General features: G+C 61.8%; 747 protein-coding genes, 17 tRNA genes, 121 pseudogenes and 3 riboswitches (2 of these 888 only partly in view). Of the genes and pseudogenes, 486 read left to right on the top strand and 399 right to left on the bottom strand.

Going from position 1 to position 922746, the window contains the following annotated elements:
- Both ACQB61_RS11085 and ACQB61_RS11080 read right to left on the bottom strand, forming a co-directional pair.
- Nucleotides 1–501, bottom strand: partial view of an NAD kinase gene (locus ACQB61_RS11085; RefSeq protein ID WP_430512653.1) — the 5' portion only. 282 nt of this gene lie to the left of the window's left edge; 501 of the gene's 783 nt are visible here — the first part of the coding sequence; its start codon is at nucleotides 499–501; its stop codon lies off the left edge, out of view.
- A 125-nt stretch (nucleotides 502–626) separates the two neighbouring features.
- Nucleotides 627–1105: pseudogene (locus tag ACQB61_RS11080) on the bottom strand (Lrp/AsnC family transcriptional regulator).
- A gap of 139 nt (nucleotides 1106–1244) precedes the next feature.
- Here ACQB61_RS11080 and ACQB61_RS11075 point away from each other — a divergent pair.
- Nucleotides 1245–2264 (top strand): annotated as a pseudogene (locus tag ACQB61_RS11075) (1-aminocyclopropane-1-carboxylate deaminase).
- A 148-nt stretch (nucleotides 2265–2412) separates the two neighbouring features.
- Here ACQB61_RS11075 and ACQB61_RS11070 read toward each other — a convergent pair.
- Together ACQB61_RS11070 and ACQB61_RS11065 are read right to left on the bottom strand one after the other, a co-directional pair.
- Nucleotides 2413–2488: transfer RNA gene (locus ACQB61_RS11070), tRNA-Thr, on the bottom strand.
- 131 nt (nucleotides 2489–2619) lie between these two features.
- Nucleotides 2620–3825: a GTP-binding protein gene (locus ACQB61_RS11065; protein ID WP_430512652.1), complete on the bottom strand. Its 1206-nt coding sequence runs from the start codon at nucleotides 3823–3825 to the stop codon at nucleotides 2620–2622.
- Nucleotides 3826–4067: 242 nt separating this feature from the next.
- Here ACQB61_RS11065 and ACQB61_RS11060 point away from each other — a divergent pair, with 242 nt between their 5' ends.
- From ACQB61_RS11060 to ACQB61_RS11050, 3 genes are all read left to right on the top strand, one after another.
- The gene (locus tag ACQB61_RS11060) at nucleotides 4068–4382 is read left to right on the top strand and encodes an antibiotic biosynthesis monooxygenase family protein (protein ID WP_430512651.1); all 315 of its coding nucleotides are present in this window, start codon (nucleotides 4068–4070) and stop codon (nucleotides 4380–4382) included.
- Nucleotides 4383–4453: 71 nt separating this feature from the next.
- Nucleotides 4454–4678: a hypothetical protein gene (locus ACQB61_RS11055; RefSeq protein ID WP_430512650.1), complete on the top strand. Its 225-nt coding sequence runs from the start codon at nucleotides 4454–4456 to the stop codon at nucleotides 4676–4678.
- The gene (locus ACQB61_RS11050) at nucleotides 4669–4947 is read left to right on the top strand and encodes a hypothetical protein (protein ID WP_430512649.1); all 279 of its coding nucleotides are present in this window, start codon (nucleotides 4669–4671) and stop codon (nucleotides 4945–4947) included. The genes ACQB61_RS11055 and ACQB61_RS11050 overlap by 10 nt, the downstream gene beginning before the upstream one ends.
- Nucleotides 4948–4980: 33 nt before the next feature.
- Here the strand turns inward: ACQB61_RS11050 and ACQB61_RS11045 are convergent, their stop codons facing one another.
- Nucleotides 4981–5805, bottom strand: a complete 825-nt coding sequence (locus tag ACQB61_RS11045) for a TrmH family RNA methyltransferase (protein ID WP_058900188.1) — start codon at nucleotides 5803–5805, stop codon at nucleotides 4981–4983.
- Nucleotides 5806–6211: 406 nt separating this feature from the next.
- Here ACQB61_RS11045 and ACQB61_RS11040 point away from each other — a divergent pair.
- From ACQB61_RS11040 to ACQB61_RS10780, 53 genes and pseudogenes are all read left to right on the top strand, one after another.
- A tRNA-Tyr gene (locus ACQB61_RS11040) sits at nucleotides 6212–6296 on the top strand.
- A gap of 21 nt (nucleotides 6297–6317) precedes the next feature.
- Nucleotides 6318–6390: transfer RNA gene (locus tag ACQB61_RS11035), tRNA-Gly, on the top strand.
- A 173-nt stretch (nucleotides 6391–6563) separates the two neighbouring features.
- Nucleotides 6564–7754 carry an elongation factor Tu gene (tuf, locus tag ACQB61_RS11030; protein WP_430512648.1) on the top strand — a complete coding sequence of 397 codons (1191 nt, stop codon included), beginning with the start codon at nucleotides 6564–6566 and terminating at the stop codon, nucleotides 7752–7754.
- Between the two features lie 117 nt (nucleotides 7755–7871).
- Nucleotides 7872–7947, top strand: a tRNA-Trp gene (locus ACQB61_RS11025).
- Between the two features lie 104 nt (nucleotides 7948–8051).
- Nucleotides 8052–8249 (top strand): preprotein translocase subunit SecE, encoded by a 198-nt coding sequence (secE, locus tag ACQB61_RS11020; protein ID WP_430512647.1) that lies wholly within the window; start codon nucleotides 8052–8054, stop codon nucleotides 8247–8249.
- 41 nt (nucleotides 8250–8290) lie between these two features.
- Nucleotides 8291–8821, top strand: a complete 531-nt coding sequence (gene nusG / locus ACQB61_RS11015) for a transcription termination/antitermination protein NusG (RefSeq protein ID WP_430512646.1) — start codon at nucleotides 8291–8293, stop codon at nucleotides 8819–8821.
- Nucleotides 8822–8980: 159 nt separating this feature from the next.
- The gene (gene rplK, locus ACQB61_RS11010; RefSeq protein ID WP_430512645.1) at nucleotides 8981–9409 is read left to right on the top strand and encodes a 50S ribosomal protein L11; all 429 of its coding nucleotides are present in this window, start codon (nucleotides 8981–8983) and stop codon (nucleotides 9407–9409) included.
- Nucleotides 9410–9413: 4 nt separating this feature from the next.
- Entirely contained in the window at nucleotides 9414–10109 is a 696-nt protein-coding gene (gene rplA, locus ACQB61_RS11005; protein WP_430512644.1) for a 50S ribosomal protein L1, read from the top strand.
- 401 nt (nucleotides 10110–10510) lie between these two features.
- The gene (rplJ, locus tag ACQB61_RS11000; RefSeq protein WP_430512643.1) at nucleotides 10511–11029 is read left to right on the top strand and encodes a 50S ribosomal protein L10; all 519 of its coding nucleotides are present in this window, start codon (nucleotides 10511–10513) and stop codon (nucleotides 11027–11029) included.
- Between the two features lie 65 nt (nucleotides 11030–11094).
- Nucleotides 11095–11469 carry a 50S ribosomal protein L7/L12 gene (gene rplL / locus ACQB61_RS10995; protein WP_334253379.1) on the top strand — a complete coding sequence of 125 codons (375 nt, stop codon included), beginning with the start codon at nucleotides 11095–11097 and terminating at the stop codon, nucleotides 11467–11469.
- Between the two features lie 190 nt (nucleotides 11470–11659).
- Nucleotides 11660–15795 (top strand): annotated as a pseudogene (gene rpoB / locus ACQB61_RS10990) (DNA-directed RNA polymerase subunit beta).
- Between the two features lie 97 nt (nucleotides 15796–15892).
- Nucleotides 15893–20092, top strand: coding sequence for a DNA-directed RNA polymerase subunit beta' (gene rpoC / locus ACQB61_RS10985; protein WP_430512642.1), 4200 nt, complete (start codon nucleotides 15893–15895; stop codon nucleotides 20090–20092).
- Nucleotides 20093–20163: 71 nt separating this feature from the next.
- Nucleotides 20164–20462 (top strand): annotated as a pseudogene (locus tag ACQB61_RS10980) (regulator).
- Nucleotides 20463–21239: 777 nt separating this feature from the next.
- The gene (gene rpsL / locus ACQB61_RS10975; protein WP_019966691.1) at nucleotides 21240–21611 is read left to right on the top strand and encodes a 30S ribosomal protein S12; all 372 of its coding nucleotides are present in this window, start codon (nucleotides 21240–21242) and stop codon (nucleotides 21609–21611) included.
- Nucleotides 21612–21623: 12 nt separating this feature from the next.
- Nucleotides 21624–22094 carry a 30S ribosomal protein S7 gene (rpsG, locus tag ACQB61_RS10970; RefSeq protein ID WP_430512641.1) on the top strand — a complete coding sequence of 157 codons (471 nt, stop codon included), beginning with the start codon at nucleotides 21624–21626 and terminating at the stop codon, nucleotides 22092–22094.
- A 21-nt stretch (nucleotides 22095–22115) separates the two neighbouring features.
- Nucleotides 22116–24191, top strand: a complete 2076-nt coding sequence (gene fusA, locus ACQB61_RS10965) for an elongation factor G (RefSeq protein WP_430512640.1) — start codon at nucleotides 22116–22118, stop codon at nucleotides 24189–24191.
- Nucleotides 24192–24235: 44 nt separating this feature from the next.
- Nucleotides 24236–25426, top strand: coding sequence for an elongation factor Tu (gene tuf / locus ACQB61_RS10960; RefSeq protein WP_430512639.1), 1191 nt, complete (start codon nucleotides 24236–24238; stop codon nucleotides 25424–25426).
- A 65-nt stretch (nucleotides 25427–25491) separates the two neighbouring features.
- Complete coding sequence (gene rpsJ / locus ACQB61_RS10955) at nucleotides 25492–25800, top strand: 30S ribosomal protein S10 (protein WP_013652482.1); 309 nt, start codon at nucleotides 25492–25494, stop codon at nucleotides 25798–25800.
- Between the two features lie 23 nt (nucleotides 25801–25823).
- Nucleotides 25824–26531: a 50S ribosomal protein L3 gene (rplC, locus tag ACQB61_RS10950; protein ID WP_050474669.1), complete on the top strand. Its 708-nt coding sequence runs from the start codon at nucleotides 25824–25826 to the stop codon at nucleotides 26529–26531.
- The gene (rplD, locus tag ACQB61_RS10945; RefSeq protein ID WP_430512638.1) at nucleotides 26531–27151 is read left to right on the top strand and encodes a 50S ribosomal protein L4; all 621 of its coding nucleotides are present in this window, start codon (nucleotides 26531–26533) and stop codon (nucleotides 27149–27151) included. The genes rplC and rplD overlap by 1 nt, the downstream gene beginning before the upstream one ends.
- Nucleotides 27148–27441 (top strand): 50S ribosomal protein L23, encoded by a 294-nt coding sequence (locus ACQB61_RS10940; protein WP_019965869.1) that lies wholly within the window; start codon nucleotides 27148–27150, stop codon nucleotides 27439–27441. Before rplD ends, ACQB61_RS10940 begins: the two co-directional genes overlap by 4 nt.
- 16 nt (nucleotides 27442–27457) lie before the next feature.
- A pseudogene (gene rplB / locus ACQB61_RS10935) lies at nucleotides 27458–28289 on the top strand (50S ribosomal protein L2).
- A 12-nt stretch (nucleotides 28290–28301) separates the two neighbouring features.
- A pseudogene (rpsS, locus tag ACQB61_RS10930) lies at nucleotides 28302–28581 on the top strand (30S ribosomal protein S19).
- Between the two features lie 2 nt (nucleotides 28582–28583).
- Nucleotides 28584–28964 (top strand): 50S ribosomal protein L22, encoded by a 381-nt coding sequence (gene rplV, locus ACQB61_RS10925; protein WP_019965866.1) that lies wholly within the window; start codon nucleotides 28584–28586, stop codon nucleotides 28962–28964.
- Nucleotides 28964–29692, top strand: a complete 729-nt coding sequence (gene rpsC / locus ACQB61_RS10920) for a 30S ribosomal protein S3 (RefSeq protein WP_430512637.1) — start codon at nucleotides 28964–28966, stop codon at nucleotides 29690–29692. The genes rplV and rpsC overlap by 1 nt, the downstream gene beginning before the upstream one ends.
- Before the next feature lie 40 nt (nucleotides 29693–29732).
- A complete protein-coding gene (gene rplP / locus ACQB61_RS10915) occupies nucleotides 29733–30146 on the top strand; it encodes a 50S ribosomal protein L16 (RefSeq protein ID WP_019965864.1) in 414 nt (137 codons plus the stop codon).
- A 22-nt stretch (nucleotides 30147–30168) separates the two neighbouring features.
- The gene (gene rpmC / locus ACQB61_RS10910; protein WP_019965863.1) at nucleotides 30169–30369 is read left to right on the top strand and encodes a 50S ribosomal protein L29; all 201 of its coding nucleotides are present in this window, start codon (nucleotides 30169–30171) and stop codon (nucleotides 30367–30369) included.
- A gap of 10 nt (nucleotides 30370–30379) precedes the next feature.
- On the top strand, nucleotides 30380–30607 hold the full coding sequence (gene rpsQ / locus ACQB61_RS10905) for a 30S ribosomal protein S17 (protein ID WP_019965862.1): 228 nt from the start codon (nucleotides 30380–30382) through the stop codon (nucleotides 30605–30607).
- Between the two features lie 69 nt (nucleotides 30608–30676).
- Nucleotides 30677–31045, top strand: a complete 369-nt coding sequence (gene rplN / locus ACQB61_RS10900) for a 50S ribosomal protein L14 (protein ID WP_013652493.1) — start codon at nucleotides 30677–30679, stop codon at nucleotides 31043–31045.
- Nucleotides 31045–31362, top strand: coding sequence for a 50S ribosomal protein L24 (rplX, locus tag ACQB61_RS10895; RefSeq protein ID WP_334251735.1), 318 nt, complete (start codon nucleotides 31045–31047; stop codon nucleotides 31360–31362). Before rplN ends, rplX begins: the two co-directional genes overlap by 1 nt.
- Nucleotides 31355–31909, top strand: a complete 555-nt coding sequence (gene rplE, locus ACQB61_RS10890) for a 50S ribosomal protein L5 (protein ID WP_019965860.1) — start codon at nucleotides 31355–31357, stop codon at nucleotides 31907–31909. Before rplX ends, rplE begins: the two co-directional genes overlap by 8 nt.
- A 33-nt stretch (nucleotides 31910–31942) precedes the next feature.
- The gene (gene rpsN, locus ACQB61_RS10885) at nucleotides 31943–32248 is read left to right on the top strand and encodes a 30S ribosomal protein S14 (protein ID WP_055456856.1); all 306 of its coding nucleotides are present in this window, start codon (nucleotides 31943–31945) and stop codon (nucleotides 32246–32248) included.
- A 12-nt stretch (nucleotides 32249–32260) separates the two neighbouring features.
- Nucleotides 32261–32658: pseudogene (rpsH, locus tag ACQB61_RS10880) on the top strand (30S ribosomal protein S8).
- 41 nt (nucleotides 32659–32699) lie between these two features.
- Nucleotides 32700–33232: pseudogene (gene rplF / locus ACQB61_RS10875) on the top strand (50S ribosomal protein L6).
- Between the two features lie 12 nt (nucleotides 33233–33244).
- The gene (gene rplR / locus ACQB61_RS10870; protein ID WP_334251732.1) at nucleotides 33245–33607 is read left to right on the top strand and encodes a 50S ribosomal protein L18; all 363 of its coding nucleotides are present in this window, start codon (nucleotides 33245–33247) and stop codon (nucleotides 33605–33607) included.
- A 38-nt stretch (nucleotides 33608–33645) separates the two neighbouring features.
- Complete coding sequence (rpsE, locus tag ACQB61_RS10865) at nucleotides 33646–34215, top strand: 30S ribosomal protein S5 (RefSeq protein WP_019965855.1); 570 nt, start codon at nucleotides 33646–33648, stop codon at nucleotides 34213–34215.
- A 41-nt stretch (nucleotides 34216–34256) separates the two neighbouring features.
- Nucleotides 34257–34451 (top strand): 50S ribosomal protein L30, encoded by a 195-nt coding sequence (rpmD, locus tag ACQB61_RS10860; RefSeq protein WP_430512636.1) that lies wholly within the window; start codon nucleotides 34257–34259, stop codon nucleotides 34449–34451.
- A 17-nt stretch (nucleotides 34452–34468) separates the two neighbouring features.
- Nucleotides 34469–34939: a 50S ribosomal protein L15 gene (gene rplO, locus ACQB61_RS10855; protein WP_430512635.1), complete on the top strand. Its 471-nt coding sequence runs from the start codon at nucleotides 34469–34471 to the stop codon at nucleotides 34937–34939.
- Nucleotides 34940–34985: 46 nt separating this feature from the next.
- Nucleotides 34986–36305 (top strand): annotated as a pseudogene (gene secY / locus ACQB61_RS10850) (preprotein translocase subunit SecY); the annotation flags it as partial.
- Nucleotides 36306–36312: 7 nt separating this feature from the next.
- A pseudogene (locus ACQB61_RS10845) lies at nucleotides 36313–36919 on the top strand (adenylate kinase).
- A 165-nt stretch (nucleotides 36920–37084) separates the two neighbouring features.
- Entirely contained in the window at nucleotides 37085–37453 is a 369-nt protein-coding gene (rpsM, locus tag ACQB61_RS10840) for a 30S ribosomal protein S13 (RefSeq protein ID WP_026355986.1), read from the top strand.
- Nucleotides 37454–37520: 67 nt separating this feature from the next.
- Nucleotides 37521–37910 (top strand): 30S ribosomal protein S11, encoded by a 390-nt coding sequence (gene rpsK / locus ACQB61_RS10835; protein ID WP_019965849.1) that lies wholly within the window; start codon nucleotides 37521–37523, stop codon nucleotides 37908–37910.
- Between the two features lie 44 nt (nucleotides 37911–37954).
- A pseudogene (locus tag ACQB61_RS10830) lies at nucleotides 37955–39020 on the top strand (DNA-directed RNA polymerase subunit alpha).
- Between the two features lie 78 nt (nucleotides 39021–39098).
- Nucleotides 39099–39524 (top strand): 50S ribosomal protein L17, encoded by a 426-nt coding sequence (gene rplQ / locus ACQB61_RS10825; protein ID WP_026355984.1) that lies wholly within the window; start codon nucleotides 39099–39101, stop codon nucleotides 39522–39524.
- Between the two features lie 287 nt (nucleotides 39525–39811).
- Nucleotides 39812–40063, top strand: coding sequence for a hypothetical protein (locus ACQB61_RS10820; RefSeq protein WP_430512634.1), 252 nt, complete (start codon nucleotides 39812–39814; stop codon nucleotides 40061–40063).
- 34 nt (nucleotides 40064–40097) lie between these two features.
- Nucleotides 40098–41878 (top strand): annotated as a pseudogene (locus ACQB61_RS10815) (methyl-accepting chemotaxis protein).
- 197 nt (nucleotides 41879–42075) lie between these two features.
- A complete protein-coding gene (locus ACQB61_RS10810; protein ID WP_430514350.1) occupies nucleotides 42076–43482 on the top strand; it encodes a DegQ family serine endoprotease in 1407 nt (468 codons plus the stop codon).
- A gap of 18 nt (nucleotides 43483–43500) precedes the next feature.
- A pseudogene (locus ACQB61_RS10805) lies at nucleotides 43501–44822 on the top strand (replication-associated recombination protein A).
- 95 nt (nucleotides 44823–44917) lie between these two features.
- Nucleotides 44918–47311, top strand: coding sequence for a patatin-like protein (locus tag ACQB61_RS10800; RefSeq protein WP_430512633.1), 2394 nt, complete (start codon nucleotides 44918–44920; stop codon nucleotides 47309–47311).
- A 4-nt stretch (nucleotides 47312–47315) separates the two neighbouring features.
- Nucleotides 47316–47698 (top strand): annotated as a pseudogene (gene crcB / locus ACQB61_RS10795) (fluoride efflux transporter CrcB).
- Nucleotides 47699–47874: 176 nt separating this feature from the next.
- A complete protein-coding gene (locus ACQB61_RS10790) occupies nucleotides 47875–48876 on the top strand; it encodes an RluA family pseudouridine synthase (protein ID WP_094462999.1) in 1002 nt (333 codons plus the stop codon).
- 15 nt (nucleotides 48877–48891) lie between these two features.
- Nucleotides 48892–49572 carry an HAD-IA family hydrolase gene (locus tag ACQB61_RS10785; RefSeq protein WP_430512632.1) on the top strand — a complete coding sequence of 227 codons (681 nt, stop codon included), beginning with the start codon at nucleotides 48892–48894 and terminating at the stop codon, nucleotides 49570–49572.
- Nucleotides 49572–50348, top strand: coding sequence for an ATP12 family chaperone protein (locus ACQB61_RS10780; RefSeq protein ID WP_430512631.1), 777 nt, complete (start codon nucleotides 49572–49574; stop codon nucleotides 50346–50348). The genes ACQB61_RS10785 and ACQB61_RS10780 overlap by 1 nt, the downstream gene beginning before the upstream one ends.
- Nucleotides 50349–50682: 334 nt before the next feature.
- On the opposite strand, the gene ACQB61_RS10775 is transcribed toward ACQB61_RS10780, so the two are convergent.
- From ACQB61_RS10775 to ACQB61_RS10760, 4 genes and pseudogenes are all read right to left on the bottom strand, one after another.
- The gene (locus tag ACQB61_RS10775; RefSeq protein WP_430512630.1) at nucleotides 50683–51414 is read right to left on the bottom strand and encodes a peptidase; all 732 of its coding nucleotides are present in this window, start codon (nucleotides 51412–51414) and stop codon (nucleotides 50683–50685) included.
- Nucleotides 51415–51454: 40 nt separating this feature from the next.
- A complete protein-coding gene (locus tag ACQB61_RS10770; protein WP_430512629.1) occupies nucleotides 51455–52270 on the bottom strand; it encodes a transglutaminase family protein in 816 nt (271 codons plus the stop codon).
- A gap of 32 nt (nucleotides 52271–52302) precedes the next feature.
- The gene (locus ACQB61_RS10765) at nucleotides 52303–53214 is read right to left on the bottom strand and encodes an alpha-E domain-containing protein (protein ID WP_430512628.1); all 912 of its coding nucleotides are present in this window, start codon (nucleotides 53212–53214) and stop codon (nucleotides 52303–52305) included.
- Between the two features lie 37 nt (nucleotides 53215–53251).
- Nucleotides 53252–54645 (bottom strand): annotated as a pseudogene (locus ACQB61_RS10760) (circularly permuted type 2 ATP-grasp protein).
- Between the two features lie 238 nt (nucleotides 54646–54883).
- Between ACQB61_RS10760 and ACQB61_RS10755 the strand changes: the two are divergent.
- Nucleotides 54884–56414: pseudogene (locus ACQB61_RS10755) on the top strand (acyl-CoA carboxylase subunit beta).
- Between the two features lie 116 nt (nucleotides 56415–56530).
- Here the strand turns inward: ACQB61_RS10755 and ACQB61_RS10750 are convergent.
- From ACQB61_RS10750 to cobD, 3 genes and pseudogenes are all read right to left on the bottom strand, one after another.
- A complete protein-coding gene (locus tag ACQB61_RS10750; RefSeq protein WP_430512627.1) occupies nucleotides 56531–57139 on the bottom strand; it encodes a DUF938 domain-containing protein in 609 nt (202 codons plus the stop codon).
- Between the two features lie 36 nt (nucleotides 57140–57175).
- Nucleotides 57176–58151: pseudogene (gene cbiB / locus ACQB61_RS10745) on the bottom strand (adenosylcobinamide-phosphate synthase CbiB).
- Complete coding sequence (cobD, locus tag ACQB61_RS10740) at nucleotides 58145–59164, bottom strand: threonine-phosphate decarboxylase CobD (protein ID WP_430512626.1); 1020 nt, start codon at nucleotides 59162–59164, stop codon at nucleotides 58145–58147. The pseudogene cbiB and the gene cobD overlap by 7 nt, the downstream one beginning before the upstream one ends.
- Before the next feature lie 242 nt (nucleotides 59165–59406).
- Between cobD and ACQB61_RS10735 the strand changes: the two genes are divergently transcribed.
- The 3 genes and pseudogenes from ACQB61_RS10735 (at nucleotide 59407) to ACQB61_RS10725 (ending at nucleotide 61735) form a co-directional block, all read left to right on the top strand.
- Nucleotides 59407–60468 carry a GAF domain-containing protein gene (locus ACQB61_RS10735; RefSeq protein WP_430512625.1) on the top strand — a complete coding sequence of 354 codons (1062 nt, stop codon included), beginning with the start codon at nucleotides 59407–59409 and terminating at the stop codon, nucleotides 60466–60468.
- Nucleotides 60407–60955: pseudogene (locus tag ACQB61_RS10730) on the top strand (diguanylate cyclase domain-containing protein); the annotation flags it as partial. The gene ACQB61_RS10735 and the pseudogene ACQB61_RS10730, both read left to right, overlap by 62 nt.
- Before the next feature lie 105 nt (nucleotides 60956–61060).
- Nucleotides 61061–61735 (top strand): EAL domain-containing protein, encoded by a 675-nt coding sequence (locus tag ACQB61_RS10725; RefSeq protein WP_430514349.1) that lies wholly within the window; start codon nucleotides 61061–61063, stop codon nucleotides 61733–61735.
- Between the two features lie 123 nt (nucleotides 61736–61858).
- On the opposite strand, the gene ACQB61_RS10720 is transcribed toward ACQB61_RS10725, so the two are convergent.
- Nucleotides 61859–61932 (bottom strand) — tRNA-Cys (locus tag ACQB61_RS10720).
- A 285-nt stretch (nucleotides 61933–62217) separates the two neighbouring features.
- On the opposite strand from ACQB61_RS10720, the gene ACQB61_RS10715 reads away from it, so the two are divergent.
- From ACQB61_RS10715 to ACQB61_RS10695, 5 genes and pseudogenes are all read left to right on the top strand, one after another.
- Entirely contained in the window at nucleotides 62218–62880 is a 663-nt protein-coding gene (locus tag ACQB61_RS10715; protein ID WP_430512624.1) for a protein-L-isoaspartate O-methyltransferase family protein, read from the top strand.
- A 317-nt stretch (nucleotides 62881–63197) separates the two neighbouring features.
- Nucleotides 63198–64280, top strand: coding sequence for a TolC family outer membrane protein (locus tag ACQB61_RS10710; protein ID WP_430512623.1), 1083 nt, complete (start codon nucleotides 63198–63200; stop codon nucleotides 64278–64280).
- Between the two features lie 459 nt (nucleotides 64281–64739).
- The gene (locus ACQB61_RS10705; RefSeq protein WP_430512622.1) at nucleotides 64740–65453 is read left to right on the top strand and encodes a PopZ family protein; all 714 of its coding nucleotides are present in this window, start codon (nucleotides 64740–64742) and stop codon (nucleotides 65451–65453) included.
- A gap of 164 nt (nucleotides 65454–65617) precedes the next feature.
- Nucleotides 65618–68448: pseudogene (locus ACQB61_RS10700) on the top strand (valine--tRNA ligase).
- Between the two features lie 109 nt (nucleotides 68449–68557).
- Entirely contained in the window at nucleotides 68558–69118 is a 561-nt protein-coding gene (locus tag ACQB61_RS10695; RefSeq protein ID WP_430512621.1) for a DUF2155 domain-containing protein, read from the top strand.
- A gap of 156 nt (nucleotides 69119–69274) precedes the next feature.
- Here ACQB61_RS10695 and ACQB61_RS10690 read toward each other — a convergent pair whose 3' ends face one another.
- A complete protein-coding gene (locus ACQB61_RS10690; RefSeq protein WP_430512620.1) occupies nucleotides 69275–69868 on the bottom strand; it encodes a hypothetical protein in 594 nt (197 codons plus the stop codon).
- A 703-nt stretch (nucleotides 69869–70571) separates the two neighbouring features.
- Here ACQB61_RS10690 and hemA point away from each other — a divergent pair.
- Both hemA and ACQB61_RS10680 read left to right on the top strand, forming a co-directional pair.
- On the top strand, nucleotides 70572–71789 hold the full coding sequence (hemA, locus tag ACQB61_RS10685; RefSeq protein ID WP_430514348.1) for a 5-aminolevulinate synthase: 1218 nt from the start codon (nucleotides 70572–70574) through the stop codon (nucleotides 71787–71789).
- A 189-nt stretch (nucleotides 71790–71978) separates the two neighbouring features.
- Complete coding sequence (locus ACQB61_RS10680; protein WP_430512619.1) at nucleotides 71979–72992, top strand: SDR family NAD(P)-dependent oxidoreductase; 1014 nt, start codon at nucleotides 71979–71981, stop codon at nucleotides 72990–72992.
- A gap of 30 nt (nucleotides 72993–73022) precedes the next feature.
- On the opposite strand, the gene ACQB61_RS10675 is transcribed toward ACQB61_RS10680, so the two are convergent.
- Both ACQB61_RS10675 and ACQB61_RS10670 read right to left on the bottom strand, forming a co-directional pair.
- Nucleotides 73023–73649: a TetR/AcrR family transcriptional regulator gene (locus ACQB61_RS10675; RefSeq protein WP_430512618.1), complete on the bottom strand. Its 627-nt coding sequence runs from the start codon at nucleotides 73647–73649 to the stop codon at nucleotides 73023–73025.
- A gap of 167 nt (nucleotides 73650–73816) precedes the next feature.
- Nucleotides 73817–74311 carry a DMT family transporter gene (locus ACQB61_RS10670; RefSeq protein ID WP_430512617.1) on the bottom strand — a complete coding sequence of 165 codons (495 nt, stop codon included), beginning with the start codon at nucleotides 74309–74311 and terminating at the stop codon, nucleotides 73817–73819.
- A gap of 81 nt (nucleotides 74312–74392) precedes the next feature.
- On the opposite strand from ACQB61_RS10670, the pseudogene ACQB61_RS10665 reads away from it, so the two are divergent.
- The 18 genes and pseudogenes from ACQB61_RS10665 to ACQB61_RS10580 form a co-directional block, all read left to right on the top strand.
- Nucleotides 74393–74515, top strand: a pseudogene (locus ACQB61_RS10665) (LysR family transcriptional regulator); the annotation flags it as partial.
- A gap of 134 nt (nucleotides 74516–74649) precedes the next feature.
- Nucleotides 74650–75417, top strand: coding sequence for a LysR substrate-binding domain-containing protein (locus ACQB61_RS10660; protein ID WP_430512616.1), 768 nt, complete (start codon nucleotides 74650–74652; stop codon nucleotides 75415–75417).
- Nucleotides 75418–75585: 168 nt separating this feature from the next.
- Entirely contained in the window at nucleotides 75586–76059 is a 474-nt protein-coding gene (locus tag ACQB61_RS10655) for an RNA polymerase sigma factor (protein WP_430512615.1), read from the top strand.
- A gap of 117 nt (nucleotides 76060–76176) precedes the next feature.
- Nucleotides 76177–77151 (top strand): FecR family protein, encoded by a 975-nt coding sequence (locus tag ACQB61_RS10650; protein WP_430512614.1) that lies wholly within the window; start codon nucleotides 76177–76179, stop codon nucleotides 77149–77151.
- A 155-nt stretch (nucleotides 77152–77306) separates the two neighbouring features.
- A pseudogene (locus tag ACQB61_RS10645) lies at nucleotides 77307–78059 on the top strand (secretin and TonB N-terminal domain-containing protein); the annotation flags it as partial.
- A gap of 362 nt (nucleotides 78060–78421) precedes the next feature.
- Nucleotides 78422–79804 (top strand): TonB-dependent siderophore receptor, encoded by a 1383-nt coding sequence (locus ACQB61_RS10640; protein WP_430514347.1) that lies wholly within the window; start codon nucleotides 78422–78424, stop codon nucleotides 79802–79804.
- Nucleotides 79804–80700, top strand: coding sequence for an ABC transporter substrate-binding protein (locus tag ACQB61_RS10635; protein WP_430512613.1), 897 nt, complete (start codon nucleotides 79804–79806; stop codon nucleotides 80698–80700). The genes ACQB61_RS10640 and ACQB61_RS10635 overlap by 1 nt, the downstream gene beginning before the upstream one ends.
- Entirely contained in the window at nucleotides 80697–82655 is a 1959-nt protein-coding gene (gene fhuB, locus ACQB61_RS10630) for a Fe(3+)-hydroxamate ABC transporter permease FhuB (protein WP_430512612.1), read from the top strand. The genes ACQB61_RS10635 and fhuB overlap by 4 nt, the downstream gene beginning before the upstream one ends.
- Before the next feature lie 272 nt (nucleotides 82656–82927).
- Entirely contained in the window at nucleotides 82928–83431 is a 504-nt protein-coding gene (locus tag ACQB61_RS10625; RefSeq protein WP_430512611.1) for a sigma-70 family RNA polymerase sigma factor, read from the top strand.
- Nucleotides 83432–83517: 86 nt separating this feature from the next.
- Complete coding sequence (locus tag ACQB61_RS10620) at nucleotides 83518–83700, top strand: hypothetical protein (RefSeq protein ID WP_430512610.1); 183 nt, start codon at nucleotides 83518–83520, stop codon at nucleotides 83698–83700.
- Between the two features lie 125 nt (nucleotides 83701–83825).
- Nucleotides 83826–84488, top strand: a complete 663-nt coding sequence (locus tag ACQB61_RS10615; RefSeq protein WP_430512609.1) for a FecR family protein — start codon at nucleotides 83826–83828, stop codon at nucleotides 84486–84488.
- Between the two features lie 245 nt (nucleotides 84489–84733).
- Nucleotides 84734–87175 carry a TonB-dependent siderophore receptor gene (locus tag ACQB61_RS10610; protein ID WP_430512608.1) on the top strand — a complete coding sequence of 814 codons (2442 nt, stop codon included), beginning with the start codon at nucleotides 84734–84736 and terminating at the stop codon, nucleotides 87173–87175.
- Nucleotides 87176–87239: 64 nt separating this feature from the next.
- Nucleotides 87240–88178 (top strand): ABC transporter substrate-binding protein, encoded by a 939-nt coding sequence (locus ACQB61_RS10605; RefSeq protein WP_430512607.1) that lies wholly within the window; start codon nucleotides 87240–87242, stop codon nucleotides 88176–88178.
- On the top strand, nucleotides 88175–89077 hold the full coding sequence (locus ACQB61_RS10600; protein WP_430512606.1) for a siderophore-interacting protein: 903 nt from the start codon (nucleotides 88175–88177) through the stop codon (nucleotides 89075–89077). Before ACQB61_RS10605 ends, ACQB61_RS10600 begins: the two co-directional genes overlap by 4 nt.
- 2 nt (nucleotides 89078–89079) lie before the next feature.
- Complete coding sequence (locus tag ACQB61_RS10595) at nucleotides 89080–90147, top strand: FecCD family ABC transporter permease (protein WP_430512605.1); 1068 nt, start codon at nucleotides 89080–89082, stop codon at nucleotides 90145–90147.
- A 2-nt stretch (nucleotides 90148–90149) separates the two neighbouring features.
- Nucleotides 90150–91210: pseudogene (locus ACQB61_RS10590) on the top strand (FecCD family ABC transporter permease).
- Nucleotides 91207–91563 carry a hypothetical protein gene (locus ACQB61_RS10585; RefSeq protein ID WP_430512604.1) on the top strand — a complete coding sequence of 119 codons (357 nt, stop codon included), beginning with the start codon at nucleotides 91207–91209 and terminating at the stop codon, nucleotides 91561–91563. Before ACQB61_RS10590 ends, ACQB61_RS10585 begins: the two are co-directional and overlap by 4 nt.
- Before the next feature lie 19 nt (nucleotides 91564–91582).
- Nucleotides 91583–91714: an iron chelate uptake ABC transporter family permease subunit gene (locus ACQB61_RS10580; protein WP_430512603.1), complete on the top strand. Its 132-nt coding sequence runs from the start codon at nucleotides 91583–91585 to the stop codon at nucleotides 91712–91714.
- Nucleotides 91715–91790: 76 nt separating this feature from the next.
- Here the strand turns inward: ACQB61_RS10580 and ACQB61_RS10575 are convergent.
- Nucleotides 91791–91866, bottom strand: a tRNA-Asn gene (locus tag ACQB61_RS10575).
- A 271-nt stretch (nucleotides 91867–92137) separates the two neighbouring features.
- A riboswitch (cobalamin riboswitch) is annotated at nucleotides 92138–92361 on the top strand.
- A gap of 222 nt (nucleotides 92362–92583) precedes the next feature.
- Here ACQB61_RS10575 and ACQB61_RS10570 point away from each other — a divergent pair.
- The 5 genes and pseudogenes from ACQB61_RS10570 (at nucleotide 92584) to ACQB61_RS10550 (ending at nucleotide 100200) form a co-directional block, all read left to right on the top strand.
- Nucleotides 92584–93069 (top strand): bifunctional adenosylcobinamide kinase/adenosylcobinamide-phosphate guanylyltransferase, encoded by a 486-nt coding sequence (locus ACQB61_RS10570; RefSeq protein ID WP_430514346.1) that lies wholly within the window; start codon nucleotides 92584–92586, stop codon nucleotides 93067–93069.
- Complete coding sequence (gene cobW, locus ACQB61_RS10565) at nucleotides 93066–94205, top strand: cobalamin biosynthesis protein CobW (RefSeq protein WP_430512602.1); 1140 nt, start codon at nucleotides 93066–93068, stop codon at nucleotides 94203–94205. The genes ACQB61_RS10570 and cobW overlap by 4 nt, the downstream gene beginning before the upstream one ends.
- 104 nt (nucleotides 94206–94309) lie before the next feature.
- Nucleotides 94310–98066 (top strand): annotated as a pseudogene (cobN, locus tag ACQB61_RS10560) (cobaltochelatase subunit CobN).
- A 5-nt stretch (nucleotides 98067–98071) separates the two neighbouring features.
- Nucleotides 98072–98713, top strand: a complete 642-nt coding sequence (cobO, locus tag ACQB61_RS10555) for a cob(I)yrinic acid a,c-diamide adenosyltransferase (protein WP_430512601.1) — start codon at nucleotides 98072–98074, stop codon at nucleotides 98711–98713.
- Nucleotides 98713–100200: a cobyric acid synthase gene (locus ACQB61_RS10550; RefSeq protein ID WP_430512600.1), complete on the top strand. Its 1488-nt coding sequence runs from the start codon at nucleotides 98713–98715 to the stop codon at nucleotides 100198–100200. Before cobO ends, ACQB61_RS10550 begins: the two co-directional genes overlap by 1 nt.
- A 7-nt stretch (nucleotides 100201–100207) precedes the next feature.
- On the opposite strand, the gene ACQB61_RS10545 is transcribed toward ACQB61_RS10550, so the two are convergent.
- Both ACQB61_RS10545 and folB read right to left on the bottom strand, forming a co-directional pair.
- A complete protein-coding gene (locus ACQB61_RS10545) occupies nucleotides 100208–100516 on the bottom strand; it encodes a hypothetical protein (RefSeq protein ID WP_430512599.1) in 309 nt (102 codons plus the stop codon).
- A 101-nt stretch (nucleotides 100517–100617) separates the two neighbouring features.
- Entirely contained in the window at nucleotides 100618–101028 is a 411-nt protein-coding gene (folB, locus tag ACQB61_RS10540; RefSeq protein WP_430512598.1) for a dihydroneopterin aldolase, read from the bottom strand.
- 288 nt (nucleotides 101029–101316) lie between these two features.
- On the opposite strand from folB, the gene ACQB61_RS10535 reads away from it, so the two are divergent.
- The 3 genes from ACQB61_RS10535 to ACQB61_RS10525 all read left to right on the top strand — a co-directional run bounded on the left by ACQB61_RS10535 (nucleotide 101317) and on the right by ACQB61_RS10525 (nucleotide 105203).
- Nucleotides 101317–103329 (top strand): acetyl-CoA carboxylase biotin carboxylase subunit, encoded by a 2013-nt coding sequence (locus tag ACQB61_RS10535; RefSeq protein ID WP_430512597.1) that lies wholly within the window; start codon nucleotides 101317–101319, stop codon nucleotides 103327–103329.
- Nucleotides 103326–103991: an HAD hydrolase-like protein gene (locus ACQB61_RS10530; protein WP_430512596.1), complete on the top strand. Its 666-nt coding sequence runs from the start codon at nucleotides 103326–103328 to the stop codon at nucleotides 103989–103991. Before ACQB61_RS10535 ends, ACQB61_RS10530 begins: the two co-directional genes overlap by 4 nt.
- Nucleotides 103992–104051: 60 nt before the next feature.
- A riboswitch (FMN riboswitch) is annotated at nucleotides 104052–104209 on the top strand.
- Nucleotides 104210–104300: 91 nt separating this feature from the next.
- Nucleotides 104301–105203: a DMT family transporter gene (locus ACQB61_RS10525; RefSeq protein WP_430512595.1), complete on the top strand. Its 903-nt coding sequence runs from the start codon at nucleotides 104301–104303 to the stop codon at nucleotides 105201–105203.
- Nucleotides 105204–105215: 12 nt separating this feature from the next.
- Here the strand turns inward: ACQB61_RS10525 and ACQB61_RS10520 are convergent, their stop codons facing one another.
- Nucleotides 105216–105653 (bottom strand): rhodanese-like domain-containing protein, encoded by a 438-nt coding sequence (locus tag ACQB61_RS10520; RefSeq protein WP_430512594.1) that lies wholly within the window; start codon nucleotides 105651–105653, stop codon nucleotides 105216–105218.
- Nucleotides 105654–105780: 127 nt separating this feature from the next.
- On the opposite strand from ACQB61_RS10520, the gene ACQB61_RS10515 reads away from it, so the two are divergent.
- The gene (locus ACQB61_RS10515) at nucleotides 105781–106821 is read left to right on the top strand and encodes a helix-turn-helix domain-containing protein (RefSeq protein WP_430512593.1); all 1041 of its coding nucleotides are present in this window, start codon (nucleotides 105781–105783) and stop codon (nucleotides 106819–106821) included.
- An 11-nt stretch (nucleotides 106822–106832) separates the two neighbouring features.
- Here ACQB61_RS10515 and ACQB61_RS10510 read toward each other — a convergent pair whose 3' ends face one another.
- The 4 genes and pseudogenes from ACQB61_RS10510 to ACQB61_RS10495 form a co-directional block, all read right to left on the bottom strand.
- Nucleotides 106833–107561 carry an ABC transporter ATP-binding protein gene (locus ACQB61_RS10510; protein ID WP_430512592.1) on the bottom strand — a complete coding sequence of 243 codons (729 nt, stop codon included), beginning with the start codon at nucleotides 107559–107561 and terminating at the stop codon, nucleotides 106833–106835.
- On the bottom strand, nucleotides 107558–108394 hold the full coding sequence (locus tag ACQB61_RS10505; RefSeq protein WP_430512591.1) for an ABC transporter ATP-binding protein: 837 nt from the start codon (nucleotides 108392–108394) through the stop codon (nucleotides 107558–107560). Before ACQB61_RS10505 ends, ACQB61_RS10510 begins: the two co-directional genes overlap by 4 nt.
- 10 nt (nucleotides 108395–108404) lie before the next feature.
- Nucleotides 108405–109306: pseudogene (locus ACQB61_RS10500) on the bottom strand (ABC transporter permease).
- The gene (locus tag ACQB61_RS10495; RefSeq protein WP_430512590.1) at nucleotides 109303–110355 is read right to left on the bottom strand and encodes an ABC transporter permease; all 1053 of its coding nucleotides are present in this window, start codon (nucleotides 110353–110355) and stop codon (nucleotides 109303–109305) included. Before ACQB61_RS10495 ends, ACQB61_RS10500 begins: the two are co-directional and overlap by 4 nt.
- A 183-nt stretch (nucleotides 110356–110538) precedes the next feature.
- Between ACQB61_RS10495 and ACQB61_RS10490 the strand changes: the two genes are divergently transcribed.
- The 4 genes from ACQB61_RS10490 (at nucleotide 110539) to ACQB61_RS10475 (ending at nucleotide 113412) form a co-directional block, all read left to right on the top strand.
- Nucleotides 110539–110865, top strand: a complete 327-nt coding sequence (locus ACQB61_RS10490) for a helix-turn-helix domain-containing protein (RefSeq protein WP_430512589.1) — start codon at nucleotides 110539–110541, stop codon at nucleotides 110863–110865.
- Nucleotides 110751–111053, top strand: a complete 303-nt coding sequence (locus ACQB61_RS10485) for a cupin domain-containing protein (RefSeq protein ID WP_430512588.1) — start codon at nucleotides 110751–110753, stop codon at nucleotides 111051–111053. The genes ACQB61_RS10490 and ACQB61_RS10485 overlap by 115 nt, the downstream gene beginning before the upstream one ends.
- Before the next feature lie 49 nt (nucleotides 111054–111102).
- A complete protein-coding gene (locus ACQB61_RS10480; RefSeq protein ID WP_430512587.1) occupies nucleotides 111103–112707 on the top strand; it encodes an ABC transporter substrate-binding protein in 1605 nt (534 codons plus the stop codon).
- A 246-nt stretch (nucleotides 112708–112953) separates the two neighbouring features.
- Nucleotides 112954–113412: a GAF domain-containing protein gene (locus tag ACQB61_RS10475; RefSeq protein WP_430512586.1), complete on the top strand. Its 459-nt coding sequence runs from the start codon at nucleotides 112954–112956 to the stop codon at nucleotides 113410–113412.
- A gap of 82 nt (nucleotides 113413–113494) precedes the next feature.
- On the opposite strand, the gene ACQB61_RS10470 is transcribed toward ACQB61_RS10475, so the two are convergent.
- The 3 genes from ACQB61_RS10470 to lipB all read right to left on the bottom strand — a co-directional run bounded on the left by ACQB61_RS10470 (nucleotide 113495) and on the right by lipB (nucleotide 117401).
- Complete coding sequence (locus ACQB61_RS10470) at nucleotides 113495–115456, bottom strand: methyl-accepting chemotaxis protein (protein WP_430512585.1); 1962 nt, start codon at nucleotides 115454–115456, stop codon at nucleotides 113495–113497.
- A 418-nt stretch (nucleotides 115457–115874) separates the two neighbouring features.
- The gene (locus ACQB61_RS10465; protein ID WP_430512584.1) at nucleotides 115875–116156 is read right to left on the bottom strand and encodes a hypothetical protein; all 282 of its coding nucleotides are present in this window, start codon (nucleotides 116154–116156) and stop codon (nucleotides 115875–115877) included.
- Nucleotides 116157–116675: 519 nt separating this feature from the next.
- Entirely contained in the window at nucleotides 116676–117401 is a 726-nt protein-coding gene (lipB, locus tag ACQB61_RS10460; protein ID WP_430512583.1) for a lipoyl(octanoyl) transferase LipB, read from the bottom strand.
- Between the two features lie 142 nt (nucleotides 117402–117543).
- Between lipB and ACQB61_RS10455 the strand changes: the two genes are divergently transcribed.
- The 12 genes and pseudogenes from ACQB61_RS10455 to ACQB61_RS10400 all read left to right on the top strand — a co-directional run bounded on the left by ACQB61_RS10455 (nucleotide 117544) and on the right by ACQB61_RS10400 (nucleotide 126334).
- Entirely contained in the window at nucleotides 117544–117810 is a 267-nt protein-coding gene (locus tag ACQB61_RS10455) for a FliM/FliN family flagellar motor switch protein (protein ID WP_430512582.1), read from the top strand.
- A 225-nt stretch (nucleotides 117811–118035) separates the two neighbouring features.
- A tRNA-Leu gene (locus ACQB61_RS10450) sits at nucleotides 118036–118120 on the top strand.
- Between the two features lie 291 nt (nucleotides 118121–118411).
- Nucleotides 118412–119029, top strand: coding sequence for a DUF2254 family protein (locus ACQB61_RS10445; protein WP_430512581.1), 618 nt, complete (start codon nucleotides 118412–118414; stop codon nucleotides 119027–119029).
- A gap of 37 nt (nucleotides 119030–119066) precedes the next feature.
- Nucleotides 119067–119543, top strand: coding sequence for a DUF2254 family protein (locus tag ACQB61_RS10440; protein WP_430514345.1), 477 nt, complete (start codon nucleotides 119067–119069; stop codon nucleotides 119541–119543).
- Entirely contained in the window at nucleotides 119540–119947 is a 408-nt protein-coding gene (locus ACQB61_RS10435; protein WP_430512580.1) for a YARHG domain-containing protein, read from the top strand. The genes ACQB61_RS10440 and ACQB61_RS10435 overlap by 4 nt, the downstream gene beginning before the upstream one ends.
- An 80-nt stretch (nucleotides 119948–120027) precedes the next feature.
- Entirely contained in the window at nucleotides 120028–121506 is a 1479-nt protein-coding gene (gene mgtE / locus ACQB61_RS10430) for a magnesium transporter (protein ID WP_430512579.1), read from the top strand.
- A 91-nt stretch (nucleotides 121507–121597) separates the two neighbouring features.
- Nucleotides 121598–121995: pseudogene (locus tag ACQB61_RS10425) on the top strand (MerR family transcriptional regulator).
- A 26-nt stretch (nucleotides 121996–122021) separates the two neighbouring features.
- A complete protein-coding gene (locus ACQB61_RS10420) occupies nucleotides 122022–122468 on the top strand; it encodes a PaaI family thioesterase (protein WP_430512578.1) in 447 nt (148 codons plus the stop codon).
- A 25-nt stretch (nucleotides 122469–122493) separates the two neighbouring features.
- On the top strand, nucleotides 122494–122943 hold the full coding sequence (locus ACQB61_RS10415) for an N-acetyltransferase family protein (protein WP_430512577.1): 450 nt from the start codon (nucleotides 122494–122496) through the stop codon (nucleotides 122941–122943).
- Nucleotides 122944–122979: 36 nt separating this feature from the next.
- Nucleotides 122980–124152, top strand: a complete 1173-nt coding sequence (locus ACQB61_RS10410; RefSeq protein WP_430512576.1) for an isovaleryl-CoA dehydrogenase — start codon at nucleotides 122980–122982, stop codon at nucleotides 124150–124152.
- A gap of 549 nt (nucleotides 124153–124701) precedes the next feature.
- Nucleotides 124702–125670 carry a GGDEF domain-containing protein gene (locus ACQB61_RS10405; RefSeq protein WP_430512575.1) on the top strand — a complete coding sequence of 323 codons (969 nt, stop codon included), beginning with the start codon at nucleotides 124702–124704 and terminating at the stop codon, nucleotides 125668–125670.
- Between the two features lie 49 nt (nucleotides 125671–125719).
- Nucleotides 125720–126334, top strand: a complete 615-nt coding sequence (locus tag ACQB61_RS10400) for an ATP-dependent Clp protease proteolytic subunit (RefSeq protein ID WP_430512574.1) — start codon at nucleotides 125720–125722, stop codon at nucleotides 126332–126334.
- Nucleotides 126335–126404: 70 nt separating this feature from the next.
- Here the strand turns inward: ACQB61_RS10400 and ACQB61_RS10395 are convergent, their stop codons facing one another.
- The gene (locus tag ACQB61_RS10395) at nucleotides 126405–126812 is read right to left on the bottom strand and encodes a hypothetical protein (protein WP_430512573.1); all 408 of its coding nucleotides are present in this window, start codon (nucleotides 126810–126812) and stop codon (nucleotides 126405–126407) included.
- Between the two features lie 189 nt (nucleotides 126813–127001).
- Here ACQB61_RS10395 and ACQB61_RS10390 point away from each other — a divergent pair, with 189 nt between their 5' ends.
- From ACQB61_RS10390 to ACQB61_RS10380, 3 genes are all read left to right on the top strand, one after another.
- On the top strand, nucleotides 127002–127880 hold the full coding sequence (locus ACQB61_RS10390; protein ID WP_430512572.1) for a YdcF family protein: 879 nt from the start codon (nucleotides 127002–127004) through the stop codon (nucleotides 127878–127880).
- Between the two features lie 95 nt (nucleotides 127881–127975).
- A complete protein-coding gene (locus tag ACQB61_RS10385; protein WP_430512571.1) occupies nucleotides 127976–128671 on the top strand; it encodes a GAF domain-containing protein in 696 nt (231 codons plus the stop codon).
- On the top strand, nucleotides 128613–129218 hold the full coding sequence (locus ACQB61_RS10380; RefSeq protein WP_430512570.1) for an adenylate/guanylate cyclase domain-containing protein: 606 nt from the start codon (nucleotides 128613–128615) through the stop codon (nucleotides 129216–129218). The genes ACQB61_RS10385 and ACQB61_RS10380 overlap by 59 nt, the downstream gene beginning before the upstream one ends.
- Here the strand turns inward: ACQB61_RS10380 and ACQB61_RS10375 are convergent.
- Nucleotides 129101–129859, bottom strand: coding sequence for a DUF599 domain-containing protein (locus tag ACQB61_RS10375; RefSeq protein ID WP_430512569.1), 759 nt, complete (start codon nucleotides 129857–129859; stop codon nucleotides 129101–129103). The two genes, ACQB61_RS10380 and ACQB61_RS10375, sit on opposite strands and share 118 nt — an antisense overlap.
- 263 nt (nucleotides 129860–130122) lie before the next feature.
- Between ACQB61_RS10375 and ACQB61_RS10370 the strand changes: the two genes are divergently transcribed.
- The gene (locus ACQB61_RS10370; RefSeq protein ID WP_256387621.1) at nucleotides 130123–130257 is read left to right on the top strand and encodes a hypothetical protein; all 135 of its coding nucleotides are present in this window, start codon (nucleotides 130123–130125) and stop codon (nucleotides 130255–130257) included.
- Nucleotides 130258–130341: 84 nt separating this feature from the next.
- Here the strand turns inward: ACQB61_RS10370 and ACQB61_RS10365 are convergent, their stop codons facing one another.
- Nucleotides 130342–131295, bottom strand: a complete 954-nt coding sequence (locus ACQB61_RS10365; protein ID WP_430512568.1) for an NAD-dependent epimerase/dehydratase family protein — start codon at nucleotides 131293–131295, stop codon at nucleotides 130342–130344.
- 117 nt (nucleotides 131296–131412) lie between these two features.
- Between ACQB61_RS10365 and ACQB61_RS10360 the strand changes: the two genes are divergently transcribed.
- Both ACQB61_RS10360 and ACQB61_RS10355 read left to right on the top strand, forming a co-directional pair.
- A complete protein-coding gene (locus tag ACQB61_RS10360) occupies nucleotides 131413–131847 on the top strand; it encodes a DUF1489 family protein (RefSeq protein WP_430512567.1) in 435 nt (144 codons plus the stop codon).
- A 110-nt stretch (nucleotides 131848–131957) separates the two neighbouring features.
- Nucleotides 131958–132641 carry a DnaJ domain-containing protein gene (locus tag ACQB61_RS10355; protein ID WP_430512566.1) on the top strand — a complete coding sequence of 228 codons (684 nt, stop codon included), beginning with the start codon at nucleotides 131958–131960 and terminating at the stop codon, nucleotides 132639–132641.
- 15 nt (nucleotides 132642–132656) lie between these two features.
- Here the strand turns inward: ACQB61_RS10355 and ACQB61_RS10350 are convergent, their stop codons facing one another.
- Entirely contained in the window at nucleotides 132657–133196 is a 540-nt protein-coding gene (locus ACQB61_RS10350; protein ID WP_430514344.1) for an SPOR domain-containing protein, read from the bottom strand.
- 390 nt (nucleotides 133197–133586) lie between these two features.
- Nucleotides 133587–134269: pseudogene (locus tag ACQB61_RS10345) on the bottom strand (D-alanyl-D-alanine carboxypeptidase family protein); the annotation flags it as partial.
- 353 nt (nucleotides 134270–134622) lie between these two features.
- On the opposite strand from ACQB61_RS10345, the gene ACQB61_RS10340 reads away from it, so the two are divergent.
- From ACQB61_RS10340 to clpA, 3 genes are all read left to right on the top strand, one after another.
- The gene (locus ACQB61_RS10340) at nucleotides 134623–134955 is read left to right on the top strand and encodes a phasin family protein (protein WP_430512565.1); all 333 of its coding nucleotides are present in this window, start codon (nucleotides 134623–134625) and stop codon (nucleotides 134953–134955) included.
- A 603-nt stretch (nucleotides 134956–135558) separates the two neighbouring features.
- On the top strand, nucleotides 135559–135888 hold the full coding sequence (gene clpS / locus ACQB61_RS10335; RefSeq protein WP_026355966.1) for an ATP-dependent Clp protease adapter ClpS: 330 nt from the start codon (nucleotides 135559–135561) through the stop codon (nucleotides 135886–135888).
- Between the two features lie 13 nt (nucleotides 135889–135901).
- Nucleotides 135902–138334 (top strand): ATP-dependent Clp protease ATP-binding subunit ClpA, encoded by a 2433-nt coding sequence (gene clpA, locus ACQB61_RS10330; protein ID WP_430512564.1) that lies wholly within the window; start codon nucleotides 135902–135904, stop codon nucleotides 138332–138334.
- A gap of 91 nt (nucleotides 138335–138425) precedes the next feature.
- Here the strand turns inward: clpA and purU are convergent, their stop codons facing one another.
- On the bottom strand, nucleotides 138426–139310 hold the full coding sequence (purU, locus tag ACQB61_RS10325; protein ID WP_430512563.1) for a formyltetrahydrofolate deformylase: 885 nt from the start codon (nucleotides 139308–139310) through the stop codon (nucleotides 138426–138428).
- A gap of 328 nt (nucleotides 139311–139638) precedes the next feature.
- On the opposite strand from purU, the gene ACQB61_RS10320 reads away from it, so the two are divergent.
- A complete protein-coding gene (locus ACQB61_RS10320) occupies nucleotides 139639–141447 on the top strand; it encodes a BCCT family transporter (RefSeq protein ID WP_430512562.1) in 1809 nt (602 codons plus the stop codon).
- A 56-nt stretch (nucleotides 141448–141503) separates the two neighbouring features.
- Here ACQB61_RS10320 and ACQB61_RS10315 read toward each other — a convergent pair.
- A pseudogene (locus ACQB61_RS10315) lies at nucleotides 141504–142479 on the bottom strand (GlxA family transcriptional regulator).
- 274 nt (nucleotides 142480–142753) lie between these two features.
- On the opposite strand from ACQB61_RS10315, the gene ACQB61_RS10310 reads away from it, so the two are divergent.
- From ACQB61_RS10310 to ACQB61_RS10295, 4 genes and pseudogenes are all read left to right on the top strand, one after another.
- Entirely contained in the window at nucleotides 142754–143503 is a 750-nt protein-coding gene (locus tag ACQB61_RS10310; protein ID WP_430512561.1) for an electron transfer flavoprotein subunit beta/FixA family protein, read from the top strand.
- A gap of 17 nt (nucleotides 143504–143520) precedes the next feature.
- Complete coding sequence (locus tag ACQB61_RS10305; protein ID WP_430512560.1) at nucleotides 143521–144453, top strand: electron transfer flavoprotein subunit alpha/FixB family protein; 933 nt, start codon at nucleotides 143521–143523, stop codon at nucleotides 144451–144453.
- Nucleotides 144454–144458: 5 nt separating this feature from the next.
- A complete protein-coding gene (gene folD, locus ACQB61_RS10300; protein ID WP_430514343.1) occupies nucleotides 144459–145361 on the top strand; it encodes a bifunctional methylenetetrahydrofolate dehydrogenase/methenyltetrahydrofolate cyclohydrolase FolD in 903 nt (300 codons plus the stop codon).
- Between the two features lie 97 nt (nucleotides 145362–145458).
- Nucleotides 145459–148019, top strand: a pseudogene (locus tag ACQB61_RS10295) (GcvT family protein).
- Between the two features lie 223 nt (nucleotides 148020–148242).
- Here ACQB61_RS10295 and ACQB61_RS10290 read toward each other — a convergent pair.
- Both ACQB61_RS10290 and ACQB61_RS10285 read right to left on the bottom strand, forming a co-directional pair.
- The gene (locus tag ACQB61_RS10290) at nucleotides 148243–148683 is read right to left on the bottom strand and encodes a LysR substrate-binding domain-containing protein (protein WP_430512559.1); all 441 of its coding nucleotides are present in this window, start codon (nucleotides 148681–148683) and stop codon (nucleotides 148243–148245) included.
- A 349-nt stretch (nucleotides 148684–149032) separates the two neighbouring features.
- Nucleotides 149033–149176 (bottom strand): annotated as a pseudogene (locus tag ACQB61_RS10285) (LysR family transcriptional regulator); the annotation flags it as partial.
- 152 nt (nucleotides 149177–149328) lie between these two features.
- On the opposite strand from ACQB61_RS10285, the gene ACQB61_RS10280 reads away from it, so the two are divergent.
- Together ACQB61_RS10280 and ACQB61_RS10275 are read left to right on the top strand one after the other, a co-directional pair.
- Nucleotides 149329–150567 (top strand): aromatic ring-hydroxylating oxygenase subunit alpha, encoded by a 1239-nt coding sequence (locus ACQB61_RS10280; protein ID WP_430512558.1) that lies wholly within the window; start codon nucleotides 149329–149331, stop codon nucleotides 150565–150567.
- Nucleotides 150568–150574: 7 nt separating this feature from the next.
- A complete protein-coding gene (locus tag ACQB61_RS10275; RefSeq protein WP_430512557.1) occupies nucleotides 150575–151648 on the top strand; it encodes a 2Fe-2S iron-sulfur cluster-binding protein in 1074 nt (357 codons plus the stop codon).
- Here the strand turns inward: ACQB61_RS10275 and ACQB61_RS10270 are convergent.
- Entirely contained in the window at nucleotides 151632–152672 is a 1041-nt protein-coding gene (locus ACQB61_RS10270) for a GlxA family transcriptional regulator (protein ID WP_430514342.1), read from the bottom strand. The genes ACQB61_RS10275 and ACQB61_RS10270 overlap by 17 nt on opposite strands.
- Nucleotides 152673–152736: 64 nt before the next feature.
- Here ACQB61_RS10270 and ACQB61_RS10265 point away from each other — a divergent pair, with 64 nt between their 5' ends.
- The 8 genes and pseudogenes from ACQB61_RS10265 to ACQB61_RS10230 all read left to right on the top strand — a co-directional run bounded on the left by ACQB61_RS10265 (nucleotide 152737) and on the right by ACQB61_RS10230 (nucleotide 162010).
- Nucleotides 152737–153990 carry a sarcosine oxidase subunit beta family protein gene (locus ACQB61_RS10265; RefSeq protein ID WP_430512556.1) on the top strand — a complete coding sequence of 418 codons (1254 nt, stop codon included), beginning with the start codon at nucleotides 152737–152739 and terminating at the stop codon, nucleotides 153988–153990.
- 10 nt (nucleotides 153991–154000) lie between these two features.
- Complete coding sequence (locus ACQB61_RS10260; protein ID WP_430512555.1) at nucleotides 154001–154300, top strand: sarcosine oxidase subunit delta; 300 nt, start codon at nucleotides 154001–154003, stop codon at nucleotides 154298–154300.
- A pseudogene (locus ACQB61_RS10255) lies at nucleotides 154297–157285 on the top strand (sarcosine oxidase subunit alpha). Before ACQB61_RS10260 ends, ACQB61_RS10255 begins: the two are co-directional and overlap by 4 nt.
- A gap of 10 nt (nucleotides 157286–157295) precedes the next feature.
- Entirely contained in the window at nucleotides 157296–157832 is a 537-nt protein-coding gene (locus ACQB61_RS10250) for a sarcosine oxidase subunit gamma (RefSeq protein WP_430512554.1), read from the top strand.
- A gap of 72 nt (nucleotides 157833–157904) precedes the next feature.
- A complete protein-coding gene (glyA, locus tag ACQB61_RS10245) occupies nucleotides 157905–159170 on the top strand; it encodes a serine hydroxymethyltransferase (RefSeq protein WP_430512553.1) in 1266 nt (421 codons plus the stop codon).
- A pseudogene (locus ACQB61_RS10240) lies at nucleotides 159171–160582 on the top strand (L-serine ammonia-lyase). It begins immediately after the preceding gene.
- 248 nt (nucleotides 160583–160830) lie between these two features.
- Nucleotides 160831–161346, top strand: a pseudogene (locus ACQB61_RS10235) (AzlC family ABC transporter permease); the annotation flags it as partial.
- Nucleotides 161347–161647: 301 nt separating this feature from the next.
- Nucleotides 161648–162010 (top strand): AzlD domain-containing protein, encoded by a 363-nt coding sequence (locus ACQB61_RS10230; protein WP_430512552.1) that lies wholly within the window; start codon nucleotides 161648–161650, stop codon nucleotides 162008–162010.
- Between the two features lie 60 nt (nucleotides 162011–162070).
- Here the strand turns inward: ACQB61_RS10230 and ACQB61_RS10225 are convergent, their stop codons facing one another.
- From ACQB61_RS10225 to ACQB61_RS10210, 4 genes are all read right to left on the bottom strand, one after another.
- Nucleotides 162071–162499, bottom strand: a complete 429-nt coding sequence (locus ACQB61_RS10225) for an HIT family protein (protein WP_430512551.1) — start codon at nucleotides 162497–162499, stop codon at nucleotides 162071–162073.
- A gap of 133 nt (nucleotides 162500–162632) precedes the next feature.
- The gene (locus ACQB61_RS10220; protein WP_430512550.1) at nucleotides 162633–163922 is read right to left on the bottom strand and encodes a GNAT family N-acetyltransferase; all 1290 of its coding nucleotides are present in this window, start codon (nucleotides 163920–163922) and stop codon (nucleotides 162633–162635) included.
- 128 nt (nucleotides 163923–164050) lie between these two features.
- The gene (locus tag ACQB61_RS10215) at nucleotides 164051–164812 is read right to left on the bottom strand and encodes a glycerophosphodiester phosphodiesterase family protein (protein ID WP_430512549.1); all 762 of its coding nucleotides are present in this window, start codon (nucleotides 164810–164812) and stop codon (nucleotides 164051–164053) included.
- A gap of 87 nt (nucleotides 164813–164899) precedes the next feature.
- Nucleotides 164900–165364 carry a RidA family protein gene (locus ACQB61_RS10210; RefSeq protein ID WP_430512548.1) on the bottom strand — a complete coding sequence of 155 codons (465 nt, stop codon included), beginning with the start codon at nucleotides 165362–165364 and terminating at the stop codon, nucleotides 164900–164902.
- A 234-nt stretch (nucleotides 165365–165598) separates the two neighbouring features.
- Here ACQB61_RS10210 and ACQB61_RS10205 point away from each other — a divergent pair.
- Nucleotides 165599–166503 (top strand): annotated as a pseudogene (locus tag ACQB61_RS10205) (cell envelope integrity EipB family protein).
- Nucleotides 166504–166575: 72 nt separating this feature from the next.
- On the opposite strand, the gene ACQB61_RS10200 reads toward ACQB61_RS10205, so the two are convergent.
- From ACQB61_RS10200 to ACQB61_RS10185, 4 genes are all read right to left on the bottom strand, one after another.
- Nucleotides 166576–166968, bottom strand: a complete 393-nt coding sequence (locus tag ACQB61_RS10200) for a DUF995 domain-containing protein (protein ID WP_430512547.1) — start codon at nucleotides 166966–166968, stop codon at nucleotides 166576–166578.
- Nucleotides 166969–167272: 304 nt separating this feature from the next.
- Nucleotides 167273–168601 (bottom strand): DNA polymerase IV, encoded by a 1329-nt coding sequence (locus ACQB61_RS10195; protein ID WP_430512546.1) that lies wholly within the window; start codon nucleotides 168599–168601, stop codon nucleotides 167273–167275.
- Between the two features lie 16 nt (nucleotides 168602–168617).
- On the bottom strand, nucleotides 168618–169289 hold the full coding sequence (locus tag ACQB61_RS10190; RefSeq protein WP_430512545.1) for a hypothetical protein: 672 nt from the start codon (nucleotides 169287–169289) through the stop codon (nucleotides 168618–168620).
- 6 nt (nucleotides 169290–169295) lie between these two features.
- Nucleotides 169296–169565: a DUF3572 domain-containing protein gene (locus ACQB61_RS10185; protein ID WP_430512544.1), complete on the bottom strand. Its 270-nt coding sequence runs from the start codon at nucleotides 169563–169565 to the stop codon at nucleotides 169296–169298.
- 172 nt (nucleotides 169566–169737) lie between these two features.
- On the opposite strand from ACQB61_RS10185, the gene ACQB61_RS10180 reads away from it, so the two are divergent.
- Nucleotides 169738–170109 (top strand): response regulator, encoded by a 372-nt coding sequence (locus ACQB61_RS10180; RefSeq protein ID WP_050471810.1) that lies wholly within the window; start codon nucleotides 169738–169740, stop codon nucleotides 170107–170109.
- Nucleotides 170110–170503: 394 nt separating this feature from the next.
- On the opposite strand, the gene ACQB61_RS10175 is transcribed toward ACQB61_RS10180, so the two are convergent.
- The 9 genes from ACQB61_RS10175 to ACQB61_RS10135 form a co-directional block, all read right to left on the bottom strand.
- Nucleotides 170504–172417, bottom strand: coding sequence for a beta-galactosidase (locus ACQB61_RS10175; RefSeq protein ID WP_430512543.1), 1914 nt, complete (start codon nucleotides 172415–172417; stop codon nucleotides 170504–170506).
- Entirely contained in the window at nucleotides 172414–173283 is an 870-nt protein-coding gene (locus ACQB61_RS10170; protein WP_430512542.1) for an SMP-30/gluconolactonase/LRE family protein, read from the bottom strand. Before ACQB61_RS10170 ends, ACQB61_RS10175 begins: the two co-directional genes overlap by 4 nt.
- Nucleotides 173255–173890 (bottom strand): 2-dehydro-3-deoxy-6-phosphogalactonate aldolase, encoded by a 636-nt coding sequence (locus tag ACQB61_RS10165; protein WP_430512541.1) that lies wholly within the window; start codon nucleotides 173888–173890, stop codon nucleotides 173255–173257. Before ACQB61_RS10165 ends, ACQB61_RS10170 begins: the two co-directional genes overlap by 29 nt.
- A gap of 3 nt (nucleotides 173891–173893) precedes the next feature.
- Nucleotides 173894–174811, bottom strand: coding sequence for a 2-dehydro-3-deoxygalactonokinase (locus ACQB61_RS10160; RefSeq protein ID WP_430512540.1), 918 nt, complete (start codon nucleotides 174809–174811; stop codon nucleotides 173894–173896).
- Nucleotides 174808–175578: an SDR family NAD(P)-dependent oxidoreductase gene (locus ACQB61_RS10155; RefSeq protein ID WP_430512539.1), complete on the bottom strand. Its 771-nt coding sequence runs from the start codon at nucleotides 175576–175578 to the stop codon at nucleotides 174808–174810. Before ACQB61_RS10155 ends, ACQB61_RS10160 begins: the two co-directional genes overlap by 4 nt.
- A 114-nt stretch (nucleotides 175579–175692) precedes the next feature.
- Entirely contained in the window at nucleotides 175693–177777 is a 2085-nt protein-coding gene (locus ACQB61_RS10150; RefSeq protein WP_430512538.1) for an alpha-galactosidase, read from the bottom strand.
- On the bottom strand, nucleotides 177774–178619 hold the full coding sequence (locus tag ACQB61_RS10145; protein WP_430512537.1) for a carbohydrate ABC transporter permease: 846 nt from the start codon (nucleotides 178617–178619) through the stop codon (nucleotides 177774–177776). Before ACQB61_RS10145 ends, ACQB61_RS10150 begins: the two co-directional genes overlap by 4 nt.
- A 2-nt stretch (nucleotides 178620–178621) precedes the next feature.
- Nucleotides 178622–179509 carry a carbohydrate ABC transporter permease gene (locus tag ACQB61_RS10140; RefSeq protein WP_430512536.1) on the bottom strand — a complete coding sequence of 296 codons (888 nt, stop codon included), beginning with the start codon at nucleotides 179507–179509 and terminating at the stop codon, nucleotides 178622–178624.
- Nucleotides 179510–179601: 92 nt separating this feature from the next.
- Entirely contained in the window at nucleotides 179602–180840 is a 1239-nt protein-coding gene (locus ACQB61_RS10135) for an ABC transporter substrate-binding protein (RefSeq protein ID WP_430512535.1), read from the bottom strand.
- A 145-nt stretch (nucleotides 180841–180985) separates the two neighbouring features.
- On the opposite strand from ACQB61_RS10135, the gene ACQB61_RS10130 reads away from it, so the two are divergent.
- Nucleotides 180986–181822 carry an IclR family transcriptional regulator gene (locus ACQB61_RS10130; RefSeq protein ID WP_430512534.1) on the top strand — a complete coding sequence of 279 codons (837 nt, stop codon included), beginning with the start codon at nucleotides 180986–180988 and terminating at the stop codon, nucleotides 181820–181822.
- A 12-nt stretch (nucleotides 181823–181834) separates the two neighbouring features.
- Nucleotides 181835–182896 carry an ABC transporter ATP-binding protein gene (locus tag ACQB61_RS10125; protein WP_430512533.1) on the top strand — a complete coding sequence of 354 codons (1062 nt, stop codon included), beginning with the start codon at nucleotides 181835–181837 and terminating at the stop codon, nucleotides 182894–182896.
- A 136-nt stretch (nucleotides 182897–183032) separates the two neighbouring features.
- Here ACQB61_RS10125 and ACQB61_RS10120 read toward each other — a convergent pair whose 3' ends face one another.
- From ACQB61_RS10120 to ACQB61_RS10095, 6 genes and pseudogenes are all read right to left on the bottom strand, one after another.
- Nucleotides 183033–184145: a glycoside hydrolase family 88/105 protein gene (locus ACQB61_RS10120; RefSeq protein WP_430512532.1), complete on the bottom strand. Its 1113-nt coding sequence runs from the start codon at nucleotides 184143–184145 to the stop codon at nucleotides 183033–183035.
- Nucleotides 184146–184278: 133 nt separating this feature from the next.
- Nucleotides 184279–185682 (bottom strand): glycoside hydrolase family 28 protein, encoded by a 1404-nt coding sequence (locus ACQB61_RS10115; RefSeq protein WP_430512531.1) that lies wholly within the window; start codon nucleotides 185680–185682, stop codon nucleotides 184279–184281.
- Nucleotides 185683–186018: 336 nt separating this feature from the next.
- Nucleotides 186019–187286 (bottom strand): annotated as a pseudogene (locus ACQB61_RS10110) (ABC transporter substrate-binding protein).
- Nucleotides 187287–187362: 76 nt separating this feature from the next.
- Nucleotides 187363–188490, bottom strand: coding sequence for an ABC transporter ATP-binding protein (locus ACQB61_RS10105; protein WP_430512530.1), 1128 nt, complete (start codon nucleotides 188488–188490; stop codon nucleotides 187363–187365).
- Entirely contained in the window at nucleotides 188490–189386 is an 897-nt protein-coding gene (locus tag ACQB61_RS10100; RefSeq protein ID WP_430512529.1) for a carbohydrate ABC transporter permease, read from the bottom strand. Before ACQB61_RS10100 ends, ACQB61_RS10105 begins: the two co-directional genes overlap by 1 nt.
- A 1-nt stretch (nucleotide 189387) precedes the next feature.
- Entirely contained in the window at nucleotides 189388–190272 is an 885-nt protein-coding gene (locus ACQB61_RS10095; RefSeq protein ID WP_430512528.1) for a carbohydrate ABC transporter permease, read from the bottom strand.
- Between the two features lie 322 nt (nucleotides 190273–190594).
- Here ACQB61_RS10095 and ACQB61_RS10090 point away from each other — a divergent pair, with 322 nt between their 5' ends.
- The 6 genes and pseudogenes from ACQB61_RS10090 (at nucleotide 190595) to ACQB61_RS10065 (ending at nucleotide 196673) form a co-directional block, all read left to right on the top strand.
- Nucleotides 190595–191488: a helix-turn-helix transcriptional regulator gene (locus tag ACQB61_RS10090; RefSeq protein ID WP_430512527.1), complete on the top strand. Its 894-nt coding sequence runs from the start codon at nucleotides 190595–190597 to the stop codon at nucleotides 191486–191488.
- A gap of 430 nt (nucleotides 191489–191918) precedes the next feature.
- Nucleotides 191919–192755 (top strand): BadF/BadG/BcrA/BcrD ATPase family protein, encoded by an 837-nt coding sequence (locus ACQB61_RS10085; protein WP_430512526.1) that lies wholly within the window; start codon nucleotides 191919–191921, stop codon nucleotides 192753–192755.
- Nucleotides 192748–193487: pseudogene (locus ACQB61_RS10080) on the top strand (GntR family transcriptional regulator). The gene ACQB61_RS10085 and the pseudogene ACQB61_RS10080 overlap by 8 nt, the downstream one beginning before the upstream one ends.
- Nucleotides 193487–194515 carry an SIS domain-containing protein gene (locus ACQB61_RS10075; protein ID WP_430512525.1) on the top strand — a complete coding sequence of 343 codons (1029 nt, stop codon included), beginning with the start codon at nucleotides 193487–193489 and terminating at the stop codon, nucleotides 194513–194515. Before ACQB61_RS10080 ends, ACQB61_RS10075 begins: the two are co-directional and overlap by 1 nt.
- Nucleotides 194515–195678 carry an N-acetylglucosamine-6-phosphate deacetylase gene (nagA, locus tag ACQB61_RS10070; RefSeq protein ID WP_430512524.1) on the top strand — a complete coding sequence of 388 codons (1164 nt, stop codon included), beginning with the start codon at nucleotides 194515–194517 and terminating at the stop codon, nucleotides 195676–195678. The genes ACQB61_RS10075 and nagA overlap by 1 nt, the downstream gene beginning before the upstream one ends.
- A 68-nt stretch (nucleotides 195679–195746) precedes the next feature.
- Nucleotides 195747–196673, top strand: coding sequence for an NAD(P)H-dependent flavin oxidoreductase (locus ACQB61_RS10065; protein WP_430512523.1), 927 nt, complete (start codon nucleotides 195747–195749; stop codon nucleotides 196671–196673).
- Here ACQB61_RS10065 and ACQB61_RS10060 read toward each other — a convergent pair.
- Nucleotides 196592–197902: a pyridoxal phosphate-dependent aminotransferase gene (locus tag ACQB61_RS10060; protein ID WP_430512522.1), complete on the bottom strand. Its 1311-nt coding sequence runs from the start codon at nucleotides 197900–197902 to the stop codon at nucleotides 196592–196594. The two genes, ACQB61_RS10065 and ACQB61_RS10060, sit on opposite strands and share 82 nt — an antisense overlap.
- 116 nt (nucleotides 197903–198018) lie before the next feature.
- Here ACQB61_RS10060 and ACQB61_RS10055 point away from each other — a divergent pair, with 116 nt between their 5' ends.
- Nucleotides 198019–198699: a GntR family transcriptional regulator gene (locus ACQB61_RS10055; protein ID WP_430512521.1), complete on the top strand. Its 681-nt coding sequence runs from the start codon at nucleotides 198019–198021 to the stop codon at nucleotides 198697–198699.
- Between the two features lie 76 nt (nucleotides 198700–198775).
- Here ACQB61_RS10055 and ACQB61_RS10050 read toward each other — a convergent pair whose 3' ends face one another.
- The 5 genes and pseudogenes from ACQB61_RS10050 to ACQB61_RS10030 all read right to left on the bottom strand — a co-directional run bounded on the left by ACQB61_RS10050 (nucleotide 198776) and on the right by ACQB61_RS10030 (nucleotide 202851).
- Nucleotides 198776–199951: an MFS transporter gene (locus ACQB61_RS10050; protein ID WP_430512520.1), complete on the bottom strand. Its 1176-nt coding sequence runs from the start codon at nucleotides 199949–199951 to the stop codon at nucleotides 198776–198778.
- Between the two features lie 127 nt (nucleotides 199952–200078).
- On the bottom strand, nucleotides 200079–200474 hold the full coding sequence (locus ACQB61_RS10045; RefSeq protein WP_430512519.1) for a putative nucleotidyltransferase substrate binding domain-containing protein: 396 nt from the start codon (nucleotides 200472–200474) through the stop codon (nucleotides 200079–200081).
- The gene (locus ACQB61_RS10040) at nucleotides 200431–200715 is read right to left on the bottom strand and encodes a hypothetical protein (RefSeq protein WP_430512518.1); all 285 of its coding nucleotides are present in this window, start codon (nucleotides 200713–200715) and stop codon (nucleotides 200431–200433) included. Before ACQB61_RS10040 ends, ACQB61_RS10045 begins: the two co-directional genes overlap by 44 nt.
- A 163-nt stretch (nucleotides 200716–200878) precedes the next feature.
- Nucleotides 200879–202126: pseudogene (locus ACQB61_RS10035) on the bottom strand (CBS domain-containing protein); the annotation flags it as partial.
- A 95-nt stretch (nucleotides 202127–202221) separates the two neighbouring features.
- Nucleotides 202222–202851: an esterase gene (locus tag ACQB61_RS10030; protein WP_430512517.1), complete on the bottom strand. Its 630-nt coding sequence runs from the start codon at nucleotides 202849–202851 to the stop codon at nucleotides 202222–202224.
- A 246-nt stretch (nucleotides 202852–203097) separates the two neighbouring features.
- On the opposite strand from ACQB61_RS10030, the gene ACQB61_RS10025 reads away from it, so the two are divergent.
- The 3 genes from ACQB61_RS10025 to ACQB61_RS10015 all read left to right on the top strand — a co-directional run bounded on the left by ACQB61_RS10025 (nucleotide 203098) and on the right by ACQB61_RS10015 (nucleotide 205755).
- Complete coding sequence (locus ACQB61_RS10025; RefSeq protein ID WP_430512516.1) at nucleotides 203098–203370, top strand: DUF4212 domain-containing protein; 273 nt, start codon at nucleotides 203098–203100, stop codon at nucleotides 203368–203370.
- Between the two features lie 11 nt (nucleotides 203371–203381).
- A complete protein-coding gene (locus tag ACQB61_RS10020; RefSeq protein WP_430512515.1) occupies nucleotides 203382–205241 on the top strand; it encodes a sodium:solute symporter family protein in 1860 nt (619 codons plus the stop codon).
- 97 nt (nucleotides 205242–205338) lie between these two features.
- Entirely contained in the window at nucleotides 205339–205755 is a 417-nt protein-coding gene (locus tag ACQB61_RS10015; protein WP_430512514.1) for a hypothetical protein, read from the top strand.
- 7 nt (nucleotides 205756–205762) lie between these two features.
- Here the strand turns inward: ACQB61_RS10015 and ACQB61_RS10010 are convergent, their stop codons facing one another.
- The 5 genes from ACQB61_RS10010 to ACQB61_RS09990 form a co-directional block, all read right to left on the bottom strand.
- Entirely contained in the window at nucleotides 205763–206221 is a 459-nt protein-coding gene (locus tag ACQB61_RS10010) for an ABC transporter substrate-binding protein (RefSeq protein ID WP_430512513.1), read from the bottom strand.
- The gene (locus ACQB61_RS10005; RefSeq protein ID WP_430512512.1) at nucleotides 206218–206751 is read right to left on the bottom strand and encodes an ABC transporter substrate-binding protein; all 534 of its coding nucleotides are present in this window, start codon (nucleotides 206749–206751) and stop codon (nucleotides 206218–206220) included. Before ACQB61_RS10005 ends, ACQB61_RS10010 begins: the two co-directional genes overlap by 4 nt.
- A 101-nt stretch (nucleotides 206752–206852) precedes the next feature.
- Nucleotides 206853–207491, bottom strand: coding sequence for a sensor histidine kinase (locus ACQB61_RS10000; protein ID WP_430512511.1), 639 nt, complete (start codon nucleotides 207489–207491; stop codon nucleotides 206853–206855).
- Nucleotides 207488–208291 (bottom strand): sensor histidine kinase N-terminal domain-containing protein, encoded by an 804-nt coding sequence (locus ACQB61_RS09995; RefSeq protein WP_430512510.1) that lies wholly within the window; start codon nucleotides 208289–208291, stop codon nucleotides 207488–207490. The genes ACQB61_RS10000 and ACQB61_RS09995 overlap by 4 nt, the downstream gene beginning before the upstream one ends.
- Nucleotides 208288–208953, bottom strand: a complete 666-nt coding sequence (locus ACQB61_RS09990) for a response regulator transcription factor (RefSeq protein WP_430512509.1) — start codon at nucleotides 208951–208953, stop codon at nucleotides 208288–208290. The genes ACQB61_RS09995 and ACQB61_RS09990 overlap by 4 nt, the downstream gene beginning before the upstream one ends.
- 126 nt (nucleotides 208954–209079) lie before the next feature.
- Here ACQB61_RS09990 and ACQB61_RS09985 point away from each other — a divergent pair, with 126 nt between their 5' ends.
- From ACQB61_RS09985 to ACQB61_RS09965, 5 genes are read left to right on the top strand one after another with little or no spacing between them, the layout of a single operon-like run.
- Nucleotides 209080–210045, top strand: a complete 966-nt coding sequence (locus tag ACQB61_RS09985; protein ID WP_430512508.1) for a Bug family tripartite tricarboxylate transporter substrate binding protein — start codon at nucleotides 209080–209082, stop codon at nucleotides 210043–210045.
- Nucleotides 210045–210485: a tripartite tricarboxylate transporter TctB family protein gene (locus ACQB61_RS09980; RefSeq protein ID WP_430512507.1), complete on the top strand. Its 441-nt coding sequence runs from the start codon at nucleotides 210045–210047 to the stop codon at nucleotides 210483–210485. Before ACQB61_RS09985 ends, ACQB61_RS09980 begins: the two co-directional genes overlap by 1 nt.
- 9 nt (nucleotides 210486–210494) lie before the next feature.
- On the top strand, nucleotides 210495–212036 hold the full coding sequence (locus ACQB61_RS09975) for a tripartite tricarboxylate transporter permease (RefSeq protein ID WP_430512506.1): 1542 nt from the start codon (nucleotides 210495–210497) through the stop codon (nucleotides 212034–212036).
- 3 nt (nucleotides 212037–212039) lie between these two features.
- The gene (locus ACQB61_RS09970) at nucleotides 212040–213392 is read left to right on the top strand and encodes an acyclic terpene utilization AtuA family protein (RefSeq protein WP_430512505.1); all 1353 of its coding nucleotides are present in this window, start codon (nucleotides 212040–212042) and stop codon (nucleotides 213390–213392) included.
- A 1-nt stretch (nucleotide 213393) separates the two neighbouring features.
- Nucleotides 213394–213702, top strand: a complete 309-nt coding sequence (locus tag ACQB61_RS09965) for a DUF4387 family protein (RefSeq protein WP_430512504.1) — start codon at nucleotides 213394–213396, stop codon at nucleotides 213700–213702.
- Between the two features lie 86 nt (nucleotides 213703–213788).
- On the opposite strand, the gene metC is transcribed toward ACQB61_RS09965, so the two are convergent.
- Nucleotides 213789–214955 carry a cystathionine beta-lyase gene (gene metC, locus ACQB61_RS09960; protein ID WP_430512503.1) on the bottom strand — a complete coding sequence of 389 codons (1167 nt, stop codon included), beginning with the start codon at nucleotides 214953–214955 and terminating at the stop codon, nucleotides 213789–213791.
- Between the two features lie 309 nt (nucleotides 214956–215264).
- On the opposite strand from metC, the gene ACQB61_RS09955 reads away from it, so the two are divergent.
- The 5 genes from ACQB61_RS09955 (at nucleotide 215265) to ACQB61_RS09935 (ending at nucleotide 220518) form a co-directional block, all read left to right on the top strand.
- Nucleotides 215265–216266 (top strand): amino acid ABC transporter substrate-binding protein, encoded by a 1002-nt coding sequence (locus ACQB61_RS09955; RefSeq protein WP_430514341.1) that lies wholly within the window; start codon nucleotides 215265–215267, stop codon nucleotides 216264–216266.
- 223 nt (nucleotides 216267–216489) lie between these two features.
- The gene (locus ACQB61_RS09950; RefSeq protein ID WP_430512502.1) at nucleotides 216490–217701 is read left to right on the top strand and encodes an amino acid ABC transporter permease; all 1212 of its coding nucleotides are present in this window, start codon (nucleotides 216490–216492) and stop codon (nucleotides 217699–217701) included.
- Nucleotides 217702–217703: 2 nt separating this feature from the next.
- Complete coding sequence (locus ACQB61_RS09945) at nucleotides 217704–218873, top strand: amino acid ABC transporter permease (protein ID WP_430512501.1); 1170 nt, start codon at nucleotides 217704–217706, stop codon at nucleotides 218871–218873.
- 69 nt (nucleotides 218874–218942) lie between these two features.
- Entirely contained in the window at nucleotides 218943–219746 is an 804-nt protein-coding gene (locus ACQB61_RS09940) for an amino acid ABC transporter ATP-binding protein (protein ID WP_430512500.1), read from the top strand.
- A gap of 436 nt (nucleotides 219747–220182) precedes the next feature.
- On the top strand, nucleotides 220183–220518 hold the full coding sequence (locus ACQB61_RS09935; protein WP_430512499.1) for an META domain-containing protein: 336 nt from the start codon (nucleotides 220183–220185) through the stop codon (nucleotides 220516–220518).
- Nucleotides 220519–220602: 84 nt separating this feature from the next.
- On the opposite strand, the gene sseA is transcribed toward ACQB61_RS09935, so the two are convergent.
- From sseA to ACQB61_RS09915, 4 genes are all read right to left on the bottom strand, one after another.
- Nucleotides 220603–221445: a 3-mercaptopyruvate sulfurtransferase gene (gene sseA, locus ACQB61_RS09930; RefSeq protein WP_430512498.1), complete on the bottom strand. Its 843-nt coding sequence runs from the start codon at nucleotides 221443–221445 to the stop codon at nucleotides 220603–220605.
- A gap of 46 nt (nucleotides 221446–221491) precedes the next feature.
- Nucleotides 221492–222205 (bottom strand): alanyl-tRNA editing protein, encoded by a 714-nt coding sequence (locus tag ACQB61_RS09925; RefSeq protein WP_430512497.1) that lies wholly within the window; start codon nucleotides 222203–222205, stop codon nucleotides 221492–221494.
- Between the two features lie 95 nt (nucleotides 222206–222300).
- On the bottom strand, nucleotides 222301–223785 hold the full coding sequence (cls, locus tag ACQB61_RS09920) for a cardiolipin synthase (protein WP_430512496.1): 1485 nt from the start codon (nucleotides 223783–223785) through the stop codon (nucleotides 222301–222303).
- Nucleotides 223786–223801: 16 nt separating this feature from the next.
- Nucleotides 223802–224836, bottom strand: a complete 1035-nt coding sequence (locus tag ACQB61_RS09915; protein ID WP_430512495.1) for a cysteine synthase A — start codon at nucleotides 224834–224836, stop codon at nucleotides 223802–223804.
- A 295-nt stretch (nucleotides 224837–225131) separates the two neighbouring features.
- On the opposite strand from ACQB61_RS09915, the gene ACQB61_RS09910 reads away from it, so the two are divergent.
- The 3 genes from ACQB61_RS09910 to ACQB61_RS09900 all read left to right on the top strand — a co-directional run bounded on the left by ACQB61_RS09910 (nucleotide 225132) and on the right by ACQB61_RS09900 (nucleotide 226704).
- Entirely contained in the window at nucleotides 225132–225656 is a 525-nt protein-coding gene (locus tag ACQB61_RS09910) for a cupin domain-containing protein (protein ID WP_430512494.1), read from the top strand.
- Entirely contained in the window at nucleotides 225628–225780 is a 153-nt protein-coding gene (locus ACQB61_RS09905) for a hypothetical protein (RefSeq protein WP_430512493.1), read from the top strand. Before ACQB61_RS09910 ends, ACQB61_RS09905 begins: the two co-directional genes overlap by 29 nt.
- A gap of 126 nt (nucleotides 225781–225906) precedes the next feature.
- Complete coding sequence (locus ACQB61_RS09900; protein ID WP_430512492.1) at nucleotides 225907–226704, top strand: SDR family NAD(P)-dependent oxidoreductase; 798 nt, start codon at nucleotides 225907–225909, stop codon at nucleotides 226702–226704.
- A 22-nt stretch (nucleotides 226705–226726) separates the two neighbouring features.
- Here the strand turns inward: ACQB61_RS09900 and ACQB61_RS09895 are convergent, their stop codons facing one another.
- From ACQB61_RS09895 to ACQB61_RS09870, 6 genes and pseudogenes are all read right to left on the bottom strand, one after another.
- On the bottom strand, nucleotides 226727–227503 hold the full coding sequence (locus ACQB61_RS09895; protein ID WP_430514340.1) for an amino acid ABC transporter permease: 777 nt from the start codon (nucleotides 227501–227503) through the stop codon (nucleotides 226727–226729).
- Between the two features lie 115 nt (nucleotides 227504–227618).
- Nucleotides 227619–228426, bottom strand: a pseudogene (locus ACQB61_RS09890) (transporter substrate-binding domain-containing protein).
- 148 nt (nucleotides 228427–228574) lie between these two features.
- A complete protein-coding gene (locus tag ACQB61_RS09885; RefSeq protein ID WP_430512491.1) occupies nucleotides 228575–229846 on the bottom strand; it encodes a class I SAM-dependent methyltransferase in 1272 nt (423 codons plus the stop codon).
- Between the two features lie 139 nt (nucleotides 229847–229985).
- On the bottom strand, nucleotides 229986–230732 hold the full coding sequence (locus tag ACQB61_RS09880) for a DUF1365 domain-containing protein (protein ID WP_430512490.1): 747 nt from the start codon (nucleotides 230730–230732) through the stop codon (nucleotides 229986–229988).
- A 13-nt stretch (nucleotides 230733–230745) separates the two neighbouring features.
- Nucleotides 230746–232047: an NAD(P)/FAD-dependent oxidoreductase gene (locus tag ACQB61_RS09875; RefSeq protein ID WP_430512489.1), complete on the bottom strand. Its 1302-nt coding sequence runs from the start codon at nucleotides 232045–232047 to the stop codon at nucleotides 230746–230748.
- A 174-nt stretch (nucleotides 232048–232221) separates the two neighbouring features.
- A complete protein-coding gene (locus ACQB61_RS09870; protein WP_430512488.1) occupies nucleotides 232222–233223 on the bottom strand; it encodes a LacI family DNA-binding transcriptional regulator in 1002 nt (333 codons plus the stop codon).
- Between the two features lie 135 nt (nucleotides 233224–233358).
- On the opposite strand from ACQB61_RS09870, the gene ACQB61_RS09865 reads away from it, so the two are divergent.
- From ACQB61_RS09865 to lpxB, 24 genes and pseudogenes are all read left to right on the top strand, one after another.
- Nucleotides 233359–233982 carry an ABC transporter ATP-binding protein gene (locus tag ACQB61_RS09865; RefSeq protein ID WP_430512487.1) on the top strand — a complete coding sequence of 208 codons (624 nt, stop codon included), beginning with the start codon at nucleotides 233359–233361 and terminating at the stop codon, nucleotides 233980–233982.
- Nucleotides 233928–234416: a hypothetical protein gene (locus tag ACQB61_RS09860; RefSeq protein WP_430512486.1), complete on the top strand. Its 489-nt coding sequence runs from the start codon at nucleotides 233928–233930 to the stop codon at nucleotides 234414–234416. The genes ACQB61_RS09865 and ACQB61_RS09860 overlap by 55 nt, the downstream gene beginning before the upstream one ends.
- A 34-nt stretch (nucleotides 234417–234450) precedes the next feature.
- Nucleotides 234451–235596, top strand: coding sequence for an extracellular solute-binding protein (locus ACQB61_RS09855; protein ID WP_430512485.1), 1146 nt, complete (start codon nucleotides 234451–234453; stop codon nucleotides 235594–235596).
- Nucleotides 235597–235759: 163 nt separating this feature from the next.
- Nucleotides 235760–236671 (top strand): ABC transporter permease, encoded by a 912-nt coding sequence (locus ACQB61_RS09850; RefSeq protein ID WP_430512484.1) that lies wholly within the window; start codon nucleotides 235760–235762, stop codon nucleotides 236669–236671.
- Nucleotides 236668–237495: an ABC transporter permease gene (locus ACQB61_RS09845; RefSeq protein WP_430512483.1), complete on the top strand. Its 828-nt coding sequence runs from the start codon at nucleotides 236668–236670 to the stop codon at nucleotides 237493–237495. The genes ACQB61_RS09850 and ACQB61_RS09845 overlap by 4 nt, the downstream gene beginning before the upstream one ends.
- A gap of 18 nt (nucleotides 237496–237513) precedes the next feature.
- Entirely contained in the window at nucleotides 237514–238311 is a 798-nt protein-coding gene (locus ACQB61_RS09840) for a metallophosphoesterase family protein (RefSeq protein ID WP_430512482.1), read from the top strand.
- Between the two features lie 560 nt (nucleotides 238312–238871).
- Nucleotides 238872–240200: a proline--tRNA ligase gene (proS, locus tag ACQB61_RS09835; RefSeq protein ID WP_430512481.1), complete on the top strand. Its 1329-nt coding sequence runs from the start codon at nucleotides 238872–238874 to the stop codon at nucleotides 240198–240200.
- 237 nt (nucleotides 240201–240437) lie between these two features.
- Nucleotides 240438–241660 (top strand): annotated as a pseudogene (locus ACQB61_RS09830) (lipoprotein-releasing ABC transporter permease subunit).
- A gap of 56 nt (nucleotides 241661–241716) precedes the next feature.
- The gene (locus tag ACQB61_RS09825; protein ID WP_019964658.1) at nucleotides 241717–242397 is read left to right on the top strand and encodes an ABC transporter ATP-binding protein; all 681 of its coding nucleotides are present in this window, start codon (nucleotides 241717–241719) and stop codon (nucleotides 242395–242397) included.
- Between the two features lie 582 nt (nucleotides 242398–242979).
- The gene (dnaE, locus tag ACQB61_RS09820) at nucleotides 242980–246423 is read left to right on the top strand and encodes a DNA polymerase III subunit alpha (protein ID WP_430512480.1); all 3444 of its coding nucleotides are present in this window, start codon (nucleotides 242980–242982) and stop codon (nucleotides 246421–246423) included.
- 207 nt (nucleotides 246424–246630) lie between these two features.
- Nucleotides 246631–247405: pseudogene (gene rpsB / locus ACQB61_RS09815) on the top strand (30S ribosomal protein S2).
- Between the two features lie 189 nt (nucleotides 247406–247594).
- Entirely contained in the window at nucleotides 247595–248518 is a 924-nt protein-coding gene (tsf, locus tag ACQB61_RS09810; RefSeq protein WP_430512479.1) for a translation elongation factor Ts, read from the top strand.
- A 78-nt stretch (nucleotides 248519–248596) separates the two neighbouring features.
- Complete coding sequence (gene pyrH / locus ACQB61_RS09805; RefSeq protein ID WP_334249912.1) at nucleotides 248597–249313, top strand: UMP kinase; 717 nt, start codon at nucleotides 248597–248599, stop codon at nucleotides 249311–249313.
- A gap of 198 nt (nucleotides 249314–249511) precedes the next feature.
- Nucleotides 249512–250076, top strand: a pseudogene (gene frr / locus ACQB61_RS09800) (ribosome recycling factor).
- 65 nt (nucleotides 250077–250141) lie between these two features.
- On the top strand, nucleotides 250142–250909 hold the full coding sequence (locus ACQB61_RS09795; protein WP_430512478.1) for an isoprenyl transferase: 768 nt from the start codon (nucleotides 250142–250144) through the stop codon (nucleotides 250907–250909).
- Between the two features lie 52 nt (nucleotides 250910–250961).
- Entirely contained in the window at nucleotides 250962–251774 is an 813-nt protein-coding gene (locus ACQB61_RS09790; RefSeq protein ID WP_430512477.1) for a phosphatidate cytidylyltransferase, read from the top strand.
- 75 nt (nucleotides 251775–251849) lie between these two features.
- Nucleotides 251850–253043: a 1-deoxy-D-xylulose-5-phosphate reductoisomerase gene (gene dxr, locus ACQB61_RS09785; protein WP_430514339.1), complete on the top strand. Its 1194-nt coding sequence runs from the start codon at nucleotides 251850–251852 to the stop codon at nucleotides 253041–253043.
- A gap of 162 nt (nucleotides 253044–253205) precedes the next feature.
- A pseudogene (rseP, locus tag ACQB61_RS09780) lies at nucleotides 253206–254354 on the top strand (RIP metalloprotease RseP).
- A gap of 147 nt (nucleotides 254355–254501) precedes the next feature.
- Complete coding sequence (gene bamA / locus ACQB61_RS09775) at nucleotides 254502–256874, top strand: outer membrane protein assembly factor BamA (protein ID WP_430512476.1); 2373 nt, start codon at nucleotides 254502–254504, stop codon at nucleotides 256872–256874.
- A gap of 85 nt (nucleotides 256875–256959) precedes the next feature.
- Nucleotides 256960–258000, top strand: a complete 1041-nt coding sequence (lpxD, locus tag ACQB61_RS09770; RefSeq protein WP_430512475.1) for a UDP-3-O-(3-hydroxymyristoyl)glucosamine N-acyltransferase — start codon at nucleotides 256960–256962, stop codon at nucleotides 257998–258000.
- 57 nt (nucleotides 258001–258057) lie between these two features.
- Nucleotides 258058–258525: a 3-hydroxyacyl-ACP dehydratase FabZ gene (gene fabZ / locus ACQB61_RS09765; protein WP_430512474.1), complete on the top strand. Its 468-nt coding sequence runs from the start codon at nucleotides 258058–258060 to the stop codon at nucleotides 258523–258525.
- A 7-nt stretch (nucleotides 258526–258532) separates the two neighbouring features.
- Nucleotides 258533–259337: pseudogene (lpxA, locus tag ACQB61_RS09760) on the top strand (acyl-ACP--UDP-N-acetylglucosamine O-acyltransferase).
- Between the two features lie 120 nt (nucleotides 259338–259457).
- Complete coding sequence (locus tag ACQB61_RS09755) at nucleotides 259458–260201, top strand: LpxI family protein (protein ID WP_430512473.1); 744 nt, start codon at nucleotides 259458–259460, stop codon at nucleotides 260199–260201.
- A gap of 22 nt (nucleotides 260202–260223) precedes the next feature.
- A pseudogene (gene lpxB, locus ACQB61_RS09750) lies at nucleotides 260224–261425 on the top strand (lipid-A-disaccharide synthase).
- An 81-nt stretch (nucleotides 261426–261506) separates the two neighbouring features.
- On the opposite strand, the gene gltA reads toward lpxB, so the two are convergent.
- A complete protein-coding gene (gene gltA, locus ACQB61_RS09745; protein WP_430512472.1) occupies nucleotides 261507–262799 on the bottom strand; it encodes a citrate synthase in 1293 nt (430 codons plus the stop codon).
- Between the two features lie 240 nt (nucleotides 262800–263039).
- Nucleotides 263040–264463, bottom strand: a pseudogene (gene gltX, locus ACQB61_RS09740) (glutamate--tRNA ligase).
- Nucleotides 264464–264666: 203 nt separating this feature from the next.
- Here gltX and ACQB61_RS09735 point away from each other — a divergent pair.
- Nucleotides 264667–265356 (top strand): annotated as a pseudogene (locus tag ACQB61_RS09735) (DUF4131 domain-containing protein); the annotation flags it as partial.
- Nucleotides 265357–265508: 152 nt separating this feature from the next.
- The gene (locus ACQB61_RS09730; protein ID WP_430512471.1) at nucleotides 265509–267020 is read left to right on the top strand and encodes a ComEC/Rec2 family competence protein; all 1512 of its coding nucleotides are present in this window, start codon (nucleotides 265509–265511) and stop codon (nucleotides 267018–267020) included.
- Nucleotides 267021–267364: 344 nt separating this feature from the next.
- Here the strand turns inward: ACQB61_RS09730 and ACQB61_RS09725 are convergent, their stop codons facing one another.
- From ACQB61_RS09725 to ACQB61_RS09695, 7 genes and pseudogenes are all read right to left on the bottom strand, one after another.
- Nucleotides 267365–267976 (bottom strand): hypothetical protein, encoded by a 612-nt coding sequence (locus tag ACQB61_RS09725; RefSeq protein WP_430512470.1) that lies wholly within the window; start codon nucleotides 267974–267976, stop codon nucleotides 267365–267367.
- Nucleotide 267977: 1 nt separating this feature from the next.
- Nucleotides 267978–268682 (bottom strand): hypothetical protein, encoded by a 705-nt coding sequence (locus ACQB61_RS09720; protein WP_430512469.1) that lies wholly within the window; start codon nucleotides 268680–268682, stop codon nucleotides 267978–267980.
- Nucleotides 268654–269655 (bottom strand): carbohydrate kinase family protein, encoded by a 1002-nt coding sequence (locus ACQB61_RS09715; protein ID WP_430512468.1) that lies wholly within the window; start codon nucleotides 269653–269655, stop codon nucleotides 268654–268656. The genes ACQB61_RS09720 and ACQB61_RS09715 overlap by 29 nt, the downstream gene beginning before the upstream one ends.
- An 8-nt stretch (nucleotides 269656–269663) precedes the next feature.
- Nucleotides 269664–270712, bottom strand: a pseudogene (locus ACQB61_RS09710) (ABC transporter ATP-binding protein).
- A 5-nt stretch (nucleotides 270713–270717) separates the two neighbouring features.
- Nucleotides 270718–271560, bottom strand: a complete 843-nt coding sequence (locus ACQB61_RS09705) for a carbohydrate ABC transporter permease (protein ID WP_430512467.1) — start codon at nucleotides 271558–271560, stop codon at nucleotides 270718–270720.
- A gap of 3 nt (nucleotides 271561–271563) precedes the next feature.
- Nucleotides 271564–272505 carry a carbohydrate ABC transporter permease gene (locus ACQB61_RS09700; RefSeq protein WP_430512466.1) on the bottom strand — a complete coding sequence of 314 codons (942 nt, stop codon included), beginning with the start codon at nucleotides 272503–272505 and terminating at the stop codon, nucleotides 271564–271566.
- A gap of 9 nt (nucleotides 272506–272514) precedes the next feature.
- Entirely contained in the window at nucleotides 272515–274071 is a 1557-nt protein-coding gene (locus tag ACQB61_RS09695) for an extracellular solute-binding protein (protein WP_430512465.1), read from the bottom strand.
- A 312-nt stretch (nucleotides 274072–274383) separates the two neighbouring features.
- Here ACQB61_RS09695 and ACQB61_RS09690 point away from each other — a divergent pair.
- The 13 genes and pseudogenes from ACQB61_RS09690 to ACQB61_RS09630 all read left to right on the top strand — a co-directional run bounded on the left by ACQB61_RS09690 (nucleotide 274384) and on the right by ACQB61_RS09630 (nucleotide 285588).
- A pseudogene (locus tag ACQB61_RS09690) lies at nucleotides 274384–275719 on the top strand (NAD(P)H-dependent oxidoreductase).
- Nucleotides 275720–275729: 10 nt separating this feature from the next.
- Nucleotides 275730–276773 carry a thiamine pyrophosphate-dependent dehydrogenase E1 component subunit alpha gene (locus tag ACQB61_RS09685; RefSeq protein ID WP_430512464.1) on the top strand — a complete coding sequence of 348 codons (1044 nt, stop codon included), beginning with the start codon at nucleotides 275730–275732 and terminating at the stop codon, nucleotides 276771–276773.
- Nucleotides 276770–277780: an alpha-ketoacid dehydrogenase subunit beta gene (locus tag ACQB61_RS09680; RefSeq protein WP_019966160.1), complete on the top strand. Its 1011-nt coding sequence runs from the start codon at nucleotides 276770–276772 to the stop codon at nucleotides 277778–277780. Before ACQB61_RS09685 ends, ACQB61_RS09680 begins: the two co-directional genes overlap by 4 nt.
- Nucleotides 277780–278274 carry a lipoyl domain-containing protein gene (locus ACQB61_RS09675; RefSeq protein WP_430512463.1) on the top strand — a complete coding sequence of 165 codons (495 nt, stop codon included), beginning with the start codon at nucleotides 277780–277782 and terminating at the stop codon, nucleotides 278272–278274. The genes ACQB61_RS09680 and ACQB61_RS09675 overlap by 1 nt, the downstream gene beginning before the upstream one ends.
- The gene (locus tag ACQB61_RS09670) at nucleotides 278157–278405 is read left to right on the top strand and encodes an E3 binding domain-containing protein (protein ID WP_430514338.1); all 249 of its coding nucleotides are present in this window, start codon (nucleotides 278157–278159) and stop codon (nucleotides 278403–278405) included. Before ACQB61_RS09675 ends, ACQB61_RS09670 begins: the two co-directional genes overlap by 118 nt.
- Nucleotides 278291–279097: an alpha/beta fold hydrolase gene (locus tag ACQB61_RS09665; RefSeq protein ID WP_430514337.1), complete on the top strand. Its 807-nt coding sequence runs from the start codon at nucleotides 278291–278293 to the stop codon at nucleotides 279095–279097. Before ACQB61_RS09670 ends, ACQB61_RS09665 begins: the two co-directional genes overlap by 115 nt.
- A 39-nt stretch (nucleotides 279098–279136) precedes the next feature.
- Nucleotides 279137–280129: a sugar-binding transcriptional regulator gene (locus tag ACQB61_RS09660; RefSeq protein ID WP_208975621.1), complete on the top strand. Its 993-nt coding sequence runs from the start codon at nucleotides 279137–279139 to the stop codon at nucleotides 280127–280129.
- A 133-nt stretch (nucleotides 280130–280262) separates the two neighbouring features.
- Nucleotides 280263–280934 carry an ABC transporter substrate-binding protein gene (locus ACQB61_RS09655; RefSeq protein WP_430512462.1) on the top strand — a complete coding sequence of 224 codons (672 nt, stop codon included), beginning with the start codon at nucleotides 280263–280265 and terminating at the stop codon, nucleotides 280932–280934.
- Entirely contained in the window at nucleotides 280922–281893 is a 972-nt protein-coding gene (locus ACQB61_RS09650; protein ID WP_430512461.1) for an ABC transporter substrate-binding protein, read from the top strand. Before ACQB61_RS09655 ends, ACQB61_RS09650 begins: the two co-directional genes overlap by 13 nt.
- Before the next feature lie 66 nt (nucleotides 281894–281959).
- The gene (locus tag ACQB61_RS09645) at nucleotides 281960–282931 is read left to right on the top strand and encodes an ABC transporter permease (protein WP_430512460.1); all 972 of its coding nucleotides are present in this window, start codon (nucleotides 281960–281962) and stop codon (nucleotides 282929–282931) included.
- Nucleotides 282932–282975: 44 nt separating this feature from the next.
- Nucleotides 282976–283872 (top strand): ABC transporter permease, encoded by an 897-nt coding sequence (locus ACQB61_RS09640; RefSeq protein WP_430512459.1) that lies wholly within the window; start codon nucleotides 282976–282978, stop codon nucleotides 283870–283872.
- A 13-nt stretch (nucleotides 283873–283885) separates the two neighbouring features.
- Entirely contained in the window at nucleotides 283886–284281 is a 396-nt protein-coding gene (locus tag ACQB61_RS09635; RefSeq protein ID WP_430512458.1) for an ATP-binding cassette domain-containing protein, read from the top strand.
- A 14-nt stretch (nucleotides 284282–284295) separates the two neighbouring features.
- Entirely contained in the window at nucleotides 284296–285588 is a 1293-nt protein-coding gene (locus ACQB61_RS09630) for a dipeptide ABC transporter ATP-binding protein (protein WP_430512457.1), read from the top strand.
- Nucleotides 285589–285639: 51 nt separating this feature from the next.
- On the opposite strand, the gene ACQB61_RS09625 is transcribed toward ACQB61_RS09630, so the two are convergent.
- The gene (locus ACQB61_RS09625) at nucleotides 285640–286599 is read right to left on the bottom strand and encodes a sigma-54 interaction domain-containing protein (RefSeq protein ID WP_430512456.1); all 960 of its coding nucleotides are present in this window, start codon (nucleotides 286597–286599) and stop codon (nucleotides 285640–285642) included.
- Between the two features lie 203 nt (nucleotides 286600–286802).
- Nucleotides 286803–287315, bottom strand: a pseudogene (locus ACQB61_RS09620) (XylR N-terminal domain-containing protein); the annotation flags it as partial.
- A gap of 339 nt (nucleotides 287316–287654) precedes the next feature.
- Between ACQB61_RS09620 and ACQB61_RS09615 the strand changes: the two are divergent.
- The 5 genes and pseudogenes from ACQB61_RS09615 to ACQB61_RS09595 all read left to right on the top strand — a co-directional run bounded on the left by ACQB61_RS09615 (nucleotide 287655) and on the right by ACQB61_RS09595 (nucleotide 293577).
- Nucleotides 287655–289124: a benzaldehyde dehydrogenase gene (locus tag ACQB61_RS09615; RefSeq protein ID WP_430512455.1), complete on the top strand. Its 1470-nt coding sequence runs from the start codon at nucleotides 287655–287657 to the stop codon at nucleotides 289122–289124.
- 70 nt (nucleotides 289125–289194) lie between these two features.
- Nucleotides 289195–290294, top strand: a pseudogene (locus tag ACQB61_RS09610) (NAD(P)-dependent alcohol dehydrogenase).
- Nucleotides 290295–290615: 321 nt separating this feature from the next.
- Entirely contained in the window at nucleotides 290616–291656 is a 1041-nt protein-coding gene (locus ACQB61_RS09605) for a TRAP transporter substrate-binding protein (RefSeq protein WP_430512454.1), read from the top strand.
- A 75-nt stretch (nucleotides 291657–291731) separates the two neighbouring features.
- Nucleotides 291732–292247, top strand: coding sequence for a TRAP transporter small permease subunit (locus tag ACQB61_RS09600; protein ID WP_430512453.1), 516 nt, complete (start codon nucleotides 291732–291734; stop codon nucleotides 292245–292247).
- Nucleotides 292237–293577, top strand: a complete 1341-nt coding sequence (locus tag ACQB61_RS09595) for a TRAP transporter large permease (RefSeq protein WP_430512452.1) — start codon at nucleotides 292237–292239, stop codon at nucleotides 293575–293577. Before ACQB61_RS09600 ends, ACQB61_RS09595 begins: the two co-directional genes overlap by 11 nt.
- A 17-nt stretch (nucleotides 293578–293594) precedes the next feature.
- Here ACQB61_RS09595 and ACQB61_RS09590 read toward each other — a convergent pair whose 3' ends face one another.
- A complete protein-coding gene (locus ACQB61_RS09590; RefSeq protein WP_430512451.1) occupies nucleotides 293595–294671 on the bottom strand; it encodes an AraC family transcriptional regulator in 1077 nt (358 codons plus the stop codon).
- Between the two features lie 133 nt (nucleotides 294672–294804).
- On the opposite strand from ACQB61_RS09590, the gene ACQB61_RS09585 reads away from it, so the two are divergent.
- Both ACQB61_RS09585 and ACQB61_RS09580 read left to right on the top strand, forming a co-directional pair.
- Nucleotides 294805–296253 (top strand): APC family permease, encoded by a 1449-nt coding sequence (locus tag ACQB61_RS09585; protein ID WP_430512450.1) that lies wholly within the window; start codon nucleotides 294805–294807, stop codon nucleotides 296251–296253.
- A 97-nt stretch (nucleotides 296254–296350) separates the two neighbouring features.
- Nucleotides 296351–297721: an aminotransferase class III-fold pyridoxal phosphate-dependent enzyme gene (locus ACQB61_RS09580; protein ID WP_430512449.1), complete on the top strand. Its 1371-nt coding sequence runs from the start codon at nucleotides 296351–296353 to the stop codon at nucleotides 297719–297721.
- A 64-nt stretch (nucleotides 297722–297785) separates the two neighbouring features.
- On the opposite strand, the gene ACQB61_RS09575 is transcribed toward ACQB61_RS09580, so the two are convergent.
- Genes ACQB61_RS09575 through ACQB61_RS09565 form a run of 3 tightly spaced genes read right to left on the bottom strand, consistent with a single transcriptional unit; the run spans nucleotide 297786 to nucleotide 300381 of the window.
- A complete protein-coding gene (locus tag ACQB61_RS09575; RefSeq protein ID WP_430512448.1) occupies nucleotides 297786–299075 on the bottom strand; it encodes a TRAP transporter large permease in 1290 nt (429 codons plus the stop codon).
- Nucleotides 299072–299608, bottom strand: a complete 537-nt coding sequence (locus ACQB61_RS09570) for a TRAP transporter small permease (RefSeq protein ID WP_430512447.1) — start codon at nucleotides 299606–299608, stop codon at nucleotides 299072–299074. Before ACQB61_RS09570 ends, ACQB61_RS09575 begins: the two co-directional genes overlap by 4 nt.
- On the bottom strand, nucleotides 299605–300381 hold the full coding sequence (locus tag ACQB61_RS09565; protein WP_430512446.1) for a TRAP transporter substrate-binding protein: 777 nt from the start codon (nucleotides 300379–300381) through the stop codon (nucleotides 299605–299607). Before ACQB61_RS09565 ends, ACQB61_RS09570 begins: the two co-directional genes overlap by 4 nt.
- A gap of 63 nt (nucleotides 300382–300444) precedes the next feature.
- On the opposite strand from ACQB61_RS09565, the gene ACQB61_RS09560 reads away from it, so the two are divergent.
- Both ACQB61_RS09560 and ACQB61_RS09555 read left to right on the top strand, forming a co-directional pair.
- On the top strand, nucleotides 300445–300636 hold the full coding sequence (locus ACQB61_RS09560; RefSeq protein ID WP_430512445.1) for a hypothetical protein: 192 nt from the start codon (nucleotides 300445–300447) through the stop codon (nucleotides 300634–300636).
- A 102-nt stretch (nucleotides 300637–300738) separates the two neighbouring features.
- Nucleotides 300739–301239: a MarR family winged helix-turn-helix transcriptional regulator gene (locus ACQB61_RS09555; RefSeq protein WP_430512444.1), complete on the top strand. Its 501-nt coding sequence runs from the start codon at nucleotides 300739–300741 to the stop codon at nucleotides 301237–301239.
- Nucleotides 301240–301263: 24 nt separating this feature from the next.
- Here ACQB61_RS09555 and ACQB61_RS09550 read toward each other — a convergent pair whose 3' ends face one another.
- From ACQB61_RS09550 to ACQB61_RS09515, 8 genes and pseudogenes are all read right to left on the bottom strand, one after another.
- Nucleotides 301264–301692, bottom strand: a complete 429-nt coding sequence (locus ACQB61_RS09550; RefSeq protein WP_430512443.1) for a flavin reductase — start codon at nucleotides 301690–301692, stop codon at nucleotides 301264–301266.
- On the bottom strand, nucleotides 301577–302758 hold the full coding sequence (locus ACQB61_RS09545; RefSeq protein WP_430512442.1) for a PDR/VanB family oxidoreductase: 1182 nt from the start codon (nucleotides 302756–302758) through the stop codon (nucleotides 301577–301579). The genes ACQB61_RS09550 and ACQB61_RS09545 overlap by 116 nt, the downstream gene beginning before the upstream one ends.
- A pseudogene (locus ACQB61_RS09540) lies at nucleotides 302755–303515 on the bottom strand (SDR family NAD(P)-dependent oxidoreductase). Before ACQB61_RS09540 ends, ACQB61_RS09545 begins: the two are co-directional and overlap by 4 nt.
- Nucleotides 303515–304009 carry an aromatic-ring-hydroxylating dioxygenase subunit beta gene (locus tag ACQB61_RS09535; RefSeq protein ID WP_430512441.1) on the bottom strand — a complete coding sequence of 165 codons (495 nt, stop codon included), beginning with the start codon at nucleotides 304007–304009 and terminating at the stop codon, nucleotides 303515–303517. Before ACQB61_RS09535 ends, ACQB61_RS09540 begins: the two are co-directional and overlap by 1 nt.
- Nucleotides 304006–305268, bottom strand: coding sequence for an aromatic ring-hydroxylating oxygenase subunit alpha (locus ACQB61_RS09530; RefSeq protein WP_430512440.1), 1263 nt, complete (start codon nucleotides 305266–305268; stop codon nucleotides 304006–304008). The genes ACQB61_RS09535 and ACQB61_RS09530 overlap by 4 nt, the downstream gene beginning before the upstream one ends.
- Nucleotides 305269–305327: 59 nt before the next feature.
- Nucleotides 305328–305582, bottom strand: coding sequence for a hypothetical protein (locus ACQB61_RS09525; protein WP_430512439.1), 255 nt, complete (start codon nucleotides 305580–305582; stop codon nucleotides 305328–305330).
- Nucleotides 305552–306766 carry a flavin-dependent monooxygenase gene (locus ACQB61_RS09520; protein WP_430514336.1) on the bottom strand — a complete coding sequence of 405 codons (1215 nt, stop codon included), beginning with the start codon at nucleotides 306764–306766 and terminating at the stop codon, nucleotides 305552–305554. The genes ACQB61_RS09525 and ACQB61_RS09520 overlap by 31 nt, the downstream gene beginning before the upstream one ends.
- Nucleotides 306696–308033, bottom strand: coding sequence for an amidase (locus ACQB61_RS09515; protein WP_430512438.1), 1338 nt, complete (start codon nucleotides 308031–308033; stop codon nucleotides 306696–306698). The genes ACQB61_RS09520 and ACQB61_RS09515 overlap by 71 nt, the downstream gene beginning before the upstream one ends.
- Nucleotides 308034–308550: 517 nt before the next feature.
- Between ACQB61_RS09515 and ACQB61_RS09510 the strand changes: the two genes are divergently transcribed.
- The gene (locus tag ACQB61_RS09510) at nucleotides 308551–309117 is read left to right on the top strand and encodes a nuclear transport factor 2 family protein (protein ID WP_430512437.1); all 567 of its coding nucleotides are present in this window, start codon (nucleotides 308551–308553) and stop codon (nucleotides 309115–309117) included.
- 90 nt (nucleotides 309118–309207) lie between these two features.
- Here ACQB61_RS09510 and ACQB61_RS09505 read toward each other — a convergent pair.
- The 3 genes and pseudogenes from ACQB61_RS09505 to ACQB61_RS09495 form a co-directional block, all read right to left on the bottom strand.
- Nucleotides 309208–310046, bottom strand: a pseudogene (locus tag ACQB61_RS09505) (intradiol ring-cleavage dioxygenase).
- A gap of 17 nt (nucleotides 310047–310063) precedes the next feature.
- Nucleotides 310064–311131, bottom strand: a complete 1068-nt coding sequence (locus tag ACQB61_RS09500; protein WP_430512436.1) for a maleylacetate reductase — start codon at nucleotides 311129–311131, stop codon at nucleotides 310064–310066.
- The gene (locus ACQB61_RS09495; protein ID WP_430512435.1) at nucleotides 311128–311472 is read right to left on the bottom strand and encodes a Dabb family protein; all 345 of its coding nucleotides are present in this window, start codon (nucleotides 311470–311472) and stop codon (nucleotides 311128–311130) included. The genes ACQB61_RS09500 and ACQB61_RS09495 overlap by 4 nt, the downstream gene beginning before the upstream one ends.
- A gap of 226 nt (nucleotides 311473–311698) precedes the next feature.
- Here ACQB61_RS09495 and ACQB61_RS09490 point away from each other — a divergent pair, with 226 nt between their 5' ends.
- Entirely contained in the window at nucleotides 311699–312019 is a 321-nt protein-coding gene (locus ACQB61_RS09490) for a helix-turn-helix domain-containing protein (RefSeq protein WP_430512434.1), read from the top strand.
- Complete coding sequence (locus ACQB61_RS09485) at nucleotides 312019–312606, top strand: substrate binding domain-containing protein (RefSeq protein ID WP_430512433.1); 588 nt, start codon at nucleotides 312019–312021, stop codon at nucleotides 312604–312606. Before ACQB61_RS09490 ends, ACQB61_RS09485 begins: the two co-directional genes overlap by 1 nt.
- Nucleotides 312607–312623: 17 nt before the next feature.
- Here the strand turns inward: ACQB61_RS09485 and ACQB61_RS09480 are convergent, their stop codons facing one another.
- Nucleotides 312624–313298 carry a GntR family transcriptional regulator gene (locus ACQB61_RS09480; protein ID WP_430512432.1) on the bottom strand — a complete coding sequence of 225 codons (675 nt, stop codon included), beginning with the start codon at nucleotides 313296–313298 and terminating at the stop codon, nucleotides 312624–312626.
- A gap of 140 nt (nucleotides 313299–313438) precedes the next feature.
- Between ACQB61_RS09480 and dctP the strand changes: the two genes are divergently transcribed.
- The 6 genes and pseudogenes from dctP to ACQB61_RS09450 all read left to right on the top strand — a co-directional run bounded on the left by dctP (nucleotide 313439) and on the right by ACQB61_RS09450 (nucleotide 321302).
- Nucleotides 313439–314425, top strand: a complete 987-nt coding sequence (dctP, locus tag ACQB61_RS09475) for a TRAP transporter substrate-binding protein DctP (protein WP_430514335.1) — start codon at nucleotides 313439–313441, stop codon at nucleotides 314423–314425.
- A gap of 78 nt (nucleotides 314426–314503) precedes the next feature.
- A pseudogene (locus ACQB61_RS09470) lies at nucleotides 314504–315033 on the top strand (TRAP transporter small permease subunit).
- Nucleotides 315033–316345, top strand: a pseudogene (locus tag ACQB61_RS09465) (TRAP transporter large permease). Before ACQB61_RS09470 ends, ACQB61_RS09465 begins: the two co-directional pseudogenes overlap by 1 nt.
- The gene (locus ACQB61_RS09460; RefSeq protein ID WP_430512431.1) at nucleotides 316345–317766 is read left to right on the top strand and encodes a malonyl-CoA decarboxylase; all 1422 of its coding nucleotides are present in this window, start codon (nucleotides 316345–316347) and stop codon (nucleotides 317764–317766) included. Before ACQB61_RS09465 ends, ACQB61_RS09460 begins: the two are co-directional and overlap by 1 nt.
- A pseudogene (locus ACQB61_RS09455) lies at nucleotides 317763–319273 on the top strand (malonate--CoA ligase). The gene ACQB61_RS09460 and the pseudogene ACQB61_RS09455 overlap by 4 nt, the downstream one beginning before the upstream one ends.
- Before the next feature lie 94 nt (nucleotides 319274–319367).
- Entirely contained in the window at nucleotides 319368–321302 is a 1935-nt protein-coding gene (locus ACQB61_RS09450; RefSeq protein ID WP_430512430.1) for an alpha/beta hydrolase domain-containing protein, read from the top strand.
- Nucleotides 321303–321324: 22 nt separating this feature from the next.
- Here the strand turns inward: ACQB61_RS09450 and ACQB61_RS09445 are convergent, their stop codons facing one another.
- A complete protein-coding gene (locus ACQB61_RS09445; protein ID WP_430512429.1) occupies nucleotides 321325–321792 on the bottom strand; it encodes an Lrp/AsnC family transcriptional regulator in 468 nt (155 codons plus the stop codon).
- Nucleotides 321793–321880: 88 nt separating this feature from the next.
- On the opposite strand from ACQB61_RS09445, the gene ACQB61_RS09440 reads away from it, so the two are divergent.
- The gene (locus tag ACQB61_RS09440) at nucleotides 321881–322444 is read left to right on the top strand and encodes a cysteine hydrolase family protein (RefSeq protein ID WP_430512428.1); all 564 of its coding nucleotides are present in this window, start codon (nucleotides 321881–321883) and stop codon (nucleotides 322442–322444) included.
- Nucleotides 322445–322591: 147 nt separating this feature from the next.
- Here ACQB61_RS09440 and ACQB61_RS09435 read toward each other — a convergent pair whose 3' ends face one another.
- Nucleotides 322592–323224 carry an NAD(P)H-dependent oxidoreductase gene (locus tag ACQB61_RS09435; RefSeq protein ID WP_430512427.1) on the bottom strand — a complete coding sequence of 211 codons (633 nt, stop codon included), beginning with the start codon at nucleotides 323222–323224 and terminating at the stop codon, nucleotides 322592–322594.
- A 131-nt stretch (nucleotides 323225–323355) separates the two neighbouring features.
- Complete coding sequence (locus ACQB61_RS09430) at nucleotides 323356–323631, bottom strand: PilZ domain-containing protein (RefSeq protein ID WP_430512426.1); 276 nt, start codon at nucleotides 323629–323631, stop codon at nucleotides 323356–323358.
- 401 nt (nucleotides 323632–324032) lie between these two features.
- Here ACQB61_RS09430 and ACQB61_RS09425 point away from each other — a divergent pair, with 401 nt between their 5' ends.
- The 5 genes from ACQB61_RS09425 to ACQB61_RS09405 all read left to right on the top strand — a co-directional run bounded on the left by ACQB61_RS09425 (nucleotide 324033) and on the right by ACQB61_RS09405 (nucleotide 328451).
- Nucleotides 324033–324404 carry a tetratricopeptide repeat protein gene (locus tag ACQB61_RS09425; protein WP_430512425.1) on the top strand — a complete coding sequence of 124 codons (372 nt, stop codon included), beginning with the start codon at nucleotides 324033–324035 and terminating at the stop codon, nucleotides 324402–324404.
- A complete protein-coding gene (locus tag ACQB61_RS09420; protein ID WP_430512424.1) occupies nucleotides 324373–324711 on the top strand; it encodes a hypothetical protein in 339 nt (112 codons plus the stop codon). The genes ACQB61_RS09425 and ACQB61_RS09420 overlap by 32 nt, the downstream gene beginning before the upstream one ends.
- A complete protein-coding gene (locus ACQB61_RS09415) occupies nucleotides 324711–326060 on the top strand; it encodes a PQQ-binding-like beta-propeller repeat protein (RefSeq protein ID WP_430512423.1) in 1350 nt (449 codons plus the stop codon). Before ACQB61_RS09420 ends, ACQB61_RS09415 begins: the two co-directional genes overlap by 1 nt.
- 40 nt (nucleotides 326061–326100) lie before the next feature.
- Complete coding sequence (gene der, locus ACQB61_RS09410; RefSeq protein ID WP_430512422.1) at nucleotides 326101–327582, top strand: ribosome biogenesis GTPase Der; 1482 nt, start codon at nucleotides 326101–326103, stop codon at nucleotides 327580–327582.
- 68 nt (nucleotides 327583–327650) lie between these two features.
- Nucleotides 327651–328451 carry an inositol monophosphatase family protein gene (locus ACQB61_RS09405; RefSeq protein WP_430512421.1) on the top strand — a complete coding sequence of 267 codons (801 nt, stop codon included), beginning with the start codon at nucleotides 327651–327653 and terminating at the stop codon, nucleotides 328449–328451.
- A gap of 61 nt (nucleotides 328452–328512) precedes the next feature.
- On the opposite strand, the gene ACQB61_RS09400 is transcribed toward ACQB61_RS09405, so the two are convergent.
- The 9 genes and pseudogenes from ACQB61_RS09400 to rpsF form a co-directional block, all read right to left on the bottom strand.
- Nucleotides 328513–329259 carry an SDR family NAD(P)-dependent oxidoreductase gene (locus ACQB61_RS09400; RefSeq protein WP_122520188.1) on the bottom strand — a complete coding sequence of 249 codons (747 nt, stop codon included), beginning with the start codon at nucleotides 329257–329259 and terminating at the stop codon, nucleotides 328513–328515.
- Between the two features lie 6 nt (nucleotides 329260–329265).
- Nucleotides 329266–330768, bottom strand: a complete 1503-nt coding sequence (gene purF / locus ACQB61_RS09395; RefSeq protein WP_430512420.1) for an amidophosphoribosyltransferase — start codon at nucleotides 330766–330768, stop codon at nucleotides 329266–329268.
- 48 nt (nucleotides 330769–330816) lie between these two features.
- Entirely contained in the window at nucleotides 330817–331458 is a 642-nt protein-coding gene (locus ACQB61_RS09390) for a CvpA family protein (RefSeq protein ID WP_430512419.1), read from the bottom strand.
- 60 nt (nucleotides 331459–331518) lie between these two features.
- Nucleotides 331519–332936 (bottom strand): annotated as a pseudogene (radA, locus tag ACQB61_RS09385) (DNA repair protein RadA).
- 1 nt (nucleotide 332937) lies between these two features.
- Nucleotides 332938–334094, bottom strand: a pseudogene (gene alr, locus ACQB61_RS09380) (alanine racemase).
- 469 nt (nucleotides 334095–334563) lie between these two features.
- A pseudogene (locus ACQB61_RS09375) lies at nucleotides 334564–336049 on the bottom strand (replicative DNA helicase).
- Nucleotides 336050–336335: 286 nt separating this feature from the next.
- Nucleotides 336336–336896: a 50S ribosomal protein L9 gene (gene rplI, locus ACQB61_RS09370; RefSeq protein ID WP_430512418.1), complete on the bottom strand. Its 561-nt coding sequence runs from the start codon at nucleotides 336894–336896 to the stop codon at nucleotides 336336–336338.
- Between the two features lie 161 nt (nucleotides 336897–337057).
- A complete protein-coding gene (gene rpsR, locus ACQB61_RS09365) occupies nucleotides 337058–337306 on the bottom strand; it encodes a 30S ribosomal protein S18 (protein WP_019966101.1) in 249 nt (82 codons plus the stop codon).
- 5 nt (nucleotides 337307–337311) lie between these two features.
- The gene (rpsF, locus tag ACQB61_RS09360) at nucleotides 337312–337743 is read right to left on the bottom strand and encodes a 30S ribosomal protein S6 (protein WP_430512417.1); all 432 of its coding nucleotides are present in this window, start codon (nucleotides 337741–337743) and stop codon (nucleotides 337312–337314) included.
- 523 nt (nucleotides 337744–338266) lie between these two features.
- Here rpsF and fabD point away from each other — a divergent pair.
- From fabD to gmk, 7 genes are all read left to right on the top strand, one after another.
- Nucleotides 338267–339214 carry an ACP S-malonyltransferase gene (gene fabD, locus ACQB61_RS09355; protein WP_430512416.1) on the top strand — a complete coding sequence of 316 codons (948 nt, stop codon included), beginning with the start codon at nucleotides 338267–338269 and terminating at the stop codon, nucleotides 339212–339214.
- 75 nt (nucleotides 339215–339289) lie between these two features.
- Complete coding sequence (gene fabG / locus ACQB61_RS09350) at nucleotides 339290–340027, top strand: 3-oxoacyl-[acyl-carrier-protein] reductase (protein ID WP_430512415.1); 738 nt, start codon at nucleotides 339290–339292, stop codon at nucleotides 340025–340027.
- A 249-nt stretch (nucleotides 340028–340276) separates the two neighbouring features.
- The gene (locus ACQB61_RS09345; RefSeq protein WP_430512414.1) at nucleotides 340277–340513 is read left to right on the top strand and encodes an acyl carrier protein; all 237 of its coding nucleotides are present in this window, start codon (nucleotides 340277–340279) and stop codon (nucleotides 340511–340513) included.
- 64 nt (nucleotides 340514–340577) lie between these two features.
- On the top strand, nucleotides 340578–341840 hold the full coding sequence (fabF, locus tag ACQB61_RS09340; RefSeq protein ID WP_430512413.1) for a beta-ketoacyl-ACP synthase II: 1263 nt from the start codon (nucleotides 340578–340580) through the stop codon (nucleotides 341838–341840).
- Nucleotides 341841–342083: 243 nt separating this feature from the next.
- Nucleotides 342084–343253 carry an endolytic transglycosylase MltG gene (gene mltG, locus ACQB61_RS09335; RefSeq protein WP_430512412.1) on the top strand — a complete coding sequence of 390 codons (1170 nt, stop codon included), beginning with the start codon at nucleotides 342084–342086 and terminating at the stop codon, nucleotides 343251–343253.
- Between the two features lie 87 nt (nucleotides 343254–343340).
- Nucleotides 343341–344231: a YicC/YloC family endoribonuclease gene (locus ACQB61_RS09330; RefSeq protein WP_430512411.1), complete on the top strand. Its 891-nt coding sequence runs from the start codon at nucleotides 343341–343343 to the stop codon at nucleotides 344229–344231.
- 3 nt (nucleotides 344232–344234) lie between these two features.
- A complete protein-coding gene (gene gmk, locus ACQB61_RS09325) occupies nucleotides 344235–344960 on the top strand; it encodes a guanylate kinase (RefSeq protein WP_430512410.1) in 726 nt (241 codons plus the stop codon).
- A gap of 164 nt (nucleotides 344961–345124) precedes the next feature.
- Here gmk and trmFO read toward each other — a convergent pair.
- Nucleotides 345125–346584, bottom strand: a pseudogene (gene trmFO / locus ACQB61_RS09320) (methylenetetrahydrofolate--tRNA-(uracil(54)-C(5))-methyltransferase (FADH(2)-oxidizing) TrmFO).
- Nucleotides 346585–347136: 552 nt separating this feature from the next.
- Between trmFO and ACQB61_RS09315 the strand changes: the two are divergent.
- The gene (locus tag ACQB61_RS09315; protein WP_430512409.1) at nucleotides 347137–347469 is read left to right on the top strand and encodes a hypothetical protein; all 333 of its coding nucleotides are present in this window, start codon (nucleotides 347137–347139) and stop codon (nucleotides 347467–347469) included.
- Between the two features lie 280 nt (nucleotides 347470–347749).
- On the opposite strand, the gene ACQB61_RS09310 is transcribed toward ACQB61_RS09315, so the two are convergent.
- From ACQB61_RS09310 to uvrA, 3 genes and pseudogenes are all read right to left on the bottom strand, one after another.
- Nucleotides 347750–347899 carry a DUF1127 domain-containing protein gene (locus tag ACQB61_RS09310; RefSeq protein ID WP_019966090.1) on the bottom strand — a complete coding sequence of 50 codons (150 nt, stop codon included), beginning with the start codon at nucleotides 347897–347899 and terminating at the stop codon, nucleotides 347750–347752.
- A 513-nt stretch (nucleotides 347900–348412) separates the two neighbouring features.
- Nucleotides 348413–348562, bottom strand: coding sequence for a DUF1127 domain-containing protein (locus ACQB61_RS09305; RefSeq protein WP_019966089.1), 150 nt, complete (start codon nucleotides 348560–348562; stop codon nucleotides 348413–348415).
- A 1001-nt stretch (nucleotides 348563–349563) separates the two neighbouring features.
- Nucleotides 349564–352472: pseudogene (gene uvrA / locus ACQB61_RS09300) on the bottom strand (excinuclease ABC subunit UvrA).
- An 828-nt stretch (nucleotides 352473–353300) separates the two neighbouring features.
- On the opposite strand from uvrA, the gene ACQB61_RS09295 reads away from it, so the two are divergent.
- Nucleotides 353301–353876, top strand: coding sequence for a single-stranded DNA-binding protein (locus ACQB61_RS09295; RefSeq protein WP_430512408.1), 576 nt, complete (start codon nucleotides 353301–353303; stop codon nucleotides 353874–353876).
- Between the two features lie 351 nt (nucleotides 353877–354227).
- Nucleotides 354228–356237: a L,D-transpeptidase family protein gene (locus tag ACQB61_RS09290; protein WP_430512407.1), complete on the top strand. Its 2010-nt coding sequence runs from the start codon at nucleotides 354228–354230 to the stop codon at nucleotides 356235–356237.
- 362 nt (nucleotides 356238–356599) lie between these two features.
- Here ACQB61_RS09290 and ACQB61_RS09285 read toward each other — a convergent pair whose 3' ends face one another.
- Together ACQB61_RS09285 and ACQB61_RS09280 are read right to left on the bottom strand one after the other, a co-directional pair.
- On the bottom strand, nucleotides 356600–360616 hold the full coding sequence (locus ACQB61_RS09285) for a HigA family addiction module antitoxin (protein ID WP_430512406.1): 4017 nt from the start codon (nucleotides 360614–360616) through the stop codon (nucleotides 356600–356602).
- 553 nt (nucleotides 360617–361169) lie between these two features.
- Complete coding sequence (locus ACQB61_RS09280) at nucleotides 361170–364880, bottom strand: vitamin B12-dependent ribonucleotide reductase (RefSeq protein WP_430512405.1); 3711 nt, start codon at nucleotides 364878–364880, stop codon at nucleotides 361170–361172.
- A 680-nt stretch (nucleotides 364881–365560) separates the two neighbouring features.
- On the opposite strand from ACQB61_RS09280, the gene ACQB61_RS09275 reads away from it, so the two are divergent.
- The gene (locus tag ACQB61_RS09275) at nucleotides 365561–366304 is read left to right on the top strand and encodes a response regulator (RefSeq protein WP_430512404.1); all 744 of its coding nucleotides are present in this window, start codon (nucleotides 365561–365563) and stop codon (nucleotides 366302–366304) included.
- 179 nt (nucleotides 366305–366483) lie between these two features.
- The gene (locus ACQB61_RS09270) at nucleotides 366484–366870 is read left to right on the top strand and encodes an NADH:ubiquinone oxidoreductase subunit NDUFA12 (protein WP_430512403.1); all 387 of its coding nucleotides are present in this window, start codon (nucleotides 366484–366486) and stop codon (nucleotides 366868–366870) included.
- Nucleotides 366871–367260: 390 nt separating this feature from the next.
- Here the strand turns inward: ACQB61_RS09270 and ACQB61_RS09265 are convergent.
- A pseudogene (locus ACQB61_RS09265) lies at nucleotides 367261–367979 on the bottom strand (alpha/beta hydrolase).
- Nucleotides 367980–368296: 317 nt separating this feature from the next.
- Between ACQB61_RS09265 and ACQB61_RS09260 the strand changes: the two are divergent.
- The 9 genes and pseudogenes from ACQB61_RS09260 to tenA all read left to right on the top strand — a co-directional run bounded on the left by ACQB61_RS09260 (nucleotide 368297) and on the right by tenA (nucleotide 376584).
- Nucleotides 368297–369466, top strand: a complete 1170-nt coding sequence (locus tag ACQB61_RS09260; protein WP_430512402.1) for a cysteine desulfurase family protein — start codon at nucleotides 368297–368299, stop codon at nucleotides 369464–369466.
- 156 nt (nucleotides 369467–369622) lie between these two features.
- Nucleotides 369623–371095 carry a Fe-S cluster assembly protein SufB gene (sufB, locus tag ACQB61_RS09255; RefSeq protein ID WP_430512401.1) on the top strand — a complete coding sequence of 491 codons (1473 nt, stop codon included), beginning with the start codon at nucleotides 369623–369625 and terminating at the stop codon, nucleotides 371093–371095.
- An 84-nt stretch (nucleotides 371096–371179) separates the two neighbouring features.
- Nucleotides 371180–371611 (top strand): hypothetical protein, encoded by a 432-nt coding sequence (locus ACQB61_RS09250; RefSeq protein ID WP_430512400.1) that lies wholly within the window; start codon nucleotides 371180–371182, stop codon nucleotides 371609–371611.
- Between the two features lie 42 nt (nucleotides 371612–371653).
- On the top strand, nucleotides 371654–372409 hold the full coding sequence (sufC, locus tag ACQB61_RS09245) for a Fe-S cluster assembly ATPase SufC (RefSeq protein WP_019965739.1): 756 nt from the start codon (nucleotides 371654–371656) through the stop codon (nucleotides 372407–372409).
- Between the two features lie 16 nt (nucleotides 372410–372425).
- Nucleotides 372426–373733 carry a Fe-S cluster assembly protein SufD gene (gene sufD, locus ACQB61_RS09240; RefSeq protein WP_430512399.1) on the top strand — a complete coding sequence of 436 codons (1308 nt, stop codon included), beginning with the start codon at nucleotides 372426–372428 and terminating at the stop codon, nucleotides 373731–373733.
- Nucleotides 373734–373759: 26 nt separating this feature from the next.
- Nucleotides 373760–375019 carry a cysteine desulfurase gene (locus tag ACQB61_RS09235; protein WP_430512398.1) on the top strand — a complete coding sequence of 420 codons (1260 nt, stop codon included), beginning with the start codon at nucleotides 373760–373762 and terminating at the stop codon, nucleotides 375017–375019.
- Nucleotides 375020–375029: 10 nt separating this feature from the next.
- Nucleotides 375030–375416 (top strand): SUF system Fe-S cluster assembly protein, encoded by a 387-nt coding sequence (locus tag ACQB61_RS09230; RefSeq protein WP_430512397.1) that lies wholly within the window; start codon nucleotides 375030–375032, stop codon nucleotides 375414–375416.
- Nucleotides 375417–375516: 100 nt separating this feature from the next.
- Nucleotides 375517–375894: a HesB/IscA family protein gene (locus tag ACQB61_RS09225; RefSeq protein ID WP_430512396.1), complete on the top strand. Its 378-nt coding sequence runs from the start codon at nucleotides 375517–375519 to the stop codon at nucleotides 375892–375894.
- Nucleotides 375895–375922: 28 nt separating this feature from the next.
- Nucleotides 375923–376584 (top strand): annotated as a pseudogene (gene tenA, locus ACQB61_RS09220) (thiaminase II).
- A 25-nt stretch (nucleotides 376585–376609) separates the two neighbouring features.
- On the opposite strand, the gene ACQB61_RS09215 reads toward tenA, so the two are convergent.
- The 3 genes from ACQB61_RS09215 to parE form a co-directional block, all read right to left on the bottom strand.
- Complete coding sequence (locus tag ACQB61_RS09215) at nucleotides 376610–377677, bottom strand: GGDEF domain-containing protein (protein WP_430512395.1); 1068 nt, start codon at nucleotides 377675–377677, stop codon at nucleotides 376610–376612.
- A gap of 274 nt (nucleotides 377678–377951) precedes the next feature.
- Nucleotides 377952–379565 carry a DEAD/DEAH box helicase gene (locus ACQB61_RS09210; RefSeq protein ID WP_430512394.1) on the bottom strand — a complete coding sequence of 538 codons (1614 nt, stop codon included), beginning with the start codon at nucleotides 379563–379565 and terminating at the stop codon, nucleotides 377952–377954.
- Nucleotides 379566–379814: 249 nt separating this feature from the next.
- Entirely contained in the window at nucleotides 379815–381914 is a 2100-nt protein-coding gene (gene parE, locus ACQB61_RS09205; RefSeq protein WP_430512393.1) for a DNA topoisomerase IV subunit B, read from the bottom strand.
- A gap of 980 nt (nucleotides 381915–382894) precedes the next feature.
- Between parE and ACQB61_RS09200 the strand changes: the two genes are divergently transcribed.
- A complete protein-coding gene (locus ACQB61_RS09200; RefSeq protein ID WP_430512392.1) occupies nucleotides 382895–383749 on the top strand; it encodes a tetratricopeptide repeat protein in 855 nt (284 codons plus the stop codon).
- A gap of 208 nt (nucleotides 383750–383957) precedes the next feature.
- On the opposite strand, the gene ACQB61_RS09195 is transcribed toward ACQB61_RS09200, so the two are convergent.
- From ACQB61_RS09195 to erpA, 4 genes are all read right to left on the bottom strand, one after another.
- Nucleotides 383958–384263, bottom strand: a complete 306-nt coding sequence (locus ACQB61_RS09195) for a hypothetical protein (protein ID WP_430512391.1) — start codon at nucleotides 384261–384263, stop codon at nucleotides 383958–383960.
- 100 nt (nucleotides 384264–384363) lie between these two features.
- Complete coding sequence (locus ACQB61_RS09190; RefSeq protein WP_430512390.1) at nucleotides 384364–385350, bottom strand: alanine racemase; 987 nt, start codon at nucleotides 385348–385350, stop codon at nucleotides 384364–384366.
- A gap of 184 nt (nucleotides 385351–385534) precedes the next feature.
- Nucleotides 385535–386317, bottom strand: a complete 783-nt coding sequence (gene xth, locus ACQB61_RS09185) for an exodeoxyribonuclease III (RefSeq protein WP_430512389.1) — start codon at nucleotides 386315–386317, stop codon at nucleotides 385535–385537.
- A gap of 82 nt (nucleotides 386318–386399) precedes the next feature.
- On the bottom strand, nucleotides 386400–386750 hold the full coding sequence (erpA, locus tag ACQB61_RS09180) for an iron-sulfur cluster insertion protein ErpA (protein ID WP_430512388.1): 351 nt from the start codon (nucleotides 386748–386750) through the stop codon (nucleotides 386400–386402).
- A 195-nt stretch (nucleotides 386751–386945) separates the two neighbouring features.
- Between erpA and ACQB61_RS09175 the strand changes: the two are divergent.
- From ACQB61_RS09175 to ACQB61_RS09155, 5 genes and pseudogenes are all read left to right on the top strand, one after another.
- Nucleotides 386946–388165, top strand: a pseudogene (locus ACQB61_RS09175) (deoxyguanosinetriphosphate triphosphohydrolase).
- 80 nt (nucleotides 388166–388245) lie between these two features.
- Nucleotides 388246–390012 (top strand): arginine--tRNA ligase, encoded by a 1767-nt coding sequence (gene argS, locus ACQB61_RS09170; protein WP_430512387.1) that lies wholly within the window; start codon nucleotides 388246–388248, stop codon nucleotides 390010–390012.
- Between the two features lie 81 nt (nucleotides 390013–390093).
- Nucleotides 390094–390348, top strand: coding sequence for a hypothetical protein (locus tag ACQB61_RS09165; RefSeq protein ID WP_430512386.1), 255 nt, complete (start codon nucleotides 390094–390096; stop codon nucleotides 390346–390348).
- Nucleotides 390345–391922: a hypothetical protein gene (locus tag ACQB61_RS09160; RefSeq protein WP_430512385.1), complete on the top strand. Its 1578-nt coding sequence runs from the start codon at nucleotides 390345–390347 to the stop codon at nucleotides 391920–391922. Before ACQB61_RS09165 ends, ACQB61_RS09160 begins: the two co-directional genes overlap by 4 nt.
- Before the next feature lie 77 nt (nucleotides 391923–391999).
- Nucleotides 392000–392947 carry an SPOR domain-containing protein gene (locus ACQB61_RS09155; protein WP_430512384.1) on the top strand — a complete coding sequence of 316 codons (948 nt, stop codon included), beginning with the start codon at nucleotides 392000–392002 and terminating at the stop codon, nucleotides 392945–392947.
- 66 nt (nucleotides 392948–393013) lie between these two features.
- Here the strand turns inward: ACQB61_RS09155 and ACQB61_RS09150 are convergent, their stop codons facing one another.
- Nucleotides 393014–393706 carry an alpha/beta hydrolase-fold protein gene (locus tag ACQB61_RS09150; RefSeq protein ID WP_430512383.1) on the bottom strand — a complete coding sequence of 231 codons (693 nt, stop codon included), beginning with the start codon at nucleotides 393704–393706 and terminating at the stop codon, nucleotides 393014–393016.
- Nucleotides 393707–393830: 124 nt separating this feature from the next.
- Here ACQB61_RS09150 and ACQB61_RS09145 point away from each other — a divergent pair, with 124 nt between their 5' ends.
- From ACQB61_RS09145 to ACQB61_RS09090, 12 genes are all read left to right on the top strand, one after another.
- Nucleotides 393831–394037: a hypothetical protein gene (locus tag ACQB61_RS09145; protein WP_430512382.1), complete on the top strand. Its 207-nt coding sequence runs from the start codon at nucleotides 393831–393833 to the stop codon at nucleotides 394035–394037.
- 120 nt (nucleotides 394038–394157) lie between these two features.
- Entirely contained in the window at nucleotides 394158–395180 is a 1023-nt protein-coding gene (gene nagZ, locus ACQB61_RS09140; RefSeq protein WP_430512381.1) for a beta-N-acetylhexosaminidase, read from the top strand.
- A gap of 40 nt (nucleotides 395181–395220) precedes the next feature.
- Nucleotides 395221–396027: a segregation and condensation protein A gene (locus ACQB61_RS09135; RefSeq protein ID WP_430512380.1), complete on the top strand. Its 807-nt coding sequence runs from the start codon at nucleotides 395221–395223 to the stop codon at nucleotides 396025–396027.
- Entirely contained in the window at nucleotides 396017–396676 is a 660-nt protein-coding gene (scpB, locus tag ACQB61_RS09130) for an SMC-Scp complex subunit ScpB (RefSeq protein WP_430512379.1), read from the top strand. Before ACQB61_RS09135 ends, scpB begins: the two co-directional genes overlap by 11 nt.
- Nucleotides 396673–397818, top strand: a complete 1146-nt coding sequence (locus ACQB61_RS09125; RefSeq protein WP_430512378.1) for an ABC transporter ATP-binding protein — start codon at nucleotides 396673–396675, stop codon at nucleotides 397816–397818. The genes scpB and ACQB61_RS09125 overlap by 4 nt, the downstream gene beginning before the upstream one ends.
- A 136-nt stretch (nucleotides 397819–397954) precedes the next feature.
- Complete coding sequence (locus ACQB61_RS09120; protein WP_430512377.1) at nucleotides 397955–398191, top strand: twin-arginine translocase TatA/TatE family subunit; 237 nt, start codon at nucleotides 397955–397957, stop codon at nucleotides 398189–398191.
- Between the two features lie 38 nt (nucleotides 398192–398229).
- Complete coding sequence (gene tatB / locus ACQB61_RS09115; RefSeq protein ID WP_430512376.1) at nucleotides 398230–398751, top strand: Sec-independent protein translocase protein TatB; 522 nt, start codon at nucleotides 398230–398232, stop codon at nucleotides 398749–398751.
- The gene (gene tatC, locus ACQB61_RS09110; protein ID WP_430512375.1) at nucleotides 398748–399536 is read left to right on the top strand and encodes a twin-arginine translocase subunit TatC; all 789 of its coding nucleotides are present in this window, start codon (nucleotides 398748–398750) and stop codon (nucleotides 399534–399536) included. The genes tatB and tatC overlap by 4 nt, the downstream gene beginning before the upstream one ends.
- 82 nt (nucleotides 399537–399618) lie before the next feature.
- Nucleotides 399619–400905: a serine--tRNA ligase gene (serS, locus tag ACQB61_RS09105; RefSeq protein ID WP_430512374.1), complete on the top strand. Its 1287-nt coding sequence runs from the start codon at nucleotides 399619–399621 to the stop codon at nucleotides 400903–400905.
- A gap of 3 nt (nucleotides 400906–400908) precedes the next feature.
- Nucleotides 400909–401667, top strand: coding sequence for a 5'/3'-nucleotidase SurE (surE, locus tag ACQB61_RS09100; protein ID WP_430512373.1), 759 nt, complete (start codon nucleotides 400909–400911; stop codon nucleotides 401665–401667).
- 212 nt (nucleotides 401668–401879) lie between these two features.
- Entirely contained in the window at nucleotides 401880–402386 is a 507-nt protein-coding gene (locus ACQB61_RS09095; protein WP_430512372.1) for a protein-L-isoaspartate(D-aspartate) O-methyltransferase, read from the top strand.
- 566 nt (nucleotides 402387–402952) lie between these two features.
- Nucleotides 402953–403789, top strand: coding sequence for a peptidoglycan DD-metalloendopeptidase family protein (locus ACQB61_RS09090; protein WP_430512371.1), 837 nt, complete (start codon nucleotides 402953–402955; stop codon nucleotides 403787–403789).
- Nucleotides 403790–403912: 123 nt separating this feature from the next.
- Here ACQB61_RS09090 and ACQB61_RS09085 read toward each other — a convergent pair whose 3' ends face one another.
- On the bottom strand, nucleotides 403913–404809 hold the full coding sequence (locus ACQB61_RS09085) for an ATP-binding protein (RefSeq protein ID WP_430512370.1): 897 nt from the start codon (nucleotides 404807–404809) through the stop codon (nucleotides 403913–403915).
- 250 nt (nucleotides 404810–405059) lie between these two features.
- On the opposite strand from ACQB61_RS09085, the pseudogene yajC reads away from it, so the two are divergent.
- From yajC to ACQB61_RS09055, 6 genes and pseudogenes are all read left to right on the top strand, one after another.
- Nucleotides 405060–405393 (top strand): annotated as a pseudogene (yajC, locus tag ACQB61_RS09080) (preprotein translocase subunit YajC).
- A 64-nt stretch (nucleotides 405394–405457) separates the two neighbouring features.
- Nucleotides 405458–407067 (top strand): annotated as a pseudogene (gene secD / locus ACQB61_RS09075) (protein translocase subunit SecD).
- 17 nt (nucleotides 407068–407084) lie between these two features.
- Nucleotides 407085–407294, top strand: a complete 210-nt coding sequence (locus tag ACQB61_RS09070) for a hypothetical protein (protein WP_430512369.1) — start codon at nucleotides 407085–407087, stop codon at nucleotides 407292–407294.
- Entirely contained in the window at nucleotides 407275–408036 is a 762-nt protein-coding gene (gene secF, locus ACQB61_RS09065; protein WP_430512368.1) for a protein translocase subunit SecF, read from the top strand. The genes ACQB61_RS09070 and secF overlap by 20 nt, the downstream gene beginning before the upstream one ends.
- Before the next feature lie 10 nt (nucleotides 408037–408046).
- Complete coding sequence (locus ACQB61_RS09060; protein WP_430512367.1) at nucleotides 408047–408424, top strand: Mth938-like domain-containing protein; 378 nt, start codon at nucleotides 408047–408049, stop codon at nucleotides 408422–408424.
- A gap of 92 nt (nucleotides 408425–408516) precedes the next feature.
- Nucleotides 408517–409362 carry a phytoene/squalene synthase family protein gene (locus ACQB61_RS09055; RefSeq protein WP_430512366.1) on the top strand — a complete coding sequence of 282 codons (846 nt, stop codon included), beginning with the start codon at nucleotides 408517–408519 and terminating at the stop codon, nucleotides 409360–409362.
- Between the two features lie 39 nt (nucleotides 409363–409401).
- Here ACQB61_RS09055 and rsmA read toward each other — a convergent pair.
- From rsmA to lptF, 6 genes and pseudogenes are all read right to left on the bottom strand, one after another.
- A pseudogene (gene rsmA / locus ACQB61_RS09050) lies at nucleotides 409402–410242 on the bottom strand (16S rRNA (adenine(1518)-N(6)/adenine(1519)-N(6))-dimethyltransferase RsmA).
- A complete protein-coding gene (gene pdxA, locus ACQB61_RS09045) occupies nucleotides 410243–411271 on the bottom strand; it encodes a 4-hydroxythreonine-4-phosphate dehydrogenase PdxA (RefSeq protein ID WP_430512365.1) in 1029 nt (342 codons plus the stop codon). It abuts the pseudogene before it with no gap.
- A 19-nt stretch (nucleotides 411272–411290) separates the two neighbouring features.
- Nucleotides 411291–412217, bottom strand: coding sequence for a peptidylprolyl isomerase (locus ACQB61_RS09040; protein WP_430512364.1), 927 nt, complete (start codon nucleotides 412215–412217; stop codon nucleotides 411291–411293).
- Between the two features lie 239 nt (nucleotides 412218–412456).
- Nucleotides 412457–414652, bottom strand: a complete 2196-nt coding sequence (locus ACQB61_RS09035) for an LPS-assembly protein LptD (protein ID WP_430512363.1) — start codon at nucleotides 414650–414652, stop codon at nucleotides 412457–412459.
- Between the two features lie 196 nt (nucleotides 414653–414848).
- On the bottom strand, nucleotides 414849–415940 hold the full coding sequence (gene lptG, locus ACQB61_RS09030) for an LPS export ABC transporter permease LptG (RefSeq protein ID WP_430512362.1): 1092 nt from the start codon (nucleotides 415938–415940) through the stop codon (nucleotides 414849–414851).
- A 5-nt stretch (nucleotides 415941–415945) separates the two neighbouring features.
- The gene (gene lptF, locus ACQB61_RS09025; RefSeq protein WP_430512361.1) at nucleotides 415946–417133 is read right to left on the bottom strand and encodes an LPS export ABC transporter permease LptF; all 1188 of its coding nucleotides are present in this window, start codon (nucleotides 417131–417133) and stop codon (nucleotides 415946–415948) included.
- 210 nt (nucleotides 417134–417343) lie between these two features.
- Here lptF and ACQB61_RS09020 point away from each other — a divergent pair, with 210 nt between their 5' ends.
- The 5 genes from ACQB61_RS09020 (at nucleotide 417344) to ACQB61_RS09000 (ending at nucleotide 423384) form a co-directional block, all read left to right on the top strand.
- On the top strand, nucleotides 417344–418843 hold the full coding sequence (locus tag ACQB61_RS09020) for a leucyl aminopeptidase (protein WP_430512360.1): 1500 nt from the start codon (nucleotides 417344–417346) through the stop codon (nucleotides 418841–418843).
- A 62-nt stretch (nucleotides 418844–418905) separates the two neighbouring features.
- Entirely contained in the window at nucleotides 418906–419526 is a 621-nt protein-coding gene (locus ACQB61_RS09015; protein WP_430512359.1) for an FMN-binding negative transcriptional regulator, read from the top strand.
- A gap of 634 nt (nucleotides 419527–420160) precedes the next feature.
- Complete coding sequence (locus ACQB61_RS09010) at nucleotides 420161–420613, top strand: DNA polymerase III subunit chi (RefSeq protein WP_430512358.1); 453 nt, start codon at nucleotides 420161–420163, stop codon at nucleotides 420611–420613.
- 427 nt (nucleotides 420614–421040) lie between these two features.
- Complete coding sequence (locus ACQB61_RS09005; protein ID WP_430514334.1) at nucleotides 421041–422087, top strand: carboxynorspermidine decarboxylase; 1047 nt, start codon at nucleotides 421041–421043, stop codon at nucleotides 422085–422087.
- 58 nt (nucleotides 422088–422145) lie between these two features.
- On the top strand, nucleotides 422146–423384 hold the full coding sequence (locus ACQB61_RS09000; RefSeq protein ID WP_430512357.1) for a saccharopine dehydrogenase family protein: 1239 nt from the start codon (nucleotides 422146–422148) through the stop codon (nucleotides 423382–423384).
- A 266-nt stretch (nucleotides 423385–423650) separates the two neighbouring features.
- Here the strand turns inward: ACQB61_RS09000 and ACQB61_RS08995 are convergent, their stop codons facing one another.
- Complete coding sequence (locus tag ACQB61_RS08995) at nucleotides 423651–424889, bottom strand: UbiH/UbiF family hydroxylase (RefSeq protein ID WP_430512356.1); 1239 nt, start codon at nucleotides 424887–424889, stop codon at nucleotides 423651–423653.
- Between the two features lie 193 nt (nucleotides 424890–425082).
- Here ACQB61_RS08995 and ACQB61_RS08990 point away from each other — a divergent pair, with 193 nt between their 5' ends.
- From ACQB61_RS08990 to uraD, 14 genes are all read left to right on the top strand, one after another.
- Complete coding sequence (locus tag ACQB61_RS08990) at nucleotides 425083–426006, top strand: DUF2182 domain-containing protein (RefSeq protein WP_430512355.1); 924 nt, start codon at nucleotides 425083–425085, stop codon at nucleotides 426004–426006.
- 345 nt (nucleotides 426007–426351) lie between these two features.
- Nucleotides 426352–427068, top strand: a complete 717-nt coding sequence (locus ACQB61_RS08985; protein WP_430512354.1) for a CDP-alcohol phosphatidyltransferase family protein — start codon at nucleotides 426352–426354, stop codon at nucleotides 427066–427068.
- 164 nt (nucleotides 427069–427232) lie between these two features.
- Nucleotides 427233–428213 (top strand): quinone oxidoreductase family protein, encoded by a 981-nt coding sequence (locus ACQB61_RS08980; protein ID WP_430512353.1) that lies wholly within the window; start codon nucleotides 427233–427235, stop codon nucleotides 428211–428213.
- Nucleotides 428214–428248: 35 nt separating this feature from the next.
- Nucleotides 428249–429211: a LysR family transcriptional regulator gene (locus ACQB61_RS08975; protein ID WP_430512352.1), complete on the top strand. Its 963-nt coding sequence runs from the start codon at nucleotides 428249–428251 to the stop codon at nucleotides 429209–429211.
- Nucleotides 429212–429360: 149 nt separating this feature from the next.
- Nucleotides 429361–429711 carry a hydroxyisourate hydrolase gene (gene uraH / locus ACQB61_RS08970; protein WP_019965688.1) on the top strand — a complete coding sequence of 117 codons (351 nt, stop codon included), beginning with the start codon at nucleotides 429361–429363 and terminating at the stop codon, nucleotides 429709–429711.
- Nucleotides 429712–429714: 3 nt separating this feature from the next.
- The gene (xdhA, locus tag ACQB61_RS08965) at nucleotides 429715–431199 is read left to right on the top strand and encodes a xanthine dehydrogenase small subunit (protein ID WP_430512351.1); all 1485 of its coding nucleotides are present in this window, start codon (nucleotides 429715–429717) and stop codon (nucleotides 431197–431199) included.
- Nucleotides 431183–433528 (top strand): xanthine dehydrogenase molybdopterin binding subunit, encoded by a 2346-nt coding sequence (gene xdhB / locus ACQB61_RS08960; protein WP_430512350.1) that lies wholly within the window; start codon nucleotides 431183–431185, stop codon nucleotides 433526–433528. The genes xdhA and xdhB overlap by 17 nt, the downstream gene beginning before the upstream one ends.
- Entirely contained in the window at nucleotides 433525–434532 is a 1008-nt protein-coding gene (locus ACQB61_RS08955) for an XdhC family protein (RefSeq protein WP_430512349.1), read from the top strand. The genes xdhB and ACQB61_RS08955 overlap by 4 nt, the downstream gene beginning before the upstream one ends.
- 75 nt (nucleotides 434533–434607) lie before the next feature.
- Complete coding sequence (locus ACQB61_RS08950; RefSeq protein WP_430514333.1) at nucleotides 434608–436167, top strand: ABC transporter ATP-binding protein; 1560 nt, start codon at nucleotides 434608–434610, stop codon at nucleotides 436165–436167.
- A complete protein-coding gene (locus tag ACQB61_RS08945) occupies nucleotides 436167–437261 on the top strand; it encodes an ABC transporter permease (RefSeq protein WP_430512348.1) in 1095 nt (364 codons plus the stop codon). The genes ACQB61_RS08950 and ACQB61_RS08945 overlap by 1 nt, the downstream gene beginning before the upstream one ends.
- Nucleotides 437254–438168, top strand: a complete 915-nt coding sequence (locus ACQB61_RS08940) for an ABC transporter permease (protein ID WP_430512347.1) — start codon at nucleotides 437254–437256, stop codon at nucleotides 438166–438168. Before ACQB61_RS08945 ends, ACQB61_RS08940 begins: the two co-directional genes overlap by 8 nt.
- A gap of 102 nt (nucleotides 438169–438270) precedes the next feature.
- Nucleotides 438271–439335, top strand: coding sequence for a BMP family ABC transporter substrate-binding protein (locus ACQB61_RS08935; protein WP_430512346.1), 1065 nt, complete (start codon nucleotides 438271–438273; stop codon nucleotides 439333–439335).
- Between the two features lie 130 nt (nucleotides 439336–439465).
- Nucleotides 439466–440647 (top strand): urate hydroxylase PuuD, encoded by a 1182-nt coding sequence (locus tag ACQB61_RS08930; RefSeq protein WP_430512345.1) that lies wholly within the window; start codon nucleotides 439466–439468, stop codon nucleotides 440645–440647.
- 35 nt (nucleotides 440648–440682) lie between these two features.
- A complete protein-coding gene (gene uraD / locus ACQB61_RS08925; RefSeq protein WP_430512344.1) occupies nucleotides 440683–441219 on the top strand; it encodes a 2-oxo-4-hydroxy-4-carboxy-5-ureidoimidazoline decarboxylase in 537 nt (178 codons plus the stop codon).
- A 3-nt stretch (nucleotides 441220–441222) separates the two neighbouring features.
- Here the strand turns inward: uraD and ACQB61_RS08920 are convergent, their stop codons facing one another.
- The 7 genes from ACQB61_RS08920 to ACQB61_RS08890 form a co-directional block, all read right to left on the bottom strand.
- Nucleotides 441223–441459 carry a hypothetical protein gene (locus ACQB61_RS08920; protein ID WP_430512343.1) on the bottom strand — a complete coding sequence of 79 codons (237 nt, stop codon included), beginning with the start codon at nucleotides 441457–441459 and terminating at the stop codon, nucleotides 441223–441225.
- Between the two features lie 61 nt (nucleotides 441460–441520).
- Nucleotides 441521–442489 carry a TonB family protein gene (locus tag ACQB61_RS08915; RefSeq protein ID WP_430512342.1) on the bottom strand — a complete coding sequence of 323 codons (969 nt, stop codon included), beginning with the start codon at nucleotides 442487–442489 and terminating at the stop codon, nucleotides 441521–441523.
- Nucleotides 442486–442854, bottom strand: coding sequence for an ExbD/TolR family protein (locus ACQB61_RS08910; RefSeq protein ID WP_430512341.1), 369 nt, complete (start codon nucleotides 442852–442854; stop codon nucleotides 442486–442488). Before ACQB61_RS08910 ends, ACQB61_RS08915 begins: the two co-directional genes overlap by 4 nt.
- Nucleotides 442855–442919: 65 nt before the next feature.
- On the bottom strand, nucleotides 442920–443306 hold the full coding sequence (locus ACQB61_RS08905; RefSeq protein ID WP_430512340.1) for a biopolymer transporter ExbD: 387 nt from the start codon (nucleotides 443304–443306) through the stop codon (nucleotides 442920–442922).
- The gene (locus tag ACQB61_RS08900; protein WP_430512339.1) at nucleotides 443296–443796 is read right to left on the bottom strand and encodes a MotA/TolQ/ExbB proton channel family protein; all 501 of its coding nucleotides are present in this window, start codon (nucleotides 443794–443796) and stop codon (nucleotides 443296–443298) included. The genes ACQB61_RS08905 and ACQB61_RS08900 overlap by 11 nt, the downstream gene beginning before the upstream one ends.
- Nucleotides 443797–444011: 215 nt before the next feature.
- On the bottom strand, nucleotides 444012–444455 hold the full coding sequence (locus ACQB61_RS08895) for a hypothetical protein (protein WP_430512338.1): 444 nt from the start codon (nucleotides 444453–444455) through the stop codon (nucleotides 444012–444014).
- 1 nt (nucleotide 444456) lies between these two features.
- Nucleotides 444457–446577 (bottom strand): TonB-dependent hemoglobin/transferrin/lactoferrin family receptor, encoded by a 2121-nt coding sequence (locus ACQB61_RS08890; protein ID WP_430512337.1) that lies wholly within the window; start codon nucleotides 446575–446577, stop codon nucleotides 444457–444459.
- Nucleotides 446578–446936: 359 nt separating this feature from the next.
- Here ACQB61_RS08890 and ACQB61_RS08885 point away from each other — a divergent pair.
- The 5 genes and pseudogenes from ACQB61_RS08885 to ACQB61_RS08865 all read left to right on the top strand — a co-directional run bounded on the left by ACQB61_RS08885 (nucleotide 446937) and on the right by ACQB61_RS08865 (nucleotide 451182).
- Nucleotides 446937–448021 (top strand): annotated as a pseudogene (locus ACQB61_RS08885) (hemin-degrading factor).
- A gap of 75 nt (nucleotides 448022–448096) precedes the next feature.
- Nucleotides 448097–448965: pseudogene (locus ACQB61_RS08880) on the top strand (heme/hemin ABC transporter substrate-binding protein).
- An 11-nt stretch (nucleotides 448966–448976) separates the two neighbouring features.
- Nucleotides 448977–450074, top strand: a complete 1098-nt coding sequence (locus tag ACQB61_RS08875; RefSeq protein WP_430512336.1) for a FecCD family ABC transporter permease — start codon at nucleotides 448977–448979, stop codon at nucleotides 450072–450074.
- A complete protein-coding gene (locus tag ACQB61_RS08870) occupies nucleotides 450074–450877 on the top strand; it encodes a heme ABC transporter ATP-binding protein (RefSeq protein WP_430514332.1) in 804 nt (267 codons plus the stop codon). The genes ACQB61_RS08875 and ACQB61_RS08870 overlap by 1 nt, the downstream gene beginning before the upstream one ends.
- A gap of 179 nt (nucleotides 450878–451056) precedes the next feature.
- Entirely contained in the window at nucleotides 451057–451182 is a 126-nt protein-coding gene (locus ACQB61_RS08865) for a hypothetical protein (protein WP_430512335.1), read from the top strand.
- 2 nt (nucleotides 451183–451184) lie between these two features.
- On the opposite strand, the gene ACQB61_RS08860 is transcribed toward ACQB61_RS08865, so the two are convergent.
- The 6 genes from ACQB61_RS08860 to ACQB61_RS08835 all read right to left on the bottom strand — a co-directional run bounded on the left by ACQB61_RS08860 (nucleotide 451185) and on the right by ACQB61_RS08835 (nucleotide 459286).
- Complete coding sequence (locus ACQB61_RS08860; RefSeq protein ID WP_430512334.1) at nucleotides 451185–452345, bottom strand: PQQ-dependent sugar dehydrogenase; 1161 nt, start codon at nucleotides 452343–452345, stop codon at nucleotides 451185–451187.
- Between the two features lie 403 nt (nucleotides 452346–452748).
- The gene (locus ACQB61_RS08855) at nucleotides 452749–454134 is read right to left on the bottom strand and encodes a M20 family metallopeptidase (protein ID WP_430512333.1); all 1386 of its coding nucleotides are present in this window, start codon (nucleotides 454132–454134) and stop codon (nucleotides 452749–452751) included.
- An 11-nt stretch (nucleotides 454135–454145) separates the two neighbouring features.
- Nucleotides 454146–455816, bottom strand: a complete 1671-nt coding sequence (locus tag ACQB61_RS08850; protein ID WP_430512332.1) for a dipeptide ABC transporter ATP-binding protein — start codon at nucleotides 455814–455816, stop codon at nucleotides 454146–454148.
- Nucleotides 455816–456721: an ABC transporter permease gene (locus ACQB61_RS08845; protein WP_430512331.1), complete on the bottom strand. Its 906-nt coding sequence runs from the start codon at nucleotides 456719–456721 to the stop codon at nucleotides 455816–455818. The genes ACQB61_RS08850 and ACQB61_RS08845 overlap by 1 nt, the downstream gene beginning before the upstream one ends.
- Nucleotide 456722: 1 nt before the next feature.
- Nucleotides 456723–457640, bottom strand: coding sequence for an ABC transporter permease (locus tag ACQB61_RS08840; protein ID WP_430512330.1), 918 nt, complete (start codon nucleotides 457638–457640; stop codon nucleotides 456723–456725).
- 131 nt (nucleotides 457641–457771) lie between these two features.
- A complete protein-coding gene (locus tag ACQB61_RS08835; protein ID WP_430512329.1) occupies nucleotides 457772–459286 on the bottom strand; it encodes an ABC transporter substrate-binding protein in 1515 nt (504 codons plus the stop codon).
- Nucleotides 459287–459456: 170 nt separating this feature from the next.
- Here ACQB61_RS08835 and ACQB61_RS08830 point away from each other — a divergent pair, with 170 nt between their 5' ends.
- Nucleotides 459457–460137 (top strand): GntR family transcriptional regulator, encoded by a 681-nt coding sequence (locus ACQB61_RS08830; protein WP_430512328.1) that lies wholly within the window; start codon nucleotides 459457–459459, stop codon nucleotides 460135–460137.
- Nucleotides 460138–460157: 20 nt separating this feature from the next.
- On the opposite strand, the gene ACQB61_RS08825 is transcribed toward ACQB61_RS08830, so the two are convergent.
- The gene (locus ACQB61_RS08825) at nucleotides 460158–460838 is read right to left on the bottom strand and encodes a GntR family transcriptional regulator (RefSeq protein ID WP_430512327.1); all 681 of its coding nucleotides are present in this window, start codon (nucleotides 460836–460838) and stop codon (nucleotides 460158–460160) included.
- A gap of 211 nt (nucleotides 460839–461049) precedes the next feature.
- On the opposite strand from ACQB61_RS08825, the gene ACQB61_RS08820 reads away from it, so the two are divergent.
- The 8 genes and pseudogenes from ACQB61_RS08820 (at nucleotide 461050) to ACQB61_RS08785 (ending at nucleotide 472474) form a co-directional block, all read left to right on the top strand.
- Nucleotides 461050–462051, top strand: a complete 1002-nt coding sequence (locus ACQB61_RS08820) for a sialic acid TRAP transporter substrate-binding protein SiaP (RefSeq protein ID WP_430512326.1) — start codon at nucleotides 461050–461052, stop codon at nucleotides 462049–462051.
- Nucleotides 462052–462236: 185 nt separating this feature from the next.
- On the top strand, nucleotides 462237–462611 hold the full coding sequence (locus ACQB61_RS08815) for a TRAP transporter small permease (protein WP_430512325.1): 375 nt from the start codon (nucleotides 462237–462239) through the stop codon (nucleotides 462609–462611).
- Nucleotides 462608–463903 carry a TRAP transporter large permease gene (locus ACQB61_RS08810; RefSeq protein ID WP_430512324.1) on the top strand — a complete coding sequence of 432 codons (1296 nt, stop codon included), beginning with the start codon at nucleotides 462608–462610 and terminating at the stop codon, nucleotides 463901–463903. Before ACQB61_RS08815 ends, ACQB61_RS08810 begins: the two co-directional genes overlap by 4 nt.
- A 34-nt stretch (nucleotides 463904–463937) precedes the next feature.
- Nucleotides 463938–464870, top strand: a complete 933-nt coding sequence (locus ACQB61_RS08805) for a dihydrodipicolinate synthase family protein (protein ID WP_430512323.1) — start codon at nucleotides 463938–463940, stop codon at nucleotides 464868–464870.
- Between the two features lie 118 nt (nucleotides 464871–464988).
- On the top strand, nucleotides 464989–467457 hold the full coding sequence (locus tag ACQB61_RS08800) for a hypothetical protein (protein WP_430512322.1): 2469 nt from the start codon (nucleotides 464989–464991) through the stop codon (nucleotides 467455–467457).
- Nucleotides 467358–468083, top strand: a complete 726-nt coding sequence (locus tag ACQB61_RS08795; protein WP_430512321.1) for a CHAT domain-containing protein — start codon at nucleotides 467358–467360, stop codon at nucleotides 468081–468083. The genes ACQB61_RS08800 and ACQB61_RS08795 overlap by 100 nt, the downstream gene beginning before the upstream one ends.
- A gap of 122 nt (nucleotides 468084–468205) precedes the next feature.
- A complete protein-coding gene (locus tag ACQB61_RS08790) occupies nucleotides 468206–469243 on the top strand; it encodes an efflux RND transporter periplasmic adaptor subunit (protein WP_430512320.1) in 1038 nt (345 codons plus the stop codon).
- Nucleotides 469240–472474 (top strand): annotated as a pseudogene (locus ACQB61_RS08785) (efflux RND transporter permease subunit). Before ACQB61_RS08790 ends, ACQB61_RS08785 begins: the two are co-directional and overlap by 4 nt.
- A 48-nt stretch (nucleotides 472475–472522) precedes the next feature.
- Here the strand turns inward: ACQB61_RS08785 and ACQB61_RS08780 are convergent.
- A complete protein-coding gene (locus tag ACQB61_RS08780) occupies nucleotides 472523–473170 on the bottom strand; it encodes a MarC family protein (RefSeq protein WP_430512319.1) in 648 nt (215 codons plus the stop codon).
- Between the two features lie 219 nt (nucleotides 473171–473389).
- Here ACQB61_RS08780 and gyrA point away from each other — a divergent pair, with 219 nt between their 5' ends.
- The 3 genes from gyrA to ACQB61_RS08765 all read left to right on the top strand — a co-directional run bounded on the left by gyrA (nucleotide 473390) and on the right by ACQB61_RS08765 (nucleotide 478482).
- Nucleotides 473390–476200: a DNA gyrase subunit A gene (gene gyrA, locus ACQB61_RS08775; RefSeq protein ID WP_430512318.1), complete on the top strand. Its 2811-nt coding sequence runs from the start codon at nucleotides 473390–473392 to the stop codon at nucleotides 476198–476200.
- Nucleotides 476201–477310: 1110 nt separating this feature from the next.
- Entirely contained in the window at nucleotides 477311–477766 is a 456-nt protein-coding gene (locus ACQB61_RS08770) for a DUF4238 domain-containing protein (protein ID WP_430512317.1), read from the top strand.
- 17 nt (nucleotides 477767–477783) lie between these two features.
- Nucleotides 477784–478482: a DUF4238 domain-containing protein gene (locus ACQB61_RS08765; RefSeq protein ID WP_430514331.1), complete on the top strand. Its 699-nt coding sequence runs from the start codon at nucleotides 477784–477786 to the stop codon at nucleotides 478480–478482.
- A 218-nt stretch (nucleotides 478483–478700) separates the two neighbouring features.
- Here ACQB61_RS08765 and ACQB61_RS08760 read toward each other — a convergent pair whose 3' ends face one another.
- From ACQB61_RS08760 to ACQB61_RS08750, 3 genes are all read right to left on the bottom strand, one after another.
- Complete coding sequence (locus tag ACQB61_RS08760) at nucleotides 478701–478937, bottom strand: hypothetical protein (RefSeq protein ID WP_430512316.1); 237 nt, start codon at nucleotides 478935–478937, stop codon at nucleotides 478701–478703.
- A 307-nt stretch (nucleotides 478938–479244) separates the two neighbouring features.
- A complete protein-coding gene (locus ACQB61_RS08755) occupies nucleotides 479245–479532 on the bottom strand; it encodes a hypothetical protein (RefSeq protein ID WP_430512315.1) in 288 nt (95 codons plus the stop codon).
- A gap of 112 nt (nucleotides 479533–479644) precedes the next feature.
- The gene (locus ACQB61_RS08750; RefSeq protein WP_430514449.1) at nucleotides 479645–479845 is read right to left on the bottom strand and encodes a hypothetical protein; all 201 of its coding nucleotides are present in this window, start codon (nucleotides 479843–479845) and stop codon (nucleotides 479645–479647) included.
- Here ACQB61_RS08750 and coaD point away from each other — a divergent pair.
- From coaD to tgt, 6 genes and pseudogenes are all read left to right on the top strand, one after another.
- Nucleotides 479789–480234, top strand: a pseudogene (gene coaD / locus ACQB61_RS08745) (pantetheine-phosphate adenylyltransferase). The gene ACQB61_RS08750 and the pseudogene coaD sit on opposite strands and share 57 nt — an antisense overlap.
- Nucleotides 480235–480309: 75 nt before the next feature.
- Nucleotides 480310–480816 carry a peptidylprolyl isomerase gene (locus ACQB61_RS08740; RefSeq protein WP_430514330.1) on the top strand — a complete coding sequence of 169 codons (507 nt, stop codon included), beginning with the start codon at nucleotides 480310–480312 and terminating at the stop codon, nucleotides 480814–480816.
- Between the two features lie 95 nt (nucleotides 480817–480911).
- Nucleotides 480912–481346 (top strand): peptidylprolyl isomerase, encoded by a 435-nt coding sequence (locus ACQB61_RS08735; protein ID WP_425498656.1) that lies wholly within the window; start codon nucleotides 480912–480914, stop codon nucleotides 481344–481346.
- A 1-nt stretch (nucleotide 481347) separates the two neighbouring features.
- On the top strand, nucleotides 481348–481755 hold the full coding sequence (locus ACQB61_RS08730; protein ID WP_430512314.1) for a VOC family protein: 408 nt from the start codon (nucleotides 481348–481350) through the stop codon (nucleotides 481753–481755).
- 51 nt (nucleotides 481756–481806) lie between these two features.
- Nucleotides 481807–482925, top strand: a complete 1119-nt coding sequence (queA, locus tag ACQB61_RS08725) for a tRNA preQ1(34) S-adenosylmethionine ribosyltransferase-isomerase QueA (protein WP_430512313.1) — start codon at nucleotides 481807–481809, stop codon at nucleotides 482923–482925.
- Nucleotides 482922–484073: a tRNA guanosine(34) transglycosylase Tgt gene (tgt, locus tag ACQB61_RS08720; RefSeq protein WP_430512312.1), complete on the top strand. Its 1152-nt coding sequence runs from the start codon at nucleotides 482922–482924 to the stop codon at nucleotides 484071–484073. Before queA ends, tgt begins: the two co-directional genes overlap by 4 nt.
- A gap of 381 nt (nucleotides 484074–484454) precedes the next feature.
- Here the strand turns inward: tgt and ACQB61_RS08715 are convergent, their stop codons facing one another.
- Nucleotides 484455–484916, bottom strand: coding sequence for a DUF4864 domain-containing protein (locus tag ACQB61_RS08715; RefSeq protein WP_430512311.1), 462 nt, complete (start codon nucleotides 484914–484916; stop codon nucleotides 484455–484457).
- Nucleotides 484917–485072: 156 nt separating this feature from the next.
- Nucleotides 485073–485963, bottom strand: a complete 891-nt coding sequence (galU, locus tag ACQB61_RS08710; protein ID WP_430512310.1) for a UTP--glucose-1-phosphate uridylyltransferase GalU — start codon at nucleotides 485961–485963, stop codon at nucleotides 485073–485075.
- Nucleotides 485964–486183: 220 nt separating this feature from the next.
- On the opposite strand from galU, the gene kdsA reads away from it, so the two are divergent.
- Both kdsA and eno read left to right on the top strand, forming a co-directional pair.
- The gene (gene kdsA, locus ACQB61_RS08705; protein ID WP_430512309.1) at nucleotides 486184–487026 is read left to right on the top strand and encodes a 3-deoxy-8-phosphooctulonate synthase; all 843 of its coding nucleotides are present in this window, start codon (nucleotides 486184–486186) and stop codon (nucleotides 487024–487026) included.
- A 121-nt stretch (nucleotides 487027–487147) separates the two neighbouring features.
- Nucleotides 487148–488422: a phosphopyruvate hydratase gene (gene eno, locus ACQB61_RS08700; protein WP_430512308.1), complete on the top strand. Its 1275-nt coding sequence runs from the start codon at nucleotides 487148–487150 to the stop codon at nucleotides 488420–488422.
- A gap of 381 nt (nucleotides 488423–488803) precedes the next feature.
- On the opposite strand, the gene rnd is transcribed toward eno, so the two are convergent.
- Nucleotides 488804–489979, bottom strand: a complete 1176-nt coding sequence (gene rnd / locus ACQB61_RS08695; protein WP_430512307.1) for a ribonuclease D — start codon at nucleotides 489977–489979, stop codon at nucleotides 488804–488806.
- 127 nt (nucleotides 489980–490106) lie between these two features.
- Here rnd and ACQB61_RS08690 point away from each other — a divergent pair, with 127 nt between their 5' ends.
- The gene (locus ACQB61_RS08690; RefSeq protein ID WP_430512306.1) at nucleotides 490107–490724 is read left to right on the top strand and encodes an AAA family ATPase; all 618 of its coding nucleotides are present in this window, start codon (nucleotides 490107–490109) and stop codon (nucleotides 490722–490724) included.
- Nucleotides 490725–490745: 21 nt separating this feature from the next.
- On the opposite strand, the gene ACQB61_RS08685 is transcribed toward ACQB61_RS08690, so the two are convergent.
- Nucleotides 490746–491984: an MFS transporter gene (locus ACQB61_RS08685; protein WP_430512305.1), complete on the bottom strand. Its 1239-nt coding sequence runs from the start codon at nucleotides 491982–491984 to the stop codon at nucleotides 490746–490748.
- Nucleotides 491985–492345: 361 nt separating this feature from the next.
- Here ACQB61_RS08685 and aspS point away from each other — a divergent pair.
- Both aspS and ACQB61_RS08675 read left to right on the top strand, forming a co-directional pair.
- Nucleotides 492346–494128 (top strand): annotated as a pseudogene (aspS, locus tag ACQB61_RS08680) (aspartate--tRNA ligase).
- A 97-nt stretch (nucleotides 494129–494225) separates the two neighbouring features.
- On the top strand, nucleotides 494226–495998 hold the full coding sequence (locus ACQB61_RS08675) for an ABC transporter ATP-binding protein (protein WP_430512304.1): 1773 nt from the start codon (nucleotides 494226–494228) through the stop codon (nucleotides 495996–495998).
- A 147-nt stretch (nucleotides 495999–496145) separates the two neighbouring features.
- On the opposite strand, the gene ACQB61_RS08670 is transcribed toward ACQB61_RS08675, so the two are convergent.
- Both ACQB61_RS08670 and ACQB61_RS08665 read right to left on the bottom strand, forming a co-directional pair.
- Nucleotides 496146–498308: a hypothetical protein gene (locus ACQB61_RS08670; protein WP_430512303.1), complete on the bottom strand. Its 2163-nt coding sequence runs from the start codon at nucleotides 498306–498308 to the stop codon at nucleotides 496146–496148.
- A 128-nt stretch (nucleotides 498309–498436) separates the two neighbouring features.
- A complete protein-coding gene (locus ACQB61_RS08665; RefSeq protein ID WP_430512302.1) occupies nucleotides 498437–499597 on the bottom strand; it encodes a hypothetical protein in 1161 nt (386 codons plus the stop codon).
- A gap of 272 nt (nucleotides 499598–499869) precedes the next feature.
- A riboswitch (cobalamin riboswitch) is annotated at nucleotides 499870–500090 on the top strand.
- A gap of 48 nt (nucleotides 500091–500138) precedes the next feature.
- Here ACQB61_RS08665 and ACQB61_RS08660 point away from each other — a divergent pair.
- Complete coding sequence (locus ACQB61_RS08660; RefSeq protein WP_430514329.1) at nucleotides 500139–500819, top strand: energy-coupling factor ABC transporter permease; 681 nt, start codon at nucleotides 500139–500141, stop codon at nucleotides 500817–500819.
- Nucleotides 500820–500872: 53 nt separating this feature from the next.
- Here the strand turns inward: ACQB61_RS08660 and ACQB61_RS08655 are convergent, their stop codons facing one another.
- The 6 genes from ACQB61_RS08655 to ACQB61_RS08630 all read right to left on the bottom strand — a co-directional run bounded on the left by ACQB61_RS08655 (nucleotide 500873) and on the right by ACQB61_RS08630 (nucleotide 502747).
- A complete protein-coding gene (locus ACQB61_RS08655; RefSeq protein WP_430512301.1) occupies nucleotides 500873–501214 on the bottom strand; it encodes an NHLP leader peptide family natural product precursor in 342 nt (113 codons plus the stop codon).
- 11 nt (nucleotides 501215–501225) lie between these two features.
- Nucleotides 501226–501558: an NHLP leader peptide family natural product precursor gene (locus tag ACQB61_RS08650; RefSeq protein ID WP_430512300.1), complete on the bottom strand. Its 333-nt coding sequence runs from the start codon at nucleotides 501556–501558 to the stop codon at nucleotides 501226–501228.
- Nucleotides 501559–501590: 32 nt separating this feature from the next.
- On the bottom strand, nucleotides 501591–501926 hold the full coding sequence (locus ACQB61_RS08645) for an NHLP leader peptide family natural product precursor (protein WP_430512299.1): 336 nt from the start codon (nucleotides 501924–501926) through the stop codon (nucleotides 501591–501593).
- Nucleotides 501927–502055: 129 nt separating this feature from the next.
- Nucleotides 502056–502211 (bottom strand): hypothetical protein, encoded by a 156-nt coding sequence (locus tag ACQB61_RS08640; RefSeq protein WP_430512298.1) that lies wholly within the window; start codon nucleotides 502209–502211, stop codon nucleotides 502056–502058.
- 193 nt (nucleotides 502212–502404) lie between these two features.
- Nucleotides 502405–502545 (bottom strand): hypothetical protein, encoded by a 141-nt coding sequence (locus ACQB61_RS08635; RefSeq protein ID WP_430512297.1) that lies wholly within the window; start codon nucleotides 502543–502545, stop codon nucleotides 502405–502407.
- A 25-nt stretch (nucleotides 502546–502570) separates the two neighbouring features.
- Nucleotides 502571–502747 (bottom strand): hypothetical protein, encoded by a 177-nt coding sequence (locus ACQB61_RS08630; protein ID WP_430512296.1) that lies wholly within the window; start codon nucleotides 502745–502747, stop codon nucleotides 502571–502573.
- Nucleotides 502748–503114: 367 nt separating this feature from the next.
- On the opposite strand from ACQB61_RS08630, the gene ACQB61_RS08625 reads away from it, so the two are divergent.
- On the top strand, nucleotides 503115–504002 hold the full coding sequence (locus ACQB61_RS08625; protein ID WP_430512295.1) for an amidase family protein: 888 nt from the start codon (nucleotides 503115–503117) through the stop codon (nucleotides 504000–504002).
- Nucleotides 504003–504327: 325 nt separating this feature from the next.
- Nucleotides 504328–504537, top strand: coding sequence for an amidase family protein (locus tag ACQB61_RS08620; protein ID WP_430512294.1), 210 nt, complete (start codon nucleotides 504328–504330; stop codon nucleotides 504535–504537).
- A gap of 3 nt (nucleotides 504538–504540) precedes the next feature.
- Here ACQB61_RS08620 and purN read toward each other — a convergent pair whose 3' ends face one another.
- Nucleotides 504541–505203 carry a phosphoribosylglycinamide formyltransferase gene (gene purN, locus ACQB61_RS08615; RefSeq protein WP_430512293.1) on the bottom strand — a complete coding sequence of 221 codons (663 nt, stop codon included), beginning with the start codon at nucleotides 505201–505203 and terminating at the stop codon, nucleotides 504541–504543.
- Nucleotides 505200–506287: pseudogene (gene purM, locus ACQB61_RS08610) on the bottom strand (phosphoribosylformylglycinamidine cyclo-ligase). Before purM ends, purN begins: the two are co-directional and overlap by 4 nt.
- Before the next feature lie 234 nt (nucleotides 506288–506521).
- Between purM and ACQB61_RS08605 the strand changes: the two are divergent.
- The 4 genes and pseudogenes from ACQB61_RS08605 to ACQB61_RS08590 all read left to right on the top strand — a co-directional run bounded on the left by ACQB61_RS08605 (nucleotide 506522) and on the right by ACQB61_RS08590 (nucleotide 512098).
- Nucleotides 506522–507612, top strand: a pseudogene (locus tag ACQB61_RS08605) (AI-2E family transporter).
- A 20-nt stretch (nucleotides 507613–507632) separates the two neighbouring features.
- Nucleotides 507633–508312: pseudogene (locus tag ACQB61_RS08600) on the top strand (hypothetical protein).
- Nucleotides 508313–508445: 133 nt separating this feature from the next.
- Nucleotides 508446–510578, top strand: a complete 2133-nt coding sequence (locus ACQB61_RS08595; RefSeq protein ID WP_430512292.1) for an RNA degradosome polyphosphate kinase — start codon at nucleotides 508446–508448, stop codon at nucleotides 510576–510578.
- A gap of 51 nt (nucleotides 510579–510629) precedes the next feature.
- Nucleotides 510630–512098: pseudogene (locus ACQB61_RS08590) on the top strand (exopolyphosphatase).
- 47 nt (nucleotides 512099–512145) lie between these two features.
- Here ACQB61_RS08590 and ACQB61_RS08585 read toward each other — a convergent pair.
- From ACQB61_RS08585 to ACQB61_RS08560, 6 genes and pseudogenes are all read right to left on the bottom strand, one after another.
- Nucleotides 512146–512820: a DsbA family oxidoreductase gene (locus ACQB61_RS08585; protein ID WP_430512291.1), complete on the bottom strand. Its 675-nt coding sequence runs from the start codon at nucleotides 512818–512820 to the stop codon at nucleotides 512146–512148.
- A gap of 92 nt (nucleotides 512821–512912) precedes the next feature.
- Nucleotides 512913–514085: a hypothetical protein gene (locus ACQB61_RS08580; protein ID WP_430512290.1), complete on the bottom strand. Its 1173-nt coding sequence runs from the start codon at nucleotides 514083–514085 to the stop codon at nucleotides 512913–512915.
- A 3-nt stretch (nucleotides 514086–514088) separates the two neighbouring features.
- Nucleotides 514089–514319: a hypothetical protein gene (locus tag ACQB61_RS08575; protein WP_430512289.1), complete on the bottom strand. Its 231-nt coding sequence runs from the start codon at nucleotides 514317–514319 to the stop codon at nucleotides 514089–514091.
- Nucleotides 514274–515293, bottom strand: coding sequence for a hypothetical protein (locus ACQB61_RS08570; protein WP_430512288.1), 1020 nt, complete (start codon nucleotides 515291–515293; stop codon nucleotides 514274–514276). Before ACQB61_RS08570 ends, ACQB61_RS08575 begins: the two co-directional genes overlap by 46 nt.
- Nucleotides 515206–515718, bottom strand: coding sequence for an AMP-binding protein (locus ACQB61_RS08565; protein WP_430512287.1), 513 nt, complete (start codon nucleotides 515716–515718; stop codon nucleotides 515206–515208). The genes ACQB61_RS08570 and ACQB61_RS08565 overlap by 88 nt, the downstream gene beginning before the upstream one ends.
- A gap of 22 nt (nucleotides 515719–515740) precedes the next feature.
- Nucleotides 515741–517657 (bottom strand): annotated as a pseudogene (locus ACQB61_RS08560) (extracellular solute-binding protein).
- 426 nt (nucleotides 517658–518083) lie between these two features.
- Between ACQB61_RS08560 and ACQB61_RS08555 the strand changes: the two are divergent.
- On the top strand, nucleotides 518084–518548 hold the full coding sequence (locus tag ACQB61_RS08555; protein WP_430512286.1) for an invasion associated locus B family protein: 465 nt from the start codon (nucleotides 518084–518086) through the stop codon (nucleotides 518546–518548).
- 109 nt (nucleotides 518549–518657) lie between these two features.
- On the opposite strand, the pseudogene hspQ reads toward ACQB61_RS08555, so the two are convergent.
- The 3 genes and pseudogenes from hspQ to ACQB61_RS08540 all read right to left on the bottom strand — a co-directional run bounded on the left by hspQ (nucleotide 518658) and on the right by ACQB61_RS08540 (nucleotide 521106).
- Nucleotides 518658–518980, bottom strand: a pseudogene (gene hspQ, locus ACQB61_RS08550) (heat shock protein HspQ).
- Nucleotides 518981–519083: 103 nt separating this feature from the next.
- Nucleotides 519084–520131: pseudogene (locus tag ACQB61_RS08545) on the bottom strand (HpcH/HpaI aldolase/citrate lyase family protein).
- Nucleotides 520132–520221: 90 nt separating this feature from the next.
- Nucleotides 520222–521106 (bottom strand): lysophospholipid acyltransferase family protein, encoded by an 885-nt coding sequence (locus ACQB61_RS08540; protein ID WP_430512285.1) that lies wholly within the window; start codon nucleotides 521104–521106, stop codon nucleotides 520222–520224.
- 226 nt (nucleotides 521107–521332) lie between these two features.
- Here ACQB61_RS08540 and ACQB61_RS08535 point away from each other — a divergent pair, with 226 nt between their 5' ends.
- Complete coding sequence (locus tag ACQB61_RS08535; protein ID WP_430512284.1) at nucleotides 521333–522277, top strand: AEC family transporter; 945 nt, start codon at nucleotides 521333–521335, stop codon at nucleotides 522275–522277.
- Between the two features lie 12 nt (nucleotides 522278–522289).
- Here the strand turns inward: ACQB61_RS08535 and ACQB61_RS08530 are convergent.
- Nucleotides 522290–524160, bottom strand: a pseudogene (locus tag ACQB61_RS08530) (ABC-F family ATP-binding cassette domain-containing protein).
- Between the two features lie 247 nt (nucleotides 524161–524407).
- On the opposite strand from ACQB61_RS08530, the gene ndk reads away from it, so the two are divergent.
- Together ndk and ACQB61_RS08520 are read left to right on the top strand one after the other, a co-directional pair.
- The gene (ndk, locus tag ACQB61_RS08525; protein WP_094461759.1) at nucleotides 524408–524830 is read left to right on the top strand and encodes a nucleoside-diphosphate kinase; all 423 of its coding nucleotides are present in this window, start codon (nucleotides 524408–524410) and stop codon (nucleotides 524828–524830) included.
- Nucleotides 524831–525031: 201 nt separating this feature from the next.
- Complete coding sequence (locus ACQB61_RS08520) at nucleotides 525032–525580, top strand: GNAT family N-acetyltransferase (protein ID WP_430512283.1); 549 nt, start codon at nucleotides 525032–525034, stop codon at nucleotides 525578–525580.
- Here the strand turns inward: ACQB61_RS08520 and ACQB61_RS08515 are convergent.
- Nucleotides 525561–526438: pseudogene (locus ACQB61_RS08515) on the bottom strand (LysR family transcriptional regulator). The gene ACQB61_RS08520 and the pseudogene ACQB61_RS08515 sit on opposite strands and share 20 nt — an antisense overlap.
- A 172-nt stretch (nucleotides 526439–526610) precedes the next feature.
- Here ACQB61_RS08515 and ACQB61_RS08510 point away from each other — a divergent pair.
- Nucleotides 526611–528134: an MFS transporter gene (locus ACQB61_RS08510; RefSeq protein ID WP_430512282.1), complete on the top strand. Its 1524-nt coding sequence runs from the start codon at nucleotides 526611–526613 to the stop codon at nucleotides 528132–528134.
- 45 nt (nucleotides 528135–528179) lie between these two features.
- On the opposite strand, the gene ACQB61_RS08505 is transcribed toward ACQB61_RS08510, so the two are convergent.
- The 3 genes from ACQB61_RS08505 to ACQB61_RS08495 all read right to left on the bottom strand — a co-directional run bounded on the left by ACQB61_RS08505 (nucleotide 528180) and on the right by ACQB61_RS08495 (nucleotide 530002).
- Nucleotides 528180–528863 carry a hypothetical protein gene (locus tag ACQB61_RS08505; protein ID WP_430512281.1) on the bottom strand — a complete coding sequence of 228 codons (684 nt, stop codon included), beginning with the start codon at nucleotides 528861–528863 and terminating at the stop codon, nucleotides 528180–528182.
- 333 nt (nucleotides 528864–529196) lie between these two features.
- The gene (locus ACQB61_RS08500) at nucleotides 529197–529550 is read right to left on the bottom strand and encodes a hypothetical protein (RefSeq protein WP_430512280.1); all 354 of its coding nucleotides are present in this window, start codon (nucleotides 529548–529550) and stop codon (nucleotides 529197–529199) included.
- 362 nt (nucleotides 529551–529912) lie between these two features.
- A tRNA-Ser gene (locus ACQB61_RS08495) sits at nucleotides 529913–530002 on the bottom strand.
- Between the two features lie 1169 nt (nucleotides 530003–531171).
- Here ACQB61_RS08495 and ACQB61_RS08490 point away from each other — a divergent pair.
- The 7 genes from ACQB61_RS08490 (at nucleotide 531172) to ACQB61_RS08460 (ending at nucleotide 538910) form a co-directional block, all read left to right on the top strand.
- On the top strand, nucleotides 531172–532500 hold the full coding sequence (locus tag ACQB61_RS08490; protein ID WP_430512279.1) for a septal ring lytic transglycosylase RlpA family protein: 1329 nt from the start codon (nucleotides 531172–531174) through the stop codon (nucleotides 532498–532500).
- 26 nt (nucleotides 532501–532526) lie between these two features.
- The gene (locus ACQB61_RS08485; RefSeq protein ID WP_430512278.1) at nucleotides 532527–533762 is read left to right on the top strand and encodes a D-alanyl-D-alanine carboxypeptidase family protein; all 1236 of its coding nucleotides are present in this window, start codon (nucleotides 532527–532529) and stop codon (nucleotides 533760–533762) included.
- A gap of 38 nt (nucleotides 533763–533800) precedes the next feature.
- On the top strand, nucleotides 533801–534478 hold the full coding sequence (gene tmk / locus ACQB61_RS08480; protein WP_430512277.1) for a dTMP kinase: 678 nt from the start codon (nucleotides 533801–533803) through the stop codon (nucleotides 534476–534478).
- Between the two features lie 138 nt (nucleotides 534479–534616).
- The gene (locus ACQB61_RS08475) at nucleotides 534617–535537 is read left to right on the top strand and encodes a DNA polymerase III subunit delta' (RefSeq protein WP_430512276.1); all 921 of its coding nucleotides are present in this window, start codon (nucleotides 534617–534619) and stop codon (nucleotides 535535–535537) included.
- A gap of 97 nt (nucleotides 535538–535634) precedes the next feature.
- The gene (gene metG, locus ACQB61_RS08470) at nucleotides 535635–537191 is read left to right on the top strand and encodes a methionine--tRNA ligase (protein WP_430512275.1); all 1557 of its coding nucleotides are present in this window, start codon (nucleotides 535635–535637) and stop codon (nucleotides 537189–537191) included.
- A gap of 122 nt (nucleotides 537192–537313) precedes the next feature.
- Nucleotides 537314–538102: a TatD family hydrolase gene (locus ACQB61_RS08465; RefSeq protein WP_430512274.1), complete on the top strand. Its 789-nt coding sequence runs from the start codon at nucleotides 537314–537316 to the stop codon at nucleotides 538100–538102.
- Nucleotides 538103–538259: 157 nt separating this feature from the next.
- The gene (locus ACQB61_RS08460) at nucleotides 538260–538910 is read left to right on the top strand and encodes an MBL fold metallo-hydrolase (RefSeq protein ID WP_430512273.1); all 651 of its coding nucleotides are present in this window, start codon (nucleotides 538260–538262) and stop codon (nucleotides 538908–538910) included.
- A 30-nt stretch (nucleotides 538911–538940) separates the two neighbouring features.
- Here the strand turns inward: ACQB61_RS08460 and ACQB61_RS08455 are convergent, their stop codons facing one another.
- Nucleotides 538941–539588, bottom strand: coding sequence for a TetR/AcrR family transcriptional regulator (locus ACQB61_RS08455; RefSeq protein ID WP_430512272.1), 648 nt, complete (start codon nucleotides 539586–539588; stop codon nucleotides 538941–538943).
- Between the two features lie 581 nt (nucleotides 539589–540169).
- Here ACQB61_RS08455 and ACQB61_RS08450 point away from each other — a divergent pair.
- From ACQB61_RS08450 to ACQB61_RS08395, 12 genes and pseudogenes are all read left to right on the top strand, one after another.
- A complete protein-coding gene (locus ACQB61_RS08450) occupies nucleotides 540170–541093 on the top strand; it encodes an HlyD family secretion protein (protein ID WP_430512271.1) in 924 nt (307 codons plus the stop codon).
- A 33-nt stretch (nucleotides 541094–541126) separates the two neighbouring features.
- Nucleotides 541127–542694: pseudogene (locus ACQB61_RS08445) on the top strand (DHA2 family efflux MFS transporter permease subunit).
- A 91-nt stretch (nucleotides 542695–542785) separates the two neighbouring features.
- Complete coding sequence (locus ACQB61_RS08440) at nucleotides 542786–543424, top strand: regulatory protein RecX (RefSeq protein ID WP_430512270.1); 639 nt, start codon at nucleotides 542786–542788, stop codon at nucleotides 543422–543424.
- A gap of 272 nt (nucleotides 543425–543696) precedes the next feature.
- Nucleotides 543697–544275, top strand: a complete 579-nt coding sequence (locus tag ACQB61_RS08435) for a cysteine hydrolase family protein (protein WP_430512269.1) — start codon at nucleotides 543697–543699, stop codon at nucleotides 544273–544275.
- Complete coding sequence (locus ACQB61_RS08430; protein ID WP_430512268.1) at nucleotides 544276–544857, top strand: NUDIX hydrolase; 582 nt, start codon at nucleotides 544276–544278, stop codon at nucleotides 544855–544857.
- A gap of 191 nt (nucleotides 544858–545048) precedes the next feature.
- A complete protein-coding gene (locus ACQB61_RS08425; protein WP_430512267.1) occupies nucleotides 545049–546353 on the top strand; it encodes a flavin-dependent oxidoreductase in 1305 nt (434 codons plus the stop codon).
- A gap of 21 nt (nucleotides 546354–546374) precedes the next feature.
- Nucleotides 546375–546878, top strand: coding sequence for a DUF3237 domain-containing protein (locus ACQB61_RS08420; protein WP_430512266.1), 504 nt, complete (start codon nucleotides 546375–546377; stop codon nucleotides 546876–546878).
- Nucleotides 546879–547349: 471 nt separating this feature from the next.
- Nucleotides 547350–548797 (top strand): annotated as a pseudogene (locus tag ACQB61_RS08415) (amidase).
- A gap of 7 nt (nucleotides 548798–548804) precedes the next feature.
- Nucleotides 548805–549566, top strand: a complete 762-nt coding sequence (locus tag ACQB61_RS08410) for a TetR/AcrR family transcriptional regulator (protein ID WP_430512265.1) — start codon at nucleotides 548805–548807, stop codon at nucleotides 549564–549566.
- A 3-nt stretch (nucleotides 549567–549569) separates the two neighbouring features.
- Nucleotides 549570–549914: a RidA family protein gene (locus ACQB61_RS08405; protein WP_430512264.1), complete on the top strand. Its 345-nt coding sequence runs from the start codon at nucleotides 549570–549572 to the stop codon at nucleotides 549912–549914.
- Nucleotides 549915–550078: 164 nt separating this feature from the next.
- Nucleotides 550079–551329 (top strand): NAD(P)/FAD-dependent oxidoreductase, encoded by a 1251-nt coding sequence (locus ACQB61_RS08400; protein ID WP_430512263.1) that lies wholly within the window; start codon nucleotides 550079–550081, stop codon nucleotides 551327–551329.
- Between the two features lie 20 nt (nucleotides 551330–551349).
- Nucleotides 551350–551946, top strand: a complete 597-nt coding sequence (locus tag ACQB61_RS08395; protein WP_430512262.1) for a YitT family protein — start codon at nucleotides 551350–551352, stop codon at nucleotides 551944–551946.
- A gap of 81 nt (nucleotides 551947–552027) precedes the next feature.
- On the opposite strand, the gene arfB is transcribed toward ACQB61_RS08395, so the two are convergent.
- Complete coding sequence (gene arfB, locus ACQB61_RS08390) at nucleotides 552028–552480, bottom strand: alternative ribosome rescue aminoacyl-tRNA hydrolase ArfB (RefSeq protein WP_430512261.1); 453 nt, start codon at nucleotides 552478–552480, stop codon at nucleotides 552028–552030.
- A gap of 232 nt (nucleotides 552481–552712) precedes the next feature.
- On the opposite strand from arfB, the gene ACQB61_RS08385 reads away from it, so the two are divergent.
- A complete protein-coding gene (locus tag ACQB61_RS08385; RefSeq protein ID WP_050471517.1) occupies nucleotides 552713–552970 on the top strand; it encodes a hypothetical protein in 258 nt (85 codons plus the stop codon).
- Nucleotides 552971–553102: 132 nt separating this feature from the next.
- Here ACQB61_RS08385 and ACQB61_RS08380 read toward each other — a convergent pair whose 3' ends face one another.
- The 3 genes from ACQB61_RS08380 to ACQB61_RS08370 are packed head-to-tail and all read right to left on the bottom strand — an operon-like array spanning nucleotide 553103 to nucleotide 554489.
- Nucleotides 553103–553507: a TetR family transcriptional regulator C-terminal domain-containing protein gene (locus ACQB61_RS08380; RefSeq protein WP_430512260.1), complete on the bottom strand. Its 405-nt coding sequence runs from the start codon at nucleotides 553505–553507 to the stop codon at nucleotides 553103–553105.
- Nucleotides 553465–553824 (bottom strand): TetR family transcriptional regulator, encoded by a 360-nt coding sequence (locus tag ACQB61_RS08375; RefSeq protein WP_430512259.1) that lies wholly within the window; start codon nucleotides 553822–553824, stop codon nucleotides 553465–553467. Before ACQB61_RS08375 ends, ACQB61_RS08380 begins: the two co-directional genes overlap by 43 nt.
- Complete coding sequence (locus ACQB61_RS08370; RefSeq protein ID WP_430512258.1) at nucleotides 553821–554489, bottom strand: TetR family transcriptional regulator C-terminal domain-containing protein; 669 nt, start codon at nucleotides 554487–554489, stop codon at nucleotides 553821–553823. Before ACQB61_RS08370 ends, ACQB61_RS08375 begins: the two co-directional genes overlap by 4 nt.
- A gap of 421 nt (nucleotides 554490–554910) precedes the next feature.
- Here ACQB61_RS08370 and ACQB61_RS08365 point away from each other — a divergent pair, with 421 nt between their 5' ends.
- The 10 genes and pseudogenes from ACQB61_RS08365 to ACQB61_RS08320 all read left to right on the top strand — a co-directional run bounded on the left by ACQB61_RS08365 (nucleotide 554911) and on the right by ACQB61_RS08320 (nucleotide 565269).
- The gene (locus ACQB61_RS08365) at nucleotides 554911–556245 is read left to right on the top strand and encodes an aspartate aminotransferase family protein (RefSeq protein WP_430512257.1); all 1335 of its coding nucleotides are present in this window, start codon (nucleotides 554911–554913) and stop codon (nucleotides 556243–556245) included.
- Nucleotides 556246–556377: 132 nt separating this feature from the next.
- Entirely contained in the window at nucleotides 556378–557874 is a 1497-nt protein-coding gene (locus ACQB61_RS08360; RefSeq protein WP_430512256.1) for a CoA-acylating methylmalonate-semialdehyde dehydrogenase, read from the top strand.
- Between the two features lie 53 nt (nucleotides 557875–557927).
- On the top strand, nucleotides 557928–559178 hold the full coding sequence (locus ACQB61_RS08355; protein WP_430512255.1) for a Zn-dependent hydrolase: 1251 nt from the start codon (nucleotides 557928–557930) through the stop codon (nucleotides 559176–559178).
- A 111-nt stretch (nucleotides 559179–559289) separates the two neighbouring features.
- Entirely contained in the window at nucleotides 559290–559760 is a 471-nt protein-coding gene (locus ACQB61_RS08350; RefSeq protein WP_430512254.1) for a GNAT family N-acetyltransferase, read from the top strand.
- A gap of 68 nt (nucleotides 559761–559828) precedes the next feature.
- Entirely contained in the window at nucleotides 559829–561286 is a 1458-nt protein-coding gene (gene hydA, locus ACQB61_RS08345; RefSeq protein WP_430512253.1) for a dihydropyrimidinase, read from the top strand.
- A gap of 275 nt (nucleotides 561287–561561) precedes the next feature.
- Nucleotides 561562–561924 carry a hypothetical protein gene (locus ACQB61_RS08340; RefSeq protein WP_430512252.1) on the top strand — a complete coding sequence of 121 codons (363 nt, stop codon included), beginning with the start codon at nucleotides 561562–561564 and terminating at the stop codon, nucleotides 561922–561924.
- Nucleotides 561921–562739, top strand: a complete 819-nt coding sequence (locus ACQB61_RS08335; protein ID WP_430512251.1) for an ABC transporter ATP-binding protein — start codon at nucleotides 561921–561923, stop codon at nucleotides 562737–562739. The genes ACQB61_RS08340 and ACQB61_RS08335 overlap by 4 nt, the downstream gene beginning before the upstream one ends.
- Entirely contained in the window at nucleotides 562723–563211 is a 489-nt protein-coding gene (locus ACQB61_RS08330; RefSeq protein WP_430512250.1) for an N-acetyltransferase family protein, read from the top strand. Before ACQB61_RS08335 ends, ACQB61_RS08330 begins: the two co-directional genes overlap by 17 nt.
- The gene (locus ACQB61_RS08325) at nucleotides 563208–564131 is read left to right on the top strand and encodes an ABC transporter permease (protein WP_430512249.1); all 924 of its coding nucleotides are present in this window, start codon (nucleotides 563208–563210) and stop codon (nucleotides 564129–564131) included. The genes ACQB61_RS08330 and ACQB61_RS08325 overlap by 4 nt, the downstream gene beginning before the upstream one ends.
- Before the next feature lie 173 nt (nucleotides 564132–564304).
- Nucleotides 564305–565269: pseudogene (locus ACQB61_RS08320) on the top strand (ABC transporter permease).
- A gap of 19 nt (nucleotides 565270–565288) precedes the next feature.
- On the opposite strand, the gene ACQB61_RS08315 reads toward ACQB61_RS08320, so the two are convergent.
- The gene (locus ACQB61_RS08315) at nucleotides 565289–566620 is read right to left on the bottom strand and encodes a calcium-binding protein (RefSeq protein ID WP_430512248.1); all 1332 of its coding nucleotides are present in this window, start codon (nucleotides 566618–566620) and stop codon (nucleotides 565289–565291) included.
- A gap of 179 nt (nucleotides 566621–566799) precedes the next feature.
- Between ACQB61_RS08315 and mazG the strand changes: the two genes are divergently transcribed.
- Nucleotides 566800–567639 (top strand): nucleoside triphosphate pyrophosphohydrolase, encoded by an 840-nt coding sequence (gene mazG, locus ACQB61_RS08310; RefSeq protein ID WP_430512247.1) that lies wholly within the window; start codon nucleotides 566800–566802, stop codon nucleotides 567637–567639.
- Between the two features lie 218 nt (nucleotides 567640–567857).
- On the opposite strand, the gene hflX is transcribed toward mazG, so the two are convergent.
- From hflX to ACQB61_RS08275, 7 genes are all read right to left on the bottom strand, one after another.
- On the bottom strand, nucleotides 567858–569180 hold the full coding sequence (gene hflX, locus ACQB61_RS08305; protein WP_430514328.1) for a GTPase HflX: 1323 nt from the start codon (nucleotides 569178–569180) through the stop codon (nucleotides 567858–567860).
- Nucleotides 569181–569315: 135 nt separating this feature from the next.
- Nucleotides 569316–569573 carry an RNA chaperone Hfq gene (hfq, locus tag ACQB61_RS08300; protein ID WP_019966324.1) on the bottom strand — a complete coding sequence of 86 codons (258 nt, stop codon included), beginning with the start codon at nucleotides 569571–569573 and terminating at the stop codon, nucleotides 569316–569318.
- A gap of 175 nt (nucleotides 569574–569748) precedes the next feature.
- Nucleotides 569749–570615, bottom strand: coding sequence for a D-amino-acid transaminase (locus tag ACQB61_RS08295; protein WP_430512246.1), 867 nt, complete (start codon nucleotides 570613–570615; stop codon nucleotides 569749–569751).
- A gap of 92 nt (nucleotides 570616–570707) precedes the next feature.
- Entirely contained in the window at nucleotides 570708–572084 is a 1377-nt protein-coding gene (gene trkA, locus ACQB61_RS08290) for a Trk system potassium transporter TrkA (protein WP_430512245.1), read from the bottom strand.
- A gap of 42 nt (nucleotides 572085–572126) precedes the next feature.
- Nucleotides 572127–573494: a sigma-54-dependent transcriptional regulator gene (locus ACQB61_RS08285; RefSeq protein WP_430512244.1), complete on the bottom strand. Its 1368-nt coding sequence runs from the start codon at nucleotides 573492–573494 to the stop codon at nucleotides 572127–572129.
- Nucleotides 573484–573852 (bottom strand): ATP-binding protein, encoded by a 369-nt coding sequence (locus ACQB61_RS08280; RefSeq protein WP_430512243.1) that lies wholly within the window; start codon nucleotides 573850–573852, stop codon nucleotides 573484–573486. Before ACQB61_RS08280 ends, ACQB61_RS08285 begins: the two co-directional genes overlap by 11 nt.
- Nucleotides 573806–575686, bottom strand: coding sequence for a PAS domain-containing protein (locus ACQB61_RS08275; RefSeq protein WP_430512242.1), 1881 nt, complete (start codon nucleotides 575684–575686; stop codon nucleotides 573806–573808). The genes ACQB61_RS08280 and ACQB61_RS08275 overlap by 47 nt, the downstream gene beginning before the upstream one ends.
- A gap of 328 nt (nucleotides 575687–576014) precedes the next feature.
- Here ACQB61_RS08275 and ACQB61_RS08270 point away from each other — a divergent pair, with 328 nt between their 5' ends.
- The 3 genes and pseudogenes from ACQB61_RS08270 (at nucleotide 576015) to ACQB61_RS08260 (ending at nucleotide 580875) form a co-directional block, all read left to right on the top strand.
- On the top strand, nucleotides 576015–576998 hold the full coding sequence (locus ACQB61_RS08270; protein WP_430512241.1) for an HlyD family secretion protein: 984 nt from the start codon (nucleotides 576015–576017) through the stop codon (nucleotides 576996–576998).
- A gap of 21 nt (nucleotides 576999–577019) precedes the next feature.
- A pseudogene (rbbA, locus tag ACQB61_RS08265) lies at nucleotides 577020–579767 on the top strand (ribosome-associated ATPase/putative transporter RbbA).
- Between the two features lies 1 nt (nucleotide 579768).
- Complete coding sequence (locus ACQB61_RS08260) at nucleotides 579769–580875, top strand: ABC transporter permease (RefSeq protein WP_430512240.1); 1107 nt, start codon at nucleotides 579769–579771, stop codon at nucleotides 580873–580875.
- Nucleotides 580876–581123: 248 nt separating this feature from the next.
- Here ACQB61_RS08260 and ntrC read toward each other — a convergent pair.
- The 3 genes and pseudogenes from ntrC to dusB form a co-directional block, all read right to left on the bottom strand.
- Nucleotides 581124–582562 (bottom strand): annotated as a pseudogene (gene ntrC / locus ACQB61_RS08255) (nitrogen regulation protein NR(I)).
- Nucleotides 582563–582564: 2 nt separating this feature from the next.
- A complete protein-coding gene (locus ACQB61_RS08250) occupies nucleotides 582565–583710 on the bottom strand; it encodes a two-component system sensor histidine kinase NtrB (protein ID WP_430512239.1) in 1146 nt (381 codons plus the stop codon).
- Nucleotides 583707–584724: pseudogene (gene dusB / locus ACQB61_RS08245) on the bottom strand (tRNA dihydrouridine synthase DusB). Before dusB ends, ACQB61_RS08250 begins: the two are co-directional and overlap by 4 nt.
- A 218-nt stretch (nucleotides 584725–584942) precedes the next feature.
- Between dusB and ACQB61_RS08240 the strand changes: the two are divergent.
- The 4 genes and pseudogenes from ACQB61_RS08240 to ACQB61_RS08225 all read left to right on the top strand — a co-directional run bounded on the left by ACQB61_RS08240 (nucleotide 584943) and on the right by ACQB61_RS08225 (nucleotide 587918).
- Nucleotides 584943–586211: pseudogene (locus tag ACQB61_RS08240) on the top strand (bifunctional 2-C-methyl-D-erythritol 4-phosphate cytidylyltransferase/2-C-methyl-D-erythritol 2,4-cyclodiphosphate synthase).
- 24 nt (nucleotides 586212–586235) lie between these two features.
- On the top strand, nucleotides 586236–586730 hold the full coding sequence (locus tag ACQB61_RS08235; RefSeq protein WP_430512238.1) for a CinA family protein: 495 nt from the start codon (nucleotides 586236–586238) through the stop codon (nucleotides 586728–586730).
- A gap of 94 nt (nucleotides 586731–586824) precedes the next feature.
- Complete coding sequence (locus ACQB61_RS08230) at nucleotides 586825–587292, top strand: hypothetical protein (protein WP_430512237.1); 468 nt, start codon at nucleotides 586825–586827, stop codon at nucleotides 587290–587292.
- A gap of 170 nt (nucleotides 587293–587462) precedes the next feature.
- Nucleotides 587463–587918 (top strand): hypothetical protein, encoded by a 456-nt coding sequence (locus ACQB61_RS08225; protein ID WP_430512236.1) that lies wholly within the window; start codon nucleotides 587463–587465, stop codon nucleotides 587916–587918.
- Here ACQB61_RS08225 and ACQB61_RS08220 read toward each other — a convergent pair.
- The 12 genes and pseudogenes from ACQB61_RS08220 to ACQB61_RS08165 all read right to left on the bottom strand — a co-directional run bounded on the left by ACQB61_RS08220 (nucleotide 587905) and on the right by ACQB61_RS08165 (nucleotide 600624).
- Nucleotides 587905–588383 (bottom strand): annotated as a pseudogene (locus tag ACQB61_RS08220) (type II toxin-antitoxin system RatA family toxin). The gene ACQB61_RS08225 and the pseudogene ACQB61_RS08220 overlap by 14 nt on opposite strands.
- A 57-nt stretch (nucleotides 588384–588440) precedes the next feature.
- A pseudogene (gene lipA, locus ACQB61_RS08215) lies at nucleotides 588441–589423 on the bottom strand (lipoyl synthase).
- A gap of 63 nt (nucleotides 589424–589486) precedes the next feature.
- The gene (locus ACQB61_RS08210) at nucleotides 589487–589927 is read right to left on the bottom strand and encodes an acyl-CoA thioesterase (protein WP_430512235.1); all 441 of its coding nucleotides are present in this window, start codon (nucleotides 589925–589927) and stop codon (nucleotides 589487–589489) included.
- A gap of 33 nt (nucleotides 589928–589960) precedes the next feature.
- Nucleotides 589961–590197: a GlsB/YeaQ/YmgE family stress response membrane protein gene (locus ACQB61_RS08205; protein ID WP_430512234.1), complete on the bottom strand. Its 237-nt coding sequence runs from the start codon at nucleotides 590195–590197 to the stop codon at nucleotides 589961–589963.
- A gap of 67 nt (nucleotides 590198–590264) precedes the next feature.
- Nucleotides 590265–590513: a GlsB/YeaQ/YmgE family stress response membrane protein gene (locus tag ACQB61_RS08200; RefSeq protein WP_162544585.1), complete on the bottom strand. Its 249-nt coding sequence runs from the start codon at nucleotides 590511–590513 to the stop codon at nucleotides 590265–590267.
- A gap of 136 nt (nucleotides 590514–590649) precedes the next feature.
- Nucleotides 590650–592095, bottom strand: a complete 1446-nt coding sequence (gene lpdA, locus ACQB61_RS08195; protein WP_430512233.1) for a dihydrolipoyl dehydrogenase — start codon at nucleotides 592093–592095, stop codon at nucleotides 590650–590652.
- Between the two features lie 92 nt (nucleotides 592096–592187).
- Nucleotides 592188–593528 carry a pyruvate dehydrogenase complex dihydrolipoamide acetyltransferase gene (locus tag ACQB61_RS08190; protein ID WP_430512232.1) on the bottom strand — a complete coding sequence of 447 codons (1341 nt, stop codon included), beginning with the start codon at nucleotides 593526–593528 and terminating at the stop codon, nucleotides 592188–592190.
- Nucleotides 593529–593544: 16 nt separating this feature from the next.
- On the bottom strand, nucleotides 593545–594945 hold the full coding sequence (locus tag ACQB61_RS08185) for a pyruvate dehydrogenase complex E1 component subunit beta (RefSeq protein WP_430512231.1): 1401 nt from the start codon (nucleotides 594943–594945) through the stop codon (nucleotides 593545–593547).
- A 14-nt stretch (nucleotides 594946–594959) separates the two neighbouring features.
- Entirely contained in the window at nucleotides 594960–596009 is a 1050-nt protein-coding gene (pdhA, locus tag ACQB61_RS08180; RefSeq protein ID WP_430512230.1) for a pyruvate dehydrogenase (acetyl-transferring) E1 component subunit alpha, read from the bottom strand.
- Nucleotides 596010–596184: 175 nt separating this feature from the next.
- Nucleotides 596185–596520 (bottom strand): FtsB family cell division protein, encoded by a 336-nt coding sequence (locus tag ACQB61_RS08175; RefSeq protein WP_430512229.1) that lies wholly within the window; start codon nucleotides 596518–596520, stop codon nucleotides 596185–596187.
- 227 nt (nucleotides 596521–596747) lie between these two features.
- Nucleotides 596748–600246, bottom strand: a pseudogene (gene mfd, locus ACQB61_RS08170) (transcription-repair coupling factor).
- A 66-nt stretch (nucleotides 600247–600312) separates the two neighbouring features.
- Nucleotides 600313–600624, bottom strand: coding sequence for a succinate dehydrogenase assembly factor 2 (locus ACQB61_RS08165; protein ID WP_430512228.1), 312 nt, complete (start codon nucleotides 600622–600624; stop codon nucleotides 600313–600315).
- A 231-nt stretch (nucleotides 600625–600855) separates the two neighbouring features.
- On the opposite strand from ACQB61_RS08165, the gene recG reads away from it, so the two are divergent.
- Nucleotides 600856–602958, top strand: a complete 2103-nt coding sequence (recG, locus tag ACQB61_RS08160) for an ATP-dependent DNA helicase RecG (protein ID WP_430512227.1) — start codon at nucleotides 600856–600858, stop codon at nucleotides 602956–602958.
- 15 nt (nucleotides 602959–602973) lie between these two features.
- Here recG and ACQB61_RS08155 read toward each other — a convergent pair whose 3' ends face one another.
- On the bottom strand, nucleotides 602974–603663 hold the full coding sequence (locus tag ACQB61_RS08155; RefSeq protein ID WP_430514327.1) for a DUF502 domain-containing protein: 690 nt from the start codon (nucleotides 603661–603663) through the stop codon (nucleotides 602974–602976).
- Between the two features lie 186 nt (nucleotides 603664–603849).
- Between ACQB61_RS08155 and ACQB61_RS08150 the strand changes: the two genes are divergently transcribed.
- Nucleotides 603850–604218 carry a YbaN family protein gene (locus ACQB61_RS08150; protein ID WP_430512226.1) on the top strand — a complete coding sequence of 123 codons (369 nt, stop codon included), beginning with the start codon at nucleotides 603850–603852 and terminating at the stop codon, nucleotides 604216–604218.
- Between the two features lie 58 nt (nucleotides 604219–604276).
- On the opposite strand, the gene ACQB61_RS08145 is transcribed toward ACQB61_RS08150, so the two are convergent.
- From ACQB61_RS08145 to glmU, 3 genes and pseudogenes are all read right to left on the bottom strand, one after another.
- Nucleotides 604277–604714 carry a GNAT family acetyltransferase gene (locus tag ACQB61_RS08145; protein WP_430512225.1) on the bottom strand — a complete coding sequence of 146 codons (438 nt, stop codon included), beginning with the start codon at nucleotides 604712–604714 and terminating at the stop codon, nucleotides 604277–604279.
- A pseudogene (gene glmS / locus ACQB61_RS08140) lies at nucleotides 604711–606536 on the bottom strand (glutamine--fructose-6-phosphate transaminase (isomerizing)). The gene ACQB61_RS08145 and the pseudogene glmS overlap by 4 nt, the downstream one beginning before the upstream one ends.
- Before the next feature lie 103 nt (nucleotides 606537–606639).
- Nucleotides 606640–607995: a bifunctional UDP-N-acetylglucosamine diphosphorylase/glucosamine-1-phosphate N-acetyltransferase GlmU gene (gene glmU, locus ACQB61_RS08135; protein WP_430512224.1), complete on the bottom strand. Its 1356-nt coding sequence runs from the start codon at nucleotides 607993–607995 to the stop codon at nucleotides 606640–606642.
- Between the two features lie 249 nt (nucleotides 607996–608244).
- Between glmU and ACQB61_RS08130 the strand changes: the two genes are divergently transcribed.
- Nucleotides 608245–609519, top strand: coding sequence for a hypothetical protein (locus ACQB61_RS08130; protein ID WP_430512223.1), 1275 nt, complete (start codon nucleotides 608245–608247; stop codon nucleotides 609517–609519).
- A 34-nt stretch (nucleotides 609520–609553) separates the two neighbouring features.
- Here ACQB61_RS08130 and ACQB61_RS08125 read toward each other — a convergent pair whose 3' ends face one another.
- The 7 genes and pseudogenes from ACQB61_RS08125 to tpiA all read right to left on the bottom strand — a co-directional run bounded on the left by ACQB61_RS08125 (nucleotide 609554) and on the right by tpiA (nucleotide 615502).
- The gene (locus ACQB61_RS08125; protein ID WP_430512222.1) at nucleotides 609554–610291 is read right to left on the bottom strand and encodes a cytochrome c biogenesis CcdA family protein; all 738 of its coding nucleotides are present in this window, start codon (nucleotides 610289–610291) and stop codon (nucleotides 609554–609556) included.
- 267 nt (nucleotides 610292–610558) lie between these two features.
- On the bottom strand, nucleotides 610559–610855 hold the full coding sequence (locus tag ACQB61_RS08120; RefSeq protein WP_430512221.1) for a hypothetical protein: 297 nt from the start codon (nucleotides 610853–610855) through the stop codon (nucleotides 610559–610561).
- Between the two features lie 369 nt (nucleotides 610856–611224).
- A tRNA-Lys gene (locus ACQB61_RS08115) sits at nucleotides 611225–611300 on the bottom strand.
- A gap of 155 nt (nucleotides 611301–611455) precedes the next feature.
- Nucleotides 611456–612288, bottom strand: a pseudogene (locus ACQB61_RS08110) (VOC family protein).
- 47 nt (nucleotides 612289–612335) lie between these two features.
- On the bottom strand, nucleotides 612336–613964 hold the full coding sequence (locus tag ACQB61_RS08105) for a CTP synthase (RefSeq protein WP_430512220.1): 1629 nt from the start codon (nucleotides 613962–613964) through the stop codon (nucleotides 612336–612338).
- A gap of 144 nt (nucleotides 613965–614108) precedes the next feature.
- Nucleotides 614109–614513, bottom strand: coding sequence for a preprotein translocase subunit SecG (gene secG / locus ACQB61_RS08100; protein WP_430512219.1), 405 nt, complete (start codon nucleotides 614511–614513; stop codon nucleotides 614109–614111).
- Between the two features lie 224 nt (nucleotides 614514–614737).
- Nucleotides 614738–615502: a triose-phosphate isomerase gene (gene tpiA / locus ACQB61_RS08095; RefSeq protein ID WP_430512218.1), complete on the bottom strand. Its 765-nt coding sequence runs from the start codon at nucleotides 615500–615502 to the stop codon at nucleotides 614738–614740.
- A gap of 257 nt (nucleotides 615503–615759) precedes the next feature.
- Here tpiA and ACQB61_RS08090 point away from each other — a divergent pair, with 257 nt between their 5' ends.
- The 5 genes from ACQB61_RS08090 (at nucleotide 615760) to ACQB61_RS08070 (ending at nucleotide 621485) form a co-directional block, all read left to right on the top strand.
- Nucleotides 615760–617652 carry a SurA N-terminal domain-containing protein gene (locus ACQB61_RS08090; protein ID WP_430512217.1) on the top strand — a complete coding sequence of 631 codons (1893 nt, stop codon included), beginning with the start codon at nucleotides 615760–615762 and terminating at the stop codon, nucleotides 617650–617652.
- A gap of 103 nt (nucleotides 617653–617755) precedes the next feature.
- A complete protein-coding gene (gene trpD / locus ACQB61_RS08085) occupies nucleotides 617756–618769 on the top strand; it encodes an anthranilate phosphoribosyltransferase (RefSeq protein WP_430512216.1) in 1014 nt (337 codons plus the stop codon).
- Nucleotides 618770–618772: 3 nt separating this feature from the next.
- Nucleotides 618773–619573, top strand: coding sequence for an indole-3-glycerol phosphate synthase TrpC (trpC, locus tag ACQB61_RS08080; protein ID WP_430512215.1), 801 nt, complete (start codon nucleotides 618773–618775; stop codon nucleotides 619571–619573).
- A gap of 3 nt (nucleotides 619574–619576) precedes the next feature.
- Nucleotides 619577–620104, top strand: a complete 528-nt coding sequence (gene moaC / locus ACQB61_RS08075; protein WP_430512214.1) for a cyclic pyranopterin monophosphate synthase MoaC — start codon at nucleotides 619577–619579, stop codon at nucleotides 620102–620104.
- A 1-nt stretch (nucleotide 620105) separates the two neighbouring features.
- The gene (locus ACQB61_RS08070) at nucleotides 620106–621485 is read left to right on the top strand and encodes a molybdopterin molybdotransferase MoeA (protein WP_430512213.1); all 1380 of its coding nucleotides are present in this window, start codon (nucleotides 620106–620108) and stop codon (nucleotides 621483–621485) included.
- Between the two features lie 310 nt (nucleotides 621486–621795).
- Here ACQB61_RS08070 and adh read toward each other — a convergent pair whose 3' ends face one another.
- From adh to ACQB61_RS08050, 4 genes and pseudogenes are all read right to left on the bottom strand, one after another.
- Nucleotides 621796–623316 carry an aldehyde dehydrogenase gene (gene adh / locus ACQB61_RS08065; RefSeq protein ID WP_026356153.1) on the bottom strand — a complete coding sequence of 507 codons (1521 nt, stop codon included), beginning with the start codon at nucleotides 623314–623316 and terminating at the stop codon, nucleotides 621796–621798.
- A gap of 450 nt (nucleotides 623317–623766) precedes the next feature.
- A pseudogene (locus ACQB61_RS08060) lies at nucleotides 623767–624709 on the bottom strand (helix-turn-helix domain-containing protein).
- A gap of 215 nt (nucleotides 624710–624924) precedes the next feature.
- A complete protein-coding gene (locus tag ACQB61_RS08055) occupies nucleotides 624925–625929 on the bottom strand; it encodes a molybdopterin-containing oxidoreductase family protein (protein ID WP_430512212.1) in 1005 nt (334 codons plus the stop codon).
- Entirely contained in the window at nucleotides 625923–627026 is a 1104-nt protein-coding gene (locus tag ACQB61_RS08050) for a molybdopterin-dependent oxidoreductase (protein ID WP_430512211.1), read from the bottom strand. Before ACQB61_RS08050 ends, ACQB61_RS08055 begins: the two co-directional genes overlap by 7 nt.
- Nucleotides 627027–627406: 380 nt before the next feature.
- Here ACQB61_RS08050 and lexA point away from each other — a divergent pair, with 380 nt between their 5' ends.
- Together lexA and ACQB61_RS08040 are read left to right on the top strand one after the other, a co-directional pair.
- Nucleotides 627407–628123 (top strand): transcriptional repressor LexA, encoded by a 717-nt coding sequence (lexA, locus tag ACQB61_RS08045; RefSeq protein WP_430512210.1) that lies wholly within the window; start codon nucleotides 627407–627409, stop codon nucleotides 628121–628123.
- A 297-nt stretch (nucleotides 628124–628420) separates the two neighbouring features.
- The gene (locus ACQB61_RS08040) at nucleotides 628421–628831 is read left to right on the top strand and encodes a DUF983 domain-containing protein (protein WP_430512209.1); all 411 of its coding nucleotides are present in this window, start codon (nucleotides 628421–628423) and stop codon (nucleotides 628829–628831) included.
- 143 nt (nucleotides 628832–628974) lie between these two features.
- Here the strand turns inward: ACQB61_RS08040 and ACQB61_RS08035 are convergent, their stop codons facing one another.
- The gene (locus ACQB61_RS08035) at nucleotides 628975–630180 is read right to left on the bottom strand and encodes an O-antigen ligase family protein (RefSeq protein WP_430512208.1); all 1206 of its coding nucleotides are present in this window, start codon (nucleotides 630178–630180) and stop codon (nucleotides 628975–628977) included.
- A gap of 114 nt (nucleotides 630181–630294) precedes the next feature.
- On the bottom strand, nucleotides 630295–632136 hold the full coding sequence (locus tag ACQB61_RS08030) for a polysaccharide biosynthesis protein (protein ID WP_430512207.1): 1842 nt from the start codon (nucleotides 632134–632136) through the stop codon (nucleotides 630295–630297).
- Nucleotides 632137–632738: 602 nt separating this feature from the next.
- On the opposite strand from ACQB61_RS08030, the gene ACQB61_RS08025 reads away from it, so the two are divergent.
- The 3 genes and pseudogenes from ACQB61_RS08025 to ACQB61_RS08015 all read left to right on the top strand — a co-directional run.
- Nucleotides 632739–634040: a hypothetical protein gene (locus tag ACQB61_RS08025; RefSeq protein ID WP_430512206.1), complete on the top strand. Its 1302-nt coding sequence runs from the start codon at nucleotides 632739–632741 to the stop codon at nucleotides 634038–634040.
- Nucleotides 633953–635167, top strand: a complete 1215-nt coding sequence (locus ACQB61_RS08020; protein ID WP_430514326.1) for a hypothetical protein — start codon at nucleotides 633953–633955, stop codon at nucleotides 635165–635167. Before ACQB61_RS08025 ends, ACQB61_RS08020 begins: the two co-directional genes overlap by 88 nt.
- A pseudogene (locus ACQB61_RS08015) lies at nucleotides 635154–635348 on the top strand (hypothetical protein); the annotation flags it as partial. The gene ACQB61_RS08020 and the pseudogene ACQB61_RS08015, both read left to right, overlap by 14 nt.
- A 121-nt stretch (nucleotides 635349–635469) precedes the next feature.
- Here the strand turns inward: ACQB61_RS08015 and ACQB61_RS08010 are convergent.
- Complete coding sequence (locus tag ACQB61_RS08010) at nucleotides 635470–637131, bottom strand: EAL domain-containing protein (protein ID WP_430512205.1); 1662 nt, start codon at nucleotides 637129–637131, stop codon at nucleotides 635470–635472.
- 122 nt (nucleotides 637132–637253) lie between these two features.
- Here ACQB61_RS08010 and ACQB61_RS08005 point away from each other — a divergent pair, with 122 nt between their 5' ends.
- From ACQB61_RS08005 to ACQB61_RS07995, 3 genes are all read left to right on the top strand, one after another.
- A complete protein-coding gene (locus ACQB61_RS08005; protein ID WP_430512204.1) occupies nucleotides 637254–638150 on the top strand; it encodes a sugar kinase in 897 nt (298 codons plus the stop codon).
- A 786-nt stretch (nucleotides 638151–638936) separates the two neighbouring features.
- Nucleotides 638937–639242 (top strand): hypothetical protein, encoded by a 306-nt coding sequence (locus tag ACQB61_RS08000; protein ID WP_430512203.1) that lies wholly within the window; start codon nucleotides 638937–638939, stop codon nucleotides 639240–639242.
- Nucleotides 639235–639381 (top strand): hypothetical protein, encoded by a 147-nt coding sequence (locus ACQB61_RS07995; protein ID WP_430512202.1) that lies wholly within the window; start codon nucleotides 639235–639237, stop codon nucleotides 639379–639381. The genes ACQB61_RS08000 and ACQB61_RS07995 overlap by 8 nt, the downstream gene beginning before the upstream one ends.
- Before the next feature lie 587 nt (nucleotides 639382–639968).
- Here ACQB61_RS07995 and ACQB61_RS07990 read toward each other — a convergent pair.
- Nucleotides 639969–640232: a DUF1488 family protein gene (locus tag ACQB61_RS07990; protein ID WP_430512201.1), complete on the bottom strand. Its 264-nt coding sequence runs from the start codon at nucleotides 640230–640232 to the stop codon at nucleotides 639969–639971.
- Nucleotides 640233–640406: 174 nt separating this feature from the next.
- A complete protein-coding gene (locus ACQB61_RS07985) occupies nucleotides 640407–640670 on the bottom strand; it encodes a hypothetical protein (RefSeq protein ID WP_430512200.1) in 264 nt (87 codons plus the stop codon).
- A gap of 161 nt (nucleotides 640671–640831) precedes the next feature.
- Here ACQB61_RS07985 and ACQB61_RS07980 point away from each other — a divergent pair, with 161 nt between their 5' ends.
- Nucleotides 640832–641608: a Crp/Fnr family transcriptional regulator gene (locus tag ACQB61_RS07980; protein ID WP_430512199.1), complete on the top strand. Its 777-nt coding sequence runs from the start codon at nucleotides 640832–640834 to the stop codon at nucleotides 641606–641608.
- A 43-nt stretch (nucleotides 641609–641651) separates the two neighbouring features.
- Here ACQB61_RS07980 and ACQB61_RS07975 read toward each other — a convergent pair whose 3' ends face one another.
- Both ACQB61_RS07975 and ACQB61_RS07970 read right to left on the bottom strand, forming a co-directional pair.
- Nucleotides 641652–641849, bottom strand: a complete 198-nt coding sequence (locus ACQB61_RS07975; RefSeq protein WP_430512198.1) for a hypothetical protein — start codon at nucleotides 641847–641849, stop codon at nucleotides 641652–641654.
- 208 nt (nucleotides 641850–642057) lie between these two features.
- Nucleotides 642058–642234: a CsbD family protein gene (locus tag ACQB61_RS07970; RefSeq protein WP_430512197.1), complete on the bottom strand. Its 177-nt coding sequence runs from the start codon at nucleotides 642232–642234 to the stop codon at nucleotides 642058–642060.
- Nucleotides 642235–642582: 348 nt separating this feature from the next.
- On the opposite strand from ACQB61_RS07970, the gene ACQB61_RS07965 reads away from it, so the two are divergent.
- The 4 genes and pseudogenes from ACQB61_RS07965 to ACQB61_RS07950 all read left to right on the top strand — a co-directional run bounded on the left by ACQB61_RS07965 (nucleotide 642583) and on the right by ACQB61_RS07950 (nucleotide 651533).
- Nucleotides 642583–642768 carry a Thivi_2564 family membrane protein gene (locus ACQB61_RS07965; protein WP_430512196.1) on the top strand — a complete coding sequence of 62 codons (186 nt, stop codon included), beginning with the start codon at nucleotides 642583–642585 and terminating at the stop codon, nucleotides 642766–642768.
- A gap of 319 nt (nucleotides 642769–643087) precedes the next feature.
- Nucleotides 643088–643840, top strand: coding sequence for a hypothetical protein (locus ACQB61_RS07960; protein ID WP_430512195.1), 753 nt, complete (start codon nucleotides 643088–643090; stop codon nucleotides 643838–643840).
- A 149-nt stretch (nucleotides 643841–643989) separates the two neighbouring features.
- Nucleotides 643990–648174, top strand: a pseudogene (locus tag ACQB61_RS07955) (glucoamylase family protein); the annotation flags it as partial.
- A gap of 38 nt (nucleotides 648175–648212) precedes the next feature.
- Nucleotides 648213–651533: a GH36-type glycosyl hydrolase domain-containing protein gene (locus tag ACQB61_RS07950; RefSeq protein ID WP_430514325.1), complete on the top strand. Its 3321-nt coding sequence runs from the start codon at nucleotides 648213–648215 to the stop codon at nucleotides 651531–651533.
- Between the two features lie 661 nt (nucleotides 651534–652194).
- Here the strand turns inward: ACQB61_RS07950 and ACQB61_RS07945 are convergent.
- Nucleotides 652195–652599, bottom strand: coding sequence for a hypothetical protein (locus ACQB61_RS07945; RefSeq protein ID WP_430512194.1), 405 nt, complete (start codon nucleotides 652597–652599; stop codon nucleotides 652195–652197).
- 32 nt (nucleotides 652600–652631) lie between these two features.
- Nucleotides 652632–653030, bottom strand: coding sequence for a hypothetical protein (locus ACQB61_RS07940; protein WP_430512193.1), 399 nt, complete (start codon nucleotides 653028–653030; stop codon nucleotides 652632–652634).
- A 122-nt stretch (nucleotides 653031–653152) separates the two neighbouring features.
- Here ACQB61_RS07940 and ACQB61_RS07935 point away from each other — a divergent pair, with 122 nt between their 5' ends.
- Nucleotides 653153–654007: an AraC family transcriptional regulator gene (locus tag ACQB61_RS07935; RefSeq protein ID WP_430512192.1), complete on the top strand. Its 855-nt coding sequence runs from the start codon at nucleotides 653153–653155 to the stop codon at nucleotides 654005–654007.
- A gap of 42 nt (nucleotides 654008–654049) precedes the next feature.
- Here ACQB61_RS07935 and guaA read toward each other — a convergent pair.
- Both guaA and ACQB61_RS07925 read right to left on the bottom strand, forming a co-directional pair.
- A pseudogene (guaA, locus tag ACQB61_RS07930) lies at nucleotides 654050–655620 on the bottom strand (glutamine-hydrolyzing GMP synthase).
- 124 nt (nucleotides 655621–655744) lie between these two features.
- Nucleotides 655745–656272 (bottom strand): MarR family winged helix-turn-helix transcriptional regulator, encoded by a 528-nt coding sequence (locus ACQB61_RS07925; protein ID WP_430512191.1) that lies wholly within the window; start codon nucleotides 656270–656272, stop codon nucleotides 655745–655747.
- Between the two features lie 485 nt (nucleotides 656273–656757).
- Between ACQB61_RS07925 and ACQB61_RS07920 the strand changes: the two genes are divergently transcribed.
- A complete protein-coding gene (locus ACQB61_RS07920) occupies nucleotides 656758–658560 on the top strand; it encodes a tetratricopeptide repeat protein (RefSeq protein WP_430512190.1) in 1803 nt (600 codons plus the stop codon).
- A gap of 82 nt (nucleotides 658561–658642) precedes the next feature.
- Here ACQB61_RS07920 and ACQB61_RS07915 read toward each other — a convergent pair whose 3' ends face one another.
- From ACQB61_RS07915 to ACQB61_RS07895, 5 genes are all read right to left on the bottom strand, one after another.
- The gene (locus tag ACQB61_RS07915; protein WP_430512189.1) at nucleotides 658643–659914 is read right to left on the bottom strand and encodes a TRAP transporter large permease; all 1272 of its coding nucleotides are present in this window, start codon (nucleotides 659912–659914) and stop codon (nucleotides 658643–658645) included.
- Nucleotides 659915–659971: 57 nt separating this feature from the next.
- The gene (locus tag ACQB61_RS07910; RefSeq protein WP_430512188.1) at nucleotides 659972–660454 is read right to left on the bottom strand and encodes a TRAP transporter small permease; all 483 of its coding nucleotides are present in this window, start codon (nucleotides 660452–660454) and stop codon (nucleotides 659972–659974) included.
- A 57-nt stretch (nucleotides 660455–660511) separates the two neighbouring features.
- Nucleotides 660512–661486 (bottom strand): C4-dicarboxylate TRAP transporter substrate-binding protein, encoded by a 975-nt coding sequence (locus ACQB61_RS07905; protein WP_430512187.1) that lies wholly within the window; start codon nucleotides 661484–661486, stop codon nucleotides 660512–660514.
- Nucleotides 661487–661511: 25 nt separating this feature from the next.
- Entirely contained in the window at nucleotides 661512–662201 is a 690-nt protein-coding gene (locus tag ACQB61_RS07900; RefSeq protein WP_430512186.1) for a FadR/GntR family transcriptional regulator, read from the bottom strand.
- Nucleotides 662202–662323: 122 nt separating this feature from the next.
- On the bottom strand, nucleotides 662324–663238 hold the full coding sequence (locus tag ACQB61_RS07895; RefSeq protein ID WP_430512185.1) for an FCD domain-containing protein: 915 nt from the start codon (nucleotides 663236–663238) through the stop codon (nucleotides 662324–662326).
- 127 nt (nucleotides 663239–663365) lie between these two features.
- Here ACQB61_RS07895 and ACQB61_RS07890 point away from each other — a divergent pair, with 127 nt between their 5' ends.
- Complete coding sequence (locus ACQB61_RS07890; RefSeq protein WP_430514324.1) at nucleotides 663366–664349, top strand: zinc-binding alcohol dehydrogenase family protein; 984 nt, start codon at nucleotides 663366–663368, stop codon at nucleotides 664347–664349.
- A 1-nt stretch (nucleotide 664350) separates the two neighbouring features.
- Here ACQB61_RS07890 and ACQB61_RS07885 read toward each other — a convergent pair whose 3' ends face one another.
- The 4 genes from ACQB61_RS07885 to ACQB61_RS07870 are packed head-to-tail and all read right to left on the bottom strand — an operon-like array spanning nucleotide 664351 to nucleotide 666940.
- Nucleotides 664351–665010 carry an aspartate/glutamate racemase family protein gene (locus ACQB61_RS07885; protein ID WP_430512184.1) on the bottom strand — a complete coding sequence of 220 codons (660 nt, stop codon included), beginning with the start codon at nucleotides 665008–665010 and terminating at the stop codon, nucleotides 664351–664353.
- A 10-nt stretch (nucleotides 665011–665020) separates the two neighbouring features.
- On the bottom strand, nucleotides 665021–665959 hold the full coding sequence (locus tag ACQB61_RS07880; protein WP_430512183.1) for an amidase family protein: 939 nt from the start codon (nucleotides 665957–665959) through the stop codon (nucleotides 665021–665023).
- On the bottom strand, nucleotides 665935–666192 hold the full coding sequence (locus tag ACQB61_RS07875; protein ID WP_430512182.1) for a hypothetical protein: 258 nt from the start codon (nucleotides 666190–666192) through the stop codon (nucleotides 665935–665937). Before ACQB61_RS07875 ends, ACQB61_RS07880 begins: the two co-directional genes overlap by 25 nt.
- A gap of 13 nt (nucleotides 666193–666205) precedes the next feature.
- Nucleotides 666206–666940 carry a FadR/GntR family transcriptional regulator gene (locus tag ACQB61_RS07870; RefSeq protein ID WP_430512181.1) on the bottom strand — a complete coding sequence of 245 codons (735 nt, stop codon included), beginning with the start codon at nucleotides 666938–666940 and terminating at the stop codon, nucleotides 666206–666208.
- A gap of 199 nt (nucleotides 666941–667139) precedes the next feature.
- Here ACQB61_RS07870 and ACQB61_RS07865 point away from each other — a divergent pair, with 199 nt between their 5' ends.
- From ACQB61_RS07865 to ACQB61_RS07845, 5 genes and pseudogenes are all read left to right on the top strand, one after another.
- On the top strand, nucleotides 667140–668750 hold the full coding sequence (locus tag ACQB61_RS07865) for an ABC transporter substrate-binding protein (protein WP_430512180.1): 1611 nt from the start codon (nucleotides 667140–667142) through the stop codon (nucleotides 668748–668750).
- A gap of 121 nt (nucleotides 668751–668871) precedes the next feature.
- Nucleotides 668872–669825 carry an ABC transporter permease gene (locus ACQB61_RS07860; RefSeq protein ID WP_430512179.1) on the top strand — a complete coding sequence of 318 codons (954 nt, stop codon included), beginning with the start codon at nucleotides 668872–668874 and terminating at the stop codon, nucleotides 669823–669825.
- Between the two features lie 3 nt (nucleotides 669826–669828).
- Nucleotides 669829–670716: an ABC transporter permease gene (locus ACQB61_RS07855; RefSeq protein ID WP_430512178.1), complete on the top strand. Its 888-nt coding sequence runs from the start codon at nucleotides 669829–669831 to the stop codon at nucleotides 670714–670716.
- Between the two features lie 11 nt (nucleotides 670717–670727).
- Nucleotides 670728–671790: pseudogene (locus ACQB61_RS07850) on the top strand (ABC transporter ATP-binding protein).
- Nucleotides 671791–671842: 52 nt separating this feature from the next.
- A pseudogene (locus ACQB61_RS07845) lies at nucleotides 671843–672813 on the top strand (ABC transporter ATP-binding protein).
- Between the two features lie 55 nt (nucleotides 672814–672868).
- Here the strand turns inward: ACQB61_RS07845 and ACQB61_RS07840 are convergent.
- Nucleotides 672869–674674, bottom strand: a complete 1806-nt coding sequence (locus ACQB61_RS07840) for an adenine deaminase (protein WP_430512177.1) — start codon at nucleotides 674672–674674, stop codon at nucleotides 672869–672871.
- 208 nt (nucleotides 674675–674882) lie between these two features.
- Here ACQB61_RS07840 and ACQB61_RS07835 point away from each other — a divergent pair.
- From ACQB61_RS07835 to ACQB61_RS07820, 4 genes and pseudogenes are all read left to right on the top strand, one after another.
- Nucleotides 674883–675904 (top strand): annotated as a pseudogene (locus ACQB61_RS07835) (zinc-dependent alcohol dehydrogenase).
- Between the two features lie 180 nt (nucleotides 675905–676084).
- Nucleotides 676085–677212: an AbrB family transcriptional regulator gene (locus ACQB61_RS07830; protein ID WP_430512176.1), complete on the top strand. Its 1128-nt coding sequence runs from the start codon at nucleotides 676085–676087 to the stop codon at nucleotides 677210–677212.
- Nucleotides 677213–677306: 94 nt separating this feature from the next.
- The gene (locus tag ACQB61_RS07825; RefSeq protein ID WP_430512175.1) at nucleotides 677307–678323 is read left to right on the top strand and encodes a carbohydrate kinase family protein; all 1017 of its coding nucleotides are present in this window, start codon (nucleotides 677307–677309) and stop codon (nucleotides 678321–678323) included.
- Between the two features lie 176 nt (nucleotides 678324–678499).
- A complete protein-coding gene (locus tag ACQB61_RS07820; RefSeq protein ID WP_430512174.1) occupies nucleotides 678500–680182 on the top strand; it encodes a methyl-accepting chemotaxis protein in 1683 nt (560 codons plus the stop codon).
- 81 nt (nucleotides 680183–680263) lie between these two features.
- On the opposite strand, the gene ACQB61_RS07815 is transcribed toward ACQB61_RS07820, so the two are convergent.
- The 4 genes from ACQB61_RS07815 to ACQB61_RS07800 are packed head-to-tail and all read right to left on the bottom strand — an operon-like array spanning nucleotide 680264 to nucleotide 684046.
- On the bottom strand, nucleotides 680264–680578 hold the full coding sequence (locus tag ACQB61_RS07815) for a lipid-A-disaccharide synthase N-terminal domain-containing protein (RefSeq protein ID WP_430512173.1): 315 nt from the start codon (nucleotides 680576–680578) through the stop codon (nucleotides 680264–680266).
- A gap of 37 nt (nucleotides 680579–680615) precedes the next feature.
- Nucleotides 680616–681377: a glycosyltransferase family 2 protein gene (locus ACQB61_RS07810; RefSeq protein ID WP_430514323.1), complete on the bottom strand. Its 762-nt coding sequence runs from the start codon at nucleotides 681375–681377 to the stop codon at nucleotides 680616–680618.
- A 16-nt stretch (nucleotides 681378–681393) separates the two neighbouring features.
- Nucleotides 681394–682308, bottom strand: coding sequence for a phosphatase PAP2 family protein (locus tag ACQB61_RS07805; protein ID WP_430512172.1), 915 nt, complete (start codon nucleotides 682306–682308; stop codon nucleotides 681394–681396).
- Nucleotides 682289–684046 (bottom strand): ArnT family glycosyltransferase, encoded by a 1758-nt coding sequence (locus tag ACQB61_RS07800; protein ID WP_430512171.1) that lies wholly within the window; start codon nucleotides 684044–684046, stop codon nucleotides 682289–682291. Before ACQB61_RS07800 ends, ACQB61_RS07805 begins: the two co-directional genes overlap by 20 nt.
- Nucleotides 684047–684194: 148 nt before the next feature.
- Here ACQB61_RS07800 and ACQB61_RS07795 point away from each other — a divergent pair, with 148 nt between their 5' ends.
- Both ACQB61_RS07795 and ACQB61_RS07790 read left to right on the top strand, forming a co-directional pair.
- The gene (locus tag ACQB61_RS07795; RefSeq protein WP_430512170.1) at nucleotides 684195–685031 is read left to right on the top strand and encodes a phosphodiesterase; all 837 of its coding nucleotides are present in this window, start codon (nucleotides 684195–684197) and stop codon (nucleotides 685029–685031) included.
- 18 nt (nucleotides 685032–685049) lie between these two features.
- Nucleotides 685050–685598 carry a CAP domain-containing protein gene (locus ACQB61_RS07790; protein ID WP_430512169.1) on the top strand — a complete coding sequence of 183 codons (549 nt, stop codon included), beginning with the start codon at nucleotides 685050–685052 and terminating at the stop codon, nucleotides 685596–685598.
- A 246-nt stretch (nucleotides 685599–685844) separates the two neighbouring features.
- On the opposite strand, the gene ACQB61_RS07785 is transcribed toward ACQB61_RS07790, so the two are convergent.
- On the bottom strand, nucleotides 685845–687293 hold the full coding sequence (locus ACQB61_RS07785; protein WP_430512168.1) for a YcaO-like family protein: 1449 nt from the start codon (nucleotides 687291–687293) through the stop codon (nucleotides 685845–685847).
- Nucleotides 687294–687538: 245 nt separating this feature from the next.
- Between ACQB61_RS07785 and ACQB61_RS07780 the strand changes: the two genes are divergently transcribed.
- A complete protein-coding gene (locus tag ACQB61_RS07780) occupies nucleotides 687539–687811 on the top strand; it encodes a hypothetical protein (RefSeq protein ID WP_430512167.1) in 273 nt (90 codons plus the stop codon).
- An 85-nt stretch (nucleotides 687812–687896) separates the two neighbouring features.
- Nucleotides 687897–688205, top strand: coding sequence for a hypothetical protein (locus tag ACQB61_RS07775; RefSeq protein ID WP_430512166.1), 309 nt, complete (start codon nucleotides 687897–687899; stop codon nucleotides 688203–688205).
- 42 nt (nucleotides 688206–688247) lie between these two features.
- On the opposite strand, the gene ACQB61_RS07770 is transcribed toward ACQB61_RS07775, so the two are convergent.
- Together ACQB61_RS07770 and ACQB61_RS07765 are read right to left on the bottom strand one after the other, a co-directional pair.
- The gene (locus tag ACQB61_RS07770) at nucleotides 688248–689441 is read right to left on the bottom strand and encodes a tetratricopeptide repeat protein (protein WP_430512165.1); all 1194 of its coding nucleotides are present in this window, start codon (nucleotides 689439–689441) and stop codon (nucleotides 688248–688250) included.
- A complete protein-coding gene (locus tag ACQB61_RS07765) occupies nucleotides 689357–690190 on the bottom strand; it encodes an AfsR/SARP family transcriptional regulator (RefSeq protein ID WP_430514322.1) in 834 nt (277 codons plus the stop codon). The genes ACQB61_RS07770 and ACQB61_RS07765 overlap by 85 nt, the downstream gene beginning before the upstream one ends.
- A gap of 619 nt (nucleotides 690191–690809) precedes the next feature.
- On the opposite strand from ACQB61_RS07765, the gene ACQB61_RS07760 reads away from it, so the two are divergent.
- Nucleotides 690810–690977, top strand: coding sequence for a hypothetical protein (locus ACQB61_RS07760; protein ID WP_430512164.1), 168 nt, complete (start codon nucleotides 690810–690812; stop codon nucleotides 690975–690977).
- A gap of 246 nt (nucleotides 690978–691223) precedes the next feature.
- On the opposite strand, the gene ACQB61_RS07755 is transcribed toward ACQB61_RS07760, so the two are convergent.
- Both ACQB61_RS07755 and ACQB61_RS07750 read right to left on the bottom strand, forming a co-directional pair.
- A tRNA-Arg gene (locus ACQB61_RS07755) sits at nucleotides 691224–691300 on the bottom strand.
- 131 nt (nucleotides 691301–691431) lie between these two features.
- On the bottom strand, nucleotides 691432–691770 hold the full coding sequence (locus tag ACQB61_RS07750; RefSeq protein WP_430512163.1) for an ETC complex I subunit: 339 nt from the start codon (nucleotides 691768–691770) through the stop codon (nucleotides 691432–691434).
- A gap of 351 nt (nucleotides 691771–692121) precedes the next feature.
- Here ACQB61_RS07750 and ACQB61_RS07745 point away from each other — a divergent pair, with 351 nt between their 5' ends.
- Together ACQB61_RS07745 and ACQB61_RS07740 are read left to right on the top strand one after the other, a co-directional pair.
- Nucleotides 692122–692349: a hypothetical protein gene (locus ACQB61_RS07745; protein WP_430512162.1), complete on the top strand. Its 228-nt coding sequence runs from the start codon at nucleotides 692122–692124 to the stop codon at nucleotides 692347–692349.
- Between the two features lie 149 nt (nucleotides 692350–692498).
- Nucleotides 692499–693008, top strand: a complete 510-nt coding sequence (locus ACQB61_RS07740; protein ID WP_430512161.1) for a hypothetical protein — start codon at nucleotides 692499–692501, stop codon at nucleotides 693006–693008.
- On the opposite strand, the gene ACQB61_RS07735 is transcribed toward ACQB61_RS07740, so the two are convergent.
- From ACQB61_RS07735 to ACQB61_RS07715, 5 genes are all read right to left on the bottom strand, one after another.
- Nucleotides 692968–693669, bottom strand: a complete 702-nt coding sequence (locus ACQB61_RS07735) for a hypothetical protein (protein WP_430512160.1) — start codon at nucleotides 693667–693669, stop codon at nucleotides 692968–692970. The genes ACQB61_RS07740 and ACQB61_RS07735 overlap by 41 nt on opposite strands.
- Nucleotides 693670–693847: 178 nt before the next feature.
- A tRNA-Pro gene (locus tag ACQB61_RS07730) sits at nucleotides 693848–693925 on the bottom strand.
- 124 nt (nucleotides 693926–694049) lie between these two features.
- The gene (locus ACQB61_RS07725) at nucleotides 694050–694589 is read right to left on the bottom strand and encodes a DUF192 domain-containing protein (RefSeq protein ID WP_430512159.1); all 540 of its coding nucleotides are present in this window, start codon (nucleotides 694587–694589) and stop codon (nucleotides 694050–694052) included.
- A gap of 255 nt (nucleotides 694590–694844) precedes the next feature.
- Nucleotides 694845–695429, bottom strand: coding sequence for a cold-shock protein (locus ACQB61_RS07720; protein WP_162544514.1), 585 nt, complete (start codon nucleotides 695427–695429; stop codon nucleotides 694845–694847).
- Nucleotides 695430–695599: 170 nt separating this feature from the next.
- Nucleotides 695600–696370 carry an SIR2 family NAD-dependent protein deacylase gene (locus ACQB61_RS07715; protein ID WP_430512158.1) on the bottom strand — a complete coding sequence of 257 codons (771 nt, stop codon included), beginning with the start codon at nucleotides 696368–696370 and terminating at the stop codon, nucleotides 695600–695602.
- A 142-nt stretch (nucleotides 696371–696512) separates the two neighbouring features.
- Here ACQB61_RS07715 and ACQB61_RS07710 point away from each other — a divergent pair, with 142 nt between their 5' ends.
- From ACQB61_RS07710 to ACQB61_RS07700, 3 genes are all read left to right on the top strand, one after another.
- Complete coding sequence (locus ACQB61_RS07710) at nucleotides 696513–696953, top strand: VOC family protein (protein WP_430512157.1); 441 nt, start codon at nucleotides 696513–696515, stop codon at nucleotides 696951–696953.
- A gap of 239 nt (nucleotides 696954–697192) precedes the next feature.
- Nucleotides 697193–697267: transfer RNA gene (locus ACQB61_RS07705), tRNA-Glu, on the top strand.
- A gap of 274 nt (nucleotides 697268–697541) precedes the next feature.
- Nucleotides 697542–699113, top strand: coding sequence for a caspase family protein (locus ACQB61_RS07700; protein ID WP_430512156.1), 1572 nt, complete (start codon nucleotides 697542–697544; stop codon nucleotides 699111–699113).
- Nucleotides 699114–699128: 15 nt separating this feature from the next.
- Here the strand turns inward: ACQB61_RS07700 and ACQB61_RS07695 are convergent, their stop codons facing one another.
- The 4 genes and pseudogenes from ACQB61_RS07695 to ACQB61_RS07680 form a co-directional block, all read right to left on the bottom strand.
- Nucleotides 699129–700022, bottom strand: coding sequence for a DUF296 domain-containing protein (locus ACQB61_RS07695; RefSeq protein WP_430512155.1), 894 nt, complete (start codon nucleotides 700020–700022; stop codon nucleotides 699129–699131).
- A pseudogene (locus tag ACQB61_RS07690) lies at nucleotides 700019–700776 on the bottom strand (SDR family NAD(P)-dependent oxidoreductase). The gene ACQB61_RS07695 and the pseudogene ACQB61_RS07690 overlap by 4 nt, the downstream one beginning before the upstream one ends.
- Before the next feature lie 26 nt (nucleotides 700777–700802).
- A pseudogene (locus ACQB61_RS07685) lies at nucleotides 700803–702421 on the bottom strand (acyl-CoA synthetase).
- Nucleotides 702422–702501: 80 nt separating this feature from the next.
- Nucleotides 702502–703311, bottom strand: coding sequence for an IclR family transcriptional regulator (locus ACQB61_RS07680; protein WP_430512154.1), 810 nt, complete (start codon nucleotides 703309–703311; stop codon nucleotides 702502–702504).
- 271 nt (nucleotides 703312–703582) lie between these two features.
- Here ACQB61_RS07680 and ACQB61_RS07675 point away from each other — a divergent pair, with 271 nt between their 5' ends.
- The 5 genes from ACQB61_RS07675 to ACQB61_RS07655 all read left to right on the top strand — a co-directional run bounded on the left by ACQB61_RS07675 (nucleotide 703583) and on the right by ACQB61_RS07655 (nucleotide 708125).
- Complete coding sequence (locus tag ACQB61_RS07675) at nucleotides 703583–704587, top strand: DctP family TRAP transporter solute-binding subunit (protein WP_430512153.1); 1005 nt, start codon at nucleotides 703583–703585, stop codon at nucleotides 704585–704587.
- A gap of 122 nt (nucleotides 704588–704709) precedes the next feature.
- Nucleotides 704710–705195, top strand: coding sequence for a TRAP transporter small permease (locus ACQB61_RS07670; RefSeq protein WP_430512152.1), 486 nt, complete (start codon nucleotides 704710–704712; stop codon nucleotides 705193–705195).
- Nucleotides 705188–706528, top strand: a complete 1341-nt coding sequence (locus tag ACQB61_RS07665) for a TRAP transporter large permease (protein ID WP_430512151.1) — start codon at nucleotides 705188–705190, stop codon at nucleotides 706526–706528. Before ACQB61_RS07670 ends, ACQB61_RS07665 begins: the two co-directional genes overlap by 8 nt.
- A 75-nt stretch (nucleotides 706529–706603) precedes the next feature.
- Complete coding sequence (locus ACQB61_RS07660; RefSeq protein ID WP_430512150.1) at nucleotides 706604–707470, top strand: polyphosphate kinase 2 family protein; 867 nt, start codon at nucleotides 706604–706606, stop codon at nucleotides 707468–707470.
- Nucleotides 707471–707660: 190 nt separating this feature from the next.
- Nucleotides 707661–708125 (top strand): DUF2147 domain-containing protein, encoded by a 465-nt coding sequence (locus ACQB61_RS07655; RefSeq protein ID WP_430512149.1) that lies wholly within the window; start codon nucleotides 707661–707663, stop codon nucleotides 708123–708125.
- Nucleotides 708126–708262: 137 nt separating this feature from the next.
- On the opposite strand, the gene ACQB61_RS07650 is transcribed toward ACQB61_RS07655, so the two are convergent.
- The 7 genes and pseudogenes from ACQB61_RS07650 to ACQB61_RS07620 form a co-directional block, all read right to left on the bottom strand.
- A complete protein-coding gene (locus ACQB61_RS07650) occupies nucleotides 708263–709009 on the bottom strand; it encodes a GGDEF domain-containing protein (protein WP_430512148.1) in 747 nt (248 codons plus the stop codon).
- Nucleotides 709010–709270: 261 nt separating this feature from the next.
- Nucleotides 709271–709986 (bottom strand): annotated as a pseudogene (locus ACQB61_RS07645) (glutathione S-transferase N-terminal domain-containing protein).
- A 99-nt stretch (nucleotides 709987–710085) separates the two neighbouring features.
- Nucleotides 710086–710550, bottom strand: a complete 465-nt coding sequence (locus ACQB61_RS07640) for an N-acetyltransferase family protein (protein WP_430512147.1) — start codon at nucleotides 710548–710550, stop codon at nucleotides 710086–710088.
- 75 nt (nucleotides 710551–710625) lie between these two features.
- Nucleotides 710626–712107, bottom strand: coding sequence for an Asp-tRNA(Asn)/Glu-tRNA(Gln) amidotransferase subunit GatB (gene gatB / locus ACQB61_RS07635; RefSeq protein WP_430512146.1), 1482 nt, complete (start codon nucleotides 712105–712107; stop codon nucleotides 710626–710628).
- Between the two features lie 181 nt (nucleotides 712108–712288).
- Nucleotides 712289–712603 carry an EscU/YscU/HrcU family type III secretion system export apparatus switch protein gene (locus ACQB61_RS07630; protein WP_430512145.1) on the bottom strand — a complete coding sequence of 105 codons (315 nt, stop codon included), beginning with the start codon at nucleotides 712601–712603 and terminating at the stop codon, nucleotides 712289–712291.
- On the bottom strand, nucleotides 712600–714036 hold the full coding sequence (locus ACQB61_RS07625) for a flagellar hook-length control protein FliK (RefSeq protein ID WP_430512144.1): 1437 nt from the start codon (nucleotides 714034–714036) through the stop codon (nucleotides 712600–712602). The genes ACQB61_RS07630 and ACQB61_RS07625 overlap by 4 nt, the downstream gene beginning before the upstream one ends.
- Before the next feature lie 305 nt (nucleotides 714037–714341).
- Complete coding sequence (locus ACQB61_RS07620; protein WP_430512143.1) at nucleotides 714342–715166, bottom strand: hypothetical protein; 825 nt, start codon at nucleotides 715164–715166, stop codon at nucleotides 714342–714344.
- A gap of 135 nt (nucleotides 715167–715301) precedes the next feature.
- Between ACQB61_RS07620 and ACQB61_RS07615 the strand changes: the two genes are divergently transcribed.
- A complete protein-coding gene (locus ACQB61_RS07615; protein ID WP_430512142.1) occupies nucleotides 715302–715550 on the top strand; it encodes a DUF6455 family protein in 249 nt (82 codons plus the stop codon).
- A gap of 230 nt (nucleotides 715551–715780) precedes the next feature.
- Here ACQB61_RS07615 and ACQB61_RS07610 read toward each other — a convergent pair whose 3' ends face one another.
- On the bottom strand, nucleotides 715781–716137 hold the full coding sequence (locus ACQB61_RS07610) for an ArsR/SmtB family transcription factor (RefSeq protein ID WP_430512141.1): 357 nt from the start codon (nucleotides 716135–716137) through the stop codon (nucleotides 715781–715783).
- Nucleotides 716138–716182: 45 nt separating this feature from the next.
- Between ACQB61_RS07610 and ACQB61_RS07605 the strand changes: the two genes are divergently transcribed.
- Entirely contained in the window at nucleotides 716183–716485 is a 303-nt protein-coding gene (locus tag ACQB61_RS07605; RefSeq protein WP_430512140.1) for an alpha/beta fold hydrolase, read from the top strand.
- Between the two features lie 46 nt (nucleotides 716486–716531).
- Nucleotides 716532–716918, top strand: coding sequence for a cupin domain-containing protein (locus ACQB61_RS07600; protein ID WP_430512139.1), 387 nt, complete (start codon nucleotides 716532–716534; stop codon nucleotides 716916–716918).
- Here the strand turns inward: ACQB61_RS07600 and ACQB61_RS07595 are convergent.
- From ACQB61_RS07595 to gatC, 9 genes are all read right to left on the bottom strand, one after another.
- Nucleotides 716847–717494: a hypothetical protein gene (locus tag ACQB61_RS07595; RefSeq protein ID WP_430512138.1), complete on the bottom strand. Its 648-nt coding sequence runs from the start codon at nucleotides 717492–717494 to the stop codon at nucleotides 716847–716849. The genes ACQB61_RS07600 and ACQB61_RS07595 overlap by 72 nt on opposite strands.
- A 108-nt stretch (nucleotides 717495–717602) precedes the next feature.
- The gene (locus ACQB61_RS07590) at nucleotides 717603–717905 is read right to left on the bottom strand and encodes a phosphatidylglycerophosphatase (RefSeq protein WP_430512137.1); all 303 of its coding nucleotides are present in this window, start codon (nucleotides 717903–717905) and stop codon (nucleotides 717603–717605) included.
- A gap of 9 nt (nucleotides 717906–717914) precedes the next feature.
- Complete coding sequence (gene mdoH / locus ACQB61_RS07585) at nucleotides 717915–719852, bottom strand: glucans biosynthesis glucosyltransferase MdoH (RefSeq protein WP_430512136.1); 1938 nt, start codon at nucleotides 719850–719852, stop codon at nucleotides 717915–717917.
- Nucleotides 719853–719857: 5 nt separating this feature from the next.
- The gene (locus ACQB61_RS07580; protein ID WP_430512135.1) at nucleotides 719858–720217 is read right to left on the bottom strand and encodes a hypothetical protein; all 360 of its coding nucleotides are present in this window, start codon (nucleotides 720215–720217) and stop codon (nucleotides 719858–719860) included.
- A 32-nt stretch (nucleotides 720218–720249) separates the two neighbouring features.
- Nucleotides 720250–721863 (bottom strand): glucan biosynthesis protein, encoded by a 1614-nt coding sequence (locus ACQB61_RS07575; RefSeq protein WP_430512134.1) that lies wholly within the window; start codon nucleotides 721861–721863, stop codon nucleotides 720250–720252.
- A 252-nt stretch (nucleotides 721864–722115) separates the two neighbouring features.
- A complete protein-coding gene (locus tag ACQB61_RS07570; protein WP_430512133.1) occupies nucleotides 722116–723216 on the bottom strand; it encodes an NAD(P)/FAD-dependent oxidoreductase in 1101 nt (366 codons plus the stop codon).
- A gap of 70 nt (nucleotides 723217–723286) precedes the next feature.
- The gene (locus ACQB61_RS07565) at nucleotides 723287–724240 is read right to left on the bottom strand and encodes a hypothetical protein (protein WP_430512132.1); all 954 of its coding nucleotides are present in this window, start codon (nucleotides 724238–724240) and stop codon (nucleotides 723287–723289) included.
- Between the two features lie 271 nt (nucleotides 724241–724511).
- Entirely contained in the window at nucleotides 724512–725984 is a 1473-nt protein-coding gene (gene gatA, locus ACQB61_RS07560; RefSeq protein WP_430512131.1) for an Asp-tRNA(Asn)/Glu-tRNA(Gln) amidotransferase subunit GatA, read from the bottom strand.
- A 21-nt stretch (nucleotides 725985–726005) separates the two neighbouring features.
- Nucleotides 726006–726293, bottom strand: a complete 288-nt coding sequence (gene gatC / locus ACQB61_RS07555) for an Asp-tRNA(Asn)/Glu-tRNA(Gln) amidotransferase subunit GatC (RefSeq protein ID WP_019966277.1) — start codon at nucleotides 726291–726293, stop codon at nucleotides 726006–726008.
- A gap of 144 nt (nucleotides 726294–726437) precedes the next feature.
- On the opposite strand from gatC, the gene ACQB61_RS07550 reads away from it, so the two are divergent.
- Entirely contained in the window at nucleotides 726438–727094 is a 657-nt protein-coding gene (locus ACQB61_RS07550) for a TetR/AcrR family transcriptional regulator (RefSeq protein ID WP_430512130.1), read from the top strand.
- Between the two features lie 3 nt (nucleotides 727095–727097).
- Here the strand turns inward: ACQB61_RS07550 and ACQB61_RS07545 are convergent.
- The 3 genes and pseudogenes from ACQB61_RS07545 to ACQB61_RS07535 all read right to left on the bottom strand — a co-directional run bounded on the left by ACQB61_RS07545 (nucleotide 727098) and on the right by ACQB61_RS07535 (nucleotide 731815).
- Nucleotides 727098–728212 (bottom strand): annotated as a pseudogene (locus ACQB61_RS07545) (osmoprotectant NAGGN system M42 family peptidase).
- Nucleotides 728213–728237: 25 nt separating this feature from the next.
- Nucleotides 728238–730037 (bottom strand): N-acetylglutaminylglutamine synthetase, encoded by a 1800-nt coding sequence (gene ngg / locus ACQB61_RS07540; protein ID WP_430512129.1) that lies wholly within the window; start codon nucleotides 730035–730037, stop codon nucleotides 728238–728240.
- 3 nt (nucleotides 730038–730040) lie between these two features.
- A pseudogene (locus ACQB61_RS07535) lies at nucleotides 730041–731815 on the bottom strand (N-acetylglutaminylglutamine amidotransferase).
- Between the two features lie 83 nt (nucleotides 731816–731898).
- Here ACQB61_RS07535 and ACQB61_RS07530 point away from each other — a divergent pair.
- On the top strand, nucleotides 731899–732354 hold the full coding sequence (locus ACQB61_RS07530; RefSeq protein WP_430512128.1) for a MarR family winged helix-turn-helix transcriptional regulator: 456 nt from the start codon (nucleotides 731899–731901) through the stop codon (nucleotides 732352–732354).
- Nucleotides 732355–732505: 151 nt separating this feature from the next.
- Here the strand turns inward: ACQB61_RS07530 and ACQB61_RS07525 are convergent, their stop codons facing one another.
- The 5 genes and pseudogenes from ACQB61_RS07525 to ACQB61_RS07505 all read right to left on the bottom strand — a co-directional run bounded on the left by ACQB61_RS07525 (nucleotide 732506) and on the right by ACQB61_RS07505 (nucleotide 738736).
- Nucleotides 732506–733732: a M24 family metallopeptidase gene (locus tag ACQB61_RS07525; RefSeq protein WP_430512127.1), complete on the bottom strand. Its 1227-nt coding sequence runs from the start codon at nucleotides 733730–733732 to the stop codon at nucleotides 732506–732508.
- 334 nt (nucleotides 733733–734066) lie between these two features.
- A complete protein-coding gene (locus ACQB61_RS07520; RefSeq protein ID WP_430512126.1) occupies nucleotides 734067–734921 on the bottom strand; it encodes an ABC transporter permease in 855 nt (284 codons plus the stop codon).
- An 11-nt stretch (nucleotides 734922–734932) separates the two neighbouring features.
- Nucleotides 734933–736258: an ABC transporter permease gene (locus tag ACQB61_RS07515; RefSeq protein WP_430512125.1), complete on the bottom strand. Its 1326-nt coding sequence runs from the start codon at nucleotides 736256–736258 to the stop codon at nucleotides 734933–734935.
- A gap of 210 nt (nucleotides 736259–736468) precedes the next feature.
- Nucleotides 736469–737566: an extracellular solute-binding protein gene (locus tag ACQB61_RS07510; RefSeq protein WP_430512124.1), complete on the bottom strand. Its 1098-nt coding sequence runs from the start codon at nucleotides 737564–737566 to the stop codon at nucleotides 736469–736471.
- A 76-nt stretch (nucleotides 737567–737642) separates the two neighbouring features.
- Nucleotides 737643–738736: pseudogene (locus ACQB61_RS07505) on the bottom strand (ABC transporter ATP-binding protein).
- 552 nt (nucleotides 738737–739288) lie between these two features.
- Here ACQB61_RS07505 and ACQB61_RS07500 point away from each other — a divergent pair.
- Together ACQB61_RS07500 and ACQB61_RS07495 are read left to right on the top strand one after the other, a co-directional pair.
- Nucleotides 739289–739992 (top strand): annotated as a pseudogene (locus ACQB61_RS07500) (class II aldolase/adducin family protein).
- Nucleotides 739993–740032: 40 nt separating this feature from the next.
- A complete protein-coding gene (locus ACQB61_RS07495; RefSeq protein WP_430512123.1) occupies nucleotides 740033–740929 on the top strand; it encodes an ROK family protein in 897 nt (298 codons plus the stop codon).
- Nucleotides 740930–741016: 87 nt separating this feature from the next.
- Here ACQB61_RS07495 and ACQB61_RS07490 read toward each other — a convergent pair whose 3' ends face one another.
- From ACQB61_RS07490 to hutI, 8 genes and pseudogenes are all read right to left on the bottom strand, one after another.
- Nucleotides 741017–741631 carry a HutD/Ves family protein gene (locus ACQB61_RS07490; protein WP_430512122.1) on the bottom strand — a complete coding sequence of 205 codons (615 nt, stop codon included), beginning with the start codon at nucleotides 741629–741631 and terminating at the stop codon, nucleotides 741017–741019.
- A complete protein-coding gene (locus ACQB61_RS07485; protein WP_430512121.1) occupies nucleotides 741631–743175 on the bottom strand; it encodes a TRAP transporter large permease in 1545 nt (514 codons plus the stop codon). The genes ACQB61_RS07490 and ACQB61_RS07485 overlap by 1 nt, the downstream gene beginning before the upstream one ends.
- Nucleotides 743175–743675 (bottom strand): TRAP transporter small permease subunit, encoded by a 501-nt coding sequence (locus ACQB61_RS07480; protein WP_430512120.1) that lies wholly within the window; start codon nucleotides 743673–743675, stop codon nucleotides 743175–743177. Before ACQB61_RS07480 ends, ACQB61_RS07485 begins: the two co-directional genes overlap by 1 nt.
- 252 nt (nucleotides 743676–743927) lie before the next feature.
- Nucleotides 743928–745028 (bottom strand): TRAP transporter substrate-binding protein, encoded by a 1101-nt coding sequence (locus ACQB61_RS07475; protein ID WP_430512119.1) that lies wholly within the window; start codon nucleotides 745026–745028, stop codon nucleotides 743928–743930.
- 55 nt (nucleotides 745029–745083) lie between these two features.
- A complete protein-coding gene (gene hutU / locus ACQB61_RS07470) occupies nucleotides 745084–746769 on the bottom strand; it encodes a urocanate hydratase (RefSeq protein WP_186393513.1) in 1686 nt (561 codons plus the stop codon).
- Between the two features lie 60 nt (nucleotides 746770–746829).
- Nucleotides 746830–747645 (bottom strand): N-formylglutamate deformylase, encoded by an 816-nt coding sequence (gene hutG, locus ACQB61_RS07465; RefSeq protein WP_430512118.1) that lies wholly within the window; start codon nucleotides 747643–747645, stop codon nucleotides 746830–746832.
- A 95-nt stretch (nucleotides 747646–747740) separates the two neighbouring features.
- Nucleotides 747741–749267, bottom strand: coding sequence for a histidine ammonia-lyase (hutH, locus tag ACQB61_RS07460; protein ID WP_430512117.1), 1527 nt, complete (start codon nucleotides 749265–749267; stop codon nucleotides 747741–747743).
- Nucleotides 749264–750476 (bottom strand): annotated as a pseudogene (hutI, locus tag ACQB61_RS07455) (imidazolonepropionase). The gene hutH and the pseudogene hutI overlap by 4 nt, the downstream one beginning before the upstream one ends.
- 161 nt (nucleotides 750477–750637) lie before the next feature.
- Here hutI and ACQB61_RS07450 point away from each other — a divergent pair.
- Nucleotides 750638–751975, top strand: a pseudogene (locus ACQB61_RS07450) (formimidoylglutamate deiminase).
- A gap of 31 nt (nucleotides 751976–752006) precedes the next feature.
- Complete coding sequence (locus ACQB61_RS07445; protein WP_430512116.1) at nucleotides 752007–752732, top strand: GntR family transcriptional regulator; 726 nt, start codon at nucleotides 752007–752009, stop codon at nucleotides 752730–752732.
- 14 nt (nucleotides 752733–752746) lie between these two features.
- Here ACQB61_RS07445 and ACQB61_RS07440 read toward each other — a convergent pair whose 3' ends face one another.
- Entirely contained in the window at nucleotides 752747–753454 is a 708-nt protein-coding gene (locus ACQB61_RS07440; RefSeq protein ID WP_430512115.1) for a metal-dependent hydrolase, read from the bottom strand.
- A 291-nt stretch (nucleotides 753455–753745) separates the two neighbouring features.
- On the opposite strand from ACQB61_RS07440, the gene ACQB61_RS07435 reads away from it, so the two are divergent.
- From ACQB61_RS07435 to dprA, 7 genes are all read left to right on the top strand, one after another.
- Nucleotides 753746–754459 (top strand): GntR family transcriptional regulator, encoded by a 714-nt coding sequence (locus ACQB61_RS07435; RefSeq protein WP_430512114.1) that lies wholly within the window; start codon nucleotides 753746–753748, stop codon nucleotides 754457–754459.
- A 200-nt stretch (nucleotides 754460–754659) separates the two neighbouring features.
- Nucleotides 754660–755187 carry a Holliday junction resolvase RuvX gene (ruvX, locus tag ACQB61_RS07430; protein WP_430512113.1) on the top strand — a complete coding sequence of 176 codons (528 nt, stop codon included), beginning with the start codon at nucleotides 754660–754662 and terminating at the stop codon, nucleotides 755185–755187.
- Between the two features lie 12 nt (nucleotides 755188–755199).
- Complete coding sequence (locus ACQB61_RS07425; RefSeq protein ID WP_430512112.1) at nucleotides 755200–756126, top strand: AEC family transporter; 927 nt, start codon at nucleotides 755200–755202, stop codon at nucleotides 756124–756126.
- A gap of 103 nt (nucleotides 756127–756229) precedes the next feature.
- A complete protein-coding gene (locus ACQB61_RS07420) occupies nucleotides 756230–757186 on the top strand; it encodes an aspartate carbamoyltransferase catalytic subunit (RefSeq protein ID WP_430512111.1) in 957 nt (318 codons plus the stop codon).
- Nucleotides 757187–757197: 11 nt separating this feature from the next.
- Nucleotides 757198–758499, top strand: a complete 1302-nt coding sequence (locus ACQB61_RS07415) for a dihydroorotase (RefSeq protein ID WP_430512110.1) — start codon at nucleotides 757198–757200, stop codon at nucleotides 758497–758499.
- A 24-nt stretch (nucleotides 758500–758523) separates the two neighbouring features.
- Nucleotides 758524–759177 (top strand): glycerol-3-phosphate 1-O-acyltransferase PlsY, encoded by a 654-nt coding sequence (gene plsY / locus ACQB61_RS07410; protein WP_430512109.1) that lies wholly within the window; start codon nucleotides 758524–758526, stop codon nucleotides 759175–759177.
- A complete protein-coding gene (dprA, locus tag ACQB61_RS07405; protein ID WP_430512108.1) occupies nucleotides 759174–760313 on the top strand; it encodes a DNA-processing protein DprA in 1140 nt (379 codons plus the stop codon). The genes plsY and dprA overlap by 4 nt, the downstream gene beginning before the upstream one ends.
- Before the next feature lie 6 nt (nucleotides 760314–760319).
- Here dprA and ACQB61_RS07400 read toward each other — a convergent pair whose 3' ends face one another.
- Nucleotides 760320–760817 carry a DUF2267 domain-containing protein gene (locus ACQB61_RS07400; RefSeq protein ID WP_430512107.1) on the bottom strand — a complete coding sequence of 166 codons (498 nt, stop codon included), beginning with the start codon at nucleotides 760815–760817 and terminating at the stop codon, nucleotides 760320–760322.
- A 209-nt stretch (nucleotides 760818–761026) separates the two neighbouring features.
- On the opposite strand from ACQB61_RS07400, the gene topA reads away from it, so the two are divergent.
- The 10 genes from topA (at nucleotide 761027) to ACQB61_RS07350 (ending at nucleotide 770330) form a co-directional block, all read left to right on the top strand.
- Nucleotides 761027–763957 (top strand): type I DNA topoisomerase, encoded by a 2931-nt coding sequence (gene topA / locus ACQB61_RS07395; protein WP_430512106.1) that lies wholly within the window; start codon nucleotides 761027–761029, stop codon nucleotides 763955–763957.
- Nucleotides 763911–766145 (top strand): ribonuclease R, encoded by a 2235-nt coding sequence (gene rnr, locus ACQB61_RS07390; RefSeq protein ID WP_430514321.1) that lies wholly within the window; start codon nucleotides 763911–763913, stop codon nucleotides 766143–766145. Before topA ends, rnr begins: the two co-directional genes overlap by 47 nt.
- Nucleotides 766146–766212: 67 nt before the next feature.
- A complete protein-coding gene (locus ACQB61_RS07385) occupies nucleotides 766213–766614 on the top strand; it encodes a DUF983 domain-containing protein (RefSeq protein WP_430512105.1) in 402 nt (133 codons plus the stop codon).
- Nucleotides 766615–766629: 15 nt separating this feature from the next.
- Nucleotides 766630–767376 (top strand): NUDIX hydrolase, encoded by a 747-nt coding sequence (locus ACQB61_RS07380; protein ID WP_430512104.1) that lies wholly within the window; start codon nucleotides 766630–766632, stop codon nucleotides 767374–767376.
- Nucleotides 767377–767540: 164 nt separating this feature from the next.
- Nucleotides 767541–767708 (top strand): 50S ribosomal protein L33, encoded by a 168-nt coding sequence (gene rpmG, locus ACQB61_RS07375; protein ID WP_019966402.1) that lies wholly within the window; start codon nucleotides 767541–767543, stop codon nucleotides 767706–767708.
- 414 nt (nucleotides 767709–768122) lie between these two features.
- Nucleotides 768123–768506: an NHLP leader peptide family RiPP precursor gene (locus tag ACQB61_RS07370; RefSeq protein WP_430512103.1), complete on the top strand. Its 384-nt coding sequence runs from the start codon at nucleotides 768123–768125 to the stop codon at nucleotides 768504–768506.
- Nucleotides 768507–768542: 36 nt separating this feature from the next.
- Nucleotides 768543–768926 (top strand): NHLP leader peptide family RiPP precursor, encoded by a 384-nt coding sequence (locus ACQB61_RS07365; protein WP_430512102.1) that lies wholly within the window; start codon nucleotides 768543–768545, stop codon nucleotides 768924–768926.
- A 25-nt stretch (nucleotides 768927–768951) separates the two neighbouring features.
- A complete protein-coding gene (locus ACQB61_RS07360) occupies nucleotides 768952–769296 on the top strand; it encodes an NHLP leader peptide family RiPP precursor (RefSeq protein ID WP_430512101.1) in 345 nt (114 codons plus the stop codon).
- Between the two features lie 76 nt (nucleotides 769297–769372).
- Nucleotides 769373–769813: a hypothetical protein gene (locus ACQB61_RS07355; RefSeq protein ID WP_430512100.1), complete on the top strand. Its 441-nt coding sequence runs from the start codon at nucleotides 769373–769375 to the stop codon at nucleotides 769811–769813.
- Between the two features lie 97 nt (nucleotides 769814–769910).
- On the top strand, nucleotides 769911–770330 hold the full coding sequence (locus ACQB61_RS07350) for a hypothetical protein (RefSeq protein WP_430512099.1): 420 nt from the start codon (nucleotides 769911–769913) through the stop codon (nucleotides 770328–770330).
- A gap of 103 nt (nucleotides 770331–770433) precedes the next feature.
- On the opposite strand, the gene ACQB61_RS07345 is transcribed toward ACQB61_RS07350, so the two are convergent.
- From ACQB61_RS07345 to ACQB61_RS07325, 5 genes and pseudogenes are all read right to left on the bottom strand, one after another.
- Nucleotides 770434–770934 carry a DUF4405 domain-containing protein gene (locus tag ACQB61_RS07345; protein WP_430512098.1) on the bottom strand — a complete coding sequence of 167 codons (501 nt, stop codon included), beginning with the start codon at nucleotides 770932–770934 and terminating at the stop codon, nucleotides 770434–770436.
- Nucleotides 770935–771098: 164 nt separating this feature from the next.
- Nucleotides 771099–772391 (bottom strand): RsmB/NOP family class I SAM-dependent RNA methyltransferase, encoded by a 1293-nt coding sequence (locus ACQB61_RS07340; RefSeq protein WP_430514320.1) that lies wholly within the window; start codon nucleotides 772389–772391, stop codon nucleotides 771099–771101.
- Between the two features lie 71 nt (nucleotides 772392–772462).
- Nucleotides 772463–773965, bottom strand: coding sequence for an IMP dehydrogenase (gene guaB, locus ACQB61_RS07335; protein WP_430512097.1), 1503 nt, complete (start codon nucleotides 773963–773965; stop codon nucleotides 772463–772465).
- A 219-nt stretch (nucleotides 773966–774184) separates the two neighbouring features.
- Nucleotides 774185–774932 (bottom strand): annotated as a pseudogene (locus ACQB61_RS07330) (RlmE family RNA methyltransferase).
- Nucleotides 774929–776290 (bottom strand): Ppx/GppA phosphatase family protein, encoded by a 1362-nt coding sequence (locus tag ACQB61_RS07325; protein ID WP_430514319.1) that lies wholly within the window; start codon nucleotides 776288–776290, stop codon nucleotides 774929–774931. The pseudogene ACQB61_RS07330 and the gene ACQB61_RS07325 overlap by 4 nt, the downstream one beginning before the upstream one ends.
- A 1045-nt stretch (nucleotides 776291–777335) precedes the next feature.
- On the opposite strand from ACQB61_RS07325, the gene ACQB61_RS07320 reads away from it, so the two are divergent.
- Nucleotides 777336–777409 (top strand) — tRNA-Gln (locus ACQB61_RS07320).
- 746 nt (nucleotides 777410–778155) lie between these two features.
- Here the strand turns inward: ACQB61_RS07320 and ACQB61_RS07315 are convergent.
- Nucleotides 778156–778422 carry a hypothetical protein gene (locus tag ACQB61_RS07315; RefSeq protein ID WP_430512096.1) on the bottom strand — a complete coding sequence of 89 codons (267 nt, stop codon included), beginning with the start codon at nucleotides 778420–778422 and terminating at the stop codon, nucleotides 778156–778158.
- 302 nt (nucleotides 778423–778724) lie between these two features.
- Between ACQB61_RS07315 and ACQB61_RS07310 the strand changes: the two genes are divergently transcribed.
- From ACQB61_RS07310 to ACQB61_RS07290, 5 genes are all read left to right on the top strand, one after another.
- Nucleotides 778725–779708 carry a hypothetical protein gene (locus tag ACQB61_RS07310; protein WP_430512095.1) on the top strand — a complete coding sequence of 328 codons (984 nt, stop codon included), beginning with the start codon at nucleotides 778725–778727 and terminating at the stop codon, nucleotides 779706–779708.
- A gap of 50 nt (nucleotides 779709–779758) precedes the next feature.
- Nucleotides 779759–781120: a hypothetical protein gene (locus ACQB61_RS07305; RefSeq protein WP_430512094.1), complete on the top strand. Its 1362-nt coding sequence runs from the start codon at nucleotides 779759–779761 to the stop codon at nucleotides 781118–781120.
- On the top strand, nucleotides 781117–784374 hold the full coding sequence (locus ACQB61_RS07300) for a DEAD/DEAH box helicase (protein WP_430512093.1): 3258 nt from the start codon (nucleotides 781117–781119) through the stop codon (nucleotides 784372–784374). The genes ACQB61_RS07305 and ACQB61_RS07300 overlap by 4 nt, the downstream gene beginning before the upstream one ends.
- A gap of 44 nt (nucleotides 784375–784418) precedes the next feature.
- Nucleotides 784419–786335, top strand: coding sequence for a DUF1998 domain-containing protein (locus ACQB61_RS07295; protein ID WP_430512092.1), 1917 nt, complete (start codon nucleotides 784419–784421; stop codon nucleotides 786333–786335).
- Between the two features lie 239 nt (nucleotides 786336–786574).
- Entirely contained in the window at nucleotides 786575–787051 is a 477-nt protein-coding gene (locus ACQB61_RS07290) for a hypothetical protein (protein ID WP_430512091.1), read from the top strand.
- Nucleotides 787052–787365: 314 nt separating this feature from the next.
- On the opposite strand, the gene ACQB61_RS07285 is transcribed toward ACQB61_RS07290, so the two are convergent.
- Together ACQB61_RS07285 and ACQB61_RS07280 are read right to left on the bottom strand one after the other, a co-directional pair.
- Entirely contained in the window at nucleotides 787366–787707 is a 342-nt protein-coding gene (locus ACQB61_RS07285) for a class I SAM-dependent methyltransferase (RefSeq protein WP_430512090.1), read from the bottom strand.
- Nucleotides 787695–788048: a class I SAM-dependent methyltransferase gene (locus ACQB61_RS07280; RefSeq protein ID WP_430512089.1), complete on the bottom strand. Its 354-nt coding sequence runs from the start codon at nucleotides 788046–788048 to the stop codon at nucleotides 787695–787697. The genes ACQB61_RS07285 and ACQB61_RS07280 overlap by 13 nt, the downstream gene beginning before the upstream one ends.
- A gap of 109 nt (nucleotides 788049–788157) precedes the next feature.
- On the opposite strand from ACQB61_RS07280, the gene ACQB61_RS07275 reads away from it, so the two are divergent.
- The 4 genes from ACQB61_RS07275 (at nucleotide 788158) to ACQB61_RS07260 (ending at nucleotide 790792) form a co-directional block, all read left to right on the top strand.
- Nucleotides 788158–788643, top strand: coding sequence for an Rrf2 family transcriptional regulator (locus tag ACQB61_RS07275; protein ID WP_430512088.1), 486 nt, complete (start codon nucleotides 788158–788160; stop codon nucleotides 788641–788643).
- A gap of 49 nt (nucleotides 788644–788692) precedes the next feature.
- Complete coding sequence (locus ACQB61_RS07270) at nucleotides 788693–789607, top strand: LysR family transcriptional regulator (RefSeq protein ID WP_430512087.1); 915 nt, start codon at nucleotides 788693–788695, stop codon at nucleotides 789605–789607.
- A gap of 148 nt (nucleotides 789608–789755) precedes the next feature.
- Nucleotides 789756–789959 (top strand): twin-arginine translocation signal domain-containing protein, encoded by a 204-nt coding sequence (locus ACQB61_RS07265; RefSeq protein ID WP_430512086.1) that lies wholly within the window; start codon nucleotides 789756–789758, stop codon nucleotides 789957–789959.
- Entirely contained in the window at nucleotides 789935–790792 is an 858-nt protein-coding gene (locus tag ACQB61_RS07260) for an MBL fold metallo-hydrolase (protein ID WP_430512085.1), read from the top strand. The genes ACQB61_RS07265 and ACQB61_RS07260 overlap by 25 nt, the downstream gene beginning before the upstream one ends.
- Before the next feature lie 67 nt (nucleotides 790793–790859).
- On the opposite strand, the gene ACQB61_RS07255 is transcribed toward ACQB61_RS07260, so the two are convergent.
- The 3 genes and pseudogenes from ACQB61_RS07255 to ACQB61_RS07245 all read right to left on the bottom strand — a co-directional run bounded on the left by ACQB61_RS07255 (nucleotide 790860) and on the right by ACQB61_RS07245 (nucleotide 796371).
- The gene (locus ACQB61_RS07255) at nucleotides 790860–792662 is read right to left on the bottom strand and encodes an NAD(P)/FAD-dependent oxidoreductase (RefSeq protein ID WP_430512084.1); all 1803 of its coding nucleotides are present in this window, start codon (nucleotides 792660–792662) and stop codon (nucleotides 790860–790862) included.
- A 124-nt stretch (nucleotides 792663–792786) separates the two neighbouring features.
- On the bottom strand, nucleotides 792787–793860 hold the full coding sequence (locus ACQB61_RS07250; protein ID WP_430512083.1) for a 2,3-butanediol dehydrogenase: 1074 nt from the start codon (nucleotides 793858–793860) through the stop codon (nucleotides 792787–792789).
- Nucleotides 793861–794486: 626 nt separating this feature from the next.
- Nucleotides 794487–796371, bottom strand: a pseudogene (locus tag ACQB61_RS07245) (sigma-54-dependent Fis family transcriptional regulator).
- A 471-nt stretch (nucleotides 796372–796842) separates the two neighbouring features.
- Here ACQB61_RS07245 and ACQB61_RS07240 point away from each other — a divergent pair.
- The 4 genes from ACQB61_RS07240 to ACQB61_RS07225 all read left to right on the top strand — a co-directional run bounded on the left by ACQB61_RS07240 (nucleotide 796843) and on the right by ACQB61_RS07225 (nucleotide 799423).
- Nucleotides 796843–797052: a cold-shock protein gene (locus tag ACQB61_RS07240; RefSeq protein WP_334251520.1), complete on the top strand. Its 210-nt coding sequence runs from the start codon at nucleotides 796843–796845 to the stop codon at nucleotides 797050–797052.
- Between the two features lie 132 nt (nucleotides 797053–797184).
- Nucleotides 797185–797403, top strand: coding sequence for a hypothetical protein (locus tag ACQB61_RS07235; protein ID WP_430512082.1), 219 nt, complete (start codon nucleotides 797185–797187; stop codon nucleotides 797401–797403).
- Between the two features lie 100 nt (nucleotides 797404–797503).
- Entirely contained in the window at nucleotides 797504–797884 is a 381-nt protein-coding gene (locus ACQB61_RS07230; RefSeq protein WP_430512081.1) for a DUF6481 family protein, read from the top strand.
- A 396-nt stretch (nucleotides 797885–798280) separates the two neighbouring features.
- On the top strand, nucleotides 798281–799423 hold the full coding sequence (locus ACQB61_RS07225; RefSeq protein ID WP_430512080.1) for a diguanylate cyclase domain-containing protein: 1143 nt from the start codon (nucleotides 798281–798283) through the stop codon (nucleotides 799421–799423).
- Between the two features lie 173 nt (nucleotides 799424–799596).
- Here the strand turns inward: ACQB61_RS07225 and ACQB61_RS07220 are convergent, their stop codons facing one another.
- The 5 genes from ACQB61_RS07220 to ACQB61_RS07200 form a co-directional block, all read right to left on the bottom strand.
- Nucleotides 799597–800316: a hypothetical protein gene (locus ACQB61_RS07220; protein WP_430512079.1), complete on the bottom strand. Its 720-nt coding sequence runs from the start codon at nucleotides 800314–800316 to the stop codon at nucleotides 799597–799599.
- 3 nt (nucleotides 800317–800319) lie between these two features.
- A complete protein-coding gene (locus ACQB61_RS07215; protein ID WP_430512078.1) occupies nucleotides 800320–802044 on the bottom strand; it encodes a hypothetical protein in 1725 nt (574 codons plus the stop codon).
- A gap of 161 nt (nucleotides 802045–802205) precedes the next feature.
- On the bottom strand, nucleotides 802206–803297 hold the full coding sequence (locus tag ACQB61_RS07210; RefSeq protein ID WP_430512077.1) for a vWA domain-containing protein: 1092 nt from the start codon (nucleotides 803295–803297) through the stop codon (nucleotides 802206–802208).
- The gene (locus ACQB61_RS07205; RefSeq protein ID WP_430512076.1) at nucleotides 803294–804295 is read right to left on the bottom strand and encodes a hypothetical protein; all 1002 of its coding nucleotides are present in this window, start codon (nucleotides 804293–804295) and stop codon (nucleotides 803294–803296) included. The genes ACQB61_RS07210 and ACQB61_RS07205 overlap by 4 nt, the downstream gene beginning before the upstream one ends.
- Before the next feature lie 165 nt (nucleotides 804296–804460).
- Nucleotides 804461–805414, bottom strand: coding sequence for an AraC family transcriptional regulator (locus ACQB61_RS07200; RefSeq protein ID WP_430512075.1), 954 nt, complete (start codon nucleotides 805412–805414; stop codon nucleotides 804461–804463).
- 526 nt (nucleotides 805415–805940) lie between these two features.
- On the opposite strand from ACQB61_RS07200, the gene ACQB61_RS07195 reads away from it, so the two are divergent.
- Both ACQB61_RS07195 and ACQB61_RS07190 read left to right on the top strand, forming a co-directional pair.
- A complete protein-coding gene (locus ACQB61_RS07195; protein WP_430512074.1) occupies nucleotides 805941–808589 on the top strand; it encodes an autotransporter outer membrane beta-barrel domain-containing protein in 2649 nt (882 codons plus the stop codon).
- 30 nt (nucleotides 808590–808619) lie between these two features.
- Nucleotides 808620–808991, top strand: coding sequence for a hypothetical protein (locus ACQB61_RS07190; RefSeq protein ID WP_430512073.1), 372 nt, complete (start codon nucleotides 808620–808622; stop codon nucleotides 808989–808991).
- 75 nt (nucleotides 808992–809066) lie between these two features.
- On the opposite strand, the gene ACQB61_RS07185 is transcribed toward ACQB61_RS07190, so the two are convergent.
- The 7 genes and pseudogenes from ACQB61_RS07185 to ACQB61_RS07155 all read right to left on the bottom strand — a co-directional run bounded on the left by ACQB61_RS07185 (nucleotide 809067) and on the right by ACQB61_RS07155 (nucleotide 817217).
- Nucleotides 809067–810002, bottom strand: a complete 936-nt coding sequence (locus ACQB61_RS07185; protein WP_430512072.1) for a restriction endonuclease — start codon at nucleotides 810000–810002, stop codon at nucleotides 809067–809069.
- A gap of 54 nt (nucleotides 810003–810056) precedes the next feature.
- Nucleotides 810057–812099 (bottom strand): type I restriction-modification enzyme R subunit C-terminal domain-containing protein, encoded by a 2043-nt coding sequence (locus ACQB61_RS07180; RefSeq protein ID WP_430512071.1) that lies wholly within the window; start codon nucleotides 812097–812099, stop codon nucleotides 810057–810059.
- Nucleotides 811982–813535 (bottom strand): DEAD/DEAH box helicase family protein, encoded by a 1554-nt coding sequence (locus ACQB61_RS07175; protein ID WP_430512070.1) that lies wholly within the window; start codon nucleotides 813533–813535, stop codon nucleotides 811982–811984. Before ACQB61_RS07175 ends, ACQB61_RS07180 begins: the two co-directional genes overlap by 118 nt.
- 552 nt (nucleotides 813536–814087) lie before the next feature.
- A complete protein-coding gene (locus ACQB61_RS07170; protein WP_430512069.1) occupies nucleotides 814088–814375 on the bottom strand; it encodes a hypothetical protein in 288 nt (95 codons plus the stop codon).
- Entirely contained in the window at nucleotides 814372–815256 is an 885-nt protein-coding gene (locus ACQB61_RS07165) for a restriction endonuclease subunit S (RefSeq protein WP_430512068.1), read from the bottom strand. Before ACQB61_RS07165 ends, ACQB61_RS07170 begins: the two co-directional genes overlap by 4 nt.
- A pseudogene (locus ACQB61_RS07160) lies at nucleotides 815253–816820 on the bottom strand (type I restriction-modification system subunit M). Before ACQB61_RS07160 ends, ACQB61_RS07165 begins: the two are co-directional and overlap by 4 nt.
- Nucleotides 816821–816977: 157 nt before the next feature.
- Entirely contained in the window at nucleotides 816978–817217 is a 240-nt protein-coding gene (locus tag ACQB61_RS07155) for a hypothetical protein (protein WP_430512067.1), read from the bottom strand.
- Between the two features lie 7 nt (nucleotides 817218–817224).
- Here ACQB61_RS07155 and ACQB61_RS07150 point away from each other — a divergent pair, with 7 nt between their 5' ends.
- From ACQB61_RS07150 to ACQB61_RS07115, 8 genes are read left to right on the top strand one after another with little or no spacing between them, the layout of a single operon-like run.
- The gene (locus ACQB61_RS07150; protein WP_430512066.1) at nucleotides 817225–817395 is read left to right on the top strand and encodes a hypothetical protein; all 171 of its coding nucleotides are present in this window, start codon (nucleotides 817225–817227) and stop codon (nucleotides 817393–817395) included.
- Nucleotides 817396–817397: 2 nt separating this feature from the next.
- Nucleotides 817398–819083 (top strand): hypothetical protein, encoded by a 1686-nt coding sequence (locus ACQB61_RS07145; protein ID WP_430512065.1) that lies wholly within the window; start codon nucleotides 817398–817400, stop codon nucleotides 819081–819083.
- Entirely contained in the window at nucleotides 819083–819349 is a 267-nt protein-coding gene (locus ACQB61_RS07140; protein WP_430512064.1) for a hypothetical protein, read from the top strand. The genes ACQB61_RS07145 and ACQB61_RS07140 overlap by 1 nt, the downstream gene beginning before the upstream one ends.
- Before the next feature lie 26 nt (nucleotides 819350–819375).
- A complete protein-coding gene (locus ACQB61_RS07135; protein ID WP_430512063.1) occupies nucleotides 819376–820050 on the top strand; it encodes an OmpA/MotB family protein in 675 nt (224 codons plus the stop codon).
- A complete protein-coding gene (locus ACQB61_RS07130; protein ID WP_430512062.1) occupies nucleotides 820047–821132 on the top strand; it encodes an EH signature domain-containing protein in 1086 nt (361 codons plus the stop codon). Before ACQB61_RS07135 ends, ACQB61_RS07130 begins: the two co-directional genes overlap by 4 nt.
- A 26-nt stretch (nucleotides 821133–821158) precedes the next feature.
- Nucleotides 821159–821359 carry an EH signature domain-containing protein gene (locus tag ACQB61_RS07125; protein ID WP_430514318.1) on the top strand — a complete coding sequence of 67 codons (201 nt, stop codon included), beginning with the start codon at nucleotides 821159–821161 and terminating at the stop codon, nucleotides 821357–821359.
- 10 nt (nucleotides 821360–821369) lie between these two features.
- On the top strand, nucleotides 821370–822302 hold the full coding sequence (locus ACQB61_RS07120) for a hypothetical protein (RefSeq protein ID WP_430512061.1): 933 nt from the start codon (nucleotides 821370–821372) through the stop codon (nucleotides 822300–822302).
- A gap of 23 nt (nucleotides 822303–822325) precedes the next feature.
- Entirely contained in the window at nucleotides 822326–824467 is a 2142-nt protein-coding gene (locus ACQB61_RS07115) for a DEAD/DEAH box helicase (RefSeq protein ID WP_430512060.1), read from the top strand.
- Between the two features lie 5 nt (nucleotides 824468–824472).
- On the opposite strand, the gene ACQB61_RS07110 is transcribed toward ACQB61_RS07115, so the two are convergent.
- From ACQB61_RS07110 to ACQB61_RS07090, 5 genes and pseudogenes are all read right to left on the bottom strand, one after another.
- Entirely contained in the window at nucleotides 824473–825273 is an 801-nt protein-coding gene (locus ACQB61_RS07110) for a phosphodiesterase (protein ID WP_430512059.1), read from the bottom strand.
- Nucleotides 825274–825396: 123 nt separating this feature from the next.
- Nucleotides 825397–826689, bottom strand: a complete 1293-nt coding sequence (locus ACQB61_RS07105) for an ABC transporter substrate-binding protein (RefSeq protein ID WP_430512058.1) — start codon at nucleotides 826687–826689, stop codon at nucleotides 825397–825399.
- Between the two features lie 41 nt (nucleotides 826690–826730).
- The gene (locus tag ACQB61_RS07100; protein ID WP_430512057.1) at nucleotides 826731–827552 is read right to left on the bottom strand and encodes a carbohydrate ABC transporter permease; all 822 of its coding nucleotides are present in this window, start codon (nucleotides 827550–827552) and stop codon (nucleotides 826731–826733) included.
- Nucleotides 827552–828484, bottom strand: coding sequence for a carbohydrate ABC transporter permease (locus tag ACQB61_RS07095; protein WP_430512056.1), 933 nt, complete (start codon nucleotides 828482–828484; stop codon nucleotides 827552–827554). Before ACQB61_RS07095 ends, ACQB61_RS07100 begins: the two co-directional genes overlap by 1 nt.
- Nucleotides 828481–829637, bottom strand: a pseudogene (locus ACQB61_RS07090) (ABC transporter ATP-binding protein). Before ACQB61_RS07090 ends, ACQB61_RS07095 begins: the two are co-directional and overlap by 4 nt.
- A 374-nt stretch (nucleotides 829638–830011) precedes the next feature.
- On the opposite strand from ACQB61_RS07090, the pseudogene ACQB61_RS07085 reads away from it, so the two are divergent.
- The 4 genes and pseudogenes from ACQB61_RS07085 (at nucleotide 830012) to ACQB61_RS07070 (ending at nucleotide 834952) form a co-directional block, all read left to right on the top strand.
- Nucleotides 830012–831486, top strand: a pseudogene (locus ACQB61_RS07085) (caspase family protein).
- A 32-nt stretch (nucleotides 831487–831518) separates the two neighbouring features.
- A complete protein-coding gene (locus ACQB61_RS07080) occupies nucleotides 831519–832232 on the top strand; it encodes a hypothetical protein (RefSeq protein ID WP_430512055.1) in 714 nt (237 codons plus the stop codon).
- Nucleotides 832229–834190 carry a CHASE2 domain-containing protein gene (locus ACQB61_RS07075; RefSeq protein WP_430512054.1) on the top strand — a complete coding sequence of 654 codons (1962 nt, stop codon included), beginning with the start codon at nucleotides 832229–832231 and terminating at the stop codon, nucleotides 834188–834190. Before ACQB61_RS07080 ends, ACQB61_RS07075 begins: the two co-directional genes overlap by 4 nt.
- A gap of 39 nt (nucleotides 834191–834229) precedes the next feature.
- On the top strand, nucleotides 834230–834952 hold the full coding sequence (locus ACQB61_RS07070) for a hypothetical protein (protein WP_430512053.1): 723 nt from the start codon (nucleotides 834230–834232) through the stop codon (nucleotides 834950–834952).
- Nucleotides 834953–834985: 33 nt separating this feature from the next.
- Here ACQB61_RS07070 and ACQB61_RS07065 read toward each other — a convergent pair whose 3' ends face one another.
- The 7 genes and pseudogenes from ACQB61_RS07065 to ACQB61_RS07035 all read right to left on the bottom strand — a co-directional run bounded on the left by ACQB61_RS07065 (nucleotide 834986) and on the right by ACQB61_RS07035 (nucleotide 844359).
- Nucleotides 834986–836116, bottom strand: a complete 1131-nt coding sequence (locus ACQB61_RS07065; RefSeq protein ID WP_430512052.1) for a M20/M25/M40 family metallo-hydrolase — start codon at nucleotides 836114–836116, stop codon at nucleotides 834986–834988.
- 56 nt (nucleotides 836117–836172) lie between these two features.
- On the bottom strand, nucleotides 836173–837333 hold the full coding sequence (locus ACQB61_RS07060) for a M20 aminoacylase family protein (protein WP_430512051.1): 1161 nt from the start codon (nucleotides 837331–837333) through the stop codon (nucleotides 836173–836175).
- A 92-nt stretch (nucleotides 837334–837425) separates the two neighbouring features.
- Nucleotides 837426–839096 carry an ABC transporter ATP-binding protein gene (locus tag ACQB61_RS07055; RefSeq protein WP_430512050.1) on the bottom strand — a complete coding sequence of 557 codons (1671 nt, stop codon included), beginning with the start codon at nucleotides 839094–839096 and terminating at the stop codon, nucleotides 837426–837428.
- 4 nt (nucleotides 839097–839100) lie between these two features.
- Nucleotides 839101–839895 (bottom strand): ABC transporter permease, encoded by a 795-nt coding sequence (locus ACQB61_RS07050; RefSeq protein ID WP_430514317.1) that lies wholly within the window; start codon nucleotides 839893–839895, stop codon nucleotides 839101–839103.
- Between the two features lie 92 nt (nucleotides 839896–839987).
- Nucleotides 839988–840929, bottom strand: a complete 942-nt coding sequence (locus tag ACQB61_RS07045) for an ABC transporter permease (RefSeq protein WP_430512049.1) — start codon at nucleotides 840927–840929, stop codon at nucleotides 839988–839990.
- Between the two features lie 130 nt (nucleotides 840930–841059).
- Complete coding sequence (locus ACQB61_RS07040) at nucleotides 841060–842694, bottom strand: ABC transporter substrate-binding protein (RefSeq protein ID WP_430512048.1); 1635 nt, start codon at nucleotides 842692–842694, stop codon at nucleotides 841060–841062.
- Nucleotides 842695–842828: 134 nt separating this feature from the next.
- Nucleotides 842829–844359 (bottom strand): annotated as a pseudogene (locus ACQB61_RS07035) (M81 family metallopeptidase).
- A 154-nt stretch (nucleotides 844360–844513) separates the two neighbouring features.
- On the opposite strand from ACQB61_RS07035, the gene ACQB61_RS07030 reads away from it, so the two are divergent.
- Entirely contained in the window at nucleotides 844514–845311 is a 798-nt protein-coding gene (locus ACQB61_RS07030) for an IclR family transcriptional regulator (RefSeq protein WP_430512047.1), read from the top strand.
- Between the two features lie 20 nt (nucleotides 845312–845331).
- Here the strand turns inward: ACQB61_RS07030 and ACQB61_RS07025 are convergent.
- The 10 genes and pseudogenes from ACQB61_RS07025 to ACQB61_RS06980 all read right to left on the bottom strand — a co-directional run bounded on the left by ACQB61_RS07025 (nucleotide 845332) and on the right by ACQB61_RS06980 (nucleotide 856353).
- Nucleotides 845332–846752, bottom strand: a pseudogene (locus ACQB61_RS07025) (amidase).
- Between the two features lie 74 nt (nucleotides 846753–846826).
- Nucleotides 846827–847786: a LysR family transcriptional regulator gene (locus ACQB61_RS07020; protein ID WP_430512046.1), complete on the bottom strand. Its 960-nt coding sequence runs from the start codon at nucleotides 847784–847786 to the stop codon at nucleotides 846827–846829.
- Between the two features lie 69 nt (nucleotides 847787–847855).
- Nucleotides 847856–848644 (bottom strand): putative hydro-lyase, encoded by a 789-nt coding sequence (locus tag ACQB61_RS07015; protein WP_430512045.1) that lies wholly within the window; start codon nucleotides 848642–848644, stop codon nucleotides 847856–847858.
- A gap of 15 nt (nucleotides 848645–848659) precedes the next feature.
- Nucleotides 848660–850032, bottom strand: a pseudogene (locus ACQB61_RS07010) (amidase).
- On the bottom strand, nucleotides 850032–850718 hold the full coding sequence (locus ACQB61_RS07005; RefSeq protein WP_430512044.1) for a DUF2848 domain-containing protein: 687 nt from the start codon (nucleotides 850716–850718) through the stop codon (nucleotides 850032–850034). Before ACQB61_RS07005 ends, ACQB61_RS07010 begins: the two are co-directional and overlap by 1 nt.
- A 42-nt stretch (nucleotides 850719–850760) precedes the next feature.
- On the bottom strand, nucleotides 850761–852044 hold the full coding sequence (locus ACQB61_RS07000) for a TRAP transporter large permease (RefSeq protein ID WP_430512043.1): 1284 nt from the start codon (nucleotides 852042–852044) through the stop codon (nucleotides 850761–850763).
- Entirely contained in the window at nucleotides 852041–852661 is a 621-nt protein-coding gene (locus ACQB61_RS06995; RefSeq protein ID WP_430512042.1) for a TRAP transporter small permease subunit, read from the bottom strand. Before ACQB61_RS06995 ends, ACQB61_RS07000 begins: the two co-directional genes overlap by 4 nt.
- Before the next feature lie 75 nt (nucleotides 852662–852736).
- Nucleotides 852737–853783: a TRAP transporter substrate-binding protein gene (locus tag ACQB61_RS06990; RefSeq protein ID WP_430512041.1), complete on the bottom strand. Its 1047-nt coding sequence runs from the start codon at nucleotides 853781–853783 to the stop codon at nucleotides 852737–852739.
- A gap of 233 nt (nucleotides 853784–854016) precedes the next feature.
- A complete protein-coding gene (locus tag ACQB61_RS06985; protein ID WP_430512040.1) occupies nucleotides 854017–854943 on the bottom strand; it encodes a LysR family transcriptional regulator in 927 nt (308 codons plus the stop codon).
- A 219-nt stretch (nucleotides 854944–855162) separates the two neighbouring features.
- Nucleotides 855163–856353, bottom strand: coding sequence for a serine hydrolase domain-containing protein (locus ACQB61_RS06980; RefSeq protein WP_430512039.1), 1191 nt, complete (start codon nucleotides 856351–856353; stop codon nucleotides 855163–855165).
- Between the two features lie 199 nt (nucleotides 856354–856552).
- Between ACQB61_RS06980 and ACQB61_RS06975 the strand changes: the two genes are divergently transcribed.
- Entirely contained in the window at nucleotides 856553–857446 is an 894-nt protein-coding gene (locus ACQB61_RS06975) for a LysR family transcriptional regulator (RefSeq protein WP_430512038.1), read from the top strand.
- A gap of 206 nt (nucleotides 857447–857652) precedes the next feature.
- Nucleotides 857653–858567: a DMT family transporter gene (locus ACQB61_RS06970; protein WP_430512037.1), complete on the top strand. Its 915-nt coding sequence runs from the start codon at nucleotides 857653–857655 to the stop codon at nucleotides 858565–858567.
- 121 nt (nucleotides 858568–858688) lie between these two features.
- Here ACQB61_RS06970 and ACQB61_RS06965 read toward each other — a convergent pair whose 3' ends face one another.
- The 6 genes from ACQB61_RS06965 to ACQB61_RS06940 form a co-directional block, all read right to left on the bottom strand.
- A complete protein-coding gene (locus ACQB61_RS06965) occupies nucleotides 858689–859693 on the bottom strand; it encodes a DctP family TRAP transporter solute-binding subunit (protein ID WP_430512036.1) in 1005 nt (334 codons plus the stop codon).
- A gap of 76 nt (nucleotides 859694–859769) precedes the next feature.
- Nucleotides 859770–861047: a TRAP transporter large permease gene (locus ACQB61_RS06960; RefSeq protein ID WP_430512035.1), complete on the bottom strand. Its 1278-nt coding sequence runs from the start codon at nucleotides 861045–861047 to the stop codon at nucleotides 859770–859772.
- 1 nt (nucleotide 861048) lies between these two features.
- A complete protein-coding gene (locus tag ACQB61_RS06955) occupies nucleotides 861049–861582 on the bottom strand; it encodes a TRAP transporter small permease (protein WP_430512034.1) in 534 nt (177 codons plus the stop codon).
- A gap of 7 nt (nucleotides 861583–861589) precedes the next feature.
- On the bottom strand, nucleotides 861590–862756 hold the full coding sequence (locus ACQB61_RS06950) for a fumarylacetoacetate hydrolase family protein (RefSeq protein ID WP_430512033.1): 1167 nt from the start codon (nucleotides 862754–862756) through the stop codon (nucleotides 861590–861592).
- Between the two features lie 209 nt (nucleotides 862757–862965).
- Complete coding sequence (locus ACQB61_RS06945) at nucleotides 862966–863679, bottom strand: FadR/GntR family transcriptional regulator (protein WP_430512032.1); 714 nt, start codon at nucleotides 863677–863679, stop codon at nucleotides 862966–862968.
- Nucleotides 863680–863711: 32 nt separating this feature from the next.
- Nucleotides 863712–865184 (bottom strand): FAD-binding oxidoreductase, encoded by a 1473-nt coding sequence (locus ACQB61_RS06940; RefSeq protein WP_430512031.1) that lies wholly within the window; start codon nucleotides 865182–865184, stop codon nucleotides 863712–863714.
- A 221-nt stretch (nucleotides 865185–865405) separates the two neighbouring features.
- Between ACQB61_RS06940 and denD the strand changes: the two genes are divergently transcribed.
- Together denD and ACQB61_RS06930 are read left to right on the top strand one after the other, a co-directional pair.
- Entirely contained in the window at nucleotides 865406–866392 is a 987-nt protein-coding gene (denD, locus tag ACQB61_RS06935) for a D-erythronate dehydrogenase (protein ID WP_430512030.1), read from the top strand.
- Nucleotides 866389–868173: an IlvD/Edd family dehydratase gene (locus ACQB61_RS06930; protein WP_430512029.1), complete on the top strand. Its 1785-nt coding sequence runs from the start codon at nucleotides 866389–866391 to the stop codon at nucleotides 868171–868173. Before denD ends, ACQB61_RS06930 begins: the two co-directional genes overlap by 4 nt.
- A 282-nt stretch (nucleotides 868174–868455) precedes the next feature.
- Here ACQB61_RS06930 and ACQB61_RS06925 read toward each other — a convergent pair.
- From ACQB61_RS06925 to ACQB61_RS06815, 23 genes and pseudogenes are all read right to left on the bottom strand, one after another.
- Nucleotides 868456–868715: pseudogene (locus tag ACQB61_RS06925) on the bottom strand (DUF1467 family protein).
- 10 nt (nucleotides 868716–868725) lie between these two features.
- Complete coding sequence (gene mce / locus ACQB61_RS06920) at nucleotides 868726–869130, bottom strand: methylmalonyl-CoA epimerase (protein WP_430512028.1); 405 nt, start codon at nucleotides 869128–869130, stop codon at nucleotides 868726–868728.
- Nucleotides 869131–869223: 93 nt separating this feature from the next.
- A complete protein-coding gene (locus tag ACQB61_RS06915; protein ID WP_430512027.1) occupies nucleotides 869224–870891 on the bottom strand; it encodes a ribonuclease J in 1668 nt (555 codons plus the stop codon).
- Nucleotides 870892–870938: 47 nt separating this feature from the next.
- Nucleotides 870939–871715, bottom strand: coding sequence for a biotin--[acetyl-CoA-carboxylase] ligase (locus ACQB61_RS06910; RefSeq protein ID WP_430512026.1), 777 nt, complete (start codon nucleotides 871713–871715; stop codon nucleotides 870939–870941).
- Nucleotides 871716–871720: 5 nt separating this feature from the next.
- Nucleotides 871721–873162 (bottom strand): annotated as a pseudogene (gene nuoN, locus ACQB61_RS06905) (NADH-quinone oxidoreductase subunit NuoN).
- A 26-nt stretch (nucleotides 873163–873188) separates the two neighbouring features.
- Nucleotides 873189–874724, bottom strand: a complete 1536-nt coding sequence (locus ACQB61_RS06900; RefSeq protein ID WP_430512025.1) for an NADH-quinone oxidoreductase subunit M — start codon at nucleotides 874722–874724, stop codon at nucleotides 873189–873191.
- Nucleotides 874642–876750: an NADH-quinone oxidoreductase subunit L gene (nuoL, locus tag ACQB61_RS06895; RefSeq protein WP_430514316.1), complete on the bottom strand. Its 2109-nt coding sequence runs from the start codon at nucleotides 876748–876750 to the stop codon at nucleotides 874642–874644. Before nuoL ends, ACQB61_RS06900 begins: the two co-directional genes overlap by 83 nt.
- A 10-nt stretch (nucleotides 876751–876760) precedes the next feature.
- Nucleotides 876761–877069 carry an NADH-quinone oxidoreductase subunit NuoK gene (gene nuoK / locus ACQB61_RS06890; protein ID WP_019964668.1) on the bottom strand — a complete coding sequence of 103 codons (309 nt, stop codon included), beginning with the start codon at nucleotides 877067–877069 and terminating at the stop codon, nucleotides 876761–876763.
- Nucleotides 877070–877159: 90 nt separating this feature from the next.
- A complete protein-coding gene (locus ACQB61_RS06885; protein WP_334249922.1) occupies nucleotides 877160–877774 on the bottom strand; it encodes an NADH-quinone oxidoreductase subunit J in 615 nt (204 codons plus the stop codon).
- 124 nt (nucleotides 877775–877898) lie between these two features.
- Nucleotides 877899–878387 (bottom strand): NADH-quinone oxidoreductase subunit NuoI, encoded by a 489-nt coding sequence (gene nuoI / locus ACQB61_RS06880; RefSeq protein WP_019964670.1) that lies wholly within the window; start codon nucleotides 878385–878387, stop codon nucleotides 877899–877901.
- A 28-nt stretch (nucleotides 878388–878415) separates the two neighbouring features.
- Nucleotides 878416–878646 carry a hypothetical protein gene (locus tag ACQB61_RS06875; RefSeq protein ID WP_430512024.1) on the bottom strand — a complete coding sequence of 77 codons (231 nt, stop codon included), beginning with the start codon at nucleotides 878644–878646 and terminating at the stop codon, nucleotides 878416–878418.
- 4 nt (nucleotides 878647–878650) lie between these two features.
- Nucleotides 878651–879700 carry an NADH-quinone oxidoreductase subunit NuoH gene (gene nuoH / locus ACQB61_RS06870; RefSeq protein WP_430512023.1) on the bottom strand — a complete coding sequence of 350 codons (1050 nt, stop codon included), beginning with the start codon at nucleotides 879698–879700 and terminating at the stop codon, nucleotides 878651–878653.
- 16 nt (nucleotides 879701–879716) lie between these two features.
- Nucleotides 879717–881785, bottom strand: a pseudogene (gene nuoG, locus ACQB61_RS06865) (NADH-quinone oxidoreductase subunit NuoG).
- Nucleotides 881785–882120, bottom strand: a complete 336-nt coding sequence (locus tag ACQB61_RS06860; protein WP_430512022.1) for a pentapeptide repeat-containing protein — start codon at nucleotides 882118–882120, stop codon at nucleotides 881785–881787. The pseudogene nuoG and the gene ACQB61_RS06860 overlap by 1 nt, the downstream one beginning before the upstream one ends.
- A 4-nt stretch (nucleotides 882121–882124) precedes the next feature.
- Nucleotides 882125–883426: an NADH-quinone oxidoreductase subunit NuoF gene (gene nuoF, locus ACQB61_RS06855; RefSeq protein WP_430512021.1), complete on the bottom strand. Its 1302-nt coding sequence runs from the start codon at nucleotides 883424–883426 to the stop codon at nucleotides 882125–882127.
- A 10-nt stretch (nucleotides 883427–883436) separates the two neighbouring features.
- Nucleotides 883437–884243 (bottom strand): NADH-quinone oxidoreductase subunit NuoE, encoded by an 807-nt coding sequence (nuoE, locus tag ACQB61_RS06850; protein ID WP_430512020.1) that lies wholly within the window; start codon nucleotides 884241–884243, stop codon nucleotides 883437–883439.
- Complete coding sequence (locus tag ACQB61_RS06845; RefSeq protein ID WP_430512019.1) at nucleotides 884218–885255, bottom strand: FkbM family methyltransferase; 1038 nt, start codon at nucleotides 885253–885255, stop codon at nucleotides 884218–884220. The genes nuoE and ACQB61_RS06845 overlap by 26 nt, the downstream gene beginning before the upstream one ends.
- A 3-nt stretch (nucleotides 885256–885258) precedes the next feature.
- Nucleotides 885259–886443 carry an NADH-quinone oxidoreductase subunit D gene (locus ACQB61_RS06840; RefSeq protein WP_430512018.1) on the bottom strand — a complete coding sequence of 395 codons (1185 nt, stop codon included), beginning with the start codon at nucleotides 886441–886443 and terminating at the stop codon, nucleotides 885259–885261.
- Between the two features lie 11 nt (nucleotides 886444–886454).
- Nucleotides 886455–887060, bottom strand: coding sequence for an NADH-quinone oxidoreductase subunit C (locus tag ACQB61_RS06835; protein ID WP_050473200.1), 606 nt, complete (start codon nucleotides 887058–887060; stop codon nucleotides 886455–886457).
- Between the two features lie 99 nt (nucleotides 887061–887159).
- Complete coding sequence (locus ACQB61_RS06830; RefSeq protein ID WP_430512017.1) at nucleotides 887160–887741, bottom strand: NuoB/complex I 20 kDa subunit family protein; 582 nt, start codon at nucleotides 887739–887741, stop codon at nucleotides 887160–887162.
- Nucleotides 887732–888097 carry an NADH-quinone oxidoreductase subunit A gene (locus ACQB61_RS06825; protein ID WP_430512016.1) on the bottom strand — a complete coding sequence of 122 codons (366 nt, stop codon included), beginning with the start codon at nucleotides 888095–888097 and terminating at the stop codon, nucleotides 887732–887734. The genes ACQB61_RS06830 and ACQB61_RS06825 overlap by 10 nt, the downstream gene beginning before the upstream one ends.
- Before the next feature lie 436 nt (nucleotides 888098–888533).
- Nucleotides 888534–888610, bottom strand: a tRNA-Asp gene (locus tag ACQB61_RS06820).
- A gap of 39 nt (nucleotides 888611–888649) precedes the next feature.
- A tRNA-Asp gene (locus ACQB61_RS06815) sits at nucleotides 888650–888726 on the bottom strand.
- Between the two features lie 325 nt (nucleotides 888727–889051).
- On the opposite strand from ACQB61_RS06815, the gene ACQB61_RS06810 reads away from it, so the two are divergent.
- The 3 genes and pseudogenes from ACQB61_RS06810 (at nucleotide 889052) to ACQB61_RS06800 (ending at nucleotide 890736) form a co-directional block, all read left to right on the top strand.
- Nucleotides 889052–889981: a cache domain-containing protein gene (locus ACQB61_RS06810; RefSeq protein WP_430512015.1), complete on the top strand. Its 930-nt coding sequence runs from the start codon at nucleotides 889052–889054 to the stop codon at nucleotides 889979–889981.
- Between the two features lie 232 nt (nucleotides 889982–890213).
- Nucleotides 890214–890371 (top strand): annotated as a pseudogene (locus ACQB61_RS06805) (methyl-accepting chemotaxis protein); the annotation flags it as partial.
- Between the two features lie 74 nt (nucleotides 890372–890445).
- Nucleotides 890446–890736, top strand: a complete 291-nt coding sequence (locus ACQB61_RS06800; protein ID WP_430514448.1) for a hypothetical protein — start codon at nucleotides 890446–890448, stop codon at nucleotides 890734–890736.
- Nucleotides 890737–891044: 308 nt separating this feature from the next.
- Here the strand turns inward: ACQB61_RS06800 and ACQB61_RS06795 are convergent.
- From ACQB61_RS06795 to ACQB61_RS06760, 8 genes and pseudogenes are all read right to left on the bottom strand, one after another.
- A tRNA-Val gene (locus tag ACQB61_RS06795) sits at nucleotides 891045–891120 on the bottom strand.
- A gap of 338 nt (nucleotides 891121–891458) precedes the next feature.
- Nucleotides 891459–891734: an HU family DNA-binding protein gene (locus ACQB61_RS06790; RefSeq protein WP_430512014.1), complete on the bottom strand. Its 276-nt coding sequence runs from the start codon at nucleotides 891732–891734 to the stop codon at nucleotides 891459–891461.
- Between the two features lie 184 nt (nucleotides 891735–891918).
- A pseudogene (gene lon, locus ACQB61_RS06785) lies at nucleotides 891919–894356 on the bottom strand (endopeptidase La).
- A 344-nt stretch (nucleotides 894357–894700) separates the two neighbouring features.
- A complete protein-coding gene (clpX, locus tag ACQB61_RS06780) occupies nucleotides 894701–895966 on the bottom strand; it encodes an ATP-dependent Clp protease ATP-binding subunit ClpX (RefSeq protein ID WP_334249935.1) in 1266 nt (421 codons plus the stop codon).
- Between the two features lie 227 nt (nucleotides 895967–896193).
- Nucleotides 896194–896829 (bottom strand): ATP-dependent Clp endopeptidase proteolytic subunit ClpP, encoded by a 636-nt coding sequence (clpP, locus tag ACQB61_RS06775; RefSeq protein ID WP_430512013.1) that lies wholly within the window; start codon nucleotides 896827–896829, stop codon nucleotides 896194–896196.
- 224 nt (nucleotides 896830–897053) lie between these two features.
- Nucleotides 897054–898418 carry a trigger factor gene (gene tig, locus ACQB61_RS06770; RefSeq protein ID WP_430512012.1) on the bottom strand — a complete coding sequence of 455 codons (1365 nt, stop codon included), beginning with the start codon at nucleotides 898416–898418 and terminating at the stop codon, nucleotides 897054–897056.
- A gap of 167 nt (nucleotides 898419–898585) precedes the next feature.
- Nucleotides 898586–898670, bottom strand: a tRNA-Leu gene (locus ACQB61_RS06765).
- Nucleotides 898671–898870: 200 nt separating this feature from the next.
- Nucleotides 898871–900412, bottom strand: a complete 1542-nt coding sequence (locus ACQB61_RS06760; protein ID WP_430512011.1) for an NAD(P)H-hydrate dehydratase — start codon at nucleotides 900410–900412, stop codon at nucleotides 898871–898873.
- Between the two features lie 362 nt (nucleotides 900413–900774).
- Here ACQB61_RS06760 and ACQB61_RS06755 point away from each other — a divergent pair, with 362 nt between their 5' ends.
- The gene (locus tag ACQB61_RS06755) at nucleotides 900775–901113 is read left to right on the top strand and encodes a P-II family nitrogen regulator (RefSeq protein ID WP_019964692.1); all 339 of its coding nucleotides are present in this window, start codon (nucleotides 900775–900777) and stop codon (nucleotides 901111–901113) included.
- Between the two features lie 132 nt (nucleotides 901114–901245).
- Nucleotides 901246–902655, top strand: a complete 1410-nt coding sequence (gene glnA, locus ACQB61_RS06750) for a type I glutamate--ammonia ligase (protein WP_430512010.1) — start codon at nucleotides 901246–901248, stop codon at nucleotides 902653–902655.
- 71 nt (nucleotides 902656–902726) lie between these two features.
- On the opposite strand, the gene ACQB61_RS06745 is transcribed toward glnA, so the two are convergent.
- A complete protein-coding gene (locus ACQB61_RS06745; RefSeq protein WP_430512009.1) occupies nucleotides 902727–903263 on the bottom strand; it encodes a hypothetical protein in 537 nt (178 codons plus the stop codon).
- A 171-nt stretch (nucleotides 903264–903434) separates the two neighbouring features.
- On the opposite strand from ACQB61_RS06745, the gene tyrS reads away from it, so the two are divergent.
- A complete protein-coding gene (gene tyrS, locus ACQB61_RS06740) occupies nucleotides 903435–904688 on the top strand; it encodes a tyrosine--tRNA ligase (RefSeq protein ID WP_430512008.1) in 1254 nt (417 codons plus the stop codon).
- Nucleotides 904689–904887: 199 nt separating this feature from the next.
- On the opposite strand, the gene ACQB61_RS06735 is transcribed toward tyrS, so the two are convergent.
- The 5 genes from ACQB61_RS06735 to ACQB61_RS06715 all read right to left on the bottom strand — a co-directional run bounded on the left by ACQB61_RS06735 (nucleotide 904888) and on the right by ACQB61_RS06715 (nucleotide 907957).
- On the bottom strand, nucleotides 904888–905295 hold the full coding sequence (locus ACQB61_RS06735) for an AsmA-like C-terminal region-containing protein (protein WP_430512007.1): 408 nt from the start codon (nucleotides 905293–905295) through the stop codon (nucleotides 904888–904890).
- Complete coding sequence (locus ACQB61_RS06730; RefSeq protein ID WP_430512006.1) at nucleotides 905289–906152, bottom strand: hypothetical protein; 864 nt, start codon at nucleotides 906150–906152, stop codon at nucleotides 905289–905291. The genes ACQB61_RS06735 and ACQB61_RS06730 overlap by 7 nt, the downstream gene beginning before the upstream one ends.
- 129 nt (nucleotides 906153–906281) lie before the next feature.
- Nucleotides 906282–906467: a hypothetical protein gene (locus tag ACQB61_RS06725; protein ID WP_430512005.1), complete on the bottom strand. Its 186-nt coding sequence runs from the start codon at nucleotides 906465–906467 to the stop codon at nucleotides 906282–906284.
- Nucleotides 906468–906599: 132 nt separating this feature from the next.
- On the bottom strand, nucleotides 906600–907706 hold the full coding sequence (locus ACQB61_RS06720; protein WP_430512004.1) for a hypothetical protein: 1107 nt from the start codon (nucleotides 907704–907706) through the stop codon (nucleotides 906600–906602).
- Nucleotides 907707–907714: 8 nt separating this feature from the next.
- Nucleotides 907715–907957: a hypothetical protein gene (locus tag ACQB61_RS06715; RefSeq protein WP_430512003.1), complete on the bottom strand. Its 243-nt coding sequence runs from the start codon at nucleotides 907955–907957 to the stop codon at nucleotides 907715–907717.
- A gap of 278 nt (nucleotides 907958–908235) precedes the next feature.
- Here ACQB61_RS06715 and bcp point away from each other — a divergent pair, with 278 nt between their 5' ends.
- The 3 genes and pseudogenes from bcp (at nucleotide 908236) to ACQB61_RS06700 (ending at nucleotide 911082) form a co-directional block, all read left to right on the top strand.
- The gene (gene bcp / locus ACQB61_RS06710; protein ID WP_430512002.1) at nucleotides 908236–908703 is read left to right on the top strand and encodes a thioredoxin-dependent thiol peroxidase; all 468 of its coding nucleotides are present in this window, start codon (nucleotides 908236–908238) and stop codon (nucleotides 908701–908703) included.
- 69 nt (nucleotides 908704–908772) lie between these two features.
- A complete protein-coding gene (locus ACQB61_RS06705; protein ID WP_430512001.1) occupies nucleotides 908773–909609 on the top strand; it encodes a ferritin-like domain-containing protein in 837 nt (278 codons plus the stop codon).
- A gap of 106 nt (nucleotides 909610–909715) precedes the next feature.
- A pseudogene (locus ACQB61_RS06700) lies at nucleotides 909716–911082 on the top strand (M23 family metallopeptidase).
- Nucleotides 911083–911165: 83 nt separating this feature from the next.
- Here the strand turns inward: ACQB61_RS06700 and prfB are convergent.
- From prfB to ACQB61_RS06685, 3 genes are all read right to left on the bottom strand, one after another.
- A protein-coding gene (gene prfB / locus ACQB61_RS06695) for a peptide chain release factor 2 (RefSeq protein WP_430512000.1) occupies nucleotides 911166–912297 on the bottom strand; the annotation gives its coding sequence in 2 pieces (ribosomal slippage) (nucleotides 911166–912227 and nucleotides 912229–912297; 1131 coding nt in all).
- A 139-nt stretch (nucleotides 912298–912436) separates the two neighbouring features.
- On the bottom strand, nucleotides 912437–914887 hold the full coding sequence (locus ACQB61_RS06690; RefSeq protein WP_430511999.1) for a penicillin-binding protein 1A: 2451 nt from the start codon (nucleotides 914885–914887) through the stop codon (nucleotides 912437–912439).
- 171 nt (nucleotides 914888–915058) lie between these two features.
- Nucleotides 915059–916219, bottom strand: a complete 1161-nt coding sequence (locus ACQB61_RS06685) for an N-acetylmuramoyl-L-alanine amidase (RefSeq protein ID WP_430511998.1) — start codon at nucleotides 916217–916219, stop codon at nucleotides 915059–915061.
- Nucleotides 916220–917270: 1051 nt separating this feature from the next.
- Here ACQB61_RS06685 and ACQB61_RS06680 point away from each other — a divergent pair.
- Together ACQB61_RS06680 and ACQB61_RS06675 are read left to right on the top strand one after the other, a co-directional pair.
- Nucleotides 917271–919493 (top strand): Rne/Rng family ribonuclease, encoded by a 2223-nt coding sequence (locus ACQB61_RS06680; RefSeq protein ID WP_430511997.1) that lies wholly within the window; start codon nucleotides 917271–917273, stop codon nucleotides 919491–919493.
- Nucleotides 919494–919612: 119 nt separating this feature from the next.
- Complete coding sequence (locus ACQB61_RS06675; RefSeq protein WP_430511996.1) at nucleotides 919613–919921, top strand: hypothetical protein; 309 nt, start codon at nucleotides 919613–919615, stop codon at nucleotides 919919–919921.
- Between the two features lie 97 nt (nucleotides 919922–920018).
- Here ACQB61_RS06675 and ACQB61_RS06670 read toward each other — a convergent pair whose 3' ends face one another.
- Nucleotides 920019–921131 carry an aminotransferase class I/II-fold pyridoxal phosphate-dependent enzyme gene (locus ACQB61_RS06670; RefSeq protein ID WP_430514315.1) on the bottom strand — a complete coding sequence of 371 codons (1113 nt, stop codon included), beginning with the start codon at nucleotides 921129–921131 and terminating at the stop codon, nucleotides 920019–920021.
- A gap of 407 nt (nucleotides 921132–921538) precedes the next feature.
- Between ACQB61_RS06670 and ACQB61_RS06665 the strand changes: the two genes are divergently transcribed.
- A protein-coding gene (locus tag ACQB61_RS06665; protein WP_430511995.1) for a M48 family metalloprotease crosses the window boundary here: on the top strand, nucleotides 921539–922746 show its 5' portion. Its footprint extends 64 nt past the window's final position; the window shows 1208 of its 1272 coding nt (coding positions 1–1208); its start codon is at nucleotides 921539–921541; its stop codon lies off the right edge, out of view.

The following is a 922746-nucleotide window of genomic DNA, read 5'->3' as shown; positions in this document are numbered from 1 at the left end:
GTGGGCGGACAGATTGTAGGCTGTGCTGCCCGCAGGGGTCGACACGAGACAGCCGTCACAGATCAGTTCTTCCAGCCGTTCGCGGCCATCCACCGAAATGCGCAGTTTGGCCGCCTGATAGGTCTGGCGCAGCAGGGAAACCTCGTTGATGGCACGGGCACTGTGCTGCACGCCGGCCTGATCGATCGCTTGCATGTAGAGCGGGTGGATCGTCGTCACATCCGCAGCCGCCAGCCGCTCCAGCAGGCCGTCCTGCTGATACTCGTTCATCAGAAAGCCGACGGAACCCCGGTTCATGCCATAGATCGGAATGCCGGAATTCATGAAGCGGTGCAGGGTCTGAAGCATCAGGCCATCGCCGCCGAGAGCCACGATCACATCCGCTTCGCCAGGTGTGGCGTTGCCATACAGCGCCGTCAGCGCGGTGAGTGCCTGATGGGCCTCCTCCGTGTCACTGGCAACCAGCGCGATGCGGCCGGGGTGGATTTCTCTCTGGGTCATTGGCTCTGGAACTCGGGTGCTGCTTCTGCCGCGGCTCCGCGCCGCCCGCCATTCATCCGCCAGATTGCCCGCCACCGCAAGGCGCGATTGCTGGAATGCGGCAGTCTACCGGCGTTGATCCTGTTTCAGAAATCAAGGCGGGCATTGTCGACCACTTCCTTGATGACGAAGAAAGTGCGCGTCTGGCGGACGCCGGGCAGGGCGATCAGCTGTTCGGCATGCAGACGGTTGAAATCGGCCATGTCGCGGACACGGATCTTCAGAAAGAAGTCGAAGTCTCCCGCCACCAGATGGCAGTCGAGCACAACGGGCAGCTTGCGGATGGCCTCCTCGAAAGCGGCGAAACTCTCCGGTGTCGAGCGGTCCAGCTCCACCCCCACCATGACCAAGGCCCCCGGCTGACCTTCTGCGGATCGATCACTGCCCGGACATCCCGCACATAGCCATCGTCAAACAAGCGCCGGATACGCCGGTGGCAGGTGGCGGGGCTTACATTGACCGCAGCGGCGATATCCGCGTTCGACATGCGCCCATCCTGCTGCAGCAGATGCAGGATCTTGCGATCGATGCGGTCGAGGGATTCAGGGGTGAAAGAGTCTTTCATTATGAAACATAAATCCGGAATAATAATTATATTCAAGCTCGTTATCTGAAATCAGATGATCATTCATAAGTAAAGAATGCAAGCACCTTTCATATCCTTCCTGCTAGCGTTCCGCCACCTTTCAAGAATGGAGCGAACAATGCTGAAGCTGGACAAATTCGAACGTTACCCCTGACCTTTGGCCCGACCCCGATCGAGAAGCTTGACCGCCTGTCGGCCGAGCTGGGCGGCGCTGTGGAGATCTACGCCAAGCGTGACGACTGCAACTCCGGCCTTGCCTTCGGTGGCAACAAGCTGCGCAAGCTGGAGTATATCGTTCCGGACGTGCTGGCCTCGGGGGCTGATACGCTTGTCTCCATCGGCGGCGTGCAGTCGAGATCACACCCGCATGGTCGCCGCAACCGCAGCCAAGCTCGGCCTCAAGTGCGTGGTGGTGCAGGAAAGCTGGGTGCCGCATGAAGATGCCGTCTATGACCGCGTCGGCAACATTCTGCTCACCCGTCTGATGGGCGCAGACAGCCGCATCGTTGATGATGGCTTTGACATCGGCATCCGCAAGAGCTGGGAAGACGCGCTGCAGTCCGTCAAGGATGCCGGTGGCAAGCCCTATGGCATTCCGGCAGGCGCCTCCGTCCATCCCTTTGGCGGTCTCGGCTATGTGCGCTTTGCTGAGGAAGTGCGGGCGCAGGAAGCCGAAATGGGCATCCGCTTCGACTATATCATCGTTTGCGTCGTCACTGGCTCCACTCAGGCTGGCATGATTGTCGGCTTTGCTGCCGATGGCCGCGCCGACCGTGTGATCGGCATCGATGCCTCGGGCACGCCGGAGCAGACCCGCTCGCAGGTGCGCGAGATTGTCGACCGTACCGCTGATCTGGTGGAGCTGGGCCGTCCGGTGCGTGAGGACGAGATTGTCATCGTCGAGGACTATGCCTATCCGGCTTATGGCGTTCCGAGCGCAGAGACCAACGAAGCCATCCGTATGGCCGCCCGCACCGAGGCGATGATCACCGACCCGGTTTATGAGGGCAAGTCCATGCAGGGCATGATCGACCTCATCCGCAAGGGCAAGATCCCGGCCGGTTCCAAGGTGCTCTACGCCCACCTCGGCGGCGCCCCGGCCATCAACGGCTACAGCTACACCTACCGCAACGGCTGAGTTCCCCATCGACCAGTCTGCGTGCAAAGCGGCAGCTCCCACCCCCGGGGGTTGCCGTTCTCTTTTCCGGACGTGTTTTTTCGCGAATATGGCCAGCAGCACCCCTGCGCAGGCCGCATCAGGAACGATTGTCAGATCTGGGAGAGGGTGGTGCCGGCAACAGGGTTCGAACCCGTGACCCCCTGATTACAAATCAGGTGCTCTACCTGCTGAGCTATACCGGCATCTTTCGCGGCTTTTAGCATGGGTTTGGCGGATGTGCATCTGCCTTCATGCAATTTTTCCACTGATGAGGAGAGGCCGGAAAGAAGAGGAAGATACGGCGGGGTGAAATGTGGCCCCGCCGGTGATGATGTCAGGCTGCGGCACGGCCCCAGGCGGGGAAGGGGTCCTTGAGATTGCGCCAGCTGGCCGGGGCAAAGGACGAGGCAGGCACGAGGCAGGCGGATAGGTCGCGGCGCAGCGCTTCCTCATCCATCGGGTCCGTGCCGATGAACACCAGCTCCTGCCGCCGGTTGCCCCATTCCGCATCCATGTAAGGTGCCATGGCCCTTTGCCAGTCCGGGTGGTCCGGCCAGTGGGTCTTGGGCACGGCGGACCACCACAGACCGCGCTTTTCGGTGCGCACCTGTGCGCCTGCCATGCTGAGTTCGCCGACGAACTCCGGCCGGGTCGCCAGCCAGAAGAAGCCCTTGGCCCGCACGACACCGGGCCAGCTGCGGTTGATGAAGGCCTGCAGCTTTTCCGGATCAAACGGCTGGCGGGCGCGGTAGACGAAGGAGCGGATGCCATATTCCTCCGTCTCCGGCACGTGATCGGAAAATCCGTTCAGCTCCTTGTACCAGAGCGGGTGCGCGTGGGCCCGGTCGAAGTCGAAGCGTCCGGTGCCCAGCACGTCGGACAGCAGCACCTGGCCATGGTCCACCTCGATCACGCGAGCCTCGCTGTTAAGCGAACGGATGATCTTGCGGGCCGCTTGCAATGCCTCCGGTGCAGCACTTGATACCTTGTTGAGCACGATGACATCGGCAAATTCCATCTGGTCCACCAGCAGGTCGATCAGCGTGCGGGTGTCGTCTTCGCCAAGGGATTCGCCCAGATCATCCAGCAGGCTGACCGAGCCGAAATGGCCGAGCAGGCTCGCCGCATCCACCACCGTCACCATGGTGTCGAGCCGGGCGATGTCGGACAGGCTTTCGCCATTCTCATCGCGGAACTCAAAGGTGGAGGCAACAGGCAGAGGCTCCGCAATGCCGGTGGATTCAATCAGGAGATAATCGAAGCGGCCGGCCTCCGCCAGGCGGCGCACTTCCACCAGCAGGTCGTCGCGCAGGGTGCAGCAGATGCAGCCGTTGGTCATCTCCACAAGGGTCTCCTCTGTGCGCGACAGGTTGGCCCCGCCATCGCGCACAAGGGCGGCATCAATGTTCACCTCACTCATATCATTGACAATGACAGCAACGCGAAGCCCTTCGCGGTTGGAGAGAATGTGGTTGAGAAGCGTTGTCTTTCCGGCGCCCAGAAAGCCGGATAGCACGGTGACGGGAAGGCGTTTGGTCATGGTTCGCTCGTGTGGGTCTGGAGTTGCGTTCTTATAATGTAATAACATTACAACCGATCTAGCATGACCTGTGCGGCTTGCCAAGGGGCATGCAGGATCTTCTGCGGCGCGGCCGTCTTGCATGGCCATACGGCCCGGAGCCGGGGCTTGACCTGTGGCCTGCCTGTAAATATGAATTATCCACTCAGGTATTTAATGCCGTCCGCAGAAGGCTGTCCGGGCGGCTGTGCAGGGAGAGACGCATGTTCGTGGCAATGAACCGCTTCAAGGTGAAGTCTGGTCAGGAAGAGGCTTTCGAGGCCGTATGGAAAGGCCGGGATTCCCGTCTCGACGAAATGAAGGGCTTCAAGACCTTTCATCTGCTGAAAGGGGCAGCGGACGAGGCGGAAGGCATCACGCTCTATGCCTCACATACCGTGTGGGAGAGCCGTGAGGACTTTCTGGCCTGGACCAGGTCCGAGCAGTTCCGCGAGGCTCATCGCAACGCCGGGTCCAACAAGGACCTCTACGCGGGGCCGCCGCGCTTCGAGGGCTTCGAGGCCGTGACCGGCGGCTGATGCCGGGTCATTTCACGGGAAATAAACGCCAAAGGCCCTGAAGGCTGAAGTGTGACAAGGCAGAAGGCAACATGAGCACCGAGCCCCGCAAGACCGCAGACGAGCGCCCGCAGACCCCGTCCTGTCCGGGTGGCGCTGTGAGTATGCTCTCACCCGACGAGCAGACAGTGGTGCAGGTGCTGCGGCTGATCTGCCTGTCCTATGCCCGGCCGCAAAGTCAGGCCTGGGAACAGGCGCTGCTGACGGCGCAGGCGGGCTTTGGGGAGGGCTTGGCGGCGAGGTCGCGGTGGCGGTGATGCGTCTGATGCGGGCGATCCGAACCGTGCGCCAGACCACGTTCCGTTTCCGTGATCCGGGGTGCCGATGCTGCCGCGCCAGCCTGTCAGATCAGGAGGGCAGGGTGCTGGCCATGGTGCGCGCCGCACTCGCCGATCCGGTGCATCCTGCGCTGATCGATGCGATGATCCTGTGTGAGGGCGGCCCGGCAAACCGGGTGCTGCTGGAGGCCGACCGGCTGGCAGGCCTTCTGCACAGGCGCAAAGCGCCCCAGCAACGCGCTGCATAATGTCTGCGCGGGAGTGCGTCCCGCGCAGGACGATCAAAGGCCCATCTTGCTCCGGGCGAGATAGAGCGAAAGCACCGCAGCGTTGGAGACGTTGAGCGAGCGGATTTCGCCCGGCATGTCGAGACGTGCCGTGGTATCGCAGGCTGCCCGCACGCCGGGGCGCACGCCTTTGCCTTCAGACCCCAGAACAAGCACGGTTTTGCTGCCAAAAGTGGTCTCTTCCAGCGTTGCCGGGCCATCGCTGTCGAGGGCGACGCGGAAGAAGCCCTGCTCGCCCATCTCTTCCAGAAACTTGGCGAGATTCTTGACGCGCACGTGCCGGATCATGTCCAGCGCGCCGGATGCGGATTTGGCCAGCACGGAGCCTTCCTCAGGTGCGTGGCGCTCGGTCGTGACAACGGCATCGGCGGCGAGCGCAACGGCGGAGCGCAGGATCGCACCCACATTGTGCGGATCGGTCACCTGATCGAGGGCGAGCACCAGTCTTGCGCCCTTCAGTTCCTTCACCCCATAGGCGGGCAGTGGGTCGGCTTCCAGGATCATGCCCTGATGCACGGCATCGCGGGTCACCATCCGGTCAAGGGCGCGGGGCATCTGGATGTCGACGGGCACATCAATCTTGACGCCGCGCTCCTCGAGCCGGTTCACCGCATTCTCTGTTGCATAGAGACGAATGCGGCGGCGGTCCCGGTTGCGGAAGGCGGCTTCCACGGTGTGCAGGCCATAAAGCAGCACTGGTCCCTCCGGCGGCAGGCCGGGGCGGCGTGGGGCTGGCTTGACGAAGCCCTGTCCCTTGCCGGGACGGGCCTTGCTGGTGAAGGGGCGCCCGCGCTGCGGGCCAGAAGAATGTTCGCTCATGCCGCTCTCCTACTCTCTATATGTGAGACGGGAAAGAGGAAGAGGGCTTTGCGCTGCATGAATGAGCCAGAGATTCTCCTGTCCTGACAGATTCTTCTGAAGCCTGAGGGCTGGAAGTCCTCTTTCTGCTGCATCGCGGTACGAGAGGGGCCATTTCGGCCAAGCCTGTGCAAAACTTCACGAAACCGTCCGAAGTCAAGGGAAACCCAAAGGCGGCGCGGGCTTGGGTCGCTCGCTCGCGAAGCGGGAAAACGGATGGCCACGAATTTTCTTGAAAGAAATCCAAATCGGCGTTGACAGCGGGGAACCCTATCTGCATAACACGCGCCACAGGACACCCCGGACGGTTGGACGGGGCGGTCTGTGAAGCCATCCTGACTGCTTCGGATCAGAGGCCTGACGGAATGGAGGAGTGCCCGAGTGGCTAAAGGGGACGGACTGTAAATCCGTTGGCTAAGCCTACGTTGGTTCGAATCCAACCTCCTCCACCATCGTCTCCCGAGGTCCGGTGCGCGGGTGTAGCTCAATGGTAGAGCAGCAGCCTTCCAAGCTGATGACGAGGGTTCGATCCCTTCACCCGCTCCATCACTGGGTGCCGATCAGATTGACCGGTGCGGGCTTCGCTCGCTCAGGGTCCTGAACAGAACGGGAAGCAATTCGAACTGGCCGCGGCGCCTGAGATGGCTGCCGGTGCCGCCGGAAAGCGTCCCGCCTCGAACCTGACGACCGAACTGCGTAACAGATAGAGAGCGACGCCGATGGCGAAGGAAAAGTTTGAGCGCACGAAGCCGCACGTGAACATTGGCACGATCGGCCACGTTGACCACGGCAAGACGACGCTGACCGCGGCGATCACGATGACGCTGGCTGAGACCGGCGGCGCGGTTGCCAAGGCCTATGACCAGATCGACGCAGCGCCGGAAGAAAAGGCGCGCGGCATCACGATCTCGACGGCACACGTTGAGTATGAGACGGCAAACCGTCACTACGCTCACGTTGACTGCCCGGGTCACGCCGACTACGTGAAGAACATGATCACCGGTGCTGCGCAGATGGACGGCGCGATCCTGGTGTGCTCGGCCGCTGATGGCCCGATGCCGCAGACCCGTGAGCACATCCTGCTCGCCCGTCAGGTTGGCGTTCCGGCTCTGGTCGTGTTCATGAACAAGGTCGACCAGGTCGACGACGAAGAGCTTCTGGATCTCGTCGAGATGGAGCTGCGCGAGCTGCTCTCCTCTTACGACTTCCCGGGCGACGACATTCCGATCGTCAAGGGCTCGGCACTGGCAGCGGTTGAAAACCGCGACCCGGCCATCGGCCGTGACGCGATCCGCGCTCTGATGGAGGCTGTTGACGCCTACATCCCGACGCCGGACCGTCCGATCGATATGCCGTTCCTGATGCCGATCGAAGACGTGTTCTCGATCTCTGGCCGTGGCACCGTGGTGACCGGTCGTGTTGAGCGCGGCATCGTGAAGGTGGGTGAGGAAGTCGAGATCGTCGGCATCCGCGACACCAAGAAGACGACCGTGACCGGCGTTGAAATGTTCCGCAAGCTTCTGGACCAGGGCCAGGCAGGCGACAACATTGGCGCGCTGATCCGTGGCGTTGGCCGTGAGGACGTTGAGCGTGGCCAGGTTCTGTGCAAGCCGGGTTCGGTTAAGCCGCACAAGAAGTTCAAGGCCGAAGCCTACATCCTGACGAAGGAAGAAGGCGGCCGTCATACGCCGTTCTTCACGAACTACCGTCCGCAGTTCTACTTCCGTACGACGGACGTTACGGGCATCGTTGAACTGCCGGAAGGCACGGAAATGGTGATGCCGGGCGACAACATCTCGGTCGTCGTGACGCTGATCGTTCCGATCGCCATGGAAGACGGCCTGCGCTTCGCTATCCGCGAAGGTGGCCGTACCGTCGGCGCCGGCGTGGTTGCATCGATCATCGAGTGATGATGGCGGGCGCCGGCTCATCCGGCGCCTTCCCCTCTGGACTTGATAGGCCTCTTGCGGGCTTCTTGAACCGGAGATAAGAACAGGTTTGGACGGAACTTCAGGTCCCGTCCGTGCAGGGGTATAGCTCAGTTGGTAGAGCGGCGGTCTCCAAAACCGCAGGTCGCGGGTTCGAGCCCTGCTGCCCCTGCCATTTTGTTCTTGAATATTGGCCGCCGAGGCCTTATTGAGGACCACTCGGGCGGGGCGCGCGGATGATTCTGCGCGCCCGCTCGTCGTGACAAGACCGGAACCGGAATGGCCAAGAGCAATCCCTTTACGTTTATCCAGCAGGTTCGCTCTGAAGCTGCAAAGGTAACCTGGCCGACCCGCAAGGAAACGGCCGTGACGACCGTCATGGTGTTTGTGATGGTTGTGCTTGCTTCCGCCTTCTTCCTTCTGGCGGATCAGCTGATGAGCTGGGGCATTGGCTTGCTCCTCGGCGTGGGCGGTTGACGTCTGCAAGGTTTCACGAAACAGGAAACGGAACTGAGGTCATGGCCAAGCGCTGGTACATTGTGCATGCCTACTCCAATTTCGAGAAGAAGGTAGCCGAGTCCATCCGCGAGAAAGCTGCCCAGAAGGGGCTTTCTGACCTGTTCGAGGAAATCCTCGTTCCGATGGAAAAGGTTGTCGAAGTGCGCCGTGGGCGCAAGGTCGACGCCGAACGCAAATTCTTCCCGGGTTACGTTCTGGTGAAGATGGATATGACCGACGAGGCGTTCCATCTGATCAAGAACACCCCTAAGGTCAGTGGCTTCCTCGGTTCCGAGCAGAGGCCCGTTCCGATTTCGGAGGCCGAGGCGCGCCGTATCCTGAGCCAGGTTCAGGAAGGTGTCGACCGGCCGAAGCCGTCGGTCAGTTTCGAGGTTGGCGAGCAGGTCCGCGTGTCGGACGGCCCGTTTGCCTCCTTCTCCGGCCTCGTCGAGGAAGTGGACGAAGAGCGCGCGCGCCTCAAGGTTGCCGTGTCGATCTTTGGCCGCCCGACGCCGGTCGAACTGGAATTTGGTCAGGTCGACAAGGTCTGATCAAGCTGGCCGCCCACGGGCGGCCAAAGCTGCATGGATGCCATCATGGTGTCCAGGCAGAAGAGGGTGGCAGGTGAGGCGCGCCTACGCCGGGTCTGTCAAGCCAGACCACCCGCTCCTGAATGCCGGTTTGACCGGCTTACTCGCTAGGAGAGTATAATGGCGAAGAAAATCGAAGGTTACATCAAGCTGCAGGTGGCAGCCGGCTCCGCTACGCCGTCTCCCCCGATCGGTCCCGCACTCGGTCAGCGCGGTCTCAACATCATGGAATTCTGCAAGGCGTTCAACGCGCAGACCCAGGATATCGAGAAGGGCGCTCCGTGCCCGGTCGTGATCACCTATTTCTCCGACAAGTCTTTCACCTTCCAGATCAAGACCGCTCCGGTCAGCTTCTTCCTGAAGAAGGCTGCTGGTCTGAAGTCCGGTTCCAAGACCCCGGGCCGCGGCACGGTTGGCAAGGTGAACAAGGCGCAGGTGCGTGAAATCGCCGCCGCCAAGATGAAGGACCTCAACGCGAACGACGTGGAAGCGGCGATGCGCATGGTTGAGGGTTCTGCCCGTTCTATGGGCCTCGAGGTCACGGAGTAAGATCATGGCGAAGATTGGCAAGCGTATCCGTGCTGCTCGTGAAGGCATCGACAGCAACAAGTTTTACGGCCTCGGCGAAGCCCTGACCCTGCTCAAAGACCGCGCCAAGGTGAAGTTCGACGAAACCATCGAAGTGGCGATCAACCTCGGCGTTGACCCGCGTCACGCTGATCAGATGGTTCGCGGCGTCTGCGTGCTGCCGAACGGCACCGGCAAGACCGTTCGCGTCGCAGTGTTTGCCCGTGGTGACAAGGCTGAAGAAGCCAAGGCTGCCGGTGCAGACATCGTTGGCGCCGAAGAGCTGGTCAACGAAGTGCAGGGCGGCAAGATCGATTTCGATCGCTGCATTGCTACCCCGGACATGATGCCGCTGGTCGGCCGTCTTGGTAAGGTGCTTGGCCCGCGCGGCCTGATGCCGAACCCCAAGGTCGGCACCGTGACCCCGGACGTGGCTTCGGCCGTGCGTGACGCCAAGGGCGGCGCCGTGCAGTTCCGCGTCGAAAAGGCTGGTATCATCCACGCTGGCGTTGGCAAGGTCTCCTTCACCCAGGACGCTCTGGTCGAGAACATCCGCGCTCTCGTGGATGCCGTCCAGAAGGCCAAGCCGAGCGGTTCCAAGGGCCAGTACATGCGCCGCGTTGCCCTGTCGTCCACGATGGGCCCGGGCGTCAAGGTCGACCTGGCTTCGATCAACGGCTGATGCAGAAGGCCCGGCAGAAATGCTGCCGGGTTCTCGCTCGCCGAAACAGAGACTGTGCTGTGAGCTGATGCTCAGGCCTTTCTCTGTAACCAAGAGGTTCCTCCCGGTTCTGCCGGGAGGCACTGGTCCGGTCCAGTACCGGATCATCCCTGTCCGAGACTGCAGGTGCCGGGAAACCGGTCTAAGCCGAATGGGCCTGCATAGATGGGTGAGAACCAGTTTGTTTCCGGCTTGCCGGGTTCTGCAACGGTTCGAACCAGATGCCTTGCCGCGCTCCAAGCGAGGTGAGGGGACAGGAAACCCTGAGCGTCGCCTGTGACGTGGTACGGGGCTTCCCCGCACTGCCAAGCTGGCGGCAAAGGCAAACCGGTGGCGGAAACGCCATCAAATGGAGTAGGCAAGTGGAAAGAGCGGAAAAGCACGAGTTCGTGACCGCCCTCAACGAAGAGCTGGGTAGCACTTCGGTTGTGGTCGTTGCGCACTATGCGGGTCTCTCGGTTGCACAGATGACCGCACTGCGGTTGAAAGTGCGTGACGCCGGCGGCACCGTAAAGGTTGCGAAGAACCGCCTTGTAAAGCTTGCCCTTCAAGGCACTGACCTTGAGCACATCGGCGGCCTCTTCACGGGCCCGACCCTGATCGCCTATTCGGAAGATCCGGTCGCGGCCCCCAAGGCCCTGGTGGAATTCGCCAAGACGACGGACAAGTTCGTCATCCTCGGCGGTGCTCTCGGCACGACTAACCTGAATGCGGAAGGCGTCAAGTCTCTCGCCACGATGCCGTCGCTCGATGAGCTGCGCGCAAAGCTGGTGGGCATGATCCAGACCCCTGCATCCCGCATCGCCCAGGTTGTCAACGCACCGGCCGGGCAGCTCGCCCGCGTTTTCGGCGCGTATGCCAAGAAGGACGAGGCCGCATAAGGCGCCCCCTAAGCAATACACTGTCTGTAACCAAACATTTGGTTCGAACGTAAGGTACATAAGAAATGGCTAACCTCGAAAAGCTCGTTGAAGATCTGTCCGCCCTGACCGTCATGGAAGCTGCTGAGCTGTCCAAGATGCTCGAAGAGAAGTGGGGCGTGTCCGCCGCTGCTCCGGTGGCTGTTGCTGCCGTTGCTGGCGCTGCTCCGGCTGCTGCTGTTGAAGAGCAGACCGAATTCGACGTCGTTCTCGCTGACGCTGGCGACAAGAAGATCAACGTGATCAAGGAAGTCCGCGCCATCACCGGCCTCGGCCTGAAGGAAGCCAAGGAGCTCGTCGAAGGCGCTCCGAAGGTTGTCAAGGAGCAGGTCTCCAAGGCTGAAGCCGAAGACCTCAAGAAGAAGCTCGAAGAGGCTGGCGCCAAGGTCGAGCTCAAGTAATAGGATCGAAAGATCCAAGGCGGTCCCAGGTAACCGGGACCGTTTCCTAGCCCCGGCGGGTATAACCCGTTTCCGGGGCATTAGTCCCGAATAGGGGACGGTTATCCGAAGCGCCCGGGCGAAGCTGCCCGATTGGACAAGGGGCGTTGCGGACAGCCGTCACCCAAGGCGATACGAACGAGGAGCGACAATGACCCTAACGTTCAACGGTCGCAAGCGTGTCCGGAAATTCTTCGGATCGATCCGCGATGTAACGGAAATGCCCAACCTCATCGAGGTTCAGAAGGCTTCCTACGACCAGTTCCTGCAGGTTGAGGAGCCCAAGGGCGGCCGTCCCGATGAAGGCCTCCAGGCGGTCTTCAACTCTGTTTTCCCGATTTCCGATTTTGCCGGAACGGCCCTGCTTGAATTCGTCAAGTTCGAGTTCGAGCAGCCCAAGTACGACGTTGAGGAGTGCCGTCAGCGCAGCATGACTTTTGCTGCCCCGCTGAAGGTGACCCTGCGCCTGATCGTGTTCGATGTCGATGAAGACACCGGCGCCAAGTCCGTCAAGGACATCAAGGAGCAGGACGTCTACATGGGGGACATCCCCTTCATGACCGAGAACGGTACGTTCGTTGTGAACGGCACCGAGCGCGTCATCGTGTCCCAGATGCACCGTTCCCCGGGCGTGTTCTTCGATCATGACAAGGGCAAGACCCACTCCAGCGGCAAGCTGCTGTTTGCTGCCCGCGTGATCCCGTACCGCGGTTCCTGGCTCGACATCGAGTTCGACGCCAAGGACATCGTCTATGCGCGTATCGACCGCCGCCGCAAGATTCCGGTCACCTCCCTGCTGATGGCCCTCGGCCTCGACGGCGAAGAGATCCTGAACACCTTCTACCAGCGCATCGATTATACGCGCGCAGGCAAGGGTTCCTGGCGTATGCCGTTTGACGGCGACCGCCTGAAGGGCACCAAGGCTTCCTATGATCTGATCGACGCCGACACCGGCGAAGTCGTGATCGAAGCCGGCCGCAAGATCACCGCTCGCACGATCAAGCAGCTCACCGAAAAGGGCGTCAAGGCTCTGAAGGTGACTGACGAAGACCTGCACGGCCAGTATCTGGCCGAGGACGTCGTCGACTTCGTGACCGGCGAGATCTACGCTGAAGCTGGTGGCGAGATCAGCGCAAAGCTGCTCGACGAGCTGATCCAGCGCGGCTACGAGGAACTGACCGTTCTCGATATCGACCACATCAACACCGGCGCCTATGTCCGCAACACGCTTGCTGCTGACAAGAACGAGAGCCGTGAAGATGCGCTGTTCGACATCTATCGCGTGATGCGCCCGGGCGAGCCGCCCACCCTTGATTCCGCTGAAGCGATGTTCCAGTCGCTGTTCTTTGACGCAGAGCGTTACGACCTGTCTGCGGTCGGCCGCGTCAAGATGAACATGCGTCTTGATCTGACCTGCCCGGACACCGTGCGCACTCTGCGCAAGGAAGACATCCTGGCTGTCATCAGGCTGCTGCTGGACCTGCGCGATGGCAAGGGCGAGATCGACGACATCGACAACCTCGGCAACCGCCGTGTGCGTTCGGTCGGCGAACTCATGGAGAACCAGTACCGCGTCGGCCTGCTGCGCATGGAACGTGCGATCAAGGAGCGCATGAGCTCTGTCGACATCGACACGGTCATGCCGCAGGACCTGATCAACGCCAAGCCGGCCGCTGCAGCCGTGCGTGAGTTCTTCGGCTCCTCGCAGCTCAGCCAGTTCATGGACCAGACCAACCCGCTGTCCGAAGTGACGCACAAGCGCCGCCTGTCGGCCCTTGGACCGGGCGGTCTGACGCGTGAACGCGCAGGCTTCGAAGTCCGCGACGTGCATCCGACCCACTATGGCCGTATCTGCCCGATTGAGACGCCGGAAGGCCCGAACATCGGTCTGATCAACTCGCTGGCGACCTTCGCCCGCGTGAACAAGTACGGCTTTATCGAGAGCCCGTACCGCAAGGTGCGTGATGGCATCGTCTCTGACGAAGTCGTCTATCTCTCGGCCATGGAAGAAGCCAAGCACTACGTCGCTCAGTCCAACGCTGTCCTCGACGAGGGCAACCGTCTGGTGGAAGAGCTGGTCACCTGCCGTCATGCCGGTGAAAACATGCTCGTTCCGTCCGACCGCGTGGACCTGATGGACGTTTCGCCGAAGCAGCTGGTTTCGGTCGCCGCCGCGCTCATTCCGTTCCTGGAAAACGACGACGCCAACCGCGCTCTCATGGGCTCGAACATGCAGCGTCAGGCCGTGCCTCTGGTGCGTGCCGAAGCGCCGTTCGTCGGCACCGGCATGGAGCCGATCGTGGCCCGTGACTCGGGCGCTGCCATCGGTGCCCGCCGCGGCGGTGTGGTCGATCAGGTGGATGCGACCCGTATCGTTATCCGCGCCACGGAAGATCTCGATCCGTCCAAGTCGGGCGTCGATATCTACCGCCTGATGAAGTTCCAGCGTTCCAACCAGAACACCTGTATCAACCAGCGTCCGCTGGTCCGCGTCGGTGACGTCATCTCCAAGGGTGACATCATTGCTGACGGCCCGTCGACGGATCTGGGTGATCTGGCCCTCGGCCGCAACGTGCTCGTCGCGTTCATGCCGTGGAACGGCTACAACTTCGAGGACTCCATCCTCCTGTCCGAACGCATCGTGTCCGATGACGTCTTCACCTCGATCCATCTGGAAGAGTTTGAAGTCGCTGCCCGTGACACCAAGCTCGGACCGGAAGAAATCACGCGCGACATTCCGAACGTCTCGGAAGAAGCGCTGAAGAACCTCGACGAAGCCGGCATCGTCTACATCGGTGCCGAAGTGAAGCCGGGCGACATTCTCGTCGGCAAGATCACGCCGAAGGGCGAAAGCCCGATGACGCCGGAAGAAAAGCTTCTGCGCGCCATCTTCGGTGAAAAGGCTTCGGACGTCCGCGACACCTCCCTGCGTCTGCCGCCCGGCGTCGCCGGCACGGTCGTGGAAGTGCGCGTGTTCAACCGTCACGGCGTCGAGAAGGACGAGCGTGCGATGGCCATCGAGCGCGAGGAAATCGAGCGCCTGGCCAAGGACCGTGACGATGAGCAGGCAATCCTTGACCGTAACGTCTATGGCCGTCTGGCCGAGATGCTGCTGGGCAAGACCGCTATTGCCGGCCCGAAGGGCTTCAAGAAGGACACCAACCTGACCGGTGACGTCCTTGGCGAATACCCGCGTTCGCAGTGGTGGCAGTTTGCCATGGACGATGAAAAGTTCATGAGCGAAGTGGAAGCCCTGCGCGGCCAGTATGACGAGAGCCGCAAGCGCCTCGAGCAGCGTTTCATCGACAAGGTGGAGAAGCTGCAGCGTGGTGACGAGCTGCCCCTGGCGTCATGAAGATGGTGAAGGTCTTCGTCGCTGTGAAGCGCAAGATCCAGCCGGGCGACAAGATGGCCGGCCGTCACGGCAACAAGGGTGTGGTCTCCAAGATCAACCCGAACGAAGACATGCCGTTTCTGGCGGACGGCACGCATGTCGACATCGTGCTCAACCCGCTGGGTGTGCCTTCGCGCATGAACGTGGGCCAGATCCTCGAGACCCACCTTGGGTGGGCCTGCGCAGGCATGGGCAAGAAGATCGGCGAGCTCTATGATGAGTACCGCAAGACGGGTGAGATCCAGGCTCTTAAGGGCGAGATCCATGAACTCTACGGCGACAACATCAAGGGCGATGCGGTCAAGCGTTATGATGACGAGAGCGTTCTGCGTCTTGCCGAACAGCTGAAGAAGGGCGTTTCGATTGCAACGCCGGTCTTCGACGGCGCGCATGAACCGGACATCGTGGATATGCTCGATGCAGCTGGCCTTGACGCCAGCGGCCAGTCGACCCTCTACGACGGGCGTACGGGTGAAACCTTCGACCGCAAGGTCACCGTGGGTTACATCTATATGCTCAAGCTGCACCACCTCGTGGATGACAAGATCCACGCCCGTTCGATTGGACCTTACTCGCTCGTGACCCAGCAGCCGCTGGGTGGCAAGGCGCAGTTCGGTGGCCAGCGCTTCGGTGAAATGGAGGTGTGGGCCCTCGAAGCATACGGCGCTGCCTACACGCTGCAGGAAATGCTGACCGTGAAGTCGGATGACGTCGCGGGCCGTACGAAGGTCTACGAGGCTATCGTCCGTGGTGACGACACGTTCGAGGCCGGTATTCCGGAGAGCTTCAACGTTCTCGTGAAGGAAATGCGGTCGCTGGGTCTCAACGTGGAACTTCAGCAGTCCGATCTTCCCGCAATTACCGACGAGCCCGCGGCAGACGCGGCAGAGTGATCTGCGGGCATGAAAAAGACTGAAACAGGACGTATAGTGCAGGAAAAGGGGAGTGGGCACGGCCCGCTCCCCATCCGTGCATCGAAGGAGAGAGCCCATGAATCATGAGGTCATGAACCTGTTCAACCAGCAGGCTCCCGCGCAGACCTTCGACCAGATCCGGATTTCTCTCGCCAGCCCCGAGCGGATCATGTCTTGGTCCTATGGTGAGATCAAGAAGCCGGAGACGATCAACTACCGCACGTTCAAGCCAGAGCGTGATGGTCTGTTCTGCGCTCGTATCTTTGGTCCGATCAAGGACTACGAATGCTTGTGCGGCAAGTACAAGCGGATGAAGTACAAGGGCGTCATCTGTGAGAAGTGCGGCGTCGAAGTGACGCTGAGCCGCGTGCGCCGTGAGCGCATGGGCCACATCGAGCTGGCCGCGCCGGTTGCTCATATCTGGTTCCTGAAGTCGCTGCCCTCCCGTATCGGCCTTCTGCTGGACATGACGCTGAAGGATCTGGAGCGCGTGCTCTATTTCGAGAACTACGTTGTTCTCGAGCCGGGCCTGACCCCGCTGAAGCAGAACCAGCTGCTGAGTGAGGAAGAATATATCAGCGCCCAGGACGAGTACGGTGAAGATGCCTTCACGGCGATGATCGGCGCGGAAGCCATCCGTGAGATGCTGATGTCGCTGGATCTGGTGCGCGAGAGCGAGAAGCTGCGCGTTGAGATCGCCGAGGCAACCACCGAGCTGAAGCCGAAGAAGCTGGCCAAGCGCCTCAAGGTCATCGAAGCCTTCACCGAGTCGGGCAACCGTCCGGAATGGATGATCATGACCGTGATTCCGGTGATCCCGCCGGATCTGCGCCCGCTCGTCCCGCTGGACGGCGGCCGTTTCGCGACGTCGGATCTGAACGATCTGTACCGCCGCGTGATCAACCGTAACAACCGCCTGAAGCGCCTGATTGAGCTGCGTGCGCCGGATATCATCATCCGCAACGAAAAGCGCATGCTGCAGGAGTCTGTTGACGCCCTGTTCGACAACGGCCGCCGTGGCCGTGTCATCACCGGTGCCAACAAGCGTCCGCTCAAGTCGCTGTCCGATATGCTCAAGGGCAAGCAGGGCCGCTTCCGTCAGAACCTGCTCGGCAAGCGCGTCGACTATTCCGGCCGTTCGGTGATCACCGTGGGGCCGGAGCTGAAGCTGCACCAGTGCGGCCTGCCGAAGAAGATGGCTCTCGAGCTGTTCAAGCCCTTCATCTATTCGCGTCTTGACGCGAAGGGCTTCTCCTCGACCGTCAAGCAGGCCAAGAAGCTGGTGGAGAAGGAGCGTCCGGAAGTCTGGGATATCCTCGACGAGGTTATCCGCGAGCATCCGGTGCTTCTGAACCGCGCGCCGACCCTGCACCGCCTCGGCATCCAGGCTTTTGAGCCGACGTTGATCGAAGGCAAGGCAATCCAGCTGCATCCGCTCGTCTGCTCGGCCTTCAACGCCGACTTCGACGGTGACCAGATGGCCGTGCACGTGCCGCTTTCGCTGGAAGCCCAGCTGGAAGCCCGCACGCTGATGATGTCGACCAACAACATCCTGCATCCGGCCAACGGCGGCCCGATCATCGTTCCGTCGCAGGACATCGTTCTGGGTCTCTATTATCTGTCGATCATGGCAGAGAAGGAGCCGGGCGAAGGCATGGCCTTCGGCAACATGGGCGAGATCCAGCATGCGCTGGCCAACAAGGTCATCACGCTGCACACGAAGATCCGCGGACGCTTCCGCTCGATCGACGCGGACGGCAACCCGACCTCCGGCATCTTCGAGACGACGCCGGGCCGCATGATGATTGCCGAACTGCTGCCGAAGCATCACGAGGTTCCCTTCGACACCTGCAACAGGCTGATGACGAAGAAGGAAGTCTCGCGCATGATCGACACCGTCTACCGCGCCTGCGGTCAGAAGGAGACGGTCATTTTCTGCGACCGCATCATGCAGCTTGGTTTCAAGAATGCGTGCAGCGCGGGCATTTCGTTCGGCAAGGACGACATGGTGATCCCGGACACCAAGCAAAAGCTGGTGGGCGAGACGGCCGCAATGGTTGCCGAATACGAGCAGCAGTACAACGACGGCCTGATCACTCAGGGCGAGAAGTACAACAAGGTGGTTGACGCCTGGGCCAAGTGCACCGACCGCATCGCTGACGAGATGATGAAGCGCATTCAGGCGGTTCAGATCGATCAGGAGACGGGCCGTCAGAAGCCGATGAACTCGGTCTACATGATGTCCCACTCGGGTGCCCGTGGTTCTCCGGCCCAGATGAAGCAGCTTGCCGGCATGCGTGGCCTCATGGCCAAGCCGTCGGGCGAGATCATCGAAAACCCGATCATCTCGAACTTCAAGGAAGGCCTGTCGGTTCTGGAGTACTTCAACTCCACTCACGGCGCCCGTAAGGGTCTGGCTGACACCGCGCTCAAGACGGCAAACTCGGGTTACCTGACGCGCCGCCTCGTGGACGTGGCTCAGGACTCGATCATCCTTGAAGTCGACTGCGGTTCCGAGAACGGCATTACCGTTCAGGCGATCGTGGACGCCGGTCAGGTCATCGCAAGCCTTGGCCAGCGCGTTCTTGGCCGTACGGCAGCAGAAGACGTCTACAACCACGCAACCGGCGAGATCATCGTGCCGAAGGGCCGCATGATCGACGAGAAGGACGTGGAGCTGATCGAGGCTGCCAAGGTTCAGCAGATCAAGATCCGTTCGGTGCTGACCTGTCAGACCATCACGGGCGTCTGCGGCACCTGCTATGGCCGTGACCTTGCCCGCGGTACGCCGGTCAACATCGGTGAAGCTGTCGGCGTTATCGCCGCTCAGTCGATCGGTGAGCCGGGCACCCAGCTGACCATGCGTACGTTCCACATCGGTGGTACGGCACAGGTGGTGGACAGCTCGTTCATCGAATCCAACGTCGATGGCACGATCAAGATCCGCAACCGTGCAGCCACCCGTGACAGCGATGGCAACCTGATTGCCATGGTGCGCAACATGTCGCTTGTCGTCGTTGACAGCGACGGCAACGAACGCGCTGTTCATCGTGTGACCTACGGTGCCAAGCTGCTGGTTGACGATGGTGATGCGGTCAAGCGCGGCCAGCGTATTGCCGAGTGGGACCCCTACACCCGTCCGATGCTGTCGGAAGTGGATGGTGTGGTCGACTTCGAAGACCTGGTGGATGGCGCTTCGGTGCAGGAAACCACCGACGAGGCGACCGGTATCACCAAGCGCGTCGTCATCGACTGGCGTACGTCGCATCGCGGTCAGGACCTCAAGCCAGCGGTTGTCGTCAAGGACGCCAATGGCTCGATCTGCAAGCTGGCCCGTGGTGGTGACGCCCGTCTGCTGCTTTCGGTGGACGCCATTCTGTCGGTGCAGCCGGGTAACCGGGTGAAGGCTGGTGACGTGCTCGCACGTATCCCGCTGGAAAGCGCCAAGACGAAGGACATCACCGGTGGTCTGCCCCGCGTTGCGGAACTGTTCGAGGCGCGCCGTCCGAAGGACCACGCCATTATCGCGGAGATCAGCGGTACCATCCGCTTTGGCCGCGATTACAAGAACAAGCGCCGCATCATCGTGGAGCCGCATGACGAGGCAATGGAGCCGGTCGAGTACCTGATCCCGAAGGGCAAGCACTTCCATCTTCAGGAAGGCGATGTCATCGAGAAGGGTGAGTACATCCTCGACGGCAATCCGGCGCCGCATGACATTCTGGCGGTCAAGGGCGTGGAAGCGCTCGCGGCCTATCTCGTCAACGAGATCCAGGAAGTCTATCGTCTGCAGGGCGTGGTCATCAACGACAAGCACATCGAGGTGATCGTTCGCCAGATGCTGCAGAAGGTTGAAGTCACCGATCCGGGCGAGACCGAGTTCTTCTCGGGCGAGCAGGTCGACCAGCTCGACTTCGACGAGGCAAACGAGCGTGCCATCGACGACGCCAAGACCCCGGCCAAGGGCGTGCCGGTTCTCCTGGGTATCACCAAGGCGAGCCTGCAGACCCGGTCGTTCTTCTCGGCAGCCTCCTTCCAGGAGACGACGCGTGTCCTCACCGACGCCGCCGTCAACGGCAAGATCGACCCGCTGGTCGGCTTGAAGGAGAACGTCATCGTCGGCCGTCTGATCCCGGCCGGTACGGGCGGCGTGATGAAGCGCATCCGTCAGATCGCGACCCACCGCGACGACCTGATCCTCGACGAGCGCCGCAAGCGCTCGGGCGACAGTGCCGCAGAAGGCCTGCTGGAGGATCTGTCCGGCGCCGCCGAATAAGCGGCACCTGACCCATGAACCAGAAAGGCCGCCACCCGTGCGGCCTTTCGTTTATCAAGAAGGAGGCCGTGATGGCTGGCAATGACGATGATGCTCCGCTGGAGCCGACGGTCTTCCTGGTGATTGGCCGGGTCTGGGACAGCGAGGATGGCGGTCCGGAAGATGCGGTGCCGATCCACGTGATGCTGACCGCCCCCGATGACGACAGCGCCGTACGCAAGACCCTGGAGGCTCTGGCAGGGAGGGCTTCGCCGAGGCCGAGCTTGACCAGATTGGCGTGCTGGAAGGCGAGCCGGATGATCCGACCTATGAGGGCGCCTATCAGGACGCCCTGTCCGGCAATGTGGCTGTGATTACCTTCCGCGATTGAGGTCGCTGCAAGAACCGGAAGTCAGGGACGGCAGAGGGCAACAGGCCAGCTGCCGTCCCTTTCTATTTGAAGGAATGGGTTTGCACTGCGTTTACCGTCCCGGCAGGAAGGGCGCTTTGGGCAGGGATGCTGGCACATGCTTGATTGGTGGCTGCGCGCCTTGGAGGAGCAGGGAAGGGGGCTGATTCCCTTGATGTGATTCCTTAACGGGCAAATAACCGCTTCACCGGCGAGTGAGTCTCGGTTCTTGAGCAAACCGCCGAGGATTCGGGGAATCTGTGGCACTCCGGGATGCAGGGCCGCCCTGCAAGATCTCGCAAGGCACGGTTAACCGGCACAGGAGCCGGGCATGCAGAATGCCATGGACGCATAATTTAATTACAATATAGGCAGTGTTTTCATCACAAAAGGTGCTTGAATGCGCAGATTCCGGCCTCGTCATAGCAAAGGTGCTGCAGGACGGGCCAATCCCGCAGAAATCCGAGATTCCCTTGACGGCACGGGGCGCCGTGAGTAGTGTCCGCCCATCCCAAGGGCAGGCGGTAAGTCCTGATGTGTTCCAGCGGTCTACGCAAGGAACCTGAAAACTTAAACGCTGCCGGGTTCAAAAAGGCGAATAAGCGTCGATTGCACGACCGCGATTAACCTCGTGGTCCTCTGGTTTTCGCAGCGCCTCCCATGTGCGAACATGGCTGAGGCGCGATTACGTTTGTCACGTAGTCAGTGAAAAGCAGGGTAGCGTACGAATTTTTGGATGGCAGAGGTAAAGGGCACAGAATGCCGACCATCAACCAGCTGATCCGCAAGCCGCGGAAAGACCCGCCGAAGCGGAACAAGGTGCCGGCCATGGAGGCCTGCCCGCAGAAGCGTGGTGTTTGCACCCGCGTCTACACCACGACGCCGAAGAAGCCGAACTCGGCACTTCGTAAGGTTGCCAAGGTGCGCCTGACGAATGGCTTCGAAGTCATCGGCTACATCCCGGGTGAAGGTCACAACCTTCAGGAACACTCCGTGGTGATGATCCGCGGCGGCCGCGTCAAGGATTTGCCGGGCGTTCGCTACCACATCATCCGTGGCGTGCTCGACACCCAGGGCGTCAAGAACCGTAAGCAGCGCCGTTCGAAGTACGGCGCCAAGCGGCCGAAGTAAGGAGCGCGCGGCATGTCCCGTCGTCATAGCGCAGAAAAGCGCGAGATCATTCCGGATCCCAAGTTCGGTGATATCGTCGTTACGAAGTTCATGAACTCGATCATGTATCACGGCAAGAAGTCCGTGGCCGAGCGCATCGTTTACGGTGCATTCGACATCATCGAGAAGAAGACCCGCGAGAACCCCATCGAGGTGTTCCATGCGGCTCTTGAGAATGTCATGCCGCAGGTGGAAGTTCGCTCCCGCCGCGTCGGTGGTGCGACCTACCAGGTTCCGGTGGAAGTTCGCTCTGACCGTCGTCAGGCTCTGGCAATCCGCTGGCTGATCACTGCGGCCCGCAACCGTAACGAAACCACCATGGTGGACCGCCTGTCGGGCGAAATGCTCGACGCCGCGAACAACCGTGGTTCCGCAGTGAAGAAGCGCGAAGACACGCACCGCATGGCGGACGCGAACCGCGCCTTCTCGCACTATCGCTGGTAATCCTGGAAAAGGGCTGACGTCATGTCTCGCACGCACAAAATCGAGGACTACCGCAACTTCGGCATCATGGCTCACATCGATGCCGGCAAGACCACGACCACCGAGCGCATCCTGTATTACACGGGTAAGAGCCACAAGATCGGTGAAGTTCATGATGGCGCTGCCACCATGGACTGGATGGAGCAGGAACAGGAACGCGGCATCACGATCACGTCCGCCGCGACCACCGCTTTCTGGAACGAAAAGCGCCTGAACATCATCGACACCCCGGGTCACGTGGACTTCACCATTGAGGTGGAGCGTTCCCTGCGCGTGCTCGACGGTGCCGTTGCCCTTCTCGACGCCAATGCTGGCGTTGAGCCCCAGACTGAAACCGTGTGGCGCCAGGCGGACAAGTACCGCGTGCCGCGCATGATCTTCGTCAACAAGATGGACAAGCTCGGTGCGGACTTCTACCGCTGCGTCGAGATGGTCAAGACCCGTCTGGGTGCCAAGGCTCTGTGCGTACAGATCCCGGTTGGCGCCGAGAGCGAGTTCGCTGGCGTTGTCGATCTGATCAAGATGAAGGCTCTGATCTGGCGCGACGAAAGCCTGGGCGCTGCCTGGGACGAAGTCGAGATCCCGGCTGACCTGGCTGACAAGGCTCAGGAATTCCGTGATGCCATGATCGAGACGGCTGTCGAAGTCGATGAAGCTGCCATGGAAGCGTATCTGGAAGGCAATGAGCCGGACAACGACACGCTGAAGGCACTCATCCGCAAGGGCACCATCAGCGGCGAATTCATTCCGATCTTCGCTGGCTCGGCCTTCAAGAACAAGGGCGTTCAGCCGCTGCTGGACGGCGTGGTGGACTACCTGCCGTGCCCGCTGGACGTTCCGGCCATCAAGGGCATCGATCCGAAGACCGAGGAGGAAATCCTCCGCAAGTCGAGCGACGAAGAGCCCCTGTCCATGCTGGCGTTCAAGATCATGAACGACCCGTTCGTCGGTTCGCTCACCTTCTGCCGCATCTACTCGGGCGTTCTGAACAAGGGTACGTCCCTGCAGAACACCGTGAAGGACAAGAAGGAACGCGTCGGCCGCATGATGCAGATGCATGCCAACAGCCGTGAAGACATCGACGTTGCCTATGCAGGTGACATCGTTGCCATCGCCGGTCTGAAGGACACCACCACTGGTGACACGCTCTGCGATCCTGCCAAGCCGGTCATTCTTGAGCGCATGGAATTCCCCGAGCCGGTGATCGAGATCGCCGTCGAGCCGAAGACCAAGGGCGACCAGGAAAAGATGGGCCTCGCGCTCAACCGCCTGGCTGCTGAAGATCCGTCCTTCCGCGTCAAGACCGACGAGGAAAGCGGCCAGACGATCATCGCCGGCATGGGTGAACTTCACCTCGACATCATCGTCGACCGCATGCGTCGTGAGTTCAAGGTGGAAGCCAACATCGGTGCTCCGCAGGTGGCCTATCGTGAGACGATCACCCGCCGCGCCGAAGTCGACTACACCCACAAGAAGCAGACCGGTGGTACCGGCCAGTTCGCCCGCATCAAGCTCGTTATCGAGCCGAATGAAGTGGGTGCCGGCTATGCCTTCGAGAGCCAGATCGTCGGTGGTGCTGTTCCGAAGGAATACATCCCGGGCGTGACCAAGGGTATCGAGAGCGTGATGTCTTCGGGTCCGCTCGCCGGCTTCCCGATGGTCGACATCAAGGCGAGCCTGACCGACGGTGCCTACCACGACGTGGACTCCTCGGTTCTCGCCTTCGAAATCGCTGCCCGCGCCGGCTTCCGTGAAGCCATCGCAAAGGCCGGTCCGAAGCTGCTCGAACCCATCATGAAGGTCGAGGTCGTTACCCCGGCTGACTACATGGGCGACGTGATCGGTGACCTGAACTCCCGCCGCGGCCAGATCAACGGCACGGAAGACCGTGGTGTTGTGACCGCGATCACCGCGATGGTCCCGCTTGCCAACATGTTTGGCTACGTGAACAACCTGCGGTCCATGTCGCAGGGGCGTGCGCAGTACTCGATGGTGTTCGACCATTACGAGCAGGTGCCGCAGGCCGTTGCTGACCAGGTTCAGGCGAAGTACGCCTGAACCACCGACCGACATTAAAGAAATAGAGAAAGCGGAGTAATCCGATGGCGAAGGAAAAGTTTGAGCGCACGAAGCCGCACGTGAACATTGGCACGATCGGCCACGTTGACCACGGCAAGACGACGCTGACCGCGGCGATCACGATGACGCTGGCTGAGACCGGCGGCGCGGTTGCCAAGGCTTATGACCAGATCGACGCAGCGCCGGAAGAAAAGGCGCGCGGCATCACGATCTCGACGGCACACGTTGAGTACGAGACGGCAAACCGTCACTACGCTCACGTTGACTGCCCGGGTCACGCCGACTACGTGAAGAACATGATCACCGGTGCTGCCCAGATGGACGGCGCGATCCTGGTGTGCTCGGCCGCTGATGGCCCGATGCCGCAGACCCGTGAGCACATCCTGCTCGCCCGTCAGGTTGGCGTTCCGGCTCTGGTGGTGTTCATGAACAAGGTCGACCAGGTCGACGACGAAGAGCTTCTGGATCTCGTCGAGATGGAGCTGCGCGAGCTGCTCTCCTCTTACGACTTCCCGGGCGACGACATTCCGATCGTCAAGGGCTCGGCACTGGCAGCGGTTGAAAACCGCGATGCCAACATCGGCCGTGACGCGATCCGCGCTCTGATGGAGGCTGTTGATGCCTACATCCCGACGCCGGACCGTCCGATCGACATGCCGTTCCTGATGCCGATCGAAGACGTGTTCTCGATCTCTGGCCGTGGCACCGTGGTGACCGGCCGTGTTGAGCGCGGCATCGTGAAGGTGGGTGAGGAAGTCGAGATCGTCGGCATCCGCGACACCAAGAAGACGACCGTGACCGGCGTTGAAATGTTCCGCAAGCTTCTGGACCAGGGCCAGGCAGGCGACAACATTGGCGCGCTGATCCGTGGCGTTGGCCGTGAGGACGTTGAGCGTGGTCAGGTTCTGTGCAAGCCGGGTTCGGTTAAGCCGCACAAGAAGTTCAAGGCCGAAGCCTACATCCTGACGAAGGAAGAAGGCGGCCGTCATACGCCGTTCTTCACGAACTACCGTCCGCAGTTCTACTTCCGTACGACGGACGTTACGGGCATCGTTGAACTGCCGGAAGGCACGGAAATGGTGATGCCGGGCGACAACATCTCGGTCGTCGTGACGCTGATCGTTCCGATCGCCATGGAAGACGGCCTGCGCTTCGCTATCCGCGAAGGTGGCCGTACCGTCGGCGCCGGCGTTGTCGCTTCCATCATTGAGTAATCGGCGGGTGCCCCCGCCGCCGCTTCGGGCGGACGGCGGGGCCCAGTCTTATCGGGAAATCTGAAATGAACGGTCAGAATATCCGGATCCGCCTCAAGGCATTCGATCACCGTATTCTCGATGCTTCCACCCGGGAGATCGTGAACACGGCGAAGCGGACCGGTGCGCAGGTACGGGGTCCCGTGCCGCTGCCGACGCGGATTGAGAAGTACACCGTGCTTCGTGGTCCGCACATCGACAAGAAAAGCCGCGATCAGTTCGAGATGCGCACTCACAAGCGCCTCCTCGACATCGTCGATCCGACGCCGCAGACCGTCGACGCTCTTATGAAGCTCGACCTGGCAGCTGGCGTGGACGTCGAGATCAAGCTCTGAGTCGGATCGAAAGGTTTACGCCAATGCGTTCTGGAGTGATCGCTCAGAAGGTGGGCATGACCCGCATTTACAACCAGGCTGGCGAGCATGTGCCGGTTACTGTACTGCGGCTCGAAAACTGCCAGGTTGTTGCTCACCGCACTGAAGAAAAGAACGGCTACACCGCACTGCAGCTTGGCTCCGGTGTTGCCAAAGTCAAGAACACGCCCAAGGCGATGCGCGGACATTTCGCGGTTGCCAAGGTTGAACCGAAGCGCACGCTGGCTGAGTTCCGCGTGAGCCCGGACAACCTGATCGAAGTCGGGTCCGAGATCACTGCCGACCACTATGTGGAAGGTCAGTTTGTCGACGTCACCGGCACCTCGATCGGTAAGGGCTTTGCCGGTTCCATGAAGCGCCACAACTTCGGTGGTGGCCGCGCTTCTCACGGTAACTCGGTGTCCCACCGCGCGCACGGTTCGACCGGTCAGCGTCAGGACCCGGGCAAGGTGTTCAAGGGCAAGAAGATGGCCGGCCACATGGGTGATGCCCGTGTGACCACGCAGAACCTCAAGGTTGTCCGCACGGACGTCGAGCGCGGCCTGATCATGGTCGAAGGCTCTGTTCCCGGTGCCAAGGGCGGCTGGATCCTGGTTCGCGATGCCGTCAAGAAGGCGCTGCCGGAAGGCGTGCCGGTCCCGGGTGCTTTCCGGGCCGTTGCCGAGGCAGCCACGGGCAAGGAGAGTGAGTGATGGAACTTGAGGTCAAAACCCTCGAAGGTTCGGCCGCCGGTTCGATCACGGTGTCGGACGAGATCTTCGGTCTCGAGCCGCGCACGGATCTGATCCACCGCGTTGTGCGCTGGCAGCTTGCCAAGCGCCAGGCTGGTACCCACAAGGCCAAAGGCCGTGCCGAAGTCTCCGGCACGACCAAGAAGTTCGTCCGTCAGAAGGGCTCCGGTGGCGCCCGTCACGGCAACCGCAAGGCTCCGCAGTTCCGCGGCGGTGGCAAGGCTTTTGGTCCGGTTGTCCGTGACCATGGCCACGACCTGCCGAAGAAGGTTCGCGCCCTGGGCCTCGCCCATGCGCTGTCTTCCAAGGTGAAGGCCGGTTCGCTGATCGTTGTCGAGGACGCCAAGGCCGCTGAAGCCAAGACCAAGCTGCTGAAGGAAAAGTTCAGCAAGCTGGGCGTCGCCAACGTGCTGGTCATCGATGGTGCAGAGGTGGATGCGAACTTCGCACTCGCCGCCCGCAACATTCCGGCTGTTGACGTGCTCCCGGTTCAGGGCATCAACGTCTACGACATCCTGCGCCGCAACACCCTGGTTCTGACCAAGGCTGCTGTGTCGGCTATCGAGGAGCGGTTCAAATGAGCAAGATCGCTCACTACGACAAGATCGTCAGCCCGGTGATCACCGAGAAGGCGACCATGGCCTCGGAAGAGAACAAGGTGGTCTTCAAGGTTGCCAACTCGGCAACCAAGCCGGAAATCAAGGCAGCGATTGAGGCCCTGTTCGGCGTCAAGGTCACTGCGGTGAACACTCTGGTCCGCAAGGGCAAGGTGAAGCGTTTCCGCGGCCGCATCGGACAGCAGTCCGACTACAAGAAGGCCATTGTGACGCTCGCCGAGGGTCACTCGATCGACGTGACGACCGGACTCTAAGGCTGGGACGACAATTATGGCACTCAAGACCTTTAACCCCACGTCCCCGGCCGGCGCCAGCTGGTTCAGGTGGACCGTGCCGATCTCTGGAAGGGCAAGCCGGTCAAGACCCTGACCGAAGGCCTGAGCAAGACCGGCGGCCGCAACAACCGCGGCCGTCTGACGGCACCGAACCGCGGTGGTGGCCACAAGCGCTCCTACCGTCTGGTGGACTTCAAGCGTCGCAAGTTCGACGTTCCGGCGACTGTTGAGCGCCTGGAATACGATCCGAACCGCACCGCTTTCATCGCGCTGATCCGCTACGAGGATGGCGAACTGGCATACATCCTGGCTCCGCAGCGCCTTGCTGCTGGTGACATGGTTGTGGCTGGCGAGTCCGTCGACGTGAAGCCGGGCAACGCAATGCCGCTGGCTTCCATTCCGGTCGGCACCATTGTCCACAACGTTGAGCTGAAGCCGGGCAAGGGCGGTCAGATCGCCCGTTCCGCCGGTGCTTTCGTTCAGATCGTCGGCCGTGACCAGGGTTACACGATCCTGCGTCTCATGTCCGGTGAGCAGCGCCGCGTTCTGGGCACCTGCATGGCGTCCATCGGCGCCGTGTCCAACCCGGATCATGGCAACGTGAACCTCGGCAAGGCCGGACGTTCGCGCTGGCTCGGCATCCGCCCGCATCTCGCGGTGTGGCCATGAACCCGATCGACCATCCGCACGGCGGTGGTGAAGGCCGCACTTCGGGTGGCCGTCATCCGGTGACCCCCTGGGGCAAGCCGACGAAGGGCAAGCGCACGCGCAGCAACAAGGCAACGGACAAGTTCATTGTTCGCAGCCGTCATGCGCGCAAGAAGTAAGAGGTACGGATCGTGACACGTTCGATCTGGAAAGGTCCGTTTGTCGACGGGTATCTGCTGAAGAAGGCGGACAAGGTTCGCGAGATCCGGCCGGAACGAGGTCATCAAGACCTGGAGCCGCCGCTCGACGATCCTGCCGCAGTTCGTTGGCCTGACCTTCGGCGTCTACAACGGACAGAAGCACGTTCCGGTGCTGGTGTCTGAAGAAATGATTGGTCACAAGCTCGGTGAGTTCTCGCCGACCCGGACCTACTACGGACACGGCGCCGACAAGAAGGCGAAGAGGAAGTAACGATGGGCAAGCCGAAGCGTGAGCGGACGCTCGCCGACAACGAGGCCAAGGCGGTCACGCGCATGCTGCGCGTCTCCCCGCAGAAGCTGAACCTCGTGGCGGCTGCAATCCGCGGCAAGAAGGTAAGTTCCGCTCTGGCGGATCTGACGTTCTCCCGCAAGCGCATCGCTGGTGACGTCAAGAAGACCCTGATGTCCGCGATTGCGAATGCCGAGAACAACCACGACCTGGACGTGGACAGCCTGGTGGTTGCCGAAGCCCATGTGGGCAAGGCTTTTGTCATCAAGCGGTTCCATGCCCGTGCACGTGGCCGCGCTGGCCGGATCGAGAAGCCGTTCTCGAACCTGACCATCGTTGTTCGTCAAGTCGAGGAGACTGCCTGATGGGACATAAAGTCAACCCGATCGGCATGCGCCTCGGGATCAACCGCACCTGGGACTCCCGCTGGTTCGCCAACAAGGGCGAATACGGCAAGCTTCTTCATGAAGATTTCCGCATCCGCGAATATCTGATGAACGAGCTGAAGCAGGCTGCGGTTTCCAAGATCGTGATCGAACGCCCGCACAAGAAGTGCCGCGTGACCATCCACTCCGGCCGTCCGGGTGTGGTCATCGGCAAGAAGGGTGCGGACATCGACAAGCTGCGCAAGAAGCTTGCAGCGATCACCGACGCCGAAGTGCACATCAACATCGTTGAAGTGCGCAAGCCGGAAATCGACGCGACCCTGGTTGCCGCTTCGATCGCCCAGCAGCTGGAACGCCGTGTTGCCTTCCGCCGCGCCATGAAGCGTGCCGTTCAGTCGGCCATGCGTCTGGGTGCCCTTGGTATCCGCATCAACTGCGGCGGCCGTCTGGGTGGTGCAGAAATCGCACGCGTCGAGTGGTATCGTGAAGGCCGTGTGCCGCTGCACACCTTGCGCGCCGACATCGATTATGGCACAGCGACCGCTCACACCGCCTATGGCGCCTGCGGCGTCAAGGTCTGGATCTTCAAGGGCGAGATCCTCGAGCACGATCCGATGGCGTCTGAACGCCGCGCGACCGAAAGCTCGGATGCAGATCAGGGTGATCGCGGCCAGCGCCGGGATCGTGGTCGCGAGCGCGCTGCCTGAAAAGGCAGCGCCCGTGTAACGCAAGAACGAGAGAAGAACGATGCTGCAACCGAAGCGAACTAAGTTCCGCAAGCAGCACAAGGGCCGCATCCACGGCATGGCGAAGGGCGGTACTGACCTGAACTTCGGCGAATTCGGTCTGAAGGCCGTGGAGCCGGAGCGTGTCACCGCCCGCCAGATCGAGGCAGCCCGTCGTGCAATGACCCGTCACATGAAGCGTGCGGGCCGTGTTTGGATCCGGATTTTCCCGGATGTGCCGGTGTCTTCCAAGCCTGCGGAAGTCCGCATGGGTAAGGGTAAAGGTGCTCCGGACTACTGGGCCTGCCGTGTCAAGCCGGGCCGTATCATGTTCGAGATTGACGGCGTGCCGGAAGACGTTGCCCGCGAAGCAATGCGCCTGGCTGCTGCCAAGCTGCCGATCAAGTGCCGGTTCGTACAGCGGATCGCCGAGTAAGGCAGTCGAGGAGAGTTGAGCCATGAAGGCAAATGATGTAAGGGCAAAGACCCTCGACGAGCTCCGTACGGAACTCGAGGCACTTAAGAAGGAGCAGTTCAACCTGCGCTTTCAGAAGGCCACCGGTCAGCTCGAAAACACTGGTCGTTTCCGGCAGATCCGCCGGGATATCGCCCGGATCCAGACGATCATGCGCGATAAGCGCATGACCGCAACCGCGTAAGGAGGCCTCAATGCCGAAACGCATTTTGCAGGGCACCGTGGTCAGCAACGCGAATGACAAGACGGTGACGGTGAAGGTGGAGCGTCGCTTCACTCACCCGCTGCTCAAGAAGACGGTGCGCCGGTCCAAGAAGTACCGTGCGCATGACGAAGCGAACAAGTATCAGGTCGGCGACACGGTTCAGATCGAAGAGTGCGCGCCGATCTCCAAGACCAAACGTTGGACCGTGGTCTCCTGAGACCACGGCTCTGTTGAGCATCCGGCGCCCGTGGCAGGTGCGCCGTAGAGAGAACAAGGCGGCCAAGTCATGATTCAGATGCAAACAAACCTCGACGTGGCGGATAATTCCGGCGCCCGTCGTGTCATGTGCATCAAGGTGCTCGGCGGCTCGAAGCGGAAGTATGCCCGCGTTGGCGACATCATCGTCGTCAGCATCAAGGAAGCTATCCCGCGCGGCCGCGTCAAAAAGGGCGACGTGATGAAGGCGGTCGTCGTGCGTACGGCGAAGGACATTCGCCGTCCCGACGGCAGCGTGATCCGGTTCGACCGCAATGCGGCGGTCCTGGTCAACAACAACAAGGAGCCGATCGGCACCCGTATCTTTGGGCCGGTGCCGCGCGAGCTCCGTGCAAAGAACCACATGAAGATCATTTCGCTCGCGCCGGAGGTGCTCTGATGGCTGCGAAAATTAAAAAAGGCGACACGGTTGTCGTGCTCGCCGGTCGTGACAAGGGCAAGACCGGCGAAGTGCTTCAGATGCTGCCGACGGACAACAAGGCTCTCGTGCGCGGCATCAACATTGTTCGCCGCCACCAGCGCCAGACGCAGACCCAGGAAGCAGGCATCGTGGCAAAGGAAGCCCCGATTCACGTTTCCAACCTGGCTGTAGCCGATCCTAAGGACGGCAAGCCGACCCGCGTCGGGTTCAAGGTGCAGGAAGACGGCCGCAAGGTCCGTGTGGCCAAGCGTTCGGGAGACCTGATCGATGGCTGAGACCTACGTGCCGCGGCTCAAGACGCACTACGATGAAGTGGTGCGCAAGCAGCTGCAGGAAAAGTTCAACTACACCAACCCGATGCAGATCCCCAAGCTTGAGAAGGTTGTTCTCAACATGGGCGTCGGTGAGGCAGTTGCAGACAGCAAGAAGGTGCGCATTGCCGCCGACGACCTGGCGCTCATCGCCGGTCAGAAGCCGGTGATCACCAAGGCTGCGAACTCGATCGCCACCTTCAAGGTGCGTGAGGGCATGCCCCTCGGCGCCAAGGTGACGCTTCGCCGCGAACAGATGTTCGAGTTTCTCGACCGTCTGATCACCATCGCGCTTCCGCGCGTTCGTGACTTCCGCGGTCTGAACCCGAAGAGCTTCGATGGCCGTGGTAACTACGCCATGGGCATTAAGGAACACATCGTTTTCCCCGAAATCGAGTACGACAAGGTCGACCAGATTTGGGGTATGGACGTGGTCGTGTGCACCACGGCCAACACCGATGAAGAGGCGCGCGAACTGCTGCGCGCGTTCAACTTCCCGTTCCGCAAGTAACGCGGATATACGGGAAAGGAACGAGGAAACACGATGGCGAAGAAGAGCGCGATCGAGAAGAACAAGCGGCGCGAGCGCCTTGTGCAGAAGTACGCCGCAAAGCGTGCAGCTCTCAAGGCCGCAGCCAAGGATGAAACGCTGTCTCTGGAAGAGCGTTTCGCCGCCCGTCTGAAGCTCGCGGCACTGCCGCGTAATTCGGCACCGAACCGCGTGCGCAACCGGTGTGAAGTCACCGGCCGTCCGCGCGGCTTCTACCGCAAGCTGAAGATGTCGCGCGTTGCGCTGCGTGAGCTGGGCTCCCTGGGTAAGATCCCGGGCCTGGTCAAGTCGAGCTGGTAAGGAGAGGCTGCGATGGCAATTTCCGATCCGTTGGGTGATATGCTCACCCGCATCCGGAACGCGCAGCTGCGCCGCAAGAACAAGGTGTCCTCACCTCATTCGAAGCTGCGTGCGCATGTGCTTGATGTTTTGGCCAAGGAAGGTTACATCCGTGGCTACACGACGGTCGAATTCGAGGACGGCAAGTCCGAGCTTGAGATCGAACTGAAGTATTTCGACGGTGAGCCGGTGATTCGTGAGATCGAACGTATCTCCAAGCCGGGCCGCCGCGTGTACTCGTCGGTAAAGAACATTCCGCATGTCGCGAATGGCCTGGGTGTGTCGATCCTGTCGACCCCCGTGGTGTCATGAGCGACCATCAGGCGCGGGATGAGAATGTTGGTGGTGAAGTGCTCTGCCGCGTCTTCTGACGCGGCAGTGACCTTCCTATTTATGTGACAAGGTTGATCAGATGTCTCGTATTGGCAAAAAGCCAGTCCCCGTGCCGAGCGGGGTAACGGCAACGATCAACGGCCGCACCGTCGAGGTCAAGGGACCGAAGGGCCAGCTGTCCTTCGTTCTCAATGATCTGGTGCTCGCCGAAATGACCGATGCCGGGATCCAGGTTGATCCCCGTAATGACAGCAAGCCGGCACGCTCCATGTGGGGCATGACCCGGACCATGATCCAGAACCTGATCACCGGCGTGAGCCAGGGCTTCGAACGTAAGCTCGAGATCACCGGTGTGGGTTACCGTGCTCAGATGCAGGGTCGCAATGTCCAGCTCGCCCTTGGCTTCTCCCATGACGTCGTTTACGAGGTCCCGGAGGAGTTGAAGTCAAGTGCCCGAAGCCGACCGAGATTTTGATCTCCGGCATCGACAAGCAGGTCGTCGGTCAGGTCGCGGCTAACATCCGCGAATACCGTGGCCCCGAGCCGTACAAAGGCAAGGGCATTCGCTATGCGGGCGAGTTCATCGTTCGCAAAGAAGGCAAGAAGAAGTAACGGACCCGGATCATGGCGAACAGCAAAACTGCTTTCGAGCGTCGTCGCGACCGCGTGCGCCGTTCGATCAAGAAGGTGGCGAACGGTCGTCCGCGCCTTTCCGTATTCCGCTCGTCGAAGCAGATCTATGCCCAGATCATCGACGACGCCAAGGGGCACACCGTTGCCTCTGCCTCCACGCTCGAAAAGGACGTGCGGGGCTCATTGAAGACGGGCGCCGATGTGGCTGCGGCTGCAGCTGTCGGCAAGCTTGTCGCCGAGCGCGCTCTGGCCGCTGGCGTCAAGCAGGTCGTGTTCGACCGTGGCGGGTACATGTATCACGGGCGCATCAAGGCGCTTGCAGATGCAGCCCGCGAGGGCGGACTTGAATTCTGACCAGCGCTTGGCGCTCTGAAGAACGGAAGACGAATAATATGGCGAGACAGGACACACGGGAGCGCGATCGCGAAGAGCGCGACAGCGAGTTCGTCGACAAGCTCGTACACATCAACCGCGTCGCGAAGGTGGTCAAGGGTGGCCGTCGTTTCGGCTTTGCCGCGCTCGTCGTCGTGGGTGACCAGAAGGGCCGCGTCGGCTTCGGCCACGGCAAGGCTCGCGAAGTGCCGGAAGCGATCCGCAAGGCAACCGAGGCTGCCAAGCGTGCAATGGTCCGCGTGCCGCTGCGCGAAGGCCGTACGCTGCATCACGATGTCGAGGGCCGTCACGGCGCCGGCAAGGTGATCCTGCGTGCAGCTCCGGCTGGTACCGGTATCATCGCGGGTGGCCCGATGCGCGCCGTGTTCGAGACGCTCGGCGTCCAGGACGTGGTTGCCAAGTCGCTTGGCTCCTCGAACCCGTACAACATGGTGCGCGCAACCTTTGCCGCCCTGACCAAGGAAGACAGCCCGCGCGCTGTCGCGGCCCGTCGTGGCCTCAAGGTCTCGGTGCTTCAGGGCCGCCGCCGCGACAACGACGAAACGGTTCCGGCAGGTGCCGAGGCTTGAAGCCCGGCACTCCGGTAACCAGTTGAACGAGGGGTAGTTCCATGGCGAACACCGAAAAGACCATCACGGTCGAGCAGATCGGCAGCCCGCTGCGCCGTCCCAAGGAGCAGCAGGCAACCTTGATCGGCCTTGGCCTGAACAAGATGCACCGCCGCTCGACGCTCAAGGACACTCCGGAAGTGCGCGGCATGATCCGCAAGCTTCCGCACCTCGTCCGCATCGTTGACGAAGCGTGAGGGCAGGAGAGAAGACTATGAAGCTCAATGACCTGCGGGACAATCCTGGTTCCGTTAAGGACCGTACCCGCGTTGGCCGCGGTATCGGCTCTGGCAAGGGCAAGACCGGTGGCCGCGGCGTAAAGGGTCAGAAGTCCCGTTCCGGCGTGGCGATCAAGGGCTTTGAAGGTGGTCAGATGCCGCTGCATCGCCGCCTGCCGAAGCGCGGTTTCACCAACATCTTTGCCAAGGACTTCAACATCGTGTCGCTCGGCCGCGTGCAGGTTGCTCTCGATGAGGGCAAGCTGGATGCCAAGGCTTCGATCACGGTTGAGGCTCTCAAGGCTGCTGGCGTCATCAAGCGCGTCAAGGACGGCGTTCGCCTCCTGGCCGATGGTGAGCTCAAGGCCGCAGTGACCTTTGAAGTTGCTGGCGCTTCCAAGACGGCCGTCGAGGCTGTCGAGAAGGCCGGTGGCAAGGTCGTGATCCTCGGAGCTCAGGCCGAATAGGCCTGGGCTTCGCCCTTTTCTCGGACAGCAACCTCCGGAGAACGGCATGGCATCCGCTGCCGAACAGCTGGCATCAAATCTCAATTTTTCGGCTTTCGCGAAGGCTGAAGAACTCAAGAAGCGCATCTGGTTCACGCTGGGGGCGCTTTTGGTTTATCGGTTCGGCACTTACATCCCGTTGCCCGGGATCAATCCGGCCGCGTTCGCACAGGCCTTCAGCCAGGCTCAGTCTGGTGTGATCGGCATGTTCAACATGTTCGCCGGCGGTGCCGTCGAGCGTATGGCGATCTTTGCCCTGGGCATCATGCCCTATATCTCTGCTTCCATTATCATGCAGCTGATGACGACCGTCGTTCCGACGCTCGAGGCGCTGAAGAAGGAAGGGGAGCAGGGCCGCAAGATCATCAATCAGTACACCCGTTACGGCACGGTGCTTCTGGCGATTGCGCAGTCCTACGGCATCGCGGTCGGGCTTGAAGGTTCGGCCAATGTGGTGACCGATCCGGGCTGGTTCTTCCGCCTCTCCGCTATTCTCAGCCTGACGGGCGGTACCATGTTCCTGATGTGGCTGGGTGAGCAGATCACCTCGCGCGGCATTGGTAACGGTATTTCGCTGATCATCTTTGCAGGCATCGTGGCCGGTCTGCCGAAAGCGCTCGTGTCGCTGTTCGAGCTTGGCCGTCAGGAAGCCATTTCGAGCTGGCTCATTCCTGTGCTTCTCATTCTTGCGATTGGCGTGATCGCGCTGATCGTGTTCATGGAGCGGGCACAGCGCCGGCTTCTGATTCAGTATCCGAAGCGTCAGGTTGGCAACAAGATGTTTGAGGGGAACACTTCGTTCCTGCCCCTCAAGCTCAACACCGCAGGCGTCATTCCGCCGATCTTTGCCTCGTCGCTTCTGCTCATTCCGGCAACCATTGCCGGGTTCTCTGCGGGCAGCGGTCCGGCCTGGCTGACGACGGTGACGACGCTGCTTGGTCATGGACAGCCGCTGTACATGATCTTCTATGCGGCAATGATCGTGTTCTTCTGCTTCTTCTACACGGCTATCGTGTTCAGCCCGTCGGAAACGGCGGACAATCTGAAGCGGCACGGTGGTTTCATTCCGGGAATTCGTCCGGGTGAGCGTACGGCTCAATTCATTGACCATGTGCTGACCCGCATTACGGTACTGGGCGCCATCTACATCACGGCGGTGTGCCTGTTACCCGAATTTCTCATTTCCGCGACGGGCGTTCCGTTCTATTTCGGAGGGACCTCGCTGCTGATCGTTGTGAGCGTCACGATGGATACCGTTTCCCAGATTCAGGGCCATCTGCTTGCGCACCAGTATGAGGGTCTGGTGAAGAAAGCAAAGCTCAGGGGAAGCGTAGATGAGGTTGATTCTGGTCGGACCTCCCGGTGCAGGGAAGGGTACTCAGGCGGCCCGGCTTGTTGCCAAACATGGCATTCCGCAACTGTCGACTGGCGACATGCTTCGTGCCGCCGTTGCAGCGGGAACCGAGGTTGGCCTCAAGGCCAAGGCGGTGATGGACGCAGGCGGGCTCGTCTCTGACGAGATCGTTGTCGGCATTATCCGTGACCGGATCGGCGAAGCGGATGCGCAGAAGGGGTTCATCCTCGACGGCTTCCCGCGGACGCTGGCCCAGGCAGAGGCTCTGGACCAGATGCTTGCCGAGAACCGTATCGGACTTGATGCGGTGATCGAGTTGCGGGTGGACCAGTCGAAGCTTGTCTCCCGAGATCATCAACCGGGCGGAAGAGGCGAAGGCCGCTGGTCAGCCTGTCCGCAAGGATGATGATCCGGAGGTCTTCAAGCAGCGTCTGGAAGCCTATAACCGTGACACGGCTGTGGTGATTCCCTACTACGAGAAGAATGGTCTTCTGACCGTCATTGATGGCATGCAGCCGATTGATGACGTGACGGCTGCGGTCGCCTCCGTTCTTTCGAAGCTTGACGAACGGGTTGAGAGCCGGTAAACACCGCGCTCTAATCCTCAAGATTATGTGCCGATCCTGGAAACACCGGGTTCGGCACATTCTGTGCTGGTTAAATCCAGCCAATAAACTCCCGCAAGGGCCGGGCTCCACCGGACGCGGGGAAATGCAACCGCGGCGTTCAAGCCGCAAGATATGGAGACGCACGTGGCACGTATTGCTGGCGTTAACATCCCGACGAACAAGCGCGTTGTCATCGCGCTTCAGTACATTCACGGCATTGGTGCCAAGTTCGCGCAGGAAATCATCGAAAAGGTGAACATTGCGCCGGAGCGCCGCGTGAATCAGCTGTCTGACGCCGAAGTGCTGGCGATCCGCGAGACCATCGACCGCGATTACCTCGTAGAAGGTGACCTGCGCCGTGAGACCGCGATGAACATCAAGCGCCTTATGGATCTTGGCTGCTATCGCGGCCTGCGTCATCGCCGCGGCCTGCCGGTCCGTGGCCAGCGCACTCATACGAATGCACGGACCCGCAAGGGCCCGGCGAAGCCGATTGCTGGCAAGAAGAAGTAATCTGCCTCATCGGCTGGTGTAGCCGCCGGTATTACGGCGGTGCAGAGATCAAACCAAGGAATAAAGAATGGCTAAGGACACGACACGCGTGCGCCGCCGCGAACGCAAGAACATCTCTTCTGGCGTGGCACACGTGAACTCCACCTTCAACAACACCATGATCACCATCACCGACGCGCAGGGAAATGCGATTTCCTGGTCGTCCGCTGGTGCTCTCGGCTTCAAGGGTTCGCGTAAGTCGACCCCTTATGCAGCTCAGGTTGCAGCAGAAGACGCAGCCCGCAAGGCTTCTGAGCACGGCATGCGCACGCTCGAAGTCGAAGTTCGTGGTCCCGGTTCGGGCCGTGAATCGGCTCTTCGCGCCCTGCAGGCTGCCGGCTTCCTCATCACGTCTATCCGCGATGTGACGCCGATCCCGCACAACGGGTGCCGTCCGCGCAAGCGCCGCCGCGTCTGAGGTCTTTTGACTTTCAGATACCTGGTTTCCTCCAATGGCGAAGAATGGCCGGCGAGCTCCGGCGGGACAGCCGACGAGGTAAGAACGTGACGATTCAGAAGAACTGGCAAGAGCTGATCAAGCCGAACAAGCTGGAAGTGAAGCCGGGTGAAAACCCGCGCACGACCGGTACCGTGGTCGCCGAACCGCTCGAGCGCGGCTATGGCCTCACGCTCGGCAACGCCCTGCGCCGCATCCTGCTGTCCTCGCTGCAGGGTGCTGCCGTAACGGCTGTGCAGATCGACGGCGTTCTGCACGAATTCTCGTCCATTCCGGGCGTGCGCGAAGATGTGACGGATATCATCCTGAACATCAAGGAAATCGCGATCTCGCATGGAAGGCGAGGGGCCCAAGCGCATGGTTGTGCGCAAGCAGGGTCCTGGCGTCGTAACGGCTGGTGACATCCAGACGGTTGGCGACGTTGAAGTGCTGAACCCGGAACTCGTGCTCTGCACCCTTGATGAGGGCGCGGAAATCCGCATGGAGTTCACGGTCAACACCGGCAAAGGCTACGTGGCAGCCGAGCGGAACCGTCCTGAGGACGCTCCGATTGGTCTGATCCCGGTCGACAGCCTGTACTCCCCGGTCAAGAAAGTGTCCTACAAGGTGGAAAACACCCGTGAAGGCCAGGTTCTTGACTATGACAAGCTGACGCTGACGGTCGAAACCGATGGTTCGGTGAAGCCGGAAGATGCGGTGGCTTACGCGGCACGCATTCTGCAGGACCAGCTTTCGATCTTCGTCAACTTCGAAGAGCCGAAGCGCGAGATTGCAGAAGACAGCGTTCCGGAACTGGCATTCAACCCGGCCCTTCTCAAGAAGGTCGACGAGCTCGAGCTGTCCGTTCGTTCGGCAAACTGCCTGAAGAACGACAACATCGTGTACATCGGCGATCTCATCCAGAAGACCGAGGCGGAAATGCTCCGCACGCCGAACTTCGGCCGCAAGTCGCTTAACGAGATCAAGGAAGTTCTCGCACAGATGGGTCTTCATCTGGGCATGGACGTGGCCAACTGGCCGCCGGAGAACATCGAGGACCTCGCCAAGCGCTACGAGGACCATCAGTACTAAGGGGCGGTTTCGCCCTGGCAGAACAACAGGGCGGCAGTCCCGCAGAGGATGCCCGCTTAACGTCTAAAGGAGAAGGCCATGCGCCACGGTAAATCCGGCCGCAAGCTCGGCCGCACCACGAGCCACCGTACTGCGATGTTCGCCAACATGGCGGCGTCGCTGATTGAACACGAAGCCATCGTCACGACGCTGCCGAAGGCCAAGGAAATGAAGCCGATCATGGACAAGCTTGTCACCCTCGGCAAGCGCGGCGACCTGCATGCCCGCCGTCAGGCGATCTCGCAGGTTCGCGACGTTGCCATGGTCCGCAAGCTGTTTGACGTGCTGGCCAGCCGTTACAAGGAGCGCAACGGCGGCTATACCCGCGTTGTCAAGGCTGGCTTCCGCTACGGCGACAGCGCACCGATGGCTGTGATCGAGCTGGTTGACCGTGACATGTCTGCACGCGGCGCTGCCGACCGTGCCCGTCACGAAGCCGAGCAGGCTGCTGAAAACGCAGCGTAAGCTTTCGGAAGTATAGAAAGACGCGAAAGGCGGGCCCTGTGCCCGCCTTTTTCTTTTGTCGATATTTTTTGCTGAATTTGTGTGTCTGTTCAGATCACTTGTCAAAATTATCTTGTTCTTAAGATCATTAAGGAGATGCTGCGCCCAGTTTTCCTTTCCATGGAGCTGGGTGCGCTATGAGCGGAAGTCAGAATGCCGGTGTCAAGAGCCGGGGCTTTTTACGTCTTTCCACGATTATACCTGCTGTCACAGTTGGCCTTGCATTGGTTTCCTGTGCAGTGGTTGGAGTGATTGGTTATACAACCGGCCGCGACGGCCTTGAGAAGGCCGGGATCTCCGAGCTGGGCCTCATGGTTCAGTCGCGCCACGCCCTGCTGTCTGCCAAACTTGAAGGCATTCAATCAGATCTTTCGAACCTGGCGTCCGGTGCTGCTGCGACACTGGTCATGAAGGATCTGGCGAGCACCCGTGCGAACCTTGGTACGGATATGGATTCTGATCCGCAGCTACTATCAGGCTTCGGGCAGTGGTGCTGCTGACCGTGCAGAGCTGACCGGCAAGACCAACAAGACCATGTATTCCTGGCGCCACGGCGAACTGCATGGTTCGTTCCTGTCGGCCTGGAAGGCTGGTGGCTATGGCGATATCTACGGCATCACCAATGACGGTCTCGTTCTTTACTCCGTGACCAAGGGGGACGATTTCCTTCAGTCCGTAACTGATGGTTCACTGGCAGCGACCGGTCTGGGTGAGGTGTTCAAGCTGGCAGCCGGGCAGCCCGCAGGCACTCAGGTCGCGACAGGCTTCAGCGAATATGGCGCTGATGCAATTCCGTCGATGTTCCTCGCACAGCCGGTTTATGTGAACGAGTTCGGCGAGAGCAAGTATCTCGGTGTTATCGCCATGCGCGTAACGTCTCCGATGCTGGACAAGGTTCTTGCTGACCGTGAAGGACTGGGCGAAACCGGCCAGACCTATCTTGTTGCGCAGGGTGGCATGGTGCTGACGACCATGCCGGCGCTGGACTTCCCGACTGCGCTGAAGTTCCAGGCTGAGGGTGAGCCGATTGAGGACGCGCTTCGCGGCATCGAATCTTCCGGTCAGGTGACCGGCAAGGATGGCGTTGACCGCATGGTGCTTGCGGAACCGATCAGCTTCATGGGGCAGACCTATGCAGTGGTTGCTGACAAGACCACTGAGGAAACCCTGAGTGCCGTTACAGCCATGCGCGACCGGATGATCATGCTGACGCTGATCACGCTGGCAGTCGTTGCAGTGGTGGCCCTGCTGTTCTCCCGCACCATCACGAAGCCGCTGCAGGTTCTGGTGCAGGCGTTGACGTCGATTGCCAATGGTAACCTGTCGCAGGATATCGCTGCTGCGCGCCGTGGTGACGAGATTGGAGAGATCGGCCGTGCAGTTCTGCAGATCCGTGAGAATGCAGCCGCTGATCAGGAGCGCCGTGCGCAGGAAGAGGCGATTGCAGCCCGCTCGCAGGCCGAGCAGCGCAAGGAGATGCTCTCCGGTCTGGCTGCCGAGTTCGAGGCATCCGTTGGCCGCGTGGTCGAAACGGTTTCCCGCTCGGCACAGAGCCTGCAGTCCGCTGCCCGTGAAGTGCAGGAAATGACCCAGACCGCTGGTGACAGCGCTTCGCGCGCGGCCGACATGTCCAACCAGGCCATGGAAGAAGTGCAGTCGATCGCTTCGGCTTCGGACCAGCTTTCGAGCTCGATCCGTCAGATCTCCGAACTGATTGCCCGCTCGTCCAGCGTGGCCCAGACGGCAACGATCCGCGCTCAGGCCACCAACGCCACCGTGCGTTCGCTGGCGGAAGCTGCCAACCGCATCGGTGAGGTGGTGACGCTGATCTCCGATATCGCCGATCAGACCAACCTGCTTGCCCTCAACGCCACCATCGAGGCGGCGCGTGCAGGGAGGCTGGCCGGGGCTTTGCGGTCGTGGCATCGGAAGTCAAGGAACTGGCCTCGCAGACGGGCAAGGCAACCGGCGAAATCCAGCAGCAGATCGACGCGATCCGCAGCGCGACGGAAGATGCCGTTGCCGCAATCGCCGAGATCCAGGAGACCATCGGTGAGATCACCATGTCGGTGACAGAGGTGTCTTCTGCCGTGGAAGAACAGAGCGCTGCGACACAGGGCATTGCCGACAACACGCAGCGTGCCGCGCGCGGCACCGAAGAGGTGACGAGCAACATCCGCCGCGTGAACAACGTGACCGAACGCACCGGCACTGCCGCCGATGGCTTCGTGGCCTCGGCCAGTGAGCTCACCACGCAGGCCCGCCATCTCGACGAGGAGGTTCGCTCCTTCCTGTCGCAGGTCCGCTCGGCCTGAGCCAACCAGACTGCAATGCCGGGCCGTCAGGCTTGGCATTGCAGGACAGGCTTCCTATCTGGCATGTATCGAATCCGGCCTTCGGGCCGGATTCTGCGTTTAGAGGAGCTTTGAGGATGGCCTTTTCCCACCGCCTTGCACGTTCTGCCAGTCCTGGTCCGCGTGGCTGTTGCCGCGCGCTGTTGGCCATTTCGCTGATGACTGCGTCGATGCTTCTGGGGGCCATTGCCGTGACCGGCGCTGCCGGCACCGCCATTGCCCAGGAACGGCAGGTTCCAAAGAGCGAAGCGGAAGTCACGCTGTCCTTTGCCCCGGTCGTCAAGAAGGTGGCTCCTGCTGTCGTCAACGTCTATGCGACACGCATGGTGGAGCAGCGGCAGGTCTCGCCCTTTCTGGATGATCCTTTCTTCCGCCGCTTCTTTGGTGTGCCTGATAACGCTCCTGGCGGCCAGCGCAGGCGGGTGCAGTCCTCCCTCGGCTCAGGCGTGATCATTGCCTCAGAGGGCATCATCATCACCAACAATCACGTCATCGAGAATGCGGATGAGGTGCGGGTGGCGCTCAGTGACCGGCGCGAGTTTGATGCCGACATCATCCTGAAGGACGAGCGGACAGATCTGGCCGTGCTGAAGATCCGCGAGGGCGGCAATTTCCCAACGGTTGAGTTTGCCGATTCCGATGGGCTGGAAGTTGGTGACATGGTGTTGGCCATCGGCAATCCCTTCGGCGTTGGCCAGACGGTAACACAGGGCATTGTCTCGGCTCTGGCCCGCACGCAGGTGGGCGTGACCGACTATCAGTTCTTCATCCAGACCGATGCCGCCATCAATCCCGGCAACTCGGGCGGCGCGCTGGTGGACATGCATGGCCGTCTGGTCGGCATCAACACGGCAATCTTCTCCCGCTCCGGCGGTTCCATCGGTATCGGCTTTGCGATCCCCGCCAACATGGTGAGCTTCGTCGCCACATCGGCGCAAACTTCCGGCAAGGTGCAGCGTCCATGGCTGGGGGCAACGGTTCAGGTGGTTGGAGCGGAGATTGCCGAAGCCCTTGGCCTTGACCGGCCGCGCGGCGTACTGGTGACCAAGGTGTTCCCCGGCTCCCCGGCAGACAAGGCCGGGCTGAAGGTCGGTGATCTCGTGACGGCGGTGGATGGAGCAGAGGTGCTCGATCCCGATTCCTTCGGCTACCGTTTTTCCACCCGGCAGCTGGGCGGTGCGGCGAAATTCACCTTCCAGCGCAATGGATCGGAGCTGCAGGCGGACGTGCCGCTGCTGGCTGCGCCCGAAACACCGGCACGTGATACCCGGAAAATCGAGGCCTATTCGCCTTTTGCAGGTGCGACGGTCCTGAACCTTTCCCCGGCCGTTTCAGACGAGCTGCGCCTCGACACCATGGACGAGGGCGTGGTGATCAGCGAGGTGGCGCAGGGCTCTCCGGCAAACCGGGTGGGCTTGCGCCCTGGAGATATCATCGTAGGTGTGAACGAACAGAAGGTCACCACCACTGCAGAGCTTGACCGGATGCTGCGCCGCCCTGCAAGGTTCTGGCTTCTCGATATCAAGCGGGGCGGTGAGACGACACGTCTTGCCCTGCGCGGCTGATGATGCAGTTGATCCGACATGAGTGACCTCTTTTCCGCTTCGGGGCAGATGCTTGCCTCCCAACCCGCCGGGCCGCGCCCGCTGGCGGACAGGCTGCGCCCGAAGCGGCTGGAGGACGTGGCGGGGCAGGACCATCTTCTGGGTCCCGATGGCACGCTGTCGCGGATGCTGCGTAACCGCAGCCTTGGTTCACTGATCTTCTGGGGGCCTCCGGGCACCGGCAAGACGACCGTGGCCCGGCTGCTGGCGGCTGAGACGGATCTGGGCTTTGAACAGATCTCGGCGATCTTCTCCGGCGTTGCCGACCTCAAGAAGGTGTTTGAAGCTGCCCGTGCCCGGCGCATGGGCGGGCGTGGCACGCTGCTCTTCGTGGACGAGATCCATCGCTTCAACCGTGCCCAGCAGGACAGCTTCCTGCCTGTGATGGAGGACGGCACCATCACACTGGTGGGCGCGACGACCGAGAACCCGTCCTTTGAACTGAATGCCGCGCTTCTGTCGCGCTCTCACGTGATGACCTTCCGCTCGCTGGACCGGGAGGCGGTGGAGCGGCTGCTGTCACGTGCCGAGCAGGAGGAGGGTAAGCCTCTGCCGCTTGATGAAGAGGCGCGCGGCGTGCTGATGCGCATGGCGGATGGCGACGGCCGTTCCGCCCTGACGCTGGCGGAAGACGTCTGGCGCGCAGCAGGAGAGGGGAAGTCTTCACGGCAGCCCGGCTGCAGGAGATCGTTCAGCGGCGGGCGCCGATCTATGACAAGAGCCAGGATGGGCACTACAATCTGATTTCTGCCCTGCACAAGTCGGTACGTGGCTCTGATCCGGATGCGGCGCTCTACTGGTTTGCCCGCATGCTGGACGGCGGTGAGGACCCGCTGTATCTCGCCCGCCGCCTCATCCGCATGGCGGTGGAGGATATTGGCCTGGCTGATCCTCAGGCGCTGACACAGGCGAATGCTGCGCGTGATGCCTATCAGATGCTGGGCTCGCCGGAAGGGGAGCTGGCGCTGGCGCAATGCGTTGTCTATCTGGCGACCGCGCCGAAGTCGAATGCGGTCTACACGGCCTACAAGTCCGCTGTCCGGGCGGCCAAGAGCCACGGCTCCCTGCTGCCGCCCAAGCATATTCTCAACGCCCCGACCAAGTTGATGAAGTCCGAAGGCTACGGCGATGGGTATGCCTATGACCATGACCAGCCGGACGCATTCTCCGGGCAGGACTATTTCCCCGAAAGCATGGGCCGGCAGGTGTTCTATGAACCGGTTGAGCGTGGCTTTGAACGCGAGTTGCGCAAGCGCCTCGAATATTGGTCGAGACTGCGGCGCGAGCGCGGCGGCGGGTGATCCGCTGAAAGTCCGCTTGCCATCGCTTTAACTTCGCCTTGCCGTCTGAGGGCGGCTGCGCGATGCTGGCGGCCTGTCGTTGCGGGGATTCGCCCATGAAGCAGATCGAGATCCGCCTCGCGCTCGTGTTCTACGGCGGCGTTTCCCTTGCCATCTACATGCATGGCGTCAGCCGGGAAATCCTCAATCTCGTCAAGGCCTCCAGCCTCAATGCCTCGCGTGATCCGCTTGAGGCCGCAGAGGAGGCCGCCGCCGGAATGCTTTCGCCATCCACGCTGGCCTATCTTGAATTGCTGCGCGCCTATGAGCCTGACGTGAATGTCCGCGTGGTGGTGGATGCCATTGCCGGGGCATCTGCTGGCGGCGTCAACGGGGTGATGCTGGCCCGTGCCATTGCCCATGACCTGCCGCTTGATGCCCATCGTGACCTTTGGCTTGAAAACGCCGATGTCACCCGGCTCGCCCAGCCGCAGGATGGTATCACCCGCTACCTTAAAAGCGGCATGTCACCGGTGATCGACCGGCTGATCACTTCTGGCCTCAAGGCGCATATCGACAGCCCGGAAACGCGGGAAAAGCTGCGCCTGCTCACCCAGTCGCGCTGGTTCACGCCGCCGTTTTCGGGGGCACGTTACAGTGGCTGGATGCTGGATGCCTGTCATGCGATGGACGCCAGCTGGCGCGAGGGCGCAACGCTGGTGCCACGCGGCCAGAAGCTGGAGCTCTTCGTTACGGTGACCGATTATTACGGCCGCCGTCAGCGCATCCGCATAGACGAACCGGCCTTCATTGAAGAGCGGGAACACCGCCGTATCCTGCGGTTTTCCTGCGAGCACCGCATGCCTGGCGTTCTGGACAGCAGCTTCACCCCGCGCCATATCCCCGGCCTTGTGTTTGCGGCCCGTGCGACCTCATCGTTCCCCGGCGCATTTCCACCTGCAACAGTGGGGGAAATGGACACATTGCTGGCTGAGCGGGGCGAGGTTTGGGAGACACGCGAAAGCTTCCTGCGCGACACGCTTGGCGGGCCTGTGGACGACGTGGAGCGGCGTTGCTTTGTCGACGGAAGCGTTGTGATGAACAAGCCCTTCGGCCCGGTCATCGAGGCCATTGATGAGCGGCCCGCGACGCGTGAGGTGGCCCGCCGGCTGGTTTATGTCGATCCGGTGCCCTTCAACGGCAAGGGCGTGGGGCCGAATGGAAATGGTGACACGGTGCCGGGCTTCTTTCGTGTCATCCTGTCTTCGCTTGCCCACATTCCCCGTAATGAGCCCGTGGGGGATGACCTCAAGGCCATTGAGGCGCGCAACCGGCGGGCCCGGCGTCTGTCCGAGGTGATCGCTGCCACCGACCCGCTGGTCGAAGCGGAGGTCGGGCGCATCCTGCCGTCTGCTTCCAGCCAGCCGCTGACCATCGAAGAACTGACCCGCTGCCGGGTGAAGGCGAATGAGGCCGCCCACGTGCAGGCGGGTTATGCCTATCTCAGCTATCAGACGCTGAAGGTAGAGGCGCTGGCCGAGCGGTTGGCAGGGCTGATCTGCGACCTTGCCGCGAGGGCAGGGGCGGAGCTGGATCTGGATGACGTGCTCTCCCGCCTCAAGGCAGGTCTGCCGGACGCAATGGAGGCAGGCACCTTCAGCTCGTCGCAGGCTCTGATCAGCATGCTGAAGGGGCTGGACGTTGACTACCGCATCCGGCGTCTACGGTTCGTGGTACGCAAGCTCAACAGCTTCTATCAGTCCCGCAGCCATGACGTGGCCGTGCAGAAACCGGATGATCTCGATGCGCTGAAGCGTGAGCTTTACGAGCAGATCGACATGCTGCTGCGCTGCTGGAATGCGGCCGCCTATCCGCAGGATATTTGCGAGCTTGCCGCAGGACTTGCCGTTGATGCCCGCCCGGAAGCCGTGGAGGCCGTTTTGGCCGTTGTCCGCAGCCATATGCGCCTGGGCGAGCTTGACCGGCTGCAAGATGATATTTTCGCGGTGATGACCTTCACCTATCTGGTGCCGGGCCTGCGGCAGGATCTGACACGCGCCTACGTCGGCTTTGCCTTCTATGATCTGGTGACGCTGCCTGTCTTCCAGCGTACCGATTTTTCGGAAGTGAACGAGACGCTGATCGACCGGATCAGTCCGCGTGACGCCAGTTCCCTGCTGGATGAGGGATTCGTGCTGAAGGGATCGGCGCTGAACACTTTCGGTGCGTTCTTCAACCGCTCCTGGCGCGAGCATGACTATCTTTGGGGGCGGCTGACGGCAGCCGACCGGTTGATGCGCATCGTCCAGTCCTCCATCGGCAGCCGGGTGCTTGCTGCCGAAGAGGAGCAGAGGCTGAAGCGCAATCTCTTCCTGGCGATTGTTGATGAGGAAGCCCCGCATCTGAAGGCTGATCCTGAACTGATTTCAGCGGTGAGGCGTCTGATTGAGGACAGGATTGGCTCAGACAGCGTTACGGAGGCGGAGGAGCCGCTTCCGCAGGAAGGTTGATGGGATGGGCAATTTTCTGATCGTCGCTCTTGGCGGCGGCATTGGCGCAGCGCTGCGCCATGGCGTGAACCTTCTGACTCTGCGCTGGTTCGGGCCGAATTTTCCCTATGGCACGCTGACGGTGAATGTCGCTGGCTCGCTGATTATGGGCCTCTTCATCGGCTGGCTGCTGCGCTACAATCCGGGCACGTCGGCCGGTCTGCGGCTTTTCGTGGCGACCGGCATTCTCGGCGGTTTCACGACATTCTCCGCCTTCTCGCTGGATATGGCGCTGCTCTGGGAGAAGGGGCGGTGCATGTGGCCCTGTTCTATGTGGTGCTGTCGGTGCTCCTTTCCATTCTGGCAGTCTTCGCCGGTCTTGCCATAGCGCGCAGTGTTGGAGCTTAGAGCGGCGCCCATGCAGCTTTCAGAGGGGAGGGGCTGCGAAATCTCTTCCCTTGCGGGCCAAGGACGCTTAAGAGAGGCACAACAACAGCTGCGCCCTGCCGGGCCGGTTTGACGTGCTGCAATTGGCCGTCCCGGATGCCCGCTTCAAGCCGGGCGCGCACCAGAACGAGACCCAGATGTCCGCTATTGAACTCAAGACCGTGTCCGCCGATGAGGCTGGCATGCGCCTCGACCGTTGGTTCAAGGTCCATTTCCCGGGCCTTGGCTTCGGCCACCTGCAGAAGCTGCTGCGCACCGGCCAGGTGCGTGTGGACGGCAAGCGCGCCGAAAGCGCCACCCGCCTTGCCTCCGGCCAGAGCGTGCGCATTCCGCCGCTTGGCATCGAGATCGAGGCGGATGACCGGAAGAACGCCCGGCCGAAGTCCACCAAGCTCATTGACGACGATCGCAAGGCCATCGAGGACATGATGCTGTTCGAGGACAGCATGGTGATGGTGCTGAACAAGCCGGCCGGTCTGGCCGTCCAGGGCGGTTCGGGCCTGCGCCGCCATCTCGACGGCATGCTGGATGCCTTCACGGACAGCAAGGGCAACAAGCCCCGCCTCGTGCACCGGCTGGACCGCGAGACCTCGGGCATCATCCTCGTCGCCAAGACCCGCCTTGCCGCGCAGGAGCTGACCAAGTCCTTCCGCCACCGCAACACCCGCAAGATCTACTGGGCGATGCTCGCCGGGGTGCCGAAGCCCAAGCAGGGCCGCATCTCTACCTATCTCGCCCGTGACGAGAGCGAAGAGCGCATGCGCATTGCCCGCCATGGCGAGGATGAAGCCCAGCACGCGGTGTCGCTCTACAATGTGGTGGAACAGTCGGCGCAGAAACTGTCCTGGGTGACCATGAAGCCGGTGACAGGCCGTACGCATCAGCTTCGCGCCCACGCCGCCCACATTCATCACCCGATCATCGGGGATGACAAGTATTTCAACGTGGAGAACTGGGAGCTGCCCGGCGGCATCCAGAACCGCCTGCATCTGCTGGCGCGGCGCATCATCATTCCGCACCCCTCGGGTCACGGCAAGATCGACGTTTCGGCGCCGCTGCCCCCGCATATGCAGCAGACCTGGAACCTGCTCGGCTTCGATGTTGCCGACTATGTTCCGGAGCTGGACGAGGAAGACTGAGGACCAGACCTGCCCATGTATCTTGTGATCTTTGACTGCGACGGCACGCTGATCGACAGCCAGGAGACCATCCTGCACGGGCTTGAGGTTGGCTTTGCCGCCGCTGGCCTGCCGATGCCGGGCCGCAAGGAAGCGCTCTCCATCGTCGGCCTGTCTCTGGAACAGGCCTTTGCCCGTCTGGTGGGCCCAGATCACCGCAGCAAGGTGGGCATGATGTCCGAGGCCTACCGTGCTTCCAAGCGCAGCCGCCGTGAGGCGGGGCTTGACTATGATCCTCTCTATCCGGGCGCCCGCGAGGCCATTCTGCGTCTTGGAGCACGCGACGATGTGCTGCTGGGCATCGCCACCGGCAAGGCCCGGCGTGGCGTTGACCACATGCTGAAGCTGCATGATCTGGAAGGCCGCTTCATCACTATCCAGACAGCCGATACCAGCCCTTCCAAGCCGCATCCGGACATGGTTCTGCGCGCCATGGGCGAAACGGGTGCAGAGCCCCTGCGCACGGTGATGATTGGCGACACCAGCTTCGATATGGAGATGGCCCGTGCAGCCGGTGCGCTCGCCGTTGGCGTGTCCTGGGGCTATCACACGGCGGACCTGCTGCATGGGGCCGGGGCTCATGCCGTTATTGATCAATTTGACGAAATCGATGGCGCGATTGCACGCTGCCTTGGCTGGACACTGGAGACCCTTTGATGCGTGATATTTTTGAAGAGATCCACGAGGACCTCGCCAAATATGATCCGGTCGAACGGGCCAAGGAACTCTCGCGCCGTGAACTGCCCAAGCGCTTCTACGACGTTGCCTCTCATGCGCCCGCTGAGGGCGGGCATGCGGTGCTGCTGGATGGCCGCGCAGTGAAGACGCCGGGCCGCAAGCCGCTGCTTCTGCCCGATGCCCGCCTCGCTGCTGCCGTTGCTGCCGAATGGCATGCGCAGGAAAAGGTGATCAACCCTGGCATCATGCCGCTGACCCGCATTGCCAATGCGGCCATTGATGCGGTTGGGGATCGGTTCGCGGACGTTGCCGATGAGATTGCCCGCTATGCCGGCAATGACGCTCTTTGCTACCGCGCCAGCGAGCCGGAGCGGCTGACCGAACGCCAGCGCCAGACCTGGGACCCGCTGCTGGCTGCAGCTGAAGCCGAACTCGGCGGCCGTTTCCGCTTGTCCGGCGGCATCATGCATGTGCCGCAGGATGCGGAGCTCGTTACCGCGTTTCGCAGGGCGCTCGACAGCTTCACGGCCCTGGAAGCCGCCGCCCTGCATACAGTGACGACGGTCACCGGCTCTGCCGTCATCGCCCTGCTTCTCGCCCGCCGAAACCACGGCGTCGGTGACCTCTGGGCTGCAGCCCATGTGGATGAGGACTGGAATGCGGAACTCTGGGGCGAGGACACCGAGGCCCGCCGCATCCGCACCTACAAGAAGACCGAATTCGACGCTGCCGCGCTGATCCTTGGTCACGGATAAGGCGAAAGTTTTTTAAATTCAGATGGTTGAGGCGGCTCTCTGAATAAAAATCGCAGCCGGTTGAATCAATTTTCGAGCCTGTTGTTTCTGATTGCCGCGCAGTTGAATCAGTTTATCAACCGCTTGAATCTGTGTGTGAGCACAGCCTTTCCCCACACGCCGCGCCGCCCCGGCCTTGTGCCGGGGCCTGTGATGGGCGCAATTCCGGTCAAATTCTTCTAGTTTTCAATCTGATGCCACTCGTCCCTAACAGGTCCCGGCACAAGGCCGGGACGGCGCAGGGGGCTTGACGGAATACCTGACGGACCGCTGGAACGATCCCGCTTCCGAAGCCTCAGATCTCGAATTCCGGAATTTCCGTAAATGCCTTGCGAAGGGCGTTAGACCATTCTGCGGAGAGCGTCTGGAAATAGGGGTCTTCCCGGTCAATGCGCTTCTGACGGTGGGCGGTGAAGCTGTCCGTGTTGTAGAGCATCAGGTCGATGGGCATGCCGACCGACAGATTCGAGCGCAGAGTGGAGTCGAAGGACAGCAGCGCCATCTTGGCCGCAGCGCCAAGGCGCATGTCGCGGCGTGTCACCCGGTCGAGGATTGGCTTGCCGTATTTGTGCTCGCCGATCTGGAAGAACATGGTGTCGTCGGTGGCTTCGATGAAGTTGCCGGCCGAATAGATCTGGAACAGGCGCGGCGCCTCGCCCTTGATCTGACCGCCGAAGATGAAGGTAACGAAGAAGCTTTCCGCGCTCGCGGCCAGAGCATCGCCATCCAGCGCCCGCACGTCCCGCACGGCCTGCCCGACAAGGCGGGCTGCCTGGAACATGGTGTCCACGCTCATCAGATTGGTCTTGTTGAGGGTGGGGGAGGCGATCTGTTCGGACAGGATCGACACCACTGACTGGGTGATGGCCAGATTGCCGGCCGTCAACAAGGTGAAGACACGCTCGCCCGGCTCCTCCCAGACATGCAGCTTCTTGAAGGTGGCGATATTGTCTACGCCCGCATTGGTGCGGGTGTCGGCAGCAAAGACGAGACCACGATCAAGTTTCAGGCCAACGCAGTAAGTCACGGCAAGGGGGTCCGCTTCATCATCCGGCCGCTTCGGCCTGTTATTGTTGCTGCTGGCTTCCTGTGCGGGCTACATCAACCTCGACATTGAGGTTTTCTTCCATGCCACCAAACCGGATGCCACGTATCGGAGCAGCGGAACGCGAGTCCAGCCCGGCCGTCAAGCGGATATAACGGTCCGTCGGGCAAATCGCATTGGAAACGTCAAAGCCGACCCATCCCAGGCCCTCGATATAGGCCTCAGCCCAGGCATGGTGGGCCTCCGACTCCTGAGCCTCGTCCAGCAGAAGATAGCCCGAGACATAGCGGGCGGGCACTCCGGCCGCACGGGCGGCGGCGATGAAGATGTGAGCGTGATCCTGACACACGCCTTCGCCGGAGGCGAGAACCTGAATGGCTGTGGCGTGGGTCTCGGTAACGCCGACCTTGTAGTCCACCTTGTCGCGGATTGCATGCATCAGGGCATGGCAGCCACCGATCTGGTCTTCCGCTGTCACAAGGCCAGACAACTTGCGGATTGCCTGGTTGGCTTCGGTCAGCGGGGTGACGCGTGTATAGATCCGCACCGGCGCCTCGGCTATCTCTTCGCCCAGAACGCCATTAAGGTCTGTTGTCTCCACTGCACCGCTGGCGGTTATCGTCACGGCCTCCAGCTGTTCGCGGCTTGAGATCATGTGCACCAGATTGCCGAAAGCATCGTGGTAGGTGGTTGCGCGGTCCATGCCAGGCGCCTCTATGCGCCAGTCAAGGATGTTCTGCCCCGCGCAGGAAGGCGGTGTCAGCCGCAGCTGCTGCATGGCGTTGGCAACCGGGGTATCGTATCGGTATTTCGTCGTGTGGCGGATTGTCAGGCGCATAGGATGCTGGCTCCTGCCTTCGGCCTTTTCTATCAGGCAAAATTGTAATCGCGGGCGACCCGGTCGGCGAAAGCGTTGTTCCGGAGCGTGAAGTCCACCAGGAACTCATGCAAACCCTTGCTGTAGATATCCCGCATGTGCCCGGTCCTGAGCTGCTCCTGCATCGTACCAGCCAGGGGAGCACTTGGCATCTGCTCGCCATAGAAGGCTGTCAGATCGTTCATCGTGCTGTTGAGCCAGTCGTAGCTGTGAGCGAGCGAGCGCGGCATTTCGCGGCGCAGGATCAGGAACTCGGCGATGTTCGCCGCCTTCAGTTCCGCATTCGGGAACGCAAAGCGATAGCTTCTGAGGCCGGACATGACGCGCAGGATCGAGGACCACTGGTGATGATGCCCCTTGCCGGCCATGTCGGTTACGGGCAGCAGGATCCAGTATTTGGCATCCAGCACCCGGGCCGTATGGTCTGCCCGTTCGACGAAATGACCAAGCTGCGAGAACGAATAACCGTCATCGCGCAGAAGCGTGCCCAGAAGCGCACCGCGGAACAGCATAGCCCGCTGACCGATCCAGGTCAGGAACTCCGGCAGCTTGTCCTGCGCCAGCGTGTGGGGCTTCACGTCGCTGAATTCGATCCACGTGGTGTTGATCGCCTCCCAGAGTTCTGACGTGATGCCGGTGCGCACGGCGCGGGCGTTGTTGCGGGCCATCTCCAGGCTGTTGCGGACAGAGGAGGGATTATCCTTGTCGAACAGCATGAAGTTCGTCACCGCGCGTGAATTCACCTCGCCGGATTTCTCCATGAAGGCGGCCTCGCAGCCGGAGCCGGCCAGCGCGGAACGCCAGTCCTCGGCCACGTCCATGCCGGGCTGCGGGATCATGGCCGTGCGCCATGCCGCTTCCAGCAGGCGTGCGGTGTTGTGGGAGCGCTCCTTGTAGCGCGACATCCAGAAAGGGAGGCGGCTGTGCGGCCGAGCATGATGATCAGTCCTCCAGAACCCAGGTATCCTTGGTGCCGCCGCCCTGGCTCGAATTCACGACCAGAGAGCCCTTCTTCAGCGCCACGCGGGTCAGCCCGCCGGGGTGATCCGCACCTGATCACCGATCAGGACATAGGGGCGCAGGTCCACATGGCGCGGGGCAACCCCGGAAGCCACATGGGTTGGGCAGGCAGACAGCGACAGGGTCGGCTGGGCAATATAGTTCTTCGGATTGGCCTTCAGGACTTCCCGGAAGGCGGCAATTTCGCGCTTGGACGCGGTGGGGCCGATCAGCATGCCGTAGCCGCCCGAGCCATGCACTTCCTTGACGACGATGTCGGCCAGGTTGTCGAGCACATAGGCAAAGTCGTCCGGACGCGAGCAGTTCCAGGTCGGCACGTTGTTCAGAATCGGCTTCTGGCCGGTATAGAATTCGATGATGTCCGGCACATAGGCATAGATGGCCTTGTCATCGGCAATTCCGGTGCCCGGCGCATTGCAGATGGTAACCGTGCCGGCCCGGTAGGCATCGAACAGCCCCGGCACGCCAAGCATCGAGTCCGGGCGGAAGGTGAGGGGATCAAGGAAGGCATCGTCTATGCGCCGGTAAATCACGTCCACCTGCTTGGGCTGGCGCGTGGTACGCATCCAGACCTTGCCATTGTCGACGAAGAGATCGCGCCCCTCGACCAGCTCCACGCCCATCTGGTCTGCAAGGAACGCGTGCTCGAAATAGGCCGAGTTGTAGATGCCCGGCGTCAGGATGCAGATCGTCGGTTCCTTGCGCGTCGTATCGGGTGCAACGCTTTCCAGCGTCTGGCGCAGAAGATCCGGATACTGTTCGATCGCCGCCACCCGGTGCATCTGGAACAGATCCGGGAACATGCGCATCATGGTCTCCCGGTTCTCCAGCATGTAGGAGACGCCGGAAGGTGTGCGCGTGTTGTCTTCCAGCACGTAGAAGTCATTCTCGCCAACGCGCACCAGATCGGTGCCGATGATGTGCGAGTAGACGCGCCGGGCAGGGGTGAAACCCACCATCTCCGGCAGGAATGCTTCATTCTGAAGGATCAGTTCAGCTGGAATGCGCCCGGCCCGGATGATCTCCTGCCGGTGATAGATATCGTGCAGAAAGGCGTTGAGGGCACGTACACGCTGCTCGATGCCGGCCGACAGGCGGCGCCACTCGGCGGCGGAGATGATACGCGGGATGGGGTCGAAGGGGATGAGGCGTTCCGTCGCCTCCTGGGCACCATAGACGGCAAAGGTGATGCCAAGGCGCCTGAAGATCGTTTCTGCTTCCCGGCTCTTGCGCGTCAGGAAGTTTTTCGGCTGGTTGTCGAGCCACTCGGCCAGTCTTGCGTAGGCCGGCCTTGGCCGCCCGTCTGCTCCCAGCATCTCATTGAAGACCTCCCGCTCTGGCGCCATTCCGTACCCCGCCGTTATTGCTGTTCATTTAGGCAAGCATGACAAATCCACGCAGGCTGCAAAAGAACAATCTTCACGCTCATGTGCCTAGAAGTTGTGCAGATCCTCGTCGCCTCGACGGCCAAGGTCCTTCTTTGTGCTGACTTCTCGCTTGCGGTCCGGCCGTGCTAGATCCTTTGGCAGCAAGATTTTTCTGAAGAGGCGGATGATGAAGGATATCCTGGCCGAACTGGAGCACCGGCGCGAGACAGCGCGGCTGGGGGCGGGCAGCGCCGCATTGACGCCCAGCACGGGCGCGGCAAGCTGACGGCGCGTGAGCGGATCGACATCCTGCTGGACGAAGGGTCCTTCGAGGAATTCGACATGTTCAAGCAGCACCGCTGCACGGACTTCGGTATGGACGAGGCGCATATCCCGGGTGATGGCGTCGTCACCGGCTGGGGCACCGTAAATGGCCGCGTCGTCTATGTTTTCTCCAAGGACTTTACGGTTTTCGGCGGTTCTCTCTCCGAGACGCATGCCCAAAAATCATCAAGATTCAGGACATGGCCCTGAAGAACCGCGCGCCCATCATCGGCCTGTTCGATGCTGGTGGTGCCCGCATTCAGGAAGGTGTGGCTGCGCTTGCCGGTTACGGTGACGTGTTCCAGCGCAATGTCACGGCCTCCGGCGTCATTCCGCAGATCTCGCTGATCATGGGGCCTTGCGCGGGTGGTGACGTTTATTCCCCGGCCATGACCGATTTCATCTTCATGGTGCGCGATACGTCCTACATGTTCGTCACGGGGCCGGATGTGGTGAAGACCGTGACCAATGAAACGGTCACGGCAGAGGAACTGGGCGGTGCCAGCATCCACACCACCAAGTCCTCCATCGCGGATGGCGCCTTCGAGAATGATGTCGAGGCGCTTCTGGAAATGCGCCGCCTCATTGATTTCCTCCCGATGAACAATCTGGCCGATGTGCCGGAAGTGGATTGCCACGACGATCCCTCGCGCATCGACATGAGCCTCGACACTCTGGTGCCGGCCAATCCGAACAAGCCCTACGACATGAAGGAGCTTGTGGTGAAGACCGTCGACGAGGGTGACTTCTTTGAGATTCAGGCGGGGTTTGCGAAGAACATTATCACCGGATTCGGCCGCGTCGAAGGGCGCACGGTCGGTATCATCGCCAACCAGCCGATGGTGCTGGCGGGCGTGCTGGACAGTGACGCCAGCCGCAAGGCGGCCCGTTTCGTGCGCTTCTGTGACTGCTTCAACATTCCGGTCGTAACCTTCGTGGATGTGCCGGGCTTCCTGCCGGGTACGGCGCAGGAATATGGCGGGCTGATCAAGCACGGCGCCAAGCTGCTGTTCGCCTATGCGGAGGCGACGGTGCCGAAAGTGACGGTCATCACCCGCAAGGCTTATGGCGGCGCTTATGACGTGATGAGCTCCAAGCACATTGGCGGTGACATCAATTACGCCTGGCCGAGCGCAGAAATTGCGGTGATGGGCGCAAAGGGCGCGGTGGAAATCCTCTACCGCTCCGAGCTTTCCGATAAGGACAAGATCGCAAAGCGCACCAAGGACTACGAGGACCGCTTCGCCAATCCCTTCGTTGCAGCCGAGCGCGGTTATATCGATGAAGTGATCATGCCGCATTCCACCCGCAAGCGCGTCTCGCGGGCGCTCGCTCTCCTGCGCTCCAAGCAGGAAGAGCTGCCCTGGAAGAAGCACGACAACATTCCGCTTTGAGAAACAGTTACGGGCCCCAGCGGGGCCCGTCTTATAGCCGCAGGCACTGAGTCATCCCGGCTCACGCTTTGCTTCGTCCGGGACGACTCCGAGTGTGTGGAAAGGGCCTGTGCCCCTTAACCCCGCCGGTAGATTAGCAACTGATTGTTGGCGGGCATCGCATGGTCGGCGAGCAGCGTCAGGCCAATGCCGCGTGCGAGGGCGTCAACCTGTTCAAAGTCACGCAGCCCGCTTTTCGGGTCCTTCTTGCGCAGGCTCTGGTCGAAGGCTTCGTTGCTGGGCGTGGTGAAGGCCCCGCCATATTTGAAGGCACCATAGATGGCGAGCGTGCCGCCTTCTGCCAGCGTTTCGCCGACACCTTCAAAGAATGCTTCCACGCCCTCCCAGCTGACAATGTGCAGGCTGTTCGAGGTGTAGATGGCGTCGAAGGCATCGTCTGCTTCCCGGTCCGGCGTCGGCCAAGGCAGGTCAAGCACGTCGAGTTCCAGCGGTTCCTCAATGTTGTCGAGGTCGGTGTCGATGATCCGCTGTTCAAGGCCTGCCAGATGCTCGGGCAGATCGCTGGGCTGCCAGACGAGATGCGGCAGGTTCTTGGCAAAATGCACCGCATGCTGGCCCGTGCCGCTGGCAATCTCCAGCACGCGGCTTGACCCGGCAAAGGCGTCTTTCAGGATTTCGAGGATCGGGGTCTTGTTATTCTCGGCTGCTGCGGAAAACGGGATCATCTCACGGTCCGGCCAGTGTTCTCATGGATCATGGCATCAGGATAATGCCAGAGCCATGATGAGAACCAGCAAAGCCTCGATTGCGCAAGCCCCTGCAAGCACATGCAAGGCGCGGCGGATATCAGATTCACCGGCATCCTTGCGCCCTTCCGGGTTCATGAAAGGATCTTCCACCCGGTAAGTGGCATAGGCGCGCGGGCCCGCCAATGCAACGCCAAGCGCCCCGGCCATCGCCGCTTCCGGCCAGCCTGCATTGGGGGAACGGTGCTGACCCGCATCCCTGCGAACTGAGGACAGGGCATGGGCCGGTGAGCCGCTGGCCAGAGGCGCGGCAAGCGCAATGAACAGTGCTGACAGACGTGAGGCGGGCAGGTTGATCAGATCATCAAAGCGGGCAGAGGCCCAGCCGAAATCCAGATGCCGGGCCGTCTTGTGGCCGATCATGGAATCGGCAGTGTTGACGGCCTTGTAGGCGATGAGCCCCGGCAGGCCCAGTACAGCGAACCAGAAGACGGGGGCTACAACGCCGTCAGAGAAATTCTCGGCGCAGGATCTCGATGGCGGCGCGGGAGACGCCGCTCTCATCCAGCTGCTCCGGATCACGTCCGACGATCATCGATACGGCGCGGCGACCGCCCGTCAGCCCGCCGTTGCGCAGGCCATCAGCGACGGCCTTTACATGCACATAGAGGCTGTTCTGGGCGAGGAATACGGCCGCAATGGCAATGATCCCGGCTTCGCCAAAGGGCAGAGCGGAAAGGCCAGCCTGCAGCAGCCAGCCGGTGGCTGCACCACCGGCGACCAGCAGGATGAGTGCCAGGATTCCTGTGCTTCGGCGCAGGATGGGGGACCAGCTTTCGCGGTTGAGCGTGCGGTCCATGAGGCTGATCAGCTTGCCGATCCAGACCACCGGGTGCGGCAGCCGCCGCCACAGCCAGTCCGGATCGCCGATGATGGCATCCAGGATTATGGCTCCAAGCAACAGCCAGAGTGCCTGCGGATCACTCAGCACGGTTCCGCCTCTGCGTGTGATGCCTTGGCTTCTTTGAGCGCCTGCCGGAGGCGGGCCAGAGCCTCCGGTGAACCGGGCAGGCCGAAGCGCAACCACGTGGGCGCGTAGTCAAAGGCACGCACCCAGATATGACGCCGCGCCAGAGCCTGATGCAGGCGGGCGGCATCCGGATGCTCTGCCAGCGTGTAGAGGGACGTGCCGCCGCGCAGATCAAAGCCGGACGCCTTCAGAATGTCCTCAAGAGCGGTCATCTCCTGCGTCAACTTCTTGCGCATGGCCGCCTGCCAGTCCAGATCCCGAAGGGCGAGCGCACCAATCTCCAGCGCGGGGCCGCTGACGGACCAGCTTTCAAGGCGCTGGGCGAGTGCATCCGTCATGTGCCGGGGACCCGCCAGAAATCCGAGCCGTAGCCCTGCCAGACCAAAGAACTTTCCGAAGGACCGCAGCACCAGCACAGGTTCCTCTGTCAAATGGGGCAGCAGGCTGCGGGACGGCGTCACGTCGGCAAAGGCCTCGTCCACCACCAGAAAGCCACCGCGTTGCTGCATGTCTCTGGCGAGGTGCAGAAGCGCCTGCGGTTCATGCCAGCGGCCATCCGGATTGTTGGGGCTGACGATGAGCGCAATCCGGCTCTGAGGGCCCTCGCGAAAAATGTCTGAAATTTCGCTCACCTGCCGCCCCGCCACCCGCCAGGCATCGCCGTGGCTGGAATAGGTGGGGCCTGCGATGGTGACGCTGCCTGCCGGCAGAAGGGCCGGCAGATACGGCAGGATCACCTGCGTTCCCGGAGCTGCGGCAAGGCCAAGATGTTCTGGCACCTGATAGGCCGCACGGGCTGCATCCAGAAGGCACTTGTGCGCCGTTTGCGCGGGCAGGCGGGTCCATGAGGATGCGGGCAGGCTGGCTGGCACCGGATAGGCATGCGGATTGATGCCGGTAGACAGATCCAGCCAGTCGTCCTCAGCCCCGCCGTAGGTTGCCATGGCCTGAAACAGATCGCCGCCGTGTTTCATTGCACTCTCTATGCCTGCACTTACCACCGCCAGCCGCGACGGCACAGGGTGGAGGTAACCTGATATGGGCATACGGCAAAAGGTTTTTTGCCGCCGTCCGCCGCTGATGCTGCCAGCTTGCGGCGCAGCGCGGCGCTGGGCCGGAGTCTGGCATAATTTCATTTTTAGGAAAGTTGGTGCCGGCAAGTTGATCTTTTGCGGTTTATTCAAGCTTATGACTCTACATAGAAAGATGTTTGCGTATGAACAGCGGGTTGCCTCAGGGGAGAAGTATGAACTCCAAATGGAAGCCTGTAATTTTTACTCAAGGTAAAATTGACGGCTCAGCTTGCGTTGACCCAGACGGTGCCCCGGCTGGGGAGCTTTGCGACGGTCTTGGTAGTGAACCGGGCAGGGAACTGGGCATGCAGGCGGAAGACTTTCTTGAGTGCGGGCGTGTCCTGGGCGAAAGCGGGCTTTGCGTGCCGCAAAAGTTTCTGCAGGAACGTGTCTGGCTGCGCGCCATGTTTGATCAGGTGGCTGACTACCTGTTCGTCAAGGATAGCCGCTGCCGGTTTGTGTTTGCCAACCAAGCTGTTGCAGCCGACCTGGGCCTTGAGACCGCGGACGACCTTGTCGGCAAGACGGATCTTGAACTGCACCCCTTTCCGGTTGCCATGGGCTTTTTCACAGAGGAACGGAAGGTTCTGCGCACCGGAATTCCTCTGATCGACAAGGAGGAGGGCATCATTACGCCGAGTGGCGCCTGCCGCTGGTTTGCATCCTCGAAATATCCTCTTCGGGACGATGATGGGAACATCGTCGGACTGTTCGGTGTCTGCCGGGATATTACCGAGCGCCGGAAAGCCGATGGCCTGCGTGATGCGCAGGCACAGGTGCTGGAAATGATCGCCTCCAGTGCGCCGCTTACTGATGTGCTTGAATGTATGGTCCGGCTGATCGAAGGGCAGTTGGACGGTGCGATCTGCTCTGTTCTGCTTATGGATGAAGACGGGCGGCATTTGCACCACGGAGCTGCGCTCAGTCTTCCGAAAGCCTATTGCGATGCAATCGACGGCGTTGAAATCGGACCCCGCGTAGGATCCTGCGGCACGGCTGCCTTTACGCGAAAGCCTGTGATCGTTGGCGATATCCAGACCGATCCTCTCTGGGCCGATTATCATCCGCTTGCCACGCAGTTCGGGCTGCGCTGCTGCTGGTCCACTCCGATCATGTCGCTGGACGACCGGGTACTGGGTACCTTTGCGATCTACAAGAAGACGCCAGGGCTGCCAGGGCCCGTGGAAGACGAGACTGATCGCTGATACGGCGCGTATTGCTGCCATCGCGATTGAACGCAAACGCGCCGAGGAGCAGATCCGGTTTCTTGCCCATCATGATCCGCTCACCAGCTTGCCAAACCGCAGCCAGCTTGAAAGCTCCATTGACGCGGCTTTGGGCAGAGTGCGTCAGCCGGATGAGCGCGTCGCCGTGGTCTTTGTCGATCTCGATAACTTCAAGACCGTCAATGACAGTCTGGGGCATACCGCCGGTGACCGCCTTCTGCTCGCGATGGCTTCCAGATTGAGCGAGGAGGTTCGAGAGCGCGGCAAGGTTCTGCGGCTTGGGGGAGACGAGTTTGTCCTGATTCTGGAAGGAGCGGTTGCGTCCGCCGGTGAAATGCCTGCCTTCTTGCGTGAACTGAAGGAAAAGCTCTCTTTGCCGGTGCAACTGGCTGGGCAGTCCTTTCATGTGACCTGCAGCATGGGGGCAGCCTGCTATCCCGATGATGCAACGGATGCCGCCGCGCTTGTCCAGTGCGCCGATACTGCGATGTACACCGCCAAACGCGCTGGCCGGAATACGTTTCATCTCTATTCACCGGAGGAGGGCCAGTCTTCTTCCTGCAAGCTTCAAATGCTGGAAGGGATTCGCCGCGCTCTGCGCAATGGAGAATTCATCCTGCACTATCAGCCGCAGATTGATCTTGCCGAGAACCGGATTACTGGTTTCGAGGGGCTTGTGCGCTGGGAAAACCCCTTCGAGGGCCTGATCATGCCACGCCACTTCGTGCCGCTGATGGAGGAGACAGGGCTGATTTGTGAGCTTGGTCACGTTGTTCTTGGGCACGCGGTCGAACAGGCACGCCTCTGGCAGGACAAGGGGTTCTCCGGCTTCAAGGTCAGCATCAATATCGCGCCGCAACAGTTCAGTGATCCGGACTGGACCCGGACTGTCATGGATGCTCTCCGGCAAGCTGGCCTCGGGCCGGGGCTGCTTGAGCTCGAAATCACCGAAGGCGTTCTGATGCAGAATGTCGAGCGGGCAGTGGCTGTCATGGCCGAATTGCATGCGCTGGGCGTTGGCTTGGCCATCGACGATTTCGGCAAGGGGCATTCAAGCCTTGCCTCGCTCAGGAGGTTCCCCGTGTCCCGGCTGAAGATTGATGAAGGCCTTGTGCGGCACATTGACCGGGACGAGAGCGACAGGGGGATTGCCGAGGCCGTTGTGACGCTCGGGCAGAAGCTGAAGCTTCGGGTCATCGCCGAGGGGTCGAGCGCGCGGAGCAGGTCGATGCGCTGCGCGAGATAGGCTGCCCGGAGGCGCAAGGCTATTTTCTTGGGCTGCCTATGACAGCGGATGAAGCAACAGCTCTGCTCGAAGCGCAAGGCTGAGCACGGTTGCCAGTTTGTCATCATGAGCTGATAAGGGAGATGGAGGCCTCGCCCGGAATCGAACCGGGGTGGACGGATTTGCAATCCGCTGCGTAACCACTCCGCCACGAGGCCTTGGCGCGTCTTTTCGACTACCGTTCCTTGTCTGTCAAGCGGCCTCTTTGCGTTTTCCCTTTCTTCATCAGCAGTGTCGGATGCCGCCGGGGAGAGGGCGCAATCAGCGCAGAACGCGAGGTGATGCACTTCAACGCGCCGGAGACATTCAGAAGGACTGGCTCTGAAAGTCTGGAGAAGGCATAGGCTGTGCCGTTCTGCCCCTTGTCACGCCTGTCTGCGCCCGGTAAGGGATCAATCAAGAAAGTTGGAGAGGCTTTCGCCAGAAATCGAAAGAGGCACGCGATGGGTGACTACGCGCAATCCCGCACGCGAATGGTGGATAACCAGCTCAGAACCAATGATGTAACCGATCTGCGGATACTCGACGCGATGGAATCTGTTCCGCGCGAGCTGTTCGTGGCAGGTTCGAAGAAGCCGGTTGCCTACATTGACGAAGACGCGCTCGTGTCCGACACGGGTGAACCTCGCTATCTCCTGAAGCCGCATGTGCTCGGAAAGCTGATCCAGCTCGCTGAGGTCAAGGATGATGATGTCGTCCTGGTGACTGGCGGAGCGTCCGGCTACAGCACCGCCGTGCTCGCGGCGATCGCCGGAACGGTGGTGCAGGTGGAAGAGGATGCCGGGCTTGCTGCCCGCGCCAGCCAGACACTTGTCAGCCTCGGCATCGAGAATGCGGCTGTTGTCGAGGGCAAGCTCACCGAAGGCTGCGCTTCGGAAGGCCCCTATGACGTGATCCTTCTGGATGGTGCCGTTGACTTCATTCCGGAGCAGCTTGCCAGCCAGCTTAAGGAAGGCGGACGGCTCGTGGCCATCGAAGGGCGCGGCGGGGCAGGTGTTGCCCGTGTCTATCAGAACTCCGGTGCAGTGATTGGCGCCCGCTTTGGCTTCAACGCCAGCGCGCATACTCTGCCCGGCTTCGTGAAGGCGGCCGAATTCGTCTTCTGAAAACACACATATCTGAACATTGTTCAAGTCTCGCGCCCGGAAACTGCTGAAAAGCTGCAGTTTTCGGGCGCTTTACGTATTACGTTACCTGTTGCAACGCTGCCGCAGCCTGTTAGAAACGGATTCTTAATTTTCGGTGAGGGGTAGGCAGGGCGTTGCAGCTGGCTATACTGCCCGCCAAATGACGGCACGGGTGGGGGCCCGTACATCAAGGGGCGTTTTCAGTGCGTTTTCGAGTATCCCTTTCTGCTGCTTTGCTTGGCATCGGTACCTTCGCGCTTTCTTCTACGGCTCAGGCTGAGAGCATTTCCGAAGCATTGGCGCTTGCATATGCCAACAATCCGACACTGAATGCGGCGCGTGCCGCATTGCGTGCCACCGACGAACGCGTGCCGCAGGCGCTTTCCGGCTGGCGGCCGACCATCACGGCCAACGCTTCGGCTGGATCTATCCGGACCTCCGCCAGCGTCGGTCCAGATAACATCCGCAACAATGCGTCGATGTCCCTGTCCATTCAACAGGCACTGTTCCGTGGCTTCCGGACGGTCAACTCGACCAAGCAGGCCGAAGCGCTTGTGCGGGCTCAGCGCGAAAGCCTGAGCGCGACCGAGCAGGATGTTCTCCTCTCAGCCGCCCAGTCCTATGTGAACGTGATCCGCGACACTGCGCTCGTTGCCCTTCAGCGCAGCTCGATTGACTTCCTGCGTGAGCAGGTGCGTGCGTCCAAGGATCAGTTCGAAGTGGGTGAGGGTACTCGTACGGATGTATCCCAGGCGGAAGCGCGTTACGCCGAAGCCCAGGCCAACCTCAACTCGGCCGTCGCAAACCTGAATGCCAGCCGCGCCGTCTATGAGCAGATCGTTGGCATCCAGGCGCGCAATCTTTCGGCTTCGACGCCGATCGGCAAGATGATGCCCCGCTCGGTGGAGGAAGCCATCCGTCTGGGTGAAGAGTATCAGCCGCTCCTGCGCCAGGCCCAGCATCAGGTTGATGCTGCTGCGTTCAACGTGAAGACGATCGAAGGCGAGCAACTGCCGACTGTCACGCTGGAGGGCTCCATCGGCCGTGACTGGAAGCCGTCCCAGTCGGTCAATGCCGTCAATTCCGCCTCTGTCGTTGGACGTGTTTCGGTACCTCTCTATCAGGGCGGTGCCCTTTCTTCCCGCGTGCGTCAGGCCAAGGAAGAGCTCGGGCAGGCTGAAATCCAGCTCGATGTGCTGCGCAACCAGATCCGTGCCAACGTGATTTCTGCCTGGGGTGATTACCAGGCCGCCGAGGCCTCGATCACTGCAGCTCAGGCTGCTGTGGAAGCTCAGCAGCTGGCTCTTCAGGAGTCATTGAGGAACAGCGCGTTGGTCAGCGCACGACGCTCGACGTCCTGGATGCTCAGCGTGAACTGATCACGCAGCGCTCGAATCTCGTCACCGCACAGCGCAACCGCATCGTCAGTGCCTACCAGCTCCTGTCGGCTGTTGGCCGTCTGGATGCTGAGTATCTTGGCCTGCAGGTCGCACGCTACGAACCGACCGAGCACTACAGCAAGGTGCGCGACAAGTGGTTTGGCATGCGCACGCCTGATGGCCGCTGATGATTCGGCGCTGACCTGTAAGAAATGCCGTAAACTCAGAGAACGCGCCCTTCCTGGGCGCGTTTTTCGTTTGCGAGGCGGGCTGACCCGGCAAGTTTTTCCTATTAGAAGGGGATAAGGTGTCAGCGTTGGCCTGTCCGCCTATGATGTTGACAGGCGACTCAGCATAATTCCCTTAACCGAATCGTAACTTTCGAGTTCGGTGCCGGTGCGTATGTAATTAGTTCTGGGGGAACTCATGTCGAAGGCCAGTCAGGCGCAGGAACCCTCAATGGAGGAGATTCTCGCCTCCATTCGCCGGATTATTTCCGATGAGGAAACTCCTGCCGCCAGCAAGACGGCACAAGCAGCCCCGGAGCCAGTATCTGAAATGCCTCAACTCAACGATCTGCCCGAGGAAGAAGAAGCCGGCATGTCCCAGGATGACCTGGACAAGCTGTTCGATATGGCGGGCGACGATGACGATGATGACGCCGTTTCTGCCATTGATGACGACATTGCTGCCTTCGAGGCCGATGAAGACGCCGCCGGCGATGATGACGATGTTCTTGAACTGACAGAAGAGCTGGCCGTCGAGGAAGACGAGGACGAGGACCCGTTTGCCATGGTCGAGGGCATGCCCGAGACGATGGACGATGATGCGGGTGATATCGGCTTTATGGAAGAGGAGCCCGCTCCTGCACCTAAGGCTGCCGCACAGCCGGTCCGCTCGTCTGCCGCCGAAGGCCTTGCGTCTGTCTCCATGGACAATCTCGATCCGCTGGATGAGGAAACACCTCTCGTATCCGATATGGCGGGCGCTGCGGTCAGTGCTGCCTTCGAAAATCTGTCCAGCACGATCCTTTCTGCCAATGCCCGCACGCTTGAGGATCTGGTGAAGGAAATGCTGCGTCCAATGCTGAAGAGCTGGCTCGATCAGAACCTTCCGGTCATGGTGGAGCGGCTTGTCCGTCAGGAAATCGAGCGCGTGGTGCGCAAGCGCTGATCAGCAGCTGCTTGTTGCGCGCCATACGTCACTGTAGCGCCGCCTCCGGGCGGCGTTGCCATTTGTGCCCTTCTTCATGCCTCCCATGTGGCTCAGGATGTTGACTCGCTGCCCGCCATCCGATTTACACAGGCCCAGATAACGGAAAGTCCCGAGAAGCCCTCATGCTTGACAAGACCTATGACGCAGCGGCCGTCGAGCCGCGGATCACCGAAATGTGGGAAAAGGCCGGAGCCTCGCGCGCCGGTGCTGGTGCCGCCGATGGCGCGCCGTCCTATACGATCGTGATCCCGCCGCCGAATGTGACGGGCTCCCTGCACATGGGCCATGCGCTCAACAACACGCTGCAGGACATTCTGATCCGCTTCGAGCGCATGCGCGGCAAGGACGTGCTGTGGCAGCCGGGCATGGACCACGCAGGCATTGCCACCCAGATGGTGGTGGAGCGCCAGCTCGCCGAGCGCAAGGAACCCTCCCGCCGTGACATGGGCCGCGACGCCTTCATCGAGCGGGTCTGGAACTGGAAGGGCGAATCCGGCGGCATGATCTTCAACCAGTTGAAGCGCCTTGGCGCGTCCTGCGACTGGGACCGTGAGCGCTTCACCATGGATGAGGGCCTGTCGGCTGCCGTTCTTGAAGTCTTCGTGTCGCTGTTCCGCGATGGCCTGATCTACAAGGACAAGCGCCTCGTCAACTGGGACCCGAAGCTGCTGACCGCGATTTCGGACCTCGAAGTCGTGCAGCAGGAGATCAAGGGCAACCTCTGGCACTTCCGCTATCCGTTGGAAGGCGGGGTCACCTATCAGCATCCGGTTGCTTTCGATGACGAGGGCAATGCGACGGAGTTCGAGACCCGCGATTACATCGTCGTGGCGACGACCCGTCCGGAAACCATGCTGGGCGACACTGCCGTTGCCGTGAACCCGGAAGATCCGCGCTACAAGGATCTGATCGGCAAGCACATCATCCTGCCGCTGGTTGGCCGCCGTGTGCCGATCGTGGGGGATGACTATGCAGACCCCACCGCAGGTTCCGGTGCGGTGAAGATCACCCCGGCACATGACTTCAACGACTTTGAGGTCGGCAAGCGTCACGATCTGCCGATGATCTCGGTTCTCGACCGTGAGGCGCGGGTCATTCTGGCTGAGAACGCCGAATTTCTCGCCGGTGTTCCAGCCTCTGAGATGCTGGATGCCACTGTCGCCGCCTACCACGGCCAGGACCGCTTCGCCGTGCGCAAGGCACTGGTGGCGCAGCTGGAAGAGCAGGGGCTTCTGGACCGCATCGAGGATCACACGCACATGGTGCCGCATGGCGACCGTGGCGGCGTGCCGATCGAACCCATGCTGACCGACCAGTGGTATGTGGATGCCGCGACGCTTGCCAAGCCCGCGATTGCCTCCGTCCGCGAGGGCCGCACCAAATTCGTGCCGTCCAACTGGGACAAGACCTATTATGAGTGGATGGAGAACATCCAGCCCTGGTGCATTTCGCGCCAACTGTGGTGGGGGCATCAGATTCCGGCCTGGTACGGTCCCGACGGCAAGATCTTCGTCGAGAAGACGGAAGCCGAAGCTCTGAAGGCAGCGGCTGCCCACTATGGCAAGCCGGTTGAAATGGCGGCCATGGAACAGGCGTTGGCCGCCTGGGAATCCGGGGCAGGGGAGAGCGTTCTCCTCTACCGCGACGAAGACGTGCTCGACACCTGGTTCTCCTCCGCCCTTTGGCCGTTCTCGACGCTCGGCTGGCCGGACAAGACGCCGGAACTGGCGCGGTATTTCCCGACGTCGGTTCTGATCACCGGCTTTGACATCATCTTCTTCTGGGTTGCCCGCATGATGATGATGTCGCTGCACTTCATGAAGACTGAGCCTTTTGAGACCGTCTACATCCATGCCCTCGTCCGTGACGAGAAGGGGCAGAAGATGTCCAAGTCCAAGGGCAACGTCATTGATCCGTTGAAGCTGATCGACGAGTTCGGTGCCGATGCGCTGCGCTTCACACTGGCGGCCATGGCGGCACAGGGACGTGACATCAAGCTGGCCACCAGCCGTGTCGGCGGTTACCGCAACTTTGCCACCAAGCTGTGGAACGCGGCCCGTTTTGCCGAAATGAATGGCTGCAAGCGCGTTGCCGGTTTTGATCCTGCCCGAGCCACCCATACGCTGAACCGCTGGATCTCCACGGAAGTCGGCCGCTGCGCCGAGGAAGTGCGCGAGGCACTGGAAGCCTATCGCTTCAACGATGCGGCCAATGGCGTTTACCGGTTCGTCTGGAACACCTATTGCGACTGGTTCCTGGAACTGGCCAAGCCCGTGTTCAACGGCACCGATGAGGCCGCCAAGGCCGAAACCCGCGCAACCGCAGCCTGGACACTGGATGAGATCCTCAAGATCCTGCACCCCTTCATGCCCTTCCTGACGGAAGAGCTGTGGGCCCGCCTTGGCGAGGAGACCGGTGCGCCGGACCAGATCCTGATGCTGACCCGCTGGCCGGTGCCTGCGCTGGCAGATACAGCGGCAGCTGAAGAGATCAACTGGCTTGTGGGCCTCATTTCCGAGATCCGCTCTGTCCGTTCGGAGATGAACGTTCCGGCCGGTGCGCAGATCCCGGTGGTGATGGTCGGAGCAGGCGACGTCACGGTTACGAGAGTGAAGACCACGAGGCAGCTATCCTGCGCCTTGCCCGTGCCGAAAGCCTGACGCTAGCGGATGAGCTGCCGAAGGGCGCGGCTCAGATCATCGTGGGTGATGCCACCGTTTGCTTGCCGCTTGCTGGCGTCATCGATCTGGGCGCTGAAAAAGCTCGTCTTGCCAAGGAACTTGGCAAGCTGGACGACGAAATCGGCCGCATCGAGAAGAAGCTCTCCAACCCGGCCTTTGTCGAAAAGGCGAAGGAAGAGGTTGTCGAGGGAGAACGCGAGAAGCTTGCCGAGCTTTCCGCCCGCAAGACGCAGGTGCAGACGGCCGTCAGCCGGCTGGCTTCGCTGGGGTGATAAACAGTCTTGCGCGGCGGCTGAAACCGTTGCCGCGCAAGGGCTTGCCTTCCGGCAGCCGCAATCGGGTGTTACGCCCGCCAGAACAAGAGACTCGCCAGGGACAATCATGCGGCAGTTCAACAGGATGAAGAGCACGTCGATCTGCGGCACAGCCCTCGTTTGCGCCTTTGCCTGGGCCATTGCTGCTGCGCCCGCCAGCGCCGAGACCATCGAGAACCCGGTTGCCGTGTTCTCCGGTCTCGACAAGATCACCGGCCGCATCACGTCTTTTGATGTCTACATTGGAGAGACGGTTCAGTTCGGCGCCTTGCAGGTGACACCGCGTGTTTGCCACACCCGGCCCCAGACCGAGAACCCGCTGACCACAGCCTTCGTGCAGGTGGACGAGGTCACGCTGAACAATCAGATCCAGCGAATTTTCTCTGGCTGGATGTTCGCTGCAAGCCCCGGCCTTCATGGTGTCGAGCATGCCGTTTATGATGTGTGGCTGACCGACTGCAGGATGACTTCTACCGTGCAGCCACCTGCCGGCTATTCTGGCCCTCCGGTAACTGTCGTTGAGGAAGGCGCAGACACGCTCGGCGGTGGTGCGGCTGGCACAGGAGAGCAAGCTGACGGCGCGGCGGGCACAGTGCCCGCACCGAGGCCGAAGCCGCCACTGTTCTGAGCGAACTGCCTGCCGGAGACAATCTGGCAGGCTCTATCGCTGATCTATAGATTCGCGCCGAGTTTTGCCGTGCTTTTCCGTCCGCACTTTTAGTCCACCCTGCGACGAAGTGGCGTGCGCTGCTTCCAGTAAAACAGGGCTCATCGGACACCGGAATCAGACGGCGACCGTATCCACGATCCAATTCCAGGCGACGCGCACTGAATCGGCAGCACCCTGGAAGAGGGCGATGATACCGTGCCAGACGGTTTCACCCGCATTTGCCAGTTGCAGCAGGATCGAAGGTTCCTGCGGCGGTGCCTGGACCAGCTCGACGGCAGTCTTGCCGTCCTGATCGTCCACAACGCGGCGGGTGATCATCTGGCCGGCTTCTGGCGGCACACGCGACTCGTCCTTGGCCGCTACGAGCGTGCCTTCCGGCGCGGTGAGCGGGCTGACGACGATGGCGCGGCCATCAGGCAGCAGGTGGGTTTCATTCTGTGCCACCTCGGACGAATAGATGACCTCGCCCTCGGAATCGATCAGTTCAACCCAGATGACCTTGCGGCCCTGAATGTCGACCGGTCCGACCCAGATGGAGGTGTCCTCCCCGGCCGCAGGACCGGCCCCAAGGCTGGCGAGCGTAACGGAGAGATTGTCCTCGGGCAGCACATGCCGCTCCGACTTCGGGGCGGCGAGCGCGAACGGGGTGGCAGAAAGCAAGATGGCAACTGCCGGAATGATGGCTTTCTTAATGAGACGATGCGTCATTTTTGCCTCCCTCGGCATGACAGTCACGTCTGAGCAAAGTTCACGGCACCGGATTTTTTTGATCTGAAGTACACCTCGTCTTTTTGACGAGGTACCTTCTAAGCCGGTTGCTGTGATGCAGCCATTATTACGCCATTTCCCTTAAGATAGATGTTATCCGAATCACAAAATGACGTGGTTTCTGATCTTTCCTGATCGGCTGCGGCCGGGGTTTCATGCTTCCGGTCTGGCTCAGTTCGTTGATTTTGCTCCTGTTCTCAGCGGTACTATTACTTCTGGCCGGAAAAAGCCGTCAGCATCAACTTGCCGTGATGCCTGGCTTGTCCCAGATCAAAGTGTTAACGCAGGCGGGAGGCTAAGGTTCCGGAATGATCGCTGGAAGAGAGGGCGGCGGGGCGTGTGTCTCAGAGTTGACCGGCCGGGCTCTTCTCCTGAAAAGAATTCTGTAACCCGGAATTAGAATAATGACAGCCTGCGGCATTTTAAACTATGTGTTGGGGCGCGACCTTGCGCTACATGGTGCAGGGTTACGAGGCTGTCAGGCTTCGGATCACAGGACGCGTGAATGGGGCGGGGCAACTTCCCCTTATCAGATCCGTCTGGGAGGGCTGGCCAGATGATGACCAGCTCTGGATACAAGGGCTTGCAGGACGCCAACGGCGGGCGCGGGTTGCGCCTGCTTGAGAAGAAGAGGGAATACGCCATGGACTTCGAAAGCTTCTTTGCGCAGGCGCTGGACGGCTTGCGGGAGGACGGCAACTACCGCGTATTCGCTGATCTGAAGCGTCATTCAGGCGAGTTCCCCAAGGCGACCCGTTTCCGCGAAGATGGCTCTGCCCATGAGGTGACCGTCTGGTGCTCCAACGACTACCTCGGCATGGGGCAGCATCCGGATGTGGTCTCGGCCATGAAGGATGCGATCGACAGCTGTGGCGCGGGTGCAGGCGGCACCCGCAACATTTCGGGCACCAATCACTTCCATGTCCAGCTTGAAAATGAGCTCGCTGATCTGCATGGCAAGGAATCGGCGCTGATCTTCACCTCGGGTTATGTGTCCAACTGGGCAGCGCTCGGGACTCTGGCCTCGAAGATTCCCGGCTGCATCGTCTATTCTGACGCGCTGAACCATGCCTCGATGATCGAGGGCATCCGCCACAGCCGCGCCGAAAAGCGCGTGTGGAAGCACAACAGCCCGGAAGATCTTGAGCGCAAGCTCGCTGCCGATGACCCGGCGGCCCCCAAGCTGGTTGCCTTCGAGAGTGTCTATTCGATGGACGGCGACATCGCTCCCATCAAGGAAATCTGCGACGTGGCCGAGCGCTATGGCGCGATGACCTATCTTGATGAAGTGCATGCGGTTGGCCTCTACGGCCCGCGCGGCGGCGGTGTTGCCGAGCGCGAAGGACTGATGGACCGTCTGACGGTGATCGAGGGTACCCTCGGCAAGGCCTTTGGTGTCATGGGCGGCTATATCACCGGCTCGCGCCAGCTTTGCGACTTTGTTCGCTCCTTCGCATCCGGCTTCATCTTCACCACGGCGCTGCCGCCGTCACTGGCTGCTGGCGCCACGGCTTCGATCCGTCATCTGAAGCAGAGCACGGCCGAGCGTGAGGCCCACCAGGACCGCGTCGCCCGCCTGCGCAGCCTGCTGGACCGCCGCGGCATCCCGCACATGGAGAACCCCAGCCACATCGTTCCGGTGATGGTGGGCAATGCATCCAAGTGCAAGTGGATCTCGGATATCCTGCTCGACAACTACGGCATCTATGTCCAGCCGATCAACTATCCGACCGTGCCGAAGGGCACTGAGCGTCTGCGCATCACGCCAACGCCGTTCCATTCGGACGCCGATATCGACCATCTGGTTGGTGCACTGAACGACCTGTGGTCTCGCTGCGCGCTGGCCCGCGCCGTCGCCTGACCGGACACGGAAGTTTCAATCTGGAGAGCGCTGGCTGCAAGGCTGGCGCTTTCTGCTTTGAGGCGGCCTGCCGCGATGGCTCAGCGCCTGCGCTCCGACCCTTGGCCGAGGGCGGGCCGAATGTTATGACGGCCCCAGTGAGGCATATTGGGCGCCAGCTTTCATTCGTTTCTTCAAGGGGTTTCAGGCATGCGTACTGCACTTGTGACGGGTTCGGCCGGCTTTATCGGCTACTTTCTCTGCACGCGGTTGCTGGAAGAAGGTTTCCGCGTCATCGGCCTTGATGCGATGACGGACTATTACGACGTGCGCCTGAAGGAGCGCCGTCACCAGATGCTGTTGCAGAACGAGCATTTCACCGCCGTCACGGGCCGCGTCGAGGACGGGGAACTGGTGCGCTCGCTGTTTGAAAGCAACCGGCCGGACGTGGTGGTGCATCTGGCCGGACAGGCGGGCGTTCGCTATTCCATCGAGGCGCCGCGCTCCTATCTCGACAGCAACATTGCTGGCACCTTTGAGATCCTGGAGGCTGCAAGAGCCTTTCCACCGCAGCACCTGCTGATTGCCTCTACCTCTTCGGCCTATGGTGCCAATACGGAGATGCCCTATAAGGAGACTGTGAAGGCCGATCATCAGATGTCCTTCTACGCGGCGACCAAAAAGGCTTGTGAGGTGATGGCGCATTCCTATGCACATCTCTATGGCACGCCCATCACTATGTTCCGTTTCTTCACGGTCTATGGCCCCTGGGGCCGTCCGGACATGGCACCGTTCAAGTTCACCAAGTCGATCCTCGAAGGCCAGCCGATCGAAGTCTATAACTACGGCGATATGAGCCGGGACTTCACCTATGTAGAGGATCTGGTGGAAGGTATCCGCCTGCTGATCGACGCAGTTCCGGTGAGACCCGAAGAGGCGACAGACGTGCCGGATGGCGACAGTCTGTCGCCGGTTGCGCCTTGGCGTGTCGTCAACATCGGCAATTCGGAGAGCGTACAGTTGACCGAGTTTATCGCCGCCATCGAGGAGGCGACCGGCCGTATGGCGGAGCGCAAGCTGATGCCGATGCAGGCAGGCGACGTTCCGGCCACCTGGGCCGATGCCAGCCTGTTGCAGACGCTTACCGGCTACCGCCCTCGCACGGGCGTGCGCGAAGGCATGGCAAAGTTCGTGAAATGGTACCGCGAGTACTACAGTATCTGACCGGAGTGCCGCAGCCAGACCCGCCTGCCGTCATGCCGCCTGTGTCTGAAGGCTATCCGCCTGAACACTTTCCGGGGCAAGGCCGCGTAGGGCCATATCGATGGATTGCTGGATCAGCGTATGCGGATCACCCAGGTCTATTTCCGTGATGCTGAGCAGCAGGACGACTGCGCCGTGAATGGCGCCCCAGAGCAGATGGGTTGCCTGCGCAGGATCCATGCGGCGGATCGAGCCTTCTTCCATCGCTGATGCCATGCGGGCTTTGACCAGTTCATATCCCTTGAGATTCTCGGTCGTCCGGCACAGTTCCACCTGCCGGCTGATCTCGATATCGAGAAAAATCAACCGGAAGCGATCCTGATCCTCCAGCGCGAACTCACCATAGGAGAGGAGCAGCTCGCGCAGGATGTCGATCGACGGCAGGGGCTTTGCGTTGATGGTCTGGGAAACCGCGTTCAGCCTGTCGATGGCGCCGGAGCAATAGGCGATCATCAGATGCTGCTTCGTCGGGAAATAGCGGTAGAGGGCCCCTGCCGTCAGGTTGAGGCCTTCCGCCAGCTTGCGCATGGACAGTGCGGCATAGCCCTCTGCGGCAACGATGCGTGCCGTCTCGGCAAGAATGCGGGCCTGAACGGCTGCAAGTTCTTCATCGGTCATTGCGGGTCTTGGCATGATGTTACCTGATCGCGTTCAATAAATTGGTTCAATAAACGCGTTTATATCTGGTCCGAAATCTGGTCAATCGAAAAACGCCGTTGATCGATACTTTTTCTGAACGCGTTTACTCTAAGCTCGAAGGTTCCGTCCAGCAAGGCTGGGCCGTGTCAGTTCCCACTGCCTGATACTGCTGAAGCCCGCAGGAAGGGCCCTGCCTGGATCAAAAGGACCCCAGCTACCACGAGCAGGATGCCGATAAGACGTGAGGGCGAAATATCCCGGGGACTGAATCCCATGAGGCCGTAGGCATCGACCAGAAGCGAGGCGGCGAGCTGCCCGGCAATCACGGCGGTCATGAAACCGGCGGCACCAAGCTTCGGCGCAACCAGAATTGCGGCTGTGATGTAGATGACCCCGGCAAGGCCGCCGGTCCAGATCCATTTGGGCTGTCCGGCAAGGTTGCCAAGGCTTGGGAAAGGAACTTTCATGGCCAGCATCACCGGAATGACGCAGAGCATGCTTACCCCTAGAGAGACCACCGTGGCCCAGAGTGGATGGCCAAGTGCCCGGCCCATGGCCGCATTGGCTCCGGCCTGGAAAGGGACGACCGCGCCGGCCAGAAGGGCAACGCCAAGAAGGGTGAGTGGGGCCTGAAGCTGCATCGGATGATCCTTTCTGATGATCTTTGACCCCGACCTAGATATAAACATTAGGAATGTGAAATTCGTATCCGGCAGAGATATATGCATAGGGTGAATAACTTGAGGTCGGTTGACCTCAATCTTCTGGTGGTGCTCGACGCGCTGCTGACGGAGCGCCATGTCTCGCGTGCTGCCGCCCGGTTGAACATGAGCCAGCCTGCCGTCAGCCATGCCCTTGCGCGGCTGCGGGAGCTATTGGGAGACCCTCTGCTGGTGCGCCAGGGGGCAGCCTCGTCCCCACCATCCGGGCGCTGGAGATTTCCCAGCCGCTGGCTGATGCACTTGCAGGGGTGCGTAGCGTGCTGGGGCCGCAGGGATTCGATCCGCAAGGCACACGCCACCGGTTCCGCCTGTCCATGTCGGATTATGGCGGAGCCATGCTACTGCCGCATCTGGTCCGGGATCTGCGGCAGCATGCGCCCGGCATTGACCTAGCGATCAGTCAGTTCAGCCGTGAGACCATGGCTGCCGGTGTCTGCGATGGCGATCTGGATCTTGGGCTCGGTGTGTTCCCCGTTCTGCCGCCTCAGGTCAACTCAGAGCTGATCATCAATGATGACTATGCCTGCCTCCTCGACCGCCGCACGCTCGACGGCAGGCCATTGGATGCTGACATGTATTTCTCGCGGCCGCATGCCATGGTCGCCATGCGTGATGACACCATAAACGAGGTGGACGAAACTCTTGCCCGCGCCGGTCATACCCGCCGGCTCGCGCTGGTCTTGCCGCACTGGGGCGTCGCGCCGGACCTGATCGCGGGCACGGACCTCATTCTCACGGTTGCCAGAGGCAGTCTGCGGGACCTTGTTCCTGATGATCATTTGATCATCCTGCCAGCGCCAATCCCGCTGCCACCCGTTCCCTACGTTCAGATCTGGCACAAGAGCCGCGACAGGGACCCAGCGCTGCGCTGGCTGCGTGCCCGGATCATGCAGGCAGCAGGGCAGGGGAGGAAACGCCGCACAAGAACGGCTGAAGGGGCGAATTTACCGGCCAGCCTGGCTTTCCTCGCAGGTCTGTCCAACAGTCCCTGCGCGGTCATTTATAAAACTGGATTTTTAAAGTAGACTTTTGCTAAAGACGCAATACGGCAGCGGCGGGTGTCCCCCAGATGCAGCCGTGTGAGAGTTCAGTCTGTTCAGGCCTTTGCGTGAGCGGCGAAGCTCCTGAGTGGTTTCTGCCCGATTGGTTTCCGTATGGCCGAAGACAAGAAGAAGAGTATGCTTGACTGCTTCGTGTCCAGTTACACGGAGCTGTCGCGGCATCTCTCGCGCCGCTTTGGCCGTGATCTCGATCCGCACGACGTGATTCAGGATACTTATCTGAGGCTTGAGGCGATTCCTGCCGAGAGTGACATCCGCAATCCACGGTCCTATCTCTTCCGCATGGCGAACAATGTTGCAACGGACCGGTTGCGCGGCCGGCACTCTGTTGTGAGCTACGCCCCCAGCGATGAACTCGCCGCCGCCGCGGACGACAGTGCTTCGCCGGAGCAGATCACCGACTACCGTCAGCGCCTCTCGCGCCTGCAGGAGGCCATCGGCGAGCTGCCGCCGCGCCAGAAGCAGGTGCTCCTGATGCACAAGTTCGATGGTCTGACCCACACCGAGATTGCGGCTGAACTGGGCATAACCCGAAGTGCCGTGGAGAAGCTGATCATGAAGGCGCTTGCGCATCTGCGCGACCGGATGGGTACACTCATTGACTGAATCCGGCAAAAAGATGCGCGATATGGGTGAGGTGCGGTGCCGCCGAATCCGTCTATGGGAAGGATATGCGCGCAAGGGCGTGCCATGCGCCTGTGTGCGGGGAAGCAGCCGGTGGCCATGATGGGATCAACGAAGACAGACAGGCAGCAAAAAGCCCGCGATGAGGCTCTGACCTGGTTCGTCCGTCTCAACTCTGGTGAGGCGGGAGAGGAAGACCGCGCCGGACATGCACGCTGGATGGCCGCTGATCCACTGCACCGGGCCGAATATGCGCGGCTCGGCGGGGTCTGGGAAGATCTCGGACGGATTGCTGATCCGCGCGAGGCTTTGGATATGTCTGGAGCCATGCTTCCGCCTTCCGCCCGGAGTGGTTTTGCCTCACGCCGTGCGTTCCTGTCCGCAGGGGCCGCAGCGCTGGCTGCTGCTAGTGTGGCGGTTGTTGCCGGTCCGCCGGATTTCCTGACGAGTGATCATTTCACTGGTACGGGCGAGCAGCGCAGTCTGACGCTCGAGGATGGAAGCCGGGTGGACCTTGATGCAGACACGGCCATTGCCCTGGATTTCACCGACACCCTTCGCAGCATCCGCCTGCTGCGCGGCCGTGCCTTTTTCGATGTGGCCAAAGATCCGCGCCGTCCCTTCACTGTGCTGGCCGGTGCCGGTTCGACAACTGCACTGGGAACCCGTTTCGTTGTTCATGAATGGAATGACGCTGTCACCGTCTCGGTAGAGGAAAGCGCTGTTTCGGTGGTGGGACCGGACAAGTCGGACACTGTTGTGGAGGCAGGCGAGCTCGTTACCTATGACGATACGCACCTGGGCGAGATCCGGCCCGTCGACATGGACGCGGAAATCGCCTGGCGGCGCGGCAAGCTGATCTTTGAGGACAGGCCGCTGCGGCAGGTGCTGGCGGATGTGAATCGCTATCGCTCCGGCACGATCCGTGTGACGGACAGCCGCCTGCTGAACATGCGTGTCAGTGGCATCTTCGACATCCGCAATCCGGACGGCGTTCTGGAGGCGATCCGCCAGACGCTGCCGGTGAGAAGCTTCCAGATCTCGCCATGGCTGGTCGTTCTCCATCCGGCCTGAGCTGGTGCCCGCTGAAGAGAAACACCGGAAAAACAAACCTGAAAATTATTTTCTACTTTGGGGGTGAGGTGTCAGGCCTTTGAAACCGTCCTTGCATCAGACGGGTGTGTTCGCGCCCCGAAAAGAATGCAAATGGCAAGAGTTGGACAGGGGTCATGACAAAGCAGTTTGGGCACAGGGAATGCAGGGCGCGGGCAGCGCGGATGGGCGGTTTCGGACTGGCGCTTCTGGCGTCAACGGCAGTTTTCTCTGCGAGTGTGGTCCACACTGGCCCGGCAGTGGCGCAGCAGGCAGCCGCTGTCAGTTACTCCGTTCCCGCAGGTCCTCTGGGCGCGGCGATCTCCCGTTTTGGTGACCGGTCCAATCTGCAGGTGCTCTATCCGGCAGCTCTGGTACAGGGCAAGACGTCGCCCGGCGTTTCCGGGACGTTGACGCCTTCTGAAGCACTCAACCGGATTCTGGCTGGAACCGGCCTCTCGTACCGTTTCACCGCCGCCAATACGGTGACCATTGTCGATCCGGCCGCAGCCGCTGCCACGGGCGTCACAGTGGACGGTGCGACACAGCTGCAAACGGTGACCATCGAGGGCGAAAACGCCTGGGGGCCGGTGAATGGCATCGTGGCCACCCAGAGCGCGACGGGGACCAAGACCGGAACGTCGCTCCGGGATACGCCGCAAGCCGTCAACGTTGTCACCCGCGACGAGATGGCAGAGAAGGGTGCTGAGACCATAACGCAGGCAATGCGCTACACGCCGGGTGTTGTGGCCCAATATGCCGATACGGATGTGCGCCACGACTGGCTGACGGTGCGCGGCTTCACGCCGGGGCGCTACAAGGACGGCCTGCGCCTGCCTTTCGGTGCGCGCGGCTATTCACAGCCGAGGATCGAGCCGTTCGGGCTGGAGCGCGCAGAAGTCCTGAAAGGACCGGCATCAGTGCTCTATGGCCAGGGGCAGCCGGGCGGCATGCTGAACATGGTCAGCAAGCGGCCGCGCAATGAGGAAATCCGTGAAGTTGAGCTGCAATATGGCAGCCACAACCGGTTCCAGACCGCTTTTGATTTCGGCGGAAAGTTCGACCAGGACGGCGCCATGCTCTACCGCATCGTCGGCGTGGGGCGTCTGAGCGACACCCAGTATGATCATGTGGAAGAGAAGAAGGGTTATATCGCCCCGTCCTTCACCTTCAGGCTGTTCGACGCAACGACGCTGACGATCCTTGGCGAGTACCAGAAGATCGACTCCCTGGCGGTGGCGGCGCACCGGCGCTGCCTGCCAATGGCACGCTTTACACCGGCACCTACGGCGCACTGCCGCGCAGCGCCTTCGTCGGTGAACCGGGCTATGACAGGTTCGAGAACGAGCAGGCCTTCATCGGCTATGAATTCAGCCATGAATTCAACGACACATGGTCGTTCAGGCAGAACCTGCGCTACGGTTTTGTCGATACCGATACGCAGCGCGTTCAGGCCTTCTGTCTGTCTGCTGCCAGCTGCAACCCGTCCTCGCTGATGCGTTATGCATGGGCCTTCCCGGAGACCTCCAACCTCTTCACGGTCGACAACAACGCGATCGCCCGGTTCAACACCGGCGATGCGAAGCACACGCTGCTGCTCGGCTTCGACTACTCCTTCGAAGACAGCTCGTTCGAGGAATCGGCTCTGTCCGTTATCTCCCGGCCCTTCAACGCCTATAACCCGGTCTTTGGCGCAACAAATGTCACCCGTCCGGCGACGGCGCTCTGGATCGATCAACAGCGGTCGCAGGCAGGGCTCTATGCGCAGGACCAGATCGAGTGGAACAACTTCGTCCTGTCGCTGGGTGGGCGCTATGACTGGGCCGAAACGGACACGCGCAACCGGACTGCCTCCACCAACACCTCGGTGAACCAGCAGGATGGCAAGTTCACGTGGCGGGCGGGCCTCGTCTACAATTTCGACAATGGCCTGTCGCCTTACGCCAGCTATTCGACATCCTTCAATCCGGCAAGCGGTACGGATCGCGGCGGTTCGCCGTTCAATCCGACCACGGGCGAGCAGTTTGAGGCCGGTATCAAGTTCCAGCCCACCGGCATGAACAGCTTCGTTACCCTGTCTGCCTATCAGTTGACGCAGCAGAATGTGCTTACGCCTGATCCGGTGAACACGAGCTTCCGCGTGCAGACTGGCGAAGTGCGCATGCGCGGCATCGAGCTGGAAGGTAAGGCCGAACTGGCTGCGGGCCTCTCGCTCACGGGTGCTTATGCCTACACGGATAGTGAGATTACCCGTGACAATCCCGCCTCGAACGGCACCAATAACAAGGGCAAGCGTCTGGCCTTCGTGCCTGAGCATCAGGCATCGCTATGGCTGGATTATTCCGTTCAGTCCGATCAGGCCTGGGGTGGTTTGAGTTTCGGAGGCGGTGCCCGCTACATGGGGCAGACGTTCGGCGACAATGCCAACGCCTTCAATGTGCCGGACTACACTCTGTTTGACGCGGCACTGCGCTATGACTTCGGCAAGGTGGACCCGAAGCTTGCCGGGCTGAAGACTTCGCTCAATGTCAGCAATATCTTCGACAAGAAGTATGTCTCCTCGTGCATCGGGACAACGGGCTGCTATTGGGGCGAAGGCCGCACGGCCTATGCCACGCTGAAATACAGCTGGTAATGACGGAGCGGGTTAAACCCGGACCGAATGCCTGGACGCGGCGGCAGTTTGCCGCCGCGTTGCTTGGGGCTGCGTCTTTGCCACTTCTGGGCCGGACCGGCCGGGCAGGGGAGAGTCTGCCGCGTATTGCCGTGCTGGACTGGGCCTGGGCCGAAACGCTGCTGGCGCTGGGCTTGGCACCTGCCGCGGTGGCAGAGGCACCGCTTTACGGCGCGCGTGTTGTCAGCCCGGCGCTGGCTGAGGGCACCGTGGATCTGGGCTTGCGCTCCTGGCCCAACATGGAACTGCTGCACGCCTTCCGGCCTGACCTGATCGTCACGCAGACCGGCTATGGCGTTCCCGCTGCTCAGCTGGAACCGTTGGCTCCAGTGCTTTCCCTGCCGCTTTACTCTCTGGAACGCCAGCCGCTCAAGCTGGGGCAGGCCGGGCTTGAGGCGATTGCGGCCCGGTTGCAGCGTCAGAGCGCAGCCACCGCCTATCTGGAAGATGCGGACCAGCAGTTCGCAGCCTGCCGCGATCAGCTTCGGTCCTACGATGGGCGCCCTCTGCTGATTCTCAAATTTGCGAGCGACCGGCTGGCCGATATCTATGGCCCCGGCAGTCTCTTTCACGACGTGCTGAGCCGTCTCGGACTGTCATCCGCCTGGCAGCGCAGTGGCAGCCACTGGGGCTTTTCGACGGCAGGGCTCGACGCGATTGCTGCTCATCAGGAGGCGCGAATTGTCATCATTGAGCCCGGTCCGCCGGAAGCTCTCGCTGCAAGCGGGCTGTGGCGGGCCATCCCTGCGGTGCGGGCGGGGCGCGTCATCAGCATTCCGCCGGTCTGGGTCTTCGGAGCGTTGCCGTCTGCCCTGCGCTTTGCCGGCATTCTAACAAAGGCCCTGCAGACCTCATGACGCCCCGGCTCTTCCTGCTGATTCTGGCGTTGCTCTTGCCTGCCACGGCGCTGACGCTGGCCGCCTACAGCGCCCATGTGCCCCTGCCTGCGCTGGGCGGGGCGCTGCTTGAGCCGGACCCGGCTGTCTTCGGGGAGATCTATCTGCACTACGCGCTAGTGCCGCGCCTTGCCGTGGCGGCGCTGGCGGGGGCCGCGCTGGCGCTGGCGGGAGTGGTGTTTCAGCAGGTGCTGAGAAACCCGCTGGCGGAACCGGCGACCCTCGGCCTTCTCTCCGGTGCGCAATTGGGCATCATGGCGGCAACACTTCTCGTGCCAGCGCTCGCCATGTGGCAACGCGAGGCGGCGGGGCTGGCAGGCGGCTTTGCCGCGCTGGCGCTGGTTGGCGCGCTTGCCTCCCATCGCGGCTTTTCACCGGTCACACTGTTGCTGTGCGGCATGATTGTCAGTTTCTTTGCCGGATCGGCGTCGGTGCTGCTGGCGCTGTTCCAGCATGAATATCTGCGCTCTGTCTTCATCTGGGCCAGCGGATCGCTGGTGCAGAACGATTTTTCTGATGCTGCGGCCTTGGCTGCGCGGCTGGCAGTCTGCGTGCCGCTGCTGGCGCTCCTGCTGCGGCCACTGACGCTTGCTGGGCTGGACGATGCCTGCGCCCGCAGCCTGGGGCTCTCCATCCGCACGATTCGGCTGATTGCCTTGTCGCTCGCCTGTATTCTCTCTGCACTGGTGGTGGTGCGAGTTGGTGTGATTGCCTTCGTTGGTCTTGCTGCGCCGCATCTGGCAACGCTTGCCGGAGTGCGGAGCTTCGCCGGGCGCTTTGTCTGGGCGCCGGTCATAGGCGCGGCGCTGCTGCTCCTTGCCGACAGCATCGTGCTGTCGCTTTCGAATGTGATTGCGGAGGTGCCTACGGGAACAGCGACGGCCATGGCCGGAGCCGTGCTGCTGCTGGTGCTGCTGCGCCGCATGCCAGCAAGCGCCCGTGTCAGTGGCTCACAGACATTATCGTCAGCTGTTCCGGCTGCTGGCCGTCAACGCCTCGTTCTGCTGCTGGCTCTGGCCTGTCTTGCCGCCCTCACGCTCTTTTCCCTGACCAGTCAGTTGGGGCCGGATGGTCTGTCAGCCGGAGAGCTGGTGGCAGGGCGCTGGCCGCGTGTGCTGGCTTCTGCTTCCGCCGGGGCGATGCTGGCGCTGGCCGGAGGGCTCATTCAGGCCATGACGGGCAACCCGCTTGCCAGTCCCGAAGGACTCGGGGTCAGTTCCGGGGCGGGGATCGGCATCACGGGAATGCTGCTTCTGACGGGGTCTTTCTCGCCAGTTCTGCTGCTCGGGGGCGGGGCAGGCGGTGCTGTGCTCGCCTTCCTATTTGTGCTCGCCATCACCCGCAAGTCCGGCCATGCGCCGGGGCCTGTGCTGCTGGCTGGTGTTGCCATAGGCACGTTTGCGGCTGCGCTGATTTCCTTCATTCTGGCCAGCGGTGATCCACGTGCGGTCTTCGTGCTGGCCTGGTCCATGGGGCCGACCTATCGAGCTGCCGGGATGACCGCAATTGCGGCCTCGGTCATTCTGCTCGCTGTGTTGCTGGTCTTGCCGCTGATGGGCCGGTGGCTGGAGATCCTGCCGCTGGGCGATATCACCGCCCGGGCGCTGGGCCTGTCGCCGCGCCGATCCCGCACCGTGCTTCTGGCGTTCTCTGCCCTGCTGACGGCCGCCGCAACGCTGATTACCGGTCCCCTGAGCTTCATCGGCCTCATCGCGCCCCATATTGCGGCCTCCGTGGCGCCAGGCAGGGCGCTGCTGAGGATCATCTGTGCTGCGGCTATTGGCGCGGCGCTCATGGTCTGTGCCGACTGGCTGGGCCGGACGATTGATTTTCCCTATGAAATCCCCGCCGGCATTCTGGCGTCCTTCATCGGCGGGCCGTATTTCCTCTGGCTGCTCTATCGCAGACCCACGTGAGGCGGCTGTAACCTGCGGCGTTGCAGTCATGCCACACTTTCCGGGATAAGTTGGCATTGCCGGTCCCCGCTTCCGGATGGAGATGCTTTCACCTTCTGCCTATGTTGCGGAATAATATGAGTTTTTATGGAAAGTTTTCCAGAGACATGCCCGCCGGACTGGAAACGCTCCAAACTGTTGTCCTTGCAAGCAAAATTCTGTTGCGGCTAAACAGGTCCGGTGATTGGGCTGGCGCTGTTCCGGCAACGGCAGGCGTGAAAGGTGGACAGCTTGTGACCTGGGATATCCAGAACCTGTTCCGGAACCATGCAAAGGGCATTGTCAGGTCCCTGCGCCGGCGCGGGCTCAGCGAGGAGACCGCCGCTGATCTGACGCAGGACACCTTCGTGCGCGTCATCGCCGCCCAGCCTGGCAAGTCGGACGGCAATCACAATCCCAAGGCCTATCTCTATCAGGCAGCGCGGAATCTCGGCGTCAACCATCAGCGGCGCGAGGCGCTGGTCGAGATGGTGCATCTGGAAAGTGACGAGGCCGCCAATCTGGCAGATCCGGCGCCTTCGCCGGAGCGGATCGTCTATTCCCGCCAGTGCCTTGCCCAGACCTATGAGGCCCTTGGAGAATTGCCGGAGCGCACGCGGCTGGCCTTTGAAATGCACCGGCTTGGAGAGCGGACGATCGCAGAGGTGGCCGAAGAGCTGGGTGTCTCGACAACGCGCGCGTGGTCGCTGATCCGCGAGGCCTACCGTCATCTCATCGGGCGGGTCGATGCAACGTAAAAACCGGCTGCAGCCGTGAAAATCCGGTTCTTTCGATTGTATCATGAAGAGAGTGCCTGCACTGGCCGCGGCCGGAGGGATGACAGATGAGCGGGATCACGGCTGAGAGAGGGAGACTGCTGAACGAAGCAATCGATCTTGTCATCCGTCTGCAGAATGATCCGGCAAATCCGGTCGCCCTTGAGATGATCCGCGCCTGGCGGGCGAGGGGGCGGATCACGAGGAGGTTTGGTCTCAGGTTGCAAGGGTCCATGGCGCATCCGGCCTGATCCTGAGCGAGAAGCGCCGGATCGAGCGGCGCAAGAGCCTTGCGCCCTCGCGCCGGACTTTCCTGTTTGCCGGACTTGCCGGGCTGACCGCAGGGGCTGCTGCCTACACCTTCGTGCCGGAGATGTTGCGCCGGGCCCAGGCCGATTTCCTGACGGCCAAGGGAGAAATCCGCCGGATCGATCTGCCCGATGGCAGTACGGCAACCCTTGGTCCCGATAGTGCCATCGCCCTTGCTTTCACGGCGGAGCAGCGCAGCATCGAGCTGCTCGCGGGCATGGCCTTCTTCGAGGTCGCGCCTGATCCGTCCCGTCCCTTCTCCGTCGCGTCGGAAGGCCTCTCGGCCACCGCGCTCGGCACTGCCTTCGAGGTGTCCAATGATGCGGGGATGCTGACCGTATCCGTGGAACACGGACGCGTGGGGGTGGAAATGCCGCAGCCGCAAGGCAAGGACGGCCTGCAGCTGGAAGGCGGGCAGTGGGTCACGTTTGATCCGGGCTCTGGCAGCATGGAGCAGGGCCAGCGCGAGAACGATCAGGTCGCTTCCTGGCGCAGCAATCTGATCTTTGCCGAGCGGGAGAGCGTCGATGCGCTTGTTGCCCGCATTGGCCGCTGGATTCCGGGCCGCGTCGTCATCGCCGACCCGTTCATCGGAGACCTGCGTGTCAGCGGCGTGTTTGACCTGACCGATCCCCGCCTTGCGCTGGAGGCTGTGGTGCATCCTGCCGGTGCCCGTGTGCGGCAGGTTTCATCCTTCATGACGGTCATTTCCCTCTCTGAAAAAACTTGAACTTTAGAGTGAAAATATCGCCGTCCCGTTTGTAACAGCTTCAGGGACAGGTGATGCCGCCCTCTGGCGGCCCCGTTCCTCCGCAGGCCATGTTCCTGCGGCGGTTGAGCTTTTCAGGGGCTGGTGCAGCGGCATCCTTGCCCCGAAGACAGATGCGAAGATGGAGTGTTCAGGTGATGGGGCGTCGGGTTTGCGGAGCGGTTTTCAGCAGTAAGGCCAGCGGTAAGATCTGGAGCAGTGCAGGCGTGAACGTCTTGCTGGTCACGACGGCACTTTGCACCGGGCTGGCCCTGATGCAGGGCAAGGCTGCGGCCCAGACACAACCGCAAGCCCAAACCCAGACGCAGGCTTCTGTTTCCGTCAGTCAGGCCGCACAGGGTTCCTTCTCGGTTCCGGCCGGTCCGCTCGGGTCTGCGCTTGCCACCTTCGGACGGCAGGCGGGTGTGCAGGTCACTTATCTGGCCTCGATTGCTTCAGGCAAGACGTCTCCCGGTTTCACGGGCAAGGCAAGCCGCGAGCAGGCGCTGGCCGCAATTCTCTCCGGCTCTGGCCTCGTCTATTCCTTCCCCAACGCCTCCACTGCCGCCATCTCCGCCCCGGCAACGGGCGGGGCCTCCACTGACGGGGCAACGGTGCTGGACAAGGTGACGCTGCAGGGACAGGGGGCCGTTACGGAGGGGACCAATTCCTATACCGCCGACTGGATGAAAACCGCGAATGGCCTCGCTCTGACGCAGAAGGAAACGCCTCAGTCCACGAGCGTGGTCACGCGGCAGATGATCGAAGACCGCGGCATGGCCAATGTGAAGGACGTCATGCAGAACTCCACCGGCGTGACGGTGAACCAGTACGAGACCGACCGCTTCGAGTTCTATTCCCGCGGCTTCCAGATCGACAGCTACCAGTATGACGGCGTGCCCACGACGCTTGATTCAACCTACCAATATGGTGACGGCTCACTCGATACGGTGATCTATGACCATATCGAGATTGTCAGGGGCGCCACCGGCTTGATGCAGAACACGGGCGAGCCCGGCGCATCGGTCAACTTCATCCGCAAGCGCCCGGCAAGCGAGTTTCAGGGCTACATATCCGGCCTTGCCGGCACCCAGTCCAATTATCGCGGCGAGCTTGATGTGTCCGGTCCCCTGAACCAGTCCGGCACGGTGCGCGCCCGCGTCACCGGGGCCCTGCAGACCAAGGAAGACACCATCGACCTGTACAAGCAGGACAAGAATGTCATTTACGGCGTCATCGAAGCCGATGTCACCGACTCCACCACCGTAACGGTGGGGGCGAACCGGCAAGGGACAAACTCGGATGGCGTGACATGGGCGGGCATGCCGGCCTTCGATTCCAATGGCAATCTGATTGACTGGGCCAAGGGGTCCACGACGGGAGCCGACTGGACGAACTGGGACACCACGGTGGTGGAAACATTCGCTTCCGTCGAGCACACCTTCGACAACGACTGGAAGGCACGCTTTTCGGTCAATCACCTCGACAACGACTTCTCCTCGAAGCTCCTGTACGTATCCGGCAATCCTGATCCGGTTACGGGGCTTGGCACATCCGGTTATGCAACCCGCTACAAGGGCGACCGCGTGCAGGATTCCGTTGCCGGCAGCCTGAATGGCGACTTCGAACTGTTTGACCGCACCCACCAGTTCGTCACGGGCTTCTTCGCCTCGCAGACAGACGGGAACATCGTCGAACGCACGGCGGACAGCAGCACACTCGCGGCCGTGGGCAACATCTTTGCCTGGGACGGCAGCTATCCCGAACCGGTGTGGAACACCGATCCAAGCAACGTCACGGACACGAATGACACGCAGTTCGGAACTTACGGCGCAGTGCGCTTCTCCGTCACCGATCCTCTGGCCGTTACAGTGGGCTCGCGCGTCAGCTGGTGGAGCGGCGAAAAGAAAAGCTACTGGGAAAATTTCGATTACGGCCACTATGGCATCGTGACCCCGTATTTCGGCGTTACCTATGATCTCACCGATCAGTATACGCTCTATGCAAGCTACACCAACATCTTCAAGCCTCAGACATATCAGGACGAAGCAGGCAATTACCTGGATCCTGCGAAGGGGCATAACTATGAAGTGGGCATCAAGTCTTCCTGGATCGATGGCCGGGTGAATGCTTCCTTTGCTGTTTTCCAGACCAATCAGGATAACGTTGCTGAATACAGCGACTGGGATGCGGTCAACAACCGCTCGATCTACCGTTCGATCGACGGCACCACGACACGCGGCTTTGAAATCGAAGTTGCCGGAGAGGTCTACGAAGGCCTGAATGTGTTTGGCGGCTACACCTTCAGAAACTCGCAGGATGACGATGGCAACGCCGTCAACACGTTCCAGCCGCGCAACACCCTGAAGATTGGCGCCACCTATACGCTTCCCGGCCAGTGGCAAAAGCTCACGGTTGGAGCAACAGCACGCTGGCAAAGCGAAACGAAGAATGTCGCCTATTATCTTGCTTCGGGTCAAAGCATCAAACAGGGCAACTATGCCATCTTCGATGCCATGGCCCGCTACAAGCTCGATGACAAGACATCTCTTAACATGAACGTCTACAACATCGCGGACGAGCGTTATTTCAGGACGATGGGCTTCTACGATTCCGTATTCTACGGAGAAGGCCGGACCGCCACTCTGACGTTCAAACGTGAGTTCTAGGCCCTCCATGTCCGGAGCAGTATCCAGACCAGCACTTTCCAGGAGAAATGTGCTGGCTGGAGGCATGAGCGCAATCCTGATGGCCGCTACGCCGTGGCAGGCGGATGCAAGCACCTTTCCCTTGCACTTGCCGCATGCCTACGGCGTGACCTCCATCATGCGTCAGCCTGAAAGGGTGGTAACGCTTGGCTGGTGCGGTGAAGACCCCGCACTGGCTCTGGGCGTGGTTCCTGCCGGAATGATCCGGTATGCGAATTTCGAAGGAGGGGTGTTTCCCTGGAGCCGTCCCCTCCTTCAAGACCGGCAACCGGCATTTGTGGACCCGGCCCCGGACTTTGAAGAAATCGCTCTGCTGAAGCCGGATCTGATCCTGTGCATCTATTCAGGCGTGAGCGAGCAGGACTATCAGAGGCTTTCCACCATCGCACCAGTGGTGCCCTTCCGCTCCTCGCCCTGGGCGGCAAGGTGGGACGAGGTGACGGAGATGACCGGCCTGGCGCTGGGGCTCGGGCAGCAAGCCACCTGTCTCATCCGCCAGACCCGAAATCTTCTGGATACGCTTGCAGCCAGCGAACCGGTTCTGGCAGGAAAGACGTTCCTCTTCGGCTCGTATGGTGTGGGAAGCAGCGAGCTGGGCGTCTATCTGCCAAACGATCCGCGCATCGCCAATCTCATGTCACTGGGCCTTCGCCCTGCCCCCGTAATCGAAGAGCTGGCGCGCCGGCATCCGGGGCAGTGGTCTGCCGGACTGCCGCTGGAAATGGTGGCAGGCATCGACGCTGACCTGCTGATCATGTGGTATGCGAGCGCTGCAATCCGCGAAAGTGCCGAGACGGACAGGCTGTTCCGCAAGATCCCGGCGGTTGCCAGAAATGCCTACATTGCGCTCGATCAGCCCGAAGCCTTCTGGGCCATTTCCGCCCCGACCGTGTTGTCCATTCCCTATTTCTTTCCCCGCTTTACGCCGCATCTCGCAGACTGCGCGCGGCTGAGCGAAAGATGACCTCCCCGCCGGTCACCATGACACATGGTGATGGCATCCATTTTTCACCCAAGCACCAGGACCCAGACATGACTGCCAACGCCCATGCGCTTTCCGGTTTTGATGACCATGATCACGAAGCCTATGTTGAGGACAATTTCCTGGCCTCTGTCATGTCTGTGCAGCGGCTGACACCTTCGATGATGCGGGTTGTGCTGAAGCTTGAAGGCGGGGAGCGGCTTTTGCCGAGCGGGCATCCGGATGAGTGGGTGCGCCTTGCTGTGCCTGCAGATGCTGATACTCCCGTGACGCTGCCGGTGCAGCAGGCGGATGGCCGGTGGGAGATGCCGGACGGGGCGGACTATTCGCCGAACCGGCCCTATACGGTGCGCCGTTGGAACCCTGCCACCTGCGAAATGGTGCTGGACATGGTGGTGCATGAGGGTGGTGCGGCGGCAAACTGGGTGATGGGGGCAAGGCCCGGTGATGTGGTTGGCATCTGCAATCCGGAAGGGCGGTTTTGGCTGGCCAAAGGCAGCTGCTGGCTGCTGATGCTGACGGATATCACCGGACTGCCTGCCGTTGGCCGCGTTCTGGAAGAACTGCCAGAAGGGTTCCGGACAGTCGTGCATGTTGAGGTGCCTTCGGACGCGGACCGGCAGGGGCTGAAGACGGCGGCTGATGCCGAAATCACTTGGCACGCCTGCCATGGTCTGCGGCCGGAGCGGCCCGGCTATACGGAACTGCCGCGCATTGCCCGTCAGATCACGCAATTGCCGGAAGGGCCGGGCTACATTTATATCGCGGGCGAAGCAAAGGCCGCTGCCGAATGCCGCAGGCATTTCCGCGACACACTCGGCTTCGACAAGCGGCGGATCGATGCGGTGGGCTACTGGATCGAAGGGCAGGCGCGGGTGTGAGCATGATGGTTTCCCCGCCTGCCGCCGCTGATGCCACAGTTGCTGCTGCTGCTCCCGTCAGGCGCCCAGCGGTTCTTGCGCCTGCGCTGCTGCTTGGCCTTGTTCTGGTGGCCTTGCTGTCGCTGGTAAGTCTTCTGGTTGGCGCGCGGGCGGTTGCTCCTTCTACGGTGATGGCGGCCCTGTTTGCTTATGATGGCAGATCGGTGGATCACATCGTCATCGTGGATTACCGCCTGCCGCGCACTCTGCTGGCGCTTCTGTGCGGGGCGGCGTTTGGCGTTTCGGGGGCACTGATCCAGGCGGCAACGCGCAATCCGCTGGCCGATCCGGGTCTCTTGGGCGTCAATGCCGGGGCTGCCTTCTTCGTTACGCTGGCGGTGGGGGTGTTCGGCTTTCAGTCGATCCATGCCTATCTGTGGTTTGCCTTGCTGGGGGCCATCGCTGTCACGCTGGCGGTGCATGCGCTGGGGGCAGGCCATAGGGGAGGCCAGAACGGGGCAACGCCGGTGCGGCTGGTGCTGGCGGGTGTGGCGCTGTCGGCGGTGCTGGGCGGCATCGGCTCTTCGTTGACGCTTCTCAATCCGCAGGCCTTCGATGCCCTGCGCCAATGGGCCATCGGCTCGGTGGCCGGGCGCAACATGGAGGTAGTGGCAGCGGTGGCACCCTTCATCCTCGCGGGGCTGCTGATCGCGCTGATCAGCGCGCGCGCCCTCAACGCGCTGGCGCTGGGGGAGGATCTGGCAGAGGCGCTCGGCGCCCGCGTTCTGCGTGCCCAGGTCCTGGCGCTGATCGCGGTGACGCTTCTGGCGGGAGCTGCCACGGCGGCCTGCGGTCCCATCGGCTTCATCGGCCTGATGGTGCCGCATGTGATGCGCTGGATCACCGGGCCGGACCAGCGCCGGATCATTCTCATGACGATGATCTGCGCCCCGGCGCTGCTGCTGGCGGCGGATATCGCCGGGCGGCTTGTGCTCTATCCGGGGGAACTGGAAGCGGGCGTCGTCACTGCCTTTCTGGGGGCGCCGGTGCTGATCGCGCTGGCCCGGCGCAGAAAGGCGTCCGGCCTGTGAGTATGAGTTCCTCTTCCTCCTCCCGGTTCCTCGTACTGCGCTGTGGTGGCGGGCGGCTGTCGCTGCGGCTGCATGGACGGACGTTTGCGCTGGCGCTGCTGCTGCTGTTGCTTTGCGCCTGCCTTGCGGTTCTGTCGCTCTTGAGTGGCACGTATCCCATCAGCATGCCACAGGTGCTGACGGCTCTAGTTGGGTATGGGGACGCGGCCGGGCATGATGACGTAATGGTGCAGATGATTGTGACAGAGTGGCGCTTGCCGCGTGTGGCGCTGGCACTGCTGCTGGGGGGCGCACTCGGCATGAGCGGCGCGATTTTCCAGAGCCTGACGCGCAACCCCCTTGGCAGTCCCGATATCATCGGCTTCTCGGCCGGGTCCTATACTGGGGCACTGGCGGTCATGTTGCTGCTGGCCGGCGGTACATATGAGACCGCGCTTGGCGCGCTCGCCGGGGGAGTTGCCACGGCCTGTGCGGTCTATCTTCTGGCCTGGCGTCAGGGCGTGCAGGGGTTCCGGCTGATTATCGTTGGCATCGGCGTTGCGGCGATGCTTTCTGCTTTCAATGCCTGGATGATCCGCGAAGCGGATCTTCAGGTAGCGATGGCAGCCGCCATCTGGGGGCAGGCTCGCTCAACGGGCTGGGCATGGAGCATCTGGTGCCGGTGGCGCTGGCCCTGTGCGTGCTGTTCCCGGCCACCCTGCTGCTGGAGCGGCGCATGCGCCAGATGGAGCTGGGCGATGACATGGCGCAGGCCTGCGGCCTCCATCCGGGGCGTGCGCGGGCGCTGCTGATGCTGCTGGGCGTGGCGCTGACGGCGCTGGTGACGGCGGCAGCCGGACCCATCGCCTTCATTGCACTCTGTGCCCCGCAGATCGCCCGGCGTCTGAGCCGTTCTGCCGGCACGCCTCTGCTTCCCTCGGCGCTCACTGGTGCCCTGCTGCTGCTCGCCGCCGACTGGACCGCCCAGCATGCCTTCGGCGTTCAACTCCCCACAGGTGTCATGACCGTGAGCACCGGCGGGTTTTACTTCCTTTGGCTTCTGATACGGGAGGGACGCAGATGAGCGGATCGCATGTCCCGCAAGCCCGCCTGCAGGCGGAAAGCTTGACCCTTCGCTATGATGCGCGTCTGGTGCCGCAGGATCTGTCGTTGACGGTACCTGACGGCTCGTTCACGGTGATTGCCGGTCTCAACGCAAGCGGCCGCACCATTGTCGCCGTGCTGCACGACCTCAATCACGCCTGCCGCTATGCCTCGCACTTGATTACCATGAAAGATGGCGCGATCGTCAGGGCAGGAGCCCCAGCCGCGATCGTTACCGAGGAGCAGGTCGAAGAAGTGTTTGGTCTCCCATCCCTGATTATCTCCGACCCCGTTTCCGGAACGCCCCTCATCGTCCCGAAAGGGCACAGGTGATGTTACAGAAGCCATTGCGGTGGCGCTGATGGTCTGCGCTAACCGGCTGGATCGGACGGTCGATTTTCCCTATCAAATCCCCGCCGGAATCCTGGCGTCCTTCATCGGCGGGCCGTATTTTCTCTGGCTGCTCAATCGCAGACCCGCGTGAGGCGCATTCTGCCGGAGAAACACGAAAAGCCTGCGTTGAAGCGCAAGCTTGAAAACGATCAGTAAATAGGGAAGGTTGGCTCCGCGAGCAGGACTCGAACCTGCGACCATTCGATTAACAGTCGAACGCTCTACCAACTGAGCTATCGCGGATCACCAGAAGGGCAGTGCCCTTTGCGGTGGCGGCTGTGTGCGCCGCCGTCGGTGAGAGGCGTATAACAAAGGCCTTGAGCATTTGCCAAGCCCTTTCTTCAAGAAAGTTTTCCACAGGGCTGGCTTTGGCGGAAATCTGCGGTCTTTCAACGGTTTGGGTCAGTGGATAACCCATCTGTGCCGGTCTTTGCACCAACGGCACCGGAGATGGCGGCTGCTTTTGCGCCGGATGGCTGTTCAAAGCGCTGCCTTGCTGCGCTGCCGCCAAGCCGCTACAAGGGGAGGATCAGGTTCCCCGGCGGGCCAAGCCCAAGGGGATGAAACGGGAATGCGGTGCGGAGCGACTCAATCCGGGGCTCCAAAGCCGCAGCTGCCCCCGCAACTGTCAGCGGAGAATCTTGCCGCCTCATGCCACTGCAAGGCTTGTCCTTGCGGGAAGGCGCGGCAAGGTGAAGACCCGCGAGCCAGGAGACCGGCCTGATGCGTTGCAACCCCAAGGCCGCCGGGTGGGCGGACCGGAGGACCGGATATGATTTATACTCCCCCAGACAGGGCGGAATGCCGGGCGGTTTGCGTCCGCGCTTCTGCCAGATCATCTGACGCTGCCGCGCCGCAAGCTTGCGGCTGACCCATGGTGCAGGCTGAAGGGCAGGGAGCGGCAACTTCCGTTCTGGTGACGGGGGCGCACGCTCCGGCAAGAGCAGATATGCAGAGCAGCTGATCCTCAAAAGCAGGCTGGAGCCTGTCTATGTGGCGACCTCTGCCGCATGGGACGGGGAAATGGAAGCCCGCATCGGGCTGCACCGTGCCCGGCGCGGGGCCGAGTGGCGCACCATCGAGGGCAAGGGCGGCATCGGCGGAGATCTTGCCGGCATTCTGGCACGGGAAGCCGTGCCCGGACGGGCGGTGCTGGTTGATTGCCTGACGCTCTGGCTCACCAATCTGCTGATGGCGGAAGCAGACCTTGCCGCCGCCACGCAGGCGCTTTGCGCGCTTGTGCTCAATCTGCCTGCGCCTGTTGTTTTCGTTTCAAATGAAGTGGGTCTCGGCATCGTGCCGGACAACGCCATGGCGCGTCAGTTCCGCGATGCGCAGGGCAGTCTCAATCAGGAGCTTGCCGCCGTCTGCGGCCGGGTGGTCTTTGTCGCTGCCGGTCTGCCGCTTCTGCTCAAGCCTTCCTCCCAACCGGATATCTCCCTATGACCGATTTTCAGACCCCTGCCGCAGCCAAGATCCCGGCCACCATCGTCACCGGCTTTCTGGGTGCGGGCAAGACGACCCTCATCCGCAATCTCCTGACCAACGCAGGCGGACGGCGCGTTGCGCTGATCGTCAATGAGTTCGGCGATATGGGCTTTGACGGCTCGCTGCTGGATGGCTGCGCCGATCCGTCCTGCTCTGCCGATGATGTGGTGGAGCTGACCAACGGCTGCATCTGCTGCACCGTGGCCGACGATTTCCTGCCGGCGATGGAAATGCTGCTGGCCCGCGAAACGCCGCCGGAGCATATTGTCATCGAGACCTCAGGCCTTGCGCTGCCGCAGCCGCTGGTGCGGGCCTTTACCTGGCCCAGCGTCAAGACGCGGGTGACGGTGGATGGTGTTGTCACCGTGCTGGATGCGGCAGCTCTCGCCGAAGGGCGTATCGTGCTGGACGAGGAAGCCCTTGCCGCACAGCGCGCTGCCGATGAAACGCTGGATCATGACAATCCGGTGGAAGAGCTTTTCCACGATCAGCTCGCCTGCGCCGATCTGGTGGTGCTGAACAAGGCTGATCTGGTGGATGACCACGCACTGGAGCATATCCGCGAGCATATCGCCGAGGATGTGCGCGCCGGTGTCGAGATCATTGCAGCTGAAAAAGGTTCGCTGCCCATCGACGTGCTGCTGGGCCGGTCCTCCGCTGCCGAGGATGATCTGGCTGCCCGCCGCGCGCATCATCACCACCACCATCATGACGATGATGATCACGATCACGATGATGACCATGACCATGACCATGACCATGACCATGACCATGACCATGATGATCATGATCACCACCATGACGATTTCGAAAGCCACGTGGTCATGGCCCCGGAGTTTGCCTCGCTGAAAGACATCGAGGCTGTGGTGAAGCAGGCGATGGCGCTGAAGGGCGTGCTGCGCATCAAGGGTGCGGTGGCTGTTTCCGGCAAGGCCGCGCCTGCGCTGGTGCAGGCGGTCGGCCCGCGTGTCGAGGCCTGGTTTGCGGCAGGAGCCAAGGCGCCCGGCAAGCTGGTGGTGATTGGCCTCAAGGGTCTGGATCTTGCGGCTGTTTCCGCCGCGCTTGCCTCAGCTGCGGCTGGGCGCGCTGCCTGACCCTTCGCGGTGTGGACCCCGCCGCCCGCTCCTGACGCAAGCTGCGCAAGGGGCGGGACGCGGGGACAGGCACACCCAGTCTGAGCCTATTAAAGGCGTGCCAGATGCATATTCTCGCAAGTCAAACCCGGCGAATTGATGACGGCGGTGATGCCGTGGACCTCGCGCAGGACCCGGCGGATCTGGTGTTCCTGTCGGCTGCCGATACGGAACTCTCGGCTTTCGCTGCGGCTCATGCTTCCCTTGGCGGGGATGTGTCGTTGCGTCTCGCCAGCATTCTGGCGCTGACGCATCCCTATTCCGTCGATCTTTACGCCGAGAAGACGCTGGCTGGCTCAAAGCTTGTGGTGCTGCGGCTGCTCGGTGGGGCAGGTTACTGGTCCTACGGGCTTGACCGGCTGCGGGAGGAAGTCAATCGCAGCGGGTTGCAGCTGGCTGTCTTTGCAGGCTGCGACAAGTGGGATGAGGATCTGGCTGCTCTCTCCACCGTGCCGGTGGACGCCGTGCGGCGGCTATGGCGCTACTGTATTGAAGGCGGTGCAGAGAATTACCGCAATGCACTAAGGTTTTGTGCTCATCTCATTGGCAAGGATCAGGAGCCACCCCTGCCTGCGCCGCTGCCGCGTGCGGGCATTTTCCTGCCCGGCCACACTGCGCCGGGGCTTGATGATCTCACGGCGGGGTTTGTGAACCCGGCAAGGCCGGTGGCGGCGCTGGTCTTCTACCGGGCGCTGGTGCAGGCGGGCGAGACAGCGCCTGCCGAGGCGCTCTGCCGTCATCTGGAGGGGCAGGGGCTCAACGTGCTGCCCATCTTCGTTGCCTCGCTGAAGGATGCGGAATCGGCCGCCGTGCTGTCGGCCCTGTTTGAGGCGCTGCCTCCGGCGGTAGTGCTGAATGCGACGGCCTTTGCCGTTTCCAGTGGCGGGCGCGTGCATCAGCCGTCACCGCTGGATGCGCCGGGCCGCCCGGTGCTGCAGGTGGTCTTCTCCTCCTCCTCGCGGGCGGGCTGGGCCGAAAGCACGCAGGGGCTCTCGGTGCGTGATCTGGCCATGCATGTGGTGCTGCCGGAGCTGGACGGGCGGCTGATGACGCGGGCAGTCTCGTTCAAGGAAGAGGGCATCTACGATCCGGTCACCCAGTTCCGGCCTGTGCTTTTCAGGCCTGAAGAAACCCGCATGGCCTATGTGGCAGCGCTGGCGGCAAACTGGGCGAAGCTGGGCGGAAAGCCTGCCGCTGCGCGCAAGGTGGCGCTGGTGCTGGCGAACTATCCTGACAGCGACGGGCGCATTGCCAATGGTGTGGGGCTGGATACGCCTGCCTCCTGCGCGGCGCTGATCGCGGACCTTCGGGACGCAGGGTATGATGTTCCTTTGGATGCGCCGGTTACCTCCGAAGCGCTGATGGCGCATCTGCTGGCCGGGGTGACCAACAGTCCGCAAGGACGGGCAGGGCGCCGGGTGGATGTGCGCTTCGGACTTGAGGGCTACCGCAAGGCCTTTGCCTTGCTGCCGGAGGCGGTGCAGGCGCAGGTGAAGGCCCGGTGGGGCGTGCCGGAGGATGATCCGGCCTTGCGCGATGGCGCTTTTCAGCTGCCGGTGACCCGCTTTGGCAGCATCTATGCAGGCATTCAGCCTGCGCGCGGCTACAACATTGATCCGAAGGCGACCTATCACGATCCGGATCTGGTGCCGCCGCACAACTACTTTGCCTTCTACATCTGGCTGCGCGAGGTAGCGGGCGTCGATGCCATCGTGCATCTCGGCAAGCACGGCAATCTGGAATGGCTTCCGGGCAAGGCGCTGGCGCTGTCTGAAGAGTGCTATCCGGAAGCCGTGCTGGGGCCGGTGCCGAATATCTATCCTTTCATTGTCAATGATCCGGGTGAGGGCATGCAGGCCAAGCGGCGGGCTTCTGCCGTTATTGTCGATCACCTGACGCCGCCACTTACGCGGGCCGAAAATTATGGCGTTGCCAATGAAATGGAAAACCTGCTCGATGAGTACTATCTCGCCAGCGGTGTTGATCCGCGCCGGCAGAAGGTGCTGACGCGGGACATTCTGGAGCTTGCCTCCGTTCACGGGCTTGACGCGGATATCGGCCTGACACCGGACATGTGCGAGACGACCCGTCTGGCGCGGCTGGATGCGCATCTGTGTGACCTCAAGGAATTGCAGATCCGCGACGGGTTGCATGTGCTGGGCGAGAGCCCGCAGGGGCGGTTGCTGCATGATCTGCTGGTGGCGCTGGTGCGCGTGCCGCGTGGAAGCCGGGCGCAGGATGAAAGCCTGATCCGGGCATTGGCGCGTGATCTTCTTGGTGAGGCGGCGGAGTTCGATCCGCTGTCCTGCGATTTTTCCGCCCCCTGGACTGGGCCGAAGCCGGAGCTTCTGGCGGGCATGTCCGATGCCCTGTGGCGCTCTTGTGGTGACACGGTGGAGCGGCTTGAAAGGCTGGCCGTTCTGCTTGTCTCCGGGGAAATGAAATGTCCGGAACTGACTGCAACAGCTTCCGTTCTTCGGGAGATTGAGTCCACTTTGCTGCCTGCCGTCGCGGCCTCAGGAGCAGCTGAAACGGCGGCGGTTCTGGCGGCGCTCGATGGCCGTTTCGTGCCGCCGGGGCCGTCAGGCGCGCCGACGCGGGGGCGGCCGGACGTGTTGCCGACGGGACGGAATTTCTATTCGGTCGATGTGCGCGCCGTGCCAACCGAGGTTGCCTGGCGGCTGGGGCAGGCTTCGGCGGCGGAAGTGGCGCTGCGCTATTTTCAGGATGAGGGCGAGTGGCCGAAGGCACTGGTGCTGACCTGTTGGGGCACGGCCAACATGCGTACCGGCGGCGATGACATTGCGCAGGCGCTGGCGCTGATCGGCGCAAGGCCGGTGTGGGAACCGGGCTCGGGCCGTGTCGCCGGCTTCGAGATCATGCCCCTGTCGGAGCTGCGCCGTCCGCGCATCGACGTGACGCTGCGCATTTCCGGCTTCTTCCGCGATGCCTTCCCGCATCAGATGGACCTGTTCACCAGTGCGGTGCGGGCGGTGGCTGCACTTGATGAGCCGGAAAGCGCCAATCCGATGGCAGCGCGGGTGCGGGCCGAGCGTGCGGAGTTGCAGGCTAAGGGGCTGGCGAGGGACGATGCCTTTGCCGAGGCTTCCATCCGTGTGTTCGGCTCCATGCCGGGCGCCTATGGCGCTGGTCTTCAGGCGCTGATGGATGAAGGCATCTGGCAGGGCCGCGAGGATTTCGCCGATGCCTTTCTCGCCTGGGGCTCCTATGCCTATGGCGGCGGGGCGAAGGGCGAGATCGGTGCGCGAGCGCTTCGAGACGCGCCTGCGCGGCGTCGATCTGGTGCTGCACAATCAGGACAACCGCGAGCATGACCTGCTCGACAGCGATGATTACTACCAGTTCGAGGGCGGCCTTGCAGCAACGGTCGAAGCGCTGACGGGGGAGGCGCCCGTCAGCTATCACACGGATCATTCCCGGCCCGAACGGCCCGTGGTGCGGGCGCTGTCAGAGGAGATTTCCCGCGTGGTGCGCGGCCGGGCGGCGAACCCGAAGTGGATCGCCGGGGTCATGCGCCACGGCTACAAGGGCGCCTTCGAGATTGCCGCGACGCTGGACTATCTCTTTGCCTTTGCCGCGACGACAAGGGCGGTGCGCGAGCATCATTTCGATCAGCTTTACACCGCCTATATCGAGGATGCCGCCGTGCGGGAGTTCCTGGCCCATGCCAACCCTGCCGCCTATGAGGATATTCTTCAGCGCTTTGACGAAGCCATCCGGCGCGGGCTCTGGACGCCGCGCCGAAACTCCGTCCATGCTGGCCTTTCAAGCCAGCTCACATCCCAAGCCATGAGGGCCTGACCGCCGTGACCGAGACTGACACCGACACCGAGATTCAGACCGAAGAAGACATGAACGCCCGCCATGCGGAAAAGATGCGCAAGAAGAAGGCGGCGCGCGACAAGATCATGGCCACCAAGACCATCGAGAAGGGGCTGACCATCGTCCACACCGGCAAGGGCAAGGGCAAGTCCACCGCAGGCTTCGGCATGGTGTTCCGCTCCCTCGGCCACGGCCACCGGGTTGGTGTGGTGCAGTTCGTTAAGGGCCGCCTCGACACGGGCGAAACCCATGCGCTGGAACGCTTTTCCGATCTCGTCACCGTCAAGCGCATGGGCGAGGGCTTCACCTGGGAAACGCAGGACCGCCAGCGCGACATTGCTGCGGCACAGGAAGCCTGGGATGCGGCCAAGGAGATGATCACCAGCGGTGACTACCGGATGGTGCTCTGCGACGAGTTGAACATCGTGCTGCGCTACGATTATCTCGATATCGCCGAGGTGGTCGCTTTCCTGAAGGATGAGAAGCCGGAGGGCGTGCATGTCGTCATCACTGGCCGCAACGCCAAGGATGAGCTGATCGAGGTGGCCGATCTCGTCACCGAGATGGAACAAGTGAAGCACCCCTTCCGCTCCGGCGTGAAGCCGCAGGCCGGGGTGGAATACTGATGGCGCAGGCGGGCATCCGCAAGCCCGCCCTGATGGTGCAGGGCACGGGATCGAATGTGGGCAAGAGCCTGATCGTCGCGGGCCTGTGCCGCCATTTTGCCAATCAGGGCCTGAAGGTTGCTCCCTTCAAGCCGCAGAACATGTCGAACAATGCTGCGGTCACCACGGATGGCGGGGAGATTGGCCGTGCGCAGGCGCTGCAGGCCATGGCCTGCCGCATGCCGGCCACTGTGCACATGAACCCGGTGCTGCTGAAACCGGAGACGGATACGGGCGCGCAGGTGATTGTGCAGGGCCGCCGCTTCGGCACCATGCGGGCGCGCGAATATGGCTCGCGCAAGGCCGAACTGCTGCCGAAGGTGCTGGAGAGTTTCGCCCTGCTGTCGCAGGAGGCGGATCTGGTACTGGTGGAGGGGGCAGGCAGTCCTGCGGAAATCAACCTGCGCCAGGGCGACATTGCCAACATGGGCTTTGCGCAAGCCGCTGACCTGCCGGTGCTTCTGTGCGGGGATATTGACCGGGGCGGGGTGATTGCCTCGCTGGTCGGCACCCATGCGGTGCTGGAGCCGGAGGAGCAGACCCGCATCCGTGCCTTTTTCATCAATCGCTTCCGGGGCGATCCGTCGTTGTTCGATGATGGCCTTGCGGAGATCGTCCGCCGCACGGGCTGGGCCTCAGCCGGGGTGGTGCCGTGGTTTGCAAAGGCCGGGCTTCTGCCGGCCGAAGATGCGCTGGGTCTTGAGGATGGGCTCGGCAACGGGCCGGTGAAGATCGCCGTGCCGGTTCTCGCCCGCATTGCAAATTTCGATGATCTCGATCCTCTGCGGCAGGAGCCGGGGGTGACGCTGGTGCTGGTGCAGCCCGGCCAGCCGCTGCCGGGGGATGCGGATGTGGTGCTGCTGCCCGGCACCAAGTCCACCATGGGCGATCTTGCCTTCCTGCGGGCGCAGGGCTGGGATATCGACCTGGCCGCTCATCACCGGCGCGGCGGGCGGATCATCGGGCTTTGCGGCGGCTATCAGATGCTGGGGCGCACCATTGCCGATCCGGACGGGATAGAGGGCAAGGCGGGCACGGTTGAGGGGCTCGGTTTCCTCGATGTGCATACGGTGCTGACGGCGGACAAGAAGCTGCGTGAGGCGCAAGGCACTTTCCTGCCTGCGGGCGTGCCCATCTCCGGCTACGAAATCCACCTGGGCGAAACGTCAGGCCCGGATTGCGCAAGGCCGGTTCTGAGTCTTGAGAACCGCACCGGCGGTCTGCGGACGGACGGAGCGCAGAGTGCCGATGGCCGGGTGCTGGGCACCTATTTGCATGGGCTTTTCACGGGAGACGCCTTCCGTGCCGCCTGGCTTTCAGGCCTCGGGGCGGCAGCCGAAGTCTCCTATGTGGCATCAATTGACGCGGTGCTGGATGAACTCGCCGCCCATCTTGCCCGGCACATGAACATGGACCTGATCATGCGTCTTGCCCGGTCACGAGTGTGAATGCGGATCAGTCATCCCAGCCGAAACGGTCAAAGGCCGGTTCCTGGCACTTGTAGGCGACCGGGCATTGCGGCGTATCCTTCGTTGCAGCCGTAACCGGAACTGCCTGCTCCCAGCGGTCGCAGTAGCTGTGATCGGCGACAAAGCGGTCATAGGTGACAGGGCCAGTGGTGAAGACCACGGCACCATTGCGCTGCACGGTCTGTTGGGCCTCGGCGCAGGTCATCTGCCGCAGATCCGGCCTCGCTGCTGCCGCACTCGTGCCCGCCGCGATAACCGTCAACACCAGTGCAGCACGCCGCATGAATCCAGACATCGTCATCTCCATCAAGAAGTTCCCGGTTTTCGGCTCCATCACGCGAAGCCACAAGTCAGGGAGAACACCTGCCGGTTTGAGATATAACGGCCTCAGCTAAGCTAGGTTCCAGCAGACGCGCGGCAAGGGCAGGGCAGCTCAGCCGCGTTAACGATTTCGTGTGCGCTCCAGCTCGACGCTGGCCCTGCCTTGTGCGATGGGCAGGGCGCGCCCGGCTTGTGAACCCGCACGCGCACTTTCTCAATCCGGCTGTCGGCGGCCAGAACCGCCTCAATGATTGCACCGGCCAGCCGTTCGATCAGATTGAAGCGGTTGTTCAGCACAACGCCTTCGATGGTCTTCACCAACATGCCGTAGCAAACGGTCAGGTCATACTCGTCTTCCCGGCTGGCGGGGCCAAGATCAAGCCAGCAGCTCATGTCGACGATGAACCTCTGGCCCAGGCGCATCTCTTCCTCATAAAGCCCGTGATAGGCGTAGAAGGCGAGATCTTCGAGGTGAATGGCATCCATGGAGGGCTCACAGGCTGGTGCCGCAGCAGAAGTGGGCGGCAGGCCTGCGGGTGATAGGCGATTGACCGGGGAAAATCCAGCACCCGGCAGTTTACTGCGGCCATGATACGGCAAAAATGCCGGCATCCGGTTCCGAAATCTCCCGATGGCGCCGGTGCGGCTCATCCTTTGGTGATATTGCGCCGCTGTGACAGCCCGCCTAAAACCCAAGGAAGGCTTACAAATATCGCTGGCAAACCGTTCGTCATGCAACGGAGGGAGCCAGATGGACGCGGGAGCAGGCGAGGCATGTTTTCTAAGATCCTGATCGCAAACCGGGGCGAAATCGCCTGCCGGGTCATCAAGACCGCGAAGCGTATGGGCATCAGGACCGTAGCCGTCTATTCCGATGCGGACAGGGACGCGCTGCATGTGGAGATGGCGGACGAGGCAGTGCATATCGGCCCCGCGGCTGCCTCCGAGTCCTATCTGGTGATGGACAAGATCATCGCCGCCTGCAAGCAGACCGGCGCAGAGGCCGTGCATCCGGGATATGGCTTCCTGTCCGAGCGTGCGGCTTTCCCGGCCGCTCTGGCGGCGGAAGGCATTGTCTTCGTCGGCCCCAACCCCAAGGCCATTGAGGCCATGGGTGACAAGATCGAATCCAAGAAATTCGCCAATGCTGCGAAGGTCAGCACCGTGCCCGGCTATCTCGGCGTCATCGCAACGCCGGAAGAGGCGGTGAAGATCGCCGGTGAGATCGGCTATCCGGTGATGATCAAGGCTTCCGCCGGCGGCGGCGGCAAGGGCATGCGCATTGCCTGGAATGCGGGGGAAGTGCATGAGGGCTTTGCCCGCTCCAAGTCGGAAGCTGCATCCTCCTTCGGCGATGATCGCGTGTTCATCGAGAAGTTCATCCAGAACCCGCGCCATATCGAAATTCAGGTGCTTGGCGACAAGCATGGCAACGTGATCTATCTGGGCGAGCGTGAATGCTCGATCCAGCGCCGCAATCAGAAGGTCATCGAGGAGGCTCCATCTCCGCTGCTGGACGAAGCGACGCGCCGCGCCATGGGTGAACAGGCCGTGGCACTGGCCAAGGCCGTGAACTACGACAGCGCCGGCACGGTGGAATTCGTCGCGGGGCAGGACAAAAGCTTCTTCTTCCTGGAAATGAACACTCGTCTGCAAGTGGAGCATCCGGTGACCGAACTGATCACCGGCATTGATCTGGTCGAGCAGATGATCCGCGTTGCTGCCGGAGAAAAGCTCTCAATCGGCCAGTCCGATGTGAAGCTGAATGGCTGGGCCGTGGAAAGCCGCATCTATGCGGAAGATCCGTACCGCAATTTCCTGCCCTCCATCGGGCGGCTTGTGCGCTACAGCCCGCCGCAGGAAGAGGTGAGTGATGGCGTGACCGTGCGTAATGACACGGGCGTGGTCGAGGGCTCGGAGATCTCGATGTACTACGACCCGATGATCGCCAAGCTGATCACCCATGCGCCGGACCGGGCCGGAGCGATCGAGGCCATGTCGAATGCGCTCGACGCCTTCTATGTAGATGGCATCCAGCACAACGTGCCCTTCCTCACCTCGCTGATGAACCATCCGCGCTGGCGCTCCGGCACCCTCTCGACCGGCTTCATTGCCGAAGAATATCCGGACGGCTTTGCCCCGGCGGAGCCGGATACGGCGGCGCTGGAAACACTGGCGGCCGTGGCGCTGACCATGGAAACCCTGCGGCGCGAGCGGCTGGACCATCTGCCGGGCCGTCTGCGTCCGCATTCGGGTGCTGTGCGCGAAGCATGGACCGTGAAAATCGGCAAGGACTACATCCCTGTGCGCCTCACCGAAGGTTATCCCGGCACGCCCATCGAGATGGACTTTGCCGTAGGCGAGGGCGCGCCGGTCACGGTCACTTCCAGCTGGGTGCCGGGGGATGTGCTGTGGAACGGCACGGTGGGCGGCAAGCGCGTCACGGTACAGGTGCGCCCGGTGCGCAGCGGCTACCGGCTCGACTGGCAGGGCTTTTCCGTCATCGCCCGCGTCATGACCCCGCGCACGGCGGAGCTGGATGCGCTGATGCCGGAAAAGCTGCCGCCGGACACCTCCCGCCTGCTGCTGTGCCCGATGCCGGGCCTCGTCGTCTCCATCGCCGTCACCGAAGGGCAGGAGGTGAAGGCAGGCGAGCAGCTGGCCATCGTCGAAGCAATGAAGATGGAAAACGTGCTTCGCGCCGAGCGGGACTGTGTTATCTCCTCGATCAAGGCCAAGCCCGGCGACAGCCTGGCGGTGGATGCCGTGATCATGGAGTTTGAATGACGCAGTCCTCTGGCGGGATCGATACGGTCCTGTTCGATCTGGACGGGACCCTGACCGATCCTTTCGCCGGGATCACGCGGTCCATCCAGCATGCCCTTGCAGCCCTTGGCGCCGTTGTGCCGCCAGCCGAAGAGCTCGGCTGGTGCATCGGCCCGCCGCTGTGGGACAGTTTCGCCGTTCTGCTTAACAGCAGCGACAAGGAGCTGCTGGACCGGGCCGTGGCGCTCTACCGCGAGCGCTACACGGTCACCGGACTTTACGAGAACGAGCTGATTACGGGCATTGCGCCGCTGACCCGCAAGTTGTCTGCAGCTGGTTTCTCGCTTTATGTCGCTACCTCCAAACCTCACGCCTATGCCGGCAAGATCGTCGAGCATTTCGGCCTGATGCCGGATTTCATCCGCGTCTATGGTTCGGAGCTGGATGGCACGCGCTCGGCCAAGGCGGAGCTGATTGCCTATCTTCTCGCGGAGGAAGGGCGTTCGCCGGAGCAGTGCGTCATGATCGGTGACCGCAAGCATGACCTGATCGGCGCCAATGCCAACGGCTTGCGCGGCATCGGCGTGCTCTGGGGCTACGGTTCGCGCGAGGAGCTGGAGGCGGAGAAGCCTGTCCTGATCGCCGCTGAACCTGCCGGTATCGGGAGCTGGCTTTCAGTCTGACTGAAAAATACGGGCATGACCTCTTGCGCCATAGGGGCAAGCGGGTCTATGCCTTGGCACAGAAGTTCTCGGGGCGGGGTGCAATTCCCCACCGGCGGTATCAGGCAGGCTTGTTTCTGTCTGGAGCCCGCGAGCGCCTCTCCGGTTTGCCGGAGAGGGTCAGCAGATCCGGTGCGATGCCGGAGCCGACGGTATAGTCCGGATGAAAGAGAGCTTGTGCGCCAGCTGGCCCGCCCGCCGCAAACGGGTGCTGCTTGCCATGCGCATGATTGTCCCCGGGGACATGACGACAGCGTTGGAGCGCCGTGCATGTCCGCAAATACCTATTCACGCCAGCCGCTTGCGGCCGCCGCCTGCATGGTGGGGGCAGGGGCGTCCTTTGCCATCGTCAATCTGTGCCTGCAAGGCGCGACGATGCTGCACGGGCTGCCCGCCTCCAGCGCGGCATTCTGGCAGTATTTTGTCGCCTTCCTTTTTGCCCTGCCGCTGGTTCTACGCGGCGGGTTGAGGCGCTTCACAATGCGCCGTCCCGGCCTGCATGCCCTGCGGGTTGTGCTGGCCGTTGGCGGTGTGCAGGCTTGGGCCTTTGGTCTGGCTCATGTGCCGATCTGGCAGGCCATCGCGCTGGTGATGACCTCGCCCTTCTTCGTCATCGCCGGAGCGCGGCTGTTTCTGGGCGAAGCCGTCAGCCCGCTGCGCTGGCTGGCAACGCTCACCGGCTTTGCTGGCGGCATGATCCTGCTGGCGCCCTGGTCGGATGACTTCGTGCTGGCAAGCCTTCTGCCGGTTCTGGCTGCGGCTCTCTGGGGTGGAGCCTCGCTCGTCACCAAGCGCCTGACCGGTGAGGAGGAGCCGGAGACGGTGACCCTCTTCCTCCTGATGTTGCTGACGCCCGCCAACGCGCTGATGGCGCTGGCCGATGGTGGCACGGTGCTGCCGCAGGGCTGGGGCATTGGTCTGGCGCTGGGGGCCGGGCTCTTCACCGTCAGCGCCAACTATCTGCTGACGCTGGCTTATGCCCGCGCAGACGCCGCCTTCGTTCAGCCCTTCGACCACCTGAAACTGCCGCTGAACATCCTCGCTGGCTGGCTCGCATTCGGCTTTGCGCCGCAGGGCTACCTCTGGCCCGGTGCGGCCCTCATCCTCGCGGGTTCGTTCCTCGTTCTGGCCGACGAAAAACGCTCAGGCCGCCTGACTGCACAGGCGGCTTGAGAGGCGTATGCTTTAAGCCGCTGCCCCCTCCAGCTCCGCTACGCTGCCAGGTTCCGTGCCCATGGCAAGCGCAAAGCCTTCATCCAGCCAGCCGGTGACGCCGCCGATGAGTTCCTTCACCGGCAGGCCAAGCCGGGCGAGGCGGACGGCAGCCTTGTTGGCGCCGTTGCAATGCGGCCCGGCGCAATAGACAACGAAGAGCGAGCCTGCCGGAAACTCCGCCATCCGCCGTTCTGTCATCTTGCCATGGGGCAGGTTGAGCGCGCCGGGCAGATGGCCGCTTGCGTAAAGCGCTGGGCTGCGCACATCCAGAAGCACGAAGTCCTGCTGTCCCGTTGCGAGGGCATGATGCACGTCCCAGCAATCGGTCTCAAAGCCAAGCCGTGCCTCGAAATGGGCGAGAGCTTCAGTGGAAGCGGCGGCGGGGAACTGGGTCACGGAACTGGGCATCGTCTCATCCTCGTGTTTCTCCGGCACCTCTGTCTGCGGCGGGCCGGGCTGCGATGGGCTGAAAATCGCCGGAAATCCGTTTCGTCACCATTGGCCTGAATGCCATTGTCCGGTAGGATCATGCCAAGTGATCAAAGAGGGCGTCATGGGTGTTCAGGGGCAAGGGCCAGAGCAGGCGCAGGCCATCAGCCGTAAGGCAGTAGAGCAGGCGCCGCTGGCAGTGGCGCTGGTCTATGAGGGGCTGAGCCTCTTTGAATTTTCCATCTGCACGGAGGTTTTCGCCTCAAAAAAGCCGGAGGTGGAGGGGCCGTGGTACCGCTTTGCCGCTGTCGCGGTGGAGATGGAGACCGTTTCGGCCAGCGGCGGCGTTTCGGTGCGTGCCGCTGCGCCGGTGGGGCTGCTGGATGAGGCGGATATCATCCTCGTGCCCGGCTGGCCGGGGCGTGACCACGGGCTGCCGCACGGCCTGAAGCAACGGCTTCAGACAGCGCATGCACGCGGTGCGCGGCTGGTGACCTTCTGCAGCGGTGCCTTTCTGCTGGCGGCGGCGGGATTGCTGGACGGACGCAGAGCGACGACGCACTGGCGCTACATCCCGGACCTGCGCCGGGTGGCGCCTGCCTCTGACATCGTCGAGGACGTGCTGTTCGTGGAAGATGGTAACGTGCTGACGGCGGCGGGGTCTGCTGCCGGGATCGATCTGTCACTGTCGCTGGTCCGCCGGGATTTCGGCTGGCAGGCGGCCAATGCGCTGGCCCGCAGCCTTGTGGTTCCGGCGCAGCGGGAGGGCGGGCAGGCGCAGTTCGTGCCAAGGCCCGTTGCCCGTTTTCCTAAAGGCTCTCTCGCGCCGCTGCTGGAGCGGATCGAGCGGGAACTGGACCAGGAGTGGGACTTGCAGCGCATGGCGGATGCCGCCTGTTGCAGCCTGCGCACCCTCAGCCGCCGCTTCCGCGATGCCACGGGTCTGGCGCCGCTCGACTGGCTGATCCGCGCCCGCATCCGCCATGCCTGCAATCTGCTGGAGGCAAGCAGCGAGAGCATCGACGCCATCGCCGCCCGTTGCGGTTTCGGTGCGCCGGAAACCTTCCGCCTGCATTTCCGCCGGATCATGACCGTGCCGCCCTCCCGCTACCGTGCGGAGTTTCAGGGCTCCGCCAGTCCAACGTAAGCGGAAGCTTTTCAGAACGCCTCGCTGCGCTCCACCAGTTCGCGGCCATAGGCACTGGTCAGGGCGCCTGCCTTAAGCGCAGAGACTGGCGCGATTTCCTCCAGCTGGCCATGGCGCAGCACACCCAGCCGGTCGCAGAGGAAGGAAACCACCGGCAGATCGTGCGTGACGAGCAGATAGGTGAGGCCGCGCTCCTCGCGCAAGGATTTCAGCAGGTTGAGGATTTCCGCCTGCACCGATACGTCCAGCGCCGAGGTCGGCTCGTCAAGCAGCAGCAGTTCTGGCTCAAGCATCAGGGCACGGGCAATGGCCACACGCTGGCGCTGTCCTCCTGACAATTGATGCGGCAGGCGGAAGCGGAACTTGCGGGCAAGGCCGACGGCATCCAGCATGAACAGAACGCGCTGATCCCGCTCACCAAGCCCATGGATTGCCAGCGGTTCGCTCAAGGTATCATCCACCGTCTTGCGCGGATGCAGCGAGCCGTAGGGGTCCTGAAACACCATCTGCACGTGGCGCATCATCGCCTTGGTGCGCTTGTGGCCGAGCGGCAGGCCGCTGAGCGTCAGCGCGCCGGACCAGCTGTCCACCTGTCCGGCCAGAGCCTTCAGGATGGTGGACTTGCCGGAGCCCGATTCCCCTACGAGCGCAAAACTCTCGCCGGTGGCGACGGAGAAGCTGACATCCCGAACCACTGCCGTGTTGCCGTAGACAACCGTGAGGCCTTCAACGCCGATCATTTGAGTTTCTCCAGTGCGGCGCGGTCGAGCACGGGCAGGCGCTCGCGGGTCTCTTTGAGGCGGGGCAGGGAAGCGATGAGCCCTTGCGTGTAGGGGTGCTTCGCCTCATGCAGCTTGCCAGCAGCGCATTCCTCGACGATTTCGCCGTTGAACATGACAAGGATGCGGTCGCACCAGTGCGAGACCATGTTGAGGTCATGGCTGATCAGCATCAGTCCCATGCCGCGGCGGCGGACAAGATCATCCATGATTTCCAGCACCTGCGCCCGGACGGACACATCCAGCGCCGAGGTCGGCTCGTCGGCAATCATCAGGTCCGGTTCAAGGATCACCATCATGGCGATCATCACCCGCTGGCCCATGCCGCCGGAAACTTCATGCGGATAAAGCGCATAGACCCGCTCCGGATCGTTGATCCGCACCGCTTCCAGTGCTTCCAGAACCTTTGCCTTGCGGGCTTTCGCGCTCATCCGCGCATGGAAGGCGAGGGCTTCGCCGATCTGCTCGCCGATGCGCATTACCGGGTTCAGCGAGAATTTAGGGTCCTGCATCACCATGGACATGCGCGCCCCGCGCAGGCGCCGGTATCCGGCCTCACCGGTCTTCGTGAGGTCGATGCCGTCAAACACCATCCGGTCTGCGGTGACGCGGCCCGGATGACCGATCAGACCCATGATGGACCGGCCGGTCATGGACTTGCCGGAGCCGGATTCACCCACGATGCCAAGCCGCTCGCGGCCCAGAGAGAAGCTGATGCCCTTCACCACCTCCACCTCGCCGCGCTCGGTGGGGAAACGGACCTTGAGGTTCTGAACGTCGAGAAGCGTGCTCATCACGGGTCCTTCACTTCGTGCGCTGGCGCGGATCAAGCACGTCACGCAGGCCATCGCCGAAAAGGCAGAAGCCGAGGCTGACGATCACGATGGCAAAGCCGGGCATGGTGGCCACCCACCACTGATCCAGAATGAAAGCCCGTCCGCGGGAGATCATTGCCCCCCATTCGGGCAGCGGCGGCTGCGCGCCCAGGCCGAGGAAGCCGAGTCCGGCAGCCGTCAGGATGATGCCCGCCATGTCCAGCGTGACGCGGACGATGGTGGAGGACATGCACAGCGGCAGGATGTGGCGCAGGATGATGCGGCCATGGCTCGCCCCTGCATCCGCACCGCGGCGATGAACTCCGCCCTGCGGATAGTCAGCGTTTCGGCGCGGGCAAGTCGAGCATAGACTGGCCAGGCGGTGATGGCGATGGCGATCACCGCATTCTCGATGCCGGGTCCGAGGGCGGCGACAAAGGCAAGGGCAAGGATCAGCCGGGGCATGGACAGGAAGATATCCGTGAGCCCCATCATGATACGGTCCGCTACCCCGCCGAAATAGCCTGATATGGCCCCGATGACGAGGCCGAGCGGAGCGGAAATGATGGCCACCAGCAGCACGATGAACAGCGTGATGCGTGCGCCGTATACGACACGGCTGAAGATGTCACGGCCCAGCTCATCCGTGCCCATCCAGTGGGCGGCAGAGGGAGGCAGAAGGCGGGCTGTCAGCTCTCCCTGCAGAGGATCGTAAGGCGCAATCCACGGAGCGAATGCCGCTGTCAGCAGCAGTGCAAGGATGATCACCAGCCCCACCACCGTCAGCGGATTGCGCAGAAGCGCGCGCAAGGTGCGGTAGCCTTGGCCCAGCTGGGCCTGAAGACGGGTGGCGGGTGTTTCGTCCAGCAGCCAGTCGCGGGTCGAGCTCATGCGCGGGCCCTCGGGTCCAGAAGGAGATAGAGCGCATCAGACAGCTTGTTGATGCAGATGAAAACGGCGCCGATCACCAGCGTTGAACCCAGCACCGCATTCATGTCGGCATTGAGCAGGGCATTGGTGAGGTAGTTGCCGATACCCGGCCAGGAGAATACGGTTTCGATCATCACCGAACCTTCCAGCAATCCGGCGTAGGACAGGCCGATGACGGTGATCAGCTGTACGCGGATCGGACGGAAGGCGTGGCGCCAGATCACCACCCGCTCCGGCGCGCCCTTCACACGGGCCGTCGTGATGAACTCCTGCCCCAGCTGCTCCAGCATGAAGGAGCGGGTCATGCGGGCGATATAGGCGAGGGCGAAGAAGCCGAGGATCGTCGAGGGCAGAATGATATGGGCGAAGGCGCTTTTGAAGCTGTCCATGTCACCGTCGATCAGGCTGTCCACCAGCAGCAGCCCGGTGTGCGGCGTGACCAGCCCGTCAAGGAAGATGTCGATCCGGCCCGGCCCGCCAACCCACTGCAGCTTGGCGTAGAAAAGCACAAGACCGGCAAGCCCTAGCCAGAAGGCCGGGATGGCGTAGCCGGCAAGACCGATGACGCGGATGATCTGGTCGATGACGCTGCCCTGCCTTGCGGCAGCCCACACACCCAGCGGCACGCCAATAGCAACGCCGATGATGATGCCGAGCGTTGCCATCTCGAATGTGGCCGGAAACACCCGCGCCAGATCCTCGATCACGGGGTTGGAGGTCGTCACAGCCTTGCCGAGATCGCCTTGCAGCACATCGACCACGTAGCGGGCAAACTGGACAAGCAGCGGATCATCAACGCCCATCTGCTGGCGTACCGCGTCATAGACTTCCTTCGGCGCCCGGTCACCGACGACCGCCAGCACCGGATCAATGGGCACAACGCGCCCGATGACAAAGGTGATGGCGAGCAGGCCGAGGAAAGTCAGCGTGATCGTGGCAGCAAACCACAGCAGGGAAGTGAGCCGGGCAGGAAGGGCGCCCCGGCGGCCGGTCAGGGTGGCGTTGCTCACGGCGTTTTCCTTGCCAGTTAAACTTCTTTTGACGTAGCAAAATTTTTTACTAGCGTCAAAGAAATTTTGGAGATCCGGGATGAGCAACGCCCTCAAGGATGCTGGGGAGACGCAGGCCAGCGCAACAGCTGCGGCGACACCGCACTTCGGCGGCCGGATCCGCGAGCTGCGGCGCAAGGGGATTTGACCCTGCAGCAGCTGGCTGATCAGGCAGGCATCTCCGTCGGCTTCCTGTCACAGGTGGAGCGCGGCAAGGCCACGCCCTCGCTGGGCACGCTTGCTGCCATTGCCGATGCGCTGGGTGTCGAGATCGACTGGTTCGTGGCGACGCCAAAGCCCGCCAACAGCATCACCCGCTCGGGCGAGCGTGAGTTGTTCTCGCTGGGTGAGGGGCCTTGTCCTACGAGCGGCTCAACACGGCGTTACCGGGCGGCGCCCTGTCGTCAGTCATCGTCCACATCCCGGTTGGCTATGCCTCGGAGCAGACCTCCCACACGGGTGAGGAGCTGATCGTCGTTCTGGAAGGCACGCTGCGCCAGACGCTGGGCGAGGCTGTTTTCACGCTCAACGCCGGGGACAGCCTGCATTTCATGGGCGACACGCCCCATTCCTTCGCCAACGCCGGAGACCGGCCCGTCCGCATCCTTTGGACAGGCAATACGCCCCGGCTCATTGGCCGAAACCCCGACCAGCCGTAGCGGGGAATGCTGCGGCCAAGACAAACCTGCCTTCCTTCAGGAGAAGACAATGAAGCTTTTCAGAACCGCGTTTGCCGCCGGTCTGCTGTCGCTGACGGCCCTGACAACGCTGACCGCGCTGCCGGCTCATGCTGCAACGCCGGGCACGGCCCTCGTCATTGCGCAGAACATCGACGATATCGTCACCATCGACCCGGCGACCGCCTACGAGTTTTCCTCCGGCGAATATGTCGTCAACGTCTACAACCAGCTCGTCCAGTATGACGCGGTGGACACCACCACCCTTGCGCCGGGCCTTGCGAGCGAATGGGCCATCGACGCCGACAACAAGACCATTGTCTTCACCCTGCGTGATGGCGTGAAGTTCCATTCCGGCAATCCGCTGCGCGGTGAGGATGTGGCTGGCTCGTGGAAGCGCGTGCTGGTGCTCAACAAGGCGCCCGCCTTCATTCTCGCACAGCTTGGCTGGACCCCGGACAACATCGAAGAGATGGTGACCGTGGACGGCAACAAGGTCACTGTCCGTTATGCTGGCGATTTCTCGCCGCTGTTCGTGCTCAACGTTCTGGCCGCCCGTGTCGCTTCCGTCGTCGATATCGAAACGGTGATGGGTCATCAGGAGAATGGTGATCTGGGCAATGCCTGGCTGAACAAGAACTCCGCCGGCACCGGTCCGTTCAAGCTGCGCGCCTACAAGCCCTCCGAAATGCTGGCGCTGGAAGGCAACCCGGATTACTGGGGCGGGGCACCGGCCATGAAGCAGGTCGTCATCCGCCATGTGGCGGAAGCGGCCACCCAGCGCCTGCTGCTGGAATCTGGCGATGTGGACATGGCCAAGAACCTGACGCCCGATCAGGTGTCAGGCCTTGAAGGCAAGTCTGACATCAAGGTCGAGACCTATCCGCAGGCCGCCGTTCACTGGATTTCCTTCAACCAGAAGACCGAGGCGCTGACCAACAAGGCGCTGTGGGAGGCTTCCCGCTATCTCGTCGATTATGACGGCATGGCCAGCACCTTCCTGAAGGGCCAGATGATGGTGCATCAGGCCTTCTGGCCGGAGGGCTTCCCCGGCGCGGTCAATGACACGCCATTCAAGTATGACGTGGAAAAGGCGAAGAAGATCCTCGCCGATGGCGGGGTAAAGCTGCCGCTTACGATCCAGCTGGACGTGATCAATTCCAGCCCTTTCACCGACATGGCGCAGGCGCTGCAGTCGTCCTTTGCTCCGGCGGGCATCAACTTCGAGATCATCCCTGGCACCGGTGCACAGGTGATCACCAAGTACCGCGCCCGCACCCATCAGGGCATGCTGCTCTACTGGGGCCCGGACTTCATGGACCCGCATTCCAACGCCAAGGCTTTCGCCTATAACGCCGACAATTCGGACGACAAGTACGCCTCGACGACCACCTGGCGCAATGCCTGGATGCCGCCGAAGGAAATCAACGAAAAGACGATGGCCGCGCTGACCGAAAAGTCGCCGGAAAAGCGCCTCGAAATGTATGCCGAGCTGCAGAAATCCATGCAGGCGGAATCGCCCTTTGTCATCATGTTCCAGGCGGTCAAGCAGGTGGCGATGAACGGCAAGGTTCAGGGCTACGTCAACGGCGCCACGTCCGACTTTGTCTACTACCGCCTCGTGACCAAGAACTGAGGCAGTTTGCCTGAATGATATCCCGGAGGGCGGCTGGCTGCCCTTCGGGCCTAACACTCAACCGCTGTCATCCCCGCGAAGGCGGGGATCCCGTATCCTAGGCATTCGCATCACGTGCGCCGGGCTTACTGGATCCCGGTCTTGCCGCTGAGCGCCAAACCGGGATGACACCGTTGAGATCCCAGGAAAACACTCCATCGCCGCCCGTCATTTCCCTCTCTCATCCCAACGCCCCGGAAGTCCATCATGACCGCATCCCCCGATACCGTCTTTGCCGCCCTGCATGTGGCAGCCCGCACCGCCGTGGGCGCCCGTCTCTTCACGGTGACGGTTCTCGACCGTAAGGCGGGCCTCAGCCGCCGCGCCTATACCTCGCACCCCAATGACTATCCCACCTCCGGCACCAAGCCGATGCGCTCGGATGGCTGGACCGATCTCGTGATCGGGGAGCAGAAGAGTTTCATCGCCAACACGACGCCGGAGTTTGCGATCTATTTCTCCGATCATGCGCTCATCAACCAGCTCGGCTGCTATTCCGCGATGAACATTCCTGTTTCAGACGGGGAGAAGGTTGTCGGGACGGTCAACATTCTGGATGCCGAAGGGCATTTCACGCCTGAGTGTGTGACAAAGCTGGAAGCACTGGTGGAAGAGCACCGGCCTGCGTTGCTGGAAGCCATGGCCAGTGTGCCGATGGAGGCCTGATGCCGTTTCCCGGCAAGCCAGAAAACAAAAAGGGCGGCTGATGGGGCCGCCCTTTTACGTTCAGGTTCTGTGGCCTGTTGTCTCAGGCTGCACGGATCTCGGCAAAGAAGGCATCAATCCGCTGGCGCAGGTTGCCGGTCTGCTGGGTCAGCTGGGTGGCAACATCAAGCAGGACCTGTGCGCTTTCGCCGGTGTCGCTGGCGCCGCGTGATACGTGGCTCAGGGTTTCCGAGACATTCTGCGTGCCGGTTGCCACTTCGTGCACCGAGCGGGATATCTCGGTGGTGGCACCGCTCTGCTGGGTTACGGCAGCCGAAATGTCGGTAGAAATGTGTGTCATCTGATCGATGACATCGGCGATGCTGCCGATGGCCATTGCGGCCTGATTGGACACGGCCTGCATCGCCTGGATCTGCGTGGCGATCTCTTCCGTGGCCGAAGCCGTCTGGTTGGCCAGAGACTTCACTTCCGTCGCCACGACCGCAAAGCCCTTGCCGGCATCGCCTGCACGTGCCGCCTCGATGGTGGCATTGAGCGCCAGAAGGTTGGTCTGGGCGGCAATGTCATTGATGAGCTTAACGATCTGGCTGATCTTGTCCGTCGTCTGCACGAGGCTTTGAACCGTCTGGTTCGTCTCGGCGGCGGCATCCGAGGCACGGTTGGCGATCTCGTTGGAATGCTCCACCCGGCGGGCAATCTCGGCGATCGAGGAGTTCAGTTCCTCGGAAGCCGCGGCAACGGAGCGAACGTTTGCGGCAGCCTGCTCGGAAGCCGCCGCAGCCTGATTGGCGTTATCCGAACTGTTTTCGGAGGTCTGGGTCAGCTGGCGTGCGGTGGAAACCACATTCTGCGTTGCCGAAGTCACGGTCTGCAGGGCAGAGCCGACTTCAGAGGCGAAGGCGTTGATCATGCGGTCAACGGCTTCGGCGCGGCGCTGCTTGGCTTCCTGCTCGGCATGCTGTGCCGCCTCCAGACGCTCGCGCTCCAGCGAATGCTCCTTGAACACCTGCACGGCACCGGCGATAGCGCCGATCTCGTCATTGCGGCCAAGTCCGGGAATGGAGGCGGTCAGGTCACCGTCAGCAATCAGGCTCATGGCGGCGGTAATGCTGCCCAGCGGGCGGGCCAGCCAGTTGCGGAACAGGGTGCCGATGATGCCGAGCATGATGGCAACGGCAGCAAGCGTTGCAATCAGCGTAGACTGGCGGAAATCAGACAGTTCGGCAAAGGCAACGGCCTTGTCGATGGACATGGCGACATACCAGTCCACACCCGGCAGGCCTGCAATTGGCTGGAAGCCAAGCAGACGGGCGCCATCGGCGCTGTCGACGTCCTGCAGAGCTCCGGTCGAAACCTGCGCGCCGGGGTAGATGTCTGTGAGTGTCTTGCCGATCAGGTCCTGGTTGGCATGGATCAGAACCTTGCCGGACTTGTCGGTGATGAACAGGAAACCGAGATCGCCAAGGTTGGCGTCCTTCAGCATCTGGTCCAGCATCTGGATCGAGAAGTCGGAGCCGACGACGCCCACCAGCTGGCCATTCTGGTAGCGCGGAGCTGCGGCGGTAATATTCAGTTCGCCGGAGGAGGCTGCGATATAGGGCTCGGTGAGCGTCAGCTTGCCGAAAGAGGCGGCTGCCTTATACCAGGGGCGCTTGCGCGGGTCATAACCTTCGGGCAGCGGTGACGGCGGCCACTGGAAGAACTGGCCTTCTGAAGCGCCATAATAGGTCATCAGGAAGGTAGAGGTCAGCAGCGGGATGTCGAACTGTTCCGCGGTCATTTCGGAGGCTGGCTTTGCACCCAGCGACTGCATGGCGAATTCGGTCAGCATCGTCCGGCCCGTCAGCCAGTTCGAGACGCTTTTCGCAACGGAACTGCCTACCATCGACAGGTTGCTGTTCACACGTTCCTGCGTCTGCTCACGCATGACTACGTCGTTGTAGAGGGCGAAGATGGCGAAAATTCCGAGGATCGAGGCGGCTGTTGCCGCAAGGATCCTGGTCATGAGACTGCGGCGGCGGCCGGACGGGTTAATCTGCGTCATCGTCGAAAGGTCTCTCTAGCTGATGGAGCTGTGATTCCGGTACTTTCCTCCTCGGCACTATTTGATTGATGATGCTTAAAACTGCCTAAACGCTAGTGTCTTTTATCTGTCACTCCGATGTGTTTGGTGAATTAATAGTAGTATTAAATGGTTTGGAAGGGCGGAGGTCGCCAGCAAACTCAACGGAATCAGGAGATTCCCTAACCTGGCTAAGTTTGTGCGCGGTGCTGAATACAGCGTCTTAACGCATGATGTGCCGGGGCAAGGGCGCGCGTAAGCGCGGCAGGCGGCGCGCTGCCCGCTGGGGCGGCTGGAGCTTGTTACGAAGTCCGCCGTAAACGGCAAACGCCCTCGCTCCTGCAGGAAAACCTGCCGGTCTGGGGCTCAGATAAGAAGAAAGATGGTGGACAGCCGGACCCTACGAGTCCCCAAGGCTTTGCTCGCGGATGGCGCGGGCGCGTTTGGCGATGGCGGTAAGGTTGTCTTCGTCGTCGTCCGCGTTTGCTTCTCGGCTGGTGCGGGGCTGCTTGACCTCGATAGGGTCCGTGTATTCCTGATCCACGAGGGAACGGGAGGAGCGGGGCAGGCCGAAGCGGTCACGCAATTGCGTAATGATCTCTTCCGTGCCGCTGCCGGTTTCGAAGCTGCGGTAGGTCAGGGGACCCGCTGGCCCGCAATGATCATGACCGGACGCTGCCATACCTTGCGGGACATGAAATTGTGTAAGGGGCCGGCCCTTTCGACAACAACATTTTCAAGGCTGGACAGCTCATACCGGCCACTGCCGAGCAGCCGGCCCGAGGGCGTGCGGTGCTCCAGCAGGAGCTTGTTACCGTGCGTATCGAAAATCACACGTGTGCGGGCAGTCTGGAGGTGAAGCCGCAAAATGATGGATCCGGATATCAGACTGGCGAGAGCTGCCGGCCAGATGCTGTTTGCCGCCAGGCTTCCCACGACACAGGCGGCCGCTCCAAATCCGATGATGACCATGGCGACGCGTGTCTGGGTCCGGTCATCATGGATGTATTCGGTACGCGTGGGGCTTGGTGACACCAGGTCCATGAGCGGCAAAGATCTCCGTAAAGAGGTCGCAGGCAGCGTATGTTCAAGCCCGCACCAAAGGGTGCCGTGACCGGATCCTGCAGGCCCTTGCTATATATGCTGATGAACCTTGCGGCAGGCTTGCGTGAAATGCCTGTCCGCTGCGGTTCTGCCGGTTTCACTCTCCGGCAGAACTCGTGGAGGCACGTGCCTCGCCAAACAACTTTTCAAATTCTTGCCGAAGGACGATATCAACCTCAGGAAGTGTTACCGGCAGGCCCAGATCCACAAGGCTGGTCACGCCGTGTTGCGCCACGCCGCAAGGGACGATGCCGGAGAAGTGCTCCAGATCCGGATCTACGTTCAGGCTGATGCCGTGGAAGGTGACCCACTTGCGCACGCGGATGCCGATGGCCGCGATCTTGTCTTCCACTTCCGGGCCCTTGTCGGGACGGCGCACCCACACACCCACCCGGTCCTCCCGCCGTTCGCCGCGCACATGGTGCTGCCAGAGCGATCCGATCACCCAGGCTTCCAACGCCGCCACGAAGGCGCGGATGTCCTGCCGCCGGCGCTTCAGGTCCAGCATCACATAGGCGATGCGCTGACCTGGACCATGGTATGTGTATTGCCCGCCGCGCCCGGCGTCATATACGGGGAACCTGTCCGGCATCAGCAGGTCCTCGCGCCTCGCGCTTGTGCCGGCCGTATAAAGGGGAGGGTGCTCCAGCAGCCAGACGCATTCATCTGCGAGGCCCGCGGCAATCGCTTCGACGCGCTGCTCCATGAAGGCCATGGCCTCATCATAAGGAACGGGCTCGTCAGATATCCGCCATTCCACCGCCGGACTTCCGGGCAAGGGGCGAAAATCGGGGACGAGTTCGGAACGGCCGGTGATCTGCATTGGGTCAGGCTGCATTGGCGGTGGCTTTGCGCCCGGTGGTCAGGCTAAACTGCTGTAACGGCGAGATGCCAGAGGCCCTGAACAGGTCCACGGCGTCAGGATTGCAGACTTGTACAGGCGGAAGGCCGGACGGAAAAGCAAAATGCCCACATTTGATGACATTACCGTCGATATTTCCGTGGTGCTGGGCACCACGCGCATGCCGGTGCACCAGTTGCTCCGCATGGGGCGTGGCGCCGTGATCGATCTGGATGTCGCCGAAGAGGATGACGTGAAGATCTATGCAAACAACACGCTTGTGGCCAAGGGGCAGGTGGTGCTTCTGGGCGAGCGGATCGGCATTTCCATTACCGAGGTCCTGATGCGTGCGCCTGAGGTGCGGCCCATGCGAACTGACGGGCCGTTGTGAGATTGGCGGAAGACCGGCCATAGACTGGGGCCGTTTCGGTTTGCCATGCCACAGGCTTGCTCGCGAAATCCCTTGAGTTTCCGATGGTTGGATAAAAAGTTACCCACAGGCTCACGGCAATTTCGCACAGTTTCAAAATAAAGCAGAGAAGCCCCTTGCGCCCCAGAATCCGATTTGCTACATGGGGCGCCTCGACGCTGATTGCGGCGGGGAAATGAAGAAATCGCGGTCGTGGCGGAATTGGTAGACGCGCAGCGTTGAGGTCGCTGTGGGGCAACCCGTGGAAGTTCGAGTCTTCTCGACCGCACCATTTCTTCAAAAAGGCTAACAGCCGCCGGTGGGAAACCTCGGCGGCTTTATGCTTTTCTGGCGCCGGTTGGTGTTCCCGCTTCCTTGCCTTAAGGTCGCAGTTCCGAAGCCGCATCAAGGCGCGGCATCAACCTGCGGAAAGGCGGCTTCATGAGCAAATGGCGCTGGATATTGCAGCAATATGGCCAGCGGCTGTGGGTGCGCGTCTGGTTCTTCTGTCTGGCCTCCGTAGGCGTGGCACTGGGCGGCGCGCTGGTGGACAAGGCAGGCAGTCTGCCGCGATCTCGTACACGTGGAAGCTCGGGCCGTTTCGGGCATTCTGGACATTCTTGCCAGCAGCATGCTCGCCGTGACGACCTTCTCTCTTTCCATCATGGTTTCTGCCTATTCGGCTGCGGCCAGCTCCACCACGCCACGCGCCAACAAGCTGATGTTGAGGGACAACACGTCTCAGAACGCGCTGTCGGTCTTCATCGGAGCGTTCCTGTTCAGTCTTGCGGGAATCATCGGGCTTTCCAGCGGACTCTATGGAGACGGCGGCCGTCTCGTGCTGTTTCTGGCAACGCTCGGGGTCGTGGTTCTCATTGTTGTGGTGCTGATCGGCTGGATCAATTACCTGTCGCGGCTGGGCCGTGTGGGCGAGACGATCGATCTTGTCGAGCGCGCAACAGCTGGCGCCATGCGCAGCCGTTGTCTGGCGCCTTGTCTGGGGGGATGCAAGGTTTCTGCGGGAGCTGCCCTGTCATCGGGGAAACCGCTGCTCTCACCCGTCATCGGTTACATTCAGTATATCGACATGGCCGGCCTGTCGCGGATCGCCGACGCGGGGAAGCTGGAAGTTCATCTTTGCGCCTTGCCCGGCCATTTTAACGACAGCGTTCAGCCCTTGATGTATGTGACAGGGGGCTGACGAGGAGACCTGCGCTGCGCTTGTTGCCGCCGTCACCATTGGCGATGAACGCTCTTACGATCAGGACCCGCGCTTCGGGCTCGTGGTGCTGAGCGAGATTGCCTGCCGGGCGCTGTCCCCGGCGGTGAATGATCCAGGCACAGCAATTGACGTGATTGGCACAGGCCTGCGGCTATTGGGGCAATGGCTGCGGGAAGAGGGTGAGCCTGACGATCAGGTCCCATTTCCGCGCGTGCATGTTCCTGCCCTGAAGCTCGGTGACATGTTCGAGGATCTGTTCTGGGGCATCGCCCGGGATGGCGCGTCGAATATGGCGGTTGGAGTTCGCCTGCAGAAGGCCTTTCTGGCGCTGGCGCAGATGGAAGGCGGACGGGCTGCGCAGGAAGCTGTACTCGTATCCAGAATCGCCAGCCAGTTCTCCTCTGAAGCTCTCGTGATTGAGGCTGACCGCAAGCGCATCGAGAGCATTGCAGCGGAAGTGCAGGCGGTTGCGGAGAAAAGGGCGGGCGTATGACAGGCATCAGGAAAGCAGTCTTGTTGCTGATGCTCGCCGGCACGCTCTGCGGCTTTGTTTCGGCCGAGCAGCGGGCCAACATGCAGAAATCGCCGGAGGAGCTTTACGGGCTCGGCTGTGATCAGCTCTGGTATCTGCGGGAGAAAATCCGCGCAGAAGGCGGTATCTGTCCGAGAGGTGACCGGGAGCTCAGGGCTTTTTTCGCAACAGGAGATGCCTGTCCCCCAATGAGGGAATCCTCGTCTCTGAGGTGCGCAATTATCTGGCTGAACTCCGCAAGGTTGAGGCCGCAAAGGGCTGTCCGCCGGAGTGACTGGCTGGCGCGGTCTTCTGGCATGGTGCAGTGCCGCAACCGCCATGTGAAAACTACTGGCGGAGCCGTGAAACCGTCCGGTTTTCAATAGCCAAAGCAGCATAAGACAGTTAGGTGTGAGGCGCGGGCCGCTGCCTCCGGCCCGATGTGTGCGCATGACAGGAGGGAGCCATGACTGACGCCGGCAAAAACGACGCAGGACCTGAGTTTACCCCTGACTCCACGCCAAATCCTGCGAAACTGCCTGAGGGGAACAGCGCCGGGCCGTTCCATGAGGCAGAGATCCCTGTTCATGGTGAAGATGGCTGGCTGAACGAAGCCTTTATTACGGCTGTCGCGGAGGCTGTTGCAGCGCAGGATAGCGAGGCCGTGCGCGCGCTGGCAGGTGATTTGCACGAAGCGGATGTCGGCGAGCTGATTGATGCTCTGCCCGAAGCCGAGCGCCCGGTTTTCGTGCGCCTCATGGGCGACCTGTTCGACTATGCTGCGCTTACGGAAATGGACGAGGCGGTGCGCGTCCGCCTGCTGGAGGAACTGCCGGCTGCCGATATCGCCGAGGGCCTTGGCGAGCTCGACTCGGACGATGCGGTCTACATTCTTGAAGACCTCGACGCGGAAGATCAGGCTGCGATCCTCGATGAGCTGCCGCTGAACGAGCGTGTGCAGCTGGAACGGGCCCTTGATTACCCCGAAGACAGCGCCGGCCGGCGAATGCAGTCCGACTTCATCGCCGTGCCGCCCTTCTGGACGGTGGGGCAGACCATCGACTACATGCGCGAAGACAAGGATCTGCCCGACACCTTCTACGAAATCTATGTTGTCGATCCGGGTTTCCGGCTTGCCGGTGCCGTTGCGCTGGACAAGATCCTGCGCACGCAGCGGGCGGCCAAGGTGTCCGATATCATGCAGGACGAGCTCAAGAGGGTTCGTGCGACTGACGATCAGGAAGAGGTTGCGCGTCTCTTCGAGCGCTACAACCTTGTTTCTGCGGCTGTTGTTGATGACAGCGACCGGCTTGTTGGCGTGCTGACGGTCGACGACATCGTGGACGTGATCCAGGAAGAAGCGGAAGAAGACATGCGCGCCCTCGGCGGCGTGGGCGATGAAGAGATTTCGGATACGGTGATCACCATCGCCCGCTCGCGCATCGTGTGGCTGATTGTCAATCTGGGCACAGCGCTTCTGGCGGCAAGCGTGATTTCCCTGTTTGAAGATACGATCCAGGCCATGGTGGCGCTGGCCGTGCTGATGCCCATCGTTGCTTCCATGGGCGGCAATGCAGCAACACAGACGATGACGGTTTCCGTGCGTGCGCTGGCGACGCAGGAACTGGATACCCGCAACATCTGGCGGGTTCTGCGCCGCGAGGTGATGGTCAGCTTCATCAATGGCACGGCACTGGCTGTGCTTGTGGGGGTGACGGCGGCAGTCTGGTTTGAAATGCCGGGTCTCGGCATTGTCATTGCCTCGGCGATTATGGTCAATCTGGTCTGTGCCAGTCTCGGCGGTCTGCTGATCCCCGTAACGCTGGACCGGCTGAAAGCGGATCCTGCCATTGCGTCGAGTGTGTTTGTCACCATGGTGACGGATGTGATCGGCTTCTTCGCTTTCCTCGGCATTGCTGCACTTTGGTTCCAGTTGCCGTTCTAAATTTTCATAAGATATTGAAAATAAACATATTAAACAAACTTATTGACTTTGACGTAAACGTCCATGAATCTCTGTCCATGATGGAGGCTTCATGGAACCGCGGCTCTATACGATCACCCAGCTGACACAGGAGTTCGGGATCACCACCCGCACCTTGCGCTTCTATGAGACGCAAGGGTTGATCACGCCGCAGCGGCGCGGCCGTCAGCGGCTCTACAAGCCTGCGGACCGGACGCGGCTGAAGCTGATCCTGCGCGGCAAGCGACTTGGCTTCTCGCTGACCGAGATCAGCGAAATCATCGGCATGTATGGCAAGGCACCGGGGAGGCCGGGCAGCTGCAGCTGCTCATGCGCAAGATTGCCGAACGGCGTGCCGAGCTTGAGGAAAAGCGCAATGACATCGAACTGACGCTGGCCGAACTTGCCGAGGTTGAGCGCGGTTGTCTGGCGCGGTTGGATGAATTGGGCATTCCGCAGAAGACGGACTGAGGATCGTCAACGGGGAGGAGGAAACCATGACAGCATTCGAGCCGCGCGATCCACTTTGGGAGGAGAGGGTCCGCAGGAGTTTTGCCCGCCAGCCTTTCATGGGCCATCTGGGCGCAAGTCTCAGCCATCTTGCCCCCGGCGAGGTGGATATCGAGATGCCGCACCGGGCGGAACTGACACAGCAGCACGGCTTTTTTCACGCAGGGTCCACCACCTCTATTGCAGACAGCGCCGCCGGCTATGCCGCCCTGTCGCTTTATCCGGCTGGCACAGGCGTGCTGAGCACCGAATTCAAGATCAACCTGCTCAACCCCGGCAAGGGTGAAAAGCTTGTGGCGCGGGGGCGCGTCATCAAGCCAGGCCGCACGCTGACCATCTGCCGCTCCGATGTCTATGGCGTGACCGGAGATGGGGAAATTCACGTGGCAACCGGGTTGTTCTCAATGATCTGCCTTGAGGGCGTCGAGGACTAGGCATCAGCCAGGCAAGTGAGGAACAATGACGCAATCTGCAATCACTATCCGCCCGCTTCAACCTGAGGACCGTGCCGAATGGGCGGAGCTCTGGAAGGCTTATCTCGCCTTCTACGAAACCGAAAAGCCGCAGCAGCAATATGACCTCACCTGGTCGCGGCTGATGACACCGGACGAGGACCCGCATGGCCTTTGCGCCGTGGATGCAACCGGACGGCTCGTTGGTATCGTGCACTACATCTACCACCGCTCCTGCTGGACCGACGGACCCTACTGCTATCTGCAGGATCTTTATGCCGACCCGTCCGTGCGCGGTCAGGGCGTGGGCCGGGCGCTGATCGAGGCGGTGTATGCCGCAGCCGACGCGTATGGGGCGCCCTACGTCTATTGGCTGACGCAGGAATTCAACGCAACTGCGCGCCAGCTCTATGACCGCATTGGCAAGGCCACACCTTTCATCAAATACACCCGCTGAACGGCCGGGAGGGCCGGGCGACTGGAGGAAAAGCCCATGATCCGCAACGACTTTCCGTCATTCAATTTCAACCTCGGCGAAACCGCCGACATGCTGCGCGACAGCGTGCGCTCCTATGCGCAGGACCGCATCGCGCCGCTCGCGGCCCGGATTGACCGGGACGACTGGTTCCCGCGTGAACTATGGCCCGAGATGGGGGATCTCGGCCTGCATGGCATCACGGTGGAAGAGGAGTGGGGCGGGGCAGGGCTCGGCTATCTGGAGCACTGCATCGCCATGGAAGAGGTGAGCCGTGCCTCCGGCTCCATCGGCCTTTCCTACGGCGCCCATTCCAATCTCTGCGTGAACCAGCTTCGCCGCTGGGGCAACGAAGACCAGAAGAAACGCTACCTCGGCAAGCTGATCAGTGGTGAGCATGTGGGTGCGCTGGCTATGTCCGAGCCGGGTGCTGGTTCGGATGTGGTGTCGATGAAACTGCGTGCGGACAAGAAGGGTGACCGCTATGTGCTGAACGGCACCAAGATGTGGATCACCAACGGCCCCTGCGCGGACACGCTGATCGTCTATGCGAAGACAGATCCGGCCGCTGGTTCGCGCGGCATCACGGCGTTCCTCATCGAGAAGGGCTTCAAGGGCTTCTCGGTGGCGCAGAAGCTGGACAAGCTGGGCATGCGCGGCTCGGAGACCGGGGAACTCGTTTTCGAGAATTGTGAAGTGCCGGAGGAAAATGTGCTGGCCGAAGTGGGCAAGGGCGTCAACGTGCTCATGTCTGGCCTCGATTATGAGCGCGCTGTCCTGGCCGCAGGCTGCATCGGCCTGATGCAGGCGGCGATGGATGTGGCCATCCCTTACGTCCACGAGCGCCAGCAGTTCGGCGCACCCATCGGCACATTCCAGCTCGTGCAGGGCAAGGTGGCGGACATGTATGTGACCATGAATGCCACCAAGGCCTATGTCTATGCCGTGGCACAGGCCTGTGACCGGGGCGAGACCACGCGGGAAGACGCAGCCGGAGCGATTCTCTATGCCGCCGAAAACGCAACCAAGGTGGCTTTGGATGCAATTCAGCTTCTGGGTGGCAATGGCTATATCAATGATTATCCCACAGGCCGGTTGCTGCGCGACGCCAAGCTCTACGAGATCGGGGCAGGAACCAGCGAAATCCGCCGCATGCTGATTGGCCGCGAGATTTTCAACAAGACGGCCTGAGCCTGCTGCTCAACAGATGGAGTGATGCCGCCTCAGGTTGCTGTGAGGCGGCGCACTGCATTTTCTGGTTTCTGGTGAGATGAATAAAGCCGAAGCGCCTGAGAATATTTAACTTTGCGATAAATCCTGAGGGCCTAACGTACTTGCGCAAAGCGCAGCAAGGTGCCCGGATTGACTATTGATACCCCTTCAATGCTGGCGGTGTTGGCCAGCCTGTTTCTGGTTGGGGGCATTCAGCTGTTCCGGCTCTGGCTTATGGAGCGGGAACGATCCGGTATTCTACTCTGGTCGGTAAGCCTGCTTGTCCGTGTCCCGGCATATGGACTTCTGGCAATCCGGGAAGTGGTTCAGCAGCCTTGGGTGCTTCACTTCGGACACTCCTTCCTTTATCTGGCGGCAGGCATCGGCTACGCCGCCACGCGCCGCTTCTCGGGACGAGGCACCTCTCTGCTGGCTGTTCTTGTCCCTGTTGCGATCTGGAACTGCCTCACCATTATCCCGGGTTTTCTGGAGAGCAGCAGCCTGCGTCTGATCAGTCTGTCCACGATCATGCTTCTCTATTCCGCAGCAACAGCATTAGAATTTTACCGCGCGCACCTGTTGGCCCGGCCGGTTCAACTGCTTTTTACGGCCTTGTTTCTGGGTGGTACCCTGATGCATGGCTGGCGGATGGTGTTGATTATCAGCTCTCCGGAAACAGCTGACTATTTCACCAGTATCAGTGAAAATGGCAGTGTCTCTCAGTTCATCGCAGCCATCGTTCTGACGTCCGTCGCCATTTTGAGCGGTTGTGTGCTGTTCCGGGAGAACAGGCTCACGACCTTGCGGCGTGAGGCGGAAGAAGATTCTCTGACGGGCCTGATGAACAAGGGCACCTTTCGCCAGAGCTCAGTGCGCGCCATTGAAGAGGCACAGCTTGCCGGAAAGCCGGTGTGTATGATCCTGTTCGATCTTGATCATTTCAAAACGATCAATGACCGCTTCGGACATGCTGCCGGGGATACCGTGCTGCAGGCCTTCAGTCAGCTGATGCGCGACAGGCTTGGCCCCCATGGCTTGACGGGGCGCATCGGCGGCGAGGAATTCGCATGTCTTCTGACCGGGGATGCAGTGACAAAAGCGGCAGATCTGGCCGAGGGATTGCGGCTTCAGACACGCGTCATGGCCATGCTGGGCGGGGCACAGGATCTCAGGGTGACCGTCTCTGCTGGTGTTTGCGCCATGCAGACGAATACAGGCTTTGATGAATTGTTCCTGCGGGCGGATTGGGCTCTCTATGCGGCCAAGCGAAGGGGGCGCGATTGCGTCGAAGTGGATGCGCCGCAGAGCCCTGATGCAGCGCCGAACCTGGGGGTGACCAGTCAGCCCCTGCTGCTGCTCCCAATGTGGGGAACGGTCTGCTGGCGGCTCTTTCCTGAAACTGTCAGCTGTTGTTGCCCAGTTGATAACCCTTGTGTGTCTAAATGCGTGTCTTCATTGCGGGGCGGCAACGCTTCGCTTAAGTATGGGCCTATGTGAACCCGTGCCGGCCCTGCCGGCGCACCGTGACAATGGAGCTATCCTGCGCATGAGCAATTATATGAATCCGGTGCCGGCCCGCCTCGACGATGACGAGGACGAGAAGACCAAGACGCCGCAGTCGGTTCAGGTCGACAAGCATCTGTTCGATGCGCGCACCGTCCTCATCACTGGCCCGATCACTCAGGAACTGGCCCGTGACGTCTGCGCCCGCCTGCTGGCTCTGGCTCAGGTTTCTGGTGATCCGATCACCGTGATCGTGTCTTCTCCGGGCGGCCACGTCGAGTCCGGCGATATGATCCATGACACCATCCGCTTCATCCGTCCGGAAGTGCGTATCCTCGGCATGGGCTGGGTGGCGAGCGCTGGCGCGCTGATCTACGTATCGGTGCCGAAAGAGCGCCGCTACTGCACGAAGAACACCCGCTTCTTGCTGCATCAACCGTCCGGTGGTGCAGGCGGTATGGCGACCGATATCGAAATCCAGGCCCGCGAAATCATCAAGATGCGCGACCGCCTGAACCAGATCTTTGCCGATGCCACCGGCCAGCCGATCGAGCGCATCGAGAAGGACACCGACCGTGACTACTGGATGAGCCCGGAAGAGGGCATCGCCTATGGCCTCGTCGGCAAAGTCGTCAGCAGCGCTGAGGAAGTGAAGTAATCAGGTGGGCCTCCACCGATAAGCGAAAGCCGCCGGTTCTGCCGGCGGCTTTTTGCATTTGGAAGGTTGATCAGAAAGATCGCGCCTGTAACTGAGGCCGTTCCTGCATCTGCGCGGGATGCGGCTGGCGAACCGCATGATGACGGATCTGCTCCAGCGCAGCATAGATCTGCGGCCGTAATCCGGCCGTTTGCGGGCGCAGCGTCAGCTCCTCTATGAACATGTCCCGCACTTCGTCAAAGGCCGAATGCGAGTTGCAGATATGCGAGAAGGCATGGTGAATGGCTGGCCCTTCATAAAACGGCGCCCCGCCAAACAGGAAGATCAGGAACTCCGTCAGATCCTCGCGAAGCAACTCGGCCTCATGTGGCAACAGGACGTCTGATGGCCGTGAGGTGTTTTGCAGACGCACACGTAGGACCTGCCGCACTGCACGTTCGATGACGGAACGTCCGCCCAGTTCAATGTAAAGTGTCATATCTCTGCCCCTTGCTGAAATGCCCAGTGTCCAGCCGGGTTTGAAGGTGCGTCAGGTGGCTTTACAGGCGTGTGATCTGGGTCACGGCTTGCAGCAATCCTTCAAAATTGTCAGAAATGACAGGCTGAAGTGCACCGGGCAGGGGATCACCCCTTTGCCTTAGGTTTTTGCCATGCAGCGGCCGGTGCGATGCGCTACAAGCGGCGCGGGGCGGTCAACAGGAGCGAGGCGGACGCGGACATGGAACTGGCTGAGAACGTATTTTTCTATCTTTCCAAGATTGCCTTCTTCTTCATGCGTCCGTCGAATTTCATCCTGCTCGTACTCGGCGCCGGTTTTTTCTGTCTGCTTGCCTCCCGTCTGCGCAAGACCGGGCTTTTTCTCACCGGGGCCGGCGTTTTCCTCTATGCCCTGGTTGGTCTCTCGCCCTTCGGCAACATGATCACCATTCCGCTTGAAGACAGGTTTCCCGCCCCTGTTACACTTCCTGACGAGGTAAGTGCCATCATCGTTTTGGGCGGTGCGCTTGACACGACGATTGCAAGCTCGCGGCCCTATCCGGGGATCACCATGGCAGCCGAGCGCCTCACGGTGGTGCCGGAGCTGGCGCGGCGCTATCCGCAGGCGAAGGTCGTGCATTCAGGCGGGGAGGGGCTGCTCTTTGCCAGTGCCACCACTGAGGCGGTCGCGGCGGAGCGCGTGTTTGAAGGCTTCGGCATCGATCCGGAGCGGATCGTGATGGAAGACCGCTCGCGCAACACCTGGCAGAACGCGGTGGAGACACGTGCCCTGCTGTCCCCGCAGCCGGGTGAAAAATTCCTTCTGGTGACGTCTGCCTATCACATGCCGCGTGCCATGGGTGTGTTCCGGCAGGCGGGCTGGGAAGGTGTTATCGCCTACCCTGTGGACTGGCGCACCCGAGGTCCGCAGGATATGTGGCGCCCGTTCGGTTCCTCTTCCGAGGGATTTCTGCGGGTGGATATTGCAGTCAAGGAATGGGTTGGCCTCGCCGTTTACTGGATGAGCGGGCGCAGTTCGTCGCTGTTCCCGTCGCCTGACGATCAGTAGCCCCTGTGTGAACGCACTGGTGAAGCGCAAGCCATCTTCCCAAGGAGCCTCCGGCCCCTATCTTGAAGACTTGATAGCCGGATACGGAGACTCCGATGTCTTTCGAGGCGCCGCTTGCTGCGGCCGACATCATTCAGTGGCTTTATGGCGAAGCGGTCGAGGTGCAGGACAGCCAGGAGCTGGTCCGCCACCTTGGAGAGCGCCTGCGCGATGCGCGCATTCCGGTCGACAGGATCAGCACCGGCATTGCAGTGCTTCATCCAAATGTGCGTGCGGAAAGCGCCCTGTGGACCAGTGACGGGCACACGGAACTGCGCCGCTACGTGGAAGCGCCCGATCTGCAGGCGTCCTATGACCGCAGCCCGCTCAAGGTTGTCTACATGGAGGGCCGCCCCGTCCGTATTCATGTGACGCCAGAAGCGGAAGAGGGCGAGTATGGAATTCTGCCCGAGCTGAGGGATGGGGGCTTCAAGGACTACATCGCCATGCCGATGCCCTTCTCCGATGGCACCACAAAAGCGCTGACGCTGGCAACCCGTTCGGAAGCTGGCTTTACGCCTGCCCATCTTGCCGTGTTTGAATCCATCGCCCGGCCACTGGGGCTGATCTGTGAACTGAACACCTTGCGGCGCACTGGCGGCAACGCTGCTCGATACCTATGTCGGGCCGCGCGCCGGTTCACGGGTGCTGCAGGGAAGTATCAAGCGCGGTGGCGGCGAATTGATCTCAGCCGTGATCAGCTTTGCAGATCTGCGCGGCTTCACAACCCTTTCCAACCGGCTGCCGGGTGAAAAGCTGATCGAGCTGCTCAACACCTATTTTGGCGCGATGGCTTCGGCTGTTGAGGCGCAGGGGGAGGTGCTGAAGTTCATCGGCGACGAGGTGATGGCAATCTTCCCCTATGAGTCAGCGGATGAGGCGCGGCAGGCTTCGCTGCGTGCTGTGTTCGCGGCACAGGAAGCTGTTATGCGCATTGCCGAAGTGAACCTCAACTGCTGTGCGGAAAGTCCGGAAATCAAGGTGGGCATCGCGCTGCATGCCGGTGATGTGTTCTTCGGCAATGTGGGCAGCGAGACGCGGCTGGATTTCACGGTCGTAGGTCCTGCCGTCAATCTCGCCTCGCGCATTGCTGGCCTTGCAAAGGCCCTGGATCGCGAGATCCTTGCCTCAGAGGCAGTTGCCGGGATGCTGGGTTGCCAGGGCGGCAAAGTCGGAACCTATTATGTGAAGGGGTTCGATGAGCCTGTTTCGGTTTTTGCGCCGCCGCTGGGCGGGGCGCCCTGCGCCAGCCCCTGCAGTGATGCCATGACAGCCGTGCGGGCATTCGACGCGAACTGACGGCGCAGCAGCACAGCGACAACCGACAAGGTGGTAATGATCAGGCCCCACGGGCCTGCCAGCCACCCCAGAAAGCCAATCGAGAAGAACAGGGCCCGCTGGCCCCGGTTGAAGTGCCGTCCCGCCAGAGCATTCAGCCTTGCGGCCTTGTAGGCGATGGTCTCGATCACGTCCTTGTCGCCTGTCGCCGCATCAGGCACAGATCCCATGACGATGCTCGAGTAGTTGAAAAGCCGGTAGGCCCAGCCAAACTTGAAGAAGGCATAGGCAAAGATCAGCATCAGGCCGATCACCTTGATCTCCCAGACCACCCGGTTGCTTTCAACGGGAACAGAGAGGTCACCAGCAATCTGGACGATGCGCTCCGTGCCGTCGAGCAGGGTGAAGGAGCCGCCGATGGCCAGAAGGGCGGTCGAGGCGAAGAAACTGGTACCTTGTTGCAGACCGGTAAGGATTGCCGTGTCCATGATCCGCACGGGCCGCTGCGCCATCGTGCGCATCCACGCAAAGCGGTACTGCTCCATCATTTTGGACAAGGTGCGTTCCCGCAAGGGGGACAGTTCCACAAGGATGTTGAAGCTGAGCCAGGTGGCCAGAAAAATGCCAAGGGCGATAAGATCCAGTGTGGACAGCGCTGCCATGAAATTTTCCCAAAAGTTTCCAGAAACTTGCCGAAACCTTACCAGAATCAGGCAGCGATCTGAATTATCCAGAACTATCAGATGCATGAGCGTGCGGCGCAAGTCCATGGCGCACCATGCAATTTTCCAGGAACGCATAGCCGTCGCAGCAGCTATCACGATTTTGCGCTTGCGAAGGCGTTAGGCCTTCATTAAATATCATGCCGCAAAGACGCCATATTTGAGGCAAGTGCCTTATGGTGTTCCCACATACAAGGGTTTTCATGGACGAAAACGTACAGAAGTCCTGCTGGGGCGTCACCGCGTGGACGGTGATCGTTCTCGGGGGCATGCTGGCTTTGGTCATGCTGTTCGCTGATGCAGAAACTGCCAAGACGGCGGTCGCTATCGCGGGATAACAGCCCCAGATGTCCAGGAAAAAGGCGCGGCTCAACACCGCGCCTTTTTTCATGTGCACCAGGGTTCTTCAATGTGCTCTGTCGTCATGCCGTCGTCTGGCCGGGCGTCTCCCGTTTCGCCAGCGGGGAGGGCAGAGGACCGGCGGCAATGCCGACAAGGCTCTCAAGGCTGGTGCGCTTTGGGGCCCAGCCCAGCATCTTGACAGCCCTTGCAGGTGAAACGGTCTGGGAACGGCCATAGCCTGCCTGCCAGTCGAGCCGCGGGTCATCCGCAGTCCCGTTCAGCGGCTCAAGCGTCACCGGTGCTCCGCAAGCTTCACCTACCAGTGAGGCAATCTCGCCAACCCGGGCCGAGCCGATGCCCGCGCCGAACAGGCTGAGGCGGAACTGGGTTGAATCGAGTGCCAGCAGATAGAGCTCCGCCAGATCATCCGCATCCACAAGCGGCCAGAGCGTGTCTTCCGTTGCTTTCGTGCGGAATGGTTCTCCGCTGCAGGCTGCCGCTGCCATCTCCGCCAAAGGCCCCGCATCGGGGCCGCAGACGAGCGCTGGATGAATGACGGCAACACCCATGCGCTGCACATTCTGCAAGGACCGGATGATCTCGGCCAAATGGCTGAAAGCGGGCAGAGGTTCAAAGGCGGTGCTTTCGCTCAGCACCACGTCACCTGATGGCGGAAAGAGCCAGATCCCACCGGTATAGACCAGCCGCGGCGGTGCCTCGGCCTGCAGGCATGTCTGCCGCATGACCGCAGCAAAGTGCCGTTCCGCAGGCGCAGGGCCACCAGCCGCGTGAATGATGCCCTTGCAGGACAAGGCGCTGTGAATCCACGTTTCCGGTTCTTCCAGGTCGCCCGGCACGGGAATCGCGCCGAGGCTGTCGATTTCTTCAGCGCTGGCGCTGGAACGCGCAAGCGCCGCAACACGTCTCCCGTCCTGGCGGAGACGCCGCAGGATCGCGCTGCCGATGAGGCCGGTGGCACCGGTAAGGAACACATCCATGTGGACCAGTGAAGCTGCTTCGCCGGGGTAAGGCAAGCCTGTTCATCCTGCCTGTGCAAAAGCTCCTTTTTGACAGCCTCTTGCGGCCCTGCTGCCGGGTGCTGGTTTCTTTGCCTCTTTACCGGGGACGGGGGGCTCTGATAGGCACGAGGCATGGCACTTCATCTGGTAAAGCTCTGTGTCGGCGCGGACAGCGTCGAGGACCTTCAGGCGTGGATCGATTTCCGCATGGATCAGCTGCGTGCAGCAGGGCTGCCTGCTGAGCAGACCCATACGACGCGGATGATTCCGACCCGGAAGGATGAGCTGCTGGACGGCGGTTCTCTCTACTGGGTGATCAAGGGCTTCATCCAGGTGCGTCAGATTCTGACCGGCATCCGCTCCTTCACGGACGATGCTGGCGTCAAACGGTGCGATCTGGTGCTGGAGCCGCGGCTGATTCTGACACAGATGCAGCCCCGCCGCCCGTTCCAGGGCTGGCGTTATCTCAAGGACAACGAGGCTCCCGCCGACATCAAGGGCACCCGCACGGGTGGAGACATGCCCGAGGAAATGCGCCGGGAACTGGCCGAACTCGGCCTTCTCTAGGTCATTGCGGCGGGCGGGTCTATCGGCCCTGCACTTGCGCAGGCTGCTGCGGGTCTTGCAGGATGGGGCAGGGCCGGATAGTCCGGCAGTGATGCACCCGGGATCCCTTTATGCCGTATCTGCTGCTTGGCCTTTTGCTTCTTGCTGTTTTCCTGCTGGCCGGAAAATCCTTCACATCAGCCTCGCCGAAGCTTCTGGCGCGCAGAACCCGCGCTCTGGGCGGCATAGCCCTGCTTGCTATTGCAGTTGTTCTTGCGGTGACGGGGAGGATTGGTCTGGCTGCCCTTGCCGCCAGCCTGGGCGCGCCTCTGCTCGGCTGGGCCTTGCCCTGGCAGAAGGGGCGCCTGCGCATAGGGCGGCAAGAAACGCCATGGCTTTTCATGGAGCGGGACGGGCAGAGCGGGGAGGTGCGGGGAGCGGTGAAGGCCGGGCGTTTCGCGGGCCGCCCCCTGAACTCGCTTCAGTCTGGCGAGCTCAGGGACCTGTGGGCAGAGCTGGCGGCAGATCCCGCCAGCCGAAGATTATTTGAAGCTTACCTCGACGGCCGGGTGCCCGGCTGGCGTGTACACTTCGAGGCGGACGCCGCAAACCGGCATCGCGGCACGGCGGGCACGGGCGCCATGACAGATGAGGAGGCCTACCAGATCCTGGGGCTTGCGCCCGGCGCCGGCGAAGCGGAAATCCGAGCTGCGCACCGCCGGCTTATGAAGCGGCTCCATCCCGACCACGGCGGGACGAGCTTCCTGGCTGCGAAACTCAACGAGGCTAAAGACAAGCTTCTCAGAGGACATTGATCCCACCCCACGCAGTTACTGATAGATGGTGTAGCAATTGAACTTCGCACGCTTGAGCGACTGGCAGGCAGCCTGTGCCTGGTTCTTGTCGTTGAAGCCGACAAAGCGTGCGCGGTACATGGTCTGGCCTTTGGCTGTCACTTCCTCGGTGTAAGGATCACGGTTGCGCAGGGCCGAACCCGTTGCTGCCTTGGCCTTCTTCAGCAGGCCGATGGCCGCTGTTTCCGATACGGCAGCGCCGATCTGAACCTGCCAGCCGGGAGCTGCATCCGCGGTGTTGTTGGTGGCAACCGTTACCGTGGTGCTTTCGCTGGCAGCGGCGGGCGCAGGCTTGTGCGAGACGGTTTCCGGTGCCGGAACTGTCTCCACCGGAGCGGATTCAATCACGGCAAAGGCAGCAGCTACGCGCGGCGCCGGGCGCAGGTTTGCGCCAGGACGGATCGTGGACGTTTCGACCACGATGGCCGGAGCAGGAGAGGGCAGCGCGACATTTCCGTCAGCTGAAGCAACCTGAACTTCCTGCTGTGCCTGAACAACGGCGCGGGCAGTGGCCATCGCCGGCGCAGGAGAGGGAACCGGGACCGGAGCCTGAACCTGAGCGGCCTGAACCGGAGCCTGCGGCGCGGGCGCCGGAACCGGCGCGGGAACGTCTGCTGCAGAAGCTACTGCGAACGGAAGCTCAGCCGGTTCGGTCTCGGGCTTGCTGTTGGGCACCGGTGCGCGCAGCGGAGCCTTGACCCGGATCGGTGCGGTCGGCTTGGCGTCGGCAACGACTGCCGAAGATGTATTGTGAACCAGCAGCGGCGCGCTGCGCGGGCCACGGCTTGCCTTGGGCATATATTCGTTGATCAGCTTCACCATCTGCGCATCGCGCGAACGGCCGGTGGTCCCGCCCATGACGACAGCGACGATCTGACGGCCATCGCGTTCGACAGACGTGACCAGATTGAAGCCGGAGGCGTTGATATAGCCGGTCTTGATGCCGTTCACGCCGGGAACGGCGCCCAGAAGACGGTTGTGATTGCCGTGCGTACGGCCCTTGTAGGTGAACGAACGGGTCTTGAAGAGTTCGAAATGCTTAGGGAAACGGTCCTGAATGGCGCGGCCGAGCGTCGCCATGTCACGTGCCGTTGTGCGCTGACCGGCATTCGGCAGGCCATGCGGATTCTTGAAGGTGGTCTTGCTCATGCCAATCTGGCGGGCAGTCCGGGTCATGCGATCCGCAAAGCGCGCCTCGGAGCCGCCGATGTTCTCAGCGATAACGGCCGCGACGTCATTGGCCGACTTGGTCACCAGCGCCAGGATGGCATCCTTGACCTCAATCGTGGAGCCGGGCCGCAGACCAAGCTTTGAGGGCGGACGTGCTGCCGCATAAGATGAAACCTTGAGGGGGTGTCCATCCGCAGACGGCCGGCCTCAAGTTCCTCGAACACAATATAAAGCGTCATGATCTTCGTCAGCGACGCAGGAAAGCGCAGCTCGTCCGCAGAGGCGGAGTAGAGCGTCTTTCCGGTTTTTACGTCGACCACGATCCCAGCATATTTTGAACTCTGCTGGGCGGCGGCCGGACTGACCGAAAGGCTCAGTGCAATGGCAACTGCACCAATGGCGCGTCGTGCAAATCTCATGAAAGAGGATGCTGCGTGCAAATCAGGCATACTAACCGAACTCTCAACTTCCCGTTCTGGGTTTAACCAAGCCGGAAGGGATCGGTCTCCGTCACGCAACATCTGCGCATGACGCGAGCAATCGTCCCAACGCTCCCCGTGAAGCCACCTTGCCCGAAACGCGGTTACAAATGAGTAAAGCCGTGTCAATTTTAATCGCTCGTGAACCCTAACGGTATGCGTACGTAGTGGTCATTATATTGCGGTGCAAAAAGAACGTTGACATCGTTGTGCATTGCGTCATTATTAGGCAACCCGACGCGAGACGCGCCGATCAAGATTTCCCATTGCGGATCCACGAGCGAGGGCAGGACATGATGAACAACTTTGAAGACATCCAGAAGCTGGGCAAGGAAAACATGGACCAGGCCATGCAGACTGCTGGCAATGTGACCAAGTCCCTGCAGGCGATTGCTGCCGAGATCGCTGACTTCCAGAAGAAGTCCTTCGAGGACAGCTCTGCCGCGATGGAAAAGATCGTGTCCGCCAAGTCCCTCGACAAGGCTTTTGAAGCTCAGAGCGAGTTTTTCAAGACGAGCTACGAAGGCGTTGTCAGCGAAATGACCAAGATCGGTGAAATGTACACCGACATGGCCAAGGATCTGTACAAGCCTTACGAAGGCATGCTCTCGAAGTTCGGAAAGTGATCTTTCCGGCGCCTTGAGGTGTCGTGCTTCTGAAAATGAAAAGGCCTGACTGCCCCGCAGTTGGGCCTTTTGCATTGCAAAAAATACCATGATGGGTGGTGGCCGCAGCCACCTTTTGCCCGTCCCTTGCGCAGGTGCCCTGCATGTTCCGCCGGTCGCATGCCGGTTTGTGCAGTGGTTTCCGCGCATGCCACGCTTCAGCCTGGCGCAGGCTGCCTCTTCCATAATGCGATGCCGTCCCTACATTGGTTAAGACTGAAACAGGCCGCAGGGCTTGACAGGGCAGCGCCGGACGCCATCTGCAAAACAGGCCATTGCGCGGGCGTTGTAACAGCGTCAGGATCAAGGTCAGTTATTGGGCTTTTGCGTGAGTCCTTTTAGTATGGGGCATAGGGCTTCCTGCCCGTTGTGGCGGTGAGACTGTGGTAACATACGCCGGTGTAGGCTGATGGACATCATGGTCCGGCAGGCCTTGGAACAGGGTTTGCAGAGAGCTGCATTGGGATTGAATGACAGCTGCTCACAATGCCGTGAACCGGCCTGTTGGGCAGCCCGCTCCTCCGCAAGGAGTTGAGCGGCAGAAAAGACAAGATGGGCACGGGAATGGCAAGCGGATCGCGCCGGAATGAGGATGGAGATGCCGGGACTGTCGTCGTCACAAAGACGAAGACGGTCACAAAACGGCCCAATCTGTACAGGGTGCTGTTGCTGAATGACGACTACACCCCGATGGAGTTCGTCATTCATGTGGTCGAGCGCTTCTTCCAGAAGAACAGGGAGGAAGCGACACGGATCATGCTCCACGTACACCACCATGGTGTCGGGGAGTGCGGAATATACACCTATGAGGTGGCCGAGACGAAGGTGACCCAGGTCATGGACTTCGCCCGCAAGCATCAACATCCGCTGCAATGCGTGATGGAGAAAAAGTAAGGGAACCAGACACGTGCCGTCATTCTCCCGAAGCCTCGAAAAAGCCCTGCACCAGGCTCTCGCCTTTGCCAACGAGCGTCAGCAGGAATACGCGACGCTTGAGCATCTGCTGCTGGCACTAGTTGATGATCAGGACGCGGCAGCCGTGATGCGTGCCTGCAGCGTTGACCTTGATCTTCTGCGCCGCAATCTTGTCGATTATATCGAGACCGAGCTGGAGAACCTCGTCACTGGTGGCGAGGAAGATGCCAAACCGACTGCCGGCTTCCAGCGGGTCATTCAGCGTGCCGTCATTCATGTCCAGTCCTCGGGACGGGAAGAGGTGACCGGTGCCAACGTGCTTGTTGCGATTTTCGCCGAGCGCGAGAGCCATGCCGCCTATTTCCTGCAGGAGCAGGACATGACGCGCTATGATGCGGTCAATTACATCTCTCACGGAATTGCCAAGCGGCCGGGGCTGTCTGAGCCGCGTCCGGTCCAGGGCGTGGAGGATGAAGCTGCCATGCCGGAAGAAGCTGAATCCAAGCCGAAGAAGAAGAACGACGCGCTCGAGGCCTATTGCGTCAATCTCAATGAAAAGTCCAAGGCCGGAAAGGTCGATCCGCTGATCGGCCGTAACGCCGAAGTGACCCGCACGATCCAGATCCTCTGCCGCCGCTCGAAGAACAATCCGCTCTTCGTCGGTGACCCGGGTGTGGGCAAGACCGCCATTGCCGAAGGGCTGGCGCGGCGCATCGTCAACAAGGACGTGCCCGAAGTGCTGCAGGATGCCACCATCTTCTCGCTCGACATGGGCGCGCTGCTGGCCGGTACCCGCTATCGCGGCGACTTCGAGGAGCGCCTGAAGCAGGTGGTGAAGGAGATTGAGGAATATCCCGGCGCGGTGCTCTTCATCGACGAGATCCATACGGTGATCGGTGCAGGCGCCACCTCCGGCGGCGCCATGGATGCGTCCAACCTGCTGAAGCCTGCGCTGGCCTCTGGCGCGATCCGCTGCATGGGCTCGACCACGTACAAGGAGTACCGCCAGTTCTTCGAGAAGGACCGGGCCCTCGTTCGCCGCTTCCAGAAGATCGACGTGAACGAGCCGTCGGTGCCTGATGCCATCGAGATCCTGAAGGGCCTGAAGCCCTATTTCGAGGACTTCCACAAGGTCAAATACACCAACGAGGCGATCAAGACCGCGGTGGAGCTGTCGGCCAAGTACATCAACGACCGCAAGCTGCCGGACAAGGCAATCGACGTGCTGGATGAAACCGGCGCCTCGCAGATGTTGCTGCCGGAAAGCCGCCGCCGCAAGACCATCGGCGTCAAGGAAATCGAGACGACGATTGCCACCATGGCCCGCATCCCGCCCAAGTCTGTCTCGAAGAGCGACGCAGCGGTGCTGTCGAGCCTGACGGAGGATCTGAAGCGTGTGGTCTATGGTCAGGACAAGGCCATTGAAACGCTCTCCAGCGCTATCAAGCTGGCTCGGGCGGGCCTGCGCGAACCCAACAAGCCGATCGGCAGCTATCTGTTCTCCGGCCCCACGGGCGTCGGCAAGACGGAAGTCGCCCGCCAGCTTGCGGCCTCGCTTGGCGTGGAGCTGCTGCGTTTCGACATGTCCGAATACATGGAGCGCCACACGGTCAGCCGTCTCATCGGCGCGCCTCCAGGCTACGTTGGCTTTGATCAGGGTGGCTTGCTGACCGACGGCATCGATCAGCATCCCCATTGCGTGCTGCTGCTGGATGAGATCGAGAAGGCCCATCCGGACCTCTTCAACATCCTGCTGCAGGTGATGGACCACGGCAAGCTGACCGATCACAACGGCAAGCAGGTCGATTTCCGCAATGTCATCCTGATCATGACCACCAATGCCGGCGCATCCGACATGGCGAAGGCCCCGATCGGCTTCAACAAGCTGAAGCGGGAAGGGGATGATCAGGAGGCGATCAACAAGCTGTTCACGCCGGAATTCCGCAACCGTCTCGATGCGGTCATCCCCTTCGGCAATCTGCCGGTTCAGGTGATCTATCAGGTGGTGGAGAAGTTCGTCATGCAGCTGGAGGCACAGCTTGCTGACCGCGGTGTGACCTTCGAACTGACGCCGGAAGCCATCGCCTGGCTGGCGGACAAGGGGTACGACAGCCAGATGGGCGCCCGCCCGCTGGGCCGTGTCATCCAGGAGCACATCAAGCGGCCACTGGCCGACGAGGTGCTGTTCGGTAAGCTGCAGAAGGGCGGCACGGTCAAGGTCACCGTCAGCGAGGACGGGGCAGGGCTGCTGCTCGAAACCGTTGAAGAAAAGCGCAAGGCTGCCCCCGCCCCAGAGCCCGAGACGCTGCCGGCCAAGAAGAAGCGCAAGGCTCCCGCCGCCAAGGCCGCCGAGCCTGCGGCAAAGCCCGCGCCCAAGGCCAGCCCGAAGAAGTCCAGCGTCCCGAAAGTGCCGCTGGCCGACTGACAGGCTCTTAAAACAATGCGCCCTGCAGCTCCTCATAAGGAACTGCAGGGCGTTTTTCATTTTGGCAGTGACAAGATAGATGGCTGGGTGATTAGCCCATGCGCTCCGATACATATTCGTTCGGGCTTGCAGGGAACACCACGGTCTTGTCTCCGCTGATGAAGACGCGATGGTGGATATGCGCGTGGATCGCGCGGGCGAGAACCTGGCTCTCGACGTCACGCCCGAGGCTCACATAGTCGTTGGCGCTTTGCGCATGGGTCACGCGCACCGTGTCCTGCTCGATGATCGGGCCTTCATCCAGATCGGCAGTCACGTAGTGGCTGGTCGCGCCGATCAGTTTCACGCCACGGTCGAAGGCCTGCTTGTAGGGATTTGCGCCCTTGAAGCTGGGCAGGAAGCTGTGATGGATGTTGATGATCCGGCCGGACATCTTGGTGCACATTTCGTCTGACAACACCTGCATGTAACGGGCGAGAACCACCAGCTCGGCACCGGTATCACGGACGATCTTCATCTGCTCGGCTTCGGCCTGAGCCTTGTTTTCCTTGGTCACCTTGATGCAGTGAAACGGAATATCGTGGTTCACCACCACTTTCTGATAATCCATATGGTTCGAGATGACGGCCACGATGTCGATCGGCAATGCCCCGATCCGCCAGCGGTAGAGCAGGTCGTTCAGGCAGTGCCCGAAACGGCTGACCATGATGACGACTTTCATCTTCTCACTGAGATCGTGGAAGGAATGAACGATGTCCGATCCAGCTATCTCCGCTCGGAATGCCGTGTCCAGCTCCTCGCGCGTGCGGCCCTTCTCGGAGATGAAGCTGAGGCGCATGAAGAAGCGATTGTTCTGCACGTCGGTAAACTGCGAACTGTCATAGATGTTGCAACCCGCGTTCGCCAGGAAGGACGAGATCGTCGCGACAACCCCGATCCGTACGGGGCAGGATAATGTCAGGATAAGCTGGGACATCGGCAATTTCCTTTTCGCGGTCGCTGAAGAGGGGCATTGGCCGGGGAGGTCACAAAGCGGGCGCCGGCCTATTTGTTAGCCGTAGCGGCTGCGGTTGTTCCGGGCGTGAAGATTTGCGACGCAGGACCAGCAGCTTTGCGCCAGGCCGCAGCGGCCTGCGTTTCTTGAAAGGCTGGCAGGGCTGGACACGTTCCGGTGCGTGTTCGGGCGGACGCATTGCTACTGGTGGAATGTCGTTCCCATTCTGCGGCGGCGCGGCGCTTCGACACATAACGATGGCGGTACCAGTTGCTTGTCTCGTGCTTCGTTCGAGCCAGCCGCAAATTGCATGGAAATGAAAGCCGAAGGACTCTCTCCTTCCTGCACGGACGGGCGCTTTGCGACCCGGCTGAAGGGTACGCTTTACTTCATGCTCGAAAACAAGACGGCGTTCGTCGGCGAGGTTCCCCTTCAGGCAGGCTCTGGCCCACTTCAGGAGGACGAAAGCTTGACCAATGTGACAGAAAACGGCGCTAAAGCCGGGGAACAGCGCGGTTTGAAGCCGCCCACAAACGAAATAAAGACCAGCTATGAGGCGGGGCAGGACAATATAAACGGGCGTTTGGGACCCTTGGGTTATAGCGTTCACAACCCCGTCTTTCTCATTTCCGCTCTTTGCGTCATCGCCTTTGTCGTTTTCACCCTCGCGCTGCCAACGCTTGCAGGAGAGCTTTTCTCCGCCCTGTTTTCCGGTGCGACAAAGGGATTTGACTGGTTTTTCATCGGCGCGGCCGATGTGTTTGTCATCCTTTGCCTCATTCTTGTGGTCAGCCCATACGGTAAGGTCCGGCTTGGCGGCGCTGGTGCCGTGCCGGATTTTGGCTACGTGAGCTGGTTCTCGATGCTTTTTGCTGCCGGCATGGGCATCGGTCTGATGTTCTATGGTGTCAGCGAACCGCTGAGCCACTTCGGTTCGTCTGCAGGCGGCATACAGGCGGGTGCCGATGGGGTCCGCACCGACTGGTCTCCTCTTGGGGCTGCGGCGAACGAGCAGGAAGCAATCCGGCTGGGCATGGCCGCCACGATCTTCCACTGGGCACTTCATCCCTGGGCGATCTATGCAGTCGTCGGGCTTAGCCTGGCGCTGTTCAGCTATAACAAGGGCTTGCCGCTGACGATCCGTTCTGCCTTCTATCCGATTTTCGGCGAGCGGGTCTGGGGGTGGCCGGGGCACATCATTGATATTCTTGCCGTCTTCGCGACCCTGTTCGGGCTGGCGACTTCGCTTGGTCTCGGAGCTGTTCAGGCCAATGCCGGGTTCAACAAGCTGTTTGGCATGCCTGTCAACGAGACCTCGCAAGTCATCCTGATCATCGGAATTACGGCAATCGCGCTCTACTCGGTCATCCGTGGGCTTGAGGCTGGTGTGAAGCGCCTGTCCGAGCTGAACATGGTTCTTGCATTCGTGCTTTTGATGTTCGTTCTGTTTGCCGGGCCGACGCTGCTGCTGATGACAGACATGGGCAAATTTCTTCTGGCCTATCTTCAGTACCTGCCTGCCTTGTCAAACCCGGTGGGGCGTAGTGACGTCAACTTCATGCAGGGCTGGACCTCGTTCTATTGGGCCTGGTGGATCAGCTGGTCACCCTTTGTCGGCATGTTCATTGCCCGTGTCTCGCGTGGCCATACCGTGCGTGAATTCATCATCAGCGTTCTTCTGATCCCGTCGCTGGTTTGCGTGATCTGGATGTCGATCTTCGGCGGCACAGCAATCAGCCAGCTGGTCCGTGACGGTTACAGTGCCGCCCGTGACGCCGATCTGCCGCTGCAGCTGTTTGTGATGCTCGATGCACTACCGCTCGCTCAGATTACCTCCTTCGTCGGCATCGTGCTGGTGATTGTCTTCTTCGTGACGTCATCGGACTCGGGCTCACTGGTCATCGACACGATCACCTCAGGCGGCAAGGTGGATGCTCCGGTTCCGCAGCGCGTATTCTGGTGTGTGTTCGAGGCGATCGTTGCGATCGTTCTCCTGCTCTCTGCCAGCGGCCTGTCTGCTTTGCAGTCCATGGTGATTTCGACGGGCTTGCCCTTCACCGTGCTGCTGTTGCTGATGTGCGTTGCAATCTGGAAAGGCCTGGCGAGCGAGCCGCGCTGATCGACTGAAAGACAAAGGCTGGGAGGCGCCCGCACATGTTGCGGGCGCCTTTTTTGTCAGCTCCTGGCCTGCCGCAATGCCTGCGGGGTCTGACCATAACGGCGGCGGAACATCCGGCTCAGGTGCGAACTGTCGCAGAACCCGCATTCCAGCGCGATCTGCGAAATGGGCCGCTCGCCCGTGACGATCAGGTGATGGGCGAGAGACAGGCGCATGTCGAGAAACGCAGACTGCGGTGAAGTGCCGAGGGCTGCTTGAAAATGCCGTTCCAGCTGGCGTTTGCTGTGACCGATCCGGCTGGCGATTTCGGCCACGGTGAAGGGCTGCTCGATGTTCTGCTGCATCATGAGAAGCGCGCGCAGCACCATTGGATCGCGGGTCTTGAAGTCCATCGTGATGCCAGGCTGCGGCTTGTCCGCCTGAAGCGCCTCGTCGATGATCATGATGTGCAGGCTCTTGCTGGCCTGTGCCCTGCCGACGTGCTTGTCGACCAGATAGGCCGCCAGGTGAGCCGAGCTGACGCCGCCGGAGCAGGTCAGGCGGTCGCGATCCACCACGAAAATCTGGTCCGTGACCGGGTTCAGCCCCTCGAACTGCTCAAGGAAATCGGCATGGTGGAACCAGCTGACGCAGCAGCGGTACCCTTTCAGAAGACCGGCTTGGTGCAGAAGAAAGGCCCCGGTGCACACACCCGCCAGCGGGACGCCTGCCGCAGCCGCCTCGTGCAGGAAGCGGTGATAGCCGGGGAAGCACGGCTTCGTCTTCCATCAGTCCGCCAATGACGACGATGTAATCGAAGCGGGCAGGATCGCCCAGGCGCTCCTTCGGTTGAACACTGATGCCGCAGCTTGAGGTGACCGGCTCCATCGTGTCCGACAGCACCGTCCAGTTGCACAGGATCGGCCGGCTGCGATCACCCTCGTCAGCTGCAAGACGCAGAACGTCGACGAAGTTGGCAAAGGCGCAAAGCGTGAAACGCCGCGCAAGGATGAAGCCGACAGAAAGGCGCGTGTTGCTCTGCTGGCGGCGCAGCGGATGGGGGCTGGCTGTGCTGGTGAAGCGCGAGGTACGGCAGGGGCAAGGCTCATGATGGGGCCCATGGTTCAAAGTGGCGCTCTCATGTCGTAGCTCTAATCCTTCGATGACGCAAACGTCCTGTTGCACAGCGCTTCCATCCGGCAATGTCAGGCATAAGCAGAAGCGTCCGCTGTCATCTCCAGCCCCGCCGCAGGCGGGCTGTAGGAGTGGTGACAGGGGCGGCGGCCGGACATGCCGCTCCTTGGGTGGTCGACAGAAGGGAAACGCCATGAAGATCCTTGTCGCTGTGAAGCGGGTGGTTGATTACAACGTCAAGATCCGCGTCAAACCCGACGGAACCGGCGTTGAACTGGCCAACGTGAAGATGTCGATGAACCCGTTTGACGAGATCGCTGTCGAACAGGCCATCCGCATCAAGGAAGCAGGGCAGGCGTCCGAGATTATCGCTGTCTCTGTCGGTCCGGTGCAGGCGCAGGATGTTCTGCGCACAGCTCTTGCGATGGGTGCCGATCGGGCAATCCTGATCTTTGCCGAGGACCGGGTCGAGCCTTTGGGTGTCGCAAAGATCTTGCAGAAGGTGGCCCAGACAGAGGCGGCGGAGTTAGTAATTCTGGGCAAGCAGGCTATTGACGATGACTGCAACCAGACTGGCCAGATGCTGTCGGCGCTGCTTGGCTGGAGCCAGGCCACCTTTGCCTCGAAGGTTGAATTGTCTCAGGACAAGGCGCTCGTCACGCGTGAGATCGATAGCGGCCTTCAGCAGATCGAAGTGACGCTGCCCGCTGTCGTGACCGCGGATCTGCGTCTCAATGAGCCGCGCTATGCGAGCCTGCCCAACATCATGAAGGCCAAGAAGAAGCCGCTTGTTCAGCAGACGGCGGAGGAACTGGGCGTGGACATCGCCCCGCGTCTTCGTGTCCTGCGCGTCGAAGAGCCGGGCACCCGCCCTGCCGGTGTGAAGGTCGCCAATGTTGCCGAGCTTCTGGACAAGCTGAAAACCGAAGCCGCCGTCATCTGATGCAGGGAGCTAACGACATGGCCATTCTTCTCTTTGCCGACCACGACAATGCCTCCTTGTCCGGCCACAGCGCCCGCGCATTGAGCGCCGCGCTGCAGATCGGCGGTGACGTTGATATTCTGATTGCGGGTCAGAATGCGGCACCGGCTGCACAGGCTGCTGCGGGTCTTGCGGGCGTCCGCCGTGTCCTTCTGGCAGAAAGCGACGCGCTGTCAGAACGGCTGGCGGAACCAACGGCTGCGCTGATCCTCTCGCTTGCAGGCAGCTATGACACCATCCTTGCGCCCGCAACGAGCAGCGGCAAGAATGTGATGCCGCGTGTCGCTGCGCTTCTGGACGTGATGCAGGTCTCCGAAGTGACCGCAATCCTCGCGCCGGATACTTTCAAGCGCCCGGTCTATGCCGGCAACGCCATTGAAACCGTTCAGGCGCCGGGGCCGGTCCGTGTGCTGACCATTCGCTCGGCCAGCTTCACACCTGCGGCCTCTGGCAGCGCGCCTGTCGACGTCGTCACCGTTGAGGCCCCTGCGGCGCCGGGTCTGTCTGTCTTCCGCGAGAATCTTCTGTCGGTCAGTGACCGCCCTGATCTCTCGTCGGCGAGGATTGTCGTCTCGGGCGGCCGTGCGCTCGGCTCCAAAGAGCGGTTCGAGCAGGTGATCAATCCGCTGGCCGACAAGCTGGGTGCCGCCGTCGGGGCCAGCCGCGCTGCGGTGGACGCCGGCTATGCCGCAAACGACTATCAGGTCGGGCAGACGGGCAAGGTCGTCGCTCCGGATCTCTACATTGCCTGCGGCATTTCCGGCGCCATCCAGCATTTGGCGGGCATGAAGGACAGCCGTATCATCGTCGCTATCAATACCGATGCCGAAGCGCCGATCTTCCAGGTCGCAGACTACGGCATCGTCGGCGACATCTTCGACGTCCTGCCCGAGCTGGAGCGCGCCCTGTGAGCACCATGACTGCTGCCGGAAGCCCGCCGGGGAGAGCTGCGATCATCGACGGCCGGGCTCACGCCGATGCGCTCGGTGCCCGCATCGCGCAGCAGGTGCAGGATTTTGCCCGGCATACTGGCCGAAGGCCCGGCCTTGCCGTTGTGCTTGTCGGCAACGATCCTGCCAGCGAAGTCTATGTCCGCAGCAAAGGGCGCATGGCGCGCAAGCTGGGAATGGAGAGCTTTGAGCATGTGCTGCCTGAAACCGTCCCGCAGGCGGATCTTCTGGCACTCGTCGCCCAGCTGAATGCGGATGATGCCGTTGACGGCATTCTCGTGCAGCTGCCCCTGCCGCAGGGGCTCGACAGCCTTGCGGTTATCGAGGCGATTGATCCGGCGAAGGACGTGGACGGCCTGCACCCCGTGAATGCAGGCTATCTTGCTTCGGGTTTGCCGGGTTTGGTGTCCTGTACGCCACTTGGCTGCCTGATGCTCTTGAAGGAGAGCCTCGGGGAGCTTGCCGGGCTGGACGCAATTGTCGTTGGCCGGTCCATTCTGGTCGGCAAGCCGATGGCCCAGCTGCTGCTTGCCGCCAACTGCACTGTCACGCTGGCCCATTCGCGGACGGTTGACCTCGCTGGCAAGGTTGGCCGGGCAGATATCGTGGTGGCGGCTGTCGGGTCAGCCGGGATGATCCGCGGCGAATGGATCAAGCCAGGTGCGACCGTGATCGATGTGGGCACCAGCCGTGTGCCGCGCAATGGCAAGAACCACCTGGTGGGTGACGTCGATTTCGCTGGCGCCAGTCTGCGCGCACGAGCCATCACGCCTGTACCGGGCGGGGTGGGGCCGATGACCATCATGACGCTGATGCACAACACGCTGATTGCCGCCTGCCGCCGGGCAGGGCTCCCGCCGCTGAGCTGAATTGACGAGTTTCCCGCTGCCTTGCGTGGCGGGCACATGATCTGTACCCATGATCCGCGGCCCCGCCGTTTTGCCGCAGTCTTGAAGGATGAAGAATATGTCCACGTTTCCATCCCGCGCCCGCGTTGTCATTGTCGGTCTCGGCGGCATTGTCGGTGCCTCTGTTGCTCATCACCTGATCGAAAACGGATGGGATGATATTGTGGGCATCGACAAGTCGGGCATCCCGACGGACATTGGCTCTACGGCTCATGCCTCCGATTTCTGCTATGCGACCAGCCACGACTTCCTGTCCTGCTGGACGACCATGTACTCCATGGACTTCTACGAGAAGCTCGGCAACTACCAGCGCATCGGCGGGCTTGAAGTCGCACGTGTGGGTGACGATGCCCGTATGGCCGAACTGAAGCGCAAGGTGGACTCCGGACGCGCCTTCGGCACCAACGTGACCATGATCTCGGCTGCAGAGGCCAAGGAGAAGTTCCCGCTTCTGGAAGAGGATCAGATTCAGGGCGCGCTGTGGGACCCGGATGCCGGCCTTGTTGTGCCGCGCTCGCAGACGGTTGCCGCCAAGCTCGTGGACATGGCCGAGGCGGCTGGCAAGTTGAAGATCTTTGCCAACACCCCGGCGCTTGAGCTTCTGCACGAGAATGGCCGCGTCACCGGCGTGCGCACGACGCGTGGAACGATCATGGCCGATTACGTGGTGGTCTGCGCAGGTCTCTGGGGCCGCCTGATTGCCGGACTGGCGGGCGAGGACCTGCCGGTGATGCCGGTCGATCACCCGCTGACCTTCTTCGGCCCCTACAATGAATTTGCCGGCACCGGCCTCGAAATCGGCCGTCCGCTGCTGCGCGATCAGGGCAATTCGGCCTATCTGCGCGACACCGGTGATCCCAACACCACCGAAGGCGGTCAGATCGAGTGGGGCTACTACTACGAAAAGGACGTGCGGATGGTCCATCCGCGCGATCTCCTTGAAAAGCACGAGGCGCGGCTGTCCCCTCGCAGCGCGATCTGGTGCTGGAAGATGTGATCGAGCCGCTTGAGCGGGCGATGGAACTGACGCCGATTCTGGCCGAACTGGGCTTCAACGAAAGCCATTCCTTCAACGGGCTTCTTCAGACGACGACCGACGGCGGGCCTTCCATGGGCGAAAGCCGCAAGCTGCGGGGCCTGTGGTATGCCGTGGCGATCTGGGTCAAGGATGGCCCGGGCATGGGCAAGCTGATTGCGGACTGGATGACCAAGGGCCGCACGGATATCGATCACAACCGCATCGACTATGCGCGCTTCAGCGATTTCCAGCTGACGGAGGATTTCATCTGGGGCCGCTGCGAGGAAACCGCCGCCAAAATCTACAACCCGCCGGTCCATCCGCGTGAGCCCTTCGCCAATGGCCGTGGTATCCGCCGTTCGCCCTTCTACGAGCGTGAGAAGGAGCTGGGCGGCTATTTCATGGAGCTGGGCGGCTGGGAGCGTGCGCATGGCTATGCAGCCAATGAGCACCTTCTCGAGAAATATGCCGGTCAGGTGCCAGTTCGGGAGAACGAGTGGGACAGCCGCCACTTCTGGCGCGTTTCCAACGCCGAGCAGCTGGAGATGAGCGCCGATTGCGGCATCATCAACCTGTCGCATTTCCACATGACCGACATCTCGGGGCCGGATCATGTCGCATTGATGGAATGGCTCTGCGCGGCCAAGATCGGCGGCGACGCGAACATCGGGAAGGGCATCTACACCCATATGCTGGACGAGGAAGGCATGGTTCGCGCTGACTTCACGGTCTTCCGCATGGAGGACCGTTGCCGTCTGGTGAATGGTGCTGATGCAGGGCCGCGTGATCAGATGTATATGCGCCGCGTGGCGCAGGACAAGGGCTTCGACGTCACCATCACCGATGTGACCGAGGACTACACCACCATCGGCATCTGGGGCCCGAACGCTCGCGAGAATCTCAAGAAGGTCGTCGCCGATCCCGATGCGCTGGACGTGGCAAACTTCCCCTTCGCCGCCATCCGGCAGATCGAGATCGCGGGCTGCAAGGTCATGGCCTTCCGCATTTCCTATGTCGGTGAGCAGGGCTGGGAGCTGCACATGCGCTATTCCGACGGTCTGGCCGTCTGGGATGCGCTGCGCGGGGCAGGGGTGATGGCGGTTGGTGTCGAGACCTATGCCAACTCGCGCCGTCTGGAAAAGTCGCTGCGTCTGCAGAACGCCGACCTTCTGACGCAATACAACCTCTTCGAGGCAGACCTTGCCCGTCCGAAGGTCAAGGAGCCGGATTTCGTCGGCAAGGCAAAGCACGTCGAATACCGTGCCCGCGAACATCAGCCGGCAATGCTCTGCACGCTGGTGATGACCGATAACACCGACAGCACGGGCACCGCCCGCTACCCCGTCGGGACCCTGCCGGTGATGGATCCGGACACGGGCAAGGTACTGGTCGACACTCTCGGCCGCCGCTCCTACACCACGTCGATTGCCTATGGTCCGACCATCGGCAAGAACATCGCACTGGCCTATCTGCCTTGGGAATACTGTCAGATCGGCCGCAAGCTGCAGGTCAGCTACTTCGACGAACTCTATCCCGTTGAAGTTGCTGGTATCGGTTACGCACCTCTCTATGACCCGCAGAACCTCAAGCCCAGAAGCTGAGCGAAGCCTGGTTTAGCTGAGCTAACGTCATTGGCCTTCGCCTTGAGCGAAGGCCAATGATCGTGGAGCGGCCAATAGAAAACGGATTGCCGGGGTATGACCTATGGCCTTCTGCCTTTTGCCGGGCAGGGCTTTGGTCATGCCCTTTTCGTGTTTGGACAATCGACTGGACAGTCTGAGCGCGTGCGTGCCCTTGCCGTTGTTGTGACAAGAACCAGCCCTCTTAAGGCAGAGTGGGCCGCTGGTCTGCCCGTGTTGGCGCCTGCGTATTGCCGGGCCCGGCACACTGATCGATCAACCAGTTTGCGAGAAGCCGGGCGTCCTCGGAGGCATGGCCGTGGATGCGCAGATAAAAGGGCCATGGCGAGGGAAGCGCCTCCGGCACAAGGGGCACTAGCCTGCCTGTCTGAAGATGGTCTTCCAGCAGCGCGTCCCAGCCGAGAACCGCGCCGATACTGTCTTCCGCGGCCTGAAGTGAGACGAGGTAGTTGTTGAGTGAAAAGCCGGGGCCTTGAGGCTCGGTTCCGGCCAGCGCCCCAAACCAGTCGCGCCAGGTCGTCCATCCTGGCTGGTCCGAACGGGTGTGGATCAGCGGCGCCCGCGCCAGATCCTTCAGCGTGCGAGATCTGATGGCGCTCGTCGAACTGCCGTGTGCCGAGCGCAAGAATCCGCCCCTGCATCAGCACCACCGTTTCATCCGCCACCTCTGACGGATCGCCGTAATGGATGCTTAGATCAACCCCTTCAGGCGCAACGCCATCCTGAACGACCTGCGACAGGGTGATGTCCGGGCGAAGTGCGAAAAAACCGGCAAGCCGCGGCGTCAGCCAGAGGGTGCTGACGGCTGTCGTCGCAGCAATCGAGACGCCGGAGCGCACGGGGCCGTTACGGATGCGGCTCACTCCTTCCGAAATCCGCTCTAACCCGCGCTGAAGCGCAACGAACAGCAAGGCTCCGGCCTCTGTCAGTTCCACGCCCCGGTAGTGGCGGACAAACAAATTCTGGCCCAGCTCCTGTTCCAGCGTCTTGATCCGGTGGCTAACGGCTGCTGGCGTCACGTTCAGTTCGGCAGAGGCACGCTTGAAGCTCAAATGCCTTGCCGCCACCTCGAAACAGGCAAGATCGCCAAGCGGAGGAAGGTTGTATGGCTTGGGCATGATGTCGTTTCCGGTACAGGAAGGGTCGCTGCCGTGACGAAATGGCATGCGTTTAGCTGGGCTAATCTCACATGAGAATTTACCCTCTTGTCAAGGAACAGCCGGACTGGCTTCGTTGCAAGTAGATCAACCCGGCTTTTCAGGAGCCTACCATGCCAGGATACACCCAGCCTCTCTCCGAACTGCTTGCCCAGCACAAGCCCGGTTATGGTCTGCCGCAGGCCTTTTACACTTCGGCTGAAGTGTTTGCCGAAGACATGGAGACGATCTTCTACCGCGACTGGCTGTTTGCATTTCCGGCCTGTTCGCTGGAAAAGCCTGGCAGCTACCAGCGTCTTCGGATCGGCGCCTATGACGTGGTCGTGGTGCGCGACAATCAGGGGAACATCCAGGCATTTCACAATTCCTGCCGGCATCGTGGCTCGGTCATCTGCACCTCGCCTAAGGGACGTCTGGCCAAGCTGACCTGCCCCTATCACCAGTGGACCTATGGCCTCGATGGCAAGCTGGTCTGGGCGCGTGACATGGGCGCGGATTTTGACCCGTCCCAGCACAGCCTGAAGCCCGTCCATTGCCGCGTCGTTGCTGGGCTGGTCTATATCTGCCTTGCGGCGGATGCGCCTGATTTCGAAGAATTTGCAAGCACCGTGACGCCTTATCTTGGCGTTCACGATCTGAGCGATGCCAAGATCGCTTTCCAGTCCACCATCATCGAGAATGGCAACTGGAAGCTTGTCTGGGAGAACAACCGCGAGTGCTATCACTGCGCGGGCAACCACCCCGACCTCTGCCGCACCTATCCGGAAGATCCTTCGATCACTGGTGTCAGTCCGGATGGAACCTTCCCTGAAAAGGTTGAGAACCACTTCAACCGCCTGGAAGGCGCCGGTGCCCCTTCGCGCTTCAAGATGGCGCAGGACGGCCAGTTCCGCGTGGCGCGGATGCCGCTGCTGGATGGGGCGGAGAGCTACACGCTCGACGGCAAGATTGCGGTCCAGAATCCGCTTGGCCGGGTTCCGTTCCTGGATGCTGGCACGCTGCTTCTGTTCCACTATCCGACGACCTGGAACCACTTCCTGGCCGATCATTCGATCACCTTCCGCGTGACCCCGATCAGCCCCATGGAAACCGAGGTGCAGACGACCTGGCTGGTCAACAAGGATGCGGTTGAGGGCGTCGATTATGATCTGAAGAACCTGACGACGGTCTGGGAGCATACCAACGACGAAGACCGCCGCGTGGTTGAACATAATCAGCAGGGCATTTGTTCGCCCGCTTATGAGCCGGGGCCCTATTCGACCCTGCATGAGGACGGCGTAATCCAGTTTGTGAACTGGTATCTTGACCGCATGCGCACCCGCCAGCCGGGCCTCGCAATCGCGGCGGAGTGAAGTTGATATGGTTGATGCCCTGCAGGCCGTGACGGCAAAATGGACCGATGACGAACTTTTGGAATGCGTCTCGATCCTGCCGGAAGCCCCTGATGTCGTGACGGTCTGTTTTCAGGCGCCGTCCGGCCGCCCATTTGTCTTTCTGGCCGGTCAGTTCCTCACGCTGGAACTGCCGGTGCCAGGCGGCCCGATCTACCGGACTTATACGATCTCATCGTCACCGAGCCGGCCGAAGTCGCTGACGATTACCATCAAGGCGCAGCCGGACAGTATCGGCACGCGCTGGATCATGAACAACGTGCGGCCGGGAACAAGGCTGAAGGTCAAGGGGCCTGGTGGGCGTTTCACGTCCACCCATTTCCCGGCGAAAAAGTACCTCTTCATCTCTGCCGGTTCGGGCATCACGCCCATGATGTCGATGACCACCGAGTTTTACGACCTTGGCCGTAACTGTGACATCGTCTTCGTGAACTGCGCAAAACGCCCTTCCGAAATCATCTTCAAGCGCAGGCTTGAGCATATGGCTTCCCGGATCGAAGGGCTGGACCTGAAATGGGTCGTGCAGGAAAGCGATATCTATCAGCCGTGGACCGGGTACATGGGGCGCTTCAACCAGCTGATGCTGGGTCTGATGGCGCCGGATTACCTTGAGCGCGAGGTGTTCTGCTGCGGGCCGGAAGGCTTCATGCAGTCGGTCAGCGAAGCGCTGGCTGGCCTCGGCTTCGACATGGCCCACTATCATCAGGAAAGCTTCGGCACACCTGAGGCTGGTGAGGTGCCCGTGGTCGAGACGGGCACGAGCTCCGATGCAGTGGAAGAGACGGCGAAGCTGGTGTTCGAGGACTCCGGCGTTACTCACGATTGCAGCACCATGGACACCGTTCTGCATGCGGCCCGTGCAGCCGGTGTGGCTATTCCCTTCGGCTGCAGTATGGGCGTGTGTGGCAGCTGCCGCATCCGCAAGCTGTCGGGTGAGGTGCACATGGTCCACAATGGCGGGATCAGCGATGACGAGATCGAGGAAGGCTACATCCTTGCCTGCTGCTCGAACCCTCGCGGCACCGTCACTCTTGAGGCGTAGGACCAGCGCCGGCTAACCTGCCGCTGCGGATTTCACCTGGTGTCAGCCCGCGCTCGGCCTTCAACGCACGCGCCAGATGCGGCGCGTCGCAAAAGCCGCAGGCGAGTGCAATTTCCGTCACTGACTGTTCGGTCCGGCGCAGCCGGGCCGAAGCGCGGTCCAGCCGGATTTCCAGATAGATACGGCGGGGCGACTGCCCAAGATCTGCTTGGAACCGGCGTTCCAGCGTTCGGCGGGCAGCTCCGAGCGCGGCCGCGATCTGGTCGACGCTCAGTGTCTGTTCGATGTTCTGCTGCATCTTCAAGACGGCCCGCTTGACCAGCTCATCCCTTGCCTGCCTTGCGAGCATCTGGCCGGGTTGGGCGCGCTGGCCGCTGAGCGCATCCTCAATCATCATGATGTTAAGGCTCTTCGTTGCGGCAGACTGCCCGACGTGGCGCTGCACCAGAAATGCGGCCAGATGTGCCGCGCCATATCCGCCGGAGCAGGTAAGCCGGTCGCGGTCCACCACGAAGATCTGGTCCGAAATCGGTGTCTCGTTGTCGAACCGGTCGATGAAATCCTGATGGTGGAACCAGCTGACGCAGCAGCGGTAGCCTTGCAACAGGCCAGCAGCCTGCAGCGTGAACACCCCGGTGCACAGTCCAACCAGTGGCACGCCCTGCGCCGCTGTTTCCGTAATGAAGTCGAGCGACTGCGGGCCAAAGGCGGCCCGGTCGCTGATCAGCCCGCCAACGACCACGAGATAATCAAAGGCTCCCGCCCGGCGGAGCTGGGTATCGGGCTGCACCCGCACGCCGCAGCTTGAGCGGATGGGTTCCATGCGTTCTGCCAGTACGGTCCAGTCGCACAGAATCCGCCTCGACTTGTCGGCATCATCTGATGCCAGCCGCAAGACATCCACGAAATTGGCAAAAGCCGACAGCGTGAACTGGTCGGCCAGAAGGAAGGCGACGCGCAGGCGGGCAGGGGGATGGCACGGGCAGGTGTCATGACGCGATCCTACATGACACCTGGCGCAAATCTACAGTCAAGGAGCGGGACGAGACCCTAATGTGACACTCAGCTGCGATTAAGAGGATCCCGCTATGCAACGTTTCTCTGCCATGTCCCTGCTCAAGAACGCGTTGACAGGCCACAAGAACTGGCGCGAGCAGTGGCCGGACAGCCAGCCCAAGGCCGAATATGATGTGATCATTGTCGGGGCGGGCGGACATGGTCTGGGCGCGGCCTATTACCTAGCCAAGGAACATGGCATCGCCAATGTCGCGGTGATCGACAAGGGCTGGCTGGGCGGCGGCAACACGGGGCGGAACACGACGATCATCCGCTCCAACTATCTCTATGACGAAAGCGCCCGGCTCTACGATCATGCTCTGGACCTTTGGGAGAACCTCAGTCAGGAGCTGAACTACAACGTCATGTATTCCAAGCGCGGCGTGATGATGCTGGCGCATAATGTCCATGACGTGCAGTCCTTCCAGCGCCACATTCACGCCAACCGGCTCAATGGGGTTGATAACCGCTGGCTGACGGCAGCCGAAGCCAAGGCCTTCTGTCCGCCACTGAACATCAGCCCGGATGCGCGCTATCCGGTCATGGGGGCGGCGCTGCAGATGCGTGCGGGAACAGCGCGCCACGACGCGGTGGCATGGGGCTATGCACGGGCGGCGGCGGCCCGGGGCGTCGACATCATCCAGAACTGCCCGGTGACGGCGATCCGGCGCGGGCCCGATGGCAGCGTCATCGGCGTCGAAACCGCCAGAGGGTTCATCAAGGCGAAGAAGGTTGCCGTTTCCGCCGCCGGTCACACCAGCGTTGTCATGGACAGCGCCGGTGTGCGTATGCCGCTGGAAAGCTATCCGTTGCAGGCGCTGGTCAGCGAGCCGGTGAAGCCCATTTTCCCGTGCGTCGTCATGTCGAACACGGTTCACGCCTATATCAGCCAGTCCGACAAGGGCGAGCTCGTGATCGGTTCGGGCACTGACCAGTACACCAGCTACAGCCAGCGCGGCGGCCTGCCGCTGATCGAGCACACGGTGGCGGCAATCTGCGAAGTGTTCCCGATTTTCAACCGGATGCGGATGCTCCGCAAGTGGGGCGGCATCGTGGACGTAACGCCTGACCGCAGCGCCATCCTCGGCAAGACGTCGGTCAAGGGGCTTTACGTCAACTGCGGATGGGGCACCGGTGGCTTCAAGGCGACGCCGGGCGCCGCCCACACGCTGGCCTGGACCGTCGCCAAGGACGAGCCGCATCCGGCTAACGCCCCCTTCACCCTGGAACGCTTCACCACCGGCCGTCTGATCGACGAGGCCGCTGCCGCCGCCGTCGCGCACTGAGAGGTTTCCGATGCTCCTGATCCATTGTCCTTATTGCGACGAAACCCTGCCTGAGCTCGAGTTTGCCTATGCGGGCGAGGCCCATATCGCGCGCCCGGCAGACCCTTCCGCTCTCTCGGACGAGGAATGGCGTGATTTCCTCTTCATCCGCACCAACGCACGCGGGAAGCATTTTGAACGCTGGCGGCACATTCACGGCTGCGGCCGCTTTTTCAACGCCTGCCGCGACACGGTCAGCGACAGGTTCCTGAAAACATACAAGGCCGGCGAAGTACGTCCGGCACAGACCGAACTGGAGGGCGTGGAATGAGCCGCTATCGCGTCCCCGGCCTGGGCCGGATTGATCCCGCCAAGCCTGTCAGCTTCACCTTTGATGGCCGCCATTATTCAGGTCTTCGCGGTGACACGGTCGCATCGGCGCTGCTGGCCAATGGCGTGCATCTGATGGGCCGTTCCTTCAAGTATCACCGCCCCCGCGGGCCGGTGAGCGCCGGTACGGAAGAGCCGAACGCCCTGATCGGCACCTCACGTGGACCGGGCCGGTTCGAGCCGAACACCCGTGCCACCGTGCAGGAACTGCGCGAAGGGCTGATGGCGGAAAGCCAGAACAAGTGGCCATCGCTGAAGTTCGATATCGGGGCGGTGAACGACCGCGCCTACATGCTGTTTTCCGCTGGCTTCTACTACAAGACCTTCATGTGGCCGCGCAGCTTCTGGGACAAGGTCTATGAGCCTTTCATTCGCGCTGCCGCTGGCCTTGGCAAATCGCCCACAGAGCCGGACCCGGACAATTATGCCTCGCGCTATCTGCATACGGATGTGCTGGTCGTGGGCGGCGGTGCAGCTGGCATCGCGGCAGCCCTGACTGCAGCGCAATCCGGCGCCAAGGTTGTTCTGGTTGATGAGAACCCGGAAATGGGGGCTCGCTTCTGTCTGATCCGTCTGTGCAGATCGAGGGGATGAGCGCCTGGTCCTGGCTTGACGAGCAGCTTTCCCAGCTGCGTGCGACCGGTGTCACGCTGATGACGCGGACAACGGCCATCGGCTACTATCATCAGAACATGGTTGGTCTGACCGAGCGGCTGACCGACCATCTGGACCAGCCTCCGCAGGGGGCTCCGCGTGAACGGATGTGGCGGGTTCGTGCGCAACAGGTCGTGCTGGCGCAGGGCGCGCTGGAAAAGCCGCTTGTCTTTGACGGAAACGACCGTCCGGGCGTGATGCTGGCTGGCGCGGCACAGACCTACCTCAACCGCTATGGCGTCAAGGTTGGCGACTGCGCGGCCGTGGTCACGAGCCACGACAGCGCCTGGTATGCCGCCTTCGATCTTTCGGACGCAGGCTGCCGGATTGCAGCCATTGCCGACACGCGTGGTCAGGTTCGCCCTGACCTTGTCGAGGCGGCGCGCCGCCGTGGAATTGAGGTGCTGACCAGCCACACTGCGACTGCCACCTATGGCCGTCTGCGCGTCAGCGGCGTGCGCGTCAACCCGGTCCACAATGGCAAGGCCGGTGCGGGCCGCAAGATTGCCTGTGATGCACTTCTGATTTCGGGGGCTGGACGCCCTCGCTGCATCTCTTCTCCCACACCAAAGGCTCACTGAGCTGGGACCAGGAGAGCCGTACCTTCCTGCCGGGTCACAAGACGGAAGACTGCCAGATCGCCGGCGCGGGACGCGGGCTCTGGGGCTATGGTCCTGTGCTGGAGGACGGCGCGCGCGCCGGGCTTGCTGTGGCAGAGGCGCTGGGCCGGACTGCAAAGATGCTGGCGGCCCGGGTCGAGGGCGACCGCCCTGGAACGGGGACCAGCCAGACCGAACTTCCGACCGACCGCAGCGCAGGCAAGGCCAAGGCCTTCATCGACTTCCAGAATGATGTGACCGCCAAAGACATTCGTCTGGCCGTCCGGGAGGGCATGCGCTCGATCGAGCATGTGAAGCGTTACACCACGAACGGCATGGCGACCGATCAGGGCAAGATGTCGAACATCAATGGTCTGATGATCGCAGCCGACGCACTGGGCAAGGCCCCGCCTGAGGTGGGCCTCACCACCTTCCGGCCGCCTTATACGCCGACGAGCTTCGGTGCCTTTGCGGGCTATCACAAGGGCGACACCTTCGAACTGACCCGCAAGACGCCCATCGACCCCTGGGCTGAAGCGAACGGCGCGGTATTCGAGCCCGTCTCGCTGTGGCGCAGGGCCTGGTATTTCCCGAAAGCGGGCGAAGACATGCACGCCGCCGTCGCACGCGAATGCCGGGAGACACGCGCCTCCGCAGGTATGTTCGATGCGTCCACCCTCGGCAAGATCGAGGTCGCGGGCCCCGATGCGGTCGAGTTCATGAACCGCATGTACACCAACCCCTGGGCCAAGCTGCAGCCGGGCCGCTGCCGGTATGGCTTGCTGCTTGGTGAAGATGGCTTCATCCGGGACGATGGCGTGATCGGGCGGCTTTCGAACGATCTGTTCCATGTCACCACCACCACGGGCGGAGCCGCCCGGGTGTTGAACATGATGGAAGACTATCTTCAGACCGAGTGGCCGGACCTGAATGTCTGGCTGACCTCCACGACCGAGCAATGGGCAACCGTTGCGGTCAACGGACCGAATGCCCGCAAGGTGCTTGAGCCGCTGGTTGAGGGACAGGACATGTCAGATGCGGCCTTCCCGCACATGTCGGTGGCGGAATGCACCGTCGCGGGTTTCCCGGCGCGTCTCTTCCGCGTCAGCTTTACCGGTGAACTTGGTTTTGAAATCAACGTTCCCGCCCGTCACGGCCTTGCGCTCTGGAAGGCGATCTTTGAGGCCGGAAAGCCCTACGGCATCTGCCCCTATGGCACGGAAACGATGCACGTCCTGCGCGCCGAGAAGGGCTACATCATCGTGGGGCAGGACACGGATGGAACGATCACGCCGCAGGATGCGGGGCTCGACTGGGCTGTGGGCAAGGCCAAGAAAGACTTTGTCGGCAAGCGCTCACTCGCCCGTCCCGACATCGTGGCACCGAACCGCAAGCAGCTCGTTGGCCTTCTGACCGAGGACCGTTCCAGACTGGAGGAGGGGGCACAGATCGTGCTGGACCCGAACCAGAAGCTGCCGATGACGATGGTGGGACATGTCACTTCGTCCTATGACTCGGTTGCACTCGGGCGGCCCATCGCAATGGCGGTGATCGCAGGCGGGCACAGCCGCATGGGCGAGACAGTGTATATTCCGATGCCGCATGGCACGGTGCGCGCCACGATCACCTCGACGAACTTCTACGACCCTGAAGGCGAACGGCTGAAGGCCTGAGGAGCGCGACATGACCATACAACGCCATGACTTCACCGATGGGCCTTTCGTTCTGGAAGAGCTGGGCTCGTCTCCCCGGTTTTCCCTGCGGGTCAAGCAGGAGAACCGCGCCACGCTGGCGCAGGCTCTCGGTCTGGAGCTGCCGGATCGTGTCAGCCACAAATCCAATGCAGGCGCGACCGAAGTTCTGTGCATTGGGCCTGACGAGTGGGTGATCCTTGTGCCCGAAGCCGGGCGTCAGGCCCTGATTGCTGCAGGAGCTGAAGCCTATGCCCGGATCCCGCACAGCCTCGTTGAGATCAGCGACCGCGAGATCACGCTGCGCCTGTCCGGGCCTCAGGCCCTGACCGCGCTGACGGCTGCCTGTCCGCGTGACCTGGATGCGCTGCCTGTTGGCCGCGCCGTCCGGACGCTGTTTGACAGCGCGACCGTGATCCTGTGGCGCGACGGGCCGGACAGCTTCCGCATGGATGTGTGGCGCAGTTTCCTGCCCCATGTCCGGGCGATCCTGACCAAGGTCTCGGCTGAGCTCAAAGCCGGCCTCTGAACTGGCTTCATCGACATGTTTTTCTGCGGCCCGCTGGCCTTAGACCGTCACGCTCTCTAGAAAGGATTTCGCATGTTCGACACCAATATTCAGGCGATTTCGGACAAGGCCATCGCCGGTGCCATTTCCCGCGAGCTGGTGCGTCAGCAGGATCAGATCGAGCTGATCGCGTCGGAGAACATTGTTTCGCCTGACGTTCTGGCGGCTCAGGGATCTGTTCTGACGAACAAGTACGCCGAGGGATATCCCGGCAAGCGCTACTACGGCGGCTGCGAGTTCGTGGACGAGGTTGAGGACATCGCCCGTGACCGCCTGAAGCAGCTGTTCGGGGCCGCACATGCCAACGTGCAGCCGCATTCCGGTGCTCAGGCCAACCAGGCCGTCTTCCTCGCGCTGCTGCAGCCGGGTGACAAGATCATGGGCCTGTCACTGGCTCATGGCGGGCATCTGACCCACGGTTCGCCGGTCACCATGTCGGGCAAGTGGTTCAACGTCGGTTCCTACGAGGTTGAAGAGAACACGCATTTGATCGACATGGTGAAAGTCCGCGAGAAAGCGCTCGCCGAGCGGCCGAAGCTGATCGTGGCAGGTGCTTCCGCCTATCCGCGTCACATGGATTTCGCCGCCTTCCGCGCCATTGCGGATGAGGTTGGTGCCTATCTGATGGTTGATATGGCCCATTATGCGGGTCTGATTGCTGCGGGCGAGTACCCGAACCCGGTGCCGCACGCTCATGTGACCACCTCGACGACACACAAGACCCTGCGCGGCCCGCGTGGCGGCGTCATTCTGACCAATGACGGCGATCTGGCGAAGAAGCTCAACTCTGCCGTATTCCCCGGCAACCAGGGCGGCCCGCTGATGCATGTTATCGCTGCCAAGGCGGTTGCCTTCGGCGAAGCGCTTCAGCCCTCGTTCAAGGACTATGCAAAAGCGGTCATCGCCAATGCGCGTGCGCTCGCAGATACGCTTATTGAGGGCGGCGTCGGCATCGTTTCGGGCGGGACGGACTGCCACATGGTCCTGTGCGATCTGCGCCCGCTTGGTGTCACCGGCAAGGCTGCGGAGATCGCTCTCGAACGGGCGGGCCTGACCTGCAACAAGAACGCCATTCCGTTTGATCCGGAAAAGCCCTTCGTCACGTCCGGCATCCGTCTGGGCAGTTCGGCTGGCACCACACGTGGCTTTGGCGAGGCTGAGTTCCGGCAGATCGGACAGATGATCCTGCGTGTTCTGCGCGCTCTGGGAGCGAACCCGGATGGGGATGCGGCGCTTGAAGCTTCCATCCGCGCCGAAGTCAAGGCAATGTGCGACCGCTATCCAATCTACGGGGCTTGAATGTTCCTCTCGGTCTTCGACATTTTCAAGATCGGCATCGGCCCATCGTCCTCACACACGATGGGCCCGATGGTCGCTGCTGCGCGTTTCCTTGACGACCTGCGTGGCGGGAGCGGCCAGGTGACTGGCATGGCCCGTCCGCACCGGCTTCACGCAAGCCTGCATGGCAGTCTCGCCTTCACAGGCAAGGGGCATGCGACCGACCGCGCCGTGATCCTCGGTCTGTGTGGTTTGCGGCCGGACACGATGGACCCAAACCGCGCCGAGGAAATTGAGGCCGAAGTACGCAGCACCGGCCGCGTGAACCCGGACGGCCTGGGCAGCCTGATCTTTGAGCCGGACCGTGATCTCGTCTTTGACTACGGCCCGGCGCTGCCGGGCCATCCGAACGGCATGATCCTGAAGGCCTTCGATGCTGAGGGTCAGATTTGCCACGAGCAGACCTATTACTCTGTTGGCGGCGGTTTTGTCGTGACCAGTGCGGAGCTGGAGGGGCTTCAGGCGGGGGAGGCCCCCATTCAGGACATTGCCATCGTGCCATATCCGTTTGAAACGGCGGCGCAGATGCTTGAGATGGGCGCAGCTTCTGGCAAGACGATTGCCCAGATGAAGCGCGCCAACGAGGAGGCGCGGCTGGGTGATAAGCTGGGCGGACAGCTCTACGAGAGACTCGATGTAATCTGGGCCGCCATGAACGGCTGCATTACACGGGGGTTGACGCAGGAGGGCATTCTGCCGGGCGGCCTCAAGGTGCGCCGCCGGGCACGCTCGATCCACCGGCAGCTGGAAGGAGAGCGCGGGCAGAACCTCAGCCAGCCGCATCAGGCAAATGACTGGCTCAGCGTCTATGCCATGGCTGTGAACGAGGAGAACGCCGCCGGTGGCCGGGTTGTGACCTCACCGACCAATGGTGCCGCCGGTGTCGTGCCGGCCGTGGGGCGCTACTATCTCGACCACTGCGTCGGGGCGGATCAGGAGAAGATCCGCGACTACCTGCTGGTGGCAGCTGCCATCGGCGGCTTGATCAAGCACAATGCCTCAATCTCGGGTGCCGAGGTTGGCTGCCAGGGGAGGTCGGATCGGCTTCGGCCATGGCGGCGGCGGGGCTCTGCGCGGTGCTGGGCGGCACAAATGCACAGGTCGAGAACGCAGCCGAAATCGCGCTGGAGCATCACCTTGGCATGACCTGCGATCCGGCTGCAGGGCTCGTCCAGGTTCCTTGTATCGAGCGTAATGCCCTCGGCGCGATCAAGGCCGTCTCTGCCGCAAGCCTTGCCTTGCGCGGCGACGGCACGCATTTCCTGCCACTGGACAATTGCATCCGGGTGATGCGGGACACCGGCCGGGACATGAACGACCGGTATAAGGAAACATCCCAGGGCGGCATCGCCGTCAACTTGCCGGAATGCTGACCGGCAGATGATTCCGAATTTGCCGGTTCCCGGCCGCGCTCGTGTCCCGGGAGCCGGAATCCGAGCATTTTGCTTCGGATATTGATAGGGGGCGGCGGATGCCCGGAGCGAACCCTTTTTCACGCTCCCGGCCTTGGCCGGTGCGTCTTGGCAGTGCTACCAATAGGCCTCCTGCCGCACACTGCTTCCGTGTGTGCCAATGTTCTGCAAGCGGGTGGGCCGCTGCTGGTTGAGGTTCGCCTCCGGCCATGGTCCATCCGGACGGATCACGGATCATGACGCAATCAGATATGCAGCCTCCAGAGATGGAAACAGGGGCAGCTTCAGCACCGCAGACCGGGGAGGACCTTCCGGCGCGGGTCTGGGCTTTCCGGGGCGTCCGCGCTGCCATTTCCATTCCGGGCTTTATTCTGGCCGCAGCTTTTGTCGGCTATGCAGGTCTGGCACGGGAAAGCGGGCTGACACTGCCGCAGACGCTGCTGATGGCGGGCCTTGTCTGGGCGCTGCCCAGCATCGTGGTGTTGACGGGGGCGATTGCCTCTGGCGTGGGCTTCATACCGGCGGCCATTGCGGTGGCGCTGGCGTCCGTGCGCTTGATGCCGATGACCGTTGCGCTGATGCCGGTGCTGCGGGCGGAGAGGAAAGCGCCCACCTGGCTGCTGCTGTTCGCTTCGCATTTCGTCGCCATCACGGCCTGGGTCTTTGCCATGCGAAACCTGCCGGATCTGCCAAGGTCCGGGCGGCTGCCGTTTTTCCTCGGCTTTGCCTGTTTTCTCACTGGCACGGTGACGATTGTGACCGGCGTTTCCTATGTGCTGATTGAAGCCATGCCGCCGATGGTGGCCGGTGCTCTGTTCCTGCTGACGCCGGTCTATTTCCTTTGTTCGCTCTGGACCGCAGGCCGTCTTCCCACCGACAAGCTGGCGATGATCCTTGGTCTTGTCCTGGGGCCATTGTTCTATTGGCTTATGCCGGGGCCAGATCTGCTGATCACCGGCGCTGTCGGCGGTACGGCGGCTTATCTTGCCGTGCGTATTGCCCGCCGGGCCGGGTGGGGGCTGAGTGATGGCCACAGAAGCCACGTTGATGCAGGGCGCGGCCAGCTGGTGGCCCTATGTGATGATCATTTTTGCCGGTTGGCTGGCGACGGATATCTGGCGCTGGCTTGGCGTTCTGGCAGCTGGAAACCTGCGCGAGGACAGCGAAATCCTCATCTTCGTGCGTTCCATCGCCACGGCTCTGGTCGCGGGCGTGATCTCGAAGCTGATCCTTTTTCCGAGCGGGGCGCTGGCGGAAACCTCCGTCTGGCTGCGCGTCACGGCCGCGCTTTGCGGCTTTGCCGCTTTCCATGCCGCCCGGCAGACCGTGTTCGCCGGGGTACTTGCCGCCGAAGCCGTTCTCATCGGTGGCTGGCTGCTGTTGGGGTGATACCAACTCCCGGCAAGAGAGGCGCAGCGGGAGCTGGTATCAACCAACAGCGTTTTTGAATTATGCCAGCGCAGCGCGGATCTTGTCTGCCTGTTCGGCCAGAACGGCCTGATCGGCCATGGCGCTGGTGTGGGGGCGCAAGGCGACGCCTTCAAAGCGCGGGATCACGTGGAAATGGGTGTGGAACACTACCTGGCCACCAGCGCTTTCCGAAAACTGCTGGATTGTCGTGCCATCGGCGCTGAAGGCCTTCATCAGGGCCTGCGCCATCTTCTTCACGGTCGCCATGACGGCGAAGAGGTCTTCCTCTGCGATATCGAGAATGTTGCGGGAAGGCGCCTTGGGGACCACCAGCACATGGCCGTCGCCGCGGGGCATGATGTCCATGATCACCAGCGTCTTTTCGTCTTCATAGAGCTTGTGGCAGGGCAGTTCGCCGCGCAGGATCTTGGCAAAGACATTGCTGTCGTCATAGGCAGGGCTGGTCATCAGTCTCTCCGTTCAAGGGTGTTTGCGGGCACCCTAGCTGCCCCCTCGACGCCGGGCAACGGGCATTTGCGCTGCAGGGTGCTGCATTGACTCTGTTTCTGAAGGCGCTGATTCAGCTTGTGAAACGCGCCTCTCAACCCTCTGAGGACTCTGCGTCACATGCAGCTCCGGTGGCCTGGTCCTGTCCGCCTTTGCGGAAGGGGGCATGCTCTGCGAGCATGGCTGCATCCATCTCGACCGCACGCCGCTCCCGCTCCAGATAATCGGCAACGGCAGCCCTGAGGCCCGGATGGGCGATCCAGTGGGCGGAGCGGGTGAGGCGGGGCAGGTAGCCGCGCGCCAGCTTGTGCTCGCCTTGTGCACCTGCTTCCACCACCTTCAGACCATGGGCGATGGCAAAGTCGATGGCCTGATAGTAGCAAAGCTCGAAATGCAGGAAGGGGTGATGCTCCGTGCAGCCCCAGTTCCGGCCAAAGAGGGTGTCCGAACCGATGAAGTTCAGCGCTCCGGCAATATAGCGCCCCTCGCGTTTGGCCATCACCAGCAGAATGCGCTCCGCCATACGCTCGCCCACAAGCGAGAAGAAGCGCCGGTTGAGATAGGGCCGGCCCCATTTGCGTGCGCCGGTGTCCATGTAAAAGGCGAAGAATGCATCCCAATGGGCCTCGGTCAGATCACGGCCCGTCACCCACTCCACCTCGATACCGGCAGACAGGGCTTCCTTGCGCTCCTTGCGGATCGACTTGCGCTTGCGTGAGGCAAGGTCCTCCAGAAAACCGTCAAAGCTTGAATAATCCCTGTTCTCCCAGTGGAACTGCTGGTCGGTGCGCAGCAGATAGCCAGCATGGCCCAGCTGGTTCCATTCCGGTTCCGTCAGGAACGTGGCGTGGACGGACGAGGCACCTGACTGGCGGCAGACCTCCACGAGCCCCTGCGACAGGGCAGCGATGCCGGTTTCCCGGTCAAGATCAGGATGGGTGAGGAAGCGGCGGCCTGTTGCAGGCGTGAAGGGGACGCTGACCTGAAGCTTGGGATAATATTCCCCGCCCGCCCGGTGAAACGCTTCGGCCCAGCCATGGTCGAACACATATTCGCCCTGCGAATGGCTCTTCAGCCAGGCCGGAACCGCGCCCAGCAATTGTCCGTCTTCCGCTTCCAGCAGCAGATGGCGCGGCGCCCAGCCGCTGCGGGCAGAGGCGCAGCCAGATTCCTCTAACGTTTGCAAAAAGGCGTGACAGATAAAGGGGTTGAAGTCCGGTCCGGATTCAGTTTCTGAAGCCTGAAGACGTCCGCCTGGGCCCAGAGTCCAACCCGGATTGGCGAGCCTGTCCCAGTCTTCCGCAGCAACGCTGCCAAGGCTATTGGCTATGCGCAGCGTCACCGCAAGGCCGCCGTCCTGATCTGCCGGTGTGTTGCCGCTCATGCGACCGCTATCCTCAAGGCTGACTGGCGCGGGAGGTTTGCGCCTCGCTTAAAGGGTAGAGCCTGCGCCGTTCAGTGCAAGAGGCCTTAAGCAGATTTTGCAGTATGCGGTTTCGATCGCAGACGGCCTCACACCTTGTCGGTGTCAAAGCCCTCGAAAATGATCTGGTCGGCAAAGGCGAGGGCGCGCTGACGGTCGGCCGGGTCGCGCACGGTCCAGGTCATGATCGGCAGACCGAAGAACTTGCGCAGGATGCTCGGCCCCATCATCGGCAAGTCCTTGTAATGATAGGAGATGAAATGCGGCTTGGTGCGCGGGGCGTGCAGCAGGTGGCGGTGGATGAAGCGCTGCATGCGCGTCAGCTGGCGGTATTCACCCTTGTTGGGCGTGCTGTCGGCAACGATGCCGCGCGGGATTTCCGGAGCGTATTCGCGCAGAACGGACAGCATGTCCGGGTCGAAGGATTTCAGCACCAGCGGGCCCTTGTAGCCGCGCACCGTATCGGCAACGCCGCGCACAAAATCCGCCTGCGCATCCGGCTTCATCAGGGATTTGACCTCGACGACCAGCGTCACCTTGCCGTTCACCTGCTCCAGCAGCTCTTCCAGCAGCCAGAGCCGGTCTGTGCCCTTTTTCATGCGGATGGCAGTCAGTTCGGCAGCGGTATGTGACAGAACAGGGCCCGTGCCTTCGGCCAGCCTGTCCAGATCATCATCATGGAACACGAGCGCCCGGCCATCAGCGGTTTCCTGCACGTCCACCTCAATGGCGTAATTGCGCGTCATCGCCTCGGCAACGGCGGTGGGGCTGTTCTCCATGATGCCGGCGGAAGCCGTATGGAAGCCGCGGTGGGCAATCGGGCGGGAGACGATCCAGGAATGGTCGGTCATGAGAAATGATCCGGAATGGCGGCAATGGCCGCGTCATGAGATAAGAATGCTCCGGGCAGGCAGCCCGCCCGGAGCATTAGCCGAAGATTATTCGACTTCGATGACAGCCTCGACCTCGACGGCAACGCCGAAGGGCAGGGAGGCGACGGAGACGGAGGTGCGGGCGTGGCGGCCCTTGTCACCAAACACCTCGACGATGAAGTCAGAGCAGCCGTTGACGACCTGCGACTGCTGGGTGAATTCCGGCGTGGAATTGATCATGCCGGTCAGCTTGACGACGCGCACCACCTTGTCGAGGTCGCCGACGGCGGCCTTGGTCTGGGCGAGGATGTTGATAGCGCACAGGCGGGCACAGGCGGCGCCTTCCTCAACGCTGAACTCCGCACCGACCTTGCCGACATACTCGATGCCGTTCGGGCCAATCGGAATCTGGCCAGCGATGAACAGCAGATTGCCGGTGCGTACCACCGGAACATAATTGGCCTGCGGAGCAACGGGAACCGGCAGGGTGACGCCGAGTTCGGCAAGGCGGGCTTCGATGGTACCAGACATGGAATCTTCCTCTGAAAAGGGGCGGGAACCGGCGCCAGTGATTGCGCAAATTTGCACGTCCGGCAAGGGCTTCCGGGCTTTCAGCCGCTTGAAACTGACGGCAGGAAGCTGACTTGCGGCATCTTTGGGGGCAAACTTGCTTCGCGCTGCTTCAAACTTGCCCGAATTGGTAGCGAGTGTGCTAGGGAAAGGGCTGCTGTCTGACAGTTCGTGGGTTCGAGCGAGGAGTGATTGATGTCGGGAAAACGAGCAGCCGTTCCTATCTTCAAGGGGTACTGGCGCGCCTGGCCAATCTTTCTATCCGGCATGATCGGGTTTGCGGGAGCGGGCAGCGCCGCCGCCTTCGCCAAGGCCGGGCCTCTGCCGCTGATGCCGCACCGTGCGGTCTATGACATGAAGCTCTCGGATGCAGGGGATGGTGTCAGCATCTCCGATGTCACCGGGCGCATGGTCTATGAAATGACGGGTTCGGCCTGCGAGGGATATGCGGTCAATTTGCGGATTGTCACCCGCTTTGTGGATGACAGCGGCATCTCAAGCCTCACGGACCTTCGCAACTCCACTTTCGAGGAACCAGAGGCCAACACCCTGGAATTCCTCAGCCAGACCTATTCCGGCCAGGCCCTGACCGTGGAAACCCGCGGTACGGCCGAGGAAAAGGACAACGGCCTGATCATCAGTCTCACCGAGCCCGAGGAAAAAAGGTCGAGACAGGCAAGGATGTCTACTACCCGATCTCTCACATTCAGGCGCTGATCAACGCGGCGAAAGAGGGCGGCTCTTTCTTCGAGGCGGATGTATTTGACGGAGCGGAGACTGGCGAAAAAGTCTATGGCACCGCAGCCGTCATCGGTGCGGCCCAGTCGGGCGAAGACGTGCCGGGTGAGGAAGAGGCCAAGGCCGTGTCCGGCATCGGAGCAGGCCTGCGCTGGCCGGTTACGATCGCCTATTTCGATCCGGAACTCGACCATGGCGGCGAGGCAACACCCGTCTATCAGATCAGCTTCCTGCTTTATGAAAATGGCGTCAGCCGCAAGCTGAAGCTCGACTACGGCGACTTCAAGCTCGAAGGCAAGCTGACCAATTTCGAGGCCCTTCCGGCGGCAGCCCTTGCGACGAATAAGAAAAGCCGCCCGTAAGTCAGGTCCGGGCGGCTTTTCTTGTTGCGATGGCATGTGGAGGCGTACTGCCGCCCCCATTCTGCTCAAGCTTCAGAGCATGTAATAGCCGCCTGCGCCAGAGACTGCATTGCGGTGATAGAAGCGGTTGCCTTCCCGGAAAATCTGCAGACGCAGGTTCATTCCACCTGTCATCACAAGAGTGCCGTCAGACGTGACAGTCCACTTTCCTGTTGCGCCGGAGTTGTTCACCCAGGTACCGTCCGCCTTGTAGGTCGTCGAGTGGCCCGAGCCGCGTGCAGTTTTACCCGTGTACAGCGCCACGACCTCTGCCTGCGTCAACTGCTCGCGCTTCGCCGTCATCTGCGGAGCTGCCGGTGTCGCTGCACTTGCCTGCGGGCTGGACGAACCAGATGTCGAGTTGCACCCTGCAAGACCGGTTGCAAGCATTCCTGCCAAAGCGATAGCAGTCAGAGTGTTCTTCATTATTTCAATCTCCCGTAGCGCACATGTCTCTAGGGCTGTTTCCCCAAAGTAGATTGTTCTGCGGCTTTATATTTCGCAGGGATTCAGTCATGAAATGGTATTCATGAACAATAGAACAGCCGCTAGTATTAAAATAAAGGCAAAATATTGTCTTTTTTGTGCCTGAATTTGATCGATTGCTCGTCTTTCAAGGTGTGCTGCCGATTTGAGAATTTCCGCTAATATTCTGAGAAGAAGAAACTTTTCCGGATGGTATTATGCGCTGAAGCTGGCCGGTCCTGAGCCGCGGGAGGTCAGGACCCTTTTATTCTACCTCAGGGCGCCGTTTCAGTTTGGCCGCATGGGTCAGGCCTGTTTCGACGGCAGTAAGGCCGAATTTCTCGCGCAAGGCGTCGATGGCCCGCTCGGCCTTTGCCTGACGGCCCGCCTCCTGATCGACAAGATCAGCCGGATCGGCAAGGTCTGCATCACAAAGGTCCGAAAGGCCGATGCCGATGAGGCGGAAATGCTGGCCCTTCGCTGCATCTGCAAGAAGCTCGTCTCCAAGGGTGAAGATGCGTCCGGCCAGCTGCGTCGGGCTGGACAGCTGGCGTGAGCGGGTGATGGAGCGGAAGTCTGCGGTCTTCAGTTTCAGCGTGACGGTGCGCCCGGCGAAGCCAGCTTTCTTCATGCGCCGCGACACTTTTTCGGACAGGTCCCGCAGGATGGGCCGCAGCACCGGCACCTGGGCGATATCCTTGTCGAATGTGGTTTCGGCACTGATGCTCTTGGTCTCCCGCTCCGGCGAGACAGTGCGGTCATCCACGCCCTGGCAGAGTTTTGCCAGCCTCAGGCCCATGGTGCCATAGCGGCGGATGAGATCGGACGGGTCCATGGCCTGAAGCTGGCCGATGGTGGTGATACCGTCGCTGGCAAGCTTGCCCTGGAACACCTTGCCGACACCCCAGATGAGACCCACGTGCCGTTCCGCCAGAAAGCTCTTCGCCTCAGCGGCGCCGATCACCGAAAAGCCGCGCGGCTTGTCGAGATCCGAGGCGATCTTGGCGAGGAACTTGTTGGGCGCAAGGCCAACGGAAGCGGTGATGCCCACCTCGCTTTCCAGATCGCGGATGAAGCGGGCCAGCACTTCGGCAGGTGTGGCGTGGTGCAGCCGCTCGGTGCCAGTGAGATCAAGAAATGCCTCATCGATGGACAGAGGCTCCACCAGCGGCGTCAGCGCCAGCATCCGCTCGCGCACCAGCCGCCCGGTCTCGGCGTATTTTGCCATATTGGGCTTGATCACCACCGCATCCGGGCAGGCTTCAAGCGCCTTGTACATGGGCATGGCCGATCGCACCCCATGAATGCGGGCGATGTAGCAGCAGGTCGAGACAACCCCGCGCTGGCCGCCGCCAACGATAACGGGAAGGTCACGCAGTTCCGGATTATCGCGTTTTTCGACGGAGGCAAAGAATGCGTCGCAGTCGATATGGGCGATGGTGAGGTCATCCAGCTCGGGATGGCTTAGAAGGCGCGGGCTGCCGCAGGCCCTGCAGCGCTGGCGTCCCGGCTCCGGCCTTGCGCCGCAGTCACGGCAAAGCGGGCGGGGGCGTGGCCCCGCTGATGCCACATCTATGCTGCCCGCTTCGCCCATGCCTTTTACCCTGATCCTACCGGGAGGCAATCATAGTCCTGATATGGGCTTCTGTCTCAAGCCAGTCACCCGATACGAGATCAAGGCCTGGCAGAGGATCAAGTGCCTCGCGGAAGCGTGCATCGGCCACGAACTGGATCAGCCGTGCTGAGGGCAGGGTCTGTGCGACCGATTGAAGGTTCTGCGGGCTGTCGTCGATGAAGACAACGGGCTGACCGCGCCCAGCCGACAGGGCAGCCACAGCCCCGCCCTTGGGGCCGGAGTTGGTGACGACCGGAAAGGTGAGGCCATGGCTGGCCAGCAGCTTTTCGCGCAGGGGCTTGTTGGCAACGCCCGGCAGGTTGGTGAGAAAGACGATCTCGAAGGCTTCAGACAGGCGGGTGAGGGCTGGTGCTGCGCCGTCCACAATGGTCTGCTGGTCCGAGATATCCTCGAAAAAGCCTTGCACCAGCCGGCGCACTTCGTCTGCTCCAAGCACCCGGCCGGATGCCTCTTCGGCAATGTTGCCGGTCAGCCTGTAGCTGTAGGCGAGGAACACGAGCCCGCGCGCGGCAAGGAATTCCTCCAGATGCAGGATCATATGCAGCACCACTTCGTCCACGTCGCAGATGATCAGCGGACGGGGAGAACGGGGCAGCATGGCAATCTGTTCGAGGACGCTGCGGTCCGGGCTTGCGAGGGCGGACATTGGCGCTCAGGCGTCCGGGTCGCCAGCCAGCACATAGCGGGCGGCGGCAAGCATGGTGGGGCGAACGCCGGAATTCTCGCAATAGGCCAGCAGCAGCGGCTCATCGGTCATGAAAAACTCAAGAACGCCTGCCAGAAATCCCGGCTCCGCAGCCGCAGAGCGAATCGATTCCGGTCCGATACCGGAGAGCGCAAGGAACCGGCCTGTCAATTCTGGGTCGCGCGTCAGGTGCAAAAGCGCGTCCAGGGCCATTTCTTCTGCTTTTTCAAAGCTCATGCTCCGAGACTCAGGAATTGCCATTGCATTTTTGCCTTTCCGAAACGAATCCGCGCTACGATTTGTTCTTAAGTAATGCGGGCAGGGGAGAGACGCCAGCCAATCGGTGCTGTGCCGTCATCTCTCCTGTTGCCGCTTCCCTCCGTGCCGTGACCGGCGAAGGCTGTTTTGCATGTCCAAGACCGTGCTGATCGTTGAAGACAACGAACTCAACATGAAGCTGTTTCACGACCTTCTGGAAGCACATGGCTACGGCACGCTGCAGACCCGCACCGGCATTGAAGCGCTGGAGCTGGCCCGCAAGTACCGGCCGGACCTTATCCTCATGGATATCCAGCTGCCGGAAGTGTCGGGGCTGGAAGTGACCAAATGGATCAAGGAAGACGACGACCTGTGCACCATCCCGGTCATCGCAGTGACGGCCTTCGCCATGAAGGGTGACGAGGAGCGCATCCGGCAGGGTGGCTGCGAGGCCTATATCTCCAAGCCGATCTCCGTGACCAAGTTCCTTGAGACGGTGCGGTCCTATCTCGGAGAGGCGTGATCCTCACGCCTTTCTGCACCTTACTCAGAAGCTCACAGGATTCTGCAGGGGCAGGTGCGTGAATTAAGGTTACAAGTTTACTAACTTTTTACGATTTGGCGGAGGTAGAAGCTGCGCTGATTGATTTCCCATGCCGATTCGCTACTGTAATTCCTGTATTTAAAGGGCACCTGTGGGAAAGCAGGGCATGTATTTCAGCAGATTGAACTGAATACCCTACGGGGCGCCTGGGTCCGCCGCATCTCCTGGGTCCGTGGGGCAAGGCCGGCGCAGTGTCTGCCCGATGAGTGGCCTCCTCGGATTGGCAGCCCTGCGCCGGCCGCCACAAAGACGGAAAACAAGGTCTCAAACAGAATGATCGCCCCGCCGCAGGATTGCGCCGGGGCTTTTTGTTTTAGCCGAGCGGTACCCAGACGGCGCCGGCTGCCGGAATGTGGTGCCCGGCGAAGTGGACCGGCTCCGGGCCGTAGTTGAAGAGGAAGCGGTGCGTAGCCGTGTCGCGCTGGCGGATGCCTTCTGGCATGTCCGTGAACTCCAGCCCGGCATCAATCACGGCGCTGCGCAGGATACGGTCGAGGGCTTCCTCGTCCGGCCAGCCGCCGAGATAGATGAAGTTGCCTGCGTGCATGGCAGCAGGCGTGCCATCCACGGCCTCTTCCACCACTTCGGCAGTTCCTTCCAGAACCTCGCGCCAGCCAGTGAAGGCACCGCCCGCCACAAGCGGCACGGGGGCCGTAGGCGGCAGGCTTTCGACGCGCGCCACGAGGCAGTCCAGCCCCGGCAGGGCGGGCGGAAGCGGCACAGGTATGGTGAAGTCCGGCGTCTTGGAATTGAAGCGCGGCCCGGCAATGACAGCGGCACCTGAAGCAGCAAGCGCGCCCTTCAGTGCCCCGGTCAGGGTAAAGAGCCCAGGCACCAGCACAAGGCTGTAGCTGCTGAAATCCTGTGCCGTTGGCGGCAGTATATCGACGGAAAGGCCAAGGCGGCGCAGGCCCTTGTACATATGGAACAGCAGGGCGAAGTAGTCGAAATCCTTGCCTTGCGGCTGGATGGTCCAGGCCCAGGCGCTTTCGTAGTCGAAGACGAGAGCCACTTTCGCCTTTGCCACAGCGGTGACGGGCAGGGCCTTCAGCTCTTCGGCCACCTTTGCAGCCTCGTGATAGGCGGGGGCGGCGGCGCTGTCGGGGCGCAGCAGGCCGGCATGCATCTGCTCCTGCGCGAAAGGAGCCTGCCGCCAGCGGAAGTAACACACAGCTTCCGCCCCATGGGCAAAGGCTTCCCAGGCCCAGAGCCGTGCCATGCCCGGCAGCGGGTCGGGGTTATAGGGCGCCCAGTTCACCGGGCCAGGCTGCTGCTCCATGATCCACCAGCGGCCCTTGCCGACGGCGCGGTAGAGATCGTGGTGGAAGGCCTGAAAGTCCGGGTCGCCCTGACGCAGATAGCGGCGCTTGTGCTCGGGGCTTGCTTCCAGCCGGTCGGAGAGAAAGCCGATCGGGTAGGCATCCCAGCTTGCGATATCGAGATCGGCGCCTACGGCGTAATGATCGAATTCGACGATACGGCCCATGTAGTTGTGGGTAATGGGTGCATCGGAATGGCGGCGGATGATGTCCGTCTGCAGCCGGTTGAAGCTGACCACCTGATCAGAAGAGAAGCGGCGGAAGTCCATGACATGGGCCGGATTCGGCTCGGTCACGGTCAGGTTCGGCAGCTCGATTTCCTCAAAGCCGGCATAGTCCATGGACCAGAAGATGTTGCCCCAGGCCCGGTTCAGCGCCTGCGGCGACTGATATTTGCGCGCCAGCCAGTTGCGGAAGGCATCGCGGGCCGCGGTGGAATAGCTGAGGATCGTGTCATGGCAGCCGTATTCGTTGTCGGTCTGCCAGGCGGCTACATGCGGATTGCGGCCATAGCGTTCGGCCATCAGCGTGACGATGCGGGCGCATTCCCGCCGGTAGCCTTCATGGGAGAAGCAGTAGTGGCGGCGCGAGCCGAAGCCGCGCGGACGCCCTTGCGCATCCAGCGCGATCATGTCCGGATGGCGGTTCAGCACCCAGCGCGGCGGCGTTGCTGTTGGCGTACCCAGCACCGCCTTGAGGCCTGCCTTGCCCAGGACCTCGATGGCTTCATCCAGCCACGCCCAGTCCAGCGAGCCGGGCTCGGCTTCAATGCGCGCCCAGGCGAATTCGCCGATGCGCACATAGGTGAGGCCGATTTCCTTCATGCGGGCCGCGTCTTCGGCCCACTGGCCGGCGGGCCAGTGTTCGGGATAATAGCAGACGCCAAGGGCGCGGGTGCGGTCAGTCACAGGTTTACTCGGTGCTCTTTCTGGCCGCGCGCCCCGCTGGCGGCGGCAAAGGTCATGCCGGAAAGCGGCTTTGCTGCCCGGGCACTGGCGCCAAGGCCCTGACGGGCGCTGGTGCAGAAGAGGGTGCCAAGGTCATCGCCGCCAAAGGCCGGGCAGCTGGTGTGCGGTGCATCGAGCGCAATGTCCCGAACAAAGCTGCCATCCGGCGCATAGGCGGCAACGCGGGACGAGCCCCATTCGGCCAGCCACAGAAGACCGCTTTCATCCACCACTGCCCCGTCGGGATTCCGGCCTTCGGAAGTCAGATCGAGGAAGACTTCCGGCTCACCCTTTGGCCAGCCGGAGTCGTCAAGGGTTACGCGCATGACGCGGCCCGTCACTGTGTCCGAGAAGAAGGCCGTCTCGCCATCAGGCGCGAAGGCGATGGAATTGGAGATGGTGATGGGGGCAAACAGCTTGCGCAGCTCGCCCCGGTACCAGCGGTAAATGGCGCCTGCGTCCTTCTCGGCGTTCTTGCCCATGGTGCCGATCCAGAAGCCGCCATAGGGGTCGGCGCGGCCATCGTTGGAACGGGTGGCCGGATTGTCCGCCTCCAGCGCGCAGAGTGTGCGGGCCGCGCCCGTTTCAACGTCGAAGGAGAACAGCTCCCGGTCGCTGGCGATCAGCAGCTTGCGCTCGTCCACCCAGCCGGCGGCCGACACCATTGTCTCGAAGCGGTAGATGCGGGTGTGGTCGTTTTCCTGTGTCAGCAGGCTCTTGTTCAGGATGTCGAACCAGAAAAGCTGGCGGCGCACCGGGTGCCAGAGCGGGCCTTCACCCAGCTCACAGACGGTTGCGTCAAAGACGGAGGAAACAGTTGCACTCATCTTGCGCCCCCTTGGCGATGTCGAAGGCCTGCACCATGGCGCGGGCGCGGGTTTCAACGTCCCCAACCGTCAGCCCCGGCACGTAGAGCGCGGTGCCAATGCCGAAGCCATCGATGCCCACCTTCAGCCAGTCGGCAAAGTTGTCCGGCCCGGCGCCGCCCACGGCATAAAGCCGGGTTTCTTTTGGCAGCACGGCGCGGATGGCTTTGACGCCCTCGGCGCCCAGAAGGCCTGCCGGGAAGAGCTTCAGCCCGTCAGCGCCGGCCTGCAGGGCGGTGAAACACTCGGTCGGGGTCATGACGCCGGGGAAGGACTGCATGCGGGCAATCTTTGTGGCGCGGATGACGGACGGATCGCAGTTCGGCGACACGGCCATGCGGGCGCCGGTGTCGGAGAGCTTCATTACGTCCTCCACCGTCAGCACTGTGCCCGCGCCGATGATGGCGCTGTCGCCAAACTCACGCACCATGGCGGAGATACTGGTGAAGGGATCGGGCGAGTTGAGCGGCACTTCGATGCGGGTGAAACCGGCGGCGATCAGGCGCTCGCACACCGGCAGGGCTTCGGCAGGGGTGATACCGCGCAGAATGGCAATCAAGGGACGCATCAGTCAGCCTTTCTGGTTTTCCGTGAGGACCCGGCGCGCAAGCCCAAGTCCAGCCAGTGTCAGGCTTTCGCCCGCCGTTGCGCGCGCGTCAAGGCCCGCCAGTTTCAGCGCCGCCAGATAGTGCGCTGAAAGCGCAGGGGCACCAATTAGTGCCACTTCACCTGACACGTCCTGCCGCACTACTGCAATCTCTGCTCCGATGAGGAGACCGGACAGATGCGCGCGCGCGGATGCTGCACCAAGACCATGCAGCAGTCCCTCCGCCCGGAGCGGGAAGAGGGCGGCTGCCAGCATGTCCGGCCGGGCAAGTCCAGCCGTCACGCCGCCTGCAAAGGCCTTCGCATCCCAGCCGTCATCCGCCATGCCATGGCGCAGAACAGAGGACTTGGACAGAAGGGCAAAGAGTTCGCCCGTCATGAAGGTGCTGAAAGAAGTGACCGTGCCGCGTTCAATGCGCACCCATTTGCTGTGCGTACCAGGCAGGCAGAGCGTGCCGGAGAAGCTGGAGTTGTCTGCAAGGAAACCGGCGATCTGGGTCTCCTCGCCGCGCATCACATCGGCGGGCGTGTTCTGGCTGAGGCCCGGAATGATCCAGACTGACAGGCGCGGGTCAGCAACAGGCGCCTCGACCATGGCGCTGGCCTGCAGCGGCGGGCATGGCACAGCGGCATAGGGCGCTTCCACCCAGCCCTGACGGCTGCCCACCATGCCGCAGGCAATCACCTGCGTCTTGCGGCCTTCCGGCAGCCAATCGGCGATCAGTTCCAGCAGCGCACCCTCGAATTCATGTCTCGCAAGGCTCGCCATGCCCTTGGGCGAGGAGGCTTGCGCCAGAACGGAGGTACCTTCCATGGCAAAGACACGCAGATGCGTGGTGCCCCAGTCGGCGGCGATCCATTCTGGAGAGAGTGTCGCGTTCATCCCGTCACCACCACGCCGCCGTCGATGACGAGCGCCTGTCCGGTCATCATCTTCGAAGCAGAGGAGGCGAGGAACAAGCAGCCGCCGGTAATGTCGTCCGGCTCCAGTGTGTCCTTCAGGCACTGGCGCTCCACGTGGCCTGCGAGGGCCTCGGGCGTGACCCAAAGGTCCTTTTGCTTCTGCGTCAGCACCCAGCCGGGAGCAAGCGCGTTGACGCGGATGCGGTCGGGGCCGAAGTCGCGGGCAAGGCTGCGGGTCAGGCCGTTGATGGCGGAGTTTGCTGAGGTGTAGGCCGGGAATCCGCCGTTGCCCATCATGTAGCTGATAGAGCTGAAGTTGATGATCGAACCGCCGCCAGCCTTCTGCATGCCGGGGATGACCGCCTGCGCCGCAAAGAAATAGGCCTTCAGGTTGATGGCCATGGCCCAGTCCCAGTACTCCGGCGTCACGTCCAGCGTGTTGTGGCGCTGGTCGTTGGCGGCGTTGTTGACGAGAACCGTGATCGTGCCATGCGCTTCCGCAGCCTTGGCAATCGCGCTCTTCAAGGCGTCGATATCGGTGATGTCACAGGGCAGGAACAAGGGGCGGCTGCCGGTTTTCGTTTCCATCTCATCGCAAAAGCCCGAGGCATCGGAGCGCTGCACGAAGGCCACCTTGCAGCCCTGCCGCAGGAAGGCTTCCGTCAGGCTGGCGCCAATACCGGAGCCGCCGCCGGTGATGAAGACGGATGCACCCTTGAGATCGGGAAAGACCGGCTGTGCGTTCATGATGTAGCCCCTTCAGGTTCCGGCGGCGGGTTGAGCTGCTGCTTCGGCTGCCGCGGATATTTCAGTGTGTGTCTTTATGCGGATGGAAAGATAGGCCGGGCAAGCCGTCCGGCCTCAGAGGCGGGCTCCTTCCACCGTGAAAAGCGTGCCCGGCCATGCCACGGGCAGCATGATGCCCTGCTGCATCAGCGCTGCTCCGGAGAGCGTCACCGGTCCGCTCTTCAGGGCGCAGGCCCCGCGCGACTGGGGCGGCGCATCTTCCGGGTTGAGCAGTGTCAGCCGGTAGCGCGCCGCCGGATCCAGCCCGGTCAGCTTAAGCGGGCGGGGCAGGGCCTGTGCAGGCGCTGCCGCCTGACCGGAGGACAGCACGAAGCGGCTGCCATCCCGTGCCAGCTGCATTTCGGCGGTGACGGACGGGTCCGCCGCATCAAGGCGCAGGATGTCTGCGTGCATCAGCCAGTCCCGGTTGGCTTTCCACCAGGCGGTAACGGCGGTCAGAATGGCCATCTCTTCTGGATCAAGCTCGCGCAGGTCCATCTCGAAGCCCATATGGCGCTGGGCCGCCACGCGGGCGCGCAGGCTCATGGACAGAACTCGGCCCGAGGTGTGGCAATGGCGCGGGCCCACATGACTGCCGGTGACTGAGGCTGGCAGGAACAGCGCCGCATCATGCTGGATGCGCAGGCGCTCAAGTGCGTCGTTGCTGTCCGACAGCCAGACCCGCTGGGTGTGGGCGAGGATGCCGGCATCAATCCGCCCGCCGCCGGAGGCGCAGCTTTCGATCTCGACCGCTGGATGAGCCGCACGCAGCCGTGCCAGCAGCGCCAGCGTGCCGCGCGCCTGCGCTGCGTCCACCACGGGAAGCAGGCGGTTGTGATCCCACTTGATGTAGTCGATGGCATAGGTGGAAAGCAGGGCGGAGATCGCCGCAAACAGATGATCGCGCACCGGCTCCAGCGCCATGTTCAGCACCAGTTGATTGCGTCCGCGGGTCTGGTTTGCCGGGCCCAGAATCCAGTCCGGATGGGCGCGGTAAAGGTCACTGTCCTCACTCACCATCTCCGGCTCGAACCACAGGCCGAAGGTCATTCCCAGCTTGTGAACCGCCTCAATGAGTGGTGTCAGCCCGTCCGGCCATTTGCGGCGGTCCACGGTCCAGTCGCCAAGGCTCGTGGTGTCATCATCGCGCCGGCCGAACCAGCCGTCATCCAGCACGAAACGCTCCGCCCCGATGGCGGCCGCCTTGGCGGCGATTTCGGTGAGGGCGGAAAGTTCGTGGTTAAAGTAGATGGCTTCCCAGCAGTTGTAATGCACGGGCCGGGGGCGGGCCGGATCTGGCCATGTGACCACCCGGTCGTGGATGTCGCGCTGGAAGGCCGTAGCAATGCCATTGAGGCCCGAGGTGGAGACTGCGGCGATGAGGTCAGCCGTTTCAAAGCAGGTTCCAGCCGCATGTTCGCTGTTGCCGGCATGGCCGAACTGCACCTGCCTGCGTCCGTCATAAAGCTCTTCCGCCACAAACCGGTGGCCGCCGGTCCATGCGTAATGGAGGGCGCGCACCTCGCCGGAGGTGTTGTGGCAGCCCGGTTCCGTGAACAGCGCATAGGGCGGGTGTTCCTGACCCGAACGGCCAGTGCGGGCCTCGCGCTGGCGGATGCCGGTCGTCCAGGGGGTGGACTGCATGCGGAATTCGCCGATCCACTTGCCTGCCGGATCAAGGATCTGTTCTGCGCTCTGCGGCACTGGCAGCACGGGCGCGGCGAGCCAGTCCACGCGGACAGGCGCATCGCACTCCAGACGGGTGCGCAGCACGAAAACGCCGGTCTCAGCCGCTTCAATCACATGGGTGAGGGTGAGGCCTGCTGAGGTGGAAACAAGCTCCAGCCGTCCCGCGCTCTGGCGGGCTTCATGGAAGGCAAAGCGGGGTTGCAGCAGCTCGCCCTCAGCCGAGCGCAGCACGAGGCCCGGCTGACCCTGCCAGTCATTGCCCTGCACCGGACAGAGGTTGAGCGGGGGCAGGGCATCCAGCATGCCGCCGGTCAGATCTGAGCGGCTTGCAGCCACGAGACCTGCAAGATCCTCACCGTCAGGAAGGCGAGGCCCCCAGTAGATGGCTTCGGGCACACCGCCGGAAGACGTGAGAACAAGGCTCTGGCTGTCGCAGTCCAGCCGCCAGTGCTGGGCGGTGCTCATGGTCATTTCACGGCTCCCAGCGTCAGCCCGGCGATGAAGTGCTTCTGCATCAGGAAGAACATCAGAACGGGGGGCAGGGCGGCGATGATCGATCCGGCAGAGACAAGGTGCCAGGCGGCAATCCACTGGCCGTTGAGCGAGTTGAGCCCGGCAGTGACCGGCTGGGTGTCTGCGCCTGTTGTCAGCACCATGGCCCAGAAATAGTCATTCCAGATGAAGGTGAAGATCAGCACTGACAGGGCGGCAATGGCCGGGCGCATCAGGGGCATGACCACATACCAGAAAATCTTCAGCTCGCTCACGCCTTCCACCCGTGCGGCCTCGATCAACTCATAGGGTAGCGCCTTGATGAAGTTGCGCATGAACAGGGTGCAGAAGCCGGTCTGGAAGGCGATGTGGAACAGGGCAAGGCCGGTGATCGTATCGTAGAGCCCCATTTGCAGCGTCAGGTCGCGCACCGGCACCATCAGGATCTGGAAGGGCACGAAGTTGCCCGCCACGAACAGGAAGAATACCAGCAGGTTGGAGCGGAACTTGTAGATGGCGAGCGCAAAGCCCGTCATGCAGGACAGCGCAACAGCACCGATGACGGTCGGGATCGTCACCTTGAAGCTGTTGAGGATGTAGGCCGCTATCGGCGAGTTCTGGAAGATGGTGACATAGTTGTCGAAAGCGATAGCCGAGGGCATGCCGAAATAATTGCCGGACGCCAGATCGGAGGAGGGGCGCAGCGAGGTGAGCGCTACGCCGAGAAGCGGCAGCAGCCAGAGAACCAGTGCCACGGGCAGGGCGGCCTTGTAGAGGGCGCGGGCCGGGGCCGGGAGTTGATGGATAGGACGGGGAAACATGCTCAGTGTTCCTTCTCGTCGCGCCACATCTTCCAGATGAAGCCGGAAATGAAGATCATCATGATGGCGAAAAGCACCACGGCAATCGCCGCGCCATAGCCCATGCGGAAGCCGTATTCGGACAGGGCCTGCTCGTACATGTAGAAGGAGAGCACGCGTGAGGAGCCGAATGGCCCGCCGGATGTCATGATCGACACAAGGTCAAAGGAGCGCAGTGCACCGATCACGGTGACGATCACCGCAATGAAGGTGGCCGGGCGCAACTGCGGCAGGATCACGTACCACAGCATTTTCCAGCCCTTGGCTCCGTCCAGGCGCGCAGCCTCGATCTGGTCGGGAGCCACGTTATTGAGGCCGGTGAGATAGAGGATCATCACATAGGCGATCTGCGGCCACAGGCCCGCAGCGATGATGCCATAGGTGACGAGGTTCTCTTCCGCCAGAATAGCAACGCCTTGACCGGTCAAGGCCTCGATCAGCTTGTAGAACAGGCCAAAATTCGGGGCATAGAACCAGGAGAACATCAGGCCGACGACGACCTGGCTGATGACGAAGGGAAAGAAGAACAGGGACTTGTAGACCCGGATGCCCCAGACCGTCTGGTTCAGGAAAATGGCGATCATCAGGCCTGCCGGAATGGCCAGCATGTAGAGCGCGAGCCAAATGACGTTGTTCTTCAGCGAGACGTAGAAGGCCTCGTCATCCAGCAGCTCAGCGTAGTTGTCAGCGCCAATCCACTGTGCCGTGCCGATGCCGTCCCAGTCATAGAAGGAGATGCTGACCGACTGGAAGACCGGCGCAATCACGTAGAAAACGAACATCAGGGCGCCGGGCGCAAGGAACAGCCACGGGGCAAGGATGCGCTGGCGCGCTTTCCAGAAGGCGGTCATCTGGGCCTCGGATCTTTCGGGAACAAGTCCCCCGGATCAGCTCCGGAGGACGTTTCTGGGAAGGCCGCCCGCAAGGGCCGGCCAAGCGTGGCTCAGTAGACGCGCTGGCGCACTTTCTCGAGGCGTTCGAGGATCTTGTCGAGCCGGTCTGGCTTGACCATGTATTCCTGGAAGCCCTCCATGGCAGCCTTCGCCATTTCGGCCGGGGCGTCGCGGTCGAAGAACTGAGCCACGGCCGAAGCTGTCGACACCGTTTCAAAGCCCTGACTCAGGAACGGGTCGGCGGCATCCACCGTTGCCTCGTTGTTGACCGGCAGCTGGCCAAGGCGCTTGTTCAGAGCTGTCTGAATGTCTGCACGGGTGACAAAGGCGAGAAACGTCTTGGCGTCCTCTGCATTCTTGGCGCCAGCGGGAATGTGGATCGTGTCCGTCGGTGCCTCTTCAGCACGCGGCAGGCCAGTGGTGATCTCCGGGAAGACCATGAAGCCGAGGTTGTCATTTGTCATGCCGCCGTCCTTGAAGGCGGCAACGGCAAAGTTACCCATGACGTAGTTTGCGGCCTTGCCCTGAACCAGAAGGGCAACCGCGTCCTGCCAGTCGATGGCCGTGTGATTGGCGGTGACATAGCCCGGCTCCACCAGCTTGGCCCATTCGGCGAAGACGGCCTTCACCCTGTCATCCGTCCAGGCAATCTTGCCGGACGTCAGATCCATATGGAATTCGTAGCCGTTGGTGCGCAGGCTCAGATAATCGAAGATGCCTGCAATCGGCCACAGGGCCTTGGAACCGGTGGTTACGCAGTCAATGCCCGCAGCCTTGAACTTGGCGCAGTTGGCGATGAACTCGTCCCAGGTCTTCGGCTCGCTCACGCCCACCTGCTTGTAGACATCCTTGTTGTAGTAGATGCCCCACTGATAATAGGTGTAGGGCACGCCCCACTGTTTGCCGTCGATGGTCATCGACGGCTTTGAGGCCGAGAGCTTCTGTCCGAGGCCGTTCTTCTCCCAGACATCGCTGACATCCATGAACTGCCCGGCCTTGACGAAGGGCGCCATGCGGTTGCCGGCATACCAGCTGGCCAGGTCAGGCGCATCTGCGGTCATGAAATTGCGGATGGCGGTCTTGTAGCCCTCATGGTCGAAGATGTTGACCTTCACCTTCACGTCCGGGTTTTCCGCCTCGAACATGGTGATCAGTTCTTCCAGCGCAGCCTTGGGCGCCGGGTCTGACATGTCGGTGTTGAAAACAAGTGTCCGCTGCTCAGCCAACGCCGAACCGGACACCATCAAGGCTGCGGCAAAGGCCGCCAGCCTGAGCTTGGCAACTGTCATTTCGTCTCCTCCCAGACTGCATTCTTTGGCAAGGAGGTTCCAAATAATGAAACCTAGTCTTGCATATTGAAAACTATGATGCGAAGCTTTAGGACTGTCAAGCAGCAGGCGCACCCCGGTGGGCCGGGCGAGAGGTCTGAAGACTATGAGCACGAAGCAGCCAAAGGCGGATGAAGCCAGTGTCAGCGGAGCGGATGCGGAGCAGGGCGGTGATGGCACCGTCGGCAAGGCGCTGGCTGTGCTCGATCTGGTGGCGCAGGCGGGCCGCCCGGTGCGCTTCACCGACATTTTGGCCCAAAGCCCTTATCCGAAGGCAACGCTCTACCGCCTGCTGCAGACGCTGACCCATCAGGGCATGCTTGCCTATGATGCTGACAGCCAGAACTATGCCCTCGGCGTGCGGCTGGTGCGGCTTGCCCATGCGGCCTGGTCGCAGAGCTCTTTGGCGCCTCTGGCGCGGCCCTGGCTTGACAAGCTTTCAGCGGAGCTGGGCGAAACCCTGCATCTGGCGCAGCTGGATCAAGGGCAGGTGCTCTATGTGGACAAGCGCAACGCCGCCCGGCCTGTGGAGATGTTCAGCCAGGCCGGCAAGGTGGGGCCTGCCTATTGCACGGGCGTTGGCAAGGCCATGCTCGCTTTCCTGCCGGAGGCGGCAAAGCAGCAGGCCGTTGCGCGCCAGTCCTTCTACCGTTTCACGCCGAAGACCCTCGGCTCGCGCGAGGAGCTTCTCGCCGAGCTGGAGGAGATCCGGTCCAGTGGCCATGCCTTTGACAGGGAAGAGCATGAGCCGGGCATCATCTGCCTTGCCGTGCCGGTTCTGTCTTCAGGCGGCAGCGTGCTGGGCGCGTTGTCGGTCACATCCACAACAACCCGGAACAGCCTTGACGGGCTGGAGCAACTGGCCCCGCAGCTCAAGGCCTGCGCGCGCGCCATTGCTGCAGACGTGGAAGCCTGGCGGTTCCCGGAACGCAAGCAGATCTGAGGGAGGAAATCCATGTCTGGCGTCTCGTTCGAGAACGTGGTCAAGAAGTTCGGTGAGGTCGGGGTCATCCACGGCGTGGACCTGACGATCGAGCATGGGGAATTCTGTGTCTTCGTCGGCCCCTCCGGCTGCGGCAAGTCCACGCTGCTGCGCATGGTGGCGGGGCTCGAAAGCACCACATCCGGCGCGATCCGGATCGGCTCGCGTGATGTGACCGCGCTGGATCCGGCCGAACGCGGTGTGGCCATGGTGTTCCAGACCTATGCGCTCTATCCGCACATGACTGTGGCGGAAAACATGGGCTTCGGCCTGAAGATGACCGGCCATCCCAAGGCAGAAATCGAGTCCAAGGTGGCCGCCGCCGCGAAGATCCTGAAGCTGGAGCCGCTGCTTGCGCGCAAGCCCAAGGCACTCTCGGGCGGGCAGCGTCAGCGCGTTGCCATCGGCCGTGCCATCGTGCGCGGGCCGGAAGTCTTCCTCTTCGATGAGCCGCTGTCGAACCTTGATGCCGAACTGCGCGTCGAGATGCGTGTGGAGATTGCCCGTCTGCACCGGGAAATCGGCGCGACCATGATCTACGTCACCCATGATCAGGTCGAGGCGATGACGCTGGCCGACAAGATTGTGGTGCTGCGCGCCGGGAAAATCGAGCAGGTCGGCAAGCCGCTGGATCTCTACAACGATCCGGACAATCGCTTCGTTGCAGGCTTCATCGGCTCACCGGCCATGAACTTCCTTGATGCCAGCGTCAGCGGCGAGGGGCTCAAGGTTCCGGGGCTTGGCGATGCCGTCTTTGCGCGCCCGGCGACGCCTGTTTCCGATGGTCCTGTCACCTTCGGTCTGCGCCCGCAGCATCTGCGTATTGAGCGCTCCGGCACCACACACAAGGTGGATATGGTTGAGGCGCTGGGCGGCGTTTCCTACGTTCATCTGATGGCCGCCAACGGCAGCAAGCTGGTCGTGGAGCAGCGCGAGGACATGGGGCTTCGTGCAGGCGATCAGGCCGGTGTCAGCTTCGATCCGGCACAGGCGATGTATTTCACCGCAGACGAGGCAGGCCGCCGGATCAGGTGAGGGAAGCGTGCTCCTTTAGTCCTTTCCGGCTCACCGGCCCCGGATCTCCGATGCGATCCGTCGGGGGGCGACGGAGGGGATTTGCCAAAAACCTCAAGGGCCGCAATCGCTTGCGGCCCTTTTGTGATTCTGTCTGTCAGCTTGCAGCCCGCCGGGCCTCTGCGCTGGCCGAGGCCAGCCGTTCGGCATAGGCCATCATCAGTGCGCCGGTGCCTTTCTGATCATCGGGGCGCAGGGGTTCGCTGAGGTAATAGGCAGGCGAGCCGTCGCGCACGCGGCCGCCGAAGCCGCCGAGCCCGGCCATCTCGCAGACATTCTGCAAGCGGACGATGCCGTCATCCCCGGCGTAAAGCTGGGTGGTTTCGAGGCTTGCGAGCGCTTTCAGGCCGGGCACCGCAAATTGGCCTCCTAGGCTTAGTCTGGCGCCCTTCATAAGGGCATAGGCAAACATGGCGCTGGCGGAGGATTCTTCATAGTTGCCGGGAAGCTCCGGCTGGTCGATCACCTGCAGCCACAATCCGCTCTTTGGCTGAGCAAGGGCGGTGATGCGGGTCAGCAGGGCGGACGCCCGATCCAGAAGGCCGGATGAGGCGGCTTTTTCCGGCCCGATGAGGTCAATCACGTCCACCAGTGCCATCGCCAGCCAGCCAAGGGCGCGGGCCCAGTGGGCGCGGGAGAGGCCGGTTTCCGGGTTGGCCCAGTCCTGCACCTTTGCCTCGTCAATGGCGTGGGCATAGAGGCCGGTGGCAGGCACGTATGTAAGGTCCAGCGCCCGGTTCAGCTGGGCGAGGGCGTCCTCCACCATCTCCGGCTTGTTGCGGGAAATGCCGTATTCGATCTGGAACGGCAAGCCCATGTAGAGCCCGTCGAGCCAGACCTGCTCCGGGTAGCGCTTCTTGTGCCAGTAATTGCCGCCAGCCGTGCGCGGATGGCTGGCAAGCTGCCCGGCCAGATGTTCGATGGCGATACCCCAATGCGCGCCGGGTGCCGCCTTTTCAAGGAAGAAAAGGGCACGGCCTGCCAGAATGTGGTCTATGTTGAACTCATCCTGCGTGTAGCCCGCCAGCGCCCCATCCTCGCCAACCTGCGGTCCGATCAGCCGCAGCAGCTCATCCCGCCAGATTTCCTGCGGCTGCTGGACTGCAAGCAGCCCAAGGCCGCGGTAGACGCATCCGTCCTCGTAGCACCAGTTGCCGTCCTTGGCGTAGGTGTAGCGGGAGAGATATTCCTTGAAATAGCGCGGGGTCATCGGGCCGTCCTGAATGCAAGGGAAGGGGCTCGGCCACAGCTGGTGTGCCCGTCCTTCCGGTTGGAATTTTGATGCAGGCCTTGTGGCGCTGCGCAATGTTGGGCCGTCCCGCCGGGGCGGCGATTGTTTGGTCTCAGGCCGCTGGGCTCGCGCGGGCAGGCCGCTGGCGCAGGTCCTCAACCTGCGCGCCTTCAAACACCAGATCCTCATGGCGCATGGGCGGCACATGATCGGCCATGACCGGGACCTCCGCCTTTGCCGCGGGGTCGTAGGAGGCTTTGACATCCGAGATCCGGACCGGTCCTATCGGGGCTTCCGGCAGGCCGAGGAAGACGCCAAGCGCCAGCCGCAGGTTCGTGACCTTGATGTTCTCGATGGTGATTGCACCGACTGACGGCGTTTCACCCGTGACGGGGTAGGACGCGCGGGACTGCACGAAGTCCGAATGCCCGTCTGCATCGCAGAAATAGAAGGCATTGGCGACGAAGGCCGTATCGACGCCGTCCATGTCGCAATCGGAGAAACGCACATTGCCGACAGAACCACCGCGCCCGCGCCGGGTCTTGATCCTGAGGCCCCGGTCGGTCTGGCTGAAACTGCAATGCTCCACGGCTACGTCATGCACACCGCCGCCCATTTCAGAGCCAATGACAAGACCGCCATGACCGCGCTCCATAAGGCAGTTGCGGACTAAAACATTGCGTGTGGGGGCGAGGTGATCGCGCGCGCCTGTTTCTGGCACCGGCTTGCCGGCCTTGATGGCGATACAGTCGTCGCCAACCGAAAAATGCACACCCTCAATCCGCACGTCTTCGCTGCTTTCCGGGTTGAGGCCGTCGGTGTTGGGGGAGTCGGACGGGTTCCAGATCCTGAGATCTGCCGCCGTCAGATCCTTGCAGAACAGCGGGTGCACGGTCCACGAAGGAGAATTGCGCACCGTGATGCCTGCCAGCGTCACATGCGTGCAGCGGCTGAGGAAAAGTGTGCGCGGGCGCCGGGCACCGTTGCGCGTTTCCTTCGGCCAGCTCCACCAGTCGCCCTCTGCGCCGCCGCCATCAAGCATGCCTTCGCCGCAGATGGTGAGATTGTCGCATCCAAGGGCAGTTATGAGGCTGGCATAGGCTGCTTCCGGCACGCCTTCCCAGCTGGACAGCGGGGCGCCGCTTGCATCATGTGCAGGCAGAATTGGCCAGTTGCTGCGGTCATGGATTGCAGCAAGGCCGGAGTCTTTGGCGATCTCAAGGGTCATGCCGGACTTCAGCATCAGCGGCGAAGTGCGGTAAATGCCCCCAGAGATGCGCAGCGTGCCGCCGTATGGCGTTGCTTCAATCGCCCGGGCGAGAGCGGCCCCGTTGTCCTCAAGCGCCGTGTCGGCGCCATGATCGCGTGCATCGACAAGGCCGGAGCATTTCGGCGTGGAAATGCTGACGGGCTCAGCCCCCTCAATACCAAGTGTGTAATCTGCTCCGGGTGCAAGGCCGAAAATCGAAAAGACTGCCCGGTCGTTAGCCCCTTGCCGTGTTTCTCCGCTGTGCATGTCCGTCAGCACCCAAGCCGTGGGCCTGGGCAGGGAATAGCGCGCGCCCGGCACGTGATAGCGCAGCGTGATGTGCCTCGGGGAAATCGCGCTGAGGCAAAGGGAGCTGGTTGTGGGGGGTGGACATGGCGGGCGTATTCCTGGGTTTTGGCGGAACCGGGAGACTTGATGCCTCCCGGCAGTTTTCGTGATGGAGCACGGCTTTACCGGCGGCCGGTTCCTGCCGGATGTTGAGGAGCCTGCCGTTTCGCCGCAGGGCCCCTCTCCCCCTTGAGGGGGAGAGGGGTGGGGGCAAACGAACTCTCAGAAAAGAGGCAATGCTCAACCGGCTCCCTCTCAGGAGCGGTACTTCTTCAGCACGTCGTTGACGCCTTCGATGATCTGCTCGGCGGCGCCTTCCGCATCGATCATGCCGTAGGAGTATTCCTCCAGCGTATCGATGAAGAGGCTGCGCACTTCCGGATGTTCGTTGAGCGGGGATACGTTCGGTCCAGCTCCTGCGGTAATGATACCGTTGGCGATCAGAAGCTCCTGCTTGACCGAGCCGGCATCAGACAGAGCCTTGGCGGCTGTCTTGCTCGCAGGCAGGCCGCGGGATGTGCCAAGCGCCTTGATGCCTTCCGGCTCATTCAGGAGGCAGTTGATGATCTGTGCGGCGGCTTCCGGGTTCTTCGAGTTCTTCGAGATCGAGAACACCATGGAGGGTTTGCGGTAGACGCCTTCCGTCTTGGCGTCAGGCCCCGTCAGAAGCTTCACTGCCTGGAGCTTCTGGCCTTCCTGCAACGGATCGGAATATTTGAAGTAGGTGGAATCCCATTCATAGGAACCTGCAATGCGGCCATCGGCCCATTTCGGGCTCTCGAAGAGGTTCACGTTGCCTTCCGCTGCCGCATCTTTCTGCGACATGACCACGCCGCCTTCGACCATCTTGCCGTAGAACTCGATCGCTGCAGCCAGTTCCTCTGGTGTCCAGGCCACCTGCATGGCATCCGGATCGATCATGTCCTTGCCGGTTGCCTGTGTGGCGCGCAAAGACACGAGGAGAACGGCGGTCTCCTTGATCGCGTTCATCGGATAGGCATCCGGTCCGATCTTCTCCTTCAGCACCTTGGCCGCCGCAAAAGCTCGTCCCAGCTCGCGGGCAGGGAGAGGCCCGCCTTCTGGAATGTGGTGGTGTTGAACAGGAACACGCGGCCCGTGGTGGAAACCGGCAGGCCGTTCAGCTTGCCCTTCATGCTGCCGGAGGCGAGCTGGTCTTCCGTCCAGTTGCTGAGGTCGATGTATTCCTTGAAGTCGTTGAGGTCAGCGAAACCATCACCGTTCAGCGAGAACAGCGGCAGCCAGGGCCAGTTCACCTGCATGATGTCGGCTTCCGTACGCCCGGCGATCTGCGTCGTCAGCTTTTCAAGGTGGCCGTCAAAGCCCGTGAACTCCGGAGAAATGGTGTGGCCATGCTTCTCGCCACAGACCTTCAGGGCTTCCTGCGTGGCCTTGTGGCGGCTGTCACCACCCCACCAGGACATGCGCAGGTCCGCCGCCAGCAGGGGCGTGGCAAAGGTTGAAGCGAGCGCTAGGCTCAAAAGGGCTGTTGCTGTCTTTCTCATGGTTTTCTCCTCCCGGTTTGTGCCGGAGCAGGGCATCTGATCCCCGCTCCGGAAAGGCTTGACCTGCTGTAGCGTTTCAGGCGAGCGGTGCGAGCGAGACGTTCTCGCCGCTCTGCGCATCAAAGATGTGCAGATTGTTTTCGATGGGGCGCACCGCCACCGCATCGCCGCGCTTCAGGCCCTGCGGTACCTCCGCCGCAGGAAGCACGGCAACCAGCGCTGTGCCGCCAAGATCGATGTGCAGGTTCATTTCATGACCAAGGAATTCAATGGTCTGAATCGTGCCGGTGATGGCATTTGCTGTGCCTGCGGGCAGAAGGGCGAGGTGCTGCGGGCGCATGCCGAGGGTCACGGGGCCAGCCTTTGCCTTCACACGTGCTGCCAGTTCCGGCCCGAAGCCGAGGGTCTGGCCTGCCAGCGTCAGCGTCACCCCATCGCCGCTGCTGCCGAGCGCGGCGGGAACAAGGTTCATCTCAGGCATGCCGATGAACCCGGCGACGAAGGCATTGGCCGGGCGGTTGTACAGCGTATGAGGATCGGCCACCTGCATGATGCGGCCATCCTTCATGACGCAGATCCGGTCGCCCATGGTCATGGCTTCGGTCTGGTCGTGGGTGACGTAGACCACCGTCGATGACAGACCGTTCGCCTTCAGCTGCTTGTGCAGGTCGGTGATGCGCACCCGCATGGAGGCGCGCAGCTTGGCGTCGAGGTTCGACAGCGGTTCGTCGAAGAGGAAAACGTCAGGCTTCTTGATCAGCGCACGCCCCAGAGCCACACGCTGTGCCTGACCGCCGGAAAGCTGCTTCGGCAGCCGGTCCAGAAGCTGGCCGATCTCGAGAATGCCGGACACCTCGTCCGTGGCTGCATCGATTTCCGCCGTTTTCTTCTTCTGCAGCCGGAGGCCGAAGGAGAGGTTCTTCTTCACCTTCATATGCGGATAGAGCGCATAGTTCTGGAACACCATGGCGATGCCGCGCTTGCCCGGGGGCAGGTCGTTGACGGTCTGGTCTCCGATGCGGATGGCTCCGCCCGTCACGGTCTCAAGGCCCGCAATCATGCGCAAGGTGGTGGACTTGGCGCAGCCCGATGGGCCGACCAGCACCATGAACTCGCCGTCCTCCACGTCCAGGTTGATGCCATGGACTGCCTTGAAGCCGCTGCCGTAGACCTTTTTCAGGTTCTGGATCTGCAAACGTGCCATTAGCCTTTCACCCCACCGCTGGAGATGCCTTCAATGAAATGTTTCTGTGCGAGGAAGAACACGGCGAGTGCCGGGGTGATCGCCAGGACCGACATTGCCAGAATGCGGTTCCAGTCGAATGCTTCCGAGGTGTCGATGGACAGTTTCAGCGCAAGGCTGATCGGGTACTTGTCGATGGAAGACAGGTAGATCAGCGGGCCGAGGAAGTCGTTCATCGTCCACATGAACTGGAACAGGCACACCGAGATGAGGGCCGGAGCCAGCATCGGCACGACGATAAACACCAGCACCTGGAAGGAGTTGGCGCCGTCCACGCGGGCCGCCTCTTCCATGTCGCGCGGGATCGCCCGCAGGAACTGGACCAGCATGAAGACGAAGAAGGCGTCTCCTGCAAAGGCCGAGGGCACCCACAGCGGCAGATAGCTGTCGAGCCAGCCGAAGTCGCGGAACAGCAGATACTGCGGGATGCGGGTTACCACATTGGGCAGCAGAAGCGTGGCGATCAGCGTGACGAACAGGATCTTCTTGCCCGGAAAGTCGAAGCGGGCAAAGCCATAGGCAACCGCCGTGCAGGACACAGCCGTGCCGATGACCTTCGGAATGATGATCCAGGCCGTGTTCAGGAAGAAATGGCCGAAGGTGTAGGGTGTCGAGGTCTTCCAGCCCTTGATGTAGCCGTCAAGGGTGGGCTCCTGCGGCCAGAAACCTGCACTGGAGAAGATCTCGGAATTGGGCTTGAACGAGGCCCCGATGAGCCAGATCAGCGGATAGAGCATCAGCACGCCGACAAGTGTCAGCAGTGTGTAGCGAATGATGGCCGAGATCCGCTGGCGGCGTTGCTGGCGGGCGGCAAAGGCGGCCGCGCCTGCATCGGGGGCGACGAAGGACGGGGACATCTCAGCTCCTCTTGTCGCCGGCGTAGTAGACCCACTTCTTCGAGGACCAGAAGGCCACGAGGGTCAGCGCCATGATGATGATGAACAGAACCCATGCGACAGCGGAGGCATAGCCCATGTCGAACTTCTTGAAGGCCAGCTCGTAGATGTAGAGCGGCAGGAAGTAGGTGGCCTTGAGGGGGCCGCCCTGGGTGATGATGTAGGGGCCGTTGAACTCCTGAAAGGCCTGGACCATCTGCATGACCAGATTGAAGAAGATCACCGGCGTGATGAGCGGCAGGGTGATGTGCCGGAAGGTGGACCACGGGCCGGAGCCGTCGATGGAAGCTGCCTCGTAGAGCGACTTGTCGATGGACTGAAGCGCTGCGAGGAAGATCACCATGGCCGAACCGAACTGCCACATGCGCAGCAGCGTGATGGTGAAGAGCGCGTTGGTCGGGTCGCCGAACCAGTTGACCGGACCAAGCCCCACAACGGCCAGCGCCATGTTGACGAGGCCCTCAGTGGAGAAGAGATAGCGCCACAGCACCGCAATGGCGATCGAGCCACCCAGGATCGACGGCACATAGTAGGCCGTGCGGAACAGATTGATCGCCTTGAGCTTGTAATTGAGGATGACCGCGATGAAGAGCGCAAAGGCCAGTTTCAGCGGGACGGTCATGCCTACATAGAGCAGCGTGACATTCAGCGAGCGGAGGAAGGTCCGGTCACGGGTAAACAGCTTTTCGAAATTGTCCATCCCGATCCAGCTGGGACTGCTGACGAGATTGTAATCCGTGAAAGCGAGATAGAGTGACGCGCCAAAAGGCACTGCCGTAAACAGCAGCAGCCCGAAGACGTAGGGCGTCACATAGGCCAGACCGAGAAAGCGGCTTTCTCCACCCATGTCAGTTGGCCTCCGCTCTGGCCGTGGCCAAGGCCGCTGGACCGTGCGTTGCACTGGCGGCAGCTCCGGATGCGCAAAAATCCGCAGTTTCTGCCGGAAGGGCAGGCCAAATCTGGCTGGCGCATGCGGGTATGTAGAGGTTTGCTGGTGTTTTCAAATTACAGTCCGGCGAAGGAACGGGGCTGCACCAGGGTGCAACGCTCCCGCCCGCAAAGCCGCCTCCTCCCATGGTGCGTCTCGCAAGGGTTGCGATAGTCAATTTGTGACAGAGACGATATTCTAACCGGCAAGCTGCCCGAAATTGACGGACTGAAAGAAAAGGATGGACAAAAACGTAAGTGATGTGCTCGCCGGTTTGTCACCTGCTGCGTTGACGTTGTCGCTGGCCCGCTCCGCCATCAAGATGCAGCATTCGCGCGCCTGGCGCGTCGACAAGTCCAACGCAGTGCATGATCTGGTGATCTGCCTGACCGGCTCGGCCCGCTATGCGCTGGACGGGGTGGAGCAGTCTCTGTCACCGGGCATGGGCATGCTTATCCCTGCCGGCAGCCATTTCGTTGGAGAGTCCCTGTCCGATGAACTCTACACCGGTGTTGCCCAGCACTTCACGCTGACGCTTTTCGGCTCAGTCGATCTCTTGGGGCAGATGAATCTCCGGCCTGTTGCCGCTTTCCGCCAGTGGGACGTGATCAGTGCCATTGTGGCGCATTACCGCGAGATGGCACCGCTTTCAATGACGACGCTGGCGCAGCATCATCTCTTCATGGTGATCCTGCTTGCCTATATCGAGAGCGCGTTCCTTGGCTGGAAGGAAGGGGCGGGAGGGGCGCTGGACAGTCCCGATCAGCTGTCGGTGCAGATCATGCTGGTTGCGGCCCGCATTGCCGCCGATCCGCTGAACGGGGCGGCGCTGGAAAAGGCTCTCGGCTCCGTGCCCTTCAATGGCGATTATTTCCGCCGTGCCTTCCGCGCCCGCATCGGCCAGACGCCGCAGAAGTTCCAGGAGCGCAAGCGCATGGAAATGGCGATGAACCTCTTGTCCTCGGGCCGCAAGGTGAAGGAGGTGGCCGCCATGGTCGGCATTTCCGATCCCTACTACTTCTCCCGGCTATTCAAGAAGCACCTCGGTGCCAGCCCCTCCTGCTACCGCCTCGATAGCCGCAGCGGCCCGGATGAGGTCTATGTGGATGATCCGGAGATTCTGGTGATTGACTGAATTGGTAGGGACCGGGTTGAGCGGCGTGTGAGAATCTACGTGGATCGCCGGGTTGTCTGGAGCTCTGCTTCGCGGCATTTCATCTGCCCTGTTTCCTCTCCATCGTCATCCCGGACGGAGCGAAGCGGAGATCCGGGACCGGTGAGTCAAGGCCTCTGGGTTGGTTTAATCCTTTGAAAAATTTATGCTGTGGCTCACCGATTCCGGCTCGCGCTACGCTTGGCCGGGATGACGATGGAAAGGGGATGCCGAATGGAGAGGCCTCTGGCTGTACTCCGGCTGGCACTGATGATCGATCTATTGCCGGGCTTGCTGATCGGCCGGAAGTGCCTCCCCACCTTGCCTTTGGTCTTTTTTGGTATTATCTCCAGTTCATCGAATTTGGAGATGGCAGCATGTATCTTCTGGGTGTGGATGGCGGGGGAACCGGGTGCCGGGTGCGGCTGGCGGCGGCAGATGGCACGGTGCTGGGGAGACCTCCGGCGGGCCGGCCAATATCGTCAGCAATCCGGAACAGGCCCGCGCCAACATTCTTGCGGCTGCTGACACGTTGCTGGCACCTGTGCTTGGCAGGAGTGTGATGGATGCAGAGGCGCCGCTGCCGGTCTGTGCCGTGCTGGGTGTTGCCGGGGGCGGGGTGCCTGCGGCAGCGGATGCCCTGCGCGAGCTGCTGCCTTTCACAACTGTCCGCGTCATCAATGACGGCATTGCCGCGATCCGGGGAGCGCTCAGGGGCGGGGATGGCATTCTGGCTGCGATCGGCACCGGCTCCATCTTCGCCGTGCAGCGGCAGGGCGTGGTGCGGCAGGTTGGGGGCTGGGGCTTTTACGTGATGGGCGACGAGGGCGGCGGTTCCTGGCTGGGCCGCCATGCGGTGCTGCGGGCGCTGAAAGCCATCGACGGCTTCCACCTCATCACGCCGTTCCTGCGGGACATTCTGGAACATGGCGGCGGGGCGCAGGCGATTGTCCGCAACGCGCCGTCAACAAGGCCCGACGAATTTGCCGCGCTGGTGCCTCTCATTCTCACCGCAGCACGGGCGGGGGACCCGGCGGCTGAGGCCGTGCTGGCGGCCGGTGTGGCGGAGGTTCGCGCCGCGATTGCCCTGTTGCAGCAGGGCGGCGAGGTGCCTGTGGTGTTCCTTGGCGGACTGGGGCCCACCTATGCAACGGCGCTGGCGGGTGAATGGCCGCAGGCCGAGCCGCTGGGTTCAGCGCTGGATGGGGCCATGTGGATGGCGTCAGAGGATTTGGCGGCACATGGATGACGTCTTCTCACCCGTTGCCGGAGCGGGGCCGCTCTACGCGGTGCTGCAGGGGCGGATTGAGGCGGCAATCCGGGAGGGCAGGCTTGTGCCCGGTGACAGCTTGCCGGCAGAGCGGGAAATTGCGGCGCGCACCGGCCTTAGCCGCGTCACCGTGAGGCGCGCCATTGCTGATCTGGTGCGTCAGGGGCTCCTGGTGCAGCGGCGCGGCTCGGGCACTTATGTGGCCCGTCCGGTGGAGCGGTTCGAGTTGGGCCTGTCGCAGCTCACGTCCTTTTCTGCCGATATGGCCCGGCGCGGGCGTGATGCCAGCTCTCAGATCCTTTCGACAGGAACCGGCCTGGCTGCGCCCGAAGAAATGATGGCGCTGGGGCTTGGCGCGGCGGAGCAGGTGGCGCGCATCGAGCGCGTGCGCTGGTCCGGCGGTATGCCGATGGCGCTGGAGCGATCGGTTCTCTCCGCCGAAGTCCTGCCAGACCCGTCAGCCATAGGCGGTTCGCTCTATGCTTACTTGCGCGCCCGTGACCTTCTGCCCGTGCGTGCCGTGCAGCGCATGTCGGCGGTGAACCTGACAGCGGCCGAGGCAGACCTGCTTCAGATGGCCCCTGGGGCAGCCGGACTGAAGATCGAGCGCGTGGCCTATCTGCCCGGCGGGAAGCCGGTGGAATTCACCCGCTCGCTGTTCCGGGGGATGCCTATGATTTTGCTGTTGAGCTGAAAGCGGGAGACGCATAATGACCAGCATGACCCACATGGCGCGCGAGGTTGCCGAAATCCCCGCTGCCGCAGAGCGTTTCCTCATGGAAACCCGGGACAGCATTGCTTCTGCGGCGGCAGCGCTGCGGGAGCGTGATCCGGCCTTTCTCGTCACCGTGGCGCGGGGCTCGTCCGATCACGCGGCTTCTTACTTGAAATATGCGGTGGAGCTGCAGGCCGGGCTGGCGGTCGCCTCTGTAGGGCCATCCATTGCCTCCATTTACGGGCGCACCTTGCGTCTGAAAGGCGCAGCAGCGATCGGTATTTCCCAGTCGGGCCGCAGCCCGGATATCGTGGAAATGCTGCGCCGGGCAGGTGAGGGCGGCGCGCTGACGCTGGCCATCACCAATGATGCAGCCTCGCCCATGGCGGAGACGGCGGATCATTCCTTGCCAATCTGCGCGGGGGCGGAGAAGAGCGTGGCCGCCACCAAGACCTATGTCACATCCGTTCTGGCAGGCCTCTCTCTTCTCGCCGAATGGCAGGAAGATGCAGCCCTGCAAGAGGCGGTTTCCCGCTTGCCGGAGCAGCTTGCGGCTGCGCTGCTACTGGACTGGACGCCCTTGTCAGATCGGCTGGTGCGAGCACAATCGCTTTATGTGCTGGGGCGTGGACCGGCCTTTGCCATTGCCAATGAAATGGCTCTCAAGTTCAAGGAAACCTCTGGCCTTCACGCCGAAGCCTACAGCTCTGCCGAGGTTTTGCACGGCCCGGCGGCGATTGCCAGCGGCCGTTTCCCGGTTCTGGCGCTTGGGGTTGATGATGCGGCGCTGCCCCATGCGCGAGCCACGGCAGAGCGGCTGGCAGGTCAGGGTGCGGATGTGTTCGCAACCGGATTTGATGCGCCCGGCTGCGTCCGCCTGCCGGTTTTGGATGGCGTGCATCCGCTGACTGCGCCGCTGCTGCAAATCGCTGCCTTCTACCGGTTTGTGGAAGGCTTTGCCCTTCGGCGCGGCTTCAATCCGGATGTGCCGCCCCATCTCAACAAGGTCACGGAAACGGTCTGATGCGGACAGTTCTTCACGGCGCAAGGATTTTCGATGGCGCCCGCCTGCTGACAGGCATGAGCCTTGCCCTCTCCGGCGAAACGGTCGAGGCGCTTGCACCTGAGGCGGAGGCGCGTGCGCTGGATGGCTCCCATGTGGAATTGTCCGGCGGCATTCTGTCCCCAGGCTTCCTCGATCTGCAGGTCAATGGCGGCGGTGGGTTGATGCTGGATGGTTCGGTTGATGAAGGCAAGCTTACCCGCATTCTGGATGCTCACCGGCATCTGGGCACCGCGGGCCTGCTGCCGACGCTGATCACGGACACGCGGGAGGCCACACGGGCGGTAATCGAAACCGGCATCCGTGCGGCGCAGAAACAGCTTCCCGGCTTTCTCGGTCTGCATCTGGAAGGGCCGCATCTTGATGTGCGGCGCAAGGGTGCTCATGACGCGGCGCTGATCCGCCCCATGGAGGAAGTGGATCTTGAGCTTCTGTGCTATGCCGCCCGTCATCTCCCGGTGCTGATGGTCACCATTGCGCCGGAGGCGGTGCGTATGGACCAGATCGTGCGCTTGAAGGACGCCGGTGTGATCGTCAGCATCGGCCATAGCGATTGTGCCTATGAAACGGCGCTCTCAGCCTTTGACCATGGCGTCACCTGCGCCACGCATCTCTTCAATGCCATGAGTCAGCTTGGCAACCGGGCGCCGGGGCTTGTTGGCGCGGTGCTGGACCGGCCCGTCGCTGCGGGGATTATTGCCGATGGCATCCACGTCAGCGGGCCTGCTCTGCGCATCGCCCTTGCGGCGAAGCGCGATGAGGGGCTGTTTCTGGTGACAGATGCCATGGCCGTGGCTGGGACGGACCTTGATGGATTCACCCTTGGCGGGCGGAAAATCCTGCGCCGCGACGGGCGGCTGACGCTGGAAGATGGCACGTTGGCCGGAGCTGATGTCAGCCTGCCGCAGGCGCTGCGCTATCTCAAGGCACACACCGACTTGCCGCTTGAAACGCTGCTTGCCATGGTCACGAGCCGTCCGGCAAAAGTGACTGGCTTAGCCAGCAGCCATGGCGCGCTGGCTGCTGGCCGCCAGGCCGATGTCTTGCATCTGACGGATGGCCTCACTCTCGTGTCGGTGTGGCATGGCGGTGAACTCCTCCAAAAGGAGGAGGGAGAGGTCTAGTCATTCCCTTGACGTAAACGGAAATCCGCAGCACTCTCGCTCTCCCATCCGATGCGAAAGGTGCTGCCATGCCGTTGCCCGCAAGTCTCCAGGGCCGTCTCAAGATCCCGGCGATTGCCTCTCCCATGTTCCTGGCTTCCGGCCCAGATCTTGTGGTGGAAACCTGCAAGGGCGGCATGATTGGCACGTTTCCGGCGCTGAACCAGCGCACGACGGAAGGTTATGGAGCATGGCTGGAGGAGATTGCCTCCCGGCTTGATGGTGTGGAGGGCGCGGCGCCGTTCGGCATCAACCTCATCGTCCACCGCTCCAACTCCCGTGTTGAGGCTGATCTGGCGAAGACGGTGGAGCACAAGGTCCCGCTGGTCATCACTTCGCTGGGGGCGGTGAAGGACGTGGTGGATGCGGTGCATTCCTACGGCGGGCTCGTCTTCCACGACGTGATCAACGCCCGGCACGCGGAAAAGGCGGCAGCTGCCGGGGTGGATGGCATTATCGCGGTGGCCTGCGGCGCGGGCGGTCATGCGGGTACGCTCAACCCCTTTGCACTGATCTCCGAAATCCGCTCGGTGTGGTCCGGCACGCTGGTGCTGGCCGGTGCCATCAACACCGGTGCGCAGGTGCTTGCGGCCCGTGCCATGGGCGCGGACATGGCCTATCTCGGCACGCGCTTTCTGGCGACGCAGGAGGCGATGATCGAGCCGGACTTCAAGAACATGATCGTGGAAAGCGACGCCAGCGACATTCTCTATACGCCCGCCATCAGCGGTGTGAACGCCAACTTCCTCAAGCCCAGCATCATCCGCGCCGGGCTCGATCCGGACAACCTGCCGCAGGCGGGCAAGATGAACCTCGACCATGAAGCAAGGGCCTGGAAAAATGTCTGGTCCGCAGGGCAGGGCACCGGCGGTATTCATGACATTCTTCCGGCCGGAGAGCTCGTGGTACGGCTGATCCGTGAGTATGAAGAGGCGAAGCGGCTGATCGCTGGCTGACCGGTCCGGCAGTGGGCGCACCGTTCCTGCGGGAACCCGTGGGTGCGAACCGGGCTTCGCCGTTGCTTATACTCCCCAAGCGGTGCGGAAACGTTCGCGGATCCCTGCAAGGCGGGCGCGCGGCTCGTTGGAGAAGACGAGACGGAGATAGCGGCCGGCTGCGTCCGGCGCCCCCAGCCTGTCATCGCCGTAGCCGCTATCCGGCCTTTCTCCAGCAACAGGGCCGATGCCCGTTCTGGCGGCAGACCCAGAGCTGCCGTGTCGATAAGCAGAGACCAGCCGCCATCGGGCCGTACGCAGGGAAGACCGGCCAGTTCCTGGAGGATCAGGTCGCGTCTTGCGCGCCAGCGGGAGGTGGCCTGCGCTACGCCATCGTGATCTGCCGTCAACGCGGCGGCTGCGCCCGGCATGCCGATGCCGGCCTGGCAAACCACATTCGATAAACTGACAAGGCCAATATCGTTCATCAGCTCGCGGGGGCCGACGATCCAGCCGACGCGCCAGCCGATCATCCGGTATTCCTTGGACACGCTGCCGACAGTGACGGTGCGTGCCCGCATGTCCGGAAACTGCAACGGATGAAGCACTGGTGCGTCTGTGTAAAGGATACGCTCCATCGCCGCATCGTGCAGCAGCCAGGCGCCGGTCTGCCGCACAAGGTTGCAGATCGCCTGCCACTCCTCAAGGTCGTGGACGATGCCTGATGGCATCGACGGGCTCATGGTCAATACTGCGCGCGTTCTATCAGAGCGGGCGGCGGCCAGCGCCTCTAGGTCCATCCGCCAGCCACCGTCCCTCACCGTCATCGGCACAAGGCGCGGCACGCCGCCCGCGAGACGGATGCGGTTGAGCAGGCCCGCATAGGCCGGATCTGTGATGATCACCTCATCGCCAGGTTCCAGGATCGCCAGCAATACGTTGAGAATGCCGGACAGGCCTCCTGCCGAGATGATGCACTCCGCTTCTGGGTCGAAAATCGCGCCGGTGTCGGCGGCGATACGAGCAACAACTGCCTCGCGCAGAGTATGGATGCCCAAGAAGGGAAGGTAGCTGTTGGCTGCGTCTTCGCTGACGGCTGCACGGGTTGCCTCCAGTGCGGCGGAAGGTGGCGGAATATCTGTGTCGAGGTTTTCCATCCGCAGCATGTCTGGATCGCCGAGCGCGTCGGCAGCATTGCCCATCTTGTCGACATTGATGCCGGGGATGTGGCGCAAGCGGGATACCGTCATACGATTCTCCATATTGGATCCAATATTTGGTATTGAATGCTCAATCTGGTGGGTTATGTCAATTGCCACAGGCAAGATGACTTGCGGCGAGGCCGCCCAAGGACTGGCGGTCAGGCATGAGCGGAAGCAGATCGGACGAGGGCGGGCAGGGGATGCAGACATCAGGTGGTAAGGACCGAGACCAGACGCAGACGGTCGCCGACCGGCTGCGCGCCCGGATTATTTCCGGGGAGCTGGCTGCCGGCCAGCCGCTGCGGCAGGAGGCAATTGCCGATGCCTATGGTGTCAGCCGCATGCCGGTTCGAGAGGCATTGCGTCTGCTGCAGGCAGAAGGCTTGGTGGAGATCGTCCTCAATCGCGGCGCCAGCGTCGCGGCGATCGACGCACGCGATCTAGCTGAAATCCATGACATGCGGGTACTCGCTGAGTGTCTAGCCTTGCGCCACGCAATCCCCGAACTCACGGAGAGCCGGATCGACCTGGCCGAGAGGATTCAGGGCGAGCTGGAGACGGCGCCTATCGAGGCGTTCGGCACCTTCAACAAGCGTTTCCACATGACGCTTTACGAGGCCTGCGGCCGGCCGCGACTGCTCGCCCATATCTCTTTGCTGCATGATGCTGCGGACCGCTATCTGCGCATCGCCATTCGCCAGCTCGACTATGCGGAGCGTTCTGGCCTTGAGCACCGGGCACTCATAGCAGCTTGCCGCAGCCGCGACGCCCATGCTGCGGAAGAAATCCTGCATAACCATATCAGGGAAGCAGGCGATGCCCTGCTGTCAGCGCTGCCAAGGTAGGTTTGTTGCAAAGCCTGAAGCCTATCGTCTTTCGTCAACAGATCCTCGGTCCGTTCGCTCGTTCTGGTGCCGCAATTCAGACTGCTTCGGCTTTCGCCATGAGGCGGACCAGCGCCAGCACCGATATCGTGGAGACGAGCGCTGCCAGCACGAGGGCGGCAAGGGCCGCCGACGTGCCCAGCTGCTCTTTCAGAAAGATAACGGTGAAGGGGGCAGCTGCGGACAGGACCATACGGATCCCCGAGAGAGTTCCAGTACGCCGGCCATAGCCTTCTGGCCCGAAATAATGCAGCGGCAGCATGCCCCGGACGATGGATGTGAGGCCCTGACCGGCGCCATAGGTGATGGCAAAGGCAAAGAGCAGGACAGATACTGGCGCGAAGACGGCCCCGGCTAAAAGCACAAGTCCCAAGGTCATGGCAAAGGCCGCGATGATGGCGGTCGCTGGCGGCGAAAACAGATTGCGCCGGAGATATTCAACCAAACGGGCAGCCACTTGCGAAGGGCCGATGCAGCTGGCCGCCGCAATGGCTGTCGCTGTTGCAAAGCCAAGGTCGCCCAGCAGCACCAGCAGCGTAGCCCCGACGGCGGACATGACGAAGCCACCACTGGCAAAGCTTATGGCCAGAAGGGCCATCGGGCGGGCTCCAGGTGGCGGCGTTTTCGAAATGTCTGACGGCACAGCTTGTGACAGCTGGGGCCGAGGCGAAAAGGGGGACGGTTCTTGCGGGATCTGACGGCCTTTCGGCATGGTCAGGTGAATAGGCAGTGCGACGATGAGGTTCATGGCTGCCAGCACCAGATAGACCTCCCGCCAGCTCATCATCGTCAGCAGCCATTGCAGAAGCGGCCAGAACAGCGTGGAGGCAAAGCCTGCGATCAGGGTGACGAGGGTGATTTCGGTCCGTGCATTGCGGCCATAGCGCTGGGCCAGAGCTGCAAAGCCCGCATCATATTGCACGGCAATGGCGACAAACTCGGCCATCAGGGCAATCAGGATGAATTGCCAGGCATTCTGCATCAGGGAGAGAAGGCCCAGGGTCAGGGCAGCAAGCACGGAACCAAGGCTCATGACCAGACGCGCCCCGTTCCGGTCGATCATGCCTCCGAGGATTGGTGCAGACACGGCCCCGGCCAACAGTCCAGCCGAGAAGATGGCGAAGACAAAACTCTCCGTCCAGCGGAACGAGCGGGCTATCTCGGGCGCCAGAACGGAGAAGGAATAGTAGAGCGTCCCGTAGCCAACGGTCATGGAGACACCCAGACCGAGGGTCGAGGGGAGAGTTTCATGAGAGCCGCGATTAGCCGAGTCCTATTTCGCGAAGATGACACTGCAACTCGCACAAGTCATCCCGCCACGTCTGCCCTGGTAGAGCGCCTCAGATCCCCTGAAGGAGGTCCCGCAGCATGTGGGTGATGAGGTCGATGCGGCCGAGGGCTTCGCGCAGCTCGTCCTGATCCCGGTGGTTGAGCCTTGCAATTTCCACCCGGTTTCCCGGCGCGACCCCGGCTTCCAGATCGTTGATCTGCTGGGTCAGGATCAGGCGGATCAGGAAGCCGTGAATGTTGGCGAGAATTTCGGCGTCCGCCTGCGAACGTCCTGCATGCTGGGCTGCCTGCAGGATACGCTCTGGTGTGGAGAGGGCCGTCACCCCGTGGCGCAGAGCGATGGCCCGGGCTCCGGCGACGATGGGAAGCAAGCCACCGGACTTGAGATCGACACGGCCCTTATCATCCTTGCGGATCTCGCCCGAAGAGCCCCAGCGGCGGGGCATGGGAGGCGGCCATCTCCCCAAGGGCCCGCACCATGGCAAGGGACTCCCTTGCGGTTTCTGCCGCAAATTGGCGCAGTGTTTCCGCCAGCCTCGCCCCGGCACCGCCGGAAACATGCACCGGGGTAAAGTCATAGAAAATATCCACGTTCAGCAGCGCTTGCGGGGAAGGGGAGTGGGCCCATTCCTCCACCTGTCGCTGCCATTCGCCCAGACGGCGGCGCCACTGGATGTTGCGCGCCATGACGCCCCCTTGCAGTAGGGAATGCCCGCACGGTCGAGGATTTCGTTCAGCCGCGTGGCAAAGCGGGTGAACCAGTCATCGGGGAGGTCAGGTCGCCGGCGTAGTCATCGGCAATCAGCAGTGCGTTGTCCTGATCGGGCGCCAGCATGCTCTCCCCGCGCCCGCCAGAACCCAGCATCAGCACCGCGTATGCGGCTGGCGCAGGACCCGCGCCCGCTGCCTCCAGCTCGGCCTCGGCTATTTCCGCTGCGCGGGCGGTCATGGCCTTGTTTTCGGCGGAAATGATGGCACAAACCTGCCGCGCATCCTGGCCGTCAGCGAGAAGTCCCGTGGCAAGCTCGGGCAAAGCGGATTGCACCTTGGCAAGATCACGCGGGCGCCCGGCCATGGCAATTTCGTCGCCCACGGTCAGCGTTGCCAATGCCCGCTCGCGAAGAAGAGTGCGGAGGGTGAAAATGCCCGCGAGACGTCCGCCGTTGTCGGTCACACCGAGATAGCGCAGGTTCTTGCGCGCCATCAGTCCGAGTGCACGGTAAAGGAATGTTTCAGCCGGAGCACTGATCACCGGAAAGCTCATCAAGGCGCCGACCTTCAGCGTCCCTGCCTCCGAACCGCGCGCCGCCAGCGCGTGCAGCACGTCACGCTCGCTCAGAATGCCGGGTTCTCCGTTCTCGCGCGTCACGATCAGGCAGCCAATGTGACAAGCCGCCATCAGCTGGGCGGCGCTGTGCAGATCGGCAGTCTCGCTGATCGAGATCGGCGGGCTGCTCATCACGTCACCCAGCCGGTTGCGGTAGAGATAGCTGTCGATGGCCCGTTGCGTGCCTTGCTTAAGGGCGAGGCGGGAGAAATCATGCTGCTCGCGCGGCCGGTTGAACCAGCCTGCTTCCTCCTGGCGGGCGATCAGGTTTTGCGGCTTGCGGCAGAGGTTTTCCGCTTCCGCCAGCGTGCGGATGCCGCTGGCCAGCAGCCGGTTCTGCAGACCCACATAGACGCGGGCCGTCGCCATGGCGTCGCCCAGCGCCGTGTGGCGGCCCTCAATGGCAATGCCAAGACTGAGGGCAAGGCTGTCCAGTGACGTGTCAATCAGGGCGCGGTCAAGACCTGCCACCATCAGCGCCACATCCAGCACCTTGGGCTCTGTCCATTTTATTCTATGCCGTTCCGCCTCGTGGCGCAGGATGGCAAGGTCGAAATGGATGGAGTGGCCCACAACGACGGCATCGCCTATGAAGGCCGCAAGCTGTGGCAGCACTTCGGCTATGCCCGGCTTGCCGGACACATCCGCATCGGAAAGGCCATGAATGCGCCTCGCGACCTCGGGGATCGGCATTTGCGGGTCAACGATGATATTGAAGACCGCTTCGTCCTGAATTTCCCGGCCATAAAGCCGTACGGCCCCGATCTGCACCACCCGGTCGGAGCGCACGTCCAGTCCCGTGGTCTCGGTGTCGAGGACCACGGTGTTGAGGGCAATGAGCGGGGTCAGAGGGCTGACGGGCTGCTTCAAGCGGCCTTCTCCCCGCCAAGGGCGCAGAGCTGACGGGCAAAGGCGGCAAGGTCGATCCGTTTGCGCAGGGTGGCCTGATAATCGATGAAGCGGAAGGCCACATTGTTGACCACCATCATCTTGTCCGCTTCGCGCACGTCATCAGTGATGGGCGCATGCTGCAGGAGCCGCAGTGCCGTGGCCGTCGTGATGGCATCGGGCGACAGCGGAGGCTTGTCCATCAAATGTGAAAGGCGGGCATCAAATTCGGCCTCCACATCTGCCCAGCCCCGGTCCTTGCGGTGTTCGGGCAGGCTCTCGCTGGCGAGCACCTCCCTGTAGAGCCGCGAAAGAACGGATGCACGTTCCTGCGGTGATTCCGGCAGCAGAGGGCGCACCTCGGCCTCGATGATCAGAATGATGTCCTGCGCTGCAACAGCAAAGCCCTCCCATTTGCAGATCTGCAACGCGAATCCGAAATCCGCATCCTGGAAAAGTTTCGGCCCTGCCAGCAGCGAACGGGCCCGCAAGTAGGAGTAGCTGGCGCCTTGCGCGAGAAACGCGGCCCCGGCGCGGATGGCTTCCACTGCGGAAGCTCTGTCTGAACGCTGCCGTTTTGGCAGGATCGATCCAATGAAATCAAGCACTTGAACTCAATCCTCCCGTGCTTCAGCTGTTCTTTTCACGCTGAATTAGTCTTTAGGATAACTTCACATGATCAGTGTGAAGGGAATAGTCTCAAGGTGCAAGTATCTCCGCGCCGCAATATAGAAAAATGCTGCTCTTGCGAAGAGAATAAAGCATTAGACTTTGGTCTAGGGGAATATTGCGAAGGGGGTACGGGTCACTGCGGCATGTTTGCCGTTGCGGCCCTTGATGCGTTTACGGGAGGAATGACCTTGACCGACAAGCTGCCGCCGGAAGTTGCAGCAGCCCACTGGAGCAAGACCCGCGGTCTCATGTGGACCACGCTTGCGATTTGGGCTGTCTTCAGCTTCCTGATCCACTTCTTCGTAACGTCGCTGAACAGCGTCGTGATCCTTGGGTTCCCGCTCGGCTTCTACATGGCTGCGCAGGGCTCGCTCATCGTCTTCGTCGTGCTGATTTTCTGGTTCTCAAGCCGCCAGAACGCCATCGACGAGGAATTCGGCGTCGCCGAAGACTGAGGGGCTGCACCATGGCAATGAGCATGAAAGGTGATTTCACCGACAACCTCGGCAAGATCTACACGATCTACGTCGGCGGCTTCGCGTTCTTCGTCGTCCTGATGGCCATCTTTGAAGCGATCGGCATTCCCGACCGTTTCATCATGTGGAGCTACATGGCGGCGACTATCGGCATCTATGCCTTCATCGGCATCATGTCCCGAACAGCGCAGGTCTCGGAATATTACGTTGCAGGGCGGTCCGTTCCAGCCATCTACAACGGCATGGCAACCGGTGCAGACTGGATGTCCGGTGCCAGCTTCGTCGGCATGGCCGGCACGCTCTTCGTGCTGGGCTACGACGGCCTTGCCTATGTTCTGGGCTGGACTGGCGGCTATGTGCTGGTGGCCGTGCTTCTGGCACCCTACCTGCGCAAGTTCGGTGCCTACACGGTACCTGACTTCCTCGGCACCCGCTACGGCGGCAACGCGGCTCGCCTTGTCGGCATTGTCGTGCTGTTCTGCTGCTCCTTCACCTACATCACTGCACAGGTTTATGCCTCCGGCATTATCGCCTCTCAGTTCCTTGGTATCGATTTCGGTATCGCGGTCTTTGCAGGCCTTGCCGGCATTCTTGTCTGCTCCATGCTGGGCGGCATGAAGGCTGTGACCTGGACGCAGGTGGCGCAGTATATCGTGCTGATCGTCGCCTACCTGCTTCCGGCAGTCTGGATGTCAACCGTACAGTTCGGCATCCCGGTGCCGCAGCTCACCTACGGCGGCGCCCTGACGCAGATCGCGGAGTACGAGCAGCTGCTTGGCGTGGCCAAGTCGCATGTCGCACCCTTTGTGAACCTGTCACCGCTGGACTACTTCAGCCTGATCTTCTGTCTGATGGTCGGCACCGCTTCGCTGCCGCACATCCTGATGCGCTTCTTCACGACACCGACGGTACGTGAAGCACGCAAGTCGGTGGGCTGGTCGCTGTTCTTCATCTTCCTGCTGTACTTCACGGCACCGGCCTACGCTGCCTTCTCGAAGTTCAACCTGATGGGTCTCTTCGTCGGGGCAGGGGCTGATTCCCAGTATCAGCTGGCATTCACCGCCATCCCGGAATGGATGCTGCAGTGGGGCTCAATCGCTGGTCACCAGCTGGTGACGATCTGCGGTGTGAAGGCTGAGACGCTTGCGGCCATCCAGGCGGCCTGCGAGGCCAAGGGCTTTGCCAACGGCTTCCCCTATGCCGAGCTGAAGCTCAACAACGACATGATCGTGCTCTCGACCCCCTCGATTGCCGGCATGCCGGTGTGGGTGGTTGGTCTCGTCGGTGCCGGCGGTTTCGCTGCAGCTCTGTCCACTGCGGACGGCCTGCTGCTCGCCATCGCCAATGCGCTGTCGCACGACGTCTACTATCAGATGATCGATCCCAAGGCCGACGCCAAGCGCCGCCTGATGATCTCCAAGATCCTTCTGATCGTGGTCGCTCTGGCTGCAGCCTTCCTGGCACGCACCAAGCCGTCGGACATCCTGTCCATGGTGGCGTGGGCTTTCTCCATCGCTGCTGCGGGGCTCTTTGCACCGCTGGTACTTGGCGTCTGGTGGAAGCGCGCAACCAATCTGGGCGGTATCATGGGCATGGTCGCCGGTTTCGGGATCACCATGTACTACCTGATCGGCAACGTGTACGGCTTCGACTTCGTCAAGGGCACGGGCGACGAGATCAGCTGGTTTGGCGTGAAGGCCATCTCTGCCGGTATCTTCGGTGTGCCGGTTGGCTTCCTCGTTACCTATCTGGTGTCGCTGGTCACGCCTGCCCCCAGCCAGGAAATGCAGGACTTCGTTGACCGCTTGCGTCTGCCGAAGGGCGGTACCATGATGGTTGCCGGGCACTGATCTACCATAAGAAAAATGGCGCAGGGTCTTTGGACCCTGCGCTTTTTTGTCTCTGCCGCCGGCACGTGCGGCAGGCCTCAAAAAACAGGAAGCGTTCATGCAGCACCAGCAGGCATCCGCCGCCAGCGGCGTCCTCTATCTGGCGGGCACCTATCTTCTGGCCGTCGTTACATTTCTCGTGGGCGGGGCCCCGGGCGTCGTGGCGGTTTTTCTCGGCGGCACCTATGCCCTGTCGGCCATTGCGGCTTTTCTCTTTGCGCGCGGATTGCTCGAATTCGTCTTCGGCAGCGACCGTCAGATCACCTTCTTCGTGGTTCTGCGGCAGATTACAAATCCGTTCCTCGCGCTCATAGCGCCGCTGACTCCCGGATTTCTGATGCCCTTCGCCGCGTCTCTCTACGCGGCCTTCCTGTTCTTTTTCCTGAAGCTGTTCCTGTTCGGGGATGCGTTTCTGGGGCTACCGCCGCTGCTGTTCCCGGCCTATCTCACACTCGCCTCGCTGTTCGGCGGATGAGGATGCTTCAAGGCTGCTCCATGGCCGCCTGCCACTCGTCGAGAAACCTTGCTCGTGTCAGTTTGTCCAGTTGAGCCAGCAGGCCGGGATCAAGGCGGATTGGCCGCAGATGCGGGCGCTCGGTGTAAATGCCCGGATCAATCGGCGGCAGTCCGGCCCGTTCTGTCAGCAGGCTCTGGCCTGAGGGAGAAACAAGAAACGCCAGGAAATCCTGGGCAAGGCCGGGGTGGGGGGCGTTTGAGGGGACCAGAGCCGTTCGCAGGAGCGTGATCGTGTAGTCCTCGAGCTCGATGACCTCGAAGCCCTCACGCGCCACCTTGTCACGCGGGAGATAGCTGCCCAGAACATTATAGGCCATGAAGATCTTCTTCGTCTGCACGTCCGCGATCATTTCGCCCGAGCAGCAATAGAGTCGTGCATCAAGGCGGCCCATCACTTCTGCAAGGCGCCAGAAGGTGTCGCTCATGCGTGCGTCCTGCGCCGCAAAAGGTAGCCGGCGCCTGCAACGGCCGGGTCATAGGTGCCGATGCGCCCCCGGAACCGGTCCGGATGGTCGCGCATCAGATTGATCAGGTCCCGGCGTGTGCGAGGAACCGGCAGCCCGCCTTCCAGCGCTTCATCGGCCAGGAGCACGACGGCGGGCTCCTGCGCCACCCCGACCAGCCGGTCCCGCCAGCGGGCCCAGGGCGGCCGGGTGGAGATGATGTCCTGCCGCAGTGGCTGGGTCAGGCCGTCATTTGCGAGCTTCATCTGAAGGTCCATGGCCGAGGAAATGACCAGGTCGAAGATTTCCCCTTCCTTCGCCACCGCGTCATAAAGTCCCTGACTGGGTGAAACGATGTAATGCACGGCAATGGACGGGTGCTCCCGGATGTAGCCCTCGATCACCGGCTGAAAGACATCAATGTCCGTGCTCGATACGATACGGATTTCATTGGGGGCCGATGCGGAGCCGAACTGTTTCTCCGCTTCTATGACAAAACCATGCGCCTGCACCTGAAGTGCGAGGAATAGAGAAGCAGAAGCAATGAGATGCGCCGCTTTTCTGAAACGGTTCTTTAGAAGTTGAATTCTTGCGGGAACTGGTCGAGCAGGTTTCATGCGCTTTCCTCCTGCAAGCTTGCGAGTGGCAGCACCAGCGTTGCAAGTGCGCCGCCTCCTTCAGCCGGAACCAGGCTGAATTGCCCGTTCATCACGGCAGCCGCCTCCGTCACGATCGTCAAGCCGAGGCCGGAGCCGATCACGTCTTCAACATTCGTTCCCCGCTGGAAACGGCCCGAGAGCATGCCTCCACTCTGACCATCCAGTCCCCGGCCATGATCGCGGCAGGTCAGAATGGCGATCTGCTCCTGTCTTTGCAGTGTCAGATGAATGTCAGTGTCCGGCGGTGAGTACTTGATGGCATTGTCGATGAGGTTGCGGATGGCAGCCTCCAGCAGCACTGCGTCGCCAAAGGTGAGCAGGGGCTCTTCCGGGCACGAAAGCAGGATGTGAATGTCCTTGAGGTCTGCCGTTGTCCGGTAGCGTTCTGCAAGGGCTGCCGTCACACGGCCCAGATCGATCTGGCTGAAACTCTGCTGGCCTGCACGATAGGCGACGGTGGCGTGGTCAAGAAGCTGGCTGGTGGAGCGGGCACCTTCGTCAACGGCCCGGATCAGACCGCGCATGCGCTGGCGCATGGCCTCATCGGAAGCAAGGCGCAGGGCAAGTTCTGCTTCGCTGCGAATGGTGGTCAAGGGGTCCGGATGTGGTGGGCCGCCTCTGCGATGAAAGTCTCCGTCTGCGCCAGGGTACCTCGCAGGCGGGTGATGAAACTGTTGAGAGCAGAGATGAGCGGCACAAGCTCTGCCGGGGCAGGGTGGCGCACCGGACGCAGGTCCCGCGGGCCGCGCCGCTCCATCGCAGCGGCAAGCTTTTCGATGGGCCGCAGCAGGCGGGAGGCCGCCAGCAGCGACAGGGGAATGGCGGCGAGGAACACGGCAAGGCCAAGTGCGGCAGCCCGGTTTGCAAGCCGTGCCGCAATGGTATTCTGCGCTTCCCGTGTCTGCCCAACCATGACCAGAAGCCGCACAGGCCCTTCATCGATCACCAGATTTCGGGCGACCGCGGCGATGCGCAGCTCGGCATCCCGGTAGGATGCGGTGTAAAAGACCGGCTCGAGCGAAGAGGGGGCCTTTTCAGGTTCGGGCAGATCCTCGTAGCCGGTCAGATCACGCCCACCGATCATGATGCGGTAGAAAATCCGCTCCTCGCCCATCGCGGACAGGATGGAGAAAGTGCCGGATGGCAGTTCCACCAGCGGGCCGCCATCGACGCTTCGCAATTCCTCGGCAATCGCTGTTGTCGCAGCCCCCAGGATGCCATCCAGGGTCGCTTCCGAAGCCTGTTCCGAACTGATGCGGACGGCAAAGAACAGGGCAATGGCGAGAATGGCGGAAAGACCCAGAAGCTGGGTGATCAAACGGCGGCGCAGGGACGGAGAATAGGGCGGGGCGCTGCCTTCGCCAGCCTTCTGCCCGTCTGCCCCCGGCCTCATGTGCCCGTCAGCCTGTAGCCAAGGCCGCGCAGGGTTTCGATGCGCACTGCACTGCCTTGCAGTTTCTTGCGCAGCCGGCCCACGTAAACCTCAATGGCATTGTCGGTGACCGGTTCGGAGTAGGAAAACAGACGGTCGCACAGATGGTCTTTTGACAGGATACGCCCGGGCGCGGCCAGAAACACCTCGAAAAGCCGGAGTTCGCGGCTGCGCAGCTCCCGGCTTTCGCCTGCAACGATCACCTGACCGGCAAGTGGATCGAACACCACATCGGCGAAGCGCTGCTGCGAATTGGGACTGCCGCCACGCCGGCGCAGGACTGCCCTGCAACGGGCTTCCAGTTCCGCAAAGTCGAAGGGCTTGGTGATGTAGTCATCAGCGCCCATGTCGAGCGTGCCGACCCTGTCGGACACCGCAGAGCGTGCCGTCATCACGATCACCGGTGTCGCATCACCCTTCTGCCGCTGCGCTGAAAGAAATGCACGCCCGTCTCCGTCAGGAAGCATGATGTCGAGCAGGATCAGATCATAGGCCGCAGACGTAAGGCACGAGCGCGCGCTTTCAAGGTCAGGCGCATGGTCGACGGCATGCCCCTCCAGCGTCAGCCGTTCGTGCACGGAACGCGCAAGGTCCCCATTGTCCTCGATGAGCAGGAACCGCAAGGCCAGATCCTCAAATTTATACCTGTGACAGGTTTGTGTCAGGTTTGGACCAAACTATGGCGGGACGCAAGAGGTCCGGATAGGCCTTGCGGACTGATGACATTTCCCCAGGGAGGAGAACCAGGGATGAAAAATACGCTTAAGGCGCTTGCTCTTAGCGCCATGATCGGTGCTGGCATGACCACTGTTGCTGCGGCAACCGAGTGCATCGCACCGGCAAACCCCGGCGGCGGCTGGGACTTCACCTGCCGTCAGATCTCCCAGATCATGTATGAAATCGGTGCTGTGCCGAATCCGGTGCAGGTCACCAACATGGCTGGTGCCGGGGGCGGCGTGGCCTACACCCACGTTGTGGCCGAGCGAGGAGATGATGCCGATCTGTTCGTTGCTGCGTCCTCTGCAACGACTACCCGTCTTGCCCAGAACGCCTTCTCGGGCATGACGGCAGACCAGGTGCGGTGGCTCGGCACCATCGGTGGTGACCCTGGCGTCATCGTCGTGGCCAAGGACAGCCCTTACAAGACCATCAATGACCTGATTGAGGCCGTGAAGGCTGATCCGTCCAAGAACGCCTTCGCCGGCGGCTCGGCCGTGGGTGGCTTTGACCACCTCAAGGTTCTGATGATGATGAACCGGGCTGGTTTCAAGGATGCCCGCGCCATCAAGTACATTGGCGTGGACGGTGGCGCTGACGCCATCACCCAGACCGTTGGCGGCTTCACCGCTGCCATGACCGGCGACATTTCGGAAATCTCCGGCTTCCTCAAGTCCGGCGACGTGCGTGCGCTGGCTGTCTTTGCCGAAGAACGCGTGGAAGCCTTCCCGGACATCCCCACAGCGAAGGAGCAGGGTGTGGACCTCGTCGCCATGAACTGGCGCGGCGTGTATGTCCCGAAGGACATCTCTGACGAAGAGTTCAAGGTATGGTCCGACCGCCTGCAGAAGGTTGCCGCCTCCGATCAGTGGAAGAAGGTCATGGCTGACAACGGTCTTGCTCCCTACACCCTGGTCGGCCCGGACTTTGAAGCCTGGGTTTCGAACAACATCGCGGAGATCCAGCAGATTTCCCGGGATATCGGGATCATCAAATAATGAAGGGTGACCGGATCTTTGGTCTGGTCATGATTCTGCTGGCGCTGGGGTATCTCTCCAGCGCCACTCAGATCGAGACCAGTTTCCTGTCGGACCCGATCGGTCCGCGGGTGTTTCCCTATATCATCGGCGGCGTGACCATTCTCGCCTCCCTCACCATGATCCTGCGTCCTGATCCGGACGTGGAATGGCCCTATGGGCTGATGCTTGCGAAGCTCGGCTTCACGCTCGTGCTGCTGCTGGCCTATGCGATGATGATCCGCCCACTGGGCTTCATCATTCCGACTTTCATCGTCGCAGGCATCATCAGCTACCAGATCGAGGCGCGGCCGGTTCCGGCATTCCTGACCGGCGCAGGCCTCTCCATCGGGCTGTTCGTGCTTTTCAAGTTCGTCCTCGGTCTCGGCCTGCAGGCTTTGCCGCGCGCCCTGATGGGGTGAGGAGACATCATGGATATCCTGTCTAATCTCGCGCTCGGATTCTCCGTGGCGCTGACGCCGACTACCCTGTTCCTGGCGATTGTCGGCTGTTTCCTCGGGACCATCATCGGTGCGCTGCCGGGCCTTGGCCCCTCAAACGGTGTTGCACTGCTGATCCCGATTTCCTTCACGCTTGGCCTTGATGCCATGTCGGCACTGGTGCTGCTGACGTCGGTCTATTACGGCTGCATGTATGGCGGGCGTATCTCGTCGATCCTGCTCAACATTCCTGGCGACGAGCCGGCAATGATGACGACGCTGGACGGCTATCCCATGGCCCGCAAGGGACGGGCAGGGGACGCATTGGTCATTTCGGCTGTTGCTTCCTTCGTTGGCGCGTTTCTGGCAACCGTTGGCCTGATGGTCATGTCGCCGCTGCTGGCCCGCGTCGCCTTCAAGTTCGGACCGGCTGAATATTTCGCCCTCTATCTGCTGGCCTTCTGCACGCTGGGCGGTCTTGGCTCGAACAATCAGGCAAAGGCGGCTCTCGCTGCAGCTCTGGGCCTTGGCCTTGCCATGGTCGGTCTCGACAAGACCACCGGCATGCCGCGCTTCACATATGGTGAGCTGCATCTAATGGATGGCATCGACTTCCTCGTCGCCATCGTTGGTCTCTTTGCCGTCTCGGAGATTTTCTTCTTCATCGAGAGCCACGGCAAGAACAGCGCCATCGGAGTGAAGATCGAGTCCAGCCGGATTCCTTGGGCAGACATCTGGCTGACCCGCTGGACCATGCTGCGTGCAACCGTCATCGGCTTCATCGCAGGTGTTCTGCCGGGCGCGGGCGCGTCTCTTGGCTCCTTCCTCGCCTATGCCGGCGAAAAGGCGATTGCCAAGGACAAGCACACATTCGGAACCGGCAACCCGAAGGGCATTGCAGCCCCTGAGGCTGGTAACAATGCGGCCGCTGGTGGCGCGCTGATTCCCATGCTGACCCTTGGCGTTCCGGGTTCGGGCACCACGGCGGTACTGCTCGCCTTGCTGCTGACGCTCAACATCACGCCTGGTCCGCTGCTCTTCACAGAGCGGCCGGAAATTGTCTGGGGACTGATCGCCTCGCTTTTCATCGGCAACTTCGTGCTTCTGTTCCTCAACATCCCGATGGTGAAGATCTTCGTGCACATCCTGTCGGTGCCGAGCTACATCCTGCTGCCAGGCGTGACGATGATTGCCTTCGTCGGCATCTTCTCGCTGACCGGCTCGTCCTTCGACATGCTGATGATGGTGGGCTTTGGTGCCCTGGGCTACATCCTGCGCAAGCTGGATATCCCGACCGTGCCGGTGATCTTGGGCATTCTTCTGGGCAACCAGATGGAAGACAACCTGCGCCGCGCCATGGTTCTGTCGGATGGGGACTGGACTTACCTGTTCTCTTCGGGCATTGCCATTGGTCTCTGGACTGCGGCCGTGCTGGGCTTCCTTGCCCCCATCTTCCTGCGCCGTTTCCTCAAGAAGCCGCTGCCGGACAGTGAGACGGCTGTCGCAGATGTAGCGGCTGCAGACAAGGACTAAGACATGACCACTCGCGTGCTGGTGCCTTCAGGTGTCCTCGGGCTGGGGTTTGACCGGGAGGCGCTGGCCCGCGGCGTGCGTCTCCGCCCCGACATCATCTGCATTGACGGCGGATCCACGGACAGTGGTCCCTTTTCACTCGGGGCGGGGGTATCCAAGTACTCCCGCGCCGCGACCAAGGCCGAATGGCGCGACCTGATGAAGGCCCGCGCCGAGGCCGGCGTTCCTCTCGTCATCGGCACGGCCGGCACCTGCGGTGCTGATGCGACCGTGGACTGGATGTACGAGATCACCCGCGAACTGGCGGCCGAACTCGGCCAGAACCTGAAAGTTGCGCGGGTCTATTCCTCTCAGCCGGCGGAGCGTATCATCAAGGCGCTGGAAGATGGCCGCATCAGGCCGCTGACACCTGCGCCGGAAATTTCCGCCGAATTGATCAGCTCACTTTCCAACATTGTGGCTCTGGCCGGTGCGGAACAGATCCAGGCCGCGCTTGAGACCGGTGCTGACATTGTCATCGCCGGGCGCACAACCGACACGGCCACAATCTGTGCCTTGCCGCTTGCCCGTGGTGAACATTCAGGCGGTGCCTGGCATGGGGCCAAGATCGCTGAATGCGGTGCGCTTTGCTCCACCAACCCCACCTCCGGTGTGATCATGGTGGACTTCGACAAGGACGGGTTCACGGTGGAGCCGCTGGCTGAAAATGCCGCCTGCACACCCCATTCCGTTTCTGCCCACATGCTCTACGAGAACTCCGATCCTTATCAGCTCTATGAGCCGGGCGGCTATCTTGATGTGCGCGGTTCGCGCTACACGGCGCTGGATGAGCGCCGTGTGCGGGTGGAAGGCTCACGCTGGGTCGAGGGGCCGTACACGGTGAAGCTGGAGGGCGCGCGTGTCGCCGGATACCAGACCACCATCATGGCGATCTTGCGCAACGACCGTTATGTGCGCGAAGCCCGTGCCTGGGTGGACCGGCTGACCGGTTTCCTCACGCGCGAGATCAGCTCCCGCATGGGGCTGGAGCCGGGCGCCTATGATCTGCAGTTCCGCCTGATTGGCGTGGACGGGGCTCTGGGCGCCATGGAGAACCGCAAGGGGGATCCGGTGGAGATCGGCGTGCTGGGCATCGTCACTGCTGAAACGCAGGCGATTGCTGCCGAGATTGGCAAGCTGATCAATCCTTTCGTGCTGCATTATCCGCTGACGGACAACGAGGAACTGCCGACTTTCGCGTTCCCTTATTCTCCGGCCCAATCGGATCGTGGCGCGCTCTATGAGTTTGCCCTCAACCATGTGCTGGAACTGGACGACCCCATGTCCGCCTTCCGCATTGACGTGACGGAGATCTGAGATGGCACGGCTGGGTGATATCGTCCTGAAGGTCCGCTCCAAGAATGCCGGTCCCTTCTGGGTAACCGTGGATGTTTTTTGCGGCTCTGACGAGGTGTTCAAGCGGGTTGTGCCGTCGTTGAAGACGGCGGATGTGGCAGCACTGTTCCACACTGAACCGCAGTTGTTGAAGCGCTTCGATATCGAGGACCTCTCGGTCATCAAGTTCAGCTTCCCGCGCCCGGTGGTGCAGGGCAGCGCGAATGACCGGGACATGCACGGCGCACAATGGGCCGTTCTTCTGGAAGAGGCGGATGTGAGGATCGGCTGAGCCGGACTTCCTGCCCGCTGGTTCAACGCTAACTGCTGCAAGAGTGACCGGCTGCCGCCAGATTGCGGCAGCCGGTCTTTTCTGTTTCAGCCCTTCATCGCCGCCATGGCCTGTGCCAGGTCCGCGATCACGTCACGCGTGTCTTCAAGCCCGATATGCAGGCGCACGCTCTGGCTGAGCGGCACCGGCGTTCCGGCGGTGCGCAGGCCCTTCAGCTTCACCGGAATGGCCAGGCTTTCAAAGCCGCCCCAGGAATAGCCAAGACCGAACAGCTTCAGCGCATTCAGGAAGGTGATGGCCTGCTGCTCCGTGACCTCCGGTGTGAAATCAAAGGCAAAAAGCCCGCAGGCGCCTTTGAAATCGCGCTTCCACAGGGCATGGCCAGGGTCTTGCGGCAGGGCAGGATAGCGAATCGCCGCCACGCAGCTCTGCTCCGCCAGCCAGTTTGCCACTTCCAGCGCGTTGCGCATGTGCCGTTCAAGACGAACCGACATGGTCCTGAGGCCGCGCAGGGCGAGATAGACATCGTCCGGCCCCACATGCAGGCCAAGGTTGCCGTGCATTTCCAGCAGTCCTGGCCAGGCGCGGGCACTGGCCGCTACCGTGCCGATCATCACGTCCGAGTGGCCGACGATGTATTTGGTGCCAGCCTGGATCGACAGATCAACCCCATGGGCCAGCGGCTGGAAGAACACAGGCGTTGCCCAGGTGTTGTCCATCAGCACGAAGGCGCCCATTTCACGAGCCGCAGCGGCGATGGCCGGAACATCCTGCATTTCGAAGGTGAGTGAACCTGGCGCTTCAAGGAACACCGCCTTCGTATTGACCTTGAACCGCTTTCGGATGCCATCAGTTGTCCAGGGCTCGAAATACTCCACCTCGATGCCGTAGCGCGGCAGAACCGTGTCACAGAAATGCCGCGTGGGCCCGTAGACGGTATCTGCCACCAGAAAATGATCACCGGCCTTGAGACATGAGAGGCAGGCGAGGGAAATCGCATTGAGGCCGGATGTGGCGAGTTTGGCGCCGGCTGCCCCCTCGATCGCAGCGATGGCTTCCTCCAGTGCCTCAGTCGTGGGTGTGCTCCGGCGGCCATAGGAATACTTCTGCGCTCCCGGCGCCATGGCTTCGACGCTGGGGAAAAGGACGGTGGAAGCATGGACGACTGGCGGGTTCACGAAGCCGTGAAAATCATCCGAATGACGGCCTGCGTGAACGAGCGCTGTGTCCAGTTTCTGATCAATTTCTGCCATTTTGTTACTCGTGTTGACTTTCTATGCAGCGGGAGGTGGAGAGGGGGCGTGTCTTGCGATGAAATAATCGTTTTACCACTCTGCGGCCTCTTGACCCGTCGCGTCAAATGCCATCGAATGGCCACATTAGGGCTCGGGTGGCGGTGCTGTTCCGACTTCGCGTTTAGCGCGAGGGAGGACTGGAGCCCGGCATAGCCGGGCAGGGGGTCCAGCAGCTGGAAAAGGCGTCGCGGATTGCCCGGGTCCTGATGAAAAACACAGATGGGTAACAAAAAAGGCTGCAAATCCATGAAAGCGAAATTCATTCCGATGATGCTCGGTGCGACCGTCGTTGCTGCTGCTGCTGCGACCTCCGCGTCCGCCGGCACGCTCGATGATGTCAAGGCCAAGGGCTTCATTCAGTGCGGCGTGAGCCAGGGTCTGCCCGGCTTCTCCAATCCGGACGCTCAGGGCAACTGGAGCGGTCTTGACGTGGACGTCTGCCGTGCTGTTGCAGCAGCCATCTTCGGTGATGCCAGCAAGGTCAAGTACTCTCCGTTGAGCGCCAAGGAGCGGTTTACCGCCCTGCAGTCGGGTGAAATCGACATGCTGTCGCGCAACACCACCTGGACGTCCTCACGTGATACCTCGCTCGGCCTGAACTTCACCGGTGTGACCTACTATGACGGCCAGGGCTTCCTGGTGCGCAAGTCGCTGGGCGTGACTTCGGCTCTGGAACTGTCCGGCGCTTCCGTCTGCACGCAGACCGGCACCACGACCGAGCTGAACATTGCGGACTACTTCCGCTCCAACAACATGCCTTATGAAGTCGTCGCCTTCGAGAAGGCCGACGAAGTGATCAAGGCCTATGACGCCGGCCGCTGCGACGTGTTCAGCACGGATGCTTCGGGTCTCTATGCCGAGCGTCTGAAGCTCGCAAACCCGGCAGATCATGTTGTTCTTCCGGAAATCATCTCCAAGGAGCCGCTTGGCCCGGTGGTCCGTCACGGCGACGACCAGTGGTTCGATCTGGTGAAGTGGAGCCTCTTCGCCATGATCAACGCCGAAGAGCTTGGCATCACCTCTGCCAACGTGGAAGAGATGAAGTCTTCCGAGAACCCGGAGATCAAGCGTCTTCTCGGCGCCGAGGGTGACTTCGGCCAGCAGCTTGGCGTGGGCAATGACTGGGTCGTCAACATCGTCAAGGGTGTCGGCAACTACGGCGAGTCCTTCGACCGCAACGTCGGTCCGGACACCCCGCTGGGCATCGCACGTGGCCTGAACGCCCTGTGGACCAAGGGTGGCCTGCAGTACGCTCCGCCGGTCCGCTAACCGCCAGACTTGACGGGGTCCTCACGGATCCCTGGATCTGCGTCCCGGCCGGTGAAAGCTGGCCGGGACTTGCGTAATCAGGATGCCGGCAAAGACTGGGAATCCAGCGGCCGGTATCAGGGGACAAAACTGCCGTTACTCTGTCGACGGGGTCTGGAGAACGGCGAACGCATGACAGGTGCCGCAACAAGAGCACCGGTGCGTCTTTGTTTGGCGAGGGAATATGGCAACTCGGGAAAACGGCGCAGCATCCTCCAGCCGGGGATCGCTGGTCAACGACCCGCATGTTCGAGGCATTTTCTTTCAGCTGCTGCTGATCACGGTTCTGGTGGTGGTTGGCTATGTGATCGTGTCCAATACGATTGCCAATCTGCAGCGTCAGAACATTGCCTCAGGTTTCGGGTTTCTTGACCGGGTCTCAGGATCTGGCACTTCTCAAAGCCTGATCGAATATTCGGAGTCTTCCACGTTCGGTGATGCCCTCCTGGTGGGCTTCCTCAACACGCTGCTTGTTGCCGTCATCGGCATCATATTTGCGACGGCTTTCGGCTTTGTCGTCGGCGTGGCGCGCCTGTCGAAGAACTGGGTTATCTCACGGCTGGCGTATTGTTACGTCGAGCTGCTGCGCAACATTCCGCTGCTGCTGCAGATCTTCTTCTGGTATTTTGCTGTCTTGCGTGCCGTGCCGGGCAAGCGGGAAAAGTGGTCTCTCTTCGACACTTTCCATCTGAACATCGCCGGTATCTGGCTGCCCAAACCGGTGTTCGCGCCTGGCTCTTCCGCGATCGGAATTGCTCTCCTCATCGCAATCGTGGCGTCCATCGTGATCAAGTCCTGGGCCCGCAAGCGCCAGGAGGCAACGGGCAAGCAGTTCCCGATCTTCCTGACGGCTTTCGGTCTCATCATCGGCATGCCGCTCATTGCCTATCTGGCATCAGGCATGCCCGTGTCGTTCCAGCACCCGGTGTTCAACGACAGTGGCCCGATCCTGCAGCGTGGCTTCACGCTTGGAACGGGCATGACGCTGATACCCGAGTTCATGGCGCTGACACTGGCGCTGGCCATCTATACCTCGGCCTTCATTGCCGAGATCGTGCGCGCGGGCATTCAGGCCGTCAGCCACGGCCAGACAGAAGCGGCCCATGCTCTGGGCCTGCGCAATGCACCAACCCTGCGGCTTGTCATCATCCCGCAGGCGATGCGCGTGATCATCCCGCCGCTGACCAGCCAGTATCTGAACCTGACGAAGAACTCGTCGCTCGCTGTTGCTATTGGCTTCCCCGACCTCGTGTCGCTTGGCGGTACGGTTCTCAACCAGACCGGTCAGGCAATCGAAGTCATTGCGATATGGATGATGATCTACCTGTCGCTCAGCTTGATCACGTCTGCCTTCATGAACTGGTATAACCAGAAGATGGCTTTGGTGGAGCGGTAAGGATGAACACCATGGCTGAAACCAAATCTGCATTTCATATCCGCACGGAGGAGGCCCCGCGCCTTCCCGCGCCGGTATCGACCGCCGGTGTCATCGGCTGGATGAGAACAAACCTGTTTTCCTCCATCGGCAACACCATCCTGACCTTGATCGGCATCCTCATTGCTTATCTGCTGATCGAGCCGCTCATCCAGTTTGCGTTCATCTCGGCAGTCTGGACCGGTGAAAATCGCAATGCCTGTCTCGTGCCTGAAGGCTCAGGCCAGACAATCGGCGCCTGCTGGGCTTATGTGAAGGCTTACTTCCCGCAGTTTATCTATGGCCGCTATCCGGCGGATCAGACGTGGCGGGTGGATATTGTCTTTGCACTCTTTGCAGCCACGCTCATTCCCCTGGCGATCCCGTCAGTGCCGTTCAAGCGGCTGAACGCGGTGCTGTTCATCGTCGGTCTGCCGGTGGTTTCCTACTACCTGCTGACGGGTCTCGTGATCGGAGACAAGGTTATCCTGCCGATTGTCGAGACCTCCCTGTGGGGCGGTCTTCTGGTGACGCTGGTGATCGCGGTGACGGGCATTGCCGCCTCTCTGCCGCTTGGCATTCTGCTGGCCCTTGGGCGGCGCTCCAACATGCCGGTGATCAAGCTGTTCTCGGTGATTTTCATCGAGTTCTGGCGTGGTGTGCCTTTGATCACCGTGCTGTTCATGTCCTCGGTGATGCTGCCGTTGTTCCTGCCGGAAGGCATGAGCTTCGACAAGCTGCTGCGCGTGCTGATCGGTGTGACGCTCTTCTCCGCGGCCTATATGGCGGAGGTTGTCCGTGGTGGCCTGCAGGCCATTCCGAAAGGGCAGTACGAGGGGGCAATGGCGCTGGGGCTGCGGTTTTGGCAGATGATGCGGCTCATCATCCTGCCGCAGGCGCTCAAGCTCGTCATTCCAGGCATCGTGAATACGTTCATTGGCCTGTTCAAGGATACGACACTGGTTCTGATCGTCGGCATGTTCGACCTTCTGGGTCAGATCCAATCCTCGTTTACCGATCCGACCTGGGCAACGCCGGTCACCAGCCACACAGGTTATCTGTTTGCTGCGGTGATCTTCTTTGCCTTCTGTTTCGGCATGTCCCGCTACTCCATCTACATGGAGCGGCGGCTGAACACGGGCCACAAACGCTAGAGCGACCGTTGACAGGCTGGCGCGGATTGCCGCGCCGCCTCCGATCCCTGGATATTCTGGAGTAAACCCATGAGTGAAAACGCAGTCTCAGACACTGAAATCGCGGTTGACCGCAGCAAGATGACCGTCTCCGACACGGATGTGGCGATCGAGATCAAAGACATGAACAAGTGGTACGGGGATTTCCACGTGCTGCGCGATATCAATCTTAAGGTCATGCGCGGTGAGCGCATCGTTATCTGCGGGCCGTCCGGTTCGGGCAAGTCGACGATGATCCGCTGTATCAACCGTCTCGAAGAGCATCAGAAGGGACAGATCATCGTCGATGGCATCGAACTGACCGATGACCTGAAGAAGATCGACGAGATCCGCCGTGAGGTTGGCATGTGCTTCCAGCACTTCAACCTGTTCCCGCACCTGACCATTCTGGAAAACTGCACGCTTGCCCCGATCTGGGTGCGCAAGATGCCGAAGAAGCAGGCCGAGGAAATCGCGATGCACTACCTGACCCGGGTGAAGATCCCCGACCAGGCGCACAAGTATCCCGGGCAGCTCTCCGGCGGCCAGCAGCAGCGTGTGGCCATCGCCCGCTCGCTCTGCATGAACCCCAAGATCATGCTGTTCGATGAGCCGACCTCGGCGCTCGATCCGGAAATGATCAAGGAAGTGCTGGACGTGATGGTCAACCTTGCCGAAGAAGGCATGACCATGCTCTGCGTCACTCACGAAATGGGCTTCGCCCGCAAGGTCGCCAACCGCGTGATCTTCATGGATGCCGGCCAGATTGTGGAAGAGAATGAACCGGAGCAGTTCTTCCTCAATCCGCAGCACGAGCGTACGAAGCTGTTCCTGAGCCAGATCCTGCATCACTGATCTGGAAAAGCCCGGGCCGGTCTTCCGGCTGGCGCGCAAAGGTGAAAGTCAGGCCCCGTACCTCACGGTTCGGGGCCTGACTCATTTACGGGTGGGGAGATACTGAAGAAAAAGACACTGCATTTTTTAACAGTATCCGCCTGATTGCTGCCGTTATTTTTTGTTCTGTCTTGCAAATTCCACCTTCAAGGAATTGCCGTAAACAACCTGTAAGTCATGTCTGACGGAAATGCCTTCAGATTTACTTGGCGTTATCAGGGATAAGGCATTCTGGACATGGATATCACCGGCCGTTCGTTATTGTCTGCCGCAGAGGGTTGTTCGACGCATGACTGTTCCCAGAGCTTTTCGCCATCTTCCTGCAAGAGGTCTCGCCTGTTCTGCAGCCGCATTGGTTCTGACGGCTTGTCTGCCGGCCGCTGCGCAGGATGGCAGTTTGCCGTTCGATCTGATTGGCAAGTGGAAGGCTGAGGAGATACAGGGCGCGGCGCCGCAGAGCGGCGCAGACAGCATTCTGGAGATTGAAGAGGCCGGCACAGTGGCGGGCTCCGGCGGCTGCAACACAATCTTCGGGCAGGTTCGTCAGGGCGGCGGCGTTCTGAAGATTGGCCCGCTGGCGGTCACCCGAAAGGCCTGCGCTCCTGCCATCATGGATCAGGAGCGCAAATTCGTTGAGGCGATCAACGCGGCCACAGATTACCGGGGTGAGCGCGGCTCTCTCACGCTGCTCAACGCCAAATCCGAACCGGTGCTGCGTCTGTCGCTGATGTGACGCTGGCAACCTTTCCTGAAAACAAAGGCCCGCGTCAGTTTCTGACGCGGGCCTTCTGTCTTTCGCGGCCAAATGCGAGGCGCGTCAGTCCGTGACGACGGGAGTGTCCGGCAGGCTGCCCCATTCGCTCCATGAGCCATCATAGAGGCTCAAATCCTTGTGGCCGAGAAGGGTGAGGGCGAGGGTGATGACCGCCGCAGTGACGCCCGAGCCGCAGGAGGTGGTCACCGGGCGCGACAGATCCACACCAGCGTCCAGGAACACCTGCCGCAGACCATCGTTTGACTTCATCGTGCCATCTGCATTCAGAAGCTCGGTAAATGGCGTGCTAAAGGCGCCGGGCATATGGCCGGAGCGAAGGCCCTCGCGTGGCTCTTTCACTTCCGCCCGGAAGCGGGCACCGGCGCGGGCGTCGAGCACCTGACGGCTGCCGCTGTCGACAATCGCCCGCATGGCGTCGATATCGGTCACGGAGCCATTGTGCAGGCGGGCGGTGAAGTGGCGTTCTGGCCGTGTCACCTTGCCATCTTCCACCGGACGCCCCTCGGACTTCCACTTCGGCAGGCCGCCGTCGAGAATGAAGACGCGTTCTGCACCCATGGTCTTCAGCATCCACCAGCCGCGCGGGGCTGAGTAGAGACCGACCGTGTCGTAGAAAACCAGCGTCATGCCGTCGCCCACGCCGAGCTTGCGCATCATGGATGAGAAAGCTGTCGGTTGCGGCAGCATATGGGGCAGGGGGCTTGCCTTGTCGGCAATGGCGTCAATGTCGAAGCGGATGGCACCCGGAATGTGCTCTGCCAGATATTCCGCATTGGCATCACGGCCCGTGTTGGGCAGGTGCATGGAGGCATCCAGCACGAGGACATCGGGAGCATCAATGCGGCTGGCGAGCCATTCGGTGCTGACGAGGGGCGGGCGGTTCATGCTGGATCTCCGGTGCTGCTGGGCAGGTCTGGTTCTGGAAAAGGGATCAATCAGCCAGGCGGATGCGTATCCGCCGGTTCAGCTTGCCCTTCTTGTCGAGCTTGGTGACCTCTACGAGGCCGATCTCGGATGTGCGCGACACATGCGTGCCGCCACAGGGCTGGAGGTCGAAATCCTCGCCGATGCGTACAAGGCGCACCTTGCCGTTGCCACGCGGGGGACTGACACTCATGGACTTGATGAGGCCGGGATTGGCGTCCAGCTCTGCATCCGTGATCCATTCGGTGCTGATTGCCATGTCGCGGCTGATTGCCTCACGGATGGCTGCCTCAATGGCGCTGCGTTCCGGCGGCTCGGGAATATCAAGGTCGATGCGGCTCTCCTCGGCGCCGATCTGGCAGCCGGTGATCTTGGTCCGCAGCACGGCGCAAATGATGTGGAGAGCAGTGTGCATGCGCATGAAACGGTAGCGCTGCGCCCAGTCCACATGCACGGTCACGGCCTCGCCTGCATCCGGCAGGGCCTCGCCTTCTACGGGAATATGGCGGTGGCCAGTCTTGCCATCGGCATAGAGGGCCGTGGCGATGGCAATCCGGCTGCCGTCGGCCCGCTCCAGATAGCCGCTGTCTCCGGGCTGGCCGCCGCTGGTGGCGTAGAACACCGTCCGGTCCAGTACGATAGCGCCATCTCCGGTAATCTCGACCACCCGCGCTTCGCAGCTGCGCAGGTAGGAATCATCGCGGAAAAGGGGCTCGGTCATTTGAAAGGCTCCGGTATCGGATAGGGCGGGGCCGCACGGTAGCACGCTCTGCCGCCGCCGCAAGCCTTGAAAGGACGTCCCGTGAGCCAGTTGTCTTAAAGGATCGGCGAAAAGAGCCGGGCGCTCTGGGCAAGTACCCTGAAGGCATAGGAGCGCTTGTCGAGATCGTCCGGTCCGGTCTGCCTTGCGCGGGCAAAGTCCTGTTCCAGCATGGCCGCGATCTGGCTGATGAAGCCGGGGCTGGTGAACCAGAGGGTGATTTCGAAATTGATCCGGAAGGAGCGATTATCGAAGTTCACGGTTCCGACAGACGCCAGCTCGTCATCCACGAGCACCACTTTCTGATGCAGGAAGCCCTCGAAATAGCGGTAGACCTTGATACCGTGGTTCACCATGTCATCCGCATAGGCGTGGCTGGCCAGCCAGACAAGCCTATGGTCGGCCTTCTGCGGCAGCAACACCCGCACATCGACGCCTCGCATGGCGGCTGCGTAGAGCGCCGTCTGCATGTCCGGGCCGGGCACGAAATAGGGGCTGACGATCCATAGCCGGTGACGGGCGCGGGAGATGGCCTCCGTGAAGGCGATGGAGCAGTCTTCCAGCGGATCGGCCGGGCCCGTCGGCATCACCAGCACCGCTTCGTCGCCGGGGGATTCGTAAGGGCCAGGAGAGAAGAAATCCAGCGGCTCGCCGCAGGCCCAGTGCCAGTCCTCGGCAAAGGAGAGTGTGCAGCCGAGCGCTGCCGGGCCGCTGATCTTCACATGGGTGTCGCGCCAGTGTCCGAAATCCGGGTCCTTGCCCAGATATTCGTCGCCCACATTGTGCCCGCCGACCCAGGCATGCCGGTTGTCCACGACGACGACCTTGCGGTGGTTGCGGTAGTTGATCCGCATTGGCCCCAGAATGCGCAGATAGTGATGGGTTTCGTTGAAGCCAGAGACATGGATGCCGTTGCGGCGCAGGCGGCGGATGTAGGCCTTGGGCAGGCCCTTGGAGCCGATCTCGTCATAAAGGAAATAGACCCGGACGCCTTGCCGGGCCTTTTCGATCAGAAGGTCCGCCAGCGTGCGGCCCAGCACATCGCTGCGCACGATGAAGAACTGTACCAGAACCACTGTTTTTGCCTCGGAAATCCCCTGCAGGATCGAGGAAAACGTGGCATCGCCATCGATCAGCAACTCGCAGCGGTTGCCGGACATGAAGGGCAGGTTGGCGACGCGCGACAGCACCTGCCAGTCCGTTGTCGCCTCTTTGTCGGCAATTCCGATCTGCCGCGCACGGCGGCTGCGCTCGTCGCGTCCCATTTTGCGCTGCACATCGGCATAGTCGTCGAACTGCTTCCAGCCAAAGACGAGATAGAGAAAGATCGTGGGGAAGGGCAGGAAGAACAGCGACAGAAGCCAGGCGATGGTGCCTTGCGACGTGCGGCTGTTCATTACTTCCCGCACGGCGCAGATGGCTGCAAGGGTGTAAAGCGCTGCCGTAACCGCGGCGATGATGCCGAGATTGTTCAGAATTGTATCGGCGAGAGAGACATCCGTGAGGACATCCCGGCCGATGGACGTGGCAGCGCCCTCCATGGGCGTGGTCCTTAAGTCAGAGGAAAGGCGCCTTCAGCCCGGACCGGCTCTCCAGCCACGCCGGAACCGGCAGGGACTTGGAGCGCAGGAAATCCGGATTGTAGAGCTTGGACTGATAGCGCGAGCCGTGGTCGCACAGGATGGTCACGACCGTGTGGCCGCGTCCCAGATCCCGCGCAAGACGGGCCGCACCGGCGATGTTGATGGCGCTGGAGCCGCCGAGCAGCAAGCCTTCATGCTCGGCCAGATCAAACAGCAAAGGCATGGCTTCCTCGTCGGTCACCAGATAGGCCTTGTCCACCTTGATGTCCTCGATAATCGGGGTGACGCGGCCGAGGCCAATGCCTTCCGAAACGGAGCCGCCGGGAGAGGATTCCGCCTTGCCGGTGGTGAAGAGAGAGTACATCGCTGCTCCGCGCGGGTCGGCACAGCCAATCACGATGTCCTGCTTTTGCTCGCGCAGATAGGTCGAGGTGCCCGCCAGCGTGCCGCCGGTCCCTACCGCGCAGATGAAACCATCCACCTTTCCGTCCGTATCGCGCCAGATTTCCGGACCGGTGCTGACGAAATGGGCCTTGCGGTTGTCCAGGTTGTTCCACTGGTCGGCAAACAGGACGCCATTGGGCTCGCTCTTCGCCAGTTCTTCGGCGAGGCGGCGGGCGACATGCTGGTAATTGTTCGGGTCGGAGAAGGGCTTCACCGGCACTTCAACCAGCTCAGCGCCTGCAAGGCGCAGCATGTCCTTCTTTTCCTGACTCTGGCTGTCCGGCATGACAATGACGGTCCGGTAGCCACGTGCACGGGCGACAAGCGCAAGGCCAATGCCAGTGTTGCCGGCTGTACCTTCGACGATCAGGCCGCCGGGCTTCAGATCGCCGCGCGCTTCTGCTTCCAGGATCATCTGCTTTCCGGCGCGGTCCTTCACCGACTGGCCGGGGTTCATGAACTCCGCCTTGCCCAGGATCTCGCAACCCGTCTCGTCGGAAAGCCGGTTGAGACGGATGAGCGGGGTGTTGCCGATGGCGTCGACGGCGGAGGAGTAAAGGGTCATGGTGATCCGGTGGTACTGTTTTCTGGTTGAAACGGCTTGTGCGCAAGCTAATGGTCCAAAGGCGCCGGATCAAGTAACGCGGCTGCAATCTGACGTGTCATGCGTGGAAGGTTTTTCTGCATCTTCGCTTAAATGGAAACGGAAAACCCCCGTCTTGGCCCCGGCGGCATCTTGCCGGAAAGGGGCAGTTTATCTAGGTTTCCTTACTAACACGCAGAAAGACGTGATCCGGGCACCAAAGATCGCCGTAGAGCATAAAAAGCTGCTCACCAAAAGATGGCACCTAGGCACTTAAATGGAAACTACCACTGGACTGGACGAATTGCTGGCAGGATATGTCGCCGGAAGGCTGGCAGAACCCGCACGCGTCCTCGTATCATCTCATCTGGAATTGTCGCCCCGTCATCGCGGATATGTCCGTTCGCTCGAGGCCCTGGCCGGTGCGGAGCTGGACACCACCGCTCCGGTGGAGCTGACCAGCCGGGATGCCCGTCTTGAGGCGATCCTCGGCCTTCCGGCCATGCCGGAGCGGGCCATTCAGCCCTGCGAGTCCTTCGACCCGCGCCTTCCTTCCAGCCTGCGTGGCCTGCTGGGCCGCAACACGCTGGAAGGCCTGAAGTGGCGCAGCCTCATGCCGGGCGTGAAGGAGTTCAAGTTCGGTGAGATGGATGGCTGCACGGCAAGCCTTCTTTGGATCAAGGCCGGCCGCGCCGTGCCGTCCCACACCCATGACGGCCAGGAACTGACGCTGGTGCTGCAGGGCGGTTTCTCGGATCTCGGATGGCCATTATGTGCGCGGCGATCTGGCCTTTGCCGATGATCACGTCGATCACAAGCCCATCGCCGATGACGATGAAGACTGCATCTGTTTTGCCGTGACCGAAGGTCACCTGCGCCTCACCGGTCCGCTGGGCCGCCTCATCGCGCCTTTCATGCGGATGTGAGGGAAGGGCCCAGGCTGGGGCTGGACGGGCCCACCATGTTGCTGCCGCGCGTATCGGCAGATGCGGGAACCCTCAAGATCCAAAGCCTGATTTTCTCCGTAGAAACTCCAGATACAGGAGTTTCATGTGACAGATTATACGGCAATCCCTTCAGACGGTTCGGCATGGATCACAGGCGCCAGTTCCGGCATCGGGCGGGCGGTGGCTCTGGAGCTGGCGCAGGCTGGCTTCAAGGTTGCGGTGACGGCCCGTTCTGCCGAAGCGCTTGAGAGCCTATGCCGTGAGGCAGAAGGTCTGTCCGGCTCCATTCATGCCTATCCCGGCGATGTGACGGACGCAGCTGCCATGGCTGCCATTGCATCGCGGATTGAGACGGAACTTGCACCGCTTGCTCTCGTCATCGCCAATGCAGGGGTCTATATCCCGGTCGATGGGCTGGACGGTTCACCCGAAGCATACGCCAAAACCTTCGATGTCAATCTGAAGGGAACGGTGCATGTGGTGCTGCCCGCGATTGCCGCCATGAAGGGCCGGGGACGCGGCCAGATCGCTATTGTCGCCTCTGTCGCAGGTTACAGCGGGCTTCCCACTTCGGCAGCTTATGGAGCGACCAAAGCCGGTCTGATCAATCTGGCAGAGAGCCTGAAGTTCGATCTCGACCGGGCCGGCATCCGCATTCAGGTGGTTTCGCCCGGCTTTGTCGATACGCCTGCTACAAAGGAAAACCCTTTCCCCATGCCGCATCTGATGCCCGTGGATGAGGCCGCCAAGGCGCTCGTGGCGGGGTTGAAGGCGCGTAAAGGCTTCGAGATTTCCTTCCCCAAAGCCTTCGTGCGGCAGCTCAAGTTTCTCCGGATTCTGCCCTACAGCCTCTACTTTCCGCTGGTTGCCAGAGCCACCGGCTGGAGCCGCAAGGGGCAGTGAGCAAAGAGGGACAGTGCCAAACTCAGATCTGCCCGCCCTGAGCCTCGCCGCTGACCGGCCTGTCCTTCCAGCGCAGACGGTGTTCCAGCTGACGCATGGCGACAGATAGGGTGACGGTCATCGACAGATAGATCAGCGCGACGAGATTATAGGTCTCGAAATAGCGGAAGTTTCCGGCGGCTGCGATTTTGCCGAGCTGGGTTATGTCGGTGACGCCGAGAACCGAAACGAGGGAACTGTCCTTCAACATGGCAATGAAATCATTGCCGAACGGGGGCAGCACCACGCGCAGGGCCTGCGGGGCAATGACCAGTTGGAAGCGCTGCCAGCCATTGAGCCCAAGAGCCTTCGCAGCCTCTACCTGACCGGGCGCAATCGAGACGATACCGGCCCGGAACACCTCCGCCAGAAAGGCGGAATAGGCAAGGATCAGGGCGGCAACGGCACGCCAGAGCAGGGAGACATCCCGCGTCTTCACGTCACCAAGACCAAGGTTCCCCGCGATCCAGTTCCAGCCTTCCACCAGCAGGGGAACGCCAGCAAAGGCAATGTAGAGCAGCAGCACGATGATCGGGATGCCGCGGATCAGTTCCACATAGAAGCGGACAAACTGACGGACGACGGCAAACCGTGACAGGGTGCCGAGCGCCAGCAGCAACCCGAGCAGTGAAGCGCCGGTGAAAGCCGTGGCGGTGACCATCAACGTTATGCCGATGCCCCGCGACAGAGTGGACAGAACCTGTGCCTGTTCCGCGTCTCCCAATGCCTGCGCAAAGGCATAGGCGACCAGAAGCCCCATGGCAGCCAGCCACCAGGGAAACTCTGAGCCGGACGGTTGGCCGCCGCCATGGCGTGGCCGTGCCCCCGGCTTGGTGCGGACGGGTCCCATCACATGTCTCCTGCGGCGGCGCGCTTCACTGGCCCATCTTGTAGTCGAGCAGCCATTTCTTATCGAGTGCGGCCAGGGTGCCATCAGCTTTCATCGACGCAATGGCGGCATTGACCGGGGAGACCAGATCCGAGCCCTTGGGGAAAATGAAACCGAAGTCTTCCGTGCCGAGCTTTTCACCGACAATCTTCAGCGCGCCATTGGAGGTTGAGACATAACCTTCCGCCGCCGTGCTGTCGGTCAGTACAAGGTCCACATCCCCGGCTCTGAGCGCGGCAACGCCAGCGCCGAAGGTCTCGAATTTCTTGATGCGCGGGTTGGCCTCATCGCCGTCGAGCACTTCGTAGACGCCGACATAAAGGGTGTGGTGCCCGGCTGGGCGGCCATAAGCAGGTCCGGGTCAGCGGCAAAGCCCTTGGCATCGGCAAACCGGGCTTCATCGGCGCGCACCAGCATGACCATTTCCGAACGCATATAGGGATCGGAGAAATCCACCTTGTCCTTGCGGTCGTCGCGGATGGTGATGCCATTCATGGCGAAATCATATTCCCCTGCGGCAATGGCAGGGATCATCGCGTCCCAGCTGGAGTTCTGGAAGGTGATCTTGGCATTGAGCCGCTTTGCGATCTCCGCAACCGCATCATACTCCCAGCCCACGGCCTTGCCGTTGCTGTCCATGAACTGCAGCGGCGGATAGGCATTTTCCGTCAGTACCGCGATTTCCCGGCCCCCAGATCCGGCAGCTCTGCCGCCTGGACAAGGTTGCCGGTGAAGGGCAGCACCGAAACGGCGAGGGCGGCAAGGCGGATAAATCGCGGCAGAAAGGCGGTCATGGGTCAGGCTCCCGTTGACGTGAAATGTGTTCCCGACTGTTAGCCGTGAAGGCTGGCTGCGGCAAGCGTGACGGCGAGCAAGGGATCAGTTCAAAAGAAAAAGCCGCCCCGGCGTTATTGCGGGGCGGCCCGGAATGGCAAAGCTGTTTTACCCCGCCTTCGCATAAACGATCTGGCGCACGTCGATGTTGCCAGAGCGGAAGCCGGCTTCGCAGTAGTGAAAATAGAACTCCCAGAGCCGCTTGAACCGGTCGTCGAAGCCGAGCGGAGAAATGCGCGGCCAGGCCTCGCGGAAGCGCTCGCGCCATTCGGCAAGGGTGCGAGCATAATCCTGCCCGAAGATGCGTTCCGCCGACAGTTTCAGCCCCTGCCGTCCGCCGATTTCCTGCAATTTTCCCGGGGGCGGCAGCATGCCGCCGGGGAAGATGTAGCGCTGAATGAAGTCCGGGCGGCGGGCGTAGTCCTTGAACATGGTATCCTGAATCGTGATGATCTGAAGCCCGGCCAGCCCGCCAGGCTTCAGGCAGGACGACACCTTGTTGAAATAGACCGGCCAGTATTCCTTGCCGACCGCCTCGAACATTTCGATGGAAGCGATGCGGTCATAGATGCCTGTTTCATCGCGGTAATCCTGAAACGCGACTTCAACCTTGTCGTTGAGGCCAGCCTTGAAGATGCGCTCGCGGGCATAGTCATACTGCTCTCGGGAAATGGTGAGGGCCCGCACATTGGCGCCGATCTCGCTGGCGGCAAACTCGGCAAAGCCGCCCCAGCCGCAGCCGATCTCCAGCACCTTGTGGCCCGGCTTGATGCCGGTGGCCTCGGCCAGAGCCATATATTTCTTGCGCTGTGCCTCTTCCAGCGTGTCGGTGTTCTCATCGAACAGGGCGGAGGAATAGGTCATCGAGGGATCGAGCCATTCCCGGTAGAAGGCATTGCCAAGGTCGTAATGCGCCGAAATGTTCCGCTGCGATCCCTTGCGGGTGTTGCGGTTGAACCAGTGGCGCAGCGTGACAGCCAGGCGGAACAGCGGGCTGCCCTGCAGCTTCTCCACTGTTGCATCGCGGTTGACGCAGAAAAGCTCAAGGAAGGTGGTCACGTCCGAGCTGGACCAGTATCCGGCCATGAAGGCTTCGCCCACACCCACGTCACCGCCTTCGGCTGCCATGCGCACGAAGCGCCAGTCGTGGACGGTGAGATCAGCCGTGGGGCCGGGCTCCTTGCCTTCGATGCGGAAGGTTTGGCCATCCGGCGTCGTGATCGTCAACACGCCATAGCGCAGGGCAAGCACGATGCGCATGCCCATGCGCACAAAGCGGGGCAGGCCGGAGAGCACTTCGCGGGCGTTGGCCTGGGTCAGATGAACGACCCGCTGCGATCCGGCTGTGGCCGGGGAGGGCAGAGAGGAGGCAAAAGACATGTCGGTCTCCATCAGGCTTTCCCGTAGAACTGTTTATGTACGGACGCGTCCGGCTTTCGTGCCTGTTTCGCGCCGCTGCCTGCCGCAGGTGCGGTGGCAGATGTCTTTGAATGAAAACGTATACCCTTGAGCCAAAGCTTCAAGGCCTCCCAGTGAATACCCCCATGACCTTGAGTGTCATGAAAGGCATCCTCAGGCATTCGCGCAAGATTGTACGGCCGGTCAAACTGTTGTGAGTGCCATTGAAGGTGGCGGCCAGGGACGGTCCGTCAGGGTCTGTCTCAAGGATGCGGACACGCACGGTTTCTCCCGGCGGCATCATGCGGAAGTGATACGTCTGCACCATGTCGAGGAAGGGCGAGACGTAGAACTGCTTGTCCTGCGTTTGCCGGATACCCGCTTCGCTCACCTGATCCACCGTCACGGGGGCAACATAGGTGTGCAGGTCGCCAAAGGTGTTGCGCACCTCGTAGACAATGCCGGTCAGGCTGCCTTCGCTGTCGTAGGCATAATAGACGCTGAGCGGGTTGAACACGTAACCCAGCATGCGCGGATAGCACAAAAGCAAGACGCGCGCGGGACGTGCCACGCCTTTTTCCGCCAGAAGCCTGTCCACATGAGCCCGGAGATCCGAGCCGTCACAGGGGCCGTGGTCTTTCTCATGGAAGGACAGCAGATTGAAATGGCGGTGGGAGAAGAACCAGCTTTGCCGGCTCGCTTCCTTCAGTCTGTCCAGGTCGATCAGCAGGCTGAAGACGGAATAGCTGAACCGGTGCGGGACTGGCTTCATGCGGGCATGCATGACCTGCCCGGCATAGAGGCTTGCTGCCTCCGCCGGGGCAGGGCCATTCCCGCTCATGCTTGTGTTGCCGTGCCGTTCGGTCATGTGTCGGGTGCCTTTACTCGGCTGCTTCCGCAAGGCCGGACGTGCCAGCCGCCGCAGAGCGCCAGGGAAGTTCCGCACCAAGGGCCGTTGCCACCTTCAGGCCGGAAACCAGACCGTCTTCGTGGAAGCCATGCCCTTGCCAGGCTCCACAATACCACGTGTTGGCCACGCCCTGTATGCGCGAGAGTTGTTGCTGGGCCGCCAGCGCACCTGCATCAAACTGCGGGTGGTCATAGGTGAAGCGGGCAAAGGTCAGATCCTCGCGCGGTTCGTGCGGCGGATTGAGCGTGACGAACAGCGGGCGGCTGTAGTCAATGTTCTGCAGCCGGTTCATCCAGTAGGACACGGCTACATCAGTGCCGTCCGCAGCGCCAGTGCGGGCGAGATAGTTCCAGGAAGCCCAGACGCTCTTGCGCTTCGGCATCAGGCTTTCGTCCCGGTGCAGATAGACCGCATTGGGCCGGTAGCGGATGGTCGAGAGAATGCGGCGCTCGTCCTCGCTTGCGTCATCCAGCATGGCCAGCGTCTGGTCCGTGTGGCTGGCTAGAATGACGTGATCGAAGATGTCTTCTTGACCGGAGGCATCGCGCACATGCACCTTGCCGTCCGCCCGGCGCACACTGGTGACGGGCGAGCCAAGCCGCACATGGCCGCGCAGCGGCTCAAGCAGGCGCTGCACATAGTTGCGGCTGCCGCCGGAAACCGTGCGCCACTGCGGCCGGTCGAAATTGATCAGGCGGTGGTTCTCGAAGAAAGCGACGAAGGATGCGGCAGGGAAGGCCAGCATCTCGGAGGCCGGTGTAGACCAGATAGCCGCGCCCATCGGCACCAGATAATCCTCAATGAAGGCGGAGGAGAACTTGCGCGCCCGCATGTAATCGCCAAGGCTCATGCCTGTCAGATAACCCGAGGCAAGATCGGCGGCACATTGGCGGTTGAAGCGCAGGATCTCGCGCAGCATCCAGAGGAAACGCGGTGAGACCATGTTGCGCCGCTGGGCGAAGATGGTGCCCAGATTGGTGCCCGCCCATTCCCGCCGACCTTCATCCACCGATAGGGCAAAGCTCATGTCACTGGCTTCGGTCGTTACGCCCAGGTGTGCAAAGAGTGCGGTCAGGTTGGGGTAATTCAGCTCGTTGTAGACGATGAAGCCTGTGTCTACCGAAATGGCGGCGCCGTCATAATCGATATCGACCGTGGCACTGTGCCCGCCGGGTCGCAGGCGCTTTTCGTAAACGGTGATTTCGTGTTGGCCGCTGAGGGCCCAGGAGGCGCTGTTGCCCGAGATACCGGAACCGATGACTGCAATCCGCATTCTGTATCCTTGTCATGCGGGACGGGGTGTCCCAAAGGTGGGGCAGCGGGGAAATGCCTTGTGTTGCCAGATCTTACGCTGCGCCAAAGCGGGCGGATCACGGACCGGAAATTTTGTTGTGCGGGAAGGGGAGCGAACAGGCCGTGCCGGAGGAGCGAAAAGGCTAGTTCCGCCTCAGGCGCTTTGGCGGATGATCAGTTCCGGGGCGAGGCGGACGATTTCGGCGGCGGCTTCTGCGCCTTCTGTTCCACTGTGACCTTCAATGCGCTGGCGCAGGAGGCGAAGTGCCTCTCGCGTGGTTTCCAGCACCGGATTGCGCACGGTCGTCAGCTGATAGGGCTCCCACGCAGCGGCGGGGATGTCATCAAAGCCGGTGATGGCGATATCGCCCGGAACGCTGAGGCCGAGGCGGCGGGCGGCGGCGATGGCGCCAAGTGCCATGGCATCATTGCCGCAGAGAATGGCGTCAGGCTTTTCCGGTGCGGTGAGCAGGGTGAGTGCCTGTGCAAGGCCGCTGTCGACGGAATAATCGCCCTGACGTGCAGCCAGCAGCTTCATGCCGCGCCGGGCCAGCGCCTGCGTCAGCCCGTCGTGGCGCTCGATGTTGGAGAATGTCTCCGGTGTGCCGCCGATCCAGGCCAGTTTCCGGCGGCCGGTTGAGGCAAGGTGCTCCACCAGCAGTTCCAGTCCCAGCCGGTTGTCGCAGCACACGGCATCCGTATCGCCGCCCGGCATGATGCGGCCGACCATGACAATGGGAGCGCCAGAGTTGCGGCAGCGTTCAGCCAGGGCCGGGCTGACGGAACCGGCGGCAACAATCGCCCCGTCCACCTGATAGGCGAGGGCATCTTCCAGCGCATTGTCCAGCTCGTCACCCGGCTGCACCTGAAGCAGAAGTGGCCAGTTGCGGGCAGCGCGGATTTCCCGGCTCATCGTTTCCAGCAGCCAGGCTTCATAGGGGCGTGAGACGGCGCCGACCACAAGGGCAATGAGGCCGGTGTGGCTGCCGGTGAGGCCGCGGGCGATGCGGTTGGGGCGATAGCCGAGGGATTCGGCCACGGCCAGCACGTGGGCACGCTTGCGGGCTGCGATCGGTGCCCCTTCCGTGAAGGCGCGGGAAACCATGGCGCGGGAAACGCCTGCGGCTTCGGCAACATCATCGGCGGTGACGCGCATTCCTTCTCCGGCTCACTTTGCAAACGCGTGCATATCCTGCATTGCACAAAAAACGGCGGTTTGCAAATCATGTTGACATAAAACCGTCATGCGCTGAACATAGATTGAACGCGCTTTCAATCGGAGGAGGTCCCCATGGGAACTGAAGCGCTGTCACTGGAGGAGGTGTCCATTCGCCTTGGGCAGTCTCTCATTCTCGACGGCATCTCGCTGGAGGTGCCAGCGGGCACCTTTACCTGCCTGCTGGGCCCTTCGGGCTGCGGCAAGACAACATTGCTGCGCTCCATCGCGGGCTTTGCCCCGCTGAGCGCAGGAGACATCACTGTGGGCGGACGCTCCATCGCCGGTCTTGCGCCCGAGGCGCGCCAGACGGCCATGGTGTTCCAGTCCTATGCCCTTTGGCCGCATATGTCTGTGGCTGGAAACCTGACCTATCCGTTGAAGCTGCGTGGCCTGCCCAAGGCCGAGCGGGAGCGGCGGGCAGAGGAGGTTCTGGCGCTTCTGGGCCTTGAGGGCTATGGCGGACGCTCCGTCACCAGCCTGTCCGGCGGCCAGCGTCAGCGTGTGGCGCTTGGCCGGGCGCTGATCATAGATCCGCCGCTGCTGCTGCTGGACGAGCCGCTTTCGAACCTCGATGCCTCCATCCGCCGCAGCCTGCGCGGCGAATTGCGCCGTCTGCAGCAAAAGTCGGCATCACCACCATCATGGTCACCCACGACCAGGACGAGGCGCTGGCCATGGCCGACCGTATCGTGCTGATGCGCAAGGGGCAGATCGTGCAAGTGGCGAGCCCCGAGGAGCTGTACAGCGCCCCGGCGGATCTTGAGGCGGCGCAGTTTCTTGGCGTCAGTAATGTCACGGCCTTCCGCCATGGCGATCCGGTTGCAGCCTTCACGAAGCTGGCCGGGTTCCGCACTGAGGCTGCACGCGCTTTCACTTCTGCAGAGGTTCTGCCGGAAGGTCCGGCGCTGTTACGGAAAGGGCAGGTCAGTGCCTGCGCCTATGCGGGCGGCACCTACCAGATCACCATTGATTCTGCCGGGGAGAGCCTGTCGGGCTGCTCACCTGTTCCCATCGCAGCGGGCGCTGATGCGTCCCTCACTGTTCCGGCCTCGATGCTGATGAGCTTCGATGCCGAAAACCGCCTGCTTCAGGGCACGCTCCACGGGGCGGTTCTGGAGACACGGCACTAATTTTCCCACTCACGAACTTCAGGGAAGACCAGACATGAAACTCAGGATTGCCCTTGCCAGCATGCTGGCGGCCACGACCCTTGCGACAACTCTTGTGACCAGCGTGTCGGCCCAGACCCTGACGGTGGTCACGGCCGGTGACACCAACATGGTGGACTACATCAACGACTACCTCGGGCCGAAGTTCGAGGAGGCCCATCCGGGCGTGACCGTGCGCGCGGTCGGCACCGGCCCCGGCGATGGCGGCAGCCAGGCGATCTATGAAAAGATCGACGCCCAGAAGGGCAAGGACGTGTGGGACGTTGACGTTGCCGTCGTGCATCAGCGCATGGCTGGCAAGATGGTCGAGGAGAAGCTGCTGTCGAGCTACCGCGATGGGCTCGCCACGGCCAAGCTTGTCACCCGCGAAACGGCGGAAAACTCGCTCGGCGTGAATGTCTCCGGCTATGTCATGCCGATGTTCCACAGCCAGATCGCCATTGCCTACAATCCGGACGTCATCGCCAACCCGCCGCAGTCCTATGAGGAACTGGCCAAGTGGGTGAAGGAAAACCCCGGCAAGTTCGGTTACAACGGCATCACCGGCGGCATGGCTGGCGTCGGCTTTGTCTTCGGCTGGATGTATGCCTTCTCCGGCGCGGCTGACGAAATCCGCAACGGGCCGTGGGTGGATGGGGCTGCTGACAAGTGGACGCCTGCGCTCACCTCGCTGCGCGACTTCAACCAGAGCGTCGTCATGACCCCCGGCAACGCCGGCACGCTGGATGCCATGAACCGCGGCGAAATTGCCATGGGTCCGGTGTGGATGGACATGTTCTACACCTGGGTTGCCGATGGCCGCCTCAACCCGAACCTCAAGCTGATGATCCTGTCGCCGGGCATGCCGGGCCAGCCGATGTATTACACGGTGCCGGCCAAGGCTGCTGAGCCGGAACTCGCCAAGGAGTTCATCGCCTTCGCCACCAGCCCGGCTGTCCAGGCTGACGGCATCGTGCGCCGCTTCAACTGGTTCCCTGGCATCGATCCGCAGAACGTCAAGAGCGAGCTGACGGACGCCGAATGGAACCGCCTGTTTGCCGACGTGACCCCGGAAACGCTGGCCGAACGTGGCTGGTCCATGCCGCAGGCCAAGTACTTCGCGGCAATTCTGGAAGCCTACGAGAAGAACGTCGCCAAGTAAGATGTGACTTGGGGAGAGGGCTTGCTGACAGTCTGCCCCGAGCCCTCGCATCTATTCTTCCGATCCCGTCTGGCCCGGCTTTTCCGCCGGGCCAGACATCTCGCCTTTCAGGGAAAAGGCCGGAGGCCGCCGTGCGGACAAACCGGCTAAGAGGAAATGCCTCATGACTGCACATTCTGCCGCTGACACGCTGCAGCCCCGGCAAGAGGCCGGTCCTGCTGCCGCAGGTGGGCTTTTCAGCCGTTTGGCGGGCATGGGCGCCGGGCTGCTGCTCGTTGCCCCTGCGCTGACGGCCATTGGCCTGCTTTATGCTGCACCGCTGCTGCGCTCGCTCATCACCGCCTTTCAGGACGGAGAGGGCGGCTTTTCGACGGCCAATATCGCCAAGGCGCTGGAGTTCTACAGTGGCGACATCATCTTCTCCATTCTTGTTGCCCTCGGCTCGCTGGCGTTGATTGCTGCCTCTTCCATCGCCATTGCCGGTTATCTCACGCTGGGCGAAAGCCGCTGGGCCGTGCCCCTGCTGCGCTGGCTCTACCGCTGGCCGCTGTTCATTCCCTTCATCGTGGCCGGGCAGACGGCACGCTCCTTCCTTGCCCGCAACGGAATGCTGAACACGCTGCTGGTGGAGGGCGGGGTGCTGGATGCCGCGTCTGCCCAGAGCCTGCTCGACTGGCGGGGCCTGATGCTGACCTTCGCCTGGAAACAGATCCCCTTCGTCACGCTGCTGCTCGCCGGGGCCATGGCCTCGCTTGACCGGTCCACCATCGAGGCGGCGCGCAATCTGGGGGCAGGGCGGCTGCGCTGCCTGTTCGATATCGTGCTGCCGCAAGTGCGCCCGCAGCTGCTGGTGGCGCTGGTGCTGTCGCTGGTCACCATCATGTCGGTGCTCTCCGTGCCCGCCATGCTGATTTCCGGCAATCCCACCATGATGACGGCGATGATGGCCCACCGGGTCACCTATTACGGCGACTACGCCGTCGCCAATGCGCTCGGCCTGTTCTCCTATCTGCTGACGGCAGTGGCGGCCTGGGCTTACCTGCGCATGACGCTCAAGGCAAAGGCAGGCCAATGACCACTCTCACAAGCCTTGCCCGCAAGGCGGGCGCCACCCTCGGCCTTGCCCTCGCCATGGGGCTGGTGGCCTTCATCGTCTTCGGACCGCTGACCAATCTGGCCATCTGGGCCTTTGCCGAACAGTGGTTCTATCCCAATCAGTGGCCGACCCGCTGGGGCTTCGAGTTCTGGGGGCGGGTGTTCCGGCCGCGTGCGGGGGCGTGGGAGTCGCTGTGGAACTCCGTTTCCATCGCGGCGGCGACCGTCGGCCTCTCCATGGCCCTGTCCATTCCGGCCGGTTATGCGCTGGCGCGGCTGGCGCTGCCCGCCCGCAGCTTCATCATGCTGATCTTCCTGCTGCCGCAGGCCTTCCCGTCGCTGCCGATCTTCGTCAACATTGCCGCGATCTTCTACGGCCTCGGGCTCAATGGCACGCTCTTCGGCGTGGTACTGGTGCATTCGCTGCCCGGTCTTGTATATGCGGTGTGGATTGCCACGGCTTCCTTCAGCGCCGTGGACCGCAGCATGGAGGAGGCGGCGCGCAACCTCGGGGCAGGGCCCTTGCGCACATTCCGTGACATCACTCTGCCGCAGGCCTTTCCGGGGCTGATGGCCGCGTCGATCTTCGTCTTCCTCGACAGCATCGACGAGTTCACCGGCACCTATTTCGTCGGTGCGCCGGACATCTCGACCCTGCCGATCCTCATGTTCAACGCCAGTATGGGCGGCAATTACCAGATCGCCGCCATCACCGCCTTGATCCTCCTGATCCCCTCCGTCGGCTTCATGCTGGTCATCGAACGCTTCCTGAAGGCGGATGTGCTCTCGCGCATCGGCCGCTGACTGAAAGACCTTTCAGGAATGTACATCCTTCATTTCTCTGACTTCCATCTCTTCGCCGCAGACAAGGAAAGCGCTCACCCGCGCCCCGATACGGTGGCGGCGGTGGAGAAGGTGCTGGCCGATGCCGCCAGCCTGACGCCGCAGCCGGATCTGGTGCTGATCTCCGGCGATCTGGCCGACTGCGGCAGCGCGGAAGATTATGCGCTGGCCCGGCAGATGCTGGCCCGGTTTGATGCTCCCGTGCTTGTGGTGCCGGGTAACCACGACCGGCGCGCTGCCATGCGTGCGGCCTTCGCGGACAGCATCCGCTTCACGCCGGAGCCATTCCTCAACTTCGACATGATACACAAGGGTGTCCGTGTCATTGGCCTTGATACGATCATCCCGGGCAAGGTCGAGGGGGAACTTTGCGCAGAGCGTCTTGGCTGGCTGGCGGAGCGTCTGGCGGACGAAAAGGCGCGGGAAGAGACCACCTCCGGCGTCACCTTCTTCATGCTGCATCATCCGCCGTTCGGCCTTGCCTCACCCGCCTGGGACTGGATGACGCTGACGGCGGGAAGAGACGAGTTGCGCACGCTTCTGGCCGGTTTCCCCGGCCACCTGCGCCTGCTGACGGGCCATGTGCACCGGCCGCTGATCACCAGCTTTGCCGGGCACTTCGCCGCCATCGCCGGCAGCCCAGCCTTCCAATATGCCCCCGGCCTCGGCTGGACCAGCGAGCCGCCGCTGTCCGCAGAGCCCTATGTCTACTGGCTCCACCACATCACCGGCTTCGGCGAAGTGATCACCAGCCCCCGGATGATTGATCTGGAGTGAGGAGGCTTGCAGAGTGCCGGAGCCTGCTGAGGAGGCTCCGGGATCTGCAATAGGGCAGCGCACAAGTCGGTCTCACGGTGGCGCCGGCAGACCCAACGCCAAAATCTGGACGAAAAAAGCAGGACTTGCGTCCTGCCTTTTTAGTTCCGCGTCTAAACTCCCCGTTTTACACCAGTGCTCTTTTAAGCTTCTGGTGCCGGCTGCGAACCCGAAGGTGCGCCTGGGGGATCTTCCTCCCAAGACTCAGACCGCGATGCCTCTTTTCAGTGGCTCCGAACGTTGAAAATCAACGTCCTGTTCTTATGAAGCTGGAAACTAGCGCATCGACACAAACTTGTCACTATTTTGAGCGCATAAGCACAAACTTTTTGCATGCCGCTTTCTGATGCGGTTTGCCAGCTTCGGAAAAATGGCCGCCTCGGGGCGCCTTATATCTGGAAACGGCGGATAACCGGGCATTTGGCGGCAAGGGGCTTGAGTTTTTGCCGCGCCTGCGGTTTCTCTCAGGCCGTCCCGCATATGGGCCCGGCTTGCGGGCCAAGCAAGACCAGAGAGAGACCATGCGCCTGTCCCGCTTTTTTCTGCCGATCCTGAAGGAAACCCCCAAGGAAGCGGAAATCGTTTCGCACCGCCTGATGCTGCGCGCCGGCATGATCCGTCAGCAGTCCGCAGGCATCTATTCCTGGCTGCCGCTTGGTTTTCGAGTGTTGCGCAAGATCGAGAAGATCGTTGAGGAAGAGCAGAATCGCGCTGGCGCCATCCAGCTCCTGATGCCGACGATCCAGTCTGCTGACCTGTGGCGCGAAAGCGGGCGGTATGATGCCTATGGCAAGGAGATGCTGCGCATCGAGGACCGCCACGAACGCGAAATGCTGTTCGGCCCGACCAATGAGGAGATGATCACCGACATCTTCCGTGGCTATGTGCGCTCCTACAAGGATCTGCCGCTGAACCTCTACCACATCCAGTGGAAGTTCCGTGACGAGGTGCGCCCGCGCTTTGGCATCATGCGTGGCCGTGAGTTCCTGATGAAGGATGCCTATTCCTTCGACATTGACAAGGAATCGGCCCGCCATGCCTATAACCGCATGTTCGTTGCCTATCTGCGCACCTTCGCCCGCATGGGCCTGAAAGCCATTCCGATGCGCGCCGATACCGGCCCCATTGGCGGCGACATGAGCCACGAGTTCATCATTCTGGCCTCGACCGGTGAAAGCGCCGTGTTCTGCGACAAGAGCCTCTTGGACATGCCCGCTCCCGCCGCTGACACCGACTTTGCCTCTGATCTCACGCCGCTGGTCGACCAGTGGACAACGCCTTATGCGGCAACGGAAGAGATGCATGACGAAGCAGCCTTTGGCGCGCTGCCTGCCGACGCGCAGGTGTCCGCCCGCGGCATCGAAGTGGGTCACATCTTCTATTTCGGCACCAAGTATTCCGAAGCCATGGGCGCAAAGGTCATGACCAAGGAAGGCACGGAAGTGCCGGTGCACATGGGCTCCTATGGCGTTGGCGTGTCGCGTCTGATGGGCGCGCTGATCGAGGCGAGCCATGACGAGGAAGGTATCATCTGGCCGGCGTCCGTTGCGCCGTTCCATGTGGGCCTCGTCAACCTGAAGCCGGGCGGCGCAGACACCGATGCGGCCTGTGAGGCACTGTATCAGCGTCTTGAAAATGCCGGGATCGAAGTCCTGTATGATGACGTCGACACCCGCGCCGGTGCGAAGTTCGCCACCATGGACCTGATCGGCCTGCCGTTCCAGCTCATCGCTGGTCCGCGCGGCCTCAAGGATGGCGTGATTGAAGTGAAGGAACGGGCCACCGGGACCCGCGAAACACTCACCATCGACGCGGCCTTCAATAAGGTCCGGGAAGCACTGGCTGTCTGAAGCCATCTTTCCGGCTCCCGCATCTGGGGGTAAGGGACCGGGCGAACAGGATTTCTGCCGCCCGGTCTTGTACTATCCGCGGTGACCACCGATTTGCCGCTTGTGGCCTTCTGGCCAGCGGCTCCGGACGCAAGGCAGAGCATGAGCGGACCCAAGGACGTTTCCGGCAAAGGCAAGCAAACCCAGGCAGCGCAGGATACCCGTGCGCCAGGCAAGGCCTTTGCCCCTTTCGAGTGGATGCTGGCCGGGCGCTATTTGCGTTCGCGGCGGCGTGATTCCTTCATTTCCGTCATCGCCGGCTTCTCCTTTGCCGGAATCACTCTGGGCGTTGCCACGCTGGTGATCGTCATGGCGGTGATGAACGGCTTCCGCTCCGAGCTTCTGTCCAAGATTCTTGGCATCAACGGCCATATGCTGGTCCAGCCCATCGATCAGCCGCTGACAGATTTCGACGCTGTTGCATCCCGGCTTCAGGGCGTTGAGGGCGTGGTCGCAGCTGTGCCTTTTGTGGAGGGGCAGGCGCTGGTCACCGGACCTGCAAACAGTCTCGGCGCATTGGTGCGTGGCCTTTATGAGCAGGATCTGAGGCGCCTGCCGCTGGTTGCCAGCAACATCCGCATGGGAACACTGGATGGCTTTGATACGGGCGGCGGCGTTGCCATTGGCACGCGGCTCGCCGCCCAGCTGGGCCTGACCATCGGCGATACGCTGTCCATCATTTCCCCCGCGGAACGGTGACCCCGATGGGGGTGACGCCACGGCGCAAATCCTATCCGATCACGGCGATTTTCGAGATCGGCATGTCGGAATATGACAGCACCATCGTGTTCATGCCGCTGAAGGAGGCGCAGAGCTACTTCAACATGGATGACAAGGCCACCGGCGTTGAAGTCTATGTGACCGATCCCGACAGCGTCGGCTCCATGCGCAGCGCCATTGAAGACGGGGCAGGGCGTCCGGCCTTCGTGACTGACTGGCGCCAGCGTAACACCACCTTCTTCTCCGCTCTCGAAGTGGAGCGGAATGTGATGTTCCTCATTCTGACGCTGATTGTCGTCGTCGCTGCGCTCAACATCATTTCCGGCCTTACCATGCTGGTGAAGGACAAGGGCAAGGACATCGCCATCCTGCGTACCATGGGGGCGACACGTGGCTCTATCCTGCGCATCTTCGTCATCACGGGGGCGAGCATCGGGGTGGTTGGCACTGTTTCCGGCTTCCTGCTGGGCCTGCTGGTCTGCCTCAACATCGAGAGCATCCGTCAGGGCATTTCCTGGCTGACGCAGACGCAGCTCTTCGACCCGACGCTCTATTTCCTGTCCAAGATGCCGGCGGAAATGGATACGGGCGAGACCATCATGATCCTCATCATGGCGCTGGTGCTGTCGCTGCTGGCAACGCTCTATCCCGCCTGGCGGGCCGCGCGTCTCGACCCGGTGGAGGCGCTGCGTTACGAATGAGCAGCACGACCGGCACTGCCCCCGCAACCTCCGCAAGACCAGCCAAGAGCCCGCCCATGTCCGTTCCGGCGCTGCGCCTTTCCGGTGTCTCCCGTGTCTTCCACGAGGCTGACCGCAAGCTTGAAATCCTGAAGGGTGCAGACCTGACGCTGGATGGCGGCCAGATGGTGGCGCTTGTCGCGCCGTCCGGCACCGGTAAGTCCACGCTTCTGCATCTGGCCGGTCTGCTGGAACGCCCGGATGAGGGCGAGGTCTATGTGGGCGGCAAGGCCTGCAGTGCCATGAGTGATGACGAGCGCACGGCCATCCGGCGCAATGACATTGGCTTTGTCTACCAGTTCCACCACCTCCTGCCCGAGTTTACGGCGCTGGAGAACGTGATGATGCCGCAGATGATCCGGACGCTGCCGAAGAAGGTCGCGGCGGAGCGGGCAGCTCAACTGCTCGACTATATGCGGCTTGGCGAGCGCGGCAGCCATCATCCGTCCGAGCTTTCGGGCGGTGAACAGCAACGTGTCGCCATTGCCCGTGCTGTTGCCAATGCACCGCGCCTGCTGCTGCTGGACGAACCGACCGGAAACCTCGACCCGGAAACGGCGGCCTATGTGTTCGATGCGCTCTATGCGCTGGTGCGGGCCTCGGGCGTTGCCGCTCTCTTTGCTACTCACAACATGGAACTGGCCGGGCGCATGGACCGGGTGATCACCCTGCGTGACGGCAAGGTGGTGGATCTCTGACATCTTGCTCCGAAGCGGTTCATGCGGGGCTTCTGCGATGTGAGCACCTTCGGAGCCGGTTTCGCCGGAAGAGGCAAGAGAGACCGATGTTCACAATCTGTTCACTATGGCTGATGCTTTTCGCCCGCTCCCTCCGGAGCGGGCTTTTTTGGTCTTGAAAGGTGAACGGGAAGAGAACAAAATAGATACATATTGAGCTTCCCGCTCAGATGGCTTGATCCAAGAGGAGGTATCCATGACCTTTTTCGCAAGAGACGTCGCAGCCTTCGGTTCGCTGGTCATTTTCGTTGCCACCATCGCCGTCTGGGGCGAAGTTCTGTTTGCCGTACACTGATCCTGGCACCTGATGCTGGCAAGGTGTTGCTCTGGCATCGGGCAGGAGAGAACGGCATGGCCGCGGCCTTCTGCGGTCATCCAAAGAAAACAGGCGCTGCCATGGCGCATTTGCCCCTTCCTGCCACGTGCGGGGCTCGACAGGGCAAGGGCATAGCGTTCATGTTAGGGGACACAGTTTCAAAGGCTGGCGCTTGCGGGTGCCTGCCGCAGGCGGACCGGTTTCCGGCTGCCCGAGAGTGAAGTCCCATGTCTGCAAATCCCGGTTTCGTTCACCTGCGCGTTCACTCGGCCCTGTCGCTGCTGGAAGGCGCGCTGCCGATCAAGAAGCTGCTCGACCTTGCCAAGGCCGATGCGCAGCCGGCGCTGGCGATCACCGACACGGGCAACCTCTTCGGCGCGCAGGAGTTCGCGGGCAAGGCCTGGGGTTCCGGCATCCAGCCGATTATTGGCTGCCAGATCTCCGTCGCCTTTGACGAGGAGGGCGGCGATGACCGCCGTGGCGATCTCGCGCTTTTCGACGTCGTTCTGCTGGCGATGAGCGAGCGCGGCTACGGCAACCTGATGGAGCTGACGAGCCGCGCCTTTCTCGACACGCCCACCGGCCAGTTGCCGCATGTGTCGATCGCCTACCTCGAATCGCGGGCGGAAGGCGTCATTCTGCTGACCGGCGGTGCCAGAGGCCCAATCGGCAAGGCGCTGCTGACCGGCAATCGCACGTTGGCGCAGGCACGTCTTTCCCGGCTGGCAAAATCCTTCGACGGCCGCTGCTATGTGGAGCTCCAACGCCACGGCATGGCCGATGAACGGCGCACGGAAGCCGGTTTCATTGATCTTGCCTATGACATGGGACTGCCGCTGGTGGCCACGAATGAGGCGTTCTTCCCCAAGCGCGAGGATTATGAGGCCCATGACGCGCTGATCGCCATTTCCGAGGGGCGGGTGATCTCCGACGAGGAGCGCCGCCGCCTGACACCGGAGCATTATTTCAAGTCACGCGCGGAGATGATCGAGCTCTTTGCCGATCTGCCGGAGGCGGTGGAGAATACCGTCGAGATCGCGCTGCGCTGCCATTACCGGCCGCTGAAGCGCAACCCCATCCTGCCGCGCTTTGCGGGGGCCGATGCAGATCCGGAAGAGGCCGAGCTTGCCGAGTCTGCCGAGCTCAAGCGCCAGTCCCGCGAGGGCCTTGCGGAGCGCCTGCGGGTGCATGGCCTTGCCGATGGCCTGACGGAGAAGGACTACTGGGACCGGCTTGAATTCGAGCTGTCGATCATCGAGCGGATGAAGTTCCCCGGCTACTTCCTCATCGTTTCGGACTTCATCAAATGGGCCAAGGCGCATGACATTCCGGTGGGGCCGGGTCGTGGCTCGGGCGCAGGGTCACTGGTCGCCTGGGCGCTGACCATTACTGACCTCGACCCCATGCGCTTCTCGCTTCTGTTCGAGCGCTTCCTCAATCCGGAACGTGTGTCGATGCCGGACTTCGACATCGACTTCTGCCAGAACCGGCGCGAAGAGGTGATCCGCTACGTTCAGGAGAAATATGGCCGCAGCCAGGTGGCGCAGATCATCACCTTCGGTTCGCTGCAGGCCCGCGCCGTGTTGCGTGACGTAGGCCGCGTGCTGCAGATGCCCTATGGCCAGGTGGACCGGCTTTGCAAGCTGGTGCCCGCCAATCCGGCCAACCCGGTGACGCTGGCGCAGGCCATCGCCGACGAGCCCCGCCTGCGTGAGGCGGCTCGCGAGGAAGAGGTTGTCGAGCGCCTTCTGGAAATGGCGCAAAAGCTGGAAGGGCTGTACCGCCATGCGTCCACCCACGCCGCCGGTGTAGTGATCGGCGACAGGCCGCTCGAACAGCTGGTGCCGCTCTACCGCGATCCGCGCTCCGACATGCCGGTGGCGCAGTTCAATATGAAGATGGTGGAAGAGGCCGGACTGGTGAAGTTCGACTTCCTCGGCCTCAAGACCCTGACCGTCATCGACACGGCGCTTAAACTGATCGCGCGCAAGGGCGTCCATATCAGAATCGAGGAAGTGCCGCTGGATGACGAGAAGACCTACCGTCTTCTTGCCGCCGGTGAAACGGTGGGCGTGTTCCAGCTGGAAAGCCAGGGCATGCGCCGCGCCATTGCAGGCATGAAGCCTGACCGTTTCGAGGACATCATTGCGCTGGTGGCGCTCTACCGTCCGGGCCCGATGGAGAACATCCCGGTCTACAACGCGGTCAAGCACGGCGAGCTGGAGCCCGATTACCTGCATCCGCTGCTGGAACCGATCCTGAAAGAGACGAACGGCATTATCGTCTATCAGGAACAGGTGATGCAGATCGCGCAGGTGCTTTCCGGCTACTCGCTCGGCGAAGCTGACCTTCTGCGCCGCGCCATGGGTAAGAAAATTGCCGCCGAAATGGAGGTCCAGCGCGCCCGCTTCGTCGATGGTGCGGTGGAGCGTGGCGTCGACAAGGATCAGGCCGGCACGATCTTCGACCTTGTGGCCAAGTTCGCCAACTACGGCTTCAACAAGTCGCATGCCGCCGCCTATGCGCTCGTTTCCTATCATACGGCCTGGCTGAAGGCGAACCACCCGGTGGAATTCATGGCCGCGTCCATGACGCTCGATCTGGGCAACACGGACAAGCTGGGTGACTTCCGCCAGGAAGCCCGCCGCATGCGGATCGAGGTGATGCCGCCGTCGATCAACCGCTCCATGGTGCATTTCGACGTGGACGAAGGCCGTATCGTCTATGCCATGGGCGCCATCAAGGGCGTGGGCGAGCAGGCGGTGCAGCATATCGTCGATGTGCGCGGCGACCGGCCTTTCCGCAGCCTCAGCGACTTCGCAAGCCGCATCTCGCCGAAGTTCCTTAATAAGAGAACGCTGGAAAGCCTTGTTAATGCTGGGGCATTCGACTGTATCGAGCCGAACCGGGCACGGGTGTTCGAGGGCCTCGACCGCATCATGGGGCTGGCGCAGCGCACCGAATCCAACGCAACCCTTGGCCAGAACGACATGTTCGGCGGGGCAGGGGTGGAGGAAGAGCTTCAGCTGCCGGAGGTGAATGGCTGGCTGCCGGGAGAGCGGTTGCAGCGCGAGCATGCGGCCATTGGCTTTTATCTGTCATCCCACCCGCTTGATGAATATGCGCCGCTGCTGGAGCGCATGCGGGTGCAGATGTGGGCGCAGTTCTCCGAGGCCGTGAAGCGCGGTGCGTCGGCGGGGCGTCTGGCCGGAACCGTGATTTCCAAGCAGGAGCGCAAGACCAAGTCCGGCAACCGCATGGGCATCGTGCGCTTCTCAGATCCCACCGGCCAGTTCGAGGCACTGCTCTTCTCAGAAAAGCTCGCCCAGTTCCGAGATGTGCTGGAAGTCGGCAAGTCCATGGTGGTGCTGGTCAACGCCGACATGCGCGACGATGAGCCTTCCATCCGCATTGAGCAAGTGGACCCGGTGGAGGTGATGGCCGCACGCGTGCAGAAGAGCCTGCGCGTCTTCCTGCGCGACCCGCGCCCGCTGAAGAGCCTGTCGCGTCACCTTGGCGTTAAGGGCGAAGGGGAGGTGAACGTGGTCGTGCTGCTGGACGAGGGCAAGCGCGAGGTGGAAGTCCGTCTTCCCGGCCGCTACCGCCTGTCGCCAGAAATCGCCGGTGCGCTGAAGGCCGTGCCGGGCGTTACGGACGTGCAACTGGCCTGATCTGCCGCCGCCAAAGGGCGTGCGAGGGTGTGAAAACCTGTCATTTGCGCTTGTCATGGCGCGGATGCGCGCATATAAGGCGCCCATTCCACACACGGGGGAAGGCTTTGGCTTGTCCATTTGCCGTTCCGGTGTCTGCTTCGGCCTCAGGCTGATGCACCACGCTCCCCGTGGAGGTTCAACCGGAAAAATATGGAGTTCAGGGCCATGGCATTGCCCGATTTTACCATGCGTCAGCTGCTTGAAGCTGGTGTGCACTTTGGTCACCAGAAGCATCGCTGGAACCCGCGCATGGCGCCGTACATCTTCGGCGTTCGCAACGACATCCACATCATGGATCTCGGCCAGACCGTTCCGCTGCTGCACCAGGCTCTCAAGGCCGTCAGCGACACCGTTGCCAAGGGCGGCCGCGTGCTGATCGTCGGCACCAAGCGTCAGGCTCAGGAAGCTGTTGCCGAATCCGCACGCAACTGCGCGCAGTACTTCGTCAACGCACGCTGGCTCGGCGGTATGCTGACCAACTGGAAGACCATTTCCGGTTCGATCCAGCGCCTGCGCAAGCTCGAAGAGACCCTGTCCACGGACACTTCCGGCCTGACCAAGAAGGAAAAGCTGTTCATGGACCGCGAGCGTGAGAAGCTCGAGCGGAACCTGGGCGGCATCAAGGACATGGGTGGCCTGCCGGATCTGATCTTCGTGATCGACACCAACCGTGAAGCCATCGCCATCCAGGAAGCCCGCCGTCTGGGTATCCCGGTCGCTGCGATCCTCGATCTCGAACTGCTCGCCGGAAGGCATCACCTATCCGGTTCCGGGTAACGACGACGCCGGCCGCGCGATTGCGCTGTACTGCGACCTGATCGCCCGCGCTGCCCTCGACGGCATCTCCCGCGCTCAGGGTGGCATGGGTATCGACGTTGGTGCGTCCGAAGCTGCTCCGATCGAGCCGGCTCTGGATGCTGAAGAATCGGCTGAAGCCTGATTCTGTTGCAGGTGCGGCGCCCGGCGCCGCACCTGTTCTGACCCTGGCAGCGGCCTGAAGGCTGCGCCGTTTCAAGGTCAGGCGCGGCATTGCCGCTGACGAAGTCCCCTCTTGCGGGAACCGTCATAAAGGCGCGGTTGGCCATGGGCTAAACCGTGCGAAGCTTTAACTCCGATTCACGAGGCTACCATGAGCATTACCGCAGGAATGGTGAAGGATCTGCGCGAGAAGACTGGCGCAGGCATGATGGACTGCAAGGCTGCTCTGACCGAAACCAACGGTGACATGGAAGCAGCGATCGACTGGCTGCGTGCCAAGGGCCTCGCCAAGGCAGCCAAGAAGGCTGGCCGCGTGGCTGCTGAAGGCCTGGTTGGCGTTGCATCCAAGGGCACGACCGCTGCCGTCATCGAGCTGAACTCCGAAACCGACTTCGTGGCCCGCAACGACGGCTTCCAGGCTCTGGTGCGCGATGTTGCCGCCGTTGCCCTGACCGCTGGCGGTGATGTCGAGGCGATTTCCGCTGCCGGCTACCCGGGTTCCGACAAGTCCGTTGACGCGTCCATCAAGGATGCCATCGCCACCATCGGCGAGAACATGACCCTGCGCCGCGCAGCCGTCCTGTCCGTCAACGACGGCGTTGTCTCCACCTATGTCCACAGCGCTATCTCCGATGGCCTCGGCAAGATCGGCGTGCTCGTTGCGCTTGAGTCTGCTGGTGACAAGGACAAGCTGAACGCTCTGGGCCGCCAGATCGCCATGCACATTGCCGCCACCAGCCCGCTGTCGCTGAACGTCGACCAGCTCGACCCGGCAGTTGTGGAGCGTGAGCGCGCCGTGTTCATCGAACAGGCTCGCGAATCCGGCAAGCCGGACAACATCATCGAGAAGATGGTCGAAGGCCGTATCCGCAAGTTCTACGAGGAAGTCACCCTCGTGAAGCAGGCTTTCGTCATCGACCCGGACAAGACCGTCGAGCAGGCTGTTGAGGCCCTCGGCAAGGAACTCGGTACCGCAGTCAAGCTCTCCGGCTTCGTCCGCTTCGCTCTCGGCGAGGGGATCGAGAAGGAAGAGACGGACTTCGCGGCAGAGGTCGCTGCGGCGGCCGGCCACTAAGCCCAGAGGGCGCCGGATCAAACCGGCGCCTTTTTTTGACAGCCCTTTTTCCTGATCATTGAACCGGAAGGTGTGCCCATGACCAAACCCCTGCGCTGGCGCCGTGTGCTTCTGAAACTCTCGGGCGAGGCCCTGATGGGCAGCCAGTCCTTCGGCATCGATCCGGCAGTGGTCGAGCGGATTGCGCTTGAGATTGCCAGTGCCGTGAAGCTGGGCGCGCAGGTGGGTGTGGTGATTGGCGGCGGCAACATCTTCCGCGGCGTCGCCGTGGCCGCCAAGGGCGGCAACCGCGTCACCGGCGACCACATGGGCATGCTGGCGACGATCATGAACAGCCTGACCGTGGCCGACGCCCTGCGCCGCCACAACATCCCGGCCCGCGTGCTTTCGGCCGTGCCGGTGCCTTCCATTTGTGAGACCTTCACCCAGCGCGGTGCTGAGCGCTACATGGAAGACGGCGACGTGATCGTTTTTGCCGGCGGCACGGGCAACCCGTTCTTCACCACCGATTCCGGCGCAGCGCTGCGTGCTGCCGAAATGAAATGTGATGCCTTCCTGAAGGGCACCCAGGTGAACGGCATCTATTCGGAAGATCCGAAGATCAATCCGGATGCGGAGCGCTACACCGAACTGTCCTATGAGGACGTGATCACCCGCAACCTCAAGGTCATGGACACGACGGCCATCGCTCTGGCCCGTGACAACAAGATCCCTGTGATCGTCTTCTCGATCCACACTCCCGGCGCTCTGGTGAGCGTTCTGGAAGAGCGCGGCCTCTACACGGTCGTCAGCTGATTTTCCAAAGGGCGGGAGGGCTTTTCCGGTCTTCCCGGCATCAGGACATGCAGAGTGGTGGAATGCGGCTTGCGCATGCACCTCTCTCCTGCTTATTCAGGGGCTCTGCCTGAGTTGGTCTTGTCTTTCGGCGAGACTGTGCCATGTTTGCGCCGCGCCAGCAAAGCGTGAGCCAACGAAGAACAAAGCGAGGAAGTTATGCCGGTTGAAGGTGTCGATCTCAAAGATCTCGAGCGTCGTATGCAGGGCGCACTTGGTGTTCTGAAGACCGAACTTGCGGGCCTTCGCACCGGCCGGGCTTCCTCCAGCATGCTGGATGCCATCGTCGTCAACGCCTATGGCCAGTCGATGCCGATCAATCAGGTTGGTACCGTGTCCGTTCCGGAGCCGCGCATGGTCGCGATCCAGGTTTGGGACAAGGGCATGGTCAGCGCCGTCGAGAAGGCGATCTCGCGAGTCCAGCCTTGGCCTCAACCCGGTGATCGATGGCCAGCTGCTGCGCCTGCCTATCCCGGAACTGAACGCCGAGCGCCGGCAGGAGCTGATCAAGGTCGCTCACAAGTACGCCGAGGCTGCCAAGGTTGCCATCCGTCACGTGCGCCGCGACGGCATGGACATCATCAAGAAGCTGGAGAAGGACGGCGGCATCAGCCAGGATGACGCCCGCGTTGCTTCCGATGACGTGCAGAAGCTGACCGACGCCCAGATTGCGGAGGCCGACAGCATGCTGGAAAAGAAGCAGCAGGAAATCTCCCAGGTCTGAGGATCTGAAAGGGGGCCGGTTTTGTGCCTGCCCCCGCCAGCCTGGAAGTGTGCCCGGGGGACTTGATGACCAGCCGACCTGAAACTGGCTCCAGTGTGACAGGCCCCGCATCCGGCGGCGGATCTGTGCCACGCCATGTTGCCATCATCATGGATGGTAATGGCCGCTGGGCGCAGGCGCGTGGCCTGCCGCGCACTGAAGGTCACCGCCATGGGCTGGAAGCGCTGCGTCAGATCATCCGCCATGCTTCTTCCCGTGGCGTCGGCTTCATCACGCTCTACAGTTTCTCGTCTGAAAATTGGCGCCGTCCGCCCACTGAGGTCAGTTTCCTCATGTCGCTGCTACGCCGCTTCGTGCAGCGCGATTTGACGGAATTGCACAAGGCCAATTGCCGGGTGCGCATCATTGGCGAGCGTGAAGGGCTGGATCCTGGCATCCGCAGCCTGCTTGAAGAGAGCGAGCGCGTGACGGCCGCCAACACGGGCATGACCGTTGTCATCGCCTTCAATTATGGATCGCGGGACGAAATCACCCGTGCAGTGCGCAAGCTCACGCAGCAATATCTGGCGGAAGGACGCGATCCTTCGGCCATTACGGATGCGGAGATTTCAGCAAATCTCGATACGGCCGGTATTCCGGACCCGGACCTCATCATCCGCACCAGCGGGGAGCTGCGCCTGTCCAACTTCCTTATGTGGCAGGCGGCCTACTCCGAATTCTACTTCACGCCGGTTCTGTGGCCTGATTTCGGTCCGCAAGAGTTTGATGCTGCGCTTGCCTCTTTCTGTGAGCGTGAGCGGCGTTTCGGCGGTGTCACCGCCACGGGTTCCTGATCATGTCCGGGGGGCAAACGGCAACAGCGGGACCGGTGGTCCGGCCGGGCCAATGGCGGACCTGAAGCTGCGCTTCATTTCCGCGCTGATCCTGGGGCCGCTCGTGCTTCTCATTGCCTGGCGTGGCGGTGAGGCATTTTTCGCGCTGGCTTTGCTTGGCTGCGCGCTGTTCCTGAAAGAATGGCTGGCAATTGTCGGAGCGCGGGCTGCCGGTCTGCCTGCTCTGGCGGGCTTTGCAACGCTTCTGGCGGTGGCAGGGCTGATCTATGCAGGGTTCGAACCATGGGCTCTTGCGGCGCTCGCAGCTGGTGCAGGGCTTAGCATCCTGTCTGCCCGTGGCGGGAAGACAGGCTTCTGGACGGCAGAAGGCATCCTCTATTCCAGCCTTGCCCTCGGTGCCCTGATGCTGCTGCGCCGGGGCAGTGACGGCGAGCTGCACGTCTTTTTCCTGCTCGCGGTCGTCTGGGTGACTGACGTTGCTGCCTATTTCACAGGGCGCAAGCTTGGTGGTCCGAAGCTCTGGCCGCGCGTTTCACCGAAGAAGACCTGGTCTGGCGCCGTCGGCGGCTTGATCTTTGGCGCCCTCGGCGGCCTCGGTGTTGTTGCGGTTCTGGGTCAGGGCGGCACGTTGGCCTGGTTTGCCTTCGGTCTTGCTGTTTCTGCTGTATCCCAAGGGGGCGATCTCCTGGAATCGGCGATCAAGCGGCGGTTCGGCGTCAAGGATTCCGGCCGTCTCATTCCCGGCCATGGTGGCATCATGGACCGGATCGACGGGCTGGTGGCCGCTGCCATTTTTGCCGTGCTGTGCGGGCTTCTTTTCGGCGGCAGTCTTGCCGATCCGATGTCCGGCATCGGTTTTCAGTAAGTTCAAAAGCCTGGGTGGTTGGCTGTGGTGAGTGAGGCAGAGAAGCGCCGGAACGCTTCGGCGGGGCTTGAGGCAATGCTGGCAGGGCGGAGCGCGCCGCTGCGGCTGGTCATTCTCGGCGCAACGGGTTCCATTGGCCGCAGCACGCTGGACCTGGTTGGCCGCTATCCAGAGCATTTCGAGATTGCTGCCCTCGTGGCCGGTCAGGACGCCGCAGGTCTGGCGGAACTTGCCCGTCAGACCAGGGCAGGCTTTGCCGCTCTTGCCGATGCCTCCAAAGGCGAAGAGCTGGCCGCAAATCTCCAAGGGACCGGGATTGCCTGCGGCGCTGGTGAAACTGCGGTCATCGAAGCTGCGCTGCGGCCAGCAGACATGGTGATGGCGGCCATTGTGGGCGCTGCTGGCCTGCGGCCCACTTTTGCAGCTCTTGAGGCCGGGCGCACCATCGCGCTGGCCAACAAGGAGTGCCTCGTCTGCGCCGGTGACCTGTTCATGGCCGCCGCAGGCCGCAGCGGCGCGGCGGTGCTGCCCGTTGATTCGGAGCACAATGCGATCTTCCAGGTGCTGGAAAGCCGGAATCTGGCGGAAGTGGAAAAGATCATCCTGACTGCTTCGGGCGGCCCGTTCCGCACGCTTTCTCTTGCTGAGATGGCGCATGTTTCGCCTCAACAGGCATTGAAACATCCCAACTGGAGCATGGGCAGCCGCATCACCATCGACAGTGCCACCCTGATGAACAAGGGGCTGGAGGTGATCGAGGCCTCGCATCTCTTCCCGCTGCGCCACGATCAGATCGAGGTGCTGGTTCATCCGCAGTCTGCCATCCATGGCATGGTGCAATATACGGATGGCTCGCTGCTGGCACAGTTGGGGCCAGCGGATATGCGTACGCCGATCGCCCATTGCCTTGCATATCCCGCCCGCATGCCGGTCCCGGGAGCAAGGCTGGACCTTGCAAAGCTCGGCTCGCTGACCTTTGAAGCTCCTGATGTGCAGCGGTTTCCGGCACTTGGCCTCGCATTGGACGCCATGCGGGCAGGGGGCTGTGCACCGGCTGCGCTGAATGCTGCTGATGAAGTGGCGGTAGCCGCATTCCTGTCCGGGCAGATTGGCTTTACGGGTATTGCCGGGCTGGTCGGCGCTGTTCTCGACAAGCTTGCAGCCGGGCACGATCTTGCCCCGGCCGCAGATATCGATTCCATTCTGGCGCTTGATGTGCAGGCGAGGGCCGCGGCTCACGATTTGCTGAACCGCTTTGCATTGACCTGACAGCCGCCAGGAGGGAAGTTTTCCCCGCCGCATTTGGCGCTTGCGACTAATTTCGGCCATACATCTGGCATCACCTTGGCTGGATGGATATGTTCCGGGCAAGAAAGGGGCGAAACATGACCGCTCCGCTGCCCGCGTCTTGCGCAAGTTCAGGATAGGTGAATGGATTTTCTCGCAGCCCTGTCGTCCCAGCCGGTGCTCACCCTGCCAGCCTTCCTGTTCGTGCTGACGGTTGTCGTTTTCTTTCATGAGCTTGGGCATTTCGCCGTGGCCCGGTGGTGTGGCGTGGACGTTGAGGCCTTCTCCATCGGCTTTGGCCGTGAGCTGATGGGTTTCAATGACCGGAAGGGCACCCGCTGGAAGCTCTGCCTCATTCCGCTGGGCGGCTACGTGAAGTTCTCCGGTGACGAGAATGCGGCCAGTGTGCCTGACCATGAGAAGGTCGCGGCCATGAGTGCCGCGCAGCGGGCGGGGCCTTCGCTGCCAAGCCTGTCTGGCAGCGCGCGGCTGTGGTTGCGGCAGGTCCGGTTGCCAACTTCATCCTCGCCATCGTCATCTTCGCCTTCATTTTTGGCGCTTTTGGACGTGTTGTCTCGACGCCTCTGGTTGGCGCAGTTCAGCCAGAAAGTGCGGCAGCCGAAGCTGGGCTTCAGCCCGGCGATCTGATCACAGCGGTCAACGGCACTCCGATAGAGACCTTTGCCGAGTTGCAGCGCATCGTCAGCGTTAGCGCTGGTGTGCCGCTGCAGCTGGAGATCGAGCGTCAGGGGCAGTTGACGGGTCTTACCGTGACGCCGCAACTGCGGGAGCTGAAGGACGATTTCGGCAATGTGCAGCGCGTTGGACTTCTGGGTGTGTCACTGAACGGTACAGGAAGGTGACAGAATTCAGAAAACCTATGGTCCTTTCGAGGCAGTGAAAGAGGGTGTTAACGAAACCTGGTTCGTTATGGTGCGGACCGTGGAGTACATCGGCAAGGTGGTGCGCGGACGCGAGCCAGCCGACCAGCTTGGCGGCCCGATCCGCATTGCGGAAGTGGCCGGTCAGGTGGCGACGCTTGGCTTCATCCCGCTGTTGCAGCTTGCTGCGGTGCTGTCGGTCAGCATTGGCCTGCTCAATCTGATGCCTGTGCCCATGCTGGATGGGGGACACCTGGTTTATTATGCTGCGGAAGCTGTCAGAGGGCGGCCGCTTAGTGAGAAAGCGCAGGAATTCGGCTTCCGTATTGGCCTCACGCTGGTGCTGATGCTCATGGTTTTTGCGACCTGGAATGACCTGTCACGTCTTGTCAGCCGCTGGCTGCCTGCGTGACATGCCCGCAACGCATTCAAATGAAATCTGTTTCGTGTGAATCGTGCGGTTGCGTATTCGGCAAAAGGATGTAAAACCAAGGCCGGATGCTGAGAATCTGACTATGATCCTTCGGGGTCAGTTTTGTGAAAAAGGCATAGCTCGAATATGCAGCGACTGCGGAAAATCTCCCGCGCCGTTATTTTGTCGGCGCCGCTCCTTGTCACCGGCGGGGTGCTGCCTGACCCGTTCGGGTCGTTTGTATCCACTGCGGAGGCAGCCGTTGCGGGTTCCATCGTCGTGCGTGGCAACACGCGCATCGAGGCTGAAACCGTTGCGAGCTACATGACCATCAAGCGGGGGCAGCAGTACTCTGCTGCTGACGTTGACGAATCGCTCAAGGCGCTGTTTGCGACGGGGCTGTTTGAAGACGTCCGTATTTCACAGCAGGGCGGCACCTTGGTCGTCAATGTTGTCGAGAATCCGGTCATTTCCCGCGTTTCCTTTGAGGGTAACAAGCGGCTGAGCGCCGAGACCCTCAAGGGTGTTGTTCGCACCACCGAGCGCTCGATGCTGAGCCGCAGCAAGGTGCAGAGCGACGTGCAGAACATCCTGGAGGCTTACCGCCGTTCAGGCCGTTACCGCGCTTCGGTTGATCCGAAGACCATTGATCGTGGCAATGGCCGCGTTGATCTGGTGTTCGAGATCAATGAAGGGGAGAAGACCGGCGTTGAACGCATCGGCTTCGTCGGTAACAAGAACTTCAGTGACCGCCGTCTGCGTGATGTTATCCGCACGCGCGAAAGCGGTCTGCTGAGCTGGCTGCGCAGCTCCGATACCTATGATCCAGACCGTTTGGCGGCCGATCAGGAGCTGCTGCGTCAGTACTATTATCAGCACGGCTACGCTGACTTCCGCATCATCTCGGCCAGTGCCGACCTTGATCGCGAGCAGAACGTCTTCTACGTCACCTTCACGGTGGATGAGGGCGAGAAGTACGAGATCGGTAACGTCGAGGTTCAGAGCTCCCTGTCGTCCATCGATCCGGAGAGCCTGAAGTCCTATGTGCGCACCAGCTCTGGCGATACCTATAACTCCAAGCGGGTTGAGCAGTCTCTGGAAGATCTGACGCTGCAGGTCTCCAAGGAAGGCTACGCCTTTGCTGAGGTGCGCCCGCGCGCCCTGCGCAACTACGAGACCAAGACAATTGATCTTGTGTACAACATCGAAGAAGGCCCGCGCGCCTATGTCGAGCGGATCAATATCCGTGGCAACGACCGGACGCGCGAGTATGTCATTCGCCGCGAGTTCGATCTGGCTGAAGGTGATGCCTTCAACCGCGTTCTCATGGACAAGGCTGAACGCCGCCTGAAGAACCTCGGGTTCTTCAAGGACGTGCGTATCACGACCGAGCGTGGCAGCTCTCCTGACCGCGTTGTCATCAACGTGGATGTTGAAGAACAGGCAACGGGTGAAGTGTCGTTCGGTATCGGTTACTCGACCACCGACGGCGTGATTGGCGATATCTCCATCAGCGAAAAGAACTTCCTTGGCCGTGGCCAGTATGTGAAGCTCGGCGTTGGTGGTGGCGAAAGCACTCAGTCCTACGAGTTTGCTTTCCAGGAGCCTTTCTTCCTGGGCCGCCGTATCGCGCTTGATCTGGAAGCCTACCGCCGGGTGTCCAAGAACAACGACTACCGCAGCTATGATGAAGAGATCACGGGTGGTGGCTTCGGCTTTACTCTGCCGCTGCGTGAGGACGAGCTGTCTCTGAAGTTGTTCTACAACATCTATCAGACGAAGATTAAGGATCCGAAGAACCTCGCCACCAATCTGGCGACCTGTTCGCGGAATGCCAATCTGTCTCCGGCTGTCTGTGATGCTCTGGGCACGTACCTGACGTCTCTGGCTGGTTACGCGCTTGTCTACAACACGCTCGACAACAACATGAACCCGTCGAACGGCCTTTACGGTAAATTCCAGCAGGAATTCGCCGGTATCGGTGGCGACACGCAGTTCATGCGCTCGACCGTTGAAGGCCGTGCTTACCGCGAGATTTTCCCGGATGCGGGTATCGTTGGTAATGTCACCCTGCGTGCAGGCCATATTCAGGGCTTCGGCAGCAAGCGTCTGCGCATTTCCGATCAGTTCATGATGGGCGGCGAGATGGTTCGCGGCTTCGAAAGCCAGGGCATCGGCCCGCGCGATGCCAAGACCAGCGACGCTCTCGGCGGCCGCTTCTATGTGGCTGGTACTGTGGAAGCGACCTTCCCGTTCCCGGTCATTCCGGAAGAGTTCGGTCTGAGCGGTGCGGTCTTCGCCGACGCTGGTTCGCTCTGGGATGCGGACAACAAGCTGGTCCAGGCTGTGGGCACCAATGGTGTGAACAGCAACAGCTTCAAGGTGCGCGCTTCGGTGGGTGCCGGTATCCGCTGGCAGTCGCCCTTCGGCCCGCTGCGCATGGACTTCGCCGTGCCTGTGGTCAAGGAAACCGGCGACAAGACCCAAGTGTTCCGTCTCGGCGGTGGCACCCGGTTCTAAGCCGGAGAAGCAGGAATTCAACGGCCGCCGCATCAACCGGCGGCCGTTTTCTTTTGTAGTCAGAACATCTTGCGGGAGACAGTTCATGTCCGATCCCATCTTCTTCCCGCCGATGGCAGAGCTGCCGCTTGAGCGGATCGTGGCCCTGTCCGGCGGTGAGCTTCAGCGTGGTGACCCGGCTCTTCTGATCAGCAAGGTGGCGCCACTTGAGGATGCTGAGCCGGGCGCGCTGGTTTTCTTCGACAATGTGAAGTATCTCGCTCAGCTCGGCTGCACCCGGGCCAGCGCCTGCATCGTTGCGCAGAAGCATGTGTCCAAGGTGCCGGAGGATGTGGCTGTCATCGTCTGCAAGGATCCTTACAGAGCCTGGGCGCTAGTGCTGGCGGGGCTGTTTCCTGCGGCAATGAAGCCTGAGCCCTTTTACGGCGAGACAAAGATCTCGGAGCGCGCGACCGTGCACCCGGCGGCTGTCGTTGAAGAGGGCGCTGTCATCGAGCCGGGCGCCGTGATCGGGGAGGGGGCCGAGATTGGTTCGGGCTCCCATATTGGTCCCAATGCCGTTATCGGCTGCAATGTGCGTGTCGGCCGGGATTGCCGGATCGGCGCCAACGCCGTGCTGCAGCATGCCCTGCTTGGCAACCGGGTCATTCTTCATCCGGGCGTGTGTGTCGGGCAGGATGGTTTTGGCTATGCCATGGGTCTTGGGGGGCATCTGAAGGTGCCTCAGATCGGCCGTGTCATCATTCAGGATGACGTGGAGATTGGCGCAAACACGACCATAGACCGGGGTGCCAACCGGGATACCGTGATTGGCGAGGGTACAAAGATCGACAATCAGGTCCAGGTTGGCCACAACGTCGTTATCGGCCGCCATTGCGTGATTGTTTCACAGGTCGGTCTTTCCGGAAGTTCGACCCTGGCCGACTATGTGGCCATTGGCGGACAGTCCGGCGTGGCAGGTCATGTGGAAATCGGTATGGGCGCACAGATCGCCGCGGTCAGCGTCGTCAATGACGCGGTTCCGGCTGGCGGGCGCTATGGCGGCGTGCCGGCAAAGCCGGTGAAGCAGTGGTTCCGTGAAATCACAGCGCTGAAAAAACTGGCAGAACGCGGATCTGATGCCTGACAGGCGCTTTATACTGCGATAAACAGCAGCAAATGACAGTTTCCCTGCAAGAGGGCAATGGATATGGAAGAACAGAAGACAACGCTCAACACCGCTGACATCATGCGTGTCATGGAGCTTTTGCCGCACCGCTATCCGTTCCTGATGATCGACAGGATCATCGAGATGAACGGAGACGAGTCCTGCATTGGCATCAAGAATGTCACGATCAACGAGCCGCATTTCCAGGGACATTTTCCTGCCCATCCGGTGATGCCGGGCGTTTTGCTGATCGAGGCCATGGCACAGACGGCCGGCGCGCTGTGTGTCAATTCTCTGGGCTCCGACGACACGCCGCAGCTCGTCTATCTCATGACCGTTGACAAGGCCAAGTTCCGCAAGCCGGTGATGCCCGGTGACCAGGTCGAATTCCATGTGAAGAAGATCCGTAACCGTCTCAACATCTGGAAATTTGAGGCGATTGCCAAGGTGGATGGCGCTAAGGTCGCTGAAGCTGAAATCAGCGCAATGATCGTTGACGCCTGAGGAAATCATGTCCCACATTCATCCCTCCGCAATCATTGAAGACGGCGCGTCTCTTGGTGACGGAGTTCGCATCGGGCCTTTCTGCCACGTGGGTAAGGATGTGGTGCTGGGCGATGGTGTCGAGCTGAAATCTCATGTGACCGTCGCCGGATCCACGCGGATCGGTGCGCGTACGGTCATTTTTCCCTTTGCGTCCATTGGCCATCAGGCTCAGGATCTCAAGTTCAAGGGCGAACACGCGACGCTGAGCGTGGGTGAGGACTGCATCATCCGGGAAGGCGTAACGATGAACGCCGGAACGGAGGGGGCGGTTCCACCACCACCATCGGTAACCGTTGTGCTTTCCTTGCGAACTCTCATGTTGGCCATGACAGCCATCTGGGCGATGGCTGCGTGCTGTCGAACAATGTGATGATCGCCGGCCATGTTGAAGTGGGAAGCCACGTCATTTTTGGTGGCGGATCGGCTGTCATCCAGTTCACCCGCATTGGCGATCACGCCTTTGTCGGGGGCTTGCAGGCCTTGAGAATGACCTCATTCCCTACGGCATGGTCACTGGCAACCGGGCACGGCTTGGCGGCCTCAATCTCGTTGGCCTGAAGCGGCGCAACTTCCCGCGCGAGCAGATCCATGCGCTGCGCGCGGCCTACCGCGAGCTGTTCGAGAGTGACGAAGGCACCCTCCGGGACCGGGCTCAGAAGATTGCGGACAGTGTGACGGACCAGCCTCTGGTGAAGCAGGTGACGGATTTCATCCTGGTTGAGGGTGAACGCCGGTTCTGCACGCCGCGCACACCTTCAGGCGATGCCTGAGATGACTGCCGCCAGCGATGCCGGAAAGGCCGGGGCCTCCACTGGACGCCTCGGCATCATCGCGGGCGGGGGCGTCTGCCGGGGCTCATCCTGGCCGATTTGCAGGCTCGTGGCGAGCCTGTGCATCTGGTCGCCATCAAGGGTGAAGCCGAGACGGACTTGGCCGCCAAAGCCGATATCGAGCTGGGCTGGGGCCAAATCGGACAGCTTTTCAAGAGTTTGAAACAGGCGCAGTGCGACCGGGTGTTGCTGATTGGCGGCATCACCAAGCGGCCGGACTTCACCTCCGTCATGGGGGATCTGGGCACCATGCGCCGCCTGCCTGCCATCCTCAAGGCGATGATTGGCGGCGATGACAGTCTTCTGACACGTGTGATCGGCATTTTTGAAGCGGAAGGCCTCAAGGCTGTTGGCGTGCGTGATGTGGCGCCAGCGCTGCTAGCACGGGAAGGCCTGCTGGCTGGCAGGATGCCTGAAAGCGAAGCCCAGGCCGATATGGCCCTTGCCTACAAGGCTGTGCAAAGGCTGGGGGAACTGGATATCGGGCAGGCCGCAGTTGCCATCGGCGGGCGTGTGATCGCGCTGGAAGGGGCAGAAGGCACCGATGCCATGCTGGCGCGCTGTGCAGAACTGAGGCGCAATGGCCGGGTGAAGACCAAGGGCGCCGCCGGAGTTCTGGTCAAGGCAGCAAAGCCGGGACAGGATCTGCGCGTGGATCTTCCCACCATTGGCCCGCGCACGGTCGAGCTTGCTAAGGCGGCCGGTCTTGCCGGCATCGCGGTGGAAGCAGGCTATGCGCTGGTGGCCGATGAGGCTGAAACGGCCGCTGCCGCAAAGGCTGGCGGGCTGTTCCTTTTGGCCTGACACGAAACGGGAGCGATGCAGCATGAGCACTGAGGTGATGGCCGGTTCTCCGGCGCGTCCGCTGAAGGTGTTTCTGGTGGCTGGCGAGGAATCAGGCGATTCTCTTGGTGCCAATCTGATGGCCTCGCTGAAGCAACTGCACGGCGGCCCTATTGTTTTTGAAGGTGTTGGCGGTGAGCGGATGGCGCATCAGGGGCTTGAGAGCCTATTTCCGCTATCCGACATTGCAGTCATGGGGCTGACGGCGGTCTTGAAGCGGCTGCCCACCATCGTGCGGCGCGTCTATCAGGCCGTCGATGCTGCGATTGCGGCCAATCCGGATGTCCTGATTATCATCGACAGCCCTGATTTCACGCATAATGTCGCCAAGCGGGTGCGCAAGCGCGCGCCGCATATTCCAATTGTCGACTACGTGTCGCCTTCCGTCTGGGCCTGGCGTCCGGGCCGCGCGAAGAAGATGAGCGTCTATGTGGACCGGCTTCTGGCGCTGCTGCCGTTTGAACCGGAGGCCCACAAGCGTCTCGGCGGCCCGCCCACCTTCTATGTCGGTCATCCGCTGATCGAGAAGGCCGCGCTTCTGCGCCCGGCTGCAGGTGAGCGCAAGCTTGTGGGTGAGGGGCTCCCGTGCTTCTGCTTCTGCCCGGCAGCCGCCGCAGCGAGGTGGATGCTTTGCTGGATGATTTCGGCCAGATCCTGTTGCAGCTTGCCCCGCTTCATCCGGGGCTGGAAGTGCTGCTGCCGGCGGTGCCACATCTTGCGGATCGCATCACGGAGCGGGTTGCCGGCTGGCCTTTGCAGCCGCAAATCATTCGGGGCGAGACGGAGAAGTTCGCGGCCTTCCGCCGCGCTCATGCTGCGCTGGCTGCCTCCGGCACTGTTTCGCTGGAACTGGCAACCTCCGGGGTGCCGATGGCGATCTGCTACCGGCTCGACTGGTTCTACCGCCGTCTGAAACAGCTGCACAAGATCATGCCGATCGCTAGCGTCTCGTCGATGGTGCTGCCCAACATCATTCTGGAGCGCAACGTGGTGCCTGAGTTCCTTGACGAGGAAGTCAATCCGGAGCGCCTTGTGCCGGTCATATCAAAGCTGTTGAGCGATACGCCCGAGCGGCGCACGCAGGTGGATGCCTTCACTGCACTCGATGGCATGATGCGCTTGCCGGATGGCCGCTCCCAGAGTGAGGCCGCCGCACGGATCGTGCTTGATCTTCTCAAGCGCTAAACCCGCACTTATCCGTTCTGCAGTCACTCAACAAAAAGGGCGCCGTCTGGCGCCCTTTCCGTTTCGTCAGATCTGCAGATCTCAACCGCGGTTGTTGATCGGCACGTAGTCGCGCTGCGGGGCTCCGGTGTAGAGCTGGCGCGGACGGCCGATACGCTGGGACGGGTCCTCGATCATCTCGTTCCACTGCGCGATCCAGCCCACGGTACGGGCGAGGGCAAAGAGCACGGTGAACATGGTGGTCGGGAATCCGAGCGCACGCAGAGTGATACCCGAGTAGAAGTCGACGTTCGGGTAGAGCTTCTTCTCGATGAAGTACGGATCGTTGAGGGCGATTTTTTCCAGCTCCAGAGCAACCTGCATCAGCGGGTCATCTGCATGGCCGGTGGCCTCGAGGACCTCATACATGGTCTTCTGCATGATCTTGGCGCGCGGGTCATAGTTCTTGTAGACCCGGTGGCCGAAGCCCATCAGACGGAACGGATCGTTCTTGTCCTTGGCGCGTTCGATATATTCGGGGATGCGGTCAACCGAGCCGATTTCCATCAGCATGTTGAGCGCAGCCTCGTTGGCGCCGCCGTGTGCCGGGCCCCAGAGGCAGGCAATGCCGGCCGCGATGCAGGCGAACGGGTTGGCGCCGGAGGAGCCAGCCAGACGCACGGTCGAGGTCGATGCGTTCTGCTCATGGTCGGCGTGCAGGATGAAGATGCGGTCCATGGCGCGGGACAGGACCGGGTTGACCTTGTACTCCTCGCAGGGCACGGCAAAGCACATGCGCAGGAAGTTGGAGGCGTAGTCGAGGTCGTTCTTCGGATAAACGAAGGGCTGGCCGACGTGGTACTTGTAAGCCATCGCGGCGATCGTCGGCATCTTGGCGATCATGCGCAGCGAAGCGACCATGCGCTGGTGCGGATCGGTGATGTCGGTCGAGTCGTGGTAGAAGGCGGAGAGGGCGCCTACGGTGCCGACCATGACGGCCATCGGGTGGGCGTCGCGGCGGTAGCCGGTGAAGAAGCGGCTCATCTGCTCATGCACCATGGTGTGGTGCGTCACGCGGTAGTCGAAGTCTTTCTTCTGGGCGGGTGTCGGCAGTTCGCCGTAGAGAAGCAGATAGCAGACTTCCAGGAAGTCACCCTTCTCGGCCAGCTGCTCGATCGGGTAACCGCGGTGCAGAAGCACACCTTCGTCGCCATCGATATAGGTAATCTTGGATTCGCACGATGCGGTCGAAGTGAAGCCCGGATCGTAGGTGAACATGCCCGTCTCTTTGTAGAGAGTGGAGATATCCACGACCGACGGTCCAATGGAGCCATCGAGAATTTTGAAATCGCTGGCCTTGCCGTCAACGGTCAGGTTGGCTTTCGTGTCGCCCATTCAGGTAACCCCTTCGTCTGGAACTGCCGGTGCATTCTGGCGTTGGGAGCGCCGCAGACCTTGACTGATCTGCCTGATGCTTGCACGGCGGTTGAAATAGCCCCGGATTGCGTATCCCATTTGAGCAGGGGCTGCAAGCTGCATGCTGCACTGCCCATGGCGCGCAAACGCTTGCGCCATGGGCTTTGTTCCGTCTGTGAACGCTAAACGCTCATCTGAAAACGCCTGTCAGATCAGTGCTCAAGCCGCCTGATCAGCAATGCGCCCCAGAGATTCGTCCTTGCCCAGCACCACAAGCACATCATAGATGCCGGGCGAGGTGCCGCGGCCTGTCAGTGCGGCGCGAAGGGCTGCGCCACCTTGCCAAGCTTCAGATTTTCCGCCTCTGCGAAGGCCTTGACGACGGCTTCGGTGCTCTCCAGCGACCAGACATCATCTGCCTGCAGCAGCGGGAGAAGGCGCGCAAGGATCGACTTGCCGTCTGCGTCCAGAATTGTGGCCGCCTTCTCATCAAGGTCAATTGGCCGCATCCGCCAAAGGTATGATGCGCTTTCGGTGAGTTCCACCAGCGTCTTGGCGCGCTCCTTGAGGCCGGGCAGGGCAGCCAGCACCTTGGCTTCATTGCCGGGAGCCGCCATCCAGTCGAGAATGGCAGCGCCGCCTTCGTTGTGGGCAATGCAGGCCTTCCAGTGCACCAGCAGATCCGCATCAGCGGTGGCGCGCATGTAATGGCCGTTGAGGTTCTCCAGCTTCTTGAAGTCGAAGCGGGCGGGCGAGCGGCCGATGGACTCAAGGCCGAACCAAGAGATCATGTCTTCGGTGGACATGATTTCGTCGTCGCCGTGGCTCCAGCCGAGGCGTGCAAGATAGTTGCGCATGGCGGCGGGCAGATAGCCCATGGCGCGGTAGGCTTCGGCGCCCAGCGCGCCGTGGCGCTTGGAGAGCTTTGCGCCGTCCGGGCCGTGAATCAGCGGGATATGCGACATGCTGGGCACGTCCCAGCCCATGGCCTGATAGATCAGCGTCTGGCGGGCGGCGTTGGTCAGATGGTCGTCGCCACGGATGATGTGGGTGACGCCCATGTCATGGTCGTCCACCACCACGGCCAGCATGTAGGTCGGCACGCCGTCCGAGCGCATCAGCACGAGGTCGTCCAGATCCTTGTTCGGGAAGGTGATGCGGCCCTGAACCTGATCATCAACGATGGTCTCGCCCTCGAGCGGCGCGCGCAGGCGGATGGCCGGTGCAACGCCAGCCGGAGCCTCGGAGGCATCGCGGTCACGCCAGGTGCCGTCATAGCGGGGAGGACGGCCTTCGGCGCGGGCCTTCTCACGCATTTCTTCCAGTTCTTTCGGCGTGCAATAGCAGCGGTAGGCGGTGCCGCGTGCCAGCATCTCTTCCACCACTTCCTGATGACGCTTGACGCGGCCAAACTGGGACACCGGCTCGCCGTCCCAGTCGAGGCCGAGCCAGGTCAGGCCATCAAGCAGCGCGTCCACGGCTTCCTTGGTGGAACGGGCGCGGTCGGTGTCCTCGATGCGCAGCAGCATCTTGCCGCCGTGGCGCTTGGCGAAAAGCCAGTTGAAGAGGGCCGTACGGGCGCCGCCAATATGAAGGTAGCCGGTCGGGGAAGGCGCAAAGCGCGTGACGATCTGGTCAGCCATGGTCAGGATGTTGTTTCTCTGTCAGAGTGAGGTGATGCCGGTCAGAACCGGAATCCGGTTGCTGGCTCTTTAGCACAGGCGCGCGGCCCGGCAAATGTCCGGGGCGCTGCGAATGGATAAAGGGGTATGGGCAAGGCTGGTGCGAAGCACCGGCAGTGTGGGGCGGGTTTGCATTTGGCGTATGAAGCAGGGGCCGCAGGGCCATGGCCGGTGCAGGGCTGACAGGCTCTGCAACAGATGACAGGGCGCCGCCGCCGCGCCGTCGCTTTTCCGTTCCTGACTGGTTTTACCGGCATGGTGAGCGCCTGTGGCGCAAGCGGCCGCATACGCCCGATGCCGCGCTGCTGAAGCCGGTCGAGACCGTTAGCCGCAAAGCACCGCGTGATCTTGCGCCCGTGCTGCAGGCCTTCGCCTTTTGCGGCGGCATTGCGCTGTATTTTTCCGCCCCGCGTGAACCCAATGCCTGGGTGCTGATGGCGCTGTCTGTCGTGGCTCTGATCTTTGCTCTGTGGACACATTGGCGGGGGCGGCTTCATGCCGTTGTGCTGGTTCTGGCCTTGATGCTGGCAGGCGCCGCGGCCGGGGCCATGCGCACCCTCAGTATTGCCGCTCCTGTGTTGAAGGGGCCGGTATCGGCGGAGATTTCCGGTCATGTCTCGGGCATCGCCGGAGCGGGCGCGTCCCGGCAGGTAACGGTTGATGTGGTGCGCTGGTCGCGCCGGGGCGAGGCACCCGCACGGGTGCGCCTGGTGCTGCGGCAGGCGCAAAAGCTCGCCATTGGCGATGCCATCAAGGTGCGGGCCCGGCTGGTGCCACCCTCCGGCCCGGTGCGTCCGGGAGGTTATGACTTTGCCTTCCGCGCCTATTATGACCGGATTGGCGCAACCGGCTTCGTGCTGGGCGCGCCGGAGGCAATTGACCTGCCGCCGCCGGGGCTCCGGCTGAAGGCGCTCCGCCAGATTGAGGCTGTGCGGGCGGGTCTTGTCGAAGGCATTCGCACTGCCATTGGTGAGGGGATCGCGCCGCGCTCGCTGCGGCGCTGCTGGTGGGGGATAGAAGTCTCATTTCAGATGAAGCGGTGGAGGATCTTCGGGAATCCGGTCTGGCGCATGTGCTCTCGATTTCCGGCCTGCACATGGCGTTGTTTGCGGGTGGGGTCTATGCGGCGGCGCTGGCGCTCCTTGCTGCCTTTCCGCTGCTGGCCTTGCGCCTGCCCATTCACAAGATCGCCGCCTGCGTCGCATTGGTCACGGCCACGGCATACCTGCTTCTGTCCGGCGCAAGCGTGCCGACGCAGCGGTCATATTTGATGATCGCACTGGTGTTTTTGGGGCTTCTGACCGGGCGGCGCGGCCTCAGCCTGCGCAGCCTCTCGCTGGTGGCGGTGGCGCTGCTGATCGTTGCGCCTGAGGATCTCTATGACCCTGGCTTCCAGATGTCCTTTGCTGCCGTTCTCTGTCTGGTCGCGGTCTATGACGACTGGGCCCGGCGTCCGTCCACGAAGATGAATGCGGTACGCCGGGCAAGCCTCGGCCCTGCAAACCGCATCCTTTCATCTGTAGTGTTATGGGCGGGAGGGCTTGCCATGACATCGCTTGTTGCCGGCGTGGCGACGGGTGTAATTGGTGCCTATCACTTTGACCGGATATCGCCCTATGGGCTGCTCGGCAACCTGCTGGCCATGCCTGCCGTCTCGTTCATTGTCATGCCCGCCGGTGTGCTGGCCTTCCTGCTGCTGCCTTTCGGCCTTGCGGATTTGCCGCTGGCGGTGATGGGCTGGGGCATTGATCTGATGCTGGCATCGGCCCGCTTTACCGCCTCACTCAGCGATACCGACGGGGTGACCGGCCAGATGTCTGCCCTTGCAGCAGTGATGCTCACGGCCTCGGTCTTCATGCTGCTGCTGGCGAACGGGCGCTGGCGGGCCATTGCAGCAGTGCCGCTCGGGATTGGCGTTGTCTCGCTGACGCTCTTCCGCCCGCCGGACATCATGGTGGCGGACAGGGGCGTGCTGGTAGCAGTGCGCGATGCATCAGGGGATTTGCGCGTCACTGCCTCGAAGATTGGTTTTGCCGCAGAAACCTGGTTGCGGGGCGATGGGGTGCCGCCGATGGAATTTGAGGCGCGCCGCCTGCTCAAGCGTCATATGGCCTGTGATCCGTCCGGCTGTGTCGTGGATGCCTATCCGCTGCATATGGAAGAAGGGGCTGCGGTGGCTCCACTTCGCGTGGCTCTCAGCCGCAGCCTCGAGGCTCTGGAGGAGGATTGCCGCCATGCGGATATCGCCGTCAGCAGCTTCACTTTGCCGCGTGCTTGCGCAAAGGTTCTTGCCATCGGCGGGCCGGAGCGCACGCAGAAAGGCGCGCTGGCGCTGTGGCTGAATGTGGTGGAAAGCAAAGCCGTGATCACGGACCTGCAATGGGCCCGCCCCGTCCGCACCCGCCCCTGGCACGGGGGCCGTGAGGAGGGAGCGTCCACGTACTTTTCTCTCAAGCTTCATCTGGGACGAACGAAGAGAGGGTCCGGGACAGTGGCCAGCCTCAGCACTGCGCTTTAATCTCAACGCTCTGCAAGCGAGTGGGTCCCGGATCTCCGCTTTGCTGCGTCCGGGACGACGCGGAGCGTGTAGCAAATCTGTGCTTTTTGCCTCAGCATAGTGAAGGCCGCAGCCGCTGATGACGGCCTTGTCGTCAGCCACCATGTCACCCCGGCCAAGCGCAGCGCGAGCCGGGGCCTACTCGCTCGCAGAGAGGTGCTTTGTCTTGAGCCGTGAGGCAGGGTTTTCTCTTTCGCCAGCCTCTGTGCGCCTTCAGTCCCAAAGCTCTGCGAATGAGCGTACCCCAGACTTCCGCTTCGCTTCTGCCCGGGATGACGATGGAGAGGAACGCAACTGGGCGCGCCTCACTGCTGCCGGGGCAGAGGTGGAGTGTCCGGATGCGGGGCGAAGATGGCGGAGGCGGTCCAGTGAGGCTGCTCGCCGCTGAAGAGCTCCAGGAAGCTGATGGCAAGGTCCGGGTCTTCGAAGATGTTTTCCCGGAAGGACCACCAGGTCCGCAGGTCCGAAAGCTCAGGCACCTCATGCGGCTCGGTGTGGAATTCCTGCGCCAGAACGGCGGCACGCACGGCGAGGCAATAGGTGACATAAGCGTGGCCTTCCGGCCAGAAGGCAGCCGGAGCACCGCCGCTGGATGGGGAAGGTACGCCCGGAGCTGTCCCGCCGCGCTGGGCTGTCAGCGGGCCGAAATGCAGAAGTTCACGCAGCATCAAACCAGCGGCGAAGGTGACATAGCCGCGACGGTCTGCGTCCGCCTTGTGCTTCTGCGCCTCAAAAGCACGGTACCAGCTCATGAAGGCGGCGGTCAGCTTGCCGTCATCCACGGTAAAGGCCTGTCCGGTCTCTGCCGTCAGGCCGTTTGCATGTTCGTGGAAGGAAGCAATGAACCAGCGCAGACGGCGGATCGCCTTGCGCACCGGCATGCGGGAATTCTCGAAACTGGCAAGCGGGCCGCTCATGTCAGATCCTTTCGGCCAGCTGTTGCAGCAGATTGCCAAGCGCTTCGCGGTTGCGGAAGGCGTCTGCAATTTCGTCCTTGCTGCTGTCGCAAAGCAGCAGAGCGATGCGGAGCAGTTCATGCTCGCCGGAGAGGCTGCCCAGTGTGCCCGAGCGCTCTGCCAGCAGCCACACCACAAGCGCTGTCATGGCAAGACGCAGCCGCGCCGGTTCCATGCCGCTGTCCGGCACCGCAGCAGAAACGATACCGGGGGCCGGGCTGATGAAACTATGCCGGTCGAGCCCTTGTACCAGCGCTGCCGCACGGGCCGGGCTGTCGAAGCTCTCATCCAGCGCTTCGTGCCAGCAGAGCGCGGCCACTGTCTCGCTGACGAGGAGGGTGGAAACACCGGCCTCGGCCAGAAACAGCGCGCCGCCCCAGGCGAGTGCACCGGCCACATCCGCCGGGGCTGCGGGCCCGCCCTTCAGCGCAAGGCTGGCCCGTTGCAGCGAGGCGGCATCAGGCGTGCGCACACGCAGGCGTCCGATCTTTTCACCTGCAACATCCTCGACAATGCGGCTCAGCGAGGAGCGAATGTCCCGCGGCAGCAGGTTGAGGGCTGGTTCGATCAGCGATTTCGGCAAGGGGGCCTTCTGGCGCAGGCCGCGCAGGATGTCCCTGAGCGGCAGGGCAAGTTCCTCAGGCCCCGGAACGGGCGGGTGCTTCATGGCGCAACTCCTGATCTTCCGCCCAAGTATAGGGGCGCAGCGCTGTGTTGGCCATAAACCTCTGCGTCGTATCGAGATCTTTCACAACAGCCTGCGAGCCGAGACCCATGGCGTTCTGGGCAGAGCTTGCCTGTCCCATGCGCACACAGTCCTCGATGGGCAGGCCGAGATGCAGCCCGGTGGCAAAGCCGGCATTGAAGCAGTCACCGCAGCCGCAGGTGCACACAACGTCGATCGCATAGGCTGGAAGATCGAAGGCAAGGCCGTTGTTGTCCCGGTACATGGCGCCCAGCGCGCCGAGGGTCAGGATGACGGCACCCGTGCCCTGATCGAGCAGGAATTTGGCAATGTCCTCGAAATCCTCAAGCCCGGACAGGGCGCGGGCTTCCTCCTCGGAGGGCATGAAATAGTCCGTATGCGCCAGCAGCGGCCTGACCAGCGGCAGGTCATCGCGAGTGGAGGCGAAGACGTCGAGCGTGGTGGTGACACCGCGCTTCTTGGCTTCCGCCATCAGTTCCGCGTTGCGGCCCTTGTCCATCCGGTCCATCAGCCCGACGCCGCCGACATGCAGGATCTTCGTGTCGAGCACGGTTTCCGCCTGCGCATCGTCCACATAAAAGCCTGCCGTGGCGCCGCGCTTGTGCAGGGCAGGGCGGGCACCATCAGGCCTTGTGGTGACGATGGAGGAGGAAGTGGCAAAGCCATCGCAGCGCTGCATCAGGCTGGTGTCGACGCCGAAGCCGCCGAGTTTCATCAGCACCCAGTCGCCCATGTCATCATGGCCGACGCCTCCCACAGCCCGCACCTTCAGCCCGTGCTTGGCCGCGACGATGGCGGCGCTGCCGGCCGCGCCGGAGACCGCCAGCGTGAAGTCCTCGACAAACAGGGTGCCGCCGCCCGCCGGAAGCTCGTTCACCGGGCGGCAGAGGGCGTCAAACGTGTAGAAGCCCATGGATGTGTAATCTGCCCGCATGGCGCACCTCACCGAAGCCGCTGACCGCTGGCCGTATCAAAGAAATACAGCCGCGACAGATCAAAGGCGATAGCCTGCGTGCGCCCCAGATCGGAGCGGTAGCTGCGGTCGGCCTTCACCTCGAACAGCAGGTTGCCGGGCTTCAGCGTCAGATAGGTGAGGTCGCCGGTCGGCTCCACGCCATAGACCGGTGCGCTCATGTGCCCGCCGCTGTCCGTGACGTGGCAGTCTTCGGGGCGCACGCCGAGGGTGACGTCGCCGCTGTGGGCCAGGCGCACGTCCGGGATTGAGATGCCGGGGGCGGAGAACGTTCCGTTCTCCAGCCGCCCCGGCACCAGGTTCATCGGGGAGAGCCGATGAACCCTGCAACGAAGGTGTTGGCCGGGTCGTTGTAGATCTCGTCCGGTGTGCCGATCTGCTGGATGGCGCCGGACTGCATGATGACGATCCGGTCCGCCAGCGTCATGGCCTCGATCTGGTCATGGGTAACGTAGACGGTGGTGATGGCCAGCTGGCGCTGGATGTGCTTGATCTGCACGCGCATCGCCTGCCGCAGCTTGGCATCGAGGTTCGATAGCGGCTCATCCATCAGGAACACCTGCGGCTGGCGCACGATGGCACGGGCAAGGGCGGCGCGCTGGCGCTGGCCGCCGGAAAGCGCGCCCGGCTTGCGGTCGAGATAGTCCGAAAGCTCCACGAGGGCGGCAGCTTCGCGCACGCGCCGGTCATGCTCGGCCTTCGGCACACCGCGCATGCGCAAGGGGAAGCGGATGTTCTCGTAGATGCTCATGTTGGGATAGAGCGCATAGCCCTGGAACACCATGGCGACATCCCGGTCGCGGGCGTCCACGGCATTCATCACCTCGCCATCCATGCGGATCTCGCCTTCGCTGGGGTCTTCCAGCCCGGCGATCATGCGCATGGTGGTGGTCTTGCCGCAGCCCGAGGGGCCGAGGAAGACGATGAATTCCTTGTCGGCGATGTCGATGTTCACATCGCGCACGCCCCACAGGCTGCCCCAGGACTTCTGGATGCCGGAGAGTTCGATACGTGCCATGGTGCTTATCCCTTGACCGCGCCCATCGTCAGCCCGCGCGAGAGATGCTTCTGGATGGCTGCCACCACCAGGAACACCGGAACGAACGCGAGGAAAGCGACGAGGGCAATTGCGTTGTAGATGACACCGTCTGATCCGCCGGTGAAGTTGGCGAGCGCCACCGAGAGCGTATAGGCATCCTTGGTGGAAGCGATCAGAAGGGTGAAGAGGAACTCGTTGATCGCGAAAATGGCCGCGATGACGCCTGCGGTGATGATGCCCGGCAGGATGGCCGGGATGATGATCTCCCACAGGATGCGCAGGTCAGAGGCTCCGTCCGTGCGTGCTGCATCCTCCAGTTCCTTCGGGATGTCGAGCATGTAGGAGCGGATGATCCAGGTGACGACTGACAGGTTGATCGCCGCATAGATCAGCATCAGCGCCCAGACCGTGTTGAGCAGGCCCATCGTCTTGAACAGGAAGAAGATCGGGATCGCCACGATGGCCGGGGCCATCATGCGGGTGGACAGGATGTAGAAGCCAATGTCCTCCCGGCCCTTGTAGCGGTAGCGTGCGAGCGAGAAGGCGGCTGGCACGGCCAGAACCAGGTCGATGACGACGGAACCGGCAATCGCCAGCAGCGAGTTGCGCAGGTAATGCCCCATCGGCCAGTCGGACCAGATCATGTGCCAGGCATCGAGGCTGAAGCTCGGCAGGTAGATCGGCTGGGGCGTGATGATCTCCGTCCGCGGGCGGAAGCCGATGGACAGGAACCAGAGCACGGGGGCGAGGCAGAACAGAGCCCAGGCCCCGAGAATGAGATAGCGCAGGAAGAGCTTTTCGCCCTTGTTGCGGCGCTGCGAGGCCATGGCCTAGTCCCTCCCTGAGCGGAAGGCGCGCTTGACGGCAAGCTGCGCGATGATGACGGTGAGAACCAGCATGACCACCGAGGCCGCCGAGGCGTAGCCGAAGTTGAAGGTCTTGAAGCCGATCCGGTAGATGAAATAGCTGATCGTCTCCGTCGCGCCGCCGGGCGTGCCCTGGGTCATGATGAAGACGTTGGCGAACATCGTGGTGATGTCGATGCCACGCAGGATCACCGCCACGGCAATCACGGGCCGCATCATTGGCAGTGAAATATTCCAGAAGATCGCGCCCCAGCTTGCGCCATCGAGGCGGGCAGCCTCTTCCACTTCCTCGTCCTGCCCCTGAAGGGCGGCCACGAAGATGATGAAGAGGAACGGCGTCCACTGCCAGATGTCGGCGACGATCAGCGTCAGGCGGGACAGCCAGATGGAGGATGTCCAGGCAACGTTTCCGTCGATGAGGCCGATGCGCATCAGAAGGTCGGAGATGACGCGGCCATCCATGAAGGCAAGCTTCCAGATGAAGGCCACCGCCGAGGGCATGAACAGCATCGGCACCAGGAAGATGATGCGCCAGCCCTTGATCCACGGGTCACGGTAGGCGTGGAAGGCAAGCAGGAGCGCCAGCAGGCATTCCGCAATCAGTGCGATGCCGCCGATCATGACGGTGTTGCCGAGCGCGGCCCAGAACTCCCGGTCGTTCAGGAGCTCCTGATAGTTCTCGGTGCCGACAAAGGTCCAGCTGTTGAATTTCACATAGAAGAGAGACTGATAGATCGCATAGGCGCCCGGATAGAGCGTGATCGTCAGCAGGAAGCAGACGGCCGGAGCCACCAGCAGGTAGGGGAAAAGCTGGCGCATTCGCGGATTGCGGCGCCTGAAGGTACGGCCGGGCATGGCCGGAGCGGCAGAAGCCGCCCCGGCTGCCGGCAGGTGGGTGCCGGTCATTGCAGGTCCTCAGAAGGGCAGAGCCTTGTCCTTGCCCACCCAGAGTCCGGGTGCGGCGGCGGCGTAGTCGACCGGCGGCTTGCTGCCATAGAAGCCGTTGCGGTCCATGATCTTGCGTACGGCAGCCGCCGCGTTGTCGAGAGCTTCCTTGCCGGAGATCTGGCCGGTCAGGGCGCGGTTGATCTCGTTGCCCATGGCCTGTTCCATCTCGAACATGCCGGGCAGGCGCGGTGCGCACCAGGCGTAGTCGAGCGACTTGCTCCACACTTCCGCTGGCTGCGAGGCCACCTGAAGGTTCGGGTTGGTCAGAACCGAGCGGTAGCCCGGAGCCACGCCATTGGCATTGGCCTCGTTCATGGCCATGATCGAGGAGGTGGTGAGGAAGGCGAGCATCAGGAATGCACCTTCCGCATTCTGGCTGCTTGCGGCGACGCAGGAGGTCGAGCCTGCAATGTTGGGCGGGGCGAAGTGGCCACCGGCAATGCGCGGCTCGTAGATGGTGACGAAGTCGTCCACGATCTTCGACTGGTCGGGGCGCATGGCCTGCGTGCCCGAATCCTGCCAGCTGATGTTGGTGGCGACCTGTCCGCCGAGCCATGCGGCGCGGTTTTCGCCCCAGCCTGCACCGGCAACGCCCTCGATGGCGTTCTTGGACAGCGCAAGGATGGTATCCATGCCCTTGTTGCCCGCGTCGCCGTTGAAGATCGGCTCCCACTTGTCGTCGAAGAGCATCATGCCGGCCTGTGCCGCGACATGCTCCCAGGTGTAGGTGGACCAGAAACCGCGTGCGCCCAGCATCCCGATACCGGCAACACCCTTGGTCTTGTTGTTCAGCTCAGCCGACAGACGGATCAGCTCGTCATAGGTCGGAACGGAATTCCACCTGTCGATCGGGCCGCCCAGAACATCCTCGACCATCTTCTTGCGCAGATGCACCATCTGAATGTCGCAGTCGAACGGGATGCCGTACATGGTCCCGTTGAAATAGCCGTAGTTCAGGCGGTAGGTGTCGTAGAAGTCATCAAGCGGCAGCTTCCACTTCTCGGCAAAGTCGCCAAGCGGGGCGAGGAAGCCGGGAGCTGCAAAGTCGCCCAGCCAGGGTGAGAAGAACTGCAGCGCATCGAAGGATGCATTGCCGGAGATGAACTCGGCGACGGCCTTGTCATAGAAGCTGTCATCCGGGATCGGCACCAGTTCCACCTTGATGCCCGACAGGGCCTCGAACGGGGCAAGGCCCTCGGCGGCGGATTCCTGGTCGGCAGCGCCAATGGCAAAGCGCACGGTCGTGCCGGCGAATTCCTTGCGCACCGCTTCCCAGTCAACGGTGCGGATCCAGTCCTTCTTCGGGTCCCAAAGCGGCTTGCTGTCAGTCAGGCCATAGAGCTTCTGGTAGTCGGCGCGGACGTATTTCGAGATGGAAATATCGTCCAGCACGCTCTGCGGATCGGGCAGGGCGCCCTGCGCCAGCAGGCGGCCGCTCCATGTGGTGCCGATCAGTGATGCGCCGGCGGCGGCAGTGCCCGCCTTCAGGAACGAACGGCGCGAAAGTTTTCCGGTGATACCCATCAAGTCTCCTCCCAGATGACGATGGCCATGATTGCCAATGGCATTTCCTCGGCCCGGGTTGCGCAGAGGTTGCGCTGGGCAGGCGGTTCATTTGCCTGCTGAGATGGGCCGGAACATTTGAATGTTCTATAAAACAATTGTTCGTCTTTCGCTCCTTGTCAATCGGATTTGATGCAAAGTATGGCTTGATCCGTTGTGCAGTGCGGCGGTGGTTGTGAGCGATTGCAGCGATGAATGAATGAACAAGTGCGTTGACATAAGAACGAAAGTTCACAATGCTTGCGGCAACTCAACCCCACCAAGGCATATGAAATGGCTTCAAACGTCGCGCTTACAGGTCTCGCCCGCGATCTGGCTGCAAGGGCGCAGGCAGGCCGCCCGGTCCGCATCGGACTGATCGGCTCCGGTGAAATGGGCACGGATATCGTCACCCGCGCTTCCATGATGGATGGCGTGGAAGTGGCTGCGATTGCGGACATCAACCCTGCGGCCGCGCACAAGGCCGTGGAGATTGCCCGTCAGGAGCAGGGCCATAGCCAGGACGCCGGCACGGTGGACAAGCTGAATGCCGCCATCGAATCCGGCCGCACGGCCATTGCCTCGTCTTCCGACATCATTCTCGAATCGGGCCTCATTGACGTTGTCATCGACGCCACGGGCGTTCCGGCCGTCGGCGCGGAAATCGGCCTCAACGCCATGGAGCGCGGCAAGCATCTGGTCATGATGAACGTCGAGGCAGATGTGACCATCGGCGCCTATCTGCGGCGTGAGGCGGACCGGCTGGGCGTTGTCTACAGCCTCGGCGCAGGCGACGAGCCGTCTTCCTGCATGGAGTTGATCGAGTTCGTCTCCGCCATGGGCCATCGAGATCGTTTGTGCGGGCAAGGGCAAGAACAACCCGCTTAACATCGACGCAACGCCGGATGCCTATGCGGCGGAAGCCAAGGCGCGCCACATGAATGCGCGCATGCTGGTGGAATTCGTTGATGGCTCCAAGACCATGGTGGAGATGGCCGCCATCGCCAATGCCACGGGTCTCGTTCCGGATTGTGACGGCATGCATGGGCCTGCTGCCGGGCCGAAGGAGCTGGCAACCACCCTTATTCCGCAGAAAGATGGCGGTGTGCTTTCCGGCATTGGCCGTGTGGACTTTTCCGTCGGCAAAGGGCTGGCGCCAGGCGTTTTCGTTGTCGCCGAGGCAGAGCATCCGCGCGTCTGGGAGCGGATGAAGGATCTGAAGATGGGCGATGGTCCGTATTTCAGCTTCATCCGGCCCTATCACCTGACCTCGCTGGAAGTGCCGCTGACCTGCGCCCGCGCCGTTCTCTACGGCAAGGCCGACATGATCCCGCTCGACAAGCCGGTGGCGGAAGTCTGCGCGGTGGCGAAGCGCGACCTGCTGCCGGGTGAGACGCTGGACCAGATCGGCGAATACACCTACCGCGCCTGGGTCATGGAAGTCTCCCGCGCCCGTGCCGCCAAGGGCATTCCTGCAGGTCTGCTGACGGGGGCAAAGGTCACCCAGCCGATCCGCAAGGGCGAACTGATCACCAGCGACAACACCGCGCTTCCCGCCAACTCCCGCATTGCCGAACTGCGCCGCCGCCAGGATGCGATGGTGTACGGGCAAGAGCCGGCGCATGCCTGAGGACAGAGCCATGGCCAACACCGATGAAAAGGCAAAGGGCGCCGCGCCCGCAACCGATGCCAATCTTCCCTATGCGCTGCGCACCTACTCGCCCGAGGCGCTGACGGAAGCGCTGCGCAAGATGATGCTGATCCGCAAGTTCGAGGAAGGCGCGGAAGACAGCTACATGCGCGGCCTCATTCACGGCACGATGCACCTGTCCATCGGGCAGGAAGCTTCAGCCGTGGGTTCATCCATGTCGCTGACGGATGAGGACAAGATCACCTCCAACCACCGTGGCCACGGCCACTGTGTTGCCAAGGGCGCGGATCTGGGGCGGATGTTTGCCGAGTTCTTCGGCAAGGAAACCGGCTACTGCCGGGGCCGGGGCGGCTCCATGCACATCGCCGATGTTGCCAAGGGCAATCTCGGCGCCAATGGCATTGTCGGTGGCGGTCTGCCGATTGCGGTTGGTGCCGCCCTTGCGGCCAAGCGGCTGGGCACGGGCGCTGTGACGGTCTGCTTCTTCGGTGATGGTGCCAACAACGAGGGCGCTTTCCACGAGGCGCTGAACATGGCCGCGGTCTGGAAGCTGCCGGTGGTGTTCGTCTGCGAGAACAACAAATACGGCATGTCCACTTCGGTGGAGCGCTCCACGGCGGTAAAGCATATTTCCGAGCGTGCAGCCGCCTACAGCATGCCGGGCGTGACCGTGGACGGGAATGACTTCTCCGCCGTTGCCGAAGCCGTGGATGCGGCTGTGGCCCGTGCGCGGGCAGGTGAGGGGCCGAGCCTTGTTGAGAACCTCACCTATCGCTGGCGCGGTCATTCCAAGTCCGATCGCAACCGCTACCGCACCAAGGAAGAGATCGCCGAGTGGATGGAGCGGGACCCGATCAAGCGCATGGCCGCCATGCTGGTCGATCACGGCATCCTGAACCAGGAAGGCATTGAGGCGCTGGAAGCCAGTGTGGCGCAGCAGATTGCCGATGCCATCGCCTTTGCCGCCGCCAGCCCCTCGCCACAGGCCTCCGAGGCCACCCGTTTCGTTTACACTGAGGAGACCGCAGCATGAACGCGCATCCGGCGAGCCCCCTCCGCGAACTCTCTTATGCCGAGGCCATCCGCGAGGCCATGGATCTGGCGCTGGGCTCAGATCCCCGCGTCGTTCTCATGGGCGAGGACATCGGCGTCTACGGCGGTGCCTTTCAGGTGACCGGCGATCTTGTGCACAAGTACGGCACAGACCGGGTGATGGATACGCCCATCTCGGAACTGGGTGGTGCCGGTGTCGCCGTTGGCGCGGCGCTGACCGGCCTGCGGCCCATCTTCGAGTTTCAGTTCTCCGATTTTGCTGCCCTTGCCATGGAGCAGATCGTCAATCAGGCGGCCAAGCTGCGTTATATGCTGGGCGGCGCCGTTTCCGTACCTCTGGTGATGCGTTTTCCAGCTGGCTCCGGCACGGGCGCAGCGGCGCAGCATTCCCAGAGCCTTGAAGCCTGGCTGGGTCATGTGCCGGGCCTGAAGGTGGTGCAGCCCTCCACGCCGGAAGATGCCAAGGGCCTGCTGCTGGCGGCGCTGGAAGATCCGGACCCGGTGATGATCTTCGAGCACAAGATCCTCTACAAGATGAAGGGGCATGTGCCGGAGGGGCATTACACGACACCCATCGGCAAGGCCGCCATCCGCCGTCCTGGCAAGGACCTCACCATCGTCGCCACCGCCATCATGGTGCACAAGGCGCTTGAGGCAGCCGCCACGCTGGAAGCCGAAGGCATCAGCGCCGAAGTGATCGACCTGCGCACCGTGCGGCCGATGGACCGGGAGACGGTTCTGGCGTCCGTACGCAAGACGGGCCGGCTTGTCTGTGTCTATGAAGGGGTGAAGACGCTGGGCGTCGGTGCTGAAGTCAGCGCCATGGTGGCCGAAAGCGATGCCTTCGACTTCCTCGACGCGCCGATCATCCGCCTGGGCGGTGCCGAGAGCCCGATCCCCTATAATCCCGAGCTTGAAAAGGCCGTTGTGCCGCAGGTGCCGGACATTCTGGATGCGGCCCGCAAGCTGGCGAAGGGGCGTGTGTGATGCCCAATGAAGTGATCATGCCGAAGGTGGACATGGATATGGCGAGCGGGAAGCTCGCCACTTGGCATGTCGCACCCGGTGAGTGGGTGGAAAAGGGCGCGCCGCTCTTCGACATCGAAACCGACAAGGCCGCCATGGAAGTGGAAGCATCTGCTTCCGGCTTCCTGCATCATGTCATTGCAGAAGGAACGGATGTGCCGATTGGCGCAACGGTCGCCTGGCTTTATGGCAAGGATGAAGCCGTTGGTGAGCCGCCTAACCAATCCGCCGCGCCTGCTGTTGAAACGCCTGCCGCTTCGCCGGAACCTGCCGCGGTTGCTCCCGCCGCTGCACCCGTTGCCGCGCCTGCAGGCGAAACAGCAGGCGGGGGCAGGGCCTGCGCGCCACGCCGCTTGCCCGAAGCCTTGCCCGTGAAGGCGGCGTTGATCTTGGCGCTATCTCCGGCTCCGGCCCTCAGGGGCGCGTGCAGGGGAGGATGTGCGCAAGGCGCTTGAAACGGGCAGGGCAGGTGTGGCTGTCGAAGCGGTCCTTCCGGCTTCTGCAGTGCCGCCGTCTCCCGAGTGGCAGACTGGTCCGCTCTCGATCACCCGCAGCAAGGGCGGCACCGGAATTCCCGTTGTGCTGATCCATGGTTTTGCCAGCGACGGGGCAAGCTGGGCGCCGCTGGAGGCCTATCTCAAGCACCGTCCGCTGATCCGGATCGAACTGCCCTCGCATGGCAAGTCGCCGCGCCTGCGCATTCCGGACTTTGCTTCGCTCGCTTCCGAACTGCGCCGGGCGCTGGAGCAGACGGGCGAGGAGAAGGTGCATCTGATCGGTCACAGCCTTGGCGGCGCTCTGGCGCTGGCGCTGGCCGATACGCGGCCCCGGCAAGTGGAGAGCCTGACGCTGATCGCTCCTGCTGGCCTTGGGGCGGAAATCAACGGGCAGGTTCTCTCCGGCATCTGCCGGGCGCAGCGGGCTGAGAGCCTTGCGCCGTGGCTGCGCTGCCTCGTTGCCAATCCGGACATGATCACCGATGGCTACGCCAAGGCTGCCATGGCCGGGCGCAAGGATGCGGCACTCAGGGCGGCGCAGACCGCGCTGGCTGATGTGCTGTTCCCTGACGGGACGCAAGGCTTCGACCTGCGTGCGGCGCTGGGCCGTCTCGATGTTCCGGCACGGATCATCTGGGGCCGGCAGGATGAGATCATCCCCTGGCAGCATGCCCTGCGCGCAAGCGGTCAGGTCGCCTTGCACCTCATCGAGGGCGCCGGGCATATGCCGCAGGTGGAAGTCCCGGATCAGATTGGCAAAATCCTGCGTCAGCACCTATGATGGGGGATGAAGATTCCTCATCGATAGCGGGAAACGCCCATGTCCGACAGCCAGAGCAGCCAGACGAACGGAGCGCGGGAGCGCGGCCCTGCCGACCAGCACGGCCAGCTCCGCATCCGTGCTGCCTGGCTCTATTATGTCGAGGGGCTGACCCAGTCGGAAGTTGCCAAGAAGCTGGACGTGAACCGCATTCTCATCACGCGGCTCCTGTCCGATGCCCGCAAGCGGGGTGAGGTGATCATCCGCATCAAGTCGGACATCGCCCCGCTGGTGGAGCTGCAGCGCCAGCTGGAAGAGCGCTTCGGCCTGCGGCAAGCCATCGTCGCGCCCTTCTCCGATCCTGACGGCGACCCGACCCGGGCGATTGCATCTGCGGCAGGCACCTATGTCTCCGGCATCATGGCCAATCGCATGACTGTTGGCGTGGGCTGGGGCCGCACGCTGCATCAGATGCTGCCCTTCATTGAGGGGCGGCAGCTGGAAGGCGTGCGCGTCATCTCGCTCTTGGGCGGTATCTCGCAGGCCAAGCGCTTCAACCCGGCGGAATTCGCCTGGCAGTTTGCTGAACTCTTCGATGCCGAAGGTTTCCTCGTGCCCGCTCCGGCGCTGGTGGATTCCGTCCAGACCCGCCACGCGCTGCTGGAGCACTGCGGTCTTGATCAGGTGTTGCAGATGGCCGAGACATGTGATGTGGCGCTGCTCTCCTGCGGCGGTATCTCGACACTCACCACCTCCTACAGGCTGGGGCAGGTGTCGGAAGCCGAGCGTCAGTCCCTTGTGGCGGCGGGGGCGGTGGGGGACGTGCTCTACCATTTCCTCGATGCGGAAGGGCGAACCGTGCCGCATCCGGTGAACGAGCGCTCCATATCCATCCCGCTGGACCGGCTCGACCGGGTGAAGTCCAAGGTGCTGATTTCCGGCGGCCGCGAGAAGACGCAGATGATGCGTGCCACCCTCAAGGCGCTGGATATGGACGTTGTCATTACAGATGAACTGACAGCGCAGCGGCTGCTGGGTCAGCTTGAGGCATGAGCCGTGTTCACTGCCTTCTCCTTCTTGTAGGCATTTCCGGCGGATGCCTGCCTTGACAGGCCTTGGCGCCTCTGTGACTGATAGATTTCCTTCCTTTGTTGCCTCCGGGCATCTCAATCAGACGGGTTCGGCCATGACACAGGCGAAACGCGCAGCGCTACTGCTTTCCTCTTCCGTTTTATTTGCCTTTGCCGCGAGCGCGCAGGCGGCGGAGCTTCGCTTTGCCTCGCAGGGCGATCTGGTGTCCATGGATCCCTATGCGGTCGAAGAGGTTTTCACCTCCGGCTTCCTTGGCAACGTCTATGAAGGCCTCGTGCGCCGCACGCCGGACCTGAAGCTTGAACCGGCGCTGGCCGAAAGCTGGGAAATGCTGTCGCCCACCCAGTGGCGGTTCCATCTGCGCAAGGGCGTGACCTTTCACGATGGCAGCCCCTTTACGGCAGATGACGTGATCTATTCCGCCGAGCGCGTGCGCTCCGGTTCCTCCGACTTCAAGAACCGGCTTCCGGCGGGTGTCGAGGTCGTCAAGGTGGATGACCACACGGTGGATTTCATCACAAAGGATCCGAACCCGATCCTGAACTTCACCTGGGCCAACTGGTACATCATGTCGAAGTCCTGGTCGGAGGCGAACAAGGTGGCGCCGCCGCAGAAGGGTGGCGACACGGAGAATTACGCGACCCTGCATGAAAATGGCACCGGCCCCTACAAGCTGGTGGCGCGTGAGCCGGGCGTGCGCACCGTGCTTGAAGCCTTTCCTGCCTGGTGGGGGCTGCCGCGAAGACGGGTAACGTGGACAAGGTGACCTACACCCCGGTTCCGAACCCGGCGACCCGTGTGGCCGGGCTTCTGGCCGGTCAGCTGGATGTGGTGTTCCCCATTCCTGTTCAGGACATCCCGCGGCTTGAGGCGGCTCCCAATGCGCAGATCGCTGCCGGGCCTGAAGTGCGCACCATGTATCTTTCCATGAACCAGTGGAAGGACACGCTGCCGGGCTCTGGCCTTGAGGGTGTCAATCCGCTGAAGGACGTGCGCGTGCGCGAGGCCATCTACCGGGCCATCGACATCAACACCATCCGTGACAAGATCATGCGCGGCCAGACCACCCCTGCGGCCCTGATGGTGGCGCCGGGCGTCAACGGCTACACGGACGAGATCAAGCGGCTGGACTATGATCCGGAGAAGGCCAAGGCGCTGCTGGCGGAAGCCGGTTACCCGGATGGCTTCACCATGACCTACCAGTGCTCCAACGACATGTATGTGAATGACGAGGCGACCTGCCTTGCCATTTCCTCCATGCTGGCGAAAGTGGGCATCAAGGCCAAGCCGAACGTGCAGCCGCGTGCCAAGTACCTGGAATCCATCACTGCGCCGAACATGGACTTCGGTCTTGCGATGCTGGGTACGACACCGGCCAGCCTCGACAGCCACATCGCGCTTTATTCCCTGCACATGTGCCCGCGCATTTCGCCGGACCGGCCCCTGTGGGACAAAGACGATCTGACGAAGGTCGTGGCTGGCAAGTCCAACTTTGCGGGCTACTGCAATCCGGAAGTGGACCGGCTGGCAGGCGAGATCCTGAAGGAAGCCGATCAGGACAAGCGCAATGCGCTGATCCGCGAGGCCTGGACCATCACCACAAAGGACGTGGCCTATGTGCCGCTGCATCAGACCTGGGCCGCATGGGGCACCGGCAAGAACGTGAAGCTGGAACGCCGCGCTGACAACGTCTTCGACTGGCGCCACGTGACCATCGGGCAGTAAGCTGGCCGTCAGAAGCTGCGGCATCCGGCTACCGGATGCCGTGGCGCAACCGGGATTCTCGGCGCAATGATCTTCTACATGCTCCGCCGCCTGTTTCAGGCAGGTATCGTGCTGCTGGTTGTGGCGCTGGTGGCCTTCTTCATGTTCCGCTACCTGGGCGATCCCGTGTCGCAGCTGGTCAGCGAGGAGACGAGCCTTGCCGACCGGGCTGCCCTGCGCGAGGCGCTGGGGCTGAATGATCCGGTGCTGGTGCAATTCGGCCATTTCATTTCCCGCGTGGTGCAGGGCGAATTCGGCCTGTCCTATCAGATGGGGCAACCGGTCAGCCGGCTCATTGCAGACCGGCTTCCTGCCTCCATTGAGCTCAGCGTCATTGCCTTCTCGCTGGCTCTGGCGCTGGGCATTCCGCTCGGCGTGCTGGCGGGGCTGAAGCCGGACAGCTGGCTCGCGCGGGTCATCATGATCTTTTCGCTCGCCGGTATTTCCATGCCCACCTTCTTCGTCGGGCTGATGCTGATGGTCTATTTCGGCGTGGAGCTGAACCTTTTGCCGACCTTTGGCCGCGGCGAGACGGTGGATCTCGGTTTCTGGACCACCGGGCTTCTGACCCGTTCGGGCTGGCTTTCCATCATCCTTCCGGCTTTTACGCTTGGCCTGTTCCAGCTTACCTTCATCATGCGCCTCGTACGGGCGGAGATGCTGGAGGTGATGCGCATGGATTTCATCCGTTTTGCCAAGGCGCGTGGTCTTCCGGCGCGGCGCATCCACTTCCGCCATGCGCTGAAGAATACGCTGGTGCCGGTGATGACCATTGCCGGGCTGCAATTCGGCTCGATCATCGCCTTTGGCATCATCACCGAGAGCGTGTTCCAGTGGCCGGGCATCGGCCTTCTGTTCCTGCAGGCGATTTCGACGGTCGATATCCCGGTCATCTCCACCTACCTGCTGCTGGTGGCGGTGATCTTCGTGACGGTCAACCTGGTGGTGGACCTGCTTTACTATGCGGTTGATCCGCGCCTGCGCGCCAGCGCCAGCTGAGGGAAACGGATGCCTGCTTCTGCCACGCCATCCGGTCTGCGTCTTTGGGTCGCCCGGCGCCCGGTGCTCTACCGCTTTCTGGCTTCACCGCTGACGGTTCTGGCTGCTCTGATAGGCGGGGTGATGATCCTTGCCGCCATCGCTGCCCCCTGATTGCTCCGCACAATCCCTTCGACATCGCCTCGCTCGACCTTCTCAACTCGCTTCTGCCGCCGGTCTGGCATGAGGGCGGCAGTCCGGAGTTTCTGCTGGGAACCGATGATCAGGGCCGCGATCTCTTCTCCGCACTGCTTTACGGCACCCGCACGTCCCTGATGGTGGGCGGTGTTTCAGTGGTAACAGCGGTGCTGTTCGGTCTCCTGTTCGGATTGCTTGCCGGTTATTTCGGCGGGCTGACGGATGCCATCGTCATGCGCGTCGTCGATATCCAGATGACCTTTCCGGCCATCATGGTGGCGCTGCTGGTGGATGGCGTCAGCCGGGGCATCCTGCCGCCGGAGCAGCACGATCAGCTTGCTGTCTTCGTCATCATCTTCGCGCTCAGCCTGTCGATCTGGCCGCAGGTCGCCCGCACGGTGCGCGCCTCGACGCTGGTTCAGCGCAACAAGGACTATGTTCTGGCGGCGCAGGTGACCGGCATTTCCGCGCCGGTGATCCTCGTGCGCCACATCCTGCCCAACGTCATGGGCCCGGTGCTGGTGATTGCCACCATCAATCTCGGCGTTGCCGTGCTGGGTGAGGCGACGCTGAGCTTCCTCGGCGTCGGCATTCCGGCCTCCGAGCCCTCGCTCGGCACCCTGATCCGCATCGGCAACAACTTCCTGTTCTCCGGCGAGCGCTGGCTGGTGGTGTTTCCGGGCATGACGCTGGCGCTTCTCGTGCTGTCGGTCAACCTCGTGGGGGACTGGCTGCGCGACGTCCTCGACCCCAAGCTGCGCTGACTGGAGGCCTTTCATGTCCTTGCTCTCCATTTCCGGCATGAGGGTGGAATACCCGCAGCCCCTCGGCACCTTTGTGGCCGTGCAGAATGTCAGCCTCGAGGTTGGGCGCGGCGAGATCGTTGGCATCGTCGGCGAGTCCGGGGCTGGCAAGTCCACCATCGGCAGCGCCGTGATGGGCCTTCTGGAGGCGCCGGGCCGGGTGACGGCAGGCGAAATCCGCTTTGACGGCGAGGCGATTGATCCGGCCAGTGAAAAGACCATGCGCCGCCTGCGCGGCAAGCGCATCTCGATGATCTTTCAGGACCCGCTTACCAGCCTCAACCCGCTTATGACGGTAGGGGCGCAGCTGATCGAGACCATCCGCATTCATCAGCCCATGAGCGAGGGGAAGCGCGGGAGAAGGCCATAGGCCTGCTGGAGCAGGTGGGTATCGCCAGTCCGGCAGAGCGGATCACGGCCTATCCGCATCAGTTCTCGGGCGGTATGCGCCAGCGCGTGGTGATTGCGCTGGCGCTTTGCTCTGATCCTGACCTGATCATTGCAGATGAGCCCACGACGGCGCTGGACGTGTCCGTGCAGGCGCAGATCCTTGATCTCATTCGCAAGCTGGTGAAGGAGCGGGGCATCGGCGTCATTCTCGTCACCCACGACATGGGTGTCATCTCCGGCACGGCAGACCGGGTGGTGGTGATGTACAGGGGAGAGGTGGTGGAGAGCGGTCCGGTGCGGCAGATCATTGATGCGCCCGCCCATCCCTACACCCGCAGCCTTATTGGCGCCGTGCCGCGCGGCGACCGCAAGCTGGACCGCTTTCCGCGCCTGACCTATCCGCCGCAGGCAGATGACGCTCCGCTCAGCACGGACCGCAGCCCGGCACTGAAGTGGCTGACGGAAGGGCGGGAGGCTGGCTCCAAGGCTGTTGATGCAACGCCTCTCATCGAGGTTCGGGATGTGCGCCTGCGCTTCCAGACAAAGGCGGCCTTGCTGCCCTCCAACCGCCGTTACTTCGAGGCGGTGCGTGGTGTCAGCCTCGATATCCGGCAAGGGGAGGTGCTGGGGCTTGTGGGTGAATCCGGCTGCGGCAAGTCCTCTCTGGCCCGCATGCTGGTGCAGATCTACCGTCCTACCTCCGGGAGCATCAGCTTTGACGGCAAGCCCATCGGCGCGGACATGAGCCGGGCGGAAGACAAGGCGCTGCGCCAGCAGGTGCAGATGATCTTCCAGGACCCGTATTCCTCGCTCAATCCGCGCATGAGCACAGGGCGCATCATTGCCGAGCCACTGACCCATCATGGCCTTGCCACTTCATCTGCCGAGCGGCGCAGGATTGTGGCGGATTTGCTGGAAGCGGTTGGGCTTGGGGCGGCTGCGGCGGACAAGTACCCGCATGAGTTCTCCGGCGGCCAGCGCCAGCGCATCGCCATTGCCCGTGCGCTTGCCACGCGGCCCCGGTTCCTCATCTGCGACGAGCCGACCTCGGCGCTGGATGTGTCGATCCAGGCGCAGATCCTGAACCTGTTGAAGGACCTGCGTGATGCGCTGGATCTCACGGTGCTTTTCATCAGCCATGACCTGCCGGTGGTGCGCCAGATGTGCGACCGGGTGATCGTGATGAAGGAGGGGCTGATCGTGGAGGAGGCGGAGACCGAACAGCTTTTCACTGCGCCCGCCAGCCCCTATGCCCGCCACTTGCTGGACCTGATGCCCAGTCTCTAAGGTCAGACACCGCGCGGCCGATGAGCTTTTTCGGGCCTGGCACGGGTACCCTCAGAGGAGCCCGTGCTTGCGCAGGCGGTATTCCAGCCGTGCCCGCGTGAGGCCAAGGCGCCGGGCGGCGGCGGAGATGTTGCCTTTTTCCTGCGCCAGCGCATCACGGTAGAGCGCCTGTTCCTGTGCCTCGATCTGGCCAAGCCCTTCGCTGCGGGCCGGAAGCTGGGCGGCGCCGGGTGCGGTGTGCAGCACAGGCACAGGACCCGTCGGCCTCTCGCTGCCTTGAAACACGTGGTGCAGGCCGATCAGGCCGTTGTCATCGGCGAAGACCACGCCACGTTCCACAAGGTTCTGCAATTCGCGGATGTTCCCGGGAAAATCATAGGCCAGCAGCGCGTCCATGGTGCTGCGGCTGAAACCGGCGATGGCCTTGCCGTGCCTCTCCCGGAACTGGTCCAGAAAATGGGCGCAGAGCAGGGGGATGTCATCGCGCCGTTCCCGCAGTGGGGGAATGTGGATGGGACAGACATTGAGGCGGTAATAAAGGTCGCGCCGGAAGCGCCCGGCAGAGACCTCCTGCGCCAGATCCACATTGCTGGCCGCAACGATGCGCACGTTTACGGGAATGGAACGGGTGCCACCCAGCCGCTCGATGGTGCGCTCCTGAATGGCGCGCAGCAGCTTGCCCTGCGCGGAGAAGGTGAGGGAGGCGATCTCATCCAGAAACAGGGTGCCGCCCTCCGCCCGCTCGAAGTAGCCGGGACGCGCCGCAACGGCGCCGGTGTAGGCGCCTTTCTCCACGCCAAATAGCTCGGACTCCACCAGATTGTCCGGAATGGCGGCGCAGTTGATGGCGATGAAGGGGGCCTTGCTGCGCCGCCCGAGCTGGTGCAACTGGCTGGAAAACAACTCCTTGCCAACGCCGGATTCTCCGATGAACAGAACGGTCGCATCGGTTGCTGCGACCTTTTCCAGGAGATGGCTGGCGCGCTGGAAGCTGGCCGAGACGCCGACCATGCCGCTCGGGCCCTGGGGGCAGGTTCTGCCGTGGCCGTTTCCGCTACCGGGCTTTTGGTGTTCGCGGCCGCACTGCGCCCGCGCCAGGAAAGGCCAAAATACTCATGCTCCGGTGCATCCTTGCCCCATGCCGCAGCATCGTGCCCGACGACGAGGCAGTGCGGTGCGCCCATGCCGGCGCATTCGATCTCGCGGAAGAACACCGGGTGGCCGAGAATGCGGCTGGTGTAACCGGAAGGCACGCCGGTCTGCATCCAGCACACGGGCTCCTGCGCAAGGCCATGGCTGGCGTGATGCTCAGCAGCCTCGGAAGAGTCCTCCCAGACGAACTCCCCGTGATAGGTGCCTCTGTCCGCATCAAACTCGAAGTGGCGTGTCGTCACCTTGACGAAGCCCTCCATCGTGTGCACGCGGGGGCCTGCGGCCAGAAGCTGGGTGATGCTGGCTCCGGCAAAGCGGTCCAGCACCAGCTCCGCCGCACGTACACCTTGCAGATAGCCGATGCGCATCAGCAGCGCCTTGGCCCGCTCCATGCCCAGCGTATCGATCAGCTCCGCCCGCAGCGCACCAAGTACCTGCGACTGGATCAGCACCATGCGCTGGTCGTTGAGCCAGATGCGTCCGTCGCCGAGGGCAAAGAGCAGCGAATGTGCCAGATCATCCAGCGTTGGCGGGGCGGCAGTGGGCAACTCGCTGAAGGCCCCGCGCCGGATCATCCGGCCCGTGCGGGCTGAAGCTTCCGCAAGGGAAATCAGATGGTCGGGTGCGCTCATGCGTTTCATGTTTTCATGAAATTTTGGGGCCGTTCAACAAAATTATGAAATTTCCCGAATGCCGCGCGACAGCGCGATCGCCGTTTCTCCTTAAAAAATCATGTGTTTCAGAGGCTTCGCCAGCGTGCCGGGTGCGGGGCAGGTGTGGCACGGCCCTTGCGTAAGGGAAACGACGGTCATTTGAGGAGATGGCCTGGTGGCGGGAGTTGCCAAGAGGAATGCGGCATGGGCGGCGCGGCAGGGCAAGCCTGTGGCGCCTCCGGCCAAAGGGAGGACCTGATCATGAATATGCTGCACGCCGGATTTCTGAAGCCGGGAAGCTGGAGCGGACGTATCTTTGACGGCAGCTGGTCTGTTTCCGCTGCCGGGACGCTGACTGTGCGCGAGCCTGCGACCGGAGACGTGCTGGCTGAAACCGGGCTTGCCGGACCGCAGGAGGTTGTCACCGCGGCCAAGGCCGCCGCTGCTGCGCAGAAGGCCTGGGCGGCTGTGCTGCCGCAGGCCCGCGCCGCGATCCTGAACCGGGCGGCAGATCTTCTGGAGCAGAACGGTCAGGAACTAATCCCGTGGATCATGCGCGAAAGTGGCTCGGTCGAGGCAAAGGCGGGCATAGAGATCGAACATGGCGCCCAGTTTCTGCGCCATGCGGCCTCGCTGGCTACCACGCCCATGGGCCTGGTTTTGCCAACGATGGATGGCCGCACAAGCCACGCCCGGCGCCTGCCACATGGGGTGGTGGGTGTTATTTCACCGTATAATTTCCCGCTCGTTCTGTCGGTAAGAGCCATCGCTGCGGCGCTAGCGGTGGGCAATGCGGTGGTACACAAGCCCGACCCGCGCACGCCCATTTCCGGCGGCATCATCATTGCCCGGCTGTTCGAGGAAGCAGGACTTCCCGCCGGTGTCCTGCATGTCCTGCCTGGCGGCGCGGAAGCGGGTGAGGCCATGTGCAAGGACCCGAACATTGCCATGATCTCGTTCACCGGCTCTGCGGCAGGTGGAGCGAAGGTGGGAGAGGTCTGCGGCCGCCACCTCAAGAAGGTGCAGCTGGAACTTGGCGGAAAGAACGTGCTGATCGTTCTGGAGGATGCGGATGTGGACGTGGCCGCCTCCAACTGTGCCTGGGGCGCCTTCCTGCATCAGGGGCAGATCTGCATGGCGACAGGTCTGATCCTTGCTCATGAAAGCATTTCGGAGTCGCTGGCTGCGATGATCGCGACCAAGGCGCACCATCTGCCGGTGGGTGATCCTGCCTCCGGCCGTGTGGCGCTGGGGCCGATCATTTCCCCAATCAGGTGGAGACGATCCAGCACATCGTCGATGACGCGGTTGCCAAGGGGGCGGCTTCTGGCGGGCGGTACTGCGGATGGGCTGTTCTATCCGGCAACCGTTTTGGCGGGCATCACGCCGGACATGCTGGCCTTCCGGGAAGAGCTGTTCGGTCCTGTGGCCTGTATCATGAGTTTTGCCAGCGATGAGGATGCTGTCCGCCTTGCGCAGGACAATGACTACGGCCTGTCCGCCGGCATCTTGTCGGCCAGCACCTCCCGCGCCATGGCCATCGGCAATCAGCTGCGCACAGGCATGCTGCATATCAACGACCAGACCGTGAATGGCGGGCCTTTTGCCCCCTTTGGCGGCTTCGGCAAATCGGGCAATGGCACCCGCATCGGTGGGCCTGCCGACATCGAGGAATTCACCCAGTGGCAATGGGTGACCGTCCGCGATGAGGCCCAGCCTTACCCGTTCTGACATTCCTTTTGCCGGGCGCTGCCTGCCCTCAGCTGGCAGCGCCCGGTTTTCCCAGGTGATGGAGATGATCATGAAAATCAAGGCAGCTGTCGCCCGCGAGGCGCGCGCAGATCTTGTAATGGAAACGCTGGATCTGGAAGAGCCGAGAGCGGAGGAAATTCTGGTGGAGGTGGTGGCCACGGGTGTGTGCCACACCGACATCGTGGTGCGGGATGGCATGCTTCCCACGCCGTTGCCGGTGGTTCTGGGGCATGAAGGCGCCGGCATCGTGCGCAGCACCGGCAGTGCCGTCACCAAGGTGAAGGCCGGTGACCGCGTGGTGATGACGTTCAACTCCTGCGGCTATTGCGAAACCTGCAAGGAGCATCAGCCAGCCTATTGTTACGAGTTCTTCCCGCGCAATTTTTTGCAACCCGGCCTGACGGTTCGACGGCCTTGTCGAAGGAAGGCGAGCGGGTGCATGGCAATTTCTTTGGTCAGTCCTCCTTTGCAAGCCATGCCATCTGCAATGAAAGGAATGTGGTGAAGGTGCCGGACGGCGCGCCGCTGGAGCTTCTGGGGCCGCTTGCCTGCGGCATTCAAACCGGGGCCGGTGCCGTACTCAATGCGTTGAAAGTGCCGGAGGGCAAGAGTTTTGCCGTATTCGGCGCCGGATCTGTTGGCCTTTCCGCTGTCATGGCAGCCAAGGTGGCCGGAGCGCGGACCATCATCGCGGTGGATCTCAATCCGGCCAGACTGGAGCTGGCGAAGGAACTGGGCGCAACCCATGTCATCAATCCCAATGCGGAAGATGCCACAGCGGCGATCCTCGCCCTCACGGGCACGGGCGTGCACTATGCGCTCGATACCACAGGCCTGCCGCCGGTCATCCGCTCGGCCGTGATGGCGCTTGCCAATGCCGGGACCTGCGGCATTCTCGGTGCGTCCGGGCCGGATGTGGAGCTGCAGATCAACGAGATGCATTTCATGAGCGGCGGGCGGCGGCTGATGGGCATCGTGGAAGGTGAGAGCGAACCGGATGTGTTCATTCCGCATCTGGTCGATCTCTACAAGAAGGGGCTTTTTCCCTTCGACAAGCTCATCACCTTCTTTGAGTTTGACGAGATCAACGAGGCCATCCATGCCTCCGAAACCGGCTCGGCCATCAAACCCATTCTGCGGATGAAGTGAGGAGAATGCTCGCTTCGTTGGATGTGAGATGAAATTTGGGGGCCGTCTTCACGCGCGTGAGGACGGCCTTTTGCATTTGACCGGAGTGCGTCCGGTTCAGCCACCCGGCTTATTTTTGCGGGTGGGCTGTGGCCCACGCGCAGCTTTCTTGCGCTGGCTGCAACAGAGTTTTCCGGAATGCGCGATTTATTCCGGAAGATCAAAGTGCAAGCCTGACCTTGCAGCATGTTTCACCGGCAGGTGATCCCATCGACAAGCAACAAGATCCACGCGGGAAAAAGTAATTTTCTTCCGATGCTGGCCCATGTCCAGAGGTTTATCATGAAGTTCACCCGTTCTCTGCCGCGTCTGGCGGCCCTCGCATTGACAACGGCACTTGTGGCAGCAGCGCCGGCACAGGCGGATACCGTTTCTCTGGATCTGCAGAGCGCCTGGCCTCTGACCATGCCGGCCAGCGGCCAGAATGCAGAATATTTGGCGGAGAAGCTGAATGCGCTCTCGGGTGGCAGCCTCAAGGTGAAGGTTTACTCTGCCGGCAAACTCGTGCCGCCACTGCAGATTTTCGATGCCGTCCAGCAGGGCTCGCTGGATGCGGGTTACACCTCACCGCTTTATGTGGCAGGCCGCTTTCCTGCGGTTCAGCTCTTCGGTGGCATCCCCTTTGGTCCGGATGTGCTGACGCATGCTGCCTGGATCTACAATGGCGGCGGCCGGGAGATCTGGTCGGAGATCTATGCAAAGCAGGGCGTCGTGACCATCCCTTGCGGCCTGATGGAGCGGGAAGCGGGCGGCTGGTACTCTTTCGAGATCAACTCAGTCTCTGATTTCAGCGGCAAGAAGTTGCGCTTTGCCGGACTTGCGGGCGAAACCATGGTCAAGCTCGGCGCATCCATCGTGCTGCTGCCAACCGGCGAGATCTATCCGGGTATGGAGAAGGGCGTGATCGACGGCGCGGAGCTTTCCATGCCTGCCATCGACGTCACCGTCGGGCTCGATAACGTGGCGAAGAACTACTACCTGCCGGGCTGGCACCAGCCTGCTGCCATGAACGAACTGATCATCAATCAGGCCAAGTGGGACAGCATGGACGAGGCCCAGAAGGCGGCCATCGAGGAAGCCTGCAAGGCGACGAACCTGCGCTCCGTCATGTCAACCCAGACCGCCAATGCGGAAGCCGTGAAGGGGTTTGAGGCAAAGGGCGTGCAGGTGCGCCAGTTCCCGCCGGAGGTGCTGGAGGCCATCAAGGCCAAAGTCGACGAGGTGATGAAAGAGCAGAGCGAGAAGGACGCGGACTTCAAGCGCGTCTGGGAATCCGTGTCTGCCTACCGCGCCTCGACCGAAGCCTGGGCTGCCCGTCAGTAACAAGAGGGTTTGCGCGGGCGGCAGACTGCTGACGGTCTGCCGCCCGTCCGCCTTCATTGCAACGGGGCTGTCCTCATGCATTTCGTCGAAGTGGTGGACCGGCTCAGCCGGTCGGTGGGGCTTGCGGGGGCGCTTGTGCAGCCGCTGCTGATGCTCACCATTCTGGTCAATGTGCTGCTGCGGTATGTCTTCAATCTCGGCATGATCGAGCTTGAGGAACTGCAGTGGCACATGAATGCCGTTGTGGTCATGTGCTGCCTGGCCTGGGCCTACCAGCGCAACATGCATGTGCGGGTCGATGCGCTGCACGGGCGCATGGGAGAGCGGGGCAGGGCGCTCGCCGAAGTCCTTGGCGTCCTCTTCCTGCTGCTGCCCTTTGCCGGGTTCCTTACCCTGAATTCCTGGAAGATCTTTGAATATTCCTGGCGCCTGAAGGAGGGCTCACCCATGCCTTCCGGCCTTCCGGCCCGCTATATCATCAAGGGCGTCATGGCCGCAGGCTTTGCCCTTCTCTTCCTGCAGGGGCTCTCCGTGCTCCTGAAATCCCTTGCCGTTCTGATCCGCCCCGGGAGGTCCGCCGATGGGCGTTGATGCGGTCTTTGTCTTCCTGCTGTTCTCCACCTTCATGGTGGTGATGTTCTCCGGTTATCCGGTCGCTTTCGTGCTGGGCGGGGTTGGTGTCCTGTTTGCCGTGCTCGGCAGCATGCTGGATGCCTTTGCCTTTGAGGCGGACATGGCCTCCATCCGCATGCTGGGCTTTGTCGCCAACCGGACCTTCGACACGCTGTCCAGCTATTCACTCATTCCCATGAGCATGTTCATCTTCATGGGGCTGATGCTCGACCGCTCGGGCATTGCCGAGAAGCTGCTTACCTCCATGCATGGGTTGCTGCGCCAGGTGCCGGGCGGGCTTGCGGTGTCGGTGGTGCTCATTGGCGTCGTGCTGGCAGCCTCGACCGGTATTATCGGTGCCTCCGTGGTGCTGCTGGCCACCATTGCCATGCCGGCGATGCGGGCGGCGGGCTATGATGACCGGCTGAGCCTTGGCACCATTGGAGCGACCGGTTGCCTCGGCATTCTCATTCCGCCGTCGATCATGCTTGTGGTCATGGGCGATCAGCTGCAGATCCCGGTGGGAGACCTGTTCAAGGGCGCCATCGTGCCAGGCCTGCTGCTGGCCGGTGCCTATGTTGTCTATATCGTCACCGTGGCTCTGATCTGGCCCGAGAGAGCCCCCAAGGGACAAGCGGGCGGCGCGGAAACAGTGACCTTTGGCGAACTTGCCGGCGCGCTGGCCGCGCCACTGCTTCTGGTCATTGCGGTGCTTGGCTCCATCGTTCTGGGCATCGCTTCTCCGACGGAGGCCTCCGGCATCGGGGCAGCCGGGGCAACGCTGCTGGCCATCAGGTCCGGGCGGTTGGGCTGGAAGGGGTTCGTTGAAGTCTGCGAGGCAAGCGGCCTGACCACGGCCTTTCTCTTCGCGCTGATCTTCGGCGCCTCCTGCTTCTCGGTGGTGCTGCGCGGCTATGGCGGGGACGAGGTGATTGCCGATGCCCTTCATGCCATTCCGCTGCCGCCGGAAGGCACGCTGCTGCTGATCCTCTTCATCCTGTTCCTGCTGGGCTTCTTTCTCGACTGGATGGAGATCATCCTCATCATTGCGCCGCTGGTGATGCCGGTGCTGACCGCCATGGGCCATGATCCGGCCTGGGTGGCGATCCTGATGGCAGTCTGCCTTCAGACATCCTTTCTCACGCCGCCGGTCGGCATGGCGCTGTTCTATCTCAAGAACACGGTCCCCGACACGGCCATCGGCACCATCTACCGTGCGGCGGTGCCTTTCGTGCTGTTGCAGATGGCGGTGCTGGCTGCCTGCATCATCTGGCCGCAACTGGTGCTGGGGCTTGCGGGCATGAAGTGACATTGAGAGGGGAGAGTTTACGCGCCGCCGGTAATCCACTCATCCCCGTCATCGCCGCTCACCTCTTGTGCCGCCCGGCGCTGCCCCTTGGCCGCGCTGGGCGGTTCGCCTTTCCAGCCCCGGTATGCGCGCCAGAAGACGGTGCCATCGGCATAGCCCAGACTATGGGCGATCTGGGTGACGCGGGCATCCCTCTGGGTCAGCTGATTGGCCGCCAGCTGGATGCGGTGCTCCCTGACCAGATCGCGCAGTGAAGTGCCTTCTTCTGCCAGGCGCCGCTGCAGACTGCGCGCCGACATGTTGAGTTCGGCTGCCAACGCGGTCAGCGTCACCGGTTTCTGCCCAAGATAGAGGCTGATCCGGTTGCGGATGCGGTCCGTCATTGTCTGGCTTTCATCGCCCTCATCGCCAATAAGGTCGGCAAGGTGATGCTCCAGAATGGTGACAAGCTCCCGGTCCTCGCTGCGGTAAATCCGTGTGGCATCATCCCGGCTCATGATGATCCGGTTGCTGGCCTGGCGGTAAAGCACGGGAGCACGGAAAATCCGCTGTAAAAGCTGCGGGTTGGCGCCTTCCGCATGCTCGAAATGCACTTCCAGAGGCTTCCACTCCGGCGAGAAACAGGACCGCACCAGCTGGGCGCAGGCGGCCAGCGTATACTCCGCATCCTGCCGCCGCGGCCACATGTCCGGATCTTGCAGCCGGTAGGTCCAGACCAGATCTCCATTGACCTCGAACATGTTGGATTGGGTGCCGCTCTGCAGGGCCATGACGTGGCTCGCCAGGCGCTGAAAACCGGCGGAAATGCTGGGGGAAAGCGAAAACAGAACGCCCATTGGCCCCATATCGGCGGGCTGCACGCGCAGCGCCAGTTTCAGCCCCAGATCCGGGTCCTTCAAATGGACCGCAGCCGCCTCGAACAGGGTCACATAGCGGCCCAGCGGCAGCACCGAATAGGGGTCGGAAAGCTGCGTCCGGGTGATGCCATATTTGGCAATGAACTCCTGAATATTGCTGCCCTGATCTGCAATGTGCTTCAGCAAGGGCGTTAAGACAGAGGCACGCACTGACTTTATTTTAGGCGCTCTTCCCATGCAGGAATTTCCCTTACGCAGATTTACGGGAATGTGGCGCATATTATCGGAAGTTTGACGCATAGTGCAATGGGACTGGCCCGGCGTGCAGTCATACTTGAAGAATAAAAATGAACTTCCAGGGGTAAAAAACATGACGATCGACGCGAATACTCGCGCCGGCGGAGAGGTGCGGCTTGCCCGCAACTCGGTCGGGTTGGCGCATATTGTCTTCTTTGTGGTTGCGGCGGCTGCGCCTTTGACGGCCGTGGCAGGGGCTTCACCGGTGGCTTTCGCCTTCGGAAACGGGGCCGGAGTTCCCGGCGCCTTCGTGCTGGCGGGCCTTCTTTACATCATCTTCTCGGCCGGTTTCACGGCCATGAGCCGCCATGTCGGCGGCGCAGGCGCCTTCTATACCTATATCTCACAAGGACTTGGCAAGCCGATGGGTGTCGCTGGAGCCGTCATGGCGCTGGTGACCTACAGTTCGGTGCAGATCGCCGTCTACGCGCTCTTCGGCGTCTTTACGGCAGGCGCCATGGCGGGGCTCGGGCTGGAAGCGCCCTGGTGGGCATGGTCGCTGGCGGCCCTTGCGGTGGTCCATCTCTGCGGTCAGCGCAACATTTCCTTCTCCGGCAAGATCCTTGGCGTCGCCATGGTGCTGGAAATCGCCATCCTCCTGATGCTGGATGTGGGCATCCTGTTGCGCGGCGGTGGCCCGGAAGGACTCAGCCTTGAGAATTTCGCGCCGGCCGTCGTGTTCTCTCCGGGGCTGGGTGTGGCACTGGTCTTCGTGATCGGTTCTTTCATTGGATTTGAATCGACTGCCATTTTCGGCGAGGAGGCCCGTGATCCGGACCGCACCATTCCGCGTGCAACCTATGCTGCGGTGCTGCTGATCACCGGCTTCTATGCCTTCTCCACCTGGGCCATCGCACAGCACTACGGCTCGTCCATGATCCAGCAGACGGCAGAGGCCGGTCTTGAGACGCTTTATTTCAATGCCGCTGCCGATGTGCTGGGGCCTTGGTCGGTCACGGCCATGGAGATCCTGCTTATCGTGTCGCTGTTTGCCTGCGTCCTGTCCTTCCACAACACGCTGAACCGCTACTTCTTCGCCCTCGGCCGTGAGGGGCTGATTGCGAAGATCTTCGGCAAGGTCAGTGCCGCGCATGGCTCGCCGGCAGCCGCTGGCTGGCTTCAGTCGGCGATTGCCGCAAGCATTCTCATCGCCTTCATCATCGGCGGCGCGGATGCCTATGCGGTGGTGTTCTCCTGGATGTCGGCCCTTGCTGTGCTGGGCATCCTGATGGTGCAGTTCCTCGTGTCGCTGGCCATCATCGCCTACTTCCGCCGCCAGCACGGCCATGAGCACAGCATCCTTGTCACGCTCATTTTGCCGGCCTTGTCTGTGGTGGGGCTTGGTGGCGCCATCCTGCTGGTCAGCAGCAATCTGGAGCTTTTGTCGGGCAGTGACAGTGCACTGGTTCAGTCCTTCCCGGTCCTCATCGCCCTTTGTGGTCTTGCCGGGTTCCTGTTCGCCTGGCGCATGAAGACCCGTCAGCCGGATATCTACAAGAACCTCGGCGCAGTCTTCGAGTGATCCCGTCCTGCCGGGCGGTCTGCCATCGAGCCCGTCCGCCCGGCCACTGAATCCGAACAAACAAGAATACGGAATCCATCCAAAGGAGGAGCAGAAGATGCTCGACAAAACATCCAACTTTATCCGCGAGAACAACACGCGGCACCAGTTCCACCCGATGATCCATCCGCTGATCTCTCAGGCCAATCCGCCGCAAATCATCGTCTCGGGCGAAGGCTGCTATGTCACCGACATTGATGGCAAGCGCTACGTGGACGGTTTCGGCGGCCTGTGGAACGTCAACGTTGGCCACAACCGCCGTGAGGTGAAGGAAGCTATCATCGCGCAGATGGACCGCATTTCCTATTATTCGTCCTTTGCCGGCACCACCACACCTCCCTCCATCGAACTCTCGGCCAAGGTCTGCGACATGGCAGCCGAAGAAGAAATGGACAAGGTGTTCTTCAGCGCCAACGGCTCGGATGCGGTGGAGACCGCGCTGAAGCTCGCGCGCCAGTACTGGCAGCTCGCCGGGGAGCCGGGCCGCTACAAGTTCATCTCCATGAAGAATGGCTATCACGGGGTGCATTTCGGCGGCGTCTCCGTCAACGGTTCGCCCTATTACAGAGGTGCCTACGAGCCGCTGCTGCCGGGCTGCACGCAGATCGACACGCCCTGGACCTACCGCAATCCCTATACGGAAGACCCGGAAGAGCTTTCCGAAATCATCGCCCGCCTGCTGGAGCGCGAGATCTACCATCAGGGACCGCAGACAGTTGCCGCCTTCATTGCCGAGCCCGTTCAGGGTGCGGGCGGCGTGATCGTGCCGCCGGCCTCTTTCTGGCCGAAGGTGCGCGAGATCTGCGACCGCTACGGCGTGCTGCTGATCGCTGACGAGGTCGTCACAGGCTTTGGCCGGTCGGGCTCCATGTTCGGCACGCGCGGCTGGGGCGTGAAGCCGGACATCATGTGCCTCGCGAAGGGCATATCCGCCGGTTATGTGCCTCTGGGCGCAACCGTGCTGAACCGCCGCGTGGCTTCGGCCTGGTACAAGGACGTGACGCCGGCCGGCTTCCTGATGCACGGCTACACCTCCACCGGCCACCCGCTCGCCTGTGCCGCAGCTCTGGCGGCGCTCGACATCGTGGAACGGGAAGACCTGCCCGGCAATGCCACCCGTATGGGCAAGGTGCTGCTTGAAGGCCTGAAGCCGCTGGAAGGGGTTTCCTCGATCATCGGTGAAGTGCGTGGCAAGGGCCTGATGGTCGGCATCGATCTCGTCGGTGACAAGAAGACCCGCGCGCCGCTGGATCCGTCAAACGGCATTGCCGAGAAGGTGGCCTTCTACGCGCGTCAGGAAGGCGCGATTGTCCGCCCGGCTGGCTCCACCATCATCCTCTCGCCCCCGCTCGTCATCGGCGAGGAGGAAATCTCGATCCTCGTTGCCGCACTCGGCAAGGCCTTTGCCAAGGTCGAGAAGGAACTCTGATCCCGCGCATGAAAAAGCCCCGCCGGAGCAATCCGGCGGGGCTTTTCTTCACGCGTCCGGCCTGTCACATCATGCGCGGCACGAACAGGACGATGGCGGGGAAGGCGAGGATCAGGGCAATGCGGCCCACATCCACCGCGACGAAGACGCCAAGACCCCGGAAGATGGTGCCAAGGCTGACGTCACGCACCACCGACCGCAGCACGAAGGCGTTGAGGCCGACAGGCGGAGTGATGTAGCTGACCTCGGTCACGATCACCACATAGATGCCAAACCAGATGAGGTCGAAGCCGGCGGCCGCGACAATCGGGTAGAACACCGGAATGGTGAGCGTAATCATGGACAGGCCCTCCAGCACGCAGCCGAGCAGAAGGTAGATGGCGGTGATCATCAGGATGATCAGAACCGGATGGTTGCCCACCGAGTTGAGCATCGCCTGAATATCCTGCGTCATGCCGGAAAGGTTCACATAGTTTGTGAAGGTCAGGGCCCCAAACAGGATGAAGAACATCACGGCTGTGGTCTTGGCCGTTTCGTAAAGCGTCAGGACCGTCTGGCGCAGGTTGAGCCGCCGCTGGATGATGACGAGCAGGAAGGCGCCAGCCGCGCCCATACCGGCACTTTCTGTCGGAGTGAAGACGCCCAGATAGATGCCGCCCATGACGAAGACGAACAGCAGCATGGCACCGCTGATGCCTTTCAGTGATCTGATGCGGTCCATCAGCGGCAGTTTCGGTTCCACCGGCAGATCCAGCTTGCCAAGACGGACAGAAATGACCACCGCAAGGGCATAGCCGAGGATGCCGATAATGCCCGGCACGATGCCGGCCAGGAACAGCTTGCCGATGTCCTGCTGGGTCATGATCCCGTAGAAAACGAGGATCACCGACGGCGGAATGAGAATGCCCAGAGTGCCGCCCGCTGCAATGGAGGCGGTGGAGAGCCCGTCCGGATAGCCATACTTGCGCATGGAGGGCAGGGCGATCTTTGCCATGGTCGATGCAGTGGCAAGGGACGAGCCGCAGACGGATGAAAAGCCGCCGCAGGCAAAGACAGTCGCCACAGCCAGTCCGCCGCGCCGGTGCCGCAGCCAGGCATAGGCAGCGTTGTAGAGATCCTGCGCGATGCCCGACTGAACGACGAAGTTGCCCATCATCAGGAAGAGCGGAAGGATCGAGAGGGAGTAGCTGCGGCTGTTGTCAAAGAAGGTCTGCCCCAGGAGGGAAAGGGCCGGATTGAGACCGATGATGGCGACCGTCCCGGCGGTGCCGACAGCGGCCAGCGCAAAGCTGATCGGGATACCGGCGGCCAGAAGAGCGAAGAGAATGAGGATACCGATTTCCCAGTGGTTCATTCGGACCTCCCGGCCTGCTCCGGAATAACGCAGGCAACGGCTTTCGCGACAAGAATGAGGGCGGCAAGCCCGGTGAAGATCGAAACGAGATAGCCAAGCGGGGCGAGCGGGATCTGCAGGCTGATGGTAGTGCCGCCATAGGAGCCGACCTGTGCTGCGGCAGCCCAAAGACGCCAGCCGATGACGCACAGAATGGCAGCGGAGGCGAGCGCGACAACGGGTCTGCGCAGTTTCTCGACCGCCCAGGGCAGACGGGCGGTCAGCATGTCCACGGTCACGTGGTCGTCATCCAGCGTTGCGGCTGGAAGGCCGATGAAGATCACAGCTGCAAGCAGCATTTCGGTCAGTTCGGTGGCGCCCTGAACAGGGGACGCGAGAAAGTAGCGGCCGACCACATCGGCCACGGTGAGCAGCATCATGGCGGTCAGCATGACGGCACAGATCACTGCAAGGCCCATCCGGAACCAGGTCAGGCCCGCGCTGCGCGCAGGCCTTTCCCCGATGATGGGCGTCTTCTGGACGCAGGTGCTCATTCAGAAGCAGCCTTCGCGATTTCGGCCTTCAGCATCTCATAGGCAGCAGCACCATCGACGCCGCTGGTGGAGACTTCCGCAATGCGCTTGTCGATCACCGGCTGGAACTTCACCTTGAGGGCCTCGACCTCTTCCGCCGTTGCCTTGTGCAGGGTGATCTTGCCTTCCATGGCGCTGCGGCCGGCTGCATCGACCGTATCCCACATCTTGCCGGCACGGCGGACCAGCGGCTCGCCGATGACGGTCTCGATGGCTTCACGGTCCTTCGGGTCCAGACTGTCGAACTTTGCCTGGTTCATGACGATGAACATGGTGGTGTTGTAGAGGCCGCCAGGGAACTCCAGGCCCTGATCCAGAAGCGGGATCAGGTTGAAGAAGTTGACGGATTCGAAGGGGAAGAGAATGCCGTCGGCAATGCCCTGCGACAGCAGTTCATAGGCCTTGGAGGAGGGGCCTTCGACAGGCACGGCGCCAAGGCCCGTGGCAAGGTCATGGGCCAGGGTGCTGCCGACGCGCACCTTCTTGCCAGCAATGGCTTCCGGCGAAGTGAGCTCACCGCCCTTCATGAAGATGGCGCCCGGACCATGCGTGAACAAAGCAAGAACTTTGACGCCTTCATATTCATTGGCGTCCTTCAGCATCTTCTCATAGGTGCGCCAGTAGCCGATGGAGACGGCTTCCGCGCTGTCCCCCAGAAATGGCATCTCGCCCAGAACGGCGGTCTTGAAGCGGCCCGGTGTGTAGCCGTTGACGCTGTAGGTGATATCGGCCACGCCATTCTTGGCAAGATCGAAGGCTGCGGGGGAGGCGCCAGGGGAGCGGGCAGGATCTGTACCTTGACGCGTCCTTCGGTGACGCGCTCGATATCCTCTGCCATCGGCTGCATGAGCTGGGTGACCTGCGGGTGGCTGGGCGGCAGCCAGCTGTTCAGCGTCAGCACGGTCTGTGCAGAGGCCGCGCCGCTCATCAGGCCAAGTGCCGTTGCGCCGGCAAGTGCAAAATTTGTGATCACGTTCATTTTCATCTAATTCCCCTCTGGTATATTGTTGTGGCTGCAACCGGCAATCGGCTCACTACGACCGCCGCTGTTCGGAGGCTTTGCGCCCCTCGAAACCTTGGAAAGACTGGCCATGACTGCATCCGACACCGCTCACGTCTCTCAGGCCGCCGAGGCCGCCCTCAATGAGGGCGAGCAGGCTGTGAAGCGGATGAAGCGGAACTGGCCATTTTATTGGATTTCCCGAGTGAACGGGCGTTACGTGCAGGTGCTGGAACGGCGGCTGAAGCCCATCGATCTCGACATGCCGCGATGGCGCGTGCTGATGTCGCTGCACGAAGATGGATACCTCAGTGTCTCCGAGATTGCCGACTACAGCGTGCTCAAGCTCAACACCGCCACGAAGATCGTGCAGCGCATGCTGGCCGATGGTCTGGTTACCACCCGTGTCCGTCCGACGGATGGCCGCGTCACCGAAGTAACTCTGACACCCAAGGGCGACGAGATGCGCCGCCGCGCCCTCATCGAAGCGGACAAGATCCTCGCGGCTTCCTTCATCAATATTTCCAGCGACGAGCAGGCCGCGCTCAATGGCCTTCTGGAGAAGGTCTTCGACCGTCTGGGAGAGATCTGAGCGCGCCGCCTGTTCTGCCATCGCTTACCTCGCTGCCGCTTCAAGCTGGTGGAAGGCACGGCTGAACCAGATCAGCCCTTCCGGCGTGCCTGACCACAGCCGGGTTGCGGCCACCTCACAGAAGAGGACGGAATGGGTGCCCTTCTGCTGACGGTCGATGATGCGGCAATCGAAAGCCACGGCTGCACCCTGAAGAACGGGGGCGCCCGTCTCCAGTGTGTCCCAGCCTGCCTGCGAGAAACGGTCTTCGCCCGTCCATTTGGTGAAGGCCCGTGACAGATCCCGGTGCCCGGGCCGCAGCACATTTACGCAGAGCGTGCCATTGGCCAGAAAGGCGTCATGGGCATAGGCGTTCTGGTTGATGCAGGCCAGCAGCATGGGCGGGCTGTCCGTCACCGAACAGACGGCCGAGACGATCATGCCGTGGCGCCCGGCCGGGCCATCGGTCGTCACCAGATTGACGGCGGCTCCCAGGCGGCTCATGCCTTCGCGGAAGGCCGAGATTTCCGGGGAAATTGGGGTCTCGGTCATGACTTTCCTCCTCAGATGTCGAGTACGAGGCGGGGGAGGCGCGTGAGCAGCAAGCGCAGATCATCGAGCCCTCTTCCTTCTCGCCGTCGGTCAGGAACTGGTCGCGGTGATCGGGTGTGCCCTCCAGCACATCCGTCACACAGGTGCCGCAGACACCTTCCTCGCACTTCACCTCGATCTTCACACCCGCGCGGGCAAGCGCCTTGGCAATTGTGTCCTCGGGGCCAACCGTCACGGTGACGCCGGACAGGCGCGCTTCCACCTCGAAACTCTCGCCTGTGGTGTCCACATCTGCGGAGAAATACTCGCGGTGCACGTGTGAAGGGGCATGGCCCATCGCCTCGGCACTGGAAATCACCCAGTCCATGAAGCCCTGCGGGCCGCAGACATAAAGGTGCGTGCCAGCATCCGGCTGCGGCAGATCACGCGGCAAATGCAGGCGCTGGGCCTCGTCTTCGTCATCATGATGGAAGACAACCCGGTCCGCCCAGGGGCTTGCCGCAATCATGCTGCGGAACGCCGTGATGCCGGCCGAACGGGTGCAATAGTGCAGGGTGAAATCCCGGCCGATGGCATGCAGGCGCTGGGCCATGGCCAGCATCGGTGTGATGCCGATGCCGCCACCGAACAGCACCGTGCAGGTGGCGCTTTCCTCCAGCGGAAAGTGGTTGCGCGGTCCCTCGATCCTGAAGCGTGCGCCGGGTGCCGCCAGCCGGTGGACCGCTTCCGAGCCGCCACGGCTTTTCGGGTCCTTCAGCACGCCAATCTCGTAGGCCGTATTCGTGGCAGGGTCCGAGCAGAGCGAGTACTGCCGCCACAGGTCGAGGGTGCCGTCCTGAAGGTGGATGTCGAGATGGGCTCCAGCCGTGAACGGGGGCAGGGGCTCCCCGGCCGGGCTTGCCAGCCGCAGGCGGACGATGTTGCCCGGCTCCTCGATCCGTTCGGTGACGGTCAGTTCAAGCGTCTGGTTCGGACTGATCGCGTTCATCGCATATAGATCCCGCCGTTGACGTCCCAGCAGGCGCCGGTGACGAATGCTGCATCAGGGCCGGCCAGAAGTGCCACGAGCCCGGCCACGAAATCCGGATCTCCCAGTTTCCCAACCGGGATATTGGCCAGCGCACCGGCCATCTTCTCCGGGGTGATCACCGAGCGCACCATCGGCGTGTCCATGGGGCCCGGCGCGATGGCATTGCAGGTGACGCCGAAGGGGCGAGATCACGTGCGAAGATCTTCGTCAGCGTCAGGATCGCGCCCTTGGAGGCAGCATAATGCGCGCCGGTGGCGGTGCCGCCGTTCTGGCCCGCGAGCGAAGCCATGTTGATGATCCGGCCATAGCCGCGGTCGCGGAAATGGCGGCCGAAGATCTGGCAGCCGGTGAAGGTGCCGCCCGCATTCACCGCCATGATGGCGTTGAAGTCGGCTGGATCGATCTCCAGAACGGGCTGAACGGCGGTGCGGGCAGCATTGTTGACCAGCACCTCGACTGAGCCCCAGCGCTCGACACTGCGGTCGAGGATGGTCTGGAAGTCGGCCGGCTTCGTCACGTCCAGCGTGCCGATGACCGCCGTCTCCCCGGCAAGGTCAAGCTCCTGCGCCAGCGCTTCGGCAGGGCCGGGATCCACGTCGGTGATGACGACGCGGAAACCAGCCTTGTGCAGGGCCCGGACGGCAAGGGCACCGAAACCGGTGGCCCCGCCCGTCACGACGGCTGTCTGGATCTTTTCAGGGAGCGGCGCTGCCATCAGAACAGATAGCTGAGCGCAGTCAGCTCCCCGTCAGAGTTGAGCAGCGTTGCCACCTTGTCGCGGATGCGCAGGCCGTTTTCGGTGCGCAGCAGCACATAGCGCAGGTTCGCGCCAAAGAAGCGCTGGCGGCCGAACTTGTCCTCGATCAGATGCTGTGCACAGCGCAGCGTCACCGTCTCCCCGTCCTGCGCCTCGATGACGAAGCGCGAGACGGTGCGGATGGTCTGTGCCGGGGGCGCGGAGGAGATGGAGAAACCAGCCTGGAAACGCTCGATCCGCATCTTGCGCATCTTGGCGTCGTCGTAGCACAGGTTCAGCTCGTCCTCGTAATTGCCATCCGGATTGATCGGCATGATGTAATGGCCATCGCCAGCCCACAAGGCGAGCCAGGCATCATAGTCCTTGCGGTCCAGCAGCTCGGCCTCGGTCCAGACGAATTCGGCGATCTCCTGCAGTGTCACTGCGGATGTGATGGTGCTCATCGAGTTCATTGGTCCATCATCCTCTTCCACATCTTGTAGGCGGCGCGCATTCCGGTTTCCGCGCTTACGTGGCCACGCGGACCATGCTCACCGGGCACTTCATCGACAATGCCGCGATTGACGAGGATCGGCAGATCCTCACCGCCCAGCGTGCCGCGCTGGACGCGTTCCCACACCTCCGCATCATCGGGCGAGCCGAAGCCGAGCGGCCCCTGGAAATGCTCGTGCAGACGCAGGCGCATGCGGTTGGCCGCCACCGGGCCACCGTCCATGCCGAGCGCGATGTGCCGGATGCCGGTCTCGCGCACGTTGATCGGGCGCAGTACACGGAAGAACGACAGGGAGAAGGAGACATTCGGGAAGAGGTTCAGGTTGAAGCCCGCACCGCCCACCGCACGCACGATCTTGCGCACCTGATCTTCCGGATAGCCTTCGTCCCGCAACTCCTGTGCCAGCGCTTCAAAGCGCTGCGGAATGGCCGCGTCGAGATTGTCGTCGAGGTCGACGAGTTCCGGCATCATCACCATCACCGAATGGCCGTTGCCGAGATCTTCCACGAAGCCTTCGCCCTCAAGGAAGGTGAAGGTGGCTTCCGCTTCCTTGTCCAGTGACTGCAGGAAGGACTTGTGCACCACGGGGAAGTGGTAGGCGTCGGTGGTGTTCTCCAGCTGGATCTTCCAATTGCCGGGGAAGGTGAACTGATGTTCGCCCAGCACCTTGATGGGGAAGCCGCCGCCCTGCTTCATGAACAGGTCGATCCACTTCTTCGCACCGGCAAGGAAGCTTTCCAGCGGCTCGATGTCCTCGTTGAAGGTGGCGAAGATCATGCCCTGATAGCTTTCCACCCGCAGCTTCTTCAGGCCGTGAGCGTCCTTGTCGAAGTCCTCGCCATACTGCTCCGGATAGGGCAGGCCGCGCAGGGAGCCGTCGAGGCCGTAGCCCCAGCCGTGATAGGGGCACTGGAAGGACGAGGTCTTGCCCTTCTTCACCTCGCAGACCGTTGCAGCCCGGTGGCGGCAGCGGTTGACCATCACGTGGATCTCGTTCTTGCGGTCCCGCACCACGATGACCGGCTGGCGGCCAACCCAGGAGCGGACAAAGGAGCCCTTGTCAGGGATTTCGGAAGTGTGGGCGACCCACACCCACGTCTGGCCGAAGATGCGCTCCAGCTCTTCCTCGAAAAGCGCCTCGTCCTCGTACATCGGTGTCTTGACCCGGTCGAATTCGACCAGCTCACCGGGTTGCGGTTTTGTTGCGGCGATAGTCATCTGAGCTCTTTCCTCTGGTTTGTTTCGGTGACCTTGTTGTCTGCCTTGTCAGCGGGGTCTCACAGATCCGGGATCTGCAGCGCACGGCCCATGCGCGCCTCGATGCGCATGTAGCGCCACAGGCGGTGGTTCTCGTCGCCGACCTGGATGGTGCGGAACAGGTTGCAAGCGGCGACGACGGCATCCCTGTCCGGGAAGTCGCAGAGCATGTAGCAGGTCCAGGGGAAGCCCGTGGGCGAGGTGCCGACCATGGTCTCGTCATCATCGATGGTGCCCAGAACGGTCACCCCGTCCATCTTGGCAACGCTCGACATGAACGTGGCAAAGCCCGTCCAGACGCCGCCGATCTTGTCGAAGGGCAGATCGAAGAAGTTCTGATGCACGGCGATGCAGAGAAGGGTGCGGATCTGTTTGGCTTCAGCCATTTGTTTATCCTTTCAATGGAAATGAGAATGAATTTCTCACGGATAGCCGGGGGCACGGGCTGGCCGAGCAGGGCGGCGCCAGCCGCCTGCCAGCTGCCTGCGCCGATGAAGGCGTGCTGGGCGACGCAGGCTGCATCGATCATGCAGCGGCCGAGCGGATGCCCGCTCATCATCGCGTCCGAGCCGCCCATGACAAAGGCAAGGCGTGCAGCCTCGGCGCCGTCTTCAGCGGCCTTGGAGGCAGCGTGGCGCAGGCGGATGTGCGTGGCGCGGTCAACCTCGCCCTTTTCGAGCATCTGCTGCCAGCCTTCCTCGATGGCGTCGTAGAAGCCGGCCCTGGCGCCGGACAGAAGTCCCTCAGCGCGGGCAAAGCCGGTCTGGATATAGCCACGCGCGGCAGGGCTCGGCGCCCCGGTGATGGAGGCACGTTTGGTGGCGTCCTCGCTCAGCCAGTCGAGAGCGGCACGCGCGGTGCCAAGGGCGACGACGGACAGCACCTGTGCTGCGAGCGCCATAGCCGGATAGTGGAAGATCGGGTCATCCATTTCCGGCTTGCCGCCCCGGATGAAGGTCCACTCTTCCGGCACCACGACCTTGTTCGCGACAATGTCGTGACTGCCGGTGGCACGCAGGCCGACGGTGTCCCAGGTTTCGTCCACCGTTATGGCGCTGCGTGGCATGACGGCGGTGCGGGGCAGCGGGCTGTCCTCGCCCTCAATCTTTATGCCGGCACCGACCAGAGAGGCGCCCATGACGCCGGATCCCCAGGGCCAGCGGCCAGTGACTTCCAGCCCGCCAGGCACGCGTTTGGCGGCCTGAGGCGGGAACAAGCCGCCTGCAAAAACCGTGTTGGGATCCTTGCTGTAGATGGAGGCATAGGTTTCCTTCGGCAGGGCCGCCAGATAAGTGGCCGAGACGCCGAAGCTTGCCACCCAGCCGGCCGATGCATCGGCGCTGGCGATTTCCTCAATCAGGCGGCAGAAGGCCGCTGGAGACAGGGCGTCACCGCCAAAGCGCTGCGGCACGAAGGCCCGGTAGATACCGATGGTCTGAAACTGGCGCACGATGTCGATCGGGATATGGCGCAGCTTGTGAAATTCCTGCCTGCGGGAACGGATCTCCGCCTTCAGGCTTTCGAGTGTCACGTCCGCAGGGGACTGGGAAAGGGCATCCATGGTCATTCCTCCACCTGGAAGTCTTTGAAGGTCTCGCAAAGCCAGCGGGCGATGGCGCAGACCTGCTCATCTCCCTGCTTGCGGCCAATGATCTGAAGTCCGGCGGGCAGGCCGTCCGGTGTGAGAAGCGGCAGAACCAGTGCGGGATGGCCCGAAAGGTTGAACGGCCGCAGATAGCGTGTGAGGGGAGAACCCGCTGCGGATCATCCGCTTGCGAAAGGCGCGGGGGCACAACCGGCAGGGCCGGGGTCAGGATCGCGTCATGGGTGGCAAGGACGGCATCCACTTCGGCAGTGAACCGGGCGCGAACATCTTCGGCGGCGGCCAGATCCTCGTCCGTAATGGACATGGCCGCTGCGATGCGCGCCTTCACATCCGGCCCCAACGGCGCGCCACCTGTGACCAGGTGACCGAAGGCAGCCGCCGTTTCACGGCCGATCACCGTCATACCGGCCTTGAAGGCAGCTTCCAGGGACGGCAGGTTTATGGCGGTAAGGGCGCCTGCCTGCGGTGTGACCACAGGCGCAAGAGCGGCCAGAATCCCGGGCTCGGCATCCATGCCGGTGATGGCAAGTTTTGGCGCTGCAGTCAGGCGCGCTGGCATGAAGCTGCCATCAAGTGCTGCCATCGCCTGCTCGATCCGGTCCATGCTTCTGGCAAAGGGGCCGATGCAATCGAGCGAGCTTTGCGCCGGGCTTGCGCCCTTGCGGCTGATCCGTCCGAAGGTGGGCTTGAAGCCGATGACGCCGCAGCAAATCGCGGGCTGACGGATGGAGCCGCCAGTGTCCGTGCCAATGGCAAAGTCGACAAGCCCTCCAGCCACGGCGGCGGCAGAGCCGGAGGAAGAGCCGCCGGGAATGATGTCCGGCCAGCGCGGATTGACCGGCGTGCCGAAGCGGGCATTCACGCCCGTCATGCCATAGGCAAGCTCGTGCATGTTGGTTTTGGCGATGATGCGGCACCCGGCCTTGAGGAGAGCCTCCACCACATCGGCGTGGGCCGTTGCCGCCGGGGCCGCATCGAAGGCCGCCGAGCCGCAGCGCGTCACGGTGCCCGCGATGTCGATGCAGTCCTTGACTGCAACACGCGGACCCGTCTGGCCAAGCGCAAGCGTGGCCGTAAAGACCGGCGAGCCGCCGGTCAGGGCTAAAGATTCATTTGTCATTTTTCTATGCGGAGCGCTTGCGGCTCCGTTCCCTCTGGATACGGTAAAATTACCGCAAATCGAAAAGCCGTCAACGTAAAATCGTTGATCAAGATCAAAAAAATTATTTGAAATCAACTAGATAAACGAGAAATGCGGCGCCAGCCCCATTGGCTGTGCCGTTCTCTTCAGGCGCGGAGTGGGCACCCTGCGCAATTTCTACGAAATACAGACAGCCAAAGCGTAACATGTAAAATCACGTGAATTGTTGCGTATTCTGAAAGTCTGTTTTGCGCCGGTGATGTCTGCTGCACCGCTTGCCCTTGCAGTCTTTGCAAGGGTTCTTGGTTTTGAAGGTGTTTTGCACACGGTGATGAGTAATCCTACGCTGGAAACTCATGTTTCTCGGCATATTACGTGAATATTACCGCTTGACCCTGAGGGCGTACGGCGCAAGCCTTGCGGCAGCGGGCAGGCGCGTGCGGGGCTATCCGAGTGTTCTCCCGCCTGTTCATCTGCAATGAAAAGAGGGGAAGTCATGACTGAGACCACACGGCTGGATGCACTGGTGCGGCGGATCGAGATGCTGGAAGCCGAAGCCGATATCCGTCGCATTCAGGCCCGTTACATGTTCCTGTGCGACACGCCCATGCCGGAATTCGGAGTCACTAGCGACGTGGAGCGCATCGACCTGATCATGGCGCTCTACACGGAAGATGCAGTGTGGGAAGGCGTTGGCGAATATTACGACAATCAGTTCGGCCGGGCTGTCGGGGCTGCTGCCATCCGCAAGCATTTCGAGGGCTTCTGGGGCGGCAAGACGGACCCGGCCCTGATCCTGAACTGCCACTATCTCACCTCCGAGCAGATCCACGTGCATGAGGGCGGGACAACGGCAGACGGGCAGTGGGTTCATATGCAGCCCTGGCTGTTTTCTGATGGCAAGGCGCTCCTGCGCTCCTCGCGCCTCAACAACACCTTCCGCAAGGAACCGGACGGGGTCTGGAAGATCACCCGCACCCGGACGGAGAACGTCTTCGTTGCCCCGCTTCCGTCCACCTGGGCTTCGGACTATCCATCAAAATCCGTGCTGATGCGGCCTTGAGCGGGCTGCTCCTTCCGGCACCTGCTGTGCGAGTCGAAGCCCCGGTCACCGCCGGGGCTTCAGTTTTTGGCTGGGATGCTCTTCAGCGTCTCACTCCGCCTGCAGCACGAAGTCATAGGCCGCGCGCCAGGTTTCGCCATCCCTGTCCACCCGCTCGAAGGGCGTGATGAGTGAGGCCTTGACGCCGAACACGGCATCGCTTTCCAGATATGGATCACCTGAAACGAAAAGATGGGTGATTACCCGCCGGTAACCCGGTGCCGTGACCATGAAGTGCATATGGGCGGGCCGCCAGGGGTGCCGGCCAAGAACCTCGAGCAGCTGACCGGCCGGACCGTCGTGGGGGATCGGGTAAGAGACCGGACGTATGCCCCGGAACGCATAGCGCCCGTCTGCGCCCGTGCGGAAGATGCCGCGGTTGTTGAAGGGGGCTGCACGCCGGGTTGCTGCACATCGTAGAAGCCGTCTTCATTGTCCGACCACACATCGATCAGCGCGCCTTCGACGGGATTGCCATCCAGGTCCAGAACCCGGCCCTCGAAGAGGCAGGTTTCGCCCTTGCCGTCGAGACTGATGCTGTCGCCCATCTGCCGCTCCGGCGCGCCTTCCACGTGGAAGGGGCCAAAGACGGTTGTCTCCGTCGCGCCCTCCGGCTGGCGGTGGTTGATGGCATCCACCAGCATTGACACGCCCAGAATATCAGACAGCAGGATGAACTCCTGCCGCGTGTCCGAACAGATCTGGCCGCTGCGGGTGAGGAAGCTGATGGCTGTGGCCCATTCCTCTTCGGTCAATTCCACATCCTTGATGAAGGCATGCAGGTGGTTGACGAGAGACGTCATGACACGGGCGAGGCGCGGGCTGGTGGCAGGTCCAATGCGGCCGTTCACCTGCTCGGCCGACCGGTCTTCTGTGAAATAGTCGATCATTGCGGTCTCCTTCGCTGTCAGCGGTCCATCTGGGGCAGGGACCCGTCATAGGCACGCCGGAGCAGGGCCAGAATGGCCTGCCGCTCGAGCGGCCGCGGATTCCAGTAAGGGTTGGCCAGTGCGATGTCCGCTGCCCGCTCAAGGCCGCTTTCCGGCATGCCGATCTCAGCCAGGCTGACCGGAGCTCCTGTGGCGCGGGCAAGGTCCTGCAGGCGGCGGGCCGGATCGCTGCCCAGAACCCCGGCCAGCTGATCCATCACCTCCGGAATGGCCGGGGCATTATAGGCCAGCGCATGCGGCAGCATCACCGTATGCGTCTCGGCATGGGGCAGGGCGAAACTGCCGCCCAGCGTGTGGCACAGCTTGTGGTGCAGCGCCATGCCGACGGAGCCAAGGCAAAGGCCGCAGAGCCAAGCGCCGTAAAGGGCCTTGCGCCGTGCTTCGCCATCATCGTGGGTGCGGTGGATGGCGGGCAGGGCTGCGGCCATGGCGCCGATGGCCTCAAGGGCAAGCAGGCCGATGACCGGATTGCGGTCGCGGGCATAAAGCGCTTCCACCGCATGGGCGATGGCATTCATGCCGCTGGTCATGCTGACGGTCACCGGCAGGGCGAGGCTGAGGCTGACGTCATAGAGCACGGTCTGCGGCAGCACCTTGGCCGATACCTGTGTCTGCTTCTGGCCGTTGCGGGTTTCACCCAGGATGGGCGTCATCTCGGAGCCGGAGTAGGTGGTGGGAATGACGAGCTGCGGCAGGCCGGTGCGCAGCGCCACCGCCTTGGACAGGCCGATGGCCGAACCGCCTCCGGCAGCCACTACCAGATCGGCTTTGCGGGAGCGGGCCGTGTCGGCAGCCAGATCGCTGATATCGACGGGCGTATGCATCGCAGCGCCTGCAAAGGTGCCGCAGACCCTGTCCCCCAGCGCTGCCGTGATGGTGTCCATCAGTCCGGTCTGGCGCGGTGTGGTGATGACCAGAACGCGCCTTGCCCCCAGCCGCTCGGTCTCCGCTTCCAGCTGGTCAAGAGCGGTATCTGCGAAAATGACCCGCGCCGGATGGGCCGTGTAAGTAAAGCCTGCCATCATCGGAATGTCTCCCCAGCCACGGGATAATCCACCTGATAGCGGGCAATCCGCAGGCCCTCCAGTGCATCACGAATGCGCAGATGTGCCGGATGAACTGCATAAGCCTTGAGCGCTTCGGCGCTCTCGAACTCGCTGAACAGCACCACGTCGCAGGCGTAGTCGATCCGGCTCACATCGATGCCGATCTCCAGAAAGCTCATGCCAGGGATCTGCCCGCGCAGGCTTTCAAAGGCCGTCTTGATCCTTGCCTTGGTCTTATCCCGTTCTTCCGGCGTCTCTCCGGCCACATTCCACATCACGATATGCCGCACCGCTGTGGTGCCCCTTGTGCTCGCGTCCATTGCGGGCGCTCCCTCTGGATTGGTGCAGGCTGCTTCCTTGAACGGCAGCCTTGTTCACATGGCATCAGAGTTGCATTGGGTGATTAGGTGATAAATCCCGTAATCTGGGAATGTTTCTTGCCTGCAGCGCAAAAATGAAGGCGTCAGCCGGGCATATGACAGAACAATTGCAAGATATGTGTTTATACGGTAATAATACCGTAACAATCTTGCAGGAGGGGCAAGAATGGACCGGTTGGCAGAGCTTGAGGTATTCACCCAGATCGCCGATGCAGGCAGCCTGACGCGGGCCGCCGATGCGCTTGGCCTGTCTGTCTCCGGCGTCAGCCGGCATCTGACCAGCCTGGAAAACCGGCTGGGCGTAAGGCTGGTGCAGCGGACCACGCGCCAGCTGTTCCTGACCGGGGAGGGGAGCGTTTCGCCGCGAGCGCCCGGGAAATCCTCTCCAGCCTCAACGAGGCTGAAACCAGCGTCAGTGCGGTTTCAGCAGAACCGCGCGGCACCATCCGCGTCGGCGCCTCGCTTGCCTTTTCCAAACTGCATCTGATGCCGGTGATCCGCGAGTTCCGAGCCCGCTATCCTCTGGTCAACATCGAGCTGCAGGCTTCCAACCGCTATTACGACATGATCGAGAACGGTCTTGATCTTGCCATCCGCACCCGGCGGGGTGAGGCGGACAGCTCGATCACCATCCGCAAGCTGGCGGAGACCCAGCGCACGCTCGCTGCCTCGCCGGAGTACATTGCTGCACGGGGCGAGCCTGTCCATCCGCATGATCTGGCCGACCATGACCTGCTGCTCTACAGTCTTGCCGATGACTGGGAGAACCTGACCTTCACCCGCGGCAACGAAAGCATGCGGATCCCGGTCAGCGGAACCATGGTGTGCAATGACGGGCTGCTGCTGCGCCAGGCTGCAAGGGACGGGCTGGGCATCGTCGTGCAGCCATCTTATGTGCTGCATGACGATCTTCAGTCGGGCCGTCTCGTCAAGGTGCTGGAGGGCTGGCAGCTGCCGCGCCTCAGCATGAACCTTGCCTTCCCCTCCCGCGCGCACATGCCCGCTCGCACCCGGCTCTTCATCGACGCGCTGGTCGAGTATTTCCGGCGGAACAATTTCGAAGCGTTCTGGTAGGCAGCCGCTGACCTGATTTAGCCCTGTCCCTGGGTGCGGCTGCGCAGACGTTCCATGTTGGCCACAAGATCCGAAAACCGGTCACCCTGCACGGCAATATGGTCGCGCAGCAGGCGGCGGGCGCTATCCTCATTGCCGTCGAGGATTGCCGAGACGATGCCGGCATGTTCCTGCAAGGAGACCTTCATCCGGTTGCGCACTCTGAGCTGCAGGCGGCGGTAAGGCCTGAGGCGACGGTGCAGGGCGAGGCACTGCTCCTTAAGGAAGGCGCTCTGGCTCGCGGCATAGATCGCGTGGTGGAACTGCTCATTCTCGTAATAATAGGCGTCAGTGTCATCGCGTGCGGCAGCTGCCTCGCAAGCCGCGTGTGCGGCTTCCAGCGCGGTTCTGTCCTCGGTGGTGTGGCGGCGGGCGGCAAGAGCCCCTGCCATGCCTTCCAGCTCTGCCATCACGTCAAACATTTCCAGCACATACTGCGGTCCCGGATCGACGATCACGGCGCCGCGGCGGGGGCGTATCTCGACAAGGCCGATGGCACTCAACTGCATCAGGGCTTCGCGGATCGGGGTGCGCGATACGCCGTAGCGGGTAGCAAGCTGGGTCTCGTCCAGACGCTGCCCCGGCTCGAATTCGCCTGTGACAATCCCGTTCTCGATCTCGTCCCGAAGTTTCTGGAACGTATTCTCGGACATCGCTGAACCCTTGCGTACTGCGTGAATTTATCTTGTATACAAGATTGTTGACATCGCGTGCAAGGCCATCGCATCATCCATCCTCATCCGGCAGGGAGGCCGGATTTCTGGGAGGAAGAACGATGAAGAAACTGGCTCGCATGTTGAAGACGGGTGTGTTGCTTGCAGGCATGGCAGCGGCGGCAGGGTCCGCCAGCGCTCAGACTGTGCTCAAGGCCTCGCATCAGTTTCCCGGCGGCAAGGGCGATATCCGCGACGAGATGGTTCAGGTCATTGCGCGTGAAGTCGAGGCGGCAAATGTTGGGCTGACCGTGCAGGTCTTTCCCGGCTCTTCGCTGTTCAAGCCGAACGAGCAGTGGAACGCGCTGACCCGTGGCCTGCTGGAGATGACGTCCTTTCCGCTCGACTATGCCTCCGGCCGCCACCCGGAGTTTTCCGCAACGCTGATGCCGGGGCTTGTCGGCAACTTTGACCGCGCCAACCGGCTCAACCAGTCTGAATTTATGAAGGACATCAAGAAGATCATTGAAGACAACGGCGCCATTGTCATTGCCGACGCCTGGCTGTCGGGCGCCTTTGCCTCCAAGAAGGGCTGCATCACTTCGCCCGAGACGATGAAGGGGCAGGTGATCCGCGCCGCAGGGCCGGCGTTTGAGGAAATGCTGGCGGCCGCCGGTGCTTCGATTGCTTCCATGCCATCGTCCGAAATCTACACCGGCATGCAGACCGGCGTGCTGGATGCCGCCAATACCTCCTCGGCCAGCTTTGTTTCCTACCGCCTGTTCGAGCAGGCCAAGTGCCTGACGGCGCCTGGCGAGAACGCGCTGTGGTTCATGTATGAGCCGGTGCTCTTCTCCAAGCAGGTGTTTGACCGCCTGACGCCCGAGCAGCAGGCTGCCGTTCTGGAGGCTGGCAAGAAGGCCGAAGCCTATTTCGATGCCGAGGTGCGCAAGGGCGATCAGCTGATGATCGACACCTACAAGAAGGCCGGGGTCGAGGTCGTCGAAATGTCCAAGGCCGACTACGACGCCTGGCTCGCGGTGGCGAAGGAGTCTGCCTACAAGAACTTTGCAGCCAAGGTGCCGAATGGCGGCGCCCTGATCGAAAAGGCCCTTGCGGTCGAGTGAGACCGGCTCTCACACGGCCCGGACCTGCCGGACGGACAGGGCCGGGCCGCATGTGGACGTCAAGCTGAGAGGTTTGAAATGATCGGGGCCTATATCCGGGCTGTCGGGCATCTTTCGCGGGCTTTAGCGATGATTGCCACACTGCTCATCATCGCGGCGATGCTTGTCGTCTGTCAGATGATCCTGATGCGCTACGTCTTTACATATCCAACGATCTGGCAGACGGACTTCGTGGTTTTCGCTGCAACTGCGGCCATGTTTCTTGGCGCGCCCTATGTGCTGATGAAGGGGGGCATGTGGGCGTTGACGTGGTGGAAATGATGGTTGGGCCACGCACCCGCCACGGTCTCAAGGTCCTTGGCAGCCTGTTGGGGCTCACCTTCTGCGCCATCATGCTCTGGGCTGTCTGGATCCAGTTTCACGAAGCCTGGGCCGGCAACTGGAAGCACTCCAGCATGTGGGCGCCGCCGCTCTGGATTCCCCTGTCGGCGTTGCCGCTCAGCTTTGCCATGCTTTGCCTGCAATATGTGGCGCAAATCCTGTTGCTCCTGACCGGTGCGGCTCCCACGGACACAAGTCACACGGCGCTTGCCGGGGAGGGCCGTTGATGAACCCCATGGCTTCAGGTCTTCTTCTTATTGGTGCGCTCTTCGTGCTTCTGGGCACGGGCATGCCGATTGCCTTCGCCCTTGGCCTTGCCGCCGTCGCGGCCTTGTTCCTGCAGATTGGTCCCGGCATCATCTATGTGCTTGGCGACACGATGTTCGCAGGCATTGCGAACCTGGCCTATGTGTCGATCCCCATGTTCGTGCTGATGGGCGCGGCCGTGGCCTCCTCACCGGCAGGCTCGGATCTCTATACAGCGCTGGACCGCTGGCTCAACCGGGTGCCGGGCGGGCTGGTTCTGTCCAACATTGGCGCCTGCGCCATCTTCTCCGGCATGACCGGCTCATCGCCTGCCACCTGTGCGGCCATCGGCAAGATGGGCATTCCGGAGATGCAGAACCGGGGTTACCCGAATTCCGTGGCGGCAGGCTCCATTGCGGCTGGCGGCACGCTCGGCATCCTGATCCCGCCCTCCGTGACGCTTATCGTCTATGGAATCGCCACGGAAACCTCCATTGGCCGCCTGTTCATGGCCGGAGTAATCCCGGGCATCATGCTGACGGTCATGTTCATGATCTGGGCACTGATCGATTGCCGCCGGAAGGGCTATGACCTAAGCGGCCGGGGCATTACCTTCACTCTGAAGCAGAAACTGGAGCAACTGCCGCGCATTCTGCCGTTCCTGCTGATCATCGCCGGGACGCTCTATGTGCTCTATGGCGGCGTTGCAACGCCTTCCGAGGCGGCTGGCGCAGGGGCCTTCCTCACGCTGATTGTCGTGGTGGTCGCCTACCGGCTGTTCCGTTTCAAGCCTGTGTCGCAGATCTTCGGCTCGGCCATGCGTGAAAGCGTGATGATCATGATGATCATGGCAGCGGCGGAGCTTTTCGCCTTTGCCCTGTCGTCTCTCTTCATCACCCAGACGGTGGCCACGGCCATCGCGGGGATGGATCTGAACCCCTGGGTGCTGATGCTGGTCATCAACGTGTTCCTGCTCGTCTGCGGCATGTTCCTGCCGCCGGTGGCGGTGATCGTGATGACGGCGCCGATGCTGTTCCCGATCGTCACCCAGGCGGGGTTTGATCCTTACTGGTTCGCCATTGTCCTGACGATCAACATGGAAGTAGGGCTGATCACGCCGCCCATCGGGCTCAATCTCTTCGTCATCAACGCCATTGCGCCGAAGATACCGACGAAGGATATCCTGTGGGGGCGCTGCCCTATGTGCTGGTGATGTTCCTTGCGATCTTCATCCTGTGCCTCTTCCCGGGGATCGCAACCTGGTTGCCAAACCAAATGCTCGGAGCGGTCTGATGAACACCACATCCTTTCTCAGTGAAATGCTGCAGGCCATCACGGAACGGGGGCGCCGCCTCCTGTCCATCTCTTCCCAGACCGGAGATGGCGATCCGCTCGCCATCCTTGAACAGCGCTGCGATACGCTGCTGTCCAGTCAGGGCGAAGCCTCCGGCATGGCGCTGGCCAAGGATGTGCTGACCCGCTGGGATCAGCTGGACGAAGCCGGAAAACTCGGCTTCGCCCGGCTGCTGCTGGACCGGTTCGGCCCGAAGGTTGACCGGCTGGAAAAGGCCATCAAGGCCTATCAGGAAGACCCGTCGCCGGTGTCGCTGGCCGCCCTGCACATGGCCAGCGAGCCGCGCCGTCAGGAATTGATCCGCCGGCTTAATCTCGCGCCTGATGCCATTGCCACGCTTGTGCGCATGCGTGAGGCGCTGTTGAAGCTGAAAGCCTCCGACAGGGCGCTGGAGACTGTCGATCAGGACTTTGCTCATTTGTTTGCGTCGTGGTTCAACCGGGGTTTTCTCACCCTGCGCTCGATCAGCTGGTCCACGCCTGCCGACATTCTGGAAAAGATCATCCGGTATGAAGCGGTTCATCATATCGGCGGCTGGGAAGAGCTGCGCCTGAGGCTTGCGCCCGAGGACCGGCGCTGCTTCGCCTTCTTCCATCCCCGGCTTGCCGATGATCCGCTGATTTTCGTGGAAGTGGCGCTGACCACTGAGACACCGGACACGATTGCCGAAGTGCTGCGGGAGGAACGTGCGCCGATACGTGCCAGCGAAGCAACGACGGCGGTGTTCTATTCCATTTCCAACTGTCAGGACGGTTTGCGCGGCATTTCCTTCGGCAACTTCCTGATCAAGCAGGTGGTGGAGGACCTGCGGCGCGACCTGCCGAAACTCGAGACCTTTGTCACCCTTTCGCCAGTTCCGGGCTTTGCCGAATGGCTGGCACGCGAGCGGCGGGCAGAAGTCTCGGATGTGCTGAGTGCGCAGGACCGCGAGGTGCTGCAGGGGCTCGACGCGGAGGGCTGGCATACGGATGAAGAGCTTGCGGGCCGCATCCGCCCGGTCCTCTTGGGCGCTGCCGCCTGGTATTTCCTCAAGGCCCGCACGCCGCAGGGCAAGGTGGTTGATCCGGTTGCCCGCTTCCATCTGGGCAATGGTGCCCGGCTGGAGCGGTTGAACTTCCTCGGCGACCTTTCACCCCGTGCGCTCGAACAGTCGCATGGGCTGATGGTCAATTATCTCTACAAGCTCGACGACATCGAAACCAATCACGAGGCCTTTGCCGTGCGCGGCGAAGTGGCGGCTTCTTCCCAGGTCCGCAAGCAACTGCCGCCGGACCGGCAGCCCCGCCAGCTCGTTCCCCTCACTTCCAGCCCGTCCGAGGACGGCACAAAGACAAAATCCACCAAGGAGTTCACCGCATGAGCAATCACCTTTTCGATGCAATCCGGGCAGCCGCCGATCCTGCTGCGCCCTTCATCGAAACCCTCGACGGCCGGGCCTGGACCTATCAGGACATGCTGGACCAGTCGGGGAAGCTTGCTGGCGTGCTGCTTGAGCTCGGCGTCGAACCCGGCGACCGGGTGGCCGTTCAGGTGGAAAAGAGCGCTGAGGCGCTGATGCTTTATCTGGCCTGCGTGCGGGCAGGGGCGGTCTATCTGCCGCTGAATACGGCCTATACTCTGGCGGAGCTCGACTATTTCATCTCCGACGCCGAGCCGCGCCTTGTCGTCTGCGCACCGAAGGCGCGAGGCGGGCTCGAGCCGGTGGCTGCGAAATATGGCGCCCGTGTCGAGACGCTGGATGAAAGCGGCGGTGGCAGCCTGATGGAGAAGACTACCGGCAAGCCCGCAGCCTTTACCAATGTCCAGCGCGGCCCGGATGATCTGGCGGCCATTCTTTACACCTCCGGCACCACGGGCCGGTCAAAGGGGCGATGCTCTCCCACGACAACCTGCTCTCCAATGCTGCGACATTGCGCGAATACTGGCGCTTCACCAGCAATGACCGGCTGATCCATGCGCTGCCGATCTTCCACACCCATGGCCTGTTCGTTGCATCCAACGTGATCATGCTGTCGGGTGCTTCGATGTATTTCCTCAGCAAGTTCGACCCGGAGGAGGTACTGCGGCTTATGCAGTCGGCCAGCGTGCTGATGGGCGTGCCGACCTTCTACGTCCGGCTATTGCAGAGCGAAGGCCTGACGAAGGGGGCAACGGCGCGCATGCGGCTGTTCATTTCCGGCTCCGCACCGCTTCTGGCCGATACGCACCGCCAGTTCGAGGAGGCGACCGGCCACCGTATCCTTGAGCGTTACGGCATGACCGAGACGAACATGAACACCTCCAACCCCTATGAGGGCGAGCGCGTGGCGGGCACCGTCGGCTTCCCGCTGCCCGGCGTTTCCCTGCGCGTCACCGATCCGGAGACGGGCGCGCAGGTCGCCGATGGTGAGACGGGCATGATCGAGGTGAAGGGGCCGAACGTGTTCCAAGGCTACTGGCGGATGCCGGAGAAGACAAAGGCCGAATTCCGCGAGGATGGGTTCTTCATCACCGGTGACCTCGGCAAGGTGGACGAGCGCGGCTATGTCCACATCGTCGGGCGCGGCAAGGACCTCGTGATTTCCGGTGGTTACAACATCTATCCCAAGGAAGTCGAAACCGAGATCGACCAGATGCCCGGTGTCGTGGAAAGCGCTGTCATCGGCGTTGCTCATCCCGATTTTGGTGAAGGCGTCACCGCCATCGTCGTGCGTCAGAAGGGGGCAAACCTTGCTGAGTCCGATGTGCTGGCGAGCCTGAAGGACCGTCTGGCCCGCTACAAGCAGCCCAAGCGGGTGATCTTTGTGGATGAACTGCCGCGCAACACCATGGGCAAGGTGCAGAAGAACGTGCTGCGCGACACCTATGCCGGACTGTACCAGTCCTGACACACAGGCATGAGATTGTCCCCGGCCTCAAGATGATTTGCCTGAGGCCGGGGCAAGCATGCTATTGCTGCCCGGTGTCAATGGATGGACGTAGATGGGCCGGACCAGTCATTCGCTTCTTGCTGCCGCCATGGCAGCGTGTTTCGCATTTCCTTTCGCATCAGATCAGGCGCAGGCCCGCGTGACGGGCTTCACCATTGTCTCCCAGCGTCCGGTCTTTGAGGGCCGCACCTTTGGTGCAGTGGGCACCTATGAACGCATCGACGCCGTCGCCGAGTTCGCCGTCGATCCGGATGAGCCGCGTCTTGATGCGATTGTGGGTGTCGATGATGCGCCGGTGAATGCGGAAGGCGATGTGGAGTTTTCCGCCAATGTCACCATCCTGAAACCAGCCGATCCGGCCCGTTCCTCCGGGCTGCTGTTTTACGAGATCGCCAACCGGGGCAGGAGCCTCAGCCCGATCCTTCTGAACCTTGCGCCCGGCGCCTCCGTGCCGGACAAGGCGGCGGATGCTGGCGATGGCTTCCAGATGCAGCGCGGCGACACCATTGTCTGGTCGGGCTGGCAGGCCGATGTCGCACCCGGTCTTTTCCGCCTCAATCTGCCGGTGCTGGAAGGCAAGACCGGGCTGGCACGCGACCAGTTCATCTTCGACCGCCTTGAGGAAACGAACACGCTCAAGCTGAGCTTTCCACTGGAGAGCCTTGATCCGTCAGGTGTTCGTGTCACGGTGCAGGCTGGCCCCGATGCACCGGCCGTGCCGCTGTCCTTTGTGATCGACAACGAGAACCAGATCACCATCACCCGCAGCAAGGACCATGATGCAGGTGCCATCCATGAGGTGATCTACACGGCGAAGAACCCGGTTCCCGCTGGCCTCGGCTTTGCTGCCGTCAGCGACCTCAATTCCTTCCTGCGCGGGCTGCCGGGTCATGAAGTGATGCCGCCTTTGAAGAACATCCGCCATACGGTGGTTATGGGCATTTCCCAATCTGGCCGGTTCCTGCGGGACTTTCTGTATCACGGCTTCAATGCCGATGGCCTCGGGCGCAAGGTCTTTGACGGGGCAATGGTGCATGTCGCCGGGTCGCGCAAGCTCTTCCTGAACTATCCCTTCTCGCAGCCGGGCCGCTATTCCCGCCAGCATGAAGAGCATGACTATCCGGGCGACCAGTTTCCCTTCAGCTATGCCATGAGCACGGACCCGCTGACGGGGCAGACTGATTCTGTGCTGGCGCGCTGCGAGGCCAGCAACACTTGTCCGAAGCTGATGCACTCGGACAGCGCCACCGAATACTGGCAGGCACGCGCTGCACTGATCACGCTCGCGCCGGATGGTGCACCGCTGCCTCTGCCGGAAAATGTGCGTGTCTATGGACTCTCCAGCGTTCCCCATCTCAACACCTGGACGGCGCGGCCAACGGAAAACGCAAGCTGCGTGTTCGCCTTCAATCCCTTGAGCCCCGCACCTGTCATGCGTGCGCTCTATGATGCCATGGCAAAGTGGGTCGAGGGCAGTGGCCTGCCGCCGGAAAGCCGGTTCCCGAACCTCGCCGATGGCACGCTGGTTCCCCATGATGGCTTCACCATGCCGCTGATCGCCGGGGTGCATCTGATCCCGCCCTACAATGTGGTGCGGGTGGAGAACCACACGGGTATTCCGCCGCTGCATGGAGCGGCCTATCCGGCCTTTGTCCCGGCGGTGGATCAGGATGGGCTGGAGACGGGTGGCATCCGCCTTCCCGCTGTCGCGGTGCCAGCCGCCACCTATCTGGGCTGGAACCTGCGCCGCAATGGCTATGCCGGCGGCGCGCTCTGCGGCCTTGCCGGGTCCTACATTCCCTTTCCCCGGAACGCTCTTGCCGAAGATGGCCGCAACTCTCTGTCACAGCGCTATGAGAGCAAACAGGCCTATCTGGTAGCTGTCGAAGGCGCCGCGACGGATCTGATCAAGTCGGGCTACATGCTGCAGGCCGACATGGGTCTGGTGCTTGAAAGAGCCAAGGACGACGCGGCTGCGCTGCCGTGAACCGTGCCGTATCCTCTTCCGCCTAACCCATGTGCCGTTCCAGCACCATGTGGGTGGTGAGGCCTGAGACGAGGGGCAGGGTGTCGATGGCCGCGCGTATGGCCTCGATCCCGGCCATATCCGGAGCCTCGGCGAAGATGATGAGATCGACCGGACCGGCCAGAGCGTGGATGCTTCGGATGCCGGGGATCTTTTCCAGATGCGGCATCAGCTTTGCGCAAGTGCCGCCTGGCGCATGGGTAATCAGGAAGTGTGCGGCCACCTTGCCCGCATTTTCTGCCGGTTCCACCGTGGTGAAGCCACTGATGGCGCCGCTGCGCAGAAGACGGTTCAGCCGGTCCTGTGTGGCACTGCGCGAAAGACCAATGTCCCTTGCCAGAGCCACAAGCGGGCGACGGGCATCGCGTCTCAAGGCAGTCAGCAGCAGCTGATCCTTCTCATCCATGGTCTCTACGATCCTCTCTGCCCAGACCGGCATAATGCCGGTCATATCCGGCGTCTTGCCGGGGTGCAACCGCCAGCGCTGCGGGCGATAGAAGCGGCATTACCGCTGCTGTTCCGGACGGAGATCGAGGCCAATGCTGCTGCTCAATGAAAAGACCGTATTGCTGCCAGTCGACATGCAGACCGCCTTCGATGGCGCGCCCTGGCCGCCGCGCTGGAATGTGGATATCGACAAGAATGGGCGGGCGCTGCTGGATTTATGGCGCGGGCTGGGGTTCCCCATCATTCATGTGCGGCACGATTCCGCCGAGCCGGGTTCAACGCTTCGGCCTGGGCAACCCGGCAACAGCTTTCGCCCCGGCTTTGAGCCGCAGGAAGGAGAAGAGCTGGTCGTGAAAAGCGTCAATTCCGCCTTCATTGGCACGGACCTGGATCTGCGCCTGCGCCGTCTTGGGGCAGAGAATGTTGTGGTCTTCGGCATTTCCACCGACATGTGCGTTTCTACGACAATCCGCACCGGGGCGAATTTCGGATGGCGCATGACGCTCGCCGAGGATGCCTGCGATTGCTTCGATCTTGCAGGCGAGGACGGCCGCGTCATCCCCGCAAGGACCGTTCATGAGGTCCACCGAGCCACGCTTGGCTTTGAGTTCTGCAAGGTCGTGAAAACAGCGGATCTGCTTGGCTCGGCAAGCTGAACCTGGCGGTTCGATCCCGATTGCGGATCAGGGCCTGAAAGCCCACCCAGAGCCCTGTCTGCAAGCGCATCACCGGTCCGCCAACACGATCCGGTGATGCGCATTCCTTCAGGCTGCGAGCTCCGTAGGGGCTCGCAGCCTCTTCGTTCACTTCACTTCGGTGATGAACTGATCGCGCGGGCGGCGCACCTTCTTCAGGTTCACCAGCCAGTCATTGGCCGCATCCCGGTAGCCGAGAGGCAGGATGGTGACAGAGCGCAGGCCCTTTGCACGCAGGCCCAGAATCTCGTCGAGCTTGTCCGGGTCGAACCCTTCCATGGGAGTGGAATCAACGCCTTCAAAAGCCGCCGCAGCCAGCGCAATGCCGAAAGCGATATAGGCCTGACGGGCCGCGTGCTGATAGTTGGTCTCGGCATCGCGCGGCACATAGGTGTTCAGCAGCATCTGCCGGTAGTTTTCCCAGCCTTCGTTGGTGAAGCCGCGCTCCTCGTTGACGAGGTCGAACATCGAGTTGATGCGGTCCGCGGTGTAGTTGTCCCAAGCCGCAAACACGAGCAGATGCGACCCTTCGGTCACCTGTGCCTGATTCCACGCGATCTCCTGGATCTTTGCGCGGACTTCCGGATTGGTCACGACAATGACTTCGAAGGGCTGCAGGCCGCTGGAGGTCGGGGCAAGGCGGGTAGCCTCAAGGATGCGCTCAACCTTGTCTTCGGATACCGTCTTCGACGGGTCCATCTTCTTGGTCGCGTAGCGCCAATTCAGTTTTTCAATCAGCATAGTATCGCCTTTCAGGCTGGAAATTCGCGGCCATGGGAGGAGGGAAGGGGCCGCGCAAGACAATTGTCTGCAGCTAGATAAACCTTCCGACCGTTGCTTCAAGGCCCCGGCCGCCCGTGGTCCGTGTTGTGTCAGCGTTTAGTCAAAGGTTCCGCGGGGCCGGAGAACTCCAGTCCGAGTTCCGTATCCGTGCGCCAGACCACGCGGGCGGGGCGCCTGATATGTTCGCTGTCGATGTAAAGCAGAAGCTCATCGGGAATGAGGTGGGTATTGTCGACCTTTACCATCACGCCACCTTCCGACAGATTGCGGATCGTGCAGTCAAAAACCTTGTCAAGATTGCCGAAAACCAATCGGGCCGATTTGAGCGCCCGCCGCCGCGGGCTGCTGCGCCTTTCCTCGTTCATTCAGGTGCTCCCAGCTGATGGCCTGTGTTGGATGCGGATATCTACTTGTTATGTTTCAAGAATATTTCATTCGCTTCGCATTGGAAAGGACGGCTTGTGAAATTGATGAATGACGTAACGTGAGAACTACGCGGGCAAATTTCTGAATTGCATTCTTGTATGTGTTTTATACGCGTCTTCGTCTCCCGTATTCCAAAGGCCGGAACACGGCGTGATTCCGGATACGGTGCACTTCAAAAAGGCTTCATGATCTGATTTCGCCTCACTTGCGCCATCAAACCATTGAAAAGAGCCGGATACAGGCGTTTGCCACAGCGCCGGTGACACTGTAATGTGGCGCCGCCTTGCGGGGGTGTAAGGCCTCACATACCAGTCCAGAAGTTTGCAGGAAGCTCGAACGCATGTCCGACATTTTCCGGGAAGTCGACGAAGATATCCGTCACGAAAAATTCCGTCGCCTTTGGGACCGTCTCGGCGTTTGGGTGATCATCCTTGCAGTTGCGATTGTCGCCGGAACGGCTGGATACCGCGGCTGGCTGTATTGGCAGGGCCAGCAGTCCATGAAGGCAGGCGATGCCTATATGGAGGCCGTGCGCCTGGTGCAGGACGGGAAGGTTGAGGAAGCGGAAGCTGCCTTCGCCGCCATGGGTTCTGCCACCGGCGGATATCCGCTGCTGGCAAAGTTCCGCCTCGCAGAGAGCCTTGCTGGCTCCGGAAAGGCAGAAGAGGCCGTCGCAGCCTATGACGCGCTGGCTGCCGATCTCGTCCGTTGAACCGGTCCTGCGTGGTCTGGCCTCGGTGCGCGCTGGCTATATTGCCCTCGACACTGCTGATTTTTCCGCACTGAAGGCACGGCTGGAGCCTTTGACGGCTGAAGATAATTCCTGGCGCTTTGCGGCCCGCGAGATCCTCGCCTTTGCGGCCTGGAGGGCTGGCGATATGGCTGCCGCGACTGAATATGCCAGCCAGATTACGGACGATGCCGCCGCGCCGCGTGAAATCGGGGCGCGGGTTTCCATTCTGACCAAAGTTATCCGTGGCACTCAGCCCAGCATTGCCGACAAGGGAGAGACGAACTGATGTTGCGTATGACAAAGCCCTCCCGGCAGCTTGCCAGTGTTTTCCTGGCTGCCACGCTTTTGGCTGGCTGCTCCTCGGTCTCTGAATATACCGATGCGATCAATCCCTTTGCGACCAAGCAGAAGATTCTTCCCGGTGACCGTCAGCCGCTCTTCCAGGGTGCCGATCCGTTGGAGCAGACCACGAACCGCACGGCCAGCATCGGTTCCGCCACGGGCGGTCAGGACTGGCCGCAGGCGGGTGGCAATGAAAGCAATGATCCGGGCAATGTTGCCGTGTCAGTCAGCGGCCAGCAGGCCTGGCGTGCTTCGATCGGCAGTTCCGGCGGTGGCCTGACGTCTTCGGGCATGCGCACGGCTGCAAGGCCTGTGGCCTCTGGCGGGCGTCTGTTCGTCTACAAGCCTACGGGTGAAGTGATCGCCATGAGCACGGGCGGCGCCCGTGCCTGGACGAAGAATCTTCGCCCTGAGGATGAAAACGATGTGGCGGCTGGCGGCGGTGTGGCTGTTGCTGGCGGACGCGTTTTCGCCGCAACCGGCTATAGCAAGTTGGCCGCCCTTGATGCTGGCTCTGGCCAGGAATTGTGGTCGGTCGATCTCAGCGCCCCGGCACGTGGTGCACCGGCTGCAGGTGGTGGCTATGTCTTCGTCGTGACCCAGACCAACGAGGTCTATGCGGTCAAGCAGGACGATGGCACCGTGGCCTGGACTTACTCCGGCGTTCAGGAGAACGCAGGTCTGCTGACAGCAGCGTCTCCGGCAGTTTCCGGCGGAACCGTGGTGGTGCCTTTCTCCTCCGGCGAGATCATGGCCTTCGATATCAAGAAGGGTGAGCCGATCTGGGCCGAGGGCGTTTCCCGCGCCTTCCGTACGCTGGCGGTGTCCACTCTGACAGACGTTGCCGCGAGCCCGGTCGTCGCCGGTGGAACGGTTTACGCCACGGGCGTTGGTGGCAAGATCGTTGCCGCCTCACTCAAGACGGGTGAGCGCCAGTGGGAGCAGAATGCCGGATCGGTGCACACGCCGGTCGTCTCCGGTAATGCCATTTTCATGGTAACGCTGGATGACAAGATGGTTGCTCTTGACCGCAAGACCGGTGAACCCTTATGGCGGGCAGACCTGCCGCAGCTTGAAAACAAGAAGAAGCGGCGCAACTGGGCGGGCCCGGTGCTGGCCAACGGCACCTTGGTGGCCTTCTCCAACGATGGCCGCATAGCCCTTGTGGATGCAGCCAGTGGCCAGATCCAGAGCGTTCGTGACATTTCGGCCAAGGTCTATGTGACCCCGATTGTCGCAGGCGGCCGGATCGTGGTGCTGGAAGGCGACAGCGGCATCGCCGGATTCAACTGATAAATGGGCCGCAGGGATTGCGGCCTGAGGAGTAAGGGGCTTGGGCGCTACCGTAGCCATTATTGGCCGTCCGAATGTGGGCAAATCGACGCTGTTCAACCGGCTGGTCGGCAAGCGTCTGGCGCTTGTCGATGATACGCCGGGCGTCACCCGCGACCGGCGGCCGGGCGAGGCGCGCCTGGGCGACCTGCGCTTCACCATCATCGACACCGCAGGCCTTGAAGACGCGGATGTAACGAGCCTTGAAGGCCGCATGCGCGCTCAGACAGAGGAAGCCATCGCGGAAGCCGATGTCGTTCTGTTCGTCATTGACGCCCGTGCAGGCGTCACGCCGCTTGATGCGCATTTCGCCGCTGTTGCCCGCAAGAGCGAGACACCGGTGATCCTTCTGGCCAACAAGGCGGAAGGGCGGGCAGGCGAGGGCGGTCTCTATGAGGCTTTCTCGCTGGGCCTTGGCGAGCCTGTGGCCATCTCCGCCGAACATGGCGAGGGGCTTGCCGGTCTTTACGAGGCGCTGCTTCCCTATGTGGAGCAGGTCGAGGAAGAAGAGCAGGCAGCCAAGGACGAGGCGGATTATTCCGTTGAGCTCGACGAGGATGGCAATCCGCTTCTGCCGGAAGCAGCCCCTGCCGGGACCAGTGAACGCCCGCTGCGGGTGGCGATTGTCGGGCGTCCGAATGCGGGCAAGTCGACGCTGATCAACCGCATGCTGGGCGAAGAGCGTATGTTGACCGGGCCTGAAGCCGGTATCACGCGCGATTCCATCTCCGTTGACTGGCTGTGGCGTGAACGCCACCTCAAGCTGTTCGACACGGCCGGTATCCGCCGCAAGGCGCGTGTGCAGGAGAAGCTGGAAAAGCTCTCCGTTGCTGATGCCCTGCGTGCCATCAAGTTTGCCGAAGTCGTCGTCGTGGCGCTGGATGCGACAAACTCCTTCGAGAAGCAGGATCTGCAGATCATTGATCTTGTTGCTCGTGAGGGCCGCGCGCTGGTGATCGCCATCAACAAGTGGGACCTGATCGAGGATCGGGAGGCGGCTTGGTCCGCCATCAAGGACGCGCAGGACCGCTATCTCAACCAGATCCGCAACGTCCAGATCGTCACCATGTCGGGCCTGCAGGGTCAGGGCATCGACCGTCTGATGGAAGCGGTCTTCAACGCCTATGAGGTCTGGAACACCCGCGTCTCGACCTCGCGGCTCAACCGCTGGCTCTTGAAGATTCTCACCCACCACCCGCCTCCGGCCGTGCAGGGACGCCGCGTCAAGCTGCGCTACATGACCCAGGCGAAAACCCGCCCGCCACATTTTGTTGTGTTCTGCTCGCGCCCAGAAGAGCTGCCGGAAAGCTACACCCGGTATCTCGTCAATGGCTTGCGCCAGACCTTCGACATGCCGGGCACGCCGATCCGTCTCAGCTACCGCAAGGGGAAAACCCCTATGCGGGCAAGAAAAAGAAGACCCGCTAGGCCCCGGCAAAGGGCCCTTGCGAGGCCGGGGCGTCCGCTCCGGCCTTTTCTGTGAGCTTTCCTTTCCCATCTGGGCGTTTCCGCTCCGGATACCATCTGCAACTGAATGACATGGGGACCGCGATGACGACGACGCAACGCATGGAGTTTGCCGTTGGCCTCGCCCGCCGCGCAGGCGCGCTTGGCCTTGAGTATTTCCGCAAGCTGGAAACGCTGACCATCATCAACAAGGGCCATCAGGACCTCGTGACGGAAGCCGACCGCAACGTGGAAACGCTGGTACGCGATGAGATCGCTGTTGTTTTCCCGGAAGATGGCATCGTCGGCGAGGAACATGGCCGTGTGGAGGGCTCGTCCGGCTACACCTGGGTGATCGACCCGATTGATGGCACGGCAAATTTCGTTGCCGGCATCCCGCAGTGGTGCGTTATCATCGCCTGCGTCCATAACGGTGAGACCGTTATCGGCGTCATTCATGATCCGGTATCGGGCGAGATGTTCGCCGCTGAGCGCGGCAAGGGGCTGACGGTCAATGGCCGGCCGGCCCGGGTCTCCGCCAGCACCAGCCTCAAGACCGGCTCTGCCGGTGTCGGCTTCAGCGGCCGCAACAAGGTCTGCGGTGCGGTGCAGCTGATCGACGCGCTGGTGGACCGGGGCGGCGTCTTCTTCCGCAATGCCTCCGGCGGGCTGATGCTGGCTTACGTGGCTGCTGGCCGTCTTATTGCCTATGGCGAATCCAAGATGAATGTCTGGGACTGCCTTGCCGGTCTCCTGATGATTGAGGAAGGCGGCGGCAAGGTCACCGGCTTTGATGTGGATGCATCCATCAGCACAGGCGTGCGCGTGATCACCGCTTGCCCCGGCGTCTATGAGGAATGGTCTGGCATGTGTGAAGCGGTCTTCCCGCCGCTTGCAGCCCACTAAGGGTCTGCTTGAACGAAAAGGCCGGAGCGATGCTCCGGCCTTTTTGCTTTATTCCAATCCCTTACGACGCAACTTGGACAAAGTCCTTGAAGCTGCGCGAGGGGTGGTCATAGAGACGGCCGCCGTCGGTGAAGGTGGGCAGCGTCAGCGGGATGATCGCCTTGGCCACGTCTTCGGGATGCGGCAGGGTGGCCGGGTCTTCGCCAGGCATGGCCTGTGCGCGCATGGAGGTGCGGACAGGGCCAGGATTGACGAGGCTGATCTGCAGAGGCGTCTGGCGCGTCTCGGCGGTGTAGGTACGCACCAGAGCTTCCAGCGCGGCCTTGGAGACAGAGTAGGGGCCCCAATAGGCCTTGCACTTGTGGGCAGCGCCTGAAGACAGGAACACGGCGCGCCCGGCATCGGACTGGCGCAGCAGTGGGTCCAGGGAACGGATCAGGCGCCAGTTGGCGGTGACGTTGGCCGCCATCACCTTGTCCCAGGTCTTGATGTCCACATGGCCGAGCGGCGACAGGGTGCCAAGCACGCCTGCATTGCCCACCAGAATGTCCAGCTTCTTCCACCGCTCGAAAATGGCGGCGCCCAGACGGTCCAGCGCGTCATAGTCGGTCACGTCGAGAGGAACGAGGGTGGTCTGGCCGCCTGCGGCCTTGATCTCGTCGTCCAGCTCTTCGAGCCCGCCCACGGTGCGGGCCACGGCGATCACATGGGCGCCAAGACGGCCCAGTTCTCGTGCGATGAAATAGCCGATGCCGCGCGAGGCACCGGTGACGACCGCAATGCGGCCGTCGAGGATCTTGTCTGTCATTGTGCCTTATCCAACTTCCACCAGACGCGGCGGCTTGCGGAACTCCACGTCATCCGACAGGTCCGTCAACGGCGTCGGATAGTCGCCGGTGAAGCAGTGGTCGGTGAACTGCGGGTTCTCGTTGTCACGGCCTTCAAGCCCCATGGCCTTGTAGATGCCTTCGATCGAGAGGAAGGCGAGGCTGTCTGCGCCGATGAAGGCACGCATCTCTTCCAGATTGTAGCGTGCGGCCAGCAGCTTTTCGCGCACCGGCGTGTCGATGCCGTAATAGTCGGAGTAGCGGATCGGCGGGCTGGCGAGGCGGAAATGCACTTCGCGCGCGCCGGCATCGCGGATCATTTGAACGATCTTCAGCGAGGTGGTGCCGCGCACGAGACTGTCATCAATGAGGATGACGCGCTTGCCTTCGATCTGCGCCCGGTTGGCCGAATGCTTCAGCTTGACGCCGAGGGTACGGATCGACTGGGTGGGTTCGATGAAGGTACGGCCCACATAGTGGTTGCGGATGATGCCGAGTTCAAACGGCACACCCGATTCCTGGCTGTAGCCGATGGCAGCCGGAACGCCGCTGTCCGGCACAGGGACGACCACATCGGCTTCCACGTGGCTTTCGCGGGCCAGCTGCGCGCCCATCTGGCGGCGCACGTCATAGACCGAGCGGCCGCCGACGACGGAGTCGGGACGTGCGAAATAGACGTACTCGAAGATGCAGGGGCGTGCCGGGCGGCGGCCGAAGGGGAAGTAGCTCTCGATGCCGCCGGAGGTGCAGACGATCACCTCGCCGTTCTCGACCTCGCGGATGAATTTGGCGCCGATGATATCGAGCGCGCAGGTTTCAGAGGCAAGGATTGGGGCACCGTTGAGGTCACCCAGCACCAGCGGACGGATGCCGAGCGGATCACGGGCACCGATCAGCTTCTTGCGGGTCAGGGCAACCAGCGAATAGGCGCCCTCCATCTGCTTGATTGCCTCGATGAAGCGGTCAACGATCTTCGGCTGGCGGCTGCGGGCGACCAGCTGCAGCACCACTTCCGAATCCGACGTGGACTGGCAGATGGCTCCGTCACGGATCAGCTGGCGGCGCAGGGTCAGGCCGTTGGTGAAGTTGCCGTTGTGGCAGATGGCGAAGCCACCGCCATCCAGCTCCGCAAACAGCGGCTGCACGTTGCGCAGCGCCGGCTCACCGGTGGTGGAGTAGCGCACGTGGCCGACAGCGGCAGAGCCTGCGAGGCGCTTGATCGTCTCGGCGCTGGAGAAGTGATCGCCGACGAGGCCAAGATGGCGCTCGGAGCGGAACTGCTCGTTATCGTCATAGGTGACGATGCCGGCAGCTTCCTGTCCGCGATGCTGCAGGGCATGCAGGCCAAGGGCGGTCAGCGCGGCGGCATCTTCATGCCCCAAAACGCCGAACACGCCGCATTCTTCACGCAGCGTGTCCCCGTAGATGTCGTCCGTATCATCGGAACGGAACTGTTTCCCTGCGCCCTGGAAGTCGGTCAGACCGGACATGGCGAAGCTCCTTGAGAGGTTGTGCGGCCAGCTTTGCTGGTCAATAGATCAGTTTCCGGTGCCGCTGGTGGTCAGCTGGTCAATGCCCTGACGTTCTGCGGCGCTGTAGCCGGTATTCTCGTTCCCGCCCTGTGTCTGGCCTTGAGCCTGGCCCTGGGGCTCTTCGGCATTGCGGCGGCTGGAGCGGTTGAACTCCTGGATCGTCTTTTCCGGGTCTTCCGGCAACGCGGCCTGCAGCTGAAGGCCAATGGACGTCAGCAGGTCACGGGACTTGGCCTGAACCACCCACTGGGGCTGACGCTCCGCCGGAACGAACCAGTTGAAGAAGGCAAGCCCAACGACAACGAGCAGCATACCGCGTGCAGCTCCGAAAACGAAGCCGAGCGTGCGGTCCAGCGCGCCGATCCGGCTATCCAGCACGAAATCGGAAATGCGCATGGTGATGTAGCTGACGATGATGAGCGTCAGCAGGAACACGCCCGCAATCGCGGCGCCAAGGGCGACATAATCATTGCTGATGTACTGCTTCGCATATGGAAGCACGGATCCATAGAGCAAATAGGCTGCTGCGGCAGCCGCCACCCATGAACCGATGGAAAGGACTTCACGGACAAAGCCGCGCACCATCGCCAGCACGGCGGAAATCAGCATGATGACGAGAAGAATTCCGTCGAGGAGCGTGATTGGCATCGTCCGGTTTTACCCTTGTAGCCCGCAGTCCCGGCAGCCGTTTAGGGCGCCTTGCTGCTGTCAGTCGTTCCGCACATCCCGGGCCCCGCCGCCGGTCCGCCCGCTGCCTTTGGCAGCAATCTTGGCGATGAAGGCGCTCAGGTCCTGTATTCCTTCCGCGCTGAGGTCCGGCCCGGTTCCATCCTTGATGTTTCCGGCCGGGCATATCGCACGGTCAAAGCCGAGTTTCTGCGCTTCCTTAAGCCTTGCCTGCCCCTGGGCCACCGGTCTGACGGCGCCCGAGAGGCTGACCTCGCCGAAATAGACGCAATTGACCGGCAGGGCAAGCCCGCTGAGTGAAGAGACCAGTGCAGCAGCTACCGCAAGGTCTGCTCCCGGTTCATTGATCCTCAGGCCGCCGGCCACATTCAGATAGACATCATGCTGCGAGAAGCGCACCCCGCAGCGCGCTTCCAGCACAGCAAGGATCATCGACAGGCGGGCGCTGTCCCAGCCGATCACGGCACGGCGGGGCGTGCCGAGCGGCGAGGGGGCAACGAGTGCCTGAATTTCAATAAGCAGTGGGCGTGACCCTTCCAGCCCGGCAAAGACGACGGAGCCGGGCGCGTTCATGGAGCGTTCGCCGAGGAAAAGCGCTGAAGGGTTGGCCACTTCCTGAAGGCCCGCACCCGTCATCTCGAACACGCCAATTTCATCGGTGGCGCCGAAGCGGTTCTTCACCGATCGCAGGATGCGGTACTGATGGGCGCCGTCGCCCTCGAAATAGAGTACCGCGTCGACCATGTGCTCCACCACACGGGGGCCTGCGATCTGCCCGTCCTTGGTGACATGGCCAACGAGAACCATCGCTGTGCCGGATTTCTTGGCATAGCGGACCATCGCCTGCGATGAAGCGCGCACCTGGGTGACCGTGCCGGGAGGCGAGTCCGCCAGTTCCGTCCACAGGGTCTGCACGGAATCAAGGATGAGCAGAGCGGGGGAGGGCCTGCTTCCAGCGTCGCCAGAATGTCCTCGACGCTTGTTTCCGAAGCAAGCGCCACGGGCGCGTTGGCAAGACCGAGGCGTTCGGCACGGAGCCGCACCTGATCAATTGCCTCTTCGCCTGAAATATAGACCGAACGCAGGCCCTTGTTGGCGAGCGCTGCTGAGGCCTGAATAAGCAGTGTGGATTTTCCGATGCCCGGGTCGCCGCCCACCAGCAGTGCCGAGCCCTTGACGAAGCCGCCACCGGTCACCCGGTCCAGTTCCTTGATGCCGCTCTGGAAGCGTGGGGCTTCCTTGGCTTCACCCGAAAGGCCAACCAGTGGCACCACACGGCCACGGGTGATCTTGCCCTTGGACGGTCCGCCGCCAACGCCGCTGCCTTCGGCTTCCTCGACAATGGTGTTCCATTCGCCGCAAGATCTGCAGCGGCCGGTCCATTTGCCTGTGATTGCACCACAGGCCTGGCACACAAAGGATGAGCTGCGGCGGGCCATGTCAGTCTCCGGTCGTCCCGCCGTTCAGCGGCCCGTGGATGCGCGCATGGCGGCTTCCAAGGCCTGTCAGCAGTTCATAATCAATGGTTCCGGCCGCCGAGGCCGCCGCCTGAAGGCTGGCGTTGGGGCCCAGGAGCTCCACATAGGTGCCCCGGCGCAGCTTGTCTGCCGGAACATCGGTGGCATCCACAGCCAGCATGTCCATGGAGATCCGGCCAAAGAGGGGCAAGGGGTGTCCATCGACCCATGCCGATGCGCCCGGCTTTCCGTCCGCACTGCCTGCGCCTCTGAGAAATCCGTCGCCATAGCCGCAGGAAATCATGGCAATGCGGCTGTCGCGCTCTGCCGTGCGGGCCAGGCCATAGCCGACGCCTTCTCCCGCAGAAACCTTGCGAACCTGAATTACTCGGGCTTCAAGACGGATGACCGGTTCGAGCTTCAGTGGCGGATGATCGATGACCTGGCCGCCATAGAGCGCAATGCCGGGGCGCACCAGATCGAAATGGAACTCCGGCCCGAGGAATACGCCTGCCGAATTGGCAAGCGAGCGTGGCACGCCGGGAAAATGCGCGCTCATCGCCTCGAAAGCGGAAAGCTGCGCCTTGTTCATCGGATGGGCCGGTTCCGGCGCGCAGGCAAGGTGGCTCATCAGCAGCGACGGCGTAAACGCTTCCAGCAGCGTGCCATCTGCCGCCAGCCGCTCGCATTCGGGAAGGTTCAATCCAAGCCGGTTCATGCCACTGTTGATGTGAATGGCGGCTTCCAGCTTCACCTTGCGCGTGCGGCAGAACAGCGCCCATTCCTCGATTTCCGGAAGGGACCCCAGAACTGGCCGCAGCCTTGCTTCGGCCAGCAGGGGCGCTGCGTCCGGGAACAGGCCATTGAGAATGTAGATGACGGCCCCCGGTGCCGCCTGCCGGGCTGTCACACCTTCCTGAGGCGTTGCCACAAAAAAGTGCCGCAGCCTGCTTCCGCAAGATGTCTGACCGTCACGGCAAGACCGCAGCCATAGGCATCGGCTTTCACGGCAGCCGCGCATTGGGTGCCGGAGGAGAGCTGTTCTTTTACGCGGCGCCAGTTGCGCGCGATGGCGAGCGGATCGATCGTCAGACGGCTGCCGGCCGGGATGACGGTTTCCCCGTGACTGGAGCTTGTCATGCTCTGCGGGTCCTGTGTCATGAAGCCAAAAGCAAGGCAGAGCCCGCACGCAGAAGGTCCCGTGCGGGCCACCGAATCGGCACCTTGCCCAAATCTTCGGGCATCATAGACCGGCTGGCGGGCTTTTTCCAAGTCTTCGGACGCATGTGCCGGACGCGTCCTGTCTGGGCATTGCACCGGGGAACGCCCGTATCCGGTGCGTGCGAACGAAGGGGCGCCCTCCAGTTCTCTCGGGCGTCGCCCCGGGCCGAACGGAGTGAGGACCCGGGGACCACTCATTTCCAGAGAGATGCCGTTTTCCTGAGGCGGCCTGCTGTGGTGTTCCGCACGAGCCTTTGGACGGCGCCTCAACCTTGCCGCTCGGGGAACGAGTGGTCCCCGGATCTCAGCTTCGCTTCGTCCGGGGCGACGGCCCAGGTGTGTTGTGATGCTGTGCCAACATCTGCCTCTGAGTGGCTTGCCGGACGGGTTACTCCATCCGCTCGGGCATATAGTCTTCCTGAGCCAGATCCGAGAAGCGGGTGAACTCGCCCTGGAAGTGCAGCTGCGCCGTGCCTGTGGGGCCGTGACGCTGCTTGGCGATAATGACTTCCGCCTTGCCCTTGACGCGCTCGAACTTGTCGACCCAGGCCTCGTACTCGGGCGTGCCTTCCTCGGGCATGGTCTTCGACAGATAATATTCCTCGCGGAACACGAAGAGCACCACGTCGGCGTCCTGCTCGATGGAGCCCGATCTCGCGAAGGTCAGAAAGCTGCGGGCGCTTGTCTTCGCGCGATTCCACCTGACGGGACAGCTGGGAGAGGGCGATGATGGGAACGTTCAGCTCCTTGGCCAGCGCCTTCAGGCCCGTGGTGATTTCGGTGATTTCCTGCACGCGGTTGCCGCTGTTCTTGGACGAGCCGGAAAGCAGCTGGATATAGTCGACGATGAGCAGGTCGAGGCCGCGCTGGCGCTTGAGGCGGCGGGCGCGGGCCACCAGCGAGGCGATGGAGATGCCACCGGTCTGGTCCACATAGAGCGGCACCGTTTGCATGTGCTGTGCTGCGGCGGCCAGTTTCTCGAAATCGGCCTCGGAAATGTCGCCGCGGCGGATTTTCGAGGAGGAAATTTCCGTCTGCTCGGAAATGATACGGGTGGCCAGCTGTTCGGCCGACATTTCCAGCGAGAAGAAGCCGACTACGCCGCCATTTACGGTCTTCAGCGAGCCGTCCGGCTGCTCCTCGGCCTGATAGGCCTGAGCGACGTTATAGGCGATGTTGGTCACGAGCGAGGTCTTGCCCATGGCGGGACGGCCGGCAAGCACGATCAGATCCGAATGCTGCAAACCACCCATAAGCCGGTCAAGGTCGGTCAGCCCTGAGGAAATGCCCGACAGTGCGCCTTCGCGGTTATAGGCCGCGTGGGCCATGTGGATGGTTTCGGTCAGCGCATCGCCAAAGGTGACGAAGCCGCCTTCGCTGCGGCCGGTCTCCGCCAGCTCGAACAGCCGCCGTTCGGCGTCGTCGATCTGCTGGTTCGGCGGCATGTCGATGGGCGCGTCATAGGCGATGTTGACCATGTCCTCGCCGATGCGGATCAGGTTCCGCCGGACAGCAAGGTCATAGATAATGCGGCCGTAGTCTTCCGCGTTGATGATCGAGGCTGCGTCGGCGGCAAGGCGCAGGAGGTACTGCGTCGCGCTCAGATCCGCAATCTTGATGTCGGAAGGGTAGAAGGTCTTCAGCGTGATGGGCGAGGCTGTCTTGCCGGCGCGGATCAGCTGGCCGATCTTCTCGTAAATGTCCTTGTGAGGCGGCAGGAAAAAATGGTGCGGCTCCAGAAAGTCGGAGACGCGGTAGTAGGTCTCGTTGTTGACCAGAATCGCACCCAGCAGCTGGCGCTCTGCCTCCGCATTATGCGGAGCGACGCGCACGGTCTCGCTCGCCGTTTCGATTTTCTGGATAGTGCCCTTCATGTGGTCCCCCGGTCGCGGTCATATTTCGTTTACCGGGCTTAAGGGCGCAGGAAAAGGCCGCAATTCAGGGGAGGCAATTATCCTCAGCCTGCCGAAGATCAACGGGGACAAGTCATCTCGCGCCTTGACTGGTGCATGTGGACAAGCACTGGGGGCAGGCTGTGGACATCCTGCGGACATCCCTGCGTGAAACCAGGGCGGAGCGCCCAAAAAACAGGCAAAGAAAAAGGCGGCGCCCCTGAGGGTACCGCCTGATCTTGCGCCGGGCAAACCGGGCCGCCGAGGATTACTCCTCGTCTTCGGCCTCGACTTCGCCTTCTTCGGCTTCATCTTCTTCGAATTCGAAGCTGTCCTGCTCGCGCTGGCTCAGATCTTCACCGGCTGCCTGACGCTCGGCTTCGTCAGCGGAACGGGCAACGTTGATGGTGATCGAGACTTCGACTTCGGGGTGCAGGGCGATGGCAACCGTGTGCAGGCCAATCGTCTTGATCGGCTCGGACAGGTGAACCTGGCCACGGGCAACGGTGAAGCCGCCGGCAGTTGCAACAGCTGCGATGTCACGGGTGGAGACGGAACCGTAAAGCTGGCCGGTCTCGGCAGCCGAACGGATCACAATGAAGCTTTGGCCAGCCAGCTTTTCGCCGACGGCTTCAGCTTCCTTGCGGCGCTCCAGGTTGCGGGCTTCCAGCTGAGCGCGCTCAGCTTCGAACTTGGCAAGGTTTGCCTTGTTGGCGCGCAGCGCCTTGCCCTGCGGGAGCAGGAAGTTACGGGCGTAACCGTCGCGCACGCGAACCTTGTCGCCCATCTGGCCAAGCTTGGCCACACGTTCCAGAAGAATGACTTCCATGGGATTTCTCCAATCGGTCTGTCCCGCCTCTCGGGCGGTTAGAAGCCGGTCCACAAACCCGCCGGCCCCAATCCGGGATGCCGGACCTTTAAAGTCCGGCGCGGCCCGCAGCATGAAGCTGGCGGGCCGCGTCTTGATCAGATCAGGCGTGAGCCTTGATCTCAGCTGATGACGAAGGGCAGCAGCGACAGGATGCGGGCGCGCTTGATGGCGCGGGCCAGCTCACGCTGCTTCTTCGCGGAGACCGCAGTGATGCGGCTCGGAACGATCTTGCCACGCTCGGAAATGTAGCGCTGCAGAAGACGGATGTCCTTGTAGTCGATGACCGGAGCACCCTCGCCCGAGAACGGGCAGGTCTTGCGGCGGCGGAAGAACGGGCGGCGGGCCGGGATCTGTGCGATTTCAGGCATATTAATTACTCCGCTTCTGCACGGCGGGGAGCGCGTTCGCTCCGCTCACCACGGGGCTCACGGGCCGGGCGGTCGCTGCCGAACTTGTCGTCGCGGCGGCGGCGGTCATCACGGTCGCGCTTCTGCATCATGGCAGACGGCTCTTCATCGTGAGCTTCGACCTTGAGGGTCATGAAACGCAGGATGTCTTCGTTGATGCCCATCTGACGCTCCATTTCCGCAACAGCGGCATGCGGAGCTTCGATGTTCATCAGGGTGTAGTGGGCCTTGCGGTTCTTCTTGACCCGGTAAGCCAGCGCGCGCAGGCCCCAGTTCTCGATCTTGCCGACCTTGCCACCGTTGGCTTCGATCAGACCCTTGTACTGTTCAACGAGTTGCTCGACCTGCTGGGTCGAGATGTCCTGGCGCGCCAGGAACACGTGCTCATAAAGCGGCATGTGTGTCTTGCCTTTCTCTAGCGTCTATCCGGGGAAACCTGGCGCAAAGCCTCAACGTGCCTACGGAAAGGTACGTAAAGTCCTACGAGAGCGGAGACACGGGAAGACGGGAGTTTGACGCCCCTGATGCTTGCGCATCCTTCCGTTCAGCCACCAGCCAAGGTTCCGGATAGTGGCGCTGTATATAGAAGGCTCCCGGAAATGCAAGCGCTGACTGCACCAAATCACAGCCGGCGAAGAGCCGTGGGGCAGGGTGATGCTCCTTCTCTCCGGAAGGTTCCGGGCACAGGCCGGCAGCAGTTTCCCACGGACTTTGGCCGCTTTCGCTGCGGTGCGGGGGCATATGCTCTTGACATGGCCCTGTTTGCCAGACCATAGCGGCGGATCATTTTGCCGCAAGAGGGCGGCCGGCACATATCGAATGGCGGGTATCTCCGCCCTTTGTCCTGCCAGTCCCTTGCATCATGAGTTGAGGACAGCCGGCCGCTTGATAGCCGGTGCCAAGTGACGGAGGCCGCGCATTATGGGCGTTGCATTCATTTTCCCCGGTCAGGGCAGCCAGGCCGTGGGCATGGGCAAGGAACTGGCGGAAGGCTCCGCCGAGGCACGTGCCGTCTTTGCGGAAGTGGATGAGGCGCTCGGCGAGAAGCTCTCCGATCTCATGTGGAATGGCCCCGAGGATCAGCTCACGCTCACGGCCAATGCCCAGCCTGCGCTGATGGCCGTCAGCCTTGCCGCGCTGCGCGTCATGGAAGCGCGTGGCATTGATCTCAAGGCATCTGCTTCTTATGTCGCCGGTCATTCGCTCGGCGAATATTCTGCGCTTGCTGCCGCTGGCAGCTTGTCCATCGGTGATGCGGCACGTCTGCTGCGACTGCGCGGTCAGTCCATGCAGGCTGCGGTGCCTGTGGGTGTTGGTGCCATGGCGGCGCTGCTTGGCCTTGATTTCGACGTGGCCCGTGAAGTTGCTGCCGAAGCCAGCGCTCCGGGTGAGGTCTGTGAGGCGGCCAATGACAATGCGCCGGGGCAGGTGGTCGTCTCCGGCCACAAGGCTGCCGTCGAGCGGGCGCTGGAAATTGCAAAGACCAAGGGCGGGCGCCGCGCCGTGCTCCTGCCGGTGTCTGCACCCTTCCATTGTTCGCTGATGCAGCCGGCGGCTGATGCCATGGCTGAAGCACTGGCCGGCGTGACCATTCATGCGCCGAAGGTGCCGCTGGTTGCCAACGTTCTGGCCCGCCCGGTGACGGATCCGGCCGAAATCCGCATCCGTCTGGTGGAGCAGGTCACTGGCACCGTGCGCTGGCGCGAATCCATCGAATGGCTGGCAGGCGAGGGGATCGATACGTTCGTCGAGATCGGGGCCGGAAAGGTGCTGACTGGCATGATCAAGCGCATCGCCAAGGATGCCGGTGGCCTTGCCGTCAACGCTCCGGGTGATGTGGATGCCGTGCTGGAGCGCCTGAACGGCTGACAGCGGGTCATTTGCGCCGCTGCCGTGGTCTTAGGCCAGGCGCGGTGCTGGCAGGAAACTGGAAGGAAACACACGATGTTCAGCTTGACCAACAGGACGGCTCTTGTCACCGGCGCCACCGGTGGCATTGGTGAGGCCATTGCCCGTGCGCTGCATGCACAGGGCGCAACTGTTACGCTTTCCGGCACCCGTGCCGAAAAGCTTGAAGCGCTCGCCGCTGATCTCAAGGAGCGGGTGCACGTTGTCCCTGCCAATCTTTCTGACCGCGTCGCCGTCGAGGCGCTGGTTCCGGCTGCGGAAGCTGCCATGGGTCAGATCGACATTCTGGTGAACAACGCCGGCATCACGCGCGACAACATCTTCATGCGCATGAAGGATGAAGAGTGGGATCAGGTGCTGGAAGTGAACCTCACTTCGAACTTCCACATCTGCCGTTCGGCCATCAAGGGCATGATGAAGCGCCGCCATGGCCGCATCATCGGTATTGCCTCCGTGGTAGGCGTCACCGGCAATCCGGGGCAGGCCAACTACGCAGCGGCCAAGGCCGGCATGATCGGCATGTACAAGTCCATCGCCCGCGAGATCGCCAGCCGCAATGTCACGGTCAACACGATCGCGCCCGGTTTCATCGAAACCGCGATGACGGATGTGCTGAACGACAAGCAGAAGGAATCGATTCTCGGATCGGTTCCGGCAGGTCGTCTTGGCACGGCTGCGGAAATTGCAGGTGCAGCTGTGTATCTTGCCAGCGATGAGGCCGCCTACATGACCGGCCAGACGCTGCATGTGAATGGCGGCATGGCCATGATTTGACTTTGGAATCCGTGTTTTGTGCCATTGGCGGAAAACACGGGTCCACTCCAGGGGCGGCGGCTGGTCAAGCCTGATAAAGTGTGATACCTAGCCGCCGATTATTCTGGAAAGACTGATGGAATGGCTTGATTTCATGGGCCTTCCGTTGCTCTTGTCCGGGTAGCGCCCGCGAACAGGCTGTGCGAAGACTGAGGTCCAGTTCATCCTGCAGCGTGTGTCCGGTTCGTAAAAACCACCGAGGTAAATAAAATGAGCGATATCGCGGAACGAGTTAAGAAGATCGTTATCGAGCACCTGGGCGTCGACGCCGACAAGGTCGTTGTTGGTGCAAGCTTCATCGATGACCTCGGCGCGGACAGCCTTGACACCGTCGAGCTGGTGATGGCCTTCGAAGAAGAATTCGGCGTCGAGATCCCCGACGATGCAGCCGAGACGATCCTGACTGTCGGCGACGCGGTCAGCTTCCTCGAAAAGAACGCCGGTTAATCTCCGGTTATTCGTGACCTGTGGGGGAAGCGGAGACGCTTCCGCCCGAAACATGTGCGGGCTGATGAGACGAGTAGTTATTACCGGTATGGGCATGGTGACGCCGCATGGTAGCGGCGTTGACGTGACGTGGAAGAAGATCCTTGAGGGCAAGAGTGCTGCGCAGCGCGTCAGCAACTTCGAAGTCGAGGACCTCGCCTGTAAAATTGCCTGTCAGATCCCGCGCGATCCGTCAGTCGAAGGGGCCTTCAACCCCGACGACTGGATGGACCCCAAGGAGCAGCGCAAGGTTGACGATTTCATCGTCTATGCCATGGCTGCTGCCGATCAGGCGCTCGCCGATGCAAACTGGAAGCCCGTGACGTATGAGGAGCAGACCCGCTCCGGCGTGCTGATCGGCTCCGGCATCGGCGGCCTTCAGGGCATCGAGGAAGCAGCCCACGTGCTGAGGGACAAGGGGCCGCGCCGCCTTAGCCCGTTCTTCATTCCCGGCCGCCTGATCAACCTGGCCGGCGGTCAGGTTTCCATCCGCCACGGCCTCAAGGGGCCGAACCATGCCGTCGTCACGGCCTGTTCCACCGGCGCGCATGCGATCGGTGACGCGGCCCGCCTCATCGCTCTTGATGATGCCGACGTCATGGTGGCAGGTGGCACTGAATCTCCGGTCTGCCGTCTTTCTCTCGCAGGCTTTGCCGCCTGCCGTGCGCTGTCGACGATTTACAACGACACGCCTGAAAAGGCTTCGCGTCCCTATGACAAGGACCGTGACGGCTTCGTCATGGGCGAGGGCGCAGGTGTGGTGGTGCTTGAGGAATACGAGCACGCCAAGCGCCGCGGTGCGACCATTTATGCCGAAGTCATCGGCTATGGCCTGTCGGGCGATGCCTATCACATTACGGCTCCGTCCGAAGATGGTGATGGCGCTTACCGCTGCATGAGCGCAGCGATGAAGCGCGCAGGCATCACGGCAGCCGACATCGATTACATCAATGCCCATGGCACGTCGACGATGGCCGACACCATTGAGCTTGGTGCGGTCGAGCGGCTTGTTGGTGATGCAGCGGAAACGATTTCGATGTCCTCCACCAAGTCCTCCATCGGCCACCTGCTGGGGGCTGCCGGAGCGGTCGAGGCCATCTTTTCCGTTCTCGCCATCCGCGACAACATTGCGCCGCCGACGATCAACCTGGACAATCCGTCTGTCGAGAGCCGGATCGATCTGGTGCCGCATCAGCCGCGCAAGAAGCAGATCAATGTCGCCCTGTCGAATTCCTTCGGCTTTGGCGGTACGAATGCTTCGCTGATCCTGCGCCGCGTCGAGGGCTGACCGCTCTCCCGTTACGATTTCCTCGTTTCGCCGCAATGACAAGGTTAATCCCTTGAGTTGCGGCGGAGCCTTGCGGTTTCACAGAACCGGGCCGGACATGTTTCCGGCCATCTGGCTGCAGTTGAACGATAGGGGAGGGACTGACGGTTATGCCGTACGGGTCTCCCTCATACCCTTGACAGTCTGCTGCGGGCCCTCTTTGCGGGGCGCCGGGGGCGGCAGGATCCGAAGGAGCGAGCGACCATGCGTGTCAAGCCAAAGAGCCCACGCGAGGCCATCCAGCCCGACCGGGCGCCAGAACCGCCCCAGCGGTCGCGCCATGCGCGCAATCCCATTGTCATCCTGATCAATCTGGTGCTTTCCAGTGCCGTCATCCTGATCCTTGCTATTGGTGCCGGCATCTATTGGGGCAAGCAGGAATTCGATGCGGCTGGTCCTCTGACGGAAGACAAGACCGTCATCATTTCCTCCGGCCAGGGCCTGGGCGGAATTGCCGACACCCTGGAGCGCAACGGCGTGATAACCGACGGACTGGTGTTCAACCTGGGCGTCCGGGCCTACAAGAATGCGGCCCGGCTGAAGGCCGGTGAATACGAGTTCAAGGCCGGCTCCAGCATGCGCGACGTGATGACGGATCTGGTGGAAGGCAAGGCGGTGGTCTATTCCGTCACCATCCCCGAGGGCTGGTCTACGGCGCAGGTGATCCGGCGCCTGCGCGAGAACGAGATTCTCACCGGCGAAATTACGGATATTCCGCCGGAAGGGGCGCTGCTGCCCGAAACCTACACCTTCACGCGCGGCGCCTCGCGTCAGCAGATCCTCAACCAGATGCAGGCAGCACAGACCAAGCTGCTTGCCGAGATCTGGGCGCGAAGGACTGAAGGGCTGCCTGTGCAGACGCCGGAAGAGCTTGTGATCCTTGCCTCCATCGTGGAGAAGGAAACGGCCCGTGCCGACGAACGCCCGCGTGTTGCCGGTGTCTTCGTTAACCGGCTCAACAAGTCGATGCCTTTGCAGTCGGACCCGACCATCCTCTATGGCCTTTATGGCGGAGAGGCCTGGACGATGGACCGCAGTGCCATCACCCGGTCGGACCTCGACAAGAAGACCGAGTACAATACCTACCAGATCCGGGCTCTGCCGCCGGGACCGATCGGCAATCCGGGCCGTGCGGCCATGGAAGCCGTTTCCAACCCGTCGCGCACAAAGGACCTCTACTTCGTTGCCGATGGCACGGGTGGCCACGTGTTTGCCGAAACCTACGAGCAGCATCAGGCCAATGTGCGCAAGTGGCGCGAGGTTGAACGCACCCGCCGGGCATCAGAGCAGGCAGGCGGTAGCGGCGCTTCTGCCAGCGAAGACGCTCCAGCGGCGGCCGCGCCGGAAGGTGCTGCTCCGGCAACACAGAACTGAACCGGAGGGGACAGACGTCAGAAGGCCAGCATGCGCGGGCGGTCTGGCGTCTGTCTCCTATTCCGGTTCCGGGGGAAGGAACAGGACATGGCTTTGGCCAGCATGACCGGCTTTGCCCGGGTTGAAGGATCTCTTGGCGCGGTGCGCTGGCACTGGGAGCTGCGCTCCGTCAATGGCAAGAGCCTTGATCTCCGTTTCCGTCTGCCGCCCGGCATGGAAGAGCTTGAAGCGCAGCTGCGCGAGCGCTGCGGCAAGGTTCTGGCCAGAGGCAATGTTTCCATCTCCCTGTCTGTTCAGCGAGAGCAAGGCGACGCGGTGCTCACGATCAACGAAGCGGCGCTCGAAGCCGTTTTGCATGCGGTGCAGCTGCTGAAGCGGCGCCTGCCCGAAGCCGTGCCGCCGAGCCTTGATGGCATCCTCGCCCACAAGGGGGTGCTGGAACTGCGCGAGCCGGTGGAAGACGAAGCGGCCCGTGCTGCCTTGATTGCTGCGCTTGCTGCGTCCTTCGATGAGGCGTTGAACGGGCTCAGCGCTATGCGCAAGGCAGAAGGCACGGCCATCGGGGCCGTTCTGGATGGCCAGCTCGCCGCCATCGCCGCGGCCACTGACGCAGCCGAGCGGCATCCGGCCCGCACGGCAGAGGCGATCCGCGACAGACTTGCCGCACAGGTGGCAGCTCTGCTGGAGGCTGCACCCGCACTTGATCCGCAGCGGCTGCATCAGGAAGCCGTGCTGCTGGCCACCCGCGCTGACATCCGCGAGGAGCTGGACCGGCTGGCAGCCCATGTGGCTGCCGCCCGCAAGCTTCTGGCCGATGGCGGGCCTGTGGGCCGCAAACTCGATTTCCTCGCACAGGAATTTAACCGGGAAGCGAATACACTCTGCTCCAAGTCAAACGACGTGGCGCTGACGGCCATCGGCCTTGAGCTGAAGTCCGTCATCGACCAGATGCGTGAGCAGATCCAGAATCTGGAGTGATCAATGGCCGGCAGCAAGTCCGCCCGTCCCGCCGGGACATCCGTTACCGCAGATGAGGCCGAGGCGCACCGCCGCGGCCTCATGCTCGTTCTGTCCTCGCCTTCTGGGGCGGGCAAATCGACGATCGCCCGCAATCTGCTGGGGCAGGAGACAAGCCTGTCTCTCTCCATTTCCGTGACGACGCGCCCGCGCCGCACCAGCGAGATTGACGGCGTACACTACCATTTCATTTCCCGTGAAAAATTCGAGCTGATGCGCGACCGGGAAGAGCTTCTGGAATGGGCCGAGGTGCATGGCAACTACTATGGCACGCCGCGCGATCCGGTGGAGCAGGCGCTGCGCAATGGCCGCGACGTGCTGTTTGATATCGATATCCAGGGTACGTTCCAGCTTTACGAGCGGATGCGCGAGGATGTGGTATCCATCTTCATCCTGCCGCCGTCTATCGCGGAGATGAAGTCCCGCCTGCACCGGCGCGCGGAAGATGCCGATGACGTGATTCAGAGGCGGCTGGAGACGGCCGTCGGCGAGATGCGCCACTGGAGCGAATACGACTATGTGGTCGTCAATGACGATCTCAGCCGTGCTTTTCTGGCCGTGCAGTCCATCCTGCGCGCAGAGCGTCACCGCCGCTCCCGCTCCGCTGCCATTGGCCCCTTTATTGAAGGAATGGTGGATGACCTGCGGCGCGAGCTTGGCGAAGCCGGCGTGGGCGGCGCCGAAGGCTGATCACCTGCTTTTCACTTGAAACGAAACAGGGCTCCGCATCCGGAGCCCTGTTTGTTTTATAAGATGTGAAATGATGTTTCTTCCGCGCCGCCCCGGCACAAGGCCGGGGCAGTGCGGAGTTTGATAGCGCGTGGGGGCAAAGTGAACCTCCGCCCCAGGTATCTTCAGCCCTCGAATTGCGGCAGGCCTATTTCCCTGGTCCAGCCGCCAAAATCGCTGCGGGCGCGCTGCGTCATGGCGAGCTTGCGGGCCTTGGCCTTTTCCGCTCCGCGCAAGCGCTTGCCATCCTCGCCCTTGTTGGGGGCTTCTACCGGCGGGAACAGCCCGAAATTGACGTTCATCGGCTGGAACGAGCGCGGTGCGCCTTCTTCCTCATGCAAGAGGTGCCCGCCGGTGATATGCGCCAGCAGCGCGCCCATGGCCGTGGTGGCGGGCGGTGGCGTCAGCTCGCGCCCCTGAGCGGCAGCCGCAGCAAACAGCCCGGCCATGCAACCGACGGAGGCCGATTCCACATAGCCTTCGCAGCCGGTGATCTGACCGGCAAAGCGCAGGCGCGGATCGGCCTTCAGCCGCAGCGTGCCGTCCAGCAGCTTCGGCGAATTCAGGAAGGTGTTGCGGTGCAATCCGCCAAGACGGGCGAAGACCGCATCTTCCAATCCCGGAATCATGCGGAAGATCTCGGTCTGCGCTCCATATTTCAGCTTCGTCTGGAAGCCGACCATGTTGTAGAGCGTGCCGAGGGCGTTGTCCTGACGCAGCTGCACCACGCCATAGGCCTTGACCGTCGGGTTATGCGCATTGGTGAGGCCCATCGGCTTCATCGGGCCGTGGCGCAGTGTCTCGCGGCCGCGTTCTGCCATCACCTCGATGGGCAGACAGCCATCGAAATAGGGGTGTTGGCCTCCCATTCCTTGAACTCGGTCTTTTCGCCTGCGATCAGAGCATCAATGAAGGCCTCGTACTGCGCCTTGTCCAGAGGGCAGTTGATGTAATCCTTGCCTGTGCCGCCCGGGCCCACCTTGTCATAGCGGGACTGAAACCAGGCCACATCCATGTTGATGGAATCAAAATGCACAATCGGCGCGATGGCATCGAAGAAGGCGAGCGAATTTTCGCCCGTGCGTGCCAGAATCGCTTCCGACAGGGCCGGAGAGGTGAGGGGGCCGGTTGCGATGATCACATTGTCCCAGTCCTCCGGCGGGAGGCTGGTCAGTTCACCGCGCTCAATGGTGATGAGCGGGTGAGACGTGAGCATCTGCGTCACTGCCTCGGAAAAGCCGTCCCGGTCCACTGCCAGTGCGCTGCCGGCGGGCACCTGATGGGCGTCGGCAGCCTGCATGATCAGCGAGCCTGCCTGACGCAGCTCCCAGTGCAGCAGTCCAACGGCGTTGTAGTCTGCATCATCTGAGCGGAAGGAGTTTGAGCAGACCAGCTCTGCCAATCCGTCCGTCTTGTGGGCATCCGTTGCCCGCACGGGGCGCATTTCATGAAGAACAACCGGTATGCCGGCGCGGGCGATCTGCCAGCTTGCTTCCGAACCGGCAAGTCCGCCGCCGATCACATGAATGGGTTTCGTCACGTGGCTCTGCCTGTGCTTGTGCTGAAAATGGGCTGGACCCGGCATATGTCCCGGCAGCCGGTCCTGCGGCGCCAGTCCGCGCTCTGCGGTCCTGCATCTGAAGCCCCTGATACCCGTATGACAAGGGCGATGCAACGGAAAGCAGCCGTTGATCCTGAGCCGGGGTGGTCTCTCCCGCTGGCAGGATGGGGGCGTTTGACCTAGGCTGTCCGGAACGTGGAGAGCGGGTGAGACGATTGGCGCGGACGGGCGGTGCTCCGGCTGAAAAGGAAAGTGGCACATGCAAACCAGGAAAAAGCACCTGCGCACCAGCAAGCCAGGACGTGTTCTTCACATGCTGCTGGCGGCCGCAATGCTGGCAGGCTGCGCTGCGCAGGCGGAACTGGGGCCTGAGACCTGGTATCGTGACCGCAAAGCGCAGCTCCCCGCGAAGGCAGGCTCTACATCTGTCACGGCTTCGGCTGTGCCTACACTGCGCCAGTGGATTTTTCCAGCGCAGACCGCCGGAAGCTTGCGTCGATTCTCGCCTCAGGCAAGGAATCGCCAGCGGCGGAGCGCAGGGCCGTATCCCGGGCTGTGCAATGGCAGGAGTCGCGCGTGACCGCAGCGCTTGGAACCACGCCGGATATTGGTGGCCTCGACATGCGCAACGCAGGTGTTCCGGGGCAGATGGATTGCATAGACGAAGCCAGCAACACAACGAGCTTGCTTCTCTACGCAGAACGCGAGGGGATGCTGCGCCATCACAGCGTTGTCTCGCCTGTGGCACGCGGCTTTCTGCTTGATGGCCGCTATCCGCATGCAACGGCTGTCCTGCGTGAAATGCGCAGCGGCCAGGCCCATGCGATCGACAGCTGGGTGCATGACAGCGGCAAGCCACCCGTGATCCAGCCGCTCGAAAGCTGGTTTGCCGCATCGGGCGGATGGTAGCCGGATTTTTTGGGGGGGATTAGAACGAGAAAAGCGCTCGCCGATGGGAGGAGGAGTTCGGCGAGCGCTCTTTCCAGAGCCGGTTCGGGAGGAGGAGAACCGGCTTGTTCCGGACCGCAGGTGGGAGGAGGAGTCCTTTGGTCCGGGAGAACTGAGGCACCGCTTGGCGCCCCGTTGTTGAGTATGTTGTATCGCGGGTCCGGCGATACCGCCATGCACAATTCTGCATGGCTGTCCTGCTTATGCTGCAGAGCAGCGAAAACAGGGCTGGGGCAGCGCCTTAGCGCATTGCCCCGCGGGCGACGGAGGCGATGTCCGCACGGGAGATGCCGATGTCGCTCAGCTCACGCGAGGACATACGAGCCAGCTCTTCATAAGTTGCGCGGTACTTTTTCCACGAGCGATACTTGGAGACGATGTCGTGCAGCATGATCTTATCCGTTCTTTGCTTTGTCTTTGAAGCTGTGGCAGCGCTCTTGTTGGCGTTGCATCTTGTGACGCTTATCTAGGCCTGTTCGCGGGTTTCAGCTATGGGGGCTTGTACATGCCTGCCCTGCAGGCAATGCAATGCATGATTAATGTGCATTTGCACAGGTGAAGGGCATATGGCTGGATTGTGGCAAATCCGGAGCGAGGTTGCCCTCTGCAGGGTGGAAGAGCGGCTCTACACCTGCCGTAGAGTTGGTTTCCAAAAAGGGGGCTTGGCGTTCCGGGCGAAGGGCCTGGCGGAAAGCAAAAAGGCCGCCAGCAAATTTGCGGCAGCCTGACGAGATCTAGTGATTTGATTTGAATGCAGTATCGAGCTTCAGACAAACGAACGCCCGCCAGTGGGAGGAGGTACTGGCGGGCGCTGTTTCAGCTAGCAGGGTTTGGGAGGAGAAGAACCCTGCCGGCACACAGTCACAAGGCTTGGGAGGAGGAGAGCCTGTGACCGCGATCTCGATTACATGCTGGCGCGGCGTGCGATGAAGCGGATATCGCCGCGGCCAATGCCCAGGTCGCTGAGTTCGCGATTGGACAGACGGGACAACTCGTCCACCGTGCGGCGGTAGTTGACCCAGGAATTGTACTTGCGAACAACAGTGTCGATCATTTTCGTGTTCCTTGAACCGTCTGGAGCGTCAGCCGTCGACCCGCGACCGTTTTGGTCATTGTGCGGTGCAGCGCCGCTCCGATGTCCAAGAGATAGTTCGATTTCGCATTTGCGAGAAGTGGAAGTTTGGCATGTCAGTCATGCGATTTATGCAAAGCGGAAAAACAAACGATGATGAGCGGTCCTCAGGCGCAATGAGCGCCATTTAAAACGATAAAAATGCAGAAATTCGCGCCGCAACAGGAGGCGTACAGATTGTCTCTGGTTGTGCCTCGGCTGTATGGCATCGCAAGGCCTGTGTTGCGCTGCGGCAGAGGCCGGTTTCGCGGTTGCTGCATGCGCTGTGTGCATGGCGCAGGCCGTAATGAAGAGCTTGCCAGAAGGGGCCGGCCTTTGCCTTGCGCAGGGTCAAGGTTCTTGCGGAACAGAACTCCTGCGCCTCAGGAATAGACTGCAGCATGAAGGCCGTATGCAGCCTTTCAAGCAGGAGGCCGTGGAGAAGCGCGCCCGCGTTGCCTCCCGTGCTGTCAGCTTGCGGTCGGAGTGTCCCGCAGTCTCCGCAACGGCGCCGTACCTTTGCTGCACTGCTGCAGGTGTCCGTGAAACGGGGCACGCAGACCCCGCCATGCAGGATTTTTGGGGCTGCGGCAGGGCGGGAGATGCCTGCATTTCCAAGACACGCCCGCCAGAAATCCGCCAAAAGCCTGAAAAAAGATCTGGCCGGCTCGCCGGGTCGTCCAGTCCTCCCGTACCGCCGATTCGGCCAGGGAATCAGAGTGTTGTTTGCTGTGAGGCGCCGGAATCTGCCGGAAAACGGGACACTGTAAGCCGCACATGCCGCCTGTCCGGCTCTTGCTGCGGCATCGGAGCTCATCTGAGGCGAGCCCGTTTGCAGGGCTCCGCATTGTTGCATCTGGCGCTGCGCAGAAGATGTATTGCGTTGTCTCGTCGTCCGCTCCGGGAAGGGGCGAGGCCTCCAGTCAGGGGCCTCGTCTTTCTTGTCATTCGGCTGCGACTGTCCGCTTCTGCGGCCGGCGCTCCAGCAGCTCCTTGAGGAATTGCCCGGTATGGCTTGCCGGATTGGCGGCCACATCCTCCGGACGGCCTTCCGCCACCACGGTGCCGCCACCGTCGCCGCCTTCAGGACCGAAGTCGATCAACCAGTCCGCCGTCTTGATGACCTCGAGATTGTGTTCGATCACCAGAACCGAATTGCCCTGCTCGACCAGTTCATGCAGCACCTCCAGCAGTTTGGCCACATCATGGAAATGCAGACCTGTCGTCGGCTCATCCAGGATATAGAGCGTACGTCCGGTGGAGCGGCGTGACAGTTCCTTGGCTAGCTTCACACGCTGTGCCTCGCCGCCAGAGAGTGTCGTCGCCTGCTGCCCGACCTTGATATAGCCAAGTCCCACCTGTGCGAGGGTTTCCATCTTCTCCCGCACTGCCGGAACAGCTGAGAATAAGCTCGCCGCCTCTTCAACAGTCATGTCGAGCACGTCGGCAATCGACTTACCCTTGAACTGCACTTCGAGCGTTTCCCTGTTGTAGCGCTGACCCTTGCACACATCGCAGGTGACATAAATGTCCGGCAGGAAATGCATCTCGATCTTGATGACGCCATCGCCCTGACAGGCCTCGCAACGCCCGCCCTTGACGTTGAAGGAGAAGCGGCCCGGCTGATAGCCGCGCGTCTTGGCCTCCGGCATGCTGGCAAACCATTCGCGAATCGGCGTGAAAGCCCCTGTGTAGGTCGCGGGATTTGAACGTGGTGTGCGCCCGATGGGCGACTGGTCAATATCGATCACCTTGTCGAGATGCTCCAGCCCCTCGATCCGGTCATGCGGGGCAGGGTTCTCGCGCGCACCATTGAGCCGCCGCGCAGCCGAGCGGAACAGGGTGTCGATCAGGAAGGTGGACTTGCCGCCCCCGAAACGCCGGTGATGCAGGTGAAGGTGCCAAGCGGAATTTCCGCTGTGACGTTCTTCAGATTATTGCCGCGCGCGCCGATGACCTTGATCTGGCGCTTCTTGTTGATCTTGCGCCGCTCTGTTGGCAGGGCGATCCCACGCGTCCCGCTCAGATATTGTCCGGTAAGCGAATTCGGGTCTGCCATGATTTGCGCCGGCGTGCCCTTGGAGACAATCTGGCCGCCATGGACGCCCGCACCGGGCCCCACATCCACCACATAATCGGCCGTCAGCACTGCATCCTCGTCATGCTCCACGACGATCACAGTGTTGCCGAGGTCGCGCAGGTGGCGCAGCGTGTCGAGCAGCCTTGCATTGTCGCGCTGATGCAGGCCGATCGAAGGCTCGTCCAGCACATAAAGAACGCCCGTCAGCCCGGACCCAATCTGCGAGGCGAGGCGGATACGCTGGCTCTCGCCACCCGACAGCGTGCCGGAGTTGCGCGACAGCGACAGATACTCCAGACCCACATCATTGAGGAACTTCAGCCGCTCGCGGATTTCCTTGAGAATCCTTGCAGCAATTTCCTGCTGCTTGCCGTTCAGCGCGTCATCCAGTCCATTGAACCAGGCCCCGGCATCGCGGATCGACATGTCCGCCGCATGGCCGATGTGTTTGCCACCAATCTTGACCGCGAGTGCTTCAGGCTTCAGGCGGTAGCCGTTACAGGCCGGGCAGGGGTGGTTTGACTGGAAACGCTCCAGCTCCTCGCGAACCCAGGCCGAATCCGTTTCGCGCCAGCGCCGTTCGATATTGCCCAGCACGCCCTCAAAAGTCTTCTTCGCACGGTAGCTGCGCACACCGTCGTCATAGACAAACTCAAGCTCTGTCTTGCCGGTGCCATACAGAACCGCATGACGGACGTCATCCGGCAGTTCGCGCCAGGGCATTGCCATGGACACCTTGAAATGCCGGCAGATGGCTTCCAGCGTCTGGGCGTAATAGGGCGAGGTCGAACCGGTCTTGGCCCAGGGCAGAACGGCTCCTTCGCGCAGCGACAGGCTCTGATCGGGCACCACCAAGTCGGCCTCGAACGCGAGCGTCGTGCCGAGGCCGTCACAGGACGGGCAGGCCCCGAAAGGATTGTTGAAGGAGAAGAGGCGGGGCTCAATCTCGGGGATGGTGAAGCCGGAAACCGGGCAGGCGAATTTCTCCGAGAAGATGATCCGCTCATGGGTCTCATTGCGGTTCTGCAGGACTGCGTCCTTGCCGGTGGCAACCTCCAGCGGCTTGTCCGCGAGTTCGGCAATGGCAATGCCGTCGGCCAGCTTCAACGCTGTCTCGAAGGAATCGGCAAGACGGCCTGCGATGTCATCGCGCACGACGATGCGGTCCACCACCACATCGATGTCATGCTTGAACTTCTTGTCGAGTGCCGGAGCCTCGGAAATCTCGTGAAACTCGCCGTTGATCTTGACCCGCTGAAACCCTTTTTTCATCAGCTCGGCCAGTTCCTTACGGTACTCGCCCTTGCGCCCGCGCACGATTGGAGCCAGCAGGTAAAGCCGTGTACCTTCCTCCAGCGACATGACCCTGTCGACCATCTGGCTCACGGTCTGGCTCTCGATCGGCAGGCCAGTTGCAGGCGAGTAGGGCGTGCCGACACGCGCAAACAACAGGCGCATGTAGTCGTAGATCTCTGTGACCGTACCAACCGTCGAGCGCGGGTTGCGCGAAGTGGTCTTCTGTTCGATGGAAATGGCTGGAGACAGGCCATCGATCTGGTCCACGTCCGGCTTCTGCATCATCTCCAGGAACTGGCGGGCATAGGCCGAGAGGCTTTCAACATACCGCCGCTGGCCTTCCGCATAGATCGTATCAAAGGCGAGTGACGACTTGCCCGAGCCGGACAGGCCCGTCATGACGATCAGCTTGTCGCGTGGCAGGTCCAGATCAACGTTTTTGAGATTGTGCTCTCGCGCGCCGCGTATGGAAATCATCTTGTCACGGCTGAGCCCAGTCAGGGCGGAAGACCCTTGTTCCTTGCTCTGCGGTTCGGCGGCGGCATCCTTGGCCATCGGTATCGTCCTGATCTTGCCCTGCGCGGGCATGAAAACTGGCAGCAGTTATAAGCGCCGCACAACAGGCCTCAACTGGCAAAATGCCGTGCGGGTGAGAATGTCCTGGCCTGAACAGGTCAGGTGGGGAGGATGCTCCTGAAGAAATCAGCCTGAGAAAAGCCTGCTCCGTCGTGATGGCTCGTGCTTGACCGGCAAGGACGGACCCGTCTGTCCGGAATGTTCCGTCTGTCTCATCTGCGGTCCTTCCTGCGCATCTTCAAGGGCAGACCTCTGACTGTCTGCGGCTTGGTCTACGTTTTTCGCGGGTCTTCCGGATTACATTTTGAGATGGAACGTAACAGGAACAAAAGATTGAAGCAAGCCGCATCGGTCTGAAAAGTTGCTGCTGCGCCCCTTTTTCGCGCGGTCTGCTCCTTTTACATCAAGGCGGAAAAACGGCGCTTGACGACGGGAACGAAAAAGGAACAAACTGCGCCCGATAGGGCTTCAAAGCGGCCAGTTTTGTGGACAACGCGGTGCGGCGGGGCAGAATGGTTCGCTTGAGGCGTCAAGAGGCGTTAGGGTCACCCGATCAACCGGTTTCTGCTGCCGTCCAGAAGGACGCCTGATCTGGCTCTTGGGGCCGGAACAGGTTTGTTTTCTGGCTGTTCTTGTGAGTAGCGGGCAGGCGCAGGTCGGTGCCAGCCTCTGGCTGTGCCCATGCCGGAATTCGACGACGAACGACAGACAAAAGCAGGAGCCACTGGTATGGCGGGTAGCGTGAACAAGGTCATTCTGGTTGGCAATCTGGGGGCGGATCCCGAGATCCGCCGCACGCAGGATGGCCGTCCCATCGCCAATTTGCGCATTGCCACGTCCGAGACGTGGCGTGACCGTGGGTCGGGCGAGCGGCGCGAGCGCACCGAGTGGCACCGGGTGGTGATCTTCAATGAAGGCCTTTGCAAGATTGCCGAGCAGTACCTGCGCAAAGGCGCGAAGGTCTATATCGAAGGTCAGCTGCAGACCCGCAAGTGGCAGGACCAGAGCGGACAGGAGCGCTTTTCCACCGAAGTGGTGCTGCAGGGGTTCAACTCTGCACTGACCATGCTCGATGGGCGCGGCGAAGGCGGCGGCAGCGGCGGTGGCGGCGCACTGCCGGATTACGGCTCAGGCGGCGGATATGACGGTGGCTCCAGCGGCGGCGGCAGCTACGGTGGTGGTTCCGGCGGCGGCTACGGTGGCGGCTCCAGCGGCGGTGGCGGTTATGGCGGTGGCTCTTCCGGCGGCTCGGGTGGTCCGGCCGGCGGCTATGGCGGCGGCATGGACGACGAGATCCCGTTCTGACGCAAGGTTGCGGAAACCTGCGTATGGCCGCTGCTCATTGCTGCGCTTGCAAGGCGCTCCCAGGCAGCGGCAGGCATACGCTTCAAACTGTTGTGAAGGTTGGGTTTCATTAACCATCTGGTTGCTGCTGGCAGAGTAGCCTTGCTCTCTGCCAGCGGAACAGTCTGCAGGGTCTGGGCGTTCGTATGCCGTGCTCAATCGGCCGTCCGGCGTTCCTGTGACAGTGGTCACAGCAGCAATATCGCGAACCTGCGAGGCTTTGCGGACTGCCCCGGCATCGTTGAGCGGATTGGCCCCGGGGGCGAGTGGCCGGTCCTCATCTGATTTCGAGCTTTGAGGCCTTTTGAGACCATGCGCCATACGCATCAGCCCGCACGTTTCCTCTCCACACTTCTGGCAAGCGCTGCCATTGCTTCCCTGACGCTGACGGCCAGTGTTCAGCCTGCGGATGCGTTTCTGGACCGGATTTTCGGCGGACGCTCCGTGGAAGAGCCGCAGCCTGTTCAGCCGGCACCGGCGCCGGTGCTGAACAAGGCCGTGATTGCCGCCAACAAGGTTTCCGCCCCGAAGTACTATACCTACAAGGCCGATCAGCTGACGGCCTTCAACCTCAAGGCCATCGCCCAGCGGCCAGCTCCCGCACCACGGGCGCCTGTCATTGCCGCGCCGGATCAGCCGGTTGCCCAGCAGCCTGGTGCCGGCTTGTCGAGTGTCGGCGCGTCCGGTGCTGATGTGACTGCAGCAGTGCCCGACACCTCGTCTTTCGTGGCTCAGCCCGCACCCGTGCAAGACCCCGCCGCTGAAGCTTTCGAGGCTTCGCGTCCGGCGCTTGCCGTGTTGAATTTCAAGGCCTTGCCTGAGGTGGCCAAGGCTGTGGAGGCGTTTTATTCTGCCGATCCGCGTTTCGTCTGGGTGGAAAACGGGGCGCCCGGCGCCCGGTTTGCCGCGCTGAGCGGGGAGCTGGAGCGGGCAGGGGACTTCGGGCTTGATCCGGCCGATTATGTCGTCGAGGCGCCGGTTCTGGATGGCCTGGAGCCTGAGGCCCGCGATGCGGCCCTCATGAATTTCGAGGTGAAGGCCACCGTGGCTGCGCTCAGCTACATGCTGGATGCGCGCCGTGGCCGGGTCGACCCGAACCGCATTTCAGGCTATCACGACCTGCCACGCCACAAGGTGGATCTGGTGAAGCTGGCCGGAGAGCTGGCTGGCGCGCCGGATGCCGGTCAGTTCTTGCGGGCGCAGCAGCCTGCTTCGCCGCAGTTTGCCGCGCTGGTTCAGGAGCTGGCGCGGCTGAAGCGCGAGACTTCCGATACCCCGCAGGTGGTGATCGCGCCGGGCACGCTGCTGAAAGCCGGCAAGTCCAGCCCGGAGGTGAAGAATGTGGTCGCCGCCATCCGCCTGCGCGGCTCCGCCGCCCTGCTGGAGGCGCACAAGGACCTGCTCGACACCTACATGGACGATGAGCTTTACAGCGATGCCATCGCTGATCTGGTCAAGGCCTATCAGGCCGAGGCGGGCCTTCATGCCGATGGCGTGGTGGGCGCGGGCACCATTCAGTCGCTGACGGGTGAGAGTAACGCCTCGAAGATCGCCAAGGTGGAACTGGCGCTGGAGCGGATGCGCTGGCTGCCGGAAGATCTGGGCGCGCGCCGCGTCTTCATCAACCAGCCCGCCTTCACGGTGGCCTATTTCGAGCCGGGCAAGGCGCCGCTGGAAATGCGCGCGGTCATCGGCAAGAAGTCGAACCAGACCAATTTCTTCTACGACACCATCGAGACGGTGGAATACAACCCCTATTGGGGCGTGCCCTATTCGATCATCGTCAATGAGAAGCTGTCGAAGCTGCAGCAGGATCCGGCATGGCTCGACAAGGCCGGTTATGAGGTGACGACGGCGGCGGGCAAGCCGGTTTCCTCGGCCAGCGTCGACTGGCATGCGGTGGCGACCGGCAAGATGCGGGTCAACGTGCGCCAGCGTCCGGGCGATGACAACGCACTTGGCGAGCTGAAGATCCTCTTCCCCAACAAGCACGCCATCTACATGCATGACACGCCGTCACGCTCGCTGTTCAAGAAGGACATGCGCGCCTTCAGCCACGGCTGCGTGCGCCTTGCCGACCCGCGCGCCATGGCCGCCGCCGTGCTGGGCACCACCGAGGCGCATGTGGCCAGCCGCATCGCCACGGGCAAGAACAACTCGGAAGATGTGGGCGGCAACATCCCGGTTTATATTGCCTATTTCACCGCCTGGCCGCAGACGGATGGCAGCATCGGCTATTTCGGCGATGTCTACGACCGCGACGCCTACCTGCAAAAAGCCCTCGAGGCCACCCGCAAGGCGCGGGGAACGGCGGACAGCTGAGGTCTGAACGCATAGAACTCGTGAAGGCGGCCCAACCGGGGCCGCCTTTTTCTTGCGGGGGCAGGGTGTCAGAATGGCCTGATGTGACTTTGCCCGTCAGATCTAATTCAGCTTAAAGTTCGTTCTGGCCGTGTCGAAACGATCAGAAAATGAAGCAAAGTCGTTTTATTTAGAACCGGACATATCTCTTTTTAAATGTAGGAGCGGAAGTAGCCTTTTACGGGGTCCTTTAAGTCAGCCCAATATGAGATGACCCTTGGTAACGACAACTGGCATATTAGATCAGTGGCGGAGACGTCGACGGATCCCCGCTTCATTGTCTTCCCGGTCGGCTTCGTGCTGGTAGGTATTCACCATACCCATCAACAATGTTGACGACACGAACGGATGGCTGAACTGGATCGCCTCCGCCCATTTGCGGTACTTGTTCGCCAACTCGCGTTCCTGACCGCCGCCTTCTCCGCGCCAATGAACGCCGCGTGCATTATAAAGCCCCGTGTGTGCACCACGCGAAATTTCCTCAGACTGCAGTTCTTCCATAACGTCGCGAACAGGCTCGCACGGCCAATTTCCGTCAGTATCGGGGGAGCACTTGAAAATAGCTTGCCAAGGGAGATGTCACAAACCGCCAGCCGGTCCAATTCAGCCGCCAGTTTTCGTACCTCGCTTACCCACTTTGCAAGGTTCTCCTTTCTAAGCTCACCCTTTTTGTCGTGTCCCGGTATCCGCTTGATGCCTTCAAGTAGGCGATACCCACGCATCGCCAAATCTTCTCGTCCTTCGGGCGTTCGAAATTTCTCTGGGTCTTCCTGACCGTCGTTCCGGCGGTACGCCCAGGCCAGCGCCTGCACATACATTTCCGGGTGCGCTTCAATGTAAAGCTCAAGATTCGGGATGTGCTGTGTTTCGTTACCAAAGGCGCGGGACAAGACCTCGATATACGCGAACTCCAGCCCTGCCTTTTCCTCAAGCGTGACGTCGGCATTGCGATCCAGCAGTGAGAACGCGGTCTTGATGTCGTATTCTTGCAACTGATACTCGCCCGGCTTATCCTTTCCGTCCTTGGCTATGCCAGAGAGCATCCGATACAGTAGAGTCGGGCTGATCGCATCAAGCTTGAAGCGCACGGCGGCAAAAGCAGCGCGTGGCCTTTCTGCTTTCAGCATACGCTCAACTGCTTCGTTGTTCTCTCCCTCAGGCTCGAAGATCCATTCCGGGTTTACGTCCTGCCAGTAGCCTTGGCGTCCGACTTCGGAAAGCGCATCGACAATTGTCCACGTTCCCGAATTGAAAGGTGACAGCAGCAAGAGCCTGATTAGGTCACCCTCCGATAGCAATGACCTGACCGTCGCGAAAAAGGCAGCCCGATCTTCAACCGTCATGGCGCGCAACGCGCCGAAAATCAGGTTCTTCCTCTCGGCCGATAAGTCGTTTGATCCCGGCTGATGCGCTTCCATGATCAACTTGGCCTTATCGTTGCTGCTGAGGACGCTGCGGATCATATGCCACCCGATCTGACTTTGCGCCTTCCCCTGTTTCGCAAGCGCGAATATACCATCCATACCTTGCTCGGTGAAAACCTCCTTCAAGGCGGCTACACGCAGTTGTTCGACACGCTCCTCACGCTTGCGAAAATCCAGCTCATCATCATCCAGTTCATCGGCAGATTCCTCGACCCATGACTGGCGGAAAAGCCATTCATGTTTGTTGGCAAGGTCGGTCGGCTCCATCGCTGCATAGACAGCCTTTGCCGTCTTGGTCAGTGTAGCGAAACCCTCATCCTTTGCTCTCCTGCGTCCACGGTGGGACAAGACGGTAACCCGAATTTTTTCGCGCACCTTCGCGATGTCCGGATCGGACGCGCTCCCCTTCCATACCTCAATGAGCTTCCAGACACGCTCCTGATCCTCACTGGCAAGGCCATGCAGCCGATCGACGAGGTCGCACAGCATATCTGCCGTATAGGTCGGGCGGGTAAGCGACAGCTCGACCATCTCGCGAACGAACGCGTGAATGGGTCCCATGAGCTTGAACGGCTCACCAAAACCGTAGCCGTCAGGGCGCCATTTTGGCTTGTGGCTGTAATCGCCTACGCTGTTGCCGTGATGGCCGAACTGGTCGACGCAAACCTTCCAACCAACCGACGGAAACTTCTCCAACAGTGACACTAGCGCTTTCAGGCGCTGATCGTGGTCGGCCGCGGTCTGGGGCATCCATGCGCGAAAGATTGTTTCCAGCGACGCGATCGGCTTATTCCCATGATTGTCGTTGATTTCAACGCAGGCCAGTCGGCCAAGGATCAAGACCGAGCGCGCCAACGTTGCGGGGTTCCAAGCCAGCCCTTCCAATGCCCACAGAAGCCCGACGCGCGAACTTTGGAATCCGAACAATCCCGCCTCGATCGGCTTGAGGATCGATATCGACGCCGGCTGTGCCGTCTTCAGGTCACGCTCGAAAATCTTCAGGAACGTCTCAGGGGCAGCTTCCGCATATACGGGAAGGTCTCGCTCGTTGGCCTCGATCTTCCGCGTCGAAAGCGGCTCCAGCAGCTCCGTCACAAGCATTGATGCAGCAACTTCGCCGTCGAAGCCGAGGCGCTTCTTGAACAGGTGATTGCCATGAACGGCCAGTAAAACCAGCGTCTCCGAGATGCCATCGCGCAGTGCCCCCGAAAACTCCCGCTGCTTTCCATGTGACGCCGCCGCCCAACGCTCTTTTTCAGGTAGATCGAGCGCCGGATCGTCTTCGCCCAATACCACCTTGGCCAAGTCAAGGTACCGCTTAAGGTCAGCCAGGGTAGTCACCTTGGCGATCGCAAACAGCGCATCGATTTTTGAAATGATCCCGCGATAGCCTCCGATGGACCAAATCGGTGCGTCATTGAGTGCTAGCAGTTCCTGAATGCGACGTTCCAGTTCTTCGTAAGGTATGTCCCCAGCCAGCAGGCTTAGGGCAATCTGGTCTGACTCGTTGTCAGCATTCCATGCACCAACGAGCATAAACGGCACCAGCAAAGACGCGATATTATTGTCCGCAGCCCATTCCGGCGTTCGGACGGCTTCGACATTGGACAACTGACGCCGAAGGACCGTTAGCGAACGGCCGGACGCATTTGCGTGTTTCGTAATGTCGTCGCGGTCATACCCCATCGCTTCCAGCCCCGCGCGGAATGCCTCGTAGCCAAGCGGTTCAAGGATGATATGCGGTTCCGAGTTCGTGGCGTTTCGCGGATAAAGGACGATCGATTTAAGTGAATTGGAATACGGTGCCAGTTCGCGTTCTACGTCCCGCGAATGAATGACCGCAATAAAGTCCTTCGACCCCTGCGCTAGCATAGGCAAAACACCGACCTGATCGAACACTAGTGCACGATCCCGCCCCTCGGTCAGCTCCGGATCGGAAAACAACTGACTCAAAAAGGCCAGCGCTTCTTCCACGGAGTCGCCGACGATAACCATCGGCTCCGAGGCAGGCAGAGCAAGGAACCCCTTGAATTTATCACGTGCGATATTGATCGCTGTTCTAAACAGACTGCCATCCAGCGCAGGTTTCGCGACATTCGCCCAATCACTCCAACATTTGTCCAGCGACCGGACACCTTGCGATGGGCGCTCAGTTTCGTTGGCAAACCATGCCTGACCAGCAAGCGACTGCTCCATCCATTGCTCAAGATCGCTTGCGTCGTAAGCACGGACATCCTTCCACTGCTTTTTGGCCTTCATGTCCGCGATCCATTTCGCTTTGCCTGGCCACCTGCGTGGCGTGACGAAAACAAACGTGATCTGATCGCGGTCAGCTTTTCGCTTGTAGGCCCTCACACTCTTGGCGAAGTCGCGGTCGGCCTTGGTCTTCGGCTCCTCGTTGACGCCGAACTCCCAACCCGTGGTTCCAGCCGGAATCCACGGCGTTCCGTTCTTCGCTTCCGTCCAACCGTCCCAACCGGCGCGCTCCGCATCGTCGTTGCCGGGGAAGTCGACTTTTTCGAGCCCGCTCCCCGTGGAATTCACCAACGTTCTCAGAAAGACCGACAGCCGCGCTCTTGCTGGAATGTTGTGATCGACCCAATTGGCCACGTCATTGGCCTTAAAGCTCAGAAAAGGGGGCACATATGCCTTGGCACTCGTTGGCGCCGACTTCGTTTTTGTTCCATGCGCGTCAAAGGCGGCCTGCATCTTTAGAAGTGTCGCGGCAGGCATTCCAAATGCCGTCTCGATCCGCGCCGCCATATCGGGGGTAGTCGAAACCTTCCCGTTCAGGAAATTAGATACACTAGGTCGGCTGATGCCGATCAGTTTCGCAGCGTCGGTGACGCTGATCTTGCGGGGCGTCAAATATGTCATCCGGACGTGCTGTCCGGGATGGATGGGTTCATCGATCATGGATGGTTCTTTCAAAAATTTAGCTAAGCATAATCGAGTGTAATGTGTAAGGCAGCGAATTACAAAAACCGTGTGGACCGAATGACCTGCCAGCATCCAAATTTTAGGCGACTTGAGAAGATCTCCCTTGCTACTCAATCAGCTGCCTTAAATGTCGGCATGCCGACGTCGGCACCTAGTTACAGGATGAGACCAGTTACACCCACACAAGTTGGACACATGGGTTACGATGAAAACATGTCCGCTTTTCAGGATCAGAAACGGGCGACGGAACAGCCGGAATGGAAACGCGAAGCTGCAAGTGATTGCGACCACTCCGAGTGTCTGTTCAGGGCCTTGAGCGCCAACCCAATCAATGCCTAAGAATGTCAGCTAGCCGCAATTTTGAGCGCAAACCTTCAGTTCGGTGACGTCCCGAAACCATCAATCCTCCTAAACAAAACCCGCCCGATCGTCTCCGATGGGCGGGTTTCGTGTTTCAGGGCCGTTTGAGCCCCTTATTGGCCTAAATTGGCCATCCTATGCGTCTCGGGACAGGGACAAACCTCGCCCCTCAGCTGCACCCGCTCGTGGAACCACACGTGTCACACTTCAGGCATGTGCCGTTGCGGACCATGGTGAAGTTGCCGCATTCGGAGCAGCTTTCGCCTTCGTAGCCTTTCATCCGGGCCTGGGCGATGCGCTCGGCGGCGGAAGAAGGAGAGGCCTGCGGGGCAGGGGCGGTTTCGAGTTTGACGGCCAGTTCCGTGTTGCCCGAGCGGGCAAAGGCGGTGGCGACGGCGGAGGTCTGTGCCACAGGTGCCGTTGCGGTGCCCTTCACGGCCGGAGCTGTGCCATGCGCTGCGCTTTGACCGGCGAGCGAGCCGGCCGGTTCGCCGCTGGCGGAGACGAGGCGGAAGCGCTCGGTCTGGCCGCGCACGAGGCCGTGGGAAACGACGCCCTGTTCGCCGCGCCCTTCGCTGGCGCCCGCGCTGATGCCGGTGTTGCCGATGGCTTCCGGCGGCACGTGCGCAAGGTCATGACGGCCCAGGTAGGAGACGGCGAGCTCGCGGAAGATGTAGTCGAGGATCGACGTGGCGTTCTTGATCGCCTCGTTGCCCTGCACCATGCCCGCCGGTTCGAAGCGGGTGAAGGTGAAGGCGTCGACATATTCCTCCAGCGGCACACCATATTGCAGGCCGAGCGAGATGGCGATGGCGAAGTTGTTCATCAGGGAGCGGAAGGCGGCGCCTTCCTTGTGCATGTCGATGAAGATCTCGCCGAGGCGGCCATCCTGATACTCGCCGGTGGTGAGATACACCTTGTGGCCGCCGACGCGGGCCTTCTGGGTGTAGCCCTTGCGCCGGTCCGGCATCTTCTCGCGGGCACGGACGGCGCGCTCGATGATCCGCTCGACGATGCGCTCCGCGATGACTTCGGCCTTGGCAGCGGCGGGCTTGGCGGCAATCGCCTCGGCGGCCTCTTCCGCGTCCTCGTCCTCATCGGCGATGAGCTGTGAGTTCAGCGGCTGGGACAGCTTGGAGCCGTCGCGGTACAGCGCGTTGGCCTTCAGCGCCAGCCGCCAGGACAGCATGTAGGCTTCCTTGCAGTCGTCAACGGTTGCCTCGTTCGGCATGTTGATCGTCTTGGAAATGGCGCCGGAAATGAAGGGCTGGGCCGCCGCCATCATGCGGATGTGGCTTTCCACCGAAAGGTAGCGCTTGCCGGTTTTGCCGCAGGGGTTGGCGCAGTCGAAGACCGGGTAATGCTCCTTCTTCAGGAAGGGCGCGCCTTCCAGCGTCATGGCGCCGCAGACGTGGATGTTCGCAGCTTCGATCTCGGCCCTGGAGAAGCCGAGGAACGGCAGCAGCTCGAAGGCCGGGTCGTTCATCTGCTCCGCCGTGACGCCAAGGGCGGCCATCTGCTCGTCGCCCAGCGTCCAGCGGTTGAAGACGAACTTGATGTCGAATGCCGACTTCAGCGAGCCCTTGAGCTTGGCCAGGCTCTCCTCGGTGAAGCCCTTGGCCTTGAGGCTGGACGGGTTGACGCCAGGTGCCTGATCCAGCGAGCCATGGCCGACGGCATAGGCCTCGATCTCGGCGATCTCGCTCGGCTTGTAGCCCAGCACTTCGAGGGCTTCCGGAACGGCGCGGTTGATGATCTTGAAATAGCCGCCGCCAGCCAGCTTCTTGAACTTCACCAGCGCGAAGTCGGGCTCGATGCCGGTGGTGTCGCAGTCCATCACCAGGCCGATGGTGCCGGTGGGGGCAATGACGGAGACCTGCGCATTGCGGTAGCCGTGCTTTTCGCCCAGCTCCAGCGCCCGGTCCCAGGCCAGCTTCGACCGCTCAATCAGCACCTTGTCCGGGCAGGAGGCATGGTCCAGCGGCACCGGATTGGTGGACAGCGCTTCATAGCCCGCTGCCTCGCCATGGGCGGCGCGGCGGTGGTTGCGGATGACGCGCAGCATGTGGGCGGCGTTGTCGCCATAACCGGGGAAGGCGCCCAGCTCACCGGCCATTTCGGCGGAGGTGGCATAGGACACGCCGGTCATGATGGCCGACAGGGCACCGCAGAGGGCGCGGCCCGCATCGCTGTCATAGGGAATGCCGGAGGTCATCAGCAGGCCGCCGATGTTGGCATAGCCAAGGCCGAGGGTGCGGAAGCGGTAGGACAGCTCGGCGATTTCCTTCGACGGGAACTGCGCCATCAGCACGGAGATTTCCAGTACCACGGTCCACAGGCGCACCGCATGCTCATAGGCGTCCACGTCGAAGGAGCGGTCCTCGCGGCGGAACTGCATCAGGTTCAGGGACGCCAGATTGCAGGCCGTGTCGTCCAGGAACATGTATTCCGAGCAGGGGTTGGAGGCGCGGATCTCGCCGGAGGCCGGGCAGGTGTGCCAGTCGTTGATGGTGGTGTGATACTGGATGCCGGGATCGGCCGAGGCCCAGGCGGCATAGCCGATCTGTTCCCACAGCTCGCGCGCCTGCAGCGTCTTCATCACCTTGCCGTCCTTGCGGGCGGTCAGGTCCCAGGTGCCATCATCCGTCACGGCCTTGAGGAAGCCGTCGGTCACGCGCACGGAGTTGTTGGAGTTCTGGCCGGCAACGGTCAGATAGGCTTCCAGATCCCAGTCGGTGTTGTAGGCGGGGAATTCGATAGAGGTGTAGCCCTGACGGGCGAACTGGATGACGCGGCGGATGTAGTTTTCCGGCACCATCATCTTCTTGGCAGCGCGGATTTCGCGCTTCAGCGCCGGGTTCTTGGCCGGGTCGAAGCAGTCGCCATTGTCCGCCTCGCAGTTGACGCAGGCCTTCATGATGGCGGTCAGGTGCTTCTGGCAGATCTTCGAGCCGGTGACGAGGGCGGCCACCTTCTGCTCTTCCTTGACCTTCCAGTTGATGTAATCCTCGATATCCGGATGGTCCACATCCACGACCACCATCTTGGCGGCGCGGCGGGTGGTGCCGCCGGACTTGATGGCGCCCGCAGCCCGGTCGCCGATCTTGAGGAAGCTCATCAGGCCGGAGGAGCGGCCACCGCCGGACAGTCTCTCGCCTTCACCGCGCAGACGCGAGAAGTTGGAGCCGGTGCCCGAGCCATATTTGAACAGGCGCGCCTCACGCACCCACAGGTCCATGATGCCGTTCTCGTTGACGAGATCGTCCTCGACGGACTGGATGAAGCAGGCGTGCGGCTGCGGGTGCTCATAGGCGGTGGCGGACTTCACCAGCTCGCCGGTCTGGAAATCGACATAGAAGTGGCCCTGGCTGGGGCCGTCGATTCCATAGGCCCAGTGCAGGCCGGTGTTGAACCACTGCGGGCTGTTCGGCGCCACCTTCTGGGTCGCCAGCATGAAGCGCAGTTCGTCGTAGAACGCCTGGGCATCGGCTTCGCCGTCGAAATAGCCGCCCTTCCAGCCCCAGTAGGTCCAGGTGCCGGCAAGACGGTCAAAAACCTGGCGTGCGTCGGTCTCGGAGCCGAAGCGCTCGCCCTCGGGCAGGGCCTCGAGAGCGGCGATATCGGCCTCGCGGCGCCACAGCCAGGAGGGAACGGTGTTCTCTTCCACCGGCTTCAGGCGGGCCGGAACGCCGGCCTTGCGGAAATACTTCTGGGCGAGAATGTCGGAGGCGACCTGCGAGAACTGGGCCGGAACCTGAATGTCCGCGAGACGGAACACGACGGAGCCGTCCGGATTGCGGATCTCGCTCGTGGTCGTGGTGAAGTCGATCTCAGCGTAAGGGGACTGTCCATCCTTGGTGTAACGCCGTTCAATCCGCATTCCCATGCCCCCTTCATCGTGCTGGCCCGGCAGGTGATCCGCCTAGCGTCAGGCCACAATAATCCGTTGCCCGGGCGCAGCCGCATCCCGGACGTTCAATAGTGCCGCAACCCTGTCAATCGAGGCCCGGTTCAGAGCCGGGCTCACTCTTTCAGTGAGGAATTCCTGATCCTGCCAAACTCGTGGCCTGCCACTGGTGTTTCCGCATGCGGACGGCCAGAGACCAGATGCCATGATGTCCTAGCTGCCAGCGCAACCGAAAGCGGCGCGCGGGAGGCCGCTGCCGCTGATCCATGATGCTGCCGGAAACCGGTTCTACTGGGCGGAAACAGACGTCAGCCTGCCCGCCGGAACACTCATCGTGACGTCCCGGACATTAGTGTGAATCATCGGTTACCGTCAAGTTTGGGAGACTATCGCTTGTGTGTAAAAGTTGCCCGGCAATCTAAATCTAGTAGCCCTTGTGGAAATCGGGGAGAGCGGGGAAAGCCGTGATTTGATGTGCATAATTGCATTTGTGCATCAACTGTGACGGCGCCCGGCTGCCGTCACAGCAACACCTGCCATCCTGCTGATTGATGATGACAATTTGACGAAAAGGCAGGCCTGCCGCTTGAAGGCCGCTTAAGCGCGCCATGCGACAAGGGAGGCGGTAGATCTCCGGCAGGGGCCCTTGTTTCATGTCCAATCATCATGCGGCTTATGGTCTGTCCTTCGAGGAACTCGACGTGGTTGTCGTCGAGGATTCAAGGCAGATGCAGACGATTCTTCGCTCGATACTTTTGAGTTTCAAGGTCGAGCGCGTGCGTGTGTTCGACACGGTGGATGCGGCGCTGGAGTCGATGCTCAACGAGCCGCCCAATCTCATCATCTCCGATTGGCGCATGGAACCGGCAACCGGCTACCAGATGTTGCGGCTCATCCGTCACAAGAACATGGCACCGCTCTGTTTTGTGCCGCTGCTGTTCGTCACCGCCCACGGCACGCGGGCCTTTGTGGAGAAGGCTTTCAGGGCCGGGGCGCATCATCTGTTGGCCAAGCCCGTGTCGCCCTCGATGATCCACGGCCGGCTGAACTGGCTGCTCAATGACGCCAGGCAGCTGATCCCTGACAAGAACGGCTTCTATTCCATTGAGGGCGTTGGACTTTTGCTGGAGCAGCAGGCCGACAAGATGAAGACGCTGGATGGCGCGCGCGCCTATCATCAGCGGGCGACGCGCCGCTATCAGGAGGTCCGTGAAACGGTCGACCATGTGTTCAATGAGGATGGTTCGATTGCGGCGGCAGCTCTTGATTCGCAGGCCGGACGCATGGCAGCCGTTGCCCGGATCGCCCAAAGACCGGGAGCAAAGCCTGCGCCGGAGGAGCCGGTGCCACCAAGCTTGGGTCCCAGATTTGCCGCGTTGCGCAAGGCTCTGGGCTAGATTCAGCGCGCGGCTGTGGTTTTCTGTTGTGGCACTGCGGCGAAGGGGCGCAAAATGCCGCAGCCGTGTGGACGGGCCGGAGAATTCCGGCTACATGTTGCCGCAACATCGGGCTGCTGCGGCAGCCAGTCCTTTTCGGGGGCGGCAAGTGGTCCGCCCGATTCTGGAGCAGACAGCGGATGAAGACCCTTCTCCTGCAGATCTTCACCTGGTGGAACGGCCAGACCATGGGCACCCGTTTCTTCACCTGGCGCAAGGGCGAACTCGTCGGCAAGGACGAATTCGGCAACACCTATTACAAGGAGCGGGGCGGCAAGAAGCGCTGGGTCATTTACAATGGCCTCGCCGAAGCCTCTATGATTCCTCCGGGCTGGCATGGCTGGATGCATCACCGCGTCGATACGCCGCCGACGGAAGAAAACTATCACGCCAAGTCCTGGCAGGCGCCGCACCACGGCAACCGCACCGGCACGCCAGATGCTTACCGTCCGAAGGGCTCCATCCTGACCCCGGAAAAGCGCCCGCAGGTGACCGGCGACTACGAGGCCTGGACGCCGGGCCAGTAAGCTGCGCGTTACTGCTTGAGTTTGAAGAACCCGCTGGTTTGATCCGGCGGGTTTTTTGTTGTGCGCGATGCGCAGAGGGGGCTGTAAGGGGCTCCGTGCCTTCTATCTCGCCTGGGCCGTCACCCCGGCCATCGAGCCGGGGACCACTCGCTTCCAGAGCGGTGATGACATGTTTCCAACGCTGAGGTCCTAGAGGCTGCTGCACGGCTCGGCGCAACGGTAGAGCTCTGCAAATGAGTGGCCCCCGGCTCGCGCTCCGCTTGGCCGGGGTGACGGCCGAGCGGAGGCAGGGGCCTCGCCCCCGCACAACAAAAAACCCGCCAGATCGCTCTGACGGGTTTTGCGGATTTTCATGCGTCCTGAACGGCTTTCGCCGGACCCATGACGGAATCAATCCTCGTCTTCGTCCAGATCTTCGGCGAAGTCCTCGCCGGTATCAGCCGGCGGGGGCGGCAGGACGGGGAGGGCGTCAACGCCGAGGCGCTTGTCGAGATAGGTTCCGCAGCGCAGCATCAGTTCCTCGACGCTGTTCTCGAAGAAGTGGTTCGCGCCGGGGATCGTCTCATGGTCGATGACGATGCCCTTCTGCGTCTTCAGCTTGTCGACGAGGTTCTGCACGTCCTTCTGCGGCACCACCTTGTCGTTGTCGCCGTGGATGAGCAGGCCGGACGACGGGCAGGGGGCGAGGAAGGAGAAGTCGAACAGATTGGCCGGAGGGGCAACCGAGATGAAGCCTTCTACTTCCGGACGGCGCATCAGAAGCTGCATGCCGATCCAGGCGCCGAATGAGAAGCCGGCAATCCAGCAGCCACGCGCATCGGGATGAACCGTCTGCACCCAGTCGAGGGCTGCGGCGGCATCTGACAGCTCGCCCTGGCCATGATCGAAGGAACCTTGCGACCGGCCGACGCCACGGAAGTTGAAGCGCAGCACGGCAAAGCCACGCTGTGCGAACATGTAATACAGCTGGTAGACGACCTGATTGTTCATCGTCCCGCCGAACTGCGGATGCGGATGCAGCACCAGTGCGATGGGCGCGTTCCGCTTTTGGCGGGATGGAAACGGCCTTCCAGACGTCCGGCTGGGCCGTTGAAAATCACCTCGGGCATGAAGCGCGATGTCCTTTTCTCGCTTTCCGGGCCTTTGGGTCCGGAAAAAATGAGGAATTAGTAAGTGGAATCCCTGAGCAGGAAACTTGACTCTGAGGTTCCGAGTTTCTAAAAGCTTCTTTAGAATGCTTCAAATTCGAATGCGGCTCCGCAGAGCGTGCCAATTCGAATTCGGGCGCTTGGCGCACTTATCATCATGTAGGCGGGGAATTTCAAGTTTTCCGTTGACTTGACTTGAAAAAGAGGCGCTACCGGCCTTGTTCGAATGCCAGCAGGCAAATAGGGCAAACTAGGCTGAATGGAGTTGGAACCGGGCCATGAACGGCGGAACCGAGCGTCTTTATCTGGATCATAATGCGAGCACGCCGCTGCGTCCGCAGGCGCTGGCGCGCATGGTCGAGGTGCTGGGCGTCACGGGCAACCCGTCGTCCGTGCATGGGGAAGGGCGCAAGCTGCGCGGCATCGTCGAAGATGCGCGCGAGGCGCTGGCAGCCATGTGCGGCGTCAAGGCCCGCTCCGTCATCTTCACCAGCGGCGCGACGGAAGCCAATGTTCTGGCCCTCAGCCCGCGCTGGCAGGGCAATGACGGCCCGGTCTATCTGGACCGCCTGTTGATGTCAGCGGTCGAGCATCCGAGCGTGCGCGCTGGCGGGCGCTTTGCCGCACGTGAGATTTCCCACATCGGCACCGATGAGAACGGCGTTCTGCGCCTTGATCATCTGGACGAGCTGCTGGCCGCCGGTGGTCCGGCGCTTGTGTCGGTGATGGCGGCGAACAATGAAACGGGCGTCATTCAGCCTCTTGCCGAAATCGGCGCAAGGGTGAAGGCCGCTGGCGGCATCTTCCATGTGGACGGCGTGCAGTTCGGTGGCCGCCTGCCAGTGGATATTGCTGCATGGCAAGCCGATGCGGTGAGCCTTTCAGCGCACAAGATGGGCGGTCCGCAAGGCATTGGTGCGCTCGTGCTGCGCAGCTCTGCGCTGGCGCCTGCGCCCCTGCTGATCGGCGGCGGGCAGGAGCAGCACAGGCGTGCAGGCACCGAAAATGCCGCAGCCATTGCCGCTTTTGGTGCCGTTGCGCGCGATGGCTCCACAATGCTTGAGGAATTTGCAAGTCTCGCAAGGCTTCAGGGGCTTCTCGAAGAGGGATTACGCCTTATATCTGGGTCAACGGTGGTGTTTGGCGCGGACGCGCCCCGCCTTGCGAACACGACGTGTTTTGCCGTTCCGGGCGTTCCGTCCGAAATGGCACTTATGGCTCTGGACCTCAACGGCATCGCCCTTTCCTCTGGCTCGGCCTGCTCTTCCGGCAAGGTCGGTGCGTCGCACGTGCTCACCGCCATGGGCGTTGAAGAGGAATTGGGACGCTGCGCACTGCGGGTCAGCCTTGGCTGGACGACACAGGAATCGGACATCGCCCGCTTCCTCGAGGTCTGGGGCAGGGTGGCGGCCACGCTCAATCCTTCGGCAACCGGCAAGGCAGCTTGAAGATACGGCTTTGAAATTTCCCCGAACGGGGCCTGAAACCGCCCCCGGCCAGTTTTGCGCCGGCGGGCTGAACCTGAGATGACCCGGCCACCGTATAACGGGGGCTGGGAAGATGGACCGCCCCGGACTTGAGGGCGGCGGAATGGAGACAAAGACATGCCCGCTGTGCAGGAAACGATCGACCGGGTCAAAGCGATTGACGTCGACCAGTACAAATATGGCTTCGTCACCGACATCGAGTCGGAAACGGCGGCAAAGGGCCTTTCCGAAGAGACCGTGCGCTTCCTTTCGGCCAAGAAGAACGAGCCGGAGTGGATGACCGAGTGGCGCCTTGATGCGCTGCGCCGCTTCCAGACCATGGAAGAGCCGACCTGGGCCCGTGTCAGCTATCCGCCGATTGACCTGCAGGAGCTTTATTACTGGTCCGCGCCCAAGTCCGTCGAAGGGCCGAAGAGCCTTGACGAGGTGGACCCGGAGCTGCTGAAGACCTACGAGAAGCTGGGCATTCCGCTGCGCGAGCAGGAGATCCTCGCCGGCGTCGAGCCTAAGAACCGTGTCGCCGTGGATGCCGTTTTCGACAGCGTGTCGGTGGTCACGACCTTCAAGGACGAGCTGAAGAAGGCGGGCGTCATCTTCTGTTCCATCTCCGAAGCCCTGCGTGAGTACCCGGACCTGGTGCGCAAGTATCTCGGCTCCGTGGTGCCGGTGACGGACAACTACTATGCGACGCTCAACTCGGCGGTCTTCTCCGACGGCTCCTTCGTCTATGTGCCGGAGGGCGTTCGCTGCCCGATGGAACTGTCCACCTACTTCCGGATCAACGAGAAGAACACCGGACAGTTCGAGCGCACGCTGATCATCGCCGACAAGGGCGCTTATGTGTCCTATCTGGAAGGCTGCACCGCGCCGCAGCGCGACGAAAACCAGCTGCATGCGGCTGTCGTCGAGCTGATCGCGCTTGATGACGCGGAGATCAAGTATTCCACCGTCCAGAACTGGTTCCCCGGTGACAAGGACGGCAAGGGCGGCATCTATAACTTCGTCACCAAGCGTGGCGACTGCCGTGGCAAGAACTCCAAGATCTCCTGGACGCAGGTGGAAACCGGTTCGGCCATCACCTGGAAGTACCCGTCCTGCATCCTGCGCGGTGACAATTCGCGTGGCGAGTTCTACTCGATCGCCGTTTCCAACGGCTATCAGCAGGTGGACAGCGGCACCAAGATGATCCACCTCGGCAAGAACACGTCGAGCCGCATCATCTCCAAGGGCATTTCCGCCGGCAAGTCGCAGAACACCTATCGCGGCCTCGTCTCGGCGCACCGCAAGGCGTCCAACGCCCGCAACTTTACCCAGTGCGACAGCCTGCTGATCGGGCAGGACTGCGGCGCGCATACGGTGCCCTATATCGAGAGCAAGAACGCATCGGCCATCTTCGAGCACGAGGCCACCACCTCGAAGATCTCCGACGACCAGATGTTCTACTGCCTCGCCCGCGGCCTTTCGCAGGAAGAGGCGGTGGCGCTGATCGTCAACGGCTTCGTCAAGGACGTGATCCAGCAGCTGCCGATGGAATTCGCCGTCGAAGCCCAGAAACTGATCTCGATCAGCCTCGAAGGCAGCGTGGGGTAACTTCTTTCTTTCGTCATCCTCAGGCTTGTCCCGAGGGTGACGAAACTAGACTTGCTGTCTGCATGTTGAACGGGATGTAGCGTGATGACTGCGGAGCGCATCGATAAATTAAGTCGGTTGAAAGTTTACGGTCGATACTTGGATGTTGTCGATGCAATATGTTCTATATTGAAGGAAAGCTCTTGGTCTAAGAGGGTATTGGTTCATTGGAGATACGATCAATTAGAGGTCGTAGTCCCCAATGAATTTATTGGGCCAATATATACTTTTCGATGGAGTGCGGGGGAGGTGACTTTCACTGATGAGACACTTCTTCGGATACAGGACGATGCCTGCTCGATATCTTACGATCTTTCCAAAGACACGTTTGACCTTGATATTGTTGTGTCTGACATAGTCTATGCGATTGAGTGGCGATTTGAAGATGCCTTAAAGCGAGCTAGACGTGAGTGGACTGTGAAAAATCTTGAGTGGTCTGCGATTGATAATGATCTGGCCCCGGATGTTGATGAGTAACAAACAGGACTTTACGTTCCTACTGAAATGAGGACCATCTCAATGCTTGAGATCAAGAACCTGCACGCCCGCATCGCCGAAGACGGCACCGAGATCCTGCGTGGCATCGACCTGACCGTGAAGGCAGGCGAAATTCACGCCATCATGGGCCCGAACGGCTCCGGCAAGTCGACCCTGTCCTACATCCTGGCAGGCAAGGAAGACTATGAGGTCACCGAGGGCGAGATCCTGTTCAACGGTGAGAACCTCCTGGAGATGGAAGCTGACGAGCGTGCGGCTGCCGGTGTGTTCCTCGCCTTCCAGTATCCGATCGAGATCCCGGGCGTTGCCACGATGGAGTTCCTGAAGACCGCCCTCAACGCACAGCGCAAGGCGCGCGGTGAGGCCGAGCTGTCGGTTCCGGACTTCCTGAAGCTGGTCAAGTCCAAGGCGGCTGACCTCAATGTCACCATGGACATGCTGAAGCGTCCGCTCAACGTCGGTTTCTCCGGCGGCGAGAAGAAGCGTTCGGAGATCCTGCAGATGGCGCTGCTCGAGCCGAGCCTCTGCGTGCTGGACGAGACGGACTCGGGCCTCGATATCGACGCCCTGCGCATCGTGTCGGAAGGCGTCAACAAGCTGCGCTCCCCGGAGCGCTCGATGATCGTCATCACCCACTATCAGCGCCTGCTCGATCATATCGTACCGGATGTCGTCCACGTTCTGTCCAAGGGCAAGATCGTCAAGACCGGCGGCAAAGAACTGGCGCTTGAGCTGGAGAAGAACGGCTACGCCGATTACGTCGGCGCAGCGGCCTGAGCCACGGGGAGTGACCATGACTGCGAACCTGCGTGTCGTCTCGACACAGGCCGAAACCGATCTTGAGGCGCATTTCGATGCGCTCAAGGCGGGTGGCGCCGATCTGATCAGCTTGCGGGAAGCCGCCTTCGCCCGCTTCCGGGCAACGGGCCTGCCGCACCGGCGGATCGAGGAGTGGAAGTACACGGACCTGCGCGCCTTCCTGAAGAGCTACGCGGCCCCGGCAGCCGCAGCTTCCCTCGATGCGGTCAAGGCGGCCCTTGCGGGAGCCGAGACCTATGCGGAACTGGAGCGCCTGCGCATCGTGCTCGCCAACGGGCGTCTTGTGGCCGAAGTCTCGGATCTGGCGAAGCTGGAAGCCGCTGGCGTTGAAGTTTCAGACTTCAACGATGCTGTGAAAAATTCTTCGCAAGCCCTTCTTTCCAATCCGGAAATCGCCGGAGTTAATCCGGCACTTGAACTCAATACGGCACTGCTGCAGGGCGGTGTGGTGCTGAAGGTCAAGGCAGGCACCGCCGTCGAATTGCCGGTCGAGATCGTGCATCTGGCGCTCGGCGGCGCGGTCTATGCCCGCGTGCGGACGGAGCTCGGCAAGGGCGCGAGCCTGACCCTGCTGGAGAGCTTTGTCACTGCCGGTGAGGATGCAGTGGTCAATGCCGTGTCCGATCAGGTTCTGGCCGATGAAGCTGCGCTGACCGCGACCCGGCTGATTGTGGGGTCTGGCCGTGCGCCGCATATCTCCAGCACCTTCTCGCATCTTGGCGCAAAGGCGGAGTTGAAGACGCTTGGCTTCATTGCCGGGACCGACTTTGCCCGCAACCAGTCCTACGTCACCTTTGGCGGAGAACATTCCGCGGCCAAGCTCTACGGCGTGACCATGGTGCGCGGCCAGCAGCTGGGCGACCAGACGCTGGTGGTGGACCATGCGGTGCCCAACTGCGAGAGCCGGGAGTTCTTCAAGACGGTGATCGACGCCGGTGCGAAGGGTGTTTATCAGGGCAAGATCATCGTGCGGCCGCACGCCCAGAAGACGGACGGCCAGATGATGACGCAGGCGCTGCTGCTGTCCGAAGATGCCGAGATGGCCAACAAGCCGGAACTGGAAATCTTTGCTGATGACGTGCAGTGCGCCCACGGCGCGACGAGCGGCCAGATTGATGAAGACCTGCTGTTCTATCTGCGCGCCCGCGGCATTCCGGAAGCGGAAGCCCGCACGCTGCTGGTCCTCGCATTCCTGTCGGAAGCCATCGAGGAATTCGGCAGCGAGAGCGTGACCGAGCTGCTGGAGACCCGCGTGCGGGATTGGCTGGCTATCGCCGGCTAACCTCAAGCTGCTGTTGATTGGAGAGAATGATGACCGCCAGCCAGATTGTTGCTGCTGCCCCTGCCACCGGCTATGACGTTGCCGCCGTGCGTCTTGATTTCCCGATCCTGTCGCGGGAAGTCTATGGCAAGCCGCTCGTCTATCTGGACAACGGCGCTTCGGCGCAAAAGCCGCAGGCGGTCATCGATGCCATGGTGAAGGCTTATTCGCAGGAATACGCCAATGTGCACCGGGGACTGCATTTCCTCTCCAACGCGGCGACCGAGAATTATGAAGCTGCGCGCGAGACCGTGCGCCGCTTCCTCAATGCCGGATCGGTGGACGAGATCGTCTTCACCCGCTCAACGACCGAGGCTATCAATCTCGTGTCCTACGGCCTTGGCCCGGATACCTTTGGTCCGGGCGATGAGATCGTTCTCTCTATCATGGAGCATCACTCCAACATCGTGCCCTGGCACTTCCACCGCGAGCGCAATGGCGCGGTGCTGAAGTGGGTCTATGTGCGCGAGGATGGCTCCTTCGATCTGGAAGCTTTCGAGGCGGCCCTGACGGAGCGTACCAAACTGGTCGCAGTCACTCACATGTCCAACGTGCTTGGCACTGTGGTTCCGGTGAAGGACATCTGCCGCATCGCCCGTGAGCGGGGCATCATGGTGCTCGTGGATGGTAGCCAGGCTGCCGTGCATATGCCCGTCGATGTGCGTGACATCGACTGCGACTACTATGTGCTGACTGGCCACAAGGTCTATGGCCCGACCGGCATCGGCGTGCTCTATGGCAAGCCGGAGGCGCTGGACCGTCTGCGCCCGTTCTGTGGCGGCGGCGAGATGATCGCGGATGTGACCGAGGACATCGTCACCTACGCCAAGCCTCCGCACCGGTTCGAGGCAGGTACGCCGCCCATCGTTCAGGCGATCGGCCTTGCCGCTGCACTTGACTACATGGACAGCCTTGGCCGTGAGAACATCGCCCGCCATGAAGCGTCTCTGTTGAGTTATGCTACTGAGAAGCTGGCCGGGTTTAACTCCCTGCGCATCTTTGGATCAGCGCCGGGCAAGGGCGCGATTGTCTCCTTCGAGATGAAGGGCGCACACGCGCACGATGTGGCAACCGTGCTGGACCGGGCGGGCGTCGCGGTGCGGGCCGGAACCCACTGCGCCCAGCCGCTGCTGGCCCGCTACGGCGTCACCTCCACTTGCCGCGCCAGCTTCGGCCTTTATAACACCTTTGAGGAAGTGGACGCCCTTGCGGCCGCACTGCAGAAGGCGCAGGACTTCTTTGCTTGAGGATCGACCCATGAACGATAGTCCCGCTCACGTTTCCGCTGAGCCGGAAACCGCCGCCGAAACCACGGCCTCTGCCATTGCGCCCGATGAACTGGCGCGGATGACCGATGACATCATCGCGGCTCTGAAGACCGTCTATGATCCGGAAATCCCCTGCGACATCTACGAGCTTGGCCTGATCTACAAGGTCGATATCGAGGATGACCGCTCGGTGAAGGTGGACATGACGCTGACCGCGCCGGGGTGCCCGGTGGCCGGAGAGATGCCGGGTTGGGTGGAGAACGCCATCAGCGCTGTGCCCGGCATTGGCGCCGTGGATGTGAGCATGGTGTTTGACCCGCCGTGGACGCCGGACCGCATGTCCGAAGAGGCCCGCGTCGCGCTCAACTGGTATTGAGCGCGCGCCGGGGAAGCGGCCGGTTGGAAAGCTGAGCGCAATCCCCATATAATGCTCAAGAGCTGACTTGAAGGGGGATTCCCCGCAAAGGAACGATCCCATGGCACTGGCCCGCAAAATGCAGATCATGAAGGTGAGCCCGGCAGCCGCAGAGCGCGTGCGTGAGCTGGTAGACGGGGCGGATGAACCCAAGGCCGGCCTGCGCATCAGCATCAAGAAGGGCGGCTGCGCCGGCATGGAATATGCCATGGCGCTTGTCGACAGCGTTCAGCCGGGGGATGACGTGATCGAGGCGGACGGCGCGAAGGTCTTCATTGATCCGTCAGCGGTTCTTTACCTGATCGGCAGCGAGATGGATTTCGAGACGACGAAGTTCCGCTCCGGCTTTGTCTTCCGCAATCCCAACGAGGTTTCATCCTGCGGCTGCGGCGAATCCGTGTCGCTGAAGGCTGCCGACCCGGCCGCTCTTTCCGCCTGACCCGCCACGTTCACCCGGAAGGCTGATCATGAGCTTCTTTGCACGCCTGCGTGAGGCGGCCGGTCCTGACTGGACGGCCTATGTCGAACACCCCTTTGTCCGCCAGATGCAGGACGGCACGCTGCCGCAAGGCGCCTTCCGGCATTATCTCGTACAGGACTATCTGTTCCTCATCCAGTTTGCCCGCGCCTATGCGCTGGCCATCTACAAGAGCCCGACCCTTGGCGACATGCGTCATGCGCTTGCCGGGGTGAAGGCCATTCTCGACATGGAGATGGATCTTCACGTCGAGCTTTGCGCAGGCTGGGGTCTTTCACGCGAGGATCTGGAGAAGGCGCGGGAAGAGCGCCAGACTATGGCCTACACCCGCTTCGTACTGGATGCGGGCGGGCAGGGGATCTGCTGGATCTTCTCGTTGCGCTGGCCCCTTGCGTTCTGGGCTATGCCGAGATTGGCGCAAGGCTCTCCAAGACGCCGTCAGGTGCAGACCCTCAAAATCCTTACGCCCGCTGGATCAGCGAATATGCCAGTGATGCCTATCAGGATGTCGCTGGCAGCTTTGCCGCCTGGATGGACCGTCTTGCGGCCGACTATGAGACACCGGCACGCAAGAAGCGGCTGGAGCATCTGTTCCGGCAGGCGAGCGTTCTGGAGGCTGATTTCTGGCAAATGGGGCTGGATCGCGCTTGAAGAGAGCGCGGTCCGCTGCAGGATGTCAGGCGACGCGGCTGTCTGCCTGATTGGCGGCAAGCTCTTTGCTCTGCAGGCTGCGAACGGCATTCCGGCCGCTGTGCTTTGCGGCATAAAGGGCGGCATCAGCGCGGCCGATGATCATCTGGCTCGTGTCGCCGCCTTCATAAAGGCTGACGCCAATTGACAGGGTCAGCCGGCCGAGATTTTCACCGGTCGAGCGTTTCACCAGCTCCTTGCCCATGACAGCCTTGCGGATCTGCTCTGCAACCTGCATGGCATCGCCAATCTGTGCTTCAGGCAGGATAATGGCAAATTCCTCTCCGCCATAGCGGCAGGCGATGTCCTGGCCCTTGATGCTCTGCTTCACTGCGAGGGCAACAAGGCGCAGCACCTGGTCGCCGGTCTGATGGCCAAACCGGTCATTGAAGCTCTTGAAGTGATCAATATCCGTCAGCAGCAAGGCAAAGCCTTCGCCGGACCGTTTAGCAAGCTCGATGGCACGGTCAATGGCAAGGTCGAAATGCCGCCGGTTGCTGAGCGTGGTCAGCTCGTCGGTGAGGGACTCGTAGCGGATCGCCTCAAGATTTTCTTTCAGCGACCGGATCTGCCGGTTGGACTCCAGCAGCTGACTTTCCAGATTGCGGTTGGCGGCGATCGCGGCGTGGGTTGCCTTGACCATGGCAGATGTCAGATCGAGCAGATTCTCGTCGGTCAGCGTCTCGTGCAGCCGTGTCAGAACATTGTCGAGGGCTCTCCCGAAGTCAGACGTCGCATCGGTGCTGATGCGGATCGCATCGACCAAGTCCTGAACTTCTTCGGCAACGCGGGTTCCGACTTCGTCAACCCGGTCACCAAGCCGGTTGGGAGACAGGAAACGCGCATAGATCCGCTGCAGATCGTCGGCTGAAATAGAGCCTTTCGTCGCGATCAGATCGTTGATCGCGCGATTCAGCGCCTGATTGAATCCCGCCGCGTATGTATACCATGTTTCGTAATTGCGCGGATGGGCTGGAATCACATTGCGTCGAATGTAAGAGAGCGCCGCTTCACCATAAGTGATGGTTCTCTTGAAATCCTCCACATCTGCCATCCTGGCCCCCACCCGAAAGAGCGTCGCTTTCTAAGCGGACGCTTATATATGTTGTAATACTAGTATTATGTAATTTAACGCTGGGTTAAATTACGCATAATTCCGGCGCAGCAGCCCCGCAGTCTACTGTTTAAAATGCTTACCTTACGGCTATGTTCCGCAAGAGGCAGCCGCCAGAAATACTTGGCGGCGGCAGAATTCGTTCAGCAGAACGCCGCCGCTCTGTTCATACCCAGATCCGGCGGCGCGATTGCTTTTTGTTTGCTGTCCCTGCTCAGGACGCCTTTTTGGCGCGCGGATCCCGGAGCAGGAAAGCTGGAATATGGTCACCCAGGCCAATGACCGGCTGGTCATCATCCTGATGACGGCCACGGCGGTTGTTGCCGCCATTGCGGTCACGCTGCGGCTGATTGCGGTTGCTGTCGCGTGTGTGCCGGTCGTTGCGCTCGCGCCCGGATTCCTGCTGTTGCGGCTGAGGCTGCTGCGGAGCAATGCGCGGCTGCGGTGCATCTTCCGCCATCACGGCCGGTGTAGCATCTTGCACTTCAACAGTCTCGCTCTTGCGCGGACGGCGGGTGCGTGTGCGGGCCGGTGCCTTGGTCTCAGCATCACCAGCGGCTTCCTCACGCGGGCTTTCTTCCGGCGCGGCATCCTGCGTGCGGCTGCCGCCACGGGGACGGCGGGCAGGGCGCTCAGCCTTGGCGCCGCCGGAGCGTGCGGCCTTACGGCGCTCCTTGCGCTCTGCAATGGCAGCCTCGAAGTCCAGCGGTTCACCCAGCCAGTCGATGCTCTTGCCGATGACCTTCTCGATGGCGGCCAGATATTTCTGGTCGTCACCGTCAACCAGCGTGTAGGCAACGCCGAGGCGTCCGGCACGGCCCGTGCGGCCGATGCGGTGGACATAGTCTTCCGCATGGATCGGCACATCGAAGTTGAACACGTGGCTCACATCCGGAATGTCGAGGCCACGGGCCGCCACGTCGCTGGCGACGAGCAGCTTCAGGTTCCCCTTGCGGAAATTGTCCAGCATGGTCATGCGGGTGCGCTGGTCCATGTCGCCATGCAGCGCGCCGACATTGAAGCCGTGCCGTTCCAGCGAACGGAACAGGGTGGCCACGTCAACCTTGCGGTTGCAGAAGACGATGGCGTTCTGCAGGTCTTCGGCTTGAGCGAGAAGATCGCGCAGGGTCTGGCGCTTCTCGTAATCCTCGCTGCCGGTCGCCACCAGATGCTGAGTGATGGTCGAGGACGTGGAAGAGCGTGTTGAAACTTCAACCTTGGCCGGATTCTGCAGGAAGGTTTCCGTCAGGCGCTGGATTTCCGGCGGCATGGTGGCCGAGAAGAACAGGGTCTGGCGGGTGAACGGAATGAGCTTGCAGATGCGCTCGATATCCGGAATGAAGCCCATGTCCAGCATGCGGTCGGCTTCATCGATCACGAGAATTTCCACGCCCTGCAGAAGCAGTTTTCCGCGCTCGACGTGATCCAGCAGTCGGCCAGGGGTCGCGATCAGAACGTCGGCGCCACGGTCAATCTTCTTATCCTGTTCGCCAAAAGAAACACCACCGATCAGCAGGGCCACGTTCAGCTTGTGGTTCACGCCGTATTTTTCGAAGTTCTCCTGAACCTGCGCAGCGAGTTCGCGCGTCGGTTCAAGGATCAAGGTGCGGGGCATACGAGCGCGGGCGCGGCCCTTTTCCAGCAAGGTGAGCATCGGCAGCGTGAACGAAGCCGTCTTGCCGGTACCGGTCTGGGCGATGCCCAAGACATCGCGCCGCTCCAGCACGTGGGGAATGGCGCCCTTCTGGATGGCAGTCGGTTCGGTGTAACCGGCAGCGGTAACTGCCTGAAGGACTTTCTCGCTGAGGCCGAGAGTGTCAAATGACATTGAGAACGGGATCCGATTCTGGGTCGCTGTAGCTGGACGGACCCAAGCCGTGCCCGGGTCCGGAATTGGCGCCACCCTACAGTTAAAGGCCCCATTGTCAATGTTTTCCTGATGTTTTGACCCTGGAGCAGCCTTGTTATTGCTAACAGGCGTCCAGTTGGGGCAAATCAGCAGGCGCCCGGGTGCTTGCCTCTCATTGCAAATGCAGCCTCTCGACTTTGCTGGCTGTGCGAAGCGGGTGCTTCAAACTCAAATGTCGAGGTCATGCGCGAATTCTGCGCGGTCCTGGATGAAGCGGAAGCGGGCTTCCGGCTTGTTGCCCATCAGCTGCTCAACGGTGTCACTGGTGTCCGCCTCGTCACCTTCCACCACTTGCACCTTCAGCAAGGTTCGCTTGGACGGATCCATTGTGGTTTCCTTGAGCTGGCCCGGCAGCATTTCGCCAAGGCCCTTGAAGCGGCCGATCTCGACCTTGCTCTTGCCCTTGAAGACCGTCGCCATCAGCTCGTCCTTGTGCTCATCCGTGCGGGCATAGATGGTCTTGCCACCTTGCGTCAGGCGGTAGAGCGGCGGCACGGCGAGGTAGAGGTGGCCGTTGTGGATCAGCTCCGGCATCTCGCGGTAGAAGAAGGTGATCAGCAACGAGGCGATGTGCGCGCCGTCCACGTCGGCGTCGGTCATGATGATGACCTTCTCGTAGCGCAGGTCCGCGTCCTTGTAATGGGTGCGGGTGCCGCAGCCGAGCGCCTGGATCAGATCTGCCAGCTGCTGGTTCGCCACCAGCTTGTCGCGCCCTGCATTGGCGACGTTCAGGATCTTGCCGCGCAGGGGCAGCACGGCCTGATTGTTGCGGTTGCGGGCCTGTTTGGCGGAGCCACCGGCCGAGTCACCCTCGACGATGAACAGCTCCGTTCCTTCCGACTGGTTGGCCGAACAATCTGCCAGCTTGCCCGGCAGGCGCAGCTTGCGTACGGCTGTCTTGCGTGCAACGTCCTTCTCCTGGCGGCGGCGCAGGCGCTCTTCCGCCCGGTCGATCACCCATTCCAGCAGTTTGTTGGCCTGGGTCGGCGAGGCGGTCAGCCAGTGGTCGAACGCATCGCGCAGCGCGTTTTCAGTGATGCGCGTTGCCTCATTCGTGGCCAGCTTGTCCTTGGTCTGGCCAACGAATTCCGGTTCGCGGATGAAGACGGACAGCATGCCGGCCGCCGAGGTCATGATGTCTTCGGAGGTAAGGATCGCGGCCTTCTTGTTGCCAACGAGGTCAGCATAGGCCTTGAGCCCGCGCAGCAGGGCATAGCGCAGCCCTGCCTCGTGAGTGCCGCCCTCCGGTGTCGTGACGGTGTTGCAGTAAGAGGAAAGGAATCCGTCACCAGCAAACCAGGTCACGGCCCATTCCACGGCACCATGCTTGCCGGGCTGGCCCAGCTTGCCGGCGAAGATGTCGTCAATGACCTTGCGTTCCTTGCCGAGCTTTTCGGCAAGAAAGTCCTTCAGGCCGCCGGGGAAGTGGAACACGGCCTCGGCGGGTGTCTTGTCCTTCTCGTCCAGCAGGGCCGGGTCACAGTGCCAGCGGATTTCGACGCCGCCGAACAGATAGGCCTTGGACCGGGCCATGCGAAGCAGGCGCGCGGGTTCGAACTTTGCTTCCTTGCCGAAAATCTGCCAGTCCGGCTTGAAGCGCACCAGCGTTCCGCGCCGGTTCTGCACGTCGCCGACCAGTTCCAGCGGCCCGACCGGTTTGCCGCGCTGGAAGATCTGCCGATAGAGTTTGCGCGCCCGCGCCACCTCGACCACCATCTCCTCGGAAAGGGCATTCACAACGGACGAGCCCACGCCGTGCAGGCCGCCCGAAGCCTCGTAGACCTTGCTGTCGAACTTGCCGCCCGCATGCAGCGTCGTCATGATGATTTCGAGGGCGGACTTGTCCTTGAACTTCGGATGCGGATCGACGGGAATACCGCGGCCATTGTCCGTGATGGTGATATAGCCATCGGCACCAACGGCAACGTCGATCCAGGTGGCGTGCCCGGCCACCGCCTCGTCCATCGAGTTGTCGATGATTTCGGCAAAGAGGTGATGCAGCGCCTTTTCATCCGTGCCGCCGATATACATGCCCGGACGGCGGCGGACAGGCTCCAGGCCTTCCAGCACCTCGATGTCGGCGGCCGTATAGTCGTCGCCGCCTGCGGAGCTGCGTTGCGATGCGGTGCTTGCTGCTTCAGCCGGTGGTGTCACGGCTGCAGGCGCGGGCGCAAGGGATGCTTTGCTGGCCGCCTTGGGGGCTGCCTTTGCCGGCGCACTCCCTGCCGCTGCTGCTGATCCTGCGAAGAGATCCTCGTCTGCGCTCATGCCGTTTCCATGTTCCATAGTCTGTGGGGCAGGCCCTTGCGTCGGAAGCAAATGGCCGTGCCGTGTGTCCGGTTCCCGTTGCCGGAGCCCGATCTCGCTATTGTCCGATTCGGCGCGATTGTCTCAGCCGCCAGTCTGCGGCGAAAGGGGAAAGCCCCGGAACCACGCGGATTTCCAACGAAACGGCGCCTTTGAACGGTCTGGGCAACCGAATGTCAACCGCTTTTGTCCAAGGTGGGCGCAAGGGCCGTCCAGCCCTGTGCCAGTCCCTGCCATGAAACAGCAAAAGACACCATGCAGCCATGAATGGTTGTCCGGCTTGTCTTTCAAGGAAGCGTGCTGGTGGCAGGAGGTGGCAGAAACCTTGAGTTTTGCAGCGCTCAGGTGGGCAGGACGGGGCAAAAAACAGACGCGAGTCTGTGGCGCCGCCGCAACAGTCAGACGCGATGTGATGCGCTATGACTTGTGGCGCCGGAATTGCCGCCGTTCAGCCATGATTGGGCTCCACCCCTGTCTGGCAAGGACGTGCAGAGCGGTCTTCATCAACTGGCAACAGCCCATCTTAGGGGCGCGTCGCAAGCATGAAGATCGAGGCAGTCAGGCAGGTATACGCATCGCTGTGTATGCATTTGGATCAGGGGTTTGGTGTGCGCGTTAACTTTGCGTTGAGCAGGACAGGGAATGACGGGATGGCATCCCAAGTCTGTCTTTACAGCGGTGAAACGCACTCATCCTTCTTTGGTTCCATCTCCAGCAGATTTTTTTCCGATGGCACTGCAGCAGCCAGCTTGAGTGTAGATCGCCCAAATGCTGCCGGCCCAAATGCTGCCGGAATGCCGGGCTATTTTCTTTTCCATCGAACACACACACGGCCAGCGCTGCACAGCGCCACGGGCAAGGCAGTCAAGTTTGCTGCCAGCCGCGTTGAAGCTTTGGCCGGAAACGGTGCGCCAGTCCGCACCAAGGTGAGATCCAGAGTCATGCGTATCTTGCGGAATCTCGTCCAGATCGCTGGTTTGCAGCTTATGCTGCTGGTGCCTGCTCATGCTTTCGATGGAACGCCCGCCAGCAATGAGCAGATCACGCCGGAGCGCATGACTGCAAGCGAGGCGCTTCGTCTCGGCGCCCGGAAATACTATTCCGGTGACAAGCAGGCTGCAGTCGACTCCCTGCGCTATGCGGCCGAGAACGGCCAGCCAATGGCGGCCTGGAAGCTGGGTCAGATGTATGCAGCCGGCGACGGTGTTGCCGAGGACGACTACAAGGCTTTCGAGTATTACAATCAGGTTGTGACACTCTATGGCGACGAAAGCCCCACCTCGTCACAGGCTCCTTTTGTCTCCAGCGCCTTCGTGGCGCTTGGCAAATATTACATGACCGGCATCAAGAACACGCAGGTCAAGGCCAATCCAGCCCGTGCCCGTCAGATCTTCACCCATGCGGCCTCCTATTTCGGAGATGCGGAAGCCCAGTATGAGCTGGGGCAGATCTACCGCGAGAACAACGACCTGATGGCGGTGCGCTGGTTCAACCTGGCTGCCCTCAAGGGGCACATCGGAGCGCAGGCGCTGCTGGGTGAGACCCTTTTCAATCTGGCCGATTCACTGGAAAACCGTGAACGCGGCCTGATGTGGATGACTATAGCCCGCGCTCATGCGGCTGAAGAAGGCGTTGGCGATCTGGGCTGGGTCGTCGAAATGCAGGAACGGTATTTCTCGCTGGCGAGCGAAGATATCCGCCGCTCCGCCGCCCGCCGCGCCGATGCCTGGCTGGCCAAGCATGAGCCGATGCGTGTGCCTGCTGCTGAGGCTTTGAGCGCTGCGACGCTTCGATAGTTTTTGGCAGACCGTGCATCCCGGGCTCTTCAGGCCGGACGTTGCGACGCAAAGGCCCGAAGTGGCATTGTGCTTGCTGACAAGCCACTGGCAGTGACGAAAGCTCAAGGCCCCTTGCCAGAATTCGTTTTCCGAATTGTTCGGTGAATGCCACAGAGATCCAGACGGACCCGTCTTTGGATTGCCTGCGCCTTGGATGGTTTGCTGTCTAGTGCGTAACCGTGATGGCCTCTGTCGCAAAGGCAAGCGCCCATTGCTTGTCTGGAACGCTCATGGGTGCCTTTGCGCTGGGGCAGGGGTCCTTGGTCACCTCCCATGACGTGACGTTCTGTGCCATTACGCATTGGGCAAGGACGCCACGCAGGCAGATCACGTCACCCACATGGAAGTTCTGCTGGTTGGCCTTGCAGATGCAGTTGACCTTCGGCTTCTCTCCGGCGCCTGCGGGCAGCGGAAAGACTGCGGCAATCAGGAGGGGGAACAAGGCCCCGAGGATCAGGTGACGTGTGTTCATTCAAGCAGCGTAACATGAGCTTGACGTGTATCAAGCGTGCTGCCCACTCCTTACGGTAATCAAGTTATGCGTAAAATGCATATCTGACGCATTCAGCCATTCACCAACCGTTGACGCGCGGCCACCAGCCGGTCAGGTTTCCGTTCTCGATCATGTGATAGCCTTCGTAGGCTGCTGCCGTCATGCAGGCGTGATTGGGCAGAACCCGGAGACGGGAGCCGACAGGATAGGCAGCAAGATCAACCGGCGAGCCGTCGAGGCTCGTGACATAACCGTGCTCCTGGCTGACGCCCTTCACATGCAGTCCCTCCGCCAGCGAACCATCTTCGCGCCACAGTAAACCGTAGCCGCAGTCGTTTGCCTGAATGGCGCAAGAGCGGTCCTTTGACAGTGCAAGACCGCCCGCATCGATAATCAGACGGTTGAGATGCGGTGCGTGGCTGACGACCGTGGTGAGCACAGTCATGGCGATGTCTTCCAGCCGGCAGACACCCAGATTGGCCTGGAAAACGTCCTGGAACATGTAAACCCCGGCGCGCACTTCGCTGACACCTTCCAGGGACAGTCCCTCCCGGGCGGTTGGGCTGGATCCGACGGAAACGATGGGGCAGGAGATGCCTTCAGCCCGGATAGCTTCTGCCGCCGCAACGGTGATGCGGCGCTCCTGTTCGGCCATGGCAATGATGCCGGCCATGTCCTTCGCGCTGTAGCTGTCGCCGCCATGGGCCATGACGCCAGCCAGCGTCAGGTGAGGGGCTGCAGCAATGGTGCGGGCAACGCCGAGAATCCGTCCGTCACCGGGCTGCAGGCCGGTGCGGTGGTGGTCCACGTCGATTTCAAGGAACACCCGCAGCCTCGGGCCCTCAAGCTTCATCTCCGCCAGCGCCCTTGCGCCATCCAGAGTGTCGAGGCAAACGGCCACATTCGCCCCGGCCCGGTTCAGCCGCATGATCCGCTCCACCTTCTGTGGCACGATCGAGAGCGTGTAGAGCATGTCGGAGAGGCCATAACCGGCGAAATACTCCGCCTCCTTCAGCGTCGAGACCGTCCATCGGTCCGCGCCGAGGGCCGCTGCCGCGCGGGCCACATCGATGGACTTGGCCGTTTTCAGATGCGGCCGGAACTTTGCCCCTTGGCCGCGACGCGGCCCGCCATCTCCACGAGGTTTGCCTGAAGGATCGACCGGTCAAGCAGCAGGCAGGGTGTTTCAAGGTCAGCAAACATGGCAGGGCTTCCGGCAGATGGCTGAGAGGAAACGTGTGCGGTGTGGCTCAGGCCGCGAGATCGACCCAGACAGGGACGTGGTCTGAAGGCTTTTCCCAGCCGCGCACGTGTGCGTCGATACCGCAGCCGCGCATCAGATCGCTCGCCTGCGGTGACAAAAGGATGTGGTCGATGCGAATGCCGTTGTTCCGCTGCCAGGCACCGGCCTGATAGTCCCAGAAGGTGTAGGTTTCGGCGGCATCCGTCGAGGCGCGCACGGCTTCGGTGAAACCGAGATTGAGCAGGCTGCGGAACCGGCTGCGGCTTTCGGGCTGGAACAGCGCGTCTCCCAGCCAGTCTTGCGGATTGCGCGCATCCTTTGGTTCCGGGATAACGTTGTAATCGCCCAGCAGCAGGAAGGGCGTTTCTTCGGCCAGGCGCGTGCGGGCATGGGCGATCAATCGGTCCATCCAGCGCAGCTTGTAGGGGAATTTTTCCGTGCCTAGCGGGTTGCCGTTGGGCAAATAGAGGCAGCCAACGCGCAGGGCGCCGCCATCTGTCGAAATGGTTGCCTCTATGTAGCGGGCCTGCTCGTCGCTGTCATCGCCCGGCAAACCGCGCTGGATATCCTCAAGCGGCTGGCGCGACAGGATGGCAACACCGTTGAAGCCCTTCTGCCCATGAGTTGCCACGTGATAGCCCAGCTCCTCGAAAGGCGCGGAAGGAAAGGCCTCGTCCACCGACTTGATTTCCTGGAAGCAGGCAATGTCCGGCTTTGCCTCGGAGAGCCACTGCAGCGCCGTATCGATGCGGGCCTTGACCCCGTTGATGTTCCAGGTGGCGATCTTCATCCCCGCAGCCCGTCCTTCTGCCGATCTCATGTTTTCAGGCTGACAGTGTTAGCAGGCGTGCGGGGGATGGCCAGACAGTGCCTCAGATCGTGAAGCTCGTGCCGCAGCCGCAGCCGGCGACAGCGTTGGGATTGCGGATCTGGAAGGACTGGCCCATCAGGTCATCGATGAAATCGATCTCCGAGCCTTCCATGTACTGGAGCGATACCGAATCGACCAGGACCGTTGCGCCGTCGCGCTCGATCACCAGATCATCCTCCTCGCTGGCGGTGACCACGTCATACTTGTACTGAAGGCCCGAGCATCCGCCGCCTTCGACGCTGACGCGCAGCATGGAGCCGGGCGCTTCGCCGGAGAGAATCTTTGCAACACGGCGGGCGGCGCGGGCGCTCAGGGTGACCGGAGTTGCGGCTTCCAGGGTGTCTGTGCTCATGATTTCGGCTTCCATCAAGGGGGCGGCGCTGGATTTCTGAAGGAAAATGGCCATATCCAGCCATTCACAGGGTGTCATCACAGTTGCGCCTTGTCTTGACTAATAGGTATGTACGCATTGGGCCTGCGTCAATTGCAGAAGCGCAAGGTCAGGAATGCCGTCCGGTACGGTCTGCTTGCAGGTGGGGTAATTTGAATGACAGTAGCGAGCCTTGGGTATGGGGCACAGGCACGGGCCGTCTATGCGCAGGATCCGGCGCAGAGTCTGGGGCGTCTTCATCCTGAGCCGGAGAGCCCGACGCGCACGCCCTTCCAGCGCGACCGCGACCGCATCATCCATTCCACGGCTTTCCGCCGCCTGAAGCACAAGACGCAGGTTTTCGTCTATCACGAGGGCGATCATTACCGCACGCGTCTGACCCACACGATCGAGGTGTCGCAGATCGCCCGTGCGCTGGCGCGTGCGCTGCGGCTCGACGAGGATCTGGCCGAATGTCTGGCGCTTGCCCACGACCTTGGCCACACGCCCTTCGGGCATGAGGGCGAGGATGTCATGCATGAATGCATGGCGCCTTATGGCGGCTTTGATCACAATGCCCAGTCCTTGCGCGTTGTTACCTCGCTTGAGCACCGCTACGCGGAATGGGACGGGCTGAACCTCAGCTGGGAAACGCTGGAAGGCCTTGTGAAGCACAATGGCCCGCTGGTGGACGCCTCCGGCGCGCCGCTCGGCAAGTTCAAGGACAGCGTTCTGCCCTTTGCCATCCGCAGCTATGCGGAAAAGCAGGATTTGCGGCTCGACAGCTGGCCAAGCGCAGAGGCGCAGGCCGCCGCGATTGCCGATGACATTGCCTATGACGCTCATGATCTCGATGACGGGCTGCGGGCGCGGCTGTTCAACATTCAGGACATTGCCGAAGTGCCGTTCCTGGCGGATATCCTGCAGGAAGTGGATTCCGCTACCCGGGGCTGGATGAGCCGCGGCGTATCCATGAGATCGTCCGCCGTCAGATCACCCGTATGGTGGAGGATGTGATCCGCGAGGGGATCCGCCGCTTGCGCGAGCTGCAGCCGAAGAGTGCCGAGGACATCCGCAGGGCAGGGCATGCGATGGTGGAGTTTTCCGCCGAAATGAGCAAGGCCGAGAAGGAAGTGAAGCGTTTTCTCTTTGCCCGCATGTACCGGCATCCGGATGTGCTGTCGGTGCGCAAGCTGGTGGCGCGTATCACGCGCGAGCTGTTTGCTCACTACATGGCCACGCCTTCCGATATGCCGCGTGAATGGGCCGCTGGAACCAGCGGTCTTGCGCCGGAGGCCCTGGCACGGCGTGTCTGTGACTTCATTGCAGGCATGACCGACCGCTATGCCATCGAGGAACACCGCCGTCTGTTTGACGATACACCGGATTTGGGCTAGGCCCCGCCGCAAGACACGCCACGGCCTGCGCCGGGGCACACACGACATTCCTTTTCAAGACAAGCCAGATTGGCCACACGATGAACATCTTTGCTGAATTCACCACCCGGGTGCAGGCTGCCGTTAAGGCGCTCGATCTTCCCAGCCCCTTGAGCGATCAGGACCTTGCCCGCATCACCGTGGAAAGCCCCCGTGACCCAGCCCATGGCGACCTTGCCACCAATGCTGCGATGGTCCTGTCCAAGCAGCTCGGCATGAAGCCGCGTGATCTGGCCGACCAGATTTCAGCAGCTCTTGCCAAGGATGCGGAAGTTGCCGAAGTCAGTGTTGCAGGTCCCGGCTTCATCAATCTGCGCGTCAAGCCTGTGGTGTGGCAGCGGATTCTGGGCGCTGTCGTCAGCGGCGGCCTGAGCTTCGGCCGCTCCGCACTCGGTGGCGGGGCCAAGGTCAACGTGGAGTATGTTTCGGCCAACCCGACCGGTCCGATGCATGTGGGCCACACGCGCGGCGCGGTCTTTGGTGATGCGCTGGCCAACCTGCTGGCCTATGCCGGTTATGAGGTGACCCGCGAATATTACATCAACGATGCGGGCTCGCAGATCGACACGCTCGCCCGCAGCGCCTTCCTGCGCTACCGCGAGGCTTTGGGCGAGGATATCGGCGAGATCCCGGCCGGCCTCTATCCGGGCGACTATCTGAAGCCGGTGGGCGAAGAGCTGGTGAAAGCCCACGGCAAGGCTCTGCTTGAAATGGGCGAGGAAGCAGCTCTGCCCATCGTCAAGGAAGCGGCGATTTCGGGCATGATGGAGCTGATCCGCGGCGATCTGAAGCTGCTCAACGTGCATCACGACGTCTTCTTCTCCGAGCGCACCCTGCATGAGCGCAATGCAGCCGGAGAATCACCCATCGATCACATGCTGGATGTGCTGCGCGGCCGTGATCTCGTCTATGAGGGCACTCTGCCGCCGCCGAAGGGGCAGCTGCCGGAGGACTGGGAAGACCGCGAGCAGACCCTGTTCCGCGCCACCGGCTTTGGCGACGACATTGACCGGCCGCTGAAGAAGTCCGACGGCTCCTATACCTATTTCGCTGCAGACGTTGCTTATTTTCTGTCGAAATACGAGCGCGGCTTCAAGGAGATGGTCTATGTGCTGGGTGCCGACCACGGCGGCTATGTGAAGCGTCTGGAAGCGGTCGGCAAGGCCATTTCCGGTGGTTCTTCCGAGGTCATCGTGCGGCTCTGCCAGCTGGTGAAGCTGTTCCGGGCGGGTGAGCCTGTGCGCATGTCCAAGCGTGCCGGTGACTTCGTTACCCTGCGCGATGTGGTGGAGGAAGTGGGCCGCGATCCGGTGCGTTTCATGATGCTCTTCCGCAAGAATGACGCACCGCTCGACTTCGATTTCCAGAAGGTGACCGAACAGTCAAAGGACAATCCCGTCTTCTACGTGCAGTATGGTCATGCCCGTTGCTGCTCTGTGCTGCGGCAGGCCGCTGAAGAGCTGAAGGGGCAGGATCTTTCGGATGCTGCACTGGCTGCGGTGAGCTACGAAGGCCTGAGTGATTCTGGTGAACTGGAGCTGATCGGCAAACTTGCGATGTGGCCGAAGATGGTCGACGCCGCCGCCGAGGCGCATGAGCCGCACAGAATCGCGTTTTTCCTGCATGATCTGGCAAGTTCCTTGCATGCGCACTGGAACCGTGGCAAGGAAATGCCGCAATTACGTTTTATTAACCCTGAAAATACAGAGTTGACTCTCGCGCGTCTTGCTCTTGTGAGGGCGGTATCTTTGGTTCTTGCTTCTGGGCTTGCAATTCTTGGAGTCGACGCCCCCCAGGAAATGCGCTGAGGCAGGAGAGTGTGTCCGGCCGGGTAATCCCGGATAGCCAGTTGGCCTGGCCGGATGCCATCGGTGGAACGCAACACGAATATGTCTCAACGCTCTGACTTTCCCAGATCCGATTCTGTCCGTGAGGCAGATGCTGCCGCACGGCATACGGACGATCAGCTGGGCGCTGAGGATCCGCTGGTTCAGCTGGCGCGCATCGTCAATCGCAATCGTCCCGCATCTTCAGAAACTGGTGGCGACTATTTCGCAGCGCTTGATCAGGATGATCTGCTGCGGGGGCGCTGGACCAGCCCCAGGCTGCCGGGCATGCCGCCTATGGTGGTAACGAAGACTTGAGCGCCTACGGCCAGCCGGAGAGCGATGCTGGCGCTGAGGTTTGCTCAGGTGCTGAGGCCTACTCTGGCGCCGGATCTTACGCGGACGAGCCGTACGAGGCCTATGCCGCGCAGCCGGATTATGGCGATCCGGCCCAGCCCCAGCCTGCGGATTTTCATCTGGAAGATCCTTATGGCACTCCGCGCAGCGAGGAAAGTGGCTATCCCGAGGTCGTGGCGCAGCCTTTTGTTACGCCGGATCTGCGCAGCGGTGGTGATCCCTTGCGCTATGAAGAGGCCGAGCCAGCGCAGTATAGCCCGTCCGTTGAAAGCTACAGCTTGCGCGGCTCCTCTGGCCTTCAGCTGGATGAGGATGCCTTTGCGTCTTCGCTGGCTGCGGGTGACGGGAGCTATTACGCCGGTGAGGGCGCTCAGGAGAGTGCTGATGCCGGGCAGCGTCCGGGCCTGAATCTGTCTCTCGATCCGCAAGACCTTGCAGGCTATGCCGTGGACGACGCGGCCATGGATGGTGACGAGGTTTACACAAGCCAGTCTTATGACGCGTCAACCTATGCTGACGCAGATTACACGGACGGCGGTGTCTATCCGGAAGAAGAGACCTATTCGGAAGAAGCCTACTCGCCTGAGGACTACGCCGGGAATCAGAACGCCTTGCGCGGGTCCTTCGATCAGGGAGGCGGCTTTGACTTTGCTGCCAGCCTTGAGCAGGGGCTTGAGGGTGAGCTGCAGGCCGCCTTCGACGCCGCACCTCAGGAGCAGAGACCGGCGCAGCCTGCCTCTTCCTTTGCTGGCTACGGCGAAGAAGAGCGTGATTCTTCCGATCGTGCTGCCGCGACAGGCTCAATGGCTTCAGGTCTTTCGGCTGCCCTTGCCGGGTCGCTGGTGTCTGCGTTGAGCGAAGAGGCTTCGTCTGCTGGCGGGAAGTCTGCGGAGCGGACTTTCAAGCCGCGCGCAACACCTCAGATTCCGCAGGCGAAGACCGAGCCTTCGCACAAGCCCGCCAGTGCGCCGTCCTACGGCGGCTATGACCCCGAGGCACTTGCGGCTGCACCCCAGCCGAGCAAGGCGGCCACCGCCGCAGTTCCCTTCGTGCCGGATGCAACACAGCCCTGGCCGTCGCTGGCGTCTGAGGCGGCCGTGCGCAGTGCTAAGGAAGCTTCGGCCAGTTTTGCCGAACTGGACGATCTCGTCGGATCTTTGTTCAACGACGAAAGACTGCAGAAGGCCCGCGAGCCCGAGCAGATGTCCTCCAGCCTTGATGCCGCCGATATTGATGACATGGCCTGGCCGGATGCCTTGCGCAATCTTCCGCGTGATGCCGGTCCTGTCGAAGATAATCTGTCTGAAGGCGACATTGCCGATATCTTTGCCCAGAGCCGCCCGCAGGCTCAGCAGCTGCCGTTGCTCTATGATGAGGACGAAGCGCCGCCCCTCCGGGTGGCTACGATCTTGATGCGGTTGCCCGCGCCATGCAGGAAAGTGATCCGACGCTTGCGGGCGCCGGCATCCTTCCGCCGCATTCCTCATCTGAAGAGCACGCCGCTCCGCACGCTGGTAACAGCCGCCGCGGCCTGAAAATCGCCGCTGCTGTGATTGGCGTGGCGGTTGTGGGAGGGGCTGCGTTTGCGCTGTTCGGGACGGGACGCTCTTCCGTGCCAGATGGCCCGCCACAGGTGATTGCAGGGCTCGAAGAGCCGCTGAAGACCTATCCCGAACCTGCTGAGAGCGGCGCCAGCCAGCCAGCCAAGCTCATTTATGACCGTGTGGGCGGAGAGCCTGCCGATGGTGAGCGTTTGGTCGTGCAGGACAGCCCGGAACCGGCCGAACTTCCTCCGGCACCGGTTGACGGCTCTGCGTCGGATCTGACGCCTGGGGCACCGAAGCGCGTACGTACGCTTGTGGTGCGGCCCGACGGGACGATCATCAACGGCACCTCGGGCGCTGAGGCCGCCGGGGCGGGGACCGTAAGGACCGTTTCGCCCACACCGGCGGCGCAAGCCCCGGCCTTGGAAACGCCAGGGATGCCTGAAGCAGCTGGCGTGCTTGCTCCTGTCGCGACCCTGACGCCTGCGCCGGGTGCCGGGCAGCCCGCTGAAGCTCTGACGCCGGTAACCCCGGAGGAACAGCGAGCAGCGGATGCAATTTTCAAGGGAGCATCTCCGCGCGTGAAACCGGCTCCGGGAGCGCAGGTTGCTGCTGTTCAGCCGCAGCCCGTTCCGGCCCAGCCCTCTTCTCCGCAGCCTTCCAATTCCGGCCCGCTGAACCTGACCCAGCCAGCAGCGCCCCAGCCTGTTGCGGCTCAGCCCACTCAACAGGCGCCGGCCACAACTCCGGCAGCGTCGTCGATCGCGCCGGGAACCTATGTGGTGCAGGTGACGTCGCAACGCAGTCAGGAACAGGCGCAGACTGCCTACGCAGCCCTTCAACGCCGGTATCCGTCGGTACTAGGCGGGCAGACACCGGTGATCGAACCGATCGAGATTGAGGGCCGCGGCACGTTCTACCGCGTGCGCATTCCGGCCGGGTCCAAGGATGCTGCCGATGCGCTCTGCGGGAGCTTGCAGTCTGCCGGTGGCGATTGCTTCGTCCGCCGCAACTGAGGCAGGCACTCAAATGAAAAAAACGCCGGTCATCTGACCGGCGTTTTTTTGTTAAACTGCAAGGCCTTACATCAATGCCTTTACAAGGTGAGGCAAGCTGCGCTCCAGTCTGTAGTCGATGGAAGAGTGGTTGTCCGGGAACTCCTCATAGACATGCTGCACGCCCCTTGCGGTCAGCGTCTGGTGCAGGCGGCGGGCGCCGTAGAGGAGATTGTACTGGTCGACATCGCCGCAATCGATCCACAGCGCCTTGAGGCTTGCAAGCGCGTCTATGTGCTGCGTGACAATTTGTGCAGGGTCATGTGCCAGCCAGTTGGCCCAACGCTCGGGGATGAGTTCACATGTACTGGAGGTGACGGGCAGACGGATGCCGCAGAAACAGTCAGGGTCCGGATCATAGCTTGCGGCCATGGCGAGTGCCATGAGCACATGCATGTCGGAGCCAGAGAATTTCGGTCCTGCCTCAAAGTCTGTGATGAAACGCTCCACCGACCCGCCCTTGCGCGCCAGCGCGCGCAGCACGCTGGGCATGTCGGGCAGGTAGCACAGCTCGAAAGCCATGTCGCCTGAATGACAGGCGGCGGCAGACCAAACATTCGCATGCCGCATGGCATGGACAATGGCGCCATAGCCACCGGATGATTTGCCGAAAAGCCCACGCCGGCCAGCACCGCCGCAGCCAAATCTGCCCTCGACAGCGTCCAGCATTGGCCCTGTCAGATATTGCGCCCACAGACCCATTGCAGCCGAGATCGACATACTGGTTGCCGCCCAGCCGGGTGAAGCAGTCTGGCATGGCTATGACAACCGGAGGCAAGGTGCCGTCCTCGATCATGCGGTCCAGCCGCTCGGGCAGGTTCTCGCCGAAATTCTTCCAGGCGGCATGCCCAGGACCCGATCCGGTGAAGCCAGCCAGATCCACGAGAAGCGGAAGCCCCTTGCCATCATGGCCATGTGGCACGTAGACGATGACCTCGCGCTCTGCCGGATCGCCCAGGAGATTGGCTGCCAGCAGGGGACTTGCGACCGTGAGGCTGTGAAGACTTCCCTTGGGTGTATCGTGGCGCTTGCGCATGATGGCATCCTGTGATTGGCACATGGGTCTCGGGACATGTTTATGAGCCAGGTGGACGAAGGGTGCAAATCAGCCCTTTGTGCGGCCTGACAGATCCGGGTGCTTCCTGTGGAAGGGCACCCGCAAAGGTGTTTGATGACGAAGGCATTCATCACGGGCTGTGCGGGGCTGAAACTTTCGGAGGAAGAGCGCGCCTTTCTGGCTGCGGAAGACCCTTGGGGGCTCATTCTCTTCCGCCGCAATTGCGAGAGCCGCGAGCAGATCAGTGCCCTGACCGCCGCCTTCCGTGAGGCGGTTGGCCGCACGGACGCTCCCGTGCTGATCGACCAGGAAGGCGGGCGGGTGCAGCGCCTGCGCCCGCCGCTCGCCCCGTCCTATCCGCCTGCGCGCCGCTTCGGGCAGCTTTATGAACTTGACCGGGAGAAGGGCCTGCGTGCAGCTTTTCTGGGGGCGCGGCTCATCGCCCATGATCTTGCCGGCCTAGGCATCTCCGTTGACTGCATGCCCGTGCTGGACGTGCTGTTTCCGCAGACCGTTGATGCCATTGGTGACCGGGCCTATGCGGATGAGCCGGAGACGGTGGCCGTGCTTGCCCGGGCCGCTTGCAGCGGGCTGCTGGCGGGCGGCGTGCTTCCGGTGATCAAGCATCTTCCCGGCCACGGGCGGGCGGAAGTGGACAGCCATCTTGAGCTGCCCCGCGTGCGGGCACCGCGTGCCGAGGTGGAAGCGGTGGACATGCTGCCTTTCCGCAAGCTTGCAGATCTGCCTCTTGGCATGACCTGTCATCTGCTGTTCGAGGATATCGATCCGGATCACCCGGCCACTCAGTCCAAGATCATCATTGAAGAGGTCATCCGCCGTCAGATCGGCTTTGACGGCGTGCTGATGAGTGACGATCTTTCCATGGAGGCTCTGGGCGGCGATATTGGCAGCCGGGCGGCGAAATCCTTTGCCGCCGGCTGTGATCTTGCGCTTCACTGCAACGGCGATCTGACCGAGATGCAGCAGGTGGCGGCAGTTACGCCAGTCCTTCAAGGTGCCAGCCTTGCCCGGTGCGAGAGGGCTCTTGCCATGTGCCCGGCGCCGGAAACAGGATTCGATGCGCATATGGCGCGGACGGAAATGGATGAACTGCTGAACGGTGCAGGGCTGGTTTGAAGCTGCATCAGCCTGAGCCTGAGCTTGAAGGAAACGGCAGATGGTGACACAGCCGGACTTTCTGGAAGGCCCGCCCATCGACAGCGAGCGGGCGGTGTCCGACCCGCAGCTTGTTGTGGATGTGGACGGTTTCGAAGGCCCGCTCGACCTTCTGCTGACACTGGCGCGTGGCCAGAAGGTGGATCTCACCCGCATTTCCATTCTTGCGCTGGTGGAGCAGTATCTCGCCTTCGTTTCCGAAGCCCACAAGATGCGGCTGGAGCTGGCGGCCGACTATCTGGTGATGGCGGCATGGCTTGCTTATTTGAAGTCGCGGCTGCTGATCCCTGAACAGAAGAACGAGGACGAGCCGACGGGCGAGGAACTGGCCGCAGCGCTTGCCTTCCGCCTGCAACGGCTGGAGGCGATGCGCAATGCGGCGGCAGCGCTGATGGCCCGCAACCGGCTCGGCCGGGATGTGTTTGCACGTGGCGCTCCGCAGCAACTCGCCGTGCAGCGCAAGAGCGTCTGGACCGCGACCATCTACGAGCTTCTGACCGCCTATGCAGCGCAGCGCCAGCGTCAGTCGGTTACCCATGTGCGGGTGCGGCTCAGAACCGTGTGGTCGCTGCAGGAGGCGCGTGAAATCCTCACGCGCCTTGTCGGCAGCATGGCGGACTGGGCGCCGATCAACTCCTATTTGATGGACTATCTGATGGACGATCAGGAGCGGGCGACCGTTCTGGCCAGCACGTTTTCCGCCAGCCTGGAAATGGTGCGTGAGGGACATATCGAATTGCGCCAGTCTGGGCCATTTGAACCGGTCTATATCAGGAAACGTCAGGAGGGCGGCCGCGATGGCGAATGAGATCGACCGGGATGGTCTGCGCATGGTGGAAGCGCTGCTCTTTGCATCTGCCGAGCCGCTCGCACGGGATGATATTGCCGCCCGTCTGCCGCAGGGCATGGATGTGGATGGGCTCCTGTCCGAGCTGAAGCGCCATTATGCGATGCGCGGCGTCAATCTGGTACGGGTGGCCGGAAAGTGGGCCTTCCGCACAGCCGAGGACCTGGCCTATCTGTTGCAGCGTGAGGCCGTTGAGCAGCGCAAGCTCTCGCGCGCCGCGCTGGAAACCCTCGCCATCATTGCCTATCACCAGCCTGTAACCCGGGCCGAAGTAGAAGAGATCCGCGGCGTTTCAACCAACAAGGGGACGCTCGACGTGCTGATGGAAACCGGCTGGATCCGCATGCGCGGCCGCCGCAGGACTCCGGGCCGGCCAGTGACCTACGGCACCACGGATGCCTTCCTCGACCATTTCGGGCTGGAGGTCATTGGAGATTTGCCGGGTCTTGAGGAGCTGAAGGGGGCAGGGCTGCTCGACAGCGCCATCCCGGCCAGCTTCCATGTGCCGATGCCTGACGATTCGGATACCCTTGCCCCGGATGAAGATCCGCTGGAGACGGGGGAACTGTTCGACTTCGAGCAGCTTGAGGAAGAGGAACCGCAGCAATGAGCGTAACTGCCCTTAAGGAACGGCCCGAAAGCGGTGACACACCCGGCTGGGGCGCTCGCGGCACGGCGGGGGCGGCTTTTGCAGCGGGGCTCGCCTTTGAGAATGTCTTTCATGCCTATGATGGCGTGCCGACGCTCCACGGGGTCAGCCTTAGCATCGAGCCGGGAGAGATCCTCTGTCTTCTGGGCCACTCGGGCTGTGGCAAGACAACGCTGATGCGTATCGCTGCCGGCGTCGAGCCACAGACCTCCGGGCGCGTACTGATCAATGGCGAGGAAGTCGCTGGGCCTGCGCGCTTCCTGCCGCCCGAGAAGCGCGGTGTCGGGCTGATGTTTCAGGACTACGCGCTGTTTCCGCATCTGACCAATCGGGAGAACGTGATGTTCGGCCTGACGCAGCTGAGCCGGGACGCGGCCCGCGCGGTGGCCGGGCAGATGCTGGCGCGGGTGGGGCTTGCGGGCTATGCAGATGACTATCCCCATTCCTTGTCCGGAGGCGAACAGCAGCGCGTGGCGCTGGCCCGCGCGATTGCGCCGCGCCCCGGAATCCTGCTGATGGATGAGCCGTTCTCGGGCCTCGACAGGCGTTTGCGCGATGATGTGCGCGAGGAAACCCTGATGATCCTGCGCGAGACGCGTGCGACCTGCATCATGGTGACGCACGATCCAGAAGAAGCGATGCGCATGGGTGACCGGATTGCGCTGATGCGGCGCGGGCGCCTGGTGCAATTTGGCACGGCGCGGGAGCTTTATCTCGCGCCCAAAAGCCGGTTTGCCGCCCGCTTCTTCTCGGAGGTCAATGAACTGGAGGGGACGGCGACGGAAGATGGGCTTGAATGTGCCCTGGGCCGCCTGGCGCTGGAGCCCGAGCGGTGCCTGCCTGCCGGCACAAAACTGGACATTTGCGTGCGCCCCGAGGGCGTGATCCTTTCCGGCGCTGAAGGCAAAGGCTGCAAGGGCCGCATACTCAGCCGCCGGTTCATCGGAATGGCGGATCTGGTGCTCGTGGATGTGGAAGGACTGTCCCAACCCCTGAAAGCGCGGTTGCGCGGCGACGAGGGGCTTACTGCAGGTTCTGATGTGAGTGTGGAGCTTGATCCAAGGGACGTACTTGCCTTTGCCAAAGAGACAGTAACCGACTAGAAGGAGCTTGTGGGACCACCTTCCGGGCCCCACATCTCCTGAGTTCTGGCGCTTGGTGGACAAGCGCCCTGCGCCAGGGGCTAGGGTGCACGAGGGCAGGGCATTGCGTATCTGACCCGCATTGGGAGTTCTGGGAATGAGTATTGGTATCTGGCAGCTGCTTATCATCGCAGTGATCATCGTCCTGCTCTTCGGGCGTGGTAAGATCTCTGACCTGATGGGCGACGTCGCCAAGGGCATCAAGAGCTTCAAGAAGGGCATGGCCGAGGATGACACGGCCGAAAAGGCTCCCGAATCGTCCAAGACCATCGAACACAAGCCGGCCGATCCGGTTGCTGCCGACAAGGCTCAGGACCAGTCCAGGGTCGGCTGATCCGTCAGTTGCTTTGTCGCTAGGGATGGCGGTTATTCATGTTCGATATCGGATGGGCTGAGCTTCTGGTGATTGCCTGCGTGGCGATTATTGTGGTCGGCCCGAAAGACTTGCCGCGGATGCTGCGGACCTTTGGTCAGATCGTTGGCAAAATGCGGCGGATGGCGAACGAGTTCCAGTCGACCGTCAATGACGCTATCCGTGAGGCTGAGCGTCAGGCCGACATTGACGACATGCGCAAGGCTGCCGATGCTGCCTCGAACTTCAATCCTCTTGGTGACCTGAAGAAGGCGATTGAAGGGGACCGGGCAGCCGGCAAGGATGCCGCAACGCAAGCTTCAACTTCTGACGCTGGCGCTCCCGTATCGCCTCCGGTTCCTGTTTCCGCCGCGAGTTCGACGGAAGAACAGCCGCTGGCCGTTCCCGTGACGGGGCCGCAACCGCCCGTGTCAAAGCTTGAGCCCCAGTCTGAGCCGAAGTCTGAACCAAAGCCTGAGCAAGCTCTGGCCACCTCAACTGACGGGCAGGCGGCACCTGCTTCCCAGGACAAGACAGCATGAGCCAGGACGACATCGACGCCTCCCGGGCGCCGCTCATCGAGCACCTGATCGAGCTGCGCTCCCGCCTGCTGAAGTCGGTCATCGCCTTCATCATCATGTTTGTCGTGTGTTTCTACTTCGCGACGGACATCTACAACATTCTGACGGTGCCCTATCTCAAGGCCGTTGGCACCACCAAGCATGTTGAGATGATCTTCACGGCGCCGCAGGAGTGGTTCTTCACCCAAATGAAGCTGGCGCTGTTCGGGGCGCTGTTCCTGTCGTTTCCGGTGATTGCATCACAGATCTACATGTTCGTGGCGCCGGGACTCTACAAGAACGAGCGGCGCGCATTCTTGCCGTTCCTTGCGGCCACGCCGGTTCTGTTCCTGATGGGTGCCTGCCTCGTCTACTTCTTCGTCATGCCCATGGCGATGGGCTTCTTCCTGTCGATGGAACAGGCTGGCGGCGAGGGCAAGGTGGCCATTCAGCACCTGGCCAAGGTGAGCGAGTATCTGGGGTTGATCATGACCCTGATTTTCGCCTTCGGCCTCGTGTTCCAGCTGCCGGTTGTTCTGACGCTGCTCGGCCGCGCCGGTTTCCTGACGTCGCAGACGCTCAAGGAAAAGCGGAAATATGCAATGGTGGTGGCTTTCATTGTCGCCGCCGTTTTGACCCCGCCCGATCCCATCAGTCAGATCGGCCTTGCGGTCCCGACCTTGCTTCTCTACGAAGTGTCCATTCTTTCGGTGCGGATGATCGAGCGCAAGCGGGCCGAAAAGGAGAAGGAAGAAGCGGCGGACTGAACCGTCTCCCGCTTTGCCTTGCCCTTGCCCCTTCCGCCGGTCTGTCCGGGCCGCTTTTCCTGTCTTTCAGCGGAAGCCTGACATGTTCGACATCAAGTGGATCCGGGACAATCCCGACGCCTTCGACAAAGCCCTCGCACGCCGTGGCCTCGACAAGGCGTCCGCCCGGCTCATCGCCCTCGATGATGCGCGCCGCAGCCACATCGCCCGCCTGCAGGAAGCCCAGGAGCGCCGCAATGCCGCCTCCAAGGAGATCGGCAAGGCCAAGGCTACGAAGGACGAGGCAGCCGCTCAGGCGCTGATCGATGAAGTCGCCAAGATCAAGACCTTCATTCAGGAGGGCGAGGAAGAAGAGCGCCGCCTGAACGAGGCGCTCGACAAGGCGCTCTGCGTTATTCCGAACCTGCCTCTGGACGAGGTTCCCGACGGAGACGATGAGAGCGGCAATGCCGTCTACCGTACCTGGGGCGAAAAGCCTGAGCTGAACCTCGGTTTTGCGCCGAAGGAGCATTATGAGCTGGGCGAGGCCAATGGCGGCATGGACTTTGCCGTTGCGGCCAAGCTGTCGGGCTCGCGCTTCGTCGTGCTCAAGGGCCAGCTTGCCCGGCTTGAGCGTGCGCTCGGCCAGTTCATGATCGACCTGCACACTGGCCAGAACGGCTATACGGAAGTATCGCCGCCGCTGCTCGTCAATTCCGAAACCCTCTATGGCACCGGCCAGCTGCCCAAGTTTGAGGAAGACCTCTTCAAGGCCGGTGATGACCACTATCTGGTGCCGACCGCCGAGGTGCCGCTGACCAATCTGGTGGCGGGTGAAATTCTGACGGAAGACATGCTGCCGATGCGCGTCACGGCGCTGACCTATTGCTTCCGCTCGGAAGCCGGATCGGCCGGCCGCGATACACGCGGCATGCTGCGCCAGCACCAGTTCCAGAAGTGCGAGCTGGTGTCGGTCACGACGCCCGAGACGTCGCTGGAAGAGCTGGAGCGCATGCTCGGCTGCGCCGAGATGGTGTTGCAGAAACTTGGCCTGCATTACCGTGTCATGACGCTGTGCACCGGCGACATGGGCTTTGGCTCGCAGAAGACCTATGACATCGAGGTCTGGCTGCCGGGACAGAACACCTACCGCGAAATCTCGTCCTGCTCGGTCTGCGGCGACTTCCAGGCCCGCCGCATGAGCGCACGCCTGCGCCCCTCCGATCCGGCGGCCAAGGGCCTGCGCTATGTGCACACGCTCAACGGCTCGGGTCTCGCAGTGGGCCGCACGATGATCGCTGTGATGGAGAACTACCAGAACGCCGATGGCAGCATCACGGTGCCCGAGGTTCTGCGCCCCTATATGGGCGGCCTCGAGAAGATCGGTTGAGCCATGCGCATTCTCATCGCCAATGATGACGGCATCCATTCTCCAGGGCTCTATGCCCTGGAGCGGATTGCAAAGACCTTGTCTGATGATGTCTGGATCGTCGCGCCGGAAACGGACCAGAGCGGTGTTGCCCATTCACTGACACTCTCCGAGCCGCTGCGCTTGCGGCAGGTGAACGACCGGCATTTTGCCCTGCGCGGCACGCCGACGGACTGCGTCATCATGGGTGCCCGCAAGGTGCTGCCCGGTCTGCCGGACCTTATTCTCTCCGGCATCAACCGGGGTGAGAATGTCGCCGATGATGTGACCTACTCGGGCACCGTCGCTGGCGCCATGGAAGGGGCTATCCTTGGCATTCCATCGATCGCGGTTTCGCAGGCCTATGGTTATGGCCAAGGGCGCAATCCGGATTATTCCACCGCTGAAGCCCATGGCCCGGCGCTGTTCCGCAAGCTGCTCGATTTCAAGCTGCCGCGTTACACGCTTCTGAATGTCAACTTCCCGGCTTGTCCGGCCGACCAGGTGGCCGGTGTGCGGGTGACAGTGCAAGGGCATCATGAACAGACGGGCCTGATGGTGGATGAACGCGTCGATGCGCGTGGCTTCCCCTATTTCTGGCTTGGCTTTACGGCGCGCACCCATGATCCTGTGGGCAACAGTGATCTCAACGCACTCAATGCCAATTGCATTTCCGTGACGCCGCTGCGCCTTGATCTGACCGCACATGATCTGGTTGGACTGGTTGCGGAGCACCTGGCCTGACTGGAAGATGCATTTGACGGCCTGAAAGGGGTGGGGCATGCCGCAGGTGTTCGACACCGGGCCGGAAACGGTTACGCAGGATGAAGCGGAGGCTCGCGCCGCGCTGGTGCTGTCGCTGCGCCGTCGTGGCCTGAATGACCGCCGGCTGTTGTCGGCCATCGAGCGTGTGCCGCGCCGCCTGTTTCTTTCTGCCCGCCATCACCGTTTTGCCTATGAGGATCTCGCTGCTGCCGATCGAGTGCGGGCAGGTGGTGAGTGCGCCGTCGCTGGTGGCAAAGATGGTGCAGCTCCTGGAAATTGCGCCGAACCACCGGGTTCTGGAGATCGGAACTGGCTCGGGCTACCAGACGGCGATTCTGGCACACCTGAGCCAGCACGTGTTTACCGCCGACCGGTATCAGACCCTGATCAATCTGGCACAGCAGCGGATTGCTGCGCTGAAGATCCAGAACGTCGAGTTTCATCATGCCGATGGGCTGACGGGACTGCGCGAGCGTGCGCCTTATGACCGGATCATTCTGACCGGCTCGGTACCGTCTATCCCCGATTCCGTGCGTCTTCAGCTTGCTCCGGACGGTATTCTGCTCGCCCCCGTTGGCCCGGCAGGGCAGCAGCAGGATCTCATGCGTATGCGCAAGACGGATGGTGAGTACCACAGCACCAAAGTTGGCGAAGTCCGGCTGGTTTCCTTGCGCGATGGGATCGCTCAGGTACTTTAAGTACCCGGAAATCAAGGTGTTTACCTTTTGTTGATCTCGCGTTTAGGCTTTGTCAACCTTACTCGTTTCTAATCATTTCCAGTGGTTTTCAACTGTGGATCAGAGTAGCGCGATGGCAAATCCGATGCGTGAGTATCGCAGCTCCCTGCGTTTGCGGGTCGCAGCGGTCTGTGTGCTGGCCTCCGTAGGGGCGGGGTGCAGCGGGAGCATGGAGCGGTTTGCGGACGGACCCATTTACACGGGCAGTACTCCCAACCAGCGATCGATCCTCGCGCAGTCTGGCGGTGGACAGCCGTCTTATCGGGACGTTGTTGCCGGGCGCGGTGAGTATAACGGTGGCTTGCCTGCATCGGGTGCCGCACCCGGATCGACGGGTTCTGTGTCCGGATCGTCTCTGCCGCCTCTGACGCAAAGCTCCAGCAATCCTGCTCCTGTGGCCTCAGCACCTGTTCCTGCCCAGCCCGCACAGATGCAGGCCGCAGTTCAGGGAGAAAAGTCCTGGCGCGGCTGGTCGAGCGCTGGCGGTACCCGTGTGACTGCGCGCCAGAACGAGATCTGTTGCGTCCATGGGGCAGCGTTTCGGTGTTCCTGCTGACGCAATCGCAGCCGTCAACGGGATCGACAAGAATGCGTCCTTGCGGGCAGGCCAGGCTGTTGTGATTCCCACCTATTCGACGGCAGGTGCGCCTGCGCCGCAGACTGCGCTGCCTCCGGCCGGTACGTCTCCTGCGACAACCGGCACCGTGGGTGCGGCGTCGCAGCAACTGGCCGCAGTGGCTGCACCTGACCGCAAACCGTCTGGTGCCCGTCAGTCTGCGGCAAGTCAGACGTCGCCTGCACAGCCTGCTCCGGTGGCCCGCGCGAAGGAGCAAAAGCCGGCAGCCCCAATTGCTGCGCTGCGTGAAGTGCCGGCATCTAATCTGCCAGCCAATGACAAGCCTGCGATAGAGGCTCTCAATTCAGCAGCGGGAGAAAGCAAGCCGGTCCAGGTCGCTTCCATCGATCCGGAAGAGACGTCGGGCGGGCAGATGTTCCGCTGGCCTGTGCGTGGCCGCGTCATCTCCGAATTCGGCTCGAAGCCGGGCGGTGCACGCAATGACGGTATCAATCTGGCGGTCCCGGAAGGCACGCCGGTCAAGGCCGCCGGTGACGGCTCCGTCATCTACGCCGGAAATGAGCTGCAGGGCTTCGGCAATCTGGTGCTGATCCGTCACGCAGATGGCTGGGTTTCGGCCTATGCCCATAACAGCGAGATCCTGGTCAAGCGCGGTGACGAAGTTCAGCGCGGTCAGGTGATCAGCAAGGCTGGCGCCACAGGCAACGTCAACCAGCCGCAGGTTCATTTCGAGCTGCGCCAGGGCAACCGTCCGGTTGATCCGACCCGCTATCTGCCCAAGGGCTGACCTGCGAAACAACCATCTTCAGAGACAGAAAAAGGCCCGGATTGGTTTGACACTCCGGGCCTTTTCGATCTGTGCAGTCTTGCCTTGAGCGCGGTTTCCGCCCGGTCTCACTAAGACCCTCAATCAGGCAAGCGCTTTGCCCAGCCGTCCCGCGAGATCCTGAATGTACTGGAAGGCAACGCGGCCGGAACGTCCACCGCGAGTGGTTGACCATTCCAGTGCTTCGGCGCGCAGCGTCGTGGCATCGATTTCCAGCCCGAAATGGCGCACATAGCCGCCAACCATCTCCAGATAGTCGTCCTGGCTGCAATTGTGGAAACCAAGCCAGAGGCCGAAACGGTCGGACAGCGAAACCTTTTCCTCCACAGCCTCCGCCGGATTGATCGCTGTGGAACGCTCGTTCTCGATCATATCGCGTGGCAGCAGGTGCCGGCGGTTCGATGTGGCATAGAAGATGACATTCTCGGGCCGGCCCTCAATGCCCCCTTCAAGAACAGCCTTCAGCGACTTGTAGGATGTGTCGTCGTGATCGAAGCTCAGGTCGTCGCAGAAGATGATGAAGCGGTGCGGCGCGCCCTTGATGATTTTCATCAGGCTGGGCAGGGTGTCGATATCCTCGCGGTGAATCTCGATCAGTTTCAGGGCGGGGACGCTGCCGCGAGAGTTGATCGAGCCGTGAACGGCCTTGACCAGCGACGATTTGCCCATGCCTCTGGCTCCCCACAGCAAGGCGTTGTTGGCTGGAAGGCCTTTGGCGAAGCGCATGGTATTTTCAAAGAGAAGATCCCGCACGCGTGAGACAGCACACAGGAGCTCCAGCTCCACCCGGTTGACCTTTGGCACAGGCAGGAGTTCGCCCGGCTGCGGCTGCCAGACAAAGGCGTCTGCCGCAGCGAAGTCCGGGACAGACGGCTCAGCGGGAACAGCACGGGCGATGAGGCTGATCAGCGTGTCGAGCTTTGCCGACAGCAATTGCAGATCTGGGGTGCTTTGCGGAAAATCTTTGGCGCCTTGGGTCATCTTGCAGGTGTAACTCGCGGTCTGAGTGCCTATATGGCGCGAGGAAACGCGTCTTCGTCAGGCTTAGCATGCGGGGAAGGGGGCCGAAATGCCGGTTTTGGCTGGATCGGTACGCTCAATACAGCTGCATGGCTTGAATTGCGGGGCTCCCTCGGTATAGTCCGCGCAATCTGATGAAAGGCGAAACCAGAAATAAACTGATGGTGCCGTCCGCCACTGGCGAGAATTGCCCTTCTGCGAGGAGAGCTTGATGTTGATTACCCCTGCCTATGCCCAGACTGCCGGAATTGGCGGCCCTGACTTCCTGATCCAGATGCTGCCCTTCGTGGCCATCTTTGCCATCATGTATTTCCTCATTATCCGCCCGCAGCGTCAGCGGATGAAGAAGCATCAGGAAATGATCGCGAACCTGCGCCGTGGCGACACGGTGGTGACGGCCGGTGGCCTCATTGCCAAGGTGGTCAAGGTGGTTGACGATCTCGGAAGTGCAGGTAGAACTGTCTGACGGCGTGCGCGTTCGCCTTGTGCGCTCCATGGTGCAGGAAGTGCGCTCCAAGTCCGAGCCGGTCAAAGACGGCGAGTAATCCAATCCCTGCGGATCCCATTGGCCCGGCCCCTTGTGCCGGGCCTTAATACAGGCGTTTCGACATGCTCTATTTCGCACGCTGGAAGATCGCACTGATCATTGGTGTGATTCTTGCGGGCATTGTGTCCGTCTTGCCGAACTTTCTGCCGGCATCGACACTTGCATCCTGGCCCAAGTGGCTTCCCCAGCGCCAGATTGTGCTTGGCCTCGATCTTCAGGGTGGTGCCTATCTGCTCTATGAGATCGACCGGCAGGACTATATCCAGAAGAGCCTGACGACGCTGACTGGTGAGATCCGCAGCGAACTGCGTAAGGAGCCGCGCATCGGCTATACCGGTCTTGGCATCCAGGGTGAGAGCGTACAGCTGCGCATCCGGGATATGGAGCGGCTGAACGATGTGCGCGAACGCCTGCAGCCACTGGTTAACCCGCTGGTGAATTCGCTGTTCGGCGGCGGCTCGGTGAATGAATTTGCCCTGACGGTGGAAGATGACGGTCTCGTCCGCTTCAGCTTCACCGAAGAGGGGCTCAATCAGCGCATGGCGTCAATCGTGCAGCAGTCGATTGAGGTCATCCGCCGCCGCGTGGATGAACTGGGCACGACTGAGCCCAACATCCAGCGCCAGGGCACAGACCGCATTCTTGTCGAGGCACCGGGCGAGCAGAATCCTGAGCGTCTGAAGTCGTTGATCGGCCAGACGGCGCAGCTGACCTTCCATCTCGTCAACACCACCATGCCCGCCGAACAGGCGATGCAAGGCAGGCCGCCAGCAGGCACAATGGTGCTGAGCTCGGTGGACGATCCTCCCTTGCCCTACCTCGTCGAGGAAGTCCCGCTGATGACCGGTGAGGATCTGTCCGACGCGCAGGTCTCGATCAACCAGCAGACCAACGAGCCTGTTGTCAGCTTCCGCCTGAACACGGCGGGTGCGCGCAAGTTCGCGACGGTCACCACCCAGAACGTTGGCCGTCCCTTTGCCATCGTGCTCGACAATGAAGTGATCTCTGCTCCGCGGATCAATGAACCGATCACGCAGGGGGCGGGTCAGATCTCGGGTAACTTCACTGTTCAGACCGCAAACGATCTGGCCGTACTGCTGCGCGCGGGCGCTCTGCCTGCCAAGCTGACCGTGATCGAGGAACGCGCCATCGGTCCCGGCCTCGGGCAGGACTCGATTGATGCAGGCCGCCTGGCTTCCTCATCGGCGCTGCCGCTGTCGTGATCTTCATGATCCTCGCCTATGGCCGCTTCGGGCTGTTCGCGGATATCGCGCTGACAGTCAACGTGGTCCTGATCTTTGCCATGCTGACTTTGTTGCAGGCGACGCTGACGTTGCCTGGCATTGCGGGCATCGTGCTGACCATCGGTATGGCGGTGGATGCCAACGTGCTCATCTACGAGCGCATCCGCGAAGAATACCGCAACGGACGCTCGGCGATTTCTGCGATTGATGCAGGCTTCTCCCGCGCCTTCGGCACCATCGTGGACGCCAACGTGACAACACTGATTGCAGCACTCGTGCTGTTCCAGCTTGGTTCCGGCCCGGTGCGCGGCTTTGCCGTGACGCTTGCCATCGGCATCCTGACGACGGTGTTTACCGCCTTCACCTTCACTCGGCTTCTCGTCGCCATATGGGTCCGCAGGGCCCGGCCGACGAAGCTTGCGCTCTGATCCGGGAGAAACACGTTATGGCTTTGCTCCGTCTCTTTCCGGACAACACCAAGTATCGCTTCATGTGGCTCAGGAAGGTCAGCTTCCCGCTGGCTATCCTGATCGGTATCGCGTCCTTCGGCCTGTTCTTCACTGTGGGCCTCAACTTCGGCATTGATTTCAAGGGCGGCAGCCTGATCGAGATGAAGACGCAGGGTCCTGCTGACCTTGCGTCGATTCTGCGGTGAGCTTTCGAACCTGAACCTGGGTGATGTGCAGGTTCAGCAATTCGGCGATCCTGATGAAGTGCTGATCCGCATCGAGCAGCAGGAAGGCGGCGAACTGACTCAGCAGGCGGCTATCAACAACATCCGCGAGACGTTTGCGGGTGAAGTGGAATTCCGCCGGGTAGAGATTGTCGGTCCGCGCGTTTCCGGGGAGCTTGCCTTCGCTGGCACGATGGGCGTTACGGTGGCCCTGATCTGCATTCTCTTCTACGTCTGGTTCCGCTTCGAATGGCAGTTTGCCGTTGGCGCGATTCTGACGACGCTCAACGATGTGATCGTCACTATGGGGCTGTTTGTGGTGCTCCAGCTCGATTTCACCCTGTCGAGCATTGCAGCCATTCTCACGATCATTGGCTATTCGCTCAATGACACGGTGGTCGTTTATGACCGTATCCGCGAGAATCTGCGCCGCTACAAGAAGATGCCGCTGCCTGAACTTCTGGACCTGTCGATCAACGAGACGCTGTCCCGTACGACCATGACTTCGGTGACGACGCTGATTGCGTTGCTGGCTCTCTATATCTTCGGCGGCGAGGTCATTCAGTCCTTTACGCTGGCGATGATCATCGGCGTGGTGATTGGTACCTATTCGTCGATCTTCCTCGCGGCTCCCATGCTGATCCTGTTCAACCTTCGCGGTGCAGGCGGCGGGGAGGAAGAGGATGGTGCCAAGGACAGCAAGTCTTCGGCCAAGACAGCCTGAAGGCGGTTCCATGGAAATCCGCAAGGCTCATTTTCCCGGACGTGCACCCGTCGACTCCTATGGAGGCGGCGGGTTCCGCTTTGCCGGGATGTCTCATCATGGATCCATACTGTGCCTGCCAAGCGGGATCCACGGCTGGGATGTGACGGACATGCCAGATCTCACTCCGGAGGCGTTTGCCAGGGTGCTTGAGCAGGCCGCTGACATCGAAGTGCTGCTGGTCGGCACAGGAGTGGAGCTCAAGCCTCTCGGCAGCGAACTGCGCGGCCTTTTCCGCGAGGCTGGAATCAAGGCCGAACCCATGTCCACAGGTGCCGCGGTGCGGACGCTCAACGTCCTTCTCTCGGAAGACCGTGCCGCTGCTGCTGCGCTGATTGCGGTGGATTGATCTGATAAGCAGCATTGGGCTGCGCAGCCTAAACCGGGCATCCGCAGTTCACCGCTCTGGTCCGTGCTGGAAAGAGGCCTATCTGGGCAAGAATGCAGACAAATTTTGACCATGCACAGGCGCTGGTGCGCCAGCACGACCCCGACCGCTACCTGACAGCTTTGCTCGCTCCGCAAGAGCATCGCGGCGGGCTCATGGCACTTTATGCGTTCAACATGGAAGTCGCGCGGGTGCGTGAACTTGTGCGCGATCCCTTGCCTGGTGAAGTCCGCCTGCAGTGGTGGCGGGATTTTCTTGCAGGCAGCGCGCATGGTGATGCCAATGCCAATCCAGTGGCCGCCGCCCTGGCCAGCACCATTGAGCGCTACCGGCTGCCTGTTGAGGCCTTGCAGGGGCTGATCGACGCGCGCGTCTTTGATCTTTATGACGATCCCATGCCCACCCTGCATGATCTGGAGGGCTATACCGGCGAAACATCTTCCGCGCTGATGCAGTTGGCGTCGATCATTCTGGCGGGCGGGGACGAGGCTGGCACATGTGATCTTGCGGGCCATGCCGGTGTTGCATATGGCCTCACGGGGCTGCTCCGGGCTCTGCCCTGGCATGCTTCCCGGCGGCAGCTCTATCTGCCGGCCGACCTGCTTGACCGGCATGGCGTTGACCGGGAAACCTTATTCCGGGGCGAGGCAAGTCCGGAACTGGGGGCAGCGCTGGCCGAGATGCGCGAACACGTGCGCCATCACCTTGGCCGCGTGAAGAGCCTGAAATCGGTCTGCACGCCTGCGATCGTACCAGCCTTCCTGCCGGTCGTGCTAGTCGAGGCGTTTCTAGGGAAAATGGAGCAGAGGGGGCATGATCCGCTGCGCTCCGAGGTCTCCCTTTCACAGCTGCGGCGCCAGTGGCTGATCTGGCGCGGGGCCCGGCGCTTGCTGGGCTGACTTGGCAGTCCGCTCAGGCATCCGGGTGAGGCGGTCCGCTCAGGCCTCCGCGAACCGCCGGGCGAGTGCCACAAAACCGGCGATATCAATTTCTTCCGCCCGCGCCGTTGGAGCAATACCACAGTCGCTGATGCGCGTTCCCGCATCTGCCTTCACCCCCTTCAGCGAGGCGCGCAGCATCTTGCGGCGCTGACCGAAGGCGGCTGCGGTCAGCCGTTCCAGATCCTTGAGATCACAGGGCAATGGCGAAGGATTGGGCGTCAGATGCACCACCGACGAGGTGACTTTCGGCGGCGGTGTGAAGGCCTGCGGATTGAGGTCGAACAGGATCTTTGCACGCGTCCGCCAGCCGGCCAGAACGCCCAACCGGCCATAAGCATCATCCTCAACCGTCGCAACAATGCGCTCGGCAACTTCCTTCTGGAACATCAGCGTCAGCGACTCCCAGAATGGTGGCCAGGTGGAAGAGGTGATCCAGTTGAGCAGCAGCTGGGTGCCGACATTATAGGGCAGGTTGGCGACGATCTTGACCGGATAGCCTTCACTCAATGCGGCCGGATCAATCGTCAGAGCATCCGCTTCCAGCACCTCCAGGCGGCCTGGGTAATGCGCTGAAACTTCGGCAAGTGCAGGCAGACAGCGGCTATCCTTTTCGATCGCCACCACCTTGCGTGCGCCATTGGCCAGCAGAGCCCGTGTCAGTCCGCCAGGACCGGGACCGACCTCGATCACCGTGCAGGCAGACAGATCTCCTGCGGAGCGTGCGATGCGGGACGTCAGGTTGAGGTCCAAAAGGAAATTCTGGCCAAGCGACTTCTTCGCGTCGAGGCCATGGGTGCGGATGACCTCACGCAGGGGGCAGATCGTCGATCTGGCTCATTCAAAAGTCTCCGGCAAGATGCTCCGGCGCGGCCAGCACGGCAGCCATGCGCAAGGCGGCGGCAAGGCTCTGCGGCCGTGCCTTGCCTGTGCCTGCGATATCGAAAGCAGTGCCATGATCGGGCGAGGTGCGCACGAAAGGCAGGCCAAGGGTTACGTTTACGGTGTCGTCAAAGGCGATGGTTTTGACCGGTATCAGGACCTGGTCGTGATACATGCCGAGCACGCAGTCATAGGTCTTGCGCGCCTCCGGATGGAAGAGGGTATCGGCCGGCCACGGGCCGCTGACATCCATGCCCTCATTCCGCAGCAACTCAAGGGCAGGGGCTATGACATCAATGTCTTCCCGTCCCATGCTGCCACCTTCGCCGGCATGCGGGTTGAGACCAGCAACCGCGATGCGTGGCTTTGAAAGGCCAAAGCGTTTGCGGAAGTCCCTGTCTACGATGCGCGCGGTCTCAAGGATGAGGTCAGCCGTCAAGGCCGCAGGAACAGCACTGAGCGGGATATGGACGGTAACAGGTACCACCATCAGTTCAGGCCCTGCCAGCAGCATGACGGGTGTATGGGGACCAGGCCCAAACTGTTCGGCCAGCTCTCCCAGATATTCAGTATGGCCAGGATGACGGAAGCCCGCATCATAGAGCGTCTTCTTGGCGATGGGATTGGTGACGACGGCTGCTGCGCGGCCCTCACGCACATCGGCCACGCAGCTGTCGATCGACGCGATCACGGCGGCGGCGGTTGCTGAATCCGGCGTTCCTGGAAGATCAGCCACACTCTGTCCGTCCGTAACCACCGGAAGCGCGCTGGAGAACACTTCGCAGGCATCTTCCGGCGCCACTTCGACAATGGGAACGTCGAGGCCAAGCCGCGCGGCTCTGCTGCGCAGAAGGCCGGGATCTGTCCGGACATAGAAGGGAGGCAGCGCCATGAGGGTCCGCTCTGCCCAGCACCGCAGGGTCACATCCGGTCCGATGCCTGCAGGTTCGCCGCTTGTCACAGCAAGCGGAAGACGGATGTCAGCCATCGGAGCCTTGCCCGGTTTGTTACCTGTAGGAAATCACAGACTGGCGGCGCAGATCCTGGATGTAGCGCCGGGTCAGCTGCTCGCCTTCCTTCTGCCGCAGCTCATCCTCGATCTCGGTGCGGGCCGAAACGTCCGATGCCAGTTCCCGCTTTCCGCAGACCGCGATCATCTCAAGACCACGCGGCGTCACTTGCGGAGGAGTCAGCTGGCCAACTGCCGTCTTCGCAATCACATCCTTCATGTCGGCGGGAAGTTCAGTTTCCAGACGGAAGCCGACGGTTTTGACCACAACTTCGCTGAAAGCCCGGACCTGTTCGGAACTCTGCTCGCAAGTGGTGAAGCTCTTACGCAGCTGCTCAGCTTCCTTCTTGCGCTTGGCCTTGAAACTGCCAGAGGCCTTCTCCGGTACCACGAAGATAACCTGCTCAAGCCGGTACTCGATGCTCTTCAGCGGCTCGTCCTTATCGCTTTTCAGCTTCTGGAGCTGGGCGGCAATATCGGATTCGCTGACAGAGACACGTCCCTGGAAACGCTGGCGCAGGATCTGCGACCAGGCAATTTCCGTGCGAAGGCGGTCACGGAGGGTATCCGGATCAACGCCGCTCTGGCGCAGAGCGGTTGAGAGATTCGCAGGGGTGAGCTTGACGCGGGAAGCAATCGTGGCAAATGCGTCGTCGACCTGTTTCTTCGACACGGTAATGCCATAGCGCTTGGCTTCCTTGAGCTTCAGGACCTCGTCGATGAGTTCGTCCTGTGCAGCCTTTGTTGCGGCTCCGCCACTCTTGCGTTCGGTCAAGGTGATGAGACGGGCGCGTTGCCCGATCTGGAAAGAGGTGATGGCCTGGTCATCCACAACCACCTTGATGGCGGATTGCGCATAAACGCCAGAAGGGGTTGCCGCCCCAAGGCAAAGAGCGGCGCAGGCGATCATCAGTGTTTTTTTCATCTCATCCCAGCCGGCACGTGACCCCGGCGTCTCCCTTATGACGTCGTGGATATGATCTTGACCTGTAACGAGGTTCAATTCAGTCACGGTCAGTAGTTTGATCCACCCAATGCCCTGAAACAATGGCCAAATTGAGCCGTTCACGCAAGGGCTGGCCATCATTTCGTGAACGATGGCTGTCAAACTCTCCTGGTCAGCGATGATGCGCGGAAGGCAGCTGACCGCCGCCTTCCATTGCATCACTCGTTCGCAGAGCTGGAGACTTGCGTATCGCCGATGGTCCGCAGACCAAAGCGGAAGAAGACGGTCCGGTTCACCGGCTCGCCGTTATTGCGGCTGCGATCCTGCTGATAGGACAGGGACAAGGAGAAGCCCTCGTCATCATATCCAACACCGCCGGAGTCCTGAACGATATTCTCGTTCTTCAGATCGTAGCGCACGCCGCCAAACAGGCGCCAGTTCTCTGCAATCCGCAGGCTGCTCGAGGCCAGCACCTCTTCCCGGTCCGCGTTGATGCCAAGCTTGGGCTGCTTGTCCATGAAGGCATAGGCGAAGGTGCTCACCACAGGACCATAGCTGCCGGTCGCTTGCACCTGAAGGCGCCGCACGGAAAGATCCTTCTCGTCGAACCGGGCCTGTGAACCAAGCGTAACGCCACGCCGTGTATCCAGTGCGAAGCCGGCCACATAGTCGGATTCACCGGTCTCGAGGCCTGACTCGAGCGATGAGCCGAACAGATCCGGCTTTGCAAAGGAGTTCCTGCCAGCCAGCTGGAATGACCTGCCGAACAACGTGCTCAGATACTCGCCGCTATCAAGCTGGAACTTGTAACTCAAGCCAAGATTGGCGCGGGTTCCACCTTCCACACGGTCGTAGCCGGAGAACTTGTCATAGGCAAACAGGGTCGACGTATCGAACACAAGGCTCTGGGCGTCTTCGTTCGGAAGCTCGCCAATGCGCTGTTCGTCAGGGCGTACAATGATCTGAGCAATGGGCTCGATGATCTGGTTGCCGCCGTCGAAGCTGACAATGAACGGATAGCGGTATTCCAGACCCACTGCCGGCATGACACGGCCGACAAAGGCCTCATCCGTCAGCGTGGTTACGTTCTTGTCCTGTGATCCAAGGAAGAACAGATCGCCGCGCACATAGGCAAAGGGCGTGAACATCTGACCGATCGGATCGATCAGGGTGCGCCGCCACTGGGTGTTCATGCTCCAGCGGGAGAATGTTCCATCCACACCGCGATAGCGGTTTTCGCCATTGACGGAATAAGCATCCGTCTCGGCACGCGTCAGGCTGGTAAAGTTGCTTTTGAACGACAGTTCTCCGCCCGCGATCGGCTGATCGAAGACGTAATTCACATCAGCCACCGGGAAGACGAAGGGTTGCTTGTCCTGCAGCTTCGCGCCCACTCGCTCGAACGAGCCCACCGGTGCGTTCAACGTCGTGTTGTAGTCTTCCTGTGAGATTGAGAACGCATAAGCATTGACGCTGATGACGTTTCTCAGCCATGTGCGGGAGAGGGACACCTGAGAAAGTTCGCTGGCGGCGCCAATGTTCAGGCGCTGATAGTCCGACAGAAAGGCGCGGTCTGACTTGTAAGTCATGTTCCATGAAAGCAACCAGCTGTCGGGGAGGATGTAGTTACCCTCCGTGTGCAGCGCGCCACGCCAAGTCCGGTTCCCACTCTTGGTCAGGAATGCGGAAGGGTCTTTCTGTGAAATGAGAGCTCCGGAAATCAGGTACTTGCCCTGTTCCAGCTCCTGCCGCCAGACAGCGGTTCCCAAAGCACCCTGCTTGGTAAAGCCTGTTGCGGCGACTGTCAGATCATAATGAGGACTGAGCGCCCAGTAATAGGGCACGGTCACGCCATAGCCCAGATTGGACGAGATCGAGGCCGCTGGCGTCAGGAAGCCCGACTTGCGCTTGACGGACGGGTCCGGCATCGACAGGTACGGAATATAGGCCACTGGCATTCCAAAGAATTCCAGGCGCGTGTCCTCGAACCGGACAACCTTCTCTTCCTGATTGTGAATGATCTTCTGTGCACGCAGGCGCCAAAGCGGCGGCTTTTCGGCCGGCTGTCGCGTGTAAACCGTGTAGAGACCATTGTTGAAAGTCGTTACGTTGCCGCCCTCGCGATTGGCACTCTCCGCGATAAACCGGGTGCGCTGAGGCGAGTCGACTTGCAGCGAACGGGCGAAGCCTTCGGCAAAATTGTCCGTGAGCTCCATTTCCTGCGTCGTGATGACGTTGCCGTCAGGCTCCGCCATCTTGACGTTGCCCTTGGCAAACATGCGTGCAGACCCACGGTCGAAGATCACTTCGTCCGCTTCCAGCGTGTAGCCGTCATAAAAAATCTGCACCTTGCCACGCGCCAGGATTTTATCCCGGTCGTAGTCATAGGTGAGGTCATCGGCTTCCAGCAGCATTTCTGCGTTTGGATTGACGTTGGCCGAGACCGCTGCGGAGGTGGGGGACTGTGCAAAAGCAACAGGCGCGGCCCAGGGGGCAGTGATCAGCGAGCAGGCAATAACAGTACCGAGGCCGCGAGATCATAAGACCGCGCGCCGGGGCACAGGCACCCTTCTTCAGTAAGAGCGACTTGAGACGCATCGTATCCGCCATTTAGCCGTCTTCCTGATTGAGCAGGATCGTCAAACCCATGAGAACTCCAAACACACCTGGGGCCCAGGCAGCTACCACCGGCGGGACTATGCCAGCCCCTCCGAGATCGCGTGCGAGCTCAGAAAGAACGTAAAGCACGAACCCGGCGGCGATTCCACCCAGAATCATCTTGCCGAGCCCACCAAAGCGCGAAACCTTTAAAGAAACTGCTGCTGCGATGAGAACCATCGCTAATAAAAGCAGGGGACGGGCCAGAAGCGTTTGATATTGCAGTGTATAGCGATAGGCCGGCAAGCCGGCGCGGCTCGCCAGTTCGATGAAGCGGGGCAGGTTCCAGAAAGAAATTGATTCGGGTGAACCGATGCTCTCGCGCACCTCGGTCGGCGTCAGATAGGTACTGACCCGGTATGTGTTGTGGCGCCGTGGATCGGCGTTGGTGCGGTAAACAGTTGCGTCCTTGAGCACCCAGTAACCTTCATTCAATTCCGCCTCACGCGCTTCGATCCGCTCGTCGAAGCGTCCCTGACGATTGAAGGTGAAGATGGTTACGCCCCGCAGGATCGTGCCTTGCGCAAGAAGCTGGTCGGCATTGAGAACGGATTCTCCGTCCAGACCATCCTGACGCAGCCACACGGCATTGGTCGTTTGCAGCAGGAAACTGTCCTCGCCGCCAAAAAGACCGGCAGCCACCTGATCCGACTGTTGCTGCATCCAGACGGCGACAGGATTGTAAATAACAACTGATAGGACGCCGAGAATGAGCGCGACCATGGCTGCCGGTGCGCCGAACTGCCAGACGGAAATGCCGGCGGCCCGGGTCACGACCAGTTCCAGCCCCCGGCTCAAGGTGACAAAGGCTGAAATCGCACCGAACAGGACAGCAAAGGGAATGACCTGTTCCAGCAGGAGCGGCACGCGCAGAAGCGAAATGATGCTGACACGCAGGACTGACAGATCTCCCTGCTCACCAGCACGGCGCAGGAGCTCCAGCACGTCGAACAGGAAAATCAGGATCGCTGCGAGCAGGAACAATCCCAGGATAGACCTCAGAAAGCGCCGCGAGAAATAGAAGGAGAGGGTGGCTCCCAGCATGAGGTTCAGGCTCCCTTCGACATGCGGCGGCCAGCGAGCCTCGCCTGAGTGCGTTCGCTGAAGTCGGTGATCCGGTCGATCAGTCTGGCAAGCCATTTCGGCGCAGCGCCCGTGTCTGACTGGAGGATGAACCAGGCGGGTAGGATGATACCAATCAGCGGCACGATATAATAGGCGGCGATGAGTGCAGCCTGACTGCCAGCGAGAGATGTCGCGCCAAAGCCCGCGGTGCGCAGCAGGATGCAGCATGCAAGTGCGCCAAGCAAGGCAAGCCCGCGGTCCTGCCGGGTCGTGCGCGCCTGCCCCAGAAACGCAAAGACAATCAAGCCGAATGCGATGGCATAAAGTGGCTGGCTGAACCTGTTATGCAGCTCCGCCTTGATGCGCAGAGGATAGAGGCGGGCGAATTCATCCGGCTCCGGGTCGTGGATCAAGGCCCAGGTTGGACGTTCGCTTGCCTTGTAGACTGGCTCTGCAGCATCCGGAACAAGGCTCGACAGATCAAAGGCATAGGACTGGAAACGGACAATCGAGATGTCACCGCTCGTCTTCGGACGGCGCTGGATTGTGCCGTTCTGCATGACCAGCAGTGTGAGGCCCTGCATTTCGACAATGTGCCCAACCTCGGATTCATAGGTGAAGATCGTGGCCGGATCGCGGGTGTCATGCAGCAGGAGGCCGTCCAGCGCACCATCGCCAGAGCGGTTGCGGATGTGGAATGTCAGGCCATCGGCCATGGATATGAAGCGGCCGGGCTTGACGATGTTGGCCACGAGATCGACGCGAACACGGGTGATTTCATCGCGCAGCCGTGCCAGTCCTTCGGGCGCTACGTAGAGCGACATGGCTCCTGTCAGCACACAGATGCCAATCGAGAAAATGAGAACCGGACGGAGCACCAGAAAGCGCGAACCTCCGGTGGCATTGATGACAATCAGCTCGCTGTCGCTCGACAAGGCGTTCAGAACCAGGATCAGGGCAATCATCAGCGCGAAGGGCGCCACGATGACCACCAGAAACGGCATCGCCAGCATCGTGATCGAAATGAACTGGACGATGGTCTGACCCTTTGACGTCACCAGATCCAGCTGGCGCAGGGCCTGCGTCGCCCAGACAACGCCTGTCATGGCCGCAAGTGTCATCGTGAAGACGAAAACGGACCGGCGGATGATGTAACGTTCGAGTGTCTTCATTCTCTCTGCCGGATTGCAACGCGGTTGGACCGCAGACCTCTTCTATCCGAATATGGCATTTGAATGCCACCGGAGGCTGGCCTGCTACTGACTGCCCACCTGCAGATTTATTCGGCAGAGGCTTGCTGCACAAGGCATATCAGGCCACATTGCTGGAATTTACAGCATCCTGGCCGGCATTTCGCTGGCCGGTGAACCCAAGATGGAAAAATGAACAAGCTTACGAAAATCCAATTCGGCAAGGCTTCGGCTGCGCCGGCTCCTGCCGCTGTCGTTCTGGCTGACGATTCTCTGACCGCCGGTCCGCTGGCTGCCGGACTGCTGGATGTTCTGCCGGGTGGCCTTGCCCGTGCGGCCAGTGCAGGCGGCTTCAAGGGCAGACGCGGCTCGAAGCTGGATCTCGTAGCACCCGGTGGGCTTGATCTTGACCGTCTGTTCGTCTTTGGCCTCGGCAAAGCAGAAGACATGCAAGACACTGACTGGCTGAAGCTGGGCGGTTCCGTTCAGGCCGCGCTGGCAGGCGCGCGCGCTGCCGATGCCATTGTCTATCTGGAGCTGCCCGGCGGCGGCGAAGTCAGCGCAGCGGCTGCGGCCCAGTTCGCGCTGGGAGCAAAGCTGTGCTCCTACAGCTTCGATGCCTACAAGACGAAGAAGGATGAGGATGGCCTGCCGGTTGAGCTGACACTCAACATCATCGGTCCGGAGTCCAAGGCTGCCAAGAAGGCCTTCGCCGACGCCGAAGCTGTTGGCGACGGTGTGCTGCTGGCGCGTGATCTCGTCAACGAGCCTGCCAATGTGCTCGGCCCTGTGGAGTTTGCGGACCGTGCCGCAAAGCTCGAGAAGCTCGGTGTGGAAATTGAGATCCTCACCGAAAAGGAAATGAAGAAGCTGAAGATGGCCGCGCTTCTTGGCGTGGCACAGGGTTCCGTCCGTCCGCCGCGTCTCGTCGTCATGCGCTGGAATGGTGGCAAGAAGGATGAGGCGCCGGTTGCCTTTGTTGGCAAGGGGGTCGTGTTCGACACCGGCGGCATTTCCATCAAGCCGGCGGCAGGCATGGAAGACATGAAGGGCGACATGGGCGGCGCAGCTGCAGTCACCGGTCTCATGCATGCTCTTGCTGCCCGCAAGGCCAAGGTCAATGCCATCGGCATCATCGGACTCGTCGAGAACATGCCCGACGGCAACGCCCAGCGTCCCGGCGACATCGTGCGCGCCATGTCCGGCACCACCATCGAGATCCTCAACACGGACGCCGAAGGCCGCCTCGTGCTGGCCGATGCACTCTGGTACACCCAGGAGCGCTTCAAGCCGAAGTTCATGATCGACCTCGCCACCCTGACCGGCGCTGTCATCATTGCGCTTGGCAACCAGAACGCAGGCCTCTTCTCAAACAACGATGAACTGGCACAGCGCCTGTTTGCCGCTGGAGAGACGACCGGTGAAGGCGTCTGGCGCCTGCCGCTGTCCAAGGCCTATGACAAGCTGATCGACACCCCGAATGCCGATGTGAAGAACACCGGCGGCCGCACGGCGGGCTCCATCACGGCGGCCCAGTTCCTGCAGCGCTTCGTCAATGATGTGCCCTGGGCGCATCTGGATGTGGCGGGAACGGCCATGGGCTCCGTCAAGGACGAGATCAGCCAGGGCTGGGCATCCGGTTTTGGCGTGCGTCTGCTCGACCAGCTGGTACGTGACCACTACGAAGGCTGATACAGCTCCGGGGCGGCGGCCTGTCTGCTGCCGCTCCGGCTCAAACTCTGCCGGGGCACGCGATGTATACACCCGCGCATTTCGCTGAAAGCGATCCCGATGAAATCGAGCGCCTGATCAGCGCTCATCCGCTGGCTGCCGTTGTTGCCCTCACGCCGGACGGCCTTTGCGCCAATCACCTGCCGCTGCTAAGGGCCGGCAGCAAGCTCATCGGGCATGTGGCGCTGGCAAATGTCATCCATGAAGACGTTGCGGACGGCGCGCCGGTGCTGGCCATCTTTCAGGGTGGGGATGCCTATGTCAGCCCCAACTGGTATCCCAGCAAGGCAGAGACGCACCGGGCGGTGCCGACCTGGAACTATCAGGTGATACATGTCCACGGCCATATCCGCTGGCTGCGGGATGGCGCCGCCAAGCGCCGGATCGTCAGCCTCCTGACCAGCCGCCATGAAAAGGCGCTGAACGGGGAGGGCGGCTGGAAGATGGGGGATGCCCCGGCGGATTACCTTGAGGACATGATCAGCAAGATCGTTGCGCTGGAGATTTCCATCGGACGGATCGAGGCGAAGTCCAAGCTGAACCAGAACCACCCCGAGGCGAACCGCCGGGCCGTTGCGGAAGAGTTTGCCGCGCGCGGCAAGGAAGAGCTTGCTGGCGCCATGCGCCGAAGGGGCGGGGATTGAACTTCGCTGCCTGCCGAAAACATGGCGCGGAAGGTCAGACCCGGCAAATGTTATCCACAGGTTGCCAACAAAAAACCCGCCGGTTTTCCAGCGGGTTTTCCATATGTCTCTTCACAGGATGCCAGCAGAGCATGCGGCGCACGGGCTGCAGAACTCAACAGGCCTTGTAGAACTGGCACTGTGTGGTGTTTTCGGTCACCACGAGGCCCAATGCTGCAGTCGCTCCGGCCAGACCCATGACCATCGTGAAGAACAACGCAACGCGAACGAGCATTCAAACCCCCGAAAAAAATGGCCGTGACAGGCCCGGAAACCTTTGCGCCGGTTCATTCAGAATCGAACTGAATGTTTTCCGGTTTCTTCACCGTACCAGCCGCGCATTTGCGAGCGGTTAATGCTGGATGCCGGTTGGCTTGTCTATCCGGTTACGTCACACTCTGCAGGATTGGCCCTGAATGTTGCGTGGCGGCATCACCTTTGTGGCGCTGGTGTGGCAGGCGCGGGTAACGGGGGCTAGGCTGTCTCTATGATGGGTCCTTAACAGGCGTCCTTCAGCATCGAAAGAGCGGGTATAACTTCAGGCACAGATGTGCGAAACCGGAGCAAATGCCGGGAAACACGTAAGGAATCAGCCGTGACCACGGAAGTCCTGTTCTACCATCTGACAAGACAGCCTCTGGAAGAGGTGCTGCCCGGCCTTCTCCTGAAATGTCTGGAGCGGGACTGGAAGGTGGTCGTGCAATGCGGCTCTGAGGAGCGTTGCGCGGCATTGGATGCGCATCTGTGGAGCTTTTCCGATCACGAGTTCCTTCCGCATGGCACCATTGCCGATGGCTTCCCTGAGCACCAGCCTGTGTTCCTGACCGCAGGACCGGACAATCCGAACAGCGCGGAGGTACGCTTTCTGGTGGACCGGGCGGTGCCGCCACCAATCGATGGCTATGGCCGTGTCGTCGTCATGTTTGACGGCAATGATCAGGAGGCCCTGGCGGACGCGCGTCAGCACTGGAAGCTGTTCAAGGGGCAGGGGGCGGAAGTAACTTACTGGCAACAGCGCGACGGCGGTGGCTGGGAGCGCAAGGCATAGGCAAGGCGCCGTCTGCCGGTAAGGTTCTCGTCAGATTATTTGGTCGGCTCAAGAATAGTGTTGCGGCGGGTTTTGTAACCCTTCCGCTGCCTTTCGTCTTGCTGCCGTCTGCCTGCTGAAAGGCGGCGGCGCGGTATGTCTTGAAGCTGCAGATTTGAATTTTTCTTGCGCTGCAAGGCGGAAATCTTTCCCCTTTATACGCTGGTCAGTCTGACGAGGCCTTTAGGGTGCGCTCTTGCTATTTGTTCCCGGACGGGAAAAGGCGCGTAAATCATCCCAGGGTACCGATTTTCATTGAGTGTTTGGCGCAAAGGGGGTACAGCCCCCGCAACAGGTTTTGTCCCTGTCCTCAGGACCGGATCCGCAAAGGGCACGAGATGATTTCCACCCCTATTATCTGATCGACAAGTCGAAGCTTCTGCCGAACATGGAGAAGATCGCATGGCTGCGTGAGGCGTCTGGCGCAAAGTCGCTGCTGGCGCTGAAGTGCTTTGCGTCCTGGTCCGTGTTCGATTTCATGTCGAATTACATGGACGGCACGACATCGTCGTCGCTCTATGAGGTGAAGCTCGGCCGGGAGAAATTCCCCGGCGAGACGCACGCCTATTCGGTGGCTTTTGCGCCGGATGAGATTGATGAGGTGATTGCCTCGTCCGACAAGATCATCTTCAACACCATCGGCCAGTTCGAGCGTTTCGAGGGGCAGTCGGCAGGGCATGTGCGCGGCCTGCGCGTCAATCCGGGTGTCTCCACCTCGGATTTCGATCTCGCCGATCCGGCACGTCCCTTCTCGCGCCTTGGCGAGCATGACCCGGAGACGATCGCAAAGGTCGCCGACAAGATCACTGGCTTCATGTTCCACAACAACTGTGAGAACGCCGATTTCGACCGGTTCGACGGCATGCTTGGCCATATCGAGCAGCGCTTCGGCTTCCTCATCCGTCAGATGGAATGGATCAGCCTCGGTGGCGGCATTCATTTCACCGGCGAGGGCTATCCGCTGGAAAAGTTCGCCGAGCGGCTGAAGCGTTTTGCGGGCGAAAACGAAGTGCAGGTCTATCTGGAGCCCGGCGAGGCGGCGATTACCAAGTCCGCAACGCTGGAAGTGACCGTGCTGGACACGCTGCACAATGGCAAGAACCTGGCCATTGTCGATAGCTCCATCGAGGCACATATGCTGGATCTGCTGATCTACCGGCAGAGTGCCAAGGTCGAACCTAATGCGGGCGATCACGAGTGGATGGTCTGCGGCAAGTCCTGCCTTGCAGGCGACATCTTCGGTGAATTCCGCTTTGAAAAGGCTCTGGCTGCCGGTGACCGGCTCTCCATTCAGGATGCGGCTGGCTACACAATGGTCAAGAAGAACTGGTTCAATGGCGTGAAGATGCCGGCCATTGCGGTGAAGGAGCTGGATGGCTCCGTGCGCCTGGCCCGCGACTTCACCTACGACGATTTCACGGCGGCCCTGTCGTGATTTCAGCCTCTCCTGAGGCTGTGCAACCCTTAGAGACCCAAGGAGGACTATGGGCGAAATGAAGCGCAACGTACTCATCATCGGCGCCGGTGGCGTAGCGCAGGTTGTCGCGCATAAATGTGCGCAGAACAACGACCTGCTCGGCGACATTCATATTGCTTCGCGCACCGTTGCGAAGTGTGAGCGGATTCTGGACAGCGTCCGCGAAAAAGGCAGCCTGAAGGTCGAGGGTGTTCTTCAAGCCCATGCCCTCAATGCGATGGACAGTGCCGCTGTCGCGGACCTGATCCGCAAGACCGGTGTGCAGATTGTCATCAACGTCGGTTCTGCCTTCGTCAACATGACCGTGCTGGAAGCCTGCATCGAGACCGGTGCAGCCTACATGGACACGGCCATTCACGAAGACCCGAAGAAGATCTGCGAGACGCCGCCCTGGTACGGCAATTACGAATGGCAGCGCCGCGAGCGCTGCGCTGAGAAGGGCGTAACCGCCATTCTGGGCGTCGGCTTTGATCCGGGCGTGGTCAATGCCTACGCACGCCTTGCCATCGACGAATACGTGACCGAGCCGGAATCGATCGACATCATCGACATCAACGCCGGTTCCCATGGCCGCTGGTTCTCCACGAACTTCGATCCGGAGATCAATTTCCGCGAGTTCACCGGTACGGTCTATTCCTGGCAGCAGGGTGCATGGCAGTCGAACACCATGTTCGAGGTCGGCAAGGTGTGGGACATGCCGGTCGTCGGCGAACAGCAGACCTACATGACTGGCCATGACGAGGTGCACTCGCTCTCGGCCAACTATCCGCAGGCGGATGTGCGCTTCTGGATGGGCTTCTCCGATCACTACATCAACGTCTTCACCGTGCTGAAAAACCTTGGCCTCCTGTCCGAGCAGCCGGTCAAGACGGCGGAAGGCCTTGAGGTTGTTCCGCTGAAGGTGGTCAAGGCCGTGCTGCCGGATCCGTCCTCGCTTGCGCCCGACTACACCGGCAAGACCTGCATCGGCACGCTGGTGAAGGGCAAGAAGGACGGCAAGCCGGCCGAAGTGCTCGTCTTCAACGTGGCCGACCACAAGGAAGCCTATAACGAAGTCGGTTCGCAGGGCATCAGCTACACCGCCGGCGTGCCGCCGGTCGCTGCCGCCATGCTGATCGCCGATGGCACCTGGGACGTTGGCGCGATGAAGAATGTCGAGGAGCTTGACCCCAAGCCCTTCCTCGCCATCCTAAACCGCATCGGCCTGCCGACCGAAATCAAGGACGCTTCCGGCACCCGGCCCTTCACGGCCTGAGCCGGACCGCACCGCAAGATCTTCTCAGGCCTCCGGGAAACCGGGGGCCTGATTTGTATTTGGGGGGATCGGGGAATGTGAACGGGGCGATCAACCATCACTCCGTCATGCCACGGCTCGACCGTGGCATCCATGCCGTTGCCTTTCAGCACGGCGCGGGTTGCAGTTTCCGGGGCTTCTATCCGCGCCATTCCCTGTGTTGTGAGCTCAGGGAATGGATGCCCTGATCAGGTCGTAGTATAAGGAAGTGGGGGCGGAGCCGCCCTTCAGAACGGCAGCAGCCGGGTTGCCTTTGGCGTAATCCCCTCGCGCATCAGGAATTTGCGCAGCGGCGGGAAGCGGCCGGCGGCGTAGAGGCCGAGGGAGCGCAGTGCCTGGACGGGGAGCATGTCCGTCAGCAGCGAGCGGTTGAGGAGGTCCACCGCCGTGGTGCGGCTGGTGATGTCCGGCTTGCGGGCGCTGTCATAGCGGGCGAGCGTCAGCGCGCCGCCCACATCTTCGCCGCGGGCCTTCGCTTCGCCTGCAATGCGCGCAAGATCAGCCACATCGCGCAGGCCCAGATTGAGTCCTTGCGCGCCGATGGGTGGAAACACATGCGCTGCCTCGCCGATGAGGGCGCAACGGTTGGCTGCGGCCTTCTTTGCGATCATGCCGCTGAGCGGATAGACCTGCCGCAGGCTTGCGATGCGGAAGGCACCGAGCACCGAATGGGCGCGCCGTTCCAGTTCCAGCGCCAGCGCGCCATCTTCATAGGCCTTGAGATGTGCGGCTGTTTCCGGCGTGACGACGCAGACAAGCGACGACATGTTTCCCGGCAGCGGCACCAGCGTGAAGGGGCCGGTGGGGGTGTGGAACTCGGTGGAGACCGAGCCGTGCGGCCGGTCATGCTCAAGGTTCATCACCAGCGCCATCTGCGGATAGGACCATTCCCGGACATCGATTCCGGCAGCCTGCCGCACCATGGACTTGCGGCCATCGGCACCCACGGCAAGGGCCGCCGTCAGCGTGGTTCCATCTTCCAGTGTCAGGCGCACGTTTGTCTCGGCAGGTTCCAGCTTCGCAAGGCGGGTCTTGATCCATGTAAGGCCATCCGCCTGGGTCACGGCGGCTTCCAGCTCCGCATTCAATTCGCGGTTCAGCACATTGTAGCCGAAGGCCTCCAGCCCCAGTTCCGAGGCATCGAATGTGGTTTCGGGCGCGCGGATCAGGCGGCGGGTGTCGTCGATGAGGCGCATGTGGGCCAAAGGAGCCGAACGGGCAGCGAGCTTCTCCCAGATGCCGATTTCGTCCAGAAGGGCAACAGAGGCCTGCAACAGGGCCGTGGTGCGGGCGTCTTTCGTGTTCACGTCCGGCGCAACGAGCACGGTGCGCAAGCCTCTGCGGGCGAGCAGCAGCGCAGCAGCCATGCCGGAAGGGCCAGCACCAATGACGGCAGCGTCAAAGTCCGTGGGGCGGTTCTGATCCTGCGGCTTGTCGATTGTGCCTGCGGCGGAATCTGTTTTCATGTCTCTTGCCTGATCTGTGGCCTGATCTTCTGACCTGTTGGGACAGGATGGTGCCCCACGAGAGAAATGCAAGACCTTGACCTTGCGCAAAGCGTCGCGCCCTGCGCCGGGGTAAGGGGTATGACACTGACTGGCAAGTGCTTTCGCTGTAGGGGCCGGGACACTTGACCGGTGGACGGCAGGAGTGACCAAGATGAGCAGCAGTGCGCCAATGCCAGGGGATGGCAGGGCTGGGCAGGTTTCCGGCTTATCCGCAGGTGAAAAGGCGGATGGCGCGGGCACGAGCCGCGGGCGGCATCTCGTCATTCTTCTGTGCGGTCTGCTTGCGGTTGCCGGATGGCTGTATCTGGCGGCGGTGCTTTCCTCCATGGTGCCGGTCATGGACATGAGCGAAGCCGGGCCGGGCATGGGGCTCTTCAACGCCTTCAACATATTCGACGGGTTGCCGAAGGACGTGCGCGCAGCGCTGGCTGTGCTGTGCCTGCCTGCGGGCGTCACCACATTCGGGATGCCGTCTGAACACTGGGGTGCAGGCGGGGCCGGGCTTGTATTCATCATGTGGATGATGATGACTCTGGCCATGATGCTGCCCACGGCCATGCCGGTCTTTCTGGCTCATGCGCAGCGCCGTGCCCACGCTGTCTCCGGTCCCTCTGCCGCAGTTTCAGTCAGCCTTCTGGCCTTTGGCTATCTCACGATCTGGACGGCCTATGCGCTTGCTGCGACGCTGGTTCAGTGGCTGTTGACCGGCTATGGCCTTCTTTCCTCCATGATGGCGCCGGTGTCGCTCGTATTTTCGGCGACGACGCTGATCGCCGCCGGACTGTATCAGTTCACACCGGCCAAGCAGGCCTGTCTCCTGCGCTGCTGGTATCCGCGCTGGTCAAGTCCGGCCACCGGTGGTTCTGCGGGCTCTTTCTACAAGGAAGGCCTCATCCAGGGGCTTGCGTGCCTTGGCTGCTGCTGGGCGCTGATGACCGTGATGTTCGCGGTTGGCATCATGAACATCATCTGGGTGGGGCTGCTCGGTGCGGTGATGGCGCTGGAAAAGAACCTGCCGAGCCGCTGGTTCTACAAGGCGGTTGGCGTGTTCCTGCTTCTCTGGGGGCTTTCCTGATGGCCGCTACCCTGCTTCTCAGTGGGAAAATCTGAGTCAAGAACCGCAGAAACAAGCCGTTTCTTCTCAAAAAACCGGGTTGCGGCCCGTCATCATATTGAAATATTGCCCAAACAGGTGCATTGATCTGCCTTGCGCAGGTGTGAGCCGGGCGTGGTGGGAACCAATGCGCCGGTTATGTGTTGTACCTCGGATGCGGGCAGGGGCGTGCCTGCGGCCGGTTCGGAAAACCGCTTTGGCAGTCTCTTGCCTGCCATGCGCGTGAAAGCGTGAAAAGATGTGCCGTTGAAGGCATCGGCATCCGGGCTGCCGCGAGGCGGGCCGGGCAAAGGGAAAGTGAACGCCGTGACTGACATTACCCCTGAAAAGCGGTCTCATGCACCGGCGCTCTTCCTCATCCATGTGCTGACGGCTTCCGGTGCGCCGATTGCCCTTGCAGCGCTCTTGGCAGGCGCGCGTGGCAACTGGCAGGAGATGTTTGTCTGGCTTGGACTTGCGCTGGTGGTGGATGGAATCGACGGTCCGCTTGCGCGCAAGTACAACATCGCCGAACGGCTCCCGCGCTGGTCTGGCGCATCGCTCGATTTCGTCATCGATTATGCCACCTATGTTTTCCTTCCGGCCTTTGCACTGGCCGCCGGTCCCATGCTGGACCGCCCGTGGAACTGGATCTGCGGTGGCCTCGTCGTCTTCACCGGTGCGCTCTATTTCGCCGACAACGGCATGAAGACCCATGACAAGGCGTTCAAAGGCTTCCCGGCCTGCTGGAACATGGTCGTCTTCGGCCTGATGCTTCTGTCGCCCTCGCAGGGCTTCACGATCGCTGTTGTCCTGGCGTGCTGCCTCTTCACCTTCATGCCGGTACGCTTCGTCCATCCGGTTCGCGTCAAGCGCTGGCGTCCTCTGACACTGGTGATGACTGCTGTCTGGCTTGTCGCCGCTGGTATCGGCCTGTGGAACGAAATGACCCTCAGCGAGCCGATGGCCTGGGTCTTTGGCATTTCCAGCCTTTACCTGCTGACCGTTTCCGCCGTGCATCAGGCGCTGGAACGCTACGCCTGACCGCAAGGCAGCATCAGCCGCTTGGCAACAGAAAGCGGCTTTCCCATTGAGCGGTATTGCCTTTATCCTGCATGCGACAATGCCGTGTGCGGGATCAGTCTTGTGCTGGCCGCAGACTGGCTGCGATTTTGCCGTTGCGGCACAAATCATCTGGAGGAGACATCATGGTTCACGCCATCCGCATTCATCAGACCGGTGGTCCCGAGGTTCTGACCTGGGAGACCTTCGAGCCGGGTAAGCCGGGGCCGGGTGAGGCGCGTGTGCGCCATGAGGCGGTGGGCCTGAACTTCATCGATGTTTATTACCGCACGGGGCTCTACCCGGCCCCGAACGGTCTGCCCTTCATTCCCGGCAACGAAGGCGCGGGCGTGGTGACCGAGGTGGGCGACGGGGTGGACCATGTGGCGCCGGGCGACCGGGTTGCCTATGTCGGCCCGCTCGGCTCCTATGCACAGGAGCGGCTTGTCCCCGCTGACCGTCTGGTGAAGCTGCCGGAGACGATTGCGAGTGACGTTGCCGCTTCCATGATGCTGAAGGGCATGACGGCGCGCTACCTCCTGCGCCGTACCTTCAAGGTTGGGCCCGGTTCCACCATTTTGTTCCATGCGGCAGCCGGCGGCGTTGGCCTTATTGCCGGTCAGTGGGCTGCGCATCTGGGCGCAACTGTTATCGGCACCGTCGGCTCGGACGAAAAGGCGGAACTCGCCAAAGCCAATGGGTACACCCACGTCATCAATTACCGGACGGAAAATTTCGTCGAGCGGGTGAAGGAGATCACCGGCGGCAAGGGCTGCGATGTGGTCTATGATTCCGTCGGCCGCGACACATTCCCCGGTTCGCTCGACTGCCTGAAGTTCATGGGCCTGTTTGCCTCCTTCGGCCAGTCCTCCGGCCCGATAACGGACTTCAACATCGGCATGCTGGCGCAGAAGGGCTCGCTCTTCGCCACCCGCCAGACCCTGTTCAACCACATTGCCGCCCGCTCCGACCTGGAGGAAACAGCGGGTGAGCTGTTTGATGTGGTGGAGCAGGGCGTTGTCTCGATCCAGATCAATCAGCGCTACAAGCTGTCTGATGCGGCCACCGCGCACCGGGATCTGGAATCGCGCAAGACCACCGGCACATCGGTGATGCTTCCCGAGTGAGGCTGACGGCACTTCGGGCTCAAAGGTGAGGGCGCATGGAAACCGGGCGCAAGCCAGCCGAACCTGACCGGTCGCGCAGTCTCTATGCGCCCGCCATGCGTTACTTTGCGGCTGTGGCCGAAGCCGGGTCGATCCGCGCTGCGGCCCGCCAGCTCAACGTGGCTTCATCGGCGGTGAACCGGCAGATCCTGTGGCTTGAAGAGGCGCTGGATCTGGCCCTGTTCGAGCGGCTTGGCCGGGGCTTGCGTCTGTCTCCGGCAGGCGAGGTGCTGCTCGCCCATGTGCGGCGTACCTACTCGGACTTTGAAGGCACGGTCGCGGAATTGGACGCGCTGAAGGGCCTGCGGCGCGGCACCGTGTCGGTTGCCACGGTTGAGAGCGTTGCTGATTCCATCCTGCCGCAGATCATCGGCTCCTTCCGCAAATCCTATCCCGGCATCCACGTATCGGTGACAGTAACCAGCGCGCTGCAGGCAACCGGTATGGTGGAGCGGGCGGAGGCGGATATCGGCTTCACCTTCGATCCGCCGCGCACCTCGGCTCTCACAACGGCCTTTGCCCATGAACTGGTGATCGGTGCCGTCATGACGCCGGATCATCCGCTGGCAAGCCAGGCAGGGGATCTGACACTGGCCGATTGCCTGCGCTATCCGCTGGCGCTGCCTGCCAAAGGCCTGTCGCTGCGCACCCGCATTGATGCCGCGCTCACCCGCTTGCCGGGCAACATACGCACTTACGTCGAAGCCAATTCCCTCAGCTTCATGCGGGCGCTGACGCGGCGTGGCGCGGTGGTAAGCTTTCAGACCAAGATCGGCCTTGAATCCGACCTGGCTGGCGGGCTTCTGGTCTTCCGGCCCCTGAGTGATGCGCCGCTTCAGGCGGACCGGCTTGCGGTCGTCACGTCTTCGCTTCGGGCATTGGGGCTGGCACCGGGCATGTTCTACGATCACGCCATGCTCGCCATCAAAGAGCACTTACCGTTGATTGATGCCATTTAGGCATCGCTGCGCCCGCTAATCGGTTCTATTGTTTCCCTGGAAAGTAAGGCAACCTCAGGGTTGAGAGAATGCGGCTGGCGGAGGATGCTGGCCGAAGCCCGGTTCTGCGGACGCGTGGCAGGCCGGGAGAGGATGCGAGGGAGAGAAGAATGGGCCGTCTGACCACACATGTTCTGGATACCGCCTTGGGCAAGCCAGCGGCTGGACTTGTGATCGAGCTTTGGGCGGTGGAGCCGAAGCCCTCCCGCCTGCGCCGGGTGGAAACCAATGCCGATGGCCGGGTTGACGGGGCGATCCTGGAAGGATCGGAATTCGGCCCTGGCATTTATGAGCTGCGGTTCTTTGCCGGTGACTATCTCAAGGCCAGCGGCGCGCCGGTGACAGAGCCGGCCTTTCTCGACATGATCCCGATCCGTTTCGGCATTTCCAATGCACGAGAGCATTATCACGTGCCGCTGTTGCTCTCGCCCTATGGCTATTCCACCTACAGGGGGAGCTGAGCCATGCGGGACACGATCCGCTTCCTGCGGGCAGGAAAAGTGGTGGAGCTGACGGATATCGGGCCGATGGATACGGTTCTCGACTATCTGCGCCTCACCGAAAGGGCGACAGGCACCAAGGAAGGCTGCGGTGAGGGAGACTGCGGCGCCTGCACGGTTGCGCTTGGCCGGGTGATTGGCGGCAAGCTGACCTATCAGCCGGTCAATGCCTGCATCCAGCTTCTGGGGATGATTGACGGCGCCGAGTTGGTGACGGTGGAGGATCTCGCCGCCGATGGCCGGCTGCATCCGGTTCAGGTGGCGATGCGTGACCTGCACGGTTCGCAATGCGGCTTCTGCACGCCCGGTTTCATCATGAGCCTTTTCACGCTGTATCACGCGGAAGGCATGGAGAAGAGCCGCAAGGCGGTGACGGAATGGCTGGCGGGGAACCTGTGCCGTTGCACCGGCTACCGGCCGATCATCGACGCCGCACTGGCGAGCTGTTTTGAAGCAGCGGACGATGCCTTCTCCTGGCGCGCAGCCGAAACCCGGGAGGCACTGCGGCGGCTGGCTGATTCCCGTGATGTCTTTATCGGTTCCACCGATAGTTTCTTCGCCGCCCCGGCGTCGGTTGAGGGCCTTGCCGCGCTCTACAGCCAGTTTCCTGATGCCACGCTTGTGGCCGGCGCAACGGATGTGGGCCTGTGGATCACCAAGAGCCTGAAAACCCTGCCGCGGATCATCTGGCTTGGCCATGTGGCCGGTATGGACCGGGTGGAGGTGACGGGAGAGGGCATCATTCTTGGTGCTGCGGCCACCTACGCCGCTGCCGAACCGGCGCTGCGCGCTCTGTCGCCGGATCTCGGTGTGCTGCTGGGCCGTATCGGGTCAAAACAGGTCCGTGCATCCGGCACCATTGGCGGCAACATCGCCAATGGTTCGCCCATCGGCGACATGCCGCCAGCGCTGATTGCGCTTGGTGCCAGCATCGAGTTGCAACAGGGCGACAATCTGCGGGACTTGCCGCTGGAGAGATTCTTCATCGACTATGGCAAGCAGGACAGGCTGCCGGGCGAATTCGTGGCAGGCATCTTCGTGCCGCGTCCGGGAGCGAACCAGAACTTCCGTTGCTACAAGGTCTCCAAGCGCTTCGATCAGGACATTTCCTCGGTCATGGCCGCGTTCAATCTGACCGTGGTGGATGGCGAAATCACCGGTGCCCGCATTGCCTTTGGCGGCATGGCGGCGACGCCGCGCCGGGCGCTGAGCGCAGAGGCGGCGCTGACGGGCGCGCGTATTGACGATCCTGTCACCTGGGGTGCGGCCATCCGGGCTCTGCAGGAGGATTTCAAGCCAATTACAGACATGCGCGCAAGTGCCGCCTACCGCATGGAAGTGGCCCGTTCGCTGCTGGCCAAGGCTCTGATGGAGATCGCCGGGCCAGCAGAGCCCGTGCGCCTGCCGGCGCTTCAGCCAAAGGGAGGCGGCCATGAACGCGCCGCATGATACTGCTGTCACGGAAGGCGCAGAGGCGCTGACCCATGTGCACCGCTCGCTGCCTCATGACAGCGCCGAGAGGCATGTCACGGGCACGGCGCTCTATATCGATGACATACCAGAGCCGCAGGGCACCTTGCATGTGGTGCCGGGCTGGGCACGCCACGCGGTGCGCGGACCGCTGCTGGCGATGGAGCTTGATGCGGTCCGCAAGGCTCCGGGTGTGGTGGCGGTGCTGACCGCAGCCGATGTGCCGGGCCTCAACGACTGTTCGGCCTCCTTTGGCGGAGATCCGGTGCTGGCGGAAAAGGAGATCCTGTTCTACGGCCAGGTGGCCTTTGCCGTCGTCGCCACCAGCCGGGATGCTGCACGCCGTGCGACGCGCCTTGCGCAGATTGATGTCGGGCCGCAGACGCCGATCATCTCCGTTGAAGACGCCATCGCTGCCGATGTGACCGTGCTGCCGGATTATCAATTCCGGCGCGGTGCACCGGAAGCGGGGCTGGCGAGTGCCGAGAACCGGCAATCCGGCACGTTCCACGTGGGCGGGCAAGAGCATTTCTACCTTGAAGGTCAGATTGCGATGGCCATTCCGGGCGAGGAGCGGGCCGTGCAGGTCCATTCCTCCACGCAGCATCCGACTGAGGTGCAGCATGTGGTGGCAAAGGTTCTGGGCGTGCCCGATGCGCTGGTGACGGTGGATGTGCGCCGTATGGGTGGTGGCTTTGGCGGCAAGGAGTCGCAGGCGAACCAGTGGGCCTGCCTTGCCGCGCTCGCCGCCCGCGTTACGGGCCGTCCGTGCAAGCTGCGGCTCGACCGGGACGACGACATGATCATGACCGGCAAGCGGCATGATTTCCGTGTTGATTGGTCTGTTGGCCATGACAACACGGGCCGCATCCGCGCCGTGGACATGACCTTCTTCGCCCGCTGCGGCTATTCGGCAGACCTGTCGCTGGGTGTGGTGGACCGCACCATGTTCCATGCGGACAGCAGTTACTTCTATCCCGATGCCCAGATCCGCAGCCGCCGCCTGCGCACCGATACCTGTTCCAACACAGCCTTCCGGGGCTTCGGCGGACCGCAGGGCATGCTGGCGGCTGAGCGGATGATAGACGCCATCGCCATCACGCTGGGGCTCGATCCGCTGGAAGTCCGCAAGCGCAATTTCTACGACTGGGCCCGCAACCAGACGCCTTATGGCATGGTGGTGGAGGAGTGGCAGACGCTGCACACCATCGTGGAGCAGCTGGAGGTCACTTCCGCCTACTGGCAGCGCCGGGAAGAGGTGCGCGCCTTCAACGCCCGCAACCACGTGCTGCGCAAGGGGCTGGCGCTGACGCCGGTGAAATTCGGCATCTCCTTCACGCTGAAGCATCTCAATCAGGCCGGGGCGCTGGTGCATCTTTACACAGATGGCTCGATCCAGCTGAACCACGGCGGCACCGAAATGGGGCAAGGGCTCTATCAGAAGGTGGCGCAAGTGGTGGCCGAGGAATTCGGCGTCACCCTCGACAAGGTGATCATCACCGCCACCTCCACCGGCAAGGTGCCCAACACCGGGCCGACGGCTGCCTCTTCCGGCACCGATCTCAACGCCATGGCTGCTCGCAATGCGGCACGCGCCATCAAAGACAGGCTCATTGCCTTCGCAGCGGAGCACTTCCACTGCGCGCCGGAAAGCGTTGTCTTCGCCGGCAATCAGGTGCGTGCCGGAAGCCACGTGATGAGTCTGGCGGAACTTGCCAAGCTTGCCCACATGGGCCGCGTTCACATGTCCGATGCGGGGTTCTATGCCAGCCCCAAGATCACCTGGGACCGGGAAAGCGCCAGCGGACGCCCGTTCCTTTATTTCGCCTATGGTGCTGCGGCTGCCGAAGTCACCATCGACACCATGACCGGCGAGATGACCGTCGACCGTGTGGATATCCTTCACGATGTGGGCCGCTCGCTCAATCCGGCCATCGACATTGGCCAGATCGAGGGCGGCTTCATTCAGGGCATGGGCTGGCTGACAACTGAGGAACTGGTGTGGGACGAGCAGGGGCGCCTGCGCACCCATGCCCCTTCCACCTACAAGATCCCGGCCATTTCCGACACACCGGCCGAGTTCAACGTTGCGCTTTATGCCTCTGCAGGCAATCCGGAGGAGACGATTTACCGCTCCAAGGCGGTGGGGGAGCCGCCGGTGATGCTGGCCAACTCCGTTTTCTGCGCCATAACCGACGCGGTCGCTTCGCTGCGTCCGGGTACCGTGCCGAAACTGGATGCGCCAGCGACACCTGAAGCGATCCTCAAGGCCGTGCAGGCCATGCGGCAGGCAGGAGGAGCGCGATGATCCTCTGGCGGCGGATTCTGGACGAGTTGCGCGAAGACGGGGCCTGCTGCCTCGTCACCGTCGCCGCATCGGCCGGGTCCGCCCCGCGTGAGACCGGGGCGCGCATGTTCGTGCGCGCTGACGGCTCCATTTCCGGAACCATTGGCGGTGGAACGCTGGAATTCGAGGCGATCCGCTGGGCAGTTTCCGGCATGCGTGAGGGGCGAAGGGGACTTGCCTTGCGCAGGGTGTCTCTGGGGCCGGATCTCGGCCAGTGCTGCGGCGGGCGGGTTGATCTGGCTCTGGAGCATTTCACGGCAGAGGATATCGAACCGGTGCGGGCTCTGGTGCATGCGCAGGAGGAACGCGGCGGGCAGCTTGCGGTCCGGGCGGCATTCTCGCAGGAAGGCGTTCCCCTCCAGCGGCACGTGATGGGGAGCTTCGCGCCGGGCCGGATTTCCTGCTGGAAGATGGCATCCTCACGGAGCGCTTCGGTCTGGAGCTTCAGCCGGTCTGGCTGTTCGGGGCCGGGCATGTGGGCCGTGCAGTGGTGCTGGCGCTCGCGCCGCTTCCTTTCGAAGTCACCTGGATCGACAGCCGTCCGGAGTTTTCCCCCGGCCATGCCCGGAAATCTGCGCTATGTCAGTGCCAGCCGGCCTGCGGAATTGCTTAAGGATGCGCCGGACAATGCCTTCATTCTCGTCATGACACATTCCCATTCTCTGGATGAGGATATTGTTGCGGCAGCGCTGGCACTGGACTGCTTTCCTTATGTTGGGGTCATTGGCAGCGAGACCAAGCGCGCCCGTTTCACGAACCGCCTGCGCCGAAGGGGGCTTACGGTACGGCAGGTTGGCGGGCTGGTGTGTCCCATCGGGGCTGCCGGCGTGAAGTCAAAGCTGCCAGCGGCCATCGCAGCCTCTGTTGCTGTTGAGCTCCTGATTAAAAATGAGGCAGTAAAGCTGGAAGGTCTATACAATCAGCCTCTTGCGCAGGGGCGGAAGCCGGTCAATAACGCGGGGTGAACCCGACGGCAGAAGGGGCAGGGTGGAGTGGGCAGTCTCGATCAGACCGCAGATGGGCAGCAGGCAGCTGGGGGCATGGTGCGGCGGGCGCAAGGCGCGCCGCTGCTGAGTGCGCGCGGCATCAGCAAGCATTTCGGCGCGATTGCTGCCAACAATGCAGTCGATCTAACCATCAACAAGGGTGAGATCCACGCTCTGCTCGGCGAAAACGGCGCGGGCAAGTCCACGCTGGTGAAGATCCTCTATGGTGCTCTGCAGCCAGATGCCGGCACTATCGAATGGGACGGGCGCAAGGTGCGCATCAACAGCCCGGCCGCTGCCCGCCAGCTGGGCATCGGCATGGTGTTCCAGCATTTTTCCCTGTTCGAGGCCTTGAGCGTTGTGGAGAACATCGCGCTGGCACTCCCGAAGCCTGGCTCGATGCGCGAGCTGGCAGCACGGATCGAAAAGGTGTCCCGCGAATATGGGCTGCCGCTGGACCCCCACGCGCTTGTAGCCGATCTGCCTGTCGGCATCCGCCAGCGTATCGAGATCGTCCGCTGCCTGCTGCAGGCTCCGCGGCTGATCATCATGGATGAGCCGACCTCGGTGCTGACCCCGCAGGAAGCGGACGAATTGTTCGTGACGCTGAAACGCCTGGCGGAAGAAGGTTGCGCGGTGCTCTACATCAGCCACCGGCTGGACGAAGTGCGCCGCATCTGCCACCACGCCACCATTCTGCGCCATGGCCGTTTCGTGCGTGAATGTGATCCGGCGCTGGAAACTCCGGCTTCGATTGCCCGCATGATGGTTGGGGCCGATGTCTCGCATGTGACCAGCTCCGGCGCGCTGACTGGCAGCGGACCGGTGCGGCTTGCCGTGCGCAATCTGGCGACTAGCCCGCTGACGCCGTTTTCCGTGCCGCTTGCGGGCGTCAATCTCGAAGTACGCGCCGGAGAGGTCGTGGCAATTGCCGGTGTCGCCGGAAATGGGCAGGGCGAGCTGTTCGATGCCATCAGCGGCGAGCGGCGCTGCGCGCCGGGCATGGTGGAAATTGATGGCACGCCCTGCGGCAATGAGAACGTCACCCGCCGCCGGCAGCGCGGCGCGGCTTTCGTACCGGAGGAGCGGCTGGGCCACGGCGCAGTTCCCGGCATGCGCCTGTCGCACAACATCATTCTGACGCGCCATTCCACCGGCGATGAACTGGTTCGTTCCGGCTTTGCTGCCTATGGCCGCGCTGGCGAAATGGAAAAGCACATCACCCGGGCCTATGACATCCGTATGTCTCACGACGATCCGGAGGCGCGTTCGCTGTCGGGCGGCAACCTGCAGAAGTTCGTCGTTGGCCGTGAACTGAGCCGCAATCCCGGCATTCTCGTGGTCAACCAGCCTACCTGGGGTGTGGATGCGGGCGCAGCGGCGCTGATCCGCCAGTGCCTGCTGGATCTTGCCCGCAAGGGATCTGCGGTGCTGGTCATCAGCCAGGACCTTGATGAAATCTACGAGATTGCCGACCGCATTGCGGTCATTTCGCGGGGGCACCTGTCCCAGGCAGAGCCGGCTTCGTCCATGACGCTGGAGCGCATCGGCTTGTTGATGGCGGGCGGTGCGGAAAAGCCTTCATCTGATCATTTGTCCGCGGAGGGCGCGTGATGCGTATCGAACTCGTCAAGCGCGCCGAACACAGTGGCCTGATGACCGCCGTGTCCCCACTGATCGCAGTCATGCTGACCATGATCTGCGCTGCCGTCCTGTTTGCCATATCCGGCGCTGACCCGCTGGAGGCGCTGTTCCGCTTTTTCATCGAGCCGCTGACGGAAGCATGGTCTCTGCAGGAAGTGCTCGTAAAGGCTACGCCGCTGGTGCTGATCGCCTGCGGCCTCAGCGTCTGCTACCTCTCCAACAACTGGAACATCGGCGCTGAAGGGCAGTTCGTGGCCGGCGCCATTGCCGGGTCTATCCTGCCGGTCATGTTCCCGGATCTGCAGGGCTTTTACACACTGCCCTTGATGCTTCTGTGCGGCGCGCTTGGCGGGGCGGCCTATGCCATGATCCCGGCAGTCCTCAAGACCCGCTTCAGCACCAACGAGATCCTCACCAGCCTGATGCTGGTCTATGTCGCCAATCTGCTGCTGGACTATCTGGTACGCGGTCCCTGGCGCGATCCGCAGGGGTTCAATTTCCCCGAGACTGCCTTGTTTTCTGCTGCCGCCACGCTTCCGTCCCTTGGCATGGGGCGCCTGTCGGTATCCGTTTTCCTGGCCATCGGTGTTGCGCTTCTCCTGTGGGTGGTTCTTTCGCGTTCGCTGCGCGGCTATCAGATCCGTGTTCTGGGCGAGAGCCCCCGGGCAGGCGCATTCGCAGGGTTCTCGGCGAAGCGGATGACGGTCTTCGCCTTTGCCCTGTCCGGCGCGCTGGCGGGCCTTGCGGGCATCATGGAAGTTTCCGGGTCGCTGAACCAGCTGCTGCCGACCATTTCTCCGGGCTACGGCTTCACTGCCATTATCGTGGCCTTCCTTGGGCGTCTCAATCCGCTCGCCATTGTTGTTGCGGGGATCGTGCTGGCTTCGAGCTACATCGGCGGCGAAAGCGTGCAGGCTTCGCTTGGCATCTCCGACAAGATTGCCAGCGTTGTACAGGGCATGCTGCTGTTTTTCGTGCTGGCCTGCGACACCCTGATCTTCTACCGCGTCCGCCTGCACCGGAAGGTGCACTCTGAAAATGCCGGGGAGGGCGCCCATGTTTGAGGCCATTCTTCTTACCGTCATCACGGCGGCAACGCCGCTGCTGCTGGCTGCCATCGGTGAACTGGTTGTCGAGCGCTCGGGCGTTCTCAATCTGGGCGTTGAAGGCATGATGGTGATGGGGGCGGTAACCGGATTTGCCGCCGCCAATCTCACCGGCTCCGGCACGCTGGGCATTTTCGCAGCCATTGCGGCTGGAATGGCCATGTCGGCCCTGTTCGGCGCACTGGTGCTGGGCCTTGTCACCAATCAGGTGGCGACCGGGCTGGCGCTGACGCTGTTTGGCCTCGGACTGTCCGGGCTGGTTGGTGAGAGCTTTATCGGTGTTCCGGGCCTCAAGCTGCCGAAACTTGATATTCCCGTGCTGAGCGATCTTCCGTTCCTCGGGCCCGTGTTGTTCGGGCAGGATGCCATCGTCTATGTGGCCTTTGCGCTGGTCGCTGGTGTCTCCTACATGCTGACCCGCACCCGCATGGGACTTATCCTGCGTGCCGTTGGTGACAATCACGCCTCGGCACATGCGCTTGGCTATTCAGTGCTGAAGGTGCGCTTTCTCGCGGTGCTTTTCGGCGGTGGCTGCGCTGGTCTGGCTGGCGCCTATATGTCGCTCGCCTATACGCCGCAGTGGGTGGAAAACATGACGGCCGGTCGCGGCTGGATCGCGCTGGCGCTGGTGGTCTTCGCGTCGTGGCTGCCCTGGCGCGTCGTGGCCGGAGCCTATCTCTTCGGCATGGTCACGGTGCTGACCTTCCATGCGCAGGCAAAGGGCATGGGGATCCCCTCGCAGCTTCTGTCGAGCCTGCCCTATCTCGCCACCATCATCGTTCTGGTGCTGATCTCTGCCAACCGGCGCCTGACGCTCGTGAACACGCCGGCCTGCCTCGGCAAGCCGTTCGTGCCGGATCGCTGACATCCGGTCAGCCGCCGGGACCTCTGGGGTCCGGTCCCGGCAGCACACAATTGGACCCGCTGCATATCCGGTCCCAACGAGAACCGAAGGGGAAGTGTGAACATGAAGACTTTGCTGAAAGCCACTGTCGCCGCCGCCGCACTGGCTGGCTCGCTCGCAACTGCTCAGGCTGCCGATCTCAAGGCCTGCTTCGTCTATATCGGCCCGGTGGGCGACTTCGGCTGGACCTACCAGCACGATCAGGGCCGTCAGGCCGTGGAAAAGCACTTCGCTGGCAAGGTCGAGACCGCCTATCTGGAGAACGTTCCGGAAGGCCCGGACAGCGAGCGCGCCATCGAGCGCTTCGCCCGTGAAGGCTGCGGCATCATCTTCACCACGTCCTTCGGCTACATGAACCCGACCATCAAGGTGGCTCAGAAGTATCCGAACGTGAAGTTCGAGCACGCGACCGGTTACAAGACCGCTGAGAACGTTGCGACCTATAACTCCAAGTTCCACGAAGGCCGCTACATCATCGGCCAGATCGCAGCCAAGATGTCCAAGACCGGCACCGCCGGCTACATCGGCTCTTTCCCGATCCCGGAAGTGGTTTCCGGCATCAACGCCTTCATGCTGGGCGCTCAGTCGGTCAACCCGGACTTCAAGGTCAAGATCGTCTGGGCCAATTCCTGGTTCGACCCGGCCAAGGAAGCTGATGCCGCCAAGGCGCTGATGGATCAGGGCGCCGATATCATCTCGCAGCACACGGACTCCACCGCTCCGCTGCAGGTGGCTGAAGAGCGCGGCGTGCTCGGCTTCGGCCAGGCCTCCGACATGATCAAGTTTGCGCCGAAGTCGCAGATGACGGCTATCGTGGACGACTGGGCTCCCTATTATATCGAGCGCGTTCAGGCTGTTCTCGACGGCACCTGGAAGAGCGAGCAGACCTGGGCTGGCCTGAAAGAGGGCCACGTGGTGATGGCGCCCTACACCAACCTGCCGGATGATGTTGTCGCCATGGCCAAGGCCACGGAAGAGAAGATCAAGGGCGGCTGGGAGCCTTTCACGGGCCCGATCACCAAGCAGGACGGCTCGGAAGGGGCTGCTGATGGCGTGCGTCTCGAGGATGGTGCCATCCTCGGCATGAACTGGTACGTCAAAGGCATCGACGACAAGCTGCCGCAGTAAGACTTGCAGCGGCCCGCAGGTGGTGAGCCTGCGGGCCGGTTTGCTCTTGCACAATGATCGTGCGCGGCCGGGCTCTCCGCTGTGGCTGCGCATGTCCTTCAGATAAAAACAATCCTGTCCAGAGCTGCCCATGACCATGACCTTTGCCGCAGAATGGCTGAATCTGCTCTTCCGCTGGGCCCATCTGGTGGTGGGCATCGGCTGGATCGGTACCTCCTTCTATTTCATCGCCCTCGATCTCTCGCTGCGAAAGCGGGAGGGGATGCGTGAGGGCGTCTACGGCACGGCCTGGGAAGTGCACGGCGGCGGGTTCTATCACGTGGAGAAGTTCACGGTTGCCCCGGCCTACCTGCCGCAGGATCTCATCTGGTACAAGTGGGAGGCCTATCTCACCTGGGTGACCGGATTTGCGATTCTGGTGGTGCAGTATTACTTCAACGCATCATCTTATCTCATTGATGTAAATAAGCTTCAGATGATGCCGTCTGAGGCGGTTCTGATCTCGGTGATCAGTCTCGTGGCGGGCTGGTTCATCTATGACGGGCTGTGCCGCTCACCCATCGGCCGCAGCACGCCGCTGCTGGCGCTGTGTGTCTTCGCGCTCATCATGGCGGCGTCCTACATGTTCACGCAGGTGTTCTCAGGGCGCGGCGCGTTGATCCACGTTGGTGCGTTCATCGGTACGATCATGGCCGTCAATGTGTTTGGCCTGATTATTCCGAACCAGAAGAAGATTGTCGCCAGCTTGCTGCGCGGCGAAGCGCCGGACCCGAGGCTCGGCCAGATGGGCAAGCAGCGCTCGGTGCACAACAACTATCTGACGCTGCCCGTGCTGCTGATGATGGTGTCAAACCACTATCCGATGCTGACCGGCCATCCGCATGCCTGGCTTCTCGTCGGCCTTGTGCTGCTGATGGGCGGCATGGTCCGGCATTTCCTCAACCGGCATGAGGCGGGTGATCCGCTGAACCGGTATTGGTGGAGCCTTCCCATTGCCGCGCTTGGCTTTGCCGCCGCGCTGGTGATGACCGCCCCGCGTGACTTCTCCGGCGGCGATGCTGTCTCCGATGCAACGGCGCTGACGCTGATCCGCAACAACTGCGCCATGTGCCATGCCGCAACGCCAACACATGAGGGCTTCAGTGAAGCACCCAAGGGTATCCATCTTGAAACGCTGGCCGAGCTGCGCCGCTATGCGGATCAGGTGATGGTGCAGGCGGTCCAGTCCGATGCCATGCCGCTTGGCAACGAGACGGGCATGACGCCGGAGCAGCGCGAAGAGCTGGGCCGCTGGATTGCCCAGAACAAGTGATGGGACCTGGACGCAAGAAGTTGGAGCATTCTCTCATGTCCGCCGCGCAGATAGCCTTTCCGATCCCTGAAGCCTCGCTTGCAGCGCTTGGACTTGAGGCATTCATGTCTGCCTTCGGCGATGTCGCCGAGCATTCGCCCTGGGTGGCGGAAGCCGCCTTTGCTGCGGGGCCTTTTGTCCGGCGGGAGGATCTGATTGCCGCGTTTGAAGCGGCCATGCGCGGTGCTTCGCATGAGCAGCAACTGGCGCTGGTCCGGGCTCATCCGGATCTGGCGGGCAGGGCGGCGATTGCCGGGGATATTGCCGAGGATTCGCGGAAGGAACAGGCGGGGGCGGGCCTTGACCGGCTGACGGCCGATGAGTTTGCCCGGTTCACCACCCTCAACGATGCCTACCGTGCCCGCTTCGGCTTCCCGTTCATTTTCGCGGTCAAGGGCGCAACGAAGCACATGATCCTTGATGCCTTCGAGGCACGGCTTGGCAACAGCCCGCAGGCTGAATTTGAAACCGCACTGGTCCAGATCACCCGCATTTTCCGCTTCCGGCTGGAAGACAGGATTGTTGCGGCCTGAGGCTCAATCGCCGTCCAAAGGCTCGAACCGTCCATCCATGAACTCGCCGCAAGGGCGGGCCCAGATGGTGCCGTCGGCGCCTTGATAGAGGAAGGCCTCGTCGCCCGTGGCCTCGATCCGGCATTGGCCTACGATCCGGTAGATGCCGCCCGTCTTGCGGTGCTGCCAGCGGGTGCAGCGCAAGGACGGATCAAGCCCGTCGCGCGCGCTCATCATCGTGGCATCTTCCGGTGCTGGCATTGGCTCTCTCCGTTCTCTTTTCGATGGCCATGCACCATGGTTCAGGCCAGATCAACACAGCTTAACGGCGTGTGATCTCGACGGGAACATTGAAATTCCAGGTCGACCGGCCTTCTTCTGCCGGGATGGGCGGGAAGGGAGCGGCGCGGCGGACGAGTTCCAGCGCCACTTCATCCACCTCAGGATTGCCGGAGCTGCCGGAGATGCGAATGCCGGAAACGCTGCCGTCCTTGCTGACCACAAAGGATACGGTGGCCAGGCCGGATGCTCGGGAACGGACGCGGCGCATTGCCCTTTGCAAAGCCCGTTGAACCTGACCCTTGTAGTTGGTCCGGTTTGAATTGCCGAGGATCGTTGACCGGCCCTGGTTCTCGGAACTGCCTTGCGAGGCCACCTGATTGGCGGCGCCGCCAGCGCCCTGAACCGCGTTGGCCTTGCTATTGCCCTTCTGTGTGCTTGGTTGCCGCTGCGCTTCCGGTTTCTTCTTCTGGGTCTTTTTTACCGGTTGCTCGGGCTTAGCCTCAGCCACCTTGGTGGCCAGATCCTTCGGCCGCACGTCCGGCACAGGAACCGGTTCGATTGCGGTAACCGTCTCATCCGGTGTCTCGTTGAGCGGTACGATTGCTTCAGCGTTCGTCAGCGGCTGGATCGCCAGCTCTTCCACCGGTGCGGCCTCCTGCGGCTGGACTTCCGCCATCTGCTGCAGCGGCTCCTGAACCGGCGTTTCGCTTGCCTCCTGCACAGGCACTTCCTGCGCGGTGATCTGCTCCTGCGTCTCCGGCTCTGCCGCGTCCGGATCAACCGGGGCAAGAGTGTCTGGGGACTCGGCGGCAACCGCGTTGGCAGTGTCCGGATCGCCTGCAGTCAGCATGTCCGTATAGGCTTCGCCCAGCATTGAGACGGAACCGCCACCACCGCCTTCCAGCAGGGCCGGTTCCTCGGACGTGTCCACAGTCAGCGCGACCGCGCCAAAATGCAGGCTGACAGAGGCCAGCAGAGCGGCTGCGAGATGCCAGGGTCTCAGCTTCATTGCGTGCCTGCCTTCCGTGTCACGACACGGACTGCGGGGGCCCCAGCGGCATAGAGCTCGTCAACGATTTCCACGAGGCGCGCGGCATCAAGGTTACGGTCAACGCCCAGCTTCAGCATGCTCTCCGGCCCTTCGGCGGGCAGCGGATTGGCAGCGAGATAGGAAGCGGCATCAGTCGGTTGACCACGGAACACCAGCGTACCATCCGCACGCACATAAAGTGCCTCCGGTGGCGGCAGGCTTTCCGCATCCGTGGTCTCCACCAGCTCCACCTCCTTGTCGGCGGGAGGCGCAAGCTGGCCGGCGACCAGAAAGAAAATCAGCATCAGGAAAACGATGTTGATCAGCGAGATGGTCGTCTCCATCTGCCGTTTGTTTTTTCGCGCGGAATCCGCACAGCCATATCTGTAGCTCCTTGCTTCCGCTGCCGTTACCGGGCGACGTGCAGGGTCAGCGCCGGCGCAATGCGGCGCACGGTCTGGACGGTGTCGATCAGGGCCTGGGCGTTCGCCCCTTCACGGGCGACGACAAGGGCAGAGGCCGCGCCCTTTTCCTGCAGGTCAGTCAACCGTTCCTGCATTTCCTCAGGCAATACCGGAATGCCGTTGATGCGCAGGCCATCGGCCTCGACAAAAACGAGGATGCCCGGCGTGCCGGAGGCGCCGCCGCCAGCTTGACCGGGCTTGCCCAGATCCACCCCCGCAAACTGGGTGAAGGTGGTGGACAGCATGAAGAACAGCAGCAGCAGGAAAATCACGTCGATGAGGGAGGTCATCGACAGCGGCCGCCTGCGCCGCTGCGGCATGTCAATGCGCATGGGAAACCTTCCCGAGTGCGGCACTGTCCTGAGTGGCAGGCACATGGCGCTCATGGTCGTGCTGGGCAACATCCACCAGAACCTGGGCGCTCAGGGTCTCGACCGCAATGCGCTCTGCCTCGATCCAGGATTCAAACATGGCCAGCAGTGCTGCTACCGGCATGGCGACGGCAAGACCCGCAGCGGTGGTCAGCAGGGCCACCCAGATGCCGCCGGCGAGGATCGACGGATCAACCGAATCTCCCGCATTCTGAAGCGCCTGGAAGGCGTCGATCATGCCCAGAACCGTCCCAAACAGACCCAGAAGCGGGGCCAGCTGGGCGATGTTGTCGAGTGCGCGGGTGCCGGACTGGAGCGAATGCAGCTGCTGGGTTGCGACGCGGGCAATCTCGTCCTCAATGGCGCTGCGGTCCATCTGACCGGCTGCCGTCAGCCGCATGGCGGTGACGACTGCATGTTCTGCGGCGCTGACCGGGCGTGCGAGGCGCACCAGAGCCTCCTTGCGCCGTCCGGCCCGCCACAGGCCAGCGGCCTCCGGGCCCGGCCCGGACGGGCAGTGCGGAACCGTGCGAACTGGACAAACTTGGCAATGACAATGGCGCCAGCAACAACCGACATGAGCCCGATGAGCGCGACAACCGAACCGCCAAGCTCGATGAAGCTGAAGATCGGGGCGAGATAGGGGAATCCAGCATGTCCGTGTCCTTACCGGGTGAAGCCGATGTCAGTGCGGCTTGTTGTGGTCAGCGGCGCGCTGCACAGCGGGCTGGCAGTGGCTGCCTTGCAGCCGGAAGCGCCGTTGACGAGAATGGAACCGATGCCCGTGCAGGGCTGGTTCGGGATCTGGAACTGGCGGACCACTGTCTTGCCTTCCGGCAGTGAGCCGAAGTCGAAGACGGTCATGCGGTCCACCAGTCCTTCCTTGTTGAAAAGCACGAATTCGAAGCCTGCCGTCTCCAGCGCTGCCCCGGTGCCATTGGTGGCAACGAAGGTCAGAAGGCATCCGTTGCCGGCATCCGCCGCCCGGTTCAGCTCCAGCTTGACCCCTTCTGCCGCAGCCGTGCCCGTCTGGGCCAGGGCCGTCCCGTAGAGGGTGGAGAGCGAAAGCGCAGCGGCTGCGATCACTTCGAATTTGCGTGCCAGTGTCATGTCACCATCCGAATTTCTTGTTGACGGACAATTTGAACGTGCGCCCCTTGCCATCATCTCCGGAGAGATTGTTGCGGTAGCGCTTGTCAAAGATGTTCTCGACGGAGGCGCGCAGCTCCAGCCCCTTGAACTGGCCCTCATCGAGCTTCCAGTTCACGAAGGCATCATGCAGGGCATAGCCGGGGAAGGGGCCTGTGGTGGCGCCTGCATCAGCAGAGCCTGTGAAATTGGCGCGCCAGCCGAAATTGACGTTGTAGTCCGGGATGCGGCCGCCGAGGGTCAGGGCAACCGTTTCAGCCGGAATGGTCGTGAGGGCGGTATTGGTGGTCTCGTTCTTGCCGCGCGTCCAGCTGTAGGCGGCGCTGGCGAACACGTAGCGCGAGTCATACGCGGCTTCGAGTTCCACACCGTAGATGTGCGCGCTGTTGACGTTCACATAATAGGGCACAGCCGCGCGCTGGCGCTGCGGACCCGTGGTGATCAGGTTCGTCAGATCGTTGTAAAAGCCGGTGGTCTTCAGCGCGATGCTGTCGTTGTCCTGGAACAGGTTCTGCCGGTTAATGGCAAAGCCTGCTTCGTAGTTGAAGGATTCCTCCTTCTTCAGGTCAAGGCTGACGCTGCGCCCGCCGGGATAGGTCGTGTTGCGTGCGCCGGTCGAGAACAGTTCGTCCAGCGTCGGCAGGCGTTCGGTGCGGGCAACAGAGCCGAAGACCGAGAAACTGTCCGTGAACTTGTAAAGCGCGGCGAGCTTGGGTGAGAAAGCGTAGTCGGACTGGGTTGAAGCATTCGGGATCACGCTGTCCGGACGCACGGTCACATAGTCAAGGCGCATGCCCGGAGTGATGGTCAGCCGGTCGTTCCAGATGAACTCATTCTGCGCAAAGACACCGACCTTGGTGTCCGTGCCTTCCGGATGGAAGTCGATCCAACCCGCACCGCCCTTGGTGCTGGCAGTGCGCTCCTGGTAACTGACCTGCGTACCAGCAGTCAGATAGTTTTCCCAGGTATCGCCTTTGAACTCGAAGGTGTTCTCGACCTTGGCCTGCCAGGTGCGGTAGCCATAATCGGCATCGTAGAACAGCTCGGGTGAGCGCATGACCGAGGCCCGCGGCGCACGGGCGTTGGTCTGTGCGACCTGCGTGTCAGAGAAGGAGAGGTTGACCTTCAGATCCAGGAACGGATTGTCGCTGGCCGGGTTCGCATAGGCCAGAACCACAGTCTGGTCGGTGATCTCCCGGTCGATGTTGCCGAAGGCATCCAGCGTGCCGGTCTGCGAGTAGGCGGTGTTGTCCGCGTCGCTCTGCCAGCGCTCATAGGACAGGCGCACCGACTGCTCGTTGTTCTCACCGAAGTGATGGGTGACCTTGGCAAGGCCAGAGAAGCTGTCGAAAGCCGAACCAACCACACGGGTGCCATTGCCCGTCTCGTAATCGGACGAGCGGCGGAAGTTGCCGTTGATCAGGGCTTCGGTATTGGGGCCAAGGCGCATGGCAGCAATGGCCGATGTCATCAGCCCGTTCTTGTTGCTGTCAAATCCCGTCTTCAGGCGGACGGCGACCGTCTCGCCCTCTTCAAGGAAGTCGGAAGCGTCCTTCGTCTCGAAATTGATGACACCGCCAAGGGCACCGGCGCCATACAGCGTGGAGGAGGCAGGACCGCGCAGAACCTCGACACGCTTGTAGAGCTCGGGGTCCGAGAAGAAGGAGCCCATGCGGTACATTTCGAAGAACTTGTTGGCGCCATCCACCGTGATGATGATCTTGGATTCGTCCGCCGACCCCAGATCGCCGATACCGCGGATGTTGAAAGCCTGCCCGCCGATGCGGTCGCTGCCCACGACGGTGATGCCCGGTGTCTGGCTGAAAATATCGCCGATGGTCGTCGCTTGAGTATTGTCGATCTGCTCCTGATCAATCACCGTCACGGCCTGCGGCGTATCGATGGCGACCTTCTCCTGCCCGGCGCCGAGAACGATCTTCTGCAATGCAGTCGTGGCCTGCGGCTTCTCTGCCGCTTTCTCTGCCACAGGCGCCTGCTGCGCATTTGCGCTGCCTGCACATGCGAGCGCAATCAGCGCTACCCCGCTCAGCCAATACCCTGCCGTGCCCCGTCCGCGAGTCATTTTATGTGCCTCTTTCTGGTGTGTCTCGCTGGCTGGCAAAGGGCTCGCTCGCTGAACTGTCAAACTCTAAAACCTGATTAACGTATTCAGGTATTGCGGTCGATACAAAAGATGAATATTGAAGTCAACTATCGGCGGTGACGATCCTGTCGCGGATCAGCATTTTTTGCGGGATCTTGCGCGGTTGGGCCGCCGGATGAATTTGAACAGAACGGCGGGCCTGCCAGGCAAGACCCCAGCTTCCGGCCGCCGGTTGTTATCACGCACCATGCTTGAAACGCGTTCTGCAGAGGCCTGCCGTTAGCAGGCGCGAACGCTTGCCAGCTGTCAGCAGGGCACCCAGCAAACCGGGGGAAACAATGACGTCTAATGCCTATCGCGATCTGGCGCCGGAGGAGATCCGCGCCGCTGTCAGCGCCAATCCGGACCGCCGCGAGCGGGATCTGGCGCAGGAGCTGGGGATCAGCGAAGCGCAACTTGTTGCCGCGTTCTGCGGCAATGGCGTGCGCCGCGTCGGAGCCTCCATGGCCGGCATCTGCGAAGGCATGCAGGCTGTGGGCGAGGTGATGGCCCTGACCCGCAACGAAAGCGCTGTTCATGAGAAAATCGGGCCGTTTGAAAGGTTTGTGAATGGCACCCGCACCGGCCTGATGCTGGGCAGCCAGATCGACACCCGAATGTTTCCTTCGCATTGGGTGCACGCCTTTGCGATGGAAAAGCCCTCAGATCAGGGCCGCGCCGCAGCCTGCAGGTATTCGACGCCCATGGCGAGGCCGTGTTCAAGGTGCATTTGCGTGCCGCTTCCAATGTGGAGGCCTTCGAGGCGCTGGTGGAGCGCCTGGCACTTCCGGACCAGGCACCGGGCCTGGGGACCGTCCCCCAGCGTCCGCGGCCTGAACCTCGCCGCCCCGTCGATGGCAGCAAGGCGGGCGATCTGCGCAGCCGGTGGTCGGCGATGAAAGATCCGCATCAGTTCTTCAGCATCCTGCGCGAACTCGATATCGAGCGCATCAACGCGCTGGCACTGGCGGGCGAGGACAAGGCCTGGCAGGTGGATGGTGACAGCATCCGCGCCATGCTGCGGCTGGTGTCTGACAACGCGATCCCGCTGATGTGCTTCGTTGCCAACCGGGGATGCGTGCAGATCCATTCCGGTCCGGTGATGAACATCAAGGAGATGGGGCCGTGGATCAACGTCATGGACCCGACCTTCCATCTGCATCTGCGGCTCGACCACATCAGCGAGATCTGGGCCGTGCGCAAGGGAGCGGATGTGGGGCATGTGACGTCACTGGAAGCTTATGGCGCCGATGGCAACCTCATCATCCAGTTCTTTGGCGTGCGCGGCGAGGGCAACCATGAGCGCAGTGACTGGCGCGAACTGGTGGAACACCTGCCGCGCCTTGCTCCGCAGACAGCGGTACTCCCGTTTGCCGCCGAATGAACCCGTCGCTTTGCAAGGATAAGACGATGCGTTTGCTTTCCTCTCTCCCGTCCGTGCAGCCTGTCGCTCACGTCCATGGCCGTGGCGCTGTTGAGCCTTGGCCTTGGCTTCACGGCTCCCGAAGCCAGTGCACAGGAGCCAGTCTCTCTTGCCGGGGCGCAGCGGATTGTGTCCGTTGGCGGAGCCGTGACGGAGGTGGTCTATGCGCTTGGTGCGGAAGACCGGCTGGTGGCGCGCGACAGCACCAGTTCCTATCCGCCGGAGGCGCTGGCGCTGCCCGACACGGGTTACATGCGCGCGCTGTCGCCGGAAGGCGTGCTGGCGGTCGCCCCCGATGGCTTGCTGGTCATCGAGGGTAGCGGCCCGGCGGAAGCGCTGGATGTGCTGAAGAAGGCTGGTGTGCCGCTCGTCATGGTGCCGGACCGCTACACCGCAGAAGGCGTTGCCGAAAAGGTGCGGGTGGTGGGCAAGGCGCTGGGGCTGGAGGACAAGGCCGAAGACCTGGCGGTGAAGCTGGAAGCCGATCTCAAGGCTGTGGCGGAAGCTGCTGCGAAGCGGGAGGTCAAGCCGCGTGTGCTCTTCATCCTGTCCATGCAGGGGGACGGATCATGGCCTCCGGTGAGGGTTCGGCGGCCGATGCTGTCATTCAGCTTGCTGGCGGTGTCAATGCGATGTCGGGATTCAAAGGCTACAAGCCCCTCAGCGATGAGGCCATCACTGAGGCAAAGCCGGACATTATTTTGATGATGGAACGCGGCGGCCAGCATGATGCGACGCTGAACCAGATGCGCGCCAATGCGGCACTTTCCCTGACGCCTGCCGTGCAGGCCGGAGCCATTGTGCGGATGGACGGGCTCTTCATGATCGGCTTCGGCCCGCGTACCGCCGATGCCGTGCGTGAGCTCTCAGCCGCCTTTGACAAGGCCGCAGCGGCCAGCCAGTGAGGAGCCTGCAGATGGCCATGACAGCAGCTGAAGCCGCGCAAGTTGATCTCGGGCCTCTCGAAGGGGACCGCAGCGGGCGGGCGCGGCTGGTGATTGCCGGACTCTCCGTCCTCCTGATCCTTGCCATCCTGGTGGCGCTGATGACGGGCCCGACGGGCCTTGCGAGCCTCGATGCACTTATCGGCATTCTGACAGGCCGGGAAGGCGAGGGGCCGTTGGCCATGCGGGACCGGATCATCCTCACCGATATCCGCTTTCCGCGCATGGTGGTGGGTGTGTTTGTGGGCGCAGGGCTGGCCGTCTCCGGTGTGCTGATGCAGGGGCTGTTCCGCAATCCGCTTGCCGATCCTGGCATCGTCGGCGTCTCGTCAGGCGCCGGACTTGGGGCGGCGCTGATGATTGTCGCCGGGTCCTGGCTGCCCGCCGGCCTGATGGCCTCGCTCGGCATTCTGGCGTTGCCTTTTGCGGCCTTTCTCGGTGGCCTTGCCACAACGGCTCTTCTCTACCGGATCGGCACGCGGGGTGGCTACACAGACGTGGCAACCATGCTGCTTGCAGGCATTGCCGTTGCAGCGCTCGCAGGGGCCGCCATTGGCCTTTTGATCTTTACCGCGGATGACAAGCAGCTGCGGGATATCAATTTCTGGCTTCTGGGATCGCTTGCGGGTGCGACAACAGACAAGGTTTTGATGTGCGCGCCGGTGATCGCAGCCGTGCTTGCGGCCATGCCCTTCATGGCACGCGGGCTGAATGCGCTGGTGCTGGGCGAGGCGGCGGCGGGGCATCTGGGCATTCCCGTGCAGCGGCTGAAGCGGCTGAGCATCGTGGCCGTTGCGGCTGCAACCGGAGCCGGGGTGGCGGTCAGCGGTGGTATCGGCTTTGTTGGCATCGTCGTGCCACATCTGTTGCGGCTGACCATCGGCCCTGATCACCGTTACCTTCTGCCTGCCTCTGCGCTGCTGGGGGCGAGCCTGCTGCTCCTTGCCGACACCGTGGCACGCACCATCGTGACGCCCGCCGAACTGCCCATCGGCATTCTCACCGCGCTGGCGGGCGCGCCCTTCTTCCTCTGGATACTGCTGACGCGGCGGGGCTTTACGCTGGGATGATGGACATGGCAACGCTGGATGTGAAAGGCCTCACCGTTTCGCTCTCCGGGCGCGAGATCGTGCGGAACGTCTCCTTCGAGGCGCAGGCGGGCGAGGTGACAGCGATTGCAGGGCCGAACGGCTCAGGCAAGAGCACGCTGCTCAAGGCCATTTGTGGCGAACACCGTCACAACGGGACCGTGTCGCTCAACGGCCAAGATCTGCGCCGCGTTCCGGCACATGTGCTGGCGCGCTTCCGGGCCGTGCTACCGCAAAGCTCGGCCATCGCCTTTCCGCTGACCGTCACGGAACTGGTGCGGCTTGGCGGGGCAGGAGTGCCACCGGCCGACGCCCGTGTGCGCGAAGCACTGGCGCGGGTGGGGCTGAACGGCTTTGGCGGGCGGCAATATCAATCATTGTCCGGCGGCGAGCAGCAGCGGGCGCAGCTTGCCCGCGTGCTGTGCCAGATCTGGGAGCCGGTGGGGCCGGAAGGGCCGCGCTGGCTGTTTCTGGACGAGCCCGTCGCCAGTCTCGATATTCACCATCAGCTGATGATCATGGATCTGGCCGCAGACTATGCGCGAGCCGGAGGCGGCGTCGTTGCCGTGATGCATGACCTCAACCTCACGGCCATGTATGCGGCGCGGGTGCTCGCCCTGAAGGCGGGGCAGGTGATTTCCTGCGGCGCCACGGCAGAAACGCTGACAACGGAGGTTCTCTCGGAGGTCTATTCCTGCCCCTTGCGCGTTGGCGCCGTGCCGCCGCCTGGAACGCCTTTCATCCTGCCGCATCTTTGCCATGCGCGTCTGCATGCTGCTGAATGACAACGATCTGCGCCTGTCCGGCTTCATCTGCCTGTGAGGATGCAGATCACTCCATTCCAGACACAGGAAGCCCGATGATGCGCCATGCTCCAGAACCGCTCCGAACCTTTTTTCTTGCCGCTGCGATGGCCGCAGCCCTTGTTCCTGCTGGCTGCGCTTCAGTTGGTGTAGGCGGTGCGGTGATTACTTCCAGCCCCGAAAACGGCACGCAGGTGCGTGGCGGTGCTGCCGGTCTCTCCACCGGTCCAGACGGAATCACCGCCAGCCGGGTGACCATTGATGGCAACTCGGCTGGCGGATATTGAGGTTATTTAGCTGGCTCAATACGTACCAGCTTGCCGTCTTCGGCATCCGTGAGCAGATAGAGAAAGCCGTCCGGGCCCTCGCGTACGTCACGGATGCGCCAGCCGAGATCTTCCAGCAGGCGCTCTTCGCCCACGATCTTGCCATCCTTGATATCAAGCCGGTTGAGGTGGGTCAGCGCCAGAGCGCCCATGAACAGGTCACCCTGCCATTCCTTGAAGGCGTTGCCTTGGTAGAATGCCATGCCGGAGGGGGCGATGGAGGGGATATAGACCCGAATGGGCGGCGTCACGCCCTCTTTCTCCGGGCCTTCGCCCATCGGCAGGCCGGAATAGGCGCGCCCGTAGGTCGTGTCCGGCCAGCCAAAATTGAGCCCGGCCTTGATCACGTTGACTTCGTCACCACCGCGCGGTCCATGCTCGTTGGCCCAGATCTCACCGGAGGGGGCCAGCGCCATGCCCTGCGGGTTACGGTTGCCATAGGTGTAGATTTCCGGCAGCGCGCCAGCCGTGTTGAGGAAGGGGTTATCCGGCGCAGGCGCGCCATCCTTCGTGATGCGGATGATCTTGCCCGAATGCAGCGACAGATCCTGTGCCGTTTCGTCTGCGCCATGGTCGCCAATGCTCGCGTAAAGATAGCCATCCTTGCCGAAGACAAGCCGCGAGCCGAAATGGCGTCCATTGGAACCCTTCGTCTTTGCAGTGAAGAGAACGGTCACGTCCTCAAGGCTTGTATCCGCCAGCTTTGCCCTGGCAATGCGCGTGGTGCCACGCCGCTCCACCGGCGTGGAATAGGAGAAGTAGATCGTGCTGTTCTCTGCAAAGTCCGGATCAAGGATCACATCCAGCAGCCCGCCCTGACCACTGTCATAGATCTCCGGCAGTCCTTTGAGCGGCGCGCTCAGGCTGCCATCGGCGCCCACGATCCGCAGCCGTCCCGGCCGTTCGGTGACGAGCATCCGCCCATCGGGCAGGAAGGCGAGGCTCCAGGGATGCTCCAGTTCCCCCGCGACCTCTACCATCTGGAAGTCAATCGCCTTGTAGAGAAGGTTTTCCTGCGCGATGGCAGCAGGTGCGGCGCCCGCCATAACGGCGGCAAGACCAAGGGGAAGAGGCGTGACAGGGGCATCAAGGATCTCCGCAGCTTGAACAAGACGTGTGAACACGCGGCAAAGCCGCACGCAGTTTCACTCGCATATGGGGCAGAGGATCGGGAGAACCAACAAGGGATACAGGGAATGGGCTGGAGGCTCACGCAAGCGTGACTGAGGGGGAAGTGCAGGACCTGCAAGTCGAACTGCCTTGAGCTGGCTTTGCGACGCCAAAAGGCACGGAGCCACCCCGGCCAAGCGTAGCGCGTGCCGGGGTCTACTCGTTTGGAGAGAGGTGCCGAAGTCTGCTGCACTGAATTCCGGGTGACATCAGAAGCTTGCCGCACCTTCCGCAGGTCCAATGACTGCTCTTGGAGCGAGTAGTCCCCGGGTCTTCACTTCGTTCCGCCCGGGCGACCACTGCTGATGGGATGGCGCCGGAAAAATGACTTCACCCCTTATACGAAAATGCGCGTTCTCACACCCGGCGCGGCAGGGAGGTGCCATTTTCGGCGATATCGAGGAACAGGCCGGTCATCAGCCGCATGCCTTCTTCCATCACCGGCAGCAGCACGTGCTCGTTGGGGCCGTGCTGGCCGCATTCGGCATGGGAGTGGGGCACCCAGATGGTGGGCAGGCCGAGGATCTCGGTGAAGGCATCATTCGGCAGGGAGCCGGCGAGGTTCGGCAGCACATGCGGCTTCTTGCCTGCTGTTTTCGCCAGAGACTGTTCCACGAATTTCACCCACGGATGATCCGGCGGGAAGCGGGTGGCGCGGAAGCCTTCGCCGCGTGAAGGTTTCACCTCGACCTGCGGGAAGCCTTCCTTGTCCAGATGACGGCGCAGGGCAGGGATGACGTCTTCCACATCCGTACCGACCACGAAGCGCAGCTGGATCGTCGCCTTTGCCTTGCCGGAAATGGCATTCTGCGGGGCATCGATGTTGCCATTGGCCATGGCCAGCACGGCCACGGAGTTCCAGCCGAAGACGCGCTCCGAAGGCGTCAGGTCTTCCTGTCCCCAATCCGCGTCGTGGCGGCGGGGCGGCAGATCCTTCAGTGCGGCGCGGATGTCAGGCGTCAGACTGTTGGGCAGCCATTCCTTGATGCGGATCTGGCCGCGCTTGTCGGTGATCGAGGCAATGGCGTGGGCCAGGATGATCGCAGGATCGGCCAGCAGGCCACCAAAATTGCCGGAGTGATGGTCCGATGGGCGCAGATCCACGGTGAGATCAATGCCCATGCCACCGCGCGAGCCCATGAACATGGTCGGCGTGTCAGCGGCAAGGCGCGGGCCGTCCGAGGCAATGAGAACGTCCGAGGCGAGCAGGTCCTTCTTTTCCTCAAAGAAGTCCCTGAGGCCATAGGAGCCCGTCTCTTCGGCCATTTCGATGATGACCTTGGCATTGAATCCAAGGCGGCCTTTCTCCTTGAGGATCAGTTCCAAGGCCTTGAGGTTGATCAGATGCTGCACCTTGTTGTCGGCGGTGCCGCGCCCGTAGAGCTTGTCATCCTCGCGGGTCAGGACGAAGGGGGACAGACCCTCCCGCCAGCGGTGCGCCTCGCCATTGCATACATCCCCATGGCCATAGACCAGCACGGTGGGAAGAGCAGGATCCTCGATGCGCACGCCCGTCAAAAGCGGCGCTCCACCGGGGCGCGGGTTGGCGTGAATGGCCACCTCAAAACCCATGGCGGTCAGCATCGGCTCAATCTCGCCGGTGAGATAGGCCATCAGATCTTCCGGTTTGCCTTCGGACTGGCTGACCGACTTGTGCGCAACAAGCCGGGCGAGATCGGTTTCCAGTCCGCCTTCCGTGACATAGCGGGAGGCGGCGGCGATGAGGTCCTGTCGTGTGGTCATGTCTGCAATGCTCATGCTGGAATGGGTTGCGGCGCCGTGATGGCGGGGCCAAGGGCGGCGATGTCCGGCACTTCCCAGCCACGGCCGGGCATGGCGGAGAGAAGCTGGCGGGTATACTCGTTCTGCGGATTGCCGAAGACCTCATCCACCGTGCCATATTCCACAGCGACGCCTTTCTGCATCACGAGGATATGGTCGGAGATTTCGGCAGCCACCCGTAGATCATGGGTGATGAAGAGGATCGTCAGGCCGACCTTTTTCTTGATGTCGGCCAGCAGCTTGAGCACGTCCTTTTGAACCGATACATCAAGTGCTGAAACAGCCTCATCGGCAATAAGGATTTTCGGATCTACCATCAAGGCGCGGGCAATGGAAATACGCTGGCGCTGCCCGCCGGAGAACTGCGACGGATAGCGGTTGAGGGCGTCCTGCTCCAGCCGCACGATCCTGAGCAGCTCTTTCGCCTTCTCCAGGGCCTGTGCACGCGGGACGCCGAAGTTGGTGGGGCCTTCCAATAGCAGGTCACCGATCTTGCGGCGCGGGTTCAGCGAGCCGTAAGGGTCCTGGAAGACGATCTGGATATGGCGGCGGAAGGCACGGCGGCCGGCGGCTGTCGTGATGTCCAGCCGCTCGTTGCCGATGAAGACAGAGCCTTCATCCGGCTCCTCCAGTCCCATCAGACAGCGCACCAGCGTGGTCTTGCCTGAACCGGACTCGCCGACAATGCCGAGGGTCTGGCCTTGCAGAACCTCGAAGTCGATGGGGCGCACGGCCTGAACCGTTCTCGCGGGTTTGAACAGGCTGCGCGGGCTGCGGAAGGTCTTTTCGATGCCTGCGACCTTCAGCGCAACGGGCTTGCCGGTTTCCGGCCCGCCCTTGCCGCTGTGCTTGCGCGGCACAGCATCAATGAGCATACGCGTGTATGGATGTTTCGGCCGGTTCAGAACCTCTTCCGCCGTGCCTTGTTCCACCACAATGCCCTTCTGCATCACCACCACGCGGTCGGCAAGTTCCGCCACCACATCGAAGTCGTGGGTAACGAACAGGATGCCGGCCTTGTGGGTCTCCTTGAGCTGCTTGAACATGCTCAGGATCTGGGCCTGCGTCGTCACGTCGAGAGCGGTCGTTGGCTCGTCGGCGATCAGCAGCCGCGGCTCCATGGCCAGCGCCATGGCAATGACAATGCGCTGGCGCTGGCCGCCGGAAAGCTGATGCGGATAGGCATGGTAGATACGTTCCGGATCGGGCAGGCGCACTTCCGTCAGCAACGCAATCGTGCGGGCCTTCTGCTCGGCACGGGGCATGGTGGTGTGGGCGCGGAAGACTTCTTCGATCTGCTCGCCCACGGTGTAGCACGGGTTGAGCGCGCTCATAGGCTCCTGGAAGATCATGCCCATGCGGTTGCCGCGCAGTTCCATGTGCTCGCGGGCGGACAGCTTGAGAAGATCCTTGCCCTCGAACCAGATTTCACCGGCCGATGGCTTCAGCGCCTTGGGCAGCAGGCCCATGGCAGCAAAGGAGGTGATCGACTTGCCCGACCCGGATTCTCCGACAATGCAGAGGATCTCGTTTTCGCGGATTTCAACGGAGAGATTTTCCACCGCATGGGGCCGGTCGCCGCCTTCCGGCAAGTCGATGGTCAGGCCCTTGATGGACAGAACGGTGTTGCCGGTCATGGTCATCAGTTTCTCCCTTCGGGCGCGGTGATGTCACGGATGCCGTCGCCCAGCACGTTGATGCCCAGGACGAGCGCGAAGAGGGCTACACCCGGTATGGTGATCAGCCAGCTCTCGAACAGGATCATCGGACGGCCTTCGGAAATCATCAGCCCCCAGGACGGCAGCGGCGGCTGCACACCGAGGCCGAGGAAGGAGAGGGCGGCTTCCAGAATGATGGCATGAGCCATTTCCAGCGTGATGACGACGATCAGCGCATTCATCACGTTGGGGAGCACATCCTTCCACAGAATGCGCGGCAGGCTGGCGCCGAGCACTTCTGCGGCGGAGATATAGTCCATCTGCCGCACCTGCATGGTGGCGGCGCGCATGACCACGGCAAAGCGGTCCCACAGCAGCAGGCCGAGCACAGTGACGACGACCTGCAGCGAGCCGCCAAAGATGGCCACCACCGCCAGCGCAACAAGCGTCGCCGGCAGTGCGAGGCGCACAGACAGAATGAACATCACCACCGCATCAACCCGGCCGCCGAAATAGCCGGCGAGCACGCCCAGCGTTGTGCCAATGACGGCGGAGATCATCGCCGCCACAAAGCCGATCAGCAGCGAGATACGGGCGCCATAGATGAGGCGGGAGAGATAGTCGCGGCCGAGCTGGTCGGTGCCCAGAATGTGCTCCCAGGTGCCACCCATAAACACGGGCGGCTTCATGCGCATCAGAAGATCCTGATGATAGGGGTCATGCGGGGCAAGGACCGGGGCCAGCAGCGCAACGGCGGCCGTAAAGGCGACAATGATGAAGCCGATGAGAAAGCCCTTGTGGCGAAGAGCCTTGCGCAGGATCTGGCGTGATGGGGAAAGCGTTGCGCGGGGTGCTGCCGCCGGAACGGCCGTGTTGGAAGGTGTGCTCATGTCAGGCGCTCCTCAGCCGCGGGTCCAGCCAGGCATTCAGCACATCGGCCAGGAAGGTGAAGACGATGTAGAGCATCGCAAAGATCAGAATGAGGGCCTGCAAGGTCGGCAGGTCATTGCGGGAAATGGACTCCCACGCCAGATACCCGGCGCCATGCAGCGCGAAGATCGTCTCCACGATGACCGAACCGCCGAACATGAAACCAAGCTGCACGGCGGCGAGGCTGACGACAGGGATGATGGCGTTGCGCAGCGCATGCTTGAACAGCACGATGCGCCAGTTGAGCCCCTTGGCCCGGGCGGTGCGGATATAGTCGGCGTTGAGCACCTCCAGCATGCCGGCACGGGTCAGGCGCATGATGGCGGGGGTGGCGTAATAGCCGAGCACGACCATGGGCAGGATGTAGCCCGTCCAGACTCTCGTCCCGGAAGCGGGAACAACGCCGAGATTGACGGCAAAGACGACAATCAGGATCAGCGCGAACCAGAAGCTCGGGATCGCCTGACCGACAACGGCGATCGCGAGCGCGATACGATCAATGATTGTGTTCGGGAAGGCGGCGGCAATGACGCCCATCGGAATGGCGACGATGAGGGCAAAGCTCATGCCCAGACTGCCGACGATGAAGGTGACAGGCAGCCGGTCTGCAATGAGATCGGCGACGGGCACCTTGAAATAGTAGCTCATGCCGAAATCGCCGGAGAGGGCACGCAGCAGCCATTCGCCATATTGGGTCAGCAGCGGCTTGTCGAAACCGTACTGGGCACGGATGGCGGCAATGGCTTCCGGTGGTGCTTCGTGACCGGCGATTGCGACGGCCGGGTCGCCTGCCATGAACAGCAGCATGAAACTGAAAAAGGAGACTGTCAGCGCCACAAGGGCTGCCAGTCCGAGTTTTGAGAGGATGAACTTGAGCATCTTGCCGCCTGCATGAAAAGGAAGGGAGACGGGCTGGCCGCCTCCGGTCTTGTCTTGGCGCAGCTTCGCCTTGGGGGCGAAGGCACGGTCGGCCCGGCGCCGGGAGGACCCGGCGCCGGCGGATCAGGAGCTTACTTCCAGCTGATCTCGTTGAACCGCACCAGCTCGTCCGGTGTGGGGGTGAAGGACACGTCCTGGCCCATCACGTAATTGGACGAATAGGTCCACAGCGGCACCCAGTAGGCCTTGTCGACGATATAGGTCAGGGCTTCCTTGTAGGCGGCCTTGCGTGCGGCGTCGTCGACAGAGAAGTCACCCTTGTCGAGGATGGCCTGAAGCTCCGCATCACGGGCATCATCCTCGCCCTGCATCTTGAAGAACTGGCTGGCGATGGCCGACACATCGGCGATGGAGTTCGAGCCCCAGGTCTGGAAAGAGATCGCGACTTCACCCTTGAGGCGCTTTTCGCGCAGGGCCGAATACTGCAGGTAGTTGAGGTTGGCCTTGATGCCGACACCAGCCAGCATGCCGATCATGGCTTCGGCGAGCGGGCGGTCACGGTAGGCGTAAAGGTCCATCTCGAAGCCGTTCGGATAGCCTGCCTCAGCCAGAAGGGCCTTTGCCTTCTCCGGGTCATAGGCGTAGGTCGGAAGGTCCTGATCACACCCAAACTGGACGGGCGAACACGCGCTGTCCACCACCTGCGAGGATCCCTTCAGCAGGGCATCGACGATTCCCTGACGGTTGATGGCGTGATAAATCGCCTGACGGACGCGGATGTCCTTCATCGGAGTATCGGCAGAGGTGCGGCCAGCCGCATCCATCGACAGGTAGCCGACGCGCATGGTCGGAGCGTTGACGATCTGGAACTGCTCAAGCGTCGCCATCTTTTCCGCCTGATCGGCCGGTACGCCCCAGACGAGATCAACGGAGCCGCTGAACAGCTCGGCCATCTGCGTGTTGGTGTCCGGAACGGTGCGGATGTCCACGGTGCCGATGGAGGCTTTCGGCTTTGCCGTTTCGACGTATCCGTCAAACTGCTTCAGCACATAATGTTTGCCGGGATCAAGGCTCTCGACCATGTAGGGGCCAGTGCCGATCGGCTTGGTCGCGACGCCATCCGGGCCAACGGCTGCGTAATATTCGTTGGGGTGAATGATCACGCCATTTGCGAGATATTCGAGGGCGGCCGGGAAGGGGCCCTTGGTGTGTATGCGGACAGTGAACTGGTCCACTTTCTCCGCGTGGTCGATCCAGCTGGTCTTGGCGGTTGCCTTGATGCCATTTTTCGGATCGACCGTGTAGTTCAGAGTGTAGACGACGTCATCGGCATCGAATGCCTCGCCGTTGTGGAACTTGACGCCTTCGCGCAGCTTCAGTTCCAGGGTCTTGTCGTCAACCCAGTTCCAGCTCGTGGCCAATACACCCTTGTATTCGCCGGTTTTCTGGTCGCGGTAGACAAGTTCATCCCAGATTGCAGTAGCCAGAAGAAGGCCTTCGCGGGCCGTGTTGAAGTAAGGATCGATATGCTCAACTTCCTTGGTGAAGGCAATGTTGAGTGTATCATCCGCCTTTCCGGCAAGTGCTGAAGTGGAGAGCAGGCATGCAGGCAGGATCGCTGCCGCGGCAGTCGTCAAAAGCTTCATCAATCTTCCCCTCTTGCCCGTTTCGAGCTTGTTACATTGTCAGCGTACGCGATTTTTTAGTTTTGTACACAAAAAATGACACTCTACATGCAATCGGGTGATACGCTGTCCTGACCTTGCGGGATGCCCGGCTTCCCGCCATAGAGGTTTGCGGGAGAAGGAGAACGGCCGTGAGCACTGTCAAACTGCCAACCGCAGAACATATTTTTGAGCAGCTTGAAGGCCTTATCGCCGAGGGACGCTTCAGTCAGGGCGAAAGGCTCGATGAGGTGTCGCTGGCCCGTGAGTTTGGCGTGTCGCGCACGCCGCTGCGTGAGGCCTTGCGGCTGCTGTCCGCCGCCGGTCTGGTCGAGCTTATCCACAACCGTGGGGCCTTCGTCCGCCAGCCCGATTTTGTGCGGCTGGTCGAAATGTTCGAGGTGATGGCCGAGCTTGAGGCCTGGTGCGCCCGTCTCGCTGCAGCCCGTGTTACGGCGGCCCAGCTGATGCTGCTGCGGCGTGCGGCGGATGGATGCGAGAGGGCCTTTGCCGCCGGAGACTTCCGCCGCTACTACGACGAGAACGCCATCTTCCATGGCCTGATCTACGATGCTTCCGGCAACAGTTTTCTGGCGGAGGAAACGCGCGCCATGCAGCGCCGCCTCAGGCCTTTCCGGCAGGCCCAGCTTGCTGCCGCAGACCGGTTGCGCGCCTCCATGCAGGAGCACCGGGACATCCTTGACGCTCTGGAATCTGGCGATACGGCTGCGGCCGAGCGGCTTATGCGATCCCACATTCAGGTGCAGGCAGCCGTTTATGGCGAACTGCGCGGAGAATTTGCCATGCGCACGCTGGAGCAGGTCAGTGCCTGACATGTGGTTTGACGAGTGGGTTATGGGCCACCTGTGATCGTCTCGCCCAGCGCGATGCGCATGGAATTGGTGATGTGGTGGGCCAATGCCTGCTGCGCCTCTGGGTAACGCCGCTCCGCCATGGGCTCCAGAAAGGCCAGATGCTCGCGGATGACGCGCACTGCATTGGCCGGGGTGACCTTGATCTGTGATTGCACCGCCATCCGCACCTTGATGGCATTGACGCGGTAGACATTGCTCATAACTGCATTGCCCAGCGCCGCAATCAGCCCCTCATGCATCTGCCAGTCGAGGTGCTGGATCATATGCGCGGCTTCGTCATGGCCTGACGGATCAGCGGTCAACAATTGCTCCTGGCCTTCCTGATGGCTGGCAATCCAGCTTTTCAGCAAGGCAGGGTCAAGCTTGGCGGCGATTTCAGGCAGCGCTGCAACTTCGAGCAGGCGGCGCATCTGATAGGCGTCGCGAACGAAGTGAATGTCGAGCCCCGGCACCATCAGGCCGCGCTTGGGAACGGTGACAAGCAGGCCTTCTGCCTCGAAGCGCGGGATTGCTTCACGCACGGCGCCCAGGGTTGCGCCGGTCATGTCCATGAGTTCACGCTGACTGATGAGCTGACCGGGCCGCAGGCGGCCAGAATTCAGCAACTCCTCAATTCCCTCATAGGCAGCCTGGCGCAAGGAGACCGGTTTTGCCGCCACACTTTCTGCCTCCGGCGTCCGGTCTTTTTCCGGGGCATCGTTTGCATGTTCATTCCTGCTTTACCCAGATTGCTAACCGCATGCTGACATGTTACGACACTGTCATTCCGTTTTCCAGTGGCGTGAATTTCACGCTGGTCTGGCAACGGGCGGCTACCTGGCTTGGAGGAGCAAGACCGGGGCCTGAACAAGACCGATCTGGGAGGATATGATGGATCTGAGCCTGACCCGCCGCAAGTTTCTGAGCACCGTTGCTGCCGTCTCTGCCGGTGCAGCCGTTCTGTGCACGATTCCGGCACTTGCCGCTGACAAGATCACCCTGCGCATGTCGACGCCTGCGACCGAGACCGACAGCCGAACCGTTGCGCTTTCCTCCGTCTTTGCTCCGGCGATTGCAGAGTTTGCAGAGTATCAGCCGCATTATAATGCCTCGCTGTTCAAGCAGGGCACCGAGCTGGAGGCCATTGCCCGCGGTAATCTTGAAATGGCCATCACTTCGGCCCAGGAGCTGGCAGCGATTTTCCCGGAATTCTCTATCTTCACCGCTGGCTACCTGCACAAGGACGCCGAGCACCAGAAGAAGGTGTTTGCTGCTGAGTTCATGCAGCCGCTGAAGCAGAAGGTTGAGGATGAGCTGGGCGTGAAGCTGCTGGCGGTCATGTACCTTGGCCGGCGCCAGTTGAACCTGCGCACGGACAAGGAAGTGAAGACCCCTGCGGATCTGGCCGGCGTCAAGCTGCGCATGCCGGGCTCCGATGCCTGGCAGTTCCTCGGCAAGGCGCTTGGCGCGAGCCCCGTTCCGATGGCCTTCACCGAGGTCTATACCGGCCTGCAGACGGGTGCGATCGATGGTCAGGACAATCCGCTGCCGACCAACCGCGACGTGAAGTTCTATGAAGTCACGAAGCAGATCGTTCTGACCTCGCATCTGGTTGATCTCAACTACATCGCCTTCTCGAAGAAGGTCTGGGACAGCCTGACTCCGGAGCAGCAGGCTGCCGTGCAGAAGGCTGCCGACGATGCTGCCGAAAGCGGGCGCCAGAAGCAGCTGGCACTTGAGTCCGAGCTGGAGCAGTTCTTCAAGGATCAGGGCCTGAAGGTCTACACACCGGATATCGAAGCGTTCCGCACCCATGTGCAGAAGCAGTATCTGGAGTCGGACTTCTCCAAGTCCTGGCCGGAAGGCATGGTCGACAAGATCAACGCTCTCTGAGTTCCGGAGATCCAGGTCATGCGAAACATCGCCCGCCGCTTGCAGGCCGGGGCGGACCATGTGGCGGCGGGTTTTCTCGCTGCCATGTTCGCCACCTTCATCTTTCAGGTGCTCGCCCGCTATGTCTTTCTCCGGTTCTATCCGGGGTTGGAGATAGGCTGGACGGTGGAATTCAGCATGACCCTGTGGCTTTGGGTGGTGCTCTGGGGGCGGCCTTCTGCCTCCCGGAAACCTCCCATGTCCGCTTTGACCTCTTCTATCAGGCGGCAAGCCGCCGCACGCGCCGCGTGATGGCTCTGGTGGCCGCGCTGGTGATCGTTGCCGGTTTCGCTGCGGCTTTGCCAGCCACCTGGGACTACATCACGTTCTACAAGATCAAGAAGAGCGCCATCCTGAAATGGCGCCTGGACTACGTCTTCGGCATCTACGCGCTCTTTGCCGTGGCCATCATCGGCCGCTACATCTGGCGCGCGACCCTCATCGTGCGCGGGCAAGCGCCTGGCGAAGACGATACGGACAATTCGGCTGAGATCCTGGCCAATGGGGGAGGGCGGCTGTGACCCTTGCATTCATCGTCTGCCTGGGTGTGCTGCTTGCGCTGGCCGCCCTCGGGGCTCCCATTGCCCTGTCCATGATCGTGTCCTCAATCGTCTATGTGGCGATGCGCGGACAGGATCTGGCGCTGCCGGCAGAGCAGCTCATTCAGGGCATCTATGACAGCTACGTCATTCTCGCCGTGCCGCTGTTCATCGTTGCAGCTAATATAATGAATGCTGGAACCGTCTCCGAGCGGCTGCTTGGGTTCGTCGTGGCCATGGTCGGGCGTTTCCGGGGCGGGCTGGGCCATGTGAATGTGGTTGCAAGCCTCATCTTCGCCGGCATGTCCGGCTCGGCGGTGGCCGATGCTGCCGGAATCGGCAAGCTGATCATCAACATGATGCGCGAGGGCGGGCGCTATACCGCCGGTTATGCCGCAGCCATCACGGCCGCCTCTTCGACCATCGGCCCCATCATTCCTCCGTCGATCCCGATGGTGCTCTATGCGCTCGTGTCGGACCAGTCGATTGGCTACCTGTTCCTTGGCGGCGTCATGCCGGGCGTGATCATGGGCCTCGTGCTCATGGTTATGAACGCCCGTATCGCCCGCATTCGCAATTTCAAGCTGGAGGAGCCGGTCCCGGCCCGCGACATCCCGCGCCTGACGCTCAATGCCTTCCCGGCACTGATGATGCCGGTGATCCTGCTGGTCGGGATCTACGGCGGCATGACCACGCCGACCGAAGCCGCCGCTTTGGCTGCGCTCTATGCCTTGTTGCTGTCGGTCGTGTTCTACCGGGCTCTGTCCTTCCGCGCCTTCTGGGACATCATGCGCGTCAGCGCCAGCCAGTCGGCCTCGGTCGGCGTTGTCATCGGCGGCGCGCTGATCTTCAACTATATCGTCGCTTCAGAGAACATTCCGGCGCATATGCAGGCCTTTGCCGGGTCGCTCGATATCTCGCCGCTGATGTTCATGCTGATGATCAACGTGCTGCTGCTGCTGCTCGGCTGCCTGCTGGACGCCTCGACGCTGATCCTCGTCATCATCCCGCTGTTCCTGCCGGCCTGCCGTGAACTCGGCATCGACCTGGTGCATTTCGGTGTCGTTGCCATCGTCAACTGCATGATTGGTCTGATCACGCCACCCTATGGCATCGTGCTTTTCGTCATCAACGCCGTCACTGGCATCGCCCTCAGGGACATGATCCGCGAGATCTGGCCGTTCCTCGGTGCTCTGCTTCTGGCGCTGCTGGCGTTCATTCTCTTCCCTGATCTGGTCCTCTGGCTGCCCCGGATGTTCGGCTACGCCGGCTGACCTCACCTGTTCTTAATGCGGAAAGGAACCTGACGTGTTCTCTCCTATCGGCGGAATTGTGCCTGTCGTCCTGACCCCGTTCACTCCGGACAACCGGATCGACTGGGAGGGCTACGAGGCCCTGATCGAGTGGTATCTGGCTCATGGCAGCGAAGCGCTGTTTGCTGTCTGCCAGTCTTCCGAAATGCAGTTCTTGAGCCTTGAAGAGCGGGTGGACCTTGCCCGGTTCACCATGGAAAAGGTGAAAGGCCGTGTGCCGGTCGTTGCTTCCGGCCATATTTCGGACAGCGTTGAAGACCAGAAGGCGGAAATGACCGCCATTGCCGCCACTGGCGTTGACGGGCTGGTGTTTGTGACCAACCGCTTTGCGCAGAAGGACGAGGGAACGGATGTGTTCCGCGCCCGCCTCGAAGATCTGCTGGCGGCTCTGCCGAAGGACGTGCCGCTTGGCCTCTATGAATGCCCGGCGCCGTACCGCCGCCTGCTGACGGACGACGAGATCAAGTTCTGCGCAGACACAGGCCGCTTCCTGATGCTGAAGGATGTTTCCTGCAATCTGGACGTGGTCAAGCGCCGCGTGGCGCTGACCAAGGGCACGCCGCTTGCCATCAGCAATGCCAATGCGGCCATTGCCTATCCGGCTATGCAGGCCGGCTCCAAGGGTTTCTGCGGTGTCATGAACAACGTGCACCCGGATCTCTACCGCTGGCTGGAGGATCATGGCACGTCTCACCCGCAACTGGCCGAAGAACTGGCGGTGTTTCTTGCCCTTGCCGCCATGTGCGAGCCCATGGGCTATCCGAAGCTCGCCAAGGTCTACCATCAGCGCCTGGGCACCTTCCGGCACGACCATTGCCGCACCATCACCTATGATATCTTCGACAAGTTCTGGGCGCTGGATGTGATCCTCGACCGGATTGAGCAGGGCACGGCTCAGTTCCGCGAAAAGATTGCTGCGCTTGGCTGAGGCGCAGTTGTAAGGGCCCGATGGAACTATCTCCGCGCTTGCGAATTTTGACGGGGGCGTTAGTCCTCGTCTAAAACTGCGGTCACACCGTAGCGCGCAAGTCCGGGAGATGTCACGCATGCCGCAGTTCTCATCCGCCTTACACAATCAGTCCTCCGGCGGGAGAGCGGCAAGGCAGTGGATCAGAAGCCTGAAGACCGGCAGCGCCGTTCTGGCACTTGCTGTAAGCCTTGGCTGTTTCGCTGCTGCTCAGCCAGCTTTGGCACAGGCTCAGGCTCACGCTCAGGATGATCTTTCACTTCCCGAAGACATTCACCGCTACATCGGCCCAGTGGCCAAGGAGCGGGATGATCTGCGAAAGGTCCTGACGGAGGATCTTGCCGAAAAGGACCCTGAACGCGCTGCCGCTCTCGTTACCGAACTTGCCGACAAGACGGCCACTGCCGGTGGCTGGCCGGAGACATACAAGGTCATTGCCGTTGTAGCGGCGCCCTTGTTGGAGCGGCTCAAGGGGCCGCAGCTCGATTCATTCCTGTTCGATTTTTCCGTGGCCGCAGGCAATGCCGGCAAGAAGGATCAGCAGGACGCGCTTTTGCAGCAGATGGTCAGGACGGCAGAGGCAGAGGAGGGGCAGGCATCAAACCGCTACCGCCGGGCTATCGTCAACAAGGCCTATTCGCTGCTTTCGGCAGACCGGGACGATGATGCCTTCAAGGCCGTGATGGCGGCGCTGGATACGCTGGAAGCATCCGGTGATGACGGGCATTTCTTCAACACCATTTCCGAAGCCGGAGAAGCCTTCCGCCTCCATGCAGATGCTGAACAGGGGGCGGAGATCTACGAGCGCGGCATGACCTCGCCGCTGTTCCAGACCTCCACGAGCCCCGGCAGGGCGTTCATGATGTTCAACTATGCGGTCTTCCTGCGGGACACGCGCAAGTTCGATGAGGCACTGCGGCTGCATCTGCCCGCGATGAATGATCTTTTCCTTATCTTCGGCCGGGACAGCAAGGAAGGCTTCAACGCCTATGACGGCCTCGCCCAGACCATGCATGCCGCCGGTCAGCTGGCCGGGGCGGAAGCGGCCTACAGCTACATGGAGGCGGAGATGCTGCGCCTGTTCGGCCGGGATGATCCGGACGTGTGGCGCGTCATGAACAACCATGCGGCGGTGCTGCGCTCATTGAAGCTGCCGTCCGACGCGCTGATCAAGGATCATTTCGTCTATCTGAAACGCTTCGACCGGTTTGGCAACGGGCATCCGGTCACGCTGGCTTCCACGCTCAACATGGCTCATGATCAGCTGGACCTGGAACGCTGGGATGATGCGGACCGGACGTTGAAGGCCATGGAGGCCATTGCCAGGGATCTGGACTACACGCCCCGCTACATCAAGATGATTACCGCCTGGCGGGACTATGTGGCCTACCGGAAGGGGACGCGAAGCCTCAGCCGCAGCGCCCTTCACGACAGTGCAAGGCTGGCCACGCTCACCGAAGGCATAGAACAGCGCCTGGCCTATCTGGATCTGTATGCTGGCGAAGCCGAGAGCCGTGGCTACGATGATCTGGCACTGAGCTACAGGCAACTGGCGCGGGAGGCTGCGAACAAGAGGTTCACCGAGGCTCATCCAATCAGCTTCGAGGTGGAGCTTGCCAGACTGCGCCTCCTGACAAGGTTGAAGCCTGCCGACGCTGCTGAAGGGTTCCGGCATCTGGACTCGGTCATGTCCGGCTGGATGCGGGCGAATGTGACTGCGGCGGGCAGTCTGAGTGCTGCACGCTCTGCACGCATCCTTGCCGATGACATGCTGGCTGCCTTTGCCGATTTTGCGCGGGAGAATGAAGATGCAGCCCACTATTACGCAGCCTCTCTGGGCAGCTGGAAGACCCTGACGCGCCAGACCGAGCTCGATCTGCGCAAGGAAGCCGAGACAACGGATGACCCGGCCTACCGCGATTTGATCCTCACCTATTTCCGCAAGTTCGGCCGTTTCCGCGAGCTGGTGACGGGGGCGCTCTATTCGGATGAGTTCGACCCGCAGCGGCGGGAAATGGAGGAGGCCCGCAAGGCGCTGAATGAAGCGCGTAGGGCGCGTGGCCTTGCCGAGATAACGCCTTGGTTTGAAGGGCCGGTTACAGTGCCGGAACCTGTGAGCGAGCCTGAGGAAGGCGACGTGATCGCCGATCTTGCCGTGACGCGGAAGTGGCCGGTGGAGCGGAATGGCTCACCGGATGCCTTCGAGATCCGTGCCGTGATTTCCCGTCATGGGAAGCCGGTACAGGTGGAGTTGATCGGTACCATCCGCATGAAGGAGGGCGCGGCGCCGGCAGGCTTTGTCATGAAGGCTATTGAGACGCGGCTGGCCAAGGTTCTCGCGGCTGCAGCAGATGGCGCCAGCGCGCTCTATATCATTCCTGATGACTCGCTTTACCAATGGGCCCTCGCCGAGTTGCGCGGGGGGACGGCAAACGGCTGGGCGAACTGGTGGATGTGCATCTTGTCACCAGCCGGGAGGCTTATACCTACCGCAACAATCACAGCAGGCCGGAAGCCGGAGCTGCAATGCTGTTGGCTGGCGGGTTGAACTATGGGCCGGATAGTGGCTTGAGGGCATTGCCAGCAACAGAGCGTGAGGTGGAGGCAATCGCCGGTTTGGCGCGTGAAGGTGGCTTCAAGCCCACCGTGCTGACAGGAAACGATGCGACCGAAGAGGCCGTGCAGTCCGATGCCGCAAAAGCCTCGGTCATTCACCTGGCAACCCATGGCTTCTATCTGGAAGACACGGAGGGCAGCGTGAGGCTGGTGAATACAGGCTTCGACTTGTCCGCTTCCGGTCCCGACAAAGGCGGAGACGAGAGCAGTGACAATATCGTCTATGCCCGTGATCTGATCGGCTGGGATCTGAGCCGGGCGGAGCTTGTCACCATCGCCGCCTGCGAAACGGCTTTGGGAGACCCGGGCGTTACCGCCACTGTGCGGGGGCTTCCGCTGGCTCTGGCCGTCGCCGGCGCACGCCGCACGCTTCTGACCATCGACAGTGTGCCGGACGAGGCGACGTCCCGCTTCATGATCCGTTTTCACGAGCATCTGTTGCGCGATGGCATGACCTATTCCAAAGCCTTCATCGAAACCAAGCGCGATGCCTGGGCGGGAAGGATCGAGGGCGTTGATCCTGAGCTGACATATGCCTTCGTGCTTTTCGAGCACTGAGACAACGCAGACTTTGCTCTCTGAGACAGGTTCGCTCTGGTACAGGCATACCGGGAACTACACATTGGCAGGGCTGAAGCTTATCCATATATTTTCATGATAATGAAAATATGGAATTCCCAATGCCCGCACTGTTTCGCCCCGTTCCCTCCGCGCCACGGCACGGCCTTCGTGATCGTCAACGCCTGATCTGCACGGCGGCTTTCATTGCCGCCTTGCTGCTGCCCGCTGGGGTGATGGCGGCTGATCTAGCGCTCCAGCCGCTGGAGGTAACCGACTGGAAGGCGGTCTATGCAACCGTAGAACCGGCCGTCCGCGTGCCGGTGCGGGCCCGTACGCAAGGCACGGTGACGGAGCTTGCGGTGAAAGAGGGCGATGCGCTGCAGTCAGGGCAGAAGATCGGCCGCATCGTCGATGAAAAGCTGGCATTGCGCCGTCAGGCGCTCAGCGCCCAGATTGCGGCGGCGCGGTCGGAAGCGGTCAATCTGGAAACGGATGCCGGCCGGGCGCGGCAACTGCTCGCCCGGGGCACCATCTCGCAGGCGCGTGTCGATCAGCTCGAAACGCAGCTTGAGGTGGCGCGCAACAGCCTGAAGGCCGCTGAGGCAGAGCGAGATGTGCTGGACCAGCAAGAGCGGGAAGGCGAGATCCTGGCTGCGGCCAGCGGCCGGGTCCTGTCCGTGCCGGTCGCACTTGGGGCTCTGGTGATGCCGGGTGAAACGATTGCCGAAATCGCGCGCGAGGAATTCATCCTGCGGCTGGAGCTGCCCGAGCGCCACGCGGGGCTGATGAAGGCCGGGGACACCCTGCGCCTGCCGCAAGAGGCCGGTGCCGCCCGGCGTAGTGGCGAGATCACGCTGGTCTATCCGCAGTTGCGCGGCGGGCGTGTGATTGCTGATGCCACGGCACCGGACATGGGAGATTTCTTCGTTGGCGAGCGGATTCCGGTCGAGATCGCCACTGGCACTCGAACTGTTCTGGCCGTGCCTGAGGCCGCGCTCACAACCCGCTACGGGCTTGATTATGTGCAGCTGCGCCGCAAGGACGGCAGCGCAGCGGGCATCACCGTGCAGCGCGGACAGGTGTTTGACACGCAGGATGGCCCTCTGGTGGAAATCCTGAGCGGGCTTGCCGCCGGTGATGTGGTCGTGCTGCCATGACCCAGACTCCCAACGGCATGCCGCCCAAGGCGGGCCTTGGCCTGTCGGGCCACCTGACCGCCGCTTTCATCGCCTCGCCGCTGACGCCGCTGCTGCTGTTTGCCTCGCTGATTGTCGGGCTCATCTCGCTGGCAACGCTGCCGCGTGAGGAAGAGCCGCAGATTTCCGTGCCCATGGTGGATATTCTGGTCAGCGCCGATGGTCTCAAGGCACCGGATGCGGTCAAGCTGGTCACTGAGCCGCTGGAGACCATCGTCAAGGCCATCAATGGCGTGGAGCACGTCTACAGCCAGACCCAGGACGACCGGGTCATGGTCACGGCCCGTTTTCTGACCGGCACCCCCTCCGACAGCGCCATCCTGCGGGTGCATGAGAAAATCCGCGCCAACATGGACCGCATTCCTTCGGGCATTCCCGAGCCGCTTGTCGTCGGGCGCGGGGTGGATGATGTGGCCATCGTGGTGGCAACGCTCGCCCCGGATGCAGCCTCGGCAGAAAACTGGAGCCCGTCAGCGCTCTACGGCCTGGCTCAGGAAGTGCGCACGTCGCTGGCACGGCTGGATGACGTGGGGCTCACCTACCTTGTCGGGACCGGACCGGACGAGATCCGGGTGGAGCCGGACCCGGAACACCTGGCGCGGCTCAATGTGACGCTGGACCAGCTTCTGGGCAAGATCACCAGCGCCAACCGCTCCTTCCTTGCCGGTACCGTTCGGCAGGACGGTGAGGCGCTTCAGGCCGTTGCGGGGCAGACGCTCGGCACCATTCCGGCCATCGGTAATCTCTTGATCACCAGCCGCGATGGGCGCCCGGTTTATGTCAAGGACGTTGCCACCATTACGGTCGGCGCGGGCACAGAGGACCGTCAGGTCTGGCACTATGGCCGTGACGCGTCTTCTGGCAGCCTGACGCCGGTGCCAGCCGTGTCCATTGCCGTTGGCAAGCGCGCCGGAGCCAATGCGGTGCTGATCGCGGAAGAGGTCCGCAGCCATCTGGAGAGCCTTGAAGGCTCGCTGATCCCGGAGGGCGTCTCTGTCCACATCACTCGCGATTATGGTGAAACGGCCAACGAAAAGGCCAATGAACTGCTGTTCCACCTGGCGCTTGCCACCGTGTCCATCGTCATTCTGGTGGTGCTGGCTATTGGCTGGCAGGCAGGTCTGGTGGTGGCCATTGTCATTCCCGTGACGATCCTGCTGACGCTCTTTGCCGCGCAGATGATGGGCTACACCATCAACCGGGTGAGCTTGTTTGCGCTGATTTTCGCCATTGGTATTCTGGTGGATGACGCCATTGTGGTGATTGAGAACATCGCCCGCCACTGGGCCATGAATGATGGCCGCAGCCGGGCCACAGCTGCCATTGCCGCCGTGGCTGAGGTTGGCAATCCCACAATCATCGCCACGCTGACGGTGGTGGCCGCCCTGCTGCCGATGATGTTCGTCTCCGGCATGATGGGCCCCTATATGAGCCCGATCCCGGCGGTGGCTTCGGCCGCGATGCTCTTCTCCTTCTTTGTTGCCGTTGTTCTGACGCCCTGGGCCATGCTGAAGATCGCCGGGCGCAAGGCGGGCGAAGGTCACCACGAGGCGGCGGACGGGGGCAAGCTTGGGCGGCTGTTCCGTGCCGTTGCGCGGCCTTTGCTCAAGACGAGGGGCCGGGCGCTTGCCTTCCTGCTGCTTGTCGGCATTGCGACGCTTGCCAGCATGGTGCTGATTTACACCCGGCATGTCACGGTGAAGCTGCTGCCCTTCGACAACAAGTCCGAGGTGCAGGTGGTGCTGGACATGCCGGAGGGCACGGCACTGGAAACAACCGCGCGGCAGCTGGGCGAGGCTGTGCGCCTGCTGGAAGGCGTTCCTGAGATCCAGTCCATTCAGGCCCACGCAGGAACGGCTGCGCCTTTCAACTTCAACGGCCTTGTGCGGCATTACTTCCTGCGCAGCGGGCCGGAACTCGGCGACCTGCAGGTTAACCTTCTGCCAAAGGGGAGAGGTCCCGGGAAAGCCATGCGATTGCACTTGAAATCCGCCAGCGTCTGGCGGGGCTTGAGCTGCCGCAAGGTTCTTCGGTGAAGGTGGTGGAAGTGCCGCCCGGACCACCGGTGATGGCGACGCTGCAGGCGGAAATCTATGGCCCGGACCCGTCAACCCGCCGCGCCGTCGCGCAAGGGTGGCGGATATCTTCAAGGCCGTGCCCTATATCGTCGATATCGATCTCAGCCAGGGGCTTCCTGCCGAGCGTATCCGCATCGAGATCGATAGCGAGAATCTGGAATTTCACGGCGTCTCGGAGGCAGACGTTTACCAGACCATCAGCACGCTTCTCGGTGTCACGCCTGCGGGCTATTCGCACCGGGGCGAGGGGCGGGCGCCACTGGCCATTGTGCTGGCGCTGCCAAAGGCAGACCGGAGCCTCGGACAGCGGCTTCTTTCGACGCCCGTAGCGGCCAATGCCATGCCGGGGAGCCGTGGGGTCGTTGAACTGGGCGACGTGGTGCGCCTGACCCGCGAACCGGCGTCCCATCTTATCTACCGCCACAATGGCCGCCCGGCAGAGCTGGTGACGGCAGAGCTTGCCGGAGACTTCGAGGCGCCCATCTACGGCATGCTGGCGGTGGCGGATGGCATCGAGGCCGCAAGCTGGGATTACCTGCCAAGGCCTCGCATCAGCTATCACGGCCAGCCCGTCAGCGATGACCAGACCGTGCTTCTGTGGGATGGGGAGTGGGAGGTGACCTTCATCACCTTCCGCGACATGGGCGCGGCCTTTGCCGTGGCGCTGCTCGGCATCTACGTGCTGGTGGTCGGGCAGTTCCGTTCCTTCACCGTGCCGCTGGTGATCCTGACGCCGGTGCCACTGACACTCATCGGCATCCTGATCGGGCACTGGATCTTTGGCGCACCGTTCTCCGCCACCTCGATGATCGGTTTCATCGCGCTCGCGGGCATCATCGTGCGCAACTCGATCCTGCTGGTGGACTTCATCCGCCATGCCCGCAAGCCGGAGCGGTCCCTGCGTGAGGTTCTGCTGGAAGCCGGGTCCATCCGCTTCAAGCCGATCCTGCTGACGGCTGTGGCGGCGATGATCGGCGCGGCGGTGATCCTCACTGATCCGATCTTTCAGGGGCTGGCGATTTCGCTGCTGTTCGGCCTTGCGTCTTCGACGCTGCTCACTGTGCTGGTGATCCCGGCGATCTATGTGGTGCTGCGGGAGGATGGCCGGGCGTGAGGGAGACGGCCTGAGATGAGGCCTTATCTTTTCAGGCCGTCCTCTTCCTTACGGCGCCATTGCGCCTTTGGTGAAGGCGATAATGCCGTCGGCGACGAACTGAATGGAAAGGGCCGCCAAAAGCACGCCCAGAAGCCGGGTGACGACCATCTGCACTGTGTCGCCCATCAGCCGCTCGATCTTGTCTGCCAGCAGGAATGCGCCCATGCAGCAGGCGAGGATGCTGAGGATGACGCCGCCGACCCCGGCGTAGGTGGCGGTATCCGGTGCCTGGCTCGACAGCAGGATGACGGCGGAAATGGCCGCAGGACCTGCTATGAGCGGGATGGACAGCGGAAAGACGGCAAGGGCCTGCAGATCCTGCCGGCTGTGCACCACGGCTTTCTCGGCCGTCTCCGACTTGCGCTTGTTGCGGTGGTCAAACACCATTTCAAAGGCGATGGCAAACAGCAGCAGGCCGCCCGCAACCCGGAAGGCTGGAACGGAGATGCCCAGAAGGTTTAGCACCGTCTGGCCGCTGAAGAAAAAGACGAAGAGGATGGCCCCCGCCGTCAGCGTTGCCCGCACCGCCACACGGCGCCTGTCTGCCGCTGATACGCCCGCGGTGAGCGCCAGGAACATGGGTGCCAGACCCACCGGATCAATGGTGACGAAGAGCGTGGCAAATGCGTTCAGGATGAACTCGATCAAGACCATTCCCCCCAAGGATTCCGGCGACCTTATGCTTCTTTATAGCAGCGCACCGGGCCATTTTGCCCGCATGCTGCCGCATTCTTTTCGCGGGGCTGTGAATTGTTCCTGTAAGTCATTGATAGAAATAATGAATATATGACGCCGCCGGGGCGGGGCGATTTGGAGGGCAGGGCGGAATCGGCTATAAACGGCGCAGCATAAAGAGAGAAGGCGAGTCACTCCTTGGCCGATCAGGATTCAAGTACGCCGGGCGCATCCCTGCCGTCCGACATTCGCCCCGTCTCAATCACGGATGAGATGAAGCGCAGCTATCTCGATTACGCCATGAGCGTGATTGTCAGCCGCGCGCTTCCGGACGTGAGAGACGGGCTCAAGCCTGTTCACCGGCGCATCCTCTATTCGATGCACGAGAACGGCTACGAATGGAACAAGCCCTATCGCAAGTCGGCCCGTGTGGTCGGTGATGTGATGGGTAAATATCACCCGCATGGTGACAGCGCGATCTATGACGCCCTCGTGCGCATGGCGCAGAGCTTCTCCCTGCGCTTGCCGCTCATCGACGGGCAGGGCAATTTCGGTTCGGTGGATGGCGATCCGGCTGCGGCCATGCGCTACACCGAGTGCCGTCTGGAAAAGGTTGCCCACACGCTTCTGGACGACATTGACAAGGATACGGTCGATTTCCAGGAGAACTACGACAACTCCGAGACCGAGCCTGTCGTCCTTCCGGCGAAGTTCCCGAATCTGCTCGTCAATGGCGCAGGCGGCATCGCCGTCGGCATGGCCACCAACATTCCGCCGCATAACCTCGGCGAAGTGATTGATGGCGCCATTGCCGTGATGGAAAATCCGGGGATCAGCCTCGGCGAGCTGATGGAGATCATCCCCGGTCCGGACTTCCCGACCGGCGGCACGATCCTTGGCCGCTCCGGCATCCGCTCGGCCTATGAGACGGGCCGCGGCTCGCTGGTCATGCGCGGCAAGGTCGAGGTGGAGCAGCTGCGCGCCGGGCGCGAGGCGCTGATCGTCACCGAGATCCCCTATCAGGTCAACAAGTCCACGATGATCGAGAAGATCGCCGAGCTGGTGCGTGAAAAGCGCATCGAAGGCATCTCCGACATCCGCGACGAAAGCGACCGTCTGGGCATGCGCGTGGTGATCGAGCTGAAGAAGGATGCCGTCGCCGACGTGATCCTCAACCAGCTCTACCGTTTCTCCTCGCTGCAACAGAGCTTCGGCTGCAACATGGTGGCGCTGAACGGCGGCCGTCCCGAGCAGATGACGCTGATGGACATGCTGAAGGCCTTCGTCGCCTTCCGCGAGGAAGTCATCGGGCGGCGCACCCGCTTCCTGCTGGCCAAGGCGCGTGACCGCGCCCATGTGCTGGTGGGCCTTGCCATCGCCGTTGCCAACATTGATGAAGTGATCCACCTCATCCGCACCGCGCCGGACCCGGCCACCGCCCGCGCCCTGTTGATGGGCCGTGACTGGCCGGCCAAGGACATGGAGCCGCTGGTCCGCCTCATCGACGACCCGCGCCACACCGTCAATGCTGATGGCAGCTACCGTCTCTCCGAAGAACAGGCCCGCGCCATCCTCGACCTGCGCCTGCAGCGCCTGACCGCCCTTGGCCGCGATGAGATCGGCGATGAGCTGAACAAGCTCGGCGACGAGATTTCCGACTATCTGGACATCCTGCGCTCGCGCGCCCGCGTGCAGCAGATCATCCGCGAGGAGATGCTGGCCATCCGTAACGACTTCGCCACGCCCCGCAAGACGGAGCTGGTGGAAGGCGGCGCGGATCTGGAGGACGAAGACCTCATCCAGCGCGAGGACATGGTGGTCACCGTCAGCCACAGCGGTTACATCAAGCGCGTGCCGCTGGCGACCTACCGCGCCCAGCGCCGTGGCGGTAAGGGCCGTTCGGGCATGGCGACGAAGGACGAGGATTTCGTCACCCGCCTGTTTGTGGCCAACACCCACACGCCGGTGCTGTTCTTCTCCTCACGCGGCATCGTCTACAAGATGAAGGTCTGGCGCCTGCCGCTGGGCGGACCTACGTCGCGTGGCAAGGCACTGATCAACATGCTGCCGCTGGAGCCGGGCGAGCAGATCTCCTCGATCATGCCGCTGCCGGAGAACGAGGACACCTGGGGCGATCTGGACGTGATGTTCGCCACGACGCGTGGCACCGTGCGCCGGAACAAGCTGTCCGACTTCACCCAGATCAACCGCTCCGGCAAGATCGCCATGAAGCTGGAAGAGGGCGACGGCATTGTCGGCGTCTTCACCTGCACCGAGCATGACGATGTGATGCTGACAACAGCAGCAGGCCAGTGCATCCGCTTCCCCGCCTCCGATGTGCGCGTCTTTGCGGGCCGCAACTCGGTTGGCGTGCGCGGCATCAATCTGGCCGACGATGACCGTCTGATCTCCATGACGATCCTGCGCCACTTCAACGCCACCTCGGAAGAGCGTGCCGCCTATCTGAAGCTCCGCCGCCTGATGCGCGGTGAAGCCGATGATGCGGGCAGCGAAGCTGTAGCCGAGGACGGCGAGGAAGCCGCAGCCGGTGAGCTGCCGCAGGAGCGCTACGCCGAAATGAGCGCGGCGGAACAGGTGATCCTCACCGTCTCCGAAAACGGCTACGGCAAGCGCACCTCGTCCTTCGAGTACCGGGTCACCGGACGCGGCGGCAAGGGCATCACGGCCATGGCGGTAAACAAGCGCAACGGCCCGCTGATTGCCTCCTTCCCCGTGGAGGACCGCGACCAGATCATGCTGGTGACCGACGGCGGCCAGCTGATCCGCTGCCCGGTGGACGGCATCCGCGTCGCCGGCCGCGCCACCCAGGGCGTCATCGTCTTCAACACGGCCGAGGACGAAAAAGTCGTCGCCGTGGAACGCGTCAGCGAGGAAGACGACAGCGAAGAAGCCGTGGACGGCATCGCCGCTGAAGGTGCTGCCGGTGAGGGCGCTGGCCCGGAAGCTGGTGAAGACACAGGCGGTGAAGACACGGGCGGCGAAGAATAAGCCGGACGGTGTTCCGACGCAGAAACGACAAGGGCCGTCCCGTGTGGGCGGCCCTTTTTATGACCACCTCTCCATCGTTATCCTCGGCCTTGTGCCGAGGATCTATAGAGTTGATTGGCTTGCAGGTGGCTGGAACGAACTGGCCATGACGGAGGAGGCGAGCCCCTGCTTTGTTGTCGTTCCGCGTGTGCGTCGCATGTTTCTGGTCAGATGCGGTTTCCACCGCCTTCAGGCTGAACTGGCCGCACTCTGTCCGGAAACCTGCGGCACAGACGGTCCTGTGCAAGTCTTCCCGCCGCGTATCATCCTTGCCGCTCTGCAAGCGAGTGGGTCCCGGATCTCCGCTTCGCTGCGTCCGGAACGACGCCCAGTGTGTGGCGCGGCGGTGCTTCTATCTTTGCCCCAGCGGTCATCTCGGGCCTCTCTTCGGCTCTTACGGCCAGCCCCGCTGCTGGGCACGAACCCCCGCAACCGGCACCGGGTCACCCCGGCCAAGCGCAGCGCGAGCCGGGGTCTACTCGCTGGCAGAGAGATGCCGTCACCTCAAGCCTTGTGGCAGGCCCCGCTTGGAGAAGCCTGGGCACCTCAAGCCTCGTCACTTTGCGAAAGAGTGGGGCGGGATATTGCTTTGCGTCTTTCCGGCCATCTGCAAGCCATTGATTTGTATAGATCCTCGGCACAAGGCCGAGGATGACGATGGAGAGGCCGAAGGTTTGTCAGCAGTCTGAGGGCCGTCCCGTGTGGGCGGCTCTTTTGCTTTCTTACCCACGTCTCCACCTCTCCATCGTCCTCCCGGACGCGCCCTGCGCGATCCGGGATCGGAGAGCCGGGGTGTTGATTGGTTCTGTCTGAAGACCAAGCAGATAGCCCGTGGCTCACCGGTCCCGGATCTCCGCTCCGCTGCGTCCGGGAAGACGATGGAGGGAAGTGAAAGAAATGCATGGTGCTCAACCAAAAGTTCAGGTTGAGGGGAGAGCTAGAAGAGTGGCTGGTGCAGGCTCGAGTTAGCATGTTCAAATGATTGATAAGTGGGGCGCCTGTGACCTGCGCTCGAGTTGCGGCAGCAATGTGTGCTTCGTCTTTTAATGGTAGTTAAAATGGTTACGGCGCTTGCTGCGTTATGTTACCGGTCGAAATCACTACATTCCTGCATTGAATCCGCGTCATTCGCATGTTAAGTATCGATCAGTCTTTGAAGTACATGTTCAAAAATTTACTGAAATGCCTGCAAACAAGAATCATCACTATGTTCCTCAGATGTACATGCGTTTGTTTGCGCATCCGGGTGACAACCGAATAGGCGTTTTCGTTTTAGAAAAGGCAAAATTCATTCCCAAAGCCCCTATAGGCGGTCAGGCCTCCCGTGATTATTTCTACGGGAAAAATCCTGCGTTGGAGAAGGCCCTTGGTAGACTTGAGAGTTGTATGTCGAAGATATTCTCCGATGCGGTGAAGAATTATCGATTGCCTTTACTTGGGAGTTACGATCATGAGTTTTTGGTTCTCTATCTTGCTATGCAGCATGCTAGGACGGTGAGGTCAGAAGAAGAAATCATTGAAGTGTAGAGAAGCGCGTCAAAGATATTGCCTGCCACAAAGCCGACCTAGAGGAAAATTTAGATATTTTATCTAAAATAAAAGATGTAAGAATAAAGGGAAATAACGTCGTTTCAGATGTAATTTACTATTCGGCATTTGCATACAAACTTTTAATGGATTTAGATATTGTTCTTATTAAGAACGAAAGTAATACAAGATTTATATCTTCTGATGCGCCGTTGGTTCTTCACAATAGGCTCTATGAGGATCAGGATATTAGCTGCATCGGTTACGCTAATGTGGGGCTGCAGCTTTTCTTGCCGTTGGGGCCACAGCTGGCAATCTTCGGTTTCGATAGAGGTGCCTATAAGGTTGAGTATAGCGAGAGCGGCTTGGTTAAAGTTAACGATGATGAGCAGATTTTCTTAATTAATGATCTTCAGTGGGAGGCTGCTCACTCTGTGCTTCTCGTTTCATCTGATACGCCCGAGCAAATTTTACAAGAATCGGCAAATATTTGGTCATCACGACGCGGAGCGGAGCGAACGGTTTCACGTGAAGAAATCGTATATCGGACGGAAAATGAAGCAAAAATGCGGTATGGATCTGGTGCCGCTCCTTCGAAGGTGGCGCTCAACCTTCCGTTTGTTACCTGTACGCTACCTAAACCTGCTCGACTAGGCCCTTGGGAAGTGCCTCCGCTACGAGATGCTAGCCGTGCCTCTTTGCTATTTGAATCTTAGAGAAAACGGAGTCCGAGAGTGGACGTAAGCGCGGCTTCTTCAGAGAAATGAAAGACCCCTCTTAAGATTTCGCGGCGGAAGTCGGCTATTTCCTTATCCGAAATAGACAATGTACGTCCTCCCATCCCCAAAACAAAAAAGACGGATGAGGCTGCTGCTCTCATCCGCCTTCAGTCGCGGGGGAAGTTTGGGGGTAGGGAGGAGGTCAGGGAGTTGGATCAGCCTTCAACGGGCATCCGTACGAGGACGGAGACACCATCGGAGGGGCGCTGTTCCACGGTCTTGGTAGAGATGGTGCGCACCGTGCGCTCGCCGTTGAGGGTGGCAAGGCAGGCGGCGGACCAGTTGCCCCAGCTCTGGCCATCACAGGCAGAGGGAAGGCTTGCTTCGACCCGGTTGCCCTTGGTGGCCTGAACGGTCTGGCTGGTTTCGAACTGGGCGAAGGCCAGCGCCACGGAGGCGAAGACGCCGAGGATAGCCAGCGCAAAAGTCCGGCAACTCCGGCGAAGCTCAACTTGGCAATGTTGAAGCTGGCGGTGTTGGAAACATGCGGTGTAAAGCTGTGCTGCGTCGTCATCTGGCTCTCTCCTGCCATTTGGTCAGGTTGTGAGAGCATAACACCTGAAGAACAGCTTTGGTTCCGTGACAGGCATCACAATATGTCACGAAAAGAGCCGCTGGCCGCCATGGTCATGCCAAAAATTACCTTTGGTCATGCCGGAGGGCGGCCAGCGGCCAGGATGAGAGAGCCAGATCAGAAGATCAGAGCGCAGGGCCGCCATTGCGCGGCCGGTCATCGCGGGCGCGGTAGGAACAAGCCGGTTCTTCCTTCAGGAACTTCAGTTCGGCGCAACCATAGGGGTCCTTCACCGCCGGCTTGCCGGGCGTCAGGGCCTGAGGCGGCAGCGGGGCTGCGATCGTGTCGAGGCGGGCAATGCCCGCGCCCATGAGGAGAACGAGTCCGGCCAGCGCTGCCAGCCAGAATGCAACAGGTGTTGAGACGCGCGAGGAGAGCCCGTCTCTCAGGGAGGAGAGGAATGTAATGTTCATGATGAGCGGGATATGGGCTGGTTCGGGCAGCTTGTCCAGCCAAGCCGACTAAACAAATTGTCAATGTTATGTGAACACGTTGAAACTGTGTTGAGTGAACGGGGCCTGGGTTTCAGATCCGCCCATCCTTGCGCAAGCCGCAGGTCCGGTGCCGCGATGGCTTGCCGGTCTGCACCAAGGGCGCTATCACTTTGCCATGACACGTACCGCCCTTTACGCTGGATCCTTCGATCCCATCACCAACGGCCATCTCGACGTGCTTGTGCAGGCGCTCAGCCTTGCCGACAAGGTGATCGTCGCCATTGGTGTCCACCCCGGCAAGACGCCGATGTTCTCCTTTGAGGAACGGGCAGATCTGATCCGCGCCTGCGTGACGGACAAGCTCGGCGCAGGGGCGGGGAGCGGGTGTCCGTGCTTTCCTTCAGCGGGCTGGTGGTTGAGACGGCGAAGGCCGAGGGCGCCAGCATGCTCATTCGCGGCCTGCGCGACGGCACGGATTTCGATTATGAAATGCAGATGGCGGGCATGAACGGCACCATGGTGCCTGATGTTCATACCGTTTTTCTGCCCGCTTCACCGGGCGTACGTCACATCACCGCCACGCTTGTGCGTCAGATCGCGCGCATGGGCGGTGATATCACTCCCTTTGTCCCGGCACCGGTCGCAGGCCCGCTTGCGGCCCGGGCTGCGGAAAAGGGCTGATCTGTCAGCCGTTCAGTCAATTTGTTGTATCAGGAGCATCGCGTGAAACGCATTTTTGCATGCCTTGCGGTCATCATGTCGCTCGTCCTCGCCCCCGCGGTGCCGCAGGCGCAGACGCTCGACAAGGAAAACACCCTCTATCTGGACCTGAAGGATGGCCGCGTCGTCATCCGCCTGCGTCCGGACCTTGCGCCCGAACATGTGAAGCGAATCAAGAAGCTGACCCGCGCAGGCTTCTATGATGGTCAGGTCTTCCACCGCGTCATCGACGGCTTCATGGCCCAGACGGGCGATCCCACCGGCACCGGCATGGGCGGCTCGGAAGAGGCTGATCTGGCGGCTGAGTTCTCCAATGCGCCGTTCAAGCGCGGCACGCTCGGCATGGCCCGCGCCGCCTCGCCGGACAGCGCCAATTCGCAGTTCTTCATCATGTTTGCCGATGGCGACTGGCTGAACGGCAAGTACACGGTCTGGGGCGAAGTGGTCGAGGGCATGGAATTCGTCGACAAGATTGCCAAGGGCGAGCCGCCCGCCAACCCGGACAAGATCATCAAGATGACGGTTGCCGCCGACGCGGGTTGACCGCGGCGCTGTGCAGGCTAAAACCCGTCCATACACAAGCATCCGAACTGGAGATCCAAGTGGCAGACTACAAGGACAGCGAAAACACGCTCCTGATGGAAACGACCAAGGGAGCCGTGGTCATTGAAATGCGTCCGGACCTTGCGCCGACCCATGTGGCCCGCATCAAGGAACTCGTCCGCGAGGGCTTTTACAACGGCATCGTCTTCCACCGCGTGATCGAGGGCTTCATGGCCCAGACCGGCTGCCCGCATGGCACCGGCACCGGCGGTTCGGGCAAGAAGCTGAAGGCTGAATTCTCCAAGGAGAAGCACAAGCGCGGCACCTGCTCCATGGCCCGCGCCATGGACCCGAACTCCGGCGACAGCCAGTTCTTCATCTGCTTCACCGACGCGCCCTGGCTCGACGGCCAGTACACCGTCTGGGGCGAGGTGATTTCCGGCATGGAAAACATCGACCAGATCAAGCGCGGCGAGCCGGTCCGTGACCCGGACAGCATCGTTTCGCTGAAGGTCGCGGCGGACGCCTGATATGACCGGGGCACCGTCTTCTTATCCGGTGCTGAGAATTGCAAGGGCAGCAAGCAATCTTGCTGCCCTTGAGCATTTCTACTGCGATGCGGCCGGTCTTTCGGTGCTGACCCGGTTTTCCGGCAACGCGGGCTACAGCGGCCTGATCGCCGGTGCGGAGCATGCGCCCTGGCACCTTGCGCTTTTCGTCCGGGACGGACTGACAGTGCCGCGCTGCACGGACAAGGAGAGCCTGCTCGTGCTTTATGTGCCTGACAGGCTCGAATGGCGCAGCAGCGTTGACCGGATGCAGGCAAGCGGCTATCAGCCTGTGCCGCCGGAAAATCCCTATTGGGCTGAAGCGGGCATGACATTTGAGGATCCCGACGGTCACCGGCTGGTGTTTCAGAACCGGAGCTGGGATCTCTGACGGTCACACAGCATCCGCAAGCAAGCACATAACGTCCCGGACCCCGAACCCATGCGTGTTGACGATTTCGACTTCGATCTGCCGCCCGAGCGTATCGCCCTGAGGCCCGCCCGGCCGCGTGATGCGGCACGCATGCTGCTGGTGCGTCCGCAAGGCGAGCCTGTTCTGGACGATCGCGGCGTTCTCGATCTGCCCGCGCTGTTGCAGCCCGGCGATGCGCTTGTCTTCAACAACACCAAGGTTATCCCGGCGCAGCTGGAAGGCACGCGCCAGCGCGGCGATGCGATCGCCACCATCGGTGCCACGCTGCATCTGCGCGCCGGTGCCGACCGCTGGTGGGCCTTCGTGCGCCCGGCCAAGAAGCTGGTACCCGGCGACCGGGTGCGCTTCGGTTTGGCAAGTGAAGGCATGGCCTGCATGGCCGGCGTTCTGGACGCGACCGTTGCGGAAAAGAAAGACACGGGCGAAGTCCTCTTCGTCTTCGATCTTTCAGGTCCTGATCTCGACGCCGCTATCCACGCCACCGGCCACATTCCGCTGCCGCCCTATATTGCGGCCAAGCGCGGCGAGGATGCGCAGGACCGGGAAGACTATCAGACGATCTATGCGGAGAAGGAAGGCGCCGTTGCCGCGCCGACTGCGGGTCTCCATTTCACGCCGCGCCTGTTCGAGATGCTGAATGCACGCGGCATCGAGCGCCACACGGTGACGCTGCATGTGGGCGCTGGCACCTTTCTCCCGGTGAAGGCCGACGACACGGACGAGCACGAGATGCACGCCGAGTGGGGCGAGATTTCCGGTGAAACGGCTGCGGCGCTGAAGGCCGTGCGCGCGCGGGGGAACAAGGTGGTTGCCGTGGGCACCACTTCGCTGCGCATTCTGGAGAGCGCCGCGCAAGCGCCCGGCGGGCTTGCCGCCTTCCGGGGTGAGACCCGCATCTTCATCACGCCGGGTTACCGCTTCCGCGCCGTTGATGCGTTGATGACCAATTTCCACCTGCCGCGTTCGACGCTGTTCATGCTGGTTTCCGCCCTCAGCGGCCTTGAAACCATGCGCGCGGCCTATGCCCATGCGATTGCCGATGGCTACCGGTTCTACAGCTATGGTGACAGCTCGTTGCTGTTTCCCGCTGCCGGAAGCGTCGCTGCCCAGGATGAGATCGACCGATGACCGGTGACACCCAGCGTTTCTCCTTCCGCCTGATTGCCACCGATGGCATGGCCCGGCGCGGGGAAATCACCACGCCGCACGGCCTCGTGCGCACGCCAGCTTTCATGCCCGTGGGCACGCAGGCAACCGTCAAGGCTATGTACACCGATCAGGTGCGGGAGCTTGGCGCCGATGTGGTGCTGGGCAACACCTATCACCTGATGCTGCGCCCCGGTGCGGAGCGCGTGGCACGCCTCGGCGGCCTGCATCACTTCATGAAGTGGCCGCACACGATCCTGACTGACTCGGGCGGCTTTCAGGTCATGTCGCTGGCGCAGCTGCGCAAGCTGGACGAGACGGGCGTCAAGTTCCAGAGCCATATCGATGGCCAGCGCTATCACCTGACGCCGGAACGCTCCGTCGAAATCCAGGGGCTGCTCGGCTCCGACATCCAGATGCAGCTGGACGAATGCATCGGCCTGCCGGCACCTGAAAAGGAAGTGCAGCGGGCGATGGAGCTGTCGCTCCGCTGGGCCGAGCGCTCCCGTACCAAGTTCGAGGCTATGGGCGGCGTTGAGAAAGGGCAGGGGCTCTATGGCATCGTGCAGGGCGGTGACGTGCCGCATCTGCGCATCCGCTCCGCGGAAAGCCTCGCGGCCATGCCGTTCGAGGGCTATTCGGTTGGCGGCCTTGCGGTCGGCGAGCCGCAGGAAGTGATGCTGCGCATGCTGGAAGTCACCACACCGGTGATGCCGGTGGACAAGCCGCGCTATCTGATGGGCGTCGGCACGCCGGACGATATCCTGGAAAGCGTTGCCCGCGGCATCGACCAGTTCGACTGCGTGATGCCGACCCGCGCCGGCCGCCATGGCCTCGCCTTTACCCGCCGCGGCAAGATCAACCTGAAGAACGCCCGCCATGCGGATGATCCGCGCCCGCTGGACGAGGAAAGCGACTGCCCGGCCGCACGCGACTACTCCCGCGCCTATCTGCATCATCTGGTAAAGGCAGGTGAGGGGCTGGCGGCCATGCTGCTGACCTGGAACAACCTTGCCTATTATCAGCAGCTGATGCAGGGCATGCGCGATGCCATCGAGGCCTGCCGTTTCGAGGACCACCGCCTCAGCGTCAAGGAAGGCTGGGCCAAGGGTGACCTGCCGCCGCTGTGAGGGGGGCATGGCGTGGTTCGCTGCCTGCTGAAACAGTCCCGAGCCGTCAGGGCGCGCGGAGATGTGTTGTTGCCTGCAACAGCACCGTCTTGTTCTGGCGTGGCCATTCTCTCCGCTTCACCCCGGCCTTGAGCCGGGGATCACTTGTTCGCAGAGAGTTGCCGCCAAACTGGCCGAAGTGCAGCGCGGATGGCCTCATGCGTTTCCTGTGCCCCTACAACTTAACGCTCTGCAAGCGAGTAGGCCCCGGGTCTGGCGCTTTGCTTCGCCCGGGGTGACGCAGCATAGGCCTTGCGGCCGCGCTCCCACTTCCGCTGCTTGACAGATTGTATCCTCTCGCCCCAGTCCTCGGATTTTGTGCCGGAGTGGCGTAAGAATACCTCAGGCCTGAAAACCTTTGTCCTTGCGCAGGATGCAGCCGGAGATACCCCAGGTGCCGTCCTCACGCTTTGCAAAGGAATAGAGCGCCAGCCAGTCGTCGCCATCTGGCCCGGTGACGAAGACCTCCTGCACGGGCCCGCCTTTCGTCTGCCGCAGCTTGCCGAAGCTGACGCTCTTTGGCCGGTAGACGGGCATGTAGACCTCCCTCACCATGTTGATGAAGATGTCCGGCGTCATGAACTGCTTCTGCAATCCGGGCGTCGCAAACGAAAAGGCCCCTGCAGCGTCATTGCGCCGGAAGGCCTGCATCTGCTGCTGGATCAGCTGCCGGAACTCCAGGCCCGAGGCTTCTTCGGCGTGGACTGCCTGAGGCCCGAGCCTGACCGCTGCAGGGTCTGGCGTTATGAAAAGACCCAGACTGCCTGCCAGAACCCACATCACTCCCTTGGCTGCTGCGTTCATGACACGTCTCCTCACGTGGGGAACATGAGAAGATTACGCCATAAACCGGAAAAGGGATCTGCCTGTTTCGTCACGTTTTTGGGAAGAGACGGATTCTGGACACAAAAAGGGGCGGATCGCTCCGCCCCTTGACCTCGTCCGTCTCCGGAGTGCCGCTTACTCGGCGGCCTTGGCGCGGGTCAGGTCGGACATGATCGTCATCAGCTCACCCGAAATGTCGGCCTGTTCGAGGCCGAAGGCGATGTTGGCGGCGATGAAGCCGATCTTGGAGCCGCAGTCATAGGACCGGCCCTCGAACTGAAGCGAGGTGAAGGTCTGGTTCTCCATCAGTTTGATCATGCTGTCGGTCAGCTGGATCTCACCGCCTGCACCTTTCTCCTGGTCGGAGAGCAGCTGGAAGATTTCCGGCTGAAGGATGTAGCGGCCGGTGATCATCAGGTTCGACGGAGAGGTGCCCGGAGCCGGCTTTTCCACCATGCCTTCGATTGGCATGGCGCGGTTGCGCGGGCCATTCGCCAGCTTGACGATACCGTACTGATGGGTCTGGTCTTCCGGAACTTCTTCAACGGCGATGACGTTGCCGCCGCGCTCGTTGTAGACGTCAACCATCTGTGCGAGGCAGCTCTTCTGCGACTTGACGATCACGTCCGGCAGAAGAATGGCGAAGGGCTCATTCCCGATGATGTCGCGGGCGCACCAGATGGCATGGCCCAGACCCAATGGCTCCTGCTGGCGGGTAAAGCTTGTGGTGCCCGCATCCGGGCGAATCTTGTCGAGAAGTTCCAGCGCGGCGGCTTTGTTGCGGCGGCGCAGGGTGTCTTCCAGCTCATAATTGATGTCGAAGTGATCTTCGATGACGTGCTTGTTGCGGCCCGTCACGAAAACAATGTGCTCGATACCGGCAGCGCGGGCTTCGTCCACCACGTGCTGGATGATCGGGCGGTCAACAATCGTGAGCATCTCTTTCGGAACGGCCTTGGTCGCGGGGAGAAAACGCGTACCGAGACCTGCCACCGGCAATACGGCCTTGCGGATCGGTCTGCTCATGAAATACTCCTGAAACACGTGGACAGTTGGTCCGGTCAATATGTCTTGCGTTGCTCACGCTTACGCCGAAACATGGCAAGAATATAAGCAACGCCGCCTGAATATCAAATTTTTCGCATATGCGAAACGCGGTTGCCTGCGGCTCTGCGCAGTTGCGGCAGCGGCAAAAGGCCTGTATGCAGACCCCCGTTGGCCCCTACGCCCAAAGGATGATCTGCGCATGGTGACTCCGAACAAGGAAGTCGTTGTTGGCAACGTCACGTTCAGCAATGACGCGCCTTTCTCTCTCATTGCCGGTCCCTGTCAGATGGAAAGCCGCGCCCACGCGCTGGAGATGGCAGCGGCGGTGAAGGAAATCGCCGGAAATCTCGGCATTCCCGTTGTCTTCAAAAGCTCCTTCGACAAGGCAAACCGCACCTCTCTGAAGGGCAGGCGCGGTATCGGGCTCAAGGAAGCCCTGCCGGTTTTCGCCGAGGTGCGCGAGACCTTCGGCATGCCGGTGATCACCGACATCCACAACGAGGCCCAGTGCGCGCCGGTTGCGGAAGTTGTTGATATCCTTCAGATCCCCGCCTTCCTCTGCCGTCAGACGGATCTTCTCGTTGCTGCTGCCCAGACCGGGCGGACGGTGAATGTGAAGAAGGGCCAGTTCCTGGCTCCCTGGGACATGGCCAATGTGCTGGCGAAGATCGTCGAGAGCGGCAATCCGAATGTGCTGCTGACGGAGCGCGGCGCGTCCTTCGGCTATAATACGCTTGTCACGGACATGCGCTCTCTTCCCATCATGGCGCGTACCGGTGCGCCAGTTGTGTTCGATGCCACCCACTCGGTGCAGCAGCCGGGCGGGCAGGGCGCTTCGTCGGGCGGTGACCGCACCATGGTGCCGGTTCTTGCCCGGGCGGCAGCCGCTGCCGGCATCGCAGGGCTCTTTGTCGAGACCCATGACGACCCGGACAACGCACCGTCCGATGGTCCGAACATGGTGCCTCTGAAGGACCTTGGCGCGCTGCTGAAGACGGTGCGCGACATTGACCGCGTGGTGAAAGCTGCCGCGCAGTCCTGAGTTTGCTCCTGCGGCGGTCCACTGAGACTGCTGCTTGCAGCTGTGAAATGGCCGGACGCCTGTCTGGCAGCTACATTGCCCGTGCCGGAGGGCCGGCCGGGCTGATCTCAAGGAGATACGAATGACCGCCATTGTCGATATCACGGCGCGCGAAATTCTGGACAGCCGCGGCAACCCGACCGTCGAAGTGGACGTTCTGCTGGAAGACGGTGCCTTTGGCCGCGCCGGCGTACCTTCCGGTGCTTCGACCGGTGCGCATGAGGCAGTCGAGCTGCGCGACGGCGGTGCGCGTTACCTGGGCAAGGGCGTGCTGAAGGCCGTCGATGCCGTCAACGGCGAAATCTTCGACACCATCGGTGGTCTCGACGCCGAAGACCAGATCCACATCGACCAGACCATGATCGAGCTGGACGGCACCCCGAACAAGGGCCGCCTCGGCGCCAACGCCATCCTCGGCGTGTCGCTGGCCGTTGCCAAGGCCGCTGCCCAGTCCTCCGGCCTGCCGCTTTACCGCTACGTTGGCGGCGCGGCTTCCCGCATGCTGCCGGTTCCGATGATGAACATCATCAACGGCGGCGCCCATGCCGACAACCCGATCGACTTCCAGGAATTCATGATCATGCCGGTGGGCGCGGAGAACTTCTCCGAGGCACTGCGCATGGGTGCGGAAGTGTTCCACACGCTGAAGAAGGCCCTGAAGGACGCCGGTCACAACACCAACGTGGGTGACGAAGGCGGCTTTGCGCCGAACCTCGAGTCGACCGACGCTGCCATCGGCTTCGTCATGAAGGCCATCGAGAAGGCCGGTTACAAGCCGGGTGAGGACATCTACCTCGCGCTCGACGCTGCTTCCACCGAGTTCTACAAGGACGGCAAGTACGTTCTGGCCGGTGAAGGCAAGACGCTCGACTCCGACCAGATGGCGGCTTACCTAGCTGATCTTTCGGCCCGCTACCCGATCATCTCGATCGAAGATGGCATGGCCGAAGACGACTGGGCCGGCTGGAAGGCCGTGACCGAGCTCTGCGGCAACCGCGTGCAGCTGGTGGGCGACGACCTGTTCGTGACCAACACCAGCCGTCTGCGCCAGGGCATCGCCAGCGCGACCGCCAACTCGATCCTCGTGAAGGTGAACCAGATCGGCTCCCTGACCGAGACGCTGGATGCCGTGGAAACCGCCCATAAGGCTGGTTACACCGCCGTCATGTCGCACCGTTCAGGCGAAACCGAGGACGCAACCATTGCCGACCTCGCCGTTGCCACCAACTGCGGCCAGATCAAGACCGGCTCGCTGGCCCGTTCCGACCGGCTTGCCAAGTACAACCAGCTGCTGCGCATTGAGCAGGAACTGGGCTCCCAGGCCCGTTTCGCCGGCCGCTCTATCCTGAAAGCTTGATTGGCCTGAAGGTCTGCTGAGTTTGAGGCCCCCGGAGCCGTAAGGTTCCGGGGGCTATTGTTTCTGACTGTTCCTATTCTGGCTATGGAGGCGGTGGTTTTTTGCTCTGCCTTGCCACTCACCGCAGTGTCGCCCCGGCCTTTGAGCCGGGGACCACTCATTTGCAGAGAGTTTCCGAAATCTGCTGAAGGTGAGAAATAGATAATCTCGTGCGCCTGCCGCGCCTTCGCGGTTCATTTCGCTGCTCTGCAAGCGAGTAGACCCCGGGTCTGCGCTCCGCTCCGCCCAGGGCGACGCCGGGTGGCGAGTTGCAGGAACAAAAAAAGCCCCCGGAACCTTTCGGCGCCGGGGGCTTTTTCAATAGTCAGACTGCCTGCCGGATTACTCCGCCGCAGCCTTGGACTTGGCTGGCTGATCCAGCGCCACGACCTGGCGGCCGTCGAAGGCGAGGGCGATTTCGCCGCGCTTGAGCTTCAAGGCCATCTCACCGAACATTTCCCGACGCCAGCCTTCCAGCGCGGGCACATCAGCCTGATCATCGGCGGCGATCTGTTCCAGATCTTCCACGGTGGCGATGACCTTGGCGGCTACGCCTTGCTGCTCGCTGACGAGCTTCAGCAGCACCTTCAGAAGGTCCACGGCAGCCGCGGAGCCATCGGGCGCCTGACGGCCCTTGGGCAGCTTCGGGAGCTTTTCCTTGGGCAGGCTCATCGCAGCATTCACGGCCTTGAGGATATCCTCTGCCTGCTTGGAACGCTCGAAGCCGCGCGGGATGGTGCGCAGGCGGCTGAGGGCCTCTGCATTGCCCGGCTGCTGGGCTGCAATCTCGTAGATGGCATCGTCCTTCAGCACGCGGGAGCGCGGAACGTCTCGGGACTGAGCCTCGCGTTCGCGCCATGCGGCGACTTCCATGAGGACTGCAAGTTCGATGGGCTTGCGCACGCGCATCTTCAGGCGCTGCCACGCCTCTTCCGGCTCGGTGCGGTAGGTCCTTTCCGACAAGAGCACCTGCATCTCGTCGCCGACCCAGTTGATCCGGTTCTGCTCGGCAAGGTTGGCCTTGAGGAACAGATAGACATCACGCAGGTAGGTCACATCCGCCAGCGCATATTCCAGCTGCTTCTGGGTCAGAGGCCTGCGGGCCCAGTCGGTGAAGCGGGAGGATTTGTCGATGCGCGCACCGGTGATGCGCTGCACCAGCTGGTCATAGGAGACCGAGTCGCCAAAGCCGCAGACCATTGCCGCGACCTGTGTGTCGAAAAGAGGCGTCGGGATCAGTCCGCCGAGATGATAGACAATCTCGATATCCTGCCGGGCGGCGTGGAAGACCTTGATGACAGCCTGATCGCGCATCAGCTCGAAGAAGGGCGCAAGATCAAGCCCCGTAGCCAATGCATCGACGATGAAAGCATCATCCGGGCCAGCCAGCTGGATGACGCAGAGCTTCGGCCAGAATGTCGTCTCGCGCAGGAATTCCGTGTCTACAGTCACGTAATCATGAGCAGCAAGGCGCTTGCAGGCGTCGGCGAGGTCAGAAGTGGTGGTGATCAGATTCATGGTAACTCTGGTCTATACCGCAGACTTGCCATTTTGTCGCCATGAAACAGACAGTCTTTTTAATGTTGCGCTGCGGGGTTGCGCGAGGGGAACACCTGCGCAAGTCTCACGCCCGGAGGACAGCTTCATGCGCAGGATTCTCATCGTCAACAGCAAGGGCGGCTGCGGCAAGACCTCCTTTGCCACAACATTGGCTGCCGCCTTCGCCGTGAGGGGAGAGCGGGTGTTTCTTGCTGATGCCGACCGCCAGCGCTCTTCGCTCGGCTGGCTGAAACGGCGGGCGCAGGGCTTGCCGGTGATCCATGGGCTCGACTGGAGCAAGGGGCAGCATGACATGCCGTCCTTCAGCCATGGCTTTGTCTTCATCGACGGTCCCGGCGGTCTGCGGGGCGAGAAGGCAAAGGAACTGGTGGGCGAAGCGGATGATATTGTGGTTCCGGTGATGCCCTCCGCCTTCGACTGGGATGCAACGGCAGCGTTTCTCAGGCGGCTCGCAGACATGAAACGCATCCGCAAGGGCAAGGCGGAGATTCTTGTAGTGGCCAACAGGGTCCGGCGCAGCCGCGCGGATCAAATGCTCCTGCAACAGCAGACGCTGGAGGCAGGTTATCCGCTGCTGACGGAAATTTCCGACCGGGTGATCTATGCCCGCCATGCTGCCGGTGGAACCAGTGTTTTTGATCCGCCTGCGGCTCCTGCTGACGTTCTGGCGCAATGGCACCCGCTCATTCAGGCGCTGGATTGATATCCTGTGCGTAATGCGCCCTCAGGGCTTTTCCTTCGCGTTTCCCGATCCCGCCAACTTGGCAAAGAAGGCTGAGGTGCGCAGCAGGGAGCGGAAACGACTGCGGCGGTCTTCTGCCGGAACGCCTTCGCGCTGCATCATCCGCATCACCGTGTAGATCATGAACAGTCCCTGCACGGCGGCTGTGTACCAGAAGAGGGAATGCGGTCCGTAGCGGCCCATCAGCATCGAGGCAAAGAGCGGCCCGGCGATGGCTCCGACTGACCAGAAGAACAGGGTTCCAGCCGAGATGAGCGCATGCTGGCCAGGCGCCGCGTGGTCATTGGCATGCGCAGAGCAAAGCGAATAAAGCGGCATGGCAAAGGCGCCGAAGGCGAAGATGCCCAGATAATTGAGCCAGATGCTATCGCCAGCTACCTGTGCCAGGAAGATGCCGGAGACGAAGGAGCCAAAGGTGGCGATCAGGATGATCAGCCGCCGGTCCAGCTTGTCCGAATAGTGCCCCAGCGGATATTGCAGAACCACGCCGGCAAAGATGCCCGCGCTCATGAATGTGGCGATGGCTGTGACGTCCATGCCGATACCATCGGCATAGACGGGGCCAAGCGAGCGGAAGCTGGCGTTGGTGAAACCGACGACGATGCAGCCGATTGTCGCCAGTGGCGACACCTTCCACAGCACCCGCACATCGAAGCGCACATGCTCCGGAACTGCCGGACTGGTGCGGTCCGTAAGGGAGATTGGCACCAGCGAGAGCGTCAGCGTCATGGCGATTATGACGAAGAGCTCGAAGCCGCTGACCCCGACCGCCGGGATGATGTACTGCCCAAGCGTAACGGCGCCCAGATCCACAAAGCGGTAAATGGAGAGGGTCCGGGCGCGGTTGGCGTTGGTCACCCGGGCATTCAGCCAGCTTTCCACCACCGCAAAGAGCCCGGCAATGCAAAGGCCCTGAACGAGACGCATCAGGAACCAGGGCAGGGGTGCAATGTAGAGCAGCATCAGCATGGAAGCGGCGGCAGCAATCGCAGCCAGGGCGCAAAAGGCGCGGATGTGCCCGATGGCGCGGATGATCCGCGTGATGTAGATGCAGCCCACGGCAAAGCCGATGTTGTAGCCCGTGCCGATGACGCCGATGGTCTGTGGTGAAAAGCCTTCCTCCAGCGCGCGCAGCGAGATGAAGGTTCCCTGCAGGCCGTTGCCGCCGATGAGAATGCCGGCCGTGGCGAGAAGGGGGATGAGCGGACGGATCGTTGACATCGGTTTCTCTGGAAGGGGCGTTGACGTGGCGGAGGGCGCATGCGTGCGCTTCTTGTTCCGCTGGCCCGTTGCGGTGTCCGGAGGCACCGACTCAAGGCCTTATGCTGCCTGAAGTTCTCTTCTATCCTGTTTTACCTTGCGTCCGCCGGTGAAAACAGTTCAAGCCGTGAATGGCCACTTCACGGAAAGTGATTGGTCCGTCCGTTCTTCCCCGGAGCTTCAGGCAGGCAAAGGCGCGGCGCGGGGAGGAAACCCGCCTGCGTCTTGACTTTGGCAGCACAAAGTAGTTTGTCGCACGAACGATTGCGTGCCCTTTTGCGGGGCGCGCCACCTGTTCATTGCCGAGATTGTCGAGGACTGCATGCACCGCTACCGGAGCCACACTTGCGGCCAATTGCGCGCGAGCCACGTTGGGGAAACCGTTCGCCTGTCGGGCTGGGTTCACCGCGTGCGCGATCATGGCGGGCTTCTTTTCATCGACCTGCGTGACCATTACGGCATCACCCAGTGCGTGGTTGACCCTGACAGCGCCGCCTTCAAACTGGCTGAAACCGTCCGTTCCGAATGGTGCATCCGCATCGACGGCGAAGTGAAGGCCCGCACGGCCGAGACGGTGAATTCCGGTCTGCCGACTGGCGAGATCGAGCTGTTCATCCGCGATATGGAAGTGCTGGGCGCTGCCAAGGAGCTGCCGCTGCCGGTGTTCGGTGAGCAGGAGTATCCCGAAGACGTCCGCCTGACCTACCGCTTCCTCGATCTGCGCCGCGAGACGCTGCACAAGAACATCGTCAAGCGCACACAGATCATCGCCGCCATGCGCCGCGAAATGACTCAGGGTGGCTTCACCGAATATTCGACGCCGATCCTGACTGCCTCCTCGCCGGAAGGCGCGCGTGACTTCCTGGTGCCGAGCCGCATTCATCCGGGCACCTTCTACGCGCTGCCGCAAGCACCGCAGCAGTACAAGCAGCTTCTGATGATGGCGGGCTTCGACCGCTATTTCCAGATTGCTCCTTGCTTCCGCGATGAGGACCCGCGCGCTGACCGCCTGCCGGGCGAGTTCTACCAGCTCGACCTCGAGATGAGCTTCGTCACGCAGGAAGACGTGTGGACCACCATGGAACCGGTGATCCGCGGCATCTTCGAGGAGTTTGCCGAAGGCAAGCCGGTGACGCAGACCTTCCGCCGCATCGCCTATGACGATCTCGATCCGCATGTACGGCTCCGACAAGCCGGACCTGCGCAACCCGATTGTCATGCAGGAAGTGTCTGACCATTTCCGTGGCTCAGGCTTCAAGATTTTCGCACGCATGCTGGAAGACGAGCGCAACCAGGTCTGGGCCATTCCGGCCAAGACCGGCGGCAGCCGTGCTTTCTGTGACCGGATGAACTCCTGGGCGCAGGGACAGGGCCAGCCGGGCCTCGGCTATATCTTCTGGCGCAAGGAAGGCGATGTGCTGGAAGGCGCAGGCCCCATTGCCAAGAACATCGGCGAGGAGCGCACCGAAGCGATCCGCCAGCAGCTCGGCCTTGAGGACGGTGATGCCGCCTTCTTCGTCGCAGGCGACCCGGCGAAGTTCTACAAGTTTGCCGGTGAAGCACGCACCCGTGCGGGCGAGGATCTGAACCTCGTGGACCGCGACCGGTTCGAGCTGTGCTGGATTGTGGACTTCCCGTTCTATGAGTGGAATGAGGACGAGAAGAAGCTCGACTTCGCCCACAACCCCTTCTCGATGCCGCAGGGCGGCATGGAGGCACTGGAGAACCAGGACCCGCTCACCATCAAGGCCTATCAGTATGACATGGTCTGCAATGGCTTCGAGATTGCGTCCGGCTCGATCCGTAACCAGTCGCCGGAGCTGATGGTCAAGGCCTTCGAGAAGGTCGGCCTGAGCGCTGCGGATGTGGAAGAGCGCTTCGGCGGCCTCTACCGTGCCTTCCAGTATGGCGCACCGCCCCATGGCGGCATGGCTGCTGGTGTGGACCGCATCATCATGCTGCTGGTGGGGGCAAAGAACCTGCGTGAAGTGTCGCTGTTCCCGATGAACCAGCAGGCGCAGGACCTTCTGATGGGCGCGCCGACGCCGCCCAGCAACGAACAGCTGCGGGAGCTGCATCTGCGGCTCAATCTCCCGGCCAAGTGATCTGATGCTGCGCCCGCCCAAAAGCGGGCGCAGCCGTATTATCTGGCGGTGATCACGGCGCCTGTCCGCCTGCCGCCGCAGACCAGAGGCGTGAAACGTGAGCGTCAAGACCTGGTTTCAGGACCCGGACGGCACCTATGCCGTGATCCGGCGTCTCGTCTCCGAAAATGCCCGCGCCCATGTGCCGGGCTATCTTCTGTCCTTCCTGTTCATGGGGCTTGTGGCCGGCTCGACTGCCGCCAGCGCCTGGATCATGCGTGACGTGATCAACGAGGTTTTCGTCAACCGCGATCAGGCGATGGTCCGGCTGATTGCCTTTACGGTCATGACGATCTTCGCCGTGAAAGGCATTTCGACCTACGGCCAGCAGGTAACGATGAGCCGGATTGGCAATGCCATTGTTGCCGATTGCCAGCGCCGTCTGTTCCGCACCATCACTCGTCAGGACATGGCCTTCTTCGACCGCACGCCTCTGGGTGACCTGGCGACGCGGCTCTCGCACAATGCGCAGGCCGCCCGCAGCGTGCTGGACATGGTGGTTCTGTCGCTTGGCCGCGATCTGTTGAGCGTTGTGGGGCTGGTCGCTGTCATGGTCATTCAGGACCCCGGCCTCAGCGCCATTGCGCTTCTGATCATGCCGCCTGCCGTTTTCGGTGTGTCGCTGCTGGTGCGCCGGGTGCGCAAGCACGCCAAATCCCAGTTCGTCTCCACCACAAAGATCGTCTCCGCCGTGCAGGAGACCGCCATTGGCGTGCGCGTGGTCAAGGCCTTCCGTGTCGAGGACCGGATGCGCGCGGAGATGGACAAGGCCATTACCGACGTGGAGCGCCGCGCCAATCGCATTGCCGCGCTGACGGCCCGCACCTCGCCGCTGATGGAGACGCTCGGCGGCTTTGCGATTGCGCTGGTCATTCTCTATGGCGGTTTCAGCGTCATCGAGCAGGGCAAGGATCCTGGCGGCTTCTTCTCCTTCATCACCGCGCTGCTGCTCGCCTATGAACCGGTGAAGCGTCTGGCGCGGCTGCATGTGAACCTCAGCTCCAATCTTGTCGGCGTGCGCCTGATGTTCGAGATGCTGGACCGTCCGCCTGCCTTCGAGGACACGCCGGACGCCGTTGATCTAAAGACCGCCGGGGGCGAAGTCCGCTTCGAGGGCGTGCATTTCACCTATGGTGACAAACCTGTTCTGACCGGGCTCGATCTGGTGGCGGAGGCTGGCAAGGTGACGGCGCTGGTTGGCTCGTCAGGGGCCGGCAAGTCCACCACCTTCGCGCTGCTGGAACGGTTCTACGACATTCAGACGGGCCGGATTCTCATCGACGGTCAGGATATCCGGCAGGTGACGCTGGCCTCTCTGCGTGACCAGATTGCGCTGGTGACTCAGGACACCTTCCTTTTCGATCTTTCCATCCGCGACAACATCGCCCTTGGCCGCCCCGGTGCCGGAGACGCGGATATCATCCGTGCGGCGGTGGATGCCAACGCACATGAGTTCGTTGAAGCGATGGAACAGGGCTATGACACGCTGGTGGGTGAGGGCGGAGGACGGCTCTCCGGCGGCCAGCGCCAGCGCATTGCCATTGCCCGCGCCATGTTGCGCAACGCTCCCATTCTTCTGCTGGACGAGGCAACCTCTGCGCTGGATGCTGAGTCGGAAGCCAAGGTGCAGGGTGCGCTGAAGCGGCTTATGAAGGGGCGCACCACGCTCGTCATTGCTCATCGCCTCTCCACCGTGCGCGATGCGGATTGCATCGCCGTGTTCGACCGGGGCCGCGTGGTGGAAACCGGAACGCACGACGCGCTTCTGGCCCATGACGGCGTCTACCGGCGGCTTTACGATCTCCAGTTCCGCGACACAGCGAAGGGGTAAAACCAGCTTCTGTGCTGGAAACTGTTCCGTAGAGAGCTGATATGGGACGACCGGAAAACAGAAACGCCGGGCAGAGGGATCTGCCCGGCGTTTCTTTTGCTGTGTGATGATCAGTTCCCGGTGAGTGAGCCCCACCGGGAACAAGGCTTAGTCTGCCGTGGCACTTGCACCGAGCAGATCCGGAATGGTCTGCGGGGCAGTGGCTCCAGCGCCGAGAAGCTGGGTGACCGGAACCGGTGCCTTCGGGGCCATTTCGATCACGAGGTTCTTCGGATCCTTGGCAAAGGTGCGGGCAGCTTCCACCAGTTCTTCGCCAAAGCGCGTGCCTGCGAGCGGGCCCAGGTCCTGGGTCATCGTGTCTACGAGACCGGCTGCCAGTTCCTCCTGGCTGAGGCCAGACTGATCAGCCTGCGAGCCGATGAAGGCAGACAGGACGGCAAGGTTTTCAGCCTCAATGCGGCCGGACTTGATGTTGGCGGTGGCCAGGGCCATCTGTGCCATTTCCGGGTTCTCGAAGATGTCCTTCGGGATGCCGCCGATCGTGAAGGTCATGTGGATCTTGCCGCCGTCCTTCATTTCGAGGCTCAGGTCCTGGAGGGTCAGGTCGCCCGTGGATTCATCCCAGTTCATCTCGAAATTCTGGTCGAGGACCACTTCGGTGATCCCGAGACGCTTGGCGAGGTCCTGGAACTGCTCGTCCGGAACCATGGACACCGGGAAGCGCAGACCCTTGATGACGAGGCCAGCTTCGGTCGGAATGCGGTTGATGTGGTTCGTTTCCGTCTGGCGGTAGGTATCAAGCTCGATCGGGCCGTCACCAAGCGCAGCGGCCTTGACAGACACATCCAGAACTTCAGCCAGACCGATGATCGGACGGGCGTCGAGGATGTCCTGAACGGAAGGATCCATCCCGTGGGATCCCAGCTGCGTGGTGCGGATCAGCGCGTCCATGAGCGGGAAGTCGATATCGCCGATGGCGATGCGGCCGAAGCTCATCGAAACGGACTGAGCACCCTGATCGGTGTCCAGCTTGAAGCCGTCAAAGGCAAAGAGGCCGAGGCCTTCACTGCTGATGTCTTTGATCTCGAACTTGTCGAGGCCACCGGTCACTTTCGGGCCGACAAAGTTGACCCCGTTCACGGCCATGCCTTCGGCCGTAAACACCTTCACGGCATCCAAAGCTGCCTTGGCAGCCTCATCCTCGTTGACGCTGCTCTCGTCGAGGAAAGCCTGATCAACATAAGGCCACACAGCCAGCGTTTCGGCCTTGGTGATGCCCATGGCCCCTGCCGTTACACTGTCGATCTTCACATCGACCTTGTCGACATTGACGGTGATATCCTCGATCTCCTGACTGCCGAAGAAGGCCAGGCGGGTGGGGTCCGATCCCTTGCCGATCAGCGACAGAATCGGCATGAAGTCGACATCCTTGACCACCTGCTTGCCGATGGTCATGGTCATCTGCGACATGTCACCGCCCGGTTCGAGGGGCATGAAGTCCTGGGTCTGAACAGTCTTGCCGACCGAATACTCATCGATGCGGAAGTCCTTGTAACCCGTCATGGTGTAGTCTTCATACACCGTCTTCTGGTTCATACCGGCCGGACCGGTCATCTCCAGCGTCATCGTGTCGATGTGATAGCGCTCACCCTTGCCGTCCAGCAGCGTGCGGGCGATGTCGAAGTAACGCGTAACCGGCCGCTGCGGATCCTCCGGCACATCGGGGATACGGCTCCAGGCCATGCCTTCGGCTTCATAGCCATTCTGGCTGAGGCTGATCTTGACCGGTTCGACGGGCTTTACGTCCGGCGCTGCGGATTCGGGGGCTTCGGCGCTTTCCTGGGAGCCGTCAGTCTCGCCCTCTGCGTCCGCCGCCTCATCTTCCGGTCCGGGGATCTCAAGCTTCGTCTGGCCGACAGAGGTCGTGTCAAAGTACTTGCCGGGAACCACGACGTCTGCACGGGCGTTCCCCGGCACGGAGATCTTCGCGGCCTCGTAGCCCTTGTCCGTCTCGGTCAGGCCCTCGAAAGACACGGCATCAACGCCCAGTTTCACGTCCACCTTGTCTTCGCCGCCGGGCAGCGGAATAGCGAATTCGATCTTGACCCCATGGATCGTGACGTCATTGTCGGTCGCGCCATCTTCGGCGCGCTCGTAGCTGGCGACGGAAGCACCCATGCTGGTGAAGTCTGCCATCCAGCGGTCCACCAGCACGCTGGCCTGGTTGGCAAAAGCGTGCGAGGGCAGGGACATGACCAGCACCACAGTGGCGGTGCGGGCGCTGACGCGGTTGAAGATCTTGTTAGACAACAAGGCTTGGGTTCCTCTTTTGAAAATGCAAAGCGCGGCAATGTGTTCCAACCGCCGCGCTGGCTCGTCTTCAATTCCTTCATCCTGTCAATCGTTCCGGTGACAAGGTGAAAAAATTCAACCTTTGATTACTTCTTGTTGGCCGTGACGTCGATCCCAAGGATCTGCGGCAGGCCCTGCGGCGCCATGACGGCCGTTCCGAAGATCTGTGCGACGGAGACAGGGGCAGACGGCTTGGCGTCAGCCTGCAACGAAACCGGGTTGTCAAGGAACTCGCCAGCTGCCGTCGCCACCTTGGTCTGGAACTCCGGGTTCTGAAGAAGGGCAAGCATCATCGGCAGACCAGTCTTGAGTTGGCTTACGACTGCGGCGCGGTCAGAACCGGCAGTCTTGGCCTGCTGGTCCAGAAGACGGTCAACGATGGAGCCGTTGTCAAAACGCAGGCGCATGGAATTCAGGGTCAGGCCCTGAACGATGGCCATGGCCTCCTCGCTGTTGTCCTTGGCAGCCTCCAGCTTTTCAGCAACTTCCTTGGTCAGGCCGCCGATCTGCACAGCCAGCGCGACACCGCCCATATCTGCAGCGGTAATGTCGAGCTTCGGCAGGTCGAGCACGCCGGTGACCGGGTCCCACTTGAACTCTGCTGCAACTTCGGCGTTCACGGTCTCATAGCCAAGATCCGTGAGTTGCTTTTCGGTGCTGGCATCCATTTCTGAAACATCGACAGAGATACCCGTCAGGTTCAGCTCGCCCGAAGTCGGCAGATTGCCTTCACGGCTGTTGATGGCGGCATAGACCGTGTCCAGCGTAGCCTTGGTGACATCACCTTCGGTGATCTTGATACCTTCAGCTTCGATGGTGCTGTAGTCCGCAGTTTCCTCGAAGGACTTGGATCCATCAGCAGGCGGAAGCACGACACCGGTCAGCGTCAAGGATGCCATCGAAACTGAAGAACCGTCCTTGTCGTTGAGCACGGCTTCCTCAATGGAGAGGCCGTCAAGGCTCATCGTGCCGTCAGACTTCTCCTCACCATTGGTCAGGGTGACGATGCCAATGGTGCCATTCCCATCTTCCGGTGTCTTGCCCTCGAGGGTGACGTCCTCAAGGGTGACCTGATCCCCATCTTCGGAGACATTACCGACCGACACGACCTTTACATCGCCGGCCTCTACCCGTGACAGGAAGGCATCGGCGACATCATTGCCGGTTGCCTCGAAAGCCAGCGCACCGTGGGTCAGCGCCAAGGCCATGACGGAGACACTGACACCACGCATCAGAAAGGATCGCATTTTAAGCTCCAGATTGAGAACTGAAATCTAAACCGCCGGAACCATGTCCCAACCTTGCCATCAAGGTCCGTGACCTGCGTCACACACAGGTCTTTGGCTGGAACATGGCCGTCCGTGAGGCACGGTTAAACTACTCCGGCATAACGGCTTTGTGAAATGATCTGTCAAAGCGGGCGATTTCACGGCGCTTTGCCGCCGCCGGGTCATACTTTTTGCCAGTGTGTGGAAACCTCGCACTTGCGCACAAGTGCTTTGGCATTGTTTCTGCCTGGGCTACAGTGCAGCTGATGGGCCGCGCAGGAAAGGTCTCTGCTGCGGCAAAAAACAGGGAACGGGGTGAAGGACTTGCACAGGAGGCAAGGCTTGATTCCCCGGCTGCCCCCGCAACTGTAAACGGCGAGCGACGCCCCGATGCCACTGGTCCAAAAGGCTGGGAAGGCAGGCGAAGCGGTGAACCGTAAGCCAGGATACCTGTCCATCACATGACCGGGCGCAAAGCCCAATCCAGTCCCATGCGCGGCGGGCGCAGAAAGGAATGAACATGCATATCGAGGAAGGCGTCGTTGAAGGCGCAAAGATCATCCTGAGCTATGGTACCGCGGCAACAGCTTTCGGGCTTGCAGCAAAACTGACCGTAGACGACCTGCGGACCAATGGCGGTGCCATTCCGCTTCTCCTGCGCAGCGTCATGACGACCGCGCTCGTTTTCGGCTTCTTCGAGGTGCTGCCGCACCACCCAGTGGGTGTGTCAGAGGTGCATCTGATCCTCGGCTCAACGCTGCTTCTGCTCTTCGGGGCAGGGGCTGCCGCTATCGGCCTTGCGGCTGGGCTGCTGATTCAAGGGCTGTTTTTCGCGCCTTTCGATCTGCCGCAATACGGCATGAATGTCACCACGCTGCTGGTGCCGCTCTTTGCCATCAGCCTGCTGGCAAAGCGAATCATTGCGCCGTCGACGCCTTATGTGGATCTGAAGTATTCGCAGGCGCTGGCGCTTTCGACCGCCTATCAGGGCGGCATTGTTGCCTGGGTGGCCTTCTGGGCCATCTATGGCCACGGCTTCTCTGCGGAGAACCTGGCGGACGTGGCCAGCTTCGGTGCGGCCTATATGACCGTGATCATTCTGGAGCCGCTGGTGGATCTTGGCGTGCTGGCCGGGGCAAAGGCCCTCAGGCAGCTGAGTCAGGGACCGCTGTTCAACAGCCGGCTCCATATGGCCGGGTAAGCTTGCTTGAAAAAGAGGCCGGGGAACTCCCGGCCTCCATGCAAAGGCGTAGATCAGAATGGGTCGTAGCCGATGCGGCCCAGCTTGTCCTGGGTCCAGCCGTCGCCCTTGCAGCCCTTGTAGGCGCCGCCGGAAGCGTAATCGAGCAGCTCGTCCGGCAGTTCATCCGCTTCGATGCGGCGCGGCAGAACCAGTACGATCTCTCCGGCAGCCTCTTCCAGAACGCGGATCGAAAGGCTGGGCACCGGATCCGTGCCGAGCAGATCCACCAGTGCTGCGTGCGGATCGCTCACAAGCGCAGCGCGGAAGGCTGTGTCTGACTGTGCCTTGGCTCGAAGTTCGGCCTCCAGCAGAGCGCGGGCTTTCTCGAATGGATAGGCAATGATTTCGCTCATGATTGTCATCCTCAGAACAGGCCGCGGCCTTCGATCGGCGTGAAGAAGCCGATGTCACGCAGGCACTTATCGAGGCTGCCACCGGAGGCGTAATCGAGCAGCTCATCCGGCAGCTCGTCTTCAGCGATGGAGCGCGGCAATACGAGAAGCACTTCGCCAGCTCCTTCCTCGACGACACTGATCTTCATGGAAGGGATCGGGTCACTGCCGAACATCTCGCGGATGGCGGCATGCGGGTTGCTCTTCAGCAGTTCGCGGAAGGCCGTGTCGGAGGTTGCCCTGGCAACGAGCGCGGCCTCGATGTGCGCACGGGCCCCGGCAACGGCGTCTGTCATGGACGTCATTTGAATGTCCTTTCTGGTCAGGTGATGAGTGGTTATTTCTTCTTGTCGAACCGGCCGAAAAGCCAGTCGTTCTTGAACTGGTTCCAGCATTCCTGCGCGTTGCCGCCAGAGGCGTAATCAAGCAGTTCGTCCGGCAGCTCGTCCTGTGCGATCTTGCGGGGCAGAACGAGCGTGACTTCGCCGGCCTGTTCTTCCACCACGGTGATCTTCAGCGACGGGATCGGATCATTGCCGAGCAGCTGGCGTAGGGCGGCATGCGGATTGCTCTTCAGCAGCTCGCGGAAGGCGGCGTCAGATATGGCCTTTTCGAGCAGTGCAGCCTCGATGTGGGCGCGGGCGGATGCCATGGTATCTGTCATGTGCGGCATGGTGTTTTTCCTTGCAGGGAGTAAGTTCAGGGCTGCAGGGCCGGTTTGCGTGCGCAATGCCTCAGGCGTTCCCCTGGCAGTTTCTTCTGCAGGTGGCTCTCGCCGGATTCTTGCCTTGCTGTTTCTGGACTAGGTGAAGCGCCCGATCATAGGCTCTGTCCGCCCGAGGAGGCATTGCTTGCCGTCGCCGCCAGAGGCGTAGTCAAGCAGCTCGTCCGGCAACTCGTCCTGCGCAATCGCCCGGGGCAGAACGAGCGTGATTTCGCCAGGCTGCTCTTCAATCACGGTGATCTTCAGCGAGGGAGCGCGTCAACGCCCAGCAGCTTGCGGAGAGCGGCGTGCGGATTGCTTGTCAACAGAGTGCGGAAGGTTGCGTCAGAGGCCGCTTTTTCGACGAGCACTGACTCGATGTGTGCGCGTACCGATGCCATGGGAACCGTCGTATACGTCATGGTGTTCTCCTTTGAAGATTGCTTTCTCAGGGCATCCAGTCCTGCTTGTAGGCCCACTGGTTGAACTTCCACCAGCACTCCTTGGCATTGCCGCCTGAGGCGAAATCGAGAAGGTCATCCGGCAATTCCTCCGGCAGATCGTTCTGCGAAATCGCCCGGGGCAGCACGAGGGTGACCTCGCCGGCCTGTTCCTCAATGACGCGAGATCTTGAGTGAGGGGATCGGGTCGACGCCAAGCAGCTGCTTGAGCGCGGCGCGAGGATCGCTCAGGAGCAGGGTGCGGAAGGCGGCGTCTTCGCTGGCCTTTGCAAGCAGTGCTTCCTCGACATGCTGGCGGACGCGCGCCATCGGCTCCGTTGAACTGATCATGTGAATGGCCTTTACCTTACCGCTTGCGGCCAGAGGTGGTTTGTTCCACCGCAGATCCCAAGCATTCAGCTTCTAAATCTCGTATTTTTCCCTTGAAGATCTGCGAGTCCCGCAGAGGGGTCAGGGAGAGAATGCAAATTTGGAGGATCAGGCTGCGTGTTAATCGTTACGTGCCTTGTTCCTGATGTTTCTTTTCTATGGCCGATCTGGAGGTTGATGGCGATTGGACCTGAAAAATTCCAAATCCTGCCGCTTTTGGTGGGCCGGAGTTTTTGCCGCAATCATGGCCTCGACAAATGCCGCCGGAATGGAGGACGATTGTCCGTGCCGCGCAGGAGCGCACAGGATCAGGAGCCGCCGAACCATCATGCAGACCGGCATTACATCGCTTTCCGCCGTCCAGCTTTCTGCCGCCATTCACGAGCGGCAGGTTTCCTGTGTCTCCGTAATGGAGGCCTATCTAGAGCGGATCGGGCGGATCAATCCGCTGATCAATGCGCTTATCTACCTGCGCCCTGCAAAGGATCTGCTCGAAGAAGCAAGGGCCTGTGACCGGGAGCTGGCCGATGGGCATTCGCGCGGCTGGATGCACGGCATGCCGCAGGCGGTGAAGGATCTGGCGGAGGTGAAGGGGCTGCCGTGCTCCTGGGGCTCGCCGTTGTTTCCGGGCTATGTGTCTCCGGCTGATTCCATCCACGTGGCGCGGGTTCGGGCGGCGGGCGCCATCTTCATAGGCAAGACCAACACGCCCGAGTTCGGCCTGGGCTCGCACACCCGCAACCCGGTGCATGGGGCGACACGCAATCCGTATGATCCGGTCCGCAGTGCCGGAGGCTCCAGCGGCGGCGCGGCTGCGGCACTGGCGGCGAAGCTGCTGCCGGTGGCCGATGGCTCGGACATGATGGGATCGCTGCGCAATCCGGCCAGCTTCAACAATGTTTACGGCTTCCGCCCCAGCTTCGGCCGGGTGCCGAACGGCAAGAGCCTGGATCTGTTCTTCAGTCAGCTTGGCATCAACGGCCCCATGGGGCGTTCGGTTGCCGACATGGCCCGGCTCCTGCAAACACAGGCCGGATATGATCCGATTGATCCGCTGTCACTGGCCGATGAAGATCTGACGCTCAGGGGCGCTGCCAATCTCACAGGCCGTAAGGTGGCGTGGCTGGGGGATCTGGGGGGTATCTGCCGTTTGAGCCGGGCGTGCTGGAGGTCTGCCGCAAGTCGTTGGATGTGTTGTCCGGCATGGGCTGCATGATCGAGGAGGTGACGCCACCTTTCGACTTTGCGAAGCTCTGGGACTGTTGGCTCACCTTGCGCAGCTTCACTGTGGCCCATGGCCTGCGCAGCTTCTATGACAAGCCTGAAGCCCGGGCGAAGCTCAATGCGCAGATGCATTACGAGTTTGAACTGGCCCTCGGCAAGAGCGCCGCAGACATCCACGCCGCTTCCGTGGTGCGCACCAGCTGGCATGCAGCGATGCGGCGGATGTTCGAGACTTACGATTTTCTGGTCCTGCCTTCGGCGCAGGTGCTTCCCTTCGATGTCAATCTGCCCTGGCCGGGGAAATCGCCGGGCGGACGATGGACACCTATCACCGCTGGATGGAAGTGGTCATTGGCCCGACGCTGGCAGGCCTGCCCGTGGCCGCCGTTCCAGCAGGTTTCGGTGCTGGAGGCCTGCCGGCCGGCGTGCAGCTCATCGGCCCGCCGAGGGCGGACCGTCAGGCTCTGGAATTTGCGCTGGCCTATGAGGAAGCGGCAGACATCGACACGGGCGGGCTGGAGTTGTGAAGACTACCAGCGCGGCGCGATGAGGCGGCCTTCGGCATCCTCGTCCGCAGCGCGGCAAACGGCCTTGCCATCTTCCAGCTGCACCTGACCGGAGGCAACCAGCGCCAGCGCTTGCGGATAGATCTGGTGCTCGACTGTAAGGACCCGTGCGCCCAGCGCCTCTGGCGTGTCGCCGGACAGCACAGGCACGGCGCCTTGCGCGATGATGGCGCCTTCATCCATGCCGGGCGAGACGAAATGCACCGTCGCGCCATGCAGGCGCACGCCTGCTTCCAGCGCGCGCTCGTGGGTGTGAAGGCCCTTGAAGGATGGCAGCAGGGCAGGGTGGATATTGATCATCCGCCCGTTCCAGCGTTCCACGAACCAAGGTGTCATCAGCCGCATGAAGCCAGCGAGCACCACCAGTTCGATGCCGTCTGCCACAAGCAAGGCATCCAGCTCGCGCTCAAAGGCTTCCCTGTCGCGGCCAAAGGCCTTGTGATCCAGAACCTTGGCGGGAATGCCGAAGCTCTCCGCACGTGCAATGCCACCTGCATCGGGACGGTTCGAGACCACGAGAACAATCTCCGCCGGATAGGCAGGGTCCTTGGCGGCCTCGATCAGGGACAGCATGTTGCTGCCCCGGCCCGAGATGAGAACAGCGGTGCGCTTGCGGCTCACGGTCATGCGAAGATGCTGAGGTGATTGTCGAAGATCACTTCGCTCTCGCCTGCGGTGCCCTCTTCCATGCGGCCGATCACGGCGACGGTCTCGCCTTCGGCTTCGAGGGCAGCCTTCACGGCTTCCACGCTGTCAGCCGAAACGACGAGGACCATGCCAGCGCCGCAGTTGAAGGTGCGCAGCATTTCCTTTTCGGCGACGTTGCCGGTGCGAGCAAGCCAGCCGAATACTGGCGGAACGGAAACGCCAGACAGATCAATGCGTGCGTTTGTGCCTTTCGGCAGCACGCGCGGCAGGTTCTCCGGCAGGCCGCCGCCGGTGATGTGGGCCAGCGCCTTGATGCCGGAGGTGGCCTTGAGAGCGGCCAGCAGCGGTTTCACATAGATGCGCGTCGGCGTCATCAGAGCTTCGCCCAGCTTGCGGCCTTTGGCAAAGGGGCTGCATCCTCATAGGTGAGGCCCGAGACCTCAACGATCTTGCGGACGAGCGAATAGCCGTTGGAATGCACACCGGAAGAGGCGAGGGCGAGAAGTACATCGCCTTCCTGCACATCAGGGCGCGGCAGCAGGCCATCACGCTCAACGGCACCAACTGCGAAACCGGCAAGGTCATAGTCGCCCTTGCCATACATGCCCGGCATTTCCGCCGTCTCGCCGCCGATCAGCGCACAGCCCGCGATCTTGCAGCCTTCCGCGATGCCGCCGACAACGGCCGTTGCCGTATCCACATCCAACGCGCCGGTTGCGTAATAATCGAGGAAGAACAGCGGCTCGGCGCCCTGAACGACCAGATCGTTGACGCACATGGCAACAAGATCGATGCCGACCGTGTCATGGCAGCCCGTGTCGATGGCAACCTTCAGCTTGGTGCCGACGCCGTCATTGGCGGCAACCAGAAGCGGATCGGAGAAGCCTGCTGCCTTGAGGTCAAAGATGCCGCCAAAGCCGCCGATAGCGCTGTCTGCGCCCGAGCGTGCCGTGGCCTTGACCAGCGGCGCGATGCGCTTGACCAGAGCGTTGCCTGCGTCAATATCAACGCCTGACTGGGAATAGGTGAGGCCGTTCTTCCCCTGGCTGTCCTGCGCGCTCATGGGCCAAGTCTCCGTGCCGGTTGCGGGTTTGGCAGCGCAATGCCCGATTTTGCGCCGCCTTGCAACGGCTGAGAGGGCAGACATCACGAAAAACCGCCGTTTGCAGCCTCATGAACCGTGGACGGACCCGCGCAGCAGCCGTTCGCCCCTCAGGTTCCTGCTTGACCTAACGGCTTGAAACTGTCCCTATCGCTCTCATATTTCCTGTGTTGCAGTGCGGAACGGAGTTGCTTCATGACCTTACGCCGGCAGGTCCAGTTCTGGCTTCTGTCTCTTGCTGCCTTCATCCTGTTCATGATGCTTTTCAGCGCGGTTCTGCTGCCCTTCGTGGCTGGCATGGCGCTGGCTTATCTGCTGGACCCGGTAGCGGACTGGTTTGAACGGCGGGGCTTCAGCCGGCTTTCCGCAACGCTGATGATCCTCCTTCTGTTCGTCATCGTGCTTGTGGTCGTGCTGGTGCTTCTGGTGCCCGTACTGGGCAACCAGATGCTTGGTTTCGTCGAAAAGCTGCCCGGCCTCGTGCGCTCTCTTCAGGATCTTCTCACCCAGAATCTGGGAGACCGGATTACCAAGTTCAGCGGTCTCAAGGTGGAAGACTTGCAGTCCTCCCTTGGCGACATCATGGGCAAGGCCGCAACATGGATTGGCGGCGTGCTCAAATCTGTCTGGAGCGGCGGACAGGCACTGATGTCCATCATCTCCCTCTTCGTGGTTACGCCGGTGGTCGCCTTCTACATGCTGCTCGACTGGGACCACATGGTGGAGCGCATCGACAGCTGGCTGCCGCGCCACCACGTGGAAACCATCCGCGAGCTTGCCCGGGAGATGGACAGCGCTGTCGCAGGATTTGTGCGCGGGCAGGTGTCCGTCTGCCTGCTGCTGGGCCTCTTTTACGCCGTGTCGCTGGTCATGCTGGGGCTGAACTTCGGGCTGCTGATCGGCATCGGTGCGGGGCTTGTCAGCTTCATTCCCTTTGTTGGCGCGGCTCTTGGCTTCATCGCGTCCATGTCCGTTGCGCTGGTGCAGTTCTGGCCCGATTGGCATTGGATTGCGGCCACTGCGGCTGTCTTTGCCGTCGGTCAGTTTCTCGAAGGCAACATCCTGCAGCCGAAGCTAGTGGGGAAAGCGTGGGGCTGCATCCGGTCTGGCTGATGTTTGCGCTCTTTGCCTTTGGATATCTCTTTGGATTTGTTGGTATGCTCGTGGCCGTTCCTGCTGCAGCTATGGTGGGCGTGCTTGCGCGTTTCGCGCTGAGGCAGTACCTAGCCAGTGCCCTGTACAAGGGGACGGGCGTTCCGGAAGAAACCGGAGCATCTGACGAGTAGAGTTCAAAGTCCAAGAGACCATGGCTGACACACCGCGCCAGCTACCCCTGATCCTGCCGCATGAGCAGGCCCTGAGCCGGGATGACTTCCTGGAAGGCGAGGCAAATCATGCAGCGCTGGAGATGATTGAGTCCTGGCCGGCCTGGCCAGCCCCGGTCACGGTGCTGGCGGGACCTGTCGGGAGCGGCAAGACGCATCTGGTGGAGATCTGGCGGGCTCTGTCGGGAGCTGTGGTGATCCAGGCCCGTGACCTCACATCTGAAAAGGTGGCAGATCTGGTGGCGGCAGGGGCTGTTGCCGTTGAAGATGCTCACCGGGGCTTCGACGAGACTGCGTTGTTCCATCTCATCAATGCGGCGCGGCAAGCGGGGCGAGCCTCCTCATCACCAGCCGCACATGGCCTTCCAGCTGGCCGTTGACGCTGCCGGATCTTGTCTCGCGCCTGCGGGCTGCAACACCTGTGGAAATTCTAGAGCCGGACGATGGGCTTTTGCGTTGTGTCCTTGTGAAGCTCTTCGCCGACCGGCAGGTTGCCATCGACCAAGGGGTAGTGGACTATCTTGTCGTGCGCATGGAACGCTCACTGGGCGTTGCCGGCCGTCTGGTGGCTGCGCTTGACGCAGAAGCACTAGCCGCAGGCAGCCGTATCACCCGCAGTCTTGCGGGTAAGGTGCTGGAGCGGAAGGCTGGCAAGGCCTGAGGTCATTTGAAACGGGAGCAGCACTTTGGTTGACAGGGAAGAGACACCGGCAGCACAGCAAGTGGACGGCGCCCAACCTGTGCAACAGGCAGGGACCGCGCAGATCCGAAATGATCTTGTCGCGGTGGAGCAGATGATGCAGTCGCCGGCCCGGTTCATGAACCGGGAGCTTTCCTGGCTGCAGTTCAATCACCGGGTGCTCGAGGAATCCGTCAACAAGGATCACCCGCTGCTGGAGCGCCTGCGTTTCCTGTCGATCTCGGCGAACAATCTCGATGAATTTTTCATGGTGCGTGTTGCTGGGCTCAGGGGGCAGTTGCGCGCCGATGTGAGCCTGCGCTCCGACGACGGCCTGACACCGGCCGAACAGCTGGAAAAAATCGGAGCGGCCTGCCAGCGTTTGCAGAGCGATCAGCAACGCCTGTGGCGGCAGATCCGGTCAGAGCTGATCGGCGCCGGCATCCGGATCTTGTTGGCCTCAGATCTGACAGAGGGCGAAAAGGACTGGCTCGAGGGGCATTTCCTTGCCCATATCTTCCCGGTTCTGACGCCACTTGCGATCGATCCGGCGCATCCATTCCCCTTCATTCCCAACCTCGGCTTCTCGCTGGTTTTCGAGCTGCTGCCGGTGAAGGGCGGACGCGGCATGACGGCCCTGATCCGTCTGCCAGCCCATATCGACCGCTTCGTCCGCCTGCCGGATCTGGGGCAGGGCGAGGGTGAGGTGCGTTACATCACCATCGAGAAGGTGATCGGGCTCTTCATCAGCCGCCTGTTCCCCGGCTACGAGATTCGCGGCAAGGGCACCTTCCGTGTCATCCGTGACAGCGATCTTGAAATCGAGGAAGAGGCGGAAGATCTGGTCCGCCTGTTTGAATCCGCCCTCAAGCGCCGCCGCCGCGGCTCGGTGATCCGGCTGGAGATCGACGCCAATGCCCCGGCTTCGCTCAGAGCCTTCGTTGCCAATGCCCTTGGGGTGACTGATAACGAGATCTTCCTGGTGGACGGCCTGCTGGCATTGGACAACCTGTCCCAGCTGGTTGCCATGGACCGGGACGATCTGAAGTTCACGCCCTACACGCCGCGCTTCCCTGAGCGGATCCGCGAACATGGCGGTGACTGCCTTGCCTCCATCGTGCAGAAGGACATCATCGTCCACCACCCTTACGAATCCTTCGATGTGGTGGTGCAGTATCTGCGCCAGGCGGCGCAGGACCCGGATGTGGTGGCGATCAAACAGACGCTCTACCGCACATCAAAGGACTCGCCCATCGTCAAGGCGCTAGCGGAAGCTGCCGAGGCAGGAAAGTCTGTGACGGCGCTGGTGGAGCTGAAGGCACGGTTTGACGAGGAAGCCAATATCCGCTGGGCGCGCGATCTGGAACGGGCGGGCGTGCAGGTGGTGTTCGGCTTCATCGAGCTGAAGACCCACGCCAAGCTTTCCATGGTGGTCCGCCGCGAAAATGGCGAGCTGAAGACCTATGTCCACATCGGCACGGGTAACTATCACCCCATCACGGCACGCATTTACACGGACCTGTCCTATTTCACCGATGATCCGGAAATCGGTCAGGATGCGGCACGCGTCTTCAACTACATCACCGGCTATGCCGAGCCTGCCGAACTGAAGCGGCTCGCCGTCTCTCCCGTAACCATGCGCAAGCGTATCATGGAACTGACGGAAGCCGAGATTGCCCATGCGCGGGCAGGGCGTCCGGCACAGATCTGGATGAAGATGAACTCACTGGTGGACGCCGGCATCATCGATGCGCTCTACCGGGCGAGCCAGGCTGGCGTGCAGATCGATCTGGTGGTGCGTGGCATCTGCTGCCTCAGGCCCGGCATTCCAGGCCTGTCGGAGAACATCCGCGCCAAGTCCATCGTCGGCCGGTTCCTCGAACACAGCCGTATCTTCTGCTTCGGCAATGGCCATGGCCTGCCGTCGCCGCAGGCACATGTCTACATCGGTTCGGCCGACATGATGCCGCGCAACATCGACCGGCGTGTTGAAATCCTTGCGCCCATGCTGACACCGACCGTGCATGAACAGGTGCTGGATCAGATCATGGTCGCCAATCTGCGCGATAATCAGCAGAGCTGGCGCATTCTGCCCGATGGCACCCATGAGCGCATCATTCCGGGACCGGGTGAGGAACCTTTCAACGCCCACCGGTATTTCATGACAAACCCCTCACTTTCGGGCCGTGGCAAATCGCTCAATGCTGACAGACCTAAACCCTTCATGGAGCGGCCAAAGCGTGGCTGATTCAACCGAAAAGCATCCCCGGCCCGCGGCCGGTTCAACGGCAGCGGGCCAATTGCGGTGATCGACATCGGATCGAATTCGGTCCGTCTTGTGGTCTATGAACGGGAAGCACGCTCCCCGACGATCCTGTTCAATGAAAAGGTGCTTGCCGGTCTCGGCCGCGGCATTGCAACGACCGGCGAGCTTGCCGAAGAGTCGACAGCTTCCGCCCTTGCTGCGCTCAGCCGCTTCCGGTTCCTGTGCAACCATCTGGATGTAAAGGCCGTCTATGTGCTGGCAACGGCCGCCGCCCGGGATGCCAGCAATGGCGCAGCTTTCGTTGCTGAAGTGGAGCGCGTGACAGGCCAGACGGTGCGTATTCTTAACGGGCCCGAAGAGGCCTATTATTCGGCACTCGGCATCATGGCCGGCTTCTGGAAGCCGCATGGCGTTGTCGGCGATTTGGGCGGCGGCAGCCTTGAACTGGTCAGCATCAGCGCCCGTGGCCCCGGGCAAGGGAAACCTTCCCACTGGGCGGATTGCGCCTGCAGGAAGCCTCGGGCGGGCGCATCGCTCGCGCCCAGAAGATCGTGGACGATGCGCTGGCGAAAGCCAACTGGCCTGTCCGCACGGCACGCCATACGTTCTACGCGGTCGGCGGGACCTGGCGCTCGCTGGCTCGCCTGCATCTCTTCCAGGCAGGCTATCCGCTTCATGTGATGCACAACTATGCCATTCCGGCGGAAGAGGCGATCGAGTTCTGCCGGGTCGTCTCCACCCGTGATGTGAATACGCTGGATTTCATCGACGTCATTTCACGCCAGCGCCGGGCGCTGCTGCCCTTCGGCGCCATCGTTATGGAGCGGGTGCTCCGTGCCATGAAGGCCGACCGGGTGATCATGTCTGCGACTGGCGTGCGGGAAGGCTTGCTCTACGAGCATCTGCCGCCCAGCATCCGCCGCCAGGATCCGTTGCTTGAATCTGCAAGGGAACTCGCGCACCTGCGCGCCCGCTCTCCCGAATATGCCGAGGAGTTGATCAAGTGGACCGACCGGCTGATGCCGGTGATCGGTGTGGATGAAACCGAGGAGGAGCAGCGCCTGCGCCATGCGGCCTGCCTTCTGTCCGACATCGGCTGGCGGGCGCACCCGGATTATCGCGGCGAGCAAAGCCTCAACATCATTTCCAATGCTGCCTTTGCCGGCATTGACCATGCGGGGCGCGCCTATCTGGCGATGACGGTCTTCTTCCGCCATCAGGGGCTCATTGACGATGCCCTGTCGCCGCGCCTGCGGGAACTGGCTCCCACCCGGTTGAAAGAGCGGGCCCGGATTCTGGGTGCTGCGCTTCGCGTTGCCTCTCTCGTCTCGGCATCAATGCCCGGCACGCTGCTCAAGACGCCGATCGAGAGGGACGAGGACAGCCTGACAATAACCCTGCCGGGCGAGCTGGCGATGCTGGATGGCGAACGGCTGCGCAAGCGTATGGTGCAATTCGCCAAGCTGGTTGGCGCCAAGGGCGAGGTCCTGCCCCTGCCGTGAGTGACGGAGCTGACTGCAGCAGTACGGCTGTAGTCAGCTGCCCCTGATCAGTTCACGGTCACCGGTTCGTCGGCTGTGCGGGTTGCCTCGGCATGGAGAAGCGCAGCGGCGATCGTCTCGGCGGCCTCCGCACCAGCAATCGCAAAGCGGCCGTCGATGATGAAAAAGGGAACTCCGGTGACACCCATGCCGCCGGCCTGCTCGATTTGGCTGCGCAGCTTGGCAAGGTCGCTGTCCGTTTCCAGAAGCTGGGCGACAAGATCAGATTCCATGCCTGCTTCTGCAGAGATATCGACCAGTGTCGAGGCCTTGGACAGATCCCGTCCTTCAATGAAATAGGCACGGAACAGCCGCTCCACCACTTCATCCTGCAATCCATCCGCGCGGGACCAAAGGATCAGCCGGTGGCAGTCGAGAGTGTTGGGCGAAATGCGGATCTTGTCGAAAGCAAAGGATATGCCTTCTTCCGCGCCCGCAGCACCGACCCGCTGGTAGATGGTGGCGGCTTTTGCCGGGCCGCCAAACTTCTCGTTCAGATAGGTTTCCCGGTCCTTGCCCTCACGTGGAAGCGTTGGATCGAGTTGGAAAGGATGCCAGCGCACTTCGATGCTCAGCTCCGGCACCTGCCGGATGGCCTTTTCCAGCCTGCGTTTGCCAATGTAGCACCAAGGGCACATGACATCTGAGATGACATCGACGGTAAGGGGCGGCTGATCCGCCATGGCTGCCTCCTGGCTGCTGGCTCTTTTCAGGTCAGGCTAGACAGACTTGTTGAGCCATGCAAGGGCAACCAGGGCGGATATCTGCCGCACACTTACAAAAGGGTTGAGCCGAGAATGGCATTGATACGCCGCTTCAGGCTCGGTCCGGCTTGCTCATGCCTCAGCACCGCCACCGGTCCTCGTCCTTCCACATAGCAGATAAGGTCTTCTTCCCGGCTTGTGGCATCGGCTATCGAGAGAATGGTACCGGAAAGATCACCTGCAAGCTGGGTCACAGGAATACCAGCCGCATCTTCTCCGGGATAAAGGCGGACCTCGTCAAGGAACAGCCCACGCAGGGCAGCTTGATCGGCACTCCGGCGCAGGTAGGCCTGATACAATGGCAGTGGCAGTCCTTCTTCGCCTGCCTGACGCAAAAGCCAGATGCGGCTTTCCGCCAGCAGGCGGTCGGCCAGCCTGCGCCGCTTGCCCATGCGGATGGCGCTGGCGAGCCTTGCAGACAGCATGCCACGCGTCAGGTCGCCTTGCAGGACATCGTTGGCGCCCATCTCGAACAAGGCGGCCACTTCCTTCTGGTCTTCGGCGAAGGCAAGGACCGGGATCTGCGAGAAGCGGGCATCGCGGCGGATGCGCTCGACCAGATCGAGGCTGTCTTCTATAGCGGCCTCGATGATCACCGCGTCGAACGCACGCTGGGAGAGGTAGTTCTCCGCCATGTCGGCGGAAAGGGCACCGATCAGGTCAACATTTCTTGCGCGTGCGTCGAAGAGCTCGATGAAACGGCGGCCCAGACCGGCGACCAGAAGGCTGGAGCCGCCTTGCTGATGCGGTGCGGAGCCATAGCTCGGAACACGCCCAAAGACAGCCCGGCGAATGCGCGCTTCATCACTGCGCAGAATGGCGCGCTGGCGCGCACAAATCATCCGGAAAAGGCTCGACTCGGGGATATCCGCATCAACGAGGCCGTGTGAGCGGCGCAGCGGCAGGCCAACGGCGCTATCTGCGCCGCACAGCAGCAACGCAGGAATCTCAACCTTCAGCTTGCTTTCGGCTCTGGCGAGGCGCGCCAAAGGCGCGAGGGTCTGGTCCAGCCGGACCACCACAGCGGCCGGCAGCTCTTCCAGATCCTCGTCGCTGGCGGTCAGCAGGTCCAGTTCACGCGGCCAGCCGGGAGCACCAGCGCCAAACACAGGTTCAGGGCCAATACGCCAAACGGGCCCCTGCCAGACGAGGGCACTGTCGCCATCTCCGTCAAAGGCCGCCATCTGTCATGCCACCTGCCGGTCCTGACGGTTAAGCCGCGCCGCAAGCCGTTGCCGGTCGACAGTGCCATCTTCCAGTCTCGGGAGCGCCTGCAGCATCAGGACACGTGAAGGCACCTTGGCCAGATCAACGCGTTCCGTATCAAGCCAGGCAAAGAAGGCGCGGGCATCCGGAGCGCATCCGGGGCGCATCACGAGCGCCGCATGCAGCTTTGCGCCCAGGATCGGATCATCCACCAAAAAGCAGCCGCCTCAGTCACCTCGTCATAGGCAGCGTAGATCTGATCAATGCCCTCCAGCGCGCCAGCTCCTGGGGCAAGCTCACCCGGAATGCCGAAACCGGCAAGGCCGCCTTCAACGGGGATCACGGAAACGCCAGTCCGGAGAAAACCGGCCGCATCAGTCAGTGGACCTGGCCCGGCCTTACGCCCGGCCTTCCAGCCTGCGTCGGCCACCATCGGCCCACGGGCCAGCAGTTTGTGCGGGGTGCCGTTCTCTCCGCCTTCGGTCTTGATCTCAAGGACGCCTGCGGAAATATCGGTTCCGGCAGGGGCGCCGAAGCTGCCAAGCGGAATGGGATGGATGCGGGCGGATTTGCCCCGCAGCCTTGCAACCAGCGCGAATTCGTCTGCCACATGCAGATCCACCAGCTGGTGGCGCGGAACGAAGGTGGTGGCCTGCGGCGAGGAAATGCTCCAGCAGGCGACGATGCTGGTGGACTTGCGGCCAAGCCTCACGTCCAGCGCCTCCGCCAGCGGTCCGGGCGTCAGCACATAATCGGCATCCACGGCCTCGGCATGGGCCGCAAGGCGCTGCAGCGAAGTGGGGTGATGCAAGTGCATCGTGCCGCCGGACAGGAGCCATGGCACCATTCCTGCGCCGACACCGGTCATGCCGCTGAAGGCATAAGGCACAACGATGCTTGCCCCATCCGGCAGGCGAGTTTCGAGATAAGGCATGAAGCCGGCGGCAATCCACTGATTGTGGCTGCGGGTCACGGGCATAGGCTCCGCGCCATTGCGCGACCATGTCACCGTTGCCGTATGCTCCGCCGAATTGGGCCGCGACAGCTGCGGGGCGGGCATGTCATCGCCCATCTCCGCCAGAACGGGGCCCAGCTCGATCAGTCCGTCCGGAATGTCCTTGCCGAGACCGAAGACGAAACGCAGGCTGAACAACTCCGCCGCCACATCGCGGGCGGCATGGCCCACCTGCCTCGTCTCCAGCCTGTCAGCCGCCACGAGGCCCTTGGCCCCGAGGCTGTTGAGTGCTTCGAGGACGTCCTTTGCCGCCAGTGCAGGGGCAGGGGCGAAACAATCAGCCCGGCCCTGAGTGCGGCCAGGAAGGCAATGACCGTATCAACGGTATTCGGCGCCTGAATCCCGATCACATGGTCGGTGGACAGGCCAACGGCGGCGTAGAAGGCGGCGAGTTTCTGGATCTCGCGCTCAGCCTCGGCGTAGGTCAGCTGGCGGGCTTCACCGCCGGTCCAAGAGGAGCGGTCGGGCGCATCCACAAGGGCGAGGCGGTCCGGATTGGCGGCAGCTGTCTTGCGGAAGATCTCGTCGAGCGTCACACGGCCCCAGAATGCGCTGAGGCGGTTGCGTTCGATGGAATCTGCAGGCGTTGTAATCATGGTCCTGGTCCCTTGCCGGGTCTCAGTTGGCGCCTTCGGTTTTCCACCACGTCGTGGTTTCGAAACCGTAAATAGGATCTACCTGAGGTGACGTGATTCTGGTCCAATGTCCAAGCCATTCCGCAGGTGGATGGAACAAGGGCACGGCATAACGGCCTGAAATCAGGACACGGTCGAGCGCCCGGACCGCTGAAACGAAGTCTTCCTTGCTGCGTGATGCCACCATGGCGGCAATCATCGCATCAATCGCCGGCTCCTTTGCACCGGTGATGTTGAAAGAGCCGGGAGTGTCTGCCGCGGCCATGGACCAGCGCCCCATCTGCTCACCTCCGGGGGAGAGACGAACTCCACATGTGGAACACCATGTCGAAGTCGAACTTGATACGGCGGTCCTCGAACTGGGAGGGGTCTACCGTGCGCACCGTTGCCTTGATGCCGATCATGTCCAGGGTGCGGGCGTAGGCGAGGGCGACCTTCTCTTCGTCCTCGTTCTTGGTCATGATCTCAAAACTGACCGGCTGGCCGTCAGGAGCTTTGAGGATACGCCCGTCGAGAGTGTAACCGGCGTCCTTCAGCACGGCCATGGCATCGCGCAGAACGGCGCGGTCGCGTCCCGACCCGTCAGTCTGTGCCGGCACCCAGGCGCCTGCAATCACATCGGGGTCGACAACGCCGGGGAAGGGGGCCAGAAGCTCCTTTTCCCGTTCGCTGGCCGGGCGGCCGACGGAAGACAGCTCCGACTTGTCCCAGTAACCGGCGGTACGCTCATAAAGCCCCGCGTAGAGATTGCGGTTGATCCACTCGAAGTCGAACAGCATCGACAGTGCCTTGCGCATGCGCTTGTCGGCAAAGACCGGGCGCCGCGTGTTGAAGGCAAGGCCCTGGATCACGGGCGGAATGCCCTTGACGATTTCCTTGCGTACCACCTTGCCTTCCTTCGCCGCAGGGAAATCGAAGCCATTGGCCCAGCGGGAAGGATTGTTGAAGGGCAGCAAGTCAATCAGCCCCTTGCGGAAGGCTTCCTGCAAGGTGGTCTCATCGCGGTAATATTCGATGCGGATCTCGTCGAAATTATCCATGCCGCGCTTGGAGGGAAGATCCTTGCCCCAATAGTCCGGATTGCGCCGGTACACGGCACGCCGTCCCGGCACGATCTCGGCAAATACATAGGGCCCGGTGCCAAGCGGCGGCTTCAGGCTGGACTTGTCGAATGTTGCCGGATCGGTCGCGGCCTTCGAGAACATCGGTGCCAGCGCAATCAGCAAAGGCAGCTCGCGATTCTCGTTGTTCTTGAAAGTGAAGCGAACCGTTCTTTCACCCGTGACTTCACTTTTTTCGATCTCAGCATACCAGTTGCGGAAGGGAGGGCGGCCCTTCTCGCGCATGATGTCCAGCGAGAAGATCACATCCTCAACGGTGAAGGGGCTGCCGTCAGAGAAGCGGGCATTCGGGTTCAGGCGGAACTCGATCCAGGACCGGTCATCGGGCATGCGAACGGCTTCGGCGAGGTGGCCGTAGAGCGAAAAAGCTTCGGCATTGGAACGCACCATCAGGCTTTCGATGATGTTTTCGCCGAACTGGCGCTCCTTCATGCCGCGCGCGCTGGTGAAGCCTCCTGGACGACAAAGGAGTTCAGGCTGTCAAACGTGCCCTGCACGCCCAGCGTCAACGTACCGCCCTTGGGGGCGTCGGGATTCGCGTAAGGAAAATGTGTGTAGTCTGCAGGCAGGGCCGGATCACCATGCATTGCGATTCCATGGACCCAGGCGACAGGGTTTTCCTCACCCGCAGAAGCTGTTCCCGGGGCCTGAGCGCGGCAATCCTGCGTGAAGGTCAAACCACCCGCCGCCAGCACAAAGACCGGAAGAGCCAGCGCAAACCGGCGGAAAGCCGCCCAGCCTCCGGTCTTTCCAGAAACAGTTTTCAGGGAAAAAGCCATTGTGTGATGTATGTCCGTCTTGATTCTGTCGCCCGAATGGTAACACACCAGTAGCGACCCGCGCATTCGTGCCCGGAGACGCTGGAAATCCGCTCACGATGCGGTTAAACATGGGCCCGCGCAGGTGAAGGGTCACCCTGTTGCCGCAATCTTCCGGCATCGGGGCTGGTGATGTCGGCCAGCGTGGCGGCGGCTGTTCCGCTGGACGCGCGGGGCCGTGGGGAACGCAAGGCCCGGACGAGCGAACGCACAATCGAGGATGTTTCGAATGAAGAGTTTTCTGATGAGGGGGATGGCGGGCTGTGCGGTCGCTGCGCTTGCCATGCTTGGTGGCGCGGCCGCCGTTTCGGCGCAGCAGGCCGAGCCTGAGTCCCCTGGGTCAAGGTGTGCAATACCGATCCGAGCGTGAACAAGGAAATTTGCCTTGTGACGCAGGAACTGCGGACTGCCACGGGCCAGTTCCTGTCGTCGGTTGCGATTCGCGAAATCAGCGGCGAAGCACGCAAGACCCTGCTTATCGCCGTGCCGACCGGTATGCTGATCCAGCCGGGCATGCGCGTGCAGATCGATGCAGGCAAGCAGACGGAAGCCAAGTACGGCATCTGCTTCCCGAATGCATGCTATTCGGAACTCGTCATTGATGAAGCCTTCGTCGCGCAGCTGAAGAAGGGCTCCAAGCTCGTCATCACGGCGCTGAACCAGCAGGCAAAGCCGGTTCCGCTGGAACTGACCCTTGCTGGTTTCACCAAGATCTATGACGGTCCCGCGATGGATGTGGGCGAGATCCAGAAGAAGCAGGAACAGCTTCAGAGCGAGCTGCAGCGCCGTGCTGACGAAGCCCGCCAGAAGCTGATCGACAAGCAGAAGGAAGAGACCCAGTCGGGCAACTGATTGGCTGACCTTCAGCTTGCAGAAAATCAAAACGCCGCGCGGGAAACCGGGCGGCGTTTTCGTTTAGGCCTTGCAGATGGTTCGATCGAGCCGTGCAGTACCGGCTGTTTCAGTGAAGGCCGGTCGAACGCGGCAGATAGGACCCATCGTCCTGCTCTTCGAAGATCTCCTCGATCTGCGGATGGCGCACCGGTTCGCCTGTGTTGTCCGGCACAAGGTTCTGCTCGGACACATAGGCGACATATTCGGTTTCCTCGTTTTCCGCGAGGAGATGATAGAAGGGCTGATCGCGGCTCGGGCGGACGTCCTCAGGAATGGCGTTCCACCACTCCTCGGTGTTGGAGAAGGTCGGATCCACGTCGAAGATCACCCCCGGAAGGGGTAGACCTTGTGCCGGACGACCTGCCCGATCTTGAATTTTGCCGTACGCATGACTGTCACCGTGGCTTGAACCGGCGCAGACTGCCCATGGTGTGGAGGGGCACAATGCGGCGTCAGCGCGCGGTGAAGACTTCCCCTTATAATAGGGAACCGTCTAGAGTCCGTAAACCTCTGCAAACTTGGTGTCTCGCGCCGCAACAAGGCGCGCTAGGTCAACAATCACCTTGGCCTGCTTCCAGGTGGCATCATCCTGCATCTTGCCGTCAATCATCACGGCGCCGCTGCCGTCCGGCATGGCGTCCAGAATACGCCGTGCAAAGGCGACTTCTGCCGGGTCCGGGCTGAACACGGATTTGGCGATGTCCACTTGCGAGGGATGTAGTGACCAGGCACCAAGGCACCCCATCAGGAAGGCATTGCGGAACTGCGCCTCACAGGCCGCCGGATCGGAAAAGTCGCCAAAGGGGCCATAGAATGCCTTGAGACCGGCGGACATGCAGGCATCGACCATGCGGGCAACCGTATAGTGCCAAGGGTCCTGCTGCATTCTGGCGCGGGGAGCGCCACTGCCGTCCTCATCCGCGAGCACCGCATATCCGGGATGGCCGCCGCCGACACGGGTCGTCTTCATGCCACGAGAGGCGGCAAGGTCGGCCGGTCCGAGGCTCATGCCATGCATGCGCGGGGAGGCGGTGGCGATGGCTTCCACATTTTTCACGCCCTCGGCCGTTTCCAGAATGGCGTGAATGAGGATTGGTCTCGTCAGTCCTGCACGGGCCTCCAGCTGTGCCAGCAGCTGGTCAAGGTAGTGGATGTCCCAGGGCCCTTCGACCTTCGGCAGCATCACCACGTCGAGCTTGTGGCCCACTGCCGGAATGATCTCCAGCATGTCATCCAGAAACCAGGGGCTGTTGAGACAGTTGACGCGTGTCCACAGGCCTGTGTTGCCGAATTCATTGGCCTTGGCCATTTCGATGAAGCCGTGCCGGGCAGCCGTCTTTGCATCGGCAGGGATGGCGTCTTCCAGATTGCCGAGGATCACATCCACCTGCGGGATGAGATCCGGGATCTTGGCGCGAGATCTTTTCCAGATGCGGCGGCACGAAGTGGATCATGCGCTCCAGCCGGACCGGCAGGTCCCGGAAGGGCGCCGGCGCGCCAATGGCAAGCGGGGCATAAAAGGCGCGTGGTGTCTTCGTCATGCTGCGGCTCCTCCGGTCCTCAAGACCCACAGCTATAGCACCATGGTGCGGAGCAGCAATTCACCGAAAGACGGAGGTGCAAGCTGCGGATCAGTCCGCCCACTTGCGGTGGATCCACATCCATTGCTCCGGCACTTCGCGGATCCAGGTCTCGAACTGAGCATGGATGGCGGCGGTCGTCGCCAGAATATCGGCCTCTTTATCACCATCTGACGCCGGATCAATGCAGATGCCTTCAATGCGGAAACGGGCACCTTCCAGCCGCACAACGCGGCCAATGACAATCGGCACGCCGCAGGCGCGGGCGAGGGTGGCGGGCACCGGTGTTGCATAGGCCTCGCGGCCGAAGAAGGGTACCTTCACCCCGCGCCGCTCGCGCAGGTCTGCCATCAGGGCAAACACGCCGCCGGACCGCAGGATGGACAGCAGCTTGCGCGCCGTCTGATGCCCCTTGGAATAGAGCCCGAGCGGATAAAGTGTCCCGCGCAGGCTGCGCAGCAAAGCGTCGGAATAGGGGTTTTTCAGCGCTTGATAGACGCCGGCCATCGGCAGGCCGCGCTGATAGGCTGGCGTGACACAAAGCTCCCAGCAGGCCGAATGCATCGACACGAAGACGCAAGGGCCAGCGCCATTGAGAATGGCATCGGTGCGCGCGTCTACCCGCAGTTCGAAACGGCTTTCATCGCGGATCATCCGGTCGATCTGGAAGGTCTCGGCGGTCACCCGCCCCAGGTTGTCCCACATGCCGTCAATGATCCGGTGGCGGTCTGCGGCCGGCAGTTCCGGCATGGCCAGTTCCAGATGCTTCAAAGCGCGCTTGTGGCGCTTGTTCAGCGGGGCAAGCTTGCGCCACAGAAAGCCCATGGCTGCTGATGCCCGGTCCACTGGCACAAGGCGGAACAGGAACACGACCGCCGCCAGAATGGCCCATTCAGCCTTCAATGCGAGAGTGCGGAGCGGGGAGCGCGGGGTCATGGGCAGAGGTCGGATCCGGGTCATGGCCGGCAGGGCATGCACAGATGGCACATGTGTCCGGCTGGCGCGTCACATAGCCAGAGGGTTCATTGACCGTCTGGCGCGAACAGGTTAGGCGTGGATTACCCAAGCCACATGCCGGTTGCAAGCGGCAGATCCTCTGTCACTGCGCATTCCTCACCCTGTCCTGGCCCCCAAGTCTTGGTCAAAGGTTCCGGATCCTGCCATGCAAGATGTCATCGCGCTCGCCTTTCCCTTCTTTGGCCTGATTTTCCTGGGCTTCGGAGCGGGCAAGTTCAGCAAGATTCCGCCGTCCGGCATGGCGTGGATGAATTTCTTCATCATCTATATCGCATTGCCCGCCCTGTTCTTCCGCCTCCTGTCGGAGACGCCGGTGGAGCAGCTGACCGACCTCAGCTATGTGGCCGCGACCACCTTCGTCACCTACACGGTCTTTGCCATCTGTTTCTGCATCGGCGTGCTGGCGACAAAGGGCAGCATCCCCGAATCCACCATCATGGCCATCGGGGGCTCCTATTCCAACGTGGGCTACATGGGGCCGGGCCTGACTATGGCTGTGCTGGGGCCAGCGGCAACCGTGCCGACTGCTTTCGTCCTGTGCTTCGACAACACGCTGATGTTCATTCTGGCGCCGCTGATGATGGCCATGGCCGGAACGGAGAAGGAGCATCTGTCCCAGACCATGAAGAAGGTGGCGGTGCGCGTCTTCACCCATCCCTTCATTCTGGCGACAATTGCAGGCGTCGGCGCGGCCTTCATTGGCTTCAAGCCGCCTCAGGGACTGGACACCATGCTGAAGTTCCTCAGCGGAGCGGCTGCTCCCTGCGCTCTTTTTGCCATGGGCGTGACCGTGGCGCAGCGCCCGATTGAGAAGGTGCCGCTGGAACTGCCGGTCATTCTGGCGGTAAAACTGATCCTGCACCCGGTTCTGGTCTACCTGATGCTCACATGGGTCGGCGGCTTTGATCCGGTCTGGATTGCCACGGCCGTCCTCATGGCCTGCCTGCCTCCGGCAACGAATGTCTTTGTCATCGCACAGCAGTATCAGGTCTACGTCAACCGGGCCTCAAGCCTCGTGATGATAGGCACCATGGCATCCGTTGTTACGGTAACGGCCATCATCTGGGCCATCCAGCACGGGTGGCTGTAAGGGGAGGACCGCTCACCCCTCTTCCAGCTCCGCTGAGAGCAGCAGCCATTCTTCTTCCGTGGTGACGAGCTTCTTTTCGATATAGGCCCGTTCCTTGGCGAATTTCGCCGCCCGTTCGGGATCGCGGGTGAAGAAGTCCGGTTCGGACATGGTGGCATCCAGCATGACGATCTTGTCGGCAAGACGCGCCATTTCCTTTTCTGCCGCCTCGATCTTTTTTCGCAAGGGAGCCTCGCGGGCGCGCCGTTCGGCAGCTTCACGCCGCTTGTCCGTAGCCGAGGCCGCCTTGGCCTCATCCTCGCGCGCCTTCTTCACCGCATCCGGGCCTTGCAGGATGTAGCGGCGGTAGTCTTCCATGTCGCCGTCGAAGGTGCTCACCTTGCCATCGGCCACCAGCCACAGCCGGTCGGCGCAGGCTTCCACCAGATGCCGGTCGTGCGAGATCAGCACCACCGCGCCCTGAAACTCGTTTAGCGCCTGAACCAGCGCCTCGCGGCTGTCGATGTCGAGATGGTTCGTCGGCTCGTCAAGGATGATCAGGTTCGGCCCGTCGAAGGTGGCAAGACCGAGCAGCAGGCGCGCCTTTTCACCGCCCGAGAGATCCTTCGCCGGCGTTTCCATGCGGTCGGTCGGTAGGCCAAAACGGGCAACACGGGCGCGCACCTGCGCTTCGGCGGCCTGTGGCATGAGGGTGCGCACGTGCTGCACAGCACTCTCGTTCGGGCGCAGTTCGTCAAGCTGGTGCTGGGCGAAGAAAGCAATCTTCAGCTTGGTTGCGCTGGTTACCTCGCCTGACAGCGCCTCAAGTCGGCCGGAAATGAGCTTGGCAAACGTGGACTTGCCGTTGCCGTTGGAGCCGAGCAGCGCGATACGGTCATCCGTATCCACATTCAGCGTCAGCCGGGACAAGACAGGTTTACCGTCGTAGCCCACCGACACGTTTTCAAGCTTCAGGATCGGCGGCGACAGGCGGCCCTGCGGGTCCGGGAAATGGATCGGCCGGGCGCTTTCCTCTGTCAGCGCCACGATGGGTTCCATCTTCTCCAGCATCTTCAGGCGGGACTGGGCCTGCCTGGCCTTGGTGGCCTTGGCACGGAACCGGTCGACGAAGGCCTGCATGTGCTTGCGCTGTGCGTCCTGCTTTTCCTTGGCCTTTTGCTGCAGCATCATGGTTTCGCGGCGCTGCCGGTCGAAACTGTCATATCCGCCGCGGTAGAAGGTCAGCTTCCCCGGTCCAGATGCACGATGGAATCAACCGCCTTGTTGAGAAGGTCGCGGTCATGCGAGATCAGCAGCACCTGATGGGGGTAGCGTGCTACATAGCTTTCCAGCCAAAGCGTGCCTTCCAGATCGAGATAGTTGGTCGGCTCGTCCAGAAGCAGCAGATCAGGCTCGGAGAAGAGCACAGCCGCCAGTGCCACACGCATCCGCCAGCCGCCGGAAAAGGCCGAGCAAGGCCGCTTCTGTGCTTCTGCATCAAAGCCAAGGCCATGCAGAATGGCGGAGGCCCGCGCCTCTGCCGTGTGGGCAGAGATATCGGCAAGCCGGGTGTGGATGGCGGCGATCCGGTCCGGGTCCTTCGCAGTTTCCGCCTCAGCCATAAGGGCAGCGCGCTCTGTGTCCGCTGCCAGCACCACTTCGATCAGGCTTTCCTCCGTGCCTGGCGCTTCCTGTGCCACCTGGCCGATACGGGCAAGCCGGGGCACACTGACGGAGCCGCCTTCGCTGGTCAGATCACCGGTGATCAGCTTGAACAGGGTGGATTTGCCCGCGCCGTTACGGCCCACGAGGCCGGTCTTGCTGCGGGCGGGCAGGGTGACGCTGGCATTGTCGATGAGGAGACGTCCGCCGATGCGATAGGTGAGGTCTGAAATCTGCAACATGGGCGGATCTTTGGGCGAGCTTGGCCCGCATTGCAAGAGGGCAACGTGCGGCCAGCGTCTTTGCGCAAGGGGCCCATGTCTTTCGCGCCGCCCCTTGCGGGGCGCGCGAGGCAAAGCTATAGGAACGGCCAAGTTTCCGCGCCCGTCAGTTGATGGGGCGCAGCGCAACGCGGCCGCTCCCAAAGGGCGGCCTTCACACACTTCACCGCCGCATGCGCGGCACCCGTATTTTTAAAGGATGAGACCAATGGCCATCGAACGCACCTTCTCCATGATTAAGCCGGACGCCACCAAGCGCAACCTGACCGGTGCCATCACCGCCAAGCTCGAAGAAGCCGGCCTGCGCGTCGTCGCTTCCAAGCGCGTGTGGATGAGCCAGCGTCAGGCTGAAGCTTTCTACGCCGTCCACAAGGACCGTCCGTTCTTCGGCGAACTGACCGAGTTCATGTCCTCCGGCCCGACCATCGTTCAGGTTCTGGAAGGCGAGAACGCCATTGCCAAGAACCGTGAAGTCATGGGCGCCACCAACCCGGCCAACGCTGACGAAGGCACCATCCGCAAGCTCTTCGCCCTGTCCATCGGCGAAAACTCGGTGCACGGCTCCGACGCTCCGGAAACCGCTGCTGAAGAAATCGCCTTCTGGTTCGCCGGTCACGAAATCGTCGGCTGATCTGCCTGACATTTCCGGAAAATGCGGAAAGGCCAGCCTTGCAAAGGGCTGGCCTTTTTGCTTTTCCAGAGGGGTTTATACATGCGCTGGCGGCTTTTTTATCATTGAATTTCAGGCGCAAAGCACCACCTGCGGAGCGGTGCAGCCGCACCCCGGCCAGGTGCCAGATGCACCGGACAGACGTTTGACCATGGAGTTCTCATGCAGCCGATTGAAACGGCCCGGTTGATCATCCGTAACTTCCGCCGCAGCGATGGAGAGGAGCTCTATGCCTATCTGCGCGAGCCTGTGGCGAGCTGTTTCCTGTCTATGCGGCTTGAGAGCCTTGAGGCAGCCGAAGCGGAAGCCGAAAAGCGCGGCTCGGATGATGAGTATCTCGCGGTGACCCTGAAGGAGACTGGCATACTGATCGGCGATGTTTTCGCCATGCAGGAAGAGGACAGCTGGTCCGTAGGCTGGAACTTCAACCCGGCTTACGGCGGCGCAGGTTATGCGCTGGAGGCGGCACGGGCGCTCTTCACCCATCTCTTCACCACCTGCAAGGCCCGGCGGGTCTATGCCTATGTGGAAGACCACAACAAGGCCTCGCAGCGCCTGTGCGAAAAGCTGGGCATGCGCAAGGAAGGCCTGTTTGTGGAATACATCAGCTTCCGCAATGATGCTGCGGGCGATCCGGTCTACGAGAACACGTTCCAGTTCGCCCTGCTGCGCAAGGAATGGGAAGCAGGTATCACGCTGCCGGAAGGCTGATCTGCCTGTTGCTGTTGCGGCGGTGTTCGCTGAAAACCGCCGTGATCGCGCGCAGGGTTTCGCGGGTCTTAGCGTCGGTCAGCGATGAGTGCAGCACGATAGACTGCGAGGGGATCGGCGGCAGTTTCAGGGCCTCGCTCACTTCCACCATGTCAGCCGTCGCCAGGCGGCACGGGAAGGCTGCCACGGCGAGCCCCGCCGAAAGCGCCGCAATGACGGCGGTGGTGCCGCCGACAAAGACCTCCACCCAGGGAATGCCCGCCCCATTGAGCAGATGCACCGCCACTTCGCGGACCGTGCAGACCGAGGGATGACTGGCAATCCGCAGCGGCTCGCCTGCATGATGCTCGAAGGCTGGCGAGGCAAACCAGCCGAAATGCTCGGGCCCCAGCACCTCTCCGTCACGGCGGCCATCATCGCTGCGGGCGATCACCGCATCCAGCGCTCCATCTTCAAAAGATTCGATCAGCACACGGGAGTTGTCGACGATCACCTCCACCGTCAGGCAGGGGTCGAGCGACTTGAGCCGGGCCAGCAGCGCAGGCACTTCGGGGCCCATGACATGGGCGGCGATGCCGAGGCGGAAGCGGCGGCGCTCTGCCGTAAGGGCCGTAAGCGCCCGCTCATGGGCCGCCAGAAACTCCCTTGCGGGCGGTAAAAGGTCTCCCCCTGCGCCGACAGGCGCACCTGCCGGGGCGTGCGCTCGATCAGCTTCTTGCCGAGCCGCTCCTCCAGCCGCTTCAGCTTCACGCTGATTGCCCCTTGCGTGGAGCCGAGCGCCACCGCCGCACGGGTGAAACTCTGAAGATCGGCGATCATCACGAAGGCCCGCACGGCTTCGACATCAAGCGCGCTCATCTATCCAATTCCGTTATCTCTGATATATCCGGCCATATGATTGATAAATGATCATAGCTCCTGCATTCCTGCAAGTGAACCTTACCGCCGCGCACAGTGGATCAGCCGGGCAGCATACGCTGCCAGCGGCAACGAACCGGCCTGCGCGGCATCCAAACTGCAGGGTCAGAAAATGAAATCACCCGATTCAACCAGAAACAGCTTCGCGCTTGCCGCCGTATGTCTTTCGGCGCTCATGCTGGGACTGGAGATCACCAGCATTCCGTCCATTCTTCCAACGCTGGAACATGTTCTTCCTGCGGATTTCCGCCAGCTGCAATGGATCATGAATGGCTACACCATTGCCATGTGCGCTGTTCTGATGGCCATGGGCGCTCTGGGAGACCGGTTCGGCCGCAAGCGCATCTTCATCGCCGGTGTCGCCGTCTTCGGCGCAGCCTCGCTCATCTGCGGACTTGCCACGAACGCCCCGCTGCTCATTGCCGCCCGGTTCCTGCAAGGTGTCGCTGCTGCCGCCATGCTTGCCTGCCAGGTGGCGGTGCTGTCTCACCAGTTCCGGGACGGGGCAGGACGGGGCAGGGCCTTTGGCTGGTGGGGCATCATCTTCGGGATCGGCCTCGGCTTCGGCCCCATTGCCGGGGGCGGCATCATCACGCTGGCCAGCTGGGAATGGGTATTTCTCATCCATGTGGTGCTCGCAGCGCTCACCGTGCTGTTTGCCCTCAAGGGCGTTGAGGAATCACGCGATCCCCACGCGGTGCAGATTGATCTTGGCGGCATGATCACCCTGTCGCTGGCGGTGCTCGGCATCGTCTATCTGATCACACAGGGACAGACACCGGGGCTCGACAACCTTGCGGGGCTTGCGATCCTGTTGGCCTGTCTCATTTGCCTTGGCCTGTTCGTCCTGATCGAAACGCGCATCGCCCGGCCGATGTTCGACTTTGCCGCCTTGCGGATCCGCAGCTTCTCCGGTGCGCTGCTCGGCTCCTGCGGCATGAATTTCAGCTTCTGGCCTTTCGTCATCTATCTGCCGATCTACCTTCAGGCCGTGTTGGACTATGACGCCATCAGCGCCGGACTGACCGTGCTTGCCTATACCGTGCCGACGATCCTGGTGCCGCCGCTGGCCGAAAGGCTGCTGCTGCGCCGTGGCCCTGGCATGGTCATCCCCCTTGGGCTTTTCCTGACCGGCGCCGGTTTCCTGCTGCTGCATCTGGCTGTTGTCAGCGGGCATGCCAGCTGGCTGACCCTGCTGCCCGGCTGCGCCGTTTCGGGGATCGGCCTTGGCTTCACCAACACACCCGTCACCAACACCGCAACGGCTGCCGTTCCACCGGAGCGGGCAGGCATGGCTTCGGGCATGGACATGAGCGCAAGGTTCATTTCACTCGCCGTCAACATCGCGGTCATGGGCCTGATCCTGTGGAGCGGCGTTCACACCCATCTGGTGGATGCCTTCACCGGCACGCCCGCTGGCGGCGTTCCAGCCGGTCTCGCTGACGCCGTGTCCGCCGGAAATCTTGCCGCCGCCAGCGATCACGGCATTAGCCTCGCAGAAGCGCGCAATGCTCTGACGCAAGGCACCGGCTGGGTCACGCTCTATGGCACCATCGCCGCCTGGTGCTTCTCAGGCCTCTCACTCCTCACCTTCGCCAGCCGCAAGGCAATTCCGGCAGATGCGTGCACGCGCTGAATTTAACGAAAAAGCCGCTGGCGGATTTCCGCCGGCGGCTGTCCATCACGCCGCGGCGTTGACGGCTGCGGGAATGGCTTGATTGATCATGGTGAAAAGCTGCTCCGACACACGTTCGTATTCGGCCTGTTCCGCGCCCTCGAATCCCATGTCATTCCATGAGCCCATGCCGCCAAAAACCCAGGCATGCTGGCAGGCTTCGAGAATGCGCATTGATGCGTCCGGCAGCAGGCCTTCTGGGGCAAGATCCTGATGATAGCCCTTGCGCATGCCTTCATCGAGGCTTTCAAGCGCCCGCTCGAAACAGCCCGTAAAGCCTGAGCAATAGTCATGGCGTGACGAGAAGGCGTGGATATCCGTCAGGCTTTGGCGCAAGCGGGCAAGAATGTCTTCCAGATTCGGCTGGGGCAGGGTGGCGCTGACACCAGAGGCCACACAGCCATAGCTGACGCCCCAGATCCGGTTGTCCGGCGCATCCCGGTTCTCCACTTGCCAGCGCGACAGCCAGAACTCGCTGCGCCCATCCTCCATCATAACCTCCATGCACCAGCTGCCACCGCCACCGACAAAGCCGGCGGACATGCGGTCAGAGATGCCCGGATCATTGCGCGGGGTATGACTGAGCCGGATCGTCCGTGCTCCGCGTTCGCGCAAGACCGCGAACCACTCATCCGGTGAGGCAGCTACCGGCCGCGCCCAGTGCCCGCCGGAGCCATTTGGCTCCAGCATGACGAAATCAATCTGAGAGCAAAAGGTGCAGGTGGAGTTGCCCGGAAAAAACAGCTCCGCCGCCTTCCCGGTCAATGCGCGCCGCCCATGACAGGTGAGCGCGATGATTTGTGCCAATGGTCCGTTCATGTGGGAAATATGGAAAGAGGAGTTGGGCGGAAAAAGGGCTTGGACTGACCTGGAGAACCGTGGCTGAGCTCAGCCCCCAGCTCTGCTGAATCAGCTTTGTGCCAGCGCTCTTGGAGTTTCTTTGAACCAGCGTTGCGGACAACTATCTGCCAGCGGCAAGATGACTGCGTGTGCACTTGCGATACTTGTCGATTACCATGGGCCTTAAATGCCCATTGCAGATTTTGTCGCGAAGGCAACAATGATCAGAGCCGCAATCGCGAGGCCGAGCATGACAGGCTTGGGCAAAGATGGTGTGGCCGAGGTTGCCGTGGTGTGACGCATTAGAACGAGTGAGACTGCGGCCAAGGTGACGCCGAGGCCAGTCCCAATCCATTCCAACGTCGCCAGCAACGCCGACATTGGATTGGGCGGCACGGGAAAAATACGTCCAAGATCGAGCAGGTAGACGCCGACGAAGGCAAAACCCGACAGTGCGGCCCAGCCGTATCCTCTGCCCGCTTTGGCAATGGTATAGGCGAGTATAAGGCTACCCAGACCAAGCACCGTCAAAAACACATTGAATGCGCCAAGGACAATTGAGGGATACGCGCTGAAATCTCGCGTCTCTACGAATCCCCAGGAACCATAAGCGCCAAATTCAGGGCCGATGCGATCAAGATCAGGGCAGTGACGATGCGGGATGCCGGCATTGGACCAATCCTCAGGTGACCTGGAAATCTGTGCTGCCCGACTCTGTTCTCGCTTGGCGCGTGTCTATGTCCGTCAGAACCCGTTGTGCCCGCATTCTGCCTGCGTCTGTGCCCACATTTGTTCGGGCGGGTCGTCGATTGCGGCGGACAATCACGCACAATAAAGCCGCCAGACACGGTGGCTTGCAAGGGGAATTGGGCGTCGGCGGATGATTGCGGATAAGGCGATGGCGGAAGAGGTGGGATTCGAACCCACGGTAGGCTCTCACCTACGCCGGTTTTCAAGACCGGTGCCTTAAACCACTCGGCCACTCTTCCGTTCTGCAAACCGTTTCGGGGCTTTGGGGGGAATGTCAAGCGGGGCAGTGTGAATTTGTGAGGGTTGCTGGAAACTTGCAGGGAAACGTGCCTGAAAACCTCCTAGAGGCACTAGCTGAAAGCGCTTGGGGGCGGGGCGGGCGGCACCTTGGGGCTCATCTCCGGAACAGCAGGACTGACGCGGAAAGGCGGAATCTGATTAGCCGTATCCTCCTACGGTTATCCCGGGCGGAGCGCAGACCCAGGAACCGCTCGCTTGCAGGGCGGCTCTTGTGATGTGTGGCGGCTACGGCACATTCCCAAAGATGTCCTTGCGGGAAACTTTGCAGAATTCGGCCTCTCTCTGGAAATGAGCAGGCCCCGGATCTCCGCTGCGCTCCGTCCGGGGCGACGCTGCGGCGAGGGGCCCCTTACGCAAAGAACGGCCGCCACAGCGCCGCGCATACAATACATTGTCAGGAAGAATTGCCCGCCATTACCCCCGTAGGGGCCGCTGACCCGGCGTGTCGTGGGCAGGGGTGCAGGATCAGCGGCCGTTGCCGGGAGGGCCCCAGCCTGCGCAGGGCGGGGCGGCCCGTTGCAGTGACATCACCTTAGGCGGTGCCAGGGCGGCTGTTTGTGATGGTGATCACAAAGTGATGCAATGGAGGTCTAGCTGAGGAAATGATCTGACTGGGGTGGCCGTCTGGTGTGTCCCATGCTGGCAGAGCAGTGGCGGACGGGCATCCGCGTGGCGGCCTTGCTCGAGAAAGGCACGTGAGGGCGGCCGCGTGTGGCAACGCAGCAGCTGCTGCACTGGATTCGGGCAAGGCGGGTATCCTGTTTCCCGGTATGGTAAATTGTTTCTAGCCGGAGCTTTGCCGGGAGTTTCCTCGTAAACGGCGGAAAACCGGCTGTTTTGAAATATGCGGTGTACCGCAAGCGGTTTGCGGACTGCTGCGGCGGTTTGGGACTTGGCGAAGCGGTAAGGATCAGGTAACCACTATGCGATTAACTGCGGCTGTTGCATTTCTGCGGGGGCGGAATGCACTTGCGCGCAAGGGGCCTAACGGTCAGTTTGCGCAACCGCGAGACAGCGCCGGGAAACCGGCATTATGGAGCGCGTGTGCTGGGGCCGCCAGACGCGTTGTGAGTGGGACGGCAGGATGCAAGGTTTGGGGAAACGCCCGATGGCTGCAATGGCTGAAGAGGCTGTGTGCGCCAGCAAGGACGCTCAGGAGGCAGGCGGTGTGAAACTCCGCAAGCCCGCCCTGAAACTGATGATCGCACTCTCCGCAGCGCTTGCACTGGCAGCCTGCGAGAGCGCGCCCAACAAGCGCTCGTCTGAGTATTTTCCGGAATCAAAATACGGCGTGAAGGCCAGCCCCCGTGTTGTGGCCGATGGCAAGCCGGTGCCCAAGGGCGGTGGCCGCGCCATCGTCGGCAAGCCCTACAAGGTGGCCGGGCGCTGGTATTATCCCAAAGAAGTGCCGGGCTACACGAAGGTCGGGTTTGCTTCCTGGTACGGCGAAGCCTTCCATGGCCGCAAGACCGCCAATGGCGAGATCTATGACCGTCACTCGCTGACGGCTGCTCACACCACAATGCCGCTGCCGTCTTATGCGCGCGTGACCAACGTGGAGAACGGCCGTTCGATGATCGTGCGTGTCAATGACCGTGGCCCATTCCACGGTAACCGCGAGATCGATCTGTCGCAGCGCGTTGCCAAGATGCTGGGTACCAAGCAGTCTGGTATCGGCAAGGTGAAGGTGGAATACATCGGTCCGGCCCGCATGGACGGCAAGGACGAAGAATTCCTGCTGGCCAGCTATGACGGACCGGGTGCAGTGACGCCGGGCGGCACGATGCCGGGCACCATGCTGGCAGAAGCCCCTGCGGCTGCACCGGCAGCCCCTGCCGCCAATGTCATGGTTGCCTCTGCCGAGCCGCTGGCTCAGGGAGCAGGCAGTATGAATTACGTGCCAAGCTTTGCGCCCCGTCCGCGTCCTTTGACGCTGCCGCAGCCGGTGACGGTGGCCTCCACCTCAGGCACAACCCATCCGCAGCTTGATCCGTCCTACATGGTCGCGTTCGATCCGGCTGTTGCCTACGAGAGCTCGGCGCAGATCATGGTTGCCTCGGCAAGTCCGGCAGTGCAGGCCACGGCGGCATCGGCCGCTGCGTCGGAAGCACAGGCCATCCTGGCCCCGGCAGCAGTCACCGGTACAGAGGTTCCGGCTGCAACTCCTGCCGTGCAGACGCTTGGGTCGCAGCCGCAGACCCTCGGCACCATCCGCGTGCCGTCGTCATCTCCGGCAAGCGCGTCGCCTGCGGCCTATCAGGACCCTGCAGCGGCCCAGCCGCAGCTGATCTGGCAGCCGGGTCTGAAAGCACCCCGCAACCTGCTGCGCGGCGGCGCCGTGTCGTCCTATGCTGCAAACGACCGGATCAACGAAGTCTTCGGCGCCTTCGAGACTTTCGAGGGCAGTGCGACACCCCTTCAGAAGCTGAGCCGCTGATCTGGCGGTCAGCTCGGGCTGAATTCTTGCGGGTTTCCGCCAGGTGGGACATGGGCGGGCAGGGTGATACGGCCGCTTGGCCGCTGCAGACTAGGTTCAGAAGCTTCAGCCTTGCGGCCCTCTCCGCAGGGCTTCTGCTTTTGGGGCAACTGGTGCATGGCACGGCCCGTGCGCAAGACGTTCTGGCAACAAAAGCCGCAACCGCCATCCTTGTCGATTTCTCCAGCGATACGCTGCTTTACGCAAAGTTGCCTGATCAGCCTTTCGAGCCGGGCTCTCTCGCAAAGGTGATGACCGCTGCCGTCGTCTTCGATGCGCTGACAGCGTCGGAGATCACACCCGATACGCTTTTTACGGTTAGCGAGCACGCCTGGAGGACAGGCGGTGCGCCTTCACGCGGGGCGACGATGTTTGCCGCTGTGAAGTCGCAGATCTCCGTCCAGGATCTGTTGCAGGGGCTCATTGTTCACAACGCCAATGACGCGGCCATCGTGTTGGCCGAAGGGCTTGCGGGCAGTGAAGAGGCTTTTGCGCAGCGCATGAACGCTCTTGCCCAGAAGCTGGGTATGAAGAACACGCAGTTCGCCAACCCGACGGGTTATCAGGCGCAAGGTGCCAAGGTGACAGCCCGGGACCTGAGCCTTTTGGCAAGCTATATCCTGAGCACGCACAAGGACCGGTATGGACTGTTCAGTCAGCCGGAGTTCACCTGGAACAATATCTTCCAGCGCGCGAAGAACCCGTTTCTGGGTAATGTCACCGGGCTGGACGGGCTCGGTGCAGGGCAGAGCGATGGGGACGGCTTCAGCGGTCTTGTGTCGGTGGAACGCGACGGACGGCGGGTGATTGCCGCCCTTTCCGGCCTTCCCACGGACAAGGCGCGGCTTGCATCGCTGAAGGACCTTGTTGAGGGCGCCTGGGATGCCTTTACTGTCAACCGCCTGTTTGATGCGGGCGGGCAGGTGGCCAGTGCCCGCGTGTTCGGCGGCACTATCAACGAAGTGCCTTTGCTGGCTGAGCACGACGTTGATGTTCTGCTTCCCAATGGCGGCACGATGAACTACCGCCTGAGAGCCGTTTATGACGGGCCGCTGATCGCACCGGTGGAGAAGGGCGCTGTGGTTGGAGAGATCAGGGTGCTGGGACCTGACGATACGGTCGTCTACCGCGCCCCGCTTCTGACCGGCGATGACGTCCGTGAAGGAACCTTGAGCCAGCGGGCAATGAATGGTGTGCGCCAGTTGCTGTTTGGCTGGTTGTGATGCAGCGCCCTGCGGGGCGGATGAGTTGGAGAGTTTCGTTGGCGCTGGGGCGGTTTATCACATTTGAAGGCGGCGAAGGGGCAGGCAAGTCCACCCAGATCCGCCGCCTGCGCGACCGCTTGCAGCAACGGGGGCTGGGCGTCACGCTGACGCGTGAGCCGGGTGGCTCGCCGGGGGCGGAGATGATCCGCGAAGTCCTTCTGTCCGGCGCTGCGCGCAAGCTGGGGCCGCGCGGTGAAGCCATGCTGTTCGCCGCCGCCCGTGCCGACCATGTGGATGTGACCATCCGCCCGGCACTGGAGCGCGGGGAATGGGTGCTGTGCGACCGGTATGCCGATTCCACGCGGGTCTATCAGGGTGAAGCGGGCGTGGAGCCGCAGGTGCTGGATGTGCTGGAAGTGACGGCCACAAATGGCCTGAGACCCGACCTTACCGTCCTGATCGACGTTCCGGCGGCCATCGGCCTGAAGCGCGTGGACACGAGGGCACAGAATGCCACCGGCAACAGCCCGGACCGGTTCGAGACCGATGCCATGGAAACCCATGAGCGGCGGCGTCAGTTGTTTCTGGAGCTGGCGGATGCTGAACCGGATCGCATTGTGGTCATAGATGGCGAGCAGGATGCCAGTGGCGTGGAAGAGGCCATCTGGCAGGCGGTTTCTGCCCGTTTCGGCCTGAAGAACAAGGATGATGCAGGGCCTGGCCATGGCGCGTAGTGCGGAAATCGAGGCAACGCCGGAGGTTGATGCCATTGAGGGCGTGCCTTTGCCGCGTGAGCAATTTGCGCTGGTGGGGCAGGAGGCTGCCGAGCGCGAACTGATCGAGGCCTACCGCTCACCACGCTTTCATCACGCTTGGCTCGTGGGCGGGCAAAGGGCATTGGAAAAGCGACGCTCGCTTTCCGTTTTGCGCGTTTTGCGCTCGCCCATCCCGACCGGTTTTCTGCGGAAGTTGCCGCCGCAACGAGCCTGGCGGTGCCGGAAGGGCATCTCGTCAGCCGCCAGATTGCGGCAGGCGCCAGCCCGAATGTGCTGCATCTGCGCAGGCCCTACAACGAGAAGACCAAACGCTTCAAGACGGATCTGCCGGTCGACGAAGTGCGCCGCACCGTGTCCTTCTTTGGCACCACGGCATCAGGGCAGGGGCTGCGGATCTGCATCGTCGATGCGGCGGATGACATGAACGCCAGTTCCGCCAACGCGCTTCTGAAGATCCTTGAGGAGCCGCCCGCCAATTCGCTGTTTTTCGTGCTGTCGCATGCGCCGGGACGGCTGTTGCCGACCATCCGTTCGCGCTGCCGCAGGCTTGATCTGCATCCGCTGGATGAGCGCGCCATGACACAGGCACTCACCGGCATGGGAAGCGCTGCTGATCCCGCCGCCATGGCGGATGTGACGCGCTTTGCGGGCGGGAGCCTGCGCTCTGCCTTGCTGCTGCTGGCGGGCGAGGGGCTGGCGGTGACGCAGGGCTTTCACAATCTGGCTGCCCGCCTGCCACGCATTGATCCCGTGGCGTTGCACGCCTTTGCCGATCTTGTTTCCGCACGCGGCGAGACCGACAACTGGGAAGCCTTTCTGTCGGTCACCCGCGACTGGCTTCACGCCCAGCTGCGCGGATCGGATGCCACAGATGCCTCACGGCTTGTCAGGTGGGCCGAGGTATGGGAAAAGATGGGCCGCGCGGCGGCTGATGCCGAGGCGCTCAATCTCGACAAGAAACAGGTGGTCATCGACGTGTTCCGCTCCCTCTCCGAGGCCATGCGAATGCCTGCATGACGCCTTGCCGCCCGCAAGGCACTGCTGATGACCGGACACCTGTCCGGCCGTTTCTTCCGTTTTTTGCCAGTTCCCGCCCGAAAGCATCCGAAGCGTCATGACCGACAAGCCCCGCTACTACATCACCACGGCCATTTCCTATCCCAATGGTGTGCCGCACATTGGCCATGCCTATGAGGCGATTGCCACCGATGCGATGGCCCGTTTCCAGCGGCTGGATGGCAAGGATGTGTTCTTTCTGACGGGTACGGACGAACACGGCCAGAAGATGCTGCAGACCGCGCGCAAGGAAGGCATCACTGCGCAGGAACTGGCGGACCGCAACTCTGCAAGATTCCGCGCGATGGTGGAGGCTCTTGGCTGCACCAACAACGACTTCATCCGCACCAGTGAGGAGCGCCACCACAAGGCGAGCCAGGAGATCTGGAAGCGGATGGCTGCGAATGGCGACATCTACAAGGACAGCTATTCCGGCTGGTATTCCGTGCGCGACGAAGCCTTCTATCAGGAAGGCGAGACAGAAGTACGCCCTGATGGCGTGCGCTACGGCCCGCAGGGCACGCCGGTGGAGTGGGTTGAGGAGGAAAGCTATTTCTTCCGCCTGTCTGCCTATCAGGACAAGCTGCTGGCCCATTACGAGGCCAATCCCGACTTCATCGGCCCGTCCGAGCGCCGCAACGAGATCGTCAGCTTCGTCAGCCGCGGCCTGAAGGATCTCTCTGTTTCCCGCACGACCTTCGACTGGGGCATCCCGGTGCCGGGCGACGAGCGGCACGTGATGTATGTGTGGGTGGATGCGCTCACCAACTACATCACCGGCGCAGGCTTCCCGGACGAGGGCGACGCACGCTGGTCCTACTGGCCGGCGGACGCCCATATCATCGGCAAGGACATCATCCGGTTCCACGCAGTGTACTGGCCTGCCTTCCTGATGTCGGCCGGTATCCCGCTGCCCAAGCGCGTCTATGCTCATGGCTTCCTGTTCAACCGCGGGGAAAAGATGTCGAAGTCGGTCGGCAACGTCATCGATCCCTTCAGCCTGATCGAGCATTACGGTCTCGACCAGACACGCTACTTCTTCCTGCGCGAGGTGCCCTTCGGACAGGATGGCAACTACAGCCACGAGGCGATCGTCAACCGCATCAACGCCGATCTTGCCAACGACCTTGGCAATCTGGCGTCGCGCTCGCTGTCGATGATCTCCAAGAACTGCGGTGGCAAGCTTCCGCAGCCCGGCACGCTTAACCCGGCAGACCAGGCCATTCTGGCGCAGGCGGACGCGATGCTGGACACCTGCCGCGCCGCATTCGGCAAGCAGGAAATCCACGCTGGCCTTGCCTGCATCTGGGCCTGCGTGGCCGAGGCCAACCGCTACTTTGCGTCGCAAGAGCCCTGGGCGCTGAAGAAGACCGATCCGGAGCGCATGAACACGGTGCTTTACGTCACCGCCGAAGTGATCCGCCAGATCGCCATTCTGGCCCAGCCTGTGACTCCAGCAGCGGCGGCCAAGCTGCTTGACAACCTGTCGGTTCCAGCCAGCGCCCGCAGCTTTGCAACGCTTGGCGCAGGCGGCCGGCTGGCCGCAGGGGTGGAGATTCCGAAGCCCGAACCGGCATTCCCGCGCTACGTCGAGCCGGAACAGGCTGACGCATAAGCTGCTAAATCAGGAGAGGGCGGGAAATGCCCCGCTCTTTCAAGGTATTACGAGGTTGATCCACAGGGGAGGGCACTGGTTCTCCACATGGATTTCCCGCATGTTATCCACAAGGTCTCCCCATGCTTGTCGACAGCCATTGCCATCTCGATTTCCCGGACTTCGAAGCCGAACGGGATGAAGTGATCGCACGCGCCCATGCGGCTGGCGTGAAGCTGATGGTCACGATCTCCACCCGGGTGCGGAAGTTCCCGCAGGTGCTGGCCATCGCGGAAGCCTATGACAGCGTTTACTGCTCGGTCGGCACCCATCCGCACAACGCCCACGAGGAACTGGATGTGACAGCGGATGAGCTTGTGACGCTCGCGCAGCATCCGAAAGTCGTTGCCATTGGCGAAGCCGGGCTCGATTATTTCTATGATAAGGCGCCACGCGCCTCGCAGGCTCAGGGGCTTCGAACCCATATCGACGCTGCCCGGCGGACGCAGCTGCCGCTTGTCATTCATTCCCGCGATGCGGATGAGGACATGATGGCGATCCTCACCGAGGAAATGGGAAAGGGGGCCTTTCCGGCTCTTCTGCACTGTTTCTCCTCCGGTCCGGAGCTGGCCCGGCGTGGGGTGGAGCTTGGGCTTTATGTGTCCTTCTCCGGCATTCTGACCTTCAAGCGCTCGGAAGAAATCCGCGAAATTGCCGCCAGCGTGCCGCGCGACCGGCTGCTTGTGGAGACCGATGCGCCTTATCTCGCCCCGCAGCCCAAACGCGGGAAGCGCAACGAGCCGGCCTATACCGCCTTCACAGCTCAAACCCTTGCTGAAGTGCATGGCGTCAGCGCTGAAGAAATGGCCCGGCAGACCACGGAGAATTTCTTCCGCCTCTTCTCCAAGGCGAAACGGCCGGGGGCAGAATGAGCGCAGTGCTTGAGATCACCATCCTCGGCTGCGGATCATCGGGGGCGTTCCGCGCCTTGGTGACGACTGGGGCACCTGTGATCCGGCTGAGCCGCGCAACCGCCGGAGCCGCTGCGCCCTGCTTGTCCGCCAGAAAGGTGAGGGCGGTGAAACAACGGTGCTGATCGATACCGGTCCGGACATGCGCTCCCAGCTGCTGGATGCCGGCGTGGGGTATCTGGATGCCGTGCTTTACACCCATGCCCATGCGGACCACCTGCATGGTATCGATGACCTGAGGATGCTGGCCCTGCGCAACCGCATGAAGGTGCCGGTCTATATGGACGAGCCCACCTCTGCGCGGGCTCATGCTGCATTCGGCTACTGTTTCGAGACGCCTCCCGGCTCCTCCTATCCGCCGATCCTTGATGAGCGGCGGCTGATCGAGGGCGTTGAAACCGTGATCACCGGGGCAGGCGGGCCAATCCGCTTCCAGCCCATCCGGGTCCATCATGGTGAGATCGACTCTCTCGCGTTTCGCTTTCAGGATGTTGTCTATCTTCCTGATGTGTCAGAGATTCCCGAGAGCGAGGTCATACGTTTCGCCGGCTTGCGGCTGTTCATCATCGATGCCTTGCGCCGCACACCGCACCCAAGTCATTTCTCGTTGAATGATGCATTGCACTGGATTGCCAGCCTGAAGCCAGCACAGGCTATCCTCACCAACATGCACAACGACATGGACTACGCCACGCTCTGCGAAGAGCTTCCGCCGCACGTGGACCCTGCCCATGACGGTATGGTGATCAGGCTTTCGGGCGGGGAGTAGCGCCCGGCTCTTCGGACTGACCGGGTTCCGTCAGCTGTTGTCCACGGCGTAGGACTTCATGAACACGCGCACCGCTGCGGCAATGATCGCCTCTTGTTCGGCTGCAGCAGGGGCATGGCCTGAGACAAGAAGCATCCGGCGCATAGTGCCTGCGATGCAAAGATCCAGAAACTGCGTTGCGGCCAGCTCCAGGTCGCAATCAACGATCTGGCCGATTTCATGCCGGTGCAGCAAGAACTGCTTGAGGTGGCGTATGCCCTTCTTCGGGCCTTCCTCATAGAGCAGGGCGCCAAATTCCGGAAACTTCTCCGACGCCCCCACCACCATCCGCAGGGTCGAGATGGTTTCGGGAAGAATCATCCGGGCGAGGTAGACACCGCCAAGCCGCATCAGTGCCTCGAAAAGCGGCGCGCTGTCGTCGAGATCGGTCAGGCAATGCTCGGGCTGCATTTGCCTGTCTTTCAGGATCAGAGCCTTGAACAGGGCTTCCTTGCTGTCGAAGTAGACATAGAGGGTGCCCTTCGACACACCCGCCTCACGGGCAATGGTTTCCATGCTGGCCCCGTCAAAGCCGTTGGCACGGAAAACGCGGCGGGCGCCGTCCAAAATCTGGTGGCGCTTGGCATTGGCTGTCTGGCCGGACTTGTCGCCGTCCACCTGGGTATCCTGTGCAGTCATGATCCGTTTCAGCTTTGTTGCAGCGGCTTTGCCCCTACCTAGGTTCGCAAGGGGTGGTCTGTCAAACTCCACCCGAAAGTTGCCGCGTTTGCATGCGGGAGGAGGAGCTTCTCCCAAGACCGGAAGTGATCAAATAATCTATTGACCGAACCGTTCAGTCAAACTATTTATGTGCGAAAGGCACACAACGAAGGCTCCCCCGCCGTGACCAGCACTGCCACACAGCTCAAGACAGAATCCCATTCTCCCGCCTCCGGCACGTCCGGCAGCGGAGAGGAGCGCCGCGCGGCTGCACCCGCGGCGGATGGCCGCGGGTCTCCCGCTGGCAACCCGGTAGCACCATCCCCCACCCGTGCCCGGAATGCCCAGGAGACCCGCAGCCTGCCGCCGGTCAGCAGTCAGGCGCCAGCGGCGGCGCACCGAAGAAGAAGGGCAAGGCAGGAAAGGTTCTGCGCATCATCCTGCTTCTTGCAGCTGCTGCCGGTGCCTATGAAGGCTATGGCTGGTGGACGCATGGCCGCTTCATCGCATCCACGGACGATGCCTATGTCTCGGCCGACATTACAACGGTGCTGTCCAAGGTGTCAGGCTACGTCTCCAGCATCGAAGTGACGGACAACCAGCATGTGGAAGCAGGGCAGGTGATTGCCCGCATTGATGACGGTGATTACCGCCTGGCAGTGCAGTCCGCGAAGAATAACGTGGCCAGCGCCCAGGCGACGGTGGAGCGCATCGCCCACCAGATCATTGCAGGCAAAGCTTCTATCGAGCAGGCAAAGGCCTCGGTGGAGGCCGCCGAAGCTCGTGAGATTGAAGCAAAGGCCAGCTATGAGCGCCAGGTCAAGCTGACCGAGGGCAAGGTGTCGAGCCAGGCCTCGCTGGACACGGCTCTCGCCAACATGCGCGATGCCTCTGCCACGGTCGCCAGCAGCAGGGCGGCTGTCTCAGTCGCTGAGGCCAATGTGGCTGTGCTGGAGAGCCAGAAGAAGGAAGCCGAACAGGCTGTCGCATCCGCCCGTACAGCCCTGGAAAAGGCTGAAAGGGATCTGGACTTCACCGTGGTGCGCGCACCGGTTTCCGGTGTCATTGGCAACAGGGCGGCTCAGGTTGGTTCTCTGCTCCAGACTGGCAGCCGCGTGGCCTCCATCGTGCCGCTGGCCGATGCGCGTATTGATGCAAACTTCAAGGAAACTCAGCTGGATGCCATCCAGCCCGGCGCCTCGGTCAAGGTGACCGTCGATGCCTATCCGGAGCTCGAGCTGCACGGCACGGTAAAAAGCCTGTCACCGGCAACCGGCTCCGTCTTCAGCCTGCTGCCGTCGGAGAATGCCACGGGCAACTTCACCAAGGTGGTACAGCGCGTGCCAGTGCGCATCTCTGTGCCAGTGAGCGAGGAGGGCGCTTCCGTGCTCCGTCCCGGCATGTCGGTGGTCGTGGAAGTCGATACCCGAACCGGCACGAGGATAACGGGCCTTCCGGGCAGCAAGACCGCGAGCGCCCGCTGACAGCGGGCGCCCCAAAAGGGCGGCGGACGCAACATGACAGACGCAACGATGGCCGTTCCGGCCCAACCCGTCGTGACCACACGCAGGATGCTGACGTTCCTGTGCATGGTGTTCGGCATGTTCATGGCAATTCTGGACATCCAGATCGTCTCGGCCTCCCTGTCCGAGATACAGGCAGGGCTTGGTGCCTCCAGCGATGAAATTCCGTGGGTACAGACCAGCTATCTGATCGCTGAAGTGATCATGATTCCGCTGTCCGGCTATCTGTCGCGCATGCTCTCGACCCGCTGGATGTTTGCCATTTCCGCCGGTGGCTTCACCGCCATGAGCTTCATGTGCGCCACGGCCACCACGATCAACGAAATGATCCTCTGGCGCACGCTGCAGGGCTTTCTCGGCGGCGGCATGATCCCCACCGTTTTTGCGACGGCCTATCTGATCTTCCCGCGTGAGAAATTCAGCATCGTGTCGCCGATCATCGGCCTCGTCGCAACACTGGCCCCGACCATTGGCCCCACGCTGGGGGCTATCTCACCGACTTCATGTCCTGGCACTGGCTGTTCCTGATCAACGTCATTCCCGGCGTCTTCGTGACAATTGCGGCGATTTCGCTGATCGACTTCGACGAGCCGGACATGAGCCTTCTCGACAAGTTCGACTGGACCGGTTTTGCCGCCATGGCGGTGTTCCTTGGCTCGCTCGAATATGTCCTGGAGGAGGGGACCAACGACGACTGGTTCCAGAGCGAGCACATCGTGCTGTTCTCCGTGCTCTCGGGTTTGGCGGCGCTGCTGTTCTTCTACCGGGCGTTCACGGTGGACGAGCCGGTGGCGGATCTGCGCGCCTTCGGCAACAAGAACTTCGCCATGGGGAGCCTGTTCAGCTTTGTCATGGGCGTCGGTCTCTATGGCCTGACCTATCTCTATCCGGTCTATCTTTCAGGCATCCGCGGCTACACGGCGCTGCAGATCGGCGAGACCATGTTCGTCAGCGGCCTTGCCATGTTCCTGACCGCGCCCGTGGCTGGCCGGCTTATGACCCTCCTCGATCCGCGCGTGATGATGGGCATCGGTTTTGCCGGATTTGCGCTTGGCACCTATCTTGTCACCGGGCTGACGCAGGACTGGGATTTCTACGAGCTGCTGCTGCCACAGATTTTGCGCGGCTGCTCGCTGATGCTGTGCATGGTGCCGATCAACAACATCGCCCTTGGCATGCTGCCGCCGCAGATGATCAAGAACGCCTCGGGCCTGTTCAACCTGACGCGAAATCTGGGCGGTGCCGTCGGCCTCGCGCTGATCAACTCCTTCCTGACTGAACGGCGTGCCTTCCACTACGAGCGCCTTGCCGAAAGCGTCAATGGTGCCCGTGAACCGGTGCAGGAAACCATGTCCATGCTGAACCAGGCCTATGCGCCGCTGGGCGATGCCGCTCCTACGGCGGCCCTGAATGCGGTGAAGGGTATGGTCACCCAGCAGGCCTTCATCATGTCCTTCATCGACATGTTCATGCTGCTGACGCTGCTGTTCATCTGCCTGCTAGCTGCCATCTTCTTTGTCGAAAAGCCAAAACTGAACACGGGCGGTGGAGGAGGGCACTGATGCCCTCCGGTCTGCTTTAGCTTTTTTATCCTTGAAAAAATCAATGTTTCCAATATCTTGATTGGTATGAAACGGATTTTCGGGGGCTGCCATGGCGGATGATGGCGCGCAGGACCATCCGGATAGCGCCCGGACAGCCCGCAGCAGTGATGCGAGAACGGCGGCTGCAAGACCCGCAGGCGGCAACACCAAACGCCGCGCGCCGCGTATTCCGACTGAGGAACGCCTGACCCGGCAGGCCTTGGCCTATCTGGAGCGCTATGCCACGTCGCTGGCCAATCTGCGGCTCGTGCTGGAGCGGAAGGTTTCCCGTGCCGCCCGTCACCACGGCACAGACGCAAGCGCCTATGCGCCGATGGTCGACGCTGTGCTGGACAAGTGCAGCCGCAGTGGCCTGGTGAACGACCGCAGCTTTGCCGAAACCAAACTGGCGAGCCTGCGCCGCAAGGGCGCTTCCACGCGCAAGATTGCCGCGCAGCTGGGGGCTAAAGGTGTGGCACGGCAGATGATCGATGCGGTGCTGGAAGAGGACGAAACCTCTGACGTCAGCGCCGCACGCCGCTTCGCACAACGCCGCAGGCTCGGTCCTTGGCGCAAGGGCCACGAGGACGAGAGCCCGGAGACCCGCCGCGACAGGGACCGCAAGGACATGGCCGCCATGTGCCGCGCGGGCCATTCCATCTCTGCCGCCCGCGCTGCCTTGCAGGACGTGGAGGGAATGGAAGAGTGAGCTGTCTCATACAACACCTTGCCATCGTCATCCGGCCAAGCGCAGCGCGAACCGGGACCGGTGAGCCGGTGTCTGTCAGTGGCTTGAGCGGTCCCACAAGCGGAGCATTGCACCGTCACAGCGCTCAGGCCCTTGGCAGAATGAAGGGTGCCAACTGGATACACAAATGTCGGATAAGATATATTATGGAACTTATATGGATATGGTGAAATTGGCGCGCAAACGCCTCCGCCTGTCGTATGTTGCCCGCCACCCGTCACATGGATGACATTGTGCTGCGGTTGCTTCGCATCATGACCTCACACTGTCTCATCATCATTGATCTGCTCAACGATTTTCTGGACACCTGGGACGCCGAGCGGACCGCCACACTGATTGCACGGACCAACCGGCTTGCGGCTGCCTTCCGTTTGGCCGGGCTTCCTGTCATCTGGGTCCGGCAGGAATTCAAACCCGACCTCAGCGATGCCTTTGCCGAAATGCGTGAACGCAACATCAAGGCCACCATCATGGGCACGCGCGGCGCGCGGCTTCATGCGAAGCTGGACTGGCGGCCCGGAGATGTGGTCATCGTCAAGAAGCGCTACAGCGCCTTCTTCCGGACAGACCTTGAAGACCGCCTGGCGCATATGGAGGCCGGACATGTGGTTCTGTGCGGGATCAACACCCATGCCTGTGTCCGCATGACTGCGATCGATGCCTATCAGCGGGATCTGCGCGTCACCATTGCACGGGACTGCACGGCCTCCTATGACGAGGAACATGCCCGTATTTCGCTGGCCTATATGGACGGCAAGATCGCGGCCGTTGCGCCGTCTGATGCCATTATAAAGGCTATCGTGGCCAGCTGATTGGCAGTTTCAGCTCCGGGAAGCAAGGCATTGTTTTCAAATAAAAATACCGAAATCAAAGACCTGATCACCGCCTTTTGCGCGGCCCATCCGGCGCGTCTGGAAGAACTTGCGGCCATCGACCGGCTCTGGCGAAGCGATGCAGACATGACCGCCCGGTCGACGTTTCCGGCGCATGTGACCGCAAGTGCCGTGCTGCTGCAGGATGGCAAAGTCCTGATGGTGGAGCATCTCACGCTTGGAAAGCTGTTGTTTCCCGGTGGTCACATCGATGCAGGAGAAATGCCCCACGCAGCAGCAGCCCGGGAACTGCTCGAGGAAACCGGCCTCGCCGCTCAACTGCAAGATATGTCGCCCATTGACTTTGATGTTCACGAAATCCCTGAAAACAGGAAGAAAAACGAGCCGGCGCATATGCACATCGATCTGCGCTATCTCTTTGTGAGCCCTTCCGGTGATCTTCTTGCCAATCCCGGCGAGATTTCGGCCGTCAGCTGGGTTTCACTGGACGCACTTCCCCTGGCAATGCGAAGGGGGCTCGATTGCTTGGGGCAGTCAACCGGCATGTCCGTTCATGAATAATTGAGCTCGGAGGAAACGGTGTCCTTGGCCTCCTCCCGGTCACAGGCGGCGCGTGGTGCGTTTGCGTATGGCGATGATGTGCGCGCAGTCTGGGCAAAGCATGGGGTGAGGGCCTGATCCCCCCTGCCAAATCCATTCCCATTTCGCCCTGCTGCCGCTATACCCCTTGCCAAAAGCAATCTCGGGGAGGAATGCGGGTGAAGGAACCTTTGGTCCTGATCGCAGGCGGCGGAATTGGCGGCATGGCTCTGGCCTTGACGCTTCATCAGATCGGCGTGCGCTGCAAGGTGTTTGAATCCGTGCGCGAGCTGAAGCCGCTGGGCGTTGGCATCAACATCCAGCCCAACGCGGTGCGTGAGCTTTTCGATCTCGGTATCACCGCAGACATGCTGGACAAGGTGGGTGTTCCGGCGCGTGAATGGGCGCTTGTGGGCCGCAATGGCCAGGAAATCTACGCCGAGCCGCGCGGGCTGGAGGCCGGTTACAACTGGCCGCAATATGCCGTGCACCGGGGCGAGCTGCACATGCTGCTCTTTGAAACCTTCCGCGCCCGCGCCGGAGAGGATGCGGCTGTTCTGGGGGCGAAGGTCACCGGCTACCGCAAGAACACGGATGGCACCGTCACCGCCCTGCTCCGCCATTCTGATGGCTCTGCAAGTGAAGAAACCGGCACGCTGCTGATCGGCGCTGACGGCATCCATTCGGCCGTGCGCGCGCAGATGCACCCGGACCAGCCGCCGATCCACTGGGGCGGCGCTGTCATGTGGCGCGGCACGGCGATGGCAAAGCCGGTGCGCACCGGTTCGTCCTTCATCGGCCTCGGCTCGCACCGGCACCGCATGGTCATCTATCCGATTTCGCCCGTTGATCCTCAGACCGGGCTTGCCCGCATCAACTGGATTGCCGAAGTCACCTATGACGACATCAGCAAGCGCGATGCCACCGGCTGGTTCCGTCAGGTTGAGGTGGAGGATTTCTTCCATCACTTCGCCGACTGGACCTATGACTGGATGGATGTTCCGGCCCTGCTGCGCGGCGCGGATGTGGCCTATGAAAACCCGATGATCGACCGGGATCCGGTGGAGACATGGGCCGATGGCCCGGTGGCGCTGATGGGCGATGCGGCTCATGCCATGTATCCGACCGGATCAAATGGCGCGAGCCAGGCCATCATTGATGCGCGCACGCTCGGCGTCATGATTCTGAACCATGGCGTCACGCCTGAGGCGCTTTCCGCCTATGACGAAAAGCTCTGCGGCCCTGTCTCGCAGCTCATCCTGCGCAACCGGGGTGCTGGCCCCTTCGGCCTTCTCAATATGGTGGACGAACGCTGCGGCGGTGATTTTGACAACATCGATGACGTGATTTCACCGGAAGAGCGCGCGAGTTTCATGGGCGCCTACAAGGCCGCTGCCGGCTTTGCCAAGGATGCCTTAAACGCCGCCCCGCGCATGATCGCCGAAGGGGCAAGGGTGCCAGCCCCGGCTCCCGTGTGACACCATGGAAGGAAGCCGCCAATGACGCGCCGCGCGCCGGAAGTCCCTGCCCCAGAATCTCCAGCCCTGGCTGCCCCGCGCCTTGTGCATGTCTGCGACCTCAGGGTCGAGGTCGCGCCGCCCCGCGTCATGGGGCAAGGTAGAGGCGGCGAGCGGAAGATCATGCAGATCACCGGCGGCACCGTCTCCGGCCCCCGTCTCAATGGCCGCATCCTCAATCTGGGCGCTGACTGGCTGACGCTGCACGAAGGCGGGCTGGCGGTGCTCGATGCCCGCTATGCCTTTGAGACGGAAGACGGCGCCCTCATCGAAATGCGCGACAGCGGCTTCCGCCACGGCCCGGCGGATGTGATGGCAGAGCTTGCCAAAGGCGGCGATGTGTCTCCCGATGCCTATTACATGCGCTCTTCCGCCAGGCTCGAAACTGGTGATCCCCGCTACCAATGGGTCAACCGCACCATCTTCGTCAGCCGCGGCGCAAGGCTCGGCAAGGGTGTGGTGATCAGCCTGTTTGCGGTGGAGTGAAGAAAACTTGATCTGGTTTTCGCATTAGTTTCCTCCCGATGCCGCAAATCCGAGGTCGCCCCGGGCGGAGCGGAGCGCAGACCCGGGGTCTACTCGCTCACAGAGCGGCGAAAAGAACCGCGAAGGCGCGGCGCGCATGAGATCATCCCTTTCTCGCCTTCAGCAGATTTTTGCATCTCTCTGCAAATGAGTGGGCCCCGGCTCAAAAGGCCGGGGCGACGCTGCGGTGAATTGCGGTGCAGTGCTGAAATCAGCTCAGCACGCAGCGTCTTACCATTGCACTTCCTCGCAGAACCTGGATCTGGCCTCCCACCTCAAATCAATTGAACATCGTGCAATTGTGCGCTACCGGTAGAGGCATAAGCCCCTTCCGCTGGAGTCTTGCCGATGTCCGCAGCCGCCCGCCCCCACTCTTCCGCAACACCTTCGGCCACTGACCCGGCTGATCTTGAAGCCCTTGAGGCGCGGCAGATGATGGCGCGGCGGCAGTTGTCAGCGGCGGAACTTGCGCAGGCTTGCATCAGCCGGGTGGACGCGGTGGACCATGCGGTCAATGCGCTGGTTGCCCGTGATTTTGATGCTCTGCTGAAGGACGCGAAGGCCGCCGATGACGCGCTGTCGCGGGGCGATGTGCTTGGCCCGCTGCATGGCCTGCCCTTCGGCGTCAAGGACATGATCGACGTCAAGGGCCTGCCGACAACCTTCGGCTCCGAACTCTTTGCCAGGAACATCGCCACGAAGGACGACGCCATCGTCGCGGCCATGCGCAATGCGGGCGCCATTCCGCTGGGCAAAACCAACAACCCGGAATGGAGCGCGGGCGGCAACACCCGCAACCGGGTCTATGGCGTCACCGCCAATCCGCATGACCTGTCGCGCAGCTGTGCGGGCTCGTCCGGCGGTTCCGCCGTTGCGCTCGCCTGCGGATATGCGCCGCTGGCGACGGGCTCGGACACGGGTGGTTCCTTGCGCAATCCGGCAGCCTTTTGCGGGACTGTTGGCTTCCGCCCCAGCCCGGGCGTTGTACCGGGCGACACGCGGGCCATCGGCCTTATCCCCATGTCCACCTCCGGCCCCATGGCACGTTCCGTGGCGGATGCGGGGCTGATGCTGTCGGTTCTGGCCCGCGCCGACCGCAAGGACCCCTACACCACGGTCATCAACGGCCGCACGCCCTGGGATGCGCAGAGTTTCGCCGCCCTGCCCCGGCGCGATCTTTCCAGCCTGAAGGTGGCCGTCACCGAAGATTACGGCTTTGCGCCGGTCGAAGGACTGGTGCGCGATCATTTCCGCAAGGCCGTGAAGACCCTCCTGCCCTTTTTGGCAAGGCGGATGAGGCAACGCCGGACTGCGCAAATGCGGACCGGATTTTCTCAGTTCTGCGCGGTGTGCTCTTCGTCAGCACCCACGGCAAACGGGTGGATGAGTTCCCGGATCTGGTCGGCCCCAATGTGACCGAAAACGTCCGCGAGGGCCGGTCCTTCAGCGGTGAGGATGTGGCGGGCGCGCTGACACAACAGGGCGCCTATTACCAGCGCTGGCAGGCCTTCTTCGAGGACTGGGACGTGCTGATTTCCCCCGCCGTCTGCATCAGCCCGCGTGACTGGCACGAGCTTTATCCCACTGAGATCGATGGCAAGCCGACGCTCAGCTACTATCACTGGCTCGCCATGGCCTATGCCTCGACCATTGCAGGCCATCCCTCAATCACCATTCCTTGCGGATTTGATGGCAACGGCATGCCGTTTGGCTTGCAGATCGTCGGCAAGCGCCATGATGACCTTGGTGTTCTGGCCATTGCCGCCGAGCTGGAATCTGTCATTGCCGGCATCCCTGATCTTGCTCCGCACGGGCCGGACCTTGCCGCGCTCAAGGCAGCGCCTCGCTTGTCCCAGGCCGATGGCTTCCTGAGCCTTTGAGGGAAAAATGGCGGCAGAAGACGGCCTCAAACCTGCAAAGCCGCCACGCGGGCGGGCCGCGTCCGTTGGCCTGACACGGGAGCAGATCGTGGCGGCCGCGATTGCACAGATCGACGAGAGAGGCCTTGCCGGTTTCTCCCTGCGCGAGCTGGCAAGAGCGCTGCAGGTTTCGCCCAATGTCATCTACTGGCACGTTGGCGGCACCAAGGAAGACCTGTTTGCCGCCATTTCCGGCACGATCACCAGTGCATTGCCTGCCGGTTTTGACCGCTCGGCGGACTGGCGCCTGCGGCTGCGGCAGGTGTTTCTCGGCTACCGGGCGCTGGTGCATGAACACCCCAACCTCGCGCCGATGCTGGGGGCGGAAATGCAGTCGAACGGCGTTGCCAATCTCGGCTGGGTGGAAACCGTGCTTGCCGCCCTGCGCGATGGCGGGTTTCGCGAGGATGAGTTGACCCGCGCCTTCAACGCGCTGATCGGCGGGCTTGGCGGCTTCGTCACCATGGAGCTTGCGCCGGGCCCGCAAGGCGACCGGAGCGGCTGGGAAAGCCATTTCCAGCAGCAGGTGGCCGCCATTGACCCAGCCCTCTACCCGCTGACCCATGCCGCCCTGCCGGACATTGCCAACCGCATCTTTGTGCTGCGCTGGCAGAACGGCACGCAAGTGCCCTACGGCGCCAGCTATGAGTTCCTGCTTGATCTGCTGATCAATGGCCTGTCCGCGCTTGCGGAAAGCCGCAAACATTCTTCCACCCAGACAGAGGACTGAACCATGACCGCACCTGCAAAACTTCCCTTCTCCAAGGTCCGCCGCGCCGGCTCCACCGTCTATCTGGCGGGAGAACTCGGCTTTGCTGCCGATGGCTCCATTCCCGAAGGCATCGAGGCGCAAACCCGCAACTGCCTGTCGCGCATCAAGGCAACGCTGGAAGGTGAGGGCCTGACCATGGCTCATGTGGTCTCCTGCACCTGCTATCTGACGGACGCGAAGGACTTCGCCGCCTTCAATGCGGCCTATGCGGAATTCTTCTCCGATCCCCTGCCCGTCCGCACCACGGTCCAGTCAGGGCTAATGATTGACGCGAAGCTGGAAATCACCGTCATCGCGCAGGCGTAAGGGCGCTCAGATACCGCGTGATCCCGGATGCCGTGAAGCGAAGATCCGGGACCTGTAAGGGACGGTTGACAACGCACCTGACAGGTCCCGGCACAAGGCCGGGACGGCGCGGGGGACGGCCGGTCTCTGTGGCCTTGATTTTCCGCTCTCAAGGAACTCCATTCATGCAGGACATTATCGTGCTAGGCGCCGGTATGGTTGGCGTTTCAACCGCGCTGGCGCTGCAAGGGCGCGGGCACCGGGTGGTGCTGGCTGACCGGGGCGCGCCTGGAGAAGAAACCAGCTATGGCAATGCCGGTGTCATTCAGGCCGAGGCGGCAGAGCCCTATGCCATGCCGCGCGATCCGCTCACGCTGCTGCGCTACGCGCTCGGCGGCAGCAATGATCTTGTCTGGTCCCCGGCCGGCATTGCCGCAATGGCCCCTGCCCTGTGGCGCTACTTTCGGGCGTCAGCCCCGGCGCGCCACCGGGCGGTCTCTGCTGTTTATAGCCAGCTGACAGCACAGGCCTGCGCTGCCCATGATCCGCTGATCGAAGCCTCCGGCAGCGGCAACCTGATTGCGCGTGAGGGGCTGGCCATTCTGCATCGTGACCCGAAGGCCTTTGAAGCTGCTGCAGGAGAGGCCCGGCGGTTGCAGGAAGCCTATGGCGTGCCGTTCCGTGCCGTCACCGGGGCTGCATGGATGCGCGAGGAGCCTTCGCTGCTGCAAGCTCCCGCTGGTGTCATTCACTACACGGGCAGCTGGAGTTGCGCCGATCCCGGCGGCCTCACCAAGGCCTATGCCGCGCTCTTTGAAGCCCGAGGCGGGACAATCGCCGCCGCTGATGCTGCCATGTTGCGGCGGACATCATCCGGCTGGCAGGTTGCGGGCGCGGAGGGGCCGGTCAGCGCGCAAACCGTGGTGCTCTGCCTTGGCCCCTGGACCAGGCAGCTGCTGGCGCGCTTTGGCATAGCCGTGCCGATGGTGCTGAAGCGCGGCTATCACGCCCACTATCAGGCCCCGCAGATGCCACGCCGTCCTTTCCTGGATGCAGCGAACGGCATCGTTGTGGCAGGCATGCGCAAGGGCCTGCGCCTTTCTTCGGGGGCGGCGCTTGTGGCCCATGGCGCCAAGGCTGATCCGCGCCAGTTGCGCCGGGCCGAGGCCAGCGTTGGCGGGCTGATCGATCTGGGGCCACGCATCGAGGAGCCTCAATGGTTCGGCACCCGCCCCTGCCTTCCGGGCATGCTGCCCATGGTTGGCCCGGTGCCGCGTGAAACAGGCCTGTGGGCGAACTTCGGCCACGGGCATCAGGGCTTTACATTGGGCCCTGTCACGGCGGATATCCTCGCCCGTACGCTGGACGGGGAGTTGAAGCAGGATACTCCCGGCACGCTGCCCCACGCTCTTTCCCCTGCAAGCCAGCTTTCCTGATTTTCGGAGCCGCTCCGGCCATGTTTAGAGCCAAAGACATTTTCGATGACGTTCAAGGCCTTGCCTTCGGCGTGGTCATGACCAGCCTCGGCGTCGTCTTCCTCAAGGCCGCCGGGCTGGTGACAGGGCAGCTGGCAGGGCTTTCTGTTCTTATCTCCATGGCAACGCCCCTGCCCTTTGGTCTGGTGTTCTTCTGCGTCAACCTGCCCTTCTATGTGCTGGCCTGGCGGCGGCGCGGACCTGGCTTTACCCTGCGCACGCTGATTTCTGTGGCTGGCATCTCGCTGCTGTCGCCACTGCTGACAGAGCTGGTCACCTTCCAGCAGTTGCCTGTGCCACTGGCGGGCGTTCTGGCTGGTTGCTGCTGCTCCATCGGCCTCATTGCCCTGTTCCGCCACAAGGCCAGCGCCGGTGGCATCGGCATTCTCGGCCTCTATCTGCAGGAAACGCGAGGTATCCCGGCCGGCTGGGTGCAAATGGCGCTGGATGCGCTCATCTTCACCGGTGCCCTTTTCGTCATCGCGCCGGACAAACTGATCTGGTCGCTGATGGGCGCGCTGATCATGAACCTGCTGATCGCCTGGAACTTCCGCCTGCCGAAGCCTCAGGAGGCGTGAGTTGGGCCATAGCCACTCGCGCTATAACTCATAAAATCACCTCTTCATGAGTTATTGAACTGCTGCCTATAGCCCACCTCCCTATTCCACTGGCCCGCTGCCGCGCATCTTTTTGATGCTGCCGCGGTGCTTCTTGCCTTCAACGCGGCGGCGTTTGGAAGCGAGGGTTGGACGGGTGGCCTTGCGGGGCTTGTCCCGGTGGGCAGCGCGGGCGAGAAGCTCGATCAGGCGCGCCAGCGCATCGTCCCGGTTCATCTGCTGGGTGCGGAACCGGTCGGCTTGGATGATGATCTCACCACTGCGCGTCAGGCGGCTGCCCGCAAGTTCGGCAGCGCGTGCCTTCACATCCTCCGGCAAGCTGGTGTTGCCGGAAAGATCAAAGCGCAGCTGCACGGCGGTCGAAACCTTGTTGACGTTCTGTCCACCCGGCCCGGACGCCCGGATGAAATCCTCCCGCAGGTCGGCCTCCTCAATGAAGAGCCTTCCGGTCACGGGAATGCGGCCGCGCGGCGGCATGCCGTTGTCTTCCGCCATTGTCCCGCCTCCTTTGCTGCCGGCCGCCCGGATTGCGGCGGAATTGCGCGCATCCACCTTAAAAAGATTTAACAAAACAATGGCTTGGCAGAATGTCTGGAAAGGCGGATGCTGATCTTGCCTTCCGGAGCGGCCAAGCCAAGCCCTCCCCCACAGCGCTCCACGCGCCGCTCCGGGCAAGGCGGATGCTTCCTGCAGGTCCTTATGGCCTGATAACCCAGGAGTTGGTGAAATGAAACTGCAGAAGATGATTGCCCCGGTTCTTGCCGCTTCCTTCCTTGCCACCATGGCAGGCGGCGCATTCGCAGCCACCACGATGAAGCGTGCGGACACCGGAGCACCTGCACAGCACCAGACGCAGCTGCTGACGAAGACTTCGGCCACCAAACCGGCCGCAGCCGCCCAGACGGGCAAGACACAGCAGAAGTCCGCAAGCAGCGGCACGGCCTCCAGTGCCTCGGGCACGGCGCTTCACAAGAAGAAGGGCTGAGCCTTGACCGCCCATCCCGTCAGGAGTTCCCCGCCCTGACGTATTCCGCGGTCTCACAAGACATCTGATCTCCCGCAAGGGCTGCGGCGCTGCCACTGGCGTCGCAGCCTTTTGCGTTTCAGCTTTATACGTTCAGGTGGCCTTCAGACCCAGCGAAGACAGCACCAGCCCGCAGACTGTCTCTGCCGCCCCTTCCCGGAACTCCGGGTCTTCCAGCGATTTGCCGGTCACCATGCGGATCTGGGTTTCAAAATCGGCATAGTGCTGGGTCATCGCCCAGATCATGAAGATGAGATGCACCGGATCAGCAGGCCGGATCAGCCCTTTGTCCATCCAGTGCCAAATGACACCGGCCTTCTCGCGCACCAGCTCCTTCAGATCCTCCTCCAGCACCTTGCGGATGCGCGGAGCGCCCTGCAGCACCTCATTGGCAAAGAGACGCGAGGCTTCCGGCAGATCGGCGGACATTTGCAGCTTTTGGCGGATGTAGGCGGTCAGCTCCGCCGCTGGATCGCCCTCGGGATCAAGACGGCGCAAGGGGCAAGCCACACATCGAGAATATAGGCGAGTACAGCCTCGTAAATCTCGGTCTTGGAGCGGAAATAGTAGAGCAGGTTCGACTTGGACATGCCCGCTCCGCCTGCGATGGCGTCCAGCGTCGCGCCGGAAAAGCCAAGGCGGGAGAACTCGGCCAGCGCCGCATCCAGAAGGCGGCTGCGGTTCATTTCCTGAATGCGGCTGAGATTGCCGTCCTCGTTCTGCGCGGCTGCTCCCGTGTTGCGGGCCGTGCGGGTGCGTGGGCGCTGGGTGCGGTTGCGCGCCGGGGGATGGCCGGAAGAGGTCTGATCCGTCATGCGGGGCTGTCTCCACCCTTGGCCCTGGCGCAAGCCTTGGGCCTTATTCCGACGCCCGATAGCACGATCTGCACCACGTTCTCCCGGGCCAAGGCGAACTGCTCTTCCGACAGCGGAGCGCCGCCGTTCAGCGTTTCAACCTGATGGATGAAGTCCGCATAATGCTGGGTCGTGGCCCAGATCATGTAGAGCAGCGTGCGCGGGTCCACCGGGTCCATCCGCCCTTCGGCCACCCACCTGTCGATGATGGCGATACGGCTGGCCGTCCAATCACGCAAGGTCGTTTCAAGATAGTCCTGAATGACCGGCGCCCGGTGCAGGATTTCGTTGGCCCAGACCTTGGACCCCATCGGATGCTGACGTGAGATATCCATCTTGGTGGTGATGTAGCGCGTCAGCGCCTCTTCCGGATCCTCGCAGTCATCGAAGGAATTGGCCGCTTCCAGCCAGATCGTGAAGATGTTCTCCACCACCTGGCGGTACAGCGCCTCCTTGGTGGCGAAGTAGTAATGCAGGTTCGCCTTCGGGATGCCCGCCCGGGCCGCGATCATGCCCGTGGTCGCGCCACGGAAGCCGTGTTCGGCAAACACGGTTTCGGCAGCCTCAAGGATCGCCCGTTCGGTCTCCGCCCTTGCGGCGCTCCGGCTGGATGGTTTGCGCTCCATTCGCCCCCGCTTCCGTGTTGAACCATGCCGTCAGCATATTGCGGCGCGGCGCGTCCGTGATCAGATTTTCATCCTGCCGATGAAATTATCATCTTGACCGTCTGGTCAAGGATTCATACGCTCCTTGACCAATTGGTCAGGTTTCTTTCGGGTCCTCTCGAAGCGGCCTGACCGGCAAAAGACAAGACCCCGAACAGGGCATATCCAGAGATCGACCGGCCCGCACGCGGCAAGAAGACTGCGGCAGGCCATGAAGGGAACAGCGCAGGTGCAAAATCGCAAGACGATGACGGACAAGCGTGCCCGGCACTGCTAGGCTCACGTTACCCGTGTTCGCCTGAAGCCGAACCCGTGTGCAAGTTTGCTGCAGCCACGACCGTGTTTCCGTGCCGCATCGGGCCGGAACCGGCAAGGAGGAACTATGTCTGACAAGGCCGCGTCCGCTGCCATTCCCAACAATCTGGAAGCCTTCTGGATGCCGTTCACGGCGAACCGCCAGTTCAAGAAGGCACCGCGCATGTTTGTCGCGGCCAAGGACATGCATTACACCACCGCCGAGGGCAACCAGGTGCTGGACGGCACAGCCGGTCTGTGGTGCTGCAACGCGGGCCACTCGCGCCCCCGCATCGTGGAAGCGGTGCAGAAGCAGATCGCCGAGCTGGACTATGCGCCGGCCTTCCAGATGGGCCATCCCAAGGCCTTCGAGCTGGCGGCCCGCCTTGCCGCCATGCTGCCCTCGCCGATGGACCACGTGTTCTTCACCAATTCGGGTTCGGAAAGCGTCGATACGGCGCTGAAGATTGCCCTCGCCTATCAGCGCGCCATCGGCCAGGGCAGCCGCACCCGCCTGATCGGCCGCGAGCGCGGTTATCACGGTGTCGGCTTCGGCGGTATTTCCGTTGGCGGCATTGTCAACAACCGCAAGCATTTCGGCACCATGCTGACCGGTGTCGATCACATCCGCCACACCCATGATCCCGTCCGCAACGCCTTCTCGCGCGGCGAGCCGGAGCATGGCGCAGAGTTCGCCGATGATCTGATCAAGGTCATCCAGCTGCATGATCCCTCAACCATCGCTGCCGTCATCGTCGAGCCGGTGGCTGGGTCCACGGGTGTTCTGATCCCGCCGAAGGGCTACCTCAAGCGCCTGCGCGAGCTTTGCACCCAGCATGGCATCCTGCTGATCTTCGATGAGGTGATCACCGGTTTTGGCCGCATCGGCACGCCGTTCGCCACCGAATATTTCGACGTGATGCCGGACATGATCACCACGGCCAAGGGCATCACCTCGGGCGTCATTCCGATGGGCGCCGTGTTCTGCACCAAGCAGATCTATGAGACCTTCATGACCGGCCCCGATCACATGATCGAGCTGTTCCACGGGTACACCTATTCGGCCCATCCGGTCGCCTGCGCCGCAGCCCTTGCCACCCTCGACACCTACGAGGAAGAGGGCCTTCTGACCCGCGCAGCCGATCTTGCCTCCTACTGGGAAGCGGCGGTGCACTCGCTGAAGGACTGCCCGCATGTGATCGACATCCGGAACCTTGGCCTCATCGGCGCCATTGAGCTGGAATCAATCCCCGGCGAGCCAACCAAGCGCGCCTTCTCCGCCTTCCTGAAGGCCTATGAGGATGGCCTGCTCATCCGCACCACGGGCGACATCATCGCCCTGTCGCCGCCGCTGATCATCTCGAAGGAACAGATCGACGAGCTGTTCGGCAAGCTGCGCAAGGTGCTGGAAAACAACATCTGACGAAGCCGTGCGTCGGGGCGGGACCGCCTGCCCTGACGCGCCACAAATACCCCGCACATACAACAAGACGAAGCCAGACCGCCGCCAGACCCTCACTTGCGCGCCCAAAGGCAGAACCCGGAAACGCGACCCATGAAGACCATTCACAACATCATCGCCGGCAAGGAAACGCCCGTCACCTCCGGCAAGGTTTCGCCCGTGTTCAACCCGGCAACCGGCGAGCAGGTGGCCGAGCTTGGCCTGTCATGCGCGGCAGATGTGGCCGCTGCCATCGCCGCAGCCAAGGCCGCCTTCCCTGCCTGGCGTGACACGCCGCCGCTGAAGCGTGCGCGGTTCATGTTCCGCTTCAAGGAGTTGCTGAGCGCGAATGCGGACAACATCGCAAGGGCGATCTCCGCCGAGCATGGCAAGACCCATGACGATGCCCTTGGTGAAGTCGCGCGCGGCATCGAAGTTGTCGAGTTTGCCTGTGGCATCCCGCATCTGCTGAAGGGCGACTTCGCCCGCAACGTTGGGCCCGCCATCGACAGCTATTGCGACCGCCAGCCGCTGGGTGTTGTCGCGGGCATCACGCCGTTCAATTTCCCGGCCATGGTGCCGCTGTGGATGTATCCGATCTCCGTTGCCTGCGGAAACACCTTCATCCTGAAGCCGTCCGAGCGTGACCCGTCTGCTGTCATGGTGGTGTATGAGCTGTTCCGTGAGGCTGGATTCCCGGAAGGCGTGCTCAACGTGGTGCATGGCGGCAAGGAAGCCGTGGATGTGCTGCTCACCCATCCGGATGTGAAGGCCGTGTCCTTCGTCGGCTCCACCCCGATCGCCGAATATGTCTATGCCACCGGTACGGCCCATGGAAAGCGAGTGCAGGCGCTTGGCGGGGCGAAGAACCACATGATCATCATGCCCGACGCGGACATGGATCAGGCCGCCGACGCGCTGATGGGCGCAGGCTACGGCTCTGCCGGTGAGCGCTGCATGGCCATTTCAGTCGCCGTGCCGATTGGCGAGAAGACCGCCGATGCCTTGATCGAAAAGCTGGTGCCACGTGTGCAGGCCCTCAAGATTGGCCCGGCCACCGACAAGGACGCCGAGATGGGCCCGGTGATCACCGATGCCCACAAGCGCAAGGTGCTGGGTTACATCGACCAGGGCGTCAAGGAAGGCGCTGAGCTGCTGGTTGATGGCCGGGGCTTCTCGCTGCAGGGCTATGAGAACGGCTATTTCGTCGGCGGCACCCTGTTCGACCGGGTCACCCCGGACATGACCATCTACAAGGAAGAGATCTTCGGCCCGGTACTCTCCGTCGTGCGCGCCAAGGGCTATGACGAGGCGCTCGACCTCATCAACACGCATGAATATGGCAACGGCACAGCCATCTTCACCCGCGACGGCGACGCCGCCCGCGCCTTTGCCGACCGGATCGAGGTGGGCATGGTCGGCATCAACGTGCCGATCCCGGTTCCGGTGGCCTATTTCTCCTTCGGCGGCTGGAAGCGCTCGCTCTTCGGCGATCATTCCATCTACGGGCCTGAAGGCGTTCGCTTCAACACCCGCCTCAAGACGGTGACCACCCGCTGGCCGGCCGGCATCAAGGACGGCGCGGTCTTCACCTTCCCCAGCCTCGACTGAGGCTGGCAAGAGGACCCAATCCCCCAGCGGCGCAATTTTCAAGGCAGAGCACGATGACAGCACTCGGACAGAACCTGAAGATCAACCCGGACCGGCTGTGGGACAGCCTGATGGACATGGCCAAGATCGGTCCGGGCGTCGCGGGCGGCAATAACCGGCAGACCCTGACGGATGCCGATGCCGAAGGACGCAGGCTGTTCCAGTCCTGGTGCGAGGACGCAGGGCTGACCATGGGCGTCGACAAGATGGGCACCATGTTCATGACCCGGCCAGGCACCGATCCGGACGCCCTGCCCGTCTATGTGGGCTCGCATCTCGACACCCAGCCGACCGGCGGCAAATATGACGGCGTGCTCGGCGTTCTCGCCGGGCTGGAACTGGTGCGGACGTTGAATGATCTCAGCATCAAAACGAAGCATCCCATCGTCGTCACCAACTGGGCAAATGAGGAAGGCGCCCGCTTTGCCCCCGCCATGCTGGCGTCCGGCGTTTTCGCCGGTGTGCACAACCTCGACTATGCCTATGACCGCAAGGACCCGGAGGGCAAGACCTATGGCGATGAGCTGAAGCGCATCGGCTGGCTGGGCGAGGAAGAAGTGGGCGCCCGCAAGATGCACGCCTATTACGAGCTGCACATCGAGCAGGGGCCGATCCTGGAGGCCGAAGGCAAGCAGATCGGCGTCGTCACCCATTGCCAGGGCCTGTGGTGGCTGGAATTCACCCTGACGGGCCGCGAGGCGCACACCGGCTCCACGCCGATGAATCTGCGCGTCAACGCCGGTTTGGCCATGTCGCGCATTCTGGAGATGGTCCAGAGCGTGGCCATGGATCACCAGCCGGGCGCCGTTGGAGGCGTCGGTCAGGTGTTCTTCTCGCCCAACTCCCGCAACGTGCTGCCCGGTCAGGTGGTCTTCACCGTCGATATCCGCACACCCGATCTTGCCAAGCTCACCTCCATGCGCACCCGCATCGAGGCGGAAGCTGCCACCATCTGCGAGGCGCTCGGCGTCGGCTGTTCGGTCGAGGCGGTCGGCCATTTCGATCCGGTGACCTTCGACCCGAAACTCGTCTCCAGCGTGCGCTCCGCCGCCGAACGGCTCGGCTACAGCCACATGAACATCATTTCGGGCGCCGGCCACGACGCCTGCTGGGCCGCCAAGGTCGCCCCCGCCACCATGATCATGTGCCCCTGCGTGGGCGGTCTCTCGCATAACGAGGCGGAGGAGATTTCAAAGGAATGGGCCGGCGCGGGGTGCGATGTTCTGTTGCATGCGGTGCTGGAGACGGCGGAGGTCGTGGAGTGAAAGCAATCGCCCCCTCCATCGTCATCCCGGACAAGCGCAGCGTAGATCCGGGATGACGATGGATAGGGTGGACGACCACAGTTTCTTCAACCGAACCAAAGAAAGCACCGCATGACATCGCTGCGCATCGCCATCGAAACACCTGACCAGCCCGAGGTTCTGGAGCTTCTGGCGCAGTCGGATGCCTATGCGGACAGCCTCTATCCGCCGGAAGGCAATTTCGGCTCGCCGCTTGAGGATCTCATGCAAGCTGACGTGGACTTCATCGTTGTGCGCAAGGTGGATGGCAAGGCGATTGGCTGCGGAGCGGTGAAGTGGTTTGAAGAAGGCAGCGGCGAGCTGAAGCGCATTTTCGTTGATCCGGCCGCACGCGGCATGGGTGCCGGGCGGGCGCTGATGGAAAAGCTCGAAGATCTGGCGCGTGAGCGCGGTGTCCGGCTGCTCTATCTCGAAACCGGCGAACTCAATGTGGAGGCGGTGCGCATGTACAAGGCTTTCGGTTATGCGCCCTGCGGGCCGTTCGGGCCCTATGAGGCCAATCCCTACAGCCTGTTCATGAGCCGGAGCCTCGGCGCAAACTGACACAATCACAACCGCCGGATACCAGCCAAAAAGGTGGAGCGGCGCGAGAACGAAAAAGGGGAACAGACATGGCTAGCACTGTGATCAAGGGCGGAACCGTGGTGACCGCCGACCTCACCTACGAGGCCGATGTGAAGGTCGAGGGCGGCAAGATCACCGAAATCGGCAAGAACCTCTCCGGCGATACCGTGCTGGATGCCAAGGGCTGCTATGTCATGCCGGGCGGCATTGATCCGCATACCCACCTCGAAATGCCCTTCATGGGCACCTATTCCGCCGATGACTTCGACAGCGGCACCCGCGCGGCGCTGGCCGGCGGCACCACGATGGTGGTGGACTTTGCCCTGCCAGCGCCCGGCCAGTCGCTGCTGGAGGCACTGTCCATGTGGGACAACAAGTCCACCCGCGCTCATTGCGACTATTCCTTCCACATGGCGATCACCTGGTGGGGCGAGACGGTCTTCAACGAGATGGAGACCATTGTCCGCGAAAAGGGCATCAACACCTTCAAGCACTTCATGGCCTACAAGGGCGCGCTGATGGTGAATGACGACGAGATGTTCGCCTCGTTCCAGCGCTGCGCCGAACTGGGGGCCTTGCCGCTCGTCCATGCGGAAAACGGCGACGTGGTCGCCTCACTGCAGCAGAAGCTGCTGGCTGAAGGCAACAACGGGCCGGAGGCGCATGCCTATTCCCGCCCGCCGGAAGTGGAAGGCGAGGCCACCAACCGCGCCATCATGATTGCCGACATGGCCGGTGTGCCGGTCTACATCGTCCACACTTCCTCCGAACAGGCGCATGAGGCTATCCGCCGGGCGCGCCAGAACGGCATCCGCGCCTATGGCGAGCCGCTGATCCAGCATCTGACGCTGGATGACAGTGAGTACCGCCATCCGGATTGGGACCACGCCGCCCGCCGGGTGATGAGCCCGCCCTTCCGAGACAAGAAGCACCAGGACAGCCTCTGGGCCGGCCTTGCCTCCGGCTCGCTGCAGGTGGTGGCAACGGACCATTGCGCCTTCACCTCGGAGCAGAAGCGATTTGGCATCGGCGACTTCACCAAGATCCCGAATGGCACCGGCGGCCTGGAAGACCGCATGCCCATGCTTTGGACCTATGGCGTTGCGACCGGGCGCCTGACGATGAACGAATTCGTCGCCGTCACCTCCACCAACATTGCCAAGATCATGAACATGTATCCGAAGAAAGGCGCCATCCTCGTGGGCGCGGATGCGGATATCGTGGTCTGGGACCCGGCGAAGGAAAAGACCATTTCCGCTGCCAGCCAGCAGTCAGCCATCGACTACAACGTTTTCGAGGGCAAGAAGGTGAAGGGCCTGCCCCGCTTTACCCTCACCCGCGGCCGTGTGGCCGTGGAGGATGGCACGGTACGCCCGCAGGAAGGTCATGGCGAATTCGTCAAACGCCCGCCCAATCAGGCGGTCAACAAGGCCCTGTCCACCTGGAAAGAACTCACCGCCCCCCGCAAGGTGGAACGCACCGGCATTCCAGCGAGCGGGGTGTAAATGGAAAGCGGAATGGCCCGGCAGGAGAGTTGGGCCATCCGGCTTTCAGGTGTCTTAAGGTGGCCAAAATCACAGAATGCCTGAAGCGCTCGTGACAGGGTGCCGGAAAACGCGAAACCCGAACGAGCAGAAGGACAAAGCTGCACGATGATCGAGAAGGGAGCATTTGCGGCGGCGCGGTTTCTGGCAACCTGGCTGGTGGCCGTTGTACTGGGGGCACTGGTGGCAGCGCTGGGGCTTTTTATTCTGGCGGCTCTGGGGAGCGCGTCATTTGAGTGGAGCAGTTTTTCTACGCTCCGCTCTTCGCCCTGATCTTTGCTGCCCTGACGACGCCGATCCCGTCGCTTGTGCTCTATCTGATTTCCCGGTTCATCCGGGTAACCGTGCTGAACTACTTGCTGCTCGGCACCGCGATGGGGCTGGTGACGGCAACGTTCGCAGCAAGCCTGATGCGCGCGCGTGAAGGCGGGTTCAGTTTCACATTTGAGTTCGCAGCGGTATTCATGGGCGTATTTCTGGCCATCTGCCTCCCGGCCAGTTTGACCGGGGCAATGGTGTTCTACAGACAGGCAAAAAGCACTCCGCATGACACGGAAAAAATCCGGCAGCGGAGAGGCAGCAACAGCGGGGAACGATGAACGTGACGAGTGGAGCAGTTGAGCAGCCAGCCTCCTCCCAGCCAGTGATTTCGGCGCGGGATCTGTGCCTGACCTTCGAGACAAATGACGGGCCGGTCCATGCCCTGTCGGGCATCAATCTGGACATTGCCAAGGGCGATTTTGTCTCCTTCATCGGCCCTTCGGGCTGCGGCAAGACCACGCTGCTGCGCGTCATTGCAGATCTGGAGCAGAAGACCTCCGGGGAAATCGCCGTCAACGGCACCACGCCGGAAAATGCCCGGCTCGACCGCTCATACGGCTATGTGTTTCAGGCCGCCGCACTCTATCCCTGGCGCACCATCGAAAAGAACATCGCCCTTCCGCTGGAGATCATGGGCCTTGCGAAGGCGGAGCAGCAAAAGCGCATTGCGCAGGTACTGGAGCTGGTGGAACTCGGCGGCTTTGCCCGCAAATACCCCTGGCAGCTCTCCGGCGGAATGCAGCAGCGCGCATCCATTGCCCGCGCCCTTGCCGTTCAGCCCGATCTCCTGCTGATGGACGAGCCATTCGGCGCGCTGGACGAGATCGTGCGCGATCACCTCAACGACCAGCTGCACCAGCTCTGGGCCAAGACGAACAAGACGGTTGTCTTCGTCACCCACTCCATCCCCGAAGCGGTCTATCTCTCCACAAAGATCGTCGTCCTGTGCCCGCGCCCGGGCCGGATCTATGACATCATCGAGAGCGATCTGCCGCGTGAGCGGACGCTGGACATGCGCGAGAGCCCTGAATTTCTGAGGATCGCCCACCGCGTGCGCGAGGGGCTGAAGGCGGGGCATGCCTATGATGACTAACAGGGGCCACCTGACGGTTCGTCTGGCTAAACTTGCGGATATGCCTGCATGCGCCAGGATCCTCAATGACTGGATAGATGCGACGGAGTGGATGCCGCGTGTGCATCCTCATGAGGACGTGGAACGTCATTATCGGCAAGATGTCTTTCCAAATCGAACTGTCTATTTCGCCGAAAATCCGGATCGTGAGGCGGCAGGTTTTCTGGCTCTCAGCGATGATAGTTACATAACCGCTTTCTATATCGACGAAAAATTCCGGAACGCTGGTCTTGGCGCGAGCTTACTGGGAAAAGCCAAAGCGCTGAGCCCGCAGGGGCTAAAGCTTTGGACTTTTGTGGAAAATAGAAACGCGCAGCGGTTCTATCAGCGCGAAGGGTTTCGCGAGGAGCTTAGAACAGCCGGAGACAATGAAGAAGGTTTGGCCGACATTCTTTATGTCTGGACCCCAGAGAATGAAGGGACCGCCGCATGACAGCTTCCTCCCTTCCCGCTTCCCGAAGCCGCTCGCCCTTCGCCGGGCTGATGCGTGGCTCCACCCTGCCCGTCCTCACGCTCCTGCTGGCAATCCTCGGCCTCTGGTATGTGGCAACCGTTGCCCTCAACGCACCATTCCAGCGCGACATCTATGCCCGCGCCGGGCAAACGGACGTGCCCTTCACCCAGCTTGTCGCCGATACGATGATGCAGGAGCGGCCCGTCATGCCCTCGCCACAGCAGGTGGCGGTGGAGATCTGGGACACGACGGTCAACAAGCGCATCACCTCCAACCGCAGCCTGTTCTACCACACCGGCATCACCCTCTCCTCGACGCTGACCGGCTTTGTTCTTGGCACGCTGCTCGGCATTCTCCTGGCCGTCGGGATCGTCCACAGCCGGGTGCTCGACAAGTCGCTCATGCCCTGGGTGATCACATCCCAGACCATTCCGATCCTGGCGATTGCGCCCATGATCATCGTCGTCCTCAATGCAATCGGGATCTCGGGGCTTCTGCCCAAGGCGATGATCTCGACCTACCTCTCCTTCTTTCCCGTAACTGTGGGAATGGTGAAGGGGCTGCGCTCGCCGGAGGTCATCCACATGGACCTGATGCACACCTATTCGGCGACGAAGCTTGAAACCTTCTGGAAGCTGCGCCTGCCCTATGCGGTGCCCTATCTCTTCACCTCCATGAAGGTGGGCATCGCCGCAAGTCTTGTCGGCGCCATCGTCGGCGAGTTGCCAACCGGCGCGGTTGCAGGCCTCGGGGCAAGGCTGCTGGCTGGCTCCTATTATGGGCAGACAGTGCAGATCTGGTCCGCCCTGATCATGGCCGCCGTTCTTGCCGGCCTGCTCGTATCGCTGATCGGCCTTGCCGAGAAAATCACCCTCCGCCGCATGGGGATGAGCCGATGATCCAGTCCCGGCAAAACACCTCCTTCAGGAGCACGGCGCTCATTGCCGGTGCCAGCCTGCTTCTCACGCTCATTGGCCTCACCAGCACCATCTTCACGCCGGATTTCGGCGTGGTCGAAATGCCGCGCGTTGCCGTTGCAGTCAGCCTTATGGCGATCATGGGCGTGCGCATCATGCTCGGCTTCCAGCAGAACCGCACCGGCGATGTGGCCATCGGCATTGTCACCGGCATCTCCGCCCTGCTGCTGATTGCTGTTGCCCATCACCACCGCGGGCAAGCTGCTCCCGGTTTCTGGGCCCTGGTAGCGGCGATCTGGCTGTCAGCCTGGCTTCTGGCAAGCCGCTTGTCGGCCTGGCAGGGGCTTGGCAGGACGGCAGCAGGCCTTGTCAACATGGCCATCCCGCTCGTCTTCGGCTTGACGCTTCTGGCCCTGTGGGAGCTGATCACCGTCGGTGCGGGCGTTCCGCAGGTGCTGTTGCCAGCCCCTCCGCCATCGGCCTGCGCATTGCCGGGTCTCTGCCCATCCTCTGGGCCGATTTCCAGCAGACATTCCTCAAGGCCGTGATTTTCGGTTATGTGGCGGGCTGTACTTCCGGTTTTCTGGTGGCTCTCATTGCCGACAAGGTACCCTTCCTGAAACGCGGCCTTTTGCCCATCGGCAATCTGGTCTCGGCCCTGCCGATCATCGGCGTGGCGCCCATCATGGTCATGTGGTTCGGGTTTGACTGGCCATCGAAGGCGGCTGTGGTCATCATCATGACCTTCTTCCCCATGCTGGTGAACACGGTGGCCGGTCTTGCCGCAGCCGATTCCATGCAGAAGGACCTGATGCGCACCTATGCGGCCAGCCATGGCCAGATGCTGGTGAAGCTGCGCCTGCCCATGGCGATGCCCTTCATCTTCAACGCGCTGAAGATCAACTCCACCCTCGCCCTCATCGGCGCCATCGTGGCGGAGTTCTTCGGCACGCCCATCGTCGGCATGGGCTTCCGCATCTCGACGGAAGTGGGACGCATGAACCTCGACATGGTCTGGGCGGAAATTGCCGTGGCAGCGCTGGCCGGTTCCCTGTTCTACGCCGCCGTTTCAGCGGTCGAGCGCCGCGCCACCTTCTGGCATCCCTCTCAGCGGGGGTGAAGAGCGATGCCAGGGGCCATCAGGCCGTGACGTCTACGGGCGAACTATTCTGGACCTCGCCGCCTGCATTGTTGCGGCTGGGGATTTCAAGTTTAGTACCGTCTTCAAACTCAAGTGTTGCGCCCGCCATTAAGCCGAGCAGCGATATGGAATCAGATCCATTTCTGAACGAAATCCGAAGATTGTCCGGCGAATAAGAAACATCTTCGGCTGAATAGCCAGATCCGACTTTAACTGTAAATTTTTCACCGGATAAGCCAATCGTATCGTGTCCATCTCCTTTATTAAAGACGACGGTAGATCCTTTTCCCATCAGCAGAATCGTGTCGTCACCACGCCCGCCTTCAACGGTCGTATAGTCAAGACCTATCAGCTGATCATCGCCAGTGCCACCGCGCAGGATTGAATACTTCGAACCTAACAGAGTGTCGTCACCGGAGCCGCCATCCAGAATTGAGTACTCATGCCCTAGAAGCCGGTCATCTCCGGAACCGCCGGCAACCCTGGAATACGAAGCGCCAGCAACCAGATCGTCGCCTGATCCACCTTGCAGCGTCGCATACATCCCTCCATGCACGATGTCATCGCCACTGCCGCCATTAGCCAAACTATGGTTTCCGCTTGAGATCCAGTCATCTCCTGAACCGCCGTCAAGGATTGAAAGACGACCCGCCCTGATCCTGTCATCACCGGAACCGCCAGACGCAATGCTGTGGTCTCCGATAAAGATCACGTCGTTACCTGAGCCCCCTTCGGCGGAGGACCTGTCACCCACACGAATGATATCGTCACCAGACCCGCCATCAGCATAAGACCGGTCTCCGGTAATGATCTTGTCATCGCCTGACCCGCCAAAAGCTCTCCCGGCGTCTGCATTGCCGCTGCCATTGGACGTCACACGCATCCCGCCCTCAGCGAAAATCTCCACCTCTCCAGAGAAGTTGCTGATGATTACGTCATCTCCGGAACCGCCGTAGATATCGACCTTTCCATCGGCCATGATTGTATCGTCACCGTCGCCGCCGAAGATCTTGTTATAGGCGGCGCGGCCGGGATCGTCTTTGGCGGCAGCCGATTCTGAGGGTGTTCCGCCGTTCTTCAGCGCTTCCAGCTGGGAAATGATCCGTCTTGCTGCCTCCATGTCAGACATGATCTTCTTCAGTCTGGCCTGAACAGGATCTTCTCGCCGCAGCGCTGAGCCCGTTTCATGTTCTCCGGCCAAAGTCGCAGAATTCTTATCTCTTTCTGCTGAGAGCAGATTGGCTTCTTCATTCTTACCGGTCTTTCCTGCCTCAACTCCTTTGAGGAAGGAAACTGCGGACGATGCCGCATTAATCGCTGCCGAAAACATTGCTGCACCCACTCCTTATTGCAACCATAAGGAGAGTAGAGATGCAAAAGTTACCATTGCATTAATGGAAGGTTAGAGGGCTACATTGGCTTACGCGGCCTTCATATGCCATATATCTCCAGGCCATGCGCCACCGGCACGTGGAACTCCAGCCCATTTCCTACTTACCGGATTCTCCCATGAAACCTGGCCGCGATATCTCCGTTCTCATCGACATCATGGCGGCGCTGCGCACGCCAGTCACCGGTTGCCCCTGGGATCTGGAGCAGGACTTCGGCACAATTGCGCCTTACACGGTGGAAGAAGCCTATGAGGTGGCAGAAGCCATCAGCCGCAATGATCTGGATGATCTGCGCGAAGAACTCGGCGACCTCCTGCTGCAAGTGGTCTATCACGCCCGCATGGCCGAGGAAGATGGGGCTTTCAGCTTTCCCGATGTGGTCGAGGCAATCACGAAGAAGATGATCCGCCGTCACCCGCATGTGTTCGGCAGCGAGGAAGCACGCTCCTCCGGCATGGCAAAGGGCATGTGGGACAAGATCAAGGCGGAGGAAAAGGCCGAACGCAAGGCCCGCCGCGCCGCCATGGGCCTGCCCGACACAGAACCCGGCTATCTCGACGCCGTGCCTTCCGCCTTTCCGGCTCTCATGGAAGCGGAGAAGATCCAGCGCCGCGCCGCAAAGGTCGGGTTTGACTGGGACACGCTCGCTCCGGTCTTTGCCAAGATCCGCGAGGAACTGGACGAGCTTGAAGCGGAACTCACGGACCACACACCGCCAGCGGTCACCGGTTCCGTGCCCGAAGCAGTGAAGGATGAGCTGGGCGATGTGCTCTTTGCCGTGGCGAATCTAGCCCGTCATCTCGAAGTGGAGCCAGAGGCAGCCCTCAAGCGCACCAACGCCAAGTTCCGCCGCCGCTTTGCCGCCATCGAGGCGGAAGCCGCCCGGCGCGGCACCACGCTGGAAGCGCTCACTCTCGATGAAATGGAAGAAATCTGGCAGGCCGCGAAGGGGAAATAAGACGGCTAATTACCTAGGCACCGTCCCGGGCAAACGCAGCGCGAGACGGGAGGTACTCGTTCTCAGAGCGGCGGATGCCTTGCCGAAACAGTTTGGCAAACTGGCTTGAGAGCCTCTCAAGCGCTCTGCAAGCGAGTGGATCCCGGGTCCTCACTGCGTTCGGCCCGGGATGACCGCTGTTCGTGTGGCAAAGGCACCGGCCGTTTCCGGCAGCCCTCTCAATCCGCTCCGGAGATATAGGCGCCGTAGCGGCTGCGGAAGGGGCCTTTCTGCTTGTCGGAAATGCGAACCGTCAGCTCGATGACTTCCTCGCCATCCACCCGCTCCAGCACTTCGCCGATCTGGTAGACACCTGCCAGCAACTCGCCTTCCGTCACCGGTAGAGCCAGCTCGAAGCGGTCGTCGCCTACGGCCATGAAGGCTTCGATGCGTGAGAGCAGCGCCGGGATGCCGTCACCAGTCAGAGCCGAAAGAGCGATGGCACCTTCCGGACCATTGGCTTCCAGCAGCTTTGCGCGGCGCTCGGGATCGAGGTTGTCGATTTTGTTCCACACTTCCACCACCGGCGCACCGGTCTGCGGGTTGACACCAAGGTCCGCCAGCGTGCGGCCAACATCCACTGACTGAGCGTCACTGTCCTCGTGCGAAATGTCACGCACATGCAGGATGAGATCGGCCTCCAGCACCTCTTCCAGCGTGGCGCGGAAAGCGGCAACCAGATGAGTGGGGAGTTCGGAAATGAAGCCCACCGTGTCGGACAGGATCACCTCTCGTCCATGCGGAAGGCGAATGCGGCGCAGCGTCGGGTCAAGCGTTGCAAACAGAAGGTCCTTGGCAAAGACATCCGATTGCGTCAGCCGGTTGAACAGCGTTGATTTTCCGGCGTTGGTGTAGCCGACCAGCGCAATAACGGGCTGCGGGATCTTCTTGCGCTTCTTGCGGTGGAGGTCACGGGTGCGGCGCACCTGCTCCAGCTCCCGCTCAAGACGCATGATCTTGTCCTGAATCTGCCGGCGGTCCGCCTCGATCTGGGTTTCACCGGGGCCACCCATGAAGCCGACGCCGCCACGCTGGCGTTCAAGGTGGGTCCAGGAGCGGACAAGGCGGCTCTTCTGCCATGTCAGATGGGCAAGGTCGACCTGCAGGCGGCCTTCCTTGGTGCGGGCGCGGGCGCCGAAAATTTCCAGGATCAGACCGGTCCGGTCGATCACCTTGGTCTTCATCGCCTTTTCGAGATTACGCTGCTGGATCGGCGTCAGCGCATGGTCGATCACGACCACGTCCACTTCGCCCTCTTCCGCTGCACGCGCGATTTCTTCCACCTTGCCGGGGCCCAAAAGAGTCGCGGGACGCGGTGTGTGGATACGTGCGATGGAGGCGGAAACGATCTCGAGTTCAATGGCGGCGCACAGGCCGATGGCCTCTTCCAGCCGCGCCTCAGGCGTGCGCGTCGGTGGCGGCGTGCCTTCAAAGCCCTTGGGAAGCCGCTCCGGCAGAACCGGCTCAATCACCAGCGCCCGTGAAGACGGGCCCTTGAACACAAGCTCACCGCCATGGGCGACAGGCTCACTAAAGCCGCCGTCCCTGCCCCGGCTGTCTTCCCCGTCCAGCCAGTCCTGATCTTCAAATTCGTTGCCGGAGCTGCCCTCTCCGGCCTGTCTGTTCTTGCGAGCCAATCAGGCGCCTGCTTTTTCGGCGCCTTCTTCACCGCCTTCGAACAGCTGCACGGGGCCGTTCGGCATGATGGTCGAAATGGCATGCTTGTAGACAAGCTGGGAATGACCATCCCGGCGCAGAAGAACACAGAAGTTATCAAACCACGTAACCACGCCCTGCAGCTTCACGCCATTGATGAGGAAGATCGTCAGCGGAACTTTCTGCTTGCGAAGGTAGTTAAGGAAGGTGTCCTGCAGATTCTGTGCACGCTCAGCCATGAGTCTTCTTATCCTGTTTCTGTCGTCCGCGGCCGGGGCATCTGACATGATCTTGTTGTGCGACCAGCAAGCGAGGCAAAAAACACAAACGTAGGCGCCTCTCCCGGATGAACCGGGCGCCGGTGGGCAAGTTTACAACAAGTTTCGCCCGCTACCCCAGCACTATTTCATATCATCAATATATTTCATCAAGATGGGTTGCGGTGTGGAACTGCTTGCGCAGCTCGGTCGCAACGGTTCCCGGATGGCCGTTGCCAATCGAGGCCCCATCGAGACTCACCACCGGCATGCAGATTGTCGAGGCGGCCGTGACGAAAGCCTCCCGCGCCGTCTTGGCCTCTTCCAGCGTGAACGGCCGCTCCTCAAAACGCAGCCCCTCGCGCTCCACTAGATCCAGAACCACGCTGCGGGTGATGCCGCGCAGAATACCGCTTTCGGCAGGGCGCGTCACCAGGACGCCATCCTTCGTCACGATCCAGGCATTGGTCGAACCGCCTTCGGTGACATAGCCATCCTGATCCACGTACCAGACTTCCTTGGCGCCCTGCTCGCGGGCATATTGCTTGGCCAGCACGTTCGGCAGCAGGCCCACGGTCTTGATATCTACGCGCGGCCAGCGGTTTTCCGGGTGGCTGACAACGGCAATACCGGTTTCAGCCTGCTTGTCGGAAGCCGCCGGGTTCGTCGGCTTGGCCGTGATCACCAGCGTCGGCGCAATCGGCGTCAGCGGGAAGAAGTGATCGCGGCGGGCGACGCCGCGCGTGACCTGCATGTAGACGATGCCGTTACGCACCTTGTTGCGGCGGATCACTTCCTTCAGCACCAGCGTCAGCGGCTTGTGCTCCATCGGCATGGGGATGCGCAGTTCACTGCAGGACCGCTCGAGACGCGCAAGATGACGCGGGGCATCCACCAGATTGCCCTGCCAGACCTCGCAGACCTCATAGACGCCATCGGCAAACTGATAGCCACGGTCTTCCACATGCACGGCGGCCGAAGAGTGCGGCAGGTACTGTCCATTCACATAGGCAATGCGGCTCATGAGAACTCCTTACGGCAAAGGCCGGAGTGTTGGCAGGCAAGGCGGGAGACGGGTACGGAAGGGTACCCTTTCAGCACATCCTGACCGGCGGATCAGAAGAATTCAAGGCTGACGCGGAACATCTGCTCCACCTGGCGCACCCGGTTTGCCATGGCAAAGATGACAATCCGGTCACGCGCCTGAATCTGCACGTCACCATTGGGCGTCAGCACCTTGCCATTGCGGAACACCGCGCCGATGCGAATGCCGTCCTGCAGGTCGACTTCGCGCAAGGGGCGCCCCACCAGCGGCGAAGTTTCCAGCGCTTCTGCCTCGATGATTTCCGCCGCGCCATTGTGCAGCGACTGGACGCCGCGGATTCGGCCCCGGCGCACGTGCTGCAGAATGCGGGAAATGGTCACGGCACGCGGATTGATGAAGGCATCGATCCCCAGTGCATTGGCGAAAGCCGGATAGCTTGGATTGTTGAGCAGCGACAGGTTGCGTTTGCAGCCAAGCTTCTTGGCCATGACGCAGGAAAGGATGTTCACCTCGTCATCATTGGTCAGCGTGATCATGGTGTCGGCGGTTTCCACATCCGCCTCCTCCAAGATCCCCTGGTCCAGAGCACTGCCATGAAGGATCACGGTTCGCTTCAGTTCATTGGCGATACCGACGGCGCGCTCGCGGGACGATTCGATGATCTTCACCCGGGTGGACGTCTGGCGCTGTTCAAGGGCACGGGCCACGTACAGACCGATGTTGCCGCCGCCGGCAATGACGACACGGGTAGCCTCTGGCTCTTCGTGACCGAAAATGCCGAGGGTACGGCGTACCTGATCGCGGCGGGCCACCACATAGGCAAGGTCGCCCACCAGCAAGCTGTCCGAGCTTTTGGGCGCAAACAGTTTGCCGCCGCGGTTGATGCCGACGACCACGGACCCAAGGTCCGGGAACAGGTCGGTCAGCTGGCGCAGCGGCGTGTCGACAACCGGGCAGTCGTCCTCGCAATTGACACCGATAACCACGACCTGATCATCGGCAAAACGCATAGTCTCCACTGCGCCCGGCAGCGACAGGCGGCGCAGCACCATGTCGCCCACCTCGATCTCCGGCGAAATGATCACGTCGATGGGCAGGTTTTCGCGGGCAAAGAGATTGCGCCACCGGCCCTGAAGATAGCTCTGGGCGCGCACGCGCGCGACCTTGGTCGGCACATTGAAGAGGGAATGGGCCACCTGGCAGGCAACCATATTCACCTCGTCATAGAGGGTGACGGCGATGATCATATCCGCCTCGTCGGCACCGGCCTGTGCCAGAACATCCGGATGGGCACCGTTGCCGACAAAGCCGCGCACATCAAGCTGATCACCGATGGCGGCAATCAGCTTTGGCGACGAATCGATCACAGACACATCGTTCTGTTCCGCAGCCAAACGTTCGGCAATGCCGTAACCGACCTGCCCTGCCCCGCAAATGACGACCTTCATCGGTCACATGTCCCCGTTTGAAGCGCTCTCACTGCGCTTGTTTTACGATAGACCTAACGACTTCAGCTTGCGATGCAAGGCCGAACGTTCCATGCCCACGAATTCTGCTGTACGCGAGATGTTGCCGCCAAAGCGCTTGATCTGCGCTTGAAGATACTCGCGCTCGAAGACCTCGCGCGCATCGCGCAGCGGCATGGACATGAGATGTTCGCCGCCGCCATTGGCCGGAAGGCTGGGCACCATGGAGCCAACCTCCGAAGGCAGAAGGTCCGCAGTGATCACGGCATCCGGATCGGCACGGGTGAGGATCATCAAGCGCTCAACATTGTTGCGCAACTGGCGGATGTTGCCCGGCCAGTCGTGCGTCTGCAGAACGGCCATGGCGTCATCCCCGATCCGGCGCATGGGAAGACCTGCAGAGGCTGAAATCTGCTCCATGAAGTGACGCACAAGGATCGGCACATCCTCGCGCCGCTCGGCAAGACCTGGCACGCGCAGCGGCACCACACCGAGACGGTGATAGAGATCTTCGCGGAAGGCGCCGTTTGCGATTTCCTCCTCAAGATTGCGGGCGGTTGAGGAGAGGATACGCACGTCCACCTGCACACGGGTGGAGCCGCCAACCCGGGTGAAGGTTTGGTCCACCAGCACCCGCAGGATCTTGCCCTGCGTCTCGCGCGGCATGTCGGCCACTTCGTCGAGATAGAGTGTGCCGCCATGCGCCTCTTCCAGAGCGCCAACCTTGCGCAAGTTGCCGTTCTCATCCTCGATGCCGAAGAGTTCTTCTTCCATTCGGTCGGGGGTGATTGTCGCCGCGTTGATCGCAACGAAGGGACCCTTTGCGCGCGGTGAAAGCTCATGCACCTGCCGCGCCGCCAGTTCCTTGCCTGCGCCCGAGGGACCCGAAATCAGAATGCGGCTGTTGGTGCCGGCGATCCGCTCGATGGTCTGGCGCAGCTGGTTGATGGCCGACGACTCACCTGTGAAGCGGGATGCATCGCCGCTGCGCTGTTTCAGGTCACGGATCTCGCGCTTCAGCATGGAGGCTTCCAGCGCACGCTCCGTAATCAGCAACAGCCGGTCGGCCTTGAACGGCTTCTCGATATAGTCATAGGCGCCGCGCTTGATCGCCGAGACAGCGGTTTCCACATTGCCATGACCGGAAATGATGACGACCGGAAGATCCTTGTCCTGCGCCTTGATCTCGTCCAGCAGCGCCAGCCCGTCGAGGCGGCTGCCCTGAAGCCAGATGTCCAGCACGACGAGCGAGGGGCGCCGCTCCTTGATGGCGGCAAGCGCCGTGTCACTGTCGCTCGCCGTGCGCGTGCCATAACCCTCGTCATCAAGGATGCCGGCGATCATCTCACGGATATCGGTCTCGTCGTCGACGATCAGGATGTCATAGGCCATGGCTCGTCACTTGTTCTCTGGTCTCTGATTGGGGTCCGGACTGCTCTCTTCCGGCCTGCACCGTGGCATCTTCTGCGGCGGGCGGTCCAATGATGAGGCGCACCATGGCGCCGGTATCGTCCGGACCCAGGTCCGGCGCGTCCAGCAGCTCGATGCTGCCATTGTGGTCTTCCATAATCTTGCGAACGATGGCAAGGCCGAGGCCGGTACCTTTCTCTCGCGTCGTCATGTAGGGCTCCAGCAGCTTCTGCCGCTCCTGCTTGGGCAGGCCGATGCCATTGTCGATAACATCGATCAAAGCCCTGCCGTCTTCATGCCTTAGCCGGATCTCGGATGCGGCCCTTGGGCAGATCTTCACCGCTGCGGCCAGAGATGGCCTCGGCAGCGTTCTTGATCACGTTGGTCAGAGCCTGCCCGATGAGGCGGCTGTCGAAACAGGCCTCAATGCTCTCTTCCGGCAGCTCGGTCTTGACCTCGATCTCCGGGTTGCCAACGCTCTGCATGAAGGCAGCCTCACGCACCGTGTTACGCAGATCCGCCATGGACTTGGCCGGTTTGCGCATGCGGGCGAAGGAGGAGAACTCATCCACCATCTGGCCGATGTCTCCGACCTGGCGGATGATCGTATCAATGCACTGGTCAAAGACGGAGCGGTCGTCTTCCACCTTCTTGCCATAGCGGCGGCGGATGCGCTCGGCAGAGAGCTGGATCGGCGTCAGCGGATTTTTGATTTCATGGGCGATGCGCCTTGCCACATCCGCCCAGGCCGAATTGCGCTGCGCGGAGACAAGGTCCGTGATGTCATCCAGCGTCACCACATATCCATGCTCGCGCCGGGTGGAGAGCTCGGTCGTGATGCGCGCATTCACGGTGCGCTCGCGCCCGCCAATCTGCAGGGAAATCTGCGTTTCCTTGATACGATCGCTTTCCTTCGCCAGTGCTTCGCGAACGAAGGCATCGAGCTCCGGGATCACATCGGCCAGCGGGCGGTCGAGCATTGCGCTCTCCTCGACCTTCAGCAGATCCCGTGCGGAACGGTTGACGAGCGTGATTGCGCCGTCATCATCAATGCCGATCACGCCGGTGGTGACGCCAGAGAGAACCGCCTCGGTGAAGCGGCGGCGGCGGTCAATCTGTTCGTTGGCCGCCAGCAGCGCATCGCGCTGGCCGCGCAGCTGGCCGGTCATGTTGTTGAAAGTCGTTCCGAGATTGGCCAGATCGCCTTCCGATTTCTCGGTCATCACTTCCACATAGAGATTGCCCTTGGAAATCTGATCGGCCGCCGAAATCAGACGGCGGATGGGCGACACCAGCCGGTTGGCGAAGCCGAAACCGATCCAGATTGCGGACAGCAGCAGCACGAGCGCAACGCCCAAGTAGACGAGCGCAAAGGCGATCTGCACACCAAAGCGGCTGCGCTCCAGCTGGCTATACTCGCTCGCGCCCTCTTCCGCGAGACGCTGGTAATCCAGCACGCGCTGATCCACTGTCCGGGCGACATAAAGATACATGCCATCATAGGCATCCAGTTTGACGATGCCTCCAACCAGGTTGGACCGGCCCGGCGCGATCAGCACCGCCTCACCCTGATCCGCCTTTGCATAGACGTCGCTTGGCGGCAGCAGGATGTTGACATCGGGCACCAGGATGACACGGGTGACGACCGTACCATCCGCCTTCAGCAGGAAAGCTGCCACGATGCCGCGCAGCTGCGCCTGACCGGCAAAAAAGGCATCAAAGCGCGTTGGCTCGAACTCATAGACGGCCTTGGCCTGATCCACGTCCTGCGACATGGCGATCAGATCGCCGCGCAAGACACGCGCATGCTCCTGAAGATAGGCCTGCGCCACGGTCAGGGCATTATCGATGATTTGACGGGTGCGCTGCTCGAACCAGCGGTCAAGGCCCTGATCCAGCGTAATGGCCGCCACGATCGCCATCAGGATGGCGGGGACGGCAGCGATGAGGCTGAACATGGCAACAATGCGCACATGCAGCCGTGCAGCCGCCCTGCCGCGCCGCCGCGCCTGCACCAGCTTGAAGATTTCCCGGCCGATTATGCCGACCAGAGCAGCGCCCAGGCCGCCATTGACCATCATCGCGACCCAGACAACTTCCGGCGTCGGAGCGATCGGGGTCAGGCCTGTCAGAACGGCAAAGGTAACGGAAATTGCGAGGAGAGCAGCCAGCATGACCGCCAGACCGGCTCTGCGGCCTGCACGGCCGCGCGAACCCTGGTCCAAATCCGCGGGCGGGTCACGTTCCAGTATCATCAGTCCTCAAGGCAAGGCGAAGGGAAGAATCAGAAATGCAACGCAAACACAAATGCGCGGCTTTGTTACCACACACTGTTGCCTAAATGCGACAAGAATGCGGCCAGTCCGGTTTCAGGTCCGCGTCACTACGGACCTCTTCGCCATTGCATATGCAAAGGAGCCATGCCCATAAATCAGAAGGTTGGACGTGAACCTCAAATAATACATCGAAAATTGATCTGCTTTCACAGGGGCTGAAGCAAAGATGACGAAGAAAATCCTTTTGACCGTTGCAACGGTTGTTGCCGTCATTGCGGGGTCTGTCTTTGCCTGGTTTGCAACACGCCCGGCACTTCCGCCTGAGATCGCTACGGCCAATGGACGCATCGAAGCCGAAACCGTTCAGATTGCCGCCAAGACCGGCGGGCGCGTATTGGAAGTGTTTGTCCATGAAGGTGATCTGGTGGAAGCTGGCACGGTTCTCGCCCGGATTGACACTGACGAACTTGATGCCCGGAAGGCTGGCGCCGTCGCGCAGGCAAGTGCCGCAGGGGATGCAGCCAGCACCGCGGAGGCGCTGATCGCGCAGCGTGAGAGCGAATTGAAGCTGGCGGATCAGTCCCTTGCGCGTGCCAAGACTTTGCGGGAAAACGGCCATGTCTCCCAGCAGGAGTTGGACAAGCGTCAGACTGCCCGTGAAACGGCAGATGCTGCCCTCAGGGCTGCCCGGGCCCAACTCGCCAACGCCCGCAACACTGTCACGGCAGCGCAGGCCGAAGTCGCGCGTATCGAGTCCTTGATCCGCGATAGTGTTCTGACTGCGCCGATCACCGGCCGCGTGCAGTACAGGCTGGCCGAGCCAGGTGAAGTGGTGGCAGCTGGCGGCCGCGTGCTGACACTGCTGAACCTCACCGACGTCTACATGACCGTCTACCTGCCGACCACCAGCGTTGGCCGCGTTTTCATCAATGCCGAAGCGCGGATCGTGCTGGATGCGGCTCCCGACCTGGTCATTCCGGCCAGCGTCTCCTTTGTCGCCGCCGATGCCCAATTCACGCCGCGTGAGGTGGAGACCCGCTCCGAGCGGGACAAGCTGATGTTCCGCGTCAAGCTGCGCATCGATCCTGCCCTGCTCACCGAATATCTGGAGATGGTCCGCACCGGTTTGCCCGGCGAGGCCTATGTGATGATGGCGCCGCCGGTGGCATGGCCGGAGTCTCTGGCGGTGCGTCTGCCGGCACCCCGGTGAGGCGGTCATGACACAGCCCCCTTGCAGGCTCAGCCTGCTTCCATTGTGGCACGTCTGACAAGCGTGTCGCATCTTTACGGCAAGACCAGAGCTCTCGATGGGGTATCGCTCGCCCTGCCCGCCGGCGGCACGATCGGCCTCATCGGGCCGGACGGCGTTGGCAAATCCACACTGCTGGCCCTGCTCTCCGGCGCCCGCAAGATTCAGACGGGCACAGTGGAGGCGCTCGGCGGCGACATGGGCAATGCCCGCCACCGCCGCGCCGTACTGCCGCGCATCGCCTATATGCCGCAGGGGCTCGGCAAGAATCTCTACATGGACCTGACAGTTGCAGAGAACCTGGAGTTCTTTGGCCGCCTCTTCGGTCAGGACGGGCGGGAACGTCAGCGCCGCATTGCAGAACTGACCCGTGCGACCGGCCTTGATCCCTTCCTTGACCGGCCGGCAGGCAAGCTCTCCGGCGGCATGAAACAGAAACTTGGGCTGTGCTGCTCGCTCATTCATGATCCGGACCTGCTCATTCTGGATGAGCCGACCACGGGCGTTGATCCCCTGTCCCGCCGCCAGTTCTGGACGCTGATCGACACCATCCGCACATCACGCCCCGGCATGACCGTGGTGGTAGCCACCGCATACATGGACGAGGCGGAACGTTTTGGCCATCTGGTCGCCATGCATGGCGGACGGATCCTGGCGGAAGGCAGCGCGGCTGACCTGAAGGAAAAAGGACAGGCCGCAACACTAGAGGCGGCCTTCGTCAACCTGCTGCCGGAATACGCCGGGCAACCGCACCAGAGCCTCAGCGTGCCGCCTTATGAAGCCAATGACGAGGGCCCGGCCATTGTTGCGCAGGATCTGGTCCAGCGCTTTGGCAGCTTTACAGCCGTTGATCATGTCAGCTTCGAGATCCGGCGCGGCGAGATTTTCGGCTTTCTCGGGTCCAACGGCTGCGGCAAGTCCACCACTATGAAGATGCTGACCGGTCTGCTGCCGCCCAGTGAAGGCAAGGCCTGGCTGTTTGGCGAAGAAATTGACGCGCGTAACCTCAACGCCCGCAAGCGTGTTGGCTACATGTCGCAGGCCTTCTCGCTTTATGGCGAGCTGACGGTGCGCCAGAACCTGACGCTGCATGCACAGCTCTTCCACATGCCGGCAGCCGAAATCCCCGGCCGCGTTGATGAGTTGCTGCAAACGTTCCGCCTGACGGATCATGCCGATGCCCTGCCGGGCTCCCTGCCGCTTGGCGTGCGCCAGCGCCTCTCTTGCCGTCGCCATCGTTCACCGGCCCGATGTGCTCATACTCGACGAGCCGACCTCTGGCGTTGATCCGGTTGCCCGTGACGAGTTCTGGAGCCTCCTGATTAACTTGGCCCGCAAGGACCGGGTGACGATCTTTCTCAGCACTCATTTCATGAACGAGGGCGAGCGCTGCGACCGCATTTCCCTGATGCATGCGGGCAAGGTGCTGGCCTGCGGCGCGCCGGACGAGCTGGTCCGCAAGTTTGGCGCAGCCACATTGGAAGAAGCCTTCATCAGCGCGCTTGAAGGCGCATCTGCCCCTTGCAGCCGGCAAAAGAAGCGGAAGCTGTTCTGGCCGCAGCTGTTGAGCCGCCCCACAAGCCGCAGAAGCGGCGGGAGGGCTTCCTGTCGAAGCGCCGCCTCATGGCCTATTCCCTGCGTGAAGCCAAGGAGCTCCGGCGTGATCCAGTGCGCCTCGCAGTGGCGCTGGCCGGCACGATGCTGCTGATGCTGGTCTTTGGCTATGGCATCACCACGGACGTGAACGATCTGACCTATGCGGTGCTGGACCATGACCGGACACTCGAAAGCCGACAATATGCAGAAAGCATGTCGGGCTCGCGTTATTTCAAGGAACAGGCGCCGCTCTCCAGCGAGGCGGAAATCCTTTCAAGGATGCGAGCCGGCAATATTTCGCTCGCCGTCGAAATCCCGCCAGGATTCGGCAAGGCGCTGCTGCGCGGCGAAACGCCTGAGATTGCGGCCACCATCGATGGCTCCATGCCTTTCCGGGCCAATACGATTGCAGGCTATGTCACCGGACTGCATCAGTCCTATATCGCCGAGCAATACCGCCAGCGTTTTGGCGAGACCCCTGTCTTTGCCGCAGCCAGCGTCGAGCCGCGCTTTCGCTACAATCAGGACTTCAAGAGCATCAATGCCATTGCCCCTTCCGTCATGGCGCTGCTGCTGGTGTTCATTCCTGCGATCCTGACCGCCGTCTCGGTGGTGCGGGAAAAGGAGCTGGGTTCGATCACCAACCTTTATGTAACCCCCGTGACGCGGCTTGAATTCCTGATGGGCAAGCAACTGCCCTATGTGGCCATTGCCATGGTCAATTTCGCACTGATGATGCTGATGGCCACGGTAGTCTTCGGCGTGCCAGTGAAAGGCAGCCTGCTGGCGTTGTCGGCGGGTGCCCTGCTTTATGTCTGTGCCACCACCGCCATCGGGCTGCTGTTCTCCACCTTCACCTCCACGCAGGTGGCCGCCATCTTCGGCACGGCCATCGGCACGGTTCTCCCGGCGGTGCAATTCTCCGGCATGCTGCAGCCGGTCTCTTCGCTGACAGGGGCCGGTGCGGTTATCGGTTCGCTCTACCCGACCACCCATTTCATGACCATCAGCGTCGGCACCTTCACCAAGGGCCTGGGCTTTGCAGACCTCTCGGCAAATTTCTGGGCATTGGCTCCGGTCGCACCACTGGTGCTTACCGCCTGCGCCCTGCTTTTGCCAAGGCAGGAGCGCTGAGATGGACAGGCTGATCAGTATTTTCCGGCTGGGACTGAAGGAACTGCAGAGCCTGCGGCGTGATCCGGTGCTGCTGATCCTCATTCTATGGGCCTTCAGCGCCGGGGTCTATATGGCCGCCGACGGCATGCGCTCGGACCTCAACAACGTCGCCGTTGCCGTGGTCGATGAAGACCGCTCTCCCCTGTCGCGGCAGCTCATCGACACCCTTCGCCCGCCCGAATTCCGCAGGCCCGAACTGATCAGTTTCGCAGAGATAGACCGCGGCCTCGACACGCAGGCCTATTCCTTCGTGCTGGTCATTCCGGACCGTTTCGAGGCCAATGTGGTGCGCGGCAACACCCCGAAGATCCTGCTCAACATCGATGCCACAGCGATGATGCAGGCCGGCACAGGCGCCAATCACATTGCCCAGGCCTTTGCCCAGGAAATAGCCCGCTATCAACACGGCCGGGGCATTGCGGCGGCGGCCATGCCGGTTGACCTCATCATCCGCTATGCCTTCAATCCGAACCTCACCAGTTCCTGGTTCGCCGCCATCATGGAGATCATCAACAACATCACCATGCTGACCGTGGTTCTGACCGGAGCTGCGGTGATGCGCGAGCGCGAGCATGGCACGCTGGAGCATCTGCTCTCCATGCCGCTGACGCCCTTCGAGATCATGATGGCCAAGGTCTGGGCCAACGGCATGGTCATTCTCGTGGTGGCAGGACTGTCACTGAAAATCGTGATCGAGCAGCTTCTGGACGTGCCCGTTGCGGGATCTGTAGCCCTGTTCCTGAGCGGCACCGCCCTCTATCTCTTCTTTGCGTCGGCTCTGGGAATCCTGCTGGGCACCATCGCCCGCTCGATGCCGCAATTCGGGCTGCTGTTCATCCTCACCATCTTGCCGATGAACCTGCTGTCCGGCGGTGAAACCCCGATTGAAAGCCAGCCGCTGATGCTGCGCACGCTCATGAGCGCAGTGCCCTCCACCCAGTTCGTCAGCATGGCACAGGCCGTGCTCTACCGGGGGGCAGATTTCTGGATCGTCTGGCCCAAATTCGTGGCCATGACTCTCCGTTGGCCTCATCCTCTTCACGGTCGCGGCGATCCGCTTCCGTAAGTCGATTGCGGCAGCACATTAACAACAAAGGTGGTCGCCCCGGACGAAGCGAAGCGGAGATCTGGGGTCCACTCGCTCGCTGAGCGCGAGCCGTTGTCACAGGAAAACGCCGCAAGGCCTTTCGCCCGCCCACCGCTCTGGAAACGAGTAGGCCCCGGCACGCGCTACGCTTGGCCGGGGCGACGGCTGAACTTCACCCGGACGCCTGACGCATCCGGGCCTTCCTTGATATCCCTTGCCCAAACCCGTCAGCGGCTGGAACGCATCACCTGCACGTCAAGATCACGGATCTTCTTGCGCAGGGTGTTGCGGTTGACACCGAGAAGTTCTGCCGCCTTGATCTGGTTGCCCCGCGTGGCGGCAAGGGCGGCGCTGATCAGCGGATATTCCACCTCACGCAGGATCCGGTGATAGAGGCCGGGGGCGGCAGAGCATCACCGAAGTTGGCGAAATAGGTGTTGAGATAGCGCTCCACAGCCTGGCCGAGATTGATCTCGCCGGTGGGCTCCTCGATGGCGCTGGTGACAGCGGGCGTGCTCAGCTCCTGCTCGATCAGCCCCTCGCCTATCACATCCTGCGGATAGAGAGCAGCCAGACGCCGGACGAGGTTTTCAAGCTCACGCACGTTGCCTGGCCAGCGGTAGCGGCGCAGCAGGTTCATGGCGGCCTGGTCGATCTGCTTGGCCGGCAGGCCTTCCTTCTCGGCCAGTGCAAAGAAGTGGCGTACCAGATCCGGAATGTCCTCCACGCGCTCGCGCAGCGGCGGGAGGCGGATGGGCACCACGTTGAGGCGGAAGAACAGGTCCTCGCGGAACAGGCCCTGATTGATCAGCTGGCGCAGGTCCTTGTTGGTGGCAGCGACGATCCGCACATCCGTTTTGATGGGCGTGCGCCCGCCGACGGTGGTGTATTCGCCCTGCTGCAGCACGCGCAGAAGCCGGGTCTGGGCCTCCATCGGCATGTCGCCGATTTCATCCAGGAACAGCGTGCCTCCATCGGCTTGCTCGAACCGGCCGGACGAGCGGGCCTGCGCGCCGGTAAAGGCGCCCTTCTCGTGGCCGAAAAGCTCTGCCTCGATCAGGTCACGCGGGATGGCGGCCATGTTGATCGCCACAAACGGGCCATTGCGGCGCTTGCCGTAGTCATGCAGCGCCCGGGCTACCAGTTCCTTGCCGGTGCCGCTCTCGCCGTTGATCATGACCGTCAGGTCAGTCTGCATCAGGCGCGCCAGCACCCGGTAGATTTCCTGCATGGCAGGCGAACGCCCGACCAGCGGAATGGCCTCGCCCATGTCGTCCATCTCCGCCGGCCGGCGGGATTTGGGCTCTTCGAGCGCGCGGGCGATGATGCCAGTCAGCTCCTTGAGATCGAAGGGCTTGGGCAAATACTCATAAGCGCCCTTCTCCGAGGCGCGGATCGCCGTCATGAAGGTGTTCTGGGCACTCATGACGATGACCGGCAGGTCCGGCCGCAGCTTCTTGATGCGCGGCAGAACGTCGAAGATGTTCTCGTCCGGCATCACCACATCGGTGACCACAAGATCACCGTCGCCGGAACTGACCCAGCGCCACAAGGTGGCCGCGTTGGACGTCAGGCGGACGGTATAGCCGGCCCGGGACAGGGCCTGATTGAGCACGGTGCGGATGGCGGCATCGTCGTCTGCAACAAGAATGGTGCCGGTCGGCATGGTCAGGCGGTCCTGTCGCTGGAGGTGGTTTCAGGTTCGGTGAAGGCGGGCATCAGGATGCGGAATACGGTGCGCCGGGGTGCGCTGTCGCATTCGATGAAGCCGCCATGATCGCTGATCATCTTTGCCACCAATGCCAAGCCAAGGCCGGAGCCGTTGGTCTTGGTGGTGATGAAGGGCTCGAAGATATGCGGCATCAGGTCTTCCGGCACACCGGGACCGTTGTCCTTGACGCAGAACTCCAGCGGCAGGCTGACCTTGTCCGAAGTGCCGGGCACCGACAGGCGCACACCGGGACGGAAGGCAGTGGTGATGCGGATCTCGCCGTCAGGATCATCGCCGATGGCTTCGCAGGCATTCTTCACCAGATTGAGGAACACCTGAATCAACTGGTCGCGGTTCGCATAGACCGGAGGAAGCGAAGGGTCATATTCCTCGATGATGCGCTTGCCGCGTCCGAAACCGGTATCGGCCAGCCGCTTCACATGGTCCAGCACCACGTGGATGTTCACCGGTTCACGTTCGATCGGGCGCTCGTCGGAAAAGACTTCCATACGGTCCACGAGTTTCACGATCCGGTCGGTCTCATCCATGATAAGGCGCGTCAGCGCCCGGTCTTCTTCGCTGGCGGACTGTTCCAGCAGCTGCGCCGCGCCCCGGATACCGGACAGCGGATTCTTGATTTCATGCGCCAGCATGGCGGCAAGGCCGGTGACCGTCCGTGCTGCACCACGGGAGGTGAGCTGGCGGTCGATCTTCTCCGCCATGCCCCTTTCCTGGAACATCAGCACCACTGCACCGGGCCGCTCAGCCACCGGCGCTGCGTGAATGTCCACCACCCGTTCGGCGCCGATGCGCGGAGACCCGATGTCCACCTTGTATTCGTTGACCGGCGCCCCGCGCTCGCGCACCTGCTCGATCAGGGTCAGCAGCGGGCTGCCGAAGGGCACGAAGTAGTCAATCGTGTGCCGCCGCAGGAAGGATACGGATGAGCGCAGGAAGATTTCGGCCGCCATGTTGGCGGCCTCGATCACTCCATCAGGAGCGACCAGAAGTACGGGGTGTGGCAAGGAGTCCAGAATGGTCGGGCCATCGGTGGCGAGAGCCTCGGTGCGTCCTTCCACGGATTTCGCAGACGATCCTGTCATGCGGCGCTCCGTTGGGGTTGATCAGAAAACCAAGTGCGGACAAGCCGCGTGACTGTGGCAGGGCTGTCGCTGGTCAGGATTTCCTGACGCAGGGCGGCGGGAACATCGGCGGTCTGGTCCAGATACCAGCCCAGATGCTTGCGTGCGATGCGACGGCCCAGCTCCAGCCCGTATAGGGCGATGAGGGCGTCGTAATGTTCGAGAGCCAGATCACCGAGAGCATTCCCCTCAGGTGCAGGCTGCGGGTCTGCGCCATTGAGATGAGCGCCAATCTGTCCCGGCAGCCAGGGCCGCCCATAGGCGCCGCGGCCCACCATGACGCCATCGGCGCCAGACTGTTCCAGCATCTTTTCAGCCGCTTCGATGGACACACAGTCGCCATTGGCGATGACGGGAATGCTGACCGCCTCCGTTACGGCACGGATGGCCTGCCAGTCGGCCGCGCCCTTGTAAAACTGGTTGCGGGTGCGGCCATGCACGGTGACGAGCTGCACGCCCGCATCCTGCGCACGGCGCGCCAGCTCCGGCGCATTCATGCAGTCCCGGTCCCAGCCAAGGCGCATCTTCAGTGTCACCGGGACGGAAACGGCACCGACGGTCGCCTCTACCAGCGTCAGAGCATGATCAAGATCGCGCATCAAGGCAGAGCCTGAATAGCCGGTGGTAACGCGCTTGGCCGGGCAGCCCATATTGATGTCGATGATGGCAGCGCCCGCAGATCTCGGCGATACGGGCCGCTTCCGCCATCCAGTGCGGCTCGCGGCCAGCCAGCTGCACCACATGCAGATCCAGCCCCTCGCCTTCCGCCCGCGTTTGGGTTTCAGCATCACCTTCCACCAGCTGCTCGCAGGCGACCATCTCGGAGACCACAAGCCCCGCACCGAAGCGCGCGGCCAGCTTGCGGAAGGGCAGATCCGACACGCCGGACATGGGCGCAAGGAAGGCCCGGTTCGCCAAAACATGCGGACCGATCTTCAGAGAACTCTCAAAACGTGCAGCTGCAGGTGTGCTCATATCGTGTGCATATCTCGATTTGCCTACACATTAGACATTTTTTGCATTGCGGCAAGGGAGAAGTTGTAACAGCTTCTGAAATTAGGGTTGAGAACCCACCCTTAAAACCCTTAAGAGACAGGCACGAAAGGTCACCTGCCTCAAAACTGTCCACATGCGGAGGCTGGCGGTCCTGATTGCCCCGGCGCATGAGGCGGCGCCACCAGCGGAAACCCTAGATGACGCGCAAGACATCTGCCCTGATCGTCGCTGCCGGACGCGGAACGCGTCTCGCCGATCCACAGGACAGGTGCCCCAAGCAGTATCTCGCCCTCGACGACCGGCCCATGCTGGCCTGGACGCTGGAGGCCATTCTGCAAAGCCCGCATGTGGCCGATGCGCTTGTTGTGATCCATGCCGATGATGGCGGCCTCTATGAAGCATCGCTGGCGGCAGTGCAACCGGCCATGCGCGAAAGAATTCTGCCGCCCGCCATTGGCGGCGCCACACGGCAGGCATCCGTTCACGCCGGTCTTGAGGCGCTCGCCTGCAGGCCGGAAGAGCATCTTCCCGCGCATGTCCTGGTGCATGATGCTGCCCGCCCCTTCCTGATGGCCGTCACACTTGAACGCATGACAGCTGCCCTTCAGGCTGGAGAGCAGGCCGTGCTTGCCGCCCTGCCCGTGCATGACACGCTGAAACGCGCCGGGCCGGATGGCTATGCCACCGGAACCGTGGACCGCAGCGGTCTGTGGGCTGCCCAGACGCCACAAGGCTTTGCTTTCGAGCCTCTGCTTGCAGCACATAGAAGAGCCGCCGCTTTGGGACAGGACCATTTCACCGACGACACCTCACTGGCCGAATGGGCTGGCCTGCGCGTGCAATTGGTGGAGGGTGCGGCCGAGACCTTCAAGGTAACAACCCGCGCGGACCTCGACCGGGCGCGCGCCATGGCCGTGCTTTTGCGCCGGCCTTGAAATGAGTCAGGAGTCAGCATGAAGCCTTGGTCTGAATTGCCGGATATCCGCGTTGGCAACGGCTACGACGTGCATGCTTTTGAAGACGGTGACGCGGTCATTCTTGGCGGAATTGCCATTCCCTTCCACAAGCGCCTCAAGGGCCACTCTGATGCGGACGTGGCGCTGCATGCGCTGACCGATGCTATTCTCGGCGCCATCGCAGACAAGGATATCGGCGGCCATTTTCCGCCCTCCGACCCTCAATGGAAGGGAGCGTCCTCGGACAAGTTCCTGCAGCACGCCCTGTCTCTGGTGGCCGCACGTGGCGGGAGGGTTGCGCATCTGGATGTGACCATCGTGTGTGAGGCCCCCAAGATCGGCCCCGTGCGCGAAGAAATGCGCCGCAGCATCGCCGCCATCTGCTCCCTGCCGGCCGAACGGGTGTCCGTCAAAGCCACCACGTCGGAAGAGCTCGGCTTCACCGGGCGACGCGAGGGCATTGCAGCCCTTGCCACAGCAACGGTCCGCCTGCCAGACTTGGGCGACTGAAGACCGGCAACAGAGAGACCTGTCATGACTGACCTGACGCATCTGCGCCCGCAGGCGGAAGCACTTGTCCTGAAGCTGAAGGGCAAGGGGCTGATGATGACAGCGGCCGAATCCTGCACTGGCGGTCTTGTTTGCGCGCTGATTACCGAAATCCCCGGATCTTCCACCGTTCTGGACCGGGGTTTCGTCACCTATTCCAACGAAGCGAAAATGGAGATGCTGGGGGTTCCGGCGGCAGTCCTTGGCCGCGTGGGCGCGGTCAGCGAAGAGACGGCGCGGGCGATGGCGGAAGGGGCCTTGTCTCATTCACGCGCAGATGTGTCCGTCTCGATTACGGGAATCGCCGGTCCTGGTGGAGGCTCGGCGGAAAAGCCTGTCGGACTGGTTCATTTTGCTGCCGCAGGCAAAGGCAAGCAGACACGGCATCTGGCGTGCCAGTTCGGTGATCGGGGGCGCGACGGCATCCGCGCACTATCGGCAGCAACAGCACTGGAGCTTCTGTCAAATTTGATCGACTGACAGAAGGGAATATCAAGGCGGCCTCACTATAACATGGCACTTGTGCTGAGCCTGCGCCTCTGCTGGCCCGGCGCTGGCAACGGGGCAGGTTGTTATGCGCATATCGATTTTTCTTGCGGGAGCTCTTGCATCCCTTCTTCCGGCACAAGCCGAAGAAGTAGTGAAAGCGGGAGATTTCTATCTCATCTCACGGCAAGCTGATGGCACCTTTCACGGCAGCCATCAGGTTCTTGAAGAACAGGCCGACGGCTATGTTGCAGTGGCCTACTGCGGCCGCAAGGTATGGGTCCGGCCCAAATCGGTAGCCTGGAGCCTGATAGAAGTTGAAAACAAGCGCCTTGTAAGACTGGAGTACAGCAACGGACGCGGCTGGGTCGAGGTCTGTGCCAAGGCGGAGAATCACGTCTCAATGGCGGACATTGGCAGCGACGAGGACCCGCTGGTCGTCAGCAATGAAGGTTCGTCCAGCGCGCCTCCTCCAGGCAGCAAGTTGTCCAGGATCAGCGAAGCCTTTGCCAATAAGTCCGGCGGCAAGGCAAGGGGCACCTACCATCAGCAGTAACACGCACTTCCACGGCCAGATTCCTGCTTTCGCACAGCCGCCGCAAGGCTGACGCAGGATTGACTTGATATTGCCTCCTTTGCAGGCAAAACTTCTAGTCGTAAAAGTGACAGGCAGGTCGGCGCAACCTGCACGCGACCATAGGCCTGCTCAACACATGGATCTGTGCCTTGGCAACCCTTGCTGGTGTTCTTCTGGCCGTCATTATTGCCGTTAGCCTGTCGCCGGTTACGGCATTCGCCCAGGCTGCAACACAAACGGCTGGGCAGTCGCAATCAGGCGAGTTTCACATTATTTCACGAGACCATGGCCGTTTCCGAGGCAGCCACGTGGTGCTTCGCCGGGAACATCAGGGCTTTGTAGCTGTGGAATATTGCGGCTCCAAGTTCTGGGTCCGTCCAACCACCGTTGCCTGGACTCAAAAAGAGGCTGACGACGGCTTTGAACTCAATCTGGAGAGCAACGCCAACGGCCGCTGGCAGGCGGTTTGCCGCAATCCGCAAGAGCAGGTGAAGATTGAAGATTTGAACCTGCCAGCCCACGTGGAGCGGGGCTTGACGGGTGATCCGGCTCCTCCACGGGAGTTCAGGTTCCAGGAAATACGGCGCGCCTTTACCGGGCGGTAAGCTGAACCCCGGCCTTGCGGCCATAGACCTCGTCAGCCCGCTCCTCGAAAGCGGCTGCAAACTTGCGGAAAGCCATGTCGAACATGGCGCCCATCAAGGCTGCGAACGTCCGGCTCTTGAAGTCATAGGAAATGAAGAAACCGACACTGCAGCCCCCTGCTCGCGCGGCTGAAAGGTCCACCTGTTCTCCAGATGCTGGAACGGCCCATCCAGATACTCCACGAGAATCTGGTTCTTTGGCCTGTCCAGAACCACGCGGCTGGTGAAGGTTTCCTTGAACAGCTTGTAGGCGACTGTCATGTCAGCCACCAGAACCTCGCGCGTTTCGTCCAGCGGCTTGCGGCCACGGATCACGAGGCTTTGGCAAAGAGGCACAAACTGGGGATATTTCTCCACATCGGCAACAAGGTCGAACATGTCGCTGGCGCTGTGGGCCACGTCCCGGCTCGATTCAAATGACGGCATGTAAGTCTCTTCAAGCGCCCGGCAGCCCGTGTTGAGCCGCCGGCGCTGTTTCTTGTGTCAATGGCCCAGCTTTGCTGCGCGCGCGGCCCTCAAGTCGGCAAAGTCCTCACCCGCGTGATGGGAGGAGCGGGTCAGGGGCTGGCCGAAACCTTCAGGAAGCCCTTGGCATAGGCGATCTTCTCATAGGCCTTGAACTCCTCCGGCGTGACGAAGGACAGCACAGGATGGTGCTTCTTCGAAGGCTGGAGGTACTGGCCGATGGTGAGGAAATCCACGTCCGCCGTCCGCAGGTCGTCCATCAGCTGGAGCACTTCATTGCGCTCCTCGCCGAGGCCAACCATGATGCCGGACTTCGTGAACATGGTAGGGTCGAGTTCCTTCACCCGCTGCAGCAGGCGGATGGAGTGGAAGTAGCGGGCGCCAGGGCGCACCTTGAGATACTTCGACGGAACCGTTTCCAGATTGTGGTTGAACACATCCGGCTTCGCCTTCACGACGATCTCCAGCGCGCCGTCCTTGCGCAGGAAGTCGGGCGTCAGAACCTCGATCGTGGTCTTCGGCGCCTTTGCGCGGATCGCAGCGATCACATCGGCAAAATGGTTTGCACCGCCGTCATCCAGATCATCCCGGTCTACCGAGGTGATCACGACATGCTGCAACCCCATGGTCGCAACTGCCGTGGCGATGCCTTCCGGCTCGTTCTTGTCTACGGCTCCCGGCATGCCGGTGCGCACGTTACAGAAGGCGCAGGCGCGGGTGCAGGTGTCGCCGAGGATCATGAAGCTCGCATGCTTCTTTGACCAGCACTCACCGATATTCGGGCAGCCAGCCTCCTCGCACACGGTGACGAGCTTGTTCTCGCGCACCACCTGATGGGTCTCGCGGTAAACCGGCGACGTTGGCGCCTTGACGCGAATCCAGGCAGGTTTGCGGGCGACCGGATTGTCGGGCCGGTGGGCCTTTTCCGGATGCCGGGGCTTCGCATCGTCTGAGCTCTGAACGGGAGCCGGACGGTTCAGGGTGTCGAGGATCGTTACCATGGCATCCAAATGTCGTGAGCAGCGCCGAAGGTCAAGTGCCTCATTGCCGCGGTGTCATGCGTTTTAGGAAGATCCGCTCAGCGCAGCAAAGCGGGCGGCCATTTCAGGCGAAAGCGAACGGGATTTACGGGTGGCTTCATCCATCTGCACCACCACGGACACAGCCCGCGCCACACAGGCTCCATTCTGGAACAGAGCCTGCTCCAGCGTGATGGAACTGCGGCCAACCGCCTTGACCCGCGTACCGGTCACGACCGTACCAGGCCATGTGACTTCGGCCAGGAAATCCAGCTCCAGCCGGGCGATGACGAAGGCAGCACCTTCGTCCACAAGGCTTCGCTGCGATGTGCCCGCACCATAAAGCGCCTCGACACGTCCGGTCTCAAGAAATGTGGAGAAGACGGCATTGTTGACATGGCCCTGACGGTCCGTGTCGCCATAGCGCAGCTTGTCCTCGCTGTGCAGCGGAAAGTCGCTCAGACTTGGCAGTTCGCCCCGCATCATGCCCCTACCCCAGGATGTTATCGGTTCTCGAGATCAGCGCCCTCTGATCTTGCGCCATATGAAGAGGAACAGAACGGCACCAACCGTCGAAACAACCAGCTGATCGATAAAGCCGCCAGTGAGATTGAGCCGCAGAATTTCCGCGAGCTTTCCGCCGACCAGCGCGCCGATCAGTCCCACGACGAGCGAGCCGAAGAAGCCGCCGCGGCTGTCCAGTACCCTGTGGGCGATGGCGCCAGCCAGAAGCCCGATGATGATCCAGAAAATCATACGCTCTGCCTCCCGTGCTTCCGGCACTGCTGCCGGAAGCGGTCAGATCCTGTGGTCCGTGTGGCGTTCACGCCAGTATCCGGGCGACGAAAACCACAACGACCGCACCAATGGCAGCCACGGCGATCTCGTTGGCTATGGCATTGCCCAGGTTCAGCGAAAACCCGAAGTAATGCATCAGAAAGCCGCCAACGACTGCACCGGCAAGACCGGTCAGAATGTAACGGATCAGCCCGCCGCCACCTGTAATGAAGCTGGCAATCCACCCGGCTACAAGGCCAATCAGGGCCCAGATGATCACGGTCTCAAGCGTCATTTTTTGCAGTCTCCTCATTGATGTACTGCCCTAACAACACTGAAGACACCGCCGAAGTTCCGCAAGAGGTTCCGTGTGGCTGAAATGCCAAGAGGGCCGCACCTCTTTGCGAAGGGCGGCCCTGAAGGACTTTGCGTCAGGCGTTCAGAGCCCGCCCGTAGGCGTCCAGAACGCTTTCCTTCATCATCTCCGACAGCGTCGGATGCGGGAAGACCGTGTGCATCAGGTCTTCCTCGGTGGTCTCGAGGTTCATCGCCACCACGAAGCCCTGAATCAGCTCGGTCACTTCCGTGCCAACCATGTGGGCGCCCAGGAGCTCGCCGGTCTTCTTGTCGAAGATGGTCTTGATGAGACCGTTGTCCTCACCCAGAGCAATCGCCTTGCCGTTGGCGGCAAAGGAGAAGCGGCCGACGCGAATGTCGCGGCCCTGCTCCTTGGCCTTGGCTTCGGTCAGGCCAACAGAAGCGACCTGCGGGTTACAGTAGGTGCAGCCCGGGATCTTGCCCTTGTCCATGGCGTGAACGCCCGGCAGGCCTGCGATTTTTTCGATGCAGACGACGCCTTCATGCTCGGCCTTGTGGGCGAGCATCGGCGGGCCGGCCACGTCGCCAATGGCATAAAGCCCCGGAACGTTGGTCTTGCCATAGCCGTCGATGACGACGCAGCCACGGTCGGTCTTCACGCCAAGCGCCTCAAGCCCGAGGTTCTCGATGTTGCCCTGCACGCCGACTGCGGAAATCAGACGGTCAGCGGTGATCTGTGTCACCTTGCCATCCTTGGTTTCAACATGGGCGGTGATGGAATTGGCGCCCTTCTCGACCTTGGCAACCTTGGCCTCGGTCATGATCTTCATGCCGCGCTTTTCCAGCGCCTTGCGGGCGATGGCGGAGATTTCGGCATCTTCCACCGGCATGATCTGGGACATGACTTCAACAACGGTCACGTCTACGCCCATGGAGCGGTAGAAGGAGGCAAATTCGATGCCGATGGCGCCCGAGCCCATCACGACCAGCGACTTCGGCATAAAGTCCGGCTTCATCGCCTCGAAATAGGTCCAGATCAGCTTGCCATCCGGCTCGATGCCGGGCAGCGCACGCGGACGGGCGCCAGTGGCAATGATGATGTGCTTGGCCGTGTAGGTGCCTTCACCCTTCACGCCCTTGGGCGTGGGGTGCTGCGGCTCGACGGCGGGCTTGGACGACTTGCCGACCACGACTTCACCCGGCTTGGTGAGCTTGGCTTCACCCCAGATGACGTCGATCTTGTTCTTCTTCATCAGGAAGCCGACACCGCCGTTGAGGCGGGCCGAAACGCCGCGCGAACGGGCAACCACGTCCTTGATGTCGGCAGTCATCTTGCCTTCCAGCTTCAGCCCGTAGGACTTGGCATGGTTGGCGTGATCGAGAATTTCAGCGGAGCGCAGCAGCGCCTTGGTCGGAATACAGCCCCAGTTGAGGCAGATGCCGCCCAGATGCTCGCGCTCGACAATGGCAGTCTTGAAGCCGAGCTGGGCCGCACGGATCGCGGTCACATAACCGCCGGGGCCCGACCCGATGATGAGGACGTCATAGCTATCGGCCATGGAAGTTCCCTCGCCTTTGTTTCGCAAGAATGTCGCGTTCTGTTTTCAAGACAGAAAGGCCCCGGACCTGCCGGGGCCTCGCTGAGGGGCACTCAGACCAGCATGCTCATCGGGTTCTCGATGTAGCCCTTGAAGGCGCCGAGAAGTTCCGCGCCCAGAGCTCCGTCCACGCAGCGGTGGTCGGTCGAGAGCGTTACCGTCATGACAGTGGCCACTGACAGTGTGCCATTCTTGACGACGGGACGCTGCTCGCCCGCACCGACCGCCAGAATGGTGGCATGCGGCGGGTTGACCACGGCCGAGAAGCTCTTCACGCCCATCATGCCCATGTTGGACACGGCGGTGGTGCCGCCCTGGTACTCTTCCGGCTTCAGCTTGCGGTCCTTGGCTCGCTGACCCAGGTCCTTCATCTCGTTGGAGATGGTGGACAGGGCCTTCTGCTCGGCGCTGCGGATGATCGGGGTGATCAGGCCGCCCGGGATCGACACGGCAACGCCGACATCGGCGTGCTTGTGCTTGACCATGGCATCGTCCGTCCAGGAGACGTTCGCATCCGGCACATCGCGCAGGGCCAGAGCCATGGCCTTGATGACCATGTCATTGACCGAGAGCTTGTAGGCCGCCTTGCCGTCCTTGGACTTCGGCGCAGCATCGTTGAGCTGGGTGCGCAGGGCCAGAAGCGCGTCGAGTTCGCAGTCCACCGACACGTAGAAGTGCGGGATCGTCTGCTTGGACTCGGTGAGACGCTTGGCAATGGTCTTGCGCATGCCGTCGTGCGGCACCAGCTCGTAAGAGCCTTCGGCGAAGAGCTTGAGCACCTGCTCCTTGGAGGGACCTGCGGGCGCAGCAGCAGCAGCGGCCTTCGGAGCCTCGGCGGTGGCAGCAGCAGCAGCAGGAGCTGCCTTGCCTGTGCCAGCCTTCAGAGCGGCCTCAATGTCGCGCTGGACGATACGGCCATGCGGGCCAGAGCCTGCGATGGCCTTGAGGTCCAGACCGTTCTGCGACGCCAGACGGCGGGCGAGCGGCGAGGCAAAGATGCGTTCGCCAGATGCGCTGACCGGAGCCGGACCGGCAGATGCCGGTGCAGCAGCGGCCGGAGCCGGAGCAGCGGCAGCTTCGGCCTTGGCCGGAGCGGATTCCGCCTTGGCAGGCGCGGCAGCAGGCGCTGCCGAGACAGCCGAAGCGTCCTCGTCTTCCCCGGCGAGCACGGCGATCAGGCTGTTGACCTTCACGCCCTGCGTGCCAGCAGCGACGACGATCTTTGCGACCGTGCCTTCGTCCACGGCTTCCACTTCCATGGTCGCCTTGTCGGTTTCGATCTCGGCGATCACGTCGCCGGGAGAAACCTTGTCACCTTCCTTCACCAGCCACTTGGCCAGGTTGCCCTCTTCCATGGTGGGAGAGAGGGCCGGCATTGTGATGTTGATCGGCATTGCGGCCTCCCTCGCCTCAGTCCCTGTAGGTGACAGCCTTCACGGCGTCGATGACTTCCTTGACAGACGGCAGGGCCAGCTTTTCAAGGTTTGCGGCATAGGGCATCGGAACGTCCTTGCCGGTCACGCGCAGGATCGGGGCATCGAGGAAGTCGAAGGCCTTTTCCTGAACCTGATAGCCGATTTCCGAAGAAACCGAGCAGACCGGGAAGGCTTCTTCCACCGTGACGCAGCGGCCCGTCTTGCGGACGGAGGCGAGCACCGTGTCGATGTCGAGCGGACGGATGGTGCGCAGGTTCACGACTTCCGCCGAGATGCCCTGTGCTGCCAGTTCGTCCACGGCCTTCATGACGTAGGTCATGCCGATACCCCAGGAGACGATGGTCACATCCGTGCCGGCACGCTCGATCTTTGCCTTGCCGATCGGCAGGACGAAATCATCAACCTTCGGAACCTCGAAGGACTGGCCGTAGAGGATCTCGTTTTCAAGGAAGATGACCGGGTTCGGGTCGCGGATGGCCGCCTTCAGCAGGCCCTTGGCATCGGCAGCCGACCAGGGCTGGATGACCTTCAGGCCCGGAATGTGGGCATACCAGGAGGCATAGTCCTGGCTGTGCTGTGCACCCACGCGGGCCGCAGCGCCGTTCGGGCCACGGAACACGATCGGAGCGCCAAGCTGGCCGCCGGACATGTAGAGCGTCTTGGCGGCGGAGTTGATGATGTGGTCAATCGCCTGCATGGCGAAGTTGAACGTCATGAACTCGACGATGGGCTTCAGGCCCGTCATCGCCGCACCCGTGGCAAGACCGGCAAAGCCGTGCTCGGTGATCGGCGTGTCGATGACGCGCTTGGCTCCGAACTCGTCCAGAAGACCCTGCGTGATCTTGTAAGCGCCCTGGTATTCGGCAACTTCCTCACCCATGATGAAGATGTCGCCGTCGCGGCGCATTTCCTCAGCCATGGCGTCACGCAGCGCTTCGCGCACGGTCATGGACACCATTTCGGTGCCAGCCGGAGCGTCACTGTCGGCAGTGCCGGACGTGACGGGCTGGGCAGGAACCGGCGCAGCAGCAGCCGGAGCCGCTGTTTCGGCAGGTGCCGGAGCCGGTGCAGCAGCCGGAGCCTGTGCAGCAGCCGGAGCCAAAGCACTGGTATCAATCGCAGAAGCATCTTCGTCTTCGCCCAGAAGAACGGCGATCTTCGTGTTGACCTTGACGTTCTCGGTACCTTCGGCCACCAGGATCTTGCCCATGGTGCCTTCGTCCACGGCTTCCACTTCCATGGTTGCCTTGTCGGTCTCGATTTCGGCGATCACGTCGCCAGACTTCACGCTGTCGCCTTCGGCCTTGAGCCACTTGGACAGCTTGCCCTCTTCCATGGTCGGCGAGAGAGCCGGCATCAGAATATCGATCGGCATGTATTCCCCCGGCCTTAAAGCAGAATGTCGGTGTAGAGCTCGGACACATCCGGCTCCGGATCGTTCTGCGCAAACTCTGCGGCTTCGGCAACAATGGCGCGAACGTCCTTGTCGAGGCCCTTGAGGTCATCCTCGGAGGCCCAGCCGTTCTCAAGCAGACGCGAACGGACCTGCTCGATCGGGTCGTGTTCGCCACGCATCCGGTCGACTTCTTCCTTGGAGCGGTACTTCGCCGGGTCGGACATGGAGTGACCGCGGTAGCGGTAGGTCACCATTTCCAGAATGAACGGGCCATTGCCTTCACGGCACCACGCAAGCGCACGCTCTGAGGCTGCCTTCACGGCGCGCACGTCCATGCCGTCCACCTGTTCGCCCGGAATGCCGAAGGAGGCACCGCGCTGGGACAGGTCGGTGTTGGCCGAAGCGCGGTTGACGCTCGTGCCCATACCGTACTTGTTGTTCTCGATCACATACACGACCGGCAGCTTCCACAGCTGGGCCATGTTGAAGCTTTCGTAGACCTGACCCTGGTTGGATGCACCGTCACCGAAGAAGGCCATGGCGACGTTGCCGTTGCCACGGTACTTGTTGGCAAAGCCAAGGCCGGTGCCGAGCGCGACCTGCGCACCGACGATGCCGTGACCGCCATAGAAGTGCTTCTCCTTGGAGAACATGTGCATGGAACCGCCCTTGCCCTTCGACAGGCCGCCACGGCGGCCGGTCAGCTCGGCCATGACGCCCTTCGGATCAAGGTCCATGGCCAGCATGTGGCCGTGGTCGCGGTAACCGGTGATCATCTGGTCACCATCCACCTTGGCCATCTGCATGCCGACGACGACAGCTTCCTGCCCAATATAAAGGTGGCAGAACCCGCCGATGAGACCCATGCCATAAAGCTGGCCGGCCTTTTCCTCGAAGCGGCGAATCAGGAGCATTTCACGGTAGGCGTGAAGCTCTTCGTCTTTTGTGAATTTTGCGATGGCGGCAGCAGAATTGCCCGCACCACCCTGACCGGTCGCGCCCTTCGCGCGTGCACCGGCGGAAGATTGTTTTGTAGCGGCCATGTCCCTCGTCTCTGCGTGGCGTTTCCCCTAGACAGCAAGCGGAAGGTAACCGCTTGCCGTTGTCAATCCAAGAGGTTGAGTGCAGCGCGGTAATACTGACCAACCCGCTGAAATGATTTGACTTTTATCACTTAACCAGATTTCGGTTATTTTTGCGATATAAACCGATTTTCAGTTACCTGACGGCAACAGAGCTGCTGCGCATGATGATCAGCTCATCTGCCTGCACCACATTGAGGATAACGCGGGCGCGCTCATCGACCATATCCGGATCAAGGCTTTCCGGGCGCAGAAGCGCCACACGCGTGGCCAGATGCTCACGCGCAGACTTGATGTCCGCCAGCTCCGCCTCAAGCTGAGCCACCTGACGGTCCAGACGCTCGCGCCCGGCCATGCCAAATTCGCCATTCACCGCATGAAAGGCGAAATAGCCAAGCACAGCAACAGATGCGACCGGGATGACGAGACTGCCAAGAAAGGACTTCTTGCGCTGACGGGTGGTTGCGGGCACTTATCGACCTACTGGACACGTGGGGTCTGAAACTCTTCGCAGTGTGCCGGGACTCGCTTAACAGAGTCTTGCCCAAATGTGGCGGCTCTCAGGAATTCTGTTGTTGCGGCGGGGTTTGCACAACAGGCTGAAAGAAAAGCAGAAGGTTCCGGCTTGTACGGGTGAAGGCCTGGCGCTTCGTCCTGCGCCATTCCCAACTCCCCTTTTTGCAACCAGAGCCTTGCCTCTCAGGCCGCAGCCTTTCCGCCTCCGGCCAGCTTTGCAAGCTTTGACATGATGACAGCTGTGCCTTTCAAGCGGTCTTCAGCCCTCTCCCAGTCGCGTGACAGCACCACCTTCTGATCCGGGCGGATCTTGGCCAGCACGCCCTGCTCGGCGATGTAGCCGACAAGCCCCGCCGGATTGGCGAACTCGCTGTTCCTGAACGAGATGACGATCCCCTTCGGCCCCGAATCCACCTTCTCAACATTGGCCTTGCGGCAAAGGCCCTTGATGAAGACGATCTTCAGCAGGTGCTGCACTTCTTCCGGCAGCGGGCCAAAGCGGTCGATCATTTCTGCGCCGAAAGCGTCGATTTCCTGCGCTTCGGTCAGATCGGCCAGACGCCGGTAAAGCGACAGGCGCAGGTTGAGGTCCGGCACATAGTCTTCCGGGATGAGAACCGGCGTGCCCACATTGATCTGTGGCGACCACTGGTCTTCACCCAGATCATTGCCGCCATCCTTGAGCTGAGCCACCGCCTCTTCCAGCATCTGCTGATACAGCTCGTAGCCCACTTCCTTGATATGGCCTGACTGTTCCTCGCCCAGCAGATTCCCGCACCACGAATGTCGAGGTCGTGGCTGGCCAACTGGAAGCCGGCGCCAAGATTTTCCAGCGACTGCAGCACCTTGAGGCGGCGCTCCGCCGTTGCCGTCAGCTTGCCGGCCGCAGGCACGGTGAAGAGTGCATAGGCACGGGTCTTGGAGCGGCCCACGCGGCCACGGATCTGGTAAAGCTGGGCGAGGCCGAACATGTCGGCCCGGTGCACGATCAGCGTGTTGGCGGTCGGGATATCAAGGCCCGACTCCACGATGGTGGTGGACAGCAGCACATCGTACTTGCCCTCGTAGAAGGCATTCATCACGTCTTCCAGCTGCCCCGCCGCCATCTGGCCATGGGCAATCGCAACCTTCACTTCCGGCACGCTTTCGGCGAGGAACTCCGCCCGTTCCGCAAGGTCGGATACACGCGGGCAGACATAGAAGCTCTGGCCGCCGCGGTAATGCTCGCGCAGCAGCGCCTCGCGCACCACCAGCGGGTCGAGCGGCGATATGAAGGTGCGCACGGCGAGGCGATCCACCGGCGGCGTTGCGATCAGCGACAACTCGCGCAGGCCCGTCAGTGCCTGCTGCAGGGTGCGCGGAATGGGAGTGGCCGAAAGCGTCAGCACATGCACGTCAGACTTCAGCTCCTTCAGCCGCTCCTTGTGCTTCACGCCGAAATGCTGCTCTTCGTCGATGATGAGGAGCCCCAGATCACGGAATTTGACGCCCGTGCCGAGCAGCGCATGGGTGCCGACAACGATGTCGACCGAGCCATCCTCCAGACCCTTTTTCGTGGCCGAAAGCTCCTTCGGGCTAACGAGGCGCGAGGCATGGGCGACGTTGACCGGCAGGCCATGGAAGCGCGTCGAAAAGGTGCGGAAATGCTGGCGGGCAAGGAGCGTCGTCGGCACCACCACGGCAACCTGACGCCCGGACATGGCCGCAACAAAGGCCGCACGCAGGGCCACTTCTGTCTTGCCGAAGCCCACGTCGCCGCAGACCAGCCGGTCCATCGGGCGGCCCGAAGACAGGTCCTCGAACACCGCATCAATCGCGGTCAGCTGGTCTTCCGTTTCGTCATAGGGGAAGCGGGTGGCGAACTCGTCATAGACGCCTTCCGGCGTCTCGATTACGGGTGCGGTCTTCAGGGCACGGGCGGCAGCGGTCTTGATCAGGCCATCGGCAATCTCAAGGATGCGCTTCTTCATGCGCGCCTTGCGCGCCTGCCAGGCCCCGCCGCCCAGCTTGTCGAGCTGAACATCGGTTTCTTCCGAGCCGTAGCGCGTCAGAAGCTCGATGTTTTCGACCGGCAGATACAGCTTGTCGCCGCCGTGATACTGCAGTTCCAGGCAGTCATGCGGCGCACCAAGCGCCTCGATGGTCTTGAGGCCAATAAAGCGGCCGATACCGTGGTCCACGTGGACGACGAGATCGCCTTCCGACAGGCTGGTGGCCTCGGTGAGGACATTCGCCCCTTGGCCTTGCGCCGCCCCTTGCGCACCAGCCGGTCACCCAGAATGTCCTGCTCGGAGATGAAGACCAGCCGGTCCACCTCGAAGCCCGTATCAAGTCCGAGAAGGCTGAGCGCCACGGTGCGTGGCGGCAGGGCCTGCATGTTGGCGAAAGTGTCGGCGGGCGCGGCTAGCTCCAGCCCGTGATCGAACAGGATCTGCCCCAGCCGGTCCCGCGAGCCTTCACTCCAGCAGGACAGAACGACACGGCGTTCTTCGGCGACCAGCGCCCGCACATGGCGGACAAGCGCATCGAAGATGTTCACATCGCCAGCGGCGCGCTCAGCGGCAAAGTTACGGCCCTGGCGGCCAGCAAAATCCACCACCTGACGGCCCGAGCCTGGTGGCGGCGTAAACACATCCATCTGGCAGCTGGCGGCATCGGCAAGACGCGATGTCCATTCCTCCGGCGCCAGATAGAGCCCGCCGGTTTCCACCGGCATATAGGGCACGGAACCGGCCAGATGGCCGTTGTCGAGCGCGTCCTTGCGGGCGGCGTAGTGCTCGGCGACCTGATCCAGCCGCTCGCGCAGGGCATCGGGTGCGCGGGAATCGAGGACGAGCGGTACCCCCTCCACATAATCGAACAGGGTTTCCAGCGTCTCGTGGAACAGCGGCAGCCAGTGCTCCATGCCGGCATAGCGGCGGCCTTCACTGACTGACTGGTAGAGAATATCCTCGCGCCGCGCCGCGCCGAAACGGCCGATATAGTTGCGGCGGAAGCGCGAGATCGCCTCTTCCGTCAGCACCACCTCGCTCATCGGCACCAGATCCAGCCGCTTCACCGGCGCGGTGGTGCGCTGGGTCTCAGGATCAAAGGCGCGCACGGTCTCCAGCGTATCGCCAAAGAAGTCGAGACGGACGGGAGCTTCCGCGCCCGGCGCGAAGAGATCGAGAATGCCGCCACGCACTGCGTATTCGCCGGTCTCACGCACGGTCGGCGTGCGGGAAAAGCCGTTCAACTCCAGCCAGGCTGCAATGGAGGTGAGATCCGCCCTCGTGCCTGCGCTCAACGAAAAGGTCTGGCCTGCCACCCAGCGGCGCTCGGGCAGACGCTGCACGGCGGCGTTAACGGTCGTGACCAGCACCTTCCGGCCAGAACCTTCCAAGCCCCTCGCCAGCTCACCCAGCACCAGCAGGCGCCGGGCGCTGATAGCAGGGTTCGGCGACACACGGTCATAGGGCAGACAGTCCCAGGCGGGCAGCGACAGGGCTTCCACATCGGGCGCAAAGAAGCTCAGCGCCTCGATCAGCCCCTGCGCCCGCGTGGCATCACGGGCGACAAAGACGGCACAAAGCCCCTGCTTCGGCCCTTCGTCCAGAATGCGTGCAAGCGCCAGCGCCTCGGCTCCATCCGGCACGCTGGCCAGCGTGATGTTGCCCTTGTCGCGGAGAAGGCTCTCGAACACGGTTCTTATCCCTGAAATGCTGTGCCACGCGCAAAAGCGCGTCTGTGGACTGACGATCCGTCCGGATCAGGCAGTGCGGCTGGAGGTGATGTTGTGGAAGGCAAGCATGCGCCGGTAGAGCGGGCGGTCCCATTCTGCCGGAACGGGCTTGCTGCCGGTGATCCAGGCAAAGAGATCCTGATCGTTGACGTTGATCAGCTCTTCCATCTCGTCGAGTTCAGCCGCAGTTAGCTTGTCGAGCTCGGATTGGGCAAAGCCGCCGAACAGAAGGTCCATCTCCTTCATGCCCCGGTGCCAGGTGCGGAACAGGATGCGCTTCTTGCGGTGGGTCAGGGCATCATCCTGTGCTGCCGCCGTATCTGGACTTTTGCCGCTCATCATCTCTCTCCGCATCGCTTGGCTTGCGCCGTCCTGACGCCTGCAGCCGGAGCGCGGGAATTCCGCGTCCAGCGCAAACGGGACAGCACATCATCCGTGCTATATAGCGCCGCAAACCGGCTCTGTCAGGTCAAGGTTTTGGGGTGCATGTCCTGAAGGTTCAAGAGGTTTCATTGCCCTTGCCGCCAGACCATGCCAAAACGCGGCATCGGTGTTGCGGATTCCTGTGCCATGCGTCCTTCTCTTCTCGATCCCCTGTTTGCTCCGGTTTCGGTGCTGCCCGGCATCGGCCCGAAGATTGCAAAGCTGCTGGATGGGCTGACCGGCAGCACGCCGGGGCGTGAGGCCAGCGTTCTCGATCTGCTGTTTCACCTGCCGCACGGCGTGATCGACCGCCGCCGCCGGCCGGGAATCGCACACTCGGAGAATGGCGAAATCGCAACGCTGGACGTGGTGGTGGAGCGGCACTTGCCCTCGCCGCGCAACGGCAAGGCGCCCTATCGCATCATCGCCAGAGATCCGACCGGCGAAATCGCGCTTGTCTTTTTCCACGCCCACCGCGACTGGCTGGAGAAAACCTTGCCCATTGGTGGGCGGCGGATCATCTCGGGCAAGGTGGAATGGTTCAACGAGCGCCCGCAGATGGTGCATCCGGATTATGTGCTGACGCCCGAAGAGGCCGAAACCATGCCGGATGTGGAGCCGGTCTATCCAATGACCGCCGGCCTTGCCTCGCGCACCCTGCTGAAGGCCATTGCCGCAGGACTTGGCCGTCTTCCGGAAATGCCGGACTGGCTTGATCCTGAATTTGCCGCCCGTAAGGGATGGCCGGATTTCGACGAGGCGCTGGCACGTCTGCACCGGCCGGAAAAGGCGGGCGACCTTGGCCCCGAATCCCCCTTTCGCGCCCGCCTAGCTTATGACGAATATCTCGCCAACCAGCTCGCATTGGCTCTGGTTCGTGCCACCATGCGCAAACTGGATGGTGCCCCGCGCATTGCAAAGGGCGTTCTGAAGGCGAAGATCCTCGCTGCCCTGCCCTTCACCCTCACCGATGGCCAGACGCAGGCGGTTGCCGAAATCGAGGCGGATCTTGCGAGCCCGCACCGCATGCTGCGGCTGGTGCAAGGTGACGTGGGTGCGGGCAAGACCATCGTCGCCCTGCTGGCCATGGCCGCCGTGATCGAATCCGGCGCCCAGGCGGCCATGATGGCGCCAACCGAAATTCTCGCCCGCCAGCATTTCGCCTCCATGGCCCCGCTCTGCGAGGCCGCCGGCATCCGCATCGCCCTGCTGACAGGGCGCGACAGTGCCAAGACGCGGCGTGAGACGCAGGCCGGACTGCTGGAGGGCAGTATTGATCTGGTCGTTGGCACCCACGCACTGTTTCAGGGCTCCGTCGAGTTCCAGAACCTTGGCATTACGGTGGTGGACGAGCAGCACCGCTTCGGCGTGCATCAGCGCCTTGCTCTCTCATCAAAGGGCAAGGGCGTCGATGTGCTGGTGATGACGGCAACACCGATCCCGCGCACGCTGGTGCTGACCTATTTCGGCGATATGGATGTCTCCCGGCTCATCGGCAAGCCAGCAGGGCGCAAGCCCATCACCACCGTCTCCGTATCGCTGGAGCGCATGGGCGAGATGGTGGCGCGCATCAAGGCAGCGGTGGCCGAGGGACAGAAGGTCTATTGGGTCTGCCCGCTGGTGGAGGAATCCGAGAAGGTTGACCTTGCCGCCGTCGAGGACCGGCACCGGCATCTGTCGCAGGAACTGAAACTGCCCGTCGCCCTCGTCCATGGCCGCATGAGCGCCGAGGAAAAGGATGTGGCGATGACCGCCTTCAAGGAAGGCCATGCCCGCGTTCTCGTCGCCACCACAGTGATCGAAGTCGGCGTTGACGTGCCCGATGCCACGATCATGGTGATCGAGCACGCCGAACGCTTCGGCCTCGCCCAGCTGCACCAGCTGCGCGGGCGCGTCGGGCGCGGCGACAGGCCATCGTCCTGCGTGCTGCTGTACAAGGGACCGCTGGGCGAAACCTCCGCCGCCCGCCTTGCAGTGATGCGCGAGACCAACGATGGCTTCCTCATCGCCGAGGAAGACCTGCGCCTGCGCGGCGAAGGCGAAATTCTTGGCACCCGCCAGTCCGGCGCACCCGGCTTCCGCCTTGCTGGCGAAGAGGCGCGGCCAGACCTGATGGAGACCGCCCGCGACGATGCCCGCCTGATCCTTGAAACCGACCCGGAGCTGAAAGGTCCGCGCGGACAGGCCCTGCGCACCCTGCTCTACCTCTTTTCCCGCGACGAAGCGATCCGCCTGCTGCGGGCGGGCTGAGTTTCACTCAGGCTTTTAGTCCTTTGGCTGTAAGGAACCTGCCGGCAAAGCCTCTGCGATCTGCGGATGCTCAGGCGTGATAAGACCAGCCGAGATGATCAGTTTGGCCGCATCCTCCACGGTCATGGAGAGCTCGATCACATCCTTGCGCGGCAGATAGAGCAGGAATCCGGAGGTCGGATTCGGCGTGGTCGGCAGGAACACTGCGAGATAGTCTGCAGTTTCCCCGCCTGGAAGCTTCTGCGCCACCTCTCCCTTCGCAGAAGTCGCCACAAACACGATCGCATACAGGCCCGGACGCGGATATTCGATCAGCGCAGCCTTCTTGAAACTCGCCCCTTTTTCATCAAGCACTGTCTCAAAAATTTGCTTCAAGCCATTATAAAGATTGCGAACAAGTGGCATGCGAGACACAACACGTTCGCCGTAGCCGATGAGTGTCCGGCCCAGAAAGTTGGCGGCGACAAAACCGGTCAAAGACAGCACCGTAAAGGCGATGATAAGGCCGACACCGGGCACGGGGAATGGCAGATAGGTGTCGGGATTGTAGGCAGGCGGCAAAGCAGGTTTCACGAGCCCATCCACCCACTGGATGAAAGACCATGTCAGCCAGAGCGTAATGCCAACAGGCCCTGCAATCACGAGTCCCGCCAGAAAGGAGTTGCGCAGCCTTGCACCAAAGCCCTTGTGCGCCCGCGATTGCATGTCCTGCTGCGGGGATGGTGTAACGGCTGGATCTTCCATGCGCGACGGTCTCCTGACTTGCCGTGAATTCGGCCTTCCCTATTTGACCAGAGGGGCGTAAACCGGATTGCAGAACTCCGGTTTCAGCCTCTGGCCCGTATATCGTGCCGAACATCTTAGGCTAAAAACGGACGCTGGAGAGATGATTTGCGGCGTACAGCATACCGGATTGCGGGAATTTTATGTGTCATCCTCGGAGTGATCGGCGCCATCCTGCCGGTCATGCCGGGCACGATCTTCTTCATCCTCGCCGCCGCCATGTTTGCCAAATCCTCGCCGGAACTCGAGGCTCAGATCCTGGCGCACCCCTCCATCGGGCCGCAGGTGATTGCCTGGCGTGAGCATGGGGTTATCCCGCCGCGTGCGAAACTCTACGCAACTGGAGGCATGGCCTTTGGCTACGGCATGTTCTGGCTTGGCGCACACCCCGGCTGGCCGCTTGCCCTTGGCGTATTGGCCTTCATGGCAGCCTGCGCCGCCTATGTGCTGTCCCGGCCGTCCTATCCGCAAAGCTGACTAGACCAAACCGAACAAATCAGTTCAGAAAAACATCTGAACTGATTGTTTTATAATATCATTCATCGCAAATCAGACGCTTGCCAAGCTCCACAACCTCGTCAGGGCTGTAGCCGATCTGATCATAAAATCCGAGCACGGCTTCATTGCCGGTCCGCACCAGAAGATTGATCTTCGGGCACCCGCGTTCCACCAGCAGCGCTTCGCCATGTTCCATCAGCAGCCGGGCGTAGCCCTTGCCCCGATGAGCCGGATGAACGCTCAGATAATTCACAGAGCCCCGGTGCCCGTCATAGCCGAACATGGCACTGCCGATGATGGCATTGCCCAGCCGCATCACAATGAAGCCCCAGGGGCTGTCCGCGACCTTCCGGTCAATATCCTTATCTGGATCGTTCCAGGCCCTTGTCAGGCCGCACTCTCCCCACAGGGTGACCACGCGGTGGCGGTCACCCTCAGTGAAGGTATCGATGACAGGCTTGGGGCTAGTGATCATTCCACCGTAACCGACTTGGCAAGGTTACGCGGCTGATCCACATCCGTACCCATGAACACGGCCACGTGATAGGCAATCATCTGCGTCGGAATGGCGTAGATGATCGGCGCAACGATGCCGGACAGCTCGGGCATCACCACCTGCTCATTGGCCGCAAGGCCGGAAGCCGCCGCGCCCTTTTCATCGGTGATGAGCAGGATCTTGCCGCCGCGTGCCGCCACTTCCTGCATGTTGGAGACGGTCTTCTCATAGATCGCGTCATGCGGGGCAATGACGATCACCGGCATGTTTTCGTCAATCAGCGCGATAGGCCCGTGCTTCAGCTCACCAGCGGCATAGCCTTCAGCGTGGATGTAGGACAGTTCCTTGAGCTTAAGCGCCCCTTCCAGCGCCAGCGGGAAGCTGGTGCTGCGGCCGAGATACAGAACGTCAGAAGCCCGTGACAGAGCGGGAGCCAGCTTCTCGATGCGCGGTTCGAGCCCAAGCGCCTGCACAGCCAGTCCGGGGTTTCCGCCAGAGCTCCAACCAGTTCAGCCTCTTCCGCTTCGCTGATGAAGCCGCGCTGGCGGCCAGCAGTGATCGCAAGCGACGCCAGAACCGCCAGCTGACAGGTGAAGGCCTTGGTGGAAGCAACGCCGATCTCCGGACCTGCAACGGTCGGGAACACGACATCAGCTTCACGGGCAATGGTCGATTCCGGCACGTTGACGATGGCGCCGATGGTCAGGCCTTCCTGCTTGCAATAGCGCAGCGAGGCAAGCGTATCTGCCGTTTCGCCGGACTGGGAGATGAACAGCGCCATCTCGCCCTTCGACACCGGCAGTTCGCGGTAACGGAACTCTGACGCCACGTCGATTTCCACCGGCAGGCGGGCATATTTCTCGAACCAGTATTTGCCGACAAGGCCCGCGTAATAGGCCGTGCCGCAGGCAGACATGACCAGCCGGGTCAGACCGCTGAAATCCACGTTCATGCCTTCCGGCAGGCGCACCTTGCGGGCGCTCAGATCCAGATAGCGCGACAGAGTGTGGCCGATCACTTCCGGCTGTTCGTGAATTTCCTTGGCCATGAAGTGGCGGTAATTGCCCTTGTCGATCATGGCAGCGCCAACAGATGACTTGCTTTCCGCCCGCACGACAGGCGCATTCTGGCGGTCGAAAATGGCCAGGCTGTCACGGGTCAGGACGGCCCAGTCACCTTCTTCCAGATAAGTGATCCGGTCGGTAAAGGGTGCCAGCGCGATGGCGTCCGACCCCAGGAACATTTCGCCCTCACCATGACCAACGGCCAGCGGGGAGCCGCGCCTCGCGCCGATCAGAAGGTTTTCCTCGCCCTCAAACAGGAACGCGAGCGCAAAGGCTCCGCGCAGGCGTGGCAAAACCGAGGCCACCGCGTCTTTCGCTGCAAGCCCCTCATCCATGGCGGCATTGACCAGCAGCGCGACCACTTCCGTGTCCGTATCGGTCACCGGATGATAGTCCTTGGCAACCGCCTCGGCGCGCAGTTCCTGGTAGTTCTCGATGATCCCGTTATGCACGACGGCAACGCCACCGCTCTGGTGCGGATGCGCATTGGAGACGGTCGGTGCGCCATGGGTTGCCCAACGGGTGTGGCCGATGCCAATGACGCCAGGCAGCGGTGTCTTTTCCAGCACGGCTTCCAGATTGCGCAGCTTGCCTTCCGCACGGCGGCGGGTGACGATGCCGTTCTCCAGCGTGGCAATGCCGGCCGAGTCATAGCCCCGGTACTCAAGGCGCTTCAGCGCATCCACGAGACGCGGAGCAACGCCGCTCTGGCTGACGATACCGATGATGCCGCACATGAAAATGAATCCCTTTGAAACGATCTGACCCGCCTCCCATAGACGAGACGGGCCAGTTTGTTGAAATCAAACCCTGTTTCAGACGATGACAGGTTGCGTTGCGTCAGCTCTTGCTTGCAGCTTTCGCGGCAGCAAAGCGGGTGCGCAACTCTTTGGCACGGCCTTCCTTCACGGTCTGGCGGGCACGGCCAATGACCAGAGCGTCATCCGCCACCTCATCCGTAACCGTGCTGCCTGCCGCCACATAGGCACCCGAGCCGATGGTCACCGGCGCAACGAGCGTCGAATTTGAACCGATGAAGCTGCCTGCCCCGATCTGTGTCAGATGCTTGCCGAATCCGTCATAGTTGCAGGTGATGGTTCCTGCGCCAATATTGGTCTTCGCCCCCACGACGGCATCGCCGATATAGCTGAGGTGATTGACCTTTGCGCCTTCGCCGATCTTGCCGTTCTTCACCTCGACGAAGTTGCCGATATGGGTGTTGCGGGCCAGTTCGGCACCGGGCCGCAGACGGGCATAGGGACCAACGGTGGCGTCAGCTCCAACTGTCGCCCCTTCCAGATGACTGAAGGCGCGAATGCGGGCACCGGAGGCAACATTCACGCCGGGGCCGAACACCACATTGGGTTCCACCAGAACATCCGGCTCGAGCACCGTGTCATGAGAGAAGAAGACAGTTGAAGGAGCCTGCAGCGTCACACCGCGCTCCATCGCGGCACGGCGCATTCTATTTTGAAAAATCTCTTCACATTCAGCAAGTTGAACGCGATTGTTAATACCGCGCGCATCATCCTCGCTGGTGCTGGCTGCAACCACTTTCAGGCCGCGTGCGTTGGCAATCTCCACGGCGTCCGTCAGGTAGTATTCGCCCTTGGCATTGTCATTACCAATCGCAGAAAGCAGCTCTGCCGCAATGGCTCCCTGAAAGCCCATGATGCCAGAGTTAGAGAAAGTTATCTTTCTTTCTTCGGGACTTGCGTCTTTTTCCTCGCGTATTGCAAGAAGCTGGTCGCCCTGCATCAAGAGGCGGCCATAGCCAAAGGGATTGGCAGCCTCGAAGCCCAGAACCGCCACATCAGCCCCTGCCGCCAGCGCCGCCCGCACACGGGCGATGGCATCAGCGGTTACCAGAGGCGTGTCGCCAAACAGAACCAGCACATCGTCGGCTGCCGGCGCCAGCGCACTGCGGGCCGCAAGCGCCGCGTGGGCTGTTCCCAGCCGATCAGTCTGTTCGTGGCAGGTCGCACCGGGCGACAGCTTCGCGACAAGCGCTTGAAGCGCGGGCATGTCCGGCCCCACGACCACGGCAACGCGATTGCCCTCACCGCTTACAGCCTTCAGCACATGGCCGATCAGCGGCAGATTGCCGATCTCGTGCATCACCTTCGGCAAGCTGGATTGCATGCGTGTTCCAAGGCCTGCGGCCAGGATGATGGAAAGGAGGCTGCGGTTGGACATGGGATCTTTCTGCCGGTCTTGCTGATTGGCACAGGTTGCCCGCGCACCTCGCTCCGCGCATTCGCGGGCCCTGAACCCTTGCCCAGCCTTTTCCCGCCCTTTTGCAAAAGATGCAAGCCGCCGATCCACAGTTCCCTGCAGAAGCGCACCGGCAACGGCAGTAATTCCCTGTTCGTTAACCATGTTTAGGGACAAGATATCTCATGGATAGCAACAGATTCTGCCGTAGCGGGAGCAGGATAGCCCACCGTGAAGAGCCGCAAGAAGGATGCCGGTGCCGAAACGTCTGGGTCAGAGATGACCCGGGCACGGCTCGATATTGCCGCTTGGGCCCTCTTTGCGCTTTTGTTCGGCACCGTCGGATTTTCGGCTTACTGGTTTGCCCCGGCGAGCTCAGGCGGCGGCCAGGCTCATGCCGGTATCATGCTGCCACCAGCGGGTGACGTTGCAGGCCCCACCGGAAGCATCAAGCGAACAGCCCCCGTCGTGATGGACGGGGAAACCGTATCCATCGGCATTCTCCCCTCTCCCCTTGGCACAGGCGGAGCGGAATCCATGCGGCTGCTTGAGGCACGTCTGGAAACGCTTCAGCGGGAGGTGGTCTCCCTGCGCCGGCGTTTCCTCCAGATGACAGAGCTGAACGACGGCTACTCGAACCGTCTTGCGTCGCTCGAGACAGGCAGCAGCGCAGGCCTTGTCACCGGATCGACAGAGAATAACGTTCCGGCGCCCGCCCAGCCAAGGCTTGCAGACATTGCTGCAGGCACTTCAGAACCGGCAGCGCCGCTCCATGACGCAGGAGATCTGCCGAGGCGTGATCCCGAAGCGGCCAGTCACACAAAGACCGTAGTAAGCCTGCCAAGGCCCGATCCGCGCAAGACGCAGCAATCCACCGTCGAGACACTGCCAGCCCCGGAAACCCAGGCGGGGAAAAACCCTTCTGCCGGAAAGCCCCTTGCCGCTTCGGATATCAGTGCCATCATGTCGCCGGTTGGAGCCACGGCCGAGTCAGTTGGCAGTTCTTACGGGGCCGGGCTGCGCCACTGGCTTCGACGCCAGAGCCAATACGCCCGGTGCGAGATCGTCGGGTTGCCGGGCTCCAGCATGCCAGTCCCAGAGACGACCGCGTCGATTCCTCCCGAGCCCGCGCCGGAAGACACAAAGGCAGCGCAAGAAGATCCCATCGCTCTGATGATCCGGCCCGTCGATCCGGCCGGACGCACCATTGGCGGCTCTGACCGTATCAGCCGCAGCGACTTTGCCATTGAGATCGGCCGCTATGCCTCCCGCTCCGCGGCAAGCGACAGCTGGGAGAGTTTCGCGTCGGCCCATACGGACAAGATGAGCGGTCTGCGCGCCTTGACCCAACCGGCTGGAGATGATCCTGAGTCCGTGCGGCTCCTGGCCGGACCTTTCGCAAATGCGGCAGCAGCGTCAGTGGCCTGCCTGCGTCTTGAGCTCGAACAGAAAACCTGCGCGCCGACGCTCTTCTCGGGCGAGCCGCTTCTGGAGAGTTTCAGGTAGGCAGATGCCCGTTTCGTGTGGGGGCACCAACGGATCAGCCGATCACCTGAAACTGCGGGAATGTCTCAAGCAGCCAATAGGAAAAGACAGCCATCTGGCCGGTCAGGAACATGACCCCGGTGAGCACCAGAACCACGCCCATCCCCTTCTCCACCTTGCCCATGTGGCGGCGGGCCTTCTGCATGAACCGCAGGAAGGGACCTGCAAAAAGCGCTGCGATAAGAAACGGAATACCGAGGCCCATGGCGTAGGCGCTGAGAAGAATCGCTCCGCGTGCAACGGTTTCCTCGGATCCGGCAACGAACAGAATGGCAGCGAGAACTGGCCCGACGCAGGGGGTCCAGCCGAAGCCGAAGGCAAGGCCGATCACATAGGCTCCGGCAAGGCCAGCCGGCCTGCGATCCACATGTACCCGCGCTTCCCGGTAGAGCAACGGAATGCGGAAGAGCCCGAGGAAGTGCAGCCCCATGACGATGGTCAGTACACCGGCAACATAGCCGAGGACCTGAATATGCTGCGTCACAATCTGCCCAAGGAAGGAAGCGCTGGCTCCAAGCAGCACGAAGACAGTTGAGAAACCAGCCACGAAGGCAAGGGCAGCAAAGAACACGCGCCGCACGGCTTCGTCCGTCCGGTCATCGGCGGAAAGCTCTTCAAGGCTGGTTCCTGCGATGAAGCCGAGATAGGGCGGCACAAGCGGAAGCACGCAAGGGGATACGAAGGACAGCACTCCGGCGAAAACAGCGCCTGCCAGTGTTATTTCCTGAATCATTCCCGGCCACCCTTATCCGTTGATATGCGGGCCCGTGTCGGGCCGGCGCAGTACATGGACAGGTCTTACCGCATTGCAGGGGATGAAATGAAGATGGCAGAACCGCACATCCCGTATGGATTGAGCCCAGGCCGTTCACCTTACCGCGAGGCAGCGCCCTTTCAGGACGCCGTAACGCCGCCAACTTGAAGCAAAAGCAATCCACGCCCTTGCACCAAGGCCGCCCTCATCAACAAACCACACTGGCCGAGAAGGGAACGCCGCGTCTCAGTCGTCCTGAAGCCCGCCGTCAAAGACCTCGAAGCTTGGACGCATCACAATGCCAGCATCACGGCCGTCACGCAGCCCTTGCCGCCATTGATCGAGAACGAGCCGCAGGGCAAGGGTTTGCCTGTTGTGCGGCAGTTGGCCAATGACCCCTGCCAGGAACTCGTCAAGCAGATCGCGGTTCACTGCACCCTGATGGATCAGTGCATTCACAAGCGTTAGCGTTGCGGCGATGTTGGCCTTTACGAAGTCGAACTCCGGCGAGGTCATAGATTGCGAAGCGAGATTTTCCGGCATCGAGCGAGCCAATCTGCCAGACACGGATCTGGCGCTAGGTAAAAATATGACGTCAAGCCACCTGCAACCCCGAACGGATTGCAGGGCCCATGACGCACCGCACCTATTGTGATTGTATTTTATGAGTAAGCCAGTACACAATCCAGTCAATTTTTAACTGAATAGCTCTTCTAGTGGCTTGTTACCCAGTGCTTTCCGTCGATCGTCAGAACTGACAGTGAGGAATTTGCCCTGAGTCAGGCCTTGCACGAATGCATGCCAGAAAGAGCGGCGCAAACCAGTAGTCTCACGTCAATCCGGTCCACGCGTAAAAGCCGCAGGCCTTGTATTCAAGGCGCTGTGTCGAATTACTCTGCTATTAAAGGAGAGTGGTGAGCGAGCAGGGACTCGAACCCTGGACCAACTGATTAAAAGTCAGTTGCTCTACCAACTGAGCTACTCGCTCCCGCTTGGGAAGCAGATGCGCCGGAGCGCCCGTCTGCTGGCGGTGTGTTTATGACGGAAGGCGCCTGGGCGCAACCCGGAAAAAACACTTTCTGAGACTATCCACGAAGCTGTCAACATCCGGTGAAGACAGCCCGCCGCTTGACGCACCCGGCGTCAGGCTGGCTCCACCACCAGTGTCACGCCGCAAAGGCTGCCAGCCGGTATCGTGGACCGGCCAGCAACACGTGCCCCAATCACCCGAAGGGCCGCAATGCAGGGCAGCGCAGCAACTGGCAAGGCATCAGCCGCCGCATCGCCGAAAAGATGACGGTAGGCGACAGGCGACAGGATCGAAATCTTGCCGCGAGCCGTCTGGCACTCGATGCCAAGGCTGGTGGCCCTGAGCTCGCGCACGCCGGTGAAGCCTTCAAGGAAGATGTGATGGTCTGCCGGATCCCGTGCCACCAGAATCACTTCAGCCAGCGCTGTCGCGCCATTGGCGTGACTCTGGAATTCCGGCTTCCAGAAATTTTCCGGATAGAGATTGTGGCAAGTGAAGAAACCAGTCTCCGGCGCATCCGCGTCGCGGGTGAAGGTCAGGTCAAACCCGACCTTGCGTACGGAGCCGTCCGGCGCGGTGGCTTCCCTGCCGAAGGAAAAGGGATCGAACACCGGAAGTCCGGCAGCTGTAAAAGCTGCACGGTCTTCGGCCGCACTGGTGCTGTCCAGCACCAGCATGGAGGCCCCTTCCCGCTTTTCCAGGAAGTCCTGATTGAACCGGCCAAAGAGAAGGCCGTTCCCGTGGCCGGGACGATGGAGGCGCCAGCGGGGACGGTTAGCAGTTCAAGGAAAGCTCCATCCAGCTGCACCAGACGGTTTTCCGTGCCCCACGGGTGGCGGGAGCGGGGCGTCAGCGTGAAGCCGAGCCCCTCGAAGGCCGCTGCTGCTTGGTCGAGATCCCGGACCGCGATCACAACGTGATCCAGTCCACGTGCCTTTGCCGCCATGCGCCACTCTCCCTGCCCTGCCTGGCTCTGCTCGATGCGTATGACCGTCAGACCAGACGGCTGCGCTTGATGGCAGCCTCGACGAACGAGGCGAACAGCGGATGCGGCTCGAACGGGCGGGACTTCAGCTCCGGATGATACTGAACGCCGATGAACCACGGATGCCCGCTGATTTCCACCGTCTCGGGCAGAACGCCATCCGGCGAGGTGCCGGCAAAGACGAGGCCGCAGCTTTCGAGCTGCTCACGGTAACCGATGTTCACCTCATAGCGGTGACGGTGACGCTCCGAAATCAGCGTGCTGCCATAGACTTCGGCAATGCGCGAGCCCGGCTTGAGTGCAGCCTGATAGGCACCAAGACGCATGGTACCGCCGAGATCATCGCCCGCCTGGCGCTGCTCTTTTTCGTTGCCGCGCGTCCACTCGGTCATCAGGCCGACCACCGGCTCTTCGGCAGGGCCGAACTCGGTAGAGCTGGCCTTCGTGATGCCTGCAAGATTACGGGCTGCTTCCAGCACCGCCATCTGCATGCCGAAGCAGATGCCGAAGTAAGGCACGTTGCGCGTGCGGGCGAACTGGGCAGCGGCAATCTTGCCTTCCGCCCCGCGCTCGCCGAAACCACCCGGTACCAGGATGCCGGCAACGCCTTCAAGATACGGCGCCGGATCTTCCTTTTCGAAGGTCTCGGACTCGATCCACTGCAGCTTCACCTTGACGTTGTTGGCAATGCCGCCATGGACAAGCGCCTCGATCAGCGACTTGTAGGCATCCTTCAGCACGGTGTACTTGCCAACGATGGCAATCGTCACTTCGCCTTCCGGATTGGCGATGCGGCGGGAGATCTCTTCCCAGCGGTCCAGCTTGGGTGCCGGAGCGCCTGTAATGCCGAAAGCCTTGAGGACTTCCTCATCGAGGCCTTCCTTGTGATAGGCGATCGGCACGTCATAGATCGAGGCCACATCGTAGGCCGGAATGACGGCGCTTTCCCGCACATTGCAGAACTGCGACAGCTTGCGCCGCTCGTTCTCCGGAATATGACGGTCGCAGCGGATCATCAGGATATCCGGCTGGATGCCGATAGAGCGCAGCTCCTTGACCGAATGCTGCGTCGGCTTGGTCTTCATCTCGCCAGCGCTGGCGATATAAGGCATCAGCGTCAGGTGGATGTAGATCGCCTGTCCGCGCGGCAGGTCGTTGCCTAGCTGGCGAATCGCCTCGAAGAACGGAAGGCCTTCGATGTCACCCACCGTGCCGCCGATCTCGACCAGTACGAAGTCGACATCCTCGTTGCCATCCAGAACGAAGGCCTTGATGGCGTCGGTAACATGCGGAATCACCTGCACGGTGCCGCCGAGATAATCGCCGCGGCGTTCCTTGGCGATGATGTCCTGATAGATGCGTCCGGTGGTGATGTTGTCCTGCTTGGTCGCCGGGCGCCCTGTGAAGCGCTCATAGTGACCAAGATCAAGATCGGCCTCGGCGCCGTCGTCGGTGACGAACACTTCGCCGTGCTGATACGGGCTCATGGTGCCCGGATCGACGTTGAGATAGGGGTCGAGCTTGCGAAGCCGGACCTTGTAACCGCGGGACTGAAGCAGGGCGCCAAGCGCAGCCGATGCCAGACCCTTCCCGAGCGAGGAAACCACGCCGCCAGTGATGAAAACGTATCGCGCCATGGAGCAACACCATACTGTGGTCCCTGCCGGATCGGCCAGCGGGGTCCAGTGGTTAAACACAACAAAAATGCCCTGCAGCAGACGTGCGCAGGGCACTTGAGAGATTTTTCCGGTCTATGCGCCGGATATGGCCTGCGGCAGCGCTTACTGCGCTGCCGGAACCTGGGGGCCAGAAGGCTGAGCCGGAGCCGTTGCAGGCGCCTGAGGCTGTGACTGCTGCTTCAGAACATCGAGCACGCCAGTGCCCGTGGCCGGAGCCGTGCCGTCCGCCGGCTGTGCAGCACCCGGAACCACCGAAGAACCGTCCAGAATGGAAGCAGGGCTGTCGCCCATGCGGGCCATCAGGCTGAGACCCAGCGAGGTGGCAAAGAAGATGGCGGCAAGGATTGCCGTTGCGCGGGTCAGCACGTTGGCTGTGCCGCGGCTCGACATGAAGCCGCCACCGCCGCCGCCCATGCCGAGAGCCCCGCCTTCGGAGCGCTGCAAAAGGACGACAAGCACCAGGGCCAGCACGACCATCAGGTGAATGACGATAACTACCGTTTCCATTTTGGACCGATCACTCGTTTCAGTTTTGCCGCCTTCTACACCAGCCTTGCCGGAGTTTCCACCCTTGAAGGCCGTGAGATTGGCATCCCTTGTGACAAAAGCTGCCGCCCTCTTCGCAATCCGCCGGAACAACCCCGATCAGTGCTGGTATTAGAGGCAAGCCAATCTCTGCCGTAGAATATAAGCATCACGGGCCGGACAACCAGCATCCGGCCCGCTCCATATCAGGCATAAGCCGAAACAATGCCGAGGAAATCAGCTGCCTTGAGGCTGGCTCCGCCAACGAGGGCGCCGTTGACATGCGGCACAGCCATCAGTTCCGCCGCGTTGGAAGGCTTCACCGAACCGCCATAAAGCAGGCGCATCGCTGCGCCTTCCGCACCAAAGCGGGCTTCAAGCGCCTTGCGGATGGCGGCATGCACTTCGGCAACATCAGCCGCAGTCGGCGTCAGGCCAGTACCGATGGCCCAGACGGGCTCATAAGCGATCACCGTATTGGCCGCCGTTGCGCCTTCAGGAACCGAGCCGGCGAGCTGCGTGCCGACAACATCCAGCGTCTTACCGCCTTTGCGCTCTGCTTCCGTTTCGCCGACGCAGATGATGGCTGTAAGGCCTGCACGCCAGGCCGCTTCCGCCTTTGCCTTCACTACCGCATCGGTTTCGCCGTGGTCAGTGCGGCGCTCGGAATGCCCAACGATGACGGCGCTTGCACCGGCATCCTTCAGCATTTCGGCTGCAATGTCGCCGGTGTGAGCGCCTGAAGCCTTCGCGTGGCAGTCCTGTCCGCCAAGCGCCACTTTCGAGGCAGCAGCAGACTGAGCCAGACCTGCAATCAGCGTTGCGGGCGGGCAAATCATGACATCCACCTTGGCTGCGAGCGCTGCCTCAAGTCCCTGCCCCAGCGCCTCGAACTCGGCAGAAGCCGCGGCAAGGCCGTTCATCTTCCAGTTTCCGGCAACAAGCGGGCGGATTGCGTTGGCGTGGCTCATGGCGGTCTCCTCAGGGGCTGTCCGGCACACGGACTGGCGGGACAGAAGCATGGTTCATGATGGCCACTTCGCTATCCAGCAGCGGCACAAAGTGCAAGTGGCATCGTTTCTTTCCTGCTTATATGCCGCATTTCTGCGTGTCTGCGCACATCTGCCAGTTTCCGGCTATTGTCCGGCGCCCATTGAGCCGCTATTCAGAACCACCGCTCCGGGACCTTTTGCTCCGGACATGAGCCTATGGAATTACGGGAGACATCATGCTCGACGCGCTGCGCAAGGGCGCTGGCACCTGGGTTGCCAAGATTTTCATCGCCCTGCTCATCCTGAGCTTTGCCGTCTGGGGTATCGCAGACATTTTCCGCAATTTCGGCAGCAATGTCGTGGCCAAGGTGGGCGACACGGAGATTTCCGTTGTTGACTTCGACCTCGCCTACCGCCGTGAGCTGAACGCCGTAAGCCGGCAGATCGGCCGCCCGCTCTCCACCACGGAGGGGGCACAGTTCGGCGTGCCGCAGCAGGTGCTGGCCCGGATGATTGCCGAAGCAGCCATGAATGACATGGCCGCCGATATGAATCTCGGCATTTCCGACGAAGAACTGCGCCGGATGATCCAGGAAAACCCGGCCTTCCAGCGCGGCGGCGGCTATGACCGCAACAGCCTTGTCCAGCTGCTGCGCGCCAACGGCATTTCCGAAGATGACTTCGTGCGTGAGCAGCGCCTGCTTGCGGGCCGCCAGCAGATCGCAGGCGCCTTGACGGACAATATCAAGACGCCGGAGGCGATGCTGAGCGCCTTCAACATCTTCGAGAATGAAACCCGCACCGTGCGCTACATCGCTGTACCGCCGTCAGCAGCAGGTGAGATTGCCGCTCCCACGGAAGAGGAGCTTCAGAGCTTCTACGAAACCCGCAAGGAAGACTTCCGCGCACCCGAATACCGCAGTCTTTCCATCCTTCAGCTTTTGCCGCAGACGCTGGCTAAGCCCGATGATGTGACGGACGAGGAGGCCAAGCAGGCCTACGACCGCTCCGCCAACCGGTTCCGCACGGTTGAGCAGCGCCGCGTGCTGCAGATGCCCTTCCCCGATTCGGCTGCTGCCGAAGCCGCTGCTGCCGAGATTGCTTCAGGGGTGAAGACCTTTGCTCAGCTGATGGAAGAGCGCGGCCTCAAGGACAGTGACGTGGACCTTGGCATGTTGGCAAAGGACAAGTTCCTGGATCCGGCCATCGCAGAGGCCGCTTTCGCGCTGCCGCAAGGCGGCACCAGCGGCGCTGTTCAGGGACGTTTCACCACCGTCATTGTTCAGGTCGCCGAAATCCAGCCGGAAGCCGTGCGTCCCTTCGACGAGGTGAAAGCCGAACTGAAGCAGGAAATCGCTCTGGAAAAGGCTGAACAGGAAGTGCAGGACCTGCATGACGAGATCGAGGATGCCCGCGCAGGCGGAGCAACCCTTGCCGAAGTCGCGGGCCGCTTCTCGCTGACCACGACCGAAATCCCCGCTGTAGACAGCAACGGCCGGGATGAGGCAGGCCAGCCGGTGACCCTGCCTGAGGCTGATGGTCTGCTGGGCGATGCCTTCGAGAGCGATGTCGGCATCGAAAACAACCCGCTGCCGCTGGGCCAGCGCGGCTTTGTCTGGTTTGACGTGACCAAGGTGACGCCTGCCCGTGACCGGGATCTGTCCGAGGTGCGCGATGCCGTCGTTCAGGCCTGGACGGAGAAGGAGCGTGACCAGAAGCTGCTGGATATTTCCGCAGACATGGCCACCCGTGTGCGTGGCGGCGAAGCGCTGGATGCGGTTGCTGCAGCTGCAGGTCTTGAGGTCAAGACTTCGGACGCCTTCAAGCGCAACGGCCAGCCGGCCGGCCTGCCGCAGGAAGCCGTCGAAGAAGCCTTCAGCGGCCCCACAGGCACTGTTCTGGACACCATGGGCGCCGACGGCGGCCGTCTGGTGATGGTCGTTGACAGCGTGTCTGCCCCGGCCTTCTTCCGCGAGGAAGAGAGCATCAAGCAGATCGACACGCAGATCAGCGAACAGCTCTCCGCCTCGCTTCTCAATCTTGTCATCAACAAGGTGGAAGCGGAGAAGGGTGTCGAAATCAACCAGCAGGCCCTGCAGCTGGTGATTGGCGGCCCGTCACAGAACTGACCGCAGAACGGATAATTGCCCTGGCGGACTTCGCCGGGGCAGCCATAGTGGGAATGCCACCGGCCTCAGATAAGGCCGGCTGAAAACGGGAAGAGGGACAGGCATGAGCGGGCTCAAACCCTTTATCGCCAAGGTGGCCGAAGGTGCTTCGCTGAATTTTGAAGAAGCGCGCGCGGCCTTTGACGTTATCCTGTCCGGCGCGGCAACGCCGTCCCAGCTCGGCGGCTTTCTGATGGCACTGCGGATGCGCGGCGAAAGCGTCGATGAAGTCACCGGCGCCGTTGCTTCCATGCGCGCCCGAATGCTGCCCGTCGAAGTCTCCTCTGATGCCATCGACATCGTCGGCACCGGCGGCGATGCCACAGGCTCCTACAACATTTCCACCTGTTCGGCGCTGGTCGTAGCAGGCTGCGGCGTGCCCGTTGCCAAGCACGGCAACCGCTCGCTGTCCTCAAAATCCGGTTCCTCCGAGGCTTTGGCGCAGCTCGGCGTCAACATCGACATTGGCCCGGAGAAGATCGCCGCCTGCGTCGATGAAGCCGGTATCGGTTTCATGTTCGCCCCGCTGCATCATGCCGCGATGAAGCACGTCGGCCCGACCCGCATGGAACTTGGCACCCGCACCATTTTCAACCTGCTGGGGCCCCTTTCGAGCCCGGCTGGCGTCAAGCGCCAGATGACCGGTGTGTTCGATGGCCGCTGGGTTGAGCCGATTGCACAGGTGCTGAAGAACCTTGGCTCCGAAGCTGTCTGGATCGTCCATGGCAGCGACGGCATGGATGAGATCACCACCACCGGCCCGACAAAGGTTGCCGAACTGAAGAACGGCACCATCCGCAGTTTCGAGATCACTCCGGAAGACGCAGGCCTGCCCCGCGCCCGTTTCGAGGATCTGAAAGGCGGCACGCCGGAAGAGAACGCTGCTGCCCTGCGCGCTGTGCTCTCCGGCGCGAAGAACGCCTACCGGGACGTGGTGCTGTTCAACGCCGCCGCCTCGCTGATCGTTGCGGGCAAGGCGGCAGACCTCAAGGACGGCGTGGCGCAGGCCGCCCGTTCCATCGACACGGGCGATGCCCTCGACCGGCTGGAACGGCTGGTGGCAGTTTCGAACGGATAAGCCATGGCAGACATTCTCACCCGCATCGAAGCCTACAAGCGCGAGGAAATCGCCGCTGCCAAGGCTGAACGCACGCTCGCCAGCCTTCTGGACGCGGCCAAGTCCGTCGAGGCACCACGCGGTTTCGAACGCGCCATCCGCGCAAAGCACGCTGCCGGGGACTATGCCCTCATTGCGGAGATCAAGAAAGCAAGCCCGTCCAAGGGGCTGATCCGCGCCGATTTCGATCCGCCCGCCCTCGCCCGCGCTTATGAGGCAGGCGGTGCAGCCTGCCTGTCCGTGCTGACCGATACCCCGTCGTTCCAGGGCAAGCCGGAGTTTCTGACGGCCGCACGAAGCGCCGTCAGCCTGCCGGCCCTGCGCAAGGATTTTCTCTACGACACCTATCAGGTGGCCGAGGCCCGCGCCTGGGGCGCGGACTGCATCCTGATCATCCTTGCCGCCGTTGATGATGCACTGGCGAAGGACCTGGAGGACGCCGCCTTCGGCCTTGGCATGGATGTGCTGCTTGAAGTGCATGATGAAGCGGAGCTGGAGCGGGCGCTGAAGCTCACCTCACCGCTGCTCGGCATCAACAACCGCAATCTCAAGACCTTTGACGTGTCCCTGACGACGAGCGAGCGGCTTGCGCCGATGATCCCGGCGGAGCGCATCATCGTTGGCGGATCGGGCCTCTTCACCCCGGCAGATCTCGCCCGTATGGCAGCCTGCAACATCTCCACCTTCCTCATCGGCGAAAGCCTGATGCGGCAGGCCGATGTGGAAAGCGCCACCCGCGCCCTGCTGACCCGCAGCGGAGCCTGAGCCATGGCAGGCGGCGGCCCCGAGCGGGATCAGGACCACCTGACGCATCTTGATGCCTCCGGCAGCGCCTCGATGGTGGATGTGGGGGACAAGGCCATCACCCGCCGCAGCGCCACCGTCACCGGCGAAGTGAAGATGCATGCGGACACGCTGACGCTGATCCTTTCGGGCAATGCGAAGAAGGGCGATGTCATCGCCACCGCCCGCATTGCCGGCATCATGGCCGCCAAGCGCACCCACGAGCTGATCCCGCTCTGCCATCCGCTGCTTCTGTCGAAGATCAGCGTCGATATCGAGCCCAATCACGCCCTTCCCGGCCTGAAAGTCAGCGCCACCGCCATCGTCACCGGCCAGACCGGGGTGGAAATGGAAGCGATGACCGCCTGTTCCGTCGCCTGCCTCACCATCTACGACATGGCCAAGGCCGTGGACCGGGGCATGGAAATCGGCCGAATCCACCTTGCCGAAAAGCTCGGCGGCCGCTCCGGCCATTATGTTGCCGAACCGGAAAACGCACCAAAGGAGCCCTGACATGGCCTTGATGCCGGTTGACGATGCGCTGCGGCAGCTTCTCACCGGCGTTGCGCCGCTGGGCCTTGAGACCGTGCCGCTGGCCCGTGCCAATGGCCGCATTCTGGCGGCTGACCTTGCCGCCACCCGAACGCAGCCGCCCTTCCCCGCCTCCTCCATGGATGGCTATGCCCTGCGCGCTGCCGATTGCGCTGCAGCCGGAGCTGTGCTCACCGTGATCGGCGAGGCGCCTGCGGGCCATGCCTTTTCCGGCCAGGTCGGTGCGGGCGAGGCTGTGCGCATTTTCACGGGCGCACCGGTGCCGGACGGTGCGGATGCCATCCTCATTCAGGAAAACGCCACCCGCGACGGGGACCGCCTCACCGCGCTGGAGCCGGTTCGCCCCGGCCAGTTCATCCGCCCTCCCGGGCTCGACTTTGCGCAAGGCGATGTGCTGCTGAAGGCAGGGCTGAAGCTCGATTACCGCAGCCTTGCACTGGCTGCGGCCATGAACCACGCCGCCCTGCCTGTCTGGCGCCAGCCGAAGGTAGCCATCATCGCCACGGGCGATGAACTGGTGCTGCCGGGCGGGTCGCCGGGGCCGGACCAGATCATCGCCTCCAACCACTGCGGCATTGCGGCCCTCGTCGAAGATTGCGGCGGCATTCCTCTGGATCTCGGCCTTGCCAGTGATGATCCTGCCGATATCGCCGCCCGCGTGCGTGAGGGGCTGGCGGCAGAGGCTGATATTCTCGTCACCCTTGGCGGCGCCTCGGTGGGCGATCATGACCTTGTGCAGGCGGTGCTGGGCGGGGAAGGCATGAAGCTGGATTTCTGGCGCATCGCCATGCGCCCCGGCAAGCCGCTGATGGCGGGCAACCTTGGCCGCACCAAGGTTCTGGGCCTGCCCGGCAACCCGGTCTCCAGCCTCGTCTGCGCCCTCCTGTTCCTGCGCCCGCTGGTGGCCGTGATGACGGGCACAAGCCTTGAGGCAGCCATGACAGGCAAGCGCACCACCGCCACCCTCACCGGCCCGGTTCCGGCCAATGACCAGCGCCAGGACTACCTGCGCGCCAGCCTCACCACCCACCCGGACGGCACGCGCAGCGTCACCCCCTTCACCCGGCAGGACAGCTCCATGCTGTCGCTCCTCGCCGCCTCCGGCGCCCTCATCCTCCGCCCCCGCATGCGCAGGCGCTGGATGCAGGCTCGGAGGTGGATGTGCTGGTGGTGTGAGGGGCACAAGGAGTTTCAAGGCGGTGGGCAGACGGAAGCAACTGCGTATCAACATACACGGCGTCGCCCCGGCCTTCGAGCCGGGGCCTACTCGCTTGTAGAGAGCTGCTATAGTCCGCCGCAGCGAAGCATGGATGGCCTCATGCGCCCGCCGCTGCTTCCATAATCCCTATCGCGTCTCTGCAAGCGAGTAGGCCCCGGGTCTGCGCTTCGCTCCGCCCGGGGCGACGCCCGCAGTGATGGGCAAGGCAGTTCGTCCCTGCCGTCAATCGTTCTGCCGCCTCTCACCTTGTCATCCCCGCGCAGGCGGGGATCCAGTAGCCCCAGTGCCGGCCATCTCCTCCTCTGTCCACATATGGATCCCGGTCTTGCCGCTGCGCGTCAAACCGGGATGACTTGGTGAGAGCGTGTGCCGCCCAACAAAAAAGCGGCACGGTTGCCCGTACCGCCAAGTGGGATGTGTCCCGGGAGGGAGATCAGAAGAAGCCGAGCTTGTTGGGGTTGTAGCTGACGAGGATGTTTTTCGTCTGCTGATAGTGGTCGAGCATCATCTTGTGGGTTTCGCGGCCGATGCCGGACTGCTTGTAGCCGCCGAAGGCCGCGTGGGCGGGATAGGCGTGGTAGTTGTTGACCCAGACGCGGCCCGCCTCGATGGCGCGGCCGAAGCGGTAGGCGCGGGTGCCGTCGCGGGTCCACACACCGGCACCAAGGCCGTACATGGTGTCATTGGCGATATGCAGCGCCTCTTCCTCGGTCTTGAAGGTGGTGACGGAGACGACCGGGCCGAAGATTTCCTCCTGGAACACACGCATCTTGTTGTGGCCCTTGAGGATGGTCGGCTGGATGTAGAAGCCGTTGGCCAGATCCCCGCCGAGACGGGCGGCGTCACCACCGGTCAGCACTTCCGCGCCTTCCTCCACGCCGATCTGCAGGTAGGACATGATCTTGTCATGCTGCTGCTGGCTGGCCTGAGCGCCCACCATGGTGGACGGGTCACGCGGGTCACCCTGCTTGATGGCCTTCACGCGGGCGATGCAGCGGGCGATGAATTCCTCGTAGATGTCTTCCTGGATCAGCGCCCGCGACGGGCAGGTGCAGACTTCGCCCTGGTTGAAGGCAAAGAGCACGAAGCCTTCCACCGCCTTGTCGAGATAGGCGTCATCCTGCGCCATCACATCGGAGAAGAAGATGTTGGGGCTCTTGCCGCCCAGTTCCAGCGTCACCGGAATGAGGTTGACCGTCGCCGCTTCCATGATCTTGCGGCCCGTGGCGGTGGAGCCGGTGAAGGCGATCTTGGCGATGCGGCCGGACGAGGCCAGTGCGTGGCCGGCTTCAGCGCCGGTACCGTTGACGATGTTGAGCACGCCCGCGGGGAGCAGGTCGCCGATGAGCTCGGCCAGCACCAGAATGGCCGCCGGGGTCTGTTCGGCCGGTTTCATCACGATGCAGTTGCCCGCCGCCAGCGCAGGCGCCAGTTTCCACGCAGCCATCAGGATGGAGAAGTTCCACGGAATGATCTGGCCAACGACCCCCAGCGGCTCATGGAAGTGATAGGCGACCGTGTCATGGTCGATCTCGCTCATCGTGCCTTCCTGTCCGCGCAGCACACCGGCGAAATAGCGGAAGTGATCGACGGAGAGCGGGATGTCGGCAGCGGTCGTCTCGCGGATTGGCTTGCCGTTGTCCCATGTTTCGGCAGCAGCCAGAACGTCGAGATTGGCCTCCATCACATCGGCGATCTTCAGAAGGATGTTGGCGCGGTGGGCGGCAGAGGTCTTGCCCCAGGCCTCACGCGCTGCATGGGCGGCGTCCAGCGCGGCGTTGATGTCGGCGGCATCGGAACGGGCGACCTCGCAGATCTTGGCGCCGGTGATCGGGGTGATGTTGTCCATGTAGCGGCCGCTGACCGGCGGCACAAACTTGCCGCCGATGAAATTGTCATAGCGCTCGCGGAACGGTGAAACGGTGCGGAAATCCGCCTGTGCCTGAATGTTCATGCTTGTCTCCTCCAACGGGCCGCCTCCTCGCGGCCATAGGAAGAGCTTGACGCACGGCGGACGGTCTGAGGAGCCACGGCGGACAGCCCCTGCCCGCACCCTGTCGCAGTTCTGCGACAGATGATGCCGGGTTTGTGGGAGGTGTCAGCTGGAAGCACAGTCTCGCCCGATATCCGGCGTCACCCCGGGCGGAGCGAAGCGCAGACCCGGGGCCTACTCACTTGCAGAGCGGTGAGGCCAACATCACAAGGCGTGGCAGACGCACTCCCTGCCCGTATTTCACCGCCCGTGAACTGCGGCACCTCTCTACAAACGAGTGGGCCCCGGTTCGGGGGCCGGCGCGACGCTGCGGCGAGGGCCAAATCCATGCCCGCCTGACAGGCCCTGGCCTATCCCTAGTTATGGGACCGGGGTGGAGCGTGCCAAATGCCTAGGAGCGCTCGGCGCCCCTCACTCCTTCGCCAGTTTCCGGTGAAGCGTCGCACGGGAGAGGCCGAGGGCGCGGGAGGCGGCGGAGACGTTGCCCGAAGCCCGCGCCAGTGCCCGGTGCAGCACGGCGCGCTCCGCATCCTCCAGCCGCTCATGCACCGGCAGGCCGAGAAGATCGGCGAGCGGGCGAGGGTTTGCAGCAGGATCGCAAGTCAGGCCCAAAGGGCACGCGCCCCGCGCGTGGCGCCGATGACGAGATCATCTTCATCCACCGCCACCAGCGCTGCAAGACTATGCGTGCCTGCGCAGGGAACCAGCACAACACGGGCCTTGGGGAAAGCGGCGTGGAACAGGTCAGCCTCCACCTTCTGCGCCGTGTTCTGCACCGTCTGGCTGATGAGGCTGAGCACGGCGGAAGGCACATCCTGCTCAGCCGTGGAAACGTCGATTACCGCCGCCAGCTGCCCTGTCGCGTCATGCACGGGGGCGGAGGTGCAGGTGAGGCCGATGTTGCGGGCAAGGAAATGCTGGTCGCGGTGGATCGTCACCGCCCTGCCCTCGGCAAGACAGGTGCCGATACCATTGGTGCCAGCTTCCGCCTCCGACCATACGGCCCCGGTCCACAGGCCGGAATCGGCAAAGTCCCGGTCTTCGGAGGGGTTGCCGCGCCGTTCCACCGCGATGCCTTCCGCATCGGCCAGAACAACACAGGCGCCAAGGCCGCCGATGGCCTGGAACAGCCAGTCGAGATGGGGGCCGCGGCCGCCACAAGCCCGCCCATGCGCTCGCGCACGAGGGCAAGCTCCTGCGCTGTCAGGCGTGGTTCCACCCGGCGTTTCACCGGATCAAGACCATGAAGATGGGCCGAACGGGCCCAGGATGCGGCAATGGGCGAGCGCGCCGCCTGCCCGCTGGCAAGCGCCGCCTCGATGCGGCTCTGATGCTGAGACGTCACCGTGGACATGTCTGGTTCCTCCCGCAAGGCTCTGGCAGCGCGCCTCCTGCCCAAATGAACAGGAAGCAGGCAGGCCGATGGCCCTGACACGGCAGGTATTACTCCCGGCGGACCTGTTGCGGGGACGCGGATCTCTCCCTTCCGCGAACCTCAAGGCCCCCAAGCGTACCGTTGCCGCAAGGAAAGACTAACAGCTTGCACGCCCGCACGCCAACAGCTGATTATTACTCTGCTGGACGCACCCAGACCGCGCAATCATGGAAGGCGGCACCGCCATAGGGAGCAATCGGCTCGGCGCCAATCAGGGTGTTGATGCCATTGCCATTTTCAAAGGCCGTATTGGGCCAGATGCCTTCCGACACCACAGTGCCCGGTGCCAGCCCCTCCACGTGGCGCAGATGCAGCCGCACCTCGCCGCGCCGGTTTCCGAGGATGACACGGGCGCCATCCTCCAGTCCCGCTGCGGCCGCCTCGTCGGGACGCATCCAGACTTCCGGCCGCCCGCCTTCCTTCTTCGTCGAGCCCGGTGTCTCGGTGAAACTGGAGTTGAGGAAAGAGCGTGCCGGTGCCGTCACCAGCCGGAACGGATGCTCTGCATCGGCGTTCTCAACCGCATTCCAGTAATCCGGCAGGCGCGGCATGGCCGCGTGAGCACCGAAGGGCTTGCCGTCTTCCGGCCGGTTCGGTGCGGCGGTGTAGCCCCAGTCCACCTTGAAGTGATACTTGCCGTCCGCATGGCCGAAGCCATCCAGATAATGGGCGGTGCGGAAATCCGGCTGCAAATCCTTCCAGCGCCCGGCTTCCAGTTCCGCCAGCGTGCCATAGCCGGAGTTGACGAGCATCCAGTCCACATGCTCACGGGAGGACATGTGGAATCCAGGATGATCCTTTGCTCCAAGACGCTTCGCCAGTTCATTGATAACGAATATGTTTTCCCGCGCCTCCCCAGGCGCTTCCGTCAGTTTCGGGCCAAACAGCATGTACTGGTGGCCGCCGCCCCGGTAAATGTCGTCATGCTCCAGAAACTGAGTGGCGGGCAGCACGATGTCGGCATAGCGGGCCGTGTCGGTCATGAACTGCTCATGCACCACGGTGAAGAGGTCCTCGCGCGCAAAACCCTGCTTCACCAGCGTCTGCTCGGGCGCGACCGAAACCGGATTGGTGTTCTGGATCAGCAGCGCCGTCACCGGCGGTCCGCCAGCCAGCACCTCCCGGTCCCCCGTCAGCACACGGCCGATGAGGCTCTGATCGAGGAACCTGGTGCCGGTGCGCAGCGAGCTTCCTCGACCATGGACTTGTCGAGCTTGTAGATCGCCCCGTTGTTGTGGAAGGCGCCGCCCCCTTCATACTGCCAGGAGCCAGCAACGGCAGCGATGCTGGCCGCCGCATGCATGGAGACGGCGCCGTTGCGGCTGCGGGTGAAGCCGTAGCCAAGGCGGATGAAGGTGCGCTTCACCTCACCGATCATCCGGGCAAGCTGGGTGATCTCTTCAGCCGGAACGCCAGTGATCGCCTCCGCCCACTCCGGCGTGCGGCTGACAAGATGCGCCTCAAGCTCGTCCGGGCAGTCGGTGTAACGGGCAAGATAGTCCCGGTCGGCCAAACCATCACGGAACAGTACATGCATGATGGCACAGGCCAGCGCTGCATCGCTGCCGGGCTTGAGCACGATGCCAACATCTGCCTGCTTCATCGTTTCCGTGCGGTAGACGTCGATGACGATGATCTTTGCGCCGCGCGTCTTGCGGGCGGTGATGGCGTGGGTCATCACATTGACCTGGGTCGCAACCGCATTGGTGCCCCAGATGATGATTTGATCCGCCTTGACCATTTCGCGCGGGTCAGGCCCGGCCAGAAGCCCGGTTCCGGCCACATAACCAGTCCAGGCCGGATTGGTACAGATGGTGGAAAACTGCTGCGAATAGCCTTTGGCATGGCGCAGGCGGTGGATGCTGTCACGCTGCACCAGGCCCATGGTGCCGGCATAATAGTAGGGCCAGACCGTCTCAGGTCCGAATTTCGCTTCTGCTTCGAGGAACCGCGCTGCAATGAGGTCCAGTGCCTCGTCCCAGGTGATTGGCTCGAACCGCCCTTCCCCCTTCTTCCCAACGCGGCGCATCGGCGTCAGCAGCCGTTCCGGGTGATAGAGGCGCTCGGCATACCGGGCGACCTTGGCGCAGATGACACCGGCCGTATAGGGATTATCTGCCGCCCCGCGCAGACGTCCGATACGGCCCTCTGCGGTCACCTCCACATCCAGCGCGCAGGTGGACGGGCAATCATGCGGACAGGCGGAATGGGCAGTGATCGAAACAGGCTTGTTCATCTTCGGTCTTTTCGGGGTTCCGGTGGCGCCGCCCCGCGCAATGCCGTCTGAGGCAGGGCAAGGCCGTTTGCAGGGCGCAAGGACGCCGGGAGCAGTGTCGTCTTCGTTTGGCAGCTTTCGGGACACTGGCGCATGAAGTCAAGCCGGACCGGCAGGCAATTGCACGCCAGGAACCGTTCTGCGGAAAAAGCGCAGCGGCGGTATCGCAGGAGAACGCAGCCGGGCAATAAAACCATGAGCTGGCAGCGCGCGGCGGTGAGTTGCCATGGGGGCATCCAACAGGAACATCCCGCTAACCTCACCTTAAGACTTGTGGAACACAGTGAGAACAGCTAAGGTACGTTCATGATTTGTACTAGACCCTCCAACGGGGACCTCACATGCTGACGCGCAAGCAACACGAACTGCTGATGTTCATTCATGAGCGCCTGAAGGAATCCGGGGTTCCGCCGTCCTTTGACGAAATGAAGGACGCGCTGGACCTCCGGTCCAAGTCCGGTATTCACCGTCTGATCACGGCGCTCGAGGAGCGCGGCTTCATTCGCCGCTTGCCCAACAGGGCCCGCGCAATGGAGGTTGTCCGCCTGCCGGATTCGGTGACGCCTGGGCTTTCCTCACCGCGCGGCAAGGGTTTTGCCCCCTCTGTCATTGAAGGATCACTTGGAAAGGCTCAGGTCTCCGCTCCCGCAGCACCTGTGGCGGAATCTGCTCCTCATTTCACATCGATTCCGGTCATGGGCCGCATCGCGGCAGGTGTGCCGATCGAGGCGATCCAGACTCATAGCCACTCGATTTCGGTTCCACCAGAGTTGATCAGCCGGGGGAGCACTACGCTCTGGAAGTCCGGGGCGATCTCGATGATCGAGGCAGGTATTCTGGACGGCGATACGGTGCTGATCCGCAAGACCGACGCGGCCGACAGCGGCGACATCATTGTGGCGCTGGTGGATGACGAGGAAGCAACACTCAAGCGACTGCGCAAGAAAGGCGCCTCTGTGGCGCTGGAAGCTGCCAACCCGGCCTATGAAACCCGCATCTTCGGCCCCGGCCGCGTGCGCATCCAGGGCAAGCTCGTTGCTCTGTTCCGGCAGTATTGAAGCTCTGCCACCCGTTCGACAGGATGAGAAAGCGCCGGAGACAGTGTCTCCGGCGTTTGATTTGGTGGTGGCACAAGGCAGGCTTCCTGCAGGCTTGTCTCAGCGGTAACTGGCCTGACCCGTGCTGTGACAGGGATCCACAACAGCATTCCGGCAAAGGCGGACACAGGATGCGCCGGCCTGCCCTTCTTGCCCCCTGCGTCAAAACGCGTCTTGCCCCGGAGGCTTCGGCGGCGCAGTTAGCGGATAAGCAAATGTCCTGACTTACCGAAAGTCAGCCAACACAAGGAGGCCCAAATGACCATCGAGAGATCCGGCCAATGGCCAGCACAGTCGCCCGCTCATGTCGGAGTGCGTGGACGTTGCCCGCGTTGCGGTCAGGGGCATTTGTTCAAGGGCTTTCTGACCCTTGCCCCTTCGTGCGAAGTCTGCGGCCTTGACTACAGTTTCGCCGATCCGGCGGATGGCCCGGCCTTCTTCGTCATTTGCTTTGCCTGCGTTCCGAGCGTTGCCTTTGCCATGTGGCTCGAGATTGCCTACACGGCGCCCTATTGGGTCCACCTCTTCACAACGCTGCCTCTCCTGCTCCTGACCTGCATTCCGCCCCTCCGCCCCCTCAAGGGCTGGCTGGTGGCAAGCCAGTATATTTACAAGGCCGAAGAAGGCAGGCTGGTGACGGACGACAAGGACGGCAAGGGATCAAGCTAAAGATTCAAGCAGGTTGTTGCGGCCGGAGCGTTCTCAAGACGATCGTGCGCCGCGACCCGTCACAGGTGGACTGGAGAGGTGACAGGTTCCCGGTGTGAGGGTTTCATCGGGAGCATCCACCAGATGTTTGCGCGCTTTGTCCCTTAGCTTGGTCTGCCTGAAGACGAACTGCGCCCCTTGAGCATGAAGGGCAGTGCCGCAAGCACCATGAGGCTTAGCCACCACCCCTGCCAGGCGCCATGACTGACCACTGAAACCCCATATATCACCGCAAGTGTCAATGTGGCTGCGGTCAGATCCCGCGCCTTGAGCCGCCCGATCCGCAGAAGTGCCAAGGCCATGGCAATGGCAAACAAGACAGCTCCTGCAAGTCCGAGTTCGAACCACAGCTGGACTGCTGCATTGTGGCTGTGGCCAAGTGAAAGAAGTTCAACCCGCTCTGGCGGATAGCTCGCGACCTCAGGCAGCTTGTCAGCAACCTTGGACGCCTCCATGCCATATCCAAACCAGAGCCTGTTCGGCAGCAGATTGGCGTACTCCGTCCAGATCAGCCCTCGGATTGTCAGAGATCCATAGCTAACACGATCATGGATCGCCTGGGGAATCATGCTGTTCACATGGCCCACGATCAGCGGCATGAACAGAAAGGTGAGCAGCATTCCGGCCGCAACGACGCGATAGGTCAACCTGGGCCAGATGAGAGCTGGCACCAGCAGCAAGGTGATCAGCAGCACGCCCAGCTGTGCCGATGAACTTTCGGTCTGAAAGGTCGCGGCTGCGCAACCGGCCAAGAGGATGCACTTCAGCCATTTGCTTTGCGGTGCTGCAAGAGCCGCAAAGGGGATGAAAATGGCGATGGCAACTGCGGAGCGGTTGAGAATATAGTTTGCAGAATCTGCACCGATGGCCGCATTCACTGCGCCGGCGGTGTTATACTGGATAAAGATCAGGATCGCGGTAACCGGCAGCGCAAAGAGCAGCGCCGTGCCGATCCGCCGGACCATTCGCGTCAGGACCACCTCGGGCAGTGCGTCAATCGAGATACACAGGATGCCAGCGGCCACCACGCAGAACAGCGCACCAGTTGTCGAGTTCAAGCCTCGCATCTGGACAGCTTCAGGCGTCCAGTTCACGGACAGAAACATCAAGGCGAGACAGAACAGAGAAACCCACAACAGAGGCGAACGAAGCCGCTTTGAGAGCCCCTTGAACATTCTTTGCCCGCTGTATGCCCAGCCTAGTCCGAAAGCCGCCACGACGGCAACTGCCATAAACAGAGGAGGAGATATACGAGCAAAGGTCAACACCGGAGGCAGCGCTGCGAAGACTGCTACGAGCAGCAGTTCCATTGCACGCGCAAAACCACCGCCGGCAGATCCCGGTCTCTCAGGGCTATGACTCAATGAACCGTTCCTTTTTGCGACACCAGACTTCCACTGCGCGGCGGAAGCTTGATCATGTCCTCAGCTGCCCGCTACGGAAGCCTGGGAGCCTGCTTCAATCTCTGCGAGCGCGGCCTGCAGCATGCCCCGGCACTGGTCTCCCGCCCCCGTCATGGCGCAGGCTGTCAACTGGTCGATCTGCGTGATCATCCGCTCAAGCGGCACGAAATTCGCAGAAGCAATAAAGAATCCTTCAGCATCATGAGAGGCTGTGACCTCATTGGCGTCAAAAAGCTCTTCAAACAGCTTCTCGCCAGGGCGCAGACCTGTGAACTCAATCGAAATGTCTTCATCCGGACGGAGTCCGGCGAGCGAAATCATGGTTCTGGCCAAAGTTAGGATCTTTACCGGTTCACCCATGTCGAGCACGAACACACGGCCACGCGTCTCCTCGCGGCCAATCTCGGCGGAGGCGGCCTGCAAAACCAGTTCTGTCGCTTCCCGGATCGTCATGAAGTACCGGCGCATATCGGGATGCGTGACTGTAATTGGCCCGCCTGCCGCAATTTGGCGCTTGAAGAGCGGCACAACGGAACCATTCGACCCGAGCACATTCCCGAAGCGGACGGTGATAAACCGGGTCTTCACCCCACTAATATCCAGCGCCTGACAATAGGCTTCTGCCAAACGCTTGGTCGTGCCCATCATGCTGGTTGGACGGATAGCCTTGTCCGTTGAAATCTGCACCATCGCCCGGGCGCCGCAGGCAACCGCAGCGTCTGCCACATTGCGCGAACCAGCCACATTGGTGAGCACACCCTCGCAGACGTTATCCTCGACAAGGGGGACGTGTTTCAGTGCAGCCGCATGGAAGACGAGGGCCGGACGGCCAGCTTCCATGACCTCGAAGATACGGCGGCGGTCACGAACATCGCCGATCACCGCCTTGCGCGGCAGGCTAGGCACCAGCCGCGAGACTTCCAGGTCGATCTCGTAAAGAGCGTACTCGCTTGAGTCGACCAGAATGAGAGAGGCAGGCTCACATGCCGCAACCTGGCGGACGATTTCCGAACCGATACTTCCACCAGCACCTGTGATCAGGACTGTCTGCCCCTTGATGAGAGACCTTATTGCCTCAAGCTGAAGCTGGACGGGTGGGCGTCCCAGAAGATCTTCGAGGGTAATGTTGGTCAGATCCGGTTCGGAACCCGTCAAAGGACGGTCGACAACACGGCGCAGCGGCAACTTCAACCTCGCCGCACTCGCGGCAACGAGCTGCATTCCCTCCTCTCCACCGCGCGGCGTTGCGAGAAGAAGTGCGGAAAGCTGCACTCCATTGCGCGCCAGCCGTGCTGCAATCGGATCCAGTTCGTCAATTGATCCGACGACAGGAATGCCGCGCACCGCCCGGCCGCTGCGTTTACCCTCTCCAACCTCAACAATCCCTTCGACCTTGTAGAGACGGGAGGATTCGAGCTTGTAGTTCCGGATCACCCGGTCCGCATCGCTGACCTTGCCGACGATCAGCACGTGCTCCCGGCCCTCGCATTTGCCATCGCCGAAGCCAAGCCCACTCAGATGCCCATCCTTTGCCGCACGGTAGATGAGCCGTGGAGCACCGAGCAGCACGATCAGGACGAACCAGAGAATCAGGGGAGTTGACCGCGGGAACCCCTCAAGGCGGTCAATCAGAAGATGAAGAATGAGAAACACAAAGATCGCGGCAGTGCTACTCAGCACGATTCCCCGCAGGTCGCTCAGAGAGGCAAAGCGCCAAATTCCCTTTCCCAAGCCGAAAAGAGAAAACATGACGGCTGCAATGGCCGCGAATGACGCCACCCACCACGCCAGACGGCTTGCAGGCGGCAAGTACTGAAGATCGTAGCGCGCCAGCAGCGCAATTGTCATGGCAATGCCTGCCATGATCACGTCATGCAAGCGAGCGAGCAGTTGCTTCGTTGATGCCCGCGTTAACACCACGCCCGGCCACTCCTGACATTTGAAGCCATATGGTCTTCAAATGACCAAGCTTCATTAAACTGCCTCGCTTTTGCCCTGACCGGTGTCGTGACGTCAAGGCCAACCTATGGGGACGACCTAGAGAAATCAACAACGCATACGGAAAAATAACAACCTATAAGTGCATCTCCGGTCATCAGCTTCAGCATGACAGATCCGCATACGGCTCGATTTTAGCCTCTCTGCAAATGTTCAAAACATGATTAATTTGATACAGATTACGTACAATCAACATCTTGCGCAGGCAGCTGTCACTTTCAGATAAAAACTTCAACTTCACCTCCTCTCATGATTGAAACGAAAGATGTGCCACCCACTTTCTAATGATTAATATTTTGTTAAAATCCAGATCGTTGCCGAGATCGTTCGCAGAGTGAACCGGCGGCTTCCAGATTTGCACCTCATTCTAATGCGTTTGCGGGGGCCAAATGCGTATCAACCGACTTTTCACCAAAGCCGGAACGCCGGCATATTGTGGTATTCGTTTTCGCCAGCACCAAAGCGAAGTGCGCACAAAAGGCGGCAAGGTTCTGTCGCGGCAGTCGGCATCGGAAGTGCCGGAGCGCTTTTCCCAGGTTGCCGCAGATGTGCTTTGCCAGAAATATTTCCGCAAGACAGGTGTTGCCGCCCGCCTAAAGAAAGTGCCCGAAGACGGTGTTCCGGCTTGGCTGCAGCGATCGATTCCCGACGAGGAAGCACTCCGGTCCCTTCCCGAGGATACGCGCTTCGGGCCGGAGACCTCAGCGCGGCAGGTCTTTGACAGGCTTGCCGGAGCCTGGACCTACTGGGGCTGGAAGACCGGCACCTTTGACAGCGAAGACGATGCTTCTGCCTTCTTCGACGAGATGCGCATCATGATGGCGCTTCAGGCCGCCGCTCCGAACTCGCCGCAATGGTTCAACACCGGCCTCTTCTGGGCCTATGGCATAGAAGGCGCCGCGCAGGGCCACTGGCATGGCGATCCCGTCTCTGGCGAAGTCATCCCCTCCCGCACCGCCTATGAGCATCCTCAGGTCCACGGCAGCGTCATCCTCTCGGTGGAGGATGATCTGGTCAATGAGAACGGCATCATGGACCTGTGGGTCCGGGAGGCACGGCTCTTCAAATATGGCTCCGGAACCGGCTCCAATTTTTCACGCCTGCGCGGTGCCGGAGAGCCATTGGACCACGGCGGCCGTTCAGCCGGTCTCCTCTCCTTTCTCAAGGTTGGAGATGTGGCTGCCGGATCATTGAGACTTGGCAGTACGACCCGCGCCGCAGCCAAGATGGTCGTCGTGGATGCAGATCATCCGGATATTGAAGCCTTCATCGACTGGAAGGTGGCTGAGGAAGAAAAGGTTGCCGCGCTCGTCTCCGGCTCCCAGCTGGCCAGGCAGTGCCTCAATCGGATCATCTCACTGGTCAGGGCCATCAGCGGCCATCACTACACAGGCGAGCGGTTCAAGACGGAACTCGATGCAGCCATCCAGGAGGCGCGTGCCGCCCAGATCCCCGACAGTTTCATCGACAGAATCTTGCGCAGTGCCTCGCAGGGCCATGAGCTGCCTGAGCTGAAGACCTATGACATCAACTGGGATTCGGAAGCCTACCGCACCGTCTCCGGCCAGAATGCGAACAACTCGGTCCGCCTTCCGGACAGTTTCCTGCGGGCCCTGGAGACAGGCGGAGATTGGCACCTCGCTCCGCGACGTACGCAAGAAGCACAAGCCGGAGGGGGCGCATCATCAGCGCCGGAACGCTCTGGCAGCGGATTGCCCGCGCGGCCTGGACCTCGGCCGATCCTGGGCTGCAGTTCGATACCACCATAAACGGCTGGCACACGTGCCCGGCTTCGGGCCGCATCAATGGCTCGAACTCCTGTTCCGAATTCATGTTCGTGGACGACACGGCCTGCGTGCTCGCCTCCCTCAATCTCCTGGCATTCGTGCAGGAGGATGGTGAGATCTGTCTTGAACGGTTCCGCCATGCGGTGCGGCTATGGACGGTCAGCCTTGATATCTCCACGACGATGGCGCAGTACCCGTCCCGCGCCGTGGCGCATAACACACTGCGGCACCGGCCGCTGGGGCTCGGGTTTGCAAATCTGGGCGGGCTCATCATGTCCCTTGGCCTGCCCTATGACAGCCCCGGTGCGCGCAGCCTTGCAGCCGCGCTCACCGCCGTGCTGACGGGCACGGCCTATGAGACATCGGCGGAGCTTGCCAGAGATCTGGGGCCTTTCCCTGCCCTGGCAGAAAACCGGCAACCCATGGAGCGGGTGCTGCAAAACCATGCGGCCTGCGCCAAAGGTGAGAGCGATCCAGCCCGGTTTGATGGCCTGTGCCGGCCGCCCTACTCTGCCGGTTTTAATCTCTGTCCTAGCCGGGCTCTTGCCGCAGCTGCAGCCACGGCCTTTGACCGGGCGCTCGAGCTTGGCAGAAGCTTCGGCTGGCGCAATGCACAGGTTTCGCTGCTTGCCCCGACCGGAACCACAGGACTGGTGATGGACTGCAGCACGACGGGCATTGAGCCGGATTTTGCCCTGGTCAAGTTCAAGACACTGGCTGGTGGCGGCTTCTTCAAGATCATCAACGCCATGGTTCCGCTGGCTTTGCGCAGGCTCGGCTATGGCGAGGATGCCATCACCCGCATCGTGCAGCATATCGTCGGTCACGGGTCGCTCAGGAACGCGCCAGGTATCAATCTGGACAGTCTGCGCCAGCGGGGCCTGACCGAAGACTGTCTGGCCCGGATAGAGGCTGCGGTGCAGGGCGCGAGCCACATCCGCGATGCTGCCAGCCAGTGGGTGACTGGCCCGCAGGAGCTGACAAGCTGCCTCGGGATTGCGCCTGCAGAAATGGAGCAGCCGGGCTTCGACCTCCTGAACTGGCTGGGCTATCTGCCGGAGGAGATCGAAGCTGCCAACGCCTCGCGCCTGCGGCGTGCTGACCATTGAGGGCGCTGCAGATCTGCATCCACAGCATCTGCCGGTCTTTGACTGCGCGACACCGTGCGGGCCCAGGGGCGTGCGTGCTCTGAGCCTGGAGGGACACCTGACGATAATGGCTGCCGTGCAGCCCTTCCTCTCCGGCGCGATCTCCAAGACAGTCAACATGCCGCGCGACGCCTCAGTTGCCGATTGCTCAGCAGCGTTTCTCAAGGCTTGGGAGCTGGGCCTCAAGGCCATCGCAATCTACCGGGACGGCTCAAAGCTGTCACAACCGTTGTCGGCAGGGAGCCTGGAGAAGCTACCAGCCGTCAACACAGGCAGCAGCAAGGCAAAACAGGCGGAGATTCCGGAAGAAGCGAAAGGCCAGCCCGCAAAGGATCAGGCAGCCTCTGCTGCCCCCCATCTTCATCGCGCTCGCCCGTCAATGCCTGAGCGAGTTCGATATAGAGTTTGCCAGGCAGCGGCGGCGCAAAGAGATAGCCTTGTGCCGCCGTCACGCCCAATTCACGCAACCGCTCCACCTGCTCGACCTTCTCCACGCCTTCGGCGATGATGCCCATGCCGAGGTTGTCGGCAAGTTCCACCATCGAATCCACAATCGTGGTTGAGCTGTCATCCGTCCCGATGGCATCAATGAACATCTTGTCGATCTTGATGATGTCGATGCCCAGTTTTTGCAGATAGGCCATGCCGCCATGGCCTGTGCCAACGTCATCCAGTGCCACACGCACGCCAAGGGCCTGGATCTCGGCAATCAGCTTGCGGGCCAGTTCCAGATCTTCCAGCGGCATGCGCTCGGTCACTTCCACCACCAGCTGCTGATAGGCGATTGCGGAATTGCCGTAGATTTCCTTGATGTCGTCAATGATCCGCCGGTCATTGAAGTGCCCCGCAAACAGATTGATCGAGAGCTTCAGGTCCGGGTTTTCCGAATAGAGCGGCCCAACCTCCCGGACGGTCTCACGCATCAAGATGCGGGTCATCTCAAAGATGTGCCCGGTGCTTTCGGCATAAGGCATGAACTGCGCGGGCGGGATCAGGTTGCCATCCCGGTTGCGCCAGCGCATCAGCACCTCGCAGCCGCGCAGGCTTCCTGTCTCGATATCCATGACCGGCTGATAGTAGGGAATGAACTCCTTGCGCCGGATGGCGGCGGCGAACTCGTCATCCGCATCCTTGTCGGGCCGCCAGGAGAACCAGACGCCAATTGCGATGAATATGACGGCCAGCCCTGCGCAGACCACGGCCACCATCATCTTCAACCCGGCCACCAGACTGATGGCAGCAGAGCGCGGCACCGCGATGACGGATTTGAGCGGATAGCGGTCCGAGCGCACCTCAACCGACAGGATCTCGTCACTTTCCAGAAGCTCGGAGCTGAAGCCGCCGGTCGAGAACCAGGGCACATCGTTGCCAAGGCGCAGTTCTGCACGCCGGAAGGCCCGCAGATATTCTGGCCCCGGATCAATCGCAATCGCTGCCGGTGATATCTCGGCAAACAGGCGGGTGGAATTCATCAGGTCCCAGCTGACGATCGCAACATGAGTGCCCAGGAACTGGACCCCCATGACGCCGATACCCACCAGAGGTGCATCCTGCTTGGCAGCTGGAAGGATCGCCTCACCGTTGATCTGGCCATCTGGAACGACACACATGCGCACGCCGTTGCGGTCGACAAGGCCAATGCGCTGCAGGAAGCCAAGCTGCCCGACGGCCGCCAGGAGCATCTGCCGGTCCTCGCGCGAGCAGCTTGTGGCAGAGCTGCGTTCAAGGCGCTGCAGCGTCGTCACCGCGTCATTGATTGCGAATTCGCCGCGCATCACATAGCGATTGGCCATCGCCTCCAGTTCAGTGCGAGCGTTGGTAATGGCATAGTTGTCGAGGACAAAATTGGCTGCGACAAGGGGTGCCAGCGCCAGCATCAAGGCGACGCAGACAGCCCTGATAAAGATCATGTAGCGTCGTGTCATTGCGCGGCCTGATTCCCGAGGGGTTCTGACCACAATGGTACAGGCCAGTAAAAAGAACTGAACACTCCTTATGCGGCCGTATGTGCCGGGCGCATCGGATATACTGCCGGGAGGCGGACACTATGAAGGCACTTTTCATCGGGCAGGCCTATATCGACATCACGTTCCTAGCCGATCAGATCCCAACTGGAGATGAAAAAGCCATCGCACAGGACTATGCCGTCAGCTTCGGTGGCAATGCGGTCACGGCCGCCTTCTGTTGTGCAAAACTTGGAATTGCGCCCGATCTTCTGTGCTCGCTTGCCGATGACTGGCTCGCGCGGATGTTCCTCGACATGGCCGCGCGCTATGGCATCTCCGTGCATGGGCGCAAGGTGCGCGAGTCGTCCCTGTCCTTCATCATGCCGCACGACGGCAAGCGCGCCATTGTACGCTGCCGCGACAATGACTTCCTGCATCCTTTCCCGCCGCTGAACCTCAACGGTTGCAAGGCGCTGCATCTGGACGGGCACATGCCCGATGCCGCGCTCCACTATGCAAGGGCATGCCGGGAAGCAGGCATCCTCACCTCGCTCGATGGCGGTGCCGTGCGGCAGAACACCGACGAGCTTCTGCATTTCATCGACGTGCCCATCGTCTCCGAGCGGTTCTGCGAGCAGCTGAACCTCGATATTCCCGGCACCCTCGCCTACCTTCGCGCCCATGGCTGTCCCGTGGGCGGTGTCACCGCCGGGCACCGCGGACTTTACTGGTACGAGGGCGAAGGCCCGGTGCAGCACATGCCCTCCCTCGCCGTGCCGAAGGAAAAGGTTGTCGACACCAACGGTGCCGGTGACACCTTCCACGGTGCCTATGTGGCTGCCTATCTGCAGAACCCGCAAGGATGCTGGGAAGACCACTTCCGTTTCGCCCGCGCCGCCTCTGCCCACGCCATCCAGCACCTCGGCAATGAGGCAAGCATGCCAACCCGCGAAGAAGTCCTCGCCGCCATGGCCACCTGGCCGGAGCGGGCAGCGTAAAACTCGAAAACCTCTCCGGAGCACACTGCTCTATGTTTCGGAGAGGCCTATAGCCAAACCAGGTATCGAAGTTTTTTGGCAGCGGAAGGCCTCGTCTGCTTCCATTTTTCATGGCCAAGTTTTATTTTCTGCTTGCGATATTTAAATAAAAATCGCAAGGGCATTGCATTTAATGCAATATCAGCGCATATTGTTTTTGCTGATTTGATTGATATGGCTTTGCGATGCAAATGCCTTGCTGTGTTTTCTCAAATTCCGGTGTCTGGACGCGCCTTGTACGCATTCGGAAGAACCGGCTTCGGGACCGGAACATTTTTCTGCGCTGACCACGGATGTACTGGCAGACAGACGGCGTTCCGGTCTGGAATGGCACTCTCCAATCTGGCATCCGGGCCGTCCGGAAGCCCTGCCTTCAAATAAACAATCTGCTCTGTGACCCGGGCGGCTGCCGGGCCGGCTCTTGTGATCTGCACATGTGACGCACATTCCAGTGAGACAGGGTTGACGCCAGTCTTTGGGGAACTGCGCAGCTGAAAGCTCATGCGGACGCGGAGCCACGCCATGCGGCAAGCATGCAGTCAAGGCTCGAGGCTTCAACGTCTCATTCAGCTTCCGGCGAGCTTGGCTTACCGGGAAGCCTTCAAGCCCGCCGCCAATCGTCAGCCCCGAAGCGGGCGCACAGAATCGCAGTCGCCGACCCGAAGATAAAGGCACCTCCTGCCGCCGGACTTCTTGGAATAGCCGCCACTGCCGTTCCAGATCACCTGACAAAGGACCCATCGACCCATGACTTCCCCTGCCCGTCCCCGCCGCCCTGCGCCGCGTCCCGTCAGCCATGACGTACCGGCCTATCTCTACAAGGTCGGGCAGGATGTCCGGCTGAACGGCGGCTCCATGGAGCGGCTGCACGCCACTGGCGTCTACCGCATCACCGGCCGTCTGCCCATCGAGGGCGACACCCCGAAATACCGCATCCGCAGCGAGGACGAACGTCACGAGCGGGTGGCCTCACAGGACACGCTCGTTCCGGCAGGCCCGTCCTCCGGCAGCGCAGACAGCTCTCTTCTCGAAAGGACATTCCGTCATGGCTAAGGGTCAGAAACGCAGCACGCGCGAAATCAGAAAGCCGAAGCAGGACAAGACCGCCGCAAAGGCAGCCCCCGTCCCCTTCGCCAACAGCAACAAGCCCGGCACCAGCCCCTTCCCGAAACTGGGTGCCAGCAAGAACTGAGCTTGATTGGGCGGGGCAGGATCAGACGCCGTCCCGTCCAGCGGCTCCCGGCATTTCGACGGGGCCAGGCAGCTCGCAGCCAGCATGCATTTCAGGCGCTGCACGGCTTTGCACCAGGCGCGCTTACAGAAGGTCGTGCCATGGCCTGAAACTGGCCATTTTTTCACGGGAACAGCCTGATAGCGCGGTATCCCGCAACTGGAGCAGGCCTTCCGGCAGTTACTGAAGCTGCACCCCGCCAAGGATATAATCGTCAATCTTTGGCTCTAACAGGAAGATAGCGCCTGATTGCGCACGCCCCGCGTCTCACCCGGAAGCTCACACAAACTCACCGGCGCCGCGAGATACAGACCAGCGCAATCATGCCTGACGCCGATATGCCTGTGCCGGCGTTCCTTAAAGCCTGGCCCCATCCAGAACCGGACGCCCCCTTTCACTGCGCTGCATCGGCTTCAAGAAATGCTGACAGGCAACAGGCCACACCACTGGCAGCCACATTCAAAGCTTGCGGCCGCCAGTGCAGGCAGACATATCCTGCCAGAACCGCCATTCAGACAGACTTCCAGCATGCTCGAAGATGAGCCGGTTCAGAATTGCGATGCGTCGAGGATGTGAAATGGCCGTCGTGCCTGGGCATGCGTGCGGGCTGCCACATCCTGAATGCGCTCACGCATGACATCGAATGCCGCAAGGTAGCTGGCTGTCGTGTCGAGCCTCGATCTGCTGAGGCTTTCGATGACCCGGTAGGGGATGGAAAAGCGAATTTCCGTCACGCCTTCATGTCCGGAAAAAGCAATCCTGCCAGAATCCGGGTCCGCGACCCGCATGCGATTTGGAAATGACAGTGTCATGTCTGGTGTCCTCCGGTTGCCATAGGTCTGAAGATACGTCTCCCAGCTGCCTGCGGCACTCACATGGATCAGCCCTACGCAGAACAGCATGGCTTCGGCAGGACACCGTTGTCCGGATTCCGGCAGCCCAAAGAACCGGAGAATGGACGATGTTGGATTGTCACCTGCCGCCGGCTACACACGCCGGACAGAGTTACCGCTGTTGATGATCTTGATGATTAGACGAGACACGGCTTTTCCCAGCTCTTCCTCTTCAGGCGTTCCGACCGTAGCTTCATGAGCGGCTGCAGCATCCGTCAGAACGCCAATTATCTCGGATTCCGGCAGCACCTTGGCGTCATTCAGCGCCAGCAGAAGCGATTCACAGATGGCCAGAGCAGCTGTCCCGGCGACATCAGGTGGTATCAGCATGGAATATTCCCTTTCTTCGGGATCCACGGACAGTTGCCAAGCCTTGCAGAGCCCGTCTTCAGCTTGCCAGAATGGCACATAATCTCAGGGAAAAACTGACTTGAAGCAGTATTGCGCTTCTCAATTCAGTCTAGATTTCATTTCATGATCTCCCACGCAAAACGGAATGGCTCCGGGGTGCATTGCTGATGAACAGGTTTCTTTCTGCCCGGCCACCAGGAACTGGCCTGCAAAACCCTGCGGCAAAATCACCGCTGGCACGCAAGCTGGCTGCCTATGTTGTCCTGTCGGACACGGAACTTGAAATTCTGGCAGAATTCGAAAAGCGCAAACGGCGCTTTTCGCAAGGTCACGATCTTATTTACGAAGGTCAGGGCAACCAGAGCGCCTATATCCTCTCGGACGGCTGGGCCTGTTCATACAAGCTGCTGCCCAACGGAAGCCGACAGATCGTGGACTTTCAGATTCCAGGCGACTTTCTGGGACTGCGCTCGATGCTTCTGAGGACGGCAGACCATAATGTCGAACCGGTGACGGTTATCGAAGCATCCGAGATCACATCCGAAGACCTGATCGAGGCATTCTCGGCAACGCCGCGCCTTGCAACCGCCATTCTCTGGGCAACGTCGCGCGATGAGGCCATGGTGGTCGAGCATCTAGTGAATCTCGGGCGCCGGGACGCGGCGCAAAGAACAGTGCATTGCCTGCTGGAACTTGGGATGCGGTTGCGGCTTGTTGGCATTGGCACAGCATCGGGCTATGCCTGCCCTTTGTCTCAGTATCTTCTTGCTGACGCCCTTGGTCTCAGTGCTGTCCATGTCAATCGCGTCTTGCGGCAATTGCGTGAAGATGGCCTGCTGACATTCCAGAAGGGCAAGGTCGAGTTCCTGGATCTTGAACGGCTCATCGGGTTTGCGGATTTCGACCGCACCTATCTCGATCAAGAAGGCCCTATCCTTACCTGAACTGCGCCCCGGACTGCCGCGATATCCGGGACGGTTGCCTTCGTCAGGTCAGCGCCCGGCAGGCCGCATTATGCGCGTTCAATGTGCCGGTTCTGTTTCTTGTGCTCTTGCTTTTCTCGGCAACCTGAGAGCTGCCGCCCGCCGCAGGTTTTGCTGCGGCGTCAGAAAGCGGCAAATCCCATGCAGCTTTAACGGTCTTTCTCTGCGCGTCTGCAATCCGGAACTTGTTCAGGTCCATCACGTCATACTCTCCCTACGGCTTCGTCTGCAGACCTCCAAACAGCTGGCACAGACGCAGAAGCGTTCACACCATCATTCATCCGGAGGTCTGCAGAATTCCTGAGACCGAAAACCAACATGAGACCCGCTAAATTTCCTGAGTATATATTTTCGCTCCATTTAACGGGGCTTTACCGAGAAGATCATTCGGAAAATGATTCAAAATCTCATCAATAACTTTCACGAATTGCATCCTTCGCCTTACCGTAAGCCTTCTGAATTCTACCTTCCTCCTTCCTTCGCTTTCCTTTCATCTCCAGCGAGGCGTCGCCAGTCAGCTTGCCAGTGCTTTCCTTGATTGCGCCCTCTGTCTGCTTGACGGCACCCTTGATGCGGTTCTTGTCCATGATTCAATGTCCTTTTGCTTGCAGGCAATTTGCCGGCACCGCGCCGCAATGTGGGGCAGATCAAACCAGTTCAGATGCGGGCGGAAGCGCATCTTCACCCGCCGCAACTTCCTTCGCCCTAACCTGTATCAATGCTCATGACCAATCCTATCCAGAGCTGCAATCCGGAAAAATTTCGCCTTATGCAGGCGCACTGATCCAGGTAAGTGCGGCTCCACCTCAACCCGGTCATGACTTCTTTTCAGCAGTGAATTGCAGGTCTGCTAGCGGCCTTTTGACGGCCTTTGGTCCTTTTCCGGGCCTGCCCGTCAACGCATGGACCTGCGGACACAACACGGGAGAAGCTTGATGTCATTGATCAATCTGATCGTAACTCTTGTTGTCGTCGGCATCGGGCTCTGGGCGATCAACACCTATGTGCCGATGGACCGGAAGATCAAATCGATCCTGAATGTTGTGGTCGTCATTGTTGTTGTCCTGTGGCTCATGCGCGGCTTCGGACTACTGGGCGATATCGGATCCATCCGGCTTTGAAGTCGCCGCCTGGCATTGATGAACCTGTTTCAGAGCAAAACTGAAACGCTGCAAAACGCGCTGGCCCGGCCGAAGTGCGCAAGGGCATTCGTCGTGCGGGGCGGAAAAGCCGCCCGGAAAGGACCATCATGGAGTGGGATCTGATCGAACACAAATGGAAGTCAATGACACGCCTTGTAAGGCCCGACTGGCCGGGCCCTGCCTGCAGTGCATCACCTCCACCGCCGCCGGATGCTCAGGACCATTCGCTGCCCTCCGTCAACGGAAGACCAGCAGGAACGGTGGAACAGGTTGCGCGGCCTGACCTGCCGCAGTTCAAGTGACTGCCGGCCAGACAGGATTGCGGTGGTGCGCCCTGTTTGAACGGATAACCGGCACCAAGACCCCGGTCGCAACGCCCTGGCAGGACACAGCAGCCATCCGCTCGGAGCTTTTCGGCACCGAGCGGCTTGAGCACCATGCGCTCACGCTTGCGATGGCTCAGACCGTTACGGATCAGCCCGCCCAGGGCGGGCGAGAACTGGCCAGACGCGTCAGTGAAAACGCCAGTTTCCTGCTCGGAGCCTACAAGGCATGTGCGCAAAACCTGCAAGAAGGGCGCGCAATTTCGCCGGCAGCAGAATGGCTTCTGGACAATTTTCATCTCGTCGAAGAGCAATTCCGCCAGGTCGCAGACGATCTGCCTCATGACTATTACAGGCAATTGCCCAAACTGTCGGCCGGTCCCTTCGCAGGTTATCCAAGGGTGCTGGGTCTGGCATGGGCCTATGTCGCGCATACTGACAGCCTGCTGTGCAGTCCTGTCCTCGCACTGTTCGTCAAGTCCTATCAAAAGGTCAGCCCTCTGACCATCGGCGAGCTCTGGGCCGTGGCAATCACCTTGCGCATCGTCCTCATCGAGAACATGCGGCGTCTTGCGCAGGAGATCACCCGGGGCAGCGACCTGCGCAAGACGGCAGATGACATCGTCGACCGGATCTGGGCCGCAAGACGCAACGGATCACAAGCGACTGTGCGTGAGTTCCTGTCTGCAACAGCCGCACTTGAGGGCGCCCCCTTGATGAGATCATAGCCGCCCAGATCGCAAAGCGTCTCCGTGGTTTTGACCCGGCAGAAACCCCATTGCATGCGTGGCTGGAGGATAGGCTCCGTAATCAGGGATCATCCATTGAGACCGTGGTCCAAAACGCCCAGCTGCGGCAAGGAGCCACCAGCGTCACGATGCGAAATATCGTGACCAGCATGCGCCTGGCATCGGAAATGGACTGGGCCAGCTTTGTAGAGGATGTCAGCCTTATCGACGAAGGCCTGCGGGCCAGAACCGGCTTTGCCGGAATGGATTTTGCCACGCGGAACGCCTATCGCACGGCAATCGAGGTTCTGTCACGCAGATCGCCCCTGAGCGAGATCGAAGTCGCCACCGCAGCGCTTGATTTCACCGCACAGCACGGGAGCGGTGAAGCTGGCGACCCCGGCCCTGCCCTGATCGGGACAAGGCGCAGGGAATTCGAAAAGACAGTAGGCTTCAGGCCTTCTCTCCCAGTGCGGCTGGGCCGGATGCTGGCAAGGCTTGGCCTTGCCGGCTATCTGGGCTCCATTGCGCTGGCAACAGCAGGCGTTCTTGCTGCCGCACTCTGGGCCGCCGGCGCGAGCGGGCTGGCCGTCTTGGTGCTCGCGGTCACGGGCCTTGCTGCCGCCTCCGAGGCAGGAACGGCACTCGTCAATCTGGCAGTCACCCGGACCGTCCGGCCAAAGCTCTTGCCGGGCCTTGACCTGACAGCAGGCATTCCGCCGCATCTGCGCACTCTCATTGCCGTGCCAGTGCTGCTTTCTCACAAGAGCGATCTGCTGGATCAAATCGGGCGGCTGGAAGTGCATCACCTGTCTAGCCCCGGCGGAGCTCTGCATTTTGCGCTCCTGTCCGATGGTCCGGATGCGAAGACATGCACGGTTCCACAGGATGCGGAGCTGATCGCGGAAGCGGAGGCCGGAATAAAGCGGCTGAATGCACTTTACCCATCCAGCGACGGCGACCGTTTTTTCCTGCTGCACCGCCGCCGCCTCTGGAACCAGCAAGAAGGCGTCTGGATGGGATGGGAGCGCAAGCGGGGAAAGCTTGAGGAACTAAACAGACTGCTGCGAGGCGGAACCGGTACAAGCTTCCTGCCGGGCGCCTCCGTGCCGCAGGATGTCCGGTTCGTCATCACCCTCGACGCGGACACGCGCCTGTTGCGGGACACAGTGGCCAGCCTGATCGGCAAGATGGCGCATCCCATGAACCGTTCCGTCCTTGATCCTGTCCAGCGGCGGGTCACGGCGGGCTATGGCATATTGCAGCCAGGCGTCACGCCAGCCCTTCCTGCCGGTACGCACGGTTCCCTGTTCCAGCAGGTCTTTTCCAGTCCGGGCGGGATAGATCCTTATGCCAGCGCCACTTCAAACGTCTATCAGGATCTGTTCGGCGAAGGTTCCTTCACCGGAAAGGGGATCTATGATGTGGATGCCTTTACAAGCAGTCTGGCCAGACGGGTGCCTGAAAACACAATGCTCAGCCACGACCTGTTCGAGGGGATTTTTGCCCGCGCCGGACTTGCTTCGGATATCGAGCTCGTTGAAGACTTTCCGGTGCGCTACGATGCAGCAATCCGGCGTCAGCACCGGTGGGCACGCGGAGACTGGCAGCTTCTGCCCTGGCTGCTTGGGATAGGCAGGGGCAGAGACAGCACCGTACCGGCCATCGGCCGCTGGAAGATGACCGATAATCTGCGCCGGGCGGTCGTCGCTCCATTTTCGCTGGCCTCGCTGTTTGCAGGCTGGCTGCTTCCGTTGCCTGCCGCAATTGCCTGGAATGCTGCGATACTGACCATGCTGGCAGTGCCGCATCTGACAGGCCTGCCGTTTGCCATCCTGCCGGGACGCGCCGGGATCACGTCACGCAGTCACTTTGGTGCCCTGCGGCAAGATTCTCGCACCGCTGTCCTGCAGATTGCGCTGAGTACCGCGTTTCTTGCCGATGCCGCATGGCAAATGACGGATGCCTGCGGCCGTACACTCGTCCGGCTTGGACTAACCCGGAAGCACCTCCTGCAATGGGTGACAGCCGCCGCTTCCAGTGCCGGTGAGCGCCCGGGATATGCAGTGCAATACCGCAACATGGCGGGCGGGCTGGCACTTGGACTTGGCGCAAGCGGCACCGCTCTCGCCTTCAATCCACCGGCGTGGCCGGCCGTGGTCCTGTTCGCACTTGCGTGGCTGGCTGCTCCAGTACTTGCCTACCGTGTCAGCTGCCCGTTTGTTCCCCCTCCGGAAGTCCCGCCCTCCCCTGACGATGCACTTGCATTGCGCCTCATCGCGCGCAGGACGTGGCGTTATTTCGAGACATTCGTGACCCCGGCAGACAATTTTCTTCCACCCGACAATTTCCAGGAGACGCCGGAACCTACCGTCTTTCACCGCACCTCACCTACCAACATCGGGCTTTACCTTCTGTCGGTCACCGCCGCGCGCGACTTTGGCTGGATCGGTCAGACAGCAGCCATCGTCAGGCTCGAACAGACCCTGCAATCGATCAAGCGGCTTCCCCAGTTCAGAGGGCATCTTTTCAACTGGTACGAAACGCGCGAATTGCGTGTTCTCGATCCCGCTTACGTGTCTTCAGTCGACAGCGGCAATCTCGCTGGTCATCTGATCGCGGTGGCTCAAGCCTGCCGGGAATGGCGCACGGTCCCTCTCACCGCCACCAGCAGGCATGCAGGGGCTGCCGATGCTCTGACACTGGCACGGCTGGCTTTGACGGCGAAAGTGCCCGGTCTTGCGGCGCTGCTGGACCGGCTGGCCGCAGGCAACGCCGCCCGGCATCCATTCGAGGACCTGCTGCCGCTTGCCCGCGAAGCGGCAGATATGGCGCTCGCCGGTACAGGGCCGGATCACGAGCTTGTGTTCTGGTGCTGCGCGGCAAGGGACTGTATCGCCGGACACCTGGAGGATGGCAAGGAAACCGGCTCCGCAAGGCTTCATGCGCTTGAAGAGCTTTTCCGCCGCCTCGCCATGGATATGGATTTCCGTTTCCTGCTCGATCCGGAAAAGAAGCTGCTTTCCATTGGTTTTTCCGTCTCCACTAACAGTCTCGACCCCAGCTGCTATGATCTTCTTGCGTCCGAAGCGAGGCTGGCCAGCCTCTTTGCCATTGCAAAGGGGGATGTGGAAACACGGCACTGGTTCCGGCTTGGCAGGGCCGCAACGCCTGCCGGCGCAAGTTCGGCGCTGATTTCCTGGTCAGGCAGCATGTTCGAATACCTCATGCCATCACTGGTCATGCGCGCGCCTTCAGGGTCCGTGCTGGAACAGACCAGCCGCCTGATCGTGGCTCGTCAGCAAGACTATGGGCATGCAAACGCCATCCCCTGGGGTATCTCGGAATCGTCCTTCAATTCCCGCGATCTGGAAATGACGTACCAATACTCGAACTTCGGAGTGCCGGGGCTGGGATTGAAGCGGGGCTTGAGTGCAAACCGGGTAGTCGCACCTTACGCCACAGCGCTTGCCGCCATGGTCGATTCAACGGCTGCGCTGAGGAATTTCGGGCGGCTGGCGGCCATCGGCGCGCAAGGGCGCTACGGCTTCTACGAGGCGGTGGACTTCACCCCTTCACGCCTGCCCGCTGGGGCCCATCATGCCATCGTCCGCAGTTTCATGGCGCATCATCAGGGCATGACAATTACCGCCATCACCAACACGCTTCAGAATGGACGCCTGCGCACACGGTTTCACTCCGAGCCGGTCATCCAGGCGGCTGAACTGCTGTTGCAGGAGCGGATGCCGCGCGATGCAAGATCCGCTCAGCCGCGTGCCGGAGATGTGCCTGTTACGGCACAGAACACCTCAGGCGCTCCTGCCGCACGCTATTTCGATGCGCCAGGGAACGGTCCCTCCACCGGCCACATGCTGTCGAATGGCAGTTATGGAGTGATGCTGACCCCGACCGGCGGCGGCTACAGTTGCTGGCGCGGCCTTGCCATCACCCGCTGGCCGGCCGATCCGGCACAATCGACCCTTGGTTCCTTCATCTTCGCGCGGGATGTGAAGTCTGGCGGATTGTGGTCCGCAGCAATCCAGCCGACAGGCGCTGATCCGGATCGCCATTCTGCTACCTTCAGTGAGCATCAAGCATCATTTGTCCACAAGGGCCGGCGGTTGAGCACTCTTACTGAAGTGGTGGTCTCGGCCGAAGACGATGCAGAAGCCCGCTGCGTCACGCTGACAAACACCGGCCGGCACGCTCGTGAGATCGAGCTGACATCCTACAACGAGCTGGTGCTGGCACCGGCCGCAGCCGATCTGGCGCATCCCGCGTTTTCCAAGCTCTTCGTGGTGACCGGCTTCCTGCCTGAACTGGGGGTGGTCATCGCAACCCGGCGCCGGCGTGATCCCGGCGACCCCGAGGTCTGGAGCGCGCATATCGCCGTGACCGAAGGAAAGGAGACAGCCCCCTTCAGCATGAGACAGATAGGGCGCGGTTTATCGGCCGGGGCCGGAGCATCAGGGACGCGGCAATGGCGGGCGCGCCGCTGTCCGGCACCACCGGCGCCGTGCTCGACCCGATATTCTCGATCCGCCGCCGCATCACAGTGCCACCTGGCGGCATGGCGCGCGTCACCTTCTGGACACTGGCAGCCAGCACGCCGGAAGCCCTTCTGGATCTGGTTGACCGCCACCGAGACCCATCCGCCTTCGAACGTGCCGCAACCTTGTCCTGGACACAGGCGCAGGTGCAGTTGCGCCATCTGGGCGTGACACCGGCAGCCGCAGCAGATTTCCAGCGCCTCGGCGGCATGATCCTGCGGGGTGATGCAAGCCTGAGGGCAACCCGCAGCCAGATCGAGGCCGGGCTGGGGCCGCGTTCCGGGCTGTGGCCCCTCGGCATATCCGGTGATCTGCCGATCGTCCTGTTCCAGATCAGCGAAACCGAAGACGTTGCTGCCCTTCACGAAATTCTGGCCGCACATGAATACCTGCGGATGCGGCAACTGGATTTCGATCTGGTCATCATGAACGAGCATGGGCCATCCTACTATCAGGACATGCAGGCTGTTATCGATGACGCCGTCCGCTCGGCACAGGCCCGTCCCCGCAGCGGCAGGAACGATGGCCCCGCCCATGGTGCCATCCACACGTTGCGCACCACCCTGGTCTCGCCCGGCGCCCATGCCATGCTGCTGGCCGCTGCGCATGTGGTTCTTATCGCCGGCAGGGGCAGCATTGGCGCCCAGATCGATGCACTGGCACCTGGGACGGAGCGCCCCTTGCTCCGTTCATTCAAAGGCGGGGTGGCAGAAGAGGCGACCGCAGTTCCAACACCGGAACTGGAGTTCTTCAATGGCCTCGGTGGTTTTGCCGAAGACGGCCGGGAGTATGTGACGGTCCTGCGCCATGGGCAAACCACCCCTGCCCCCTGGATCAACGTGATCGCCAATCCCTCTTTCGGTTTTCAGGTCTCAGCCGAAGGCAGCGGTCATGTCTGGTCCGGCAACAGCCGGGAAAACCAGCTGACAGGATGGTCAAACGACCCGGTCTGCGACCCCTCAAGCGAAGCGCTCTACCTTTATGATCTCGATAGTGGCGCGCTCTGGACTCCAACCGCGCTGCCGGTCCGGGGCAACGGCACCTACATTGCACGGCACGGTTTCGGCTACAGCCGCTTTGAACATGCAGAGCGCGGGATTGAAGCAGACATGTTGCAGTTCGTGCCGGTGGATGACCCGGTCAAGATCACCTGGCTGACCTTGCGCAACACCGGCAAAAGCGTGCGCAGGCTCTCTGTCACTGCCTATGCAGAATGGGTACTTGGCACGTCCCGCAGCACAACGGCAGCCGGCATCGTGACCATGAAGGACCCGGAAACCGGCGCAATCCTTGCGCGCAATCCCTATACCACCGGATTTACGGACAGGGTGGCCTTTGCTGACCTGGGCAGCGGAACAGCGAGCCTGACCGCAGACCGGAATGAAGTTCTCGGCAAAGACGGGGATATGGCCGCCCCGGCCGGCATTGGAGCGGCGCCATTCTCGGGGCGCACCGGCCCGGCACTCGATCCCTGTGCCGCATTGCAGCGTCTGGTGACGCTGGAGCCGGGCGGAACAGCGACCGTAGTCTTCCTGCTTGGGCAGGCCGAAACGGAACAGGCCGCACGCAGCTTGATCCTGCGGCACCGCAGCAACGATCCGGCCCAAACCCTGAGCATCGTCCGCCAGCACTGGAGCGATCTTCTGACCTCCATTCAGGTCACATCGCCGGATCGTTCCATGGACATCCTGCTGAACGGTTGGCTGCTTTATCAAACGCTGGCCTGCCGGATCTGGGCGCGATCGGGCTTCTATCAGGCAAGCGGCGCCTATGGCTTTCGCGACCAGTTGCAGGACGGCATGTCCCTGAATGCGCTGCGCCCGGAACTTACGCGCGCCCATATTCTGCGTGCGGCAGGCCGGCAGTTTCCGGAGGGCGATGTCCAGCACTGGTGGCTGCCTCATACCGGGCAAGGCGTCCGCACGCGGATTTCGGATGACCGGGTCTGGCTGGGCTACTGCGCCGCCCAATATGCCAGCGTAACCGGTGACATTGCGATCTTTGACGAACAGATCCCCTTCCTCGAAGGCCCTCCCCTGCAGCCTGATGCGCATGACGCGTTTTTCCAGCCAGCCGTTTCCGAGTCCACCGCCAGCCTGTTCGAGCATTGCGCACGCGGCTTGGACCTGGCCATCGAGCTGACAGGCACCAATGGCATGCCCCTGATCGGCTCAGGCGACTGGAACGACGGCATGAACCGGGTTGGTGCGCAGGGCAAGGGCACCAGCGTCTGGCTGGGGTGGCTTCTGATTGCAGCCATCGACCGGATGGCACCGTTTGCCGGCGAACGCGACCCTGCCCGCGCAGCGCGCTGGCGCCACCATCGCACTGCCTTGCTACAGGCGATTGAGCGGGACGGCTGGGATGGGGCATGGTACCGGCGCGGCACATTCGACGACGGCACGCACCTGGGCTCGGCCGCGTCAGACGAGTGCCAGATCGACAGCATCGCCCAATCCTGGGCAGTCCTGTCCGGTGCCGCCAACCCGCAGCGCGCGGCCACCGCCATGGCCAGCATGACCCAACGTCTGGTCCAGCCCGGACCGGGCCTCGCCCTGCTGTTCACTCCGCCCTTCGACAGCACACCGAAGGATCCCGGCTACATCAAGGGCTATCCGCCGGGCCTGCGCGAAAATGGCGGCCAGTACAGCCATGCAGCAATGTGGGCCATCCTGGCACAATGCGGGCTGGGCAACGGAGATGCGGCAAGTGAACTTTTCGCGCTCGTCAACCCGGTCAACCATACGCTGACCCCTGAAGCGGTTGAACGCTACAAGGGCGAACCCTATGCCGTGGCCGCTGACGTCTACGCCAATCCCCAGCACACGGGCCGCGGCGGCTGGACATGGTATACCGGCTCGGCTGCGTGGATGCACCGTGCCGGCATCGAAGGTATTCTGGGGCTGACATGGTCAGGACCGGATCTGTTGCTGAACCCCTGCTTTCCCAAACAGTGGCCACAGCTGAAAGCGGTTGTCCGCCTCAGGGAAAGCTCCCTCACGATCACAATAGACAACCCCAACCAGACCGGCCACGGCATCCAGTCGGCAAGGTTGAATGGCGAAGCCCTGACGGTTGCCGGGCAGAAGCTCCGGATCCCCATGCCGAAGGGCGTGCACAGCCTGGACGTCACCATGACCTGAACTGTGAGCACAGGGAACATGGCCCCACGAGGACCCTCCCCATCAAAGGGCTGCAAGGGCCCATGCCGGTCAGGCTGCCGTGGCGTCTCAGCTTAAAAGAGCTGCCCGGGTATTGCTTTAAATCGGCCTTTTGATTTCCCCACCCCAGCTTTTTTCAATACATCACGGGCTATTGCATCGTCTCAACGGCATTGAAGAAAATGTTCAAGTCCGTCGATCCCGAGGGGGCCTTCGTGGCCTGCCTGTTCAGGGCCTTGATGGCACTTAGGATCTTGGAAGTGATCACTATGGGCGAGACCCGTTACAGGGGACGCATATGCTGGTCGCTGCCCGCAGGTAGGTATTGATACATGCCGAGGGAATTCTTTCAGCGGGTTACAGCGTGCCGGGCGTAGTTCGGATACGCCCGGATATGCAAAAGTCACTCCCGCCCGGTAATTTGAATCCCAGCCAGATTGCCGATCTGACGCGGTTTTCCTTCCTTCGGCGCCGAAGACCGGCCCACGGGCCACCAGAATCTTACGGCGTTGATTTGAAAAGGAAAATCACACGATCTTTTGTGCAGTTTCGGTATCTATTGAGGTCGATCGGTTCTCAGGCCCCATCTTCGGCGGCATGGATAAATCCCGTTACGAACAAAGAATGTACCGTCACGCTTTCGTCAGGCAGCGGTCGGCCCAGCGTGATCCGACAGCAGTTTTCGCGCAATCACCATGGCTTCGTCACGTGACGAGGCAAGCATCATTGGGTAACCCCAGAACTTCGCGAAGGTGATGCCGAACGCCTTGAACGCAAGGCGCTTGGCCGCGCTCGGCTCGACGATGATCATCGCCAGCACGAGCTTGCGCAGGCCAGCCTTGTTCTTCTTCATCCACAACGCGGTGCGCTTTCTTTCCTCCTGCGAATGCTCATGCTCTTCGCTCGGGACGGAATCCGACAGCACCACGAACGGCTCTCCCCGCTTTAGATTTTCTTCAAACGACGCGAAGTCATCATCGTGATCATGATCGGGGGCGTCTGCATAGCTCATCCAGACGAAGGGAAAATTTGAGTTGTCCATTGGCATGGGTTGCGTCCTTTGTCGGTAATTCAGGCAGATCACGCGGTCCGAAGGCGCCGCCACGACAGCGCGATCGCGAATGAGCCAGGAAGCGTGATGGCCAACAACGCCAAGAAAACGAGATGGCCACCATCGCGGATGCCGTCGAACACACCCGACAGCGTGGTCAAGACCACGAGGACCCCGCCGAAGATGAGAGATGCCCAATTGGCGGCCGGCCGGTCGAACAGCGCCAGCAGAGCTGGGATCACCCACGCACCATAGAAGGCCGAGATCACCCATACTTGCGCGGCGGTAAAATTGAGCGGAGGCATCGCCCCATGCGCCACGGCAAAGACGTTCAAGTAGGAGAAAGTCTGGATCGTGCCGTAGATTGTCACGCCAACCGCTGTGATAAGCCAAGCGAGCGGAATTCGGCTTTGTCTCTTTTCGTCCATCTCAGGTCCATCCATCCACAATCTCATTCGGGGCGGCGCCCCACGCAGGCGGAAGCCTTGCCACCGACGATAGATGGATAGATAGATCTGCGAATGGCGTCATTGCGCAATGCAGACATTATATGTTTCAATTCGGCCAAATTGAACGCCGCAGCGAGGCCCCCATGCATCTGGATCTCCGTGGAGATTGGTCTTCGTATGTCGATGAGGTCCCGCGCGATCTCGTCGCGGTCAATGGTGCCGGCAGCCTGGAGAGCATGGAGCGATCAAAGCGTCACAGTCATGAAAAGGCGCAGCTGCTCTATTCCGCCCGCGGCGTCATCAACTGCGAGGTTGACGACGGCGTCTGGATCGTGCCCCCACAGTGCGCCATCTGGATTCCTGGCAGTTTACCGCATGCCGCGTTCGGTTCGGGCGAGGTGGAGTGCATCTGCCTTTTTATTGCGCCGGATGCGGCTGCAAACCTGCCGGTCAAATGTTGCACAATCGCGGTTTCGGGTTTGCTGCGGCATCTGATGATGAGGGCGAGCGAACTTCCTGAGCGCTACGAAATCGACGGCCCGGACGGTCGTGTCGTTTCTGTCCTTCTCGATGAACTGGCCAAGGCCCCAGTCGAGGAACTCTGCCTTCCGATCCCTTCCGATCCGCGCCTGAAACATCTCGCCGGGCTCCTCGTCTCGTCGCCGGCGGATCACGCGACCGTTGCGGAGTGGGCCTGCCGCGTCGCGCTCAGCGAGCGCAGTCTCAGCCGCATGTTGATGGAGGAGATCGGCATGAGTTTCGGCCGCTGGCGTCGCCAGTTACACGTCATCCTCGCCATTCGGAGGCTGAGCGCCGGCCAGACGGTTCAGACCGTCGCACTCGACCTCGGCTACGAGAGCGCCAGCAGTTTCGTGACCATGTTTCGCAAAATGGTCGGCAAGCCGCCCAGCCGCTATCTCCTGGAACGGCAGAAGGCCGTTCCTATCCCGCGTTAAGACCCGCCGCCGAAGTCACGCTATTGCCGCCGCTAGTATCCCTCATTCCCACTCGATCGTACCGGGGGCTTGGAGGTGATGTCGTAGGTGACGCGGTTGATGCCTTCGACCTCGTTAATGATGCGGGTCGCGGTTTCGCCGAGGAATTCGTGGGTGAAGGGGTAGTAATCCGCCGTCATCCCGTCCACGGAAGTCACCGCGCGCAGGGCGCAGGCGTAGTCGTAGGTACGGCCATCGCCCATCACGCCGACGGTGCGCACCGGCAGAATGGCGACGAAGGCCTGCCAGATCTCGTCATAAAGACCGTGCTTGCGGATCTGGTCGATATAGACCGCATCCGCCTTGCGCAGGATTTCCAGCTTGGCGCGGGTGATCTCGCCGGGGCAGCGGATGGCAAGGCCGGGTCCGGGGAACGGGTGGCGGCCGATGAACTTTGCCGGAAGGCCGAGCTCGCGGCCGAGGGCGCGCACTTCGTCCTTGAAGAGCTCGCGCAGCGGCTCGACCAGCTTGAGGCCCATCTTTTCCGGCAGGCCACCCACATTGTGGTGGCTCTTGATCGTCACCGACGGGCCGCCGGAGAAGCTGACGCTTTCGATCACGTCCGGATAGAGCGTGCCCTGGGCCAGGAATTCGGCACCATCAATGCTGTTGGCGTGTTTCTGGAACACATCAATGAACAGCTTGCCGATGGTCTTGCGCTTCACTTCCGGGTCGGTGACGCCTTCCAGCGCGCCAAGGAACAGCTCCTGCTCATCTGCGTGGATAAGCGGGATGTTGTAATTGTCGCGGAACATGGTGACGACTTCTTCGGCCTCGCCCTGCCGCAGCAGGCCGTGGTCAACGAAGACGCAGGTGAGCTGGTCGCCAATCGCCTCATGAATGAGAACGGCTGCCACCGAGCTGTCAACGCCGCCGGAAAGGCCGCAAATGACCTTCTTGTCACCCACCTGTGCACGGATCTTGGCAATGGCCTCGGCGCGGTACGCACCCATGGTCCAGTCGCCCTTGAACCCGGCAAGGCTTACGAAATTCTCGTAAAGCGTCCGGCCGTTCGGCGTGTGATGCACTTCCGGATGGAACTGCACCGCATAGAAATGCCGCTCCGGATCGGCGGTGATCGCAAAAGGTGCGTTGGGCGAGGTGCCGTAGACCTGGAAACCCGGAGCAATGCGGCTGACGTGGTCGCCGTGGCTCATCCACACCTGCTCGCGTCCTTCCGCAAACCATCCAGAGATGAAGGCATCGCTCTGATCGGACGGGGTCACATAGGCGCGGCCGAATTCTGCCGTACCGCCACCACCAGAAATCTTGCCGCCATCCACCTGGCCGCCCAGATCCTGCATCATCACCTGCTGGCCATAGCAGATTCCAAGGATCGGCACACCGAGGGTGTAGACCGTTTTCGGCGGCCGGGGCGAACCCTCGCGAGTGACCGAATCCGGTCCGCCGGAGAAGATCACCGCCTTCGGCTTGAAAGCCGCCAGAAAGTCATCCGTGACGTTCTGATAGGGATGGATTTCGCAATAGACATTCAGCTCGCGCAGACGCCGGGCGATGAGCTGCGTCACCTGGGAGCCGAAGTCGATGATGAGAAGACGATCGTGCTGGGTCATGAGCAGCTTCTAGCGGGTCAGAGGGTGGATTTGAACCGGAATCTTGTGCCTTGCAAAGCTTTTGTGAAGGGCAGCCGCCGGCCCTGTCACGCCCTTTGATATGGCAGCAGCGAGAAGTCCGGCGTCAGGCGTTTTCCTTTGTCTGGAGAGCCCCCAGAAGGCTGGCAAGCCGGATGCGGTCCGGCGTGCCAAGCCCCTTCATGATCTCAGCCTCCAGCGGCACCAGACGGGCGTTTATTTCATCTGCAAGGTCACGGCCCGCCTTGGTGGGCTTCAGCACCACGAGGCGGCGGTCCTGCCGGTTTTCGCTCTTCTTCAGGAACTTGCGGTCAGTGAGGCGCATGGCAGCGCGGCTGATGGCCACCGCATCGAGCCCGGTCTTCGCACCAAGATCACGCACCGAACCTTCACCCGCCTCGATCAGCGCAGCCAGAACAAGCCATTCGGCCAGGGCCAATGCATGCTGGGTCTGCAGCGCCTTGACGAGGCGGCGTTCCACGAGACGAGCGGCAGAAATGATCTTCAGCGGCAGAAAATTGTCGAGGCCCGTCTCCGGCACCGTGTCGAAAAGACTGACCTGACCGCCAGCCTGCGCCGCCGCCGGCTTGGCTGCGGATTTGGCTCTGGGCTCTTTGCCGCCTGACTGTTTCATGTTCCATGCCCTTCCGGCGCAGGCCGCAGGTCCTTTTGAAGATCCGTCCAGCGGCCGATGGCGCAGCCACAGAAGACCCTAAAAGGCGCTTCCCAAGCTTGCAGGCCGCCCGCTTAAAACAATTTCAGTTCATCTGAAAAGGCTTTGCAGCCAGACCACCCAATCTCCTCCACAGAATTTGCGAGTACCGCATTTCACGCGGGCGGCGGCAGCCACTCGCCGGATGCACAGCCGAAAGCCGCGTCGTGGCGCGACAGCGGGCGGACAGGCAGGCCTCCAAAGTCCCAAAATGCGAAGGAAAAGGCCTGTCCTGACCCCGATCCGCCTTTTGACCGCCTCAGAGTGAGTGCTTAGACTATGCGCAGCTCATGCTCTTTGATTCTGATGCGGAACGCATGGGGGTCAGGGGCAGAAACAGGAATGGCACGCAAACAGGGGCCAAATGGCGGCAATGCCGCTCAGGGCTCCGGAAATGGTCGTCTGACATGACGGATGCGGAGGACACCCGGCTGAAGGAAGCAACAGCCACCGGCGGCGGAGCCGGCGGACGGGAACCTGTGTCTGCAAACTCATCATCCTCAAGTGCGCAAGCCGACGCAGCTGGCCTTGGCCCGATCAGCGCCAGCAGCATAGAGAGCGCTCACCGGCTGGCGCGGCGCCTGTTGCGTGAGGGCCAGTTCGAAGAAGCCGCCACTCACCTGCGCAAGATCGTATTTGCCGAACCGGCAAACACGCGGGCACGGGCGAGCTTGGGTAACTGCCAGCTGATGACCGGCGATCTCGTCAATGCCGAAGCCTCTTTCCGCACGGTACTGGAAACCGACCCGAAGGATCAGAACGCACTTTACGGCCTTGCCACGCTGCTTTTGCGGCGCGATGCCTATGACGAAGCGGCCATTCATGCGGCCAAGCTGGTCGAAGTTCTGCCGGACAGCGCGGCTGCGCTGTCACTGCTGGCCGAAACCGGCTCGCAGGATGCGCGCCCTGGTGCTGCCATCGCCAACTACCGCCATGCCCTGCGGTTTGATCCCGATTATCAGCCTGCGCTGCTTGGGCTTGCCAATCTGCTGCTGAAGCGCAACCGGTTTGATGAAGCGCGGGAACTTGCCGAGCGCGCCGCAATGGGCGGCGCAGGCCCGGTGGAAGCTCTTGTCGTTCTGGGCGACGTCATGTCTGCGCAGGGTGAGCTGGTCGGAGCAAGGCGTGCCTATGAGGCAGCCCTTGGCCGGGATGCGCAGCATCATGCCGCACGGGTCAAGCTCAGCTCTCTGGCCCGCCGTGCCGGTGACATCAAGATGGCCCTTCGGCAGGCAGATGATGCCTGGACCGACGCCCCCGATTTCCGAGAGGCAGGCAATGCCGTGGGCGCGGCCCTAGCGGCGCTGGGCGAGCGGCAGGCAGCCCGTGAGGTGCTGACCAGCGTCGCCAATGGAAGGCAGGCACCCGACTGGGTGCGCCATGTCATCGAAACCCACCGCAAGGTGGACATGCCGTCGGTCGACTGGGTGGCCAGCGAGGAAGCTCTCCACGCGGCAAAGGCCAGCAAGACAGCCGCCATGGCCGCACTGACCGCTGCCGCAGAGGCTGACAAGGCCGCCGCCATGGCCCGCGCAGCTGCCACCAAGGCGATGGCAAAAGGCGCTGTCATGGCAGCAAGCGCGGAACCTGATATTGATCCTTTGCCAGCTCACGAAAGTGATGAGCCAGAAAATAAACTTGCAGCGGAAGAGGATTTTGCCGGCAAAGATGGCACCGGAACCAACCTTGCGGTTAGCGCGGACGATACGGACGAAGCATCCGCGGTGATCCCGTCCGCCGATGACGCGGCAGCGGCGGACAATGCGACATTGGAGACCGGCAGCGGCGGGCAGGAAAGCCCGCGTTCAGATCCTGCAGCTGGGGAAGAGGCTGAACTGCCCTCCCCTGTAACTCAGGCAGGATCTTCAGCGGACTGCGAACCGGAGCTTGAACTTGAGTTCGGCCCCGAACCCCGGCCTGCGGCTGAGACGAAAGCCACGGCAGACGAAACGGACCAGATCGCGGCCGATGCAGCTCAATCCGGCAGCGGGGCGCCCGTGCTTTCGGACGGTGAGAAGCAGCCGGATGACCCGGCTGCGGAAGAGACGGCTGATAGCAGTACGGGCACATCGACGGATGCGGATGAGCCGCAGGTCTCCTCAGATGAAGGCTCCGAAGCCGAGCTGGTCTACGAGGCGGAACCGGATGACAGCTGGACCGACGGGGATGATCTCCACGACCTCAACCGTCTCGACGGCGGCAAGACCTGACATTTGATCACATTGCATTCCTGAAACGACAAGAGCCGCCTGCGGGGTCACCGCAGGCGGCTCTTGTTTTCATTCGGGCGCTTCAGATTAGTGCCAGCGAGAAGGCCGGAACGAAGGTGACGAGAAGCAGCGCCACCAGAAGCGTAGCCAGGAAGATCCAGCCGTCGCGCATGAAATCAACCAGTTTGGCGCCTGTCAGATTGCATACCATCAGCAGAACAGTTCCGACCGGCGGCGTCAGGGTGCCGATGGAGAGGTTGAGGATCATGACAATGCCGAAATGCACCGGATCAATGCCGAGCTGAAGCACGACGGGCTTGAGCAGCGGCACGAGGATGATCATCAGCGCCGTGCCCTCCACAAACATGCCGAGGATGAGCAGCAGCACGTTGACGGCAATCAGGAAGGCCCAGGGGTCCGTCGTCATGCTGGTGATGATTTCGGCCATGGCAACACCGGCCCGCTCCACGGAGAAAATCCAGGCAAGAGCAGATGATGTCATGATGACCAGCAGGATCGAGGCCGTCTGGCGGCCCGTTTCGGCAAAGGCCTGCCCCACATCCGAGAGCTTCATTTCGCGGTAGATCAGGAAGCCGATGGCGAGCGTGAAAATGGTTGCCACGGCGCCAGCTTCCGTCGGCGTGAAGATCGACAGGCGGATGCCGCCAACGATCACCAGCACGAGGAAGATGGCGGGCCAGGCTCCGATCAGGGTTGTCTTCGTCTCGGCGGCAGTGGGCCAGCTTTCGCGCGAAGGCTTCAGCCCCTTGCTGCGGGCGTTGATCCAGACGGCCATGATCAGCAAGGCGGCGCAGAGAATGCCCGGAATGATCCCGGCCGTGAACATGGAGCCAATCGAGACATCAGCCACCAGTGCATAAATGATCAGCGCGATGCCGGGCGGAATGATCGGGGTGATCAGCGAGCCGCAAGCTGTGATGGCAGCCGCAGCACCGGCACTGTAGCCCTGCTTGCGCATCTCCGGCACAAGAATGCGGCACATCATGGCGGCATCAGCAAGGTTCGAGGCTGAGATGCCGCCCATCAGCGTGGAGAGCATGACATTGGTGTGGCCGAGGCCACCAGTCAGGCGCCCGACCATCAGATCCGCCAGCTTCATCAACCGCCCGGCAATGCCGGTGGTGCCCAGAAGCGTTCCGAGCAGCACGAAGAAGGGAATTGCCAGCAGCGAGGGGTTTTGCGTCGGCGCGATGATCCGCTGCACGGAGATCTGAAGAGGCACCGTGGAGAAGAACACGAAATAGGCGACCACAGCCGCGAACATGGCGAGATAGATGCGCATGTTCAGGGCAAACAGCGCGAACATGAGAGCAATGATGATGAACCAGGTCATGGACGTCTTTCTGAACGCGAATACGTGGCCGTCAGGAAGGAATGTGAAGGCGGAAGATCAAGCCTTGTGCTCGGGCGCAGCCGGTGCGTTTGCCGCAGCATCCGGCCGGTAAAGGCGCCAGACCATGACGAGAGCAGTGCCTCCAGCGCCGATGACGATGGCCAGATCCAGCCAGAACCAGGAAACGCCGAGGATCTGCGTCTTCTTGAAAGCCGTCGCCTTGGCCAGTGCCCAGCCCTGCCAGGACATGAAGGCCAGCAGGCCCACGGAGGCCAGATTGACAACGAAAACCATCAGGCGGCGCGGCAGCCCCTTCATCGCATTTTCCAGAAGATCAATGGTCAGGTGCTGCCGGTTCGCCTCGCAGGAAATCGCGCCAACCATGACGATCCAGATCATCAGAATGCCCGAGACTTCCTCGGTCCAGGCAAAGGGCACGCCAAATATGTAGCGGGCGAGAACGGCAACAGCGGTCATCAGAACGAGGATGCCGACGCAAACCGCTCCGAAGGCGGAAGTGAGACGGAAAATGAGGGACATGACAGTCTCCGCGAAGAGGGAGGACCGGCCGCTCCGGAAAGCGGCCGGTCACGACGATCACTTGGCGAGTTCTGCCTGGATCTTCTCATAGAGGCCCGGCGTCCACTCCGGGAACTGGGTGTAGAAGGGCAAGGTCTTCTCGCGGAAGGCTGCCACGTCCGGCTGAGTAACGTTCACGCCCGCAGCCTTCATCTCGGAGAGAATGCGCTCTTCTTCCTGAGCCGCGATTTCCTGGCTGTAGAGGCCAGCCTCAAAGCCGGTCTTGTGCAGCAGTTCGAGGACCTGCGGGTCGAGGGTCGAGAAGAACTCTTCACCGCCCAGCCAAAGAGAGGTATTGGTGAGATAGCCGATCATCGAAAGTTCCTTGGCCGGCTCATAGAGCTTCTGGCCGTAGAGCACCGGCAGCGGGTTCTCAACGCCGTCGATCACGCCCTGTGTCAGCGCCGGATAGACTTCGCCCAGCGGCATCGGCGTCGGGGTCGCGCCCATCAGCTCGATGGCCTTGATCTGCATCGGGTTGTTCGGGACGCGGATCTTCAGGCCCTTCATGTCTTCCGGCTTTTCAACCTTCCTGGTCGCCAGCAGCTGGCGCGTGCCATAGAGGTAGTTCGGGATGACGATGTGAATGCCCTTGGCGCGCAGCTCCTGATCCTTCTGCTTGAACCAGTCGCTCTCGTAGATCTTCAGCAACTGCTGCGGATTGTCGGCGAGATATGGTCCGAACAGGATGCCCAGATCCGGATCGAAGTCGGTGAGGAAGCCGGCGTCGGCGATGGTCACCACGTTCACACCCAGCATGGCCTGCTCGATCACGTCCTTCTTCGCGCCCAGCTGCGAAGACGGGAACAGCTCCAGAGCCACCTTGCCGCCGGAAGCTTCCTTCACAAGGTCGGCCCAGCGATGCATCACCTTGTCGACCGGCTCACCCGGATTGTTCTCATAGGCAACCTTGACGACCACTTCCTGAGCGGCAACCGGCAGGACGGCCGCCACGCCCATGAGCGCGGCCAGCGCGAGCGATTTCAATTTCATTACAAATCCTCCACTAGGGATAAAGTCAGACGGGATCACCCGTCTGTTTTGCGAGGGCCGCGAAGACGGCACCCGAATAGTCGAAATGAGTGTTGAGACTGTCCATGAGCCCTGCGGCATCCCGGTCGCGCAGCTTGGCGATGATGGCCTGATGCTGCGCATGGGACTCGACCGTCTGTGCGGAACGGGACTTTCCCACCTCCATGTAGAAGCGCAGCGGCACCGACAGCACCCGGTACATGCGGATCAACACCGTGTTTCCGGTCGCCTCGACCATGGCCATGTGAAAGTCATAGTCGTGCCCGGCCGCTTCCGACACGGTCAAGGCCTGGCGCATGCGCTCGTTGGCCTCGGTCATCTGGTCGAGATGACTTTCGGTCACGCCAATCGCGGCCAGAGGCGCCGCCCCGGTCTCCACGATGCGGCGGAAGTTGAGGACGTCTTCCAGAGTCTTGGCGGAGTTGTCGAAATGCTGGGCGAAGACGGAAAAGATCGGATCGAAGTCCGGCTTGCGCACCTTGGCGCCGCGCCGTGTCTTCTCGATGAGGCCAAAGGCTTCGAGGTGGATCATGGTCTCGCGCACCGTGTTGCGCGCTACCCCGAAACGCTCTGCCAGATCCCGCTCGTTCGGCAGCAGATCCCCGACCTGCATGCGCTCCACGATCTCCCGCCGTAAAACCTCGCGAATGTCCTCGACTGCTGAAAGTCCTGCCATGGCCTCCCCTCCGCTGGCTTTTGGTCCTATGGTTGGACCAAACTCGGCGCTATGGATTCACCGGGGCGATCCGGTTGTCAAGCCTTGTCAGACAAGCCGGTTGCAGATTCTCGGCCAGGCCTTCACATAGTGGTGCCGTCTTCCGGCCAGATAACCGAGGCCATCAGCGTACGCCGGGCGGTAGCCAGATGGATATCAAGCGCAGTCTGCGCGCGCTCTGCATCGCCGGCCTGAACCGCTTCGATAATGGCTCGATGCTCAGAGATTGCAGCGCGGTTGCGGTGCCGTTCGTCACGCTTGTTCCAGCGGTAGTGGAAGTGCACGATGATCGAGATCGTGCGGCTGAAATCGATGATGAACCGGTTGCCGGAAGAGGCGCAAAGCAGCTGATGAAACCGCGCATCAAGCTGTGGAAAGGCATCCAGCCCCTCATCGGGCCCAGCAGCCAAAGCCTCATGAGCCAGCGCGAGCTCCTGTAATTCGCCTGCCCGCTCCCCGCCCGGTCCGCAAACTTTCATCATACCGGTCAACGCTCTGCGCTCGAACATCTCGCGCACGGTGAACATTTCTTCGGCAAAGCTGCGGGTGAAGCCCTTCAGCACCCAATGACGGTTCGGCTGCTTCTCAATCAGTCCAAAGGGCTCGAAACGGATCAGGAACTCGCGCACGGATGCCACATTCACCCCGAACCGGCGGGCGAGCCCCGCCTCACTCAGCACCGTGTTGGGGCGCGGATCGCCGCGAAGCACCCAATCCAGAAATTGGGTCTCCACATGGGCCTGATGGGAGAGGGTTTCCGATTCCTCGAACCAGTCGGCAGGTTCCGGCAGACGGCGCAGCGTCTTCTCGCGCCCGTCCCAGTCGAGAATCCCGGCTTCGGCCAGATGCGCCAGAACCGCGCGAACAGTGGTCCGGCTCACGGTGAGCACCTCTGCCAGCTCTGCCTCCGAACCAAGCCTTGCGCCGGGCGCCATCTGCTGCAAGCGCTCCAGCATGAGATTCACATGCAGTTTGAATAGGTTGCGGTTGCGCGCCATGCGAAGCCTGTTGTTTTCAACCGGGATCAACCGGATTCAGTTTGACGGAAACGGATCTTTTTCAATAAAAAACCGTACGCGATGCAAGCGCAGAGTTCAAGAAAACCGGAATCCGTCCATGTCCATGATGAAGACCCTCGTATGTGCCGAGCCAGGCAAGTTCGAACAGACCCAGCGTCCGAGGCCCGAGGCAAAGCCCGGCCACGTGCGGGTGAAGATCGGCCACATCGGCATCTGCGGCACGGATTACCACATCTACGGCGGCCATCAGCCTTTCCTCGCCTATCCGCGCGTCATGGGCCACGAGCTTTCCGGCACGGCAGAGGAAGCCTCCTCTGATGGCCGGATTGCCAAGGGCGATCTCGTCGTGGTGAACCCCTACATCACCTGCGGCAAGTGCCATGCCTGCACGATCGGCAAGCCCAACTGCTGCGAGGCCATCGCCGTGCTTGGCGTCCACACGGATGGCGGTATGTGCGAGGAAATCGTGGTTCCCGAGGGCAACCTCTACCCGGCGGAAGGGCTCTCGCCCAAGGCTGCGGCCATGGTCGAGTTTCTGGCGATCGGTGCCCATGGCGTGCGCCGGGGCAGCGTGAAGCGCGGCATGAGCGCGCTGATCGTTGGCGCAGGCCCCATCGGCCTTGGCGCTGCGATCTTTGCAGCCATTGAAGGCGCAGACGTGACCCTGCGCGACACGTCACAGTCGCGGCTGGATCTCGCCCGCAAGGCCCTGCCCTCTGCCCGCTACGAACTGGTGGGACAGGAAACGCCGGGTGCCTATGACGTGGTGTTCGATGCCACCGGCAACATCAAGGCCATGAACGCAGGGCTCTCCCATGTCGCCCATGGCGGCGCCTATGTGCTGCTGTCCGTGGTCAAGGGCGATCTGGTCTTTGCCGATCCCGAGTTCCACAAGCGCGAGACGACGCTTTTCGCCAGCCGGAACGCGCTGAAAGAAGACTTCGAGCACGTGATTGCCAAGATCCGCAGCAGCGAGGTTCCGGTGGATACCCTGGCAACCCACGAGACAAGCTTCGAGGACGCCGTGACCAACCTGCCGCTCTGGGCAGAAGACCGTGGCACGCTGATCAAGGCCATCATCACGGTCTGACTTAAATATTTCCGCGCCGGATCAGTCTTGCGATCCGGCGCGCCGCTTCCGGCACGGGCTCGATGATGGGCACGGAAAAATGCCCCGCCAAAGCACGCGCAGCAACGGCCAGCGGCCCGCCGCCAATGACAATCGCCTCGGCTGCATCTTCCGCAATGGCGAGGCGGATGGCCTCTGCCAGAGCCGCTTCCAGACGTTCCGGGTCTGCCATCACCTGATGCACATCGCCCGCCGTCAACCGCACGGAGGTGAGGCTGTCACCAAGACCATAGACCGCGGCCCGTGCCTTGATCGGGACAGCCAGATCCGGTGTCGTCGTCACCACGCAGAACCGCCGCCCGCCCTCAGCTGCTGCCAGCATGCCCGCTTCGGCGATGCCGGTGACAGGAACCGGAAGAACGGCACGCAAGGCGTCCAGCCCAGGGTCGCCGAAAGCAGCCGTGATGACGCCGGAAATCCCCTCCGGCAGATGCTCCGCCAGCGCCGCCACATGCCCTGCTGCTTCAGCCAGAGCCTTTGGCTCCGTGATCACCGGTGGCCCTTTGGCGACGGTCACTGGCAGAAATTCGACCTCCGGCACCGCCTCTGCCGCAAGCCGCACCATGGCAAGCGTCGTCGCCACAGTGGTATTTGGGTTGATCAGCGCCACGCGCGGCTTCATTTCTGCGACCTCACGCGGCTGACATGCGGCGGGCGAAATCCAGGATCATCTCCTCCCCGCCCCTTGCCGCCACCAGCGACAAACCAACGGGTGCGCCGTCCACTCTGGCACCGGGAAGCGTCAGCTCCGGCAGGCCGCTGAGGCCGGCAATGCAGGTGATGGGCATGGTGGCCCGGCGGTAAAGCTCCAGATCCGCCTGGCTGGCATCACGCAAGGGCGCTGGGCCGGGTGCAGTTGGAAGAAGCAGGATCACACCGCCGGAAAGCGCCTCATCCATGGCAGCGCGGATGGCAGAACGGTCACGGGCAACCTTGACAAACGTTTCTTCCGAAACGGCTTTGGCCGCCGCCAACCGCTCGCCGACACCGGGACCGAATTCCGGCTGCTCCTCCTCAATCCATGCCCCCAGCGCGCCCCAAGCCTCATAGGCCTGATGCAGGCGGAATGTCTCGAACCAGTCGATCTCGCCGTAAAGCGGGATGGCATGTGTAAGAGCTGGCCCCAGCAAGCTTTCAGCCCGGGAAATACCCGGCGCAAGAGCGCTGCGCATTGCAGGATCCAGCGTGGCCCAAATGGTGTCCGGCATCCATAGCCGCGCAGGGGCCGGTGTATTATCTGCCTCAATGCCGAAGACGGCGCTGATCCGTAGCATCAGATCAAGGTCACGGGCGAACCAGCCCGGCACATCAAAGCTGGGTGCAAGCGGCTTCAGCCCCGTCCCATCAACGCGGCCATGGCCGGGGCGCAGGCCGTAGAGCCCGCAGAAGGATGCGGGAATGCGCACCGAGCCGCCCGTATCGCTGCCAAGCGCGAAATCCACGAGGCCTGCGGCCACCGCAGAGGCCGATCCGGATGACGATCCGCCCGGCACCCGCAGCGGAGCGGCGCTGTTCAGCGGCGTGCCCGTGTGGGCATTGCTGCCGATCATACTGTAGGCAAGCTCATCCATCTTCGTGAAGCCTGCCAGTGCTCCCCCGCATCCAGCACCGTTTGCAGCGATGGTGCCGTCACCATGTCCGGCGCGTGGCTGGCCTTCCAGGCCGGGCTGCCATTGCCCGCAATACGGCCCGCGAAGGCGTAATTATCCTTGGCGGCAAAAGTCAGCCCGCTGAGCACGCCTTGGGCTGTTACCAGAGGAGCATCCAGAACCTCGACAAAAGCTTCGGCTGTATCATTGATCATGAAATCATCCTTCTCACGAAGTCAGGTCTATTCCGGCACGCCGCGCCGCGCCCTGAATATGAGCAGCCATGGCGCGGCAGGCGGCATCCGCGTCCAGCCGGTCCACCGCATCCATAATGGCGAGATGCTCTGCTGCCGTCTCTACCATGCTTTCCATCCGCACCATGGGCACCCACTGGCTGCTCTGGAACTCCCGTGCCATCATGCGGTGCATGGACTGGAAGATGCGGTTACCGCAGGCCTCAACGATGAGATCGTGGAACAGGGTGTCCTGCTCAGCAGCTTCGACACTGCGGCCCGTGCGGGCAGCTGCCATCAACGCCTCGACAGAGCGCCACAGCCGCCATTTCAGATCTCCGGTCAGGGCAGGCATGGCTAAACGCAGCACCTGCGGCTCCATCGCCATGCGGAATTGATAGGTTTCCTCAAGCGTGTAGCCGGTGCCGTGCGCCCAAAGATCCGCCGGCTGAAGGCCGGAAGCCGCGGCGACAAACAAACCGCGCCGCTGTTCGACACGAACCAGCCCCAGCGCTTCGAGCATGGAAATCGCCTCGCGCACCGAAGGCCGGGACGCCCCCAGAATGCCAGCCAGATCGCGCTGGGATGGCAGGGCATCGCCCTCTTCCAGCCCCTCCTCCGCAATCATCGCCTGTATCGCCCGGGCGACACGCGCCGGAACGGAGGCGGAGACGTCATCCTCCGGCAGCGCCAGCGTGCCGTCTGCGTCATGTGGTGAAAGACTGATCATATCTGCCTAAATCTTCGCCTTGCATCAAAAATGCGCTGTTCCTACGCTCATCTGGTCAGACCAGAAGGATTTGGTAACGCACGAAAACCTGACCTTCAAGTCAAAAAATGAAATGACTTTCGAACATTTCCAGAATGGCAAGTTCTTAAAAGTCATTCGACAAAAAACATATCAAACCTCTCAGAGAAGGATGACATTGATGGCGTTGAAGACATTCCGAAGCGCAGCACTTGCGGCCCTTTCGCTTGCCGCCCTTGCCGGCACGTCAATGCATGCTTTGGCAGCAGGAACGCTGCGCATCGGCATGACGGCATCCGATATTCCTCTCACCACAGGACAGGTCGATCAGGGCGGCGAAGGCATGCGCTTCATCGGCTACACGGTTTATGACTCGCTGGTCGAGTGGGACCTGTCGAGCGCAGACAAGCCGTCGGGCCTGACGCCGGGCCTTGCCACCGAATGGAGCGTTGATCCGGCCGACACCACCAAGTGGACCTTCAAGATCCGTCAGGGCGTCAAGTTCCACGATGGCTCGGACTTCACTGCCCATGACGTGGTTTGGAACCTCGACAAGCTGCTGAAGACGGATGCCGAACAGTATGACCCGCGCCAGGCCGCGCAGGGCAAGTCGCGCATTCCGGCAGTCGCCACCTATCGCGCCGTTGATGATTTCACTCTGGAAGTCGTGACCAAGGCGCCGGATGCCACGCTGCCCTACCAGCTCGCCTGGATCTTCATGAGCTCCAAGGCAAACTGGGAAGCCAAGGGCAAGAACTGGGAAGAGGTTGCCAAGGCACCGTCGGGCACCGGACCGTGGAAGCTCGCAAGCTTCGTCCCGCGTGAACGTGCAGAACTCGTTCCCAACAGCGGCTACTGGGATGAAGCGCGCATCCCGAAGCTCGACAAGATGGTCCTTCTGCCCCTGCCTGAGCCCAATGCCCGCACCGCAGCGCTGCTCTCCGGTCAGGTGGACTGGATCGAGGCTCCTGCCCCGGACACGATCCCGGCCATCAAGGCGCAGGGCATGACCATTACATCCAACGCCTATCCGCACAACTGGACCTGGCACCTCTCGCGCGTGGAAGGCTCGCCGTGGAATGACATCAATGTCCGCAAGGCAGCAAACCTTGCCATCGACCGTGAAGGCCTGTCCGAACTTCTGGGCGGGTTGATGATCCCGGCCAAGGGCTTCGTGCCGCCTTCCAACCAGTGGTTCGGCAAACCCACTTTTGACGTGAAGTATGACCCGGAAGAGGCCAAGCGCCTGCTGGCGGAAGCCGGCTACGGCCCGGACAAGCCGCTGAAGGTGAAGGCTCTGATCTCGCCATCCGGTTCCGGCCAGATGCTGCCGCTGCCCATGAATGAGTACATCCAGCAGAGCCTTGCGGAAGTGGGCATCGAGGTGGAGTTCATGGTGGTGGAATGGAACCAGATGATCAACCTGTGGCGCGCCGGTGCCAAGGACCCGAGCGTCGAGGGCTCCCAGTCGATCAACTTCACCTACTTCATTCAGGACCCGTTCACTGGCTTCCTGCGGCACCTGAGCTGCGACCTTGTGGCGCCGAACGGCACCAACTGGGGCCACTACTGCGATCCGGAGATGGAAGACCTGTTCAAGCAGATCAAGACCACCTTCGACCCGGAGAAGCAAGATGAGGTGATCCGCAAGACCCACGAGAAGTTCGTCAATGACGCGCTGTTCCTGATGGTCACGCACGATGTTGCCCCGCGCGCCATGACGGGCAAGGTGAAGGGCTTCGTGCAGCCGCAGAACTGGTACCTGAACTTCTCCTCCATCACGATGGAATAAGGCTCTCTGCCCGGCGGGGCTTTCTCCGCCGGGCAGTCCCTCCCGAGCATACCCCACGATCCCGGCCGCAAGAGCCGGGGCGCAAAAGACACCGGTTTCCAGAGAAGAGCGGCCACCGCCCATGTTCATCTATCTTCTGCGCCGTCTGATCTATGTGCTGCCGGTTGCCATCGGCGTCAGCCTGATCTGCTTCCTGCTCGTGCATATCGCCCCCGGCGATCCGCTGACGGCCATCATGCCTGTTGACGCGACACAGGAAGAACAGACAGCCATGCGCTCGGCCTACGGGCTCGACAAGCCCTTGCCCGTTCAATACGCCATCTGGGTCGGTAAGGTCGTGACCGGCGACCTCGGCAAGTCCATCGCCACGGGCCGTCCGGTGGCTGAGGAAGTATTCGGCGCGGTCCAGAACTCGTTGCTGCTCGCGCTGATGGCAAGCCTCATCGCCTTCCCGATTGGCATGACGCTTGGTTTTCTTGCTGGATACTGGCGTGGCACTGTCTTTGACCGGCTGGTGACGGGGGCCGCCATCACAGGCGTCTCCGTGCCGAACTACTGGCTCGGCATCGTGCTGGTGATCATCTTCTCGGTTCAGCTTGGCTGGCTTCCAGCCATGGGCGCAGGGCCCGGCGGCTCTGGCGAGTGGGTCTGGGACTTCGAGCACTTCAAGTATCTGATCCTGCCATCCGTCACCCTCTCTGTCGTGCCCATCGGGCTGGTGGCCCGCACGGTGCGTGCGCTGGTGGGTGACATTCTGACGATGGATTTCGTGCAAGCGCTCTACGCCAAGGGCATGCGCCACCGCGAGGTGCTGCGCCACGTACTGTGGAATGCCGCTCCCACCGCCCTGTCAGTCATGGGCCTGCAACTCGGCTATCTGCTGGGCGGCTCGATCCTGATCGAGACTGTGTTCAACTGGCCCGGCTCTGGTTTCCTCCTGTCCAACGCAATCTTCCAGCGTGATCTGCCGCTCCTGCAGGGCACGATCCTGGTGCTCGCCATGTTCTTCGTCACCATGAACCTCCTCGTCGATGTGGCACAGGCCGCCATCGACCCGCGCATCAAGAGGGCCTGAGCCATGAGCGTTACAAGCCCCGCTACGATCACCGCCCCCGTGGTGCAATCCGCCCCCGGCTACTGGTCCGGCGTCACGCGCCGTTTCCTGCGCGACCGGCTGGCCGTGATCTGCCTCATCATTCTGGCGGCGCTCGTTTTTGCTGCCATCTTTGCCCCTTATCTGGGCCTCGCCGATCCTTACAAGGCCAGCATGATCCGCCGCCTGAAACCCATAGGCTTCGACGGCCATCCACTGGGCACCGACGAACAGGGCCGCGACATGCTCGCCCGGCTTATCTACGGCGGGCGTCTTACACTCTTTGTCGGACTGATGCCGGTCGTCTTCGCCTTCTTCATCGGCTCAGCATTAGGCATCATTGCGGGCTATGCGGGCGGCTGGCTCAACACGGTGATCATGCGCACCGTCGACATCTTCTTCGCCTTTCCGTCCGTGCTTCTCGCCATCGCCATTTCCAGCGCGCTGGGCGCCGGCATCGTCAACAGTCTGGTGTCGCTCACCATCGTCTTCATCCCGCCCATCGCCCGCGTTGCCGAAAGCGCAACAGCAAGCGTGCGCTCGCTCGACTATATCGATGCGGCAAGAGCGAGTGGCGGCGGGGCGCTGACCATCATCCGCGCCCATGTGATCAGCAACGTCATCGGCCCAATCTTTGTCTATGCCACCAGTCTCACCAGCGTGTGCATGATCCTCGCCGCAGGCCTCTCCTTCCTCGGCATCGGCGTGCGCCCGCCCGAGCCGGAATGGGGCCTGATGCTCAACACGCTGCGCACGGCGATCTACGTAAACCCTTACGTCGCTGCACTGCCCGGCCTGATGATCTTCGCCACCTCCCTGTGCCTCAACCTGCTCAGCGACGGTCTGCGCAGCGCCATGAACGTCAAGGATTGAGGAGCAAGCCAATGACAGCCACCAAAGCCTTGAACGCAGACGCAGTTGCACAAACCGAAGATCGCGGCGGTCCGGCGCAGCCTCTGCTGATGGCGCAGAACCTTACCAAACACTTCCCCATCCGCTCCGGCCTTCTCAACCGGCGGACCGGCACCGTGCATGCGGTGGACGATGTTTCATTCCATGTGAAAAAGGGAGACGCTTGGCATCGTCGGTGAATCCGGCTGTGGCAAGTCCACCACAGCACGCCTCTTGATCGGCCTCATCCCGCATGATGCCGGGCAGATCATCTTCGACGGCGAGGCGCTGGGCGCGGAACTGGCGCTGAAGGACCTGCGGCGCGGCGTGCAGATGGTGTTTCAGGACAGCTACGCCTCACTCAACCCGCGCCTCACCATTCTCGACTCCATCGCCTTCGGCCCGAAGCTGCATGGCATGGACGACCCGGAGGGCCGTGCCCGCCGGCTTATGGAGAAGGTAGGCCTTGATCCAGCCCGCTTTGCTCACCGCTATCCGCACGAACTGTCCGGCGGGCAGCGCCAGCGCATCAACATCGCTCGTGCGCTCGCCATGGCACCGCGCCTCGTCATCCTGGATGAGGCTGTCTCCGCCCTCGACAAATCCGTGGAAGCGCAGGTGCTTAACCTGCTGAACGACCTCAAGGCAGAGCTTGGCCTCACCTACGTCTTCATTTCTCATGATCTGAATGTGGTGCGCTACATTTCCGACCGGGTGATGGTGATGTATCTGGGCGAGGTGGTGGAAATCGGCCCCGCTGAGAGCATCTACGAGCGGCAGGCTCACCCCTACACCGCCTCGCTCTTTGCTGCGATGCCCTCCATGGACCCGGACAACCGCACCATGGAACCGCCGCTCGCAGGCGATCCGCCCAACCCGATCAACCCGCCTACCGGCTGCCGTTTCCACACCCGCTGCCGCTTTGCCGAAAGCGTCTGCGCCTCGGCGAAACCGGCGCTTGCCACCCTTCCCGGAGCGGAAGACCACATGGCCGCCTGCCACATGCTGGAGCCCGCCTCCGGCCACAGCCTTGCCCTGAAGGAGGCCGCGGAATGACGAGCACAGCGACTGGCACAGCGAATGGCACAATGACCTCTGCCGCCCCCTGATGGAATTCGACAACCTCACCGTCCGTTTCAAGGGCGAACGCACGGTTCATGCCATCAACGGCGTCAGCCTCAGTATGCAGCAGGGCGAAACCCTAGGGCTTCTGGGGAGTCCGGCTCCGGCAAAAGTGTGACGCTGAAAACGCTGCTGCGCTTGCTGCCGCCCCGCCGCACCGAAATCGAAGGCAGCGTGCGGGTGAACGGCACCGACGTGATGAAGCTGCAGGGCCCGGCCCTCTCGGCGTTCCGGGGCAGCGAGGTGTCCATGGTGTTCCAGGAGCCGGCTCTGGCGCTCGATCCGGTCTTTACCATCGGCGACCAGATCGCCGAAACCGTGATGCGCCACAAGGGCGTGAGCAAGCTGGCAGCCATGGATGTGGCGCTGGACATGCTCACCCGTGTGCGCATCCCCTCGCCCGAGCGGCGGCTGAAGAACTATCCGCATGAGATGTCCGGCGGCATGCGCCAGCGCGCCATGATCGCGCTCGCGCTCGCCTGCCGCCCCAAGCTGCTGCTGGCCGACGAGCCGACCACCGCCCTTGATGCCACCGTGCAGATCCAGATCCTGCTGCTGCTGCGCGAATTGCAGAAGGAATTCGGCATGGGCGTCATCTTCGTCACCCACGACATTGGCGTTGCCATCGAAGTGTCGGACCGGATCGCCGTCATGTATGCAGGCAATATCGTGGAAATGGGTCCGGCGCGCGAGATCATCCGCAACCCGCAGCATCCCTACACGCGCGGCCTGCTGGCAGCCAACCTGCATGACGTGGTGAAGGGCCAGCGGCTCGACGCCATCCCCGGCTCCCCACCCGCGCTGGAAACGAAGCCCGTTTCCTGCTCCTTCGCTCCGCGCTGCGCCTTTGCAACCGATGTCTGCCGCAATCAGAAACCGGAGCTTGCCCCGGCCAGTGGCCAGCCCACCCACGTCTCCGCCTGCTTCCATCCACAAGCGGCCAACGTGGCAGCGTGAGAAGCAGCAACACCCCCAAACCGTCCCCGCCTTGTGCGGGGACCGTCAAGCGTAGCTACTGCGCATTTCCCATGATCAGATCAGTCATTTCAAAACGGATGACATCAACGAGACCGAGGTCGGAAATGCGCAGTTCCGGGATTACGACCAGCGCCAGCAGCGAGTGCTGCATGTAGGCATTGTTGAGGGTGCAGCCGCAGGCGGCCATGGCTTCCACCATCGCCGCAGCCTTGGCCGCAACATCCACGGCGGGGCTGTCGGACATGAGACCGGCAATGGGTAGTTCCACCAGCGCCAGTTCCTCGCCGTCCTTCCAGACGGTGACACCGCCACCCACTTCGCCCAGCCGGTCGGCGGCCTTCGCCATCATCTCGCGGCTGGTGCCAACGACGATCATGTGATGGCTGTCATGGGCAACGGTGGAGGCAATCGCCATCTCTCCCGTGTAGCCAAAGCCGGAGACAAAGCCGTTGACCACCTTGCCCGTGGCGCGGTGCCGCTCCACCAGCGCAATCTGGCAAACCTCCCCTTCGGCTTCCACCAGCCCGCCAGAGACGGGCAGTTCCGCCGTGAGCGCCTTGGTGGGCGCCTGATTTTCGACAACGCCGATGACGCGGGCTTTTACCGCATTGGCCCCGGCAGGCGCGGGAATGGCGAAATCCGCTGCCTCAAGCACCTTGCCAAGCCGCACTGTCTCACGGGCGCTTTGCGGCCAGTCGTAATGCGGGCAGTCCGCCAGCAGCTTCCCGCCCTGCGCGACCAGAACGCCCCGGGCATAAACATCCTCAATGGGCAGATCGGTGAGACTGGATGTGAGGATCACATCCGCGCGCCGCCCCGGCGCAATGGAGCCCAGCTCCCGCTCCAGCCCGAAGTGGGAAGCCGTGTTGATCGTTGCCATCTGCAGCGCGATCACCGGATCGCAGCCGCAGGCGATGGCATGGCGAACCACCCGGTTCATGTGGCCATCGTTCACCAGCGTGCCAGAGTGGCAATCATCGGTGCACAAGATAAAGTTGCGCGGGTCGAGCCCCTTCTGCGTCACCGCCGTAATCTGGCTTTCCACGTCATACCAGGCCGAGCCCAGCCTCATCATGGAGCGCATGCCCTGCCGCACGCGGGCGATGGCATCGGATTCCGCCGTGCCCTCGTGATCGTCCGCCGCACCACCCGCCACATAGGCATGGAAGGGAATGCCCCGGTCGGGGCTGGCATAGTGGCCGCCAACCGTCTTGCCTGCGGCCATGGTCGCGGCCATTTCGGCCAGCATCTGCGGATCGCCGTTGATGACACCGGGATAGTTCATCATCTCGCCTAGACCGATGATGCCCGGCCAGCTCATGGCCTCGGCCACATCTTCAGCGGAGATCTCGAAGCCCGTCGTCTCCAGCCCCGGCGCAGACGGCGCGCAGGAGGGCATCTGCGTGAACATGTTGATTGGCTGCAGCAGCGATTCGTCATGCATCATCTTCACGCCCGCCAGCCCCAGCACATTGGCGATCTCGTGCGGATCATGGAAGATCGTAGTGGTGCCGTGGGGAATGACAGCGGCAGCGAACTCCGCTGGTGTCAGCATGCCGCTTTCCACATGCATGTGGCCATCGAGCAGCCCCGGGATGAGAAAACGCCCTTCCGCCTCAACCACCCTCGTGCCTTCGCCGATACAGTGCGAGGCATCAGGGCCCACATAGGCAAAGCGGCCTTCACTGATCGCCACCTGCCAGCCATTCAGGATTTCGCGGCTCTGCACGTTGACGAGGCGCCCGCCCCGGATGACGAGATCCGCAGGCGCCCGCCCGGCTGCCACCGCGACGAGCTTCGGGGCAGTTTCGGCCCAGGATTTGAAGGTCGGCAGGCTCATGGCGGAAAACTCCTGAAAGAACTGACTGTTGCACCATGGTTCGGTGCGGCGCTCCGGCTGTCAAGCCACAGTCCGGAGCAAGAAACAACCGCCAATTGATCTGGAGCAAGGCCGCCGCCTCCTCATCGCTGCCATTCTCCATTGTGAACCGCCGCCTTGAAGCATCCGATCCAGTCGGCACACCGCACTTTTGCCGGAAGGAGACACCATGTCTGCGAAGATGAAGGCAGCCGTCGTAAGGGCCTTTGGCGCCCCGCTCGACATCAGCGAAGTCCTGAAGCCGGAAGCAACGGCTGGCAAGATTGTCGTCAAGATGATGGCGAGCGGCGTCTGCCATACCGACCTTCACGCCGCCGAGGGCGACTGGCCGGTGAAGCCCAATCCACCATTCATTCCGGGCCATGAAGGCGTCGGCTTCGTCTGCGAGGTCGGCTCCGGCGTCAAGGGCGTGAAGGAAGGCGACCGGGTGGGCGTGCCGTGGCTGCATTCGGCCTGCGGCCATTGCAAGCACTGCATGGGCGGCTGGGAAACCCTGTGCCACGACCAGCACAACACCGGCTACAGCGTTAACGGTGGCTTTGCCGAATATGTGCTGGCCGATCCGGACTATGTCGGCCACCTGCCCGATGGTCTCGAATTCGCTCCCGCAGCGCCCGTACTCTGCGCCGGCGTCACGGTCTACAAGGGCCTTAAGGAAACCGAGTCGAAACCTGGTGAAACCGTGGTCATCGTCGGAGTCGGCGGGCTCGGCCACATGGCTGTGCAATATGCCCGTGCCATGGGCATGAAGGTGGTTGCCGTCGATATCAGCGACGACAAGCTGAAGCTCGCCAGCAGCCTTGGCGCAGATCTGACGATCAATGCGCTGACGACCGACCCAGTGGCTGAAGTGCAGAAGCTTGGCGGCGCGGAAGGCGTGCTCGTTACCGCCGTGTCCACCAAGTCCTTTGCGCAAGGCTTCGGCATGCTGGCCCGGCGCGGCACCATGGCGCTGTGCGGCCTGCCCCTGGAGACTTCCCGCTGCCGATCTTCGACACGGTGCTCAACCGCAAGACCATTCGCGGCTCCATCGTCGGCACGCGCAATGACCTTGCCGAGTCCCTCGCCTTTGCCGCCGATGGCAAGGTGAAGGCCCACTACGCCATGGACAAGCTCGACAACATCAACGCGATCTTTGACAAGATGCGTGCCGGACAGATCGACGGCCGAATTGTCATGGACATTTCCTGAAGACCCCAACCTTCAGGAGATCCCTCCGGCCGCGGGGCCGGTGCATGAAGAACAGGCTGCGGTTGTCTCACGGCAACAAGCTGCCTATAGTTCGGTGTGCACCGGGGCCGGAGGGTTTCTTTCTTCAAACAAGGCTGCGGTGCGCCTTCACCATGATGTTCCCCGACCCGCAGTTTTCCCTTGCCCCGACTTGACCCAGACAGCGAAAAATCTGGCCCGGAAGCCTCCGGCACAGGAAACGCTCGCGCCCTGACCCCGGAACTCCTGCGCCGCATCGCCTTTGGCGCTCTGCTGGGCGCGGCAGGTGGCATCCTTTTCTGGCTGATCCGCATGCCGCTGCCGTGGATGCTGGGCTCCATGCTCTTCACCATGGTTGCTTCGATCTTCGGTGCACCGATCCTGCCGCCGAACCGCATACGCCCCGCTCTTGTCGCCGTCATCGGTGTGCTGCTCGGTTCCGGCTTTACGCCAACCCTGATAGGACAACTGGGAGACTGGGTCATTTCGCTCGGGCTTCTGGCGCTTTATCTCGCCATTTCCGGCGTTCTGGCGGTTCCCTTTTACATGAAGGTGGGCGGCTTCGACCGCATCACGGCCTTTTGTTCCGGCATGCCGGGCGGCCTGATGGAAATGGTCAGCCTCGGCAAGGACCTGGGCGGCGACGAGCGCAAGATCATTCTGGCGCATGCAGCCCGCATTGTCGTCACCATCAGCCTCATCTCCTTCTGGTTCCGCATCGTCGAGGGGCAGACCGTGGGCACGGCCATCACAAAAGGTGGCCCTCCGTCCTGGCAGGATCTCGCCATCCTTACAGCCTGCGGCGTCATCGGCGCCTTTGTGGCCATGAAATTGCGCCTGCCCGCTGCAACCCTCGTCGGCCCCATGCTGCTGAGTGCCGCCGCCCATGTGACCGGCATCACCACCAGTGCCCCGCCGCAGGGGCTGGTGATCGCCTGTCAGGTGCTGATGGGCACGATCATGGGCTGCCGGTTTCTGGGGGCCGGACGGCGCGAGGTGATCCACGCTGTCTCCCTCAGCTTCGGCGCCACCTTGATGACGTTGCTGGTAACACTTTTGTTTGCGCTGGGCTTTGGGGCTGTCATAGGCCAGACAACCTCGCAGATTGTGCTCGCCTATGCGCCTGGCGGCCTCACCGAAATGAGCCTCATTGCCCTCGCCATGAAGGCAGAGGTGGCCTATGTGGCCAGCCACCACATCGCCCGTATCGTGCTGCTGATTTCTTTCGCGCCATTGGTTCTTTCCCTCATAGAACGCCGTCCTCCCGGACGCATCAAGCCACGCGACTGACCTCCCCTGGCCTCCTGCAGCCCTTGCACGCCGCACAAAGCCGGGGCACAAGCAGTGCGGAGCTGATTTGATCCGGACACTGGGAGGAACGCGGATGATCTTGTGTTGCGGCGAAGCACTGATGGACATGCTGCCGAGGACTGTTGGTACAGAGGGCACAGCCTTTCTGCCCGTACCCGGCGGAGCCATCTTCAACACGGCCCTGGCCCTCGGCCGCCTCGGTAACCGCGCCGGTTTCCTCTGCGGCGTCTCGACAGATCTGTTCGGCGAGCAGCTTCTGGCTCATCTGGCCGCCTCAGGCGTGACTTCCGATCTGTGCATACGCTCATCACGCCCGACGACACTTGCTTTCGTGCGGCTGGTCAATGGCGATGCCACCTATACGTTCTACGATGAAAACTCGGCCGGACGCCTGATCACACCGGGAGATCTTCCAACGCTGCCGGAAGAGACACGTGCCCTGCATTTCGGCGCTATCAGCCTGATCGGTGAGCCCTGCGGAACGGCTTATGAAGCTCTTCTGACACGTGAGGCCCCCGCCCGTGTGATTTCCCTCGACCCCAACATCCGCCCCGGTTTCATCACCGATGAAGCCGCATACCGGGCGCGCCTCGCCCGCATCATTCCGCAGGCAGACATCATCAAGGTCTCTCACGAAGACCTGGACTGGCTGGCACCGGGGGCGTCCTTCGAGACACTGGCGGGAGACTGGCTTGCCAATGGTGCAAAGATCGTGATCCTCACTCTTGGCAAGGACGGCGCAAGGGCTCTGACAGGTTGTCTCGACGTGACCGTTCCGGCACGCAAGGTCGAGGTGGTGGATACAGTGGGGGCCGGCGACACTTTCAACGCTGGCTTCCTGTCTGCGCTGGACGACGCAGGACTGCTCGGCAAGGCTGCAATTGCTGCAATTTCAGATCAAGACCTTGCGGCTGCACTGGGCCGCGCGGTGGCAGTCGCCGCCATCACGGTTTCACGCGCAGGGGCCAATCCCCCTTCCGAAGCGAACTCTCTGGCATCTGAAACTGCGATTGCTGCCGCAAAAGGAGACAGTTGCCCAAAGGGCCGGCTGTCTCAACTCTTGCTGCAAAAGACGCTCCAACGAACTTAGCGCCGCCAATCACAACCCAGAGCAGTCAAGAAGGATCATTGCCACCAAAAATAACGCAAGGTTAGTATACGCTCCTCAACGTCACCAATCTGTCATCTTCACTTAAATCTTCAGTAATGACCACATTCTATCGTAGAGGCTGAATTCTTCCGCTCCGGCAGAAAAAGGACATCTCGATGGCACTCAAGCATATTCCGATCGTTCAGAAAATTCTGGCGGTCCTCATTCTCATGGGGCTTTGCGCGACCGGAATCGCAGCTGTCGCCTGGACTCAGATCAACGCCCTCAGCCAGTCATTCGCCGAAGTCGGAGCCTCGGAAGAGGCCGCGCGCGAAGCGATGGATCTGCGCATCGATATCATTGCCATCAGCCGCATGACATATCAGCTGGCGCTCACGCCGGAGAAAGCCTCTGACTTCCGCGCCGAAACAGACCGTCGTTCAAACGAAATGCTGAGCCGTCTGCCTGTTCTTGAAGCAGTGGCCGACAGCGCACAGATGCAGCAGCTTGGGGATGTGCGCAAGGCGCTGGATTCCTATTTCAAGACCATCATCGCCATGGTGGATGTAGCCGCGAAAGACTCCGCCAACGCCGAGGCCATCAATGGTGCCCTGGCAGCGGCTCTTGCGGGCCAGAAGGCCGTGACCGATGCAGTGAAGGTCTACAGCACCTACTCCAACGACATGATGAAGAATCAGCGTGAAACTGCATCCAGTTCTGCCATCGCCGCCGCAAGCACGATGGTGGTGACGGCCGTGATCGCGATCATCGCAGGTATCGGTATCGGCTTGTATGTGAGCCAGTACGGCGTTGCGCGTCCCATCTCCGCAATGGTCCAGACGCTGACGCGCCTTGCAGCCGGTGACAACTCCGTCGATGTTCAGGGCACCGACCGCCGCGATGAGATCGGCGCTGTCGCGAAGGCTGCGCTGATCTTCAAGGAAAACAGCATCCAGAAGGAACGTCTGCAGCAGGAAGCCGATGCGGAGAAGGCCAGCGCCGAAGCACGCCAGAAAGAGATGATGGCGCGCATCGCCAAGGAGTTTGAAGACGCCGTAGGCGGCATCGTTCACAACGTCATGGCCGCTGCAAACCGCCTGGAAAAGGCCGCCCAGGCCATGTCCTCCAACGCGGAACATACATCGCAGCAGTCCATCACAGTGGCTGCCGCCGCTGAGCAGGCCTCGGCCAACGTCCAGACCGTTGCTGCTGCAACTGAAGAATTGACCGCCTCCGTACGTGAAATCGCCGGTCAGGTGGATCAGTCCAACCGCATGTCGAATGTGGCCGTGACAGATGCCGATACGGCAGCCCGCAAGGTTCACAGCCTCTCGGATGCAGCCCAGAAGATTGGTGACATCGTTGAGTTGATCAACGGCATCGCCAGCCAGACCAACCTGCTCGCACTCAACGCCACCATCGAGGCGGCCCGTGCGGGAGAGGCAGGCAAGGGCTTCGCAGTGGTTGCCGCCGAGGTGAAGCAGCTCGCGGACCAGACAGCCAAGGCCACCACGGAAATCGCCTCGCAGGTGACCTCCATCCAGCTCTCTACCACTGACTCGGCTTCGGCCATTACGGCCATTGCTGAATCCATCCGCAAGATGAGCGAGATCAGCGGTGCTGTTGCGGCTTCAGTGGAAGAGCAGTCTTCCGCCACGCAGGAAATTGCCCGCAACGTGCAGCAGGCCTCCAGCGGAACGGCAGAAGTGTCTGGAGCCATCACCACGGTGACGCGTGCGGCACAGGAATCCAGTGCGGCCTCGATGGACGTGCTGCACTTCTCCGCCGATCTCGCCAAGCAGGCAGATCAGCTGAACTCGGAACTCAGCCGGTTCCTTGGAACCATCCGCGCTGCCTGACAGCCGGCCATAGCAAAATCAGAAAGGGCGGGATGATCACCATCCCGCCCGTTTCTATTTTTGTCAGCCATGGGGCTGCGTTCAAATGGTAGGATCCTGACGCTTCTCTTTGAAGATCAGCCACAAGTTCCGGCCATAGATGATAAGGCCGAGAGCCTGCCCGGCGATGAAAACCGGGTCCTGACGCTGGATCGAATAGATCAGCAGCAATGTGCCGCCTCCGATGGAGAAGAACCAGAAGGCCACCGGCACGATGGACCGCCCTACCCGCTCTGATGCAATCCACTGCACCACAAAGCGCATCGAGAACATGAACTGGGCGACAAAGCCCAGGATGATCCAAACATCCAGCTGCTCCACGAAAACCGTATGCAGCCAGTCAAGCAAAGCACTCATCTGAATTGCGGCTCCTGTGATCCGCTCCGGCGTGGTCTCAATGGGGTCCGGCGGCCGGTTCGATGGCCGAAACCTCAGGGATTGATTTGCGGCGGCGGCGAAGCCACCAAACACCGAGCAGATCAAGTGCGCCGATCAGGGCCCGGTCGAAAATGCCATATTTGGAGGTTCCGTGGCGGCGATGCCGGTCCAGAACATCCACATGCACCACACCATAGCCCTCGCGGATGACCAGCGCAGGCAGGAACCGGTGCCAGCTGTCAAAATACGGCAGCTGGAGAAAGACCTCGCGGCGCAACGCCTTGAGCCCGCAGCCGCTGTCCCGTGTGTTGTCCTTCAGCATTGCACCGCGCAGACGGTTTGCCAGCCTGGATGCAATGCGCTTGGCCCGGCTTGCCTTGCGCCCCACCCGCTGACCAGCAGCCAGCGCCACGGAAGGCCCGCCAGCTTCCAGAGCGGCCATCAGCTCCGGAATATAGGCCGGGTTGTTCTCACCATCGCCATCAATCGTGGCGACAATCCGCCCCCGCGCATGGCGAAGCCCCGTGCGCACAGCACAGGACTGACCGCCGGAACGGGCGTGGCGCAGCGGCCGCAGCCAGGGGTGCGACGCGGCATAGTCCGCCAGAACCTGGTCGGTGCCATCAGTTGAACCGTCGTCGATCACCAGCACTTCAAATGCACGCCCCTCGAGCGCAGCAGCGATTTCATCCAGCAGGATGGGAAGGTTGTCGCGCTCGTCCTTGGCAGGCACGATCACGCTCACCTCAAGTCCGGCATCTGCCATGCCCTGCTCCATACCGCTCATCGGCATCTCACTCTTCATTCTGTGCAGGCGACGGATGCGTGGCTGCAGACCGGCGCCCCAAGGCCGCATTCCAAAGGGCCCGGAAGGCTGCACGCGCAGAAACACCGCCAGCAATTGGCCTGATCCTGCCGCCGGGCACCAGCACGAAGCCGATACGGCGTTTTGCCATCCAGCGGGCGCAATAAAGCGTTGTCGCTGCGCCCAGCACCAGACCGGCCGCAACATCCGAAGGGTAATGCGCCCCGACCATTACGCGGCTGAAAGCAGCCCAGAAAGCAACGGCGGCAATCAGCCAGCGCCAAGCCGGGAAAATCAGCGCCAATGCCAGCGCAAAGGCGGCAACCGTGGTTGAGTGGCCTGAGGGAAAGCTGGTGTAGGTGCTGTGAAAGGCGAACAGATTGAAGTCGACCGGCCCTGCCACCTCATAGAGCTTCGGCCTCGCACGGCCAATGCTCCATTTCAGGATCACGACCAGAATACCACTGAGCGCAACGGCGTAGAAGACGAAAGCCGAATAGGTCCAGATCATCGCGCCAGCCATGCGCACCCGCACTGTCAGCGTCTTCGCATTCACGAAAGCCAAAGCCGCGAGACAGAAGAGGCCGGTGGACCACAGGATCCAGTTGGATTTGCCAAGATCGGTGACCCAGGAGAAAACCATGCCATATTCCGGCGGCAGTGCCCTTACCCAGGGTATGGCTGGAATATCCAGCAGCACCACTGCCAGCCCCGAGGCAAACAGAAGGATCGCCAGCAGGTCCTGCGGCCGCTGACCGGCAGCAAGAGGAACATGGACGCCCTGTGCCCGCAGACGGCGGTTTGCAATTATGGCGCGGATGGCAGCCACATTGGCAGCAAAGCGCTTGCGGATCTTGGAAAAACGACCGGATGCCATCAGGGGCTTAACCTCTTGCTCGCTCATCTTGCGGCAGCTCCTGGCAGATAAAGCCCCAGGTCAAGCTGCCGCCCCCGTTGATATTCAGGCCCTGTACCCTGCCTGCAAGCACCGGCACAAGCCCATCCTTGCTTGAGGCGGCCAGAAACGCCTGTTCCTGACGGCTTTCCACCACTGCAAGGCGGCAGGAGCCCGGCTGCTGCGCCAGAAACGCTGCCGCCTCCTCCGGGGCCCCAAGAACCGTATCCGTGCCCTGCAGGAAGACAAAACTCGGCTCGCTGAAGCCGCTTGAGGCCACTGTCACGGGGGCGCAGCCTGCGGCTTGGGAAATTGCTGCCACAAGGCGCGGACTGACCCAGATGGTGGACAGCGCAGGCCCCACAAAGCCCCAGAAACCCGTAGTCATGACAAGCGCCGCCGCGCAGGAGCGCCAGAGCGCGCCCGTCAGATCACCTCGCAGCAGACGCATGGACGCCCAGAAGCTGATCACCGCCGCAATGACACAGAAGACCACGCCCGGAGGAGACGGCCAGTCGCCAAGGAAAAGCGGCCCGGCGACAGAGGCTGCGGCAATCGCCACAGGCAGCAGCGCCAGCAGAACGGCTGCAAACCACCGCAGGACCCGGCCGGAGGCTGGCCGCTCGTCGACGATCACGAGAGCAACAGGCAGCGCCAGGGCCGGAAGCAGAGGCATTGTGTAGTGGGGCAGCTTGGTCGCCACCAGTTCAAACACAATCCAGGCCGGGAAGAACCATGCCGCACAGAACTGTACCAGCGGAAGCGAGCGCAGCGCCCAGATGCGCGGTGCTGCCAGCGCGAGAAACGCAGGCAACGGCCAGAACACGACGAGCATGGCTGCCAGATGGGTCAGCGGCGGTGCGCCGTGGCTTTCCTGACCTTCCGCAACCTTGCCCATCAGATCACGGCCGATGGCCTCTTCAAAGAACGTGCCATTGGACGCAATCCAGATCGCCACAAACCATGGCAAAACCAGCAGGAGCGTCAGAACAGTGCCCGGCAACGGCGCGGCGGCACGGAACCAGCTGATCCGGCGGCGCATCAGGGCGAGAGCGGCAACCGTCAGGCCCACGATCATTGGCGCCACGGGCCCCTTGACCAGAATGCCGAGTGCCAGCGCCACCCAGAAGACCAGTGCGAGCCCCCAGCGGCGGCGCGTCGCGTCATCCGCCAGATAGATGCGCGCCAGAGCCCCTTGCGCCAGAACGATGGAGGCGAAAAGCGTGGCATCCGTCTTGCCAAGGCGGCTTTCCACACCAAGGATCAGCGCCAGCGCCACCAGCATGCCAGCCACAAGCGCGGCCGGCGGCCCGGTAAAGGCACGAGCTGTCCAATAGACCGCCAGCACCACCGTCAGCGCCGCCAGCAGAGACGGCAGCCGGTAGACCCACAAGGGGGCGGAGGCGTCGTGGCCCGTAATCTTCACAGCAGCGGCCTGAAGCCAGTAGATGCCGATCGGCTTCTTGTAGCGCGGCTCCTCCTGCAGGCGGATGTCCATGTAGTTGCCGGTTTCGAGCATCTGCTTGGTGGCCTGGGTGAAGCGTGGCTCATCACGGTCGAGCGGCGGAACGCCCGATTGGCCTGGCACAAACATGAAAAGCGCCAGAAGAAGCAGCAATGCAGGTGCAAACAAGTCATGCCCAAGCCGCCTCAACCAGGCCGTATGCGGCTGCGGATCGCGTGCATGTGCGATGCTGCCTGCGCTGCCGTCGATGCTCTCGCCTGTTTGCTGCTCGGTTTCATGCATGTGACTGTTCCGGAACCGTTTGCACCAGCCATGTGATGCTGCACCGCTTCCTACAGGAGAGCAATCCAAAGGGGAACCTGAGACTTGCGCGAAACGCGGTTTCCACTATCGTCCTCCCGCCCTTTCCATGGAACAGTACCCGAGGCCGATGACCCTGATTGTCCAGATTACCGACCTTCACCTGCGCCCGCGCGGCCTTGCCTGTTACAGGGTAAGTGACACCAATATGCTTGCAGCCCGTGCCTTCCGCACGATTACCGCCCTGCCGCAGAAGCCCGATGCCGTGGTCATTACAGGCGATCTCACAGACGGCGCGGATGAGCGGGAATATGCCCTTCTGCGCCAGCTCTGCCGCCAGCTGCCCTGCCCGGTCTATGTGATGCCGGGCAATCATGATCTTGCGGCGGTCATGCGCAGCGAACTTGCGGACTTTCCGGGCGTCGGGGACGCCCCCACCGGGGACAAGCTGCACTATGCGGTCACAATCGGCGGAATTCGTCTCGTCGTCCTCGACAGCAGCGTTGCGGGCAAGCCCTATGGCCGGTTGGGCGGGGAGCAGATCGCCTGGCTTGACCAGACGCTTGAAGCCGATCACACGCCCACGCTCGTTGCGCTGCATCACCCGCCCAAGGTGACCGGCATCGCCCATATGGACGTGATCGGCCTTGCGGATACCGAGGCGCTTGCGGCAGTCCTTTCACGGCATCATCACGTGGAGCGGCTGATTTGCGGCCATGTACACCGGACGATCATCACGCGCTTTGCCGGTACGGTAATGACCCTGTGCCCCAGCACCGCGCATGCCTGTGTTCTGGACTTTTCCCCGGACGCCCCTGCCGAATTTGTGATGGAACCGCCTGCGTTTTTTGTGCACCGGCTGGATCCGGAGGCTGGTTTGTCCAGCCATCTTCACTATGTAGAGGCCTATCCGGGGCCCTATCCGTTCTTCGCAGACAAGGGCATCACGTGGACCGGCAGCAAATAACGAAATTATTTCAATAAATTGAGGAAAAATGCAGAGAAAAACTTCACCCGCCGCGATGCTCTGCGCCTTGCCCTGATTGGAGCGGCACTTCCGCTGGCAGCCTGCGGCGGCGGATCTGGCAGCCAATTTGATCGCAATGTCGCAATTGATCCGGTTTCCGTTGACCGGGACGAGATGCTGCAACGGCTGAATGGCTTCCGGGCCGAAAACGGCTTGCCGCCGCTGCAGGCCGACGGACGTCTGAATGAAATCTCGGCATGGATGGCCAATCACATCGCGCGCTGGGACAGCATGGACACGCGCGAGCACCGGGCGATCGCCCTCGCCCGGCGCCTGGACGGTCATGGCTATGAGCACTATGCGGCCGCGGAAAACCTCGGTGCCGGCTATGACAGCCTTGATGCCGCCATGGCCGGATGGAAGGGCTCCGCTGGCCACCGCCGTAACCTGCTCAACCCCTATGTGACGAGGGTCGGCATTTCGCGGGTGCGCCGTCCAAACGGCAAGTGGCGCCATTTCTGGGTGATGACCCTGGCCCGGCCCAAGGAAGATGGGCGTCCGGGCTGACAGCACTCAAACTCTGCAATAAAAAAGAGGCGGGCTGAAAAGCCCGCCTTTAAAGTCTGGTTTCCAGAGACCCCAAGAGGGGAACCGGCACGAAGCCGGTGAGAGCGCCGCTCCAAAAGTGGAGTATCAGTCTCATGTTTTTTCTAGGCCGTCAGACGGGGTCTGTCAAGCGCCCTGCCATCCGGAATTCCACGCATCCGGCCGCAACGGCCCGCCTGGTCAGCAAATGAGGCGGCCCCCTGCGTTTCAGAACGGATAGGGCCGTCCGGAAATTTCAGGTTCCTCCGCGGCAAAGTCCCTTAGTCCCCAGCGGACAGGTGAGGTGAAAAGCCGGGGGTTGCCAAAACGTGGCAACCAGGAGCACAGATCCGGACTGACCGCCTTTACACAGGCAAGGCCGGTCTCCTCTCTGGAACAATCCGCAAGCCAGACACGGATGTTCTGCGCCATCAGCGAGGTTTCAAACTCCTCCCAGGAAAATTCCCTTTCAAGTCCCTTGGCGGCGGAGGCCATGGGCGCTCCCAGCTTCAGATCCTGCTGCACATCCTCGCCCGCATAGGACAGCAGTGGAGATCGAACTCCGCCCACCTTGGCATGACCAGACGTGCGGGCGGCAAGCTCCAGGGCAAATTCACCTTGTACGAGTTCTCCGATTGCAGACAGAAGAACAGCTCCTGGCTCCAGCCCGCCAGCCACTCCAATCACGCCGGACTTCCCCTCTCCGCCGTGGGAAACTGCGGCTATCACATGCAGGGAAAAGTCAACCGGCAAGTAAAGAAAATGGGTGACGCGTTCCCGCTCAGACAGCCAATCAGCACATATTTTAGGCAAAAACTCCCTCACCTGAGCCCAGGGCAACGGGTTTATCCCCAGCCGGTTGTGCCACCAAATCCCGGCAGCGTCCCGTTCGGCAAGCTCCAGCATAGCCCGCCGGGCCGCGGTTTCCGTGTCTGTCCAGACTGCCGCCCCTTGGGTTGACCCTACAGGAACCTCCGGTATCCCGGCGTTGCGTCCCTCGCCTAGCAGAACCACAAGCGCCGGAACCAGTGCCGCATCACCTGAGAAAGCAGAGGTGACACGCATGCGGCGCCGGGAAAGCCGGTTCCAGCCGATCTTCTGATCCTCCCACACCGCAGCAAGCGCGGGAACCCGGGCGGCCAGCTCCTTCTCCTGAGCGGCACTGAACTGCAGGAAGGCCCCGGCAGCCAGATCCTCCTCATCCCCGCCGTTCAGCTCCAGAACGAGCGGGTCCATTGGTCCTTGCGCGATCAGGCTGAGCCTTTCCGCCAGCTCCCCGAGACAACCAAGGACGGCCCGGTGCCGCTGCAGCCCCTGCCCGCCGCAGGCAATCTGTGAAACAAGAGACTGCACAGCCTCTTGCCGCCAGCCCTCAGGCAGCGGACCTGGCATGGCCGTGCAAACGTGAAACGGACAGTCCGCCAGCGGCGCAAAGGCGATTCGGGGCGCAAAACGGTCCAGAAACCCGGCAAACAGGCGCAAGGTTTGTGGCGGCACGCCCTCCGCCATCCTCAGCCTTCCGCTGCCCTCCTCCAGAAGGCCGCAGGATGCGAGAAAGGCCAGAGCCTGCGCCATTCCGTCCCCAACGTCATGTCCCTGCAGCTCGGCTATCAGCCCCCCGTTAGCCGCCGCTTCAGCCTTTTCGGCAGCGCGCAGAAATGCCCCTTTTTGTGCCACATCCTTGTCCACAAGCCTTCACCGCTCAAGAGTTGCATTGCTGGCGAGCTCCGGCCCGCCTCTTGCCGAAGAGCCCCGTCCGGCGCAGCCTGATCGAGCAACGGCAGCCCGGCCAGACTTTCTGACGGGAACACGTGACACCAGCATCAGGCAAGGCCCTTCGCCCCTGGAACACAACAGTTTCCAGGAAGAGCTTCGCTTTACCCGGTGCCTGCAGTTCAAACACCAGAATGAAGAGGTTCGTCATGAAGCAGGAAGCCATTCTCGACAGCAAGCTCTCCCTCGGCGCACTCATCGGCAAGACCGTGAATGATGCGGCCACGTCCAGCGAAGCTGCAGCCGCTGCCGCCAAGCACCTCTCCGGCGTCACCGTCCATGCGGACAGCGCGGACACCGTGCATCTGGTTGTTCCGGCTGCGGTGGACATGGCACGCCTCGCCGCTGCCGACGAGAGCTATTTCGAAGAGCTCGGCCGCAAGGCACTGGGAGCATGTTTTTACGAGATCCTGCCGGAGTAAAACCGGGAGGACACAGGTCAGCCCGCCAGGTCCGTGGGCTGACCTGTCCATCCAACTTGCAGCAGCTCTTCAAAGGACAGTTGCCATGGCCCGCTTTCCCCTGCCAGCCTCGAAGATCCCGGTGCTTGGCCGCGTACTGGCTGAGGCGGCAGCTGATCCGGACAAGCGGGAAGCACTCTGCCGCAACCCGGCCGGTGTTCTGGCCGCAGCTGGTCTGCCATCAAGTCTGACTGCGCTGTTTGACTTCAAGATACTCGTCGAGACGGACGATACACGGCAGGTGGTGCTTCCGTTCCGGTACAACGCCGAGAAATTGGCGCGTGGTGATGCAGCCTATCTGAGGGAAATCGAGAGCGGCCTTGGCCAGAGGGCAACAGCAGGTCAGGTGCATTGATGCCGATTGGCGGTATCTCACGCTGCCCTGCTCTCTCCACCATCAGGCGTGCCGCACCAGCCCGACAGTCTCACGCAGACTGTTCATCGCCAGATCGAATGAAGCCCGCGCCTCCGGGTCCTGGAACAGGTTGACGCTGTCCAGCCATTGCCGCAGCTGCCGCGAAGTTTGCCAGCGGCTGCTCGCCCCAAGCTGGCGTTCCATGCATTGCAACAACATGGCACGCGCTGCTTCCGCGTCCTGCGTATGTCCGGCACGGTAAAGCGCAGCAAAACGGGTCGCCAGACCATGCAGATTGTCGAAGGGCCCCCGTCTCGCATAGTCCGCCGAGCGTTCATAATCACCAAGTGCAAAGAACACGTTCGCCAGATAGCCATAGACGATGCGCGGCGTGACGATCAGCCCGTCAAATCCCTTCTCCGCCGTTCTCAATGCCTGTTCCCTTTCGCCGATATAGGCCAAGGCCTCCGCAGCTGAAATTGTGTTCATTGGGTCGAGCGGATTGAGCTTCAATGCCTGGATAAAGGAGCGGCGGGCATCATCCGGCCGGCGGGAATGGATCAAAGCCCAGCCATTCACACGATGGTTGACCACCTGCCAAGGATCCAAAGCCACGGCCTTTTCGGTCAGCGACAGCACGTGTTCCCCGTCGGCCAGCGGTGTCTCGGCTGTCGGATAGAACAAGGCCTGCTTCATCAGAATGGAGGCCTGGCCCGCATAGGTCAGACTGAAAGACGGATCACTCGTCTGCAGTTCCTGCATGATGGCAAGAGCCTTGCGGTCCGCAGAGGCATTGAATTCCCAAATGAGCGACTCGACCTGGCACCAGCGGCCAAAGGGGCTGCGGCCGGGCCGCTGGCGCAGGCGGCCGATGATATGGCTATGAATGCGGCTGACCGTGCGGTAGACGGCTTCGTGCAGTTCGTGGCTGGACCTTACGAGATCCAGATCAATCAGCTCATGGAAGGCGATCTGCCCACTGGTCCGGTTCTCAAGCTGGATACCAAGCCGGTTGAGCGTCCGGTCCCGGTGAAACCGAAGCAGGAAACTGCCCAGATCCCCGCCATCCACACGCACCGGCGCAATGCTGCCATCGCCCGCCCAATAGGCGGCCTCATAGAGCTCGAACGACCGGTAGGCCGAAAGCCCCGTCACGACCTCTTCGCGCACAGCAAAAGCCGTTTCATCACCTGCAGTCTCGTCCCAGGCCATGCTGGAAATCGAAATAACCGGCAAACGCATCTCGCCGGGAAGCGCGGCATCGATGCTTCCCCGGCAGAAAACCGGCCAGTCTCGCTGCCGGCTGGAAGCGCCACGGCGGGTGGCGGTGCAGAAGCAGCCCACTTGCCCGACGGAAAGGCTATGACACTTTGCGGCCTGGTCTCTGTGATGGTGCCTGAGGCGTTTGCAAGCCCAGCCCGGTGCCCCTCGAAACCGGTAGCCTCTGGCACGTCCTCCAGCAAACGGCGGGTTTCTGCCGACGGCTCAATGTCGAGCAGAGTGCGCAACTCCCGGGCACAGTCCCTAAACTGTTGTTGCGCTCGCTCCTTCTGCCCCAGCCGGAGAAAATGCCATATCAGTTCCTGATGCCCATATTCATTCGCAGGATCAAGCAGCAGGAGAAACCGGGCGAGCCGCTCACGCTTGACACAGGCAACATGTCCTATCCCGGCCCGGCCCTCCTCCAGAACCTCGGTTATCTTCTTGCTGAGGACCGAACGCACCCGCGCCTGCTCGACGGCAAGCCATTCGCCAAAGGCCGGGTCCAGAACATCAAAGCCATGCAGGAAATCGCCAGCCCAGAGCGAGCTGATACGATCCAGTTCAGCGGGATCTGCACCGCCGACGCCCCGTGTCAGCACATCAATGTCGGTCTGGATGTTTTCACGCAGTAACGACAACGTGGAAGGCGTTGCCACCAGCAGCCGCAGCCCCGCCTCTTTCTCCGCCTGGCGGATATGACTAAGGGCCTGACGCAGGGACATGGCTGAACGGGAGCGGTCGCCGTCGCTCCACAGCAAGGCAGACAGTTCGCCGCGCGTCTCGGTTCCTCCGGGGCAGCGCACCAGATAACCAAGAATGGCCAAGGCTTTGCGGGTCTTCAGGCTCAGCACCCTTCCGCTGCTGTCCTCAAGCTGCGGTACCCCGAGCGTCCTGAAAAACAACCTCGTCATGCCGTTCGTCCCACAATCACTCCGGTCCAAAAGCAAGAAATTCTGCTGCGGGCACTAGAGCCCTCTGCCATTCCCTTGCTATTTTTCCTTATGCACTAGCATAGGTTTCTCAGAGCACCCGCACAACTTGCAACTCAAGAGTGCCGATTCTTCAGCATTACCGCAATCATAGTCAACCTATCACGTTCATTTCACGCTACAACCCGATGATCAACGTACTGGTGCCGTGGCAGGCTGGATTTCCGTGAACCGGGTTTTCAGCACCCGCCCAAGAACTGGGTATTTCACGCAAGGCCGGAGAACCGGTCAACATAAGAACGGTAGGTTGCACATGTCGAAAGCTGCAGGACTGACGAAGGCTGAATCAGCAGCAGAAGCACTCCACGGTCATGAATCCATGCAGGATATGTCTGCGGAGTCCCTTAAGCGCATGATCTACTTCACCCGCCGTGAAGCTGAAAAGGATGGCCGTACCTTCTGCGCCTATCTGCTGACCATGGCGGCCAACGCACTGGACGATGACGCTGCCGATGTGAATGAGGCGCTGCGCGCCAAGCTGTCGCCGGGCGATCTGCTGCGGGGCACAAAGGCAGGCTGAACAAGGCCAACGGCTATTCCCAGACAGGTGACTGTCTGAACATGAAACCGCGGCATCCTCGCAACGTGACAAATTTCATATATTGCCTTTTTCCCGGGGCAGGCCAGTGACAACAGGCCTGCCCCGGTCGTTTGTGACGACGGCAGGCTTCAAAAACACAGCGAGCGCCTGCGGAACAAGCTTTAAGCCGCGCCAGCGCGCCACTCGGTCATGCCTGTAGCAAAATCAATGAAATGAGCGGTTGTTTGGCGACCCCTGCAGGATTCGAACCTGCGACCATTCGCTTAGAAGGCGAGTGCTCTATCCAGCTGAGCTAAGGGGCCGGTTGCGCGGGATCAGGCCGCGCGGGGCATGCCGCAGGAGCGGCCTTGCCCGGTATTCACGTCAACCCCCGCCATGAAGGCCGGGACGGGCAGCATCAGCACCCGGCTGACTCGATCCAATCAGATGCGCCTCAGTGGGTCCAGGGCGCGTGCCGGTCGAAGCGGAAATTGTCCGAATAGCTTGCGCCGCGAATGGAGCGGTCCTTCGGCTTTTCCACGCGGTAGGCGATGCCCTTGCGCTGCGCATAGGCTTCCGCCTCTTCACAGGTCTCAAAGAAGAGACGCACCTGCTGCTTCATGTCGGAAGACGACGTGTAGCCCATCAGCGGATCAATGCTGCGCGCAACTTCGGGCTCATAATCGAGCACCCAACGCTGCGTCTTGGCCTTGCCCGACTGCATGGCCGTCTTAGCCGGCCGGTAGATCTCGCGCCACCATAGTGTCTGTCCTGTCTCGCATACCTGCTGCAAGCTGCTGGTTTGCCGGTGTTTTCCGGGCAGCAGCGCTCACGTGGCGCTGCACCAGCCATTCATGGCTGTTTTCTGCGGGAACGGCGCGAATGTCAACATCACTTGCGCACTGCGGACGTGGCACAACCGGTTTTGACACAGGCTCTGTCAGCAGAATGCGGCACCTCCGGTCAATCGCTGACGCGATTTGCCACAAATTGCAACCGCTGGGCTCACTTTCGATTGCTATGACAAGTAACCATCTGGAACTATTCTAATCAGAAATTCAGGGATTGCGCATGTGCCGTGCCAATCCGGGGCACGCCGCCATCAGCGGGGGCTGCCTCACCCGTATGGTTCAGGGAACGCGTAATGCCCCAATTCGACGTGACCAGGTTGCAGCATGAGCATATCGCTCCGGTCCGGAACCGGGCTATCCGCTTGCGCGCCGAAGCGGAACAGCAAGAGCTCGGTATCGTCTGGGACATGATCCTTGCGGTCGATTACCAGGCCGCAAGCGCCGAGGAGCTGTCCCCCGAAGCACGCGAGGATTTTTGCGATGTGATCGAAGTGCTGCTGCGCACATTGGTGCGCGACTGAGCCGCAGATCTTCATACGTACAGCCACGCATGGCTTTCAGTTCACACTTCCGTTTGAAAGGCGACTAGGGCATCCTTGGACGTAAACAGGCTTAATGGCAGGCGCCCCGGCCCAAGAGGTGCGTGCCTCAGGAAAGTTGACAGGTCCCGATGCTCGCCAGACCCCGACAGCTCTTTGCCGACCTAGGCAGCAGCGCAATCGAGCGTGGGCTTGCGGACCCCAGGCTGTCTCACTTCTATGAAGACATGCGAAGGACTGGCTCTGTCACAGGGCCGGAGCTGCAGAAGCACCTGCCCTTTCTCAGCCTCTGTGCCTTGCCGGATGCCAGCGGGACGGCTCCACCGATCGTGTATGCGGGGCGGCTTTCCTCGCAGGTCCAGCTATTCGGCAGCATCTGGAGCGAGCAGCCCGGTGAGGCGCTGGTGACGCCCGATCCCGAACTTGAGAGAGCCGCAGCAGCGGGCTACCTGAGCGCACTGGATGCCGGCTCTTACTACGGTTATGTCCGCACCGGCATCCGGCTGGGTGGACGCATGCATGACGTGGCCTATGAAAGGCTGATCATGCCTCTACGCCCGAGGCCTGATTCTCCGGTGCGGATGCTGGCCTATTTCGGCGTCATTCAGGCGTTGGAGCTGCAAGGCTCCGCGCCAGCGTGACCAGATCGCCCCGCGTCGCCCAAACGAGCCAGTCATCGGGCCTGATGTGAGAAGGGGCTGAGATCCAGTGCGTCCCGGCAGGCGCAAAGTGCCTGTAGCCGACCCGCACACCGAAGCCCTTCATCGCATTGGCTTCAGCCATCAGGCCGTAGAGATAGTCGGGTGACCATTTGAGCAGCGCCAGCAGAAAGCCGGTTTGCGTCAGCAATTCGGCAAGGCCCCTGCCCCGGATGTCCTTTCTCAGCCAGAGATTGCCGTGATAGACGATCCGTCCGCGCATCCGGAATGCTTCCGCTGCGTGGGCGGTGCCAAGCCTTGCGCCGCTATGCGGGTCTTCAAACAGGCGCCGCTGTTGCTGTTGCCAGAAGGCGGCAAGGCTCCGGTCCTTCAGGTCATCAATCTTGGCGGCCTGAACAGACACAAGCTCGCCCTGCCCGTTATAGGCCCCAACCCAGAAGGCTAGGCTTGCGTGCAGATCGACGAAGCGGATGGAAAAGTCCTCCATCAGATAGCGGTCATCGGTCCGGGATACCGCCTCTTCAAAGGCCTGAAAGTCCGTGCTTTCCTGCAAGGACACCCCTTGCTCCCGCAGGCGCCCGGTGAGGACGGCGAGAGCACCAGCGACGACGAGCGTCGGATCTTCCTGAAGTATCAAGGTCATGCGTTTCCCCATCGTTCAGATGCCGCGAAACCGCAGCACAACCATGAAGCGATGAAGGACGCAAAAAGCGAGCTTTGCCTCGCCGCAACCGGGCAGGAACCGGCAAGACGAGCAAAATCGCGGAGGCTCCAGCCGGAACATCCAAAACTTCAGAAACATGTAAACTGGAGGAAGAAAGTGGTCGGGGCAGCAAGATCTCGAACTTGCGACCCTCTGCTCCCAAAGCAGATGCGCTACCAGGCTGCGCTATACCCCGACGTCCGGTATGTTTGCGGGTGTACCGCCTTCCCCTGCACAGCGTCAAGCCCGAAGGCCAGGACAATCACACCCTCTGTGCAGTTGCGCACCGCCAGTTTCCGGGCGGACAGCGGCTGCAGAATTCAAGGCTTGATGCTGGGCGCCGAAACCTTCTGTCCCGGCGCAAACTGTAGCCTTTCCGAAGTGCCTGCGATCACTTCCAGAACATAGCGGGCACTGCCACCAGAGGAGACAATCTTCTCGGACAGAGGTTCCGTGTCTTTCGCGATGGAAACGATGCGGCCCGCCTGATCAATGAAAATCATGTCGAGGGAGATATAGGTGTTCTTCATCCAGAAGAACTTCTCGCCGCTTTCTGGAAAAACAAAGAGCATACCCGCATCAGCGGCCATTTCCTTGCGGTTCATCAGGCCCGTCGCCCGATCTGCCTCTGTGCTGGCAATTTCCACGGTGAAAGCCTGCGGGCCTGCTGCGGTTTCCACCGACAGCCTTTCAGTGGGCAGTCCGGCAGCCTTGGCAAAGGCAGCGGCTCCCAGAACAATCATGCCAACCAGAACGGCCCTGACGGCAATTCCAAAGGCTCCACGCAAGCAAGGCGCCGGAGCACCTGTGCTTCGGACGCTCAAGGCGCGCAAAGGCGCCGTGAAGTGGGCGATACGCATTACTTCCCCTCCAAACTCATACGCAACTGATACAATATCCAATCCCGCCAGGCCGCTACAAGGCCAATGCAGGAGGTCAGTCTTATCGAAAGCATCGCTTCTTCTGGCGTATGTCTTCCAGCCGGGCGTGCCTGAACTCAGCACCCCGGCCCTTTCCATTTCGCCCGGCACCCTAGGTGCAAGGTATTCCCGCCGGATTAACAGACGGATATTTCCTTTGCAGCGCGACGCAAACCGCCGTTCTGCTTCGAGCCCTCAGTGAGAGGATGGAATGTGAGCACCGCCACCGAGCGGACGGATCTCGGCTGCCATACGCCCCTTCGGGCCTTGACCAAAGCGGACCTGCACTTCCTGACCGGGGCGCAGTTCCGTGATGCCGAAGCGGCGCAGGGTCTCCATATGGATGAAGATGTCTTCGGAAGTTTCGCCCTGTGTCAGGAAGCCGAAGCCCTTGACGCGGTTGAACCACTTGACGGTCGCCCGTTCGAAACCGCTTTCCGGCACGACCTGCACATGGGTGCGTGAGGGCGGCAGCTGGGAAGGATGTACGGCGGTGGATTCGTCCATGGACAGAACACGCAGTGCCTGAAGGCCGCGCGGCTTGTCGAGAACCTCACAAACGACGCGTGCGCCTTCATAGGCGGTCTGGAAACCGTCCCGGCGCAGGCACGTCACGTGCAGCAGGATGTCCGGCAGGCCATCATTGTCCGGCACGATAAAGCCATATCCCTTGGCAATATCGAACCACTTGATCGTCCCGGCCAGCTCGATCACGTCGACGCCAGCGTCTTCCGCCATCGTCTCAATCAGCCGGGGATCCTGAGCCGTCTTAGCCCCCATGTGTCCAAGCCCCATCTCTGTGCCGCTTATGTCAGATTTGGGTGAACCATCCGACTCACCACTCTCTGATTCCTAAGAAAAGGATAACACTCACAGGGGGCTCGGCCAGTGCCTTTTGTTAACAAACCACAACCTCTCAGTCTTTGCCCACTGCAATTATGGCATGCCTGTCAACTTTTCCCGGGTAACAGGACATCAAAAGTCGCAGCTGCCGGTGTCCGGATGAGATGAGAGGCAAGTTCATCCAGAGGCCCGGGCTGCTGATTGATCAGCATCATTTGAGCCCCGGCCTCGACTGCAATTTCCGGAAGCCGTGCAGCCGGATAGACCTGCAGCGATGATCCAACCACAATAAAGACATCTGCCTTGCGCGAGGCCGCGACAGCACGCTGCCAGGGCTCCTCCGGCATCGACTGGCCGAAGCTGATTACAGCCGCCTTCAAGAGGCCGCCGCAATCCGCACAGCGTGGACTGCGGTCGCAGTCAGCCACCTTTTTCTGCGCCATGAGGTCCGCATGGGCGCCACAGGACAGGCATGAGGCATAGGTGCCATTGCCATGCAGCTCCACCAGTTTGTCCTGCTGCAGTCCTGCCCGCTGGTGCAGCCCATCGATGTTCTGCGTGATCACCAGCTGCACCCGCCCGACCTCCGCTTCCCGCGCTAGCGCACGATGGGCAGCATTCGGGTGAGCGCGGGTGAAATCCCCATGGAAGATGAAGCGCCGGCGCCAGTCTTCCAGACGCTGTGCCTTGTCTTCAATGAAATCAGCATATTGAACCGGCGCCATCCTGGACCATATCCCTCCCGGAGACCGGTAGTCAGGAATTCCTGACTCGGTTGAAATTCCGGCACCGGTCAGGACAACAATCTGCCCGCCGCCGGAGAACACCTCCCGGAGCGCAGCCTGCGCAGCGGTCAGGTCATCAATATGTCTTGGCATTGCTGTGTCTTGTCATTTTGAGGCCGGGCCGTCACGCTGGTTCCGTTCAATGAACAGAACCGAGAGTGGCGCAAGCCTGCAGCCCATGGCAAGCCCGGCCGCAAAGCCAGCACTCTCCGGAAAATCAAACAAGGGAATCAAGATGCGCTACCTGCACACCATGGTCCGCGTGACCGACGTCGAAGCCTCTCTCGACTTCTATTGCAACAAGATGGGCATGACCGAAGTCCGCCGCATCGAGAACGAGGCCGGACGCTTCACGCTGATCTTCCTGGCTTCCGCCGACGACGTGGAAAGCGGCAAGGCCCATGCAGCACCGCTGCTGGAGCTGACCTATAACTGGGATCCGGAAACCTACACCGGCGGGCGCAACTTCGGCCACCTCGCCTACGAGGTGGACGACATCTATGCACTCTGTGCCAGCCTGATGGAGAAAGGTGTCACCATCAACCGTCCGCCGCGCGACGGCCGCATGGCCTTTGTCCGTTCTCCGGATGGAATCTCGATCGAACTTCTGCAGAAGGGTGCCGCCAAGGAGCCGGCAGAACCCTGGTCATCCATGCCGAATACCGGCAGCTGGTAAGCCTTTTTCCCGGAATCCGGGGAAGGCATGGGCGCTGCCGGGCAGGAAATCATGGTCTGAAATCAAGGCTGTGGATATTTTGCCCGGCAAAAAGGCGCGGATTTCCGCGCCTGCTGCCAGCTCTCTGCCACGTCCCTTCCGGACCTGTGGAAAAACATGCAAATACCCTCTTGCAGCCTCCGAACAATCTGCCTATAAGCCTCCTCACACGACGCGGCCCACACGGGCCACACGGTCAAGCGCCCATCGTCTAGCGGTCAGGACGTCGCCCTTTCACGGCGAAAACAGGGGTTCGATTCCCCTTGGGCGTACCACTCTCTTCCTGAGAGTGATTTTGAAAAAGACGCTTAGGCGTCTTTTTCGTTTTTGCATCTCCCCTCTGCTGAGTGTTCTTGCCTGGCAATCCCGCTGCCAGAATGCAGAGCCTTGATGGTCTCTGTTTCCTATGGCCTGCAGGCGGTGCAGGCCGTGGCAAAAAACAGATACCGAACGCGGGGCGCTTGCAGGCATGCAGCCTGCCGTGGCAAAACTTTTGCAGCGAAAACCTGACAAGCTGCCGGTTTCGTTTCCCTGCGAAAGGTCCTGAAGATGCTTGCGCGCGCGCTCACCTGTCTTCTCCTGGTTCTGGCCGGTATCAGCCCGGCCTTGGCAAAGCGCGTTGCGCTGGTCATGGGCAACGGGGCCTATCTCCACACCGTCGCCCTTCCCAATCCGGCCAATGACGCGCGCGCCATGTCAGCCAAGCTGAAAAGCCTCGGTTTCGAGGTGGTCGCGGGCTATGACCTCGACTATCAGGCCATGCGGCGCACCGTTGCGGAATTCGCGAGGGAAGCGCGCGGCGCGGATGTCGCTCTGCTGTTCTATGCCGGGCACGGCATGCAGGTGGGCGGCACGAATTATCTTGTCCCCGTGGATGCGAAGTTCGACGACGAAACGGCGCTGGATTTTGAAACCATCTCCGCTGACTTTGTGCTGCGTCAGATGTCCAATGACGTAAAGGTGCGGATGGTGTTTCTCGATGCCTGCCGCGACAACCCGCTGGCGCGCACACTGGCCAGGTCGATGAATCCCTCGCGCTCGGCCGGAGTTGGTGCAGGTCTTGCCGAGCTCAAGTTGCAGGATCAGGGCGGGGAAGGTTCCGTCATTGCTTTCGCCACGAGCCCCGGTGACGTGGCTCTGGATGGTACAGGCAGCAATTCGCCCTTCACCAGCGCCTTGCTGCGCCACATCGATGCGCCGGACACACCGATTCAAACCGTGATGACCCGCGTAACCGGGGATGTGTTCAAGGAAACCGGGCAAAAACAACGCCCTTGGGTCAATGCCTCGCTGATCGGGGAAGTCTATCTCAACCGCTCCGCAGCCCCCGCAAATGTGGCAACGGAAACCACCGTTTCTCAGGATGCGGCAGCTGTCGCATCCGGTACGGTTCCCACCAGTGCAACTCTTGCGTGGGAGCGGGAGAAAGCGCTGTGGGATGCTGCGTCAGCAGGCGGCACTGTGGAAGACTACAACGTCTATCTGGCCGCCTATCCGAATGGCAGCTTTGCCGACTTTGCCCGCAACCAGATCAAGCGCGTTGAAGCGGCCAATGCTCCAGCCTCCGATGAGGCTGTCACAGAAGAGGCAACGGCAGATACGCAAGGAGACGAGGCAGCAGCAGAAGGGACCAGAACACAGAAGGCCGGCACAGCCAGCGCCTCTTCCACATCAGCAGAGACGGAAGATGAAGCGGCCTGGTCCCGGCTCAAGCGCCGGGAAGTTCAGCTTCGCCTGAATCTTGCCGGCTATGACGCGGGGACGCCGGACGGTGTTTTCGGCTCCCGCTCCCGCGCTGCCATCAAAGAATGGCAGAGCTACAACGAATATGAGCAAACCGGCAGCATGTCCGAAGAGGAATATGAACTGCTGAAGGAACAAACCCAAGCCGAATTTCGGGCCGCAATGGCGCAGCAGCAGCAGCGGCCCCAGCGCCAGTTCCAGCGCCCGCCGCAACAGGTGCAGCGCGGCACCACCGCCGATGGCTCACCCATCTACGCGGCTGAGCCAGAGCATCTGCCGCCGGGATCCGCGCCCGAGGGAGACCCTATGATCGATGCCGCCGGAGCGGCGATTCTGGGCGGTGCCATCGGCGGGATTCTGAATGGCATCCGCCGCTGAGCCGTAACGCACTCCTCAGGCCGCCTCCGTCACAAGAAGCTCGAAAGTCACGCAGACCGGATTGCAGCCCTTCTGCAGGATGCCAGTGCTGATGGCCCCGTCCAATCCAACGAGGGCAATGTCGAGGCACGTACCTTGCCCGCGCCGCCAGGAACCGGAGCGCACCAGTACTTCCGTGGCGTAGGACGAAACGGAGGTTCCGTCCTCGTAGTCCGCCCCCACCAGTGATCCGATTCCATGCACGGAGGCCGCTCCGAAGCCGGCAGCCTCGCAAGCCTCGGAAATCATGGCGCAGACGTCCACATTTGGCCGGATGGTCAGCAACAGGCCACGGGCACTGCCTGCCCTCTCCCGCTCGGCTTCGCCGGGAGCAGGCGGTGCAGGCTCTGGCGCGAACAGAGCAAAGTTGGTCTCGGCGTCGAGCCGTGTCACCAGTTGCGCCCCAGAAATGGCCAGAGCGTCGACCTCCACCGGTCCCGCCAGCTCCGCCTCGAAGGGCAGAAGATGCCCCATGGCCTCAGCCGCGCCCGCCGGAGTCCAGATGCCGTGACAATGGAGAAAAGGCGCGCCATCCCTTTGACCCAGATGCAAGCCAGCCCGTGAAATCCGGCTGCCTGGCCCGCCTTCATGCGTCGCGCTGTACCAGGCGGCGTGGCTGTCATCCGGGCTTGCGGCGGGAATCACATAGTTCATCCGCGCCATGGCCGTGTCCTGCAGGCTGACATAACCGGCCGCATAGCCCGCCTGCGCAAACCCGCGTGACAGGGTCGCAAGGATTGTCTCACCCGAAGCAGGTTCCAATGCCAGCCGCAGCGGGCGCACCCGGCAAGAAACCACGCGCAGGCGCGAAGCCTCAACCGGCCCGGGATGGAGGATGCTGCGCAGGCCGCCGCCTGCCCCTCCCTTCATACGGCAAGCCCTGCTGTGACGAACCCGCCATCAACGGCCAGCACCTGGCCGTTCACGTAGGACGCCTCATCCGAGAGGAGGAAGGCAACCGCACTGGCCACTTCCTCCGGCTGGCCATAGCGGTGCAGCGGTACCCGCTTGTGCCATTGCTCACGCACGTCTGGCGTATGCACGGCGCGTGCAAGCGGCGTGTCCACAGGCCCCGGAGCAACGGCATTGACGCGGATTCCAGACCCTCCAAGCTCATTGGCCATTACCAGGGTCATCAGGTTCAACCCGCCTTTTGAAGAGCCGTAAGCCGAGCGGCCCTTGTTACCGCACAGACCTGAAATGGAGGTGATGTTGACGATTGCGCCCGGCTGGTTTTCTCAAGCCACAGGCGCGCTGCCGAACGGCAGACAATGAAGCTGCCGGTCAAGTTGACATCAATCACCTTCCGGAAGTCCTCAACGCTGGTCTCCACAGCCGGGCGGTCGAAGCCGATACCCGCAGAGTTGACCACACCGGCAAGGCTGGTGGCGGCGGCGATGATGCGCATGGCTGCCTCGACCGACGTTTCATCCGCAACGTTACAGACGATGCCCCGCTCTGCCGGAATATCCAGTTCCGCGCAGGCAGCAGCCAGAGCCTCGGCCTTCAGGTCCAGAAGCCAGGGTTCATAGCCGAGGCTCTGAAGCTTGTGGGCAGTTGCCAGGCCAATGCCAGACGCGCCGCCGGTGATGGCTACAGCCTTCGCCTTGCCTTTATCACTCATCCCAATTCCTCCCTTGTATTCCCTGTTCAGGTTCCGGCATCCGGCGCGGGGATTTCACCCCGGCGCTGAAGTTCCTCCCGGATCATCTTCTTGGTGATCTTGCCATAGGCCGACTTGGGCATGGCCTCCCAGAACACGGTGATTTTCGGCAGCTTGTAGCGGGCGACCTTGCCGTCCAGCCAGCCGCGCAAATCAATGGCCGCAGGATCCGCGCCAGGGCGCGCCACGCAGACCGCAACGCCTGCCTCACCCCACACCGGATCGGGAATGCCCAGCACGGCTGTCTCGGTGATGTCCGGATGCAGGAGTATTTTCTCCTCGATTTCACGCGGATAGATGTTGGAACCACCGGAGATGTACATGTCCGAAGAGCGGCCAGTGATATAGACAAAGCCCTGCTCATCCATGTGGCCAAGATCGCCGGTGCGGAACCAGCCATTGCGGAAGGCCTTGGCATTGGCGTCAGGATTGTTGAAATATCCGGCAAAGACGGCAGGGCCGATGACGCAGATTTCACCTGTCGCGCCCGGCGCCACCGGCTCACCATTCTCGTCTTGAATCTCCACCTGCATGCCGGTGCGCTCGAAACCACAAGTGCCAATGCGGGCGTCCGGACCATCTTCCAGCGTATGCAGGGCGGGCGGCAGAACGGTGATGTTGCCGGTCACCTCGCCCAGGCCGAAGTACTGCACGATCACCTTGCCGAGCTTCTCCAGCGCCCGCTTCTGGTCCGCCCGGTACATGGGCGCACCGGCGTAGATGACATAGCGCAGGCTCGAATGGTCGTACTGATCCGCCGAAGGATCTTCCGCCAGCATCTTCAGGATGGTCGGCACGGTGAAGGCATTCGTCACCTTCCAGCGCTCGATCAACGCCCAGATGCCCGGCACGTCAAGCTTCTCGGATCCGGGGAGAATCGTCTTGGCGCCATGGGCCACCTGCGTCAACTGATGCACGCCCGCACCATGCGACAGCGGCGCCACGACGATGGAAGCATCATCAGGCCCCGTTCCCGGCATCAGATCACACAAGTGGTTGGTGATGACGAAAGCCATCTGGCCGTGTGTGAGAATCGCAGCCTTCGGCCGGCCCGTGGTGCCGGAGGTGAAGAAGAACCAGCACGGATCATCGCGGAACACCGGAACCGGCGCCTGCTTGCGGCCCATGTTGCGCGCGGTGATGGCGTCGTAGTCCTCTGCAAATTCCGATGCACCAATGGAGATGATGAAGCCGAGCGAGGATGCTTCCCTCCGGCAGGCGGCAGCGTAGGCGGGAAACTGCGCGCCGCAGATCATGCCCTTTGCGCCACTGGCCGCCGCCAGATAGGCCACCTCTTCCGGCGACTGGCGGAAGTTGGCCGGGACCCACACGGCCCCAGCCCGGAAGCATGCGAACATGGATTCGAACATCTGGTTGCAGTTGGCCGACTGGATCAGCACCCGGTCGCCCTTGCGGACACCAAACTCATGCACCAGCGCGTGGGCCATGGCCTCGGCGCGCGCCTCCATCTCCGCCCACGTCCAGTGCTGCTCCCCCAGACAAAGCCAATGGCATCGGGATGGCGGCGTGCCGCCTGGGTCAGGAACTGGCTGAGGTTCATCACCCGCGTAGTGGCCGGCGCCACCCCGGCCGCAAGGTCCTGCATCTGGCTTGTTCCTGTCACTTGTGATTGTCCTCCCAAACAACGAATTCCGTGCCCGCCTCTCCTCAAGCCGGGCGAAAAGGTCAGGCGCTCATGGCCCGCACCGCGGCCTTTTGCTCGCGGCTGGCGAACATGGCTGCGAGCTTTTCCTCCACCCGAGACACTTCCTCATGCAGAAGTCCGGCCAGCTCCTGCTGCCGCGGCGGCTGCATACGGCTGTCGATGGCCGCAATGCTGAGTGCGCCAATCACCTGCCCATCAGGATGGCGAATGGCAGCGCCGATCCCCCAGGAATTGGCAAAGATCAGCCCCGGATTGAGCGAAAAGCCCCGCTTGCGCGTCTCCTCGACCCGCTCAACGATCTGCTCCGGCGTCAAAGCCGGATAGCGATCGGCAAGGACAGGCGCGTTCTCGGCCAGAACCTGCGCCACCTCCTCATCAGGCAACGCGGCCAGCATGGCCAGCGACCCGGCTCCGACGCCAAGGGGATGCTCCTGTCCTGCCAGCAGCGCATGGGTGCGCACCGGATATGCCCCTTCCTCCCGGTGCAGGCACACGGAAAACAGACCGCGCCGCAGCGACACGAAACTCGTGTCCTCCGAGCGGCGGGACAGGCGCCGCAGGCTCTCAAGGCAGATCTCCGCCAGACTGAACCGGCGCGCGGCCATGATGCCCAGCACATAGGCTTCCGCTCCCGGATAGTAGCGGCGCGTCTCGAGGTCCTGCTCGACAAGTCCGGCGCAGATCAACGCCAGCAGCAGGCGGCGCACCGTCGGCTTGTTGAGGCCACTTTCCTCGACAAGCACGGACAACGGTGCACCCGCAGCCGCATAGCGCCCCACCCTCGACAAAAGCGACAGGGCGCGATCGACACTCTGTGAGCCATTCAGCATCTGCAGGCCGCTTCCAAGTGGTTCATATTATGGACCTAAAATCCACCTTTTCCGCATCAACACAAGAACAAGCTTATTTCTTCTTGCTACAGAGCCGCAAGAGGCTATTGTCTTGAAACGGATTGGATCTGCACGAGTTCCATATTATGGATCTTAGGGCGTTGCGGGAGGGAAACAGCAACGCCTTCAAGGACCGGATAGAGCTGCAGGTAGCATGACGGCACGCTCAGGGGACGCACATCCCTGAGTGGAAAAATGTGGAGGAGACACAATGAAGTTCGAGAAGCTGAACCGGCTCGCACTGACGGCCACTGTTGCCCTGGCGGCCCTGATGGGCACTGCCTCGGCGGAAACCCTGCGCCTGTCGCACAACACGGGTGATGCCACCTCGTGGCACAAGGGTGCGGAAAAGTTCAACGAGTTGCTCAGTGCAGCGACCGATGGCGCCTACGACGTCAAGGTCTTCCCGAATGCGTCCCTTTCGGGCGGCGACCAGATGAAGCAGGCCGAGATGGTCAGCCGTGGCTTCCTCGACTTTGTCGTCACCTCGGCGATCAACGTGACGCCGCTTGTGCCAGAAATGGCAGTTTTCTCGCTCCCCTATCTCTATTCGGGCTACGACGCCGTCGATGCGACCACCGACGGCGCACCGGGTGACAAGATGAAGGAAATCATGGCCACCCACGATATCATCGTGCTGGCCTGGGGTGAAAACGGCTTCCGTGAAGTCACCAACAACGTGCGGCCCATCAAGTCCCCCGAAGACATGAAGGGCCTGAAGATGCGCGTTGCAGGGCCGATGTATATCGACGTGATGAACTCGCTCGGCGCAAATCCGCAGCAGATGCAATGGACCGAGACCTTCACTGCCCTGCAGCAAGGTGTGGTCGACGGGCAGGAAAATCCCATCGGCGCCGTGATCATTCCTCAGCGCGTCTATGAAGTGCAGAAGTACCTGTCCACCTGGCACTATTCCTATGATCCGGTCTTCCTCGGCATCAGCCGTAAGCGCTGGGAAAGCTTTGACGACGCCACCAAGGCCAAGGTCCAGCAGGCCGCAAGCGAAGCCATGGCCTACCAGAAGGACATCACCCGTCAGGCGACCGCCAGCGGCATTGAGCTGCTGAAGGAAAAGGGCATGGAAATCTACGAGCCGACGGCCGAAGAACTGCAGGCCTTCCGTGACGCCACGAAGCCTGCCTTTGACAAGTGGTCTGAAAAAGTCGGCCCGGAGCTGGTGAAGACCTTCACGGACACCATCGCCGCCAAGCAGTAGGCGGGTCTTGCGGCGCGGCTGCCCGTTTGGCAGGCGCGCCGTTTGCCCTCACCTTGGGTCTGATCCCCAATCCACTGGGCCTACCCCGAAGATCCGGTCTGTCAGCCGTGGAGCCTGTCCGCATGTACTTCCTGCTGCGTGAGGCAGAAAAACTCATCTGCGCCATCATCTTCGCCGGCATGACATTGCTTGGCTTCGTCAATGTGGTGGTGCGCTATGCCACCAGCTATTCCCTCGCCTCGACGGAAGAGATCCTGACGAACGGATTCCTGCTGCTGACAGTGTTCGGCGCAGCCGTGGCGGCGCGCAAGGGCGACCATCTGGCGGTCACTTTGATCTACGAGATGGTGCCACAACCGCTGCGCAAGGCGATGCTGATCTTCGCCACGCTCATGTCCGCCGTGCTGCTGGCCCTCTCCGCCAAATACACATTCGAGCTCGTCCAGAGCCAGATGAAAAGCGGCGTACAATCTTACGCGCTGCAGATTCCGGCCTGGTACTACAGTTTCGCCCTGCCCATAGGCTTTGCCTTCATCCTGCTGCGCCACCTCCAATACAGCCTCGATTGCTGGCGTGCACTCTGCGCGGAAGGAAAAGCCAATGCTTGAGTTCTGGACGGATATGGGCGCAGGCACGCAGATGATTGTGATCTTCTTCCTGCTGCTTGCCCTGCGGCTGCCCGTCGCCTTTGCGCTGGGGCTCTCCGCCTTCTATGCCATGTGGTCCATCGGCTTCGGCCTGGAAATGGCAGGCGACCTCATCGCCACCGGCATTGCCAAGTATTCTCTGCTGGCGATCCCCTTCTTCATTCTTGCCGGCACCCTGATGGGCAGTCTCGGCATTGCGGAGCGGATGATCCGCTTCTTCCGCGTGCTCATCGGCGGATTGCCCGGTGGCATGGGCATTGTCGGCACCACCGTCTGCCTGTTCTGGGGCGCGGTCAGCGGCTCAGGGCCAGCCTCCGTTGCTGCCATCGGGCCGCTGATCATCAAGGGCATGGAGGAGGACGGTTATCCGAAGGCCTTCTCCGCCGGGCTGGTCTGCACGGGCGCTGCCCTTTCCATCGTCATCCCGCCCTCCATCGGCCTCGTGATCTATGGCGTCATCGCCGAAGCCTCGATTTCGAGCCTCTTCATCGCCGCCATTATTCCCGGCCTGTTTCTTGGACTGCTGATGCTCGCCGCCCTGCCCTTCGCGCGCAGCGGCGATCCCGCCAGGGGCGCCGAAACGCTGAAGCGCCTGCTTCCGGCCGATCCTGATACAGGCCTGCCCTATGGCCAGCGCCTGCGCCGCGCCTTCGTCTCCAGCTTCTGGGGGCTGCTGACGCCGGTGGTCATCCTCGGCGGCATCTATTCCGGTGCTTTCACGCCAACGGAAGCCGCCCTCGTCGCCACAGTCTATGCCCTGCTCGTGGGCGGCCTCATCTACCGCACGCTGACCTTGCGCGGGCTCTATCAGTCTCTGGCGGAAGCGGCTGCCTCCTCGGCGGTGGTCATGCTCGTGGTTGCCTATGCCAGCCTTTTTGGCTGGGTCGTGACCGTTGACGATCTCATCGGCAAATACTCCATGGCCTTGCTCGGCATTTCGGACAATCAGTGGGTGATCCTGCTGGTCATCATGCTCATCCTGCTGATCGCGGGCATGTTCATGGATGCGGTGACCATCATGTTCATCTGCCTGCCGATCTTCCTGCCGGTGGCTCAGCATCTGGGCTGGGACCCGGTGTGGTTCGGCGTTGTGGTGATGATCAATCTTGCCATCGGTCTCTTCACACCACCTGTTGGCATCAACCTCTATGTGGCTGCAAACATTACGAAACTACCACTGGAGCGAGTTGCCCAAGGTGTACTGCCCTTCCTCCTCACCAGCCTCATCGGCCTCGCCGTGGTCTGCGCCATCCCCGGCATGTCGCTCGTGCTGGTGGAATGGCTGAAACCCTGAGGCTGCTGCCGCGTTGTTGCCTTTGCCGGCTGCGGAAGTCATTGTCAGCCGGCAGAGCAACCAAGGGAGACCAGCATGGCCGGCAGTCAGGAAGAACGTGATTGGCTTGAAACCCTCAGGGTGAAGCCGGGCCAGAAGGTCGATCTGTCAGCTTGGCCCACCGCAGACAAGCCCAACGGGCACGACAAGGACGCGGCAGAGGCGCGTACGGCGGAAGTCACCCAATCGCTCGCACAGCTGCAGTTCATGCTCTATGCGGATGCGCGCTCCTCTCTGCTCGTCGTCCTGCAGGGTCTGGATGCGGCGGGCAAAGACGGCACGATCCGCAAGGTCATGTCGGGGCTCAACCCGCAAGGGGTGAAGGTGACATCCTTCAAGCAGCCGACGGCACAGGAACTCGCCCATGACTTCCTCTGGCGCGTACACAAGGCAGTGCCGGGCAAGGGTGAATTCGGTATCTTCAACCGGTCCCACTATGAAGATGTGCTCGTGGTGCGGGTACATGAAATGGTGGAGGAGAAAGTCTGGCGCGCCCGCTACGACCACATCAATGCCTTCGAGCAGCTTCTGACGGCCAGCGGCACACGCATTCTCAAGTTCTTCCTGCACATCAGCCCGGAAGAGCAGCTGGAACGCTTTGCCGTCCGCCTCAATGACCCGACGCGTCAGTGGAAGATCAGCGAGGCGGACTACACCGAACGCAAGCATTGGGACGCCTACACCAAGGCCTATGAAGATGCACTGGAACGCACTTCCACCAAGGACGCGCCCTGGTATGTGATCCCGGCCGACCGAAAATGGGTGCGCAATTTTGCCGTCGCACGGATCATCGAGGAAACGCTTCAGTCCATGGACCTGAAGACCCCGAAGGTGAGTGTCGATCTGGAGGACATCCGCCGCCATTATCACGCAGCCGTTGCGGCCGCCAGTGCCGAGGCCTGACGGACCTTTGCCGCATGAGGCTGCTTGTGCCCGCATGTTATGCGGGCATTTCACGCCGTGAAAATTTAGCCTCTCCCTTCCCTTAGGGCATGGCTTTTCAGCCGCATCGAAACGTCATAGCCTTCCCTTTGCGTAAACGGCATCTTGTCTGCTTGAGGAGGCAGACTGTTGCCTTGGGAGGAGACACGCAATGATGCTTTCACTTGTCCGCAACTCATCAGCCGGCCGGTTGTCTGCCAAACTTGGCGGCGGCATGCTTCTGGCTGCTTCTCTGATACTGCTGATGCCGGCCTCTTCCGCGTATGCCGCGGATGCTTCGGGCGAATGGACACGCCCCAGCGGCTCATCACGCATCAAGATCGCACCGTGCGGCGGCAATCTCTGCGGCACAATCGTCTGGCTGAAAGAACCGCGCAACGACACCAAGAACCCGGATCCGGCAAAACAGAGCAAGCCTCTGCTCGGCACCCAGATCGTTCTCGGCATGAAAGCGACCGGCAAGGACGGGCAATGGAAGGGCCAAGTCTACAATGCCGAGGACGGCAAGACCTACACCGGATTCATCCAGATGGATGGAGCCGACAAGATGACGCTGGAAGGCTGCGTGATGGGCGGCCTGATCTGCAAGGGAGAGACCTGGTCACGGGTGAAGTGATCCCAGATCCGTTCGGCATCCAAGCCTATTCAAGGCGCGGAGAGCCGGCACTGGAGGGTTTCAGCGAGTTCGGTGAGGCGGCGGCAATCATGTCAGCCGCCAGCCCCGGCAGATAGGCAGCCCTGGCTCCCCAAAGATCAGGCAAGCACGCCGAAATGCTGAAATTCGATACGGTCACGGCCACCGTTCTTGGCCTTGTAGAGCAGCAGGTCCGCAACTTCATACAGCCGGTCGTAGGCGACAGGCTCCCTGAAAGCGACGCCGCCGACGCTGACCGAAACTGCCGGAACTGGTGTCTGAAGCAGCTGTGCTGCCTCACGCACGCTGCAGCGGATCGCCTCGGCAATGCCCCGCGCATCCTCAGCAGTAATTCCCGGAAGGAAAACACAGAACTCTTCGCCGCCGACCCGTCCGACCAGATCGGCTTTGCGTAAGGGGGAACTGATGGCGCGCGCGATCACCTTGAGAACGGTGTCACCAGTCTGGTGGCCGAAAGTGTCGTTGATCGATTTGAAGTGATCGGCATCCACGATCAGCAAGGCGCCCTCTGCGGCCTGTTCCTGCAGTCGCGCATCATCGAGATAGGCGGAAACCAGCATGGTGAAGGCACCGCGGTTCAAGACAGAGGTCAGGCTGTCCCTGGTCGCCAGCACCTCCAGCTCCTTCTCGCGCAACGCGGCCTGACGCAGCCGGTTGAACACGACAAAACAAAAGGGCACCATCGTGACGATAGACATGATCAAGGCAATCGACAGGGACCAGAAGCGATGCTCCGGCTCAAGGTCGGGCAGATTGTAACTGTCCGCCACCACCGCCAGCAGCATGACACACAGCGTGATCAAGCCCGTGAGCAACCAGACACGCATCCGGCCGGTCGCAGACATATCGATCAATCTTCCTGTCACTGACTTGTTCCCATGATCTTGAAGTGGCACCAGCGTCAAACGCACACTAGCAGCAAGCCGACAAGATCCGGCAAAACACTAAAGAAGCAATGAAATCAGCTGTTAAAGACCAGCGTCGCGCACAGGATTTGCAGTCGAATTGATATTTTTATCAAGGGGCGCGCGCACCTCGTACATCTGATGATTGGCGCCCCTGCGAGGACCACGGCTGCGGAGGCCTTGCCCCCGCAGCCAGACAAGTTAGCGGGCGCGCTGACCGAACAGAACCTTCTGCGCGTCCTTGTCATCGGCAAGCGAAGCCTGACGTTCGCGTTCCTCGCGGCCAACGGCAAGCCCACGCTGGACGGCAGGGCGCTCTTCCAGCCGGGCCTTCCAGGCCTTCACATGGGGGAATTCTTCCAGGTCCATGCCCTGATTCTTCCAGCCCTGTGCCCAGCCGATGATGGCCATGTCGGCGATGGTGTATTCATCTGCCGCAACGTAGTCATGACCTTCCAGCTGCTTGTTGAGAACGCCGTAGAGCCGGTGCGTTTCATTGAGATACCGGTCCATGGCGTAGGGGATCTTTTCAGGGGCATAGATGCGGAAGTGGTGGTTCTGGCCGAGCATCGGGCCAAAGCCCCCATCTGCCACATCAGCCACTGTTCCACATCGGCGCGCTTGCGCTCGTCTACCGGATAGAACTGACCGAACTTGCGGCCAAGATATTGCAGAATGGCACCGGATTCGAACACGGAAATGGGCGCACCGCCCGGACCTTCGGGGTCAACAATCGCCGGCATGCGGTTGTTCGGAGCAATGGCCAGGAACTCGGGACGGAACTGCTCCCCCTTGCCGATATTGACGTATTTCACGTCATAGGGAACGCCGAGCTCCTCCAGAAGGATCGAGATCTTCCAGCCGTTCGGCGTCGGCCAGTAATGCAGTTCGATGGGTGCAGTCTGGGTCACGGGCATCAGGGGCTCCAGTCATGGGATCAGCGCAGGCACGCGCCTGCTCTTGCAGCCCAAGCTAGGACAGCCGCGCCCTTCGGGCAAGTCACGCCCCCGGGAGCCTCAAAGCATCTTCTTGAATCCAAGATGGCTCTGGTCATAGCCTTCGCGCAAATAGAAGCGATGGGCATCGAGGCGGATGCGATTCGAGGTGAGCTGAACGAGGGCAACACCCCTCGCCCGCGCCAAAGCCTCGGCGTGCTGCACCATTGCCTTGCCGATACCTCTGCCGCGCATGTCCGCCCGTGTATGAACGCTTTCAAGGCAAGCACGTCCACGGCCTCGGAACGCGAGACCTTTCTCGAAGATGATCTGATAGGTCGCCAGAACTTGTGAGCCGTCCGCCCCGCCGAGCACCACATAAATGTCCGTTTCAGCCGCACTGAGAATTGCGTCAAAGGCAGCGCGATAATCCTCCGGATCCTCGCTCTCCTGCCCCACCCGGGCCCCGACAGCCCCGGCATTCATGATGGCAAGAATGTCTGCCAGATGCTCCGGCCTTGCCTTTTCGATCCGAAATCCATCCATTGCCTCACCTCCACATGAAAACGCCCCGGGCCATTGGTCCGGGGCGTAAAGACATCAAGATACGAAGGGCCCGGCTTACTCGATACCGATCTTGGCCTTGAGCAGGTCGTTGACTGCCTGCGGATTGGCCTTGCCCTTGGATTCCTTCATCACCTGGCCGACGAACCAGCCGAGTAGCGTCGGCTTCTCCTTGGCCTGGGCAACCTTGTCCGGGTTGGCAGCGATGATCTGATCGACAACGGCCTCAATGGCGCCGAGGTCGGTCACCTGCTTCATGCCGCGCGCTTCCACGACAGCTGCCGGCTCGCCGCCCTCGGTCCAGATGATCTCAAACAGATCCTTGGCGATCTTGCCCGAGATGGTACCTTCCTTGATCAGATCAATGATACCGCCGAGCTGGCCTGCATTCACCGGGCTGGTCTCGATGGTCAGGCCTTCCTTGTTGAGACGGCCAAACAGCTCGTTGATCACCCAGTTTGCCGCCATCTTGGCGTCGCGGCCCTTGGCAACGGATTCAAAGAAGTCTGCGGACACCTTCTCGGCCACCAGAACGTCCGCGTCATAGGGCGTCAGGCCATAGTCCGCGACAAAGCGGGCCTTCTTGTCATCCGGCAATTCCGGCAGATGCAGTGCCAGCTCATCGACATAGGCTTGCGTGAACTCCAGAGGCAGCAGATCCGGGTCCGGGAAATAGCGGTAGTCATGCGCTTCTTCCTTGGAGCGCATGGAGCGGGTTTCGCCCTTCACCGCGTCATAGAGGCGGGTTTCCTGATCGATGGAGCCGCCGTCTTCCAGAATGGCGATCTGACGGCGGGCTTCGTACTCGATGGCCTGACCGACAAAGCGGATGGAGTTGACGTTCTTGATCTCGCAGCGCGTGCCGAAACCTTCGCCCGGGCGGCGCACGGAGACGTTCACATCGGCGCGCATGGACCCCTGATCCATGTTGCCGTCGCAGGTGCCCAGATAGCGCAGGATGATGCGCAGCTTGGTGAGATAGGCCTTTGCCTCGTCCGCCGACCGCAGATCCGGCTTGGAGACGATTTCCATCAGCGCCACGCCGGAGCGGTTCAGGTCCACGAAGGACATGGTCGGATGCTGGTCATGCAGGGACTTGCCCGCATCCTGCTCCAGATGCAAGCGCTCGACGCCCACTTCCACGCGCTCGTCCGGCATGTCGAGGATGATAACGCCCTCGCCGACGATCGGCTGCTTGAACTGGGAAATCTGGTAGCCCTGCGGCAGATCCGGATAGAAATAGTTCTTGCGGTCGAACACCGACTTCAGATTGATCTGCGCCTTCAGGCCAAGGCCCGTACGGATCGCCTGCGCCACGCATTCCTCGTTGATCACGGGCAGCATGCCGGGCATGGCCGCGTCAACGAGGCTGACATTCGCATTGGGATCATTGCCAAATTCCGTCGAAGCGCCCGAGAAGAGCTTGGCCTGGGATGTCACTTGCGCATGGACTTCCATGCCGATTACGACTTCCCAGTCACCGGTTGCTCCCTTGATGAATTTTTTCGGATCGGGCTTGCGTGCCTCGACAATCGTCATCTGATCTCTAATCCTGTTAAAATTCCGGCCGGTTGTGCGCTTGCCGCAATCGCTACGACATCCGTTTCAGAAGGTCTGGCTGCGCAGGCGCACGCACTTGTTGCCTAGACGGGATTTGCCCTGCCTGCAAGAGGGAGAGCCCGCCCGCTCGCTGGAAATTGCAGATGAAAGCCGCCTCCCCTCATCCCGGCGGATTGGGTGCCTTGCCCTTGCGCAGGATGAAACTGATCAGCACCGCCACCGCCTGATAGAGCGCCTCGGGAATTTCTTCATCCAGCTCCAGATGCGAAAGGGCCTCAGCCAGCGGCGAGTTGGCCTCAACCGGCACCCCTGCCTCACGGGCGATCTCGACAATCCGTTCGGCCACCGGCCCCATGCCCTTGGCCGAAACACGCGGTGCGCTGCGCTTGTCATAATGCAGGGCAATGGCAAGCTTGCGGGGTGCTCTGGCCGGCACTCCCTCCGGAGCAGTATCCGGCGTCCCGGGCTTCTTCATGAACTGCGGTCCAACGGCAGCGGCGCAATGGCCGGAGCGGTTTCAGGCTTTGCCTTCAGGATGCGCAGATCCTCAAGATCCAGCCCTTCATCGGCAAAGAGCGCTGCAAGCGTTTCGCGGCGGCTGAGGAACCCGGCAAGTGTCTCCTCCTCGGCAGCGCGCAGCGTGACATAGCTGCTGGTGCCACGCAGCCCAGCCGCAGCCTCCACCGGCCCGCCTTCGGGTAAATCGAGGCTGAAACGCACACGCCATTCCGGCCCCTTGGGATCGGGTGGCACATCAGGATCTTGCGGATCGCGTGAAATCCTGAGGCTGAGGACACGTGACTGCCCGTCGACCAGCACAGGCAGATCCAGCGACACATCCACCGGCCGCGCCGCTGGTGCACCGGAGGAAGCTCCGGCCGGAGCGGATCCTGCCGCCGCGCCGGACGCGGAGCGGACATGCCCCGACTGAATGTCCTGGGCGGGTCCCTTGCCTGCGGTCCGGGCCATGTCCCGGATCAGATACTCCGCAGCCATGCGCGAGACAGATTGCAGGCGCACGCGCTCGCCAACCTCGGCGCCGGTCTTTTGCGCCAGCGCCGTGGCCGTTTCCGGATCAAGGCTGGAAGGCGTGCCACCACGGCCTGCCTGCGCCGCGCCCTTGCGGCCAGAGGGCAACTGTGGCTGGGCAGCAAGCACCTCATCGGCAAGGCCCGCCAGCCGGACCAGAAGTGCCGTCAGACCGTCAGTCTTTTGCGGCACACCCGCCTGGCGTGGCAAACCTGCCGCCATGGCGCCCGCACCTGATGCCGCAAGGCCGAGAACAGCATCTACCGCCGCCTTCAGCCTTGCAGGATCGGCCAGACTGTCTGCATCCGCCTGCAAGCCCTTCAAGGCTTCGACCAGCTTCTGTCCGGCCGGCGGAAGCGCGGCCGTGTCCAGCTTGGCGGCACTGGCCATAAGCGCCGACAGCACCGTGCGTGCCTGTGCCGGTTCGGCCAGCGCTCCCTTCAGCGCCTGCGGGTCCAGCGCGCGCGCCGCTTCACCTGCGGCCGTCAATGGCCCCGGCCCGCGCGCCAGCGCCTGAAGCTCCGCATCGGCCTGCGCACCGGACAGAGAAGGACGTGAGAGCGAGGCACCTGAACCAGCCGCAGTTTGCGCGAGGGCAGACATATGCGCGTTGATGCCGGAAGCCGCGCCAGAAGAGGAAATGGAAGAGGAAGTGGGAGCCAGCGGGCCTGCGGTCTGCGGCAAAGCTGCATTCGCGGCAGCACTTGATGTCGCGGCTCCGGCATTTGGCTGACCTGACTGGCCAAGCCCCGGCGCAGCCGCAAGGCCAGATCCGGGAGCTGTGCCTGCCGGATTAGCCGCAATCATGGAAGCGCCAGAGGCTGGCTGGCTTGTGACGGACAGGACGGGAGGCTTTGCCGCGACCGGGACATCCGCCACAGCCCCAGCTATACCGGCAGCGGCAGCAGACGCTCCTGACGCGGACGGCAAGGCTGGAGCTTGCGGCTGACTGGCCGCCGGCAGGCCTGCCGCCTGTGTTTGAACTTGGGCCGGGACCAGACCAGATGCCGGGCTCGTTCCCGGACTGGCAGCTTGATTGGCCGCCTGATTGACGGCAGGCGTGGCCGGTTGGCCCATAGCCTGCCCCATGGACTGGGTTTGGGGCTGGGCTGGTGCCTGTGTCAGTGTCTGTGGCAGTACCTGTGTCTGGGCCTGCCCGGCAGTTGCTGTCGGAGCGGGTAAAGTTACCGCATCAGGCAACTGTGCTGAAGATCCGGCGGCTCCTGCTCCCACAGCCTGCCCCGATACAGCAGCGGATGGTGGGGGCGCCAAAGGCGCCGCCCCTGCAACAGATGCCGGACCAGGCACCTGACCACGCCCTGCCGTGTCCGCAGCGGCAGGTGCCGCGGGTTGCGCTCCGGTCTGAGGCTGGGGCAGCACGGAAGCCTGCCCCCTGCTGGAACAGGCGCAGCGGATTGCCCGCCCGCAGCAGAGCCGGATGTTGCGACACCGGTGACTGGAGAGTTGGAAGCTGAGGCCTGAGGCGTTGGACCGGGAGCCGCTGCCGGTGCATTCGTATCGGCCTTCAGCAGGACAAAGGTGGAAAGGTCGACATTTGCCAATACAGGCCGCGCTTGAGCCGTTCCAGTCTGGATCGCTGCTTGCGCAGGCGTGGCGCCGCCTGCCGCTTGAGCCAGCGCAGTGGCGGACTTGAGTTGCAGGGCCTGAAGACTTGCAGCTGACGCAGCCTGACCTGTCGCCGTGCTGGCGCCGCGTTGACCCGCACTCCCCTGCGGAAGGCTGCGCCCCTGAAGCGCGGTCTCGTCTGCACTCACCTTCAGCAGCATCGCAGGGGCTGGCTGCTCCACCTCGATCAGCACCGGAGTGCCTGCAGGCAGCGGCATGTCAGCCTTAACGTCAAGCCTGGCCGGGCCCACCGCGAGCCGCATCATGCCCTCCGGCGCACCGCTGACGACCTGACCGCGCAACTGCGCACCGGCGGGCAGCGCCTCAAGCGCTGGAGCCGCTGTCTGGGGAGCCGTCACCTGGCCGCTTGAAACCTGCGTCACTGCATGCGCCCTTCCGCAAATTTGCGCTCACTGACTGACACATTGTTCGGCCTGGCTTGATCGGGGTCAAGGCGCAAAGCTGTTTGCCAGAGAAATATGAGCCAAATCCGGGGCTGCCCGGCAGGAGGAAACTTCATGAGCTGGATGGACAGACTGAACGAACGAGCCGAGCTGATGGGCCGCATGATGAGCGCCATCGGTGCCGTCAACAAACAGAACTCAGGCTTCAGCGGTGCAAATGACCTGCGTGTCGCAGCCACGCGCTGCCTCAGCTGCGGTCACACCAAGGAATGCCGCGAGTGGCTGGATGCGCATCCAGAAGGTGCGGCACATGCTCCGGCAATCTGCCCGAATGCCAATCTCTTCAAGGAATGGACCCGCTAGGGCTGATCGCTACGGCATTAGGTAGCAAAAGCCACCAGAGTTGGTTCAAACCGTTGGTAATGATGACGTTTCATCGAACGAAAGATGGCGGTGGGAACGACTGCAACGGGTGGAGACCTGCCATTCGCGTGGTCGCCGGCTAACGGCAGCTACGCGGGACGAAATTGCCATTCATCCTGCCAATGACGGTATCAACGTGCGGCGCTTACCGCTTCCTCTTACCGCGGCCATCATTCCTCCTTTCCCTTTGAGGGTTCGGCCAACGCGGAACCCGGCGAGATCTCGGCACGCAACCAGTCGAAATAATCGCCAAGGGCGGCTTCGTCGCGCCGGCAGTAGGACCATTTTTGATGGCGCCTGATCGTCAGGAAGCCAGCCTGGCGAAGGAGATCGATATGCCGGCTGGCCGTCGGCTGACTGACACCAAGGGCATCGGCGATGAGCGTGACACAGACGCCGAACTCCACCGGATCGGCCGACTCCTGACCCCTGAACCGGTCTCCAGGAGACTTGAGAAGCCGGAGAATGTCGAGGCGCTGCTCGCTGGCCATCGCGCGGATTTGAGTTGACCGATCATTCATACCCATACATATATCGCAATATCGCTAATTGTAAATGGGTAGGGCACTGCTTTGGAGCTGGATCGGACATTTCTCTTCGAAGGCCAGCGCGGCGAGTGCGGTCAGAAGGCGTTTTGTCGTCAGATCGCACAAATGGATCAGCGCTACACCCACGAGATCGAGACGGCTTACGAACGCCTCGACTGTCCCGTAACGGTTCTATGGGACAGGGAAAACGGCCGGATTCCGATCGCCCAGGGCCATCGGCTCGTTGAACTTATCTCGGTTCGACCTCTCGTCATCATTCCGAACGCCGGTCATCTCGTCCAAGAGGACGCGCCCGAAGCCATCATTGCCGTCATGCTGTCGTCGTAAGGACCTCACGGCCATATCTACCTTTCTTCACCTTGGAGACCTCGTCATGCCCCGCCCCCTGCTTATCGATCCCAAAGATTGCGCCGACGAGGAATGGTCCGACCCAAACAGGGGGAGCTACCTGTATCGCCAGATACTCTCATCAAGCGTCACGGACAGCGATAGTTTCGCCGCAGGCATCATGACCTTCTCTGCCGGCGACCAATGGGCTGTTCACCGTCATCCCGAAGCTGAGATCTATTTCGGTCTGGAGGGCGAAGCCGACGTCGAAGTGGACGGTCGGCTCTATCGGCTTAAGCCGGAAACGCTGCTCTTCATCCCGGGCGGCTCGTTTCACGGGGTGCCACCGACGCCAGACCGCTTACGCTTCTTCTATGCGTTCGCGACCGATCGGCTGGAAAACATCAGCTATACGTTTCGGGACGAAGCTTAGTGGCTCGAAGCGGACATTCACGCGGAAACGCATGAACGTCTCATCTGGGTCGAAACCCGTCCGACCGGTACGGGTTTCGGCTCTCGCTTCGCAGATCAGCTCGACCGCGTGGAAAGCTGTCGTTCCTTTCACGGTGGAATAACGACAGCTATGCAGCAATGTCCGGCCGTCGGGCGCGTGCGATTGGCGAACTCGCTCCCGTCGCAGAAGGCTGCTCAGCGTCGCCGAGACGTGGCTTGCGAAACGCCGCAATCCGGGATGGTCGGCGGCAACGCCCTGACGCGTCGCAATGGCGGCGACGCATTCCGCCGTTGAGATCGGCCGTCCGGCCTCACGCAGCGTCTCGAACACCGCCTCGGTCTTGTTGAGACGCTGGAGTTCGGGCGGCAGGGGCACTGGTGCCGGACGTTTCGTCTTCGCCAAGGCTTGGATCGGCGATGCGTTCGGATCGCAATGAGCGAGGACGGCATCGTACGACGTGAGCACCACCTCGAGCGCCTTCGCCTGCGCCCGCAGTTCGCCGATCTGCGTCTCGATCGCATGTCGACGTTGTCTCAGCTCGTCCTCGAATCCCATGCCATGCGCTCCCGTATGCCATTCGGATACATACCGGGAACTTGGGATTGGATCTGGTGGCTTTTGCTACCTAATGCCGCATCGCTGCCGCCGGGCAGAAGGACAGCGTCAGGCCTTCTCCGCCTTGCGCCGGCAAACCAGATGCACGGCCAGAGCCAGAATACCGCCGCCTGCAAACCGGAAGGGAAAGGCAGCGAGTGGTCCTGCCTGCGCTGCAAACTGAGGCAAGCCAATGGAACGCAGCAGCGCGTCAGCCATCAGCGAAAAAACCGCTGCCGCAAAGGCTGCAATAACAATCTGCCGCCGCTGCGCCGCGAAATAGCCCATGACAGCACCGATCGCGAGTGCAATCGGGTTGAGAAGTCCGGCGAATTCGAAAAGATCCGCCCACATAGCCGAAACATCAATCATACGCACACTCTAGCCCGCGATCGGTCCGCTGGCGAGCCTTTGCAGGGCCTGCGCGGCGTTTTCACACAGGTGGACAGGCGGGGCGTATTCACAAACGAGAAGGCGCGGGACCTTTGCCCCGCGCCTGCATTGGCAGAATATGGCTGTCTGGATCAAACCGCCTGCGCCGCCTTGGCTGCAAGCGGCGATGCCGGAGCGTCGGCGCCTGCTTCCAGCGTGCGCTCCAGATCGGCAATCACCGGCTCCGGATCTCGTCTCGAAGGGTGTCACAAACAGGCGAAGCCGGCGGAAGGCTTGCCCTACCATCACGGAAGAGGTGAGGAAGACCAGAAGCGGCGCGAACACCAGAGGCAGGGCAATCGGCATCAACCAGAGCTGCAGATCCGGTGTGTAGTTATAGGCAAACACCAAGGCGGCAGCGCCGCCAATGGCCATCCACCAGGTTGCCTTGACGCTATCCCAAAAGGACATGGAGCCATCTGCACGATCGGCTGCAGGCCAGCCGGAATCGGCCCCGAGCAGGATCTGCAGAACGGACCGGCTTTGAAACATCATATGCACCGGCGCCAGCATGGAGGTGAAAACAAGCTCCAGAAACGCCGTCAGGGTGACGCAGATCGCACCGCCGAAATTCCTGGAATCCCGCCGAACCAGTGCCCGCACAAGCAGGATGGCTTTTGGCAGGATCAGAAGTGCCACCACGCCGAACAGCAGCGCCAGTGCCGTCGTCGTCTCCGGATGCGGGAACACCGGGAATGGCGAGGACGCATCGAAATAGACCGGCGGCGGCGCGAACAGCGGCGCTGCAAGGCTTGCGATGATGAACAGCAGCCAGATCGGTGAAGACAGATAAGCGAAAATGCCCTGAAGGATCGAGATCCGGCTCCACAGCCGGAAGCGCGGCGCGATTAGCAGCCTGGCATGCTGCAGGTTGCCCTGGCACCAGCGCCGGTCACGCTTTGCGTAAGCCACGATATTGGCGGGCGCTTCTTCGTAGGAGCCTTCCAGATCCGGATCGACACGCACGGTCCAGCCGTCACGGGCCAGCATGGCCGCTTCCACCGTATCGTGGCTGAGAATGTGCCCGCCGAACGGCGGCTTGCCGGTGAGCGCGCCCATACCGCAGCTTTCGGCAAAGGCCCGCACACGGATGAGCGCATTGTGCCCCCAGAACGGGCCCTCCGTGCCCTGCAACGCCGCCACGCCCCGGGTGAAGACCGGCGAGTAGAAGGCGGCAGAGAACTGCAGCATCCGGCCAAACAGCGTGCTGAGACCAATGACCTGCGGCAATGCCTGCAGCAATGCCAGTTTGGGCTCGGCCTCCATGCGGCGGACCATTTCAATAATGGTTTCACCGCGCATCAGGCTGTCGGCATCCAGCACCAGCATGTAGGAATAGGCGCCGCCCGACGTGCGGATGAAATCCGCGATATTGCCGGCCTTGCGCCCCACATTCGGGCTGCGGTTGCGGTAATAGAGATGACCGCCTGCCTTCAGACTGATCAGCGCCGAGCGATAGGCCTCGTTTTCGGCGGCGACACTCGCGGCCTTGGTCGAGTCCGAAAGCACATGCACATCGAAAAGATCAATGTAGCCCGCCGCCTCGATGGATCGGTACATGGCCGCGATCCGAGCGAAGACGGGGCCGGTATCTTCATTGTACACCGGCACCAGAATGGCGGTCCGCCCGGCCGGGCGGCTTTGTACGGCAGGAACCTGCGGGGGCGTGAAAAGCACGCCCAGCAGCGCCGTACAGGCACCCCAGGCCAGCCAGAATGCGGTGATGACAATCAGCGCGATGCGCAGAATGTCGACCCAGTCAAATCCATCCGACTGAACCACCGTGCCAAACATGGAAGCGGCGGCGACCGTCAGGGTCGCCGCCAGCACGAAAGCTCCAATACGCCGGATTGCCACCGCGAGGCGGCTTTCCCCCGACCCGATCATGGATATCAGCCCTCACCCACCGGCGGCTGAGCACCGAAAAGGCCGCGGAAGCCGGCAGCCGAACGCAGACGGGCCGGAAAGAAATATCCCTGCAGGTCATGCTCGGGCATCGCCAGAGCGACCTGCGGCTGCGGAAGTGCCATACAAGAGGCGACAAGACGCAGCGTGGCCGCATCCCGGTCAGCCTGCGCAAGCAGATCCTCTGCGCTCCGCTCCAATCCAAGCAGCGCGAGCGTCTCGGTCACTGCCTGCAAGAGCACGGCATCCTCGACGTCCGCCCGGCCAGTATGGGTGCGGACAAACTCCAAACCAACTGCAACCGCTGACATTTCAGCATCTGCGGCAAAGTCCGTTTCAATCGACATAGAAGCCTCCTGGTCTCCCATGACAACCCCATTCAAACCGTTTTGTTCCATTGGTACATCCAGGTCTCTGTCACTGCCTTGCCATTCAAGAACAGGGACAAGCTCATTTCGGACGGCTGGTTCGCGTCTTCCCTGTAAAGGTCGAAGATGAAACGCCAGTGTCCGGGCTGCAGTTGCTGAAGCTGCGGATTGCGCACCTCTGCATTCTGAGCCCAAAGTTTCGGTTCAAGCGCCGCGTCACCGCCAATCGACATCAGCGGGCCACCGTTGAATTCGACGACGAACTTGCGCAACGCGCTGTCGTAATCCGAGGCCGCGCTGCCGCCGTGGCCCGTGCGGGTATCCGTGATCTGCGCAAGCTCAGTGCCGGGCTCCGGTTCGCGGCCCCAGTACATGCGGTAGCGGAACCGCAGCTCGGCGCCAGCCTTCGCAGGCTCTGCCGGAACCCAGAAGGCAGCAATGTTGTCGTGAATTTCCTTCTGGGAAGGAATTTCCGCCAGCATCACATGGCCCTGCCCCCAGTCATCCAGGGGCTCGATCCACAAGGACGGACGGCGCTCATACTTGGCCTCCGTGTCCTGATAGTTCTCGAAGCTGCGGTCTCTCTGGATCAGACCAAAGCCCTGCAGTTTTTCAGCTGAGAAGAAAGACAAGGCCAGATTGCGCGGATTGACGAGCGGCCGCCACTGACGTTCGCCGGATGCTTGCAGGATGAGCAACCCGTCGCTGTCATGGACCTCGGGACGGAAGTCATCGAACCCCATCCGGTCATTCTCGCCAAAGAGATACATGGAAGTCAGCGGCGCAATGCCCAGACGGTCCACATCCCCGCGCAGGAAAATGCGCGCATCCACCTCGACTTCGGTGTTGATGCCCGGCGTCACCACGAAAGCATAGGCACCGGTCACCCGCTCGCTCTCCAGTTCGGCCCAGATCTTGAGGCTGTTCTGCCCCGGCTGCGGCCGTTCAATGAAGAAACGCGTGAAACGCGGAAACTCCTCCGGCCGGCCGGCTGCCGTATCAATGGCAAGCCCGCGTGCGGACAGGCCATAGATGGAGCCTTTACCAAGCGCACGGAAATAGCTGGAGCCAAGGAAGGCGATCAGCTCATCCTTGTACTCCGGCCGGTTCAGAGGATAGTGCAGCCGGAAGCCGGCAACACCGGGCAGATCCTGCCCCTCAAAATCAGCTGCGGTGAGCGGTTCACGGTATTCGAAATCCGCACCTGTGAAATGCAGCTCGCGCAGGTTCGGCCCATCGACCTCATAGATCTGCACAGGCTTGCTGTAGAGCCCTCCCGGAGGAAAGGCCTGCACTTCATAGTTCACACCGGCGTCACGCCAGACAGCCTTGTCCGGACGGAAACGGATGGCGCGGTACTGGTCGTAATCGAGCGTAGCAAAACGCTCCGGAAGTTCCGCGGTGCTTTCCTGGTAGGCCTCGCGCGCCTTCTGGCGCATCTGCTCCACCAGTGCATCAAACGAAAACGCCGGCGCGGGAGCCGTTGCGGGGGCAGCCGGAGCGGCAGGAGCAGGCGCAGCAGTGCCATCCTGAGCCAGCGCGGCACGCGGCAACAGCCCCACGGCACCAGAAAGGGAGCCGAGACACAGCGAACTGGTCACGAGAAACTTGCGTCGATCGATCACGTCAATTGCCCGAGGAAAGTAGGTCACCAGCGATGCAGGAGGGCTTTGGAGGTCGCACCGGACACAAAGCGTTGAGACAATAATATGAGATACTTAGGGCTCTCGTCCATTAAAATGCTGCAATGCGGCACCTTTTACCTCACGTTTTCTGAACAACCACAAAAACAGGAATACCAAACCCTTAACGCGGCCTTCCTTCGCCTCTTTGTAGAAACGAAATGCGGCAGCAATTCGCAGAACGCAAAACACTCTTCATAAACCGTTAGCAATCAAGGCAACGCGGGCACCAATCGCCAACGAGGCGGTAAGTCCGGGCGATTCGATTCCGAGCAGATTCACAAGACCGGCAATCTTGTGACTGGCTTCCGTTTCGATGAGGAAATCTGCCGCCGGCTCTTCTTCACCTGTCAGCTTTGGGCGAATACCTGCATAGTCTGGCAACAAAGCTTTGTCCTGCAGCCCCGGCCAATAGCGGCGGATTGCAGCGTAGAATCCGCCGGCCCGGGCAGGATCGACGCTGTAGTTTTCCTTTTGTACCCATTCCACATCCGGTCCGAAGCGCCCCTGCCCTGCCAGGTCGAGTGTCAGGTGCACGCCAAGACCGCCCGGCTCGGGCACCGGATAGATCAGACGCGAGAACGGCGGGCGTGAGGACAGGCGGAAGTAGCTTCCCTTGGCCATGTGGAAGGGCCGCAAGGGATAACCGTCCAGCGTCGACAGCAGCCGCATGGATCCGAGACCGGCACTGACCACGAGAAGACGGCAGGAGAGCCGGTAACCTTCCGGCCCCTCCATCAACAGATCGAAACCGCCGCCACTGCGCTGGCAGATCGCCGCAACGCAGCTGTGCAAGACCACCTGTCCGCCGTGAGAGGCGATATCTCCTTCAAGAGCCTGCATGTAGCCATGGCTGTCGAGGATGCCGGTAGAGGGTGACAGCAGCGCGGCCTCACAGGCAAGAGACGGTTCCAGCGCCTGAGCCTCAGCCTTTGTGAGGAAGGCAAGATCATGAACGCCATTGGCCGCGGCACGGGCAGCGATGGCTTCCAGTTCGGCCACCTGATCAGCGGAGGTTGCGACGATCAGCTTGCCGCAGCGCCGGTGGCCAATACCGCGAGCCGCGCAATAGGAATAGAGCCGCTCCTTGCCTTCCACGCAAAGCTCGGCCTTCAGGCTGCCCTTCGGATAGTAGATCCCGGCATGAATGACTTCGGAGTTGCGGGCGCTCGTCTCAGAGCCGATCAGCCCGTGACGCTCCAGCACCATGACTTCGCGCCCGCTTTCCGCCAGCGCGCGCGCCACAGCCAGTCCTACGGCCCCGGCACCGATGACAACGGTATCAACGTCAAACACGGCCTTCTCCCGCTGTGCCGGGATTGCTTCCGGCAAACAGGCAGGAAGAGACCGTGCTCAGACAGGCGCGTCAAGCCGAAAGGACATCCAGATTGCCACCGAAGGCGGCATCAATCTGGGACCAGGGCGAAAAGATGCCGTAGGTCCCATCACCGATGGCAGGCGTGCTCGCGGTCACATCGGTGTTGGTGCAAGTTCCGACATTAATGCCGCAAAAGGTGACATCCGTGGAGGTGCCAGCCTGCGTGTAGACCGGGCCGCCACTGTCCCCTTCTTCGGAAGCATAGGACGCCAAAACCTGGTTGGTCAGGGTCTGCGGCTCGTCATATTCGCCCACCGCGAAGGTGACGCTGACGCCGGTGGCAACCACCTGCCCCTCCTGCGCGGCCTCATTGTTCATGCCCAGCATCTTCACATCAAGGCCGGGCAGGATCACGTCATCCCCGGCAACACCCGTCACACGCAAATAGGGCCCGGCAGCTGTCCATATTTCACCTTTGGCAATGGCGGCGGCAACGGTCTTGGCCACGAAGGCGGCATCGCAGCTGCCGGTCTTCCAGTCTGCAATGACCAGCACCTTGCCGATGTTGTCCTGAGACACCTTGCTGTTCTGATAGACCGTGGTGTTTTTCTTGCTGACCACATGCCCGGAAACGAGAACGCCATGCTTGGGTGTGATGGAGCCATCATCATAGCTGCAGCCGATACAAATGGTCCCTGTGAATTCCTGATAGTTCCGGTTCACCACCATCTGAATGCCGCCCACGGCGGGCCGGATGCGGTCCTGATTGGACATGTGCCGCCGTGCCGTGAAGGGCTGAAGCCGGAGCGGCAGGCCGCAGGTGAGATAGCGCAGATGGGCAAAGGTATCTTCGGACGCACCTTGCCTGAAATCGAGCCCGGCCGTAAGAACTCCGGTCTCCCAGTCCACATAGGCCAGCGTCAGCGGCAGATGGCCACGGCCCCGGGTCTGCATGGCCGCAGTTACGGCGCCATGCGCCTGCATCAGATAATCATCCATCATAGCCGCCTCTCTCACGATACGCCCTGTCCCTGAGGATGAGACGCATCCATGGACACCAGCGTGAAAGATGGACGGCAAAATAGCCGGGACTCACCGCAAGGCTTTCGCGCAGGCCTTCTACGGCTTAGATGGGCCGGACCTTGCCCGAAGCTTGTAGGGAAACGGAGACCTAGAGAAACTAACAATCTCCGCCGTCACTCATACGCAAAAACAAACCCGCCGGGTTGCCCCGGCGGGTTGGATGTCTCAGCCTGGCAGCACCAGACTTATGTCACCACCAGCGGGCCGGGGTGAAGCGGCCTGCGGCCTTTTCAATCACGGCACCGGCCTGGAACAGGGTCTCCTCACCGAAAGGACGGCCGATCAGCTGCAGGCCGAGCGGCAGGCCGGTGGAGGAGAGGCCCGCAGGCACGGAGAGGCCCGGCAGGCCAGCCATGTTCACCGTCACCGTGAAGATGTCGTTGAGATACATGGCGACCGGATCGGAAAACTCTCCCGGAGCAAAGGCGGCATCCGGCGTTGCCGGGGTAAGGATGGCATCAACGCCCGCTTCAAAGGCCAGATCGAAGTCGCGCTTGATCAGCGTACGCACCTTCTGGGCCTTGAGGTAATAGGCGTCATAGTAGCCGGCCGACAGCACATAGGTGCCAATGAGAATGCGGCGCTGCACTTCCTTGCCGAAGCCTGCGGCGCGGGTGTTCTCATACATCTCGACAATATCCTTGCCCGGCACGCGCAGGCCGTAGCGCACGCCGTCATAGCGGGCAAGGTTCGAGGAAGCCTCTGCCGGAGCAACGATGTAATAGGCCGGAAGGGCATATTTCGTATGCGGCAGCGAGATATCAACGATCTCGGCACCGGCGTCCTTCAGCCAGGCGATGCCCTGCTGCCACAGCGCTTCCACTTCCGCAGGCATGCCTTCGACGCGGTACTCACGCGGAATGCCGATGCGCATGCCCTTCACGGACTTGCCGACTGCAGCCTCATAGTCCGGCACCGGCAGATCGACGGACGTGGTGTCCTTCGGGTCCACGGAAGCCATTGACTTCAGCAGGATGGCGCAGTCTTCCACCGTCTTGGCGATAGGGCCGGCCTGATCCAGCGACGAGGCATAGGCGATGATGCCCCAGCGCGAGCAGCGGCCATACGTCGGCTTGATGCCGACGGTGCCGGTGAGCGCGGCAGGCTGACGGATGGAGCCACCCGTGTCAGTCGCCGTCGCACCGAGGCAGAGGCTCGCAGCAACGGCTGCAGCCGAACCACCGGACGAGCCACCGGGCACCAGCGCCTGCGTGGAGCCGGTCTTGCGCCAGGGATTGACCACGTTGCCGTAATAGGAGGACTCGTTGGACGAGCCCATGGCGAACTCGTCCATGTTCAGCTTGCCCAGCATCACCGCGCCATCGGCCCACAGGTTGGACGTGACGGTCGATTCATACGTGGGCTTGAAGCCGTCCAGAACATGCGAGCAGGCCTGGGTATGCTCACCCTTGGTGGCGAACAGGTCCTTGATGCCCAACGGCAGGCCTTCCAGCGCACCGCCCTCGCCCTTCGCCAGCTTCTCATCCGATGCCTTGGCCATGGCGCGGGCCTTGTCTGCCGTCACGGCGACATAGGCGTTGATTGCCCCGTTGGAGCCCTCGATGGAGGAAAGGAAGGCATCCGTCAGCTCGGCGGAGGTGAAGTCCTTGTTGCGCAGGCCGCGGCGGGCTTCGGCAAGGGTCTGATTGGTCAGATCGGTCATGATGTGATGTCCTTGCGCGGCTTATTCGACGACTTTGGGAACCATGAAGAAGTTGTCTTCGGTGGCCGGTGCATTGGCCACAACGTCAGCAGCATAGCCGCCATCGGTCACGCCATCGGCACGCTTCTTCATCGTCTGCGCCACCACGGAGGTCAGCGGCTCGACGCCCTCGATGTTCACTTCGTCCAGCTGCTCGACGAACTGGAGAATCGAATTCAGCTCGCCAGTCATGCGCTCGGCATCCGCATCGCTCACCTTCAGGCGGGCAAGACGCGCAACGCGCTTCACCGTATTGATATCGACAGACATGGCGCTTCCTCGTGCCGGATGGTCTCATGAAACAGATTCCCCCTTATTCCGCTGCACTTGTCCAAAGGCAAGGCCGGCCAGGGCTTGAGGATGAGGGCTGCATCATTTACGGTATTAGAGGATACCGTATTTATAGATCTGCGGATGACAACCCCGGCTGAGACATATGATGTATGGCAAAGCGTCCCGCTCCCCTCTCCCCGTGGCCGCCACAAGGACGAGGCACTGACGATCCGCATTCTGGGTTCGGCACTGCAAGTGCTTGCTGACCATGGGCCGGGGGCACGGCTGGCGGAGATTGCGCGGGCGGCGGGAACAAGCCAGCAGGCGCTGCACCGGCGCTGGCCGGACAAGGCCGGGCTGATGCTGGCGGCGCTGGAGCATGGAATTGCGGGGCTTTCGGACCTGCGTGCCGGACGGGCCGGGTTTCAGAGAACCACAGCGGGGGAACTGGTGTCCTTCCTGAGCGAAGCCTGCCAGCGATTAAGCGGCACGGTTCTGGGCCGGGCACTCGCCCGCCTGCCACGCACGGCTGAAGGCTGTCCGATGGCGCAGCTTGTGGACGGCCTTGAGGATGAATGGCGGCTCGCCCTGCGGCAGATGCTGATTGCCACGCCCTTTGAAGCTGCACTTGCTGCGCGCATCGAACTGGTCACAGGGTTTCTGCGCCTTCAGACGGGAGCGCCAACCCCGCCACAGCAACGCCTGATAGAGGACACGGCGGCGCTGGTGCTCGGCCTCATTGCCCCTGCACAGCCGCAAAGCCCCGGCAACACTGACTCAGCACTGCCGGGGCTCTGACCTTCACCCTTGCGGATGCGGCACAAGATCGGGCCGGAGCACCTGCGGGGCTTCTTCCACCGGCTGGCGGGTGAAGCCCTTGACGGTCGAGAATGCTTCCGCATCGCGCTGGATCTCCACCGGGCTCAGCACATAGGCGGCCGCCAGTTCCGCCAGCGAGCGCAGGGCATGCATATGGATGCGCTCATAGCCATGGCTGGCATCGACGCCGAAGGTGGCGAGCGCCGTGCGCACATCAGCCCCCGCCTCCACAGCCGAGGCTGCATCGGAGCGGTAGTAGCGGAACACATCTTTCTGATAGCGGATGTCATGCTGGCGGCACAGCTCCACCAGCTTCCGGGTAAGATGGAAATCGAACGGCCCCGTCTGATCCGCCATGGCGATGGTCACGCCGAACTCGTCCGAGTTCTGCCCCGGCGCCGTGGTGCCATTGTCGATAGCAACCAGCGAGGCGATATCCGGCGTCAGAACGGCACCTGCCCCGTGACCGGTTTCCTCTGCGATGGTGAAGAGGAAATAGGTGTCCACCGTCGGAACCGAGCCTTCCTTCACCAGCGCCTTCAGCGCCGCCAGCATGACGGCAACGCCAGCCTTGTCATCCAGATGCCGCGAGACGATGAAACCATTGGGCAGGAACTCCGGTTGCGGGTCCACAGCCACCATGTCGCCGATTTCGATGCCGAGACGCTGAAGATCGGTGGCAGAGCGCGACAGAGCATCGACGCGAGCCTCCACATGGGTCCAGCCCGTGGGCTGGGTGTCCACCTCGGCATTGAATGTATGGCCGGACGCCTTCAGCGGCAGGATGGAAGCCCGATAGGCGCCTGCTCCGGAAAAGATGGTCACCCGCGCCCCTTCGGCAAAGCGCGCCGACCAGTGGCCGACCGGCACAAGCTCCAGCCGCCCGTTGGGCTTGAGCGCCTTTACCTGAGCGCCCAGCGTGTCGAGATGGGAGACAATGGCCCGTGCCGGGCGCGGCGCCTCCCCGGGAGACGGGCGCGGATCGCGCCGCGCCGGGTCATTTCATAGGAAATGCCAAGATTTTCCAGATAGGCACAGACCCAGCGCGCCACTTCATCGGTGAAGCCGGTGGGGCTTGGCACATTCAGCAGCGCCATCAACACCCGTTCCAGCTCTTCCACATCAATGGACGGCAAGCTCAAAGATCACCTCCCCGCGCCAGGCGGCACGGACGGGCTGAGGCATAGACAATGGAAACAGGAAATCGACAAAGCGTTCCGCAGTCGGCTGCGGCTCGTGATTGGCAAGTCCGGGCCGTTCATTCGCCTCGATAAAGTGATAATCGGGCTCACGCGGGTTCGTCACCATCAGGTCGATGCCCGTTACCGGGATCTCGATGGCCTTGGCTGCCCGCACAGCTGCGTCGATCAATGCGCCGTGGGTCTCGCCCGTCACGTCATGAATGGTACCGCCAGTGTGCAGGTTCGCCGTCCGCCGCACGCGAACGGTCACGCCCGCAGCCGGAACATCATCCAGCGCATAGCCTTCCAGCGCCAGACAGCGCTCGGTCTCGGCATCCATCGGGATACGGGACTCGCCCCCGGTAGCCGCAGCCCTGCGGCGGGATTGGGTGGCGATCAGATCGCGGATCGGCGTCACGCCGTCGCCAGTGACTTCTGCTGGCTTGCGAATGGCAGCGGCAACCACTTTGTAATCGATCACCACCAGCCGCAGATCCATGCCCTCGACACAGGCCTCCAGCAGAACATCAGTGCAGTGATGGCGGGCAACGGCGATTGCCGCCATGGTTTCTTCAAGGCCGGTCAGGCCGATGGCGATGCCCTTGCCCTGCTCGCCACGCGCCGGTTTCACCACCACCTTGCCGTGGGCCGCGAGGAAGGCCTTGACAGTCTCCTCATCTGTGGCAAGCGCCTGTGCCGGAACTGTAACCCCCGCCTGCTCCACCACCCGGCGGGTGGCGGCCTTGTCATCGCAGATCGACATGGCAACAGCGCTGGTGAACTCGGACAGCGACTCCCGGCACTTCACTTGCCGCCCGCCATAGGAAAGGCGGAAAAAGCCGCCCTCCGCATCCAGAATATGGGCATGAATGCCCCGCCGCCGCGCTTCATTGACGATGATCGCCGCATAAGGGTTGAGCGCCGCATCGACCGCAGGCCCGGCATAGAGCGCCTCGTTGATGGTGTTCTTCTTCTTCACCGTGAAGTAAGGCACGCGGGCAAAGCCCAGCTTCTCATAGAGCTTGATGGCCTGTTCGTTGTCATGCAGCACGGAGAGGTCCATGAAGGGCCGGCCGCGCCCCTTGAAGTGCTCGGCAAGACGGCGCACCAGCGCCTCGCCGACGCCCGGAAACTTGGCCTTGGGCGACACGGCAAGGCACCAGAGCGAAGCACCGCTGGCCGCGCCATCCGTCGCCCTTTCGTGATCCACACCCATGGCGGTCCCGGCGATTTCGCCGGTTTCCTCTTCCTCGGCCACCAGTACGGTGACCGTGCGTGCATCCATCTGTGACCAGAAGAAATCAATCGGCACCGGCACCATGCCGCGCTCGGCATACAGCCGGTTCACGGCTTCCGCATCCGCCCGCGAGGAAGCGCGCCGGATGGTGAAGCCGGGGCGCCGGTTGCGCGCCGTGCGGTAGGTCGCCAGATCCAGCCGGAACATATGCGAGGGATCGAGAAACAGATCCTGGGGAGCCGCGGCCAGCAGCACATGCGGGTCGCGCACATAGATGGCAATGTCCCGCCGCCCCGGCACCTCGGCCAGGAGCGCATCCACAAGAGGCTGAGGCTCGGCGAAGGTGTCTCCGAAGATCAACCGCCCCCAGCCGCAGTCGACACTTGCGTCCGGATCGCCGCCCGCCTCATCCAGCCGGATTCCCGGCTTCAGCCCATGCTCTCGCAGCCGCAGCAGCCGGTGGTCATAGGCCCGGCGCGGACGGTTCAGCTCAAGTTCGCTCATGGATCAGATTCCCTGTTCCTGCAGCCACATTTCCAGCAGGCCCACCTGCCACAAGGCAGAACCGCGCAACTTGGTCAGATGTTCCCGAGGCTCTGTCAGAAGCATGTCTGCATAGCGGGTGTTGAACAGGCCGCGCTGGCGTGCAGCCGGGCTGTGCAGCGCTTCGCGCACCATCTCCAGCGTTTCGCCTTCAAGGTATTTCAGCGCCGGAACCGGGAAGTAGCCCTTGGGCCGGTCGATCACATCCGCTGGGATGACCTTTCGTGCGGCATCTTTCAGGACGCCCTTGCCCCCTGCGCCAGCTTGTGGCGGGCCGGAATGCGGGCAGAAAGCTCTACCAGCTCATGGTCGAGGAACGGCACCCGCGCCTCCAGACCGAAGGCCATGGTGTGGTTGTCCACGCGCTTTACCGGGTCGTCCACCAGCATGATGTTGGTATCGAGCCTGAGCGCCTTGTCCACCGGATCTGCGGCACCGGGCGTCGCGAAATGCTGCTCGACAAAGGCAAGGCTCTCGTCGCGCTCCGGCAGATACTCCGGGTTCACTTGCTGGCGCAGTTCGGCATCCGTGCGATCGAAGAAGGCATCGGCATAATCGGCCACCGGCTGATTGGAACCGGCCAGCGGCGGATACCAGTGATAGCCGCCAAAGACCTCATCCGCTCCCTGCCCCGACTGCACCACGGTGATGTGCTTCGACACTTCCCGCGACAACAGATAAAAGCCGATGTTGTCATAGGAAACCATTGGCTCGGACATGGCTTTGACGGCGGCAGGCAGCTCGGCCCGCATGTCAGCCGAAGGCACAAAGATCTTCTGATGATCGGTGCCATAGTGGCGGGCGATCAGGTCGGAGTAATGGAATTCGTCGCCCTTCTCGCCATTGGCCTCCTCAAAGCCGATGGAAAAGGTCGCAAGATCCTTCTGACCTTCTTCGGCCAGAAGCCCGGTGATGAGGCTGGAATCCACCCCACCCGACAGCAGCACGCCCACCGGCACATCCGCCACCATGCGGCGGCGCACGGCGGTGCGAAGCCCCTCCAGCACCATGTCGCGCCATTCTTCGGCAGACCGGGTCTCGTCGGCACGGCTGCGCTCGAACTCAGGCTTCCAGTAGACGTGATCGGAATAGCTGCCGTTCACGTCATAGGTCCGGATGGTCGCCGCAGGCAGCTTGCGCACGCCCTTCAGCACGGTGCGCGGCGCAGGCACCACAGCATGCCAGGTCATGTAGTGATGAATGGCAACCGGATCGAGTGTCTTGTCAATCCCGCCACCGGCCAGCAGAGCCGGAAGGGTCGAAGCAAAGGCCAGACGGCCGCCACTCTCGGCCAGATACAGCGGCTTGATGCCGAAACGGTCGCGCACCAGATGCACCCGGCCCGTGTCGCGCTCATGCACGGCAATGGCGAACATGCCGTGGAAGCGCTCTACGCAATCGCGGCCCCACTGGGCCCAGGCCTTCAGGATCACTTCCGTGTCGCTGGTGGAAGCAAAACGCTGGCCGAGCTTGCTCAGTTCTGCCCGCAGCTCCGCGTGATTGTAGATGCAGCCATTGAACACCAGCGACAGACCCGCTTCCCGGTCGTGCATCGGCTGGGCGCCGCGCTCGCTGAGGTCGATGATCTTCAGCCGCCGGTGGCCGAGCGCAACACGCCCCTGCTGGGTAACGCCCATGCCATCAGGCCCGCGCGCGGCCATCGCACGTGCCATCGCGTCCACGCGCCGCACATTCGCATCACCGCTGCCAAAGACCACTTCTCCACACAAGCCGCACATATCCGGGCCGAGCCTCCATTGCTATTATCGGTGCGTGATATATAGGACTCTAATCATTAGAGTTCAAATCATCGAGGCAATTTATGCCGCAGAACACCGAAGCCACCCGTATTTTCAAGGCCTTGCGCCGCATCGTCCGCGCTATTGACCTGCGCTCGCGCGAAGTGGCGCGCACGGCGGGTCTCACCATCCCGCAGATTGTGGTGTTGCAGGCGATACGGGATCTGGGGGATGTGACGACAAAGGCACTTTCCGTTCAGGCGGACCTGAGCGCGGCCACGGTGGTCACCATTCTGGACCGGCTGGAAGAGCGCGGGCTTGTGGCACGGGAGCGCTCAGCCACAGACCGGCGCATTGTTCATGCCCGGCTTACAGAGGAAGGGCGCATATTGCTGGAGGGGCCCCCGCCCTGCTGGACGAGGAATTTGAGAGACGTTTCAGCCGCAAGGATACCCGCAACCAACAGATCCTTGCCAGCGCCATCGAGGAGATTGCCGCCCTCATGGACGCCCACCGCCTCGATGCTGCAGCCATCCTGACAACAGGTGAGATGACGGCGAAAGCGCCGGAGTAAGGCAAGATCCGGCAGGGGCCGCAGAGGAGAGAAGCTGGAGCCAGACGGCTGGCGCAGAAGCTCCTCTCCCCTGATAACGGACGCTGGGATGCAAACGCATCACACTGTGAACTGGTTTATGCCCTGATGATGTTGTGCTCCGGCCCGAAGGGGAACCCGGTGATGTTCTCAGCGCCGGTTTCGGTGACGATCAGGATGTCGTGCTCGCGGTAACCGCCGGCGCCGGGCATGCCCTCGGGGATCATGATCATCGGCTCCATGGAAACAACCATACCCGGCTCCAGCACCGTGTCCACATCCTCGCGCAGTTCCACCGCTGCCTCGCGGCCATAGTAATGCGACAGCACGCCGAAGGAATGGCCGTAACCAAAGCTGCGGTATTGCAGGAGATCGTGCTGGCGGTAGATGTCATTCAATTCAATGGCAATGTCACAGCATCGGGCGCCGGGACGGATCAGCTTCAGCCCGGCGCGGTGGACATCGCAGTTCACCTCCCACAGCCGCAAATGCGCATCGGAGGCATGCTCGCAGAAGAGCGTACGCTCAAGCGCGGTGTAGTAGCCGAAGATCATCGGAAAGCAGTTGAGGCTGAGGATGTCCCCCGCCTCGATCTTGCGGTTGGTGACCGGATTATGCGCACCATCGGTGTTGATGCCTGACTGGAACCAGACCCAGGTGTCCATCAGTTCCGCGAAGGGGAACGAAGCGGCGATTTCCCGCACCATGGCCTGCGTGCCTGCCAATGCCACCTCATGCTCACCAACACCTGCCGCAACCGCATCAGCGATGGCTGCGCCGCCCACATCGCAGATGCGCGTGCCATGACGGATCAGCAAGTGCTCCTCGGCACTCTTGATGGTGCGCATGCGCATCACCGCATCGCTCACGTCGACAAGTTCAACTCCGGGAAGCGCAGCTTCCAGCAGTGCCTTCAGGTCAAGCGAGACGTGGTCGAACTCGATACCGAGACGCTTTGGCTTCCGCCCGCCGCGGAACAGAATTTCGGACACGGCATGAAAGTAGTTGTCCTTGCGCCAGTCCGTATAGGTCAGCGCCGTTCCATGCACCCGGCGCCAGGGCTGACCGCCATCAATGCCGGGCACCACTGCCGTTGCGGCCTCATCATCGACGATGAAGCCGAAGCGCCGGCCGAAGGCGCAATAGAGAAAGCCCGAGAAATAGCAGATGTTGTGGTAGCTGGTGAAAAGGCAGGCATCCACACCGAGCGCCTCCATACGGGCGCGCAACCGGTCTTGCCGGCCTTGCATCTCACCTGCAGAAAACGGCGACCAGCTCTTCTCGCCGTTTTCGATCACCTGCAGCCGCATCATGTCGTCCGCCATATCCTTCGCTCCATCTTGGAGGTCCAGCCTCTGCCGGACCTTGAAAAATCAGCTTCTGAAACCAAAACGGGCCGGCTTCCCGAATGGGAAGCCGGCCCGCCAGGCCTGAACTCTGTGCTGGAAAAATGCCCGGAACTGGCGTACCGCCCCAGGTCTCCAACGAGCCTCAAGAAGCTCTTGGAGGAACGATCATTCCAGCGATGTCATGCCGCTCCGCTGTGCGGAACATTATCTGTACGTGCCTCAGTCTGCGTGATCCTTGCGCAAGCGATCAAGCGGAGCAACGCGCCAAACACTTGTCAAATTGCGCCAGCTTCAGGGCTGACCCGCCGCATCAGGCCGGTGTCACACCGCGCAGCCGTTCCGACCGGCGGCGCAGCAGCTCCAGCACGCTGAGGAGAAGGATCGACAGCAGCACCATGATCGAGGCGACCGCCAGGATGGTCGGCGAAATCTGCTCGCGCAGGCCCGTGAACATCTGCCAGGGCAGTGTCTTCTGAGCGGCAGAGCCGAGGAAAAGCACCACCACCACTTCGTCAAAGGAGGTGATGAAAGCAAAAAGCGCACCCGACACAACACCCGGCAGGATCAGCGGCATCTGAACCTTGAAGAAGGTGCGGATCGGCCCTGCTCCCATGCTGGCGGAAGCGCGCACGAGGCTCTGGTCAAAGCCGACCAGCGTCGCCGTCACCGTGATGATGACGAAAGGCGTGCCAAGCGCTGCGTGAGCCAGAACCACGCCCCAATACGTGCCCTGAAGGCCGATACGGGAATAGAAGAAATACATCCCCGCAGCCGAGATGATCAGCGGCACGATCATCGGCGAGATCAGGATCGCCATGATGGTGGAGCGGAAGGGCACATGGTTCTGCGACAGGCCAATGGCTGCAAGGGTCCCGAGTACGGTTGCGATCAGCGTCGCGACCGGTGCGATGATGAAGGAGTTCCTCAGCGCCTGCTGCCAGTCCGGATTGGTGAAGAAGTCCACGTAGTGCTTCGTGGAGTACCCTTCCGGATCCAGCGCCAGCATGGCTGGCGTGAAGGTGAAGAAGTTCTCCGCGTTGAACGAAAGCGGGATGATGGTGATGATCGGAAAGATCAGGAAGAAGAAGATCAGCGCGCAGATCGTGCGGAACATGTAGTGCCACAGGATCTGGCCCGTCGATGCGTAAGGAGGAAGGGATGACATGGTTTCTCTCCTTACCCGAGCTTCACATTGTCGATGCCGACGATCTTGTCATAGACATAGAACAGCACCATCACCGCAATCAGCAGCAGGGCGCCGAGTGCAGCGGCAAGGCCCCAGTTGAGTGACGTGGAGATGTGATAGGCAATGCGGTTTGAAATGAAGATGCCAGAGGTGCCGCCCACCAGTTCCGGCGTGATGTAATAACCGATGGCCAGAATGAAGACGAGCACCGCCCCTGCCCCGATACCCGGCACAGACTGAGGAAAATAGACCCGCCAGAACGCCGTCCAGTCATTGGCGCCAAGCGAGCGTGCCGCACGCATGTAAGACGGGGAGATGGTCTTCATCACCGAGTAAAGCGGCAGGATCATGAAGGGCAGCAGGATATGCGTCATGGCGATGATTGTGCCGGTGGCATTGTTCATCATCACGAGGCGCCCGTCATCGCCGATCAGTCCCACCCAAACCAGCATATCGTTGATGACGCCCTGCTGCTGCAGAAGAACCTTCCAGGCCGAGGTGCGCACCAGAAGGCTGGTCCAGAAAGGCAAAAGCACGAGGATCATCAGAAGGTTCGACGTGCGCAGCGGCAGCTGCGCCAGAAGGAAGGCAACCGGATATCCCAAAAGGACGCACATGAGGGTGATGGCAATGCTCATCATGAGCGTGCGGCCGAAGAGCATGATGTAGATCCGCTCGTTCTCCGGCAGGCGCTCATAGCCCTCGGCCCCCTTCTTGGCATCCACTGCAGCCAGGAAGTAGCCCGGTGTGTAAGCGCCGGAATAGCTTTTCAGCGTCGTCCAGATATCGAGCCGCCCCCAATCCTTTTCAGCAGCGATCATCTGTTCCTTGATGCCGGGGCTGGCAAGGTCTTCAACCATACGGCCGGACTTGCGCATCAGGCTCGACATGCCGGAGGTCTCGTAATTGAGCCTGGTTCCCAGCCGGGTGTGGGTTTTTGCCGCCACGGCCTCTTTCAGGTCCGCCGCAAGCGCGGCAAAGGCCAGTTCGCCGGGCAGTTCACCGGAGGATGGATCCCAGTCTTCCAGAGCCACGACAGTGCGCGGCAGCGTGTTGGGCACGATGCTGTTGTCGACCGAGCGCAGCAACATGTCGAATATGGGCGCAGCAAAGGTCAGCAGGATGAAGAAAAGCAGCGGCGCGATCAGGACGAAGGCGCGCATTTTTTCGCGGCGCAACGCCCTGGCAAGACTCGCCTTCAGCGGGCGGCCATCCTGGGTCAGCACGGGCCCCGAAGGAGCGGCACCGCCCGTCCGTGATCCGCTTGGGTCCGCTTCACCTGTCATGGCTGCGGATGGCGCATCGGCAATGGTCATGGGTTCCGGAAATCCAGCTTGAGTATCTGTTCGGGCCATCGGGCCGGCAGAAAGACCCCTTGCCCTTCCCCAGCGATGGCTTTCGTCTCACCACTCGCCAGTCTGCCGGACGGCGGCTTCAACCGCTCGGCAGACCAAAGGCGTGGGAGATGCCGGACAGCTGCGTCTGCTGCAGCCATCCGGCACAACACCGGGCGAGATGAGCCAGGCTTACTTTGTCAGCCAGACCTGGAATGCGGCTTCCACCTCATCCTGGTTGTCGGCCCACCACTCAATGTTGTTGACCAGATAGTTCTTCTGGTTTTCCGGGTTGGTCGGCATGTGCGGAGCCATCTCGATGCCCAGCTCTTCATGCTTGCCGACAAGCGGCTGCGAGGAGGCGCGGGCCGGGCCATAAGAGATGTACTTCGCCTGATCGGCCAGACGCTGGGTGTCGGTGGCGAACTTGATGTATTCCTTGATCAGCGGCAGCTTGTCTTCCGGCACATCAGCGGGAATGATCCAGCCGTCGAAGTCAAAGACCTGCCAGTCCCACAGCATGGCAACCGGCTGCTTCTGCTCTTCGATCACCGAGAACAGGCGGCCATTGTAAGTGGAGCCGAAGACGGCCTCTCCATCAGCCAGGCGCTGGGGCGTCTCGGCACCAGCCGACCACCAGATCACGTCCTTCTTGATGGTGTCGAGCTTGGCGAGCGCCTTCTGCAGGCCTTCCGGAGTGGACAGAACCGTGTAGAGATCCTCCTTGGCCACGCCGTCACACAGCAGCGCCCACTCAAGGTTCTTCTTCGGGCGCTTTTCAAGGCTGCGCTTGCCCGGGAAGTTCTCCGTATCGAAGATATCGCACAGGCTGGTGGGCACCTTGCCGTTCCAGGCGGCCACATCCGTGCGGTAGCCGAAGGTGGTGGAGAAGACGATCTGCGGAATGAAGCACTTGTTGATCAACGACGGGCCAAAGTCCTTGGTCGCCGGGCTGCCATCGGGCGCAGCAGCCAGCCATTCGTCAAAGTCGATTTCCATGGCCAGGCCTTCGTCGCACAGGCGCTGGCTGTCCGGACCTTCCACGTCGACCACGTCCCAGGTCACATTGCCTGCCTCGCTCATGGCGCGCAGCTTGGCGACAGCCTCGTTGGACGATTCATCATTGATGATGTTCACGTCCTTGCGCATTTCCATGAAGGGCTTGTGATAGGCGTTGTTCTGCGACGCAGAATAGGCGCCACCCCAGGAAACGATCGTCAGATCTGCGGCGCTGGCTGCGCCAGCCGACAGAACAATGGCCGAAGCCATAAGTGTGCTTGCCAGTTTCATTAGTGCTGCTCCCCTTTTTTGAGCATTGGGCCGTTCTCCGGCCGATCAGGTTCAGGCTGTTCCGCCTGCCCGTATATTACGCAACGGCATCCAGTGCCTTGCAATCCTTCTTCGCCCAACCGATCGGCACGGTGCTGCCGGTCTCAAGCTGGCGCCGGTCGGCGCGATTGCGAACCTTGACGATAAACTCGCTGTTGCCGCAGACCGTCATGCGCACGCGGATATGGTCGCCGAGGTAGATCAGTTCCTCGATCCGGCCCTGCAACATGTTGTCCATCGGCTTCTCTGGCGCGAGCTCGACGCGCTCCGGCCGCAGCGACACGGTGGTGAAATCGCCGGTGCCGCCCACGTTCACCTTGTCCGCCACAAGCCGGGTGCCGTCGGGCAGCATCACTTCGCATGAGCCATTGTCCACCGAAGCCACGGTGCCATTGAGCTTGTTGTTTTCGCCGATAAACTGCGCCACGAAGGAATTCTGCGGCTCCTCGTAAAGCATGTCCGGCGTGGAAAGCTGCTGGATGATACCGTCATTGAACACGGCCACCCGGTCGGACATGGTGAGAGCTTCGGTCTGGTCGTGGGTCACATAGACCACGGTGACACCGAGGTTCTCATGGATGTGCTTGATTTCATATTGCATCTGCTCACGCAGCTGCTTGTCGAGCGCGCCCAGAGGCTCATCCATCAGCACCAGCTCCGGATCGAAGACCAGTGCCCGCGCCACGGCCACGCGCTGCTGCTGGCCACCGGAGAGCTGGGCCGGACGGCGCGCGCCGAGCTTGCCCAGTTCCACCATCTCCAGTGCCCGCTTGACCTTCTCCTCCTGCTCCGCCCTGGAAATCCCGCGCACCTGCAGCGGAAAGGCCAGATTCTCGGCAACTGTCATATGCGGAAAGAGCGCATAGTTCTGAAACACCATACCGATGCCCCGCTTATGCGGAGGCACCTTATTGATTGGCTTGTCGTTCAGAAATATTTCACCGTGAGTTGCAGGCTCAAACCCGGCAAGCATCATGAGACATGTTGTCTTCCCGGACCCGGAGGGCCCGAGCATCGTGAGAAACTCCCCGGAGGAATGTCCAGATTTAGATTTTTGACGACGAGACTTTCACCGTCATAGCTTTTCTGGACGCTCTCGTAACGGACTGATGCCCCTCGATTTTTCGCCATCTGTTCCCCAATTGCGATGCGGGCGGCTTTTTATTTTATGCCGCTCACGCATTTGTTGCCAGAAGCATGTCCCGGCAGTCCCCGTCGTGATGACCTCTTGAACCGTCATCGTGAACGCTAGGAAAGCAAAAAAATGGAGACAACAAAAGGGGGCAATTGGAATTTTTTGAACGTTTTTTATTCAGGCCAGGCGTCAATATTTGCGCACACCCAATAATGTCGGAAAATTTTTCCCAAGGTAAGGACTTTACGGACCGAACCATTCCGGAGCCGCTGAAGTTCTGGAGGATTTCCCCTGAGGCTGCTGCCTGAGGAAAAGGCAGAGAAAATCATCTCCTAGCCTGCACATGAAAGCATCAGCCACGGGCAAACTGCTGCAAGTCTCAAAACGCCATTCACCAGCCTGAATGCGACACCGCAATCGGGCCGTTGTCCCGGTTTTCCGAGAAAGCAGCTGCCCGCCGACGCAGCGCAACGCTTGCCCGGCCGACGCGGTGCGGCTTAAATGAAGCCCTTGGGCGGAAGCTCTGAAAGGACACTGGATTCCCCGTCATGCAGCACGAACATGGCACTTCCGCCCTCCGGCAAGCGGTCATTGCTACGGCACGGGCACTTGTCACCCGCGGCCTGACGCGCGGCACCTCGGGAAACGTAAGTGCCCGCTGCGAGGGCGGCTTCCTCATCACTCCATCCGGCCGGGCCTATGACAGCCTGACACTTGAGGACATTGTCTTCATGGACATGGAGGGCTGCTATCATGGTAGCATTCTACCCTCCTCCGAGTGGCGGATGCACCTCGACATCTACACCGCCCATCCGGATGCAGGAGCCGTGGTGCACAGCCACTCCCCCGGGCAACGGCGCTGGCATGCCTGCGCCGGCCCATTCCACCGTTCCACTATATGATTGCCATTGCGGGCGGTGATCACATCGCCTGCTCGGCCTACGCCACATTCGGCACCCGCGCCTTGTCTGAAGCCATGCTTGAGGCGCTCGGCCCCCGCCGCGCCTGCCTTCTCGCCAATCACGGCCAGATCGCCTACGGCCGGGACCTGCCGAAGACGCTCGCCCTCGCTGAAGGTGTTGAGGAACTGGCCGACCAATATCTGTCTGCCCTCTCCTGCGGCGAGCCCGTGCTGCTGCCTGCCGAAGAGATTGAGCTGAATATCAGGAAGTTCAAGAACTACGGCAAGCAGCCGGAAGACCTTGACCCGGATGCGGGCGATGCCTTTGAAATGCCGCTGCAGCGCGCCTGAGGTGGCATTGCAGTGCGGAAGAATGAAGACGGGAACACTCATGCGGCTTGGAATTGACTGGGGCGGCACAAAAATGGAAATCATCGCGCTGGATGACGGCGGGGTGGAGCTTTACCGCGAACGGGTGCCAACGCCGCGTGATGACTACGCCGGCTGCATCGAGGCCGTGGCCCTGCTGGTCGCCAATGCCGAAAGGGCAACAGGCCGCACCGGCACGCTGGGCCTCGGCATTCCCGGCTCCATCTCACCGGGTACCGGCCTCGTCAAGAACGCCAATTCCACCTGGATGAACGGCATGCCGCTCGACAAGGATCTGGAGGCCCGTCTTGGCCGTCCGGTCCGTATCCAGAATGATGCGAACTGCCTCGCCGTCTCCGAGGCGACGGACGGCGCGGGCGCGGGCGCGCATTTCGTGCATGCCATCATCATCGGCACCGGCTGCGGTTCAGGGATCGCCATTGATGGCAAGGCACATCGCGGTGCCAATGGCATCGGCGGCGAATGGGGCGCCATCCCCGTGCCGTGGATGAAGAAAGAAGAATATCCCGGCCCCGAATGCTGGACTGGCCACCGCGGCACAATCGACCGCTGGTGCTCGGGCACGGGCCTTGCCCTTGACTACCGCATGGCAACGGGCCGGGACCTTAAGGGCCACGAAATCATCGCCGCCAAACGGGCCGGGGAAGCCGAGGCCACCGCGTCTTATGAACGCTATGTCAGCCGCCTCGCCCGTGCCATGGCCATGTCCGCCAATCTCCTGGACCCGGATGTCTTCGTGCTCGGCGGCGGCATGTCCAATGTGGACGAGCTTTACACCGACCTGCCCCCCGCCATGGCACCCTATATCTTCTCCGACACTTACAGCGTGCCGATCCGCAAGGCCGTTCACGGCGACAGTTCCGGCGTGCGCGGCGCGGCCTGGCTGTGGAACGATTGAAGGCTGAAAACGCCCCTGCCTGATGTCCCGGCTGATGCGAGGCGGAATTCCGGGACGGCAAGATTGGCAAGCAAGGTTGAGAGATCCTCAGGCCGCGCTCTGGGGTGCGTCAGGCACAAGCCGCACCAGACAAATAGTCCCATCACCACCCAGCAACAGCGGCGCGTCTTTTTCATCCGCAATGACAAGACAATCGCGCGGCTGAAGCGTCTCTCTGCCGCTCTTGGTCAAGGTAACGGTGACACGGCCTGACACGCAGACCAGCGCGATCGTTTCTCCTGATGCAGGGCCGGAGCATTCGAGACCTCTGCCCTCTTCTAGCATCAACCGCTCCATGGAGTGACGGAAAGCCCCGCGCCGGGTCATGACGTTGAAATCCAGCACCGGGCCATCGATGAGCCGGCCAGTCACGGGAGCCCCGCCGTCGAAGCTGGTGAAGGCGCCGGGGGTATCAAGAACGGCCTCGCCGCCTGCGCCCAAATCGAGCCTGATGCCCGCCCCGTCCACCAGCGCCAGCGTCCGGTCGATGCCGGTGAAGGCAGAGAACGGGCCATCGCTGCCGACCTCCGCCATCGAAAGCCGCCAGCCGAAATCCTCAAGCCCTGCCCCTTCCGGGAAAACGGCGAGTTCATGCGTGACGCCGCCGCCGTTCTTCCAGGGCATGGCCCGCGCTATGCCCCAGCGGATGAGCTGCACCGCCATCAGAACATCACCTTGGGCAGGAAGGTGCCGATTTGCGGCACAAACCAGATGAGCGCCATGGCGAGGATCTGCAGCAGGATGAAAGGCACGACGCCCTGATAGATCATGCCCGTGGTGACTTCCTTGGGCGCAGCGCCGCGCAGATAGAACAGGGAGAAGCCGAAGGGCGGTGTCAGGAATGAGCTTTGCAGGTTGATGGCGATCAGCACCGCCAGCCACACCGGATCATGCCCCATCAGGATCAGCGGCGGGATCAGCAGCGGCAGCAGGATGACGGCGATTTCCACGAAATCGAGGAAGAAGCCGAGCACGAAGATGAAGGCCATGGCAAAGATCAGCGCGCCCGTGGGTCCGCCCGGCATGGAGGCCAGAATATCCGCCACCCGGTGCTCGCCGCCAAGGCCGACGAAGACCAGCGAGAAGAAGGACGCCATCAGGATGGTGGCGAAGATCATTGACGTGACCACCATGGTCTGGGTCAGCGCCGGGATAAGCGTGCGGGCGGCAAAGGATTGGCGCAGCGACATGGCGACGGCGGCAAGGCCGGTCAGGGCGAGGAGCGCATAGACACCGGCAACGGCATATTCCAGCAGCCCGGCATCCGAGCGCTGCAGCCGCACAGGATAATACCCAGCAGCAAGCACCAGCAGGAACAGCGCAATGGCACCGCCGAGGATCAGCCGCTTCGGACCGCCCTGCTTGTAACCGGCCAGCAGAATGGCACCAACTGCGCCCACGGATGCAGCCTCGTTTGGTGAGGCAACGCCGAAGAGCACGGCGCCCAGCACCGCGACGATGAGGATGACGGCAGGCAGGATCGCGCCCATCACCTCGCCGCGTGTGGCCTTGCGGTCCAGCTCCTTCATGGCAGGCGCATCGCCCGGCACCAGCCAAGCGCGCAGAAGCACATAGCCGATGTAGAGCGCCACAAGCAGCAGCCCCGGCACAAGCGCGGCGGCAAAGGTCTGACCGACGGAGATGGTCTCGATGGAGAACTTGCCCTGCTTGTATTGCGCCTGCTGAAAGGCCGAGGACATGACATCGGCGAGAATGATCAAGAGCGTTGAGGGCGGGATGATCTGGCCGAGCGTGCCCGAAGCGCAGATAAGGCCCGCCGACAGGCGCGGATTGTAGCCATTGCGCAGCATCGCCGGCAGGGCAATCATGCCCATGGCGACCACCGTTGCCCCGACGATGCCGGTGGAGGCCGCCAGCAGCGCCCCGACCAGCACCACGGACACGCCAAGCCCGCCGCGCATGGTGCCGAACAGGCGGCCCATGGTCTCCAGCAGGTCTTCGGCAATCCGGCTTTTCTCCAGGATCACGCCCATCAGCACGAAGAGCGGAATGGCGGTCAGCACCGGATTGGTGAGCACCGCAAAGAAGCGCTGGCCGAGCGCACCCATCAGCGACAGGTTGAAATCACCCAGCGCGAAGCCGAGCAGCGCAAAGCCCGTGGCCACACCGGCAATAGTGAAGGCAACTGGATAGCCGAGCAGAATGAAACCGATCAGCGCGGCGAACATCAGGATATCGAGCGGCATCACGCGGCACTCCGCAGCTTGAGGCAGTCACGCAGGAAGGCCGCGCAGCCCTGAAGGAGCAGCAGGATGCAGAACACCGGAATGAGGCTCTTCAACAGGAAGGATGCAGGAATGCCGCCTACGGAAATAGGACCTTCGAGAATGGACCAGGAGCGCAAGATACCAGGCCAGGAATAGACCAGCAGCATCACAAGAGACGCCCCCAGCAGCACCACATGGCCGAACAGGTCGATCACCGCCTGTCCGCGTGCCGTCATGCGTGCGTAGTAGATGTCCACCCGCACATGGCCATTGACCATCAGCGTGTAGCCCGCTCCCAGCATGAAAACGCTGGCATGCAGATAAAGCACGCCTTCGTTGAGGAAGATCGAGCTGTAGCCGAACACATAGCGCAGCAGCACGATGACGAACTGCAGCAGCACCATTGCCAGCGCAAACCAGATCGTCACTGCGCCGACGGCCTTGCTGAACCCGTCCAGCACATTGGCAAGCCGTTCCATTCCCCTTCATCCCCTGCTGCTGCGGACGTTTGCCGCCCTGGTCATATTTGTTTTCGCTTCACAACACTGTTCAAACCCGCTCGGACTTGAGGGTTCTATCCGGGAAAGTGACCCGTCCGCCCCCTTGAGGGTGGTGTTTACAACGGATTGCCAGTCAGACTCCAACTCCTCTCCCCCTTGAGGGGGAGAGGGATGCTGCGGCACTTTGGAAACGCCCCGGCGCGGCTTTTACCCCGCGCCGGAGGAGATGGCTCAGCCGTAGTTGTAGTCGAGGCCGCGGGCGTTCATCTGACCGGCGTCCGCATAGGGCATGTATTCGACCATCAGCTTGCGGTACTCAAGGAAGCTCTCGGTGATCTTGCGCACCAGCTCGTCATCGCTTTCGCGCAGTTCCTTGACCACTTCGCCCATGGCATTACCCATGGCGATGACGATCTCGTCCGGCAGCTTGCGCACGGTGACGCCCTGGTTGGCGGTCAGCTCGCGCAAAGCCATGGCGTGCTTGGTGTTGTATTCGGTGAGCACCGGATTGTAGAGGCTTTCAGCCGCATAGGCGACCGCCTGCTTCAGGTCATCCGGCAGTGCATCCCAAGCCTTCATGTTGACGGCGCATTCTTCCGCCGAGCCCGGCTCGCCAACACCCGGCGCGTAATAGTTCTTGGCCACCTGCTGCAGGCCAAGGGCGCTGTCAGACCACGGGCCGATGAATTCGCCCGCGTCCAGCGCGCCGGACTGCAGCGCCTGGAACATGGCCGGTCCCGACATGGCTTCCACCGCCATGCCCAGCTTGGCGCAGACTTCCGAGTTGAGGCCGGTGGTGCGGTACTTCAGACCCTTGAGGTCATCCACCGTCTTGATTTCATTGCGGAACCAGCCGAACCACTGCGGACCGGAGTTGCCGCACAGGAACGGCTTCAGGCCGAAGCGGCCATACATCTCGTCATAGAGCGCCTGACCGCCGCCCTGCATCAGCCAGCCGATCTGCTCGATGGCAGTGAGGCCCAGCGGCTGGGAACCGAACAGCAGGATGCCCTTGGACTTGGAGCCCCAGTAAGCCGGAACCGCGTGGTAAATCTCCGCGGTGCCTTCAGCTACGGCGTCGAACACGCCGGGACCTGGGACAATTTCACCGGCCGCGAAAAGTTCAACCTCCAGACGCCCGCCCGAAAGGGCGGTGATGCGGTCTGCCAGCATCTGGGCAGCAACGCCCGGCCCCGGCAAGTTCTTCGGCCATGCGGTAACCATGCGCCACTTGGTGATACCCTGAGCGATGGCCGGGGTGGCAAGGGCTGCGCCCGTCGCCGTTGCCGCCGCACCGATGCCCGCTGCCTTGAGGAAATCGCGTCTTTGCATGTTCAGTTCTCCATCCTGCTGATTCCACTCGTGAATTGCCTGCTTCTGTTTATTCTCAATCTTTCAGGATAGCAGGCAGGTTAAGTCCGTTCTCGCGGGCGCAATCAAGGGCGATCTCGTAGCCCGCATCCGCGTGGCGCATGACGCCGGTTGCCGGGTCGTTCCACAGCACATTGGCGATGCGCCGGTCAGCAGCTTCCGTGCCGTCGCAGCAGATCACCATGCCGGAATGCTGCGAAAAGCCCATGCCGACGCCGCCGCCGTGATGCAGCGACACCCAGGTGGCTCCGCTCGCAGTGTTGAGCAGCGCGTTCAGAAGCGGCCAGTCGGACACTGCGTCCGAACCGTCCTTCATGGCTTCCGTCTCGCGGTTGGGCGAGGCAACGGAGCCTGAATCAAGATGATCGCGCCCGATGACGATGGGCGCCTTCAGCTCACCGTTGCGCACCATTTCATTGAAGGCAAGGCCGAGCTTATGGCGCAGGCCAAGCCCCACCCAGCAGATGCGAGCCGGCAGCCCCTGGAAGGCAATGCGCTCACGCGCCATGTCCAGCCAGTTGTGCAGGTGAGCATCGTCCGGGATCAGCTCCTTCACCTTCTGGTCGGTCTTGTAGATATCTTCCGGGTCTCCCGACAGCGCGCACCAGCGGAACGGCCCGACACCGCGGCAGAACAGCGGGCGGATGTAGGCGGGCACGAAACCGGGGAAGGCGAAGGCATTCTCCAGCCCCTCGTCCTTGGCCACCTGACGGATGTTGTTGCCATAGTCGAGGGTCGGCACACCGGCGTTCCAGAAGTCCACCATCGCCTCCACATGCACCCGCATGGAGGCACGCGCCGCCTTTTCGACGGCCTTGGGGTCGCTCTCCTGTTTGGCGCGCCATTCGGCAACGCTCCAGCCGGAAGGCAGATAGCCGTGCACCGGGTCATGCGCCGAGGTCTGGTCCGTAACGATATCCGGGCGCGGGCCGCCCGCCTTCATGCGGGCGACGAGTTCCGGGAACACATCCGCCGCATTGCCGATCAGCGCCACGGACTTCGCCTCGCCTGCCTTGGTCCAGCGGTCGATCATCGCCAGCGCCTCGTCCAGCGAATGGGTCTTTTCGTCCACATAGCGGGTACGAATGCGGAAGTCGGCGCGGGTCTCGTCGCATTCCACCGCAAGGCAGCAGGCACCGGCCATGACAGCGGCCAGCGGCTGCGCCCCGCCCATGCCGCCGAGGCCGCCGGTCAGGATCCACTTGCCCTTGAGATTGCCGCCATAGTGCTGGCGCCCGGCCTCCACGAAGGTCTCATAGGTGCCCTGCACGATGCCTTGCGTGCCGATATAGATCCAAGAGCCGGCGGTCATCTGGCCGTACATGGCCAGTCCCTTCTTGTCGAGTTCGTTGAAATGGTCCCAGGTGGCCCAGTGCGGCACAAGGTTGGAATTGGCAATCAGCACACGCGGCGCATCCGCATGGGTGCGGAACACGCCAACCGGCTTGCCAGACTGCACCAGCAGCGTCTCGTTGTCTTCCAGCGCCTTCAGCGCCGCGACGATGCGGTCAAAATCATCCCAGGTGCGCGCCGCACGGCCAATGCCACCATAGACCACCAGCGCATGCGGGTTTTCGGCCACATCCGGGTGCAGGTTGTTCATCAGCATGCGCAAGGGCGCTTCGGTCAGCCAGCTTTTGGCATTGAGCGTGGTGCCGGTGGGCGGGAAAATATCACGCTGGTTATGGCGGGGATTGGTCATGTTTCCTCTCCGGATCATGTTATTTCATTGGATTTGCAACAAACAGGAAGGTCTGCGGCTTCAGCCGCGCCAGCTGCCTGAAGCGATGGTTTCGAGAATGCTCTTCAAAATGGGCCGCAGCCGCCCTGCCCGCGCCTCGTCATAGGCGTAAGGCGGCAGTTCGGAGGCCAGATGCGTTGACTGTGCCAGCTCCATCTGGATGGCGTGGAAGCCTTCCTCCGGCCGGCCATAGTGGCGTGTCGTCCAGCCGCCCTTGAAGCGGCCATTGACCACGCTTCGGTAGCCCTCCGCCCCACGGCAGATAGAGGCCACGGCCTCTGCCATCGCAGGCGCGCAGGATGTGCCCTCCACCGTGCCGATGTTGAAGTCCGGCAGCGTGCCTTCAAATAAGAACGGAATGTTGGAGCGGATCGAGTGGCAGTCATAGAGCACGGCAAAGCCATGAATGGCGTGTACGCGGCGCAACTCTGCCTCCAGCGCTGCATGATAGGGCGCGTGGAAGGCCAACCGCCGGCGTTCGATCCCATCCGCATCGGGGGCTTCCTGCCAGATGTTCCCGCCGTCAAAGTCCGTCAGCGGTACAAGGCCGGTGGTGTTCTGCCCCGGATAGAGGCTTGCGCCATCCGGCGGGCGGTTTGCGTCGATGACATAGCGGTGAAAGGTGGCGGCAACGGTGGTTGCGCCCGGCAGAAGTCCGGCATAGAGCCGGTCCACGTGCCAGTCCGTGTCACTCAGCACAAGCCCGCGCGCATTCAGCTTTGCCCGGATGTCTGCCGGAACATAAGTGCCCGAATGCGGCAGCCCCAGAACCACCGGGCTGTCCCCGCGCTCCACCGTCACGGGCGATGCCGGAACGGCCTGATTATCCTGCGTCATCTGCGTTCAATCCTTCCCTGCGACCGTTCGATCCGTTCATCTGTTTTTCGTTTTGGCCACTGCTAACGGCACGCTCTCCACCACCCGCAGCCCCCCTAAGGCCGGAAATCCCCGATCTCTGCCGCCGCAATGAATGCGCCGCTCCGCACCAAGACGGCGGCGGCTTCGATATCCGGGGCCAGGTAGCGGTCTTCCCTCAGCGCAGGCGCATGGCCGCGCAGCATGGCAATGACGGCGTCGAGCCGCGCCGAGGTCTTCAGCGGGGCGCGGAACCCGATGCCCTGCGCTGCACACAGCGCTTCAACGCCGAGGATGACCGACAGATTTTCGTTCATCCGCAGCAGCCGTCTTGCGCCATGGGCTGCCATGGACACATGGTCTTCCTGATTGGCAGAGGTCGGCGTTGAATCCGTCGAGCACGGGGTCGCCAGATGCTTGTTTTCGCTCATCAGCGCCGCTGTCGTCACTTCGGCGATCATGTAGCCCGAGTTCAGCCCCGGCTCTGGCGTCAGGAACGGCGGCAGATCATGGCTGAGCGTCGGATCCACCATCAGCGCCACGCGCCGCTGGGCAATCGCACCAATTTCGGCTACGGCCAGCGCGATCTGGTCCGCCGCAAAGGCAACCGGCTCGGCATGGAAGTTGCCGCCCGAAACAATGCGCCCCTCCCCCAGCACCAGCGGATTGTCGGTCACCGCATTCGCTTCGGTTTCCAGCGTTCCGGCAGCAAAGCGCAGGAGATCAACTGACGCGCCCAGCACCTGCGGCTGGCAGCGGATGCAATATGGGTCCTGCACGCGCGTGTCGCCTTCCCGGTGACTTTCGCGGATGGCAGAACCTTCCATCAGCGCCCGCATGCGCTCGGCCACCTCGATCTGGCCGCGATGGCCGCGCAGAGTGTGGATTTCCGGCTGAAGCGGCGCGGTGGAGCCCATGATGGCATCGGTGGACAGGGCCGAAATGACCATGGACGAGGCCGCATTGGCCCATGCACCAAACAGGCCGATAAGCGCGAGCGCGGTGGAGAACTGGGTGCCGTTGATCAGCGCCAGCCCTTCCTTAGGCCCAAGAACCACGGGCTTCAGACCTGCCCGCTTCAGCGCCTCGCCGCCCGGCAGGCGTTCGCCCTCGTAAATGGCCTCGCCGGCACCGATCATTGCCGCCGTCATGTGAGCGAGCGGGGCCAGGTCACCGGAGGCACCGACGGAACCCTGCGACGGCACGACAGGCGTCACACCCTTGTCGAGCATGTCCTCGATGAGGGCGATCACCTCCCAGCGCACGCCCGAGGCACCGCGCCCGAGGCTGAGCAGCTTCAGCACCATCATCAGCCGTGTGGCAGCCCGGTCCAGCGGCTCGCCGACGCCGCAGCAATGGGACAAGATGAGATTGCGCTGCAGCGTTGCCGTATCCTTGGCCGCGATCTTCACTGACGCGAGCTTGCCGAAACCGGTGTTGACACCATAGACGCCCACATCCCCTGCAGCAGCGGCTGCGATGAAAGCACTGGCGGCTTCCACGGCGGGACGGGCCGATGGGGCGAGACGGGCGGGCAACTCCTCCCGCCAGAGCTGTTCCAGCTGCTCCAGCGTGGTCTTGCCGGGCGTAAGCACGAGGGTCATTCCGAGCCTCCGAAAATACGGGCATGAAGGGGATTGAAGCCAAAGCGGTAGGCGAGTTCCGCCGGGCTCTCGGCATTCCAGATGGCAAGATCGGCGCGAAGACCGGGTGCAATGCGCCCACAGTCCGAAAGCCCGAGCGCCCGCGCCGCATTGACTGTGACGCCGCGCAGCGCTTCTTCCACGGTGAGGCGGAAGAAGGTGCAGCCCATGTTCATGGTCAGCAGCAGAGAGGTCAGCGGCGAAGTGCCGGGGTTGCAATCCGTCGCCAGCGCCATCGGCACCCCATGGGCACGGAAGGCAGCAACAGGCGGCACTTGCGTTTCGCGGATGGCGTAGAAGGCACCGGGCAGCAGCACTGCCACCGTACCGGAGTGGGCAAGCGCCGCCGCATCGTCATCGGTCGCATATTCAACGTGATCGGCAGAAAGCGCGCCATAGTCCGCTGCCAGTTTCGTGCCGCCCAGATGCGACAGCTGCTCCGCATGCAGCTTCACAGGCAGGCCGAGGCGGCGGGCCTCATCAAAGACCTTGCGCATGGAGGCGACGGAAAAGGCGATGCCCTCGCAGAAGCCATCCACCGCATCCACCAGCCCCTCGGACGCCGCACGGCGCAGACCCGGAAGGCAGACCTCATCGAGATAGGCATCCTCGCGGCCCTTGTACTCGGGCGGCAAGGCATGGGCACCGAGATAGGTGGTGCGCACCCGCACCTTGCGTTCGCTCGCAAGGCGCCGTGCAGCACGAAGCATCTTCAGCTCGGTTTCGATGTCGAGGCCATAGCCGGACTTGATCTCCACCACGGCGGCGCCTTCGGCCAGCAGCGCATCAAGGCGCGGCAACGCAGAGGCCACAAGCTCCGCCTCGCTGGCGGAACGGGTGGCAGACACAGACGAGACGATGCCGCCACCGGCGCGGGCGATCTCCTCATAGCTCGCCCCCTCCAGCCGCATCTCGAATTCCCGCGCCCGGTGGCTGCCGTGGATGAGATGGGTGTGGCAGTCGATGAAAGCCGGGGTCACCAGACGCCCCTCAAGATCATGGCGCGCATGACCGGAGAAAGCTGCAGGCAGATCTCGCTTCCGCCCCCGCCCATTCGATACTGCCATCGCGGATCGCAACGGCACCGCGTTCGACAAGGCCATAGCCGCCGGTCTCCGGCAGGGTGACAAGCCTTGCGTTGGAAAGAAGGGCCGGACCGTGAAGTTCCATCTTGGTTTCCCCTGAAGTTCGGATTATTTATGTATGTACATAATACCCCTGTCAATCAGCAAAGGCGGCGAAAGAATGAGCAGCGCAAAAGCGGAGAAGCTCCGGCAAGCGGTGGAAACCCTTTCCTCGCAGCACAGGTTTTGTGGGCAGAGCAGGCACTTTTGCCTAATGGCTGGGCAAGCGGCGTGACTGTGCATATTTCCGCTGATGGCAAGGTGAGCCATGTGGCCGCAGGAACGCAACCGGAGCCGGAGGCCATGCGCCTGGGCCTGCTGCTGCCCGCACCTGCCAACCTGCATTCCCACGCATTCCAGCGCGCCATGGCGGGATTGACCGAACGGCGGGGACCTGATCCGAGGGACAGTTTCTGGACATGGCGCCAGCTCATGTACCGCTTTCTCGACCAGCTGACGCCGGAAGACGTGGAAGCGATTGCGGCCTTCGTGCAGATGGAGATGCTGGAGGCGGGTTACGCCACCAACGTGGAATTCCACTATCTGCATCACCAGCCGGGCGGAGAGCCCTATGCAGATCTTGCCGAAATGTCGGCCCGCATCGCGGCGGCGGCGGCCACGTCCGGCATCGGCCTGACGCTGCTGCCGGTTCTCTATCAGTATGGCGGCTGCGACAGGCGGGCACTGGGACCCGGACAGATCCGCTTCGGCAACGACATAGACCGCTTCGCCAAGCTGCTTGACGGCGCAGAGACGGCCTTGCGCGCCCTGCCCGCCGATGCACGCACCGGCGTTGCCCCGCACAGCCTGCGGGCGGTGTCTGCCGACGACCTTTCCCGCGCTGCCGCCTTGCGCCCGCATGCGCCGCTGCACATGCATCTGGCCGAACAGGTTGCCGAAGTGGAAGAAGTGAAGGCCCATCGCGGTGCAAGGCCGGTGGAATGGCTTCTGGCGAGATCAGCCCGTCGATGAACGCTGGTGCCTGATCCATTGCACTCAGATGGAAGAGGCCGAAACGCTGGGGCTTGCTGCAACGGGCGCCGTCGCGGGCCTTTGCCCCATCACCGAGTCCAGCCTTGGTGACGGCATCTTTGACGGCGTGCGCTTTACGGCGGCAGGAGGACGCTTTGGCATTGGATCGGACAGCAACATCCGTATTTCCCTCACAGAAGAGCTGCGCACCCTCGACTATTCCCAGCGCTTGCGCGACCGCTCGCGTGCAGCCCTCGCCACGGCGGAGCGCTCGACAGGCCGGGTATTGATCGAGGAGACAATCCGGGGCGGCGCACAGGCGGCCGGGCGCAAGACAGGGAGATTTCCCAAGGCTTTCTTGCTGATCTGCTTGCACTGGACACGGAAGATGCCAACATGCTGGGCCGCAGCGGCGACACGGCTCTCGATAGCTGGATCTTTGCCGGAGACGACCGGATTGTCAGCGACGTCTGGGCTGCGGGCCGGCATATGGTCAAGGGCGGACGTCACGTGGCGCGGGACAGTATCCGCCAAGCCTACATGCGGACCATCCGCAAGCTGAAAGACGCCTGAAAATGTCTGACGCGAAAACCGGACACGGGGAATGAGCAAGGCAGATGCGAACAGGCCGGGCGCTGGCTCCGGTCAGATCACATGGCAATCCATTCAGGCAGAGGCGCTGCGGCGCATTCATGACCGGGAATGGGCACCGGGCAGTCTGATTCCGCATGAGGAGGAGCTTGCGGCCGAGTTCGGCTGCGCGCGCGCCACTGTCAACCGGGCCCTCCGGGAACTTGCCATCCTCGGCATGCTGGAGCGCCGCCGCAAGGCCGGAACGCGGGTCCCGATCAATCCAGTGCGCCGCGCCACATTCCAGATCCCCGTCATCCGGCAGGATGTAGAGGCCAAAGGCATGGACTATGCCTATCAGCGGCTGACACTCGGCACCAAGCCCCTGCCCTCGGCCATTGCGCAAGCCCTGTCACTAGAGCCCGGAACACCTTGCCTGCATGTCACCTCGCTTCATATGGCGGACGGCAAACCCTATTGCCAGGAAGACCGCTGGATCAACCCGGCGGTCGAAGGCGCCGGTGCACAGGATTTCGTGGCCATCAGCCCAAATGAATGGCTGGTGCATAACATTCCCTTCTCGCGTGGTGGCATCGACTTCTCCGCCACCAGCGCGAGTCCGATCCTCGCCGACATGCTTCACTGCAAGCCGGGCGAGGCTCTCTTCGTCATGGAGCGCACCACCTTCTCCGGCGCCATGCCCGTCACCGCCGTGCGGCTGACCTACGCACCCGGGCACAAGGTCAGCACGGCGATCTGAGGGCAGCGCAAAGATCAGAGCGTCAGCGCGTCGCCCGCCTTCGGCGCCTTCACCGTTCCCGCCTTGGCCCCCATGGCGGCGATGAATCCGTCTGCCGACTGATCGACCATCGGGAACGAGGCATAGTGGCACGGAATGATGGTCTCAAAGTCAAAGAAGCGGCTGCAGGCGAGCGCGGCGGCCTTTGCGCCCATGGTGAAGCGGTCTCCAATCGGCACAATGCCGATTTTCGGCTGATGCAGCTCGTTGATCAGCGCCATGTCGCCGAAGATATCCGTGTCACCCATGTGATAGAGCACCTTCTCACCGGGCGCTGCGAGGACGATGCCATGCGGATTGCCCATGTATTTGAGGCCATCCCCATCCTGACTGGTCGCGGAGGAGTGGATCGCCTGTGTCAGACCGGCCTTGAACGGCCCCACATCGACCATGCCGCCGGAATTCATCGGATTGATATTGGAAATGCCCTGGCCCGACAGCCACATGCAGATCTCGAAGTTGGCCGTCACCTGCGCCCCGCTCGCCTTGGCAATCGTGACCGTGTCGCCGATGTGATCGTCATGGCCGTGGGTCAGCAGGATGTGGGTCACGCCGGCGCTGGCTTCCTCAACCGTCATTCCGGCCGGAAAGCCGGGGTTTCCGGTGAAGAACGGGTCGATGAGGATCACTGCATCCTTCACTTCGATGCGGAAGGCGGAATGTCCAAGCCAGGTCAGTTTCATTGCAATGCTCCAGACAGAAGGCGGCCCCGGACGGGACCCAGGATCGGCAGGGACGCATGGGCTGCCCTTCGCAAGCGAAAGCCAAGCCTCAACGCGTCATCAAGCCGGAATATAAGCTGCCCCGCCCGCACAGCAACCCACGCCATGACGGCGCAAGTCCCTGGAACACTGTCTCCGCCGCCTTACCGCTTGCCGAAAGCCCTTCGCTGTGCGAGCACTTGCGCCTTGCGGCGGCAGGTCCGGCCTGACTGTGTCTCCGGCAACTATCCTTGATGAAGCAGCAACGGCCCCATGACCCAGAACTTCTCACAGGACAACAGCTCACAGGGCACCAGCTCACAGGGCACCGGCCCCGCCGCCCCGGCTGCGCAGAAGCCGTTGCACAGCGCAGTCATTGCCGGTCAGCTGGAAAATGAGATCATCGCCGGTGAGCTGAAGGCCGGGAGCAAGCTGGACGAAATTGCCTTGGCCGAACGCTTCGGCGTTTCCCGCACCCCCGTGCGTGAGGCACTGCACATCCTCGCCTCCCGTCATCTGGCCGAGCGCGTGCCCTATCGCGGCGTGATTGTCGCCACGATTACCCGCGAGCGCATCGACCAGCTGTTCGAGGCCATGGGTGAGATCGAGGCGACGTGCGGGCGCCTTGCCGCCGAACGGATGACCATGAGCGAGCGGGCGGCGCTGGAGACCTTGCATCTCGATATGGTGGAAATGGCCGAAGCATCGCGCCATGAGGCCTATGAAGACGGTAACACCCGTTTCCACACGCTCATTTTCGAGGGCACCCACAATGACGAGCTGATCCAGATCGCACATAGCCTGCGGCTGAAGCTTGCTCCCTTCCGCCGCTCGCAGCTGCGGGCAGCTGCACGCATGAAGAAATCCAACCAGGAGCATGCACTGATCGTCGGTGCCATCATCGAAAGAAACGCGAAGGAAGCCGAGCGCACCCTGCGCCGCCATCTCGTCAGCGCGGCAAGGGCCGTACTGGAACATATGACCTAGCGCAGTCAGATACTTCTGACGGAGTTCTCACACCTCAAGCCAGAAAGACCGCCCGGAGCCGGCATATAGTTCCCTGTATAAATTCATTTTTTACATATAATTATGCCTGAAACTTAATGTCATCTGTCAGCAGGTTTCTCCCAGGCACGACAGGCGTCTTCCTCTGGCTTTGAGGCACGGCACCTGATACACGCCAGTTTATGGCACACGACCCCGCGCTTCCGCTTGAAGACTTCATCGCCACTGTCGCCCCCGGCAGCCGGCTGATCGGCCTCGACCTTGGCACCAAGACCATTGGGCTGGCCCTGTCGGACATTGGCCGGGGTATTGCCACTCCGCTGGAGACGATCCGGCGCGAGAAGTTCACGCTGGATGCGCAGAAGCTGCTGGGCATCTGCGAAAAGCAGGGCGTGGGCGGGCTGGTCATCGGTCTGCCGCTGAACATGGATGGCAGCGAGGGGCCGCGTGTGCAGGCAACCCGCGCCTTCGTGCGCAATCTGGCGGAAAAGACGCCCCTGCCCATAGCCTACTGGGACGAACGCCTCTCCACCGCAGCCGTTACGCGCACGCTCATCGAGGCAGACCGCAGCCGCGCCCGGCGGGCGGAACTCGTCGACAAGATGGCCGCCGCCTACATTCTGCAAGGCTTCCTTGACCGGCTGGGCCACCTTCAGATGGCGCAGGAAAAGCCCCGGCGCACCTTTACCATCATTGATGATGCAGACTGACGGCCGCCTTCCATGCTGATGACGCTGAGCGCCCTTCTGCCTGTCATTCTGGTCATTGCCTGCGGCTATGGCGTGGCACGCGCAGGCCTCATCACCGGCGATCAGTGGCGCGGCATCGAGCGGCTGGCCTATTACGTCCTGTTCCCTGCCGTGCTGTTCCGCACCATTGCGACTGTCGATTTCTCGAAGCTGCCAACCTTTGGCATGGGTTTCTCACTGGTGGGAGCCATTTTGACGCTGGCTGCGCTGCTGCTGGTGATACGCCTGCCGCTGGAGCGGGTATGGGGCATTCCCGGCCCGCGCTTCACCTCGATCTTTCAGGGTACCTTGCGCTGGAATGCGATGATCGCGCTGGCCATTGCCGGCAGCGTCGTGGGAGAAGACGGGCTGGCCATGCTGGCCATCGCCATGGTGTTCATGATCCCGCTGCTGAATGTACTCAGCATTCTTGTGCTGTCGCATTATGCCAGCGGCATTCCGCCAGGCGCGGCCAAGATTTGCAAGGATCTGGCGCTCAATCCGTTCATCGTCTCGATTGCGGCAGGCATCGCCGTCAATCTGACAGGTCTGCCCCTGCCGGACGCGGTCGAGTCCACATTGGCCATTCTCGGCAGCGCATCCCTGCCAATCGGTATCATCTGTGTCGGCGCGAGCCTTGACCTTTCCTCATTGCGCCGCCCTGGCCCAGCTCTTGCGCTCGGCACCTTCCTGCGCCCACTGCTGATGCCGCTGGCGGCCTATGGCTTCACTTTGCTCTTCGGCGTCACAGGCACCCCGCAGCTGGTGGTGATCATCGCCAGCGCAGTGCCAACGGCCAGCAACGCCTATATCCTTGCACGGCAGATGGGCGGCGACGCCAAACTGATGGCGGAAATCATCACACTTCAAACGCTGGCCGCCGCCTTCACGATTCCAGCCGCCCTGCTGATTTTAGGCTGAATGGTCAAGAATTAGCGGCGCATGTGGACAGGCGGCACAGAAGCGCCTGCAAAGCCATTCCGCGCTTGTAGACTCGCGGAACAAGCCCTATCCAGTTCATTCGATGAGCGCACAAGAAAACCATCGAGCAGGCCTTTTCCCCCATCGTCATTTGCTGGGCATGGAAGGCCTTCAACCCCAGGACATCCTCGGCCTTCTGGACCGGGCGGATCAGGCTGTTGAAGTCTCCCGCCAGGTTGAAAAGATCCGGCCGGTGCTTCGTGGACGCACCCAGATCAACCTGTTCTTCGAGGCCTCGACGCGGACGCAATCGTCCTTCGAGATCGCGGGCAAGCGCCTTGGCGCGGATGTGATGAACATGCAGGTCTCCGCTTCTTCGGTGAAGAAGGGCGAGACACTGATCGACACAGCCGCAACGCTGAACGCGATGCACCCCGATATCCTCGTCGTGCGCCACCATGCGGCAGGCGCGGTGCATCTGCTGGCACGCAAGGTGGGCTGTTCGGTGATCAACGCCGGTGATGGCCAGCACGAGCACCCGACGCAGGCGCTGCTGGATGCCCTGACCATCCGCCGCCACAAGGGCAAGATCGCCCGGCTGACGGTCGCCATCTGCGGTGACATCCTGCATTCGCGCGTGGCCCGCTCCAACATCATCCTGCTGAATGCGCTCGGCGCGCGGGTACGCGTGGTTGCCCCGTCCACCCTGCTGCCCAGCGGCATTGAACGGATGGGCGTGGAAGTGTTCCGCGACATGAAGGAAGGCCTCAAGGGCGCCGACATCGTCATGATGCTGCGCCTGCAGCGTGAGCGCATGAATGGCGCCTTCATTCCGTCCGTGCGCGAGTATTACCGCTATTACGGGCTTGATGCTGAAAAGCTGGCCTATGCCAAGGAAGATGCGCTCGTCATGCATCCCGGCCCGATGAACCGGGGCGTGGAAATCGACCCGGCCGTGGCCGACGGGCCGCAGAGCCTCATCCGCGAGCAGGTGGAAATGGGCGTGGCCGTGCGCATGGCCGTGCTGGAAGCCCTCGCCGCCCATCTGCCGAACCAGTAGGAGCCTGACCCGTGGCCCAAGACACTCCCAAGCCCCTGGTTCTCAAGAATGCCCGGGTGATTGATCCGGCACGCGGCCTTGATGCGGATGGCAGCGTGATCATCGCCGATGGCACCATTCTGGCTGCCGGCCCCGAAGCCCAGAACCAGGGCGCGCCCTATGGCGCCGAGATCATCGACTGTGACGGCGCCATCGTCGCGCCCGGCCTCATCGACATGTGCGTATCGGTGGGCGAGCCTGGCCACGAGCACCGCGAAACGCTGGCGAGCGCCAGCGAGGCGGCTGCCGCCGGCGGCGTCACCACCATCGTCACCATGCCCGAGACCGATCCGGTGATCGACGATCCGGCGCTGGTGGACTTCATCCTGCGCCGCGCCCGCGACACGGCCGTGGTTAATGTACGGCCCATGGCCGCCCTCACCAAGGGCCTTGCCGGACAGGACATGACAGAGATCGGCCTTTTGCAGGAAGCCGGTGCGGTCGCCTTCACCAACGGCCACAAGTCCGTCCGCAATGCGCAGATCATGCGCCGGATCATGACCTATGCCCGGGACTTCGGCGCGCTGGTCGTGCATCACACGGAAGACCCGGATCTTTCGGGCGGCACGATGAATGCCGGCCTCAATGCCTCGTGGAAGGGCCTGTCCGGCGTGCCGCGTGAGGCCGAAATCATCATGATCGAGCGGGATCTCAGGCTCGTCGGCATGTCCCGCGGGCGCTATCACGCCAATCTCGTTTCCACCTCCGACGGCGCTGCGGCCATCCAGACCGGCAAGGACCGGGGGCTGGACGTGACGGCGGGCGTGTCCATCAACCATCTGACGCAGAACGAGAACGACATCGGCCCCTACCGGACCTTCTTCAAGATGTCGCCGCCCTTGCGCGATGAGAATGACCGCATGGCCATGGTGCAGGCAGTGGCCGAGGGCACCATCGACATCGTCTGCTCCAATCATGACCCGCAGGACGTGGAAACCAAGCGCCACCCCTGGGCGGAAGCCGAGGACGGGGCCATCGGCCTTGAAACCCTGCTGGCAGCCGCCCTGCGGCTGTACCATGCCGGGGATATCGGCCTTCTGCCCCTGTTGCGGGCCATGACACTGAACCCGGCCAACCGGCTGGGCCTTGACGCCGGCCGCCTCACCGCAGGGGCTCCGGCGGACGTGATCGTCTTCGATCTGGACCGGCCCTGGGTGCTGGAAAAGAAGGCCATCCGCTCCCGCTCCAAGAACTCGCCGTTTGAAGATGCGCGTTTCTCGGGCCGGGTGCTCACAACCATTGTTGCAGGCCGCAAGGTCTACGATTACGCTTGACGCAACACCACCGGAGATAAACGCGTGGACACCGCGCTTTCCTTTGATCTTGCCCCGCATCTGATTTTCGCCTCCCTCGCCCTCGGCTATCTGCTGGGCTCGATCCCCTTTGGCCTTGTCATCACCCGTATGGCTGGCCTCGGCGATATTCGGCAAATCGGCTCGGGCAACATTGGCACGACGAATGTGCTTCGCACGGGCCGCAAGTCGCTGGCGGCAGCAACGCTGCTGGGCGATGCACTGAAGGGCACAGTGGCGGTGCTGATCGCGGGCCATTTCTTCGGCCCCTCCGCCGCGATGCTCGCTGGTCTTGCCGCCTTCCTCGGCCACATCTTCCCGGTCTGGCTCGGCTTCAAGGGCGGCAAGGGCGTGGCAACCTATCTGGGCATCCTGCTCGGCCTCAGCTGGCAGGCGGGCGTTGTCTTTGCGCTCAGCTGGATCCTGGCTGCCTATCTCTTCCGCTTCTCTTCGCTGTCGGCCCTGATTGCCAGCCTCATCAGCCCCATCGTGCTGGTGCTTCTGGGCGAGGTGCAGCTCGCTGGTGTCTTTGCGCTGCTCACCGTCTTTCTGTGGGCCAAGCACCACGAAAATATCCGCAGGCTTCTGAGCGGCACGGAATCGAAGATCGGTTCCAAGGCCAAGGCAGCAGCACCCGAAGGGACAGACACACCATCATGAAGACTGGCCCGCAGCCCGGCAGAACGATTGTCCTGAGCGACCGTCAACGTCTCGCCTGGCTGCGGCTGATCCGCTCGGAAAACGTTGGCCCCGCCACGTTCCGCCGCCTGGTCAACCATTGCGGTTCGGCTGAAGCGGCTCTGGAGGCACTGCCCGAACTGTCCCGCCGGGGTGGCAAGAATGCCATACGCATCTGCCCGGCAGCGGATGCAGAGGCTGAGCTTGAAGCTCACGCCCGCGCGGGGGCACGGCTCGTCGCCATGGGCGAGGCAGATTATCCGCCGCACCTGCGCCATATCGACGGCCCGCCACCGCTCATCTCCGTGCGTGGAAACGGCAGCACACTTACCAATCCCAGAGCTTTGGCGATCGTTGGTGCCCGCAACGCCTCGCTGGCAGGCCGCAAGTTTGCAGCACAACTGGCCGGGGAGCTGTCGCAGGCGGGTTTCGCCATCGTCTCCGGCCTTGCCCGCGGCATTGATGCCGCCGCGCATGAGGCCTCCATGGGTTTTGGCACCGTCGCCGTCTTTGCAGGCGGGGTGAATGTGCTCTACCCGCCCGAACATACGAGCCTGCTGGAGCGCCTGCTGGCAGCAGGCGGCAATGCCATCAGCGAAATGCCCTTCGGCTGGAGCCCGCGCGGGCGCGACTTTCCCCGCCGCAACCGCATCATTTCCGGTCTGTCGCTGGCGGTGATCGTGGTGGAAGCGGCCAAGGGGTCCGGCTCGCTGCACACCGCCCGCTTTGCGCTGGAACAGAACCGGGAAATCCTCGCCGTGCCCGGCTCGCCGCTGGACCCACGTTGCGAGGGCTGCAATCACCTGATCCGTCAGGGCGCACAGCTGATCACCTCCACCGCCGACATTCTGGAAGCCATCGGAAACCGCGCCGCCCCCGACCTGCCGCCGGAACTGGACCTTGAAGAGCCTTCCTGGGATGGCCCGGACGGCAACCTGCCGGAAGACAGCGCCCGCGCCCGCCTCATCGAGGCCCTCGGCCCGACGCCGGTGGGCATCGACGAACTCATCCGCGACACCCGCCTCTCCGCCCGCGCCGTGCATGTGATGCTGCTGGAGCTGGAACTGGCCGGCCGTCTGGAGCGCCACTCCGGCCAGAGGGTCAGCCTGACGGGGTAATCGCCTTCATCCCCCGCGTGGCCGCTCTGCCCAAAACTCCCTTGCCGGTTCAGGCAGGGTTTCAAGCATGCGTGTAAACGCCATCCGGTCAACGTGCTTCCACAGGGCGCGGGCCACGTCTTCGATGGCTGAGGGCGGAGCAAAGTTATGATGCTGGCGCAACGCCGCCACCTCACGGGCCATCTCTTCACGGCTCACAAAGGGCAGAAGCGGCGCTTTCAGATCCCAATCCTTGACAAACATCGCCCGCAGCACCGCCGGAAGCTCATTGGCAAACCTGAGCCCCTCCCCCATATCAACCCTTGTACGAAAGGCCAGCAGCACGCCCTGCACCGCCGTGTAGGTCTGATTGCGGGTCGTCAGATCCAGCTCGTTGCGCGCATCTTCAAGGAAGCGCTCGAACTGCTGGCTCGCCATCTGATACTCATTCGGCATGGGCATAAGCAGAAGATCCACCTGATTGTTTTGCCGGTCTTGCAGCCTTGCAAAGGCCTGGGCCATCATGTCACGTGTCTTGCGCCAGCAAGGCCTGGCAGTCAAACGCCGATGACCATTCAAACAGGCAGAATCACGAGCGTGGCTTGACCTTCTGTTCACAAACGGTCATTTGACAGGTGGGTTTCGATCCTTGATCGTTGCCGGGGGAACAAGAATTTGCAGCGGAAACGGCCGGACAATCTGGTCACGGCCCGCTCACCAGCTTCTGGATTGTGATGAACATCGTCATTGTGGAATCGCCGGCCAAGGCCAAGACGATCAACAAATACCTGGGATCGGACTATCACGTTCTGGCGTCCTATGGTCACGTGCGCGACTTGCCGGCGAAGGATGGCTCCGTCCGTCCCGACGAGGACTTTGCCATGATCTGGGAGGTGGACAGCAAGTCCCAGAAGCGCCTCAACGAGATCGCCGCCGCAGTGAAGGGGGCCGACCGCCTGATCCTCGCAACTGACCCGGATCGCGAAGGTGAGGCGATTTCCTGGCACGTGCTGGATGTTTTGCAGAAGAAGAAGGTGCTCAAGGACATTCCGGTCGAGCGCGTCGTCTTCAACGCCATCACCAAGCAGTCGATCCTGGAGGCGATGAAGAACCCGCGCCCGATCGACGCGCCGCTGGTGGATGCCTATCTCGCCCGCCGTGCGCTCGACTATCTCGTCGGTTTCACCCTCTCCCCCGTCCTGTGGCGCAAGCTGCCGGGTGCGCGCTCTGCCGGACGTGTGCAGTCCGTGGCGCTGCGCCTCATCTGCGACCGGGAAATGGAGATCGAAACCTTCGTCAAGGAAGAGTACTGGTCGATCCTCGCCAGCCTGAAGACGCCCAAGGGTGATGGCTTCACAGCTTCCGTCGTGGGCTTTGAGGGCAAGAAACTCGGCCGCCTCGACATCAAGACCGAAGAGCAGGCGCAGACCATCAAGCGCATGCTGGAAGGCGCCAGCTACCGGGTGGAGAGTGTCGTCTCCAAGCCCGCCAAGCGCAATCCGCAGCCGCCCTTCACCACCTCCACGCTGCAGCAGGAAGCGTCCCGCAAGCTCGGCTTCTCAGCCTCGCGCACCATGCAGGTGGCGCAGAAGCTGTATGAGGGCATCACCCTTGGCGGCGAGACGACCGGTCTCATCACCTATATGCGTACCGATGGCGTGCAGATCGCAGGCGAAGCCATTGCCGCCGCCCGCCGCGTCATTGCCAGTGACTTTGGCGACAAATACGTTCCCGAAAAGCCGCGCTTCTATTCCTCCAAAGCCAAGAACGCGCAGGAAGCGCACGAAGCCGTGCGCCCGACCGACCTTGGCCGCCGCCCGCGCGATGTCGCCCGGTTCCTCGACCCTGATCAGGCCCGCCTTTACGAGCTGATCTGGAAGCGCACCATGGCCAGCCAGATGGAGTCGGCCGTTCTGGAGCGCACCACCATCGATATTGACGCAAGCGGCTCCGGCAAGCATGCCGCCCTGCGCGCAACCGGTTCCGTTGTCCGCTTTGACGGCTTCCTCGCGCTCTATCAGGAAGGCCGTGATGACGACGAGGATGAGGATTCCCGCCGCCTGCCGGCCGTGGATGATGGCGCGCCGCTGAGCCTTGCGGCTGTTGACGGCAAGCCCGGCATCGATGCCAGCCAGCATTTCACCACGCCGCCGCCGCGCTACACGGAAGCCAGCCTCGTCAAGAAGATGGAAGAGCTGGGCATCGGCCGGCCTTCCACCTATGCCTCGACGCTGCAGACCCTGCGCGACCGCGAATATGTGGACCTCGACAAGAAGCAGCTGGTGCCGCAGGACAAGGGCCGCATCGTCACGGCCTTCCTCGAAAGCTTCTTCTCCCGCTATGTGGAGTTTGACTTCACCGCGAGCCTTGAGGAGCAGCTCGACCGGATTTCTGCCGGTGAACTGTCCTGGCGCGAGGTTCTGGCCGCCTTCTGGCGCGATTTCTCAGCCGCTGTGGCCGAAACCAAGGATCTGCGTGTTGCACAGGTGATCGACGCGCTGAACGAGCTGCTGGCGGCCCATATCTTCCCCGTGAAGGAAGAAGGCAAGGACCCGCGTGCCTGCCCGTCCTGCGCCACCGGCCAGCTATCGCTGAAGGTCAGCCGCTTTGGCGCCTTCATCGGCTGCAACAACTATCCCGAATGCAATTACACCCGCCAGCTGGCACGCGGCGCCGAGGGCGAGGACGGGGAAGCGGCTGCCGATGGCCCGAAGGTGCTGGGCACCGACCCGGAAACCGGGCTGGATGTCTCCCTGCGCACGGGCCGTTTTGGCCCTTACGTGCAGCTGGGCGAGGAAGCCAAGCCCAAGCGCGCCTCCCTGCCCCGTGGCTGGTCTGCGGCGGATATCACGCTGGACAAGGCCTTGCAGCTTCTGTCACTGCCCCGCGAAATCGGACTGCATCCGGAAGATGGCAAGATGATCTCGGCAGGCATCGGGCGCTTTGGCCCGTTCGTGCTGCATGACGGCACTTATGCGAACCTCTCCTCCGCCGATGAGGTGTTCTCCGCCGGCATCAACCGTGCCGTCGATCTTCTGGCAGAAAAGCGTGCCAAGGGCCCCCGGGGCCGGGCAACGCCTGCTGCGCTGAAGGAACTGGGCGAGCATCCCGATGGCGGCCCCATCACCGTACGCGATGGCCGCTACGGGCCTTACGTCAACTGGGGCAAGGTCAACGCAACCTTGCCCAAGGGCACCGATCCGCAGGCTGTGACGGTGGAACAGGCGCTGGAGCTGATTGCGGCCAAGGGCGGCGGCAAGAAGGCTGCGGCCAAGAAGCCTGCCGCAAAGAAGGCCACCACCAAGAAAGCTGCCCCAAAAAAGCTGAGAAGGCTGAGGACGGCGAAGCCGCGCCGAAGAAGGCTGCCGCGAAGAAGACCACGGCGGCGAAGGCGAAGGCCTCCACCGCAAAGACAGCGGCAGCGAAAGCGCCAGCCAAGAGCAGATCCAAAGCCGGCAGCACTGCCGCAGACGAGGCCAATTGACCACGAAACGCACCCACGGCGGCGGCGCCGCATCCGATCAGCGCCCCGCCCGCACCCGCAAGAGCGCACCGAAGTCCGGCGGCAGAGCCGCAAAACCGGCCAAGACGCCGGGTGCCTTTCCCTCGCGCGAGGACATCCTTGCCTTTGTCGCAGAAAATCCGGGCAAGGCAGGCAAGCGTGAAGTGGCGCGCCATTTCGGCATCGTCGGCGCCGCCCGCATCCAGCTGAAGCGCATCCTCAAGGATCTGGCCGAGGAAGGCGTCGTCGAGAAGCGTCAAAAGCGCCTGATCCGCCCCGGCGACCTGCCGCCTGTTTTCGTGGTCTATCTCAACGCCCGCGATGCCCATGGCGAGTTGCTGGGCGAGCCGGTGAACTGGGACGAAGAGGCAGGCACCCCGCCGAAAGTGCTGGTGCTGACGGGCCGCGACACGCCGCGTGGCGCAACGCCGGGCATCGGTGACCGGGCGCTGGTGCGCCTTGCTGACCTTGATCCCGGCCCGGAAGCCGCCCACGCCGCACGTGTGCTGAAACTGCTGGAACGCCAGCAGGGCGCCATCCTTGGCATCCTGCGCGAGCGCGCCGGGCACATGCCGCCCTATCTGGAGCCCATCGACCGCAAGCAGCGCGAACTCGACATTGACACCTCCGACCTGAAAGAGGCGGTGGATGGCGACCTCGTCAGCGTCGAAATCACCCGCATTGGCCGCTATGGCGCGCCGAAGGCACGGATCGTGCGCCGCTTTGGCTCGCTGAAGTCGGAAATGGCGGTCTCCGAAATCGCGCTGCAGAGCCATGGCATCCCCCACGTCTTCCCCGCCGCCGTCGAGCTGGAAGCCGAGCGCGCACAGGCGGTGACACTTGGCAAGCGCGAGGACTGGCGCAAGATCCCCTTCATCACCATCGACCCGGCAGACGCCAAGGACCACGACGACGCTGTCTATGCGGAAGCCGACGAGGACCCGGCCAACGAAGGCGGCCATGTGGTCTTTGTCGCCATTGCCGATGTCGCCTATTACGTGCGGCCCGGCACGGCGCTGGACCGGGAAGCGCATCTGCGCGGCAACTCGGTCTATTTCCCCGACCGGGTGATCCCGATGCTGCCGGAGCGTATTTCCAACGATCTGTGCTCGCTGAAGGAAGGTGTTGACCGGCCGTCCATGGCCGTGCGCATGGTCTTCGACAAGACCGGCCGCAAGATCGCGCACACGTTTCACCGGGTGCTGATCCGCTCGGCTGCAAAACTCTCCTACAGCCAAGCGCAGGCAGCCATCGACGGCCAGACGGATGACAAGACCGACCCGCTGCTGGAGCCCATCCTCAAGCCCCTGTGGGCAGCCTATGAGTGCCTGACCCGTGGCCGCGATGCCCGCGAGCCGCTGGAGCTTGACCTGCCGGAGCGCAAGATCAAGCTGAAGGCAGATGGCACGGTCGATTACGTCTTCATCCCGGAGCGGCTTGATGCGCACAAGCTGATCGAGGAATGCATGATCCAGGCCAACGTTTCGGCTGCCGAAACGCTGGAGAAGCGGAAAGTGCCCCTGCTCTACCGCATCCACGATGCATCGAGCCCGGAGAAGCTGCAGTCACTGAAGGACTTCCTGTCCACTCTTGACATGAAGCTGCCGTCCGCTGGCGGCCTTCGCCCGGCGACCTTCAACGGCATTCTGGCCAAGGTGAAGGACACGCCGCAGGCCCATCTCGTCAACGAGGTGATCCTGCGTTCGCAGGCCCAGGCCGAATATGCGCCGGACAACATCGGCCACTTCGGCCTTAACCTGCGCCGCTATGCCCATTTCACCTCGCCCATCCGCCGCTATGCCGACCTCATCGTGCACCGCGGGCTGATCCGGGCGCTGGGGTTCGGCTCCGATGGACTGCCGGAGGAAATTGACGGCAAGCTCGCCGCCATCGGTGCGGAAGTTTCCGCTGCCGAGCGCCGGGCCATGCTGGCCGAGCGGGACACCATCGACCGGCTGATTGCGCTCTGGATGAGCGAGCGCGTCGGCGCCCGCTTCACAGGCCGCATTGCGGGCGTCGTCAAGTCGGGCATGTTCATCCGCCTGGATGACACGGGCGCGGACGGCTTTATTCCAGCCTCCACCATCGGTCACGACTATTACCGCTATGACGAAGCGTCGCATGCGCTGATCGGCGAGAGAACTGGCGAAACCCACCAGCTTGGTGACAAGGTAGAGGTTGAACTGGTGGAAGCGGCGCCCTTTGCCGGGGCCCTGCGCTTTGCGCTGCTGAGCGAGGGGCGCATCACCGAGAAGGGCAGACGCCGGAAGGGTGGTTCATCAGGTCCGGGCGGACGCAGTTCACCCGCCCGCAAAGGCGGTTTCACCCCGGGACGGAGGGGGAAGAGATAGTTATGGGCTTGCAGTATCTGACGGGGAAGGCCCTGACGAACCTGTTGTCGAAAAGCCGAAGCGCAACGTGGGACAATCCATCCTGCGTGGCTTTGCGTGCCGGTGTCCGGCCTGCGGCGAGGGAAAGATCTTCACCGGCTATCTGACGGTGAACCCGGCCTGCACGGTATGCGGCGAGCAACTGCACCACCAGCGCGCCGATGATGCCCCGCCCTATTTCACCATAACCATCGTCGGACACATCATTGTACCGGCCATGATGGTGGTTGAATTTGCATGGCGTCCGGCCGTGTGGATCCACATGGCCCTGTGGCTGCCGCTGACGGTCATCCTTTCATTGGGCTTCCTGCGGCCAGTCAAAGGTGCTCTGATCGGGCTTCAATGGGCGCTCTACATGCATGGCTTCGACCCCGAATCCATCGAAGACCTGCCCGAACCTGATCCCGCTGCCAGCCACCGCAGCCCCTGAGAAGCTGAGTCTGACATGAGCGACGAAGGCCTTGCCGCCCTCCACAAGGAAGCCCAGACCCACACCGGCCACGCCTACATCCGTCCCAAGGATGCCTCGACGCTGCTGATCCTTGACCGCAGCGGTGGCCCCTTGCGCGTTCTCATGGGCAAGCGTCACCGGCGCCACACCTTCATGCCGGGCAAGTTCGTCTTCCCCGGCGGGCGGGTTGATCCGGGCGATTCCCGTGTGGCTGTCTCTTCCAGCTATCACCCGGAGGTGGAGCGCAAACTCACTGTGCTGCCGAAGGGCGGCAAGCTGACACCGTCGCGCCTTAAGGCGCTGGCAGTGGCCGCTGTGCGCGAGACATACGAAGAGGCCGGGTTGTTCATTGGCCGTCAAACCGGGCGCCAGTGGCCCGCAAAAGGCGATTTTCAGGCCTTTTCAGAGCGGGGCATCGAACTGGACCTGTCGCCCGTGCGGATGATCGCCCGCGCCATCACGCCGCCGGGCCGTTCACGCCGCTTTGACACCCGTTTTCTGGCCGTCTTCGCCGATGGAATCGCGGACCGCCTGCCGCAGGGCACCGGACCTTCGGGCGAGCTTGAGGACATTGCCTGGCTGACGCTGGACGAAACGCGCGATGCGGACCTGCCCATCATCACCCAGAAGATTCTCTCCGATCTTGCCGAAAGGCTTGCACATGACCCGGATCTGGCACCAGAAACACCGGTTCCGCTCTATTTTGCGCGTGGAAACGGCTTCGCCCGGGAGCTGATCTGAGCCATTGCCGGGGATTTTTGCGGGTAGCCCGCGCCAGAGCTTGACTTTGGCTGGCTTATGAGTAGTTTGCGCCCTGATTTCGTGACACCGCAGCGAACTCAAAGGGCGCCAGAGACTGGCCGCATTGAGCGTTTGCCGGACTAACCAGAACAGGATCGAAGGCTATGGCCAAGGCGACCACCATCAAAATCAAGCTGCTTTCCACCGCTGACACCGGTTTCTTCTACGTGACCAAGAAGAACTCCCGCACCATGACCGAGAAGATGTCCATGCGGAAGTATGACCCGGTTGCGAAGAAGCACGTCGAGTTCAAGGAAACCAAGATCAAGTAATCCGCGCTGCTCCGCCTGGCATGGCAGAGCGCAGGACATGATCTTCCTTCAAGAAACCCGCAAGGCATCGCTTTGCGGGTTTCTTGCTGTTTGCAAACTCCCTTTCACCCTCCGTCATGCCATGACTTGATCATGGCAGCCGTACCCTGCCCTCACTACGCGGCGGCGTGTTGCAGTACAATCGGCGGACTGCCTGCATGGAAAGCCCACGCAGTGGATGCCATGGCCGAGCCATGGCATGACGAAATGGGATGGCTCGATGCATTGTAAACTTGGGGCATGGCGCGATCATGCGGCACATGCCTTTGAACGTTCGCCATCTCCATCTTGACGGAACTTTCAAGGTCTATCTCTCCGGCCCCTCTCTGCTGCCGGTAATGTGGTGCCACATCAAACTGCACGGAGACAAGACCGATGGACATGATGCTGGATGCCCGCCAGACCCTGGAGGCAGCACTTCGCACAAGGGCTGATCAGGACCCCGCCTTCCGCAACATGCTCATGACGGACACGAAACCGCTGCTTGAAGAGATTTTCGGAGCGCAGGACGTTCCCGCCTTTCAGCTCCGGGTCATCGAAGAAAAACCGGGAGAAGTGGTTCTGGTTCTGCCAGCAATCACCAACGCGGATGAGCTGTCCGAGCGGGACCTCGACCAAGTCGCCGGCGGCATGCCTTCGCAGGCCGAGATCATGGCCTTCCTCAACTCGCCCGCCCGCCAGGCAGCCTTCGACACTCTGGTCAGCCATATCAACAACGCTGCCAAGGGCAACTGGAAGGTCATTGGCAACATGCGCTGATCCCCTCTTCCGGCAAGAAACAAAGGTAAGACAGACATGGCAAACACACCCATCACCAACCGTCTTGAACTTGAAGCGGCCATCCAGGAAAAGGCAGCAACAGATACGGCCTTCCGTACAGCGCTGACGGCGAACCCGGCAGCGGCTCTGGAAGCAGCGTTCGGCATCGCAGTGCAGCCGGGCATTTCCATCCGCATCATCGAGGAAAAGCCGGGCGAAGTGTCTCTGGTCCTGCCTGCCACTGCTGATGAGCTGTCGGGCAAGGAACTTGAAGACGTTGCAGGCGGCTTTGGCGCGGTTGTGAATGCGCAGGTGACCGATTCCGTCACCCAGGCCAACGTCAAACTCCCCGGCGGCGGCAACAACGCCATGGGCTGGCCCACACTTTACACAGGCTGGTTTCCTTTCCGCCGCACCTGATCTCATCCTTTGAAAGCACGGCATCATGACCAGCAAAACTCTGGAAACCCGCGTCGCCTGCGAGGCCGCTCTGCGCAGCAAGGCAGCCACTGACGCAAACTTCCGCGCCGAACTCATCCGCGATCCGGCAGCGGCGCTTGGCGCAGCCTTGCCCGATAGCATGATCTTCCGTGTACTTGAGGAAGTGCCCGGTGAGGTCTTGCTCGTGCTGCCCGCTGCTGTGGATCAGCTCTCCGACCGGCAACTGGACGCCGCCTCCGGCGGATACGGACCTGCCGCAGCTGCGCCGCCCGCAGGGTCCTTCTGGGCTTCTGTTCTGGACCGTTTCCGGACACCTGGCATGCCTGCCGTTATTGGCATGCTGAAATGAGCGGCAAGGGGAGATTGCTCAGCTCCCTTTGCCCTGCCCTTTCAACTTCATCCTTGCGGAGGACAGGAGATTGCACATGTCTGAGGAATTCCTGACCCTGCCGGCACGCCTTGCAGCTGAAGCCGTCTTGAGCGAAAAAGCAGCCACAGATCCATCCTTCCGTAAAATGCTGACCGCAGATCCGGCAGAGGCCATTTCCAGCACGTTCGGAGACGCACCGGATGCAGGAGTGAGTTTCCGCGTCATAGAGGAAGGCCCGGAAGAGATCGTCTTTGTTCTGCCCCCGCTGCCGGACGAGCTGTCCGACAAGGAGCTGGCCACCGCATCAGGCGGGCTCACGCTCAACATTTCGATCGACCCAAACGACCTCGCCACAACCACGCCAGGTGGCAGCTACAACATCACTCTGATCAAATCGAGGGCCGGGACAGCGGCGCCTGTCTGGGCGTTTGCAGATCCCTTCAAGGCCAACCAGATCAACTGGCAGGAAGGCTACACGCTTTACGGGGCCAAGTGACGGCATGTGCCTCTGGTTCCCGGTCTTGCCACTGTGTCAGACGCCGCCCCTCAGTATCTCTTCATTTTACCGGTCAAACTCTCGTAAGGACCTTATCATGAGCGAAGAAAACGTCCCTGCCCGTCTTGCCTGCGAGGCATTCCTGCGTGAGAAGGCAGCAAGTGATGCAGAGTTTCGTGCAAGGCTCGTCAGCAACCCCGCTGAAGCCGTCACCGAAATCTTCGGTCTGGCTCCCAAAGACGATCTGACCTTCCGCGTCATTGAAGAGGCCGCCGGAGAGGTGGTGCTTGTTCTGCCGCCCCTGCCGGGCGAGCTGTCCGACAAGGAACTGGCAACAGCGTCGGGCGGCTACACCCTCACGATCAACAACTCGGGCGCCGGGAACAACTTCTTCGTCTTCCAGAGGCCTCCGCAGACCGGCGGTCATTTTTCCACCGCATGGGCCGTCCTACCGACCTCGCCGGGATCAGGCTCGTCCTTTGTCTGGGACATCAATTACGGCGCATCGTGGTGGTGATACCACCCGTATGGCGCACGAGCTATCTCAGGGCGTAATGCGGGCTTTGGTTCGGCTCTCCACTGCGCGGCAGTTTCATCTGCCGCGCATGCTTCCCTGCTGATCAGGGTGCTTTCACCGCCTTGGCAAGCATGGCCATGGAAGATTCACCATGGCTGCTGGCAAGGCCTGACAACGTGTCATCACCGGAAGCTCCCGCGATGCCTGCCGCATCAAGCCTGGCGATCAGCGCAGCTTCCTCAAGGCCAAGAACCGGCGCCACAGCAGACAGGGGCGCCTTCTGAATAGCCGCAACCATGGCCATAGCCGGATTGCCGCTGCGGCCCGGCCCAGTCAAGGCTTCAGCCGCAAAGAACCCGCCTGCGGCAAGACTTCCCACCAGCGCCAGCGGCATGGCGGCACGGCGGAAGTAGCATAGCATCGGCTTCCAGTTGCGCCACAGGTGAACGGCCACAGGCGCCAGCAGCACCATGGACAGCACTTCATGCATCTCGTGGAAGAGGCCGGACTGCCAGCCGAAGAAAAGAGCCACACCGGAAATGGTGGAGACAAGAAACAACCCCGCAGTCAGAGGGGTTGCCCATTTGAAGAGAAGATCACGCATGGCAGGAAACCTTTGGCTATCGGGCACCGCCTGATCGCGGTTGCCTTTGGCTCCAGATTCCATAGCACCTGCTACTGTCCGTGCGCGTATCCAATTGTAACGATACGTAATCAACGGGATGCCGCCGCGAAGATGTTGACATCAGCGCGGCGGATCTGACCGGTTCAAGCCTTGCGGCGCAACACGGAAACGAAGAAACCATCCGTCGAGGTTGAAGCCGGGGAGAGCACCAGATGCCCTTCAGCGGTGGTGTGGGCTGGAAGAGCCTTGCCCGGCAGCGCAGCTGTAAAGGACGCAGCCGCCGAACCTTTCTCAAACCGGCTGTCACGCCCAAGGAAAGCCTCGATCTGGCCACCGTTTTCCTGCGGCAGCAGCGAACAGGTGGCATAGACCAGCCGCCCGCCCGGTTTGACGAAACGCGCCGCCGTATCCAGCACGCGGGCCTGATCTTCCATGCGCTCACCAAGAGCCTTTTCGGTCAGGCGCCACTTGGAATCAGGCCGCCGACGCCACACGCCCGTACCCGTACAAGGTGCATCGACGAAGACCAGATCCATCTGCCCTTCCAGATCCTCAAGCGAGGACGACTTGGGATCACGCACCTGCACATTGCGCGCCCCTGCACGGGCAAGACGCTCATGAATGGGCGCAAGGCGCAACCGGTCGGAATCATAGGCATAGATCTGCCCCCGGTTCTCCATGAGAGCCGCGAGCGCCAGCGTCTTGCCGCCGCCACCGGCGCACAAATCCAGTACCTGTTCGCCGGGCTTTGGAGCTGCAATGAGCGCCGCCAGCTGGCTGGCCTCGTCCTGAAGCTCGAACCAGCCCTTGCGATAGCCCTCTTCCGCCTGCACATGCGGCATGCGGGCGGCGCCGGGACGCGGGGCAATGCGCAAGCCCTGCGGCGACAGGCCGGTTTCCACCGCGCCCTCTTCGCCGAGGCGTTTCAGCACCTTTTCCCGCGTGGCCTTCAGCGTGTTGACCCGCAGATCAATCGGCGCACGGGCTGCAAGCGCCTGCCCTTCGGCGACGGCTGCCGCGCCAAAGGCATCGGTGAACATCGGCCACAGCCATTCAGGCACATCGGCCGTCACATGGTCAGGTGCGGCTTCCTCGCGGTCCGTGGAGAGGAATGAAATTTCGTCTTCAGTCAGCGCTTCGGGTGCATGGCGGTCATCGGCCAGCACCTCGATGAGGCGCGGCACGCCCTGCCCCCAGAGGCGGGCATAGGTTGCCAGCGCCAGCGCGCGCGGGCTTCCCGAACGCATCTGCCAGCCGAGGCTAAGCTGATGGCGCAGGGCATCGAACACCAGATTGCCGATGATGGTGCGGTCGCCCGACCCGGCGAACCGGTGGCCATTGCCCCAGTCCTTCAGGGCCTCCTGCACCGGGCGGCGGCGGCTCTCCACCTCACCCAGCACCTCGATCGCCGCTGCAAGGCGTCCGCCGTCCTTCATCATGCAACTCCGGTTCCGTTGTCCTGCGCAGGGCTTCATGCTCCTGCGCAGGACTGTATCATGTCAAATGTTCAGATATTCGTCGGGTAATTCGGGCTTTCGCGCGTGATCGTCACGTCATGTGCGTGGCTTTCACGCAGGCCTGCACCGGTGATGCGCACGAAGCGGGCCTTTTCCTGAAGCTCCGGGATGGTCTTTGCGCCCACGTAGCCCATGGCAGCGCGCAGGCCACCGGCCAGCTGATGCAGCACGCTGGACAGCGGACCCTTGTACGGCACCTGGCCCTCGATGCCTTCCGGCACCAGCTTCAGCGTGTCGCGCACTTCTGCCTGGAAGTAACGGTCGGCCGAACCGCGCGCCATGGCGCCTACCGAGCCCATGCCGCGGTAAGCCTTGTAGGAGCGGCCCTGATGCAGATAGACCTCGCCGGGGCTTTCCTCAGTACCGGCCAGCAGCGAACCGACCATGGCAGCCGAAGCACCGGCGGCCAGCGCCTTGGCCAGATCGCCCGAATACTTGATGCCGCCATCGGCGATGACAGGAACGCCCAGCTTGGTGGCCTCGTCGCAGGCTTCCAGAATGGCCGTCAGCTGCGGCATGCCGACGCCTGCAACGATACGGGTGGTGCAGATGGAGCCCGGCCCGATGCCGACCTTCACCGCATCCGCACCGGCGTCGATCAGCGCCTTGGTGCCGTCGCGGGTGGCAACGTTACCGGCAAGCACCTGAACGCCGTTGGACAAGGCCTTCACCTTGCTCACCATTTCCAGAACACGGGCTGAATGGCCATGGGCGGTGTCCACCACCACAAGGTCAACGCCCGCATCAATCAGGCGCTCTGCCCGCTGCATGCCTTCCTCGCCCACGCTGGTGGCAGCGGCAACACGCAGACGGCCCTGCTCGTCCTTGGTGGCATTGGGGTTGAGGTGGGCCTTTTCAATGTCCTTGACGGTGACGAGGCCGATGCAGTTATAGGCATCATCCACCACCAGCAGCTTCTCGATGCGGTGCTGGTGCAGAAGGCGCTTGGCTTCTTCCTGGCTGACCGTATCGCGCACGGTGACGAGGTTTTCCCGCGTCATCAGCTCGTAGACCTTCTGGCCGGGGTTGGTGGCGAATCGCACATCACGGTTGGTGAGCACGCCCACCAGACGGCCGGTGACCAGACCGCCGCTGCCGCCGTTTTCCACCACCGGAATGCCGGAAATGCCATAGGCCTTCATCAGGTCCAGTGCGTCCTTGAGGGTGGCGTCCGGGCCGATAACGACCGGGTTTACCACCATGCCGGATTCGAACTTCTTCACCTGGCGCACCTGCTCGGCTTGCTGGTCGAGGGTGAGGTTGCGGTGCACCACGCCGATGCCGCCGGCCTGGGCCATGGCAATGGCGAGGCGGGCTTCCGTCACCGTGTCCATGGCGGAGGACAGGATCGGCAGGTTCAGTTCAATACCGCGGGTGATGCGGGTGCGCACGTCGGTCTGGCCCGGCATGACTTCCGAATGGCCCGGCATCAGCAGGACGTCATCAAAGGTCAGCGCATCAACGCCGGTGGTCGGAACGAAAAATGAAGCCATGGCCAATTCCCCTTGAGTTGAAATGCCTGAACCCGCCAGCCCTTGGGAAGGCGGCGGCGGCAGGATGCGCTTCGGCAATGCCGGAGAAGTTGGCGCGGGTGAATAACACGCAGGTGACAGCTTGGAAAGAGCAAACAAACAAGCTGTGACAAATGGATGGCCTGAGGGAGTGGCTGACGCTGCGGCACTGTCAGACACAGCGCATCCCGGCCCAAAAACTCAGTCTTCCCCGTCTCCCTCGTCCTGCATCAGGCGCGGATCCCGTGAGGTGGCGCGATTGCCCCTGAACCCCTTGGCGACCACGTAGAGTTCCGGGCTTTCCTTGCGGCTGGCCGGCGGCTTGATGTGCGCGACAGAATCAAAGGACTTTTTCAGGTCAGTCAGCAGCTGATTCTCCGTGCCGCCCCGGAAAACCTTCGCAAGAAAAGCCCCACCCGGTGCCAGATTCTGTCAGCGCGAAATCAATCGCCACCTCAAACAGGTGGGTGGTGCGCAGATGGTCGGTCTTGCGGTGGCCCGTGGTGGGCGCCGCCATGTCCGACAGCACCAGATCCGGCTTGTGCCCGCCAAGGGCAGCAATCAGTGCGTCGGGCGCATCATCGTCAAGAAAATCCTTCTTGAGCAGCACGACGCCCGGCAGATGATCCATGTCGAGATAGTCAATGCCGACAACCAGCGGCTCTTCCGGCGTTGACTTGACCACGTCAGCCAGAACCTGACACCAGCCGCCGGGTGCCGCCCCCAGGTCCACCACCCTCAGGCCCGGCCGCAACAGGTTTAGCTTCTCGTCGATTTCCAGCAGCTTGTAGGCTGCCCGCGACCGGTAGCCGTCGATCTTGGACCGCCGGACATAAGGATCATTGAGGTGCCGCTCCAGCCAGCGCGTGGATGATTCCTTGCGCTTGGCCGCCGTCTTCACCCGCACATGCAGGCCGCGATCACCCGCTCCGCGCTTGCCGCCTGTCATGATCTTCCTTTCTGGCCCTTGTGGCCGCGTCCGCCGCGGGACCATACGCCATCCGCAGCCATCAGTTCGGTCAGAATTCCCTCACGCAAGCCCCGGTCGGCCACACGCAGGCGCGCACAGGTCCAGCGGCGGCGGATGGCTTCCAGAATGGCGCAGCCCGCCAGCACCAGGTCAGCCCTGTCGGCGCCGATGCAGGGGTTTTCCACCCGCTCCCGGTAGGACATGTCGCGCAGCTTGGCAACCATGGCCGACACATCCTCATCCGCCAGCCAGGCGCCGTCCACACGGCGCCGGTCATAGCGGCGCAGGCCGAAATGCACCCCCGCCAGCGTCGTCACCGTGCCGGAGGTGCCCAGCATGTGCATGTTGCTGGAGGCCATCGCCTCGCTAAGCCCTGCCCCCAGTGCCGAACCATCGAGGTGGCTGCTGACATCGTCAATCATCGCCTCGAAGACTTCGTGGCTCACATCCATGCCGCCATGGCGCTCAGCCAGATTGACAACGCCAACGGGCAAAGACACCCAGGCGCGGATGAAACGCGTCAGCGCATAGCCGCGCGCACCGCCCCGGTTGCGCAGATCCAGCCAGACGATTTCCGACGAGCCGCCGCCAATATCAAACAGCAGCACACCGTCCGCATCCCTGTCCACCAGCGAGGCACAGCCTGCCACCGCCAGACGGGCTTCCGTCTCCCGGTTGACAATCTCCAGCGCCAAACCCGTTTCCCGCTGGACACGGGCGATGAACTCTTCGCCGTTCTCGGCCGCACGGCAGGCTTCCGTCGCAATCAGGCGCGAGCGGCGCACGCCGCGCTCGGCCAGTTTGCGGTGGCAGCTGTCCAGCGCCTCGATGGCACGCTCCATGGCAGCATCGCTGAGGCGGCGGCTGGCGCCAACGCCCTCACCCAGCCTTACAATGCGCGAATAGGCATCGACAACGCGAAAGCCCCGCTCGTCCGGCTTGGCAATCAGCAGGCGGCAGTTGTTGGTGCCAAGGTCAAGCGCGGCATAAAGATCACCGTCCGCCTCGCCGGAACGCCCGGCTTCAAAACCGGACCGGCGCGGCTGCGGCAGATCATGGCGCGGCTGTGGGCGCAACTGTGGGCGCAGCTGAGACCGCGGCTCCATGGCGTGCCGGGTGGCTTGCTGGGCAGCACGCTCCCCGTCAGCGGCATTTCCTTCCGAAGCACCGCGCGCTGCCGGCTGGGCGGAGGGAGAATGCGCCCCGCGTGCAGCGCCACGGCCGCGGCGCCGCCGGCGGCCACGTCCACCAGCCCCCTCCGTTTCAGCACCCGGATGCACTGTCTGCCCGGCCCCGGCAGAACCTGCTCCGGCATGTGCCGGTGCAGCGTGCCCCATATGGCGCAAGGATTCATGCCCCGAGGAGGCAGAGCCTGACTGAGATTTGTGAGAAGAAGACCCCGAAGGTAGACCGGCGGACTGACCACCAGATTGCCCCCCAGACTGGCCAAACGCATGGCCAGACGCATGAGCTGGCGACTGACCTGCAGCCGCACCCCCGCCACGCCCCTTGAAACCGGGGCGCCCGCCACGGGCATGCCGCGCATGATGACCATGACCGGAACCTGCTTGACCGCCACGGCCGCTGTGACCGGATGCAGCCTGCCCACCCTGTGGGCCTGCAGTTTTTCCGCAATCCCGTCTGCAAGGGCATCCTCACCCTGCAGGCAGGCGCGCCGCTCGGCGCGGTTGGGCCGCTGATCGGCACGCGGACGGCGCCTGTGCTTCTTTTTGCCGGACGCGGCCCCGAAGACGTTTCCGCCTGCGGTCCGGGCGCAACTGGCCCGTTCTCGATTCGCTTCTGGGCGCCGCCCCTGCCCTTGGAACGGCGCTTCTTGCGCGGGCCCTTGCCGGGCCGCGCGTCCTGAACCGAAGCCGCACCAGCCTGCCGCTCCCTTGCCGGGGCAGCATCCTGACCGTGCTCTTCCACCTGAATGCCCTTCTGCGCCAGCGCCGGTCCCCGATGCCAGTCCCCATGTTTCCGGTCGCCGGAACGGGACAGCGCGCGCAACAAGATAATGTTGGCCAAAGTGTATCAGCTTGCCCGCCGTAGCGCAAAGGCGGCAAAGCGGAAGGGACAGGAAAGGCGGAAGGAAAGCGCAGAAGCCTTCAAAACAAGCTGATAAAAACCCGGACGGCGCATCCGAATGTGGCACCAAGCGGCCTCCCCCGATACAGATCAGGCAAGGCGGCGGCAGTACAAATTTTGAACACCCGGTTTTCGCCCCGGTTTCCGCCATTTTTTCAAACGCTTGAGATCATTCATCCACAGGCGCATAGCCGTTTCATTTTTTGCCTCTCCCCAGTTGATCCCCCGCCCCCAAGCCGCTATAAGCCCCCTCATCGCAGCGCCACCAAGCGCCGCCCGCCACAAGGCGTCTACTGGGGAATAGGTTAACGGTAGACCCACGGACTCTGACTCCGTTAGTCCTGGTTCGAATCCAGGTTCCCCAGCCATCAGCTCATCAAGCATTTGATATCATTGATAAAATTGCAGTATCGACACTGCGATTTATGTCATTTCATCCAACTGATGCCCCAAACTGGTCCCCGGACGTGATGCCCAAACGCACACTCCGGCTCAAGGATATTTGGGCTATGGCTCGCCGGCATGACGTTCAAAACCTCCTGCGCCGTGGAAACATCTGGTAATGGCGCTCCCGCCCCGAGATGCCTCTATCGGTCGCCGACCCAATGAGTGACTCATTAGAGCCCCTGCTCTCGTTGCTGCCCCACACCTACTCTTAGGCGGCGACCAATATATATTTTAGATTGCTCTCCCTAAAAGCCACAATCATCTTGTCCGTAGATTTATGAGTTGTTACTGATTTCATAAAAAGGAATTGCGAGCGACTCGCACCAGATAAATTGGGCAGAAGGAAGGATGCATCGTGGGCTGCAAGACCGCTGACTTCTTGATCCGCAGGCGTCGGCAAGAGGCAAAGGCACCGCCCTTCATTGGACTCATCCCTCTGGAAACAGCCGCGCAAGAGCGAGCGATCCAGCGTACACGACAGTTTTTAGACGGACGACCGGACAGGCTGGAGGCGTTGTTTCGTCAGTTTCCAAGTCTCGCAGCATGGCTCGTTACCAATTCTCTAAGCGAAGGATATGGAGACGCTGGCCATTCGGTATACCCACACATCGCCGACATTCTCCAAGTTCCGCTGGATTACCAGCCGCATCGCAAGGTGCTGTTCCGCTCATTCTGTGCGGTTTGCGACCGGTTCGGTTTGCCTACCCGAGGCTTCGATCGCGATGTCGACGTGTACCTTCTTCATGCCGGCGTAAGCCAAGCGCAGCTTCCACACCTGATCGACGCGTTTCTGAGACAGGAAGCGGCCTTTGGCCCGCCTCCTGTCGAAACGACGGTGCTGCTCAACCGCTGGGAAGACGACGCACTGTATTTTTTGCCTCCTGCGGTCAACGTCCTTCGCCGTGCGATCCTTTGGGACGAAACTGCGTGGCATGCCGCTCTGTTTACACGGATACGCCAAGAGCCAGAGGCCTTCGTCCCTGCAATCGAGTTCGAGAGGTCTTTCAAGGAAGTCTTTGACCAAAGACTGAAAGAAACACGGCCAACATCTAGCCGGGGAGGAAGCGAGGCGCGGGCACCGAGGCCGCGCTTCCATTGGCAATCTGGTGGGCTTGTGTTGAGACTGCCCCGAAGCGAGGGGCGAATTCGCCTCTGGCTCGATGGCGCGCAACGACCGCTCCGTTTGCGCGGTGGTGAGGACTGGATACTACCTCAGCCCTGGCCCCGCGAGCTCCGTTGGGAAATCTCTGGCCAGACCGGGCAACTCGAGCTCCTCACTCAAGGGGATGTGCCGCGTGCGACAGGATCACCGGTCACTATCTGCGCGAGATCCCACAAGGTTCGGTCGATATCGAACTGGACTCAACGGACATCGTTCTCCTGGCGCGGGCGCCATTCTCGATAGCAGGCGAACTCGCTCTTGAACCGGAAGCCGATAGTTTTGTCGGTTTCGCAGTACTGGGGCCGCGCCCTGTAGTGCTCAACCTCGACGGCCTGCAAACGGGTCTCAAGGCCCGTCCGAGAAGACGCCTTTCTTTGGCAAGAGACGAAATCGCAAATGGTCCAAGGGGCGCACTTCATGGGCGTTCTGCACGCCTCCGGATCGAAACTGGCTTGGGGCGCTCCGAGATACGTGCGGTACGGGTCACACTCGGTGTGCAGTCATGCCTCGTCGAGGTATCGATTTCAGATGACGGTTTTGGTGAAATCGGGATGGAAGAGGTGCTCGCAGGCTTCGCAGAGGCTGAGGCGGCAGACCCGGTGCGCCTCCGGATGGAACTGATGGCGCCAAGCGCCGATGGTACCGCCTCTCATGGGGCCGGGATCACGCTTGCTGCATGGGTATGGCCTGGCTTCGGCGGCTCGGACGGCATCGTGTTCCACAGCGAACGCCAAGTCCGCAACCTCGTCCAGGATGAATGCCTCCACGTCGGTCGTGACGACCAGGGGCGCCTATGCCTTGAACCAGGCGGTGGATACAGCGTTGCACGGGTCGTATTCGAGATCGAAGGCGTACATGTTCCCTTTGATCTGCCTTGGCCCGATGTCACCGTATCAAGGCGCCGTGCAGAAGGAGGTGTTACCCCGCTCCCGCTTGGCACGCGGCTCTCGGTTGGTGAAGAAGACCGCTTCGATACCATCAGCATCCGGTGCCCTGACCAGAAGGCACAGCTGATCATTCGTGGAAGACGCGAAGATAGGCCATTCTATGGGGGCTGACCCGCAGTCTTGCTGTTCAGGACCTTCTGGCTCCCGCCTCCGACGAACGTGTGTTGCTTCAGCGCGGAAACGGATCGGAAGTCCTGCTATTCGAACTGGTCGCAGCACTGGCGCCGCAGGCAATCAACCTCCTTCCCGCTCGCAGCGCAGTCCGACTGCAGCTGAAATTCGGAGAGCCGGTCGATGCAGTGGCTATCGAGGTCGAGGAAGAAACCGGCGCTGTTGTTTTTGCCGAAGCAGCCCTTCGGCATCGGCCGGTGGCGACGCGTCGGCCAGACTGGTTCCATGCCGAGGTGAGCGACAACGACGCGCACAGCCTCGAACTGACCATCGATACCGAATGGCTTGATGATGGCCCGCGTCTGGCCCGTCTCTTAATCCGCCCCGAAGGACGCGATGGTTGGCGACCGCTGCGCAATTCGCGAGGCGACAGTTTTGCCGTCGCCATTGCCAATCCGGCGGCAGACGGACTCGTGCAGGGCGGAGAGCTTCAGCGTCGGTTCGAAGTTCTCAGCCGCTGGCTGTCAGATTGCTACGCAGCAGAGTGCTGGCCAACGCTGGAGCGCACACTGGTGCCACGCTGGCAGGAACTCGGCCGCCGACTGCGCGAACGCCGTGGAGGCGATGGAGCCGTTATGCGAGCGGCCTGCTTGCCGCCTCCTGACCACGCGGCACCCGGCTGGGTGCCGATCCTCCACCCTCTGCAGTTCGCTCCCGATCTATACGCTGCAGCACCGCAGGCATTTGCCTCGCTGGCGGCGTCCAACGATCCCGGCGTCGCCGAGTTGGCAGCGCTGGCCACACTTGATACGGCGCGCCTTCGCGATCTGTCTCATCTTCACGCGGCGGTTTTCCCTGGATTTGAGAATTGGAGGCAAGCCAATGAGACCGGTGCGCGTCTGGAGAAGTTCGATCCGGGTCGCTACTTTCAGTTTCTGAAGGTTTTTGACACGGACCCATCGGCGGGATGGTTCTGGCGTGGTACGCCACTGCTCGGGCCCGACCATTGGCGCGCGGCACATCTCCGGCTCGTCGAGCGGCTCGACGCCGCCGGCCTCTTCGTCGACGACACCGCCGAAGAGGGCCCGAACAGCCGGCGCCAAGGATCCCTCCAACGGTTGATGCATGCCGCCTGGAGCCTGGCGCCCGAAAAGCTCCGCCCACCTGCGCCGCACCGCAGTCAAGAGTCCGAGGAGCCGGCTCAGGTCGATCTATGGGGCACGGCCCTGCTTTCTGGCTTTGCACGGAAAAGCCGCCTGAACGAGGCGCCCGAGTACTTTGATGCCCTTTCTGCGCGGGCGAGCATGCCAGTGGCGCAAGCTCTGACCAGCACCGCCTTTATGCTTCGCCTCGCACCTGAACTTTTCGCCTTCCACCTATTGCTCTGGCAAATCGCCAAGGAACGTCCATGACCGAACTCGACCCAATCCGTTTCAAGGACAACCTCGGTGCGACGCTGGCGCGGTACATCACAACCGCCGCTGCAGTGTCATCAGCGCGAGCGCCCCGTCTGTCACGCGCCGTGGCCGACGCGTGCGCACGCACGGCATTGGTGCGCGGCCCATTCGTCGAGAGCCTGCCAGACTTCGAGAAGGGCGGGAGTATTGAAGAACTGGTGGGCAATGGGGCACTGCACGGTGCTTGGTCGGCACTCTCCGAAAGCGAAGAGGGGCGATCCCTCTGGCGTAGACGGCTTCACCTACACCAGTCAGCAGCCATTGGTCGCGACGAAAACTACCTCGTCGCCACGGGTACCGGCTCGGGCAAGACTGAGTCTTTTCTCTTCCCATTGATCGACGATCTCCTACGTCAGGGAGAACTGGAGCGGCCCGGCGTTCGCGCAATTCTGGTCTATCCTCTCAACGCCCTTGCAAACGATCAGATGCACCGTATTGCCCGGCTCCTGTTCCGGGATCTTGGTGATCCTGGCATCACGCTCGGACGCTTCACCGGGCAGGTCCGCTCTGATGCGACGAGATCGGAGGAAGAAGCACGGTTGATATCCACCCCCACCTTTCAGGCCGATTTCCCCGATGTCCGCCATGCTCCGCGAAATTGGCGTCTCGCCAGGGGCGAGATGCTTGAGCACCCACCGCACATCCTCGTCACCAACTACGCCATGCTCGAGCACATCCTGCTTTTGCCGCGAAACCGAGCATTGCTTGCCGGTGCGGACGTCCGTTGGCTTGTCCTAGACGAGGTCCATACCTATACGGGGGCTCAAGCCATCGAAGTCGCCTTCCTCCTGCGAAAGCTGAAGGCGCGGCTCGGCATACCTCAAGGGCAAATCCGTTGTGTCGGGACATCCGCAAGCCTCGATCCAGCGAAGCGCGAAGAGCTCGCTCGCTTCGCAGAAGACCTGTTCGGGGAACCGTTCCCTAGCGGAGATGGCGCGGTCATTACAGCCGAACGTCGGCTGCATCCAGCTTTGACCGACGACGTGGAGCTACAAGCACTTTCCGCGTCCGACTGGGCAACGGCAGGAGGGGTGCTCTCAGAATTGCGAGAGCAAGGATGCCTCGCAGCTGACAACGCCGATCACCTGACCGAGGACTGGAACGAGGCGATGCGGGAGGTTGGCCTCTGTGCGCTACTCCTCGACACTGCACAACCATTCGGCGAAGCGCTTATTGCACGGCTAGCCGGCATCACACAGGTTCGCGACGCAGCCAGTGCGCTCAAGGAGCGAGCTTTGCCATTTGCTGATCTCGCGGCGCGGGTTTTTACGTCAGAGTCTGGAGAGACTGCACGGACAGCTCTTACGGCTCTGATCTCACTGGGCGTTCTGGCACGACCCTCCATCCCAGGCGCGTTTCCACTTCTCCCGGCACGCTTTCATCTCGCCGCCTCGGGCGTGGAGGGTGTCGCGCTGAAGCTTTCTGCAAGCGACGTCGAGAATTGGGCGGACTTCAGGCTTTCTCGCAATGGCACGCACATCGACGGTGCCCCGACCTATCCCCTTCTCGTCTGCCGCAACTGCGGCGAGCCCTACGTCGAGGGCTGGGACGATGGAACAATGCTTCACCCCCGTCCCGAGATCAGTCCCGGGGCGAAGCGCCGGGTCTTGAGGTTGATCAGGGCGGGAGAGGCCGCGACAGAGATAGACCTTGACGAACTGGACGAGGAACCCGAGGAGGAACCTCCTTTCGAATTCTTCGCCGACACTGGCGAGTTGGCCGACGGCCCTGAGGAGGGCGTCCTCTCCCTTGCCGAAGCGCCGATGCGCGACGATGCCGAGGAACGGAGAAGCTACGTCCGGAAATGCCTCTCTTGCGGAGCGACTGGCGGACGCTTCGCTGAGCCTGTTACTCCGATCCATCCTGGTGACGATGCGCTCGCGTCGGTAACGGCTCAGGCATTGCTTGAGGCCCTGCCTCCGCCGCAGGGGCGGTCATCGGAAGCACCTATGCAAGGGCGGAACCTTCTCGTCTTTGCAGACAACCGGCAGGACGCAGCGTTCTTCGCCCCATTCTTCGAGCGTACGGCTCGGGATCAAGCGCTTCGTGCTGCCATGGTCCAGGCGCTGCGTCGAGAGACCAACGAAACTTTGGACCTCATGGGGCTACGCGATGGTGTCTGGACGCAGCTCAGGCGATCCGGCTTCAAGCTATATGATCGCCGCAATCCAGAACCTCTAAGCAGCAGCGCCGCGAAAGACCGCCTGATGGCCCTGATCGCAGCTGAACTCTGTGGTGGGCCTTTGCGGCTATCGCTCGAATCCCTCGGCCTTATCACCGTGCAATATGAGGGAGATGCGAGGATTGCTCAGCGACTCACCGAAAGGGTTCCGCCTGAGTACCGAGGCCTAGTCCCGGCCCTGGTACGCTTTCTGCTCGACCTCATTCGGCAATCGCGAGCGATCAACACGCTGGAGAACATTGACCTAACAGACGAGTCCATTTGGGGCGAGGGGTTGGCGAGCGCGGACATTTCGTGGTCATTGTCGCGGACGCACCAGAGCCGCCGACTGCGAACGTTGCTCCCAGAACCGGGACGGCCCAATCGGCCACTGTGGGTGCTGACCGACAGGCTTGGAATCTCAGACGGCCAAGCGAGAGACATTCTCTCCGCTTTCTGGGAAGAGGCGACGCGGCCCCGTCACCGTCTCCTTCTACCCGGGGGACACGGTCATGTGCTGAACTTAGCGGCGATGCGTTTCGCTGCTACTACGGAAGGACAACTGCGCCGCTGTGAAAGTTGCGGGGCGTCCAGCCAGATCGATCTCGGGGGCGTATGTACCGCCTGGCGCTGTACTGGACGCACAGTTCCTTTTTCAGCTGAAGAACGGGACGAGATGCGCAGACGCAATCATTACCTCGTTCGCTATGAAGGGCAGCCGCTGAGCGGAATAGCTCGGGAGCACACTGCCGCCATATCGACGACGGAAAGATCCGAGATCGAGGAGCGTTTCCGGCAGGGTGAGATCAACTTGCTCAGCTGCACCACGACAATGGAAATGGGTGTCGATCTGGGCGAGCTGGAAGCGGTCTTCTGCCGGAACGTCCCGCCAGGCATTGCGAACTATCAGCAGCGCGCCGGCCGTGCAGGCCGCCGCGCGCAGGCCGCGCCCGTTGCTTTGATGATGGCGAGGTCCGGCCGATACGATCAAGCACAGTTCAACGATCTGCGTGGCTATCTCGAGGCACTCCCCCCACCCCATATCTGACATTGGATAACCCAAGCTTTTTCCGACGGCACCAGGTCTCATGCATGCTGGCAGGTTGGCTGGATCGTCGCTTGGCAGGCCACGAGCGAACAGGTGCTCCGCGTCTGCGTGATGTGCTGGGGGAGCGCTTGGACGAGGCTGTGGAGAAAACTCTTCTGGCAGATCTTTCCGCATGGCTCGCCTCGGAAGCGGGTGTTGCCGCACGTGCGGTTGCTGAGCGCATGGCTTCCACTCTCCCGGCAAGACTTGACCATCTAGGCCTTGTCACGGGCGAACTGACTGAGCACGCGCGCGCAGAGATAACACGCTGGATCCGGGCTACTTGCGCTCGCTGGCGCGAGCTCAATGACGCCTACGAAACGGCACGTGCCGCGCTCGATGGTCCGGATGCGAACGAGCAGGCCCGCTCCCGCGCTGCCGGTCGCATGAATGGCCGTTTGGGCGACATGCGTCGGTATCTTGATCGATTCCTGGTTGAGGCCCTGTCGCGTGCTGCCGTCATACCGACTTACAGCTTCCCGGTTCACTCGATTCACCTAGAGATTGTCACGGAACGAGGCGCTCGCACCGCTTCGGATGATCGAGCGTTGCAGCTCGATCGGGACGCAGCACTGGCGATCGCCGAATATGCGCCGGGGGCCGAAGTCGTGGCCGGTGGCCGAATTTGGACGTCCGCGGGCATCGCACGGAGAGCCACGGTAGGCACCGGCGATGCTTGGATGGAACGTGGTTTACATCGCGTTTGTCCAACGTGCCAGCATGCAGAAATACATCACGAGCGGGGTAATTTTGGTGAGAACTGCCCTCAGTGCGGCGCACGGGCCAGTGGCCCTCGCCGCGCCTTCGTTGAACCCGTCGGGTTCCTGACATCATATGCCGACCGGCAGGGTAGAGACCCCGGCGCGACCCGCCTGAGAGTGCGCCCCGTCGACGAAGCGCGCCTCCTTACTCGAGCGCGCCCTGAGGACTTCCAGGTTTCGGACCTCGCACGCATCAAGCATTTCTTCGCGCCAGCAATTGCACCGGAAGGAAGTCAGCCTGGCCGCATGCTCGTCTTGAACCGCGGGCCGCAAGGGGCGGGCTATCTTTGGTGCCCGTCCTGCGAGCACGCGAGACCGGCGCCCCAAGAGGCAATTGGCGGCGCCGAGATCCGGGCGTTACATGAGAATCCGCGGACCGGAGATCGGTGCCGGGTTGAATCCCTCCGCTGGCCCGTGGATCTCGCACATGTTTTCGAAACCGATCTTCGAGGGATCCGCATCGATCAACCTGTCCCTGACTTTTCTGATCGCCCCACGGAAACCGAACGGCGGGCCGCTCGGGATGGTTTCCTTAGAACGCTGGCTGAGGCACTGAGACTTGCGGCAGCGGACATTCTTGAAACCGACCCAAGAGACCTCCGCGCGACTGTTGAGCTTCTCGGTGCGGCCCCGCTGATCATCCTATCGGACTCTGTCCCAGGCGGTGCCGGCTACTGCCGTAGGCTGCTTGACGACTCCCGCTTTTCTGCTCGCGTTCTGCTCGGTCGAGCAATCGCGGTCCTGGATTGCCCTCGTGGCTCAGCCTGCGAGACGAGTTGTTCGCGTTGCCTGAATGACTACTCCAACCAAGTCCACTGGGATCAGTTTGACCGTCATCCTGTACTAGACTGGTTGCGTGCGCTTCTTGTGGAAGCATCGCCGCGTCCCTCTCACGCCCCCGCTGCAGCCATCCCGGTGGCGCAAACTTCAGCCGCGACTTTAAGGGTGCGGATTGAAGGAGCATCACTTGTCGCCGTCTCGTCCCCGAAGCTATGGGGGGCAGAAGATCGCATTGAAGCTTTGGCAAGTTCCGTGACACTGAAGAATTGGCTTGAGGATGCACCAAATCGGCATGCCTTTTACCTGCTTCCTCCAGGAGCAGTTGAAGTGGGTACGCCCACGGGCCTTGATCGAGAAATTGCCGATCGACTTGCCCCCTAGAGAAATCTGGTCTGCTTCGTTTCGGAACCCTGAATGCTTCAGACTTCGCGCATGCGCCCCGCTTGTGCATCCTGAAAGGGCGCGGTTCCGACGCTTCCGTGGATGCCTTTTATGCGGAGCAGGACGCGGCAGCGGCTCTTGCTGGCCCCCTTATGGGAACGAGCCATCTGTTTTCATGTTCAGTAGGCAACAGCTGGCTCGCATCTGTTCAAGATAACGTCCAACCGCTACCCGGTCCGTTGGCTGGGCTCACTGAACGCTTGCGCGTCTTCCGCTTCCAGCCGGGGACTGCCCGTGTCCTGACGGCACTATTTCAGGGCGTTGCAGGACGCCGCGTCGCACTCGAGATCGAAGATCCTTGGTGCGGCGTTCGCCCGCATAACCGCCGGCGTCTCGCAAGTTTCGTTGCAGCGGCTAGAACAGCCGACGTTGACATAGCGCGGCTCGCGGTAGTGTGGAATCCCGATCATGGTGAACCGGACACGCCGCAAGCCCAGTCCAGCGCGCTGCACGATGAGCTGCAGTCTGCCGGAATCACGGTTACGCCCGAGCTCCATCACCGCTCTGGGCGCGACCGTCATTTCCATGATCGCGTTGTGACCATCCAAACCGTCGACGACGAGGCCAGGGTCAATTTAAGATGGGACGTGACCGCAGGGATCGACAATCTCATGTCTCACTCGAAGGAGTGCAGCGTCTTCATTGAGGAGCGCTGAGTGAGCTGCTGCCGGATTTGTGTACAGCAAGTTAGGCCATTAACTGGGGGCTCAGATTGATCTGACTGTGATTCACTGCCTGTGTTTAGGAGGCAGTGAGATATCTGATTTCTTTTGGTTTTCGGATGCACAATGAACTCGGATCAAACCTCTTTTGCCCATAGGCGTTCGTAGTATGAAGCATCTTGATGACCGCCGTGTGTTGAGCGGGATCGTGCATGCGATGCGCTGGGCTGACTGGCGTGTCCTGAGACGGTAATTACCAGACAGTCGGCCCTCTCTTTGGGTGTGGCCATGTCATGCCCCCCATGCCATCACCCTCCTGCGCTCATGACCCAGCCGCGAAAGGACAGGGCGGCGTAGAAGAGGGATGGCGTCTTGAAGCCGGCGTCCCGGAAACAGTCTTCTTCTTCAGCTGGAGAGAGCAACGGCAGGCGTGCGGCCATGGCTTTGGCCGATGCTGCGGCCTTGTGAGGATCCGCAGTTGCGCCTGCGGCAAAGGCTGCAGAGCGGGCCAGCCAGGTTTCGGCTTCGCCGCCGGGGCTGGAGTGGTGGGCGGCAACGAAGATGCCGCCCGGCTTGAGGCGGCTGTGAATCTCCCGCAAGGTCTGCAGCCGTTCGTCCCTGCTGAGGAAATGCAGCGTCAGAAGGCACACGGCCCCGTCAAAAGGGCCTTGGGGGCGTCAACGGCGGTGCCCTGAATAAGATCTGCCCGCTCCGCACAGTCAGAGAGTGTTTGCCGGGCGATGTCCAGCATGGCGGGCGACGGATCGACACCCGTGAACAGCCAGTCCGGCTGCGCCTGCGCCAGGGCCCGGATTTCCAGCCCGCCGCCTGCCCCCACCACCAGAACATGTGCCGCGCGAGGCGCCTTCTCGGCAATGAGCAGCGCCGTCATCTTATGAAGGTCCGCCAGCCCAGGCACTTTTCGAGGCGTATCGCAAAGGTAGGAGGCGACGGCGGCCGGGTCCATGAAGGGATCGGGCGTGCGGGTCATGGGGTATCCTTTCATGTAGCTTCAATTGATTCATAACATGGCATTTCCTCACGTATCAACAACTGATACATGTCATGCAGCCGCATGATGGCCGGTGCAGAGGCAGGTAATGAACAAGGACACGAGGCTTTCGGATGTTCTGCATGTGCTCCTGCACATGGGACAGGTCGATGAACCATTGACCTCCGGCGTTCTGGCCAGGAGCATGGGCACCAACCCGGCCGTCTTCCGCAGGACCATGGCCGGGTTGCGCAAGGCGGGCTACGTCACCTCCGGCAAAGGCCACGGCGGGGGCTGGCAGCTGGCAAGGCCGCTGGGCGAGATCACGCTGCTTGCCGTCTATGAGGCGCTCGGCCGCCCGGCGCTATTCGCCATCGGCTCCCGCAGCGCCCATCCCGGCTGCATGATCGAAAGAAACACAAATGCGGCACTGGCCGGCAGCCTGCAAAGTGCGCAGAGCCTGCTGCTGGCCCGGTTCGCTGAGGTGACACTGGATCAGCTCATGCCGCAGCCTGAGGAAACGTTCTCAGAGGCATGCGGCAACAGGGCCTATGCTGCCAGGGGCTCGGCTCTTCCTCCCCCAAAGAGGGCCTGATCTGGCCCAGCAGATGCGGCCGGTCCACGAGACTTGAAGGAAGTATCAGATGCTGCGGGACATGAGCGATACACTGGCCTTCATTGAGGTTGCCGAGCGGGGAAGCTTTACGGCGGCGGCCGAAAGCCTGAGGACGTCCAAGGCACGGGTCAGCAAGAAGGTGCAGGATCTGGAGCAACGGCTGGGGGTCAAGCTTCTCCACCGCACCACCCGCAAGATCCGGCTGACGGAGGCCGGGACGATCTATTTCGAGCGGTGCCGGGGCCTGGCCGGGCTGATTGCGGATGCCGAGAGCGCAGTTGAACAGGTCCATGGCACGCCGTCAGGCTGGCTCAGAGTGACTGCACCGAACTGGCTGGCCATCAAAACCCTCGCCCCGCTTCTCGCAGGGTTTCGCGAGACCTATCCTCTCGTCAAGCTGCAGTTGCTGCTCGACCACGGCGTCAGGAACATCGTGGACGAGAACATCGACGTGGCCTGCCGTCTCTGGAACGGCCAGATGCCGGACTCGAACCTCGCCGCCCGGCGTCTCGCCGATATCGGCACGGGCCTTTACGCCTCGCGCCACTATCTGGAGCGGCGCGGCACGCCGGACCATCCTTCGCAATTGAAGGACCATGATTGCCTCGTGACGCAGCTGTTCTACGGCAGGCCCGAACATTCCTGGCCGCTGATGGCGCAGAACGATGTTGCCGAATATCCGATCAACCCGGCGGTCGTTGCCTCAGACCCGGAAGCCCTGCTGGAGTTTCTGGTCAGGGGGCAAGGCATTCAGCTGACAAATCCCTATCTCGTGCGCACCGCGGTGGAGACCGGCGACGTCGTCCGCATCCTTCCGGAATGGTCCGGACCTGATGCCACCTTGTATGCGGTCAGAGCAGGCGGCCGGGTTCAGCCTCTGAAGGTGAGGGCCTTCATCGACTATCTGACGGAGCACCTTGACGAAGTCCTCAAATTGCCCTGAACCACAGGAAGACACAGCCCAGGACCGCCGTCTGTCCCGCAACCATTGTAACCGGATTCTTGACAGTGAGATCCAGCATCACAGGCTAATCTCCTTCGCTGCCAGACCCTAGCTTCGCCTCGCACATGCTGCTTGGCCCCTTTTCGAAATGAGAAAGGCGGCCGGCGGCGTCATTTTCCGACGGAGCTTTTTCATGAACAGCATCACGAGACGGAGCGTCCTGAAGGGCGCTTCGGTCCTGGCCACTGCCGCAGCCCTGCCCACTCTCCCTCCTCCGCCTTCGCGGCGGCTCCCAAGCAGCAGTTCCAGGCACCTGGCTTTTACCGGATGGCGCTTGGCGATCTGGAAGTGACGGCACTTCTGGACGGCACACTGCCGCTTCCACTGCCGCAGATGTACCGGGACGTTACGGCGCAGGACGCAGCCCTGTTGCTCCGCAAGGCGTACCGGGACATTCCAACTGATACTTCCGTCAACGCGTTTCTGGTCAATGACGGCACGCGGCTCATCCTTATCGATGCGGGCACCGGACACTATCTGGGTGCAGAGGCGGGGCATCTGTTGTCCAATCTTGAAGCCTCCGGTTACACCGCTGCACAGGTCGATCATGTGATCCTGACCCATGTCCACACAGACCATACCGGCGGGCTCATCCGCGACGGCAAACCCCTGTTCGAGAATGCAACCCTTCATGTTCCAAAACGTGAGCTGGACTTCTGGCTGGAGACGCCCGCAGCTGCCCGGCCGGAGGGCCTGAACCCGCAACTTTTCCAGGAAGCGGAGGAGTGCCTGCGGCCGTATCTTCAGAAAGACCGAGTGGTGGCCTTTCAGGATGATGCGGAGGTCATTGCGGGCTTCCGCTCGATCCTGCGGCCCGGGCACACGCCAGGCCACAGTTCCATCGTCGTGGAAAGCGGGGCCCGAAAGCTGGTGTTCTGGGGCGATATCACCCATGGCGATATTGTTCAGTTCAAGGAGCCGGAGGTGACCATCGAATTTGATGTGGACGGGCCGCGTGCAGTCGCCTCGCGCAAGCGCGCATTCGCCGAAGCCGTCAGCGAAGGATACCTCGTGGCGGGCGCGCACATCGCATTTCCCGGCATCGGTAACGTTCTCCAGGACGGTCAGCACTACGGATGGCTGCCGGTGAATTACTCCGATGGCGAGGGCGGGATCGTCAAATAGCTGTCTGCCATTCCAAGGCGCCCGGAGTACGGGCGCCTTGGGGCTTGTGGTTTGGGGGTGGGCCGGATCAGGACAGGTGATGCGGCTTGGTCATGCCGTATACCGGTGTGTCGAGCCCGGCGTGACGGGCCTTCAGCTGCAGCGAGAGATACTGCGAATAGTGGCGGGACTGATGCAGGTTGCCACCATGGAACCACAGCGCCTCCTGCTGCACCGGCTTCCACATGTTGCGCTGCTCGCCTTCCCAGGGGCCGGGGTCCTTGGTGGTGTTTGAGCCAAGACCCCAGCATTTGCCGACCTTGTCGGCCACTTCGCGCGAGATGAGGTCTGCGGCCCAGCCGTTCATCGAGCCGTAGCCGGTGGCATAGACCACCAGATCGGCCGGAAGTTCCGTCCCATCTTTCAGCACCACCCCGGTTTCGCTGAGATGCGACACGTCCACACCGGACTTCAGCTTGATCGAGCCATCAATGACGAGATCACAGGCGCCCACATCAATGTAGTAACCCGAGCCGCGGCGCAGGTACTTCATGAAAAGGCCGGAACCGTCATCGCCGAAATCGAGCATGAAGCCGGCCTTTTCAAGCGCTGCATAGAAGTCGGCATCCTGCTCGCGGATCTTGTCATAGATCGGGATCTGGAACTCATGCATGATCCGGTAAGGCAGCGAGGCGAAGATGAGATCGGCCTTGCGGGTTGTCATGCCGGATTGAACGGCGCGCTCGGAGTAAAGGTCGCCCAAGCCGATTTCCATGAGAGAGTCCGACTTGACGATATGGGTGGAGGAGCGCTGCACCATGGTGACGTCAGCGCCTGCCTCCCACAGCGCGGCGCAGATATCATGCGCCGAATTGTTGGAGCCGATGACCACCACCTTTTTGCCAGCATAGGCATCCGGACCCGGATGCTGCGAGGAATGCTGCTGCTCGCCCTTGAACACATCCTGCCCGGGGAACTTCGGCACATTGGGCTTGCCGGACATGCCGGTGGCCAGCACCAGCTGCTTTGGCCGCAGCACCACTTCCTCTCCGGCTCTGTCGACGATAACGGTCCATTCGCCGGTCTTTTCGTCATATTGAGCGGACTTGGCCGTGGTGGAGCCCCAGTAATTCAGCTCCATCACCTTGGTGTACATCTCCAGCCAGTCGCCCACCTTGTCCTTGGGCGTGAAGACGGGCCAGTTCTCCGGGAACGGAATATAGGGCAGATGGTCGTACCAGACCGGATCATGCAGGCAGAGCGACTTGTAACGCTTGCGCCAGCTGTCGCCGGGCCGCTCGTTCTTCTCGATGATGATGGCCGGCACCCCAAGCTGGCGCAGGCGTGCGCCAAGGGCGATGCCGCCCTGCCCGCCGCCGATGATCACCACATAGGGCTGCACCGAGTAGCCAAGTTCGGCCGTCTCTGCCTCCCGCTTTTCCTTCCAGGTCTTGCGGTTGCGGTCATGGCCATGTTCGGCGCCCATGGGGCGGCGGAAACCCTTTGGCTCTTCATGGCCCTTCAGTTCACTCATGGTGGTGAGCAGGGTCCAGATCAGTCCGTCCTTGAGACGGATATGGCCATAGCCGCGGGCCGCGCCGGTTTCAAACTCGAACCAGCCTTCGGTGACGCCGCCCGCCTCGGACGCGGCCTCCTTGCCGTCCTGCACGAAATCCGAGGGTTTGATAGCCGCCAGCTGGCTGGTGAGCATGCTGCGGATCTCGCCGTGGCCTTCCAGCGTCTTCAGGTTCCAGGTGAAGGTCACAAGGTCACGCCAGTAGCATTCGGCCTGAAACAGGTTCACGGCGGCCTCTATGTTGCCGCTCTCCAGCGCCTTGCCGAGCTTGGCAAGTACGGTATCGATCTTTGTCGCGGGGCTGGTATCAAGCATGTCATCTCCTCCATGAGTGCTTGGGGTTTGCAAGGTGGCATGCCCCCATTGCGGGGGCACACCGGGAATGAACCCGCCTGCGCCAGCCGGGCTCCTCTCCCGGAAAGGCGCAGGCCGGTGATCATTATTTCGACAGGTCGATCAGGATCTTCAGCTGGGTACCGGCCGGATCGAGCAGCGCGTCGAAACCTTCCTTCACAGCCGTATCGAGCGTGATGCGCTTGGTGACGATCTTCGTGGCTGGCAGCAGGCCTGACGCAATCAGACGGATGACGCGCGGCCAATAGTGGGTCGGGTAGGCCCAGGAGCCCTTGATTTCCAGATCACGGAAGGTGACCTGGAACCAGTCAAGCGGGTTGTCATGCGGATGCAGGCCGGTCTGCACGACGACGCCCTGCTTGCGCACCGCATCGGCACAGGCCTTCAGCGCATGCTCATTGCCGACGCATTCAATGGCCACATCACAGCCCACCTGCCCCTCGGTCAGAGAGCGGACCACATCGCCCACCTTGTCACGCTTGGGGTTGATGGTGATGACGCCGGGCAGCACGCCCTTGGCCAGTTCCAGCCTCGCATCGTTGAGATCGGAGACGAAGAGCTGCGTGGCACCGGCAGCGCGGGCGGCAAGCAGTGTCAGCATGCCGATCGGGCCTGCGCCCGTCACAAGAACGCTGTTGCCCGCAGTCACCCCGCCCCTGTCGCAGGCATAGACGGCAACGGCCGTGGGTTCGACGAGCGCGGCCTCCTCATCCGTCATCTCGTCGGGGATTTTCTGGACGTTGTACTCGTTGACGAGCGCGGCCTCGGCCATGCCGCCGCCATCCCAGCTGAGGCCAACAAGGGCGAGCTGCGGGCTGAGGTGAAACAGCCCGCGGTCGGCAAAGTAATCGCCCGATCGGGGCATCACGAGCGGCTGGATCGACACCCGGTCACCAGGCGCGACGGTGCTGACGCCTTCCCCGACGGCTTCGACAACGCCGCCGAATTCATGGCCGAGAACCTGCGGACCATGGGCTCCGGTGAAGGGATGCGGATCGGTGGGAATGAAGATCGGGCCGTAGCTGTATTCGTGCAGATCGGTGCCGCAAATGCCGACGAACCGGTTGCGGACAAGCACCTGCCCCGGTCCCGGCTTTTTCGGCTCGGGAATATCCTCAAGCCGCAAGTCCTTGGCTGCATGAAATCTGAGCGCGCGCATGTTTCCTCCATTGGCTGCTTCTTGATGCCAGGAGGAATTGCAACGGCCGTGCCAGCGCAGACGGGGGAAACATGCACTGAAAAGACGGGGCTTTCGGAGCCTCTAGCAGCGGCAAGCGCCGCAGGTGTGGTGCAACAGGTGTGGCGCAGGCCGCAGTGCGGCGGCTGCTCACAAGGCGCTGAGAAGCAAACGGACCGGCATTCGTGATACCCCGAGCAAGCTTCCGCACCCCGCGTCAGTCTCAACGCTCTGCAAGCGAGTGGGTCCCGGATCTCCGCTCCGCTGCGTCCGGGACGACGCCGGGTGTGTGGCGCGGCTCAAGCAATGCCGCTGGTCTGGCCTTTGAAGCCAACCCCGCCGCCAAACACTGCCCCCGGTAACAGGCACTGCGTCACCCCGGCCAAGCGCAGCGCGAGCCGGGGCCTACTCACTTGCAGAGAGACGCTTGTTTCCACAGTCTTGCAGCAGGCTCCCGGCCCGAGCAAGCCTTTACGCCGCACGTCAGTCTAACCGCTCTGCAAACGAGTAGGTCCCGGATCTCCGCTCCGCTGCATCCGGGACGGCGCCCCGCGAGTGGCGCAGCTCAGGCTACGCCACAATCGCCCCATCACAGGCTCCGAACCCTCTTAATGCGGCCTGCCCACACCCAGCCGTTTCATCCTGCGGTGCAGTGTGGTGCGGTCGATGCCGAGCCGCCGTGCAGCCTCTGATACGTTGCCCTTGCAGGCGGAGAGCATGGCACGCAGTTCGTCCCCATCATTGCCCTCTGCTGCGCCGTCCGGGGAAAGGCTCAGTTGCTCTGGCAGATCGTCAACACCGATCACGCCGTCCTCGCAAAGGGCTGCGGCAAAGGCGATAGCATTGTCCAGCTCACGGACATTGCCCGGCCAGGAGTGGGCAAGCACCAGTGCTCTGGCCTCCGGCGAAAGCCGCAAGGGGCGCCCCCGGCGGCGTGCTTTTCGAGGAGACGGGCAAGCAGCCAGGGAAAGTCGTCCCGCTCAGCCAACGGAGGCAGCGACAGAACGGCAGCATTCAGCCGGTAATAGAGATCCTCGCGGAAACGGCCTGCGGCAACAAGGCTAGCCAGTGGCCGGTGAGAGGCGGAGATGACGCGGAAACTGACCTTGCGCGGGACGGAGCCCCCACCGGCAGCACTTCGCCTTCCGCCAGCACCCTGAGCAGGCGGCTCTGCGCAGCATAGGGCATGTCGCCGATTTCATCCAGGAACAGCGTACCTGCCTTGGCCTCTTCCACCAGCCCTTTGCGTCCCTTCGCCAGCGCCCCGGTGAAGGCGCCCGGCGCATAGCCGAACAGCTCGCTCTCGATCAGCTGTTCGGGAATGGCGGCGCAGTTGACGGCAACGAACCGGCCGGCAACGCCGCTGACTTCGTGGATGATGCGAGCCAGATGCTCCTTGCCGGTGCCCGTCTGCCCCTGCAGCAGTACAGGAAGGCGCGCGGGCGCCAGCTTCGTGACCTTGTGCCGCAAGTTATCTATTACCGGACAGGCACCGCCCAGCCGGCTGAGCGCAGGCAAGGCACGCGGCAGGCGGGCGGCAGGCTGGCCTGCAATGCGCTGTTGCGGCTCAATGGCATGGGCATAAAGGAACGCTCCGCCGCGCAGGGCAATCCTTCTGTCCTGCGGCAGGCTGGCCCGGGTCAGCGAAGCGAGCTCGCCAAACTCTGCTTCAAAGAAGTCTGTGACCAGTTGCCCTAGCAACAGTTCGGGCCTGCGCCAGTCGAGACCACGCGAGGCAGATAGAAGCTTTGCGCCGCCATGTGTCATGCCGGTGATGCGCCCTGCCCCGTCAACGGCAATCGCCGCTTCCGGATCCACATCGAGAAACTCCGGCGCTCCGGCAAAACGCAACACCAGATCATGGCGGCTGCTCGCCATCAGGTTGGCAAGCTCAATTCGCCGGACCGTGGACGAGACCAGATGCCGCGCCATGTTCTGACTGGCCTTGAGGATTGGCGAGCTCAAGAGCGAAATGTCGAGAACAGCTGCAAGCGCGCCCTGCGTGTCATAGATCGGCGCGGCGGTGCAAGAGAGCGGCGTGTGGGTGATATCGAAATGGTCGGTCTGGTGGATCGTCAGCGGCTCGCCAGTGGTAATGCAGGCCCCCACCGCACAAGTGCCTGCGCGCGGCTCTGACCATTCGGACCCCAGATAAAGCCCCGCCTTGCGCAGATTGTTGTTGAAGGACGGATCGCCCAGAAACTCGACGGTGACGCCCTGCCGGTCGGAAAGAAGCAGGACATAGTTCTGTTCCGCCACCTGCCTGTAGAGCCGCTCCAGTCCGGATCTTGCGATATGTACCAGATCCTCCGCTTGCTGCCGGTGTTCGCGCAGCCGCGTCTCCGATACGATCACCGCCTCCCGCGCCTTGGCTGGATCAAGCTGGTAGGTCTCCAGGCAGCGCCGCCAGGACTCGACGACCACCGCATCCCGGCCCGTGTTGCTGCCCTGCCCGACGCGCTCGATTTCCTTGACGTGATCGGAAAAGCCCATCAAATCACCGGCCCTTCCGGACCGCCTCCCGTGATCTTTGGCGCGATCATAGCCGGGATTGTCTGAACTGCCTATTCCTCGCAGCCTCGCCCTCCGGCCCGACAGGACAGGGTCCAGCTGAAAGGCAACACGATTTGGCTCTACGGATAAGGAACCGGGACCCAGCCCACGAAGGCAAGGCGCTTTTGCAGCACTCGAACACTGTGATGAGCCTCAAAAAGTAAAAAGATTTATCACTGTTTTTCCGGCTGAAATCCGGCGTATTTTTGCCAACACTCATGTTTTCTGAAAATAAAAATTGACAATAACAGCGGGGCAAAGTACATATTATTCATCGATTTCTTTTTTGCTGAGCTTTGGTTATCACGCGATCGACGTCGCGCAGAACGAACACTCCCTCTAAAGCATCGTTATCACCGCCAGCATGCCTCCGGGCTTGCGGCTTTTCTCTATGCTATGAAAGGGTTCATCATGACCACTGGCACAGTAAAATGGTTCAATTCCACCAAGGGTTTCGGCTTCATCGAGCCTGATAACGGCGGGCCGGACGCCTTCGTCCACATCTCGGCCGTCGAACGGTCCGGCATGCGCGAAATCGTGGAAGGCCAGAAGGTGTCCTACGACATGGAGCGCGACAACAAGTCGGGCAAGATGTCCGCCTGCAATCTGCAGGCCGCCTGATAGATCCGGGAACTGCTTTCCCTTGACCACGGATGTACTGGCATTGCCGAAAGCATGAGACCAAACAAGGTCAGGCAGTTTGCCTGGCCTTTTTGTTGCCCACAGTAGCGGGCAATTTCCAGAAAGAACTCCATGTCCGACAAGCACAGCAAGCCCCGCCAGCAAGCGGAAACCGCCTTTAGCCGTGAGCAATCGCAGTTTTTTGCCCGCACACGTGCCTACGAAGAACTGGATGCGATCACCGCTGCCCGCGACGAAAAGACCATGAGACTGCGGGAAGCACGGCTGGCCAAGGAACTGAGGGATACCCTCGCAGCCACAGCCAAATCTCCCGCAAAGCGGACCAGATAACAGGATCTTGTGACAGGCCCGTTGCGCCAGCGGCACTAGCCTCTGCGCGAGCAGGCCCTGCATAAACAGAAATGGCGAAACCGCCAGACGGAGTGAAGATTTGAGAGACATGACGAACAACGGCCATTCCGGCCGCCGCAGCACAGCTTCCGACGCGAAGGCAGCCCTTGTGCAGGCTTTCAACGCCGCAAGAGAAGCAGCTGGACCGGAACGTGACGCAAAACAGGCCGAGCGGATCAGAATTGCTGAAGCCCGTGAGGCACGCCGGTCTGAACGCACGCAGGCCAAGCTGGACGAGCAGAACCGGGCAGCAACCGAAGCAGCCCAAAAAGCCGCCGAAGCGGAGGCTGCAGCCAGAGCCGAAACCGACGCACGCGAACTGGCCGACAGGAACCGCGCCGCTCGCGTCCTCGAAGACGAAGCCGCCCGCAAGGCCGAACGTGACCGGCGCTATGCCAACCGGAAAGCCCGCCAGGCCTGAACGGCATCACGAGACGGCGGAATGAACCATCTGCCTCGAGTGCTGGCTTGGATTGGCAAGCGCCTTATCGCGCTTGCACGGCAAGATGAGGGCGTTCTGCGTCCCGGTCCAGGCAACAGGCGCTGGATCTGACACGGGTGGCGGTGGTGAGCGCTCCAAGGCTGAATGTCAGCGGCTTCACTTCCAGCGCAATACCTCCCCTTCCACGCGGACAGCCTCCTCGGTGTGACACGCAAGAACAAGCAGAACGACCCGCAGCCAGGCGCCAAGGTGATCTGGCAATGGATCTGCACATAGAAAGACCGGCGCCAGACAATCAGGAAAGCCTTCACACTTACGCATTATCCAGAGCTGGCAAAACGCACACGGCCACAGTCACGTCAGAGCGGCAGAACGATGAACGGCGCAGCATTCTTTCTGATGGTGAACTTTGCCGTGGCCTTGTCGTTCAGCGCCGTATTCTTCGTTGTCGCACAGCGCAGCCTGTCCCCGTTGGCAGGCAGATGGCTGGGTGCCGGTTTCGCTGTGGCCTCACTTTCAGCTCTGTGCGAACTGCTGGTCGCCTATGCGGGGCCACCACGGTTGTGGGCTTTGGGGGCCTTTGCTTCCGTTCTGTGCGGACTGGTCATGATGACGGTCGGGATCGGCGAAATGTACCGCCGCCGGGTCGATGCCAGAGGCATTGCCATCTTCCTGTCAGCGGCCCTGTTCATGGCCTATGTGATCTATGACCTGCCCCGAGGCACGCCCTTGCATGCGTTCCTCTACCAGGGCCCATTTGCCATGGCGGTTCTGGCGGGAGCTCATATCGTGATGTCAGCGCCGCAACGGACGGGGCTAGACCGGTTTCTCGGGATTCTGCTGCTTTTCACCGGGCTGCACTTTCTGGCAAAAGCGGGGGTAGCTGTCGCCGTTGGCGCCGGCAAGACCGCACAGGACTATGTTCACACGAACTATGCGCTCATTTCGCAAAGCCTGACGGCTGTCCTGATGGTGGTCGCCGGTTTGACGCTGCTTGCAAAACTTGTTCTGGAGATCATGGCTCTGCAGCGGACGGAGTCTGAGCTCGACATTCTGTCAGGCCTTGCGAACCGGCGCGGATTTGACCGCCGGGTCGATGCGCTGCTCCACGAATATCCCCTAGGCCCCCACGCTGTCATCCTGTGTGACCTGGACCATTTCAAGCAGATCAACGACACCTTCGGCCATCATACCGGTGATGCCGTGATCCGGGGGTTTGGGCAGCGGCTGCGCTCCTGCCAAACCGAAAAAGCTGTGGCGGGACGTATGGGCGGAGAGGAATTTGCCCTGTTCCTGCCTGGAACAGACATTGATGCCGCAGTGCAGATCGCGCAGCGCTTGAGGCTGGAGGTCATGTCTCTGCCGGACCTGCCGCATGACCTCAAAGTGACGGCCAGCTTTGGCGTCGCTCCGATGACCTCACAGACCAGCCTTGCGGAAGCCTGCCGCATCGCCGATCAGGCGCTTTACCGGGCCAAGAATGCCGGGCGAAACAGGGTCAAGCTGGCGGCAGGTTAGCCCAACCGCCATCTTCCATATCCGGGCCGAAACTCTTCAGTTTCCCACACGCACCCATGAGTTGACGCTGATCACGCGGCAATCGAAGGAGCCACCCAACATGGCAGCTGCCCCAGGCGGAAAGCGCATATGCTGTGTGACGACATGCTCAATTTCGGTTTTGCTCTTCACCGTCAGTTTCCAGAACATCTTCCAAAGTCCGATGCCGTCAACCGCCGCCGTCTTGGAAAGTTCGGGAAACACTTCCGCTTCCCAGAGTCAGGCCCGGCACGGCGCCACGTGATGGTGCTCAGCCCCTCGGCGGCAAGCCTTTTGGTCATCTCAAGCTGGCCGGGGTGGAACGGCACCTTGTAAGTCAACGGGCGCGGCGCCAACATTTCGGGCTTCAGCCCGGTTCCCATGGGGCCGTATTGCTGCATCATCTGCGGGCAGCCTTCGAAGTGCGGCGTGCCGAGGCGGGCCTGCCAGAGGCCCGATCGCGGTTGGATACCTGCAGCAGGTTCACCGGGAAAGAGATCTGGGATGGGCTTTCCGGGCGTCAGGTCCTCCGGCGGCGGATCATCAGGGATATCATCAAGGCTGCGCGGCATGCCGGGCGGTGCGCACCGTTCGGAGCCGGTGTAGACATAGCTGTTGATGCCATAGACGACTGCAATTTCGTCCGGAGTATGGCCGGGGCCGATCCACTGCGCCTTCGATGCGCGTTCGTCGATTACCAGAACATCCTGTGCCGAAGACGCCGGCCCCGCGTAGTTTTCCATCGCACCTCTTGTTTCCGGCCCGACATCGCTCCACCTTGCGTTTCCTTTTTCATCAATGGTGATGACAGGCGGCTCGCAGGCCATAGCGGAAGATCCCAGTAACGTGGCGATGGCAGTTATCAGCAGTCGCATGGTTCAATTTCTCCCAATCAGGTCCCGCAGAGCCTTCATCTCGCCAGGGGCAAGCGTCTTTGGCGCAGTTGCCTGCAAGGCGGGTTTGCGATCCTGAGGTGCTGGCGGAGCAATCATGTTGATGATTAGACTGCTCTCCTCCTGCGGAATGCTGGAGGTGAACTCGCAGATCTCATCGCCGGGCTGGAGTTGCTGGCAGTTCTTGCCTCCCGGCTGATTGAGACCCATCAGCTTGAAGTTGCCGCGCCGGTCCAGGTCCCAGAACCAGGTACGTACACGGCCATCCGGAAGGGTTTCACCGAGCTCTACCGACCAGCGCGCCGGCAAATGACCCGAAATCGGCGAGCCTTTGGAGCCGAATTCACAAGGCTCATCCCCGCAGCGGCGCAGAACCTGCCCGGTCGTCAAGGTGAATTGCAGGGTACGGAAAACCCTGGCAAGCTTTTCGTCTCCCCGGTCCGGGTCTGTGCACAACCGCCCGACACGGGTGATTTCGCATCCTCGCTCGCCCAACGGCCAGTCAGCGGGATTGAGCCAGATCGAATGGGCGGAACCAGCGTTTTCTGCAAATTCAACACGTGGAAAAGGCATCGCCGGGGTAACGTCGGCCACCCAGCCTTCCGGCAGATAAAAGGCAAGATTGGTGGCCGCATCGCGCATGTCGCAGTTGTCAGTGGTCTTGTCGCCGGGCAGGCAGCGATGAGGATAGCCCGTCCAGGCCTTGCCCGCCTCCTCGCCATTCTTGCAATTGTCCGGACCATGGCCTTGACCATCACCGCAACCGCCCGCCGCCGGAGCCGCATCCTGTGCTGTTGCCTGCGCGGCGCCAAGAAGCGCTCCCATAATGGCTTTCTGGTCAATTTCGCCAGTCGGCCCGGCATTCTGCGCCGCCCCCAGAAGCGCGCCCATAATAGCCTTGGTCTGGGCGTCCTGACCGGTAAGACCCTGCTGGACGCTTGCCGCAAGATCTAGTTGATCAGCTTGCGCCTTTTTTGCCGCCTGAGGCTGCTCCCATTTCAATGTCGCCTTGACGAGTTGATAGGAGGCAAGCACCTGCGGGTCGGCGCTTTCAAACATGCAGAACTGGCCAAGGGTGCCCACCTCCTCGCAAGGCCCGTTCATGGCGACCCACTGGCGCGGGCCAAGAACCAGAGTATCGTCAGTGCCATGGCGGAAGAAGTTGACGCGAGGTGGTAAGGTCTCACCCGATGCCTGAGCACCTGCCGTGTATCCCTCCGTCTCGGGCCGGTCCGTCCACCAGCCGGCAGGCAGCATGAAGGACAGGCCCGTTCTGCCGTCAGTGATGGAGCATGGCGCCGGGCCATCGCAGGAATAGGCTGTATCCCCATTTGCGCCGGAAGCAGGAGCCGGGGTTTGACCAGCGCCAGCATCGGCCTTCTTCTGCCGCGCCGCGCCTGCGCCGTCCGTAGCGTTTGAGGAGCCGACTTCAATGGAGAGGCGCGCCTTTTCTTCGCGCTCGCCGGATGCATCATAGCCCTTGTAGACAAGGTCATAAGTCCCCGGTTCGGAAGGCGCATTCAGAGGCTCACCTGCGGCAAGCTCGCTGAGCGTCCGGCCCCAGTCGATCTGCTGTTCCCCCTGCCAGATCTCAATGCCATCACTGCGCAACTGGCTGCCGGTCGTCTCGATGGCGATGGGACTACCCGGTTCGGCCACTGCCGGAGCCGTGAGGGTGACGGCGGGATCAGGCTCGGCAACGATCTCCATTTCGTCGAGAACGTCACCGCCCCAGGTTTCCAGCCGCAGTAGATATTCACCGGGTGCGGCAAGCTCGATTGCCGCGTCCTTGGCTCCTTCGGTTCCCTCAACCGTGCTGTAGGTAATCGCAGACCCTTCGGCCGCATTCCCAGCCGGATAGAGACGCAGGGCTAAGGCTGCGCCCCCGTCTCCGTTCCCTCGGCCAGGACACCCAGTTCAATCTGTGCAACGCCGACGGCATAGGGGCCCCGGTTGATCATGCCAGCCTTGCCCGGCTGAAATGCTGGCTCTTCAAGCGGCCGTACAAAAAGGATGGCATCCGGTTTGAAGCCGGAGACCCAGCCGTCTTCCGGCGGATAAACGGCCCAATCCATCTCAGCCGAGTAACTGAAGAGGCGGCAGCGTGGTTCTTCGACGAAATAGCTGCCGGGCGGCTCGAAGAGCCAGGCAGCAACCGCCGCGTCCGCTTCTGCCAGAGCACGGCAATCTTCGGACGTTCCATCACGGGGAAAGTCTGGCTGTTCAGGCATTGTGGCCTCAGGTCCGATCGACTGGCCTGTCGGCTGGATCTGAATTCCTGGCATCAGCGGGCGGCCGGGATAGTGAGTTGTGTTCCGCGGCGGCGCCATGGCAATCGCCTCACTCAATGCCTCGGTCAGCTCGCCTGCATTGTCGGCCTCGATGTAGCGCCCGCCAGTGTTTTCAGCGAGGCACGCCACCTGCGCCCCCTCCTCCTTCGTCAGGCCGAACCCAACCACATGCGCGGTGAAGTTGACGCCGGCCGCCTCCAGTTCAGATGCCAGTGCACAAGGGTCGGCCTCACAGGTTTCAAGCCCGTCGGTGACGAGAACAACGGTAGCGCTTTCTTCTCCATAGCGCAGCGCCTCTGCCGCCTGCCGGACGGCGGCCGAAAGAGGCGTTTTGCCAAGGAAACGCATGGAGTTCACGGCATTCACGACTGCCGCGCCCGTGCTCTGCCCGGGCGGGACCAGAAGCTCGATATCGCCGCAATTGCCCTTAGACCGGTGGCCATAGGCAAGCAGCCCCAGTTCCTGCTGCGCGGGGATGCCTTGCACAACCTTGGCAACAGCCTCACGGGCGATCTCCAGCTTGGCACGCCCGTCGATCTGGCCCCACATGGAACCCGAACCATCCATGACGATGATAGTGCGCGGGGCCTCTTGCGCCACAGCGGGCAGAGGCAGGCAGAACGCAGATGCCGCGAGCAGGGTTGCCGTTTTGAGTTGGATGCTCTTGATCACCGGAAATCTCCTAATGCGGATGCGGTGGTGGACCGGGAGGCGCCGGCGCGTGCTGACGCCCAGTCGCGTGCCTTGCCGCCAATTTCCCTGAACTTGCCCGATAGATCCTGCAGCCGGGCACGCCAGGCCGGATCCGGCACCTGCCCCTCGGTTGTCCTGAAAAAGACCTGCATCATGCAGGTGATGGCCAGCGGCTCCAGCAACGCCGCCTTGAAGGCCCAGGCAAAGAGAATGGCAAAGACCAGGCCACCCGCGCTGAGCGCACCGGGCATCAGGTAGACAAGCGCGGCCGCCGGGGCGAGCGCCAGCAGAAACACTACGAAAGACAGGCCGTAGATCATCACCGCCAGCCAGGCAGCATTCCGGAACATGGTCTTGTAGTTCTGCCCATAGAGCACCAGCGCTTCTTCCGCCGAAGCCCAGGGATTGACAGCGCGGGTGCGCATTGCATGGGCAAGGACAACCTCGTCCGTGAAGCCAACGGCCACGTTCAGAAAGTTGCGCAGCAGCCCTGCGGCTGCTTGAAGACCGGGCACAGGCAGAAACGAGGCAATGCCTTCAATCAGTCCGGCAATGGCGGAAATCACACCCTTGACCAGCTGGTCGATGCCGAAAAGCAGGCTTGCCTGCGCAAAGCGCTCACGCACCATGCGGCTGCCATAAGCCACCTGCCCTTCCCCTTCCGGCAGGACGCGGCCATCCAGCAGCTCTATCAGGACAGCAATATGCCCGGCCTTGACGATGTAGAGCACATATTCGCGCAGCAGATAGAGCACTGCTGCCACAAGGCCGAAGCCGGTGATGCCTCCCAGCGCCGTGCTGGAGGCCAGAAAACCCTCATCGCCCAGCTGGCCGACGCCATAGCCGATGGCTGCGCCCGTGCCCGTTGCAATGACATAGGCACAGGCCATGCCGAAATAGACGGCCATGCGGAAAAGAAGAAAGGGCGCCGTGCGCGCCATGAGTGCCAGAGCACCTGTCAGGCTGAAATCCCACATCCAGAATATCCTCGAATGACCATGCAGACCCTGCCCGCCGGCAAGGAGGCAGGCAGCTGCATCGTGAAAAAAGACTAGGATGAGAGGCCGGAACCGTCTTGGGGCCCCCGGCACTCGTTTGCGGGGACTGCGGCACAAATCTGGTCCGTTCCCCCCAATCTGACCTTAGAACCGGTGCGCCCGGACGTCCCTTGGGGTCATGCCATAGGTCTGGCGGAAGCGGGCATTGAACCAGGACAGGTCGCCAAATCCGGCGTCCATGGCAATCTGCGCAATGTTGAGATGCTGAAAAGCCGGATCCCGCAGCATGCGATGGGCCAAGGCGAGACGCCGGGCAGCGACATAGTCCCGAAAGGACGTGCCTTCGCGCTCAAACAGGGCCCGCACATATCGCGGGGAAAGACCAAGTTGTGCCGCAACCCTGTCCGCACTCAGGCCGGGGGTGACGAGGCTGCGCTCAATCTCTGCTTTCACCTGCTTCAGCCGGGCTGCCCTGAGCCCGCGTCCAGCGGCAGCCTCTGCCGCTTCCCTTGTGGCACCAAGGGCCATCAGTGCCAGATCCTGCACATGCGCTACGCATTGCGCAGCCTCTTCCGCCGCAAGGGCAGGAAGTTCTTGATGCAGCATGCGGGCATAGCCCAGAAACAGCCGCCATTGCGGCGTCAGCGGTGCCGTCCGGCGCAACACCGCATCCAGCCCTGCCGCCACAGGCCCCAGTTGAGCGCGGGGAATGGACACATAGATGCCCTCCATATGCTCCCCGCCGAAGCGAAGGGTGCCAGGCACATCACCCGGATCGGCATAGACAAGGCCCGGACGCAGTACCTCCTCGTGGCCACCGGACTGCAGGATCGTTCCGCCGCCAGCCAGCGGGATGTGGAACATCACGTCATCACTGCAATCAGCCGCGTGGCTCTGGCTGCGTACCGCAGTCGAAGCGGAATGCCGCCCATGACCGACAATAAGCCCCGGCATCACGGCAATGGAGGTTTCTGAGTGAAAGTCCTGCCGGTCATCGGGGATGAAGTCCACCTTGGTCATACTCGCGACCACGTTGCGGAACTCTTCCACACGCCTAGCGCGGCTGAAATCTTTCGACCGTATCGACAGGATCGTCATGCAGCCCCCTCCATTCAGAAACACCAGCCCGGCTTTCCCTTCGAAAGGACTATAGCAAATGCCGGAGTGCGCGGCCTGTGACGAAAGTCACGTTAGGGAAACCGTCCCCCTTGCGAAAGACGGCCTGCCACGCCCCCGCAGACCCGCAGGCCTGCAACTTCGATGCTCCTGCCGGATGCCATGATCAAAGCCCTGACCCCAGGATAATGATCGGACACCATCTCCATGCCAGCGTCACTGGCATCACACGTGGATAACTCGTGCCTGCACAGCACGGATTTGCCTTGGACGCCCCCATTGCCGTTCCTTCCGGTGTAGCGTGAATATGATTTTCTTTTTCCGCTTCCCGGCCCGGACGCGGAGAAACCGACCGAAATATGTTTGAACGTTCGTAGCCAATGGGCACGGGTGAACCGTGAGGCCGCCAGTGCCCGCAGGCGATCATGCATTTGTCCAGCTCAGAGGCGGCCCTTCGGCCCCATCAAGCCTGCAGCGCAAGGACAGTGAACCGATGCCGGAGGGGGCGATGCAGCATTCCTGGAATTTTGCAATTCACCACGCGACACGCAGCCTCCACCAGGCGCATCGCGCCTTCAAGCCGGCCTCCCGCGCCGCGCTTCTTTCTACGGTCATGCTCTGCCTCTGCCCCGGTGTGGCACTGGCACTGAACTGCCCGCGTTTCCCTTCGGAATTTCCCGGCACTCCGACGGACAACCTGCCCATGTTCGTAGAGCAAAACGAAGCAATCATTGGCGACAACACCGGCACGGCCTGCAGTCCTTCCCGCGGAGAGCTTTCCATCATTAATAATGAAGCCACTTTGACCATATCGGCAGGTGGACAGCTTTTCAGCGACCAAGTATTTGTCACCAGCAATTCAGTTGTCACGCCATCTATCAACGTCACCGGCACCGGCTCCAAGCTGGAAGCCAACGATCTTGTCGTTGGAAACTATGGGCGCGGCGCTCTGAACATCAAGGATGGCGGTCAGGTCACGGTATACGACAGCCTCTTCATCGGGCACGAACAGGGGTCGATCAGTCTGGATGGCGATAATACCTACGATTTTGGCCTCGAACCAAGCGCAGGCACTGTAGCTGTCACGGGCAAGGGCTCAGTGCTGCAAGCCAATGCAATCTATGTCGGGCGCGACCTGGTCCCAGCAGGCTATTTGGGAGTGGTGAATTCAACCGGCACGCTCACCATTTCAAATGGCGGCGGTGTTTCAGCAGCTGGTGGAAACGGCACGATCAACATCGCCCTTGCCTCTGGCAGCACAGGCACGCTGACCATTGGTGCGGCGGCAGGTCAGGCGGCGCAGGCAGCAGGCACCGTTCAGGCAGCAGAGGCCGCCTTCGGGTCCGGCACAGGCGCTGTGGTCTTCAACCACACGGACACGGATTACGTGTTTGCTCCCAAGGTCAGCGGATCCGGCACTCTGGCGTTTTACTCTGGCACCACCACGCTCACCGGCGACTACTCGGCCTTCACCGGCACGGCAGAAGTCTACAAGACCGGTGCCCTTAACCTGACCTCCGCCTATACCGGGAAGATCAGCCTCAACAGTGGCACCGTTTTCACCGTAAACGGCACTCACACTAATAATTTTCAGGTGCTCTCCGGCGCCACGCTTGGCGGCAATGGCCGTATCGGTGCTGTGACGCTCGCTGCCGGTGCCTTGCTGGCACCCGGCAACGCCAGCAACGGTCTTGTGACAAACGGCATCCGCTTCGAACCCGGCTCCACCTTTCAGGTGGGCGTCAACGGCTCCGGCTTCGCAACTGCAGTTGTATCGACCGGCAAGGTTTCCATAAGCGGCGGGGCAACACTTTCTGTCGTTGCCGCAGACGAAGCTGCCTACAAGCCTTCAACCAGCTATCCGGTCTTGACGTCGATTGACGGCCTTGAAGGCCGCTTCAGCACGGTGACTGACAACCTCGCCTTTCTGGATGCCTCGGTGGCATACACAGCCGGGCTTGACACTCACTTTGTGACGCTCACCCTCAACCGCGCCACCACGCCGGACGGTGCCTTGCTATCCTTCGCCTCCAAAGCCTCAAGGCCAAACGGAAAATCCGTGGCGGGCACAATTGACGCAACCGGCTCGGGGGCACTGCATGATGCCGTTCTGTCGATGCGCGAGGGCGAGACGGAGCAGGCCTTCCAGATGCTGTCCGGTGAGGCCCATGCGACGGTGCAGCGCACGATCATGTCCGGCAGCAGCGCCAGCCGCAGCAGCATGACCCAGCGGATCCTCACCGCCACTGGCGGAGTTGGCGGGTCTACGGGCACTCAGGTCTCGACGGCGTTCAACGGCAAGGGCGGTGTGCCGCTGGCAAAGCAGATCGGCGCCCAGGTCTGGAGCCAGGCGACCGGCGGCTGGGGCAGGACAGATGCCACTGCAAGCACGGCAGCTGCCGAAAGCTATGGCGGCGGCTTCCTCACCGGCGTTGATGCGGAAATCATTCCCGGCTGGCGCACAGGCCTGATGGCCGGCTACTCCAGAAACCAGTTCAGCTCCTCTGCAAACCGCTCCAGCGGCTCGGCCGACACCTATCAGGCCGGCATTTATGCGGGCACGCAGATGGATGCCATCGGTTTGCGTCTGGGCGCAAGCTATGCCTGGCACAATCTGGACACGCGCCGCGATGTGGCCTTCACCGGCTTTGCCGACCGTCTGGCAGCTGCCTACAGCGCTTCAACCGCTCAGGCCTTTGCCGAGATCGGCTATGCCCTGCATCTGACCCCGGCCACCGTGGAGCCCTTCGCCGGCATTGCCGTCATTAACCAGCACACGGACGGCTTCACCGAGACCGGCGGCCCCGCAGCGCTTAACAGCCGCAGCAGCAATGATGTTCTGGGCGTAACCACGCTGGGCCTGCGCGGTGAAGCGGCCATCGGCCAGATCGGCGGCTTCACCACCTCGCTCAGCGGCTCGCTCGCCTGGCGCCACGCATTCGGCGATGTCACTCCCTCGTCCACATTGCGCTTTGCCAATAGCGGAAGTGCCTTCACCATCTCCGGCACGCCGCTGGACCGGGACGCGGCGCTGTTCGAGGCGGGGCTGTCACTGAAGAACGATCAGGCCCTCGGCCTCACCCTCGCCTACCAGAGCGAACTGGGCGCCACCACCCAAACCCACGCAGGCCGCCTCAGCCTGCAATACAGGTTCTGAGGTGCGGGCTGCGAAGAGCAGAGCCAAGTGATGGACTTGAAGATCCCGGAGTTCGAGGACGGCGGAGACCTGTTCCTTGCCGGCCTGCATTTTGATGCAGTGCTGGTGACCACAGGACCGGTATGGGAGCTCTATTGCCGCTTGCGTCAAAGGTGGGGCGGCGATGTGAACTGTCAGGCCTTCGTGGACCTGTGCCACCGGGAACGGCGCATGGCCATGAAGCGCAATGACATGGAGGCAGCAAAGCTCTGGAAAGCCGTCCACGGCTTCGGCCTCTCCTGCTCCATCTCCTTCGTCAGCGCCATCGAAGTCGACGGCCGCCTCTTCCGCCAGCCCCTCGACCTCCCAGCACACCTCTTCCCCGAAGACAGCGCCCTGAAGCGGATCCTGTTTGTGCCGTGAGGCTGTGGGAGCGGGACTACACTTCCACCACAAAAAGGCCTCCCGTCAGCATGTCAGGCTCACCGGAGCCCGGTCTCATTCCTCCCCGAAGAAATCCTCATCCAGCCGCTTGAACTCGACCTTGCGGTAGTCTCTGACGCCAACACCATGCTCGATCATCAGATCGGCCAGCTCCTGCCCGTCGATGAGGATCACTCGCTGGGCTAGATGGCGCACGTAGTCGCGTGCGGGCTGGCTGAAGCTGGAGGTGGTGACGAACACGCCCTTGGTGGCGCCAAGGCCAACGAGACTGCCGACGAAACCATTCACATCCGGGCGGCCAACAGGATTGCCGGGGGCGTAGCGCTTGGCCTGCACATAGATGCGGTCAAGACCGAGCCGGTCCTCGTTGACCACACCGTCCACGCCGCCATCGCCGGAGCGGCCAAGCTGGGCGGCGGCATCCTTGTGGCTGCCGCCATAGCCCATGGCCACCAGCAGATCGACGATGAGCTGTTCGAAAAAGGCCGGGCTGTTGGCGAGGATGCGCTGCAGCAACTCATCCCGCAGCTCTGCCATCATGGCCGCATGGGCCGCGTCGATCTGCTCTTCCGGTGTGGCTGGCGAAGCGGCGGCCTCAACAGCCACCGCCCCCGGCGTGCCCGCCGCTTCTTCCCCGCTGGTGCTGCCGCGCCCGCTCTCATAAAAGGCGCGGAATTCCGGCTCCTGCATCAGCATCGCCACGGTGATCTGCTGCGGAGCGCCGGCCAGCAGCGCCCTGCCCTTGTCCGAGGCCACAAAGCGCCCCCGGCCCGGCGAGGCGATCAGGCCGGCCTTGCTCATATAGAACTTCGCCCAGTGAATGCGGTTGTGCAGCACCCGCTGACGCCCGCTCGGCAGCATCTCCTCCCGCTCCTGCGCAGAGAGGCCAAACTCATCAGCAACACGCTCCACCACATCCCCCACCCGCGTTTCACCTTCGGCAGCAAGACGCAGGACGGGCAGCATGAGGGTCTGGTAATCGGGGATCATGAATGCCTCATCTGGGGCTTAATAAACTTCCGGTCAGAAGGAATGAGAGGGCAGCTATCCGGCAACACTCTCGTTCAGACCATTGATCACCTCAATCAGCCGCCTGGTCCGTGCGAAGTCGAACACCTGCTGCGGACCTTCCGGAGCGACATCGATGAAAGGACTTTCGTAAAGGAGCCCCGGATCCATTGAGCCCTTTTCCGTCAGATGACCGATGACCATATCGATGAATTCAATCTGCTGCGCCGTGGCGGCCCCATCAGCCAGGAATTCGCTAAAGGCTTCCGCGACGGCGCCACGCTCCAGCCCGACAAGCGAGCGGATGAACGCGCCGAAACCATGTGCGAGTTCAGCCGCCTTGTCGAAATGCTCCTGCTGGCCCACCCCGGCCTCCACTAGCATCCCTTGAAGCTCCTCGATGTCTGAGCCGGTCAGCGGCTTGCCATGGCGGAGTTTGGCGATCGTGATGTGATCCTCATGCGCCCGCAGGAAATGCCGTGCCTTTTTTCTGAAGCGGGCAAAGTCAACCTCTCCAACCTGCGGCAGATCAAACTCGACGGCCACGCCAAGCTCATCGGCAAAGTCGGTGTAGAGGCTATTCCGCTTATACTTCTCGATCTGGTGCACTAGCCCGCGCAACCTGAGCCGGACTAGTTCCAGCAGCGGCACGGTGATGCCTTCCCACCAGATGTCGGAGAGAATGTCGAGCAGCAGCGCGTGCTGGGCGGCAATCGCCGGGATCGTTGTCTGCTCCTCAAGGGCAGACGCGATATCCACCAGCTGCCTCTTGTACATGTCAAAGCGGCGGGAGGCGGTCAGCAGCGCGATCTGCAGATTGAACATCAGCAGATCGAAACGCTTGGCCTCCTCTGCTTCGCTTTTCAGCCCGTGCGGCAAGGGCGCGACACGGGTGAGGAGTTCATCCCGCACATCCGCCGTCAGGTGCTGCCACGCCTCTGGCGCCTGATACTTCTCAACCAGCCTGCGCTGCCCGCGCACGATGAAGTTGTCGAGGTTCATGCTGCCCACATAGTCCTTAAGGAATTCGAGAGCCGTCTGCCGCACGGACTCCAGCGGCGGAGGCGCAGCAGGACCCGCATCATAGGGTGCCGATGGCTCCTGCATCCCGCTAGCATCCTCTGCAGCTGCCTTGCCATCCAGCGCGAGAATGAGGTCCAGCCGCGCCGCGAACAGGCGCTCACTGAGCGATTTCGGCAAGGACGTTTCGTCGGGCTTCATGTTCTGCCGGAAGAACTCCAGGTTCTGGCAATAATCAAACACCCGGAAGAATTCCTTGTCCTGACCGGGGCCAAACAGATCCTTGCATAGGCGCGTGCCGCGCCCGATGATCTGCCAGAACTTGGTTCTCGAGCGGATCAGCTTGAACAGAACCAGATTGACCACTTCCGGCACATCAATGCCTGTGTCCAGCATGTCCACCGAGATGGCAATGTGCGGGGCCTTGTCCTTGTCCGAGAAGTCGTCGATCAACGTCTGCGCATAATCGGTCTGGAAGGTGATGATGCGGGCGAAATGCCCGGCCAGATGCGGATAGGCGAGGTTGAACCGCTTCTCGATGAATTTGGCATGATCCTGGTTCTTGGCAAAGATGATGGTCTTGCCCAGCCTGTCGCCACCAGCCACCTTCAGGCCATTGGTCATGACATGGGCGAGCACCTTATCCACCGTATCGGCATTGAACAGCCACTTGTTGACGGCCTCGGCCTCCACGCTGCCGGGCGGATCACCATCCTCCTCGTCCCATTCCAGCATGTCCCACTGCTCTTTTTCTGCATCCGGCAGATCGTCATAGCGGATGCCCTCGCGCAGGAAGCGCAAGGGGACGGACACGGCGAGCGGCGGCACCAGCCATTCATCGGCAATCGCCTGATCCAGCGGATAGGCATCCGTCGGCACGCCCTCCTCCAGATCGAAAAGACCGTAGGTGTTGCGGTCGATCTCCTCGCGCGGGGTTGCCGTCAGGCCGACCAGAAGACTGTCGAAATACCGGAAGATCGCGCCATAGCGCTGATAGACGGAGCGGTGCGCCTCATCGATGACGATGAGATCGAAATGACCGGGGCCAAAACGCAGCACGCCGCCCCCGCCCGCCGCAGCTTCCCCGGCAGCCTTGCCGCCCGTCTTGCCCCCGTCTTGCCACCGGTGCGCTCATCGATCAGGTTCATCATGGTGGGATAGGTGGACAGGAAGACCCGCCCCTCGGCGGTCTTCTCCGTCACCAGATTGACGGGCGAGCTGTCCGGGAGATGTGTCTTGAAGGCTTTCACCGCCTGGTTCACCAGTGCCACGCGGTCGGCGAGAAACAGGACACGCTTCACCCAGCCTGCCCGCATCAGCATGTCCACCAGCGCAATCACCGTGCGCGTCTTGCCGGAGCCGGTGGCCATGACGAGCAGGGCCTTGCGCTGTCCCCGCCCCTCGAAGGCGTCCTTCACCCGCGCAATCGCCCGTTCCTGATAGTAGCGGTCGGCGATCTTGCGGTTCACGGCGATGCCGGCCATCGGCTTGCGGCTGTCCCGCCGCTGGATCAGGAGCTGCAGCTCGTCCTTCTTGTAGAAGCCGGAAACCTGACGCGGCGGATAGGCCAGATCATCCCAGAGCCAGTGCTCGTAGCCGTTGGAGCAGAAGATCACAGGGCGCTGGCCGAACTGGCGCTCCAGGCAATCGGCATAGAGCTTGGCCTGCTGCTGGCCCTCCATCGGGCTGCGGCGGGTGCGCTTGGCCTCCACCACGGCCAGCGGCTTGCCATCATCGCCCCACAGCACATAGTCGCAAAAGCCCTGCCCTTGCATGTTCGGCATGCCGGAAACGGGAAATTCCCGGTCGCGGGCCTCTGTCAGCGGCCAGCCGGCCTCCCGCAGATAGAGGTCGATGAAGGCATCGCGTGTCTGGGCCTCGGAATAGTCGTGCGTATCGGGCCGCTGTTCGTTTGCGCGGCGGATGCGGTCCCGCTCGGCTCGTGCGGCCTGCAATTCGGCGTCCAGATCGCCCTTGCTGCGCATCAGTTCGGCGAAGGCGGCGTCCTTCTCCTCCATCTGCGCCTGCAGGCGTGTCAGTTCGGCAAAGGCGCGCCGGACAAGATCATCCTTGCGCTGAAGCTGCCCTGCATCAAAGGCGAGCCCGTCCGGCGGCGGCACCCTGCCATAGGTGCGGGCCAGCCAGAAGCACAGATGGAACAGCTCCCGCACCGCATCGCCCGCGTCCTTGGCCGAGGTCTCGCGGGTTTCATGCACCGCCAGATTGCCAATGCGGATGATCAGCTTCGCCTTGGCAAACACGGCAGGCCCCGCCCGCCTCTGAAAGTCCGGCTCATGGATCAGCGCGGAAATGCGGCTGTCATAGGGAAGGCTCAGGCCGCTGTCATTGCGGTAGGCCCATTGCACCGCCAGTTCCACCGTGCGCCGGGCATAAAAGGCCGCCGCGCGCGGATCACTCTGCGCATAGTCTTCCGCCTTCTTCGCATTCTCGAAGATTTCGGGAAACTCGGCAGAGAGAAAGGCGAAGTTGGACATGGGGCCGTCTTCAACTGATGCAACCGGGCGGATACAGTCGCCAGATCCCGCCAGATTTGCAACCTGAATTTGCCTATCCCCTTGTGAGACAACGGCAAAACGGCCAGTTTTTCCAAAGTTCGCTGACGGAAAAGGTCATGGCGCTGAAATGCGTCTCACGCAAGGCATCCGATGCTGACGCATCACGCCTTGAAATTGCTCAAGCGCCGCACAGGCTTGACCAATGCTCGAGAAGTCAGGCTCATTGGGCATTAGTATCACGCGAGGCAGAAGAGGATACGGGGCGGATCGGGGAACAGGCCCCTGCTCAGGCTCCGGCAGGCCTGCGGCCTCGAAACCGTCCCCGGCTCTGTGCCGAAGGACTATATAAATCATTGATTTGCATAGATCCCCGGCACGAGGCCGGGGATAATGATGGAGAGGCAAAAGGTCTGTCAGCAGCCCGGGAGACCGGGAGACCGGTCCGCTTGTTTTCTTCCAACGGCTTTCCCCGCGCTGCCGGAACAGGCCTGCAAGCTGGCGGCACTGGCGGCAGCGCGGATCAGAAGTGCTTCAGAGCTGGCCGGTGAAGGCGCGGTGCTGGAGGGAGGCGAAGAGAGAGTCTGCAGCTCGTTGAGAGTTAGCTCCGTCGAGCGCGCTTACCGATATCCGCTCAATACAAGCTCCATACTCCCTTTGCAGGTCAAACGGAGGAAGGTTCACAACCAAAGGAGCAAGATCTTGCTTATTCAACTGCGGAACTGAACTTCCAGATGAAATACTTGTCAAATCCAAGAATTTAAACCACGAAAACATAAAAAAAGGATCAACAATACCATCAATTGGCGCAACCCCCATCATATTTGGGTCAAGAATCGCAGGCCTTCCAAGAATTTTTTCTTATTTGTTGCAATTGCCCCTCCCCTTTTGGGGAAAACTATAGCTCCTGCAGGAGCAGTTCCAGAACGCGATCCAGGTTCGTCTGAGAAAAGACCCGCGCACTTAATCATTTCAGCGTTTTCCGGCCTGTTAAGATCTGAAACTTTCAATAGGAGATAGCCATTTTCTTGGCCTACAAAAATCTGGCCCACAGGGAGAGAGTTTCCAGCATAAAACTTGGCAACGCGATCCAGCGAGTAGCTTTTCCATCCCCTCGGATTACTCACCGGGTCCCCAAACATCTCCAGAAAGATCGACTGGGTTAGGCTGTCGAGGAGGGTGATGGCGTGGCGGCGCTTGGCACGCAGCGCATCGGCCTTGTCCAGTATCGCCGCAATCCGCTTCTGCTCATCAAGGGGTGGCAGGGGGATCACTGACTCTTTGATTATACGATCGCTAACAGCCGGATAGCTGGCACCGGTAGCCTTTTGAACCATGTCCTTCACAAAGGATGAGCTTTTCACCCATTGAAACAAATAGTTTTCGCAAAGAATCTTTTGCCTGGGCCTAAGGACACAAAAGCCGGTTGATGCCGTCATTCCATCATGTTCAACACATGCTTTGGCAACACCGTTCAGATTCGGTCTAACAGTAGCAACGAGAACATCACCGGAGGCCACCAGTTGACGCGCGCGGCTGGGCGCCTCTGAATTTGATAGACGAGTTGGCTTTACAATGCACTTCGTATCTTGATCAATGGCGCTCAGATCAATGTAATCAAATTCGCCATCCATTTGGCTCTGGGGATTCCAGGTCGAAATCTTTTCGACGACCTCGCCAATTGGAACCATGCGCACACTCACAGCATCGCCTCCAGCTCTTTCAGCCCCGCCGCAATTTCATCCTCCAGCGCCAGCAGTTCGGCGATGATCTCCTTCGGCGGGCGGTGGTCAGCGGCTTCATGCACCACTTCCTTGTAGCGGTTGAGCGACAGGTCATAGCCGGTGGCGGCGATTTCTTCGCGACTGACGGTGAAGCTCTGGCCGGTGCGCGGGTTGCCGCGCTCGCTGCCGTTGCGCGCCTGCCAGCGGGCCACAACATCCGGCAGGTTGTTCCTGTCATGCTCCTCTGCGGAAAGGGCAACTTTCGGCATGGGGCCGAACTTGTCCTCGCTGACCAGCATCTGGCGCTTGTCATCCAGGCTCATGCCATCGGCCTGAACATCATAGAACCAGACGTGATCCGTGCCGCCGGAATTGGTCTTGGTGAAGAAGACGATGGCCGTGGACACGCCGGCATAAGGCTTGAACACGCCGGACGGCAGCTTGACGACAGCGTCCAGCTTGTGGTCCTCCACCAGCATCCTGCGGATGGCCTTGTGCGCGGTGGAGGAGCCGAACAGCACCCCGTCCGGCACGATCACGGCAGCCCGCCCGCCCGGCTTCAGCAGCTTCAGGAACAGGGCCATGAACAGAAGCTCGGTCTTCTTCGTCTTGACGATCTTCAGAAGATCCGCGCTGGTGGTCTCGAAATCCAGCGACCCGGCAAAGGGCGGGTTGGCAAGGATCAGCGAATATTTGTCCGCATCATCGCCATGGGCGGAGGCGAGCGAGTCCCGGTAGCGGATATCGGCCCCTTCCACCCCGTGCAGCTGCATGTTCATGGAGCCGATGCGCAGCATGGTGCGGTCGAAGTCGTAGCCATGGAACATGCCGGAATGGAAATGCGCCCGCGCCTCGCTGTCGCGGAACAGCGCTGCATGGTTGTCACGCAGATACTCCCCGCCCCCACCAGAAAGCCGCAGGTGCCGCTGGCCGGATCGCAGATCACGTCCTGCGGCGCCGGGGCGGTCAGTTCCACCATCAGGTTGATGATATGGCGCGGCGTGCGGAACTGGCCGTTCTGGCCGGCGCTGGCAATCTTGCCCAGCATGTATTCGTAGAGGTCGCCCTTGGTGTCGCGGTCTTCCAGCGGAATGTCCGCCAGCATGTCCACCACCTTCGCCAGGAGGCCCGGCGTTGGGATGGTGAAGCGGGCATCCTTCATGTGCTCGGCGTGGGCCGTGCCCTTCTCGCCCATCTCGCGCAGGAAGGGGAAGACATGTTCCGCAACGATGAAGAACATGCGGGCCGGATCGTCATGACGGAACCGGGACCAGCGCAACATGGCATAGGTGATTTCCTCCTTCACCGCGCCAGTCTCTTCGTCGCGCAACGTGCGATAGACGCCTTCGGGGAAAATGACCCGCTCCATGGGGCGGCCAAATGCCATCGCCTTGTTCTCTTCCCGCGTCTGCCGGTCATCCAGCCCGCGCATGAACAGGAGGTAGGTGATCTGCTCGATCACCTCCAGCGGATTGGCAATGCCCCCGGCCCAGAAGGCATTCCACACCTGATCGACCTTGCTTCGGATCTCACCGTTCAACATGCACATCTTCCACGAATCTGATCTTTGCCCGCACAGTAACCGGACAGGATCACCGGCAAAAGCCGCAGGCTCCGGTTGAGCCGCTGTTTCAACACCCGCCGTGCCCGCTGCCGGAAGCACCCTCCCTCGCCCTGCGATTGTGCACTTCCCAACCGCGTCATATTTCGTTAACGATTTGAATCGGGGTGTTTTCTTGCGTTGCAACTGGGCATAGGGGCTTTTTACAGTGAGTTGGGTGGATTTTGTTGGCGTTCCGGTCAAGAACGCGATCCTTTTTTGTGCCGGTCTGCTGAAGCTGGACGGGACGCCGGGTCTTGTTGCACTGCTGTTTTTCGTTGCCCTTGCCGCACTTGCGGCACGTTTCTGGTTCGAAAAGTGGCGGCAGGCCGAGATCCATCGAATGGATGCGCGAAATCGTTCAGGATGGCGAGGAAGGCTCCAACTTCAGCAGCCAGATTGACGAAATCGGCGGAACGATCCTGACCGAGGCCGAGGGCGACAGCTACAGGAAGCCACTGGCCACCGCCTGGGGGAATACAGGGAAACCCTTGTTTCCCATGATGAAGATGGAGTGACTGTGCTGCGCAACGCTGTGCGGCCTTCGGTCTTCCTCAACACCGATGATCTGGGTTTTGGCCCCGGCTCCTGGCGCATCGTGCCGGGCCTTTTTGTCAGCATGGGCCTGTTCTTCACGTTCCTGGGCCTGATTTCCGCTCTGGACGGAATAACGGCAGAAGCGGACATCTCGGCTCGCGCCATGCAGAACCTGCTGAAGGTTGCTTCGGCGAAGTTCATCATGTCGCTGACAGGTCTTCTGTGTTCCATCATTCTCACGGTTTTGTACCGGCGGATGCAGGGCAAGGTCGACAAGAAGCTGCATGCGCTCTGCCATGTCATCGAGTCCAAACTGACCTACATCAGCCTTGAGTATTTGGCAGCCGAGCAACTGCGCGCTACGCGGGAACAGAAAGAGCATTTCCGTCTGATCGGCACGGAACTGGTTGCAGAACTTGGCCGCCCCTTGCGGGAAGAACTGCCTTTGGCCATTTCGAATTCCATCAACACCGCCATGGCACCGCTGGTGGAGCGGGTCGGGCAGATGGGGGTCGAGGGTGTCGGCGACATGGTCACCGGCCTCTCCAGCCAGCTGACCGACAAGGTGGGCCTGGCACTGACCGAAGCCGCGCAGCGCATTTCGGACGCAGGCGACAAGATCAGCCTGCTGAGCGACCGGATGGACATGAGTTCCGGCAGGATGGGCGCGGAAATGGAGACGGCGGTCCAGCGTGTAGCTCTGGCTGTGGAGGAGTTGCGCTCAGCCATGGCCAGCTCTGCCGAGACGGCCGGCAGCGCGCTGTCCGAGGGCACCGAAAAGCTTCTGCGGGTGATGAACCAGACGCTGGAAGGCATCCGCGAAAACACCGGAGAAGGTGCCCGCGCCATGTCGGCAGCAGCTGAGGACATGCGCAAATCCGCAACGGCCTTCCGTGATGAAATCGAAGCCGCCGCAAAGAGCGGCAGCGAGGCAGCACAGGCCCGGATGCAGGCCGCAAGCAGCGAGGCCAGTGCCTTCATTGGCTCTGCAGGCCAGGGCGTGGCAGATGCTTTCTCCCGCACCAGCAGCGAAATTGCCCGGGTGGCCGCCGAAGTTTCGGCAAAGGCCGCAGATGATATCCTGGGCCCGATTACTGCCATCGCGGGTCACCTCTCCGATGTCACTGGCAAGCTGCAGCAAGGCTCGGCCGACCTGCGCCGCTTTGCTGAAGGCGTGCGCGATGGTGCGGAGGCCTCCACGGCCGCGGCAACCGGGTTCCGTTCAGCGGCAAATGACCTTACGGCAGCAGCAGCTCCGGTACAGGCCATTTCGGAGCGGATGGAAGCGTCCATCCGCCAGCTCAACGACAGCACCCAGCGGGCTGCCGGAACGATTGCAAAATCGGCAGAAACAACAACCCAGTCCGCAGCCTCAACCATGGCGGCGATCAATGACATCGTGCAGGCACAGGCCTCGGCCATCGACGCAAAGCTGGCCGCAATCAACATAGCCCTCGACAATCTGCGCAAGCAGGGTGACCGGCTGGACAGCATGGACGAAAGCCTTGGCAAGGCCTTTGACATCTACGCTTCGCAGGTGCAGGCGGCGGTTGACGGCATGTTCGGCCATGTCAAGGAGCTCCAGGAACGTCTCAATCCTGCGCTGGATACGATGAGCAACATCGTTGCCCAGATGGAAGAGTTCTCGCCGCAGTCGCGGAGGGTCTGATGCGCGCCTCGTCCCGCCGCACTCACCAGGAAGAGGAAGAGGAAAGCGCCTTTGTGTCCATGACGGACATGACGGTGAGCTTTCTCTTCATCGTCATCCTGCTGCTCGCCTTCTTTGCCAGCCAGTACAGCGACACGGATCAGGTGCCGCGCTCCGAGCTTGTCGCGGAGCGGAGCTTCGGCAGGCTGCAGAACGCACGGCTGAAGATCTTCGTCAGCAGATTGAGCAAAAAGACGCAAGGATCCGCGAACTTGAAGAGACTGTAGAAGCCCAGACGCAGGAAATCGCAGAGTTGAAAGCGGAACTGGAGCGCCTGCGAAAGCACCTGGAAGTCAAGAACCCGCTTGAAGCCTATCTGGCCGACGCTGCCCTTGAGAGACGCCGGATTCTCGAGCGCCTGCGCGAACAGGTGAAGATCGACTTCCCCGACCTGAAGGTCGAGGTCAGCGAGCAATCGGATGCACTCCGGTTTCAGGGTGACGGCCTCTTCGACACGAATTCCTCTGAGCTCCGTGCCGACCGGCGCCCAATCGTCACCAGCGTTGCGCGGCGCCTTGGCGAGCTTCTGCCGTGTTACACCCTCGGCCCAAGCACCCGCTGGACCAGCACCTGTAATCCGGGCGGTGTTGTCATAGAGGCTCTTCAGATCGAAGGGCACACGGACAGCACGGGCAATTCCAACAGCAACCTGACGCTTTCAACGAACCGGGCAAACTCGACCTTCACCGTCATGACGGATAGCGTTTCGGGCCTGATGGATTTCCAGAACCTGCGCGGGCAACCGGTGCTATCTGTTGCCGGCTATGGCCAGATGCGCCCCGTGGCTGACAATGCCAGCAAGGCTGGCCGTGATACGAACCGCCGTGTCGATCTTCGCATCATCATGTACACGCCAAGCCGTTCCGAGGAGATCGGCCGGATACGCAAGTCTCTTGAAGCGGGCAACCGCAACGGAGGCAACCCATGAGCCTCGAACAAAAGCTCTCCCGGCCCCTGCGTCTGGCAACCGCGGCGCTGCCTGCCCTGAACAGACTGGTTTCCACGACGAGCCGCATCATCGAAAGATGGCCTGATGGAGCTGGAGACCCGCCGGAGAAGGACAGGGAACAGCTGGTGCAGGAGATGCGGGCCCGCGTGGAGACCGGCAACTGGGAGGGAACGAAGCTCTTTCTGGTAACCTCTGCAGCCCGAGCGCTTTTCGATATGGAGCGCAGGAGCCGTCCGGATCTGGAGCTGCTGCGGAACTTCTATTTCGACGAAATCAAAGCCTCGACACGGCCAGGTTTCCTGAACGCCATGTTCTCGGTCTACATGACGAGTTATGAGCCAGGAGCGGCTCATACACGCAGCCTTGCTGAAGCACTCACGTCAGCCGGAGGCAGGATCGGAGCCCGCTGGTACAAGCTGCTGATGACGGAACCTCGTGTGCTCGACCCAATTAACGCGCACGAACACATCAGCACTCTGATGCGCCCGATGACGAGCCCCTGGAATGGCCTCAAGGAACTGGGATTTCACAAGCCGCATGACACCGGGCTGATGGCGCATGCACATCTTGCCTATGTGAAGAAGATCAGGTCCGAGCTCAAGACCCGCAACGGTATGGAACGCATGATCGGCTGGCTGAAGCCCGACCGGCAGGAAGCAAAGATATTGGGCGCAAGCGAAGCCATAACAGCCCTGCTTGAACCTTGGACAGACGCCAGCCCGGCAGAAGATGACCGGAGCTATCTGATTCAAAGTCTGGTTCTCCTTTACGGGGACCCTCGCCTCAACAAGGGCGGAGCATGGAGTGGAGTTCCGGACAATCTCATGGCAGTCCTTTTCCGTTGGTTGACCGGCGAGAACATCCGCTTCTTCCTGGACGTGGTTTCAGCCGTTGAAGATAGCCATATGTGGGAGCCACGACGGAAATTCTGGCTTGGCCTCTATCGCGCCGGTCAGATTGATGCCGCCTGGGTCGCCTTCAGCGAAAAAGGTGCTGAGGAAGCACGCAGGCGCATTGCACGCAATCGCGTGGAAGGGATCCGGGATATGGCCGTCAAGTAGCCGGTGGCGGGCGCAACAACACGTCTCTGCTGATTCTTCAGATTGGCCGCAGGATCGTGGTGGAAGGGTCGCACAGTTACAAGGTTCACATCTTCCAGAATTCGGATGCTCGCAGCCCCAAGCTCTATCAGCCAAGTTACGATTGCGAAGAAATCCGTCTTACGCCGGGAGCAAATGCAAAATCTCACCACAGCGGCTGGGAAGACTGGGTGCTCCGCAACATCTGAGGGAAGGTCCGTGAAGTTCAAATACTCGTTTGATGACCGCGAAGTCGTGGTGAGTGCCGAACCCGAAGCAGCCGGCCTCCTGGCGCGGTTGCGCGGCAAAGGCAACACTCCAGACCTGCAGGCGCTGAAGCCGGAAGAGCTGGATCTGGCTTTTGCGCTTGCCGACTTCAGGGCGCTAGCCGCCACGCTCCGGCTTGAACTTTCTGTTTCAAGCAGCGAAATCCGCTTGCCGCACCGGCTTGTTGCCAGCCTGGACAGTTCGACGGCTGCAGTCCTCGGCCTTCCCCGCCTCACGGATCTGCTTCTGCGGACCGACGCGGAAGGACTTCTCGGTTCGTCTGGGTTCAAGCTTCGGTACGAATGGTTTCGCCAGGGACAGCGCGTCTTTCCAAAGCGATCCGGCTCGATCCTGTCCATGGGCGGGCAACACTACCGTATCCCGCTCTGGATGATGGAAGCGCTGGATGTGGCAGATGGCTTTCGACCGGGTCAGGGCGATGCGCACGACTGGGAAGCGCTGGCCAGATTCCGGCAGGCACTGGAGCCAGGCGTCTCCATGGCCCATGGCGAGGTATCCGCACGATCGTCAATGACGGACTTTCTGTCGGGGCTTGAAGTACGGCTGGCAGACAGTTTTTCCATCTCAACTTCCGGAACTGAAGACTTTGAAGTGGTTCCGTTCTCCAGACAACGGATCCGGGGAGACGATGGCGAACTTGAAGCGGGATCTGTCAGCGAGGATCAGAGCGAACTCGCAGGTCAGGAACTCCAGCGCTTCCAATCCCAGGTTCGCAGCCGGGGAGCACTTGCAGCCTACCGTCTTTCTCCGGGCAACTATCTTGTCATCGACAGGGCGGCAGCACCTGCACTCGACGTGATGGCGCGCATGCAGAAGGCCCCCTTTCGGAAAGACGTGCTTTCATCCAGAACCCCCAACGTCTGATCAGCGAGGCAATTGAGCGTCAATTGCGTGAAAGCGGCAAACTGGATGGTTTATCGGATTCAGGCCAGCAAGAGGCCATTGAGGCTGCGGCTGGCCCGCTCTTCATCGAGACAGCAGAGTTCTCGGAACGTGTCACAGGGATCATTGCATATCAGAAGCCGGATCAGGAAATTACCGGTAGCGGCACGGCCTGGCTGCCGGAGGAGTTCGCGCAGATCCTCAAGGAGGCCCTCGCCCCACTTGGGCACAGGGAACTGACTAGCCTGCGGGATCAAGTCATCGACGGGATTGCCGCAGGTGAGAAACATGTAAACTTTGATGCTATCGAGTTGCCCGCCCGTCCGGAAACAGTTGCGCTGCTGAATGGCAAGATTGCTGAAAAGGAAATCGAGGGCAGTGACGATCCGGAGCAACTACCGCCGTCGCCGGGTGCTCCGCTGGTGCTTGACACCAAGGACAATTTCGAGGACCTGAAATGGCAAGCTGGCTTGAGGCCAAGGCAATCCGTCATACCCATCGCGGTGCCTCCAGCAATCCTGACCCCGTTGAAGGAACATCAGAGAGCGAGCTTCGAATGGCAAGCTGACGCATGGCGCGCAGGATTGCCTGGGATCCTCAACGCTGATGAACAGGGCCTCGGTAAGACCCTTCAAACCATCACTTTCCTCGCTTGGTTAAAGGACAACATGGCACAATCCCAGGCCATGCCCAGAGGACCGGTACTGATCGTGGCGCCAACCTCTCTGCTTGAAAACTGGCAGATGGAGGTTCGCAATCACATGCAGGAGCCTGGTCTTGGTAATGTCATCCGGCTTTTCGGCAGCGGAATTTCCAGCCAGAAGAAGGCTGGCTATGCGGGAAAAGATACGGATGACGGCATTGCGAAGCTGGACCTGAGTGCCTTGCACGAAGCCATTCAGGATAACCGCGCACACCGGTACTGGGTGCTGACAACCTATACAACCCTGACCAATTTCCAGCACTCATTGGGACGCATCAGATTTGCAGCAACGGTGTTTGACGAGATCCAGGCTTTGAAAAACCCGTTCAGCCTGCGGGCAAAGGCTGCGCGCTCCGTAAATACCGATTTCTGTATTGGCTTGACGGGTACCCCCATCGAAAACACCACAGTCGACCTGTGGGCCATCATGGACAGAATTGCTCCCGGAGCATTGGGAACTCTCAAGGAATTCAGGGAACAGTATGCTGACCCTACTCCAGAAAGCATGCGGGAACTCTATCAGAGAACCTTCGAACCTTCAGGAAGAAAGCCCGCACTTGCGATTCGGCGCATCAAGGACATGGTGGCGAGAGATCTTCCGGAGAAGACCAGACGCCTTCACCCCCGTCTCATGCCAACCGTTCAGGCAACCGCATATGATGATGCCAAACTAAAACTCGCAAGCGGTGGATTGGGAGCGCAACTGAGGATGCTGCACCATATCCGGAGTGTATCAGTTCACCCCGGGATGGGGGCAACAGCTGACAATGCAGCCTTTATCAAGGAATCCGCACGCCTGACCGCTGCGATGAGCATCTTGCGTTCCATTTCGGAGAAGAGCGAAAGAGCGCTCGTCTTTATTGAGCATCGTCAGATGCAGTACAGGTTTATCGAACTTGTGAAGGCTGAATTCGGTCTAAAGCAGATTGACCTTATAAATGGTGACACGCCAATCCAGAAACGGCAGGCCATCGTCAATCGGTTCCAGCGTCACCTCGAGGTAGACGGAGGCTTCGATCTTCTTGTCCTTGGCCCAAAGGCAGCAGGTACCGGCCTGACGCTAACTGCAGCAACCCATGTTATTCATCTGTCAAGATGGTGGAATCCAGCGGTTGAGGAACAGTGCAACGATCGCGTACACCGTCTCGGACAGACACGGCCGGTGTCAGTTCATCTTCCAATGGCCATTCATCCGGAATACCGGGAACAGACATTCGACTGCCTTCTCCAAAGCCTCATGAACCGGAAACGCCGCCTGGCAGCCGCAGCGCTGTGGCCGATGGGTGATACGCAATCCGATATCAGCGAGCTTCAGCATCTGCTGAGCGATAGCCCAACCAGGCAGGACGGCGATGCCATAGCTGGCTCAATGCACGCAATGTTTGAACGCGATGGACTGCCACCTCCAGAAATGCAGCCCGATGGATCCATCCGGCTGCCATAGCCCCCTCACGGCCCCTCGCACCGCGCTGCGCGGCTGGTTGCCACTTGCGACGTCTCGGCGGTGTAGGCGCGCAGGCCGTGGGCGTCGAGGAGGAGGATGCGGTAGGTGGGGTTGCCGCCGGTCCACCAGGGGCATGGGTCGGCGAGGTCGGTGATGAAGCGGTGGCCGGTTGCCTGACCGGAACTGTAGGCGATGCCGTTGGCCGCCGTGCCTGCCATGGGGATGTGGATGTGGCCGAAAACGATGTGGCGCACGCCGCCCGGATGGGCGCCAAGGCGCTGCATCAGCGCGCCGTCATCATGCAGGCCGATGTTCTCGAAATGGCCGATGCCACAATCGAAGGGCGGGTGATGGATGAAGACGGTGACGGGCACATCCCCTGCCCCGGCCAGCGCTTCATCGAGAAAGGCCATGCGGTCCGCACCATAGAGCCCGCCGATCATGCCCGCTTCATGGGTGTCCAGAAACAGCAGCCGGCCATGGTCCGTATCCTTGAAGGACTGGACGAAGCCCTGCCCGTCCACCGGACGCTCCGGGAAGGCGTCGCGGAACTCCGGGCGGCGGTCGTGGTTGCCGATCAGAAGGCGCACTTCGAAGGGCACGGGCGCCAGGATCTCGCGCAGCAGCGCATAGGCTTCCGGATCACCGTGATTGCACAGGTCACCTGTGATGACCATCAAATCCGCATCCCCATGACGGGCAAGAATGTCCTCAACGGCAAGGCGGAGCTGGCGCTCCGGATCAACACCATTCACCACTGCGCCAGGGGGCATCAGGTGGGTGTCGGTGAGCTGGATGATTTTCATGGAATGTGTCCTGAGGGCTACGCAAGGGCGGCATGAAAAGGCTGCGGGAACCAGACCCCCGCAGCCTCAACGGTCAAATGTCTGTGCCCGGCTGCCGCAAGATGCAGGCAGCCGGGAAAAGCATCACTTCATCAGGGCGTTGGTCTGCTCGACCACCTGCTTCAGGCCGTCTTCCGGCGTCAGTTCGCCGCGCATGACGGCACCGATGATGTCGCGCTGGGTGCGCCAGATGCGCACGGAATCGCCGCCCGGATAGCCGGCCCAGGGCATGGAGCGGTCAGCCTGCAGGGAAGCGGTCTTCACGTTCGGCTTCTCGGCATAGAAGGGTGCGAGGAAGTCCGGACCGGTGGCCAGTTTGTTGGTCGGCAGATAGCCGGTGATGCGCACGATGGTGTCCTGCGCCTGCGGACCGGTGATCCACTTCAGATACTTCCAGGCCGCGTCCTGCTTGGACTTGTCCTGCGTCAGGATCACAGCAGAGTTGCCGCCGGTCGGCACGCCGCCGGTATCCTTGTTGTCCAGCGGGAAGGTGGCGGTCTTCAGCGTGAAGCGGTCACCCACCAGGCCTTCGATGGTCTGCACGTGGGCCGGCGTGGAGAAGATGAAGCCGGTGAGGCCTGCGCCGAACTGCTGGCGCGACTGGTCCCAGTCCAGAAGGTTCTGGCCGCCTTCGGTGACGAAACGGCGGGTCAGCTTCATGGCATTGAGGCCAATTTCGTTGTCGAAGGCAACGGTCTTCGTTTCCGCATCGACCAGACGGCCGCCCTGCTGGAAAATCAGCGCCTGCCACAGCCAGTCATCCGGCCAGCCGTTGATGTCATAGCCCATGCCGGCAATCTTCGGGTCAAGGGCATGGATCTTCGCGGCCAGCTCGATGAGGCCCTCGAAGGTGGTGGGCATCTTGTCCGGGTCGCCGCCCGCCTTCTTCACCAGATCGGCGTTGATATACATGATCGGCGAGGAAGCGTTGACCGGCAGGCCATACTGCTTGCCGTCGATCTGGCCGAGAGCGGCCATCTTCGGGCTGTAGTTGGCATCCAGGAACGCCTGGCCGCCTTCGGCTTCGATGAAGGGCGTCAGATCGGTGATCTGGTTGCGCGGGGCCAGCGTGTGGACGAGTTCCGCCGTCAGGTTATAGCCGGAGAAATAGACATCCGGCAGGTTGCCCGTCACGGCGGCGCGCAGCACCTGCTGCTGGCCTTCGTTGTAGCCGGCGGCAGGGGCAAGGAAGTTGATCTTGATGTCCGGGTTGTTCTTCATGAACTCATCGGCCAGCGGCTGATGAAACTTGGTGAAGCCCGGCAGGTTGTAGAGCACGTCCAGCGTGATCTGATCGGCGAAGGCAGGCTTGCCAAGCCCGGCCATGGCAAGGCCGAGAGCAAGACCGCCGATGGCGGTGCGGCGAGTGATCTTCATGACAGTCTCCGGATGCGGTTGGGAGGAGGAGAAAGGCCGGGTCATTTGACACCGGTCATGGTGATGCCCGCGATGAAATGACGGCGGGCAAGGAGGAAGCACAGCACCATGGGTGCGGTGATGAGAGTGGCACCGGCCATCAGCGCGCCATAGTTAGCGCCCGTCTCCGCATCGGCGAAGAACAGCATGCCGAGCGGCGGCGGGGCGAGGTTGACGTCGGTGACGACGATCATCGGCCAGTAAAGGTCATTCCAGTGGGCCACCACGGAGAAGACCGAGAAGGCCGCGAGCGAGGGCAGCGAGCCGCGCAGCACCAGACCCCAGCAGATTTCCATCTCCGAAAAGCCATCCATGCGGGCGGCCTCGATGATTTCGTCCGGATAACTGCGGAAGGACTGATGGAACAGGAAGATGGCGAAGACCGACAGGAAGAACGGCAGCATCATCGCCACATAGGTGTTGAGCATCTTGGTCCAGGCGAGCCCGACAAACAGCGGCAGGGCCAGTGCCTGCATGGGCACGCAGAGCGCCGCGATGACGAGACCGAGCAGCAGGCGGCGGCCGGGGAAGCGGAGCTTGGCCAAGGCATAGGCCGCAGGCACGGCCGTCAGGATCTGCACGATCAGAATACCGCCGCAGACGATGGCGCCATTCAGCATGAAGCGCGCCATGGGCACCTGGCTGGCGGCGCGGGAATAGTTCTCCGCCCCGTCGAACTGGTCCGGGAATGGCCAGAGCGAGACGTTGAAGATCTCCGCAGGCGGGCGGATGGAGGTCAGCAGCATCCAGTAGAACGGCAGCAGCATGAAGGCTGCGCCAAGGGCCAGAACCAGATGAGGGGCAAGGCGGCGAAGGACGGCCATCAGTAATGCACCTTCCGGTCCATGTGCACCGTCTGCCCGATGGACAGCACCAGCACGATTGCAAGGAAGATCAGCGTCAGCGCGGCGGCATAGCCGGTGTTGGAATATTCAAAGCCTTCGAGATAGAGCGCGAAGAGCAGCGTCTCGGAGCCGAAGCGCCCCTTGGTCAGAACGGCCACCGTCTCGAAAACCTTGAAGGCGGAGATGGAGGTGGTGACCACGACGAAAAGCGTGGTTGGCCCCAGCATCGGCCAGGTGACCGTCAGGAACCGGTCCAGCGGCGAGCGGGCACCATCCAGCCTTGCGGCTTCATAAAGGTCCTGCGGAATGGCGGTAAGTCCGGCCAGAAACAGCACCATGTTGAAACCCAGCACCTGCCAGATGCCGATGATCGCCATGGAAGGGATCAAGAGCGCCGGATCGGAGAGGAAGGAAACAGGCTCGAAGCCCAGCCACTTGATGGCGGCATTCACCGGGCCGATGGAGGGATGCAGCAGGAACTGCCAGACGGTGGCCATGGCGACGAGCGTTGCCGTGACGGGCAGGAAGTAAGCCACTTCCCAGAAGCCGCGGCTGCGCTTGCGGGCATTGACCAGCAGTGCCACCCCAAGTCCCAGACCCACGCCAAAGGGAATGACCAGGGCCGCATAGAGCGCGGTGTTGCGCAGCGCCCGCATGAACACCGGGTCGGAGAAGGCCTGCGCAAAATTATCAAGACCAATGAAACGGAAGGACAATGCGCCAAGCTGATAGTCGGTGACGGAAAACCCGGCAAGGATGATGACGGGCAGAATGTAGATACCGAGCAGAACCAGGCTGGCAGGGGCGGCGAACATCAGCCCCCGCGCCATCATGCGCCGCTCCATGCGTGAGCGGCAGCGCGGCAGGGGCGCGGCCTCTCCGGTCTCAAGGCCGAGGCTGGTCACACTCATGCTGCCGCCCTCCCCGTTTTCGCGGTTTCGCGGCGCAGGCTATCGGCACCGAAGACATGCAGCCGCTCCGGCGCAAAAGACAGGTGCAGCGTGCCTTCCGGCGAGATGGCGAGAGGCTCGGCAGCGGACTGGCGGAAGGTCAGGACGAGATCATCCCGGCCAACAAGCGCGCAGCTGACATAGCGGTCGGCACCGTGCATTTCGGCGCGCAGAACGCGCACGGCAAGCCCATCTGATGCAGGGACCAAATCTTCCGGGCGCAAGCCGATGGTGGCGGTTTCGGTCCCTTGTGCGGCCACCTGCACTCCCAGATCCTGCCCCAAAGCCTGGACGCGGCCTTCAGCGCTGATCTCGGCTGGCAAAAGGTTGATCGCCGGCATGCCAATGAAGCGGGCCACCGTCAGCGTCGCCGGGCGGCGGTAGAGCTCATCCGGTGTGCCCAGCTGCTCGATCCGCCCTTCCGACATCAGCGCGATGCGGTCCGACATGGTCATGGCTTCGATCTGGTCGTGCGTGACATAGATGAAGGTTGCGCCCAGGCGCCGGTGCAGAGCCGCCAGCTCCTCGCGCATGTGGGCGCGCAGCTTGGCATCAAGGTTCGACAATGGCTCATCCATCAGGAAAGCAGCCGGAGAGCGCACCAGCGCCCGGGCCAGTGCCACGCGCTGGCGCTGGCCACCGGAAAGCTGGGCGGGCTTGCGGTCCAGAAGATGGCCGATCTGAAGGGTTTCGGCGGCGTCCTCGACGGCGGCTGAAATTTCGGCAAGGCGTGCCTTTGGCGCCATCAGGCCACCAACCAGCGGCAGGCGGGCGGAGACGGGCAGACGGCGCATGCGCAAGGGGTGGCGATGTTCTGGCGGACGCTCATGTGCGGGTAAAGCGCGTAGGACTGGAACACCATGGCAAGGTTCCGGTCGCTCGGGTCCATGCCGGTCACATCTGAGCCGCCGATGCTAACCTTGCCCTGCCCCGGGCCCTGATCCGGCATCTCAAGCCCGGCGATAACCCGCAACAGCGTGGATTTGCCACAGCCGGAGGAACCGACCAGTGAGAGAAATTCACCCGGACGGATGGACAGATCGATGCCCTTGAGCACGCTTTCGCTGCCAAAGGTCTTGCGGATTCCGGAAAGTTCGACTGCTTGCGGCGACATCCTGCGCTCCCTGTTCAGGGGCGCATATGCAAGTCTCCATATGACAGATTGACGAAGCTTCAGAGACCCTTTGATGACTTAAGCAGATTTAATCAGGAGTTTCATCATTACATAACCAGAAAATATCATTAGGATAAGCGCATCTTATAGGTCTACATATCGAAAATTGCTTTCTTAGACGGCACAAAAACCTTCAGTAAATCCCATCCTCTGACACATCAAAGACCGCATGAGCGTGACAGGCGACACAGCGGGAAAGACCATAGGCCTTAAGATACCTTGCCGCAGGTTGCCTTTGCCGGCTCCGGCGGATTATCCAGAGCGGCAGATACACGGGATACCAATCCGGATGCTGGCACGGGCAAGGACAGGGCATGAGACAGGCTGACAGTTCAAGGCAGAGGACCATGGATGGCACGTGCGGGCAGTTGGGTGCCTGGGCGGTGGCTATACTCCTCTGCCTCATGCTGCTGGGTGCGGTGGCTCAGGCACGCGCTGAAAGCGCGGCCAGCCGCCTTGCGCTGGTCATCGGCAATGCCACCTATGACAGCCCTTCCCTGCCCGCGTTGAAGAACCCGGCCAATGATGCGGCACTGATCTCGGGTAGCCTCAAGGCTGCCGGCTTTGAGGTGACACTGGTGATGGATGCGGATCTGCGGAGCCTGAAAGCTGCCGTGCGCGACTTCACGGCCAAGCTCAAGGCAGCCCCTCCGGCACGCTGGCTGCGGTTTATTATTCCGGCCACGGATTTGCTGCAGGCGGGCGCAATTACCTTGCCCCGCTTGGCGCGGATCTGCGCGAGGAAGTGGATGCGGAGTTCGAGGCGCTGCCGGTGGACTGGGTGCTGGCAGCCGTGGAAGAGGCCCATGACGGGCCGAACATCATCATTCTCGATGCCTGCCGCAACACGGCTCTGAGCCGCTCCGCAGGCGGCAGCGCGGGTGGGCTGACACTGCTCACAGGCACGCCGCGCGGAAGTTTCATTTCCTTTGCAACGGCCCCCGGCAGCACGGCGGCCGATGGCGAGGGCCTCAACAGCCCCTATTCCGCAGCCATCGCCCGGGAACTTCTGGTGCCCGGTGCCAGCATCGAAACCGTGTTCAAGCGCGTGCGGCAGGATGTGGTGACGGCGACGGATGGGGCGCAGGTGCCCTGGGATCACTCTTCGCTCACGACCGATATCATCCTGATGCCCAGCGCAGACAGCACGGGTGTTGCGGGCTCCGGCCCTGCGCCTGCGGCCACTGCCGAGGCGCTGCAGCAGGAACTGGTGTTCTGGAACGGGGTCAAGGACAGCCGCACCGCTGCCGACTATGAGGCCTATCTGGAGCGCTTCCCGGCTGGCGCCTTTACCGAACTGGCCCGCATGCGCCTTGCCAGCCTGCCTGCGGCAGACACCGGACAGATCGAGCAGCTTTTCGCTGCCCTGCAAAGCCGCTCGCTTCTGGTGGAAAATCCGCAGCGCCCGCATGAGTTCTATGCCAACGCCCGCCTGCGTGAGCTGAAGGGCGACTATCCGGGGGCGCGTGCGGACTACCTGAAGTTCTTTGCTTTCGGCGAGCCGCAGATTGATCCGCACCTGCGCTTTCAGGCAGTGCTGAAGGTGCAGGAGGGCCGTGCCGGTGCGCGGGAGGTCTACCGTTCGCTCTCTGCCGGGCGCCGCGATCCGGCAACGCTGTTTGCAGCGATCCTGCTGGAAGAACGGGACGAGCGCGTGCGCAGGCTGAACAGCTTCATCGAGGCCTATCCGGATTTCGGCCCGGCGCTCTACGAACTCAGCCTTGATTATTCGCAGAGCCGCCTCGGTCAGCAATCGCTTGCCGACAAGACGAGGAAAAGGAGCTTCTGACCCGCTTCGTTGAGGCGGCGGATCAAGGCAAGGTGCTGCGCTATTTCATCGACCAGCAGATGGCCGCTAGCTGGCTGGAGGATGCCCGCAGCCGCCTTGCCGCGCTTTCAGCCATGAGCGATGCGGCCATGGCCAACCCGCTGCAGCTGTCCGCCACCCGCAGCAATCAGGGCTGGCTGATGACGCTCTCCATCGCCGACAAGGCACGGGAGATCTTCGTGCGCCTGCCGGGCGGGGAGTTCCGCTCCACCGGCGTCATGAGCGGCGCGATGGACCCGGCAACCGGCCAGCCCCTGCCCTATCCCGGCTTCGAGCTGCCGGGTTCAGCCGCAGCCATGGACATCGAGGTGCAATACACCAACCTGCGCGGCGAGACGCAGGGGCCCTATACGCTGCATTTTGATCCGGACACGGCGCTAATTGCGGGGCAGAAGGACATTCTCGAGCGGTTCTGGAACAGTTGGGTCTCCTTCGGCGGCAGCGGGGACAGGCTCGCTTATTTCACCCATCTGATCAGCTACCGCTGCGCGTTATCCGGCGTGCGCTACGGCATCAACAAGGACGAGCCGGACACGGCCTTCGAGACTGGCCCCTGCGATCCGGACAATCCTCATGCCGTGCCGTCGTCAGGGCCGGGATCGGAGCTTTACCTGCGGGTGCCGCGCAATACGTCTTTCCTCACCGTGCAGCTGACCTACAAGGACGGTACCCGCTCGGACGTGCGCCGCTTCGAAGCCCCCAGATGACCATGGGCCGCACCAGCACGCCCGCGCTTGCGGGCCCCTTGCAGCGCAGGCTGGCCCCGGTGCTGGCCGCCTGCCTTGCGCTGCTGCTGGTGTTGCCCGTTGCTACGAGGCTGGAGCCGCGCCTTGGCGATGTGATCCTGTTTGCGGGCGGAGGAACGGTGGCGGATCGGCGTGAGGATATCGTCATCCTCACCATCACCGAGGAAACGCTGGCCGCCTTTCCCTATCGCTCGCCCATTGACCGGGGCTTTCTCGCCGCCTTGATCCGCCGCATCAGCGCCACCGGCCCAAAAGCCATCGGTATCGACATTCTCTTTGATGGCCCGAGCGACCCGGTGAAGGATGCCGATCTGCTGGCGGCGATCGATGAAGCATCGAGTCCCGTGATCCTGGCTGTTGCCAGCGACCTCAACGACCTGACGCCACAGCAGAGGCTTTATCTAGGGCATTCCGTCAGCGGGCGCGGTCATGGTTCCATCGTGCTGCAACGGGATGATGCAGATGGCATCGTGCGGCACTTACCCTTCCCGCAAGACCGGGACGGCGCACCCATCACCACCTTCACGGCGGCGCTGGCCTCAGGCGCCGCGAAGGCGCCGCCACCTCAGGGGCGCATTCTCTATCAGGCGCCGCAAGGTCCCGGCCTCACCGCCTTTCCGCAGTATCCCGCCCACACCGCTGCTCTGCTGCCGGATGAGTGGCTTGCCGGAAAATACGTGCTGATCGGCACCGACCTGCCGCATCTCGATCAGCACCCGGCACCGATGGTCTCCTTTGCCGGTACCGAAGGCGGCACCGTGCCGGGCATCGCCATCCACGCGCATATTCTGGCACAGGTGCTGGAAGGGCGCAGCCTGCCTGCTCTGCCGCTCTGGGCAGACCTCTTGCTGGCTGCCCTCGTGGCAGTTGCCACCGTCACCGGATTCACCTTGACGCAGAAGCCGGGCCGCTTCTTCCTCGTGCTCGGGCTTGCCGCATTTGCCTGTCTTGCCACGTCTGCGCTGCTGCTGCGCCTGCAGATTATCCAGCTGCCCGTACTCACCCCGCCCGCCGCAGCCATAGCCGCCGCGCTGCTGCTCGCCCTGTTCCGCTGGCGCATCGACCGGTCGGAGCGGGCGTTTCTCAACACGGCCTTCTCCCGCTATGTCAGCCCGCAGGTGGTGCAGCGTCTGACATCCGGCCGGCTCAGTCTCGCCCTTGGCGGAGAAAAGCGCACGGTCACCTATGTGTTCACGGATCTGGAGGGCTTCACCACCCTGTCGGAGCAACTGACCGCGGATCAAGTAGCGACGATCCTCAACCGCTATCTCGACCGCATGTGCGACCTCTTCGTCAGCCACGGCGCCACCATCGACAAGCTGATCGGCGATGCGGTGGTCGGCTTCTTCGGCGCACCGGAGGAAGATCCGGAGCAAAGCCTCAAGGCCGTGAAGCTGGCGCTGGCGGTGGATGCCTTCTGCGAGGGCTTTCGCAAGGAAATGGCGGCGGAAGGCATTCCGCTCGGCGTCACCCGCATCGGCCTGCATCGTGGCGAAGCTGTTGTAGGTAATTTTGGCGGTAGCCGCTTTTTCGATTATACAAGCATCGGCGACACGGTGAACACCGCCGCCCGGCTGGAAGGGGCCAACAAGTACCTTGGCACGCGCATCTGCGTCAGTGCAGCCGCTGCAGCCCAGGCGCCGGGCCTCAACTACAGGCCCATAGGCGATCTGGTGGTGAAGGGCCGCGCGGAACCCCTGCCCTGCGTCGAGCCTTTGAGCGAGGCAGAGGCGGGAGCGGAGTGGATGGCGGCCTATGCCACCGCTTTCGCCTTGCTACAGCAGGGCGACGGAGAGGCGGCACGGCAGGGATTTGAAACGGTGCTGCGCCTGCGCGGTGATGACGGCCCCTCGCGCCTGCATCTGGCGCGCCTCGGGCAAGGTGAAACAGGTACACAGATCGTTCTGGGCGGCAAATAATAGCTGCCCGGTTGGTATGAAAGCAGGATGAGGTTCGGCATGTTCCGGCAGATGATGATCGCGGCCCTGTTGAGCGGGGCAACCGCAGCGCCAGCGCTGGCGGACATGATTGTGGTTGCCGCCAGCGGCCCGGCCAGCCTGCAGCCGGGCGACCGCATTGCCGAAGGCTCCAGCCTGAAATTGCCCGATGGTGCAAAGATCACCATTCTTTTCCAATCCGGTGAAATGAAACGCATCGACGGCCCCTTTGACGGCAAGCTGGACGCCGCTCCTCCGGTGGAGCGCCCCTTCAGCGGATGGGATGCGGTGCGCAAGTTCCTCGGCGCTGGCGGCCAGACATCGGAAGTGCTTGGTGCGTCGCGCAAGACGGACAGCAGCCTGCCGGAACAGCCTGGCATCTGGCTGGTCAGCATCGACAGCTCCGGCGAGCGCTGCACCCGAAAGGACGAATTGACCTTCTGGCGCCGCGATGCCGATGCCCCATTGACGCTGACCCTGCGCAATGAAGCAGGCAAGGCGTCAGACCTCAACTGGCCGGCCGGCAGCCACACCTTCACGGTCCCTGCCACATTCCCCGTAACCGAAGGCGCTCTGGCGCTTTCGGCAGGCTCCAGCTTGCGCAAGTTCGGCCTCAAGGTCCTGCCGCAGGATCTGGAAGATGCCTATCCCGGCGCCGTGCTCGGCTGGCTGCTCGACAGCGGCTGCACCCGGCAGGCCTCGGCATTCATCTCCCGCGTTCATGCGGGAGAACCGCTGGAATGAGGCAAGGGCTTTTGGCCCTCGCCTTCCCAAGCTTCAGCTGAGCCGCAGGAACAGGCCGGCGCAGAGCTTGGCGCGCTCGGCCAGGCTGTCGATCAGGATATGCTCGTTGAGCGTATGCAGCCCGGCACCACGCACACCGATGGAGTCCAGCGTCGGAATGCCCAGGGCGCCGGTGAAGTTGCCATCCGAGCCGCCGCCCGCACTGGCATGGCTCATCTCAAAGCCCACTTCTGCGGCCAGTTCCTTCCCGATTTCATAAAGCGCCAGCGTGCCGGCATCCGGCTCCCATACGGGACGGGTCACACCGCGTTTCACCTCGATGATCACCTCGCCGCCATCATCATTGAGTGCCAGCATCCGCTCCACGCCTGCATCAAGGTCCGCCTGCCGCTTGGCCATGGACAGCACCTGCCCCTCGCACAGGGACGAGACGCAGTTGACCCACTCCCCGCCACGGACGATGCCAACGCTGAAGGTGCAATCCTCACCGGTCATGGCCTCGATTTCCAGCACCTTGCGGGCCATGGCGGCAATCGCCGAACGTCCGTCCTTCAGCGCCCAGCCCGCATGGCTGGGGCGGCCGATGGTGCGCAGGTTGAAGCGGGCAATGGCGTAGCGGCCCGTGACGCAGCCGCCATCCTCCCGCGCTGGTTCCGGCACCAGCACATAGCGGTTGCGCAGGGCTTCCATCTCGATGAGATCACGCGTCGAAGGCGTGCCTACCTCTTCGTCGGGAGTGAAGAGCACCGTCACCGGCAGCGGCGTGGTAAGCCCGGCGCGGATGATCTGGCGCAGCGCTTCCACGGCAACATAATTGCCGCCCTTCATGTCCTGAATGCCCGGCCCGTAAGCAAGATTGCCCTCGATGCGGAACGGCAGTTTTTCCAACGTGCCAACGGGGTGCACCGTATCCATATGGCCGCTGACGAGAATACCCGGATTGCCCTTGTCCGGATGTGGCAGGCGGGCGCGCAGCGACCCGCCAAAGCCCATCCGCCCCGGGATACGCTCGATATCCGCGCCAAGCGCTGCCAGCTCATAGGCCGCAAGATCCATCATCCGGTTGAGGGCCGCCGCATCATGGGTAGGGCTTTCGCACTCCACCCACGGGCGCAAGCCCTTGATCATTTCATTGCTGTCGAAAGGTAATTCCGTGAAACGCATGGCCTGCTCCCGGCGGTTCTGCGTGAAGGGATGAAGCTTGAAATCAAACAGTCAGCTCAGGCTGCAAGCCGCCGTTCGGCAATGCGGGCATAGATGCTGGCCCCAACGGGCAGGATGGCGTCATCCAGCACGAAGCCCGGATTATGCACCGGCACGCCGCCGCTATGGCCGACGGTGCAGTATGCCCCCGGCACGGCCAGCAGCATGTCGGCGAAGTCCTCGCTGGCGGGCACCAGATCCACCTGATCGGTGACGAGATCGCCGCCGACAATTTCGGCTGCCGCTTCCAGATAGGCCGCACTCAGGGATGGGTCGTTGCGCAGAACCGAGAACACGGGCCGCAGTTCCGGCGTGATGGTGACGCCGAAGCTTGTGGCATAGCCGGCGCAGAAGGCCTCGATCCGCTCATGGATCAAATCCCGCACGCCATCGTCGAAGTAGCGGATCGTGCCGGAGATGACGGCCTGATCGGGGATGACGTTATAGGCCGTGCCGGAGTGGATCTGCGTCACGGACAGAACCGCCGGCTGCACCGGCTCCACATTGCGGCTGACGATGCTTTGCAGGTTCTGCACCAGCGAGGTTGCAACGATGATCGGGTCCTTGGCGTGATGCGGTGCCGCACCATGACTGCCGCGCCCCTGAATGGTGATGTCGAAGAAGGTTGACCCGGCCATGGCCACACCGGGACGGACCGCCACCCGGTTCGGTTCGGCAAGCGGATTGTTGTGCATGCCGTAGACTTCATCGCAGGGGAACCGGTCAAACAGCCCGTCCGCCAGCATGGCCCGCGCACCGCCCAGCCCTTCCTCGGCAGGCTGGAAGATGAAGACCACGGTTCCGGCAAAATCCCGCGCCTCGGAGAGATAGCGCGCCGCGCCCAGCAGCATGGTTGTGTGACCGTCATGACCGCAGCCGTGGAACTTGCCCGGATGCGTGGAGCGGAACGGGAGATTGGTGTGCTCATCCATGGGCAGGGCGTCCATGTCGGCGCGCAGGCCAATGGTCCGCCCTTCGCCTTTTGCCCCTTTCAACACGCCGACGACGCCGGTCTGACCGATGCCACGATGCACCTCAAGGCCCCATTCCTCCAAAAGGCTCGCCACGATGCCGGAAGTGCGCTGCTCCTCGAAGCCGATTTCCGGATGGGCGTGGAAGTCATGGCGCAGGGCCGTCAGCTCCTTGGCATAGCTGGCAATTTTCTCGATGACAGGCATGGGGCAGTCCTCTGACAGATGAAATGAAACGAAGACGAGGAGGAAGCGGCCGGGGCGGCTGCAAGTGCCCCGGCCGCGAGAAACGCAAAGCCTCAGGAGGCCAGCGTCAGCTCGCGGAAGTTGGCAAAGTCCCAGTTCCGGCCGGGCGCCGCCTCGATCAGCGAGCGGGTGTAGGCATGTTTCGGATGGGCGAGCACCTCGCCCGCAGGCCCATGCTCCACCACCCTGCCCTTCTGCATCACCAGCACGTCGTCACAGATCTGCGCCGCCACGCGCAGGTCATGGGTGATGAACAGAATGGCGATGCCGAGCTTCGCCTGGAGATCCTGCAAGAGCTTGAGCACCTGATCCTGCACCGACACATCCAGCGCCGAAACGGCCTCGTCAGCCACCAGAACGTCCGGCTCCATGGCGATGGCCCGGGCGATGGCGATGCGCTGGCGCTGGCCGCCAGAGAACTGATGCGGATAACGGTCCACAGCATCCGCAGGAAGGCCGACGAGCGCCATCAACTCACGGGCGCGGGTCATGGCTGCCTCCTTGTCCTGACCAAGGTTCAGCAGGCCCTCAATTAGCGAACGCCCCACCGTCCAGCGCGGATTGAGCGAGCGGAACGGGTCTTGAAACACGATCTGGATATGCTTGCGATGCGGACGCAGCTTGGCGCGCGGCAGGCTGGCGATATCAAGCCCGGCCACCTTGATGCCGCCGCCGGTGGGATCAATGAGCCGCATGACGCAGCGCGCCACAGTGGATTTGCCCGAGCCGCTTTCGCCGACGATGCCGAGGGTACGGCCCGGCGCGATAGCAAAGGCCACATCCTGCGCCGCACGTGTCGGTTCACGGTTGAGCAGCCAGCCGGAAGTGCCATAGACCTTGGCAAGGTTCGAGACTTCAAGAACCGGCGGCTTGTCCTCCACCGCAGCACGCGGCGGGCGCGGTGTCAGGCTGGGCACGGCCTTCAGCAGGCGGCGGGTGTAGTCATTCTGCGGGTTGCGCAGAAGCTCCGCGACGGGGGCATTCTCCACCATCTCCCCATGCTTCATCACCTGCACCGTATCGGCGATCTCCGCAACCACGCCCATGTCATGAGTAATGAAGAGAACGGCCGTGCCGTGCTTTTCCTGCAGTTCCGCGATCAGCGACAGGATCTGCTTCTGGGTGGTCACATCCAGCGCGGTGGTCGGCTCGTCGGCGATCAGCAGCTGCGGCTCCAGGATCAGCGCCATGGCAATCATGATGCGCTGGCGCTGGCCGCCGGAGAGCTGGTGCGGATAGGACCGGTAGATCCGCTCCACGTCCGGCAGATGCACCTGCTCCATGATGGCAAGCACGCGCTTGCGTTTTTCACCGGCCGGCAGCTTCGTGTGCGTGTCGAGCACTTCCTCAATCTGCTGCCCCACCCGCATCACCGGATTGAGCGCAGTCATCGGCTCCTGAAACACCATGGAGAGATTGCGGGCGCGCATGTCACGCATCTGCTGGGCCGAGAGCTTCAGAAGATCGGTCTCACCGAGCAAAATACGCCCGCCCGTCACCTCCAGTGCGTTTTTCGGCAAAAGCCCCATGGTGGCAAGCGACGTGACGGATTTGCCCGAGCCGCTTTCGCCCACAAGGCAGACCGTTTCCCCTGCACGGATCGTCAGGGACACACGGTCAAGGATGGGACGGAACTCCGGTGCAGCGGTGGGAATGCGGACAGTGAGATTGTCGATGGTGAGAACCGCCGGAGCGCCCTCGAAGGATCTGGACTTGAAGATCACAGGCTCAGCCCTCCCTCTTGCGCAGGCGCGGATCGAGCAGATCGCGGGCCGTATCGCCAAGCAGGTTGATGGACAGGATGCACAGGGACAGCATCAGCCCCGGCCAGAAGATCAGCGAGGGCTTGAGCTGGAAGTGCATCCGCCCCTCGGCCATGATGTTGCCCCAGGTGGGAATTTCCGTGCTGACGCCCGCGCCAAGGAAAGAGAGGATCGCTTCCGTCAGGATGGCCGATGCGCAGATATAGGTGGCCTGCACAGTCAGCGGCGCCAGCGTGTTGGGCATCAGGTGCTGCCACAGGATCTTCGGCATGGAAGACCCCAGCGCCACCGCTGCCTCCACATAGGGCTCCTCGCGCACCGACAGCACCACAGAGCGTACCAGCCGCACCACACGGGGAATTTCCGGCAAGGTGATGGCCGCAATCACGGACCACAGGCTCGGGCCGTTGAGAGCGACAAGCGCAATAGCCAGCAGGATCGAGGGGATCGCCATAAGGCTGTCCATGATCCGCATGATGATGGCATCCGCCAGCCGGAAGAAGCCTGAGACCAGACCAATGGCTAGGCCGATGAGAACGCTTGTCACCGCAGCGCCAACACCGATGAACAGCGAGACGCGCCCGCCCATCATGACGCGGGAGAACAGGTCGCGTCCATAGGCATCGGTGCCCAGAAAGTTGCTTTCCGAAGGACCCTTTAGCCGGTTGAGCGCATTGAGCGCGAGCGGGTCGTGAGGGATGTAAAGCGGCGCCAGCAGTACCGCGATGGCGATGACGGCCAGCACGATGGCCGCCACCATCGGCCCGCCGCCGAGCTTGCGGACCTTCACCGGCAGGGACAGGAGGCGCAGGACCGGCTGCAGCCGGGATACGGGATCTGAATGAACTGACATCAATACCGGATCCTCGGGTCAAGAACACTGTAGGCCACGTCAATCATCAGGTTGATGAAGACGTAGATGGCACTCGTCAGCAGGATCATCGCCTGAATGACAGGGTAGTCACGGGCAAGGATCGCATCCACGGTGAGCCGGCCGATGCCGGGGATGTTGAAGACGCTTTCCGTCACAACCACGCCGGAAATCAGCAAGGCAAAGCCGGTGCCGATAATGGTCAGGATCGGTACGGAGGCGTTGCGCAGGGCATGGCGGAACAGCACCGCCTTTTCCTTCAGGCCCTTGGCCCGAGCGGTGCGGATGAAGTCCTCGCCCAGCACTTCCAGCATGCTGGCGCGCGTCATTCGGGCAATCAGCGCGATGTAGATTGTCGCCAGCGTCAGACAGGGCAGGATGGCACGGGTGAGGAACTTGCCGAAGTCCTGCGAGGGCGCGGTATAGCCCTGCACCGGCAGCCAGCGCAGCTGCAGGGAAAAGACCTGGATGAAGATATAGCCAATGACGAATACCGGAATGGAGAAACCCAGGACCGAGAAAGCCATGACCGCATAATCCGTCCATGTGCGGTGGCGCCATGCTGCCAGAACCCCCATCGGCACGGCAATGAACACCGCAAGGCAGATGGTCATGACGGCGATGTTGATCGTCGGCCAGATACGCTGGCCGATCAGCTCGGTAACCGGAACATTGGAAATGAGTGAAATGCCGAGATCGCCATCAACAAGGCGTCCGGCCCAGGTGATGAACTGGGTCAGCAGCGGTTCATTGAGGCCCAGAGAGGTACGGATCTTCTCCAGCTGCTCGGGCGTTGCCGCATCACCGGCAAGAATGGCTGCCGGATCACCCGGTGTCAGGCGCAGCAATAGAAAAACAAAGATGGCGACACATAGTACGACCGGAATGACGGCCAGGATGCGCCGGAGGATATAACCGATCATCGGCGGGTGCTCCCTTCCCTTCAGGCGGTGTGAGCGGCAGGTGACTTGCCCTTTTCAAGACAACCCCTCCGCTCCCGATGGGCCGGGGCCGCTATGCGCAGCCCCGGCAGCCGTTCAGACGGCGGGAGGATCAGTCTTCCTTCTTCATGTTCCAGAAGACCGGCACCGGCGAGGGGATCATGTCCACCAGCTTGACGGTGCGCCCTTGCGGGGTGAGATACTGGCCCAGCGGGATATAGTTCACGACATCCATGGCATGAGCCTGGATCTTCTTCGCCACTTCAACCTGCTCTTCCGGGGAACCGGCCGCGATGAAGTCCTTGCGCAGGGCTTCGAGCTCTTCATCCGTTGGCCAGCCAAACCAGGCCTTGTTGCCGCGTCCGTTGAGCATCGGATTGATCAGCGGCGAGGCGATTTCCGGCACGGCCCAGTTGGTGAAGAACAGGTTCCAGCCACCTTCAGACGGCTTGGACTGGCTGGCCCGGCGGGTCACCAGCGTCTGCCAGTCCATCGGCTGCAGATCAACGGTGAAGCCCGCATCGCGCAGCGCCTGCGCCGCCACAACCGGCTGGGCGGAAATGGCCGGCACGTCGGTCGGCTGCATCAGCACCACGGGTGTGCCGTCATAGCCGGACTCGGCCAGAAGCTTCTTCGCTTCCTCAATGTTCCCGCCGCTGATGAGGCTTTCCGCTCCTGTTTCATCAGCCAGCGGGGTTCCACAGCCAAACAATGCACCGCAGATCTTGTAATATTCCGGATTGCCGATCAGCGTCGCGAGCACCTGCTCCTGACTGATCGCCATCATCGCAGCCTTGCGCACCTTCACATTGTCGAAGGGCGGATAGAGGAAGTTCATGCGGCCCATCGTCTGGTAACCGAGCGGATCGCGCAACTCGGACACAACATCCTCGTTGCCCTCCAGAAGGGGCAGAAGATCAACCGGCACCTGCTCCATGTAGTCGATCTCACCGGACGACAGTGCATTCACCGCGGTCTGGGCATCGGGCATGGTGACCCACTTCACCTTGTCCACGTAGACATGCTTGCCGCCGGCCATCCAGCTGGACGGCTCATCACGCGGCACATAATCGGCGAACTTCTCGTAGGTGACGCTGACGCCGGGCTGGAACTCGGATTCCACAAAACGGAACGGGCCGGAGCCGATGAAGCTCTTGATGGATTCCGACGCCGGAGTGGCCGCAACACTGGCCGGCATGATGAAGGGCGGCAGGGCCGACATTTTGGCCAGCGTCTCGATCAAGGGCGCATAAGGCTCCTTGAGCTTCCAGACGATTGTTTTCGCGTCACCCGCTGTCAGGCTGTCGGTCACATCGAAGATGAGCTGGCCACCGGAATCCTTCTGGCCCCAGCGCTTCAGCGAGGCAACTGCGTCTTCCGCCGTCACTGGCGCGCCATCGTGGAACTTCAGGCCATCGCGCAGGGTGAAGGTGTAGGTCAGCTTGTCATCTGAAATCGTCCAGTCCGCCATCTGCGGCTTGGGTGTGAAGTTCTCGTCCACGGCGATGAGCACATCGTAGATCATGTAGGCATGATTGCGCACGATGTGGGCAGTGGTGATGACCGGATCAGTGACACGCAGGCCGGAGTGCATCACGGCGGTGATCACCTTTTCCTCGGCCATGGCGCTGCTCGCAAGCAGCGTGCCCGCAACAAGCCCGGCGGCAATCCGGCCCAGCCCTGTCAGGCGGCGCGGACTGGTCTCAGTCCTCTGTCTGCTTACGATCCCGTTTGCAACACTCAGCATGTTCGTGAACCCCGTCTGGTTGGTTGTGATGATGCTTCGTTCTTGCTCCAGCCTGTTTGTTTCCGGCCGGTTGTGATCTGGTCAGCTTTTCTCCTGTCTGCTCTTGCAACCTGCACGGCAGCGTTGCTTCTTTCTTAGGTTGTTGAAGCTGATCCAGTCTTTTCATTCGCAATGAAGGCAGTTCCGCAAGGCATCAGCCGGATGCCCGGCTTCAGATTGCGAAAGGGCAGATCGCTGGCATAAAGCGCCATCGGCCCCGGCGAGCGAGCGACGAGAATGGTCTCTGCCACTGACTCAAAATCGGCACGGAAGTGCACCGAACTCTTGTTGACGAGAATAGCTTGGCTTGTTGGTTCAATGCCAACGAAACGGTACATGGCAAGGTCCGCCATCTGGACCTTGCGGCTTGCCAGAACCACGCTCACGCCGCCGATGGACACACAGGCCGAAAGCCCCAGATCCATATGCGTGTTGCCGAAGAACGGCCCGCCGGCCATGAAGTTGCCGTCCGACAGGCGCTCCACTTTGAAGATACCAGTGAAAGGCTCGTCCCCCGCAACGCCGGAGCGCCCGCCGAGGGTGAGCGTCACTTCCGCCCCTCACCTGCGGCATGCGCAGCTTTGGCTGCATCCGGGTCAACCATAAGGCCAAGCGCCGCACTTGAAACGCCTGCCCGCACCAGCGCTGCAAGCATTCCGGCGGTGTTGGAATCCCCGCCCGCACCGGGATTGTCCTGTGTGTCAGCGATGACGACGGGCCGGGACGCCGAAGCTGCAATCCGCAGCGCTTCGGCCACGGCCTCATCCGGCTCATACGCCTTGCCCTTGAAGGCAGGCTCCGCCGCCAGAATATCCGCCACCAGCGCATCCGCCGCCGCATCGGCGGCCTGCTGATCGTCCGCATAGGTGATGACGGAGGGAGCGCAATCCTCGAAATCGGCTGCGGGGAACCCGGTCAGAAAGGATGTGCTTGCGACAGCCCCGCCTTCCAGATCGGCAACACGGGCATAAAGGCTTCTGGCCGGTTCCAGCCCGGTGCATTGCCACGGAATTGGGATGAGAAAAGGCAGCTGGTGGAAGGCCTTCGCAAGGGGCTTGCCCGATTGCATCAGCCGGTCGAGCTGCACCGCCGTGCGGCGGCCGGTCTCAGCCATGTCAACATGCGGATAGGTGCGGTAGGCGACGAGTACGTCACTCTCCTCCACCATGCGGGCGGTGACATTGCCGTGCAGGTCGAGACTGGCAGCAATCGGCAGATCCGGCCCGGCCACCTTGCGCAGGCGGGCAAGGATTTCCCCTCCCCGTCATCCAGATGCTCGCAGACCATGGCGCCATGCAGGTCAATGTAGAGCCCGTCGAGCGGCCCGGCGGCGGCAAGCCGCTCGCACAACTCACCGAGGATTGCCTCGAACGCCGCCTTTTCGACATGAGCAGACGGAATGGCCACGGTCCACAGCAGCGGTACCAGCTCCCACCCGGCCTCACGGGCGTAGTCGACGGCACCGGCGACGCCGATATTGATGCCGGGGCACCGGTCGAGGATTTCCTGCCCTCGTGAAATCGGCATGTGTCCACCGCCTTCAGCGAAATGCTCCAGCGTCGCGCGGGAGGGGGCAAAGGTGTTGGTCTCGTGCAGGAAACCGGCAACTGCCACTCGCCTTGTCATCCAACGTCTCTCCTCACATGCGTTTCAGGAAAACTAACGGGGCATGATTCAACTATCGCAGAGCGATACATTTGTATTGAATATGCTGTGCCAATTACGTATTGGGGTCAATGTTAAAACACGTGCAATCCGGTGCTTCATGAGCCCAAAATTTTTGCGTTCGATATTTGGCGCGCCCGTCCGCCAGGACGAGACCTGGGAAGATCCGCTGTTTATTCAGTCGGTCGGACGGGCCATGCAGGTGCTGTCCGCCTTCCACCAAACCGAAAAACCAATGACGCTGCAGGATCTGGCGGACAGAACAGGCCTCACCCGCAGCGCCGTGCAACGGCTGGTCTTCACGCTGAAGCACCTGGGCTACATCGCCCGCGACCCGGACGACACCGGCTATGTACCGGGCCTGCGCATCCTCGACCATTCGCTCGACTTCCTGCGGCTCAACCCGTTGGTGGTCAAGGCAACACCTGTGCTGCTGGAACTGAGGCGGCAGGTGCGCGAACGCGTCGATCTCAGCCTGTGGGACGGCTTGCGCCTCGTCTATGCCAGCCGCCTGCAGAGCAAGCGGGAAATCCTGTCCTCGACCATGGTCGGCCACAGCGTGCCGCTGTTCTGCACCTCCGGCGGCTGGGCCATTCTTGCCCGCCTGCCGGAAGACGAATGCGCGGAACTGATCGCCGCATCGAACCGCGTAGCCGTGACGCCGCAGACGATCACGGACGCGGACACGCTGCTGGAGCGGATCGCGGAAACCCGGCAGAACGGCTACGCCCTTGCGCTGGAACAGATCCTGACCGGTGAAATTGCCATCGGCGCGGCCATTCTCGGCGCTTCGGGACGGCCTGTGGCAGCCATCCACGTTGCGGGCTCTCTCGCGGAATGGGAACCGGAGGCCTTTGCCCGTCAGGTTTCGCCGCTGGTGATCCAGGCAGCGCAAACCATCAGCCGGGGCTGAGCAGAACGCCATCGCAGCCCTCAAGGCTTCGGCCAGCTGGAAATGCCGCCGGTCCAGCCTTCAAAGGCCTTCGCAACGGACAGGACTTTCAGGTCGGCAAATCGTGGGCCGATGATCTGCAGGCCGATGGGCATGCCGGAGACTGAAAAGCCGCAGTTGATCGAACAGGCCGGATTGTCCCCCATGTTCCAGGGCACGGTGAAGGCGATATGCTCGAACGGAAGCGAAGGATCGTTAGTCGGCCCCGCCCACTCCGCCGGGAAGCTGACAACCGGATTGACCGGCGAGAGGACGAGATCCAGCCCCTGAAACACCTGTGCCGCCGCCTGCCGGATTGCCAGCATTTGGTCAAAGCCGGAAGCCGCCCGTGTTGCAGGCAGGTCCTTGGCGCCTGCGGCCCAGTCCAGAATGAAGGGCAGGATCTTCGCCCGCCGCTCTGACGTATAGGTTTCCATCTGTGCCCAGAAACGCGCGCGCCAGAAGTCATCCAGCCCGTCCAGCATCTGCCGCGTGAGAATGCCATCCACCGGGATGATCTCTGCGCCTGCATCTTCAAACCGGCGCGCAGCGGCGAGCACCGCAGTGCGAATTTCACCGTCGACCGGCAGGCCGCAACCGGCATCCAGCATCAGGCCGATTTTCATGCCACGCACGGATGCAGGCGGCACGTTCCAGTCCAGATCCTGTGGCGGCAGCGAAGTGGCATCGCGCCAGTCCGGACGGCTGATCGTTTCCATCAGCAGCAGGGCATCATCAATCGTTGGCGTCAACGGTCCCGCACAGCGCCCCGGATAATAGGGATAGACCGGCACCCGGCCCTGCGATGGCTTGTAGCCGATGAGCCCGGTCCATCCGGCCGGGAGGCGGATGGAGCCGCCAATGTCCGTGCCGATATGCAGCGGGCCATAGCCTGCCGCCCCCGCAGCCGCAGCCCCCGCACTGGAGCCGCCGGGGTTCTGCGTAAGATCCCAGGGATTGCGCGAAAGATGGTGAAGACTGGAGAGGCCGGAACTCAGCATGCCGAAATCAGGGCATGTGGTCTTGGCATAGAAGATCGCGCCGTCCTCGCGCAGCCGCGCGGTCAGCGGCGCGTCTTCTGCGGCGGGCGTCATGTCAGCGGCGGCGGTGCCCGTGGTCACCGGATCGCCCTTCATGGCGATATTGTCCTTGATGCTGACGGGCATGCCATCCAGCGGACCGATGGGTGCCCCTTTGACCAGCGGGCTTCGGATTCCCGCGCTGCCTTCATCGCTTCATCAGGGCGGAAATCATAAAGCGCACAAACCCTTGGTTCACGATCTTCAATTCTTGCGATAAGTGCCGCCATATAATCGGCAGGCGAAAGAGTGCCCGCCTTGAAGGCCGAGAGCACGCTGCGGGCCGGGAGGGACAAAACTTCGTCTTCCGGGCGCACCCGCTCGTCCGCATCCACCATCGCCATGCCTGCCTCCTGTGCCTGCACATGCCGTCATCCGCATGTCATGGCCTCAGGCTGCACGAGTTTGCAGTGCACACTCAACGAAGATCTTGAGTGCTCCGTGTTGCGTAAACCGTTGCACTGGAGGCCGGAGAAGAACCGAACCTTGCGCGCAGCAGCCGTTCCAGCGACGCGGCAAAGCGGCTGGCGGCAAAACTGAGCTGGCGTTCCGGGGAAAGACTGAGCTGAAGCGCCGTGTCGATGGCAGCATCTGCGGCCAGCGGGCGGGCAATCAGGCTGCCAAGCGCCAGATCGCGGGCAACCGCAATCTCCGGCAGAATCAGGATCGCAGCCCCCAGCCGCGCGAGTTCCTTCTGTACGGTCAGTGAAGCGGTGGTGAAGCTGACGGCCAGTGGATCATGGCCACCTGCCCGCAGCCGCGCCTCAAGCGCGGCACGCAGACTGTAGGACGTATCCGGCACGGCCAGCGCATGACTGGTGAGTGCAGCAAGACCGATGCTCTTCAACGCCGCTGCCGGGTGCTCCGGGGAAAGGATGGCCGCATGGCGCACCGGCACGCGGACACGCGCCGCGACACGCGGATCTTCCGGCGAGAACAGGGTCAGCGCCATGTCCGTATCGCCGCGCACGATGGCACTCATGGCTTCACGCGCCGAGGTTTCCTGCACGGTAACGCGGATCGCCGGAAATTCCTGCGAGAAGGCCGCGAGCGCTGACGCCAGAATGGAGCCGCCAGTAGCGCCATTCACGTGCACGCTCACCTCTCCCCGGCGCAAGCCCCGCAGGTCATCGATCGCCTGATTGGCCTGATCAAAGGCGCGGATCGCCGTCTTGAGCCGGGCCGCCACCACCTCGCCCGCCGCCGTAAGCTCGATGCCGCGCGCGCCGCGCTCCACCAGCTGAACGCCGAAGTGATATTCGAGATTGTCGAGCTGGCGGCTGATCGCCGTTGGCGTCACGCCCAGGTTCTGGGCGGCCTGCCGGATGGACCGGCAGCGCACCAGTTCGTTGAAATAGGTGATCGCCTGAAGCTGCATTGCGCCCTGCCTTCACTTGCTGCCGAAACAGTCCTCAGGATTGCATGACGGGCAACGCGATGGCCAGCGTCACATCAGCGAGGCGTTGGGAATGTCGGTCACCAGCATGTGGCCGGGTGCATGGGTGATGCAGAACTCCGGCTTCACACGGGCAATCGCCGCCTGCGGCGTCACTCCGCAGGCCCAGAACACCGGAACCTCGCCCGACCGCACGCTCACCGCATCGCCGTAGTCAGGCCGCGAAAGATCAGCAATGCCGATCTGTGCCGGATCGCCTATGTGGATCGGCGAGCCATGGGCTGCCGGCAGGCGGGAGGTGATTTCAACCGCCCGCACGGCATCCTTCGGGCTCATGGGCCGCATGGAGACAACCACCGGGCCAGAGAAGCGCCCGGCGGGAACCGTCTCGATGCTGGTGCGGAACATGGGCACGTTGCAGCCTTCCTCGATATGCCGGATGCCAATGCCTGCTGCCAGCAGCGCCTCTTCAAAGGAGAAGGAGCAGCCGATCAGGAAGGACACCAGATCATCGCGCCACCAGTCTTCAACGCTCTGCGGCTCGGCCACCAGCTCGCCCTTCTGCCACACGCGGTAACGCGGCAGGTCAGTGCGGATGTCGAGGTTGCGGCCAAGCGCCGGGATCATCGGATCGCCGGTTTCCGACACACCCACCAGCGGGCAAGGCTTGGGATTGCGCTGGCAGAACAGCAGGAAGTCATAGGCCAGATCCTGCGGCAGGATGGCGAGATTGGCCTGAATGAACCCCGGAGCCAGATTGGCAGTCGGACCACACAGGGCGCCAGCGCGGGCGGCCTGACGCACATCGAAGGGGCTGGTGAGAAGGCTGGTTGCGTTCATGCCGGTATCAATCGTTCATGCGGTGATGGCGGCAAGGGCCGCCTCGATGGAAAGGCCGAGGGCCAGGATCTTGCGGTCCTGCATCTGCGTGCCGGCAATCATCAGCCCCACCGGGGCCTCACCGGCCGCATGGCACGGCACCGACAGGGCACAGCCATCAAGGAAGTTGATCATCGTCGGGTTGCGCAGGATCAGGCCGTTGGCCGCAAAGAAAGCCGCGTCATCGGCCTCAAGCGGCGCAATCTCCGGGGCGATCACCGGCACGCTGGGCAGGATCATGGCATCAAAGGGGGCGACGCGAGCCTCAACGGCGGCCTGCCATGCCTTGCGGCTGGCGAGCGTATCAAGATAATCCGCCGAGGAAATATCCCGTCCGCGCAGGATGCGCTGACGCACCCGCTGATCATAGCTGTCACCGGCCTTTTCGATCAGCGACCGATGCCAGTGCCAGGCCTCGGCAGCAACAAGCCCACCCTTGGCGTTGATCGTGGCAAGCTGTGCAAATTCCGGGATCTCGATCTCCGTGATCAGCGCCCCTGCGGCTTCCAGCACCTTGCGGGCGCGGGCGAAGGCGGCGCTGACGGTTTCGTCCATGTCCGACAGCACGACGGTTGTGGGAACGGCAAGCCGCAGCCCCGCAAGCGGCAGGGCTTCGGGCACCCCTCGCCGCTTCCGGACAGCACCGCATCGATGACGGCACAGCAGGCAACGCTGCGGGCAATCGGGCCGATGGAGTCGAGCGAAGTGGACAGCGGCACCACACCTTCGGCAGGCACGCGGCGGGCGGTCGGCTTGAAGCCGGTCAGCCCGCAAAGCGCCGCCGGAATGCGGATGGAGCCGCCCGTGTCCGTACCGATGGCAGCCAGCGCCATGCCATCGGTGACTGACACCGCAGCGCCGGAGGACGAGCCGCCTGGGATGCGCCCCGTGGCGCGGTCATAGGCATTGCGCGGTGTGCCGTAGTGCGGGTTGATGCCGAGGCCGGAGAAGGCAAACTCGCTCATGTTGGTGGTGCCAGTGATGACAGCACCTGCCGCCACCAGCCGCGCCACCACGGGGCAGTCTGCAGTCTCAGCTTCGGCGTCTTTGAGCGCGATACTGCCTGCGAGGGATACCTCTCCGGCAACGCCGAAGAGGTCCTTCACCGAAATGGGCAGCCCTTCGAGGGGCGAGCGCACATGCCCGGCAGCGCGCACGGCATCCGAGGCCTCCGCCAGCTTCCGGGCGCGGGTATCATTGCGCCGCACGAAGGCACGCGCCCCCTCGCCTGCCGGATCATTGATGCGCGCCAGCGCCGCATCCGTCAGGCTGGTGGAGGTCACGGTTCCCTTCGCCAGAGCCTCAGCTGCGGCGGCAAGGGTCAGGCGGGAGGTCTCGGAGTTTGTCATCAGGCGATTTCCGGCAAGGTTTCGATGGAGTAGCTATGCGCAATGGTCCGGTTCAGAACCGGATCATGCAACTCCATTCTGAAGGTTTTTGACGGGCGGATGCCGCCGATGGCGCCAACCGTGCCGCAAACCATGCCAGTGCCTGTCTCCAGCATGTCATTGCCGCCGGAGTAACCGGCAATCAGGTCCTGCGGGCTGCGCAAGGAAGCAAGCGTGCCTTCCTGATAAAGCACTTCCGCACCGTTCTCCTCGATGAAGGACCGGATGATCAGCTGGTCCCAATGCGGCGCAACTTCTGCGAAAGGCCAGGCGCGGGCGGCCACCGGCTTGGCACAGATCTGCTTGGAAAGCGCAACGCTGTGGGACTCCAGCTTGCGGTCGGTGTGGTCCGAAGCGATGGAGACGAACAGCTCATCGCCTGCGCGGAACACGAAGGTTTCCACTTCGCCCGAAGTTTCCTCGCCCACCACCTGGATGGTGTCCGCCTGCACCAGCGAATTGTCGGAGCAGCGGTAATAGAGCGGCACGGTGCTGGGACGCGGCACGCCAATGGCGGCCAGTTCCTCGATATGATGCTCGATGGCGTGAATGTCGCGCCCGGCCCAGCCGGCCACGATGAGGTTAGAAATGCTCACCTCGAGGCTCGAAGGGGCCTTGAGGGTTTCAACGGTGAAGGACAGTTTCATGTGTCTTGTATCCGGATGAGAAATTCACATTACCGGGGGGCGTCAGCCAGCCAGCCCCGGCAGGTAAAGGGCGATTGCAGGGAAGAGTGCGAGCAGGACGATCAGCACACCCATGGAGACGACGAACGGCAGGCTGCCGATGATCACCGGGCCCATGGAGCCGCTCTTGCGCAGGCTGTGCACCACGAAGAGGTTGAGCCCCACCGGCGGCGTGATCAGGGCGGCTTCCACCAGCACGATGATCAGGATGCCCACCCACAGCGGATCAAAGCCGAGAGCAAAGAGGATCGGCGTCACGATCGGGATGGTGGTGATCATGATCGACAGGGATTCCATGAAGCAGCCGAGGATCAGGTAGAAGATCACGACGACCGCAATCATCTGCATCGGCGACAGGCCAAGCCCCTTGATCGAGCTGGTGATGGCATCGGTGATACCAGCCGCCGACATGATGAAATTGAGGAAGCCTGAAGCGATGATGATCAGAAGGATCATGGCCGAGGACTTCATCGTGCCTTCGATTGCGGTGGCCAGCATGGAGAGCGTCAGGCGCCGGAAGCAGGCGGCAAGGATCAGCGCACCCAGCACGCCCAGCGCGGCAGCTTCCGTCGGGGTGGCGATGCCGGCATAGATGGAGCCGACAACCAGAACGAAGATGCCCAGCGGCGGCGCCAGATGCACGAGGCTGGCAAAGCGAGCGCCCCAGGCGCCCTTCACCCGCTCCCCGCCCCAGCGCGGGACCAGAATGCAGCCGACGATAATCGTCAGCATAAACAAGGCCGTGAGAAGGAGGCCAGGCAGAATGCCCGCCAGATAGAGTTTGGGCACGGACGTGTTCGTCAAAACACCATAGAGCACCATGTTGATCGATGGCGGAATGAGAATGCCCAGCGTGCCACCAGCGGCAATGCTGCCGAGGAACAGCGGCTCATTGTAGCCATAACGGCGGATCTGCGGGATGGCGACGGTGCCGACCGTGGCAGCCGTGGCAACGCTGGAACCGGAGGTCGCCGCGAACAGCGCCGAAGCGCCGATATTGGCATGCATCAGGCCGCCGGGCAGCCAGGAGAGCCACAGGCTCATGGCGCTGTACATGCGCTCGGCAAAACCGGCGCGCAGCAGGATTTCACCCAAAAGGATGAACAGCGGAATGGCGACGAGCAGAAACTCGTTGTTGGTGCTCCAGGCCATTTCGCCCATGGCCCGCGTCAGCGGCAGCATGGAATAGAGCGGGTCCAGAATGAGCCCCAGCACGCCCAGCGCCGCAGCGACGGGAACGGACAGGCCGATGAGAACCAGAAGAATGATGAGCGTTGTGGCGATCACTTGCGCTCTCCCTGAATGAGGCGTTCGCCCTGGGCGGCTTCTTCCTCGGCCTCCTCCTTGGTGGATCGCATGCCGGCCACCAGCTTCACCGTCTCGATGTCACCGGTGACGAGTGCGACGGAGGAGCGGATCAGCATCAGCGCAAGGATGAGGCACATGAAGACAAGGCCGCCAAACCACAGCCCCTGCGGCAGAGCCAGAGGCGTTCCAAGCGGCGTGTTGGCGCGCGAACCGTAGATCCACGACTGGGCCACCACGTCATAGGCATAGAAGGTGAGATACCCGATGAAGACGCCCATGCAGACCAGTGACAACCAGTCGAGCAGCGCCGAAACGCGCACCGGCAGATACTGGTAGAGCACGTCCACCCGTACATTCGCCCGCTGCAGCACACCATAGGCAAGCGACCACGAGGTGCTGATGGCGAAGGCATAACTGGACAGTTCGTCCGAACCGCCGATGGTGATGCCGAACAGCTTGCGGACGATCACGTCATAGGAGATCAGCAGAACACTGGCGATGGTCAGCGCTCCACTTGCCAGAACGGCATAGCGCGCCGCAGTGTTGGCAAAGCGGTAGGCACCCGCAAGGACGGGGAAAGATCCGGACATACCCATGTCTCACGGCTCCAATCAAAAAGGGACAGGGCGAAGCCTCGGGAAAATGTGAGGCCCCGCCCTGTCAGTCTGCCATTACTTGGCTGCAGTCAGATTCATTTCCTTGCCAATGGTGGCATTGAAATCAGCAACGCAATCATCCGAGCAGCGGGCTGCCCACTTCGGCAGGATCTTGGTCTTCAGCGTCTCGGACAGAAGTGCCTTGTCCTCATCGGACGGGACAACAAGCTTCATCTTGCCCTTGACCTCGAGGGTGCAGGATGCTGCGCCGGTGTTGCAGTCGAAGCCCTGCTGGGTCTGTTCATCGGCAGCGGCCCAGATGTCATCCATCAGGGTGTCCATGTTCTCCTGGATGAAGGCCTGCACCTTCGGGTCCAGCTTGTCCCAGGCCGCCTGATTGACGGCATGGATCTGCTGGTTCCAGTTGATCGGCAGGGCCAGAAGATGGGTAGAGACTTCATACCACTTGGCCGAATAGCCGGAGAGCGAGCCGGTGATGGCGCAGTCCACCACCTTGTTCTGCAGGGCGGGAACCACTTCGCCGAAGGCCATGGTCACGCTGGCACCACCAAAGGCTTCCACGAACTCGGCCTGCGTGCGGCTTGAGGTGCGCACCTTCTTGCCGGCCAGATCCTTGAGGCCGTTGATCTCCGCGTTGCAGAACAGCACCTGCGCCGGATAGGTGGAGATTCCCAGCAGCTTCACGCGGGACCCTTCACCGTAGAACTTTTCGTAAACCGGCTGGAAAGCGGCGGTCACCTTGCGGGCCGTCTGCACGTCCGGAGCCAGACCCGGCAGGTCGATGGCTTCGTTGATCGGGTTGTCAGAGGCAAAGTAGGACAGGGTCGCGGTGCCAAACTCGATGGCTCCCTGAGACATCAGGCGCATCAACTCGGGGCCCTTCACGCCCATTTCGTTGAAGCCCTTGATGGTGGCCGTTACCTGGCCGCCGGACTTCTCCGGGATCGTCTTTTCCCAGAAGGGCTGCTCGAACTGCTGGTAAGCCGTCAGGTTGCTGAGGCCACCCACAACCTTAAGCTCGGTCTTCGGCAGATCCTGCGCGAGGGCGGAGAGTGAGGTAGTTGCGGCGAGGATTGCGGTCGTGAGGGTGAGAAGTTTCATGCTGCGGTCCCTTCTGCTGCTGGATTCCGTCACAGCGTCACATGCAGGGGAAGACCGGCCTTCCAGAAGATTCAACAACAGGGCACACCTGTTCAGCTCTGCTGGCAGCTTTATAAATTCAGCCTGTTCCCTTGCATGCAGCTTATATCGCTGTCTTGAGCACCATAGAACAATGACAGAAACCCGGCTGTCCAATCGTATGTTTGGAATACAGGTATAAATTAAATTTATACCTAAGCCTCAATTCCGGGCACTTGCACAGTTTCAAGGCATGGCTCGCCGCCAGCCACCTGTTGCGCCATGCGCGCGATCACCCGCGCCGCATAGCTGTCAGGTCCATCGATCCACGTTGCTGTAAAATTCAGGTCTTGCAGCGGGTCCGCGATCACGTCGAGAATCTCAAGTTCTCCCCGCTCAAGCTCTGCCCCCAGGAAGATGGGTGTAATCACCGCCGTGCCGATGCCGTCCTGCACCATGCGCACGATCATCGACAGGGAAGCACAGCCATACATGCGCGGAGACGGCACCCCTTCCCGCCGCAGCATGTCCCGCACCTGCCGGTAGGGTGCGCTGTTGGAAGCGTAGGTGATGACTGGCAGCCGGGTGATCTGCTCAAGCGTCAAAGGCCGCGCTCCGAGATCGAGCCCGGCCTTGGCAACCCAGGACAAGGGATAGGTGCAGAGCGGCCGGTTTTCCATCCGCGCTTCCAGCACAGGGCCCATCATGAAGGCGAGGTTGAGCCGCCGGCTCATCAGATGCGCCTTCAGCATCTCGCTGCTATCCACCTCGATTTCCAGCGTAAGTGCCGGATAGGCGCTGTGGACCTCGGCAATGAGGCGCGGCAGCCAGGTCTGCACGATGGTCTCCGCCACGCCGATATGAAAGCTGCCGCTCATGGTGGTCTGGTCGCGGGCAGCCTGGATGATGTCATTGCGTGCCTGCATCATCCGCTCGGCATGGGCGAGCAGCTCATGCCCCTTGGCAGTGAGGCGCACACCGCGCGCCGCGCGCTCGAACAACCGCACACCCAGCGCGCCCTCGAGCGAAGCAATGCGCTGGGAGACGGCTGGCTGCGTGGTGCCCAGCTTCTCTGACGCGGCCCGCAGGCTGCCAAGAGCCGCAGCCCAGAAGAAGGTTTCAATGTTGCGCAGATCAATCACGGCATGGCCCTGCGAGGAGAGGAGTATGGCATGATACTCCCTGTGCCTGTGCGATCCTACTGCGGATTGGGCAATTCCACCGTATGCATCTGCCCCCTGCCTTTCAACTGGCCTTCAGGCCTTATGCTTGAACCTCATGAAAAAACCGCATCGCAGGGGGCGATGCGGTTCTCCAGTTTGCGGGACACGCTGCGAAATTGCGTTTCCCTTTGCTGCGGGTTACTTCGTCAACTTGTCGGTGATCTGCTTGAACAGAGCCAGATTGGGCTCATCATGACCCACTGGATCGGGCGAAGCCGTCGCCTTCATGATGACGAGATTGTTGGTGGGATCGACGTAGATATACTGGTGGAACAGGCCCAATGCCGAATAGGCGTCGCTCTCCGGGAAGGTCCACCACTGGTACTGATAGCCAAGCTTTTCTTCCGGCCCGGCGGGTTCGTTGCCCTCGGACGGCACGGTGGCTTCCTTCACCCAGTCTGCCGAAACAACCTGCTTGCCGTTGGACTTGCCCTGATTGAGGAACATCAGGCCAAAGCGGGCATGATCGCGGGCGGTGGCAGCAAGGCCTGCACCGAAGAACTCGCGGCCAACGGAGGGCGGGCCGTCCATGATCCAGTAGGCATCATTCGCCATGCCAGCCGGCTGCCAGAGCTTTTCGGACATGTATTCCGCACCGGTCTTGCCGACAGCCTTTTCGAGAATGCAGCCGAGCACGCTGGTGTCGAGCGTGGCGTAGTTGAAGGGCCTGTCCGCCGCATTGGCGCCCGGCTTGGATTCCTTGGCGGCATAGTCGCACCAGCGGTACTTGTAGCCAACGAGAGAATTGTCATGGACGGTGGTCAGCTGAGTGTCGCTGCCGAATTCATAGACCTCCAGCCAGTCCACACCGGAGCGCATCTGCAGCAGGTCGCGGATGGTTGGCCCGTCATAGCCGCTGCCCTTCATCTCCGGCAGATAGTCTGTCACCTTGTCGTCGAGGCTCTTGATATGGCCATCCGCCAGCGCCAGGCCGATCAGAGTCGAGACATAGGACTTGGCAACCGAGAAGGTCAGAAAGCGGGTGTTCTCGTCGCTGCCATTCCGGTAGGTCTCGTAAACGAGGTTGCCATCCTTCAGCACGACGAGGGCATTGGTGTGAGTTGCCTCAAGCGCGCCTTCCAGATCCAGCGTGGTGCCGCCAATCGTGTACTCTCCCTCCAGCGACATGGGTTTGGACGGCAGCGGCTGCACTTGCGGGCCTGCGGCAACGGTCCGGGTCGCAAACATCTGATCCATATGCTGGAACGTCAGGTAGTTCAGCGCCGGGTTCAGCATGTTGGCGCGGGCATTGACCATGGTCGGTGACAACCATTTCGCATCATTCTGGTCACTGGCCGATGCAGCCGCCGGAAGGCTCATCAAGGCCATGGCCAATATTGCCGGTATTTTTTGAATTCAGTTCGCGACACAAGCTTCCTCCCCTAATCTGCCGCCTCCAGAGCAGAAACGGCCCGAACCCGCGCGTCTTTGCGCCTGCGGTGTTCGTTTTTTCATTCAGGCATATTGGCAAAAATCAAAACAGACACATAATGTTGCCACCTGACAACCAAGAGAGTTCACCCCACCCGTGAAGACACAGCAGCTCAAGGCGCTTGTCGCCCTTGCCGACAAAGGCTCCATCCGCGGAGCTGCCCGGGAGATGGGGCTGTCGCAAAGTGCGCTGACCAAGATGCTGCGTGAACTGGAAGCGCAGACCGGAGCGGCACTGCTGCTGCGCGCCTCTCACGGCACGCAATTCACTCCTGCCGGCAAGGCGCTGATGACCCACGCACGGCTGATCGTGGCGACCATGCGCCGTGCGGAAGAGGAAGTTCGGCGCATCTCCGGGCAGACGGTTGCCACTGCCCGTATCGCGGTAACACCTGTCGTGGCGACGACGAAGCTCGGCAACATTCTGCATGAGTTTCAGCGCCGCCACCCGGAGGGCCAGCTGGAGGTGGAGTCCGGTACGTTAGGCAACATCGTGCCCCGGCTGCAGGACGGGCAGCTGGATCTGGCGCTCGGCATTGCAGTACCAAGTGCCCTGCCTGCGGATCTTGCCTTCTATTCCTTTGCCGAGGTTCAGATAGCGCCCGTCACCGGCTCTGCCCGGTTTGCAGGGCGGCAGGTGTCCTGGGAGGAACTCGCAAAGGAACGCTGGCTGCTCAATCCGGCACCCGGCAGTGCCGACCGGGCGGCTCTGGACTGGCTGGCGGCAAAGGACATCACCCTTGCCCATCCACCAACCCTGTGCCGCTCTCCCTTCCTTCTCGCCGCCCTGAACAGGTCGACGGACCTGATTGCCTTCTGCCCCTTGCGCATTCTTGATCATGCCTTCTGGGGACAGGACTTGCATGAAGTCAGCGTGCCAGACCTGCCGCCGCCGATGCAGCTCGGCGTGCTGACCCGCAAGCACACGCCAGCCTCGCTGGTCTCCCGCGATATCATCGACATTTCAACCCGCCTGCTCCAGTCACTCTGACCTGCCAGAGGGTTGCATGGCTCAAAACGTCTGCAATCTGTGGACCATGGCAGGAGTTTGCGTGCACTTTTTGCAGCAGATGGCACTCTGACTAGCAGAATTACTGACCGGTCCATGGCGGCATGCCCGCCTCGCAAGGACCCCGCGTCTCACCGCATAATACCGCCGCTTCAGGCGGGCAGCTTCCGGCGATAAGGACTTGTATCATGACTTCCACGAGCACGGCTGTTCATCGCCTTGGCGGTATTGCAGGACCTGCGATCATGCTGCTCGGCATGTTCCTGTTTGCGCTCAACGACGCAATGGGCAAATGGCTCGTTGCCAGCTACAGCGTGGGCCAGGTGGTGCTGATCCGCAGCATCGCCGCCCTGATCATTCTGGCGCCATTTCTCTTGGCTTCCGGCCTTAGGCCACTGCTGAAGCCTGAACGGCCGGGCATGCAAGCGGCCCGCGTGGCCTTTTCCACCTTCGAGCTCTTCTGCTTCTACTATGCCGTCACCTATCTGCCGCTCGCGGACGTGATGACCTATTGGCTGGCAGCGCCGATCTATGTGGCCGCCCTCTCGCCCTTCCTTCTGGGCGAGAAGGTGGGCTGGCGGCGCTGGAGCGCCATTGCGGTTGGTTTCATCGGCGTCATCATCGCGCTCAATCCGTCGAGCGCCATGTTCACCCCGCCCGCCATTCTCTCCATCGCTGGCGCGGCTGCCTTTGCCTTCATGATGCTGTCAGGCCGCAGCCTGCGCGGCACGCCGGACAAGACGCTGGTCTTCTTCCAGACGGCAGGCGCAGGGCTTGCCGGGCTCGCCATGGCACCGTTCGACTGGCGGCCCATAGCCTCAATGGAAGATGCGCTTCTGCTCTCCCTGCTCGGCATTGTCGCCATGAGCGCGCATATCATGGTCAACCGCGCCCTGAAGATCTCGGACGCCGCCACCGTGGCGCCACTGCAATATACATTGCTGCTGTGGGCTGTCGTCTTTGGCTGGTATTTCTTCGGCGATCTGCCCAAGCCAAGCATGATCCTTGGTGCGGCCCTCATCACCGGTGCCGGGCTCTTCATCTTCTTCCGCGAACAGCAGCTCAAGAAGCGCGATCAGGTGCTTCCGGCCATTCCGGAGTAACTGCCAAGGCAAACGGAAAAGACCCGCAACGTTGCCGTTGCGGGTCTCTGCGCTGGACTGCGGCAGATGGGGCACCGCAGTCCGGGGATGAGTGAGGAGAGGCAGGGCCTCTCCTTGAGGATCAGCCGCGGATCTTGGCCAGTTCCTGCTGAACCCGCTCGATCACATCGGCACCGATGGTGTCCTTGTGCTTCTCGTAGACCACCTGCGACTTTTCGAGCATGCGCTTCTGCTCTTCCGGGCTCAGGGTGTTGAACTTGATGCCTTCGGCCTGGATCTTCTCCAGAGACTTCTGGTTCAGTTCCCGGATCACCTTGCGCTCCTCATCACGGCCAACGATGGCACACTCCCTCAAGGCTGCCTGTTCATCAGCGGTATAGCTGTCGAAGATCGGCTTGGAGAAGAGGAACAGGAACGGCGTATAGGCGTGGCGCGTCTCGCTGACGTATTCCTGCACCTCATAGAACTTCGAGGTGTCGATCGTGACGTAGGGGTTTTCCTGCGCGTCGATGGTCTTGGTTTCAAGCGCGGAGAACACCTCACCAAAGGCCATGGGCGTGGCATTGGCACCGAAGTTCTGGAAGGTGTCGAGGAACACGTTGTTCTGCATCACGCGCACCTTCATGCCCTCCAGATCCTCCCACTTGGTCACGGGACGGCTGGAGTTGGACAGGTTGCGGAAGCCGTTTTCCCAATAAGCGAGATTGACGAGACCGGCTTCGGCCAGCTTGCCATTGAGGAACTCGCCGAACTCGCCGTCCATCACGGCATCGGCCTCTTCGTTGCTGGCAAAGAGGAACGGCAGATCAAACACGCCAAGCGCCGGAACGATACCGGCAAGCGGCGAGGACGAGGTGACGACGGCTTCCTGGACGCCGGCACGCAGGGCCTGCGTTGCCTGAAGGTCACCGCCAAGCGCGCCGCCCCAGAAGGCAGTCAGCTTCAGCTTGCCGCCGGACTTTTCATCAAGGCAGGCTTGCATGGCATTGATGCCGTTGCCGACCGGGTGATCCGCATTGATGCCGTTGGAAACGCGCATGTTCCTGTCGTTGAACTCGGCAAAAGCCGGTGCGGACGCGGAGACGGCAAATACCACGGCTGTGGTTGCGAGCAGTAGTTTCTTCATTGTCTTCCTCCCTTTTGATCAAGTTTTCCAGGCAGATGGCCACTCCTCTGACCGCCTGCCGGGGGTTCGTATGCGCCTAGTGCAGCCAGGACAGAGGCACCAGCACCAGTTCCGGGAACAGGATCAGCAGCAGCAGAACTGCGATCTGTGACAGCAGGAAAGGCATGACACCCGTCACCACCTTGCCCAGCGGCACCTTGGACACGCCGCTGACCACGTTGAGCACAACGCCGACAGGCGGCGTGATGAGGCCGATACACGTGTTCATGACGAAGAGAACGCCAAAATAGACCGGATCAATGCCTGCCTGTTTGACGATGGGCATGAGCACCGGCGACAGGATCAGAATGGTAGGTGCCAGATCCAGCGCCGTACCGACAACCAGCACCAGCAGCATCATCGCCAGCATCAGCAGCTTGGGCTGCTCGATCAGCGGGGCAATATAGCGGGTGATCTCGGCCGGAATGTTGGCCGCCGTGATCAGCCACGCCGATACCAGTGCCGCAGCGACAAGGAACATCACGATCGAAGTCGTTTTTGCCGCCCGCAGGATGACGAAATAGAGATCCGCGACCTTAAGTTCCCGGTAGACAAAGAGCCCGACCATCAGCGCATAGAAGGCAGCAATCACTGCCGCTTCCGTTGGCGTGACAACACCCATGCGGATGCCGCCGAGGATGATCACCGGCATGCCCAGGGCCCAGGCGGCACGGCCCGTTGCTAGAAGGCGGACGGACATGGGCTGGCGCGGCAGTGTCTCGACCTTGGACTTGCGGACGAGGAGCGTCCAGGTCAGTGCCAGTGCCACGCCCATCATGATGCCCGGCACAATGCCGCCCATAAAGAGCTTCGTGATCGATACATTGGCGGCCACGCCGAAGATGATAAAGGCAAGAGACGGCGGAATGACCGGAGCGATGATGCCGCCTGCCGCCATGAGACCGGCCGAGCGCGGCACATCATAACCCGCGCGGGCCATCATCGGCACCAGGATCGCGGCCAGAGCCGCGGTATCGGCCGCAGCCGAACCGGACAGGCTGGCCATGATGATCGCCGCCACGATGGCCACGAAGCCGAGGCCGCCCCGGATATGTCCGGCCCATGCCAGCGCAAAGTCGATGATGCGGCGGGACAGGCCGCCGGAGTTCATCAGTTCACCAGCCAGAATGAAGAAGGGAATGGCCAGCAGCGTGAAGGTGTCTGCGCCTGAGATCATGTTCTGCGACACGATCTGCGTGTTGAACATGCCCATGTAGGACATGAGGATGACGCCGCAGAACATGAGCGCGAAAGCGACCGGCACGCCGATGGCCATGGAGCCAAGCAGGGAGCCGATGAAGACGAGAAGCGTCATGTCAGTGCTCCATCAGCTTGGCAGGATCCACGTGCTCACCAGCGAACATGGCGATTTCCCTGTCCGTGGTGCGGCCCAGCAGAATGCGGATGAAGCGCTCCAGCGAGATCAGGAACATGCCACCGCCCGTAAAGAAGCCGATGCCATAGACCCAGATCATTGGCATGCCGGTGACGGGAGCGGCCATGGAGGCATTGATGGGAAACTGCTTCCATGTGCCCCAGAAGAAGATGGCCGAGCAGGTCATGATGATGATGTTGACCAGCGCCATGCAGATGAGACGTCCGCGCCGGGAGAAATGCACCACCAGCGTCTCGATGCCGAGATGGGAGTTTTCCCGGAACGTCACGACCGCACCGATGAAGGTGAGCCAGACGAAGAAATATCTGGCCAGCTCCTCCGAGACGACGAGGCCGGAGTTCATGCCATAGCGCAGGACCACATTGACGAAGACCATGATGGCCATGGAGGCCAGCAGGAACACGAGCACCGCTTCCAGCGCGCGGTAGAAGAGGCGGGTGAGGGTCGCGATCATGATGCCCTCACACCTTGTCCGCCAGCCCGCGCCGGGCAAGGTTGCGGAAGAGCTCACGCAGGCCGAAGGTCCATTCCGGGCAGGCGTCGCTGCGGTCGATCCAGTTGATCAGCCGCCCCAGCTTCGGCGTGTGGATCTCCACCCGGTCGCCAATTTCGTGAGTGAAGCCCTGCCCTGCCCCGCGCCGGTCCTTCACGGGGGCAAACATTGTGCCGAGGAACAGCACTGCACCATCGGGATACTGATGATTGCGGTTGCGGAGCTGGCTGACCAGCTCTTCCGGCGAGCGGCTGATGGCTTCCATCGGGCTTTCGCCCGTCATCACGAAGCCGTCCTCGCCCTCCACCAGCAGCGACACCCGCACCTTCCGCAGGTCATCGATGGTGAAGCTCTCATCGAACAGGCGGATGAAGGGGCCAATGGCGCAGGAGGCGTTGTTGTCCTTGGCCTTGCCCAGCAGCAGCGCTGAGCGCCCCTCCACATCACGCAGGTTCACGTCATTGCCAAGGGTAGCGCCGAGGATCACGCCATCCGAGCGAACCGCCAGAACCACTTCCGGCTCAGGATTGTTCCACTCGGATATGGGATGGATGCCAGCCTTTGCACCGCAGCCGACCGATGACATGGGCTGAGCCTTGGTGAAGATCTCCGCATCCGGGCCAATGCCCACTTCCAGGTATTGGGACCAGAGGCCCATGTCCTGCAGCAGCGCCTTGACCTTGCTGGCCTCTTCGGACCCGGCCTTGACGCCGCGCAGGCTGCCGCCGAGCACCGGGGCCAGCCGCTCGCGGATATCCAGCGCGCGGGAGCTGTCACCCTTGGCCTGCTCCTCGATCACCCGCTCCAGCATGCTGTCGGCAAAGGTAACACCGGCCGCCTTGACGGATTGCAGGTCGACGGGTGCTAGCAACTGGCCGGCGGAGCCATCCAGAAACGCATCCAGCGGCCCCATGTCCGGCAAGCCTGATGCCTGCTTCAGCTTTGCCGCAATGTCCGGCATTTCGAGCAGTGAAGAGACCGTCGCGGCAATGCCAGTCAGGTTGAGCACCCGCCCGTCACGGATCAGCACGGGGCAAGGCCCGTCTTCCGCCTTCGACCAGACGCGGCCAACAAGCACGGCCTCCTGCGCATCGACAGGCAGAATCGCAGATACAGTAACAGCTTGACCGGCCACCAGTGCCCTCCTCCCAAAGTCCCCGTCCGGCAAAGCGGCGCCTCCACGCGCCGGAGCCTCGCGGACTCTTGCCGGATTGTCTGGATGTCAGACAATCACATTTATGTTTCTTAGCAACATGATGCCGGGCTTGTCCAGCCTGTGGTACCGCCTGTGTGCAACTACAGCTAAGATGCACAAAGAACCTGCAGGCCTGCGCAGGTAGCGCCTCAATAAATCTCGAGGTTGAGTGCGATACGGCTTGCAGCACCCGTCAGATGGTGGCGCATGGCAGCACGCGCCGCCAAGGCATCCCGGCTGGCAATGGCATCACGCACGGCCACATGCTCGGCGATGGTGACTTCGACGATTTCTTCCAGCACCGCACTGGCCCGTGCGGCATTGATGGCGAGGCTGATACGCTCGGCGATAAAGCCGATGAACATGCCGAAATAGGCATTGCCCGTGGCATCGGCGACGGCCCGGTGAAAAGCAAGATCGGCTACGATCCCCTGCTCCGTCCACTTCTCCGCCCCGGTCATCTGTGCCAGCGCCTCGTCCAGCCGGGCAAGATCCTCAGCCGTATGATGGAGCGCGGCAAGACCGGCTGCCTCGATTTCCAGCGGCAGGCGCAACTGGAACAGGTCGCGGAAGCTCTCCCGGTCGTCAAGATCATTCTGGGCAATGCGGATGGGCCGCGCCTGCGGCTCCGTCACGAAGGCGCCAACGCCCTGCCGGGTCTCCACAAGCCCCTCGTTGCGCAACTGGGCAATGGCCTCGCGCACCACAGTGCGGCTGACACCAAGTGTCTTGGCAAGGGCATGTTCCGTCGGCAGGCGGTCACCGGGCTTCATGCGTCCTTCGCTGATGTCACGGGCGATCTGGGCCGCAATACGTGCCGGAAGATGTTCGCTGCGCCGGATCTGTTCCATGCCGATTGCCATTCCTTACCCCACATTCTGACGGATCAGCGCCTTTACCCCGAAACTCCGGCCAAGTTCAATTGGCAGCCGGGATTCATGATGCCCTGCGGATCGATTGCCGCCTTGATGGAAGTCAGAAGCTGACGGCGCTCAGGCTGGAGGCGCGCCTCGAAATCGGGCTTCTTCAGCCGGCCGATCCCGTGTTCGGCGCTGATCGAGCCGCCAAAGCCATCCAGAACGGCGTTGAGCACGCTCTTGGCTTGATAGATCCGTGTATCCGCCTCTTCCCTTGAGAGCCCGGTTGGCGGCAGCACGTTGAGATGCACGTTGCCATCCCCCACGTGTCCATAGGAAACGCAGGTGCAATCGGGCAGCGCCGCATGGATGGCGGCTTCCGCCTCGCGCACGAAATCCGGCACGTGTGATAGGGGCACGGACACATCCGTGCGCAGATGCCGCCCGCGCTTCGCCTGCCCCTCGTTCATGCCCTCGCGGAAAAGCCAGAGATTGCGGGCCTGCGCCTGCGAAGCGGCAACCACCCCGTCCACCACAAGCCCATCTCCCATAACCCCTTCAAGAAAGCGGCTCATCAGATCGTCCACATCGACAAGGCCCGACCCGGAAATTTCCATGAGCACATAGGCCGGATAGTCAGCCGCCATGGGCATGGGCAGGTCCGGGATGGCCTCCTGCGCCAGGGTGAAAGCCAGCGGAGGCATGAACTCAAAGGCCGACATCAGGTCACAGCAGTCACGCCTTGCGCGGCGGTAGAGGCGGATGGCATCGTCAAGCGCATTCAACCCCAGCAAAGCGGTGGCCACCTGCTCCGGCTGCGGCAAGAGCTTCACCGCCACGGCGGTGACAATGCCGAGCGTGCCTTCTGCCCCGATGAAAAGCTGTTTCAGGTCGATGCCCCGGTTGTCCTTGCGAAGGGCGGAGAGGCCGTCGAAAATGCTCCCGCCCGGCAGCACCACCTCTAGCCCCAGAACCAGTTCCCGCATCATTCCATAACGCAGCACGTTGATACCGCCGGCATTGGTGGCAACATTTCCGCCAATGCGGCAGGAGCCCTGCGCCCCCAGCGCCAGCGGGAAGAACAGTCCCGCTTCCGCCACCTTGTCCTTGAACTCCGACAGCACCGCTCCAGCCTCGACCACGGCAGAAAAATCATCCGCATCGAGACGGCGGATGGCGGTCATCCGCTCAAGGCTCAGCACCACCTGACCAGCAGGATCATCCGGCGTTGCCCCAAGCACCAGTCCGGTGTTCCCGCCTTGAGGCACGATGGAAAGCCCAAGCGCTGCAGCAGCCTTGACCGCCTGCGCCACCTCCTGCGTGGAGCGTGGCCGCAGCACGGCAACGGCACCGGTTTCCACATCTCCGTGCCAGTCCCGGCAGTAGCGGGCCACATCAGCACCTGTCAGCACCATGTCTGCGCCAAGCGCCGCCGCCAGCTTCGCCGCAACGCCTGTATGCCCTGCCTCAGGCTGATCTGTTCCCTCGGGAAGATCCATCACATCCATCATTCTTCCGGTCCCGTATGCAGCACAAGCCGTTGTGCAGGCCTCCGCCACTGGCGCCCTGTGCGGACAATCACTCTGGCTGTTTTCAAATCCATCATATAAGGTTATCAGACAACCTTACAAATGGTTTCCGCACCCTGCCGAGCACCGGTCCGGCAGCATTGCGGATGGAGGAAAGGCAGCGCCAAAAGGGGCTGCAGTGGAGAATCTGGAGGAGAGAGCACATGCATGTTCTGATCATTGGTGCAGCTGGAATGGTGGGCCGCAAGCTGGCCGAACGTCTGGCAAAGGATGGCCAGCTGGGCGGCAAGACTGTGAACCGGATGACGCTGGCCGATGTTGTCGAGCCCTCCACTCCCGCCGGCTTTTCCGGTCAAGCAACGCTGGAGACGGCAGACCTCTCCGTGCCCGGCACCTCGGAGCGGCTGATTGCGGGCCGCCCGGACGTGATTTTCCATCTTGCCGCGATCGTCTCGGGGGAAGCCGAGCTTGATTTCGACAAGGGCTACCGCATCAACCTTGACGGCACGCGCTATCTCTTCGACGCCGTCCGCCTCGCCCACGGGGTAGACGGATACTTCCCGCGCATGGTCTTCACCTCGTCAGTCGCCGTCTTTGGTGCGCCCCTGCCCTATCCCATCTCCGACGACTTCCACACCACGCCGCTGACAAGCTACGGCACGCAAAAGGCCATCTGCGAGCTGCTGCTGTCGGACTATTCCCGCCGCGGCTTCTTCGATGGTGTAGGCATCCGCCTGCCGACGATCTGCATCCGCCCCGGCAAGCCGAACAAGGCCGCCTCCGGCTTCTTCTCCAACATCCTGCGTGAGCCGCTCATCGGCCTGGAAGCCGTGCTGCCCGTGCCGGAGGACATCCGCCACTGGCACGCCTCGCCCCGCTCTGCCGTTGGCTTCCTGCTGCATGGCGCCACCATCGACACCGGCCTCGTCGGCCCGCGCCGCAATCTGTCCATGCCCGGCGTCAGCGCCACGGTGGGCGAGCAGATCGAGGCTCTAAACCGCATTGCCGGTGAGAAGGCCGTTAAGCTGATCCGCCGCGAACCGGATGAAATGATCATCCGCATGGTCTCCGGCTGGGCACCCGGCTTCGAGGCGACCCGAGCCACGGCACTTGGCTTCACCGCCGAGACGTCCTTCGACGAAATCATCCGCGTCCACATCGAGGATGAGCTGGGAGGCAGCATCGCATGAGCGGTGACAGCAAGCCCGCCCGACGGCTGCGCTCGCAGGACTGGTTCGACAACCCGGACCACCTCGACCTGACAGCACTCTATCTGGAGCGTTTCATGAATTATGGAACGACGCCGGAAGAGCTGCGCTCGGGCAAGCCCATCATCGGCATTGCCCAGTCCGGCAGCGACCTCAACCCCTGCAACCGCCATCACATGGAGCTGGCCAAGCGCGTTCGCGATGGTATCCGGGATGCTGGCGGCATTCCCATCGAGTTTCCGACCCATCCGCTGTTCGAGAACTGCAAGCGCCCGACTGCGGCACTGGACCGGAACCTTGCCTATCTGGGGCTGGTGGAAATCCTCTACGGCTATCCCCTGGACGGGGTGGTGTTGACCACCGGTTGCGACAAGACCACGCCCTCAGCGCTGATGGCCGCATCCACCGTGGATATTCCAGCCATTGTCCTGTCCGGCGGGCCGATGCTGGATGGCTGGCATGACGGGGAGCTGGTGGGCTCAGGCACCGTCATCTGGCGCTCCCGGCGCAAATATGGCGCGGGCGAAATCACCCGCGAGCAGTTTCTGGAGGCGGCGCTGAGCAGCGCCCCTTCCATTGGCCATTGCAACACAATGGGCACGGCGCTGACCATGAATTCCATGGCCGAAGCGCTTGGCATGTCGCTGACCGGCTGCGCCGCCATTCCCGCCGCTTACCGGGAGCGCGGCCAGATGGCCTACCGCACCGGACGCCGGGCTGTGGAACTGGTTCTGGAGGATATGCGCCCCTCCAAGATCCTGACACGTGAAGCCTTCCTCAATGCCGTGCGGGTGAACTCCGCCCTCGGCGGCTCCACCAACGCCCAGCCGCACCTGATGGCCATGGCCAAGCATGCAGGCGTTGATCTCAGGCCCGAAGACTGGCAGCTGCATGGCTATGACATTCCGCTTCTGGCCAATGTTCAGCCCGCCGGCGCCTATCTCGGCGAGCGTTTCCACCGGGCGGGCGGCGTTCCGGCCATCATGTGGGAACTGATGCAGGCAGGCAAACTCGACACCGGCTGCCTCACCGTTACGGGCCGCAGCATGGGCGAGAACCTTGAAGGCTGCGAGGCCACCGACCGCGAGGTCATCCACCCCTACAGCGCACCGATGAAGGAGCGCGCCGGGTTCCTCGTGCTCAAGGGCAATCTCTTCGACTTCGCCATCATGAAGATGAGCGTCGTCTCGGAGGACTTCCGCAAGCGCTATCTCAGCGAGCCCGGCCGCGAAGGCATCTATGAAGGCAAGGCCGTGGTCTTTGACGGTTCGGAGGATTACCACGCGCGCATCAACGATCCCACGCTCGGCATCGACGAGCGCACCATCCTGGCAATCCGGGGCGCAGGTCCGCTGGGCTGGCCGGGGTCGGCGGAAGTGGTCAACATGCAGCCGCCCGATCATCTGCTGAAGCGCGGCATCACCAGCCTGCCGACCATTGGCGATGGCCGCCAGTCCGGCACCGCCGACAGCCCGTCGATCCTCAACGCTTCGCCCGAAAGCGCCGCGGGCGGTGGTCTCGCCTTTCTGCGCAGCGGCGATACGATCCGCATCGACTTCAACACCGGCCGCTGTGACATGCTGGTGGACGAAGCGGAAATCGAGCGCCGTAAGGCTGAAGGCATCCCGCCGGTACCGCCTTCAGCCACGCCCTGGCAAAAGATCTACCGCGAAACGGTCACCCAGCTCGCCGATGGCGCCACCATCCGCGACGCCGAAACTTTCCGGGGCCTCGCCGCCACACCGCCGCGTCACAACCACTGACGCGGCAGGCTGCGGGCCACATCAGTCCGCATCAGTCCCGCTGCACCGGGGACGATCTGTGCCCGGTGCAGCGAAGTCTGTGATCGGAATATCCGGACGGAAGCCAACAGGTACCTGGCCTTGAAACCGGCTTTCGCGCCAATCAGCAAATCGGGGCGCAAAACTGACGTCATGCCAATCACTTAAACCGGCACATCATCCTGTTTCACCGGAATTTCAAGACCTCTCTCCAAGAGATTCCGGACGCTACGTCAGATTGAAAAACCCGGCAGGAAAACGTCCTTACCGCGGACCCGGCAGCGGAATATCATCCAGCGTGAGGCCCGACTGGCGCAGCCAGACGAAAGCGGCAAAGACGATGGTCGTTACCACGGTGTTCCACATGACCACCCGCCACATGCGGTGGCGCGCCGGGGCGCTTTCCACGGTACCGGGAACAACCTCCCCTCCTCCGCCTGCGTGCGCACCCCGAACGGCAGCGCGGCGAAGAGGAGGATCCACCACATCATGAAATAGACAGCAAGGCCGTAGGTAATCGACATCACAGGTCCTTCAGGCTTGTTCGAGTTCGGTCAGGGTGCCGAGAAAATCCTTCGGGTGGAGAAACAGCACCGGCTTGCCATGGGCACCAATCTTCGGCTCGCCATCGCCCAGTACGCGGGCGCCCTTGGCCAGGAGCTGATCGCGCGCGGCCAGAATGTCATCCACCTCATAGCAGACATGATGAATGCCGCCGGACGGGTTCTTTTCGAGAAACTTCAGGATGGGAGAGTTTTCGCCGAGCGGCTCCAGCAGCTCGATCTTGGTGTTGGGCAGATTGATGAAGACTGTCGACACGCCATGATCCGGCTGCGGCACTTTGGCCGAGACATCCGCCCCCAGCGTGTCGCGGTAGACTGCAGTGGCAGCGTCAATGTCACTGACGGCAATGGCCACGTGGTTCAAGCGTCCGATCATCTTTCCTCCTTCGCCCGGCGGGCATGTTCTCTCACAGCCCGCCACACGCCAGCGTGTATCAGCGGGCCCTCTCCCAAGGGCCCGCATCCGCTATCATACGCGGGAGACAAGCACCTTGCAGAGCGTCTTCTTGCCCCAGACGTCGTTGACGCTGGAACGCACGGAGCGGCGCACTGCTTCACTCACCAGATCAGGGTCCTTGCGGCGGGCCTTCGGAATGCTGCCGAAGGCGCCATGCACGGCCTTGATGACGATCTCCTCCATCTCGTCGCCTTCATCATCCATTTCGGGAATGCCGAAGAGCGCGACGGCGGGATCATCCAGAAGATCGCCGGTCTTGTTGATCACCAGCGACACCACAAGAGCTCCGGCAAAGGCCAGCTTGCGCCGCTCCTTCACGCCCGTCTCCTCCGGGTCCCCCATGATCCTGCCATCCACCACCGTGATGCCGAACGGCGCTTCATCGATGACTTCGGCACGCCCCGGCGCCAGGCGGATGATGTCGCCGTTTCCGGCCACCACAACCGACTTGATCTTCTGCGAGCGGGCAAACTCGCCATGGGCTGCAAGATGGAACGGTTCGCCGTGAACGGGAACCACCACCTTTGGCTGAAGCAGCTTGTAAAGCTCCGCCAATTCTCCCTGCCGGGGATGGCCGGAGACGTGCACAAGCCCATCCCTGTCTGTGACGATCTCAACCCCGGACTTCGCCAGATTGTTGACGATGGCGCCAACTTCCTTCTCGTTGCCCGGAATGGTGCGGGCGGAGAAGATCACCACATCGCCCTTCGACAGGGCAATATTGCGGTGCTCTCCCGCCGCAATGCGGGCAAGAGCGGCACGAACCTCGCCCTGCGAACCGGTGCAAAGCAGCACCGTCTTCTCGCGTGGCAGGAAGCCGTAGCTGTCCTCATCAAGGAATGGTGGCAGGTGGTCCAGATAGCCAAGCTCGCCAGCCACCTCGATCACCCGGCGCATGGAGCGGCCGACGACGACAAGGTTGCGCTCTGCGGCGGCAGCCGCTTCGGCAATGGCACGGATGCGGGCAACGTTGGACGAGAAAGTGGTCACGGCGACGCGATGCTTCGCCCGCTTCATGATCTTGGTCAGTTCGCCGGCGACATCACCTTCAGAGGGGCTGAAGCCTTCCCTGTAAGCGTTGGTGCTGTCGCACACGAGGGCTGTAACCCCTTCCCGGCCAAGTTCGGCCAGACGGTCGAGATCAATCGGCTTGCCGATGCCCGGTGTCCGGTCGATCTTCCAGTCACCGGTATGCACCACCATGCCTTCCGGGAAGCGCAGCGCAAGCGCGCAAGGCTCGGGGATGGAGTGGGACATGGCGACGAGCTCGACGTCGAAGGCACCTATCTTCAGCCTGTCGCCCTGCTTGACGACAGTGACCGGCACTTCTTCCGCACCCGGCTCGCTCTCGATCTTGGCTTCCAGCAAACCTGCAGTAAATGCAGTGGCATAGACCGGAACCCTCAGATAGGGCCACAGGTGCATGATGCCGCCGTAGTGATCTTCATGCGCATGGGTGATCACCATTCCGGCGATCCGGTTCCGTTCGCTCTCCAGGAAGCGGATGTCCGGCAGAACCAGATCGATGCCCGGCAGGTCAGGGCCTGCAAAAGTGACGCCGCAATCCACGATCAGCCACGTGCGGTCGCCGTCCGGGCCGTAGCCATAAAGGCCCAGGTTCATTCCGATTTCGCCAACGCCGCCAAGCGGCAGGAAGACGACTTCGTTGGCATCCGCCATACGGTGTGCTCCTTGCATATTCACGTCCGCCCGGTTTTGCGGTGCGGTCAACCATTGGTTCCGAAGAAAACATCTCCGGCCGAAATTGTCTTTTTGCTGCCGTTGTCAAGCACCAGCACCATCTGGCCGCGCTCGTCGATTTCGGCAAAGCGTCCTTCTATCAGCTCTTCGCCCATTCGAACGGCAATCTTCTCGCCCAGCCGCAACGCCCGTTTCATCCAGGCCTCACGCACAGGCTCGAAGCCATCGCGCTGCCAGTGACCGAGCCAGAGGGCAAACTGTTCCGCCAGCCGCTCGAACATCAGTTCCGCAGATACACGGAAGCCGAGAGCTGTCAGGTCCGTCGTGGCATAGGCTTCAATCGCCGGATGCGCCGCGACATTGACCCCAAAACCGCAGACGACCCCGGTACGGCCGCCGCTCAACGGTTGGGCTTCCAGCAGGATGCCTGAGAGCTTGCCTCCATCCACCAGAAGGTCGTTTGGCCATTTGAGCCTTGCAAGACCTATGGAGCCAACCGCCCGGTCCACCGCCTCTGCAAGGGCAACCGCAGCCACCATCGGCAGCTCACCCAGCCGGTCGCGCGGACCCGGATCAATCAGAAGCACCGTGGCAAAGAGATTGCCCTTCGGCGACATCCAGGCACGCCCGCGGCGCCCGCGTCCGCCAGTCTGAACATCAGCCAGCACCCAAAGACCACCAGCTTCCCCTGCCCGCCCCAGTTCCATGGCGCGGGTATTGGTGGACTCCAGCGCAGAGTGCCTTTCAAAACGGAAGCCCGGTGCGCAAGGCACCGGGCCAAAATCTTGCAATGTCTCGCTCATGCGGCTCAGAACAGGCTCTTGGCCGCAGCCGTAGCCACCGGCACAAAGCTGGAAGCTCCGGCGAAGAAGAACAGCACGCCAATGCTGGACAGGCCCAGCACGACCCGCAGTTCCACCGGCATCGGCTCGAACTTCTCTGCAGGCTCATCAAAGAACATCACCTTGATGACACGCAGATAATAGTAGGCACCAACGACCGAAGCGACCACACCGATGATCGCCAGCGGATAGAGCCCCGCCTCGACGGCTGCGGAGAACACATACCACTTGGCGAAGAAGCCGATGAACGGCGGCAGACCGGCCAGCGACCACATGATGCAGGCCAGCAGGATTGCCATCGGCAGGTTGGACTTCCACAGGCCGGACAGTTCGCTGATCTCTTCGACCATGCCCGACTTGCGGCGCATGGAGAGGATGCAGGCGAAGGCGCCGAGGGTCATCACCAGATAGGCTGTCATGTAGACGATGACGCCCATCACGCCCTCTTCCGTGCCGGAGGCAAGACCAACCAGCGCATAGCCCATGTGGCCAATGGAGGAATAGGCCATCAGGCGCTTGATGTTGGTCTGGCCAATCGCGGCAAAGGCACCCAGCACCATGGAGGCGATGGAGACAAAGACCACGATCTGCTGCCAGTCATGCGCAACCGGCTGGAACACGTCGATGACGACACGAACCAGAAGGCCCATGGCTGCCACCTTCGGAGCAGCTGCAAAGAAGGCGGTGACCGGCGTCGGCGCGCCCTCATAGACATCCGGCGTCCACATGTGGAACGGCACGGCGGAAATCTTGAAGGCAAGGCCCGCGAGCATGAACACGAGACCAAACACCAGACCGGCGGAAGCCCCTCCTTCGTCAGCACCGCTGCGATCTCGGGGAAGCCGACCTGGCCGGTGAAGCCGTAGACCAGCGAGATGCCATAGAGCAGCATGCCCGAGGACAGGGCACCCAGCACGAAGTACTTGAGGCCTGCCTCCGTGGAGCGCACGGAATCACGGTTGATCGCAGCGACCACGTAGAGCGCAAGGCTCTGCAGTTCGAGGCCGAGGTAGAGGGCGATCATATCATTAGCCGAGAGCATCAGCATCATGCCGACAGTGGCCAGCAGGATCAGCACCGGATACTCGAACCGGTCGAACGACTGGCTCTTGGCATAGGCCCAGGACATGGCGATGGCGAAGAACGAGCCGATCAGCACCAGCTGCTTCATGTAGAAGGCAAAGCCATCCAGAATGAAAGCGCCGTTGAAGGTCGTCCCGAGCTGGGCGCCGTAGGGCAGCACAAAGAGCGCTGCCGCTGCGACAAGACCCATTGCCATGCCGTTGACGAGGAAGCTGATCTTCTTGCCGCCAAAGGCGCCAATCATCAGCAGCACGAGAGCACCCGCAGAGAGGAAGATCTCCGGCAGTACGGGCAGAAGGTCGGGCAATTGAGTGGTTTCAGACATTGCGCGCGTCTTTCGTCCAGTCGGGATCAGTGGCTGGCGGCGGCAGCAGCGGGAACATGTTCCACCAGCGCCGGGCCAGCCGCCTCAATGGCAGCATTATAATTGGTGATCAGGGCTTCGACCGAGGCCGTCGTGACATCAATGATCGGCGACGGATAGAAGCCGAAGAAGATGGTCAGAACGACGAGCGGCACAAGAAGCACCTTCTCGCGGAGGTCCAGATCCAGGATCGACTTCAGGCTCTCCTTGTCCAGCGCGCCAAAGACGACGCGGCGGTAGAGATAGAGCGCATAAGTCGCCGAGAGGATCACGCCGGTGGCTGCGAAGAAGGCAACCCAGGTGTTCGCCTCAAAGGCACCCATCAGTGTCAGGATTTCACCGACGAAGCCACTGGTACCCGGCAGGCCCACATTGGCCATGGTCAGGATCAGGAAGATTACCGCATAGACCGGCATCCGGTTGACAAGGCCGCCATAGGCCGAAATCTCGCGGGTGTGCATACGGTCATAGATCACGCCGACGCAGAGGAAGAGCGCGCCGGAGACAATACCATGCGACAGCATCTGGAAGATCGCGCCCTGGAGGCCCTGCATGTTCATCGCGAAGATGCCCATGGTGACGTAGCCCATGTGAGCGACGGACGAATAGGCGATGAGCTTTTTGATGTCTTCCTGCGCCAGAGCCACCAGCGAGGTGTAGATGATGGCAACGACGGAGAGAGTGAACACCATCGGCGCAAACATTTCGCTCGCCAGCGGGAACATCGGCAGCGAGAAGCGCAGGAAGCCGTAGCCACCCATCTTCAGCAGCACGCCGGCCAGGATCACCGAACCGGCGGTCGGCGCTTCCACGTGGGCGTCCGGCAGCCAGGTGTGCACCGGCCACATCGGCATCTTCACCGCGAAGCTGGCGAAGAAGGCAAGCCATAGCCACGTCTGCGCATTCTCCGCAAAGGGATGGCGCATCAGAGCGGCAATGTCGGTGGTGCCAGCCGTCCAGTACATGGACATGATGGCCACCAGCATCAGGACGGAGCCGAGCAGCGTGTAGAGGAAGAACTTGTAGCTGGCATAGACGCGGCGCTTGCCGCCCCACACGCCGATGATGAGGAACATCGGCAGCAGGCTCGCCTCGAAGAAGACGTAGAAGAGCACCAGATCCAGCGCGCAGAACACGCCGATCATCATCGTTTCCAGAATGAGGAAAGCGATCATGTACTCCTTCACACGCTTCTGCACGCTCTCCCAGGAGGCTAGGATGCAGAAGGGCATGAGGAACGTCGTCAGGATGACGAAGAGCATCGAGATGCCATCGACGCCCATGCGGTAGCCGATGTTGCCGCCCAGCCATTCCTTGCTCTCGACAAGCTGGAAGCCCGGGTTGGCGTAGTCGAAGGCGCCCCAGATGAACAGCGACAGGATGAAGGTGAAGATGGTGGTGACCAGCGCAACCATACGGATGTTACGCTTTGCCCCGTCATCATCTCCCGGCACCAGGAGAATGGCCAGCACACCTGCCAGCGGCAGGAATGTGGTCAGTGTCAGGATCGGCCAATCGATCATCAGTGCGCTCCCCGCCGGTCGAAACGCCGGTGAACATCGACCAGGTGACGAGCGCCGCCACACCGATCAGCATCGCAAAAGCATAGTGGTAGAGATACCCGGTCTGCAGGCGCACGACCCAGGATGTGACATTCTGGACGCGGGCTGCAACGCCATCGGGGCCGTAGCCATCGATGATCTTGCCATCACCCTTCTTCCAGAGCTGGCGGCCGATCCACATGGCCGGACGCACGAAGATGAAGTTGTAGAGCTCGTCGAAGTACCACTTGTTGAGCAGGAACTTGTAGAGCCCCTCATGCTCGGCAGCCAGGCGCTTGGGCGTCTCGGGCGAGCGGATGTAGAAGTACCAGGCGGTCGTAAGGCCAAGCACCATCATGACGAAGGGCGAAACCTTGACCCACTTCGGCACCTCATGGATGGCGTGCAGGATGTGGTTCTCGGCACCGGTGAACAGCGCGCCCTTCCAGAAGGCGTCGTAGGCTTCGCCAGCAAACTGGCTGAAGAACACCATGCCCGCCAGGACCGCACCGATCGACAGAATGAAGAGCGGAGCCAGCATCACCATCGGCGACTCGTGGACATGCTTCATGACATCCACAGGCGCACGCGGCTTGCCGTGGAAAGTCATGAACGTCAGACGCCAGGAGTAGAAGGACGTCAGGCCTGCGGCCGCAACGGTCATCCAGAAGCCATAGAGCGCGAACGCATTGGCATGCTCACCGGACGAAGCGGCATAAGCGGCCTCAATCACCAGATCCTTGGACAGGAAGCCGGCCAGACCAATGTGCGTGAGTGGAATGCCGACACCCGTGAGGGCGAGCGTGCCGATGAACATGGTCCAGTAGGTGAACGGGATATGCTTGCGCAGGCCGCCCATCTTGCGCATGTCCTGCTCGTCCGACACGGCATGGATGACCGAACCGGCGCAGAGGAACAGAAGCGCCTTGAAGAAGGCGTGCGTAAACAGGTGGAACACCGCAATCGAGTAGGCCCCGACGCCGAGCGCCACGAACATGTAGCCAAGCTGCGAACAGGTCGAATAGGCGATCACGCGCTTGATGTCGTTCTGCACGAGGCCGACCGTCGCGGCAAAGAAGGCGGTCGTGGCACCGAAGAAGGTGACAACCGTCAGCGCCGTATGGGACAGCTCGAACAGGGGCGACAGACGGGCGACCATGAAGACACCGGCGGTCACCATCGTGGCCGCGTGAATGAGCGCCGACACCGGGGTCGGGCCTTCCATCGCGTCCGGCAGCCAGGTGTGCAGCAGGAACTGCGCCGACTTGCCCATGGCGCCCATGAACAGCAGCAGGCAGACAACCGTCATTGCCGTATGCGCATCCAGCGGGTGCCCGAGGAAGTTCAGGACCGCCGCTCCGTGCTCAGCGCCCTCTGCCCCGTGGCCGCCAACGACGGACTGGGCATTGGCGAAGATTTCCGGCAGGTTGATGGTGCCGAACATCATGAAGATGCCGAAGATACCGAGCGCAAAGCCGAAGTCACCCACGCGGTTGACGACGAAGGCCTTCATGGCAGCTGCGTTGGCCGACGGCTTCTTGTACCAGAAACCGATGAGCAGGTACGAGGCCACGCCCACGCCTTCCCAGCCGAAGAACATCTGAAGCAGGTTATTCGACGTCACCAGCGACAGCATGGCGAAGGTGAAGAGCGACAGATAGGCAAAGAACCGCGAGCGGTGCGGATCGTGGTGCATGTAGCCGATGGAATAGACATGCACGAGAGCCGAAACCGTGTTCACCACCACCAGCATCACCACGGTGAGCGTGTCGATGCGCAGCGACCAGGCGACATTGAGCGCGCCAGAGGAGATCCAGCGCAGGACCTCGATCTCGACAAGCGCCGTTTCGCCGTAGCCGATGGTGAAGAAGGCAATCCAGGACAACACGGCAGAGGTGATCACCAGACCGCTGGTGATATACTCGCTTGCAGTATGCCCGATCACACGCCCGAAGAGACCGGCAATCAGGAAGCCGATCAGGGGCAGGAAGACGATCGCTGAATACAACATCCGTCCGTTACCCCTTCATCGCATTGATGTCTTCCACGGCAATGGAGCCGCGGTTGCGGTGGAACACGACCAGAATGGCGAGGCCGATGGCAGCCTCGGCGGCCGCCACGGTTAGAACCAGCATGGTGAAAATCTGGCCCATGAGATCGCCCAGGTGCGTGGAGAAGGCGACAAAGTTGATGTTGACGGCGAGGAGCAGAAGCTCCACCGACATCAGGATGACAATCACGTTTTTCCTGTTCAGAAAGATCCCGAAGATCCCGATCGTGAACAGGATGGCCGCGACCGACAGATAGTGCGACAGACCGATTTCCATGGGCGCCTCGCAGTGCTCCCTCGTTTACCCCGATCCGGGCAGAAGAGCATCAGATGCCCCTGCCCGGGTTTAAAACCGCGGTTTCCCGCGTCAAATGCCCTTGCCCGGCTCGACCTTGCGGATCTCGATGGCCGAGGCCTTGTTGCGCGCAACCTGAGCCGGAACGCTCTGGCGCTTGATGCCCTCACGGTGGCGCAGCGTCAGGACGATGGCCCCGATCATCGCAACCAGCAGCACAAGCCCGGCAACCTGGAAGAAGAAGATGTACTTGGTGTAGAGCACCTGGCCGATGGCCTCGATGTTGGACACCTGATCCAGCGCCGGGATCGGCTGTGACCCATGGCCCAGCAGCTCAGGCGCGATCACCCAGGCGCCAACGCCCATCAGCAGCTCGACCAGCAGGATCAAACCGACCAGTGCGCCCACCGGCATATACTGGAGGAAGCCCTGCCGCAGCTCGACGAAGTCAACGTCCAGCATCATCACCACGAAGAGGAACAGCACCGCCACCGCGCCGACGTACACGACGATCAGCAGCATGGCGAGATACTCGGCCCCCAGAAGGATGAACAGACCAGCCGAATTGACGAAGGCCAGAATGAGGAACAGCACCGAGTGCACCGGATTGCGCGACGAGATGACCATGAAGGCAGATGCCACGGTCACTCCGGCAAACAGATAGAAGAAGAGGGCTTTCAGGATCATGTCAGGACCTGCATGTCTCGGGCTCTTGCCTTTGGCTCAATAGCGCAACCCCGCCGGTTGGCCGGGTCACCTGCCCTGCCCGCCTCAGGCGGCGGCCAGGCATCTTGTTTCATTGCCTGCCGCCTCAGCGGTAGGGCGCATCCATTGCGATGTTGCGAGCGATTTCCCGCTCCCACCGGTCGCCATTCGCGAGCAGCTTTTCCTTGGAGTAGTAAAGCTCTTCGCGCGTCTCGGTGGCGAACTCGAAGTTCGGGCCCTCGACGATTGCATCCACCGGGCAGGCTTCCTGGCAGAAGCCGCAGTAGATGCACTTGACCATGTCAATGTCATAACGGGTGGTGCGGCGGGTACCATCGTTGCGGCGCGGGCCAGCTTCGATGGTGATTGCCTGCGCCGGGCAGATGGCTTCACACAGCTTGCAGGCGATGCAGCGCTCTTCCCCGTTGGGATAGCGCCGCAGGGCATGCTCGCCGCGGAAACGCGGGCTCACCGGCCCCTTCTCGAAGGGGTAGTTCACAGTCGGCTTCGGCTTGAAGAAGTAGCGCATGGCGAGAAAGAACGCCGATACGAACTCCTTCAAGAACAGCGACTTTATGGCCTGATCAAGTCCCATCGCCAGAGCCTCTTAACCTTCCTGCCGCTCAGCCCACGAGCTGAAATGCGGCCAGATACCCGATCACCGGAAAGAGGGTGACCGGAAGGATGAAAACCAGTTTGCGCAGGGCTGGCTCGAACCGTACGGCCCATCCGCCGCCCTTGCGCTTGTTCTTTTCGACCATCGCCGACAGCAACCCGTTCAGGATGCCGTAGTCGAGCCAGCCGATGTACAACCCGATGGCTGCCCCAATCAACCCGGCGACAGAAATCTCCATGGCCTTACGGGGCCCAGCCCATCACCTGCAGAACGCCGGCGACAACCACAACCATGATCAGCGACAGCGGCAGGAAGATCTTCCAGCCCAGACGCATCAGCTGGTCATAGCGGTAGCGCGGCACCATTGCCTTCACCATGGCGAACATGAAGAAGACAAGGAGCGACTTCAGCAGGAACCAGACAACGCCCGGCACCCAGGTGAAGGGAGCCACGTCCACCGGCGGCAGCCAGCCACCCATGAACAGGATGGTCATCATCGCGCACATCAGCGCAATCGACACATACTCGCCGAGCATGAACATCATGTACGGGGTGGAGCCGTATTCCACCATGAAGCCGGCCACGAGTTCCGACTCTGCTTCCGCCAGATCGAACGGAGGGCGGTTCGTTTCAGCCAGAGCCGAAATGAAGAACACCACGAACATCGGCAGCAGCGGCAGCCAGTACCAGTTCAGGATCGACAGCCAGGGAAGGCCAACGGCCGTCGCCAGGCCCGTCTTCTGGGAGTTGACGATCTCGGACAGGTTCAGCGAGCCGGCACAGAGCAGCACTGTGACAATCACGAGGCCGATGGACACTTCATAGGACACCATCTGAGCCGCAGAACGCAGGGCCGACAGGAAGGGATACTTCGAGTTGGACGCCCAGCCACCGATGATGATGCCGTACACGCCAAGCGAGGAGATGGCGAAAATGTAGAGAATGCCCACATTGATGTCGGCAACCACCCAGCCATCAGCAACCGGAACAACGGCCCAGGCGCTCAGCGCCAGAAGCACGGTGATCAGCGGCGCCAGCAGGAAAAGGCCCTTGTTCGAACCCGACGGAATGACCGGCTCCTTCAGCACGAACTTCAGAAGGTCGGCAAAGGACTGGAAAAGCCCCCAGGGGCCAACCACGTTCGGGCCACGGCGGATCTGCACGGCAGCCCAGATCTTGCGGTCGGCATAGAGGATGTAGGCGATGATCACGAGGAGCACCACCATCAGCAGCACGCTCTGGAACGCCATCCAGAGGAACGGCCAGCCGTAGGTCGTCATAAACTCCGACATCGTTGTCCCCTGCCCCTTATTCCGCAGCCGCCGCCAGGCGCGACTTGGCCAGCGCGGAGCATTCCGCCATGACCTTCGACGCACGTGCGATCGGGTTCGTCAGATAGAAGTCGCTGATCACATTGGTGAAGGCGACGGAGTTGGTCTTGCCGCCAAGGCCTGCCAGCGCTTCAACGTCAGCCGGGCTACTGGCCGCGATGGTGTCGATGGCCGCCATATGCGGGAATGCCTCGAAGAGCTTGGCGCGCAGCTGCGCCAGGCTGTCGAACGGCAGAGCCTTGCCGAGAACCGCAGACAGGGCACGCAGAACCGCCCAGTCTTCGCGTGCTTCGCCCGGGGGAAGCCTGCGCGGTCGCCCATCTGGACGCGGCCTTCGAGATTCACATAAAGGCCCGACTTCTCGGTATAGGCAGCACCCGGCAGGATGACGTCGGCGCGGTGGGCGCCCTTGTCACCATGAGTGCCCTGATAGACCACGAAGGCGCCAGCCGGGATCTCGATTTCGTCCACGCCGAGCAGGAACAGAACGTCGAGGCTGTTCTCCGCCAGGATCTGACCGGTCGACAGACCGCCCTCGCCCGGCACAAAGCCGATGTCGAGCGCGCCAACCTGAGCAGCTTCCGTGTGCAGGACACTGAAACCGTTCCAGTCTTCCCGGACTGCGCCGCGCGACTGGGCAAGCTTGGCCGCCAGCGACAGAACCGCAGCCCCGTCCGGACGGTTGATCGCGCCCTGACCGACGATGATCAGCGGCTTCTTCGCACCGGCGAGGAAGGACGCATCGTCAATGAGCGAAGCCAGAGTTTCGGGACCAGCGCCCTTGTAGGTGACCGGATAGGTGAGATCAGCGTTCTGGCCAATCACTGAAATCTGGACATTGCCCTTGACCCAGCGCTTGCGCAGCCGGGCGTTGAGCACCGGAGCTTCAAGGCGCGGGTTGGTGCCGATCAGAACGATGGCATCGGCCTCGTCGATCCCGGCAACCGTGGCGTTGAACAGATAGCTGGCACGGCCATGCTTGGGATGCAGCGGCGAGCCGGGGAAGCGGCTGTCGATGTTCTTCACACCGAGGCTGTCCATCAGGCTCTTCAGCGCAAACAGCTCTTCCACGCTGGACAGCTGACCGGCGAGCGCGCCGATCTTGTCAGCGGTGGTGGCCTTCACCTTGTCTGCGATGATCTGGAAGGCTTCGCTCCAGCTCACCGGAACCAGCTTGCCATCCTTGCGAGCGTAGGGCCGGTCGAGGCGCTGGGTCTTCAGGCCGTCCCAGATATAGCGGGACTTGTCCGAGAGCCACTCCTCGTTCACCTCGTCATTGAGGCGCGGCATGATGCGCATCACTTCGCGGCCACGGGTGTCAACGCGGATGGCAGAGCCGAGCGCGTCCATGACGTCGACGCTTTCCGTCTTCACCAGTTCCCAGGGACGGGCGTTGAATTCGTAGGGCTTGTGCGTCAGCGCACCGACCGGGCACAAGTCAGCAACGTTGCCCTGCATTTCTGAGGACAGAGCGGCTTCCAGATAGGTGGTGATCTCCGCATCTTCGCCACGGCCGATCAGGCCCATGTCGGCAACGCCACAGACTTCCGTGGTGAAACGGACGCAGCGCGTGCAGTGGATGCAGCGGGTCATGATGGTCTTGACCAGCGGACCGAGGTGCTTGTTCTCGACAGCGCGCTTGTTCTCAGCAAAACGCGAGCTGTCCACACCATAGGCCATAGCCTGGTCCTGAAGGTCGCACTCGCCGCCCTGGTCACAGATCGGGCAATCCAGCGGATGGTTGATGAGCAGGAACTCCATCACACCTTCGCGGGCCTTCTTGACCATCGGGCTCTTGGTCAGCACCACCGGCGGCTCGCCGTTCGGGCCGGGCCGCAGATCACGCACGCCCATGGCGCAGGAGGCCGTCGGCTTCGGGGGCCCGCCCTTCACTTCCACAAGGCACATGCGGCAGTTGCCGGCAATCGAAAGCCGGTCATGGTAGCAGAAACGCGGCACTTCCGCCCCTGCTTCCTCGCAGGCCTGCAACAGCGTGTAATCCGCCGGGACGTCAACTTCCTTGCCGTCGATGATCAGCTTTGTCATCACTTCGCCTCTTGTGCTGCGGTGTAGGCAGCCAGCAGTTCTGTGACCTCGATGCCGTTGATGGTCATTCCATCGAGACGGCAATCGTTGATAGAGGCCCCCGCCAGATTGGCGTTGGTTATACGAAACCCGGCCATATTCACGTCGTCATACCGTCCGCCGGACAGGTTTGCGTCGCTGTATGTACAGCCAGACAGATTGATGTTGCGGTAAGATCCACCAGACAGATTGACGTTCACGAACGCGCTTCCAGAAAGATTGACATCATCAAAGGACGACCCGGAAAGGTCGCTGCCTTTGACATCCATGCAATGCTTTTCATGGTGGATCTTCATCGCATCACTCCGCCGCAGCCAAGGCCTTGGGAGCCTTGGTCTTGGCCACGTAGTCGTCAATGCGGGCCTCGATCACGGGCCTGAAGTTCTTGATCAAGCCCTGGATCGGCCATGCAGCCGCATCGCCAAGGGCGCAGATCGTGTGACCTTCCACCTGCTTGGTGACGTTGAACAGCATGTCGATTTCCTCGCGAGAGGACTGGCCCTTGACCATGCGCTCCATGACACGCCACATCCAGCCGGTGCCTTCGCGGCACGGCGTGCACTGGCCGCAGCTCTCGTGCTTGTAGAAGTAGCTCAGGCGCGCAATCGCCTTGATGATATCGGTGGACTTGTCCATGACGATCACCGCCGCCGTGCCAAGGCCGGAGCCGAGGCCGCGCAGGGTATCGAAGTCCATGGCCGTGTCCTTGATCTGCTCGCCTGTGAGGCACGGAACGGACGAGCCGCCCGGGATCACTGCCAGCAGATTGTCCCAGCCACCGCGAATGCCGCCGCAGTGCTTTTCGATGAGTTCACTGAACGGAATGCCCAGCTCCTCCTCGACCGTGCAGGGACGGTTGACGTGGCCGGACACGCAGAACAGCTTCGTGCCTGCATTGTTCGGCTTGCCGAGACCGGAGAACCAGGAAGCGCCGCGGCGCAGGATCGTCGGAGAAACGGCGATCGACTCAACGTTGTTCACGGTGGTCGGGCAGCCATAGAGGCCGACGTTGGCCGGGAACGGCGGCTTCAGGCGCGGCTGGCCCTTCTTGCCTTCAAGGCTTTCGAGCAGCGCGGTCTCTTCACCGCAGATATAGGCACCTGCGCCGTGGTGGACGTAGATGTCGAAATCGTAGCCGTTCTTGTTGTTCTTGCCGATCAGGCCAGCGTCATAAGCCTGATCAATGGCTGCCTGCAGGCGCTCGCGCTCGCGGATGAACTCGCCGCGTACGTAGATGTAGGCAGCAATGGCACCCATGGCGAAGCCGGCGACGAGGCAGCCCTCGACCAGCGTGTGCGGGTCGTGGCGCAGGATCTCGCGGTCCTTGCAGGTGCCCGGCTCGGATTCGTCCGCATTGACCACCAGATAGGACGGGCGGCCGTCACTGGCCTTGGGCATGAAAGACCACTTGAGACCGGTCGGGAAGCCGGCGCCACCGCGCCCGCGCAGGCCCGAACTCTTCATCTCTTCGATGATCCAGTCACGGCCCTTCTCGATCAGCCCCTTGGTGTTGTCCCAATGGCCACGCTTGCGGGCGCCTTCAAGACCCCAATCGTGCAAGCCGTAGATATTGGTGAAGATCCGATCCTGATCCTTCAGCATCTTGCCTCTCTCACCCCTCGTTCTTGGCTGCAGCTTCTGCAGCCTTGCGGGCGGCCACTTCGGCCTTCACACGTGCAACTGACACTTCAGCCGAATCCGGTACACCGTTGAAATCCTTGCCACCGCCGTTGATCGACGGACCGGCAAAGGCGTGCGAAGCCTTCTCGGAGCCATCCACCACATGCGGTACGGGCAGAACACCTTGCGTGTCGTCGGCAATTTCGGTCAGCGACGTCGGGCCGCCTTCCGGAGCGCCGAAACGCCGGTTGATCTGCGGACCGGGCGTCACTTCACGGCCTGCGGAAATGTCGTCGATGAGCTTTTCAAGGCTCTCCGGCGTCAGATCCTCGTAGGTGTCCTTGAAGATCTGAACCATGGGCGCGTTGACGCAGGCACCAAGGCACTCGACCTCTTCCCAGGAGAAATTGCCGTCGGCCGACAGGTCATGCGCATGAGCCGCGATCTTCGACTTGCAAACGCGGATCAGGTCTTCCGCACCGCGCAGCTGGCAGGGCGTTGTTCCGCACACCTGGATGTGCGCCTTCTTGCCCACCGGCTGCAGCTGGAACATGGTGTAGAACGTCGCCACTTCCAGCACGCGGATGTGCGGCATGCCCAGCATTTCCGCGATGTAGCGGATTGCCGGCTCACTCACCCAGCCTTCGTTCTGTTCCTGCGCGCGCCACAAAAGCGGGATCACGGCCGAGGCCTGACGGCCAGCCGGGTAACGGTCGATCACCTTCTTCGCCCAAGCGAGATTTTCCGCTGTGAAAGCAAAGCTTTCAGGTTGTTCAGCGGCAAGTCTGCGAACCGCCATGGTCCTTTTCCCCGTTCCATGCCCTATGGGCCGCTGCCTCTCCGGTCCTGCCCGCGCCCCTACCCTCTTGCGAAGGTTTCGAGGCGGTCGAGCCAGAAGCGGCTGCGTGTGGCGAAGAAGTCGTAACCTCTGCGCCGGTTGGTCTTGATACGGTCCAACTCACCGAGCGGGCCGAGTTCAAAAATTCGCGTCCGGCATGGCCGAACAACCGCATTCCGCATTCCTCGCGCAAGTAGCGCGAAACGGCATGGCTGCGGTCGCTGCCATGCTCCTCGTAGATCACGAGCACATCGCGCATCAGAAGCGCCACGCCTCCGCGCAGTGCCTCGATCTCGACGCCTTCCACATCCAGCTTCAGGACCAGAGGCCCTTCCTGCGGAATGTGTCCATCATCCACGAGACGGTCGAGCGTAACCGAAAGAACCTCGCCCTTCGGCTCCACACCGGCCTGAGGCACGACGGACCGTGCCTCATGCTTGGCCCCGTAGAAACGGAGCACATCGTCATCCCGTCCGGCCACAGCCCTGTTAAGGCAGGTGACCTTGCCGCCGTTCGCCGCAACATTCGCCTCAAGGAGCGCGAACGTGGCAGGATCCAGCTCGATTGCAGCCGCCCTGTGCCGGCCAAACTGCTCACTGGTCACCTTGAGCGACCAATATCCATAATTGGCACCACAATCGATGAAGGCATAGTCACAGTCCTTCACCGCCAGCAGAACCGCTTCCACCTCCTCCTCGTAGGTATCACGAGGATCCAGCAGAAGTCCCCAATAGCCGTCGCCATAAGGGAAGCAGAACGTCATGTCCTGCGTGAACCTGACGGCCACCTTCCGGTGGCTTGGCAGCAGGCAGCGGATCAGCCGCGCCGCATGCGAAAACCCCAGATCATCCAGCGGACGCAGCATCTTGGCTGCCATCCGCGTCAGAACCAACCCTGCGTGTTCCACCAGCGTCGCGTCCGAGATGGCGCCGCTTGCCTTGTCCACGCTGATCGGGGCTCCGGTCAGGTCCATGCCCTAGCGGTCGACCTCCCCGAACACGATATCGAGCGAGCCGAGCACTGCGGAAATGTCGGCCAGCTGATGCCCGCGGCAGAGGAAATCCATCGCCTGGAGATGGCTATAACCTGGCGCCTTGATCTTGCAACGGTACGGCTTGTTGGTGCCATCCGCCACGATGTAGACGCCGAACTCGCCCTTAGGCGCTTCAACGGCGGCGTAAACTTCGCCAGCCGGCACGTGGTAGCCTTCTGTGTAGAGCTTGAAGTGGTGAATGAGCGCTTCCATCGACCGCTTCATCTCGCCCCGCTTCGGCGGCACGATCTTGCCATCCATGGACGAGACCGGACCGGTCTCCTTGGTCAGGCGCTCAAGGCACTGCTTCATGATTCGGATAGACTGGCGCATCTCTTCCATGCGGATGAGATAACGATCGTAGCAGTCGCCGTTCTTGCCGATCGGAATGTCGAAATCGAGATCGCCGTAGCACTCGTAGGGCTGAGACTTGCGCAGATCCCAGGCTGCCCCCGAGCCACGCACCATGACGCCCGAGAAGCCCCAGGCCCATGCATCTTCCAGAGATACGACACCGATATCGACGTTGCGCTGCTTGAAGATGCGGTTGTCGGTCAGAAGACCGTCGATATCATCAAGCGTCTGCAGGAACGGATCGCAGAAATCCCAGATATCATCGAGCAGCTGGCGCGGCAGATCCTGGTGGATGCCGCCCGGACGAACGAAGGCAGCATGCATGCGCGCGCCGCAGGCCCGCTCATAGAACACCATGAGCTCTTCACGCGGCTCAAAGCCCCACAGCGGCGGCGTCAGTGCGCCTACGTCCATGGCCTGCGTCGTCACGTTGAGCAGATGCGACAGGATGCGGCCGATCTCCGAGTAAAGAACACGGATCAGCTGCCCGCGCATCGGCACGGTGATTCCCAGCATGCGCTCCACGGCCAGGGCAAAGGCATGCTCCTGGTTCATCGGCGCCACGTAGTCGAGGCGGTCGAAATAGGGAACTGCCTGCAGATAGGTCTTCTGCTCGATCAGCTTCTCGGTGCCGCGGTGCAGCAGACCGATATGCGGATCAACGCGCGTCACCACTTCGCCGTCCAGTTCCAGCACAAGGCGCAGCACGCCGTGCGCCGCCGGATGCTGCGGGCCGAAGTTGATGTTGAAATTGCGAACCTGAGCCTCAGCCATGCCGCCCGCCCTTAATTCGTCGTTGCCTTCTCATCGCCGGGAAGCACGTAGTCGGTGCCTTCCCAGGGCGAGAGAAAGTCGAAGTTGCGGAATTCCTGTGTGAGCCGGACCGGCTCATAGACAACGCGCTTCTTGTCGTCGTCATAGCGCACTTCCACATAACCGGTTACAGGGAAGTCCTTGCGCAGCGGATGGCCGTCGAAACCGTAATCGGTCAGAATACGGCGCAGATCCGGATGGCCGGAGAAGAGAATACCATACATGTCGTAGGCTTCGCGCTCGAACCACTCGGCACCGGGGAAGACAGGCGTCAGCGACGGCACGGGCGTGTCTTCGTCTGTTGCCACCTTCACACGGATGCGCTGGTTCTGAACCGGCGAAAGGAAGTGGTAGACAACGTCAAAGCGCTTGTCGCGGAAGGGATAATCCACACCGCAAATATCCGTCAGATTGACGAACTTGCAGCTCGCGTCATCGCGCAGGAAACGCACCACATCGATGATATCCTGGGCCGGAACGGTCAGCGTCAGCTCGCCATAGGCAACCTGCCACGACAACAACCGGTCTTTCAGCGCCAGCCCGATATGCTCGCCGAGTTCCTTCAGCGTCTCGTCCATCGTTTTGTTCCCGACCCTTCCGGACCTGTCGGCGCGGATCCCTCAACCCGCACCCTTGCATTCTACACGATGCTGCCCGGGCCTTGCGCCCGGACGGCCTTAGCGTTCGATCGTGCCTGTGCGGCGGATCTTCTTCTGCAGCATCATCACGCCGTAAAGCAGCGCTTCTGCCGTCGGCGGGCAGCCAGGGACATAGATGTCCACCGGCACGATACGGTCACAACCGCGCACCACCGAATAGGAATAGTGATAATAGCCGCCACCATTGGCACAGGAGCCCATGGAGATGACATAGCGCGGCTCCGGCATCTGGTCATAGACCTTGCGAAGCGCAGGCGCCATCTTGTTGGTCAGCGTGCCGGCGACAATCATCACGTCAGACTGGCGCGGGCTGGCACGCGGCGCAAAGCCGAACCGCTCCGCGTCATAGCGCGGCATCGACATCTGCATCATTTCCACAGCACAGCAGGCCAGGCCGAACGTCATCCACATCAGCGAGCCGGTACGGGCCCACTGAATGAGGCTTTCGGTCGAGGTGACCAGAAAGCCCTTGTCGGCCAGCTCGTCATTGACCTGCATGAAGAAGGCATCGGAAGCCCCGACGGGCTTGCCGGTGGCCGGATCGATCACACCCTTGGGAGCGGGTGCGACCAGAGTGCCCGAAGACGTGGTCAGTCCCATTCCAGAGCCCCCTTCTTCCACTCATAAATAAAGCCGATGGTCAGCACACCGAGGAAAGTCATCATCGACCAGAAGCCGAGCCAGCCCAGATCCCCGAACACAACCGCCCAGGGGAAGAGGAAGGCCACTTCCAGATCAAAGATGATGAACAGGATCGACACCAGATAGAAGCGCACATCAAACTTCATGCGCGCATCGTCAAAGGCGTTGAAGCCACACTCATAGGCCGACAGTTTTTCCGGATCCGGATTGGAATAAGCCAGCAAAAACGGCGACACCAACAGCGCCAGGCCAATGACCAGCGCAATGCCGATGAAGACGGCAATCGGGAGATAGTCCCGCAACAGATCTTCCATGTCTTTCGCGTCCTTGCACTTGGCGGGCCGGATCGGGAGGAGATCCGGTGCTTCCGGCACGTGTCCACTCATAGGAGCACGACTCGAGCCTGTCAAACGCCCCGATTTTACCAACATGCGAGCGCACGCTTAGCTCACACGCATGGGCAACGCAAGAGCCGAAAGCAGTGCGCGCAATGACTTGCGGGAACCGGCCACCGGAAACGACACCGGAAAGCCCCACCTTCCCTACGGCAACAATGCGGGCTGCATCTCCTGTCGAAGGGCACTTAGCGCAGAAACCCCACAAGAAAAGAACCTGCCGGCACATAACTGCGCGGCGAACCGCCACACCGGCAGCCATCATCCAGTCCGCCGGATGAGCTTTTGATAAACGTGGAAAGTTTTACAAGACATGAAAAAAGCCCCATAGAGGGGCTTCATCAAGTTTCGTAAGTGGCGCGAGTGACGGGGCTCGAACCCGCGACCTCCGGCGTGACAGGCCGGCACTCTAACCAACTGAGCTACACCCGCACACTTTACGAAACGGTTGCCAAACCCTCACAAAGGGAATGGCGCGAGTGACGGGGCTCGAACCCGCGACCTCCGGCGTGACAGGCCGGCACTCTAACCAACTGAGCTACACCCGCTTCGTTTCCCCCGCAGCAGCCTTCCGGCGCCGCGAAGTGGTGCCGATGTACGGCGCCCCCAGATGGAAGTCAAGCACCCCTGAACCGGCAAATGACCATTTTTTCCAAACCGGCCAAAAACCGGGTTTTTGGCCGGGCACCACTGTGGATAAAACCAAGGCAGCGCAGCGGGCGGCAATCTGCACAAACTTACGTAGAAAAATACAACCAGAAGAAATCATTTTCACTTATCTCTATAAGTTTAAACCCTCGAGTTGAATGGCATATTTGTTAACGACCTTGCGGCACTTTAGCAGCACGCTCTCTATTTTTACCGGAGTTCATAATGAAGATCCTGCCATCCTCGGTCTCGGGGAAGCTATATGGACTGGTCGCGTTCTTTGCGGCTTGTTTCATTCTTGTCATTTCGTACCAGCTTTGGAACTTGCGGACGAATTTGATGCAGTTCAAGAGCTCCGAAGTTCGCAGTCTTGTAGATGCTGCGATTGGTATCGCAGATACATACAACCAGCTCGCCAAGAAAGGTGAGATGTCCATCGAAGATGCGCAGGCTGAAGCAAAGACAGCCATTCGCGGCATCAAGTTTGACGGTGACAACTATATCTTCGTCTACGATGAGAAAGGTGTCCGCCTGATACACGCTCAAAAGCCGGACACGGAAGGAACCAACCGGTGGGACACGAAAGACTCTCAGGGTAAATATCACATTCGCGAATTTATCGACGTAGCGACGAAAAGCGGTGGCGGCTATGTTGATTATTATTACGAAGCGCCCACAGGCGGACATTTCCCAAAAACAAGCTATGTTGGATACTACAAAGATTGGGGATGGGTGTTCGGGTCCGGCATTCTATTTGACAACGTCAACGCACTTTATTGGGATCAGGTCATCAAAAGCGTCAGCTTGACCTTTATTCTTCTTGCCGCAGCACTCACGCTTAGCCTCTTCCTTGCGAAGTCGATTGCGAACCCGCTGAAGCGCCTTAGTGCACAGATGCTTCGCATCGCGGACAATCATCTGGACGAGCCGGTTGAAGGGACGGACCGGTCTGACGAAGTCGGAAGCATGAGCCGCGCCGTTGAGGTGTTCCGCGAAAACGGTCTCACCCGCCAGAAGCTGGAAAACCAGACGGAAGCAGACCGGCTGCGGGAACATGAGCGCCAGGAGGCCATTGCGCGCCTCATCGAGAATTTCCAGATCGAGATCGCAGCAGGCTCTTGGCGTGGTTGCCGAGAACACGGGCCGCCTGAATGAGGCTGCCGTTGCTCTCAAGCAGATTGCCACGCGCACAGAGGAAAGCTCTGGCAGCGCCGCAGCCGCCTCCGAACAGGCAACCGCCAACGTGCAGACCGTCGCGTCCGCCGCTGAAGAGCTTTCCGCCTCCATCGGCGAGATCAACCGCCAGGTCACTCAGAGCAGCGTGATCGTCGGCAAGGCGACCACCAGCGCTGCCCAGTCGAATCAGAAGGTTGCCAGCCTCGACGCGGCGGCCCAGAAGATCGGCGAGGTTGTCAGCCTCATTCAGGCCATTGCCGAGCAGACAAACCTTCTGGCCCTCAATGCCACTATCGAGGCCGCGCGCGCAGGCGAGGCCGGCAAGGGATCTCGCCGTCGTCGCTGCCGAAGTGAAGGAACTGGCAAACCAGACCTCAAAGGCGACGGAAGAAATCTCCTCGCAGATCTCCGCGATCCAGGCCTCGACCCGCGAAACCGTTGCCGTGATCGAAGAGATCACCGACATCATGCAAGAGGTGAATGGTTACACAGGCGCCATTGCAGGGGCCGTTGACGAGCAGGGCAAGGCGACGCAGGAAATCTCTTCCAACGTGCAGGAAGCCGCTCAGGGCACACGCATGGCGACGGAAAACATGCATCATGTGGCCGACGGCGCGACGCGCACAGCGCAGACGGCGGAAGACGTGCTGCAGAACTCCACCCAGACAGCCCGAAGCACGGAAGACCTGCGCAACCGCATCGAAACCTTCCTGCGGGCCGTAGCGGCAGCCTGATCAGCGCTCTGGCGGGATTCCCCTGCCCTCCACAGTCAAAAACCGGCGGATCGCTCCGCCGGTTTTTTATTTGGGGATTCGCCTGCCGGATTCGGGCTGCCTCCAAGCTCCGCAAGCAGAAAAGAAGGCTCCTCCGGTGACACAGCCCCCATCAAGCGCAGGCCAAAGCCTTTCGATGCCGTAACACTGCACAGCTTATCAACAGCTGGACCACAGGGTTCCAACGGGCTTTTCAAGAGCCTTGCCAACAGCAGGACAGACCGAACCGTACTTCAGGCTCGCATATCGATTTGTATGGGAAGAAAGAATGGTGGGCGGTGAGAGACTCGAACTCCCGACATCCTCGGTGTAAACGAGGCGCTCTACCAACTGAGCTAACCGCCCGGCACTGATGGCCAGCCGGATCAAGGCGATCCGGAAGCCCGTCTTTTAGGGGCATTGGTCTGGCTTGGCAAGAGCCTAAACGCCCCGATTTGTTTTTACCGCAGGCTCTGGATAACCTGTTGATGGAAGGGCTTCAAACACCTTGAAGATGGCTGGAAACCGGCCTTCTGCCGCACCCGGCAGATCAGGAAAGGCGTCCTGCCCTTCCCTTCTTTCTTCCCTGTTTATACCCCGGTGCCAGCGAAACAGAAAAACCCGCGCATGGCATCCATACGCGGGTTTTCGGATAAGCCTTGCCGGGTCCGCGCAAGCGGGCCGGCAACAGCTCCGGAACTGCCTCAGCCGTTCACAGCGTCCTTGAGGCCCTTACCGGCCTTGAACTTCGGCGTCTTGGAAGCCGGGATCTTGATCGTTTCGCCAGTGCGCGGGTTACGGCCCTCGGTGGCAGCACGCTCGGAAACCGAGAAGTTGCCAAAGCCGATGATGCGGACTTCGTCACCGCCCTTGAGCGCCTGGGTCACGGCGTCGAACGTGGCGTCGACGGCTTCACCGGCCTGAGCCTTGGTCAGGCCAGTCTTCTCAGCCACGGCCGCGATCAGATCGTTCTTGTTCATAGCAGTCCCTTTCTACAAAACGGCGGAAAGCAGGCGATTCTCGCCAAAGCCGCTGGCCGGAAATTCGTGCGAAACAGACGGCAAAGCAAGCCATTTTTTCGCAGAAAACCGCCATTTTCACCCGATTCTACAAGAAAAAGCCCCGGCACAGGCCGGGGCTTCAATTATTTCATGCGTTCACGATTCAATGTGCAATCAAACCGGACGCATCATCATCGCTATTGCGCTGATCAGAGGTTGCAGCAGCCTGGGCCGCTTCATCCCATTCGATCGCCTCCGGCATGCGCAGAAGGGCCGTCTTCAGGACCTGCTCCATGCTGGAGACCGGGATGATTTCCAGCCCGTTCTTCACGCTGTCCGGAATATCCGCCAGATCCTTGGCGTTGTCCTCCGGGATCATCACGGTCTTGATACCGCCACGCAGCGCAGCCAGCAGCTTCTCCTTCAGCCCGCCAATCGGCAGGATGCGGCCGCGCAGGGTGATCTCACCCGTCATCGCCACGTCCCGGCGGACCGGAATTCCGGTCATGACCGAGATGACAGCAGTGGCCATGGCAATGCCGGCCGACGGGCCATCCTTCGGCGTTGCGCCTTCCGGCACGTGCACGTGGATGTCACGCTTGTCGAACAGCGGCGGCTGGATGCCGAAATCAACCGCACGCGAACGCACGTAGGATGCAGCCGCAGAGATCGATTCCTTCATCACCTCACGCAGATTGCCCGTGACCGTCATCTTGCCCTTGCCGGGCATCATGACGCCTTCAATGGTCAGCAGTTCGCCGCCCACTTCCGTCCAAGCAAGTCCGGTGACGACACCGACCTGATCCTCAAGTTCGGCCTGACCATAGCGGTAGCGCGGAACGCCGAGATACTTCTCGACAAGCGCCTCGTCCACATGAACCGTCTTCACGCCGGTCATGAGGATGTCCTTCACTGCCTTACGGGCCAGCGTTGCCAGTTCGCGCTCAAGATTACGCACCCCGCTTCGCGGGTGTAGCGACGAATCACGAAACGCAGTGCCTCTTCGCTGACAGAGAACTCACCGTCCTTCAGGCCATGGTCCCTTTCGGACTTCGGCAGCAGATGGCGGCGGGAGATCTCCAGCTTCTCATCTTCCGTGTAACCGGCGATGCGGATGATCTCCATACGATCCATCAGCGGACCGGGGATGTTCAGCGTGTTGGCTGTCGTCACGAACATCACGTCCGAAAGGTCATACTCGACCTCCAGATAGTGGTCCATGAAGGTGCTGTTCTGCTCCGGATCCAGCACTTCAAGCAGTGCCGAAGACGGATCGCCGCGGAAATCCATACCCATCTTGTCGATTTCATCGAGCAGGAAGAGCGGATTGGACCGCTTGGCCTTCTTCATCGACTGGATGACCTTGCCGGGCATCGAGCCGATGTAGGTGCGCCGGTGGCCGCGAATCTCGGCTTCATCCCGCACGCCGCCCAGCGAGATGCGTACGAATTCGCGTCCCGTTGCCTTGGCGATGGACTTGCCGAGCGAGGTCTTGCCAACGCCCGGAGGGCCGACGAGGCAGAGGATCGGCCCCTTCAGCTTGTTGGCGCGAGCCTGCACAGCCAGATACTCGACGATGCGCTCCTTGACCTTGTCGAGGCCGAAGTGATCGGTATCCAGCACCTTTTCCGCCAGCGACAGATCGTGCTTGACCTTGCTCCTCTTGCCCCAGGGAATGCCCAGCAGCCAGTCCAGATAGTTGCGCACCACCGTGGCTTCCGCCGACATGGGGCTCATCTGCTTCAGCTTCTTGACTTCGGCCTGGGCACGCTCGCGCGCTTCCTTGCTGAGCTTGGTCTTCTTGATGCGCTCTTCCAGTTCGGCCAGCTCGTCGCGGCCATCCTCGCCGTCGCCAAGCTCCTTCTGGATCGCCTTCATCTGCTCGTTGAGATAGTACTCTCGCTGGGTCTTCTCCATCTGGCGCTTGACGCGCGAGCGGATGCGCTTTTCCACCTGCAGGACGGAGATTTCACTTTCCATCAGCCCCAGCACGCGCTCCAGACGCTCGGCCACCGAAACGATGGCCAGAATGTCCTGCTTCTCCGGGATCTTGATGGCAAGGTGCGAGGCAATGGTGTCAGCCAGCTTCGAGTAATCCTCGATCTGGTTGATCGTACCCAGCACCTCCGGCGAAACCTTCTTGTTCAGCTTCACGTAGTTCTCGAACTCGGCGACGACGGAACGCGCCAGCGCCTCGATCTCGATGTTCTCGCCATCCTTCTCGGGCAGCACAACGGCTTCAGCCTCGTAGAAATCCTCGCGGCCGGTGTAGTTGGTGATCTTCGCGCGCGCGCCGCCCTCAACCAGCACCTTGACGGTGTTGTCGGGAAGCTTCAGCAGCTGCAGCACGGTCGCCAGTGTACCGACTTCGTAGATCTGATCCGTCGCCGGATCATCGTCCGCCGCGTTGATCTGAGTGGCCAGAAGAATGTGCTTGTCGGACGTCATGACCTCTTCGAGGGCGCGGATCGATTTTTCTCGGCCGACAAACAGGGGCACGATCATGTGCGGAAACACGACAATGTCGCGCAGCGGCAGCACCGGATAAACCGTCTTGTCCGCCTCGTTGAGGGAGCGCGTTTCAGATTCGCTCATGTCCATTCCTTTCTTGCCGCACCGCCGCGTCCTGGGAGGGGGACCGCGTACGGCGCTTTGGGATGGCCCTCCGGTCCCGGGGTGGTCCGGATGAGGGCCGGCTGATCCCGCCTCACATGAGCACGAATGTCAGCCGCCAAACCATCGTCATGGTCTATTAGGTGGACACCCGCACCATGGGTGTCAAGGCAAGGCAGCAATATCCCTTCAGCTTGCCTGTTGACGACCGGGCCGCAGCCTGAGCTTACCCGCCAGACGCGTGTGAAAACCGCGATTCTGCGCCCCGGAGGAAACAGAAATGCCGCCCGGAGGCGGCATTTCAGAACTGTGTGAACACAAGGCCGGAAGGCTCAGGCACTCGTTGCCGTGGTTTCGGCGCGGTCCTCGTAGATGTAGAGCGGGCGGGCCTTGCCATCCACCACTTCGGGGGAGATGACAACTTCCTTGACGCCTTTGAGGCCGGGCAGCTCGTACATGGTGTCGAGCAGGATCGCCTCAAGAATGGAGCGCAGCCCGCGGGCACCCGTCTTGCGCTCGATGGCGCGGCGGGCAATCGCCTTGAGGGCTTCATCGTGGAAGGTCAGTTCCACGTTCTCCATCTCGAACAGGCGCTGGTACTGCTTGACCAGAGCATTCTTCGGCTCGGTCAGGATCGTCACCAGCGCTTCCTCATCGAGGTCTTCCAGCGTCGCAATGACCGGCAGACGGCCGACAAACTCCGGAATCAGGCCGAACTTCAGCAGATCCTCGGGCTCCAGCTCGGAGAACAGCTCGCCGATCCGGCGGTCTTCCGGGCCCACCACATTGGCCTTGAAGCCAATGGTGGACTTGCGGCCGCGGTCGGAGATGATCTTGTCGAGACCGGCAAAGGCGCCGCCGCAGATGAACAGGATGTTCGTCGTATCCACCTGCAGAAACTCCTGCTGGGGATGCTTGCGGCCACCTTGCGGCGGGACGGAAGCCACGGTGCCTTCCATGATCTTCAGCAGAGCCTGCTGCACGCCTTCACCCGACACGTCACGTGTGATGGACGGGTTGTCGGCCTTGCGGCTGATCTTGTCCACTTCGTCGATGTAGACGATGCCGCGCTGCGCCCGCTCGACATTGTAGTCGGCAGCCTGAAGCAGCTTGAGGATGATGTTCTCAACGTCCTCACCCACATAGCCGGCTTCCGTCAGCGTTGTGGCATCGGCCATGGTGAAAGGCACATCCAGGATACGCGCGAGCGTCTGGGCAAGCAGCGTCTTGCCGCAGCCCGTGGGGCCGCAAAGCAGGATGTTGGACTTGGCCAGTTCGACGTCGTTGTTCTTGCTGGCGTGATTCAGACGCTTGTAGTGGTTGTGAACAGCCACGGACAGCACCTTCTTGGCGCTGTTCTGTCCGATCACGTAATCATCGAGGACACGGCGAATCTCTTGCGGCGTCGGAATCCCGTCGCGCGATTTCACCAGCGAGGACTTGTTCTCCTCGCGTATGATGTCCATGCACAGCTCGACACATTCATCGCAGATGAAAACAGTCGGACCGGCGATCAGCTTGCGAACTTCATGCTGGCTCTTGCCGCAGAACGAGCAGTAGAGCGTATTCTTGGAGTCGCTGCCGCTGGCCTTCGTCATCTATTCAACCCCGCAGGTTCCGGAAGGGGCACGCCCCTCCCTTTCTGTCTCCCGAAGCAGGCCCGTCCAGCCGCTCCGGTTCCGGTCCGAGACCGCATTTCCGGCCTTTACGAACAAACATGCTCCATGCTTCGCCCGTAAAGATCAACATTCGTTTAAGCCGGTCATCCAAACAATGACCTGTTGAAGGAAGAGGAGCCGGCAAAGCTCCCCTGCCCTCAATTGCCTCAGGCGCTTTCGCCGCCAGCGAGGCTGTTACGGTCCGCAATCACATTGTCGATGATGCCGAATTCCTTTGCAGTATCGGCTGTCATGAAGTTATCGCGCTCCAGAGCCTCTTCCACCTGGTCGAGGGTCTGGCCCGTGTGCTTCACGTAAATTTCATTGAGGCGGCGCTTCAGGCTCAGGATTTCCTTCGCATGCAGCATGATGTCGGACGCCTGGCCACGGAACCCGCCAGACGGCTGATGCACCATGACGCGTGCGTTCGGCAGCGCAAAGCGGGACCCCTTGTGGCCGGCTGCCAGCAGCAGCGAGCCCATGGATGCAGCCTGACCGATGCAAAGCGTCGACACTTCCGGCCGGATGAACTGCATCGTGTCGTAGATCGCAAGGCCAGCCGTCACGAGGCCGCCGGGCGAATTGATGTAGATTGAAATTTCCTTCGTCGGGTTTTCCGACTCAAGGAACAGCAGCTGCGCGCAGATCAGCGTCGCCATATGATCCTCGACCGGGCCGGTGAGGAAAATGATGCGTTCCTTCAGGAGGCGCGAGTAGATGTCGAAGGCCCGTTCGCCGCGGCTGGTCTGCTCGACGACCATCGGCACGAGCGTGTTCGTGTAGAATTCGACAGGATCCTGCATACCTCATCCATCTTCTGGCTTTGCCGCCCGCAGGCCACCGGGGCGCGGACAGACAGCGTTGAAACGCATCTTCGTCAGTCAGGCACCGCACCGTTGCACGGCCCTTTGAGTCGAAAAAGCGACACCCATACATAGGGGATGCCGCCAGCAACTCAAGACTGTTGCAGATGCGGCGTGAAGGCAAGGTTAAAGCCCTCACGCCGCATCGCCAAGTCCCTATGGGATCAGTTCGAGGCAGCCTCGTCCTCGTCTTCGGCGACGAGCTTCTCCAGCTCTTCCTTGGTGACGGTCTTGTCGGTCACCTTGGCGAGGGAGAGGATGAAGTCGACGACCTTTTCCTCATAGATCGGAGCGCGCAGCGAGGCGAGAGCCTGCGGATTGCTCTTGTAGAACTCGAACACCTGACGCTCCTGGCCGGGGAACTGGCGCACGCGGTCATAGAGCGCGCGCTGGACTTCCTCGTCCGTCACTTCGATCTTGTTCTTCTCGCCGATCTCGGAGAGCACCAGACCCAGGCGCACGCGGCGCTCGGCAATCTTGCGGTAGTCGGCCTTGGCAGCCTCTTCCGTGGTGCCTTCCTCTTCGAAGGTCTTGCCGTTGCGCTTCATGTCGGCCTCGACCTGGTTCCAGATGTTCTGGAATTCGGTCTCCAGCAGCTTGGACGGCAGTTCGAACGAGTAGGACTCGTCCATCTTGTCCAGCAGCTGGCGCTTGATGCGCTGGCGGGTCATGGCGCCGAACTGGCTTTCGATCTGGCCGCGGATGATGCCCTTCAGGCTGTCCAGCGACTCAAGGCCGAGGCTCTTGGCGAAGTCTTCGTCGATCTTCACGTCACCGGGGGCGGCAACGTCCTTCAGGACGATGTCGAAGGTGACTTCCTTGCCGGCGAGCTGAGCGGCCGGATAGTCTTCCGGGAAGGTCACGGAGATGACCTTTTCCTCACCCTGCTTCATGCCGAGGACGCCGTCCTCGAAGCCGGGGATGAACTGGCCGGAGCCGAGCACCAGCTGGCCATTCTCGTCAGCGCCGCCATCGAAGGGAACGCCGTCGAGCTTGCCCAGGTAGGACATGGTGACGCGGTCGCCGTTTTCAGCAACGGCGCCTTCGCCCTTGCTCTCGAACGGACGGTTGCTCTCTGCGATCGCAGAGACCTGCTCCATCACGCCTTCTTCGGAAATCTCGACAACCGGACGCTCGATCTCGATGCCGGAGAAGTCGATGATGTCGAACTGCGGCAGCAGGTCGTAGCTCATCTTGAAGGCGAGGTCGGCATTGCCTTCCAGGATCGCCTCTGCCTCATTATCCGGCAGGTCGATCTCGGGCTGCAGGGCCGGGCGCTCATTGCGCTCTTCAATGGCCTTCTGGCTGGTTTCCTGAATCGTGTTGCTCAGGATCTCTGCCATGGCCTGACGGCCGTACATGCGCTTCAGATGCGCGGCCGGGACCTTGCCCGGACGGAAGCCGTTGATGCGCACCTTGGACTTCAGTTCGTCGAGGTACGTTTCAAGCTTGGCCGCCAGTTCGGTCGCCGGAATAACGACTTTCAGTTCGCGCTTGAGGCCCTCGGAAAGGGTTTCGGTCACCTGCATGGTAGTATGCTTCGTCCTCGGTATGGAACCAGCGTTCCATCTTCGTGTTTTCGATCAGCCCATGACGGGCCTCTTTAAAAGGGGGCCGCTACGTTCTGGACCAGTTCATCTCTGGACCGGTGCCCAGATCGGCTGCCTGCGGCCGGCACTCCTCAAGACCCATGACTTGGTGCGGGCGGAGGGACTTGAACCCCCACGGCTTACGCCACCAGAACCTAAATCTGGCGTGTCTACCAGTTCCACCACGCCCGCGACGCCCCTGAACATGATGCAGTCAGGCCTTGCGAGCCGGAACGGCAGGATCATGCACGGGGCATTGAGTCTGGAACGTTTTCCGCACAGCAGGCCGTTACCTGCCGCAAAAAACGCTCAACAGCGCCCGTAGCCAAGGCGGGGCCTCTATAGCACCCGTCCCTGCCGCATCAAAGCAAAAATGGCGGCTGCTGCCATTTCTACGCGGAAAGCTCCCGCACCACATCCTTGAGAGCCGGCAAAAGGTCATCCGCGATCAGTCCGGCCCCTGCAATCTCTGCCGCACGGCCATGCATCCACACCCCCATGGCCGCAGCCTCAAAGGCAGGTACGCCCTGCGCCAGCAGCCCGGTGACGATTCCGGCCAGAACATCGCCAGAGCCGGCCGTTGCCAGCCAGGCTGTGCCATTGGCGTTGATGACCGCACGCCCGTCCGGAGCGGCAATCACAGTGTCGGGGCCTTTGTATATGACGACTGAGGAACTGCGCTGTGCTGCGGCACGGGCGGCATCCAGCTTGCCGAGCCCCGAGACCGGAGGCGGCAAGTCCGGGAAAAGACGGGCGAACTCGCCGGCATGCGGCGTCAGCACCGGCGGCTGAGCGCCGCCATACAGCCTCTTTTCAACAGTAACGAAAAGGGACGTCTCAGATCCTGCAAAACTCGAAAGCGCGTCGGCATCCAGCACAAGCGCCTTGCCGGACGCGGCAAGATCGAGCACCGCAGCCTGGGTATCCGCCCCCAGCCCGGCACCTGGCCCATAGACAAGCGCCGTAATGCGGCTGTCGGACAGAAGCTCCGCCAGCGCGCCTTCCCCACGCAAGGGATGCAGCATGACGGTGGTCAGATGGTTCGCCAGGATCATGGTGGCCGAAGGTTCGCAGGCGACCGTCACAAGCCCTGCCCCGCAACGCAAGGCCGCCATGGCTGATAGGCGTATGGCACCAGTTGCGTGAGCCGGACCAGAGACGGCCACCGCATGGCCACGGGAGAACTTGTGCCCATCCACCCGCGGCCGCGGCACAAGAGCACCCCAGACCTGCGGCCCGTTCTGCCAGCACCCTGGCCCGCCAGCCTTCAAAACCGTTTCATTGGCAATGCCGATATCGCAAACCTCAACATGACCGCATAAAACACGCCCCGGCAACAGCAGGTGGCCTGGCTTCAGCCGGCAGAAGGTGACAGTGCGTACAGCCTTGACCGCAACGCCCCTCACCTCCCCCGTCGCGCCATCAAGTCCGCTCGGCACATCGACGCTCAGCACCGGGAAGCCTGAGGCATTGAGACCATTGACCAGTTCCAGTTCATATCCACCGACAGGACGGGAGAGGCCTGCACCAAAAAGGGCATCAATCACCAGCGGAGCATCTGCCCCTGGGCTGTCGCGAAAGGGATTGGCGCCAGCCTCCAGAAACCGGATGCCATCGGCGGCCTCTTCCCCCATGCGCCGCCAGGCACTCCAGGCATCACCAGAAAGCTGTTCTGGTGGCCCGCAAAGAAGCAGCATCACCGGCACACCCTCAAGCGCCAGCAGCCGGGCAGCAACGAAACCATCACCGCCGTTGTTTCCGGGCCCGCAGAGCACCAGCACTCCCTGCCCCGGCACCAGCATGGCCCGCGCCGCATCGGCTACACCGCGACCAGCGCGCTCCATCAGCTCGAGACCCGGCGTACCCGCCTCGATCGTCAACGCATCTGCGCGGCGCATTTCCTGCGGAGTGAGCAATTCGACACCCGGCACCATGACATATCCCCAAACACCTTCTGAAACGGGCGTCAGAGTTGCTAATAGAAGCCGCACACGCAAGCCCCTTTGACACCAGCCGATCCGCGCTTTCCAGACCGGCATCAGCATGAAAAGCAGACAGATGCACAATTAGGCATCACATTGGACAAAAAACAGGCAGTAAATCAGCTTGGCGGAACCGCCGGGATCGGCCACAGTGTCCGCAATGCCCCTTTTTTGGCGCTTTCGGGTGATGAGAAAAGTTGGCACGCATCGTGCAATGATGGAGGCAACAACGGGCCTCCCCGATCGCGCGATCCGGACCCCGCCGCAGAAACGTGCCAGACAATGGCCACCGAAACGGAGAGAGACGCAAGACGATGAAAAAGATCGAGGCGATCATCAAACCCTTCAAGCTCGACGAGGTGAAGGAAGCGCTGCAGGAAGTGGGTCTTCAGGGTATCACCGTGACCGAAGCCAAGGGCTTCGGCCGGCAGAAGGGACACACCGAACTGTATCGCGGCGCAGAATATGTCGTCGATTTCCTGCCGAAGGTAAAGGTGGAGATCGTCCTCGCCGACGAGATGGTGGAGAAAGCCGTCGACGCGATTCGCAATGCTGCCCAAACCGGGCGCATCGGCGATGGCAAGATCTTCGTCTCCAATATCGAGGAAGCAGTCCGCATCCGTACCGGCGAGTCCGGCGTGGACGCCATCTGAAGCCTTTCAATCCGTTTCGCGGGAATTTCCCGCTCCCAAGTTTCGCATCCGCAAGGCCGCTGCGCCACAGGCGCAGGCACTCAGGCTGCGAGAAAAGCCCACGTGAAAACAGAACACATAGGGAAGTGAATAATGACCACCGCTGCTGATATCCTTAAGGAAATCAAGGACAAGGACATCAAGTTCGTCGACCTGCGCTTCACCGACCCGCGCGGCAAGCTGCAGCACGTCACCATGGACGTTGGCCTCGTTGACGAAGACATGTTTGCCGAAGGCGTTGCCTTCGACGGCTCCTCCATCGCCGGCTGGAAGGCAATCGACGCCTCCGACATGACGCTGGTCCTGGATCCGTCCTCGGCCCACATCGACCCGTTCTTTGCACAGCCGACCCTCGTCATCCTGTGTGACATCGTCGACCCGCGCACCGGCGAGACCTACAACCGCGATCCGCGCTCCATCGCCAAGAAGGCAGAAGCCTACGTCAAGACCGGCGGCTTCGGCGACACCATCTTCTTTGGCCCGGAAGCTGAATTCTTCATCTTCGACGACGTGCGTTTCGCTTCCGAGCCGTACAACACGGGCTTCAAGCTGGACAGCAACGAGCTGCCGAGCAACCTCGACACCGAGTACGAAGCCGGCAACCTCGGCCACCGTCCGCGCGTCAAGGGCGGCTACTTCCCGGTCCCGCCGATCGACAGCTGCCAGGACATGCGTTCCGAGATGCTGACCGTTATGGCCGAGATGGGCGTGTCCGTTGAAAAGCACCACCACGAAGTGGCTGCCGCACAGCACGAGCTGGGCGTGAAGTTCAACACCATGACCGTTTGCGCCGACCACATGCAGATCTACAAGTATGTGGTTCACCAGGTCGCAAACGCCTATGGCAAGACCGCAACCTTCATGCCGAAGCCGATCTTCGGTGACAACGGTTCGGGCATGCACTGCCACCAGTCCATCTGGCGCGATGGCAAGCCGCTGTTCGCTGGCAACCTCTATGCTGACCTCAGCGAGATGTGCCTGTACTACATCGGCGGCATCCTGAAGCACGCCAAGGCCCTGAACGCCTTCACCAACCCGTCGACCAACTCCTACAAGCGTCTGGTCCCGGGCTATGAAGCTCCGGTTCTGCTCGCCTACTCCTCGGGCAACCGTTCGGCATCCTGCCGCATCCCGTACACCTCTTCGCCGAAGGCAAAGCGCATCGAAGTCCGCTTCCCGGACCCGACCGCGAACCCCTACCTCGCCTTCGCTGCGCAGCTGATGGCCGGTCTCGATGGCATCAAGAACAAGATCCATCCGGGCGACGCCATGGACAAGAACCTGTACGACCTGCCGCCGGAAGAGCTGGCCGAGATCCCGACCGTCTGTGCCTCGCTGCGCGAAGCCCTGCAGTCGCTGGACGCCGACCGCGAGTTCCTCAAGGCTGGCGGCGTGTTCGACGACGACTTCATCGACAGCTACATCGAGCTGAAGATGGAAGAGAACATGCGCTACGAAATGACCCCGCATCCGGTCGAGTTCGACATGTACTACTCTGCATAAGCCTTTCAGGCAGCAGATACGGAAAGCCGGGCCTTGCGCCCGGCTTTCTTGTTTCAGGCTTCCAGTGCCAGTCACGCAGCACCCGGCACGCCCACCTGCCCGATCGAGTTGATGCCGAAGCATCCGATCGGGATCTGGGCAAGCCAGGCAATCCGGTTTGCCGGGATACCAAGGCCCGTCATCACGTTGATGGCGTCCGTATAGCCCTGATCCCAGGGCTGCGTGACCGCATAGACGACCATTAGGTCGCCCCAGGCCGGCAGGTGGTTGGGATTTTGCGTGATGGCCAGGCGCATCTGATTCAGGTCCGCTGCCGAGACAACGCCTGCATTGGCGTGAAAAACAGAAGCGACCGGCGGATCATTCGGGTTGGCCGAGACCATCACCACCGAAGCGCAGGTAATCAGCCCAATGGCGGCCGTAGACGACGGATTTTGCGTTGCGTCGATCGTCTGACGGCCGAACTGATTGACCCAAAGATAATTCGGATTGGGGTTCGGATTGATGACAGGTGTCGGCCCGGCATTGCCTGAATTGGCTTGCTGGATCACCTGGCTGATCGACATGCTGGCTGTGCCAAGAGCGGCATTGATCTGATAGAGGGGCATCTCTTGTCCTTGGAATGAGGGAACGGAACAAGAAGAAAGACGCCCGGCGCTCAAATCTGTGACGCCCCATGTGCGCGCAGCTCACCCCTGCCGATTTACAACGGCTTGCTGCCGGTATAGAGCCAGACACACCAATTTGCCTCCCGAACATCCAGCGCGTGGAAACGTTACATGAGCGAGTACAAGTCCGGTTTTCTGAAGGTCCTCAACGAGCGCGGCTTCATTCACCAGATGTCCGACGCCGAGGGCCTCGACAAGCTGCTCTCGACCGAGACCGTGACCGCCTATATCGGCTTTGACTGCACGGCACCGAGCCTCCATGCCGGGTCGCTCGTGACCATCATGATGCTCTACTGGCTGCAGCAGACCGGCCACCGCCCGATCGCACTGATGGGGTCTGGCACCACCCGCGTCGGAGATCCCACCGGCAAGGACGAAAGCCGCAAGATCCTTTCCGATGAGGATATCGAGACGAACAAGGCCGGCATCCGCAAGATCTTCGACCGCCTCCTCACCTTCGGGGACGGCCCGAAGGACGCCATCATGCTGGACAATGCGGACTGGCTGATGAAGCTGAACTATGTGGAGTTCCTGCGCGACATTGGCCGCCATTTCTCGGTCAACCAGATGATCCAGCGTGACAGCGTGCGCCTGCGGCTTGAGCGTGAGCAGCACCTGTCCTTCCTGGAATTCAACTACATGCTGCTGCAGGGCTACGACTATCTGGAAATCTATCAGCAGACCGGCTGCCGCCTGCAGATGGGCGGCTCCGACCAGTGGTCCAACATTCTCTCCGGCGTTGATCTGGTGCGCCGCAAGGCAGGCGTGGAGGCCTTCGCCCTCACCGCACCGCTGCTGACCACCGCCTCTGGTGCAAAGATGGGCAAGACAGCCGCAGGCGCCGTGTGGCTCAACGCAGAGCAGCTGTCGCCCTATGACTACTGGCAGTACTGGCGCAACACCGAAGACGCGGATGTGGAACGCTTCCTGAAGCTCTTCACCGTGCTGCCGCTGGATGAAATCGCCCGCCTTGCAGCCCTGCAGGGCGCCGAAATCAACGAAGCCAAGAAGATCCTCGCCACCGAGGCCACTGCCATGATCCATGGCCGCGAGGCTGCAGAGGCGGCTGCCGAAACCGCCCGCCGCGCCTTCGAGGAAGGCCAGACAGCCGAGGGCTTGCCCACCGTGGAACTGCCGCGGACCGAGCTGGAGGCAGGCCTCGGCGTCCTTGCCGCCTTCGTGCGTGCAGGCCTGTGCGCCTCCAACGGCGAAGCCCGCCGCAACATCACCGGCGGCGCGTTGAAGGTGAATGACGAGAGCGTCACCGACGACAAGCGCAGCCTGACCATGGCTGACATCACCGGTGAAGGCGTGATCAAGCTCTCCATGGGCAAGAAGAAGCACGTACTGCTGCGCCCGGCCTGATCCGCCCGCCAGAACGATCCAGCAAGGCCCGGCCCGAAAGGTCCGGGCCTTTTGTTTGTGCGCTGACTATGTGCCGGGATACGTCAGGGGCCCTGCACTCACCGGAACTCGAACATCTTGCGGAAGATGCCCGGCGCGATGGCCGAGACCGGATTGACAGACAGCTCCGGCGCACTGATCGGGCCGGCCAGACGGTAGGTCACCCCAAAAGCCCTTCGTCCGAACCGCCACCGAGAGCAAAACCGAGCAGAGGAATCTTGCTGAAAAGGTTGTTGAGTGCAAAGACCGGCACATAGGTTCCCGTCAGTGCAAGGGTCCGCTGGCTGAGATCGACCTCGCCCGTCACCGTGCCGCCGACGACAGCGCCCTGCATCAGACCTTCCTCGACCTTGATGATCTCGCCATTGCGGGAGAACCGCAGATCCAGGCGGTCAAACGAAGCTTCGCCCGCCCGCACCGACTGGTTGACCACCACAGCACCTGTCTCATTCCGCGCTGACACGGGCAATTCGGCCAGTTTCCGTATGGCCGGATCCTCCGTGATCGACAGATTGCGGACGCCGAACGTGCCAAACCACTGGGTCTCCTCCGGCATGGAAATCAGCAAAGTGCCGGTTCCCCGCGCATGCGCGGATAGACATCAAGGAAACGCAGGACAGCACCCGTGTCGGCAAAATCGCCGCTGGCGGCACGCGTGTCGCCCTTGCCGCTGATCTCGAAGCGGAATGCACCACGGTTGTTGGTGGCCCCCTTCAGCGCCAGATTGCCAATGCCGCCCGGCCCGCCAGTCACCTTGCCGTCCACATCTGTCGCCACAACGCCATTGAAACCCTGCAACCGGCCTGCCTTGATGGCTATGTCGTAAACGGTCTTGTCCTTGGCGTCAGATCCACCCTTCTTGTCAATCAGAGCCTTTATCAGTCCGCGCGCGTCAAACTGGGCGCCGTTGAAAACCACCTTGTAGTGGTTGCGGCGCTGCTGGGTGATCTTGAGCGAGGCAGAATCACCGGGCCTGATCTGGAAGCCGGCGAAATCGGCCTCCCGGAAGCCACCGTCCTTGCCAAGAACCACTTCGCCGCCGATAGCCACACCATCGGAGGTCAGCTGAAAGTCCTTGAGCCGCCGGGTTTCGCCATTCTCACTCAAGATGAACTGAGCCTTCGCCGGAACGCCTGGTCCCTTTTCCCAGCCAATCTGCTCCAGCTTGACTGCCGCATCCGTCAGGTCAATGTCGAAAGACTGCCCGCCCGGTGTGTCGGCCAGATTGAGCACCATCTGCCCGCTGACCAGAGAACCAAGATCAATGCCGCGTTTGCCGAGTTCTTCTGCGGAAACCCTCAGCTCCACATCCTGACGCCGTTCACCCTGGCCTTCCTCGACCGGAACCAGCAGGTCAATATTGGCTTCCAACCCGTCAATACGGCCCTTGCCCTTGACCGCGACCTCCCTTGGATCTCGCTTCAATGGCGACATCCGCACCGGAAATCTTATGCCCGCGCACTGGCTGGGTGGACGAAAACTGGGTTAGCCGTGCCACAGCCGACCAGTCTACATCGGCAACCACAATGGACAGCCGCAATGGAAACCGCGCCGTCACATCGAGTTCTCCGGTACCGCCAAAGGTTCCTCCGCCCATCTGCGCCTTGTCGAGCGCGCGGAATGGGGGCGGTTGATCAGGGTGCCCAGATCCTGCGCCTCACCTGCAAACTTCAGCGAAATATCCGCCGGCTTGATGCTGCGCAGCGCCAGCTGACGAATCGTGAAGGTTCCTTCCGGCACAGCAACCGGCTTGGTGACCCCTCGACAATCCTTCCGTTCCGGCCGGAAACAGTCAGGACCTCGTTCTCGATCGTGATCTTCCCATCAAGACCGGAAATGGGCGGCAGGGTATCGAGCGGCGCCACGTCCACGTCATCGAACGTCAGGTCCAGCCGGACATCGTCTCCCCCAACCCGGGTCCGGATGGTGCTCGTCAAAGGCAGGGGGACGAATCGATACATCGATGCTGGCCTTGCTGATAAGGCCCGACAGCATGTGCTTGCTGATCCAGGCCCGCGCCGGCGGCGTCAGGGTGATCGGCCAGATCTGCTTCAGCAGAGCCACCGGCATGGCGTTGACCTCGACCGCCAGCGCCAGATAGGGACCGTCATCTTTCAGGTCGACAGTACCAACCGCACTGAGGCTTGCAGGCCCTGACTGGACCTGCGCCCTGTCGATATAGAGGCTGCGTGCGACCGGATCATAATGCGCCTTCAGGTGCACCCGTTCGGCCATGATCGGGTCCTCCTGCACATCGGCAGACCCAAAGACCGGATTGTCTGCACCAATCAGGATCTGCCAGTCAGGCCGCCCGGCGGCAGGTGGCGTCACCGTACCGTCAAAGCTGATGCGCGTGTTGCCCCGCACCACATGGGACGGCATGATCCGGATGCGCGGATCCTCACCCTCCCAGGCAAAGCCTACCGCCACCTCGTCATAGCGGATCGTCGTGGTGCCGATCTGGAACCATCCGTCCACCGCGCGGCCAACAAGAGTTGCCCGGTCAAAGACCCCGTCCTTGTCCAGCCTCGCCCCGAATTGAAGCTCCAGGGGCAGCCCAAGCCCGCGGCCGGAGCGCACCTGTTCGTTCAGCGGCAAGAGTTCGGCCAGCGACACATCCTTGACGTAGAGCCCGAGCTCACGGGCACCGGTCTCAGCATCCGTGCCGCGCCGCAAGGCCAGCTGCCAGGCGCCCATGCGCCCCTCGACCGTGCTCTCGGCATAGATGGCACCCGTTGCGTCCCGTCCAAGCGAAGCGTCGATATTGTCAATGAGGCGCGGGGTCGGCCCGGCAATCTCAAGACGCCCATCACTGACGCGGATCACATCAAGGCTGCGGCGGCTCAATTCTTCGTCCACCAGAAGCGCAATCCGGTCAACAGCTTCCATCAGGCTGTTCATTTCCGGCATCAGCGCGGGCCCATCCCCGCCTTCCAGTGTGATACGCGGACGCTCGATGTCGAGACTGCGGAATTTCACCTCGCCAGTCAGAAGCGGCGCGAACTGAAGAACGGCCTCGGTGCGCGGCAGGAGGATACGGCTTTCGACCTCCCCCTGATCGTGACACCGGCATCGTCAATGACAACCTGCGGACCGTTGGCCGCAAACAGATCCAGCCGTACCGAGCCGACAGACACATCGGCATTGACCACGCGGGCGCGGGCCTCCACCAGTTCCCGGGCGAAAGGAATGGTAACGGGCCCCCAGTAGAGCCGCCCAAGCAGCCCCAAAGTGCCAGCCAGCGCCAAAACACAGAGGAACCCGCAGGCACGGATCAGCTTCCGGCCTAATCCAGACCGGCGCTCATTCCGTATGACAGAAGCGTTCTGCGGTTCGTGCGGCGGAGACAGCGTTTAGAGCCTTTTCGTTTCTTTCCCGGTACAGCGAATCCTCCGATCCGCTGTAATACTTCATTATGCAACAAAGCCAGCCGCGAGGCGCGCGCCAAGCACCGACAACTGAATACCGTTCCGGATAAATCCACCGACTATGACATGAGGAAGGCAGCATGACCGATTTGACAGTTTCAGCCCCTGCGCCAGACGTGGACCTGCTGCTCGGCGATGACGAAAAGGTAAAGCTCTCCAGCCTGCAAGGCAGCCCCGTGGTGATCTATTTTTACCCCAAAGCCGACACGCCCGCCTGCACCGAAGAATGCATTGCCTTCAGCCAGGCCAAGGCGCAGTTCGAAGCCCTTGGTGCAAAGGTCATCGGCATTTCGCCGGACCCGGTTGCCAAGAACGCGAAGTTCAAGGGCAAGCATGGCCTGACCGTCGACATCGCCTCCGATCCCGACACCGCCGTCTGCCAGGCCTTCGGCGTCTGGGTGGAAAAGTCCATGTATGGCAAGACCTACATGGGTGTGGAGCGCAGCACCTTCCTTGTTGCAGCCGACGGCAAGATCGCCCAGATCTGGCGCAAGGTGAAGGTGAAGGGCCATGTCGACGCCGTGCTTGAGGCTGTGCGCGGGCTCTGAACGCAGGTTTGCGGGGGTGCACAGATCCAGCGTCCCCGCCCCTTGCGGAAACTGAAAGGCGTTGCGGGCATGAGCGGCTTATTTCCATCCTCGGCGCAGGACACTCTGGCCGGGCGTGCCAATGCCATTGTGCGCACGCCAGACCTCTCCGAAAAAGTCCGCCTTGCCTATGAGACCGCCAAGCTCTGGTATGCCCGCAGCCTCGCCCTGGGCTCACCATCTGCTTCCGCCCAGATGCCGGACCGGCCCGGCCGCCCGGAGCGTCCTGTGCTTCTGGCCCCGCGTGACATGCCCAAACGCAGCATCGGCGGCGAAGCGGGCAGAATAGCCCTGCTTCATTCGCTGGCTCATATCGAACTCAATGCAGTGGACCTGACCTGGGACATCATCGGCCGCTTCGTGCATGTGCCAATGCCGCGCTCCTACTATGACGACTGGGTGCGCGTCGGGCTTGAGGAGGCCAAGCACTTCAGCATGCTGGAAGAGCGCCTGCAGGAACTCGGCGCGGCCTATGGCGATCTGCCTGCCCATGACGGGCTTTGGCAGGCCGCACAGGCCACCGGGCATGACCTGACCGCACGTCTTGCGGTGATCCCGCTGGTGCTGGAGGCACGCGGCCTCGACATTACCCCGCCGATGATCGAAAAGGCGGCCGCACTTGGCGATCATGCAACCGCACGCATCCTGGGCATCATCTACCGGGACGAGAAGAACCACGTTGCCTTTGGGGCCAAGTGGTTCCGATTCCTGTGCGACCGCCACGGTGAGCGGCCTGAGCCACGCTTCCATGAGCTGGTGCGCACCCATTTCAGAGGCCCGCTGAAACCGCCCTTCAACGACCGGGCGCGCTCAGAAGCTGGCCTGACGCCAGGCTTTTACCGCCCCCTCGTCAAGCTTGCCCCTTGAGGAAAACTGACCTGAAGGCGAAGTATGAACGTCAGGAAAGGTGTTTGTTAACCTTAACCGTTTCTAATGATTCCGGACCAGGGCAGAATCCGCCCCTTCCGGATGCATGGACAACGGCATGTCAGACTTTCCTTCAAGAGCCCGTCAGGGGTTCGGCAAGCGCAAGGCACTGCATCAGGTCACCATCACGACCGGTGAACGTACCCGGACTTTCACCATCCGCCCCTGGCTCGCCGCAGGAACCTGCCTGACCCTTGGGCTTTTCATCACTGGCTATATGGCGGCCGCCGCCTATTTCGTGATGCGCGACGACCTGATTGAAAGCCGCCTGACGCAGCGCACGCAGGAAGCTGCCGTCTACGAAAATCGCATCGCCTACCTTCGTGCCGAAATAGACCGCCTGACCAGCAGCCAGATGTATGAGCGCCGCTCCGTCGAAGGCATGATCGACACTTTGCTGCAGCGGCAGAACGAGCTTCTCGACCAGCATGGCAAGGTTGCTGCCATTCTCGACAAGGCGACACGCAGCGGGCTTGACGTCGTGTCCGGCCCCGCCATTCCGGCCGCCAAACCGGAGCAGTTTTCCGATGCAGGCGCTGCCAGCAGTCTTCTGGCCATTGGCGGGCCGGAAGCCCCGCTGGAAAATCCCTTCGCGGCGCTCGGTCTGCGTGGCAGCAGCGAAAACGGTCTGATGGACACTCCCCTTTCCGCCTTTGCGCCCTTGCCGGCAGCACAGGACAGCCTGACGGCAAAGCCACTGCCGGAAGCGGAGGCCCCGCGTGACGATCTTCTGGGCATCGGCGCAGCACTGGACCGGATCAACGAGGAAAGCAACGCCGCGCTGGATGCCATCACGCTTGCAGCCGAGCATGAAACCAGTCAGCTAACCGCTGCGGTCCGCCCTCTGGGCTACCGCATCAGCGACCTTGCGGGCAATACGGAAGCGACCGGTGGCCCCTATGTGCCGCTCGCTGCAGCAACCCTGGACGAGAAGATCATGCGTGCCGAAGCCGCTCTTGATCTGCGCGAAAAAGTCCGCAAATCCATAGGCACCATTCCTCTTGCGCGCCCCATCCCGGCAGCACAGATCACCAGTGATTTCGGCCCGCGCATTGATCCGTTCCTAGGCGGTCTGGCCATGCATACGGGCATCGATTTCCGCGCTCCTTATGGCACGCCCGTGCGCGCCACGGCTCCGGGCACGGTCATCACCGCCTCCTATCAGGGGGCTATGGCCGGTTGGTGGAAGTTGAGCATCCTGACGGGCACCTGACCCGCTATGCCCACATGAGCGCTATCACGGTTGCCGTGGGGGATGAGGTGAAGGCCGGCGATCAAGTTGGCCGCCTCGGCAACACCGGCCGCTCGACCGGTCCACATCTTCATTACGAAGTCCGGCAGAACGATGAGGCGCTTGACCCCATGACCTTCGTCCGCACTGGAGATGATGTCTCAAGACTGATGAAGCGCTAGTTTTCGCCCTTCTGCCGCATCAGAAAAACCCCGCCGGATCACTCCGGCGGGGTTTTTCAGTCTTACGGTTTTTGCGGTTCCGCTCAGTCGATGTCCGAAACCTCGGCATCCTTGCCGCCAAAGACGCGCTGCGCGAGAGCCGCTTCGATGAAGTCATCGATCTTGCCGTCGAGCACATCCTGCGGCGAGGAACTTTCCACGCCCGTGCGCAGATCCTTCACCATCTGGTAGGGCTGAAGCACGTAGGAGCGGATCTGGTGTCCCCAGCCAATGGAGGTCTTGGACGATGCTTCCGCATTGGCCGCCTCTTCGCGCTTTTGCAGTTCCGCCTCATAGAGGCGTGCCTTCAGCATGGACCAGGCGGTTGCGCGGTTCTTGTGCTGCGAACGGTCGTTCTGGCACTGGACGACGATACCCGTCGGAATATGCGTGATACGCACAGCCGAGTCGGTGGTGTTGACGTGCTGGCCACCGGCACCAGAGGCGCGGTAGGTGTCGATGCGGCAGTCGCTTTCGTTGACCTCGATATCGATCGAGTCATCGATCACCGGATAGACCCAGGCACTGGCAAAGCTGGTGTGGCGGCGGGCCTGGCTGTCATAGGGCGAGATACGCACCAGACGGTGCACGCCCGATTCGGTCTTCAGCTTGCCATAGGCATTCTCGCCCTTGATGAGCAGCGTCGCCGACTTGATGCCCGCTTCTTCGCCATCATGGTACTCGAGAAGCTCGACCTTGAAGCCCCCGCGCTCCGCCCAGCGGCGGTACATGCGCAGCAGCATGCTGGCCCAGTCCTGGCTTTCCGTGCCGCCCGCGCCCGAGTTGATTTCCATGTAGGTGTCATTGCCATCCGCTTCACCGGAAAGCAGAGACGCCATCTGCAGCTTCATCACCTCGGCCTTGAGGCCGCGCATCGCCGTTTCGGCTTCCTCGACCACATCCTTGTCGCCATCAGCGGTGCCAAGCTCGATCAGCTCGATATTGTCGGCGAGTTCCGATTCAAGGCGGCGCACGCCGGTAATGCCATCTTCAAGCTGCTGACGCTCACGCATGAGCTTCTGCGCCTTGGACGGGTCATTCCACAACGTGGGGTCTTCAGACAGGGCGTTCAGTTCATCCAGACGGACCAGAGCGTGATCCCAGTCAAAGATGCCTCCTCAGCAGGCTTATGGCCTGCTTGATTTCGTCGACGATGCCTTCCATCTCGGCGCGCATCGGATACCTCTCAAAGCTAGTTCAGGAATGTCGCGGCCACCGCCTCGTTGCCGGGGCAGTGGCCGCAAATCGTGGCGGAGACTAACGGCGCAGGCTGGCCATGTAAACAGCTAGCCGCGCAGGCAGATCTCCGGAAGGATCAATAAAGTCCGCCTGTGCCGGTCATCACGGCCGCACCAGCTTCCGGCGAAACGGTGCGCGGCACGCCCATTTCATCCTCGAAACCAATGACCGAGTAAGTGTCCGGCGGAGCGGTGCCCGGCTTGAAGGATTCCAGAATGGTGCCTTCAGCCCCGGCAACCGCACGCATGCCGGTATGCCGGTTGATCGGAATCAGCTGCAGCCCCTTCGGGACACGGAACTCGACCGGCGGGCTGCCCGCCAGGGCTTCCTTCATGAACTCGGTGAAGATCGGCGCAGCGACAAGGCCACCCGTCGCACCGCGTCCCATCGGGCGCGGCTGGTCATAGCCGACGAAGACGCCAACAGCGAGATCCGGCGTATAGCCAACGAACCAGGCGTCCTTCTCCTCGTTGGTGGTGCCGGTCTTGCCGGCAACCGGACGGCCGACAGCACGCACGCTGGTGGCCGTACCGCGCTGGATCACGCCTTCCATCATCGACGTGATCTGATAGGCGGTCATCGGGTCAAGCACCTGCTCACGCTCGTCGATCAGCTCAGGCTCGGCCTGGCCGGTCCAGTCATTGGCATCACAGGTTTCACAGATACGGCTGTCATGCTTGTAGATCGTCCGGCCATAGCGGTCCTGAATACGGTCGATCAGCGTGGGCGTCACCTTCCGCCCGCCATTTGCAAGGATCGAATAGGCGGTGACCATACGCAACACGGTCGTCTCACCTGCACCCAGCGACATGGAGAGCACCGGCATCATGTTGTCATAGACACCAAAGCGCTTGGCATATTCCGCAACCAGCGGCATGCCCATGTCCTGTGCAAGACGGATGGTCATGAGGTTACGCGACAGCTCGATACCCGTGCGCAAAGTCGAGGGGCCATAGAACTTGCCGCCATAATTCTGCGGACGCCAGGTCGCCTGCCCTGCCTGCTCCAGTTCGATAGGCGCGTCCAGCACCACACTCGACGGCGTATAGCCATTGTCCAGTGCCGCAGCATAGACGAAAGGCTTGAAGGCCGAGCCCGGCTGGCGCCAGGCCTGGGTTGCCCGGTTGAACTCGCTCTGCGCGAAACTGAAGCCGCCGACCAGCGCCTGGACACGGCCCGTGAACGGATCCATCGCAACAAGCGCACCGGAAACCTTCGGGATCTGGCGCAACAGATAGCGGCCACCCTCCTTCGGGATTTCGACGTAGACCACATCACCCTGCTTCAGCACATCGCTGACAGCAGCAGGAGCCCGCCCGCCGACCCGTGCCCACTTCATGTCGTCAAGCTGCAAGGTCGTCTTTTCACGCTCAGGATCAAGCGCACCGCTGACGAGCCTGCGCGGCTGCAGTCCAACCTCCGCAGTTCCCTGCCCGGCCTCAAGAACAACAGCAAGGCGCCACTCGGGAAGATCAGAGAAGGCCTCGACCTTGCCAAGCTCGACACCCCAGTCGCCTGCGACCGGAATCGTCGTCACTGGCCCGCGCCAGCCGCCACCCCGCTTCTGATCAAACTCAAGAAGGCCATTCATGAGCGTCTTGCGGGCAATTGCCTGCATCTTCGGGTCCAGCGAGGAGCGGACGGAAAGACCGCCTTCGTAGAGGCTATTCTCACCGTAGATCGACGCAACCTGGCGTCTGACTTCTTCCGTGAAATATTCAGCGGCAAACAGCTGGGTGCCGGTTTCACGCGGCTTCACCGTCAACGGCTTGGCCTTGGCCGCTTCGGCATCGGCCGCGCTCACATAGCCATTCTCGACCATGCGGTCGATGACCCAGTTGCGGCGCTCAATGGCGCGTTCCCGGCCACGGAAGGGATGATAATTGTTCGGCGCCTTGGGTAGCGCCGCCAGATAGGCCGCTTCCTCAAGCGTCAGTTCATGCACCGACTTGTCGAAATAGACGAGCGAAGCTGCCGCCACACCGTATGCGCCGAGGCCGAGGTAAATCTCGTTGAGATAGAGCTCGAGGATCTCGTCTTTGGTATAGGCCTGCTCGATGCGCAGAGACAGGATCGCTTCCTTGATCTTGCGGTCAACCGACAGTTCGTTTGTCAGCAGAAAGTTCTTGGCGACCTGCTGCGTGATCGTCGAAGCGCCCTCAGGACGGCGGCCGGAACCGAAGTTCTGGACAAAGCGCACCACGGCACGGGCAATGCCCTCCGGGTCAATGCCAACGTGCTCGTAGAAGTTCTTGTCTTCAGCAGAAATATAGGCCTGCTTCAGAATATCCGGCATGGCCTGAATCGGCAAAAACAGACGCTTCTGCTTGGCGTATTCAGCCATAAGACTACCGTCAGCGGCATGCACACGGGTCATGACCGGCGGCTCGTAGTTCTTCAGCGCCGTATAGTCCGGCAGATCTTCGCCCAGCTTCTCCAGATAGATCCAGACACCGGCTGCGGCCACCAGTCCCAGCACCGCGCCGATGCCGAACAGATAACCGAAGAACTTGATCAGAAATTTCATGCCTTGGGCTCGCTTCTTCCCGGCCAGAGTGCTGCTGCCGGTCCCCTACCATATTCCGGTCGGGCTGGACACAGATGCAGACGGAAATCCGGGTTTACCTCGGGACCTTAGTCGTCGAGCAATATGGCGATGCTGAGGCATCGGCAAGCACTGGCGGGCGCTGCACGGCAATTACTTTGTCGTTGTCCCCGCCGTTGTCGCCTCAGCCGCCCCCTTGTCCATTGCAAAGCGCGGCTGGAAGAAGGCTTCGATGGCATCCGCAACAGCCGTTGCCGTACGCTCACGCCATTCCGGGGAAATCAGCAGCTTCTCATCCTGTTCGTTGGAGAGATAGCCAAGCTCCACCAGTACGGAAGGCACATCATGGGCCTTCAGCACCATAAAGCCGGCCGAGCGCTGAGGATTGTTGATCAGCTTTACCGCGCTTCTCAGTTCCTCCACGAGAATTCTGGAGAAGTGGTTTGAAAAGATTTTGGTTTCCCGTCTCGCAAGGTCAACCAGAATATCTGCAACCTCGGCAGGCTCTTCGCTCAGCTCCACGCCCGCGAGCACGTCAGAGAAGTTTTCCGAGGCAGCAATCTGGGCTGCCAGCGCATCCGATGCCCTCTCTGACAGAGTGTAGACTGTGGCACCGCGCACCTCTTCCTTATAATCGCGCACCGAGTCCGCGTGGATCGACACCAGAAGGTCGGCATTGTAGCTGCGGGCAATCTGCACACGCTTGCGAAGCGGAATGAAGGTGTCATCTTCCCGCGTCATGAAGACCGTGTAGTGGCCTGTCTCTTCCAGCTTCTTCTTCAGAGCCAGCGTGAAATTCAGAACCACAGCCTTTTCCAGCGTGCCATGCACGCCGATGGCGCCGGTATCAATGCCGCCGTGGCCGGGATCCAGGACAACGACAGGCTTGGTCTTGCCAGCCGAAGATGTCAGCCTGTTTGCCTTGGGCGCAGCCTGCTGCCCATCTGCAACCATAGCACTGAGCGGCTGATGGGTGCGCTCCGCCTCCGCAAGAAACTCCTCACGGCTGGTTTTCACAAGATCAAGCACAAGCCGGGCCGGCTGGTCTTCAACAGCTTCCAGAACGAAGCTCTTGTCCACCTTGGCAGGCTCGGTGAGGTCCAGCACAATCCGTGTCTTGCCCTTGGCGAAGACACCGTAGCGCCAGCTCCGGATCAGACCGCGTCCATCCGTGCCAGAGCCTTCCGGCAGCTTGAACTCCATGGAGGGCAGATCAATGATCACCCGGTAGGGATCTGCGAGATTTGAAACGATGAAAGGCACCTGCCCCTGCAGATCCAGAACGAGATCGGGTCCGCACTTCGTCCCCGGCAATCCGTGCATCCGTGGCAGCAGAAGATACATCCGTGGCGGCTGGCAATGCCTCTGCCTGAATCGGCGCACTGCAGATGACGCCAGGCACCGCCAGAGCGGCAGCAAGCATCACTCTTGCCGCGGCACGGCGCAGCGCGGGCAGGACAAGATCGCAAAAGCCTCTACGGGTCATGGGTTCATACCGTTCGCGGCCTGACAGAAAGACAGGCAAACTCTGCTGCAATCTGACGAGCAATCCTCTACTCCGGTCCTGTTTTCGGGCTCGGATGCGGCACCTGCCGCGCTCTTTAAACCCTCCGGTGGCGTGCCGTCAAAGGACGGATCCTGATGCAATGACCCTGCCCGTGGATGGTTAACCCCGTGCTAACGGGCCTTGCCGCCGCTTGCAAGCTGGCAGAGATGATTTCCATTGCTTGCCAAGGCGCTTGCTGACCCGTAAAAGAAGAATACGGATTTCGGTTTGCAGCCGATACTGCCTCAGATGATGGAAAGAACAGTCTTTCCACATGTCTTGGCGGCTTTGCCGGACGCGCGGAGCGGAGTGGAGGCCTTTGCCCCGGCCGCGGCGTCCGGTGTTAAGAGACGGCGAAGCATTGGGCGGTATTAGGTGTGACGGGTGCGGGCTGTCCATGGACAGTCTGGAATTGGCCGGACCAGAAGGCAGTGAGCAGGCTTCAAGCCTGCGCGCTCCGCCGGAAGGGTGACCAGAGTGACCTGTCATGGCGTCGGGCCAAAAGGCCGGGCTGCATGCCCCATCCGTGAAAAACAGAAGCGCCTCGCATGCGGCCATCGGGTCTCTTGCGGCAGCTCTTCGCGGTGACAACAGTTTAATCAAGGGCAGGCGTTGCCTTGAAGCACAGCGCGATGCAGGCGGAAATGACACAAACGGTGTCCCCGGTTTTGAGGGACAGCCGGTCCGCAGGCATAGACGCGCGCGCGCCAGTCCTTTCGTCTTTCCATCCAAGTGACAAGAAAACGGTCTGCCGGACCTTCAGCCACGGAGCGCGTCAGCCGCGCCCCGGGCGTCCGGCTGCCGTGGAGACCTTCATCAATGGCAAACAAGATGCTGATCGACGCGGCGCATCCGGAGGAAACCCGGGTCGTCGTGGTGCGCGGCAATCGAGTTGAAGAATTCGACTTCGAGGCAGCTAACCGGAAGCAACTGCGCGGCAATATCTATCTGGCGAAGGTGACGCGGGTCGAACCCTCTCTCCAGGCCGCATTCGTGGAGTACGGCGGAAACCGCCATGGTTTCCTCGCTTTCAGCGAAATCCATCCTGACTATTACCAGATCCCCGCCGCTGACAGGCTGGCACTGATCGAAGACGAGCGTCACGAGGAAGAGCGGCGCGAAGCGGCCGAAAACGCCCGCCATGCGGCACGTGAGGCTGCGGCCTCCGACGCGGAAAAGGACGCAGACGACAGCGACGACGACGACGATCACGAGGATTCGGGCAAGACGTCTTCCGAAGGCGACGATGATGCCGACCATGTTGAGTCGGTTGGCGCCGAAGACGCCATGGAAGAGGTGCCGGAGCGCCGCACCCGCCAGCGCAAGCAGTACAAGATCCAGGAAGTCATCAAGCGCCGTCAGGTGCTGCTGGTTCAGGTCGTCAAGGAAGAGCGCGGCAACAAGGGCGCTGCCCTGACAACCTATCTGTCGCTCGCCGGCCGTTACTCGGTTCTGATGCCGAACACGGGCCGTGGCGGTGGCATTTCCCGCAAGATCACCCAGCCTGCCGACCGCAAGCGCCTGAAGAAGATCGCCTCCGAGCTGGAGGTGCCGGAGGGCATGGGCGTCATCCTGCGCACGGCCGGCGCCAGCCGCACCAAGGCCGAGATCAAGCGCGACTTCGAATATCTGATGCGCCTTTGGGAAAACGTGCGCGACCTGACGCTGAAGTCCAGCGCGCCCTGCCTCGTCTACGAGGAAGGCAGCCTGATCAAGCGCTCGATCCGCGACCTTTACAACAAGGACATCGACGAGGTTCTCGTTGCCGGCGAAGAGGGCTACCGCGAGGCCAAGGACTTCATGCGCATGCTCATGCCGAGCCATGCCAAGAACGTTCAGCCCTACCGTGAGGCCTCGCCGATCTTCACCCGCTTCGGAGTGGAGCCGCAGCTCGATGCCATGTTCTCCCCGCAGGTCACCCTGCGTTCGGGTGGCTACATCGTCATCAACCAGACGGAAGCTCTGGTCTCCATCGACGTGAACTCGGGCAAGTCCACCCGCGAGCACAATATCGAGGACACCGCCCTCCAGACGAACCTTGAAGCCGCCGAAGAAGTTTCGCGCCAGTTGCGCCTGCGCGATCTGGCCGGTCTCATCGTCATCGACTTCATCGACATGGAGGAGAACAAGAACAACCGGACGGTGGAGCGCAAGCTCAAGGACTGCCTGAAAAACGATCGTGCGCGCATCCAGGTTGGCCGGATTTCCCATTTCGGCCTCATGGAAATGTCGCGCCAGCGCATCCGCACCGGCGTCCTGGAAAGCTCCACCACGCCTTGCCCGCATTGCCATGGCTCGGGCATGATCCGTTCGGTTGAGTCCGTTGCCCTGCATGTGCTGCGCTCGCTGGAAGACTTCCTGCTGAAGGGCGTCACCCACAATCTGATCGTGCGCACCAACACCTCCGTGGCGCTCTACATCCTCAACCAGAAGCGCCGCAACCTGGGTGACCTTGAGGCCCGCTTCGGCCTTGAGATTGCCGTGGTGGCGGATGAGGTGGGCCATGGCCAGCATTACGTGCTGGAGCGCTCGTCTCTGATCGATCGCGACAAGATCCCCTTCCTGCCCCGCCGCAGATCCAGCCGCATATGGTCGAGATCGAAGAGATCGACGACATCGTCGAGCCGGAGGAAGAGGACGAGGATGAAGCCGAGGAGGAACTGGAAGCAGCCTCGGCACGTCCCTCTGCCCGCGAGCAATCCGAAGACAGCGATCGCCGCAAGCGCCGCCGCCGCAAGCGCCGCCGCAGCCCGGAATCAGGCGGTGACCGTCAGGGCGGCCCGCGTCAGAACGAAGATGGTTCGGACGCAGACGCTGGCGATGACGCTGAAGGCAGCGAAGGTGAAGACGGTGAATCCTCTCAGGGCGAAGGCGCTCAGGGCGATGGTTCCGACGAGCCCAAGCGCAAGCGCCGCCGTGGCCGCCGTGGTGGCCGCCGTGGCCGCCGCAATGGCGAACGTGAGGACGGTGAAGAGGGCAGCGACGGCGAAGAGGATGCCTCCGGTGAGGATGCAGACGCAGCCGCAGCTTCGGAAGATCTGACCAGTGCCGCTAAAGGAGGCGAAGCCGCAAACGGCGGTTCCTTTCCCGAAGCAGCCGAAGCCCCCGCTGCTGCAGAGGCTGACGCAGACGCTCCTGCCCGGGTGGAAGCTGCTCCGGCAGTGGCCCAAACGGCCTCGGAAGCCGTAACGGCAGCTCCCGAGGCACCGCAGGAAGCCCCGGTGGCAGAAGCTCCGGCCGCCGAAGCTCCGGTTCTGGAACCCGTTGCTGCTGAAGCTCCAATTGAAGCCGCCGCAGAGGTTGCACCGGCAGCAGAAGCCGAAGCGCCCGCAGAACCGGCCGCACCGGCTCGCCCGAAGGCACCGGCCACACCTGTTGTCACCAGCGAAACCGCCGGTGATGGCGAAGGTCCGGATGACGAAGGCAAGCCCAAGCGCTCCGGCTGGTGGCAGCGCCGCTCCTTCTTCTGATCACTGGATCAGAGGCTAAAAGAACCCCTCCGGAAGGCTTCTTCCGGAGGGGTTTTGTTTTTCCTGCCGCTGCCAGGACAGCCGGTTTCCCGTGGCCTCAGCGGCCTTTCAGCCATCCATCCAGGCGCCGCACCGCCTCTGCAATGTCTTCACCGGCCCCTGCAAAGGAAAAGCGGGTGTAGCTAGCGCCGTGAACAGGATCGAAATCCGCTCCGGGCGTCGCCGCAACACCGGCTTCGTTCAGCATGGCTCGGGTAAAGTCGAGCGAACTGCCAGCAAAGCGGCTGGTATCGGCATAGACATAGAATGCACCATCCACCGGCAGAAGCCGGTCGAAACCGATCTTCGGCAGGGCGTCCAGCAGCAGCGCCCGGTTGGCGGCATATCCTGCCTTGATCACCTCAAGCTCTTCTGTGGCATCAAAGGCGGCAGCGGCGGCAATCTGTGACAGTTCGGGCGCGGAAATATAGAGGCTCTGGGCAATGCGCTCGGCCGGACGCACAAGGCTTTCCGGGAGCACCATCCAGCCGATGCGCCAGCCCGTCATGCAGTAATATTTGGAGAAGCTGTTGATGATGATCGCGTTTTGCGACGTCTCCAGCGCGCAGGCCTGCTGCCCGTCGTAGACGAGCCCGTGATAGATCTCGTCCGAAATGAACCAGATTCCGGCGTCATCACAAAAGCGGGCAAGATCCGCGAGGGCTGCGGGCGTCATCATCGTGCCGGTCGGGTTGGCGGGGCTCGCCACCAGCACGCCTTTGACCGGGCCATCCCTGAGCGCCGCTGCGATGTGCTCCGGCGTCAGGCTCCAGCGGGTTTCCGGGCCCACTTCGATTTCCACCGGCACCAGCCCCAGCGCCTTGATGATGTTGCGGTAGGCCGGATAGCCGGGTGCTGTCAGCACGATACGGTCGCCCGGATCGAAAGCGGCCAGGAAGGACAGGTTGAAGCCGGCGGAAGAGCCGGTCGTCACCAGAACCCGGCTTTCCGGCACCTCGACGCCATAGGTGTCACGGTAGTGGCGGGCGATCCGCTGGCGCAAGGGTGCGATACCGCGCGCCTCCGTATAGCCAAGGCGTCCGCCCTCCAGCGCCTGCCGGGCGGCGGCAAGAACGGTGGACGGTGCCGGAGCTCCGGGCTGCCCCACTTCCATATGGACGAGGTGCCGTCCTTCTGCCTCCAGCGCACGCGCCGCCGACAGAACATCCATGGCAAGGAACGGATCCACGGCACTGCGGGCGGAAGGGATGGTCTTCTGGCTGGTCACGGCGCAAATCCTCACGATGGCTGTTGCCACGCGGTTTACCCCGCCTTAGGCACTTATGCCAGCCGCCGCTTTGGCGGGGCAGAAAAGGGCAGCACACCAGAGCGTGACCCGTTGCGGCGGCCCGGCCTGTTGACCTGCCCCGGATGCCTCCCCTACTTTCTTCGCCAACACGCGGAAGAGGAAACATCTGTGCGACACATTTCCACCGTTCAAGAACCCGGCAGTGGCGGGATGGCCGCTCCTGTCCTTGGCCGGGTTCTGCGCAAGGCCGGTACCCTGTTCATGGCAGCTGCGATTGCACTGCCATCATTGACCGCCCCTCGGCGGCCCAGGGTCGAAAGATCCCGGTCGTGCGCGATGCAGAGACCGAAGAGCTGCTGCGCGATTATGCAGCTCCGATCTTCAAGGCAGCCGGACTGCCAAAAGGACAGGTTGAGATTATTCTCGTCAACGAGAACAGCTTCAACGCCTTCGTTCCCGATGCGCGCCGCATGTTCATCAATGTGGGCGTGCTGATCGAAGCCGAAACTCCGGGAGAGGTCATCGGCGTGATTGCCCATGAGGCCGGCCATATCGCAGGCCGCCATCTGGTGCGCCTGCGCACCGCCCTTGCCAATGCGCAGATCATGACCGTGGTCGGTATGGTGCTGGGCGCCGGGGCCATGGCTGCCGGTGTCTCCAGCAATTCCAATGGAGCAGCTGGGGGCGGTGCAGCCATTGCCATGGGGGCGCCGGGCATCGGCCAGCGCTCGCTGCTGGCCTATCAGCGCGGCGAAGAGGCGGCTGCCGACAAGGCCGCTTTGCGCTATCTGGAAATGACCGGCCAGAGTGCCAAGGGAATGCTGCGCACCTTCGAGCGCTTCGCTGACCAGCAGCTTTTCTCCGCCAAATACACAGACCCTTACGCCCAGAGCCACCCGATGGCGCGCGAGCGTTACAACTCGCTTGAAGAACAGGCCCGCAAGAGCAAGTATTTCGACAAGCCTGCCCCACCTGCCCTTCAGGCGCGACATGACATGGTGCGGGCCAAGCTGACCGCCTTCACCAATCACCCCAATGCGGTCGCCCGGCTCTATCCACGCTCGGACACAAGTCTGCCAGCGCAATACGCGCGCGCGGTTGCGGCCATGCGCAGCAGCGGCAAGGCAGCAGTGAAGGACATTGATGCGCTGATCGCCAAGCAGCCGGACAACCCGCATTTCTATGAGCTGAAGGGCCAGGCTCTGCTGGAATCGGGCAACCCAAAGGCGGCCATCCCCTCTTTCCAGCGCGCCGTGCAGCTGCGGCCGAACGAGGGCCAGTTCCTGATCTGGCTTGGCTATGCCATGGTCGGCGCCAATGATCCCTCGCTCCTGGCAGAGGCGGAACGCATCCTGAAAAATGGCATCCAGCGCGATCCGAACTCCGGCATCGCCTTTAGCCAGCTGGCCATCGCGCAAGGACGCCAGGGCAAGCAGGCAGAGGCGGATGTTTCCACAGCCCAGGGCATGATGATGGCGGGTGACTTCCAGGCGGCGAAACGATATGCCGCACGTGCTCAAAAGAATTTGAAGCCAGG

The sequence above is a fragment of the Pannonibacter phragmitetus genome (assembly GCF_050510895.1).
GTDB classification, from domain to species: Bacteria; Pseudomonadota; Alphaproteobacteria; order Rhizobiales; family Stappiaceae; genus Pannonibacter; species Pannonibacter phragmitetus_B.
The sequence above is the reverse complement of the archived record's forward strand: the minus strand, read 5'-3'. Positions and strand labels throughout refer to the sequence as shown.

Coding starts and splice junctions, on each gene's coding strand:
- ACQB61_RS09555 (WP_430512444.1), top strand. CDS start 300,739: ATGACTGCATCCGACACCGCTCACGTCTCTCAGGCCGCCGAGGCCGCC.
- tsf (WP_430512479.1), top strand. CDS start 247,595: ATGAGCATTACCGCAGGAATGGTGAAGGATCTGCGCGAGAAGACTGGC.
- ACQB61_RS08070 (WP_430512213.1), top strand. CDS start 620,106: ATGGCCTTGATGCCGGTTGACGATGCGCTGCGGCAGCTTCTCACCGGC.
- ACQB61_RS09095 (WP_430512372.1), top strand. CDS start 401,880: ATGAGGATCTCGCTGCTGCCGATCGAGTGCGGGCAGGTGGTGAGTGCG.
- ACQB61_RS07820 (WP_430512174.1), top strand. CDS start 678,500: ATGGCACTCAAGCATATTCCGATCGTTCAGAAAATTCTGGCGGTCCTC.
- ACQB61_RS11055 (WP_430512650.1), top strand. CDS start 4,454: ATGAGCACCGAGCCCCGCAAGACCGCAGACGAGCGCCCGCAGACCCCG.
- ACQB61_RS07670 (WP_430512152.1), top strand. CDS start 704,710: ATGTACTTCCTGCTGCGTGAGGCAGAAAAACTCATCTGCGCCATCATC.
- ACQB61_RS09195 (WP_430512391.1), bottom strand. CDS start 384,263: ATGAACACACGTCACCTGATCCTCGGGGCCTTGTTCCCCCTCCTGATT.
- ACQB61_RS09965 (WP_430512504.1), top strand. CDS start 213,394: ATGGCACGGCTGGGTGATATCGTCCTGAAGGTCCGCTCCAAGAATGCC.
- lexA (WP_430512210.1), top strand. CDS start 627,407: ATGCTGACGCGCAAGCAACACGAACTGCTGATGTTCATTCATGAGCGC.
- ACQB61_RS08210 (WP_430512235.1), bottom strand. CDS start 589,927: ATGATGCGGGGCGAACTGCCAAGTCTGAGCGACTTTCCGCTGCACAGC.
- ACQB61_RS07895 (WP_430512185.1), bottom strand. CDS start 663,238: ATGGCGCGCAACCGCAACCTATTCAAACTGCATGTGAATCTCATGCTG.
- ACQB61_RS07225 (WP_430512080.1), top strand. CDS start 798,281: ATGAACGGCGCAGCATTCTTTCTGATGGTGAACTTTGCCGTGGCCTTG.
- ACQB61_RS09660 (WP_208975621.1), top strand. CDS start 279,137: ATGTCCGACAGCCAGAGCAGCCAGACGAACGGAGCGCGGGAGCGCGGC.
- ACQB61_RS07945 (WP_430512194.1), bottom strand. CDS start 652,599: ATGCCAATGGACAACTCAAATTTTCCCTTCGTCTGGATGAGCTATGCA.
- ACQB61_RS09825 (WP_019964658.1), top strand. CDS start 241,717: ATGTCCGTTCCGGCGCTGCGCCTTTCCGGTGTCTCCCGTGTCTTCCAC.
- ACQB61_RS07240 (WP_334251520.1), top strand. CDS start 796,843: ATGACCACTGGCACAGTAAAATGGTTCAATTCCACCAAGGGTTTCGGC.
- ACQB61_RS10505 (WP_430512591.1), bottom strand. CDS start 108,394: ATGAGCACGCTTCTCGACGTTCAGAACCTCAAGGTCCGTTTCCCCACC.
- ACQB61_RS06910 (WP_430512026.1), bottom strand. CDS start 871,715: ATGAGCGAGACATTGCAAGATTTTGGCCCGGTGCCTTGCGCACCGGGC.
- rplR (WP_334251732.1), top strand. CDS start 33,245: ATGGCGAACAGCAAAACTGCTTTCGAGCGTCGTCGCGACCGCGTGCGC.
- ACQB61_RS10520 (WP_430512594.1), bottom strand. CDS start 105,653: ATGCCCAGTTCCGTGACCCAGTTCCCCGCCGCCGCTTCCACTGAAGCT.
- hutH (WP_430512117.1), bottom strand. CDS start 749,267: ATGACCCTCGTGCTTACGCCCGGCAAGACCACGCTGGAGCAGCTGGAA.
- ACQB61_RS08010 (WP_430512205.1), bottom strand. CDS start 637,131: ATGACACGACGCTACATGATCTTTATCAGGGCTGTCTGCGTCGCCTTG.
- ACQB61_RS10200 (WP_430512547.1), bottom strand. CDS start 166,968: ATGAAGAACACTCTGACTGCTATCGCTTTGGCAGGAATGCTTGCAACC.
- ACQB61_RS10940 (WP_019965869.1), top strand. CDS start 27,148: ATGAGCAAGATCGCTCACTACGACAAGATCGTCAGCCCGGTGATCACC.
- rpsQ (WP_019965862.1), top strand. CDS start 30,380: ATGCCGAAACGCATTTTGCAGGGCACCGTGGTCAGCAACGCGAATGAC.
- ACQB61_RS09235 (WP_430512398.1), top strand. CDS start 373,760: ATGATGACCGCCAGCCAGATTGTTGCTGCTGCCCCTGCCACCGGCTAT.
- ACQB61_RS07235 (WP_430512082.1), top strand. CDS start 797,185: ATGTCCGACAAGCACAGCAAGCCCCGCCAGCAAGCGGAAACCGCCTTT.
- clpX (WP_334249935.1), bottom strand. CDS start 895,966: ATGACGAAGGCCAGCGGCAGCGACTCCAAGAATACGCTCTACTGCTCG.
- ACQB61_RS07640 (WP_430512147.1), bottom strand. CDS start 710,550: ATGGATGGATTTCGGATCGAAAAGGCAAGGCCGGAGCATCTGGCAGAC.
- ACQB61_RS07970 (WP_430512197.1), bottom strand. CDS start 642,234: ATGGACAAGAACCGCATCAAGGGTGCCGTCAAGCAGACAGAGGGCGCA.
- ACQB61_RS10350 (WP_430514344.1), bottom strand. CDS start 133,196: ATGGCCACTGCCCGCGCCGTTGTTCAGGCACAGCAGGAAGTTCAGGTT.
- ACQB61_RS09530 (WP_430512440.1), bottom strand. CDS start 305,268: ATGACTATCGCCGCAACAAAACCGCAACCCGGTGAGCTGGTCGAATTC.
- ACQB61_RS07350 (WP_430512099.1), top strand. CDS start 769,911: ATGAGCGAAGAAAACGTCCCTGCCCGTCTTGCCTGCGAGGCATTCCTG.
- ACQB61_RS06995 (WP_430512042.1), bottom strand. CDS start 852,661: ATGGGTATGTCCGGATCTTTCCCCGTCCTTGCGGGTGCCTACCGCTTT.
- ACQB61_RS06945 (WP_430512032.1), bottom strand. CDS start 863,679: ATGGCAATCGGCATGGAACAGATCCGGCGCAGCGAACATCTTCCGGCA.
- ACQB61_RS08595 (WP_430512292.1), top strand. CDS start 508,446: ATGATGCAGTCGCCGGCCCGGTTCATGAACCGGGAGCTTTCCTGGCTG.
- ACQB61_RS09005 (WP_430514334.1), top strand. CDS start 421,041: ATGGAGAAGATCGCATGGCTGCGTGAGGCGTCTGGCGCAAAGTCGCTG.
- ACQB61_RS09985 (WP_430512508.1), top strand. CDS start 209,080: ATGAAAAATACGCTTAAGGCGCTTGCTCTTAGCGCCATGATCGGTGCT.
- ACQB61_RS07345 (WP_430512098.1), bottom strand. CDS start 770,934: ATGCGTGATCTTCTCTTCAAATGGGCAACCCCTCTGACTGCGGGGTTG.
- ACQB61_RS08645 (WP_430512299.1), bottom strand. CDS start 501,926: ATGCCGCACATGACAGATACCATGGCATCCGCCCGCGCCCACATCGAG.
- cobW (WP_430512602.1), top strand. CDS start 93,066: ATGACCGATTTTCAGACCCCTGCCGCAGCCAAGATCCCGGCCACCATC.
- ACQB61_RS09955 (WP_430514341.1), top strand. CDS start 215,265: ATGATGCTCGGTGCGACCGTCGTTGCTGCTGCTGCTGCGACCTCCGCG.
- rplC (WP_050474669.1), top strand. CDS start 25,824: ATGCGTTCTGGAGTGATCGCTCAGAAGGTGGGCATGACCCGCATTTAC.
- ACQB61_RS09435 (WP_430512427.1), bottom strand. CDS start 323,224: ATGCTGATTGAAAAACTGAATTGGCGCTACGCGACCAAGAAGATGGAC.
- rpsJ (WP_013652482.1), top strand. CDS start 25,492: ATGAACGGTCAGAATATCCGGATCCGCCTCAAGGCATTCGATCACCGT.
- ACQB61_RS09605 (WP_430512454.1), top strand. CDS start 290,616: ATGAAGTTCACCCGTTCTCTGCCGCGTCTGGCGGCCCTCGCATTGACA.
- ACQB61_RS07825 (WP_430512175.1), top strand. CDS start 677,307: ATGATCTTGTGTTGCGGCGAAGCACTGATGGACATGCTGCCGAGGACT.
- ACQB61_RS09795 (WP_430512478.1), top strand. CDS start 250,142: ATGACCAGCCGACCTGAAACTGGCTCCAGTGTGACAGGCCCCGCATCC.
- ACQB61_RS07185 (WP_430512072.1), bottom strand. CDS start 810,002: ATGATCCCCGATTACCAGACCCTCATGCTGCCCGTCCTGCGTCTTGCT.
- ACQB61_RS08835 (WP_430512329.1), bottom strand. CDS start 459,286: ATGAAGCTTTTGACGACTGCCGCGGCAGCGATCCTGCCTGCATGCCTG.
- ACQB61_RS10015 (WP_430512514.1), top strand. CDS start 205,339: ATGCAGCACCAGCAGGCATCCGCCGCCAGCGGCGTCCTCTATCTGGCG.
- ACQB61_RS09295 (WP_430512408.1), top strand. CDS start 353,301: ATGGCGGGTAGCGTGAACAAGGTCATTCTGGTTGGCAATCTGGGGGCG.
- ACQB61_RS10810 (WP_430514350.1), top strand. CDS start 42,076: ATGACTGCGTCGATGCTTCTGGGGGCCATTGCCGTGACCGGCGCTGCC.
- ACQB61_RS06790 (WP_430512014.1), bottom strand. CDS start 891,734: ATGAACAAGAACGATCTGATCGCGGCCGTGGCTGAGAAGACTGGCCTG.
- ACQB61_RS10400 (WP_430512574.1), top strand. CDS start 125,720: ATGAGCAATTATATGAATCCGGTGCCGGCCCGCCTCGACGATGACGAG.
- ACQB61_RS09145 (WP_430512382.1), top strand. CDS start 393,831: ATGCCCAGGACCCGATCCGGTGAAGCCAGCCAGATCCACGAGAAGCGG.
- ACQB61_RS10620 (WP_430512610.1), top strand. CDS start 83,518: ATGAGCGGGATCACGGCTGAGAGAGGGAGACTGCTGAACGAAGCAATC.
- ACQB61_RS08565 (WP_430512287.1), bottom strand. CDS start 515,718: ATGATTACAACGCCTGCAGATTCCATCGAACGCAACCGCCTCAGCGCA.
- ACQB61_RS08580 (WP_430512290.1), bottom strand. CDS start 514,085: ATGGCGGCCTTTGACGGAGATGGCGACAGTGCCCTCGTCTGGCAGGGG.
- ACQB61_RS07935 (WP_430512192.1), top strand. CDS start 653,153: ATGTTTCAATTCGGCCAAATTGAACGCCGCAGCGAGGCCCCCATGCAT.
- ACQB61_RS07365 (WP_430512102.1), top strand. CDS start 768,543: ATGGCAAACACACCCATCACCAACCGTCTTGAACTTGAAGCGGCCATC.
- ACQB61_RS11060 (WP_430512651.1), top strand. CDS start 4,068: ATGTTCGTGGCAATGAACCGCTTCAAGGTGAAGTCTGGTCAGGAAGAG.
- ACQB61_RS09925 (WP_430512497.1), bottom strand. CDS start 222,205: ATGACCGAGCCCCTTTTCCGCGATGATTCCTACCTGCGCAGCTGCGAA.
- xdhA (WP_430512351.1), top strand. CDS start 429,715: ATGCGGGACACGATCCGCTTCCTGCGGGCAGGAAAAGTGGTGGAGCTG.
- ACQB61_RS10605 (WP_430512607.1), top strand. CDS start 87,240: ATGAGCGCAATCCTGATGGCCGCTACGCCGTGGCAGGCGGATGCAAGC.
- ACQB61_RS09405 (WP_430512421.1), top strand. CDS start 327,651: ATGACGACGACGCAACGCATGGAGTTTGCCGTTGGCCTCGCCCGCCGC.
- clpP (WP_430512013.1), bottom strand. CDS start 896,829: ATGCAGGATCCTGTCGAATTCTACACGAACACGCTCGTGCCGATGGTC.
- ACQB61_RS09880 (WP_430512490.1), bottom strand. CDS start 230,732: ATGACCGAACGGCACGGCAACACAAGCATGAGCGGGAATGGCCCTGCC.
- ACQB61_RS07270 (WP_430512087.1), top strand. CDS start 788,693: ATGCTGCGGGACATGAGCGATACACTGGCCTTCATTGAGGTTGCCGAG.
- ACQB61_RS09445 (WP_430512429.1), bottom strand. CDS start 321,792: ATGACCGGCATTATGCCGGTCTGGGCAGAGAGGATCGTAGAGACCATG.
- pdxA (WP_430512365.1), bottom strand. CDS start 411,271: ATGGCTGACATCCGTCTTCCGCTTGCTGTGACAAGCGGCGAACCTGCA.
- ACQB61_RS10265 (WP_430512556.1), top strand. CDS start 152,737: ATGCAACGTTTCTCTGCCATGTCCCTGCTCAAGAACGCGTTGACAGGC.
- ACQB61_RS10510 (WP_430512592.1), bottom strand. CDS start 107,561: ATGATCGGCGTTGAAGGCCTCACGGTTGTCTACGGCAACACGGCAGTG.
- ACQB61_RS07530 (WP_430512128.1), top strand. CDS start 731,899: ATGCCGCAGAACACCGAAGCCACCCGTATTTTCAAGGCCTTGCGCCGC.
- ACQB61_RS06760 (WP_430512011.1), bottom strand. CDS start 900,412: ATGGTGCCGGGTGTCGAATTGCTCACTCCGCAGGAAATGCGCCGCGCA.
- ACQB61_RS10535 (WP_430512597.1), top strand. CDS start 101,317: ATGTTTTCTAAGATCCTGATCGCAAACCGGGGCGAAATCGCCTGCCGG.
- bcp (WP_430512002.1), top strand. CDS start 908,236: ATGACCGATTTGACAGTTTCAGCCCCTGCGCCAGACGTGGACCTGCTG.
- ACQB61_RS07800 (WP_430512171.1), bottom strand. CDS start 684,046: ATGCATGAAACCGAGCAGCAAACAGGCGAGAGCATCGACGGCAGCGCA.
- ACQB61_RS10470 (WP_430512585.1), bottom strand. CDS start 115,456: ATGACGCAGATTAACCCGTCCGGCCGCCGCCGCAGTCTCATGACCAGG.
- ACQB61_RS09090 (WP_430512371.1), top strand. CDS start 402,953: ATGGGGCAGCGTTTCGGTGTTCCTGCTGACGCAATCGCAGCCGTCAAC.
- gatB (WP_430512146.1), bottom strand. CDS start 712,107: ATGACGATTGTCGAGGCACGCAAGCCCGATCCGAAAAAATTCATCAAG.
- ACQB61_RS08190 (WP_430512232.1), bottom strand. CDS start 593,528: ATGCCGATCAACATCACAATGCCGGCCCTCTCTCCCACCATGGAAGAG.
- ACQB61_RS07325 (WP_430514319.1), bottom strand. CDS start 776,290: ATGGGGCACGCTGCACCGGCACATGCCGGAGCAGGTTCTGCCGGGGCC.
- ACQB61_RS07205 (WP_430512076.1), bottom strand. CDS start 804,295: ATGTGGGATTTCAGCCTGACAGGTGCTCTGGCACTCATGGCGCGCACG.
- queA (WP_430512313.1), top strand. CDS start 481,807: ATGCGTGTTGACGATTTCGACTTCGATCTGCCGCCCGAGCGTATCGCC.
- moaC (WP_430512214.1), top strand. CDS start 619,577: ATGGCAGGCGGCGGCCCCGAGCGGGATCAGGACCACCTGACGCATCTT.
- ACQB61_RS08730 (WP_430512314.1), top strand. CDS start 481,348: ATGACCGGGGCACCGTCTTCTTATCCGGTGCTGAGAATTGCAAGGGCA.
- ACQB61_RS07870 (WP_430512181.1), bottom strand. CDS start 666,940: ATGATCAGTCTTTCACCACATGACGCAGACGGCACGCTGGCGCTGCCG.
- ACQB61_RS07420 (WP_430512111.1), top strand. CDS start 756,230: ATGAGCGCACAAGAAAACCATCGAGCAGGCCTTTTCCCCCATCGTCAT.
- ACQB61_RS08905 (WP_430512340.1), bottom strand. CDS start 443,306: ATGCGCATTGACATGCCGCAGCGGCGCAGGCGGCCGCTGTCGATGACC.
- ACQB61_RS07150 (WP_430512066.1), top strand. CDS start 817,225: ATGCGCGAAATCGTTCAGGATGGCGAGGAAGGCTCCAACTTCAGCAGC.
- xdhB (WP_430512350.1), top strand. CDS start 431,183: ATGAACGCGCCGCATGATACTGCTGTCACGGAAGGCGCAGAGGCGCTG.
- glnA (WP_430512010.1), top strand. CDS start 901,246: ATGACCACCGCTGCTGATATCCTTAAGGAAATCAAGGACAAGGACATC.
- hemA (WP_430514348.1), top strand. CDS start 70,572: ATGGACTTCGAAAGCTTCTTTGCGCAGGCGCTGGACGGCTTGCGGGAG.
- ACQB61_RS10405 (WP_430512575.1), top strand. CDS start 124,702: ATGCTTCTCTATTCCGCAGCAACAGCATTAGAATTTTACCGCGCGCAC.
- ACQB61_RS10705 (WP_430512622.1), top strand. CDS start 64,740: ATGGAGGAGATTCTCGCCTCCATTCGCCGGATTATTTCCGATGAGGAA.
- ACQB61_RS09545 (WP_430512442.1), bottom strand. CDS start 302,758: ATGAACGCGATCAGTCCGAACCAGACGCTTGAACTGACCGTCACCGAA.
- ACQB61_RS07715 (WP_430512158.1), bottom strand. CDS start 696,370: ATGCCAAGACATATTGATGACCTGACCGCTGCGCAGGCTGCGCTCCGG.
- rplX (WP_334251735.1), top strand. CDS start 31,045: ATGGCTGCGAAAATTAAAAAAGGCGACACGGTTGTCGTGCTCGCCGGT.
- ACQB61_RS09510 (WP_430512437.1), top strand. CDS start 308,551: ATGACTGAGACCACACGGCTGGATGCACTGGTGCGGCGGATCGAGATG.
- ACQB61_RS08755 (WP_430512315.1), bottom strand. CDS start 479,532: ATGAACATTACATTCCTCTCCTCCCTGAGAGACGGGCTCTCCTCGCGC.
- ACQB61_RS08090 (WP_430512217.1), top strand. CDS start 615,760: ATGCTCGACGCGCTGCGCAAGGGCGCTGGCACCTGGGTTGCCAAGATT.
- ACQB61_RS09525 (WP_430512439.1), bottom strand. CDS start 305,582: ATGTCGAGCGTTGCCAAGATGGACGGGGTGACCGTTCTGGGCACCATC.
- ACQB61_RS08950 (WP_430514333.1), top strand. CDS start 434,608: ATGGTGCGGCGGGCGCAAGGCGCGCCGCTGCTGAGTGCGCGCGGCATC.
- rnd (WP_430512307.1), bottom strand. CDS start 489,979: ATGAATCTGATCACCACCACTTCTGACCTCGCCGACGCCTGCAAGCGC.
- ACQB61_RS07280 (WP_430512089.1), bottom strand. CDS start 788,048: ATGACCCGCACGCCCGATCCCTTCATGGACCCGGCCGCCGTCGCCTCC.
- rplP (WP_019965864.1), top strand. CDS start 29,733: ATGCTGCAACCGAAGCGAACTAAGTTCCGCAAGCAGCACAAGGGCCGC.
- ACQB61_RS10195 (WP_430512546.1), bottom strand. CDS start 168,601: ATGGGCGAAGCGGGCAGCATAGATGTGGCATCAGCGGGGCCACGCCCC.
- ACQB61_RS09590 (WP_430512451.1), bottom strand. CDS start 294,671: ATGGGAAGAGCGCCTAAAATAAAGTCAGTGCGTGCCTCTGTCTTAACG.
- ACQB61_RS09390 (WP_430512419.1), bottom strand. CDS start 331,458: ATGCCAATCACGCTCCTCGACGGAATTCTTCTCGTCATCATGCTGATT.
- ACQB61_RS07065 (WP_430512052.1), bottom strand. CDS start 836,116: ATGCGTTTCACGGAATTACCTTTCGACAGCAATGAAATGATCAAGGGC.
- ACQB61_RS07045 (WP_430512049.1), bottom strand. CDS start 840,929: ATGATCGGTTATATCCTCCGGCGCATCCTGGCCGTCATTCCGGTCGTA.
- ACQB61_RS10385 (WP_430512571.1), top strand. CDS start 127,976: ATGTCTTTCGAGGCGCCGCTTGCTGCGGCCGACATCATTCAGTGGCTT.
- ACQB61_RS09625 (WP_430512456.1), bottom strand. CDS start 286,599: ATGGTCGGCGTCTCGGCCAGCTTCCAGCGCGCCAGCCATCTCCTGGAA.
- ACQB61_RS10780 (WP_430512631.1), top strand. CDS start 49,572: ATGCGTGATATTTTTGAAGAGATCCACGAGGACCTCGCCAAATATGAT.
- ACQB61_RS10260 (WP_430512555.1), top strand. CDS start 154,001: ATGCTCCTGATCCATTGTCCTTATTGCGACGAAACCCTGCCTGAGCTC.
- ACQB61_RS09585 (WP_430512450.1), top strand. CDS start 294,805: ATGACGATCGACGCGAATACTCGCGCCGGCGGAGAGGTGCGGCTTGCC.
- ACQB61_RS08335 (WP_430512251.1), top strand. CDS start 561,921: ATGAACGTGACGAGTGGAGCAGTTGAGCAGCCAGCCTCCTCCCAGCCA.
- ACQB61_RS09500 (WP_430512436.1), bottom strand. CDS start 311,131: ATGATGGCAGGCTTTACTTACACGGCCCATCCGGCGCGGGTCATTTTC.
- ACQB61_RS10525 (WP_430512595.1), top strand. CDS start 104,301: ATGTCCGCAAATACCTATTCACGCCAGCCGCTTGCGGCCGCCGCCTGC.
- denD (WP_430512030.1), top strand. CDS start 865,406: ATGCATGTTCTGATCATTGGTGCAGCTGGAATGGTGGGCCGCAAGCTG.
- ACQB61_RS07265 (WP_430512086.1), top strand. CDS start 789,756: ATGAGAAAGGCGGCCGGCGGCGTCATTTTCCGACGGAGCTTTTTCATG.
- ACQB61_RS07435 (WP_430512114.1), top strand. CDS start 753,746: ATGACCCAGAACTTCTCACAGGACAACAGCTCACAGGGCACCAGCTCA.
- ACQB61_RS09840 (WP_430512482.1), top strand. CDS start 237,514: ATGTACATCCTTCATTTCTCTGACTTCCATCTCTTCGCCGCAGACAAG.
- ACQB61_RS10550 (WP_430512600.1), top strand. CDS start 98,713: ATGGCGCAGGCGGGCATCCGCAAGCCCGCCCTGATGGTGCAGGGCACG.
- ACQB61_RS10370 (WP_256387621.1), top strand. CDS start 130,123: ATGGACGAAAACGTACAGAAGTCCTGCTGGGGCGTCACCGCGTGGACG.
- ACQB61_RS10310 (WP_430512561.1), top strand. CDS start 142,754: ATGAAGATCCTTGTCGCTGTGAAGCGGGTGGTTGATTACAACGTCAAG.
- gltA (WP_430512472.1), bottom strand. CDS start 262,799: ATGGGCGACACGAAAGCCAACCTGACCGTTGACGGCAAGGCCAGCGAT.
- ACQB61_RS10420 (WP_430512578.1), top strand. CDS start 122,022: ATGACAGCATTCGAGCCGCGCGATCCACTTTGGGAGGAGAGGGTCCGC.
- ACQB61_RS09125 (WP_430512378.1), top strand. CDS start 396,673: ATGAGCGTAACTGCCCTTAAGGAACGGCCCGAAAGCGGTGACACACCC.
- ACQB61_RS07040 (WP_430512048.1), bottom strand. CDS start 842,694: ATGCTGAGTGTTGCAAACGGGATCGTAAGCAGACAGAGGACTGAGACC.
- hfq (WP_019966324.1), bottom strand. CDS start 569,573: ATGGCTGAGCGTGCACAGAATCTGCAGGACACCTTCCTTAACTACCTT.
- ACQB61_RS10020 (WP_430512515.1), top strand. CDS start 203,382: ATGGCAATGAGCATGAAAGGTGATTTCACCGACAACCTCGGCAAGATC.
- mce (WP_430512028.1), bottom strand. CDS start 869,130: ATGATCGGACGCTTGAACCACGTGGCCATTGCCGTCAGTGACATTGAC.
- tgt (WP_430512312.1), top strand. CDS start 482,922: ATGACCGGTGACACCCAGCGTTTCTCCTTCCGCCTGATTGCCACCGAT.
- ACQB61_RS07480 (WP_430512120.1), bottom strand. CDS start 743,675: ATGGAACGGCTTGCCAATGTGCTGGACGGGTTCAGCAAGGCCGTCGGC.
- ACQB61_RS08910 (WP_430512341.1), bottom strand. CDS start 442,854: ATGGAGACGACCATCTCGCTGATCAACATCGTTTTCCTGATGCTGATT.
- tatC (WP_430512375.1), top strand. CDS start 398,748: ATGAGCCAGGACGACATCGACGCCTCCCGGGCGCCGCTCATCGAGCAC.
- ACQB61_RS07925 (WP_430512191.1), bottom strand. CDS start 656,272: ATGAAACAGTCAGGCGGCAAAGAGCCCAGAGCCAAATCCGCAGCCAAG.
- rpoC (WP_430512642.1), top strand. CDS start 15,893: ATGAATCATGAGGTCATGAACCTGTTCAACCAGCAGGCTCCCGCGCAG.
- nuoI (WP_019964670.1), bottom strand. CDS start 878,387: ATGGGACTTGATCAGGCCATAAAGTCGCTGTTCTTGAAGGAGTTCGTA.
- cls (WP_430512496.1), bottom strand. CDS start 223,785: ATGGAGGGCGCTGCCACGTCCATCGGCCGGGATGTCCTCACGGATGTC.
- ACQB61_RS08005 (WP_430512204.1), top strand. CDS start 637,254: ATGAAGGCACTTTTCATCGGGCAGGCCTATATCGACATCACGTTCCTA.
- scpB (WP_430512379.1), top strand. CDS start 396,017: ATGGCGAATGAGATCGACCGGGATGGTCTGCGCATGGTGGAAGCGCTG.
- ACQB61_RS10415 (WP_430512577.1), top strand. CDS start 122,494: ATGACGCAATCTGCAATCACTATCCGCCCGCTTCAACCTGAGGACCGT.
- ACQB61_RS07590 (WP_430512137.1), bottom strand. CDS start 717,905: ATGATTGATGTTTCGGCTATGTGGGCGGATCTTTTCGAATTCGCCGGA.
- hutG (WP_430512118.1), bottom strand. CDS start 747,645: ATGACGCAGGATAATCAGGCCGTTCCGGCATCGCCCGTGACGGTGGAG.
- ACQB61_RS07580 (WP_430512135.1), bottom strand. CDS start 720,217: ATGTCGATTGAAACGGACTTTGCCGCAGATGCTGAAATGTCAGCGGTT.
- ACQB61_RS10215 (WP_430512549.1), bottom strand. CDS start 164,812: ATGACCGACCATTCCTGGATCGTCTCCCGCCCGATTGCCCACCGCGGC.
- ACQB61_RS09040 (WP_430512364.1), bottom strand. CDS start 412,217: ATGAAAAAAACACTGATGATCGCCTGCGCCGCTCTTTGCCTTGGGGCG.
- ACQB61_RS08250 (WP_430512239.1), bottom strand. CDS start 583,710: ATGACAGGATCGTCTGCGAAATCCGTGGAAGGACGCACCGAGGCTCTC.
- ACQB61_RS10280 (WP_430512558.1), top strand. CDS start 149,329: ATGCCAGGATACACCCAGCCTCTCTCCGAACTGCTTGCCCAGCACAAG.
- gatA (WP_430512131.1), bottom strand. CDS start 725,984: ATGACCGATCTGACCAATCAGACCCTTGCCGAAGCCCGCCGCGGCCTG.
- rpmD (WP_430512636.1), top strand. CDS start 34,257: ATGGCGAACACCGAAAAGACCATCACGGTCGAGCAGATCGGCAGCCCG.
- ACQB61_RS08030 (WP_430512207.1), bottom strand. CDS start 632,136: ATGGCAGGCATTGCCATGACAATTGCGCTGCTGGCGCGCTACGATCTT.
- ACQB61_RS08975 (WP_430512352.1), top strand. CDS start 428,249: ATGGAAACCGGGCGCAAGCCAGCCGAACCTGACCGGTCGCGCAGTCTC.
- ndk (WP_094461759.1), top strand. CDS start 524,408: ATGGCCATCGAACGCACCTTCTCCATGATTAAGCCGGACGCCACCAAG.
- ACQB61_RS10530 (WP_430512596.1), top strand. CDS start 103,326: ATGACGCAGTCCTCTGGCGGGATCGATACGGTCCTGTTCGATCTGGAC.
- ACQB61_RS08945 (WP_430512348.1), top strand. CDS start 436,167: ATGCGTATCGAACTCGTCAAGCGCGCCGAACACAGTGGCCTGATGACC.
- ACQB61_RS08820 (WP_430512326.1), top strand. CDS start 461,050: ATGGATCTGAGCCTGACCCGCCGCAAGTTTCTGAGCACCGTTGCTGCC.
- ACQB61_RS07155 (WP_430512067.1), bottom strand. CDS start 817,217: ATGGATCTCGGCCTGCCGCCACTTTTCGAACCAGAAACGTGCCGCAAG.
- mazG (WP_430512247.1), top strand. CDS start 566,800: ATGAAACCTGGCCGCGATATCTCCGTTCTCATCGACATCATGGCGGCG.
- nagZ (WP_430512381.1), top strand. CDS start 394,158: ATGACGAAGGCATTCATCACGGGCTGTGCGGGGCTGAAACTTTCGGAG.
- guaB (WP_430512097.1), bottom strand. CDS start 773,965: ATGGCTTCATTTTTCGTTCCGACCACCGGCGTTGATGCGCTGACCTTT.
- ACQB61_RS09290 (WP_430512407.1), top strand. CDS start 354,228: ATGCGCCATACGCATCAGCCCGCACGTTTCCTCTCCACACTTCTGGCA.
- ACQB61_RS08440 (WP_430512270.1), top strand. CDS start 542,786: ATGGCGGATGATGGCGCGCAGGACCATCCGGATAGCGCCCGGACAGCC.
- pdhA (WP_430512230.1), bottom strand. CDS start 596,009: ATGGCCGCTACAAAACAATCTTCCGCCGGTGCACGCGCGAAGGGCGCG.
- ACQB61_RS08050 (WP_430512211.1), bottom strand. CDS start 627,026: ATGAACAAGCCTGTTTCGATCACTGCCCATTCCGCCTGTCCGCATGAT.
- ACQB61_RS08360 (WP_430512256.1), top strand. CDS start 556,378: ATGAAGACCATTCACAACATCATCGCCGGCAAGGAAACGCCCGTCACC.
- ACQB61_RS07340 (WP_430514320.1), bottom strand. CDS start 772,391: ATGAAGGACGGCGGACGCCTTGCAGCGGCGATCGAGGTGCTGGGTGAG.
- ACQB61_RS10465 (WP_430512584.1), bottom strand. CDS start 116,156: ATGGCAGCGTCCGGTCATGATCATTGCGGGCCAGCGGGTCCCCTGACC.
- ACQB61_RS07260 (WP_430512085.1), top strand. CDS start 789,935: ATGGCGCTTGGCGATCTGGAAGTGACGGCACTTCTGGACGGCACACTG.
- ACQB61_RS07780 (WP_430512167.1), top strand. CDS start 687,539: ATGAAGCAGGAAGCCATTCTCGACAGCAAGCTCTCCCTCGGCGCACTC.
- ACQB61_RS07215 (WP_430512078.1), bottom strand. CDS start 802,044: ATGGAGATCGTTGCCGAGCCTGATCCCGCCGTCACCCTCACGGCTCCG.
- ACQB61_RS08270 (WP_430512241.1), top strand. CDS start 576,015: ATGACGAAGAAAATCCTTTTGACCGTTGCAACGGTTGTTGCCGTCATT.
- parE (WP_430512393.1), bottom strand. CDS start 381,914: ATGAGCGCAGACGAGGATCTCTTCGCAGGATCAGCAGCAGCGGCAGGG.
- fabF (WP_430512413.1), top strand. CDS start 340,578: ATGAGACGAGTAGTTATTACCGGTATGGGCATGGTGACGCCGCATGGT.
- ACQB61_RS09225 (WP_430512396.1), top strand. CDS start 375,517: ATGGCACTGGCCCGCAAAATGCAGATCATGAAGGTGAGCCCGGCAGCC.
- tyrS (WP_430512008.1), top strand. CDS start 903,435: ATGAGCGAGTACAAGTCCGGTTTTCTGAAGGTCCTCAACGAGCGCGGC.
- ACQB61_RS10390 (WP_430512572.1), top strand. CDS start 127,002: ATGCGCTACAAGCGGCGCGGGGCGGTCAACAGGAGCGAGGCGGACGCG.
- ACQB61_RS08620 (WP_430512294.1), top strand. CDS start 504,328: ATGGACACCTATCACCGCTGGATGGAAGTGGTCATTGGCCCGACGCTG.
- rpsL (WP_019966691.1), top strand. CDS start 21,240: ATGCCGACCATCAACCAGCTGATCCGCAAGCCGCGGAAAGACCCGCCG.
- ACQB61_RS08890 (WP_430512337.1), bottom strand. CDS start 446,577: ATGACTCGCGGACGGGGCACGGCAGGGTATTGGCTGAGCGGGGTAGCG.
- arfB (WP_430512261.1), bottom strand. CDS start 552,480: ATGGCGGAAGACAACGGCATGCCGCCGCGCGGCCGCATTCCCGTGACC.
- ACQB61_RS07250 (WP_430512083.1), bottom strand. CDS start 793,860: ATGCGCGCGCTCAGATTTCATGCAGCCAAGGACTTGCGGCTTGAGGAT.
- ACQB61_RS08630 (WP_430512296.1), bottom strand. CDS start 502,747: ATGATCAGTTCAACGGAGCCGATGGCGCGCGTCCGCCAGCATGTCGAG.
- ACQB61_RS07525 (WP_430512127.1), bottom strand. CDS start 733,732: ATGGCGGACGACATGATGCGGCTGCAGGTGATCGAAAACGGCGAGAAG.
- ACQB61_RS09450 (WP_430512430.1), top strand. CDS start 319,368: ATGGGCCGGACCAGTCATTCGCTTCTTGCTGCCGCCATGGCAGCGTGT.
- ACQB61_RS07220 (WP_430512079.1), bottom strand. CDS start 800,316: ATGCGACTGCTGATAACTGCCATCGCCACGTTACTGGGATCTTCCGCT.
- ACQB61_RS10275 (WP_430512557.1), top strand. CDS start 150,575: ATGGTTGATGCCCTGCAGGCCGTGACGGCAAAATGGACCGATGACGAA.
- dnaE (WP_430512480.1), top strand. CDS start 242,980: ATGTCTGCAAATCCCGGTTTCGTTCACCTGCGCGTTCACTCGGCCCTG.
- ACQB61_RS07630 (WP_430512145.1), bottom strand. CDS start 712,603: ATGAAGAAGCCCGGGACGCCGGATACTGCTCCGGAGGGAGTGCCGGCC.
- ACQB61_RS10010 (WP_430512513.1), bottom strand. CDS start 206,221: ATGAGCGACACCTTCTGGCGCCTTGCAGAAGTGATGGGCCGCCTTGAT.
- rplL (WP_334253379.1), top strand. CDS start 11,095: ATGGCTAACCTCGAAAAGCTCGTTGAAGATCTGTCCGCCCTGACCGTC.
- ACQB61_RS08505 (WP_430512281.1), bottom strand. CDS start 528,863: ATGCTGGAGCCAAATGGCTCCGGCGGGCACTGGGCGCGGCCGGTAGCT.
- ACQB61_RS07700 (WP_430512156.1), top strand. CDS start 697,542: ATGCTTGCGCGCGCGCTCACCTGTCTTCTCCTGGTTCTGGCCGGTATC.
- ACQB61_RS07110 (WP_430512059.1), bottom strand. CDS start 825,273: ATGAAAATCATCCAGCTCACCGACACCCACCTGATGCCCCCTGGCGCA.
- ACQB61_RS07735 (WP_430512160.1), bottom strand. CDS start 693,669: ATGACCTTGATACTTCAGGAAGATCCGACGCTCGTCGTCGCTGGTGCT.
- ACQB61_RS10675 (WP_430512618.1), bottom strand. CDS start 73,649: ATGACCGATGAAGAACTTGCAGCCGTTCAGGCCCGCATTCTTGCCGAG.
- recG (WP_430512227.1), top strand. CDS start 600,856: ATGCGTCCTTCTCTTCTCGATCCCCTGTTTGCTCCGGTTTCGGTGCTG.
- ACQB61_RS08040 (WP_430512209.1), top strand. CDS start 628,421: ATGACCATCGAGAGATCCGGCCAATGGCCAGCACAGTCGCCCGCTCAT.
- ACQB61_RS07810 (WP_430514323.1), bottom strand. CDS start 681,377: ATGGAGCAGGGCATGGCAGATGCCGGACTTGAGGTGAGCGTGATCGTG.
- ACQB61_RS10765 (WP_430512628.1), bottom strand. CDS start 53,214: ATGTCGCGCTACAAGGAGCGCTCCCACAACACCGCACGCCTGCTGGAA.
- ACQB61_RS09940 (WP_430512500.1), top strand. CDS start 218,943: ATGAGTGAAAACGCAGTCTCAGACACTGAAATCGCGGTTGACCGCAGC.
- ACQB61_RS08840 (WP_430512330.1), bottom strand. CDS start 457,640: ATGCTCAAGTTCATCCTCTCAAAACTCGGACTGGCAGCCCTTGTGGCG.
- ACQB61_RS10435 (WP_430512580.1), top strand. CDS start 119,540: ATGACAGGCATCAGGAAAGCAGTCTTGTTGCTGATGCTCGCCGGCACG.
- ACQB61_RS10140 (WP_430512536.1), bottom strand. CDS start 179,509: ATGACCGCCTTCTGGAAAGCGCGCCAGCGCATCCTTGCCCCGTGGCTG.
- ruvX (WP_430512113.1), top strand. CDS start 754,660: ATGGCACACGACCCCGCGCTTCCGCTTGAAGACTTCATCGCCACTGTC.
- ACQB61_RS08295 (WP_430512246.1), bottom strand. CDS start 570,615: ATGAGCCGCATTGCCTATGTGAATGGACAGTACCTGCCGCACTCTTCG.
- ACQB61_RS09055 (WP_430512366.1), top strand. CDS start 408,517: ATGCAGACAAATTTTGACCATGCACAGGCGCTGGTGCGCCAGCACGAC.
- kdsA (WP_430512309.1), top strand. CDS start 486,184: ATGGTGACTCCGAACAAGGAAGTCGTTGTTGGCAACGTCACGTTCAGC.
- ACQB61_RS09945 (WP_430512501.1), top strand. CDS start 217,704: ATGAACACCATGGCTGAAACCAAATCTGCATTTCATATCCGCACGGAG.
- dxr (WP_430514339.1), top strand. CDS start 251,850: ATGCTGGCAGGGCGGAGCGCGCCGCTGCGGCTGGTCATTCTCGGCGCA.
- ACQB61_RS10725 (WP_430514349.1), top strand. CDS start 61,061: ATGCTGGAAGGGATTCGCCGCGCTCTGCGCAATGGAGAATTCATCCTG.
- ACQB61_RS10735 (WP_430512625.1), top strand. CDS start 59,407: ATGAACAGCGGGTTGCCTCAGGGGAGAAGTATGAACTCCAAATGGAAG.
- proS (WP_430512481.1), top strand. CDS start 238,872: ATGCGCCTGTCCCGCTTTTTTCTGCCGATCCTGAAGGAAACCCCCAAG.
- ACQB61_RS06980 (WP_430512039.1), bottom strand. CDS start 856,353: ATGGCCTTGATGAGCCTTCCGGCGGCTGCATCGGCCAGTGACCAGAAT.
- ACQB61_RS07740 (WP_430512161.1), top strand. CDS start 692,499: ATGCTCGCCAGACCCCGACAGCTCTTTGCCGACCTAGGCAGCAGCGCA.
- ACQB61_RS09720 (WP_430512469.1), bottom strand. CDS start 268,682: ATGAAGCACCCGCCCGTTCCGGGGCCTGAGGAACTTGCCCTGCCGCTC.
- metG (WP_430512275.1), top strand. CDS start 535,635: ATGACCGACAAGCCCCGCTACTACATCACCACGGCCATTTCCTATCCC.
- ACQB61_RS07075 (WP_430512054.1), top strand. CDS start 832,229: ATGACCATGGGCCGCACCAGCACGCCCGCGCTTGCGGGCCCCTTGCAG.
- rpsG (WP_430512641.1), top strand. CDS start 21,624: ATGTCCCGTCGTCATAGCGCAGAAAAGCGCGAGATCATTCCGGATCCC.
- tig (WP_430512012.1), bottom strand. CDS start 898,418: ATGCAGGTGACCGAAACCCTTTCCGAGGGCCTCAAGCGCGAACTGAAA.
- ACQB61_RS07875 (WP_430512182.1), bottom strand. CDS start 666,192: ATGATCAATGATACAGCCGAAGCTTTTGTCGAGGTTCTGGATGCTCCT.
- ACQB61_RS09970 (WP_430512505.1), top strand. CDS start 212,040: ATGACCACTCGCGTGCTGGTGCCTTCAGGTGTCCTCGGGCTGGGGTTT.
- dctP (WP_430514335.1), top strand. CDS start 313,439: ATGTTGAAGACGGGTGTGTTGCTTGCAGGCATGGCAGCGGCGGCAGGG.
- ACQB61_RS11045 (WP_058900188.1), bottom strand. CDS start 5,805: ATGAGCGAACATTCTTCTGGCCCGCAGCGCGGGCGCCCCTTCACCAGC.
- ACQB61_RS07990 (WP_430512201.1), bottom strand. CDS start 640,232: ATGACACTGTCATTTCCAAATCGCATGCGGGTCGCGGACCCGGATTCT.
- galU (WP_430512310.1), bottom strand. CDS start 485,963: ATGAGCAGACCGATCCGCAAGGCCGTATTGCCGGTGGCAGGTCTCGGT.
- ACQB61_RS10600 (WP_430512606.1), top strand. CDS start 88,175: ATGACCTCCCCGCCGGTCACCATGACACATGGTGATGGCATCCATTTT.
- ACQB61_RS09430 (WP_430512426.1), bottom strand. CDS start 323,631: ATGAACGAGGAAAGGCGCAGCAGCCCGCGGCGGCGGGCGCTCAAATCG.
- ACQB61_RS10220 (WP_430512550.1), bottom strand. CDS start 163,922: ATGAGCGGCAACACACCGGCAGATCAGGACGGCGGCCTTGCGGTGACG.
- ACQB61_RS10115 (WP_430512531.1), bottom strand. CDS start 185,682: ATGCACAGCGGAGAAACACGGCAAGGGGCTAACGACCGGGCAGTCTTT.
- tuf (WP_430512639.1), top strand. CDS start 24,236: ATGGCGAAGGAAAAGTTTGAGCGCACGAAGCCGCACGTGAACATTGGC.
- ACQB61_RS07920 (WP_430512190.1), top strand. CDS start 656,758: ATGACGGATGCGGAGGACACCCGGCTGAAGGAAGCAACAGCCACCGGC.
- hutU (WP_186393513.1), bottom strand. CDS start 746,769: ATGACCAATCCCCGCCATAACCAGCGTGATATTTTCCCGCCCACCGGC.
- uraD (WP_430512344.1), top strand. CDS start 440,683: ATGTCCGCCGCGCAGATAGCCTTTCCGATCCCTGAAGCCTCGCTTGCA.
- ACQB61_RS09845 (WP_430512483.1), top strand. CDS start 236,668: ATGACCACTCTCACAAGCCTTGCCCGCAAGGCGGGCGCCACCCTCGGC.
- ACQB61_RS09135 (WP_430512380.1), top strand. CDS start 395,221: ATGGTGACACAGCCGGACTTTCTGGAAGGCCCGCCCATCGACAGCGAG.
- ACQB61_RS07095 (WP_430512056.1), bottom strand. CDS start 828,484: ATGAGTGTGACCAGCCTCGGCCTTGAGACCGGAGAGGCCGCGCCCCTG.
- ACQB61_RS07140 (WP_430512064.1), top strand. CDS start 819,083: ATGCGCGCCTCGTCCCGCCGCACTCACCAGGAAGAGGAAGAGGAAAGC.
- ACQB61_RS07865 (WP_430512180.1), top strand. CDS start 667,140: ATGGCGTTGAAGACATTCCGAAGCGCAGCACTTGCGGCCCTTTCGCTT.
- ACQB61_RS08510 (WP_430512282.1), top strand. CDS start 526,611: ATGAAATCACCCGATTCAACCAGAAACAGCTTCGCGCTTGCCGCCGTA.
- ACQB61_RS08980 (WP_430512353.1), top strand. CDS start 427,233: ATGGTTCACGCCATCCGCATTCATCAGACCGGTGGTCCCGAGGTTCTG.
- trpC (WP_430512215.1), top strand. CDS start 618,773: ATGGCAGACATTCTCACCCGCATCGAAGCCTACAAGCGCGAGGAAATC.
- lipB (WP_430512583.1), bottom strand. CDS start 117,401: ATGCAGATCACCGGCCGTTCCGAACTCGTCCCCGATTTTCGCCCCTTG.
- ACQB61_RS06965 (WP_430512036.1), bottom strand. CDS start 859,693: ATGAAGAAACTACTGCTCGCAACCACAGCCGTGGTATTTGCCGTCTCC.
- ACQB61_RS09150 (WP_430512383.1), bottom strand. CDS start 393,706: ATGTCGATCTCGGCTGCAATGGGTCTGTGGGCGCAATATCTGACAGGG.
- ACQB61_RS06810 (WP_430512015.1), top strand. CDS start 889,052: ATGAAGATCCTGCCATCCTCGGTCTCGGGGAAGCTATATGGACTGGTC.
- ACQB61_RS06745 (WP_430512009.1), bottom strand. CDS start 903,263: ATGCCCCTCTATCAGATCAATGCCGCTCTTGGCACAGCCAGCATGTCG.
- rplD (WP_430512638.1), top strand. CDS start 26,531: ATGGAACTTGAGGTCAAAACCCTCGAAGGTTCGGCCGCCGGTTCGATC.
- ACQB61_RS09165 (WP_430512386.1), top strand. CDS start 390,094: ATGTCTCAACGCTCTGACTTTCCCAGATCCGATTCTGTCCGTGAGGCA.
- ACQB61_RS07880 (WP_430512183.1), bottom strand. CDS start 665,959: ATGGATGAGCTTGCCTACAGTATGATCGGCAGCAATGCCCACACGGGC.
- ACQB61_RS08400 (WP_430512263.1), top strand. CDS start 550,079: ATGCAGGACATTATCGTGCTAGGCGCCGGTATGGTTGGCGTTTCAACC.
- nagA (WP_430512524.1), top strand. CDS start 194,515: ATGCGGACAGTTCTTCACGGCGCAAGGATTTTCGATGGCGCCCGCCTG.
- ACQB61_RS06690 (WP_430511999.1), bottom strand. CDS start 914,887: ATGAAATTTCTGATCAAGTTCTTCGGTTATCTGTTCGGCATCGGCGCG.
- ACQB61_RS07595 (WP_430512138.1), bottom strand. CDS start 717,494: ATGGGATTCGAGGACGAGCTGAGACAACGTCGACATGCGATCGAGACG.
- ACQB61_RS08395 (WP_430512262.1), top strand. CDS start 551,350: ATGTTTAGAGCCAAAGACATTTTCGATGACGTTCAAGGCCTTGCCTTC.
- ACQB61_RS10050 (WP_430512520.1), bottom strand. CDS start 199,951: ATGACCGTTGGCTACGGGACGCTCTACTATTCCTTCTCCGTTCTGGCG.
- ACQB61_RS10395 (WP_430512573.1), bottom strand. CDS start 126,812: ATGACACTTTACATTGAACTGGGCGGACGTTCCGTCATCGAACGTGCA.
- rpsF (WP_430512417.1), bottom strand. CDS start 337,743: ATGCCGCTTTATGAGCACGTGTTCCTGGCGCGCCAGGACATCTCGACC.
- rplK (WP_430512645.1), top strand. CDS start 8,981: ATGGCGAAGAAAATCGAAGGTTACATCAAGCTGCAGGTGGCAGCCGGC.
- rpsN (WP_055456856.1), top strand. CDS start 31,943: ATGGCGAAGAAGAGCGCGATCGAGAAGAACAAGCGGCGCGAGCGCCTT.
- ACQB61_RS07965 (WP_430512196.1), top strand. CDS start 642,583: ATGTCATTGATCAATCTGATCGTAACTCTTGTTGTCGTCGGCATCGGG.
- ACQB61_RS09070 (WP_430512369.1), top strand. CDS start 407,085: ATGGCTTTGCTCCGTCTCTTTCCGGACAACACCAAGTATCGCTTCATG.
- ACQB61_RS08145 (WP_430512225.1), bottom strand. CDS start 604,714: ATGATCACTAGCCCCAAGCCTGTCATCGATACCTTCACTGAGGGTGAC.
- ACQB61_RS09260 (WP_430512402.1), top strand. CDS start 368,297: ATGAACGGCGGAACCGAGCGTCTTTATCTGGATCATAATGCGAGCACG.
- ACQB61_RS07495 (WP_430512123.1), top strand. CDS start 740,033: ATGCGGCTTGGAATTGACTGGGGCGGCACAAAAATGGAAATCATCGCG.
- rpmG (WP_019966402.1), top strand. CDS start 767,541: ATGGCCAAGGCGACCACCATCAAAATCAAGCTGCTTTCCACCGCTGAC.
- ACQB61_RS09790 (WP_430512477.1), top strand. CDS start 250,962: ATGGCGGACCTGAAGCTGCGCTTCATTTCCGCGCTGATCCTGGGGCCG.
- ACQB61_RS07905 (WP_430512187.1), bottom strand. CDS start 661,486: ATGAAATTGAAATCGCTCGCGCTGGCCGCGCTCATGGGCGTGGCGGCC.
- tuf (WP_430512648.1), top strand. CDS start 6,564: ATGGCGAAGGAAAAGTTTGAGCGCACGAAGCCGCACGTGAACATTGGC.
- ACQB61_RS10250 (WP_430512554.1), top strand. CDS start 157,296: ATGACCATACAACGCCATGACTTCACCGATGGGCCTTTCGTTCTGGAA.
- ACQB61_RS09975 (WP_430512506.1), top strand. CDS start 210,495: ATGGATATCCTGTCTAATCTCGCGCTCGGATTCTCCGTGGCGCTGACG.
- ACQB61_RS10650 (WP_430512614.1), top strand. CDS start 76,177: ATGATGGGATCAACGAAGACAGACAGGCAGCAAAAAGCCCGCGATGAG.
- ACQB61_RS10585 (WP_430512604.1), top strand. CDS start 91,207: ATGAGCGGATCGCATGTCCCGCAAGCCCGCCTGCAGGCGGAAAGCTTG.
- rpsK (WP_019965849.1), top strand. CDS start 37,521: ATGGCTAAGGACACGACACGCGTGCGCCGCCGCGAACGCAAGAACATC.
- ACQB61_RS07380 (WP_430512104.1), top strand. CDS start 766,630: ATGAGCGACGAAGGCCTTGCCGCCCTCCACAAGGAAGCCCAGACCCAC.
- tpiA (WP_430512218.1), bottom strand. CDS start 615,502: ATGAGCCACGCCAACGCAATCCGCCCGCTTGTTGCCGGAAACTGGAAG.
- ACQB61_RS08410 (WP_430512265.1), top strand. CDS start 548,805: ATGGCGGCAGAAGACGGCCTCAAACCTGCAAAGCCGCCACGCGGGCGG.
- erpA (WP_430512388.1), bottom strand. CDS start 386,750: ATGAGCACAGACACCCTGGAAGCCGCAACTCCGGTCACCCTGAGCGCC.
- ACQB61_RS08915 (WP_430512342.1), bottom strand. CDS start 442,489: ATGAAGCTGAGACCCTGGCATCTCGCAGCCGCTCTGCTGGCCTCTGTC.
- ACQB61_RS07050 (WP_430514317.1), bottom strand. CDS start 839,895: ATGGTGGCGGCCATCGTGCTGGCCGTCATCGCCATCGCGGTACTGCTG.
- ACQB61_RS08930 (WP_430512345.1), top strand. CDS start 439,466: ATGACCATGACCTTTGCCGCAGAATGGCTGAATCTGCTCTTCCGCTGG.
- ACQB61_RS09275 (WP_430512404.1), top strand. CDS start 365,561: ATGTCCAATCATCATGCGGCTTATGGTCTGTCCTTCGAGGAACTCGAC.
- ACQB61_RS10120 (WP_430512532.1), bottom strand. CDS start 184,145: ATGACCCCGCGCTATTTCAAGGAATATCTCTCCCGCTACACCTACGCC.
- ACQB61_RS08735 (WP_425498656.1), top strand. CDS start 480,912: ATGGAAACGACCAAGGGAGCCGTGGTCATTGAAATGCGTCCGGACCTT.
- ACQB61_RS10680 (WP_430512619.1), top strand. CDS start 71,979: ATGCGTACTGCACTTGTGACGGGTTCGGCCGGCTTTATCGGCTACTTT.
- ACQB61_RS09020 (WP_430512360.1), top strand. CDS start 417,344: ATGAACAAGCTTACGAAAATCCAATTCGGCAAGGCTTCGGCTGCGCCG.
- rpsE (WP_019965855.1), top strand. CDS start 33,646: ATGGCGAGACAGGACACACGGGAGCGCGATCGCGAAGAGCGCGACAGC.
- rplQ (WP_026355984.1), top strand. CDS start 39,099: ATGCGCCACGGTAAATCCGGCCGCAAGCTCGGCCGCACCACGAGCCAC.
- ACQB61_RS06835 (WP_050473200.1), bottom strand. CDS start 887,060: ATGGACGAGACGCTGAAGGAACTCGGCGAGCATATCGGGCTGGCGCTG.
- ACQB61_RS08685 (WP_430512305.1), bottom strand. CDS start 491,984: ATGTCAACGATCCGTCCGCTCATCCCCCTTCTCGCCACGGCCGGCATT.
- ACQB61_RS10185 (WP_430512544.1), bottom strand. CDS start 169,565: ATGAGCTTTGAAAAAGCAGAAGAAATGGCCCTGGACGCGCTTTTGCAC.
- ACQB61_RS10165 (WP_430512541.1), bottom strand. CDS start 173,890: ATGCGTCCCTTGATTGCCATTCTGCGCGGTATCACCCCTGCCGAAGCC.
- sufD (WP_430512399.1), top strand. CDS start 372,426: ATGACTGCGAACCTGCGTGTCGTCTCGACACAGGCCGAAACCGATCTT.
- rplE (WP_019965860.1), top strand. CDS start 31,355: ATGGCTGAGACCTACGTGCCGCGGCTCAAGACGCACTACGATGAAGTG.
- ACQB61_RS11065 (WP_430512652.1), bottom strand. CDS start 3,825: ATGACCAAACGCCTTCCCGTCACCGTGCTATCCGGCTTTCTGGGCGCC.
- ACQB61_RS07765 (WP_430514322.1), bottom strand. CDS start 690,190: ATGTCCCTGCGTCAGGCCCTTAGTCATATCCGCCAGGCGGAGAAAGAG.
- ACQB61_RS09870 (WP_430512488.1), bottom strand. CDS start 233,223: ATGCGCGTCACCGCCGATGATGTTGCCGAAGCCGCAGGCGTTTCCCGC.
- ACQB61_RS08660 (WP_430514329.1), top strand. CDS start 500,139: ATGCATATCGAGGAAGGCGTCGTTGAAGGCGCAAAGATCATCCTGAGC.
- ACQB61_RS08385 (WP_050471517.1), top strand. CDS start 552,713: ATGAAACTGCAGAAGATGATTGCCCCGGTTCTTGCCGCTTCCTTCCTT.
- ACQB61_RS10105 (WP_430512530.1), bottom strand. CDS start 188,490: ATGGCACGTTTGCAGATCCAGAACCTGAAAAAGGTCTACGGCAGCGGC.
- ACQB61_RS10090 (WP_430512527.1), top strand. CDS start 190,595: ATGGACAAAAACGTAAGTGATGTGCTCGCCGGTTTGTCACCTGCTGCG.
- ACQB61_RS06860 (WP_430512022.1), bottom strand. CDS start 882,120: ATGAAGATCCACCATGAAAAGCATTGCATGGATGTCAAAGGCAGCGAC.
- ACQB61_RS09035 (WP_430512363.1), bottom strand. CDS start 414,652: ATGCTGCTGGAAGCCGATGACCTCACCTATGACTACGACCGGGATAAA.
- ACQB61_RS06960 (WP_430512035.1), bottom strand. CDS start 861,047: ATGACGCTTCTCGTCTTCATCGGCTCCCTGCTTGGCTCCATGGCCATC.
- purN (WP_430512293.1), bottom strand. CDS start 505,203: ATGACCGTGAGCCGCAAGCGCACCGCTGTTCTCATCTCGGGCCGGGGC.
- ACQB61_RS09120 (WP_430512377.1), top strand. CDS start 397,955: ATGAGTATTGGTATCTGGCAGCTGCTTATCATCGCAGTGATCATCGTC.
- ACQB61_RS09695 (WP_430512465.1), bottom strand. CDS start 274,071: ATGGGTATCACCGGAAAACTTTCGCGCCGTTCGTTCCTGAAGGCGGGC.
- ACQB61_RS08845 (WP_430512331.1), bottom strand. CDS start 456,721: ATGAGCACACCTTCCAACACGGCCGTTCCGGCGGCAGCACCCCGCGCA.
- ACQB61_RS10145 (WP_430512537.1), bottom strand. CDS start 178,619: ATGTTTCCCCGTCCTATCCATCAACTCCCGGCCCCGGCCCGCGCCCTC.
- ACQB61_RS09910 (WP_430512494.1), top strand. CDS start 225,132: ATGGAAACTACCACTGGACTGGACGAATTGCTGGCAGGATATGTCGCC.
- metC (WP_430512503.1), bottom strand. CDS start 214,955: ATGGCAGAAATTGATCAGAAACTGGACACAGCGCTCGTTCACGCAGGC.
- ACQB61_RS09895 (WP_430514340.1), bottom strand. CDS start 227,503: ATGGGGCTTCTGGTCGCCTATGCCTTTGCGCAGGCATTGGGAGACGCG.
- ACQB61_RS07275 (WP_430512088.1), top strand. CDS start 788,158: ATGAACAAGGACACGAGGCTTTCGGATGTTCTGCATGTGCTCCTGCAC.
- ACQB61_RS06990 (WP_430512041.1), bottom strand. CDS start 853,783: ATGAAACTTCTCACCCTCACGACCGCAATCCTCGCCGCAACTACCTCA.
- ACQB61_RS07695 (WP_430512155.1), bottom strand. CDS start 700,022: ATGAAGGGAGGGGCAGGCGGCGGCCTGCGCAGCATCCTCCATCCCGGG.
- ACQB61_RS09855 (WP_430512485.1), top strand. CDS start 234,451: ATGAAACTCAGGATTGCCCTTGCCAGCATGCTGGCGGCCACGACCCTT.
- ACQB61_RS08455 (WP_430512272.1), bottom strand. CDS start 539,588: ATGACTGCACAGGATACCCAGGTGGACGGCGACAAGTCCGGCCAGACA.
- ACQB61_RS10075 (WP_430512525.1), top strand. CDS start 193,487: ATGACCAGCATGACCCACATGGCGCGCGAGGTTGCCGAAATCCCCGCT.
- ACQB61_RS09485 (WP_430512433.1), top strand. CDS start 312,019: ATGCCGGTGATCCGCGAGTTCCGAGCCCGCTATCCTCTGGTCAACATC.
- folB (WP_430512598.1), bottom strand. CDS start 101,028: ATGGATGCCATTCACCTCGAAGATCTCGCCTTCTACGCCTATCACGGG.
- ACQB61_RS09885 (WP_430512491.1), bottom strand. CDS start 229,846: ATGTCTTTTGCCTCCTCTCTGCCCTCCCCGGCCACAGCCGGATCGCAG.
- trpD (WP_430512216.1), top strand. CDS start 617,756: ATGAGCGGGCTCAAACCCTTTATCGCCAAGGTGGCCGAAGGTGCTTCG.
- ACQB61_RS09675 (WP_430512463.1), top strand. CDS start 277,780: ATGCCCAATGAAGTGATCATGCCGAAGGTGGACATGGATATGGCGAGC.
- ACQB61_RS07665 (WP_430512151.1), top strand. CDS start 705,188: ATGCTTGAGTTCTGGACGGATATGGGCGCAGGCACGCAGATGATTGTG.
- ACQB61_RS08535 (WP_430512284.1), top strand. CDS start 521,333: ATGCAAGATGTCATCGCGCTCGCCTTTCCCTTCTTTGGCCTGATTTTC.
- ACQB61_RS09635 (WP_430512458.1), top strand. CDS start 283,886: ATGTCCTTGCTCTCCATTTCCGGCATGAGGGTGGAATACCCGCAGCCC.
- sufC (WP_019965739.1), top strand. CDS start 371,654: ATGCTTGAGATCAAGAACCTGCACGCCCGCATCGCCGAAGACGGCACC.
- rplI (WP_430512418.1), bottom strand. CDS start 336,896: ATGGAAGTCATTCTTCTGGAACGTGTGGCCAAGCTTGGCCAGATGGGC.
- ACQB61_RS07775 (WP_430512166.1), top strand. CDS start 687,897: ATGGCCCGCTTTCCCCTGCCAGCCTCGAAGATCCCGGTGCTTGGCCGC.
- ACQB61_RS06915 (WP_430512027.1), bottom strand. CDS start 870,891: ATGGCGGATGCCAACGAAGTCGTCTTCCTGCCGCTTGGCGGCGTTGGC.
- ACQB61_RS09575 (WP_430512448.1), bottom strand. CDS start 299,075: ATGAACCACTGGGAAATCGGTATCCTCATTCTCTTCGCTCTTCTGGCC.
- ACQB61_RS07725 (WP_430512159.1), bottom strand. CDS start 694,589: ATGCGTATCGCCCACTTCACGGCGCCTTTGCGCGCCTTGAGCGTCCGA.
- ACQB61_RS08200 (WP_162544585.1), bottom strand. CDS start 590,513: ATGACGCTTGAGACCGTGATCATCTGGGCCCTGATTGGCCTTGTAGCC.
- ACQB61_RS06825 (WP_430512016.1), bottom strand. CDS start 888,097: ATGGAAGATCTGTTGCGGGACTATCTCCCGATTGCCGTCTTCATCGGC.
- ACQB61_RS08205 (WP_430512234.1), bottom strand. CDS start 590,197: ATGATTTTCTGGATCATCATCGGGCTTCTGGCTGGCGCCATCGCCCAC.
- ACQB61_RS08155 (WP_430514327.1), bottom strand. CDS start 603,663: ATGCAATCGCGGGCGCACAAGGGCTTTGGTGCAAGGCTGCGCAACTCC.
- ACQB61_RS10635 (WP_430512613.1), top strand. CDS start 79,804: ATGACGGAGCGGGTTAAACCCGGACCGAATGCCTGGACGCGGCGGCAG.
- ACQB61_RS08740 (WP_430514330.1), top strand. CDS start 480,310: ATGTCGCTCGTCCTCGCCCCCGCGGTGCCGCAGGCGCAGACGCTCGAC.
- ACQB61_RS09270 (WP_430512403.1), top strand. CDS start 366,484: ATGAAGACCCTTCTCCTGCAGATCTTCACCTGGTGGAACGGCCAGACC.
- ACQB61_RS08275 (WP_430512242.1), bottom strand. CDS start 575,686: ATGCTGGCTGCTCTCCTCGCAATTTCCGTTACCTTTGCCGTTCTGACA.
- lpdA (WP_430512233.1), bottom strand. CDS start 592,095: ATGGCCGATAGCTATGACGTCCTCATCATCGGGTCGGGCCCCGGCGGT.
- topA (WP_430512106.1), top strand. CDS start 761,027: ATGAACATCGTCATTGTGGAATCGCCGGCCAAGGCCAAGACGATCAAC.
- ACQB61_RS09645 (WP_430512460.1), top strand. CDS start 281,960: ATGATCTTCTACATGCTCCGCCGCCTGTTTCAGGCAGGTATCGTGCTG.
- ACQB61_RS06970 (WP_430512037.1), top strand. CDS start 857,653: ATGACTTCCACGAGCACGGCTGTTCATCGCCTTGGCGGTATTGCAGGA.
- ACQB61_RS07070 (WP_430512053.1), top strand. CDS start 834,230: ATGTTCCGGCAGATGATGATCGCGGCCCTGTTGAGCGGGGCAACCGCA.
- ACQB61_RS08875 (WP_430512336.1), top strand. CDS start 448,977: ATGGCCATGACAGCAGCTGAAGCCGCGCAAGTTGATCTCGGGCCTCTC.
- purF (WP_430512420.1), bottom strand. CDS start 330,768: ATGTCCGGTCTGACCGACTTCCAGGGCGCAGGGAAACAGTTCCGTTCC.
- ACQB61_RS08405 (WP_430512264.1), top strand. CDS start 549,570: ATGACCGCACCTGCAAAACTTCCCTTCTCCAAGGTCCGCCGCGCCGGC.
- ACQB61_RS09915 (WP_430512495.1), bottom strand. CDS start 224,836: ATGACCCTTTACTCCTCCGCCGTCGACGCCATCGGCAACACCCCGCTC.
- ACQB61_RS09400 (WP_122520188.1), bottom strand. CDS start 329,259: ATGACAGACAAGATCCTCGACGGCCGCATTGCGGTCGTCACCGGTGCC.
- ACQB61_RS10375 (WP_430512569.1), bottom strand. CDS start 129,859: ATGGCAGCGCTGTCCACACTGGATCTTATCGCCCTTGGCATTTTTCTG.
- ACQB61_RS10230 (WP_430512552.1), top strand. CDS start 161,648: ATGGCCACAGAAGCCACGTTGATGCAGGGCGCGGCCAGCTGGTGGCCC.
- ACQB61_RS07720 (WP_162544514.1), bottom strand. CDS start 695,429: ATGGGGGCTAAGACGGCTCAGGATCCCCGGCTGATTGAGACGATGGCG.
- ACQB61_RS07020 (WP_430512046.1), bottom strand. CDS start 847,786: ATGCAGCTTCAGGCGATCACCTATTTCAACGAACTGGTGCGCTGCCGG.
- ACQB61_RS09210 (WP_430512394.1), bottom strand. CDS start 379,565: ATGTCATTTGACACTCTCGGCCTCAGCGAGAAAGTCCTTCAGGCAGTT.
- ACQB61_RS08790 (WP_430512320.1), top strand. CDS start 468,206: ATGCCCGCACTGTTTCGCCCCGTTCCCTCCGCGCCACGGCACGGCCTT.
- ACQB61_RS07760 (WP_430512164.1), top strand. CDS start 690,810: ATGATCTACTTCACCCGCCGTGAAGCTGAAAAGGATGGCCGTACCTTC.
- ACQB61_RS07175 (WP_430512070.1), bottom strand. CDS start 813,535: ATGTCCAACTTCGCCTTTCTCTCTGCCGAGTTTCCCGAAATCTTCGAG.
- ACQB61_RS09285 (WP_430512406.1), bottom strand. CDS start 360,616: ATGATCGATGAACCCATCCATCCCGGACAGCACGTCCGGATGACATAT.
- ACQB61_RS08855 (WP_430512333.1), bottom strand. CDS start 454,134: ATGACCACACGACAGGACCTCATCGCCGCCGCCTCCCGCTATGTCACG.
- ACQB61_RS08165 (WP_430512228.1), bottom strand. CDS start 600,624: ATGAGCGGCAAAAGTCCAGATACGGCGGCAGCACAGGATGATGCCCTG.
- ACQB61_RS10060 (WP_430512522.1), bottom strand. CDS start 197,902: ATGACGGTATCCCGCTTGCGCCACATCCCCGGCATCAATGTCGACAAG.
- tatB (WP_430512376.1), top strand. CDS start 398,230: ATGTTCGATATCGGATGGGCTGAGCTTCTGGTGATTGCCTGCGTGGCG.
- ACQB61_RS08285 (WP_430512244.1), bottom strand. CDS start 573,494: ATGGCCTATGACATCCTGATCGTCGACGACGAGACCGATATCCGTGAG.
- ACQB61_RS07100 (WP_430512057.1), bottom strand. CDS start 827,552: ATGGCCGTCCTTCGCCGCCTTGCCCCTCATCTGGTTCTGGCCCTTGGC.
- ACQB61_RS07840 (WP_430512177.1), bottom strand. CDS start 674,674: ATGAGCCTGCCGACCTTCAAATCCTGGGCCGAAACTGCCCCGAAGCTC.
- ACQB61_RS07910 (WP_430512188.1), bottom strand. CDS start 660,454: ATGTCCCTCATTTTCCGTCTCACTTCCGCCTTCGGAGCGGTTTGCGTC.
- ACQB61_RS10455 (WP_430512582.1), top strand. CDS start 117,544: ATGCCCACATTTGATGACATTACCGTCGATATTTCCGTGGTGCTGGGC.
- purU (WP_430512563.1), bottom strand. CDS start 139,310: ATGTCCCAGCTTATCCTGACATTATCCTGCCCCGTACGGATCGGGGTT.
- ACQB61_RS09715 (WP_430512468.1), bottom strand. CDS start 269,655: ATGCGGGCAGATTACACATCCATGGGCTTCTACACGTTTGACGCCCTC.
- lpxD (WP_430512475.1), top strand. CDS start 256,960: ATGTCCGATCCCATCTTCTTCCCGCCGATGGCAGAGCTGCCGCTTGAG.
- ACQB61_RS07400 (WP_430512107.1), bottom strand. CDS start 760,817: ATGATGGCCCAGGCCTTTGCAAGGCTGCAAGACCGGCAAAACAATCAG.
- ACQB61_RS07675 (WP_430512153.1), top strand. CDS start 703,583: ATGAAGTTCGAGAAGCTGAACCGGCTCGCACTGACGGCCACTGTTGCC.
- ACQB61_RS08585 (WP_430512291.1), bottom strand. CDS start 512,820: ATGGCGGATCAGCCGCCCCTTACCGTCGATGTCATCTCAGATGTCATG.
- sseA (WP_430512498.1), bottom strand. CDS start 221,445: ATGAACCGCCCGCCCCTCGTCAGCACCGAATGGCTCGCCAGCCGCATT.
- ACQB61_RS10670 (WP_430512617.1), bottom strand. CDS start 74,311: ATGCAGCTTCAGGCCCCACTCACCCTTCTTGGCGTTGCCCTTCTGGCC.
- ACQB61_RS09860 (WP_430512486.1), top strand. CDS start 233,928: ATGGTCACCCACGACCAGGACGAGGCGCTGGCCATGGCCGACCGTATC.
- ACQB61_RS08185 (WP_430512231.1), bottom strand. CDS start 594,945: ATGCCGATCGATATTCTGATGCCGGCTCTCTCGCCGACCATGGAAGAG.
- ACQB61_RS07445 (WP_430512116.1), top strand. CDS start 752,007: ATGAGCAAGGCAGATGCGAACAGGCCGGGCGCTGGCTCCGGTCAGATC.
- ACQB61_RS10055 (WP_430512521.1), top strand. CDS start 198,019: ATGAGCGGAAGCAGATCGGACGAGGGCGGGCAGGGGATGCAGACATCA.
- ACQB61_RS09700 (WP_430512466.1), bottom strand. CDS start 272,505: ATGACCGGCACCCACCTGCCGGCAGCCGGGGCGGCTTCTGCCGCTCCG.
- ACQB61_RS08935 (WP_430512346.1), top strand. CDS start 438,271: ATGAAGACTTTGCTGAAAGCCACTGTCGCCGCCGCCGCACTGGCTGGC.
- ACQB61_RS08540 (WP_430512285.1), bottom strand. CDS start 521,106: ATGACCCCGCGCTCCCCGCTCCGCACTCTCGCATTGAAGGCTGAATGG.
- ACQB61_RS07440 (WP_430512115.1), bottom strand. CDS start 753,454: ATGAAACTGACCTGGCTTGGACATTCCGCCTTCCGCATCGAAGTGAAG.
- ACQB61_RS10170 (WP_430512542.1), bottom strand. CDS start 173,283: ATGAGTGCAACTGTTTCCTCCGTCTTTGACGCAACCGTCTGTGAGCTG.
- ACQB61_RS07295 (WP_430512092.1), top strand. CDS start 784,419: ATGCTGGCAGGTTGGCTGGATCGTCGCTTGGCAGGCCACGAGCGAACA.
- ACQB61_RS08715 (WP_430512311.1), bottom strand. CDS start 484,916: ATGAACGCAGCAGCCAAGGGAGTGATGTGGGTTCTGGCAGGCAGTCTG.
- ACQB61_RS09200 (WP_430512392.1), top strand. CDS start 382,895: ATGCGTATCTTGCGGAATCTCGTCCAGATCGCTGGTTTGCAGCTTATG.
- dprA (WP_430512108.1), top strand. CDS start 759,174: ATGAAGACTGGCCCGCAGCCCGGCAGAACGATTGTCCTGAGCGACCGT.
- pyrH (WP_334249912.1), top strand. CDS start 248,597: ATGACCAAACCCCTGCGCTGGCGCCGTGTGCTTCTGAAACTCTCGGGC.
- ACQB61_RS09015 (WP_430512359.1), top strand. CDS start 418,906: ATGTATACACCCGCGCATTTCGCTGAAAGCGATCCCGATGAAATCGAG.
- ACQB61_RS08315 (WP_430512248.1), bottom strand. CDS start 566,620: ATGTTTTCGGCAGCGATTAATGCGGCATCGTCCGCAGTTTCCTTCCTC.
- ACQB61_RS06875 (WP_430512024.1), bottom strand. CDS start 878,646: ATGGAGATTTCTGTCGCCGGGTTGATTGGGGCAGCCATCGGGTTGTAC.
- lptF (WP_430512361.1), bottom strand. CDS start 417,133: ATGAAGACACTCGAACGTTACATCATCCGCCGGTCCGTTTTCGTCTTC.
- ACQB61_RS08375 (WP_430512259.1), bottom strand. CDS start 553,824: ATGACGGATCAGACCTCTTCCGGCCATCCCCCGGCGCGCAACCGCACC.
- ACQB61_RS07485 (WP_430512121.1), bottom strand. CDS start 743,175: ATGCCGCTCGATATCCTGATGTTCGCCGCGCTGATCGGTTTCATTCTG.
- ACQB61_RS09230 (WP_430512397.1), top strand. CDS start 375,030: ATGAACGATAGTCCCGCTCACGTTTCCGCTGAGCCGGAAACCGCCGCC.
- ACQB61_RS09480 (WP_430512432.1), bottom strand. CDS start 313,298: ATGTCCGAGAATACGTTCCAGAAACTTCGGGACGAGATCGAGAACGGG.
- secG (WP_430512219.1), bottom strand. CDS start 614,513: ATGGAAACGGTAGTTATCGTCATTCACCTGATGGTCGTGCTGGCCCTG.
- ACQB61_RS09535 (WP_430512441.1), bottom strand. CDS start 304,009: ATGAACTCGATGAGCACCATCACATCCGCAGTGACACTGCAGGAGATC.
- ACQB61_RS10790 (WP_094462999.1), top strand. CDS start 47,875: ATGTCCGCTATTGAACTCAAGACCGTGTCCGCCGATGAGGCTGGCATG.
- ACQB61_RS09980 (WP_430512507.1), top strand. CDS start 210,045: ATGAAGGGTGACCGGATCTTTGGTCTGGTCATGATTCTGCTGGCGCTG.
- ACQB61_RS08425 (WP_430512267.1), top strand. CDS start 545,049: ATGCGGGTGAAGGAACCTTTGGTCCTGATCGCAGGCGGCGGAATTGGC.
- ACQB61_RS10135 (WP_430512535.1), bottom strand. CDS start 180,840: ATGACAGTTGCCAAGCTCAGGCTGGCGGCCTTTGCCGCAGCCTTGATG.
- ACQB61_RS07510 (WP_430512124.1), bottom strand. CDS start 737,566: ATGAAACTGGCAAGCACACTTATGGCTTCGGCCATTGTTCTGTCGGCT.
- ACQB61_RS09460 (WP_430512431.1), top strand. CDS start 316,345: ATGAACACCACATCCTTTCTCAGTGAAATGCTGCAGGCCATCACGGAA.
- ACQB61_RS10770 (WP_430512629.1), bottom strand. CDS start 52,270: ATGCGCCTGACAATCCGCCACACGACGAAATACCGATACGATACCCCG.
- ACQB61_RS08490 (WP_430512279.1), top strand. CDS start 531,172: ATGGCTGCAATGGCTGAAGAGGCTGTGTGCGCCAGCAAGGACGCTCAG.
- ACQB61_RS08465 (WP_430512274.1), top strand. CDS start 537,314: ATGCTTGTCGACAGCCATTGCCATCTCGATTTCCCGGACTTCGAAGCC.
- ACQB61_RS09305 (WP_019966089.1), bottom strand. CDS start 348,562: ATGATCGACACTGTTGTTCGCAAGTACAATTCCTGGGTCAACTACCGC.
- ACQB61_RS10155 (WP_430512539.1), bottom strand. CDS start 175,578: ATGAACGCACAGCCGGTCTTTCCCGATCTCAAGGGTGCATCCGTCTTC.
- ACQB61_RS08625 (WP_430512295.1), top strand. CDS start 503,115: ATGCAGACCGGCATTACATCGCTTTCCGCCGTCCAGCTTTCTGCCGCC.
- hydA (WP_430512253.1), top strand. CDS start 559,829: ATGGCTAGCACTGTGATCAAGGGCGGAACCGTGGTGACCGCCGACCTC.
- ACQB61_RS06680 (WP_430511997.1), top strand. CDS start 917,271: ATGGCAAACAAGATGCTGATCGACGCGGCGCATCCGGAGGAAACCCGG.
- ACQB61_RS09725 (WP_430512470.1), bottom strand. CDS start 267,976: ATGAGCGGCCCGCTTGCCAGTTTCGAGAATTCCCGCATGCCGGTGCGC.
- ACQB61_RS10150 (WP_430512538.1), bottom strand. CDS start 177,777: ATGACCATGAGCACCGCCCAGCACTGGCGGCTGGACTGCGACAGCCAG.
- ACQB61_RS10100 (WP_430512529.1), bottom strand. CDS start 189,386: ATGTCCCCGTCCTTCGTCGCCCCCGATGCAGGCGCGGCCGCCTTTGCC.
- ACQB61_RS09995 (WP_430512510.1), bottom strand. CDS start 208,291: ATGAGGCCGGGGGCAGACGGGCAGAAGGCTGGCGAAGGCAGCGCCCCG.
- ACQB61_RS08940 (WP_430512347.1), top strand. CDS start 437,254: ATGTTTGAGGCCATTCTTCTTACCGTCATCACGGCGGCAACGCCGCTG.
- ACQB61_RS09850 (WP_430512484.1), top strand. CDS start 235,760: ATGACTGCACATTCTGCCGCTGACACGCTGCAGCCCCGGCAAGAGGCC.
- ACQB61_RS06885 (WP_334249922.1), bottom strand. CDS start 877,774: ATGATCCTGAAAGCCCTCTTCTTCTATCTGTTTGCCGGAGTGACCGTG.
- ACQB61_RS07550 (WP_430512130.1), top strand. CDS start 726,438: ATGACAACCCCGGCTGAGACATATGATGTATGGCAAAGCGTCCCGCTC.
- ACQB61_RS07490 (WP_430512122.1), bottom strand. CDS start 741,631: ATGGCGGTGCAGCTCATCCGCTGGGGCATAGCGCGGGCCATGCCCTGG.
- lptG (WP_430512362.1), bottom strand. CDS start 415,940: ATGCTGGGAGCCACCCTCTCCTTCTATTTCTCGCGGCGCTTTCTGAGG.
- ACQB61_RS09705 (WP_430512467.1), bottom strand. CDS start 271,560: ATGGCCTCGCAGCGCCGCAACAAGGGCGAAAAGCTCTTCCTGCGCTAT.
- nuoE (WP_430512020.1), bottom strand. CDS start 884,243: ATGGCGGTTCGCAGACTTGCCGCTGAACAACCTGAAAGCTTTGCTTTC.
- ACQB61_RS08650 (WP_430512300.1), bottom strand. CDS start 501,558: ATGACGTCCATGACAGACGCCGTTGCCGGGGCCCGTGCGCACATCGAG.
- ACQB61_RS07195 (WP_430512074.1), top strand. CDS start 805,941: ATGCAGCATTCCTGGAATTTTGCAATTCACCACGCGACACGCAGCCTC.
- ACQB61_RS06955 (WP_430512034.1), bottom strand. CDS start 861,582: ATGATCGCGACCCTCACCCGCCTCTTCTACCGCGCGCTGGAAGCGGTG.
- ACQB61_RS08120 (WP_430512221.1), bottom strand. CDS start 610,855: ATGCCGGAAAATCTCGCTTCGCAATCTATGACCTCGCCGGAGTTCGAC.
- ACQB61_RS07650 (WP_430512148.1), bottom strand. CDS start 709,009: ATGTCTGCGACCGGCCGGATGCGTGTCTGGTTGCTCACGGGCTTGATC.
- ACQB61_RS09655 (WP_430512462.1), top strand. CDS start 280,263: ATGACACAGGCGAAACGCGCAGCGCTACTGCTTTCCTCTTCCGTTTTA.
- ACQB61_RS07600 (WP_430512139.1), top strand. CDS start 716,532: ATGCCCCGCCCCCTGCTTATCGATCCCAAAGATTGCGCCGACGAGGAA.
- ACQB61_RS07710 (WP_430512157.1), top strand. CDS start 696,513: ATGCGCTACCTGCACACCATGGTCCGCGTGACCGACGTCGAAGCCTCT.
- ACQB61_RS08235 (WP_430512238.1), top strand. CDS start 586,236: ATGACTGACCTGACGCATCTGCGCCCGCAGGCGGAAGCACTTGTCCTG.
- ACQB61_RS10360 (WP_430512567.1), top strand. CDS start 131,413: ATGGCACTTCATCTGGTAAAGCTCTGTGTCGGCGCGGACAGCGTCGAG.
- ACQB61_RS10040 (WP_430512518.1), bottom strand. CDS start 200,715: ATGGCGCGCAACATCCAGTGGCGCCGCCGTCTGGGCGAATGGCAGCGA.
- ACQB61_RS09085 (WP_430512370.1), bottom strand. CDS start 404,809: ATGACCCAAGGCGCCAAAGATTTTCCGCAAAGCACCCCAGATCTGCAA.
- adh (WP_026356153.1), bottom strand. CDS start 623,316: ATGAACATTCAGGCACAGGCGGATTTCCGCACCGTTTCACCGTTCCGC.
- ACQB61_RS07355 (WP_430512100.1), top strand. CDS start 769,373: ATGTCTGAGGAATTCCTGACCCTGCCGGCACGCCTTGCAGCTGAAGCC.
- ACQB61_RS06755 (WP_019964692.1), top strand. CDS start 900,775: ATGAAAAAGATCGAGGCGATCATCAAACCCTTCAAGCTCGACGAGGTG.
- rpsR (WP_019966101.1), bottom strand. CDS start 337,306: ATGCCTGAAATCGCACAGATCCCGGCCCGCCGCCCGTTCTTCCGCCGC.
- ACQB61_RS10045 (WP_430512519.1), bottom strand. CDS start 200,474: ATGCCCCGCCGCTGGGGCTCTTCGGGCGAGATCCGCAAGGATGATAAG.
- ACQB61_RS08990 (WP_430512355.1), top strand. CDS start 425,083: ATGAGCAGCAGTGCGCCAATGCCAGGGGATGGCAGGGCTGGGCAGGTT.
- ACQB61_RS09515 (WP_430512438.1), bottom strand. CDS start 308,033: ATGACAAATGAATCTTTAGCCCTGACCGGCGGCTCGCCGGTCTTTACG.
- ACQB61_RS07315 (WP_430512096.1), bottom strand. CDS start 778,422: ATGCCACGCAGTTTCGTCCCAAAGGATCGCACGGCGAAGGACGTTGAC.
- ACQB61_RS08035 (WP_430512208.1), bottom strand. CDS start 630,180: ATGGAACTGCTGCTCGTAGCAGTCTTCGCAGCGCTGCCTCCGGTGTTG.
- ACQB61_RS10750 (WP_430512627.1), bottom strand. CDS start 57,139: ATGATCCCGTTTTCCGCAGCAGCCGAGAATAACAAGACCCCGATCCTC.
- ACQB61_RS09415 (WP_430512423.1), top strand. CDS start 324,711: ATGTTGCGTATGACAAAGCCCTCCCGGCAGCTTGCCAGTGTTTTCCTG.
- ACQB61_RS08125 (WP_430512222.1), bottom strand. CDS start 610,291: ATGATTCAGGAAATAACACTGGCAGGCGCTGTTTTCGCCGGAGTGCTG.
- fhuB (WP_430512612.1), top strand. CDS start 80,697: ATGACGCCCCGGCTCTTCCTGCTGATTCTGGCGTTGCTCTTGCCTGCC.
- ACQB61_RS07015 (WP_430512045.1), bottom strand. CDS start 848,644: ATGAACGCAACCAGCCTTCTCACCAGCCCCTTCGATGTGCGTCAGGCC.
- glmU (WP_430512224.1), bottom strand. CDS start 607,995: ATGTCCAACCGCAGCCTCCTTTCCATCATCCTGGCCGCAGGCCTTGGA.
- ACQB61_RS08325 (WP_430512249.1), top strand. CDS start 563,208: ATGACAGCTTCCTCCCTTCCCGCTTCCCGAAGCCGCTCGCCCTTCGCC.
- fabZ (WP_430512474.1), top strand. CDS start 258,058: ATGGATATGGAAGAACAGAAGACAACGCTCAACACCGCTGACATCATG.
- trkA (WP_430512245.1), bottom strand. CDS start 572,084: ATGAAGGTCGTCATTTGCGGGGCAGGGCAGGTCGGTTACGGCATTGCC.
- ACQB61_RS07890 (WP_430514324.1), top strand. CDS start 663,366: ATGAAGACCCTCGTATGTGCCGAGCCAGGCAAGTTCGAACAGACCCAG.
- serS (WP_430512374.1), top strand. CDS start 399,619: ATGTTCGACATCAAGTGGATCCGGGACAATCCCGACGCCTTCGACAAA.
- ACQB61_RS09280 (WP_430512405.1), bottom strand. CDS start 364,880: ATGCGGATTGAACGGCGTTACACCAAGGATGGACAGTCCCCTTACGCT.
- ACQB61_RS09440 (WP_430512428.1), top strand. CDS start 321,881: ATGCTGCTGCTCAATGAAAAGACCGTATTGCTGCCAGTCGACATGCAG.
- ACQB61_RS09875 (WP_430512489.1), bottom strand. CDS start 232,047: ATGCGGATTGCAGTCATCGGTTCCGGTATCTCGGGCAACAGCGCCTCC.
- ACQB61_RS08850 (WP_430512332.1), bottom strand. CDS start 455,816: ATGACCATGACCGGCAACACCGTTCTGTCCATCAAGGGCCTGACCATC.
- ACQB61_RS07105 (WP_430512058.1), bottom strand. CDS start 826,689: ATGAAGATCACTCGCCGCACCGCCATCGGCGGTCTTGCTCTCGGCCTT.
- ACQB61_RS07565 (WP_430512132.1), bottom strand. CDS start 724,240: ATGATGGATGATTATCTGATGCAGGCGCATGGCGCCGTAACTGCGGCC.
- ACQB61_RS10785 (WP_430512632.1), top strand. CDS start 48,892: ATGTATCTTGTGATCTTTGACTGCGACGGCACGCTGATCGACAGCCAG.
- ACQB61_RS09345 (WP_430512414.1), top strand. CDS start 340,277: ATGAGCGATATCGCGGAACGAGTTAAGAAGATCGTTATCGAGCACCTG.
- nusG (WP_430512646.1), top strand. CDS start 8,291: ATGGCCAAGCGCTGGTACATTGTGCATGCCTACTCCAATTTCGAGAAG.
- ACQB61_RS09000 (WP_430512357.1), top strand. CDS start 422,146: ATGAAGCGCAACGTACTCATCATCGGCGCCGGTGGCGTAGCGCAGGTT.
- ACQB61_RS10065 (WP_430512523.1), top strand. CDS start 195,747: ATGCCGTTGCCCGCAAGTCTCCAGGGCCGTCTCAAGATCCCGGCGATT.
- ACQB61_RS07980 (WP_430512199.1), top strand. CDS start 640,832: ATGAACAGGTTTCTTTCTGCCCGGCCACCAGGAACTGGCCTGCAAAAC.
- surE (WP_430512373.1), top strand. CDS start 400,909: ATGCGCATTCTCATCGCCAATGATGACGGCATCCATTCTCCAGGGCTC.
- ACQB61_RS09060 (WP_430512367.1), top strand. CDS start 408,047: ATGGAAATCCGCAAGGCTCATTTTCCCGGACGTGCACCCGTCGACTCC.
- ACQB61_RS09310 (WP_019966090.1), bottom strand. CDS start 347,899: ATGCTGCACGACATCGTCTCCAAGTATCGCTCGTGGAAAAAGTACCGC.
- ngg (WP_430512129.1), bottom strand. CDS start 730,037: ATGAGCGAACTTGAGCTGAACCGTCCGCGCCGGGCCTATGACCACCGG.
- glyA (WP_430512553.1), top strand. CDS start 157,905: ATGTTCGACACCAATATTCAGGCGATTTCGGACAAGGCCATCGCCGGT.
- ACQB61_RS07005 (WP_430512044.1), bottom strand. CDS start 850,718: ATGAAACTGTCCTTCACCGTTGAAACCCTCAAGGCCCCTTCGAGCCTC.
- xth (WP_430512389.1), bottom strand. CDS start 386,317: ATGAAGATCGCCACCTGGAACATCAACGGGGTCAAGGCCCGCATCGAT.
- ACQB61_RS06930 (WP_430512029.1), top strand. CDS start 866,389: ATGAGCGGTGACAGCAAGCCCGCCCGACGGCTGCGCTCGCAGGACTGG.
- ACQB61_RS10180 (WP_050471810.1), top strand. CDS start 169,738: ATGTCCAAGACCGTGCTGATCGTTGAAGACAACGAACTCAACATGAAG.
- ACQB61_RS07860 (WP_430512179.1), top strand. CDS start 668,872: ATGTTCATCTATCTTCTGCGCCGTCTGATCTATGTGCTGCCGGTTGCC.
- ACQB61_RS07995 (WP_430512202.1), top strand. CDS start 639,235: ATGGCTAAGGGTCAGAAACGCAGCACGCGCGAAATCAGAAAGCCGAAG.
- ACQB61_RS10125 (WP_430512533.1), top strand. CDS start 181,835: ATGTCTGGCGTCTCGTTCGAGAACGTGGTCAAGAAGTTCGGTGAGGTC.
- ACQB61_RS08800 (WP_430512322.1), top strand. CDS start 464,989: ATGCCGCAGTTCTCATCCGCCTTACACAATCAGTCCTCCGGCGGGAGA.
- fabG (WP_430512415.1), top strand. CDS start 339,290: ATGTTCAGCTTGACCAACAGGACGGCTCTTGTCACCGGCGCCACCGGT.
- ACQB61_RS07520 (WP_430512126.1), bottom strand. CDS start 734,921: ATGTCATCCCTTCCTCCTTACGCATCGACGGGCCAGATCCTGTGGCAC.
- nuoF (WP_430512021.1), bottom strand. CDS start 883,426: ATGCTGAAGGATCAGGATCGGATCTTCACCAATATCTACGGCTTGCAC.
- ACQB61_RS07915 (WP_430512189.1), bottom strand. CDS start 659,914: ATGACCTGGTTCATCATCATTGCTCTCATGTTCGCGCTGTTTGCCCTG.
- ACQB61_RS07885 (WP_430512184.1), bottom strand. CDS start 665,010: ATGAAGCCGCGCGTGGCGCTGATCAACCCAAATACCACTGTGGCGACG.
- ACQB61_RS07900 (WP_430512186.1), bottom strand. CDS start 662,201: ATGGCAGGACTTTCAGCAGTCGAGGACATTCGCGAGGTTTTACGGCGG.
- ACQB61_RS08920 (WP_430512343.1), bottom strand. CDS start 441,459: ATGCCAGCACCGGAAGATGCCACGATGATGAGCGCGCGCGACGGGCTT.
- ACQB61_RS08330 (WP_430512250.1), top strand. CDS start 562,723: ATGCCTATGATGACTAACAGGGGCCACCTGACGGTTCGTCTGGCTAAA.
- ACQB61_RS08000 (WP_430512203.1), top strand. CDS start 638,937: ATGACTTCCCCTGCCCGTCCCCGCCGCCCTGCGCCGCGTCCCGTCAGC.
- ACQB61_RS07745 (WP_430512162.1), top strand. CDS start 692,122: ATGCCCCAATTCGACGTGACCAGGTTGCAGCATGAGCATATCGCTCCG.
- ACQB61_RS09615 (WP_430512455.1), top strand. CDS start 287,655: ATGAATATGCTGCACGCCGGATTTCTGAAGCCGGGAAGCTGGAGCGGA.
- gatC (WP_019966277.1), bottom strand. CDS start 726,293: ATGTCTGTCGATATCAATACGGTGAAGCGCGTTGCGCGTCTTGCCCGC.
- ACQB61_RS06845 (WP_430512019.1), bottom strand. CDS start 885,255: ATGGACCTGACCGGAGCCCCGATCAGCGTGGACAAGGCAAGCGGCGCC.
- ACQB61_RS10095 (WP_430512528.1), bottom strand. CDS start 190,272: ATGGGTGGAGAAAGCCGCTTTCTCGGTCTGGCCTATGTGACGCCCTAC.
- ACQB61_RS10355 (WP_430512566.1), top strand. CDS start 131,958: ATGCCGTATCTGCTGCTTGGCCTTTTGCTTCTTGCTGTTTTCCTGCTG.
- argS (WP_430512387.1), top strand. CDS start 388,246: ATGAACATCTTTGCTGAATTCACCACCCGGGTGCAGGCTGCCGTTAAG.
- sufB (WP_430512401.1), top strand. CDS start 369,623: ATGCCCGCTGTGCAGGAAACGATCGACCGGGTCAAAGCGATTGACGTC.
- ACQB61_RS10320 (WP_430512562.1), top strand. CDS start 139,639: ATGGAAATGAAAGCCGAAGGACTCTCTCCTTCCTGCACGGACGGGCGC.
- ACQB61_RS07170 (WP_430512069.1), bottom strand. CDS start 814,375: ATGATGGGGGTTGCGCCAATTGATGGTATTGTTGATCCTTTTTTTATG.
- eno (WP_430512308.1), top strand. CDS start 487,148: ATGACCGCCATTGTCGATATCACGGCGCGCGAAATTCTGGACAGCCGC.
- cobD (WP_430512626.1), bottom strand. CDS start 59,164: ATGAAACACGGCGGCGATCTGTTTCAGGCCATGGCAACCTACGGCGGG.
- ACQB61_RS08520 (WP_430512283.1), top strand. CDS start 525,032: ATGCAGCCGATTGAAACGGCCCGGTTGATCATCCGTAACTTCCGCCGC.
- ACQB61_RS06900 (WP_430512025.1), bottom strand. CDS start 874,724: ATGATCGATTGGCCGATCCTGACACTGACCACATTCCTGCCGCTGGCA.
- ACQB61_RS09595 (WP_430512452.1), top strand. CDS start 292,237: ATGGGCGTTGATGCGGTCTTTGTCTTCCTGCTGTTCTCCACCTTCATG.
- ACQB61_RS07190 (WP_430512073.1), top strand. CDS start 808,620: ATGGACTTGAAGATCCCGGAGTTCGAGGACGGCGGAGACCTGTTCCTT.
- ACQB61_RS08230 (WP_430512237.1), top strand. CDS start 586,825: ATGCGCATATCGATTTTTCTTGCGGGAGCTCTTGCATCCCTTCTTCCG.
- ACQB61_RS09425 (WP_430512425.1), top strand. CDS start 324,033: ATGTCCGACATTTTCCGGGAAGTCGACGAAGATATCCGTCACGAAAAA.
- mdoH (WP_430512136.1), bottom strand. CDS start 719,852: ATGATCGGGTCGGGGGAAAGCCGCCTCGCGGTGGCAATCCGGCGTATT.
- rpmC (WP_019965863.1), top strand. CDS start 30,169: ATGAAGGCAAATGATGTAAGGGCAAAGACCCTCGACGAGCTCCGTACG.
- ACQB61_RS07815 (WP_430512173.1), bottom strand. CDS start 680,578: ATGAGTGCTTTGCTTGACTGGCTGCATACGGTTTTCGTGGAGCAGCTG.
- ACQB61_RS08780 (WP_430512319.1), bottom strand. CDS start 473,170: ATGGTCTTGATCGAGTTCATCCTGAACGCATTTGCCACGCTCTTCGTC.
- ACQB61_RS10475 (WP_430512586.1), top strand. CDS start 112,954: ATGACCGCATCCCCCGATACCGTCTTTGCCGCCCTGCATGTGGCAGCC.
- ACQB61_RS09865 (WP_430512487.1), top strand. CDS start 233,359: ATGGGAACTGAAGCGCTGTCACTGGAGGAGGTGTCCATTCGCCTTGGG.
- ACQB61_RS09490 (WP_430512434.1), top strand. CDS start 311,699: ATGGACCGGTTGGCAGAGCTTGAGGTATTCACCCAGATCGCCGATGCA.
- ACQB61_RS09570 (WP_430512447.1), bottom strand. CDS start 299,608: ATGAGCACCTGCGTCCAGAAGACGCCCATCATCGGGGAAAGGCCTGCG.
- ACQB61_RS08370 (WP_430512258.1), bottom strand. CDS start 554,489: ATGGAGCGCAAACCATCCAGCCGGAGCGCCGCAAGGGCGGAGACCGAA.
- ACQB61_RS07200 (WP_430512075.1), bottom strand. CDS start 805,414: ATGACGATCCTGTCGATACGGTCGAAAGATTTCAGCCGCGCTAGGCGT.
- ACQB61_RS08655 (WP_430512301.1), bottom strand. CDS start 501,214: ATGAGCGAAATCATTGCCTATCCATTCGAGAAAGCCCGCGCTCTGCTG.
- ACQB61_RS08365 (WP_430512257.1), top strand. CDS start 554,911: ATGTCTGACAAGGCCGCGTCCGCTGCCATTCCCAACAATCTGGAAGCC.
- ACQB61_RS08665 (WP_430512302.1), bottom strand. CDS start 499,597: ATGCGATCCTTTCTGATGCGTGGTGTCAGTGTCTCCGTCATGGCCTTG.
- ACQB61_RS10800 (WP_430512633.1), top strand. CDS start 44,918: ATGAAGCAGATCGAGATCCGCCTCGCGCTCGTGTTCTACGGCGGCGTT.
- ACQB61_RS09250 (WP_430512400.1), top strand. CDS start 371,180: ATGACTGCGGAGCGCATCGATAAATTAAGTCGGTTGAAAGTTTACGGT.
- ACQB61_RS10025 (WP_430512516.1), top strand. CDS start 203,098: ATGACCTTGACCGACAAGCTGCCGCCGGAAGTTGCAGCAGCCCACTGG.
- ACQB61_RS09330 (WP_430512411.1), top strand. CDS start 343,341: ATGGCTTTGGCCAGCATGACCGGCTTTGCCCGGGTTGAAGGATCTCTT.
- rplA (WP_430512644.1), top strand. CDS start 9,414: ATGGCGAAGATTGGCAAGCGTATCCGTGCTGCTCGTGAAGGCATCGAC.
- ACQB61_RS10690 (WP_430512620.1), bottom strand. CDS start 69,868: ATGACGCATCGTCTCATTAAGAAAGCCATCATTCCGGCAGTTGCCATC.
- ACQB61_RS08955 (WP_430512349.1), top strand. CDS start 433,525: ATGATCCTCTGGCGGCGGATTCTGGACGAGTTGCGCGAAGACGGGGCC.
- ACQB61_RS07660 (WP_430512150.1), top strand. CDS start 706,604: ATGGCCGGCAGTCAGGAAGAACGTGATTGGCTTGAAACCCTCAGGGTG.
- ACQB61_RS08105 (WP_430512220.1), bottom strand. CDS start 613,964: ATGGCGCGATACGTTTTCATCACTGGCGGCGTGGTTTCCTCGCTCGGG.
- ACQB61_RS07855 (WP_430512178.1), top strand. CDS start 669,829: ATGAGCGTTACAAGCCCCGCTACGATCACCGCCCCCGTGGTGCAATCC.
- ACQB61_RS09580 (WP_430512449.1), top strand. CDS start 296,351: ATGCTCGACAAAACATCCAACTTTATCCGCGAGAACAACACGCGGCAC.
- ACQB61_RS09600 (WP_430512453.1), top strand. CDS start 291,732: ATGCATTTCGTCGAAGTGGTGGACCGGCTCAGCCGGTCGGTGGGGCTT.
- ACQB61_RS10595 (WP_430512605.1), top strand. CDS start 89,080: ATGATGGTTTCCCCGCCTGCCGCCGCTGATGCCACAGTTGCTGCTGCT.
- clpS (WP_026355966.1), top strand. CDS start 135,559: ATGGCAAGCGGATCGCGCCGGAATGAGGATGGAGATGCCGGGACTGTC.
- rplN (WP_013652493.1), top strand. CDS start 30,677: ATGATTCAGATGCAAACAAACCTCGACGTGGCGGATAATTCCGGCGCC.
- fusA (WP_430512640.1), top strand. CDS start 22,116: ATGTCTCGCACGCACAAAATCGAGGACTACCGCAACTTCGGCATCATG.
- secE (WP_430512647.1), top strand. CDS start 8,052: ATGGCCAAGAGCAATCCCTTTACGTTTATCCAGCAGGTTCGCTCTGAA.
- nuoH (WP_430512023.1), bottom strand. CDS start 879,700: ATGTCGGAGTTTATGACGACCTACGGCTGGCCGTTCCTCTGGATGGCG.
- rplV (WP_019965866.1), top strand. CDS start 28,584: ATGGGCAAGCCGAAGCGTGAGCGGACGCTCGCCGACAACGAGGCCAAG.
- ACQB61_RS10160 (WP_430512540.1), bottom strand. CDS start 174,811: ATGAACGCGACACTCTCTCCAGAATGGATCGCCGCCGACTGGGGCACC.
- ACQB61_RS08355 (WP_430512255.1), top strand. CDS start 557,928: ATGACAGCACTCGGACAGAACCTGAAGATCAACCCGGACCGGCTGTGG.
- ACQB61_RS10340 (WP_430512565.1), top strand. CDS start 134,623: ATGATGAACAACTTTGAAGACATCCAGAAGCTGGGCAAGGAAAACATG.
- ACQB61_RS07515 (WP_430512125.1), bottom strand. CDS start 736,258: ATGACCATTGCCGATGCGCCATCCGCAGCCATGACAGGTGAAGCGGAC.
- ACQB61_RS10190 (WP_430512545.1), bottom strand. CDS start 169,289: ATGTCCGCCCTCGCAAGCCCGGACCGCAGCGTCCTCGAACAGATTGCC.
- ACQB61_RS06840 (WP_430512018.1), bottom strand. CDS start 886,443: ATGGCTGAGGCTCAGGTTCGCAATTTCAACATCAACTTCGGCCCGCAG.
- fabD (WP_430512416.1), top strand. CDS start 338,267: ATGGGCGTTGCATTCATTTTCCCCGGTCAGGGCAGCCAGGCCGTGGGC.
- mgtE (WP_430512579.1), top strand. CDS start 120,028: ATGACTGACGCCGGCAAAAACGACGCAGGACCTGAGTTTACCCCTGAC.
- bamA (WP_430512476.1), top strand. CDS start 254,502: ATGCAGCGACTGCGGAAAATCTCCCGCGCCGTTATTTTGTCGGCGCCG.
- ACQB61_RS08895 (WP_430512338.1), bottom strand. CDS start 444,455: ATGACACTGGCACGCAAATTCGAAGTGATCGCAGCCGCTGCGCTTTCG.
- ACQB61_RS06830 (WP_430512017.1), bottom strand. CDS start 887,741: ATGGGACTGACCACGTCTTCGGGCACTCTGGTCGCACCCGCTCCCAAG.
- ACQB61_RS07370 (WP_430512103.1), top strand. CDS start 768,123: ATGGACATGATGCTGGATGCCCGCCAGACCCTGGAGGCAGCACTTCGC.
- ACQB61_RS07655 (WP_430512149.1), top strand. CDS start 707,661: ATGATGCTTTCACTTGTCCGCAACTCATCAGCCGGCCGGTTGTCTGCC.
- rpsC (WP_430512637.1), top strand. CDS start 28,964: ATGGGACATAAAGTCAACCCGATCGGCATGCGCCTCGGGATCAACCGC.
- ACQB61_RS07680 (WP_430512154.1), bottom strand. CDS start 703,311: ATGCTGAATGGCTCACAGAGTGTCGATCGCGCCCTGTCGCTTTTGTCG.
- ACQB61_RS10695 (WP_430512621.1), top strand. CDS start 68,558: ATGCGGCAGTTCAACAGGATGAAGAGCACGTCGATCTGCGGCACAGCC.
- ACQB61_RS10210 (WP_430512548.1), bottom strand. CDS start 165,364: ATGTCTGGTACCATCGAAGCCCGCCTTGCCGAACTCGGCGTCACCCTG.
- ACQB61_RS07795 (WP_430512170.1), top strand. CDS start 684,195: ATGACCCTGATTGTCCAGATTACCGACCTTCACCTGCGCCCGCGCGGC.
- ACQB61_RS07300 (WP_430512093.1), top strand. CDS start 781,117: ATGACCGAACTCGACCCAATCCGTTTCAAGGACAACCTCGGTGCGACG.
- ACQB61_RS08260 (WP_430512240.1), top strand. CDS start 579,769: ATGGACAGGCTGATCAGTATTTTCCGGCTGGGACTGAAGGAACTGCAG.
- ACQB61_RS09420 (WP_430512424.1), top strand. CDS start 324,373: ATGACGCGCTGGCTGCCGATCTCGTCCGTTGAACCGGTCCTGCGTGGT.
- ACQB61_RS07425 (WP_430512112.1), top strand. CDS start 755,200: ATGCTGATGACGCTGAGCGCCCTTCTGCCTGTCATTCTGGTCATTGCC.
- ACQB61_RS08350 (WP_430512254.1), top strand. CDS start 559,290: ATGACATCGCTGCGCATCGCCATCGAAACACCTGACCAGCCCGAGGTT.
- ACQB61_RS10305 (WP_430512560.1), top strand. CDS start 143,521: ATGGCCATTCTTCTCTTTGCCGACCACGACAATGCCTCCTTGTCCGGC.
- ACQB61_RS07475 (WP_430512119.1), bottom strand. CDS start 745,028: ATGCAAAGACGCGATTTCCTCAAGGCAGCGGGCATCGGTGCGGCGGCA.
- nuoK (WP_019964668.1), bottom strand. CDS start 877,069: ATGGAAATCGGTCTGTCGCACTATCTGTCGGTCGCGGCCATCCTGTTC.
- ACQB61_RS07255 (WP_430512084.1), bottom strand. CDS start 792,662: ATGCTTGATACCAGCCCCGCGACAAAGATCGATACCGTACTTGCCAAG.
- ACQB61_RS10410 (WP_430512576.1), top strand. CDS start 122,980: ATGATCCGCAACGACTTTCCGTCATTCAATTTCAACCTCGGCGAAACC.
- folD (WP_430514343.1), top strand. CDS start 144,459: ATGACTGCTGCCGGAAGCCCGCCGGGGAGAGCTGCGATCATCGACGGC.
- ACQB61_RS09680 (WP_019966160.1), top strand. CDS start 276,770: ATGAACGCGCATCCGGCGAGCCCCCTCCGCGAACTCTCTTATGCCGAG.
- ACQB61_RS09495 (WP_430512435.1), bottom strand. CDS start 311,472: ATGGACGCGAGCACAAGGGGCACCACAGCGGTGCGGCATATCGTGATG.
- ACQB61_RS07060 (WP_430512051.1), bottom strand. CDS start 837,333: ATGCCTGTCATCGAGAAAATTGCCAGCTATGCCAAGGAGCTGACGGCC.
- ACQB61_RS09215 (WP_430512395.1), bottom strand. CDS start 377,677: ATGGCAGATGTGGAGGATTTCAAGAGAACCATCACTTATGGTGAAGCG.
- ACQB61_RS07940 (WP_430512193.1), bottom strand. CDS start 653,030: ATGGACGAAAAGAGACAAAGCCGAATTCCGCTCGCTTGGCTTATCACA.
- ACQB61_RS06670 (WP_430514315.1), bottom strand. CDS start 921,131: ATGGATGTTCTGTCGGCGGCGCGTGCGCTGGAGGCAGAAGGACGGCAC.
- ACQB61_RS08870 (WP_430514332.1), top strand. CDS start 450,074: ATGGACATGGCAACGCTGGATGTGAAAGGCCTCACCGTTTCGCTCTCC.
- ACQB61_RS10715 (WP_430512624.1), top strand. CDS start 62,218: ATGGGTGACTACGCGCAATCCCGCACGCGAATGGTGGATAACCAGCTC.
- ACQB61_RS08690 (WP_430512306.1), top strand. CDS start 490,107: ATGCGCAGGATTCTCATCGTCAACAGCAAGGGCGGCTGCGGCAAGACC.
- ACQB61_RS07360 (WP_430512101.1), top strand. CDS start 768,952: ATGACCAGCAAAACTCTGGAAACCCGCGTCGCCTGCGAGGCCGCTCTG.
- mltG (WP_430512412.1), top strand. CDS start 342,084: ATGCGTGTCAAGCCAAAGAGCCCACGCGAGGCCATCCAGCCCGACCGG.
- ACQB61_RS10545 (WP_430512599.1), bottom strand. CDS start 100,516: ATGTCTGGATTCATGCGGCGTGCTGCACTGGTGTTGACGGTTATCGCG.
- ACQB61_RS06940 (WP_430512031.1), bottom strand. CDS start 865,184: ATGATGGATGTGATGGATCTTCCCGAGGGAACAGATCAGCCTGAGGCA.
- ACQB61_RS09950 (WP_430512502.1), top strand. CDS start 216,490: ATGGCAACTCGGGAAAACGGCGCAGCATCCTCCAGCCGGGGATCGCTG.
- ACQB61_RS10480 (WP_430512587.1), top strand. CDS start 111,103: ATGAAGCTTTTCAGAACCGCGTTTGCCGCCGGTCTGCTGTCGCTGACG.
- ACQB61_RS10225 (WP_430512551.1), bottom strand. CDS start 162,499: ATGACCAGCCCTGCCTATGACGACAGCAATGTCTTTGCCAAGATCCTG.
- ACQB61_RS08420 (WP_430512266.1), top strand. CDS start 546,375: ATGACGCGCCGCGCGCCGGAAGTCCCTGCCCCAGAATCTCCAGCCCTG.
- ACQB61_RS08995 (WP_430512356.1), bottom strand. CDS start 424,889: ATGAAAACAGATTCCGCCGCAGGCACAATCGACAAGCCGCAGGATCAG.
- ACQB61_RS10130 (WP_430512534.1), top strand. CDS start 180,986: ATGAGCACGAAGCAGCCAAAGGCGGATGAAGCCAGTGTCAGCGGAGCG.
- uraH (WP_019965688.1), top strand. CDS start 429,361: ATGGGCCGTCTGACCACACATGTTCTGGATACCGCCTTGGGCAAGCCA.
- ACQB61_RS07615 (WP_430512142.1), top strand. CDS start 715,302: ATGAGCTGGATGGACAGACTGAACGAACGAGCCGAGCTGATGGGCCGC.
- ACQB61_RS06705 (WP_430512001.1), top strand. CDS start 908,773: ATGAGCGGCTTATTTCCATCCTCGGCGCAGGACACTCTGGCCGGGCGT.
- gmk (WP_430512410.1), top strand. CDS start 344,235: ATGGCCGGCAGCAAGTCCGCCCGTCCCGCCGGGACATCCGTTACCGCA.
- ACQB61_RS07130 (WP_430512062.1), top strand. CDS start 820,047: ATGAGCCTCGAACAAAAGCTCTCCCGGCCCCTGCGTCTGGCAACCGCG.
- ACQB61_RS07610 (WP_430512141.1), bottom strand. CDS start 716,137: ATGGGTATGAATGATCGGTCAACTCAAATCCGCGCGATGGCCAGCGAG.
- ACQB61_RS09685 (WP_430512464.1), top strand. CDS start 275,730: ATGGCCAACACCGATGAAAAGGCAAAGGGCGCCGCGCCCGCAACCGAT.
- rplO (WP_430512635.1), top strand. CDS start 34,469: ATGAAGCTCAATGACCTGCGGGACAATCCTGGTTCCGTTAAGGACCGT.
- ACQB61_RS07805 (WP_430512172.1), bottom strand. CDS start 682,308: ATGAGCGAGCAAGAGGTTAAGCCCCTGATGGCATCCGGTCGTTTTTCC.